The sequence below is a fragment of the Enterococcus wangshanyuanii genome, from assembly GCF_002197645.1.
Lineage (GTDB): Bacteria > Bacillota > Bacilli > Lactobacillales > Enterococcaceae > Enterococcus_L > Enterococcus_L wangshanyuanii.
In genome coordinates this window covers 1,844,704-2,767,449 of the sequence record NZ_CP021874.1, presented here as the reverse complement: position 1 = coordinate 2,767,449, position 922,746 = coordinate 1,844,704, and the positions used below count along the sequence as shown (strand labels likewise).

940 protein-coding genes, 35 tRNA genes, 6 rRNA genes, 2 pseudogenes, 2 riboswitches and 7 other annotated features (2 of these 992 cut by a window edge) are annotated in these 922,746 nt (G+C 37.4%); of the genes and pseudogenes, 614 read left to right on the top strand and 369 right to left on the bottom strand.

What is annotated here, in order from left to right:
• The 8 genes from CC204_RS13830 to CC204_RS21205 form a co-directional block, all read left to right on the top strand.
• A protein-coding gene (locus CC204_RS13830) for a recombinase family protein (RefSeq protein WP_088270697.1) crosses the window boundary here: on the top strand, positions 1 to 242 show its final stretch. Its footprint begins 400 nt before the window's first position; only the last 242 of its 642 coding nucleotides appear in the window; its start codon lies off the left edge, out of view; its stop codon occupies positions 240 to 242.
• A 225-nt stretch (positions 243 to 467) separates the two neighbouring features.
• Positions 468 to 836: a hypothetical protein gene (locus tag CC204_RS13825; RefSeq protein WP_088270696.1), complete on the top strand. Its 369-nt coding sequence runs from the start codon at positions 468 to 470 to the stop codon at positions 834 to 836.
• A 38-nt stretch (positions 837 to 874) separates the two neighbouring features.
• The gene (locus CC204_RS13820) at positions 875 to 1,306 is read left to right on the top strand and encodes a hypothetical protein (RefSeq protein ID WP_088270695.1); all 432 of its coding nucleotides are present in this window, start codon (positions 875 to 877) and stop codon (positions 1,304 to 1,306) included.
• Positions 1,307 to 1,437: 131 nt separating this feature from the next.
• Positions 1,438 to 2,016, top strand: coding sequence for a hypothetical protein (locus tag CC204_RS13815; protein ID WP_088270694.1), 579 nt, complete (start codon positions 1,438 to 1,440; stop codon positions 2,014 to 2,016).
• 18 nt (positions 2,017 to 2,034) lie between these two features.
• Complete coding sequence (locus tag CC204_RS13810) at positions 2,035 to 2,472, top strand: hypothetical protein (RefSeq protein WP_088270693.1); 438 nt, start codon at positions 2,035 to 2,037, stop codon at positions 2,470 to 2,472.
• Between the two features lie 30 nt (positions 2,473 to 2,502).
• Positions 2,503 to 2,712 (top strand): hypothetical protein, encoded by a 210-nt coding sequence (locus tag CC204_RS13805; RefSeq protein WP_088270692.1) that lies wholly within the window; start codon positions 2,503 to 2,505, stop codon positions 2,710 to 2,712.
• 64 nt (positions 2,713 to 2,776) lie between these two features.
• Complete coding sequence (locus CC204_RS13800; RefSeq protein ID WP_088270691.1) at positions 2,777 to 3,238, top strand: hypothetical protein; 462 nt, start codon at positions 2,777 to 2,779, stop codon at positions 3,236 to 3,238.
• 22 nt (positions 3,239 to 3,260) lie between these two features.
• The gene (locus CC204_RS21205; protein WP_157894293.1) at positions 3,261 to 3,425 is read left to right on the top strand and encodes a hypothetical protein; all 165 of its coding nucleotides are present in this window, start codon (positions 3,261 to 3,263) and stop codon (positions 3,423 to 3,425) included.
• 535 nt (positions 3,426 to 3,960) lie between these two features.
• Here the strand turns inward: CC204_RS21205 and CC204_RS13795 are convergent.
• Positions 3,961 to 4,203 carry a hypothetical protein gene (locus CC204_RS13795; protein WP_088270690.1) on the bottom strand — a complete coding sequence of 81 codons (243 nt, stop codon included), beginning with the start codon at positions 4,201 to 4,203 and terminating at the stop codon, positions 3,961 to 3,963.
• A gap of 237 nt (positions 4,204 to 4,440) precedes the next feature.
• Here CC204_RS13795 and CC204_RS13790 point away from each other — a divergent pair, with 237 nt between their 5' ends.
• The gene (locus CC204_RS13790; protein ID WP_088270689.1) at positions 4,441 to 5,490 is read left to right on the top strand and encodes a hypothetical protein; all 1,050 of its coding nucleotides are present in this window, start codon (positions 4,441 to 4,443) and stop codon (positions 5,488 to 5,490) included.
• Positions 5,483 to 7,021, top strand: coding sequence for an HD domain-containing protein (locus tag CC204_RS13785; protein ID WP_088270688.1), 1,539 nt, complete (start codon positions 5,483 to 5,485; stop codon positions 7,019 to 7,021). The genes CC204_RS13790 and CC204_RS13785 overlap by 8 nt, the downstream gene beginning before the upstream one ends.
• A gap of 72 nt (positions 7,022 to 7,093) precedes the next feature.
• On the opposite strand, the gene CC204_RS13780 is transcribed toward CC204_RS13785, so the two are convergent.
• Positions 7,094 to 7,570 carry a hypothetical protein gene (locus tag CC204_RS13780; RefSeq protein ID WP_088270687.1) on the bottom strand — a complete coding sequence of 159 codons (477 nt, stop codon included), beginning with the start codon at positions 7,568 to 7,570 and terminating at the stop codon, positions 7,094 to 7,096.
• Positions 7,571 to 7,708: 138 nt separating this feature from the next.
• Here CC204_RS13780 and CC204_RS13775 point away from each other — a divergent pair, with 138 nt between their 5' ends.
• From CC204_RS13775 to CC204_RS13745, 6 genes are all read left to right on the top strand, one after another.
• Positions 7,709 to 8,017: a hypothetical protein gene (locus CC204_RS13775; protein ID WP_088270686.1), complete on the top strand. Its 309-nt coding sequence runs from the start codon at positions 7,709 to 7,711 to the stop codon at positions 8,015 to 8,017.
• Between the two features lies 1 nt (position 8,018).
• On the top strand, positions 8,019 to 8,264 hold the full coding sequence (locus tag CC204_RS13770; RefSeq protein WP_088270685.1) for a hypothetical protein: 246 nt from the start codon (positions 8,019 to 8,021) through the stop codon (positions 8,262 to 8,264).
• Positions 8,265 to 8,692: 428 nt separating this feature from the next.
• A complete protein-coding gene (locus CC204_RS13760; protein WP_088270683.1) occupies positions 8,693 to 10,921 on the top strand; it encodes a type IV secretory system conjugative DNA transfer family protein in 2,229 nt (742 codons plus the stop codon).
• Positions 10,922 to 11,091: 170 nt separating this feature from the next.
• Positions 11,092 to 11,940 carry a replication-relaxation family protein gene (locus tag CC204_RS13755; RefSeq protein ID WP_088270682.1) on the top strand — a complete coding sequence of 283 codons (849 nt, stop codon included), beginning with the start codon at positions 11,092 to 11,094 and terminating at the stop codon, positions 11,938 to 11,940.
• 1 nt (position 11,941) lies between these two features.
• Complete coding sequence (locus CC204_RS13750; protein ID WP_088270681.1) at positions 11,942 to 12,892, top strand: DNA-methyltransferase; 951 nt, start codon at positions 11,942 to 11,944, stop codon at positions 12,890 to 12,892.
• Positions 12,893 to 13,154: 262 nt separating this feature from the next.
• A complete protein-coding gene (locus CC204_RS13745) occupies positions 13,155 to 14,795 on the top strand; it encodes a recombinase family protein (RefSeq protein WP_088270680.1) in 1,641 nt (546 codons plus the stop codon).
• 1 nt (position 14,796) lies between these two features.
• Here the strand turns inward: CC204_RS13745 and CC204_RS13740 are convergent, their stop codons facing one another.
• The 66 genes from CC204_RS13740 to CC204_RS13425 form a co-directional block, all read right to left on the bottom strand.
• A complete protein-coding gene (locus CC204_RS13740; protein ID WP_227011157.1) occupies positions 14,797 to 15,804 on the bottom strand; it encodes an Abi family protein in 1,008 nt (335 codons plus the stop codon).
• A 298-nt stretch (positions 15,805 to 16,102) separates the two neighbouring features.
• On the bottom strand, positions 16,103 to 17,239 hold the full coding sequence (locus CC204_RS13735) for an SH3 domain-containing protein (protein ID WP_088270678.1): 1,137 nt from the start codon (positions 17,237 to 17,239) through the stop codon (positions 16,103 to 16,105).
• Between the two features lie 61 nt (positions 17,240 to 17,300).
• On the bottom strand, positions 17,301 to 17,498 hold the full coding sequence (locus CC204_RS13730; protein WP_088270677.1) for a hypothetical protein: 198 nt from the start codon (positions 17,496 to 17,498) through the stop codon (positions 17,301 to 17,303).
• Positions 17,495 to 17,716, bottom strand: a complete 222-nt coding sequence (locus CC204_RS13725; protein ID WP_088270676.1) for a hypothetical protein — start codon at positions 17,714 to 17,716, stop codon at positions 17,495 to 17,497. Before CC204_RS13725 ends, CC204_RS13730 begins: the two co-directional genes overlap by 4 nt.
• A 20-nt stretch (positions 17,717 to 17,736) precedes the next feature.
• Complete coding sequence (locus tag CC204_RS21040) at positions 17,737 to 19,458, bottom strand: pyocin knob domain-containing protein (protein WP_227011156.1); 1,722 nt, start codon at positions 19,456 to 19,458, stop codon at positions 17,737 to 17,739.
• 23 nt (positions 19,459 to 19,481) lie between these two features.
• Positions 19,482 to 20,117 (bottom strand): hypothetical protein, encoded by a 636-nt coding sequence (locus tag CC204_RS13715; RefSeq protein ID WP_088270675.1) that lies wholly within the window; start codon positions 20,115 to 20,117, stop codon positions 19,482 to 19,484.
• Positions 20,107 to 21,258 carry a baseplate J/gp47 family protein gene (locus CC204_RS13710; RefSeq protein WP_088270674.1) on the bottom strand — a complete coding sequence of 384 codons (1,152 nt, stop codon included), beginning with the start codon at positions 21,256 to 21,258 and terminating at the stop codon, positions 20,107 to 20,109. Before CC204_RS13710 ends, CC204_RS13715 begins: the two co-directional genes overlap by 11 nt.
• Entirely contained in the window at positions 21,251 to 21,598 is a 348-nt protein-coding gene (locus CC204_RS13705) for a contractile injection system sheath initiator (RefSeq protein WP_088270673.1), read from the bottom strand. Before CC204_RS13705 ends, CC204_RS13710 begins: the two co-directional genes overlap by 8 nt.
• The gene (locus tag CC204_RS13700) at positions 21,595 to 21,927 is read right to left on the bottom strand and encodes a hypothetical protein (protein ID WP_088270672.1); all 333 of its coding nucleotides are present in this window, start codon (positions 21,925 to 21,927) and stop codon (positions 21,595 to 21,597) included. Before CC204_RS13700 ends, CC204_RS13705 begins: the two co-directional genes overlap by 4 nt.
• A complete protein-coding gene (locus CC204_RS13695) occupies positions 21,924 to 22,754 on the bottom strand; it encodes a phage protein (protein WP_088270671.1) in 831 nt (276 codons plus the stop codon). Before CC204_RS13695 ends, CC204_RS13700 begins: the two co-directional genes overlap by 4 nt.
• Positions 22,754 to 23,113 carry a phage baseplate plug family protein gene (locus CC204_RS13690; RefSeq protein WP_088270670.1) on the bottom strand — a complete coding sequence of 120 codons (360 nt, stop codon included), beginning with the start codon at positions 23,111 to 23,113 and terminating at the stop codon, positions 22,754 to 22,756. The genes CC204_RS13695 and CC204_RS13690 overlap by 1 nt, the downstream gene beginning before the upstream one ends.
• Before the next feature lie 12 nt (positions 23,114 to 23,125).
• Positions 23,126 to 23,683: a LysM peptidoglycan-binding domain-containing protein gene (locus CC204_RS13685; RefSeq protein WP_088270669.1), complete on the bottom strand. Its 558-nt coding sequence runs from the start codon at positions 23,681 to 23,683 to the stop codon at positions 23,126 to 23,128.
• A complete protein-coding gene (locus CC204_RS13680) occupies positions 23,683 to 28,911 on the bottom strand; it encodes a peptidoglycan DD-metalloendopeptidase family protein (RefSeq protein ID WP_088270668.1) in 5,229 nt (1,742 codons plus the stop codon). Before CC204_RS13680 ends, CC204_RS13685 begins: the two co-directional genes overlap by 1 nt.
• On the bottom strand, positions 28,911 to 29,057 hold the full coding sequence (locus CC204_RS21200) for a hypothetical protein (RefSeq protein ID WP_157894292.1): 147 nt from the start codon (positions 29,055 to 29,057) through the stop codon (positions 28,911 to 28,913). The genes CC204_RS13680 and CC204_RS21200 overlap by 1 nt, the downstream gene beginning before the upstream one ends.
• A 28-nt stretch (positions 29,058 to 29,085) precedes the next feature.
• The gene (locus tag CC204_RS13675; protein ID WP_088270667.1) at positions 29,086 to 29,418 is read right to left on the bottom strand and encodes a hypothetical protein; all 333 of its coding nucleotides are present in this window, start codon (positions 29,416 to 29,418) and stop codon (positions 29,086 to 29,088) included.
• Between the two features lie 61 nt (positions 29,419 to 29,479).
• Positions 29,480 to 29,878, bottom strand: coding sequence for a phage structural protein (locus CC204_RS13670; RefSeq protein WP_088270666.1), 399 nt, complete (start codon positions 29,876 to 29,878; stop codon positions 29,480 to 29,482).
• Between the two features lie 18 nt (positions 29,879 to 29,896).
• Positions 29,897 to 30,889 (bottom strand): DUF3383 family protein, encoded by a 993-nt coding sequence (locus CC204_RS13665; RefSeq protein WP_088270665.1) that lies wholly within the window; start codon positions 30,887 to 30,889, stop codon positions 29,897 to 29,899.
• A gap of 13 nt (positions 30,890 to 30,902) precedes the next feature.
• Positions 30,903 to 31,355, bottom strand: coding sequence for a phage neck terminator protein (locus CC204_RS13660; protein ID WP_088270664.1), 453 nt, complete (start codon positions 31,353 to 31,355; stop codon positions 30,903 to 30,905).
• A complete protein-coding gene (locus tag CC204_RS13655) occupies positions 31,348 to 31,698 on the bottom strand; it encodes a hypothetical protein (RefSeq protein ID WP_088270663.1) in 351 nt (116 codons plus the stop codon). Before CC204_RS13655 ends, CC204_RS13660 begins: the two co-directional genes overlap by 8 nt.
• Positions 31,698 to 32,300: a hypothetical protein gene (locus tag CC204_RS13650; protein ID WP_088270662.1), complete on the bottom strand. Its 603-nt coding sequence runs from the start codon at positions 32,298 to 32,300 to the stop codon at positions 31,698 to 31,700. Before CC204_RS13650 ends, CC204_RS13655 begins: the two co-directional genes overlap by 1 nt.
• A complete protein-coding gene (locus CC204_RS13645; RefSeq protein ID WP_088270661.1) occupies positions 32,300 to 32,641 on the bottom strand; it encodes a DUF4054 domain-containing protein in 342 nt (113 codons plus the stop codon). Before CC204_RS13645 ends, CC204_RS13650 begins: the two co-directional genes overlap by 1 nt.
• Positions 32,642 to 32,653: 12 nt before the next feature.
• Positions 32,654 to 33,043, bottom strand: coding sequence for a hypothetical protein (locus CC204_RS13640; RefSeq protein WP_157894291.1), 390 nt, complete (start codon positions 33,041 to 33,043; stop codon positions 32,654 to 32,656).
• A gap of 8 nt (positions 33,044 to 33,051) precedes the next feature.
• On the bottom strand, positions 33,052 to 33,930 hold the full coding sequence (locus CC204_RS13635) for a DUF2184 domain-containing protein (RefSeq protein ID WP_088270659.1): 879 nt from the start codon (positions 33,928 to 33,930) through the stop codon (positions 33,052 to 33,054).
• A gap of 22 nt (positions 33,931 to 33,952) precedes the next feature.
• Entirely contained in the window at positions 33,953 to 34,393 is a 441-nt protein-coding gene (locus CC204_RS13630; protein WP_088270658.1) for a structural cement protein Gp24, read from the bottom strand.
• The gene (locus CC204_RS13625) at positions 34,394 to 35,497 is read right to left on the bottom strand and encodes a DUF2213 domain-containing protein (protein WP_088270657.1); all 1,104 of its coding nucleotides are present in this window, start codon (positions 35,495 to 35,497) and stop codon (positions 34,394 to 34,396) included.
• Positions 35,498 to 35,513: 16 nt separating this feature from the next.
• Positions 35,514 to 35,744 carry a LysM peptidoglycan-binding domain-containing protein gene (locus CC204_RS13620; protein WP_227011155.1) on the bottom strand — a complete coding sequence of 77 codons (231 nt, stop codon included), beginning with the start codon at positions 35,742 to 35,744 and terminating at the stop codon, positions 35,514 to 35,516.
• A gap of 1 nt (position 35,745) precedes the next feature.
• On the bottom strand, positions 35,746 to 36,540 hold the full coding sequence (locus CC204_RS13615; protein ID WP_088270656.1) for a minor capsid protein: 795 nt from the start codon (positions 36,538 to 36,540) through the stop codon (positions 35,746 to 35,748).
• Positions 36,530 to 37,921 carry an anti-CBASS protein Acb1 family protein gene (locus tag CC204_RS13610; RefSeq protein ID WP_088270655.1) on the bottom strand — a complete coding sequence of 464 codons (1,392 nt, stop codon included), beginning with the start codon at positions 37,919 to 37,921 and terminating at the stop codon, positions 36,530 to 36,532. Before CC204_RS13610 ends, CC204_RS13615 begins: the two co-directional genes overlap by 11 nt.
• A 37-nt stretch (positions 37,922 to 37,958) precedes the next feature.
• A complete protein-coding gene (locus CC204_RS13605) occupies positions 37,959 to 38,588 on the bottom strand; it encodes a hypothetical protein (RefSeq protein ID WP_088270654.1) in 630 nt (209 codons plus the stop codon).
• A gap of 61 nt (positions 38,589 to 38,649) precedes the next feature.
• A complete protein-coding gene (terL, locus tag CC204_RS13600) occupies positions 38,650 to 40,080 on the bottom strand; it encodes a phage terminase large subunit (RefSeq protein ID WP_088270653.1) in 1,431 nt (476 codons plus the stop codon).
• On the bottom strand, positions 40,070 to 40,789 hold the full coding sequence (locus tag CC204_RS13595; RefSeq protein WP_088270652.1) for a terminase small subunit: 720 nt from the start codon (positions 40,787 to 40,789) through the stop codon (positions 40,070 to 40,072). The genes terL and CC204_RS13595 overlap by 11 nt, the downstream gene beginning before the upstream one ends.
• A gap of 18 nt (positions 40,790 to 40,807) precedes the next feature.
• Positions 40,808 to 41,467, bottom strand: a complete 660-nt coding sequence (locus CC204_RS13590) for a hypothetical protein (RefSeq protein WP_088270651.1) — start codon at positions 41,465 to 41,467, stop codon at positions 40,808 to 40,810.
• 204 nt (positions 41,468 to 41,671) lie between these two features.
• The gene (locus CC204_RS13585) at positions 41,672 to 41,905 is read right to left on the bottom strand and encodes a hypothetical protein (RefSeq protein WP_188634513.1); all 234 of its coding nucleotides are present in this window, start codon (positions 41,903 to 41,905) and stop codon (positions 41,672 to 41,674) included.
• A 267-nt stretch (positions 41,906 to 42,172) separates the two neighbouring features.
• Positions 42,173 to 42,724 carry a sigma factor-like helix-turn-helix DNA-binding protein gene (locus tag CC204_RS13580; RefSeq protein ID WP_088270650.1) on the bottom strand — a complete coding sequence of 184 codons (552 nt, stop codon included), beginning with the start codon at positions 42,722 to 42,724 and terminating at the stop codon, positions 42,173 to 42,175.
• 101 nt (positions 42,725 to 42,825) lie between these two features.
• Positions 42,826 to 43,005: an XtrA/YqaO family protein gene (locus CC204_RS13575; RefSeq protein WP_088270649.1), complete on the bottom strand. Its 180-nt coding sequence runs from the start codon at positions 43,003 to 43,005 to the stop codon at positions 42,826 to 42,828.
• Between the two features lie 84 nt (positions 43,006 to 43,089).
• Positions 43,090 to 43,335 carry a hypothetical protein gene (locus tag CC204_RS13570; protein WP_088270648.1) on the bottom strand — a complete coding sequence of 82 codons (246 nt, stop codon included), beginning with the start codon at positions 43,333 to 43,335 and terminating at the stop codon, positions 43,090 to 43,092.
• The gene (locus CC204_RS13565; RefSeq protein ID WP_088270647.1) at positions 43,332 to 43,514 is read right to left on the bottom strand and encodes a hypothetical protein; all 183 of its coding nucleotides are present in this window, start codon (positions 43,512 to 43,514) and stop codon (positions 43,332 to 43,334) included. Before CC204_RS13565 ends, CC204_RS13570 begins: the two co-directional genes overlap by 4 nt.
• 2 nt (positions 43,515 to 43,516) lie before the next feature.
• On the bottom strand, positions 43,517 to 43,840 hold the full coding sequence (locus tag CC204_RS13560; RefSeq protein ID WP_088270646.1) for a hypothetical protein: 324 nt from the start codon (positions 43,838 to 43,840) through the stop codon (positions 43,517 to 43,519).
• A gap of 32 nt (positions 43,841 to 43,872) precedes the next feature.
• Positions 43,873 to 44,301 (bottom strand): class I SAM-dependent methyltransferase, encoded by a 429-nt coding sequence (locus tag CC204_RS13555; protein WP_227011260.1) that lies wholly within the window; start codon positions 44,299 to 44,301, stop codon positions 43,873 to 43,875.
• A 31-nt stretch (positions 44,302 to 44,332) separates the two neighbouring features.
• The gene (locus CC204_RS13550) at positions 44,333 to 44,512 is read right to left on the bottom strand and encodes a hypothetical protein (RefSeq protein ID WP_088271677.1); all 180 of its coding nucleotides are present in this window, start codon (positions 44,510 to 44,512) and stop codon (positions 44,333 to 44,335) included.
• Between the two features lie 65 nt (positions 44,513 to 44,577).
• Positions 44,578 to 44,811, bottom strand: a complete 234-nt coding sequence (locus tag CC204_RS13545; RefSeq protein ID WP_088270645.1) for a hypothetical protein — start codon at positions 44,809 to 44,811, stop codon at positions 44,578 to 44,580.
• A gap of 6 nt (positions 44,812 to 44,817) precedes the next feature.
• Positions 44,818 to 45,084: a hypothetical protein gene (locus CC204_RS13540; RefSeq protein WP_088270644.1), complete on the bottom strand. Its 267-nt coding sequence runs from the start codon at positions 45,082 to 45,084 to the stop codon at positions 44,818 to 44,820.
• Positions 45,077 to 45,532, bottom strand: coding sequence for an XF1762 family protein (locus tag CC204_RS13535; RefSeq protein WP_088270643.1), 456 nt, complete (start codon positions 45,530 to 45,532; stop codon positions 45,077 to 45,079). The genes CC204_RS13540 and CC204_RS13535 overlap by 8 nt, the downstream gene beginning before the upstream one ends.
• Entirely contained in the window at positions 45,522 to 46,127 is a 606-nt protein-coding gene (locus tag CC204_RS13530) for a hypothetical protein (protein WP_088270642.1), read from the bottom strand. The genes CC204_RS13535 and CC204_RS13530 overlap by 11 nt, the downstream gene beginning before the upstream one ends.
• Positions 46,124 to 46,384 carry a hypothetical protein gene (locus CC204_RS13525; RefSeq protein WP_088270641.1) on the bottom strand — a complete coding sequence of 87 codons (261 nt, stop codon included), beginning with the start codon at positions 46,382 to 46,384 and terminating at the stop codon, positions 46,124 to 46,126. The genes CC204_RS13530 and CC204_RS13525 overlap by 4 nt, the downstream gene beginning before the upstream one ends.
• Complete coding sequence (locus tag CC204_RS13520) at positions 46,365 to 46,574, bottom strand: hypothetical protein (protein ID WP_088270640.1); 210 nt, start codon at positions 46,572 to 46,574, stop codon at positions 46,365 to 46,367. The genes CC204_RS13525 and CC204_RS13520 overlap by 20 nt, the downstream gene beginning before the upstream one ends.
• The gene (locus CC204_RS13515) at positions 46,571 to 47,095 is read right to left on the bottom strand and encodes a DUF1642 domain-containing protein (protein ID WP_088269562.1); all 525 of its coding nucleotides are present in this window, start codon (positions 47,093 to 47,095) and stop codon (positions 46,571 to 46,573) included. The genes CC204_RS13520 and CC204_RS13515 overlap by 4 nt, the downstream gene beginning before the upstream one ends.
• Complete coding sequence (locus CC204_RS13510) at positions 47,082 to 47,279, bottom strand: hypothetical protein (protein WP_088270639.1); 198 nt, start codon at positions 47,277 to 47,279, stop codon at positions 47,082 to 47,084. The genes CC204_RS13515 and CC204_RS13510 overlap by 14 nt, the downstream gene beginning before the upstream one ends.
• Before the next feature lie 139 nt (positions 47,280 to 47,418).
• Complete coding sequence (locus CC204_RS13505; protein ID WP_088270638.1) at positions 47,419 to 47,727, bottom strand: hypothetical protein; 309 nt, start codon at positions 47,725 to 47,727, stop codon at positions 47,419 to 47,421.
• Positions 47,728 to 47,745: 18 nt separating this feature from the next.
• Positions 47,746 to 47,925: a hypothetical protein gene (locus CC204_RS13500; protein ID WP_088270637.1), complete on the bottom strand. Its 180-nt coding sequence runs from the start codon at positions 47,923 to 47,925 to the stop codon at positions 47,746 to 47,748.
• Positions 47,926 to 48,351: a YopX family protein gene (locus CC204_RS13495; protein ID WP_088270636.1), complete on the bottom strand. Its 426-nt coding sequence runs from the start codon at positions 48,349 to 48,351 to the stop codon at positions 47,926 to 47,928.
• Positions 48,344 to 48,877 (bottom strand): hypothetical protein, encoded by a 534-nt coding sequence (locus tag CC204_RS13490; protein ID WP_088270635.1) that lies wholly within the window; start codon positions 48,875 to 48,877, stop codon positions 48,344 to 48,346. The genes CC204_RS13495 and CC204_RS13490 overlap by 8 nt, the downstream gene beginning before the upstream one ends.
• Positions 48,874 to 49,098: a hypothetical protein gene (locus CC204_RS13485; protein WP_227011154.1), complete on the bottom strand. Its 225-nt coding sequence runs from the start codon at positions 49,096 to 49,098 to the stop codon at positions 48,874 to 48,876. Before CC204_RS13485 ends, CC204_RS13490 begins: the two co-directional genes overlap by 4 nt.
• A complete protein-coding gene (locus CC204_RS13480) occupies positions 49,076 to 49,327 on the bottom strand; it encodes a hypothetical protein (protein ID WP_088270633.1) in 252 nt (83 codons plus the stop codon). The genes CC204_RS13485 and CC204_RS13480 overlap by 23 nt, the downstream gene beginning before the upstream one ends.
• An 11-nt stretch (positions 49,328 to 49,338) precedes the next feature.
• The gene (locus tag CC204_RS13475; protein WP_088270632.1) at positions 49,339 to 49,812 is read right to left on the bottom strand and encodes a single-stranded DNA-binding protein; all 474 of its coding nucleotides are present in this window, start codon (positions 49,810 to 49,812) and stop codon (positions 49,339 to 49,341) included.
• Positions 49,813 to 49,824: 12 nt separating this feature from the next.
• Complete coding sequence (locus tag CC204_RS13470; RefSeq protein WP_373285350.1) at positions 49,825 to 50,232, bottom strand: DUF1064 domain-containing protein; 408 nt, start codon at positions 50,230 to 50,232, stop codon at positions 49,825 to 49,827.
• Positions 50,232 to 51,188, bottom strand: coding sequence for a Lin1244/Lin1753 domain-containing protein (locus CC204_RS13465; protein ID WP_188634528.1), 957 nt, complete (start codon positions 51,186 to 51,188; stop codon positions 50,232 to 50,234). The genes CC204_RS13470 and CC204_RS13465 overlap by 1 nt, the downstream gene beginning before the upstream one ends.
• 31 nt (positions 51,189 to 51,219) lie before the next feature.
• Positions 51,220 to 52,083, bottom strand: a complete 864-nt coding sequence (locus CC204_RS13460; RefSeq protein WP_088270631.1) for a recombinase RecT — start codon at positions 52,081 to 52,083, stop codon at positions 51,220 to 51,222.
• Positions 52,084 to 52,086: 3 nt separating this feature from the next.
• On the bottom strand, positions 52,087 to 53,025 hold the full coding sequence (locus CC204_RS13455) for a YqaJ viral recombinase family nuclease (RefSeq protein ID WP_088270630.1): 939 nt from the start codon (positions 53,023 to 53,025) through the stop codon (positions 52,087 to 52,089).
• Positions 53,022 to 53,261 carry a hypothetical protein gene (locus CC204_RS13450; protein WP_088270629.1) on the bottom strand — a complete coding sequence of 80 codons (240 nt, stop codon included), beginning with the start codon at positions 53,259 to 53,261 and terminating at the stop codon, positions 53,022 to 53,024. Before CC204_RS13450 ends, CC204_RS13455 begins: the two co-directional genes overlap by 4 nt.
• A 2-nt stretch (positions 53,262 to 53,263) precedes the next feature.
• Positions 53,264 to 53,581, bottom strand: coding sequence for a helix-turn-helix transcriptional regulator (locus CC204_RS13445; RefSeq protein WP_088270628.1), 318 nt, complete (start codon positions 53,579 to 53,581; stop codon positions 53,264 to 53,266).
• Between the two features lie 4 nt (positions 53,582 to 53,585).
• Positions 53,586 to 53,765, bottom strand: coding sequence for a hypothetical protein (locus tag CC204_RS13440; RefSeq protein WP_088270627.1), 180 nt, complete (start codon positions 53,763 to 53,765; stop codon positions 53,586 to 53,588).
• Between the two features lie 11 nt (positions 53,766 to 53,776).
• Positions 53,777 to 54,070 carry a helix-turn-helix domain-containing protein gene (locus CC204_RS13435; RefSeq protein ID WP_088270626.1) on the bottom strand — a complete coding sequence of 98 codons (294 nt, stop codon included), beginning with the start codon at positions 54,068 to 54,070 and terminating at the stop codon, positions 53,777 to 53,779.
• A 12-nt stretch (positions 54,071 to 54,082) separates the two neighbouring features.
• Positions 54,083 to 54,607, bottom strand: a complete 525-nt coding sequence (locus CC204_RS13430; protein ID WP_088270625.1) for a hypothetical protein — start codon at positions 54,605 to 54,607, stop codon at positions 54,083 to 54,085.
• A gap of 68 nt (positions 54,608 to 54,675) precedes the next feature.
• Complete coding sequence (locus CC204_RS21195) at positions 54,676 to 54,846, bottom strand: hypothetical protein (protein ID WP_157894290.1); 171 nt, start codon at positions 54,844 to 54,846, stop codon at positions 54,676 to 54,678.
• A gap of 132 nt (positions 54,847 to 54,978) precedes the next feature.
• Complete coding sequence (locus CC204_RS13425) at positions 54,979 to 55,218, bottom strand: helix-turn-helix transcriptional regulator (RefSeq protein ID WP_088270624.1); 240 nt, start codon at positions 55,216 to 55,218, stop codon at positions 54,979 to 54,981.
• A 160-nt stretch (positions 55,219 to 55,378) separates the two neighbouring features.
• Here CC204_RS13425 and CC204_RS13420 point away from each other — a divergent pair, with 160 nt between their 5' ends.
• From CC204_RS13420 to CC204_RS13375, 10 genes are all read left to right on the top strand, one after another.
• The gene (locus CC204_RS13420) at positions 55,379 to 55,822 is read left to right on the top strand and encodes a helix-turn-helix domain-containing protein (protein ID WP_088270623.1); all 444 of its coding nucleotides are present in this window, start codon (positions 55,379 to 55,381) and stop codon (positions 55,820 to 55,822) included.
• A 10-nt stretch (positions 55,823 to 55,832) separates the two neighbouring features.
• On the top strand, positions 55,833 to 56,279 hold the full coding sequence (locus CC204_RS13415) for an ImmA/IrrE family metallo-endopeptidase (RefSeq protein WP_157894289.1): 447 nt from the start codon (positions 55,833 to 55,835) through the stop codon (positions 56,277 to 56,279).
• Complete coding sequence (locus CC204_RS13410; RefSeq protein ID WP_088270621.1) at positions 56,276 to 56,716, top strand: minor capsid protein; 441 nt, start codon at positions 56,276 to 56,278, stop codon at positions 56,714 to 56,716. The genes CC204_RS13415 and CC204_RS13410 overlap by 4 nt, the downstream gene beginning before the upstream one ends.
• Before the next feature lie 22 nt (positions 56,717 to 56,738).
• Positions 56,739 to 57,428, top strand: coding sequence for a hypothetical protein (locus CC204_RS13405; RefSeq protein WP_088270620.1), 690 nt, complete (start codon positions 56,739 to 56,741; stop codon positions 57,426 to 57,428).
• 28 nt (positions 57,429 to 57,456) lie between these two features.
• Positions 57,457 to 57,747, top strand: coding sequence for a hypothetical protein (locus CC204_RS13400; RefSeq protein WP_088270619.1), 291 nt, complete (start codon positions 57,457 to 57,459; stop codon positions 57,745 to 57,747).
• A gap of 79 nt (positions 57,748 to 57,826) precedes the next feature.
• Entirely contained in the window at positions 57,827 to 58,276 is a 450-nt protein-coding gene (locus CC204_RS13395; RefSeq protein WP_088270618.1) for a hypothetical protein, read from the top strand.
• 105 nt (positions 58,277 to 58,381) lie between these two features.
• Complete coding sequence (locus CC204_RS13390; protein WP_157894288.1) at positions 58,382 to 59,350, top strand: Abi family protein; 969 nt, start codon at positions 58,382 to 58,384, stop codon at positions 59,348 to 59,350.
• Positions 59,351 to 59,590: 240 nt separating this feature from the next.
• Complete coding sequence (locus tag CC204_RS13385; RefSeq protein ID WP_088270616.1) at positions 59,591 to 60,766, top strand: tyrosine-type recombinase/integrase; 1,176 nt, start codon at positions 59,591 to 59,593, stop codon at positions 60,764 to 60,766.
• Between the two features lie 171 nt (positions 60,767 to 60,937).
• On the top strand, positions 60,938 to 61,498 hold the full coding sequence (locus tag CC204_RS13380) for an ImmA/IrrE family metallo-endopeptidase (RefSeq protein WP_088270615.1): 561 nt from the start codon (positions 60,938 to 60,940) through the stop codon (positions 61,496 to 61,498).
• A gap of 3 nt (positions 61,499 to 61,501) precedes the next feature.
• Positions 61,502 to 62,011, top strand: a complete 510-nt coding sequence (locus CC204_RS13375; RefSeq protein ID WP_088270614.1) for a hypothetical protein — start codon at positions 61,502 to 61,504, stop codon at positions 62,009 to 62,011.
• 142 nt (positions 62,012 to 62,153) lie between these two features.
• On the opposite strand, the gene rpsI is transcribed toward CC204_RS13375, so the two are convergent.
• Together rpsI and rplM are read right to left on the bottom strand one after the other, a co-directional pair.
• Positions 62,154 to 62,546, bottom strand: coding sequence for a 30S ribosomal protein S9 (gene rpsI, locus CC204_RS13370; RefSeq protein WP_069662643.1), 393 nt, complete (start codon positions 62,544 to 62,546; stop codon positions 62,154 to 62,156).
• A 13-nt stretch (positions 62,547 to 62,559) separates the two neighbouring features.
• Positions 62,560 to 62,988 carry a 50S ribosomal protein L13 gene (gene rplM, locus CC204_RS13365; RefSeq protein ID WP_303393937.1) on the bottom strand — a complete coding sequence of 143 codons (429 nt, stop codon included), beginning with the start codon at positions 62,986 to 62,988 and terminating at the stop codon, positions 62,560 to 62,562.
• 383 nt (positions 62,989 to 63,371) lie between these two features.
• On the opposite strand from rplM, the gene CC204_RS13360 reads away from it, so the two are divergent.
• Together CC204_RS13360 and argH are read left to right on the top strand one after the other, a co-directional pair.
• A complete protein-coding gene (locus CC204_RS13360; RefSeq protein WP_088270613.1) occupies positions 63,372 to 64,580 on the top strand; it encodes an argininosuccinate synthase in 1,209 nt (402 codons plus the stop codon).
• A 220-nt stretch (positions 64,581 to 64,800) separates the two neighbouring features.
• Positions 64,801 to 66,201 carry an argininosuccinate lyase gene (gene argH, locus CC204_RS13355; RefSeq protein ID WP_088270612.1) on the top strand — a complete coding sequence of 467 codons (1,401 nt, stop codon included), beginning with the start codon at positions 64,801 to 64,803 and terminating at the stop codon, positions 66,199 to 66,201.
• A gap of 33 nt (positions 66,202 to 66,234) precedes the next feature.
• Here the strand turns inward: argH and CC204_RS13350 are convergent, their stop codons facing one another.
• The 3 genes from CC204_RS13350 to CC204_RS13340 form a co-directional block, all read right to left on the bottom strand.
• Positions 66,235 to 66,723, bottom strand: a complete 489-nt coding sequence (locus CC204_RS13350; protein ID WP_087640474.1) for a Dps family protein — start codon at positions 66,721 to 66,723, stop codon at positions 66,235 to 66,237.
• A gap of 123 nt (positions 66,724 to 66,846) precedes the next feature.
• The gene (locus tag CC204_RS13345; RefSeq protein WP_088270611.1) at positions 66,847 to 67,584 is read right to left on the bottom strand and encodes a DUF5105 domain-containing protein; all 738 of its coding nucleotides are present in this window, start codon (positions 67,582 to 67,584) and stop codon (positions 66,847 to 66,849) included.
• 45 nt (positions 67,585 to 67,629) lie between these two features.
• Positions 67,630 to 69,174 carry a gluconokinase gene (locus CC204_RS13340; RefSeq protein ID WP_088270610.1) on the bottom strand — a complete coding sequence of 515 codons (1,545 nt, stop codon included), beginning with the start codon at positions 69,172 to 69,174 and terminating at the stop codon, positions 67,630 to 67,632.
• Positions 69,175 to 69,276: 102 nt separating this feature from the next.
• Here CC204_RS13340 and CC204_RS13335 point away from each other — a divergent pair, with 102 nt between their 5' ends.
• Entirely contained in the window at positions 69,277 to 69,966 is a 690-nt protein-coding gene (locus CC204_RS13335) for a prepilin peptidase (protein WP_088270609.1), read from the top strand.
• Between the two features lie 42 nt (positions 69,967 to 70,008).
• On the opposite strand, the gene msrA is transcribed toward CC204_RS13335, so the two are convergent.
• Entirely contained in the window at positions 70,009 to 70,539 is a 531-nt protein-coding gene (msrA, locus tag CC204_RS13330) for a peptide-methionine (S)-S-oxide reductase MsrA (protein WP_087640470.1), read from the bottom strand.
• Between the two features lie 127 nt (positions 70,540 to 70,666).
• Between msrA and CC204_RS13325 the strand changes: the two genes are divergently transcribed.
• A complete protein-coding gene (locus CC204_RS13325; protein ID WP_088270608.1) occupies positions 70,667 to 71,386 on the top strand; it encodes a glucosamine-6-phosphate deaminase in 720 nt (239 codons plus the stop codon).
• A 43-nt stretch (positions 71,387 to 71,429) separates the two neighbouring features.
• On the opposite strand, the gene rpoC is transcribed toward CC204_RS13325, so the two are convergent.
• From rpoC to CC204_RS13305, 3 genes are all read right to left on the bottom strand, one after another.
• Complete coding sequence (rpoC, locus tag CC204_RS13320; protein ID WP_088270607.1) at positions 71,430 to 75,083, bottom strand: DNA-directed RNA polymerase subunit beta'; 3,654 nt, start codon at positions 75,081 to 75,083, stop codon at positions 71,430 to 71,432.
• 159 nt (positions 75,084 to 75,242) lie between these two features.
• Positions 75,243 to 78,860 (bottom strand): DNA-directed RNA polymerase subunit beta, encoded by a 3,618-nt coding sequence (gene rpoB, locus CC204_RS13315; RefSeq protein ID WP_162288355.1) that lies wholly within the window; start codon positions 78,858 to 78,860, stop codon positions 75,243 to 75,245.
• Between the two features lie 352 nt (positions 78,861 to 79,212).
• Positions 79,213 to 79,788, bottom strand: a complete 576-nt coding sequence (locus tag CC204_RS13305) for a bactofilin family protein (protein ID WP_088270605.1) — start codon at positions 79,786 to 79,788, stop codon at positions 79,213 to 79,215.
• 447 nt (positions 79,789 to 80,235) lie between these two features.
• Here CC204_RS13305 and CC204_RS13300 point away from each other — a divergent pair, with 447 nt between their 5' ends.
• From CC204_RS13300 to CC204_RS13290, 3 genes are all read left to right on the top strand, one after another.
• The gene (locus CC204_RS13300; protein WP_088270604.1) at positions 80,236 to 81,213 is read left to right on the top strand and encodes an ABC transporter substrate-binding protein; all 978 of its coding nucleotides are present in this window, start codon (positions 80,236 to 80,238) and stop codon (positions 81,211 to 81,213) included.
• Between the two features lie 95 nt (positions 81,214 to 81,308).
• On the top strand, positions 81,309 to 82,259 hold the full coding sequence (locus CC204_RS13295) for an ABC transporter permease (RefSeq protein WP_088271724.1): 951 nt from the start codon (positions 81,309 to 81,311) through the stop codon (positions 82,257 to 82,259).
• Positions 82,259 to 83,062 (top strand): ABC transporter ATP-binding protein, encoded by an 804-nt coding sequence (locus CC204_RS13290; RefSeq protein ID WP_088270603.1) that lies wholly within the window; start codon positions 82,259 to 82,261, stop codon positions 83,060 to 83,062. Before CC204_RS13295 ends, CC204_RS13290 begins: the two co-directional genes overlap by 1 nt.
• A gap of 88 nt (positions 83,063 to 83,150) precedes the next feature.
• Here CC204_RS13290 and CC204_RS13285 read toward each other — a convergent pair whose 3' ends face one another.
• Complete coding sequence (locus CC204_RS13285; protein ID WP_088270602.1) at positions 83,151 to 83,363, bottom strand: zinc ribbon domain-containing protein; 213 nt, start codon at positions 83,361 to 83,363, stop codon at positions 83,151 to 83,153.
• A gap of 203 nt (positions 83,364 to 83,566) precedes the next feature.
• On the opposite strand from CC204_RS13285, the gene CC204_RS13280 reads away from it, so the two are divergent.
• Both CC204_RS13280 and CC204_RS13275 read left to right on the top strand, forming a co-directional pair.
• Positions 83,567 to 84,544 carry a biotin--[acetyl-CoA-carboxylase] ligase gene (locus CC204_RS13280; protein WP_088270601.1) on the top strand — a complete coding sequence of 326 codons (978 nt, stop codon included), beginning with the start codon at positions 83,567 to 83,569 and terminating at the stop codon, positions 84,542 to 84,544.
• A gap of 133 nt (positions 84,545 to 84,677) precedes the next feature.
• Positions 84,678 to 85,658: an LPXTG cell wall anchor domain-containing protein gene (locus tag CC204_RS13275; protein WP_157894287.1), complete on the top strand. Its 981-nt coding sequence runs from the start codon at positions 84,678 to 84,680 to the stop codon at positions 85,656 to 85,658.
• 113 nt (positions 85,659 to 85,771) lie between these two features.
• Here the strand turns inward: CC204_RS13275 and menA are convergent, their stop codons facing one another.
• The 3 genes from menA to pplA all read right to left on the bottom strand — a co-directional run bounded on the left by menA (position 85,772) and on the right by pplA (position 89,535).
• Positions 85,772 to 86,725 carry a 1,4-dihydroxy-2-naphthoate polyprenyltransferase gene (menA, locus tag CC204_RS13270; RefSeq protein ID WP_088270599.1) on the bottom strand — a complete coding sequence of 318 codons (954 nt, stop codon included), beginning with the start codon at positions 86,723 to 86,725 and terminating at the stop codon, positions 85,772 to 85,774.
• A gap of 11 nt (positions 86,726 to 86,736) precedes the next feature.
• Positions 86,737 to 87,810 (bottom strand): FAD:protein FMN transferase, encoded by a 1,074-nt coding sequence (locus CC204_RS13265; RefSeq protein WP_088270598.1) that lies wholly within the window; start codon positions 87,808 to 87,810, stop codon positions 86,737 to 86,739.
• Between the two features lie 795 nt (positions 87,811 to 88,605).
• Positions 88,606 to 89,535 (bottom strand): extracellular electron transfer flavoprotein PplA, encoded by a 930-nt coding sequence (pplA, locus tag CC204_RS13260; RefSeq protein WP_088270597.1) that lies wholly within the window; start codon positions 89,533 to 89,535, stop codon positions 88,606 to 88,608.
• Between the two features lie 266 nt (positions 89,536 to 89,801).
• On the opposite strand from pplA, the gene CC204_RS13255 reads away from it, so the two are divergent.
• From CC204_RS13255 to CC204_RS13240, 4 genes are all read left to right on the top strand, one after another.
• A complete protein-coding gene (locus tag CC204_RS13255) occupies positions 89,802 to 91,736 on the top strand; it encodes an NAD(P)/FAD-dependent oxidoreductase (RefSeq protein ID WP_088270596.1) in 1,935 nt (644 codons plus the stop codon).
• A 114-nt stretch (positions 91,737 to 91,850) separates the two neighbouring features.
• Positions 91,851 to 92,273 (top strand): NusG domain II-containing protein, encoded by a 423-nt coding sequence (locus CC204_RS13250; protein WP_088270595.1) that lies wholly within the window; start codon positions 91,851 to 91,853, stop codon positions 92,271 to 92,273.
• 15 nt (positions 92,274 to 92,288) lie between these two features.
• The gene (locus tag CC204_RS13245; protein ID WP_087640455.1) at positions 92,289 to 92,849 is read left to right on the top strand and encodes a Gx transporter family protein; all 561 of its coding nucleotides are present in this window, start codon (positions 92,289 to 92,291) and stop codon (positions 92,847 to 92,849) included.
• A 39-nt stretch (positions 92,850 to 92,888) separates the two neighbouring features.
• Complete coding sequence (locus CC204_RS13240; RefSeq protein WP_088270594.1) at positions 92,889 to 93,875, top strand: polyprenyl synthetase family protein; 987 nt, start codon at positions 92,889 to 92,891, stop codon at positions 93,873 to 93,875.
• A gap of 35 nt (positions 93,876 to 93,910) precedes the next feature.
• On the opposite strand, the gene CC204_RS13235 is transcribed toward CC204_RS13240, so the two are convergent.
• From CC204_RS13235 to CC204_RS13220, 4 genes are all read right to left on the bottom strand, one after another.
• Positions 93,911 to 94,459, bottom strand: coding sequence for a hypothetical protein (locus tag CC204_RS13235; protein WP_088270593.1), 549 nt, complete (start codon positions 94,457 to 94,459; stop codon positions 93,911 to 93,913).
• Positions 94,460 to 94,517: 58 nt separating this feature from the next.
• Complete coding sequence (gor, locus tag CC204_RS13230; RefSeq protein WP_088270592.1) at positions 94,518 to 95,870, bottom strand: glutathione-disulfide reductase; 1,353 nt, start codon at positions 95,868 to 95,870, stop codon at positions 94,518 to 94,520.
• 92 nt (positions 95,871 to 95,962) lie between these two features.
• The gene (locus CC204_RS13225; protein WP_088270591.1) at positions 95,963 to 97,204 is read right to left on the bottom strand and encodes a peptidase U32 family protein; all 1,242 of its coding nucleotides are present in this window, start codon (positions 97,202 to 97,204) and stop codon (positions 95,963 to 95,965) included.
• Positions 97,205 to 97,217: 13 nt separating this feature from the next.
• Positions 97,218 to 98,138: a peptidase U32 family protein gene (locus CC204_RS13220; protein ID WP_088270590.1), complete on the bottom strand. Its 921-nt coding sequence runs from the start codon at positions 98,136 to 98,138 to the stop codon at positions 97,218 to 97,220.
• A gap of 120 nt (positions 98,139 to 98,258) precedes the next feature.
• On the opposite strand from CC204_RS13220, the gene CC204_RS21710 reads away from it, so the two are divergent.
• On the top strand, positions 98,259 to 98,381 hold the full coding sequence (locus tag CC204_RS21710; RefSeq protein WP_257790117.1) for a hypothetical protein: 123 nt from the start codon (positions 98,259 to 98,261) through the stop codon (positions 98,379 to 98,381).
• A gap of 264 nt (positions 98,382 to 98,645) precedes the next feature.
• On the opposite strand, the gene CC204_RS13215 is transcribed toward CC204_RS21710, so the two are convergent.
• The 13 genes from CC204_RS13215 to CC204_RS13155 form a co-directional block, all read right to left on the bottom strand.
• The gene (locus tag CC204_RS13215; protein WP_088270589.1) at positions 98,646 to 101,135 is read right to left on the bottom strand and encodes an ATP-dependent Clp protease ATP-binding subunit; all 2,490 of its coding nucleotides are present in this window, start codon (positions 101,133 to 101,135) and stop codon (positions 98,646 to 98,648) included.
• A gap of 4 nt (positions 101,136 to 101,139) precedes the next feature.
• On the bottom strand, positions 101,140 to 101,607 hold the full coding sequence (locus CC204_RS13210; protein ID WP_088270588.1) for a CtsR family transcriptional regulator: 468 nt from the start codon (positions 101,605 to 101,607) through the stop codon (positions 101,140 to 101,142).
• 164 nt (positions 101,608 to 101,771) lie between these two features.
• Positions 101,772 to 101,845, bottom strand: a tRNA-Pro gene (locus CC204_RS13205).
• Between the two features lie 82 nt (positions 101,846 to 101,927).
• Positions 101,928 to 102,001 (bottom strand) — tRNA-Arg (locus CC204_RS13200).
• A gap of 31 nt (positions 102,002 to 102,032) precedes the next feature.
• Positions 102,033 to 102,118: transfer RNA gene (locus tag CC204_RS13195), tRNA-Leu, on the bottom strand.
• A 14-nt stretch (positions 102,119 to 102,132) separates the two neighbouring features.
• A tRNA-Gly gene (locus CC204_RS13190) sits at positions 102,133 to 102,204 on the bottom strand.
• A 7-nt stretch (positions 102,205 to 102,211) separates the two neighbouring features.
• Positions 102,212 to 102,284, bottom strand: a tRNA-Thr gene (locus CC204_RS13185).
• A 35-nt stretch (positions 102,285 to 102,319) separates the two neighbouring features.
• Positions 102,320 to 102,401 (bottom strand) — tRNA-Leu (locus CC204_RS13180).
• 12 nt (positions 102,402 to 102,413) lie between these two features.
• Positions 102,414 to 102,486: transfer RNA gene (locus CC204_RS13175), tRNA-Lys, on the bottom strand.
• Between the two features lie 6 nt (positions 102,487 to 102,492).
• A tRNA-Val gene (locus CC204_RS13170) sits at positions 102,493 to 102,565 on the bottom strand.
• 15 nt (positions 102,566 to 102,580) lie between these two features.
• Positions 102,581 to 102,696, bottom strand: a 5S ribosomal RNA gene (gene rrf, locus CC204_RS13165).
• Between the two features lie 95 nt (positions 102,697 to 102,791).
• Positions 102,792 to 105,703, bottom strand: a 23S ribosomal RNA gene (locus tag CC204_RS13160).
• 230 nt (positions 105,704 to 105,933) lie between these two features.
• Positions 105,934 to 107,493: ribosomal RNA gene (locus CC204_RS13155) — 16S ribosomal RNA — on the bottom strand.
• Positions 107,494 to 108,147: 654 nt separating this feature from the next.
• Between CC204_RS13155 and croR the strand changes: the two genes are divergently transcribed.
• From croR to CC204_RS13125, 4 genes are all read left to right on the top strand, one after another.
• Complete coding sequence (gene croR / locus CC204_RS13145) at positions 108,148 to 108,837, top strand: response regulator transcription factor CroR (protein WP_088270586.1); 690 nt, start codon at positions 108,148 to 108,150, stop codon at positions 108,835 to 108,837.
• Positions 108,827 to 109,978: a sensor histidine kinase CroS gene (gene croS, locus CC204_RS13140; RefSeq protein WP_088270585.1), complete on the top strand. Its 1,152-nt coding sequence runs from the start codon at positions 108,827 to 108,829 to the stop codon at positions 109,976 to 109,978. Before croR ends, croS begins: the two co-directional genes overlap by 11 nt.
• Before the next feature lie 44 nt (positions 109,979 to 110,022).
• Positions 110,023 to 110,235, top strand: a binding site (T-box leader).
• A 165-nt stretch (positions 110,236 to 110,400) separates the two neighbouring features.
• On the top strand, positions 110,401 to 111,672 hold the full coding sequence (serS, locus tag CC204_RS13130; protein ID WP_088270583.1) for a serine--tRNA ligase: 1,272 nt from the start codon (positions 110,401 to 110,403) through the stop codon (positions 111,670 to 111,672).
• A gap of 113 nt (positions 111,673 to 111,785) precedes the next feature.
• Entirely contained in the window at positions 111,786 to 113,282 is a 1,497-nt protein-coding gene (locus tag CC204_RS13125; RefSeq protein ID WP_088270582.1) for a polysaccharide deacetylase family protein, read from the top strand.
• Positions 113,283 to 113,322: 40 nt separating this feature from the next.
• Here the strand turns inward: CC204_RS13125 and guaB are convergent, their stop codons facing one another.
• The 40 genes from guaB to CC204_RS12925 all read right to left on the bottom strand — a co-directional run bounded on the left by guaB (position 113,323) and on the right by CC204_RS12925 (position 145,471).
• Positions 113,323 to 114,807, bottom strand: a complete 1,485-nt coding sequence (gene guaB / locus CC204_RS13120) for an IMP dehydrogenase (RefSeq protein ID WP_088270581.1) — start codon at positions 114,805 to 114,807, stop codon at positions 113,323 to 113,325.
• A gap of 166 nt (positions 114,808 to 114,973) precedes the next feature.
• Positions 114,974 to 116,638, bottom strand: a complete 1,665-nt coding sequence (locus tag CC204_RS13115) for a glycosyltransferase family protein (RefSeq protein ID WP_088270580.1) — start codon at positions 116,636 to 116,638, stop codon at positions 114,974 to 114,976.
• Between the two features lie 165 nt (positions 116,639 to 116,803).
• The gene (locus CC204_RS13110) at positions 116,804 to 117,487 is read right to left on the bottom strand and encodes a DUF1129 domain-containing protein (RefSeq protein ID WP_088270579.1); all 684 of its coding nucleotides are present in this window, start codon (positions 117,485 to 117,487) and stop codon (positions 116,804 to 116,806) included.
• A 99-nt stretch (positions 117,488 to 117,586) separates the two neighbouring features.
• Complete coding sequence (ychF, locus tag CC204_RS13105; RefSeq protein ID WP_088270578.1) at positions 117,587 to 118,687, bottom strand: redox-regulated ATPase YchF; 1,101 nt, start codon at positions 118,685 to 118,687, stop codon at positions 117,587 to 117,589.
• A 10-nt stretch (positions 118,688 to 118,697) separates the two neighbouring features.
• Positions 118,698 to 118,886 carry a DUF951 domain-containing protein gene (locus CC204_RS13100; RefSeq protein WP_087641580.1) on the bottom strand — a complete coding sequence of 63 codons (189 nt, stop codon included), beginning with the start codon at positions 118,884 to 118,886 and terminating at the stop codon, positions 118,698 to 118,700.
• Positions 118,887 to 119,003: 117 nt separating this feature from the next.
• On the bottom strand, positions 119,004 to 120,122 hold the full coding sequence (locus tag CC204_RS13095; protein ID WP_088270577.1) for a site-specific integrase: 1,119 nt from the start codon (positions 120,120 to 120,122) through the stop codon (positions 119,004 to 119,006).
• The gene (locus tag CC204_RS13090; protein WP_188634508.1) at positions 120,115 to 120,318 is read right to left on the bottom strand and encodes a DUF3173 family protein; all 204 of its coding nucleotides are present in this window, start codon (positions 120,316 to 120,318) and stop codon (positions 120,115 to 120,117) included. The genes CC204_RS13095 and CC204_RS13090 overlap by 8 nt, the downstream gene beginning before the upstream one ends.
• Positions 120,319 to 120,378: 60 nt before the next feature.
• The gene (locus CC204_RS13085) at positions 120,379 to 120,909 is read right to left on the bottom strand and encodes an EF0163 family protein (protein WP_088270575.1); all 531 of its coding nucleotides are present in this window, start codon (positions 120,907 to 120,909) and stop codon (positions 120,379 to 120,381) included.
• Positions 120,910 to 120,920: 11 nt separating this feature from the next.
• Entirely contained in the window at positions 120,921 to 121,130 is a 210-nt protein-coding gene (locus CC204_RS13080) for a hypothetical protein (protein WP_088270574.1), read from the bottom strand.
• A gap of 9 nt (positions 121,131 to 121,139) precedes the next feature.
• Positions 121,140 to 122,195: a phage tail tip lysozyme gene (locus tag CC204_RS13075; protein WP_373285338.1), complete on the bottom strand. Its 1,056-nt coding sequence runs from the start codon at positions 122,193 to 122,195 to the stop codon at positions 121,140 to 121,142.
• Positions 122,196 to 122,228: 33 nt separating this feature from the next.
• Positions 122,229 to 124,049, bottom strand: a complete 1,821-nt coding sequence (locus CC204_RS13070; protein ID WP_088270573.1) for a TrbL/VirB6 family protein — start codon at positions 124,047 to 124,049, stop codon at positions 122,229 to 122,231.
• 11 nt (positions 124,050 to 124,060) lie between these two features.
• Complete coding sequence (locus tag CC204_RS13065) at positions 124,061 to 126,565, bottom strand: ATP-binding protein (RefSeq protein WP_088270572.1); 2,505 nt, start codon at positions 126,563 to 126,565, stop codon at positions 124,061 to 124,063.
• A gap of 10 nt (positions 126,566 to 126,575) precedes the next feature.
• Positions 126,576 to 126,965 carry a conjugal transfer protein gene (locus tag CC204_RS13060; protein ID WP_088270571.1) on the bottom strand — a complete coding sequence of 130 codons (390 nt, stop codon included), beginning with the start codon at positions 126,963 to 126,965 and terminating at the stop codon, positions 126,576 to 126,578.
• A gap of 10 nt (positions 126,966 to 126,975) precedes the next feature.
• Entirely contained in the window at positions 126,976 to 127,203 is a 228-nt protein-coding gene (locus tag CC204_RS13055; protein WP_088270570.1) for a hypothetical protein, read from the bottom strand.
• Positions 127,204 to 127,205: 2 nt separating this feature from the next.
• Positions 127,206 to 128,168, bottom strand: a complete 963-nt coding sequence (locus CC204_RS13050) for a conjugal transfer protein (protein ID WP_088270569.1) — start codon at positions 128,166 to 128,168, stop codon at positions 127,206 to 127,208.
• A 33-nt stretch (positions 128,169 to 128,201) separates the two neighbouring features.
• Positions 128,202 to 128,732, bottom strand: a complete 531-nt coding sequence (locus CC204_RS13045; RefSeq protein ID WP_088270568.1) for a hypothetical protein — start codon at positions 128,730 to 128,732, stop codon at positions 128,202 to 128,204.
• A 58-nt stretch (positions 128,733 to 128,790) separates the two neighbouring features.
• The gene (locus CC204_RS13040; RefSeq protein WP_088270567.1) at positions 128,791 to 129,282 is read right to left on the bottom strand and encodes a hypothetical protein; all 492 of its coding nucleotides are present in this window, start codon (positions 129,280 to 129,282) and stop codon (positions 128,791 to 128,793) included.
• Between the two features lie 18 nt (positions 129,283 to 129,300).
• Positions 129,301 to 130,413 carry a hypothetical protein gene (locus CC204_RS13035; protein ID WP_088270566.1) on the bottom strand — a complete coding sequence of 371 codons (1,113 nt, stop codon included), beginning with the start codon at positions 130,411 to 130,413 and terminating at the stop codon, positions 129,301 to 129,303.
• A gap of 4 nt (positions 130,414 to 130,417) precedes the next feature.
• Positions 130,418 to 130,924: a hypothetical protein gene (locus tag CC204_RS13030; protein WP_088270565.1), complete on the bottom strand. Its 507-nt coding sequence runs from the start codon at positions 130,922 to 130,924 to the stop codon at positions 130,418 to 130,420.
• Positions 130,925 to 132,145, bottom strand: a complete 1,221-nt coding sequence (locus tag CC204_RS13025; RefSeq protein ID WP_162288354.1) for a replication initiation factor domain-containing protein — start codon at positions 132,143 to 132,145, stop codon at positions 130,925 to 130,927. It lies immediately after the preceding gene.
• Positions 132,146 to 132,448: 303 nt separating this feature from the next.
• The gene (locus CC204_RS21190) at positions 132,449 to 132,625 is read right to left on the bottom strand and encodes a hypothetical protein (protein ID WP_157894286.1); all 177 of its coding nucleotides are present in this window, start codon (positions 132,623 to 132,625) and stop codon (positions 132,449 to 132,451) included.
• 18 nt (positions 132,626 to 132,643) lie between these two features.
• Positions 132,644 to 132,952, bottom strand: a complete 309-nt coding sequence (locus CC204_RS13020) for a MerR family transcriptional regulator (RefSeq protein ID WP_088270563.1) — start codon at positions 132,950 to 132,952, stop codon at positions 132,644 to 132,646.
• Positions 132,953 to 134,530 (bottom strand): cell division protein FtsK, encoded by a 1,578-nt coding sequence (locus tag CC204_RS13015; protein ID WP_227011153.1) that lies wholly within the window; start codon positions 134,528 to 134,530, stop codon positions 132,953 to 132,955. It lies immediately after the preceding gene.
• A gap of 6 nt (positions 134,531 to 134,536) precedes the next feature.
• A complete protein-coding gene (locus CC204_RS13010) occupies positions 134,537 to 135,220 on the bottom strand; it encodes a DUF3850 domain-containing protein (RefSeq protein WP_088270562.1) in 684 nt (227 codons plus the stop codon).
• A complete protein-coding gene (locus CC204_RS13005) occupies positions 135,214 to 135,834 on the bottom strand; it encodes a hypothetical protein (RefSeq protein ID WP_088270561.1) in 621 nt (206 codons plus the stop codon). Before CC204_RS13005 ends, CC204_RS13010 begins: the two co-directional genes overlap by 7 nt.
• A gap of 9 nt (positions 135,835 to 135,843) precedes the next feature.
• The gene (locus CC204_RS13000) at positions 135,844 to 136,335 is read right to left on the bottom strand and encodes a SemiSWEET family sugar transporter (protein WP_088270560.1); all 492 of its coding nucleotides are present in this window, start codon (positions 136,333 to 136,335) and stop codon (positions 135,844 to 135,846) included.
• Complete coding sequence (locus tag CC204_RS12995) at positions 136,332 to 136,745, bottom strand: hypothetical protein (RefSeq protein ID WP_088270559.1); 414 nt, start codon at positions 136,743 to 136,745, stop codon at positions 136,332 to 136,334. The genes CC204_RS13000 and CC204_RS12995 overlap by 4 nt, the downstream gene beginning before the upstream one ends.
• Before the next feature lie 12 nt (positions 136,746 to 136,757).
• A complete protein-coding gene (locus CC204_RS12990) occupies positions 136,758 to 136,973 on the bottom strand; it encodes a hypothetical protein (protein WP_088270558.1) in 216 nt (71 codons plus the stop codon).
• Between the two features lie 56 nt (positions 136,974 to 137,029).
• The gene (locus CC204_RS12985) at positions 137,030 to 137,377 is read right to left on the bottom strand and encodes a hypothetical protein (protein ID WP_088270557.1); all 348 of its coding nucleotides are present in this window, start codon (positions 137,375 to 137,377) and stop codon (positions 137,030 to 137,032) included.
• Between the two features lie 61 nt (positions 137,378 to 137,438).
• On the bottom strand, positions 137,439 to 137,837 hold the full coding sequence (locus CC204_RS12980; protein ID WP_088270556.1) for a DUF961 family protein: 399 nt from the start codon (positions 137,835 to 137,837) through the stop codon (positions 137,439 to 137,441).
• 1 nt (position 137,838) lies between these two features.
• Complete coding sequence (locus CC204_RS12975) at positions 137,839 to 138,189, bottom strand: hypothetical protein (RefSeq protein WP_088270555.1); 351 nt, start codon at positions 138,187 to 138,189, stop codon at positions 137,839 to 137,841.
• Between the two features lie 59 nt (positions 138,190 to 138,248).
• On the bottom strand, positions 138,249 to 138,743 hold the full coding sequence (locus CC204_RS12970; protein WP_088270554.1) for an antirestriction protein ArdA: 495 nt from the start codon (positions 138,741 to 138,743) through the stop codon (positions 138,249 to 138,251).
• Positions 138,744 to 139,073 (bottom strand): hypothetical protein, encoded by a 330-nt coding sequence (locus tag CC204_RS12965; protein WP_088270553.1) that lies wholly within the window; start codon positions 139,071 to 139,073, stop codon positions 138,744 to 138,746.
• Positions 139,070 to 139,372 (bottom strand): hypothetical protein, encoded by a 303-nt coding sequence (locus tag CC204_RS12960; RefSeq protein ID WP_088270552.1) that lies wholly within the window; start codon positions 139,370 to 139,372, stop codon positions 139,070 to 139,072. The genes CC204_RS12965 and CC204_RS12960 overlap by 4 nt, the downstream gene beginning before the upstream one ends.
• A 94-nt stretch (positions 139,373 to 139,466) precedes the next feature.
• Positions 139,467 to 141,908, bottom strand: a complete 2,442-nt coding sequence (locus tag CC204_RS12955) for an MSCRAMM family protein (protein ID WP_088270551.1) — start codon at positions 141,906 to 141,908, stop codon at positions 139,467 to 139,469.
• Positions 141,909 to 142,047: 139 nt separating this feature from the next.
• Entirely contained in the window at positions 142,048 to 143,055 is a 1,008-nt protein-coding gene (locus CC204_RS12950; RefSeq protein ID WP_088270550.1) for a hypothetical protein, read from the bottom strand.
• Positions 143,056 to 143,244: 189 nt separating this feature from the next.
• Positions 143,245 to 143,514: a hypothetical protein gene (locus CC204_RS12945; protein ID WP_088270549.1), complete on the bottom strand. Its 270-nt coding sequence runs from the start codon at positions 143,512 to 143,514 to the stop codon at positions 143,245 to 143,247.
• A 20-nt stretch (positions 143,515 to 143,534) separates the two neighbouring features.
• The gene (locus CC204_RS12940; RefSeq protein WP_088270548.1) at positions 143,535 to 143,795 is read right to left on the bottom strand and encodes a hypothetical protein; all 261 of its coding nucleotides are present in this window, start codon (positions 143,793 to 143,795) and stop codon (positions 143,535 to 143,537) included.
• Between the two features lie 10 nt (positions 143,796 to 143,805).
• A complete protein-coding gene (locus tag CC204_RS21400) occupies positions 143,806 to 143,982 on the bottom strand; it encodes a DUF6906 family protein (protein ID WP_088270547.1) in 177 nt (58 codons plus the stop codon).
• Positions 143,983 to 145,258: 1,276 nt separating this feature from the next.
• Positions 145,259 to 145,471 (bottom strand): helix-turn-helix transcriptional regulator, encoded by a 213-nt coding sequence (locus CC204_RS12925; RefSeq protein ID WP_088270545.1) that lies wholly within the window; start codon positions 145,469 to 145,471, stop codon positions 145,259 to 145,261.
• A 179-nt stretch (positions 145,472 to 145,650) separates the two neighbouring features.
• Here CC204_RS12925 and CC204_RS12920 point away from each other — a divergent pair, with 179 nt between their 5' ends.
• On the top strand, positions 145,651 to 145,956 hold the full coding sequence (locus tag CC204_RS12920; protein ID WP_088270544.1) for a helix-turn-helix domain-containing protein: 306 nt from the start codon (positions 145,651 to 145,653) through the stop codon (positions 145,954 to 145,956).
• A 33-nt stretch (positions 145,957 to 145,989) separates the two neighbouring features.
• On the opposite strand, the gene CC204_RS12915 is transcribed toward CC204_RS12920, so the two are convergent.
• Positions 145,990 to 146,175 (bottom strand): hypothetical protein, encoded by a 186-nt coding sequence (locus CC204_RS12915; RefSeq protein ID WP_088270543.1) that lies wholly within the window; start codon positions 146,173 to 146,175, stop codon positions 145,990 to 145,992.
• Between the two features lie 596 nt (positions 146,176 to 146,771).
• On the opposite strand from CC204_RS12915, the gene CC204_RS12910 reads away from it, so the two are divergent.
• Complete coding sequence (locus CC204_RS12910) at positions 146,772 to 147,683, top strand: helix-turn-helix domain-containing protein (RefSeq protein WP_088270542.1); 912 nt, start codon at positions 146,772 to 146,774, stop codon at positions 147,681 to 147,683.
• Positions 147,684 to 147,752: 69 nt separating this feature from the next.
• Here the strand turns inward: CC204_RS12910 and CC204_RS12905 are convergent, their stop codons facing one another.
• From CC204_RS12905 to CC204_RS12895, 3 genes are all read right to left on the bottom strand, one after another.
• Entirely contained in the window at positions 147,753 to 148,817 is a 1,065-nt protein-coding gene (locus CC204_RS12905; protein ID WP_088271721.1) for a hypothetical protein, read from the bottom strand.
• A gap of 307 nt (positions 148,818 to 149,124) precedes the next feature.
• On the bottom strand, positions 149,125 to 149,805 hold the full coding sequence (locus CC204_RS12900; protein ID WP_088270541.1) for a metal ABC transporter ATP-binding protein: 681 nt from the start codon (positions 149,803 to 149,805) through the stop codon (positions 149,125 to 149,127).
• 112 nt (positions 149,806 to 149,917) lie between these two features.
• Positions 149,918 to 150,880 carry a metal ABC transporter substrate-binding protein gene (locus CC204_RS12895; protein ID WP_088270540.1) on the bottom strand — a complete coding sequence of 321 codons (963 nt, stop codon included), beginning with the start codon at positions 150,878 to 150,880 and terminating at the stop codon, positions 149,918 to 149,920.
• Positions 150,881 to 151,079: 199 nt separating this feature from the next.
• Between CC204_RS12895 and CC204_RS12890 the strand changes: the two genes are divergently transcribed.
• Both CC204_RS12890 and CC204_RS12885 read left to right on the top strand, forming a co-directional pair.
• Positions 151,080 to 151,865 carry a ChbG/HpnK family deacetylase gene (locus tag CC204_RS12890; protein ID WP_162288353.1) on the top strand — a complete coding sequence of 262 codons (786 nt, stop codon included), beginning with the start codon at positions 151,080 to 151,082 and terminating at the stop codon, positions 151,863 to 151,865.
• A gap of 23 nt (positions 151,866 to 151,888) precedes the next feature.
• Complete coding sequence (locus CC204_RS12885) at positions 151,889 to 152,434, top strand: DUF1697 domain-containing protein (RefSeq protein ID WP_088270538.1); 546 nt, start codon at positions 151,889 to 151,891, stop codon at positions 152,432 to 152,434.
• A gap of 120 nt (positions 152,435 to 152,554) precedes the next feature.
• Here the strand turns inward: CC204_RS12885 and ispE are convergent, their stop codons facing one another.
• The 16 genes from ispE to CC204_RS12805 form a co-directional block, all read right to left on the bottom strand.
• Positions 152,555 to 153,406, bottom strand: a complete 852-nt coding sequence (gene ispE / locus CC204_RS12880) for a 4-(cytidine 5'-diphospho)-2-C-methyl-D-erythritol kinase (RefSeq protein ID WP_088270537.1) — start codon at positions 153,404 to 153,406, stop codon at positions 152,555 to 152,557.
• Between the two features lie 224 nt (positions 153,407 to 153,630).
• Positions 153,631 to 153,921, bottom strand: coding sequence for a ClpP family protease (locus CC204_RS12875; RefSeq protein WP_088270536.1), 291 nt, complete (start codon positions 153,919 to 153,921; stop codon positions 153,631 to 153,633).
• A gap of 158 nt (positions 153,922 to 154,079) precedes the next feature.
• The gene (locus CC204_RS12870; protein ID WP_069663217.1) at positions 154,080 to 154,325 is read right to left on the bottom strand and encodes a Veg family protein; all 246 of its coding nucleotides are present in this window, start codon (positions 154,323 to 154,325) and stop codon (positions 154,080 to 154,082) included.
• A gap of 134 nt (positions 154,326 to 154,459) precedes the next feature.
• Complete coding sequence (locus CC204_RS12865) at positions 154,460 to 155,020, bottom strand: sigma-70 family RNA polymerase sigma factor (RefSeq protein WP_088270535.1); 561 nt, start codon at positions 155,018 to 155,020, stop codon at positions 154,460 to 154,462.
• 91 nt (positions 155,021 to 155,111) lie between these two features.
• Entirely contained in the window at positions 155,112 to 155,642 is a 531-nt protein-coding gene (locus tag CC204_RS12860; protein ID WP_088270534.1) for an NYN domain-containing protein, read from the bottom strand.
• Between the two features lie 67 nt (positions 155,643 to 155,709).
• A complete protein-coding gene (gene rlmB, locus CC204_RS12855) occupies positions 155,710 to 156,558 on the bottom strand; it encodes a 23S rRNA (guanosine(2251)-2'-O)-methyltransferase RlmB (protein WP_373285339.1) in 849 nt (282 codons plus the stop codon).
• A complete protein-coding gene (locus CC204_RS12850; RefSeq protein ID WP_088270532.1) occupies positions 156,542 to 156,937 on the bottom strand; it encodes a Mini-ribonuclease 3 in 396 nt (131 codons plus the stop codon). Before CC204_RS12850 ends, rlmB begins: the two co-directional genes overlap by 17 nt.
• Positions 156,934 to 158,346, bottom strand: a complete 1,413-nt coding sequence (gene cysS, locus CC204_RS12845) for a cysteine--tRNA ligase (RefSeq protein ID WP_088270531.1) — start codon at positions 158,344 to 158,346, stop codon at positions 156,934 to 156,936. The genes CC204_RS12850 and cysS overlap by 4 nt, the downstream gene beginning before the upstream one ends.
• On the bottom strand, positions 158,330 to 158,878 hold the full coding sequence (epsC, locus tag CC204_RS12840; protein ID WP_088270530.1) for a serine O-acetyltransferase EpsC: 549 nt from the start codon (positions 158,876 to 158,878) through the stop codon (positions 158,330 to 158,332). Before epsC ends, cysS begins: the two co-directional genes overlap by 17 nt.
• Before the next feature lie 59 nt (positions 158,879 to 158,937).
• Positions 158,938 to 159,138 (bottom strand) — a binding site (T-box leader).
• A 1-nt stretch (position 159,139) separates the two neighbouring features.
• A complete protein-coding gene (gene gltX, locus CC204_RS12835; protein ID WP_088270529.1) occupies positions 159,140 to 160,597 on the bottom strand; it encodes a glutamate--tRNA ligase in 1,458 nt (485 codons plus the stop codon).
• Between the two features lie 15 nt (positions 160,598 to 160,612).
• A complete protein-coding gene (ispF, locus tag CC204_RS12830) occupies positions 160,613 to 161,086 on the bottom strand; it encodes a 2-C-methyl-D-erythritol 2,4-cyclodiphosphate synthase (protein WP_088270528.1) in 474 nt (157 codons plus the stop codon).
• A gap of 9 nt (positions 161,087 to 161,095) precedes the next feature.
• A complete protein-coding gene (gene ispD / locus CC204_RS12825) occupies positions 161,096 to 161,821 on the bottom strand; it encodes a 2-C-methyl-D-erythritol 4-phosphate cytidylyltransferase (RefSeq protein WP_088270527.1) in 726 nt (241 codons plus the stop codon).
• Entirely contained in the window at positions 161,808 to 162,950 is a 1,143-nt protein-coding gene (locus CC204_RS12820) for a PIN/TRAM domain-containing protein (protein WP_088270526.1), read from the bottom strand. Before CC204_RS12820 ends, ispD begins: the two co-directional genes overlap by 14 nt.
• Positions 162,951 to 163,032: 82 nt before the next feature.
• On the bottom strand, positions 163,033 to 164,403 hold the full coding sequence (radA, locus tag CC204_RS12815; protein ID WP_088270525.1) for a DNA repair protein RadA: 1,371 nt from the start codon (positions 164,401 to 164,403) through the stop codon (positions 163,033 to 163,035).
• 122 nt (positions 164,404 to 164,525) lie between these two features.
• Positions 164,526 to 165,005 (bottom strand): dCTP deaminase/dUTPase family protein, encoded by a 480-nt coding sequence (locus CC204_RS12810; protein WP_088270524.1) that lies wholly within the window; start codon positions 165,003 to 165,005, stop codon positions 164,526 to 164,528.
• 120 nt (positions 165,006 to 165,125) lie between these two features.
• Entirely contained in the window at positions 165,126 to 166,502 is a 1,377-nt protein-coding gene (locus CC204_RS12805) for a hypothetical protein (RefSeq protein WP_088270523.1), read from the bottom strand.
• Between the two features lie 297 nt (positions 166,503 to 166,799).
• On the opposite strand from CC204_RS12805, the gene serC reads away from it, so the two are divergent.
• From serC to hisJ, 6 genes are all read left to right on the top strand, one after another.
• The gene (gene serC, locus CC204_RS12800; RefSeq protein WP_088270522.1) at positions 166,800 to 167,891 is read left to right on the top strand and encodes a 3-phosphoserine/phosphohydroxythreonine transaminase; all 1,092 of its coding nucleotides are present in this window, start codon (positions 166,800 to 166,802) and stop codon (positions 167,889 to 167,891) included.
• Positions 167,892 to 169,079, top strand: a complete 1,188-nt coding sequence (locus tag CC204_RS12795) for a 3-phosphoglycerate dehydrogenase family protein (protein ID WP_088270521.1) — start codon at positions 167,892 to 167,894, stop codon at positions 169,077 to 169,079.
• The gene (locus CC204_RS12790) at positions 169,079 to 170,317 is read left to right on the top strand and encodes a DUF1015 domain-containing protein (RefSeq protein ID WP_088270520.1); all 1,239 of its coding nucleotides are present in this window, start codon (positions 169,079 to 169,081) and stop codon (positions 170,315 to 170,317) included. The genes CC204_RS12795 and CC204_RS12790 overlap by 1 nt, the downstream gene beginning before the upstream one ends.
• An 87-nt stretch (positions 170,318 to 170,404) precedes the next feature.
• The gene (gene proB / locus CC204_RS12785; RefSeq protein ID WP_088270519.1) at positions 170,405 to 171,199 is read left to right on the top strand and encodes a glutamate 5-kinase; all 795 of its coding nucleotides are present in this window, start codon (positions 170,405 to 170,407) and stop codon (positions 171,197 to 171,199) included.
• A gap of 19 nt (positions 171,200 to 171,218) precedes the next feature.
• Positions 171,219 to 172,466: a glutamate-5-semialdehyde dehydrogenase gene (locus CC204_RS12780; RefSeq protein WP_088270518.1), complete on the top strand. Its 1,248-nt coding sequence runs from the start codon at positions 171,219 to 171,221 to the stop codon at positions 172,464 to 172,466.
• Positions 172,467 to 172,642: 176 nt separating this feature from the next.
• Complete coding sequence (hisJ, locus tag CC204_RS12775; RefSeq protein ID WP_088270517.1) at positions 172,643 to 173,470, top strand: histidinol-phosphatase HisJ; 828 nt, start codon at positions 172,643 to 172,645, stop codon at positions 173,468 to 173,470.
• Positions 173,471 to 173,523: 53 nt separating this feature from the next.
• Here the strand turns inward: hisJ and CC204_RS12770 are convergent, their stop codons facing one another.
• Positions 173,524 to 173,964 carry a MerR family transcriptional regulator gene (locus tag CC204_RS12770; protein WP_088270516.1) on the bottom strand — a complete coding sequence of 147 codons (441 nt, stop codon included), beginning with the start codon at positions 173,962 to 173,964 and terminating at the stop codon, positions 173,524 to 173,526.
• A 113-nt stretch (positions 173,965 to 174,077) separates the two neighbouring features.
• Here CC204_RS12770 and CC204_RS12765 point away from each other — a divergent pair, with 113 nt between their 5' ends.
• Entirely contained in the window at positions 174,078 to 175,046 is a 969-nt protein-coding gene (locus tag CC204_RS12765) for an alpha/beta hydrolase (protein WP_088270515.1), read from the top strand.
• A 110-nt stretch (positions 175,047 to 175,156) separates the two neighbouring features.
• Here the strand turns inward: CC204_RS12765 and CC204_RS12760 are convergent, their stop codons facing one another.
• On the bottom strand, positions 175,157 to 175,633 hold the full coding sequence (locus CC204_RS12760; protein ID WP_088271720.1) for a hypothetical protein: 477 nt from the start codon (positions 175,631 to 175,633) through the stop codon (positions 175,157 to 175,159).
• A gap of 294 nt (positions 175,634 to 175,927) precedes the next feature.
• Here CC204_RS12760 and CC204_RS12755 point away from each other — a divergent pair, with 294 nt between their 5' ends.
• A complete protein-coding gene (locus CC204_RS12755; RefSeq protein WP_088270514.1) occupies positions 175,928 to 178,558 on the top strand; it encodes a YfhO family protein in 2,631 nt (876 codons plus the stop codon).
• A gap of 514 nt (positions 178,559 to 179,072) precedes the next feature.
• Here CC204_RS12755 and CC204_RS12750 read toward each other — a convergent pair.
• The 7 genes from CC204_RS12750 to CC204_RS12720 form a co-directional block, all read right to left on the bottom strand.
• On the bottom strand, positions 179,073 to 179,393 hold the full coding sequence (locus CC204_RS12750) for a DUF4176 domain-containing protein (RefSeq protein WP_088270513.1): 321 nt from the start codon (positions 179,391 to 179,393) through the stop codon (positions 179,073 to 179,075).
• Between the two features lies 1 nt (position 179,394).
• Positions 179,395 to 180,117, bottom strand: a complete 723-nt coding sequence (locus CC204_RS12745) for a hypothetical protein (protein ID WP_088270512.1) — start codon at positions 180,115 to 180,117, stop codon at positions 179,395 to 179,397.
• Complete coding sequence (locus tag CC204_RS12740; protein WP_088270511.1) at positions 180,111 to 181,394, bottom strand: T7SS effector LXG polymorphic toxin; 1,284 nt, start codon at positions 181,392 to 181,394, stop codon at positions 180,111 to 180,113. Before CC204_RS12740 ends, CC204_RS12745 begins: the two co-directional genes overlap by 7 nt.
• Positions 181,385 to 181,702 carry a hypothetical protein gene (locus tag CC204_RS12735; protein ID WP_157894285.1) on the bottom strand — a complete coding sequence of 106 codons (318 nt, stop codon included), beginning with the start codon at positions 181,700 to 181,702 and terminating at the stop codon, positions 181,385 to 181,387. Before CC204_RS12735 ends, CC204_RS12740 begins: the two co-directional genes overlap by 10 nt.
• A gap of 55 nt (positions 181,703 to 181,757) precedes the next feature.
• Positions 181,758 to 182,009, bottom strand: coding sequence for a hypothetical protein (locus CC204_RS12730; RefSeq protein WP_088270509.1), 252 nt, complete (start codon positions 182,007 to 182,009; stop codon positions 181,758 to 181,760).
• A gap of 72 nt (positions 182,010 to 182,081) precedes the next feature.
• Complete coding sequence (locus CC204_RS12725) at positions 182,082 to 182,384, bottom strand: WXG100 family type VII secretion target (protein WP_088270508.1); 303 nt, start codon at positions 182,382 to 182,384, stop codon at positions 182,082 to 182,084.
• A gap of 251 nt (positions 182,385 to 182,635) precedes the next feature.
• Complete coding sequence (locus tag CC204_RS12720) at positions 182,636 to 184,144, bottom strand: flavocytochrome c (RefSeq protein WP_088271719.1); 1,509 nt, start codon at positions 184,142 to 184,144, stop codon at positions 182,636 to 182,638.
• A 475-nt stretch (positions 184,145 to 184,619) separates the two neighbouring features.
• Between CC204_RS12720 and CC204_RS12715 the strand changes: the two genes are divergently transcribed.
• Positions 184,620 to 185,027: a MerR family transcriptional regulator gene (locus CC204_RS12715; RefSeq protein WP_157894284.1), complete on the top strand. Its 408-nt coding sequence runs from the start codon at positions 184,620 to 184,622 to the stop codon at positions 185,025 to 185,027.
• Positions 185,028 to 185,369, top strand: coding sequence for a DUF4260 domain-containing protein (locus CC204_RS12710; RefSeq protein WP_088270506.1), 342 nt, complete (start codon positions 185,028 to 185,030; stop codon positions 185,367 to 185,369). It abuts the gene before it with no gap.
• A gap of 95 nt (positions 185,370 to 185,464) precedes the next feature.
• On the opposite strand, the gene rihC is transcribed toward CC204_RS12710, so the two are convergent.
• The 10 genes from rihC to CC204_RS12660 form a co-directional block, all read right to left on the bottom strand.
• Positions 185,465 to 186,388, bottom strand: coding sequence for a ribonucleoside hydrolase RihC (rihC, locus tag CC204_RS12705; protein WP_088270505.1), 924 nt, complete (start codon positions 186,386 to 186,388; stop codon positions 185,465 to 185,467).
• Positions 186,389 to 186,521: 133 nt separating this feature from the next.
• A complete protein-coding gene (locus CC204_RS12700; RefSeq protein WP_088270504.1) occupies positions 186,522 to 186,854 on the bottom strand; it encodes a hypothetical protein in 333 nt (110 codons plus the stop codon).
• 159 nt (positions 186,855 to 187,013) lie between these two features.
• A complete protein-coding gene (mprF, locus tag CC204_RS12695; RefSeq protein WP_373285340.1) occupies positions 187,014 to 189,572 on the bottom strand; it encodes a bifunctional lysylphosphatidylglycerol flippase/synthetase MprF in 2,559 nt (852 codons plus the stop codon).
• Positions 189,573 to 189,823: 251 nt separating this feature from the next.
• Positions 189,824 to 190,480, bottom strand: coding sequence for a winged helix-turn-helix domain-containing protein (locus tag CC204_RS12690; protein ID WP_088270502.1), 657 nt, complete (start codon positions 190,478 to 190,480; stop codon positions 189,824 to 189,826).
• Positions 190,481 to 190,543: 63 nt separating this feature from the next.
• Positions 190,544 to 193,330 (bottom strand): leucine-rich repeat protein, encoded by a 2,787-nt coding sequence (locus tag CC204_RS12685; protein WP_162288352.1) that lies wholly within the window; start codon positions 193,328 to 193,330, stop codon positions 190,544 to 190,546.
• A 26-nt stretch (positions 193,331 to 193,356) separates the two neighbouring features.
• On the bottom strand, positions 193,357 to 193,560 hold the full coding sequence (locus CC204_RS12680; protein ID WP_088270500.1) for a hypothetical protein: 204 nt from the start codon (positions 193,558 to 193,560) through the stop codon (positions 193,357 to 193,359).
• Between the two features lie 25 nt (positions 193,561 to 193,585).
• Positions 193,586 to 193,894 (bottom strand): LPXTG cell wall anchor domain-containing protein, encoded by a 309-nt coding sequence (locus CC204_RS12675; protein WP_088270499.1) that lies wholly within the window; start codon positions 193,892 to 193,894, stop codon positions 193,586 to 193,588.
• The gene (locus CC204_RS12670) at positions 193,884 to 194,981 is read right to left on the bottom strand and encodes a WxLIP family cell surface protein (protein WP_088270498.1); all 1,098 of its coding nucleotides are present in this window, start codon (positions 194,979 to 194,981) and stop codon (positions 193,884 to 193,886) included. The genes CC204_RS12675 and CC204_RS12670 overlap by 11 nt, the downstream gene beginning before the upstream one ends.
• Positions 194,982 to 195,052: 71 nt before the next feature.
• Positions 195,053 to 195,721 carry a WxL domain-containing protein gene (locus tag CC204_RS12665; RefSeq protein WP_087641675.1) on the bottom strand — a complete coding sequence of 223 codons (669 nt, stop codon included), beginning with the start codon at positions 195,719 to 195,721 and terminating at the stop codon, positions 195,053 to 195,055.
• 106 nt (positions 195,722 to 195,827) lie between these two features.
• Positions 195,828 to 196,550 (bottom strand): LytTR family DNA-binding domain-containing protein, encoded by a 723-nt coding sequence (locus CC204_RS12660; protein WP_157894283.1) that lies wholly within the window; start codon positions 196,548 to 196,550, stop codon positions 195,828 to 195,830.
• A 296-nt stretch (positions 196,551 to 196,846) separates the two neighbouring features.
• On the opposite strand from CC204_RS12660, the gene CC204_RS12655 reads away from it, so the two are divergent.
• Positions 196,847 to 197,476, top strand: a complete 630-nt coding sequence (locus CC204_RS12655) for a helix-turn-helix domain-containing protein (RefSeq protein ID WP_088270496.1) — start codon at positions 196,847 to 196,849, stop codon at positions 197,474 to 197,476.
• A 53-nt stretch (positions 197,477 to 197,529) separates the two neighbouring features.
• Positions 197,530 to 199,050: a MucBP domain-containing protein gene (locus CC204_RS12650; protein ID WP_088270495.1), complete on the top strand. Its 1,521-nt coding sequence runs from the start codon at positions 197,530 to 197,532 to the stop codon at positions 199,048 to 199,050.
• Positions 199,051 to 199,150: 100 nt separating this feature from the next.
• Here CC204_RS12650 and CC204_RS12645 read toward each other — a convergent pair whose 3' ends face one another.
• Genes CC204_RS12645 through dhaK form a run of 4 tightly spaced genes read right to left on the bottom strand, consistent with a single transcriptional unit; the run spans position 199,151 to position 202,297 of the window.
• Entirely contained in the window at positions 199,151 to 200,284 is a 1,134-nt protein-coding gene (locus CC204_RS12645; RefSeq protein ID WP_088270494.1) for a glycerol dehydrogenase, read from the bottom strand.
• A gap of 24 nt (positions 200,285 to 200,308) precedes the next feature.
• On the bottom strand, positions 200,309 to 200,677 hold the full coding sequence (gene dhaM, locus CC204_RS12640; protein ID WP_088270493.1) for a dihydroxyacetone kinase phosphoryl donor subunit DhaM: 369 nt from the start codon (positions 200,675 to 200,677) through the stop codon (positions 200,309 to 200,311).
• Entirely contained in the window at positions 200,670 to 201,257 is a 588-nt protein-coding gene (dhaL, locus tag CC204_RS12635; protein ID WP_088270492.1) for a dihydroxyacetone kinase subunit DhaL, read from the bottom strand. The genes dhaM and dhaL overlap by 8 nt, the downstream gene beginning before the upstream one ends.
• A 56-nt stretch (positions 201,258 to 201,313) precedes the next feature.
• A complete protein-coding gene (gene dhaK / locus CC204_RS12630; protein ID WP_088270491.1) occupies positions 201,314 to 202,297 on the bottom strand; it encodes a dihydroxyacetone kinase subunit DhaK in 984 nt (327 codons plus the stop codon).
• Positions 202,298 to 202,507: 210 nt separating this feature from the next.
• Here dhaK and CC204_RS12625 point away from each other — a divergent pair, with 210 nt between their 5' ends.
• On the top strand, positions 202,508 to 203,500 hold the full coding sequence (locus tag CC204_RS12625; RefSeq protein ID WP_088270490.1) for a dihydroxyacetone kinase subunit DhaK: 993 nt from the start codon (positions 202,508 to 202,510) through the stop codon (positions 203,498 to 203,500).
• Positions 203,501 to 203,539: 39 nt separating this feature from the next.
• Here CC204_RS12625 and dhaS read toward each other — a convergent pair whose 3' ends face one another.
• The 5 genes from dhaS to CC204_RS12600 all read right to left on the bottom strand — a co-directional run bounded on the left by dhaS (position 203,540) and on the right by CC204_RS12600 (position 209,108).
• Positions 203,540 to 204,088 (bottom strand): dihydroxyacetone kinase transcriptional activator DhaS, encoded by a 549-nt coding sequence (dhaS, locus tag CC204_RS12620; RefSeq protein WP_088270489.1) that lies wholly within the window; start codon positions 204,086 to 204,088, stop codon positions 203,540 to 203,542.
• 106 nt (positions 204,089 to 204,194) lie between these two features.
• Entirely contained in the window at positions 204,195 to 204,956 is a 762-nt protein-coding gene (locus tag CC204_RS12615; protein ID WP_088270488.1) for a hypothetical protein, read from the bottom strand.
• A gap of 11 nt (positions 204,957 to 204,967) precedes the next feature.
• Positions 204,968 to 205,834 carry an ABC transporter ATP-binding protein gene (locus CC204_RS12610; RefSeq protein ID WP_088270487.1) on the bottom strand — a complete coding sequence of 289 codons (867 nt, stop codon included), beginning with the start codon at positions 205,832 to 205,834 and terminating at the stop codon, positions 204,968 to 204,970.
• A gap of 192 nt (positions 205,835 to 206,026) precedes the next feature.
• Complete coding sequence (locus tag CC204_RS12605) at positions 206,027 to 208,138, bottom strand: coiled-coil domain-containing protein (protein WP_088270486.1); 2,112 nt, start codon at positions 208,136 to 208,138, stop codon at positions 206,027 to 206,029.
• Positions 208,139 to 208,529: 391 nt separating this feature from the next.
• Positions 208,530 to 209,108, bottom strand: a complete 579-nt coding sequence (locus CC204_RS12600; protein WP_088270485.1) for a TMEM175 family protein — start codon at positions 209,106 to 209,108, stop codon at positions 208,530 to 208,532.
• Between the two features lie 164 nt (positions 209,109 to 209,272).
• Between CC204_RS12600 and CC204_RS12595 the strand changes: the two genes are divergently transcribed.
• Positions 209,273 to 209,473 (top strand): hypothetical protein, encoded by a 201-nt coding sequence (locus CC204_RS12595; RefSeq protein ID WP_088270484.1) that lies wholly within the window; start codon positions 209,273 to 209,275, stop codon positions 209,471 to 209,473.
• Positions 209,474 to 209,584: 111 nt separating this feature from the next.
• Here CC204_RS12595 and CC204_RS12590 read toward each other — a convergent pair whose 3' ends face one another.
• Positions 209,585 to 210,361, bottom strand: a complete 777-nt coding sequence (locus tag CC204_RS12590; RefSeq protein WP_227011152.1) for an HNH endonuclease — start codon at positions 210,359 to 210,361, stop codon at positions 209,585 to 209,587.
• A 188-nt stretch (positions 210,362 to 210,549) separates the two neighbouring features.
• The gene (locus CC204_RS12585) at positions 210,550 to 211,077 is read right to left on the bottom strand and encodes an HdeD family acid-resistance protein (protein WP_088270482.1); all 528 of its coding nucleotides are present in this window, start codon (positions 211,075 to 211,077) and stop codon (positions 210,550 to 210,552) included.
• A gap of 300 nt (positions 211,078 to 211,377) precedes the next feature.
• Here CC204_RS12585 and CC204_RS12580 point away from each other — a divergent pair, with 300 nt between their 5' ends.
• Both CC204_RS12580 and CC204_RS12575 read left to right on the top strand, forming a co-directional pair.
• Entirely contained in the window at positions 211,378 to 211,707 is a 330-nt protein-coding gene (locus CC204_RS12580; protein WP_088270481.1) for a PadR family transcriptional regulator, read from the top strand.
• Between the two features lie 3 nt (positions 211,708 to 211,710).
• A complete protein-coding gene (locus CC204_RS12575) occupies positions 211,711 to 212,508 on the top strand; it encodes a hypothetical protein (RefSeq protein ID WP_088270480.1) in 798 nt (265 codons plus the stop codon).
• Between the two features lie 56 nt (positions 212,509 to 212,564).
• Here CC204_RS12575 and CC204_RS12570 read toward each other — a convergent pair whose 3' ends face one another.
• The 6 genes from CC204_RS12570 to CC204_RS12545 form a co-directional block, all read right to left on the bottom strand.
• Positions 212,565 to 212,948, bottom strand: coding sequence for a DUF956 family protein (locus CC204_RS12570; RefSeq protein ID WP_088270479.1), 384 nt, complete (start codon positions 212,946 to 212,948; stop codon positions 212,565 to 212,567).
• Between the two features lie 138 nt (positions 212,949 to 213,086).
• Positions 213,087 to 213,998, bottom strand: a complete 912-nt coding sequence (locus CC204_RS12565) for a PTS system mannose/fructose/sorbose family transporter subunit IID (RefSeq protein WP_088270478.1) — start codon at positions 213,996 to 213,998, stop codon at positions 213,087 to 213,089.
• 99 nt (positions 213,999 to 214,097) lie between these two features.
• A complete protein-coding gene (locus CC204_RS12560; RefSeq protein ID WP_088270477.1) occupies positions 214,098 to 214,916 on the bottom strand; it encodes a PTS mannose/fructose/sorbose transporter subunit IIC in 819 nt (272 codons plus the stop codon).
• A gap of 34 nt (positions 214,917 to 214,950) precedes the next feature.
• Positions 214,951 to 215,949, bottom strand: a complete 999-nt coding sequence (locus tag CC204_RS12555; protein ID WP_088270476.1) for a mannose/fructose/sorbose PTS transporter subunit IIA — start codon at positions 215,947 to 215,949, stop codon at positions 214,951 to 214,953.
• Between the two features lie 262 nt (positions 215,950 to 216,211).
• Complete coding sequence (locus tag CC204_RS12550) at positions 216,212 to 216,706, bottom strand: mannose/fructose/sorbose PTS transporter subunit IIB (RefSeq protein WP_088270475.1); 495 nt, start codon at positions 216,704 to 216,706, stop codon at positions 216,212 to 216,214.
• 286 nt (positions 216,707 to 216,992) lie between these two features.
• Positions 216,993 to 219,863: a sigma-54-dependent transcriptional regulator gene (locus CC204_RS12545; protein WP_088270474.1), complete on the bottom strand. Its 2,871-nt coding sequence runs from the start codon at positions 219,861 to 219,863 to the stop codon at positions 216,993 to 216,995.
• 262 nt (positions 219,864 to 220,125) lie between these two features.
• Here CC204_RS12545 and CC204_RS12540 point away from each other — a divergent pair, with 262 nt between their 5' ends.
• Positions 220,126 to 221,757, top strand: a complete 1,632-nt coding sequence (locus tag CC204_RS12540; RefSeq protein ID WP_088270473.1) for an ABC-F family ATP-binding cassette domain-containing protein — start codon at positions 220,126 to 220,128, stop codon at positions 221,755 to 221,757.
• Positions 221,758 to 221,799: 42 nt separating this feature from the next.
• Here CC204_RS12540 and CC204_RS12535 read toward each other — a convergent pair whose 3' ends face one another.
• From CC204_RS12535 to rpsF, 9 genes are all read right to left on the bottom strand, one after another.
• Positions 221,800 to 222,642 carry a TPM domain-containing protein gene (locus CC204_RS12535; protein WP_088270472.1) on the bottom strand — a complete coding sequence of 281 codons (843 nt, stop codon included), beginning with the start codon at positions 222,640 to 222,642 and terminating at the stop codon, positions 221,800 to 221,802.
• Between the two features lie 214 nt (positions 222,643 to 222,856).
• Positions 222,857 to 223,726, bottom strand: a complete 870-nt coding sequence (locus tag CC204_RS12530; RefSeq protein WP_088270471.1) for a DegV family protein — start codon at positions 223,724 to 223,726, stop codon at positions 222,857 to 222,859.
• Between the two features lie 137 nt (positions 223,727 to 223,863).
• Positions 223,864 to 225,156, bottom strand: a complete 1,293-nt coding sequence (locus CC204_RS12525) for an adenylosuccinate synthase (RefSeq protein WP_088270470.1) — start codon at positions 225,154 to 225,156, stop codon at positions 223,864 to 223,866.
• A 237-nt stretch (positions 225,157 to 225,393) separates the two neighbouring features.
• Positions 225,394 to 226,764, bottom strand: coding sequence for a replicative DNA helicase (gene dnaB, locus CC204_RS12520; RefSeq protein WP_088270469.1), 1,371 nt, complete (start codon positions 226,762 to 226,764; stop codon positions 225,394 to 225,396).
• A 277-nt stretch (positions 226,765 to 227,041) separates the two neighbouring features.
• Complete coding sequence (gene rplI, locus CC204_RS12515; protein WP_088270468.1) at positions 227,042 to 227,494, bottom strand: 50S ribosomal protein L9; 453 nt, start codon at positions 227,492 to 227,494, stop codon at positions 227,042 to 227,044.
• 37 nt (positions 227,495 to 227,531) lie between these two features.
• A complete protein-coding gene (locus CC204_RS12510) occupies positions 227,532 to 229,508 on the bottom strand; it encodes a DHH family phosphoesterase (RefSeq protein ID WP_088270467.1) in 1,977 nt (658 codons plus the stop codon).
• 239 nt (positions 229,509 to 229,747) lie between these two features.
• A complete protein-coding gene (rpsR, locus tag CC204_RS12505; RefSeq protein WP_087641644.1) occupies positions 229,748 to 229,987 on the bottom strand; it encodes a 30S ribosomal protein S18 in 240 nt (79 codons plus the stop codon).
• Positions 229,988 to 230,012: 25 nt separating this feature from the next.
• Complete coding sequence (gene ssb, locus CC204_RS12500) at positions 230,013 to 230,558, bottom strand: single-stranded DNA-binding protein (RefSeq protein ID WP_088270466.1); 546 nt, start codon at positions 230,556 to 230,558, stop codon at positions 230,013 to 230,015.
• Positions 230,559 to 230,606: 48 nt separating this feature from the next.
• Positions 230,607 to 230,909, bottom strand: a complete 303-nt coding sequence (gene rpsF / locus CC204_RS12495) for a 30S ribosomal protein S6 (RefSeq protein ID WP_069663270.1) — start codon at positions 230,907 to 230,909, stop codon at positions 230,607 to 230,609.
• Between the two features lie 307 nt (positions 230,910 to 231,216).
• Here rpsF and CC204_RS12490 point away from each other — a divergent pair, with 307 nt between their 5' ends.
• Positions 231,217 to 232,743, top strand: coding sequence for an AMP-binding protein (locus CC204_RS12490; protein WP_088270465.1), 1,527 nt, complete (start codon positions 231,217 to 231,219; stop codon positions 232,741 to 232,743).
• 49 nt (positions 232,744 to 232,792) lie between these two features.
• Here CC204_RS12490 and menC read toward each other — a convergent pair whose 3' ends face one another.
• The 7 genes from menC to CC204_RS12455 all read right to left on the bottom strand — a co-directional run bounded on the left by menC (position 232,793) and on the right by CC204_RS12455 (position 241,197).
• Positions 232,793 to 233,902, bottom strand: coding sequence for an o-succinylbenzoate synthase (gene menC, locus CC204_RS12485; RefSeq protein WP_088270464.1), 1,110 nt, complete (start codon positions 233,900 to 233,902; stop codon positions 232,793 to 232,795).
• Complete coding sequence (gene menH, locus CC204_RS12480; RefSeq protein ID WP_088270463.1) at positions 233,892 to 234,722, bottom strand: 2-succinyl-6-hydroxy-2,4-cyclohexadiene-1-carboxylate synthase; 831 nt, start codon at positions 234,720 to 234,722, stop codon at positions 233,892 to 233,894. The genes menC and menH overlap by 11 nt, the downstream gene beginning before the upstream one ends.
• Positions 234,719 to 236,446, bottom strand: a complete 1,728-nt coding sequence (menD, locus tag CC204_RS12475) for a 2-succinyl-5-enolpyruvyl-6-hydroxy-3-cyclohexene-1-carboxylic-acid synthase (RefSeq protein ID WP_088270462.1) — start codon at positions 236,444 to 236,446, stop codon at positions 234,719 to 234,721. Before menD ends, menH begins: the two co-directional genes overlap by 4 nt.
• Positions 236,430 to 237,812: an isochorismate synthase gene (locus CC204_RS12470; RefSeq protein ID WP_088270461.1), complete on the bottom strand. Its 1,383-nt coding sequence runs from the start codon at positions 237,810 to 237,812 to the stop codon at positions 236,430 to 236,432. Before CC204_RS12470 ends, menD begins: the two co-directional genes overlap by 17 nt.
• The gene (locus tag CC204_RS12465) at positions 237,809 to 239,278 is read right to left on the bottom strand and encodes an o-succinylbenzoate--CoA ligase (RefSeq protein ID WP_088270460.1); all 1,470 of its coding nucleotides are present in this window, start codon (positions 239,276 to 239,278) and stop codon (positions 237,809 to 237,811) included. Before CC204_RS12465 ends, CC204_RS12470 begins: the two co-directional genes overlap by 4 nt.
• 12 nt (positions 239,279 to 239,290) lie before the next feature.
• A complete protein-coding gene (gene menB / locus CC204_RS12460) occupies positions 239,291 to 240,106 on the bottom strand; it encodes a 1,4-dihydroxy-2-naphthoyl-CoA synthase (protein ID WP_087641636.1) in 816 nt (271 codons plus the stop codon).
• Between the two features lie 722 nt (positions 240,107 to 240,828).
• Positions 240,829 to 241,197, bottom strand: coding sequence for a YccF domain-containing protein (locus CC204_RS12455; protein ID WP_088270459.1), 369 nt, complete (start codon positions 241,195 to 241,197; stop codon positions 240,829 to 240,831).
• Between the two features lie 198 nt (positions 241,198 to 241,395).
• Between CC204_RS12455 and CC204_RS12450 the strand changes: the two genes are divergently transcribed.
• Both CC204_RS12450 and CC204_RS12445 read left to right on the top strand, forming a co-directional pair.
• Positions 241,396 to 241,629 carry a hypothetical protein gene (locus CC204_RS12450; RefSeq protein ID WP_227011151.1) on the top strand — a complete coding sequence of 78 codons (234 nt, stop codon included), beginning with the start codon at positions 241,396 to 241,398 and terminating at the stop codon, positions 241,627 to 241,629.
• Between the two features lie 145 nt (positions 241,630 to 241,774).
• The gene (locus CC204_RS12445) at positions 241,775 to 242,146 is read left to right on the top strand and encodes a PaaI family thioesterase (RefSeq protein ID WP_088270458.1); all 372 of its coding nucleotides are present in this window, start codon (positions 241,775 to 241,777) and stop codon (positions 242,144 to 242,146) included.
• A 28-nt stretch (positions 242,147 to 242,174) separates the two neighbouring features.
• Here CC204_RS12445 and CC204_RS12440 read toward each other — a convergent pair whose 3' ends face one another.
• The 7 genes from CC204_RS12440 to CC204_RS12410 form a co-directional block, all read right to left on the bottom strand.
• On the bottom strand, positions 242,175 to 242,606 hold the full coding sequence (locus CC204_RS12440) for a hypothetical protein (protein ID WP_088270457.1): 432 nt from the start codon (positions 242,604 to 242,606) through the stop codon (positions 242,175 to 242,177).
• Positions 242,607 to 242,775: 169 nt separating this feature from the next.
• Positions 242,776 to 245,295: a DNA gyrase subunit A gene (gyrA, locus tag CC204_RS12435; RefSeq protein WP_088270456.1), complete on the bottom strand. Its 2,520-nt coding sequence runs from the start codon at positions 245,293 to 245,295 to the stop codon at positions 242,776 to 242,778.
• A gap of 21 nt (positions 245,296 to 245,316) precedes the next feature.
• Positions 245,317 to 247,266 (bottom strand): DNA topoisomerase (ATP-hydrolyzing) subunit B, encoded by a 1,950-nt coding sequence (gene gyrB / locus CC204_RS12430; protein ID WP_088270455.1) that lies wholly within the window; start codon positions 247,264 to 247,266, stop codon positions 245,317 to 245,319.
• A complete protein-coding gene (recF, locus tag CC204_RS12425; RefSeq protein ID WP_088270454.1) occupies positions 247,263 to 248,390 on the bottom strand; it encodes a DNA replication/repair protein RecF in 1,128 nt (375 codons plus the stop codon). The genes gyrB and recF overlap by 4 nt, the downstream gene beginning before the upstream one ends.
• The gene (gene yaaA, locus CC204_RS12420) at positions 248,377 to 248,619 is read right to left on the bottom strand and encodes a S4 domain-containing protein YaaA (protein WP_087642050.1); all 243 of its coding nucleotides are present in this window, start codon (positions 248,617 to 248,619) and stop codon (positions 248,377 to 248,379) included. The genes recF and yaaA overlap by 14 nt, the downstream gene beginning before the upstream one ends.
• 308 nt (positions 248,620 to 248,927) lie before the next feature.
• Positions 248,928 to 249,329 carry a hypothetical protein gene (locus CC204_RS12415; protein ID WP_088270453.1) on the bottom strand — a complete coding sequence of 134 codons (402 nt, stop codon included), beginning with the start codon at positions 249,327 to 249,329 and terminating at the stop codon, positions 248,928 to 248,930.
• A 10-nt stretch (positions 249,330 to 249,339) separates the two neighbouring features.
• Entirely contained in the window at positions 249,340 to 250,458 is a 1,119-nt protein-coding gene (locus CC204_RS12410; RefSeq protein WP_088270452.1) for a Tle-like phospholipase domain-containing protein, read from the bottom strand.
• A 117-nt stretch (positions 250,459 to 250,575) separates the two neighbouring features.
• Here CC204_RS12410 and CC204_RS12405 point away from each other — a divergent pair, with 117 nt between their 5' ends.
• The gene (locus tag CC204_RS12405) at positions 250,576 to 250,872 is read left to right on the top strand and encodes a DUF1433 domain-containing protein (protein WP_157894282.1); all 297 of its coding nucleotides are present in this window, start codon (positions 250,576 to 250,578) and stop codon (positions 250,870 to 250,872) included.
• A gap of 80 nt (positions 250,873 to 250,952) precedes the next feature.
• The gene (locus CC204_RS12400; protein WP_088270450.1) at positions 250,953 to 251,327 is read left to right on the top strand and encodes a DUF1433 domain-containing protein; all 375 of its coding nucleotides are present in this window, start codon (positions 250,953 to 250,955) and stop codon (positions 251,325 to 251,327) included.
• A 67-nt stretch (positions 251,328 to 251,394) separates the two neighbouring features.
• On the opposite strand, the gene dnaN is transcribed toward CC204_RS12400, so the two are convergent.
• Complete coding sequence (gene dnaN / locus CC204_RS12395) at positions 251,395 to 252,525, bottom strand: DNA polymerase III subunit beta (protein WP_088270449.1); 1,131 nt, start codon at positions 252,523 to 252,525, stop codon at positions 251,395 to 251,397.
• A gap of 200 nt (positions 252,526 to 252,725) precedes the next feature.
• Complete coding sequence (gene dnaA / locus CC204_RS12390) at positions 252,726 to 254,069, bottom strand: chromosomal replication initiator protein DnaA (protein WP_088270448.1); 1,344 nt, start codon at positions 254,067 to 254,069, stop codon at positions 252,726 to 252,728.
• Positions 254,070 to 254,691: 622 nt separating this feature from the next.
• On the opposite strand from dnaA, the gene rpmH reads away from it, so the two are divergent.
• The 4 genes from rpmH (at position 254,692) to jag (ending at position 257,630) form a co-directional block, all read left to right on the top strand.
• Positions 254,692 to 254,826 (top strand): 50S ribosomal protein L34, encoded by a 135-nt coding sequence (gene rpmH, locus CC204_RS12385; protein WP_010762140.1) that lies wholly within the window; start codon positions 254,692 to 254,694, stop codon positions 254,824 to 254,826.
• 833 nt (positions 254,827 to 255,659) lie between these two features.
• On the top strand, positions 255,660 to 255,998 hold the full coding sequence (gene rnpA, locus CC204_RS12380) for a ribonuclease P protein component (protein ID WP_088271718.1): 339 nt from the start codon (positions 255,660 to 255,662) through the stop codon (positions 255,996 to 255,998).
• Between the two features lie 15 nt (positions 255,999 to 256,013).
• Positions 256,014 to 256,841 (top strand): YidC/Oxa1 family membrane protein insertase, encoded by an 828-nt coding sequence (locus CC204_RS12375; RefSeq protein ID WP_088270447.1) that lies wholly within the window; start codon positions 256,014 to 256,016, stop codon positions 256,839 to 256,841.
• A 15-nt stretch (positions 256,842 to 256,856) separates the two neighbouring features.
• On the top strand, positions 256,857 to 257,630 hold the full coding sequence (gene jag, locus CC204_RS12370; RefSeq protein WP_088270446.1) for an RNA-binding cell elongation regulator Jag/EloR: 774 nt from the start codon (positions 256,857 to 256,859) through the stop codon (positions 257,628 to 257,630).
• Positions 257,631 to 257,855: 225 nt separating this feature from the next.
• Here jag and CC204_RS12365 read toward each other — a convergent pair whose 3' ends face one another.
• Positions 257,856 to 258,197 (bottom strand): hypothetical protein, encoded by a 342-nt coding sequence (locus tag CC204_RS12365; RefSeq protein ID WP_087641624.1) that lies wholly within the window; start codon positions 258,195 to 258,197, stop codon positions 257,856 to 257,858.
• A 261-nt stretch (positions 258,198 to 258,458) separates the two neighbouring features.
• Between CC204_RS12365 and mnmE the strand changes: the two genes are divergently transcribed.
• Positions 258,459 to 259,856, top strand: a complete 1,398-nt coding sequence (gene mnmE / locus CC204_RS12360) for a tRNA uridine-5-carboxymethylaminomethyl(34) synthesis GTPase MnmE (protein ID WP_088270445.1) — start codon at positions 258,459 to 258,461, stop codon at positions 259,854 to 259,856.
• 13 nt (positions 259,857 to 259,869) lie between these two features.
• Positions 259,870 to 261,768: a tRNA uridine-5-carboxymethylaminomethyl(34) synthesis enzyme MnmG gene (mnmG, locus tag CC204_RS12355; RefSeq protein ID WP_088270444.1), complete on the top strand. Its 1,899-nt coding sequence runs from the start codon at positions 259,870 to 259,872 to the stop codon at positions 261,766 to 261,768.
• 113 nt (positions 261,769 to 261,881) lie between these two features.
• Here mnmG and CC204_RS12350 read toward each other — a convergent pair whose 3' ends face one another.
• The gene (locus CC204_RS12350; protein ID WP_088270443.1) at positions 261,882 to 266,192 is read right to left on the bottom strand and encodes an LPXTG cell wall anchor domain-containing protein; all 4,311 of its coding nucleotides are present in this window, start codon (positions 266,190 to 266,192) and stop codon (positions 261,882 to 261,884) included.
• A gap of 709 nt (positions 266,193 to 266,901) precedes the next feature.
• Here CC204_RS12350 and CC204_RS12345 point away from each other — a divergent pair.
• From CC204_RS12345 to CC204_RS12330, 4 genes are all read left to right on the top strand, one after another.
• Positions 266,902 to 267,663: a peptidoglycan amidohydrolase family protein gene (locus tag CC204_RS12345; RefSeq protein ID WP_088270442.1), complete on the top strand. Its 762-nt coding sequence runs from the start codon at positions 266,902 to 266,904 to the stop codon at positions 267,661 to 267,663.
• A gap of 81 nt (positions 267,664 to 267,744) precedes the next feature.
• Positions 267,745 to 268,719, top strand: a complete 975-nt coding sequence (locus CC204_RS12340) for a dimethylarginine dimethylaminohydrolase family protein (RefSeq protein ID WP_088270441.1) — start codon at positions 267,745 to 267,747, stop codon at positions 268,717 to 268,719.
• Between the two features lie 348 nt (positions 268,720 to 269,067).
• Complete coding sequence (locus CC204_RS12335) at positions 269,068 to 269,892, top strand: isocitrate lyase/PEP mutase family protein (RefSeq protein ID WP_088270440.1); 825 nt, start codon at positions 269,068 to 269,070, stop codon at positions 269,890 to 269,892.
• Positions 269,893 to 269,907: 15 nt separating this feature from the next.
• A complete protein-coding gene (locus CC204_RS12330; RefSeq protein ID WP_088270439.1) occupies positions 269,908 to 270,957 on the top strand; it encodes a bifunctional transcriptional activator/DNA repair enzyme AdaA in 1,050 nt (349 codons plus the stop codon).
• 49 nt (positions 270,958 to 271,006) lie between these two features.
• Here CC204_RS12330 and CC204_RS12325 read toward each other — a convergent pair whose 3' ends face one another.
• Positions 271,007 to 272,626, bottom strand: coding sequence for a TPM domain-containing protein (locus tag CC204_RS12325; protein ID WP_088270438.1), 1,620 nt, complete (start codon positions 272,624 to 272,626; stop codon positions 271,007 to 271,009).
• A gap of 268 nt (positions 272,627 to 272,894) precedes the next feature.
• On the opposite strand from CC204_RS12325, the gene CC204_RS12320 reads away from it, so the two are divergent.
• A complete protein-coding gene (locus tag CC204_RS12320; RefSeq protein ID WP_157894281.1) occupies positions 272,895 to 273,479 on the top strand; it encodes a Crp/Fnr family transcriptional regulator in 585 nt (194 codons plus the stop codon).
• A gap of 60 nt (positions 273,480 to 273,539) precedes the next feature.
• Positions 273,540 to 275,069, top strand: a complete 1,530-nt coding sequence (hcp, locus tag CC204_RS12315; RefSeq protein ID WP_088270436.1) for a hydroxylamine reductase — start codon at positions 273,540 to 273,542, stop codon at positions 275,067 to 275,069.
• 300 nt (positions 275,070 to 275,369) lie between these two features.
• Here hcp and CC204_RS12310 read toward each other — a convergent pair whose 3' ends face one another.
• The 7 genes from CC204_RS12310 to CC204_RS12280 all read right to left on the bottom strand — a co-directional run bounded on the left by CC204_RS12310 (position 275,370) and on the right by CC204_RS12280 (position 280,247).
• Positions 275,370 to 275,681: a hypothetical protein gene (locus tag CC204_RS12310; protein WP_088270435.1), complete on the bottom strand. Its 312-nt coding sequence runs from the start codon at positions 275,679 to 275,681 to the stop codon at positions 275,370 to 275,372.
• A 93-nt stretch (positions 275,682 to 275,774) separates the two neighbouring features.
• On the bottom strand, positions 275,775 to 276,230 hold the full coding sequence (locus CC204_RS12305) for an SUKH-3 domain-containing protein (protein ID WP_088270434.1): 456 nt from the start codon (positions 276,228 to 276,230) through the stop codon (positions 275,775 to 275,777).
• Between the two features lie 201 nt (positions 276,231 to 276,431).
• The gene (locus CC204_RS12300; protein ID WP_088270433.1) at positions 276,432 to 277,316 is read right to left on the bottom strand and encodes a DUF7919 family protein; all 885 of its coding nucleotides are present in this window, start codon (positions 277,314 to 277,316) and stop codon (positions 276,432 to 276,434) included.
• A 23-nt stretch (positions 277,317 to 277,339) separates the two neighbouring features.
• Positions 277,340 to 278,017, bottom strand: a complete 678-nt coding sequence (locus tag CC204_RS12295) for an endonuclease V (protein WP_227011150.1) — start codon at positions 278,015 to 278,017, stop codon at positions 277,340 to 277,342.
• A 12-nt stretch (positions 278,018 to 278,029) separates the two neighbouring features.
• Positions 278,030 to 278,482 carry a toxin-antitoxin system YwqK family antitoxin gene (locus tag CC204_RS12290; protein ID WP_227011149.1) on the bottom strand — a complete coding sequence of 151 codons (453 nt, stop codon included), beginning with the start codon at positions 278,480 to 278,482 and terminating at the stop codon, positions 278,030 to 278,032.
• Positions 278,472 to 279,659, bottom strand: coding sequence for a YwqJ-related putative deaminase (locus tag CC204_RS12285; protein WP_157894280.1), 1,188 nt, complete (start codon positions 279,657 to 279,659; stop codon positions 278,472 to 278,474). Before CC204_RS12285 ends, CC204_RS12290 begins: the two co-directional genes overlap by 11 nt.
• 288 nt (positions 279,660 to 279,947) lie before the next feature.
• Complete coding sequence (locus CC204_RS12280; RefSeq protein ID WP_088270430.1) at positions 279,948 to 280,247, bottom strand: hypothetical protein; 300 nt, start codon at positions 280,245 to 280,247, stop codon at positions 279,948 to 279,950.
• Between the two features lie 321 nt (positions 280,248 to 280,568).
• Between CC204_RS12280 and CC204_RS12275 the strand changes: the two genes are divergently transcribed.
• Positions 280,569 to 280,778, top strand: a complete 210-nt coding sequence (locus CC204_RS12275; RefSeq protein ID WP_088270429.1) for a helix-turn-helix domain-containing protein — start codon at positions 280,569 to 280,571, stop codon at positions 280,776 to 280,778.
• Between the two features lie 108 nt (positions 280,779 to 280,886).
• Here CC204_RS12275 and CC204_RS12270 read toward each other — a convergent pair whose 3' ends face one another.
• The 15 genes from CC204_RS12270 to CC204_RS12210 form a co-directional block, all read right to left on the bottom strand.
• Positions 280,887 to 281,351, bottom strand: coding sequence for a hypothetical protein (locus CC204_RS12270; protein ID WP_088270428.1), 465 nt, complete (start codon positions 281,349 to 281,351; stop codon positions 280,887 to 280,889).
• A gap of 20 nt (positions 281,352 to 281,371) precedes the next feature.
• Positions 281,372 to 281,545: a hypothetical protein gene (locus CC204_RS21185; RefSeq protein WP_157894279.1), complete on the bottom strand. Its 174-nt coding sequence runs from the start codon at positions 281,543 to 281,545 to the stop codon at positions 281,372 to 281,374.
• 117 nt (positions 281,546 to 281,662) lie between these two features.
• Positions 281,663 to 282,247 carry a hypothetical protein gene (locus tag CC204_RS12265; RefSeq protein WP_157894278.1) on the bottom strand — a complete coding sequence of 195 codons (585 nt, stop codon included), beginning with the start codon at positions 282,245 to 282,247 and terminating at the stop codon, positions 281,663 to 281,665.
• 228 nt (positions 282,248 to 282,475) lie between these two features.
• Positions 282,476 to 286,738 (bottom strand): RHS repeat-associated core domain-containing protein, encoded by a 4,263-nt coding sequence (locus tag CC204_RS12260; RefSeq protein ID WP_227011148.1) that lies wholly within the window; start codon positions 286,736 to 286,738, stop codon positions 282,476 to 282,478.
• Positions 286,707 to 287,450 carry a DUF6531 domain-containing protein gene (locus CC204_RS21520; protein ID WP_227011147.1) on the bottom strand — a complete coding sequence of 248 codons (744 nt, stop codon included), beginning with the start codon at positions 287,448 to 287,450 and terminating at the stop codon, positions 286,707 to 286,709. Before CC204_RS21520 ends, CC204_RS12260 begins: the two co-directional genes overlap by 32 nt.
• 24 nt (positions 287,451 to 287,474) lie before the next feature.
• On the bottom strand, positions 287,475 to 287,774 hold the full coding sequence (locus CC204_RS12255) for a DUF5344 family protein (RefSeq protein WP_088270426.1): 300 nt from the start codon (positions 287,772 to 287,774) through the stop codon (positions 287,475 to 287,477).
• 20 nt (positions 287,775 to 287,794) lie between these two features.
• Positions 287,795 to 288,079 carry a hypothetical protein gene (locus tag CC204_RS12250; RefSeq protein ID WP_088270425.1) on the bottom strand — a complete coding sequence of 95 codons (285 nt, stop codon included), beginning with the start codon at positions 288,077 to 288,079 and terminating at the stop codon, positions 287,795 to 287,797.
• 15 nt (positions 288,080 to 288,094) lie between these two features.
• Positions 288,095 to 288,535 carry a hypothetical protein gene (locus CC204_RS12245; protein WP_088270424.1) on the bottom strand — a complete coding sequence of 147 codons (441 nt, stop codon included), beginning with the start codon at positions 288,533 to 288,535 and terminating at the stop codon, positions 288,095 to 288,097.
• 16 nt (positions 288,536 to 288,551) lie between these two features.
• A complete protein-coding gene (gene essC, locus CC204_RS12240; RefSeq protein WP_088270423.1) occupies positions 288,552 to 293,072 on the bottom strand; it encodes a type VII secretion protein EssC in 4,521 nt (1,506 codons plus the stop codon).
• Positions 293,073 to 294,296: a type VII secretion protein EssB gene (gene essB / locus CC204_RS12235; protein ID WP_157894277.1), complete on the bottom strand. Its 1,224-nt coding sequence runs from the start codon at positions 294,294 to 294,296 to the stop codon at positions 293,073 to 293,075.
• 3 nt (positions 294,297 to 294,299) lie between these two features.
• The gene (locus CC204_RS12230) at positions 294,300 to 294,557 is read right to left on the bottom strand and encodes an EsaB/YukD family protein (protein ID WP_088270421.1); all 258 of its coding nucleotides are present in this window, start codon (positions 294,555 to 294,557) and stop codon (positions 294,300 to 294,302) included.
• The gene (gene essA, locus CC204_RS12225; protein ID WP_088270420.1) at positions 294,547 to 295,017 is read right to left on the bottom strand and encodes a type VII secretion protein EssA; all 471 of its coding nucleotides are present in this window, start codon (positions 295,015 to 295,017) and stop codon (positions 294,547 to 294,549) included. The genes CC204_RS12230 and essA overlap by 11 nt, the downstream gene beginning before the upstream one ends.
• Positions 295,014 to 298,349: a type VII secretion protein EsaA gene (gene esaA, locus CC204_RS12220; RefSeq protein ID WP_088270419.1), complete on the bottom strand. Its 3,336-nt coding sequence runs from the start codon at positions 298,347 to 298,349 to the stop codon at positions 295,014 to 295,016. The genes essA and esaA overlap by 4 nt, the downstream gene beginning before the upstream one ends.
• 70 nt (positions 298,350 to 298,419) lie before the next feature.
• Positions 298,420 to 298,722, bottom strand: coding sequence for a WXG100 family type VII secretion target (locus CC204_RS12215; protein ID WP_088270418.1), 303 nt, complete (start codon positions 298,720 to 298,722; stop codon positions 298,420 to 298,422).
• A gap of 221 nt (positions 298,723 to 298,943) precedes the next feature.
• The gene (locus CC204_RS12210; protein WP_088270417.1) at positions 298,944 to 299,672 is read right to left on the bottom strand and encodes a LytR/AlgR family response regulator transcription factor; all 729 of its coding nucleotides are present in this window, start codon (positions 299,670 to 299,672) and stop codon (positions 298,944 to 298,946) included.
• Between the two features lie 258 nt (positions 299,673 to 299,930).
• Here CC204_RS12210 and CC204_RS12205 point away from each other — a divergent pair, with 258 nt between their 5' ends.
• Positions 299,931 to 300,623, top strand: coding sequence for a GNAT family N-acetyltransferase (locus CC204_RS12205; RefSeq protein ID WP_088270416.1), 693 nt, complete (start codon positions 299,931 to 299,933; stop codon positions 300,621 to 300,623).
• An 86-nt stretch (positions 300,624 to 300,709) separates the two neighbouring features.
• Here CC204_RS12205 and CC204_RS12200 read toward each other — a convergent pair whose 3' ends face one another.
• Together CC204_RS12200 and CC204_RS12195 are read right to left on the bottom strand one after the other, a co-directional pair.
• Entirely contained in the window at positions 300,710 to 301,657 is a 948-nt protein-coding gene (locus CC204_RS12200; protein ID WP_088270415.1) for a 1-phosphofructokinase family hexose kinase, read from the bottom strand.
• Positions 301,658 to 301,716: 59 nt separating this feature from the next.
• Positions 301,717 to 302,475: a DeoR/GlpR family DNA-binding transcription regulator gene (locus CC204_RS12195; protein ID WP_088270414.1), complete on the bottom strand. Its 759-nt coding sequence runs from the start codon at positions 302,473 to 302,475 to the stop codon at positions 301,717 to 301,719.
• 209 nt (positions 302,476 to 302,684) lie between these two features.
• Between CC204_RS12195 and CC204_RS12190 the strand changes: the two genes are divergently transcribed.
• The 14 genes from CC204_RS12190 to CC204_RS12125 all read left to right on the top strand — a co-directional run bounded on the left by CC204_RS12190 (position 302,685) and on the right by CC204_RS12125 (position 316,360).
• On the top strand, positions 302,685 to 303,161 hold the full coding sequence (locus tag CC204_RS12190) for a PTS sugar transporter subunit IIA (protein WP_088270413.1): 477 nt from the start codon (positions 302,685 to 302,687) through the stop codon (positions 303,159 to 303,161).
• Positions 303,154 to 303,456 carry a PTS sugar transporter subunit IIB gene (locus tag CC204_RS12185; protein ID WP_088270412.1) on the top strand — a complete coding sequence of 101 codons (303 nt, stop codon included), beginning with the start codon at positions 303,154 to 303,156 and terminating at the stop codon, positions 303,454 to 303,456. The genes CC204_RS12190 and CC204_RS12185 overlap by 8 nt, the downstream gene beginning before the upstream one ends.
• 134 nt (positions 303,457 to 303,590) lie before the next feature.
• A complete protein-coding gene (locus tag CC204_RS12180) occupies positions 303,591 to 304,943 on the top strand; it encodes a PTS galactitol transporter subunit IIC (RefSeq protein ID WP_088270411.1) in 1,353 nt (450 codons plus the stop codon).
• A 21-nt stretch (positions 304,944 to 304,964) separates the two neighbouring features.
• Positions 304,965 to 305,228, top strand: a complete 264-nt coding sequence (locus tag CC204_RS12175) for a hypothetical protein (RefSeq protein ID WP_227011146.1) — start codon at positions 304,965 to 304,967, stop codon at positions 305,226 to 305,228.
• A 6-nt stretch (positions 305,229 to 305,234) separates the two neighbouring features.
• Positions 305,235 to 305,993: a class II aldolase/adducin family protein gene (locus tag CC204_RS12170; protein ID WP_088270410.1), complete on the top strand. Its 759-nt coding sequence runs from the start codon at positions 305,235 to 305,237 to the stop codon at positions 305,991 to 305,993.
• A 241-nt stretch (positions 305,994 to 306,234) separates the two neighbouring features.
• Positions 306,235 to 306,951: a 16S rRNA (guanine(527)-N(7))-methyltransferase RsmG gene (gene rsmG / locus CC204_RS12165; RefSeq protein WP_088270409.1), complete on the top strand. Its 717-nt coding sequence runs from the start codon at positions 306,235 to 306,237 to the stop codon at positions 306,949 to 306,951.
• A 15-nt stretch (positions 306,952 to 306,966) separates the two neighbouring features.
• A complete protein-coding gene (locus tag CC204_RS12160; RefSeq protein WP_088270408.1) occupies positions 306,967 to 307,728 on the top strand; it encodes a ParA family protein in 762 nt (253 codons plus the stop codon).
• On the top strand, positions 307,721 to 308,614 hold the full coding sequence (locus CC204_RS12155; protein ID WP_088270407.1) for a ParB/RepB/Spo0J family partition protein: 894 nt from the start codon (positions 307,721 to 307,723) through the stop codon (positions 308,612 to 308,614). Before CC204_RS12160 ends, CC204_RS12155 begins: the two co-directional genes overlap by 8 nt.
• A gap of 855 nt (positions 308,615 to 309,469) precedes the next feature.
• Entirely contained in the window at positions 309,470 to 310,288 is an 819-nt protein-coding gene (locus CC204_RS12150; RefSeq protein ID WP_088270406.1) for a helix-turn-helix domain-containing protein, read from the top strand.
• A gap of 36 nt (positions 310,289 to 310,324) precedes the next feature.
• Positions 310,325 to 311,098: a coiled-coil domain-containing protein gene (locus tag CC204_RS12145; protein WP_227011265.1), complete on the top strand. Its 774-nt coding sequence runs from the start codon at positions 310,325 to 310,327 to the stop codon at positions 311,096 to 311,098.
• 17 nt (positions 311,099 to 311,115) lie between these two features.
• Positions 311,116 to 312,273 carry a hypothetical protein gene (locus tag CC204_RS12140; protein ID WP_088270404.1) on the top strand — a complete coding sequence of 386 codons (1,158 nt, stop codon included), beginning with the start codon at positions 311,116 to 311,118 and terminating at the stop codon, positions 312,271 to 312,273.
• 190 nt (positions 312,274 to 312,463) lie between these two features.
• Positions 312,464 to 313,600, top strand: a complete 1,137-nt coding sequence (locus CC204_RS12135) for a WxLIP family cell surface protein (RefSeq protein ID WP_088270403.1) — start codon at positions 312,464 to 312,466, stop codon at positions 313,598 to 313,600.
• 272 nt (positions 313,601 to 313,872) lie between these two features.
• Complete coding sequence (locus tag CC204_RS12130) at positions 313,873 to 314,943, top strand: hypothetical protein (RefSeq protein WP_227011145.1); 1,071 nt, start codon at positions 313,873 to 313,875, stop codon at positions 314,941 to 314,943.
• Positions 314,944 to 315,253: 310 nt separating this feature from the next.
• Complete coding sequence (locus tag CC204_RS12125) at positions 315,254 to 316,360, top strand: tyrosine-type recombinase/integrase (protein WP_088270401.1); 1,107 nt, start codon at positions 315,254 to 315,256, stop codon at positions 316,358 to 316,360.
• Between the two features lie 420 nt (positions 316,361 to 316,780).
• On the opposite strand, the gene CC204_RS12120 is transcribed toward CC204_RS12125, so the two are convergent.
• Positions 316,781 to 318,292: a helix-turn-helix domain-containing protein gene (locus CC204_RS12120; RefSeq protein ID WP_088270400.1), complete on the bottom strand. Its 1,512-nt coding sequence runs from the start codon at positions 318,290 to 318,292 to the stop codon at positions 316,781 to 316,783.
• Positions 318,293 to 319,011: 719 nt separating this feature from the next.
• Here CC204_RS12120 and CC204_RS12115 point away from each other — a divergent pair.
• From CC204_RS12115 to CC204_RS12070, 10 genes are all read left to right on the top strand, one after another.
• Positions 319,012 to 319,950: a DNA-methyltransferase gene (locus CC204_RS12115; protein WP_227011144.1), complete on the top strand. Its 939-nt coding sequence runs from the start codon at positions 319,012 to 319,014 to the stop codon at positions 319,948 to 319,950.
• Positions 319,940 to 320,617, top strand: coding sequence for a BglII/BstYI family type II restriction endonuclease (locus tag CC204_RS12110; protein ID WP_088270399.1), 678 nt, complete (start codon positions 319,940 to 319,942; stop codon positions 320,615 to 320,617). Before CC204_RS12115 ends, CC204_RS12110 begins: the two co-directional genes overlap by 11 nt.
• Before the next feature lie 226 nt (positions 320,618 to 320,843).
• A complete protein-coding gene (locus tag CC204_RS12105) occupies positions 320,844 to 322,007 on the top strand; it encodes a recombinase family protein (protein ID WP_227011143.1) in 1,164 nt (387 codons plus the stop codon).
• Position 322,008: 1 nt separating this feature from the next.
• Positions 322,009 to 322,434, top strand: a complete 426-nt coding sequence (locus CC204_RS12100) for a hypothetical protein (protein WP_088270398.1) — start codon at positions 322,009 to 322,011, stop codon at positions 322,432 to 322,434.
• 253 nt (positions 322,435 to 322,687) lie between these two features.
• On the top strand, positions 322,688 to 322,990 hold the full coding sequence (locus CC204_RS12095) for a WXG100 family type VII secretion target (protein ID WP_088270133.1): 303 nt from the start codon (positions 322,688 to 322,690) through the stop codon (positions 322,988 to 322,990).
• A gap of 77 nt (positions 322,991 to 323,067) precedes the next feature.
• Positions 323,068 to 323,352 carry a TIGR04197 family type VII secretion effector gene (locus CC204_RS12090; RefSeq protein ID WP_088270397.1) on the top strand — a complete coding sequence of 95 codons (285 nt, stop codon included), beginning with the start codon at positions 323,068 to 323,070 and terminating at the stop codon, positions 323,350 to 323,352.
• Between the two features lie 9 nt (positions 323,353 to 323,361).
• Positions 323,362 to 323,706, top strand: a complete 345-nt coding sequence (locus CC204_RS12085; protein ID WP_088270396.1) for a DUF3958 family protein — start codon at positions 323,362 to 323,364, stop codon at positions 323,704 to 323,706.
• Positions 323,706 to 325,106 carry a T7SS effector LXG polymorphic toxin gene (locus tag CC204_RS12080; protein ID WP_088270395.1) on the top strand — a complete coding sequence of 467 codons (1,401 nt, stop codon included), beginning with the start codon at positions 323,706 to 323,708 and terminating at the stop codon, positions 325,104 to 325,106. The genes CC204_RS12085 and CC204_RS12080 overlap by 1 nt, the downstream gene beginning before the upstream one ends.
• 6 nt (positions 325,107 to 325,112) lie before the next feature.
• A complete protein-coding gene (locus tag CC204_RS21815) occupies positions 325,113 to 325,769 on the top strand; it encodes a DUF443 family protein (RefSeq protein ID WP_157894276.1) in 657 nt (218 codons plus the stop codon).
• Positions 325,769 to 326,065, top strand: a complete 297-nt coding sequence (locus CC204_RS12070; protein ID WP_154776777.1) for a DUF4176 domain-containing protein — start codon at positions 325,769 to 325,771, stop codon at positions 326,063 to 326,065. Before CC204_RS21815 ends, CC204_RS12070 begins: the two co-directional genes overlap by 1 nt.
• A gap of 383 nt (positions 326,066 to 326,448) precedes the next feature.
• On the opposite strand, the gene CC204_RS12065 is transcribed toward CC204_RS12070, so the two are convergent.
• The 3 genes from CC204_RS12065 to CC204_RS12055 all read right to left on the bottom strand — a co-directional run bounded on the left by CC204_RS12065 (position 326,449) and on the right by CC204_RS12055 (position 329,265).
• Complete coding sequence (locus CC204_RS12065) at positions 326,449 to 328,098, bottom strand: vWA domain-containing protein (RefSeq protein ID WP_088270392.1); 1,650 nt, start codon at positions 328,096 to 328,098, stop codon at positions 326,449 to 326,451.
• 135 nt (positions 328,099 to 328,233) lie between these two features.
• A complete protein-coding gene (locus CC204_RS12060; RefSeq protein WP_088270391.1) occupies positions 328,234 to 328,884 on the bottom strand; it encodes an ImmA/IrrE family metallo-endopeptidase in 651 nt (216 codons plus the stop codon).
• 12 nt (positions 328,885 to 328,896) lie between these two features.
• Positions 328,897 to 329,265, bottom strand: coding sequence for a helix-turn-helix domain-containing protein (locus CC204_RS12055; RefSeq protein WP_088270390.1), 369 nt, complete (start codon positions 329,263 to 329,265; stop codon positions 328,897 to 328,899).
• Positions 329,266 to 330,586: 1,321 nt separating this feature from the next.
• Here CC204_RS12055 and CC204_RS21395 point away from each other — a divergent pair.
• From CC204_RS21395 to CC204_RS11880, 34 genes are all read left to right on the top strand, one after another.
• Positions 330,587 to 330,754 (top strand): DUF6906 family protein, encoded by a 168-nt coding sequence (locus CC204_RS21395; protein WP_188634510.1) that lies wholly within the window; start codon positions 330,587 to 330,589, stop codon positions 330,752 to 330,754.
• Positions 330,755 to 330,815: 61 nt separating this feature from the next.
• Positions 330,816 to 331,814, top strand: coding sequence for a hypothetical protein (locus CC204_RS12045; protein ID WP_088270388.1), 999 nt, complete (start codon positions 330,816 to 330,818; stop codon positions 331,812 to 331,814).
• A gap of 146 nt (positions 331,815 to 331,960) precedes the next feature.
• Complete coding sequence (locus CC204_RS12040; protein WP_088270387.1) at positions 331,961 to 334,399, top strand: MSCRAMM family protein; 2,439 nt, start codon at positions 331,961 to 331,963, stop codon at positions 334,397 to 334,399.
• A 101-nt stretch (positions 334,400 to 334,500) separates the two neighbouring features.
• Complete coding sequence (locus tag CC204_RS12035) at positions 334,501 to 334,833, top strand: hypothetical protein (protein ID WP_088270102.1); 333 nt, start codon at positions 334,501 to 334,503, stop codon at positions 334,831 to 334,833.
• A gap of 6 nt (positions 334,834 to 334,839) precedes the next feature.
• A complete protein-coding gene (locus tag CC204_RS12030) occupies positions 334,840 to 335,274 on the top strand; it encodes a hypothetical protein (protein WP_088270386.1) in 435 nt (144 codons plus the stop codon).
• 168 nt (positions 335,275 to 335,442) lie between these two features.
• On the top strand, positions 335,443 to 335,730 hold the full coding sequence (locus CC204_RS12025) for a hypothetical protein (RefSeq protein WP_088270385.1): 288 nt from the start codon (positions 335,443 to 335,445) through the stop codon (positions 335,728 to 335,730).
• A complete protein-coding gene (locus CC204_RS12020) occupies positions 335,731 to 336,039 on the top strand; it encodes a hypothetical protein (protein ID WP_088270384.1) in 309 nt (102 codons plus the stop codon).
• A 13-nt stretch (positions 336,040 to 336,052) separates the two neighbouring features.
• On the top strand, positions 336,053 to 337,552 hold the full coding sequence (locus tag CC204_RS12015) for a cell division protein FtsK (RefSeq protein ID WP_088270383.1): 1,500 nt from the start codon (positions 336,053 to 336,055) through the stop codon (positions 337,550 to 337,552).
• Positions 337,553 to 337,803: 251 nt separating this feature from the next.
• Entirely contained in the window at positions 337,804 to 338,433 is a 630-nt protein-coding gene (locus CC204_RS12010; RefSeq protein WP_088270382.1) for a hypothetical protein, read from the top strand.
• 3 nt (positions 338,434 to 338,436) lie between these two features.
• Positions 338,437 to 338,727 carry a hypothetical protein gene (locus CC204_RS12005; protein WP_088270381.1) on the top strand — a complete coding sequence of 97 codons (291 nt, stop codon included), beginning with the start codon at positions 338,437 to 338,439 and terminating at the stop codon, positions 338,725 to 338,727.
• Positions 338,728 to 338,742: 15 nt separating this feature from the next.
• A complete protein-coding gene (locus CC204_RS12000; RefSeq protein WP_088270380.1) occupies positions 338,743 to 339,237 on the top strand; it encodes a hypothetical protein in 495 nt (164 codons plus the stop codon).
• A 397-nt stretch (positions 339,238 to 339,634) separates the two neighbouring features.
• The gene (locus CC204_RS11990) at positions 339,635 to 340,066 is read left to right on the top strand and encodes a hypothetical protein (protein ID WP_088270378.1); all 432 of its coding nucleotides are present in this window, start codon (positions 339,635 to 339,637) and stop codon (positions 340,064 to 340,066) included.
• Positions 340,067 to 340,364: 298 nt separating this feature from the next.
• Complete coding sequence (locus CC204_RS11985) at positions 340,365 to 341,648, top strand: replication initiation factor domain-containing protein (RefSeq protein ID WP_088271713.1); 1,284 nt, start codon at positions 340,365 to 340,367, stop codon at positions 341,646 to 341,648.
• An 18-nt stretch (positions 341,649 to 341,666) separates the two neighbouring features.
• Positions 341,667 to 342,281 (top strand): Phi-29-like late activator, encoded by a 615-nt coding sequence (locus CC204_RS11980; protein ID WP_088270377.1) that lies wholly within the window; start codon positions 341,667 to 341,669, stop codon positions 342,279 to 342,281.
• Positions 342,282 to 342,348: 67 nt separating this feature from the next.
• A complete protein-coding gene (locus CC204_RS11975; RefSeq protein ID WP_088270376.1) occupies positions 342,349 to 342,915 on the top strand; it encodes a hypothetical protein in 567 nt (188 codons plus the stop codon).
• The gene (locus CC204_RS11970) at positions 342,905 to 343,357 is read left to right on the top strand and encodes a hypothetical protein (RefSeq protein WP_088270375.1); all 453 of its coding nucleotides are present in this window, start codon (positions 342,905 to 342,907) and stop codon (positions 343,355 to 343,357) included. The genes CC204_RS11975 and CC204_RS11970 overlap by 11 nt, the downstream gene beginning before the upstream one ends.
• 69 nt (positions 343,358 to 343,426) lie before the next feature.
• Positions 343,427 to 343,624 (top strand): hypothetical protein, encoded by a 198-nt coding sequence (locus tag CC204_RS11965; RefSeq protein ID WP_088270086.1) that lies wholly within the window; start codon positions 343,427 to 343,429, stop codon positions 343,622 to 343,624.
• Entirely contained in the window at positions 343,621 to 344,628 is a 1,008-nt protein-coding gene (locus CC204_RS11960) for a conjugal transfer protein (RefSeq protein WP_088270085.1), read from the top strand. Before CC204_RS11965 ends, CC204_RS11960 begins: the two co-directional genes overlap by 4 nt.
• The gene (locus tag CC204_RS11955) at positions 344,621 to 344,962 is read left to right on the top strand and encodes a TcpD family membrane protein (RefSeq protein ID WP_088270084.1); all 342 of its coding nucleotides are present in this window, start codon (positions 344,621 to 344,623) and stop codon (positions 344,960 to 344,962) included. Before CC204_RS11960 ends, CC204_RS11955 begins: the two co-directional genes overlap by 8 nt.
• 77 nt (positions 344,963 to 345,039) lie before the next feature.
• A complete protein-coding gene (locus tag CC204_RS11950; RefSeq protein ID WP_088270083.1) occupies positions 345,040 to 345,636 on the top strand; it encodes a TcpE family conjugal transfer membrane protein in 597 nt (198 codons plus the stop codon).
• Positions 345,637 to 345,684: 48 nt separating this feature from the next.
• The gene (locus CC204_RS11945) at positions 345,685 to 348,192 is read left to right on the top strand and encodes an ATP-binding protein (protein ID WP_227011128.1); all 2,508 of its coding nucleotides are present in this window, start codon (positions 345,685 to 345,687) and stop codon (positions 348,190 to 348,192) included.
• A gap of 20 nt (positions 348,193 to 348,212) precedes the next feature.
• Positions 348,213 to 350,102, top strand: a complete 1,890-nt coding sequence (locus CC204_RS11940; protein WP_088270082.1) for a CD3337/EF1877 family mobilome membrane protein — start codon at positions 348,213 to 348,215, stop codon at positions 350,100 to 350,102.
• Positions 350,095 to 351,189: a lysozyme family protein gene (locus CC204_RS11935; protein WP_088270374.1), complete on the top strand. Its 1,095-nt coding sequence runs from the start codon at positions 350,095 to 350,097 to the stop codon at positions 351,187 to 351,189. The genes CC204_RS11940 and CC204_RS11935 overlap by 8 nt, the downstream gene beginning before the upstream one ends.
• 11 nt (positions 351,190 to 351,200) lie before the next feature.
• Entirely contained in the window at positions 351,201 to 351,749 is a 549-nt protein-coding gene (locus CC204_RS11930; protein ID WP_088270373.1) for a hypothetical protein, read from the top strand.
• Positions 351,750 to 351,896: 147 nt separating this feature from the next.
• The gene (locus tag CC204_RS11925; RefSeq protein ID WP_088270372.1) at positions 351,897 to 352,187 is read left to right on the top strand and encodes a TIGR04197 family type VII secretion effector; all 291 of its coding nucleotides are present in this window, start codon (positions 351,897 to 351,899) and stop codon (positions 352,185 to 352,187) included.
• On the top strand, positions 352,184 to 352,537 hold the full coding sequence (locus tag CC204_RS11920; RefSeq protein ID WP_088270371.1) for a DUF3958 family protein: 354 nt from the start codon (positions 352,184 to 352,186) through the stop codon (positions 352,535 to 352,537). The genes CC204_RS11925 and CC204_RS11920 overlap by 4 nt, the downstream gene beginning before the upstream one ends.
• Complete coding sequence (locus CC204_RS11915) at positions 352,527 to 353,960, top strand: T7SS effector LXG polymorphic toxin (RefSeq protein ID WP_088270370.1); 1,434 nt, start codon at positions 352,527 to 352,529, stop codon at positions 353,958 to 353,960. Before CC204_RS11920 ends, CC204_RS11915 begins: the two co-directional genes overlap by 11 nt.
• Positions 353,954 to 354,295 carry a DUF3969 family protein gene (locus tag CC204_RS11910; RefSeq protein ID WP_088270369.1) on the top strand — a complete coding sequence of 114 codons (342 nt, stop codon included), beginning with the start codon at positions 353,954 to 353,956 and terminating at the stop codon, positions 354,293 to 354,295. Before CC204_RS11915 ends, CC204_RS11910 begins: the two co-directional genes overlap by 7 nt.
• Positions 354,296 to 354,479: 184 nt before the next feature.
• The gene (locus tag CC204_RS11905) at positions 354,480 to 354,680 is read left to right on the top strand and encodes a DUF3173 family protein (RefSeq protein WP_088270368.1); all 201 of its coding nucleotides are present in this window, start codon (positions 354,480 to 354,482) and stop codon (positions 354,678 to 354,680) included.
• A 4-nt stretch (positions 354,681 to 354,684) separates the two neighbouring features.
• A complete protein-coding gene (locus CC204_RS11900; protein WP_088270367.1) occupies positions 354,685 to 355,854 on the top strand; it encodes a site-specific integrase in 1,170 nt (389 codons plus the stop codon).
• Between the two features lie 189 nt (positions 355,855 to 356,043).
• Entirely contained in the window at positions 356,044 to 356,874 is an 831-nt protein-coding gene (locus CC204_RS11895) for a metal ABC transporter permease (RefSeq protein ID WP_088271712.1), read from the top strand.
• A 237-nt stretch (positions 356,875 to 357,111) separates the two neighbouring features.
• On the top strand, positions 357,112 to 357,936 hold the full coding sequence (gene purR, locus CC204_RS11890) for a pur operon repressor (protein ID WP_088270366.1): 825 nt from the start codon (positions 357,112 to 357,114) through the stop codon (positions 357,934 to 357,936).
• Positions 357,937 to 358,103: 167 nt separating this feature from the next.
• The gene (locus tag CC204_RS11885) at positions 358,104 to 359,252 is read left to right on the top strand and encodes an ArgE/DapE family deacylase (protein ID WP_088270365.1); all 1,149 of its coding nucleotides are present in this window, start codon (positions 358,104 to 358,106) and stop codon (positions 359,250 to 359,252) included.
• A 121-nt stretch (positions 359,253 to 359,373) separates the two neighbouring features.
• Entirely contained in the window at positions 359,374 to 360,324 is a 951-nt protein-coding gene (locus CC204_RS11880; protein ID WP_088270364.1) for an alpha/beta hydrolase, read from the top strand.
• A gap of 140 nt (positions 360,325 to 360,464) precedes the next feature.
• On the opposite strand, the gene CC204_RS11875 is transcribed toward CC204_RS11880, so the two are convergent.
• Positions 360,465 to 360,884: a DUF2000 domain-containing protein gene (locus tag CC204_RS11875; RefSeq protein ID WP_088270363.1), complete on the bottom strand. Its 420-nt coding sequence runs from the start codon at positions 360,882 to 360,884 to the stop codon at positions 360,465 to 360,467.
• Between the two features lie 16 nt (positions 360,885 to 360,900).
• Complete coding sequence (locus tag CC204_RS11870) at positions 360,901 to 361,716, bottom strand: AraC family transcriptional regulator (RefSeq protein ID WP_088270362.1); 816 nt, start codon at positions 361,714 to 361,716, stop codon at positions 360,901 to 360,903.
• Positions 361,717 to 361,912: 196 nt separating this feature from the next.
• On the opposite strand from CC204_RS11870, the gene CC204_RS11865 reads away from it, so the two are divergent.
• The 4 genes from CC204_RS11865 to CC204_RS11850 all read left to right on the top strand — a co-directional run bounded on the left by CC204_RS11865 (position 361,913) and on the right by CC204_RS11850 (position 363,905).
• Complete coding sequence (locus CC204_RS11865) at positions 361,913 to 362,140, top strand: hypothetical protein (protein WP_088270361.1); 228 nt, start codon at positions 361,913 to 361,915, stop codon at positions 362,138 to 362,140.
• Between the two features lie 25 nt (positions 362,141 to 362,165).
• Positions 362,166 to 362,618: a nucleoside deaminase gene (locus tag CC204_RS11860; RefSeq protein ID WP_227011142.1), complete on the top strand. Its 453-nt coding sequence runs from the start codon at positions 362,166 to 362,168 to the stop codon at positions 362,616 to 362,618.
• 159 nt (positions 362,619 to 362,777) lie between these two features.
• Entirely contained in the window at positions 362,778 to 363,149 is a 372-nt protein-coding gene (locus CC204_RS11855; protein WP_088270360.1) for a pyridoxamine 5'-phosphate oxidase family protein, read from the top strand.
• A 126-nt stretch (positions 363,150 to 363,275) separates the two neighbouring features.
• On the top strand, positions 363,276 to 363,905 hold the full coding sequence (locus CC204_RS11850; RefSeq protein ID WP_088270359.1) for a sugar O-acetyltransferase: 630 nt from the start codon (positions 363,276 to 363,278) through the stop codon (positions 363,903 to 363,905).
• Between the two features lie 206 nt (positions 363,906 to 364,111).
• On the opposite strand, the gene CC204_RS11845 is transcribed toward CC204_RS11850, so the two are convergent.
• Complete coding sequence (locus CC204_RS11845) at positions 364,112 to 365,539, bottom strand: helix-turn-helix domain-containing protein (protein WP_162288350.1); 1,428 nt, start codon at positions 365,537 to 365,539, stop codon at positions 364,112 to 364,114.
• A gap of 287 nt (positions 365,540 to 365,826) precedes the next feature.
• Between CC204_RS11845 and CC204_RS11840 the strand changes: the two genes are divergently transcribed.
• From CC204_RS11840 to CC204_RS11785, 12 genes are all read left to right on the top strand, one after another.
• Positions 365,827 to 366,549 carry a DNA-binding response regulator gene (locus CC204_RS11840; RefSeq protein ID WP_088270357.1) on the top strand — a complete coding sequence of 241 codons (723 nt, stop codon included), beginning with the start codon at positions 365,827 to 365,829 and terminating at the stop codon, positions 366,547 to 366,549.
• Between the two features lie 24 nt (positions 366,550 to 366,573).
• Entirely contained in the window at positions 366,574 to 370,236 is a 3,663-nt protein-coding gene (locus CC204_RS11835) for a pectate lyase-like adhesive domain-containing protein (RefSeq protein WP_088270356.1), read from the top strand.
• Between the two features lie 17 nt (positions 370,237 to 370,253).
• On the top strand, positions 370,254 to 370,583 hold the full coding sequence (locus CC204_RS11830) for an LPXTG cell wall anchor domain-containing protein (RefSeq protein ID WP_227011141.1): 330 nt from the start codon (positions 370,254 to 370,256) through the stop codon (positions 370,581 to 370,583).
• The gene (locus CC204_RS11825) at positions 370,584 to 371,390 is read left to right on the top strand and encodes a WxL domain-containing protein (protein WP_227011140.1); all 807 of its coding nucleotides are present in this window, start codon (positions 370,584 to 370,586) and stop codon (positions 371,388 to 371,390) included.
• A gap of 70 nt (positions 371,391 to 371,460) precedes the next feature.
• Positions 371,461 to 372,231, top strand: coding sequence for a WxL domain-containing protein (locus tag CC204_RS11820; protein WP_088270354.1), 771 nt, complete (start codon positions 371,461 to 371,463; stop codon positions 372,229 to 372,231).
• 108 nt (positions 372,232 to 372,339) lie between these two features.
• Entirely contained in the window at positions 372,340 to 373,485 is a 1,146-nt protein-coding gene (locus tag CC204_RS11815) for a WxLIP family cell surface protein (RefSeq protein ID WP_088270353.1), read from the top strand.
• A gap of 12 nt (positions 373,486 to 373,497) precedes the next feature.
• Entirely contained in the window at positions 373,498 to 374,166 is a 669-nt protein-coding gene (locus tag CC204_RS11810) for a hypothetical protein (RefSeq protein ID WP_088270352.1), read from the top strand.
• Between the two features lie 15 nt (positions 374,167 to 374,181).
• The gene (lepB, locus tag CC204_RS11805) at positions 374,182 to 374,853 is read left to right on the top strand and encodes a signal peptidase I (protein WP_088270351.1); all 672 of its coding nucleotides are present in this window, start codon (positions 374,182 to 374,184) and stop codon (positions 374,851 to 374,853) included.
• Positions 374,854 to 375,057: 204 nt separating this feature from the next.
• Positions 375,058 to 376,428 carry a nucleotide sugar dehydrogenase gene (locus CC204_RS11800; RefSeq protein ID WP_227011139.1) on the top strand — a complete coding sequence of 457 codons (1,371 nt, stop codon included), beginning with the start codon at positions 375,058 to 375,060 and terminating at the stop codon, positions 376,426 to 376,428.
• Positions 376,418 to 377,713 carry a glycosyltransferase family 2 protein gene (locus CC204_RS11795; RefSeq protein WP_088270350.1) on the top strand — a complete coding sequence of 432 codons (1,296 nt, stop codon included), beginning with the start codon at positions 376,418 to 376,420 and terminating at the stop codon, positions 377,711 to 377,713. Before CC204_RS11800 ends, CC204_RS11795 begins: the two co-directional genes overlap by 11 nt.
• A gap of 110 nt (positions 377,714 to 377,823) precedes the next feature.
• Positions 377,824 to 378,918, top strand: coding sequence for an AI-2E family transporter (locus CC204_RS11790; RefSeq protein ID WP_088270349.1), 1,095 nt, complete (start codon positions 377,824 to 377,826; stop codon positions 378,916 to 378,918).
• A gap of 91 nt (positions 378,919 to 379,009) precedes the next feature.
• Positions 379,010 to 379,585 (top strand): PepSY domain-containing protein, encoded by a 576-nt coding sequence (locus CC204_RS11785; protein ID WP_162288349.1) that lies wholly within the window; start codon positions 379,010 to 379,012, stop codon positions 379,583 to 379,585.
• Between the two features lie 123 nt (positions 379,586 to 379,708).
• Here the strand turns inward: CC204_RS11785 and CC204_RS11780 are convergent, their stop codons facing one another.
• Together CC204_RS11780 and CC204_RS11775 are read right to left on the bottom strand one after the other, a co-directional pair.
• Entirely contained in the window at positions 379,709 to 381,184 is a 1,476-nt protein-coding gene (locus CC204_RS11780; RefSeq protein WP_088270347.1) for a glucosyltransferase domain-containing protein, read from the bottom strand.
• A 152-nt stretch (positions 381,185 to 381,336) separates the two neighbouring features.
• Positions 381,337 to 381,984 (bottom strand): FusB/FusC family EF-G-binding protein, encoded by a 648-nt coding sequence (locus CC204_RS11775; RefSeq protein ID WP_088270346.1) that lies wholly within the window; start codon positions 381,982 to 381,984, stop codon positions 381,337 to 381,339.
• Between the two features lie 726 nt (positions 381,985 to 382,710).
• Between CC204_RS11775 and glmU the strand changes: the two genes are divergently transcribed.
• Positions 382,711 to 384,087 (top strand): bifunctional UDP-N-acetylglucosamine diphosphorylase/glucosamine-1-phosphate N-acetyltransferase GlmU, encoded by a 1,377-nt coding sequence (gene glmU, locus CC204_RS11770; RefSeq protein ID WP_088270345.1) that lies wholly within the window; start codon positions 382,711 to 382,713, stop codon positions 384,085 to 384,087.
• Positions 384,088 to 384,231: 144 nt separating this feature from the next.
• On the opposite strand, the gene CC204_RS11765 is transcribed toward glmU, so the two are convergent.
• Both CC204_RS11765 and CC204_RS11760 read right to left on the bottom strand, forming a co-directional pair.
• Positions 384,232 to 384,630: a hypothetical protein gene (locus CC204_RS11765; protein ID WP_088270344.1), complete on the bottom strand. Its 399-nt coding sequence runs from the start codon at positions 384,628 to 384,630 to the stop codon at positions 384,232 to 384,234.
• A gap of 19 nt (positions 384,631 to 384,649) precedes the next feature.
• Positions 384,650 to 385,786, bottom strand: a complete 1,137-nt coding sequence (locus CC204_RS11760) for a Tle-like phospholipase domain-containing protein (protein WP_088270343.1) — start codon at positions 385,784 to 385,786, stop codon at positions 384,650 to 384,652.
• Positions 385,787 to 385,905: 119 nt separating this feature from the next.
• Between CC204_RS11760 and CC204_RS11755 the strand changes: the two genes are divergently transcribed.
• Together CC204_RS11755 and CC204_RS11750 are read left to right on the top strand one after the other, a co-directional pair.
• Positions 385,906 to 386,283, top strand: coding sequence for a DUF1433 domain-containing protein (locus CC204_RS11755; protein WP_157894275.1), 378 nt, complete (start codon positions 385,906 to 385,908; stop codon positions 386,281 to 386,283).
• A 245-nt stretch (positions 386,284 to 386,528) separates the two neighbouring features.
• Complete coding sequence (locus CC204_RS11750; protein WP_088270341.1) at positions 386,529 to 386,960, top strand: DUF1433 domain-containing protein; 432 nt, start codon at positions 386,529 to 386,531, stop codon at positions 386,958 to 386,960.
• Positions 386,961 to 387,137: 177 nt separating this feature from the next.
• Here CC204_RS11750 and CC204_RS11745 read toward each other — a convergent pair whose 3' ends face one another.
• Positions 387,138 to 390,971, bottom strand: a complete 3,834-nt coding sequence (locus CC204_RS11745; protein WP_088270340.1) for a 5'-nucleotidase C-terminal domain-containing protein — start codon at positions 390,969 to 390,971, stop codon at positions 387,138 to 387,140.
• 510 nt (positions 390,972 to 391,481) lie between these two features.
• On the opposite strand from CC204_RS11745, the gene CC204_RS11740 reads away from it, so the two are divergent.
• Complete coding sequence (locus tag CC204_RS11740) at positions 391,482 to 392,453, top strand: ribose-phosphate diphosphokinase (RefSeq protein ID WP_087641755.1); 972 nt, start codon at positions 391,482 to 391,484, stop codon at positions 392,451 to 392,453.
• A gap of 244 nt (positions 392,454 to 392,697) precedes the next feature.
• Here CC204_RS11740 and CC204_RS21025 read toward each other — a convergent pair whose 3' ends face one another.
• From CC204_RS21025 to CC204_RS11725, 4 genes are all read right to left on the bottom strand, one after another.
• Positions 392,698 to 392,781: a type I toxin-antitoxin system Fst family toxin gene (locus tag CC204_RS21025; RefSeq protein WP_120308908.1), complete on the bottom strand. Its 84-nt coding sequence runs from the start codon at positions 392,779 to 392,781 to the stop codon at positions 392,698 to 392,700.
• A gap of 243 nt (positions 392,782 to 393,024) precedes the next feature.
• Positions 393,025 to 394,371, bottom strand: coding sequence for a PTS cellobiose transporter subunit IIC (gene celB, locus CC204_RS11735; RefSeq protein WP_088270339.1), 1,347 nt, complete (start codon positions 394,369 to 394,371; stop codon positions 393,025 to 393,027).
• 15 nt (positions 394,372 to 394,386) lie between these two features.
• Positions 394,387 to 395,775, bottom strand: a complete 1,389-nt coding sequence (locus tag CC204_RS11730; protein ID WP_088270338.1) for a glycoside hydrolase family 1 protein — start codon at positions 395,773 to 395,775, stop codon at positions 394,387 to 394,389.
• A 178-nt stretch (positions 395,776 to 395,953) separates the two neighbouring features.
• Complete coding sequence (locus CC204_RS11725) at positions 395,954 to 396,727, bottom strand: DeoR family transcriptional regulator (RefSeq protein WP_088270337.1); 774 nt, start codon at positions 396,725 to 396,727, stop codon at positions 395,954 to 395,956.
• A 139-nt stretch (positions 396,728 to 396,866) separates the two neighbouring features.
• Between CC204_RS11725 and CC204_RS11720 the strand changes: the two genes are divergently transcribed.
• From CC204_RS11720 to CC204_RS11700, 5 genes are all read left to right on the top strand, one after another.
• Complete coding sequence (locus tag CC204_RS11720) at positions 396,867 to 399,215, top strand: helix-turn-helix domain-containing protein (protein WP_088270335.1); 2,349 nt, start codon at positions 396,867 to 396,869, stop codon at positions 399,213 to 399,215.
• Positions 399,216 to 399,392: 177 nt separating this feature from the next.
• Positions 399,393 to 400,592, top strand: a complete 1,200-nt coding sequence (locus tag CC204_RS11715) for an MFS transporter (RefSeq protein ID WP_088270333.1) — start codon at positions 399,393 to 399,395, stop codon at positions 400,590 to 400,592.
• On the top strand, positions 400,592 to 401,254 hold the full coding sequence (gene sdaAB, locus CC204_RS11710) for an L-serine ammonia-lyase, iron-sulfur-dependent subunit beta (RefSeq protein WP_088270331.1): 663 nt from the start codon (positions 400,592 to 400,594) through the stop codon (positions 401,252 to 401,254). Before CC204_RS11715 ends, sdaAB begins: the two co-directional genes overlap by 1 nt.
• 19 nt (positions 401,255 to 401,273) lie before the next feature.
• Complete coding sequence (gene sdaAA, locus CC204_RS11705) at positions 401,274 to 402,149, top strand: L-serine ammonia-lyase, iron-sulfur-dependent, subunit alpha (protein ID WP_088270330.1); 876 nt, start codon at positions 401,274 to 401,276, stop codon at positions 402,147 to 402,149.
• A gap of 55 nt (positions 402,150 to 402,204) precedes the next feature.
• Positions 402,205 to 403,635 carry an amidohydrolase gene (locus tag CC204_RS11700; protein ID WP_088270328.1) on the top strand — a complete coding sequence of 477 codons (1,431 nt, stop codon included), beginning with the start codon at positions 402,205 to 402,207 and terminating at the stop codon, positions 403,633 to 403,635.
• 148 nt (positions 403,636 to 403,783) lie between these two features.
• Here the strand turns inward: CC204_RS11700 and CC204_RS11695 are convergent, their stop codons facing one another.
• The 6 genes from CC204_RS11695 to CC204_RS11670 all read right to left on the bottom strand — a co-directional run bounded on the left by CC204_RS11695 (position 403,784) and on the right by CC204_RS11670 (position 407,496).
• Positions 403,784 to 405,310, bottom strand: coding sequence for an Mbeg1-like protein (locus tag CC204_RS11695; RefSeq protein WP_088270326.1), 1,527 nt, complete (start codon positions 405,308 to 405,310; stop codon positions 403,784 to 403,786).
• Positions 405,311 to 405,997 (bottom strand): hypothetical protein, encoded by a 687-nt coding sequence (locus CC204_RS11690; RefSeq protein ID WP_088270324.1) that lies wholly within the window; start codon positions 405,995 to 405,997, stop codon positions 405,311 to 405,313.
• 180 nt (positions 405,998 to 406,177) lie between these two features.
• The gene (locus CC204_RS11685; protein WP_088270322.1) at positions 406,178 to 406,477 is read right to left on the bottom strand and encodes a hypothetical protein; all 300 of its coding nucleotides are present in this window, start codon (positions 406,475 to 406,477) and stop codon (positions 406,178 to 406,180) included.
• Between the two features lie 11 nt (positions 406,478 to 406,488).
• The gene (locus CC204_RS11680; RefSeq protein WP_088270320.1) at positions 406,489 to 406,776 is read right to left on the bottom strand and encodes a hypothetical protein; all 288 of its coding nucleotides are present in this window, start codon (positions 406,774 to 406,776) and stop codon (positions 406,489 to 406,491) included.
• Positions 406,766 to 407,194 (bottom strand): hypothetical protein, encoded by a 429-nt coding sequence (locus CC204_RS11675; RefSeq protein ID WP_088270319.1) that lies wholly within the window; start codon positions 407,192 to 407,194, stop codon positions 406,766 to 406,768. Before CC204_RS11675 ends, CC204_RS11680 begins: the two co-directional genes overlap by 11 nt.
• Before the next feature lie 14 nt (positions 407,195 to 407,208).
• The gene (locus CC204_RS11670; protein WP_088270317.1) at positions 407,209 to 407,496 is read right to left on the bottom strand and encodes a WXG100 family type VII secretion target; all 288 of its coding nucleotides are present in this window, start codon (positions 407,494 to 407,496) and stop codon (positions 407,209 to 407,211) included.
• Positions 407,497 to 407,725: 229 nt separating this feature from the next.
• On the opposite strand from CC204_RS11670, the gene CC204_RS11665 reads away from it, so the two are divergent.
• Positions 407,726 to 408,298 carry a hypothetical protein gene (locus CC204_RS11665; protein WP_088270315.1) on the top strand — a complete coding sequence of 191 codons (573 nt, stop codon included), beginning with the start codon at positions 407,726 to 407,728 and terminating at the stop codon, positions 408,296 to 408,298.
• Positions 408,299 to 408,307: 9 nt separating this feature from the next.
• Here CC204_RS11665 and CC204_RS11660 read toward each other — a convergent pair whose 3' ends face one another.
• Positions 408,308 to 409,120, bottom strand: coding sequence for a MerR family transcriptional regulator (locus CC204_RS11660; RefSeq protein ID WP_088270314.1), 813 nt, complete (start codon positions 409,118 to 409,120; stop codon positions 408,308 to 408,310).
• A 156-nt stretch (positions 409,121 to 409,276) separates the two neighbouring features.
• Between CC204_RS11660 and CC204_RS11655 the strand changes: the two genes are divergently transcribed.
• The gene (locus CC204_RS11655; RefSeq protein WP_088270312.1) at positions 409,277 to 410,158 is read left to right on the top strand and encodes an SPL family radical SAM protein; all 882 of its coding nucleotides are present in this window, start codon (positions 409,277 to 409,279) and stop codon (positions 410,156 to 410,158) included.
• Between the two features lie 18 nt (positions 410,159 to 410,176).
• The gene (locus CC204_RS11650; RefSeq protein WP_088270311.1) at positions 410,177 to 410,692 is read left to right on the top strand and encodes a ClbS/DfsB family four-helix bundle protein; all 516 of its coding nucleotides are present in this window, start codon (positions 410,177 to 410,179) and stop codon (positions 410,690 to 410,692) included.
• A gap of 420 nt (positions 410,693 to 411,112) precedes the next feature.
• Here CC204_RS11650 and CC204_RS11645 read toward each other — a convergent pair whose 3' ends face one another.
• Positions 411,113 to 412,645: a helix-turn-helix domain-containing protein gene (locus tag CC204_RS11645; RefSeq protein ID WP_157894274.1), complete on the bottom strand. Its 1,533-nt coding sequence runs from the start codon at positions 412,643 to 412,645 to the stop codon at positions 411,113 to 411,115.
• A 584-nt stretch (positions 412,646 to 413,229) separates the two neighbouring features.
• Here CC204_RS11645 and CC204_RS11640 point away from each other — a divergent pair.
• The 10 genes from CC204_RS11640 (at position 413,230) to CC204_RS11595 (ending at position 423,276) form a co-directional block, all read left to right on the top strand.
• The gene (locus CC204_RS11640; protein WP_227011138.1) at positions 413,230 to 414,363 is read left to right on the top strand and encodes a tyrosine-type recombinase/integrase; all 1,134 of its coding nucleotides are present in this window, start codon (positions 413,230 to 413,232) and stop codon (positions 414,361 to 414,363) included.
• A 392-nt stretch (positions 414,364 to 414,755) separates the two neighbouring features.
• The gene (locus tag CC204_RS11635) at positions 414,756 to 415,466 is read left to right on the top strand and encodes a winged helix-turn-helix domain-containing protein (RefSeq protein ID WP_088270308.1); all 711 of its coding nucleotides are present in this window, start codon (positions 414,756 to 414,758) and stop codon (positions 415,464 to 415,466) included.
• 54 nt (positions 415,467 to 415,520) lie between these two features.
• Positions 415,521 to 417,923, top strand: coding sequence for a hypothetical protein (locus tag CC204_RS11630; RefSeq protein WP_088270307.1), 2,403 nt, complete (start codon positions 415,521 to 415,523; stop codon positions 417,921 to 417,923).
• 24 nt (positions 417,924 to 417,947) lie between these two features.
• A complete protein-coding gene (locus CC204_RS11625) occupies positions 417,948 to 418,286 on the top strand; it encodes an LPXTG cell wall anchor domain-containing protein (protein WP_088270306.1) in 339 nt (112 codons plus the stop codon).
• On the top strand, positions 418,286 to 419,089 hold the full coding sequence (locus CC204_RS11620) for a WxL domain-containing protein (RefSeq protein ID WP_088270304.1): 804 nt from the start codon (positions 418,286 to 418,288) through the stop codon (positions 419,087 to 419,089). The genes CC204_RS11625 and CC204_RS11620 overlap by 1 nt, the downstream gene beginning before the upstream one ends.
• A gap of 38 nt (positions 419,090 to 419,127) precedes the next feature.
• Positions 419,128 to 419,991, top strand: a complete 864-nt coding sequence (locus tag CC204_RS11615) for a WxL domain-containing protein (RefSeq protein WP_088270302.1) — start codon at positions 419,128 to 419,130, stop codon at positions 419,989 to 419,991.
• Positions 419,992 to 420,135: 144 nt separating this feature from the next.
• A complete protein-coding gene (locus tag CC204_RS11610) occupies positions 420,136 to 421,212 on the top strand; it encodes a WxLIP family cell surface protein (protein WP_088270300.1) in 1,077 nt (358 codons plus the stop codon).
• A gap of 38 nt (positions 421,213 to 421,250) precedes the next feature.
• Positions 421,251 to 421,922 carry a hypothetical protein gene (locus CC204_RS11605; RefSeq protein ID WP_088270299.1) on the top strand — a complete coding sequence of 224 codons (672 nt, stop codon included), beginning with the start codon at positions 421,251 to 421,253 and terminating at the stop codon, positions 421,920 to 421,922.
• 14 nt (positions 421,923 to 421,936) lie between these two features.
• Positions 421,937 to 422,653, top strand: a complete 717-nt coding sequence (gene lepB / locus CC204_RS11600) for a signal peptidase I (RefSeq protein WP_088271707.1) — start codon at positions 421,937 to 421,939, stop codon at positions 422,651 to 422,653.
• 110 nt (positions 422,654 to 422,763) lie between these two features.
• Positions 422,764 to 423,276, top strand: a complete 513-nt coding sequence (locus CC204_RS11595; protein ID WP_088270297.1) for a GNAT family N-acetyltransferase — start codon at positions 422,764 to 422,766, stop codon at positions 423,274 to 423,276.
• A 108-nt stretch (positions 423,277 to 423,384) separates the two neighbouring features.
• Here the strand turns inward: CC204_RS11595 and pgmB are convergent, their stop codons facing one another.
• Together pgmB and CC204_RS11585 are read right to left on the bottom strand one after the other, a co-directional pair.
• Complete coding sequence (gene pgmB, locus CC204_RS11590) at positions 423,385 to 424,035, bottom strand: beta-phosphoglucomutase (RefSeq protein ID WP_088270295.1); 651 nt, start codon at positions 424,033 to 424,035, stop codon at positions 423,385 to 423,387.
• A 22-nt stretch (positions 424,036 to 424,057) separates the two neighbouring features.
• Positions 424,058 to 426,766, bottom strand: coding sequence for a glycoside hydrolase family 65 protein (locus tag CC204_RS11585; protein WP_088270293.1), 2,709 nt, complete (start codon positions 426,764 to 426,766; stop codon positions 424,058 to 424,060).
• 201 nt (positions 426,767 to 426,967) lie between these two features.
• Between CC204_RS11585 and treR the strand changes: the two genes are divergently transcribed.
• The 4 genes from treR to CC204_RS11565 all read left to right on the top strand — a co-directional run bounded on the left by treR (position 426,968) and on the right by CC204_RS11565 (position 429,473).
• On the top strand, positions 426,968 to 427,681 hold the full coding sequence (gene treR, locus CC204_RS11580; protein ID WP_088270292.1) for a trehalose operon repressor: 714 nt from the start codon (positions 426,968 to 426,970) through the stop codon (positions 427,679 to 427,681).
• A 31-nt stretch (positions 427,682 to 427,712) separates the two neighbouring features.
• Complete coding sequence (locus tag CC204_RS11575) at positions 427,713 to 428,498, top strand: sulfite exporter TauE/SafE family protein (protein ID WP_088270291.1); 786 nt, start codon at positions 427,713 to 427,715, stop codon at positions 428,496 to 428,498.
• A 92-nt stretch (positions 428,499 to 428,590) separates the two neighbouring features.
• Entirely contained in the window at positions 428,591 to 429,028 is a 438-nt protein-coding gene (locus CC204_RS11570) for a putative periplasmic lipoprotein (protein WP_088270289.1), read from the top strand.
• A 16-nt stretch (positions 429,029 to 429,044) separates the two neighbouring features.
• Positions 429,045 to 429,473 (top strand): GNAT family N-acetyltransferase, encoded by a 429-nt coding sequence (locus CC204_RS11565; protein ID WP_088270287.1) that lies wholly within the window; start codon positions 429,045 to 429,047, stop codon positions 429,471 to 429,473.
• Positions 429,474 to 429,520: 47 nt separating this feature from the next.
• Here the strand turns inward: CC204_RS11565 and mscL are convergent, their stop codons facing one another.
• Positions 429,521 to 429,976 carry a large conductance mechanosensitive channel protein MscL gene (gene mscL / locus CC204_RS11560; protein WP_088270286.1) on the bottom strand — a complete coding sequence of 152 codons (456 nt, stop codon included), beginning with the start codon at positions 429,974 to 429,976 and terminating at the stop codon, positions 429,521 to 429,523.
• A gap of 205 nt (positions 429,977 to 430,181) precedes the next feature.
• On the opposite strand from mscL, the gene yfmF reads away from it, so the two are divergent.
• From yfmF to CC204_RS11525, 8 genes are all read left to right on the top strand, one after another.
• Positions 430,182 to 431,450, top strand: a complete 1,269-nt coding sequence (gene yfmF / locus CC204_RS11555; RefSeq protein ID WP_088270284.1) for an EF-P 5-aminopentanol modification-associated protein YfmF — start codon at positions 430,182 to 430,184, stop codon at positions 431,448 to 431,450.
• Positions 431,443 to 432,735: an EF-P 5-aminopentanol modification-associated protein YfmH gene (gene yfmH / locus CC204_RS11550; protein WP_088270283.1), complete on the top strand. Its 1,293-nt coding sequence runs from the start codon at positions 431,443 to 431,445 to the stop codon at positions 432,733 to 432,735. Before yfmF ends, yfmH begins: the two co-directional genes overlap by 8 nt.
• A gap of 309 nt (positions 432,736 to 433,044) precedes the next feature.
• A complete protein-coding gene (locus tag CC204_RS11545; RefSeq protein ID WP_088270281.1) occupies positions 433,045 to 434,004 on the top strand; it encodes a helix-turn-helix domain-containing protein in 960 nt (319 codons plus the stop codon).
• Positions 434,005 to 434,199: 195 nt separating this feature from the next.
• On the top strand, positions 434,200 to 434,778 hold the full coding sequence (gene pgsA, locus CC204_RS11540) for a CDP-diacylglycerol--glycerol-3-phosphate 3-phosphatidyltransferase (RefSeq protein ID WP_088270279.1): 579 nt from the start codon (positions 434,200 to 434,202) through the stop codon (positions 434,776 to 434,778).
• A gap of 268 nt (positions 434,779 to 435,046) precedes the next feature.
• Positions 435,047 to 435,712: a hypothetical protein gene (locus tag CC204_RS11535; RefSeq protein WP_088270278.1), complete on the top strand. Its 666-nt coding sequence runs from the start codon at positions 435,047 to 435,049 to the stop codon at positions 435,710 to 435,712.
• Positions 435,713 to 435,878: 166 nt separating this feature from the next.
• A complete protein-coding gene (locus CC204_RS21180) occupies positions 435,879 to 436,046 on the top strand; it encodes a hypothetical protein (protein ID WP_157894273.1) in 168 nt (55 codons plus the stop codon).
• Positions 436,043 to 436,276, top strand: coding sequence for a hypothetical protein (locus CC204_RS11530; protein WP_088270276.1), 234 nt, complete (start codon positions 436,043 to 436,045; stop codon positions 436,274 to 436,276). The genes CC204_RS21180 and CC204_RS11530 overlap by 4 nt, the downstream gene beginning before the upstream one ends.
• Before the next feature lie 132 nt (positions 436,277 to 436,408).
• The gene (locus tag CC204_RS11525; protein ID WP_088270275.1) at positions 436,409 to 437,551 is read left to right on the top strand and encodes a C47 family peptidase; all 1,143 of its coding nucleotides are present in this window, start codon (positions 436,409 to 436,411) and stop codon (positions 437,549 to 437,551) included.
• A gap of 25 nt (positions 437,552 to 437,576) precedes the next feature.
• Here the strand turns inward: CC204_RS11525 and CC204_RS11520 are convergent, their stop codons facing one another.
• Entirely contained in the window at positions 437,577 to 437,957 is a 381-nt protein-coding gene (locus tag CC204_RS11520) for a hypothetical protein (RefSeq protein WP_088270274.1), read from the bottom strand.
• A gap of 485 nt (positions 437,958 to 438,442) precedes the next feature.
• On the opposite strand from CC204_RS11520, the gene CC204_RS21515 reads away from it, so the two are divergent.
• From CC204_RS21515 to CC204_RS11500, 5 genes are all read left to right on the top strand, one after another.
• Positions 438,443 to 439,069 carry a hypothetical protein gene (locus tag CC204_RS21515; RefSeq protein WP_227011137.1) on the top strand — a complete coding sequence of 209 codons (627 nt, stop codon included), beginning with the start codon at positions 438,443 to 438,445 and terminating at the stop codon, positions 439,067 to 439,069.
• 149 nt (positions 439,070 to 439,218) lie between these two features.
• Positions 439,219 to 439,425 (top strand): hypothetical protein, encoded by a 207-nt coding sequence (locus tag CC204_RS11510; protein ID WP_087641066.1) that lies wholly within the window; start codon positions 439,219 to 439,221, stop codon positions 439,423 to 439,425.
• 21 nt (positions 439,426 to 439,446) lie between these two features.
• Positions 439,447 to 440,133, top strand: coding sequence for a lysozyme (locus tag CC204_RS11505; protein ID WP_088270272.1), 687 nt, complete (start codon positions 439,447 to 439,449; stop codon positions 440,131 to 440,133).
• A 314-nt stretch (positions 440,134 to 440,447) separates the two neighbouring features.
• Complete coding sequence (locus CC204_RS21705) at positions 440,448 to 440,576, top strand: hypothetical protein (protein WP_257790116.1); 129 nt, start codon at positions 440,448 to 440,450, stop codon at positions 440,574 to 440,576.
• A 10-nt stretch (positions 440,577 to 440,586) separates the two neighbouring features.
• Entirely contained in the window at positions 440,587 to 440,775 is a 189-nt protein-coding gene (locus CC204_RS11500) for a hypothetical protein (RefSeq protein WP_088270270.1), read from the top strand.
• A 205-nt stretch (positions 440,776 to 440,980) separates the two neighbouring features.
• Here CC204_RS11500 and CC204_RS11495 read toward each other — a convergent pair whose 3' ends face one another.
• Positions 440,981 to 442,411: a DUF1958 domain-containing protein gene (locus tag CC204_RS11495; RefSeq protein WP_088270268.1), complete on the bottom strand. Its 1,431-nt coding sequence runs from the start codon at positions 442,409 to 442,411 to the stop codon at positions 440,981 to 440,983.
• A gap of 502 nt (positions 442,412 to 442,913) precedes the next feature.
• Here CC204_RS11495 and CC204_RS11490 point away from each other — a divergent pair.
• Genes CC204_RS11490 through CC204_RS11475 form a run of 4 tightly spaced genes read left to right on the top strand, consistent with a single transcriptional unit; the run spans position 442,914 to position 446,075 of the window.
• Entirely contained in the window at positions 442,914 to 444,638 is a 1,725-nt protein-coding gene (locus tag CC204_RS11490) for a patatin-like phospholipase family protein (RefSeq protein ID WP_088270267.1), read from the top strand.
• Complete coding sequence (locus tag CC204_RS11485; protein ID WP_088270266.1) at positions 444,608 to 444,826, top strand: YdbC family protein; 219 nt, start codon at positions 444,608 to 444,610, stop codon at positions 444,824 to 444,826. Before CC204_RS11490 ends, CC204_RS11485 begins: the two co-directional genes overlap by 31 nt.
• A 16-nt stretch (positions 444,827 to 444,842) precedes the next feature.
• On the top strand, positions 444,843 to 445,727 hold the full coding sequence (locus tag CC204_RS11480) for a YicC/YloC family endoribonuclease (protein WP_088270264.1): 885 nt from the start codon (positions 444,843 to 444,845) through the stop codon (positions 445,725 to 445,727).
• Positions 445,728 to 445,787: 60 nt separating this feature from the next.
• Positions 445,788 to 446,075 carry a hypothetical protein gene (locus tag CC204_RS11475; RefSeq protein WP_088270262.1) on the top strand — a complete coding sequence of 96 codons (288 nt, stop codon included), beginning with the start codon at positions 445,788 to 445,790 and terminating at the stop codon, positions 446,073 to 446,075.
• A 139-nt stretch (positions 446,076 to 446,214) separates the two neighbouring features.
• Here CC204_RS11475 and CC204_RS11470 read toward each other — a convergent pair whose 3' ends face one another.
• A complete protein-coding gene (locus CC204_RS11470; RefSeq protein ID WP_088270260.1) occupies positions 446,215 to 447,660 on the bottom strand; it encodes a DUF1958 domain-containing protein in 1,446 nt (481 codons plus the stop codon).
• A 359-nt stretch (positions 447,661 to 448,019) separates the two neighbouring features.
• Between CC204_RS11470 and gmk the strand changes: the two genes are divergently transcribed.
• The 19 genes from gmk to pknB all read left to right on the top strand — a co-directional run bounded on the left by gmk (position 448,020) and on the right by pknB (position 468,859).
• Positions 448,020 to 448,634 (top strand): guanylate kinase, encoded by a 615-nt coding sequence (gmk, locus tag CC204_RS11465; RefSeq protein ID WP_088270258.1) that lies wholly within the window; start codon positions 448,020 to 448,022, stop codon positions 448,632 to 448,634.
• A 4-nt stretch (positions 448,635 to 448,638) separates the two neighbouring features.
• Positions 448,639 to 448,944 carry a DNA-directed RNA polymerase subunit omega gene (gene rpoZ, locus CC204_RS11460; RefSeq protein WP_162288347.1) on the top strand — a complete coding sequence of 102 codons (306 nt, stop codon included), beginning with the start codon at positions 448,639 to 448,641 and terminating at the stop codon, positions 448,942 to 448,944.
• A gap of 518 nt (positions 448,945 to 449,462) precedes the next feature.
• Complete coding sequence (locus CC204_RS11455; protein ID WP_088270256.1) at positions 449,463 to 450,563, top strand: tyrosine-type recombinase/integrase; 1,101 nt, start codon at positions 449,463 to 449,465, stop codon at positions 450,561 to 450,563.
• Positions 450,564 to 450,879: 316 nt separating this feature from the next.
• On the top strand, positions 450,880 to 453,333 hold the full coding sequence (locus CC204_RS11450; RefSeq protein ID WP_088270254.1) for a lectin-like domain-containing protein: 2,454 nt from the start codon (positions 450,880 to 450,882) through the stop codon (positions 453,331 to 453,333).
• A gap of 16 nt (positions 453,334 to 453,349) precedes the next feature.
• A complete protein-coding gene (locus CC204_RS11445; protein ID WP_088270252.1) occupies positions 453,350 to 453,679 on the top strand; it encodes an LPXTG cell wall anchor domain-containing protein in 330 nt (109 codons plus the stop codon).
• Between the two features lies 1 nt (position 453,680).
• Positions 453,681 to 454,472 carry a WxL domain-containing protein gene (locus tag CC204_RS11440; RefSeq protein WP_088270251.1) on the top strand — a complete coding sequence of 264 codons (792 nt, stop codon included), beginning with the start codon at positions 453,681 to 453,683 and terminating at the stop codon, positions 454,470 to 454,472.
• Between the two features lie 27 nt (positions 454,473 to 454,499).
• Positions 454,500 to 455,273: a WxL domain-containing protein gene (locus tag CC204_RS11435; protein ID WP_088270250.1), complete on the top strand. Its 774-nt coding sequence runs from the start codon at positions 454,500 to 454,502 to the stop codon at positions 455,271 to 455,273.
• A 97-nt stretch (positions 455,274 to 455,370) separates the two neighbouring features.
• Positions 455,371 to 456,447 (top strand): WxLIP family cell surface protein, encoded by a 1,077-nt coding sequence (locus CC204_RS11430; protein WP_088270249.1) that lies wholly within the window; start codon positions 455,371 to 455,373, stop codon positions 456,445 to 456,447.
• Positions 456,448 to 456,491: 44 nt separating this feature from the next.
• Positions 456,492 to 457,157 carry a hypothetical protein gene (locus CC204_RS11425; protein ID WP_088270248.1) on the top strand — a complete coding sequence of 222 codons (666 nt, stop codon included), beginning with the start codon at positions 456,492 to 456,494 and terminating at the stop codon, positions 457,155 to 457,157.
• A gap of 26 nt (positions 457,158 to 457,183) precedes the next feature.
• Entirely contained in the window at positions 457,184 to 457,777 is a 594-nt protein-coding gene (gene lepB / locus CC204_RS11420; protein ID WP_088271705.1) for a signal peptidase I, read from the top strand.
• A gap of 43 nt (positions 457,778 to 457,820) precedes the next feature.
• Positions 457,821 to 458,513: a winged helix-turn-helix domain-containing protein gene (locus tag CC204_RS11415; protein WP_088270247.1), complete on the top strand. Its 693-nt coding sequence runs from the start codon at positions 457,821 to 457,823 to the stop codon at positions 458,511 to 458,513.
• Between the two features lie 192 nt (positions 458,514 to 458,705).
• A complete protein-coding gene (locus tag CC204_RS11410) occupies positions 458,706 to 459,224 on the top strand; it encodes an RNA polymerase sigma factor (RefSeq protein ID WP_088270246.1) in 519 nt (172 codons plus the stop codon).
• The gene (locus tag CC204_RS11405) at positions 459,217 to 460,335 is read left to right on the top strand and encodes a hypothetical protein (protein WP_088270245.1); all 1,119 of its coding nucleotides are present in this window, start codon (positions 459,217 to 459,219) and stop codon (positions 460,333 to 460,335) included. Before CC204_RS11410 ends, CC204_RS11405 begins: the two co-directional genes overlap by 8 nt.
• Before the next feature lie 258 nt (positions 460,336 to 460,593).
• On the top strand, positions 460,594 to 463,026 hold the full coding sequence (priA, locus tag CC204_RS11400) for a primosomal protein N' (RefSeq protein WP_088270244.1): 2,433 nt from the start codon (positions 460,594 to 460,596) through the stop codon (positions 463,024 to 463,026).
• Positions 463,027 to 463,115: 89 nt separating this feature from the next.
• On the top strand, positions 463,116 to 463,610 hold the full coding sequence (def, locus tag CC204_RS11395; RefSeq protein WP_088270243.1) for a peptide deformylase: 495 nt from the start codon (positions 463,116 to 463,118) through the stop codon (positions 463,608 to 463,610).
• Positions 463,603 to 464,544, top strand: coding sequence for a methionyl-tRNA formyltransferase (fmt, locus tag CC204_RS11390; RefSeq protein ID WP_088270242.1), 942 nt, complete (start codon positions 463,603 to 463,605; stop codon positions 464,542 to 464,544). Before def (CC204_RS11395) ends, fmt begins: the two co-directional genes overlap by 8 nt.
• Before the next feature lie 5 nt (positions 464,545 to 464,549).
• Positions 464,550 to 465,914, top strand: a complete 1,365-nt coding sequence (gene rsmB / locus CC204_RS11385; RefSeq protein ID WP_088270241.1) for a 16S rRNA (cytosine(967)-C(5))-methyltransferase RsmB — start codon at positions 464,550 to 464,552, stop codon at positions 465,912 to 465,914.
• A gap of 15 nt (positions 465,915 to 465,929) precedes the next feature.
• Entirely contained in the window at positions 465,930 to 466,679 is a 750-nt protein-coding gene (locus CC204_RS11380; RefSeq protein WP_088270240.1) for a Stp1/IreP family PP2C-type Ser/Thr phosphatase, read from the top strand.
• The gene (pknB, locus tag CC204_RS11375) at positions 466,676 to 468,859 is read left to right on the top strand and encodes a Stk1 family PASTA domain-containing Ser/Thr kinase (RefSeq protein WP_088270239.1); all 2,184 of its coding nucleotides are present in this window, start codon (positions 466,676 to 466,678) and stop codon (positions 468,857 to 468,859) included. The genes CC204_RS11380 and pknB overlap by 4 nt, the downstream gene beginning before the upstream one ends.
• Positions 468,860 to 468,903: 44 nt before the next feature.
• Here pknB and CC204_RS11370 read toward each other — a convergent pair whose 3' ends face one another.
• Entirely contained in the window at positions 468,904 to 469,887 is a 984-nt protein-coding gene (locus CC204_RS11370) for a choloylglycine hydrolase family protein (RefSeq protein WP_088270238.1), read from the bottom strand.
• 194 nt (positions 469,888 to 470,081) lie between these two features.
• Here CC204_RS11370 and rsgA point away from each other — a divergent pair, with 194 nt between their 5' ends.
• From rsgA to CC204_RS11355, 3 genes are read left to right on the top strand one after another with little or no spacing between them, the layout of a single operon-like run.
• Complete coding sequence (rsgA, locus tag CC204_RS11365; RefSeq protein WP_088270237.1) at positions 470,082 to 470,978, top strand: ribosome small subunit-dependent GTPase A; 897 nt, start codon at positions 470,082 to 470,084, stop codon at positions 470,976 to 470,978.
• 39 nt (positions 470,979 to 471,017) lie between these two features.
• Complete coding sequence (rpe, locus tag CC204_RS11360; protein WP_088270236.1) at positions 471,018 to 471,668, top strand: ribulose-phosphate 3-epimerase; 651 nt, start codon at positions 471,018 to 471,020, stop codon at positions 471,666 to 471,668.
• The gene (locus tag CC204_RS11355; protein ID WP_088270235.1) at positions 471,668 to 472,321 is read left to right on the top strand and encodes a thiamine diphosphokinase; all 654 of its coding nucleotides are present in this window, start codon (positions 471,668 to 471,670) and stop codon (positions 472,319 to 472,321) included. The genes rpe and CC204_RS11355 overlap by 1 nt, the downstream gene beginning before the upstream one ends.
• A 33-nt stretch (positions 472,322 to 472,354) precedes the next feature.
• Here CC204_RS11355 and rpmB read toward each other — a convergent pair whose 3' ends face one another.
• Positions 472,355 to 472,543 (bottom strand): 50S ribosomal protein L28, encoded by a 189-nt coding sequence (gene rpmB / locus CC204_RS11350; protein WP_010761898.1) that lies wholly within the window; start codon positions 472,541 to 472,543, stop codon positions 472,355 to 472,357.
• Positions 472,544 to 472,768: 225 nt separating this feature from the next.
• Between rpmB and CC204_RS11345 the strand changes: the two genes are divergently transcribed.
• From CC204_RS11345 to ftsY, 16 genes are all read left to right on the top strand, one after another.
• The gene (locus tag CC204_RS11345) at positions 472,769 to 473,302 is read left to right on the top strand and encodes a hypothetical protein (RefSeq protein ID WP_088270234.1); all 534 of its coding nucleotides are present in this window, start codon (positions 472,769 to 472,771) and stop codon (positions 473,300 to 473,302) included.
• A gap of 282 nt (positions 473,303 to 473,584) precedes the next feature.
• Positions 473,585 to 473,947: an Asp23/Gls24 family envelope stress response protein gene (locus CC204_RS11340; RefSeq protein WP_087641830.1), complete on the top strand. Its 363-nt coding sequence runs from the start codon at positions 473,585 to 473,587 to the stop codon at positions 473,945 to 473,947.
• A gap of 67 nt (positions 473,948 to 474,014) precedes the next feature.
• Positions 474,015 to 475,688: a DAK2 domain-containing protein gene (locus tag CC204_RS11335; RefSeq protein ID WP_088270233.1), complete on the top strand. Its 1,674-nt coding sequence runs from the start codon at positions 474,015 to 474,017 to the stop codon at positions 475,686 to 475,688.
• Positions 475,689 to 475,804: 116 nt separating this feature from the next.
• Positions 475,805 to 477,841, top strand: coding sequence for an ATP-dependent DNA helicase RecG (gene recG, locus CC204_RS11330; protein ID WP_088270232.1), 2,037 nt, complete (start codon positions 475,805 to 475,807; stop codon positions 477,839 to 477,841).
• A gap of 397 nt (positions 477,842 to 478,238) precedes the next feature.
• Positions 478,239 to 479,237, top strand: coding sequence for a phosphate acyltransferase PlsX (gene plsX, locus CC204_RS11325; protein WP_088270231.1), 999 nt, complete (start codon positions 478,239 to 478,241; stop codon positions 479,235 to 479,237).
• 144 nt (positions 479,238 to 479,381) lie between these two features.
• Positions 479,382 to 479,621 carry an acyl carrier protein gene (gene acpP, locus CC204_RS11320; RefSeq protein ID WP_087641834.1) on the top strand — a complete coding sequence of 80 codons (240 nt, stop codon included), beginning with the start codon at positions 479,382 to 479,384 and terminating at the stop codon, positions 479,619 to 479,621.
• Positions 479,622 to 479,824: 203 nt separating this feature from the next.
• Complete coding sequence (locus tag CC204_RS11315) at positions 479,825 to 480,832, top strand: ABC transporter ATP-binding protein (RefSeq protein ID WP_088270230.1); 1,008 nt, start codon at positions 479,825 to 479,827, stop codon at positions 480,830 to 480,832.
• Complete coding sequence (locus tag CC204_RS11310; protein WP_088270229.1) at positions 480,832 to 481,776, top strand: ATP-binding cassette domain-containing protein; 945 nt, start codon at positions 480,832 to 480,834, stop codon at positions 481,774 to 481,776. Before CC204_RS11315 ends, CC204_RS11310 begins: the two co-directional genes overlap by 1 nt.
• Entirely contained in the window at positions 481,776 to 482,738 is a 963-nt protein-coding gene (gene opp4B / locus CC204_RS11305; RefSeq protein ID WP_088270228.1) for an oligopeptide ABC transporter permease, read from the top strand. The genes CC204_RS11310 and opp4B overlap by 1 nt, the downstream gene beginning before the upstream one ends.
• Positions 482,739 to 482,769: 31 nt before the next feature.
• Positions 482,770 to 483,669, top strand: coding sequence for an ABC transporter permease (locus CC204_RS11300; protein WP_088270227.1), 900 nt, complete (start codon positions 482,770 to 482,772; stop codon positions 483,667 to 483,669).
• Positions 483,670 to 483,687: 18 nt separating this feature from the next.
• Positions 483,688 to 485,466 (top strand): oligopeptide ABC transporter substrate-binding protein, encoded by a 1,779-nt coding sequence (locus tag CC204_RS11295; protein ID WP_088270226.1) that lies wholly within the window; start codon positions 483,688 to 483,690, stop codon positions 485,464 to 485,466.
• Between the two features lie 212 nt (positions 485,467 to 485,678).
• Positions 485,679 to 486,080 carry a nucleoside-diphosphate kinase gene (gene ndk, locus CC204_RS11290; protein ID WP_088270225.1) on the top strand — a complete coding sequence of 134 codons (402 nt, stop codon included), beginning with the start codon at positions 485,679 to 485,681 and terminating at the stop codon, positions 486,078 to 486,080.
• 246 nt (positions 486,081 to 486,326) lie between these two features.
• Positions 486,327 to 487,019, top strand: a complete 693-nt coding sequence (rnc, locus tag CC204_RS11285) for a ribonuclease III (protein ID WP_088270224.1) — start codon at positions 486,327 to 486,329, stop codon at positions 487,017 to 487,019.
• 23 nt (positions 487,020 to 487,042) lie between these two features.
• The gene (gene smc, locus CC204_RS11280) at positions 487,043 to 490,621 is read left to right on the top strand and encodes a chromosome segregation protein SMC (RefSeq protein WP_088270223.1); all 3,579 of its coding nucleotides are present in this window, start codon (positions 487,043 to 487,045) and stop codon (positions 490,619 to 490,621) included.
• Positions 490,622 to 491,163: 542 nt separating this feature from the next.
• Positions 491,164 to 491,991, top strand: coding sequence for a Cof-type HAD-IIB family hydrolase (locus CC204_RS11275; protein ID WP_088270222.1), 828 nt, complete (start codon positions 491,164 to 491,166; stop codon positions 491,989 to 491,991).
• A complete protein-coding gene (gene ftsY, locus CC204_RS11270; RefSeq protein ID WP_088270221.1) occupies positions 491,992 to 493,230 on the top strand; it encodes a signal recognition particle-docking protein FtsY in 1,239 nt (412 codons plus the stop codon).
• A gap of 55 nt (positions 493,231 to 493,285) precedes the next feature.
• On the opposite strand, the gene CC204_RS11265 is transcribed toward ftsY, so the two are convergent.
• Both CC204_RS11265 and CC204_RS11260 read right to left on the bottom strand, forming a co-directional pair.
• Positions 493,286 to 494,080: an SDR family NAD(P)-dependent oxidoreductase gene (locus tag CC204_RS11265; RefSeq protein ID WP_088270220.1), complete on the bottom strand. Its 795-nt coding sequence runs from the start codon at positions 494,078 to 494,080 to the stop codon at positions 493,286 to 493,288.
• A 29-nt stretch (positions 494,081 to 494,109) separates the two neighbouring features.
• A complete protein-coding gene (locus tag CC204_RS11260; protein ID WP_088270219.1) occupies positions 494,110 to 494,952 on the bottom strand; it encodes an aldo/keto reductase in 843 nt (280 codons plus the stop codon).
• A 155-nt stretch (positions 494,953 to 495,107) separates the two neighbouring features.
• Here CC204_RS11260 and CC204_RS11255 point away from each other — a divergent pair, with 155 nt between their 5' ends.
• Positions 495,108 to 495,488: a winged helix-turn-helix transcriptional regulator gene (locus tag CC204_RS11255; protein WP_188634493.1), complete on the top strand. Its 381-nt coding sequence runs from the start codon at positions 495,108 to 495,110 to the stop codon at positions 495,486 to 495,488.
• A 62-nt stretch (positions 495,489 to 495,550) separates the two neighbouring features.
• Here the strand turns inward: CC204_RS11255 and CC204_RS11250 are convergent, their stop codons facing one another.
• Together CC204_RS11250 and CC204_RS11245 are read right to left on the bottom strand one after the other, a co-directional pair.
• Positions 495,551 to 496,429, bottom strand: coding sequence for a YitT family protein (locus tag CC204_RS11250; RefSeq protein ID WP_088270218.1), 879 nt, complete (start codon positions 496,427 to 496,429; stop codon positions 495,551 to 495,553).
• A gap of 187 nt (positions 496,430 to 496,616) precedes the next feature.
• Positions 496,617 to 497,111 (bottom strand): cysteine hydrolase family protein, encoded by a 495-nt coding sequence (locus CC204_RS11245; protein WP_088270217.1) that lies wholly within the window; start codon positions 497,109 to 497,111, stop codon positions 496,617 to 496,619.
• A gap of 190 nt (positions 497,112 to 497,301) precedes the next feature.
• Between CC204_RS11245 and gshAB the strand changes: the two genes are divergently transcribed.
• Entirely contained in the window at positions 497,302 to 499,569 is a 2,268-nt protein-coding gene (gene gshAB / locus CC204_RS11240) for a bifunctional glutamate--cysteine ligase GshA/glutathione synthetase GshB (RefSeq protein WP_088270216.1), read from the top strand.
• A 608-nt stretch (positions 499,570 to 500,177) separates the two neighbouring features.
• Positions 500,178 to 504,287 carry a MucBP domain-containing protein gene (locus CC204_RS11235; RefSeq protein WP_088270215.1) on the top strand — a complete coding sequence of 1,370 codons (4,110 nt, stop codon included), beginning with the start codon at positions 500,178 to 500,180 and terminating at the stop codon, positions 504,285 to 504,287.
• A gap of 267 nt (positions 504,288 to 504,554) precedes the next feature.
• Here CC204_RS11235 and CC204_RS11230 read toward each other — a convergent pair whose 3' ends face one another.
• The gene (locus CC204_RS11230; RefSeq protein ID WP_088270214.1) at positions 504,555 to 504,962 is read right to left on the bottom strand and encodes a hypothetical protein; all 408 of its coding nucleotides are present in this window, start codon (positions 504,960 to 504,962) and stop codon (positions 504,555 to 504,557) included.
• 18 nt (positions 504,963 to 504,980) lie between these two features.
• Positions 504,981 to 505,427 (bottom strand): YueI family protein, encoded by a 447-nt coding sequence (locus CC204_RS11225; RefSeq protein ID WP_088270213.1) that lies wholly within the window; start codon positions 505,425 to 505,427, stop codon positions 504,981 to 504,983.
• Positions 505,428 to 505,824: 397 nt separating this feature from the next.
• Between CC204_RS11225 and CC204_RS11220 the strand changes: the two genes are divergently transcribed.
• The 4 genes from CC204_RS11220 to CC204_RS11205 all read left to right on the top strand — a co-directional run bounded on the left by CC204_RS11220 (position 505,825) and on the right by CC204_RS11205 (position 509,936).
• Entirely contained in the window at positions 505,825 to 506,772 is a 948-nt protein-coding gene (locus tag CC204_RS11220; protein ID WP_088270212.1) for an ABC transporter permease, read from the top strand.
• The gene (locus CC204_RS11215; RefSeq protein WP_088270211.1) at positions 506,769 to 507,737 is read left to right on the top strand and encodes an iron chelate uptake ABC transporter family permease subunit; all 969 of its coding nucleotides are present in this window, start codon (positions 506,769 to 506,771) and stop codon (positions 507,735 to 507,737) included. The genes CC204_RS11220 and CC204_RS11215 overlap by 4 nt, the downstream gene beginning before the upstream one ends.
• Entirely contained in the window at positions 507,734 to 508,492 is a 759-nt protein-coding gene (locus tag CC204_RS11210; RefSeq protein ID WP_088270210.1) for an iron ABC transporter ATP-binding protein, read from the top strand. The genes CC204_RS11215 and CC204_RS11210 overlap by 4 nt, the downstream gene beginning before the upstream one ends.
• 481 nt (positions 508,493 to 508,973) lie before the next feature.
• A complete protein-coding gene (locus CC204_RS11205) occupies positions 508,974 to 509,936 on the top strand; it encodes a siderophore ABC transporter substrate-binding protein (protein ID WP_088270209.1) in 963 nt (320 codons plus the stop codon).
• An 83-nt stretch (positions 509,937 to 510,019) separates the two neighbouring features.
• Here CC204_RS11205 and CC204_RS11200 read toward each other — a convergent pair whose 3' ends face one another.
• Positions 510,020 to 510,457, bottom strand: a complete 438-nt coding sequence (locus CC204_RS11200) for an Lrp/AsnC family transcriptional regulator (RefSeq protein ID WP_088270208.1) — start codon at positions 510,455 to 510,457, stop codon at positions 510,020 to 510,022.
• A gap of 120 nt (positions 510,458 to 510,577) precedes the next feature.
• Between CC204_RS11200 and CC204_RS11195 the strand changes: the two genes are divergently transcribed.
• Positions 510,578 to 511,123, top strand: coding sequence for a cysteine hydrolase family protein (locus CC204_RS11195; RefSeq protein WP_088270207.1), 546 nt, complete (start codon positions 510,578 to 510,580; stop codon positions 511,121 to 511,123).
• Between the two features lie 105 nt (positions 511,124 to 511,228).
• Here CC204_RS11195 and CC204_RS11190 read toward each other — a convergent pair whose 3' ends face one another.
• Positions 511,229 to 512,536, bottom strand: coding sequence for a MucBP domain-containing protein (locus CC204_RS11190; RefSeq protein ID WP_088270206.1), 1,308 nt, complete (start codon positions 512,534 to 512,536; stop codon positions 511,229 to 511,231).
• A 245-nt stretch (positions 512,537 to 512,781) separates the two neighbouring features.
• Positions 512,782 to 513,017, top strand: a binding site (T-box leader).
• A gap of 522 nt (positions 513,018 to 513,539) precedes the next feature.
• Here CC204_RS11190 and CC204_RS11185 point away from each other — a divergent pair.
• From CC204_RS11185 to CC204_RS11125, 12 genes are all read left to right on the top strand, one after another.
• The gene (locus CC204_RS11185; RefSeq protein ID WP_162288346.1) at positions 513,540 to 515,186 is read left to right on the top strand and encodes a peptide ABC transporter substrate-binding protein; all 1,647 of its coding nucleotides are present in this window, start codon (positions 513,540 to 513,542) and stop codon (positions 515,184 to 515,186) included.
• Between the two features lie 11 nt (positions 515,187 to 515,197).
• Complete coding sequence (pepT, locus tag CC204_RS11180) at positions 515,198 to 516,439, top strand: peptidase T (RefSeq protein WP_088270204.1); 1,242 nt, start codon at positions 515,198 to 515,200, stop codon at positions 516,437 to 516,439.
• Positions 516,440 to 516,490: 51 nt separating this feature from the next.
• Positions 516,491 to 516,718: a binding site (T-box leader), on the top strand.
• 586 nt (positions 516,719 to 517,304) lie between these two features.
• Positions 517,305 to 518,669 carry an anthranilate synthase component I gene (gene trpE / locus CC204_RS11170; RefSeq protein ID WP_088270202.1) on the top strand — a complete coding sequence of 455 codons (1,365 nt, stop codon included), beginning with the start codon at positions 517,305 to 517,307 and terminating at the stop codon, positions 518,667 to 518,669.
• Positions 518,666 to 519,259: an anthranilate synthase component II gene (locus tag CC204_RS11165; RefSeq protein WP_088270201.1), complete on the top strand. Its 594-nt coding sequence runs from the start codon at positions 518,666 to 518,668 to the stop codon at positions 519,257 to 519,259. Before trpE ends, CC204_RS11165 begins: the two co-directional genes overlap by 4 nt.
• Positions 519,243 to 520,256: an anthranilate phosphoribosyltransferase gene (gene trpD, locus CC204_RS11160; protein WP_088270200.1), complete on the top strand. Its 1,014-nt coding sequence runs from the start codon at positions 519,243 to 519,245 to the stop codon at positions 520,254 to 520,256. The genes CC204_RS11165 and trpD overlap by 17 nt, the downstream gene beginning before the upstream one ends.
• Positions 520,257 to 521,015 (top strand): indole-3-glycerol phosphate synthase TrpC, encoded by a 759-nt coding sequence (trpC, locus tag CC204_RS11155; RefSeq protein WP_088270199.1) that lies wholly within the window; start codon positions 520,257 to 520,259, stop codon positions 521,013 to 521,015.
• Positions 521,012 to 521,617 carry a phosphoribosylanthranilate isomerase gene (locus CC204_RS11150; protein WP_088270198.1) on the top strand — a complete coding sequence of 202 codons (606 nt, stop codon included), beginning with the start codon at positions 521,012 to 521,014 and terminating at the stop codon, positions 521,615 to 521,617. Before trpC ends, CC204_RS11150 begins: the two co-directional genes overlap by 4 nt.
• Entirely contained in the window at positions 521,610 to 522,803 is a 1,194-nt protein-coding gene (trpB, locus tag CC204_RS11145) for a tryptophan synthase subunit beta (RefSeq protein ID WP_088270197.1), read from the top strand. The genes CC204_RS11150 and trpB overlap by 8 nt, the downstream gene beginning before the upstream one ends.
• Entirely contained in the window at positions 522,800 to 523,561 is a 762-nt protein-coding gene (gene trpA, locus CC204_RS11140) for a tryptophan synthase subunit alpha (protein ID WP_088270196.1), read from the top strand. Before trpB ends, trpA begins: the two co-directional genes overlap by 4 nt.
• A 91-nt stretch (positions 523,562 to 523,652) precedes the next feature.
• Positions 523,653 to 524,165: an isoprenylcysteine carboxylmethyltransferase family protein gene (locus tag CC204_RS11135; RefSeq protein WP_088270195.1), complete on the top strand. Its 513-nt coding sequence runs from the start codon at positions 523,653 to 523,655 to the stop codon at positions 524,163 to 524,165.
• Between the two features lie 91 nt (positions 524,166 to 524,256).
• Entirely contained in the window at positions 524,257 to 524,826 is a 570-nt protein-coding gene (locus CC204_RS11130; protein WP_088270194.1) for a GNAT family N-acetyltransferase, read from the top strand.
• A gap of 33 nt (positions 524,827 to 524,859) precedes the next feature.
• Positions 524,860 to 525,474 carry a DUF1054 domain-containing protein gene (locus CC204_RS11125; RefSeq protein ID WP_088270193.1) on the top strand — a complete coding sequence of 205 codons (615 nt, stop codon included), beginning with the start codon at positions 524,860 to 524,862 and terminating at the stop codon, positions 525,472 to 525,474.
• A gap of 62 nt (positions 525,475 to 525,536) precedes the next feature.
• Here the strand turns inward: CC204_RS11125 and lepB (CC204_RS11120) are convergent, their stop codons facing one another.
• Positions 525,537 to 526,082: a signal peptidase I gene (gene lepB / locus CC204_RS11120; RefSeq protein WP_088270192.1), complete on the bottom strand. Its 546-nt coding sequence runs from the start codon at positions 526,080 to 526,082 to the stop codon at positions 525,537 to 525,539.
• Between the two features lie 172 nt (positions 526,083 to 526,254).
• On the opposite strand from lepB (CC204_RS11120), the gene CC204_RS11115 reads away from it, so the two are divergent.
• Together CC204_RS11115 and CC204_RS11110 are read left to right on the top strand one after the other, a co-directional pair.
• A complete protein-coding gene (locus tag CC204_RS11115; RefSeq protein ID WP_088270191.1) occupies positions 526,255 to 527,340 on the top strand; it encodes an ABC transporter permease in 1,086 nt (361 codons plus the stop codon).
• Positions 527,341 to 527,366: 26 nt separating this feature from the next.
• Entirely contained in the window at positions 527,367 to 528,035 is a 669-nt protein-coding gene (locus CC204_RS11110) for an ABC transporter ATP-binding protein (RefSeq protein WP_088270190.1), read from the top strand.
• Between the two features lie 420 nt (positions 528,036 to 528,455).
• On the opposite strand, the gene CC204_RS11105 is transcribed toward CC204_RS11110, so the two are convergent.
• The 8 genes from CC204_RS11105 to CC204_RS11080 all read right to left on the bottom strand — a co-directional run bounded on the left by CC204_RS11105 (position 528,456) and on the right by CC204_RS11080 (position 534,307).
• The gene (locus tag CC204_RS11105) at positions 528,456 to 528,692 is read right to left on the bottom strand and encodes a hypothetical protein (RefSeq protein WP_088270189.1); all 237 of its coding nucleotides are present in this window, start codon (positions 528,690 to 528,692) and stop codon (positions 528,456 to 528,458) included.
• An 86-nt stretch (positions 528,693 to 528,778) separates the two neighbouring features.
• Positions 528,779 to 529,264, bottom strand: coding sequence for a DUF2247 family protein (locus CC204_RS11100; RefSeq protein WP_088270188.1), 486 nt, complete (start codon positions 529,262 to 529,264; stop codon positions 528,779 to 528,781).
• Between the two features lie 11 nt (positions 529,265 to 529,275).
• Positions 529,276 to 530,760, bottom strand: coding sequence for an LXG domain-containing protein (locus CC204_RS11095; protein WP_088270187.1), 1,485 nt, complete (start codon positions 530,758 to 530,760; stop codon positions 529,276 to 529,278).
• Positions 530,738 to 530,866 (bottom strand): hypothetical protein, encoded by a 129-nt coding sequence (locus tag CC204_RS21700; RefSeq protein ID WP_257790115.1) that lies wholly within the window; start codon positions 530,864 to 530,866, stop codon positions 530,738 to 530,740. The genes CC204_RS11095 and CC204_RS21700 overlap by 23 nt, the downstream gene beginning before the upstream one ends.
• Positions 530,867 to 530,892: 26 nt before the next feature.
• A complete protein-coding gene (locus tag CC204_RS11090) occupies positions 530,893 to 531,102 on the bottom strand; it encodes a hypothetical protein (RefSeq protein WP_088270186.1) in 210 nt (69 codons plus the stop codon).
• Between the two features lie 15 nt (positions 531,103 to 531,117).
• Positions 531,118 to 531,288: a hypothetical protein gene (locus CC204_RS21175; RefSeq protein ID WP_157894272.1), complete on the bottom strand. Its 171-nt coding sequence runs from the start codon at positions 531,286 to 531,288 to the stop codon at positions 531,118 to 531,120.
• An 834-nt stretch (positions 531,289 to 532,122) separates the two neighbouring features.
• Positions 532,123 to 532,734 carry a 30S ribosomal protein S4 gene (gene rpsD, locus CC204_RS11085; protein WP_088270185.1) on the bottom strand — a complete coding sequence of 204 codons (612 nt, stop codon included), beginning with the start codon at positions 532,732 to 532,734 and terminating at the stop codon, positions 532,123 to 532,125.
• Between the two features lie 247 nt (positions 532,735 to 532,981).
• Positions 532,982 to 534,307, bottom strand: coding sequence for a TPM domain-containing protein (locus CC204_RS11080; RefSeq protein ID WP_088270184.1), 1,326 nt, complete (start codon positions 534,305 to 534,307; stop codon positions 532,982 to 532,984).
• 363 nt (positions 534,308 to 534,670) lie between these two features.
• On the opposite strand from CC204_RS11080, the gene CC204_RS11075 reads away from it, so the two are divergent.
• The 4 genes and pseudogenes from CC204_RS11075 to CC204_RS11060 all read left to right on the top strand — a co-directional run bounded on the left by CC204_RS11075 (position 534,671) and on the right by CC204_RS11060 (position 537,718).
• Positions 534,671 to 535,468 carry a formate/nitrite transporter family protein gene (locus CC204_RS11075; protein WP_088270183.1) on the top strand — a complete coding sequence of 266 codons (798 nt, stop codon included), beginning with the start codon at positions 534,671 to 534,673 and terminating at the stop codon, positions 535,466 to 535,468.
• A 73-nt stretch (positions 535,469 to 535,541) separates the two neighbouring features.
• Positions 535,542 to 536,189, top strand: a pseudogene (locus CC204_RS11070) (DNA alkylation repair protein).
• Between the two features lie 23 nt (positions 536,190 to 536,212).
• Positions 536,213 to 536,989 carry a Cof-type HAD-IIB family hydrolase gene (locus CC204_RS11065; RefSeq protein ID WP_088270182.1) on the top strand — a complete coding sequence of 259 codons (777 nt, stop codon included), beginning with the start codon at positions 536,213 to 536,215 and terminating at the stop codon, positions 536,987 to 536,989.
• A gap of 261 nt (positions 536,990 to 537,250) precedes the next feature.
• Positions 537,251 to 537,718, top strand: a complete 468-nt coding sequence (locus CC204_RS11060) for a DUF5626 family protein (protein ID WP_088270181.1) — start codon at positions 537,251 to 537,253, stop codon at positions 537,716 to 537,718.
• Here the strand turns inward: CC204_RS11060 and CC204_RS11055 are convergent.
• The gene (locus tag CC204_RS11055; protein WP_088270180.1) at positions 537,715 to 538,242 is read right to left on the bottom strand and encodes a helix-turn-helix domain-containing protein; all 528 of its coding nucleotides are present in this window, start codon (positions 538,240 to 538,242) and stop codon (positions 537,715 to 537,717) included. The two genes, CC204_RS11060 and CC204_RS11055, sit on opposite strands and share 4 nt — an antisense overlap.
• A gap of 206 nt (positions 538,243 to 538,448) precedes the next feature.
• Between CC204_RS11055 and CC204_RS11050 the strand changes: the two genes are divergently transcribed.
• Positions 538,449 to 538,877: an LMxysn_1693 family intestinal colonization protein gene (locus CC204_RS11050; protein ID WP_088270179.1), complete on the top strand. Its 429-nt coding sequence runs from the start codon at positions 538,449 to 538,451 to the stop codon at positions 538,875 to 538,877.
• A 29-nt stretch (positions 538,878 to 538,906) separates the two neighbouring features.
• The gene (locus CC204_RS11045; RefSeq protein ID WP_088270178.1) at positions 538,907 to 539,503 is read left to right on the top strand and encodes a CPBP family intramembrane glutamic endopeptidase; all 597 of its coding nucleotides are present in this window, start codon (positions 538,907 to 538,909) and stop codon (positions 539,501 to 539,503) included.
• A 477-nt stretch (positions 539,504 to 539,980) separates the two neighbouring features.
• Here CC204_RS11045 and def (CC204_RS11035) read toward each other — a convergent pair whose 3' ends face one another.
• On the bottom strand, positions 539,981 to 540,544 hold the full coding sequence (def, locus tag CC204_RS11035; protein ID WP_088270176.1) for a peptide deformylase: 564 nt from the start codon (positions 540,542 to 540,544) through the stop codon (positions 539,981 to 539,983).
• Between the two features lie 298 nt (positions 540,545 to 540,842).
• Between def (CC204_RS11035) and rpsO the strand changes: the two genes are divergently transcribed.
• The 6 genes from rpsO to CC204_RS11005 all read left to right on the top strand — a co-directional run bounded on the left by rpsO (position 540,843) and on the right by CC204_RS11005 (position 548,322).
• Positions 540,843 to 541,112, top strand: a complete 270-nt coding sequence (rpsO, locus tag CC204_RS11030) for a 30S ribosomal protein S15 (RefSeq protein ID WP_088270175.1) — start codon at positions 540,843 to 540,845, stop codon at positions 541,110 to 541,112.
• Between the two features lie 297 nt (positions 541,113 to 541,409).
• Complete coding sequence (gene pnp / locus CC204_RS11025; RefSeq protein ID WP_088270174.1) at positions 541,410 to 543,524, top strand: polyribonucleotide nucleotidyltransferase; 2,115 nt, start codon at positions 541,410 to 541,412, stop codon at positions 543,522 to 543,524.
• 186 nt (positions 543,525 to 543,710) lie between these two features.
• On the top strand, positions 543,711 to 544,571 hold the full coding sequence (gene mreC / locus CC204_RS11020) for a rod shape-determining protein MreC (protein ID WP_162288345.1): 861 nt from the start codon (positions 543,711 to 543,713) through the stop codon (positions 544,569 to 544,571).
• Positions 544,572 to 544,578: 7 nt separating this feature from the next.
• On the top strand, positions 544,579 to 545,088 hold the full coding sequence (gene mreD / locus CC204_RS11015) for a rod shape-determining protein MreD (protein ID WP_088271702.1): 510 nt from the start codon (positions 544,579 to 544,581) through the stop codon (positions 545,086 to 545,088).
• A 179-nt stretch (positions 545,089 to 545,267) separates the two neighbouring features.
• Positions 545,268 to 546,581: a coiled-coil domain-containing protein gene (locus CC204_RS11010; protein WP_088270173.1), complete on the top strand. Its 1,314-nt coding sequence runs from the start codon at positions 545,268 to 545,270 to the stop codon at positions 546,579 to 546,581.
• 439 nt (positions 546,582 to 547,020) lie between these two features.
• Positions 547,021 to 548,322, top strand: a complete 1,302-nt coding sequence (locus CC204_RS11005; RefSeq protein WP_088270172.1) for a coiled-coil domain-containing protein — start codon at positions 547,021 to 547,023, stop codon at positions 548,320 to 548,322.
• Between the two features lie 126 nt (positions 548,323 to 548,448).
• Here CC204_RS11005 and CC204_RS11000 read toward each other — a convergent pair whose 3' ends face one another.
• Positions 548,449 to 550,245 carry a M3 family oligoendopeptidase gene (locus CC204_RS11000; RefSeq protein WP_088270171.1) on the bottom strand — a complete coding sequence of 599 codons (1,797 nt, stop codon included), beginning with the start codon at positions 550,243 to 550,245 and terminating at the stop codon, positions 548,449 to 548,451.
• 114 nt (positions 550,246 to 550,359) lie between these two features.
• On the opposite strand from CC204_RS11000, the gene CC204_RS10995 reads away from it, so the two are divergent.
• The 5 genes from CC204_RS10995 (at position 550,360) to CC204_RS10975 (ending at position 559,689) form a co-directional block, all read left to right on the top strand.
• On the top strand, positions 550,360 to 550,866 hold the full coding sequence (locus CC204_RS10995; protein ID WP_088270170.1) for a VanZ family protein: 507 nt from the start codon (positions 550,360 to 550,362) through the stop codon (positions 550,864 to 550,866).
• 159 nt (positions 550,867 to 551,025) lie between these two features.
• Positions 551,026 to 552,528: a helix-turn-helix domain-containing protein gene (locus CC204_RS10990; protein WP_088270169.1), complete on the top strand. Its 1,503-nt coding sequence runs from the start codon at positions 551,026 to 551,028 to the stop codon at positions 552,526 to 552,528.
• 180 nt (positions 552,529 to 552,708) lie between these two features.
• Complete coding sequence (locus tag CC204_RS10985; protein WP_088270168.1) at positions 552,709 to 558,846, top strand: SpaA isopeptide-forming pilin-related protein; 6,138 nt, start codon at positions 552,709 to 552,711, stop codon at positions 558,844 to 558,846.
• Positions 558,847 to 559,048: 202 nt separating this feature from the next.
• On the top strand, positions 559,049 to 559,450 hold the full coding sequence (locus CC204_RS10980; protein ID WP_157894271.1) for a YxeA family protein: 402 nt from the start codon (positions 559,049 to 559,051) through the stop codon (positions 559,448 to 559,450).
• Between the two features lie 32 nt (positions 559,451 to 559,482).
• Complete coding sequence (locus CC204_RS10975) at positions 559,483 to 559,689, top strand: hypothetical protein (RefSeq protein WP_088270166.1); 207 nt, start codon at positions 559,483 to 559,485, stop codon at positions 559,687 to 559,689.
• A gap of 52 nt (positions 559,690 to 559,741) precedes the next feature.
• On the opposite strand, the gene CC204_RS10970 is transcribed toward CC204_RS10975, so the two are convergent.
• From CC204_RS10970 to CC204_RS10960, 3 genes are all read right to left on the bottom strand, one after another.
• Positions 559,742 to 560,932, bottom strand: a complete 1,191-nt coding sequence (locus CC204_RS10970) for a MalY/PatB family protein (protein ID WP_088270165.1) — start codon at positions 560,930 to 560,932, stop codon at positions 559,742 to 559,744.
• A gap of 11 nt (positions 560,933 to 560,943) precedes the next feature.
• Entirely contained in the window at positions 560,944 to 562,497 is a 1,554-nt protein-coding gene (gene malX / locus CC204_RS10965) for a maltose/glucose-specific PTS transporter subunit IIBC (protein WP_088270164.1), read from the bottom strand.
• Between the two features lie 129 nt (positions 562,498 to 562,626).
• Positions 562,627 to 563,397 carry a MurR/RpiR family transcriptional regulator gene (locus CC204_RS10960; protein ID WP_088270163.1) on the bottom strand — a complete coding sequence of 257 codons (771 nt, stop codon included), beginning with the start codon at positions 563,395 to 563,397 and terminating at the stop codon, positions 562,627 to 562,629.
• Positions 563,398 to 563,549: 152 nt separating this feature from the next.
• Between CC204_RS10960 and CC204_RS10955 the strand changes: the two genes are divergently transcribed.
• On the top strand, positions 563,550 to 564,275 hold the full coding sequence (locus CC204_RS10955; RefSeq protein ID WP_088270162.1) for a YebC/PmpR family DNA-binding transcriptional regulator: 726 nt from the start codon (positions 563,550 to 563,552) through the stop codon (positions 564,273 to 564,275).
• 73 nt (positions 564,276 to 564,348) lie between these two features.
• Here the strand turns inward: CC204_RS10955 and CC204_RS10950 are convergent, their stop codons facing one another.
• On the bottom strand, positions 564,349 to 565,275 hold the full coding sequence (locus CC204_RS10950; protein ID WP_088270161.1) for a LacI family DNA-binding transcriptional regulator: 927 nt from the start codon (positions 565,273 to 565,275) through the stop codon (positions 564,349 to 564,351).
• A gap of 12 nt (positions 565,276 to 565,287) precedes the next feature.
• The gene (locus CC204_RS10945; RefSeq protein ID WP_088270160.1) at positions 565,288 to 565,584 is read right to left on the bottom strand and encodes a hypothetical protein; all 297 of its coding nucleotides are present in this window, start codon (positions 565,582 to 565,584) and stop codon (positions 565,288 to 565,290) included.
• A gap of 189 nt (positions 565,585 to 565,773) precedes the next feature.
• On the opposite strand from CC204_RS10945, the gene lacD reads away from it, so the two are divergent.
• The 6 genes from lacD (at position 565,774) to CC204_RS10915 (ending at position 572,335) form a co-directional block, all read left to right on the top strand.
• Complete coding sequence (gene lacD / locus CC204_RS10940) at positions 565,774 to 566,763, top strand: tagatose-bisphosphate aldolase (RefSeq protein ID WP_088270159.1); 990 nt, start codon at positions 565,774 to 565,776, stop codon at positions 566,761 to 566,763.
• Positions 566,764 to 566,947: 184 nt separating this feature from the next.
• Positions 566,948 to 568,060, top strand: coding sequence for an alanine dehydrogenase (ald, locus tag CC204_RS10935; protein WP_088270158.1), 1,113 nt, complete (start codon positions 566,948 to 566,950; stop codon positions 568,058 to 568,060).
• Positions 568,061 to 568,092: 32 nt separating this feature from the next.
• The gene (locus CC204_RS10930; protein WP_088270157.1) at positions 568,093 to 569,169 is read left to right on the top strand and encodes a M42 family metallopeptidase; all 1,077 of its coding nucleotides are present in this window, start codon (positions 568,093 to 568,095) and stop codon (positions 569,167 to 569,169) included.
• A gap of 31 nt (positions 569,170 to 569,200) precedes the next feature.
• A complete protein-coding gene (locus tag CC204_RS10925; RefSeq protein WP_088270156.1) occupies positions 569,201 to 570,832 on the top strand; it encodes a peptide ABC transporter substrate-binding protein in 1,632 nt (543 codons plus the stop codon).
• Positions 570,833 to 570,927: 95 nt separating this feature from the next.
• Positions 570,928 to 571,386, top strand: a complete 459-nt coding sequence (locus tag CC204_RS10920) for a GNAT family N-acetyltransferase (protein WP_088270155.1) — start codon at positions 570,928 to 570,930, stop codon at positions 571,384 to 571,386.
• Positions 571,387 to 571,675: 289 nt separating this feature from the next.
• Positions 571,676 to 572,335: a CPBP family intramembrane glutamic endopeptidase gene (locus CC204_RS10915; RefSeq protein WP_157894270.1), complete on the top strand. Its 660-nt coding sequence runs from the start codon at positions 571,676 to 571,678 to the stop codon at positions 572,333 to 572,335.
• A 58-nt stretch (positions 572,336 to 572,393) separates the two neighbouring features.
• Here the strand turns inward: CC204_RS10915 and CC204_RS10910 are convergent, their stop codons facing one another.
• Positions 572,394 to 573,392, bottom strand: a complete 999-nt coding sequence (locus CC204_RS10910) for an IS30 family transposase (RefSeq protein ID WP_088270153.1) — start codon at positions 573,390 to 573,392, stop codon at positions 572,394 to 572,396.
• Between the two features lie 162 nt (positions 573,393 to 573,554).
• Here CC204_RS10910 and CC204_RS10905 point away from each other — a divergent pair, with 162 nt between their 5' ends.
• From CC204_RS10905 to CC204_RS10885, 5 genes are all read left to right on the top strand, one after another.
• On the top strand, positions 573,555 to 573,926 hold the full coding sequence (locus tag CC204_RS10905) for a VOC family protein (RefSeq protein ID WP_088270152.1): 372 nt from the start codon (positions 573,555 to 573,557) through the stop codon (positions 573,924 to 573,926).
• A 117-nt stretch (positions 573,927 to 574,043) separates the two neighbouring features.
• Complete coding sequence (locus CC204_RS10900; RefSeq protein ID WP_088270151.1) at positions 574,044 to 574,541, top strand: YehS family protein; 498 nt, start codon at positions 574,044 to 574,046, stop codon at positions 574,539 to 574,541.
• 83 nt (positions 574,542 to 574,624) lie between these two features.
• Positions 574,625 to 575,581, top strand: a complete 957-nt coding sequence (locus tag CC204_RS10895) for a helix-turn-helix transcriptional regulator (protein ID WP_088270150.1) — start codon at positions 574,625 to 574,627, stop codon at positions 575,579 to 575,581.
• Positions 575,568 to 576,137: a YdeI/OmpD-associated family protein gene (locus CC204_RS10890; RefSeq protein ID WP_088270149.1), complete on the top strand. Its 570-nt coding sequence runs from the start codon at positions 575,568 to 575,570 to the stop codon at positions 576,135 to 576,137. Before CC204_RS10895 ends, CC204_RS10890 begins: the two co-directional genes overlap by 14 nt.
• A 79-nt stretch (positions 576,138 to 576,216) precedes the next feature.
• Entirely contained in the window at positions 576,217 to 576,795 is a 579-nt protein-coding gene (locus CC204_RS10885; RefSeq protein WP_227011136.1) for a histidine phosphatase family protein, read from the top strand.
• Between the two features lie 90 nt (positions 576,796 to 576,885).
• Here the strand turns inward: CC204_RS10885 and CC204_RS10880 are convergent, their stop codons facing one another.
• Complete coding sequence (locus tag CC204_RS10880) at positions 576,886 to 577,401, bottom strand: DUF4865 family protein (protein ID WP_088270148.1); 516 nt, start codon at positions 577,399 to 577,401, stop codon at positions 576,886 to 576,888.
• Between the two features lie 115 nt (positions 577,402 to 577,516).
• Here CC204_RS10880 and CC204_RS10875 point away from each other — a divergent pair, with 115 nt between their 5' ends.
• Positions 577,517 to 578,305 (top strand): LysR family transcriptional regulator, encoded by a 789-nt coding sequence (locus CC204_RS10875; RefSeq protein ID WP_088270147.1) that lies wholly within the window; start codon positions 577,517 to 577,519, stop codon positions 578,303 to 578,305.
• A gap of 79 nt (positions 578,306 to 578,384) precedes the next feature.
• Here the strand turns inward: CC204_RS10875 and CC204_RS10870 are convergent, their stop codons facing one another.
• The 4 genes from CC204_RS10870 to licT (CC204_RS10855) all read right to left on the bottom strand — a co-directional run bounded on the left by CC204_RS10870 (position 578,385) and on the right by licT (CC204_RS10855) (position 583,961).
• The gene (locus tag CC204_RS10870; RefSeq protein ID WP_088270146.1) at positions 578,385 to 579,377 is read right to left on the bottom strand and encodes a linear amide C-N hydrolase; all 993 of its coding nucleotides are present in this window, start codon (positions 579,375 to 579,377) and stop codon (positions 578,385 to 578,387) included.
• A gap of 170 nt (positions 579,378 to 579,547) precedes the next feature.
• Complete coding sequence (locus tag CC204_RS10865) at positions 579,548 to 580,975, bottom strand: glycoside hydrolase family 1 protein (protein WP_088270145.1); 1,428 nt, start codon at positions 580,973 to 580,975, stop codon at positions 579,548 to 579,550.
• A gap of 101 nt (positions 580,976 to 581,076) precedes the next feature.
• Complete coding sequence (locus CC204_RS10860; RefSeq protein WP_088270144.1) at positions 581,077 to 582,975, bottom strand: beta-glucoside-specific PTS transporter subunit IIABC; 1,899 nt, start codon at positions 582,973 to 582,975, stop codon at positions 581,077 to 581,079.
• Between the two features lie 134 nt (positions 582,976 to 583,109).
• A complete protein-coding gene (gene licT / locus CC204_RS10855; RefSeq protein WP_088270143.1) occupies positions 583,110 to 583,961 on the bottom strand; it encodes a BglG family transcription antiterminator LicT in 852 nt (283 codons plus the stop codon).
• Between the two features lie 350 nt (positions 583,962 to 584,311).
• On the opposite strand from licT (CC204_RS10855), the gene CC204_RS10850 reads away from it, so the two are divergent.
• The 6 genes from CC204_RS10850 to nfsA all read left to right on the top strand — a co-directional run bounded on the left by CC204_RS10850 (position 584,312) and on the right by nfsA (position 590,261).
• Positions 584,312 to 584,857, top strand: coding sequence for a helix-turn-helix domain-containing protein (locus CC204_RS10850; RefSeq protein ID WP_088270142.1), 546 nt, complete (start codon positions 584,312 to 584,314; stop codon positions 584,855 to 584,857).
• Positions 584,858 to 585,239: 382 nt separating this feature from the next.
• Positions 585,240 to 586,508, top strand: a complete 1,269-nt coding sequence (locus CC204_RS10845; protein WP_088270141.1) for a RidA family protein — start codon at positions 585,240 to 585,242, stop codon at positions 586,506 to 586,508.
• A gap of 231 nt (positions 586,509 to 586,739) precedes the next feature.
• The gene (locus CC204_RS10840; RefSeq protein WP_088270140.1) at positions 586,740 to 587,249 is read left to right on the top strand and encodes a YbhB/YbcL family Raf kinase inhibitor-like protein; all 510 of its coding nucleotides are present in this window, start codon (positions 586,740 to 586,742) and stop codon (positions 587,247 to 587,249) included.
• Positions 587,250 to 587,278: 29 nt separating this feature from the next.
• Positions 587,279 to 587,614, top strand: a complete 336-nt coding sequence (locus CC204_RS10835) for a winged helix-turn-helix transcriptional regulator (protein ID WP_088270139.1) — start codon at positions 587,279 to 587,281, stop codon at positions 587,612 to 587,614.
• A gap of 217 nt (positions 587,615 to 587,831) precedes the next feature.
• Complete coding sequence (locus CC204_RS10830) at positions 587,832 to 589,340, top strand: DUF1846 domain-containing protein (protein WP_088270138.1); 1,509 nt, start codon at positions 587,832 to 587,834, stop codon at positions 589,338 to 589,340.
• 183 nt (positions 589,341 to 589,523) lie between these two features.
• Positions 589,524 to 590,261 carry an oxygen-insensitive NADPH nitroreductase gene (gene nfsA / locus CC204_RS10825; RefSeq protein ID WP_088270137.1) on the top strand — a complete coding sequence of 246 codons (738 nt, stop codon included), beginning with the start codon at positions 589,524 to 589,526 and terminating at the stop codon, positions 590,259 to 590,261.
• A 249-nt stretch (positions 590,262 to 590,510) separates the two neighbouring features.
• Here nfsA and CC204_RS10820 read toward each other — a convergent pair whose 3' ends face one another.
• The 6 genes from CC204_RS10820 to CC204_RS10795 form a co-directional block, all read right to left on the bottom strand.
• Positions 590,511 to 590,771: a hypothetical protein gene (locus tag CC204_RS10820; protein ID WP_088270136.1), complete on the bottom strand. Its 261-nt coding sequence runs from the start codon at positions 590,769 to 590,771 to the stop codon at positions 590,511 to 590,513.
• Complete coding sequence (locus CC204_RS10815) at positions 590,771 to 591,109, bottom strand: hypothetical protein (protein WP_087641953.1); 339 nt, start codon at positions 591,107 to 591,109, stop codon at positions 590,771 to 590,773. The genes CC204_RS10820 and CC204_RS10815 overlap by 1 nt, the downstream gene beginning before the upstream one ends.
• Positions 591,110 to 591,123: 14 nt before the next feature.
• Entirely contained in the window at positions 591,124 to 592,431 is a 1,308-nt protein-coding gene (locus tag CC204_RS10810; protein ID WP_227011135.1) for a hypothetical protein, read from the bottom strand.
• 16 nt (positions 592,432 to 592,447) lie between these two features.
• Positions 592,448 to 592,993, bottom strand: coding sequence for a hypothetical protein (locus tag CC204_RS10805; RefSeq protein WP_088270135.1), 546 nt, complete (start codon positions 592,991 to 592,993; stop codon positions 592,448 to 592,450).
• A 337-nt stretch (positions 592,994 to 593,330) separates the two neighbouring features.
• Complete coding sequence (locus CC204_RS10800; protein WP_088270134.1) at positions 593,331 to 593,861, bottom strand: hypothetical protein; 531 nt, start codon at positions 593,859 to 593,861, stop codon at positions 593,331 to 593,333.
• Between the two features lie 117 nt (positions 593,862 to 593,978).
• Positions 593,979 to 594,281 (bottom strand): WXG100 family type VII secretion target, encoded by a 303-nt coding sequence (locus CC204_RS10795; protein WP_088270133.1) that lies wholly within the window; start codon positions 594,279 to 594,281, stop codon positions 593,979 to 593,981.
• 317 nt (positions 594,282 to 594,598) lie between these two features.
• On the opposite strand from CC204_RS10795, the gene CC204_RS10790 reads away from it, so the two are divergent.
• The 9 genes from CC204_RS10790 to CC204_RS10750 all read left to right on the top strand — a co-directional run bounded on the left by CC204_RS10790 (position 594,599) and on the right by CC204_RS10750 (position 599,917).
• Positions 594,599 to 594,997: a hypothetical protein gene (locus tag CC204_RS10790; RefSeq protein WP_088270132.1), complete on the top strand. Its 399-nt coding sequence runs from the start codon at positions 594,599 to 594,601 to the stop codon at positions 594,995 to 594,997.
• A 37-nt stretch (positions 594,998 to 595,034) separates the two neighbouring features.
• The gene (locus CC204_RS10785; protein WP_088270131.1) at positions 595,035 to 595,343 is read left to right on the top strand and encodes a hypothetical protein; all 309 of its coding nucleotides are present in this window, start codon (positions 595,035 to 595,037) and stop codon (positions 595,341 to 595,343) included.
• 486 nt (positions 595,344 to 595,829) lie between these two features.
• Positions 595,830 to 596,096: a DUF3130 family protein gene (locus CC204_RS10780; RefSeq protein WP_088270130.1), complete on the top strand. Its 267-nt coding sequence runs from the start codon at positions 595,830 to 595,832 to the stop codon at positions 596,094 to 596,096.
• Between the two features lie 7 nt (positions 596,097 to 596,103).
• Entirely contained in the window at positions 596,104 to 596,463 is a 360-nt protein-coding gene (locus CC204_RS10775) for a hypothetical protein (RefSeq protein ID WP_088270129.1), read from the top strand.
• Positions 596,456 to 597,991, top strand: a complete 1,536-nt coding sequence (locus tag CC204_RS10770; protein WP_088270128.1) for an EndoU domain-containing protein — start codon at positions 596,456 to 596,458, stop codon at positions 597,989 to 597,991. The genes CC204_RS10775 and CC204_RS10770 overlap by 8 nt, the downstream gene beginning before the upstream one ends.
• A gap of 11 nt (positions 597,992 to 598,002) precedes the next feature.
• The gene (locus CC204_RS10765) at positions 598,003 to 598,389 is read left to right on the top strand and encodes a hypothetical protein (protein WP_088270127.1); all 387 of its coding nucleotides are present in this window, start codon (positions 598,003 to 598,005) and stop codon (positions 598,387 to 598,389) included.
• A 60-nt stretch (positions 598,390 to 598,449) separates the two neighbouring features.
• Positions 598,450 to 598,746: a DUF1871 family protein gene (locus CC204_RS10760; RefSeq protein WP_227011134.1), complete on the top strand. Its 297-nt coding sequence runs from the start codon at positions 598,450 to 598,452 to the stop codon at positions 598,744 to 598,746.
• 88 nt (positions 598,747 to 598,834) lie between these two features.
• Positions 598,835 to 599,248 carry a hypothetical protein gene (locus CC204_RS10755; protein ID WP_227011133.1) on the top strand — a complete coding sequence of 138 codons (414 nt, stop codon included), beginning with the start codon at positions 598,835 to 598,837 and terminating at the stop codon, positions 599,246 to 599,248.
• 387 nt (positions 599,249 to 599,635) lie between these two features.
• The gene (locus tag CC204_RS10750) at positions 599,636 to 599,917 is read left to right on the top strand and encodes a hypothetical protein (protein ID WP_025869938.1); all 282 of its coding nucleotides are present in this window, start codon (positions 599,636 to 599,638) and stop codon (positions 599,915 to 599,917) included.
• Positions 599,918 to 600,099: 182 nt separating this feature from the next.
• Here CC204_RS10750 and CC204_RS10745 read toward each other — a convergent pair whose 3' ends face one another.
• The gene (locus tag CC204_RS10745; protein ID WP_088270125.1) at positions 600,100 to 600,327 is read right to left on the bottom strand and encodes a hypothetical protein; all 228 of its coding nucleotides are present in this window, start codon (positions 600,325 to 600,327) and stop codon (positions 600,100 to 600,102) included.
• 140 nt (positions 600,328 to 600,467) lie between these two features.
• Here CC204_RS10745 and CC204_RS10740 point away from each other — a divergent pair, with 140 nt between their 5' ends.
• Positions 600,468 to 600,710: a helix-turn-helix domain-containing protein gene (locus tag CC204_RS10740; protein WP_088270124.1), complete on the top strand. Its 243-nt coding sequence runs from the start codon at positions 600,468 to 600,470 to the stop codon at positions 600,708 to 600,710.
• 86 nt (positions 600,711 to 600,796) lie between these two features.
• Positions 600,797 to 601,039 (top strand): helix-turn-helix domain-containing protein, encoded by a 243-nt coding sequence (locus CC204_RS10735; protein ID WP_088270123.1) that lies wholly within the window; start codon positions 600,797 to 600,799, stop codon positions 601,037 to 601,039.
• Positions 601,040 to 601,300: 261 nt separating this feature from the next.
• Here the strand turns inward: CC204_RS10735 and CC204_RS10730 are convergent, their stop codons facing one another.
• The 4 genes from CC204_RS10730 to CC204_RS10715 all read right to left on the bottom strand — a co-directional run bounded on the left by CC204_RS10730 (position 601,301) and on the right by CC204_RS10715 (position 604,850).
• Positions 601,301 to 602,260, bottom strand: coding sequence for a hypothetical protein (locus CC204_RS10730; protein ID WP_088270122.1), 960 nt, complete (start codon positions 602,258 to 602,260; stop codon positions 601,301 to 601,303).
• 12 nt (positions 602,261 to 602,272) lie between these two features.
• Positions 602,273 to 603,001: a hypothetical protein gene (locus tag CC204_RS10725; RefSeq protein ID WP_088270121.1), complete on the bottom strand. Its 729-nt coding sequence runs from the start codon at positions 602,999 to 603,001 to the stop codon at positions 602,273 to 602,275.
• 440 nt (positions 603,002 to 603,441) lie between these two features.
• Positions 603,442 to 604,647 carry a tyrosine-type recombinase/integrase gene (locus tag CC204_RS10720; protein WP_088270120.1) on the bottom strand — a complete coding sequence of 402 codons (1,206 nt, stop codon included), beginning with the start codon at positions 604,645 to 604,647 and terminating at the stop codon, positions 603,442 to 603,444.
• A gap of 2 nt (positions 604,648 to 604,649) precedes the next feature.
• Entirely contained in the window at positions 604,650 to 604,850 is a 201-nt protein-coding gene (locus CC204_RS10715; RefSeq protein WP_080280324.1) for a DUF3173 domain-containing protein, read from the bottom strand.
• Positions 604,851 to 605,045: 195 nt separating this feature from the next.
• Between CC204_RS10715 and CC204_RS21510 the strand changes: the two genes are divergently transcribed.
• Together CC204_RS21510 and CC204_RS10705 are read left to right on the top strand one after the other, a co-directional pair.
• Entirely contained in the window at positions 605,046 to 605,747 is a 702-nt protein-coding gene (locus CC204_RS21510; RefSeq protein WP_227011132.1) for a hypothetical protein, read from the top strand.
• A gap of 84 nt (positions 605,748 to 605,831) precedes the next feature.
• A complete protein-coding gene (locus CC204_RS10705; protein ID WP_088270119.1) occupies positions 605,832 to 607,388 on the top strand; it encodes a hypothetical protein in 1,557 nt (518 codons plus the stop codon).
• Between the two features lie 56 nt (positions 607,389 to 607,444).
• Here CC204_RS10705 and CC204_RS10700 read toward each other — a convergent pair whose 3' ends face one another.
• Both CC204_RS10700 and CC204_RS10695 read right to left on the bottom strand, forming a co-directional pair.
• Entirely contained in the window at positions 607,445 to 608,317 is an 873-nt protein-coding gene (locus CC204_RS10700) for a DNA adenine methylase (RefSeq protein ID WP_088270118.1), read from the bottom strand.
• Positions 608,318 to 608,329: 12 nt separating this feature from the next.
• Positions 608,330 to 610,018, bottom strand: coding sequence for an AAA family ATPase (locus CC204_RS10695; RefSeq protein WP_227011131.1), 1,689 nt, complete (start codon positions 610,016 to 610,018; stop codon positions 608,330 to 608,332).
• 179 nt (positions 610,019 to 610,197) lie between these two features.
• Between CC204_RS10695 and radC the strand changes: the two genes are divergently transcribed.
• The gene (gene radC, locus CC204_RS10690; protein ID WP_088270117.1) at positions 610,198 to 610,842 is read left to right on the top strand and encodes a RadC family protein; all 645 of its coding nucleotides are present in this window, start codon (positions 610,198 to 610,200) and stop codon (positions 610,840 to 610,842) included.
• Positions 610,843 to 611,105: 263 nt separating this feature from the next.
• Here the strand turns inward: radC and CC204_RS10685 are convergent, their stop codons facing one another.
• Positions 611,106 to 611,423 (bottom strand): helix-turn-helix domain-containing protein, encoded by a 318-nt coding sequence (locus CC204_RS10685; RefSeq protein ID WP_088270116.1) that lies wholly within the window; start codon positions 611,421 to 611,423, stop codon positions 611,106 to 611,108.
• 179 nt (positions 611,424 to 611,602) lie between these two features.
• On the opposite strand from CC204_RS10685, the gene CC204_RS10680 reads away from it, so the two are divergent.
• From CC204_RS10680 to CC204_RS10635, 10 genes are all read left to right on the top strand, one after another.
• Positions 611,603 to 612,424, top strand: a complete 822-nt coding sequence (locus tag CC204_RS10680) for a hypothetical protein (RefSeq protein WP_088270115.1) — start codon at positions 611,603 to 611,605, stop codon at positions 612,422 to 612,424.
• A 72-nt stretch (positions 612,425 to 612,496) separates the two neighbouring features.
• Entirely contained in the window at positions 612,497 to 612,730 is a 234-nt protein-coding gene (locus tag CC204_RS10675; protein WP_088270114.1) for a hypothetical protein, read from the top strand.
• Between the two features lie 73 nt (positions 612,731 to 612,803).
• Positions 612,804 to 614,111, top strand: coding sequence for a CAP domain-containing protein (locus CC204_RS10670; protein ID WP_088270113.1), 1,308 nt, complete (start codon positions 612,804 to 612,806; stop codon positions 614,109 to 614,111).
• A 2,370-nt stretch (positions 614,112 to 616,481) separates the two neighbouring features.
• On the top strand, positions 616,482 to 616,814 hold the full coding sequence (locus CC204_RS10665; RefSeq protein WP_088270112.1) for a hypothetical protein: 333 nt from the start codon (positions 616,482 to 616,484) through the stop codon (positions 616,812 to 616,814).
• Entirely contained in the window at positions 616,811 to 617,047 is a 237-nt protein-coding gene (locus CC204_RS10660; RefSeq protein WP_088270111.1) for a hypothetical protein, read from the top strand. The genes CC204_RS10665 and CC204_RS10660 overlap by 4 nt, the downstream gene beginning before the upstream one ends.
• A gap of 37 nt (positions 617,048 to 617,084) precedes the next feature.
• Positions 617,085 to 617,648 (top strand): antirestriction protein ArdA, encoded by a 564-nt coding sequence (locus CC204_RS10655; protein WP_088270110.1) that lies wholly within the window; start codon positions 617,085 to 617,087, stop codon positions 617,646 to 617,648.
• Positions 617,649 to 617,765: 117 nt separating this feature from the next.
• Entirely contained in the window at positions 617,766 to 618,155 is a 390-nt protein-coding gene (locus tag CC204_RS21505) for a hypothetical protein (protein WP_227011130.1), read from the top strand.
• A gap of 83 nt (positions 618,156 to 618,238) precedes the next feature.
• Positions 618,239 to 619,459: a hypothetical protein gene (locus tag CC204_RS10645; RefSeq protein ID WP_088270109.1), complete on the top strand. Its 1,221-nt coding sequence runs from the start codon at positions 618,239 to 618,241 to the stop codon at positions 619,457 to 619,459.
• A gap of 58 nt (positions 619,460 to 619,517) precedes the next feature.
• Positions 619,518 to 620,732 carry an ATP-binding protein gene (locus tag CC204_RS10640; protein ID WP_088270108.1) on the top strand — a complete coding sequence of 405 codons (1,215 nt, stop codon included), beginning with the start codon at positions 619,518 to 619,520 and terminating at the stop codon, positions 620,730 to 620,732.
• 520 nt (positions 620,733 to 621,252) lie between these two features.
• Positions 621,253 to 622,326, top strand: coding sequence for a hypothetical protein (locus tag CC204_RS10635; protein ID WP_088270107.1), 1,074 nt, complete (start codon positions 621,253 to 621,255; stop codon positions 622,324 to 622,326).
• A gap of 54 nt (positions 622,327 to 622,380) precedes the next feature.
• On the opposite strand, the gene CC204_RS10630 is transcribed toward CC204_RS10635, so the two are convergent.
• Positions 622,381 to 623,037 carry an ImmA/IrrE family metallo-endopeptidase gene (locus CC204_RS10630; RefSeq protein WP_088270106.1) on the bottom strand — a complete coding sequence of 219 codons (657 nt, stop codon included), beginning with the start codon at positions 623,035 to 623,037 and terminating at the stop codon, positions 622,381 to 622,383.
• A 12-nt stretch (positions 623,038 to 623,049) separates the two neighbouring features.
• On the bottom strand, positions 623,050 to 623,430 hold the full coding sequence (locus CC204_RS10625; RefSeq protein WP_227011129.1) for a helix-turn-helix domain-containing protein: 381 nt from the start codon (positions 623,428 to 623,430) through the stop codon (positions 623,050 to 623,052).
• 950 nt (positions 623,431 to 624,380) lie between these two features.
• Here CC204_RS10625 and CC204_RS21390 point away from each other — a divergent pair.
• The 30 genes from CC204_RS21390 (at position 624,381) to CC204_RS10480 (ending at position 648,975) form a co-directional block, all read left to right on the top strand.
• A complete protein-coding gene (locus CC204_RS21390; RefSeq protein WP_188634494.1) occupies positions 624,381 to 624,548 on the top strand; it encodes a DUF6906 family protein in 168 nt (55 codons plus the stop codon).
• A gap of 61 nt (positions 624,549 to 624,609) precedes the next feature.
• Complete coding sequence (locus CC204_RS10620; protein WP_088270104.1) at positions 624,610 to 625,638, top strand: hypothetical protein; 1,029 nt, start codon at positions 624,610 to 624,612, stop codon at positions 625,636 to 625,638.
• A 146-nt stretch (positions 625,639 to 625,784) separates the two neighbouring features.
• Positions 625,785 to 628,223, top strand: a complete 2,439-nt coding sequence (locus CC204_RS10615) for an MSCRAMM family protein (RefSeq protein WP_088270103.1) — start codon at positions 625,785 to 625,787, stop codon at positions 628,221 to 628,223.
• 101 nt (positions 628,224 to 628,324) lie between these two features.
• Entirely contained in the window at positions 628,325 to 628,657 is a 333-nt protein-coding gene (locus tag CC204_RS10610) for a hypothetical protein (RefSeq protein WP_088270102.1), read from the top strand.
• Between the two features lie 6 nt (positions 628,658 to 628,663).
• Complete coding sequence (locus CC204_RS10605) at positions 628,664 to 629,098, top strand: hypothetical protein (protein ID WP_088270101.1); 435 nt, start codon at positions 628,664 to 628,666, stop codon at positions 629,096 to 629,098.
• Positions 629,099 to 629,267: 169 nt separating this feature from the next.
• A complete protein-coding gene (locus CC204_RS10600) occupies positions 629,268 to 629,555 on the top strand; it encodes a hypothetical protein (RefSeq protein WP_088270100.1) in 288 nt (95 codons plus the stop codon).
• Positions 629,556 to 629,864, top strand: coding sequence for a hypothetical protein (locus CC204_RS10595; protein WP_088270099.1), 309 nt, complete (start codon positions 629,556 to 629,558; stop codon positions 629,862 to 629,864). It begins immediately after the preceding gene.
• Between the two features lie 13 nt (positions 629,865 to 629,877).
• A complete protein-coding gene (locus tag CC204_RS10590) occupies positions 629,878 to 631,377 on the top strand; it encodes a cell division protein FtsK (protein WP_088270098.1) in 1,500 nt (499 codons plus the stop codon).
• A 72-nt stretch (positions 631,378 to 631,449) separates the two neighbouring features.
• A complete protein-coding gene (locus CC204_RS10585; RefSeq protein ID WP_088270097.1) occupies positions 631,450 to 632,079 on the top strand; it encodes a hypothetical protein in 630 nt (209 codons plus the stop codon).
• Between the two features lie 3 nt (positions 632,080 to 632,082).
• A complete protein-coding gene (locus tag CC204_RS10580) occupies positions 632,083 to 632,373 on the top strand; it encodes a hypothetical protein (protein ID WP_088270096.1) in 291 nt (96 codons plus the stop codon).
• A gap of 15 nt (positions 632,374 to 632,388) precedes the next feature.
• Positions 632,389 to 632,880, top strand: a complete 492-nt coding sequence (locus CC204_RS10575; RefSeq protein ID WP_088270095.1) for a hypothetical protein — start codon at positions 632,389 to 632,391, stop codon at positions 632,878 to 632,880.
• A 197-nt stretch (positions 632,881 to 633,077) separates the two neighbouring features.
• Positions 633,078 to 634,136 carry a hypothetical protein gene (locus CC204_RS10570; RefSeq protein WP_088270094.1) on the top strand — a complete coding sequence of 353 codons (1,059 nt, stop codon included), beginning with the start codon at positions 633,078 to 633,080 and terminating at the stop codon, positions 634,134 to 634,136.
• Complete coding sequence (locus CC204_RS10565; protein ID WP_088270093.1) at positions 634,114 to 634,491, top strand: ASCH domain-containing protein; 378 nt, start codon at positions 634,114 to 634,116, stop codon at positions 634,489 to 634,491. The genes CC204_RS10570 and CC204_RS10565 overlap by 23 nt, the downstream gene beginning before the upstream one ends.
• Positions 634,492 to 634,496: 5 nt before the next feature.
• Positions 634,497 to 635,012, top strand: coding sequence for an ATP-binding protein (locus CC204_RS10560; protein WP_088270092.1), 516 nt, complete (start codon positions 634,497 to 634,499; stop codon positions 635,010 to 635,012).
• A gap of 56 nt (positions 635,013 to 635,068) precedes the next feature.
• Positions 635,069 to 635,269: a DUF3850 domain-containing protein gene (locus CC204_RS10555; protein WP_335673680.1), complete on the top strand. Its 201-nt coding sequence runs from the start codon at positions 635,069 to 635,071 to the stop codon at positions 635,267 to 635,269.
• A 91-nt stretch (positions 635,270 to 635,360) separates the two neighbouring features.
• The gene (locus tag CC204_RS10550) at positions 635,361 to 635,792 is read left to right on the top strand and encodes a hypothetical protein (protein WP_088270090.1); all 432 of its coding nucleotides are present in this window, start codon (positions 635,361 to 635,363) and stop codon (positions 635,790 to 635,792) included.
• A gap of 297 nt (positions 635,793 to 636,089) precedes the next feature.
• Positions 636,090 to 637,373, top strand: coding sequence for an XRE family transcriptional regulator (locus tag CC204_RS10545; protein ID WP_088270089.1), 1,284 nt, complete (start codon positions 636,090 to 636,092; stop codon positions 637,371 to 637,373).
• Positions 637,374 to 637,393: 20 nt separating this feature from the next.
• Positions 637,394 to 638,008 carry a Phi-29-like late activator gene (locus tag CC204_RS10540; RefSeq protein WP_088270088.1) on the top strand — a complete coding sequence of 205 codons (615 nt, stop codon included), beginning with the start codon at positions 637,394 to 637,396 and terminating at the stop codon, positions 638,006 to 638,008.
• 67 nt (positions 638,009 to 638,075) lie between these two features.
• Entirely contained in the window at positions 638,076 to 638,642 is a 567-nt protein-coding gene (locus CC204_RS10535; RefSeq protein WP_088271695.1) for a hypothetical protein, read from the top strand.
• Entirely contained in the window at positions 638,632 to 639,081 is a 450-nt protein-coding gene (locus tag CC204_RS10530; RefSeq protein WP_088270087.1) for a hypothetical protein, read from the top strand. The genes CC204_RS10535 and CC204_RS10530 overlap by 11 nt, the downstream gene beginning before the upstream one ends.
• 70 nt (positions 639,082 to 639,151) lie before the next feature.
• Entirely contained in the window at positions 639,152 to 639,349 is a 198-nt protein-coding gene (locus CC204_RS10525) for a hypothetical protein (RefSeq protein ID WP_088270086.1), read from the top strand.
• Positions 639,346 to 640,353: a conjugal transfer protein gene (locus CC204_RS10520; RefSeq protein ID WP_088270085.1), complete on the top strand. Its 1,008-nt coding sequence runs from the start codon at positions 639,346 to 639,348 to the stop codon at positions 640,351 to 640,353. Before CC204_RS10525 ends, CC204_RS10520 begins: the two co-directional genes overlap by 4 nt.
• Positions 640,346 to 640,687: a TcpD family membrane protein gene (locus CC204_RS10515; protein WP_088270084.1), complete on the top strand. Its 342-nt coding sequence runs from the start codon at positions 640,346 to 640,348 to the stop codon at positions 640,685 to 640,687. The genes CC204_RS10520 and CC204_RS10515 overlap by 8 nt, the downstream gene beginning before the upstream one ends.
• A gap of 77 nt (positions 640,688 to 640,764) precedes the next feature.
• Positions 640,765 to 641,361, top strand: a complete 597-nt coding sequence (locus CC204_RS10510; protein WP_088270083.1) for a TcpE family conjugal transfer membrane protein — start codon at positions 640,765 to 640,767, stop codon at positions 641,359 to 641,361.
• Positions 641,362 to 641,409: 48 nt separating this feature from the next.
• On the top strand, positions 641,410 to 643,917 hold the full coding sequence (locus CC204_RS10505; protein ID WP_227011128.1) for an ATP-binding protein: 2,508 nt from the start codon (positions 641,410 to 641,412) through the stop codon (positions 643,915 to 643,917).
• A gap of 20 nt (positions 643,918 to 643,937) precedes the next feature.
• The gene (locus CC204_RS10500; RefSeq protein ID WP_088270082.1) at positions 643,938 to 645,827 is read left to right on the top strand and encodes a CD3337/EF1877 family mobilome membrane protein; all 1,890 of its coding nucleotides are present in this window, start codon (positions 643,938 to 643,940) and stop codon (positions 645,825 to 645,827) included.
• A complete protein-coding gene (locus tag CC204_RS10495; RefSeq protein WP_088270081.1) occupies positions 645,820 to 646,914 on the top strand; it encodes a lysozyme family protein in 1,095 nt (364 codons plus the stop codon). The genes CC204_RS10500 and CC204_RS10495 overlap by 8 nt, the downstream gene beginning before the upstream one ends.
• Before the next feature lie 11 nt (positions 646,915 to 646,925).
• Positions 646,926 to 647,474, top strand: a complete 549-nt coding sequence (locus CC204_RS10490; protein ID WP_088270080.1) for a hypothetical protein — start codon at positions 646,926 to 646,928, stop codon at positions 647,472 to 647,474.
• Between the two features lie 123 nt (positions 647,475 to 647,597).
• Positions 647,598 to 647,810 carry a DUF3173 domain-containing protein gene (locus tag CC204_RS10485; protein WP_088270079.1) on the top strand — a complete coding sequence of 71 codons (213 nt, stop codon included), beginning with the start codon at positions 647,598 to 647,600 and terminating at the stop codon, positions 647,808 to 647,810.
• Positions 647,803 to 648,975: a site-specific integrase gene (locus CC204_RS10480; RefSeq protein WP_088270078.1), complete on the top strand. Its 1,173-nt coding sequence runs from the start codon at positions 647,803 to 647,805 to the stop codon at positions 648,973 to 648,975. The genes CC204_RS10485 and CC204_RS10480 overlap by 8 nt, the downstream gene beginning before the upstream one ends.
• 71 nt (positions 648,976 to 649,046) lie before the next feature.
• Here the strand turns inward: CC204_RS10480 and guaA are convergent, their stop codons facing one another.
• Together guaA and coaA are read right to left on the bottom strand one after the other, a co-directional pair.
• Positions 649,047 to 650,603, bottom strand: coding sequence for a glutamine-hydrolyzing GMP synthase (gene guaA, locus CC204_RS10475; RefSeq protein ID WP_088270077.1), 1,557 nt, complete (start codon positions 650,601 to 650,603; stop codon positions 649,047 to 649,049).
• A gap of 236 nt (positions 650,604 to 650,839) precedes the next feature.
• Entirely contained in the window at positions 650,840 to 651,763 is a 924-nt protein-coding gene (coaA, locus tag CC204_RS10470) for a type I pantothenate kinase (protein WP_088270076.1), read from the bottom strand.
• A gap of 198 nt (positions 651,764 to 651,961) precedes the next feature.
• On the opposite strand from coaA, the gene CC204_RS10465 reads away from it, so the two are divergent.
• From CC204_RS10465 to CC204_RS10430, 8 genes are all read left to right on the top strand, one after another.
• Positions 651,962 to 652,552 (top strand): SGNH/GDSL hydrolase family protein, encoded by a 591-nt coding sequence (locus tag CC204_RS10465; RefSeq protein ID WP_088270075.1) that lies wholly within the window; start codon positions 651,962 to 651,964, stop codon positions 652,550 to 652,552.
• Between the two features lie 10 nt (positions 652,553 to 652,562).
• Positions 652,563 to 653,165: a class I SAM-dependent methyltransferase gene (locus CC204_RS10460; protein WP_088270074.1), complete on the top strand. Its 603-nt coding sequence runs from the start codon at positions 652,563 to 652,565 to the stop codon at positions 653,163 to 653,165.
• Positions 653,166 to 653,303: 138 nt separating this feature from the next.
• Entirely contained in the window at positions 653,304 to 654,263 is a 960-nt protein-coding gene (locus CC204_RS10455) for a LacI family DNA-binding transcriptional regulator (RefSeq protein WP_088270073.1), read from the top strand.
• A gap of 79 nt (positions 654,264 to 654,342) precedes the next feature.
• Positions 654,343 to 655,224 carry a ribokinase gene (rbsK, locus tag CC204_RS10450; RefSeq protein WP_227011127.1) on the top strand — a complete coding sequence of 294 codons (882 nt, stop codon included), beginning with the start codon at positions 654,343 to 654,345 and terminating at the stop codon, positions 655,222 to 655,224.
• Positions 655,221 to 655,610 carry a D-ribose pyranase gene (gene rbsD / locus CC204_RS10445; protein ID WP_088270071.1) on the top strand — a complete coding sequence of 130 codons (390 nt, stop codon included), beginning with the start codon at positions 655,221 to 655,223 and terminating at the stop codon, positions 655,608 to 655,610. The genes rbsK and rbsD overlap by 4 nt, the downstream gene beginning before the upstream one ends.
• 20 nt (positions 655,611 to 655,630) lie before the next feature.
• Entirely contained in the window at positions 655,631 to 657,112 is a 1,482-nt protein-coding gene (locus CC204_RS10440) for a sugar ABC transporter ATP-binding protein (RefSeq protein WP_088270070.1), read from the top strand.
• A gap of 2 nt (positions 657,113 to 657,114) precedes the next feature.
• On the top strand, positions 657,115 to 658,059 hold the full coding sequence (locus tag CC204_RS10435; protein ID WP_087641970.1) for an ABC transporter permease: 945 nt from the start codon (positions 657,115 to 657,117) through the stop codon (positions 658,057 to 658,059).
• 22 nt (positions 658,060 to 658,081) lie between these two features.
• The gene (locus tag CC204_RS10430) at positions 658,082 to 659,014 is read left to right on the top strand and encodes a D-ribose ABC transporter substrate-binding protein (RefSeq protein ID WP_088270069.1); all 933 of its coding nucleotides are present in this window, start codon (positions 658,082 to 658,084) and stop codon (positions 659,012 to 659,014) included.
• 186 nt (positions 659,015 to 659,200) lie between these two features.
• Here the strand turns inward: CC204_RS10430 and CC204_RS10425 are convergent, their stop codons facing one another.
• Entirely contained in the window at positions 659,201 to 659,536 is a 336-nt protein-coding gene (locus CC204_RS10425) for a RidA family protein (RefSeq protein ID WP_088270068.1), read from the bottom strand.
• Positions 659,537 to 659,707: 171 nt separating this feature from the next.
• Here CC204_RS10425 and CC204_RS10420 point away from each other — a divergent pair, with 171 nt between their 5' ends.
• The 6 genes from CC204_RS10420 to CC204_RS10395 all read left to right on the top strand — a co-directional run bounded on the left by CC204_RS10420 (position 659,708) and on the right by CC204_RS10395 (position 667,218).
• Complete coding sequence (locus tag CC204_RS10420; protein ID WP_088270067.1) at positions 659,708 to 660,655, top strand: ABC transporter permease; 948 nt, start codon at positions 659,708 to 659,710, stop codon at positions 660,653 to 660,655.
• A gap of 15 nt (positions 660,656 to 660,670) precedes the next feature.
• On the top strand, positions 660,671 to 661,591 hold the full coding sequence (locus CC204_RS10415) for a carbohydrate ABC transporter permease (protein ID WP_087641974.1): 921 nt from the start codon (positions 660,671 to 660,673) through the stop codon (positions 661,589 to 661,591).
• 166 nt (positions 661,592 to 661,757) lie between these two features.
• The gene (locus CC204_RS10410; RefSeq protein WP_088270066.1) at positions 661,758 to 663,224 is read left to right on the top strand and encodes an ABC transporter substrate-binding protein; all 1,467 of its coding nucleotides are present in this window, start codon (positions 661,758 to 661,760) and stop codon (positions 663,222 to 663,224) included.
• A 167-nt stretch (positions 663,225 to 663,391) separates the two neighbouring features.
• Positions 663,392 to 664,006: a YesL family protein gene (locus CC204_RS10405; RefSeq protein ID WP_088270065.1), complete on the top strand. Its 615-nt coding sequence runs from the start codon at positions 663,392 to 663,394 to the stop codon at positions 664,004 to 664,006.
• Positions 663,999 to 665,732 carry a sensor histidine kinase gene (locus tag CC204_RS10400; RefSeq protein ID WP_088270064.1) on the top strand — a complete coding sequence of 578 codons (1,734 nt, stop codon included), beginning with the start codon at positions 663,999 to 664,001 and terminating at the stop codon, positions 665,730 to 665,732. The genes CC204_RS10405 and CC204_RS10400 overlap by 8 nt, the downstream gene beginning before the upstream one ends.
• Positions 665,722 to 667,218, top strand: coding sequence for a response regulator transcription factor (locus CC204_RS10395; RefSeq protein ID WP_088270063.1), 1,497 nt, complete (start codon positions 665,722 to 665,724; stop codon positions 667,216 to 667,218). Before CC204_RS10400 ends, CC204_RS10395 begins: the two co-directional genes overlap by 11 nt.
• Before the next feature lie 49 nt (positions 667,219 to 667,267).
• On the opposite strand, the gene CC204_RS10390 is transcribed toward CC204_RS10395, so the two are convergent.
• Entirely contained in the window at positions 667,268 to 669,409 is a 2,142-nt protein-coding gene (locus CC204_RS10390) for a GH92 family glycosyl hydrolase (RefSeq protein ID WP_088270062.1), read from the bottom strand.
• A 3-nt stretch (positions 669,410 to 669,412) separates the two neighbouring features.
• Positions 669,413 to 670,447 (bottom strand): GntR family transcriptional regulator, encoded by a 1,035-nt coding sequence (locus CC204_RS10385; RefSeq protein ID WP_088270061.1) that lies wholly within the window; start codon positions 670,445 to 670,447, stop codon positions 669,413 to 669,415.
• 159 nt (positions 670,448 to 670,606) lie between these two features.
• Here CC204_RS10385 and CC204_RS10380 point away from each other — a divergent pair, with 159 nt between their 5' ends.
• The 5 genes from CC204_RS10380 to CC204_RS10360 all read left to right on the top strand — a co-directional run bounded on the left by CC204_RS10380 (position 670,607) and on the right by CC204_RS10360 (position 679,762).
• Positions 670,607 to 671,896, top strand: coding sequence for a glycoside hydrolase family 125 protein (locus CC204_RS10380; protein WP_088271693.1), 1,290 nt, complete (start codon positions 670,607 to 670,609; stop codon positions 671,894 to 671,896).
• 28 nt (positions 671,897 to 671,924) lie between these two features.
• Positions 671,925 to 674,615, top strand: coding sequence for an alpha-mannosidase (locus CC204_RS10375; RefSeq protein ID WP_088270060.1), 2,691 nt, complete (start codon positions 671,925 to 671,927; stop codon positions 674,613 to 674,615).
• A gap of 17 nt (positions 674,616 to 674,632) precedes the next feature.
• Positions 674,633 to 675,487: an ROK family protein gene (locus CC204_RS10370; protein WP_088270059.1), complete on the top strand. Its 855-nt coding sequence runs from the start codon at positions 674,633 to 674,635 to the stop codon at positions 675,485 to 675,487.
• A 2-nt stretch (positions 675,488 to 675,489) separates the two neighbouring features.
• Positions 675,490 to 676,749 (top strand): family 20 glycosylhydrolase, encoded by a 1,260-nt coding sequence (locus CC204_RS10365; protein ID WP_088270058.1) that lies wholly within the window; start codon positions 675,490 to 675,492, stop codon positions 676,747 to 676,749.
• Positions 676,750 to 677,026: 277 nt separating this feature from the next.
• Positions 677,027 to 679,762 (top strand): endo-beta-N-acetylglucosaminidase, encoded by a 2,736-nt coding sequence (locus CC204_RS10360; RefSeq protein ID WP_227011126.1) that lies wholly within the window; start codon positions 677,027 to 677,029, stop codon positions 679,760 to 679,762.
• Between the two features lie 44 nt (positions 679,763 to 679,806).
• Here the strand turns inward: CC204_RS10360 and add are convergent, their stop codons facing one another.
• Positions 679,807 to 680,829: an adenosine deaminase gene (add, locus tag CC204_RS10355; RefSeq protein WP_088270056.1), complete on the bottom strand. Its 1,023-nt coding sequence runs from the start codon at positions 680,827 to 680,829 to the stop codon at positions 679,807 to 679,809.
• Positions 680,830 to 681,158: 329 nt separating this feature from the next.
• On the opposite strand from add, the gene CC204_RS10350 reads away from it, so the two are divergent.
• The 13 genes from CC204_RS10350 (at position 681,159) to CC204_RS10290 (ending at position 694,552) form a co-directional block, all read left to right on the top strand.
• The gene (locus CC204_RS10350; protein WP_088270055.1) at positions 681,159 to 682,187 is read left to right on the top strand and encodes a LacI family DNA-binding transcriptional regulator; all 1,029 of its coding nucleotides are present in this window, start codon (positions 681,159 to 681,161) and stop codon (positions 682,185 to 682,187) included.
• A 123-nt stretch (positions 682,188 to 682,310) separates the two neighbouring features.
• Positions 682,311 to 683,612, top strand: coding sequence for a pyrimidine-nucleoside phosphorylase (locus CC204_RS10345; RefSeq protein ID WP_088270054.1), 1,302 nt, complete (start codon positions 682,311 to 682,313; stop codon positions 683,610 to 683,612).
• Positions 683,613 to 683,630: 18 nt separating this feature from the next.
• Positions 683,631 to 684,293 carry a deoxyribose-phosphate aldolase gene (gene deoC, locus CC204_RS10340; RefSeq protein WP_088270053.1) on the top strand — a complete coding sequence of 221 codons (663 nt, stop codon included), beginning with the start codon at positions 683,631 to 683,633 and terminating at the stop codon, positions 684,291 to 684,293.
• 24 nt (positions 684,294 to 684,317) lie between these two features.
• On the top strand, positions 684,318 to 684,713 hold the full coding sequence (locus CC204_RS10335; RefSeq protein ID WP_088270052.1) for a cytidine deaminase: 396 nt from the start codon (positions 684,318 to 684,320) through the stop codon (positions 684,711 to 684,713).
• Between the two features lie 298 nt (positions 684,714 to 685,011).
• Complete coding sequence (locus tag CC204_RS10330) at positions 685,012 to 686,118, top strand: BMP family lipoprotein (RefSeq protein ID WP_087642076.1); 1,107 nt, start codon at positions 685,012 to 685,014, stop codon at positions 686,116 to 686,118.
• Between the two features lie 184 nt (positions 686,119 to 686,302).
• The gene (locus CC204_RS10325) at positions 686,303 to 687,868 is read left to right on the top strand and encodes an ABC transporter ATP-binding protein (protein ID WP_087641990.1); all 1,566 of its coding nucleotides are present in this window, start codon (positions 686,303 to 686,305) and stop codon (positions 687,866 to 687,868) included.
• Positions 687,861 to 688,994 (top strand): ABC transporter permease, encoded by a 1,134-nt coding sequence (locus CC204_RS10320; protein WP_162288344.1) that lies wholly within the window; start codon positions 687,861 to 687,863, stop codon positions 688,992 to 688,994. Before CC204_RS10325 ends, CC204_RS10320 begins: the two co-directional genes overlap by 8 nt.
• On the top strand, positions 688,994 to 689,956 hold the full coding sequence (locus CC204_RS10315; RefSeq protein WP_088270050.1) for an ABC transporter permease: 963 nt from the start codon (positions 688,994 to 688,996) through the stop codon (positions 689,954 to 689,956). Before CC204_RS10320 ends, CC204_RS10315 begins: the two co-directional genes overlap by 1 nt.
• A 234-nt stretch (positions 689,957 to 690,190) precedes the next feature.
• On the top strand, positions 690,191 to 691,357 hold the full coding sequence (gene deoB, locus CC204_RS10310) for a phosphopentomutase (protein ID WP_088270049.1): 1,167 nt from the start codon (positions 690,191 to 690,193) through the stop codon (positions 691,355 to 691,357).
• A gap of 10 nt (positions 691,358 to 691,367) precedes the next feature.
• On the top strand, positions 691,368 to 692,186 hold the full coding sequence (locus CC204_RS10305; protein ID WP_088270048.1) for a purine-nucleoside phosphorylase: 819 nt from the start codon (positions 691,368 to 691,370) through the stop codon (positions 692,184 to 692,186).
• Between the two features lie 21 nt (positions 692,187 to 692,207).
• Positions 692,208 to 692,915 (top strand): purine-nucleoside phosphorylase, encoded by a 708-nt coding sequence (gene deoD / locus CC204_RS10300; protein ID WP_087641995.1) that lies wholly within the window; start codon positions 692,208 to 692,210, stop codon positions 692,913 to 692,915.
• A gap of 86 nt (positions 692,916 to 693,001) precedes the next feature.
• On the top strand, positions 693,002 to 694,192 hold the full coding sequence (locus CC204_RS10295; protein WP_088270047.1) for an iron-containing alcohol dehydrogenase: 1,191 nt from the start codon (positions 693,002 to 693,004) through the stop codon (positions 694,190 to 694,192).
• A 27-nt stretch (positions 694,193 to 694,219) separates the two neighbouring features.
• Positions 694,220 to 694,552, top strand: a complete 333-nt coding sequence (locus tag CC204_RS10290) for a hypothetical protein (RefSeq protein ID WP_088270046.1) — start codon at positions 694,220 to 694,222, stop codon at positions 694,550 to 694,552.
• 140 nt (positions 694,553 to 694,692) lie between these two features.
• Here the strand turns inward: CC204_RS10290 and CC204_RS10285 are convergent, their stop codons facing one another.
• The 3 genes from CC204_RS10285 to rpiA all read right to left on the bottom strand — a co-directional run bounded on the left by CC204_RS10285 (position 694,693) and on the right by rpiA (position 697,029).
• Positions 694,693 to 695,379: a 2,3-diphosphoglycerate-dependent phosphoglycerate mutase gene (locus CC204_RS10285; protein WP_088270045.1), complete on the bottom strand. Its 687-nt coding sequence runs from the start codon at positions 695,377 to 695,379 to the stop codon at positions 694,693 to 694,695.
• Between the two features lie 255 nt (positions 695,380 to 695,634).
• The gene (locus CC204_RS10280) at positions 695,635 to 696,219 is read right to left on the bottom strand and encodes a recombinase family protein (protein WP_088270044.1); all 585 of its coding nucleotides are present in this window, start codon (positions 696,217 to 696,219) and stop codon (positions 695,635 to 695,637) included.
• 132 nt (positions 696,220 to 696,351) lie between these two features.
• Entirely contained in the window at positions 696,352 to 697,029 is a 678-nt protein-coding gene (gene rpiA / locus CC204_RS10275; RefSeq protein WP_088270043.1) for a ribose-5-phosphate isomerase RpiA, read from the bottom strand.
• A 343-nt stretch (positions 697,030 to 697,372) separates the two neighbouring features.
• Here rpiA and rpsL point away from each other — a divergent pair, with 343 nt between their 5' ends.
• The 41 genes from rpsL (at position 697,373) to truA (ending at position 723,647) form a co-directional block, all read left to right on the top strand.
• Positions 697,373 to 697,792, top strand: a complete 420-nt coding sequence (gene rpsL, locus CC204_RS10265; RefSeq protein ID WP_010761696.1) for a 30S ribosomal protein S12 — start codon at positions 697,373 to 697,375, stop codon at positions 697,790 to 697,792.
• Between the two features lie 60 nt (positions 697,793 to 697,852).
• The gene (gene rpsG, locus CC204_RS10260; RefSeq protein ID WP_010761695.1) at positions 697,853 to 698,323 is read left to right on the top strand and encodes a 30S ribosomal protein S7; all 471 of its coding nucleotides are present in this window, start codon (positions 697,853 to 697,855) and stop codon (positions 698,321 to 698,323) included.
• A gap of 81 nt (positions 698,324 to 698,404) precedes the next feature.
• Complete coding sequence (fusA, locus tag CC204_RS10255) at positions 698,405 to 700,489, top strand: elongation factor G (RefSeq protein ID WP_088270042.1); 2,085 nt, start codon at positions 698,405 to 698,407, stop codon at positions 700,487 to 700,489.
• A gap of 137 nt (positions 700,490 to 700,626) precedes the next feature.
• Complete coding sequence (gene tuf / locus CC204_RS10250) at positions 700,627 to 701,814, top strand: elongation factor Tu (RefSeq protein WP_087642001.1); 1,188 nt, start codon at positions 700,627 to 700,629, stop codon at positions 701,812 to 701,814.
• Positions 701,815 to 702,022: 208 nt separating this feature from the next.
• Positions 702,023 to 702,337: a PadR family transcriptional regulator gene (locus CC204_RS10245; RefSeq protein WP_188634522.1), complete on the top strand. Its 315-nt coding sequence runs from the start codon at positions 702,023 to 702,025 to the stop codon at positions 702,335 to 702,337.
• The gene (locus tag CC204_RS10240; protein WP_088270040.1) at positions 702,306 to 702,860 is read left to right on the top strand and encodes a DUF2812 domain-containing protein; all 555 of its coding nucleotides are present in this window, start codon (positions 702,306 to 702,308) and stop codon (positions 702,858 to 702,860) included. Before CC204_RS10245 ends, CC204_RS10240 begins: the two co-directional genes overlap by 32 nt.
• Positions 702,861 to 703,188: 328 nt before the next feature.
• A complete protein-coding gene (rpsJ, locus tag CC204_RS10235; RefSeq protein ID WP_002389727.1) occupies positions 703,189 to 703,497 on the top strand; it encodes a 30S ribosomal protein S10 in 309 nt (102 codons plus the stop codon).
• A gap of 24 nt (positions 703,498 to 703,521) precedes the next feature.
• A complete protein-coding gene (gene rplC / locus CC204_RS10230; protein WP_069662420.1) occupies positions 703,522 to 704,151 on the top strand; it encodes a 50S ribosomal protein L3 in 630 nt (209 codons plus the stop codon).
• 25 nt (positions 704,152 to 704,176) lie between these two features.
• Positions 704,177 to 704,800, top strand: coding sequence for a 50S ribosomal protein L4 (rplD, locus tag CC204_RS10225; RefSeq protein WP_088270039.1), 624 nt, complete (start codon positions 704,177 to 704,179; stop codon positions 704,798 to 704,800).
• A complete protein-coding gene (locus CC204_RS10220; RefSeq protein ID WP_069662422.1) occupies positions 704,800 to 705,093 on the top strand; it encodes a 50S ribosomal protein L23 in 294 nt (97 codons plus the stop codon). The genes rplD and CC204_RS10220 overlap by 1 nt, the downstream gene beginning before the upstream one ends.
• 39 nt (positions 705,094 to 705,132) lie before the next feature.
• Positions 705,133 to 705,963 carry a 50S ribosomal protein L2 gene (gene rplB, locus CC204_RS10215; RefSeq protein ID WP_088270038.1) on the top strand — a complete coding sequence of 277 codons (831 nt, stop codon included), beginning with the start codon at positions 705,133 to 705,135 and terminating at the stop codon, positions 705,961 to 705,963.
• Positions 705,964 to 706,005: 42 nt separating this feature from the next.
• Positions 706,006 to 706,284, top strand: coding sequence for a 30S ribosomal protein S19 (rpsS, locus tag CC204_RS10210; RefSeq protein ID WP_087642006.1), 279 nt, complete (start codon positions 706,006 to 706,008; stop codon positions 706,282 to 706,284).
• A 20-nt stretch (positions 706,285 to 706,304) separates the two neighbouring features.
• Entirely contained in the window at positions 706,305 to 706,652 is a 348-nt protein-coding gene (gene rplV / locus CC204_RS10205; protein WP_088270037.1) for a 50S ribosomal protein L22, read from the top strand.
• Positions 706,653 to 706,828: 176 nt separating this feature from the next.
• A complete protein-coding gene (gene rpsC, locus CC204_RS10200; protein WP_088270036.1) occupies positions 706,829 to 707,485 on the top strand; it encodes a 30S ribosomal protein S3 in 657 nt (218 codons plus the stop codon).
• 2 nt (positions 707,486 to 707,487) lie between these two features.
• Positions 707,488 to 707,922 (top strand): 50S ribosomal protein L16, encoded by a 435-nt coding sequence (gene rplP / locus CC204_RS10195; RefSeq protein ID WP_002356208.1) that lies wholly within the window; start codon positions 707,488 to 707,490, stop codon positions 707,920 to 707,922.
• Positions 707,912 to 708,100 (top strand): 50S ribosomal protein L29, encoded by a 189-nt coding sequence (gene rpmC, locus CC204_RS10190; protein WP_010766220.1) that lies wholly within the window; start codon positions 707,912 to 707,914, stop codon positions 708,098 to 708,100. The genes rplP and rpmC overlap by 11 nt, the downstream gene beginning before the upstream one ends.
• Positions 708,101 to 708,123: 23 nt before the next feature.
• Complete coding sequence (gene rpsQ / locus CC204_RS10185) at positions 708,124 to 708,390, top strand: 30S ribosomal protein S17 (RefSeq protein WP_010761681.1); 267 nt, start codon at positions 708,124 to 708,126, stop codon at positions 708,388 to 708,390.
• Between the two features lie 58 nt (positions 708,391 to 708,448).
• Positions 708,449 to 708,817, top strand: coding sequence for a 50S ribosomal protein L14 (gene rplN / locus CC204_RS10180; RefSeq protein WP_010766218.1), 369 nt, complete (start codon positions 708,449 to 708,451; stop codon positions 708,815 to 708,817).
• Positions 708,818 to 708,851: 34 nt separating this feature from the next.
• Complete coding sequence (rplX, locus tag CC204_RS10175) at positions 708,852 to 709,160, top strand: 50S ribosomal protein L24 (RefSeq protein WP_088270035.1); 309 nt, start codon at positions 708,852 to 708,854, stop codon at positions 709,158 to 709,160.
• Positions 709,161 to 709,186: 26 nt separating this feature from the next.
• Complete coding sequence (rplE, locus tag CC204_RS10170) at positions 709,187 to 709,726, top strand: 50S ribosomal protein L5 (RefSeq protein ID WP_069635456.1); 540 nt, start codon at positions 709,187 to 709,189, stop codon at positions 709,724 to 709,726.
• An 18-nt stretch (positions 709,727 to 709,744) separates the two neighbouring features.
• On the top strand, positions 709,745 to 709,930 hold the full coding sequence (locus tag CC204_RS10165; protein WP_002356214.1) for a type Z 30S ribosomal protein S14: 186 nt from the start codon (positions 709,745 to 709,747) through the stop codon (positions 709,928 to 709,930).
• 35 nt (positions 709,931 to 709,965) lie between these two features.
• Positions 709,966 to 710,364 (top strand): 30S ribosomal protein S8, encoded by a 399-nt coding sequence (rpsH, locus tag CC204_RS10160; protein ID WP_010770626.1) that lies wholly within the window; start codon positions 709,966 to 709,968, stop codon positions 710,362 to 710,364.
• Positions 710,365 to 710,395: 31 nt separating this feature from the next.
• Positions 710,396 to 710,932, top strand: coding sequence for a 50S ribosomal protein L6 (rplF, locus tag CC204_RS10155; protein ID WP_088270034.1), 537 nt, complete (start codon positions 710,396 to 710,398; stop codon positions 710,930 to 710,932).
• A 96-nt stretch (positions 710,933 to 711,028) separates the two neighbouring features.
• A complete protein-coding gene (rplR, locus tag CC204_RS10150) occupies positions 711,029 to 711,385 on the top strand; it encodes a 50S ribosomal protein L18 (RefSeq protein ID WP_088270033.1) in 357 nt (118 codons plus the stop codon).
• A 20-nt stretch (positions 711,386 to 711,405) separates the two neighbouring features.
• Positions 711,406 to 711,906, top strand: a complete 501-nt coding sequence (gene rpsE, locus CC204_RS10145) for a 30S ribosomal protein S5 (RefSeq protein WP_069635454.1) — start codon at positions 711,406 to 711,408, stop codon at positions 711,904 to 711,906.
• Between the two features lie 13 nt (positions 711,907 to 711,919).
• Positions 711,920 to 712,099, top strand: coding sequence for a 50S ribosomal protein L30 (gene rpmD / locus CC204_RS10140; RefSeq protein WP_088270032.1), 180 nt, complete (start codon positions 711,920 to 711,922; stop codon positions 712,097 to 712,099).
• 37 nt (positions 712,100 to 712,136) lie between these two features.
• Positions 712,137 to 712,577 (top strand): 50S ribosomal protein L15, encoded by a 441-nt coding sequence (gene rplO, locus CC204_RS10135; protein ID WP_069662429.1) that lies wholly within the window; start codon positions 712,137 to 712,139, stop codon positions 712,575 to 712,577.
• On the top strand, positions 712,577 to 713,875 hold the full coding sequence (gene secY, locus CC204_RS10130) for a preprotein translocase subunit SecY (protein ID WP_088270031.1): 1,299 nt from the start codon (positions 712,577 to 712,579) through the stop codon (positions 713,873 to 713,875). The genes rplO and secY overlap by 1 nt, the downstream gene beginning before the upstream one ends.
• 172 nt (positions 713,876 to 714,047) lie before the next feature.
• Positions 714,048 to 714,698 (top strand): adenylate kinase, encoded by a 651-nt coding sequence (locus CC204_RS10125; RefSeq protein WP_087642011.1) that lies wholly within the window; start codon positions 714,048 to 714,050, stop codon positions 714,696 to 714,698.
• Between the two features lie 193 nt (positions 714,699 to 714,891).
• Positions 714,892 to 715,110, top strand: coding sequence for a translation initiation factor IF-1 (gene infA, locus CC204_RS10120; protein ID WP_002356224.1), 219 nt, complete (start codon positions 714,892 to 714,894; stop codon positions 715,108 to 715,110).
• Between the two features lie 32 nt (positions 715,111 to 715,142).
• Complete coding sequence (rpmJ, locus tag CC204_RS10115; RefSeq protein ID WP_002288710.1) at positions 715,143 to 715,259, top strand: 50S ribosomal protein L36; 117 nt, start codon at positions 715,143 to 715,145, stop codon at positions 715,257 to 715,259.
• 18 nt (positions 715,260 to 715,277) lie between these two features.
• Complete coding sequence (gene rpsM / locus CC204_RS10110; protein ID WP_069662432.1) at positions 715,278 to 715,643, top strand: 30S ribosomal protein S13; 366 nt, start codon at positions 715,278 to 715,280, stop codon at positions 715,641 to 715,643.
• A gap of 27 nt (positions 715,644 to 715,670) precedes the next feature.
• A complete protein-coding gene (gene rpsK, locus CC204_RS10105) occupies positions 715,671 to 716,060 on the top strand; it encodes a 30S ribosomal protein S11 (protein ID WP_087642012.1) in 390 nt (129 codons plus the stop codon).
• An 80-nt stretch (positions 716,061 to 716,140) separates the two neighbouring features.
• Positions 716,141 to 717,079, top strand: a complete 939-nt coding sequence (locus tag CC204_RS10100) for a DNA-directed RNA polymerase subunit alpha (RefSeq protein ID WP_069662434.1) — start codon at positions 716,141 to 716,143, stop codon at positions 717,077 to 717,079.
• Between the two features lie 27 nt (positions 717,080 to 717,106).
• Positions 717,107 to 717,490, top strand: coding sequence for a 50S ribosomal protein L17 (gene rplQ / locus CC204_RS10095; RefSeq protein ID WP_069662435.1), 384 nt, complete (start codon positions 717,107 to 717,109; stop codon positions 717,488 to 717,490).
• A 283-nt stretch (positions 717,491 to 717,773) separates the two neighbouring features.
• Positions 717,774 to 718,988, top strand: a complete 1,215-nt coding sequence (locus CC204_RS10090) for a hypothetical protein (protein ID WP_088270030.1) — start codon at positions 717,774 to 717,776, stop codon at positions 718,986 to 718,988.
• Positions 718,989 to 719,002: 14 nt separating this feature from the next.
• On the top strand, positions 719,003 to 720,178 hold the full coding sequence (locus CC204_RS10085) for a M20 family metallopeptidase (RefSeq protein ID WP_162288343.1): 1,176 nt from the start codon (positions 719,003 to 719,005) through the stop codon (positions 720,176 to 720,178).
• 227 nt (positions 720,179 to 720,405) lie between these two features.
• Complete coding sequence (locus CC204_RS10080) at positions 720,406 to 721,245, top strand: energy-coupling factor ABC transporter ATP-binding protein (RefSeq protein ID WP_088270029.1); 840 nt, start codon at positions 720,406 to 720,408, stop codon at positions 721,243 to 721,245.
• On the top strand, positions 721,221 to 722,087 hold the full coding sequence (locus CC204_RS10075) for an energy-coupling factor ABC transporter ATP-binding protein (RefSeq protein ID WP_162288342.1): 867 nt from the start codon (positions 721,221 to 721,223) through the stop codon (positions 722,085 to 722,087). The genes CC204_RS10080 and CC204_RS10075 overlap by 25 nt, the downstream gene beginning before the upstream one ends.
• Positions 722,084 to 722,881, top strand: a complete 798-nt coding sequence (locus CC204_RS10070; RefSeq protein ID WP_088270027.1) for an energy-coupling factor transporter transmembrane component T family protein — start codon at positions 722,084 to 722,086, stop codon at positions 722,879 to 722,881. The genes CC204_RS10075 and CC204_RS10070 overlap by 4 nt, the downstream gene beginning before the upstream one ends.
• Positions 722,882 to 722,900: 19 nt before the next feature.
• Positions 722,901 to 723,647 (top strand): tRNA pseudouridine(38-40) synthase TruA, encoded by a 747-nt coding sequence (gene truA, locus CC204_RS10065; RefSeq protein ID WP_088270026.1) that lies wholly within the window; start codon positions 722,901 to 722,903, stop codon positions 723,645 to 723,647.
• Between the two features lie 63 nt (positions 723,648 to 723,710).
• Here the strand turns inward: truA and CC204_RS10060 are convergent, their stop codons facing one another.
• The 5 genes from CC204_RS10060 to CC204_RS10040 all read right to left on the bottom strand — a co-directional run bounded on the left by CC204_RS10060 (position 723,711) and on the right by CC204_RS10040 (position 730,719).
• Positions 723,711 to 725,219 carry a helix-turn-helix domain-containing protein gene (locus tag CC204_RS10060; RefSeq protein ID WP_088270025.1) on the bottom strand — a complete coding sequence of 503 codons (1,509 nt, stop codon included), beginning with the start codon at positions 725,217 to 725,219 and terminating at the stop codon, positions 723,711 to 723,713.
• Positions 725,220 to 725,878: 659 nt separating this feature from the next.
• Positions 725,879 to 727,231, bottom strand: a complete 1,353-nt coding sequence (gene brnQ, locus CC204_RS10055) for a branched-chain amino acid transport system II carrier protein (protein WP_088270024.1) — start codon at positions 727,229 to 727,231, stop codon at positions 725,879 to 725,881.
• 116 nt (positions 727,232 to 727,347) lie between these two features.
• Complete coding sequence (locus CC204_RS10050) at positions 727,348 to 727,836, bottom strand: GNAT family N-acetyltransferase (protein ID WP_088270023.1); 489 nt, start codon at positions 727,834 to 727,836, stop codon at positions 727,348 to 727,350.
• Positions 727,837 to 727,849: 13 nt separating this feature from the next.
• Positions 727,850 to 728,176 carry a MazG nucleotide pyrophosphohydrolase domain-containing protein gene (locus CC204_RS10045; protein WP_088270022.1) on the bottom strand — a complete coding sequence of 109 codons (327 nt, stop codon included), beginning with the start codon at positions 728,174 to 728,176 and terminating at the stop codon, positions 727,850 to 727,852.
• A gap of 179 nt (positions 728,177 to 728,355) precedes the next feature.
• Complete coding sequence (locus CC204_RS10040; protein ID WP_088270021.1) at positions 728,356 to 730,719, bottom strand: ABC transporter ATP-binding protein/permease; 2,364 nt, start codon at positions 730,717 to 730,719, stop codon at positions 728,356 to 728,358.
• A 133-nt stretch (positions 730,720 to 730,852) separates the two neighbouring features.
• On the opposite strand from CC204_RS10040, the gene CC204_RS10035 reads away from it, so the two are divergent.
• The 4 genes from CC204_RS10035 (at position 730,853) to CC204_RS10020 (ending at position 733,899) form a co-directional block, all read left to right on the top strand.
• The gene (locus CC204_RS10035) at positions 730,853 to 731,533 is read left to right on the top strand and encodes a response regulator transcription factor (RefSeq protein WP_088270020.1); all 681 of its coding nucleotides are present in this window, start codon (positions 730,853 to 730,855) and stop codon (positions 731,531 to 731,533) included.
• Positions 731,520 to 732,554, top strand: a complete 1,035-nt coding sequence (locus CC204_RS10030) for a sensor histidine kinase (RefSeq protein WP_088270019.1) — start codon at positions 731,520 to 731,522, stop codon at positions 732,552 to 732,554. The genes CC204_RS10035 and CC204_RS10030 overlap by 14 nt, the downstream gene beginning before the upstream one ends.
• Positions 732,555 to 732,636: 82 nt before the next feature.
• Positions 732,637 to 733,266: a histidine phosphatase family protein gene (locus CC204_RS10025; protein WP_088270018.1), complete on the top strand. Its 630-nt coding sequence runs from the start codon at positions 732,637 to 732,639 to the stop codon at positions 733,264 to 733,266.
• Positions 733,267 to 733,332: 66 nt separating this feature from the next.
• Entirely contained in the window at positions 733,333 to 733,899 is a 567-nt protein-coding gene (locus tag CC204_RS10020; protein WP_088270017.1) for an LOG family protein, read from the top strand.
• Between the two features lie 54 nt (positions 733,900 to 733,953).
• Here the strand turns inward: CC204_RS10020 and CC204_RS10015 are convergent, their stop codons facing one another.
• From CC204_RS10015 to CC204_RS10005, 3 genes are all read right to left on the bottom strand, one after another.
• Positions 733,954 to 736,056, bottom strand: a complete 2,103-nt coding sequence (locus CC204_RS10015) for a 5'-nucleotidase C-terminal domain-containing protein (protein WP_088270016.1) — start codon at positions 736,054 to 736,056, stop codon at positions 733,954 to 733,956.
• Between the two features lie 349 nt (positions 736,057 to 736,405).
• Positions 736,406 to 737,149 (bottom strand): amino acid ABC transporter ATP-binding protein, encoded by a 744-nt coding sequence (locus CC204_RS10010; RefSeq protein ID WP_088270015.1) that lies wholly within the window; start codon positions 737,147 to 737,149, stop codon positions 736,406 to 736,408.
• A 235-nt stretch (positions 737,150 to 737,384) separates the two neighbouring features.
• Positions 737,385 to 738,974, bottom strand: a complete 1,590-nt coding sequence (locus CC204_RS10005) for an ABC transporter permease subunit (protein ID WP_088270014.1) — start codon at positions 738,972 to 738,974, stop codon at positions 737,385 to 737,387.
• A gap of 169 nt (positions 738,975 to 739,143) precedes the next feature.
• Positions 739,144 to 739,315: riboswitch (Lysine riboswitch) on the bottom strand.
• 303 nt (positions 739,316 to 739,618) lie between these two features.
• Here CC204_RS10005 and CC204_RS10000 point away from each other — a divergent pair.
• Positions 739,619 to 740,941, top strand: a complete 1,323-nt coding sequence (locus CC204_RS10000) for an MFS transporter (RefSeq protein WP_088270013.1) — start codon at positions 739,619 to 739,621, stop codon at positions 740,939 to 740,941.
• Between the two features lie 73 nt (positions 740,942 to 741,014).
• Here CC204_RS10000 and CC204_RS09995 read toward each other — a convergent pair whose 3' ends face one another.
• Complete coding sequence (locus CC204_RS09995) at positions 741,015 to 741,314, bottom strand: hypothetical protein (protein WP_087642030.1); 300 nt, start codon at positions 741,312 to 741,314, stop codon at positions 741,015 to 741,017.
• A gap of 206 nt (positions 741,315 to 741,520) precedes the next feature.
• On the opposite strand from CC204_RS09995, the gene CC204_RS09990 reads away from it, so the two are divergent.
• From CC204_RS09990 to CC204_RS09975, 4 genes are all read left to right on the top strand, one after another.
• The gene (locus CC204_RS09990) at positions 741,521 to 742,222 is read left to right on the top strand and encodes an NAD-dependent protein deacylase (RefSeq protein ID WP_088270012.1); all 702 of its coding nucleotides are present in this window, start codon (positions 741,521 to 741,523) and stop codon (positions 742,220 to 742,222) included.
• A gap of 17 nt (positions 742,223 to 742,239) precedes the next feature.
• On the top strand, positions 742,240 to 743,079 hold the full coding sequence (locus CC204_RS09985; RefSeq protein ID WP_088270011.1) for a chorismate mutase: 840 nt from the start codon (positions 742,240 to 742,242) through the stop codon (positions 743,077 to 743,079).
• A gap of 19 nt (positions 743,080 to 743,098) precedes the next feature.
• Entirely contained in the window at positions 743,099 to 743,617 is a 519-nt protein-coding gene (locus tag CC204_RS09980) for a transcription repressor NadR (protein WP_088270010.1), read from the top strand.
• A gap of 161 nt (positions 743,618 to 743,778) precedes the next feature.
• Positions 743,779 to 745,275, top strand: a complete 1,497-nt coding sequence (locus CC204_RS09975) for an aldehyde dehydrogenase family protein (protein ID WP_162288341.1) — start codon at positions 743,779 to 743,781, stop codon at positions 745,273 to 745,275.
• 42 nt (positions 745,276 to 745,317) lie between these two features.
• Here CC204_RS09975 and CC204_RS09970 read toward each other — a convergent pair whose 3' ends face one another.
• A complete protein-coding gene (locus CC204_RS09970) occupies positions 745,318 to 746,298 on the bottom strand; it encodes an L-lactate dehydrogenase (protein WP_088270009.1) in 981 nt (326 codons plus the stop codon).
• Between the two features lie 373 nt (positions 746,299 to 746,671).
• On the opposite strand from CC204_RS09970, the gene pth reads away from it, so the two are divergent.
• The 51 genes from pth (at position 746,672) to CC204_RS09715 (ending at position 780,832) form a co-directional block, all read left to right on the top strand.
• Positions 746,672 to 747,238, top strand: coding sequence for an aminoacyl-tRNA hydrolase (gene pth / locus CC204_RS09965; RefSeq protein WP_088270008.1), 567 nt, complete (start codon positions 746,672 to 746,674; stop codon positions 747,236 to 747,238).
• 26 nt (positions 747,239 to 747,264) lie between these two features.
• On the top strand, positions 747,265 to 750,798 hold the full coding sequence (gene mfd / locus CC204_RS09960) for a transcription-repair coupling factor (RefSeq protein WP_162288340.1): 3,534 nt from the start codon (positions 747,265 to 747,267) through the stop codon (positions 750,796 to 750,798).
• A gap of 296 nt (positions 750,799 to 751,094) precedes the next feature.
• Complete coding sequence (locus CC204_RS09955) at positions 751,095 to 752,678, top strand: putative polysaccharide biosynthesis protein (RefSeq protein ID WP_088270006.1); 1,584 nt, start codon at positions 751,095 to 751,097, stop codon at positions 752,676 to 752,678.
• A 5-nt stretch (positions 752,679 to 752,683) separates the two neighbouring features.
• Complete coding sequence (locus CC204_RS09950; protein WP_088270005.1) at positions 752,684 to 752,959, top strand: RNA-binding S4 domain-containing protein; 276 nt, start codon at positions 752,684 to 752,686, stop codon at positions 752,957 to 752,959.
• Positions 752,960 to 753,022: 63 nt separating this feature from the next.
• Entirely contained in the window at positions 753,023 to 753,490 is a 468-nt protein-coding gene (locus CC204_RS09945) for an FtsB family cell division protein (protein WP_088270004.1), read from the top strand.
• A 43-nt stretch (positions 753,491 to 753,533) separates the two neighbouring features.
• Entirely contained in the window at positions 753,534 to 754,007 is a 474-nt protein-coding gene (locus tag CC204_RS09940) for a S1 domain-containing RNA-binding protein (protein WP_088270003.1), read from the top strand.
• Between the two features lie 75 nt (positions 754,008 to 754,082).
• Positions 754,083 to 755,465 carry a tRNA lysidine(34) synthetase TilS gene (gene tilS / locus CC204_RS09935; protein ID WP_088270002.1) on the top strand — a complete coding sequence of 461 codons (1,383 nt, stop codon included), beginning with the start codon at positions 754,083 to 754,085 and terminating at the stop codon, positions 755,463 to 755,465.
• Positions 755,466 to 755,526: 61 nt separating this feature from the next.
• Entirely contained in the window at positions 755,527 to 756,072 is a 546-nt protein-coding gene (gene hpt, locus CC204_RS09930; protein ID WP_088270001.1) for a hypoxanthine phosphoribosyltransferase, read from the top strand.
• Between the two features lie 103 nt (positions 756,073 to 756,175).
• Positions 756,176 to 758,335, top strand: coding sequence for an ATP-dependent zinc metalloprotease FtsH (ftsH, locus tag CC204_RS09925; RefSeq protein WP_088270000.1), 2,160 nt, complete (start codon positions 756,176 to 756,178; stop codon positions 758,333 to 758,335).
• A gap of 334 nt (positions 758,336 to 758,669) precedes the next feature.
• Positions 758,670 to 759,566: an Hsp33 family molecular chaperone HslO gene (gene hslO / locus CC204_RS09920; RefSeq protein ID WP_088269999.1), complete on the top strand. Its 897-nt coding sequence runs from the start codon at positions 758,670 to 758,672 to the stop codon at positions 759,564 to 759,566.
• A gap of 12 nt (positions 759,567 to 759,578) precedes the next feature.
• Complete coding sequence (gene dusB / locus CC204_RS09915; protein WP_088269998.1) at positions 759,579 to 760,583, top strand: tRNA dihydrouridine synthase DusB; 1,005 nt, start codon at positions 759,579 to 759,581, stop codon at positions 760,581 to 760,583.
• 94 nt (positions 760,584 to 760,677) lie between these two features.
• A complete protein-coding gene (lysS, locus tag CC204_RS09910) occupies positions 760,678 to 762,174 on the top strand; it encodes a lysine--tRNA ligase (RefSeq protein ID WP_088269997.1) in 1,497 nt (498 codons plus the stop codon).
• Positions 762,175 to 762,770: 596 nt separating this feature from the next.
• Positions 762,771 to 764,330: ribosomal RNA gene (locus CC204_RS09905) — 16S ribosomal RNA — on the top strand.
• A gap of 82 nt (positions 764,331 to 764,412) precedes the next feature.
• A tRNA-Ala gene (locus tag CC204_RS09900) sits at positions 764,413 to 764,485 on the top strand.
• Between the two features lie 181 nt (positions 764,486 to 764,666).
• Positions 764,667 to 767,578, top strand: a 23S ribosomal RNA gene (locus CC204_RS09895).
• Positions 767,579 to 767,672: 94 nt separating this feature from the next.
• Positions 767,673 to 767,788: ribosomal RNA gene (gene rrf, locus CC204_RS09890) — 5S ribosomal RNA — on the top strand.
• 15 nt (positions 767,789 to 767,803) lie between these two features.
• A tRNA-Val gene (locus tag CC204_RS09885) sits at positions 767,804 to 767,876 on the top strand.
• A gap of 6 nt (positions 767,877 to 767,882) precedes the next feature.
• Positions 767,883 to 767,955, top strand: a tRNA-Lys gene (locus CC204_RS09880).
• A 12-nt stretch (positions 767,956 to 767,967) separates the two neighbouring features.
• Positions 767,968 to 768,049, top strand: a tRNA-Leu gene (locus CC204_RS09875).
• A 35-nt stretch (positions 768,050 to 768,084) separates the two neighbouring features.
• A tRNA-Thr gene (locus CC204_RS09870) sits at positions 768,085 to 768,157 on the top strand.
• Positions 768,158 to 768,164: 7 nt separating this feature from the next.
• Positions 768,165 to 768,236, top strand: a tRNA-Gly gene (locus tag CC204_RS09865).
• Between the two features lie 14 nt (positions 768,237 to 768,250).
• A tRNA-Leu gene (locus CC204_RS09860) sits at positions 768,251 to 768,336 on the top strand.
• Positions 768,337 to 768,367: 31 nt separating this feature from the next.
• Positions 768,368 to 768,441: transfer RNA gene (locus CC204_RS09855), tRNA-Arg, on the top strand.
• A 9-nt stretch (positions 768,442 to 768,450) separates the two neighbouring features.
• Positions 768,451 to 768,524 (top strand) — tRNA-Pro (locus CC204_RS09850).
• A gap of 11 nt (positions 768,525 to 768,535) precedes the next feature.
• A tRNA-Ala gene (locus CC204_RS09845) sits at positions 768,536 to 768,608 on the top strand.
• A 20-nt stretch (positions 768,609 to 768,628) separates the two neighbouring features.
• Positions 768,629 to 768,702 (top strand) — tRNA-Met (locus tag CC204_RS09840).
• A gap of 17 nt (positions 768,703 to 768,719) precedes the next feature.
• Positions 768,720 to 768,793 (top strand) — tRNA-Ile (locus CC204_RS09835).
• A 24-nt stretch (positions 768,794 to 768,817) separates the two neighbouring features.
• A tRNA-Ser gene (locus CC204_RS09830) sits at positions 768,818 to 768,907 on the top strand.
• 87 nt (positions 768,908 to 768,994) lie between these two features.
• A tRNA-Met gene (locus tag CC204_RS09825) sits at positions 768,995 to 769,068 on the top strand.
• A gap of 48 nt (positions 769,069 to 769,116) precedes the next feature.
• Positions 769,117 to 769,190: transfer RNA gene (locus CC204_RS09820), tRNA-Asp, on the top strand.
• Positions 769,191 to 769,202: 12 nt separating this feature from the next.
• Positions 769,203 to 769,273, top strand: a tRNA-Gly gene (locus CC204_RS09815).
• 4 nt (positions 769,274 to 769,277) lie between these two features.
• Positions 769,278 to 769,351: transfer RNA gene (locus CC204_RS09810), tRNA-Ile, on the top strand.
• Between the two features lie 18 nt (positions 769,352 to 769,369).
• Positions 769,370 to 769,457 (top strand) — tRNA-Ser (locus CC204_RS09805).
• 9 nt (positions 769,458 to 769,466) lie between these two features.
• Positions 769,467 to 769,538: transfer RNA gene (locus CC204_RS09800), tRNA-Glu, on the top strand.
• Between the two features lie 21 nt (positions 769,539 to 769,559).
• A tRNA-Ser gene (locus CC204_RS09795) sits at positions 769,560 to 769,649 on the top strand.
• 87 nt (positions 769,650 to 769,736) lie between these two features.
• Positions 769,737 to 769,810: transfer RNA gene (locus CC204_RS09790), tRNA-Met, on the top strand.
• A gap of 48 nt (positions 769,811 to 769,858) precedes the next feature.
• A tRNA-Asp gene (locus CC204_RS09785) sits at positions 769,859 to 769,932 on the top strand.
• Positions 769,933 to 769,946: 14 nt separating this feature from the next.
• A tRNA-Phe gene (locus CC204_RS09780) sits at positions 769,947 to 770,019 on the top strand.
• A 17-nt stretch (positions 770,020 to 770,036) separates the two neighbouring features.
• Positions 770,037 to 770,107: transfer RNA gene (locus CC204_RS09775), tRNA-Gly, on the top strand.
• Between the two features lie 12 nt (positions 770,108 to 770,119).
• Positions 770,120 to 770,193: transfer RNA gene (locus CC204_RS09770), tRNA-Ile, on the top strand.
• A 13-nt stretch (positions 770,194 to 770,206) separates the two neighbouring features.
• Positions 770,207 to 770,278 (top strand) — tRNA-Glu (locus CC204_RS09765).
• A gap of 259 nt (positions 770,279 to 770,537) precedes the next feature.
• Positions 770,538 to 771,380 carry a BglG family transcription antiterminator LicT gene (gene licT, locus CC204_RS09760; protein ID WP_088269996.1) on the top strand — a complete coding sequence of 281 codons (843 nt, stop codon included), beginning with the start codon at positions 770,538 to 770,540 and terminating at the stop codon, positions 771,378 to 771,380.
• A 132-nt stretch (positions 771,381 to 771,512) separates the two neighbouring features.
• On the top strand, positions 771,513 to 773,414 hold the full coding sequence (locus CC204_RS09755) for a beta-glucoside-specific PTS transporter subunit IIABC (RefSeq protein ID WP_088269995.1): 1,902 nt from the start codon (positions 771,513 to 771,515) through the stop codon (positions 773,412 to 773,414).
• 79 nt (positions 773,415 to 773,493) lie between these two features.
• The gene (locus tag CC204_RS09750) at positions 773,494 to 774,927 is read left to right on the top strand and encodes a 6-phospho-beta-glucosidase (protein ID WP_088269994.1); all 1,434 of its coding nucleotides are present in this window, start codon (positions 773,494 to 773,496) and stop codon (positions 774,925 to 774,927) included.
• 16 nt (positions 774,928 to 774,943) lie between these two features.
• Positions 774,944 to 775,762: a histidine phosphatase family protein gene (locus CC204_RS09745; protein WP_088269993.1), complete on the top strand. Its 819-nt coding sequence runs from the start codon at positions 774,944 to 774,946 to the stop codon at positions 775,760 to 775,762.
• Positions 775,763 to 775,894: 132 nt separating this feature from the next.
• Complete coding sequence (locus CC204_RS09740; protein ID WP_088269992.1) at positions 775,895 to 776,656, top strand: tyrosine-protein phosphatase; 762 nt, start codon at positions 775,895 to 775,897, stop codon at positions 776,654 to 776,656.
• A 24-nt stretch (positions 776,657 to 776,680) separates the two neighbouring features.
• Positions 776,681 to 777,163 carry a nucleoside deaminase gene (locus CC204_RS09735; RefSeq protein WP_088269991.1) on the top strand — a complete coding sequence of 161 codons (483 nt, stop codon included), beginning with the start codon at positions 776,681 to 776,683 and terminating at the stop codon, positions 777,161 to 777,163.
• Between the two features lie 155 nt (positions 777,164 to 777,318).
• On the top strand, positions 777,319 to 777,636 hold the full coding sequence (locus CC204_RS09730) for a cupin domain-containing protein (protein ID WP_162288339.1): 318 nt from the start codon (positions 777,319 to 777,321) through the stop codon (positions 777,634 to 777,636).
• 22 nt (positions 777,637 to 777,658) lie between these two features.
• Positions 777,659 to 779,293: a peptide ABC transporter substrate-binding protein gene (locus tag CC204_RS09725; protein WP_088269990.1), complete on the top strand. Its 1,635-nt coding sequence runs from the start codon at positions 777,659 to 777,661 to the stop codon at positions 779,291 to 779,293.
• 125 nt (positions 779,294 to 779,418) lie between these two features.
• The gene (locus CC204_RS09720) at positions 779,419 to 780,120 is read left to right on the top strand and encodes a DUF1003 domain-containing protein (RefSeq protein ID WP_088269989.1); all 702 of its coding nucleotides are present in this window, start codon (positions 779,419 to 779,421) and stop codon (positions 780,118 to 780,120) included.
• 280 nt (positions 780,121 to 780,400) lie between these two features.
• Positions 780,401 to 780,832, top strand: coding sequence for a hypothetical protein (locus CC204_RS09715; protein WP_087642088.1), 432 nt, complete (start codon positions 780,401 to 780,403; stop codon positions 780,830 to 780,832).
• 136 nt (positions 780,833 to 780,968) lie between these two features.
• Here the strand turns inward: CC204_RS09715 and CC204_RS09710 are convergent, their stop codons facing one another.
• The gene (locus CC204_RS09710) at positions 780,969 to 781,307 is read right to left on the bottom strand and encodes a hypothetical protein (RefSeq protein ID WP_088269988.1); all 339 of its coding nucleotides are present in this window, start codon (positions 781,305 to 781,307) and stop codon (positions 780,969 to 780,971) included.
• 351 nt (positions 781,308 to 781,658) lie between these two features.
• Between CC204_RS09710 and CC204_RS09705 the strand changes: the two genes are divergently transcribed.
• The 13 genes from CC204_RS09705 (at position 781,659) to CC204_RS09645 (ending at position 795,814) form a co-directional block, all read left to right on the top strand.
• Entirely contained in the window at positions 781,659 to 782,357 is a 699-nt protein-coding gene (locus CC204_RS09705; protein ID WP_088269987.1) for a winged helix family transcriptional regulator, read from the top strand.
• 328 nt (positions 782,358 to 782,685) lie between these two features.
• Complete coding sequence (locus CC204_RS09700; RefSeq protein ID WP_088269986.1) at positions 782,686 to 786,108, top strand: pectate lyase-like adhesive domain-containing protein; 3,423 nt, start codon at positions 782,686 to 782,688, stop codon at positions 786,106 to 786,108.
• A gap of 22 nt (positions 786,109 to 786,130) precedes the next feature.
• A complete protein-coding gene (locus CC204_RS09695; RefSeq protein WP_088269985.1) occupies positions 786,131 to 786,505 on the top strand; it encodes an LPXTG cell wall anchor domain-containing protein in 375 nt (124 codons plus the stop codon).
• On the top strand, positions 786,502 to 787,311 hold the full coding sequence (locus CC204_RS09690; RefSeq protein WP_088269984.1) for a WxL domain-containing protein: 810 nt from the start codon (positions 786,502 to 786,504) through the stop codon (positions 787,309 to 787,311). Before CC204_RS09695 ends, CC204_RS09690 begins: the two co-directional genes overlap by 4 nt.
• Before the next feature lie 44 nt (positions 787,312 to 787,355).
• The gene (locus tag CC204_RS09685) at positions 787,356 to 788,129 is read left to right on the top strand and encodes a WxL domain-containing protein (RefSeq protein WP_088269983.1); all 774 of its coding nucleotides are present in this window, start codon (positions 787,356 to 787,358) and stop codon (positions 788,127 to 788,129) included.
• A 116-nt stretch (positions 788,130 to 788,245) separates the two neighbouring features.
• Positions 788,246 to 789,316, top strand: a complete 1,071-nt coding sequence (locus CC204_RS09680) for a WxLIP family cell surface protein (protein ID WP_088269982.1) — start codon at positions 788,246 to 788,248, stop codon at positions 789,314 to 789,316.
• A 31-nt stretch (positions 789,317 to 789,347) separates the two neighbouring features.
• Positions 789,348 to 790,010 carry a hypothetical protein gene (locus tag CC204_RS09675; RefSeq protein ID WP_088269981.1) on the top strand — a complete coding sequence of 221 codons (663 nt, stop codon included), beginning with the start codon at positions 789,348 to 789,350 and terminating at the stop codon, positions 790,008 to 790,010.
• 12 nt (positions 790,011 to 790,022) lie between these two features.
• Positions 790,023 to 790,742: a signal peptidase I gene (lepB, locus tag CC204_RS09670; RefSeq protein WP_227011125.1), complete on the top strand. Its 720-nt coding sequence runs from the start codon at positions 790,023 to 790,025 to the stop codon at positions 790,740 to 790,742.
• A gap of 105 nt (positions 790,743 to 790,847) precedes the next feature.
• A riboswitch (SMK box riboswitch) is annotated at positions 790,848 to 790,964 on the top strand.
• On the top strand, positions 790,962 to 792,149 hold the full coding sequence (gene metK / locus CC204_RS09665) for a methionine adenosyltransferase (RefSeq protein WP_088269980.1): 1,188 nt from the start codon (positions 790,962 to 790,964) through the stop codon (positions 792,147 to 792,149). Its footprint overlaps the riboswitch before it by 3 nt.
• A 17-nt stretch (positions 792,150 to 792,166) precedes the next feature.
• Positions 792,167 to 792,352 carry a hypothetical protein gene (locus CC204_RS09660; RefSeq protein WP_088269979.1) on the top strand — a complete coding sequence of 62 codons (186 nt, stop codon included), beginning with the start codon at positions 792,167 to 792,169 and terminating at the stop codon, positions 792,350 to 792,352.
• A 143-nt stretch (positions 792,353 to 792,495) separates the two neighbouring features.
• A complete protein-coding gene (locus tag CC204_RS09655; RefSeq protein WP_088269978.1) occupies positions 792,496 to 793,950 on the top strand; it encodes an MDR family MFS transporter in 1,455 nt (484 codons plus the stop codon).
• Positions 793,951 to 794,145: 195 nt separating this feature from the next.
• The gene (locus CC204_RS09650; RefSeq protein ID WP_088269977.1) at positions 794,146 to 794,778 is read left to right on the top strand and encodes a LysE family translocator; all 633 of its coding nucleotides are present in this window, start codon (positions 794,146 to 794,148) and stop codon (positions 794,776 to 794,778) included.
• Between the two features lie 235 nt (positions 794,779 to 795,013).
• On the top strand, positions 795,014 to 795,814 hold the full coding sequence (locus tag CC204_RS09645) for an alpha/beta hydrolase (RefSeq protein ID WP_088269976.1): 801 nt from the start codon (positions 795,014 to 795,016) through the stop codon (positions 795,812 to 795,814).
• Positions 795,815 to 795,835: 21 nt separating this feature from the next.
• Here the strand turns inward: CC204_RS09645 and CC204_RS09640 are convergent, their stop codons facing one another.
• Positions 795,836 to 796,483 (bottom strand): TetR family transcriptional regulator, encoded by a 648-nt coding sequence (locus tag CC204_RS09640; RefSeq protein ID WP_088269975.1) that lies wholly within the window; start codon positions 796,481 to 796,483, stop codon positions 795,836 to 795,838.
• A 236-nt stretch (positions 796,484 to 796,719) separates the two neighbouring features.
• Here CC204_RS09640 and CC204_RS09635 point away from each other — a divergent pair, with 236 nt between their 5' ends.
• Entirely contained in the window at positions 796,720 to 798,420 is a 1,701-nt protein-coding gene (locus tag CC204_RS09635) for an ABC transporter ATP-binding protein (protein WP_373285357.1), read from the top strand.
• A gap of 2 nt (positions 798,421 to 798,422) precedes the next feature.
• The gene (locus tag CC204_RS09630; protein WP_088269973.1) at positions 798,423 to 800,192 is read left to right on the top strand and encodes an ABC transporter ATP-binding protein; all 1,770 of its coding nucleotides are present in this window, start codon (positions 798,423 to 798,425) and stop codon (positions 800,190 to 800,192) included.
• Positions 800,193 to 800,275: 83 nt separating this feature from the next.
• Here the strand turns inward: CC204_RS09630 and CC204_RS09625 are convergent, their stop codons facing one another.
• From CC204_RS09625 to CC204_RS09605, 5 genes are all read right to left on the bottom strand, one after another.
• Positions 800,276 to 801,406 (bottom strand): tyrosine-type recombinase/integrase, encoded by a 1,131-nt coding sequence (locus CC204_RS09625; protein ID WP_088269972.1) that lies wholly within the window; start codon positions 801,404 to 801,406, stop codon positions 800,276 to 800,278.
• Positions 801,407 to 801,510: 104 nt separating this feature from the next.
• Positions 801,511 to 801,945: a LysM peptidoglycan-binding domain-containing protein gene (locus CC204_RS09620; RefSeq protein WP_227011124.1), complete on the bottom strand. Its 435-nt coding sequence runs from the start codon at positions 801,943 to 801,945 to the stop codon at positions 801,511 to 801,513.
• 57 nt (positions 801,946 to 802,002) lie between these two features.
• Positions 802,003 to 802,332 (bottom strand): hypothetical protein, encoded by a 330-nt coding sequence (locus CC204_RS09615; RefSeq protein WP_088269970.1) that lies wholly within the window; start codon positions 802,330 to 802,332, stop codon positions 802,003 to 802,005.
• Between the two features lie 103 nt (positions 802,333 to 802,435).
• A complete protein-coding gene (locus tag CC204_RS09610) occupies positions 802,436 to 803,107 on the bottom strand; it encodes an ImmA/IrrE family metallo-endopeptidase (protein WP_088269969.1) in 672 nt (223 codons plus the stop codon).
• Positions 803,108 to 803,125: 18 nt separating this feature from the next.
• Entirely contained in the window at positions 803,126 to 803,485 is a 360-nt protein-coding gene (locus CC204_RS09605; RefSeq protein ID WP_088269968.1) for a helix-turn-helix domain-containing protein, read from the bottom strand.
• A gap of 278 nt (positions 803,486 to 803,763) precedes the next feature.
• Between CC204_RS09605 and CC204_RS09600 the strand changes: the two genes are divergently transcribed.
• From CC204_RS09600 to CC204_RS21385, 3 genes are all read left to right on the top strand, one after another.
• Complete coding sequence (locus tag CC204_RS09600; RefSeq protein WP_088269967.1) at positions 803,764 to 803,955, top strand: hypothetical protein; 192 nt, start codon at positions 803,764 to 803,766, stop codon at positions 803,953 to 803,955.
• 12 nt (positions 803,956 to 803,967) lie between these two features.
• On the top strand, positions 803,968 to 804,183 hold the full coding sequence (locus CC204_RS09595) for a hypothetical protein (RefSeq protein WP_088269966.1): 216 nt from the start codon (positions 803,968 to 803,970) through the stop codon (positions 804,181 to 804,183).
• Between the two features lie 136 nt (positions 804,184 to 804,319).
• A complete protein-coding gene (locus CC204_RS21385) occupies positions 804,320 to 804,472 on the top strand; it encodes a hypothetical protein (protein ID WP_188634562.1) in 153 nt (50 codons plus the stop codon).
• Here the strand turns inward: CC204_RS21385 and CC204_RS09590 are convergent.
• Both CC204_RS09590 and CC204_RS09585 read right to left on the bottom strand, forming a co-directional pair.
• Positions 804,459 to 805,112 carry a hypothetical protein gene (locus tag CC204_RS09590; protein ID WP_088269577.1) on the bottom strand — a complete coding sequence of 218 codons (654 nt, stop codon included), beginning with the start codon at positions 805,110 to 805,112 and terminating at the stop codon, positions 804,459 to 804,461. The two genes, CC204_RS21385 and CC204_RS09590, sit on opposite strands and share 14 nt — an antisense overlap.
• Positions 805,113 to 805,210: 98 nt before the next feature.
• On the bottom strand, positions 805,211 to 805,426 hold the full coding sequence (locus tag CC204_RS09585; protein WP_088269576.1) for a hypothetical protein: 216 nt from the start codon (positions 805,424 to 805,426) through the stop codon (positions 805,211 to 805,213).
• Between the two features lie 73 nt (positions 805,427 to 805,499).
• Between CC204_RS09585 and CC204_RS21695 the strand changes: the two genes are divergently transcribed.
• Positions 805,500 to 805,634 (top strand): hypothetical protein, encoded by a 135-nt coding sequence (locus CC204_RS21695; RefSeq protein ID WP_257790114.1) that lies wholly within the window; start codon positions 805,500 to 805,502, stop codon positions 805,632 to 805,634.
• On the opposite strand, the gene CC204_RS09580 is transcribed toward CC204_RS21695, so the two are convergent.
• Complete coding sequence (locus tag CC204_RS09580) at positions 805,631 to 805,840, bottom strand: hypothetical protein (protein WP_088269575.1); 210 nt, start codon at positions 805,838 to 805,840, stop codon at positions 805,631 to 805,633. The genes CC204_RS21695 and CC204_RS09580 overlap by 4 nt on opposite strands.
• A 93-nt stretch (positions 805,841 to 805,933) precedes the next feature.
• Between CC204_RS09580 and CC204_RS21170 the strand changes: the two genes are divergently transcribed.
• From CC204_RS21170 to CC204_RS09345, 49 genes and pseudogenes are all read left to right on the top strand, one after another.
• A complete protein-coding gene (locus tag CC204_RS21170; protein ID WP_157894254.1) occupies positions 805,934 to 806,104 on the top strand; it encodes a hypothetical protein in 171 nt (56 codons plus the stop codon).
• Between the two features lie 13 nt (positions 806,105 to 806,117).
• Positions 806,118 to 806,396: a hypothetical protein gene (locus CC204_RS09575; protein ID WP_088269574.1), complete on the top strand. Its 279-nt coding sequence runs from the start codon at positions 806,118 to 806,120 to the stop codon at positions 806,394 to 806,396.
• A gap of 214 nt (positions 806,397 to 806,610) precedes the next feature.
• Positions 806,611 to 806,901 (top strand): hypothetical protein, encoded by a 291-nt coding sequence (locus tag CC204_RS09570; protein WP_088269573.1) that lies wholly within the window; start codon positions 806,611 to 806,613, stop codon positions 806,899 to 806,901.
• Entirely contained in the window at positions 806,858 to 807,214 is a 357-nt protein-coding gene (locus CC204_RS09565) for a winged helix-turn-helix transcriptional regulator (protein ID WP_088269572.1), read from the top strand. The genes CC204_RS09570 and CC204_RS09565 overlap by 44 nt, the downstream gene beginning before the upstream one ends.
• 14 nt (positions 807,215 to 807,228) lie before the next feature.
• On the top strand, positions 807,229 to 808,014 hold the full coding sequence (locus tag CC204_RS09560) for a PD-(D/E)XK nuclease-like domain-containing protein (protein WP_088269571.1): 786 nt from the start codon (positions 807,229 to 807,231) through the stop codon (positions 808,012 to 808,014).
• Between the two features lie 11 nt (positions 808,015 to 808,025).
• Positions 808,026 to 808,730, top strand: a complete 705-nt coding sequence (locus CC204_RS09555; RefSeq protein WP_088269570.1) for an AAA family ATPase — start codon at positions 808,026 to 808,028, stop codon at positions 808,728 to 808,730.
• Between the two features lie 2 nt (positions 808,731 to 808,732).
• Entirely contained in the window at positions 808,733 to 809,254 is a 522-nt protein-coding gene (locus CC204_RS09550) for a hypothetical protein (protein WP_088269569.1), read from the top strand.
• Between the two features lie 502 nt (positions 809,255 to 809,756).
• Positions 809,757 to 811,469: a hypothetical protein gene (locus CC204_RS09545; protein WP_157894269.1), complete on the top strand. Its 1,713-nt coding sequence runs from the start codon at positions 809,757 to 809,759 to the stop codon at positions 811,467 to 811,469.
• Positions 811,466 to 812,926, top strand: a complete 1,461-nt coding sequence (locus CC204_RS09540; RefSeq protein ID WP_088269567.1) for an ATP-dependent DNA helicase — start codon at positions 811,466 to 811,468, stop codon at positions 812,924 to 812,926. Before CC204_RS09545 ends, CC204_RS09540 begins: the two co-directional genes overlap by 4 nt.
• Positions 812,923 to 813,393 carry a crossover junction endodeoxyribonuclease RuvC gene (locus tag CC204_RS09535; RefSeq protein WP_088269566.1) on the top strand — a complete coding sequence of 157 codons (471 nt, stop codon included), beginning with the start codon at positions 812,923 to 812,925 and terminating at the stop codon, positions 813,391 to 813,393. Before CC204_RS09540 ends, CC204_RS09535 begins: the two co-directional genes overlap by 4 nt.
• A gap of 3 nt (positions 813,394 to 813,396) precedes the next feature.
• The gene (locus CC204_RS09530) at positions 813,397 to 813,789 is read left to right on the top strand and encodes a YopX family protein (RefSeq protein WP_088269565.1); all 393 of its coding nucleotides are present in this window, start codon (positions 813,397 to 813,399) and stop codon (positions 813,787 to 813,789) included.
• Positions 813,790 to 813,990, top strand: a complete 201-nt coding sequence (locus CC204_RS09525; RefSeq protein WP_088269564.1) for a hypothetical protein — start codon at positions 813,790 to 813,792, stop codon at positions 813,988 to 813,990.
• Positions 813,991 to 814,105: 115 nt separating this feature from the next.
• Complete coding sequence (locus CC204_RS09520) at positions 814,106 to 814,303, top strand: hypothetical protein (RefSeq protein WP_088270639.1); 198 nt, start codon at positions 814,106 to 814,108, stop codon at positions 814,301 to 814,303.
• Complete coding sequence (locus CC204_RS09515; protein ID WP_088269562.1) at positions 814,290 to 814,814, top strand: DUF1642 domain-containing protein; 525 nt, start codon at positions 814,290 to 814,292, stop codon at positions 814,812 to 814,814. The genes CC204_RS09520 and CC204_RS09515 overlap by 14 nt, the downstream gene beginning before the upstream one ends.
• Complete coding sequence (locus tag CC204_RS09510) at positions 814,811 to 815,005, top strand: hypothetical protein (protein ID WP_088269561.1); 195 nt, start codon at positions 814,811 to 814,813, stop codon at positions 815,003 to 815,005. The genes CC204_RS09515 and CC204_RS09510 overlap by 4 nt, the downstream gene beginning before the upstream one ends.
• Positions 815,002 to 815,463 (top strand): hypothetical protein, encoded by a 462-nt coding sequence (locus CC204_RS09505; RefSeq protein ID WP_088269560.1) that lies wholly within the window; start codon positions 815,002 to 815,004, stop codon positions 815,461 to 815,463. The genes CC204_RS09510 and CC204_RS09505 overlap by 4 nt, the downstream gene beginning before the upstream one ends.
• Before the next feature lie 496 nt (positions 815,464 to 815,959).
• The gene (locus CC204_RS09495; RefSeq protein WP_088271677.1) at positions 815,960 to 816,139 is read left to right on the top strand and encodes a hypothetical protein; all 180 of its coding nucleotides are present in this window, start codon (positions 815,960 to 815,962) and stop codon (positions 816,137 to 816,139) included.
• 31 nt (positions 816,140 to 816,170) lie between these two features.
• Complete coding sequence (locus tag CC204_RS09490; protein WP_227011260.1) at positions 816,171 to 816,599, top strand: class I SAM-dependent methyltransferase; 429 nt, start codon at positions 816,171 to 816,173, stop codon at positions 816,597 to 816,599.
• Positions 816,600 to 816,632: 33 nt separating this feature from the next.
• The gene (locus CC204_RS09485; protein WP_088269557.1) at positions 816,633 to 816,839 is read left to right on the top strand and encodes a hypothetical protein; all 207 of its coding nucleotides are present in this window, start codon (positions 816,633 to 816,635) and stop codon (positions 816,837 to 816,839) included.
• The gene (locus CC204_RS09480) at positions 816,836 to 817,054 is read left to right on the top strand and encodes a hypothetical protein (protein WP_088269556.1); all 219 of its coding nucleotides are present in this window, start codon (positions 816,836 to 816,838) and stop codon (positions 817,052 to 817,054) included. Before CC204_RS09485 ends, CC204_RS09480 begins: the two co-directional genes overlap by 4 nt.
• Positions 817,055 to 817,058: 4 nt before the next feature.
• Complete coding sequence (locus tag CC204_RS09475) at positions 817,059 to 817,502, top strand: sigma factor-like helix-turn-helix DNA-binding protein (RefSeq protein WP_088269555.1); 444 nt, start codon at positions 817,059 to 817,061, stop codon at positions 817,500 to 817,502.
• Between the two features lie 822 nt (positions 817,503 to 818,324).
• Positions 818,325 to 818,393: transfer RNA gene (locus tag CC204_RS09470), tRNA-Ile, on the top strand.
• A gap of 126 nt (positions 818,394 to 818,519) precedes the next feature.
• Positions 818,520 to 818,810, top strand: coding sequence for a hypothetical protein (locus tag CC204_RS09465; protein ID WP_088269964.1), 291 nt, complete (start codon positions 818,520 to 818,522; stop codon positions 818,808 to 818,810).
• Between the two features lie 61 nt (positions 818,811 to 818,871).
• Entirely contained in the window at positions 818,872 to 819,291 is a 420-nt protein-coding gene (locus CC204_RS09460) for a helix-turn-helix domain-containing protein (RefSeq protein WP_088269963.1), read from the top strand.
• Positions 819,291 to 820,604: a PBSX family phage terminase large subunit gene (locus CC204_RS09455; RefSeq protein ID WP_088269962.1), complete on the top strand. Its 1,314-nt coding sequence runs from the start codon at positions 819,291 to 819,293 to the stop codon at positions 820,602 to 820,604. The genes CC204_RS09460 and CC204_RS09455 overlap by 1 nt, the downstream gene beginning before the upstream one ends.
• A gap of 11 nt (positions 820,605 to 820,615) precedes the next feature.
• Positions 820,616 to 822,091, top strand: a complete 1,476-nt coding sequence (locus CC204_RS09450; protein ID WP_088269961.1) for a phage portal protein — start codon at positions 820,616 to 820,618, stop codon at positions 822,089 to 822,091.
• Positions 822,066 to 823,217: a minor capsid protein gene (locus tag CC204_RS09445; RefSeq protein WP_120308905.1), complete on the top strand. Its 1,152-nt coding sequence runs from the start codon at positions 822,066 to 822,068 to the stop codon at positions 823,215 to 823,217. Before CC204_RS09450 ends, CC204_RS09445 begins: the two co-directional genes overlap by 26 nt.
• Complete coding sequence (locus tag CC204_RS09440) at positions 823,162 to 823,836, top strand: hypothetical protein (RefSeq protein ID WP_088269960.1); 675 nt, start codon at positions 823,162 to 823,164, stop codon at positions 823,834 to 823,836. Before CC204_RS09445 ends, CC204_RS09440 begins: the two co-directional genes overlap by 56 nt.
• Positions 823,820 to 823,987, top strand: coding sequence for a hypothetical protein (locus CC204_RS21165; protein ID WP_157894268.1), 168 nt, complete (start codon positions 823,820 to 823,822; stop codon positions 823,985 to 823,987). The genes CC204_RS09440 and CC204_RS21165 overlap by 17 nt, the downstream gene beginning before the upstream one ends.
• A gap of 169 nt (positions 823,988 to 824,156) precedes the next feature.
• The gene (locus CC204_RS09435; RefSeq protein WP_088269959.1) at positions 824,157 to 824,771 is read left to right on the top strand and encodes a capsid assembly scaffolding protein Gp46 family protein; all 615 of its coding nucleotides are present in this window, start codon (positions 824,157 to 824,159) and stop codon (positions 824,769 to 824,771) included.
• A gap of 15 nt (positions 824,772 to 824,786) precedes the next feature.
• Positions 824,787 to 825,686 carry an SU10 major capsid protein gene (locus tag CC204_RS09430; RefSeq protein ID WP_088269958.1) on the top strand — a complete coding sequence of 300 codons (900 nt, stop codon included), beginning with the start codon at positions 824,787 to 824,789 and terminating at the stop codon, positions 825,684 to 825,686.
• Between the two features lie 42 nt (positions 825,687 to 825,728).
• Positions 825,729 to 825,968: a hypothetical protein gene (locus CC204_RS09425; RefSeq protein ID WP_088269957.1), complete on the top strand. Its 240-nt coding sequence runs from the start codon at positions 825,729 to 825,731 to the stop codon at positions 825,966 to 825,968.
• Positions 825,969 to 825,979: 11 nt separating this feature from the next.
• Entirely contained in the window at positions 825,980 to 826,324 is a 345-nt protein-coding gene (locus CC204_RS09420) for a hypothetical protein (RefSeq protein WP_088269956.1), read from the top strand.
• Positions 826,321 to 826,695 carry a hypothetical protein gene (locus CC204_RS09415; protein WP_088269955.1) on the top strand — a complete coding sequence of 125 codons (375 nt, stop codon included), beginning with the start codon at positions 826,321 to 826,323 and terminating at the stop codon, positions 826,693 to 826,695. The genes CC204_RS09420 and CC204_RS09415 overlap by 4 nt, the downstream gene beginning before the upstream one ends.
• The gene (locus CC204_RS09410; RefSeq protein WP_088269954.1) at positions 826,688 to 827,086 is read left to right on the top strand and encodes an HK97 gp10 family phage protein; all 399 of its coding nucleotides are present in this window, start codon (positions 826,688 to 826,690) and stop codon (positions 827,084 to 827,086) included. The genes CC204_RS09415 and CC204_RS09410 overlap by 8 nt, the downstream gene beginning before the upstream one ends.
• Before the next feature lie 6 nt (positions 827,087 to 827,092).
• Positions 827,093 to 827,470 carry a hypothetical protein gene (locus CC204_RS09405; RefSeq protein WP_088269953.1) on the top strand — a complete coding sequence of 126 codons (378 nt, stop codon included), beginning with the start codon at positions 827,093 to 827,095 and terminating at the stop codon, positions 827,468 to 827,470.
• Positions 827,471 to 828,037: pseudogene (locus tag CC204_RS09400) on the top strand (major tail protein); the annotation flags it as partial. It abuts the gene before it with no gap.
• Between the two features lie 26 nt (positions 828,038 to 828,063).
• The gene (gpG, locus tag CC204_RS09395; RefSeq protein WP_088269951.1) at positions 828,064 to 828,417 is read left to right on the top strand and encodes a phage tail assembly chaperone G; all 354 of its coding nucleotides are present in this window, start codon (positions 828,064 to 828,066) and stop codon (positions 828,415 to 828,417) included.
• Positions 828,418 to 828,443: 26 nt separating this feature from the next.
• Positions 828,444 to 828,620 (top strand): hypothetical protein, encoded by a 177-nt coding sequence (locus CC204_RS21160; RefSeq protein ID WP_157894267.1) that lies wholly within the window; start codon positions 828,444 to 828,446, stop codon positions 828,618 to 828,620.
• 41 nt (positions 828,621 to 828,661) lie between these two features.
• On the top strand, positions 828,662 to 831,451 hold the full coding sequence (locus tag CC204_RS09390) for a tape measure protein (RefSeq protein WP_088271689.1): 2,790 nt from the start codon (positions 828,662 to 828,664) through the stop codon (positions 831,449 to 831,451).
• Positions 831,441 to 832,175, top strand: a complete 735-nt coding sequence (locus CC204_RS09385) for a phage tail protein (RefSeq protein ID WP_088269950.1) — start codon at positions 831,441 to 831,443, stop codon at positions 832,173 to 832,175. Before CC204_RS09390 ends, CC204_RS09385 begins: the two co-directional genes overlap by 11 nt.
• Positions 832,172 to 834,988 carry a phage tail spike protein gene (locus CC204_RS09380; protein ID WP_088269949.1) on the top strand — a complete coding sequence of 939 codons (2,817 nt, stop codon included), beginning with the start codon at positions 832,172 to 832,174 and terminating at the stop codon, positions 834,986 to 834,988. The genes CC204_RS09385 and CC204_RS09380 overlap by 4 nt, the downstream gene beginning before the upstream one ends.
• Positions 834,989 to 834,999: 11 nt before the next feature.
• Positions 835,000 to 836,682 (top strand): BppU family phage baseplate upper protein, encoded by a 1,683-nt coding sequence (locus CC204_RS09375; protein WP_088269948.1) that lies wholly within the window; start codon positions 835,000 to 835,002, stop codon positions 836,680 to 836,682.
• A gap of 14 nt (positions 836,683 to 836,696) precedes the next feature.
• Positions 836,697 to 837,449: a hypothetical protein gene (locus CC204_RS09370; RefSeq protein ID WP_088269947.1), complete on the top strand. Its 753-nt coding sequence runs from the start codon at positions 836,697 to 836,699 to the stop codon at positions 837,447 to 837,449.
• Entirely contained in the window at positions 837,450 to 838,796 is a 1,347-nt protein-coding gene (locus tag CC204_RS09365; RefSeq protein WP_088269946.1) for a BppU family phage baseplate upper protein, read from the top strand.
• A 73-nt stretch (positions 838,797 to 838,869) separates the two neighbouring features.
• Positions 838,870 to 839,289, top strand: a complete 420-nt coding sequence (locus CC204_RS09360; RefSeq protein ID WP_157894266.1) for a hypothetical protein — start codon at positions 838,870 to 838,872, stop codon at positions 839,287 to 839,289.
• A gap of 144 nt (positions 839,290 to 839,433) precedes the next feature.
• Entirely contained in the window at positions 839,434 to 839,700 is a 267-nt protein-coding gene (locus CC204_RS09355; protein ID WP_088269944.1) for a phage holin family protein, read from the top strand.
• Positions 839,697 to 840,488, top strand: a complete 792-nt coding sequence (locus CC204_RS21760) for a peptidoglycan recognition protein family protein (protein ID WP_088269943.1) — start codon at positions 839,697 to 839,699, stop codon at positions 840,486 to 840,488. Before CC204_RS09355 ends, CC204_RS21760 begins: the two co-directional genes overlap by 4 nt.
• A gap of 305 nt (positions 840,489 to 840,793) precedes the next feature.
• The gene (locus CC204_RS09345; protein WP_088269942.1) at positions 840,794 to 841,624 is read left to right on the top strand and encodes a DUF3825 domain-containing protein; all 831 of its coding nucleotides are present in this window, start codon (positions 840,794 to 840,796) and stop codon (positions 841,622 to 841,624) included.
• Between the two features lie 340 nt (positions 841,625 to 841,964).
• On the opposite strand, the gene CC204_RS09340 is transcribed toward CC204_RS09345, so the two are convergent.
• The 6 genes from CC204_RS09340 to CC204_RS09315 form a co-directional block, all read right to left on the bottom strand.
• On the bottom strand, positions 841,965 to 842,222 hold the full coding sequence (locus tag CC204_RS09340) for a YiaA/YiaB family inner membrane protein (RefSeq protein ID WP_088271688.1): 258 nt from the start codon (positions 842,220 to 842,222) through the stop codon (positions 841,965 to 841,967).
• A gap of 211 nt (positions 842,223 to 842,433) precedes the next feature.
• Entirely contained in the window at positions 842,434 to 842,997 is a 564-nt protein-coding gene (mnmM, locus tag CC204_RS09335; RefSeq protein ID WP_088269941.1) for a tRNA 5-(aminomethyl)-2-thiouridylate-methyltransferase MnmM, read from the bottom strand.
• Positions 842,997 to 843,965: a tRNA modification radical SAM protein MnmL/YtqA gene (gene mnmL / locus CC204_RS09330; protein WP_088269940.1), complete on the bottom strand. Its 969-nt coding sequence runs from the start codon at positions 843,963 to 843,965 to the stop codon at positions 842,997 to 842,999. The genes mnmM and mnmL overlap by 1 nt, the downstream gene beginning before the upstream one ends.
• Before the next feature lie 14 nt (positions 843,966 to 843,979).
• Positions 843,980 to 844,630: a phosphatase PAP2 family protein gene (locus CC204_RS09325; protein WP_088269939.1), complete on the bottom strand. Its 651-nt coding sequence runs from the start codon at positions 844,628 to 844,630 to the stop codon at positions 843,980 to 843,982.
• 131 nt (positions 844,631 to 844,761) lie between these two features.
• Positions 844,762 to 845,793 (bottom strand): DUF4097 family beta strand repeat-containing protein, encoded by a 1,032-nt coding sequence (locus CC204_RS09320; RefSeq protein WP_088269938.1) that lies wholly within the window; start codon positions 845,791 to 845,793, stop codon positions 844,762 to 844,764.
• A 1-nt stretch (position 845,794) separates the two neighbouring features.
• Positions 845,795 to 846,448, bottom strand: a complete 654-nt coding sequence (locus CC204_RS09315) for a DUF1700 domain-containing protein (protein ID WP_088269937.1) — start codon at positions 846,446 to 846,448, stop codon at positions 845,795 to 845,797.
• A 312-nt stretch (positions 846,449 to 846,760) separates the two neighbouring features.
• Between CC204_RS09315 and CC204_RS09310 the strand changes: the two genes are divergently transcribed.
• From CC204_RS09310 to CC204_RS09255, 12 genes are all read left to right on the top strand, one after another.
• Positions 846,761 to 848,812, top strand: coding sequence for a muramidase family protein (locus CC204_RS09310; RefSeq protein WP_088269936.1), 2,052 nt, complete (start codon positions 846,761 to 846,763; stop codon positions 848,810 to 848,812).
• 51 nt (positions 848,813 to 848,863) lie between these two features.
• Positions 848,864 to 849,111: a binding site (T-box leader), on the top strand.
• A gap of 350 nt (positions 849,112 to 849,461) precedes the next feature.
• Positions 849,462 to 851,975: a leucine--tRNA ligase gene (gene leuS, locus CC204_RS09305; RefSeq protein WP_088269935.1), complete on the top strand. Its 2,514-nt coding sequence runs from the start codon at positions 849,462 to 849,464 to the stop codon at positions 851,973 to 851,975.
• Between the two features lie 236 nt (positions 851,976 to 852,211).
• A complete protein-coding gene (locus CC204_RS09300; protein WP_088269934.1) occupies positions 852,212 to 852,658 on the top strand; it encodes a hypothetical protein in 447 nt (148 codons plus the stop codon).
• A gap of 72 nt (positions 852,659 to 852,730) precedes the next feature.
• Positions 852,731 to 853,147, top strand: coding sequence for a FosX/FosE/FosI family fosfomycin resistance hydrolase (gene fosX, locus CC204_RS09295; protein WP_088269933.1), 417 nt, complete (start codon positions 852,731 to 852,733; stop codon positions 853,145 to 853,147).
• Between the two features lie 459 nt (positions 853,148 to 853,606).
• A complete protein-coding gene (abc-f, locus tag CC204_RS09290) occupies positions 853,607 to 855,202 on the top strand; it encodes a ribosomal protection-like ABC-F family protein (protein WP_088269932.1) in 1,596 nt (531 codons plus the stop codon).
• Positions 855,203 to 855,496: 294 nt separating this feature from the next.
• Positions 855,497 to 858,151 (top strand): hypothetical protein, encoded by a 2,655-nt coding sequence (locus CC204_RS09285; protein WP_088269931.1) that lies wholly within the window; start codon positions 855,497 to 855,499, stop codon positions 858,149 to 858,151.
• A 10-nt stretch (positions 858,152 to 858,161) separates the two neighbouring features.
• Positions 858,162 to 858,698, top strand: coding sequence for a hypothetical protein (locus tag CC204_RS09280; RefSeq protein WP_088269930.1), 537 nt, complete (start codon positions 858,162 to 858,164; stop codon positions 858,696 to 858,698).
• Positions 858,699 to 858,762: 64 nt separating this feature from the next.
• Positions 858,763 to 859,419, top strand: coding sequence for a hypothetical protein (locus CC204_RS09275; protein WP_088269929.1), 657 nt, complete (start codon positions 858,763 to 858,765; stop codon positions 859,417 to 859,419).
• Positions 859,420 to 859,439: 20 nt separating this feature from the next.
• Complete coding sequence (locus tag CC204_RS09270; protein WP_227011248.1) at positions 859,440 to 859,763, top strand: LPXTG cell wall anchor domain-containing protein; 324 nt, start codon at positions 859,440 to 859,442, stop codon at positions 859,761 to 859,763.
• A gap of 298 nt (positions 859,764 to 860,061) precedes the next feature.
• Complete coding sequence (locus CC204_RS09265) at positions 860,062 to 861,525, top strand: glycoside hydrolase family 1 protein (RefSeq protein ID WP_088269928.1); 1,464 nt, start codon at positions 860,062 to 860,064, stop codon at positions 861,523 to 861,525.
• Positions 861,526 to 861,760: 235 nt separating this feature from the next.
• Positions 861,761 to 862,261 (top strand): GNAT family N-acetyltransferase, encoded by a 501-nt coding sequence (locus CC204_RS09260; RefSeq protein WP_088269927.1) that lies wholly within the window; start codon positions 861,761 to 861,763, stop codon positions 862,259 to 862,261.
• Positions 862,245 to 862,550, top strand: a complete 306-nt coding sequence (locus CC204_RS09255; protein ID WP_088269926.1) for a rhodanese-like domain-containing protein — start codon at positions 862,245 to 862,247, stop codon at positions 862,548 to 862,550. Before CC204_RS09260 ends, CC204_RS09255 begins: the two co-directional genes overlap by 17 nt.
• Before the next feature lie 101 nt (positions 862,551 to 862,651).
• Here the strand turns inward: CC204_RS09255 and CC204_RS09250 are convergent, their stop codons facing one another.
• The 3 genes from CC204_RS09250 to CC204_RS09240 form a co-directional block, all read right to left on the bottom strand.
• Positions 862,652 to 863,470, bottom strand: coding sequence for an amino acid ABC transporter substrate-binding protein (locus CC204_RS09250; RefSeq protein WP_088269925.1), 819 nt, complete (start codon positions 863,468 to 863,470; stop codon positions 862,652 to 862,654).
• Positions 863,471 to 863,484: 14 nt separating this feature from the next.
• Positions 863,485 to 864,120, bottom strand: coding sequence for an amino acid ABC transporter ATP-binding protein (locus CC204_RS09245; protein ID WP_088269924.1), 636 nt, complete (start codon positions 864,118 to 864,120; stop codon positions 863,485 to 863,487).
• A 264-nt stretch (positions 864,121 to 864,384) separates the two neighbouring features.
• Positions 864,385 to 865,026 carry an amino acid ABC transporter permease gene (locus CC204_RS09240; RefSeq protein ID WP_088269923.1) on the bottom strand — a complete coding sequence of 214 codons (642 nt, stop codon included), beginning with the start codon at positions 865,024 to 865,026 and terminating at the stop codon, positions 864,385 to 864,387.
• Between the two features lie 61 nt (positions 865,027 to 865,087).
• Positions 865,088 to 865,331: a binding site (T-box leader), on the bottom strand.
• 69 nt (positions 865,332 to 865,400) lie between these two features.
• Positions 865,401 to 865,628: a binding site (T-box leader), on the bottom strand.
• 253 nt (positions 865,629 to 865,881) lie between these two features.
• Here CC204_RS09240 and CC204_RS09235 point away from each other — a divergent pair.
• The 6 genes from CC204_RS09235 to CC204_RS09210 all read left to right on the top strand — a co-directional run bounded on the left by CC204_RS09235 (position 865,882) and on the right by CC204_RS09210 (position 870,014).
• Positions 865,882 to 866,604, top strand: coding sequence for a gamma-glutamyl-gamma-aminobutyrate hydrolase family protein (locus CC204_RS09235; RefSeq protein ID WP_088269922.1), 723 nt, complete (start codon positions 865,882 to 865,884; stop codon positions 866,602 to 866,604).
• A 20-nt stretch (positions 866,605 to 866,624) separates the two neighbouring features.
• Positions 866,625 to 868,265 (top strand): peptide ABC transporter substrate-binding protein, encoded by a 1,641-nt coding sequence (locus tag CC204_RS09230; protein ID WP_088269921.1) that lies wholly within the window; start codon positions 866,625 to 866,627, stop codon positions 868,263 to 868,265.
• A gap of 184 nt (positions 868,266 to 868,449) precedes the next feature.
• A complete protein-coding gene (gene amaP / locus CC204_RS09225; RefSeq protein WP_088269920.1) occupies positions 868,450 to 869,010 on the top strand; it encodes an alkaline shock response membrane anchor protein AmaP in 561 nt (186 codons plus the stop codon).
• 13 nt (positions 869,011 to 869,023) lie between these two features.
• A complete protein-coding gene (locus CC204_RS09220; RefSeq protein WP_088269919.1) occupies positions 869,024 to 869,239 on the top strand; it encodes a DUF2273 domain-containing protein in 216 nt (71 codons plus the stop codon).
• Between the two features lie 31 nt (positions 869,240 to 869,270).
• Entirely contained in the window at positions 869,271 to 869,741 is a 471-nt protein-coding gene (locus CC204_RS09215; protein WP_088269918.1) for an Asp23/Gls24 family envelope stress response protein, read from the top strand.
• 24 nt (positions 869,742 to 869,765) lie between these two features.
• Complete coding sequence (locus CC204_RS09210; protein ID WP_087640833.1) at positions 869,766 to 870,014, top strand: GlsB/YeaQ/YmgE family stress response membrane protein; 249 nt, start codon at positions 869,766 to 869,768, stop codon at positions 870,012 to 870,014.
• Between the two features lie 64 nt (positions 870,015 to 870,078).
• Here CC204_RS09210 and CC204_RS09205 read toward each other — a convergent pair whose 3' ends face one another.
• Complete coding sequence (locus CC204_RS09205; RefSeq protein ID WP_088269917.1) at positions 870,079 to 870,399, bottom strand: DUF960 domain-containing protein; 321 nt, start codon at positions 870,397 to 870,399, stop codon at positions 870,079 to 870,081.
• A 223-nt stretch (positions 870,400 to 870,622) separates the two neighbouring features.
• Positions 870,623 to 871,234, bottom strand: a complete 612-nt coding sequence (locus tag CC204_RS09200) for a 50S ribosomal protein L25/general stress protein Ctc (RefSeq protein ID WP_088269916.1) — start codon at positions 871,232 to 871,234, stop codon at positions 870,623 to 870,625.
• Between the two features lie 427 nt (positions 871,235 to 871,661).
• Here CC204_RS09200 and CC204_RS09195 point away from each other — a divergent pair, with 427 nt between their 5' ends.
• Both CC204_RS09195 and CC204_RS09190 read left to right on the top strand, forming a co-directional pair.
• Positions 871,662 to 872,417 carry a 16S rRNA pseudouridine(516) synthase gene (locus CC204_RS09195; protein ID WP_088269915.1) on the top strand — a complete coding sequence of 252 codons (756 nt, stop codon included), beginning with the start codon at positions 871,662 to 871,664 and terminating at the stop codon, positions 872,415 to 872,417.
• Entirely contained in the window at positions 872,407 to 873,093 is a 687-nt protein-coding gene (locus CC204_RS09190) for a YjjG family noncanonical pyrimidine nucleotidase (RefSeq protein ID WP_088269914.1), read from the top strand. Before CC204_RS09195 ends, CC204_RS09190 begins: the two co-directional genes overlap by 11 nt.
• Before the next feature lie 118 nt (positions 873,094 to 873,211).
• Here the strand turns inward: CC204_RS09190 and CC204_RS09185 are convergent, their stop codons facing one another.
• Positions 873,212 to 873,664 (bottom strand): GNAT family N-acetyltransferase, encoded by a 453-nt coding sequence (locus tag CC204_RS09185; RefSeq protein ID WP_088269913.1) that lies wholly within the window; start codon positions 873,662 to 873,664, stop codon positions 873,212 to 873,214.
• Between the two features lie 146 nt (positions 873,665 to 873,810).
• On the opposite strand from CC204_RS09185, the gene udk reads away from it, so the two are divergent.
• From udk to lepB (CC204_RS09010), 35 genes are all read left to right on the top strand, one after another.
• Entirely contained in the window at positions 873,811 to 874,440 is a 630-nt protein-coding gene (gene udk / locus CC204_RS09180; protein WP_088269912.1) for a uridine kinase, read from the top strand.
• Positions 874,441 to 874,615: 175 nt separating this feature from the next.
• Positions 874,616 to 875,284: a response regulator transcription factor gene (locus CC204_RS09175; RefSeq protein WP_088269911.1), complete on the top strand. Its 669-nt coding sequence runs from the start codon at positions 874,616 to 874,618 to the stop codon at positions 875,282 to 875,284.
• On the top strand, positions 875,275 to 876,366 hold the full coding sequence (locus CC204_RS09170; protein ID WP_088269910.1) for a sensor histidine kinase: 1,092 nt from the start codon (positions 875,275 to 875,277) through the stop codon (positions 876,364 to 876,366). The genes CC204_RS09175 and CC204_RS09170 overlap by 10 nt, the downstream gene beginning before the upstream one ends.
• 57 nt (positions 876,367 to 876,423) lie before the next feature.
• The gene (locus CC204_RS09165) at positions 876,424 to 877,764 is read left to right on the top strand and encodes an ABC transporter permease (protein WP_088269909.1); all 1,341 of its coding nucleotides are present in this window, start codon (positions 876,424 to 876,426) and stop codon (positions 877,762 to 877,764) included.
• A gap of 53 nt (positions 877,765 to 877,817) precedes the next feature.
• Positions 877,818 to 878,438 (top strand): ATP-binding cassette domain-containing protein, encoded by a 621-nt coding sequence (locus CC204_RS09160; protein WP_088271686.1) that lies wholly within the window; start codon positions 877,818 to 877,820, stop codon positions 878,436 to 878,438.
• A gap of 57 nt (positions 878,439 to 878,495) precedes the next feature.
• Complete coding sequence (locus tag CC204_RS09155; protein WP_088269908.1) at positions 878,496 to 879,974, top strand: ABC transporter permease; 1,479 nt, start codon at positions 878,496 to 878,498, stop codon at positions 879,972 to 879,974.
• Between the two features lie 12 nt (positions 879,975 to 879,986).
• Positions 879,987 to 880,661, top strand: a complete 675-nt coding sequence (locus tag CC204_RS09150) for an ABC transporter ATP-binding protein (protein WP_088269907.1) — start codon at positions 879,987 to 879,989, stop codon at positions 880,659 to 880,661.
• Complete coding sequence (locus CC204_RS09145; protein WP_088269906.1) at positions 880,654 to 882,108, top strand: PASTA domain-containing protein; 1,455 nt, start codon at positions 880,654 to 880,656, stop codon at positions 882,106 to 882,108. Before CC204_RS09150 ends, CC204_RS09145 begins: the two co-directional genes overlap by 8 nt.
• A 620-nt stretch (positions 882,109 to 882,728) precedes the next feature.
• Complete coding sequence (locus tag CC204_RS09140; RefSeq protein ID WP_088269905.1) at positions 882,729 to 883,070, top strand: type II toxin-antitoxin system PemK/MazF family toxin; 342 nt, start codon at positions 882,729 to 882,731, stop codon at positions 883,068 to 883,070.
• A 234-nt stretch (positions 883,071 to 883,304) separates the two neighbouring features.
• Complete coding sequence (locus CC204_RS09135) at positions 883,305 to 884,279, top strand: Gfo/Idh/MocA family protein (protein WP_088269904.1); 975 nt, start codon at positions 883,305 to 883,307, stop codon at positions 884,277 to 884,279.
• Positions 884,280 to 884,846: 567 nt separating this feature from the next.
• Entirely contained in the window at positions 884,847 to 886,673 is a 1,827-nt protein-coding gene (locus CC204_RS09130; RefSeq protein ID WP_229677505.1) for a BglG family transcription antiterminator, read from the top strand.
• Between the two features lie 5 nt (positions 886,674 to 886,678).
• A complete protein-coding gene (locus CC204_RS09125) occupies positions 886,679 to 887,017 on the top strand; it encodes a PRD domain-containing protein (protein ID WP_088269903.1) in 339 nt (112 codons plus the stop codon).
• A gap of 90 nt (positions 887,018 to 887,107) precedes the next feature.
• A complete protein-coding gene (locus tag CC204_RS09120; RefSeq protein WP_088269902.1) occupies positions 887,108 to 887,461 on the top strand; it encodes a glycine-rich SFCGS family protein in 354 nt (117 codons plus the stop codon).
• A gap of 44 nt (positions 887,462 to 887,505) precedes the next feature.
• A complete protein-coding gene (locus tag CC204_RS09115; protein WP_088269901.1) occupies positions 887,506 to 887,880 on the top strand; it encodes a DUF4312 family protein in 375 nt (124 codons plus the stop codon).
• The gene (locus tag CC204_RS09110; RefSeq protein ID WP_088269900.1) at positions 887,881 to 888,663 is read left to right on the top strand and encodes a DUF4311 domain-containing protein; all 783 of its coding nucleotides are present in this window, start codon (positions 887,881 to 887,883) and stop codon (positions 888,661 to 888,663) included. It begins immediately after the preceding gene.
• Positions 888,664 to 888,690: 27 nt separating this feature from the next.
• Positions 888,691 to 889,362, top strand: a complete 672-nt coding sequence (locus CC204_RS09105; RefSeq protein WP_088269899.1) for a DUF4310 family protein — start codon at positions 888,691 to 888,693, stop codon at positions 889,360 to 889,362.
• A gap of 122 nt (positions 889,363 to 889,484) precedes the next feature.
• Positions 889,485 to 890,804: a PTS sugar transporter subunit IIC gene (locus tag CC204_RS09100; RefSeq protein WP_088269898.1), complete on the top strand. Its 1,320-nt coding sequence runs from the start codon at positions 889,485 to 889,487 to the stop codon at positions 890,802 to 890,804.
• 51 nt (positions 890,805 to 890,855) lie between these two features.
• Positions 890,856 to 891,110 carry a hypothetical protein gene (locus CC204_RS09095; protein WP_088269897.1) on the top strand — a complete coding sequence of 85 codons (255 nt, stop codon included), beginning with the start codon at positions 890,856 to 890,858 and terminating at the stop codon, positions 891,108 to 891,110.
• Between the two features lie 56 nt (positions 891,111 to 891,166).
• Entirely contained in the window at positions 891,167 to 892,255 is a 1,089-nt protein-coding gene (locus tag CC204_RS09090; RefSeq protein WP_088269896.1) for a DUF871 domain-containing protein, read from the top strand.
• A gap of 8 nt (positions 892,256 to 892,263) precedes the next feature.
• On the top strand, positions 892,264 to 893,373 hold the full coding sequence (locus CC204_RS09085) for an amidohydrolase/deacetylase family metallohydrolase (RefSeq protein ID WP_088269895.1): 1,110 nt from the start codon (positions 892,264 to 892,266) through the stop codon (positions 893,371 to 893,373).
• On the top strand, positions 893,363 to 894,457 hold the full coding sequence (locus CC204_RS09080) for a DgaE family pyridoxal phosphate-dependent ammonia lyase (protein ID WP_088269894.1): 1,095 nt from the start codon (positions 893,363 to 893,365) through the stop codon (positions 894,455 to 894,457). The genes CC204_RS09085 and CC204_RS09080 overlap by 11 nt, the downstream gene beginning before the upstream one ends.
• 28 nt (positions 894,458 to 894,485) lie before the next feature.
• Positions 894,486 to 895,229, top strand: coding sequence for a 2-dehydro-3-deoxy-phosphogluconate aldolase (dagF, locus tag CC204_RS09075; protein WP_088269893.1), 744 nt, complete (start codon positions 894,486 to 894,488; stop codon positions 895,227 to 895,229).
• A 177-nt stretch (positions 895,230 to 895,406) separates the two neighbouring features.
• Entirely contained in the window at positions 895,407 to 896,417 is a 1,011-nt protein-coding gene (locus CC204_RS09070; RefSeq protein WP_088269892.1) for a sugar kinase, read from the top strand.
• Between the two features lie 277 nt (positions 896,418 to 896,694).
• Positions 896,695 to 897,705 (top strand): hypothetical protein, encoded by a 1,011-nt coding sequence (locus CC204_RS09065; RefSeq protein WP_088269891.1) that lies wholly within the window; start codon positions 896,695 to 896,697, stop codon positions 897,703 to 897,705.
• A gap of 19 nt (positions 897,706 to 897,724) precedes the next feature.
• Positions 897,725 to 898,171 (top strand): YaiI/YqxD family protein, encoded by a 447-nt coding sequence (locus CC204_RS09060; RefSeq protein ID WP_088269890.1) that lies wholly within the window; start codon positions 897,725 to 897,727, stop codon positions 898,169 to 898,171.
• A 156-nt stretch (positions 898,172 to 898,327) separates the two neighbouring features.
• Positions 898,328 to 899,404 (top strand): D-alanine--D-alanine ligase, encoded by a 1,077-nt coding sequence (locus CC204_RS09055; protein WP_088269889.1) that lies wholly within the window; start codon positions 898,328 to 898,330, stop codon positions 899,402 to 899,404.
• Positions 899,405 to 899,492: 88 nt separating this feature from the next.
• Entirely contained in the window at positions 899,493 to 900,860 is a 1,368-nt protein-coding gene (locus CC204_RS09050; RefSeq protein WP_088269888.1) for a UDP-N-acetylmuramoyl-tripeptide--D-alanyl-D-alanine ligase, read from the top strand.
• Positions 900,861 to 901,190: 330 nt separating this feature from the next.
• Positions 901,191 to 902,714 carry a degradosome RNA helicase CshA gene (cshA, locus tag CC204_RS09045; protein ID WP_088269887.1) on the top strand — a complete coding sequence of 508 codons (1,524 nt, stop codon included), beginning with the start codon at positions 901,191 to 901,193 and terminating at the stop codon, positions 902,712 to 902,714.
• A gap of 192 nt (positions 902,715 to 902,906) precedes the next feature.
• Positions 902,907 to 903,263: a holo-ACP synthase gene (gene acpS, locus CC204_RS09040; protein ID WP_088269886.1), complete on the top strand. Its 357-nt coding sequence runs from the start codon at positions 902,907 to 902,909 to the stop codon at positions 903,261 to 903,263.
• A 77-nt stretch (positions 903,264 to 903,340) separates the two neighbouring features.
• Positions 903,341 to 904,459 (top strand): alanine racemase, encoded by a 1,119-nt coding sequence (gene alr / locus CC204_RS09035; protein ID WP_088269885.1) that lies wholly within the window; start codon positions 903,341 to 903,343, stop codon positions 904,457 to 904,459.
• Positions 904,460 to 904,474: 15 nt separating this feature from the next.
• On the top strand, positions 904,475 to 904,852 hold the full coding sequence (locus CC204_RS09030) for a type II toxin-antitoxin system PemK/MazF family toxin (protein WP_088269884.1): 378 nt from the start codon (positions 904,475 to 904,477) through the stop codon (positions 904,850 to 904,852).
• A 404-nt stretch (positions 904,853 to 905,256) separates the two neighbouring features.
• Complete coding sequence (locus CC204_RS09025) at positions 905,257 to 905,958, top strand: hypothetical protein (protein ID WP_087640867.1); 702 nt, start codon at positions 905,257 to 905,259, stop codon at positions 905,956 to 905,958.
• Positions 905,959 to 905,991: 33 nt separating this feature from the next.
• The gene (locus CC204_RS09020; protein ID WP_088269883.1) at positions 905,992 to 907,347 is read left to right on the top strand and encodes a coiled-coil domain-containing protein; all 1,356 of its coding nucleotides are present in this window, start codon (positions 905,992 to 905,994) and stop codon (positions 907,345 to 907,347) included.
• 31 nt (positions 907,348 to 907,378) lie between these two features.
• Positions 907,379 to 907,789, top strand: a complete 411-nt coding sequence (locus CC204_RS09015; RefSeq protein WP_087640869.1) for a LysM peptidoglycan-binding domain-containing protein — start codon at positions 907,379 to 907,381, stop codon at positions 907,787 to 907,789.
• A gap of 168 nt (positions 907,790 to 907,957) precedes the next feature.
• Complete coding sequence (gene lepB, locus CC204_RS09010) at positions 907,958 to 908,806, top strand: signal peptidase I (protein ID WP_088269882.1); 849 nt, start codon at positions 907,958 to 907,960, stop codon at positions 908,804 to 908,806.
• Between the two features lie 223 nt (positions 908,807 to 909,029).
• Here the strand turns inward: lepB (CC204_RS09010) and CC204_RS09005 are convergent, their stop codons facing one another.
• Positions 909,030 to 910,511: a helix-turn-helix domain-containing protein gene (locus CC204_RS09005; RefSeq protein WP_087641537.1), complete on the bottom strand. Its 1,482-nt coding sequence runs from the start codon at positions 910,509 to 910,511 to the stop codon at positions 909,030 to 909,032.
• A 191-nt stretch (positions 910,512 to 910,702) separates the two neighbouring features.
• Between CC204_RS09005 and CC204_RS09000 the strand changes: the two genes are divergently transcribed.
• From CC204_RS09000 to CC204_RS08970, 7 genes are all read left to right on the top strand, one after another.
• Positions 910,703 to 912,046, top strand: a complete 1,344-nt coding sequence (locus CC204_RS09000) for an FAD-dependent oxidoreductase (RefSeq protein WP_088269881.1) — start codon at positions 910,703 to 910,705, stop codon at positions 912,044 to 912,046.
• Positions 912,047 to 912,173: 127 nt separating this feature from the next.
• Positions 912,174 to 912,401 carry a hypothetical protein gene (locus CC204_RS08995; RefSeq protein ID WP_087640872.1) on the top strand — a complete coding sequence of 76 codons (228 nt, stop codon included), beginning with the start codon at positions 912,174 to 912,176 and terminating at the stop codon, positions 912,399 to 912,401.
• A gap of 217 nt (positions 912,402 to 912,618) precedes the next feature.
• Positions 912,619 to 915,318, top strand: a complete 2,700-nt coding sequence (locus CC204_RS08990) for a YhgE/Pip domain-containing protein (RefSeq protein ID WP_088269880.1) — start codon at positions 912,619 to 912,621, stop codon at positions 915,316 to 915,318.
• A 232-nt stretch (positions 915,319 to 915,550) separates the two neighbouring features.
• Positions 915,551 to 916,714 (top strand): cation diffusion facilitator family transporter, encoded by a 1,164-nt coding sequence (locus tag CC204_RS08985; protein ID WP_188634502.1) that lies wholly within the window; start codon positions 915,551 to 915,553, stop codon positions 916,712 to 916,714.
• 143 nt (positions 916,715 to 916,857) lie between these two features.
• Positions 916,858 to 917,196: a hypothetical protein gene (locus tag CC204_RS08980; protein ID WP_088269878.1), complete on the top strand. Its 339-nt coding sequence runs from the start codon at positions 916,858 to 916,860 to the stop codon at positions 917,194 to 917,196.
• Positions 917,197 to 917,323: 127 nt separating this feature from the next.
• A complete protein-coding gene (locus tag CC204_RS08975) occupies positions 917,324 to 918,988 on the top strand; it encodes a MutS-related protein (RefSeq protein ID WP_088269877.1) in 1,665 nt (554 codons plus the stop codon).
• 369 nt (positions 918,989 to 919,357) lie between these two features.
• Positions 919,358 to 921,181, top strand: coding sequence for an APC family permease (locus CC204_RS08970; protein WP_088269876.1), 1,824 nt, complete (start codon positions 919,358 to 919,360; stop codon positions 921,179 to 921,181).
• 236 nt (positions 921,182 to 921,417) lie between these two features.
• On the opposite strand, the gene CC204_RS08965 is transcribed toward CC204_RS08970, so the two are convergent.
• Positions 921,418 to 922,086: an ABC transporter permease gene (locus tag CC204_RS08965; protein WP_088269875.1), complete on the bottom strand. Its 669-nt coding sequence runs from the start codon at positions 922,084 to 922,086 to the stop codon at positions 921,418 to 921,420.
• A protein-coding gene (locus CC204_RS08960; RefSeq protein WP_088269874.1) for an osmoprotectant ABC transporter substrate-binding protein crosses the window boundary here: on the bottom strand, positions 922,086 to 922,746 show its 3' portion. Its footprint extends 272 nt past the window's final position; only the last 661 of its 933 coding nucleotides appear in the window; its start codon lies beyond the right edge, outside the window; it ends in the stop codon at positions 922,086 to 922,088. The genes CC204_RS08965 and CC204_RS08960 overlap by 1 nt, the downstream gene beginning before the upstream one ends.

Sequence of the window (922,746 nt, the reverse complement as noted above, 5' to 3'; positions counted from 1 at the left end):
GTTTCGTGGCTGAAATGGAGTTAGACAATATTAGGTCAAGAACAAGAGATGGATTGCAACGAGCCAAACTAGAAGGAAAAAAATTAGGAAATAAGGGGTTACCTAAAAAAACAGAGGAAAAAATCATTGATCTATACACCCTCAACTCTATACCAATTAGGGATATTGCGAAAAGATGTAACGTGGCAGAATCAACGATATACAACGTAGCCCGTCGCAATAACCTTTCAAGAAGAAAATAGACAAAAATACCTTTAAATGTCTAACAAAATGTGTTAAGCTTTACTCAACCAACTCTCTACCAAACCAACGTTTCGTAGAGGTCTAAAAATACATATTTCATTAAATTTCAAACGCTGATTCTAGAAGGTTACTGCCTTTTAGGATTGGCGTTTTTGCGCTTTCTTTTAGATATCTATTTAACCTTGGTTCGGTGGAGTTATTGGACAGATGAGGAGGAGATATTTTTGAAGAAAATGCAAAAAAGGCTGTTCGTAACAGTCTTGTTATTAGTTGGTGTTGTTTTAACTGTAGGGTGTACAAAATCATTTAGTATTGATGGTATGTGGAAAAGTTCAAACGGCACAGTGGTTTCATTCGATGATGGTTCAGTCAGTGCTTCGCTATTCGGTTTCAATGGTGGTCCAGATGGTAGTTATTCGCTTTCAGAAAAAGCGGATAGTGATGGGAAATATACTTTGCATGGTTCACATATTACAGGTGGCGAAGTTAACTATCTGGTTGAAGTGAAAAGTAATAATGAAATTCTATTAACCTCAACCTCAGATTCAAGTGCTACTTTTGCACCGAAATTATTGTCATTAAAAAGACAATAATGCAAAGTATCCATCAATCAAAAGGAGGTACTCTTTATATGATCTTTAACAGCAATGATATGAAGAAACATAAAAAGAAATCGATCATAATATTTATCACTTTAATAGTTATACTCATTGGATCTTTTGGAGTATATAAATATAAACAGGCCTATGATTCTCAACATATGTACGACGGGAAGATAGTTGTTTACATGAGATTGGGGTCATCTGAACAGGAAACAATTTCAATGTTTAATGAGCTATTCGAAACAGATACTTTGGATGAAATCACTTATTCTAGTGCGGATGCCCTATTTGAAAAGTATTACAAGACTACCCCAGAGCCAGGAACTAATTCGTTTTACAGCATCTTTATATGTCTTCCAAAATCTAGTTTGAACTATGACAAGGTATATGCAAAACTAAAAAAATTAGAGATTTCCACGAACTTTTGCGATAGGGTTTCAAAAGGCGGAAAATCTCGTTAATATTCTAATATTTTTGAAGAAGTAAAAAGTGTAGAGTAACAATCGTTTTAATTTGTTCTATCAGTGCCAATTTAGGAGCAAGTTTATTAATTAAAAACATCAAGAAGATAATAATTTGGAGGTAAAGCCTGATGGAGACTATAAAATTCATAAAAAATACGTTTCTTGTATTAGTAAGTGCTTATATTTTTCTAACTATCTTTGTGCTAATTTTTGACAACCCGTACACAATGACATTATCGATTATTCTTTCAATTGTTGGTATAGGATATAAAGTCAAACAGACGCTTCAACTAGAAATTGAAAACTTTAAGGAATGGAGACAGTCAATGGAAAAAACAACAAAATTTAGCAGACTAAAAACTAAGACCAAAATATATGTGCTTATTGCTGTAACTTCTTGCCTGATTACTTTATTTTCAGGTTTTAAGAATGCAGGAAGTATAAATTATCGAGGACATACCTACGATGCTGGTAGTGTGTTTAGTCATGAAGAATATTCAATTTCAGGATTTGGTTCTGGGTTTGATAATAGGAATTATGGCGAAGTTGGAAAAGCTGTTTGGGGTGATCCTGAAGCTCTGAATAAACAATTAAAAGACTTACGCCAACCTAACTTTATGCTCGTTATTGTTTTTGGAGTAAGCACGGTACTGTTTATGTATCTACTATGGAAAGATGAAGAAGTTTTTGATATTTTCATAAAATAATTTAAGGGGGGATTTTTAATGACAGGAGAAACTTTAGGGGGAGCTCTATTTATAGCCGTGCTAATTTTCGCAGGATATGCAAGTAATCGAAACAAAGATTTACGGTCACAACGAAGAATAGCTAGGATTCGAGAGCTTCTTAATAGCTCAAAAACCAGTATTTCAGATAATGTGCTACTGACTAAAAGCAGTCGCTATATGTATTTTAAAGAAAGAGATATTTATGCTTTCTTTATTGTAGATGTATGGAACCAAAGCTTTTTTGCAGATAGAGAAGATAATATCTATACCTCTGATGTTTCATACAAGAAAGGATTTACTCTAAAGCAAGATTTTGACAATATGATCTTGCAGAAAGTGAGTCCAGACAGTTTAACGGAGATTAAGTTTAATAACTCAAATAGTATCGATACTATTCAAAAAGCATTAAAGGATATTGAAAAGTCAGTTCAATAAAATATACGATTTATGAAAGGAATGAACAGAATGGAATTTTTTGGTAATTTAGCGGGCTTTTTTACAAGACTTATTGGTGCAGCATTTGCGTTACTCATGGCATTAATTGTTTATAATGCCATGAAGGACGGCGCCTATGTACCATTTTATATGAAGTTATTTGGTCTATTTTGCTTCATCTTGTCAATATGTGGTGGCATTTCTGCTATTCGTATTTTATTTGGCAAAGAAGAGGTTTAAATTTACAAAACAATGATAATAACAATAGATTACTTTTGTTAATAAATAAAGGAGGAACTTTATAATGATTAAAATTTTGATAATCTGTGTTATTGGGATAATTGCGATAACTATAAACAACGTAAAGAAGAAAAAACTTACTGATTCAGGGGAAATAAAACAACGCTCAAATCATTTTATGCGTCAGGAACATGTTTTTAATACTAATATTAAATCGTTTAAAGAACTTTATGACGCTTTAGACTTAACCCCTATCCATTCTAGAAATATACAAATGGCTCATCTAGAAAATGATAACGGCATTCAATTCTATTGCAAAAAAATGAAAACGGAATTTACTGCTTACTTAATTTATGCAGATAATGGCGAAGTTACGTTCTTTATCAATGAAACAAGGAATGAAATCAATCCACTTGACCCTAATGTCATACTAACCGCCATAGAAAAAGCTGTTTTTGAATTAGATGAAAATGCGACTATCAAACGTGAGCTGATTGATTATGATCATAAAACTGGTCTTTTTTAATTAAATACTGGAGGATAATATTATGAAAGAAGTTTTACTAATAGCATCAATACTACTAATGGCACTTCTTCCGAAGATATTCGGTGTAATATCTAGCAAGGGCTACAATGCAGTCCAGAAGAAAATGGACATGCAGACACAGAAAAAGGAAAATGAAGAGCATATGAATAATAATGAGGATAATTGAGTTGGGTATTATAATAATCGTATTAATTTTAGGTAGCGGACTGTATCTTCGGAAAAAAATAAAGCGATCATTATGAACATAGTTCAGGCACTTATTGTGGATTGCTGCTAATTAGGTTTGACCAATCAAATAACAGTATTAGGTATGATACGGATAAAATATTAAATAGAGGACAAGCTTTTAATGCCTCATTAGGATATTAGAGAGAAAATGTCACAGGAGAAATAGAGTTTTCTAAAGATAAAGGCTGGACTAAAGTTTACGAAGAACGGAGTATTGATGGCGAGATTCTTGCTACTTGTAAGAATTTTGTTAGTCATGAAAGAAAATCATGTTTACTTACGTAAAGCATGATTACTTGACGTTCGTAGTTAAAACAGCTAAAATAGAAACTGTATAGATTTTGCTCTTGCATCTTTTACTTAAATGTTATACTATGTAAGAGTCCTTACGTCGAACGAACGTTCGGTTAGGAGGAAGTACCAAAAAAATAGACCATCTAAAAGATGATCTATCTATCACCGCTTAAGAAAAATCATTTTCGACGATTCTTTTTCTTAACGGTTCTGTTTCGGCGTCTCTGTAAATTGAGACGTCTTTTTTCTCGTTCTTTTCTTTTGATAATATTCAGTGCAGTAAACGCTATTATTGCTACTATTGTGATAGCAACTACAGGATATTCAGTTATCAAATGTGCACCCCATCCAAAAATCGTTCCACCAACAGTTTGTAGGAACCCCTCTAAGATATTTTCCAACCACTCAAGTATTTTCTTCATTATGAATATCTCCTTTCGCAAGATGCTTAAGTAGTACAATCTGAAGACACAATTTACACCCCCCCTTCTTTGATTATAAGTATATATTTCGACATTGAATAAGTCAATGGGAACCAGAGGAATTATCGATATATATGTAAAATAAAGTATTTTTTTGCTCCTTAGAGCATATTCATCCTTTAAAACATATTTTTTATATTGTATAATAAGCATGTTAAAAGAAAGTGGGTGGAAAGTATGGGTGAAAATATAAACTCTATCTTAAGTAAAAATCTACAACAAATCAAACTGGTAGGACGTTTTACTAACTTGCAAATCTGTGAAGGTAATGGAACTAAGCAAGCACTTGCTGAAAGTGCTTTCTCTAAATTACTAAACAATAAGCAAGGATCAAATCCTAGTTTAGATACACTAGAGAGAATTTGCGAAAACATAAGTTTTCTATTTCAAAACTCAAATAGGAAAAAGCTTATCAATATTAAAGTAACTGTTTCTGATCTTTTAAATCCTTTCTACTTTATAGAAGAAAATTATGATGAAATTGATTGTTCAAAGCTTAGATTTAAACAATTTTATGTACTCTATTATATTATACAAGTAGAAAACAGACCCGTGAAATTAAAAAAGGCATTATTAAAAGTAGAAAAGAACTCAGAAATAAAGGCTATCTTCAATTTAAGGAATGACGAAATTAACGTAAAGGATATCTCGTCAATGTTCGATAATGTTTTTGAAAATAACATGAAAAAATATGACAAATACATAGGCGAAATTTTAAGATATGAACGAAATTTCTCTATTCATCTAAGTAATGTTGAAAAAGAAATGAGCTTACTCTTTGAAATTCCAAAAGGAATACGAAATAAATATATTGGTGGTGCAGGTTTACAGTCTTCTTTGCCCTTACAAGGAACAGGTTGCTCTCCTTATACTTCTTTTGTTGCTTTATCAAATAAATTATTATCAGCTGAGTCAGAAGAAGAATTGGTGGATATTTTATCCCTAACTCAAAATACGACTTTCACTTCGGTTAACAAAGAAGACGAAATTGAGGAGGACTATATCAAAATATTAGTCGAAACAAGTCAAAACTATTCCTATCTCGATTCTGATAAATTACGAAATCAAGCAATTGAATCGCTAGTCAATAGTTTTGCAGATTTTCAAACAAATAAAAAAGTATATAATATTTCTCTTGGTGGTGGCACAGTTGATAAAAAAATGTTCAGTATAATTGACAGTGATAAGGCCTTAGACATAAATGAAGGTGATGTAGCGAATGGCTGAAAATAATTTACACGAGACACTCTTTTTAGATTTTTCAAAAGAATGTCTTGCTCAAGGGAGAAATTTAGAGCTTTTTTCAATTGTATATAATATTGCTTATGAAGCTCATGAAGGAGATTATAGGGAGACAGGAGAAAAATTCATTTGTCATCCTCTTAGATCAGCAAGATTTCTATTGAACTTGCATTTTGATGATGTTGTTATTCTTGCTACACTTTTGCATGATGTTCTTGAAAAAACTGAGATGTATCCAGAAAAATTAGAACGAATTTTATATACCAAAGTTAAAGGTCATGTATACAGTGAGAGAATTGAAAAATCAATTGTTTCTAAAGTTATGGAACTTGTAAATGATATTACTTTTAATTTTAAAAGAGATAAGAAAGAAACTATTTATATACAATTGGCTACCTCACTTGATAATTTAAATAATCCCAAAAAAGACCCCTATTATTTAGAAGATAAGTGGTCTGCATTTGAAAAAGAAGTCTTTTATCCTCATTTGAATGAAATAAGAGAACATGCTAATTTCTTTTATAAAAAACTTAAAAATATCGAAATGTCAATAAAAGAGAAAAAAAACTATAAAACTCTTACAAGAGCAATTGAGGAAAGTCGGCACAAAAATCAAAAAACTCCATTAGCAATAAATAGTTTTAAACAAGCTATTTTGCAAAGTATTGAGAAACGTTTTACGTTTAAGAATTTACAAAAGATAATTGTAAAGTTCTATAATCTTTCACCACTTGAGCTAGAAGAATTTAGCAATTTAGTAGCAAAACGAGGAGATACTCCACCAACACCACTGTTGAACGTCCGAGTTATTTTTAATAGACGTCTTAATTCAGAAGATCTTTTTCAGGATTTTTCTCAGTTCATAAGAAGTATTGGTGATGGTTTCTATATCAAACGTTTGTTTCATTCACATATAGAAAGCGATTCTATATGTGCGATTATATCAAATTTTGACAAAGACTACGCAGATTTTTCATACAGAATAGTACTAGATACAGAAGAAAGTTTTTACACCAAAGAACGAGGATATTTTAACACTCAAAAGAATAGCATTAGAAAAGAAAAAGATCTAATTAATGTTGCAGAACAAGAATTTCCAATATCGAATAAGAATATGACTTTTCATGATCTAGTCTTTAGCATTGATGTCAAGTCAGCACTGTCCTTAGAAATAGTTTATGCAATAGAAAAGGAAACTCTTGGAATAAGAGAAATTGATAAGAGAGTAAAACTTGGCGACTTAAACTATCAAAAAGAACGCTTCGAAATCAAAACCTCCGAGAGAGTCAAGCCAAAGTTTAATTGGTTTAAATATTTAGAAACAGACACAGCAATAAATAGTCTTGTTTCATATTTTTCAATCACTTATGGCGACGGTACTATACAAGGATTTAAAGAAAAAATTAGAGAAACTGCTTCTAATTCTGAATGGATAGAAATACGTCAGCAAATTGCTATTGAGTTTTTCAATGAAATCTCAACTATGTATGTATCAAAGTATAAAAATAATGAATAGGTAAAACATACTAAGATTAAAGGGTAAACTCGTTGACAAATGAGTCTACCCTTTAATCTTAGTATGTTTTTATTAAAAATGATAAGTACTTGATTTCCTTAGCCAAAGAAAGTTTTCCTCATTCTCTTTTATATCGAAAATATATTTGGCCAACTCCTGTATCGATATCCATTCAATTTCTTCCAGAGTATCATAACTTATAGATAGCGTTCTCATTAATTTTAAGCGTCTTTCCTTTAGTGTTTTTTTCTCTTTATACTCCATCAATAGACCATATCCAGCTAATAAAGAAACTTGCGCCACACCATCTGGTAATAGTTTTATCAACTGAACAAATCGTATTTTCGTCTTTCTAAATTCCTCATCTTCACAATTCATAACTTTCCTAAAAGTCGGTACTTTATTTAAGCGTAAAAAAGTAAACCCCTCTCCTTTTTTCAATAACACTAAATCAGCAACCAAGTCATTAAACAGCTCTTTATTAAGTCCTTTTAATTTTCCTTTCTTGCTCCACGAATAGAAGGTAGCATGTCTAACATAATTATTCATCAGACTTAATACTGATTTTTGAAATATTACAAATCTTCCTTTTTACCTCCTGTTTTACATAGGAGCTTTTTTCTGTTTTATGATGATCTCAAGCAATTCGCGAATGCTTAAAATAAAAATTGAAATGAGGCTATAAAAATGAACAACCAAGAGCAAAATGATTTATCAACTGCATTGTCACCAAGTAATTTTTCAACTGACCATATGCCAACCGCTGCGAAACGTCAAATTCACAAAGATTCATGTGAGGTGGTACGTGCCGTTGTCAGAAAGAATATGATTGAGAATGGCATGTCGCTTATCACAAATACAGCAATGAACAATATCGCTAATTTATCCATGTTAGAGCAACAACTGTCTGATATGGCGCCAACTGCCGAACCACGTCTCAAGATGATCGTAGATGAATACACTATTCGAGCAAACAACAGACTAGGAGGAAATTAATATGCACTTTGATATCGTAAATGCCTTAATGTTCTTCTTTTTAACAGCTGGTGTTATTAGTACTGGACTAATCGCTTATTTGTTTATTTCTGACTTGTTCAAGAAAAACAAACCAGTAGATAATGAACCAGAATATACCGAAGAAGAACAATTCTATGCCTCTTTACTCCAACAAAAATCTGACTTAGATGCAGATGCTTTTGCCACCCGAAGAGCTATGATGGATGAATTTTTACGTCATAAATAAAAAATGAAATATAGGCGCAACGCTCAAAGTTGCGCCTATATCCTTAAAAGATAATTTCTACAACATGGTGTGTTAGCTACCCTTAAATGGATTTTTCTCTTTAGTAGCCCTTGTCTAACCGCTACAAAAGTAGCCAAATTTTACCATTTTCAATTTTGCTTTTGTGTGTTGAAATGGAAAAGTTATTCACTAAAAGAAAGGACTGATATGAATAATGACAAAACAAAATCAAGGCAAAGAAAAGGGCGTGAACCCAATGAAAAAACTATTTTCATACACCATCATGTTCGCCGTTGGTTGTGCTTTAATCAATTACGGTATACGGCTATTGTCTGCCGTTTGGCTACCACTATTATTTTTAGGCGTTTTCGTAATTCTGCTAATAGTTGGCTTGAGAATCAGGAAAGCTCAGAAATGGAGAGAATAAGATGAAGTATAAAATTGATACGCTCGTTTGGCATGAGCTATTCTGGCGTCGTCCTTTTGAATTTGACGATGTTTTAGGTCTAGTCAATCATCTAGTGACAACTGAAAATCGCAAGCCACTTATTTTTGAAGTTCGTGCTACTAGCAGAAAAATAAGCTTTCTATTAGGAGCAGAACAAACAGAATTCTCCCAAATTGCCAAGCTATTTCAAACACATGGAAAAATTGATTTTGGACAAGAATTAAAAGCAGATACAAATAAGAGAAAGCCTATTACTGTCGCTAAGCGTCTTACTATGACTCGCCCGATACTTTCTCTTAAAACAGATAATGCCGAAGCTCTAGCGCGCACCACGCTTGCTACAATGGCACAAGTAGCTAGTGGAGATGAGATTGTTTTGCAGATTGTACTTGCTTCAAGTATTGTACCAGAAAATCTACCGAAAAATCTGCCTGACCCTTCTGCTTCTTGGTGGCAAATCGTAGCTGGAAATGTACCGACTGCTACCAGTGAGATAAGAAGCTCCGTTAAAAATAAAGTTGGAAGTCATCGGATTAAAACAGTTATTCGACTAGGTGCATATTCTAAGGATACTACCAAAGCCCGAAGTTATATTTTGAGCTTGTTGTCTGCCCTTAAAATGCTGGAATCTAGCGGGATAAATATGAGCATTCAACCAGAAGAACTACAAGCCATTAACCAAGCAAAAACACTTTGGCGTTACCCATTAAAGCTATCTGTTGCCGAACTTGCCAACCTCATATTACTACCAACTGGTGAAAGTGATTTTGTTGGTGTGGAGGCACTCCACCCAAAAATCCTATTACCACCAAAAAACTACCAAAATCCTACAAGAAATATCCGAGCATTTGGTGAAACTTTAAACGAGAATCCAGACGACAAACGACTTCTCAATTTATCAGTAGATAAAAGCTTACGTAATCTGCATACACTCATTACGGGACCTAGTGGCTCAGGTAAATCCGTTGTTTTAGAAAATTTGATTTTACAGGATTGCTCTTTGGGTGGGAGTAACGAAAAAAGTAAAAAAGACAAACGTAGCGTAATCGTGATTGATCCAAAATTTAGCCTGATTGAATCAATCGTGCAGAGAATACCAGAAGACCGACTTAAAGATGTAGTTATTTGGGATATTAGTTCTAATCAACCACTAGGAATTAACGTTCTATCTTATATTGACGGAAAAAGTCCTGAACTAGTAGCGGAAACAGTATTGAGTAGCTTACGAGGAATTTTCCCTGACTTTGGCATCTTTACGGAAGAACTACTTACTTGTGGCTTGCTCACACTAGCCCGAAATAAGAATATGACATTGCTTCATTTGCCACTGATTTTTACAAATTCCGATTTTCGCCACAAATTAACTGCAAAATTAGATGATATATATTTAAAAAGCTTTTGGGCGAACTTTGAAGCACAATCCGAAAAAGACCGCAACCAACAGCTTGCCCCACTTTTAAGACGTTTAAACGTACTATTAATGCGTTCCGCGTTTCGTGGTGCTTTAGGGCAAGCACAGCCAAAATTTAATTTAGAAGATGTATTCAAGGGGAAAATCTTACTCGTTCCGCTCAACTCAGGAATGGTCGGAGATACAGTTGCGAAGCTTTGTGCTAGTTTGCTAATAAATTCAATTTGGAATATTGCTTTGCGTCGTGCTGAACTTCCAGAGGACAAGCGAGCCACTTCTCAAGTAATGCTCTATATTGACGAATTTCAACAATACATTGCGAAAAGTGGTTCAGATTTTGAAAATATGCTGGAAATGGCGAGGTCTTTAGGCTTAAACTTCATTTTCGCCCATCAGCACCTCGGACAATTAAACAAAGAATTAAGAGAATCTGTATTAAGTAATACGAAATCAAAGATAATCTTCTCACCAAGCAAAACGGACGCGAAAGTTTTTGCCGACCTCGCGCCCGAATTAACTGAGATAGATTTTATGAGCCTACCTCAATATCAAGTGTATACCACTTTAAATGAAAAGAAAATTGCTAATGTTTGGTTGAGTGGAAAAACTTTTCCACCAAAGCCAAGCATACGACTACCAGCCGAAGTTTTTGCCAGAAGTGCGGAAACTTATGGGCGAGATATTGATGAAATTGAAAAAGAATATGTGGACTTAATGAATTCAACAGAGCCACAAACTAATGAATTAAATAACGAAGAAATAGAGATGAATTTAGGTAAGAAAAAACGAAAAACTTAAGAATTACTAAGCTTTTTCGCTGACGATTCGCCCGACGACTCCCGTTAAGGAACGAGGGCTTATTAAAAGCGGAAAAACAACCAAAATACTAATTTAAGGGAGATGCCTCTATTATCTTGAATTTTCTTTAAAAATGTCAAAATAATATCTCTCCCGAGGGGGAAACAATTATGAATGAGGAAAATAAAAAAAGACGTTCTAAAAATGAACTGAAACTTATTGCAAAAAAACTGGACGAACGAGAAATGGAAATCTTAGAACATTTGCACAAAGTAAAATTTGCCACCAGTGACCAACTGCGCCGAGTGTTCTTTACTGAAAACAAAAACGAAACAGCTAGTTTACGAGCGTGTAACCGAACAACTAAACGAATGAAAGAGCTAGGAATCATCGACCACCTAGACCAACAAATCGGCGGAAAACGTGGTGGGTCATCCGGAAAAATTTGGACATTCTCAGCGAGTGGGTATAATCTGCTGAAATTAGGAAACACAAAACTAAAAGCCGGTCGCAAAAGACTGTATGAGCCTACCAGTATTTTATTTTTGGAACATATGTTGGCAATCAATGAAATTTATACAAAATTACTGGAACTTGACCAACAAAAGAAAATCGAATTGCTAGAAACTCAACATGAGCCAAGATGTTGGCGGACGTTTTCAGAAAGAGGTATTTCTTTTTACCTCAAACCTGATTTATTTGCATCTCTAGTACCAGCTCATGAACGAGAATTTGAGACTGTCTATTTTCTAGAAATTGACCGAGCTACCGAAGCACCGATCAAAGTAATAAAGAAATGCAAACAATATATAAATTACTTCAATTCTGGAATTGAGCAACGACAAAATGGTGTCTTTCCGTTTGTAGTATGGATAACGCCAAACGAGAAACGATGTGAACAATTAACTCGCTATATCCATGAAAACTTACCAAAAGCAGAAATGCTATTTCGTGTGATAACAATAAAAGAATTTGACACGCTTATTCGCGGTATGAAAAAACAACAGGAGGACAAATAAAATGACCTATAAAATCATTCACAAAAATTGCTTGGATGCAATGAAAGACATGGAAAGTAAAAGCATTGATCTAATGGTAACTTCACCACCGTATTATAACGCTAGAGAATATAGCCAATGGGAAAATTTAGAGGCGTATTTATTCGATATGAAGCAAATTTTCTCAGAAGTGTTCCGAGTAATAAAAACAGATAAAAACATTATAGTAAACATCGGAGATATTTTGGGAAGAACCAATAAAACTCCTGCTAGTCGGCGTCGAATCCCTCTTGGGGCATATTTTATTACTATGTTAGAACAAATCGGCTTCACGCTTCAGGAAGATTTCATTTGGTATAAGGGCGAAGTTCATTCTAAACGACATTTAGCGGGCAAACCTTACCCATACCAAAAACACCCAATTAATTGCTATGAACATATTTTAGTATTTTCTAAACAACCGACAGAAGAAAAACAACGATTAGAATGTCCAAAATGCAAGAATCCCAAATCCTATCGAAAAGGTAAATCAAGTGGCGTTCAACTATATGAATGTCGCAATAAATCTTGTAAAAAGCCTAGTAATAAAGGGTACTATACATTTTCAAGAAAAAGCCAACTAAGAGAACGATACGAAAAACCAGAAAACAAAATTGATAAAGATACCTTAGCTCTATGGCGTAAAGATGTTGCACGTTTTCCAGCGACCATGGATTATCGTAAATGCAAACACAATCAAAATGGACATACTGCTCCTTTTCCTGAAAAAATTCCAGAAATGGCGATTAAATTTTACTCTGGTGTTGGCGATATAGTTTTAGATATCTTTTCAGGTTCGGCAACAACAGGCGTTGTCGCTTTGAAGCTGGACCGAAAGTATATTGGCATGGAAATTCATAAAGAGTATGTGGAGCTATCCGAGGAGCGGTTAGAAGCAACTAAAAAGCAATTAATAGAAAGTGAAGGTGTTTAAAAACGAAAACCAAGAAAAGCAATATGCGCCAGAAAGAACCTTAAAAATCGGAAACACTGTTTTCATCTTAACTACCAACTTCACACCGACTGAAAAGAATAAACAGAATCTATTAAAAGCCATAAAACGCCTAATAGAAAACTATGAAATAAGTCAGTAAAACCTTGAAATAATGGGCTTTTCTCCTCTGTTATCTCCCTAACTTATGGTATAATTGAAGATGTAAAAGCTCGTCTTTTCACTGGAGTTAGGAGTGAGAAAGATGAAAACAGCAAATAGACCTTTGACATCAATAAATAGTTCTGAACTTTCAAATAATTTAACGGATATAACGGTGCTTTATGCGAGGCTTTCGGCAGACGATGGCAGTTTAGGTGATTCTAACAGTATTATCAATCAGAAAAACATGTTAGAAACATTCGCACAAGATAATGGCATGAAAAACCTTGTTTTCTTCGTAGATGATGGTATTTCTGGAACGACTTTCAAACGTCCAGCGTTTGAACAAGCGATTGAGCTAGTCAATAAAGGACGAGTTAAAAACTTTATCGTGAAAGACTTATCCCGTTTTGGGCGTGATTATCTAAAAGTTGGTATGTTTACGGAAATGATGTTTCCTGAAAAAGACATCCGTTTTATCGCCATTAATGACAATGTAGACAGTAATAACGAGGACGATAACACACTCGCCCCGTTTCGCAATATGTTCAATGAGTGGTATGCTCGTGACTGTAGCAAGAAGATAAAAGCCGTCAAACATGCCAAAGGCAATGCAGGCGAAAAGATGTGCGCCAATCCTCCGTATGGATACTTCAAAGACCCAGAAAATAAGAAAAAATGGATTGTAGATGACATGGCTGCTAAAATTGTTAAGCGAATTTTTAGTGACTACAAAAAAGGTTTTAGTCTAACGCAAATAGCTAAACAATTGAAACAAGAGCAAATTTTAACACCGAGTTGCTACAAGAACAGCCTAGGGATCAAAGCTAGAAAAATTAGGCATGCTGACCCTTGTTTTTGGAATGTAGACATAGTAGGAAAAATCTTAGCACGACAAGAATATTGCGGACATACAGTTAACTTCAAGACGTACAAGAAATCGTATAAAACCAAGAAACTGTTATTCAATCCAGAAGAAAAACGGAAAGTTTTTTATGATACTCATGAGGCAATTATTGACCAAGAAACATTTGATCTTGTGCAAACAATGCGTAAAGCTGGACGAAGACGGCGAACAAAACATAATAAAGTCGGTTTGTTTTCTGGGATAGCTCATTGTGTAGATTGTGGCTCCCGTCATCTATTTAGCGCTGGTCAAGGTTATTATGCTTGTGCAGGTTCAAAGTCTCGGCTCATCGATTGTAATAATGCTCATGGAATTAGTGAAAAAACGTTATCTAAAGTGGTTTTAGATGATTTTAACCACATTTCACAATTTGTGGCGAATCATGAAAAAAAGTTTGTGGAAAATATGCAAAAGCAATTTGAACTGAGTAATGCTAAAGCTATGAGGCAAGACAAACAAGTGTTAGAAAAAGCTAAAGTCCGTTTTTCTGAATTGGACAACATTATCCAGAAGCTTTACGAGGATAATTTAAACGGGAAAATTTCAGACGACCGCTTTATGAAGTTAAGTGACAATTATGAGAAAGAACAAACAGAACTAAAATTGTTTATCGAAAAAGCTAACCAACGACTCGATGAACAAACAAAACAGAGTAAAGACATTTCACAGTTTGTGGGTATCGTCAAGAAATATTTTGAACCAAAAGAACTCACACCAGAGATGATGCGAGAGCTGATTGGAAAAATCGAACTTGGACAACCTGAAAAGATTGACGGCGTGCGCCACCAAACTGTGAAAATTCGTTACAGATTTGTGGATGAACTAACAATAAACTAAATTAAGGACATGACAAAACCCTTATATGTAGCGGTTTACATACTTTAAAGGGTTTTGTTGTTTTACGGAAGATGCTATAATGTGCATTATCTTTATAGTAGGTTGCATTTTTCCTACATCTTTTGCTAAAATCTTCTAATTCATTAATTAAATGATTCTTAACACCCACACTACAATACATATCATGCAAAAAGAACAGGCACAAAATATCATTTACTCTTCTATTCCTATATATTTCTGGAGAAATTCCCGCTTTATTTCCTACTTGTTTGATTTTAGAATCTGGTGAAATTTTATTACCTCTCATATTGATTAAAACTGGATTATTATGAGCCGCAGCATTCCTAACATTTTTTGCGTACTTTATTAATCTAGCTGGATATTTAAACCTCATTTTGAATATAGTTGTTCTTTCGAAAAAAAATTCAAGGAACTTCGACATATCTCCAAATGTCATCAGTTCAAATAAAACCCAAATCGAAGTGCATTCACTATGTTTATCATTTATTGGCTTTAAATAATGCAATTTATTCTTAGACGCTCCATATATTTGTGATAAGTCCATTTTGAATCTATCAGCAAAATCTTGTACTATTGTATATCCATCTTCACTCTTGTCTTCTACAATCACTGAGTTCAATAACGTTTTTAATGAATGCTCTAAATCTAATGACATATTCAATAGTATCCTTCTAAACCTCATATCAATAATTGCTAAATCATCTAAGTAAGCAAAATCTAAATTTTTATATTTACCATTTTGGTCTTTATCAAAGTTATATCTATACACACCTACTTTAAAATAATATGTATTTTCTTTTATACGCTTTTCTGCTTCATCTTTGCTCATTATATCAAATTTTATACCCTTTTTTTCCATCTTTTGTATAAGTTGCTTAGGAGTCATTTTAGGGTGAGCATTTTTAAAATCCTTTTGTTTTTTTGTTTCAACAGATGTTCTCAACAAGTCTTTTGATGTTGTATCTAAATTATCACTAATAGATGCCATTATGACTTACCTTTCCTGAACCTTATTAATTAAAATTATACATTATGAACCGTTTTTCTTAAAGCTGTATTTTGTTTTTGTTTCCAAAATAGTGTTTCTAGGTATCAAATTACAAAAAAAGCCCTAATCTCATGACAAGAGATTAGGGCTTTTTATTTTTTACAACTATTCTACACTTTTCTTCATGTTTAACAACTGTATCATGTCACTGCAACCAAATTACAAGAATTGAATGATTTTCGCAACCAATCATATGCAATGTTAAAACTTTGCCTTTAAAAAAAATGTCAACTGCTAATTAGTTAAAGAAACCTCTACCCCATGTTGTATCAATACGTCCATCATCTGGACCCACTGCAACATAACGTCGAGTTCCACCATAATCAATATAACTGATCCATACATAACCAGCTGATTGTGTATATCCATCATAAACAATAGCTTCGTAAGGATCATACCAAGCTAACGCTGGGCTTGCTACCGTAGTATCTCCAGAAACAGGCAAACTTTGGTTAGTAGTAAAGGTACCATGCATCTTAATAAGGTTAGACTGCTCTGGTTTAGATGGTGTAGCAGGTTGATTAGGTGTCCAAACTTCTGCAATATCGCCATCATTTACATAACCTAATAACTTCCCAGTATTTTTAACCTCATATAAATTTTTACGACCATCAAGCTTACGAGTGATTGTGCCAACTTGTGTCCATTTTTGATTTGCATTGATGTGTTTCTCATTTGGATCATCGGGACCATTATAAATAGTAGTAAAACGGATGTTTTGACCTACTTTATATTTCGGCGTGTTGGGCTTATTCGGTTTGACGATCGTTTCGCTTCCGTCTTCTGGAAGACCGTTCATTAGGTCTTGAGCTAAACGAGATTTACTAATGCCCCATTGAGCTAAATAACCGTATGGATCAGTATGATCACCCCACCAGTTATTGGTGATCCATTCGTGAGTTTTAATGCCGTATGGTGTAGCATCGTCTAAATCATAGCTAAATCCAGCTTGCTTAGCTAGATCACGTGTCAAATTTACATATGCTGCATAATCTTTCCTAAAGATATCAGCATTATTTGTTCGAGATAACTCGATTTGTGCAAAAGCCTTACTGTTCCCAATTGCCCCAGCTCCATATTGATAATAACCGTTAGGTGCTAGTTGCTTAACACGTCCACCACTACCTACAAAATATGATACATAGGCATTTTGCCAATTACGCTTCATATAGGCTGTTTCATTATCCAGTGAGTTTAGCCCAACATTATTTGGATTTCCAGCTTCGTGTAATACAATAATTTCATTACTTGCATAACCTGGATGATAGCTAAACTGAATAGGATCTTGTTCAACTGTATAAGCAGCTGCCGGTAACGGCAATAGCAACCCTGTAACAACAATCAATGATAATAAAAACTTACTAAATTTTTTCATCTTAAAACCTCTTTCCCAAATTTTTTATATAAAAAATAGCCCTCGTAATGAGGGCTATTAGTTATTTATCTCTATTTGCATCAACATAACCTTCTCCAACAATATAGGCTGCCAGCAACCCGATAGCCGATACTAACGCTGTCACTTTTTCTGTTGTAAGATCATCAACATTAAAAATTGCTAGGACTGAAATAGTGACCCCTACAACAGCAGAAATAAATTTTCTGCTAGTTAATTTAGATTTCCAATCGATTTTCATTTTTTCACCCCCTTTAAATCAACAATATCATGTTGAACTTCTGTCATCTTACCTTCTAAAATGAAAGTTCTTTCTATTACATTATTATGCTTTTCAACTTTTTCCTCTAACTTTTCTAAACGATAAGTAGTAAGCTTAGAAGTAGTCAGTATACCTGCAAAAGTTCCCAAAGCAGAACCTCCCAAACCAATTATTGCAATCAAGACTTCATTTGCCATACCTTTCCCCGCTCTCAATATTATTGACCACTAAATGCCTTTGGACCTTTCTTCTTACCAATGATTTGCGTAATCATTAGATTATCTGTACCATTAACAATCTCGCCTAAATAACTAACCATTTTTGCTCTGTCAAATTTAACTGTATTTTTAGAAAATGTAACGGATCCTTCATACAAATCATATCCTTTTGAGTTGGGATCATTATTTACATTAACCATACTAAACTCTACTTTTAATGTTTCTGCATTATTGTGGATTTTCAATTGTGTTGATCCATTGCCGGCCACATAACTTTCTATTGCAAGCGCCTCATAATTCTCTATGCTATCAAGAAGAGTAACAGTTCCTGAAGACATAGAAATAGAGGAGCTATTCAAAATCACCTCATTAGTTTCAGGCAATGCACCTACATTAGCAGCACTTATTTTTATATCTTTGGTGCCATCAAAAGTTACACCTGCAATTTCCCTTGCTGTTTGTAATTTAGTAGCTGTAGGCGCATTATCTGTAGTGACTGACAAAGTTTGCCATTCAAACCATTTACCATTTACTTTGCTTCTTATTTTAGGTCTAAAATCAGTGGAGTTATTTAATCGATAGGCAACTTGAGTACAATAACCACTATTGTGCACCATATTATCTATATACCACCAACCAGAATCAGGTGCCCCAACCATTTTGTAGCCCATAAATGTTCCAGTTTCATTTAGCGTATTAATATCAGTCTCTTCACCTAAGCTAGTCACTGTACTATTGGAATAGCCTCTTGAATTAGTTTTACTATTTAGTGATGAGGTCAGCCCATCTACCTGTGACATGGTATGTGTATGTGAACCATTAGCTTTAGAATTCCAGTCTGTTCTTTCGTTGGCAGTGATATGCTTATCACTATCACTTGCATGACTATCAAACTCAGTTTTTGAAGCCTGTTTCACATTATCAACATTCCCTAACCCGACATCGCTTTTTCCTAAAATTACTATTCCGGTTTTGCCATTAACAGATTTAATTGCTTGTAATGCTTTGATCGCTTCACTGACAGTAAAAGGAGTTACATATTTACTATTGCTTGTACCCGCCACTGCTTCTTCTGTTGTAGCGATATCATAATTTGCAACTTTACCTAAACCAACTTGACTCGCTGTGACCGCATGGGGATTGTTTTTATTTTGTCCATGGGCATCAAGGTTTTTTTGAACTTCTGCTGCATCGGCAATTCCTTGAGTTCCACGATCATATGCATCTTTAACTGAATTTGGCGTTGCTGCTTTCGTTCTATCTGTGCTAGCGACAGAATCTACTAGTCTTATAACACCTAATTGGGTTAACGAGCCAATGGGAACGTTTTGAATATCTCCCCATGTATGATTGTGAACTCCAGCTGCTTTGGAATTCCAACTAGTTCTTTCTGATTCTGTTATGTGCCTAATTTGATCAGTATCATGCGAATCGAATTCAACTTTTGTTGCCTGCTTTTGATTCATAACATTACTCAAGCCAACTTGTGCTGCAGTAACCTTATGCGGATTATCTGTTCTTGTTTTGTGTAAATCTAAATTTTCTTCGGTAGCTGATTTTTCTTGTAATTCTTTAAGTGCAAAATATGTTCGACTAAAAAACCAGTTAAAATAATCAGCTGGTGGTTTCTGTGATGCCTTCCAGCCTTCGGTCACCATACTATCAGGCGGACGAACACCTTCAGCTTGCCAAATAGGTAACTCACTCATAAAATTAACCATATGCTACTCCTTTCAAGTACTATTTATAGTGGTAACTTGTAATCATCATCCGGCATAAATACACCACCTAAAGTTCCACCAGCTGTTTCATCAATGTCAGCAAATCCTTCATCGCTTTCTTCAATTGTTTTTCCTGATGCAAAAGAAAAAGTACCCTCCAGATTCACATACGCCATCCGTACGCCACCTGAACTGATACTCTCTGCGATTTGTAAAAATTGTGATACTGATAGACCTGACTTATTCAAGTAAGTTAGTGGAGCCTTTTTGATGATGATTGCAGCAGCTTCTTTTTCATCTTCTGTTTCATTTGCTGCAACAATTTGAATTTCGCTTGGCGGACAATTTAGAGACGTTGCTAATGCATGAAGCATTTTATCAATTGTTCCATCACTGCAATTTCTGGCTACTTTCCCCCTGATCAATACTCGATATACTTCATCAGGTGATTTCCCTCGAAACTGACCGACGTTTGCCCCTAGTTCATCTAAAGTAGAACCTTTTGCATTCTCTATATCTCTCCAAGTTGCTGTCTTTTCTAGCAAAGCTCTAACATGATCTATTTGATCTTCAAATATTAATAGTAATTTTCCGATATTAGATGCTTCATCTTTTTTGAACACATCTGGTAATAGTTTTGCCAGTTTGTTAAGTGACATCATCTATCACCGTCACATTTTCCAATTGAGCTTGTGCTGATTCATTTGGATCTAGCAAGATATCTTTGGCCAAAACATTATCAGCACTCAAACCTATTTTAATATCAGCAACAATAATACCAGGTATTTGATAAATCAAAGGGTAGATGTAGCTGAAACGCACTTCTTCACCCATCGTTAAATTGTTGATGTAGTTTATTACAGCTAACTTAACTTTTTCAGATCCTTCTTGTTCAAATTTTGGATCAGTTTTAAGTTCTACTCGAGTATAAATATTAACTGCCTTAGCATAGTCGAATTTAACTTCATGCTTAAAGCCCCCTAAATCCTCAACCTCTACTATTTGACCACCTACTGTATCAATACCAGCTGCTACACTTTCAAAGAGTGCTTTTCCTACATCTTCTTTTACACCGCCAAGAACATAGGCATGAATGGATTTAGGAGGATTGCCATATTTATCGATTTCCATTGATTTATTTTCTACAACACTAGCTGTTCTTATTCCATTAACGCTTAGTAATGCTGTCAAAATACCATTGATTGGCGGACCAGGATTCCCTCTCAAAGATAGACGGATTCTTTCACGATAAGCTTTGTCCGTTTCTCTCTCAGTTCCCCCTTCTGCTTTTTCAGGATTCGTTACTGATGTTAGTTCTTCTGTAGGTTCGACCTGTTTTGTAATCATATTCGCACCAACATTGTTTGCTGGCCCAAATTCTAATGAGATTGCTTTTCCTTTTCCATTACCGGCAGAATCAATTTTGACAACATCGATCATTTGAAACTGGATTTTATCTTCTGTGGAAAACCTTACTCCTTCAGTAATTACGTAATTAGGTTTTCCGGTGAATGACAACTCGACAATAGCAACAGCTGCTGGATTTCTAAGTATGCCATTGTTTGCTCCTAAGCGATCCAAAGAAACTCCAGTTGCTTGGCTGATAAAACCGCTGTGATAGATTCTCTCTGCTAATTCATAAATAAGAGAAAGGAACCAAGCAACGATTCTAAAAAGTATGCCTAAAACCGAATTGCTAGAAACATTCACATCTTCGCCGTACAGTTCTTTTGCTTTTTCTGACATGTCATAGATCAGCTCATTATAGCTTTTCCTTTTAAAACCATTTTCATCAAGCATTAGCCATCACCTCGATTTCGCGACCATCTGCTGCTATCATTCTCACACGCACAGATAAATCTCTATTGTTTTTTATGATTTCAACTTCATTAACACTGGCAACTCTTGGTTCTTGATCTGTTATTGCCCAAACTATGTCTTGTGAAAGATATTCTTCATTAAAGTTTTTAGCTAACATATTTTCATGACTCAATCCTAGTTCATCTTCTAAAAAAAATTCACCTAGTCTGATCGATAGAATCAGAAGAACGCTTTGAGCTAACTCATCTTCGCCATCAACCAGCTGCAAATCACTTTCAAATAGTACATCACCTGAACTAGACAAAACTAGATCCTTCATCCTATCACCCCCAAAATAACTGCATCGTTTTGACTATGCATTCTTTCGGAGGATAGAGAATAGTCGGCTGAACCACGAAAGTTATCTATATCACGATCACAAAATCCGACTAAGACAACTTTTCCATTTCCGATGTCTTCCTTGCAATGATTTAAAACTAATGCATTCAAAATCATGGCTCTTTTTCCTCCGTCAGATTTTAAAGCAATAGGTTGCACATTTGCTTTCTGTCCATCAATCTCAACGACGCGACATAGTTGCATCACGTTCAAATTTTTATTGATCCGCTTTTCAAAGTCCTTAAAAAAACGAGAATCAAAATCTTTCATGATACCACCTCACATGTAGTAGTGAAATTTGATCCATCATAGGAGTGCTGGCCATTTTTTACATAAAAGTTTCCTTTTACATTTTTTGAATCGATATGGACTGCTGTGCCTGTACTAATTTTATGTTGTAGCAAGCATTCTATCGACCATCCAGAATAATCACCGTTTTCTATTCGAGTAGGCTGACTGATCAATCCTGTTGCTGCGCTCAATTTCAAACGTTCCTTGTTACCTTCCTTGAAATTCTTGATTACAAGCTGTCCTCTCCGAAAATAAATTGATGTATCACATGCTTTGGCTACTTCTTCTAGTACACTCATTGCCTGACCGTCTGCAGTATATCCGGATCCATAAACTTTATTGTTTTTAAGTTTGATTTCTGAAATAGGAATTCCTGATTCATTTGCTACACGTCTAATTATCGTGTTAGCATCTGACCCTTTAGCAAAAGTGATATTCACTTCTTTATGATCGGAATAATCTTTTCCTTCCAAGAATGTAAATGTCGTAATACGATCAACACCACTAAGAACAGTCGGCTGCAGAGTAGCGATAGTACCCTGTGTAATAACACCATGACTAGTACCTGCATAACCAGCATGTATATAAACAGGATTTCCTTTTTTAATAAAATCAATGCTTTTTTTACTAAGGTTATACATAGTAACAGACACTTCCGAAGGTGTAGGCTCATCCGAAAATGGAGCAGTCATATGTATCTCGAAGCGATCTAGTCGCCCCGAATCTGCTCGAAATAATACGCGATTCTTTCCACTTTTATCATGCATTTCTATTTGTAACAATCGCATCCATTGTTGATCTGCCATTATTCTGAACCCTCCAAACTTGGCTCACTATAGTTAGGTGGTAAATCATCCATATAAAGAAAGATATCTACACCAAAATTCTGAAACGTTATTTCACTAGATTTCCCCGATTCATCCATTGGTACTAAATCAATAGAAGGAATCCGATCATCTACAATATCCCTCCAAAGTCGTTCATCTAATACTAATGCTTCACCGATAACAATAGGATCATTATCATAGCTAAAGAGATCAACTGTAAAAATATTTTCTGTCTTATTATAGTCAATACCTAAAATGTAATTGACATTGCCCAAAGGTATTTCAAACTTTTCAGGCAAACTATCTTTTTCGATTGGGATATACCCTCTTATAGACATCTACTCACCTCGCTATTTCACTCTGGCTCTTGCTCCAATTGGTATAAAACGATCTGGCCATTTATTCCAATCTCTTAATTGTTGGATGGATGTTCCGTATTGCTGCCACCATCCCCAATAAGTATTACCTGGTTGCACCGTCACATAGACAGCATTTGACGGCTTCACTGGTTGCTTAGCCACTGGTGGTTGAGGAATCTTTTCCCATATCGATTTAGCTATCCTGATTGGCTGCAGCGTTATAGTTACACCAAATCCATTTTTATATCGATCATACGATCTACTAACGTCTTGTATAACTGCATTTTTAAAATACATTCTCCCTCGATACGTAATCCATTTAACATTTTTTTGCCAATCAACTAATGTCGAATATGCTTTTTCAGCTGTAGAACCTTTTTCATCAAGAAGGAAGCCACTAACAGTGACTTGCCCTCCCATATACATCATGTTGTCTGTTATTGGTGCTCCAGATTCGACTGGATACTGAGAAACATTTGCCGAACTAGCATCGCCTTCAGAAGTATTCACCACGTATATTTTAGTATTACCAACCTGTATGAGCGCCATTAGACAACACCTCCTGTGCCGAAAATATTCAATAATTTAGAGTATTCCTCATCTAATACTTGTCTTACAGCGTCCTTGATACTACCAGCAACAGATGGTTCCGCATTACCTTTAATTTCCACATTGACCGTAGGACTAAAATTGATTTGTGGTGCTCCTTGTGCAAAAAGACTTTTCGTTTTTTCATGAGGATGTACTGTTCCTGCTGTGTCAGTTTCAAATAATTCAGGACCATTCTCACCAACTAACACTGTTTCCCCTTTTGTTGGACGACCACCTTTGGCATAGGCTTTAATCCTGTGACCTGATGGACCCCAACCGCTTCTACCGTATGGCAAATCAATTCTCCAATTGGAGTTGTTAAAGAATGCCAAAAGCTGATGGAATCCATTCATGATATTTTCATAGCCTCTTAGCTTGTAAGCATCGAATGTTTGAGGAATATATTGCAATAATCCTCGTGCTGGATTCCCGGATGCTGTGTTGACATCCCACACTGCACTACTTTGCACGATGCTTTGGTTACCGCTAGATTCACGTTGGATTTGTGCAAGAATACCATTAACCTCAGCATCACTAGCAGTTTGCCCCATTTGTTTAGCTGCTTTTCTAACTTGCGGTTCCCATCCACCAGAACCAACACTAGCTCCAGTTTGTCCATAAGTATCAGGGTTAACGTGTTTTCCATTAGCTTGTAACTCGTAATGGACATGCGGCCCAGTAGACCAGCCCTCACTTCCAACAGCACCAATAATTTCTCCGCTTTTTACAGTATCACCTGTTTTAGTGCTAACTGATTTCATGTGACCGTATAATGTTTCAATGCCTTTTGCTACTTGGATTTTAATTAAATTACCATATCCAGTTGCTCCGCCAGAATATGTTACCGTACCAGGAAATTGAGCTGGTAAAGGCGTTCCAGTAGGTGCAGCATAATCAATACCTGTGTGGAAATCACCAAAGAGTCCAGGTCTCGGACCATAAGGAGAAGTTCTTTGGAACGGCGCACCAAAATGTGGCGCATAAGCCCCAGCACCAAAAGAAGCTCCTTCTTCAGATGCAAAAAAGTCTTTGAATTCGGATAGTTTATTTTTGACCCAATCGGCACCACTAGTTTTGATTTTATTCATTGTGCCAAAACCAATGTCAGTAATTGTGTTGTTCTGTTTTTTGAATGGGTTATGTTTATCTACTAAAGCCTTGACTTGACCAATAGGATCACCTAACCACGCCTTAGCAGTTTCAACACCAGCTTTTACACCACTGACTACTTTACCACCTACATCTTTCGCTTTATCCCATGCTTTAGCCCCAAAATCTTTGGCTCCGTCTACAAGATCAGTTAGTCCATTCCCTTTGCCTTCTGCGAATCCCGGCAAGACAGAACCTGCACCCATACCACCATTTAAGACGGCCATTGTATCTTTATGATTTAAGATTCTCTCGCTAGATCGAACATGTGTCATTTCTGGACCATTAGAACCTAATATTCTAGTCTCTGAACGTGATTTATCATATGCAAGTTCGATACCTTCTTCACCAACAAATGCAGGACCTTGATATGATGTCATATCCCCTTTATACTTATTAGGAATTTTATTTGATCCTGATTTTGCAGAAGAATTAGATGATCCTTTAGGTTCCCATTTGGGTATTCTTGGAAGTCCAAAAAACTCTAAAACTGAACTTATCCCACCTGTAACAAGATTTACTGCCTTTGACAATCCAACCTTGAAGTTATCCCACTTGCTAAGCGTTTGTCCAGTTTCCCAGTCTACTGAATCTAAATGTCCTTCTGCTTGTTTTTGGGCTTGTTCAACAACACCGTTATGTGTTTCTTCTGCTGTTGCAATTGATTCATCTCGTGTTTGCTTTGCATTCTTTACAGCTTCTTCGTACTCAGCTTTACTGATTGATCCAGTGACATAGTATTCTTCATCAAGAATTTTTTTCGTTTCGTCATATTTTTCCCTTGCAGCATTAATCGAACCTTCTTTTGCTTTATATGATTGAGAAACTATATTAGCTGCTTGCTTAGCTGAAATTTCCCCAGTTGCATCTTTTAGATTCCCTAAAATAATTTTCTGTTCTTTAGCAGATTCTGATAAAGCTCCAACAGCATTTTTAGTTTGCTCTGAATTTAATTCTTTTTGTTCTTTTCCATATCGTTCTCTAATACCGCGCAATTCACTTTCGTTTAACCATTCATTTCTCTTGATTTCATCTAATTCTTTTTTGTTTAACTCTCTTCGCTCTTTACTAGCCCTTTCTCTAATATCTGAATTTCTTTTCTCGTATTTTTGAGTTACTTCAACTTCTTCTTGCCTTTGCTTTTCTAAAAGACTTTTTAAATCCTGATTTCCTTTTTTATATTTCTCAACTCTAATTTTAGCTAATTCTTCCTGTGACCTTTTCGCACTATCGACGGTCGATTGATCCAATGCACCTAAGCTTAAAAGTTTATCCATATTTTTTGATGACTTATCTTTTTTAGCATTTAGAGATTTAGTAACTTGAGATTCCATTGCATCATAAGTCTTCATTACATCTTGGAATTCGGCATCTGTCATTGGTTTACCAGTGATTTTAAGTTTCACTTGAGATTCTATAACTTTCTCTTGGTTAGCCATGTAAGAGTTAACTTTTTTAGCTGAATCTTTTGAAACATCCTTACTAGACTTTACTTTTGTATCAAACGGCTTTGCGAAAAAGTCCTGTGTTGCTTTGACAGATTTTTTTCCAATAGATATTGCTTGCTTAGCAGCTGAGTCTATACCAGAAACTAATGGTCCGATGAAAATATTATTCTTTGCACCTTCCCACATTTTACCCATAGTCTTAGAGATAGCTGGCCAATTCTTTTGAATAGATTTCCCCATTGCTTGCCCAAATTTCGAGCCTGCAAGTGTTCCTGCGATTCCTCCGACTGCTCCACCTATTGCAGTGCCAATACCAGGAGCAATTGCTGTTCCGATTAATCCACCTAGTTTGGCTCCAACTGCTCCGCCAGCTAGCATTCCACCAGAACCACCTAGTTTATCGCCAACGTTATTTTTATTCGTACCAATCAAATTGGTAGCTGCTGCGACATAAGCAATACCAGGTATAGACTTGCCTACTCCTTTTACAGCTCCGCCAACTTTGCTAACCGCTCCTACAGCTTTTGCTCCCATAGTTGCTTTACCAGCATGTTTAGCTACAGGTACAAACGCTTTTTCTGCCCCGACATTACCGCTAGTAAACCACTTTAAACCACCAGCTAATTTAGATGGAGTTTTTACTTTGCTTCTTTGAGCGATAAGATTTCCTGCATCATCTACTAAACTTCCAGCATTAACGGATTGAGTAGCTGATTGTGCAGAATTTCCAATCGTTTGAAATGCAAGCTTACTTTTAGTTGCTTCGGCAATCGATGTAGATCCAATTTTCTTAATAGCACCTATCAAACCAAAAACTTTTCCAGTAGCACCCATGATCGGCTTGCCAACTTTATTGAAAAGAAGTAGTCCACCTACACCAATACCAGCAAACTTAGCCATTTTTTGCATACGTTCTGGATGTTCTTCTGAATATTCTTTCAGCCATTTAAGAGGTGGCTTAACAACATTATCAACAGCCCACCCAAAAGATTTTAGAGCAGATATTCCTCCATCAATAAAACTAGGACCCATCGTCTTACCTAGTTCAGCGACTGTTGGAATAAAATCTTTCACAATGAAATCTTTTGCTCCAACAAGAACTGGTTTTGCATAGGTCGTGATAGTATCGCTAAAGAAATTGATACTTGCTACCCCAGCCTTTAAGAAGTGCGGTCCTAATTCTCTACCAACTTCTTTGACTGACGGAACAAAAGTATTAGAAAAGAAATTTTGCATATTAGAAAAAGCCTTCTTGGTAGGTGCCCAAGCCGGCTCTAAAAATTTACCTGTAGAATTTACAATATCAGGAAGCTTCTTAAATTGAGTAGCAAACCAAGCCATACCTGCTTGTATATGAGGTTTCGCTGGTGTCATTAACGTGGCCATAGTTCCGGTAACAGCAGATTTCATTGAATCTAATGAACCTTTCCATGTGCCTTTTAATTTTTCCATTACGCCACCAAGTGCTTGTGTTTCTCCAGCAATACCAGCAGAACCTTCTTGAATTCCTTTTACTATTGTAGCAATAGCCTTTCCTGACTCAATAGATCCGCTACTGATCTGCTTCTGCATTTCTTCAACTGTCGTACCTGCTTCATTTGCTAGAATTTTAAGTGCTGGTACACCCGCTTCGGTGATTGTATTCAATTGTTCGGTCGATACTTTCCCCATAACTTGCATTTTACCAAAGGCATTGGATAAGGTATCGATCGCTCCTGCACCTTTACCTGATGCAGCTGCTAAATCCCCGATAGCTTTCAACGTCGGAACAATATTCTGTTGCTCCATTCCATATGCAAATAGATTTTTAGCACTGGATGATAATTGAGTAAACGCATAAGGTGTTGTCTTTGCAAAGTCCAATATTTGATCCATGAAAGCTTGTGCTTTTCCTGAATCACCCATCATAACGTCTAAAGATAACTTCGCATCTTCGATTGCACTTAAACGATCAATACCGGCATTGAATAATGATCCTGCACCTGCAACACCTGCTGTAGCTAACAAACCACCTAATAAACCTTTCGCAACATTCAATGGTTTGTTTACACTAGTTTCTATAGATTGAGCAATTTTGCCCGTTGCTCCAGTAACTGAATTTGATAAACCACCAAATTTGCTAGAAAGATCAATGACATTATTTTTAGCAGATGTAATTGAAGACTTCATCTTTGTGCCAAGTGATCCAGCTGTATTGCTTGCAGTATTTAATGCAGATGTCATGCTGACGACATTTGATTTAGCTGACGTAGCAGAGGAACCAACACTGCTGAAAGCACTAGTCCCTCTCGATCCAAACTGCACAACATTGTTTGTACTAGCCTGCACAGCACTATTGGTTCCTCTAAAAGCTGATTGAGTTTTTGCGCCCATTTGAACAACATTATTCGTTCCTTGTTGAGCGGTGTTGCCGTATTTACTAATAGAATTAGTGGTGCTATTAATTGCAGAAGCCCCTTGATTAAATGCTTGTTGCATCTGACCAGACTTTGCAATTAATCTATCAGTTTCTTCATTTGCCTTTTGTAAGGATGAACCATTTATTTTCCAATCTAGTTCAATGACCGATTTTCTTAATGCATCCGCCACTAAATAGCACCACCTTTCATTAAACTAATTTTCTGATAAGCTACTTCATTCCAAATTGCTAATTGTTCTGCTGTAGCATGTTCTATTTCTTCCCTTGTTGCTATACCTGCGATAACAGGGAGCCAAAAGTGCATTTCTTTCTGCACCTTTCGCTCCGTTACACGTGAATTAGGACTAGTTAAGCAATCGACCAAGAAAGTTATCGGCTAAGCCCATTACCTCCCGATATCCTTCATGTTCATCCCAATAGTCCCAATCCGTTTTAGGTTCTACAATAACCGTATCCATTAATTGTTTGTTGTAAGCTTCATCTACAAAGATCCCAGCTGGTCCTTTTGAATTATCTAAAATTTGTTGTGCAGCTCTTACTCCTGGAAACTGGAACTTATATTCGATGCCATTTACTTCGTGGGTTTCTTGTTTCCCGAATTTATTGAATGGTCGTTTTTCCGCATCTGGAATATTGTTTTTTGCTTCCAATTCTTTTACTTCATCTTTTTTAGTCATGATATAATTCCTCCAAATTTTTGTTTTTTCATAATAAAAAGCACTTAGTAAAAACTAAGTGCTAGTTGTATTCGTGTTTGTAGTCTAATGCCTTGATTGTATATGATCGTGTTGGAACACCTTTACCGAAAGAACCGTCTGGTGTTTTCTCGATATAGGCTTTAGATGCCCATGCTTTTTCTGATGAATGAGTAACCGAGATAGGAAACTCTTTTCGACCATTAGCCAAAGCCATTAATTGCTTATTACAAGGTGAGTTTTGAGAAAGGTTGATCGTGAATGTTCCCAAGTTGTCGTTATTCTTCGCTGCACTAGATTGACCCTGTGCATCCGTTTGAACTTCAATATATGAGTTGTCTTTCGAGAAAGAAACCATATCCCCATCTTGGAACCCAAACATTACCACGTTGTCAATAATCGTTGATACTTCCTTAGCATCATAGGTTGTCATGCTTTCCATTATCTATATTCCTCCTTCTTAGACCTCAATTGTGCCGTAGACATCCACACTGTGGATAGCTCCAGATCGTTTGTAAGTAAATGATAAACCTTTGTAATTTCGTGCTGCAATATCTTCTGGATCAAGATCATCACGACTTAAAGCCGTTACGCTGTAATTACCGGCACCTGTTTCATCTACAATATCGATGATTCCATTATTAAATGCTGTTTCTAAAACATTAGCGACAGAACTTTCTAATAGTGCGATACCATTAGAGTCAAAAGTTAATTTATCTGTTGTTGATAACAAACGCTGCACATTCGTTTCTACATTCGATTTCACCCAATGATCACCATGTAAAGCATCGATGTATTCGCCACCAATAGTTTTTCCTTCTGACGTTTGAGGAATTCCACCTTTAGTAACATAAGCAATGCCATTGGCTTTTTCGATTGCATTCAAATCAGCGATTGTTACAGCATTTGCTTTAATTCCTACTAAACCATTGCGGAATTTCCAAGTCACAGAACCAACAGGTAAACTTCCTGTGTTACCGATCAAAGCAGCGTCTAAAGCTTCTTCTAATGGATGCACTAAGCCAATTGTTAAAGTATTGCCTTCGAAAACAGTCAATTCAGCTACTGTAGCAACTTGAACCACCAAGAACTTGAATTTATTTTCTTCAATCAAATTGGAAAGGGCCAATGCATTAGTTTCAGAGTATTCATCTAACAATGCAAAATGCCAATCATTGTAAAAGTAATTAGTTGCAGCTTCAGTGATCTTATCTTCCACATAAGAAACAATCGCGATCGTCTTTGGTTTGTTTTCTTGATCCCAAATCGCTTTGGCTTTCTTATATGCTGCTGTAGTATCAGCAAAATCTTTCTTCAATACTTCTAGGCTAGTATATTCTTTGTAGCCGGCTAAAGTCCCTTTGACAAAAATTGCTGGATTGCCTAAACCGACAATTGGTTGAGGATGTTGGATATCAATCTTGACATTAACATCTGAGATTTTTTCAATCATTTATTAATTCCTCCTAAATATCTATATTTTCAATTTCTTGTACTTTATCCACGTATGCATCACGCACTCGGAAGCGGACATCAAAGCCTGTTAAACGTTCATATTCTATACTGATAAAATTGTCTCTTTTACCGACCTTTGTTATCGATACAAGGATCATATCCTTCTCTTTTAACAATAGTTTCCCTTCAAAGCTAGTAAGATACTTTCGCAATCTAGTTGCTAAATTCAAGCCTTGAATGGTCGAATCTGTGTGACATTTTAAGGAGACAACCAACTCAAATTGCTCATTATCCACAATATCCACAGTTATTGGAAGATACGGTGACGGAATAGAATAAGAAAAGAATGGTCTTTTTGGTTGCGGTCCTGTTGTCGCATCCTCGATCAGTTCTTTTTCTGTTGCTACTTCAACAAGATTAATTAAGTTTTCAGCAAGCAAACCATAATCATAGGTATTATCCATTTTTACTCACCGCTTTCAGTCGATAGAGGTTTGTATCAGCATAGTGTTCACGAAATGGTTCTTCACTTTCGACTTTATATTCCTTACCCGCATCAATAATATGGGAGCCTAACGGGATGTCACCGACATAAGCCAGCTGTCGATCACTAGTCGTGAGTGTACCTCCACTCTGATAAATAGTACGATCATCATATGGGATAATCGCTCCTTTTGTTGCAACAGGTTCTTGATTATCTGGTACCCATTCACCCTTGATATATTTGCCCTTATTGCCAGTAGGAAGAATCAAAGTAAAATCAACTGCAAAAGCAGCAACTAGTGAAGCGAACATCATTTTTTCCATTATTGGCTCACCACCTTATATGTTACGGATTGTCTCAAACGCCCTGTATCAATCAGAGGATTACTTGAACCTTTGTTTTGTGTGGTTATTGGAGAGTTAGGCGGATCAGAAAGTTCTCTCATCGTTTTTTGAATGTCTCTTTGGATCCTTATACCTAACTTTTCAAAAAGTTCTATGGCAGTTATTTTGCCATTGATCAATTGCCCCAATAATCTGACCACAAAGTCTGACCAGCTCTTTTCCTGCTGATCAAACGTCGATCGAATGAAGGAACGCTCAGGAATGACCACTTGCTCTGCTAGCATATATGCAAATTCAAGTTGCTCTTTCCCTTTATTGCGTACTAAAAAAGCATGACCTTCTTTTGTCTTCATAAAAAACAAGTCAAAGTCACGCGGATTTTTATCTCTGTATTTTTTCCCTAAAGGAATGACTAGATATCTTCCTTTCGGTCTTATCGTGCATCCAAATTCATGAACATTTGCCAACATGGCCATAAATGAATCATCTTCACCGAATACACCAATTTCTAAAGAGTAACGGCTGAGATCATTCAATTGCTCTAATAGCTTAGGAATACTATTTTCATCCTTGATAATCATTAGACCACCACCAAAGTAATTCCATTGCTTGTGACATATTCATCAAGCATTCGGCGGTACTCTTGACCGTATACCGTACGTTTTAAGTCCGTAAAGGTGGAATGAAAGCCTGAATACTCTTTTTTCAGAGAACCGATTTGTTCCGACTTCGTGTTCTGGTTGTTTAGCACAGCCAAATGACAAGCCAAGAAACGACACGCTTTTTCCTGCATATTCTCTGGAAATTTCTTTGTAGAGACTTCTGTCCAAGCATCATCGATGAACAATTTAATCGCATCATCGCTTACACCTGTCAATTCAGCAGCTGTTAATCTCACATTTTGAACAGTACTTTTAGACAAATTAAAAACCCCCTAATTTTCTGGATCAACAATATCATCAGCTGGAGGGTTCTTAATTTCTTCAATTCGATTTTCTAGTTGATTAATGATACTAGTTCGTGGTTTTTTACTATTATTTTCATCTTGAATCCATTGTTCTAAAAGCTCCAGACTAAATGTATCTTGGATTAGTTCTGACGCTTCAGGAACTTTCATATCTGTAATAGAGTCTACAGATTTTCCACTTCCGCTGCTAGTAAATTCAATTTCTTTTGAATCAACTAGCTTCTTATTCAAAGCAAGACTCATATCTTCTTCAAATCGCTTAGAATCACTTTCATCTAGATTATTTACTCCCGGAATCAGCATAACTCCGCCGATATGACGGATGTAGTTACCATTATTTTTAACAATCATTATCATTTCACCCCCTAAATTCCATCTACTCTAATAATTGCATACGGTGTACGGATCAAAGCACCGCCGCAACGTTCTTCAAAAGGAACTTTCCACTTCATTGATGCATATTCTTCTTGATGACGTGTGATATCCATAGGAATCAAAATTTCACATGTTAAAGGTGTTACATCCATAATTAGTAAGCAGTCTGATTTTGCTGTTCCTTGGTTCTCTAAATCAGCAACAGGATCAATCGAACTGAACCATTTATGACCTTCAATCACTTGTAAAATAGTTCTAGGATCAAATTCACTGTAACGACGATTCAGCAATTCATATTGCTGTGGCGAAACCATTAATTTCAATTTTGCAGTACGATAACCAGGTATCGTCGTAATTTTGGCTCTAGCTTCACGAATCATTTCGACAATTTCTTCGGAAGTTGCATCCTTGAACTTCTTACTAGCATTCATAACTTGAATTCCATCGGCATTCACAACGCCTTTCAGCTTAACTGATTCATCGCCGACGAAGATCATGTTATTTTCCTTTTCTGAAATAGCACGTCTTGCAACATCGACTTTCGTTGTATCAACTGAGTTACCTGTCATTTGTGCTTGTCTAATTTCAGAAACAGTATAGCTAACTGCATCCGCAATTGAGTAAATTGGTTGATGATGACGAGTTAAGTCTGTGTCAACTAACGGAATATCATCAGAACCATTAGCAATAATTTTAGCAACTCCAGATCGAGTCATTACATAATATCCATAGGTTTCAGCACCTGGATGAACATCTGACTTAATATTGAAAATTGAACGTGCTACTAATTCTTCTTGTGGAGCCTGATAAATCGTCTTATCAATATGCTCCAAATCTCGTGCTTCTAAAGTTGTTGTTACGTTTGACATGTTATTTCCTCCCTGTTATCTGTTATGGTAAGTTAATTTTAATCACTACTAATCCACCAGCTTGTGCCGTCGATTCAAAGACACCTACAATAGGATCACTTGCAGTTGCAACTTTAAATCCCGTAGCTGTAGCTGCAGCTGGTTCAGATTCTTTAACATCTTCGCTAGCTTTAACCCAAATAGCACCTTTTCGCAAAATCGGCACTGGTTTATCGACTGTGTATTGTCCAACTTTTTCACCATTATCATAAGGAATTTCGTCAGAATAATTATCTGCCATAGCTACACCATAAAATCTGCCGTCTGCCAATACTTTCACTTTGTCTTCTTCTGCTTCAACTGGCGAACCAAATGGAATTTTTTCACTTGAAAATTTGGTGTTGACTTCTACATCTTGATAATTGGCACGTTTACCGATACCAAGTTCTTTTTTCATATATTTTTCAGGATATGGAATGGTCATTTACTTTTCCTCCTTTGAATTCATGTTCATTCTTTTATTTTTGAGTTTTTCTAGTTCTGCCTCTTTTTCCTTTTCTTTGTCCTTTGCATCTGTAAATACTGCTCCAGTGGTAAACCCTTTGTCTTTTGCAAGAGCAGACATAGAATCAAAATAGGCATTGATGTAATCATCAGATTTTCCATCACCTTTAAAGTCTTTATTTGCTTTGGTGATAACAGCCTCTTTTACCTCACGATCACTTTTACCGCTGAAATCAAAAGAATCCCCTAAAAATGATGTTGCTTTGGCCACTAAATCCACACGACCTTGAATCATTTTGTCTAAAGCATCACCTGTGATCTCTTTTTCCTTTGCTGCAGTTAATTCTGTTGTTAAGTTATCAACCTGTGCTTGTAATGCATCACGTTGCCCTTCAATGGCTTCCACATTACTTGCTTTTTGCTCTGCTGCATCCAGTTTCGCTTCCATCGCATCATAATTAGCTTTAATCACTGGATCAACTTCGTAATCCTTATTGTCAATTCTTAATACTGGCATGTTCGTTCCTCCTGATTGTTTATTGTCTTTACTATCTATCATGAAAGCCACAGAGTCACCACGAATAGCAACTTCTGGACCAGCACGACCTTCATCGACTAGTGCAATATGATTGATACGCATATTTCGCTGTACAGAATCATAATGCATTCCGTCATAAATGCCTTGTTCCTGTTTTACATCTGCTTGAAAACCAATACTAAGCTCCCTTTTCCCGTCACGAATTTTCTTAATGGTGTCTGAATCAGTAATAGTAAATGAGATAGCTAGTTTGTTATCCTTGATCGTTGCATCATTATGAGTCATACCCTTAGCATATTTACTGTAATTATCTATGGTTACAGGCTCATTAGGATGGTCATCGGTCATTGGCTTTGCGTTAGCAGAGACAACAGTAGCAGATGAAAACAGTTCTTCTGGAAGTTTAGCTTCCATCGATACTCCACCGTCAGACCTACGATAAGGAAAAACCCCTGGTCTAGTAATTGGACAAGCAGAGATCGTCAAATAGCCCCCATCCGTCTCTTTAAAGTCTTGGATGAGAGCTTTGTCATATCGAATGACCATATTTACACCTCAATTCTTACTCAACTACTAATTGCGTACCTACTGCAACATCTGGACTTGATAATTCGTTCAGTTTTAACAGTCGGTTTAAAGATAATCGATACTTAGTAGCAATTTCTGATAATGTTTCATTTTCTGATACAGTGTGAGTTGTTTTGCTAGGTTTTTCTTCCGTAATCAATGCAGCTTCAACGGTTTCTGTAACTTCTTTTTTCTTTGTCTCACTCTTAGTTGCTGACTTAGCCAATTTACATCCCTCCTTTCAAGTATTCCTCTATTTCTTTTTCATCTAGCGGTTCTGCAACACAACGGCATCCGTAATCAGTACCGGGCAATAATGGATCATCGGCATAATAATAGATTTTTCCATTCCGTTCGTGGTGTGATTGTCTTACACGTTCATCTCCACTATCTGACCAGATAAATGCAATAAGCCCTGCTCGTTGATGTCTTTGGGCGTTCATCTGACCCAAAATAGTGCCTGTTTGATCACGAGCGATAAATTGAGCTCGACTTTCTGTGATTCCAACTAAATTGACTAGTTCATCTCTCATGTCTTTTGATGATTGACCGCTAGTAACACCTCGATAGATGATTTGTTCAAACTTAGTTGTATATTCATCGCGAATGTTAGTAATGTAGCTGACGTTTTCAGCTATTTTACTTTTCATGTATTCCTTTAGCCATGACTCTTTTTCCAACGGATTAATACCTTTTGCAGATAGCTGAGAATTGACATTCGATTTACTGAAAGTATTAACGCCGTTCAAATATTTTGTGGCTATCTTATTGGCATCCGTATTGCCCAAAGCGCCTAAAGATAATACTTTAACTTTCTTTATGAGCTTATTAGCAACGTCCAGCAGTCCATCTTGTATAAAACGATCGTCTTTTTTCAGACGTTCCTTATCAATATCTGCTGATAAGGTCTGATCAAACTCATTTAAAGTAATTTTCCCAATCTCATTAATAAGATTTGAAATATTTCTTCCGTAACTTTGTTCGATTCTTAATGGATAGCGTGTTTTTACTCTATTTGCCATTGTTCCTGTCCTTTTGGTACTTCTCATAGACTATTTTAGCCATTGCTTCTAATTCATCCTCAGACAAGCTATCAGCGTTGAATTTTGATGTCTCCGTTACTCCAAAACGACCAAAACGGGCTTCACGTACCTCATCTGGATCATTGACACCTGTTTCGATGTAAATTTTATCCGTTTCGGCTGTTAATTTACGGATATCTGCATCCGTTTTGCTATCCACATTCCACAACGGATTGAATTCAATAGACCATTCGATAGAATCAGGATCAATAGGACCACCGCATTCATCTTCTGCCCACATTAATAACCTCATTAGATATTCTAAATGAGGTCTTAGTTGATTTTCCTGCATTGCTGCAATACGTGAATAATAGTTCATCACATCGTATTGGGCACCTGTTACTGTTCCACCTTCTTGCCCTTTTAATACAGTCTTAGGCATTCGTGCAGCTCCTGCTAAATAATCCCAGACAAAATCTAATAGATCACCGATGCCAGATACCTGAGAACTTTCTTTTCCTAAACTTTCTTCTGCATCTATAATTGCCAAAGCTTCAGTACGGAACTTGTAGTCCATTACCATTGCTAGCTCTACTTTTTCCTCTTTACTAAGTCCTGTAACATCTTTGGATTTAAAAACTTTGAAGATATAATCATAAAGAATTTGTCCCACTGACCAGATCGATGTATCAACAACCGTTAAGATGTCATAGAGATTTTCTAACAAAGAAGTACCCTCTAGTTCATCCTCAAATCGCATGTCTTGTTGATGTAAGACCCTAGAATGATGGACTTCGATTGATTGCTGTACTTTATAGGAATGTAGTAGCTCTACCTTTGTACTCTGCCTATTATTAATCTGAAATGACTCAATTTGCCCATAATTCGGACTAAATACATCTTCGTTTACAATCCTATTACTAATCTTTTTACCAGAGAAAGCACTTAGATATGGAATACTTTTTATAGATTTCGTATCTACTGGTTCACTCATTTCAAATTTATTGCTGGATATGATCCCAATACTGACAAATCCATCACCATATAATCGTTCATACATAAATAGTTTTTGCAATCTGTCTTTAGTTTTGAGTTGCCTTAGCTTAGATTCATACAAAGCCTTCAGCTTTTCATCTTCCATCTTGATTGTCCATCCGCTACGTGTTAGATCCTCAGCTGGAATATCAACAATATTTTTGGCCATTGAGTTTGATTTATAGAGATTTTCTAAGTCAGCAATAGAAAGCATCTTTGCTGCTCCTGGTCTTTGACGAGTAAGAGAATCTTTCCCATAGCCTTTACCATTTCCCACCATAAAATCATTGCGGAATTCTTTTCCGTCTAGCTTTAGTAACTTTGCTTGTTGTTTTACACTTCCCAAGTTCTCACCGCCTTAAATCAAAAATAAAGAAGCTTGACTAACGTCTAGCTTCCAGTTTATCAGCATATATTTTTTCAATAGAATTAATGTAACCTTCTATTTTTGGACCATTTGAACGATTTTCCATTTTGTGTAATTCATTTATATATTCTCTAAATCCGAACGTATCTTCCTGCATCTCCAAACCTCTTACTATTTGGTCTCTATTTGCAGCCTCAACAAATGCAACTATGTCAAACTCATCTTTAGACACATAAATCGAATGAGTAGCTAGAAGCATAAGCAGCTCATAAGTACAATTTTCTGTCTTTGGAATTTCACGTAGATCATTATAAAATTGTAGCTCTTCTGATCTTCTCTTCTCAAAATCAAGCATTTCTAAAGAGTTACTAATTTTAGTAATTTTTTCTTCAAACTCTTTAGATTTAGATAATAAAGTATTAATACTTTTGATTCCGTAGTTTTTTGTTAGTTCTTCCATGATCTCTTTCCTAGCTTCTTCTTTAGCATCAGTTGTAATCTTTTTAATTTGGTTACTTGATAGCCTCCACTGTAGAATTCCTACAAATACTAATACCACGCCTAATATACCTAAAAACCACATAAAATACCTATCTTGATTATCCATCATCACTCTAACGGACTCTACATATTGATCTCTTGTCAAATATATCACTCCTTTAGAATGATGATACCAAAATTTCAAGTGAAGTGGAAGCTGATACTTTTCATTCTAGATACCTCTCTCTCAAACTGGTTTTACCTGCCATCTTATTGAGCGCTTGTGTCATGCTATCAACATCATCGTCATTCTCTGCGTTAGGGAACGCTACTAGTTCTTCAACGTAATCATTAACCCATGGAGCAATCAAAGGATGTGGTAGATAAACGTTTCCTGCTTCCCAATAAGGAGCAACTGCATTAGCTCTGACTTCCTTACCTCCTTCTGGATTGATTGGAACAATACCAGAAATCTTTGTTTTTAGCATTTCAATTACTGCAGTACCATTAGCTTTATCCTCAATGTAAATTCCACGAGCTTTTGGCCATTTTGATGTCATGTGCTTAATAGCCTTCATAGTTTCGACAATTCCCATTCTTTCATGGTAACGATCAAGCAAATAGAAATCTGCTCGCTTCTTCCCCCATACTTGGCCAGAAACAAAGTCAGATGAATCGGTATCTTTAAATGTGCAATCCCATGATTGTGCTTGACGATCAAAAAGGCGTGGCAATATGATTACATCATCGCCAAGCCCTAGCTCTGTTTTCTTTTCTAAAGAAGGAACATAGAATTTAATCCATGAACGTTTGAACACATTACCACCAGCTGGTGTTGGTCGCTGCTGATAAAGTGCAGCCCAACCTCTTGATCCAGTGACTGCTTTCGTTTTGTTCGCCCATTCAACATCTTTACCTATTTCTGGAGCTAATGCTTCACCTGGTTCTCTGCCTAAGAGATCATTGTCCTCTGCGATCGCCGGTATCTTAATTTCTTCCCAAGGCAAAGTCATTTCTTTTAGCAGCCTGCCTGCTAGATCATCTTCATGCCAACGAGTCATGATAACAATAACGCTAGCATCAGCTGTAAGACGTGAGTAAAAAGTATCTTGCCACTCATTGTAGATTTTATCCCTAATAGTCTTACTCTCTGCTTCCGCTCTATTTTTGATCGGGTCATCGATGATTAGGAGTCTAGCCCCACGACCTGTGGCACCACCTAAGATAGACGTACTATAAAGCGATCCTAAATGACCTTCAACTCCCCACTCACTAACGGATGATGTCTCAGAACTTATATTCAAACCAAATAACGAATCAGAATACAGACGAAACTTTTCACGATTCTTTCGACCAAACTTTTTATACAGTTCTTCCGAATACGAAACAACCATCGCTAGACTATCAGGATTTCGCATCAAATAATAAGCTGGGAATGTTTCAGTGATCACTGTTGATTTTCCATGCTGTGGTGGAATCTCAATAATATAATATTTTTGTTCGCCATCTATAATTTTCTGCAATCGATCAGTGATGTATCTTTGATGCCGTAGCAGCTGCCATTGCTTCCCATGAGACAGAAAAAAGAAGTCAGCATAATATCGTCTAGCTAACTCCTTCAAGGCTTCATCTGCTATTGCTTCTAAGTCATGGACCATTAGCCAATCTCCTTAGTTCTTCTTCTGTTAATCCATCTAACGGATTGCCTACATTAACGGCACCACTATGTTTGATTTCATCGATTGCTTTAAACCCACCACGATCAAGGATATCTTGGAAGATAGATTTTTTTAGACTCTGCAGCTTTTCCCAATCCCTGACTTGTAAATAATACAACTCATGCTTAGACCGTTCATTGAATAGCTTTCTGCGTTCCTTTTCCAATTCGAAGGACTCCGCATCTAAATTTTCCACATGAGCTAACAATCCTCTTTTGCGTTCTTTTAAATCTGCCTTCCTTCCGTCTATTGCATCTGCAGCTCTTTGAACTCCAGCACGTTGATGTCCCAACTCTGAAAGCTCAAGAGAAATTTCATCAATAAGCGCATTTATCCGGATGATTTCGACTTCTGCTTCGTTATGCTTTTGAATTTTTTCTTCAGTATCTATCGCAATACCTATAAGCATAGCAAAACTACGCAAGCCCTCGTCTTTCATGCGCTCGCGTAGTCTTTTCATCTCTATTTTGATTTTTTCTTTAATGTAAACATTTGTCAGCAGCCTATGTCCTTGTTGCCTAGCCGTTTTTTTAGAATATCCAGCTGCTATTGCAGATTGAGTAGCATTAAAAGATTGTAAGTAAGAGTCAATGAACAGATCATATTGCTCTTTAGTTTTCTTTGATGGTTCTTTTATGTTACCCGCCATTGACTCCACCTCTTTTCTTTAGTCATTTTTCTTTATGAACTCATCACATTTCTTTAAATATTTTTGTGTCATTCCAGACATCTTCTCAAGTTGTTTATTATATTCTGGAGTTGGTTGTACTAAATTTGAATAATATACTTGGTTAATCAAATATGATATTTCTCTACAATATTTTTCGTTTTCAATAGTAAATTCATTACTTTTTATTGCAAATTTCATCGCCAAAATGTTCATTGTAATACTAGAGGTTACTAAACGACTAAGATTCTGTTTATATTCTAAAATTAATTTTTCGTCTTTTCCAATAAGTTCTATCATTTCATTCAACTTTTTCAAATAAGCTTTAGACGAACTACAAAGAGCAGAGTATTTAACTCTAGATGTTGTTTCACTCTCTTGAATAACTAATAAGGTCCTATAGTAATTGAACGAACTTATTATAGCAGCGTATTTCATTTTCATCTCAAAACGTTCAGTTAATTCTTGTTCAATTGAAATTACCTTAATCTCCATTTCTTTTTTTAAAATCTCTTTTTCTTTTCGACTGATTTTCCATTGAAAAAATGTTATGAATCCAATGAATGTCAATATTACTGTAACAAAAATACCTATTGACCATTGATAAAAGCTATACATTTGATCTAGATGATCCAATACTAATTTAGTTTCATTCGACATTTATTTCACTCCTTTAAGTCATTATACCTAATGAATCGGAGGAAATATACATTTATTCATTCTCTAAGTATTTTATCTGCTTCAATTAGCGTTTTTAAATCACTGACAGAAGTTAGCTTTATTTCACCGGCTTTTAAGCGCTGTAACCATTGAGCCATTGTTGTTCTGATAATCTTACGATATTGTTCATAGTCCTCAGCATTTTCAAATTCTTTTACTACTTACATGTTCTATTCTCCTTCTATGCTTATCATAATTTTGCTGTATATGATCACAACTAAAAAAGCCAAATCCTAAGTAAATCAACTTCATACCGTCAATTTCTTTGGGTTCCGCTTCATTGAAACATTCTATTAAAGTAAATTCTTTTTTTAATTGAGCTTGTCTTGTCTTTCCTCTCGGATAAGATTTACTTAAACTCAAATACCAGTAATTCATACACTCCCTTCCTTTCATTTTTATGTAGAAGTTATTTTTCTATGGACCTAAAAATAAAAAAATTCTGGATAACGCAATTATGTATGCGCACTCTCCTAGCTGAATGCGCATCTATTTAACGATGCTAGGTCGCTTGTCACTTTATCCTATTTCCGTAGGCTGACATGATTTCAAGAGAAGCATTCATTGACGATTATTTTTTGTGAGTAATCTATCGTTTTAGCCCTCTCATATATAGGTGGGAATGGTTTACAAGATTTTGGATTTTTAGAAAAGTGAAATTTGATGCCCGTATTCAAAGTAACGATCAATTTTGTTTTTTATCCGTTGAGACATGGATTTTACTGTTCCAACTTCTATTTTCATTTCTTTAGCTGCTTCTCCGTATGTCATGCCAACTGTATGAATATAATAAAACAGGTCAGCTTCTCTATCGCTAAACTTTGATAGAATTTCTCTTACCCGAATTAATTGTTCTTTTTTCTTCTCGCTGTATACCTCTTGGACTGGCGCCTCATATTGATTGAGATAAACATCATAAGATACCTTATCCATATTAGTAATATGTTTAGCTCTGCGGTGTTTTGGTATCTTTTTAGCTGCTTCTTCGTCTAAAGGGCGTTCTATCCCATGTTCAAGCCAATACAAAGCATATTGCGTCGATGAAATGATTTCAGCATAAATCGCTTGTTCTTTAATATCATCTGCAGTTTTTTCCCATTTCTCTTTTTTTACTATTTTTCGATGTTCTCTACTCGCTTCTTTTAGATCCTCTTTGTATTCTCTGATCAATATTTCTCTATTCTCCCAATCTAGCATCTTGCTTCCCCCTTATGTATTAGAAATAAAAAAGAGGACACCCTAACAAACGCATTTCTACGTTTGCTAAAGTGTCCTCCAGTATGTCTGGTGGGACTTATTTAAAATTTCTCTTTTACTTTATTTTCAACAAAAGTTACTTTATTAGCATGTGTTGTGATCTCTACAATCCCATGCTCTGGAAGTTCAGTACTTTTTATCTGTCCATTGCTAATAATAACAATAGCATTTTTCCCTGATAACTTTTTGATATCCTCAAAATCCGTTGCTTTTAGCTTCACAACCTAGCCACTCCCTTTGTTTTATAGTATAATTAACGTGCGAGATTAATTACTGAGCGGCAGGTTGATTCCTGTTGCTTTTTTTTATTTGTAAATTTTTGTTACTAAATCATTTATCGCTTTAGCCGAATCCTTAGCACCTTTCATATACCAATATCGAGCGGTTCCTTCTTCTTGTATTTCAAAAAAATTGGAATATTCTTCTTCGACACTTTCAAGTGTATCTTTTACGCTACTTGCTACCATATCCGTTGTTTTATCAACTAACCTTCTAGACAATAAAATATTTATTCCTATGCTGCAGATTACAGAGACTAAAATTACAATCATTCATTTCCCTCGATTTCTAACTTTCTGCCGCACATCGGGCAATAATTAATCTCTACAGATGACGTTACAAAATCATCATCGATCACTAATACATTTGACTCATCCTCGATAAACGCCTTGATATAATCTGTATCGTATATTGGTCTATTAAAATATTCTCCTTGGCAATATTGACACATCCTCACCCCTCCAATAACTTCTGATCTACTTCTCTAATTTCATCAAGGCATAAGTCTTTTCGGTAATATCGCTCATTTCTACCTTGTCTAAATCCGAGTTCTTTAAGTTTTTTATCATATTTATCTAACTCAGATTTATCCCAAGTATTGACTAGTATCCAATAAGCAACACTTGTAGGCATTTCTTTTTCCCATGACTTGCACAAGGTCAAACCGTGTTTTAGATGACCGCCTAATATCGGTCTTAAATCACGCATACTATAATCTTCAATATCTGATACATAGTCTTTCGGTTTTTCTTGTTTTCGTTTAAATAGATTAAACATCTTATTCCTCCAATCCTCCGCCAACTGTGCTGTTAGTTGGTGGGTTTCATAAATACAATCCAATGAGTTTTAGCTCTTTTGTTACCGTATAAGGGTTCGCAGTCAATCACTTTTAGAATTTCTGATAGTTTAATTTGATCTTCATTCCACTTGAAGACTAGCGTTCCGTTAGGCTTAAGAACTCTCATACATTCATCAAATCCCTGTTTGATATCGCTTGGCCAAGTTGATTCATCAAGCTTTCCGTATTTCTTGGCCAACCAACTATTTTCGCCTGCTTTTACTAAATGCGGTGGATCAAATACCACATGATAAAATCTATTATCCTCAAATGGCATCTGTCTAAAGTCTGCTATCACATCAGGTTCAACCTTTAACGCTCGACCATCACAGAGAGTGTCATCAAGTTGTCGGTTATCCATGTACAGGACATCTTTATTCTGTTTGTCGTACCAAAACATTCGGCTGCCACAACAGGCATCTAGTATTTTCTTAGTCACAGATATCACCATCCATCCTCACTGCAACCGTCCTCTTGCCTTTATCACGTTTCAAATTACTAGGTGTTGCCCAAAACTCAATCGTTGATTGCTTAACGTTTAGTTGATTTGCACATTCCTGTTTAGTGCCTACAGCGACAAGGTCATCGCCTTTATAAACTGCGTATTCCATAATAATCACAAAGGAGTAAAAAGCTTTTTGCGTCCGGACAAATCTCCTACTCCTTTCGTTTATTTTTACAGCTGTTCTACTTCTGAATCTTTAAACACTCGTTTATAACAATCTCCACATTGCCAGTATTTATTTTGTGTGAGATTCAATCCGTCATACATTGAATCATTTTCCGATTCTGTCCCATCTGAGTTAACAAAGAAAGAAGTAGTACCACTTGCTTTGCTACTAATATAAAATGATTTTCCGCCACAATAAGGGCATCTATCAATTGGGAAATTATATCTTTTTCTTGTCATCCCTACTCATTCCTTTCGTTTAATAGAAATTACTTTTATTGATCTGTAACCTATATGATGCTTATACATCGCTTCACTTATTGCAAGTCGTTCTGCATCGATTTTACCCCTAGCCTTTACCTCAAAAGTCACAGTATAATCATACGGCTGCCAAAAACTTAAGGTTACAAGATACTTCTTTTTTCTTGATCTGAATAAATCTATTACTCCCATTGTGAACATCCACAACAAAAATATCATGAAGCAAATGAGAAAGAATTGATCTTCATTCATCCCCTACCTCCTGCAGTTGTTTGATCCATCTTTGTTTATCGCAAGTTGGCGCCTTATCTACTCTACGTCTAGTCGGTGTATCCCAACTGCGACCCTTGACATGCCCATCTAGCTGCCAACCACTGGCTTTTAGACTGCTACCTGTCTCACTGTCTAAAATATACGTAATGATGCGATCATATCCCATTTGTTTTGCTATCCGAGCAATCCTGCTATATAAAAAACTACAAGCATTGTATGTGCCATCGGTACAGCAGCGGACAACCTCAATCGTTTTCCCGTCATCCAGCCCCCTTGATACAGGTCTAGCAGCTTGGATGACACCGACAATCTTGTTGTCATCAATTGCAGCTAATCTAAACTTATCTCTATAAACTGGAGGATGATGCCTATGTAATTTTGCTACATAGGCATTTGCCTCTTTAAGTTCTATAGGTCTAGCTTTCACTATTTTCTACCTCCTGAAGTTCTTCGGCTGTTTGGATGAGTTCTAGCTGATCATAGACTCCCTTACCGTAACGGTACTCTTTTGTGCCAATAGAATAGGTGTATCTGACAGTTACCTCTCCAGCGGTATCAGTAGCGATCACTTTGCCAACACCGTGTAATTCATCGTAAACTTCGTCGTAAATTTCAAATTCATCCAACTTACGCCCTTTCTTAGCAAACTGCTCGGCACGCTTAAACGTTGCTATCTGTTCGGCGGTGGCTTGTATCCATTTATCGAAATAATCTGCTAGATTATAGAGTACGCTGTTCTGTAATTTTCCATCAGACAAATATTTTATTTCTGTATAACTAGTTTCGTGATGTTCTATTTTCACGATTCTATTAACGTCTTTATCAAAGTAATACTCCCCGACCGCAAAGGGTGGGGTGTTTTCACAAGCCAATTCTAAGCGTCCGATAACTTTGTTTAAATTATTGAGAGCAACAAAAGCATCCATCTTGACTTTGTTATCATTAGTGCCAATACCATTTTTGATATTTTGCAGTTGTTCTGCAGTCTCTTTTAATTTCGCAATGTTTATTTTCTCTGTCATTGCGCTTCCTCCTTTTCCATCCGCCAAGAAGTCTCTGACAGCGGATCATAGAAATTTACCTCTTTACCACAGTATGGACATTTAACGCCTAATAACGTGCCACATTCATGAGGTTGTAATGTCGATTGATAAAACGCCCACCATTTATTGTCTCTAGTTAACTTAAATGTTTGGCTGCAATCTGTTGTAATAGTCCATTTATCCGTTACGCCTTCGTCAAGATACTCCATTTCGTAGTTACAGTAGACTTTTGCCATTTTCAGCCTCCTCGATAGTGATGGTCCCGCATAAACTCGGATTGATGAACGTAAATACTTGTTTGATTTGATCATGGAAAGTAAAGGGCTTATTGTAACAAAGACAATCAATGATATCGTCATAAGTTATTGATTCTGTATCCGGCTGATATTCCGTTACGCCATTTTGATTAGTCACAATTAGTTTCATTCCGCATCCTCCTCCACTGGTACAGCAAGTTTCTTGATATCCGGAAAATATTTATCTAATTCACTTCCCATAAATTTATCTCCTATACCATAAGCGACATCCATGCCACTCTCATTAATCACATAATACGTCTCATCAAGACACGGCACTGGCATATAATACAACGGCTCTTTTTTCACTTTGTAGCCGTCTTTCATGCGGATCAGTGTTTCGATTGGGTTGTTCTCGGTAAAAGAAGCCCATTTTTCAAACTCTGTACGATCGCCAAGATTTTTTTGATACAAATCTACATGTAAGTCAAAAATCTCCTGCTCTAAATCTCGTTTATGGAGTTCATACCATTTCACCACAAACTCCGGCACCTCAACTGGTTTGGGTAGTGATGATTTGAGCTGTTCCATATCCGATAAAGCAGCTCTGATTAATACATCCGAATTCTGTATCTCACCAGCATAATGACGGTTTAAGCAATCATCCCAATCATTGATCTTTTCATCTATCAATTTCTCAATCTTTTCCATGTGCTGTGTCCTCCACTGTATAACTAACTAAAACATAAGTTACTTTTTTATTTATCTGTTCGTTCCATACCACTTGATAACCTATTACTTCTAGATTGTTGTAACGCTCCGCAAAGTCATTCAGTTTTGTTATAGCTGATACTTCCATTTCATGATTATCATAAAATTGCAGATATCGTTTCATTGTCATTTCTCCACCTCATCTAAAATCTATTTGAAATCACGCTATATCTTTGATACACTATTTACGAGCGATCACCGCTCGGACCTAGAGTTCTTAAGCGTGGTGCCTAGAGTTGTGGCTCTAGGCTTTTTTGTTGTCCTCATAACTTTGTACCTACTTCAATATCATCAGAAACAGGGTACCAATCCTTTACAAAATCTATTCCATTTTCGCTGACTCTGTATAAATCGCCATCACAGTCAGTGATTTGATAATGACAATGCTTATATTTGGGATATGGGTATGGTAAACCGCTCCTACCCGAATATCTTGCTTTAGCCTCGATCACAGTGCCATAATAAAACCCACCATATCTAAGACCTAGATAAACAACTTTGATGCTGCTTGGGTTGGCGTAACCACCTCTAACTTTATCCATCATTCTTTTTTGATTAGATTTTTCGCTCATGCTTCCACTCCCTAAAATCTATTTAAACCACTCTGGATGCTGTTCTTCGCACCATTTCACATACGCTTCATTTTCTCTTTCCTGATGTTCATCTAGTTCTTTTCCCGTCCATGTTTTACTACAATCTTCGCAGTAGTTGTTTTCGTCTAGTTCCTCATCACAATCAGGACACATCGGGCAGTCGTAATCCTCTCTCATCTACTCCACCCCACTTAGTAGTTCAGGGTTTTCGTGGATGTTTCCGATGACTAAATAGCCATCGCGATACAAAATATTAGATTGGCAAAATATAAGATCTAAAAATTTCCAGAAAAACCGCCCATCTGCATAAGCAATTTCGTGCATACTTCTTCGGTGGGCATATTTTTTCGGTGCATCATAAACTAAAACATCCCCCTCATAAATATCAACACCGTTCTTGTCTTTTAGTCCAGTGTATTGACCTATCGTTTCCGGAATAACTTCAACGCAAAAATCATGTAGCTGTTCTAATGGATACGCTATTTCCACATCTAAGGTTAAACAGATCATAAAAACTCGCTTGCTTAGTCCGTTAGGTATTGGCACACCATATACCCATTCATTACTTTTTTTATTTAATGCCCGAAACTTCGGTTTATTCATTCGGCTCACCTGCTTCTTTTATTTGTATTACTCTGACTTTTCTAGCCATTTTTCTATTTAAACAAATAATTTCTGCTTCTTCTCGTCTTAAAAACAGCGCTAAACAATCATGTCTCTTTATCTTGTACTCCACAATTTCTTCTACCTCTTTTCTTGTAGCAAATTCTCTTGCTGTATCTAAATCCAGTGTGTAACTGATCCAGTCTGTTTCATCTTTAGAATGCGCCCGATATACTGTCAGCTTGTTCGGCAATCTGTTAAACATTGCCAATTCATCAGGTTTCATAAGACTTAATTTTCGATTAGCTCTTTTAACTGAAAATAAATTTATCCATGTCGAAACTGAAGCTATAGCAGAATCATCTACCCACATAGTGGCTAACAAAAACCAATATGTATAATCACTAAGATATATTTCGTTTTCCTGAAAAAATACTAGACTTTTCGGTGAATCAACTGTCATTAACTGTGATATCAGTTTTGCATCTGTTTCGTTATACTTAAAACAGGTAGACACATTATTCATTCGTCGGTCTCCTTTACTATTTCCTCAAATAAAATCGCATAATCTTCAATGCCTAGAATTTCTGCTATTTCTTGGATTTTTTCGAGAGTCACATTTCTTGTTTTGTTTCTCGCTGCTGGAACATTACCGCCTACTACCTGCATCCAAGTTAGCCCCTTATTTTGACGATGCCAGTCAACATTTGTCCAAAACACCTGCTTAATATCTGCTATATTTTGCAATATTTTTACCTCGCAATCTGTTGCTTTCGGATTGACTACTTGCTAGGTCAAAGCCACCTGAAATTCCTAGTCTGTTCTTTCCGCGTTTGGCTTTACAATTTTTGTCTAAGCTATCTTTATGGATCATATGATGACCACCTTTAGCTGTTCTAACTATTGCTGTATTCTCATAGATCGATACTATTTCACCTGTCACCATATCGCCGTATATCGTTATATAGTTTTGCATTCTTATCCCTCCTAAAACGGCAGGTCGTCATCTGCAATGTCGATCGATTGGCTACTAGAAAATGGATCACTGACTTGTGGCGGTCGTTTATCATCAAACAACTTTTCTTGGCTATTATCCTGCGATTTAAACGTGTTGCTTTGGTTTGATGGATAATTACCCTCGTTGCCTGTTTGCGCTTGCCCAGCGTTGCTTGTGGGCTTGATAACTGCATCAATTTCTAGAACTATTAGTACTTTCTTCTTTTGCCCGTTGTATTCATCTTCATCAATTTCGCCAGTCAGTTTAACTGTTGTTCCGGCTTTTAAACCTGAAACTTTATTAACTAACTTTTGATTGATGACCTTGCATTCCCACCAAATCGTTTTATACTCGTTTTCTTTGATCCATTTACTAGTTGCCACTGAAAAATAAGCAGCTTTTCCGCTTGCAGCAACTTGAACATCTTTCCCTAAATTCCCTCTAATTGGCAATTGATTTAGCATTCATTTCCCCCCCTACGCTGTTTTCTCAATAAACAGCTTATTTCTATAGTCATACACAGCAAGCGTGATCGCTATGCCGTATCTACTGGCAAACATTTTGGCTTTGATATTAAAATCCGCTGTCCGCTTGCCCTTAACATCTACGACCTTTACTAGTTGGTCACCATCATAAAATATGAAATCCGGTTTGTACTTGATGGCTTGATATCTCTTACCGTTTAAGCTAAAAGCATCATGGATCACGAAGGATTCTTGCATCTTAAAGTTTGTAATGCCTTGCTGCTTTAGCTGATAGTAATAAGCAGCTTCCGCTTTGGAATCAAACATGATCCCGTCAGTGATCGTCTTTTGATTCTTGTACTTGTTTTGTTTAGTCTTAGATGATTTGATCGGTCGCCTTACTCCTGTTGGATATCGCATCATGCTTCACCTAGTTCCTCTAACTGACGTTTCAACTCTGCTTGTCTTTCAGCAGATAACTTCTGCTCTGGAATAGGATTTGCTATATTCTTCGGAATAGTTTCTTGTCTGACTGGCTGGCGATAGGAAGGTTTCGGCATCGCTTGCTTTTCTTCTTGCCATTTACGTTCCGAATCAACATAATCATCATGAGTTTTTACTCCAGTAGCCCTCCAGCGTTTTAAGATGCCAGAAAAATAGTTATACGTTCGCTTGTTTTCCCTAGCGCATATATTGACAGCATCTTTCATCAGTTCTAAATCCCCGTTAAAGTCATTCAAATCATATTCAAGGTCGGTGATATTTACGGGTGTTGCTCTACTAACATTTTTTGAGTAATAAGAAATCAGCTCGCCTAACTTGTCACTACCGAAAGGTTGTTGCAAAAATTGCTGATTATCTGACGACTGACTGACAACAGAATCATTGTCTTTTTTGTTTTCGTTTACTTTACTTTTATTTACTTTACTTTCTTTTACTTTACTTTGTGTATTAATGTTTGCATTAACTATAGTTTTTGAACCCTTTAAGGTGTCATTAACTCGGTAAATGTCTTCAATAACTACTTCTTTCCTTTTTTTCGTTGCTTCTATATAACGCTCTTGTATTCCCTTTGATGTTAAAATTTGATGATTTTCAAATTTATCATGATTAAAAAAATTAACTTGAACTGCTTTCTTTACAATTTCTTCTACTAGCCCCTCTTTCGCCCCAACTTCGTCAGCAACTAAGAACGACGTATCTTCGTCCCACCCGATGTAATAACCGTTTTCACGATAAATATTACCCAGCAGGCAAATTAGTACCTCAACTGTAAAAGGTCCACAAGCTCGCTTTATCTTTCGAACTTTGATATCTTTTAAAAAATCAACATCTAAGGGAAAATAATCAATGCCCTTTTTTGTAGGACGTGCCACTTTTACACCTCCCTATGTCTCTAGGAGAAGCCTAAGCTTCTCCTTGTTCAGATTGTTCTTCCGTTTCTTCAATGATCTCCGCATCTTTGATCGATTCATCATTAATAGAAAGTTCTTCAATTACTGAACCATCTTCTGCCTGCTTAAAGACTCTCTCGTCTGATGTGATTGCAGTTTGCATTTCTACTGACAAAATACCCCATTTACTCAAAAGACTTCTTAAAACCGTTTTGATTGCCATTGCATTATAGTTATCTCTCCAAGCCCCTGAAAGACTAGTTTTATCTTTTGCTTTGTTGTTCTTAATCCTATGTGCTTCAATTTCATTCTTAGTCCAATACACAGTCTTTTTAAACCCGTTTAATAATTCGAAGTACCCGACATACCCGATAACTTCGTCCGATGTTTTATTTTCATAACTAAAAATGAATTCTTCTGTGAGTGGATTCCAACTTGTAAGCTGCCCTTCGTAAATTTCTAAAGCATTAAGTGATTTGTATTGCCCTGATCTCTGGGCAAGTTGAATATATCCTTTGTATCCAAGAATAAATTGTGCTTCGTTGTGCTTAATCCATCGATCGCCAACCTTTTCAGAACGGTTGAAAGGGACAATGTAGGCGTACCCTAAATTTTTATCAATTGGTAAATCCATTGTTGCTGCTTTCATCGCTCCTGCAATGATAGTCATTGGTTCAGCTTTACTTAAATAATCGTCACCGCTAACCAAAGTCATCAACGAACCCATGAACGAGTCTGACTTTTCATGCAAAATATCCTCAAACTTCTTTTTCATAGTAGGGGTGTTCATAAGGGCTTTAAAGCCAAGAGAAGAAGCACTCACCTGTTGCGGTTGCTGATTCTGCAATTGGTTTTTCAAATCATCATTCGTAGCCATACTTTAAATCTCCTTTTCTTTTAATGTTCGATAGGTTGAAACTTTATATATACTTTCATCTGCTAAAATGTCAGGGTACTTTTCTTTTAAAACATTTTTATCAATTGATTTTCTTTGTTGTTGCTTCCAATCGATAACAAAATTTGGAGTGATGCCGATTGAAGCGTTATTTTTTCCTAATTCTTGAATAATCTCGTTCTCAACTCGTTTTATCTCTGTCTTTATTTCCTTTTCAGATCGTTTCAAGTCAATTCTAGAGTGAACTAAATCATCGAACTTGACGCCTAAAGAAACCTCTTTCGTATCAATATCCTTGTATCGATCCTTTAAAAAAACAGTTGCTGCAGCACTTCCATCAATAGGCGGTTCAATATTACCTAGTACGTTAATCTCCCAAAAGTTGACAAGTCTTTCGGTGATTAAATCAATAAGCTCTTGATCTCTTTCAATTTTCTTCCATACGAAGCGTTGACCACCGATTAAAACTGCAATATAGACATACTGTCTATTAAGTACATTCATATAATGTTGAACTTGACAAAGATATGCTTGAGGTATTTCGTCACCATCCCATTCATTAGCTAAATAAGCATTAGCAGTTTTGCATTCAAGTATGGCGTTTTCTCCGACAACATCTCGGTCAATGTTCGCTCTTAAAAACGGGTGTAACGGATGTTCAAATACTTGATTTCGTTTGCGAACTTTCTTTCCTGTTCGCTCAGTAAATTCTTTCGCAACTACTTCCTCCAAAACATTGCCCCAGTATGCAGGTTCGTTTTGTTCTTCGTTGTTTATTAACTGACCTGTTTTGTCGAGCCATAATTGATAAGGTGATTTCCATTTGTTTAATCCTAATATTGTTGCTACATCGCTTCCGCCTATACCATTTCTTCGATCTTTTAACCATTCTTCATGAGTCATAGATAAAGTTGAATTTTTCATGATTTCACCTCTATATTTTTTCCGCCCATGAACTCAATAAGTTCGCTATCTGGTAAATTATTGACATAATCTCTGAAATCTCCAATTTGAATAATATCTCCATTGTCAAATTGGATGATGTTATCTCCTGAGTAAATGGGTTGATTATAAATGTCGTAATCACATACTGTTCTTCTTATGTCTTTAGGCAACTGTTGCGCGCCTTTGCTATCAAAAATCGATACTGGATAGTGCATTGTCAACACTCACCTTTCTGTGTTACAATGTTTATAGATTTTTGGTCTTTTTTATGGCTGGCAGGATTGGCGTCCTGTTGGTCTTTTTTTGTTTTAAAATTGAAAATTTGTTCGATCGGCACTTCAAAAACATCTGCTATGTCGTGAGCCAACAATAGTGATGGATTGTATTTGTTTCGTTCTAAATGAATGATCGTTTGTCTTGATACTCCTACTTTGTCAGCAAGTTCTTGCTGTGTCATTCGCTGCATTGCTCTATAGACATGTATTTGACTATCGAACATTGAACCTTTCTTTGATACCGTTTCTTCTTTTGTCATTTTGCTATCTTCCTTCCTTAATTTTTATATCCAACCAACCTTTTCTCGCTAACAAGAAAAACACTGTGAATCCTACAAACATTCCTAAAAGCACTAATAAAGTATTAGATAAATTTTGGCTGCCTATATAAGCCATCAAAGCAAGTAACGCAAAAAACATTAATAATTTGATGTAGTCTTTCATAAAAATCTCTCCTATTCTGCTGGTAGTGTAGCTATAAACTCAAGAATTTCTTCTCTCAAGTAATAGACCTTCTGACCATCTTTGTGTTTCTTTAAACCCATTCCCACATATTTTGCTAAAGTACCCTCAGAACATCCTTTCAAAAACGCACAGGCTTCTTCAATGTTCATAAGTTCCTCTGAACCATGTGGATCAATCATGCCAAAAACTTTCGTAAACACTGCTTCTAAACGTTCTGTGATGTAAGCATCTACTTGTCTATCAGTATCTTCATTCGGTCTAATTTGAATTATTGATGCTGACATAAGTTACCTCCTTTACTCAATCCAATGCTGTTCCTTCCAATAGGGTATTTTTTGTTTCATTAAATCCATGTAGCTCATTCCAATCATTTCAAGCTGTCTGCACAGTTGCGAAACCTCAAATAGTATTTCGTCAGCAAGCTCTATCGAATGACAAAGTAGATCATTTTTTTGTTTCTCAGTTAGCTCATTGATCTCAGTGCCTAAAATGCACGCGATTTCTCGCTCAGCTTCAACCTCTTTACGTTCCCTAGCTTCTCTTCTTTGGAAAGCATTTAAAGCTAAAGCATCTTTTTTCACCTGACAGCCATTGACTAAACCCATCAAACCAAGCATTTCTTGACTTATTGCAAAAGTCAGTTCGCTATTGTTAAAAGCATTGCTATAAAGAACTGCATTATCCGCTGTCACTGGATAGCCATTAAAATGGCCATTTGTTGTTGTGTAAGCTAGGTATGCTTTTTGTGCAATTTCTTTTTGTGTAAACCCACTATCTAATGCTGCTTGTTTTAGTGGCTTACTTAGAATCATTGATTTCATTTACATCTCCTATTTAATTTTCGTATTTCTTCATATTTTTATCCGATGAGTTTTCAGATAAAATACATTTAAGCAATATCAATCATGGCATTTTCAAGTTGACGATCTACTGACCACACTTCTATCTGATACCACCGCTCAAGTGACTCATCATTCATCCCCTTGGCTAGCGCCTGTACTTCTTGTTCACTATGCGGAGAGGAATTAATAATAAAAGCTATTTTTTCTTCTCTTGTCATTCTCCTACCCTCCTTTCTAATTAGTGTGGTAAACTACCAAGATCAAAATTAATATGACTTCAATAAACCAAAGTCCAATTTCAAAATAATCTAGTTTCACTTGATACCTCCTTTTAAGAATTTTATGTTCTTTCATTTATCCCACTCCACTTTTTTACTCTCTGATGAACTCGTTTCGCGTACCCTGTTTTCAAAAAAAATAGTCCATGAGAATCCTAATATTTTTGCTAGAATTTTTGCATTTTCAATCGAAGGATTTCTTTGTCCCTGTTCATAGGAAGCATATGTTGTTTTGGCAATTCCTGCCTTATTTGCCAAAGTTTCTTGAGTAAATCCTTTTGATAATCTAGCTTGTTTTAGCCAATCACCCATGATCTCCCCTCCTTTTAAAGTGATACGTATTGCGTACTTTTATATTAGTACACATTTTGTCTTATGTCAACAAGAAAATACTCTTTTTGTACTACTTTTTATTTGAAAGCTGAAAGTACGCATATTGTGTAGTAGAATAACAATAATTGGAGGTGTACATATGTTCGCAAAAATATTAACTGATTTAAGAAAATCTCAGACATCACTTACACAAAATGATATGGCAAAAATATTAGGTGTAGCTAAAACTACATACTCTTCATATGAACAAGGCAAACGAATGCCTGACATGGAAATTCAAAAGAAAATTGCTGATTACTATGGAGTATCTTTGGATTATCTTCATGGAATTAAAGATCAAGAAGAAAGAAAATATTATTCTCTAAATGAAAAAGATGAAAAAGACATACAAAAAGAACTCGAAGAAATGATGAATGGGCTCACAAACGATACTTCTTTGGCTTATATGAAAAATGGTGAATCTGAATTATCAGAAGAAGATGCAGCCCTATTACGTGCATCTATGGAACAAACTTTAAGGCTGTCTAAAGAATTGGCTAAGAAGAAGTTTACACCTAAAAAATATAGAAATACTAAAGAATAGGGTGATTCATTTGAATTGGATTGAAGAAGAGGTTGAAAAAGTGATTAAGAAATGCGGTACAGCAAATCCTTATGAAATTGCTAAAGCATTTGATATCACAATCTCTTATCACCCTCTACCTAAAGGTCATAAAGGTTACAGTGCTTTACATAAAAGAATTAGGCATATCGTCCTTGCGGATAATATGACACAAAATGAAACGTTGGCCGTTTTATGTCACGAGCTCGGACACTCATTCCTGCATCCAGGAATAAATACTACATTTTTCAAAGATATAGCTAGTTCGAGCTTTGAATCAGGAGTTGAGTACGAAGCCAATTCTTTCATGTTCTATTTAATCAGCAAAAATATTGACATAAATCAATTTCCTTCTGTTTATAGCTTTCTCAATTACATAAATATGCCATATTCTATGGAACCATATTTAGAAAATCTAATTGAAGGAGAGTTACAATGAATACTAAGACTCAACAAGCAATTTTGAATTATATCAACTCAAAAAAGGAATTATCTTTTGAAGGAATTGATCGTTCTAAAGTTTATAATTCAGTTATAGCTTTTATTGAAGAAGGTGGAAACCCTCGCACATATACAGAAGAAATTATGCAATTTACTGGTTATGAATATGATTTATGTAATGATATCCTTCTAAATTCATTGAAAAAGTATCAAGCTATCACAGCAAAAGAAAAAATGATCGCTGCAGGTATTTTGGCCTTTGAATGGTCCGATAGTGGGGATAAACGCGTATGTTCGGATTGTTCACAACGAAATGGGAAAGTTTACTTTTTTTCTGACAATCCCGTTTTCCCTGGGGAACAAGAAGGCTGTAGGTGTGTTGCATATGCACTAGATGAATTTGAGTTAGCAGACTATTTAAATAAGAGTATTTAATCTAAGGAGAATTTGAATCAGGATGAAAAAATGGTTTAGTATTGTTATAATTTTGTTTACTTTAATTTTCATAGTAAGTTGTTCTAGTTCTAAAGCAACTGTTGAGAACTTTGAAAAGGTCAAAGCTGGAATGTCTGAGGATGATGTTTTAGATTTAGTGGGTTCCCCAGATGATGAAAAGGAAGATATTGTAAAAGATTGGATTTACAATACTGAGAGGAAAGATCAAAATATTACTATCAGTTTTTATGATGGGAAAGTAGATAATATTGATATTCCTTATTTCTTAAACAAAAAAAAAGAATCACAAAGTGAAGATAAAACAACACCTATTGATAAAACAACTTCGTCTACGACCAATAGTACAAAGAATAAAGAAACATCTGATTCAACAAAACCGACAATTAATGAGACTGAATTAGAAAACAGTCTTGATCAATTGATCAATGAAAATATCGAATCCATTAGAGAAATTAGCAAATTTGATGACTCTTGGGATCATGTAAAAGTCTCTGTTACCGATTCAGTAAAAAACATGTCAAAATTGGAAAAACAGGATTTAGTTGATAACATTTCTTCTGATATACGTAGTCGCTTGATGGGATTTGGAAGTGGCGATGCTTCAGATACTTTCTTTACTTTTTCATATTCAGATAATAGTACAATGGCTGAATCAACAATTTTTGATGTTTATAAGATTAAAGTAAAATAAACTGAATATTGTAAAAGGAGGAATTGGTTTGCAAGAATCAACCAAAAATGAAGTATTTAAGATAGTTGATCTAGTCAGGAAAAATGGTATTGTAACCAGAGATGAGGTTCAATCTGTTGATCACAGGGGATTTATAAGAGCATTTCCACAATATGTTGAAGAATTAGGGTTTGATAAAGATGAATTTGAAACTGTTGAACCTTCCTTACCTAATTTTGTTGATTACACCGGAGTTGTCTTTGATCCAAATGAATATACGTCTCAAGAAGCCATTAACTATACTATTAAAAATGTTTTATCGAATGATGTTGATATATAAGTTTACCCGATTAACTTTGGGTTTTATTGAACCAGAAATCTTCTGCTAATTTTAATAAAAATAGAACGGAGTGTTATATATGGAAGAAACTAAAACAAGAGAGTTCAAACTCCATGTGGTTAGAATTATTGATAAGTCAACAATAATTATTAACATAGGAGATGAAGAAAATGAAGAATTATATCGGCAAAATCTGGATGAATTTGCCACTAGAATAGGAGATAAAATAAAAGTAGTTATGCCTGGGCCTATGATAATAGATCCTATTTCAAAAGAAGAACTTGGCTATTTAGACAGCACTAAAGAAGTCCTTGAGATTATTGAACTTTATCCAAAGATGGCACTCTGCCAAAAAGTAAAAAGAGAAACTCAAACTTCTCCTTCTGCATTAGATATGTTGGGGTCTCTTCGAGGTGAAAAAATAGAAACTACACAAATTATACCTTTGAATGTAGATGAGTTCAACATTGAACCTGTTGAACTTGATAAAACACCAATTCAAGTAGGAGATCCCGTTATTTTTATATAATTGACAAAAAATTTAATTTACGGTAATATGGGTTAAATCGAGATGGTCACTTCAATGGGACTGCAAACCTCTTATTCCGTAAAACGAATAGGAGGTTTTTTGCTTTTGCTAGATAAACCATTTAAAACAATTGAAGAACAAATAGAGCTGATTAAGTCAAGAGGATTAATGATTTTTGATGAGGAACGAGCTAAACAAATTCTAATGGATATCCCTTACTATTCATTATTAAACGGTTATAAAGATCTATTCAAGCATCCAATTAAAAAAGACCTATATAACCCTTCTGCCTCTTTCGAATTATTCTATTATGTTTACTTGATCGACTTACAATTCAATAGTATTGTTTTAAAATATATATTAATGATTGAAAAATCATTAAAAGCAAAGGTTTCTTATGTAGTTGCCAAAAATATTGGAGCATCTCAGATAGATTATATGGATTCTCGAAACTACTCTAATCGAAATAATAAATTGAGGTCTACACTTTCACAATTACAAGAAGTTATAAATGATTGCCGTTCGGGGACTCCCACTAAATACTATAAAGATAATAAGAACCATATTCCACCATGGATTTTAACTAATGATATAATGTTTGGACTCGTACAACAATGGTACTCTATACTTCCTGCAGATTCTAAAATAGAAGTATGTAACAAGTTTTTCAGTTCAAAATATGAATCATTTGATTTACAAGAAAAACAGCAACTTTTATCCAATGGTCTTGATTTATTGAGAGCATTTAGAAATAAGGCTGCTCATGGCGGGCGGACATTCAACTTCAAACAGAGTCATAAAACCATTAACAATACTATCTATTCATTCACTTCTGAAAAAACCATTAAACTCAGTGAATACAGAAGTACGGAAATAGGAAAAAATGATTTTTTTTCAATTTTAATTATAATTACCTTGTTTTTAAATGAACCTATATCTTTACAACAATGGTTTGACGAGCTGAACTCGATTGAACATACAATTAATTCTCAAAAAATTATAGATAGGCAAGGATATCAAGTGTTTAATTTACCAAGTAATTTTATTGAACGATTAGAAAATTTAGTAGTTTAAGATTTCATAGTGCTGCTAACACTTATCCAAAACATAGGCATTAAAAGTTAGGCACACGATGTGGATAACAATTCCAAACCCGTCGAATTCGACGGGTTTAAAAAAAAGATAAAAAAGAACGTACATTCGTATTCACATTTGTTAAATCCTAATTTATTAACTTGTTAAGCAATATTTTGTGAATACATTGTTCTACTTCGTACTATTACAATACAAATACAATATATATGAGGTGACATCATGCCTAAAATTAAAGAAGTAAAAAAGAAAGATGGCACTACAGTTTACAAAGCCCAGGTCTATTTAGGTATGAATCCAGCAACAGGCAAACCAAAGTACACAACGATTACTGGCAATGCATATAAACTAGTCGAAGATGAAGTCAATAAGACCATAGCTGACAGGATCGATAAAAAGACTGTTAAGAATAATAATATTACATTTAAGCAAGCTTATGAAGAGTGGTTCGAGCTGCATAAGAAAAACGTTAAACCATCGACTGTTGAAACTGTTGAAAGTAAAATGAATGCTATTTTACCATACTTAGCTCATTATAAAGTCCGAAAGATAACACCTGCCATTTGTCAGAGAATGCTAAATGACATGGTCGAATCCAAACGATACAAACGATCATCTGCTGCAAACTATAGGATGTATTGCAACATGATTTTTAGTTACTGCATAAAAAATGATTATTTAGCTAAAAATCCGATGGAGTATATCACAGTACCAAAGATAGCCGATGATTTTATTTATAGTGATGAAGATAGTCAAGAAACTAGAAAGTACTGGCTCAAATCGGAAGTTGTTGAATTTCTAAAAATTGCAGAAAAAGAACTAAAGTTTTTTGACTATGTCATGTTTCGTATGTTGCTTTTCACTGGTATAAGAAAAGGTGAATTGCACGCTCTGCATTGGAACGATGTAAACTTCGCTACTGGTGAACTAAGAATTGCCAAAACCCTTGTGAATATCAATAAACAAGATATCCTGCAGAAGCCAAAATCTAAAGCATCCAATCGAACTATTATATTAGATGAAAACACAATGGATCTATTAAAACGATGGAAACAAATTATTCGCGAAGAATATATAGTTTTTGGCAATAGAAAGCTTTGGGATAATAATCCTCCAATTTTTAGCGAGCCTAGCGGAAAATATTTCACCTTATCACATCTAAATAATGTGATGAACTACAATTTCTATGTACATCATCCAGATTTTTATAAAATCACTATACATCAGATGAGACACACTCATGCATCTTTACTGTTTGAAAGCGGGGCAAGTCTAAAAGATGTTCAAGCAAAATTGGGCCATGAAGAAATGCAAACGACAATGAATATCTATACTCATGTTACTGAGACAAAATCAAAGAAAACTGTTGATAATTTCGCTAGTTTTATGGAAATTTGAAAGACTTTTGAGCGTTCATTTATAAGAATTTGTTATAAACTAGCTATACTACACTAATTTAAGGAAAACAATAAGAAAATGATTGCTTAGTTTGAAAAAACAAGATAAACTAATAGTATACAAGGATATACGTGTATTTAAATATACGCTAAAAGATAAGGAGGAAGGATCATGACTATGCGTATTGATTACAAGATAATAGAAGAAATTGCTGAGACGGCTCATGATTTATTATTTGGTGAAAATACAGACTACTGCAATCTTCCAAATTATTTGAAGGCATTTGGTGTAAATATCGGTTATGCTGAACTAGAAAATGATATGTCAGGATATTTACGAGCTGATGGAGAAAACCCTCCTCAAATAGTCGTAAATGTTAATGACTCAAAAAGCAGACAGTTATTTACAATGGCTCATGAACTAGGCCACTTATTATTACATTATAAATGGTCTCCAGGAAAAGATGTGGGTATTAATGATATTGTTGAGGTAACCATGTACCGAAACGGAACATATCAAACGAAGGAACAAACACAAAAAGAAGTCGAAGCAAATCAATTTGCTGCTGCATTTTTGATGCCAAAAAGTAAAGTAGCCAAATTAATCATTGATGAATCACATCGATTAGAAAGAAAATTAGAACAAAGTGAAGCTATAGTGCTTATTTCTTCTACTTTTGGTGTTTCTCAACAAGCTGCTAGTATTAGATTAAAGAATATATTAAAAGGATAAAAAATGGTTGAAAAAAAGGAAACAGAAGATAAACTAGATGATTATTTAAGTTTCAATAAACCTTTAGATTTGGAAGACTTAAAAAATCTACAAAAATCAATACCTGATTATGATATTCAAATTGATAAAACATCTTCTGAAAAAGTGAAAATAGCAAAAAAGGCAAAGGTATACAATAACGAATCTGATATAAAAAAAGGCTTTCTAGAGAAACTCTTGGATATAATGCAAAATGAAGAAGAAGATAAACGAAAAAACAGAACGCTAATAACTCATTGCCTGTTAGGTTATTTTGGGTTTATTTCTTTATTTGTTTGTTTAGTAATATCTCAATCTAACACAATGGATACTGCAGTGGTACTAGCAGTAGTAGGAGGTTTTTTTGCTAACGTTATTTCGTTACTAATCCTACTTCTAAAATACATCTACAGCCCTTCAAAAGAACTACATGATTTCATTATCCAATTGTTTAAAGATAGACATGATGACAAGCAAGATGATGATTGCGATTAACACTACTAGCTCTATAGTAGTGTTTTTTTATACTCAGTTTCCAATCATACATTTTTTATACATTTAATTTGAATCGATGAAACAAAAAAAGGCACTTTCTCGAAATGAGAGAGTGCCTTTAAAGTCAATAATATCAACGTTATTAACGTTTTGAGAATTGGCTTGCTTTTCTGGCTTTTTTCAAACCTGGTTTTTTACGTTCTACCATACGGGCATCACGAGTAAGAAGTCCAGCGCGTTTTAAAGCTCCGCGGAAGTCAGGATCTACTTCTAACAATGCACGAGCGATACCGTGACGGATCGCACCTGATTGACCAGAGTAGCCTCCACCGTTTACGTTTACGATAACATCATAAGCGCCTTTAGTTTCAGTTACGCCAAATGGTTGGTTGATAACTTCACGCAAGTCAGCGTGTGGAATATATTCTTCAACGTCTTTTTTGTTTACAGTAATTTTACCAGTACCTGGTACTAAACGTACGCGGGCAACAGATTTTTTACGACGGCCAGTGCCGCTATATTGTACTTGTGCCAATGAATTTCCCTCCTTAAATTAGGTTAGTGATATCTAATACTTCTGGTTGTTGTGCAGCATGTGGATGCTCAGCGCCACCGTACACGTTCAATTTAGTCAATTGTTTGCGGCCTAAAGTGTTTTTAGGTAGCATGCCTTTGATTGAGTTTTCGATCAAACGACGAGAATTTTTATCACGCAATTCACCAGCAGTAACAGATTTCAATCCACCTGGGTATTGGCTATGACGGTAGTAAATTTTGTCAGTTGCTTTGTTTCCAGTTAATTTCACTTGATCCGCATTGATTACAATTACGAAATCTCCAGTATCCACATGAGGTGTGAATGTTGGTTTATTTTTTCCACGTAGGATAGAAGCAACCACAGCTGAAAGGCGTCCCAAAGGAACATCAGTTGCGTCTACTACGTACCATTTACGTTCTACTTCGCCAGTTTTGGCCATATATGTTGTACGCACGTTTTTTTCCTCCAATTTTCTATTCGATGTTTGACATACACTTGAGTTTCCGGGGCTCATTGTGGGGCAAACAATACCATTTAACATAATACCCTCTATCACCAGTAAAGTCAATGGATTTCTGCGGTTTCTCGCTATTTTTCTTCTATTTTTTTCCGTCTAAAAATAATTATTTCCTGATTTGAAATAGAATACCCAAAAATAAGCGTATTATCTATTACGCACTTCTTTAGCTATTTTATGCATATTTTTCCTTTTTAAAACAAATTTATGTATATTTATTTATAAAAAGTATTGATTTTTGTATTTTTGGGTGCTATGATGAGAACAATCAAACAAAGATAACAAAAATGAAGGAGTGTTCCAGGATGAAAGAAAAAGTTGTTTTAGCTTATTCCGGAGGTTTAGATACCTCTGTTGCTGTTAAATGGTTGGTCGATGAAGGCTATGATGTGATCGCTTATTGTTTAGATGTTGGCGAGAAGAAAGATTTAGACTTCATCAAGAAAAAAGCATTGGAAGTTGGTGCTTCTGCTTCTTATACAATCGATGCTAAAGAAGAATTCGCGCAAGATTTTGCGTTGATCGCATTGCAAGGACATACCTTTTATGAACAATCTTATCCATTGGTTTCTGCTCTTTCACGTCCTTTGATCGCTAAAAAATTAGTCGAACTTGCTCATGAGACTGGTGCGACAACGATCGCTCACGGCTGTACAGGAAAAGGGAATGATCAGGTCCGTTTTGAAGTGGCGATCAATGCTCTTGCACCTGAGCTGAAAGTTATTGCACCTGTTCGTGAATGGAAGTGGTCACGGGAAGAAGAGATCAACTATGCTAAAGAAAAAGGTGTACCGGTTCCTGCTGATTTAGACAATCCTTACTCTGTCGATCAGAACTTATGGGGACGTGCCAATGAATGCGGTATCCTAGAAGATCCTTGGGCAACTCCACCAGAAGGTGCTTACGAACTGACGGTCAGCTTGGAAGATGCACCAGATACACCAGATATTATCGAGCTGACATTTGTTGAAGGCGTACCGACAGCGATCAATGGTAAGGAAATGTTATTATCTGATTTGATTTTAGAGTTGAATGAACTAGCAGGAAAACACGGTATCGGTCGGATCGATCATGTTGAAAACCGTTTGGTTGGGATCAAATCCCGTGAGGTTTATGAATGTCCTGCTGCGATCACATTGATGGCTGCTCATAAAGAGCTGGAAGATTTAACGTTTGTCCGTGAAGTCGCTCATTTTAAACCGATCATTGAAAATCAGCTATCTCAAATCATTTACAATGGTTTGTGGTTCAACCCGCTGACAGACGCTTTGATCGCTTTCTTGAAGTCTACACAAAAATACGTCAACGGCGTAGTTCGTGTGAAGCTTTTCAAAGGTCACGCAATCGTTGAAGGACGTAAATCAGCGAACAGCTTATACAACGAAAACTTGGCAACCTATACTTCTGCTGACACCTTCGACCAAGATGCAGCTGTTGGTTTCATCAAGCTTTGGGGACTTCCAACCAAAGTTAACGCTGAAGTCCAAGCATCTTTGCATAAAAACAACGATTAGCATTTTTGCTTTTCATATGTTAGATCAAATAGTGAGATACCATTTGCGGGCAACGCAAATAAATGTGTCCTGATCTATCCAGACTAAAGACATATCTCAAGAGAATTTCCTTTTGATCTGCGGATCAAAATAAGGAAATCGATACGTCTACAGTCATTTCTTTAAACTATTTTATAAACGTTTTAATAATGCATATTCATACATAAATGAGGTGAGTACGATGAAGAAATTATGGGGCGGTCGTTTTGAAGGTAAAAGTGAGGCCTGGATCGATGCATTTGGTGCTTCGATCCCTTTCGATCAACAATTAGCGCAACAAGATATTACTGGCAGTTTGGCCCATGTCAAAATGTTGGCGAAAACGGGGATTTTAACCCAAGATGAAGCAGGACAAATCACGAATGGTTTAAAGACTCTTCAAGTTAAATTAGCTGCAGGCGAGCTGGAATTCAGCATAGAAAATGAAGATATCCATCTTAATATCGAAACGCATTTACATGATGAAATCGGTCCTGTAGCCGGAAAACTCCACACTGGACGTAGCCGAAATGATCAAGTAGCAACAGATATGCACCTATATTTGAAAGAAACAGTTCAAGAGGTTATTGAAAAAATTCAGCTTTTCCGCCAAGTATTAGTGCAAAAAGCTGAGGAAAACATCGAGACGATCATGCCTGGATATACCCATTTGCAGCATGCTCAGCCTATTTCATTCGGGCATCATATGATGGCTTATTACGGCATGCTGACACGCGATCAGGAGCGTTTTTCTGAAAGTCTAAAACGAATCGATATTTCACCTTTAGGCTGTGCTGCTTTAGCAGGCACGACTTTTCCGATCGACCGAGCGTATTCGGCTGAGTTATTAGGGTTCTCTTCTATTTACGATAATAGTCTGGATGGTGTTAGTGATCGAGATTTTATCTTAGAATTTCTGAGTAACAGTTCGATCATGATGATGCATCTTTCTCGTTTTTGCGAGGAAATCATTTTGTGGTGCAGTCATGAATTTCAGTTCATTGAACTGACAGATACCTTCTCTACAGGAAGTTCGATCATGCCGCAGAAAAAGAATCCGGACATGGCGGAATTGATACGCGGAAAGTCAGGCCGCGTATATGGCAATTTATTCAGCCTTTTAACGGTTTTAAAAGGGTTGCCTTTAGCTTATAACAAGGATCTTCAAGAAGACAAAGAAGGCATGTTTGACACAGCACAGACGATTCTAACTAGCTTAGAGATCATAGCTGGCATGGTCGAAACAATGTCCTTAAATAAAGAAACCATGGAAAAATCGACTGAAAAAGATTTTTCGAACGCCACTGAACTTGCTGATTATCTTGCTAATAAAGGCTTACCTTTCCGCCAAGCGCACGAAATCGTTGGGAAATTAGTACTTGATTGTACGAAAAAAGGGATATACTTGCAGGATATTCCTTTAGAGGAATATCAAGCAGTAACACCACTTATTGAAGCGGATATCTATCAAACGTTAGCTTCAAAAACAGCCATTGAGCGCCGTCATTCCTATGGTGGTACTGGCTTCGACCAAGTAAGAGCGGCTGTCGAACGCGGAAAAGAAGCATTAAAAAAAGAAGACAAAAAAAACACTACAAAATAAAATTTTATTTTGTAGTGTTTTTTGATTATCTAATTAACGAGTTTTCGTACGTGAATCTGCATCGATACCAGGCGCTTTGCCTAATTTTGCTTGCAACATCCAAATATTTTTTTCGATATCTGTTTTATTTGCAATAAAGATATCTTGTGTAGAATCGTCGCCTTCATCGCCAGACACGTCAATTCCTTTTTGATATAGATCAGCTAAGTAACGGTAGCCTTCTACTAATTTTTCCATACGTTCAGGAATCGTACGTTCATACGTACCAATTTCATCTTCAATTCCAGTATGGTCAGCAAATTCTTGTAATGTTGAATATGGAGCGCCGTCTAATGTGATCAAACGTTCAGAAATAACATCTAACTGGTCATTGATTTCGTCCATAAGCTCATCCATTTTTGGGTGTAGCGTCAAGAATTCTGGTCCACGCATATACCAATGTGTTTGGTGGATCACTACTGAAAACTGGCTTAAATCTGCAACTAGTTGGTTCAAGACTTCTTTTGTTTGTTCAAATTTCATTATACATCATCCTCCTAAATATTTTATCTACATATATCATTGTAGTACGAAACGGAAAAAAAGTACACTAAAATCTTTCATTTTTATATTATTTATCATTTGATAATAATTATAATCTAACACTTAATCATTATTTACGATCGGTTGGGAGTCCAACGAATCAATAATTTCTTTAGCGACCTCATTCATCGCCACTTCCAACTCTTCATTCATCGCATCTTCACTTTCAGTACCAGCAATGAATGCTAGAAAAAGGTTGAAGACTGCATCTTTTTGATCTTTCGGGACAAACCATTTCCCTTTTTCTTTTTCTAGCCGAATCTTAAGTTCCACCGGATCTGTTTTGATCTTGATCGTTTGAACACGTTCTTCTAAAATTGAAAAGGTGGCATCTAGCGTTTTTTGATCATTATTGGCAAGGTCAGAGCTCTCCATTGTTTTCTTAACTAATTCTCTTGTCATTTCCTGCATCGCACTGACTAAATCTAAACCTGTAACGTAATATGAAATTGTCGCACCTTTTTTATTCTCATCGATTTGGACAACTTTATATGACGTTTTCTCTCTCGCTTGCTGCAAAAGTTCTTTCGTTAACTGGCTCGATTGTTCTTCTTTCACTGTTGCACCAGCAGAAGACAAGCCACTAGCAAAATTTTCTTCAAATTTTTTACTATTTTCATCCAATTCTTTACTGGCCTGTTCACCATCTCGAAATTCTTTTTTGAATTTATTGCCTTCTTTTTGATAAATAAGCTGATCGATCAATAGCTCGCCGGCTTCTTCTGCTGAAATTCCCTTTGCCCCGCAACTTGTCAGAAGAAATCCAACAACTATCAACGGGACAAACCATAATTTCTTCATCCTCTTTCCTCCATTCTCTCATGTATTAGTAAAATAAGTCTATTGTTATCGATCAAAAAGTCCGTCTAAATCAGCTCTCAATTTTGCCAACTGATGATAACTTGCCGACAATTGCTGCTGCGTAGCCAAGTATATCGGATATAGTTGCTGATAGATCTGATTCCTAGACGGTGTTGGGATCACAGTTTCATAAATCTGCACATTTTTACAAGCCTGTTCTAAATCATTGATTTTTCCTACGCTCTGCCAACCAAGCAAAACAGCACCTAAAGCTGATGCTTCAATACTTTCCGTCAATGATAATTCATAGCCTAAAACATCTGCCATGATTTCTTTAAACACCTCAGAATCTGCAAATCCGCCAGTTGCTCGTATTTCCTGTACAGGACCGCCCAATTCTTCCAACTCAGTCAGTATCCTTTTAAAGTTCAAGCAGATTCCTTCTATCACTGCCCGCATCATCACTTTATCATCATGATTTCGTTTTAAGCCGACAAAACTACCGGCAGCTTCGGCATCCCATAATGGTGCCCGCTCCCCAAGTAAATAAGGATGAAATAATAATCCCTTAGCACCCACTGGTACTTCCTTCACCTGTTCCATCACAGCATCATAGGAATTTTTCCCGGCAATTCGTGCATCCAACTGTACTTCCTTAAGTAAATTTTCACAGGCCCAATCAAAAATGCCTGCGCCATTACTTGTTGCACCACCAATGACCCAATGTTTTTCGTCCAGCAAACAACAGAAGGTTTCCGCCTGCGGATGTGTATACGGTTGATCAACGATATAACGTAAAGCGCCGCTAGTGCCTACGGTTAACGTTGCTGTACCTTTTGCTATCGCCCCAAGGCCTAAATTAGATAAGGGACCATCGGCTCCTCCCAAAACAAAAATCGTTTGCTCTGTTACCCCTATTTGTTCAGCTAACTCTTTATTTAGTCCTGTCATTTGATATGTAGGTGAAGCTAACAACGGTAACTGTTCTTGTGTAATCTGCATTTCGTCTAGCGCCTGGCGATCCCAGTCAAGAGTATGAATATTAAAAAAACCAGTTCCTGAAGCTGTGCTAAAATCAGTGATATATCGATTGAAAAAGCGATAAAAAACATACTCTTTCATGCCAATAAATTTTTCTGCTCGGGCAAAAATTTCTGCATGCTGCTCCTTCAGCCAACGAATTTTGTGAAATGGCGTCATCGGGTGCATCGGCATCCCTGTATTCTGATAAACCGTTTGTCCCAGCAACGTATTTTTGAATGCTTCTGCATATTTTTCTGCTCGATTATCCGCCCAAGTAATCACTCGTGTCAATGGCTGGCCTTTCTTATCTACGGCAATCAACCCATGCATCGCCGTTGAAAATGAAATCACAGAAATCTCTAAGGGCTGAACGGCTGATACTACTTGGCTAATACAGGAGACAACCGCTTGAAAAATTTGCTCTACATCCTGCTCTGCCATTCCCTCTGCTTCTTGGATCAACGGATAGCGAATATACGCTGATGTCCGAACAGTTCCATCTTCGTTAAAGCCAACTGCTTTTGTTTGTGTCGTTCCGATATCTACACCGATCGCTATTTCTTTCATTTTCTCGCTCCTTTTCTCTTACTTCAATTATTCCTAATAAAAAAATATTTGTCTAGTTAAAAAAGGAATTATTTGCGTATTTTTATTTAGAGGAGGGATTTCATGTGGTTGTTTCGGTTTATTATTGGCAGTGTGGTCGGTTCTTTTCTTTGCTTAGTTGCTGAAAGAGTGCCGATCGGGAAGTCTATTGTTGTTCCTGCATCACAGTGTTCAGAGTGTCATACCAAATTAGGATTTTTCGAGTTGATTCCAATTATCTCCATTATTTTATTAAGATTTCGCTGCCGTTACTGTTATCATAGATTGCCAGTCAGTTATTTGTTTAGTGAGTTTATTGTTGGTTTTCTATTTCTATTGACAGATTTTGGTAACAGTTATTCCATGTACATTTTCTTCTTTTCGCTTGTCGCTTTTACTTTGACCTTGACTGATATCTTTTATTTGATTGTGGAGCCTAAGCTATTTTTCCCTTTCATATTGTTGCTATTTAGCTTTCACTATTCTCTAAAATTGCCATTTCATATAATTACCGGCGTCTTCCTATTTATCATTCTGACTAGCTTAAATCACCTATTCACGGAAGCTATCGGAGGTGGGGATATTCTTTTAATTACCTCTTGGGGAGTGCTGCTTGGCAATAAATCATTGATTTTGCTATTATTTATTGCCAGTGGTTGTGCATTATTTGTTTCATTATTGTTTCGTCTCATTTTAAAACAAAAAATAAAACAGCTTCCGTTTGTTCCATTTTTAGCATTCGCCTTATTTCTGATACTTTATCTAGATAAATAAAGAGATAAGAGCAATAATGCCCTTATCTCCCTTTCTCTCGTTTTAGTTCTTCCAATTTTTCCGAATAAATCCTGCACGCCCAGATCCCTCACGATACAGATTATAATGAACACTGTGTTTCTTATAATAATCTTGGTGGTAGTCCTCTGCTGGATAAAATGGTTGAGCAGATTCTATCTTAGTGACGATCGGTTGTGTAAAACGACCACTTGCTTGCAATGCTGCTTTTGATTTCTCGGCAATTTCTTTTTGTGCTTCACTTGAGTAAAAAATCACTGGACGATAGGAATCGCCTCGATCGGCAAATTGTCCTAGGGCATCTGTCGGATCTGTCTGCTGCCAATAAATTTCTACCAGTTCTTCGTACGATATAATTTCTGGGTCATATGTGATTTCTACTGCTTCTGTATGACCGGTAGTACCTGTTGTGACCTGTGCATAGGTGGGATTTTCTATGTGTCCGCCAGTATATCCTGACACGACAGAAATAATCCCTGGCTGACTATCAAATGGCTTCACCATACACCAGAAGCAACCACCAGCAAAAATAGCTTTTTCATATGTTTTTTCCATTTTGCATCACCTCTTTTTCTATCATAAGCTGATTATTCGAATAATCCTATTCTTTTGCTTAAAGTCCATTGACATGGGATGGTTCCCACATGATACATTAAACAAAAAGCAAAGGATGTGTGTGTATATGAAAATCATCATAGAAGAAAACTATGAAAAAATGAGCCGTGTAGCCGCAAATGTTTTATTAGGTAAAATGTATCAAAACAAACGAGTAAACTTAGCGATCACAGCAGGATCGACGCCAGTTAAAATGTACGAGTATCTTGTAGAGGATGTCAAAAACAAAGCGTATTTTGATAATGTTCACTACTATAATTTCGATGAAATTCCTTTCAAGAAAAAAACAGGCTATGGTGTCACTATGTCAAATTTAAACAAACTATTTTTTGAACCAGCAGAAATCGATTCCGATCATATTCACCCGCTTGACGAAAAAAATTACAAAACCCAAGATGCAAGAATTGCCCAAGATGGCGGTTTAGATTTGATTTTACTTGGGATTGGCGCTGACGGTCATTACTGTGGAAATCTGCCAGGAACAACAACCTTTGAAAACTTAACTTCTGTGGTAGATGAAAATGCCACTGAAAATATGAAAGATATTCTGCTTAGCGAAGTTGGCGGAGACGAAAGCGAGCGTCCTGATTTTTATGTAACAATGGGACCGAAAAGCGTCATGCAAGCAAAAGAAATCGTGCTATTTGCTACAGGAGCGAAAAAAGCGAAGATCATTAAACAAGCTTTCTTTGGTCCTGTAACGAATGATGTTCCGGCATCTCTACTTCAAGTTCATCCGAACTTAACCATCATTTTAGATAAGGAAGCCGCTGCAGAACTTGATTAAAACAAAAAAGCTAGAATCGATTACGATTCTAGCTTTTTTTTGTTTATTTATTTAACTCGTTCAACGCATCTTCAGCAGCCATTTGTGCTTCAATATCAGAGATACTGTAGACATTTTCGCTAGCTACGCCGACTTCTTTTGGTTCCATGTTACGGTAACGAGCCATACCAGTACCAGCTGGGATGATCTTACCAATGATAACATTTTCTTTCAATCCAAGTAATGGATCTTTCTTACCGCGAATCGCAGCATCTGTCAACACACGTGTTGTTTCTTGGAATGACGCAGCAGATAAGAAACTGTTTGTTTCCAATGATGCTTTTGTGATTCCTAGTAACACTGGACGGCTTGTTGCAGGAACTCCGCCAGCTACTAATGTATCGTAGTTACGATCTTTAAATTCTGCGATATCAAGTAATGTACCTGGTAAGATTTCAGTATCACCTGGATCCATGACACGAACTTTACGCAGCATTTGACGAACCATTACCTCGATATGTTTATCGCCGATTTCTACCCCTTGCATACGGTACACACGTTGTACTTCACGCAATAAGTAGTTTTCAACAGATAATACATCGCGGACTTGCAGCAATTGTTTCGGATCGATCGAACCTTCTGTCAACGGCTCACCACGATGGATCGTATCGCCTTCAGCAACTTTCATACGAGCAGTATAAGGAACAGTATACGTACGTGTATCTGTTTTCCCTTTGATCGTTACTTCTTTTTGACGTGTTGCAGGATCTTCAGAGATATCGATGACTTCACCGGTAACTTCTGTGATGACTGCTTGCCCTTTCGGATTACGCGCTTCAAAGATTTCTTGGACACGGGGAAGACCTTGAGTGATATCATCACCGGCAACCCCGCCGGTATGGAACGTACGCATTGTCAATTGTGTACCAGGTTCTCCGATTGATTGAGCTGCGATCGTACCAACAGCTTCACCAACTTCAACACCTGAACCAGTTGCTAAGTTACGGCCATAACAGTGTTTACATACACCGTGTTTTGTATTACATGTAAATACGGAACGAATCGTTACTGTTTCGATACCTGCATCTACGATTTCTTTTGCAAGATCTTCTGAGATCAATTGGTCTTCACCAATGATGACTTTACCTGTTTCAGGATGGATCACTGATTTACGAGTGTAACGTCCAAGCAGACGTTCTTCAAGTGTTTCAATGATTTCATTTCCTTCACGGATCGCTTGGATCACTAAGCCACGGTCTGTTCCACAATCGTCTTCACGAATGATCACATCTTGTGCTACGTCAACTAGACGACGAGTCAAGTAACCTGAATCGGCTGTCTTCAAGGCTGTATCGGTCATCCCTTTACGAGCTCCGTGAGTAGAGATAAACATTTCCAAGACAGAAAGTCCTTCACGGAAGTTAGAGATGATCGGCAATTCCATGATACGTCCGTTCGGAGCAGCCATCAATCCACGCATACCAGCAAGCTGAGTAAAGTTGGAGATGTTACCACGGGCTCCAGAATCTGACATCATGAAGATTGGATTTTTCGCATCCATACTTTCGATCAGTTTTTGTTGGATCTCATCTTTCGCAGCATTCCACACGCCGATAACACGTTCATAACGTTCGTCATCTGTGATCAGACCACGACGGAATTGTTTCGTGATATTTTCGACTTGTTTATGTGCATTTTCAATGATTTCTTGTTTCTCATGTAAGACCATGATATCTGCGATACCAACCGTCATCCCCGCATGAGTTGAGTGTTTGTATCCTAAGTCTTTCATTCTATCAAGCATCTTAGAAGTTTCAGTGATATGGAATCTCTTGAAGACTTCTGCAATGATATTTCCTAGATTTTTCTTCTTGAAAGGCAAGACTAATTCTTGTGCTTTAATGTGGGCAGGAATATCTGTTCCAGCTTCTACAAAGTAGTTGTCCGGCGTTTGGACCGTTAAGTTGTAGTCAGTTGGTTCATTCAAGTAAGGGAATTCTACTGGCATGATTTCATTAAAGATAATCTTACCGACAGTTGTGATCAAAATACGTTCTTTTTGCCAATCCGTAAATGGTTTGTCGCCAAGTAAAGTTGTTTGAACACCGATACGTGAGTGTAAATGGACATAACCATTACGCCATGCTAACACAGCTTCATTCATGTCACGGAAGATCATACCTTCCCCTTCACGTTCGTCTTCTTCCATTGTTAGGTAGTAGTTACCTAAGACCATATCTTGAGATGGAGTAACAACTGGTTTACCATCTTTCGGGTTCAAGATGTTTTGTGCTGCTAACATCAACATACGCGCTTCAGCTTGTGCTTCTTCATTCAGCGGTACGTGAACGGCCATTTGGTCTCCATCGAAATCGGCATTGTAGGCTTCACATACTAATGGGTGAAGACGAATCGCACGACCTTCAACTAAGACAGGTTCAAAGGCTTGGATACCAAGTCTGTGTAACGTAGGTGCCCGGTTAAGTAAAACTGGATGTTCTTGGATAACTTCTTCTAGAATATCCCAAACTTCATCTTCACCGCGTTCGATTTTACGTTTTGCATTCTTGATGTTTGTTGCGATTTCACGTTGAACCAATTCGCGCATTACGAATGGTTTGAACAATTCGATCGCCATTTCTTTTGGTAGACCACATTGGTACATTTTCAGGTTAGGTCCTACGACGATAACTGAACGACCAGAGTAATCCACACGTTTACCCAGTAAGTTTTGACGGAAACGACCTTGTTTCCCTTTCAACATATGAGAAAGTGATTTCAATGGACGGTTACCAGGTCCTGTAACAGGACGGCCGCGACGACCATTATCGATCAATGCGTCAACTGCTTCTTGCAGCATACGTTTTTCATTTTGCACGATGATACTTGGTGCATTCAAGTCTAATAGACGTTTCAAACGGTTATTACGGTTGATTACACGACGGTACAAGTCATTCAAGTCAGAAGTCGCAAAACGACCACCTTCTAATTGAACCATCGGACGTAAATCAGGCGGGATAACAGGGATAACATCCATAACCATCCAGCTTGGCAAGTTTCCAGAAGCACGGAAGGCTTCTAAAATATCCAAACGACGGATCGCACGTGTTCTTTTTTGACCTTGAGCAGATTTCAACTCTTCTTTTAATTGAGTTACTTCACCATCTAAGTCAACATTATCCAATAATTGTTTGACAGCTTCTGCACCCATTGCTGCAGTAAAGCCTTGACCATATTGGTCACGTTTGTCGCGGTATTCGCGCTCTGTCAATAATTGTTTTTTCTCTAAAGAAGTATCTCCAGCATCAATTACTACGTAAGAAGCAAAGTAGATGATTTCTTCTAATGCACGCGGGCTCATGTCTAACACAAGACCCATACGAGATGGAATACCTTTGAAATACCAGATATGTGAAACAGGTGCTGCTAACTCGATATGTCCCATACGTTCACGACGAACTTTAGAACGAGTCACTTCTACACCACAACGATCACAAACGATACCTTTATAACGAATACGTTTATATTTTCCGCAAGCACATTCCCAGTCTTTGGTTGGACCGAAAATACGTTCACAGAATAACCCTTCACGTTCAGGTTTTAGCGTACGGTAGTTAATCGTTTCAGGTTTCTTTACTTCACCGTAAGACCAGCTTCTGATCTTTTCTGGAGAAGCCAAACCTATTTGCATACTTTCGAATTTATTTACATCGATCAAAAGGAATTCCCTCCATTTCTTGATAGGAAAAGTTAGGGCGAGAAGAAAATAGAGTACTTTTTCAACTTCGTATTTTCTTCCGCCAATTGAATCAGCTTTCTTTATACTAAGAAAACTGAAACAAATCTAACTTGACAATTTTACTATGACTTCGAACAATTAGTTTTTAGTATCTTCAGCTGTTTCAATTTCTTGTTCAAGAACTGCATCGGCAGCTTCTTTTGCTTCAGCTGCTTCTTTTTCTAATTGTTTCGCTGATTGTTGTTCGGCAAATTTTGTTAGGGCATCAACTGTGATCAAGTCATCATCATCGTCATCCATATCACGCAATTCGATTTCTTGTTCTTCAATGTCCAATACGCGCATATCTAATCCAAGTGATTGTAACTCTTTCACCAATACACGGAATGATTCCGGTACACCTGGTTTTGGAATTGGTTCACCTTTGACGATCGCTTCGTATGTTTTCACACGACCAACCACGTCATCAGATTTGTACGTTAAGATTTCTTGTAATGTATAAGCTGCACCATATGCTTCCAGTGCCCATACTTCCATTTCCCCAAAACGTTGTCCACCAAATTGAGCTTTACCTCCAAGTGGTTGTTGAGTAACAAGTGAGTATGGTCCAATAGAACGAGCATGCAATTTATCATCGACCATGTGGGCCAATTTGATCATGTACATTACACCAACAGAGATACGGTTATCGAATGGTTCACCAGTACGTCCATCGTAAAGTACTGTTTTCGCATCACTAGCCATACCAGCTTCACGAACAGTGTCCCAAACGTCATCATCATTAGCCCCATCAAATACTGGCGTTGCAATGTGGATACCTAATTGACGGGCAGCCATTCCTAAGTGCAACTCTAGTACTTGTCCGATATTCATACGTGATGGTACCCCTAATGGGTTCAACATGATATCGATCGGTGTGCCATCTGGTAAGAACGGCATGTCTTCTTCCGGCATAATACGGGATACGACCCCTTTATTTCCGTGACGACCGGCCATTTTATCCCCTTCGTTGATCTTACGTTTTTGAACGATATACACACGAACGAGCATATTCACACCTGGTGACAATTCGTCGCCAGCTTCGCGAGTAAAGATTTTCACATCGTGAACGATCCCGCCGCCGCCATGAGGCACACGTAGAGAGGTATCACGAACTTCACGGGCTTTTTCACCAAAGATTGCATGTAGTAAACGCTCTTCAGCAGATAACTCAGTTACCCCTTTAGGCGTTACTTTACCTACTAATAGATCGCCATCTTTAACCTCAGCACCGATACGAATGATTCCCATTTCGTCAAGATCTTTCAACGCATCTTCACCAACGTTTGGAATTTCGCGAGTGATTTCTTCAGGTCCTAATTTTGTATCACGAGCTTCTGATTCATATTCTTCAATATGAATAGATGTATACACATCATCTTTCACCAAACGACGGCTCATGATGATCGCATCCTCGTAGTTGTACCCTTCCCACGTCATGAATCCAACAAGTACGTTTTGTCCTAAAGCCATTTCTCCTTCTTCCATAGAAGGTCCATCTGCTAATGTATCGCCTTTTTCAACTTTTTCGCCTAAAAGAACGATTGGACGTTGGTTGTAGCTTGTACCTGAATTTGAACGACGGAATTTTGTGACCATGTATTTATCTAATGCGCCATTGTCACGGCGAACGCGTACTTCTGATGCATCCACATATTCAACGACACCATCATGTTTACATAAAAGAGCGGCACCTGAGTCATGTGCAGATTTGTATTCCATACCAGTTCCCACAAGTGGTGAACGAGGTTGGATCAAAGGCACTGCTTGACGTTGCATGTTGGCACCCATCAAGGCACGGTTGGAGTCATCGTTTTCCAAGAAAGGAATACATGCAGTCGCCACGGCAACTACTTGTTTCGGTGAAACGTCCATGTAATCGACTTTATCGATCGTTACTTCAAGGTTTTCACTTTGTAGACGAGCCATTACTAATTCTTCAGCAAAGGTTCCATCTTCGTTTAAACGTGAGTTTGCTTGCGCTACGATATAGTGGTCTTCCGTGTCAGCAGTTAGGTAATCCACTTGGTCTGTTACTTTTCCAGTTGCACGGTCCACACGACGATACGGAGTTTCAATAAAGCCAAATTTATTGACTTTGGCATAACTTGATAAGCTATTGATCAAACCGATATTCGGGCCCTCAGGCGTTTCGATCGGACACATACGGCCATAGTGAGAATAGTGAACGTCTCGTACTTCATAGCCGGCACGGTCACGAGTCAAACCACCAGGTCCTAAGGCAGATAGACGACGTTTGTGTGTCAACTCACCTAGAGGATTTGTTTGGTCCATGAACTGTGATAGCTGAGAAGAACCAAAGAATTCTTTGATACTTGCTACAACTGGACGAATATTGATCAATTGTTGTGGTGTCAATGTTTCAGTGTCTTGAATAGACATTCTTTCACGAACCACACGTTCCATACGCGCTAAACCGATACGGAATTGATTTTGTAATAATTCACCGACTGAACGGATACGACGGTTTCCTAAGTGATCGATGTCATCCACATTACCGATATCTTCTTGTAAATTGAAGAAGTAGCTCATTGAAGCAACGATATCTGCTGGACGAACTGTTTTCACACTTGTATCAGGATACCCATTACCGATCACATTAACGATACGCTCAGGATCTTTTGGAGAAAGAACTTTGATGACTTGAACTGTCATTGGTTCAGTTACCACACCGTCTTCGCTAGGGTAATAAGTCACGCTGTTTAGTCCGTTATCGATATGCTCACCTAATGTTTCCATTACTTGGTGCGTCAACACTGTTCCTTTTTCAACAAGGATTTCTCCTGTTTCAGGATCGATCAGTGTTTCTCCTAAAGTTAGGTTCAATAGACGTGTTTTTAAATCTAATTTTTTGTTGACTTTATAACGACCAACATTTGCTAAGTCGTAACGTTTTGGATCAAAGAAACGAGCATTCAGTAAGTTACGAGAACTATCTGCTGTTTTAGGTTCGCCTGGGCGAAGACGCTCATAAATATCTTTTAGCCCTTCTTCTGTACGAGAATCGCTAGCATTTTTGTGTAAATCTTTTTCGATCGTATTACGTAAACTTAATGACTCACCGAAAATTTCAAAAATCGTATCATCAGAACCGAAACCTAAAGCACGGACTAAGACAGTTAAAGGAATTTTACGAGTACGGTCAATACGCACATAAGAAATATCCTTGGCATCTGTTTCCATTTCCAACCATGCGCCACGGTTAGGGATCACAGTTGAGCCAAAGCCTTCTTTCCCATTTTTATCTACTTTGCCATGGAAATATACACCTGGTGAACGTACTAATTGAGAAACGATAACACGTTCTGCTCCATTGATGATAAATGTTCCCATTTCAGTCATTAGAGGGAAATCACCGAAGAAAACTTCTTGTGATTTGATTTCTCCAGATTCACGGTTTGTTAATCTTAGAGTGACATGTAAAGGTGCAGAATAGTTTGCGTCATGTGAACGCGCTTCTTCTACAGTGTACTTAGGTTCTTTTAATTCATAATCCACGAATTCCAACGATAGATTTCCTTGGAAATCATCAATTGGTAAAATGTCTTCAAACATTTCTCTTAAGCCTTCATCTAAAAACCATTGGTAAGAGTCTGTTTGAATCTCAATCAAGTTGGGTAATTCCAACACTTCACTGATCCGGGCGAAACTTCTACGTTCGCGGTGTTTTCCGTATTTTACTACGTGTCCAGCCAAGCTCTTCACTCCTCTAATTAAAAGTCTATCAAAACACTAACCGAAAACATTTCATTAATATTACAAATATTAAATATTCGTAATATTGAGCATTTTTTGCAGTTTTTAGGCAAAAAAAAACCAAAAATAGAATGTGCTCTTGAAAATTTCTCGTGCGTTTCTACTTTTGTTTCCCTATTAAAAACCGGAACGGACAATATTTCGCTCCTGCTTCGTCACTTTTCAGATAGTTTTTGCATCTATACACTATACTTCCTTCTATAGTAAAAGTCAAGTTGTTTCGCAACCTTTTATCATAATAAAAAAGGCACTCGATTATCTGATCGAGTACCTCTATAATATGGGACTATTTTTATTGAACGGTTACGTCACCAGTTACTTCTGCGCCTTCTTCATCAAGTTTAGCAGATGTTTTGTATTCTTCTTTTTCAAAAGTCACGTTTCCGTCAACTTTTGCGCCATTCAAAACAAAACCATTTGCTTTTACTAAGATGTTTCCTTTAACTGTTCCGTTAACGATATTGAAGTTTTCAGATTCAACCACTAATTCAGGAACAGTGATTGTGTATTCAGCAGTCACTTTACGATCTGCGTCTTGTGAATATAACGCTAATTTTCTATAAATATCCGCTGAAGAATCTCCCTTATCATGGAATTCACCTGCAACAGTTACATCTTTATCGAAAGTAACGTCTGCAGTTGCTGCAATGATCCAGTTTCCGTCTTCGCCTAATGCTGTTTCAAGCACTTCTGGTTTGTCACTCACTGAAGCTGAACTTACAGCATCCATGCTTGAGCTTGTTGAAGTTGCTTCTGTTTTACTGTCAGATGAGCTTGCTTTTGTGTCTTTACTGTCGCTGTTACATGCGCCTAATACCAATACTGTTGCTGCTAATGTACCTAAGGTAACTAATTTTTTTGAAATCATAATTATTCTCCTAGTCTTTTTTAATTTTATCTCCAATTTAAATTCTAGCACGTAAGGAAGAAAATTTAAAATATTAGACTTTTTTAAATAAAAAAATAAATTGTCTGAAAATTTTAAATAATCTGTTGACATTCTTCCCATGTTTCCTTTATACTAAACACAATTCAATTTGCGGAGGAGATTACTATGACTTACTTAATCAACCCACAACTGAATAAAGCTTACTTTAGCTATTTTAGATAGGTTTGTATTCATGAAATCATGGGTGCAAACAGCAAAAACTGTTTTTGTATCTATGATGGCTAGAGCACTTTGCACTGAACAAACAGCCACGTAGACAATCCTAAGTGGCAAACGAAAGTATTGAACTGACGACTTTTATCAATCCATTTAGGCATATTGTCTGAATGGATTTTTTGTTTTAACAAACATACTGGAGGAATTGAGATGAAAAAGAAATTACTAGGATTGAGTATTTTATCAGCAGTCGCTTTACTTACACTTGGCGCTTGTGGAAACGACAAAAAAGCAGATTCAGGATCAGACAGTGACATGAAAAAAATCGGTGTGTTACAACCTGTCGAACATGGTTCATTGGATGCTGCTTTTGAAGGATTCAAAGAAGGCTTAGCTGAAAATGGCTTTAAAGAAGGCGAAAACCTAACGATCGAATACACCAATGCACAAAATGATCAGGCCCAATTAAAAAGCATGAGCGAAAAGTTGGTCAAAGAAAAGCCCGATTTATTGCTAGGGATCGCAACACCTGCTGCACAATCATTATTAAACGAAACCACAGATATCCCCATTGTAGTAACTGCCGTTACTGATTTAGTTGGAGCCAAATTAGTGAAATCAGACGAAAAGCCAGGCGGAAATGTAACAGGAACAACCGATATCGTACCGATCGACAAGCAAATTGCTTTATTGCTAAACATCGTTCCTGATGCGAAAACCGTTGGAATCATGTACAACGCTGGAGAAGCCAACTCCAAGATCCAAGCTGACATGGCTGAAAAAGCCCTAAAAGCTGAAGGCATCCAGACAAAAATTTTAACAGCAAACTCAACAAATGATGTTCAACAAGTAACAACTAGCTTAGCAAAAGATGTTGATGCTATCTATATTCCTACAGATAATACCTTCGCTTCCGCCGCTGCAGTCATCGGAGAAGTAGCTAAAGAACATAAAATCCCTGTGATTGCTGGTTCGATCGAGCAAGTAGAACAAGGTGGGCTAGCAACTGTTGGGATCGACTACAAAGCGTTAGGGAAACAAACAGGTGTCATGGCAGCTAAAATCCTTAAAGGAGAAGCACAGCCTGCAGATATGCCTGTTGAAAAAGCCAAAGACTTAGAACTGTTTGTAAATGAAGACATGGCAAAAGCGCTAGATATCGATCCAGACACGATCAAAGCGCCTTGATTTGACTACTGCTAAATAGAACATCAGTGGTGCAAAAACGATACGTTCTTTTGCATCACTCTGCTACATAAAATTACTGAAAGAAGCTGATTTTGTTGATAGACATATTACTTTCCTCCACCTCGCAAGGCCTTTTATGGTCATTATTGGCGATTGGGGTATTCCTGACTTACCGTATTTTAGATATTGCTGATTTAACTACCGAAGGGAGTTTTCCTTTAGGCGGTGCTGTAGCAGCAGTGATCTTAGCAAAAGATCCCGCTTCCTGGCCTGCTCCTTTTCAATCATTGTTCAGTCTCCATTCCATGGTAGCGCCGATTACAGCATTAATTATTGCTTTTATTGCAGGGATGCTGGCTGGACTTGTTTCTGGTTTACTGCATACAAAACTAAAAATCCCTGCTCTATTAGCAGGCATCATTACCATGACTGGCTTGTACAGTATCAACTCCCGTATTATGGGCGCGCCGAATATTTCTTTGATTGGGACAGATTCGATTTTCTCACATGCTCAATCCTTAGGCCTTTCAAAGGTAAACAGCACGATTTTTGTCGGTGCATTGATTGTGATCATCGTTATTATTTTACTTGTTTTATTCTTTAGAACAGAAATCGGATTGGCTACTCGCGCCACTGGAGATAATCTTGATATGAGTGAAGCAAACGGGATCAATACAGATAACATGAAAATCATCGGCTATATGCTGTCAAATGGCTGTATTGCTCTAGCTGGTGCTTTGTTAGTTCAAAACAATAACTTTGCCGATCTGAATTCTGGAATAGGGACAATTGTTATTGGATTGGCTTCGATTATTATTGCCGAAGTCTTATTCAAAAATAAATCATTAGGTCTACGCTTGATTACAATCGTGATCGGCGCCATTCTTTACCGTTTTATTCTTGCCTGCGTATTAGAGTTACGTGTCGATCCAGCAGACTTAAAACTATTCTCAGCAATTATTTTAGTGATCTGCTTATCATCACCATTGATCCAAAAAAAATTAGGGTTCTCTAAAATAGGTAAACGCAAAGGAGGCGCTAATTAATGCAGCCAGTATTAACGATCAACAATTTACATCAATACTTTGAACGCGGAACAGTCAATGAAAATCACGTGTTAAAAGGAATCGATTTGACGATCAATCAAGGTGAATTCATCACGATCATCGGTGGAAACGGTGCGGGTAAATCAACACTTTTAAACAGCATCGCAGGAACTTTACCCATCGAAGAAGGACAATTGACCTTACAAGGAAAAGACATTACGAAACAACGTGTCGTTGCTCGATCAAAACAAATCAGTCGCGTATTCCAAGACCCTAAAATGGGGACGGCAGTTCGTTTGACAGTAGAAGAAAATATGGCCCTTGCTATGAAACGAGGAAAAAAACGCGGACTTGGCAATGGTGTTCGTAAAAACGATCGTGATTTCTTTAAAGAGCAATTAGCTAGTCTAAATTTAGGACTGGAAAATCGTTTAACTGCAGAAATCGGCTTATTATCTGGTGGTCAACGTCAGGCAATCACTCTTTTGATGGCCACTCTGATTCGACCAGAACTGATTTTATTAGATGAACATACTGCCGCATTAGATCCAAAAACATCGATCACCGTTATGGAATTGACTGAAAAATTGATTCAAGAACACCAATTGACTGCCTTTATGGTTACTCATGATATGGAAGATGCTATTCGTTATGGGAACCGATTGATCATGCTGCATCAAGGGCAAGTGGTGGTTGATGTTCCCGCTGAACAGAAAAAAGATTTGACTGTGAATGAATTGATGGACATGTTCCACAAAAACAGTGGACAAGAGTTAAAAGACGATCAGTTACTTCTCGTTTAAAAAAGATAGCTCAAAATACTATTCATCAAATTAAAAGTCACTGAGTCATAGCTTGTATGCTATAGCTCAGTGACTTTTTAGGTATTAATTATCCACCTATCAAGAAATCAAGGACATTCCATCCATCAGATGTTTGACCGCGATACAATTCAGTGAATCCGCATTTTGTACAGCTGATCGTAATAAATTTCTTGTTTTGGACATCGAATATTTTCGCAAAGTTTCCTCCAGTTGCCTGAAATTGATCTGAAACATAATGCATATTTCCACACTTATCACAAACGTATTGTTGCTTTTCCATTTTTCCCCACTCCATTTCTATGATTTCCAGTATCTCTCAGCAGAAACAATCAGGTGTTCTGCTCTACTTCTTAAGTATAGCAAGCTTTCGACAAGAAATCATACATCCTAAGAAGGATATTTCTCTCGTCTTGCAGGCGGATTGTGGTTGACCCGCTTCTTCTACATCAGCTACAATAAAATCATCATAAAGGAGCGAAAAACATGTCAACTAAAAGTCAGGTACTAACCCTATTAATGAAACAAGCGCCAGATTTCATTTCGGGAGAAGAAATGGCTCAACAGCTGTCTTTATCTCGAACCGCTATTTGGAAAGCCATCAACGAACTAAAAAAAGAGGGACATATGATTTCAAGCAGCCGGAATAAAGGTTACAGTTACGACACGACGGATATATTATCCGCAGAAGGCATTAAACTAGCCTTAAGTCCCACAACGCCAACGCTTTCGATCACAATTCTTGATTCTTCTGAATCGACAATGAAAGATGCCAAATTAGCAGCAATCAACGGAGAGCCAAATAATACGTTGATCGTCGCAGATATTCAGGAAGCGCCTAAAGGACGTTTTGGACGCCCGTTCTTTTCAAAAGCAGGCAGTGGTATTTATATGAGCATGCTTTTAAGACCTAATCAACGATTTGAAGAAATGGCTCAGTATACAGTCATCATGGCTGTCGCTGCCGCCCGCGCAATGGACGAATTAGCAAACGTAACAACGGAAATCAAGTGGGTCAATGATATTTACCTGAATGGTAAAAAAATCGGTGGTATTTTATCTGAAGCAATGAGTGATGTAGAATCTGGCCAGATTTCAAATGTCATTATTGGGATGGGCATCAATTTTTCGCTCAAACAAGAAGAATTTCCAGAAGAGCTACAAGAAAAAGCCACTTCACTATTTTCCAGCAAGACTCCTACTGTCACACGCAATGAGCTGATTGCAGCCATTTGGAATCAGTTTTATCGAATTCTGGAACAATTACCAGCAGAAGACTTTTTAGAAGAGTATCGACAAAAATCCTTTGTTTTAGGCAAGACAGTTTCTTTTTCTCAAGCTGGAACAGAATATATTGGAACAGCGACTGGAATCAACGAACGTGGCGAGTTGATCGTTAAACTGTCAGATGACACTGAGAAAATTATTTCTTCTGGTGAAATCAGCTTGAGCACAATCAAATAAAGGCAGATCTCCTTTTAAAAATTAAGAATTCCTTAAGAAGACTGTTTTTTTCTTACAGAAGTTTGTTAAACATTTCATTTATGTTACATTTGTATTGCGGAATAATACGTATATTACAAAAAGGGGAATGTTTATGAAAAAAGTAATTTTTTGTTTTGCAGCTTTATTAGCACTGTTACCAATTACCAGTTTTGCCGAAGATCCACTAAGCTCTTCGGATGTCGGTGCCGTTGAAAATTCATCGATCGCGAAGGAGACGCAAAGCTCTGATAATGAATTAACACAAACACTCGAAAGTAGCCTATCACAAACTGAGGATTCCAGTACTGTCGAAACATCAAACTCTGCAGAAAATGCTTATGGCGATCACATGGACTCAACTTTAGTTGTTTTTCAGGGCGATACTGTAAGTGCTGAGATGCTCGAAGCAGATGGTTCTACTCATGGCGCTGCGCTTAGAGATTTAAAGCTCTTAGAAGAACCTTCAACAAAGACACTTGGTCGCAATGTCGTGAAAGTTAGCTTCATGCTTTATCTTTTAGATAGCGATGAAAAACAAACGGTCACTCTAGACATGAGTTATACCGTAGTGCCAGCATCACCAACCTTTGATGTCCAATTTGTCTCTTATGATTCAGCAAAAAAAGAAGTCAAAGGGAAAGTTACAGCTATCAATGGAGGAACCAACGCAGGCGTTTCTATTTATGGCTATAGCGTTCCAAGTCGTTTAGGGCTTACTGTTACAACGATCAAAGAGTTATATCCATTAATAAATCCTGGTAATACAGTCGTCACTGATACTGATGGATATTTTACTCTTCCTTATGAAGATGGGTTTAGCTTTGCTGCGTTTTCTCCACAATCTGGTGACTATTCACCAGTCTATACTTTAGATGAACAAGCCTTTGCAGGAGTACCAGTTACTGAATCATCAACCTCGGATAGCAGCAGTACCGTTCAATCTTCTTCGGCAACAAAAGAAGAAAAGAAAAAAGGCTTATTTCCAAGTACTGGTGAAAAGAAAACCGTCTATTATTCCATCGCAGGAATCGCTATCCTATTATTGATCGTACTATTTTTATTTATTAGAAGTAAAAAAGGCAAAAATAATTAAGTTCTTGCTCTTATAAAAAAATAAACGGCGAGAAAAAAAGCAATTTCTTTGGAAATAAGCTTTTTTCTCGCCGTTTATTCGTTTTTTGTTTCAGGAGCTTCTTAATTCTTACTCTACAATTTTTCTATTATGATCGTCAACAACAGCCCTAATAAATAGCAGCCATTAAATGCGATCAAGTTTTTTATCGAATAGCCAAAGCTTTTAGGATGTGGCAGCTCTTCTTTAAATAGCTTAAGGTTCTTCCAAATTTTCGGTAATGAAATAAATACCAATAAAATTGGCCATTGATAAACACCAAAAATCAGACCTATCAAAATCACTGCATAACAAGCCAGCATCAACCCTTGAAAAAGAATCACACCATGTTCACGCCCAATATAATAAACCAGCGTATAACGATGATTTTCAATATCTGTATCTAAATCTCTCAAATTGTTTGCCAACATGATATTCGCAATCGTAAATACCATCGGTAACGATGCCAAAACAATTGCCAAAACCGACCAAAGACTCCCCATCAAAGAAAATGTTCCCTGCACCCAATCTAACTGTAGATAAAATGGCGGATCATTCAAAACATTCAAATAGATCGTCATTGCGAAAATTCCAAGTCCCATCGTAAAACCACTAAATACTTCACCTAAAGGCATTCGTGATAAAGGAATTGGACCAAAAGTATAAAAAATACCGATGAAACAACAAATTCCACCCATTACTAAAAACAGCCAACCAGTTTGAACGGTCAAAAAAATCCCAACTGCTGCAGCAAAAGTAATCATAGCAAAAATCATGTTTCTCACTAAGTCAGGATCGATGCCTGCACTACCAATAATATTTTCTTCATACTTATACCTTTGAGACTTGGCTTTTTTAAAATCCATAAAATTATTGATCGCAGTTGTTGCCATGTCAAACACCACCATGCCTACAAAAAACAATAACGTATAACCTAACTGAAACTCATGAAAATAAGCGATAGAAAATAATACCCCAACTGCAAAGGGAAACAGACTGGCTAACTTTGTCTGGATTTCCACCACTTGCAAAAATACTTTCAACGACATATCTGTTCTCCTTATCTCAGGTCCTTACGATCTCCCATCGTATAGCCTGAATCTTTTCCTAATTCAAAAACTTTTTCAATATCTTTACTTACGTAAACCTTGTCTTCTTTAGTGACGAAAATCACATCGACATCTTTCAGCCCTTCCGCATACTCCAAGCCTTTTTTCACCCCCATTGAAAAGACTGCTGTCGATAGTCCATCTCCATCGATCGATTTCTTCGTGATCACGGTTACACCTGCAATATCATTATCAAAAGGATAGCCTGTTTTTGGATCGAACAAATGATGGTAGGTTTCGCCATCTACTTTTAAATAACGTTCATAGATCCCAGACGTGACAAGGGTTTTGTTGCTTTCTTGAACAGTTCCGACCACTGTGTTCCGTGCTTTATTCGGATCTTGAATCCCAACATTCCAGTCCATATCTTTCCCGCGAGGACTATGCCCCAGCACAAATACATTACCGCCCAAATCGACGATCGCAGTTGTGACGCCGTTGTCTTTCAACACCTTAACTACTTCATCCGTGATATAGCCTTTTGCAATAGCTCCTAGATCCAGCTGCATGCCCTTTTCTTCAAGATAAACCGTTTGATCCTCATCGTTTAGTTTTACTTTGTGATAATCCACTAATTTCAACGCCTGATCGATTTCTTCTTGAGAGGGTTTGCGCGCATCGTCAAAGCCGATATGCCATAATTGGGTGATTGGTCCAATCGCCATATCAAAGCCGCCAGAAGAGTCCTCACTGTACTCATACGCACGTTTGATCAAAGGGTAGACATCATCGGATACTTTTACTGGTTTTACCCCTGCTTGTTCATTGATTGCATCGATTTCTGAACCTTTTTCATTAACTGTGATTTTATCTCCCAATTCTTTCACACGAGCAAACGCTTTGTCTAAAACATCTTTTTTACCATCATCATAGATACGAACCTGTACATACGTACCAAGTAGCGATTGCTGATCTGAGTATGGCTCTTTATTTATTTTAGCGGTCTCTTCTTTTGCCCCACAGCCAGCTAAAAGAATTAGAAATAGTCCACTTAATATAGTCATTAGTACTTTTTTATTTTTCATCATATCCCTCTTTCTAAATAGAAAAATTTTCTCATCTATAGTAGCGCTTTTTCTGAGTAATGGAAAGGATTTTCTTTTGATTTATGTATTTTGATGAAATGAAATTGTTACTTGTGATTATTGAAACTTGTATGTTGGTATCTTTACTTGTGTCAGTGTTTGGTTCTTCGCCTTCTTTACTCTGGTGAGTATTATTGGGATATCTTGTGTTTTTTGCTTGTTGCTAGTCTATTCTTGTCTTTGACGTGATTTACTAGTATGGCTACTTCGCCTTGTCTGTTTGCCAAGTAATGCTCATCATCTACTCTGATGATTTTTTTTGAGTTATCTTGCTTTGTTCACTTATTGTTGCTTTATCCTTTTCTTGCCTTGGCGTGATTCACTAGTAGGGTTACTTCGCTCTCTTCACTCGCCAAGTACTGCTCATCATCTATCCTGATGAGTTTTTTTGGGTTATCTCGCGTTGTTCACTTGTTGCTAGTTTACCCTTCTCTTGCCTTGGCGTGATTCACTAGTAGGGTTACTTCGCTCTCTTCGCTCGCCAAGTACTGCTCATCATCTACTCTGATGATTTTTTTGAGTTATCTTGCTTTGTTCACTTGTTGCTGGTTTATCCTTCTTTTGCCTTGGCGTGATTCACTAGTAGGGTTACTTCGCTCTCTTCGCTCGCCAAGTACTGCTCATCATCTACTCTGGCAGAGCCAATCGTAGTGATTCGCAGCAAAAATGCAGAATTCAGATGATGATCTGAATTCTGCACATGTTTAGTTCGTCAATTGTAATTCTGTGAAAGAATTATTTTTTCATTACGATGTTGTCTACAACGATTTCGTCAGTGTTGCCTTTTTCAGCAGCATTGATTAATTGTTGAGCGTACATTACGAATGAGTGTGTGCTGTGAGTTGCACCTGTTACTACTTCTACATCAGCAGCTGATCCGCCATCTTCGCCCATTGCTTTAACGAATTCTTCGTTCAATGCAGGGATGTAAGTTTCTGGATCTGTACCTGATTTTTCTTTCATGCTCTTGTTGTAATCAGCATCATCTTTTTTAGATTTGCCTTCATCGTTTACGTTATCGTAGTTAGATTCAGTCACTTTGCCATCTTTAACAACGATTGAGAATGTTGTGTGGTAGCCGTTTGAATTATTTTTTTCGCTCAATGAATACGTACCATCTTTAAGATCCGCACCATTGTCGATTTCGATTGTTTCAGTGTTACCTGCTTGTGCAGCTTGGATCAATTGTTGTGCATAGTTTTGGAATGATTCACTAGAGTGAGTCGCACCAGTTACTACTTCTACGCCGCTTGCGCTTTGTGATTTAACAAGTGATTCGTTTAATTCTGGAATAAATTCAGCAGGGCCAACGCCTGTTTTGTCTTTCATGTTTGTTTCATAATCTTTATCTTCTGTTTTTGATTTGCCGTCAGCGTTGATGTTGTCGTATTTAGACTCTGTGATTTTGCCGTCTTTGACAGTCATTTCAAATGTTGCGCGGTAACCATTTTTTTCATTCTTTTCTTCTAATTTGTATGTGCCGTCTTGTAAATCAGCACCTGCTTCTTTTTCTGCTACTGTTGAAGAGTCTGCAGTTTTTGATGTTGCAGTACTTGAGTCAGATGATTTTGCTGTGTCTTTCTTATCATCAGATCCGCATGCTGCTAATAAAAGAGATGAAAGTGCAATAGCTGTGAATCCCTTAACAATTTTGCTCATTTTCATTTTAGTTCACCTTTTCCTTTTCTTTAACATTCCACAAACTTAGTTTGTGATATAATTTACATTCTATATAAAATTACGATTATGTCAATTAAAGTTATAAAAGAAAGAAAATTTTTTACTCTTTTTTCACGGCATTTTAATAAAGAAAAATTTATTTCCTATATTTATGAATTGTTATTAGACAAATCCACAAACACGCTATATAATGAAATCGATTGTGTAATTATTATCATTTTCATTTCATTTATTTAAGGAGCGGATTATCAATGACAAAGCAAAAAATTGTCGTTGTGGGAGCTGGGTATGCTGGCGTTTCAGCAACTAAATTTTTAGCAAAAAAATTAAAAAAAGACTCTGACGTTGAGATTACTCTAATTGATCGTCATTCTTACCACACCATGATGACTGAGTTGCACGAAGTAGCAGGCGGACGTGTTGAACCAGAAGCGATTCAATACGATTTGCAACGTTTATTCTCACGTAAAAAGAATGTCAAACTTGTCACAGACACTGTAACTGGTATCGATAAAGACAAAAAAATCGTTCAAACAAAATTAGGTTCTTATGAATTTGACCAATTGATCATTGGTATGGGCGGCGAACCGAACGATTTTGGTACACCAGGAGTTAAAGAACATGGCTTTACTTTATGGTCTTTTGAAAACTCTCTGAAAATTCGCGAACATATTTTGGAAACTGTTGAAAAAGCAGCAATTGAACCAGATCCAGAAATTCGTAAAGCGATGCTGACATTTGTTGTTTGCGGATCAGGCTTTACTGGGATTGAAATGATCGGTGAACTGATCGACTGGAAAGATCGTCTGGCAAAAGAATTCAAATTAGATCCTAGCGAGTTTACGCTAATGGTCGTTGAAGCAATGCCGACAATCTTAAACATGTTATCTCGTAATGACGCTGCTAAAGCGGAACGTTATTTAGAAAAGAAAAATGTAAAACTTCTTCTTAATGCACCAATCGTTGAAGTAGCAGCTGACCACATCAAATTAAAAGATGGTTCTACTGTTCCGACTCACACATTGATTTGGACTGCTGGTGTTAAAGCAACTTCTGATGCAGCTGACTTTGGTTTAGAAGCAGCACGTGGAAACCGTTTAGTTGCGAATGAATTTATGCAAGCCAAAGGCTATGAAGACAAAAATATTTATATCATTGGTGACTTGGTTTATTACGAAGAAACACCAAATACACCAACACCTCAAATTGTTCAAGCAGCTGAACAAACAGGTCATACTGCGGCTGCAAACATCGTTGCAGATATTAAAGGTGGCGAAAAACACGCATTTAAAGGAAACTATCAAGGATTCATGGTTTCTGTCGGCTCTAAATGGGGCGTTGCTAATTTATTTGATAAGATTCACCTTAGCGGTTTCTTAGCGATCATCATGAAACACATCGTTAACTTGAAATATTTCTTTGATATTCGTTCTGGTTACTACATGTTCCAATATATCATGCATGAGTTCTTCCACATCAAAGATGACCGTAATGTAACTCGCGGACATTCTTCTCGTTATGGCAACGTGTTGTGGAGCGTACCGTTGCGTGTATTCTACGGTATGGTTTGGTTAGTGGAATCAATGAAGAAAATTGTCGGAACTGGCGATTACTTGAAACCAAGTACATGGTTTGGTGATGGTTCTTGGTTCACAGATAAAGTTGTCTTCCCATTCCCATGGTTACAGGAACAAGTAACGACAGGTGCTTCTGCCGCAGCTGAAACAACGACTGCAGCAAGTGGTGCTGGTGCCGATGCTGCAGCTGATACAGCGACTCAAGCAGCACACTTTGGTTTAAGTTATGCTTACGGCGAACAGCCAATGCAAGTCTTCGATCATATGCCAAAATGGTTTGAAAGCGTAATGAAATTCATGATGCCTAACCAAGAGGTCGCATTGTTCATGCAAAAATTCATGACGATCGTTGAAGTATTGATTGCTTTAGCATTGATTGCAGGTCTATTTACTTGGTTAAGCAGTGCAGCAACAATTGGTTTAACTATTGCATTCTGTTTATCAGGTATGTTCTACTGGGTAAATGTTTGGTTTATCTTTGTGGCATTCGCTTTGATGAATGGTTCAGGTCGTGCACTTGGTTTAGACCGCTGGGTAATCCCTTGGTTACAGCGTACACTTGGTAAATGGTGGTACGGTACACCTAAATCCAGATACGGTAGTAAATAAATAGTTATCTATTTTATAGCAAATACTAAGAGAGTTCTAGGGTTACTCCTAGAACTTTCTTTTATCCTTATGATAGAATAAAGACAACTAAAAACTATGAAGGAGAGGAAAGAGTTGAACGTAAAAGAATTTATTCAAAAAAGTTATATACGTCCTTGGGATATTGCCATTATTATACTTCTAACGCTTGGTTCTTTCTTGCCCCTTGTTGTTTTTGGTTTTCAAAATACTGCGCAAGAAGATGCTACAAAACAAGCTATTCTAAAAGTAGACGGTGAAGTAATCAAAGTGTTTGATTTAAAAGAAGACGGCCCTACTTATACATATAAATATGAAGCAGCTGATGGTGATTATAATTTGATCGAAGTCAGCGGAGACAGAATTCGGATGGTAGAAACAAATTGCGGCGATCAAATTTGTGTCCAACGCGGCTGGATATCCAAAGCAGGTGAAACACCGATCGCTTGTTTGCCGCATAATTTATTTATCACCGTTGAAGCTTCTGATGGGAGTGAGGATGGCAGCTTGATTTATTAAGCACTGCCGCTAATTATGAACAAATTACAAAAAAACATATACATTTCCATGCTAGTCGCTCAAGGAGTCATCATCGGACTGATTGAAAATATGATTCCTTATCCTTTTGCTTTTGCACCTGGAGCGAAACTTGGCTTAGCTAACTTGATTACGATCATTGCCATTTTTACCATGAGAAAAAGAGACAGTTTCTTTTTAGTCTGTATGCGATTGATTTTGACCACACTACTAGGCGGGACGATATCTACATTCTTCTATAGTGCTAGTGGAGCCTTACTTAGTTATTTAGGCATGCTTCTTATCATGCAGCTGGGTCCAAAACGTGTGAGTATCATTGGCATCAGTGCTGCAGGCGGTTTTTTGCATAATGTTGGGCAGCTATTGACCACTTGTTTTTTCGCCCAATCATGGGCACCAATGCTTTATCTGCCATTTCTTTCATTTATCGGTCTATTATCCGGTATTGCTATCGGAATTGCAGCCAATTATTTACTACGCCACGTTCAAACATTGCGGCAGTTTCAATTAAATTATGAATCAACAACAAAACATAAATGGAGTCAATACTTCCAGTAACTATTTGATCTGAGTGAGTATAACCAAAGGAGTCATCTTATGAATATTCATCCAATGTGGAAAACCTACCCTGAACTAGCAAAAGAATTAAATAGCACACTCAAACTAATGGACAGCAATGTCAATTTAAAAAATAAGGAAGTCGAACAAGCAGTCATGTCAATGATCCACTCTGGCGGAAAGCTGTTGCGTCCTGCTTATCAATTACTTTTTTCACAGTTTGGTGAACAAAGAGACGCAAAAAAAGCTGTGGCTTTAGCAGCAGCCATTGAACTACTGCATACTGCGACATTGATCCATGATGACATTGTAGATGAAGCAGATATTAGACGAAGCTTACCAACGATTCGCTCTCAATTTGGCAACAGTACGGCTGTGTATGCAGGCGATTATTTATTCGTTAGTTGTTTTAAACTTCTGGCTGACTACTCCTCTTCTTTAAAGAGTATCCAGCTTAATTCTAGAAGTATGGAAAAAATTTTGAGTGGTGAACTGGGCCAAATGGATAATCGCTACAATGTCGATATGACCATTGATCAGTACTTAGACAATATTTCTGGAAAGACAGCTGAACTTTTTTCACTAAGCTGTTTTGTCGGTGCGTATGAAAGCGGCAGCTCTGAACGCTTTGCAAAAAATTGTGGAAAAATCGGTGAAAATATCGGCCTTGCTTTTCAAATTATCGACGATGTGCTGGATTATACACAAAGTCCTGAACAAATCGGAAAACCCGTTCTTGAGGATGTTCGTCAGGGTGTCTACTCCTTACCGCTTTTATACGCATTAGAAGAAGGTCGAGAAACACTGCTACCCTATCTCGAAAAAGGAGAACACCTTACAGATAGTGAAACAGATAAAATTTATGAACTTGTCCATTCCTTCGGTGGTGTCTCAAAAGCTCAAAAACTTGCCGAAAAATATACACAGCAAGCCCTAAAAGGAATTACTAAATTACCAGAAACTTCTACCGATGCCAAAAATCAGTTACTAACGATTACACAGGCTATTCTTGCGAGACAAAATTAAAAAAACAGATCAGTCAAAATAGGCTGGTCTGTTTTTTAGCTTTTCCACCATCGCATGATAGTATCTACACCTGTTGCTGTTGGGCAATCGATTACTTTCTTTCGACCATTTTTCAAAATAACTGTGACTCGATAGTACTTCCCATATCGCCTATAACTCTTTATACCATTGCGATTACAAGTTAAAATATCTGTCCTGTCGATAACAACATCCGGTAACAGGATCATAAAATACTCTCCATAACGTCCTTGCAAATGCCATCTAATTTCTTTCTCCGAAGCTTCTCTTTTCAAAAGTGTTTGTAGATCCTGTTGTTTTTCCTGTGAAGAGTCTTGAAGATACTTTTGAATTTGTCTCCATGTTTTGAAGAATGGTCCAATAAGAAAAATACTCCAAATAGCAGCAGGTAAAAGGATAGCTAACAGACAACTGATAAGCAGATCGATTACAGATATATTCGATAAGCTGATCTTTCCAAAAATAAACAGCACAAATATTCCAAGAACTAACGCTCCCAACAAAAACAGTCCTAGAGCAATCATTTTTTGACCCATTTTCTTAATGTAACTAGTTAAAAATATCATATTACTCCTCTTTAAAATAAAACGAGGCAAAACTAAAAATCAATTTTGCCTCATCAACTTATCTCATTGTCACAAATTCTTCTGAACCTGTCGGATGGATCGCTACTGTATTATCAAAATCTTTCTTCGTAGCACCCATTTTGATTGCAACAGCAAAACCTTGAAGCATTTCATCGACACCTAAGCCAATGCCATGCAGTCCAACGATTTTTTCTTCTTCGCCAGCACAAACTAATTTCATATCGCATTTTTGGCGATATTCATCCAGCGCAAAGTACATTGGGGTAAACGTTGATTTGTAAATCTTGATCTTTTCTTTGCCATATTTCTCAACAGCTTCCGTTTCAGTCAATCCAATTGTTGCAATTGGCGGATGTGTGAAAACAACGGTCGGAATCGTTTCATAGTCTAAATACTCATTCTCTTTTCCGTTAAATAGGCGCTCTGACAAACGACGGCCGGCAGCAATCGCAACTGGTGTTAAATCAATCTTGCCGATGACATCACCAACTGCATAGATACCTGTCTGTGTCGTATTTTGGAATTTATCAACTTTTACATAGCCTTTTTCTGTTAGTTCAACTTGTGTGTTCTCAAGACCTAGTTTATCTGTATTTGGCTGACGACCCGTACCAAAAACGATACTATCTGCAGTGATTTTTGTGCCATTTTCAAAGGTGATCACTAACTCACCTGTAGCTAATTTTTCAATCGACTGCGGAGTTGAGTTAGGATAAATATGCATACCATCTTGTTGATAATGTTCAACTACTTTTTCAGAAAGCATCTCATCAAAACTACGCAAAGGACGTTCTTTTCTAAAAGCCCAATGTGTTTCAGCCCCTAATCCGTGAATCGTACCTGCAAGTTCCGCAGCGATATAACCTGCTCCGACAAAGACCACTCGTTTTGGTAATTTCTCTAAAGCAAAGAACCCATTTGAATCGATCGCATACTCTTCTCCAGGGATCCCTAGTTTTTTCGGACGTCCTCCTGTAGCAATCAAAATATGTGGTGCTGTATAGGTTTCATCTCCGGCTTGAATAGTTTGTTCATCCACAAATGTCGCATACTCAGCTAAAACTTCAACTTTATTACTGTTCAGTCCGCGATAGTAAGCTCCATGTAAAAAATCAATGTAAGACTCACGGTTTTGAACTAATCTTTTAAAATCCAACGCTTTAACATCGACATCAAAGCCGTAACCTGCAGCATCCCGTTTCATCATTTCCATCATTGAGCTTGCTTGCCACATGACTTTTTTGGGCACACAGCCAACATTCACACAGGTCCCGCCGATCTCTCCTGCTTCGATCAATAGAACTTTCGCACCATGCATTCCGGCACGATTCGCAGAAGCGATACCGCCACTGCCGCCGCCGATCACGATGTAATCATATTGTTTTACCATTCTTTCAAAATCCTCCTTCATCAGACACTTTAACGAAAGAGTGTGGGACAAAACGAAAAACAGTTTTGCTTCACACTCTTAATGGTTGATATTTATTTTTTCTTACGGATCATATCCCCAACTGCTACAGGTTGTTCAACCGGCATCGTTAAAATCATCATTGGGTTTGGTGCGCGATCAATCGACTCACCATCTTCATTATACATAACTTCTACTGTTTGATGGAAGTGATTGAACCCAGGTCCATAAAATTCAATTTCATCGCCAACACTAAAATGATTTCTTTGACGGATCGTCGCTACTTTTGTTGCTTCATCATACGCCATAACTTCCCCAATAAACTTATATTGCGGTATTTTACGGCGTTCACCAAATAATTGTTCCTCATCTGTCGGTACATGGTAATAAAAACCAGTAGAAAGCTCTCGCTGTGCAACTTTCCATAATTCATCGATCCACTCTTGTTTACATTCATAATTTTCAGGATCTTCCATATACGTATCCACAGCTTTTTTATACACATTCGCTACAGTCGAAACATAATGGATCGATTTCATTCTTCCTTCGATCTTAAAGCTATCGACACCATTTTGAATCAATTCGGGAATGTGTTGAATCATTGCCATGTCGACCGCACTCATTGAAAATTCTTCTTCCACTTCACCTTTATCTGTCAAGCTCGTACGTGCTCCGCCAAAAGGCATATCATACAATTCGTATTTCCAGCGGCATGATTGAGAACAGCCGCCACGGTTCGCGTCACGCATCGACATATGGTTGGATAATGTACATCTGCCGGAATAAGAAATACACATGGCTCCATGGATAAATGCTTCGATTTCAACGTCTGTATTTTTACGGATCTCCGCAACTTCCTCCATTGACACTTCACGGGCTAAAACGACACGCTCAAGTCCTTCATTTTTCCAGAACTCTAATGTCTCATAGTTCGTTGCTGAAGCTTGTGTCGATAAATGGATCGGTAATCCAGGCGCTTCTGTTGCACAAATTTCAATCAAAGCTGGATCTGAAACGATTACCGCTGAAATACCGACATCGCGGATCTCACGGAAAAAGTCCCCAGCACCTTCTTGATTGCCTTCATGTGTCACCATATTTGCTGCGACATACACTTTCGCATTATGTTCTTTGGCAAAAGCTACGCCCTCGATCATATCTTCTTTTGTAAAATTACCGGCACGGCTACGTAACCCGTAGGCATTTCCGCCGATATACACGGCATCTGCCCCATAATGAATAGCTGTTTTTAGTTTTTCTAGCGTCCCGGCAGGTGCTAATACCTCGGGACGCTTCAATGTTCGTTCGTTTGTCATTTCTCTTTTCTCCTTATTTTATCTCATCTGGATCTAAATCAAAGAATCCGATATCTAAACCACGGTTTTCAGGATGCAATGCTTCGATTTGTTCGACCGCTTTTTGTGCATCTATGCTGGACCAGCTACCTTGTTCGATTTTTTCTTTTGCATCTGCAAAAATCTTAGCTGTTTTTACAAAATTTTCGCCTGGGGCATAAATACCATCCAGTTTCCATTTCGTATAATCGTTCTCATATAACTTATCTAATTCTCCCGCTAAATTAACATCATTATCAGCGAAGATATGTGTACCATGGCTATCCTCATAAATAGAATAGTGTGTCTCTTCCTTTTTAGGCTCAGATATAAAAAGACCCCGATCCTTACTCACAGATTCATCATTCTTGGTGAAATTGTAGTAGTTTTGCAGTAATGGACGTTTCGATTGATGGATACATGTTGCACCGTACACAAGCACCTCAGCCGGTACCATCAAATTATCCTTCATGGCTTTCATCTCTTCAAACGGAACCTCTCTAGCCAATACCGCACCGATCGATCCACGCTTTGCCCAAAAGTTGATTTGACGTGAGCTTGTAACCAATGTTTCGCCATCATAAATATAGGGAATGTTCACTTCATCACGCTGAATAACAAAAACAACTCCTGGATCACCGACTGTTAATTGATCCACTTGAATTTCTTTCAAAAACGCTAAATACTCCGGCACTTTTTTCATCTTTTCCGGATGCATGATCCCATTAAGAGCAACCGTTACCTTTTTCCCCATACGATGAGCCATTTCAGTGATCGATCGCTGCTCATCCCGAGAAAACGAAGTTGGCAAACGTAACCCGAATGTCTCTTCTCCTATATATAACGTATCCACGCCTACTGCCAATAACGCCTCCGCCTGTTCAACAGACTCAGCTGTTGCAATAAGTTCAATCATTTTGAATCCTCCTTATAAAAGCTGAATGAGTTCGTTCAGCCCTGATTGAAAAATAGGAAAAATTGAAGGCGGTGCTCTTCGCCGCAATCCATTTTTATCTTTTTTCTGAAGGGCTAGCTCATGAAGCTAGATAATGTAAAGCTGAATGAACCTGATCAGTATCGACTGAAAAATAGAAACATTTTTTACGATGCTCTTCATCGTGGACAAATATTTTCTTTTTTCCGAGATGCTGGTTCATGAAATTAAACAAGTTAAAAGTCGAACGAACTTCTCTCTATCTCTACCTAGACAAACTACACTCCAGCTTCAAGCTCTCTTTATCTATTGTTCTATAATCTTCTAACAACTGTTTCATAGTAGCACAGGTTCACAAACTTTCCAATAGTCTCTCTTCATTTTAACGATGATTTTTCACAAAATAATTTCTTATCATCCTTTATGACTTAAAAAGAAAAAATACCGAGACGTGTCATGAACAACGTCCCGATATCTTACTAGTTATTTTTAAACTTCCTGTAAAACCTGCTCTATTTTAGGCGTTTTTACATTCAACGTTATTTTTCCTTTGCTTGCGCCAATCGTTACTTTGTCACCTAAATGGATCTGACCTGAAAGTAATGCTTCACTCAAACGATCTTCTACTTCTTTTTGTAATGCTCTGCGAATTGGACGTGCACCATATTCTGGGTCAAAACCAACCTTACCGATCACTTCGATTGCAGCAGGAGTAATTTTCACATTCACATCTTGCTCTTTCAAGCGCTGAATAATCGATTTACTCATGATCTTCACAATCTCATGAATTTCTTCCTGATCTAATGAACGGAAAACAACTGTTTCATCCACACGGTTTAAAAATTCTGGACGGAATGCTTTTTTCAATTCTTCCATGATTCGTTTTTGCATAGCATCGTAATCTTTCGATAAATCTTTCACATTGAACCCAACATTTTTTTCTTCACGGATAGCCGTTGCGCCAATATTTGAAGTCATAATTAAAATAGTATTTCTAAAGTCGACTTTTCGACCTTTAGAATCAGTTAAGTGCCCATCATCTAATACCTGTAACAAGATATTGAATACATCTGGGTGAGCTTTCTCTACTTCATCAAGTAAAATCACTGAATAAGGTTTTTGACGAATTTTTTCAGTCAATTGTCCGCCCTCTTCATAGCCAACATAGCCTGGAGGGGAGCCAATCAAACGACTTGTACTATATTTTTCCATAAATTCGGACATATCTACACGCACAAGTGCATCCTCACTGCCAAACATTGTTTCAGCCAAAGCTTTTGCTAATTCGGTTTTACCAACTCCTGTAGGTCCTAAGAACATAAATGAACCAATTGGACGATTCGGATCTTTTAGGCCACTGCGGGCTCTACGAATTGCCCGTGATACAGCTTGAACAGCTTCATCCTGACCGACAACTCTGTGATGTAAGATACTTTCTAATTCAAGCAAACGTTCGCTTTCTTTTTTCTCTAGTTGTTGTAATGGTACACCAGTCCATTGTGACACAACATTCGCCACGTCTTGTTCAGTCACTTGATTGGCATAACCAGAAGCTTCTTTTTGTTTTAATAATAAAATATTTTCAAGCTTTCTAGCCATTTTTTTCTCTTTTTGGCGTAGTCTTGCCGCACTTTCAAATGATTGCGATTGAATAGCTTCTTCTTTTTCCTTGATTAAATTCGCTAAATCCAAACGCAACTCATTAATTTCAGAAGGCTCATCTGCCAAATCTAAACGAACCTTAGCAGCTGACTCATCCATCAAATCAATTGCTTTGTCTGGTAATTGACGAGAATTGATATAACGGACAGATAATTGGACAGCAGCATGTAAAGCGTCGTCTGTAATCTCAACACCATGATGTTCTTCATAGCGCGAACGCAGTCCTTTTAGAATCTCTTCTGCTTCTTCTGATGTGGGTTCATCCACTTGAACTCTAGCAAAACGACGTTCCAAGGCAGAATCTTTTTCAATATATTTTTGATACTCATCTAATGTAGTCGCACCAATTGTTTGTAGTTCTCCACGAGCAAGCGCTGGTTTTAAGATATTTGAAGCATCAATTGCACCCTCTGCGCCACCTGCACCAATCAATGTATGCAGCTCATCGATGAAGAGGATCACTTCACCGTCTTGATAAATCTCATCAATCACTTTTTTCAAGCGATCTTCAAATTCACCACGATACTTTGTGCCGGCAACTAACGCTCCCATATCAAGCATCATCAAACGTTTTTCCTGCATATCTTCTGGTACTTCACCATTAACGATTTTTTGTGCTAAACCTTCAGCAATTGCCGTTTTACCTACACCAGGTTCACCCACTAAAACGGGATTATTTTTAGTACGGCGGCTTAATATCTGAATTAATCGTCTAACCTCTTGAGAGCGACCGACAACTGGATCCAAATCATTCTCACGTGCTAGTTTGGTCAGGTCACGTGCTAATGAATCCAATGTTGGGGTTCCTTTAGGTGCTGCCTTTTGTGCTTGATTATTACGTCTGCGGCCAACATTTCCACTCATTTGAGGATCTGTAATACCAATTTTTTTCATTAGCAGCTGACGCATTTTTGATAAACTTAGTCCTAAATTCAATAAAATACGTGAAGCAAGGATATCCTCATCGCGTAATAAGCCTAACAAAATATGTTCAGTCCCTATATTAGGTGCTCCTAAACGTTTTGCTTCATCTCCAGCATAAGCAAAAACCTGTTTTGCACGAGGAGAATAAGGTAAGTAAGTTCCTTTAGGATAAGCTTTAACTGTACCATATCCAGTTAATTGTTCAATCTCTTCACGAATATCTGTCTTATTTGCATTTAGCTGACGCAGCGATTTTCCTGCGATTCCATTTGGTTCCAATACTAATGCTAAAAGCAAATGCTCAGAGCCTACGGATTGGTGTCTAAAATATTTTGCTTCTTCCTGTGCGATGGCTAAAACCGCCTTGGCACTTTCTGTAAATAATTCGTCCATACTATCATTCCTCCTCGTAACTCAAACGTTCTAAAAATGAATGCATCAATTGAGCACGTAAATAATCTTCATCTGGTCCTGCTTTACATAAAACTTGTTTACCTAGCACAGACAACATTAAATTGCCTTCTCTTTTCGTGATGACTTTTTCCTCGTATAACTTTTGTATAAAAATCAGCGCATCTTTATCTGAGAGTTCGTTCCCTGTAAATTGAGCAATTTGTTTTAGCAACTGATCATCATCAGATATTTGTACTTTAGCTATTCTGATATAACCGCCGCCTCCACGCTTACTTTCAACAGAATAACCACGTTGAATCGTAAAGCGAGTATTGATCACATAATTAATCTGGGAAGGAACACAATTGAATAAATGAGCCATTTCTGCTCTGCGGATTTCAATTTTACTGCTTTCTTCAAGAATTTTCTTTAAATATGCTTCAATTAAATCTGAAGTATTTTGATTACTCATAGTCCTCATCCTTTTCCCTTGACTAATACTGACCTTAATTATACCTAAGTTCAGCTGTTTAATAAAGAAGAATGCCTAATTTACTAAGAAAAGATAAATAATCTAGCCGTTGAAAATAAAATTGGCAACAAAAAAAGAACAGAGCCGTTCTCTGTTCTTTTTTATCGGGAAGACAGGATTCGAACCTGCGACCCCTTGGTCCCAAACCAAGTGCTCTACCAAGCTGAGCTACTTCCCGCAATTATAATAATAAAAAAAGACTAAACGATTAAAAGGAACTGTGTTACTTACCTTCTAACTCGCAGTCAAACCTTTAACTATGCACCCAAAGGGAGTCGAACCCCTAACCTTTTGATTCGTAGTCAAACACTCTATCCAGTTGAGCTATGGGTGCTAAAAATCATCTCAACACAGGTTGTGATGAATGCCGAGGACCGGAATCGAACCGGTACGGTGATCACTCACCGCAGGATTTTAAGTCCTGTGCGTCTGCCAGTTCCGCCACCCCGGCGAATGAACAAGCTAAGCGGAAAACGGGGTTCGAACCCGCGACCCCCACCTTGGCAAGGTGGTGCTCTACCACTGAGCTATTTCCGCAGTTTGATGCCGGCTAAAGGACTTGAACCCTCGACCCTCTGATTACAAATCAGATGCTCTACCAACTGAGCTAAGCCGGCGTATTTCGCCAAGTTTATCAACAAGACTTAAAAGATGCGGGTGAAGGGACTTGAACCCCCACGCCGTAAGGCGCTAGATCCTAAATCTAGTGCGTCTGCCAATTCCGCCACACCCGCAAAATATTTCTATGAGCCGTGCAGGGCTCGAACCTGCGACCCTCTGATTAAAAGTCAGATGCTCTACCAACTGAGCTAACGGCTCAAAAAATGGAGGTTGACGGGATCGAACCGCCGACCCCCTGCTTGTAAGGCAGGTGCTCTCCCAGCTGAGCTAAACCTCCGATACAACACGTTTAGCGCGGCGACGTCCTACTCTCACAAAGGGAAACCCTTCACTACAATCGGCGCTAAGAAGCTTAACTTCTGTGTTCGGCATGGGAACAGGTGTATCCTTCTCGCTATCGCCACCACACTGGGTGTTGTTGTATTTAATTGAGTGATGATTCACTCAAAACTGGATTGAAGCTTGTAATCAATGCTTACCAAGATCTTTTATTTTATTTCTTTTTGGTTAAGTCCTCGACCGATTAGTATTGGTCCGCTCCGTACATCACTGCACTTCCACTTCCAACCTATCTACCTCATCATCTCTGAGGGGTCTTACTTTCTTAAAGAAATGGGAAATCTCATCTTGAGGTGGGCTTCACACTTAGATGCTTTCAGCGTTTATCCCTTCCCTACATAGCTACCCAGCAATGCCCTTGGCAGAACAACTGGTACACCAGCGGTAAGTCCATCCCGGTCCTCTCGTACTAAGGACAGCTCCTCTCAAATTTCCAACGCCCGCGACGGATAGGGACCGAACTGTCTCACGACGTTCTGAACCCAGCTCGCGTGCCGCTTTAATGGGCGAACAGCCCAACCCTTGGGACCGACTACAGCCCCAGGATGCGACGAGCCGACATCGAGGTGCCAAACCTCCCCGTCGATGTGGACTCTTGGGGGAGATAAGCCTGTTATCCCCAGGGTAGCTTTTATCCGTTGAGCGATGGCCCTTCCATGCGGAACCACCGGATCACTAAGCCCGACTTTCGTCCCTGCTCGACTTGTAAGTCTCGCAGTCAAGCTCCCTTCTGCCTTTACACTCTGCGAATGATTTCCAACCATTCTGAGGGAACCTTTGGGCGCCTCCGTTACCTTTTAGGAGGCGACCGCCCCAGTCAAACTGCCCACCTGACACTGTCTCCCAGCCCGATTAGGGCTGCGGGTTAGAGGGTTCATAACACAAGGGTAGTATCCCACCAGCGCCTCCACCGAAACTAGCGTTCCGGGTTCATCGGCTCCTACCTATCCTGTACATGTGGTACAAACACTCAATATCAAGCTACAGTAAAGCTCCATGGGGTCTTTCCGTCCTGTCGCGGGTAACCTGCATCTTCACAGGTACTAAAATTTCACCGAGTCTCTCGTTGAGACAGTGCCCAAATCGTTACGCCTTTCGTGCGGGTCGGAACTTACCCGACAAGGAATTTCGCTACCTTAGGACCGTTATAGTTACGGCCGCCGTTTACTGGGGCTTCAATTCTGAGCTTCGCCGAAGCTAACCCATCCTCTTAACCTTCCAGCACCGGGCAGGCGTCAGCCCCTATACTTCATCTTTCGATTTTGCAGAGACCTGTGTTTTTGATAAACAGTCGCTTGGGCCTATTCACTGCGGCTGACCGAAGTCAGCACCCCTTCTCCCGAAGTTACGGGGTCATTTTGCCGAGTTCCTTAACGAGAGTTCGCTCGCTCACCTTAGGATACTCTCCTCGACTACCTGTGTCGGTTTACGGTACGGGCAGTTGTTTTCTCACTAGAAGCTTTTCTTGACAGTGTGACATCAGGAACTTCGGTACTATTATTTCCCTCCCCATCACAGCTTGTCCGTACAGAGTAAAGCATTTGACTCTACTCAAGACTTACTGCTTGGACATGCACTTCCAGTCGCATGCATTCCTTAGCCTCCTGCGTCCCTCCATTGCTCAAACAAAAACAACTGGTACAGGAATATCAACCTGTTGTCCATCGCCTACGCCTATCGGCCTCGGCTTAGGTCCCGACTAACCCTGGGCGGACGAGCCTTCCCCAGGAAACCTTAGTCATACGGTGGACGGGATTCTCACCCGTCTTTCGCTACTCATACCGGCATTCTCACTTCTAAGCGCTCCAGCCGTCCTCACGATCGACCTTCAACGCCCTTAGAACGCTCTCCTACCATCACACCAGAGGTGTGATCCACAGCTTCGGTAAACTATTTAGCCCCGGTACATTTTCGGCGCAGGGTCACTCGACTAGTGAGCTATTACGCACTCTTTAAATGGTGGCTGCTTCTGAGCCAACATCCTAGTTGTCTGTGCAACCCCACATCCTTTTCCACTTAATAGTTATTTTGGGACCTTAGCTGGTGGTCTGGGCTGTTTCCCTTTCGACTACGGATCTTATCACTCGCAGTCTGACTGCCGAATATGAATGAATGGCATTCGGAGTTTATCTGAATTCGGTAACCCGAGATGGGCCCCTAGTCCAAACAGTGCTCTACCTCCATCATTCTCAACTTCGACGCTAGCCCTAAAGCTATTTCGGAGAGAACCAGCTATCTCCAAGTTCGTTTGGAATTTCTCCGCTACCCACAGCTCATCCCCGCACTTTTCAACGTACGTGGGTTCGGTCCTCCAGTGCGTTTTACCACACCTTCAACCTGGCCATGGGTAGATCACATGGTTTCGGGTCTACGACTACATACTCATTCGCCCTATTCAGACTCGCTTTCGCTGCGGCTCCGGCTCTTCACCTTAACCTCGCATGCAATCGTAACTCGCCGGTTCATTCTACAAAAGGCACGCTCTCACCCATTAACGGGCTCGAACTTGTTGTAGGCACACGGTTTCAGGATCTATTTCACTCCCCTTCCGGGGTGCTTTTCACCTTTCCCTCACGGTACTGGTTCACTATCGGTCATTAGGGAGTATTTAGCCTTGCGGGATGGTCCCCGCGGATTCCGACGGAATTTCTCGTGTTCCGCCGTACTCAGGATCCTCCTAGGTGCTGTCACAATTTCGTCTACGGGGCTATTACCCACTTTGGCGGACCTTTCCAAGTCCTTCGACTATCCTGACAGACTACCATATCGGAGTCCTACAACCCCAACAAGCAAGCTTGTTGGTTTGGGCTCTTCCCGTTTCGCTCGCCGCTACTCAGGGAATCGAATTTTCTTTCTCTTCCTGCAGGTACTTAGATGTTTCAGTTCTCTGCGTCTACCTCTAACCAGCTATGTATTCACTGGAAAGTAACATCCTATAAAAGATGTTGGGTTCCCCCATTCGGAAATCTCTGGATCATAGCTCACTTACAGCTCCCCAAAGCATATCGGTGTTAGTCCCGTCCTTCATCGGCTCCTAATGCCAAGGCATCCACCGTGCGCCCTTATTCACTTAACCTTATCAACCTTGCGGTTGGGTCTTGACTACTTCTTCTAGCGATAGAAGGTTGGTCAATAAAATAAGCTTCGAACAATTAATTAATTAACTCTTCAACGCGGTGTTCTCGGTTTGTTTTGATTACTTTTTTTACTTCAATATCCAGTTTTCAATGAACAATCGTTTGAGAGTAGACCTCTCAAAACTGAACAAAGTGTTGACGAACCGTGTAGTTCCGTACTATTCCTTAGAAAGGAGGTGATCCAGCCGCACCTTCCGATACGGCTACCTTGTTACGACTTCACCCCAATCATCTATCCCACCTTAGGCGGCTGGCTCCAAAAGGTTACCTCACCGACTTCGGGTGTTACAAACTTTCGTGGTGTGACGGGCGGTGTGTACAAGGCCCGGGAACGTATTCACCGCGGCGTGCTGATCCGCGATTACTAGCGATTCCGGCTTCATGTAGGCGAGTTGCAGCCTACAATCCGAACTGAGAGAAGCTTTAAGAGATTTGCATGACCTCGCGGCCTAGCGACTCGTTGTACTTCCCATTGTAGCACGTGTGTAGCCCAGGTCATAAGGGGCATGATGATTTGACGTCATCCCCACCTTCCTCCGGTTTGTCACCGGCAGTCTCGCTAGAGTGCCCAACTAAATGATGGCAACTAACAATAAGGGTTGCGCTCGTTGCGGGACTTAACCCAACATCTCACGACACGAGCTGACGACAACCATGCACCACCTGTCACTTTGTCCCCGAAGGGAAAGCTCTATCTCTAGAGTGGTCAAAGGATGTCAAGACCTGGTAAGGTTCTTCGCGTTGCTTCGAATTAAACCACATGCTCCACCGCTTGTGCGGGCCCCCGTCAATTCCTTTGAGTTTCAACCTTGCGGTCGTACTCCCCAGGCGGAGTGCTTAATGCGTTTGCTGCAGCACTGAAGGGCGGAAACCCTCCAACACTTAGCACTCATCGTTTACGGCGTGGACTACCAGGGTATCTAATCCTGTTTGCTCCCCACGCTTTCGAGCCTCAGCGTCAGTTACAGACCAGAGAGTCGCCTTCGCCACTGGTGTTCCTCCATATATCTACGCATTTCACCGCTACACATGGAATTCCACTCTCCTCTTCTGCACTCAAGTCTCCCAGTTTCCAATGACCCTCCCCGGTTGAGCCGGGGGCTTTCACATCAGACTTAAGAAACCGCCTGCGCTCGCTTTACGCCCAATAAATCCGGACAACGCTTGCCACCTACGTATTACCGCGGCTGCTGGCACGTAGTTAGCCGTGGCTTTCTGGTTAGATACCGTCAAGGTAAGAGCAGTTACTCTCCTACTTGTTCTTCTCTAACAACAGAGTTTTACGATCCGAAAACCTTCTTCACTCACGCGGCGTTGCTCGGTCAGACTTTCGTCCATTGCCGAAGATTCCCTACTGCTGCCTCCCGTAGGAGTCTGGGCCGTGTCTCAGTCCCAGTGTGGCCGATCACCCTCTCAGGTCGGCTATGCATCATCGCCTTGGTGAGCCGTTACCTCACCAACTAGCTAATGCACCGCGGGTCCATCCATCAGTGACACCCGAAAGCGTCTTTCAAATCAACACCATGCGGTGTCGACTGTTATACGGTATTAGCACCTGTTTCCAAGTGTTATCCCCTTCTGATGGGCAGGTTACCCACGTGTTACTCACCCGTCCGCCACTCCTCTTTTCAAATGAGTGCAAGCACTCGGTAGAAAAGAAGCGTTCGACTTGCATGTATTAGGCACGCCGCCAGCGTTCGTCCTGAGCCAGGATCAAACTCTCATAATAAAAGTTGAACACGATCTTGCGATCGTTAAGCTCATTTGTTTGCTAGCATATTGCTTCGCTTGTTAAAAATTGTTGTTTGTTTTCACCATTGTGAAAACAACCTACACATTTGGTTTGTCTTACTTTGTTCAGTTTTCAAAGGTCTACGTTGTTACCTCGCAGCAACTTTTATATCATATCAAATCTTCGATTTGATGTCAACACTTTTTTAAAAAAGTTTCAAAGTTTTTTCTGCTCGGCGTTGTCGTTTGTTTCAGCGACAACTTCATTAGTTTATCAGGTTGTTTGTTATTTGTCAACAACTTTCTTCCTGATTTTTCAAGTTTTTTTAAAACTTGAATTGTTATTCTATTTTGGTCGTTTCGGCGTTTTTGTTGCTCGCCTTGCGACATGTAATAATATACCAAGTTTCGGCGCGTAGGTCAATCAAAAATTGCATTTTTTTTGAAGTTTTTTTCGTTGCCGATTGTTTTATTACTTTTGTTCTTTATCGTTCGTTTTTAAGGTGAAATTGTTTCTTTTTTTAGCTATTTCTTAAGTTTTAGTAATGGATTCTAAATTTCCTGTAACTTCTCCTTGTTTTTGTCAATTTCTTCTTTTTTTTGTTAGAATGTAAGAGAAGAATTCTACTATATATATGGAGGAAACAATAATATGAAAATTTTGGTTGCTGATGATGATAAAGAGATCGTAGAACTATTGAGCATTTATATTCACAACGAAGGCTATGAAGTAGTCAAAGCTTGTGATGGAAAAGAAGCTTTATCGAAGATTAGAACAATATCCGATATCGATTTACTGATTTTAGATATCATGATGCCGATCATGGATGGTATGCAAGTCGTGAAAGAGCTGAGAAAGGAATCTCAAATCCCGATCATTATGCTGACAGCAAAAACAACAGACATGGATAAGATCAAAGGCTTAGTTGCTGGCGCGGATGATTATGTTACAAAACCTTTCAACCCGTTAGAAGTAATGGCTCGTGTCAAATCGATTTTGCGTCGCAGTCAGATGCAGCAAAAAGCAGATGAGCCGGATATTCTGGAAGTCGGTTCATTGATCATTAACAGGGACTCTCATGAAGTCAAAACAGTCGATGGTAAAGAAATCCAACTGACTGCATTAGAATTTGGTATTCTTTATTTACTAGCTAGTCACCCTAACCGAGTATTTAGCGCAGATGAAATTTTTGAACGGGTTTGGCAGCAGGAAAGTATCGTTTCGGCAAAAACAGTAATGGTGCACGTCAGTCATTTGAGAGATAAGATCGAAGAGGCTACTGGTGGAGAAAAAGTCATTCAAACAGTTTGGGGAGTTGGATATAAGATCGATGCTCGTTAGACAAAAGAAAATCGAAAAGCAAAAACGTATCACTTTAACATCAAAGGAAATCAGCGAACTATTAGCTGAAGGAATCGTCACGATTATCCTGTTGCTTCTATTAAATGTTTCAATTACCGTTCTTTTGAGTGGAAGTCAATCTTTACAAGGAATCATATGGACAACAAAAGGTGCTTTCGCTAAAGAACTGAATACAGATCTATTTTGGAGTTTAAGTAAATTTGTCATCCCGCTTTTCTTTATAGTAGATGTTGCTGTTTTATATTGGCGCTTGATTCGTAGATACCGTCAGATGCAGCTTCGTCATATCATTAGTGAGCTGCACTACATTGCAGATGGCAATTATGATCATCGGATCCCGTTTGAGCTGAGCGGTGATTTATCGAAAGTGGTAAGTAGTATCAATGGTTTAGTGGATAGTACTGTCGCAGCAATTGAAGATGAACGTAAAATAGAAAAGTCAAAAGATGAACTGATCACAAACGTCAGTCATGATATTCGAACACCTCTTACTTCTATTATAGGTTATTTAGGTTTGATCGAAGACCGACAATTTCATAATGAAGAGGATCTACTAAAATACACACATACCGCATACGTAAAAGCCAAACAAATGAAGTTACTAGTTGATGATCTTTTTGAATATACAAAAGTTCGCCAACCATCTGTTCCAATCAATACAATCAATTTTGATATGGCTCAGTTGATCGAACAGCTTGCTGCTGATTTTGAACTTGAAGCGGATAAAAATAATATGACGATTCAGGTCAATGCTGATCCTGCCTCTATCAAAATGGATGGAGATACTGAAAAACTTGTTCGTGTCTTTAATAACCTATTATCGAATGCATTGAAATATGGTAAAGGCGGCAAAAACATCGTCATTGATGTTGAGAAGGTTGGTACTGAAGCTGTTATTGCTGTTAGAAATGATGGTCCTCCTATTCCTAAAAAGTCACTGGATCAATTATTCGATCGTTTCTATCGTGTAGAGGAATCTCGTTCACAAGAAACTGGCGGCACTGGTTTGGGGTTAGCCATCGCGCAAAGCATCATTGCACTACATGGCGGCTACATTTATGCAACGTCCGATAGCAAATGGACTTCCTTTATCATTCATTTACCATTAAAGAGAAACTGATAGCTCCTTAATGAGGTTGACATTCAAATGAAAATTTTGTATCCTAATGACAAGCAAAGAGAAAAAGTATTTATAGTCTAGAATTTAAGAGAGTTTGCGGTGGTGAGAGCAAATATTCTACTATAGAGAAGTCCGTCTCTAATGATTGCATTTGGCGAAATAAGTCAAATCGGCGGCAGCCGTTATCTGCTTTACAAGGGCAGCTTTATAGCTGAACTTGGGTGGTACCGCGAAATTCAAGTCATTTCGTCCCAAGAATTTTTTTCTAGGGATGAAGTGGCTTTTTATTTTACCACTGAGTTACCTAGTTTCATGAGCTAACCTTTCGGAGAAAAAGATAATATAAGGTTAAAACACCTTGATCTATTTTTCTGTCGAGACTGGACGAGCCCGCTACGCTTTTATATTAAGGAGGAATAATTATGTTAGATGTAAAAATGATTCGTCAAAACTTTGATGATGTTCAGGCAAAATTGAAAACCCGTGGAGTAAAAGAAGAAGTACTTGTGGAATTTTTACGCTTAGATGAAAGCCGTAGAAATTTATTAGTAAAAGCAGAAGAATTAAAAAAATATCGGAATGATGTTTCAGCTGAAATCGCACAATTAAAACGCAACAAAGAAGATGCTGCAGCAAAAATTGCAGAAATGAAAGAGGTTGGCGGTAATATCAAAGCATTAGATACTGAAATCGAAGAAATCGATGCTAAATTACAAGAAATTTCTACTACTTTACCAAACCTGCCTCATAGTAGTGTTCCTGTAGGCGCAGACGAAGAAGATAATGTGGAGGTTCGTCGCTGGAGTGAGCCAAGAAACTTTTCTTTTGAGCCAAAACCACATTGGGATGTTGCTGAAAACTTAGATATTCTTGATTCTGAGCGTGGAGCAAAAGTTGCCGGCAGCCGTTTTGTTTACTATAAAGGTTTAGGTGCTCGTTTAGAACGTGCATTATATAATTTCATGCTGGATATGCATGTGTATGATCATGGTTATACCGAAATGATGACACCTTATATCGTTAACAGCAACTCAATGTTTGGAACAGGACAATTTCCTAAGTTTAAAGAAGATGTTTTCCAATTGGAAGACACAGATTTGACTTTGATTCCAACAGCCGAAGTTCCTTTAACAAACTATTATAATAATGAAATTTTAGACGGTAAAGATTTGCCTATCTACTTTACAGCACTAAGTCCTTCTTTCCGTTCTGAAGCAGGAAGCGCCGGCCGCGATACCCGTGGACTAATTCGTTTACACCAGTTTAATAAAGTAGAAATGGTAAAATTCAGTGATGCAGAACATTCTTATGAAGAATTAGAAAAAATGACAGCAAATGCAGAAGATATTTTACAAAAATTAAACTTACCTTATCGTGTAATGGCTCTTGCTACTGGAGATATGGGCTTTTCAGCTGCTAAGACCTATGATTTAGAAGTTTGGATCCCAGCTCAAAATGCTTATCGCGAAATCAGCTCTTGCTCAAACTGCGAAGATTTCCAAGCACGCCGTGCCATGATTCGTTATCGGGATGAAAATGATAAAGTTCAGTATGCTCATACATTAAACGGATCAGGATTAGCTGTCGGCCGTACAGTTGCCGCTATATTAGAGAACTATCAAAATGAAGATGGTTCAGTAACAATACCTGAAGTTTTAGTTCCATATATGGGAAATTTAAAATTGATCAAATAAAAGAACAAAAAAATTCTTAAGTTGAGCAGCAGCCTGTTGAAAGTAGAAATCCTGCGTGTTACATTTGATTTATTGCAAGTAAATAAATCTATCACATAGGGGAAGCACTACACATGAACAAAAACAGCTACTCACATAGTACCCGTAATGGTCGACGTGCACGACGAAAGCAACATATTCCTAAAAAACTAGCACTTCTTTCTCTATTTGCCAGTACGCTTCTTCTAGTTGGAGGCGGTGTTTATATCGCTCATGCTCTTCAGTCTCGTTCGACAGCCAAAGAAACCGTCGACGACCAAGATAATGACTATAACAAAAAAGAAGCCCTACTCTTAGAAAAAATTCGGCAAGATCAAAAAGAAGCTGCGCTAGCAAGTACTGAACAAACAGAAGTAACTGATAAGGTTCAGACGTTGCTTTACGATCCTGTTCAAAAAGGAGCTATTCCTCGCTTTTCAGCCTTGAAAAACGAACTAGCAACAATGATCGATACGGTAAAAAGAAAACATTCTAATCAACAGCCTATTAAAATTGTCGGACAAGTGAAGATGTCCAACGTAACCGATCAATTAAAAAATTACCAACCTCTGTTGACCATTTACAGTTGGGATGAGAAAAACAGAAGCTGGTCTGAAAAAACAGAGCCTGGTGCGACCTCAGATTTTGTGAATCAGAAAAATAATCAGGAATTAACACTTACTGATCTTTTTACAAGTGAAGCAAATTTATTGGCTGTCCAGCAAGTCATCAAACAAAAATTACTGGATGATAGTCCTGATGGCAATACGGTCATCGATAGTATTTTATCTATGCCGAATATGTCTCTCAAAAACACATCTTTCACTTACCATCCGGATAAAATTAGTTTTAATTTACCGGAAAATGCAACCGGATCAAAAGAAGTCTCGTTGGCGTACAGAGAAATTGCTGAATATGTTAACCCGGAGTTTGTCGATCAGGCTTCTATCAAAGATGCTCTAGTTATGCCTTTAGATCCAAATAAAAAATACATTTCACTCACATTTGACGATGGACCAAATCCAAAAACAACACCGAAACTTTTAGATATCTTAAAAGAAAAGGGTGTGAAAGCAACCTTCTTCATGTTAGGACAAAATGTCGTAAAAAACGAAGCGATCGTCAAACGAGCAGATGAGGAAGGTCATGAAGTGGCCAGTCATTCATATTCGCATCCTCAACTAACAGCTGTCGATGCGGAGCGAATAAAAACAGAAGTCCAAAATACGGATAAAGTCATTTACCACGCTATCGGTAAACTTCCTACTGATTTCAGACCGCCATATGGCGCCGTAGATCCTGATGCAGCAGCAATCATCAGTAAACCGATCATCCAATGGTCCGTTGATTCACAGGATTGGCAAAGTCACAGTATTGACAAAATCATTCAACGAATACATGATACAGAATACAATGATGCCATCATTTTGATGCACGATATTTATCCAGAAACCGTGGATGCCGTACCAATCGTGATTGACCGTTTGCGTGCAGAAGGGTATGAAATTATCCCAACTAAACAATTGTTAGGAAATAAAGCCAAACCAATGCATATGTATTATGGTTCTACCGATGAACGACCTATACAATAAGAAAACACCGTCCGATTGGACGGTGTTTTCTTATTTATACTTATTGTTCCACAGAGTAGTTCGGTGCTTCTTTTGTGATTTGTACATCATGAGGGTGAGATTCTTTTAGTCCATTTCCACTCATTTGGATGAACTGTGCTTCTTCCCGTAATTGTTTCAAATCAGCGGCTCCAACATAACCCATACCTGATTTCAGCCCACCGATCAACTGGAAGACAATATCAGATACGCTGCCTTTGTAAGCTACACGGCCTTCAATACCTTCAGGTACTAATTTATTTGCTTCATTAACACCGCCCTGGAAGTAACGATCGCTTGATCCTTTTTCCATTGCGCCTAATGACCCCATACCGCGGTATGTTTTAAAACGACGACCTTGGTAAATTTCAAATTCACCAGGCGATTCATCTGTTCCAGCTAACATACTTCCTAACATCACCGCATGTCCACCTGCTGCTAAAGCTTTAACGATATCACCAGAGTATTTGATTCCACCATCTGCGATGATTGCTTTTCCGTATTTACGAGCTACAGAAGCTGCATCGTAAATAGCAGTTAATTGAGGTACACCCACACCCGCTACAACACGCGTTGTACAAATCGAGCCCGGTCCGATCCCAACTTTGACAACGTCAACGCCTACATCATACAGAGCTTTAGCTCCTTCTGCTGTGGCAATATTTCCAGCGATCAATGTCGCTTCTGGGAAAGTTTCACGAATTTCTTTGATTTTACGAATGACTCCAGCACTGTGTCCATGTGCCGTGTCAATGATGATCGCATCTGCACCAGCTTCCAATAAAGCTTCTGCACGCTCGAATGTATCACTCGTTACGCCTACAGCAGCTGCAACTAAAAGACGACCATGTTCATCTTTGGCTGCATTCGGAAACTCAATTACTTTTTCAATATCTTTGATCGTGATCAAACCACTTAAACGATTATTTTCATCAACGATCGGTAATTTTTCGATCTTATGTTTTTGAAGAATTTTTTCAGCATCTTTTAGAGAAGTACCAACTGGGGCTGTCACTAAATTGTCTTTCGTCATAACTTCTTCAATCTTCATTTGATAATCTGTCACAAAGCGCATATCGCGGTTAGTGATGATTCCAACTAGTTTACGATTTTCCATTGTTTCAACGATTGGCACACCGCTAATACGATATTTACTCATCAAATTTTCAGCATCTGCCACTAAATTCGTTGGTGTTAAGAAAAATGGATCAATGATTACTCCGCTTTCAGAGCGTTTTACTTTACGCACTTCATCCGCTTGTTGTGCAATACTCATATTTTTATGAATGACACCTAGTCCACCTTGGCGCGCCATTGAAATCGCCATTTTACTATCTGTGACTGTATCCATACTTGCACTGATTAGAGGAATATTCAATTTAATATTTTTCGCTAGCTGCACACTCATATCTACTTCGTTCGGTAATACGTGACTTTCTGCCGGAATCAATAATACATCATCAAATGTAAGACCTTTTTTCGCGAATTTTGTTTCCCAGTTAGACATTTTTCAGACCACTCCTCTATTTAATTTTATATAAGAAAATAACAGATAATAATGGTGAAGTCAACCGCATTTCTTTGTTTACAGAAATTTTCTTTTGCTTTTGCAAAACATGAGATTTAACTCACTATTTTATCATCTTAAACAAATCATAACTACAGTTATTTCTTTAGATTTTTTTTGAAATATATGGTACCACTTTCGCCGAGAAAAATAGTACAAGTGTTATCAGTGAAATACCTAATGAACTCTTTTGCGCCCAAGTTGTTTTATAAGAAACAGTCACTTTACCCTTTCCTGATAATGAAAGAGCAACATAGCCATTTTGCTTATTTAACATGGCCGGTGTTTCTTTAACCTTTCCATTTTCGATTACTTTCGCCTGATACCCATAATAATAGATGAAAGGAAGCGTCACGATTGCCGAGTCTGAGTGTTTAACTTGATAATCAAAGCTTGCTGAGCCAAAAGATAACTCACTTTTTTTTATGGTTATAACTTTCGGATCATAGCTAACTTTTCTCTTCTTATTTTTTAATAGTCTCTGATAATCTACTTCTTTTGGCAAATATTCGTGCCCAGCACCGATATAGTAACTATTGGTTTGGTCATAGCTTTGATGTGAGACGATTCGCTTCCCTTCAGTATCGATACTCTCCCACTCATAGATCACAACGCCTAACAATATGAATAGAATCAAAAGAACTTGCCCGTACGGAATCTTTTTCAAGAGATTATTACAGTCATCGGCAATCAAATAAGCCGACAGCAACGTTACTATGGATAAAAAACGCCACGGAAATTGAATAGTATTCAATGGGGTTTGGTCAAACAACTGCCAAGGAAATAAGTTCGTCGTCATAACCATAAATAAGAGAGAAAGGACGATCAGATCACGATCCACTGTTTTTCGCTTTGCCAGCATTACACCATTTACCAATAGCCCTATCAAAAGAATGAGTCCAATATTCGCTGATGAGGCATGAAATACCCGATTTTCAAAGCTATTTGTCAAAAGTTCTCCCAACGCATAGCTCCTTTCTGAAATAAAAGTGAGTGGGTTTGCTGTTACTTGAAAGGTGATTCGACTCATTTGTTCAAAAACAGGGACTAAGTAAAAGGCTAACAATAAAACCGTTACAACTGTTGCTTTTAAAAGTGCTGTGATCACTTGCTTTTTAAAAAATCGACGTGCATTTAAAAGAATATACAGACCAATAAAAATACTAATGATCTCCAATGATATAAAATGAGCTAACCCAATTCCCGTCATTGCGATCGTCAATAGCCACCAAGTTTGCACCTTGCCAGCTTTTAACAAGCTTAAGCTAGCTAACACTAAAGGAAAAAATCCCATTGCTAATAACTCGCCGATCGCCTGACGATTAAAAAAGTCCTGTAGTCGATAGATCGATAAAGTATACAATAATGAAAACAGATAACTGCTCAACTTAGGTAATCCCATGATTCGCCCCGACAGATATGTGACCCCAAACGTTCCTAAATTGATCATTGTCGCAAAGAACAAAAAGCTTGTTGCCAAAGAAAAACCCGCTACTCTTATAAGAGCAGGTATATATAAGTAAAAATCTGGATAAAACAAACTTGAAGCATATCCATAACCACCAATAAAAAAATAACTAATTTTTGGAAGCCAAATACCATGCGCTAAAGACTGCGCCAGACCTTCGATCCTGTTTTGATGGAAATGGTAGTCGTCTCCAATCAAAATATGCCCATTTTGGAAATAAACAATATATAAGGATAGAAAACTCAAAGCAAGAAAGCTTAAAAAAATAAGGCCACGACTTCTTTTACTGATCCATTCTTTCATTGATTCACTCCTTTCATAAACGATCTTCCTACTTTATAAGATACTTCGGAAGGCTTTTTCTTTCAAATGTTACTCCTTTTCTAGATAAAAAAGGACCAAAAACAAAGCTAAACCTAGCTTCATTTTTGGTCCTTTCATTTGCAAAAAATTGATTATTCTACTAAATCAACGCGCCAAACTACTGCGCATGTTGTATTTTTTCTTTAAGAAGTGACGCACGATCAATGCCAACCCACCAATAACGATCACGATTACCGGATCTAAAATAGGGTTGATCACGGCTGGCAACATTGCAGAACCTGCAAATACCACTATCCACAGAAGCATTGAACCCACTAAAATCAAACCAGTCTTAAACCAGCCTGGACGTTTTGATTTATCTACTCCCGGGCGGTCGTACTGATAAATGTATTTGTATGTAAGATAAAATACATACCCGCCTGCCATTGAGGCTAAAACAAGTGTCAACAATCCTAAAGGTTGTGTTTTACCTTTAGACCACATCATCATAATTGAAAACATCAAAGTCATCACACCAAATAGCAATAGCGTATTATCCAGCCACATCAATGCAGGTGTGGATTCAGGCAATTCTTCTGGTTTATTTAAAATAGCCTCCGTACGTTCAGATACAGTACCGAACAGTTGACGTGCAGTATTACCGCTCTTTTGACCTTCTACCAAATGTGGTAAAATCTCATGTAAAGCTAGAGTTTGTGCTTCTTCAGAAAGGTTGGCAGCCACTAATGACTTCTTTAAATCAAAAATGTACTGTTCATTTCTTTTGGTCAATTTTTGTTCAAGCTCACGATTTTCTGAAACAATCTCTCGAAGTGCTTCTGATTCCATTTTTTGCGTCCTCCTCGCCCATGAAAAAAGGGGCAGTCTTTACCTAAAAAGTATTCTAACATATTTTTTAGGGAGAAAAACAGTTTTTAACAAATTTTTCTATACATTGAAACGGAAAAGCATAACATCGCCATCTTGCACAATATATTCTTTTCCTTCTAAGCGAACTTTCCCCGCTTCTTTTGCAGCCTGCATATTACCATATGTGTTTAGATCATCAAATGAAACGGTTTCGGCACGAATAAATCCGCGCTCGAAATCTGTATGGATGATTCCAGCAGCTTGAGGCGCTTTGATTCCTTTGCGGAATGTCCAGGCACGAACTTCTTGTTCACCCGCTGTAAAGTAGGTTGCCAAGCCTAATAAATCATAGGCCGCACGAATCAATTGATCCAAACCTGACTCTTCAATGCCTAAAGCTTCTAAAAATTCTGCTTTATCTTCATCATCTAATTCAGCGATTTCTTCTTCTGCTCTTGCACAAACCACGATCACTTCTGCATTTTCGTTGGCTGCAAAAGTCCGAACTTGTTGAACATACGGATTATTATCTGAATCTGAAACTTCATCTTCTGATACATTCGCCACATATAGAATTGGTTTTGCTGTTAATAAAAATAAACTTTTAACGATTTTTTGTTCATCTTCAGTAAATTCGATCGTCCGAGCTGATAACCCTTCTTCTAAAACAGGTTTAAGCTTATCTAATACAGCTAGTTCTGCGACTGCATCTTTATCCTTCGTCTTCGCTATTTTAGCTACACGTGTGTAACGTTTATTGATAGAATCCAAATCCGCTAAAACTAATTCTAGATTGATTGTATCGATATCTGCCAACGGATCGACACGTCCTTCAACGTGAGTGATATTATCATCATCAAAACAACGAACAACGTGACAAATCGCATCTACTTGACGAATATGACTTAAAAATTGATTGCCCAATCCTTCGCCTTTACTTGCACCTTTTACGATACCAGCGATATCAGTAAACTCAAAAGTGGTTGGTACAGTTTTTTTAGGCTTTACTAATTCTGTTAAACGCAACAGACGATCATCTGGTACTTCCACCATACCAACATTCGGGTCGATCGTTGCAAACGGGTAATTTGCCGCTTCCGCCCCTGCTTTTGTGATTGCGTTAAAAAGAGTTGATTTCCCTACATTAGGCAAACCCACGATTCCAGCTGTTAATGCCATTGATCATTCACTATCCTTTATCATTTTTTTCCAAAATTTTCTTCATTTTCTTTTCAAAATCCCGACGTGTCATCATAACGATATGACCGCAGTTCGTACATTTTATTTTAATATCAGCGCCCATTCGGATGATTTCCCAACGATTCGCCTGACAAGCGTGTGGCTTTTTCATTTCAACGATATCCCCAAGATCATACATGTTCTTAAAATACCTCCTGCAATACTTGTTAAATCAACATTACCGATTAACTTTAAAAAGTCGCGCTAACCCATACGCTAACAATAACATTTTTTTGAATCACTAGCAAAAAGTATTTTATCTTAACTTCTCTATTCTTTCTACTACATCATTTTCAGAATCAGGATATAAGTGTCCATAATAATCTAATGTCATCGATATTTTGGAATGCCCTAGTAATTTTTTTATTATCAAAGGCTCAACCCCTAATGATATAAGCATTGAAGCGTATGAATGTCTTAATCCATGTATTTTTATCTGATGAATATTAGCCTTCTTAGCATACCCATCTAACCAGTATCCCATAACATTTGTTCCAACGGGTTCTCCATCATAAGAAAAAACAAAGTCTGTAAGTCCACTTTTCTTTTGCAACTCTTTCCAGTCTTTCAATTGGTTAAGGGTTTTCTTATCGAAAGAAACTTTTCTAATACTTGATCTACTCTTTGGAGTAGTGATTTTATAATTTCTTTTATTCTTATACACAAGAGTTTTATTAACAGTAACTGTTGAATTATCAAAATCAATGTCATCCCACGATAATGCACTCATTTCTCCAATACGTAATCCAGTCATAAATAGAAAATTATACGCCGTTTTCTTAAAAACTCCCATAAAGTCATTTTCCACTTGATTCATTACTAACTTAAATTCTTCATATGTCCAAAAGCGAACTTCAATTTTCTCTTCCCTTACTTTCCCTACTTTCTTAACTAGATTTTCTTTAATTACATTTAAAACTACCGCACGCTCAAATAGCGACGATAGATTCATAAATAAACTGTTAACAGTTTGTTTTGATAAAGATTTTCCATCTTTTTTTACATAATCTTCTACCAAATAATTTTGAAATTCTTGAATATCTAAAACAGAAATTTCAGACAAATACTTCCCATAAAAATACTTAAAATGCTTTTTTGTAACAACAGCTACTCTTTCATACGTATTTTCTTTCACATGATTTTTATACCATTTTAAAAAAATATTTTCATAAAAATCTTCAAACAAAACTTTCTTCCTAGATTCTTCATCATAATCTTTCATAAAATCATGATATGCTTTTTTTGCTATGGACGCACTTTTAAACCCACGTTTAAAAATTTGAATTCTTTTGCCATTTCTATCCACACCTAAATTAGCAACGAAATAGAATTTCCCACTCTTTTTATCCTTGTAAACATTAGATGTTTTAGCCAAGATTCACCACTTCTTTCTCAAATTTCAAATCTAGCATTTTCTCAACAGTGTGCTTAGGAACACGAGAAACTTTCTTTCCTGCATAAAATAAACAGCCCTGCTGAACTAACAATGCTTTTGCTTCCTTCATGATTCTTTGAGATTGAGTAAGTGTAAAACCAAGCTTCATAATATCGTATTTTGTTACAGTATTCATTATTATACTCTATACCTCCCTCAAAAATCAAAAAAGCTAGTGAAATAAATACTCACTAGCTTAGTACTCTTGCCTTACTGTGTTATAGGTCATTTCAGAAACCTTATCTCCAGTTATTTTCACTAGCAATAACACTCTTACTTCTGACCCGTTTTGTTTACATACTAAATAGATTGCATATTGATCTTTTTCACCTTCGATCGGTTGGTAAATACTTTTAACTTCTCCTTCTGAAATCATCATAACCGCAGAATCAAAATTGATTCCATTTGCTTCAATGCATTTTTTTGTCATAAGTCTTTTTAATTTTTCATTACGATCACTGATGCCTTCATAATTCGCATAAGCATCTCCAAAATCCTCTAATAAAGCTTTAACATTAACCTTCTTTTTCTTTTCTTCTGTTTTTTCAATGGAACTGGACATCTCAATTGAATCATCTGTTTTTTCGTTATATTTTACTTGATCTTCTACTTGCTTCATTGAAACAGAAGAACTTTCAATCGTTTTTGGTTGTTTAGCTTCCTTTTTACAGCCAGATATGCCTACCAATAATAGAGTAGACAAAAATAAAAATACAAGTTTCTTCATTTGAACACCTCTCACTTTTTAGCTACTCTTTGAACTTCTTTTGCATAAACAATTTTCGGACTGAATCCTTCTGAAAATTTTACTCGATATTCTTTACTTCTTACTGATACCAAATATCCATCTTCAAATTTCCGAGCCACAAACTCATTTTTTTGACATTTAAATATGCTACAAATTTCTTTCACTTGCTTTCTCGATAAAACTTTTGCTTTTCCAAACATAATTTCCTCCTATTTTTTCCGTACAATACTAGTTACATTAGGAAAGCTGACTCCCCATGTAAGCTCATACTTTGCACATATCCGTCCTTGACTAGAATTTTGTTCATACGTAGTAAATTTATTATCCCCCGAAACACTAGTGATCACTCCTGTATGACCATATATACTCGGCGCACCACCACCTTGACCCCAATTAATAATATCTCCTGCTTTAATATCGGAATAACTAGGATTTTGAATAACCGTCCAACCATTACTCTCCCACGCATAAGCAGAACCAATATTTGAAGCACCAACCGTATCACCTATATTTCCCGCAACACCATGAGGACTCCATGCTCCTAAATGTATTGGTGTATCAAAGCTATCAACATAAAAACTTGTCAGACCATAGCACTCACCGTTGTATATTTGTTGTCCAAGTCTACTTTCTAAAATATCAATTTTATCACCGCCAACATTAGCCGAGCCACCACCCGAACTACCAGTAGACAAACGTTTATACCAATTATTTGCACTTGTCTTTCGTTGGGCTTGTTGCATTGGATCGTCTTTGGTTCCTGCACGTTCCCAATATTTCAAAATATCAATGGTTATCTGGTTAACATCTGTACCTTTTGAATATTTTTTTAGTAGGTTGCTATCTGATCCGTCATGGTCCCACGCATAATCAAGCTGTAGATTAGCATCCTTCCAATCTTTTTTCTGTTCTTTTGCATAGTTGAGTAAATTGACACGCCTTCCACTATCCCATTGAGCCAATCCCATTGCATAGCCACCAAGACTAGGATTCATCGCTGTGGCTTCCATATACGGCAAATCACTTTGAATCCTGCTAGGAATTAAACCACTCTCATGTTCCATATTTCCTATCCAAGCACTAGCAAATTCTTTCGTTCCACCTTTTGAAAGTACAAATTGAAACACTTGATAAGCGACTTTTTCTTGATCTGTTTTAGGTGTAAAATCTGTTGTCGTTCCTTCCTCTGGAGCTCCAGCCACCATAACGACTAGAAGAATAATTGGAAAAAAAAGAATAAATAATGCACCAGCGACTTTTTTCACATATCCACCTCCTACAAATAAAAAGAAGACTGATTAAGACCAGTCTTCTTCATTTATTTCTTTTAATACTTCTTTTCCAAAAAATAAATCTTCTGGATATTCCTTATCTAGTTCATACTCATCCCGTTCTACAACTAATTCTTGTTCTGCTTGCTCTAATGCTATACGATCCATTTCTTCACCGTTCATTTCTAATTCAATTTCACTTAAATTATCAACAGATACAGTATCACCATCTTCTAAAAGACCATCTGATAGTTCATCAAACATTACAGCCATTTTATCAGTATCTAAACTATGATCTATTTCTTCCATTTCAGGAAATTCTTCTTGTTTTTCAACAGATTCATTATCCGTCTCCACAAATTCTACATGTTCTAATTCTTTTTCTTCACCTTTTGGAACATCTTCATTTTGATTGTCAACCCATTCATCCAAACCATTTTGGCGATTTCTGTTATCATCATAATCTCGATAACGATACTGCCCCAAATTCATAGCCCTATCTGTTTTAGGCATTGCTCTACTCAATCCATCCTGCATTAACATAGGATTTCCTGTATAAACACCAGCAGCTACTTCCAATCCTCCAACGGTTACATCTTTTGCTCGATCTTTAACCGCATCTGTTTTCTCATTTACTTTTTCAATTATTTCAGGTTCTTTCACTTTACCATCTGTAAAGTAACCTAATAAACGATATTTATTTTTCCAAATAAATTTGTAAAGAAAATATTTTATAATAATCAGCACAATATTACTTGTCAAAATAAAAATACCACCCGACATAATAATTAGTAATGCTGGAGCAACGCCTTTCATTGCACTCAAATAAACAGCATCTATTACTTTATTAGCCCAAAAGAAAACAGCTAAAAACACACCCAGTATTACAGGTACAAACAACGCACCAATTAGCAATTTAAAAAATTTGAATAGCATTGATTGACATGCTGGGAAAAAGGACATAACAAAAAATATTGGAGCCACTATAATCAACATTATTATTACTAATTGAATCACGCTTAACATCGCATTTACTGCTAAAGCCGGATATGAAGTAACAACCGAATTCACTCCGCCAGTCATGATCGCCATTAATTTTTCTGGCGTTTTTGTTAAATTCTGCTGAACATAAGGATTGTCTTTTTCAATTTTCCCCAGATATTTTTCTCTTTCTTTTTCAAACTTTGTTTTTTCATCCTTTGATAAACCATTAGGCATCAGGAGCTTTTTCTCATCAATTTTTTCTCCATTTTCCATCGTTCCATCAAGAGAACCTGTATTAACATAATAGAATGTTTGTTTAATCGTAGCATTAAATAGCGGTGTATCATCTAAAGCTTGTTCACTACTGATTTTTGAAAAATCACTTGAAGAGCTTGTAAAGCCATTCTTTATGCCTGTAAAAACATTTGAAGTAGTTTCCACTAAGAACATACCACCCGATTGAGGTCCACTAGGTGTAGCTATAGAACCGAACCAAAATACAAATAACAGAAAAACAGCAATGTAATGTAATAAAACTTTACTGAAATTCTTTTTACTTAAAAAGAAATTGTAGAGCAAGTAATAGGCACTTATCAAAATAAGCAAAGCAATAATACTTCCTCTTACCATTGATTTTCCACCTAAATTATTTAGGATACTTAGCGACAATTCATACGCACTTTCTTGCTTTCCTCTAAAAAGTTCTGTTTGATCCAGCATCTCCTGTATCAATAAAATTCCTATCGAGAAAATTCTTAGAATAAAGAACGGCAAATCAACAAACACCCAATTTACGACTTCTGCAACTTTTCCAAGTAAACTACCAGCATAATAAGGAGCATAACTATCAATTAAATAATTCAATTTTCTCCCTCCTATGCCACAAACTGATTTTCCATGATAGAAGCATCTGTATCATCTACTGTCTTAAATAGCTCAAGCCATTCTTCAAATAAGACATGGACGACTACACGATTAATTTGACCAAACATATCCTTAAACAAGCATTGTCCTTGAACCATGTTTGATACCCACTTCAAATTATCCTCATTTACAGCCAGATTCAAGGATTTTAAAATGCCTTCTCGATTATTTACTTCATCAAAACAGATCACCATACCAAATCCTGTTCCATCCTCATTATCATCTAAATCATTTACTGATTGTGTAATCAAGACCATAAAATTATTTTGTGATCGTCCCACACGTTTCATTGATTTTAAGATACCTTTACCTTCCGAAGAAGATTGGAAAATCCAACTTTCATCAAAAAATACAACAGTTTCTTCTTTAGGATCACGAGATCCAAACTTGCTACAGAACATACCGAGAGCAAACATCAAAGTTACAGATAGGCGTTTGTTATCGTCTAACACTTCCCCTTTTTCTTTCGGTAAGTCTAAGTCTTGAATTTCTAAAATAGTTACTTTTTTATCAAAAGACAAGCCTTCTACTTCCCCACGAGAAAATGACAACTCTAAAATTGATCCTTTAATAGTAGAAGCTAAAAAACGCCCCATGTCTTTAACATCTTCATTTTTACTCTTCATAAATTCATCAATGATATGCCAAAAACCAACCTTACTTCCTCTTGTTCTCTGATCAACTATTTTTGTAATAGCTTCATTGATTGCGGTTTTTTGTTTCAAGTTCCATGTACCCTCATAGACATTCGTCAGCATCGCTTTAGCTGTACTGATAGCTTCTGTAGGATCGAACAACACAATCGGATCAAGCACTCCAAGATTATCTTTATTTCGTACGTCTAACGTAACAAAGTTAAACGACTCAATAAATTCGACATCCAAAGGATATTTTTTTCTGTACTCTGGATCATTAATAGTGCGCATAAATTGTCGGCGCATTTCCTTTTTCGGGTCTATATATAACACTTTATCCTTCATCATCGCTGATTCCATGAACAACTTTTTAGCCGTTACGGATTTTCCATTTCCTGTATCTCCAGTTAATGCTATATGAGGATTGTTTGTTTTCTTCCCTTTAATATTTTGTTTGTTAGATAAAAGAATATTTAAGTAGATTAGATTTTTTGAACTAGAAATAATTGAATCTCTATCCTCTTTTTCTTCTAACGTAGTATCTACACGACCGAAATAAAAACCTGTACTTGTTCCAGATCGCAGGGAAGTAAAGAAATTTAATTCAGCAAAACTGTTAACTGTACTCGTATGTTGCCACTTCATTGAACTATTCCGGATAAAATTACCAAAAAGTGTTGATTGAAATATATAAGGCGTATCAAATGTTGCCTTAAAAAGCGGAATTCCAAAACTATCAAAGCGATTCAACAAATACTTCTTCCGAGCTTTCATCTGCTTTTTAGTTGCTCCCGAAACAATTAGATACGCACTCCAATCTAAAATATCTTCCCCATCATCGATTTTCTGGTCTAGATCATCCAAAGACAACTGACCTTCTAAAATTTTTCGTTTTTGTTTTGAACCTGCTATTTGTGCTTCTTGCATAATATTTTTAGTTCTTGTTTTTGCACGAGAACTGCGACCAGTAAGTCCTAGTTGCCCCGAAGACTCCCCAAATAGACCAGGAATTTTTACTTCTACGGGAAAAGGCATTTTTTGGACGATTTCTAACAAATGATTTCCATCCAAAAATACACCCATATCACCTACAGGCAAAGCATCTATATAGCTTTCTCCATAGGAAGAAGACAACTTCAACCCACCACCAAATAACGGCTTGATTTTTGTATCAAGTAAATTATCCATTGATTGAGCGTTCAAAACATCTTTTCTCTCATGTGGGATATTTTTCAAAAATTGGTACGCTTGATAATAATACAATTCGTCTTCTGTTAAACGTTCTGCTAACAATTCGGATAAGTTTTGATATACTTCATTTTCCTGTTCTTTATATTTTTTCCCCCATTCTTTATCCAGTTCAACATCCAACCCAATCCCATTTACAACTTTTTCAGCAAACGAATCCATTCTTTGACGTATACCTTCTTTAAAATCCACTGCAATTTCAGCTTTCTTTAAAGGAACTCCAACGATCCAGCAATATTCATAGACCATGCCCATTTCCTTCTCAAGCGCAACTACAGTTTTCTTTAATTTATCAACTCCTACCTTATAATTTTGTTCATCAATAATAGAACGTAAAGCCCCCATTTTCCCTCGAATATCAGTATTTACAGGCGACAAAGTAATTTCTATACCACCATTACCAGATAAACGTTTTAATGAGCGAGCCACTTTTCTTTTTGTTTTTTCTTTCTTTTCTCGATCTGTTAACATAACTGTTTCACTTTTGATTCGATAATAAGCGATTGCATCTTTTTCTTTTGTTAACACAAGATTCTTATAGGTTTCTTCCCTTAACGGGTATTCTAATAGCATTTCTTCCCTCCTATCTCTTAAATTGAAATTCTTCTATTTCATTTACTCTTTCAAATCGATAAATGGATCGCTTATCAATGACAAATTCTCGAACATAAGAGAACGCATCCTTTAAATACACAATCCCTTTTTTGCCATCTATTTCCGTTTCTACGTACCAGCGAGCAATTTTATGTGGCACGAAAAATAAAATAATCAAATTCACATTAATTTGAAAGAAGATAGGAAAAGTGAATACTTGTCCTACCGATAAAAACAATATGAAGAATAAAATAAAGACAACAAAATAGGAAAGACTGACAGGCTGTGAAAATGCCCATACTAGCTTTCCTTTTGGCGATCGTATCACTTGTAATTGATAAGGGGCTTTCAAGCCCCTACTATAATCATAATATTTCATATCCTTCTCCTTATTTAAAGTTAATACCAAATAATCCAGCAAACCATTTTACTGCTCCAAAAACAGCAGCTCCTTGATTATTAACAAGGTCATTAAGAATTAAAGCAATAAAAATTGTTGATCCAATTTTCAGCCATTCTGCGCCTTTCCAATGTTTCAAAATCATAAAACATGCTCCAAAAGTAACAATTGTTAGAAAACCACCTTTTAAAAATGTATCTAAATTAGTTGTATTCAAATTTACTCCCTACTTTCTGTAAAATAATGTTTAAATGTATAAATAAATTGAGAATTTTCCGTCTCACCAATCCATAGTGTGAAATTCTCTGTATGCGTTACTTTAGTTTCTTTGTTTTCAAAAATTGCTGAAACCTGAACCCCTTGAACTTTTTTATCCTTTGTATCAAAAAAGTTTAAAGAGCCTTTTTCTATCTCTTTAAACTTAGCTTTACCATCCGTTAAAACTGGTTCTTTCATCAACAATGCCAGTTCCGTTTTCTTTGCTTCTGCATATTTCCCAAAGAAAAGAGTTAAAAATGTTTCCATTTTTTTCCGTTCTTTTGCATCAACATCCAACGGCTTCTGTACCTCTTTTAAAGGTGTTGTTTTGCCTTTAGGCACCTCCAGAGCTAAAAAATAAGGACGTGATACAACTGCATACAATCCATCCTTTTCAATTACTGGTACAACCATTACAGTAGTAGTTTGAACTTTTTTCTTCTCCAATTGTTCCTCGTAGCTAACAGTCATATGAGCCAACAAACTATCAGAAGATTCTTCCACTTTTGTTAGTTCTATACTTTTTACTGTTCGTTTGTACTTCCCTTTGATCCCTTCATCTAATTGTCCTGAATCAAAAGAAACATAGGTGGACAATCGATCAAAACGTTTATTTGTATCCTTTTCTTCTGAATCATAAGTAATATACTCTTTAGCAAAGCTAGATACATAATGATAAAGACTAACTACATCTAACTCTTTTGTTTCTTTAGGCTTCCCTTGCTCCTCCAACTTTGCGACTTTATTGATAGTCTCTGACATACTAGAAGCCATCACATTGGAACGAATAACCGCTACTCCTGAAAAAATAAGTAATGCAATAAAACCAACCGAAACAAATGTGGTTGATTTTTTTCTCGATATCTTTTTTACTTTGGGAGTTTTTTCAGCTTTTTCTTTCTTCTTAATCTTTTTCCAATTCATACTATTTTTACACCTCCTTCATTTTGAGTATCACTAGCTAAAAGACCCTTCAATATAAACATCACAATCATCTGGGCTATTGTATGGACGGGCTACCAAGTATGTTTTTATATTCTTCCGTTTCTCTCTCAACTCTCTTGTAAAATATGGATTGTCTTCAACCACAGCAGTCACTCCATAAGCATCAATAAAATGCAACTTATCATATTCATTTGTACATACTAATCGATCATATTTAACGTTATGCTTATTTAGCCATTCTTCCGTTTGAATCGAACCCCAGCTATACCGTTTAGTCAAAATAATTACATGATCAAAACAACTAACTAGCTTCATTATTTTATTTACAGCAACTTCATCAACTTCCACATCACGATAAAACTTTGCGGCATTTTCTAACCATTTCAATTTTTCTAACTCTTTGTTTATTCCTAAAACTTTGGTAACATCATAATCAGTCAATTCTTTTGAGCTAACCTCTCTGCCTAGCCACTCACTATAAATTTCACATTCAAGTTCATTTCCTGTTAAAGTTCCATCAACATCTATTGCTAAAATTTTCATTTACACTCTCCTTTCTAGAACAAAAAGAAGATAGTATATTACTATCTCCTTTCATAAATTAGATAATATCTTGAACGATACCTTCACAAGCTCCAGCAATCAATGTTTCAAAAATATCACTTCTAATGACTCCATCATCATCCGCCCATTTTTTAGCAGAAGCAACTGTTGAAGCATAATTTTCAGAATCATAATAAAGCTTTTCTACTTGATCTGATTTCAATTCCGTCTTTCCTAGCACATACTCAAAAACTTCTTTTTTGACTTGATCCAAATATTCTGTAACAGTCATAGTTGGAATATTATTCAATCGTTTCAAAATTTCATCTGAAATGTATTCTCCAAAGGTATCTTCAAATTCATATAGTTGTTCCATATCGCATGTTTCCGCATCACCTGCATTTAGCCTAGCTCTTAAAGTTTGAAGAGATTCACTCATTAGAAACAGATTTTTAAACCTTTCTTCCAAGTCTTTCCCTTTGTATTTTGAAGAAACTTCTTTAAACACGTATCGTTCGATTTGTACTAAAACCTCTTCTTTTGCATACATTTCATCACTCCCATTTCTTTATTCTTCTAATTTAAAAATAATATTGGTATAAACATACCCTCTATCATGATCTGATTCTAATTTTCGATCATGATAATTTTTGATCCAATAAAGAGATTTTACAGCCGTAAAATTCGGCGCTTTGACTATTAATTGCCCTTCATTCGGAACTTCAACTACTACATTTTTAAGTCCTTCTGCGCCTTCTCTTGCCTTATTAACTACTGATAACCACTCTTCTTTCAAAAACATCTCACCATTGCTATATAAAGGTTCAACAATTAGTTTCAATGTTTCAATTTTGCCATCTACTTCTACATACTTATACCAGTAGTCAGAAAATATTTTCCTATACGTATCAGCAATTTTTTCATTCTTAGCATAAGCAATGATAGTGAATGGATTCTTCATTTCGATAAATCCATTACCATACTTCTTAAACTTATTAGCTAAATCTTTAATAATCTCTCTTTTTTCTGATCCAGTCATAGGTATTTTTGTATACTTCTCTGTTTTAAAAACAAGATTCAACAAAGAATATTTTCCTAACTGACGTTGAATATTTTGTTTTTCTTGATAACTAGTAGGAAATATTTCAACTGTTTCTAAATCTGAAAGCTGATATTCAATCCCCCAACTAGCTAACTTTTTACATACCTCTTCTTTTTGACGTAATCTTTCCCCACGTTCTGAATGATCTTCTAACTCTCCTTGTTCATCCATCGCTTGAATTGCGCCACTTTCAAAAATAAACTCAACTTTATCAACTTTTTCTGCATCTTTTCGTAACATCATTTCCATATCTTTGGACGTTGGAAAAATCACGAGCCGATATTTCAGAACTTTTTTGTTGATCCCAATAACGTCATGGGAAACCTCAGCTAAATTTAAAATAGAACAAAACTCATCTAAAGCTTTCTTGCTGTCTTCCAGCTCCTGTAAATAAATATCATTTACCAAAATCTCTACATTTTGCTGTTTTCCTAAAATCCTTAACATATCAACATCATATTCACAACGTGGCATAACTTCTAATTTATCTTCTTCTAAAATTTTAGGATTCGCTTCTAGCTCAATAGCTTTTTCCAAAACTATATGAAGGCGATCTGTAAGTTCATTTATTTTTTCCATAACTTCACCCCATTTTTATATTTAATTTTTTCATGAATTGATAAGGAATTCTTTTTTCTGGATCACGACCACTGGATAAAAATATACCCTCATTCAGAATCTTACTTTCGAATTGAGCCGACATATTCCAACCTTGCTTACGTAATGTATTATAAAAATATCGGAATTGACCTTTCCTTTCTTGTATTTTTGGAATCAGAATATCCAGCGTTGCACAATATACATATCTGTAATACCAACCGTCAATTTCTTCCCTAGTAAATAAAAAATAGCTTCCATCTTGACCACATAATTGAATATTCCCTAAGACTTTTTCGCTATTTTTTTCTAACCATGATTCAATAAGTATCGTTCGAATTCCTATTTTATCGGCTTCTATACAGATTGTACTATCTCGGATACGGTTGGTATATTCAGCATGTAATGCATACCACAAAGTATCTACTTCTGAACCAGATACAGTAGTAGTATCACCTAAAAATAATTTGCCAACCGCCAATACATTACTCATTTAATTCAATCCTTTCTTCTCAATGAATTTTTCAAACTCAATTTGACGAATATCTTTATCCGTCAGTTCTGCTCGATCCATAAGTTCCCTCAACCAAAGAGCAAATCCTTGTTTACCTAAAGAAAGTTCAATAATCTTCAAACGTTTCGCCCATTGCAATTCAATGCAGCGCATTGATCTTTCCAAACTAGGTTCTTCTCTTTTTTTATTCAACTTCACCTTTTTCCATGAGCCGAATACTTCGTAAAATTCCTTATAAAAAACTAGTTCTATATTGCCTTGTTCGTCCACCTGTTCGTCATAAACCTCGAATTTTGATAGCAATAAATTGATTGCTATATCATCCAAAGGAACACCATTTATATAATCTGAAAAAACTTGCTCATTATAATCTTTTCCAAGTTCTAACTCGTAGCGATTCCAAATACCATATTCTTCTATCACTTCACCTACATTCATTCGCATTTTACTAGCTAGTTCATACCGCTTTTCATAAAAACGAACAAACATACCTTCACCACCACGAGCGCCATAATAAAGTGTTAATCCCCCATGATCCTCTCTAAATTTCTTTTCCTGCTCTCTATACACTTGAAAATCGGTATTAATCAATTCTTTATCCCTACGCTTTTTCAACTCATATAAATCAAAATTTCCATTGATTGGATCATACATTTCATCAATCGCTATATCTAAACGAGTTGAATGTAAACGAGAATAATATCCTCTAGAAGAATACCAAGAAGGATCTAAAACTCTTGCTAACCATTCACGAAAACTCAAACCAACACTTTCTAAGTATTGTTCTAGCTCGTAAACACCCATACCTGTTAAATCCATCAAAATACCTTGACGAGAATCAGACGTTCGATCAAATACAACGATATTTCCACAACTATATTTAGCTTCATAATTATGCTTACTTGATTCTTCCATCACAAAATACTTCATCGGAATACCAATAACTTTTTCTAAAATCGTTCGTATCGTACTATCAAAAAAAGTGAATTTTAAGTAGTCAAAATGAACATGTAATTCGTAAGAACTTTCTGAAACCAAACCCAAATTTTCTTTTATCTGTTTCACCTTATCTTCTGGTATCGGATATTTTTCTCTTTCGTAGTCCGACAGCATCGCTCTAGATATGCCGACCTTTGGAGAAAATGTTCTCAACGTATACCCTAATCTTTTTCGTATTTTTTTTAGCTCTTCACCAGTCAAACGCATGTCTCCTTAACAATCGGACAAGAAATCAATTTTTGTCCGACAAATTTTTATCAATGAAATCCTTTCATATCATAGCTTCAAAGGTTCCAGTATTTATTTATTCGTTTTTTCTGCACCCCGTATTACCAATCGGGGTGCTGGGAAATTAGAGGGCTACGCCCTCTAATTCACTTCGCGCATCTTGCAAGCAACATGCACGTGCATTTTTCCGTGGTGATTGCTTACGCAACCACAAAATGCACGCACATGTCACTTGCAGACACACTGGTGTTATTCCCCTACTACTAAGCCTTAAAACTACAATTCTTCTACCTCGATTATTTCAATATCTTCCTCAATTATTCTTACTCTACGGATTGCATCCTTTTTATTCACTGCTGGAACTTTCATCCCATAGCGTTCTCCACTTTTTAAATACTTAACTAAATATGGTCGTACTTCATATACTTCACCAACCACTCGATGCAAAGGCATGAATTATTTCCTCCTTTCTTACCCTCTTTTATCCACTGGATAACGTTGGTTGTAGTCTTCGGGCAATAAAAAAAGACGGTCAATCATTTCTGATAAATTCGCCCCCTGCCTTCTATTGTCAGCCAGTTTCTCCAGTAATTTCACCTCGTCTTCATCCAGCATTAGTTGCGGAACTGGATTTCCATATAAATATCGAGGATTCGACATATTAATTTTCCTTGTAAATCTAAATTCTGTTCTTTCTTCAATTTTATTAATCCAACTTCTAATAGTTCTTTCTTTTACTGATAATTGTTCACAAACTTCTGGAATAGTGAAATAATCCATCTAGTCCACTTCCTTTTGTTGCTGTTTTACTAAGTCCGAATAAGAAACACCTTCCATGAGTGCTTCTGCTTTTTCATTTTTCTCTCTTATCATCTGCGCTCTATGCTCACTTCTAGTCAATTCAATTTGCTCTTTTTCTTCATTTTCAAACTGATCACTATAGATATCTTCGAGCATTTCTTTGTCTTCCTCGGTGACTTCTACTGCATCAACATCTGTAAAAGGCATTGCAGGAAAATTTTTAAAAAACTCGACAAAATCAAAGGTCTTGTCTACTAGTGGTGAATACAGCTCTTGTGGAACGCCTGCACCAACATCAATATAACCACGTCCAACAACTCCATACTTATTAATGAACGCTTTATTTTTATTATCATCACCAAAGGTCATAATATACCCCTGTTCTGATAGACGACCTAATGATACTTTACACATTAAATTGTCTCGAATAGCCGAACGGATAACATCTGTACCAGCTTTTTGAGTAGCCAAAATGAAGAACACCCCAGCTTGTCTAGCTTTCAATACTAAAGGCGAGATACTTTCATAAAGTTTCTCTTCTGTAAGAGCATCATCTCTACCATATTTATCAAGTACAGAAACAAATGCTGCCCATTCATCTACAATAAAGAATTCTGGTTTCATCCCATAATAACGATAATTTTTACCGATTGTATAATTGGGTTGCTTCTTCATGTGTAAGAATCGTTTATCCATCAATTCCACTGCTTCTTGCATTTGTTTAAAGATATCTTTTTTATCGGAAGCAACCAATCCTTTAAACGCATCAAAGTTTCCTAAATCGGCTAAATCAGCATTTTTAGGATCGGCAATATGCACCCGTCCTTCTTTACCTAAAGCAGAGATCAAAGAATAGATAAAGTACGTTTTTCCTCCACCAGTACCACCAGTGATTAACATATGTGGCAGAGCATCATATTCCCAAACAACACCTTTCATCAATTCTACTTTTCCATCTTTAGCACTCAAATCTTCAAATTTGATTCGTTTACTTTGAACATCGATCAAGTAGCAAAAAGTAACAAAGCCTTGTTCTCTTTTTACTGCTGTCAAGTCTGCTAAATACATATCTTCTAACGGTCGCCCAATTTGAAGAAATTTATCTTGAAATTTGTTTCCAATTTTAAATGTAAATTCATCTGTATCACCATTTGCTCGATAATAAACTTTTGGAAACTTCCTAGTTTCTTTTTGTCCTTTTTCTGTTTTTTTAGTCTTCTTTATCACATATTCATTTTCGTCTAGATATTCTGCTAACAACTGTTTTTTGTATTGTTTTGAAAAAAATCCCCCTCGTAATTGTGATGATCGAATAATAAAAAATGAAAAAGACATACTAAACATAATCCCTATAATTGTAATAATTACTGGCACAATAAACGGTTGTATTGTATATTCTCCATTCATTTTTTCTACCATCGGGTAAGTGATAAAGAAATGATAGACACCTAAGAGTACAAAAAAAGGACTACAAATCCCAAGTCCATACTTAAATAATAAATTTCTATGAAACATACGAATGCGTTTACCACGATAAACAACTAGTTTATTTATCAATTACCATCACCTCTTTCTTTTATAACTGAAAACAACATGATTATCTATCTGACCATATGGTGTTACATAAATAATTTCACCTAAAACTTGTCTTCCCGTATAATTTTCTCCATCAAATTCCTTCAAAATAACTAAGTCCCCTTTTTGGAATCCCCTATCATTTTTTCTTATTTCAAATGGTTTTTCCCCTGCTAAAGTCGCTTCAAAAAATTCAGGTAAAGTTTTCAACTTGTGTATTGTTTTATTTCTTTCTATAATTTCATTAACCTCACCCAACATTTTTACTAGCTCATTCTTAAAGTGTAGTATAGGAAGGTTCAACTCATTTATTTCAAAACTAATTTCATCTAATTTACTTAGACCATCCACTAAAACACACTGGATATCTATCATATCTAACTCATCATCTTGCATCATATTCGGGAAATTATGAAACAAATCACACAGATTCAACATTTTCAAAAATATTTTTCTTACAACTTTATCTTCTAATCTAAACGAAGAATACGATCTAAACGTTACAAAATAATTATACATAACATTCGAAACAATCTTCCTTAACTCAACATTATCCATGTCTTTCTCCTTATGCCTTTTTCTAGTTCGATTTAACACATTTTTCCAAAATTCTGGTATTCCTGAATTTTCAAAAATACCCCCTTCATCAAAAAGAACTTTCTCTTTTACCATTGAACAAACCTCGATCGAATAATTGTTCTTTCATTATCAATTGGCTCTCCATAAAATCCAGCCATAGACTGAAATCGTTCATCTTCAAAACAGAATTTTTCTTTAATCAAATATGAATTGCCAGTATATTCTTTATCAAAAATGACTGAATTTACGGGTAGCGACTGCCTTACACCTCTATTTTCACTTATATAAACATAAAAATAAACGTAATTTCCATCTACCAACACATCACGTCTAAACATATCCGTATTTAAATATAAATATCCTTTTGGATCAGCAACAACAGCTTCTGGATAATTAACGACTGGAAAAAGTAGTCTCCTATCTACTTCACGCCATTCTTTCTTTGCTTGATAAACATATTCTCTGGTTAATCGATTAATCCCCCCGTAAATATTAAAATAAGTTCCTACAATCGACAACACACCACCAAATAAAACAACTTCATAAAATATATTTAGAATTGTTAACGAAAGCAAACATGCACCAGCATAAACCATAACGTTTTCTAACACTTCCCTAAAAATGACTACTCCTCTATTTTTTTCATATTCCTCAAACGTATACTCTTTTTTAACGAATTTTAACTTTGATCGAAATTTCTTAAACACTAGATCACCTCACACACAATATTTTTCAATCCACAGTTCTTTATTCCAGAACATCTGATCCAATTCATTCATTTCCTCATATGATTCCCAATTCAACATACCTGCCGAAACTTGTTGCCCAAAATCAGTTGTATAAATTGCTTTCAAACAAAGCTCTTTATTTTCTGGATCAAGCCTTCTAAAATCTGCAAATGTAAACCATGTCTCTTTTTCTACATCTACAGTAATTTTTTTATTCTTACCTGATTTCTTCTTTAAAAAAATACTTAAACTTGCTAAAGGTAATATAATAATCGTTCCAAGTGGTAACCACACATTTTTTATCATCACACCATATATGCACCACAATATAGTATTAATTGCTACTAGTATTTGAGTACCAATACTTACGCCTTCTAATGCCTGCGGATCATTTCTATTCTTCCACGTTGTCTTTGCTTGTGGAATCCATAGTATAAGACTGGTCAAATTTGCTAGCGCTCCTATAATATCTGTTATCATATTTTTCCTTCCTTCTCAAATTCTTTTATTTTTGTTTCTAGATATTCCAGTTCATCTTTGTAATTCCTTATCATCCATTCCAAACTTTCAATTCTTCTCAACAAACTAGTTGAACTTCTTTCACTAGCATATACAACAAACGTTATATAAAAATAGATTATCATCATCATTATTCCAAAAAATATTATCCCCTCACTAGACGGAAAAACTAAAAGGAACACCCCTCCACCCAATAACGGAAGAAAAAAAATAGGATATCTACATATCCAAATAATTAGCCCTTTAAAAAAATTTGCATCTGAAAGTTTTTCATAAAATGATAATTCCTTTTTTAAATTCTTCAACTGACTTTCACGCCTACCTAACTCCCCCTCCAAAATATCCAACTTTAAACGCTCTTTTACTTTCACATTAATTTCCTCCTAACGTTCAATTTCTTTTTCTGCTTTGTCCAAACAATCAACAAACCTAACATTTTTAGGTAAGTAGTCCTTAATAGAATCAAACTCTCCTTTCGAGTCAACGATGATCATTTCAATCCCTTTCAATCGCTCTCTTATTACATGCTCTTTTGCTTTACAAGATAGTTCGTCTCTCAACTGCAACGGCGGTATACCTACAAATATTTCTTGTTCCACATCCTACTCTCCCTTCCTACCGTATTTATGAACAACCACAAATAAAATATCCCTCCTTATACAAAAATCTTCCGCTTACTAATCTCTCTAGCAAACGGAAGAATCTGTTTATTATTTGTTTTTAAATACCCTCGTTCTAGCACAAACGCCATGTAAGAACCTACTTTCTTTACCATAGCATTTTCATTAAAACCTTCAAAATAGCACTTAATTATCCTTGTCTCTCCTTTACTTTTATTGTAGGTATATTTGATAAAATCATACGTGGTTCGATTATTTCTTATCGTAGGCTCAATAACCAAATAATAATAACGTGTCTCCAGCATGTAGATTTCTACTCCATCATTTTCTAAAGCTAAGAAGCCCATTTTCACCATTATTTGCGATAATTCCTGTTCATTCATAGCAATTCACCTACTTAATAAGCGACTAGCCTTTGACAACTAATCGCCTGATTTTTAATAATTATTTTTTAGTTTCTGTACCGCCTGTTTGTTGCGTTGGTTTAGTAACACCTTTCTTTTTAACATCGATTGCTTCAATAGTTACAACCATATTCGGCATTGAGCCATTATTCATGTTTCGTTCAAACACTTTAGGTTCAACTAATTCAATTTCATCGTCCATTTCAAATTTTGACAAATCAATCAATGGATTTTCTTCTAAGTCAATTTTTACCCGAAACTCTGCTCCTTGATTTTCTGAAAGCACCTCAAAACGTACTGCTTTTACTTCTCCACGTTCACCGTCTTCTCCGCGACTTTCTTGATCTGCAATTTGTTCTAAAAACGTTAATTTACCGAACGTTTTTTCAAAATCGATTAATGGTGTAATATCATTTCCTTCTACTTTAATTGATGACATATTATTTTTCCCCCTTGATTTTCAGTCCATCGCCAACGACACTTCGTTCAACGAATCCTACATAATTTGTTTCTTGTCTACCACTTGCATTGGTTGATTGTGACGAGTTTACACGCCCAACAGAATGAAGACGTGGATTTTCTAACACTACCTCCTGATTAGGCTTTACAGCCACACCAGCACGAGCAGGCACGATATATTCAAACGCCCCGAATTCTTTATTTCGTAGCGAATAGATTTTTACTGCCATTGATTTTCCATCAATCATCATTGATCTTTGTTCTACCCGTCCATTTGTTTTCGTACCAACAAGCTTTTCAGCTTTCATAATAATTTTCTTTAATGTTGCCATTCTTACACTCTCCTATTTAATTTATTTACTTTTTACTATTTTCAAAAAAATTTCACATACTACCCAACATATTCAATAATTTCTCCGCCAACTCCTTCAAAATAGCTCCCTTCGATCTCCATATCTCTACCTAATTTGTGGTAATCAATGTAGAAATCTACCCTATCACCCAAAGCTGATTCAACACCACCACAGCTCTCAACATACTCTATTGCAACTTCTTCCATTTCAGTTTCCCCAGTAAATACAAAATTATCACCTTCACTATCAAGTATTTCCTCAATATCTTCATACTCAGTCAAACGAATTAGATTTTCACGAACGATCTTTGGTAAATCCCCTATTCTTTCAGCTAAATCATTTAAAGAATCCAAATCTGTATCAAAGAGTTTAAAAGGCGCTTCATAATCAACTACCACAAACTCTTCAATAGTTTCATCACCCACAATTTTACGAACAGTTGCTTCAATACCACTTACAGAAGTTGGTAAAGTAAACCAAGAACCTACATTAGGTTTCGAATAAGGTGCTACAAATACTTTTATTTCATCCATTTATATTTCCTCCTTCATATCAATCATTGCATGAATTCTTCCATCCGCCACATACTCAAACTCTTCATAAATCTTTATAAATTCTGATTTTATTATTTTTACAGGCATTCCTTCTTTTGAATAATCAGATACAAACATCACATGAACTCGATTATATCCTGCTGATAACTCGTCTCCAATTTCAGTTTTCAAGTCATGAATATCAGATTCAAATTCAGTTTCACTAATCCCCTTCCTTTTTAATTTATGATCAAGTTCCTCAAAAAGAACTCTTTCTAATTCACACCACCATCGTTCTACCTCATATTCAGTTTTACAAATCCCACTCATGAAGCTTCACTCCTTCTTTTAATATCAGTGATAAAATAATGTATTTCCTCTTCACAATGATTGAACGCTCGATCAAACCATTTCCTTAAATCTGTTTTACAAAAATTTTCAGTTGAATTTGCCAAATATTCTTTCAATCCATTACTTAAAAAGACATTGCAAGTATTTTTTAGGTCAATATATTCACCTTCCGTAAATCGAGATTCATATTGCTTTGTCTTAGAAAGAGCGACCTCTAATTCTTCATTTCTCCATAGCGCCCAATAATAAGTAATGGTACGACATGTTCGAACCATCATAATAACACCCCGTTTACACTAAATTTTGTTGTTAATAAAAGTCTGTCCCCTACTAAATTCATACAAAAAAAGAAGAAGCTGCATTCACTTCTTCTTAATTATTTTCTTTTGTTTGGTCTTCTGATAAATCAGTTTTCTTTTTACGTTTTAGGTACATAGCACCGCCTACACCTAAAAGTAATAGCAAGCCCAACACAGAAGCCCCACGCATCATTTCTTCACCAGTATACGGTAATGATCCTTTTGGCGTTTCTTTCGGAGTTTCTTGTTTTGGTGTTTCTTTTTTAGGTTCTGCTACTGGTGTAATATCTTGTGTTTTCTCCTTTCCGTCAAAATTGTGTTCAGCGATTTTTTCAAACTCATTATCGCCTTTCTTGATATAAACTACTTCTTTGAAATAGTAGCGAGTGCCTTTCGGGTCTTTTTGATAATCATATTCTGACATTACACGTTCAGTGATTTCTTTATCTGACATGTTCACATCTAATTTTCCTGATGACCAAACGTCTTTTTCAGTTTCTTTTTGTTCTTTATCAGTATAGATAGCAACTTGAATTGTTTCATAAACTAATTGTGTTCCTTCTGGAAAATTCTTTTGTGTAATCGTCACATCATCATAGAACTTAACATCTTCACCCCACGTAAATGTTTGAGTTTTACCGTCTCCAGTATGCGCTTGTGTTGAAATACCAACACTAGGTTCCTCATTTACAGTCGCTTTGTCTTTAAGTGTATAAGTGCCTAGATCAACGTTTTCACCTTTTGAAAGCTCTTCTTGTGTAAATGTTTCTTCATTTAGAAGATTACCGCTTTTTTGATCGGTAACTGTAAAAGTAAATGATTTAGTATCTTTATCATAAACATGTTTAATCTCAATCGGATCAACTGGATCATATCCTTCAACACCTTTTGTTTCTGTAATAACATAATCATCTAACGGTAAATCTGAAAATTTCAAGTAACCTTTTTTGCCATCAACGGTTGCTGTAGTTTGAACAATTTCTTCACCTGTACGTTGATTTTTTGCAGTAAATTCTACGCCATTCTTAAATATTTCATTCGTCGCATTTTGGATCAATTTTTGCCAATCAATATTCATACGAATAACATCGTCATTACTTTTACTGTCTTTTACAACTACTGGTGTATCTTGATCTTTATACGTTAATTCAACAACATGTTTTTCTGGATCAAGAGTATAACCGACTGGAGCAACTGTCTCTTTCCAGTAGTAATTTCCTAACGGTTGTCCTTCAACTGTAGCCGTTTGGTTTTTGTCTAGGGTAGATTCTTTCAGCAACGTGCCATCCTCTTTAAACCAGCCATATTTTGCCCCAGTCATAGGATAGTTAGGATTTAACGGTTTATCAGTTTCAGTCGTTTTATCAACTTTTGTTAGTGTTGATTTACCTGTTGCACGTTCATTTCTAAACTCAACTGGTGTTACTTGACCAGCTTTAACCGTTACTTTCTTAGTATTGTTTTTCGCTTTTACATATGGAGCAGGCACGAATGTTTCTGTAATTTCAACTTCTGTTCCATCATAAACATCTTTTAAAAGTCCTTCTCCTTTAGCATCGGTTTTCACTTTTTGAGTTTTACCGTCTGAAAGATTTTTCAGGTCAAATTCTGTATTCGGTACTGGTTCTCCTGTTCCTTCATCAAGTTTCGTTACTTTGATATCTCCTGTTTTGATCACTTGTAAGTTAACTGAAAAAACGTTAGGGTCATCAATAGCGCCAGCCATAACTTGTTGTGATCCTGCTAAAGAATAAGCAACTGGAGTCCCAACATCAAGAGATTTCCCAATTACTAAAGTTCCATTTTCATTAGAATTTTTATTGGGTGTGATAGTCAATTTATTCCCTTTAATAGACCAATCAACATTAGCTGGATTACTATTCTTCATTAGTGTGTCAAATCGTTCCAAACCAACATTATCAATATCTGTCAACGTAATTGATTCTCCTTCTTTAACAGTCACTTTTTGACCATCAAAACTAGGTTTTTTCTCGTAATCTGCGATAATTTGATTGATTTTTGCCTTTACTGGAGCAATATCCATTACAACTCCATCTGGTCGGCGTAAATAATTGATAGTCATTCCACGCTGATGCTCCCAAAGCATAAGTTGAGCTACTTGTTGTGTGTCTTCATCATTTCCAGCATATTTCCATAATACCGTTAAAAATTTTGATCGCTGATCGTTAGCAAACGCAGGCAATGGATTTGACGTATATCCAGGTGTTACATTATTGACGATTGGCACTGCTGGTTCAATACAGAAAATTGGTTGTCGTTTCCCCTCATATACTGCATACAATGGTGGAATACGTTCATCAAATGCACTGCCATCTGCATGAGTTCCTTTCGCAACATACATTTTATTATTGTCATACTCTACTGTTACTTCCTTTGGGAAAATAACTCCAACATTTGCGACTACTGGTAAAACAGATGATGATACCACCTGCCCCAGCACAACTAAACTAGCAAATAAATATTTTGCTTTCTTCTTAAAATTGATTTTCTTCATAATTTCCTCCTATTTTTTTGTTTGAAATTGTTCCTCATTACTGGTGGTTCTCTACTCCTACTATCTATAAATCTCACCCCCTAAAAATTTGCATAAAAAAAGACAACCTCTGATTTAGAAGTTGTCTCAAAATATTATATTAATACGGACGAATATATCCATCTGAACTATCATAACCGCTAAAACCATTATCAAAAATCCAGCCACCTAATTCTGCACTTCCAATTGGAAATGGTGGAGTTATCCAGCCTGCTGGTGGTCCTACTGGTTGCGTTGGTTCTGGTGTTGGCTCTGGAGCTGGAGGAGCAGGTGTTTGTGTTCCTCCTGTATTTCCGTTATTCGCTGGTGCTGTTGGCGCTACGTTTTGATTTGTTCCAGCACCGTTATCTGTTGCTGGAGTTTGCGGTTCGTAGTAGCCTGTTTCTTGCCCTGCTTGTGGCGTTTGCTGTTGCGCTTGATCTATTTGTTGTCCTGTTGCATCTACTACTTGTTGTTCTGTTACATCATTCGTTTTTACTACCGTTTCAGAAACTTCTTTTACTTCTGCTTCTTTTGAAGCTTTTTCAGTTTCTTTCTTCTTGTCTTCTTTTTCTTTATTTTTCTTGTCAATGTCAGATTTCACTTTTGCTAATTTATCTGATAACTCTTTTTTAGCTTTAGCATTTTTAATCTTGTCTACTTCTTTTTTTGCTGTATCATATTTTTTCTGATCTGTATTCAAGACTTTTTCTTTGTAAACCTGTTCCACCGCTTTTTCGGCTGTATCAATTTGTTTCAACTGATTTTCAGCATTTTCAATCATATTATTTATATTGATTTGCCACGCATCTTTAGATTTTACAACGAAATATTTTTCTTTTACTTTCTCTACAGAATCACTCTTTAAATCATTTTTGATTGCAATTTTTTCATCATCTTCATTATCAATAATTGCTTTTTCAAACAAATCATTTACTGCCTTTTCAGCATCATTTTTTAATTGATCTCTTTTGGCTAACTGCTCTTTCTTAATCTTTGCAATCCGCTCTTGTTCTTGTGCCTTTTGATTATCAGCGTATACTTTACCACCAGCTACAGAAGCTACTAAGACTACTGCAATAACCCCACTTAAAACTTTTTTATTTTTAAACAAATCTTTTACATTCATTTCTTATTCCTCCTTACACATAGTTTAACAAATGTTTGTTCTTGTTTCCATTTTATTAGAAACTTATTAACTGATCAGATATATCTTCTTGATATTCTTGTAATTCAATCCAACCAAAAGTACAGAGTAGATCATCTATATAATTATCCCAATCACTTAAACAATCATGATCTTCTAATTCGCACACACTCAAAACCTCTTCTCTGTCAAAATCTTCTTTGTATCAGTTATCAATTGAACCTCTTCCTCAGCTAATTCCTTCACCTCAAACTTATCTTTATAAACATTTTCATAGCTTCTGATACCATTCTCAGCTCTCTTTCTAGACTTGTATAATTTAATCCTTCCCACTGTCTCATCGTCTAACTTAGCTGTTGATACAAAAACATTACCTTGATAAACATATTGACCTGTTACAAAACCTCTTAAATTATCATCATTACAATAAATTGCAAACATCATTTTAGCCTCCATTCTACCTATCTAACTTCTTTTTTACCCCATTCTACACACGCATCAACTAACCAGCCATGAGCCGTATGATTTATAGTTTCATTCACGACTTTTCCATGTTCTTTTTCGTCTGCAATAACTTCCAGTCTATTTCGCCCATCTATCGTACCTTTTTTTAGTTCATCGATTTCTTCACTAAATTTTTCATACGCTTTTAATTTTGAAGAAAATAACTGGTACTCACCTACACTATCGTGTTCAACGCAAACAAACCAAACATACTTCATATTCGACCTCCTAATTATTAATCAATTCAAGTTTTCTGGTTTTACCAGATACTCTATGAATAAGAAGAACATCATTTCCTGACAATTGTCTTACTAACCATTTTTCTGGATTGAGAAATTGATTCCCAATTTTCTGTTGCCCAATTAATTCTTTCTGTTTTCTTGTTGGTCTTTTCCCTTGTTTCATTAATATCTTCCTTTCAATACAAATTTATATTTTTACTTTTATCGATCTATTAAGCTTGTCTTTATGTTAAAATAAGAAGACAAACAAAGAGAGGAGACGATACCATGAGAAAATTTAAATACATAAATGAGATTTTCTTTATTACATTATTTGTAATCTTAGCGAACATCATTTATGGATCAACTATTAATGTTCTTTTCTTAATGTTTGCTGGTTGTATACTTTTCCTAGTCGCAATCAACAAACTGGTTGAGAAAATTTTCAATATTAAGATTGAACGTTTTTGATTAAAGCACCTAGTCGTTAGGTGTTTTTTGTCTCCCCTCTTTGTTTATCTTCTTTGAACATAAAAAAGGACACCCCTAAAAGAATGTCCTTCAAAATATGTTCATATATCAAAATCTTTTAGTCTTTTGAAAAAATAATTTTTCTTCCTTTTTTTGACTAATGATTTTGTTTTTATTAATTTAAGATTCTTTTTTTTCGTGGCAGTTGAATATAGGTCAAGCAGTTTTCAGCCAATTTTTAGGTGTTTATTAAAGCCTTACCCTTTCAAATACCCTTATTTAAAACTTAAAAAGAAATTGGCTAGGATATTTTATATTCGTTTCAAGAATCATTTTCAACGGCTACTGTTACGAATTGGGAAATTGTTACAATAATTAGAAGCCCAACTCCAGATCACGGCACATTAGATAGACCTGCCACTACAGTGTACAACTCTCCTCCTCTGACTTTACGTAGAACTACTTCTTTTATAGAAGCACAACTACCTTTGCAATCAGCAATATCATCACGACATAGCTATTGATCCAAAGTGATTTTATTCAACCAAACACTGATCTACCCTAAGCGAATCTTATTCGGTGTTTCCATTGTTCTACTCTTTACTAGCAGTCAAACCAGAAACCTAGTCCTTAGCAATAGACAAGAAATTTTGATCTCTAAAAATCAATAAAGTTCTCGGCTGCATTTACGCATACTTGTTGCCACTTTGCAGAAAATTCATAGGCTTTCCTGCATCACCTCAAAAAGACTAACAACCTTGAATAAAAATTTCATCCTTGTATTATTTCGTTGTATCACTTAAAATAAATGTGTCTAGTACTTATTTAAAGTGTTTGCGAAACAGAAATTCATTTTCTTCTCGTGAACGCTTTTTTGTTTGTTCAATTTTATTAAGGTAATTTACCTTATGAGAATACCCATTTACTTATACCGTAGCGGATCAAAGCCTCAACACTATCAAAATAAACAGATACTCTAATAAAAAAAATTACAATTCTTCTTGTTCATCATCTTTAAATAAATATTCGATTTTATACTCAGGAAAGTACGTTTTACTAATTAACAACACCTCATCTAATTTGAATGATGATTTACCATTTATTTTTTCAGATACAGTTTGATATTTCACTCCAATTAATTCTGCAATATCCACAAGACGAATCCTCTTAGATTTTCTAGCTTTTTCAAAGTTATTTAACATACCAACCTCCACAGTTACGGTTTTCCGTATTTTTGTGATAAAAAAAATCAATCAACTAACTTATAAGTCCATTATATACGGACTTCCGTATTTTGTCAATACGGATTTACGTATTTTTTTAACTTTTATTTACTTACGGATTTCCGCATGATATACTTCAACTACAGGAGGCTTAATCTATGAACAGAGAAGATTTTTTAAAACTTTTAATTGAAAGTAAATATGGGAATGTTAAGGTTTTTTCAGAAGCAATTAAAATCCCTTATACCACTGTTAGAACTATTTTAGAAAAAGGAGTTGGGAATGCAAGAATCGATAATGTTCTAAAAATTTGTAAAGGGTTAGATATATCTCCAGAACAACTTAGTGTTGACTTTGATTTTGATACCACCTTTTCCGAAATAATCAAGAAGACATCATCTTTAAGCAAAGAGGATCAAACAAAACTATTACAGTATATTAATAATAATTTTTATATAGAGTAACTGATATAATTAGTATCAGTTACTCTATTCATTTTACTCAAACAAATACTCTATGGTATATTCTGGGAAGAAAAAATTTCTAATTTTAATTACTTCATCAAATGTAAAACATCTTTTGATAGCTTCATTGGAACACTCACTTTTATATCCGAGAAATGCAAATATCTCATCTTCTTTAATGCCTTTCTTTTCCATCATCTTCTCAAGATTTACATACATAATATTCCCTCATTTTTTACCCTAAAAATTCAATGATACTCTTATGTACACAAAGGGATATTGAAAAATCCTTTTTTGACTAGCAAAACACCACAACAATTTGTTAAATAATGATGAAACATTTACATTTCAATGATATACTTAAAGTGTTGTAGCGTTCGCTACATTATAAGAGTAACACACTAAAGGGCTAGACTTTAGTGTCTGTCTTTAACGTTTGACATAGGCTACCAACCTATGAAAGTTAGAGACAGCTCTTTTTTTTGCACGCTTTTTACTGATGACATTTTATTCTAAAGATTTGAATCTTGTTATTAAGGTCCTACCGTTATTACATAAACAGATATCATACTTGAAACTGCAATAAACAAGCCGATCATTTTACTACCTCCTTAAAATATTATATAGATAATATTCGTTTGCAAACTTATATTTATCTGTAAGAAAAGATTACCAAACATTATAGCATTTTTGAACCTTTTTCATTAAAATTTGATTATATGACATAAAGTAATTACTTATTTGCAGAATTACAAAATAAAATAAGATTACATGTGTTTTATTTGTTATAATGACAAATGAAAGGAGTTGAGACCATGAACATAGGCGATTCGTTACGTTTTATCCGTACTAAGAAAAATATAAAGCAAAAAGAAATGATTCCTGATCACCACGATTCTTCTACTTACTCCAGAATCGAAAACAATCAACGCATAATCAAAATAGATGATTTAGAAGCCATACTACTTAAACTCAATATACAAGCAGACGAATTCTTCACTTACACCAGTTTAGATAGAGAATACGAAAAATTTGCCTCTCTTTATTTTTATTGTGCTAATCATCCTAATAATCAATCTACAAAAAAACAGCTTTTAGATATTTATTTCAAACTCAAAAAAAAATCACACAAAAACATTAAAGAAATGTCAAACTACTATTCAATCAAAACCTTTTTTCATAGAGTATGGAAAGAAGTAGACGGTATCTCAAAAGAAGATATTGAAATTATTTACAATGAGTTATCTAATGTAAAATATTTTTTTGGATTTGAATATAAACTATTATCAAACACTATAACTTTTTTCTCTACGGATCAAGCGAAACACTTAATTCAAAAAGCATACCCTATAGAAAACGAAAGACAAAGAGACTACACTACTAAAAAATTTGCGTATAACACTTTAATAAATCTTATCTCCATCACTCTACATCGTAAAGAATACAACTTAACCAGAAAATACATAAACATTGCTAAAGATTTAGATAAAACAAACTCAAACTACAGTTTCAGAATGAATTTAAAATATCTTGAAAACTTAACAAATTGGATAGAAACAGGTGAACCAAAATACATGCAACAAATCACCAATTTCATTACTATTTTAGAAGATATTGGCGATCTCGAACACGCTAAAAATGTTAAAGATGAGGTAAAAAATTTAACTCATCACAAGGACATCGATTCCAAAGCACCTTATTCCGTTGGACTACTCAAAGAAAGTTAAATTAATATTTCAAAGACAATAAAAATACCTACTGAGAACACTCGTGAAAACAGTAGGTATTTTTTTTAGTTATTTCACTTCACTATAACCATATCCTTCGTATAGTTTTAACACTGATTCAAGAGAATAGGTATCATCTTTAGTTGTTGAGATTTCTTTTATCTCAGCTACATTAGCTTGCTTATTCTCATCTAAAACTATATCAGAATAACCAATAATTGCCGTAAACTGTCTTAGCAACTTACTTTCCGTTCCAGCAGAAAATTCTTTAATTGTATATACCCCAATCAGATTACCATTATCCGAAGAACTACTACTAAACCAACCTGAATCTTCATTGGTATTATCTTTTGCAAATTGTCTGTAAAACAATTTATTTAATGTAATTTCGTATTTACTACCAAAGCTATATTCAGAATCCTTATATGATCTTTTTACTTCTTCATCAATCATTCGTTTAATATCTTCAAGATTTGAAATATCCGTTGCTTTTTCTGCTACATTTTTTAAACCTTTTACTTCAAATTCAGGCTTAAAATCATCACTTAAAATATACCCTTGATCACTCAAATTTGATTCCAAATCTTTTGTTTTCTCTATTTGAGCCATGTCGCCGTTCTTCAAATTACCATCATCTTTAATAGTAAACTCAACAAAATTTAATGGTTCTTCAAAAGTATTATCTATCGTAGCTTTTCCCTTGCCACTAGCTCCATTAAAGTTCACTACTAAATGCTTTTCAACCTCTTCAGTCGTTAATTTTTTAGGCTTTTCTAAACTATTGACTGTAAACTCTTTTTCTCCTCCCTTAATTTTCTTAGTTTTGTTCTCATCCACAGAAACAATAACTTTGATCTTATCATCATTAGAAAGATTATTTTCTTTACTCATTTTCACTTTATAAGAATCAGCAATTGCCATCATTTCTTTTTGTGTATCTTCATCTGGAAACCCTGATTCCTCATCATAATTCAACACATCTTTATATAACTTATTCATATCTACATTATATGAAGCCGTTCCTTTCGTATCCATACCTGAAAAGTCTACTGTTACATAATCACTTAAATCTTTTGCTGGGCTACAACCACTTAACACAAAAATTAACAAAATACTCATTAATAACTTTTTCATTTTACTATCCCCATTCATTTATTTATTCCTATGCCTATTTTCTCAAACTTATTGGTATAAATCAATATATTTTATCCTCATAGAACATTAATACAAACTCAAAGGTTATCAAAAAAATCTTTAAAATACAAATACCTTCAAATAGGTTTAAATTAATATTATTTGTAATTTACTTCTCTAAAATGAACTAAAAAAAGACCTACTGGGAACATTCGTGAGAACAGTAAGTCTTTTTTTAATTCATTTGTACAAAACAAGATTGATAGAAACGCTTATATTACAGTGTTTTTGCTTTAACTATTACTAATTATGAACTCATATGAAAGCATCTCCACTGTGAATCCTCCTTCCGAACTAAACGAATTTGTCGATCCGCATATGATTTTATATCCTCGTGATCATGAGTGATCATCAAAATCGCTTTGCCGTGATCGTGAGCGTTATGCCTTAACAAGCGATAAAACTCATTTCTAGACGTTTCATCCATTCCTGTTGTTGGTTCGTCTAAAATAAATAAATCCGGATCTGTCGCAAAAATACGGGCCAAACTGATTCGTTGTTTTTGTCCGCCGGAAAGTTCCCCGATCCGTTTATGACGCATCTCCCACATACCAACAGCTTTTAAGGCTTTTTCCACATGCTGATGATCACGTTTAGTCAATGGTTTGAACCAGCGATTGCGCGGAAAACGGCCTGAGCGGACCAGCTCGATCACCGTACTTGGAAAACCGGCGTTAAATGACGCGACTTGCTGTGGAATATAGCCAATACTCAGCTTTTCCCCTTGACTATTTTCTTTAGAAATCGTGATCGTCCCCCTCGTTGGTTTCAATAGTCCTAAACTACTCTTGATCAAGGTTGATTTCGCTGCACCATTTTCTCCAGTCAAAATCACAAATTCCCCTGGATCGACATGGTAAGATACACCTTCCAGCACTGGCTCATCATCATAATAAAATGTGAGATCTTTTACTTCTAGATAATGCATGATCTTGCTCCTTCTTTGAGGTTGGAGCAGAAGGATTTATCTCCTAATATAAGGAGAAACTGCTTCTGCTTCCACCGTTCGATTGTACTCAATAGACTAGATTGTGTCCTATCTATTTAATGCTCTTTTTCAAGGCTTCCAGATTAGCTTTCATAACAGAAATATAATCTTCCCCTTGTTCCTGTTCTTTTTTCGTGACACTTTCCAGCGGATTCAACACAGATAATTCTACACCTGTTTCTCTTGATAATGTTTCCGCTACTTTTGATGAAGCTGAGGATTCAAAATAGATGACAGCAACATCATGTTCTTCAATGTATTTTTTCAATTCAGCTAAACGACTTGGTGAAGGCTCTTGGTCTGGCGAAATTCCCGCAATCGACTCTTGGGTTAACCCATATTGTTTTGCCAAGTAACCAAATGCGGCATGTTGCGTTACAAAGGTTTTGTTTTTCGCATCAGCAAAAGCTGCCTGGTATTCTTTATCCAAATCCGTTAATTTTTCGATGTAAGCTGCAGCATTTTGTTCAAAGGTTGTTTTTTGCTCTGGGTATTTTTTGATCAACGCATCGCGAATCGCTTCAACTTGTTTTTGCGCCAATACAGGATCTAGCCATACGTGAGGATCTAATTCGTGGTCATGATCGTGTCCTTCATGATCTGATTCTTCTTCCTCATGCTCATGAGCCGCACCTTCCATTAAATCAATAGAGCCTGCTGCTTCAACAACAGCAACTTTTTTCTGGTCGACATTTTCCAAGACAGCTTCGACCCATGTTTCTAGTTCATGACTATTATAAATAAACGCATCTGCATCTGTTATTTTAGCAATATCCTTAGCACTTGGTTCATAATCATGCGGTTCTGTTCCTGCTGGGATCAATAATTGAACATCACCAGCATCTCCCACAACATTTTTCGCAAAATCATACATCGGATAAAAAGTGGTCACAACTTTTATTTTACCATCTTTTGCTGCTTTGTCTGTTTCTTTTGTTTGCCCGCAAGCCGTTAGTGTTGTTAATGCTGCGATTAAAAGAATTCCCGCCATATATAACCATCTATTTTTTCTCATTTCGTATCCCCATTTCGATTTATCTCGTTCAAATCGTAACATTTACGATTTGGTAGCAAGAACTAATTTAACAGAATGAAAGTGGTACGTCAAGAGAAAAAGTGAAAAAGATACTAACAAAAATAACTATCGATGTGTTTACTGGTATAATCAATGTATAAAGATGCCAATCATTGATCTTGGAAAGAAGGAAACTTATTTGGTAAAAGTTATTATCGATGCAGATGATTTTGGACTGTCTGAAGCAATCAATCACGGGATCATCAAGAGTTTTGTAGACGGAATCACAACATCGACTTTATTGATGCCTAATTTACCTACCGCAAAACACGCAGTAACACTTGCAAAAGAGCATCCTGGATTATTTGTCGGTCAGCATACCAACTTTCTTTTAGGTGAACCTTGTGCTGATCCAAAAGACATTCCTTCTTTAGTAGATGAACAGGGCTTTTTTCACCGTTCTTCCTATTATCGTCAACAACCATCCGTTCGATTTGTTTATGATGAGGTTCGAATCGAAACTATTGCACAATTAGAGCGTTTCAAAGAATTAACCGGGCATTATCCAAAACATTTTGATTGTCATTCGATCGGAGATGAAGCTGTCGATCAGGTTTTCTTTGATTTAGCTCGTGAATATCACATTCACACTACATTAAAGTACAGCGGAAAGAAAAAATGGCCCACCCAATCTGGTTACTTGAGCATCACAAAATTATTGGAATCCGGTGCACTTTCTTACATCAAAAATGGCGTAAGCGTGGAAAATTTTTTGAATGATGACTTTGGATTGCTTTCTTTAGCTGATGATGCGGTCGCCGAAATGCACTTTGATGTTGGCTACTTAGATCAGTTTGTTTTGGAGCATTCTTCCTACACTTTGATGAGATGTAAGGAGCTGGCGACGCTTTGTGACCCTCGTGTAAGGAGCTGGTTTGAAGAGCATGACATTAAGCGGATCCGTTTTGATGAACTAAAAATTTGAAATGAAAGGAGTGGCTATTTTATATGAAAAAATATATCGCATTGTTGAGAGGTATAAATGTCAGCGGAAAAAATAAGATCGCAATGTCCAAACTAAAAACAGCATGTGAAACACTTGGTTTTACTAATGTCACTACCTATATCAATAGCGGGAACATTTTATTTAACAGTACTATTTCAGTTAGAGAGGAATTAGTAGACTTGATACAGCGATCCATAAAGGAAAACTTTGGTTTAGAAGTACCCGTAATGGTCCTCACAGCGGAGGAACTTTCAACTGTTTTTGCTAATGCACCTGAATGGTGGGGGACAGCGGATAAAGAAGTGTACCATAATACCATTTTTATGATCGCTCCAACCACCGTAGAAGAAGTTGTAGAAGTGATCGGTGAAGCAAAATCTGAGATCGAGCAGATCCATTTATATGAAAATGTCATTTTTTGGACGGCAAACTTAAAAAGCTTCTCCAAAACAAGATGGTCAAAAATTGCAAGCTCCACGGTAAATAGTAAAGTGACTATTCGAAATGCCAATACAGTTAAAAAATTACTTGAACTAGCTAAAACTTGATCCTATCTACTTTAAATAAAAACAAAAGAAGTGACTGAGACATAACTCGTAAAGTTATGTCACAGCCACCTCAAGTTCGAATAAGAGGCAGAAGCAACCACTTCTGCCTAGCCTCTTCTCTTATTTCAATGTCCTCACCAGATAAACCTCATCACAAAAGCCTTTTAAGCCATTGTAAATCCGCTGAGCCCGCGTCTTCTTCTCGCACAGAGCAAAAACCGTCGGTCCACTGCCGCTCATCAAGGCGGCATCTGCACCATAATTGATCATTCGATCTTTGATTTGCTGAATGACTGGATGACGTTTGATCGTCACGCCTTCTAGAGCATTGCCGATTTTTTCTGTCATCAATTGATAGTCATCTGTTTCCACTGCCTGTCTGATTCCAGCAATATCAGGATGCTGAATACTGTTAAAAGACAAGCTGCCAAAAATCGAACTTGTCGAAACACTCATCCTTGGTTTAACTAAAACAACCCAGCATTGAGGCATCGAAGGTAAAAACTCGATTTTTTCTCCTCGTCCTGTAACAAAGGCCGTCCCGCCGTGAATACAATAAGGAACATCTGAACCGATCTGACTACCTAATTCAGCTAAATCCTCCAATGACAAATCAAGTCCCCATAAGCGATTTAAACCACGCAGTGCCGCAGCACAGTCACTACTACCGCCAGCTAAACCTGCAGCGACCGGGATTCTTTTTTCTATTGTGATTTTGACTCCTTGTGTGAGATTAAACGTCCGCTTCAATAGCTCTGCTGCTTGATAGACATGATTTCTTCGATCTACAGGTAAAAAAGAACTGTCTGTTTCGATCACAATCTCATTTTCTGGCAGTTCTTCAAATAGCAGCCGATCTGCCAAGTCCACACTAGCCATGATCATCTCTAATTCGTGATAACCATCTTTTCTTTTATAGAGAGCATCCAACCCCAAATTGATTTTTGCGGGTGCCTTTTCTATGATTTCCATTATTTTCACCTATCTAACTCTGTTCCTTCAACCAACTTCACAATCTTTTAAATTCTAACATATGTTGTTTGAGATGTATAGATTTGTAGAAAAGTATTCAGGTTTCATTAGAAAACAACTACTTTTCGAGTTTTTTATACAAAAAAACCTGAAGATAAAACCAACGATCCGCTTTATCTTCAGGTTATTTTGTAGATACCTATGGGAACACTATATTTCTATACTTACTTCATTTCACTTCTATTTTTATTTGCGGACCCATACTCTAGAGCCGCTTCAGCACTCAACCAATAATCTCTAGCGGTATCGTTTCTCACGTGTTCGATATCTTTACCTGATTCTCTTGAAATCAGCTGATTGATTTTTTCTCGTGTACGAATAATTTCTTTCGCAGTAATTTCCAGATCCCTAGACTGTCCTTGCGCGCCGCCGGGAGGTTCGTGGATCATAAGCCGAGTATTGGGAAGGCAATAGCGTCGTTCTTTTTCACTGGATAAATAAGCGCTCCAGCACAAACATACTTCTCTTCACTCAATAAAAAGAGGATGAAAAAATAGAGGAGATGTTACTCATCGAGTGACATCTCCTCTCATTAAATTCCAGATAAACAATGGTAAAAAAGTAATGATTGCTTGAAGTTAAGCACTTCTGTCTATCTTCTTTAGACTATTTTTTAGACAGCTTCACTAACAAACTCAATCTCCACTGTGCGAGTCAGCACATCTGAGTAACTATAAGAAACTCGTTCAAATGAGTTTTCATCTGGATCTAAATCTACAACGAAGACAGATGGATACGTTTCTGTCAAAATACCTTTACGTTCAGTTTGACGCTTTCTGCCGGTCTGAGCAACTAATGTGATTTTGCTGCCGATACGACATTCTAAATCTTTTTTGATTGACGCTAAAGTTGTTGGCATTGCATTCACCTCAAACTCCATTATAACACATAGAGATAAAAATTTCAAGTTTACCATAGCAGAAAATGAAATGCAACTAATTCTATCTCATTTAAGATAATTATTTCATGTGAATTTCCTCTAAGATTCTCATTTTAATCATAAATAATCGATTTCAATTTCTTTTTTGCTCGATCATAGGCACTTCTGACTGTGACTTCGCGGCTTGCAGTTGCCTTTGCGATTTCTCCAATCTCTTTACCATTCATAAATTCCTGAAATGTCGTTCGTTCAAACGGTGATAGCACTTGAGGTAATTCTTCCAGCTTTTCTCTAATGATCATCTGTTCCAATGCGTCTGAAGCTTCAGCACTCACATAATCAAAAAATGACTCTCCTTGACTTTCCATTTTTTGATCTAACGAAACAGATTGCACATCTACAGTCCGTTTGACTGCACACTGCTTTCGTACCAGGCTGCGAATATGATTTTCAAAGTTTGACTTGAAAAATTTCCCAATCGAAACACTATAGGTTTCTTCATATTTTTCGAGAGAACGATAAAAAATAATTCGTCCTTCCTGGAGCCAGTCTTCTCTGTCGAAGTCCTTCAAATAGTATTTTTTTCTAAAATTGTACACAAGTGGATGATATTTTCGATATAATCGATCAAACGCCATCCCATCTCCTTTTAAAATGTCTTCATACTTGCCCATACCCTTTTCTCCTTTCAAACATTTTCTTCCATGGAAAATGTTTGGAGAAAGCGTACCATTAACCTCAAAAAAGAGAGAAGCGAACAAACGTTTAATCTTTCTTTTTAGATAATTCGTCCATTTTATCAGACAATTTTGACAATTGTTCTAAATTCCAAGGAGAATTTCTACGAAAATCTTGAAAGTGGATGTCTGTTGCATGAATCGCTATCGTACGCTCAGACTTTTTAACACTTTTATACAGCTCATTTGCAGAGGTTCGTAAAGCCCCTTTAGAGAAAACTAACCATTGCTCTGCCAAATCACTTGTTGCAACAGTCACTTGGGTCAATCGATCATTTTTTTCTCCTGCGATTCGTTCAATGTAGCTATCGGCCGTTTCATCTTCTTTAGTGAAAATAACTGTTAATTGATACTTTTTATAGGTTTGCTGGATTCCTGGAACCAGTTGCGCATCGAAGACAACGATCACTTCTAGATCCTCATATTTTGCATAGTTAGAGAGACGATTCAATAAAACTTCTCTAGCATCTTCTAGTTTGTTTTGATTCTTCAATTTCACCAGCTCAGGCCAAGCACCGATCATATTATAGCCATCAACGATGAGTAATTGCTTTTTCATCTTTTATTTTCACCTTCTTTATTATTAGAATAAACGACCAAAATATTTTTTCAGCTCTTGATATAATCTATAACGGATTACGACCTCGATAAACTTCATACATCAGCAATCCAGCAGCAACACCCGCATTTAAACTTTGGACATGTCCTGTCATCGGAATCGTCAATAACTCATCTACTTCTTTATGCAACCCCTGACTCATCCCACGACCTTCATTACCAATGATCAATGCGATCGCTCCTTGGGTATTCCACTGGCGATAGTCCGTGCCTTTCATATCTGTGCCAAAGATCCAAAAATCATGCTCTTTTAAGGTTGCAATACTTTGCGCTAAATTCGTCACACGAGCAACTGGAATATATTCTACAGCACCTGTTGATGCTTTGGTCACGACCGGCGTGATACCGACTGCTCGATGTTTCGGGATGATGATCCCATCCACTCCTGTTGCATCTGCGGTTCTTAAAATAGAGCCAAAATTATGCGGATCTTCCAAACTATCCAAAATCAAGAAAAATGGCGTCTCAGTCTTTTCTTTCGTCTTTGTTATCAAATCATCCAGCGTCAAATATTCATAGGCTGTGCTCGCCAATACGATCCCCTGATGCACCCCATGATCTGTCAGTGTGTCTAATTTTTGTTTGGGTACCCATTTTACTGGTACTGCATGTTCTTTTGCCAGAATTTTAAGCTGTTCGACTTTTTCGCCTTTACTGTCTTCTTGAAGGAACAATTTGTTGCCACGCCCTTGCTGGATCGCTTCGATCGTCGCATGGTTTCCGAAAACAAAATTATCTTCAACAGCTTCTTCAGTTGGCTTGCGGTCTTTTTTGACAGCTTCTTTTTTAAATCCCGGCTTCCTTTTTTGTTTGCTATCTTTGAATGCACGTTTTTTATCATTACGCATCTTTTTCACCTACTTTTTTGATACACCAGTCGATCAATTCTTCCAGGCGTTCGGTTTGTTTTGTTAAATGAAGATACCCCATCAAAGACTCAAACCCTGTAGCTATGCGATATGTCGTGATATCCGCATTTTTTGCTGAGGTGTGGCTTTTGGCATTACGTCCTCGTTTATACATTGTTTCTTCTGTTTCATTCAAAAGCTTTTCTTCCAACATTCCTTGAATCAAAAAAGCTTGTGCTTTAGCCGATACATAATGTGTCGCCATCCGGTGCAGCGTATTGGGTTTTGTTTGGCCTTGCTCTACTAAATAATCACGAATGTAGATTTCATAGATTGCATCCCCTACATAAGCCAGCGCTAAACCATTCAATTGCGTATAGTCTCTCATTCACTTCTTCTCCATCTAGTTCCCTGGGCAGTATCTTCCAAGGTTATTCCTTTATCTTTCAGTAAATCACGAATCTCATCACTGCGGGCAAAATCACGGTTCTTGCGTGCCTGATTCCGTTCTTCTATCAATTGATCGATATCATCATCCAACAGTTCATCTGAGAGGAAATAAATCCCAAAAATACTCAGCCATTGTGTAAACTGATCTAGTGCCTTATCTGTAACGATTGCTGACACAGTTTCTTGTTCGCTATATTGGTTCAGCCATTTTGAGAGTTCATAGACTACTGTGATCCCGTTTGCTGCATTGAAATCGTCATCCATTTCTGTTTTAAAACGTGTTTCTAACTCAGCTAACTCTTGTATTCGCAGCTCATCTTCAGGCAAACTTGCCAAGGCATTTTCTTTCCTAAATGATAAATTCTCAAATGCATTTTTTAATTTCTGAAGATTGACTCCAGCTTCTTTGATTGTTGTTTCACTGTAACGAATTGGTCGGCGGTATTGTGTCGTCGCCATAAAGAAACGCAGAATTTGCGGATCGATCTTTTTTGCCAACTCATGAACTGTCACAAAATTTCCCAGTGACTTACTCATTTTTTCATCGTCTTCACCAATTGTCACATAGCCATTATGCATCCAGTAATTAGCGAATGTTTTTCCTGTTTTTGCTTCACTTTGGGCGATTTCATTTTCATGATGAGGAAACTCTAAATCCTGACCGCCTCCATGAATATCAATTGTATCACCTAAATGCTTCGTTGCCATTACAGAACACTCGATATGCCAACCGGGACGTCCAGCTCCCCAAGGTGAATCCCAAGAAATCTCGCCTTCTTTAGCACCTTTCCATAAAGCAAAATCCAATGGGTCTTCTTTTAATTCTTGTTCTACTCCTGTACGCTGACTGGCTCCGACTTCAAGTTCATCGATCGATTGATGGCTAAGTTTTCCATAACCATCAAATTTACGTGTTCGATAATAAACATCGCCCTTTGATTCATACGCATATCCTTTTTCGATCAACGCTTGAATAAACGTCAGAATGTCCGGCATATGATCCATTACCCGTGGATGACTGGTTGCAGGCTGCACATTCAACGCATGGGTATCCTCTTCAAATGCCTGAATAAAGCGATCAGCCACTTCTGGTGCTGTGATCCCTAATTCATTCGCGGCACGAATGATCTTGTCATCAACATCGGTAAAATTGGACACATAATTCACATCATATCCGCGGTATTCTAAATAACGTCTAATGGTATCAAAAGCGATCGTGCTGCGGGCGTTTCCAATATGAATGTAATTATAAACCGTTGGTCCGCAGACATACATCCGAACTTTACCCTCTTCTATTGATTGAAAGGTTTCTTTTTCTCTTGTTAGTGTATTATAAATTTGAATCATCTTTCTCCTCCATTCTTTTTCCTTTGATTCTAACAACTTTTGCCGGCACCCCTACCGCAGTTGCATCATCAGGAATGTCAGTCAGCACAACAGCTGCCGCACCGATTTTCGCCCGTGCACCGATTGTGACTGGTCCAAGAATCTGTGCATGTGCGTGGATCATTGCTCCTTTTTTGACTGTTGGGTGACGTTTCCCTGTGTCTTTTCCTGTACCACCTAAGGTAACCCCGTGAAACAATACAACATCTTCTTCAATTTCCGCTGTTTGGCCGATCACAATACCCATGCCATGATCAATAAAAACCCCTGACGCAATCCTTGCTCCCGGATGAATCTCTATCCCCGTTAAAAAACGCCAAAACTGAGCGTGGATTTTTGCCAACAAATACAATCGATGCCGATAAAGAAAGTGAGAAAAACGATGCCAGAACAATGCATGCAACCCTGGATAGGTAAGCAATGCCTCCAAAGTCGAGCGCGCTGCCGGATCATTTTTTTTAATAGCTTCAACGGCTTTTTTTAACCAACCCATAACTTTTACTCCTTTCTTTTTGATATCAAAAAAACGTCTTTTAAACGAAAATCATTCGTTTAAAAGACGCTTTTGCGTGGTTCCACTTTTTTTCACAGGTTTCCCTGCCTCAAAACAGATAACGGTTGTTGGCCGTTTTCAGCTACTTGTCGCTGAAACTATTCAAAGATGCATTTCAAAAAGAGCTGACAACTGTTTTCACCATCCACAGTCTCTCTAAAGACACTCGCTTTTTTACTTCTTCTTCTCGATATATTTTTATTATAAAACTTTGTTTAAATGATCTAACGCTTTTTCTTTTCCTAAAAGCTCAATTGTATCTCCTAGTTCAGGACCGTGCATTTGGCCTGAAACAGCTACACGGATTGGCATGAACAAGTTCTTGCCTTTGATGCCTGTTTCTTTTTGAACAGCTTTGATCCCAGCTTTGATATGCTCAACATCCACAACATCCATTGCTTCCAGTTGTGCTTTGAACGCTGCTAATACTGTCGGTACTGTTTCTCCTGCCAAGACTTCTTTAGCCGCTTCATCTAAAACTGGATGTTCATTGAAGAATAAGCTTGATACTTCAACGATTTCAGCAGCGTAACTCATTTGTGGTTGATATAGGCTAACAACTTTTTTCAACCATTCAATTTTTTCTGCACTTGGGTTTGCTTCGATACGTCCATCCACTACTAAATACGGAATACACATATCTGTCAGCGTGTCCAGGTCTAATTGTTTCATATATTGATTATTGACCCATTCAAGTTTCTTACCATCAAACGCAGCTGGTGATTTGCTTAAACGTTCTGGATCGAAGATTTTGATCAATTCTTCTTGCGAGAAGATTTCGTCTTCGCCAACAGGTGACCAGCCTAGTAATGCAGTAAAGTTGAACATCGCTTCTGGTAAGTAGCCAAGCTCACGATATTGTTCGATAAATTGTAAAATCGATTCATCACGTTTGCTTAATTTTTTCCCTGTTTCAGAATTGATGATCAATGTCATGTGTCCAAATTCAGGGGCTGTCCAGCCGAACGCTTCATAAACCATTAACTGTTTTGGAGTATTCGCAATATGGTCATCCCCACGTAAAACATGTGTGATCTTCATCATATGGTCATCTACAGCTACAGCAAAATTATACGTCGGCATACCATCGCGTTTTTGAATAACGAAATCACCGCCGATATTATCTGATTCAAACACAATTTCACCTTTGACCATATCATTAAATGTATAAGAAGTATTTCTTGGTACACGGAAACGAATCACTGGCTTAAGGCCTTGTGCTTCTTTTTCAGCTTGCTCAGAAGGTGTTAAGTCTGCACATTTACCAGAGTAATGAGGCATTTCCCCGCGAGCACGTTGTGCTTCTCTTTCCGCTTCTAATTCTTCTTCCGTACAGTAGCACTTATATGCACGATTGCTGACTAATAGTTGATCGATCAATGGTTGGTAAATTTCGCCACGTTCTGATTGACGGTAAGGTCCATACTCACCAGGTTTTTCAGGAGACTCATCCCAATCCATTCCTAGCCACGCTAAGTTTTCTAGTTGGCTTTTTTCGCCGTCTTCAATATTTCTTTTTTGATCCGTATCTTCAATACGGATGATAAAATCGCCATCATTGTGACGAGCAAATAAATAATTAAATAGTGCTGTTCTTGCATTTCCGATGTGTAAATGTCCAGTTGGACTTGGTGCGTAGCGTACACGTACTTTTGACATTGTGCATTCCTCTTTCTATTTTTCAAGTAAAGCGACCGCGATCGCTCCCATACCTTCTTCATGACCAATAAAACCCATTTTTTCCATTGTTGTTGCTTTCAAATTGATTTGATTTGTTTCAATTTGACAAGCTGCAGCGATGTTTTTTTTCATTTGCTCCAAATGCGGCTTCATTTTTGGTTGCTCAGCTAAAATTGTACAATCAATATTGCCAATAGTAAAGCCAGTAGCTAAAACTTTTTGATTTGCCTCTTTCAGCAGCTTGATCGAATCCGCATCTTTAAACTCTGGATCTGTATCTGGAAATAAATGACCAATATCTCCTAAGCCAGCAGCACCTAAGATCGCATCCGTTATAGCATGCAATAGAATATCCGCATCAGAATGTCCTAATAAGCCTTTTTCAAATGGCAACTCTACGCCACCAATGATCAATTTACGTCCTTCGACTAGCTGATGGACATCAAATCCTTGCCCAATTCGTATCATTTTTTTCACCTAACTTCTTTTTCTTTTCACGATTGCTTCACCGATCAACATGTCTTCAGGCGTTGTGAGCTTGATGTTTTCATAGCTTCCCAATACCATAGATACTGGCAAGTTACTATATTTTTCGATCAACGAAGCATCATCCGTTCCTAAATATTGCTCTTTTTCCGCTTGTTCATGCACGGCTATTAAGTCAGTGCCATAAAAAGCTTGTGGTGTTTGGATTTGCCATAATGTTTCACGTGGAACCGTTTCTTGAACGAAACCGTCAACAACACGCTTGATCGTATCTTTAACTGGAACACCTAAAATTGCAGCTCTAGTTTCAACAACCTTGCGATGGAGTGATTTTAACTGTGCTAAAGTAACAAAAGGTCTAGCACCATCATGGACCATGACGATATTTTCTGGATTGAGCAGCATCTTCAATCCATTGTGAACACTATATTGACGCTCACAACCACCAGATACGATCGTTACGGGACAATGTTTTTTCTTGGTTTCTTTTTTTGCCATAGCTGCTAATAGATCCTGCTCATCTTCTTGCGTTACCAAAATGATGTGTTTACAAGCAGGATCATTCAAAAATGTCTGCAGTGAATATGAAATAACCGGCTTGCCGATCAAATGTAACAAAATCTTATTACGACTGGCACCCATTCGTTTTCCTTGCCCTGCTGCTAACAAAATAACTTCATAATCCAGAGTTTTGTCTCTCGTTTTAGCTCTTTTCATGGGCTTTTTTTTCTTCTTTACTATCATCGATCCCTCTGCCGGAATGCGCTGGTTTTGCGAAAATCATCCGACCGGCAGCAGTTTGTAGCGCGCTTGTCACAACTACTTGGATATGTTCATTCATATAATGCTGTCCATCTTCCACAACTACCATTGTGCCGTCATCTAAATACGCAACGCCTTGTTGACGCTCTGTACCGGCTTTTACGACCATGACATTCATCGTCTCTCCTGGAATCACTACTGGTTTGACTGCATTAGCTAGGGCATTGATATTCAAAACAGGGACATTTTGAAATTCAGAGACTTTATTCAAGTTATAATCATTGGTTACAACAACACCATCTAATAGTTTTGCCAATTTGATCAGCTTACTATCGACCTCAGAAATATCTTCAAAATCACCATCGTACATTTCGACAGAAATGCCATCTTCTTTTTGTAAAGCATTTAAAATATCCAGTCCACGACGTCCGCGCACGCGTTTCAAGCTATCACCAGAATCGGCAATATACTGCAATTCATATAAAACAAAGTTAGGAATCAAAATAACCCCTTCTAAAAAGCCTGTTTTAGCAATATCGTAAATTCTACCGTCAATGATGACACTTGTATCCAAAATCTTATACTTATGGAAACGATCTTCCACTTTGCGCTCTAAAACTTCCCCGTCATTTTCATTCTGTAGTTTCTTTTGTTTCGGAGTAAAAATCTTGCGCCACTCATCGATTCGTGTGGTTCCCATTCGAAAACCAAGATAGCCAAAAATGATCATAACTAAGATCGGCAATACACTATTCACAAAAGGAATATTCAAATTGTACATCGGAATCGAGATGATCGCTCCAATGATCAGTCCGATGATCACACCGACACTTCCAAATAAAAGATAAGTCAAACTCAACTCATTTAATGCCGCTTCTATTTTTTTAACGCCTGATACAATATACTTCGCTAACCCTAACGATAAAATAAAGAAAATAAGTGCACCAATCAAACTGTTAGTAAAGTTATTGTTCAGCCATGTATTATCCGCTTGCTGCGCCATTTCCCAAGCCATTGGTAATAATGAAATACCCAGACTTGCGCCAACGACGATCATCAGCAACGTGACGACACGTTTTTGCATAGATCCATCCTCCAATATAGTCTTATTTAAAGAATACAGGCAGACCCCGTCTAACTGCTTAGACCGAGTGCTACCTTGTACTCTATTGAAATACTTTTCTTAATGTTTCACCGATCGTAGCCACACCGACGATTTCGATGCCTTCAGGCGGTGTCCATCCGCCTAAATTGTTCTTTGGTAAATAAATTTTAGTAAAGCCCAGCTTTTGCGCCTCACGCACACGCTGTTCAATACTATTCACACGACGAATTTCGCCTGTCAAACCAATTTCACCAATAAAACACTCTGTCGGTTTTGTGCCGTTTTCTTTATAACTCGATGCAATACTGACTGCAACAGCTAAATCGATCGCTGGTTCATTGATTTTTACACCGCCAGCAGCTTTCAAATAGGCATCTTGGTTTTGTAACAATAGACCTGCACGTTTTTCCAAAACAGCCATGATCAAGGACACTCGATTGAAATCTAACCCTGTCGTTGTTCGTTTTGCATTCCCAAACATCGTTGGAGTGACTAGCGCTTGAACTTCAACTAAGATCGGTCGTGTTCCTTCCATTGCTACGACGATCGCCGATCCTGTTGCATCAGCTAAACGCTCCTCCAAGAAAACCTGAGAAGGGTTGGCTACCTCTTCCAAGCCGTGTTCTCTCATCTCAAAAATTCCGATTTCGTTTGTAGAGCCGAAACGATTTTTAACGGCTCTTAAAATTCTAAATGTATGATGCTTATCTCCTTCAAAATATAACACCGTATCAACCATATGCTCCAGCATTCTAGGACCGGCGATCGAACCTTCTTTTGTAACATGACCAACGATAAAAATAGCGATTCCGTTGGTCTTAGCCAGCTTTAAAAGCTCTGCTGTCGTTTCTCTCACTTGACTGACACTACCGGCAACACTTGTCACATCCGGCTGCGTCATCGTCTGAATAGAATCGATAATTACATAGTCTGGTTCCAATTTTTCAATCGCTCTTGAAATCTCTTTCATATCGGTTTCAGCATACAAGTAAAATTCCGTATCGATCGCACTTAGTCGCTCAGCGCGCATTTTGATTTGCTCTGCACTTTCTTCTCCAGAAACATAAAGAACTTTCCCACCGCTTTCTGCAAGTTGTTGAGAAACTTGTAAAAGTAACGTTGATTTACCGATTCCTGGATCTCCACCGATCAAAACTAATGATCCTGGAACGACTCCACCGCCTAACACACGATTCAGCTCCATCAATTTCGTTTTGACTCTTGGTTCTTTTTTTGGCACCACTTCCGCTAAACGCTGCGGCTGTGTCTTTTTCCCTGTCAAACTTACCCGAGCTCTGCGGTCTGTTGTATCTTGGATCACTTCTTCTGTCATCGTGTTCCATTGCCCGCAGTTAGGACAGCGGCCTAAATATTTTGGGGAGATATATCCGCAGGTCTGACATTCAAATTGAACTTTTGCTTTTTTTGCCATCTGTCTATCTCCTCGTTTATTCTATTCCTTCATTTTATCATACAATAGGTACCTTATACTAAGACTAGCCATCAAAAATATGGTAGAAAAGCAGTCACTTATGATCGTTATAGATCCCTGCTTTAATTTTTACCGGACGAGCCAAATCCGCCAGTTCTTTCTTTTTCTACGGTATCGACATCAGCTAATAGAAATGGTTTAAATATTCCTTGTCCAATTCGTTCACCTTTTTTGATCACCATGTCTTCATAGCCAAAGTTAATGAACTGGAACATGATGTGCCCTTCGTTTCCCTCATTATTGTAATAATCACGATCGATCACGCCGACACCATTGGCCAACATCAAAAAACGTTTCAATGGATTTGATGAACGGCTGACTAATTCTAAATATTCATCTTCAGCCATGTAAGCTTTAATTCCAGTCTTGACGAGAACTGGTTTTGGAGCAGCTCCCTGTTCTTGCAATTTCCAGATACTTGGTACAATTACCTGTTCTGCTGCTTCAAAGTCATAACCCGCAGCACCTTTTGTCGCGCGTTGCGGAAGTGAGACCTCTTGATCTTTATAGCTAGAAATAATTTCAAATCCTCGTTGTTTCATTAAAAAGCTCCTCTACTTGTAAACTATTTTTATTTTACCATATTCCCAAGGTTCCTAGCTTAGTTTTATAGTATCTTTAATATTCTCTTGTGCTTTTTTACTGTTTTCACATCAATTAAACTAATTTTTGCTCTTTTTAGCACTTGAATCGTCTTTGAACACGATAAACCCAATTAATACAAAGAATAAAATAAGGCCTATCAAACTGATGACATGAACTATTTCAACAAGATGAACGGCTACAGAACTTGCTGTTCGGTGTCCAGTGATCTGCAGGACTGTTTTTACTGGTAGATTTTCTTGTTTAGCCAGTACCCACATTAAACTCATCATCAACAGCTGATGCGTTATACTGCCTTTGGTTTGCGTACTATACTTTGTAATGATCCGCTGATCTTGAGGTAAAATCTCCTCCTGATAATAATTTCGATTCAAAAACGCACCTGTTGCATTGATCGTACAGCTTAACAGAAAGATCCCAACTGGAAATAATGTAGATGAAAAAAGAAACGATAGTGACAGAATATAACTGCCTAAATGAACGATTTTCGGATCGACCGCAGAAAACAGACGGTACAAAAGTTTGATAAAAGCAGCTGCACCAATGATACCCAAAACATAGGGCAAATATAAATTTACTAATAAACCGTTCGCTCCTAAGCGTAAAGCTACGTAAAGCGTACCAAACAGCATCAAGAAATTCATACACATTCCATTAGCAAATGTCAACAGATTCAGCCATAACGGTAGTTTCCAAGCTTTTCTTTGACGATTCAAATACCATGAGGCAATCACAAACAACACTGAAAAACCAATGATCCCAATATCTAAAAGCTGAGAATCGAACAGTAAACGTGCTGAACGAATAAATAGCAACAACACAAAAAAGCTTAAGAATAAAAAGAACTCTTTTACCGAAATAACCTGCTGATCCACTTCATTAAAATCAATTTCGTAATCAGGATAATGTCTCACAGCATAATATGCAGCTGCATAAAGAATAACGTATTCACTCAAAACCAGGGAAGTTCGCCATTCCTTAGCCAATGTTAGTGAAGCAACCAGAACGCCCAAAATCAATAAAATGAAAACATATTTCCTCGCAATCGCCGTCGAATGCCCCTGATTTTTCTCATGATAGTTGACCGTCGTATTCGCTGCTGGAAACCAAGAGGCGCTAAGACCGATCAATACAGCGGAAAATAAATACGCTGGAAAATAAAACTGACCCAAAACACCAATAAAACAACCGACACCTCCAATTAAAGTGGAAATAATCAAAACATTAAAGTTCGTCAGTGCTAGCTTGAAACTCTTCAACAAGAAAATTCCCGTCATCCGAAATGTATAAAATAAGACAAAGGGCAGTGCCTTCTCCCAGGTCAGCCCATCATTCAAATTCAAAAATAGAAAATAAGGGATAATAATAAGTGTATTCGCTAAAATAAACGGCGCCACTTGTACAGCACTAAGCGCGATTTCTTTTAATTTCGTCATGTTGTGTTCTCCTTTGAAACTGTTTGTATGTAGGTAGTCTACCACGTTCATCAGAAAAGTAAAATCAACCACGAAGCAAAATGGCTCAGTTATTGATAGATACGCAAAAACAGCAGATTTTCATTCTATTTTGATAGAAATTTTAGTTACTTTTACTCCTTTTGAAAATATTTGTGAAAAAAATATCGAAACTTACTTTTTAATCTTTTTTTAATCTAAGCTTTCTGTTATAATGGTTTTCACATTTACTATACAATAATAGTGAATGAAAGAGCATATCAAAGGAGAGATAGATGTATGAAAACTGTTTATAATTTTTCAGCTGGTCCCGCCGTGTTACCAAAAAGTGTTTTGGAAAAAGCCCAATCCGAATTGGTGAACTATGAAAACAGCGGCATGTCCGTAATGGAGTTGAGTCATCGTTCCTCCCTTTTTGAAGCTATTATTGAAGATGCTGAAACGTTACTCAGAGAATTGATGAATATTCCTGATAATTATAAAGTACTGTTCTTACAAGGCGGTGCTAGTACACAATTTACGATGATCCCTTTAAACCTTGCGCAAAACAAGAAAGCCTTATACGTCAATACAGGATCTTGGGCGAAAAAAGCAATCAGCGAGGCTAAGAAGATCGACAATGTAGCCGTTGAAGTGATCGCTTCTAGTGAAGACCAAAATTTCACCTATATCCCTGAAATCCGTAGAGAAGATATCCCGCAAGATGCTGCTTACGTGCACATCACAACGAATAATACGATTGAAGGGACAACCATTTATGATTTACCAGATACTGGCGATGTTCCTATTGTTGCCGACATGTCATCAAACATTTTATCTATCGATTACAATGTAGCTGATTTTGGCTTGATTTACGCTGGCGCACAAAAAAATATTGGTCCAGCAGGTTTGACGGTCGTGATCGTTCGTGAAGATCTGATCGGTCAGGCAGATGTCTTAAGCGCTATGTTAGATTACGATATTCATGCGAAAAATGGTTCTATGTACAATACACCGCCAACCTATAGTATTTATATGGCAAAACTTGTCTTTGAATGGATCAAAGCACAAGGCGGAGTTAGCCAAATGGAGAAACAAAATAAGGAAAAAGCCGCACTTTTATATGACGAGATCGAGGCATCTAACCTATTTTCTTCACCAGTTGCTAAAAAAGACCGCTCGATCAATAATATTCCATTTGTGACTGGAAGCGAAACTCTTGATAAACAATTCAATCAAGAAGCATTGGCCGCTGGCTTTGAAAACCTCAAAGGTCATCGTTCTGTCGGCGGTATGCGCGCTAGTCTCTACAACGCATTTCCTAAAGCTGGAGTTGAAGCCTTGGTCACATTCATGAAAAAATTTGAAGCAGAAAATGGAGGAACAAAATAAATGTATGATATTAAAACATTCAATGCTATTGCTCCAGTTGGGCTAGCCCGTTTTGATGAGCAAAACTTTACGATAAATCAAACTGAAACCCCTGCTGGTATCATCCTGCGCAGTCAAAAACTTCATGATTATGACTTTCCTGATTCTGTGCTAGCAGTTGCTCGAGCAGGTGCAGGCACCAACAATGTCCCCGTTAAACAATGTACAGAAGACGGCATCGTTGTCTTTAATACGCCTGGCGCGAATGCCAATGCGGTAAAAGAATTGGTCATCGCCTGCTTATTATTATCTGTCCGCCCAATTTTAAAAGGAGCAAACTGGGTTCAAACACTAACTGGTTCAGATGCTGAAGAGCAAGCAGAGGCACAGAAAAAGCAATTTGCTGGCACCGAGCTTGAAGGAAAAAAATTAGGCGTGATCGGTTTAGGTGCCATTGGCGCGATGGTCGCGAATGACGCTTATCGCTTAGGAATGGAAGTAACCGGCTTTGATCCTTTCGTTTCTGTTGATACCGCGTGGAGTATTTCTCGACGGGTCAAACGGGCGCAAAGTATGGAAGAAGTATTAAAAACCTGTGATTTTATTACTATTCATGTTCCGTTATCAGAAAATACACATCATTTGATCGGCAAAGAACAATTGAAGCAAATGAAAAAGACAGCAGTTCTTTTAAACTTTGCCCGTGGTGAATTAGTGGAAACAACTGCTGTCCTTGATGCAATCGAACAAGGAGAAATCGGCAATTTTGTCACTGATTTTGCAGACGAACGTTTATTGAACAACGAAAACATTTTAGTTTTACCTCACTTAGGTGCTTCAACAGAAGAAGCAGAGGTCAATTGTGCGAAAATGGCGGCGCGAACATTGAAGAAGTTTTTGGAAACAGGCAACATTAAACGCTCTGTTAATTTTCCAACGGTAGAAATGAGCTTCAACTCACCTTATCGTTTAACGATCATTCATAGAAATGTGCCAAATATGCTTGGTCAAATCTCAACCAGCATCGCTACATTAGATATCAATATCGATAATATGATCAATCGCAGCCGTGATGATTATGCATATACTATTCTTGATATTGCTGAAACAGATGAAGACAAGATTGCTGCTGCCGCCGCAAAAATTCAAGCATCAGAAAACATCATTCGTGTCAGAACTATCAAAAATACTGAGGCGGTGAGTTATTAATGGTTATGATCCATCCATTCAAAGGAATTCGTCCTTCCGAAAAATTTAGCGTACAAATCGCAACGCTGCCTTATGATGTTCTAAGCTCTCAAGAGGCAAGAGAACTGGGAAAAAACAATCCCTATTCTTATCTACACATTGATAAAGCTGAAATCGATTTGCCTGAAAGTTTGTCTCCTTATGATGATCAAGTCTATGCAAAAGCTGCCGACAACTTACAAGCTTTTTTACAAAAACAATGGCTGATACAAGATGACCAGCCACTCTTCTACCTTTATGAATTGACCATGAATGGTCGAGCACAAACAGGGCTTGTCGCTTGTACAGCAATCACTGATTACACTGATGGAAAAATCAAAAAACATGAATTTACACGACCAGAAAAAGAAATCGATCGCATCCGTCATATCGAAGCTTGTGATGCAAATACCAGCCCGATTTTTCTGACCTATCGCCGCAATCAAACGATTCAAGAAATGATGGACTTCTGGAAAGAAACACAAGCACCAGTCTATGATTTTACTGGTTTCCACGATGTTATTCATCGAGTATGGCTGATCGATGATGCCCATGTGATCGAGCAATTAGAAACAGCATTTGCTCAAGAAGTTCCTGCATTATACATTGCTGACGGACACCATCGGACAGAGTCCGCAGTCAAAGTCGGACAAAAGAAAAAAGAAACGCAACCTAACGCACCTGAAACAGCAGAGTTCAACTATTTTTTATCAGTGATTTTTCCAAAAGAAGAACTCGAGATTCTAGATTACAATCGAATTTTGAACGTTCCGATCGAAGCTGATTTCTTTACGCGCTTAGAAAAGATATTCACTGTAGAAAAAGTTGAAACAGGTAAACCTGATCAACCAAAAACATTTGGCATGTATATAGCTGGACAATGGTATCAACTAATAGCCAAAAATAGCATCTTGTCAGACGATCCAGTAGATGGGTTAGATGTTTCTCTGCTTCAAAATCACGTATTCGCCGATATTTTTGGGATTCAGGATGTCCGAACAGATAAAAGAATTGATTTTGTTGGAGGCATTCGCGGAATGAAGGAACTGGAACAAGCCGTAGATAGCGGTGAATGGACAGTCGCTTTTTCAGTTTATCCAACAACGATGGATGACTTGCTGAATGTGGCAGATGCTGGAAAAATCATGCCGCCAAAATCAACGTGGTTTGAACCAAAATTATTAAGCGGATTATTTGTTCATGATTTAGAGACAAAATGAGCAGAAAGCTGTAAAATAGAATTAATTTAGATGTTGAGACAAGACGAACCGTTTTGTCTCTTCATTAGTATCTATGTGAGGTCAATCATGCGAAAACAATTAAAAGAATCAAAACGAATCGTGATCAAAGTCGGAACAAGTACCTTGATCTATCCGAATGGAAATATCAATTTAAGTGCCATCGACCAACTGGCGTTTACCTTGACTGATTTACAGAATCAAGGGAAAGAAATTATTTTAGTTTCCTCTGGAGCAATCGGTGTTGGCTTGAATAAACTAAATATGGACAAGCGCCCCCCGACCATTCCTGAACAGCAAGCAGTCGCTGCAGTCGGTCAAGCAGAACTGATGAACATTTATAATCAACGCTTTTTAACGTACAGCCAGCAAATCGCTCAATTATTATTGACACGAGATGTCATTGAATTTCCAGAAAGCCGCCTGAATGTGATCAATACGATGGAACAATTGCTTAAAATGAATATCATTCCGGTCATCAACGAAAATGACACGGTGGCCATCGATGAATTAGATCATTTGACTAAATTTGGCGATAATGATCAGCTTTCAGCAATCGTCGCACAACTCATTCAAGCAGATGCCCTGATCATGTTATCAGATATCGACGGTTTCTTTTCTGACAACCCGAATACAAACAAAGAGGCCACCCTTTTTTCTGAAATCAACGAAATCAATGAAGAGTTGTTACAATTAGCAGGCGGTAAAGGCAGTCGTTTTGGTACTGGAGGCATGTACAGTAAATTAAAAGCAGCTGAACGTGTCCTTGAATATAACGGCGCGATGATTTTAGCCAATGGCAAACAACCCAAAATAATTTTTGATATCTTAGACGGTAAAATGATCGGTACATTATTTATTTAGTTTGAAAGGAGATTGCTTTATGACTGATTTAAATATATTAGGAAAACAAGCAAAAGAAACTGCTTATCAGCTCGGCTTAATGGACACAAAAGTAAAAAATGACTTATTACTGCATATGGCAGATGAACTAGAAAAAAATACTGACCTCATTTTGACAGAAAATCTAAAGGATCTGGCACAAGCCAAAGATAACGGCATAACAGACGCAATGTTGGACCGTTTGCGTTTGACTGATGGGCGAATCAAAGAAATGGCGGACGGTATGCGCCAAGTGGCAACCTTACCTGATCCGATCGGAGAAGTCGAGAAAATGTGGAAAAATGAAGATGGCCTGATGATCGGTAAACAACGTGTTCCTTTAGGCGTTATTGGCATCATCTATGAATCCCGTCCGAACGTTACAACCGATGCCGCCAGTCTATGCTTTAAAACAGGAAATGCCGTTATTTTACGTGGAGGAAAGGAAGCCTTCCACTCAAATAAAATTTTGGTCGAAGTATTACAAAATGCGCTAAAACAACAAAATGCTTCTCCTTTTGCGATTCAATTTGTTGATGATACTTCCCGAGAAACGGCGCAAAAGTTAATGAAACTAAATGACTATCTTGATGTGTTGATTCCTCGTGGCGGAGCCAATCTGATCAAAACAGTCTTAACGACAGCCACTGTTCCCGTGATCGAAACCGGTACAGGGAACTGCCATGTTTATATCGATAAAGATGCGCAACTAAAAATGGCGACAGATATCATCGTCAATGCAAAATGCCAGCGCCCTTCCGTCTGTAATGCCGCAGAAACCTTGTTGATCCACCAAGATGTCGCTGCTGAATTTTTACCAGTGATTGAAAAAGCATTGGCTGAATATGAGGTGGAATTACGTGCGGATGAGCGAGCAGGAGCAATTTTTTCTCATTCTATCCCTGCAACTGAAGTTGATTGGGAAACAGAGTTCAATGACTACATCTTAGCTGTCAAAGTCGTTGATTCTTTGGAAGAAGCCATCCAGCATATCAATCATTACAATACAAAACACTCGGAAAGTATTGTTAGTGATAATTATTTTGCGACACAACAATTCTTGAAGCAAGTGGATGCTGCAGCTGTCTATGCAAATGCCTCTACTCGTTTTACCGATGGCTTCGTTTTCGGATTTGGTGCAGAAATCGGGATCAGCACTCAAAAACTGCATGCTAGAGGACCAATGGGCTTAGCAGAGCTGACCTCTACGAAATATATCGTTTATGGCGATGGCCAATACCGCAAGTAAGGATTTACACAGATCTGAGTAAGAAAAGAGTGCGTGATAAAATTAAACATCCGTTTTGTCATGCACTTTAATTCTAAACAAACGCTTTTGTGTTAGTCTCTTTATCCCAATTGCTCGACCCTAAGTGACTTTTCTCTCACCCTCTTATTTAACAAATGGTCAAGGAGGATTTTTTCATGAAACGAGATGGACATACGCATACTGAATTTTGCCCACATGGCAATGTTGAAGATACAGAACTGTTGATTCGCAGAGCCATTCAACTAGGATTCAAAGAATATAGCATCACTGAACATGCACCTTTACCTCCAATCATCCAAGAAAGAGCAGCTGGAGATCCTTTAGTGTGGACAACTGCTTCAATGGCTCTGAACGATGTGGATAACTATTTTAAAAAGATGAATTTATTGAAGAAAAAATATGCTTCTGATATTCTTATCCACATTGGTTTTGAGCTAGATTATTTTTCTGATTATCAGAGCTGGACAAAAGATTTCTTAACAGAATATGGTCCTCAAACAGATGATGGTGTTTTATCTGTTCACTTTCTTGAAGGAAAGGATGGTCTGCGCGGAATCGACTATTCTTTTGATGAATATAAAGACGGTATTGTCGACTACTTAGGCAGTTTCGAAAAAGCCCAAACTCTTTATTATCAAAAGGTTTTAGACTCCTTGGAAGCAGATTTAGGACAATGGAAACCGACACGTCTAGGACATATTTCTCTGTGTCAAAAGTTCCAAAACTTCTTTGATGAATCAACGGAGTATTCTTTAGAAAACCAAGAACTTGTCCACACCCTTTTGACCCGCGTGAAGCAAGAAAATTACAGTCTTGATTTAAATACTGCTGGATTTTATAAACAAGGTTATCAACAGAGTTATCCACAGGTGTGGATAATTAAACAAGCCCTTGAATTAGGTATTCCTTTTGTTTACGGATCCGATTCTCATGATTTAAATGATATCGGCCGCAGTTACTCAGATGTGGAAAATTTTCTATAATAAAATAAAACAGCAGCTTCTGTAGCGAAACAGAAGCTGCTGTTTTATTTTGATTAGATAGCATGTGCACGATCATAATGTTCTTGAATTTCTTCAGGTAGTTGATCCGGCAGCATTGTTGCTATACGCATTTCATCGCCATCCTCAATCGCTCTATCATAGTACCAGCATTTATATTTGAGCATGTCCAATACTTTTTCTAATTTTTCTATTTCATTTTCAACCACTACACGCTGCTTCTCAAACAGTTCTTTACGTTGTGCATAAGTTTGGCCGCCTTGGGTGCTCCACTCCATGAATTTTTTGATGTCTTTTATTTCCAGTCCTGATTTTTTTAAACATTCGATCACTCTCAACGCTTCTATCTCATTTTCTGAAAATCGTCTTGCACCAGAAACTCTTTGCATAGTAGGGAATAGACCTTCTTTATCATAGTATCGTAACGTCGATATTGGTAAATGAAACATTTCAGACACCTGTCCGATCGTAAACATATTTTTCCCTCCATTTTTTCATTTTCTCCCTTGACCTAAAGTCAGGTTTAGGTTTTATCATTCTAATACACAGAAAAATCACTGTCAAATACATTCAAAGGAGAAATGATAGAATGAAACAATTAACAATGACACAGAGCTGGGACAAAGTTTTTCCGAAAAGCGATACGATCAATCATCGAAAAGTAACTTTCCACACACGATATGGTCTAACCTTGGCAGCCGATCTTTACGAACCTAAAAGTTCTACTGCCAAACTAGCTGCGATTGCTGTTGCTGGACCGTTTGGAGCAGTGAAAGAGCAATCATCAGGATTATACGCACAAACATTGGCTGAAAAAGGCTTTTTGACCCTTGCGTTTGATCCATCTTTTACAGGTGAAAGTAGCGGTCAGCCACGCTTTGTAGCTTCTCCTGATATCAACATAGAGGACTTTCAAGCAGCAGTCGATTTTCTTTCTACACTTGATAATGTCGATCAAGAAAAAATCGGCATCATCGGAATCTGCGGCTGGGGCGGTATGGCGTTGAATGCAGCCGCCATCGATACACGAATCAAGGCGACTGTTACCGCGACAATGTACGATATGTCCCGTGTAACTACCAATGGCTATTTTGATACGATGGATGAAGACGCCCGATATGATCTGCGTAAACATTTAAATGCACAACGAATAGAGGATTATAAAAATGGAGCGTACGCAAGAGCTGGCGGCGTGATCGATCCAATCCCTGAAGATACACCACAGTTTGTCAAAGACTATCATGACTATTATAAAACTGCTCGTGGCTATCACGAACGCTCACTGAATTCAACAGACGGATGGAATATCACTTCATCACTCTCTTTTATGAACATGTCTATTCTGCAATACAGCAATGAAATTCGCAATGCTGTTTTAATGATCCACGGTGAAAAAGCTCATTCTCTTTATTTCAGCCAAGATGCATTTAAACAACTAACTGGTGAAAACAAAGAATTGCTGATTCTACCAAATGCATCACACACAGATTTATACGATCAATTAGAGATCATTCCATTTGAGAAGATTTCAGTATTTTTTGAGAAGTACTTTGACTAGACATTTATAAAAAATGGGAAAAGAGGAAGATATTACTCTGCAAGTTTTATCTCCCTCTCTTTTTTCTATTTAGGTATTCTTTTACAACAACTAGCTCCTAAAGACGATCTTTAGTTGCCTTTCTTTATAGCCAAATACGTTTCACGTGCCTCTTTTGATTCTTGCTTCATCGCTGGATACGCTTTTTTTATATCATTTGCAGTAATGAAAAAGAAAATAATAGCTATAACTTCAATCGGAAAGACTGTTAATCCGATTAATATAAGAGATGTATCACCCGTTCCACCCATTGCAATTTCTGAAATCATTACGATTCCCATGATAAGACCAACTATTTCTGCAACATACATCAATATCGGTGCGATATACTTTTTTTTGGATACCAAATTTAATTTACTTACACCAACATGAGCCAAAATAGTAAATGCAAGTATGATCGTACCTACCGATTTTATATTTATTCCTAAAAAAGATAACACGAATACTACTATGATAATTAGAGGGATCGAAATATAATAACCGTATATTTGATATGGTCTCATTTTCTCTTTCATTTCTTGTTTTGCATTCCTCAACTCTTCCTTCAATGTTCCTAGCTCCTTTGATTTTATTAGGATCAATCATTTAATCCTTCCTTTTAGTATAGAATTCATTAAGTTATCATTTTATCATACAAAAAACAGTTATTCTTATCTATTTATTAGAGAAAATCCTAATTTTTTGACGCTAATTATTTTCAATAGTTAGAACTTTTTCAGCTACCGTTAGATCAAGCACTAATAAACGTTTAAATTTTTTTAGATTTTCTACCTCAAGCAATCAATTTTTCTAGGGATATGCTACACTATAGTTAGTTTATTTATTACATTGTGAGGTCGATTATGAAGAAAAAAATTCGTGCATTTACCAAAGAAAACTGGCCTTATATGACCGCCAGCTTTTTCATTCCTTTTTTTGTAATGGTCATTGTTTATTTAAGTCTTGGTATCTATCCAGGGAGCAGCCGTAGTGTGATGGCGAGTGACTCCTTTTCACAATTTTCCAATTTCCATGCAAGTTTCAATAATGTTCTTCATGGAAAACAAAGTATTTTTTATACATGGAATGCTTCTCTAGGTCTAAATTATCTTTCTTTGATTTCTTACTATCTTGGCGGGCTCTTTACACCGCTTGTACTATTTTTTAAAAATCAAAATATCCCTGATGCACTCTATCTGATTACCTTATTAAAAATTGGATCAGCGGGTCTGTCTTTTTGGGTTTTTGCGAGAAATACCTATAAGATGCCAAAATGGGGCCACGTTATGCTTAGTGTACCTTATGCACTAATGTCATTTGCCACTGCTCATTCTGAAATCATCATGTGGCTGGATGCCTTTACGTATTTGCCGTTAGTCATATTGGGGATTCATCGCTTGATGGATAAACAAAAGCCTACATTGCTATTCGTCAGCTATTTGCTATTGTTCATCTCTAATTTTTACATGGGCTTTATGATCGGTGTTTTTTCATTCCTTTACTTCATTGCCCGGACATTGACCAATTGGACGCTATACAAAAAAAGAATCGTTTCTTATGGACTGACCTCTTTACTAGCAGGCGGCGCGTCGATGATTCTAGTCTTACCAGCTGTCCTTGATTTAAGAGCAAATGGAGAGACCTTGTCTCAAGTGACTCAATTCAAAACAGAAGCAACGGCTTTTTGGGATGTTGTCATGAAAAATATGATCGGTGTCTACGACACGACTAAATATGGCTCGATCCCTTTCATTTATATCGGTTTGCTTCCGTTGATTTTCTGTGTCTTTTATTTTGTCACAAAAGAAATTCCTTGGAAAAATAAAGTGCTGTTTGGTAGTTTATTCGTTATTTTGATTGCCAGTTTTTACATTACGCCATTGAATCTATTTTGGCATGGGATGCATGCGCCGAATATGTTTTTATTCCGCTACAGCTTCTTATTCTCTTTTCTAGTGGTGCTTCTAGCTGGATATGGCTTTGAGAAATTCAAACAAGATGATTTAGGTTTGCTGGCAGGAACGACGATTATTCTGATCGCTATCTTTGCTTTAGCAGAAGGCACAAAAAGTGCGACAAGCTATGACTATATTCCAATCACCACGTTTATCTTGACGGTCGTATTTTTACTTTTATATTTAGCTGGAATCGTTTTTTACCAATTGAAAAAAATTCCGATGAACTATCTGATCATCTTATTACTATTATTGGTCTCAACCGAAGCCTTTCTCAATACAAACGCCATGTTAAATGGTATTTTAGACGATTGGAACTATGCTTCCCGCAGCTTGTATAGTGAGCCGTATCCGTCACTTAAGCAGCTCGTCGATAAAACAAAAAAAGACAACGATTCCTTTTATCGTTTGGAGAACCTGAACCCTGTTTCATCAAATGATAGTATCAATTACGGCTATAGTGGGGTCAGCCTGTTTTCTTCAATAAGAAACCGTCATTCTTCTTCTTATCTGAATGATTTAGGTTTTAGAGCAAGAGGAACTGCGCTGAATATCCGTTATCCAAACAACACACTATTAATGGATTCATTGGTCGGGATCAAATACAATATTTCTGAAAGTGATCCTTTGAAATTCGGTTTTTCCCCAACGGATAAAGCAGGGAAATTCTCGTTATATGAAAATAGCAATGCGCTGCCGTTAGGCTTTTTAGCAGACAAAGACATTTATTCTGTAAAACAGCCGACCAATGACAATTTAAGCAGTCAAACAAATTTATTCAACGCGTTAGCTGATCAAAAACAAAACTATTTTACATTTTATCAACCAACGATCCTCAATAAAAACAATGTGAAGATTGAACAAAATGGGACATCTGTGACTTATCGAGAAGTTCAAAATAACGTTGCTAAAGATATTACATGGACGGTTGATGTACCAGCAAACACACAAGCATATCTTAGCTTGTTCCCGACGGACTTCGCGCAGCTGGAAAGCTCAACGGCAACGATGTCGGTAAATGGTACCAGTCAAAAATCACAAATCAACATCACTGGACAATACTACAATCTAGGTTATTATGATACGCCTACAACGGTCACATTCACGGTCAGCTTCTACGGCACAACAGCCGTGAGCTTTATGGAACCAAAAGTTGTTGGAATGGATACTAAGGCCTTTGAACAATCTGTTCAGGCGATCCAGGATAAGGGTGCTGAGCTATCTGCTAAAGGCCGTAAAGCAACTGGAACGGTCACTGCAGATAAAGACCAAGTGCTTTTAACAACGATCCCATATGATAAAGGCTGGAAGGCTTATGTCGATGGCAAAAAAGTCCCTGTAAAAGCCTTTAAAAACGCATTCGTAAGTATTCCTGTAACAAAAGGTGAACACACGATCAAATTCGTTTATTTGCCGGAAGGCTTTATCCTTGGAACAGTTTTATTCGTTACTTGTATTGGTGGTTTTGTATTTTATGTACGAGTGATCAATAAGCCTAAGCTGGATTTGGTCAAACCTCGGAAACGTAAGAGAAAATAAAAAAATGAAAATAATCAACTAACAGCTCCTTCCTGTCATATTTAGAGATGACAGGAAGGAGCTGTTAGTTGATTACTTATTGAGCTTCTTCTCCAAGTAACATTGAGCTAACTTAGTTTGTTCTACTTATTTGCGCCGATCATTAAGCCATATAACCGTTCACAAAGTGCTCAATTACTTATACTCAGATGTAGTTTTATTTATCACTATTTTTATTCTCATCCTAAATGATATTTCTCTCGTAAATTACTCTTTCTCTTTTCCATGTCTCATAACAATCTGTTAACCGCTTTATATACGTTGGAATGCGTTCAGGTGAAGCCTCTGAAAAAGTCAGAGTATCATCTTCCGCTGCAACTGCCTCTAGATCATTTAAAAATTGTTCTTCCAGTTCTTTTTCACATCTTTACGTACATGAGGATAATATAGTACAGGATTCATTTTTACTTTTATTCTTGGTTGTTTATTTTCCATAAGTGCTCTCCTTAGGCTGATCTAAATCAAGAACATAATTCTATTTATCAATAATTTCCGAAACTCGCCCTTTGGAGATATGTGTATTTTTTTCTCTCCATTCTTTTAACGCAGAAAGAACTCTCTCTTCATTTTCTCCTACGAATCCCTCATACAAAACATCGCTTATGTCTTCTTGATTGAAGTATGCAAATTCTTCCATGCTTACTAATCCTGTTAATTGATTAATAGCCGCATAGTCCATGTAACATTTTTCTTCATTAATATTTACTATTGGTTGTCTAGCTATTATCATTAGAGGAATAATCCCTTCATTTAAATAAACTACACTACCTATCGGTAATAAATTTTGATCTTTCATATTATTTCTCCATTCTCGTTATTAAGTATTCAACCTTTTTTTTGTTTAAAATAGTGTTCCCGTTGAAAAAAAGTAAAAGCGCAATTACTGTTATCAATATAGCAAATAATCTTTCTTGAACCAAAAATGGAAGTATTATCGTTACAAATACTATTATCCCTATTAGAAATATTAGTGGCAAAATATTTTTAATGGGAACTTCTTTTTCTAGAGAAACATTTATTTCATATCCTTTCCCAACTAGATCTAAATCTCCATTACAAAATTTCTCTACGTTGGACAAGAATCGTTGTTTTCTATACTTTGATATCAGATAAAAAATTAGACTAAAAATTGTCCAAAAAATCATAAGATTAAAGATACCAGTTAATATGTTTGGAGGAAAATTAGTTTCTCCAAATATCCAAGATTTCTCGATACTATGCCTCAGAATTGCACTTAATACTATCCCTATAGAAATACCGATAAAATTTCGTTCGGATTTTTTTTTCATTACATTCTTCATTTCGTCTTTAGAAATAATTTTATCTCTAAGATCTACATTTGACTTATAAATTTCACGTTTAATTTTATGCTTACCAAAACCAATTAAACCTGAATTTTGTCTTATCAAATATTCCTCATTATCTTGAGTTAGTAGTAACACCCACCCTAACACTACTTTTTTGTCATCAAAAGAGAGATTAAACAGTTCCCCTTTTTCAATTTTTGAATTATCTACCATGAAAAAATTCCTCCAATAAAGTCGCCAACTCCATCAGAGAGTTTATTCCATCCTGAGACTACAGCATTACCCACACTATCTTCAAAATCTTTTACCCCTTTGAAATTATCACGCAACCAATCATTCGCTAGCCCTACACCTATACCTATACCAATTGCTCCAACTATACCCACGCCTATTGGATTAGCTAACACTCCAGCACTTACTAAAGCTGCAGATCCTAATTCAATCGCACCTGTAACACCTACTGCAGCAATGCCCGTTGTAATTTCTTTTCCCCAAGCTTCTTCTGCCGAATCACCTTGCCATAAGTCGATTCCCACACCAATAAAAGTACCGCCAACTTCAGTTAGTGCTTTTCCAAAATATTTGCTAACACCTTTGGCAGTATTTTCAATAGATTCTCTTGCAGCTGCAGTGGCTCCTGGAACTTGTCCTAAAATTCGTCCATCAGGCATAGTTATTGAATATCTATTCGACCAAATAGAACTAGATAGTTTTTCTCCGTATTTTGCACCAGCCTTACCTAGATTTTTTTCAATTTGATCTCCTGCAAATTCAGTTGCTGTTCCTTGAAGAACCGCGATAATATTCCCATAATCGGCCTGTTTATTTTGTAATGAGGTAAACCAACTTTTATCTGTTCCTTCTGGAAGCTTATATGACCCATCACTATTAATCGTAGTATTACTTAATACCAAACAACCTTGCATAGCAATATTCATATTGTTCAAGCTATTACTAAATAAACCACTTGTCTCAGAAGAAAATTGCCGTAGTTTTTCTAACTTTTCTTGTAACTCTTGAATATCCTGTTCATATTCAGTTGCCATACGATTTAACGATGCTTCAACGTTTAGTAGCGCATCTAATATTTTTGCGACAGGATTATTTCTAGAAAGACTTCTAGCCACAGATGCAGATGCTTCTACAGAAGCCTTCATCGCTTTCTTTGTAGCAATCTGTCGTGTCAATTTGTCTTCATCTAAATTTCCTTCACTAGCTACTTTTCCATCAGCATTTGTATATGTTTGTAGCTCTTGTTCAACTTCGTCAAGTGCTGAAGTAACTTTACTGATCGTTGGCAAAATTAGATCACTAAATAATCCCTTACCGGCGGTATAAGCGGCTCCAGAGAGGGTTTTCCCATCCACAGCTGCTATCACTTTCTGACTGCCAGATTTTAACTGTTCAGATGCTTCTTTTCCACTCTGTAAGTTCTTTTTTAAGGCAGCTATTAACTGCGCTGACTCTGAGCTAGAATAAATTAATCCCAAGGAATTTCACTCCTTTTTTTGTAAAGTTGTTCTGTCTCTTTCTCAATTTTTTTCCGCTGATCGTGATACCCTTCAAGCAATTGATTTTCTATTTCTTGTAATTGTCGTTTAAAAAAATGTTCTTGATCTTCGTTTTTTTGTATCATGCGATACCTTTCTGAAGAACCATCCTGATGGTCTTTTTCTAAGATCATTGCTAATGATCGATACCCTCTGTGTAACTCCTCATTTAAATTATGTAAACTATCTTCTATTTTGCGTTGGTCATGACTAAGATCATCAACACTATTTTCTTTTTCAAGAATCAAACGATTATAAGTTGCCCTCTCTTGTTCATTTCTATTTTTTCCATGATAGAACTCCTCAAAATTTAATCTTACTATCTTCAATTGCGATGATCTCAGCTATTTTGGGAAACGTTTGACTTTGTTCCTTCACGCATTCAATGAGCTGTGATAAATTAGAAATTAACTGGTTACTGATTTCAGCGCCTTGTGTCATGCTGTTAATATTACTTGTACTTAATGTTACTTGTTGTCCGCCGGAAATCGAAACTGCACTGACACCCGCTACTGCTCCTGCAGCAGCTCCTATATCTGAAGCTATATTTGCCATATGAAAGCCACCTTTATCTATATTATAATTGATTGAAAAGACCTAGAAACAAACCCTCCAATTCCTCTCATTTTATAGTCCACGACCAATCGCAGAAGAAATATTTTGATCTGTTTCTTCCATGATTTGAGCAACTTCGTTTAATTGTTTATTGATTTGTTCTAAAAGCTCTGCAAACTCGCCTACTTTTGGTTTTAATGCAGCAAATTGATCATTGAAACTATCAAAACCTGAACCCTCCCAGTTTCCTTGAATCGTATCTTGTTCTGATTGTAATTTTTGTAAAATGTCATTTACTTGGTTAGAACCATCTGTATATTTTGTTGCAGAAGTTCTCAGTTCTTGTGGGGATAATTTAATTCTATCACCTGCCATTTTGTTCATCTCTCCTTTTGAATTTTATTGAATACGTTTTTTTATTATTTTAACACAAAAAGACGATTATTTTTCTCAAATTATTTCTCCAAGTATGGTTATTTATGAGAGAAACTTACCCTTTTAGCTATTCTCCCATGTAAACATATATGAAAAAACACCAGGATTTCTTTCGTCTAACCGCAAACAAAAAAGAGCTGGTTTGATTACCAGCTCTTCTCATTACAACAATTATTTTGTTTAATCTAGTTCTATTTAGTCTCTTCAGCAAATTTCGCTGATTGTGTACCTGCTTGACGTCCAAACACTATAATATCTGCAACAGCGTTCCCGCCAATTCTATTTTGCCCATGAATTCCGCCAGTAACTTCACCAGCAGCATATAATCCTTTGATCACAGAGCCATCTTCTTTTTCTACTTGCGCATCTGTATTGATTTTCACGCCACCCATCGTATGATGGATTCCTGGTGCAATTTTAATTGCATAAAATGGCCCTTTTGTTAAATCATAATCCATTGCTGTTTTACGTTCAAATGCAGTATCTGATTGACTTTCTACTGATTTGTTCCATGTATCTACTGTATTTTCCAATGTCTTAGCATCTACATCGATTTTTCCAGCTAATTCCTCAATTGTTTTTCCTTCAATGACTACGTCTTGCTCTTTATAGAAATCAACTTGTTTAGCACGTTTTGCCAATTCTGAATCAAATATCAAATAAGCATAGTGCTCTGGAAGTCCAGTGATCGCCGCAGAAACATTATCACGTGTCTCAAGTTCATTGTAGAAACGCTCACCTTGTTGATTTACAAGAATGGCACCTTCACCACGTACTGTTTCGCTAATAAGCATACCTGTTTTTTGAACAACTGTTGGATGCACTTGAATTTGCTCCATATCAACAACTGCGCCTCCAAGTGACTCGATCATTTTGATACCGTCTCCTGTACTTCCTTCTGAATTCGTGCTGACATAACCTTTTAGATCTGGACGATATTTTTCGATCATTTCTTCATTAGCGCCAAAACCACCAGTTGTCACAACGACTGCTTTTCCTGAAATGACTTTCTCTTCCCCATTCACTTTAGCAGTTACGCCTGTAACTTGACCATTCTTTTCATTTATTTTTACCACATCAGTGTTTACAAATAATGGGATTTCATTCTCGTGAATATTTTTAATCAAACCGTCTACTAAATAAGTGCCGACTGCGCCTCCATCATGTGGTCTGTGAATACGCTTCTGACTGGCACCGCCACTATAACTAATGTTGTCTAGAGTAATTCCCATAGAATCCAGCCAATCAATAGCCGAAGCAGAATGATCTACTAAATAATGTAGTAACTCTTGATCATTAGTACCTTTTCCACCTTTTAACGTATCATCAAAAAATGATTGATTACTATCTTCGATTTTTTGTTCTTTTTGAAATTTTGTCTCTGAAGCATTCATTCCACCTGAAGATTTCAAAGTATTGCCGCCTGCAACTGGTAATTTTTCAAGAATGACTGGATTCATACCAGCATCTTTTGCAGACAACGCTGCTGCCATACCCGCGCCACCAGCACCGACAATAACAACATCATATTCATCTTTTAGTTTTGATGGATCTGTGTATTCTTGTGCAGAAGCACCAGAATTCGCTTCAATCGAACTTCCTGTGCTTTTTTCTGTGCTAGATTTACTTGTTGAAGAGCTACCTCCTCCACATGCACTCAATGCTAGAACCATTGTTAACCCCACAAAAACAGATTTCATTTTGTTTTTTTTCATGATTATCCTCCTAAATCAAATACAGCTATTCGCTTGAAAAATAGTGAACAAGTACTTTTAAAATAAAGTACTACTTTTTTACTCAATACTGTTTATTAAATAAAAGTATTTGTTCATCATTTCACTATTTATATTAAGTCATTTAATAACATAAATCAATGCTTTTAGCTTAAAAATAAGATCATTCTAACCGATTAAAAATCTCTTAGCGAGTTAAACCTAATTAAAAGAAAACTATTTCAATCTACTTTGTGAATAATTTGAAATGAATACTAAAAATGTGTATAAAATATGAAATTGCATTCTCGTGTTTTTTATCTTCTTAATGAGAATTAGTGAATCAATGAGCTAGATCCGTCAAATGCTTAACTACTCATAAACCTTTAGATACTATTTCCCCTTGACTCTATAGTTCACTTCAATGTTATCCTTTTTGTATAGGAAAACAGGAGGTCTTCATATGAAAATAAATGAACTATCCAAACTTACAGGGGTCAAGAAAGAAACAATAAGATATTATGAAACGATGGGCTTACTGACACCTGACAGAAATACGAACGGCTATAGGCATTATACAGAACAAGAATTAAAAGATCTTAGATTCATTTTGAAGCTCAAACTTTTAGCCATTCCATTGAATGAAATAAAAATGTTGATGGATATAAAACGGCAAGATACTAGTCTTGCATGTAAGGAAGAAACCCTGTACTTTTTAGAGCGATACATCCAAATAAGCCAGGATAAATTAGCATTTTTAACAAAAGCTGTCGATATTTTAGTTGATATCAAAAGTATTGTTGGTAAAAATAACCCGAATGAAGAAAATGAAATCATTCAACGCTTAGCATTATTTGAGGAGGAATTCTAAATGAAGCTTATTCTGAAACTTGAATCTATCAGTCTCTTTTTAATTGCTTTATTCTTCTACTTTTCTATCTTTAAATTTAGCTGGATATCTCTTTTAATTTTTCTATTTGTACCTGATCTATCGATGATTGGCTATCTTTTTGGTAATCAATTGGGTGCTTATGTCTACAACCTTGTTCACCATTTACTATTACCAACGATACTGCTTGCATTAGGTCTTTCTTTCGATTCTTCATTCTTGCTGATGTCATCGTTGATCCTTTTTATTCATATTTTTATGGATCGTTCCCTAGGCTACGGATTGAAGTATCTAGATAGCTTTCACCATACTCATTTGCAATGAATGCATTAAAAAGTCCGAGAAAAACTAGAACACAGTTTTTTCTCGGACTATAATTCTTAAAAAACCAGAACCTAAAATCAGGTGCTTCTCTTTCTTTAAATACATTTCCCTATCGTATCAAAAAACCATTGTTTAAACTGACCACTATCTAAGTCCACACAAACACGGCAGTTCGCAGTTTTTCCTAAATAGCCATTCAAATCAACCAATGTCGCACCAGCAGTCAGTGCACCTTGTGTTTCCACTGCCACATAGGTTTCTCGCACATCAAACATTTCTGGTGCCAGTAAGTAAGCAATCGCACAGCCATCATACATATGCAGCCCTACATCCAAATTGCCGCTACGGTAGCTTTGAAACAGCTGATCGATCATCTCTCCTGTCTTATTCATCTTTTTAAGCTTCTTGCAGTCTGCAGCTGAGATCAACGCTTTTTCACCAACATCCAAACCAACCATCGTCAAGGGTAATCCACTCTCAAAAACAATCTTAGCAGCTTCCGGATCTGCTGCAATATTGAACTCTGAAAGGACACCGGTATTTCCTCTTGCCAAAGATCCACCCATCAAGACAAGTTCTCCGATTCTTTCAGTACATTCTGGATACATTCTTAGCAGCAACGCGACGTTCGTCAATGGTCCAATCGCAACGATCGTTGTCTTTTCCTTTGTTTCCATCAAAGCCTTATACATATCGATCACTGCATGATTTTTCGTCAGCAATTCATATTTGGACTCTGTAAATTCATAACCATCCATTCCTGTGCTCCCGTGAATTTCACTCGCGTCGATCGCTTCACGAAGCAAAGGACGGTTTGAACCGATCGCAACAGGAACCTCTTTATCCCAAAATGCCAACAACTTAAGCAAATTTTTGGTCACCTTATCTACACTGACATTTCCAGAAACAGTCGTAAATAATTTTACATCCAACCTTTCATCAAACAGCGCAGCTGCAATCGCTACTGCATCGTCGATCCCTGGATCCGTATCGATAATGATTTTTCTTTTTTTATTCACTCTACCTTGTCCTTCCTTTAGCCTTTGGCTTCATCAAGACCTTCTCCCAAATATCCTTAACTTGACCAAAGTACTCCTTTTTGTATAAAAAACAGGAAACAAAAACGTATCTGCCTCCCATCTCTTTCTATTCTTAATAATCCAATTGCTTTAAACGTAATAAAAATGCATCCGGCTTAAGATATTTGATCGTATATAAACGTTCAATTTGCCGGCGGAGTTTTTTATCTTCTTTTGAAGCCAAATCAAACACTTCCATCAGCTTACTAATGCCATACTCAAATAACACACCACTGCCTCCGCTACCGATAGCAAATCCAATTGATTCCGTATCATTTAGCTGTCCTTTTTTTATTTCTGCAACAATTTGGGTAAAATCACCCTCAACGATTATTTCATCGATTTTCTTATCCAATGCGGTAATTAGTTCCGCCTTTGTGCGTACTTTTACTTGCTCTATGACCATCTTAAAAAACCTCCTTTTTTAATTATTATACGCTATTCTATCATTTTTACTAGTCGTACTTAAGACTGAAAATGGAAAAGGATTATTTTGACCTCTGTCTTTTATGAGATAAAAAAAAGCCAAAGACATCACCTATAAAAGTCGTCTTCGGCTTTCCTATTACGAAATAATCATTGCTTCTTCGACAAGGGAAACTTTCTCTCCTTTCCCTCGCTCAACCAATAATGCTAACTGGACACATGCAAAGAGCACATTGCTTTGTTTCGAGTACGCATAATATCGTGCTTCCCAATGACTAACGTAAGGTTCTTTTTCAGTTCTTGTATTCTTGAAACCATAGACCTGATCGCCATACTTATAAAAAATATTGACCAAACGCTCTTCTAAAAATGAATATTTCGTTTCTCCCACATTTGAAAGCGGCGCTGTACCTAAATCGATCAGTTGATAACCCTGTTTTCGATATTCTGAAATAAAATGAGTCAGGATAAAATCAGTCAAATGCTCTGGCGCCTCGTTAGAATAACGTAAAAGATCATAAGAAATCTTATGCATCGGCTGAATTGGTTTTGCTGTAATAAAACCAACGACTTCATGATGAGCATTTCTTACGATGCCCACATCACTCAATGACAAATACTCTCGATCAAAGCTGCCTCCGACAAAATTTCGTTCTCCTTGACTGCCTAACCATTCTTCAGAAACGTTGGCCAATGCTTGAAATAGTTCCTCAGATATCGGCTCATGGTACATTGTAAATGTATAACCCAAATTAGATAAATGCTGCAGTTCCATGCTGTTCGTTGCTAAGGACATCGGAGTCAAATCAGAAGAAGACAAATCAACCAGCCCTTCTTCTCCTACTTTCATGAAGTTGAAGCCTAAGTCATGTAGAATCATCGTATATTTCTCACTGGTTCGATAAAAGGCTGCCTGATAACCAAGTAGATCCGCCGCATCCATAAATGCCAGCGTTGCTTGCGCCCACTTTTGCTCATTACCGATTGGATCGCCTAAAATAAAACATTTATTCGCTTTAATCTGATAGGCAAATAATACTTCGTCTTGATTATCTTCCTGATAGTAAAAGTACTCATAATTTTTTAAATAAAGGAGATGACTGCCTTCTGTACCGCCATATTTATGGATCAGTTGAGTCAATCGCTCTTCTTCAAAAGGTTCTCCCAAACGCATAGAAGTGTCCGCTAAATATTGATACAGTGTAATCAAACCAATCATTGAGATCCCTAACCCGATCAGTCCTGAAAACCAAACATCGTCTGATGGAAACAATAAAAACATATGCGGCAAAGGGCCCGTCTTATCCGGATGTGAGCTATAGTATCCGGCCACTGCATAAATAATAAAGAGAAAACTAAACAATACCCCATCTAAAGCTAGTGCACCCCAAGAATAAACAAATTTTTCCCGATAAAATTCTTTTCTTGCCAAAAATACAGCAGACAGAATCACAAGATAAACCAAAATCAACTGCCACGAAGCTGTTCTAGAAATCGTATTGATAATTCCGAAAATCAACAAACCAATCGTCGGCCAGTATGCTTTTTTCACCTTCATAGAAATTCCTCGAGCCAATCCCAGCAATAAAAAGCCAATCAGCATATTAAACGTTTGATCTAAAAAATCAAAAGAAAACGGCAATAAAAACTTAAATAACCGACTGACATTCGACAGATTCGTGATCGTAGATAGTAAAACCATCATGATCCCTGCAAAATAAAGGGCAATCACCAGAATAAAATGCGCCACTTTTTGTGAAAAGACCTGCGGCAGATTATCAAGGAAACGATTGATTTTCACACCTGTTTGATGGACAAATAAAAGAATTCCCGTGATAAATGGCAATACATAATAAAATAAACGATAAAAAATCAGCCACACAACCGCTGTCGATTGACTTACACCAAGTTGAGACAGACCTAAGATCATCAATACATCAAAAGTTCCCATACCACCTGGCACCATCGTCAGCATCCCTATCAATGTCGCAATCACAAACATCGGATACACAGAAACCAATGAAACCTTGACCTGCATCAATGCGCCAACACTCAAAAAGACAAACATCGCACCTAGCCATTGTCCTAATGAAGCACCAAATAAAAGAAAAATACCCTTCGGGAAAAAATCCTTAAACAATGTATATTTTTTTAATTGAGTAAAGAAAAATAATGCTGGTGCAATCAAGCTTCCGGCAAGCAGCCACACCCAATATTCTCGAAACAAGCTATCCGGTCGAATAAAAAAAACATCAATAAATGCAATAAACGATAAAATGGATAAACCAGAAATCATGAACAATGCCACTTTAGAAACCGTAGCAACGACTTTTTTTCGAGAAGCATCCTTGCCGTAAAAATTAGCCCGCAGCGTCGCGCCAACAACCCCGCCGAAACCAGCAAGATTATTGATCGTATTTGTGACCCAAGCAGAAACAAACCATTCCCAGCGATTCATCTTTGGCTTCCCCTGATCTTCAAGCACATTGACAACGACTAGATCATAGAGCAGCATCGGCAATACCCCGATCATCCCTGCTAAGATCATCCCTAACAGACGGAACCGATTTTGCTGTCCCATCGTGTGAAACACATCTTGCCACGTCATTCCTTGTACGATATGTGTCACTTGGTTCGCAACAAAAATCAACACCGAACCAAGAAAAATCAATTTCAATAATAGACTATGCTCTTTCATCCAGTGAAGCAGCTGATTTAATTTGCTTTTCAATGATTCACCGCCTTTCTAACAAATGTCCACCTCTCTATTCAGCTTAACAGCCTAAAGAGATGGGCTAAATACTCATTTTTGAGTTTTCTTTTATATGTTAGCGTAAAACCGCTTATTTTTCCACTATTGCTTAAAATGCAAAAAATATGATAGAAAAAGCAGCCGCACTCCTCCATCATATTTTTATGCTATTCAGTTACTCGTGATCTTCTTAGTTGTTATAGTTTTAGTATATAGCCCTTGGATCTGATCGTTTGGATCATATATTTTTTATTCTCAGGCAACTTGTTTCGGATATGAAAAATGATATTCGCTACCCGATAAATCTTCTTATCCTTCGAGCCATCCCATAAGTAGTGGAATAACTCCTCATAAGTGACTGTATCATTTTTATTTTTATAGAGTATTTCAAACGCACAAAACTCTTTTCTCGTAAATGAGATCTCCTGCTCCTTATCAACAATAATACACTGCTTATTATGATCTAAAACAAGTGAATCCAAAGCATCTTCTGTCAAACTAGCCTGCGAAATGCATCCAGTACACAGATAGTTTTGTATCGTTAATAACAACTCTTTCATTTCTGCTGTTTTAGATATGACCCCGTTAGCGCCTAATTGTAGATAGATCAGTTTCTCATCTGCGGCATAGTCTTTAGCAACCACCCAAATAGGCAGTCGTTGTCCCTTAAGATTAAGTAGATATTCTATCGTTTTAGAAACTTCATTTTCTTTATTTTTATCGATCAATATGATGTCGATTCCCTCTACGTGATCACTGCATTGAACCTTTGTAGCTTCATAGTCATTTTGAATCAACAATGTCCGTAGATCTGTATCATAGCTAGATGTTGAAAGCATGCCAATACGTGTCATTTTTTTCTCCTTTGCAAAAGATGTCCGTCTTCGTCAAAATATCTCTTCACTTGTTCTAAAAATTTATAGCGTATCCTCCAATGTCCAAGTCAATGTCCCATTATAAGCACTTCCATTGATCTTTGTCAGCTCTTGGATCTTTAGTTGAATATCATTGATTTCAAGTGCATAGTAGCCAGAAATACCTCCAGTTTTTGCAGACAATATTCCTGTATCTGTTTCAGCACTAGTAAAGTTAGACGATACGAGTGAGTTTTCCTTTAGTCTATCTGACGGTTCAATGATCGTTGTTTGATTCGGAGGAAGCGAGACATCGTCAGTATGATATTCTTTTAACTTATTGCCTGTAAAAAGATATTCCACATTCTCTATCCTGTCACCTGATTTATTTTCCGTTAAATGCGAAGCCGTTAATTGTACTTTCCAGCCATTTGTCTCTTCAGTCCCTCTCATATCACTTACAACTAAATACGCCGGCAACTCGGTCGTTGTCTGAAATGTCTCCTCTTTTAACTCAGCTAAACGATGCGAACCAAAATCGAAAATATCAGGAACCCACAGCAAACTCAATCCAGCTTTTTCTTCCTTGATTATTTCCACGGTGAATTTATCTGTGTCGTACAAGCTAGCAGAAAGAATCGATCCTTCAAATGATTCACTTTCCATTGCTTGTTCAGCCTTACTATTTTTAAAATGGATTTTGACTGGAAAATTTTTGATATCTTGAGCGTTGATTCCAGTAACGAGAACTGTTCCGCTTGTGCTCAGCTCCACTCGGGCATTTCCAGTAATATCCTGACCGTTCTGCTCGATCCATAAATCCCCCAGCGTCAATTTATCAGAAGGATAAGCGATCGTAAGCTGTGCATCTTCCAAGTTGATCTGCTCTTCACTCGCAGCAATATCCGTCACAAAATCAACTGCTGTATCTCCTTGTTTCGCATAAATATCATGAATATCCAGCATCACTTGATTCACAGGCTTTTCTTCTCCTGTAAATAAAACCATGTTAAAGGCAACAATATCTGTCGTACCTGAAACAGAAGCACTTGAAGGGATCGTCCAATTCAAATCGGCAACACCTTGATAAAAACCTGGCATCAAAATAGTAGATGGTGCCGATGGATCACCGATCGTAATAGAAACCTTTTTCTTCATAAACGTTTCAGGCTGAGAAAAAATATTCCATTGCAACCCCCAACTCGGTGTATAGGTTTTGTGCATTTGATAATACGCAGAATTAGTTGTTGGCTGTTTCAATACAATATATTTGTATAACGTTTTTGTATCTTCACTCGCCATATCCTCATCCCGATAGAATTGATAGTCATACGTTTCACCTACATTCAAAAATCGATCACTATACTTTTCATAATCAGGAAAAGCATACAGCAACATCTCTCTAGGTAAATTATCTCTAACAGCATCTGTATCTGAGCTGTATAAATTACGCAAGGAAGTTAAAATACCTTTAAACGCACTATTGCCAGAAAAACTATCTGTTTCAATCTTTTTTATTACTGGAAGCGCAATACTGGTCAATGCACTTCCAGCACTAGTCCCGGATTTCATTGATAAAATAGAATGACCGATCACTTCCACTTTCTTCACGAGTAAGCGTCCTAAAGAAGAACAATTGTAAAAAGCTTCGTCACCGATCGATTTTGCTTCCGATGCACTTATCTGCATAAGCTTTGTGCAATTATAAAAGGCTCTGGCTGGAATGGCCTTTAATTTAGGTAAAAGAAGAGGATCGCCGCTCGAATTAAGACTAAACCCGTAGGCATTTCCTCCTGTTAAATCTGCGCATTCCTCAAAAGCGCCTTCTCCCATTTCAACTAAATTATCAAGAGCAAGATATTTTAAAACTTTAGCATTTCTAAATGCTTGCTTTCCAATTTTCGTTACCTTTGGAAATGATAGTAGCGTTGTTGAAGTCGTGCCGCTTGCATCCGGACTAGTCAATGTACCTCGTAATAACGATTGACCATGAAAAGCATAATCACCGATTTCCTCGACTTCTGGTGCATAAATGCCAATCAACTTCGCATTGACATTGGCCAATGGCGGTGTGATCTCACCTGCAACAACAGCAAAAGAATCACCGATTCTTTTTATTTTAGGCAATATTAGGTTAGCGATAGGTACACTCGCAGTAAGACTCTTTAAGACACCATCTCCCGCTACCATATCTGGAAAAGTCAGACGAGCCATATTTCTAAAATAAGCTGATTTATTTGCTAGTGTCGTTACGATCGGGCTTCTATCATAAGCAGAAAAATCTGCAACCGCAATATTAGATACTTTGATCGATTGGACTTGTGCCAAATCAAATTGACCACCAGCCTGACGAGTAGCCTCAACCAACGCCGTAAAAGCATCTTCTAAATATGTATTTGCTTGCGCCTTTTTATCCGGATCCTTTAAGTCTAGGTCGATCAAAGTTTTGGCTTTTTCAGGAGCGATCACTTCTGCAGAATAAATTAAACTATTCGTTGTTACAGGAGTCATATTCACACGATACGTCTCCTCATGTACGACAATAGTATAGCTTAGTGTATTAGCCGCGGCAGCTCTGACAGTAGCCTGTTTTGAATCCTCGATATTTGTAGTACTTGTTTGAGTTTGTTGCTCACTCTTAGTCACTGATTCAATAGAGTCACCAAAATGCAGCACGTTTTTGATCGACCCACTCGTCGTTGTTGCTGCTGTAGTCTGTTGATCTTGGCTGCTCGTTGTTTCTTCTTGTCTATCGAAAGTATCAGTTGATACGGCCAAATAACTTTTTTGACTGGAAAATGCCAGCACAACGAATGCCGTTCCTAATAAAACGTATAATCCTCTTTTCATACTCACACCTCCTCTTATCACAATCATTAGCTCATCAATTGACTTCTTATTACAATGAAGGTATACACACCCAAGGCAATCCAGCCGACAGATAGAACCGTTAAAAATAAACTAACCAGAAGTTCTTTGGAGAGCCCTTTTCGTCTGGACGCTATTCTAATAACCAAAATAAGCGAAGCAATAAATAGCAATACGCCAAGTATCACCGGTAAATAAATCCATATATTCAATGTATTTTTCCTCCTACTAAAACTCTCAACTTTTCCGTCTTACCCTTTTGAATAAAAACAATCCTAGAAAAATGAACAGTACACCAAGTAAACGAAAAAGTTGGCCTCTCTTCTCTCCAGTATTAGGAAAATTCTTTTTTTCGCTTCCAGAAACAGTTGCTGGCACTTTACTTTCAGAAGTATCAATAGTAGCCGAACTTTGTTGTGTATCCGTGAATGTGATTCCTACGTCAGTAGGCTCGTTTTGAGAAGCTGCTGAGGCGAAAAGAGGGATTGGTTGAAAAATAATGCTGATAATTCCTACAATCAATAGGTACAAAAGTTTACGTCTCATGCATTTTCCTCTTCTCTCTTTTTCCTTTACGTTTATTTATTTTCTTTTTTTGTTTCTTTTTATTTTGGGTCGAGAAAAACTGTAGCAAAGCAATTGCTATAATAGTTAGGCCAGTTAATAAAGCAAACAAATACTTATACAGTTTAGGTAAAGTCAATTTATACACTGATTTTTTATTCACTTCAGATGCTTGTTTTGGACTGACTGTAAATTCTTCATCCCAATTCCAAGAATCTTGATCATTTTGAGCAGTGATTTTCACTCTATAAGAACCTGCTTCAAGATTTCCTAAGCCTAATTGAATAGGAAAATCAAAAGATGTGTTAGGCGCAATAGACATGTTCTCTAAACTCTTTTCTCCGATCACTGCACTATTGCCTTTTTTATACAGCTTTGCAGACATCTCCAAGTTTTGAATCACATATGGATTAGGATTTTGAAAATTGATTGCTGCTGTTTTATAGCCGTTAATAATTTTTGCTGCTGCCGTTTTATAAACCAAATCACCACCGACATTATATGGCTTTTTATCTTCTGTTAGCAAAATCCCTATAGTATAGCCATAATTTGTCGCAACACCCTTTGCTTTTTTCTCTTCATCTAGGTGTTTCAATACTCTGATTGCACCGAGCTTAACACCAGAGAACGCTTCTGATGAAGAGCTGATTTTAACTTCAACGACTTTCGTTTCATCCTTTTTTAAGGTCAGTGATGGATCAGTGATCGATACCAGTTCAGTCAGCGGTGTTTTTAAACTCTCATCTAGTTGGGCGTTTACCTGGCTATAATCGATATTCCCGTTGATGCTGGTTGAAGCATTCACTATATTAAGATCTAAAGTAAGCTTTTCACCGCTAGTATTTACTATTTTTAGTTGTAGGGTTTGTTTTTCACCAGGAACGACTGCCGGATAAAAAAAGCTTAAGCTTGGATCTACTTGTGTTTCAGGACGAATCGCTTGAACTGAAAAACCTACATTTTTTTCTACAACTGTATCTTTTTCGGCAAAAGTAACAAGCGGAAACCCGCCGCCTAAGATAAAGACTATTGTTCCTATAAAAAGCGTTCTTTTTATTTTTAAATTCATAACACTTACTCCTAAGTAAAAGCTAAGTGAGCTATCAAGACAGCTCACTTAGCTCTAAGATATAATCAAAATTACAGTGTATCTTCTAGCGTCCAAGTGACCGTACCAGTATAATTTCCTTCTTTTGCCTGACTTTGAGGAACTTGTAGCGTAACGTTTCCAAACTCAGCTGCATATTTTCCGTTTTCAACAGCAGAACCAGTTGCTGTCATTACTTCTTGTGCAGCACCACCAGCGGCTAACTGGATGTTTGATGAAACAGTCACATTCGACCATGAACCCGGTGCGTCAACGATTGCGCCAGTTGACTCTGGGACAACCGTATTATCTGTTGGTGTATATTGTTTGACTGCCGTATTTGTGATGTTGATTTGTGCTCCAGCTAACGAATTGGAACCAGATTTCAATTCACTTGAAGCAGCTTTCACAGTCCATTGACCATGAGCATCTGTTCTTTTATCTTCAACAACTGTATATTTTGGTAGTGGATTTTGCATTTCATACGATGTACTTGCAGTCGCATTATCTGCCACATCATGATTACCAAATTCAAACGTTGTTGGAACCCAAATCAAATTCAAGTCGCCCTCTGGATTAGGATTTGGTGTGTGTCCAGAAAATTCGATGTGTGTGTCTGTACTCATTTCACCTTGAGGTGCTGCTAAAGCCTTAGTTCCTCCAACACTAGCTAAAATCACTGTTGATAAAAGTAGCGAAGAATAAATTGCTGTTTTTTTCATGAAAACTCTCTCCCTATTTGTGTTTTTTTTGTAATTTATATTACAATTTAATTATACAAAAGTTATTTCATTATAAAACGCCGTTTCACGCAGTAAAAAAGGCATTTTATGCATTTGCTCGGTACAAATCCTTTAATTCTCTTTTAAGTTTCAACATCACTTTTGTGCTAAAATATATTTTTTGTTGATCTAAAAATTCAATATAATTATCATCTAAATTTACTTTTTTCACTTTATTCAGATTAATAATATATGATTTTAAATCTTTATAAATTTGTTTAGATGATATACTTTCTTTTAACTTCCCCAAAGTGCCTTTCGCTATGTGTTTACCATGTTCTGTGTAAACCATCATATAATTTCGTTCCTCTTTGATCGTCTCTATAAACGTGATCTCATCCCACGGAATAATAATATCTTCCTGTTTATAGCTAATCAGCAAATTGTTACTACTGATGATGCGTTCAACCAGATTCTGCTCTATTTTTTGTAATATCTTTTGAAATTGACGGCCGATATCCTGTGTATTTTCAAAGATGATAAATGATTCCTCACTGTACCCTTCATTCACCATTTTGACTAGGTCAAACCCTTCCTTACATATGTAAATGAATTGGGTGTAACGCTGCATTTTTTTAATTTTACTAGTCAGTTTTTCCCATCCTTTTTCAGTTCTCATCAAAACGATGGTGTTTCCTTGCGCAACAGTCACTCTTTTAAAAAACTTTTCTTCAGAGTCATCAAAATACACCTTGATTTTTAACCGGCCATTATAGTTAGCCAAATGCTTTGTCAATTTTTCCTGAGCAGCTTCATTTTCTTCAAACATATACAAATTACACTTCACCTGCTCTAGCATCTTCTCAACTCACCTCATATTTTTTTATTTATCTCATTTTCTTAGATACAACATGAAAACATGTTTATAGTAAATTCCAAAAAAATAAAAGTAAATATTTTTCAAGAATTTACTATGACAAGTTTCTTTGCACCGCGTTAATATAAGGTTTTTTAGAAAAAATGAATAGTTTAAAATAATAGAAATATTATAACTTCACATTGACAAGTTCATTTCTATTTGATAAATTATTAAAATATTCTAAATAAAAATAAAGGATATTTTTCATGAAATTAGGAAATTATTTGAAAGAAGAACGGAATAAAAAAAATTTGACACAACAGCAAGTTGCTGAAAAGATCCATGTCTCCAGGCAGACGATCTCAAATTGGGAGAATGAACATAGTTATCCTGATTTAGAAAGTCTGGTTTCTTTAAGTGATCTATATGGTGTTTCATTAGATCAATTACTAAAAGGAGACCAACAAATCGTGACCTTTTACAGTGATTTAGCAAAAGTAAGTAGAAAGACGACAATTACTTTTTATTTCTTTTACTTTCTTAATATACTTCTCGCACCAACGACTATTTTTTTTGACTTTTTTTACGATAATACTGGAGTAACACCCTTTTCAGTATTGTTGCATGGGGCCTTAACAATCAACCTCTTTTTTCTAATTATGTTTAAATTTCTACTAACTTCAGATACTTTTTCTAAAAAAAATATTCGTAATAGTTTATCCTCTATAGGAATATTTATTGTTATCCTGATTTTATTTACCTATTTCTCTAATTTAGAAAATAGTATAGATGACTATATTAGCCTCGGCTTTTCTTTGGGTGAATATATGTTTATGTCTGTCAAATCTTTAAGTGTCCTAATGATCTTTCTTTATCCTCGCAGTATCAAAAAATAACACATTCATTTTAAAAGTGTTTGTTATATTATTCTACATAAGGAGTTTATAAAATGGTAAAAAATAAATTAGCTATTCTTTTCTTTACACTAGTATCTGTTTATTTCTTGATCTTAGATGCTAAACCAACTTTCGCTGCCGCAGAGGGAACTCTGAACATTCATGTACAAAGCTCTGATGCTGCTCATCCGATCGAGGGATCTTATTTCACAATCACTGGGATCACTGACCCTTCTTATTTCCAATTAGTGCAAACAGACTCCCAAGGCAGATTGTCGCTTCCACTTCCTGTTGGTGATTACACTATCCGTCAAATTGCAACGACTTCTGCCAGAGAAAATGTAGGCATTTCTTCTATCGGCTACAGTAGAACCATTTTAGCTGGTCAAACGGCTACCGCAGAAGGAAGCGCACTTTATATCGGCGGAGATTATGCTTTTGTTGATAGTCCAGATATTGTCTATTTAAATAAAGGTGATTCTTTTGACCCAAGCATTGCTGCTCAAGGAATCAGAGCCTTCAATCTCAATTTTGGCCCCGTTTTAGGTACAGAAAAAAAGCCAGGTGGAACGTTCTTTGAGTACTACAACAATGTGAATACGGCTGTTCCTGGTGAGTATATTTCTGTTTATCTTGCATTACAAAATTCATTCAGTACAAGAACCACACATGTCTTAAAAGTGATCGTTTTAGATACTCCTGTAGCAGCTGGGGACATTACAGTCCAGTATCTCGATCAAGATGGCGTCGCAATCGCTTCTGAGCAATCCATTAGCGGTAACGTTGGGGACTCCTTTGATGCTTCTACTGAGCAATATCAGTTAGCTATCGATGGATATTCTTTAGATACTTCGAAACTGCCTTTCAATATAACTGGCACTTTCACTGATACTCCTCAAACTGTTTCTTACGTGTATACTAAAAATCCTGTTCCTGCTGGTGATATTACCATTCAATACCTTGATCAAAATGGTATCGACATTTTTCCTGCTCAAACAATCAGCGGCAATATAGGTGAGACTTTTGATGCTTCCACAGATCAGTACCAGTTGGCTATCGACGGATATTCTTTAGATACTTCGAAACTGCCTTTCAATATAACTGGCACTTTCACTGATACTCCTCAAACTGTCTCTTACGTGTATACTAAAAATCCTGTTCCTGCTGGTGATATTACCATTCAATACCTTGATCAAAATGGAAAACAGATTCACCCATCTCAAATTATCAGCGGAATGATTGGAGATACTTTAAATACACTGGAAGATGCCTACCAATTAACAATCGAAGGCTATTCCTTAGATCTTTCTCAACGACCTAAAAGCATTACTTTCAATGAATATTCTCAAACGATTACTTATGTTTATACAAAAAACAAGACACCACTGCTAACTGAGACTAAAACAAATTCAAATACAGCTCTTGGTCACACGACAGTACCTAAAAAATCATCAAAAGTATTGTTACCTGAGACTGGTGAGTACGAATCCTTTATGGGGAAAATCATTGGAATGCTCTTTCTTTTATGTGTTGGTTTATTCACACTAATCAGATCAAAGAGAACTTCAAACTAAACATAAAAAAGCTCTATACTGGTCCAGTGATAAACTGGACCAGTATAGAGCTTTTAGCTATCTATTGATCAACTTCATAAAATCAACACTGTTTAATTTCCTAGATACCCTTTTTCTTATAAGAACTACCGATCTTATCGGCTACAATGATCGCTGCCTTTACTTGTTCCACAGTAATTGGAAATGGCATTGAATGGATTGATTCTTCCGGAATGCATGATTTTTCTGCCACTTCTGTCAGTTCTGCATCTGTAATTTCTTTGACACCTAAATCTGCTAAACAGACTGGCAAGCCAATCGACAAAGCAAAATCCAGTACTTCATATAGCTCTGCTTTTGGGGCATTTTCCAACACTAGCTGACAAATCGTACTAAATGCAACTTTTTCTCCATGCGTTGCCCCGTGAGCATCATGCAAAATCGTCAAACCATCATGGATCGCATGAATCGCTGCCAACCCGGCACTTTCAAAACCTAAACCTGAAAGTAAGATATTCGCTTCAATAATATTTTCCAATGCTGGGGTCACGACATTATTGTCTGACGCCTCTTTAGCTTTCACCCCATCTTCTAAAATCGTTTCATAGCATAATTTTGCTAAAGCCAACGCAGTATTTGTTCCTTTAGCAGGTGGACAAACCCCTTCACGAGCGCCGCACGGCAAGCCGGCATTGACATTAGAATAAGAGTTATGCGTTGCTCTCGCTTCAAAATAGGTAGATAACGCATCACCCATTCCGGAAACCAAGAACCGCGTTGGTGCATTCGCGATAACGACTGTATCGATCAAGACCACACTTGGACTTTGAACAAAATAAGCGTAATCATCAAATTGTCCGTCTTCTGTATAAAGAACAGCAGAGTGACTTGTTGGTGCATCTGTTGCAACGATTGTCGGAACAATGATCAAATTGTGCCCTTCAGCCACACATTTCGCTGTATCGATTGCTTTACCACCGCCTAAACCGATGACACAGTCACATTCATTTTCAGCTGCTACTTTTTGTAAACGAGCAACCTCTATTCGTGAAGCTTCTCCATGGAAATTACTTTCTATAAAGGAAACATCAAAGGTTTCTGTTGTTTTATCCAGCTTGTCTTTGACCCGTTTCACATCTTCTGGATGAGCGATCAATAGCGCTTTTTTACCAAACGTTGTAACAAAGTACCCTAAATTCAACAACTCATCTTCACCTTGAACATACTTCGTGGGACTAATAAATGCTTTTCTCATGATTCTAAAACTCCTATCCTCAACTTATTTTATTTTTAAAGGGGCTAACTGCTCCTTAATAGCCTCTAATGGTGTATCCACCTGTAATAAGGCGGCGGCCGTATACGCGCTTTCTACTAAAGCTGTATCAAACAGCAGGACTTCTTTCTCCGTCATATCAATAGCCATTTCTAAATTCATTTTGGCACTGCCCAAATCGTAAAAAGCTAAAAGCTGCTGAGCTGGATTTTCTTCAAACGCCGCCATGATCCTTTCAAAGGATGTCCCGACTTCTCCCTGATCTAAACCAGCTGCAATTGTGATTGGAACATCTTTAGCGACTTCTTTGATCAAACGATCCACACCTTCACCGATTTCCTTTACATGTGAAACGATCACGATTCCACTAGCCATTAAAAACACCTGCTTCCATTAATGATTCAAAGAAATAAAGACTCGACATCGCCCCTGGATCAATATGACCGACCGAGCGTTCTCCTACATAAGAAGCGCGCCCCTTTGTTGCTACGATATCTTTTGTTTTATCTACGGCTGACTGCAAATCTTCCAGCGTTACATTGCCTGATCGTACAGCTTCGATCGCAGGCGCCCATAAATCAAGCATTGTTTTTTCACCCGGCTGACTATTGCCGCGTTTTTCGATTCCTGCTAAGCCAGCTTCTAAAACAGGTAGTGCTTCAGAAGTTGCTGCAGAAGCTTTTGCCATTTCCATCATAGCTGTTCCATAAAGCGGACCAGATGCTCCGCCAACTTTACTGATCAATGCCATCGCAGTCAATTTGAAGACATCTTGTACGGTTTCAGGAGACTTGGTCTGCAAGCTTTCACTCACTGCATCCATCCCCCGCGACATATTATTCCCGTGATCACCATCACCGATCGGCGTATCAAGCTCACTTAAATAGTCTTTATTTTTATCGATTTTTTCTTTGAATAGTTGCAATGATTTCTTTAAATTATCTACCGTAAACATTTAAATTCCTCCATTTTCCAAAGTATACTTATCAACGTTAAATCTTAAGTTTGCTTTTACCAAGCGACCGTATCGACTTCTTCATTCAAAGCTTTGACCCACTCATCTTCGACTTTCAACAACGTGACAGACAGCCCAGCCATTTCTAAAGAAGTCATGTAGTTTCCAACTTTTGAGAAGACAACTTCCACGCCATCTGCCTCTAACAAATTCATTGCATCCTCATAAAAAATATATTGCTCCATCAAAGGCGTACTACCTAAACCATTGACTAAAATCGCAAAACGGTCGCCCGCTTTCCAGCCAAAAACTGCTTTCAGTTTAGAAATCAATTCTTGGGCCATTTCTTTCGATGGCTTGATTTTTTCACGTTTATACCCCGGCTCACCATGGATACCTACACCAAATTCGATCTCATCATCGGCTAAAACAAATCCTGGTTTTCCTACTTCTGGTACAGTAGCACCTGTTAATGCCACACCGATCGTTTTTAAACTTTCGACAACTTTTTCACCAAGTGTCACTAATTCTTCTACAGAAGCGCCGTTACGGGCTGCCGCACCCAATATTTTATGCACCAAAATCGTTCCGGCTACCCCGCGTTTTCCTTGTGTATACGTACTATCTTCTACTGCAATATCATCATCTACAACGACTGTACCGACCTTGATCCCTTCCATTTCTGCCAGGTCTTTTGCCATATCGAAATTCATGATGTCGCCAGAATAATTTTTTACGACCATCACCACACCTTGCCCCTGATCGATTGCCTTGATTCCTTCAAAAATTTGATCCGGTGTTGGTGAAGTAAATACTTGTCCGCAGACTGCTGCCTGCAACATTCCAGAGCCAACAAATCCAGCATGTGCTGGTTCGTGGCCGCTACCGCCGCCGCTGATCAATACGACTTGTTTTTGAATTCCTTTTTGCTTCAAAACAAATGTTTCAGGTACTTGCTGGATTTTTTCTTGATGCGCACGCACAAAGCCCTGCACCATCTCCGGAACGACATTTTGTGCTTGATTGATGATTTTCTTCATAATTTGTTCCTCCTATTTTGTTGATTTAACTGAACTAGTAACTGACATCCGCTCTTTGTATACGTTTACAATACTCGCATATCAAAAAACTTGCAACGGACAATACACAAAATGTGTCCGCTTTCATTTTGTTCTTTATTAATTTGATAGTTTTCAACACAGACTCAGCGTATAATAGAAATAGAATCTACTAAAAAGGAGCGACTGCTCATGAAACAACTGATCAATACTGGCGGGCAAATACGACAGCAATTACTCGCAGGACTAACATATACATATAACGACACACTAAATTGGCAACCTGAAACTGGGATCGTCACCAAGAAACTCATCAATGAACAAAAGGTTGTATTGATCAGCGGCGGTGGCTGCGGGCATGAGCCTGCTCATGTCGGCTATATCGGTGAGAACATGCTGGATTGTGCCGTTATGGGACCGATTTTTGAGCCGCCAAGCAGTTCAGAAATTCTCCAAGCAATTGAACAAACTTATAACGGATATGGAACTTTGTTGATCATCAAGAATTTTGAAAAAGATGTAAAATGCTTCCTTGAAGCGGAACGGCTGGCAAAAGAAAAAGGATTGCACATTTCTCATGTCATTGTAGATGACGATTGTTCCATCGAAAGCGGTACGTTTGAAAAAAGACGACGGGGGGTTGCTGGAACTGTTTTTGTTCATAAAATCCTTGGCGCAGCTGCGGCAGAAGGAAAAACACTCGATGAGCTTCGGTTGCTGGGGGAAACAGTCATTCCTTTGATCAAAACACTTGGTGTGGCTTTCTCACCTGCTTCGCCGATCGGACTCATCCCGCAGCAATACGAGTTGGCTGAAGACGAAATGTACTTCGGTATCGGCATCCACGGAGAACCTGGGTATCGTATTGAAAAAATGCAGTCTTCTGAACGGATAGCCATAGAGCTAGTCAACAAATTGAAGCAGCAATATGCAAAAGATGAATTAAAACAGGCTGCGGTTTTAGTCAATGGGTTAGGCGGAACACCCTCACTTGAACTTGCTGTTTTTATGAACGATGTCCAGCAGTTACTAGATATTGAGGATATCACCGTAGCCTATAAAAAAATGGGCAACTTTCTAACAGCCTATAACACGCACGGTCTTTCGCTTACACTGCTGAATATGAAAGATCAACGATGGCTAAACTATTTGAAAACTCCGACTGATGCCTTTGGCTGGAACTAAAAATAAGCAACGATCTGGCAATCACATCCAAATCGTTGCTTATTTTTTTTCATCAAAGCTCATCAAAAATGCTAGTCTCATTTGCTTCGCAAACTGCTCTGAACTGACCGAACAGCCTTCGATGATCCATTTTGTCGTCATCGAAACAAAAGCGGTCGCATAAAAATCTTCCAAAAACAGCAAATCACAGGAATCTATTGTTTTTTCGGACCTGGATTTGACAACAAGAACCTGCTTGATCAGCGATTTCAAATGCTGCGTATAGTATTCCTGAAACGAATTTTGTCCATCAAACTGCAAAATTTTTCGGTAAAACAGCTGGTTTTCCTCAAAATAGACAAATAAATTCTCCACGATCGTCTGCCAATCTTCATAAGCCAAATTATCTTCGATTTTTTCAATTGCTTCTTGTTGAAAAATCCAGTCTGCCAGTTCATATTTATCTTGAAAATGATCATAAAATGTTTGCCGTCTCATCTTGCTTTCCTGCATGATTTTCGCAATCGTGACTTTCTCAAAGCCGATTTCTCCGACCAGCTTTTTAAAGACCTTAGCAATTTTCTTCTTTGTAATCAATGATCCTGTCATCTATCTGCACCTTTTATCACTTTAGTGTTTTCATTGTACCAGTAATTTGCGATTTATAACATCTATGTACTAAAAAAGCTGAGGATCACTCCCCAGCTCAAGGTTCTTATAAATTTTGTTTTTCCAATGTTCTTAAAGAAATATAGCCAAAAACAATGATCGAAATGACCATTAAGAGTAATTGAAGGATATAGCTTCCAGTCGCACTGAAATTAAAAGCAAAACCAATTGAGCTTAATAGCCCTGTCACAAATGTATTCAGGATATTGAAGCCAATAAATAATAGAAACGATAGGTTCTTCCCTTTCATGATGATACAAGCAGTCGCAATAATCATCAACATATTTAAATAGCTGATCAAACCTGAAAAAATTACTTTGCCTAAGTTTAGATCGGTATAATAAAACATTGAATTTATGCCTTCAACAAAGCTGTTCCAACCATCCAGCTGAACGATTTTTATTAAAAATAAAATCAGCGGAATCAATGCGATCAACAACATCAACGCGATCGTACAAATAAAAATCGCACCTATTTTAGCAAAAAATAATTTCCTTCTATTCACCCCAGAAGCAACCATCATGGCCATGACGTTATTTTTATAATCCATTGAAATCATATGGAATGGATAAACATAAGCAAAAATAATGTTCCCCACAATAACGATAAAGCCGACAAAACCCATTGTCGCTAGCAAAGTTGCAGCAGCTCCGGATTCATAATAATAATCTGTAAAAATTGATGTAGCACTTAATGCAAACAGGGTCAAAATAATATTCAGTACACCAATCACTCCTGCAGTGATTAAAAAGCTTTTATCTCGTAAAAATTTAAATAACTCCATTTTAAAAATTAGTTTTCCAGTCATGTTCGCCCCTCCTAATTCAATTTCTCATCTAAAATTTTCACTTTAGATAACTCAGAAATTTCAATTGATTCTTCCGCTAAACGCTGTTTGATCTCGCTCCAACGCTCATCAGAAATATCCAGTTTCACGCCGCCTTCTTCATCCACTTGATGATAATAATTCGCTTCATCCAATAACTCTTTCAAGCGATCATTATTCGTCGTATCGACACGGCGGATTTGTTTTTCTTTTTCAGCATTGATATCGATCGTTTCAGCAATACGCCCACGGTCGATCACATAAACGATATCACACAATGCTTCCAGGTCATTCTGAACGTGACTGGAAATAACTAGGGTCAAACCTTGCTCTGTCAGCTGTTTCAAATATTTTTTAAACCATTTCACTGTATCGATGTCTAAACCACGGAAAGGCTCATCTAAAATCAAGACCTCCGGCGTATGCATCAATGCAATCAATAAAATCAGTTTTTTCTGCATGCCATACGAATAACTTTTTACCTTTTGATCTAATACAGCAAATAAATCCAGCTCTCTCGCTAAATCCTTCGCTTTTTCTTGATCAAAACTTCCGCGCAAGCCTGAAAAATACTCAATATTGAACCAGCCTGTGCGATTTGTATAAACAGACATTCCATCTAAAACGATCCCAACATTCAATAATACCTCATTATGCTGCTTAACAGACGTTTCATCGATCAAAATATCGCCCTGATAATTTGAAATGATATTTGTCATACATTTGAATAATGTAGTTTTACCAGCACCATTATGACCAACTAATCCATAAGAAGTCCCCTTTTCAAAGTCCAATGAAGGGATATTCAACACTTCTACACGACCATAGCGCATAACTAGATCTCTTACTTTAATTTCCATAATATACTCCTTTTATTTTTTGTCTTCTCTTTTTTCAATTCCAATACCATAAATGATAGGAAAAAGATGAACAATACTAGTTTATCACGTTTCATATTCTAGATGGAGATTATTTCCACACAACTACTCGAAACCAAGACAAAAAGAACCAAAATCAACATGATACATCAATATTGGTTCAAATTTTTTATTTTACATACTATCTTGTCTTGCGATGTAGGTTTCTAAATACTCATTTAAAAGCTTGTAGCCTTCCATTTTTTGTTCAACTTCTTTTGGACAATAGATCCATTTGCCCATGACTTTCCGTTTTCTAGATAGAACTTCGATCTCTTCTAAAAAATCAGCGAGGTCATCGACCAGTTGTTGGCAACTTAATTCATTGCCGAGTAAAATATCCTTCTTCTCTTTCTCATATACTGTTCCCCATAAGTAAGGAAGCACTTCGATTTGACGAATATTTGCGTAAAAATCATCCTTTGACATCATCCCTTTGTGTCCTACACTCCGGCCTTTTTGAAAGTAGGTATGAATATCCCATTCTAGCTTTTTCAAACGACGTAGAGAAGGTCCTTGTTGATCCTGATAGTTCTCTTTATTTTGCTCGTAGCCGTCTGTTGCTGCCCATGATCTGCTAGATTCAGAAATAGGATGCTTCTCAGACACACGATCCAGCATTTCCTCGATTGCCAGTGTGACTGTTGGACGTTCTTCGATCATATCAGTTGTCGGCCTTGGTCTACTTGCTTGTAAGAAAGACTCTTTTGTTGGAAAGCCTCTATTAGCAGTTGAATTATTTGACGTTTTCGGTGGAGCTGGTGGGCCAACGAACGTATTATTGGTGCTTGTGTCGATTGCCTTTGACGGTACTTCTACTTTTACTGGCGCCTTTTCAATCATAGGTGGAGCTTGGCGGATCTTTTGCTCTAATTCTGCGATTTTCTGATGCGCCTTGATCAATTGAACATCCACTTTTCCAACTGTTTGAGTCAATCGTTTGATTTCAGTTGCATTTGATTTTAGTTGTTCCTGATCCTTTTGATGCTGTTCTGTCATTTTTTTAGCATATTCACTTTTTGTCAGTTTGGCACGAGGTGCTTTTCTTTTCTCTTTACTCACATTGACTAACTCAGATTCGACCTCTTGAAGTTTTGCCGTTAGCTTCTCGATCACTTGATTCAATTTGATTGTTTCAGAGGCCGTTTCTTGTATCTGTCCATGATCTTTTTCTATCCTCGCCAAGGCTTCAGAATCCGGCTTAGCACTCAAGACATTTGACTCCATCGTACTTAATTTATCATCTATTTGTTGGAGCTGACGAGCAATAGCTGTCACTTCGTTGCTAGTTGATGCGACTTTTTCTGCCAGTTGATTTCGTTCATGATCCACCTTTTTTGCTGTAGAAAAACTTAATTTTGGTTGTTTTTTTTGTTTTTCCAATGACTGATCGATTTTCGTGACTTTTTTATCGGAGTCATTCAGCCGTTGTCCTAATAAATCAATTCGTTTAAGGGCTTCCTCTAAACGTTCTTCGACCGTTGGACCAGACTCACCTTCTGACGAGCCCAACATGATTTTAAATTTTGGAGGTGTTTTAGGTTTAGGTAAATTCTCTAGCTTTTGATTGACCTCCGTTTTAAATAGTGAAAATTCATCGGCTAATTTAGTCAATACCTGATCCAAGCTTTTTAATTGCTGCGCATTGATTGCTTCATGTGCTTCTTTGGCAGCTACTTCACTTTGAATAACCTTAACTACTGGAGGTGTTTTTTTATTTTTGACTTCCTGAACTTCTTTGTACATATCATTTAGATTCTCGCTAAACTGGTTCATCATCTCTGTTAAAAGCAATACTTCACTATTGGTTTCCTGCAGCCCTTTGACCATTTCTAACGGTACCGCTTCAGAAAATGCAGTCGTATGTTCTAAGCTTAGTTCAGGTACCTCTAAGTTGCTGATCCATGTTCGCAGATCGCTTATCTGTAATTTACTCAGTGGATGTGCTAAAGCTAAAAACAGAGTAATATATACAGCTTTTTGCGTTACTCGAACATATAGATTTTTCACTACACTATCTTCAAATTCATGATTGAATTGTTCCGGTAGATCGGCTAATAGCTCTTCAAATTGCTCTGGCTGATCATAGTCTTCTGATAATTCAAATTTTCTTAACAAATAGACTGAATACTGGCTTAAAACCTCATCTGAATAAAGCTCTTCCCCAAGTCTGCTTGCTTCTATTTCTTTTCGGAAAAAAACCTTTTTGTTTCCCGTTGTATTTTTTGTAAGACTTCCTTTTTCCATATGTACTAACGGCTCCTTTTTTTAACTATTTCCTTACTTCAAAATGAACGTTCCCTTGGTTGCTCACTGAAGATTCGGAACAGAGTTCTGAATTTACAACAATCGATCGGCTATTCGTTTCCCTTTAATCGCTCAACTAAAACACTGATAATTGCTGACCACTGTTACAGTCGTGATTGTTGTTTCCGTTTTACTCTTACCCTTTTTCTAATCCTATGTTTAATACGTCCTTTTTTATACAATCATTTCTAATTTTACCTTAAAATAAACCACTTTTGTTTTCATAAAATGTTTAATATTCTTAAAAAAATGAGAATATATTATTTTTGCGAATAAAAAAAACAATAAAACTAAATAAATAGCTTTATTGTTTTTAAATTTTAGAAAGTAGTCATTCTTTATATTTATTTTCAATGCGGCGGTCAGGAATGATCCACATGATCAAGCTGCCGATATTTAAAATCAAAACAAAATACGGATGGATCAACCAGCCTAATCCTAACCCTAAAATATTTAAAAAAATCGTGATATATGCTTTGTTATAGCGTTGAAATAATTTACCTAAAGCAGATTCCTTACCATTTGCTCGGATCAATTCCTTCGTTAGTATCAAATAAGCACAATTAGCAATCAGTGTCATAATTCCATACGTCAGCTGTGGTACCAAACTGTCAATAAAATCACCGACCCAGGCTGTTGCAAATGGGACAAGAGTTAACGTAAAAATAAAAAAATTGTTTGCCCAAAGCACTCTCCCATTGATTTTATGGACTAATTGAAACATATGGTGATGATTATTCCAATAAATCGCCAGCATCACAAAACTGACAATATAGATAAACAATTTTTTCTCGATACCAGCTAATCCTGCTAGAGTATCTGTAGTGGGTTGATGCAATTCCAATACTAAGATCGTCATAACAATAGCGATCACTGCATCTGTAAATGCTTCAAGCCTTGATTTTGACATAGATTTCAGCTCCTCATATTTATTTTACGTTCTTTTTAAACAAATGCAATGATTTCGCCCGCCTTGCGCCTGAGAGAAAATCAGCCTCAAGATGGATTCCTTCTTTTACGTTTCTTGCTATACTTTATTCATAGAGAACGAGAGAAAAAATGGAGGTTTTACTAATGAGACAACAATCAATGATAATGAAGATTTTGATGGTCATCGGATTATTTTTCGTAGGGAGTTTTATTTTAAGTATCGTAATGGGAATTGTCGGTAGCTTATTATGGTTTGCAATCAAAATCATGATTCCTGTAGCAATCGCCGTCTGGTTAGTTCGAGTAATTTCAGGTCCTTCAAACAACCGTCGCAGATACTATTGATCAACAAGATTTTAAAACTCACAAAGTCGTGATTCAATCGACTCTGTTTTCCCCATAAACAGGCAGGAACAAAAGCCCCTCCTTAGGAGATCATGCTTTTGTTCCTGCTTTTTATTTTGTGTACATTTTTTCCCGGTGCAGAGCTAACTGCTGATCTTTGATATTGTCTATGATCTGAACAGCATAAGCGACACCGCTATGATAATCTTTGTGGACTTGTCTTGAAACAGTTAATAAATTAGCTTCATGGTCACTTCCACCTTCTGCTACAAAGACTAAATGATGGATCTCCATCTGATGATTACTGGCAGGAATCCTCACACCGAAACGGTTTGTTATAGCTAAATCTTCTCCTGTGACTCTGCAATAAAATTGGTCACGACTGGCAATTCGGTAAGGTAATGTTGAGATCCCCCGCTTGAAAAATGTCGCCTTCCCATAATTTCGACTACAACGATCTGAACAAAAAGAGGTACGTCGTCCTTCTAGTTCTTGGCTACACCACTTACATCGTGTTTTATCTTCTCTAAAATCGATCGTTTCAAACCCTAGCTCTTCGCCAAACGCTTTTTCATATTCATAAAGGCTTAACCAACGTCTTGTATAGGTATTGCTTTTTTCCTCCAAGCGCAGCTGACTACCTTTTGCCTTATAAATGTACTTGTCCGGAATCTCCTCTACCAGCAGCTTGATTTCTTCTTTTCTTTTCATGGAAAATCCAGCAAAATCGTTCTTCGGTATTTCTCCCACACCGAATTGTCCGATCGTCTGACATTTAAAGCAAATATAGAATTGAGCCGCCTCATCTTTTTCTTCTGAAAAAAGTAATTCTACTTTTCTGGAACATTTGGGACAATATGCCTGAGGAAGTTTAAATCGATGGTACATCATGCTGCTCTCAATTCCTTCTCGTTTTTCCTTATTATAACCTATTTACTATAAAAAAAGCGTCCAGAACAAAATGAAAAATCAGTTTTGTTCTGAACGCTAAAATGTAATAAACAGTTGCCAAAAATCAGATTTTTAGGAAGTTGCTCGAACTTAATCGACTTTTGTCTCATCTTCTACTTTCTAAACTATCTAAATGCATAGACGATATGAGTGATTCCGTAAAGCATAAAATAAAAACCTACTAAAAAGCTCAATGTAAGCGCAGAGCTCAACGGATCCATCAAAAGCATAAATCCTAAAATGATCCCCAATACATTAATGATCAGCGTAAACCAGAAATAACCGGTACTCACAGATTTTGCTAAATCTAATGCAAACAAACCAAAGATTGAATCGACAATAAACCAAATCGCAAACACAAATGGTAATACTGCTATACCAATGTTTAGATTGAAGAACAAGTAAATACCGATTATAATATCGATCACACCTAAAACAATTGGTCCGTAAGCCTTATATCCAGTCAATTCTTTTAGTCTATTGCGGACAAAAATCTCGAAAATCCCTTTGATAATGGCAAAAAAAGCAAAGACCATTACGATCGCAATCAAGTTCCCTGCTGGATCTTGAAAAGATAATAATGCTGTCAAAACAAAGAGGATACCCAAAACCAATGAGCCCCAATCAATGCCATTTCTTCTTGTTTCATTCATTACGTTCCACTTCCTCTTTTGTTATTTTATTTTACAATTTTATGGTACTCCTAAGAAATATATTCGTCAAAAGATAACCCTCGTAATATTTTTCAAAAAAAATACATAAAGCAGATTTTTTTGAAAAATGCTATTAGGTATGATTATTACTACAAAAGTATGTCTATAGCTAAATAGGATCGTTCATTTTCTTTGTTTCAATCAATAATTAAAAAATAAACACCCACTATATTGCTTTACAACATAGTGGAACTTTTGGTATATTGTATTACAAGATACCTGTAAAAAGGAGGAAGTCAATTGGACACTAGTCAGATGCTCAAGGGATTACTAGAAGGCTGTATATTGAAAATCATCCAAAAGAAAGCTGTTTATGGTTATGAAATGCTTACTTTATTGTCCGATTATGGCTTAACGATGGTCAGCGAAGGCAGCATTTATCCTATTTTACTCAAGCTTCAAAAACAGCAGCTTATCGACGGCGAAATGCGCCCATCGTCAGAGGGACCCAAAAGAAAATACTATTTCTTAACACAAGCCGGTGAAGACTATTTACTAGAATTTGAAGATCGGTGGAAACAATTATCTTCAGCCGTAAATAACATTATAGAACAAGAAAAAGAGGGATAAATAATGGAAACCAAAGAATTGATCAAGGAAAATAATCGATTAAGAAAACAACTGACAGACGAAAATAGAAAATACTATGAAAATTTACTTGTTTATATCCGTATCAACGGAAATAAACAAGAACAGGCAACCGAAGAAACCTTACTAGAAATTTTAAAAGATATTCTTGATGCGCAAAAAAATGGTCGTTCCGCTCAAGCATTCTTCGGGAAAAATCCTAAAGAAATCAGCGATGAGATCCTTGCAGCTTTGCCGAATGAAACAAAAATCAGTACTGTTAAATCCATCAGTTTCGTGTTGATTTTACTACTACAATACAACTTATTTTCAATCTTATTAGAACCTGTCGTCACATTGAGCTTCTTTAAAACAGCATTGCCGCTCTTATTGATTGTTTGTGTGATCATATTATTATTGGTATCACTCAAGCGCGGTAGATTTTCTAAAAAATCCGGCTGGATGTTTGCTTTATTTGCTTTCATCTGCTGGCTAGGGACTTTGTTGATTCCTATTGTTGATACCGCTATGGGCGGTATTGGCAAAACATTGATTCTTTCACATCAAATGTTTGCTTTGATTTTGCTGATCTTTTCAGGCATCATTCTTTTGAGCACTTATTTGAAAAAAGAGAATTGGATAGATGCGTTGCCTACACTGATCCTAGCCGTTTTAGAAGGGATGGTTTTAGTTGGATTAGTCAACCCAGCTTCCTTATCCGATGGCAGCAGACTGCTTTTTTCTACGATGATTTTACTGATCGTTGTTGGTCTTCCAACCCTTCAGCTTTATAAAAATGATTAAAAAAAGCGAACTCATGAGAAAAACCTGTTCATGAGTTCGCTTCTTGATAAAATGCTTCAGCTATTATTTTTCTTTTTTCCAATTGATTTAAAGGCACGCTTCATAACATCGAAAAAGCCTAAGGATTGTACCATATGATCTGGTGAGACATACACTTGCATTTCACGTAAGGCTTTTTTCGGTTGTTTTGATGAGAAGGTGAATGTCCCATTTTGCTTTGTCTGGATAGCATATCGTGGAATCCATTTTCCTTTGAACATCACCGAAGCAATCACATAGTCGACTTCTTCCCAAGGAATTTGAATGTATTTACGCGTATCACGGGCATTATAAAATTCAAACCCTTTGTCCCCGATCATAATTTTGCCATAATCGGTCAGACCAGTAAAAGCAGTGGCATCTGTTATAAAATCTACTTTTGTATTTAGTGATTGAACCATCTTACCTACCTCATTTCCTCTGTATCTTTTCTTACTCCATTATATGTTTTTTTGATTGATTACGCTATGTAAATGGTGCTTAGGATAAAAACCAATTCATCGCTTTATCCTAAGCACCAATGAAACTCTTCTTTTAGATTATAATAGTCCGATATAGTGTCCAGCTACACCGACTACAAACAAGCCAAGAATGATGACGATTGGAGAAACTTTTTTCTTCAATAACCACATACATAAGAATGTAAGTAACAATGCCGCCAAACCAGGAATCAATTGATCCAAGTTATCTTGAAGTGTCGTAACCTTATCAGCTGAAAGCGCCATACCGCTATTGACTTGTTCAAACGCACTCTTGATTCCTTCACCACCTGCTGGAAGTTTATCCCACTCGATGTAAGCACCTTTGTCCAACTTAACTGTAGAAACGATCGGCAGGAATTTGATCGATACCCACCGCTGTACTAAAGCGGCCAGAACGAACATCCCTAGGATCGAAGCACCTTTTGTCACATCTTGCAATAAACCACCTGAAAGGTCTTCTGTGATTTTTGAACCCGCTTTGTAGCCGAATTCTTGTGTATACCACATGAATGCCCAACGAATCAAGTTCCATGCAACGAAGAAAATGATCGGACCTAAGATACTACCACCCATTGCAAGTGATGCACCTAGAGCACCTAACATCGGACGAACAGTAAACCAAAAGACTGGATCACCAACACCGGCCAATGGTCCCATCATCCCAACTTTAACCCCTTGGATCGCTACATCATCAACTGGTGCGCCATTGGCACGTTCTTCTTCCAGTGCTAATGTTACCCCAAGAATTGGTGAAGCAATATATGGGTGTGTGTTGAAGAATTCCAAGTGACGTTTTAACGCCGCTGAACGATCTTCTTTTGTTTTATATAATTTCTTGATCGCTGGGATCATTGAGAATGCCCATCCACCATTTTGCATACGCTCATAGTTCCAAGAACCCTGAATGAATGTAGAGCGCCATGCAACGGCTAAACGATCTTTTTTAGTTAATTCAATTTTTTCTGCCATTTCTCTTCTCCTCCTTTATCATAGCTCTTAAATTTTAATTCCTAGAGATATGATACAAATCGAACTCTGTGAGACTTTGCTACTTTATACTCTTACAGATTAATAATCGTTTAGAATATCGCCAAGCGGGTCACCAGTATTGCTTCCGCCGCCGCCATTTGAAGAACCGCCCATTTTAGAAAGGTTCAAGTAGATCAAGGCTAAAGCGACACCTAAAGCTCCTAATGCGATCAATGTTAATTGAGAAATCGCAGCTACGACAAAACCGATAACGAAGAATGGCCAAACTTCTTTTGTTGCCATCATGTTGATTACCAATGCATAACCTACAGCAACGACCATTCCACCACCGATAGCCATACCATCAGTCAACCAAGCTGGCATTGATTCCAATGCACCTTGTACAGATTCTGCTGGAATGAATAAAAGTGCGCCTGCTGGAATCGCAATACGAATCCCTTGCATACATACTGCTAAAATATGCAATGCTTCAATTTGTCTGATATTGCCTTTTTCTGCTGCTGAATCCATCATGTGAACGATCGGTACAGCTAATGTACGAACGATCATTGTTAAGAAAAGTCCTGCTACTGCAAGTGGTACAGCGATAGCGATTGATGAAGATACCGCATCTTTGACAGAAATACTTTGTGCACCTAGTGCTTTAACTAAAATAATTGCTGATGCTACCGATGCCAATGCTGCATCCGGCGCTACGGCTGCTCCAATATTTGCCCATCCAAGCGCGATCATTTGCAATGTTCCACCTAAGATGATCCCTGCTTCCAAATGACCAGTAACTAAACCGATCAACGTACATGCCACTAACGGTTGATGGAATTGAAATTCATCTAGAATCCCTTCCATACCAGCTAGAAAGGCAACAAAAATTACTAAAATAATTGATATAATAGACATGATAAGCCTCCTATTTTTCATTTAAGATTTTGTGTTATTTTGCGTGTGCCTCAGCTAATTCGTGTTTTGCTTTTTTAAGGATTTCATCCATGTTTGCTTGAGAATCATTTGGCACTTTACGAACATCAAATTTGATGCCTTTCGCTTCTAATTTTTCAAACGCTTCGACATCTTCTTGTCCCATTGACAATACTTTGCTTACTACGACTTTCCCAACTGAGTGAGCCATTGAGCCAACGTTGACTTCTTTGATATCTACGCCGCCGTCTACGACTTTGACCACATCTTCTGGATTTTCAAATAGTAATAATGCTTTTGTATTGCCAAAACGTGGATCTTTTGAAATCTCGATCATTTTACTGATTGGGATAACGTTTGCTTTAACCCCTGGAGGAGCTGCTTGTTCGATCAATTTTTTACGAAGATCGTCTTTTGATACTGCATCTGAAACGACGATGATTCGATTTGGCAACACTGATTTCGTCCAAGCAGTCGCAACCTGTCCATGTAACAAACGAGAATCGACACGTGCTAGAACAAATTTGATTTTGCCATCGCCGACTACTGTTCCTTCAGGCAATGCACCTTTAGGTTGTGCATCTTCAACAGCAGCTTTAGGTGCTTCAGCTGGCTCTAATTCTTCTGGTTTGATTCTCACGCCTTCTTTAGCTGTTTCAAGAATGTGTGCTGCAATTTCATGTGCAGAGTTCATTGAGAAACGAGAAGCATATGCTTCGATCAACATTGGCAAGTTCAATCCGCTAACGATCGCCCATTTATCTTTATGCTCTTCAAAAAGACTATTTGCTTGGTTAAACGGTGTACCTCCCCATAGATCGACTAAAAATAATACTTCGTCTTCCTCATCAAACGTAGCAATTGCTTGATTTAACTTTGCTTTTAAATCATCTGGGCCTTCGCTAGGCATCAACACAACTGCTTGTACTTTTTCCTGTTCGCCAAAAATCATGGAACCGGATTGTAAAATGCCTTGAGCAAATTCGCCATGGCTAGCAAGAATAATTCCTACCATAATTTGATACCTCCTGTATTTTTTTCAATGACATAGTCACTAACGTTTCGTTATCATAAACGACCATTAGAAAAGATATAAACTAAAAAAATGCGTTATGCGGCGTGTTTATCTACCGTTTCATTAGTGACAATGTTGCATATCCTTTAGTGATAAAAATCTACACTTTATTTCTCTATATGACCACCTCTTTCAATCGTTTCTGGACTGGTTTCCACAATTGGCTTCTAGTCTGCTTCTATTATTTATAGAATCTGAAAAATCAAACAAGTTGTTCTTTTTTCAGTAATTCCATCAAATCCACTTGGCTGTCTGCAACTACTTTACGAATCTCTAATTTGATTCCCTGATCATTCAGATATTTGAATGCTGCGATATCCTGTTCGTTGACTGCCACAGCATTTGAGATCATTCGTTTCCCACTAGTGAAGCTCATCCCGCCAATATTGACTGAATGAAAAACGACATTGCCTTTTACGACTCGTTGTACATCTTCTGGATTAGTAAACAGCAACATAACTTTCACACCTGCGAAACGTTCATCTGAAAAAATCTCGATCATTTTTTCAACCGTAATAACATTGACCTTCACACCGGGCGGAGCAGCTTGTACAAGTAATGCTTTTCTCAGTGTATCGTGTGCTACTGCATCACTAATTACTAAGATTCGCTCAACATTGGTACTTTTTGTCCAAACTGTAGCTACTTGTCCGTGTATCAGACGGTCATCGATGCGCACTAAGCGAATATCCATCATCCATTGTTCTCCTTCTTGCATTTGCGATTCTTTTCACGAAATGTTTTTTTAAACATTCTTTAGTAATAAAATACTATGCTCTTTCATTTATTACCAAAATAACGATCATTAAACATCGATTATTTCAATAAAATGTTTATTTAACAGCCGTGTTTCCTCGCTCATCTTATTTAAAGCAAGTTTCGTGCCAACTTTAGTGTATTGCTTGAAAAAACCAAAAACTATGGATTTATTTAAGGAAATACACAAAAAAGATACACTATGTCAGTGTATCTTTTTTGTGTATTCAATCTAGTGTATTTTTTTCATCTTGTAGTTGATTCAGTTGCGTATTCTTGATCAGCTGAATAATATAATAGATTTCTTCCAATGGTAATTCCAGTTGAAACGTCTGTTTCAAATAAAGGGTTGCTTTTGCTACAACCTCATAACTAGGTTCGGACATGATATGAGCCAATTCTTCTTCCGATAATGAGAGAGTTTCATGCTGCAGTACGCGCTCTAACATTCCTGCCAAGTGCATAATAAGATTTACGTAAAAAGTATAATCCAGTTTCAGAGACAGCTTTGTTCGAATGATATCAGCAAACTCCCACAATGGATCGATGACCTTTTTCGGATTAATGAACGTAAAACTTTCTTCCATATAAGCGATACATGCTTGTTTCGCCGTTTGTTCAGTCATTTCTTGCTGTTCTACAGAAATTTCGCTCTCAAGCAATAAGCGTTCGATGATCGTTTCTGCATCTCCAGAGAAAAAGTTTTCCATTGAAATAAATGGCGCGGCAATCTTAGGATCTGTGATCCCTGTCGCAGCGATGACCTGATACTCTTCTTGAATGGCGACCAATTTTTCTTTCATGTCAACGATCGATAAAGGCAGTACCTCTAATTCCAGTCCCAATTGAAGCGGAACAGCCGATTCGATCATTTCTTTCATCCGTTTAGCCGTTCCTTCACCTGAAGCACATATGGCAACGATCACTCGCTTTTTCCATGGTGCAGCAGCTTCATTTTTTCTCTCTTGCTGCATTCCTGCATAGCCCTGGAAATTCTTCAAGGATTCATAGAGTGTATCTAATTGTGTATCGATCAATGATGTTTTTCTAGCCGTTTCTAAAACGATCGGTGTAGTCACCATATCGACTGTCCGGACATCGATCCCTGTTTGACGTGTTATTTCGTCTGAAAAGGTTGCCAAAGAGCCCATATCTACTAAAAGAATCACACCACTATCTTCATTTACTTCTTTTACTACATTGACAATCTGACGCAGTGCGTCTTTAGGCTGCATTTCCAACGGCATATCTACTGCTCTCAAATTATCGACATTCAATAATTGAGATACGACCTGTACCATACTCGTCGCTGTACTTTTCCCATGAGCTGCTACGACGATACCGATTCGCCCAGCATCTTTATTTTCTCTTAGTGAAATCAACAAGACAGCTAAATAGTAGGTTTCAAAATCTGGAATCTTCATCTGATAGCTGGTCGCAATGATCTGCTTGATCTCTTGAGCAGTTTCGAATTCCAGCGGATAGTCTAATACCATATTTCGAATGTTTTCATTCAGCTGCTGCTGTCTTTCTTCACCATTTTGGATTCGTTTCAAAAAAGAACTGATATGCAAACTCATCGCATAGATAAAGTTCGATTGAAAATTATAATTCAATTTCTGTTTCGCAAAAATATAAATCTCTTTCGTTACATCAATGATCCGTTGATCTACAATTTCTGCTAACTTATTTTCCGTGTCAAACGTAAATCCATGATCTTTGTAGAATGATTTTAAGTGAACATTGATATCTGTTGTAATAAAGTTATTGATGACTTCCTGCTCTAAACCATCTGCCTTCAGTAAAGCAGCCTTATCTCCAATGATTTCATAAAGGTTGTATGGCAGCTCATAGGAATCCGACTGGATCGTCACTAATGGTTCATTAGGTGTAACGACCATTTGCGGCTCTAAATATTTTGACAGCTCTGCCAGCAAATCACGATTGCTTGCCAGCTGCATCATCCCTTCTTTGATGCTATCCGTTAACTCATCGATCGTGATCACCAACTCATCTTGATCGATATGATTTAAAAAGCCGCGCGCTGTCACTAACTGAACATTTGATTTTAATTGTCCGACATTTCCATAAGAAACACTGCCTATCAAGGCTTTTACGACATCTTCTGACAAAGAGATCGTTCGATGGATTCGAGAAGCTTCCATTGAAATCATTACTCTAAGCAGATCGATCTTTTCCTTCGCTGGCCGATCAACAAAATTAGGTAGTTGAATAATGATCGGAATTCTGCGGACAAAGGTATTCAATAAAGAGGAGGTTGGATTTTCTGTTGTTGCACAAATGATCCTGACATCTGCATGACGATTTTTGACCGTTTCACCTAGACGGGAGTAGGTTCCATGATCCATAAAATAAAAGACCATCTCCTGTCCTTCCGGCGGCAAGCGATGTACCTCATCAAGAAATAAGATACCGCCATCTGCTTCATGGATGATTCCTTCTTTCGCCTTGTTCGCTCCTGTAAATGCTCCTTCTGCATAACCAAATAAGTGTGACATCAATAATTCTGGATTATGCGCATAGTCCGCACAGTTAAAAACAACTAATTTTTTAGATGAGTCAATGACTTGATTCAGTAAGGCAAATTGAAACATCGCATGAGCAAAATAGGTTTTGCCAGATCCTGTTGGACCAGTAATCAAACAATTCAAGCCCTTAGGCGGATATAAAATAGCTGCTTTTGCCTGTTCAACAGGCGTTCTCATACTTCCAGTGGACCCAATCATCGCTTTGAAAATATCTTCACCAGCAAACTTTTTAGCAGATTGCTGAGATGGCAATATTTCCGCTTCTTGTTCATTCACCAAACTATTTTCACGATAACTTTTCACTGGTTTAGATAGCGGATGATATTTAAATACAGCTTTATCTACATACTTAACAGGACGTCCATCTGTTTTTTCCAACAGTCCTTCTCTTACTAGTTGGTTCAAATCTTTACTGGCATTGGTTCGTTGAATGCCCAAAGCTTTTGAAACGTCACCTGTCGTCACACCGCTCCCTAAAGAAACATCCCTCGGTTGAAAATTTTCGGTCTGCTCTTTTACATAAAGATAGATCCGTTCAATTCGTTTCATCCCACACTCTCCTTTTTTACACCCAAAACTCTAAAACGATACACTAATTTTATGTGTATCATACAGTGTATCGCAAAAAAAGTACACTAATAACCTTTTTATCAGAATGTTCCACATGAAACACACAATTATTGTGAAAATTCCTGATTTGTATAAAAAGCACAAGGGATTTCTGAAAAAGTCTGAAATTCCTTGAAAAATCTAGGTTTCCTCGCTATAATGCAGAGAGGTTTAACTATTATATATGAAGTGAGGAAATCAATTGATTACTGTAAATGATGTAAGTTTGCTATTTTCAGACCGCAAACTTTTTGATGATGTAAATATTAAATTCACACCTGGTAACTGTTATGGCTTGATCGGTGCAAATGGTGCCGGTAAATCAACTTTTTTAAAAATTTTATCTGGTGAAATCCAGCCTACGACAGGTTCTGTGACATTGGGGCCTGATGAGCGGATGGCCACACTAAAACAAAATCACTTTGACTACGAAGATAATACTGTTCTAGAAACAGTTATTATGGGACATAAACGTCTCTATGAAGTGATGAAAGAAAAAGATGCGATCTACATGAAAGAAGATTTTTCTGATGAAGATGGTATCAAAGCGGCTGAGCTCGAAGGAGAATTTGCTGAGCTTGACGGTTGGGAAGCTGAACCTGAAGCTGCTGTTTTACTACAAGGATTGAACATTCCTGAAAGTTTGCATGACCAAAAAATGAGTGAATTAACAGCTGGTCAAAAAGTGAAAGTATTGCTTGCTCAATCTCTATTTGGTAAACCTGATGTTTTACTATTAGATGAGCCGACCAATGGTTTAGACACTCGTTCAATCAATTGGTTAGAAGAATTCTTGATCAACTTTGAAAATACCGTTATCGTTGTTTCCCATGACCGTCACTTCTTGAATAAAGTGTGTACGCACATGGCTGACCTTGATTTCGGCAAAATCAAATTATATGTTGGGAACTATGATTTCTGGTTAGAATCAAGCCAACTAGCTGCAAAATTACAATCCAACGCTAACGCGAAAAAAGAAGAACAAATCAAAGAATTACAAGACTTTATTGCACGTTTCAGTGCGAATGCATCAAAATCAAAACAAGCGACCTCACGTAAAAAAATGTTGGACAAAATCACACTTGATGATATCCAGCCTTCTTCACGTCGTTATCCATTCGTTGGGTTTACACCTGAAAGAGAAATCGGTAATGATTTACTTCACGTGGAGAATGTTTCGGTCACAATTGATGGTAAGAAAATTTTAGACAATATCTCATTTTCTCTAAGTAATGTCGATAAAGTAGCGTTTATTGCGGATAATGATATTGTTACAACTACACTTTTCAAAGTGATCATGGGTGAAATCACACCTGATACTGGTACTGTTCGGTGGGGCGTTACAACTTCTCAAGCCTATTTACCAAAAGACAACAGCAAAGATTTTGATACTGATCTGACGATCTTAGATTGGTTACGTCAATTTGCCAGCAAAGAAGAAGATGACAATACTTTCTTGCGCGGCTTCTTAGGTAGAATGCTCTTTTCTGGTGAAGATGTGTTGAAATCAGTCAATGTTCTTTCCGGTGGTGAAAAAGTTCGTGTAATGCTATCTAAACTGATGTTGTCTAAATCTAATGTTCTTGTATTAGATGATCCAACAAATCACTTGGATCTAGAATCGATCACAGCTTTGAATGATGGCTTGATGGCCTTCACTGGTGCTATTTTATTCGCTTCACATGACCATCAATTCATTCAAACATTAGCAAACCGCATCATTGCTGTTTCTGATAAAGGGGTTGTCGATCGTGCAGATACAACCTATGATGAGTTCTTAGAAAATAAAGATGTCCAAAAACAATTGGATGAACTTTTCTCAGGTGAATATTAAAAAAAAAGATCAAACGCTGAAAAATAGCGTTTGATCTTTTTTTTAAATACTGGCACCGCCTCCGCCGGAGCTTCCTCCGCCGCCAGAAAAACCACCACCTGAGCTAGAGCCGCCTCCGCTGCCTCCTCCCCAGGAACCACCAGAAGAAGAACCACTGCTGCTACTACCACCACCTGAACCTGTACCAAAAATAGTCGACAAAATGGCAATAATAAAAAATAACAAGAAACTTAAGATAGACTCTCCATCCACAGAATCCCAAAAACTATACGATGTATAAATTACATTATCATCTTCATCCTCATAAAACCCATCTAACTCTGATTGACTCAATGCATGTTCATCTGCAGGATAATCATATTCTTGATCGATCAACGTTACTACTGCATTAAATACATACTGTAAACCTTCATTGATCAATTCAGGATCTGAAGACTTGAGTTTATCTTTTTGACTGACTAAAATATTCATAGCCGTGCTATCTGTAATCACATCTTCTAAACCATAACCGACTTCGATCCTTACATTGCGATCACCATCATTTAAAGCATATAAAATCAAAATGCCATTGTCATGCTCCTGATTCCCAATTCCCCACTTATCAAAAAGCTCTGGCGCATAACTATCTATACTGTCACCATCCGTTGATTCAATCGTTGCAAGAACCACTTGAGGATTTTCTGTTTGCTCTTTATAATAGTCCCCTTTAGTATTGATCAACTGTTGTGTTTCTTCGGTCAAAATAGTCAACTGGTCTAAGTAAAAATCAGTTGGCGCTTCCGGTAAATTTTCTCCTTGTCCAAAAGCTTTCATTGGTAGAGCAATACTCCAAAATAAGAGTAAAAAAAATAATCCTCTATTCGTTATTTTTTTGAACTTTTTCATTGTAATTAACCCCTTTTTTGATTTAGCTCCTTACTTCCCTTCAACGCAACAACCCTTTTAGTAAGGAGCTAAATATAATGTGTAACGTAACATTATTGTAATATCAATGAAACCTTTCTGTAATCAGACTTTAGTCCTATTTTTAACTCTAATAAAAAAAGTGAAGCAAATCGAGCGATTCTCTTTGCTTCACATCTTCTAGTTAAATAACAAGTTATACTCTTTCCTTGCCTCTGGAAAATACAGCTATACAGCCATTTCCTGTATGACTTGTAATCGTTGGTCCTAGTGGATGCAGGCGAATTTCTTTCACTTGAACCTGTTCTTCGATCAATGCTTTGACCTTTTCCGCGCTTTCCAAATCACCTGCATAAGCGATAAATAGCGTTTGGTTAGTCGGATCGATCATTCCTCGAACCGTTTCATCTGCTAATTTTTTCAAGGCTTTGATGCGACCGCGGACTTTACCGATATTTTGCAGCTTTCCTTGTGGATCTACTACAATAATTGGTTTTACATTCATCAATCCACCAATTGCTGCAGCTGCTTTTGATATTCGGCCGCCACGCTCCAGATGTTTCAGATCATCTACAGTCACCCAAGAGTGAACTGTCATTTTATTTTCTGACAACCATAATAAAATTTCTTCTAAGGAATGCCCAGCCTGTTTCAAACCGATTACTTCACTCACTAACAGCCCTTCACCCAAACTAGCTGCTTTCGTATCGATCACATAAACTTCTGCTTCTGCAAACTCTTCTTTCAATATATCAACAGCTTGCATCGCACTTTGATACGAACCGCTTAACCCAGATGAAAAAGCTAAATATAAAACAGGCATTTGTTTTTCTACGAACGGCTTAAAAAATTCAATATAACGGCCAACATTCACCTGAGAGGTCGTTGGCATACCTCCTGTTTTTATTTCTTGTAAAAACCAATCATAGTCGAATGTTTTCCCCAAATCATCCACTAATTCTTTCCCATTTAACTGGATCGTCATGCTGATAAAATCAACATCATTTGTTTCTAAATATGTATATGGTAAATCACAACATGAATCTGTCACTATCTTAAAAGTCATTTTTATATCCCCCTAGCTGTTTTTCTATTTTAACATATATTCAAAAGATACTCATGCCTTATTCAGGGAAGTCTCTTACTAAAAATGAATAAAAAAATGAGAAACGATTTATTTCACCGTTTCTCATTTTTATCTAGTTAAATTTGAGCCCAAACACTTTCTAAAACATTGGTTTGGTTGCGATCTGGTCCGACAGAAAACGTTGAAATACGAACACCGACTAATTCAGAGATACGGTGGACATAGTTACGTGCATTCGCTGGTAGATCAGCTAATGTTTTACAGCCAGTGATATCTTCTGACCAGCCAGGTAATTCTTCATAGACTGGTTTACAGCGGCTTAATTCTTTCAAGCTGGCAGGATAGTGATAAATCAATTCACCATCCAGCTCATAAGCTGTACAAATTTTTACGGTATCTAAACCACTTAATACATCGATTGAGTTTAATGATAAATTGGTGATACCTGAAACACGTTTAGAGTGACGCATCACGACTGTATCAAACCAACCGACACGACGCGGACGTCCAGTAGTTGTTCCATATTCTTTTCCGACTTTACGAATCGTTTCTCCTGTCTCATCAAACAGTTCTGTTGGGAATGGTCCATCGCCTACACGTGACGTATACGCTTTACAGACCCCAACTACTTTATTGATTTTTGAAGGACCAACGCCGCTACCAATTGTCACGCCTCCGGCAACTGGGTTTGATGATGTTACAAAAGGATACGTTCCTTGATCGATATCAAGCATCACACCTTGTGCCCCTTCAAATAAAACACGTTTACCTGCATCTAACGCATCATTTAAAATAACAGACGTATCCGTCACGTACTGCTTGATTTGTTGACCATATTCATAATACTCTTCGAAGATTTCTTCAAATGAAATCGGTTCGCTATCAAACATTTTTACAAACTGACGGTTCTTTTCTTCTAAATTGATTTTCAAACGTTCTTCAAAAATTTCTTTATCTAATAGGTCTGCCACACGAATCCCAACGCGTGCTGCTTTATCCATGTAAGCTGGGCCGATCCCTTTAATAGTTGTCCCGATCTTGTTCTCACCTTTAGCATCTTCTTGTAATTGATCTAGCTTGATGTGGTAAGGTAAAATAACATGCGCACGGTCAGAAATACGTAAATTATCTGTTGTTACATTGTTTTCTTTTAAATAAGCAAGCTCTTTTACTAGTGATTTTGGATTAACGACTACGCCGTTTCCGATCACACTGATTTTTTCTTTGTAAAAGATACCTGAAGGAATCAAGTGTAGTTTATAAGTAACACCATCAAATTTAATGGTATGACCTGCATTATCTCCGCCTTGATAACGTGCAATGACTTCAGCATTCTCACTTAAAAAATCCGTGATCTTCCCTTTTCCTTCATCGCCCCACTGCGTTCCGACTACTACAACTGATGACATTCGAACACCTCGTTCTAAATTATTTTGTCCTGATTCATTGTACCAGTAAAACACAACGCTTTCAATAAAAAATCGAATATTATTATTTTAAAAAAACAAAAAAAAGGTAAAACACGAACATTATTTTTTATACAAAAAAACATTCTTTAAAAAAGCGAAAATTCAATAATTCATCGTTCACTAATAACTAAAAAAAGTTGACCATCACGAGTATGATCAACTTCTTTTAATTATTAGTTAGAATTCTTCTCTCGGCGATAATGAAGAGAACTTATTGTATTCTTTGATAAACAGAAGCTCAACTGTTCCACGAGCCCCACTCCGGTTTTTCTCGATAATAACTTCGATCACGTTATCGATTTCAGGCTCTTCACGAGTCCCATCTTCTCCCTCTTCACCACGATCATAATAGTCATCACGATAAAGGAAAGCAACGATATCGGCATCCTGCTCAATCGAACCAGATTCACGAATGTCACTCAGCACAGGACGTTTGTCTTGCCGCTGTTCCACACCACGAGATAGCTGTGACAGTGCAATAACAGGAACTTTTAGCTCTTTCGCTAATTTCTTCAGCTGACGAGAAATTTCAGAGACCTCTTGTTGTCGGCTTTCACGCCCCGTTCCTTCAATCAGTTGCAAATAGTCGATCAGGATCAGACCTAAATTCCCTCTTTCCTGCGCTAGTTTCCGGCATTTTGCACGAATCTCTGTAATTTTGATCCCTGGTGTATCATCGATAAAAATTTGGGCTCTGGACAAGCTGCCCATTGCTATGATCAAGTTTTGCCATTCTTCCTCAGATAATTGACCCGTACGCAAATGCCCCGCTTCGATCGAACCTTCTGCACAAAGCATCCGGTTAACTAAAGATTCCGCCCCCATTTCCAAACTGAAAATAGCGACTGAGCGATCCGTTTTAGTCCCGATATTTTGAGCAATATTCAAAGCAAACGCTGTTTTCCCCACGGCTGGACGAGCGGCTAAAATAATCAGTTCTTCTGCTTGAAGTCCTGCAGTCATTTTATCCAAAGCCGGATAACCAGTCGGTAATCCGGTAATTTCTTCATCGTTTTGATATAGCTGATCGATATTGGCAATCGATGTATTTAGTACATCTGCGATCGATAAGAAGCCACTTCTGTTTCGTTTTTCCGATACTTCTAGGATACTACGTTCAGCATCATCTAAGATCGTCTCGACATCTTCACCTTGTTCGAATCCTTTTGTTACGATCTCAGTAGCGGTCGAAATCAAATTGCGTAGTAATGATTTTTGTTCGACGATCTTAGCATAGTAAACGATATTTGCTGCAGTCGGTACGGCTAGTGCTAAATCTGATAGATAGCTTAAACCGCCAACATCTTCCAACAAATTCTCTTGTTCCAGACGATCCTTGATGGTAATGACATCAATTGCTTCATTCCGATCATTTAACGTGAGCATAGTTTGAAAAATCAATTGATGATTACGGCGATAAAAATCTTTTGGTTCTATGTATTCTAATGCATCGATGATAACCTCAGCATCTAAAAAAACCGACCCTAAAACAGCCTGCTCTGCTTCCATGCTATGTGGCGGTACTCTATCTTGCCATACTTCACTCATTTTTTTCTCTCCTATTTTTCTTTCACTAGAAACGATCGATCTTTACAGATACGATTTGTTTTATTCTCTCACTTATACATTCATTCTGTCCAGTCTTTCTATTTTAACAATAATTGACTTAAATGTACACTGAGAATCACAGGTGCAGGCTTTTCATAAAAAGAAAAATAAGTGTTGCTCAAAAGTAAAATCACTTATGAACAACACTATAAATGCATAGTGAAATAAAATCAATTTTTAGAGAAACTATACTGCCTTTTTGCCTTCTTTTTTAAAACTATTCTTCTACTACATGCACTTTGATTTTTGCTGTTACTTCATGATGAAGTTTTACTGGCACTTTCGTATAGCCTAGCGTACGAATCGGTTGAGACAATTCAATCTTACGTTTATCTAATTTCATCTTATACTGTTTGTTTAAGGCCTCTGCAATTTGTTTTGATGGAATTGATCCAAAAAGACGTCCGTCTTCGCCAGCCTTTGCTTTAAGCTCTACAACAGTCTCTTCTTTTTCTAGAAACTCCTGCATTTTTTTCGCTTCGGCTAGAACCTCTGCATCATGTTTATCCTGTGCTTTTTTTTGTCCTGCTAGAGCACTGATACTCCCTTTATTCGCTTCTTGAGCGTAGCCGTTTTTAATCAGGAAATTTTGGGCGTAACCCGTTGGAACTTCTTTTACGTCTCCCTTTTTTCCCTTGCCTTTAACGTCTTGCAAAAAAATAACTTTCATACTATTTCTTCCTCCTCATTTTAAAAGTATGACTAGCTTATGGCGCTGAATCATACATTATCTCAATATTTTGGTGTATCACTCTTAGAAGTTGTTCTTTGACTTCGGAAACTGTTACATTAGATAATTGTACCGCAGCATTAGTGAAATGACCACCTCCGCCAAGATTTTCCATAATCAGTTGGACATTTATCGACCCATTGCTTCTGGCACTAATGCCTATCTGCTTATCTGTACGTTTTGTGATCACAAAAGCGGCATTGATACCTACCATCGATAATAAGGTATCTGCTGTTTTAGCAGCTGTCACACTATCGTATTCCTTTTCTTCACTACCAGTAACAATTACAGTATCTGGTGTCACATACTCACTCTGGGCGATCAAGCTATTCATTTCTAGATAACTAGTCAAGTCTGAGCTTAATAAATATTGTACTAAAGATGAATCTGCGCCACAAGCTCTTAAATAACTTGCTACATCGAAAGTTCGAGAGGTTGTCCGCACACTAAAACTTTTCGTATCGACAACGATTCCTGCAAGTAGCAATGTTGCTTCAAATTTATCTAGTCGTCTATTTGAATTGCTTTGATATTCGATCAATTCTGTTACCAACTCTGACGCAGAAGAAGCAGAAGATTCAATATAAGAAAGTAGCGGTTTCACGGGGAATTCATCTCCGCGACGATGATGATCGATAATAACGACTTTTTCAAATTGCTCATACAATTCTTGTGAAATGGATAATGAAGGCTTATGATAATCCACCATGATCAATAAACTACTGTCTGTTTTCTTTTTCATCGCTTCTTTCGGTGTAATAATTTGTTCTGCCAAATCTGGATGCTCTTGCAACTTGCTCATTACTCGTTCTACATCAGGAATACTTTCGTTTTTATCTAAAACGATCCAGGCGTGTCTCTCATGGAATTTTGCTAAACGGGCCATACCAAATGCTGATCCTATAGCGTCCATGTCTGGATACTTATGACCCATGATATAAACATCTGAGGATTCTGATAAAATTCCCTGTATAGCTGTACTCATTGCTCTAGAGCGAACACGCGTTCTTTTCGCAACAGAAGCAGTTCTCCCACCATAGAAAACCGGTTTGGCATCATCTTTGGCTTCTTTTACTACTACTTGATCGCCACCTCTAACTAAAGCGGTATCTAAATTCGTTTGTGCTGTATTTCCAGTTTGGTTCAAGGTTTCTCCACCATAAGAAATCCCCATACTTAATGTAACAGCAATTTCTCGAGTACTTGATTCTTTTCTAATTTTATCTAGTATTTGAAACTTTCCATCCATCATTTTTTTCACATCTTCAAGTTGAGCTATAAAAAAGTAACGCTCTGCATTTAGCCTTTTATAAAAGACTTGGTACTGATCCATCCAATCAGAAATCATTGTTGTAATAAAACTATTGAGATATGATATCTCCTTATCATCCAGATTATCGGTTATATCATCATAATTATCGACAGAAACAATTCCTATAGCCGTTTGCATGCCCAACTTCTCTTGATACAAGTTGCTTTCTTTTGTGATGTCTTCAAATGTTATTGTATTTTGGCTAGTATCTATGTTAAAACGATAGACATGCTCTCCTACCTTAAAAATATCCTTATCCTTCTCATAAAGTGATAGATAATTTTGAATCAGTTCTGGGCTAATTAATGACTGACCATCCTTTTTAAAGATATCTTCTGCGAACGGATTTAGCCACTTAGCTTCCTTTGTATCCGGATCGTAATTGATAATTCCCACTGATACTTCATTAAAGGCATAGTCTAAGGACTTTTCGGCTATTCTGCTAGCAGCTCTTATCTTTTCTGCATTTGATATTTCTATTTTTCTAATCAGATAAATAATTCTATTTATCAAAAAAAGATTAAGCACTAGTAACGCCAAAATAGAGACATATTTATTAGGTATAAAAAAGAGAATTAGTACTTCTAACAAAAAAAGAACGAATGCAAAACCTAACAGTTGTTTCATTCCAATTTTTCTCATTTAAGGACTCCTCCATCCTTTAAGCATATCGTTATTTTAGCATAAAAAAGGGATTTCTGCGAACTCCATAATGTTTCACGTGAAACATTCCAACAGATATTATCGCTATACTATTTGTTTCTGTAACCAAGTGTATGATTTAGAATAGTATCAAACTCTCAACTTTGTTTGTATATAAATTATTACAAAAATTAAAAAAGGATCAAAGAAAATTAATTCTTTGATCCTGTATTTCTATATTATTGCTCTTCACCAACGAATGGTAATAAGCCCATGATACGTGCACGTTTAATCGCAATTGTTAATTTACGTTGATTTTTAGCACCAGTACCTGTTACACGACGTGGCAAAATTTTCCCACGCTCAGAAATGAATTTTTTTAGTAATTCAACATCTTTGTAATCGATATATTCAATATGGTTTGCTGCAATATAGTCAACTTTACGACGTTTACGTCCGCCTCTTCTTTGTTGTGCCATTCTTATTCCCTCCTATCAAATTCGTTTAGAATGGTAAATCATCATCTGAAATGTCAATAGTCGATCCTGTTCCACCGAATGGATCAGCATCTCTATCAAAATCAGGCATACCGTTATTGCTAGACTGAGAGGATGATTGATTAAAATTGTTTTGTCCTGAAAAATTATTATTCTGTGATGATTGGAAACTTCCGCCGCCGGAATTGTATGACGGTGCTGATCCTTCTTGTGTTTGTCTTTGCTCTGATGCAGAACGAGACTCTAACAACTGGAAATTTTCACAAACAACTTCAGTCACGTAGACACGTTGACCTTGCTGATTTTCATAATTTCTAGTTTGAATACGACCTGTTACACCTAACAATGTACCTTTACGCGCATAGTTTGCCATTGTTTCAGCAGGTTTACGCCAAATCACACAGTTAATAAAATCTGCTTCACGATTCCCACTTTGATTCGTAAAGTTACGATTTACTGCTAAAGTAAATGTCGCAACAGCTGAACCGCTAGAAGTGTATCGTAAATCTGGATCTTTTGTTAGTCTTCCAACTAATACAACGTTGTTAATCATTTAAACATCTCCTTTCGTCAAATGAATGTTTCACGTGAAACATTCTTATTATGCTTCTTCCTTAATAATCATATGACGGATAATATCGTCATTGATTTTAGCAAGACGATCAAATTCATTGATTGCTCCTGCAGTTGATGGAGAAGATACTTTAACGATATGATAGATGCCTTCACGGAATCCGTTCATTTCATATGCTAAGCGGCGTTTTTCCCAATCTTTTGATTCGATAACTTCTGCTCCGTTATCTTTTAAGATTGTGTCGAAACGTTCTACTAAAGCAGTTTTTGCTTCTTCATCAATGTTCGGACGAATGATGTACATAATTTCATAATTCGTAGCTTGACTCATTGATTTTCACCTCCCTATGGACTTCAAGGCTCTTAGTTTGCTAAGAGCAAGGAGAGCGATCTAAAAAAATAGACTACTCACAATATTTTATTATACACCTAAAATCCAATCAAATCAAGTGTTCTTCATAATTTTTGACTGTTTTTATTAAGCTATTTCTCTATAGCCTTCATTATCAATATACGTTAAATTAGTGTGTTTTTGTTTTTTCTTATTTATTTAGGTTATTTATTTTTCATGGTATACTGTCCTTGTTCGTTATTACACAAGCGAAAAAAATTTATGTAGTTTGAAAGGATGCTGTAAATTGGACCAACTGTTAGAGTACCAACCGCTTAACTTGTATACAAATTATCGTGATGCTTCACGTAAAACTCCCTCTACTGCAATTATTCATGATGAGCCCCTACCTGCTTTTCCGGAGTTAGGCACTAGCTATACGTATGAGCAAAGTCATGATGCTATTTTAAATCGTGCCTATCAATTAGCAAGCCTAGGTGTTAAAGCTGAGGATAAAATCATTATCTTTAAAAGTTCCAAATTCGATACGTATTTACTAGCAGTCGCTGCTTCTTATTTAGGCGCTGTTCCAGCAATGATCTCTTATCATTTTCCAGTAGAAACAATCGAAGTGTTTGTTGATCGTTTAGATGACCCTTTTATTTTATTTGATGATGAAACAGCTGAAAAAGTGAAAAACGTGAAAAACAGTTCTTCTAACAAACAAATCTCTATTGAGAGACTTTTACAAGCATCAACTGAAGAAGTTCCTCAAGTCGAGCTTCCTAAAGACATGATCGCTTATATGACACATACGTCTGGAACAACAGGAATTCCAAAATTAATTTGTCATTCAGCAAATTCTATGGGGTGGCGTACAAAATGGCAAAAAACAATTTTTACTAAAATCGCAGAGAAAAAACTGGTTGGATTCCATATTTCACCTGTACACTCACGTTTTAATATCGGCGTCTCTTCATTAATGGCAATGGGTTTTCCAATGATGCCCTTGTCCATATCCAACAGTGATTCTGTTGCTGCAATGCTCTTAAAACATCAACCTATTGCTCTTGAAACTCATCCAAATAACTTCGTTCAGTGGACTTCATTAGCGAAAAGAGCACCTGAGGTTTTTAGCAGTGTGCGCTACTATCACTCTACATTTGATGCAATCAATAATGCGACTATGGCCAGCTTCTTAAAAGCATCAGAGAAAAACGATCCAATTTTCTTACAAGTCTATGGACAAAGCGAATGTGGTCCAATGATTTTAAAAGCTCATACTCTAGAATCACTAAAAACATCTGATGCTCGTGACATGGGTGTTGGTCTAGAAGGCTTAACTGAAGCTAGAATCGCAGATAAAGACGGCAATGTTCTGCCTAAAATGACAGATGGACATATTCAGTTTCTATCTAAGGGACGTGCGCTTACTTATTACAAAGAAGATGAGCGATTCCAGGCAACGGTTTTTGGTCCTTGGTGGGATAGTGGCGATTATGGCTTTATGGATGAACAAGGTCATCTGCATCTGAAAGATCGTCAGGTTGATTTGATTGAAAAAATCGATAGTAATCTAGCGATCGAAGATCATTTACTAGATGCACTCGATTTCCTTCAAGAAGTGATCATTGTTCGTGCAAAAGATAATTCTCCTCAACCGATTTTAGCTGTTGATCCAAAGCAAGAAATGAACTGGGATGCTTGGTGGGAACAAGTCAATGACTTGCCACGCTTAAACGAACCGATCATTATGGCTTGGGACGAAATTCCCCGCACAGCAACGATGAAAGTTCAACGATTACAGATTGAAAAAGCGTTGAAAGAACAATAAATAAAAAAAGAGAATCACAGACATTTTATTTTTCTTGTCTGTGATTCTTTTATTCTAAATAGATAGTTTCATATTTCCCAAACTTTGAAAGATGCTCAGGTGATAACGATACGCCAATTCCCAATCCTGTTGGCACTGAAATCTTACCATTATTGAGAACAAAAGGCTTTGATATAATATCTTCATAATAGTACCGATCAGAAGCTGAAATATCTCCTGGGAAAGTAAATATGCTTTGTGAAGCAAATTGCAGATTCAATGCTCTACCTACACCCGATTCAAACATACCGCCTAACCACACAAGCAAGTCATGCTTTTCACAAAAATCTACGATTTTCAATGCTTCAGTGATTCCACCTACTCTAGGGATTTTCAGGTTGATACTTCGACAACTACCTAGAGCAAAGGCTAATTCACAATCTTTGATCGATCGAATATTTTCATCTAAACAGATTTTTGTCTTCATTATTTTTTGTAATTGTGCATGATCTAAAAAATCATCAGCAGCAAAAGGTTGCTCCAGCATCACCAAATTATAGGCGTCCAGCCTTTTCAAATGAGAAAGATCATCGATAGTATACGCAGAATTAGCATCAACCATTAGTGGTAAATCAGGAAACTTTTCTCGAATCGAAGCAATTGGTTTCAAGTCATAGCCAGGACGTATTTTCAACTTAACTCTTTGATATCCTTGATCCACATAAGCTGTAATTTGCTTTAATAATTCAGATATATCAGGTTGAATGCCTACACTAACGCCGACAGGAATTTGTGTTCTTGTTGCAGAAAAATACGTTTGGAGACTTTTTTTATTCCGTTTGGCATATAAATCCCAAACAGCAGTTTCTATACTGGATTTTGCCATTTGATTGCCTTTTACTTCTTGAAATAGCAAAGAAATCTCTCTTGGATCCTTGATTTCTTGATCAATCAACAAAGGAATCAAGTGCTTTTCTATAATGATACGTGCTGTTGCAATCGTTTCTTCAATATAATCTGGTTGTTCAAATGGCACGAGCTCCCCGATTCCCTGATTACCTAATTCATCAGTGATCTGTATAATATCAAAAGCTTTTTCTGTTAGTCGGCCATAACTTGTTTCAAAAGGAATACGTAACGGGAGACGAATGCGATAACGATCGATACGTTTAATCTTCATCTGCAGCTCCTCCTTTTAAAAATCCATAAACGATTTCTTCAAATTGACGCGGTTTTTCTAAGTGAACACAATGTCCCGCGTGTTCGACCGTTTCAATGATGAACATTGGCTGTATATGTTTCATTTCCTCAGCAATCCGCCGAAATTTATGATCTAATTCTCCGACAATCAATAGCACAGGAATGTTTATATCGACTAATTCTGCCCAATAGCTTTTTTGTATGCCTGTTCCCATAAACCACAAACTACACGCTAAACCAAATGGTTGTTGTGCTAATCGTTCCTCACGAACTGCAACCTGTAACCGATTAGGTAAACGTCTTTGTGTGTCAAAAAGAGGCAGTGCTTCCCACTTCATCACAAAATCTTTGATTGGAGAAACTAATGTCCATGAAGCTAAATGCTCATCCGATAATTGACGTCTTGTTCGTTTTGATCGACTTTTTAAGCCCGGAGAACCACTCTCTAAGATCAGTTGCTGAACTTTATGAGGAAATAGATGATAGAACCCTAAAGCTGCTCTAGCCCCCATAGAATAGCCTAATAATGAAAACACTGAAATACCCAGCTTTTCAGTTAGTAAAGCTAAATCCTGACACAACGAGTCTAACTGATAACGGTAAGGATGCACATGACTAGAGGATCGACCATGTCCGATTAAATCGATCACTAAAATATTAAGATTAGATTTTCCCTGAAAGACTGGTGCAAAGGTTTGCCCACTACCTGTAAAGCCATGCAGACAGACTAAAGTGGGACACCCTTTTTTATAAGATAACCATTCATAATAGTAATCTACACCATTAATTTCTATATTCATCTGTCTTGCTCCAATTTTTCCTTTAACTCGTTCATTACTTGTTCCTGTAAACGAACATTCTCTTCACGATCCCCAATGATTTCGATTAGTTGAAATTTCGGCTCTGTTTTTGTCTGCTCTAATAATAAATCCAGCTGTTCTAAAGTTTCAGCTTTTGTATATTCAGCACCATATAACTTTGCAACAAGGGAAAAATCTAAATCAATTGGTGTGCCAAAAATCGGTTCAAAATCCTCTTTCTCCAGTTCTCTTTGAGAAAGGAAAGAAAAAATACCGCCACCGTTATTATTCAACAATATGATCGTTAAAGGTAACTGATATCTTTGGGCTAATAATAATCCATTCATATCATGGTACAGGGCCAGATCACCTATCAGCAAAATATTTTGGCGATCTGGATTCGTCGCGCACATGCCTAAAGCTGTCGAAACGATTCCATCGATTCCATTGATTCCGCGATTCCCAAATAAATGATAGCTAGTATTTTCTACAGTAGCAAATCGATCGATAAAACGAATAGCATTACTGTTTGAAACGAATAATTGACCGTCAGCCATCATTTGTTTATGAACTAAAAGGCTCGCAGAAGTTTCGTTGAGTTGGTTCATTTCAGCTAATTCTTCTAATACCTGTTCAGTTATTTTTTGCCATTGAATCCATTGAGCAGTCCATGATCCTGATGCTTTTACTGTGATATTTTCTTTAACTGCTTGAAGAAATGGCTGTTCTTGAACTTGAATCGCAACTTGTGTTTGCTTTAATTGATCCTGCCATTCACCAGTCTCATCTACAAAATAGATGATCGTCTCTGTTTTCTCAAGTGATCGAAGCCAAAACATCGTATTTTTTGAAATCGGCAGCATGCCAAAACGAACAACGACTTCTGGTCGATAAATCATAGTTACTTCTTGAATAAATAAATCCGCATAACTCATGATCAGTGAGCTGTCAAGACCACAAGAGGTAATATTCGTCAGCGGATCACTAATGATAGGCCAGTTTAATACCTCTGCTAATTCGACAAATAGACGTGCTTCTTTAGGTGTATGGCTTCCCCCAACAACTAGAACACCTTTTTTACCTTGCCAAGCATTGACGCACTGAATCAATTGTTCTTCTGTCAGCTGCGGCTTTCCTGCAATGATTTCTGTTTGCCGTTTCGTTTTTAATGAGTATGACAAATCAGGGAGTAAAGGCTCTCTTAAAGGAAAGTTTAAATGTACGGGACCTTTAGGCGTTTGGGAAGCTGTATCTGTCGAGCGCATTCCTTGCCAATAAGCGTAGTCCAGCATTTCTTTTGTTCCTTCCGGAATCGCCATTTCTACAAATGATTTCACATGATTTTGGAATAATTGAAGCTGATCCATAGATTGCGGTGCACCTACTTGTCGTAATTCATGTGGGCGATCCGTCGTTAAAATGATCAATGGAACGTGACTCGCTTTCGCTTCACAGATTGCTGGATAATAATTTGCAGCTGCTGTTCCTGAAGTACATAACAAGGCAACTGGTTTATTACTTGCTTTACTTAATCCAAGTGCAAAAAAAGCTGCAGAACGCTCATCGACTTCAACAAACGTCTCTATCTTTTCTTGTCGATGCAGCAATAAAGCTAGAGGAGTGGATCTAGATCCGGGACTAATCACTGCCTGACTGACGCCACTACTAATCATTCCTTCGACAAAGGAGTGTAAATATCTTGTCATATCAATTTGATTTGTCATTGATCTTCCCTCCTATTCCTCTTAACATTGGTTGAAATTTGATTTTGGTTTCTTCTCTTTCCTGCTCTGCTTGTGAATCCTTTACGATCCCACAGCCAGCATATAAATAGCCGGTATCCCCCGAAAAAACTGCCGAACGTATACCAACGGCAAATTCACCAATATCTTCCTTGATCGCAACCCAGCCGATCGGTGCACCATATAGACCTCTATCCAACTTTTCATGCTGCCTTAACCATTCTAAAGCCAATTCTTTTGGTTCCCCACCTAATGCTGGTGTTGGATGAAGTTGTTTTACTCCTTTTAAAAAACGATACTGTTTTTGTCGTTTTCCCTCAATTGGTAGATGTAGATGCTGAATGTCTCGATTTTTTAATAGCTTAGGCGCCTGAGGTAAAATCGAAACACCTGTCATCTGCTCTACTTCTCTAGTAATTCGATCAACAACAATTTTATGTTCTTGTCGATTTTTCATATCGTTCAGTAAATAATTGCCTAATTCTTCATCTTCAGCGGCCGTTGTTCCACGTGAAACAGAACCAGCGATGCTTGCTGTCGAAAAAGTTGTGTCAGTTGCCTTCAGCAATCGTTCCGGAGTAGCACCAATAAAGAGTTGATCAGCTGATTCCAGCACAAAGAAATAAGTATTCGTCTGCTGTTCTTGCAGATTTCTCAAAATATATTCTGCTTGAAAAGAGTCATTGGTTTTTACTTTCATTCGTCTAGCTAAAACAACCTTTTCTAAAGGTCCAGATTGTTTTAATTGTTCCACTGTTTGGTCGACTAATTGCATCCATTCAGAAACAGCTACTTCTTCGGCAATAATTTCCTGAAAAGTTGTGTTTGTTTTCACTTGTTCCTGCATTATCTCTTCTATCTGCTCATTTAGAGCATGCCATTTATACTCTAATTCTGCTAGACTTTCAGCACTAAAATTAATCGTCAAATATCTTTGTTCATTTTTTTGAGAAAACAGGAATGTTGGTAAATAAAACAATCCCCGATCCATCTCACCCCACTCATTTTGTTCTATCGAGTGATGGTCAAATGCAAAGCCGCCAACTAACATTGCACCTGTCCCGCTAATCGTTTCATTTTGATAAACCAAGTCATGTTCTTTTAATAGAAAAGCATCGACATTATTAAAAGAAGCCTGATCCTCTACTAATACTTGCTCTTTCCCAAATCCTACAAGTATCAGTTCTTGTTCGGGCGTTTGCCAATAGAATCTAGTACCTTTGAAATATTTTTGTCCCTTCTCAAAATAAGTACGCAAAGATTCTGTATGTTCATTTATTTTTTTGATCCAGCTAAATTGACGATAGCCGTTCATATATGCTTCTTTTAATTCATTAGGAATGCTCATTTGCTTAAAAAAGCCTCCCTTTCTTCTGTTGTTAAACGATGTTTCGCAAGTTTTCCACTCGCAGTTCTAGGCAAACAATTACATAGATAGAGTCGTTTTGGACATTTATATTTCGCTAAGTGCTGCTTCGCAAATTCATTGATTTTTTCAATCGTAATCGTTGGATCACCAACGATATAAGCAACTGGAACAGCGCCCCATTTTTGATCTGACTCACCGATCACAGCAACTTCTTTCACGCCTGGAAATTCTTGCAGGACATGTTCAATTTCTGTAGGATAAATATTCTCTCCGCCAGAAATGATCAGTTCACTTAAACGACTCACTAAATAAAGGTACCCTTCATTATCCAAATACCCCATATCTCCTGTTTTAAACCAACCGTCTGCCGTCCATTTTTCTGTTTGCCACTGCTCGCCGTTCAAATAATTTTGAATCACATTTTTTCCTTTTAAAAGGATTTCACCAACGTTATTCGCTGGTGCTTTTTTTCCATTTTCAACTATAATTTTGATTTGCATACCTTTTAAAGGCTTTCCTGCCGAACCGATCTTTTTAGAGGCATCCTCGAAGCTTAATGCAACTACTTGAGAACATGTTTCAGTCATCCCATAAGATTGGATCACAGGAATTTTGTTTCGTTCGCATTGCTCTAATGCAGCTGGAGCAATAGGTCCGCCACCCAAAAGCATTGCTTTAAATTCTTTACTGTATCCCGCTTTAGGGTAATACTCCAGTAGCTCTCTCAGCATGACAGCCACAACGGAAATCACTGTTCCTCGACCTTCAGTTAAATCTTTGGTTATACTTTTAGCATCAAATTTACTATATAAGCGAAAGCTGCAACCCAGAACCAATTGACGAATCACGATCGATAGTCCGCTAATATGAAATAGTGGTACTGGACAAAGCCAACAATCAGCTGCGGTAATCCCCATATTTTCTTGTGTGCCTAAAGCACTGGCAAGATGGTTGCTAAAACGCTGAACAACCCCTTTAGGTTTCCCTGTTGTACCAGATGTATACATGATCGAAGCTGGCATTTCGAGCTGATAATTTAGTTCCATTTGTTTTTGATTAAGAACCGAAACTTTCCCGCGTTTCATTTCAAGGATGTTCACTTGGTTCAAGTCTGCAACTACCGATAAGTATTCAGTTGCTGTAACCACTATTTTTACTTTAGCATCTGTCAATTGATATTGAAGTTCTTGAAGGCTTAAATGCGTATTCAAAAAAACGATCTCTTTACCTAATTCCCATAATGCTAGGATCGAAAAATACATCTCTTTTGAATTTCGGCTAAAAAGTGCAATACGTTTCTCTGATTGCTGAATACTTGCAGAGTATTCAGCTACCCATTTTTGAACTTCTTCTGCTACTTCAAAAAATGACCATACTTCATCCTGCCAGTAAAAAGCAGGATGATCCGGTCGTTCATTTACTTGTTTTTGAAGCCAACTACTCATTTTTCTCACCCTTTATGGAAACTTAGGAAATTGATCGAAATCAGGATCACGTTTTTCTTTGAAGGAATCACGTCCTTCTTTTGCTTCGTCCATTGTATAGTAAAGTAATGTCGCATCACCAGCTAATTGCTGGATACCCGCAAGACCATCTGTGTCTGCATTCAAAGAGGCTTTGATCATGCGCAGTGCCAATGGACTTTTCTTCAACATTTCATGCGCCCAATCCATCGTAACATCTTCTACTTGGTCCAATGGAGCAATTGTATTGATCCAGCCCATATCTAACGCTTCTTCAGCAGAATATTGTTTACATAAGAACCAAACTTCTTTCGCCTTTTTATGACCGATCACACGTGCTAAATAACCAGAACCATAACCGCCGTCAAAACTGCCGACATTCGGACCTGTTTGACCAAATTTTGCATTATCTGCAGCAATCGTCAAATCACAAACCAACTGTAGGACATTACCTCCACCGATAGAATATCCTTTGACCATTGCAATAACGGGTTTAGGGATCACACGAATCAAACGCTGTAAATCTAACACATTCAAACGCGGCACACTGTCTTCACCGACATAACCGCCATGTCCACGAACTTTTTGGTCTCCGCCAGAGCAAAAAGCTTTATCTCCAGCTCCTGTCAAAATAATCACACCAATATCTTGTCTATCTCGACTGATATTGAATGCATCGATCATTTCCATCACTGTTTTTGGAGTAAATGCATTGTGTACATGAGGACGATTGATCGTGATCTTCGCCACTTTACCTTCTTGTTCAAATAAAATTTCATCGTATTCCTTGATTGGTGTCCAGTTTCTCATGAGGAAACCTCCTTATAATTTTAAAAGCGGAACAGGCTCTTTCAGCTCTGACTGAAAAATAGAAAAACATGACTGAGACGATTTTTGTCTCATTCAGGTTTTATCTTTTTTCCGAAGAGCTAGCCTGTGCAGCTAGATAACAATAAAAGCGGAACAAACCGGTTAGCCTTGACAAGGAAATAGGAAAAATAAAATATGGTATTTTTTACCATGATTTATTTTTATCTTTTCCTCGAAAGGCTGGCTTGTGCAGCTAGATATACAAATGATCAACACTTTCTTGTAAAAGTCTTGTACTGTTCAACATCAACTTTCGTTGTGTTTCTCAGCAAAAGCGGAACAGGCTCTTCCAGCTCTGACTGAAAAATAGGAAAACATGACTGAGACGATTTTTGTCTCATTCAGGTTTTATCTTTTTTCCGAAGAGCTAGCCTGTGCAGCTAGATAACAATAAAAGCGGAACAAGCCGGTTAGCCTTGACAAGGAAATAGGAAAAATAAAATATGGTATTTTTACCATGATTTATTTTTATCTTTTCCTCGAAAGGCTAGCTTGTGCAGCTAGATAAGTTTTCAATGCTTCTATTATACACAAATATATAGATTTTAGAATGCTAGACGGTTCAACATAAGATAAATCAGCTCTATGTAAATGTACTAGAAAAGAATGAAAACCTTTTATTGGTTTCCATTCTTTTTTGAATTCTGATTCTTATTTATGATTTATCTTATTGCAACTACCTGAGCACCAAACGGCATCAATGCTAGCTTCGCTAACTTGAATGACTGCATCCCAAATGGAATTCCAATAATCGTCACACATAAAATGATCCCACTAATACAATGTCCGACAGCTAGCCAAAAACCACTGAAAATCAACCACAAGATATTTACTAAAAACGATACACTACTTGTGCTGTAGACAACGTCTTTCCCAAATGGCCAAAAGCTTAAGCCTGCTAATTTGAAGCATTGTAAGCCTATCGGTATCCCCACGATCGTGATACACCAAAGAATTCCAGCTAAAAGCCACGTCACTCCACCAATGAATCCACCAAAAATAAACCAGATAATATTTCCTAAACATCCCATATCCTATTCCTCTTCTCTTATTATTCGCTATAAACTACACAATCAGATTATACTAAAAAATACACATAATTTCTTAACTTTATTTAGTCAATCTTGCATACAACAATTCATATGAACCTCCTTGTTCTTGTCGTTCATCCAAAACTCCGTTATCATTGATAGAAATAGCTTCAAGAAAATAGAAATAGGAGTGATTATTTGTACAAAGCAGTTGTTGTTTATCAAAGTACGCCTATGTTTGGGAGAAATAAACTTCCTAATGGAAATATTTTAGGAATGTTTAAGCAGAATAAATTGGTCAAAGAATTAAATAAGGAGTTACAAAAAAGAGCTGCTCCATGGACAGTCGTTCTTGACGAAACCATCGCAGATATCACACAAATTTCTCAGAATGCAGAGGCTATTCTTTGTGTCCCAGGCTTACAAAAATAATTTGATAGTGGTGAGTATCCTAAAGAACGGATCTTTTATTTTGATTCTCTAGACTATCACAACGTAATAGTAACGTCAGCAATTGCTTTTCTCGAAACGATCCATTCGTAATTGATCACTAGTTTTTTAGAAAGGACGGAAATACATGAATTTATTAGAGCATCTGCAAATACAGACGAAAGAGCTGACGAAAAAAAGAGTAATCTTAACAATGAACGTAGCCTCTTTTCATAAACAACCCTACGGCATTGTTCACGGCGGAATCAATGCTGTATTGATCGAAACAGCTTGTAGTATGGGGGCAAATGAACAATTCTCTACTGAAAATGCCTATGCAGTCGGTGTCGACCTCCAAGTCAATCATCTGAAAAGTGTGACAGAAGGAATATTGACTGTTATCGCTCAACCTAATCATATTGGTGGCTCTTTGCAAGTTTGGGAAGGAAAAGTTTTTAATGAATCGGAAGAGCTGGTTAGTGTAGGACGCTGTACGTTAATGAAACGGATATCTAAATAGTAAAAAGACGCTTATTTCAGCGTCTTTTTTATATGATTTCTCCAGTAATGATCTTCAATTTCATAAACAAGGAAGAAAGAACCGCTAATTCGCCTTGGTCTACGTCAGAATATTTTTGCTCTATAATTTGTTCTCTTTCTTTTTTTACCAAAGAACGCATCATGCTGAGCTCTTCTATCGTTAAATTGGATAAGTAGGCATGATTCGGTTCAGAATAAGCTTTCGCTTCGATCTCAAAGGATGTCGGATTTCTTTTTAAACTTGTTCTTACTTGAAATCCATTGGTAAAAGTGATCAACTCTACATAAAAATATTCAGAAAAGGTAATTGGTCTGCGTTCAAGTACAGCTGTTTTACCGCCAAATATTTCAAGTATATTTTCGATGAAGTTTGACAAGGCAGTGCCTATATTTAATTGCTTTGAAAAAGTTTTAGTTAATAGTAATTTTTCTTGAATCATCTCTTCACCTCACACTTATTCTTCTTTTTTATTATAAACACACTTTTAACTAAAACAAAAGAAATATAATTTAGTTTTTTTAGAAATAATAACTAATAATAAAAAAACACAACGACCTTCTCTTTTAGAGAAAATAGTTGTGTTTTTTTATTTAATTTATTCAGTTTTTTTATTCTTCTGTAGGTGTATCAGCTTCAGTTGTTTCAGTCTCAGCTGCTGTTGTTTCAGTATTTTCAACTTCTTCCACAATTTCATCCGGCTCAGGTTCAACCACTGCCATTGTGACAACTTTCGCATCTTCTTCCATTCTCATCAAGCGAACACCAAGAGTTGCTCTACCAGTTTGTGAGACGGAGTCGACATTGAATCGAATGATGACACCTTTATTAGTGATCACTAGAATATCTTCATCTCCGCGAACAGTTGTAAGTCCAGCTAATGGTCCATTTTTGGCTGTGATATTAGCTGTCTTGATCCCTTTACCGCCACGGCCTTTTACAGGGTACTCAGAGGCTTTTGTCCGCTTACCGTAACCATTTTCCGTCAACACAAGAACTTCCGTGTCAGCGTCCAATAAAGAGGCTCCTACAACGTAATCATCTTCTCTCAGACGAATACCGCGAACACCTGATGCTGTACGTCCCATATCTCGGACGGCAGTTTCAGCAAAAGTAACAGAATAACCATTATGCGTACCGATGATCATGTTTTGTTCTCCGTTAGTTAAAACAACATTGACTAACTCATCATCTTCTTTCAAACCGATCGCAATCAGACCATTACTTCTGATATTCGAAAAGGCTGTTACAGCTGTACGCTTAACTGTTCCTTTACGTGTAGTAAAGAACAGATAATGTCCGTCTTCCGCTTTGCCTTCGACTGCGATGATCGCTTGGATCTTCTCACTAGAGTCAATGCCTAGCATATTGATCACAGGGATCCCTTTGGCTGTTCTACCGTATTCAGGAATTTCATAGCCTTTCGCACGGTAAACTTTCCCATTATTCGTGAAGAATAATAACGTATCGTGTGTTGAACATGACACTAGATTTTTCACAAAATCATCATCATGGACACCCATTCCCTGAACACCACGACCTCCTCGGCGTTGTGCTCTGAATTCACTGTTTGCTACACGCTTGATATAGCCGTTATTGGTTAATGTGATCACGACCTCTTCTTCTTCGATCAAGTCTTCATCTTCTAAACTCAAGACTTCACCAACTAAAAGTTCAGTACGACGAGCATCCCCATATTTATCACGGATATCGCCTAATTCAGTTTTGATGATTTCGATAACACGTTCTGGACGAGCTAAAATATCATTCATATCAGCGATAAATTTCAGTAACTCTTGATATTCATTTTCAACTTTATCACGCTGCAAGCCAGTTAAACTACGTAAACGCATGTCTAAAATTGCTTGAGCCTGACGATCAGAAAATTCAAAACGCTCGATCAATGATGCTTTTGCTTCATCATCTGCTCTAGAATTTCGGATGATCGAAATGATTTCATCGATATGATCTAAGGCAATACGTAAACCTTCTAAGATATGTGCACGTGCTTCTGCTTTTTTCTTATCAAATTCAGTACGGCGAGTAATTACTTCTTTTTGATGCTCTACATAATTCTCAAGAATTTGTTTTAAGCTGAGGATTTTTGGCACACCTTTTTCAATCGCCAACATATTAAAACCAAATGATGTTTGTAATGACGTCATCTTGTAAAGGTTGTTTAAAATAACAGAGGCACTGACGTCACGACGGACATCGATCACGATCCGCATCCCTTCACGAGAAGATTCATCACGTAAGTCTGTGATTCCTTCGATTCTCTTTTCACGGTGCAGCTCTGAAATTCGTTCGATCAATTTGGCTTTATTGACCATATAAGGCAATTCTGATACCAAAATACGTTCTTTTCCATTAGGCATCTCTGTAATATCCACTTTTGCCCGCACAGTGATCGATCCACGACCTGTTTCATAGGCTCGGCGAATACCGGATTTACCCATAACTAAACCACCAGTTGGAAAATCAGGTCCAGGCAACACTTCCATCAATTCATTGGTCGTAACATCTGGATTATCCATCAATAGACTAGTTGCTTCAATGACTTCTGCCAAATTATGCGGTGGAATATTTGTCGCCATCCCAACAGCGATCCCAGTCGTTCCGTTGACCAAAAGGTTAGGGAAACGCGCTGGCAATACATCCGGCTCTTGTTCAGAATCATCATAGTTTCCGTGGAAATCAACGGTATCTTTATTGATATCACGCAGCATTTCCAACGCGATTTTACTCATTCTAGCTTCGGTATAACGCATCGCAGCGGCACCATCACCATCGACAGAACCAAAGTTTCCGTGTCCATCGACTAGCATACTGCGGTAACTAAACGGCTGAGCCATACGAACCATCGCTTCATAAATCGATGAGTCACCATGCGGGTGATACTTACCCATTACATCCCCAACAACACGGGCAGATTTTTTATGTGGTTTATCAGGTGTGACCCCTAACTCATTCATCCCATATAAAATACGGCGGTGAACAGGTTTCAACCCGTCACGTACATCCGGCAATGCCCGAGCGACGATAACACTCATCGCATAATCAATGAAGGATTCTTTCATTTCACTGGTCAGATTGACGTCTTGAATGTTTTCTTTCACTTCTTCACTCATGAACTTATCTCCTTCTTATCACTAAATATCTAAGTTTTTCACGTAATGGGCGTTTTCTTCGATAAACGCACGGCGTGGCTCTACTCGGTCTCCCATCAGCATTTCAAAAATTTGATCGGCTTCGATCGCATCATCAACACTGACACGTGACATTAAACGTCTTTCAGGATCCATCGTTGTTTCCCATAACTGGTGATCATCCATTTCTCCAAGACCTTTGTAACGCTGAACACTTGGTTTTGGACTCGCTGGTAATGATTCTAAAACTCTTGCAAGCTCTTCTTCTGCATGTTTACCAGGTTGAACGTAGGTAATATTTTTCCCTTGTTTTACCCCATATAATGGCGGTTGCGCAATATACACATAGCCTGCTTCCACGACAGGACGCATGAAGCGGTAGAATAAGGTCAACAGCAACGTACGAATATGAGCGCCATCGACATCGGCATCGGTCATGATGACTAATTTATGGTAACGAGCTTTTGATACATCAAAGTCAGCACCAAATCCTGTCCCCATCGCTGTAAATAATGAACGAATTTCTTCATTGGCTAAAATTTTATCCATGCTGGCTTTTTCAACATTCAGGATTTTCCCACGAATCGGTAAGATCGCTTGGAATTCACGGCTACGTCCTTGTTTAGCAGAACCGCCGGCTGAATCTCCTTCGACGATGAAAATTTCGCATTTTTCAGGATCTTTACTTGAACAATCTGCTAATTTACCAGGCAGATTGCTGATTTCAAGCGCTCCCTTACGACGAGTGACTTCACGAGCTCTTTTAGCTGCCAAACGTGCTTTTGATGCTAATAGGCCTTTTTCAACGATTTGTTTACCGACTGTAGGGTTTTCCATCAAGAACTTTGTGAAATACTCAGAGAACAAACGATCAGTAACTGTACGTACTTCAGAATTTCCCAGTTTTGTTTTTGTTTGCCCTTCAAACTGAGGTTCCGGATGTTTGATCGAAATAACGGCAGTCAAGCCTTCACGAACATCTTCCCCTGTTAGGTTTTCATCGTTTTCTTTCATGATTTTCTGTTTGCGGGCGTAATCATTGATCACACGGGTCAAGGACGTTTTAAAACCAGACTCATGCGTTCCGCCTTCATACGTATGGATATTGTTCGCAAAGCTCAAGATATTTGAATGATAACCATCTGTATACTGCATAGAAACTTCTACAGTAATATCCTGTTGCTCGCCTTCAATAAAAATCGGTTCAGGAAATAGAACATCCTTGTTGGCATTCAAATGCTCAACGTAGCTCTTGATCCCGCCTTCATAATGATACTCTTTCAAAACAGGTGTTTCTTCTCGTTTATCTTCGATCGAGATTTTTAAACCGCGATTCAAGAAAGCCAATTCTCTGACACGTGTCGCTAATTTATCAAAATTAAATGTTGTTGTTTCTGTAAAAATTTCAGGATCTGGTACAAAATGGACAGTTGTACCGTGGCGATCTGTTTCTTCGATCACTTTCAAGTCATCGACAACTGCTCCGCGATGAAACTCTTGATAATGAACTTTTCCATCTTTATAGACTTTTACATCCAGAGTTGTCGAAAGTGCATTAACAACGGAGGAACCAACCCCATGCAGTCCGCCGGATACTTTATATCCGCCGCCGCCGAATTTACCTCCGGCATGAAGCACAGTAAAGACCGTCTCAACTGCTGGACGTCCTGTTTTTGCTTGGATATCAACTGGGATTCCCCGACCATCATCAACGACTGTGATACTGTCATCTTGTTCAATGATCACTTGAATACTTGTCGCAAATCCGGCTAGTGCCTCATCGATCGAATTATCCACGATCTCCCAAACTAAGTGGTGTAATCCTTCTGAACTTGTCGATCCAATATACATACCTGGACGCTTACGAACCGCTTCAAGACCTTCTAATACCTGAATCTGACTGGCATCATATTCCTGGGCGCGTTCTTTCATATTTTTTTCTTCTTCTGTCATATAGATGCTTCCCTCTCTATCTCTCCCTGATGAACATAAAATATATCCGGCTCAACAGTTAATTTATTGTTTAAATGATCCAAACTTGTAGTGGTTAAAAATGTCTGGACCTTTCCTTCAATCGTTTCTAGTAGGTGTAATTGCCGTTCATTGTCCAATTCACTCATGACGTCATCCAATAACAGAACAGGATATTCTCCTGTTTCTGAATACATTAAATCAATTTCTGCAAGCTTCACGCTTAACGCAGTCGTTCTTTGTTGTCCTTGTGATCCGTAAGTCTGGACGTTTTGACCGTTGACATTAAAAATCAGATCATCACGATGAGGACCTAAAAACGTATTAGCTTTGAACAATTCTCGTTTACGGCTTTCATTTACGCTTTGCAGTAATTGTTTTTGCAGTTCTTCTAGTGAAAAATTTTCTTTATCTAATGGAATACTTGAAAAATACTCGATCGACAGATTTTCTTTTTCATGGCTGATTTTCTTATGCAGTAAATTCGCCCAGTGTTCTAACTTCTTGATGAACTCTAAACGAGCAAACAAGACTTTTCCGCCAAATTCTGCCAGCTGTTCAGTTAAGATATCTAAATAAACCAGATCTGACTGTTTTTTCTCAGCTAATTGTTTTAAATACTGATTCCGTTGCTTTAAAACAGATTGGTACTGGACAAGATCATATAAATAAATCGGATTGACCTGCCCTAATTCCATATCGATGAATTTACGGCGCAGTTGCGGTGAGCCTTTGACCAGAGATAAATCTTCCGGCGCAAATAAGATCACATTCAGCTGACCTATGTAAGAGCTCAACCGCTTTTGTTCAATATGATTGACCTTGGTTTTGCGCCCTTTGGTCGAAATAATGATCTCCAATGGAACTGTGCCGGTCTTTTTTTCGATAACACCGCTGATTTTTGCGGAATCTGAATCCCAGTGAATCAACTCTTTTTCATTGCTGGTTCGGTGGCTGCGGGTCATCGCCAGTACATAGATACTTTCTAGGAGATTGGTTTTTCCTTGTGCGTTCTCTCCTAAAAAAATATTCAATGTTTTCGGGAAATCCAATGTCAGCCCATCATAATTGCGATAATGCTGCACTGTGATTTCATTCAGTCTCATCCGCTGCCTCGCCTTTTTTCACCATAAAAAAAGTACCTTCTTCAGGTATCTCGATCATCATACCGGCATATAGCTTTCTACCGCGGCGATTCTCTAATTCCCCATCAACGAACACACTGTTCTCAGCTAGGTACCATTTTGCTTGACCGCCGCTGCTTATCACATCGACTTCTTTTAAGACCTGCCCCAGTGTCATGTAATCAGTTTCTAAAACGAGTGTCTTTTTCAACATGCATCCCTCTTTTTTATTTTCACTTTCACTCTAATATTATACTCTTTTTTCAACGATAAAACAAATTTATCCGTCTAATTTTCATTCTAAGCAATTTTGAATATAATCGACAAAAAATATTCCTCGGATTGAAAAACTCTTAAAATGCATTTTATGAAGATATTTAAAGTTGAAAGGGATGAAAGTTTTACAAATGATGTTACATTTTTATGAAAAGAATGAGCGAAAATCAATCGAATCAAAAACCTGCACATTGAATTGAGAGTACTTTCATTGTGCAGGTTTGAGGATATTTATTATGTAAACTATAAACTGTCGATCGTTGGCTGCAAAGGTAACGTATTTTGTCTGATCTGATTCATTTCAGCTGCATAAACTTTTCCGCCATTGCCTTCAATCATTTTACCTGCACTTCCCGTTATCTTTTCAAGATGGGATGAGCCAGCAACTATTTTTTCACTTGTTTGTTGTTTCGTCCTGTCCAAATCAGGCTGTAATTCATTTTTTTTAGCCACACACTTTGCTTGTAAAGCAATTAACTGTAGCCTTTTTTTCTCTTTTTTCTGATAGTCAGCTAATTGTATTTTGTATAAAGAAATCACAGCATGATTTGGTTCTTTCATACTAGCTTCAAAAGTAATTTTTTGTTGTAAATTTGTGATCGTCGTGCGAAAAGATTCACTGCCTAAATGTAATAAGTTGTCCATATAATCTCCCTTATGTAAATACTTTGTCAAACATTCCTTTAGTATAAGCATCTGCTTTTTCTGCTATATTTGCGGAAGCCATCAATTGATTAGCTTTTTCTTCTATTTGATTCGAAAGAGTATCGATCAGATGACAAATTTCTTCAACTGTTCCGTCGTCCACCAAAGAAACATTCATTCCACTGCCATGAGGAAAAATTTCCTGTATAACATCTTCTATTTCATGTGTTTCTAGTTCAGAAAATTCTTCATTTCCGATAATTTCACTTTTTAAACGTTCCATTTCATCATTTTCATAATCCAAATAAGCAAGTAATGCTCGTTTGGCATCGCGATATTCTTCACTGATCAAACCATGAATTCCTGCAGTATCTCTCATGAAATCAGGAGACAACATAATATTGATTGCTCCATTTTTACGAAAAATATTCTTGAATGTATTCGGCATATGACTGCCTATCAGCATATCCAAATACTCACTATCTACTAAAAAGCATTTCCCGATTCGTTTTCCTTTTGGTATATACCCAACCGGGTCCCATGAATGACGATAATCAATGATTTGATTATCATATTCTCCCGCATCAACCTTTACTTGATAATCTTTAGGTAAAATACGATATGCTCTCGCTGCAGCATAAGTCACAGCATTTTTATTTTTTAAAACAGCCATATATTGAGCTAAGGCACCACCTAAACTATGTCCTGTAAAATCATAATTTTTAGGTTTAAATTGACTTAGCGTCTCGTTGACAAAATCTTCGTAGCCTAAAAATTGATTGCTCACTCGATTAGCTAAAGAATTATTACTAGCTTCTCTAATTTCAGAAGGTTTAAACCCCACACCTAAAGTAGATAAATTTTGTTCCCAATCTTTTAAAGAGCTAGTTCCTCTTGAGACAAAAGTAACATTGGGATAATTAGAAATTTTTCCAGCTTGCATTTTATCATACTCAGATTTTGGAACGACTGCGACTCCTTGTAGATCACTTTCAGATTGATTTACGGAGTTGATTACAACCCACCATACTCCATCACTACTTTTTATTGCTTTTCCAGGTGACAACATATCATTGTCATATATAGACTCTGATAAAGAAAAATATTGTTCGTCTGTTAGTTGTGTCATTTACAAACCTCCTGTATAGTTATTGTAAAAATATAATAACACGAGGTTAGCATGAAAAAGAAGAAAATAATTATTTTGATTATAATAATTGCGATTATATTAACAGGAGGTTTATTCATGGAAAAGAAAAAAAATAACGACATGAAAATGGATGTGCAAAAAAAGCGGATTGAAAAATACATAAAATATAATTATGAAGATATCAACATTATAACATTCACTGATTCAAAAAGAGTTCCTACGGGAGGAACTTACATACACGGTTATGTAAACAATGACAAGAAATTAAGTTTTACCGCATGGTTAACACCAGAAGTGTTTCAAGGGCAATTTTCATATGATTTAGACGGTCTAGGCAAAAAAATTAAATTTGATAAAGAAAAAAGTATAGAAAATATAGAGAGAGAAGAATAGTGAGCCTTTTTTATTCCTCATATCTTTAAGTAATTTTATATTACAAGTATTGTAAATAAATATTCTAACACGAGGTCAGCATGAAAAATAATAAGGTTTTTATTTCCGTTGTACTAGTTATGCTCCTATTAACTGGTGGACTATTCATAGAAAAGAAGAAAAATGATGACATGAAATTGGATGTGCAAAAAAAGCGGATTGAAGAATACATAAAGTATAATTATGAAGCTATCAACTCAATAACATTTACAGACTCAAAAAGAGTTCCCACAGGAGGAACTTACATAAATGGATATATAAATAATGACACATCTATGGATTTTTCTGGATGGCTTACACCTGATACATTTGAAGGAAATTTCGATTCAAGTTTACAATTCGAAAATTTAAGTAAATTTGAAAAGAATGTGACACCTAAAGAAATAGAAACCTCAAAAGAATCAATAACTAATTAAACAAATACAAAAAACTGCTACATGCATTGAACGCATGTAGCAGTTTTTTTATATTTCCATCTAGTTCTTAATTCGTACGAACAGGTGTAATCAGCTGAATGAAATCTAAATCAGTTTCTGTTGGTTCCAATGTAAATGGACGAATCGCCGAAATAAATTTCACGGTAATGCTCATATCTCCAAATGCACGTAGAGCATCCTTCATGTAATCCGGATTGAATGAAATTTCTAAAGGATCTCCTGAAACTTTTTCATAATTCAATGGCTCTTCCACTTTACCGATTTCTGGTGAATTTCCGTAAAGAACAACGGAATCCGATGCAATCGCTAAACGAACGATATTGTTACGGCCTTCATGTGACAATAAAGAGGCACGATCGATCGCAGACAATAATTCTGGTACATAAAAATCGATTTCTGTATTGAAGCTTGTTGGGATCAGACGATTGGTATCAGGATAATTCCCTTCCAACAAACGAGAATAGAAGTACATATTTTGTGTTTTGAACAGCACTTGGTTTTCCATGATGCTGATTTCAACCATCTCTTCTTCATTTGTGAATGAACGAGAAAGCTCTGTTAAGCTTTTTCCTGGGATAACGATATTAAAATCTTCTGCAGCTTGTTCGATCGGAATCACACGTTGACTTAAACGATGGGAATCTGTCGCAACAGCTAATAATTTTTGATTTTCTAAAATAAAATGTACCCCAGTTAAGATCGGACGGCTTTCATGTAGTGATACCGCAAAACCTGTTTCATTGATTATTTTTGTCAATAGGTGAACAGGTAATTGAATTTGATTTTTTGCGTCGATAACTGGAAGATGTGGATAATTTTCAGCATCTAAACCATTGACCGTGAAATCAGCTTTTCCGGAAGTGATCGCAACTTGATTATTTTCTAATACTTCAAGTGTAAACATATCCTCAGGTAATTTACGAATGATTTCACCAAAGAAACGAGCTTGTAAAACGATGCTGCCTGTAGACTCTATCGTCATTTGAGCTTTTTCATCCTCTTGGCTTAGAAAACTTTCAATTGAAATGTCTGCATTACTACCAGTTAAAGAAAGACCTTCATCGGTTAAAACGATTTTTACCCCTGTTAAAATAGGTATCGTTGTTTTAGAAGAAATGGCTCTTTGAACGGTTTGCAGTTCTTGTAAAAATGTATTTCTCTTTACAGTTACTTTCATAATGATTAAACTCCTTTTTCTTTGATTTTAAAATAGATAAACTCTACTGAGGAATCTTTGTATTTATATATAAATAAATAATAAAAGTAGTAGGTCTTGTTAATTCTGTGGAAAACTAAGAAAACAGAATAGAATTAGAGTTTTCCACCTGTGTATAACCTGTGGAAAACTTTTTCTGTTTTCTCTTATTTATCCACAATCTATGAATTGAGCAGATTTTTGATTTCAGCGACTTCTTTTTGAATTGCGGGATCTTTTTCCAATAATTGCTGAATTTTTTCATGAGCATGAATGACAGTCGTATGATCTTTTCCGCCGAACTCAGCACCGATTTTAGGTAAAGAGTTATCTGTCATTTCTCTAGAAAGATACATGGAGATTTGTCTAGGAACAACGATCGATTTGACCCGTTTCTTGCCTTTTAAATCCTTTAACTGAATATGATAATATTTTGCGACCTCTTCTTGGATCTGAAGAATCGATAAATGATTTTGGCTGCCGACCGATTTTAATGATTTCAAGGCATCAGCGGCTAAACTTGTAGAAATATCTTCTCCATTGATCGTAGCATAGGCCTGCACGCGTACTAAAGCCCCTTCGAGTTCACGGATATTAGAGTCGATTTGACCAGCAATGTAACTCAAGGTGTCATCAGGAATCTCTAATCGTTCTGCATCTGCTTTTTTACGAAGGATCGCAATTCGGGTTTCCAAATCAGGTGGAGTGATATCAACGGATAAGCCCCAGGCAAATCGAGAAACTAAACGTTCAGGCAGTTTTGGAATATCATTTGGTGGTCGATCACTTGTTAGGACGATTTGTTTATTCTCATTATAGAGATCATTGAAGGTATGGAAAAATTCTTCCAAGGTTGCTTCTTTTTCTGCTAAAAATTGAATATCATCTACAAGCAATAAATCAACATTCCGATATTCTTTTCTAAATTGCTCAGAATTTTTCGTTTGGATCGAATTGATAAACTCATTCGTAAACGTTTCACTGCTGACGTATTTTACTTTGGCATCTGGTCGGTTTTGCAGCATTTGATGACCGATCGCATGCATCAAGTGAGTTTTCCCTAAACCAACACCGCCGTAAAAAAACAGTGGATTGTAAATGGAACCAGGATCTTCTGCAACAACTAAAGCTGCTGCATGAGCCATTTGATTTCCTTTACCGATAACAAAGGTATCGAAGGAATATTTAGGGTTTAGCAACGCCTTTTTACTGTGCTCAGAGATTTTTTCGGGAGTTGGACTGTCTTTTTTCTCCTCTTGAATCATCATGGCTTCTTTTTCGTCTGTCACAACAAAATGAGGCATCACTTCAGCACCAGTCAATTTAAAACCAGTTTCAACGATTTTTGCAGCTAAGTTTTTTTCCCAATAGTCTCTATGAACGGCAGAAGGAACTTCCAACCATAGTTGATTATTTTCCAACTTTAGCGGTTGGGCTGTTTTGATCCAAGCATCAAAACTTGGTGCAGATAAAACAGATTGGTAAGTATTCTCAAGATCTTTCCAGAAACTTTCCATATCGGGCATATAGCGACCTCCTTAATTTAAAAGTGTTCAGCCGTGACTGAAAATAGACTGGGCCAGTATTGATTTCAGTCTACTCTATCTTTTCTCAAAGATGAGCTGATCAAATGAAATAAGTGGATATCTTATTTTCTATATAAAAGAGCAGCACAAATACAAATAGATAAGCAAATAGAATTTTATCATTTTTTCCGAACTTTTTCCACAGGCAAAGTGTGAATTGTGGAAAAAAAATCAACAGATGTCTAAAAGTTTATCCACAGATATAGAATAGAGAGTGGATTTCTAGCTGTTATTTTATTTATCCACAAGATTTTCTGTAAAAATAAAGCAGTAACATCAACGTTTTATCAAAGTTATACACAAGCGTAAATAAAAATGTGCATAACTTTTAAACACCCTGTTTTTTTGTGTAAAAGTGGTGTAGAAACAAAAAATAAATCAAGCAACAGAAAAAAACTATCCACAGTCTATCCAGACAAAATAACTTTTTGTGGATAACTTATTAATACAAAGGAGAAAATTATTCCTGAAAATTTATTGACAAAACGACCTAATACTAGGTATACTATCAAAGTATGTCTATGTATTGATGGATAGTTACAATTTCAGGAGGTGGAACAAGATGAAAAGAACATATCAACCAAACAAACGTAAACGTCAAAAAGTTCACGGTTTCCGTAAACGTATGAGCACAAAAAATGGTCGCAATGTATTAGCGAGCAGACGTCGTAAAGGTAGAAAAGTTATTTCAGCATAATATATGTTGATTTTGAATAACGAACCAACGAACTTTAAGAACCCTTTATTATCTTCACAATGTCTATGTGAAAATAATAAAGGGTTCTTTTGTTGTGAATCACTGCGATTGGCTTTGCCAGAGCAGATGATGAACAATACTTGGCGACCAAAGGGAGCGAAGTGTCCTTACTAGTGAATCACCAAACGCTTAACACTAAAACAAGCAATACACGCTATAAACTAAACAAAAAAGTATCACGATCAAACCCACGCCACGTAGTTTCGATCGCATCAATTTCTAAGAGCTAAAGCTCTAAGAATTGAAGGACTGCGATTGGCTTTGCCAGAGCAGATGATGAACAATACTTGGCGACCAAAGGGAGCGAAGTGTCCTTACTAGAGAATCACCAAACACTTAACACTAAAACAAGCAATAAACGATAGCAGCTAAATAAAAAAATATCACGATCAAACATACTCCAAACTGCTCTAGGTCATTCCGATCTTCTCAAATAGTACTTTTTATAAGTGAGAACTAAAATGAAAAACAAAAGAAATGCTTAAAACGCTGTTAGCGATGTTAATCACCAAATAGTTAGCAGCTACACGATAAAAATGAATCAAAATATGTGAACATCAAAAAGTAATACAGGTACAAATCAATAAAACCCCACTCATTTTTCCCAATAGTTATCAGAAATAAAGTGAAAAAAAAGCGAATAAATGATAATATATTGAATTAGAGTCATGACATTCAAAATCTCTGGATATTTTCCTTGAAATTTGAAAAAAAATGACGGAACTATGCTATTATTGTATGTGAGTAAAAAAGAAAGAAACAAAGGGATGCAGATGAAAAAATCCTATAGAGTAAAAAAAGAAAAAGAATTTCAAACCGTCTTTCAGCATAAGCAATCTTGTGCGAACAGAAGATTTGTCGTTTATGTTTTGGAGAAGCCGGAACAGAAGCATTTTCGCGTAGGAATTTCTGTCGGAAAAAAAATCGGCAACGCGGTTGTTCGAAATGCGGTCAAGCGTAAAATCCGCACGTCGATCTACCAATTGAAAGAGTCGATCGAGCCAACATGTGATTTTATCATCATTGCCCGCCCAGGAGTGGATGCATTGACTTCTGAAGAAATCCATCGCAACATCACGCATGTATTAAAACTTGCAAAAATTTTGAAATAAGAGAGGAACAGTTTTGTGAAGAAGTATAAACGTTTATTATTGATGGCAGGTCTAATTTCCCTGATTTTTGTTTTATCTGCCTGTGGCACAGCGCCAATTAATGCAGATAGTACCGGGATTTGGGACCGCTATATTGTTTACTATTTTGCTGAAGCAATCAAATTTTTATCCATTTCAGCAAATACAGGTATCGGGATCATCTTGTTTACTTTAGTGATTCGAATCATCTTACTACCATTGATGCATTTCCAAACAAAAAGCATGCGTAAGACACAAGAATTACAACCAAAATTAAAAGCATTGCAAAAACAGTATTCTTCAAAAGATCCGGAAACACAACGTTTATTCCGCGAAGAACAACAAAAATTATATGCAGAAAATAATGTCAATCCATATGCTGGCTGTTTACCTCTATTGATTCAAATGCCGATCATGATGGCGCTGTATCAATCGATTTCTCGAGTACCGGAGTTGAGGCAAGGAAGCTTCATGTGGTTGAATTTGGGTAAACCGGATCCGTATTTGATTTTACCGATCCTTGCGGCAGTCTTTACATTTGCCAGCACGTATTTAACAAGTATGAGCCAAATTGAATCAAATGCGTCATTGAAAATCATGAATTTTGCAATGCCTGTGATGATCTTCGTTATGGGGATGAACTTAGCGAGTGGACTGTCATTATACTGGGTAGTATCTAATGCTTTCCAAGTAGGACAAACGTTATTGATCAATAACCCATTTAAGATCCGTAAAGAACGTGCAGAGGCTGAACGACAAGTCAAAGAACGTGAAAAAGCACTGAAAAAAGCAATGAATCCTAAGAAAAAAAATAAGAAGAAATAAAAGGAGGGTTTCCAGGTGCCGGTTTATGAGGGAAACACAATTGAAGAAGCAACAACTAAGGGCTTACACGCACTGAATTTGACAAAAGAAGAAGTAGAGATCAATGTGATCTCTGATGCCAAAAAAGGGTTTTTAGGCTTTGGTAAAAAGCTTGCCCAAGTTTCGATCGAACCTACTGTCAGTGAACAAATCGCAGAAGCAGTAGAAGAAGTTGTCGAAGAAATCATTGTGACAGATGAAGAAGTAAAAGTAGAAGAAGCCGCTGAAGAGTTGCTTGCTACTAAAGCTTCAGATTCTTCTGAACCGAAACTTTTGGAAAACCTTGAAGACGAGGAAGCGATCACCGAATTAGCTTTATACTTAACTGATATTTCAAAAGAACTGAACGCACCTGCGATGGTTCGTTTAGAACGGAATGAGAGTCTGTTGATTTTCCATTTAGATACAGAGAAACAAGGTATTTTGATTGGCAAACACGGTCGTGTCCTTAATGCATTACAGTATTTAGCTCAAGTATTTGTTCATCGTGTCGCTGCAAATAAATTATCTGTTGTTGTGAATGTTGGTGATTATCGTGAGAAACGTCAGGCAATTTTACAACGACTAGCAGAAAGAACTGCTGAAAAAGTCAAACAAACAGGTCGGCCTGTCTTTTTAGAGCCAATGCCGGCATTTGAACGAAAACAAATTCATTTCACATTGAGCAAAGACGATCAGATTCAAACCCACTCAGAAGGTGATGAACCTTATCGTTATTTAGTAGTAGAGCCTGCGAAGAAACATTTTTAAAAATAGTAAATGCCCCTTTAAAAATAATTTTTTTAAAGGGGCATTTATTGTTTTATGAACTATTTTTATCAAAAAAATACATTGACAAATACTATCAAACAAAGTATATTTTAAACGAAATCATTCTTATCAACGTACAAAATACGATGATAAAGTAGTTGAAGCATTCGTGCTTCTTCCAGCCTGATTCTTTTGGATCAGGTTTTTTTTATTTGCTTAAAAGAATTAACCGATCGTTGTTTGTGTAAATTGAATCACAGTTCCATAGGCAAAAATTTCTACGACCCATTTGCCTTGATATTCAACATATTTTTCTTCAAAATGACAATTGATGACGGCATCTGCCTGATACTCAAATGCAATTTCTTTTAACTGGCGGTAGACGCCACTGAATACTTCATTGGCATTTACTTCGGATGAAAATAAATCGGTTTCGATCCGATCAGTTGCAAAAACGATATCACGAACAATATATTTCTTATTGACGTTTCCAGTAGATAATGTAATACTGCTTAAACGGTTCTCTAACTCTTCTACGGTAAACTCATCTTTTCTTCCTTTTCTCATGATTGGAACCTCCATTCTTCTATACATTTATTTTAATAATAAAGAAGCAGAAATGCAAAATTAAAAGCAGCTTTTCATAAAGAAATAATCTTGCGAAAAAAATAAAATTATGCTATTCTAATTCAAGAATTAAATAGGAATTGACGCAGTGAAAGTGCTAGATCCAACCTGAAAAAATAAGGGTGGAGTGGGCGCTTTTTTTGTAGTCTAAATATAGAAATGTACATAAATTGACCTATTTTTATAGAAAGGAAGACAAGCATGCAACAAATTACATTAGAATTCGACACGATCGCTGCGATTTCAACGCCGCCAGGTGAAGGGGCGATCAGCATTGTCCGTTTAAGTGGAGAAGATGCGATAGCGATAGCAGATAAAGTATACCGATCAGGATCGAAGCAGTTGTTGGAAGTACCAACACACACGATTCATTACGGGCATATCGTGGACCCTAAGGATGAACATTTGCTGGATGAAGTAATGGTTTCCGTGATGCGGGCGCCAAAAACCTTCACACGGGAAGATGTTGTTGAAATCAACTGTCATGGTGGAATCGTCGTCGTGAATCAGCTTCTTCAACTCATGTTACGAGAAGGCGCACGTTTAGCTGAGCCCGGAGAATTTACTAAGCGAGCATTTTTAAATGGCCGGATGGACTTATCACAGGCAGAAGCTGTTATGGATCTGATTCGGGCGAAAACAGATAGAGCAATGCATGTCGCTTTAGATCAGCTGGATGGCAATTTATCATCGTTGATTCGCTCATTACGTCAGGAAATTTTAGAAACATTAGCTCAAGTGGAAGTGAATATCGACTATCCGGAATATGATGATGTGGAAGAATTGACCACAAAATTATTATTAGAAAAAGCTGGTTTTGTCAAAGGTCAGATCGAAGCGTTACTAACGACAGCCAAGCAGGGGAAAATTTTACGTGAAGGCTTAAGTACAGCTATTATTGGTCGGCCGAATGTTGGCAAGTCCAGCTTACTGAATCATTTATTACAAGAAGAAAAAGCGATCGTAACAGATATAGCAGGAACGACGCGTGATGTGATCGAGGAGTATGTCAATGTTCGTGGTGTTCCATTGAAATTGATCGATACAGCTGGTATTCGTGAAACAGAAGATATTGTCGAGCGAATCGGAGTCGAACGCAGCCGAAAAGCATTGGCTGAATCTGATTTGATTTTACTCGTTTTAAACCAAAGTGAAGCGTTGACTGAAGAAGATAAACAATTACTTGAAGCAACAGATGGCTTAAAGCGGATCATCTTATTAAATAAAATGGATCTACCAGCTGTGCTGGATAAGGAAGAATTAAAGCAGTTAGTGAAGGATGAAGAAATCTTACCAGTATCTGTGTTATCAAATACAGGAATGGACGCTTTAGAGCTGAAAATCGCAGATTTATTCTTTGGCGGACAAACAGCAGAAAAGGACGCTACGTACGTTTCCAATACGCGTCATATCGCGTTACTGGATCAAGCAGCAATCGCTCTAGATGAAGTGATCCGCGGGATTGAAGCAGGTATGCCAGTCGATTTAGTTCAAATGGATATGACCCGTTGCTGGGACTTTTTAGGTGAAATCGTGGGTGACAGTGTTCAAGATGAATTGATCACTCAATTATTTAGTCAATTTTGTTTAGGAAAATAGAGAGGAAGAGTCGATGAATCAATTTAAAGCAGAATCTTATGATGTAATCGTCGTTGGGGCAGGACATGCCGGTTCAGAAGCCGCTTTAGCATCTGCACGGATGGGCAGCAAAACCTTACTTCTAACGATCAATTTAGATATGGTCGCATTTATGCCGTGTAACCCTTCTGTCGGCGGACCTGCCAAAGGAGTCGTAGTCAGAGAAATCGATGCCCTAGGCGGTGAAATGGGCCGTAATATAGACAAAACATACATCCAAATGCGGATGCTGAACACAGGAAAAGGACCAGCCGTTCGCGCTTTGCGCGCCCAAGCGGACAAACATGCTTACGCAACAGAAATGAAGCATACGATCGAAAAAACAGAGAACCTTTCCTTACGTCAAGGAATCGTGGAAAAACTGATCGTAGAAGATGGCATCTGCCAAGGCGTTGTGACAACAACGGGTGCAGAGTATCATAGTAAAGCCGTGATTATTACCGCCGGCACTGCATTACGCGGTGAAATCATTATCGGCGAACTGAAATATTCTTCTGGACCAAATAACTCACTGCCATCAATTGGTTTAGCTGATCATTTGAAGGAATTAGGCTTAGAAATGGATCGTTTCAAAACAGGGACCCCACCACGTGTTAAAGCAAGTACGATCGATTATTCTGTGACAGAAGAACAGCCTGGCGATGAAAGGCCGAATCATTTTAGCTTTAGTACTCCTGACAGTGCTTATAACTTAGAGCAACGTTCATGTTGGTTGACGTATACAAATGAAGGAACCCATGAAATCATTCAGGCGAATTTGCATCGGGCACCGATGTTTACAGGGATCGTAGAAGGAGTGGGAGCTCGTTATTGTCCGTCGATCGAAGATAAAATCGTTCGTTTTGCTGATAAATCTCGTCACCAACTATTCTTGGAGCCAGAGGGCTTGAATACAGAAGAAGTTTACGTTCAAGGTCTATCGACTTCTTTACCGGAAGATGTTCAAACAGAAATGCTGCATTCGGTTGCTGGTTTAGAAAAAGCAGAGATGATGCGAACGGGTTATGCGATCGAATATGATGTCGTCGTACCTCATCAATTACGCCCAACGTTAGAAACAAAAATCATCGAAAATCTCTTTACAGCAGGACAAACCAATGGTACTAGCGGCTATGAAGAAGCAGCAGGACAAGGTTTGATCGCCGGCATCAATGCCGCTTTAAAAGTGCAGGAGAAAGAACCGTTTGTCATGAAGCGCAGCGATGGCTATATCGGTGTAATGATCGATGATTTGGTAACAAAAGGAACCAACGAACCTTATCGTTTACTCACATCGAGAGCGGAATACCGTTTGATTTTGCGTCATGATAATGCTGATTTACGTTTAACAGAACAAGGCCATGCAATCGGCTTAGTGAAAGAAGAGCAGTATACAGCTTATTTAGAAAAGAAAAAAGCAGTGGAAGCAGAAATTGCTCGTCTAAGTTCTGTCAGAGTGAAGCCTACAGCCGACGTACAAGCGTTTTTAGAAGCGAAAGGCTCTGTCCCACTGAAAGATGGCGTTCTAGCGAGCGACTTCTTAAAACGCCCGGAAATGAGCTATTATGAAGTGACGCAATTTATCCCGGCAACTGAAGAAAAACTAGACGAAAAAGTGATTGAACAAGTTGAGATCCAACTAAAATACGAAGGCTATATCAAAAAAGCATTAGAAAAAGTCGATAAACTAAAACGAATGGAAGCCAAACGTATCCCAGAAAATATCGACTACGAAGCAATCAACGGCTTAGCGACAGAAGCTAAACAAAAACTGCAAAAAATCCAACCAGAAACGATAGCTCAAGCGAGCCGAATCAGCGGGGTAAACCCAGCTGATATTTCGATATTGATGGTGTATATCGAGCAAGGAAAGATAGCAAAAATAAAAGCTTAAATTAATTGATTTAATGAGCATAATATTTAAAATAGAAGCTATTATTGGCTGAAAAAAATAACCCCAGTGAGGAGTTCCTCACTGGGGTTGTTTTTTTATGAATTACATAAGATCTATTTCTGGTGCTTGCCTTTTCTTCTCTTCCAGAATAAAAGTGATCCGGCAGCTCCTGCCATGAACGCGCCCATACTTTGAGCAGAAGTAGATACTTCTGTTCCTGTATTTGGTAATTTTCTTTGAGAACGAGTATTTGGTAAAGTAGTGGCTCCTGTACGAGCAACAGCTCTTGTTGTTGTCACAGTACTAGTCACTGGATCTTTTGGTTTTTCTGTAGGTTTTACCAAAGATAATGGTGCTGTTGGCACAGCACTTGCGATAGGTGCTTCTGCCATTTTTGGATCAGTTGGATCAGTTAAATCAATAACCTTTTCAACTGGTTTCGTCGCTTCTTCAACAGTCTCTGGGGCTGTTAAATTTGGTGTAGATGGAGCAGTTACTTCAGGAGCTTCTTCCATTTCCTTAGGTTTTTCCAAAGGATCGACCTCTGTAACATCCTCTAGATCATCTAATTCAATTGGAGCTTCTGGAGCGATACTTTCCTCCGCTTCTTCCGTTTCTTTTTCCACGTCAGTGACCGTTTCAACGCCATCGATATCTTCAACAGATTGGGTTGGTGTTGAAGGTAACTCTGTTGTTAGTACAGGAAGGTCAATTCCTGTGACACCGATCGGATCCTTTGTAGAAACTGATGTCGGTGCAATTGAAAGATTTTCTGGTTTAGCTGTTGGTGTAACTTGTTGTGGTATGGCTAAATCAGCTTCTGGTTCAACAGGTTTTTCAGGCATATCAGGTACTGGCGGAATATCTGGTGCTGTGATTTCGTAGACAACCATTTCTTCCATAGTAGGTTTTTCTACACTAAATTTTGGTAAAGCTGTTACAGTGTTAATAAGTTGTTGACCATTGATAATACCTGTGTAACCTTGGAAGTTTCCAAAATAATAAGTAATCCATTCATAAATAGAAACACCTTCATCTTCTGAAAATGGTAGTTCTTCAAATTTTTGTAGGTTGTAGTCAAGTGCTTTTTGGAATCCATCGACCATACCTTTCGCTTGAGTTGGAATAGGATCAACTCTGTTTCCAAGAGTTATCGTATTTCCTGTAGCTTGATTAAAGGCATCGATTTCAGCTTTAAATTTTTCTTTAGCAGCTGTCCAAGTATCTGCTACATTTTGTAAATAAGAAGAGTACTTCGTAGCTTCAATGATTGCTTTTTCAACAGCAGATTTATAAGTTGACGTAAACGCTATCCAAACAGCTTCAGTATTCATCGCATATAAATCATCAATACTATATCCTATTGGTACAAAGGCATTTGCAGCTTCTTGTTTTTCTAGATTAATCATTAAAGAATTTAATATTGGTTGCCATGTATTGATATAGTCGTTGCTTGGATCCCCTACGTTTCCGGAGCTCCATCCAGCCTTGTAATCCAGAAAAGCTTTCTGAAATACATTGTCAGCTAAATAATATTGCTGATAAGCCTCAGCATTTTTTATATTGTCTTTCATTATTTCATCTGCAGTTTTTAGGTATTGGTCTAAATCTTCTTTAAAAGTAGATGGTCCATAGACATTTGTTATATTTCCTGCTGAGGCGATAGATGAAAGATTGTATGCATCATTTTTTGATTGATATTCTTCAATGATTGGCCAAGAATTCATTAATTCATCTGTAAGTGTTTTTTTAGCAGCATCATATTTAGACTGCCATGCCGTTAATATAGCTGGGATATCATCTACATTATCTTGAGTAATTTTGTCTTCTGGAAATTCTGCAAGCACATTATTCATTTCATTAATCGCATCATTGATCGTTGCTTGAGCAGTGACTGCATTTTTATAAGCTTCTAGCGCATCTTCATACGGTTTAGCAGCTGTTGCGAAGTCTTCTTTGGCAAGCTCATATTTGTCTTTTAGTTCATTGTAAGTAGTCAGAGTTGTTGCATATTGTCCCTTAAGCGAATCTAATTTACCAGCTGCATCTTTATAGGTTGTATCAGCATCTTCCCACGCTGTATATGCTTCTGTATATTTCGCATTTACGATATCATATTCTGTTTCTAATGTTTTTAAAGTAGCAGCTACAGCATCGAATTCGTCTACGATCGCTTGATGTTCTGTTTCGTGTGCTGCTTGTTTTTGTTTCAATGTTTCAAATGATGCTGATGTTGTAGTAAAGTTTGCTAAAGTACTTTCGTATTTTTCTTTAACGCCAACGTAATACGCCGCTAAAGCATCATATTCATCTTTGCGGTCTTGATAAATTTCAGCCGCTTTATCGATCGCCGCTTGTGTAATACTATAAGCTTCTTTAGCTGCAATATATTTTATATTTGCTACGTCAAACTGTCCTTTTACAGTCTGATAAACCGCTGTTGTCTCAGTAAATTGAGTTTCTAAAGCAGTGAATTTGTTTTGAGTAGCTGTTAATGTTTCCCCTAGACTAGCAAAAGAAGTTTCGGCTTGTGATAAATCATTTTTTAACTGAGTCAATTCAGCTTTCAGCTTTTGTTGTTCTAATAATAACCGATCATATTCAGCACGAGCGTTTTCAAATTTTTGATTAGCATTGTCATAAGAAGCTAGCGCTGTGTTGTATTCTGTTTCGATTTCGGTATAAGCATCCAGACCACTTGTAAAGTCAGCTAAAACAGCATCATAAGAAGCCTTGGCTTTCGTATATAAGTCACTGACCTCTTGTGCCTCATTAAGTGCATTTTGATAGTCTGTTTTCGTTTCAGTATAAACGTTCATGACTTGTGTGTAGCTAGCGCTGATTGCGTTATAGTCTGATTCCAGCTTTTGGTAATCTGTTTTTGCTTGATCACGCTGTACAACAAGCGCATCATATTGTTTTTTGATTGTGTCATAAGAAGTAGCAATGGTCTGATAATCGGTAGCTACTTTGTCATATGCTGTTTGTGTTTTAGTAAATTGAGTAGTCAATTGATCTGACTGCGCTTTGACTGCTTGATACTTTGTACTTACATCATTGTAAAGTGTATTATTTTCATTGAATGTTGAAAGAGCAGTAGCGTATTCAACTGAACCTTCTTCATATTGTGCCATGATGGCTTCGGCAGCTGTCCGTTTTTCTTCATATGAAATTAGACTAGTCGTGTAATCTGCGAGTTGTTGATCGTAAGCTGATTTTTGTTGATCATAGGTCGTTTTTTCCACTTCATAACTAGCTGTTTTTTGGTCGTAGATCAATTTCTCTGCTTCATAAGCGTTTCTTTGAGATTCATATTGAGTTGCTAGAGTAGCTAATTGATCAGACAAGGTATTATAATTTGTCAAAGCCGTTTCATATGCTTGTTTTGTCGTATTATAGTTCTCTTTGATCGCATCATAAGAAGCTAGCTTACTTTCATAATTAGCGATGGTTGTATTTAGTTCAGCTGAGCGAGTCTCATAAGTCGTTTTTTCGGCTAGATAGCTGTCTTTGGTTGCATTATAATCATTTAATAAGATATTGTAGTCACCAAGCGCTTGATCGTAAGCTGTTTTTACGCCGGCATAGGCTGTTTTAGCTGCCTCAAGCTCTACCTTTAATGTGTCATAAGTTGTAGCTGCATTATTAAAAGCAGTAGCATTCACATTATAGGCATCTTTTGTGGTCGTGTATATTTCTAGTTGCTTTTCGTATGCGCCTTTTTGTGTATTGTAGCTTGCTAGCTGTGACGTATACGCTTTTTTTGCCTCATTATAAGCGGACTGGATATCTTCATAAGCGAGTGCAGCTTTTTCATACTCTACTCGTTTTGTTTCATAGTCTTCACGAACTAGTTCATAAGCCGCTCTTTTATCCTCAGCGTCAGTGTTTAATTCCTCATAGCTCGCCAAAGCAGCTAAATAGGCATTCTGATTATCAATAAAGGTTGCTTTTGTCGATTCATACTCCGCTTTTTCGTTTTCGTAAGCAAGTCTGATACTTTCATATTCGTCGGCTTGCTTTTCAAATTCAGTTTTATTTGCTTCATAAATGGCTCTATTTTCTTCATACGTCTTTTTTGTTTCTTCAAATACCAACAACTTAGCTTCATATGGCTCTTTCAGATTGTCCAGATCTGTTTTTAGCTGTGTCGCTTCAGTATAGGCATCATCTGCTGCGGTTTTTGCATTATTATACTCATTGAGAGCATCGTCATAACTATCCTTTACTGTTTGATACGCTGTTTTTGCTGCTTCATATTCTTGCAAAGTAGTTATATAATCTCTTTGCAATGTTGATTGTGCTGATTGGTTAACCTGATCAATGGTTGTAGCCAATGTTTGCACAGGTGCTGATGTACCAATAAGTAATGTACTTGAGTACAATAAAAACTTAAAGGTTCCCTTTCTCCATGAATAATTCATTAAATCGTACCTTCCTTTTACTATTTTTCATTTTTCACCGCATGATTATGCAGTAAAGCAATACCCTCGTTAAGCCATTTATATTTGCATAAATGTAATTATACAATATTGATAAGTAAGTTATTTATCATGTTTTTCTTTGAATTTATAATTTTTTGAGAGGTAACAGTAATATTGATTTTATTAATAACAGTTAGTTTCGTTAATTGGAATTCAAATAGAATGTATAGGTGTTTTTTTCTAAAAATAAAGTCATTATACTAATAGGCTTTTTTTATTTTACGCACGTCTCGATACTTATTTAAAACGAATCAAAATATAACGTTTGAATAAAAACGTTATTTATAAATAATATTTGTTTTCATTTAAATACATAGGATAATTCAGTGGCTTTATAATATATTGGTTAAATAATTCTTCAATAAATGACAAGATTCTAAGCAGAAAATTGAAGACTACAAACTTAATCATTGATGGAAATAATCTAAGTATAATCAGTAAAATCGTTTGAATAATGCAGTTTTTCGTGTAAGTATTTTGTTTCATGTGAAACATTTTAGTCATTAAAGATAGGATTATACTGATAGGCAACAAAGATGGGAGAAAACTAACAGGAAATCAACAGTCAAGGGTGTGATAAATCGAGTAAACTAAGTAGGAAATCAACAATGATGAAGATAACGATAGAAAAAAGGAGTTGAAGCTAATAATGACTAATCTTGAAAAAATGATTCAATGGATGTCAGCACGTCAAGGAAAAGTTTCATATTCAATGACAGTAAGGTTGGGACCGAATAGTTATGATTGCTCTAGTGCAGTCTATTTTTCTTTAATAGCTGGGGGATTTTTATCTAGTGGAGTAATGGGGAATACAGATACACTTTTTTCTCATTTAGAAAAAGCAGGTTGGACAAATGTACAGGTGGATAGTACAGGCAATTATCCTGCAAAGCGAGGAGATATATTCATCTGGGGAAGTCGAGGAGCTTCTGGCGGTGCTGCCGGGCATACAGGAATATTCATTGATGATCAGGATTCGATCATTCATTGTAACTATGGATACAATGGTATCACAGTGAATAATCATGATAAGATCTGGTATTTAAATGGCTGTCCGGAAATTACTATTTATCGGTACAGTCAAGGAGGTAGTTCTCAGCCCATTCCTGCTGTACCAGCAGCACCAAAGCCAACACCTCAGCAAGGTGTGGGAAAGTTACTTGCAAAGTCTGGTACCTTTTATCCAGACCGACGTTTAGCAGTGAGTAAAGACACCGATCCTGATGATGTAACTAGCCCAGCACTTGCTTATTATTTACCCGGATCGGCAATTCACTATGATCAATATACACATAGTAATGGCTATGTATGGATCAGTTATTTAGATCGTGGAGGAAATCGACGTTATGTTGCTGTCGGTCCAGATGATGGACAAATCGATACAACTTGGGGGAAAGGCTTTTTCAACTAATGCAGAAAAGGCTCGTTCTATAAATTTCAATAGTCTCTTGCTATAATGAAGAAAATAGAGCAGGAGATGGAGTGACGAGACATGAGAATAAATTTTGTAGAAAGTGAATTTGCACCTTTAAAGAGGGTTGTTTTAGCACAATCTCAATTTTATATTCCGGAAGAGGAAGGCGCATTAGAGACAAATTTTTTATCTGAAAGTAACCACAACTTGTTTGAGAATAAGTTTGGTGATGTTGCTGACCTTTACCCAGAAATGCAGAATAAATGGGATAAAGAGAAGGAAAATATGGAACAATTATTAACGGCCTATGGCGTTGAAGTGCTTCGTCCGAGAAAGTTGACGGATTACGAAAAGGCGCTGGGAAAAGAAACGGGACAAGGATATGCTAATTTCTTTTCTCGAGATCCATTTTTCACAGTAGGCCCATTGCTTATTGAAGGAAATTTACGATTTCCTCATCGTCGTTTAGAGATTTTACCCATGCGCAATATTTTGTTGGCGGAATCTAACCATGTAGAAGCGCTTTATTTAGCTGCGCCGCAACCAGATACTTCGCAAGGTGCACATAGCGAGACAGGGCCTTTTTTAGAAGGTGGAGATGTATTGGTTTACGGAAAGACGATTTTTGTAGGCTACTCTGGGTTAGCAAGTAATCTAAACGGGATCCTTTGGCTTAAAGCATTGTTGGCGCATTGGGATTATGAGGTCGTTCCTGTTCGGCTACATCCAGATATTTTACATTTAGACTGTGCCTTAAGTCTAGTCCGAGAAGGGTTGATGATTTATTGTGAGGAAGCCTTTTTAGATGGAATCCCAGAAGTACTGACAAGCTGGGATAAAATCACTATTTCACTAAAAGAAGCGTCTTTATTGATGGCGAACGGGTTACCGATCAATGAGTCTGTCTATGTCACGGATCAATCATTTACTACTTTGATCGAGTCTCTAGAAAGCTATGGAATGAAAGTGGAAACGCTAGATTATGAGATTTCTCGAATTTTTGGCGGTTCATTTCGTTGTACCACACAAGCGTTATTGAGAGTAAATCGTTAGGTGGAAACATGAAAATTTGTATAATTTAAAGGAATTTCAGACTTTATCCTCATAATCGTAAAAAATAAACCATTTTTTGAACACAAAATCGTCACAATTTGGCGTTATTATATATTCATACCAAACAAACAACCCTAACAAAACACTTTTTCATTTTTTAACTCCTTTTGCCCGCTCTCCCCCAAAGAGCGGGTTTCTTTTTGTTGTTAGCAGACAACACTGGTAAACTCCTCAATAAAGCTAACTTAAAAATATTCCAAAGAAAAAAATTGATGTTCATTTTTCGAAAGAACGTTTCATAAACTAGCAGTAAACTATTCCTATAAGATGAAGGGGGTATTTACTCATATGAAAACAAAGGTTGAACAATTTCGAGAGGCACATAAGAAAAACAAGCCACTGATTTTGCTAAATATTTGGAATGTAGAAAGTGCAAAGGCATTAAGCGAAGTAGGAATCAAGTTGCTTCCGACGGGCAGCTACGCAATATCAGATTTTTATGGGTATCAAGATGGTGAAAATATTTCATTAACTGAGCTTTTAAACTATGTGAGCGAAATGGGTACACAAGATAGTTTTGTTACAGTAGATATTGAATCTGGATATGGGACTAGTGTAACTGATTTGAATGCTACGGTTGAGCAAGTTGTGGCAAGTGGAGCAATCGGCATCAATATTGAAGATAAAATACCAAATACAACTATGCTCTATTCTATAGAAGCACAGCAAGAACGTTTGTTGTCGATCAAGAGCAAACTTATTGAGATGAATAGGGATCTATTCATCAATGTTCGAACAGATATGTATTTTGTAGGTGATATCTCTCAAAATAATCAAGATGAAAAGCTATTGAAACAAACGATCGAACGGATCAACAGCTATGAAAAAACTGGAATTGATGGTATTTTTATACCAGGTTTAAAAAATAAAGAACATATCAAAAGAATCGTACAAGAAACAAAGCTACCGATCAATTTGATGCTGGATATTCAAGCGGATAGGTTAGAAGACTATCTTGATTTAGGTATTTCAAGAATCAGTTATGGTCCATCACTTTATTTTCTTTATAATGAACAATCAAAAAATAGTTTAGTTGATTTTTATAGATCACTGTTAAAAGAATTTATTCCTTATCAAGAACAAGAAAAAATCGAGTTGTTTAGACAAGGATAGAAAGGAGACGCCAAAATGATCAGCGAAAAAGAACAAAAACGCTACTATAAAGCCTTATTAGCAAAGGACTCTACATATGATGGGATTTTCTTTGTCGGGATCAAAACGACGGGTATTTTTTGCCATGCGACCTGTCCAGCCAGAAAACCGAAATATGAAAACTGTACCTTCTATGAAACGGCAGAAGAAGCTTTGCTTTCGGGATTTCGTCCGTGCAAACGTTGTAAACCACTGTCCTTTCCAAGAGAGATCCCGCCGTTAGTGCAGAAAATGATCGAGCTGGTCGAGGAAAATCCAGAAAAACGCTGGAAAGATCAAGACTTTGCTGATTTGGGGATTCACTCAATGACGGCTAGAAGGCAATTTAAAAAGGTTTACGGTATGACGTTTGTTCAATATGCACGTTCAAGAAGGATGGGGATCGCATTGAAATCGATCAAAGAAGGGGAAAAAACAATCGATACACAACTAGATATGGGGTATGATTCGCCGAGTGGCTTTTATGATGCATTTTCAAAAATCATGGGCAGCAATCCCAAAAAATCAAAAGAAATCAAAAGCTTATCTGCAGATTGGATCGATACGATTTTAGGACCAATGATGAGCATAGCAGATGATGACTATTTATATTTATTGGAATTTGTTGACCGTCGCGGTTTAGAAAGAGAAATCGAGCGGCTACGGAATCGAATGAATGCATCGATCGTTCCTGGAAAAACGAGAATCAATGAGCAGATCAAAGAAGAATTAGCGCTCTATTTCGATAAGCAGCTGGATGAATTTAAGACGCCGTATTTATGCATAGGTTCTGATTTTCAAAAGAGTGTTTGGCAAGCTTTGACCGCAATAGAGCGTGGTAAAACGTCATCGTATAAAGAGCTGGCTAACGCCATCGGCAATCCAAACGGTATGCGTGCGGTAGGAAATGCGAATGGTGCGAATCAACTGGCGATCATCATTCCTTGCCATCGAGTGATCCAGACAGATGGCAGCTTAGGCGGCTATGGCGGCGGGATCGAACGAAAAAAATGGCTGTTGAAGCATGAAAAAGAATATAGTGACTAAAAAAAGAGTATTGCTCACTGAAAAAAAGTGAAGCAGTACTCTTTTTTTATTACCAACCGCCGGAAAATCCTCCTCCACCTGATGAACCACCGCCACCAGAAGAGCCTGAACCGCCACTGCTACTGCCGGATGAGCCTCCAGAACTGCTGCTTTGATAGCTGGAAATAGTAAAGCCTTGTAGTGCACGATAATTTGAAAAGCCTAGTCCTGGTGTTTTACCTAAGAATAAACAAGCATCTAAATCCTTTATGGCTTTAGGGTAGTAGCTCGATTCGATTTTTTTGAAATCACGCGCACCTTTTTTAAAAGCTGAAGGCAATTCCTTCTCAAATCCATCCACATTTTTCATGAAATTCTCTGCGCTAGTATCTTGATCCTTCAATAAGTGATAAGAAATCAATAAAATCAGTAACCGTTCTTTTTGCTTCGTATAGCCGTTCTTTGATATATGCTGTTGTACATACGTTTGAACGATCGCTTTTGTTTCCTTAAAAGCAATGCGTGCTTGAACGATTTTGTGTAACGTAGTCAAGTAGTCTTCATTTGATTGTTTTAATTGCTCAAGTAATGCTGTCTGAGCTTGCGGCAGCTTTTGAGGATCGGTAAGAAAATCACCTAAATTTTGATAAAACGCATCATAATAAGGCTCACTGATCGTTAAACAGCACTCATAATAGGTCAGCTGATTCGCTGTCGTTAAGTGATGCGTTTTATAGTTGCCGATTTCTATTGCATAGTCGATAACGGTACTTTTAAAATAGATTCGTGCTAAATAACGCAGCAGTGGTTTATATTTTCCGAAATAGGCAAATAACAGAGCGTTAAAAGAAGCTTCGTCTTTCATTAAAGCCAGCACTGATTTTTCAAGTAATGATGCTTTGCCGATATGGTGCACTTTTGTATGACGGATCGGATCAAACAGCCTTTTTTTGATTAGGCGCGTATATAAAGCACTTCGTAAAAAAGCAAAGCCAATGATGCTTCCAATGGCGAGCACCACTAAAAAGACGAAATGATCCATAATAAAACCGAGAACGATCTCGAAATAATAAACAAAATTCTTTTTCGGCGCTGTAGCTTGATAGGTATAAGAATCATCATTTTCAGTCTGACCAAGTTCTGCAACTTCCTTTTTAGATGCATCATAATTGCCATAGCGACTATTGATCGTACCGATGATGTTCGTGCTGATAACACTTAGCCCTTGATTATAGTCTTCCTCGCGAAATAATTGCTCCACACTGGCAGGGACGATCGCACGCTTCATACTATCCGTAATGACATCTTCTACGCCATAACCGACCTCCAAGCGGTATTTCCGATCCTGTACAGCGATCACAAATAAAAAGCCATTATCCAGCTCCTTATCACCGATACCTAATTTTTGAAACGTTTTATTCGCATAAGATTCGATCGTTTCATTTCGCGGCAGCTTTTGAATCGTTTGTAAAACGAATTGCGGACTGCCAGGCAGCTGTTTAAATGTTTCCTCATTCGCTCGGATGATCTGTTCTTTGGTTTGCTGACTCAATAGGTTTGCCTGATCATCCACAAAAAAGCTTTCGGCAGAAGAAACAGCTGGCTGCCAAAAGAAGAAAAGAGCAAGACCTGTGAAAATCAGGAGCCTTTTTAAGGCAACGTTTGATCTGATTATGTGTGTGTTGTTCATAGGATTTCCTCGTGTGTTTGTTTGATTTGTTTTTCTTTCTTAATACATATATTACCATACCATTTTTTTGATTGAGTACAAATCCAAAAAAATTCAGGAAATATGGCGTGTTTATGCCTCTTTATTCATACACTCTATTGATTATTTTCGTTTAATATCAATGTGACTATTTTGACATAAAATTATTTCATATCATAACTATTAACAGACAATTTTAATCATTTTTCATAAAAATTTGTGCTACTATTATGGAAAAGGAAGTGATTATTTGATCTGTGCATTAGATAATTTAAGCCCAAAAGAATTAAAACTGATAAAAGAGCATGCAGTAGAACGTATTTTTAGTGAAAATGAAACAATTTTTGACATTGGTGACAAACCAGAATGTTTGTATCTTTTATTAAAAGGGGAGGTGTATATCTGCGATACTTCGGTAGAAGGCCACCGTACAATTGTCACGATCATTTCAGAAATCAATGATTGTTTTGGAGAAGTCTATTTATATAATGAGATGCCATATACATATTACGCAGTCGCTGCGAAAGAAGCAAAAATCATGTGTATCTCCAAACAATATCTGATACAGTTTCCACAATTTTCATATAACATGAATAAAATATTAGCGAGCAAAGCATTTAAACTTTCACAAAAGCTACAACTATTGTTGAAAGATAACTTACAGGATAAAATTTTAGAATATCTGGAGAAGCATCAAAGTGTCGAATTAAAACGTTATGAGTTAGCTGACTATTTAGGTGTCAGTCGACCTGCATTGTCAAAGGCAATCTATCAAATGGTAGACAAAGAGCTGATTGAAATTGGGGAACACGGAAAATTAATCTTAAAACGGTAATCTAGATTACCGTTTTTTGTTGTTTTAAAGCCTATTATAAATCTAAAAAGGAGTGTGCATATGGAGAACATGTTCTGTTTTCAATGTCAGGAAACGTTCAATAACACAGGATGCATCAAACAAGGAGTATGTGGAAAGAGCCCAGAAGTGTCCAATTTACAAGACGGGCTGGTAAGAGCAAGCCAATACGCATCTGACGACCCAACGCATGCAATGCAAATACAAGTGACGGAAAATTTATTTATGACCATCACGAATGCTAACTTTTCAAAACAAGATATCGAAAAAGCTATTTCAAAAACCTATACTGGAAAACCAGTCGCTACCTTAGTGCAAGAAGGAAGTTTTCAATATTCAGAAAATGAAGATCTACGTTCGTTAAGAGCTCTTGTCCTATTTGGACTGAAGGGAATGAGTGCTTACTTGCATCATGCATACGTATTAGGCTTTGAAGATCAGGCGATTTTTGATTTTCTAACGAATACGTTATATGAAATACTAGAACAAAAAACGATGGAAGAATATTTAGCACTCATCGATCAAGTAGGCGAATTTGGTGTCAAAGCGATGGCGCTATTAGATCATGCTAATACAAAAACATATGGTCACCCTCACGTAACAGAAGTAGAGCTGGGCGTAGGCGATCGTCCTGGTATTTTAGTCTCTGGTCATGATCTACATGATTTAGAAGAACTGCTGGATCAAAGTGAAGGGAAAGGCATCGATATCTATACACATAGTGAGATGCTGCCTGCTCATTATTACCCTAAATTTCAAGCATACGAGCATTTTAAAGGAAACTATGGAGGTGCTTGGTGGAAGCAAAGAGAAGAATTTGACAGCTTCAATGGTCCGATTTTAATGACGACAAATTGCATTGTACCTGTTAAAGCTGCGTATAAAAATCGTATTTATACAACCGGAGTCGTTGGCTATGATGGTGTACAGCACATTGATTCTGTAGAAGGAAAAAAGGATTTTTCGGCTATGATCGACCAAGCATTGACCTGTGCAAAGCCTGTTGAAATTGAAACAGGAAGTATTATAGGCGGCTTTGCCCATAACCAAGTATTTGCGTTGAAAGATCAAATTGTTGCTGCTGTAAGAGCAGGTAAAATTAAAAAATTTGTTGTCATGGCAGGGTGTGATGGCCGTCAAAAGACGCGTTCATACTACACAGAATTTGCAGAAGAGTTACCAAAAGATACGGTCATTTTGACAGCTGGTTGTGCAAAATATCGCTACATCAAATTAGGATTAGGAGATATCGATGGTATCCCTAGGGTATTAGATGCAGGACAATGTAATGATGCCTATTCTTTAGCACTGATTGCATTAAAATTACAGGAAGTGTTTGAATTAGCAAATATCAACGATTTGCCTATTGTATATAATATTGCTTGGTATGAACAAAAAGCGGTGATTGTTCTGCTAGCTCTTCTACATCTGGGGATTAAAAATATCCACTTAGGTCCTACCTTGCCAGGATATATGACAGAAACAGTTATTGATTACTTAGTGGAGACTTTTGATCTGGCGCCTATGACGAATGTGAGTGATGATTTAGAAATATTTGGTTTAGAAGCTTGATACAGGATAGAAAAATTTAAAAAGAAAAAAAGAAGAGAAAATTTCTTTGATAGAAAGAGCGGTTTGTTGAAATTAAAAGTGGTGTACGAATCAGATTTTACTGCGATTCGTGCACCATTTAGTTGCTTGAATTGATTTATTGGACAACGTTCTATTGATAATAATTGACCTGCCTCTCTTGGTAATAGAGTTTTAGTTGTTTTTATATTTTTTGGACTCTTTAAAAAGATACTTAATTTTTAGAGTAGGTTGTTTTGATTATATTTAAGTAGTTCAATATGTGATTCTTTATTATCGCTATCAAAGTTGAAGCTGGTGTTCTATTAATTTGCTGTACATATCATTAAAGTTTAATAATCGTATCCCTAGCTCGTCAGAATAATCCCATGACTCTACAATAAGATGAGGATAAGAAATGATAATTCTTTTTTGCGGTTGATTTTTGATATTACTAAGTATCAAAAAAATTTCTGAATGGAGTGTTTCTAGTAGCTTTTTTTGGATATTATCAGAATTACTAATCCTTAGTTCTAACTCTCTTATTAATTCTTCACCTTCTTTTTTTACGATCATTTGATCCTGCTTAAATTTTTCAGATTTGGTATTTTTCATTGTTTTAATCTCCTACTTTATCATTGTACTAATTTGTAAGGATTACAGGGGAGTTCTGTTGGCTAAAAATTGATTGACTTTCAATAAAGTTACCTATTTCATTTTTTCTAACGTCATTTGAATCCCGTTCATTACATTAAATAGAAATTCTTCCAATGAATTTCCAAAGTTGATCAAGTATTCCTCATTACATCCATAAATTACATCATGATCATTAAGAAATACAACCATTTCTTCTTCAGGAATTTCCCCAAGAGTTAAAAATTTACTGTTGGTATAGTTTTCATATTCGTCTACCATATCTTTATCTATGTTTATTGCTGTTTGTACTGGATCAACAGTAAAAGTTTCGGTATATCCTTTTGCTCTTGGCGAATCAAAAGTGATGGTGAATCCTAAATATTTATTCAGAAAATTTTTTTGTTCAAGGTTATAATCATATCCTTTTTCTGATAATATACTAAGTACATTTTCAACGTCGGAAGTATTGATAACCTTTTTTCCTTGTGTAATTAGTTCTGTAATTCTTTTCCTACTGTAAGTTTCCATAAAAAAGGCTCCTTTTATCTTGGTTTAGGAATGTAACATTTTCATCTTATGTTTTCTACTAGCGATTCTTTTATGGATGCCCTAAATAGATACAGATACTCATATTAAAACCGTTACTTATTTTATTTCAAAGATAAGTAACGGTTTTAAAAACAATTAAATTAATTATGTTTATATTAATTAATAAACCTTATTAGAATACTACAGTAATGCTAATAGCTCTGGAGGGTATTCTTTTGCATAATCATAAATTGTAAAATTTGATACAAATTCATTGTTATAGATTACATCTTTTTGAATATCAGAGTTAAGTAATAATTTGACAAGTTCGACATCTTTGGTATCCATGGCCTTTATAAGAGGGTTTTTCTTGAGTTCTCTATAGTTGATGTATATCCCTTTATCTAATAATTTTTTAACAGTATCAATTTGTCTATAATTAATGGCCGTAATTAATTCTGCACCACTAAATTTGTCTAAATATTTAGTTGATGACTCCAATAAGTAATTGATAACTTCAACATTTTTTGCCTTAATAGAGGTATTTAATAGAGATCCATCAGCCGTTATTATTCCTTTTAGTCGTTGTTTCTTTTCTAAAATACTGACGGTATCCCTGCTGTTTCCATAAATTTTTTCTTTAATATACTTGGAGTTTTCAATATATTCATCATCTTGTCCCCAAAGGTTTGATTCATTGTATCTTTTTAAATAGTCTTGATATATCTCTGTAGTTGGCTTAGGACCATTTAAAACTGCTTCTACGAAATCTAAAGGAGGTTGATAACCATTCTCCTTAATATAGTGAATTATTAGGTCTGGTGCAGCATACTTTTTCCCATCGTCACCTAGGACTCTGATTTCAGAGAAACCTAATTTATAAGAAGTATTTTTAATTGCTAAATCAACAATCATATTTGATCTTATCATATTAAAAGGGTACTTTACATATTCTAATAAATTGTTGATGAGTTGATCATTATATTCTTTTTTTTCTATTTCAAATTTACTATCTAACCAGCCTATATTTTGAGCATTTTCAAAATGCTGTTCAGAGTAGTACGATTTATCTTCATAATAAGTCAATTAGTAGTCTCCTTAAAAAGAACTTATTGATTGCTAGTCAGCTTTTCTCTTATTGCATGGGTTTCTAAATCTGCAAATCTAGTTGTTATGGGTAGCCGACTGTTTTTATTCACGAAATGAAGTGTAATATCCTTAGCTGTTTCTAAATCAATCCAATTACCACAAGAAACAAAGATAGGTTTTACATCTTTTCTTGTTCTAAGAACAAGGCCGTATATCTCATCTTCAGTCTGTATAAATTCAAAGGCTCCAAATTCATTTTTGGGTTCTTTTAATTCAACATTATCAATTTTTAAATATGATTTTGCAACACCAATTGTTGGTTTATCCAAATAAAATGATGCATGAGTGGCAATTCCCATATGTCTAGCATGTAAATAGCCGTTTCCATCAAACATGTACAAATCTGGTTCAATTGATAATTTTTCTGCTGCTTTTAGGATTAGTGGTAGTTCACGAAAAGCTAAAAAACCAGAAATGTAAGGAACTGTAATTTCTCCATAATAGTTTACTTTCTCAACTATGGCATGAGTGATATAATCAATGATCACAATGCAGCACACACCGTATTCTTTTCCATCTTTACTCCAGTAAGCTAAATCTACACCAGCCACAAGCTTAAGGTCATTAGGCTGAAAATGATTATTTAAATCAATTTGCGATAGCCATTTTTCTTGCTCTTTTTTAAATTGTTTTTGCATGTCTATCATCTTCTAACCAAATTTTTTAGCCATCATTTTATCAAAGTCAGTAGGTTCTTTCTTTTCTTCTATAATATTTCCATTCTCGTCATATGTGACAAAAGTCATAAGAAAACCGCCTATTCTCTCTTCAATTGTTTTAATTGCACCACTCTCGTAATATTCAATTCTTTTTCCTTCAGGAACATTGTCGACCATATTGCTAACAGATTCAACATTTCCATTAGGATAAAATCTGACTATTGTTCCTTGCTTAATTCCATCTTTAACAAACATATACATTTCGACATTACCGTTATCAAACAATGCATAAGCTAATCCAGTAAAAACTATTTCATTGTTATTTTTATCAAATTCAACAATCTCCAAACCGTATTTTCCACCATCAGCTAAGTACTCAAAATCAGTTCCGTGTTCTAAGAGGTACTCTTTTGATAAAATTTTATTTATTTGTTCATCTTCCAACTTTTGACACCTCCGATATTATATCAAACCCATCTAGCATGTAAGCGCAATGAGGGCATCTAGAAAACATCATTCCAGCTGGCTTTGCTTTATTTTGACCAGTTCTAACTACATTAATTACGATATCTTTAATATTGGCATTGGGGTTTGCTAATAAAGCTTCGTTAGCAGCATATATTTCTGCATGAGAGCCAAACCCCTTTGTGAACTCATAAGAATCTTTTATATGGTCTGGAGCTTCTGCAAAAAGTTTTTCTAGTTGTGGAGCCCATTTATTAGGGGGAAGACCATCATAATTATTTGTCGCAAAGTTATATTTTCCAGTACTTTTGTCAAATGCGCCAGCAAAAGCAGGTCCTAATTTGTTTTTACTAGTAGTTTTTCTGACGTTTTCTAATTCTTTCATCGTTTCGCCACGTAAATTCATTCTTTGGTTTAACTCTGTTTTGGACATTTTACCATATTTTCCATGTAAATAATCTAGTCTATCTGCATATTTCCCTCTATCAGCAACTTGTGCAGCTTGAAGAGCTTTAGCTTGGCTAGTGATACTCTTATAATTACTTCTACCACTATTCTGGATCATCTTCACGACATGCTCCATCTTCGTGGATGAAGCACCTTTGACCATGTTAATGTTTTTACTGAAAGAGGTTAATCCTTTCACACCGCCAAATACTCCTAAAGCGCCTGTCCCAAATCTGAACCAACGTTCACCAGTACCTAATTCGCGTCCACTTAACAAATCTTTTCCAACTGCGGCATTAAGCATCTCATAGCCACCTAAGGCAACGCCAAGAGCCATACCAGCAGGCGGACAAAAAATTCCAACCACAACGGTCGTTGCCAAAGCGGCCATATTGAACCAAAATTCTTTTTTCTTCTGTCCATCGGATATTGATTCATACTCAAATGCCCCAGAGTAAAGAGCAGCTTTTTGGTAGTCCGCGTAAGATAGGTCTTTTGCACCCGGATTGTTTTTTAAATAGTTTTCCCACTCATCAACCATTGCTTTACCAACGGGATTATCGCCATTTAAAATGTCTTCAAGGTTTATTTTATCCTTTTTGACTTCGTACGTCATGTTAGTGCCCATTGCGTAGGCAGTTCTGGTTTCTTTGATTCCTAATGTATTAGAGACAGAGTACTTTGTGATGTCTAAATCTCTTACAGCCACCACATAGGCATCCATTTTTTCATAAAAGGGATCATCGATTTCACTCGCTAAGATGTTATTTACTTTGCCTGTGAAGTCTTTTAAGACTTTTAGTTTTTCACCAATTTCCTGATATTGACTGCTACGATCAGTGTGACTAAAACTGATAATACCATCTTTATCATAAGTTGAGATTCTTTTGTCTTGCAGTCTAAGTATAATATAAAAAGTGAATAATTTTTTAGAATTAAGGGAATAAGTAAAAAAGTACTATTTAATAGTACTTTTTTACTCTGTAAATCGTTACGTTTAAATTTTTTCTTTCTGCCTTAATTCATTAATTTGTTTCTGTATCTTTGGTAGTGTTTGTGAGAAGTCGTTATGAAACGAAGAGAAGATTTGTGAACAAGCATAATAATCACTTGCGATCTTTTTCTTATTGACTGGTCGTTGTTTGTCGCTAAAAAAGTCATTTAGTAGATTGAGTGCATTTTGCCAAGAGGTGAGTTGATCTAAAAGATCGTGTAGTGAGTAAATATCTTGATGGCTGATACTCTTGATTGGTTGGTTTCTTTCATTTTTAAGATTTAATGATTGTGTTTTATTCATGGTAATTCTCCTTCAAATTTTTTTGGAGAATTTCTTAAATGTATGATATACTCAACTTGTCTGGGGTAGAGTTTTTATTTAAGAAATTCATTTCTTATTGATTAAAGCTCTGCTTCTTTTGGTTTGATTTCAGACCTCCTTTTATTCGTGAAAAAGAATTTAATATTCGCTTTAATGAATATATAGTATCGTAAATAGAATGTTTAGTCAATGGTTTTATTCTGATTTAGGAATTATTTGTTCATATAAATGAATATTTTATATTGACTGTAGAATATCAACAATCTATACTAAAATCATAATTAATAGGAGGTTAGGCCAATGCCAATTATATATAATCGTTTATGGAAATTATTGATCGATAAGGGAATGACTAAGACACAATTAAGAAAAGAGATAGGAATAGGGACAGCGACTTTGGCAAAACTTTCAGCAAATGAAAAAGTGTCGATGGATGTTATTGAGAGGATTTGTGTGGCTCTTGATTGTCAGCCAGGGGATATTATGGAGTTTGTTTCGGGAGAAAAATAGTTTACTCACAATAAAAATAGTAAGAACCCAAAAGCTACGAATACAGCTTTTGGGTTCTTACTATTTCTAATTCTTAGTGTTTTACAAAAGGGCTTCATTTTTTAATCATTAGCTGTGCTCCAATAAGGTGCCTCTTTTCAAATGTGGTAAATATATTATTTTTAACTTATCTCCTTTTTCTATAGAGTATTTAGAGTAGAATCTTAATCTTATTTCTTGTCCTGATTTAGATTGTACAGTCACAATTTTAGGAAATGCTCTATTACTTTGTGCAGCAGAATTTGTTGCTATACCATCAATTACTTGATAGTTATTGTTGATGACATTAGGGAGATCCATTACTCCAGGAAATACATACCCTATAAACATTGTTAACATAACAATTATAAATAAACCTTTAAAAACAATGTCAAATTTCTTTTCATTTTTTTTCATGAATTCTTGTTTAGAAGGAGCAGCATTTTCAGATTTTATAAAATTTTCATTTCTTATAATTTTCATACCACCAAAGATACTAACTCCTATGCTTAGTAAAACCAGAACATAAATTATTGTAAGATATGATTTATTCATAACAATTCTCCTTAGTTAATTTAAACAACACAATCTATTTCATCAATATTTATATCATTGTCTTCTGGATTGTCCAAAAACATCTCTTTGAATTTATCATAGCCCATATTTGCTAATTCGGAAAGTAAAAATGCTAATCCGAATTCTTCAATAAGTGATACAGATAGACCTTTAGCTATAACTTTGGTACTCATCTTGCCTGCTGTTCCATTTGCCAGTTTAGTCAGAAAAGTAATCGGAGCTTAGGATGTATGTCCCAAACTCTGATATAGTTTATAGAGTCAATTTTATTTTGACACCAAAATTTTTTGTTATTCACTTATTTTACTTTTAGCATCCTTTACATAGAAAATATCGTTTTGTGCATTGATGATTTTGGTAAAATAGTTATCGGCAATCTCAAAGTGTTTTTGATTCCATTCATTAACACCTAACAGATAGCTTTTTTCTAGCAAAGCAAGCTCATTAGTAGCAGTTAAATTTTCAACAGCTTCCTGTTTATCCTGTTTGTCTAAAATAATGTCATTGAACAAAGATAGTTTATTTACTAAAAATTGCCCGTCTAGTTGCTCACTTTTTTTTAACTTTCCAGATTGTAAAATGTTTTCCATTTCACCCAAACAATATTTAAATGATTCTCTTTCTTGAGTAAAAATGTAGCAAAGACTTTGCCAATAATACGCGAATAGTTTTTGTTTATCTGTTTTATATTTAGGTAGTATAAATTTAAACATTTTTATTGACTGGCTAAATTCACCTAAATAGTAACAAGCAACTGCTTCCTCTTGCACATAGAGAATGTTGTTTTTCTTTTTACCACTTAATAAGTGTTGGAATTCTTTATATGATTTTGGATCGCATTGTACTAATAAGATGTCATAAACTTTTTTGTCCATTCTATTTTTTAAAAAATAGAGAATTAGGACAATTATAAATAGACTGAAAAAAATCAAATTATAGGAGTTTCCTGTTTCATTATACTTATATAATAATACTGGTATAGGTAATAAAGCACAAATAAAAAATATTTGTATTAACTTTAAAAATAGGCTATATTTATCAACTAATTTTTTTATAAGTATTCCCACTTTCTATTAAAATAAAATTTATTTGTATATTTTTTTCTAACTTATACAATCACTCGCGTCTGCAGAATTAGCATTACCAAAAATTAGAAATAATAGTGCTGCTGTACCTAAGGCTCCGGCAGTTCCAGCACCAGCAGCACCTATAGCAGCTAATATGGCTGGTGAAAATACGAAACCTGCAGCTATTAGAGCAACGGCCCAAGTAGGTAATTTAGCACCAATTTTTGTAGTAGTTGTAACACCGTTTTCGTCAGTGTTTGAACCGAAACCAAATACTTTCGTGTCTCCAAACAATCCAATGTCAGCTCCTACTCCGAGTTTACTATTTTCATTGTGAACACCAACATTAGCATTAACACCAACAATATCTTTATTCCCTAAAGTGATACTTGCATCAGCATTAATACCATGAGAAAATGCTTCAATTGAAGCAGAAGCATCTACAGATAAACCATCTCCCCAGCTAAGACCTAAACTAGTTCCATCAAAACCAAATTTTCCCCAAGGGGTTTCGATAGAAGGTAAATTGATTGATATTCCATCAAATTTACCATTGGTACTGTTAGCAACAAATATTTCTCCCCCAGTTTTTTCACTTTTAGAACTAGATGTTTCAGAATAAACAATACCACCATCAATCTTTGGTGCTGAAATCTCAATAGTATTATTTGTACCAAATACATTGTCTCCTAGCCAATCAACCGTGTTATCAAGCCATTTTGGCCATCTACCATCTTTATCAGTAAAAGAAATAGGGTTTGCTAAACAATAAGAATAAGGATTCATTGATTTTGGCACAGTAGTTAATCCTTTTACTGGATCTTCACTCAAAAATCTCCCTTGATTCTGGTCGTAGTATCTCGCTTGAGCATAATTCAAACCACTGACATCATCATACTGATACCCAGTAAAACCAAAAGGTTGCTGAGTTGGTACATTGAACAACGATTGTCCAAATTCATCATAGCCATACTCATCGATTGTTTGTCCTGTGCTCGTCAATTGACGCAAGGGACTGCCTAGATCATCCAATAAGAAATATTCTTCATTATCTTTTGCCAACAATTCATTATCCCATAAATAATGCTCGATGTCTTCATTCACTTTACGTTCTAATAAGTTATTGTAAGGTTTTGTTAAATCTAAGACGTACTGAATCTGTTTTAGTGGTTCATTGGTTTTTTCAATGGTTTGACCTACGCGATTTCTCAATCCGTTGTATTGATAGGTCGCTTTCTCTCCTGAAGCGGTCATGACTTGGGTCATCATGTTTGTCGCATCAAACGTAAAGGATTTCGCTACTTGATTATTGACAAGCTCTTCGATTAGGTTACCCCGCTGGTCATAGTTGAACTGTTTGGTTTCTTGCGATGTTGCTTGTTTGACCAGTTGATTTAAGGCGTTGTACTGATAGCTTGTTGAACCGGTGAGGTCTTGTTTGCTGGTTCGGTTACCGAATGCATCATAGGTGTATTGACGTAAAAGCTCTTGGTCTTTTGTGACCTGTGTCAACCGCTGCAACGCATCGTATTGGTATTCGTAACGACCACTATCATCAGAGATTCCTTGGCGCTGTTTTTCGATGACTTGTTTATTGCCTGCTTGATCGTATTGGTACTGATACTGTTCAAGAATGTCTTGGTCTTTTTGATGGATCAAGGCACGTAATTGATGGGCAGGTGTATAGTCATAATGAGTGGTCACTTGATTTGGTAACGTTTTTTCGATCAATCGACCTTGGTTATCATAATGGTAACGATAAACTTGATCGCCTGTGTGTAATTCAGTTAATTTGTTGGATGGATCATAGACATACTGGACTTCTTTTCCATCTGGATAGACCAATTGTGTCCGGTTGTTTTGTCCATCCCAACCATAGATTGTCCGTTGATGATCTGGTGTTTGGACTTCTGTGACACGTCCTAAGGCATCTAGTTTCATCTGTGTGGTGCCTAACCAGTCTTTAACAGCTTCTAATTTACGTAACGCATTATACTGCATGGTCACTTCTTTTCCATCGGAATAGTGTAATTTTTGAACTTGTCCAACGGTGTTGTAGTCGAAGATTGTTTGGTAGCCGTCTTTGTCTGTCTTTTTGATGAGCTGATTATTTTCATCATAGGCATAGGTTTCTTGATTTCCTAGTGCATCGGTGACGGTTGTCACATTGCCGAGAATATCGTATTGATACTGTGTTGATCGATTGTGCTCGGAGACTTTTTCTAGTTCGGGATCGATCAGTCCATATTGTTCGATGGTTGTTAGATTTCCTACACGATCATAATCATAGCGAGTTTCATTGCCTAAGGCATCTTTGACAAGAGTTAGATTGCCTGTCGGTGAGTACTCATACTCAGTGATCACTCCTGTTTCATCTTGGTAAAGAACGATCCGATCCGCGGCATCGTAAGCAAATTTTCGTGTATGACCTAAAGGATTTGTAATAGCTGCGACACGATCTAATGCATCATAGGTGTAGGTGATCTTACTTTCTTCCCCCGTCCATTTCTCGCTAACATTATCATTGAGGTCATAGACATAACGCTCTGTTTCCCCAGCGGGGTAAGTGACTTGCTTCAAGTTTCCACCTGGATAATAGTCATAAACAGTCACACCGCCATTGGCATCTGTCACAGTTTCGACTTGTCCAAGTGCTGTGTAAGAAAATGTGATCTCATGATCTAATGCATCAGTTTGACGCACGAGTTGTCCGGCTAAATCATACTCAAAGGTGGTCGTGTGGTTTAAGGCGTCGGTAATCGTTGCGATTTTGCCTAATTTATTATAGGTGTAACGAGTTGTTGCCCCGTCTGCTTCGACCATTTTGATTCGCCGATTCAAGGCATCATAGGTAAATTTGGTTTCTTCTCCTTTAGGAGAACGAATACTTGTCACATTTTGATTTTCATCATAGTCGTAGTGAACGGCGTGTCCTTTGGCATTTGTGACTTGACTGAGCTGATTGTACTGGTTATACAGATAAGCTGTTTCAGCGCCATTTGGTTCTGTCACTTTAGAGATATTCCACATCAAGTCATATTCGAGCATTGTGATATGTCCCGCTTGGTTTGTGATAGAAGCAACTTTGCCCAGCTGGTTGTATTCTTGTGTGACGATGGTGCCGTCAAAATCTTTTACAGCGGTCACTTTATTGATTTCGTTGTACGTATATTCCCGCGTATGCCCTTCGGCATTTGTGACTTTCGTTAAATTTCCTTCTGAATCATAGTCAAAGGTTGTGACTGCTCCGGCAGGATTCGTAGTTTTAATCACTTGGTTTTGAGCATCATAGACATAGTGTGCAATTCCTTGATTTGGGTATTGAATCGTTGTGAGATTGCCTCGTTCATCATAACCAAAAATCATTTGACTGCCGTCAGGTTGAGTTACACTGACTGGACGGTTTTGATCATCATACTTCATTTCAGTTGAATTATTTAATGGCGTTTCGACTTTGATTAAGTTGCCGTTTTCATAGGAAAACTTGTATTCTCCGCCATTTGGCTGTTTCATGTAAATCGGATGATTCTGTGCATCGTATTTCATCGTGGTGACTTCTCCTAACGGGTTGGTCACATTGATGAGATTGCCGCATTCGTCATAGTTATATTGTGTTTTATTCCCTTTTCTATCAGTGACAGAAGTGGGTTTATTTTGTTCATTGTAGGTGGTGATTTCTTCTCCATTTGGATAAACCACTTTGGTATTGCGATAGTGTTTGTCCCGATAATAAGTGACTTGAAGCCCATTTTGCTCTGTGACATCGATGGTTTTCGCATCATCGTCATACTCATATGTCATTACACCGCCATCAGGGAAGGTTTGTTTCGTGATTCTTGAGAGATAATCGTATTCATTTTTAACCAAATCGATCTTTCTTGGATTTGTTGTGGTTGTTAGTTTGCCATTTTCATAGCTGTAACGAACAATGGCTTTATTTGGCAATGTTACTTCAGTCAAACATTCTTCCTTATAGGAGAACGTCACTTTACGTTTGGCGTGATCTTTGATACTTGTTAAAAGACCCATGTCATCATAACGAAAACGAATCGATCCGCTGGGACTTTCGGCTTTCTTTAAACGCTGATCTGAGTTATAGGAAAGCTGAATGGTTTGTCCATTTTCTGATCGTTTAGTTAGTAATTGTCCATGAATATTGAAATGATATTGAGTTTGATTTTCTGTCGTTAACTGATAACCAGTGTCGTCTTTCAGCACACGATGCCCAGGAAAAAGGGAAGAGCGGTAGTGATTGTCTTCTAATGGTTCATAAAAAACAACATGTCCATCTTCCATCATGATTTTTTAGTTCTTCTTCCTCTTCAGTTACACGAACTTCGAAAGGATGAACCCAGTTTTTCCCTAAGGCTCCTTGATACTCATCCATCGCATTATAGGTACGAGTGAAGCTTAGAGGAACTTCTCCGTGAATCATGAGGTCTTCTTTATCAGCACTAAAGTTTCCAGTTGTTAAGTTAACAGGATCTTTACTGTAACGGGCACTAGCAACAGCTAGGCCTTTAGACATTTCAGAAACCTTTTTCAAGGTTTTGTCTACAGCAGACATACGCATGCCATTTTTTAAGCGCATTTTAGACAAGGATTTTTTAAAAGCATCCACACTTTGGCTAGTGAATCCACCTTGTATAAAGGACTGGTATTCTTTAAATAAACTGGCTAACTCGTTGGCAGCTGTTGTTAAGTCAGAAGCATTGCTTGCGGCAGCTTTGTCCAGAGCAGGCAAATCATTTTGAAGTTTGTCTATATCACGTGTTAATTTTTGAAGCAATTCTTGGAACTTATCTTTTTCAAGTTTAAATCCGCTAGTAGCACCAGATAATCGTCCGCTCTTAGCTTCAGAAGGGACTTGAGCTTCCAGTGAACGCACACTAGAGACCTTAGATTCCATTTCTTGGCTGAACTGTTCAGCCGCTTTAAAGAGGTTTTCATATTGTGTTTTCAATTCGACAAGTGCCGATAAGAGAAAGACACGATCTTTTCCTACACCCATTTTTTTCCTCCTAGTATCTATTTATTAAGAAATAGCTTTATCCATACTATTCGCAATGTTGCGGTCTTGTTCTTCATAAGTATCTACAGCACTTAGTAACGCTTGACACATTTCTCTAAAAAAACCTTCAGAAGCTGTGATAATTTGTTCTTCTGCTTTAAATTGTTGTCTGATCTCTGTGACAAATGCCCCTTCTGACTCATTAAGTAATGAAGATAACTGAGACATTTGACTTTTAGCAGAGTTTAGACAAGAATGAATCTGATTTTCAATATTACTAATTTCACTGCGGGCTTGCCCGTAATTAACATTTATTTTTCCCATTGTTTAAACTACCTCCTTCATTAACAACTAGTATCTACATTTACAATGACTGTTTCAAAATCTTTGATAACATTCTCTGTTTGATTGAATAATTCTGTTAATCTAGAAATGACATCAGAATTGACTCCATCCATTAAACCTTGGATTTTGGGTGTCAACTTTTCAGTATTCAGTGAATCTGATCCTAGCTGATTAGTTAATTCAATTATTTTTTTGTAAGCATTAATGATTTCTTGATGGCTTTGTTTTAGTTGCGAGGTTGTTTGTTCGAATTCATGGTTAATTACAGCTATTTTTCCACTCATGCTATCACTCCTTTATTAAATACTTGCTATTTGTGCCATGATATTAGATAAAATATCTTGTTGTGTATCTTGATAAGTCGTTAGCTCTCTGATTTGATCATCGATACCTTCAGCAACTTTTTGAGTTTTTTTAATATTTTTATCCAATGCTTTAATTCCTTTTGGTAACTGTGAAGCTTGTTTCTCAGCGATTACGCCTTCAAAGACTTTAGAAACTCTTACTTGAGAAACGATTTGGCTAGACAGAGCAGAATTTTTCTTCTGCTCCATCTGAGAAATAGCTTGGTCGAACTCACTTTGTTTAGATCGGAAACTGGATATAAGAGTATTCGCTTTAGAAATTTTTCCTCTAACTTTGTCTGCTTTTATTTGAAGTTCTTGTCGTCTTCTATTCTTTTCTGCTTGTTCAGCTGCTTTTCGCGCTTGTTCACGTGCTTTTTCTTTACTATCGTCCATGCTTTATCCTCCTTTTTTATAATGACAAGGATACTTTGATTTTTTCAGCATAATCATTTTCAATAAAGTAACCCTCTGTATCATCTGGTGTTGGATCTCTGTAACCGATGTTCGATGCTTTCAATTGTCCTTGGTCTCCAACTTTTCCGAGAACAAGACCTTTGTCCACTTTCTTAAGTAACTTACTTACTTCATCGTAGCCGCTCACAGCATTGAATAATGAACCATAAAGTAGATATATTCCCATTTGAGCGCCTGTTTGTAATATTTTAGCGAATAATTTTTCTACCTCAGGATTCATATCTGTTAGGAAGTAAGAGATATTCGGAATCACGATGACCAATGGTTTAATAGTAGCTAAATATTCTTTGATATTTCTTACTTCACCATCTTCTTTCATATCATCAAAATCATCTTCTCTATCTTCAATCAACTCGATGATTTCTTGACAGATAGGTAAGAAATCATCTTTGTTAGAACTATAACGTTTAGCGCTAGTTCCATGATCTAAGAAGTTTTCCTCTTGGTCATCTAAAATGACGTATTCATATTTTCCAGTCATTGTTAAGAATTGTTGAATGCTACTCAAACTACCTATAATGCGTTCGTATTTAGGAGCAAAGACTGCTAATTGTGGATAGGCATCTAATGATTTTGCTACTGGATCAACTGTTTCATAATTTAATCCCATAGGTAGTAAGCCCTCTTGTACTAGCTGTTGAGCTTGTTTCATTTGTCTAAACTCTTCAAAATACAAGACTTCCGGTACCATCGGAATCGGTTCTGGTCTTGCCCCAGTCCAATGTTGATCCATCTGCGCCACTTCTTCTTGGATCGCTTCAATTATTTGAAGTGTATCTTCTCCTTCAGCTGGAAGGGCAGTTTGGAACAATTCCGGTTCTTCCAACTTGATCAACCCACGTCCAGGCAAGTCATCGATCGTTAACGTCGTCCGTCCAACGATGGCTCTAGGCTCTGAATCATCGATCATCTTCAACACGATTTGTGTCTTGATATTACTTGATAGAGTCATCCGCATTGAGTTTTGGCGACCTGCAGATAATAGCAGGTGAATCCCAATTCCAGCACCCTCACGAGCAACCTGAGTAATGACTTTTTCAAGAATTTCTTCAAACTTCGCACCTTTCATGCCTTCAAATCCATCTAGAAGAATCAAAATGATCGGTTCTTCCTTGCCACTTGCACGTTCATACATTTCCAAACTAGCGACGGAATATTCACTTAACAATTTCTTCCGACGTTTCAATTCATCATTGATCCGACGAGCAAATTTCTCGATTTTCTCTTCTTCATCAATACTCATCGTATCGGCTACATGTGGCAGTTTCTTCAATGGAAGTAATCCGTTTGTTCCGAAATCAAGCAAGTAAACATTCAATCTTTCCGGACTATGCACACGCGCCAAGTCCATGACCACCGTCTGCATAAACGTACTTTTTCCATACCCAGGACTACTAAACACTGTCATATGACCTTCTTGGGTCATATTCAAGCGTAAGGTTTCCTGCGCCTGCATACTCGGTACATCGACAACGCCTAAAACTGGTTCAAGCGGCTGTTTCTCTGTCTGCCATTCTTCTTTAAAGTCCACAGGGTGAAGGGCAGTCGCAATGATCCGCTCTTCCAACGGCGGTAACCAAGGACGAGGAAGAGGGGTGATATTTTCACGTTCCGCTACTTCATGGATTCCGTCGATGATCGCATCTAATTCGGTCGGGATCTGTTTCACATCATCCGCATTTTCTAAACCACTTAAATCTTCACTTAAAATTTCATACTGACCGAGATCGTTCACAAGGTAAATCGTATGATCTTCGATCTGTTGTTCATCTTTGTCTGGTTGATAATCCGCCCCACTCCATGCACTTTGGAACAATTCATAAATTTCATTGTTTCCGACTTGTAGATACGCACGACCGGCTTGTGTGATCTCTGCGGCATCTGGAGTTTTCAACATTTCCATCGAATCGGCACGATCGGCCACTTTCAAGGCAAGCTTGAATTTCGAGTTACTCCAGATTTGGTCATTGACGACACCACTTGGTTTTTGTGTTGCTAGGATCAAGTGAATCCCTAGAGAACGCCCGATACGAGCAGTGGAGACAAGCTCTTTCATAAACTCTGGCTGTTCTGCTTTTAACTCGGCAAACTCATCCGAAATCAGGAAGAGGTGAGGCATTGGTTCGTCTACATCGCCGTTTTTGTATAATTTTTGGTACTGATTGATATGGTTGACGTTATTTTCAGAGAAAAGGCGCTGGCGGCGTTTTAGCTCGGCATTGATGGAAATCAAGGCACGCATACTTTGAGCGCCGTCCAAGTTGGTGATACTGCCCAGTAAGTGCGGCAGATTCCGGAATAGGTTCGCCATTCCTCCACCTTTGTAGTCGATCAGTAGGAACGCGACGTCATACGGGTGGAAGTTCACCGCTAAACTCAAGATATAACTTTGTACGATCTCTGATTTACCAGAACCAGTGGTACCAGCGACAAGACCATGGGGACCGTGAGCTTTTTCATGTAAGTTCAAATAAACGATATCGTCTTTTCCACGTAAACCAAGTGGCACTGCCAAGGTTTTATGCGGAGAATGTTCTGCCCAACGTTGAGTCACGTTAAATTCATCAAAGGTTTCGATGCCGTACATTTCTAGGAATGTCACAGCTTCTGGGATACTTGATTTTAGATTTTGTAAGTGATTCAACGGCGCTAATAATCTAGGCAATTGTTCCTTATCAAAATCAGTAGGGAAGTGATCTAGCTGGAAGTGTGTATTTTTCAATTGACCTTCTTCCAGTAACAGGACTCCGGTATTACGGTCACGGATATCGATGACCGTTTTGATATTATCGGATAAGCTGCTCATCACATCTTCTACAAAAATCACACTACAGCCGAGTTCGCTTGGATCTTCATTGAAGAATTCCATGATGACATGATCTAAAATCAATTTTTCATCGGTGATCATGACCACATAGTGAGGGGAGAAGATGGTACTGTCCCGGCTATTGCGGTTTTCTTCCATTGAGTTTTTACGGTTTTTCAAGATCTGATTTAAACTGTTCAACACTTGATCCCGACTACGTTGGTTATACACAAATCCGCGGACATTTACGTCCTGCATTTTAGCATGAGGCATCCAACGCATCCATTCCCATTGCGCTTTTTCTGCTTCGGGGAAGATCGAGATAAACTGTAAATCATGATAGCTATGGAACACAGATAATTGGTTGACTAGTAAATGTAATTGCTCTAACACTAAGCTTCTAGGTCCAATATAGCCGACAGGACCATGCGTTAGGTTGGCTAAAACGGGCATATCGGTTAGCTCTAAGCTCTTCGTATATAATTCGTAACCGCTTTTTTCTAGATCATCGGTTTCTTTTCCGCGTTCTTTGTTTGAATACGAAATTTCGCTGGATGATTGAACATTTCCTAAGCCTAAACGGTAGAAAAGAAAATCAAAGTGCAGCGGTGTTTTTTCATAGATTCGTGGGCTGTAGGTTTTTGTCATATCCAATAGTTCAGAAACACTTGGATAATGGTACAGTTGCCCTTGTTTTTGCTCTTGGTTGATCTGGTGCAGCTCAACAGACTTGTCGATCAAATATTTTTTATAGCTGATTTCACGATCGATCAGGCTTTGTTTGTGCTCTTTGCGACTCTTAAAATAGTTGGTGATCGAAAAGATGATCGTAATCAAGGTCGTTGCCGCACTGGCTAAGACGAATAATCCGTTGGGACGGAAGAAAGCCATTGCCACTGTTACGATCAGCATCACAACTGGTGGTAAAATCGTTTTGATCAGTTGATCCTTTGGTGCATCTTTGGGATCACTTGGTGCATTGATCATGATTTTTTCTTCCGGCTCACGATAAATGATCCGCGGAGAACGGTGGAAATCAGGATAGTCCTCGTAAACATCGTAACGTGATGTGTAGATTTCGCATAGATCAGATTTGATGATCGTGCCTTCTGTGGCATGGATCTCATGCGTAAAGAATTTCAGCGTATGATGAAGGAAAGAAATTTCGTCTCCTTTGCTTAGTAAATACTCTGTGCCGATAAATAATCGATTGTTGATCATTAATTCGCCAGATAAAACAGTCAAGAGCCACTGATCCTCTTGCTTTTTCAAGATAGCAGATAAAGGATGCGTCAGATGATCATTCGCTAATTCTAACGTTGCACCTTTATCTGTGCTTAGGATCAGTTCTTTTTTATCCAGTAAGTCAAAAATGTGTAATTTAGTCACTGGTGTCAAAATCACAGTGACTGGCTGTTCATCTGATAACGAGAAGGTCACAGGTGTATTCAACGGCAAAACGTGTTCCTGATCTTGAGTCGTCAACATCCAATTGTCCTGCTTCTCAATCGTTAATGTGTCAGATTCTGCTAGTACGGGTACATGTAAAGCTGCTTGGTTATCCGGACCGATCGTTTGGGCTTTTTCTTCGTCCAAGATCAATTGGTAACGATAGCCGTGAAGGTAGAGGATGGCTTGTATCTTTTGCATCTAGTTGCCCTCCTGCGCCGTTGATCCTTGTGTTTGTTCAGCTTCTGCAGCGTTCACACTTTCATCACGTTTTTCTTTGTATTTTTTGTAATCATCTTCTAGTTTACTTATAGTTTCTTCTTTTTCTGTTCCGGACATTTTCGTGTCTTTTCTCACTTGCTCGATTTTTTGCGTGATACCGTAAAGGATCAAATCAGAATCTTCCAAGTTTTTTGCAACATCTAAGGCTTCGTCAAGGTTTCCGCGGCCGTTTTCGATCCAGTAATCTAAATAGGTTTCATCTGAACGCAAGGTTACATTGTTCAAAATTACTTTTTTCTGTTGTTCTTGTAAAGCTTCTCCTTGTACGAAGCTATAGGCTAATTCATATTTTTGCGTAAAAGGGATGCTGGCTGTTTTCACAGGATCTAATGTTGTGATCACTGCTTCATAGTCATTTTTCAAGAAAGCTGTATCTGTGTTTTGCATCCGATCTAAGAAAGGGAGACGGAAAAACAGCAGATATGCCAAAGGAACTACTAAAACAACAGCTAAAACGGTCATCCAGATCGATAATTGTTTCATGACTTGGAATTTCGCTTTGCTGACTTTTTTAGTTGTTTTCTTGGTACGCTCTACGGTGTGATCGTAGTTCTCCACTAAGTATTGTCTGATTTCTTCGAAGCTTTCTTTTTTGATGATCGTTTGGATAAATTCAGAACCTTTTTTGATTTCTAATTGTCCTTCATAGAGTTTTGAGAAATCCTGATTTTTTTCAAACAGGGCGATGATCAAGCTTTTGTATTGTCTCAATAGTAGAGCATGATCAGTAACTTTCGGCGGCATTTTACCAGCTAAGCCACGGTAAGCGACCTTAGGTAATAAGTTGTAATCAAATAAAATATTCTCTGGGTGGATAAAGAACGTCAGAGGTAAATCTAATAATTGCTCGATCGCTGCCATGTTCGCCATTGCACGCAGTTTTTCTTCTTTGGTTGCGGCTTTTAGCTCAGCGAAGGTCAAATGTTCTTTTGGCAGCTCATAAGTAAAGGTAACAGCATCTTCTTCCCAGTGGATTGCAGTATCCATCAATAAAGGATGTGCGACTTTCAGCAAGGCTAAGTCTTTTTCTTCATTAACTTGGACTTCTGATTTTCTTAAGGTAAGTGTCCAGTTTTCTGCCGTTTTTTTGAATGTGTATGTTTGTTTTTCGATAATTAGTTCTAAGTCTTTCATTGTCTCCATCATTTACTCTCCCAACACTTCAATTATGTCTCCGTTTGTAATCGGATAATCTTTTAACTTTTTCTCTTCATCTAGTAAAAGTCCTTTATTCAAGACTTTGATCTGGTATTTTTTTATGTCTTTTTCTTTGTTGAATATTTGGTTCAATTCACGGATAAAACGATAGACCGTGATATTGTTCGGAATACGTAGATCTACTGTTTTGTCTTTTTCTTGTTGGTATAAAAGGGTGATATTGATATGTTCTTGATTATCTGCCATTTTGCTGACCTCTTTTTCTACTGTGATACAACACTAATGTCACGACAGTGACCAATAATAAGCCTAAAACCAAAGGAAGCAGCTTAGCGCCGGAAGAAACTGCCTCAACAGTTTCTTCTTTTTTCGCCGCTGCATATTCAACATCATTACCCGCAAATAGCTGGGTGTGATCGTATTCTTTGGTTTTCGGTACTTTGGTCAAAAAGAATTGTGCTTCATCTTCCTGTCGTTGTTTTTCCTCGACTTTTTTTGCATTTGCTACTTTGTCGATCATCTCGCTGTCAAAAAGCCGATCTTCGGCGATAAAGCTTTGGGCTTTTCCGTTGTCGACCTGATTTTGATTCAAGCGATCGGTTTTTAAATCTAAGTTATTGTCTAGTAAAGTTTCTTTTGCATAAGAGGTGCTAGTAAATGAAAAGAGGCCGATTACAAGTAAAAGTAAGATCGTCAATTTCTTCATTTTTTCGCCACTTCCTTTAGTTTCCTTCTTGGTTTCCAAATAAAAATATTGAATGCCGCAAGGGCTGCAATTGCTAATAGATATAAAATAATTTGTACGATGTTCAGTGCATTATTCGCTAAGATATCTGCTAAGTTGTTTTCTCCGATCGATAATGGATTGATGGAACGGATCATATCGACCATTGGATTATTGCCTTTGGTTTTTCCGATGGCATTTGTCACGAATACGTAACTAATGAATAAGAATAAGCTGAAGGCAAAACCGGCGATATGGAATTGTTTTAGTGCATAATGGTTGAGCAGTGAGAAGATCAGCATGAATAAGACGACCATCATGACCCAAACGATTTGGGATTCTTTCACGATGCCTAATTCACTGACACTTAAGATTCCTAACACAACGCCAATACCAACTGCACTTGCACTAAGAACAATGGTTTCCATAATGTTATCTTTGAACCATAGCTGTTCCCGTTTGAATTTGTCTTTGACCTTTCTGATCACCGGCTGTGTCGCAAAGAGATAAGCAATGAATAAACTCAAGGTATACATGATCAAGATCCAAGTGAATGGTTCGTTGACTTCAGTGGTTTTGATCGTTGCTTCGGCTTTTCCGTTGACTGGGTTTGCGATAAATTGCAGCAACGTATTGTTTGGGACACCATCTTTTTGCGCATTGCTCAATACCTTGATAAAGGCAGAAACAAAATCATTGTTGTTTGCCAATTCATCATTTAAGTTTGCCATGATCACATCAGCATTTGAGGAAAGTTCCTCCCCGTTTTTCTGAGCAGTGTTGACTTCTTGGTCGAACGATGTGAAGACAGATTTTACGCCTTCGGCTTCTTTGACATTCATTTCAGAAGCTTCTTTGATCGCTTTTGATTGCTCATAAAGTGTTTGTAAGGTTGAGTGCGCAGATTCGATGCTGGAGTCGGTTAGACTGTTGAATGAATCAACGGTACTCTTATTACCAACAGCTTCTGCTAAAGTTTGTTGGGCTTCCGAGATACGATCTGCTTGATGTGAAATCTGACTGTTTAAGTCTTGTGTGTTACCAAGAACGCCAATTATTTTTGCTTCGATGACGTCAGATTGTGTCTCAAGGGTTTCTGCTTGAAGCTTAAGGGCTGCTAAATGATTTGTTTGTTCTTTGTAATCTCCGCCAAGGAAGGTTTCATTTAGAATTTGTTCAAAGGCTTCGGTTAAGTCTAGTTTTAAGAAAGCACCGTATTGTTCAAATTGATATTTTTCATAAAAATCAAGTTCAGCGCTGATTGCATCATATAGTTCTAAAGCTTTTCCGACTGCTTCTGAGTATGCTCTTTTCGCTTTTTGATAATCTTCGGAAAGGAAAGCAGATGTGTCGATGCTTTGATCCCACTCGATTGAAAAGCCTGATTGTGTCAGAACAGCTGCATATGGTGTGACTGTTGCAGCTGGTGCCACAGGTTCTTCTGCTTGTGATTGCTCTGTTGTTTCTTCTTCAGAAGAAGAAGAGACGGTACCATCTTCCGGACTGGTTGCTACCTCGGGTTCTGGTGTGATTACATCAACAGTGAATGGTACAACAGAGCCGTCATCACTAGTTTTGCTTTGAGCGATTTTGATTTTCATCTTTGGACTTTGAGTTGTTTCATTATATTCATCTGTAAATTTATAGTTGAAGGTCAGAGTTCGACTTCCGTTGATTTTATATTGAGTGTCTAAAGTAATTTGACCTCCAAGTTCACTGCAATTAATGTCTGTAATACCTGCTGGTATATCTGTTATTTGAAGATACGCATCAGAACCAAGACTTTGAGTATTTATAGTAAAGTTCCCGTGATACACGTCTAAAATTCCTGTACTTTGAGTATTATGCAACTTAGAATTCAAAGTGTTATATGCGTTTGCTATCTCTTCATAATAAGGACTTTCCGCTGCTTTCACTGGATCCATATCAAATATCAGGTGAGGCTCATTTTTGTTATTTTCTGCATTATAGGTATCTGTGTTTTTGTTCAATACAGCAACTTTATCTGCCAAGGTATTAAATTTCTCTTGTAACGAAACGAAAGGCTGACCGTCACCATAAGGAATCTTTGCATACCTGAAAATATCATCCTGCGGATTCAAATTAAACGTCGTTGTCCTAAATGGTAGTAAAGCTAAACGTTCATTGATTCTATCTATATAAGCAACACTGAAACCAGATTCATTTGTCGGCGGGTATTGCTTTCCAGCTTTATTTAAAACATCTTCAAGTGTAACTTTTCTTTCTCCCTCTTTAACACCTAAAGATTCAAAGAAAGGCTCTTTATATTGATTGAAGTAATTATCACTGATCGAATCTAATTTTGCTTGTTGCTCATCAACTGCAGCTTTTGCTTTTTCCAATTGCTGATTCAATTGATGGATCTGTCCAGAAGTCGTGTCAGCTACTCCGCCAGAAGAAAACTCTGATTCGATACTTTGACCAGATTGTTGCAGTTGTCTGAACATTTCTGAAATGTCTTCTCCAGAGACGTTTTCCTCCGCTTGTGTTAATTGCTGCATGAATTCTTCGTACGAGATCATACCTTCAGCACGATCCTTCAAGAGCTTCTCTAGTAATGAAGAATAGTCCTGATGACTGCTCACTAATGAATCTGTTCCTTGGATATGGCTGCCTAAAGTTTCTGCTAGGAAGTCATTTGCCTGCAAAGCACTTTTTGATTGCGAAGTGATCGCAGGTAAGTAATCTTTAAAATTCAATGTTGGTTGATATAAAATATTTTGAAAATCATTGACAGAATCTGTTTGATTTTTATATACTTTTTCGATATTTTGCTGTGCGGTAAATAAGTTATCTAAAATACTGACTACGTAAAGATCCACTAGCTGCTGATTCAAATCGCTCACGATTTTTCTCCCAACGCTTCTTGACTCATTTTCTAGTGTGGCATTCCCATTTGCGTTGATCTTATAGTTGACTTGTACTTTTTCTGGTGACGGACTGTCTAGTTCCAATAATTTACTTGAAAAATTGCTTGGAATCGTTACGAGAAGATTATAAGTGCCGTTTTTTAGACCATTTTCTGCGATTCCCCGACTGACAGTAAACCAGTTATAAGTAACATCCTTTTCGATTTTCTTAACATAATCTGCGCCCAGATTGTAGTCTATGTTGTTTCGATTGACACCAGCATCTTCATTCACTAGGGCAATGTTTAACCGCATATCTTCTTCGTCCTGCTCTTTTTTTGCAGAAATATCGGTAAAATCGCGATTCATAAAAATCAGCATAATCAGCAGTATGACAACCATCCAAACAGATTTTAAAATGTAATAAAGTTTTTTACTGTTCATCTCTCATTCTCCTAAATAAAAGAGGAACAGCGAGGAGCAAGTGCCCTCCCTATTCCTCAGTATGTGTTTCTTATAAACCTCTTCCGATAGCTGAAGAGATATTTTGGTCTGTTTCTTCCATGATTTGTGCAACTTCGTTCAATTGCTTGTTGATTTGTTCTAGTAATTCAGCAAATTCACTTACTTTTGGTTTAAGTGCAGTAAATTGATCGTTAAAGCTATCAAAACCTGAACCTTCCCAGTTTCCTTGAATTGTATCTTGCTCTGCTTGTAATTTTTGTAAAATGTCATTTACTTGGTTAGAACCGTCTGTATATTTTGTTGCAGAAGTTCTTAGTTCTTGTGGGGATAATTTAATTCTATCGCCTGCCATTTTTCATTCCTCCAATTTTTTTACTTGTAAGTATCTGTTTTATGGACACCTATCTTCAACAATTTTATCATAAAAAAAATTGGAAAAACTCTAAATGTAATAAAAGGTAATTTTGATGTAATAAATAGCTCTGATAAAGTTTTTTTATCAGAGCTTAAGGATTTTTATATCTATATAATTGGATTTTAGTCGTAACTGAATGTAACAATTAAGGAAATGAACTATAGCATCTTTGAAAAATTTGAATACTTTATTTTTAGATCATCTTTAAATTTTCTGCTGATTGGCACAGATAGTTTTGTTTCTTGTTGAATGCCGTCTTTAAAATGTTTGACAAAGGCTTCATTTTTAACAATTTCGACGATATAGTTCAAATTGATGACATAACTCCCATGAGTACGGACAAATGTGTTGCTCGTTAGCTTTTCTAAAATTTCCGACATAGTTAAATACGTCTTATAGACTGTATCCGTTGTGTGGATGTAGGCAACTCGCCCACTTTTTGAAATATATACGATGTCATTCAATAGGAGAAAAATCGTTTTTCGGCCGAATGAAAAATCAAAATAAGTATTTTGTTCATTTAAATAAATCTTTGCTCGATCCATTGTTAGCATCAATTGCTCTTTGGAAATCGGCTTAAGTAGGTAATCAAAGGTTTGGACTTGGAAAACTTCCGGCATATGTGTGGTATCATTTGAAATAAAAATAATCAGTGCCTGTAAATCAAGTGCACGTATTTGTTGCGCAAGATCTATCCCCTTATGGCCTGCCATCTCGATTGTAATAAAATAAATACTGTATTTCACATCCATATCGCTGATATGCTTCAACAGTTTTTTTCCATTGCTAAAAAAATCAAAGTCATAATTTAAGAGTCGATTTTGATTTAAAATGGTTTCTATTTGACCGATTTCGATTGGATTGTCATCACACAATGCTATTTTCAAGAGTTCTCACCTCTTTAGTTTATAATTTTTTTAAACTGTATTTGTTTTATTTACGAATTATTTATCTTTTGTGACATTTGAAAATAAGTTTCAAGCCAATGGTCTCACTTATATTTATCATATCATAAATCTTTAAACATAATAATCTTGTTTTGTAAGATTATAGGTAGTTTTTGAAAAAAACGTGAGAATTTGGAGTGTACCAGAAACTATTAATTGCTATTTTTTTCTGATAATCTGATAGAGGGAGGAATTTGAATGAAAAATCAATATAATCAACCAATTGGTGAACCAATATGTGATTGGACGACTAGAAAAAAGCCAACAAAGAGAAAAATGGAGGGAAGATATTGCTATTTGGAGTGTCTCACCCCAGAAAAACATGTCGAAGATCTATATGCAGTATATGGACCTGAAAGTGCCGTTGAAAATTGGACCTATTTACCGTTAGAAAAATTTGAAGATCAAGCTACTTTTGCTGCTTATTTAGAGTCTGCCAGTCAGTCTAAAGATCCGCTGCATTACGCAATCATTGATAAAACAACTGAGAAGGCCCTTGGGACTTTGGCTTTGATGCGAATAAATCAAGAACAGGGCACAATGGAGGTCGGTTTTGTCATTTATTCAGATCAGTTAAAAAAGACACGTATTGCGACAGAAGCACAATATCTTGCCGCAAGTTATGCGATGGATGAATTAGGCTATCGCCGTTACGAGTGGAAATGTGATGCGCTAAATGAACCTTCTAAAAAAGCTGCGTTACGGTTGGGTTTTGTGTTTGAAGGGGTGTTTCGTCAAGCGTTGGTCTATAAAGGACGAAATCGAGATACCGCTTGGTTTTCTATTATTGATAGTGAATGGCCTGAAGTTAAAAGAAAATTAGAATCTTGGCTTGATCCGGAGAATTTTACAGAAGATGGGAAACAGAAAAAGAGTTTGAGGATGTTTTGAAATAACCATGAAGATCGGATAGAAATATTTGATCTCAAAAATAAGCTGACATTCACAATTTCGTGAATGTCAGCTTATTTCTGATTTTAATCATGTTGGATTTCCTGTAAGATGATCTCGTTTTTAAGTCGTGCTACATTTTCTTTCGTAACATAGCCTACAGCTTGCTCCAACGCATTGCTCATACCGCAAGCCATGCCATATTTTAACGTCTCTTCAATAGAGAAACCTTGATCTAAAGCAAATGCAATCCCCCCAACTGTGGCATCCCCAGAGCCTGTGGGATTGATAGTCTCGATTTTTGGTATGCAAAGATCAAAAAAACGCTCATGGTATTTCGCTACAGCTCCGTCACTTCCACAGGAAACAAGGACAAATGGAATGCCCTTTACTAAAGGATGATTCATGTGCGTAAGGACTTCTTGTTTATTTTTTACGGTGGTGTTTAATAAGTCAGCGAATTCGTGAATGTTAGGCTTGATAAAGTAAGGTTTAGTTGAACTCTTAAGAACGTTTTGTAATTGTTTACCGGAAATATCTGTCAAAATTTTTGTAGTCGAGCCGAATTGCTGCAAATAATTCTCATAAAGATGTTCATTTTCAGTATTGGCTGATCCGCATAGAGCAATGATCGGTTCTTTTTTTTGTTTTTTTGCAAGAGTCATTACCAGATCTAAAACCTGTTGGCTTGTATTCTTAGTAATTTCCGGCCCTAATTCGACGATTTCTGTTTGATTATTCTCTCGATCCATTACAGTCACCGCGTTTCGTGATTCGCCTGCAATTGGTAGGAAATGTGTCGCAAAAAACGGTTCTTTTTTAAGAGCTTTACGAATGAAATCGCCATTGATTCCTGCTAAAACGCCGATCGCAGTTACGTCAGCGCCTAAAATAGCGGCTGTTCTACCGGCGTTGATACCTTTTCCCCCAACTGCTTTGACTGGATTGCCGCAACGGTTCATCTCTCCCAAAATAAAAGTATCTGTGAAATAAATTGAATCAAGAGATGGATTAAGTGTCACTGTTAAAATCATTATTGTTCTCCCTTCAAATTCCAGGCTAACTGGATTTTTGAAAGAAGAGCCCAACCCAGCTACCTTTTTTTGTTCAACAATTTGCCATAAGACTGATAAAAATTGAATGTTTGTTCATCGATTTTGTCGTCAGTGATCACATAGTCTAGATCAGAAAGCTTATAAAACGTGTAAACATCACTGACATTGAACTTCGTGCTGTCGGCAACGACGATTTTTTTCTTCGCATTTTTAAATGCTGCCCGCTGGACGCCGCCTTCTAAATAGTTTGAGGTGGTTACATTATTGTTGTAGATTCCATTGGTTGCAGCAAAGGCGATGTCGATATTGATCGTATCAAATGTTTGTTCCGCATGCTCTCCGATAAATTCCTCTGTGATCGGTGTAAAATCTCCCCCTGTTAAAAGAACGCGATAATCTGTATGCTCGATCACATAATTGAATGCGATCAGACTATTCGTTACAATCATTAAATTTTGTTTCTTGATGAATGGCAACGCATATAAGATAGTTGTTCCGGCACCTAGAAAAACAACCTGATGATCTTGAATCAAAGAGTTCATGATTTTACCGATATACTCTTTTTGTTCGATATGTAGATTGATCTTCTCATGAGTTGCTAGTTCTTTATCCTTGCGGTCGATTTTTTGTGCACCACCGTATAAACGAACGAGCTGATTAGAGTCGCTCAACTCATTGATATCTCTACGTATCGTCATTTCTGACACATCAAGTTTTTCGGCAATATCAGACACAGTCATAAAAGTGTTTTCTTCCAGTAATTCTAAAATATGCGCATGACGCTCTCTTTTTAACATAAAATATGCTCCTTTTTGTTCGGAAATGTTTATCTATTACATTTTAAACGTAAAACGAACAAAAAACAATCAAAAGAAAGCGTTGACAAACCATTGTACAAGTTGTATTCTTTTTGTATAAACAAAGTTTAACATATATTTACAAAGTTGAACATAAAAAGTTCAACGAAGTAAGAAAATTTGTGTTGATCATGATAAGGAGGAAAGTGATGGAAACGAAAATGATGTTTCAACCAGAATTGATCGATTTACAATTGACGGTAGAAAATGAAGAGGAATTATTTGAAATAATTGCGGCGCGTTTATTAGAAGAAGGCTATGTAAATGAAGGATATTTAGCAGGCATCAGAGCCCGAGAAAAAGATTTTCCAACAGGGCTGATCACAGAATATCTCAACATCGCCTTGCCGCACTCAGACACAGAATATATTGAAAGGCCTTTCATATATATTGTTAGAACAACAAAGCCGATCAAGGTCAAACAAATGGGGGATAACCAAGAGATGGAGGTGTGCGATTTATTTTTCCTAGGGATCAAAGAACCCACGAAACAGGTTGGTTTATTGCAGGAACTGATGCTCTTATTTCAAAATCATGGATTTGTCTCTGAATTAAAACAAACAACTGAGAAAGCAGATGTGTTCAATTTATTTATGAAACAATGGGAGGAAGCAAAAAATGGCTAGAAAATTGATTGTAGCATGCGGTAGCGGTGTCGCGACAAGTACAACAGTAGCGGAGAAAATCAAAAGTAAACTGGAAGCAGATAATATCGATTATCCTGTGGAAGCAGTGGATTACAAATCGATCTTACAGGAATTACCAAGCGCGAGTATTTATGTCTACATTGCAAAACCTGATGATGAAGTACTTGAAGCGGCGGAAAAGCTTGGGATTTCGGTGTATGCAGGTGTCCCATTTTTGACAGGGATGGGTGTAGAGGAAATCTATGAAGGGATCGTAAACGATACGAAGAAATAAAAAAGACGTTCAGGTTGTGACGAACCTGAACGTTATTAGACAGAGGGGCGAAGCTTACGCCGGATCTCTCCATCTAAAAGAAAAACTATATAGTAATCATACCAAAAAAATAAAAAGATAGGTAGGTAGAGGAGATGGAAATTTTTCAATCTGTGATTGATTATATATTGAATCTTGGATCAGCAATTTTTGTTCCATTGATTATTTTGATCATTGGACTGATTGCCCGGATGCCATTGAAAAAAGCGTTTATGTCAGCCATTACACTGGGCGTTGCGTTTACAGGAATGAGTATGGTCATTGGATTTATGTCTGATGCAGTTAGCCCGGCATCAGAAGCGATGGCGAAAAATACGGGCATCAACTTGCCGGCGCTTGATTTGGGTTGGACAGGAGCAGCGAGTATCACATGGTCCTGGTCGTATGCATTTGTTTTTTTCGCGGTAGTTTTAGGAGTCAATTTTGTGATGCTATTGTTGAATTTAACCAAAACATTGAATGTTGATATGTGGAATGTTTGGGGAAAAGCGTTGACAGCGTATTTGGTTTATTTTATCAGCGGGTCTTTGATCGCAGGGTTTGCAGCAGCAATTATTCAAGTTGTTTTGGAGTTGAAAATGGGTGATATGTTCCAACGTCATATTCAAGATCTAACGGGGATTCCATTAGTTACGGTAACTCATTTAATGAATATTTCTGCTGTATTGATGCTGCCGGTGAATATTGTGATGGATAAAATTCCCTTCTTTAATAAAAAAGCAGATACGACAGCACTAAAAGCAAAGATCGGTATTTTTTCTGAAAATAGTGTGATGGGTTTTATTATCGGTATTTTACTTGGATTTGGCGCAGCATACGGGTTATCAGGTTCACTGAATTTAGGTATTCAGATTGCTACTGCAATGGCTCTTTTCCCGATGATCAGTAAGATGTTTATGCAGTCGTTGTCACCCTTAGCGGATGCGATGTCTGAGATGATGAAAAAACGCTTTAAAGATCGTGAAGTCTACATTGGTTTAGATTGGCCTGTCTTAGCAGGACGTTCAGAAATTTGGGTGACAGCCATCATTTTAGTTCCTGTGTTTATCGGATATGCCATGATTTTACCAGGGAATCAAGTTTTGCCTTTAGCAGGAATCATCAACTATTCGATTGCTGTCGGCGGATTACTCTTAACTGGTGGTAATTTGTATCGTATGATCACACTTGGCTTGATTTATACACCACTTTATTTATATGGCGCAACATATCTAGCACCTGTGTTGACAGGCTTAGCGAAAAAAACAGGCGCAGTGGATTTAAAGGGCGGCAGTATCACGTGGTCATCGATTGAAGGCCCGGAGTTTCGAATTTTATTCGCAGAAGCAGCGAATTTGAATATTTTAGCGATCGTTGGGTTTATCATTTTTATTGCGATGTTTGTCTGGCTGTATAAATATATGTCGAAAGAACCCGTGCCGAGTGCACGCTACGAAGAGGCAAAATAGCCAGTCTAGAAAGGAACGATGATGATGAATGAAAAAGGGAAATGGCTCATTTTACTGTTTGCGGATGTATTGCTTTTTATCGTCGCGATGGCTACTAATGTCACCCCCATCTATTTTTTGGTCATCCTGCTTTCATTTTTTATCTATAAAGATGGTAATGCAGTTCTTTTTAAAGAATATGATGAACGGAAAAAGCAAAAATATGAAGAATATAGACTCGTACAAGATGCAGCAAAAGAAACACTTCGTACAGGGAAACTATTAAAAAAGAAAAGGGAGCTGTAATCGATTATGGCAGATGGAAGAATTTTATTTGAACGTGAAAGAGAAGATATGGCAAAAATCGTTCAGTTGATTTTTGAACGTAAAAATACGAATGTTGCTGGAGGAAATTTTTCTTTTAAGACAACGGATAAAACTGGAAAAGAATACATCATCATGACGCCAACTATGATGTCGCAAGCTTATTTAGGACATCTTTCGGCTTCGCAAATTTTAGTTGTCGAGCCGCATACAAGAAAAGTCATCGCTGGTGAAGGCGGATTGACCAGGGAAATCAACATGCATGAAGCTGTCTATGATGCAAATCCCGAAATCAAAGCTGTCCTTCATGCGCATGCACCTAGCAGTATGTTTTGGGCGACAAGCGGCCTAGATATGCCGAATCTAACCGAAGCAACTCAAAAGGTCGAATATATCGAAGTCCTAGAGTTTGAACCAAACTGCTCAGAGGAGCTGGCAGAAATCGTCAGCAATCATATTAAGACGATGCCTAGAAAACAATTACCACATGAATTTTTATTAGATAGTCATGGTGTATTGATCACCACAGGTGGTGAAACTGGGCTTGAAGCTATTCATTCAGCACTAGCCGTTTTGGATACGGTCGAATGGAACGCGGAAATTGCTTACAAGCAAACGATTTTCCAAAAGTTGGGTATTTTAGACGGCTACTATTCTAAAGGGGTCAAAATCGGTACGGTCGAGGATCTAATCAATCGTGAACCGATTTATAACACGATTATCAAAGCAACGGCAGGTGGAGATTGATAAAGCAGACAGATGTGTGCTTGAATCTAGAATGCAAAACAAAAGGGTGTTTGCCTTTTGTTTTGCATTCTTTATTTGTCTTTTAAAAATAGTTGAAAAATACATCTATACAATAGAAAGAACTATTTTATTAGAACTCTTATAAAACTTGCTAAAAACATTGCAAGAAATTGCTATTTGCGTTAAAGTAAGAAAAGACAATTGTGAAACATTTTTCTGTTTCACGCAAGGAAGGAATCTTATGACACCTGAAGAGTTTAAACAATTATTGAGTAAAAAAGACATCCAGCTGTCAGAGCATCAAATGGCGCAGTTTGCCCGTTATTTTGAGTTGCTTGTTGAGTGGAATGAGAAGATGAATCTGACTGCGATCACTGATGAACAAGATGTGTATTTGAAGCATTTCTATGATTCTATTTCGTTAGCATTTTTTGAAGATTTTTCAACAAACAAGGCAATCTGTGATGTTGGTGCTGGTGCAGGTTTTCCAAGTATTCCGCTGAAAATCGTTTTTCCTTCATTGGAGGTAACGATCGTGGATTCATTGAATAAACGAATCACTTTTTTAACAGAATTAGCCAACGAACTTGGCTTAGAAAAAGTTTCGTTGTATCATGACCGTGCGGAAACCTTTGGACAAAAAGAAGAATTTCGCGGCGCATTTGACTATGTAACTGCTCGGGCAGTGGCGCGTTTGAATGTTTTAAGTGAACTTTGTTTACCATTAGTGAAAAAGGAAGGCTTTTTCTTAGCGCTAAAAGCAGCAAAAAGTGAAGAAGAAATTATTGAAGCGAAACCTGCGATCGCAATTTTAGGCGGTAAATTTCAAGAAGAAGTATCATTTGAATTACCAGTCACAAATGGTGAGCGTCATATTGTTGTGATTCAAAAGAAAAAAGAGACACCTAAAAAATACCCAAGAAAACCAGGATTACCAAATAAACAACCGATCAAATAAGATGGAGGGACACAAATGGCACGAATAATTTCTGTAGCGAATCAAAAAGGCGGAGTTGGTAAGACAACGACCACAGTGAATCTAGGTGCTAGTTTGGCCTATCATGGGAAAAAAGTCTTACTGATCGATATTGATGCTCAGGGAAATGCAACAAGCGGTATTGGCGTACGGAAACCGGATGTTGCCACAGATGTTTATGATGTATTAGTAAATGAAGAACCAATCAAAGAAGTAATTCAACAAACATCCAGAGAAAATTTGGATATCGTTCCAGCGACGATCCAGCTTGCAGGTGCAGAAATCGAGTTGACTTCTATGATGGCGCGTGAGACCAGACTAAAAGCGGCAATCGCTGAAGTTAGTGATTATTACGATTTTATCTTGATCGATTGTCCGCCGTCGTTAGGTCATTTAACGATCAATGCCTTTACAGCGAGTGATTCCATTTTGATTCCTGTACAGTGTGAGTACTATGCTTTAGAAGGATTGAGCCAGCTGTTAAATACGATTCGTTTGGTTCAAAAGCACTTTAATCCTGACTTGCGTATCGAAGGCGTATTATTGACGATGTATGATGCTAGAACGAATCTGGGTGCAGAAGTTGTTGAAGAAGTCCGTAAATATTTCCGTGAAAAAGTCTATGATACGATCATTCCTCGAAATGTCCGTTTATCAGAAGCACCAAGTCACGGCTTATCGATTATTGATTATGACCCTCGTTCACGTGGTGCCGAAGTGTACCAAGCACTAGCAAAGGAAGTGTTGGATAATGAGTAAAGGAAAAGGTTTAGGAAGAGGTATTGATGCACTGTTTCAGGATTTCGCCAGCTTAGAAGATGTCGATGTGCAAAAAGAAGAAGTCATCGAGATTCCGCTAAATGAATTACGGCCAAATCCATACCAGCCAAGAAAAACATTCGATGAAGCTTCATTGCAGGAATTAGCCAATTCTATTCAACAATCAGGTGTTTTTCAACCGATCATCGTCAGAAAGTCAGCAGTCAAAGGGTACGAAATCATTGCAGGAGAAAGACGTTTTCGCGCATCTAAGTTAGCAGAAAAAGAAACGATTCCTGCAATTGTCCGCGAGTTTGATGAAGAAGCAATGATGCAAGTGGCTGTTTTAGAGAACTTACAGCGTGAAGATCTAAACCCATTAGAAGAAGCAGAAGCGTATGATATGTTGATGAAGAATTTAAAATTGACGCAGGTCGAAGTAGCAGAGCGCTTAGGTAAAAGCCGACCTTACATTGCAAACTATCTACGTTTATTGACACTTCCTGCACCAGTCAAAGAATTAGTTCAAAGTGAAACTCTTTCTATGGGGCAAGCGAGAACATTGTTAGGGTTGAAAGATAAAGACCAGATATTGACATTAGCTAAAAGAGTGGTTGAAGAAAATTTAACAGTGCGCCAATTAGAACAAATCGTCAATGATCTAAATGAAAACCAAGGCAAGAAACTGGCTAAAAAAGACAAAAAGACCTTAAAAGAAAAGCCATACTATATTCGCGAAAGTGAAGATCGCTTGATGGATAAATTCGGTACGACCGTTGCCATTCAAGAAAAAGAAGGCAAAGGGAAAATCGAAATCGAGTATCTTTCACAATCAGATTTGGCAAGGATTTTAGATATCTTAGAAATCCATTTTGATGAAGAATAGAGTACCAATAAAAAGAGAGTAGCGTAAAACTATCTAGTTTTACGCTACTCCCTTTTTTATATGTATTTCATGAAAAAACGTGATATATCTCAATTTTTCAATAATTTGTATAAAATCAAGTTTATTTATAAATAACAAATTTTTTCTTGTTCTTATATAAAATAAGAAAAATTTATAATTGTTTAAATTAAACTATATTGTAGTTCTTACAAACAGATGCTGTATTAATTGCTTACGTTTCAAGTATACAATAACTAATTTAGGCGTGTCAATGAGGAATAAAAAAATAACAATATATTTAATTAAATGATATTCATCGATAGATTATATGTTTTAATCATAATGACGGTACTATTTAAGCAATAACTAGTAATACTAAAACAGTATAAGACCAGATAGTTTATAGATAAGAGATTATTATTTCCACATAATCAAGAATTAATGTTAAAATCCCTTGTTTTTATTCGCCGTCAAATAAACCGTCAAAAAAATGACTCTAACTTAATTTAAATTAAGAACTATTAAGAAATTGTATAAGGCTTTTTTCTTTTCTACAGTAAATATTGATTCATTTATTTTATTAAAATGCTCTTTTTTTTAATATTAAACTTATTACCATATTTAAATTGACCGTCATCTAGCCGTCACCAATTATTTTAAATGTTGTATTTAAAGTAACCGTAATATTTTTTTCTTATTTTATATAAGAATAGGAAATTCCTATTATTCAATTTTTGCAGTTTATAGTGGTGTATAAACGATTAGCAAGGTTGGTTCAATTTTCTCTAAGGAATTTTTTTAACATGAATGGTTGGTATTTTACTATATACAAAAATATGAGGGGGACTTTCTACTATGAGGAAAAAAATTATTATATTGACTGACACACTTAGCGCTAACGGATTATTACAAAATAGTTTGTTAAATATGGATTATGAAATCATGGTTTCAAAAGATATATTGACTCGGCCAAAAGATAAAGAGTTTTATTTTTTACAAAATTTCGATTTAATCATCTATCAACAATCTATGTATAGCGGATTAAAAGAATCGTTTTTAGACAACTTGGTACTGCTTAATAAACCGATTGTCGTCTTAACTTTTGAATCAGAACAGGCAAATGAATCTAAATACGCTGATAATACTGAGGTGACATTTGTTCGTTATCCGATATCGGTTACTGATTTAGCCAGTAAGTTGGCAGAAATTTTTGAAGAAACAGCAGTACGAGCAGGGCAAACCAATCAAGAAAGAACGATAGATGTTTTTTCAGGTAATGAGAGTATGTCTCAACATTCATCATTTTCAGTTAAAAACAAAAAGACACATACCTTCCAGCTTAAAGACCGAACGTTGATCATCGACAACTGGTTGATTCCATTAACTAAAAAAGAGCACCAAGTTTTAGAGCACTTCATTAAGTCGGAGCAGAGGGTCTTTTCAAGTCAGGCATTATGTGAAGCGATTTGGATAAATGCCAAGCAAAAAAATAAACAGGCTTTATTAAGTAATTTGATCAACCGTATCAAACAAAAAATAATGGAAAAAACGTCGATTTTTGAACCATTCATTTTAAATAAAAAAGGAATTGGCTATTACTTAAATCAAGATTTTGTACTTTTAAATGACCATCATGATGAAAAAATAAAAGAATTATTAACAGGTGCACTGTAAGAGATAGAGATAAGAAGGGAAGCGGTATAGTTGGCTATGTTTAAGAAGAAAAAGCAAAAATATGATGATGATTATGAAGAATATTACGATGATTACGAAGAGTATGATGACTATGACGAATATGATGATGACGATTTCGAAGAGGAAGAATATGAGCCTCCTAAGAAGAGTCGGCCAGAAGCATCAAGTAAAAGAGATCGTTTAGAAAGTACGATGAGAAAGCAGGAGCAAGAACTAAAAGAAGAGCAAGCTGCCATAGTTGAACATCTAACGAATGAGAATCAGCAATTTCAAAAAGAAGTTCAGCGTCAAAAGACAATGGCGGAACGGCTAAAAGCGGAAGTAGAAAATAAACAGCAGGAGATCGACCAGCTGACCTTACGATTGACCAGCTCGTCTCAATCCAAAGAAAAAGTGCACGCGCTTGAAGATCAACTAAGGCAGGCGGAAGATGCAAGAACACAAGTAGAAGAGCAATTGTTAGAAGAACGTGCAAATAATAACGAGCTTGAACGGCAATTACGTCAGCAGGATTCAATGAAGACACAGATTGCTGAAGTTTTGATGGAAGCGAAAGAAAAAGCACAGCAAATCATCGAACGAGCAACAATTGAAGCAGACAGAACAGTGGAAGCGGCAAGACATGAAACTAAAAAAGCTGTTTCAGAAGCCTCGATCGAGCTGAAAAAGATAAATCAAGAGGCAGCAAACTACCATACTCGTATCCTTCGTCTTCAAAGTGAAACAAGTGTGCTGATGGAAGATCTATTGAATAAAACAGAACGCTTAGCTGATCAGTCGATAGAGTAAGGGAAGGAGAAAAAGAAGTGGTTTATCAAAATATTATAGTTGATATTTATCAAGCTGCTTCTCCGGCAGTAGGTGAGCGTCTTTTTGACGATGACATGTTGCGAGATATTTATTATATCTGTGAAGAAATCTTTCAAAAAAGAAATCTAGGAATTCCCTATCCTAAAGAAGAAGTAGAAGAATATTTTGAAGAATTCCATACAATTATTTCTTTTTTCAAACATGTTGAAATCACGTTGGATTTTGTGGATCTTGATTGGTCGGCATTGTTGGACGAGCTTATTCATACTTTCCCTCAGATTGCCTGGATAGGGGGATCAAAAGAGAAAGAAGACAATCGGGTCATTTATTACATTGATTTTGTTCCTATTGCCTATCGTGAAGTTGACTTTCCTTTCATGGTCAATTTGCTTCAATCCTTGGAACAGCAGCTATTAGTTGAAAGTGAGGATGTATTAGAGCTATTTGTCGAGGAGATCGAACGATTAGTCTCTAAATTTGTCAAACCGCTTCAAACTGTTGAAATGAATTCTAAACCGAAACCAAAGTCTAAACCTAAGCCCAAAGTAGAAGTTGTAGAAAACAATATAAAAGAGGCAAATATAAATTATGTCTTAAAAATGGAAGAAGCGGTAAGCAGAGAACGTTATGCGAAAGAGCGAATGCGTTTGGCAAATCAAAAGTTGGAAGTCGTTATTGATCAGATGGAGAGACAAAATTTATCCAGAGCAATCAAAGAACTAAGTAAGCCTAACAATAATGAAAACGAAGACTGGGATAAAATCCTGAAGATCGATTTAAGAGAATATTCGAAGTTGATGCAAAAAGCCAAATTTTTAGAACAGTCATGGATGATGAATAAAGAACTAGTCACAAAATCAGAAAAGATGACAATCTCCGATAATCGATTGACCTATGAAAGGGAACAAGTTCGCAGTTTTAAAGATTCCGTTTCAGCGAATGAAATCTATTTGATTCTAGATGAATGCAAAATGATTGAGTCACGTGTGAAAATCAAGAAAAAATCATGGTTTAGCCAACCGCATGTCCGAATCATGAGAATGGATTACGACAGTATTTTAAATAAAGCAGCTTATTTTGACCTTATTCAAGGAGAAAATTTTCTACTAGAGCAAATCATCCTGAACGAGGATCCGGTTACGGATATAGAATAAAAATGGAATGGGGATAGTCGGCTTTTCCCATCCGTATTACATAGTTTATTAAAGAGTTGTTGGATATATAAGGCCGTATATCCAGCGGATTATAGCAATCAAACAGATTTTATCATTGAAGAAATAAGGAACCTTTGCGCATCAGTTCTTCATTACTGTAGGGAATCCACTGTATGAGGAGTTTAAATAAATGACAATTAAACAAAAGAATATTCGTTTGCTTATCATGAAAATCAGCTTTTTCGTTGGTCTTTGTCTTACCATAATAACGACTGAGACCAGCTTTGCCGTTTCTATCAAACCGATTTTACCGAACAATCAATCTGATTCTGGAGCGACCTACTATGATCTGAGAATGAAACCTGGACAGGAGCAAGAGCTAAAGTTAGAAGTGTCCAATCCCTCCGATATAGAACAGGAATTAGCAATAGAACTCAATGATGCAACAACGAATTTATCAGGGGATATCGACTATTCTGATCGTTCCAAGCAAGTAACAAGAGATAAAAGTCTAACTGTGTCCTTCAAAGATATTGCCCAAGCGGAATCTAAGACGGTCGTTCCGGCTCATGAAAAAAGAATAATAACAGTTCAGTTGAAAATGCCTCCAGAGCAGTTTGACGGTATGGTTTTAGGTGGTATTAAGATTAGCTCGATTGAATCAAGACAGTCCCAATCAAACGATCAAGGTAGAAAAAAAATCTATATTGTTGCTGTAAAGCTAACTGAAACAGATACGCCTGTTATGGCGAACTTAAATTTACTGCAGGTGCTTCCCAAAAAAGCAGACGGGAAGCAAACGCTACAGGTAACCGTCCAAAACGATCAAGCAGTAAATATAGAAGAGCTTGAATACACGGCAACGATCACGGAACAAGACTCAGATACTGTCTTGTATCAGACCAAGCAATCCAATTATCGAATGGCACCTAATTCAAGTACAACTTTTATCATAGCGGATGAAGTCAATGCCTTGAAGCCTACAGGAAGATACTCGCTTCAATTGACAGTTAAATCCAAAGATACAGATCAAGAATGGAAATGGGATAAGGGTTTCGAAATAGCTAAAGAAGCCGAAACCCATCAGAAAAATTCTAATCATCTGATGATTTATATAGTGATTTGTTCTATCACGCTGGTCTTTTTATTTATCTTTTTAATAACGCTATTGCTTCTAAGGAGAAGAAGACAGAGACAATATGAAGCAGCGCTGTATCAGAAAAAAAGAAAACGAAAGCGTCGGAAAAAAAGTCAACCGAATAAGAAAAAAAGTCCTGAAAGTAAACAAAAAAGAATTAAAAAAATAAAGAAAGATAAGCACCGATAGATCTGTAAAGATATCAGGCTGGAGCGTCATATAGGATTTCTATAATGGTGCGAAATTAGATTGGTGGACAACAATTTGAGGAGTTTGAGGACATGAACGAGACCGGACAAAATCTCCAAAGACATGGGAAGAAAATCATTAAAAAGTACATTCTTCATCAAAAAGTAAATCCAAGACTTTTAGGAGTAGAAATATACAATAAAAAGCTAAAAACACCACATGAAGCGTATCTTTCTTGTAAGTTGGTTTATAAGAAAGATGTTGATTCATTGATGGAGCTGGAACAAATAGCAATGAAAGTCCAAAAAGCCTGGATGGAAGAAACCAATGAGCTGATAATTAAAAGAATCAATATCTTTACATCGCCAGCTTACATTGTTTTGACCTTTACAATCGGTTTTTTTGAATCTGAGTATGTGAGGCAGCTTCCATTATTTAGAAGTTGTGTGCAAGAGCTAATCGAATCATATAAAGCAGTACTCGAACAAGAGCAACAGACTGAATATAAGAGAAAAGAAGAAGAATTATATAACGTATTAGAAAAGTTTAATCAACTAACCGAGAAAATAGAAGGTATAGAACATAGACTCAAAAAAAATGAAGAAGTTGTGCTAGATTCTGGCGAATTACTAAAAAATGAACTAACTAAAGTAAGTCAAACATTGAAAGAACAAATAAAATCTGATAACTATGCTGTGGAAGCTGCGACTCAAGAGTTGGAGAAATCAGTATTTAAAAGTACAGAGTCCCAATCTGAACTTAGGGAGAAGACGCCGCTAAAAAAAACAGAAAAAGATGAGAATGAACCTCAAAACAGTCGCCGTAGCTACACTTTAATCCGCTCAAGTCAGCTTTCAAAAAAAAGAGTAGTAAAAAATCAAACAGATGTTCAAGTAACATCAGAAGACAAGGAAGATCAACCACTACCGTTTGAACAACATGTTCGCCCAAAATATATATCTAAAAATGAACAGGAAGTTATAGAATATTTTTCAAGCAGTATACCTTCTAACAAAAGAAAAATGGTATCCAAAAAACAGTTTTTAGAATTAAAGATGAAAGTAGAATTTATAGATTATTTGTGGATGTTGCTTGAGTTAGAGGGCCAAGATGAGATCGTGATCGCTAATGAAATAAGTTGTAGAAAGCTGATAGAAGAATTAGGTCCATTCATGGAGAGAGTCGATAAAATTGCAGTGGGCCTCTCAATTTTTAATTATTGGGTATATTGTCCACAAGAAGTACTGATCAAGTTAGAAGGATACGCGGCACTGAAAGATTTACTGAGTAACTCATTGAAACGGATCAATGATACGGCTTTAGTGAATAATATAAAAAAATAAATTCTTGATGTGAATAAAAATAGAATATGTATTGAGAATAGAATAGTTTCTATAGCAAAAAATTCTTGAATAATACTTCCAAAAATTCTTATTTCTACCAAAAAAATTGAAACTCAAAAAAGTTAAATTAATGCATAATTTAGTTAATAAAAACAAACGTATTGTAAGTGTTTGAGGTTGGGGAAATAAGAAATGGACAACGGAGATCGTCAAATAACGTTTTTGATAACAAAATAACATATTTTTTCGCGATTTGTAGTGATTTCATTTTCTTGAATGAACAAAATTGATTTTAGAAAGGGTCTTGGTTATGGCAAGAAGAGGAGAGAATATCTATAAGAGAAAAGATGGCCGTTGGGAAGGCCGATACATAAAAGGTAGACGAGAGAATGGGAAAATTTATTATGGGTATATTTATGGCTATAAATATGCTGAGGTTAAACAGCAATTGATATTGATGAAATATGAGAAGCAGACAACTAATCATAAGAGTTTGCGTCAGTATGATGGTCAATTACTTGATTGGACAAATTATTGGTTGGAAACATTTGTCCAACCGAAGGTCAAAGGAAGCACATACGCTAGCTATAAAAATAAAATGGACGTTCATGTCCTATCAAAAATAGGTAGCATTAAATTACAAAAAATGACACAATCGGATATTGAAAAATTACTTAATGACATGAGAAAAACGCTGAAAGCGAGCTCTATCAGGTCTATTTTTTCTGTTTTTAAAACGTGCATCAGCAAGGCAGTTTCATTAAATTTGCTTACGGAAAATCCATGTAGAGGTATCGAATTACCGAAATCTGAAAGAAAAACAGTTCAGGCACTATCGATTAAAGATCAGAATAGACTAATTAAAGAAGTCGATACAAACCAAAAGTTCTTCTCTATCATTCTAGCATTACAGACAGGTCTGAGGATTGGAGAAATTTGTGGTTTGAAGTGGGAAGATATTGATTTTGAGGATAATACCTTGGGAGTGAACCGGACAATATTAAGGATCCCAACAACTGATACAGGAGTTAGAAAGACTGAGATTGTAGAAATAACACCTAAAAGTCAAAATTCTTCTCGACGAATTCCTATCTCCGATTCATTGCGAGCAAAACTATTGGAGCTTCATGAAATATCTACAAGTGATTACGTTATCTCCAATAAACATAAGGCACTGGAACCACGTACAGTCGCCTATCGTTTTCAAGTTGTGCGTAAAAAAATTGGACTTGAGAAATTTTCCTTCCATTCTCTAAGGCACACGTTTGCGACCCGCTGTTTAGAAGCTGGGGGAAATATTGCTACAATCAGTTCATTACTAGGACACTCGTCAACGAAAATGACACTAGATTGCTATACAAATTCGTTTTTATCAGAAGAACGTCAGTTGGTGGAAAAACTTAAATTTGTCAGCTAATAAGATTAACAGGATCTTAGCGGAGGTAGAATATCATACGACAAGGGGCAGCTCAGCCGTTGAAATCATAGAAGCTCACTCGTTTATAAATAGGCTAGATGAGGCCAATAGCTGCCCTACTACGCTGTTTTGCTCTCTAAATCCGAATAAACGGCGAAAAAAGAGCAGCTACTGCGTTACGCTTCGATCACATCAGCTAACGCATACAGTTTCACTATTGTTCAAAGAACAAAGTGAAGCTAGCAAAATTCCAAGTGCTAAAGCACTAAGAGTTGAAGGTTTCGAAATAAGCTGAAATTGCTGTAAAACACAACGAAGAACGAGTTGATACTTTCTCGTCAAAGACTCGTCGCAGATAAACAGTGTTGCACAGTACCTACTCGGTTCTCGGATCTAAACACTTTTGTCTCAGCCTCTTTATTAGCAGTGGGAGGAATAGATTTTATAGAGTAATTCATTGAGATCCATCTTATCCATTTGTTCATTATAGTTGGTGATAAAGAAAAAGTGACGTCCTTGTTTTTTGAGAGAAGGCCAGTCAATATTACTTATTACTAGATCGTAGGGCTTGTCAGTTACAAGTGGCTCGGCCTGTGCAAATGTAGTTAATTCAGCGTAATTGATCCACCACTTAGTAAATTGTTTTCTAAACAAAAGATTGCCTTCAATAAATACACCGACCGTCACTTTAGCTTTGATCCATTCCTCATAAAGATTCAAAGTATAGGCATACTTTGGAGTTAAAAAATGAGTCTGAGAGTCATCATTAAAAAGTGTGGGGTATTTTTTTTTCATATAATCAATAAATGCATAAATAATGGTAAATCGATGGCTCTCTTCATGACTAGGAAGATGTGCATCCCAGTAGTAATTGATATGACCTTTGAAGATCAAATGACGATAGCCAATCGAACTGAGATGATAATCCAGCATAGAGCGGTGTTGCTTAGTTAACTGAGTATCAGGGTAAACAAACTCCATAAAATCTAAAAATTCATTATTCAAGGTCAGGATGAAAAGATTACTTTTTTTTTCAATGACATCTAATTCTTTTAAACAATAGGAATGACTTGGAATGATCTCTTCACCTAGTAGAAAGAGGATCAGTAGGATGGTTTCGTTAGGGGTCATCTTAAAAGAGTAATAAACCAAAAAAGATGTCAGAACTTTGTCGATTTTTCTGAAAAGAGTGGAGGTTTTTAGTAGACGGATAAAGCGTTTTTGATTGTGAAGCCCAGTTTTATTGCTAAAAAATGGGAATTGATCGTTATAGTCTGAGATTCCTTTTTGAGCATTCCTTCTTTTTAACAGACTTAGATAAATAATTAATTTTCTTTTGGAAAGAAAGGACAAAGGAGAACCTAGGATCGTTTGGATCTTATTTACTGTATCATGGATTCTAGGATCAATATCATTGATTTTTAATGGCTGTTTTGAATCCGTGATAAAAAGTAGAGAAACATAAAAAAAGCGAATTTGTAATTCTGATCCTAAAAGATAGCCATTTTGGATGGATAAGTCAAATTCTTTTAGTAGATTGTTTAATTCATTTATTTTTCGAAAATAAGTAGAGTGACTAATGCCGATTTTTTCGCATAAAGGGATAGGATCAATCGTTCCGCAAAGCAACAGTTTTTTTAAAATTTGATATTTTGGTGCGTGTGTGATCAGCTTATTAAATAAAGTATGTATCGAATATTCTGGTTTTGTTTGAAATCGAACCGTATGTTTTATAACATCGATTGAAAAACCGTTATTGGAATTTTTTGCATGAGTCATTAAGTTTTCAAGTAATTTTGATAAAAGATAGTCCCCGATTCTTAGATGTGTCAATAGCTCCTTTTTTGTTGCAGTTCCTCCACTATTGATTATGTATATGAGTAAATCAATTTGATAGGCCTCCATTTTTTCTAATAAATCAAATTTATCCACAATAAAACTCCTTTTTATACCAACTAACAAAAAAAATTAAAAAACTATAAAAAATATTATAATTTGATTATTTTTTTATCATTATCCAATATAAATAGATAAAATTCAATCCTGTTTTATCTAATATTTTCACTCATTTTGAATTTGATTGGCGGATCAATCCGCCCGTAAGTAAAGTTTAATATCTAAGAGTTAGATTTTTAGATGAGTCCTTTAGAAATTTTATTCATAAAAAGGAAAAGCTTGAATCATATAAGAACTAAAAACTTGTTTTATCTACTAGATTTTTTTGATTTATATAGCAGGGATAGAGTATAATGAAGGATGTTGTGCAAAAAGAGACTGTTGAGAAAAAACATTTTGCTAGTGATTAAAAAAAATGTTATTGTTAGCATAGGAAATCGTGTCTTTTTGACTATCAAGCGTTCAATATAGGAGGTATTTTAAGAACATGTATGATCTTGGGGATATTTTACTAAATGATTGTATATAGATTGATAGCGTGTCAAATCAGGATTTATAAGCGTATTTTATTACATAAATTAAGTAGAAAAAGCAATGATTGTTAGCTTTATTGTTAGCACTTATTGCTTTTTTTGTTTCTAAGTGAAAGATACTATGCGCACATTACTTGAAGAAATATTATTTATTTGCATGATAAAGCTATTTAAACTAATATCTGATATAATAGAAAAAAATAGTAGAGGAAGAATTATCAAATGGATTTGGAAACAGTTAACCTATATGCAAAAGCAAGTATAATAGTGAATGAAGAAAGTTTAGAATATTTGAAGTCTATGCCTGACGAATCTGTTGATTTAGTGGTATCATCACCACCATACAATGTAGGAAAGGAATATGAAGATAAAGCAACTATTGAAGAATATTTATCTTTCCAAAAACAGATTATTTTTGAAATTTATAGAATTTTAAAGCCTGCTGGTAATGTAGCTTGGGAGGTTGGAAACTATATAGATAAAAAAGAAGTATTTCCACTAGATATATTGTTCTATCCAATTTTCAAAGATATCGGGTTTAAGCTCAGAAATAGGATAATATGGAGATTTGGTCATGGATTACATGCCAAATTAAGATTCAGCGGACGTTATGAAACTATATTATGGTTTTCTAAGTCTGATGAGTATACTTTTAATTTAGATCCGGTGAGAATTCCTTCAAAATACCCAGGAAAACGCCACTATAAAGGAAATAAAAAGGGCGAACTGTCAGGTAATCCTAGCGGGAAAAACCCTGAAGATGTTTGGGATATCATATTAAAAGATTGGGAGGAAGAAGTTTGGAATATTGTGAATGTTAAATCCAATCATGTAGAAAAGACTGACCACCCAGCACAATTTCCTATAGAATTGGTAGACCGTTTGGTTATGGCTTTGAGCAATCCAGGTGATACAATACTTGATCCTTTCGGCGGAAGTGGTTCTACACTAATTAGCGCAGTAAAAAATGGTAGGAGAGGAATAAGTATTGACCTTTCTGAAAAATACACATTAATAGCGCAAGATAGATTGAGCCGTCTTTGTGAGGGTACTTTAGAAATGAGACCAATTACTAAACCAGTTTATAAACCGCGTAAGGATAGTGTTGCAAAAATTCCAGAAGAATGGAAAGGAAAAGGAGTTTATAGAAATGAAAATTAGATATCTATACTCTCATTTAAATGGTTTAGAATTTTTGCTAATCCATAAACCTGAGCTATGGAACGAAATAGTTGATGCTATTACAAGTATTGAAGCGGATAGGTTCAAGAAATTGTCAAAAGCAAAAGGGAGAACTGGAATAGAAATATATGATCAAAAACAGATTAATAAAGCTTTTCAAAATTTTTTAATTCCAAAAGGCTGGAAGGATCATAGACAGGATTATTTTTTTACCCCTGATGAAGAGTTGGCTCGAGAAACAATGACAATGACTATAGATGAACAAAAGAATATGATAGAAAAGAATGGTAGGAATGCATTTAAAGGATTTAACCAAACTGATTTTTTGAAAGATGGAGTTGCTATAGAGGTTCAATTTGGAAAATACGCATTTGTAGCTTATGATCTGTTTGTTAAACATATGGCTTTTTATATAGCAAATGATATCAATGTAGGTATAGAAATTTTACCTACAAAAGCGATGCAGCTTAAAATGGATTCTGGGGTTTCTGCTTATGAAAAAGAAGTTTACAATGTATATCGATCGGGTAGAAATACTCCAGCAGTACCATTAATTGTTGTTGGAGTAGAGCCAGATACAAAAGAATTTAATTATAAAAGTGAAGATGATAATAGTTTTTGGGAGAAGAATAATACCAATTTATAGTACGATACTCTATAATATTTATGAAAAATGAAGTAAGAATGTTCAGAATCAAGTAGTAGATAGATAAAGTAGACACTATATCAATTTTTATTAATCAATAAAATAGCAGAAGGGGACTTTTTGTGACTAATAGTCCTTTTTTTGTTGTGAAAAAATATTGTTGACGTTTAATTATTTTAATTAGATAATTAGTTTGAATTATATTTTTAAAGAAGGAGGTGTAAAGATGACAGAGCTTGAAAAAATGGAGAGTAAGGAGTGGTTAAAAAAGGAAAAGTTAAGTTTGATAAGAAATCGTGAAGTATCTCAGTTGATGTATGATGAGAAAAGGCAGGTAGAAATAGTACCATCGATTTATGAGAAAAAAAATAAAGAATTCTTGAAGAAAAGAGTTGCAGCCTATTGTAGAGTTAGTACGTATGAAGAGTCTCAGGAGGGGAGCTTAGAGCTACAAATAAAAGTTTATACAGACAAGATCATGAACAATCCTGATTGGGAATTTGCAGGAGTATACGCTGATCGAGGGGCTTCTGGAACTACAATGAAAAGTCGATATAATTTCCAAAGATTATTGGAAGAATGTAGGAATGGGAATATTGATTTGGTTTTAGTAAAAAGTATCAGTAGATTTACTCGTAACACCCTTCATTTTATTTCAATAAACAGAGAATTTAAAGCGCTTTCGAATCCGGTGGGTATCTATATTGAAGATATGGGGATTAATACACTAAGTGGTATGTCTGAATATATACTTAATATGATGAGCGTTATTGCACAAGGTGAAAGTGAGCAGAAAAGTAATGCGATTAAATGGGCATATAAAAAAAGATGGGAAATGGGTATACCCTTCATTCTAACTAATAATTTGTTAGGGTACACTAAGGATGATTTTGGGAAAGTGATTATTGATGAAGAGGAAGCTGAGGTTGTTAGATTTATATATAGGACATTTATAGATGGAGCCAGTTTTTCTTTGATTGCAAGATTATTAACACAATCAAAAGTTCCTACTCCGACAGGACGAAATATTTGGAGTCCAACAACGGTAGGGAATATTTTAAAGAACGAAAAGTATTGTGGTGATGTGATCATGCAAAAATCTTATACGATAGATTGTTTTTCTCATAGAAGGCGGAAAAATAATGGTGAAAAAAGGAAATATATTCTAAGGGATGCTATTCCGCCAATAGTATCAAAATTAGAATGGAATGAAGTTCAAAGAATTTTGAGTTCTCCATATAGAAATAGAGCGATGAAAAATACATTAAATGTAAGTGGTTGCCAGCAGATTGTTCAAAAGTGGAAAACGGGAGTTTTGAAAGGTTTTTTAGTATTTGATCCAAGTTGGAGTGAAAGCGATATTGAATATGTATTAGAAAGGAAAGAATGATATGTTGAATTTTGATGAATACAATTTTGAAGTTATTGATATTGGAAGTATTGGGAAACCAACATTAACCATAAATAATAAGTCTTTGAGTTTTTCAAATCAAGTAGCTGATTTGTTAAGTTTTCCTAGGTACGTGATTGTTTTATTTGATAAAGAGAAACGGGCTTTAGCAATAAAGAAAAGCACCTCGAATGCAAGTAAAGCAATTGAATTTTCTAAAAATAAAATTGAGAGAGACAAACCAATAGTGATTAAATCAAGTAAATTAGCTCAAACGATTAGAGAATTGATGAAGGAATTATGGGCTGAAAATTACAGATATGAAATAGATGGGGTATATACCGATGATGGAAAAGTAATGATTTTTGATCTTAAAGAATTTAGACAACATAAATTCGCTAGGATGAAGGCTCTTGAAAGTGAATAAATATTAAACTTTTAAATAGAAAGGGTGTACTCCATTTCTAGCTTTAATGTCATAATACATCACCTCTTAAATAGTTCTTGTAGGGAAATAAAATTCTTATTGAAAACTATTTTTAAATAAGGCTTTAAGGTGGTTCTGTTTTATAAATGATATCAAAAAAAGTGCTAATGGATAAAAATATTGATAAAAATGTCAACTGTTTTATGTTAGAATAACTTTGTAAGCAATTTAATTCATAAAGGAGAGAAAAGAGATGGCAGGAGATCGCATCAAATTATCACCACAGGAGTTACGTACTTCAGCAACAAAATACACAGACGGTTCCAATCAAGTGAACGACATTTTACAAAAATTGCAAACAGAGCAAGATACGATTCAAGGAAATTGGGAAGGTTCAGGGTTTGATAGCTTTAATGATCAATTTACTGCGCTAAAACCAAAAGTAAGTGAATTTGCTGAGTTATTGGAACAAATCAACAAACAATTGAATGAAGTTGCACAAATCATGGAAGAAACAGATCAAAATATTTCTTCTGCAATCGGTCGTGGACTTTAAAAATTAAAAAAATAGAGAAGGCTTATTGCTTTTTCTATTTTTGTACATATAATTTGATAGTTGAAGGAGTGAGAATTATGCCAGAAACAATTAGTAGCAATAGTGCTGTAGCACAGCAACTTGCTACAGGAATTAGTCAATCAATACAGCAAATAAACCAACATACAATAACGACTGCTAACCAAACGACAGTTCAAGGTAATAGTTTAGCTAAGTCTAGTGCAGAATCTGGAAATGAGTCGATAACTGCATTTAGAGATGCATTACTAAAGGATTTGGGGAATTTGAAAAGTGTTGCTTCTGAGTTTGAAGCGTTAAATCAGGAATTGTCAAATATAGTTTATCCCGAATTTAACAAATAGGAGCGAATTATGAGCGAGAAAATAGATCACGTTATAAGAGAAAGACAAAAAATTTCTGATCAATTGTTTGAAAGAGAAAATGATAGGCGAGAGTTAGAAAAATTTGACGAACGTATGAATATTCTTTATAGAAAAAACCAACAATTTTTTTTTGAAGTGGAAAGTATGTATTCTACTGGAGAACTTAACTATCTGAGCATGGATTTGACACAAGAATTGAATCGTAGTCGGCAACAAGTGTTTAGTGCAATTGAAGATCAAAAGGAACAAATTGATAAAGAAAGACGAAATTTGGAAGACAAAGAATCTGACCTTTATTATAAACAACTTAAACTAAGTGAGGAGGAAATGTGATGGGTGTTGACTTTTTTGTTCCAGAAGTACAAAGCCAAACAACAAGTGTTGCAAGCATGTGCACGGATTATATTAGCAATATGGAGTCAATAAAGGCTGCATTAGGAACTTTTGTTTCTGACACAGAGCTAAAAGGCGCTGCGTATTCTTCTGCTAAAAATTATTTTTCGCAAGTATACACACCGTTAGCAAATGGTATCATTTTAGTTTGTGAATCAATTAAATCGGCACATGAAAAATTTATTAATCAGTATTTATCTGACGTTGATGGAAACAGCTTACAATCTGAGATATTAGAGCAACAAATTAGAACAGCGCAGTCAACGATTGATACTATGACAACTGAGCTTTTAAATATCTCAAAAAATCCAGAAAGTTATCGACCAGGATTGTCTCATAGTATAGATATAAATCAAAGGATGCAGAAGTCTTTACAAGAAAAATTAAATAAATTGCTTGCGTTTGATGGTAGTTCTACGACTATTTTTTCTGAGGTTAATAGTGCGTTATCTAATGTTCAACAAGGCTTAGCGCAAGCTAGTAGTGGAAATGGTTGGGATGCTACAACTGGAACTTTTACAACAGCAAAATTGAATATGGATTGGGCAAACTCTATAACAATTGCCTATGCTGATAGAGTTGAAAGGCAATTAACAGAATTACTTGCTGATTATCCGAATTTATCTCAAGATGCAATTGAAAAAATTATGCAAATAATGAATCAAAATCAAGGAATGAATGTGCCAGAATCAGTTTCAGACAAAATAGTATCGTTTTTCTCAAATATTGGAGACGGTATCGGTCAAGCATATACGTATATCACTAAAGAGATCAAGTTTTCTGATATTTTGTTATCTGCTGCTGAAAGCTTTGGTGGTGCTGTATTTAATTATTATTTAGGGCAAGGTATTGCTGGTCCAGCGGGAGCAAATAGTTTTATAATGTTATCTGAGGCAGCCGCTAACGGAAGTAGATGGGGCGCTAATTTTGCTAAAAATGCAAGCAGAGCGAGTTTGGTTCTTGCTGGATTAGCGACTGTATATGGCATTTATGATGATGTGAAAAATAATGGTAAGACCGTAGGGCAAGGTATTAGTCATAATGTAACGGGTACAGTCTTGACTGTAGGCGGATCAATGCTTGTTGGTGCATTAGTTAGCTCAAATCCAATTGGTTGGGGATTCGCTGCTGGTGTTGCTATCGGAGCTGGCTTCAATTGGGCATATGATAACAATTTCTTAGGACTACAGGATGGACTTGATTGGGTTGGAAATAAGATCGATGCTGGTTTAAACTGGGCAGGAGATAAGATTAGTGATGGCTTAGATTGGGCAGGAGATAAGTTAAATGATTTTGGTGATAGTGTTTCTGGAGCATTAGATTGGATAAATCCATTTTAGATAGAGGTGGTAGTCATTAACAAAGTTGATACAAAATACTTACGCTATAAATTGATTGAAAGGAATAATAGATGGTATGTAGTGGACGTGTTCAGTAATTTTCTAATATATGTTTTGCCAGCCTTTCGTTGGGTGATTCCTTTTAAAGCATATAGGATAAACCTTGAACAATTGAGTATGATGAAAAGTAGTTCAAAAAAGAAAGTTACCAATTTTTGGTTAGTACCAATGTTCGCTACAACTATCATTGTATCAAGAGTATTGAGTAATTTGATGCAGGATTTTGTTATTAATAGCATTTCTAAGTTAGAGTCAATACTATTTTTAGTTATTATCACATTTGGGATAATAATGTTTAAATTGTTTAAAGGTAGTAAAGAAAAGAATGAACTCAATTCAATTTTCAAGAGTGAGAAGCAATCAATAGAAGTTTTTGAGTTTAAAGTCAGATTTAATACTGTTAAAAAATCATACTTGATACTAATGATTTCAGTTCAATTAATATTCTACATGTTGATGTTATTGTTTGGCTATATTTCACTAACATATCCGAGCGTTTTTTCTTATGGATTGTATGCTCTTAGTTTAATTTTAGATTTATTTATTTCAACAAACACCAAATTACCAAACACAATTAGTTATGATTTAAAGGAGGTCAAATAATGTTACCAATAGGATCAATTGTTTATTTAAAAGAGGGTAGAGTAAAAATTATGATAGAAAATAGATATCCTCTAGTAAACATCAAAGACGAGCAAGTATACTTTGACTACACAGGCTCTAAATACCCAGAGGGTCTAGACCCTAAGCAAGTGGTATATTTCAATAGAGAGAACATAGATACGGTAGTATTTGAAGGATATCGTGATGAAGATGATGCAAGGTATCTATCAGTTGTTGAACAAAAAGTAAGTGAAGGAAGCTTTAAAAAGGCAGAAGTAACTAGCCCAGCGAGTTAAATGACAACTTTGTTGAAAACATGAATTTCATATGAGTTCATAATTAGTAATAGTTAAAGCAAAAACACTGTAATATAAGTGTTTCTATCAATCTTGTTTTGTACAAATGAATTAAAAAAAGACTTACTGTTCTCACGAATGTTCCCAGTAGGTCTTTTTTTAGTTCGTTTAAATAATTTAAAATCTATTAATTATTAGCCATCCTCACTCAATAATTGAAAAGAAAGTTTGAGTTGTTTATATTGGTGTAATAAGGTTTATATCTGTTTACGTTCAGATATAATGATTAGGTTTGATTTAAACTGTGATAAAATTGTGATAATTTAATTTATTGAAATCATTTTAAGAAAAGGAGTAATCGCTAAGAAAAATTCTTAACTTATTTAGTTTTTTTCGCTAACAAAATTTATTGTATCCGTTATTAATTCAGAGATCGTTAACGCTTGTTTTTCATATTCAGTAAGACTGTTAGATACAATTTTTTCGTTGTTATAGAAATAGTTACATTTTCCAATATACTCTAATATGTGAATGGGTATGTTTATTGCTTTGTCAGGCTTATCCCGATAAAAAAGATGCATATTACTTAAATGTTGAGTTACTTTTTTTGCCAATTTATTTATATCTGTACTATTATCTTTTTTTCGTTGCAATGTCAATATTTTCCATTTGTCTTGGCTCAATTTTTTTGGAGCGAAGGTTTGCATTAGTTTTTTTTGCTCGTTATAGTACAGTCTCTCTGAACTAATTTTTAATATTTCAGATGCGGTACGCCGAATTACAAGGTGTTCATCATTTGCAAAAAGATATCCTTCATTGACGAGTTTAGAAACTGTGTGTTTAATATTTTTTTCTGATAATTTAAACTCTAATTTTTTATGTTCAGCGATAATTGGGAGTATCTCTTTTTGTTTAGGTTGATACTTAATGTAATTAAACTGTTTTTTGAGAATATTTTCTGCAATACGAAGGAGCATCAGCATTGTGTTCTCGTTGTATGGCGAGATCATTTTTGTGTTCTTTGTGAAGAACATATTAAAATCAACAGAAGAATTTTTAGAATAAACAATATCTGAAATACAAATACTGGATTCTATTGAAAATTCAGCTTTATTATTATTTTTCTGAACTGAAAAAATAAATTTTCCTGTTTCAGTAGCAATAGCTTTGATATCGAAAGGTAATTTTTCATTAATAGCTTCTATAAATTGCTCTAAGAAAATTTTATTTTGAATTTCCGATGCAATCCGTTTTGAAACTATTCCGTTATTTTTTTCTATAGCCGATATTAATTCTTTACCATTACTTTGATTATTTTCTATCATGACAGCAGTATCTCTAAGTAGATAGATATTATTAGAATGAGTGTTATTTCCAAAGTTTATTAATTTAGATTTTTGTCTAAAAAATAGAGAAAGTAACTTTTGTAAAGAAATGCCCTTAAGGGATTTCCTAGCTTCTTTTTTTCCTTTTTTTACAGCTTTTTTGATATATAGTTTTAGTCGACGTTCGGTATCTTTGTATCCATCTTGTAGGGAAGAAGGAGTAATATATTTAGTGTGATTAATGAATTCGCCTTCATAATATATTTCCTTCAATTCGGGAACCCTTTCGAGAAGCCTAGTATATCTTTCAAGTTCCATTTTGTTGTTGACAAGTCCTTTAGCTTTTTTCAAATTACTGAACTTGTTGATGCAACTACCACCTATAGTAATTATTTGTCCAGTAAATTTATTTTTGATATCAAACAATTCTACTAAATCGGGTCGCCCACATAGATCACAATTTACATTTTTTGCTCCAAACCGTGGAGCTAAGTTAACAGGTTCCCATTCGTTTGTACACACTTTTAATAATTGATCTTTTTGGCTCGTTAATAAATTTATCTGAGACAATGTTAGTTTTTTTTCGTTAGGCATGATTCTTTTTTGAGCTTTTAGAAATGGGAGTAGGAAATTAAAATCATTATTATCTTTAACGGAAATACTATAGTTTATTAATCTGCATTCTGATTGCTTTAAAACTGCTTGCATTTATTTCCTCCTTGTAATATAAAATGTTATTACATAAAAGATTACTTTGCGTACTATATTTAAAGTGATATCTATTTTGATTATATTCAATAGTTTGTATCTATTATAAAACTAGTTATTAATTTAAGTGTGCAGTTAACTTTGATAATTTACTTGTGAATATACTATGCTAAAAAGTTCTTTACCATTTCCAATACGGTAATTATAGACTAAGTGAAAGGCATATTTAGGTGTACAATTACAAACAAATACTAGATGTTCTTTTAGTCTGTTCTGAAGTGCTGACATACTCATGAAAAAGAAGTCTGCAACTTGCTGAAAGGTGTTGAATTGCTTCAAAGCAAATAATAAAGCGCGATCATTTGCTAGAAGGATGCTTGCACCTACATTAGCTCGATATTCTCTAGGTATATCTTCTGGAAAATAACCATTTTTAATTATCATGTCAGAAAATGTGTGTGATTCACTAACATAAGGTATATCTCTGTAGAAATGAACTATTTCGTGCATTTTCGTGAAATTTTTTCTTTCAATCATTAAATTCTTATTAGTTGTAATAATGATTTCTCCATAAACTTTAGAAGTGGAGCCTAGCATTTTATTTTTTAATTGTTTTTGAAAAGGGTAATCAATAAATTCAACGTCTTCTAGTTCTTTTACATACTTTTCAATGTCAAAACATTTTACTTCTTCAATCTTTTTTGAACAATAATAAGCGACTTCTTTTGTTAATTCGTTGGCAAGATTGAAGGCTTCAAAATATAGTTCCTCGTTAATGAAATCCAACAATGCGACCGCCTAACTATTATTTTCTCTTTTTGCTTTCTTTTCTTTTGCTTTCTTTATTAAAAATTCCATGTAATCAGTTAATTCTTCTTCGAGTTCCTCGATATCATCAATATCCATGTTTGCAGTGTTTAATCTAAAGTGAGAAGTAATACTATCTCCTATTTTACTATCGGTAATTGGGGAGGTTCTTCCAAGAAGAAAATCAGTTGTCACATTGAAAAAATCAGCAATGTTAGATAATTCAGTTTCTCTTATAGGACGAGAGCCGAGTTCAATCTTTTTGTAAACACTCAAATTGAGTTTAAGAGCATTAGCAACTTCTTGTTGGGTTAACTCTTTTTCTTCTCTTAACTGCCTGATTAATTTGTATGTTTCCATTTTAGAACCTCACTTATCCCTTGTATTAAAGCAATTTTACCATAAAAAAGCAGTTGAAATAAAAAAAGTTCTATTTTGGTATTGACGAAAAAGAACTGCCATGATATATTTATACCAGAAGTTCTGAAACGGAACTTTAAAATAAGAAAACTTAATAAACAAAAAAGCATTCACGAGAAGAAAATGAATTTCTATTTCGCAAACGCTCTTACATAAAGCTTAGACACTTTTATTGTAAGGGATGTTACGAAATAATGCAAGAGTGACATTTTCCTTTAAGGTTATAAGTCTTTTTGAGGTGTTGCAGTAAAGCCTATGAATTTGCTGTAAAGTGACAATAGTATGCATAAATGCAGCCGAGTATTTTATTGATTTTTTGAGATCAAAATTTCTTGTCTATCCCTAAGGGCTAGGTTTCCCGTTTTGACTGCTAATAAAGAGTAGGGCATTGGAAATAGTGAATAAGATTCGCTTAGGGTGGAACGGTGTTTGATTGAACAAAATCACTTTGGATCAATAGCCATGTCGTGATGATATTGCTGATTGCAAAGGTAGTTGTGCTTCTATAAAAGAAGTGTTTCTGCGTAAAGTCAGAGGAGGAGAGTTGTACACTGTAGTGGTAGGTCTATCTAATGTGCCGTGATCTGTGGTTGGGCTTCTAAATCGTTCTGCAACAAATTCCCAATCGGTAACAGTAGCCGTTGAAAATGATTCTTGAAACGAATATAAAATATCCTAGCCGATTTCTTTTTAAGTTTTAAATAAGGGTATTTGAAAGGGTAAGGCTTTAATAAACACCTAAAAATTGGCTGAAAACTGCTTGACCTATATTCAACTGCCACGAAAAAAAAGAATCTTAAATTAGTTAAAACAAAATCATTAGTCAAAAAAGGAAGAAAAATTATTTTTTCAAAAAACTAAAAGATTTTGATATATGAGCATATTTTAAAGGACATTCTTTTAAGGGTGTCCTTTTTTATGTTCAAAGAAGATAAACAAAGAGAGGAGACAAAAAAGCACCTAACGACTAGGTGCTTTAATCAAAAACGTTCAATCTTAATATTGAAAATTTTCTCAACCAGTTTGTTGATCGCGACTAGGGAAAGTACACAACCAGCAAACATTAAGAAAAGAACATTAATAGTTGATCCATAAATGATGTTCACTAAGATTACAAATAATGTAATAAAGAAAATCTCATTTATGTATTTAAATTGTCTCATGTTATCGTCTCCTCTCTTTGTTTGTCTTCTTATTTTAACATAAAGACAATGCTAAGTAGATAGATAAATAAAAAAATCACAATGGAAGGATGTTTTTAATGAAACAGGGAAAAAGACCAACAAGAAAGCAAAAAGAGCTGATTGGGAAAGAAAAAATTGGAAATCAATTTCTCAACCCAAATAAATGGCTGGTTAGACAATTCTCTGCAAGTAAGATGTTGCTTATTCACAAAGAAACGGGAAAAACTAGAGACTTAGTGCTGTGATTGTAGCTAATTTTTAAAGAAGTATGATATTATTAACTTATTATTAATGGGGGAAGATAAAATGAAATTGAATGAACAGTTGAAAAAAATGTCAAAGAAACAAAAAATGGGTGTATTGACTATCGGAATAGCAGTTTTGTTAGTAGGTTCTTTTGGGTATAAAACGTATGCTGATAAGCAAAAGGCATTAGAGCAAGAACGAATTGCAAAGATTGAAAAAGAACAACAAGCAGAAGAAAGACAGTTGAAAATTGATACGGAAACAGCAGTAAATGATTTATTTGAAAAAGCAATTATTGATAATAAAGATGCTGAAAAAATTGCAATCAAAAATGATTTAAAGAGTGATACTGTTAAGAAAGTTAAGGAACAGTATTTTGTTGAAAAAACAGATGATGCATGGCAAAAGATTATTAATGAATCCATTGTTAATGCTGAAAACCAATTAAAACAAATTGATACAGCAAAAAAAGCAGTAGAAAAAGTATTCAAAGATAATAAAGTAGTGAATACAGATCAAAAAAACGTTGATTCTGCAAAAAAAGAAGTCGACAAAATCAAAAATGCCAAAGCTAAAAAAGAGCTATCAGATAAATTAGCAAAAGTAAAATCTGAACTGGAAAAGAAAAATAAAGAGAAGGACGATAAGAAAAAAGAAGCTGAAAAAGATTCGCAACAATCACCAGAAGCTAAAACGACTACAAATGATGTAGCTCAAACAACAAATGGTGCAGAACAACAGGTAGCTAATGTAACAGGGCAACAAACACATCAAGCGCAACAGCAAACGCCACAAGCAGGCGCTGGGCAAGAAACAGGGTACTATGAACCTCAAGCTCCAGCAACTAATAACGATGCTGGATCAAATCAAAATGTAGCACCAACAACACCTACGCCTCCAGCACCAGAGCCAACACCAGAACCAACACAACCAGCAGGGCCACCAGCAGGTTGGATCACACCGCCTTTTCCTATTGGAAGTGCAGAATTAGGTGGGTGGATTTTTGATAATGGCTATAGTGGATATGATAGTTCGGATGGATATATTCGTCCTTATTAATAAATAGATATGAAAGGCAACTTCTTAACTAGAGGTTGCTTTTTTTGTGCCTAAAAATAATAGAAAGAGGTGAGCTTTATAAGTATTCGGAGTAGAGAACCGCCAATAAACATGAACTATTTCAAACAAAAAAATAGGAGGACATTATGAAGAAAATTAATTTTAAGAAAAAAGCAAAATATTTATTTGCTAGTTTAGTTGTTTTAGGACAAGTGGTCTCATCATCTATTTTACCAGTGGTCGCAAATGCAGGAGTTATTTTTCCAAAAGAAGTAACTGTGGAATATGACAATAACCGAATGTATGTAGCGAAAGGGACAAATTCGGATGGTAGTGCATTTGATGAACGTATTCCGCCGTTATATGCAGTATATGAAGGGAAACGACAACCGATTTTCTGTATTGAACCAGCAGTGCCAATTGTTAATTCAGTAACTCCCGGCTATACGTCAAATCCGTTACCTGCATTTGCGAATGACCAACGATCAAAATTTTTAACAGTTTTGTGGAAGTATGCAGGAAATGATGAAGATACTCAACAAGTAGCACAAATTATGTTATGGGAACATCAACAAGGCAAAACAATTGATTATTTGCGCCGACCAGATGGAAGTTTAATTGATGTGGATTCTGTAAAAGCAAAAATTAATCAAATCATTACTGATTATGAGAAAAAACCGAGTTTTGATGGTCAAAAAGTGACTGTTACGGTTGGTGAATCAATTACTTTAACTGATACAGACAATGTTGGCTTGGAAAGATTTGACACATTAATGAAGAATAGTAATCCAGCTAATGTTGATTGGTCTATTAAGGGAAATAAATTGACTATTACGCCAAACAAAAATTCTAATGAAAATGGAACTTTAGTAATTGGAAAATCTCTTGATGTAGGAACTCCAGTAGCTTATTCATTAGTTGGATCGCAACAAGTGATGGCTGGAGCTATTGACGATCCTAACGTTTTTTCAGTTAATTTGCAAGTAATCAAAACAGGAGATATCAAAGTAACAAAGCTTGACGAGGGAACAGGAGAACCAGTACCGAATACTGAATTTGACTTGAAAAATCTTTCAGACGGTAAAACGCAAAAAGTGAAAACAGATGCTAAAGGAGAAGGACTTTTAAAAGATGTTTATGATGGAACAGAAGTTGAAATCACTGAAACCTTTGTGCCTGCTCCATATGTAAAAGCGAAAAACAACACTAAGAAAGTAACGGTTAAAGCTGGTCAAGTAACACCAGTTGAGTTTAGAAATGAACGTGCAACAGGCAAATCAACACTAACAAAAGTTGATAAAACGACTGAAACTGATAAACCGTTAAATCCTAATTATCCTATGACTGGCGCAAAATACGGCTGGTTTAAAGAAGATGGTACGTTGATTAAAGAATTTGCTTTAGACAAAAACCAAACTGCAACAGTCGAAGGTCAACCGCTAGCAACTTATTATTGGCAGGAAACCGTAGCTCCAGTCGGCTATGCTCTTGATCCAGAAAAACACGTTGTAGAATTGACGTATAAAGACCAAGACACACCAGTTGTTGTCAAGGACAGTAAAAGTAATGACGATGTGATTCGTATGAACTTAGACGGTCAAAAACTGATTCAAAATGACACCAATGAAATGTTCAAAAATGATGTTGAGTTTACGCTAACAAACAAGCGTACAGGAGAAACTCACGTTGTTAAAACGGCTACTGTAGACGGTAAAAAAGGATACTTTAGGTTTGCTGACATTGCACTTGATGATTATATCTTGACGGAAACAAAAGGCGTTGAAGGCTATAAAAATGTTGATCCTATTGAGATTACACATTCTTATGACAAGGAAACGAAATCATTTACCTTCGTTATCAAAGACCAAAAGAGCGGTAATGTGTTAAATGAAGAAACGTTTACTCAACTAGAATTATCTAAAGGTGAAAATGTAGATTTAGGCACATATACACTGAAAGATAAGGCAGAAGTTGTTGAAAAACCAGAAGTGGGTATCTCAACGCAAGCACATACTGGAGACGGTAAAACCCAAACGTTTGAATGGGGCGAAGATGTGAAGTTTTATGATGATGTAACGATTAAAATTAAAAATATCCCTTTAGGAACAGTCCTTGTTTATGAAACAATTCAAGTTGCTGTTTACCCTGATGGAACAGTAAAAGATGTTTGGTCTTCTGGGAAAGTCGATTTGAAAATGACTGATGAGAAAATGACTGAACGTGTGTTGTCAGAATATGACTATAAAAAAGACCCGAAAGGCACACGTTATTACTTCAAGGAATTAGTTCATAAACCAGTTGAAGAAAAACATAACTTTGACGGTAAAGAAAAAACACAAGATATTACACCAGTTGTCAAAGAAACACCTAAAACGCCTGATACACCGAAAGAAACGCCAAAAGGATCATTACCATATACAGGTGAAGAAATGATGCGTGGGGCTACTGTAGTAGGCTTACTACTATTATTAGGTGTTGCTGGTGGAATGTACTTGAAACGTAAAAAAGAATCAGAAAGTTTAGATCATGCTGACTATGGTACAGAAGATTTCAACGGAAACAAAGAATCAGCTAAGAAGAAGTGATAAAAAGCTTCTTCTATTTTTATGAAAAATGAATTGAGTATTTCTAACTTATATTAACAACAAAAAAATAAATTTGAAAATAAATGAAAAGAGGAAAAGAAATGGCAGATAAACAAAATAGATGTTTTATTGATCCAGATATTATTTTAGGGAAAGAAATTGAGGTTGCACCAAAATTTGTTGATAGACCAGTTACGGTTGATGGAGTAAGATATCCAGCTCGTAGATTTTCAGCAAGTAGTGAGCTACAAGCAGATTTTGAAATTGTAGTGTTGAATCCGTCTAAAAATTCGGATGTTATTACTGAATTATCAGAAGTTGTACTAAAAGGCGTAGAAATCGTTAATACATTCAAAAGTTCAGTATTTGGCGATAAACAGGAACGCAGACAAGCATTTGAAGTGTACGCAAAAGAATTAAGAGTGAAGGGGTAGAAAAATATGTCAGTAAAATTTGAAAATAGAACAATTCCAAAGATTGATGAAGTCGCAACATTTGGAGAATTAACATTCCGATCGTTTACACTAGGTTATGAAAATGGTATGAATAATGAGGTTGGAACAGATGTAAAATCCGTGAAGGTCTTATTCTATTCAACTGCGAAAAAGGATTTCGTGGAAATTGATTTTCCTAGCGAATTGCAAGAAAAAATTGAGGGATTGAAACGTAAACAAGTTGTTGTACTAAAAGGGGACGTTAGCGCATTAGGGTGGTACGCTTCTTTAGAACAACAAAACGGCTTTGTTAGTGCCGAAAGTGGTTTGAAGTTTATGGCGACTGATTTTACAATTGGTTCAAGCGCCAAAGCTTCTAATTCGGCTAGTCAGCCAACAAATCAAGCAACACAAGGAAAAGAAGACAAAAAAAATAATTGATCGATTTAGTAGTGAAAGAGACATTCATTGAGTGTCTCTTTTTTTATATAGATTAATCTGTAGCTATGAAAATCATAGCTAGATATTAGTTTATATAAAAAAAAGAGGTGGTATGCATATAGAAAAGTATCAAAATGTGTTTGAAAAATTAGCGGAAAGGAGAATAATTTGAATACATTGGAGAAGCAACCGTACGAAACTGTTTATATGCATTTTAAGAAACAGTTACAACAAGTTTTTGATACAAAATTTGAATCAGATCGGAAAAGACAATATTTTGATGCTTTTTTCAATCTCTCAAATGCTTGTCAGGAATTTAGGAAGGAATTATTTTTACTGGATGATCCAATCCCGCAAGATCAAGTGGAACAGTTGATATCTAGTAAATTTGATACGGCAAAACATGAAATTTGGAAACAAGCAACACAATTTTTTAAAGAGAAAGGGGTTCAGTAAATGAGTGCAATTACAAAAGCTTTTGATTTAGAGATGATTTGGCTACCACTAGAGAGAGATTATTTTGATATTCTTGATTTAAATTTAAAACAGTCAGGAATTGATTTGACAGTGAATGAGGCAAAGATTCAAACTTTAAAACAACAGCATAAAAAGGCAATGTTTCAAACATTAGATGGATTATACGATCAATTGAAAACAGGAGAATTGACGTTCGACCGAGTTAGAAGAAAATTTGATATTTTGCAGTTTGATTTAAAGGATGAAGTTGTTACTTTTATTAATGAGATAAAGAAGGTCAATTCCTGATAAGGAGGAATAAATGTTAAAAAAAATATTTAAATATCGTGGGACACGTATTCGTTATTCCAGTAGAAAGTTATTTTTGTATTATCAACTTGCGTTATTCACTCCTATATTAGCATTATTAGGGTATTTTATTGGCTATAAACAAATTTATCCTTTAGTTGATGCTGGAACGAAAGAGTGGCAAGTTTATGTACTGCCAGTTGCAATCATTTTTATTGTAACGGTTGTATCAAATATTCTCATTTTGTTAGTAAAACGAATTTCAATTGTTCGTGATGGCTATTTTGCAAGAGTAGAACAACGTCAAATCTTAGCCAAAATGGTGATTGATAACACGTATTACAACAAAGTACAGAAAAAAACGAGTGAGGGAAAAACGAAAGAAAAAATTATTTTTCCGAAAATCTATTACCGAAAACGTAAAGAAACATTTGAAGTTGCGTTTGAAACAAAAGGCAATAAATTTCAAGACAAATTTTTAACGATTGGAGGATTTTTGGAAACGGCGTTGACAGCCGATATGATAAAAAAAGTCGATGAAAAGGGATTTATTGTCTATGAATTAAGAGCGAATGTGTATAATAAACGAATTTCCATTCGGGAAATGGTTGCTGACAAAGGAAAAGTTCAGTTGATGAAGGGGCTATATTGGTATTTTGATAAAGACCCACATTTATTATTAGGTGGTGGTACTGGTGGAGGAAAGACGTTCACGTTGCTATCGCTTATTTATGCATTAGTTCGAGTGGCAGATATTGAGATTTGTGATCCAAAACGTTCTGACTTAATGGCGTTAGGGAAATTACCTTTGTTTGAAGGGAAAGTGCATAGTGGCAAAGACATGGTTACTTGTTTAAAAAATGCTGTTTCAGAAATGAATGAACGTTTTGAAGAAATGAATACCTCATCTAAGTACAAAATGGGCAAAAATTATGCTTACTATGGATTGAAGCCTAAATTTATAGTCATTGATGAGTTCGCCGCTTGGATGGCTGAACTTTCCAATGATTTTAAAACAGCAGGAGAAGTAGAAGAATACTTGACGCAAATTGTTTTGAAGGCTCGTCAATGTGGTATTTTCCTTATTGTTGCAATGCAACGTCCAGATGGTGAATTTATCAAAACAGCGTTACGAGATAACTTTATGTTCCGTATGTCTGTAGGACGTTTAAGTGAAACTGGGAACTGGATGATTTTTGGTGATGAAAACAAAAACAAGAATTTCAAATTTGTTGAAAAAGTTGACGGCGAGGTTGTTTATGGTCGTGGTTATGTTGCCAAAGGTGGAGATGTAGCTAGTGAACTTTATAGTCCATTTGTACCTGATGATTTTGATTTTGTCGAAGAATTTTTGAAAATTAGTGATGAACTAGGGTATGAACGAATGGCAGAAGCAGAAGTTCAAAAACTGTCTGAAACAATTGAAAAAACCTTTGATCGGGAAGCTTTATCTGTAGAATCTAATGGAAGCGAGGAAAAAGCTTTTCTGGATGAATTAAGTCAAAAATATTAATGAGAGATTTTAGGAGGGCAATGTGCAACAAAAATCTATAGAACTAAGTAAGTTTTTAGAATTATGTAAAGAGGTTAAGCAAGAATTAGCAAGTCTTGAACCTGATAAACAATATCATAATAATAGGACTTCTGATGAACTATATTATAAATTTAGAATAACATGTATGTTCTATTTTTAAGTGGAATGTAAAAAAAATGTGTAATGGCTGTTGTTTTTACATGAAATATAAAAGAATGGAGGATTAAATGATGATGCAAAAAGTTCGATCAAAAATGAAAATAGTTGTAGAAAACTATTCTTATGAGGAATACGAACGCAATATGGGCATTTATTCAATTTACCTATATTTTAGTAGTGTGTTTATTGCGCTCTTTGTCGTGTGCTTTATTTTGCTAAGTTTGTTATTCCATGAGTTTCAGTTTATCTATTTAATTTATTCACTGATTGTTCTTGGCGTAATAGCGGGTGTTTTGGATGAACGAAAAAGACTTGAAATTGAGTATTTGAGGTATGCCAAAAAAGAATGGCGTGAAATTGGAAGAACTGAACTGTATCCACGTGAAATGTATCTGTTAGAAGATTCAAATTTTAGAAGTCTACTCTCGTATGCACGGTCAGTTCGTGTACGTTCTGATGTTGTTATTAAAAATGATACTGTAGAATATTATGTTCCGACTAAAGAATACAAAGCGAAAAGGAAAACAGTACCACTACATTCAGTGATTTGTAAAACGGCTATGAATGATCGTTCTTTTCTAATCGTAGAAACTCGTTGTTTTGAAGATGAACGATTCGAATTTTTAGCGCAACAAGTAGGCGTTCCTTTCAAGCGTTTACGAATGATTATTGAATCAGATTACATTGAATGGAAAGGGTAGTGTATGAAAAATAAACTAGAATCACTAATAAACAGAATAAACCGTTTTTCTGAACGACATAAAAAAGCAATTAAGGGCGTAAAAATCTTTTTGCTTCTTTTTTTTATTGTCGTTATGGGTTATGTCGTTTACCTTAGTCATGGGCTTTTAGCAGTGATGGCAATTTATAATGGCATAGCGGATAAAGAATCACTGGTAAGTTTAGTAAGGCTTATTACTTTCTGGTCATTTATGTTGGTTGGTGTTATGTGGTGTTTGATTTTTAAATTGTATTTTTTATTGGTAAAAAAATAGTATTGGAGGTCAATGATGTATAGTCAAAATGAATTATTAAAAAAATTGAAGCAAGATAGTTTTAAAATTGTTCAAGAAAAATACACTGCGAAAGATGTAAATGAAAGATTTGGTTCTCTGTATTGTCAAACAAGTGCTTTTTCAAATTTGATGGCAAGAGTGAAAATAGACGGATTGACAGATTATCATTTTGAAGATTATTCAGAATATGAGGATATTTTTGTTGAACAGATCGCAAATGAGGTACTTGATCTATTGAAAAAAATTCCGTCAAAAACAGTTGAAGAATACCTTGCAGAAGTTAAGAAAGAAGTATTTAAAGGTGTACGTGGAAAAACAGATATTGAAGATTCTGATTTTGACAATTGGTATTATGGTTGTGAAAATTACAAATTGATGGAAAAGTCAGTAAAACAAAGAGCGGATGTAGAAGGTATTATCCGTAGTGATGATTTTGAAATTGTACTTACTGTAGATGTTACAGCTTTGATTGATGAGCTATGTTCATGAGTGAATCAGCAACATTTGAGTATCTAATTAACCTTAGAGGATCGTTAGAAGCTTGGGTTTGTAGAGGGTGCCGAAAAAAGTTAAGTGACCAAAAACAAATGGTTATGGAGTGCGTGTTATATAATCGACAGTTTCCAGTAATTGTTCAATTAATGAACGAATCTCTTTCTCCAGCCTTTCTTTGTAAGGATTGTTGGTCACATGCTGGCTATGAAGTACGCGATTTTTCAAATTGTATGAGTAAGAATCTAAAAAGGAAGATGGCAATTGAAAAGAAAAGTTGAGGTTGATTTTGAAAAAAGTCTATTTTTCCCTCATTTTGGACAAGTTCGAATAAAAAATTTATCAAAAGATATTAGATAGAACAAATTGAAATAGAAAGAAAAGGTTAGGAAAGATGTATTCATTTGATGAAGTGATTCAAGAGCTTAATGGTGCTATCAGTTTAAAAACATTAAAAAATTGGGCAAATAAAATTGAAAAAGTAACAGATATTCGTTTTGTAAGGAAATATGCGAAAAATACGACTGGTCGTTCCTATGGGTACAAAGTATTTAGTTTCGATCAAATTGAACAATTTAAAAAAGTAGTTTCCATGAGAGAACAAAATATTCCGCTAGATAAAGCAATTCTAAACGCTTTTCTTTCTGACGAAGAAAAAGAACAAATGGAAACAATCGAAGTGAGAAAGAAAGAGTACGAGGAGTTCAGAAATGATACAAAGCAACTGATTAAGCTGGCAAAAAAGGTACTAGAAGAAAATGAACAGCTTAAAAGTAAGATTTTATCGATAGAAGAAATGGGGGAAAATAAGGAAGTTGCCACCTAGTATTCGCTAGGGATTGGTACGTACTTCATAAGTAATAGAGAGGGCGGTGCCGTTAGGCACATGCCCTCTCTATTACTTTGAATGTAAGTCGTACCGTATATCCCAAGTAAGACTAGGTGCAGGTGGGCTTTGCCCACCTTTTGATTTCTACCCCCGTTTTATAACATGGGGGTAGAAATTAAACTATCGCATTAAAATAACGCTGTAACTTCTTGTGTGGCAAGGGATTGAGCGATTTAAATTTTGTCATATTTTTTAGAGTAATTTGTCATATTTTGTAAGAGAGGGTTTGGAACAAGTGAGAGGTGTTGATTTAAAGCGTTTCAGGAAAGAACTTGGATTAAAACAAGCTGAATTAGCCGAAAGGCTAGAAATAGATCAAGGTTTAATTTCAAAATTAGAACGTGGAAAACGTTCAATAACAATGGAAATGGAAAAAAAGATTATTAGTGTTTTGCATATAGAAGTTGCAAAAGCAAAAGTTGAAGCAAAGATCGATTTTTTGCGTGTCCGTTTTAAAACGTTGGATGTTCAAACAGTCATTGAAAAAATTCTTCACATGGATATGAATTGGTTTACTCATGAAAATAGAGGGTTTTATCATTATACCGAAACCTTTTATTATGGATCGATTCGGATATTTAGAAATCCAGAAGATAGCAACATGGGTATCATGTTAGATTTGTCAGGCGAAGGTTGCCGACAATTGGAACAAATTTTTGAAGAAGATAATGACCGATCATGGACAGAATTTTTTTGGTCGTTGTATGAAGATGATTTGTTCGGTCAAGGAATTGTTGTGGATACTAAAATAACACGAGTTGATATTGCCTTAGACGAATTGATCGTAGAAGGTGAAGAAAACTTTGATTTATACAGCCTTAAAGAAAAAATGGAACAAGGGCTAGTTGATACAACGTTTAAAAACTTTGATTTTAACGGTGGTTGTTCGTATGAAGGTGGAAAAATGGTGAATAAAGGCTTGTCTCTTTATTTCGGTAGTCGACAATCACCATTGTATTTTAACTTTTATCAAAAAGACTATGAACTAGCTCGAAAAGAAAAAATGTCAGTTGAAGATGCTCGATTAAAACATGAAATTAAAAATCGGTATGAAATTCGATTAGCGGATGAAAAAGCGTTTCTATTTGTTGAATATTTTTTATCAAGTGGTGAAAGTTTAGACTGGCTAGTGAAGGAAATTATCAATGCCTCACTAAATGTTTATGAAATTGAAAATGACATGAAAGTTTTCTGTCAGTCGTGGTATAACGTCATTGATAAATTGGAAGGGTTAAAACTTTCTGTAAAAGGTGAAAAGCCGAGTATTGAAAAAACACTTCGTTGGTTAACCAATTATCTAGCACCTTCCCTAAAAATGATAAAACTGATTGATAATTATATGGGAACAAACGAATTGATGGAACGCATTGATTTGGCAGAACTAAAAGAAAAACATGAAGAAATGATTGAAATGGTCTGCGTGGATGCAAAAGATTTACTTTTAGGTAATGGAAATAATAGTGATTTAAGAGAGTACATGAGCCAAGAGTTCGATTTAGAAGAAGAATATGCTTTTTAAATGATAGGAGGTAAGATTTTGAGCAAGGAATCGGCTTTAAGATTTACTAAAGAGGTTCGTAAGAGTACGGAAATACTGAGAGAATCTACTGATTTGTTGGTGAAAACAACTGAGGAAATTAAGCGTTTAGATGAAAATGATACATTAACAATTCCTATGCTGAAAAAATACTTCAAGGAGTGTTTTACGAATATAGAACAGCGGGATAAAGAGAGAAGAAATTTTAATGTTTTATTTTCTGTTTATGAAAAATTTATTCAACAAAAAGATAAAGGTATTTGGGAAGAATATTTTACCAATGAAATCATATTTTCAAAAAGGGTTTCTGATTTTCATAGTTTATTTGAAGAGTATAAATATTATTCACCTAAAAATAAAAAAGAACTGGAAGCAAAAGCAAGAAAATTATTATTAGCAAAAGATTTTGTACCTGATAGTTATTTTGAAGGTGATTATGCAACGTGGATTGGCGTATACGCTCGTCCAAAGGATAAGCCAACTTATTTAGATGCCAATGACCATGAAGAATATTTACTACAAGAAAAATATAGCCAAAATGGATTTAAACAAGATTTTTCTGAATGGTTTGAATGGGAAATTGTCAATAATGAATTGGTTGAAACAAAAGATTAAAAAATACAGAAGGAAGTGGTCATGATCGAATGGCTGCTTTTTTCTTTTAGAAAGAGAGGTTATTTTGATGGTTCGTTTTTTAACAGAAGAATTAGACAGAGATTATTTTGTGAAACAATACATCCAATCGTTTAAGCGAATTTTATTAGTAGGTGATGCCAATAAGCTATCTGCTCGTGAAGAATCGTTGTTGGAACTAGAAAAGAAATCTAGTGAGTTATTCTTTGACACCTTTGTAAAACAACATGGGCGTGCGCCAGATGAAGATAGTTTGTTGGAACAAGTAAAAGTAAACTTTTTGAAACGATCACATTTATTCAAACGTTCGGCGCAAGTCATTGATGAGGAACATTTTATTCTGTCTCATGTGGATCAAGTAAAAAGAATGAAAGAAATGAAACGGGAAGTTTTTGTAGAAGGCGGTTATACCTATATTTTAGATCGAGAAAAAAAGCTTGCTAGAGATTATTTCAGGAAACATGATGATTACCCAGAAGGCTATGAAGAACTAATCATTAGTCGATCCATAACAGCGGTCAATCGAGGATTGGAGAAATTAGCAACTGATTTTATGGACAGCTTCTCTTATTACTATAAAGACTATGTGAAAGGGAAAAATAAGTATGAACGGTAACAGAATAATGCCAATTCTAAAGCCAAAAAGTGAATTTTATAAAAAATATCATCATAAACCTGTCGTTGAAATGTTAGAAGATTATCGTTTTACAGTCATTGAAACACCGATTGATGATGAAGATATTGTTCATTTTGAAGAACATAAGAAGTTCATTTTGGAAAACGTTGGACTAAGTGATATTCCTTTCAATGTGAAAAAAGAATTTAGTGCGGAATACGCATTATCTGCAATAACGAGTGTGTTCGTGGAAGGACGATATACACGAACACCAACAGGCGAAAAGATGTATAGTAGCTATTTCTATTATTTTTACAAAGAAGGTTTTTCACCATCAGGTTATAAAGTGAATAGACGGACATACGCTGACAGAGTAACGAAGTTAACTTTTTTGAAAACTTTTGAGAAACAATCAATTATGTTCAAAAAAGAAGTTGAGTAGAAAGAAGGTGATGAATCATGAAAGTAATGAAATAAATCCATGTCAACATTGAAAAAAGGAGGTTTTTATATGACAAAGTTATTCCGTAAAATCGTTGTGATTGCGACAAGCTTATTTATTGTATTGTTCGTTGTTTCGTTTAAGTATTCAGCCGTGTTGTTATTGCTGGGTTCTTTTTTTTATGGGGTGTACCGAGTGTATTTGTTTAGTTATCAGAAATTGTGTCAATTATTGTCGGTAGAAACAGGAAAGGGAGTGACTAAGTGACATTTTTTAAGCGAATAAAATTAGAAAAACATAAACCAATGCAAACAAAAAAAGAAATGAAACCTCGCACTGCACGAGTGTTGGTATGGTCAGTATTATTCTTTTTAGTGTTATTAGTACCATTTAGCTATCTAAAGTCGCAACAAGCTCTTAATAAAGCAAAGGTAATCAGAAAAGAGACGGTTGCTATGATTGATAAAGCAAAAGGACAACTAGAAGGGCAGAGCGTGTCTGGTTCTCCGTTATATCAGCGTTGGCTTGATCCTTTTGTTAATGAGTATTTAACAGTACCAAAAGAAGAAAAAGCCTTTAAGGAACGACAAAAAACATTATCAAGCATGATGTCAGTTGATTTGAGCGATACGGTACGAACCAATACTACGCAAAAGCTAGTGAAAAAAGAATTGTATGATTTGAAAAAAGAACAAGATTTCTTAGTAGCGGTCTATCGTACAACCGTTGAAGTGACGAATCCAGTTGAAAAAGAGCGTGAAGTTACTAAAGACAAAAAGAAAGTGAAAGAAAAATATTTAGAAAATGTGACCACTGAAAAATCAATGTTGGTGAATATTCCATTTAAAGAATATGAGGGGCGATTTAAAGTAGTTGGTTTCCCTTACTATACGGATGAAATCGAACTAACAAAGGGTAAAGTTGATCCATTGGAACAAGAAAAAAATCTTGATACCGTAAAATTAGCTGATAGTGAAAAAGTAGAAAAATTTGTTGGTGAATTTTTAGATAAGTATTGTGAAGGCAACATAAAAGATATGAGATATCTTATGGCAAAGCCAGAAGCATTGAAAGGATATGAAGTATCAGACTTTAAAACGGATGTTAAAGCGAAAGATAAAAATTATGTTGTGTATGTGACCGTTTATTTAAGAGATCAAGAATCAAAAGAAGTACACAAAGAACAAATGAGCTTATTAATCAGTAAAAAAGAAAAGACATTTTTTGTTGAGAAAATGACACATTATATTGGAGGGATTGTGAATGACTGATTTATCAGTAAAGAAACAGATGAAAAAAAGAGTATGGCAACAACGAATTATTGTAGGATCATATGTGATGTTGTTATTTTTATTTAGCTATAATCCTGTATTTGCAGAGGGAGCGATTAATCTATCTTCATTTACAAATCAGGTGCTAAGTTGGGTAGGTAGTATTATTGGTGTATTGGCAGTTGTTCAAGCGGTTAAAGAATGGCAACAAGGATCACCAGCAAAAATGGTGATTACAGTTGTGGTTGCAATGTTCCTATTTTGGTTTGCTAGTTCTCCAGAAACTGTATTGAACAAAGGGAATGACCTGTTTAGTTCTATTTTTGGTGGGTAGCATGAATACGTCTGGAGAGATACGGAAATATATATCGGTCGCTCCAGCGTACGCAATCATTTGTAAAGGAGAATAGGATGAAAGGAAAACAAGAGAAATATATATTTGATTATCGTGAACCTTTTAATGCACCAACGATGGTACGAGAATTAACAAAAAAGTTTAAATTAAGTCGTGCGTATGCTTCACAAGATATTGTCGTTGTGATCGCTTCTTGTGCAGTATTGGGGTTGTTTTTTTGGAAAGTAGCGTTTGGATTGAACCGTTTTACGATTCTTTTTACAGGTGTTTGTAGTTATGGGCTAATGACGATTCTTAATCGATATGAACCAGAAGGAAAGACACCGTTTAAATTTGTTTATGATTATGCGGTGTATTTGTGGGAATGGCAGTTGCCGAAGTGGTCATTCTATCAGGATGAAAAAGTAAAAATCAATCATGAAAAATGTGTGTACGAACAAGAAAAAGTGAGTGATTTTATGATTGAAGAAGAATTGCCACCTATGCAGTATTTTCCAATGATTCGTATTCATGATGAATTACAAAAAGTAGATCGTTTTAGAAAAGTAGCTGATAAATTAGATTTTACTGATCGTTATTATCAGCGAATAAAAGAAACGCAAAGTGAATCGAGTGTTTGGATCAATTTAACACGAATGAATCAGAAAAAGTAACTCAAGTAATTATTGAGCTACTTTTTTATTTTTTAAGGGAGGGATATTTTGAAATTACAAAGTTCATTAGGTAAAATTTATAAAAATTTGCTGATAACAAAAACAAATGATGTGTGGGCGTATTATAAAGTACCATTAACGGATATGAGTTCAAGAAATGTCAATAAGCAAGAGGACTACAAACGAAAGCAAGAACAATTTTTTGCTGGTCTATCAAAGTATAAAGACATTGATATTCAAATTAATCCATTTTCTATGAATATAGAGAAGCGGTTTGAAGAATTTTCAAGAGAATATGATCCACAATTCTTTGATTTAGCAAAAAACATGGAAGAACGCTCCATTGCGATGATCGAAAAAGAACTGAAGCAATTAACAACCGAAAATTATTATATTGGTGTGCGAATTAATGGTGTGGGTTCAGCTCGTACATTAAAAGGCAAGGTACAAGAAGTCTGTGAAGGGGCAATCGCTAAAGTTTTGTCTAGCAGTGGCTATCAACTAGCGATTGATAAAGAGTTTTTAGAGCGGTATGCAGTAACCGAGGAAGTCTTATTTCAACATATGGGTATGGTCAATGCTTCTCGTGTGTCAGGTGATGAAATGGCTCATTTTTACAATTACCATTACATACGAGGGACGAAAGAATCTATGAGTGTAACGAGTGAACTATCAAGTAACTATAGCATTACTGATACTGTCCTTGATCCAAATGAACACGCTGGAATTATTGAAATGCGTTCAAAAGCAGGCTTAAAGTATGTTTCGTTCTTACCTATCGCAAAATTCAAACCAAATTTAAGAAAAAATCATGTGGTTCAGTTATCACAAGAATTACCATTTCCAGTTGAATTTCATTTAAAGGGGCATTTTGAACCGTTAAAAGGCGGTGGCGGTATTGAAAATAAGAAAGAACGTTCCAATCGAAAATTAAAAAATGTGGCTCGTGAATCTTATGAGGGGGGCGATCAGGAAAGTAAAAAAGGCAAGTTAAATCGCTTTATGTTGCGTGATTTAGAAGAAAAAATAGACAATAAAACACCTATTTTAAAATGGATTGCCTGTTTTGCGGTTTTTGGTGACACACCTAGTGAATGTCAAAAGCGATCGTCAGCCGTTATTAATTTAATTGATTCTGCCAAAGTGGAAGTCGTCAATGGAACAGCCGATCAAATGAAGCTATTTCATAAATATTTACCAGCCGAACCGTTGTTTAATACGAAAGATTGGCTACACTATACAACCGTTGAAGGGTTGTCAGAAATGATGATCGGCTTAGATAATCGAGTAGGGGATAATATCGGTTTTCCAATTGGGTGTGTAAGCAATCTGTCAAACGTGAATGGCAAACGAGTAGAGGAAATAGCGAAGGCATGCCGAAAACGTGTGTTGTACAATCCGTTTTTAGCTAGTGAACAAGTATTAGGGAAAGTGTCTGATAGTCCGCATATTGCGATTACTGGACCGACAGGGGGCGGTAAATCATTTCTTGCGAAATTCTTATTTGTATTGAGTAGTTACATGAAAGGTCGGGGATTATATGTTGATCCTAAGTCCGAGTACAAAAAATGGATCATGCGAGTGATAAATAATAAAAAGTATCAGAAAAAATATCCATTGTTTATTTCCTATTTGAAAGAGTACCACTTTGTCACGCTTGATCCAGATAAAAAAGAAAATTGGGGCGTACTTGATCCTATTTGTTTCTTAACTGGTGCAGATGCAAAAGATACAGCAGAATCTATTTTTGAACAAATCTATGACTTTTCAGATAAAGAGGATGCACGTGTGGAAATGTTGCGGAATGTGAAAAAAGTGATTGCAGAGCGTGAAGCGGGTGAAAAAGTAGGTCTAATGCATGTCATTACACGAATGAAGCAATCGAATAATGAAGAAGTGAAGAAAAGTGGTAATGCTTTATTTGAAATTGTAGAAGGCAGTACATTACAGTTAGCATTTTCTTATGGTGATACAGAAGGGTTGAATTTAACAAATAAGGTAACGATTTTAGAAATTGCTGGATTAAAATTGCCGAAAGCAACGGATGATCCCAGAAGTTATTCAGCAGTACAAAAGAAAAATATTGCATTGATGTTGCCTTTAGGGAAGTTCTGTGAACAATTCGGAAAGCGTGACTATGCGGAACACACGTATGTTGCCTTTGATGAAGCGTGGATATTCACGGTTGCTCGCGGGGGATCAGATGTTGTAGCCGATATGCGAAAAGTCGGTCGATCACAAAATAATCAATTAATTTTAATTACACAATCGATTCGTGATGTCAATACGGATGATGAGAGCGGAAACTTCGGTCGTATTTTTGCGTTTGATAAAACAGATGAACGAGAGCTGATTTTAGAACATATGGGCTTAGAAGTGAATGAGGATAACTTAGACTGGTTAGCCACTATGCCAGCAAGACATTGTCTGTATAAAGATTTGTACGGTCGTGTGAATCGTATTCTAGTGTATTGTCCGTTTGAAGAATTAATTGAAATGTTCAAAACAGTTGAAGAAACAACAACAGGTCGATCAGAAGAAATGTTCGCTGCTTAAAAAAGAAAGGAGGATATTTGTTGATATTACGTGAATTTTTTGATGATAAATCCATACAAAGTCTATTTTCTTTTGAAGGCTCGTTTTGGGGGTTTGGCTTAGATGAAAAAGGAATGGGCATGTTACATTCTGTGTTAACTATTCCTTTTTCTTTAGCAAAAATGCTCGCAAACATGGTCGATACAGCGATTGAAAAATTATATACGCTCAATCTACTAAGTGAAAGTGTGGATAGTATTTTAACAACAGCGCAAAGCATTTGGAATCAATTTTTCAATATGTTTGGGCTGTTTTTCTTTGCAATGGTCATTATGTATGTGGTGAAAGATTACTACTTTAAAAGTGGCGGACGTGCGTTTGTCCGTCTATTTATCTTTTTTGTTATCTTAGGGTTTGGGAACGGCTTTTTCTCTAATGGTGGTCAAACGATTAAAGATTTTAACGCTATTAGTGGTCAACTACAAGCCGATTTAACAGCAGTGGTTTCACCTGATATTTCAGAATTGAACAATTCGTTGTATAAGGAGCTTGGCGGTGAAGGCAAACAAACAAGTACAGATTCGATACGAAATAGTTTTTATACAATGACCGTGTTAAAACCGTGGGCGTTGATTAATTTTGGTAAAACAGATATTAAAGCTGATAAGTATAAAGAGTTTTTAGTTGTCAAAGGAGAAGATAAGAAAGCTAAAAATGAAAAAATAGAGAAAGCGATCAAAGAATCGAGCGAAAATAATTATTATATGAGTTCAGATAGCTTTCATGAAAAATTCTTTATTGGCTTAACAACCCTTGTGAATGTCATTGTCTTAGGTGCGGTGGTCTTAGTGATTTCCATTTTGAATCCGTTATTGCAGTTGCTGGCATTGTTATTGATCTTAGTGTTTCCAATTCTGTTGGGTATTTCCTTATTTCCAGACAAAGAAGATGTCGCAAAAAATGGCGGTGCCTTGTTAGTTGGGATTTTCTTTTTCAAAGGATTGTTAGGCTTAGGCTTTGGTTTAGTCTTTCTATTGTTTGATTTAGTGGATCGTTTCTTTGGTGGCGCAAATTTAGATTCGTTTTTACTCAGTTTTGTACTAAAAGCTGGGGCATTACTTATTATTTGGCGAAAACGGAATACCATTATGAATTTAGCGAAAGGAAATAAGGTTAGTGTTAGTGAGCTAGGTTCTACGAAAGACTTTTCTAATGAAGCGGATTTCTTTAAAAATGGACGAAAAAGCAAGCGGACTCAACGAACTGGTATTGATGAAATACCGGATGAATTGGAACCATCAGGAACTATTCCGAGAAATTATAGTGATTATGAGCATGTTGGGGCAAGAGATGATGCGATTTTAAATAGTACAGTAGATAATTTGTCAACAGATCGTATTTATCATGAACAATCACCGAATGAATTATCAGGAATGAACCACATGTCTCAATCGGAAACGTCAACTTGGGATAGTATCTCAATGGATGGATCAGATCAAGCAACAACGAACCTATCGGAACTTTCTAATGATATGGATAGTGTTGTGATTCCTCAAAGTGGAACGCCTTATTCGTCTATACCGTCACATTTAATGCCCGAAGATGATGAGGATGTAAGAAGCCGTCTTAGAGCAAATCAACATAATCCTTACGCAAGTATTGTACTAGATAATGAAGATGAAGAAGAACTTCAAAAACGAATGGCGCAATCTGGCGTGTATTCTTATGAACAAGAAAATGAATCGTTTGATCCAATTTCTTCTTATCAAGAAGAACCACCAGCAATGAATGAGTATAAAGATCATGTGTCTTACAATCAATCAATACCAGATTTACGGATTGTAGACGAAGCATATTTTGAAAGCTTAGATCGTGAATTGTCTGGTTTACGTGGGGATTCGATAGATGAGGGTGAACAACTGTATGCGTAAAACGATAAAAAGAAAAGTGATTGGCTTGTTTGTAGTGGTAAGTTTTTTTAGCTTACCTCTACTTTCATTGTTGGGTGGTGGGAGTGAAAAAGAATATCAGGCTAGTGATGAATCGACAGGCTCTATTAATTTGTCACCAGAGGTGTTGCTTCACCGTCCAATGGTTGAAAAGTATGCAAAACTAGAAGGGATTCCGAATGAAGTAGATACATTACTTGCGATTATGATGGTTGAAACTGGTGGTCGTGGGCGTGATGTGATGCAAAGTAGTGAAAGTATGGGGCTACCAGTCAATACATTAGATGTAGAACCTAGTATTGCACAAGGTGTGAAGCATTATAAAGGCTGTATTGAAGATGCTAAAACATTAGGCAATGATAAGTGGACGGCGGTTGCTTCTTATAACTTTGGGCGCAATTACAATAATTATGTTTCTAATAATGGACATAAGCATAGTACAGAATTAGCGGATAAATACAGTTTGACCGTTGTTGCGCCTTCGTTGGGAAATTCAACAGGTACGAGGTATTCGTACCCTAACCCTGTGGCAATCCCTTATAATGGAGGCTATTTGTATTTAAATGGTGGAAATTTCTTTTATGTGTTATTGGTTCAACAATATTTAACGTTAAATAGTAACGGCAGTGGTAGTGGAACAAATAGTGCGACTGGCTGGAAGAAAAAAGCGGTTGAATTAGCCTTAAAAGATGTCGGACAGTCATTTCCTACTGGCTGGGGTGGACGTGGTGAATGTATTGTAGCTGTTCAAGGATGGATCAATGGTGCAAAGGCTGGAACGTTTATTCCGGGAGGTGTTAGAACTGGTTATCTTCAATCGGGCGCAAAAGAAGTGGCTTGGAATCAAGCAAAATCTGGAGATGTCATTCAATATGAAAATTTAGGAAATCCAGATTTATTTGATACAGGCGTTCATACTATGTTGGTTGAATCGGTCAATAAAGACGGCACTATTAATATAGTAGAAAGTAATAATCCCGGTGGCTCTGGTTTAGTCGGACAACGAAAGGGAATCACGAATAGTGCGCCTAGTGGTTGGCGTGCAGTTGTATGGCGCTTTGCAGATTAGGAGGAAAAAAGGTGAATGTAAAAAATATGATTATCGGTATGGGGCTAGTGCTTGTTTGTGGTGTTTTGTTTTATCAACGATCAACAGCGCAAGACTTAAAAAAGCAAGTGGTAAAACAGGAGCAAACAATCAGTCAGTTAGAAAAGAAAGTGAAGGAAAAAGAATCGATTATTGAAGAACTACCAGAAGTTCAGGAAGAAAAGCAAAAAAATGATGGTCAAGTATTCAATGAACAGTTTTTAGAAGCCTACTTCACGTATAAAGATTTAGAAACTCGTGAAGCATTTAGTGTGCCAATGTTAACAAAAGCTTGTAGTGAAGAGTTAAAGCTAGGTGTCTATGATAAAGATTTTCCAGCAAAATCTTATCTTGTAAGTCATGAATCGTATTATGCCAATGAAAAAGAAAATGAACTGGTATCTCTAAATAGTGTGGAAGTCACAACTATTATGAATCAAGTTCAAACAACGACAACCTCAACCTATCGAATTAATTTAAAAAAAATTAGTGGAAATTGGTTGATCGATCATGTGGAATTTTTAGGAAGCCAAATGAAGTAAAAAAGTAATATTAACAGAATAGCCTTTCTTTGTTAAAGGAAGGTTATTTTATACATAATTAGTACGTCAAGTAAATAGTATCTATCCAAAAAAATGTCGTCATGATATTATTGTTGTATGAAATATCTATAAGAGGGTGAATAATTCATGACAATACAAAGTGATTTGGCTGGGGCTAGTCAAAAAGCTACTGCATTAAAGGGTGCAACAGATAAATTGATTCAATCAGCTTCGATTACTAAAGATACTCAAACGACCGTGGCAGGTAATACAAATGCACAAGAAGCAATCACAACAGCTCAAGAAACAGCTACAAAAATTGCACAAGCAGTTTTTCAAGCTTCCAGTAATCTTCAAAGCGTAGCAAAAGAGTTTGAGGCACTGGATCAAAAAGTAGCGCATACAATGGAGCAGTCTTTCGGGGGTCTGGGTAAATGAAGCAATTAGAAGTACTTCAAAAAGAAGAAAAAGAACTGTATGTAATAGAAGAAACAATTGAGAAAGAAGAAAAACAAGTAAAGCGGATAAAAGAAAGCTATGAACAACATTTTCATGAAGCACGTTATTTTTTAGATAATTTATGCTATCTATTCCATAAAAACGAGCAAAGTACATTTTATCAATCTTTGATGGATGAATATTCTCAAGAATCAAGGAGAATATTAGAACATTTAGAAATAGATGAAACAGAACTCCATGATCAAAAGAAGAGAATAGTAGACCTACTAGAGGATATCAATTATGAAAAAAGAAAATTATTAGTAGAGGAGGATACGAATGAGTATTGATATGTATGTTTCATCGTCTCAAAGTCAAGCTTCTAGCGTGTCTTCAATGTGTAAGGCGCAAACAGAAGGGTATCAAGCATTACAAAAAGCAATCACTGATTTTGTGGTCGCAAGTCCTTTCTTGACGGGGAAAGCTTATGATTCGGCTAAAGCTTATTTTAATACGGTGTTATATCCTTTGGCACAAGGGGGTATATTATTATCGGAAGCTGTTGAACAAGCCGTTAAGAAATTTCCAGAAGAATATATTTCTCAAGTGGATAGTGGCGATCTGAAACAATCAGAATTGGAAGAAAATATTCGTAAAGCAGATCAATTATTGAGTCAGGCGGAAAATATTCGTAGAGAATTACATTCGTCCAAAACACCAGATGCAACCAAAGCATTTCAGTTATTAGGAAATGCAGCGTTGATCGGCATGTATAGTGCGACAAAACAAAAACTAGAAGAACAGCTACAAAAATTGTTGGCATTTAATGGAAGTTCTCCTTCTATCTTTTCTGAAATCGCTAGTTTACAGCAAGCGGTCAATCAAGGATTGGCGCAAGCTAATACCGCTTGGAATGGGGCAACAGGAACGTTTATAGTGCCGAAAAATCTTTCGTGGAAAAATACGATCTCTGCGAAATGGGCAGAGTATGAAGAACGACATGCAGATAATTTAGAAGTGAAAAAAGTAACGCTTCAAAATGGCGAAACATTTTATGAAGTCTATAGAAACGGTAAACTAGATAAAGATGCAACGAATGAATTAGCAGTTGAAATCGCAAAAGATGATTTAAAATCATTAAAATCTTTTCTAGCTGGAGCAAGTTATCAGGTATTAGAAAACAATGGTGTAAAAGCGTTGTTGGATGGTCTTTTTGGAGAAAGAGATGTAAAAGACTCCCTGCAACAGCATAAAGGATATAATGAAGGTGTGTTTGTAGGAAACTTATTAGGTGTATTTCAGGCTGGAGCGGAATACGTCGGTGGTGCTATGTGGTTATTTGGTGGTACGGCTGGTAGTCTTGTAACCGCACCTGCAACTGGTGGGGCTAGTCTAGGTGCAATTCCAGCAGTGGGAGCAAATACATTAGGTGTTTGGGCGCATGCAACGGCTGTCGGTGGTATGAGTATCCAAAATATTATGAGTGGTGATAACTATAGTAATTTTGAAGTCAAAAATACGTATAATGGAATAAAAGATGCGCCACAATATCCAGAAGGGTTTACTGGAGTAAAAAATGGTACAAAAAAAGTTAAAGTAAATAATGGGTCAATCTTAGATGGATTAAGGCGAGTTGAAGCTGGAGAATGGAAAAAGGTATATAAAAATGGTTACGATAAATCAGGAAAGAGAATATCCATTCATTATTTTGAAAGTAAATCTGGTAGAGTGTTTAACGTAAAAGTGAAAGGAAAGTGGAGTACAGGATGGTAATTAATTTAGAAGATCAAAATACAACTGAAATATATTTGTCTATTGTCTCTTTAGGACTATTGAAATGCATTCAGGAAGGAATATTAAACTATGATGATGCGATGGCATTGTTGTATCAGCCTTTTAATATAGAAAAATTAGAAGCTAAGTTTCCTGAATTAGGTTCAGCGATTCACTTAGGCAGTGAATTAGAAGATGTTGCAAGCTTAATTCCTGAAAAATTAGAAACATCAATTAGAGAAATTGAAAAAATGAACAAGGAATTGATAATAAGTAATATAAATAAATTTAGGGAAGATGATGGACTAAACTCACCTATTTATGATATTAATTGATTAGGTATACGGAAATCTTTAGCAAAAAATAGCTAAAAATTTTCGTATACCTTTACTATTAGTAAAAAACCTAAAATAGATGAATTTTGTGAGGATTATTTCAACGATGGAAATTTTATAGAATAAGGAAAGAAAGGTATTGCTTAATTGCGATACCTTTTTTGTTTTATATGGAGGGAGTATAATGGTAGAAACATGTACAAAACAAGATTTGATGGCTAAAGGATACTGTGAATATCAGGCTCGATCAATCATAAAATCAGCAAAACAAGAAATGGCTAAAAGAGGATGCTCTTTTTATCTAGGTTCCAGAGTAGGACGTGTACCACGTTGGATTGTTGAGGAAATGCTTGGTTTTGAGTTTGAAACAGGAAAAGAGGTTTGATTCTATGGCTAGAAAATCAAATGTTTATAAAGATAATAATGGTTGGTATTTTAAAGCAAGTTTAGGTACTGATCCTATTACTGGAAAAAGAAGAACAAAAACTAAGAGGGGGTTTAAGACGGAACGAGAAGCAAAGAAAGCATATATGGAGTTTATGCTTTTGTGGGAATTTCAGCAAGAAGATGTAGAAGCACAAATGAGTGAGAATATGACTTTTAAGGAATTTACCGATACTGTATTTTTGCCGTGGTATCAATCACAAGTTAAACCGAACACTTACAACAGAAGGGTACTATATTTAAAAGAACGTTTTTCTATATTTAATGATAAAAACCTTAGAGAAGTTACTAAGTTGGAAGTACAGTTGTTTCAAAGTCAGCTAGTATCTGAAAATTTGAGTGGCAGCTATATAAATTTGCTGTTTTCATTAGGCGGTATGATCTGGGATAGAGCGAAAGTTTTTGATTTAGTGCAAGAGAATCCATTTCGTGAAGTCGGAAGAGTTAGAAACAATCCAAAAAAAATTAAGTTCTGGACGGTTAGTGATTTTCAAGATTTTGAAAGAAAAATATTTACACCAGAACTTGAAAGTAAAGTTATGGGAAAAAAGAATTTGGCTTATGCTGAATACTATGATTTTTTTCACTACTTATATTTTAGATTTCTATTTTTTACAGGTTTAAGGTTTGGAGAAAGTGCTACACTGCTTTGGGAAAATATGGACTTAGAGAATGGAAAACTAAAAGTTGAATACACTTTGGGGAATGTAGCTAAACATAAAAATGAACAATACATGTCGTCACCTAAAACAAAAAGTAGTGAGAGAGAATTGTATGTAGATAGTAAAACGTTAAAGTTACTTGGAATATGGAAAGATTATCAATCAAAAGTTGGAGGTATTGAGTTGGTATTTAGTCATGATGGTACATTTTTGGATCAAGGCTGGATATGGAAAAAGTTTAGAACTCTACAAGAAAAATTGGAATTACCCTATATTAGCGTGCATGACCTTAGACATTCTCATGCAAGTTTGTTGGTTTATCTAGGTGAGAATCCTAAGATGATACAGGAAAGATTAGGACATGCTAACATAGAAATGACTTTGGGAACATACTCTCATTTATATCCGAATCAGGATATAGAACTTGTGAAAAAACTAGATCAAGTAAATTAAAATTAATTTATCCTTGACTAGTATTTTTTATTCTGCTAAAGTATATCTTGCGTCATAAGTGTAACGATTACGATTTGTAAAGTTTAATCGTAAAGAAATAAACTGTGAGTTATTGTTCTCACGAATGTTCTCACGCAAAATAAAAGGCTTAGAAAGCCTTGTACAATAAGGAGTTGAACAAATTTGGAGATGCTTTCATATGAGTTCATGAGAAAAGCCTTTTTAGCGGCAACCTTTATTTCAGTGATTGCCCCAATGCTAGGTGTTTTTCTAGTCATCAGAAGACAATCTTTGATGGCAGATACACTATCTCATGTATCATTAGCGGGTGTTGCTTTAGGGTTCTTTCTAAATTGGAATCCGGATATCATGACGCTGGTGGTCGTGATCATTGCAGCAGTGATTTTGGAATATCTACGGATGATCTATAGCACATATTCTGAAATTTCGATTGCTATTTTGATGTCAGGCGGTCTAGCATTAGCGTTAGTACTGATGAATTTAAGTGGAGGGAATTCTGCGGCAAGTATCCAGTCCTATTTATTTGGTTCGATCGTAACGATCACTTGGCAGCAGGTCGTGATTTTAGCCGTTTTATTTGTTGTTTTAGTGGTCTTATTTTGTTTATTCAAACGACCAATGTATGTACTGACATTTGATGAAGACACGGCACATGTAGATGGTTTGCCGATCCATTGGATGTCTATGTTGTTCAACGTGATCACAGGAATTGCGATTGCGGTGATGATTCCAATTGCTGGAGCATTATTGATTTCGGCGATCATGGTTTTGCCGGCTGCGATCGGTATGCGGATCGGTAAAGGGTTTAATACAGTGATCATTATTAGTGTGATCATGGGATTGATTGGCATGCTAACAGGATTGACGGGCTCTTATTATTTAGAGACACCGCCAAGTGCCAGCATCACATTGATTTTTATCGGATTGTTTATTCTGGTCAGTGTATTTAAAAAAGTCATCGTTACGATGCAGCGAAATAAGAAAATGAGTCGAGGTTAATTACTGATTATTTTAGTGAGCATAGGAGGAAAAACGAAAGTTTTTTCTCCTATCTTCTTTTTTGTTTTCTAAATTGCGAACTATTTTTCATTTTTTTCAAAAAATGCTCGAATTTTTTCATCAAACACCTTATAATAGGGAACGATAGATTGAAAGGACGTACCATTAAATTTTAAGCAGGTATACTCATAAAGAGCATGACGAATAGATCTATAAAAAGAAAAAGGAGTGACGGATTTGAAAATTCGGAGAAGTGAGCGTTTGATCGATATGACGCAGTATTTGTTAGAGCATCCCCACACATTGGTTTCGTTGACTTATTTTGCGCAGCGCTATAAATCAGCAAAATCATCGATCAGTGAAGATTTGGCAATTATCAAAAAAACATTTAAAGAGCGTGGAACAGGGATTCTTGAAACGATTCCAGGAGCTGCTGGAGGCGTTCAGTTTATTCCTGAAATCCCATTTGAAGAGTCTAAGGAATTGGTTTTATCTTTGTGTGACCGCCTATCAGAACAAGATCGTTTGCTGCCAGGAGGCTACGTGTATCTTTCTGATTTATTGGGGCAGCCGGAATTGTTGCGTCAAGTTGGACGAATCATTGCTTCTAAGTATTTAGATGAGCAGGTGGATGCAGTAATGACTGTAGCGACTAAAGGTGTACCGATCGCTCAAGCAGTTTCTTACTATTTAAATGTGCCTTTTGTGATCGTGCGTCGTGATTCAAAGATCACTGAAGGATCAACAGTTAGTGTGAATTATGTTTCTGGTTCATCTGAACGGATCGAAAAAATGGAACTATCAAAACGCAGTTTGAAACGCGGTTCTAGAGTCTTAGTCGTAGATGATTTCATGAAAGGCGGCGGAACGGTCAACGGAATGAAGAGCTTGATCGAAGAGTTTGAAGCAGAGCTTGTAGGAATCACTGTTTTTGCAGAATCGAAATTTAACGGTCAGCGTGCGATCGAAGATTACACTTCATTGTTGTATGTGAAAGATGTCGATACTCAAACGAAAACGATCAATGTTGTTCCAGGAAATTATTTTAACGAAGAAAAATAGGCTGAAACTTGGTTTTACTTAAGTACAAAGGGTACTTAGTAAAGCCTTTTTTTGATTTAACAAAACCTTCAAATAGGTGTATAGTTGAGATGTAAATCGGAATATCCAACCTTTTTCCACACACAACGAAGAATCTTGGATGTATCTAACGAAAGAGGGCATACACAATGGAAAAACAAGAAAAAATTCAAATTTTGGAAGACCTTGTTGCAATCAAATCAGTCAATGGTAATGAAAAGGAAGTCGCAGAGTATTTAAGCAAGCTATTTAAAAAGCATGGGATCGATTCTTCCTTTTTAGAATATGCTAAGGATCGCGATAATTTGATTGTTGAAATCGGCAATCAAAAAAGTGAGAAGGTCTTGGCTTTTTCCGGACATATGGACGTTGTTTCAGCTGGAAATGCTGCAGATTGGACGTCAGATCCGTTTAAACCAGAGATTCGTGAAGGGAAAATGTTTGGCCGCGGCACTTGTGATATGAAGAGCGGTTTGGCAGCTATGGCAATTGCTATGATCGAGTTGAAAGAAGAAGAAGCTGATTTTGATGGGCGTTTACGGTTATTGGCCACAGTTGGGGAAGAAGTTGGTGAACTGGGAGCTGAACAGCTGACAAAAGAGGGCTATGTGGATGATGTAACATCAATGGTCATCGGCGAACCATCAGGATATGAAGGGATTGTTTATGCACATAAAGGATCGATCAACTTTAAGGTTTCTTCTCTAGGGAAAAATGCGCACAGCTCTATGCCGCAATTAGGTGTGAATGCGATCGATCATTTGAATGATTTCTACACAAGAGCCAATAAATTATTCCGTAGTGAAGTCCATACGGATGAAGTCTTAGGTGAGTTTATTTACAATGTGACGATGATTTCCGGTGGAGAACAAATCAATAGTATTCCAAGTGAAGCAAGTTTAGAAGGAAATATCAGAACGATTCCAGGGTACGATAATGATTTAGTTATCCAAAAAATGAATGAGTTGATCGATGAGTTGAATCAAAAAGAAAATTATCAGTTAACGCTAACGATTGAAGCAAATAAAATTTCGGTGAAAAGTGAAAAAAATTCTGATATCGCTAAAATTGCTCAACAAGTAGCTAAGAAACAAGTAAATGTAGATATTCCGATGGTCGGTGTATCTGGAACGACAGATGCGGCAGAATTTACCAAGGGCAAACAAGATTTTCCTGTGATTATTTTTGGTCCGGGCAATGAAACGCCTCATCAAGTCGATGAATATGTGGATGTCGATAATTATTTGGAAATGATCGATATATACAAGGAAATGGCTATGGTTTATTTAGCGAAATAGTTTAAAAAATGCAGACAGAATTCTATTTAGTTCTGTCTGCATTTTTTATAAAGCGTACTATTTGAACTAGTTATGATATGGGCTTAAGATGAAGGTATAACAGTGGAAAGAAGGTAGCCATATGGTAAACAGAATTTCTTTAGAACAATCAGCACTTGAATTTAGTGAAGCGAATGCAAAAGAACCATTTATCTATCAGCTCCCAGTTAATGACGCACGTGATTTACTTGAAGAGGTCCAAAGCTCGCCGGTGGAAAAACTTGAAGCTGACATCGATGATCAGCAATGGAATCTAGGCGATCATGGGACGATCAATGTACGTACTGTAAAACCAAAAGAGGCAAAAGAAAAACTTCCAGTGATTCTTTATGTCCATGGTGCGGGTTGGGTATTAGGCAGCGCTCATACACATGATAAATTAGTTCGGGAATTAGCTGTTCGGACGAATTCTATTGTGTTCGTTCCAGAATATGATCGTTCTCCAGAAGCAAAATATCCAGTAGCGATCGAGCAATGTTATGCAACATTATTGAAACTAGTAGACGACGCTAAAGATGAATATGATACGAGTCGATTGACGATTGCAGGCGATAGTGTCGGCGGTAATATGGCGACAGTTTTGACTATGCTGGCAAAAGACCGGAAAGGTCCTAAAATCAGCCAACAATTATTGTATTATCCAGTGACAAATCATTCGTTTGATTCAGGCTCATACAATCAATTTGCTGAAAATTATTTCTTGGCAAAAGATGGAATGAAATGGTTCTGGGACAATTATCTTCCAGAAGGACAAGATGCTACGATCAAAACGATTTCTCCATTACAAGCAACGAAAGAAGACCTTGAAGGACTACCTGCTGCAATGATTTTAAATGGTGAGGCAGATGTATTGAGAGATGAAGGAGAAGAATACGCCCGTCACTTACGTGATGCAGGTGTTGATGTCACACAAATTAGATTCCAAGGAATGATTCATGACTTTGTCATGGTCAATTCAATGGATCAAAGCAATGCGACTCGAGCTGCGATGGATGTATCGACAGACTGGATCAATAAACGGAATGCAAAATAATAGTTTCTTAAAATAATAAGGAAGGCTAGCTCCCTAAATCACTAAGATCGGGAGCTAGCCTTCTTTTTGTTTTTAGCAGTAAAAAATGTAACAGTAGAACTAAATCAATTAGCTTGTAGTCAAAAACCATTGGGTGATTCTTAACGTAATAAAGGCAAACTGCCTGTCAGTTTATTGATTAATTTTTTGCTCCCTCGAAGGCATAAGCCGTAATAATGTATCTGCTCAGGAATCGTTTTCCTCATATTCTCAGTATAAATTTCATAAGAGCCGCAGGTTTGAGCAACATCAGAAAATCCGATCACGGTCAAACTTGAGTAGCGTTCATCGTTTAAGATAGCTCTAAGATCGCTCAATGCCTCTTTAGAGGATTTTAAAATAGGAATCGGATAATTCACGATCCCCAGATGTTTTTGCTCATTGTTATCATAAATATCCGCGCCGATCCCATCGGGAAACTCTTTTCCTAAAGTAGCTCCTAATATAGCAGTCGTATTAGCAATCAAGCCTAGCGGCAATGCTTCATCGATCAGCATCACACACTTTTGTTCTTGTGTCATAGCGTACATCCTCTCTTTAAGCATTAAAAATATTTTGATACATTTTTGGCGTAATACCGATTTGAGCTTTGAATACTCGGGTAAAATGACTTTGATCACTAAAACCAGTTTCTATAGCGATTTCAGTGATAGAAATGTCATCTTTTAGACATTCTTTTGCTTGATTGATCCGTGTGGTGATCAAATATTGGAAAGGTGTTAAACCAAAATATTTAGTAAATAGCCGAATAAATGTATATTGATTCGTTTCTGCTAATACACTCAATTCAGCAAGCGAAAGCTTTTGTGCGTAGTTTTGTTCAATGAATTCTTTTGTTTCATTGAGTTTGTGTGGAATAGTCTGATGTTTCGATTCTTCAAGGCTTGAATAACTTGATAGTAAATCATTCAACAGCAAGGTAAATAATTCTTCGATTTCAAAAGCATCATTTGACCGTTCATTCATCAGCCGTTCGTGTAATTGTAAAAACAGTTGATTTTCTTGCGTTGTTTCAGGAACAGTTACGGTGAAGAGCGGATTTTTAGTTAATGATAGTCGTGCGTGCACATGTTTTTCCATGATCTCAGGACGGATATGTAGGTTTCGATAGATCAGCGGCTTACCATCTATGGATTCACATTCATGGTTATCATATGGATTAAAGAAAATAAAGTCTCCTTCTTTAAGAATATACTCTTTATTTTTACAAGATAATTTTCTGCTGCCTTTTTCGATATAACCAATCACATAGTAATCATGGAAATGATTGGGAAATTTTTGCTGGATACCGTCAAAGACTAGCGCTTCGATTTCAAGTTGTGAGTTATAAACGATTTGTCTGTTTTCTAGCATAGCATTCTCCTTTGTAGATCAAGAATAGCATAAGTCAAAGCTAAAATTATAGAATAATATTGATGAAATAAGTGAATTTTTCCGTATCTGTTTTATAGTATTCCAAAAAATTTATGAAGAGGGTCAGTATCCTTTTATAATGTAAACAGGTACACTACTATATGAAGAGATGAGCGCATAGAAAAGAGGGAAAGATATGGACGAAAGAATCCGAGAGCTGGAAATGGAGCTTCTTAGTGTTAAATTTTTAAATGAGTTATTATTAGCTAAATTAGAGGTTAGTACCGAAGACATTCAGAACTATGCTAAATATTGCTTAGAGGAGATGCCGCAGTCTGAAAAGAATACGGATATGTATTATTATTTGATGGGAACGGCATACCATGAGAACGCTGCAGAAGAAATTCGTAAAGATAAGCAGTAAATAAGTATAGGAGTGTGATGAAAACGTGTCTGAACATCCCAATGAAAAAATAATGTCACAGTTGATCCACAATCAATGGACAAATCATTCGATTACCGCAGCAATTATCGATGAAAAAATGAATATCATAGCACAGGGCGAGACAACCGTAACTGTAACCCTTGATCCGACTGCACATGCCGAGATCAATGCGATTCGATCTGCTTGTGCTAAGTTAAACGTAGATAAACTCCCTCAAGGTTACTGGCTGTATTCTACTTTTGAGCCTTGTCCGCTTTGTAGCTCAGCAATTATATGGTCAGGGATCACAGGAGTTGTCTATGCAAATAATCCTAAATATCGTGGCAATGAAGAAAACTGGTCATTTATTTCTTGTGAAGAGGTTTTGCAAAAAGGCGCTCGAATACAGGAAGTTACCTTAATTAAGGATTTTATGCTGGAAGATATTAAAGGCTATTTTTTGCGTCATACTAATTAGCGGTTGTTTTGCTTAAAGAAAAGATCATTCATTATATATTTGTTAAAATAGCTATTCATTATTTTACCTTTTGTTCGTCTTTTAAATTAAAAATTTTGTGCTATTCTTAAAGAAACACGTCTTTTTTAGTAATCGATACTATCAATAGGAGGAAAAGGTATGTTCAATGAAAAATTTAAAGAAGTTTTGGCACATGAAGGACCCGTTTCTTTGACGACATGGGCGAATAATGATGCGCATGTGACGAATACGTGGAATAGTTATTTGAAATTGACGGAAGATGATCGAATCTTACTGCCAATGGCAGGCATGCATTCAACACAAGCAGATTTAGCGATAAATAATCAAATCAAAATAACATTAGCTTCTAGAGAAGTTCAAGGAACGATCGGTGCTGGTGCGGGGTTTTATATCGAAGGTACAACTGAGTTTCTTGATTCAGGAGATGAGTTTGATCAAATGGTCAGCGAGTTCCCATTTTTAAGACAGGTGATGGTCGTTTATCCGTCATTGGTCAAGCAGACGATCTAATTGAAAATAATAGTGAAAGTGGAGCAGAAGGTTTCTTTTGCTTCCTTTCTTTTAGTAGAGGAACACGTATTTAATGAAAATGATAGCGCATACTAAAGAATAGGCACATAAGGAAGGACGTTTTTTATGAGGATGAGAGAAAGAATTCTTGCTGGAAAATTATTTTTAGATAACTGTGAAAACCTGCCGGAGGAACGGATGCAGGCCAAAAAGAAGATGAGGCAGTTTAACCAGCTGTCACCTGAAAAATTAGAAGAACGTTTTCAACTTTTGGATGACATTTTTGGAACAAAAGTCAATGCGTGGATCGAGGCCCCATTTTATTTTTGTTACGGCCGTAATATTCAGTTAGGTGAAGAGTGCTATTTGAATATGGGGTGTACATTTATTGATGATGGGAAAATTACTATTGGAAATAAAGTAGCGTTTGGACCAGGAGTAACGATTGCTACGGTCGGACATCCGATTCATCCGGATCGTCGAAGATTGATGTATGCAGATCCGGTTACTATTGAAGATAATTGTTGGATCGGAGCGAATACAACCATTTGTCCTGGCGTGACGATCGGTGAAAATAGTGTGATCGGTGCAGGTAGTATTGTAACAAAAGATATCCCCGCTAATTCAGTTGCTGTTGGAAATCCGTGTAAAGTGTTGCGGGAAATCAATAGTAGAGATCGTGCCTTTTATTATAAAGATCGACCATTTGGTGAGGAGGATCTGGCAGAGATCCATCGTTTGAATGATAGCAATTAATAGATAAAATCAGAAAGAGGATGGGACAGAAGTGTTCAACTCCGAGAAATAAGAGGGAATTCACGAAAATTGTTCTTCAAATTTTTGTGAATTTCAGCTTATTTCCGAAGGAGTTACTTCTGCTTCCACCGTTTATTCGTTTTAAAAGGGACTGAGGCGTAACTCGTAGAGTTATGTCCCAGTCCCTTTTAGCTGTATAAAATAACTTAGATAGTGGTCAGCTTTTTAGCCAAAATTTCCCATTCCCTATCTAAAGGTACACTGGAAAATTTAAAGAAGGTGCAGCCAATATCCGATGAAGGTAAAGGAAAATTACAAATACAGACATCGATATCCAGCCGTTCGATCAAATTATTGTCGATCGGCTGGTTGAATACGAAAGCCAATTCCGCTGTTTTCGGTACATATTTATGCGCCAAATATTTATAATAAGCCGTTTCAGCAGAAGTTCCACTTAAAGCAAAAAGGATTTTACTACTGCGGTTGACTTTCGCTTCAGTTAAGGAAGCTAAGCTGATCGCTAAATCTTCTTTATATAAGAAATCATGATTATCTTTAAGAATGGTCGTCCAAGTTTCGATTGTTTTTGGGTATTTTTTTTCCATTAAGGCTTTGAATTTGGAATCATTTTTTTGAAATAAAGGAGAAAGTTCCTGTAATGCTTTTTCATTTACCAGAAAGGCCTTGATGATTGCTTTTAGTTCAACGTTTAAGGGATAACTTAAACCGGAATGTTGGAAAAATTTAGTGACTAAGTGCTCGAAATCTTCTGTTGCTTGTAAAAAGCTAGTTGGTAAAAAATGACTTTTTTCATCATAAACGATCGTATCCAGTGAAATCAAAAAAGCAAAAGCAATCTCTGAATCAGTGATCAAATTAAAAGAATCCGGAAGTAAGGCTTTTTTTGCGGCTGTTTTTAGCATTAAAAAAGTCTCACTATAACGATATTTATCTAAAAGTGTTGCGTCGAGATAGACTAATTTTTGCTGTCGAATTCTTTGTTCACTAACAGTCATCCAGCGAACAAAACGATGATAATCGACATTTAGAATAAACCCGTAATTGTGCAGCAGGTTTCTTAAGATCGCATACAAGTCCATGTGTTTACTTTTTAGATAAGAGCGTTGATTATACTCAGCCACTTGCTCAAAGAAATGAAAATAGAAATATCTGATATTGACTTCATTGCCAAGTATTTCGATTGGTGAAAGGTTCAGTGTTAAATCAAAATCCTCTAGAACATCCTTTAAAACAGATAAGTATTTGCGAAGAGTGGATTCTGCAATGAAAAATTTTTCGGATAAATAATCGATCGTCTCGCTACGGCCATAGAAGGTATCTTCCACAATAGAAAACAAAATATTGTTCTTCACTTCGTCTTCGATATAACTCAAGATCGGATTCATATCAGTTGAGATATTTAGAATCAATGAAGAGTTTTCTTGAATCAATGAGTCTGGAAACAGCTCGTTCAAGTTTTGAATATCTCTTCTTAACGTTTTTTGAGAGACTTCACATATTTCTGCCAACTCTGAAATCAGAATCGGCACATCTGACTCCAATAATAAATTTAGAATGGTGATCTTTCGTTTTGTAGATGTATCCAATACTAATTTATAACCTATTTCATTCATATTAAATCCTCCAAAATCATAATATTCTAGAATCATAACAAAAAAAATAAGGCGAATTTTATCCAAAACTTCTCCTCTTATAGAAAAAACATAAAAATAATTCTCATAATTATATTAAAAAAATGAATTTAAATTAAATAATAATTAAAAAATGACGAGTTTTTGGTGCGGGCGGGCTATTTTATGTCATTTAGATTTGTCCTTGAAGTAGACAAACCTAGTTTGTGTAAAAAAGAGGAATATAATATATTTTTTGTGCACAAACAAAAGAAAGGAGAAATCAAATTATGTATAATTTGGCAATTTTTAATACTAAAGACTATTTCATACCAACTTCTATTAAAATATGTGACTTTCACTTTTCTGATGAACAACAATTATTGGCGCAATTAGATACGATGCACGGCGTATTGATTTACAGCTCAGAGGAAAATCAAAATCAAGTCCTTGAATTGATTTTATCGATCAAAAGACAATCACTTTTACCAATATGGGTAAAGTCCAAGACTGACAATGAAATCAGTAAGAAAATCAACCTTGAATTAGGTGTGTTAGGTAATCTTGGCAGAAATATATCGGATGATGAAATGTTTGTCATCATTGAGAACACATTAAAATTGATTCACAGAACAGACGAAAAAAACATAGGTGAATCAAAGGCCAGCAATGAGCTCGAATTGAACTCCTTAAATTGTAGCATGAAATTACCGAATAAGTCAGAGGTGAGCCTTACACGTTTGGAGTATCGAATGGTGTCTTTGTTAGCCAGCAGAGTCAATCAGGCATTTACATATGAAGAAATTTCAGATTATGTTTGGGGAGGGAAAGAAGAATTGGATAATTCTATAAAAACCTATCGTATAGCAAATGTTGCTTTCCATATAAGAAATAAGCTAAAGCAAGGCGGTGTTGATCCAAAGATTTTACGCACAGTTCGTTCGGTTGGATATCTACTTGATTCAAATAAAGATACGAATCTTTTAAAGGAGGTGGTCGCGTATAATAGCTAAAAATTTAAGATACAAGGAGGGAAAATGAATGAAATGAGTAAAACAAGAAAAAAACGATTAATGTATATCAACATCTTTACAGTTTCAATTCTTTGTTTGGCTGTATTTGGACAAGTTTATTTTTCAGCGACTAAGCTATTTGCTAAAGAGCCTCTTTCTCTTACGTTGGTAGAAGAAAAGGTTAGTGAAAATCAAGCTTTCCATTTAGATATTTCTGACTCACGTGGCGTAGAAGAGCTTAATAGGCAAGTGGAATTAGAAGTAGCTCAACCAACGATTGGTGAAGAAACTGATTCAGTAGAAAATGAATCAATAGAAATCAAAAGAGAACTAAAATTACTAATTCCTGAAGGGATAACATTTGATGCAGAAGCTGAAAAAGCAATGCTTCAAGAAGATGATATATCAGAAGAAATACCAAATTTTAACTGGAATGAATCTGAACGATCATTAACGATCTCGATGGATGCTTCACGTATGGATGTACGAATCTTATTGACTGCTAGCGTCGGTGGCGAGTATACATTTGAATTAAGTGATGTAGCTGATCAAATTTCACCTCAGCAATTAAAAGTAACAGTTGAAGGTGAACAAAAAAAGGCAAATATTTCGCCCGCTGCACAAAGTCTCACAATGGATAATACACGTGCTGGCGGAGAGGACCTTTCAACTTATGATCCTAACGCAGTTGCAGATGTATCAGACTGGCCGTCATTTATTCGAGCATTGGGAAATGTAAATATTTCTGGAATAAACATTACTTCCAGCTTTGCTGTTCCCGCAAATCCGAGACTTGACTTAACAAGTATATTAACTGGCGGTGCAACTTCGAATACAAGTGGATCAGCTCAGTATGTTTATATGGGCGTTCCAAATATAGGAAGAAAAGTAGTTATTGAAGGAAACAATCACTTACTTGATTTTGGAGCAATCGCTTTGTGTTTTTACAATACGACGGGCTCTTGGGACTTAACTTGGCAAAATATGGAAGTTTATCATGGAAATTACTATGGTTTTACCACCTTTAATGATTTAAGTACTGCCAATCAGCAAGCTTCGGCAATGCGGTATCACAATATCACTAATTATGGTAACCAACTGATGCACTCTCCATCTACAGATGTTTTTGTATCAGGTAAAACCTCGACAAATCAAGTTGCTACCTATACGACAGAGTTTCGTACAAACTGGGCGATCAACGCGACAAACCAAATTAATTTGTATATTACAAATTTAACCGTATTAGAAGATGCAGAATTTCAAATGAGTACTCTTCAAGGTGGAAATATTCACTTGATTGGTTCGGGTTCACTAACTATAGGAAAAAACGCCAAAGTAATCGTTGATGGCGCACAAAATAATCTGACAGGTGAAAGTGATGCTCAGCAAACAAACCTCTGGATTCCTGGAGGCGGGAGTGTGACATTGCAGGAAGGTGCTCTTTTACAACTGACGCCTAAGCCGCAATATGCTGCGTTAGGTATGAATGGCTCAGGCAGTCGAGTATCTATTGGAAAAGGTGCTCAACTGAATATTTCATCTACGGGCCATACCAATACAGCCAATGACACGAATCGAAATATCGTTCGTTTAGGAGCCGGAGCAACATTAGAAGTTGCAGAAGAAGGAATATTGGATGTACGCGCAACCGGCATGGGTACTTCTCCCTCTAATTTGATTCATGTTCAAGGAAATGCAACTTTTAGAGTAGCAAAAAAAGGAATTTTTAATGCCATGAGTGACAGTACTGCTACAGGGCATAATCTTATTTACTTCTCTTCTTCAGGTTCTACTTTCCAATTTGCGGATGCACAACGAGTAAATTTAGAGCGCACAACGCCTATTTCTGGAGCAACTGCGACGAATAATGGTCTGATCAATATTGCTGGAAGCGGTGGAACGTTGAATGTGGATATTCAAAAAGTCAGCATGTGGGAAGCAGGTAACTTTGATACTGAACCTACTATGAGTTGGACGCCAATGTATGGAATGCTTTTAACATACAGCGGTGTTACGCCAACTATCACATCTGCTTCTTCATTGGATCAGGCAAACATCGATCATTTTAAAAACAATTTTACAACTCGTAATGTCCAAAGAGTGTTATATGAATATATTCCAGATGTAAATGTTGCATTTACTAGTACAGCAACGGATGAAGTTGATTCGCCTAATTCAACGACAATTACAGGTGTGACAAACCCTGGGGCGTATGTTCGACTTTCAGATGTACCAATAAATGATACCGTCACTAAAGCGATGGATCCATCAGACGACAAGGTTTTGAGTCCGGTCACATCAACAAGCTCTAATACACCGGAATTTACAAATAATTTTACGATCCAGGCAGATAGCTCAGGTAACTTTAGCTATACTGTTCCAGCAGGAAATCATTTTGCTGCGGATTCCACGATTTATGCGTATTCATTTTTAAATGGAAAATATGATGAAGCAACTCAAATCGTGTTGGATAAAACACCGCCATCAGGTGAGCCGAAAGACTTCTATGCAGGAATGGGGGCAGCTGTTCCTGATCCAAGCGTCTTCGTGCAAAATCCAACAGATACCAATCCAACGCCTCAAACATTTACGTATGAGTATTCAGACAAAAATGATACAGCTGAATTAGAAGCATTGATGGAGCAAATTGGAACGCATACTGTTTACGTGAATCTTTTAGATGAAGCGGGCAATAAAACAGAAATTGCCTCTAATTTAATTATTTTAGAAACATCACAAGCAATTACTGGAGCAAGCTTCGATGCACCTTATCTTGATATCCGTGATTTATCTGATACTGAATTGATACAGTATATTTTAGATAAGAGTAAGCCTGAAGCCTACAGCATTGTAGATGGAGTCAAAACAGATATTAGCTCACTAGTCACAGTCACTGATTTTGGCGGGTTAAATGACATCGCCAATATCCAGCCTAAAGAATATATAGTCACATTAACAGTCAAAGCTGCAGATTCTGGGTTAGCACAAGATATTACTGGCACGATCAAAGTGACAGTAGTCGATGTAGATGCTGTATTGACAGTCGAATTTATCAATGAACTCGGTCAAGTACTTCCTGGCTATACGATCACGATCGACAGTCAGGTCGGAGATAAAATCGATTTGACTAAAGAAGAGCGTGTGACAAAACAATTAACTGATTTAGAAAGTGCAGGATATGAAATCGCCGAACGCCCTGACAATGAGACGGAGGTAGTGATCAATAATACAGAAGTAACGGTCAGATATAAACTGCAAGGTATCTTGAGTTTAGCGTCAGCCCCGAATGCTTTAGATTTTGGTTCACTTACCTATAACGCAACAACAAAACGTGTGGATGATCCATCGATCGACCAGCCGTTGATCGTTACTGATACAAGAGCAGATACAGCAAATGGCTGGACACTGACAGCGTCACTATCGACCCCAATGAGAAATACAGAAGGACAAGAGTTGGTTAATGCTTTGCGTTACGTGTATCGAGGAAAAGAAACGATTTTAGATACGAATGCACAAACAGTCTTTCTAAATGCTGACGGCTCTGCTGGAAGCATTGATATCAGTAATAGCTGGGGATCACAAACCGGCACAGACGGGGTAAAACTGCAAATTGAATCATCAGATATTGTCCACACAGGAAACTATGTTGGTGTGATCACTTGGAAAGTAATGGCTGGACAGCCGTAAGAGGAGAGAAAATGAGAATGAACAAATTGATTATTTTACTCAGCTCTTTGATTTTGCTGATCAGCCTAGCCATAGTACCTTCGACTGTTTATGGAACAGAAGGAGTTGGCGGACAAGTAACTACAGGTGGAAAGATCTCGTTTTATGAAGATTCTCTTGAACCGAGTGAAAATTTACCAGAAGTAGGGTCATCCACTGAACAAGAGTCTGAGGTCGTCGTAAAACCAGTCGGCAAGCTTCCAAGTACAGGGGAACTTATCCGTAACTTTAGTTTTGTCGGAATAGGTCTGCTCGTGCTCTTCCTTCTTTTACTCTTAGTACGTAAACGAGTAAAGGAGGAGAAGTAGATGAAGAAACAGAAATTTAAAATCATTACCAGCATGATCATTGTGTTGACAAGTTTAACGTTTTTTAGTTCATCTGCTCAAGCGACAAATAGTTCTATCACACAACCAGGGACAGTAACTGTTGAAGGCAGTGCAATATCAAATCCGATAGACCCGGAAAATCCTGAAGAAGTTGTTGATCCTGGTGAAGGTCCGTCCACAGAAGGGCCTCTACGTATTGATTATGTGTCGTCGCTTGATTTTGGCAAAGCTAAAATTTCAGGTACAAGCCGCACCTATCATGCATTAGCACAACAATTTCGAAGTGAGACTGGTCCGAGAGGCAGCTATATCCAAATCACTGATCAGCGTGCCAACTCAACTGGCTGGACCTTACAAGTCAAACAGAATCATCAATTTAGAAATGCCGTGATTCAAAATGCCAATGAGCAAGAGTTGAACGGTGCAGTTTTATCTCTAGATAAAGGCTGGGCAAATAGTAGTGGAACTAGTGAATCGCCTACTGTGACAAGAGAAACGATTGCTTTGAACTCAATCGGTACAGCCTATGACTTAGCAACAGCTTCACCAGGCAGTGGCCGTGGTGTCTGGACGATTGCGTTTGGCGCTTCTGAAACAAATAGCAACAATATGGAGACAACATTACTTCCAGTGGTAGATTCATCGGGCAATGCGCTGATCGATGATTTTTCTGGAAAGCCATCTTATAGCAACTCTGCTGTTCGATTGGCTATTCCGAATGCAACAAAAATCTACCCAGTACAATATGCAACAGAATTGACTTGGATTTTGGCCGAGTTACCTTAATCATGTGATACTTCTGGATTCGTCCAGGTTATCAAATAAATTATATAGAAATATGCAGGAGGAAATACAAATGAAATTAACAACACTATCATCAGCAGCGATCGTAGCTGCACTAACACTAGGTGCTTTAGCGCCGACAGCAGCAATGGCAGCTCCAACAGAATTAGAATCAACTGGAACTGTAACTGTACAGGAGGGTGGAGATGAGCCTATTGGTCCAGTAGTTCCACCAGAACAACCAGCACCAGAAATCATTAAACCAGGACCAGAAACAACTAATCCAAATTTGGGACCATTAATGATTGAAAGAACCTCTAATTTGAATTTCGGCACAATCAAAACATCAGCAAATGAAGTAACAGCATATGCTGCAGCAGTAAGTACTGATATGGACAATCCAAATGCTCCAACTATTGGTAATTACGTACAATGGCGTGATATCCGTGCTGGTGGAACGTATGGATATACTGTAACTGCTGAAATGACACAACAATTTACAGGTGCGGGTTCTACTGTATTAAGTGGTTCTACAATTGATTTTAGCAACGGCTTGTTATCAACAACAGCTGAGAATACAAACGCAATTCCTTCAAACGTAGCAACTGCGTTCCAATTAACTGAAGCTAGTGGTGCACAAACAGTTGTTACCGCAAACCAAGCAAATCGAGAAGGTAAAGGAACATATATTCTTGGCTTTGGTCAAAGCTCAACTGCAACAAATGGGACTGCAGGAACTGATGGAAACTCTGTTAAATTAACTGTTCCAGCAGCAACAGCATCAAACATGGCTGTTGACACATATACAGCTAAAGTGACTTGGAAAGTCGTAGCTGCTCAATAATATCAGCTTTTCCTGAAATAAGCTGACGAGATCTCTCGCCAGCTTATTTTTTAAATAGAATCAATAGTAATATACATAGAAAAAATAAAAAGACATGAGGTTATAGAGATGAAAAAAAGAGTAAGAGTAATAGGAATTGTTTTATTGATCATGTTGACGTTTTTGCCGAGTGTTCTTTTTAGTCGTTCGGTTTATGCAGATGACAGTAGTGAAGCGGCAGACGATGTTGCCGGTGCTACAGGTTTTACCTATAGCCTTAACTTTCCAGAAAATCAAATGGAAGACAATATTGGTTATTACAAATTAAAGATGAATAAAGGACAGGAACAAACGATTACGCTCACCTTATCGAATCCTAGTGCTGAAAAAATTACGGTCAACATTGGCTTGAATGGCGCTGTTACTAATCAAAATGGTGTGATCGAATATGGTGATTCGGAAATAGAAAATGATGCTTCTTTACAGTTTGATTTTGAAGATATTGTTTCAGGTCCAGAAACAGTTGATTTAGCAGCTGGTGAAACAAAAACAGTTGAAATCAAGATCAAGATGCCTGAAACAGGAACAAAAGGAGTGATTGCTGGAGGAATCCAGCTGATGAAAGCTGATCAGGATGGAAATGTGTCTAATGAAGGCGGCTCTCGAATTATTAATCAATACGCCTATATCATTGGTCTTTTACTTCAAGAATCGGATCAGGACCTGACGCCAGACTTGAAGCTGAATAAAGTATTTGCCGGGCAAAATAATTACCGAAATGCGATTTTCGTGGATTTTTCAAATGTGATCCCAGCATTCTTAAATGATATGACAGTAGAGACGCAAATCAATGCAAAGGGGAATGAAGCTGTTTTATATGAACGGAAACAAACAGCAATGCGCATGGCGCCAAATTCCTTTATCCAATTTCCGATCAGTATGAATGGGGAAAGTATGGTTTCAGGTACTTATATAGCCAATATTTTAGTGACCTCCGGTGATCAAAAGTGGGCCTGGAAAGAAGAATTTGAGATCACACAGGAAGACGCAGATAAATTTAATGAACGGGATGTCGGTTTAGTACAGGAAAAAGGCTTTAACTGGCAGTTGATCGTAATGATCGTTGGCGCTGTTTTAGCACTAGGTGGAGTAGTTTACGGATTGATCGTATTTCTACGTAAAAAGCAGCAAAAGAAAGAACAAGCAGAAAAACTAGCACGAAAAAAGAAAAAAGCGAACGGAACCAAGAGTAAAAAGCGACCGCTAGATGAATAGGGGCTGAGGCAAATGTCTATTTTGGAAACTATATTTATAGGAGGAGTTGCAGCAGCAATCTTGGCACTTATCGGCAGCATCCTCTCCTTGCTTCAGTACTTTACACAGAAGAAAAAAATTGCCAAACTACCAAAGAAAAAATTTAAGAGCAAAAAGAAAAATAAAAAAATTGCGGGACAAAGAAAACTCCTTCAAAAAAAGAAAAAACGCAGCTTGAAACTAATGATTTTTTTAATGATCGTAAGTGTGGCGTTTGCGGGTGCTTCGGGCTATCTTTCTTACTATCAATCGATGAATCTAACCGCAGATGACTCTGATTCTGTTGTCAAAGGCTATTATTTGCTTCGAGACTTTGAAGAGCAGCTGATTTTAGCAAGGGATCAAGGCGATGAAGAAGAAAAACTGCAGCAAAATATCCGTTACCTTGCTACAGCCATGGCTAGTTATGGAACGAAAAAAGCTAGTACGGTCAATTCTCAAGAAGGTCAGCTTGTGTTGAATCGTTATTACAATGCAACAAAACAATTAGGGATGAATGCAAGTACACAGACGAAGAATTTTTATAACAATCCTACTTTAGTCGAAGAATTTTTGAAGGATATTGCCAAAGCACAAGAATATGAGCAGGCTGCATTTGCCTATTACAAGGTCAACGAAGACGCATTTTCAGAAGAAAAATGATTTGAGTTGTTTGCGATGAAAAAAAGAATGAATCAAGAAAAGAAACAAAGAAAAACGTCTGATACACATCAGTATAACAAGAAAAAGCAAGTCTCTAAGTCCTTAAATCAACGAAAAAGGAAGACGAAAGGATCCATTCGAAGGAAGAACGGAAAGAAAAAGAAGATGGTACTTCGGGACATTATTCTCACTACCTTTTTTACGATCTTTTTATCGCTGGCGATCGGTTCTATTTTCTTTAAAGTGACGACTGTTCAGGGACATAGTATGATTCCAAATTTAAGAGATGGAGATATCTTGCTTATCAAAAAAAGAACGGACTTGAGGCGTTTCGATCTAGTTACTTTTATGAATGAAAAAAATAATGTTCAGGCCCGGCGACTTATCGGACTACCAGGTGAAAAAATTGTTTATAAAGAGGACACGTTATATGTTGATGATCAGCCTGTTGACGAAAAATTCATAGTAGATGAAGTCAATGAAAGTCAACGCAATGGTAAAAATTTCACTGAAGATTTTACGAGTGAGGATCTAACTTCGACAAAAACAATTCCAGAAGGTTACTACTTAGTACTCGGAGACAATCGACCGTATGCTGCGGATAGTCGAGTATACGGATTGATCTCTGCTGAAAATATGATTGGAAAAGTATATTTTCATTGGAGCTTGAGTAATATCAAGAGGTAAGAAATCGAAAATGAAAAACAGATACAAGAGAATACATACGGAAAGTTAAGATGAAGTTTTTAGGTTTAGTCTTAAATGAAATAAACATAATTGAATAACAAGGAAAGTCACTTGAAAAAAAGAGCGGGCAACTATTCTATTATTTTTTATTACCTACAATATTTCTTTTATTTCCTAAATTAAAATGAATAGGAGCTCGATCCATTGAATGAAAAATTAGTAAAGAAAATCAACAATAGAGAAGCTAAAATTGGTGTAATTGGGTTAGGCTATGTCGGATTGCCGTTAGCAATGGCGTTCGTCTCCGCAGGTTTTGAGGTCATCGGAATCGACACCAATGAAAAGATAGTCAAAAGCTTGAATGCTGGAGACTCTCACATTCTAGATGTAGATAAAGAGGTAGTGGCATCTGCAGTTCAACAAGGGAAATTTGTTGCGACAACAGATTTTGCATATATTTGTAAGTTGGATGCACTGAGTGTTTGTGTACCGACTCCTTTGAATCAAAATCAAGAACCAGATATTAGTTTTTTAGAATTTACAGCGAACAAAGTTGAAAAATATATGAAGTCGGGGTTGTTGATTTCTGTTGAAAGTACCACATATCCAGGTTCTACAAGAGAATTGTTCTATGAGAAATTTGAGCAAGGGGATAAGGAAATTGGGAAAGACTATTACTTATGTTTTTCACCAGAGAGAGTCGATCCAGGGAATACTAAATTTCAAACGAAGAACATCCCTAAAGTTTTAGGCGGGATAACTGCTGAAAGCTCAGAACTTGGAAAAATTCTTTATGGCTCAATCATAGAAGAAGTCATCATAGTTAGCTCCCCAGAAACAGCTGAGATGAGCAAGCTGCTTGAAAATACCTTTAGAAGTATCAATATTGCCTTCATTAATGAAATGGCTATGATGTGTGAGCGGATGGGCATCGATATTTGGGAATCCATCGATGCAGCAGCGACTAAGCCGTTTGGATTTATGCCCTTTTATCCAGGTGCTGGCGTTGGCGGGCACTGTATTCCGTTAGACCCCATGTATCTTTATTGGAAAGGCAAACAAAATAAATTTTTCAATAAATTTATTGAACTTTCTCAGGATATTAATATGAACATGCCTTTTAATGTACTAACTAAAATCCAAGAGAGCTTAAACGGACAAGGCAAATCGATCAAAAATGCTCGGATATTGATAGTAGGTCTATCTTACAAGCCAAATGTTGGTGATATTCGAGAATCTCCATCACTAGACATCTATGAAAAACTGAAGCAAAAACATGCGAAAATAGATATTCTTGATCCATTTGTTCCTTCATTTAGAGATTCACAAGGAGAACTAATTTCGGTGATGCAAGAAAATAACTGTGTGTATTCGATCTATGATTGTGTCGTTATTTTGACAAAACACGATTCAATTGACTACCAATTATTATTGAGTGAAAGTAAAGCGATCGTCGATATGAGTCGAACCTATACGATGAATGAAGAAAAAGTTTTTAGAATAGGTGGCGGGTCATCTAACCATCATCTATGTAGAAAACTTAGGATCAAGGAGAGCAAAATTAGTGGAAATTAAGAAGAAACGTAGAGAGCATATCATCCTGTCGTGTATTACTTTCCTGTTTTGTGCCTTATTGATAGGATTGATTGGTTTTTGGAGAACGGGTCATATTTCGAGTGCATTTAGTATCTATGGTTGGTTTATGATCACATATTTAGTTATCAAGACAGGCTTATCGATGTTTTATCGGGTAGATACCAGCACACCACCGGACTTAGAAGTGACTGTAGTCATTCCAGTCTATAATGAATCAAAATCAGCACTTCTAAAGTTATTAGAGGGTCTATCGAAACAAACCTATCCGATCAAAGAAGTATTTATTGTTGATGATGGTAGTCAACGATATATATTGGATACTGTTTTAGAAGAAATTCACCATTTACTGCCTCTAGACTTTGTTCAAAAGGTTTCGGTTGGACAACTGCCTCATAACCAAGGGAAGAGATTTGCGCAAGCATATGCGTTTGAACGTAGCACTGGAGATATTTTTTTCACGATGGATTCTGATGGAGAAATTTTTCCTTCTACGTTATATGAATTGATGCGTCCGTTTAAGGATAAAAACGTTCAAGCTGTGACAGGACATATCAACGCTAGAAATCGAAAGAATTCATTATTATCGTATCTATTGGATATGAGGTATGATAATGCCTTTCGTGTCGAACGAGCGTCACAATCTGTTACAGGAAATATTTTAGTTTGTTCTGGTCCGATCAGTTGTTACCGACGCAGTGTTGTGATGGATAATTTGGATCGGTATTTGAATCAAACGGTATTTGGATCACTTGCTCATGTAGGAGACGATCGGTGTCTCACAAATTACGCGAATGAACGTGGAAAAACGGTTTATCAGGAGTCAGCAAAATGTATCACTGACGTTCCAGAAAAAATTAGTGTGTTTTTGAAACAACAAACAAGATGGAGTAAATCATTCTTTAGAGAAAGCTTTCTGTCTATGAAATTGTTTAGAAGACGTCCGATGGTTTTTGTTTGGTCAATAACCGAAATTTTACTCTGGATCGTATTTTTAGGCGCTATTTCATATAATATCATTTGGCATTTCGGTAATTTAACATTGAAAGATTGGCTGTTCTTCTTACTGTTGGCTTGTCTTTCTGCGTATGCGCGGAATGTTCACTATATGTTCAAACACCCATTCTGCTATTTGTTAGCACCGTTATATGGTATTTTTCATTTTTTTACTATTCATTTAGTTCGGTTTTATGCGTTATTGACTTTAAAAGATAATAAATGGGGCACTAGGGCGAATCAGTCTGATGCAGATACGAATCATTCATGATGTGATTAGCGAACATGATTTTGCAAGTATTTTTAGAAAGAGCATTGCTGAATAGTAACAAAAATAAATGCTAAAAATTTTTGTAGAGATGATAGCGAAAGGATGTATCAATGGAATTTTTAAAGACATCTAAAATCGTGGCAGTACTGACTATCTTAAGCTTGGTAGGGATAACGATTCTTATATTTTCTAAAATAGCGTTTATTTTTAGACCATTAGAAGCGGTTTTATCGAGTATTTTACTGCCTATTTTGATTTCAGTGTTCATCTTTTATATATTCTTACCAGCGTTTAAACAACTCGAACGCATGACGAAACGAAGGAATCTATCTGTTTTTCTGATTTTGGCCCTGATTCTATCAGTGATTTTTATTGTGATCCAAGTTGTTTTACCAATGATCATTGTAGAAATAGGTAAGTTTGTCGGCCAAATTCCTGCAGTTGTTTATTCGATCAGCGAATTGGTTGAAAGCTCGGTCTTAGAAGATAAACTGGCTCCTATGCTGGAATCTTTGGATTTAAATCAATTAGGAAGAGTTATTATTCAAGTGATTTCTGGTGCGAGATCGAGTTTGAGCGGTATTGTAGAAGTTATTTCTCATTCAGCGATCATTATTTTTACGATTCCGTTATTACTCGTTTATATGTTTAAAGATGGGGAAAAAATCCCAAGTGCCTTAGAACGATTTTCACCAGCTCCGTATCGGCAGTTGGTCAAGGATTGGTGTGGGGATTTTCATAATGCAGCATCGACATATATAAGTGGGAAAATGCTGGTTTGTACCTATGTAGCGATCAGTAGCTCGTTGATTTTTACGATTTTGGGCTTACCAAATGCCCTTTTATTGGGATTGATCTGCGGATTGATGGATATTATTCCTTATTTTGGTCCGTTTATCGGCGTAATTCCGGCACTGCTTTACGCGTTGAGTCAGGATTTGAAAACGGCTCTGTTATTGGTTCTGTTGATAACAGCTGTTCAATTTGGTGAATCTTACTTGGTTTCTCCAATTGTAATGAATAAAGTAAGTAAGATACATCCGATCATTGCTGTATTTTTATTGTTGATAGTAGGAAATCTCCTCGGATTATTAGGTATGATCGTCGCTCTGCCTGTGTATACGATTATTCGCGGGATGCTGCAAACCTTTCTCCGCTTTCGAAGCAACCAAAAAAAACAGCCCTCCAATCTGAGCAGTAAATAAATTTTTTAAGGAGGTGTTTGAAAAAAATTTAAGCTTTCTGCTAAATCAATACTGACAAAAATGAATGTGTAACTATGAGAGGATGAAAATAATGAATAAAAAACTAGTCATTTCTATGACCTTGATGTTGCTGACGTTAGGTGCTTGTGCGAATAACAGTGGAACAACTACAGGAACCAACAACACGGAAACGAAGAATGAAACAAGGTCTGATGCAGAGACTCGATTGGAAACGATCAAAATCAGTTTACCGGATGCGATCGCAGCATTTGAAGAAATTTATCCCAATGCAGCCATCACTTCAATTGATTTAGAAGATTCTCTTGAATCATATTCTTATAAAATACAAGGGATTGAAGGAACAAAAGAGTTTGATATTCGAGTGGATGCAGATTCAGGCGAAGTAACAAAAGAACGTGAAGAAACAGTCGATCGTGACGATCAAGGAGAAGATAAGGCGTTAGATTTGAAAGATCTCATTTCACTGGAAGAAGCGACTGAAATAGCTGAAGGAACAGTGAAAGATGGGGAAGCAATCGAGTGGTCATTGGAGAACGAATTAGCAACGACTTACTGGGAGATCACGATCAAAACAGGTCTATTGTCAGAAAATACGGTGAAGATCAATGCGCAAACTGGTGATGTTTTAGAACAAGAGCAAGATTGAGATAACTGTCGATCAGGTTCGTTTTTTGGGGAAGTTATTGAAGAACCTGCCTGTTGTCTATCGTTTATTACGTTAAAGAGTGCGAAACAAAACTGATTGTTCGTTTTGTTTCGCACTCTTTAACTATTTTACTAAAACATAAAGTTGGTTATCTTTTTCGTAAATATCATAATAGTAGTCAGATGATTTCAATTCACTATTTTTTTTATCAAACGTAGCAAAATCAAACGATTCGATCATTATATCCATACCAGTATAGGTTTTGAAGACTACCTGATTAGGAAAGAAAATCGCTGAATTAGGTGGAACCATTTCCTGTAAAATTGGGTAATTCTGCTTCGTGTTGTTAAAGACAGGTGAGTCTTTAAACAGCATAGTGGCATACACTTGTTTGGTATCTGCTGTGACTAGATTTTTTAAAGAGGTCGCCAACATCATACTTTGACGTTCAAAGGCGTCTTTTTGATAGTGTAATGCCGAAGCATAAATAAATGGAAAGGATAATAAATAATAGCAAAACAAGCTGATCGTTCCTTTTATTGCTATATTTTTCCATTGTGGAGACAGTTTATACTCCAAAAGTAAGATCAAAGTAATCGCTGTAAAAACACTAAAGCCGTAAGCATATCGCGGAGCAGCAAGTGCTAATTTTTCCGGGAATATCAAAAATACGCCGTAACTTAAAATGGCGCCTAAAATAAGATACAGACCGATAAACACAAGACTTAACAGCTGATTCTTAGCACTAGTAAAGCTGACTATAATAAATAGAACAATCAAAAGAATAAATAAAATCATCCAGACTTTTGTACTTTGATCGATGATGCTGTGTAGATACATGGATGTGTTGGCAACCAAAGTCTTAGGGATATCTTTGAAAGCCGCAATCGCAACGTTTCCTCCACGGTTTGCCAAATCAGGGTTAAATTTTGTTTCGATCAAATAAGCGATCATAGCAACGATGTATGCTCCTGCTGATAAGAGGCTCTTTTTTAGCGCTAGACTCATTTTTCCGCCAGCCAATAATGTTTTGAAAGAGAGAGCTAATACCATAATAATATAGATGCCGGAAGAAGCCTGATATGTGTTGCACATCATGAAAATACTGAATGCGGATAGAATGAAAAAGGTTCGATCTTTATTTTCCCACCAAAGGAATGGCAAGACAGAAAATAAAATACTCAACGCCATATAAGGACTGTCGAATCTAAAACTGATACTTTGTAAAAACCAAGGATTCAATCCAATCAATGTAGAAACGATCAAAGAGAGGGCACTCAATTTTTTATTATTCAAGATGTAAACGACGATAACACTGGCGACTGTCAATATGAATCCAGTCAAAATATGCGTGAAAAGGCCCATATCTGTTAAATGACGACTTCCTTGCACGAACCACGAAGCTAGTTCACTGCCCCATCTGGAATAAGTGCTTGCGAAATCTGTGTTACCAACGCGTTGACGAACGGTGTCATCCATATATGGAAAATTGACGATTCCAATTGCCAAGATCGCTGCTTGGTAGATAATCACTGTCATAAGCAGAAGTGCTTTATTTTTCTTGCACCAGTCAGTTAGTGCAGAGAATGATTCTGACATACCTAAAAAACCCTCTTTCATTCCTATTGCTATACTCATTAGAATTAAGTATAACTGAACAAAAGAGGATTTAAAATAGGTTTGAATGGTTAAGGTATAAATAAAGATCGATACCATCAGTTAAACAGTATCGATCTTTATAAATATCATGCTTATTTTGTAAACAGCACATTTTGAACAAATGCTTCTAATTCTTCTCTTCGTTCAATATTGTGGTTACATTTGTCACTGTCATAGCAGATATAGTTTCCGCGCTTTGTGTACATACCATCGCCAGATTCTTTGACCTTAGACATAAACAGTGAAACCTCAGATGTTTCGTGACAAATTGGACAGATCCCTTTTTGAATAGCTGGGGAAATACTCCCTTGTACGCCTACGAATTTTCCGTCGATCGAAGCAACAATGAATTTTTGCTGTTTGCCACTGTCATTCCAGCTATAAAAAGTATAGTCTCTAAGATCTAATTCATCCCAGTCAGGGATTTTTAATTTCTTCGTCTTTTTGAATAGCTTTGTCAATTGCTGTTTTGATGGCGGTGAAAAAGGCAGAACGGCCTCTTTAAGACCTTCCAAAAATTGATCAAGTCTTGGCTTTGAAGTCGCAGCTTCTAAAAATCCGTCTAATAGTGGTTGAAACTCTTTTTGATCTTCACCAAATTGTTCATTGATTTTTTCAAGAACGATGGCTTGGAGTGTTTTTACTGTATTTTTATCATTCACAGATAAATGAGCCTGCAGTAAAATATTCGCTTGTTTTCTTATAAAATTAAATTGATATGGTTGTATTTTTTTAGTCATAATGGATTTCCTCTCTATCAGTCAAGTGATAAAGTACTTCGTGTCAAAGGAGATCCTTAAACCAACCAAAGTACTTTATATGCAGCAACAAGACTGGGCTTTTGATTGAGATACGCGTGTTTGAATTAGTATCATATTATCACCCCCTTAAAATAAAAGCGGAACAAATCGCTTAATCCTGTAGAAAATTAGGAAATTGGCATTGAGACGTTTTCTGTCTCACTGACAATTTATCTATTTTCCTAAGGATTGATTTGAGTAGCTGGATAGTGCAGAAGATCAACACTTTCTTCGAAAGTCTTGTACTGTTCATCATCAGCTCAGTTCTTCGCTGTGATTCTCAGCAAAAGCGGAACAAATCGCTTAATCCTGTAGAAAATTAGGAAATTGCCATAGAGACGTTTTTTGTCTCACTGACAATTTATCTATTTTCCTAAGGATTGATTTGAGTAGCTGGATAATGCAGTTGCTCAACACTTTCTTCGAAAGTCTTGTACTGTTCATCATCAGCTCATTTCTTCGCTGTGATTCTCAGCAAAAGCAGAACAAGCTATTCGGCAGTTTTCCAAATTTTAACCTATTATAACGCACTTCAACCCAATTGGTATAGCAAAAAACAAATTGGTTCAGTTGAAAAAGTGAGAGGAGTAAGCTAAACTAAAACATGATTCGAATGAAGATTAAAGTAATGAACTGAACATAAAACAACTTTTAGGAGTGAAGCAATTGGAAAACAGATATGTCATCATCCTCGCTGCCGGTAAAGGAACGCGTATGAAATCAAAGCTATACAAAGTATTACATCCTGTCGCAGGTAAGCCAATGGTAGAACACATCATCGATCAAGTAGAAAAAACCAATCCAAGTGAAGTCGTAACGATCGTAGGACACGGGGCGGAAGCAATCAAAAGCCATTTAGGCGAGCGCAGCCAATATGCTTTACAAGAAGAACAATTAGGAACGGGCCATGCTGTATTACAAGCTGAGTCACTTTTAGCAGGAAAAAAAGGGACAACGTTAGTCATTACAGGGGATACACCACTCTTGACCGCTGAAACATTGACCAATCTTTTTGACTATCACCAAGGGAAAAATGCCAGTGCTACGATTTTAACGGCACATGCAGAAGATCCGACAGGTTATGGACGCATTATCCGTGATCATGTGGGGATCGTCGAAAAAATTGTCGAGCAAAAAGATGCTACAGAACAAGAAGCACGCGTTCAGGAAATCAATACAGGAACGTTCTGTTTTGACAATGAAGCATTGTTTAACGCTCTATCAAAAATCAACACAAATAATGCCCAAGGGGAGTATTATTTAACAGATATTATTGAAATTCTAAAAAAAGAAGGCAAAGCAATCGCGGCTTATCAAATGTCTGACTTTGAAGAAGCGATGGGAATCAATGATCGTGTGGCTTTAGCTTTAGCAAATAAAATCATGTATCAACGCTTGAATAAGATGCATATGATGAACGGCGTTACTTTTGTCGATCCTGACACGACGTATATCGACGAAGGAGCTGTGATCGGTTCTGATACGGTGATCGAAGCTGGCGTTCATGTCAAAGGGAAAACGGTGATCGGTGAGGACTGCTTTATCGGTGCTCATTCCCAGATCGTTGATAGTATCATCGAAGATAATGTTAGAATCACACAATCTGTAGTGGAAGAAAGTATTGTACGTAAAAATGCAGATGTCGGTCCATTTGCTCATCTTCGTCCGAAAGCTGAGATCGGTGAACATGTTCATGTCGGTAATTTTGTAGAAGTAAAAAATGCAACGATTGCTGAACATACAAAAGTTGGACATCTGACCTATGTTGGAGATGCGGATTTAGGCAAAGATATCAATGTTGGCTGTGGCGTTGTTTTTGTAAACTACGACGGGAAAAATAAACATCGTACGACCGTTGGCGATCATGCGTTTATCGGGTCAGGTTCAAACTTGATCGCACCTGTTCAAATTGAGGCAAATACAGTGATCGCAGCTGGTTCGACAATTACAGAAGATATAAAGGAATACGATTTAGCCATTGCTAGAGCGAGACAAGAAAATAAAGCAGGATATGCAAAAAAATTACCTTATATGAATGACTAAAAAAGATAAGACAATAAAAGCGTTTAGCTCCGAGAAATAATAAGGAGCTAAACGCTTTTATCAAGTGAGTATTTGGTTTTAAAGAATGTGATTCATAGACTTATGTCTCAAAATCTATTGATCATCCCGCACTTTCAAAAATAATTAGGTAACAGCTTCACACATCCCGCTTGCTTCAAGTACGCTATTTCTCATTGCGGATACTTCATGAGAAAAGGAAGTGCCTGCTTGGCCTTTGACCATATCGGGCGCATTTTGAACGAAGGTTTCAACGCTGCTTCCTAAATCAAATTGTTCCTTTTTTATTTTGTTTTGCATTTGGGCCGCGTCTTCTTTTAAAGGATTGAATACGCTAGCGCATTTTGCCTGTAAGGCGATTTTTTGGAGTCTTTTTTTCTCTAATTTTTGGTATTGTTCTAGCTGGATCTTATAAAGTGTAATAGTTGCAGTGTTCGGTTCTTTTAAACTCGCTTCAAATGTAATTTTTTGCTGCAAACTTGAAATAACATCACTATATGATTCTCCACCAATGTTTAAGTTCATCCCTGATTTTCTCCCTTGATTAAAATGAGGTTGCTATTTGTTCATCTGACGCTTCCGCTTTAACAGCAGCCATACGTAAGCTCTGAGCGAATTCCCCTAGATTATCTCCGATCGACACCATCTTAGCCTTTAATTCTTTGACAACGTCCGGATTATGAGCATAATAGTGATCTCCTTTAGAGTAAGGAGCGACCGCTTTTAAAATATCTTGAATTTCGTGATCCTCTAATTCAGAATAAGCACCACCACTGGCCTCACTGCGGATATGCTTTTGTAAAGCCATGATCTCTTCGCCTTCATCCCATTCATACTGCTCGATTGCTTTTTTGATCCCTAGCGCTGTACTTTTCATGTCGTCATACTGAACAGCGGTCGCCCGGAGTAGCGTAGGGGCAAACAAGAGCATAATACTCCCATCGCCATTAAACATCTCTAAAAACGTGTCTGTAGGATGCCCACCTAGCGTTAATAAACGCATAATAAACGTTTCTAATTCTTTATTGCTTTTTGTTAGTACACGTTTTCCAACTAAAGGCATCCCAAATTGATCAAAGTTTCCAACGCTATCGTTCATGTGCGTATAGTTGGTTATTTTATCCGTCGCATGTCCAGCATCGACCCATTTTTTTGCTTTTTCACTCAATAATCGATAAATATTAGGCGCAGAAAAGACTGTCGCATACTCTCCAAACTCTGCAGCAACATAAGAAGCTAAGCCAGCACCCAAACTGTGGCCAGTATAATCAAAGGTCGCATTTTTAAACCGTGGATCTTTTTTTAATTGTTCGGCAAAAGCTAATGCCGTATCGAATTGACTGTTGACTTGAACGGGAACGCGCGCCGTTGTTCCTGGAATATGTACATTTTGATATTTATCTTTTTGCCCCATGGTGACCTGTTGGACATCAGCGCTTAGGTCGCCATCCATATCAGCAAGATTGGTTCCTTTATAAGAAATCGTGATCTTGGACATATCAGGAGTCCCATTAACGATAGGTGCGACAGCTATCCCTTCAGCGCCATTTTTATCTGGGTTGTTTAAAATCTCCACCACTTCATACATAATACTATCGAAACCTTCAATTTGTTGTCCAATTTGTAACCCTTGGTACGTACCAGTAGTTATATCAAAAAAATCTTTATCTAACTTACTCATTATTATTCTCCTTATGGTATACTTATGTATAATTATGACATAAAAAGGACACAAAGACTATGAAAACTAGGTATAAATTTTTAATTGGGATAGGAATAATCATAATAGGGGTGATAGGATTGAATTATTATAGTTATAACGATTTTATAAACAAACAACAAGAGCGAATCGAACTATTTTTTAAATACAATTATAATAATATTGATTCTCTTACTTTTACAGAAACGAAAAAGAATCCTATGGGCTCACTTGATTTCTATGGCTATTTTAACGCTGACGAATCAAATCGGTTTATCGGAAGTGTAATGCCTTATCAAAAAGAATTTGAAAGAAACAATGTCATGGATGGTGAATTTTCAAGAAAAAATGATAAATTTAAGGATAGAAAAACCTATACTGTTTCTGAAATCGAGAAGATCCAACGAAAAGAACGTCGAGAAAAAAGAGCAGAGAGCTCTGAATCTTGGTTCTCGGATTCATCCAAAGTATCTGATTAAATGATTAACTAAACAAATTTTGGAGAGCTAAGCGCTCTTTTTTTATTATTTCTATCCAATAGCCTCAGTCATTCGTATAAATTATTGATTGGACATATCAGGAGTTCCATTAATGATAGAGGTAACAGTTTCCGTTTCATGAGACTATTTAGTGCAGAGATGATTTTATATGATTTTCACCTAACTTGTTAAATTTATTATCTTTATGTTATATTTAATTATGACATTAAAAGGATACAAAGACTATGAAAACTAGGTATAAATTTTTAATTGGAATCGGAATAATAATAATTGCGGTGGCAGGATTAAATTACTACAGCTATAAGAACTATACGGTTAAACAGAAAGAGCGTATCGAGTTATTTTTTAAATTTAATTATAACAATATTGATTCACTTACATTTACAGAAACGAAAAAGAATTCTATGGGCTCACTTGATTTCTATGGCTATTTTAATTCTGATAAATCCAATCGATTTATTGGAAGCGTAATGCCGTATCAGAAAGAATTTGAAGGTGATATTGTAATTAACGGTACATTTGATACAGAGAATGCTAAATTTGAGAACGGAGAAATGTATGATGTTTCTGAAATCGAAAAGATCCAACGAAAGGAACGTCGAGAAAAAAGAGCAGAGAGCTCTGATTCTCCCGAAGCATCAGGGGTAAATGATTGATCAAATAAGTTTTGGGAACGTAGGCTATTCTTTCAAGAATCATCTCTCACAGGATGCTAACTCACAATTTTCCTAGCTGAAAATGAAAATCTATAGAAAAAAAATCCAGATGCCAATCAAGTTGATCGGTATCTGGATTTTTCGTCAGAACTTATATCAAGCGCTCAGTTTTTACTATTAACTTGCTTTGCGTTTTCGGTTATAGACATAAATACCATATCCAGAAAGTCCAATGAGAATCACACCTAAACTTCCATAGGTCGCCACTTTTTCACCCATTTTTGGGTAGTCGGCAGTTTTCTTGTCAGGTGTTTTTTCTTTATCCGGAGTTTTTTCTTTCTCTGGATCTTTTGGATCAGGTTTAGGAAGCGGTGTTGGTTTTGGATCAGGTTCTGGATCTGGTTCAGGCTCCGGCTCGGGTGTTGGTTCTGGTTTGAACTTTTCGTTGAAATCAGCCTCTGAAATCGAAACGATCCGTTCGCCAGGGAATGCTTCTTTATACTGAGCAAGATCGATATTCGTTGCTGCATCATATAGACGTAAATTAGACGCTTGTTTTAAATAATCGATCAAAACGGTATCTAAAGAAGGGCCTTCTTCACGTTCGCCGCCTAGCATGTCGTAGCCGTCACCACCGGCTGCTAAAAAGTCATTTGTCGCCATGTAATAACTTTCATTTTCGTCTATAGGAGCAAATTCACCAGTTGTGCGGTCTTGTATTTCTACGCGAAGGACACGTTCTCCCACAATTGTTTTATCTGTCCCGTTTCCTTCATCAGCTGGTAAAAGAGAGCCTTTTTTCGCTGAATCATAATATACGCGGATCGTACTTGAAACATGTAAGAAACCGCCATTTGCTCCTAGCTTAGGCTGGTTATATTCATCAAGAATAATGTTTCCATTCTCATCTTTTTGCGCCATAGAACGAAGAGATAATTCAAACATATCTTTCACTTGTGCACCAGTGACTTTTATTTGAGAAATACTATTTCCAAATGGCAGTACAGCAATTACATCACCCAGCGTTACTTGTCCAGGCTCGATATTTGCACGAATACCGCCGCCGTTAGTCACTGCAAAATCAGTTTGATGCTTAAAGCCTTCTTGCCCATAATGCAACATCGCATCACCGATTAGATTTCCTAAGTTGGTTTCTCGAGTCCGAACATTGTCACGTTCGCCATTAAATTGATAAGGATTATTTTCAATAACAACTTCAGCACCCCAAGCTTCAAAGTTTGCTTTTGCCTCATCAACCAAAGCTTTGACTGCTGGATTTTCAGCTATCCCAGCCAAATCTTCTGCTGGAGTCAGCGAAGCTGTTTTCTTGCTGTGATCGACTAAATCGACATCGACGAGTCCAACATTATTCAAGTAGTTGCCAGTTTGAGTGTAAATCACATTACCGAAACGTTTACCGCCATCAACTGCTGTATGAGAGTGCCCATCTAAAACAGTGATATTCAAATCGGCGAATTCTGTACTTAAGCTTTCAGCTAGCGTATCGCCACGCCATTCATGCGGAGTTGTTTCATCAATACCTAAATGGCCGATCACGACGTAGGCATCAATCGTTTTTTCAGATGCGCTGATTTCTTTGATCGCTTTTTTCGTTTCTACGATCGGATCAGCAAATGTCACACCGACTACATTATTCGGATGTGTTTTTGTCGCTGTTTCCGGAGTCGTTACACCAATGACTGCGTAGTTTTTACCATTCTTTTCGATAATTGTGTATGGATCAAAAGCTAATTTTCCATCTTTGAAGGTATTATTTGAAAGGATTGGGAAATCCAGCGCGTCTTTGTATGCCATTGCTGTATCAAAACCAAAGTCAAATTCATGATTTCCGACGGCCATTGCATCATAGCCAACTTCATTCATGACTTTAGCCATATCCATTCCTTTTGAAAAATTAGAGATCGGCAATCCTTGGAATACATCACCAACATCGAGTAATAGATTCGGCTGAATCGTTTCTTTATAGGTTTTCAAACGCGCCATACCTAAAACATCTTTACCGTTACCTTCTAGGCGGCCGTGAACATCATTCGTGTGCATGATTGTAATACCTGTTGGTTCATAGCCTGCATCCATTACTTCTTGTTTGGTAATTGGTTTGACATTTGGTGTGCGTCCGTCTGCTGCGGGTTGCGTGTGTAAAATTCCGTCATTGACGAGTTGAACGGCAAGGTCACGCCATTTTTTGTCAAAGTTGTATCCGATGATTTCCCAGTTTTCTTCGATTTCTTCTGCAGGATCAAGGGTTTGCTTTTCTCGAATATAATCAGCGATCAATCCTCGTAATGTTTCAGGGTCTGTCGATACGAGAGGCTCTTCTGTTATCAAGCCTTGTGCCAGCAGTCCTTCATAGCGGTAATTATTCATTGCCATTGTGTACTTTGTTTCTGGATCGATCGGCTGACCATCGATGGTTGGATCAATGATTCGTTCGCCGCTTGGTTTTGAAATATCGATTTTATACGAAACACCAGAGATGATGTCATAATTGTAGACGCGAATATTTGAGTTGAAGCTGATTGTTAGATCATCTGGACTAGGAGTATTGTAGTAATCTGCTTGTTTCTCCATGAATGTTAGCAGATTTTCTCCAGTGATATTAGCGCTGACTAGTGTATTTGGATATTTATAAATATCAAAAATATTTGAATAAGAAATGTCGCCAGCGTTCAATTTACTATCTGCTTTAAATAGTGCAGAAGCAGCTAATTGTGCACCTGTCGCTTTTCGTTGAACGTTGTTGATCAACGAAATCATTGCCGTTGGGCGTAATTGTGCTTCTGGAATTCCTTTGACTTCTTCCGGCGGTAAAAAGTCAGCTGTAGCTGTTCCGATTTTTTCGGAAATGAACGCTCTTGTGGTGTCGTGATATTCTTTTGTTTGTTCTTTGAGCGTTTCATCTGCTGCGACCGTTTTTGTATCAACAATTGCAGCAGCACTATTGGCAACATGCCATTTGTCTTCTGTTTTTGTAAGATCAAGATCGATTCGAACAAGTTCAGTCCCTGTATCTTTAGGGCCACCGACAGGCACTAAGCCAGTTGGGCTTTGGATTTTTTCGGCGAACGAGCGATGATCATGTCCTAAAATATACGCATCGATACCAGCCACATTGTTGATTACTTGGTCAGCGGCTGCTGACGGATCAGAATTTTCACGCCCTGCATGAATAGATGCAACAATGATATCTGTATCGTTCTGCAATTCTGAGACAGCTTTTTCGGCTTCTTCTTTTAGTGGATTGAAGTATAAGCTATCTACTTTTGCCCCGTCCCACAAAGGAATTTGCGGGGTGGTTAGACCGATGATACCAACTGTTAGATCTTTTGTTCCGTCGCCATCTAAATCGATGTCTTTTTTCATCGTTCCGCCAACAAACCGATTATTCGTGTCTTTTACATATGTGTTAGCAGATAAAATCGGAAAATTCGCTTCATCATTCAGTTTTTTGATCAAATCTAAGCCAAAATTAAACTCATGGTTCCCCAAAACCATTGCGTCATAATTCATATAGTTCATCGCTTTGATCATTGGATTTGGCTGATCGATCAGGGGCGCTTTATTGTACAAATCATCTGTTAAAATCGTTCCCTGATTCATATCTCCATTATCGATCAGAATCGTCCCGTTTGGATTTTCCGAGCGAACATTTGCTACTACTGAACTGACTTGTGAAAGACCGACTGGCGTTTGCTTGTCATCTTCGTATGACCAGTTCCATAATTGACCATGCACATCTGAAGTCCCCAAAATCGTCAATCGTTGTGCTGTTTCGGCAATGTCGCTTGCTTGTTGCTCTGTCTGTAGTTCATTTGGTGTAGTGCTTGAAATCGTAGAACTTTTAGTCGCTGTTGTTTCTGCTGTTTCAGTGTCGCTCACTAAAGTATTTTCGATCGCTAGCACCGTTTGTGCGCTTGTGCTTGCCAACAATGTGGAGATCATCAAAACCTGTAACCCAAGATGTACTTTTTTCAAAACAGACTTCTTCACAAAATTCCTCCTTAAATTTAGAGCGGAACAAATCGTTGATCCTGTAGAAAATTAGGAAATGGGAATTGAGATACTTTCAGTCTCACTGATCATTTGTCTATTTTTATAAGGATTGATTTGTACAGCTAGATAATGATAAATGGTCGATACTTTGAAATGAAGATCTTGTGCTGTTCAGCAGCAGTTCAATTCCTTTCACTGTGATTCTCAGCAAAAATAAAGATATTAAAAACGCCCCATAAATATAATGCGCTTACATTTTTGGAACTCATTTAAATACTAATATATATTTGCATCCTTGTCATTAGAAAATCCTATAAAAATTTAAAAGAAAATGGCAAAGTTGACATATTTTCATCTCTTCTATTTTTTTCCAGTAGTGAGGGGTCCATTTTTATGAGAATTTCTTATTAATTTTTAGGAATACCCTAAAATCACTTGATTTATTTCAGAAAAGTGACTACTATTTATAAGGAAACTATTGTTCAGTAAAAGAAAGCGGAGGTCCCCATGTCAAAACATTATTTTGATCCAAGATTGAAAATCTTCTCTCTTAACTCGAATCGTCCTTTAGCAGAAAAAATCGCAGAAGCTGTTGGTGTCGAATTAGGAAAATGTTCTGTAAATCAATTCAGTGATGGTGAAATTCAAGTAAACATCGAAGAGAGTATTCGTGGTTCACATGTCTATATCATCCAATCAACAAGCAGTCCTGTCAATGATAACCTAATGGAATTATTGATCATGATCGATGCATTGAAACGCGCAAGTGCAAAAACAATCAACGTGGTTATGCCGTATTATGGCTACGCACGTCAAGACCGTAAAGCTCGTGCTCGTGAACCGATCACAGCTAAACTTGTTGCAAACATGCTTGAAAAAGCAGGAGCAACAAGAATGTTGACACTAGATTTACATGCAGTTCAAATCCAAGGATTTTTCGATATCCCAGTGGATCATTTAATGGGTGCTCCATTAATTGCAGATTATTTCTTAGAACGTGACATCAAAGGCGATGATGTGGTTGTCGTTTCACCTGACCATGGTGGTGTGACTCGTGCTCGTAAATTAGCTGAGTACTTGAAATCACCGATCGCGATCATTGATAAACGTCGTCCGAAAGCCAATGTCGCTGAGGTAATGAATATTATTGGACACGTGGAAGGGAAAACATGTGTCTTGATCGATGACATGATCGATACAGCTGGTACGATCTCATTAGCGGCGAATGCCTTGAAAGAAGCAGGTGCGAAGGAAGTCTATGCGTCATGTACACATCCAGTGTTATCTGGTCCTGCCTTACAGCGTATCGAAGATTCTGCTATTGAACGTTTAGTGGTAACAGATTCGATTTACTTATCAGATGACCGTAAAATCGAGAAAATCGATGAAGTCAGTGTTGGTGAATTGATTGGGGATGCAATCAAACGTATCCATGAAAATAAACCAGTAAGTCCATTGTTTGAGACGAAACATCGTTAGACTCAATAAATAATTAGACATAGCCATTATTTTCCGTCGATGACCTGACGGAAAATGATGGTTTTTTGATACATTGTTAGTTTAGATAAGATTCACTTGATTTTTTACATTATGTTTGGTATTATAAAAGTGTAAAACGACATCAATTTACCAGGTGAATCACAAAAACCACTCTACTGTGAATAGAGTGGTTTTCTTTACATTTGTTATAGAATTAAATGTGTGGGTCAGAAGGCAACTTGCATTAGTCATCATTCTTCTCGTCTAACCAGCGAGAAACTAGTTGTATAACTAGGCCTACAAGAATAGGTGCGACGACTAGCGACATCAATTCTTCCAGTTCAATCACCGCCCTTTGGGGCAAGTTGCCAGAAAAAGTGTAGCATGTGCTACTATAATCTGTGAATGTGATTTCCTATCAAAAACATCTATTTGTCAAAACTTTCTTTAAAGATGGACTTAAATGAACATTTCAGAAGGTTATCTTTAATGAGTAAAAGCATACTATGTTTAATCTTCACTAGGGCAGTTGCCAAAGTGAAGATTTAAACATAGTATGCTTTTTTACAATTTAGTCTTTTTCACCGATAGCAGTCTGTTCTGCATACAATTTTCCATCATACATCTTAAAGAACGGATAATAACAAATGACTGAAACTGCTAAATTGATAAACCCAATTAGCACCGCACGAAAATCGCCGCCAGTTCCCAAGAATGCCCCGATACCTACAGGAGAGATCCAAGGGATTCCTGTAATGACTTTATTTACTAATCCCCAAGAAGTAGCAAAATAAGCAATTGTAACGTTGATCAGAGGCGTCACGATAAACGGAATGATCAAGTACGGATTATAAACGATCGGCGCCCCAAAAATCACCGGTTCATTGATATTGAACAGGCCGGGTAAAACAGCCGCTTTTCCTAAAACTTTCAATTGGTCTGATTTTGCCGCAAAAATCATCAATAAAACTAACCCTAAGGTACTACCGGCACCACCAATGAAGATATACATATTTACGAAATCACCAGCAAAAATATTAGATCCACCATCGATATTTTCAGTTAAAGCAACAAGTAAAATCGGATTGATGAAGCTGTTTTTAATGACTGCTGTTCCATGAACCCCGACTGCCCATAATAAATGGATCAGCAACATGATCACGATGATCCCCAGCCAAGAACCAGTTAAATCCTTTACGAATTCAAAAGGTTTTGAAAGTAATCCATGCAAATCTGTATGGAAGATAGCTAAAATCGTATTGATAAACAACATGACAAAAGCAATGAAAATTGCAGGGATCAATGAAGCGAAGGCTTTACTGACACCATCTGGCACTCCTTCAGGCATCCGAATAGTGATATTTTTTTTCACACATAGACGATAGATCTGTGTAGCAATCACAGCAGTGATGATCCCGATAAAAATACCAACACCACCAAAACGAGTGACCCAGCCGCCTAGAGCTACCCCATTGTACGTAATGGCTGTTTCACTTTGGTTTTGGACTAGCTGCGCACCGCCATCTACGATATCCGTTTGAACGATCGTCATCAAGAAAGCAAATAACCCTAATATCGCACCGACAAAGCTGCTCAAGCCAGCGTTTTCTTCCTTACGGTAAATATCGGTTAAATAGTAAGCCGTAGCTAAACAATAAAAAATAGCGATCGAACCAATCGACATGGTTGTTGCTACGCTGTAAATTGGTGCAAATTTCAAAATCGTGTTCTCAAAAAATGGTGCCAGCGGTGGAATGATCTGCGGCAGATTGTTGATGATCAAGAAAATCGATCCGACGATTGTAAATGGCACGGTAATGATCCCAGCTTGCATGATTGCTCGAATAAAGCGCAGGTTTGCGACTTTATTCAACGGCGGCATTAGTTTAGTCTCCAAGAAGGTAAATACTTTATTCATTTTTTTCTCCTTTCCTTATGAGGGCAGTTGGTTTGTCTCGATCAACGTTTGATACCAGTAGAAACTGTCTTTTTTGTAGCGAGTCATTTCTTTTGCATCATGTTCTGTACGATCGACATAAATAAAGCCGTATCGTTTGCTGATTCCTTCATGCACACTGACCAAATCGATTGCTGACCAAGGGCTATAGCCAATCAGTTCTACACCAGCTTCGATCGCTGAGCCGCATTGTTCGATATGTTGCTGTAAGTAGTTGATTCGGTAGGCATCGTGGATTTTACCATCTTCTGTCAGTTCATCTTTGGCACCTAAGCCGTTTTCAGTAATGATGATGGGTAAATGATAGCGGTCATACAAGGTTTGTAAAGTCGTTTTCAACCCGTCTGGATCGATCGTCCAGTTAAACTCATTTTTCTTCAAATAAGGATTAGTAAAGCCTTTATAAAACCCCCACTCCATGATATCTTCACTTTGTTGGTCGCTGATGCCGTTAGCCATGCCATCTCTTTCAGTTGGTTTTTCTACGGTAACCGTCGTGTAGAAGTTCATTGCCACAAAATCTGGGAAATGATTTTCCATCAATTCTTGATCCTCAGGAGCAAAAGAAATCGATACGTCATTACGGTTCAGATAATCTTTAAAGACGGCATTGTAGCGGCCGAAGCAAGAAAAATCGAGATACGCCCAATTTCTGACGCTGTTGAAGTAAAGAGCTGCTTGATTGTCCATCGGCTTACTAGTTGCCGGATAAACAAGTGAGATGTTCGGCACCGGTCCGATTTTACCGTCTTCGATCAACTCGTGGCACCGTTTGAATGCATATTTTTCAGCGATCATTAAATGGTGAAACTGTTGATATTTTTCTTGTAAGGGGATATCTTTGCCTAAGATTTTTTTATCAACTAAAAGCATGATGTTCGGCTCATTGATCGTCAGCCAATGTTTCGCCCGGTCACCATAAGCTTCAAAAACGGTTTCAGCGTAGTGGACGAACGCATCGACGGTGCTTCTATTACTCCAGCCGCCTTCATCCTCTAAAGCTTGGGGCAAATCAAAATGGTTCAAGGTAATGTAAGGCTGGATCCCGTATTTTAGTAATTCATCGATCACATCGCTATAATGCTGCAGTCCTAAATCATTGATCTCGCCTCGACCTTCGGGAAAAATCCGTGTCCAAGCAATTGAAAAACGAAAAACTTTGATGCCCATTTCAGCTAATAAACGAATATCCTCTTTAAAATGATGGTAATGGTCAACTGCGACCGTAAAGTCAGCGATATCATGATTATCTCTTTGGCGTGTATCTTGCACGCTTAGACCTTTGCCGTCGCTTTTATAGGCACCTTCTGTTTGATGGGCGGAAATCGATGCGCCCCATAGGAAATTTTTAGGAAATGTAGTCATAAGTGTCTCCAATCTTTTATTTTTGTAAAGCGTTTTCTTTGAACTTAGAATAAGCGATTGATCCAGGGAATTCAATGCAATCAAAAGAACTGTTCATGAAAGTATTTTTATGAACAGTTCGAGAGCTTCAAAAGGAATACAATGTTATAAGAAAACAAGCTTCTTTAGTATACCTTTTTTATTCAGTTAAGACGTCAACGGTGATCGAGTGTGTCATGTAGCTGTTTAATATGGCCTCTGGAATCGATGCGTCCGTGTAGAGGTGACTAAATAGAAAGGTTCGATCGATCATAAACGAGCTAACCGTTTCAAGATTGCCAGCAGGAGTATACACGATTTTAGGACCATCTGTATGTTGGAGCATTGTGCGATAAACAAACGATTCATTCAATGTATTTGTTGTGACCTCATGAGTATTGAAACCGGCCGCTTCGATGATACAAAGATCTGCTTCAACTTTCGTGAATGAGTAGGTAGCAAAATCACCTACAAGTGCATTGGTATTTTTTTCTAATTCACCGCCGCAAATGGAAATCAGCGCTCTTTTATTGGGATGATCGATAGAAATTGCCGATGCATCGTTTGTTAGAATAAGGATGTCGAAAAAAGATAGAGCATGGATGAGTTCAGTGGAAAACAGTCCAGCACCAACAAAAAGCTGCAGTCGATCATCTAAAAAAGGGGATAATTTATCGACAAACGCAGTGACTGGAAAATGACTTTTTTCAAATGTAGTGTCAAATTTTTGTTGTGACATAGGAATCAATTTCACCCCGCCGTAAAATCGTTCGATCATTTTTTTCTTTTCTAAAAAGAGCAAGTCTCTTCTGATCGTAACCGCTGAAACGTTAAAGTATTCAGCTAATTCAACGACCAAAGCATGTTCCTTTTGCTGTAAATACTCGATCAATTGTTCCCGCCTTCTGAAAATATCCCCTTGACTGATTTTCATGATTTCCTCCTTATACGTACGATTATTTTTAAGTACTCCTAGTATAGACAATATAGTAAAAAAAGGACAACTTGTTTCCCTTTCCGTTTGATGATATATTTTGTTCAATAAACTAGAGCGAATAAGGAAGGTCAAGTTCATGGGAGAAGACAATCAACGTCCATTTCATCTATCACTAATGAAAGTAAGTGATGTACCGGCTCGAATGAGTGAAGATTTAACGCTGTTTCTTATGCTGAGCGGAAGTATGACAGTAACCACTGGAGAAAAGGAATATAGATTAGAATCAGATGATCTATTAGTGATCAATCCGCTGCATCAGTATCAGGTGAAGAGCTCTGACAAAAATCTGCTGCTGTATTTGCGTATCTCCAGAAAACCACTGACTGCTAATTTTAAAGAAAACTGGCTGCCATATATCGATTGTTCAAGCTTGGAAGACAGAAGTAAGGAAGAATTTAAGAAACTACGGGCCTTGTTGGCGCATTTGATGGCTGCTTACTTTAAGAAAAGCGGCGAAAATGAACTTGAAGTGTATCAGCATCTATTCAGTGTACTAAATTATTTGGTGAAAAAATTTAAAAAAGATCAAAATCTACTTCCTCAGCTTAAACAAGAGACGACCGATGATCGAATAAATAATGTACTTGAACAAATTCAAAAAGAATATGATCAACCGATCTCTTTAGAATCACTTGCTGAAAACAGTGGGATGTCTTATTATCACTTGTCTCGTTTGTTCAAAAAGCAGGTAGGAATGACCTTTACAGCCTATTTAAATCAGATTCGCTTGATGCATGCGACGGAGGCCTTAGTATCAACAACCAACTCGGTGATCAAAATTGCGCTGGATAGCGGCTTTTCAAACCCTAAGCACTTTCATCAAGTGTTTAAAAAACAACATGGAGTAACGCCAGCTAGTTACCGAAAAAAATATTCTTTAACAAAAACTCAGGAAAATAAAACCGTTGAACCCGAAGATTACCAAGAGATCACTGGCGCTGCGGCATTACAGGAGTTGGCAAAATACCTAGTCGAAAAAGATATCGAAGATGAAAATGCGACAATCGAACAAAAAATAGAATTGTCTGTGACTGATAGGTCAAAATCTGCCTATCAAACCAGTAAAAAAATCATCAAGATCGGTCCAGCCGGTGAGGGGCTAGCCAGAGGTGTTCAAAGAGAACTGTGTATCTTAAGAGAAGAGCTCGCCTTTGATTTCGTTCAATTTGAAGGCTTTTGCGAAGAAACCAATTTTGAAAATGACGTCTTGTTAGTATCTGAGTATATTTTAAATAATCAGTGGTTTGATTTTTTGATCAAAATTCAGTTAAAGCCAATGATCCAATTATTTTTACCAGAGGATTATACGGATAAAAAAGAGGTTCAACTTTGGTGTGATAAACAAATCAAAATTATTCGGCATTTTTTGAATCGTTATGGGCGTGAAGAAGTGGAACAATGGTATGTTCAATGGTCGCTGCCAAAAGGGAGTGGTCAGTGGAGTGAGGAGAATCGGTGGGGGTATCATTATTTTTATCGCAAGTTGAAGCAGCTGATACCCTCAGTCAAGATTGGTTTGATGTCCTTGCGTTCACTAGCAGAAAAAGAATATCAACAATATCAAGCATTTGTTGAGGAGCAGAGTAAGCAGCGTTGTTTACCTGATTTCATTAGTTTTCATGCGGATCCTTATGCGACAGAGGCAATCAAAGATGAGCACGCATTACATTTTAAAGACTATCAGCAGGAACTGCTGGCACGCGTGAAGTCAGTTGTGTCGACCTATGCAGATGTGAAAAAACAGCAGGCATCTAGTTGGGAGCCGGAACTATTCTTAACGGATTGGAATACGTTGGTTGGTGAAGGCAATACCTTTTCAGGAACCTTTTTCCGCTCGGCTCTGATTTTGGAATCGATCCTTGAATTGTCTAAAAAAGTAACGGGGATTGCTTTTTGGCTGAATATTAAAGTCAAGGAGCGGCAGACGTATGTACGGGAAGATAGTAGCTTATCTGTCTTTTTGTATGAAGGACTACGTCGCCCGCTTTTCTTTTCACTTCGATTCTTAAATCATTTGAAAGGTGAGGTAGTAGCGAGTGGTTCAGGGTATATGCTGACTCAAAATCAAGGGCAGTATCAATTGTTGCTCTACAATTCTAGCAATTTAGATCCTCTTTATTCGGTCGATACTTTCCAAGTGAGATACCAAACGAAAAAGCTGTTGATTCAGTTGAACGGATTGCCGCAGGGGGATTATTTGATCAGAGAATATGTGTTAGATAAAGATCATGGCGGGATTTATAATGATTGGATCAGAATTGGTGGTCAGGCTGAATTAGACAGGGAGCTGCAAAGCTATTTAGAGCAAAAAATTGCGCCAAAATTTGAACTGAAGAAAGAATCGATTACCAACACTGGCTATGAGTTGGAGGCAACGCTGACCTTGAATGCTTGTCAACTGTATTTATTGCAGCCATTGTACTGAGAATAAAAGCAAAGAGCAAAAATAGTCACACTATTTTTGCTCTTTTTTTATTATTTATCAAAAAATCAATAATATCGACCTTGTATCGAGCAATTAAAGTAATTTCTATATGCCGAAGTTTTTATATAATGAATGAACAGAAAACGTTTTCTTATATTTTAGTAATGGAGGAAAAAAATGGAAACACAAGTTGAAAAAACAACAAGTAAAAGTGGTGTTGGACTGATTTTCGCTTTAATGGCGGGTTATTCGATGATTTATATGGATAAGAGTATGATTTCTACCGCTGTTTTACCGATAACAAAGCAGTTTAATTTAGACGCAGGGCAAACGGGGATGATCATGTCATTCTTCTTCCTTGGTTATTCGTTGATGCAAATTCCAGGTGGTTGGTTAGCAGATAAAATCGGGGCAAAAAAAGTATTGATGCTGTCACTAGCAATTATTTCAATTTTTTCATTCGCATTCGGTGCAGTCAGTAGTTTGATGTTGTTTATGGTTATTCGCTTTTTTGCAGGGATCGGTCATGGCGGTTATCCACCAAGTTGTTCAAAATCAATTGCTGATAATTTTCCACAAGAGCGTAGAACCTTTGTCCAATCTTTGATTCTTTCTACCTCTGGAATTGGCGGGATTTTAGCCTTTACGTTAGGAACGAATTTGATCAATGCGAATTGGCGTTATGGTTATCTGGCGCTAGGTATATTATTTGCTGTAGCTTTGGTTTTAGTGGGACTTTTTGTACCGAATCAAGTAGCCAGCGCAAAAACTGGGGCAAAAGATAAACCGGCAATTACATTCAGTCAGGTGATCACTAATAGAAATGTTCTTGTATTGTTTGTGGCTATGCTTTTACTAAATTTCCTACTTTATGGAAATATGTCTTGGCTGCCAAGCTATTTAGCACAGAAATTTGCGATCGATATTAAAACGATCGGTTATTTACTAGCGGTGAATGCCGTATTCCAAACCGCTGCAACGATGTTTGCGGGAGCTCTTTTATCCAAACTTTTCTTAGGGAAAGAACGGATCTTCATTATTAGTGCTACGGTTTTAGCTGCGATTTTAGTTGCTGCTTTTGTTGCTTCAAATAATCTTGTGTTATCAATGATTTGTTTGATCGCAGTCAGCATGGTTTCAGTTAGCGCTTTCACAGCGATCTTTACTTGGCCGCACAAAATCATGGATCAATCGATCATTGGCTCTTCTATCGGGATCATCAATACTGGGGGAACCTTAGGCGGCTTCTTGGCACCAATGATCTTGGGTCAATTGATCAAAGCTGCAGGTGGTTCATTTACATTAGCTTTCGGATTTATGGCAGCGGCTAGCTTACTTTGCGGACTTTGTGTACTAGGAGTGAAAAAAGAAGCGTAATGTCAGAGAGAAAGTTTAAATATAAAAGCGCCTTTGATATCATAGGTCCGATCATGGTCGGACCTTCCAGCTCACATACAGCAGGGGCAGTCAGAATCGGTAATATGGCAAGAGAATTGTATAAGCATACACCTGAAAAGTTGGTTGTAACGTTTTTTGGATCTTTTGCGGAAACCTATAAAGGACATGGGACAGCGGTTGCGATCGTTGCGGGAGTTCTTGGGTTTGAAACACATGATGAACGGATTCCAAATGCAATTGAAATTGCAGAAGAACAAGGAGTAAAAATTGAATTCCTTGTTAGTACGAAAGAAACTGAACATGCGAATACTGTCAATTTGGAATTGATCGATGAGCAGGAGAAACTGAATTTAACAGCAATCTCTATCGGCGGCGGCAGTATTCAATTAACAGAAATCAATCACCATTCAACCATTTTGAATCAAGAACAAGGGAACGGGTTGGTCCTTACTGCGAATCAGCCAAAAACGGCAATTCCTTGTGTTGAAAATGCCTTAGAAAGTCCTGAATTTGTAAAAGTTCAGCAGTTGAATCAAGAGACTGTCTTTTTTGTAGAAACCGTCAGCGACATTAGTCAAAAATTAGTAGCAAAAATCAAAGAAATACCGGGCATCACAGCAGTAATGCCGACGACCGGCTAAATTAGAGGACGTGAATCTTTTGTTTGGATCAATTGAAGAATTAGTACAACTAGCACAAAAAAAACAGTGTAAAATCGCAGAAATCATGATTGCACAGGAAATCAGAACCTCTGGACGCAGCCGAATAGAAATCATGAATCAGATGACTTTGAATTTGGAAACGATGGAAGCCGCTGCGGCGAAAGGAATTCAAGGGGTACGCTCTCATTCAGGTTTAACTGGTTATGATGCCAAAAGACTACAAGCCTATTTAGATAGCAAAACAGTATTAACAGATACTACGTTTGTTAAAGCGTTGTGCTATGCAGTAGCGACGAATGAAGTCAATGCAGCAATGGGAATGATCTGTGCAACGCCGACAGCTGGTTCTGCTGGGGTCGTTCCTGGTGTGCTGTTAGCTTTTAGAGAAAAACTGCAGGCGAGTCAAGAAACTCAACTAGAATTTTTATTCACTGCAGCAGCGTTTGGTTTCGTTACAGCTAATAACGCCATGATTTCAGGAGCTGAAGGCGGCTGTCAGGCAGAAATCGGTTCGGCTTCAGGAATGGCCGCGGCAGCCTTAGTTGAAATGGCGGGAGGTACGCCGGAACAAGCAAGCCATGCCTTTGCAATTGCCTTGAATAATCTGATCGGTTTAGCCTGTGATCCTGTTGCAGGACTGGTGGAAATTCCTTGTATCAAGCGAAATGCAGGGGGTACATCGAATGCCATCAGTGCGGCTGAGATGGCGTTGGCAGGCGTTGAAAGCGAGATTCCAGCAGATGAAGTGGTAGAAACAATGTATCGTGTAGGCCGCAGTATGCCGGCAGATATTCGGGAAACTGGGATCGGCGGATTAGCTGGGACCAAAACAGGTAAACGTATTGCAAAAGAGTTATTTGGGATCGAACGTTAAAGGCGTTTTTGTTAGGGAAAAGAAACGTTGATTTAAAAGAGAAAGGAAGAATATGATGGATGCAAAACAAAAAATCACAGAACTGATCGATGCAAAAAAAGAACAATTTATCGCTGCCGCGGATCGAATTTGGGGAACACCGGAAACAAGATTTGCGACGACTGAATCAGTGAAGCCATTTTTAGAAATTTTAGAAAAAGAAGGATTTACAGTTGAAACAGGTCTTGCAAATATGGAGCATTCATTTGTTGCGACTTATGGTAGCGGCAATCCAGTGATCGGAATTTTAGCGGAATATGATGCTTTAGGAAATTTGAGTCAGGTTGCAGATCTTGGCGAGCAAAAAGCAGAACATGAGGGCGGCAATGGTCATGGCTGTGGACATAATTTATTAGGAACTGGCGCTTTGGCAGGAGCGGTCGGTATCAAAGATTTGATGGAGCAAGAAGAATTAACTGGAACGATCAAATTATTTGGTTGTCCAGCAGAAGAAAGCGGCTATGGAAAAGCATTCATGGCTAGAGATGGTGTGTTTGATTGTTTAGATGTGGCCTTAGCTTGGCATCCGATGGATACAAGTATGGCTTGGGGGTTAAGCAGCTTAGCAGTCTATCAAATTTATTATAATTTTAAAGGAAGATCAGCACATGCCGCTGCAGCACCGGAACAAGGGCGCAGTGCATTAGATGCTGCAGAATTGATGAACATCGGCGTCCAATTTTTACGTGAGCATATCATTGATGAAGGTCGTGTCCATTATGCATTCATGGATGCTGGCGGTGAATCAGCAAATGTAGTTCAACCAACAGCAAGCCTTTATTATTTTATCCGCGCACCAAAATTAGATCAGGCTGAAGCGATTTATAAACGTGTCAATAAAATCGCAGAAGGTGCAGCATTGATGACAGAAACAGAATTAGAAATCGTTTTTGATTCTGCCTGTGCCAATTACTTGCCAAACCAAGCAATGACAACGGCAATGTATGAAAATCTAAAAGAATTTGGTGATCTGAATTTAACGAAAGAAGATCAAGAATATAGCCAAAGATATTATGATAGCCTAGATGATGCTACTAAAGCTGGGTTGATCACACGAGCTCGTCAAATGAATCCAACAGCAAGTGAAGAAGAAATCCAACGCTTAGGAACATTACCGGTCTTAGACCAAATTGGCCCATTGGCCTTCTCGAACGCAACATCAGGCTCGACAGATGTCGGGGATGTCAGCTGGGTTTGTCCAACAGCGCAAGTCTTGATCGGCTGTGAGCCGCAAGGAACACCGCCTCATTCATGGCAATGGGTCGCAAATGGTAAATCCTCTGTAGCCCATAAAGGATTATTAGCCGCTGGTAAAACGATTGCTACAACAGCATACGATTTATTGACGAATCCTGAATTAGTTGAAAAAGCAAAAGCAGAACATCAAGTAACGGTTGGTGGTCAAAAATATCAATCCGCTATACCGGCAGATGTAATGCCAAAATAGAAAGGAAAATAATTACGGAATAGAAGTATTTAACCTCAAAAAATAAGAGAGACCTGCTTCTATTTCCGCCGTTTACTAAATTTTAGAGTGCAAAACAAAACGTATTTTTAGTTTTGTTTTGCACTCTATTTTTTTGTTATGAACCGTATCATGTTATATTTCCATGAATCTCAGTTAAAGCATTCATGATATCGTCCAATTCATTTTTACGTTGCTCCATTTTTGTATTAAACGAGGACTCACAATTATAAACATCGGAAAAAATCCGCTCAATTTCCTCAGCACTAACGTCTTGCATATCGATAATTTTTCGATAGTAAGTGTTCAACTCTTCGCCATTTGCCGGAAAATCAACGCCTCCTAATAGATACTTATCGACACGATAAAAAACATCCCATTTGGTGACATCCCACCATGGTTCGTCTTCAACTTCTTGAACAGTCGCTAATAATTGATCTTTTGTTGCTGTGGTGAAGTCACGAACTCTATCCGTATAACCATCTGCAGAAACTTGAGAGAAGGCTACCGCAGCTCCAATTGCTGTAATCCATCCCGCTGGTGAATCGTAGCCAAAGAGACCAGAGATGAACCAGAAAATTTCTTGTTCATTGATCCCTTTATTTTTTTGAAGATAGCCTTTTGTCAATGCTAATAGACGTTCTTCAAAACCTACGGGCATTTCAGAGTAATCATCACCATATGGAATATCTCCACTTTGCATCATAGACATGATCGAATAGCATAGGTAACGCCAGTCCTCTTCTCTCATATATTTTGCATAATGTGCGAATAGCCCATGCACTTGATTCATTAAATCACTTTGATCTACCTCGTGATTTAATTGAAGGTTACCATTATTGTCTTGGGTAAACATTGAATAGGGAGAATGCCATGCACCAAATTTATGAAGAAACATTGCTCCGATTCCAGAGGAACTGCCATCCATGATGCCCCAGTTAGTAGAAGATTGTATGTAGCGCCGATCGCCCGCAATCGGAAAAAGAAGAATATTGACAAAATCATATTCATTACTGATATTTGTGATTTTTCCATTATTTTGTCGGATTTGTTCTCGATACTTATTTAAAAATGCCTGCCCAAATCCCTGACCATCAAATGCGTAGACTTGTTCCAACATATCTCCACGTAGTACACCGATATATTGTGCTTTATTACCACCTTTAGAGTGTCCCGTTACGTAGATATTATGGTTGCCGTTTGCATTGAATTTTGCCATCATTTCGTCAAAATAAGTCAGCGCCATTTGTTGTTGTTTTGTATCAGCAACATTTGAATAGCCACCTTCTCCATTGTCACGCCATTCCATATCTCCAGCAGTTCCTTTATAGACAACAATCAAATCATCGCCATAAGAGATAGCAGCATTCGTTACACGCTGTGAGCCGCTTTCATTTGCATACTGAGAATTATCAATATCTTTGATAATCATATTTTGGTAGACATCTGGGTTATTCTGAATCGTGTTAATGATTGTTTGAAATTCGCTTTGAGAAATCTCACCAGGTTTATTGTCATTATCGATACTGTTGAGATCAAACTGATTAGCCCAATCAAAAACACTTCTCTTTCGGTCTTGAACATTTAGATTAGCAAAATCATCTGTGTAAATAATTGAATTGAGTATAAGGAGTTCTTCTTCTGTAGGATGAGCCATCTAATCTCCCTCCTTATACGAGTAGTCAAAATCAATTTTCCCCCAGCTTTGAGTAATAGAAAAGGTTTCCCCAGTATTAGAGAAAGAAGTGTTTTTCTCAATAGAATCAAAAGGGTCGTTCAAAATATATTGTTGGAACTCTTTTTCTGAATAGCCTGTTATAGAATAACCACCAATTGCATAAATTTCTTTCAATTCTTTTTCGAGAGAGTTCAATAGTTCCTGAGAAATTTCTGATTCGTTTTTAGCTGCAAGGAAAATCCCTGTACCCATTGAATTTTTTTTGTTTTTATAGCGATCAAAAGTAGTAAAATCCATATCTGGCTTAAAACTTTCCGGATAAATATAGCGAGAATCAAAACCGGAGCGAACAACTGCATGAGGGAAATAGCTCAACACACATTGCTCTATTTTTTTCTGGTAGACAGGTTCCATGATAAAGCCTACATATCCATCTTCATACTTTTTTCCGTTATCATAACGATAGACGACAAAATTTTTATTGGGATTTTCTCCTTCAGGATAAGCATACATAGATTCATGTCCTTTTTGTGCCCAAGACTTGTATTGGAGTGATTGACTTTCAAATGAACGGTTATACTTTGTTTTTAAATGAGTTAGTATTTCGAGTTTTACCTCTTCTCTGGTAAGTTGATTTTGAATGTCCTGTTTTGTTTTATTTTCCATTTTTTGGCATCCTCCTGCTAGTAATAATACTAGAAATCCTAGTAAAATATGTCTTTTTTTCAAATACTCACCTCGTTTATCTGATATCATTATTGCCAGTTGTTAAATCAAGCAAGTCTATCTAGATTCGTATGATTTTTAATGAAAGGAACAGGCAGATAGTTTTATATATGCCATAAGTTATCCACCGCTATTTTGATTAATTTTAGCAGCGTTTTCGATATCTGTCATGGTGAATCCTTCGATAATATCACCAAAAAAAACTGCGGTGGCTGTGGTGATCTGTTCCATTGTGGCTGCGCTTTCCACAAGAGTTTTCAAACATTGATTTAATGTATTTGCAGCATCGCCTTGGCTCTCTACGAATAAATCTTCTGTGATATAACCGCCGGATGATACCTCACGGATTTTAGTTGCAACTTCCAACATGCTGGATCGTAAATTGCTAAGTTCTTCAGGGTCTAATGCTAGTTTTGTCATAGCTATTCTCCTTAATAAACAAATTGATCTTTTTCGTCGATTTCTGAAATAAATGTTTGGCTTTCTCCAGACAAAGCTTCGGATACCAGTGAAATTTTTTCTACTACTTCATTCATTTTATCCGATAATCCTTGAAGCTGGGGCGATATTGCAGGATCTTGTAATGCGTTTGCTAAGACACTGTCAATAATTTGGTTAAACTGTGTTCCAGCTTCTAACATTGTGTGAAGATAAGCGATGAGTGCTTTTTCTGCAAAAATAAATTCTGCATCTGAAACAATTAAATTATTACTTGTCATTAACTTTCATCCTTTCTAAGCGCAGTCGGTAATATAAATCCGATAGTTGATCTTCATATGAAAATCTCTGTCTTCTTAATTCTTCAAGTTCATTTAAAAGTCGGTCTATTCCACGAGAAATCTCTGATTGCTCATCATTTTTTTTCTGTAGATATTGTTGTTTTTGCTGTAATAAATCTGTCATAGATTTGCTGTAAGATTGAAAAATTTTGACTTTTGTTGCGTTGATAGATGTCCGATTTAACCGATCGGAGCGCTGCTGGAAGTTTTGTTCAATAGAACGGATGCTTTTCTGGTGTTCTTCTTTGAACTGATAAAGGTAGTCTAAATCTTTCTCTTTTTCCCGAATAGCATCTTCAATGCCATAGATTTGTTGCTGTACTTGATTGATCCTTGTTTGATAATAAGCTTCATTCATCTAGTACGCCCCCGTTAAAAATTCAATTTACCAGCAAGAGTGTCGTCCTGATCTTTCATAATAGCCATTGTTTCTTTTATTTGGCCTTGCAAGAGTTCAATAATTTGTCTTGTCTGGTGGAAACTAGGCTGCAATTCATTAAATTGAGCAATATACACATCTGCGGATTTCCCCTCCCATGAGTCTGGGGCAGAATAAATCAACCGCTTTAGCTCTGCTATACATTGGGTAAACACTTCTTCTTGGGAATGAAGTTGACTTGATAATCGTTCTAGTTCTGGATATTCTAAGCGTATTTTCATTTGATAAACCTCTCCTTTAGTTTTTAAAGCGCTTTATTTTCTTATTTATAATGTACCATATGTTATTTTTTTTTAGTATCATTATTTTCTTAATTGTCTAAAAGAAATGAAAAAATGACTTATACTTTTATGGGAAGTTCCTTTATGACTTGTACAAAGTTTACTAAGTTGCGTTCTCCTTTTGTTTAGTATATCGTAGCTATATCAAGTCAACTCAAGGAGTGAGTTTATGGAACCGATGGAGCGACCTGACGAGCGTAAAGCGTTAGATATTCTTCAAAAAGCAGAGCCAGAAAAATATCAAGCTGCTTATTTGTTGGATAAGCCTGATATTCAAAATCCAACAAATAATATCGGTATAGAAGTAACACAATCACTGAAAGAAAGCGTGTTAAACGTATTGGGGTTAGATGACATCAGTGTTCACGATGATCGGCAAATTTTGGAAATGATCAAGAAAAAATACGGAACAGGCATTTTACATGTGGAACTGCCCTTGCCGGAAAATGATCAGAAAAAAGTCGGCATTTCGATTGCAAACTGGCATTCGTTGTTTAATTTGATTGAAGCCTATGATAATAAAGTGAAGAAGCTCCAAAATGGTAATTACACGGTGTATAAAGAGAATAATCTGTTTATTTTTGTTTTTGGCAATGATGAGCAAAGTATTGAACAGTTGGCTACACATATCTATCGGAAGCGAAATAAAAGACAATATGATTACGTGTATGTCTATAGTCAGCCGATGTTATACATGATCGATTGCCGAAAAAAAGTGATCCAAAAACAGCGAATCGTCTGAAGCACAGACTTATTTACTGTAATGGATCACTTTTTTGATTGGATAACAGACTTCTGTAATAAAAAGCTCTTCTCGTTCTTCTGTTGCAGGACTGGAATGGTAGATATTGAAGATGGGATCTGCTAGTACATACTCATTTAATGTCAGCCAAGTAGCCATATCGTCGTGAATCGTTGGCATTGTTGAATAGGCGCCGTTTGTCACAATAGAAGCAACTAGATTAGGTTCAAAAGAAGTGACGTTTGGATAACGGGCAGCGGCTTTTTCTGAAAGACCGATCATGACTTCAATATCGATGGGCTCATTTTCTTTATTATGAAAAACAGCGATAGATGGACCTAATTCAGCAAAATCTTCTTTTGGGATCGCTGAAAATAATTTTTCCCAGAGCTCATTTTCTTGATAATAGGAAGTAACAGTTTGACGATAAGAGAGTACAGGCTTTTTGTGCATAAATTTGGTTTCGATCGGTAAGTTGACCGCATCATTAGCACTAGCTGCTCTTTTTTCTGTTAATAAATCCAAGTAAGCTAATTGTAATCTTTTTTCAGCTAGTTCTGTCTCTAAAATCGTTCGCTGCTTTGATAAATAACTGTTTTGAGCGACTTCATTTTCCAGTAAAAAGGGGATTTTTTTTAGCGGAATACCGATGTTTTTTAGAGATAGAATGCGGTTGGCTAAATTGATTTGATCAGCAGTGTAATAGCGGTAGCCATTTTCCTCATCAATAATTGAAGGTTTTAATAAGTCTAATTTATCGTAATGTCGCAGCATTCGTGGGCTGATGTTCGTTAACTCGGAGAATTTACTGATTTTGAACATAAGGGCTCCTTTATTGATTGATTGTATTTGTCATAAAGTATAGTGCTATTTTACTATATTCCGATTGACTTTGACATGATGTTAAGGTTTAAAATAAAGTAAAGATAGTCAAAGGAGGTGAATCGCTGTGGGAAATGCTTCAACAGCATTGCAAAAATGAAAATGATCACCGCAAAAACGATTTTAATGAAAAGCCGAACGGATGAATGGTTTGGGACAGATTATACAATGAACCTTTATAAAGGCTGTCATCATGGCTGTGTCTATTGCGACTCAAGGAGCGACTGTTATCAAATCGAGTCATTTGATGAGGTTCGCGGGAAGGAATACGGCATTGAAACGTTAAGTCGAGAGCTAACTCAAAAAAGACTTAAAGGAGTCGTTGGGACAGGCTCGATGTCAGATCCATATAATTTTTTTGAAAGAAAAGAGCGATTGACGTTACAGGCTTTAGAATTATTTGATCATTTCGGGTATGGGGTATCTGTTGCGACAAAAAGTGATTTGGTTACGAGAGATAGCCAGCTTTTAGCCCGAATAGCTACTCATTCTCCTGTGAATGTCAGCTTATCTATGAGCACAGCGGATGATGGGCTTGCAAGAAAAATCGAGCGAAGCGTCAGTACACCATCACAACGTTTTGAAGCGATTCGCCAGTTAGCTGCTGATGGAATTTATACGGGCATATTACTTATGCCGGTTTTACCTTATCTAACAGATGATTGGGCAACGATCGAAACGATCATAATGATGGCAGCAGATGCAGGTGCTAAATATATCTATCCTCTTTGGGGCATGACATTGAGGGATCGACAAAAAGAACACTATTTTCTTTTTTTAAAACGTTATTTCCCTGAACTCGTATCTCTTTACAAGCAAACGTATGGGCATCGTTATTTTTGTGAAATTCAAAATCAGACTGAAATAAAAATGAAATTTCAGAAGCTTTGCAGAGAAATTGGGATAGAATATCGGATGGATAAAATCATTGAGAATTACCAGATGCCTTATCAAGCAATACAAGGTACTTTATTTTGAATACTGGGAGGAACAGAAATGCGTACATACGAAACAAAAGAAGAGCTGATTGGCGAGATCAGAAAAAGATATGAAAAATTTGACGAGGAATTTTCGGAGATTCCTGAAGCACGTAAAGACGAGCGAATGGATGAAGTGGATAAGACCCCATCAGAAAATTTATCCTATCAGCTAGGGTGGGTGAATTTAGTCTTACATTGGGAAAAAGAAGAGCAGGCTGGGAAACATGTTGAGACACCTGCACCTGGTTATAAGTGGAATAACTTAGGGGGTCTATATCAATCATTTTATGAAACCTATGGGAGCTATACATTGGTTGAACAAAGACAATTACTAAAAAAAAGTGTAGATGAACTGTGCGCTTGGTTAGAAACACTCTCGAACGAAGAATTATTTGAACCGGGGCAGAGAAGTTGGGCAACAACAAAAGCGATGTGGCCGATCTATAAATGGGTACATATCAATACCGTAGCTCCATTTACTAACTTTCGAACCAAAATCAGAAAATGGAAAAAAGTAGCAGTACTTAAATAACGAACCAAAGAAAAAGAGCGGAAGCCATTTTAGGCATCTGCTCTTTTTAGAGTTGTACTACACTTTCTTCAATTATTTTCTATTATATATAGTCAAATCGGATGTGTCGTACATCACACGAGCATGATTAATCTTAAACAGCCTTTTTTCAAGACATTTCCAGTTCGTTTGTCGATGCATTTTCTGAAAATCTGCCCATTTGGTCTGATTAAAAGGTTAGATACCTTATGTGCTGCGATACGAAGATTGGTTGCTTTATTCTCCTGTAAGGTCAGGTCTGCCCAAGTTTTCTACGGATGAGAGATGTATGCTTGTGAACGGATACAGGCAAGAGTGCAGTTTTTTAGTTTAGGAGTTATCGATCAAGAGAAGAGCTTAAGAGGAATCGTTTTATACTCGCTTAAGCTCTTAGTGGATTGTTTAGGATGACTGTTTGGCGTGTTGTTCTTGTTCTATTTTTAATGTATTGATCAAATTGACTTTATCTACGATCGTTTTAATGTCCTTTGTACCGAAAGAAGGATTGATATAGCTAACAAAAATATCTGATTTTTCGATACCGTGAATTTTTGTCGAAGCGATGATAAGATCAGGTGTGACTTTTTCGGTTGGTGCTATCGAGGATAAAAATGAAATCCTGAAAAAAGGCGACAAGGTAGAATATAATTGATTTGAAAGTATTTTTTCCATAACAATAGGAAGATCTGTTTCCATTTTGATCCTTATTTCTGGATTAAAATCAGTAGGATGCCCAATCAAACAATACAATTCACAGAGTCTGGGAATCAATAAAGATTGGTTAGTAAGGAACGGTAAATGAACAGATTCACTGATTTTACGTAATTTTTTTTCCATTTCTTCCTTCAAAAAAGGATAGGTTTGATATAAGTAATTGTCATAATTGTAACTAGTGATCGTGGTATCAAAATTAGGAAAAAGAATGACCGCTAAACAGGTTGAGAGAATCAGGCTAGTGATAATATCGAAGGTTTCTTTATCCGTTACATTTGCTGCTATTGAAAATTCCTCATGGATCAAATTATAGATTTCAAATGTTAACGTCTGATTTTTTTTATGAAAAGCAAGTGCGTTACTAAGGAAATCGTTAAATAGATACATTTGGACACGTGTTTGAGCTAATAGTAGGAAGTAATCGACTTCAGCTTCAGGCATTGCAAAAAGAGTATTGAATTTGTAGTGGGACGTGGTGAATTCCTCTTGATCATTTGCAGAAAAAAAGACGGACTGATTCAATTCTTTTGTAAAAGGTGGTAATTGTTCATAAGATAAAGCATGTCCATTTTTAATGCGAGCAATGTTGATGGCAAGCATGAAAGCAAATTGGGCACGTGAAATTTTTTTGGTTTGTCTCCAGTCTGGAAATTGCTCTTTTAGGAAATGGAACACCTTTTTTTCAGAAATAAATGAGTCAAATGGCCAGGTGATTCCTTTGAATAACCCCCAAAAAAAGATATACCCAAAATAGCGAATAGGAATTTCCTCCCCTTCAATTGTAACGATATTTTTTATAGTCAATAAATGAATATGATAAGGTGAAAAAAATGAGTTTATATCATTGATTACTTTTTTGATCACTGTCTCACTGACAAAGTGCTTTTCACAAAATTCAGTGACATCAACACCTTCTAAAAAATACAAGTCAGAAATAAAGGAAAATGGGACAGAGGAAGTAATCAGCTGTAAGGTTAGTATTTGATAGTCCACCTTTGTTCCAACAAATCTATGTCCAGCTCCTTTTTTTGATTCAAGCAATGTTTTATGATTATTTTCTTGAGCCTTTTCTTGTAGCATTTTTAAATATTTCAAGATGGTTCTTCGATCTAACTCTGTCCAATCCATCAGATTTTCCGTGGAACACCAATGTTCGTTGATGTATAAAGTGCGCAGTATAGACAGTTTGGTTCTAGTTTCTCGATCAAAAAATGTATACATGGTTGCTTTCCTCCTTTGTAATAATGCCATTCCTTTGTATTATAGGAGAAGGGGAATCAGGAATCTATAAATATGTTTTTTTTAGAAGAATGAAGAAAAAGTGGGATTGTATTGAAGTGTGGCATTTTTTTTGTCACATCACAAAAAAAACTTGAAAGATAGCTCTTAAAGCTAGGTTTCAAGTTTTTTATTTATAAGGAAAAGCAGTATTTTTTAAATTCAAATTAAAATAAATATCATAAACCATGTTTTAAAATTATGTTTTCCATAAAAGAATCAAATTATTTTTGTAATTTTATATTGCAAAAATAAACTAGCGAAGAATATATATAAATGATAAATTATGAGAAACAGTTTCAGTTAAAATAATTGCGCTCTTCTTATTACTATTACTAATAAGAATTAGCCTATTTTTTTTGATAAATGTTAGTTCGTATTTATATTATATAAAAAAAATGTGGATGTCAACGAATTTTTTTATTTAATATTAATTTTTGTCTCATAACAAGAAAATTATTTAATTTTTTCGGCAATTTTATGCTATTTAACGGACGATTTTATTAGCCGTCAAAAAAACCGTCAAAATGAAAGGACTGATTATTATCGTAAAAAAAGGAGAAAATATTTATAAGCGTAAAGATGGTCGCTGGGAAGGTCGTTATGTCAAACAACGGACACCTGAGAAAAAGATCGTATATGGGTATGTATACGGGAAAAAATATGCAGATGTTAAAGATAAATTGACCGTGCTAAAAGCGAAACGTTTGAAAACAGTTTATGATTTTAGCTACTATGAAGGCACGTATGAAGCTTGGCTGGGTAATTGGCTGTCACTGAAGGTCAAACGTAAAGTCAAGCCCACGACGTATACAAACTATTTTCGCTTAACCAAGCGCTATATCATTCCTCATTTAGGAGAAAAGTACATACAACATATCACAGAAGAAAATGTTCAGTACTTCGTGGATCTCTTGCTTTTACAAGGATTATCTTCCGGAACGATTCGGCTCGTCATGAATCTGGTCAAGCAGTCCCTTGATGAAGCAGTCAGACAAAAGTATCTTAGTCAAAATCCCTGCAACTTTGTCCAATTACCTAAACAAAATCGTCCTGAAGTTCATGCATTAAGCCTAAAAGAGCAACAAGAGCTTGAAGCTTTGGCTTTCCAAGATCCAGAATGTTCACCCGTTATTTTGGCGCTATACGCTGGCTTAAGGATTGGAGAAATCAGCGGTCTTCAGTGGCAGGATATTGATTTTGACCAAAATTTACTTCGAGTCAATCGAACGATTACCCGAGTGATCGATGAAAATAGTACAAAGGCCAAAACGGAATTGATCGCAGGAACCCCTAAAACAGCACAATCGAAAAGAATCATTCCTCTTGCCAAAAACTTGAAAAACTATTTACTCGCAAAAAGAGAGCATGCAACCAGTCCCTATATCATTAGAAGTAAAAATAGCTTCGCAGAGCCTAGAGTAATCAATTATCGTTTCAAAAAGATGATTGAAGCGACTAGTTTCTCAGAGATTCATTTTCATGTTCTCCGCCATACTTTTGCTACACGGTGCTTAGAACAAGGAATGGATATTGCTAGCTTGAGCAGAATTTTAGGTCATCAATCGATCAAGTTGACATTAGATACTTATGCAGATTCATTATTTGAGCAGCGAGAAAAAGAAATGCAGAAAGTAGATAATTTATTATCTCAAAAATAATTTATGTAGATTTAATTGAATGATACTAGAGACAAAAAAAGAAAATCTATCTGGATTTTCTTTTTTTTATTTCTTTTTAGCCGTCAGCGGTGTAGTCAAAAATAAATGTAAATAAAGCTATATCAACACTTTAGACTGTTTCTTCTTATTAGTAATAGTAATAAGAATTAAAAAGTTGAAATTTCATATTTATATCTATTTTTTAAAAAGAATAACGCTATTTATTCTTTTTATCCCAATTTTAAGTAAATGTTACTTTTTGTTGTTTTTACTAAAAGTCTCAAAATAAGTATAAAGGAATCAAATTAAAGAAACAAATAATTCGACTAGTTTAACACTGAGATGAACAAGTTAGTTCGACATAGTCATGGATAGATAGAGGAGGAGGAAGAATGCATCAAATCGGTGTAATAAATCAAACATATTCGGAAGATGATCTAGAGCAACTCTACTCAAAATTCCTTAGCGATCTTGATTGCAATATTGTGAGACTAGATATAAGAAATCTCACACAGGAGCTTTCAGAGGTAGAGGTTGTTTTTATCCTTAGTGATTCTTCGACATTTTCAATGAGTAATACGTGCTCAACTATCATTAAGATTCGTGAGATAACGAATGCATACATAGTGGTTTATCAAAAAGAAACAGACACGGTCAATCGGTTAGTTTACCTACAGTTAGGAGCCAATCTGAATATTGGGGAAGAAACACAGGCAAAAGAAGTACAATTAACGATTCAAAACGAGTTGAAATATCGTTCCGATAAATCCTCTAGCCTGATGGGGATTGATGGAAGAAAAGTTTCCTTATATGAGGGAACCATAACGAAAAATAAGTTAGAACCGATTTCTGAGCTTGAACGAAAGGTGAATCTTACTCGAATCGAGTATAAGCTCCTATCTTTGCTGCAAAGCGATATAGGCAAACCATTCACTCATCAGGAAATTTACCAATGTATTTGGAAAAAAGCCTACAACGACCAAAAACCGAGAGTTGCTAATGTCGTCTTCCGCTTGAGAGAAAAATTGGATCGGAACGGCTATCCAGCAGATAAATACATTCAGACCGCACACGGTATCGGCTACAAAATGCATCTAGATTGAGTATCTACTTATAGAACTTGCATTTAACTGAGTCAATCGAAAGGAGGTGAGACAATGAAAAAAAGAAAAATAATGCTGTTAATCCTTTCAAGTCTGACGTTACTAGCTGTTTTAGTGGGGATTCGTCCTGAAAAAGGGTATGCAGCAGATTTAACATCAGAGTATATGACAAACTATGGCTATACTTCATTACTTGATACACCAGGAGTGACGATAATCGATCCTCTTAATCCAATGGAATTCAGTTACGAGGATTCTTTGCAACTAAGGCTCAATCCAGAGACAAGTTATGAAGCTAGTTCGACATTTACTAGTTCCAACATTGCTACTTCTGGTACAGAGAAACTGAAGGGATATACGGCTTCGGGATTTGGGAGTACGTCGAATATAGGTAAAGAATATTGGGTAAAGGTGAAAAATGCAGGTACTTATAAGGGAAAAAGTATAGATGTAAAATTTATATTTATTGGTCAGCCAGCTGTGTACGCTACAACTTCTTTAAATTTTTATGCGCCGACCTATAGTCAGTACGATACGGATTTTTCTACTATAACCTCATTTCCAACAACAAAAGGGCGTTCCTTTTTCCTAGGATTTGTGATGTCTACTCTAGTGACAAATAGTACTTATGATTACGACTATTCTTGGGAGTTCACCTATTCAGATACGGAAGAACCTGCGCCGGTTTCGGGACTGTGGATGTATAATCGGATCAATGCAGCCAAAATAGTGACCCCGTTTGATACAACGATGAATGATTTGTACGTAAGGAATGACTCTACACTATGGGGACGCTCTGATGCTAATGGTAATCTTCAAATTTCTGGGACAAGAGACGCTTATGCAGCAGTTGCTGAACCAATCACCTCTTTAGGCAGATTTATCAATAATAGTAGTACAATGACTCAAAGTTTCAACACATCTGAATGGCGACGTTCAACAGCTGTAGCCTTAGTTGACTTTGTTTGGCCACTAGGAGAAAACGACTTAGTACGTTATAGAGCTGGGATCCCATTAGTCAATGGTGAACGAAATGATGCGACCCATACGGAAGCTGACTACACGAAACTGAAATTCAGTGTGGATTCATTAAATGCGTTCAATCCAAAAGAATACCGATCAGATTCCTATGCAATGGAAATAAATGTACCAAAAGGCTATGATATTGAATCGGTGAAACCTGTTTTATATGAAGATGAAACAGTCGACTTATCTGATTTATTTGAATCTCCAGTAAAAGTTTCAGATCAAAAATGGCAAATCAAAGCAAAAGACTCAACAAGCGATGATTTTGATGGGAAAAACATTCGCTATCAAGTCGTTGCGAAACCAAACGCTGATTTTGTATTCAGCGATTACGGTTATGATCCAGAAGATGGGTATCTCCATCTTGAAATGGGAGAGAACAGCTTTTTATCAGACCATTTAGGAACATCTACACCAACAGTAACATTAACAACGACTTTCAATGGTGAAACAACAACTGCTAAATCAGCAATCACCGAAGAGAGTATGTCACTGATCAAATACGAAGGGATTCCGGATGCCGATCCTGTACCAGATTTGACTGTCGACCCAAACATCGACATCAAAACAGTTTATCCTGATCCTGCCGATCTAATCAAGAATTTACGCGTAGATACGGATTCACCGTTAGACGAAATCACGTCTATCAAATATAAGGAAACAGGAGCAATCACTTCCGGCTCTAAAACAGGAGATGTCACTGAAGTCATTGTAGTGATCACGACCGCTCAAGGGGTATCAAAAGAAATCAAAGTACCGATCACTGTAGGCGAAACGAATTCAATCCTCACAGTAGAATTTGTCAATGAAGATGGCATCGTCGATGAAAGTAAAACGATCACTATCGACACATTGACAGGAAGTGTCCTTGATCTAACGAAGAATGAAGAGATCACTGCTGTTTTAACTGCCTTAGAAAATGATGGCTATAAAATCACCCAACGTCCAACAGACGAAGGAAAATTGACCGTTACTTCTAATATGACCGTTCAGTATCATTATAGTGGGATCGTCTATCTTGCCTCCGCACCAGATATGATCGATTTCGGAACGATTCAATTTACAGCATTAGATGTTCATGTAAAAAATCCAACACTTACAGGGAAAGATTTGACTGTTCGTGATACACGTAGTTCAACGAAACAATCCTCTTGGGATGTTAAAGCCCGAGTGACTAAACCAATGACGCGTGTAGGGGATACGAACATTTTAAAAAATGCGATCCATTATCAATATGGCGACAATGATATTGAGTTAAGCGAAACAAGTGCCGAAACAGTCTTCAAAAAGGACAAAGGCGGAGACTACAACATCAGTCAAGAATGGAATACAGATGGTGATGGGATCAAGCTTCAAGTAGCAGGCATGGACGCACAAAAAACAGGAGAGTATCAAGGAGAAATTACTTGGTCTCTTGAAGCAGGCCCATAACGAAAGGATGGAGTAACTTTGAAAATGAGAAAAAATGTTTTATTCGCACTCTTCTCCGTTCTTTTTGTCGGGGTACTGTTTAGCACTGTTCCGGTACTTGCTGAAACAGGTGTCGGCGGACAAGTCAACACAGAAGGCAAAATCACCTTTTATGAAACAGAAACTAGTTCGTCAGAGTCGCAACCTCCGCAGCAAAGCTCTTCTGAAACAGCTGCTTCTGAGCAAGCTGTTGCTAAGCCAGTCGGGAAACTGCCCAGCACAGGTGAACTCGTTAAAAACTACGGGTTGATCGGCGGCGGACTGCTGTTGTTGATTCTTCTTGTCTTTCTTTATAAGAAACGGCAAAAGAAGGAGGCGCAGTAATGAATAAAAAGAATAGTCTAAGTTTGATTCTTCTCATGGCGCTAAGCAGTTTTGCGGTGTCTGAAAACGGGTTTGCTTCCGAAGCAGATACGTTAGATCAATCAGGCAGAGTGACCGTGGAAGGCAGAGGTACGACGAATCCCGTTGATCCGGAAGAGCCGGGAACAGATGTTGATCCAGGAGAAGGACCTTCCACAGAAGGAACACTGCGGATCGATTATGCTTCATCGCTAGACTTCGGACGTGCCAAAATTACGGAGAAAAACCGAACGTATAACGCAATGGCTCAACTATTTAAGGATGATACGCCAGCACGAGGCAGTTATATCCAAATTACGGATGAACGAGATGATGCTTACGGCTGGACCTTACAAGTAAAACAAACCACTCAATTTACGAATTCAGTGATTCAAGATAAAGGGAACCAAGAACTTACAGGAGCAGTCCTCTCTTTGGATAAAGGTTGGGCCAATTCATTTGGCGCAAGTATTGCACCGACCGTGACAAGAGATACGATTGCAATTAATGAAATCGGACAAGCCTATCAAGTCGCTCGAGCAGATACAGGCGGCGGAACAGGCACCTGGACGATAGAATTCGGCTCATCAGGAACTGAAAAAGCGCAAGCAAACACACTCACGCCAGAAACCGATGCAGCCGGAAAAGCGCTGATTGATGAAACTTATCAAAAGCAAGCTTACCGAAACTCAGCAATCAGTCTGAGCATACCGGATTCGACGAAAATCTATCCGGTCCAATACCAAACGGAGTTAACTTGGATTTTATCCGAGATACCTCAATAGATGAAAAAAACACAAAAAGAAACTAGGAGGAACAAGAAATGAAATTTACAAGATTATGTGCTGCTTCATTAGTAGCAGTTATCGGCTTATCAACACTAGGAGGAGCGCAAGCTTTTGCGGCAGAAGATGATGCAGCAAAACTGACTTCTTACGGTAAAGTAGAAGTAACAGAAGGGGAAGTCGGCGGCGGAACAGATACAAAAGACCCGGAAAAACCAACAGAACCAATCACTGACGGAAGCGGCGGAGAAGAAGATAAAGATAAAGAAATCACAACTCAGCCAAACATTGGTACTTACGGAATCCAAGCCGTATCTAACTTGAACTTTGGGACTTTCTCAAGACAATCAGCGACAGTTGAAAAATTTGCTCGTCCAGTAACGATCTACGGTGCTGAAAAAGACGCTTTAGGTAATGCAGTAGTTACAGATGGCAAACTTACGCCAGATATGAACGATGCACGTCTTCGTGGACAATATGTGCAATGGGCTGACTTACGTGATGGCGGAAACGGCTACCAAATCCAAGCAAAAATGAGCGAACAATTTACAAACGGCTCAAATAAATTAGTTGGTGCAACGATCGATTACTCAAACGGTGTGTTAAACTACAACACTGCACAATTAGGTGCTGTACCGAAAATGGGCGCGACAGTTTTCCAATTAACTGAAGATCCTCAAGCTGAAGCAGTAGTTGTTGCTACGGCAGACGCAGGAGCTGGTAAAGGTGAATACTTCGCAGAATATGGACAAAGTAAAGACTTTGTTGATGTTAACGGCGTTCAAAATACATTAGATACAACAGCTTCATCTGTTAAATTAACTGTTCCAGCAGCGGTAGCAGCTTCTGCACCAACTGGAGAATATGTTGCTACAGTTACATGGACAATGGTTGCTCAATAATCATTACTCTTAAAACAATGCAACTTTAGGTTGTCTTTTAGGCAGACCGGATCACTTGCGCCGGTTTGCCTATTTTACATAGGGAGTGGGTACATTTATCCATGACCACTTTTTTAAATATTATGGAAAGCCAGAGGTATTCTGATGAAACAATTAGCCAAATATGTAACGGGAATAATTTTAGGTCTGCTATTTATAGTCAATTTTTCTACAGCAGAAGTCTTTGCAGCGGAAGAAGCAAACGGCGCAGGCTTCTCTTATTCGATCAATTATCCGGAAAATCAGATTGAAGAAACAGGTTATTATAAGTTAAAAATGACTCCAGGACAAGAGCAGACAGTGTCGATGACATTGACTAACCCGAGCAGTGAAGATATCAAAATCGATGTTGCGTTGACAGGTGCTAAAACCAATCGCAATGGTGTTATCGAATACAGCCCTGTCGAAATCAAGAACGACCCGTCTTTGAAATTTCCATTTGAAGATCTCGTGACGGGAGAAAAAACAGTTGAAGTGCCGGCAGGAAAAACGGTCGATTATGAAATGAAGATCAAAATGCCTGAAACAAGTTTCGACGGTGTTATCTTAGGTGGTATTTATATGATCAAGCAAGATACAGAAAAAGAGAAAAAAACCAATGGTTCAATCGTTCTCAATAAATATGCCTATGCAATCGCGATGGTCCTTACAGAAACAGATACAAAATTAGACAAAGAATTGAAGCTGAACAGCGTAAGTGCGGGACAATCCAATTATCGGAATACCATTTTTGTTAATGTGTCCAATGTGGTGGCTGATTATGTCGACGATTTGATGATGGAAGTACAAATCACTAAGCAAGGCAGTGAAACAGTTCTATATGAGACCAAAAAAGAAGAAATGCGTATGGCGCCAAACACTTACCTAGAGTTTCCAGTAAGTATGAATGGGGAAGAGATGGTGGCCGGCAAGTATACGGCGAAAATTTTGGCCAGCTCTGAAGGCTACAAAAAGGAATGGACAAAAGACTTCGAGATCACAAAAGACGAAGCTGGAAAATACAATGAACGAGATGTTGGTTTAGTTCAGGAAAAAGGAATCGACTGGAAGATAATCGCTGCCATCGTAGGTGGTGTCTTAGCGGTGATCATCATTCTATTCGTATTGATTTACAGCTTACGTAAAAAGAAAAAAGAGACCGCAAAAAAAGCGAAAAAGGCAAAGAAAAAAAGTAAAAACTAATCACTACACTCATAAACAGATAGAATAGAGGGGATCATGTGACAATCCTAGAATGGATATTTATAGGCGGGATAGCCGCTACGATTTTGCTTGTTATTTTTGCTATCTATTCTCTTTTTCGAGTGGTTGTCCATTCACGAAACTTAAATAAGCTGCCCAAAAAAAGAATCAAAAATCCCAAAAAACGTAAAAAAATCGCAATAAGAAAACGAAAGCTGATAAAAGCCAGAAAAAGTGCTCTGATTCGTTTTATTTTACTGCTGATCATGGGCGGGATGACCGCGGGTGGATCTTTTTATGTGAAATACTATCAATCGATGAATTTGACTGGAACAGATTCTGATTCGATTGCTAAAGCATATTATCTTTTACGGGATTTTAATGACCAAGTGGAACTAGCGAAAGTTCAAGGAGACGATCAAGAGAAAATCAACCAGAATATCCAATACTTATCCAGATCTATGGCAAGCTACGGGACTAAAAAAGCGAGTGAAGTCAATACGAAAGAAGGTCAGCTTGCTCTAAACCGTTACTATAAAGCAATCATGGAGCTGGGGAAAAATGCGAACATGAAATACAAAAATTTCTTTGAGGATCCAGCATTATCGGAAGAGTATATAACGAGCATCAAGAAAATTGAAGAAAATTATGAACAACCAGTATTTAAGTATTATAAAGTCGATGAAGCCGCTTTGAAAGAAGAAAAATAATGGACTGAATGAAGATGAAAAAAAAGAGAAAGCAACGCAAAAAGGCATCTACAGCTACGATTCTAGGATTTTCATTTCCATTGAAAAAGCCGAAGAAAAATCAGTCGAACTCAAGAAAAAGAAAAAAGAAACATCCTTCTAAACAGTCGAAAAAACGTTTGCTGGAAGAAAAGAAGAAAAAGAGACAACGCAAAAAAAGACTACAGCTGCTCAAAGATCTTTTACTGGCAATTGCTGGCGCAAGTCTGCTGATTCCTCTATGCGCCTCTTTTTTTATCCACTTTTCAACGATCACAGGTTACGGAATGTCGCCCAATTTGCGTAATGATGATGTTGTGATTGTAAAAAAAACAAAGCAGCTCAAGCGGTTTGATTTGGTTCTTTTTAAAAAAGGAAATACGACACAAGTTCGGCGGGTGATTGGCCTTCCAGGAGAAACTATAGAGTATAAAGAAGATCATTTATATGTCGATGGCCTAAAAGTCGATGAAAAGTTTATTGTTGACGAGATCAACGAAAGCCAGCAAAACGGAATGAATTTCACTGAAAGTTTTTCGATCGTAGATATGATCTCCCAGCAGATGATCCCAAAAGATAAGTACTTATTATTGGGAGATAATCGTTCATACGCGACTGATAGCCGGCATTATGGCCTAGTGGATATCCAGATGATCGTAGGGGTAGTAAAAATGAAGATACTGCCCTTAGAAGAAATGCAGGTCTACGGATGATGTAGTGTACTGCCCCATTTCAGCTAAAAGCGCAGCTAGAGATTGATAAAATAAGAGGTTGTTGTTAGACTAAAGGAATACACTGCACTATTCTGAAAGGGGCATACAACATGATAGAGATCAAAAAAATCGGGGCAGATGACGTAGAACAGCTAAAGCAAATAAGCATCAAAACATTTTCAGATACGTTTGCTAAAGACAATGATCCAAGCGACTTAAATGAGTATTTGACAACTGCTTACTCTGAAGATAAATTATCAAAAGAGCTTACAACGGCAGAATCAGAGTTTTATTTTATATACACGGATGATCACTTGGCGGGGTACTTAAAACTGAATGTAGGCGAGGCACAAACAGAGTCGATCGCTAATAATAGCATGGAAATCGAACGTATCTATGTGGATACTCAGTTTAAGCGTCTTGGGTTAGGGAAAAAGCTATACGAAAAAGCTGTTTCTAGAGCGAATGAATTGAAGAAAGAAGTTCTTTGGCTGGGCGTTTGGGAGAAAAATACGCCAGCACTTGCCTTCTATGAAAAAATGGGCTTTGTACAAGCAGGACAGCATTCTTTCTTTATGGGCACAGATGAACAGATCGATTTGATCATGAAAAAGACACTCTAAGTCGTTTTGTAGAGAAAACAGAATGAATCAGAGTTGAGAGATGGATAAAAGAAAAAACCAGTTGACGCGTGTGGCATCGACTGGTTTTATTTTGACTTTAATGAATGTTTAACGCTCGATAAGTTGTTCAACACTTAATTCAGTCATCGAAGCAACTTGTAAATCTGCACCGGCTAGCGTTTCAGTTGCTGAAATTCCTACAGCATACATGCCAGCAGCTTTGATTCCTTCGATTCCTGCTTGTGCATCTTCAAAACCAATTGCATCTTCTGGTGCAACAGCGATACTTTGTGCGGCTTTTACGAATATCTCCGGATCTGGTTTTCCTTTTTTTAACGATTCAGGATCAACGATATGGCCAAAAAAGTCAAGAACACCCAGCTTTTCTAAGATCATCGGCGCGTTTTTTGAAGCAGAAGCAATCGCACAAGGGATATGATGAGCTTTGGCATCCATCAGAAAATCATGGACGCCGGGCAAAAGATCAGCAGCAGACAGATCAGCTAATAATTTTACATACTCATCGTTTTTTTGTTTAGCTAAAGCTTCTTTTTCTGCTGGAGAATAGTCATTTTCTTTCTGACCATAAGCCAAGATCTTATCTAAAGAATCCATTCGGCTGATGCCTTTCAAAGATTCATTGAATACTTCATCGATCGTTATGCCTAAGCTTCCAGCTAACTCTTTCCAGGCGATATAATGGAATTTGGCAGTATCGGTGATTACACCGTCTAAATCAAATACAAATCCTTTTTTCATGAGGGGTCTCCAGTCTGATTAATTAGTAGTTTATCACTTGGGTTACTTGTTCGTTTAATTGATAAGGTTCGTCATTTATTGTCACTACAGTATCTTTAGACGCAGTGATTTGAACGGCTGCTGTGTTTACTGTGAGTTGATGATCGATTCCTTTATGAGACAGATTAAAGGTCATCTCTGTCCAATGCTCAGGCAGATTTGGTCTGATTGAAAGCTGTTCTTTTTTGATATCGATTCCAGCGTACGTAGTCAATGTGACATAAATCGTGGCAGCCATCACACCAGTATGGATACCTTCAGCAGTTGTTCCGCCTTGAATATCTTGATAATCGGAGTACAGGGCTTCTTGATATAATTTCCAAGATAAATCATGGAATTTGACCTCTTCTGCAAGCTGAGCATGAACGATTCTGGAAAGAGTGGAACCATGAGATGTTCTGTTTAAATAGTATAAAAGATTTTTCTCTAAATAGTCAGCAGGCAGATCATAGCCTAAATCATCTAAGATTTCATCGATTTTTTCCTTATTAAGATTGTAAAACAGCATCAACGTATCCGCTTGTTTCGCGACTTTATAATCATCTGGTGATTGTCCTTCTGCTTTTAGAATACGATCCATTCGGTAAATATTGCCGTAAGTTGCTTTTGCTTGTTCCCAATCGATTTCTTTTAAATCGAAATAGCCTTCGTATTGGGCGATAATACCTTCTTTATTTATTTCGATTCCTAAGTGTTTACGGATGTCTTTCATTTTTTCTATATTTTCTTGTGTGATTCCTGTTTTATTAAATAATTCTGCCTGTTCTTGCGTATTTAATAATGAAAGAATCGTTTCGACTTCTTCAAATAACCAGACAACCATCAAGTTGGTATAAGCATTGTTTTTTAGGCCGCTTTCAGTACTGTCAGGATAGGCTTCGTGGAACTCATCGGGTCCCATGACTTTATCGATGAAATAACGTCCTGTTTCTTTATCGAATGTCGCTGCACTGCGCCAGAAATTTGCAATTTCCAGTAACATTTCAGCACCATATTCCTTGATAAATCGATCATCACCTGTATTATTCCAATACATCCAAACGTTATAAGCGATCGCTAGTGACACATGCCGTTGTAAAATACTATGATCTTCGCCCCATTCGCCATTTAAAGGATTCAAATGAAGTTTTTGTGTATCCTCACTGCCGTCAAGTCCAGACTGCCAAGGGAACATTGCTCCTTCATAATTACTTTCGATTGCATTCTCTTTTGCTTTCCCTAAGCGATTATACCGATACATCAACAACTGTTTCGCTGTTTGCGGGAAATGAAGAATATAAAACGGCAAAATAAAAATTTCATCCCAGAAAATATGACCACGGTAAGCTTCACCATGCAAGCCGCGGGCAGTCACAGAGACATCTAGCTCATTGTTACTGAAAGGAGAAGCAGAAACGAGAAGATGATACGTATGGATCCTTAGTAATTTTTGCGACATTAAATCACCAGACACTTGAATGTCCGATTTTTTCCATAGTGATTCCCAGGCTTTTGTACTTTCAGCCAGCTCAATATCGAAAGAAGTTGCCGATGTACTAGGCTGTTTAAAGCTCTGTTGTGCAATCGCTGCTGTGACTTGAACGTGCTTTTCAAGGGTATATTGCACATCTTGTTCAGCGTAAAAAGTCATTGTTTGTTCGATGGTTTCTTCATTTACTGTATTTATTACTTCTTTATCGGTAAAGAAATCACCAATGATGGCTGATGTTTGACGAACATCGATTTTAGATTGATTCGTTTGGACTGTGATACTTGTTTTGTTCTGATCAGCAACTAGTTCAGTGATGTGAAAATGTTTCGCTGTTAAATTACGATAGCGCTCAACGTTAAAGTTATAGACAGAACCATCGGTCATTGTTTTAACAGAGATATTTTTAGAAAAATTGACAGGCTTGATCATGTACTTGATACTGTAATTGTTCATTTTTGCCATATTGACGATCTTTAGAGCCGTAATTTCCAGTTGATGCTGCTGTGAATCTTCAATAAGCATATGAGCGGTGAATAACCCATTTTTCAAGTTTAAGTTTCTATGCAAAGCTTTTAGTGTTGACTGTTCTAAAGTTAACCACTCGTTTGTACCTTCAACCTGAACACTGATATACTGGTTATTTGGTGTGTTGACAAAATCTTCATTTTCTACGATTTGCCCTGCAATTTCAGATTTTTCTTCATTATAAAGTCCAGCGATATAGGTTGCAGGGTAGTGGTCTTTTGACAAGCTCATCTCTGCGGTTGTACCACGTAAGCCCATAAAGCCATTCCCGATCGTCAATAAGGACTCCACAGAATACTCTTCTTTACCTGGAGTATAGCCAAAATAATCCAGATTCCAGCATAGTTGCTCTTGTTTTTCTTTGAATGCGTGTTCCAAATCATTCGTAGCAGCTGCTTCTGCAGGAGTCAACACAGGAATATTCAAGGTTTCAGATAAGATTTTAATGATAGCTTCGGCTCCAGCGTTTAAAGGAGAAAGCTGAGGGTGTTCAGCATAAAATTCTGCAGACAACCCATCGCAAACAGCGCCAATGATACTAGGATATTTTTCTTTGAGCTGCAGTGCTAAAGAGTCGAATGATTGAGGAAAGGTCATTGATGTAAGCGGCAGTACATGTTCTGATAGAAGCTGATCCATTTGTTTTTCCTGAACGGTCAAGCTGCTTTTAGTGAAGTTGAGAAGTAGAAAGTTCATAGTTGTCGCTCCTTAAAGAGTTTTTTAACTTGTATAGACATGTTGGTGTTGTGTTCATTATAGTATGAAACGCTTGTAAATACAAGTGTGATAACAGAAAAGAATTGCCTGAATTAAAAGGGTTAGTTACGGCAGATGCTATTTTTTTAAGGTGGAATATGCTATCATTTTGTTTGAGTATCCTAGGTTGGAGGGCTGAAAGTGAACAAATTTCATGATATATTTTTAGAATTGGAAAAAGGAATTTTAGAGGGTGATTATCCGCCGGGAACATTATTACCGAGTGAAAATCAGCTGGTTGAACGCTATTCTGTTTCGAGAGAGACGATTCGTAAAGCGTTGAATCTCTTGATCAATGCGGGATACATCCAAAAGAAACAGGGCAAAGGCTCTATCGTATTGAATGTAAGAAAGTTTGATTTTCCGATTTCTGGGGTAATCAGCTATAAAGAGCTGCAAAAAGCTCAACAAATACATAGTGTGACAAAAGTAGTCGAATTGAAAGAAGAAAAAGTGGACGATTCTTTAGCACGCTTAACGGGCTGGAAAAAAGATGCAGCTGTCTGGCGCTTGGTACGGCAGCGGGAAATCGACGGAGAAGTTGTGATCATTGATATTGATTACCTTTTAAAAGAAATCATTGCAGAGCTTCCGGAAGAACGAGCGGCAGATTCGATTTATGATTATTTTGAAAATGATTTAGGCTTAGAGATTAGTTATGCTCAAAAAGAAATCACAGTTGAAGCCGTGACAGAAAATGATCAGCGTTTGATGGACTTAAATGAGGATACTTACATTGTTGTCGTCCGCAGTGTGGTCAGTTTAGAGGATACTCGTTGTTTTGAGTACACTGAATCTAGACACAGATTAGATAAGTTTAAGTTTGTTGATTTTGCTAGACGAAGAAAAGCTTAAAAAGGTCTAAATAGCTAGGAGATGACACGATTTGCTTGTAGGGATAATTTATTTCCTTGTGATTATATTCGCGAATACAGTTGGAGCTATTTCTGGCATGGGTGGCGGTGTGATCATCAAGCCGGTGTTAGATGCCCTTCATTTTCACCCGTTAGCGGCGATCTCATTTTATTCTAGTGTAGCAGTCTTCACCATGTCGATCGTTTCGACATTAAGGCAGCTAAAAAATGGATTGACGTTACGCGTTCAGATCGCGTTACTTGTTTCTTTGGGATCAGTTATTGGCGGTATTGCTGGAAATAGCAGCTTCGAATTTTTGCTTAAGTGGTTCTCGGATGAGAAATATGTACAGCTGATCCAGATTGTTTTAACGATCATGACATTGATGTTTGCCTTTACTTACACCAAATTTGGTAAAGAACGGACGCTACATTTAACTGCCCCTTTTTGGTATGTGACAGTTGGAGTATTTTTAGGATTTATTTCTACTTTACTAGGTATTGGCGGTGGACCAATCAATGTTGCTCTGTTGATGCTATGCTTTGGTATTGCAATTAAGGAAGCGACTGTTTATTCGATCATCACGATTTTCTTTTCACAAGCAGCGAAGCTAATGACGATCGCGCAAGGAAATGGTTTCGGACGTTTTGATTTGAGTTTGTTGCTTTATGTGGTTCCAGCAGCGATCATTGGCGGGTTTGTAGGAGCCTTGATCAGTGGAAAAGTATCCTCTGAACGAGTCACACAGATTTATCAAGTAGTGATTCTACTTGTGTTGCTGCTAAATATATGGAATGGGATTCGTTTATTTTTTTAATGAAGAAAAACAGTTAAAGCTTGTCAGCCGCAGGTTTTAGCTGCTTTTCTATTTATGCTATAATTAATCAAGATTAAAAAAGGGGAATTGAGATGAAAAAAATTGTTAAAGTGATGCTATTTGCTGGTTTGATGTTTTTACTTGTTGGGTGTGCGTCTAATACAGCTGAAAATATCGAAGTGAATGATGATAAGGTTCCATCTGTTTACTCAGTGATCGGGGAGAAAAAAATCGTTGGTACAAATAGCGAAGTAAAAAATAAAGTTCGAATGACAACACTGACATATAAAGCAGGCAGTATCAGTGAAAAAGAATTACAAAAGTATATCGAGTACTTAAGAGAAAAAGAAGGTTATGTATATACATTAGATTCTAAGCAATCAGAAGAAGGAACGTTGATTCAATTAGGCAAAGAGTCTAAAACAAAAGGAAATATCGTTTTGGTAGACTTTTTATATCCTTCAATGGACAGTGAAAGCATGAAGGTCATGTATCGCTCAGGGCCAGGATCGCTAAAAATGAATGAGTAAAGCAAGGAGCTAAAAGATGGACTATCATGTAAAAGAATTTTCGAATCTAACCACAAAGGAGTTTTTTGATATTGCTAAGTTGCGGACAGCCGTTTTTGTAGTCGAACAGAATTGTCCATATCAAGAGATCGATGATGTTGATGAGTATGCGATACATACGTGGTTGCAGGAAGAGCAGGCTATTGTAGGCTATATCCGAATCATCGATAATGGTGAAACAGTGTCTTTTGGCAGAGTGCTGATCAATCCTAATTATCGAAAGCAAGGGTTAGGGAATCTTCTTTTAGAAAAAACGCTGAATGTGATTTCAGAAAAATATCCGGATAGGCCAATCATTATTGGGGCTCAGGCGCATCTGACCGATTTTTACGGTAGGTTTGGCTTTAAAGAAATTTCAGAGGTTTATTTGGAAGATGATATTCCTCATGTGAAGATGAGGAAATAAAAAAAGTTGGTGAAGTGATTTCACCAACTTTTTTATCGATCATTCACTTAATTCTTATTATCTGTAGCTGATTCTTTAGTAACGGCAACTGTTTTTTCAGCATTTTGTGCAGCCAGTAAATCACGGATCTGCTCAAGATAATCTTCACTCGTAAGCAGGATTTCTTCTGTTTTATCTGCTTCGGCTTCTGGTTTTTTCTTCATTCGATTTGCAGCTTTCACGATTAGGAATAATACAAACGCAGTAATTAAAAAGGTAATAATAGCACTGATCACATCACCGATTTTAAACGGTACACCTTTCACTGAAAATACAAGAGCTCCCAATGCATCATCCGCACTTTGTTTGCCTGTAGTCATGACAAAAACCAGACTAACTAACGGTGTGATCAACCCATCCACGACTTTTGTGACGATGGCAGTAAACGCAGAACCGATCACGACCCCAACAGCTAAATCAAGGACACTGCCGCGCATAATAAATTCTTTAAATTCTTTGATCATAAAATTATCCTCCCTTTCTCAAATCCAGTATACAGAAAAACTGAAAAATTTTGAAATGAAAGACTCTTACATCAAGGAAACGCTGCAGAGCTGTGCTATAATTGAATAGATGCGGAAAATCTTAAAAAAAGATTTAAAAACAGCCAGATGATTGTATTTCATGCTGGGTTTTATTATGATGAAAAAATAAAGAGGAGCTGACAAGATGCCGATTGCATTAGCACAAGGAGTCAACTTACACGTTGTCCCAACAGAAAAATATAAAACGGTTCGTATTTTGGTTCGATTCAATACGCGTTTAAATAAAGAAATAATCACTAAACGAACACTTTTATCTAGTTTATTAGAAACAAATAGCCTGAACTATCCTGATCAGGTCAAATTAAGCGGCAAGCTAGCAGAATTATACGGTGCCAGCTTTGGAATCAACGTCAACAAAAAAGGCAACCTGCACTGGCTGAATGTTTCAATGAATTTTGTGAATGATCGCTATTTAGAAAATACCCATGTGTTAGAGGATGCAGTTGATTTTATCAAAGAAATCATTTTCTACCCAAATATCATTGAGGGCAAATTTGAAGCCGAAACATTTCAGCGGGAAAAGGAAAATTTGCTTGCCTATTATGAAAGTGTTTCAGAAGACAAACAAGTCTATTCTTCTTTAGCGTTGCAAAACCTTTATTTCAGCCAATCAGCAGATCAAAGAATTCCAAGTTTTGGCACTCGTTCTGATTTAGAAAACGAAACTGCTGAAAGCCTTGCAGCGTATCACGAACAGATGCTCAAGGAAGATCAAGTCGATATTTTTGTTTTGGGAGATGTGGATGAAACGACGGTTGCCACTCTTTTCAAAGCGTTACCTTTTGAAGATCGCAGTGCTGGTAAAGCGGATGTTTTCTATACGCAGCCTTCTAGAAATGTGATCGAAGAACGCTCAGAGCAAGAAAAACTGGCGCAGTCTAAACTTAATTTAGGCTATCACACGGATATTTTTTATGGAGATGAAAATTACTTTGCTTTACAGATTTTTAATGGTGTTTTCGGAGGTTTTCCACATTCTAAGTTATTTATGAATGTACGCGAAAAAGAGAATCTTGCCTATTATGCCTCAAGCAGTATCGATACATTCCGTGGATTTTTAAGCGTCCAAACAGGGATCGATGGTAAAAATCGGAACCAAGTATTGCACTTGATCGCACAAGAATTAGAAAATATTCGTCAAGGAAACGTAACTGAGCTTGAAATCAAACAAACCAAAGCGATGCTGAAAAACCAATATTTACTTTCTTTAGACAACGCTGGAGCTGTCTTGGAAACGGAGTATCTGGATGATTTGATCCCTCATTTACGTTTAGAAGATGATGAATGGATCCGTCGCATGGAAGCCGTCACGTTAGCAGATGTACAACGAGTGGCTAAGCGAATCCAGCTGCAAGCTATTTTCTTTTTGGAAGGAGAAAAAACGGATGCATAAAAAAGAATACCCTCAAATCAACGAAGTTCTCTATACAGAAGTATTAGAAAATGGGCTAACAGTCTATCTGCTTCCGAAACAAGACTATAACAAGACCTATGGCTTGTTTACGACAAATTATGGCTCGATCGACAATGAATTTGTACCGCTTGGGCAAGAAGAATTTGTCAAAGTACCTGATGGGATCGCGCATTTTCTGGAACATAAAATGTTTGAAAAAGAAGATGGCGACGTGTTTCAACAATTTGGCCGTCAAGGTGCATCTGCCAATGCCTTTACGAGCTTTACGAAAACCAGCTATCTTTTTTCAACGACAGATCAAGTGGAACTGAACTTGAAGACATTGCTTGATTTTGTCCAAGAGCCTTATTTTACAGAAGAAACAGTCGAAAAAGAAAAAGGCATCATCGGTCAGGAAATCCAAATGTATTTGGATGACTCAAATTGGCGCTTATTTTTCGGTATATTAGGTAACTTATACCCTAAACACCCGCTGCATATCGATATTGCAGGGACTGTTGAAAGCATCGATGAGATTACGGCAGAAGATCTATATACATGCTACAACACATTTTATCATCCAAGTAACATGTCGTTATTTGTTGTTGGTAAAATGGAGCCAGAACAAATGATGGCCTTCATTCGTAAGAATCAAGCAGAAAAAACATTTGCTAAAGCGGCACCGATCAGACGCCATTTTCCTCAAGAAACAGCAGAAGATATCCTAAAGGAAAGTTCGATCGAAATGCCGATCAGTCGTTCAAAAGTGATTGTTGGGCTAAAAGGGCTGGATGAAGTACCTGTGGAGGGCAAAGCGTTACTGAAATACAAACTAACAGCGAATTTATTGCTACAGTTATTATTCGGAAATACGTCTCAAAACTATTTGACTTTGTATAACGAAGGTCTTTTGGATGACAGCTTTGGTTACGAATTTAGCTTAGATCGAAGCTTCCATTTTGCTGATTTTGGCGGCGATAGTGATTATCCTGAGCAATTGGCAGAACGCATTGAAGAAATTCTGTTGACGGTTGCTCAAAGTACGGAATTGACAGAAGAAAATCTTTCTTTATTGAAGAAAAAAATGATCGGTAAATATTTCCAATCACTAAATTCATTAGAATACATTGCCAATCAATTTTCACAATCACTTTATGGAGAAACAACATTGTTTGATACACCTGAAGTTATCGAAAGTATTCAATTATCTGATATCACAGAGCTCGCTGAAAAATTCATCGATCAAAAAGGGTTGAGCCGTTTTTATATGCACCCAAAAAAATAATGAAAGAACAAATAGGAGTGATTTCCTAGTACTTGAAATTTGGAGCCGAAATCTCTCTATCTTAAATAAATAAAAGTCCGATATTTCTTTAAAAACTTTCAAAAATGTTATCCTCATCAGTATTTTTTTGTGGTATTCTTAAAAGAGTTGAATAATCAAAAAATGTGACTATTTCACTAAGTGATTTACTACTAGAAGTCAATAAAACAAACTGAAACGATATAAAAAGAGTGAATGTGGACAAAGCAACCCCTTCACTAATACCAAAAAAGCGATCGATAAATTAGAGAGACTGGAGAAGATGGACGAGTGGCCAGCGTAAATATAGGAAAAAAATTAAGAGATGCAAGGCTTCAGCGCAATATGTCCTTAGACGAGCTGCAGCAAATTACTAAAACACAAAAACGCTATTTGATAGCAATCGAAGAAAACGACTTTGATTCAATGCCGGGTACCTTTTATGTGCGTGCCTTCATTCGCCAGTATGCAAGTGCTGTTGGTTTGGATGGAAATGAATTAGTTGAAGTTTACGATGGGAAAACGGAAGAAGAGGCAGCTGAATCATCGATTCATTATGAGACGCTTGATGAGTCACGTACACAGATGTACGATGAAGAAAGCTCTTTTAAACGCTTTACACGCAGTTTACCAGCAATTATTTTTTCTTTGATCGGTCTAGCAATTGCTGTCGTTGTTTTTTATATTACTTGGCAAGACCGTCAGGCAAATCCGATCATTCAAAAACCGGATACTGCAATAATCAGAGAATCTTCGTCTGATTTTAGCTCAGAATCAAGTCAGGAGCCAGTCTCAAGTACGACAGAATCCTCATCTACGACTAGTTCAAGTTCCTCAGAACCTAAAGAACCGACTGTGGTCAGCTTCTTAGGTGAATCTGGTACAACTGTAAATATGAGTGCGACAAATGCTGCAACGCCGACTAAACTTGATTTTTCTGCAGTTACAGCTCCTTGTTGGGTTGGTGTATATATCCCAACAGCTGAGAATAATGACAATGGCTATTTCTTCCAACAAACAGTTCAGCCCGGTCAAACACAATCTGTAGAGATTCCAGAGGGAACCACTCAGTTTACGATCAGTTTGGGTGCTTCTGAGTACATGGAATTTAAAGTTGATGGGCAAGCCGCTGTATTTAATCCGAATAATACAGGCATTGGACCTAGAAATATCAATATGAATCTTGAGTATGCACAAACACAACCATCGTCACAGTCATCAGAACAAGTGCAACAAACACCGCCAGCATAATAAAAAGCAGGTTGGTTTAATAGAATGAGCGGGAAGAATTTACAGAAGAGCCAAGGCTCATCGTAGATATTTTCTCGCTCATTTATTGAAATCGATGATCGAAAGGATAGATGAGTTATTCATGATATGACTTTTTTCGTGACAGTCGTCATCAGATACCGTAAAATGAGTAGGAAAAGAGAGGGGCAATAAGCGTTGAATTTACCAAATAAATTAACTGTTCTTAGAATTTTTATGATTCCGATTTTTATTATTGTTGTTAGTGTTCCGATGGATTGGGGCACGATCACATTTGGAGGAGCGTCGTTAGCGATCACTCAGCTAGTTGGTGCTGTAATTTTTGCAGTTGCCAGTATCACAGATTGGCTAGATGGGAAAATTGCTCGTTCTCGCGGGCTAGTGACAAACTTTGGTAAGTTTGCAGATCCATTGGCTGATAAGATGTTGGTAATGACAGCTTTTATCGTGCTTGTTGCACAGCAAAAAGCACCAGCATGGGTCGTTGCGATCATTGTTTGTAGAGAGTTAGCAGTTACTGGCTTGCGTCTATTATTGGTTGAAGGCGGCGAGGTAATGGCAGCAGCCTGGCCTGGAAAAATCAAAACAGCGACGCAAATGGTGGCGATCATTCTATTATTGATCAATAATATTCCATTTACAGCTATTGGCTTGCCAGTTGATTTAATCATGCTATACATTTGTTTGATCTTTACGATTTATTCAGGTGTCGATTATTTTGTAAAAAATGCAGATGTTTTTAAGGGATCGATGTAACAAAGAATAAAGAAAAACCAGAATGAAAAACCAGACTTTTTGCTCTTTTTAGAGTGAAAAGTCTGGTTTTTTCTTTTTTACAAAAAAATATTCACAGTGCTAAAATACTTATATATCAGTGGTTAGAGCGTTTTTTGAAAAATTTTTGACTATTGTTTATAAAATAATAGTTTACTTTTCTAAAAAGAGTGGTTATAATCTGTGTATCGGAACTATTATTTTATGAACAGTAGTATTCGAACAAAAAAATAAATTGGAGGAATCAATAATGAACAAATTTGTAAAAGGTTTACTAGTTGCTGGGGTAGCTTTATCGATTGGAGGAGCAGGTTTAACAGCTGTAACAACTCAAGCACACGCGACTTCAGTACAATCTGCGGATACAACTGCAAAAATCAATGCATTGATCCAAGAAAAACAAGAAGTGATCAACAAGAAAAAAGTTAGCAGAAATGGTTTGGAGCAAAAAGCGTTAGGCATCCGTCTAGGCGAAATCGAACGTGAAATTCAAGCATTGAAAAACGGTACGTCAACAGGTGGCTCAACTGGAAGCACAACAACACCATCTACACCTGCTAATGATACAGCAGCAAAAATCAACGCATTGATCCAAGAAAAACAAGAACTGATCAACAAGAAAAAAGTCAGCACAAACTGGCAAGAACAACAAGCGTTAGGAATTCGTATCGGCGAAATCGAACGTGAAATCCAAGCATTGAAAAATGGCAGCTCAACAGGTAGTTCAACTGGAAGTTCAACAACACCATCTACACCTGTAGAAGATAATGCAGCAAAAATCGCAGCATTGATCCAAGAAAAACAAGAATTAGTAAACAAGAAAAAAGTTTCTCGTGACAAAAACGAGCAAAAAGCATTAGGCAAACAAATCGATGCAATCGAAAAAGAAATCAAACAATTAAAGAAAAACAAATAATATCTTTTAGACAGACTTACTAAATTTCAACTTTCTTACCCGAATTTGTGTGAATATAATAAAAAGTAACTGCGTCAGACTGTAGACAAAGTCCCGAAAAAGGGATGATGTCTACAGTTTTTTATATTCAACATATTGATAGCGTTTTAAAAAAGGCGAGAAAGAAATGATGTCAAAACTCCCAATAAATGTAAGGAATCAATACATAATGATTTCTTTGGAAGAACTTGTTCCGGAAGATTACTTGATTCGAAAAGTAGATAAAGTAAACGTTTATTCTTGTATGCACCATTATCCAGTAAAGCGTACGGTTCAGCAAAGAGCTATTTTATGATTGCATACACGCCTTTGTGCCGATCTGCCCTAATGACAGGAGAAGCGCTAGAAAGTGCACATAAGAAGTTTATTAGCGATTATCAAGACTCAGTCAGTGGAGTCGATACAGATTATGATTTTAATTACAAGTATTCTAACTTTTTTAGTCTATTAGTTGTTTGGAACATTTATGATGTTGCAAAAGGATATGGTCGACTATCACAAACAATAGTGATCAATAAGGTATAGACAAAAAAATATTTTTAGTAAGTGTAACGTGATTATTTTCTTTGAGTAAAAAATAAATAATAAAATGTATTGCTTGGATGTGTTTTATAATATATTATTAGTAATATATTGTTTAACAAAAGGAGAGATTATATGAGAAAAATTTTATTAGGGTTACTTTTTAGTGGAATGTTATTTGTTGGTGGAAATGTTTACGCTAATGAAGAAAGTATGTTAACTGTAAAAACAGAAACTGTGGATCAAGCTCTTGTTAATTATGCTACAGATAATCTGTCATTCTATCTAAAAGGAATGATAAAGGCTGAGGAAGGGGAAGGAAGTTTATTAGATTACAAGCTCTCGTCACCATTTTCATTACTTGAAAAAAGGAATGAAAATAATCTAACGCTTTTTCCAATAACAAAAGACGGAAAAATTGAGTATATTTTTTATATAAAGAAAGAAAATGAAGGTTATTCTTCTAAACTTTCAAGAATGATGGTCGATGAATTGAATAGCTTAATTAGTCAGGGAAAAGGTAATTCAGTAGTGCTAGTAGCTTCTGAAGATGGAAGTATTTACTATGAAGGTGATACTGGTTTATCGTTACTATGGCAGAATCCTGACCCAGAAATCCAAGGTTCTAAAGAAAATTCTGCTGGAGAAGTACTAGATGAGTATGAATCAAAGGATTTAGATATGATTTCCTTAAACGATACAATAGACTACGTTATTACGGGAAGCTCGGAAGTGGTGAAAGATTCTAATTCTAAACTAGCTCCAAGATCAACGACAGTAAATAAGTTTGGGACGTCAATAAATTGGAAAATTTCAGAAAATCAACAAGGAAATAACTGGTGTATGGCATACGCCACGACAATGATTTTGATTAATAAAAATGATGCACGGGCGACTAAGGTTTCGGATGTTGTAAAATGGGGAAAAAAAGGTAAGAATGATGGATTTACTCCGGAAGAAATAATCAAATATGCAAATACTCGAGGAGTCTACCCTAAACTTCTTGAAAGACCAACCACATGGACAGAAAGTTTAAAAGAATTCAGAAAGAGTAATGGATTGCTCGGGTTATGGAAGTCACAAGTTAATACATTTCATGCTATTGACTTGTTAGGAACATACTCAGAAAATTATATGGGGAAACAGATGAATGGGTATGTTATTTGGAATCCGTGGAATAAATATACAGAAATAGTTGATGCTTCTCCTAAACAAATAAAATATATAGCGAATTCAACTCGAACATATACTTGGATAGGCACAATAACTAATTGGTAATTAAAAAGAGTTAAGTAGAAAATTTCTACTTAACTCTTTTTAAAATTATTGGAGGGGATTCACCAACTAAATTTTCATCTGGGTTCGCAGAAAAATAAAATTCTAGTTGATTATTATTAATCATATGAAATGAGTAAATTGAACCTGTATCATGAGATTTTAAAATAAGATCTTCCTTGGTATCTTCAACAGTAACCAAATTATTATTTTCAGAGAAATCAAAATTATCTAGCGCCAACTTAAACAAATGGTCATCATTTTTTTTTATAGTAACTTCTTTCTCAGTATCACTTACAGTTTGCCAAGTTCCAACAAATGCTGAATGTACTTTATCTTTGGTTCCATTGCACCCCACTAAAATAGAAAATAAAGCAATGGTTATAAGAAAATATGATAAAGATTTCAAATTAATTCTCCATTCCTGATTATTAAGACATTTAGATAAATAATGTATACATTAATCATACCATAGAATAGTATAACTTCAACAACTTTTAATAAATCGAAATTGTACAATAGAGTATATTCTATTGTACAAATAAGAAATACCAGAAGATTAAGTTTTCCACCTGTTCAAAGAAGTTTCTCAAAATAAAAGTTTAGGATAGAGAAATTATCTATCCTATTTTGTTCATAAAAGTATCCATGCCAAAAACATTGGTTTTTGACATGGAATAAGAGTTGTCTAAAAGTTACTTCTTTTTCATTTAGTCCATGTGTAATGATTTCATACTTTTTCTTCATATAAGACGTGTACTTTTTTCCTTTACAAAAATTTTATAGCACAACTTGGGAGAGTATTAACAGAGAATGGATAGTCTTAACATAAAAAAATTTACTATACTAACGTTGTAAGATCTTATAAAAACAAATGTTAGGAGGTAGTAAAATATGGCAAAAACACTTGGAGAGGTACGAAGTTTTCTCGATAGTCTTATTGGGAAAGTAACTGTTGATAAGTCCAATTCTGCATTAAATGGTCAATGTGTGAGTTTGATTAAAAACGTACTTGAATTTGTTGGAGCACCGAATCCCTATGCGGCGCGAGGTAATGCTAAAGACATTCCTAGCACGTATACTACTCAAGGAATTGCAAAAGTGGGTTCTGGTACGCTAAACATAGCAGTCAATAGAAATGGTGGCGGAGGCTATGGACATGTTTGGGTAAAAATCGGTTCTGATAGTTGGCAAGCGAACTGGGCAGGTTTTCCTGTTAAAAAAAATGTGGGGGAAGATCCTATCACAGACATTTTGAATTTAGACCAATGGATTTCAAATGGCAATATTTCAACATCAGGAGAACTTTTCGATACGCCATGCTTTTTTGAAGTAGAAGGAGATCCAACTCTTTATTATTTTGATGGCAAAGGAATTACAGGAATTGCTCACCCAGATGAAAAAGGAATTCTCAATACAATTTATAAAGCAAATTACGGGAAAGATATGCCTACAGTGCGAAGAACTGTAGGTTGGTTCTCAAGATTGCGTAGCGTTTCTACACGTCCAATTGTAAAATGAGAGGTTAGTTTGGTTGAGTAATTAAATAGAAGAAATGTGGGAGTTTTTCGAAAGGTTTTGACAGTAATTTACAAGTAGAATAGGTTTATAGAAATGACAGCGCTGATATTTCTATTATAGAATTGATTAAAAATAGGAGGAAAATGATTATGAAATGTTTTTTTGAAGTAGAAGGAGATCCAACTCTTTATTATTTTGACGGTAAAGGAATTACAGGAATTGCTCATCCAGATGAAAAAGGAATTTTGAATACAATCTATAAGGCGAATTATGGAAAAGATATGCCAACAGTACGTCGAGCTGTCGGTTGGTTCTCAAGATTGCGCAGTGTGTCAACGCGCCCTCTTGTAAAATAATCGTATTCAGGAGGCAAAATGATGGCAAATGAGAATATGAAGATTTCTCAAGATGGTAGAAATTTAATCAAGAAATGGGAAGGTCTCCGGTTAACTGCTTATCAAGATTCCGTAGGAGTCTGGACTATTGGATATGGTCATACTAAAGGGGTTTATGCCGGAATGACGATTACTGAAAATCAGGCGAATGCTTTCTTGGATGAGGATATCAAGTCACATGCGGCTGGAATCTTTAACTATGTGACAGTACAATTAACCCAAGGACAATTTGATGCGCTAGTAAGTTTTCACTTTAATCTGGGACCTGCGATTCTTGCGGGGTCACAATTGCTAGTTTATCTGAACAGTAGACAATGGCAAGCGGCAGCAAATGAAATGAAAAAATATGTTTATGCAGGCGGCCAAATTTTACAAGGTTTGGTCAATCGTAGAAATGATGAAGTTGCTTTATTTTTGAAAGAGGGCGGAGTTATTGAACCAAGCAAAGATATGCTTGGTGATACACCATGCTTTTTTGAAGTAGAAGGGGATCCAACTCTTTATTATTTTGACGGTAAAGGAATTACAGGAATTGCTCATCCAGATGAAAAAGGAATTTTGAATACAATCTATAAAGCAAATTATGGGAAAGATATGCCTACAGTACGTAGAGCTGTCGGTTGGTTCTCAAGATTGCGCAGTGTATCGACTAGACCTTTAGTAAAATAAGTAATTAATCAATAAAATAAGATCTTACCATTTATAAATATGGTAAGGTCTTATTTTATTGTCCTATTTTTGCTATCAAAACTTAAAAAGTATCGATCAAAGAAAATTGGATACCACCAATCAGATTACTAGGCTATCAAAAGTTACGTTCATAATTTGAAAAGTATTAGAGCTGACACAAAAAGTGTGTCAGCTTTTCTTAAATAAGCGATTTCCAAAAACGTTCGTTTTTGGTAGTTAAATAATATTCACTATACTTTAATTATGGTGTGATTTTTTAATACTATAATTAAAGTATGAGAAGGAAGAAATTTATGAATTTAGATGAGTTAGGGCAGATGACTTTTCCTAGAGTAAGTGAACGTTGGAACAAAGAATGCTCATATGCTTATCAGCAATACAAAAAACATCCTAAAAAAATTTTATCTGAGAAGAATAGATGAAGTAGAGATTATGAGCGGTGGTCAATTGGTTTATTATGGTCAAGATAGTTTATTAGAATCGTATTCTGAAGATGACAAATTCGTAAAATGTGTGATTGACTTGTCAATTATGACAATAGAAATAGTTTGCAAAAATATTACAGTAAAAAAGATTGACATGAAAGATGTATCATTTTTCTGGAATGATAAGAATAAATAGATTTTGTAAATAAAATTTCTAGATAGAGCAAATTGAGAGCAAAACAAGGTCTCTTTAATAATAATAATTCAATTACAGTGAGGATAACTAAGAGTTGAAATCAATAACTTTTAGTGATAGTGACTTTAGGAATATTGTCTGATTTTAAAACTAAAAAAACGCAGTTGCCATACAAAGCAACTGCGTTTTTTGTATTTTCTATGATTTAAAGCCAAGGTCCAACGACCAATGTATAAATACTTAAACCCACTCCGGCAAGAGCTAAAAGAACGCCTATGATCAATAAAGGATTGAACTTCTTAGAGCTTCCTGCAGCAGGCTCTTTTCTAAATAATTTTGCCAAAGCCATGAATAGTAAACCTAAAATAATCAGCAATCCATTTACAAAGAAAGTCGACAGTCCATTCTTCTGGTTTGCATTTTTTAAGAAGGCAGAATTTTGTATGGCCTTTAATTTTTTAGCATACTGAAATTCAACGCTTGGTGCAGCAATTGTAGAAGATACTTGGCTAAGCCCATTATCAAAAGTTACTTGATTGGCAGACAGGGTGAAATTCGGCTGTGCCTCTTTTTGAATCACACCATAGAGGTCTTGCGTCAAGATAACTTCTTCTTGATTGATGGTTTGGTCTCCTTTAGCTAACAGCTGCTTATACTCATAAGTCGAAAACGCACGATCAAAAAGAGCATTACCAAAGGCGTGACGTTGTAATTCACCAGTTTGATCTTCCCAATCACCGACACCAAGGATCACTTCGATCAGACGTGTTTCCCCGCGGACAGCCGTTGCTGCATAGTTGAAGCCGCCGGTTGGACTAGAGCCGGTTTTTAAGCCATCTGTACCTTCGTAACCATAAGCAAGTCCTGGTAGAGAGTAATTATGATTCTCTAAAACTTCAGCGTAAGGTGTATTTTCCATGATCGTGATTTGGGTTGGGCTTGTATACGTCACTGTTTCCGGATATTCCTTCAACAAGTGATAGCTTAAAATCGCCAAATCACGGGCGGTTGAAACATTGTCTGCATTTTGATCGATGCCAGCGGGATTGTAATAGCCATTGAATGAAGCTGTGTCGGCACCGCTGCAGTTATAGAACGTCGATTTAGTCATACCTAGCTCTTTTGCCTTATCGTTCATCATATGAATGAACTTTACTTCATCGTTTGCTGTGACCAGATTGGCGAGCATCACCGTTGCAACATTTGAGGATTGAACCATTACAGCATAGAGTAAATCGCGAACAGGATAATCAACGCCAGAGACGATGTTATTATTGCTCAATTCATAGATTTGTGAAATCGCCTGATCACTGTCTGTTGCTTTCACAGTCGTGTCTAAAGTGAACTTCCCTTGTGCGATTGCTTCAAAAACAAGATAAGCAGACATCAGTTTAGCGATACTAGCAGGATTCCAAGCAAGATCAGGATTATCTTCCCATAAAACCTGTCCTGTATGAGCTTCAATCACAATGGAAGCTTTAGGTCTGTAATAGTCACTTGTTTCGTAACCAGCGTTTTGGGTAATGGTCAATAAATCTTCTTCCGCATAAGCATCTACAGCAGCAAAAATACTTGCAGCATAACCAAAGACTAGAAGCAGAGTGCTTATCCTTAATAAAATTGTTTTTTTCTTCATAATAAATATAAACATCCTTTGTTATTCATCCGGTTCAGCTAAAAGTGACCGAATATTTTAAAATGTCATTCTAATTAGAACCTGAATTCTCTTTTTTCTAAATTATGTGTGTTCAAAAATGTATTGTAACAGATTTTACTTCTTGTTGTCCGAAAATAAAATTTTTTTTAGAAAAAGGACAACTTAACCGTGCAGACAATCGGTTCTATTTTTTTCAATATAAAACATCACTAATTTAATGTGCGAAATCACTCTTTATTATGCTCACAAACTTCTCCTTCTTACCAACAATATGTAAAATATTATAAAAGTAACTAGTTTCATTTTACGTGAAAATGAATGAAAGAGATACGGTTTTAGGCGATTTTTAATAAAAAGTAATGATTACAGGAAAATAAGCTCATCCTCTCTTTTTTACTATAGTTACTTTAACGAACGATTCCTCGAAAAAAGTAATTTCCAGTTAAGTTTGGTATACTTTAAAGAGATGGAGGTGCTGTTGATGAGAATTGAAACACCGGTTGCATCTGAATGGCGTAACTTTGCAGCTCAGGTTGCTGAAAGTCGGCAGCTGCTGCCTTTATTTGAGACGCATTCTTCAGCAAGAGAAGTATTTAGTAGAAGTGCGCGCAAGAATACGGGGAATGCTTACGTTGCTTATGCGGGGAAAATTCCTTATTTGTTTATAATGACTGAATCAGGGAGAGTAACAAATTTACTGTTGTCTCAGGAAACGCTCAAAATAGGCTGGTCGTCTATTTTCACAGTGATCGAGCACTTATTCAAACAGACATTTCAGCAATCGATCAGCTTTCATTTTCCACATCATCTGACACTTCATTTAAAAGAACTCTTTTTAGCGCATGGGTATAAAGAGATAGAGGAGAATCGTTTTAGTAAAGTGCTGGACTATCATACAAGTTTAGTTCTCGGTGGCGGCGGTGCCAGAGGGGCATACCAGATCGGTGTTTGGCAAGCATTGAAAGAGTTAGAGATACCGATCAAACTTATTACAGGAACCTCTGTCGGAGCGTTGAATGGTGCGTTGATCCTGCAAGGTGATTTTGAAGCGGCAAAAGCGATGTGGGAAGAAATTGACACTAAAAAGATTTTGGCTTTTCCCATCAATAAGACCACTAATGATACGTTTGGCGGTGTGCTTAGCCAAGTAGGGGCATTCACTATAAATGCGATTCAAACAAAAGGAGTTTCTACAAAGCCGCTGCAAGAATTGATTCAGGATACTTTTTCGACGGAAAAGATGCAGCAGGTGCGTACTGATTTTTATTTAGTGACCACAGAGCTGCCAAATTTTCAGGAGAGAGTGATTCATTTTAATGGAGATCAACAGTCCAAATGGCAAAGCTGGCTCTTAGCGTCAGCCTCCTTTTTCCCTGCTATGGCCGCGGCCAAAATAGCGGATAAATATTATGTTGACGGTGGTTATCGCAACAATATTCCTGTAGATGTCGCTATCGAACATGGAGCAACAGAATGCATCATTGTTGATGTCAAAGGACCGGGCATCACAAAGCCTATAAAAGTTTCAGATAAAATCACCTGCCTGACCCTGCAAACACCTTGGTCAATGGGTGCAGTTCTTTTATTTGATGGTGCACGCTCTGTTCAAAATATTAAGCTGGGCTATTTGGAAACAATGAAAATGATCGGCAAAAAGTACAAAGGTTACTGGTATACATTTGATGAGACGCTGGAAAGTCTTGTGCAGTTTCAACAGCATTTTTTCACATATATCAAAGAAACCTATCAGTTGAAATTATGGCTATCAGCCGAACAAAAAAATAAGATCTGTAAAAAAATGCGTAAAGTTTATAAAGACAGGGTGTTCACTGAAAATATTGGTTTAGTCTTAGTAGAGCTATTAGCAAAAAATCAAGATATCTCTGCAGCTAAGCTTTATACGTTGGAAGAAATGATTGAGCTCTTACAACATAAAGAGATGAAGCTGGATTTAGCTGAGACGATCGGTATGATTTCAGTACAGGAATGGCTGAAAAAGTATTATGATGATTATTTCTTATTATCTGAGAAGCAGCAATTGACCGCGCTAACCAGCCTGCTTGCTTCAAATGAACAGGAAAAAGCACAATGGTTGGCAATTTTAGTGGATAAGCTGCCAGTCCAAGTATTACAATTATTAATGATCGAATTTATTCAAACAAGGAGTGATAAAGAATGGCACAAGAATTTTCGTATGAAATCGTAGAAGAAATTGCTGTACTATCTGAAAATCAAAAAGGTTGGCGTAAAGAGTTAAATTTGGTCAGCTGGAACGGACGTCCGCCAAAATTTGATTTACGAGACTGGTCTGCGGGTCATGAAAAAATGGGCAAAGGAATCACCCTGACCAACGAGGAATTTGAAACACTGTCTAATGCGATAAAATCTATGTAGGAAGGACACCCTGTCAATGAAAAGTATGACCGGATTTGGAAAAGAAACATTTTTAAATGATCGTTATCAAATCGATGTGGAAATCAAGAGCGTCAACCAACGCTTTTTGGACATCCAGTTAAGGATGCCTAAAGAACTCAATCCCCATGAAATGGCAATTCGCCAATTAATGAAGCAAACACTACAGCGTGGAAGAATAGAAGCGTATATCAACATCAAGCAAACCGGCAGCAGTAATCAAGAGGTACATGTTCATTGGCAGCTGATCCATCAGCTGTTAGGTGAAATTGAGCAGGAGCTGTCTGCCGCGTATCCCAATGCAACATTTGAACCTGGTAGAAGTATCGAGCAGCTGCTAAACAATCCTGATTATGTTGAAGTGTCAGAAAAACAAAAAGCTGATGAAGGATTCGGCGCACTTGTTTTAGAAATCGTGAAGCAGGCAGTAGAGAAGATAGATGCTAGTCGATTACAGGAAGGACAACAAATTCAGCAAGTGCTAACTGGGTATGGACAGGAATTTATCAAGTTAGTCAAAGAACTGACTGGATTTGTCGATGTCTACGAAAAAGACTATCGAGAAAAATTTGAAGCTAGATTGAATGAATGGTTAGGCACTCAAGTCGAAGAGAGCCGTCTGTTGACCGAAATGGCGATCCTTCTTGAAAAAGGAGATATCCATGAGGAACTGGACCGCTTAGTGATTCATATTGATAAATTGCAGGCGTTGCTATTACAAACAGAGCCTGTTGGCCGAGAACTGGATTTTCTGATTCAGGAAATGAATCGCGAAGTCAATACGATCGGTTCGAAATCAAGTCCAATCGAGATCAAGAATATCGTGGTTCAGATGAAGACGATTTTAGAAAAAATTCGCGAACAGATTCAAAATGTCGAATAAAATAAATTTTTGGTGATTGAATCAGTTAGCGGTATAATGAAGAGGAAGAGGTGAAAGCATATGTCAAACTACTATGATGTTACTTTCCATGAATTAAGCGGGAAGTCTGTTGTAAAAAGAGAAGTTATATCAGAAAAAGACGCGTTTGACGTCTGGCAGGACGCATGTGAGTCATTTACGGAAGAAATCCTGAATATTCGGATCAATGAAGATACTTTCGTATCGCTGAATCGTCGTTTTGTTGTTCGAATCGATGTAGAGGAAGTTGACGGACCTGTGGATAAACAAATCAAACGCCATGATGAGATCATGGGAGTTGTGAACACGCTGTCCAATATGGGCTTTTAAGGAACGATGAACAAAGCTTACAATAAAAAAGCACTTCAAATTTAGTAAAATAAATTTGAAGTGCTTTTTTAATAATTCTCTACTGGGGAATGCGGAGTCGTCTAAGAGCTCAATTCACTTTTTTTCTGGCTTTTTCAGACTATAAAAAGAACCAAACGCTGACAGCCCCGAGTATAAAGATAAAGCCGAAAACAACGAATGAACGAGTCATAAACGTACCTACTGTCCGACTACTTCGGCGTGTCCCTGAAATACGTTTTCTAAATAAGCGGGAAAACACAAAGAATAGAATACCTAAAAAGGTCAGAATCCCGCTGATCCAATAGTTGAGTGTGTCTTTTTCAAACGGGAAGAAGGAAGTCTTCTTTTGTTCCTGTTTCTTCTTGGTCGTTTCTTGGGCAGTTGTTTGTTTTTCTTGATAGTGGACAGTTTGAACGGGTAGTTTTGGAGAAACTTGGCCCAATTCGCTAGCAAGACTCAAGCTACCATTTTCTGTGATGAAATGAGGCTCCGTACCTTTTTTCACGAAGCCGTAAAAATCCTGTTCCAAGGTAAGTTCTTTTTGATTGACCGTGTTAGCACCTTTATTCAGTAATTTTTTATACTCATAGGCTGAGAAGGCATTATCTAAAATTGCATTTCCGGCAATATGACGTTCATACTCTCCTTCTTGGTCCGACCAGTCACCGACGCCTAAAATAACTTCAATGAGACGAACCTCTCCTTTTTTTGCTGTGGCAATATAGTTGAATCCGCCAGTTGGACTTGATCCAGTTTTTAGTCCGTCAACTCCTTCATAGCCATATCGAGCTCCTGGTAAAGAGTAATTATAGGTCTCAAAGGTTTCCTCATAAGGTGTATTTTCCATCGTTGTGACTACAGGCTTACTTGTGAACTGTAGTGCATCGGGATAGTTTTTGATTAGATGGTAAGCTAAAACTGCTAAATCGCGTGCAGTTGATTTGTTGTCTCCGTCAGGATCGATTCCGTCTGCTTGATAATACCCGTCAAAAGCACTGATCTGTGCACCGCTGCAGTTGAAGTACGTCGTATTTTCCATACCTAGCTCAGCTGCCTTCTCATTCATCCGATGAATGAAGCTGGTTTCATCACCATCTGTTACTAGATTTGCCAGCATCAATGTTGCGACATTTGAAGAAGGAACTGCAATCATGGTGAGCAAATCTCGAACGGGATAGTCAACACCTAAAGAGATTTTATTGTTGCTCAAAGCGTATAGCTGAGAAATATTTACATATTTTTCTGTAGCTGTGACCGTAGTATCTAATGAAAATTTGCCATGCTCCATTGCTTCAAATGCTAAGTACATTGTCATGACTTTTGCGATACTTGCAGGGCTCCAAGACAAATCAGGCTGATCTTCCCATAAGATTTGACCAGAGCCAGCGTCGATGACGATCGAGGCTTTTGGTCGATAGCCGTCTTTGATAGGATATTTAGGATTTTCTGTAAAATCTGTTTCGTTGGTGACAGCTTCTGCTACTTGTTGTTGATTCCCAATCAAAAAGCACAGAAGTAATGAGAAAAAAATGATTAGAGGTAATTGTTTTTTGAACGTAGGCATGTGAGTCGTTCCTTTCGTGTTTTGTTATATAATAAAGGTAGGTTATTTTTCGTTTTCAATGCGTATTATACTCATAATACTAAAAAAGTAGGGTTCATGTATACTTTTTTTTAGAATTTATCATGTGATTTAAGGAACTTTAATCGATCTATGTTTTTTTATATAATGAAAAAGGGCTATTCATATGAGCACAAAAAACTTTTTCTTAGCAAACCTTAATGATAAAGTCTTGAAAATTATGGGAAAAAAGTGCATTATAGAACTAATACATTATTAATTGCTGGCGTTTGCTGGTATAATGCTAAATTGTCTGGCTATATAAACAGAATTTGTATAGTTTTTAATGAAAGGAAGTCATCATGTCAGAGCGTGGATTATTAATTGTACTATCAGGACCTTCTGGAGTGGGGAAGGGCACCGTACGTAAAGCAATTTTTGATAGTGAAGAGAATGATTTTCAGTATTCAATTTCTATGACGACCCGTCAAATGCGGGAAGGAGAAGTAGAAGGTGTCGACTACTATTTCCGAACGAAAGAGGAATTCGAAACGATGATCGAGGCAGGCGAGATGCTGGAGTACGCCCAATATGTGGGTAATTACTACGGGACACCGCTATCTTACGTCAATCAAACGCTGGATGAGGGAAAAGATGTCTTCTTAGAAATCGAAGTTCAAGGGGCTGAACAGGTCAAAGAAAAAGTGCCGGATGGTGTCTTCATTTTTCTAACGCCGCCGGATCTAGCAGAACTAAAATCACGAATCGTTGGACGAGGGACCGATGCCCATGATGTGATCGAAGAGCGGATGCGTGTTGCTCGTGAAGAGATCGAAATGATGGCATTATACGATTACGCAGTTGTAAACGACGAAGTACCTAAAGCAGTAAAACGAATCAAGGAAATTATTGCGAGTGAACATTTTCGTGTTGATCGAGTAATTGGCAAATATATTAAAATGTTGAAGGAGATGTAGCCTTATGATGTTGAAACCATCTATTGACTCATTATTAAAAGAAGTACCATCAAAATACTCACTTGTGATCTTAGCGAGTAAACGTGCACATGAATTAGATGAAGGAGCACAGCCAACACTGGAAAGCTTTGAATCAGTTAAAAGCGTTGGACAAGCGCTTGAAGAAATCGATGCTGCAACAGTGATCAATGATCCTAGACCAGAAGAGAAACGTGAAAGAATGCGTTTAGCAAAAGAAGAACAAAAAATGAGACGTGAACAAGAACAAAAGGAACTTGAAAACCGCATTCGCGAAGAGAAGAGTCTTTAATATACCTAAACTTAACAATAAGTTTCAAGATTAAAAAACGAAGAGTGAAAATCTTTTTATGATTTTCATTCTTCGTTTTTTTATTTTTAAGCGTATTTACTTCTATCATTTTTGTAAGTTGACATGAAACGATAGAAAACGATATTTTATTTATTATTTTTTGTTATATAATCATTGTTATGGGTTGCTTATAGATTTAAAAAAGAGAATTCATGACATATTTGTTAGATAAGAATAATGAGTTAAATTTTTTTTGTAAAAAAATAAAATATTTCTTGTTTTTAAATCAAACGAGAAATATTTTTATTTGAGAATAAATAATCAAAAGCTAAGTACATTGTATGGCTTTGTTAAAAATAAATCAATAGTTTAAAGAGAGAAAGTAATCAATTCTTTTATCATTTTTTTACGATTTTTATTAAAAAAATGATAAAACGGGCGGTTTTTCAGTTTTAAAGCGAGTATTTTTTCCCGCCGTCAAATCCGCCGTCACTATTTTATGAAAGGGCATGATCATTATGGCTAAAGGTGAGAATATTTATAAAAGGAAAGATGGACGTTGGGAAGGTCGCTATCCTAAAGGGCGTAAAAAAGACGGCTCGATTCACTATGGCTATATTTACGCACGTTCCTATCGCTTAGTTAAAGAACAATTGATTGAGAAAAAAGCGCAGACAACTGTGTTTTATTTAGGTTCTTCTAAAAAATTTCGCGGAACCCTTGGTGATTGGGCGAATATTTGGCTCAATGACATCATGACGCCTAGATTAAAAGAGAGCACATATGCTAGCTATAGCAATAACCTTCAAATACATATTTTCCCCATGTTAGGACATCGTCCACTGGAAAAAGTGACACCATTCGATATGGATAAATTAGTAAATCAGCTCTCTCGGTCACTGTCTGCGAGTTCCGTTCAGATTGTTTTTCGAATTTTAAAAAGTTGCTTAGAAGCTGCCAAAGAGCGCGGCTATATCTACTTAAACCCTTGTGAACGGACGATACTGCCTAAAAGCCAAAAGAAAACGATTCATGCTTTGACACGTAAACAGCAAAAAGCGGTAGAGGCTGAAAGTATGAAGTCAGAAAAGGGATTACCAGTTTTATTGGCATTAGAAACAGGGATGAGAATTGGTGAAATCTGTGCATTAAAGTGGTCAGATATTGATTTTGAAGAGTCAGTGATCCATGTTCAACGAACGAAACAGCGGATTGCTATGCCAAAATCATCAGAAGTGCGCACAAAAATCATCGAGACAGCACCAAAAACGATAAATGCGAATCGGTTGATCCCGCTGTCTGTAAAAATCAAAGAAGCTTTATTGAGTGCTAAGACACAATCTACTTCAGAGTTTGTTGTAACAAGCGGTCAAGGTTCTGTTGAACCTAGAACCGTTAGTTACAGATTTGAACAAATCAAAAAAAGAGTAGGTTTATTAAACGTGCCCTTCCATGCATTGCGCCATACCTTTGCGACTCGTTGTGTTGAATTGGGGGTAAATATTGCAGCAATCAGTTCTTTATTAGGCCATTCCTCAATAAAACTAACTTTGGATACATATACTAATTCTTTTTTTGAAGAACAACGAGCGGCAATTGATAAATTAGCAGTGCTTTAGATTGAGTTTTTTTCAAAGTAGATCTATTCAGGCCTTTAAATAACGAATGTTATTTAAAGGCCTGAATGTAATGGAGCAACTCACATAGTATCTAGGAGTATATTTTTCTGCGCCGTCAAAATCGTCGTCAAATTGACCAATGAATACCTGCAAATCAGTAATTATTCACTACATTTCTCGTTTGATTTAAAAATAAGAATCTTTTATTTATTTAATCAAAGACACTTATTGAAGTCAATTATTCTGATTAAAGGAGGCTTATTTGTTATGTACAAAATCGGGACCACCTTTTATAGAAAGGAGGTGAAAATGAAAAGTGCTAGAGAAAATCAAAAAATCTTTCTTTTTAGCTATCGTTGTAGGAGTTTTATGTGTGCCATTAAAAGCAGAAGCTTTAGGCTATGTTGATGCGCCTCAAAGTATACCTCTAGATCAGATTTTTGTCACACCAAAAGGCGCGAATAGCTATGTTGAAGGAAATAATGTAGTGATCACTGATAAAAAGCCTAGCCAAATCGGAAGTATCTTTTCAACTGAGCAGAATAAAATCGATTTGACTAAAGACTTTTATTCAGAAATGTACGTCTATCTTGACGGAGACGCAGATGGTGTCGCGTTTGTGATGCATAATGATCCTGAAAAACTGATTAATTTTTCGGGCTTAGTTGGGAATGGTTTGTCGATTTATGGCGATAGAGTTGTTTATAGTGCACCCAATAAAATCGGTGGCCAACAATTGAAAAATAGTTTTGCGATTGAATTTGACACGTACTATAACGGCGATAGCTATGATTCTGGTCTTAGCAAAAATATGGATAAAGGACATATTGCCTATTCTTTTCCAGACAAGATTTCTTCCTATAAATATACAAGTCCTTATACAACGATCACAGGAATTAACCATTCTGGTCTGCAGTATCCAACCTTTAAGCTTGGAGATGGGCAGTGGCGTTTACTAAAGTTGCAATGGAAAGCATGGAACACGAGTAATATTGGGGAGCTTACGTATATATTTGGGGATCTAGATCCTGTCACAGTATCGATAACCAAAGATACTTTTGGTACGGATAATGTGTATTGGGGATTTACAGGATATACCGGTGCTCTTTCGGAAAAAGCGATCGTTGCATTCAAATCAGTTCCAGGTTTGGTCAATTATACTGAAACGGTGGATTTCATGGATAATAATGGCCAAAAAATTCAAAGTATCACACAAGATTCTGAAGTGACTGTTCATTACACTGGTCAATACAATGGTGGTAAACAAAACATGATAAAACCTGTATTCTCATTTGAATTAGATAAAAATCAGGTCTATCAGCAAGGAACATTTCGTTTAAATGGGGCAGCCGTTACGCCTACGTATATTAATAATACATTGGAGCTTTCGTTAGGAAAAGATCTATCAAGTACTGACAGTAAAATCGATATTCAGTTTAAAGTAAAAGATACTGAATTGACGACCAATGCAAAATTAGAACTTACTGCAAAAGCAACGGCTAAAAATGTGATCTCAGAGAAAAAGGTATTCTACGATATCAACTACGACTTGGACCCGCCGGTTGGTCTAGGGAAGCTAACGTTTATTGAACGTGGAGACACACAAGCAATCACTGAAGTGGAAGAGTATGATCCGTTCTTTTGGGATTATCAGGATGATTATAGCTCTAAGGAAAATATCGACATTCGTTTAAAAAACGGACAGGACATTGAAAAGATAGTTAGCGCTGTTGGCCCTAGCAGTTTTATCCTGACGCTTACAGATGAAAAGGGAAACGCCCGTGATATAACGATCCCACTCTTTATAGAAGATCAAACAACGGTCAAAAGCAATAAGTATATTATTCAAGGAAAAGATCTCAGTGTAACGGCGAAAGAGTATCCGAAAACACAACAAGATCTAGAGACGCTTATTCATCAAAGAGGAGCACTTAGGCTTTGGCAATACAATGTTGTAGAAGCAAATGAATTAGACAGCACTCAATTGACGTTTTCACTAGGCACGTTGCCTAAACCGCCTGCATTAGCAGGTCCAGGAGTCTATCCGATCACCGCATTTTTCGGCACTGGTGCGGAGAAAGTAGAAAAGCCGTTGAATGTTACAGTGATACAAAGCTTTGCCACAGTTAAAATCAGCTTTGTTGATGAAAATAACCAACCGATCATTGAAGATTTTTCATTTGCAGCAAATGTATCCGAACAAATCGATTTAACAAAAAATCAGGAACTTTTGGAAAAACTGAATGCTGTAGAAGCGTTAAATTATGTCAAAGATACAACGCCATCTGATGAGAAGAATCTATTGATTTTACCAGAAGGAGTTTCACGTAAATATACGTTCAAAGGGACGTTGTTTATCGAGTCAGCACCGAATACGATCGATTTTGGCGATCAAAAAGTGAGCGGTCAAAATAAAAAATTTACTGATCCAATCTACGACCAACACTTAGTGATCTGGGACAACCGCTCAACGTTAGGTACATGGAAAATCACCTTAAAACAATCGCAAGAGTTTAGCATTCCAGGAAATGAGCAACAACGACTCCCGAATGCGTTGAGTTATCAAACGGCGGATACGGAAAAAGTGATTTCTACGGAAGCGCAGGAAGTTTTTCGTTCTAAGCATCAAGCTTCTGGAAAATATGATATCAGCGAAGAAACCTGGGGACCGAACAAACAAGGTTTACGTTTTAATGCGCCGGTAGGCTCTATCAAACAAACTGGTAACTATGAAACGACTCTTACTTGGCAAATAGAAGAAGCATATTGATGGAGGAAAGACTACGATGAAGCAAATAAATAAGATTCAGTTCGTCCTACTCCCCATCATTTTTCTTGCCCTGTCTTTTGGAACGATCAATGAAGCTTGGGCTGTTGAGGAGGGTGGACAAGTACAAACGAATGCCGGTGTTGTTCTGCGTAAAGCGAAAACAACACCAAACCAAACGAGTGATTCATCAAAAAAATCGCTCCTACCGAAAGAAAAACCAGTAGGTCGCCTGCCGCAAACGGGAGAATTGGTGAAAATTAGTTTACTAGTTAGTGGAGGAATAGTATTGATCGTCACACTGTCGTTGCTTTTATTAAAAGGAAATGCCGGAAGGAAAGGGGACTAAAATGAAAAAAGCAGGTTTATTGTTGACTTTATTTATAGTCGTTCTGTTGGCGAATCCGGTACATGCGGCGGCAACAACTACTTCCTATTCTGGTGATGCGACAGTCGGATTCACTGGGAAACATCCTAAACAAGTGATGGATCCAGAAAATCCCGGAAATCCAGCTGATCCTGGTGACAGTCCAAGTACTGACCGCCAGCTGCGTTTTGATTTTGTTCCGCAAATAGATTTTGGCGAAGCCGAGATTGCTGATACCGATCAAACGTATTATGGTCATGCACAACTTTTTAAAGATGATACAGGCGCACGCGGAAATTTCATTCAAGTCTCTGATTTTAGAGACAAGAGTACAGGTTGGCTGCTTCAGGTTAAACAAGAAACACAGTTTCAGGATCAATCGGCGAAAAATCAAAAGCTGAAAGGTGCAGTCTTATCGTTTGACCAATCTTGGTCGAACTCACTGAATGATCTAGCAACAGCACCAACAGTCTCCAAAGAAGTTATTCGGTTATTGAATATCGGAGAAACGTATAACTTGGCTGAAGCAAAACCGCAAATGGGCGAAGGTACGTGGTCGATCATTTTCGGCGTATCTGTATCGAATGATAAAAATCGAGCAGATACACTGAGACCTAAACTGGATGAAAAAAATAATCCCATACTGGATCCAGCCTTTAATAATCAACCAATTTATGAGAATCAAGCCGTCTCTTTATTCATTCCTGCAAAAGGATCAAAAGAGCCTGGCAACTATCAAACGGTGTTAACTTGGATTTTATCCGAGCTACCATAAATCAAACAATTCTAGGAGGAAACACACATGAAATTCACACACAAATTATGCGCTGCAGCTTTAGTTGCAGCATTCGGAGCAGTTGCAGCATTCCCGAGCGGAGTGTCTGCTGCTGAGAATCCATTGGAGTGGAGCGGCAAAGGAACGATCAACTTCAGCGAAGATGATGGTGAGGACAAACCAGTTGATCCAACAGATCCAACGAAACCAGTCGATCCTGAAAATCCAATCGTTAACCCACCAGTAAATCCTGCTAAAGGACCGTTAAAAGTGATCGCAGTGACTGATTTAAACTTCGGAAATAATAAAGTAACACCAGCGACAGGAAATGGTTGGGAGTATACAGCCGCTGCTGCTGAAGTAGAATACAAAGACGGCGTGAAAGTAGCTAGTCCTAACTTTGTTCAGTTTAAAGATACACGTGCAGATAACTTAGCAAACAAACACACATTGACCGCTAAAGCGACGACTTTTACGAATACTGATAAAAACGAATTGAAATCTGCTCAATTAAAATTCAATAATATCAAATTGGTCAATGGAGCAGATCAAAATCAAGTAAATACTGCAGGAGTTCCAGCAGCTCAAACGGTTGAAACAGATGGTACAACACCTACAACATTTGTTACTCAAGATGCCGCTGACAAAGGGTTTGGTCAGTTCATTTTACAATTTGGTGACATGGTAGATGACACTGCGAAAGACTCTGTAAAATTATGGGTTCCTTCAGCTGGGAACAAGCTATCAACAAACAGTGGCTATTCTTCAACAATCACTTGGACGATTGCAGACGCAAGATAATTTAGAGAACACATAAATTAGATGAATTAAGAGCAAGAACAAGCTCGTCATAAACTGGCGGCTTGTTCCTCTTTTTCAAGAAAGGGCTATAAATGGAATGAGAAAAAGTGTATTAACATGGTTAACAGTTATCCTATACATAAGTATCAGTAGTAGTGTCTTTTCACTAACGGGTATTGCGGCTGAAAAAGAAGAGGGTGGATTTACTTATAAAGTGATCGTGCCTGAAAATCAACATAACAAAGATGTAGGCTACTTTGATTTACGTGTAGCACCAGGCCAAGAACAAACCGTATCGATCAAAATGAACAATAGCTCTGACAAAGAAATAACAGTCGATGTAGCATTGAACAGCGCTAAAACGAATACAAATGGGGTCATCGAATACGGGCCGTCAAAGCTTGAAAAAGATAAATCGTTAAAGTATGATTTTGCAGATCTAGTCACAGGCGAAAAAACGGTAAAAATACCAGCAAAGCAAAGTATCGAGTACAAGTTGAACATAAAAATGCCGGACTCTCAAATCGATGGAGTAATTAGTGGTGGGATCTACATGATCGAAAAAGGACAAACGGACGATCAAAAAGCAATGATCAAGAATGAGTATGGCTATTTAGTCGGGATGATTCTTTCAGAAAATGATACGCAAGTCACACCTGAGTTACAATTGAACAAAGTATTTGCAGAGCAGCAAAACTACCGCAATGCCGTCTTCATCAATTTCTCTAATACTCAGCCAGCTTATATTGATAACATGACGGTTGATGTTCAAATTATGGCAAAAGGTTCAGATGAAGTCTTGTATGACACCAAACAAAATAAAATGCGGATGGCTCCGAATTCCCAAATCAATTTCCCAGTTTTGATGAATGGGGAAAAAATGGTCGCAGGAGAGTATCGAGCAAAAATCCTAGTTACGACGGAAAATGATGGGAAATGGGAATGGGAACAAGAATTCACGATCACAGATGAAGAAGCGGATAAGTTTAACCAAGAAGATGTGAGTTTACTACAGGAAAGTCGCGTGAATTGGTCGTTGATCCTACTATTGGTAGCTGGTGCGTTAAGTATGATTTTGGGCATTTTCTTTGTGGTTCATTTCTTAAATCAGAAGAAAAAAAGAGCGAAGAAAAAACGCAAAGGAACGAAAAAAAGAAAAAAAAGAGCAGAATAACCCAAAAAGTTCTTTGATTCTGTTAAATATTGGAGGATAGAAACATGACGATACTGGATGGGCTATTTATTGGGATACTTTCGACAGCTATCCTCTGTATGATTTTCGCTAGTGCCTTTTTTGTCTCTAGTTTCTTTATACGGAAAAAAATCAAGCAGTTAGAACAACGTAGACCTAAACGTAAGAAAAAAAGGTTGTTTCTTAAAAAAAAGATCTTTAAATTACACAAAAAGCGGAAAAAACAATTTCGATCAGGTGTGATTCTTTTCATGTTAGGAGGGATTTTAGCAGGAGGAACTGTATTTTCCCGTTATCATCAAGCAACAAACCTAAGTGATCGAGATTCTGATGGAATCGTAGAAGGGTATTTCTTACTGAATAAAACAGAGCAGCAATTAGCGGCAGTAAAAGAAACGACGAATAAAGAAAAGACAAAGAAAAATTTGCGGGAACTAGCCGCTAAACTTTCTGGCTTTGGTGTTCGTTATGCGGATCCACGACTTACGTTAGAAGGGCAAAAACTATTAAATCGCTATTATTCTCAAATGAAAGAGTTGGGATTGAATTTGAATAATCAATCTGCTGAAAGTCTACAGGAAAAAACAATTTATGATGACTATTTAGCAGATATCCACAAAGTCCAAGCAACTCAAAAAAAGATTTTTGTCTATTTTAATGTCAACGAATCGGCACTTGAACAAAAGAAATAGTGTTTTAGGAAATGGCTGTGGCTGAAATGAATAGAAAAAAAATAATTCATAAGAAAAAACGTAAGCGTCAGAAGTACAAAGAGCTTAGGCGAGAAGTAGGGATGACTTTTTTGATCATCTTTTTGATCGGACTAGTACTGTCACGTCTTGTTTTTTCTTTGCCTGAAAATGATGGGTATGGAATGATCGGCAGTCTAAGTGATGGAGATCGTGTTTATGTCAATCGTTTAGGGGAAATGCGGCGTTTTTCATTGATCTATTTTAAGCAGCCGGATGGAAATGGAATGTCCATTCGGCGAATCATTGGCTTGCCGGGAGAACAGGTGCGCTACACCAATGATGATCTGTATATAGATGGTCGGTTGGTAGTGGAGCGCTTCTTACAAAAAACATTAGGTCAAGCTAAATTGGCTGATGAAGTGATCACAAAAGACTTTGATTCGACCGATATTCTCAAAACGGATGACGGAATCATTCCGGATGATCACTATCTTGTGCTTGGTGATAATCGTGGGTACGCAACAGATAGTCGTTATTATGGAGTTGTTGATAAAAAGAAGATCATAGGAACAGTTGAACTACGCTGGTGGCCGTTTTATCAAATTAGGAGCTATCGATAAATGTATCAAATTAATGTAAATTTTTTCTAAGGGAGGAGAAAGTATGTACCGTATTGGTGTGGTAAACTTTGAAGGCGATGCGTCAGAATGGGCGCAGCTACAAGCGCAACTGCCAAGTGACTGGGAACTGCATCAAGCAGTTTTGGATAAAGAGCTTATTTTTGATCTGCTTATTTTGTTAGAAAATAGACTAGAACAAGTTGGAGAAACTTGCTCTCGATTATTACAGTTAAACAAAGAATCGGGCTCGCTGATCTGGATTTGGTCAAAAACGCAAAATGAAATGAATCGAATGGTGTATTTAAGACTTGGAGCAGACGGTGTGATGACAGAAAATATAAGCTTGGAAGAATGGTCGTTGATCTTATCTAATGCTTTACAGCGTAAAAAAAATTATCCGCAAAAAATAAGAGAAAAAGAATCAGCTGAAATGAGTAATGGTGGGCTGGTCTTAAATATCAAAAATAGAAGCGTGATCATCAATGACAACGACGAGGTTCAACTAACGAACCTTGAATATAAAGCCATGGATCTTTTAGTACAGAATATGGGTGAAACAGTTACTTATGAAGAAATTTATAATGCGATCTGGGGAGATCCGGAAAGTGAACATCGGAAGCTATATCGCATCAGCAATTTGATTTTTCATATACGAAAGAAATTTGAAGCGGAGACAGGAACATCCAAGCCGATCCGAACAGTCCGTTCGAAAGGCTATATTTTGACGTTTGATTAAATAAAAAAGTTTGAACACGCCGAAAGGAATGTGCTCAAACTTTTTTATTTTCCACAAAGGATGAAAATGTTTCTATTCTATTGTAAAGTTTAGAAGCTGAGATAGATCAATCAAAAATAATTGAAGGAAAATAAACTATTTTGAAACCTTTAGGACAAAATGGCTGTCTAATAGGCGTAAGGGAGGAGAAAAATGGAAAAAGATTTGCAAATCAAGCTAGTCAAAAAAGCAAAGAAAGGCGATGCGCACGCCTTTGTACAGCTTTGTGAGATGTACCAAGTTGTTTTATACAATGCAGCCTATAAGCTATTGTTAAATGATGCAGATGTTGCTGACTGCTTACAGGAAACCGAGATTCGAGCCTGGCAGAAGATCACGAACTTGAAAAATGAAGCGGCATTCAATACGTGGATATTCAGAATCATGGTCAATCATGCGAAAGACATTCTGAAAAAGCGGGTCGCAGTCATTGAATTTGAAGAAAGACATGCAAAAAGCGAAGTTGCTGACTATGGAGCACCAGATTTAAACCAAGAACTAAGTGCTTTATCAGAGATTTACAGGATCCCGCTCGTTTTATATTACTACGCAGGCTTTAGCATCAAAGAAATTTCTGAACAATTAAAAATGTCAACCAATACAGTGAAAACAAGGCTGATGCGTGGCAGAGTGAAGTTGAAAAATCTATTGGAGGAGGAAAACAATGGATAAAAAACTAATCGACAAACTTAAAAACGAAAAAGAAATTCCAAAAGAAGTTATGGAAAAACTGACACAGAGTCGAACAGCTATTTTAAATAATAAAATAAAGCAAGATAAAAAAATCAAAATAAGTTATACCTATAAAATCATCATTTCAATTGCCCTTGCGGCTCTTGCCTTAGTATTTATTATAACCAAAACACCTGTTGGAGCCGCCATCGAGCAGGCTTTTGGTATCAGCAAAGATTCTGGAGTTGAAATAGTAGAAAGTAATCAGATTCCTACACAACTGGATATAACCAGCATTTCTAATGGCAGAGAAATCAAGCTGACAAAATTTGTCTCAACAAAGAAGAAATTTGCTTTTGATTATCAATTTAATTTGGATGATGAAAAATTAAAAGAGCTGTTACAAAAACAAAGTTCTCCTGATCGAAAATTCAAAAAAATGTCTGTAAATGCCCAAGATATCGATATCGGTCTTTTTACTGAAGGGGATACAGAAGACGTACGTGGTGGTGGAATGTATAGTTCTACTTTTCGTGTGGAAGGGGATACTTTTTACGGTTCGGTCGTTGTAACACTTAATAGAGAGGATATCCCAAATGATGCTAAATTATCTCTTCATATTTATAAATTATGGTGGACGGATGCAGAGGAGTTAGACCAAGCATTTCTGGAAGCTACTGCTGACCCTGAAAATATGCAGCCATTTGGGGTAGACCCTGCTTTAGTGTATGAAGGGGATTGGGTGTTCACTATTGACTATAAACCGTTGACACAAACAGCTAAAACCAACATTACAAATGTTGATAATATCACGGATATAAGAGTGAAAAACGATGCGCTGCAGACATCTGTGAAATTTGTTGCTCCAATGAGTGAAGGGAGCTTTCCTGGTGTTACGTTGTACAAGGATGGCATTGAAAGTGAGAACCAATCACTTGGAACAGTAGTAGATTTTGAAAAAGGTGAGATAAGTATTTCATTTGACTTTAGTGCACTAGATACAACATCAGTCTACACAATTCAGTTAAATAAAGTAGATGATTTTACCGGCGAAGCACTAGAAGAAATTGGTCATTTTGATCTTCAAAATGAAGCAGGACCGCCTAAATAGAGCAATAAAAAGTTCTGAACCATTGTGATTCAGAACTTTTTTGATTTAAATGTATGAATCGACTAGTTGTAGCGATCATGCCTAATCAGATAACCTCTTCATGTGATCATGTATACACATATTCCATTATTATCTGTTAATTTTTTGCAATAGCAATCAGAGGAGCAAGACAAATCAAGGATTCTTTAGTACAATAAGCAAAGAAAAGCGAAAGCGTAGATAAAGAATCAACTAACAAGAATAAAAGGAGGAATGTACATGAGAAAAGCGGCGCAAGTCATTGTTGATGTTCCAACGATGCAGACAGACCAACCGTTTACTTATTTGATTCCTTTGAACTTAGAAGAACAACTTTCGGTAGGGATGCGGGTAGAAGTGCCCTTTGGTAATGGAAATCGCCACTTGCAGGGATTTGTTTTGGAAATCAGAATGGTTTCTGATGACGAAATAGCAGAGCAAACTTTTCAATGGAAAGAGATTCTCTCTGTTTTAGATTTGAAACCAGTCCTGAATACGGAGTTATTAGCTTTAGCCGATTATATGAAGGAAAAAACCTTTGCTTTTAAAATCACTTGTCTGCAAACGATGCTTCCTAGTGTGATGAGAGCAGATTACCGAAAATACATATATTTGACTGACGAATTAGAAGAAACGCTGCGGGACGAATTGTTTTATGGCCTAGATGAAATTGCTTGGGAAGATGCACAAGCTCGTAATATTTTGCCTCAGCTGATGCAGCTTAGAAAACAGCAGAAAGTCGATATTCGTTATGAAGTCAATACACGAAATAGAGTGAAAACGATCCGTCATATACGGGCAGCCAAAGAATTTGAGCAATTAGAAGAAGAACGAATGGCGCTTAGAAAAGGTTCACAGAAAAAAGAACAGCTGATCAATTATTTGCAGCAGTTAGGACTAGAACAGTCAACAACGGTCAAAGAAATGAAAGAATTAGGTTTTAGTACTGCTGTTTTGAATGATGGTGCCAAACGAGGCTGGTTGACTTTTGTTGAAACAGAAGCATATCGTGATCCTTTTGCCGACCATACCTTTGAACAAACAACAGCACTATCCCTGAATGAAGAGCAACAAACAGCCGTTGATCGAGTATTAGGCTCAATGAATCAAGGAACGAGCAAGACATACTTATTAGAAGGAATTACTGGCAGTGGTAAAACGGAAGTGTACCTGCAAATCATTGCGGAAGCTTTGCATCAAGGGAAAACCGCGATGATGCTGGTTCCGGAAATTTCGTTGACACCGCAGATGGTTCAGCGCTTCAAGAGTCGCTTTGGTGATCAAGTGGCAGTGATGCATAGTGCCTTGTCCCAAGGTGAAAAATACGATGAATGGCGTAAGATCGAGCGTGGAGAAGCGCAAGTAGTCGTTGGTGTTCGTTCCGCGATTTTCTCACCGTTAGAAAATGTCGGGGTCATTATTATCGATGAAGAGCATGAAGCTAGCTATAAACAAGAAGAAACACCGCGCTATCATGCCCGTGATTTAGCGATCTGGCGTGGTGCGTACCATAATTGTCCTATCGTACTGGGGAGTGCGACACCGTCCTTAGAATCACGTGCTCGCGCGCAAAAGAATGTCTATGAACGCTTAGTTCTAACCAAGCGGGCAAATCAAACGGCTACGCTGCCAACGATCGACATCATAGATATGAGAGAAGAAGTTCAGCGGAAAAACACGTCCTCCTTTTCGCTAGCACTGCAAGAAAAATTGAAAGACCGTATGGCTAAAAAAGAACAAAGCGTACTATTATTGAATCGTCGAGGCTATTCATCGTTTGTAATGTGCCGTGACTGTGGATATGTTTTACCTTGTCCAAACTGTGATATTTCATTGACACTGCACATGGATACAAAAACAATGAAATGCCATTATTGCGGTCATGAAGAACGGATTCCACACCGCTGCCCAAATTGTGATGGAGATAAGATTCGTTACTATGGAACAGGGACACAGAAGGTAGAAGAAGAATTAAAACTACTATTTCCAGAAAGTCGAATTTTACGAATGGATGTCGATACAACTCGACGAAAAGGCGCCCATGAGAAAATTTTGACCGCGTTTGGCAATCATGAAGCAGATATTTTGTTAGGGACTCAAATGATCGCTAAAGGACTGGATTTTCCCAATGTTACGTTGGTCGGTGTATTGAATGCTGATACCGCATTGAATCTTCCCGACTTTCGTTCCAGTGAACGGACTTTTCAGCTGTTGACTCAGGTCAGCGGTCGGGCTGGACGTGCAGAGAAACCGGGAGAGGTCATCATACAATCATTCAATCCCGAGCATTATTCGATTCAACTGGCGAAAGCGCAAGATTATGAAGACTTCTATCAAAAAGAGATGCAGGTGCGTCACCGTGGCGACTATCCACCCTTTTATTTTACCGTCCAAATCACAGCTAGTCACCCAGAAGAAAACCAAGCAGCGAAACAAATGTTTGAAATCGTTAAGGAGTTAAAGACTGGTCTATCTGATCAGAGTATTTTGCTGGGACCAACGCCAAATGCGATCATGCGTGTCAATAATCGTTACTTCTATCAAGTGATTATCAAATATAAGCATGAACCTAACTTACAGAATATATTAAAGAAAATACTGACAGATACCCAAAAAGCTACAGCACATGGACTGAAACTATCGATCGATGCAGAACCGATGAATTTTATCTGATGTTGCCTATGTCTTCAAGAGCTAACTGTTAATCAAAAGAGAAGGACTGAGTCCGAAAAATAGAGTCAGTCAAATAGAAAGGAATTTTTATGCGCTATCCTATCGTGATACATCCCAATGAACGTTTGATGCAAAAAGCAATACCGGTCACTATGATCACGGATGAAACCATCACTATCTTAGAAAATATGTACGAAACAATGATCGCTCATGATGGAATTGGTCTAGCAGCGCCTCAGATCGGTAAAAATATCCAGCTTGCAGTGATCGAAGTCGATGAGGAAACGGGTTTGTTTGAATTGATCAATCCTGAAATCATTGAAAGTAAAGGAACGGATGTCGATGTTGAAGGCTGCTTAAGTATTCCGGGCACCTATGGAACGGTTGAGCGGGCGGAAGAAGTTACGGTTCGTTATTTTGATCGTGAAGGGGATGAGATCGAAGTTACTGCGTATGGTTATTTGGCTAGAGCCTTTCAACATGAAATCGATCATTTAAACGGAGAGTTATTTATCGATAAAATCATTGAACCGATCAAACCAGAAGATTTAGATGCATATATGGAGGAACATTTAGATGACTAAACTTATATTTATGGGAACACCAGCGTTTTCAGTCCCTATTTTAGAAGGGCTGATTGAAAATGGCTACGAGATACTGGCCGTTGTAACGCAGCCTGATCGCCCGGTAGGACGGAAAAAAATAATTACCCCAACACCAGTCAAAGAAGCAGCTGTAAAACATGGATTGCTTGTCTTACAGCCGGAAAAAATCTCAGGATCAGCCGAGATGGATAAAATCATTGAACTGGCACCAGATTTAATTGTCACGGCTGCCTTTGGACAGTTTTTACCAGAAAAGATTTTACAAGCACCTAAATTTGGTGCAATCAATGTTCATGCATCTTTATTGCCTAAATATCGTGGCGGAGCACCTGTTCATTATTCGATCATAGAAGGAGAAAAAGAAACGGGTGTGACGATCATGGAAATGGTCAAAAAAATGGATGCTGGAGATATTCTTTCCCAAAAAGCCATTCCGATCGCTAAAGAAGATGATGTTGGTACCATGTTTGAGCGTCTAAGTGTTGTAGGCAAAGAATTATTGCTGGACACGTTGCCAAAACTCTTGAACAACCAAATCACACCGATCCCTCAGGCGGAAGATCAAGTTACTTTTTCACCAAATATTACGAGAGAGCAAGAACGGATCGACTGGAATAAAACAGCTGAACAAGTCGATAATCAAGTGCGGGGAATGCGTCCATGGCCAACTGCCTTCACCACATATAAAGAAATCAACTGGAAAATATGGGATGTTACACCGTTGGCTGAAACAACAGATGCGGAGTCTGGAACGATCATTAAACGCAGTAAAAAAGAACTGTGGATCGCTTGTGGCAAAGGGACAGTCCTTTCTGTAAATACCCTTCAGCCTTCCGGCAAGGGGAAACTATCGGTTCAAGATTTCTTGAACGGTGTGGGTAAAACAGTTGCAGAATCAGATAAGGTGGGCTAAGTAAAATGGGTAAAAAAATACCAGCACGAGTGAAGAACTCCGTACGTTACGTGGCATTGAGAACCATCGAACGTGTAGATAACGGAGGAGCGTACTCCAATTTATTATTAAATGAAATGATCAATAGCTCTGCTTTAGGAGAAAAAGACAGCCGTTTATTTACGGAGCTAGTCTATGGCACGATCAGCCGCAAGTTATTGTTAGAATACTATTTGACACCCTTTATTCAAAATCCAAAAAAAGTCGACAGCTGGGTCAAAAATTTACTTAGCCTGTCCGTGTATCAACTCGTTTTTCTAGATAAAATTCCAGATCATGCGATCATCAATGAAGCGGTCGAAATCGGAAAACATCGCGGCAATAGCGGTATTGGTAAATTTGTCAATGGCGTACTGCGGGCGTTTCAGCGTGAAGGTGCGCCAAGCTTAGAAAAAATCCAAGATCCCGTAAAACGTTTATCAATTGAAATCAGTATGCCGCAATGGATGACAGAGAAACTGATCAAACAGCTAGGAGTAGAAGAAACAAGAACATTAGGCTTGTCTCTTTTTGAAAAAAGTCATGTTAGTGGCCGCGTTGATACGAATGAAATTAGTATTGAAGCAGCGTTGGATGAATTACAACGTGATCATATTGAAGCTTCTGCAAGTCGTGTTTCACCTTATGGGATTGTTGCGGACAAAGGCTTTTTAGCCGGCAGCTATTTGTTTGGGGCAGGAAAACTGACCATTCAGGATGAAAGCTCGATGCTGGTTGCGCCTGCGATGCAGATCGAACAAAATCACGTCGTGCTGGATGCGTGTGCAGCACCAGGCGGGAAAACCACACATATTGCTACATACTTGGATTCTAGTCAAGGTGGTCGTGTCAAATCATTAGATATCCATGATCATAAAATAAAATTGATCAAACAAAATGCAGAACGCCTGCATGTCAAAGAGGTCGTAGATACTGAAAAGCTCGATGCACGTAAGGTTGGCGAAGAGTTTCCTGCTGAGTATTTTGATCGGATTTTAGTCGATGCTCCTTGTTCTGGATTAGGTTTGATGCGTAGGAAGCCAGATATTAAATACCATAAATCAGCACAAGATTTTGAACAACTACCAAAAATCCAGTTAGAAATTCTGGAAAGTGTTGCCCCAACATTGAAACAATGGGGTATAATGGTCTATAGCACTTGTACGATTGCCGAAGAAGAAAATCAAGAAGTTGTCGCAGCATTTTTAGAGAAGCACCCTGAATTTAAAAAAATCGATGTGAAAGCTAATGACCTTGTACAGACTGCTGTCAAAGATCAAATGCTGACATTATACCCGCATCAATTAGGCACGGATGGCTTTTTTATTTGTTGTATGCAGAAAGTTTGTTAAACGAGGTGAAGCAGAGTGGAAATCAATTTTCAAACAGATGTCGGACGGAGACGGAATACGAACCAGGATTATGCTGGTCTATTTGAGAATCAGACGGGTCTAGCTTTAGCAATTTTGGCTGATGGAATGGGCGGTCATCAGGCTGGCGATGTCGCTAGTCAAATGGCGGTAAATAATTTAGGGGCACGCTGGCAGGAAAGTCAAATTGAAACGTCAGAAAAAGCCGCACAATGGTTGATCAAAGAAATTCAAGACGAAAACGAACTGATCTATCAAAAGGGGCAGTCTCAACCAGAATATTTAGGGATGGGAACAACGATTGTCAGCGCAGTATTATTGGATCAATCCTTTGTATTGGCGAACATCGGAGACAGCCGGGCCTATTTAGTACGGAATGATCAATTGGTTCAGCTGACAGAAGATCATTCATTAGTAAACGAATTGGTAAAATCAGGTGAAATTACTCGTGAAATGGCAGCGAATCACCCACGTAAAAATGTTTTAACTCGTTCACTAGGAATGCCTGGGACAGTTGAAGTGGATGTAACGAATCATATTTGGGTACCGGACGATTATATTTTATTGTGTTCAGATGGATTGACGAATATGGTTTCTGAAGAGGATATATTGGCAATTATACTTTCCGATCAGCCATTAAAAGAAAAGGTGTCAACGTTGATCACTCGAGCTAACGAAGCAGGCGGTGCGGATAACATTACCGTCTTGGTCATCCATTTTGACGAACAGAAGGAGGCAAACCAATGATCGAAATCGGCAGAAAATTAAATGGTCGATATCATATTATTGGCAATATCGGTAGTGGCGGAATGGCCAATGTTTTTTTAGCCCATGATTTGATCTTGGATCGTGATGTCGCAATCAAAGTATTGCGTTTTGACTTCCAAAACGATCAGGCAGCGATTCGCCGTTTCCAACGAGAGGCGTTAGCCGCTACCGAATTGGTTCATCCGAATATCGTCAGTGTGTATGATGTCGGTGAAGAGGATGGACTCCAATACTTAGTGATGGAATATGTTAAAGGGATGGATCTAAAGCGATATATCCAGACGCAATACCCAATTCCATATGCAAAAATCGTAGATATCATGGAACAAATCTTATCAGCTGTTTCTTTAGCCCATGAACATCGAATCATTCATAGAGATTTGAAACCGCAAAATATTTTGATGGACGAAAGCGGCGTGGTGAAAATCACCGATTTTGGGATCGCCATTGCCCTGACTGAAACATCGATCACACAAACCAATACGATGTTAGGCTCCGTTCATTACTTATCGCCAGAACAAGCCCGCGGCAGTATGGCGACCAATCAATCAGATGTCTATGCTGTTGGGATCATTTTATATGAAATGCTGACTGGGAATGTACCGTTTGACGGGGAGTCAGCAGTAACCATTGCGTTAAAGCATTTTCAAGAAGAAATCCCTTCTGTTAAAATGGTCGATCCGAACATTCCGCAATCACTAGAGAATGTAGTGTTGCATGCCACGGCCAAAGATCCGGCAGATCGCTATAAAACTGCAGAAGAAATGTCCCGGGATTTATATACGGTACTTGCGGCAAACCGCCTGAACGAGCCAAAGTGGGAACCTACGGGATTGATTGGTGAAACAAAAATTTTAACGCCGATCACTGATGAGATGGCGATGCCTTCAGCTTTTGCTGCGATGGAGACACCTCCAGAAGAACGAAATGAGCATGAAGAAATCGAACAACAAGAAGCAGAAGCACAAGTGAAAAAGAAGAAAAGAAGACGTAACCGTAATATCGTACTATCCATCTTGCTGTTAATCCTATTGATAGGAGGAGGCTTGTATCTTCTCAGTATGATGGGAAGCAGTAGTGAAGTCAAAATCCCAGATGTATCAGGTAAAACAGAAGCGCAAGCTAGAACGATTTTAGAAGATGCTGGTTTGAAAGTCAAAGCAGAATCGAAGCAAGTACAAAGTGATGACATCGAAGAAGGAAAAGTAGTCAAAACAAATCCTGAGATGGACTCTACAGTCAAGAAAAATCGAGAAGTCGAGCTCTACATCAGCTCTGGAAATAAGAAAATCAAGCTAGTTGACGTGACAGGCGAAAGTTACAAAGATGCCATCGAAAAGCTAGGTGAACAAGGGTTTAAAGAAAATCAAATCAAGATCACTAGAGAGACAGATACTGACGTAGATGAGGACGAAGTTATCAGTCAGTCGCCGGAAGCTGGTGAAGAAGTCGATCCGAAAACAGATGAAGTGACATTAGTCGTTAGTGAAGGGCCGGAAGATGTTTATCTGGCAGATTATGCAAGTCTAGGCTACAGCTATGATAGTGCTGTTGCAGAATTGTTGAGTTACGGCATCAAATCAAATCAGATCACGCGTGTGGATAAGGCCAGTGATACAGTAGAAAAAGGTTTTGTTATGGAACAAAATCCAGCAGCTGGTAATCCATTTAATCCGAAAAAAGGCAAAATCACCTTAGTGGTCAGCTCTGGACCGGATAAAACGACACAAACAAGCTCATCTGAATCAAGTAAAATTTCTTTAGGTAATTACGAAGGTCGTTCTTACAACAATGTAGTGGCTGACTTAGTCGCACTTGGAATCAAGTATGAGCAAGTTGACGAAGCAAGCGATACAGTAGAAGAAGGCGTCGTTATTTCGCAAGAACCTAAGTCAGGAGCTTCGTTTGATACTAAAAGCGATAAAGTTATTTTACGTGTAAGTTCAGGTCGTGGAAACGGGACGGTGCCAGATGTCAGTGGTTTGACTGCTGCTGAGGCTAAAGCAAAGATCGAAAGCAGCGGGTTTGTTTACGTAACCGGCTCTGGAGATGAAGCAAAAGGAAAAGCGATCAGCACGTCGCCAGGTTCAGGTGGTACACTGAAAAAAGGCGATTCAGTTACTGTGAATTATGAAGCGGCAAGTGACGAAAATAGCTAAAATAAAAATGAAGCAACCTCTTTTTAGAGAATTGCTTCATTTTTTTAGTTTAAAGAAGTGGCTTTAAATGTCGCTTCAATACCAAATTCCGTCGGTTCGTTTGCTGTCAAAAGTTCCTCATTCAACGTAACTGAAAATACGTCTTGGGTATTGTAAGGATTTAAATAGTAGATCAGATCATCAACATCCATCACAGCTCTATATTGAGTATAGTCAACAGCTCCGTCATTTTTAATATTGACTCCTTTTGGAATCGTCACATTATCTAAAATATGGAAAACAGCGTTAACAGCATCTCCTGTCGTTTGGCCTTTTTCAGTCAAGTGGCGCGTATAGACTGTTCGAGCAAAGCGTTCAGGTGAAGTGTAACCACCAGGCAACCCAAAAGTCCCTGAACCTTGTCCAAAAGGTTTAAGCTCATAACCATCGATAGAAATCGTTGAATTATTTGTTGGTTTGATAAAAATATAATTGTTTAGATTTTTCAAATGCCATTCAAATTCAGGGCTGTTGGTCATTACGCCGATTGGGTTATCTTTGATTTCGATCGCTCCGCTATTTGTTTCCACGACCACTGATTTTCCTGTTCGATCGGTAATAATAAAATGTAACGGAACGGTGATTCCTAAAAGTGAGACAGGTGCATTCACAAGGACGATTTCATCTATACGTTGCTCTAACTCATCGATAGTTGCGATTTCGCCAAGAACCCAAAGGATAAATTCGTGTGGAGCAAGATTTAATTTTCCTTCAACAGGTTCAGGTAGGTATTTTGCTTCGTCCAAAAAATAAAGCTCAGCAATTGAAAGTCCTTTTTCATTTACACCATCTGCAAAAAAATATTCTTCTAGCTTACGACCAGTGCCTACAAACCCGTAAGTTGAATGTTGTATTTGTCCAAAGTGTGTTGTCCATGTGTGCTCTCTAGGCATGACGATCGGTCTTCCATCAAGCTCAAAGCCAAAATCCATCGTTCTAGCTAAGAAATGATTTTTTTGAGTTGATTCAAAAGTTAAACTTGTGCACATATTTTTCCCCTCCAGCATAATTATTAACAAGTCGATTATACAATGAATCTAGGATATTGTATGTCTGTAAACACTTTGGAAGTAAAAAGAAACCATTCTTAAGTAATGGATGATCCTATTCAGCTGTTTGAATAGGAGAAGAAGTTCAATAACTTTTGGGAATGTGGTAAAATGAAACCAACAAAAACAAGGAGGTGGCATTTCTGAAAGGTCAAATCAGAAAAGCGTTAAGCGGCTTTTATTACATTTATGCTGACGGTCAAACATTCCAAACAAGAGCACGAGGCAACTTTCGGAATCGCAAAATCACACCATTAGTCGGTGATGAGGTCATGTTTGAAAGTGATAACCTGATCGACGGCTATCTGCTGGAAGTTTACCCAAGACACAATGAGCTAGTGCGTCCTCCCATTGCAAACGTGGATTTAGGAGTGATCGTCATGAGTATGGTGGAACCGAACTTCTCTTATAATTTACTCGATCGTTTTCTGGTAACGCTGGAAGAAAAAGAAATCACGCCAATCATCTATTTGACGAAAATCGATTTATTGACTGGAGAAGAAGCAGTCAATGTTGCCGATGTTCAGCGAGTATACGGTGCACTCTATTCAGTGATCGCCGCCACCAGTGTAGGAGATGAGGAAGCCGTTCGCGAGTTGGAGCAGTATTTTCCAGAACGTCTGACTGTGTTTATGGGACAATCGGGTGCAGGGAAATCAACGTTGCTGAATAAGATTTCTCCAGACTTACAGTTAGCAACAAATGAAATTTCTGAAGCATTGGGACGAGGAAAGCATACGACGCGCCACGTAGAACTTTTACCATTATTTGATGGATTAGTTGCTGATACTCCAGGTTTTAGTTCAATTGACTTTTTAGAAATGGAAACAACCGAGCTGCCAAAACAATTTCCTGAATTTGTCGAAGTAGCACATCTATGTAAGTTTCGTGAATGCATGCATCGAAAAGAACCTGGCTGTGAGGTAAAGGCACTTGTGGAAACGGGTGAGATCGCGCAGACGCGTTATGACAATTATCTCCAGTTTTTATCAGAGATCGAGAATCGCAAACCAATCTATAAAAAGAAATAACCATATCACTTAGTTAGAAAATGAGGGAGGACTTTTTTTATGAAATTAGCACCATCGATTTTAAGCGCAGATTTTGCAAATTTGGAAAGAGATATTCAATTGGTTGAGAAATTAGGTGCAGACTATATCCATGTGGATGTGATGGATGGGCAATTTGTTCCTAATATCACTTTAGGCCCAAATGTAGTTTCTGCGATCCGTCCAACTACGAAATTGCCGTTGGATGTTCATTTAATGATCGTTCAACCAGAAAATTACATTGAAGAATTTGCTAAAGCTGGTGCAGACATTATCACGGTTCATCAAGAATCGACACCTCATATTCATCGTGCTGTCCAAATGATCAAAGCATCAGGTGTAAAAGCTGGAGTCGTGATTAATCCTGGAACGCCATTATCAGCAATTGAATATGTGTTGGATTTAGTAGATCAAGTCTTGATCATGACGGTAAATCCGGGATTTGGCGGTCAAAGCTTTATTGAAAGTTCATTAGATAAAATTGCCCAACTGAAAGAATGGAAAGATACTAAAGGTTATGCGTATGATATTGAGGTCGATGGCGGAATCGAGCCGGAAACAGCAAAACGCTGTAAAGAAGCAGGTGCTAATGTTTTTGTTGCGGGATCATATATTTATAATTCTGAGAGTCCAAAAGATAGAATTGCTGCGTTGAGAGCTGTGCTGGATTAATGGAAATACTACTTGTGGCTGGCGGCTCGCCGGAAGAATGGCCGCAGTTTTCGATCGATCAGTTTGATTTTATCATAGGCATCGATCGTGGTAGTTTGTATAGCTTGGAGCGTGGTTGGAAACTAGATTTAGCTGTGGGCGATTTCGATTCGTTAAGGCTGGAAGAATTTGAACGTGTAAAAAAAGAAGTGAAAGAAATTGAACAGGCACAAGCTGAAAAGGATTTTACAGATACTCAGCTAGCGTTGATGAAGGCGTTTGAAAAATTTCCTGAGGCGGAAATAACGATCATTGGGGCTACAGGAGGTAGAGCAGATCATTTTCTTTCAAATCTTTGGTTGCCGTTAGAACCGCAATTTCAAGCGTTTGCTTCGCAAATTCAGTTGAAGGATCGGCAAAATAGCATTACGTATTACGGTCCTGGAAGCTATTCGATTACAAAAGAAGTTGGAATGACGTACCTCGCTTATTGTTGTTTGACGCCAGTCAATAACTTAACATTGACAGAAAGCAAATATACTTTGGATCATGTAGATGTCCCGATACCGACGTCTTACGCCAGCAATGAATTTGTTAGCAACAGCGCATCGTTTTCATTTGATTCAGGGATGATCGCTGTGATTCAAAGCCGTGATCTAAATAAAAAAAGCTGAACGGAAACGTTCAGCTTTTTGCATTATTTTTTATTAAACACGCTCGATTTTACCAGATTTCAAAGCACGAGTTGACACCCAAACTTTTTTAGGTTTACCGTCTATTAATACACGAACTTTTTGCAAGTTAGGTTTAACAGTACGTTTAGTAGCGTTCATTGCATGTGAGCGGTTATTGCCGCTGCTTGTCTTACGACCAGTAAAGTAACATACTTTTGCCATTTTTAGTTTCCTCCTTTGCTTTGATCTCGGAGCGATAGTTTTCAGCTCATACTAACTTAATTTATCATAGAAAGCAGTTTTTTGCAAGTAGATTTTTAGATAGGGTGAAAAAATTAAGCTTACAAAAAACTAGTGATTTTTGTAAACTAAAATGTTCTATTTGTTTTGAATTTATATTGACTTATGATTTTGTGTTTTGTATTATAGCTTTTAGGAGGTGTTAAGATGTCTAAAAGTAGTAAAAAAATAGCTATATCCATATTGGTGATCGTGTTGACCGCATTGTTCACTTTTGAATTCAAGACAGAAGTACAAGCAAGCTCTGTTACTGAAGGAAAGTATGAGTTACTGGATGCAGATGCTTATTCTGAAATTATTTATTCTGATATATCAGGTAAGAAGACGTATGCTGGGAATATTACTGATTTTAATCTGGCGCTTGGTCAGGCTCAAAACAGTGTAACTTTGGCGTATTCGATCGGCGAAGATTCGTTTGTATTTGAAGGTACGCTGTATTCAGCATTAGCAAACGGCAATAGCCGTTGGTATGTACTGGATACAATGAATGGCAAGAAGTCAGCGATCACAATGACGTTACTTATAGCTAAAGAAACTAAGAATCCATATATTCCTTCTTTAGTAAATGAGCAAGAGACTTACAAGCTTATTCTATCTTCAGGCGCTGCAGATATCAGTAATTTCTTTGAAGCAGGAATTCGTCCGAAACTACAAACAAGAATTGCTTACAAAGAAAATTAGTTCAATCAATAATAGGAATTAGAAAATAAAATCAATGATTCGTTCACTGGACGAGTCGTTGATTTTATTTTTTTTACGATAAACAACTGTTTGTTTGGCTAGCGAGATTGAAGAAATGTGTTTGACATTTCTTGACAAACAATGTAAATTGTACAATTATTGGTAAATTTGATGAGACACTCTATAATATTCTAATTAACTTCCTTTTCATTAAGGGGTTGCTATGTTAAAATATTATAGAAGAAAATAGGGCAATTATGCTCTCTAAGGAGGCTTTCATCAATGGCTGTAAAAATAAAAACACCAGCAGGCACCATTGAGATTACCAATGAGGTTATCGCTACTGTAGTTGGCGGAGCTGCGACAGATATCTACGGAATCGTCGGGATGGCTAGTAAAAACCAAATCAAAGATAATTTAAATGGCATTTTGCGCAAAGAGAATTTCTCTAAAGGTGTAGTCGTACGTCAAGAAGAAAATGGCGTTGCGGTCGACGTATATACAATCGTAAGTTATGGAACAAAGATTTCAGAAGTTTCTCGAAATGTACAAGAAAAAGTCAAATACAACCTTGAGACATTACTTGGTGTCACTGCTAATTCTGTCAACGTTTTTGTACAAGGTGTTCGTGTGTTGCCTGACTAGGCAGCCGACTGTTAAATAGAAGAAATACTTTTCGTCTATTAGCAGCAATCTAAAGGAGGATTTTTAGGTGAATGTAACAGAAATCAGTGCAAGTCAGTTCCAAGAAATGGTTCAGGCTGGTGCGAGTCGTCTGCATGTCAATGCAGAGTATGTCAACTCATTGAATGTTTTCCCTGTGCCGGATGGTGATACAGGAACAAATATGAATTTATCCATGACAAGTGGAGCAAAAGCTGTAGCAGATTCTCGTTCTGAAAAAGTTGGAGAACTAACAACAGTCCTTTCAAAAGGATTATTGATGGGCGCTAGAGGAAACTCTGGGGTTATTTTATCGCAATTATTCCGTGGTTTTTCTAAACAAATTCCAGACGTTGTTACGCTGAATGCACAAGACTTAGCCGCAGCGTTTACTCATGGGGTAGAAACAGCTTATAAAGCTGTAATGAAACCTGTAGAAGGAACAATTTTGACTGTTTCTCGTGAAGCGGCTCGTTCAGGTGAACGTAAAGCAAAAGAAACAGATGATTGTATTGAAGTGATGGAAGCTGTCGTTAAAGGTGCTAAACGCGCTTTAGCTAAAACACCAGATCTTTTACCAGTGTTAAAAGAAGTCGGCGTTGTAGACAGCGGAGGTCAAGGATTACTATTTATCTATGAAGGATTCTTAGAAGCTTTATCCGGCAATTTCTTAGCAACAGAAGTCTATGAACCATCACCAGGCGAAATGGACGAAATGGTCAATGCGGAGCATCACCGCGGTGTTAGCGGACATGTTGCCACAGAAGATATCAAATTCGGTTATTGTACAGAAATCATGGTACAAATCGGTGAAGGACCAACTGTAGATAGTGACTTCGACTATGACACATTCAGAAATTACCTGAACGAACTAGGCGACTCTTTACTGGTTGTCAATGACGATGAAATCATCAAAGTGCACGTGCATACCGAACACCCTGGTGAAGTAATGAACTACGGACAAAAATTCGGTTCACTTGTTAAAATCAAAGTCGACAACATGCGCTTACAGCATGAAACGTTGGTTGAGCATGATGCACAAGCAGCAGTTGCACCCAAAGCGCGTGTTCCTTACGCAGTGATTGCGATCGCAGCTGGAGAAGGCGTTCAGGAATTATTCCGCAGCTTAGGAGCAAGCTATATCATCAGCGGCGGCCAAACAATGAACCCAAGTACAGAAGACATCTTGAAAGCAGTGAAAGAAGTCAATGCGGATCAAGTGATCATTTTACCAAATAATAAAAATATCTTCATGGCAGCTGATCAAGCAGCAGAAGTAGCAGATATTCCTGTAGCCGTTGTCCCTACAAAGACAATTTCTCAAGGAATGACAGCGATGCTTGCTTTCAATGATCAACAATCACTAGAAGAAAATAAAGCAACGATGACAGAAATGATCGAAAGTGTTGTTAGCGGTCAGGTTACGACAGCTGTACGTGATACAACGATCGATAACGTTGAAATCAAAAAAGATGACTATCTAGGAATGATCGACGGAAAAATCGTCGTTTCTGAACCAGACATGGCTAAAGCATCATTGGATACATTAAAACGCATGATCGACGAAGAGACTGAAATCGTGACGATCATTGTTGGTGAAGGTGGTACAATGAAAGAAGCAGAGCAATTTGCAGAAGCATTGACTACTGAATTTGAAGATCTGGAAACAGAGCTTCATGAAGGCGGCCAACCGGTTTATCCATACTTGTTTTCAGCTGAATAATTAAGCAATCTAAAAGCCAAACACTTGCTGTTTGGCTTTTTTTATAGGGGTAAAAATGCTATATTAATAACAATGAAGAAAAAATTCGTATTTTAAAGCTGAGAGGAGGAACGTAAGTGGATTTATCAGATGATATCAGTGTTTTATCGGGCGTAGGACCAAAACGTGCGGAAAATTTAAAAGAGCTGGGTATCCAAACGATCGAAGATCTGCTGACCTACTATCCTTTTCGTTATGAAGACATTCAGGAAAAAGAGTTAAATGAGATTCAAGACCAAGAAAAAGTCACACTTAAAGGTCTCGTTGTTTCTGAGCCGGTCGTTAGCCGATACGGCTATAAAAAAAGTCGACTGATGTTTCGGATGATGCAGGACCATGCGGTGATCAACGTTTCCTTTTTTAATCAACCTTACTTAAAAGACAAAATCGTGATGTCAGAAGAAATTGCCGTGTATGGAAAATGGGATGCAAAAAGAAAATCGTTGAATGGTATGAAAATCTTAGCTGCCAAAAATGATGGGGAAGATTTTGCACCGATTTACCATGTAAATAAAAAGGTACGTCAAAGCAGTTTGATCCAGCTTATTCGTGCTGGCTTTGATAGCTATGGAGACCTGATTCAAGAAATTTTGCCGGAAGAGCTATTAGAGAAATATCGCTTGATTTCAAGAAAAGAAGCGATATTTGCAATGCATTTTCCGAGTGACCCACAAGAAAGTCATCAAGCAAAACGACGAGTTGTTTTCGAAGAATTCTTTTTCTTCCAGCTAAAAATGCAAGGCTTGAAACGGCAGGAAAAGGCTGAGAAAAACGGTATGAGTATTCAGTATGATGTCGAGCGCTTGAAAGAATTCACTAAGAAGCTTCCATTTGAATTGACAGCTGCACAAAAAAAAGTGACGAATGAAATTTGTCGGGATCTGATGAGTTCCAATCACATGCAGCGTTTACTACAAGGGGACGTTGGAAGCGGAAAAACAGTCGTTGCAGCAATCGCTCTGTACGCAACGATGACGGCTGGTTTTCAAGGTGCATTGATGGTACCGACTGAAATTTTAGCGCAACAGCATATGGAAAGTCTCCAACAACTATACGATCCGTTAGAAGTACGCACGGCATTACTGACAGGTTCGACAAAGACAAAAGAGCGACGTGAAATTTTGGCACAATTAGCAACAGGAGAAATCGATATAATCATAGGAACACATGCCTTGATCCAAGAAGATGTTGTTTTTCATCGTTTGGGCTTGGTTATTACCGATGAGCAGCATCGTTTTGGTGTGAATCAGCGGCGGATACTTAGAGAGAAAGGGTTGAAGCCTGATGTCTTGTTTATGACAGCAACGCCAATTCCAAGAACCTTGGCGATCACCGCTTTTGGTGAAATGGATGTGTCGATCATTGATGAAATGCCAGCAGGTAGAATCCCGATCGAAACACGCTGGATTCGTCCCCCACAATTGGATACTGTGCTTGAATGGATGCAAAAAGAATTAGCGCGCGGGCATCAAGCGTATGTGATTTGTCCGCTGATCGAAGAGTCAGAGGCGTTAGATGTTAAAAATGCAACGGAAATTTTTGAGCATATGTCTGCCTTTTTCAATCCAGATTATCAGGTAGGCTTGCTTCATGGGAAAATGAAAAATCAGGAAAAAGATGAGATCATGCAAGAATTTAAAGAAAATAGTCTGCAGTTACTTGTTTCGACAACTGTGATCGAGGTCGGAGTCAATGTTCCAAATGCTACAGTCATGCTGATCATGGATGCGGACCGTTTTGGTTTAGCACAATTACATCAACTGCGTGGTCGAGTGGGCCGTGGCTCAGATGCCTCGTATTGTATTTTAGTGGCGAATCCCAAGAATGAGATGGGCGTTGAGCGAATGAAAATCATGACAGAAACAGATAATGGTTTCGTATTGAGTGAAAAGGATTTAGAATTACGTGGCCCGGGAGAAGTTTTTGGTGCAAGACAATCTGGGATTCCGCAGTTTGCGGTTGGGGATATCGTGACGGATTTCAACATTTTGGAAGTTGCGCGGCAGGAAGCCAGTGAGATTTGGAAGAAAGAGCAGTGGTGGCTTTTGCCGGAATATAGTGGAGCAGCAGAAAAGATCAAGCCTCATGAAGCGGAACACCAGTTTTTTGATTAGAATTGTTTAGATAGATGAGCTGAATTGAACTTCAATAAATAGAAAAAGATAAAGAGCATCTTTCCATCATTTTCCTAATTTGTTTGAGGTTTAAGCGGTTTGCTCCGCTTTTCTTGATCTAGCTGTACGAACCAGTCCCTCGGAAAAAAGATAAATAATGAGTGAGACAAAGAGAGTCTCACTCCTCATTTCCTATTTTTCAGTCGAGACTAAACGGGCTCGCTCCGCTTTTCTTGATCCAGCTGCACAAAGCAACTCTCAAGGAAAATAGACAATCTGTCAATGAAACAAAGAGCGTTTCAGTGTCAGATTCCTAATTTTCATGAGAGTTAGACGCTTTGTTCCGCTTTTCTATATGTTATACTACTTATTGTACTTATCTAGGAGGGACTATTTTATGAAGATTGCTGTTGATGCAATGGGAGGCGATCATGCACCTCAGGCTATTGTTGAGGGTGTTATGCTGGCTAAACAGGATTTTCCTGATATTGAGTTTTTACTTTATGGGAAAGAAACTGAAATTAAAAAATATGTGACAGATGAAACGAATATTACGATCATTCATACGGATGAAAAAATCAGTAGTGATGATGAACCGGTCAAGGCAATTCGTCGTAAGAAAACAGCATCGATGGTTTTAGCTGCGCAGGCAGTGAAAAATGGAGAAGCAGATGCGATTTTTTCAGCTGGGAATACTGGAGCGTTGTTAGCTGCAGGATTATTCATTGTTGGACGAATCAAAAATGTTGAGCGACCTGGTTTGATGTCGACCCTACCTGTTATGGGTCAGGCAGATGGCGGATTTGATATGCTAGACTTAGGCGCAAATGCTGATAATAAACCAGAACATTTAGTTCAATATGCCGTGCTAGGCTCGTTCTATGCAGAAAAAGTAAGAAACGTGAAAAATCCTCGCGTTGCTCTTTTAAACAATGGCACAGAAGAGACAAAAGGTAGTGAATTAACGAAGAAAGCCTATGAGTTGCTTTCAGAAGAATCAGGAATCAATTTCATCGGTAATGTCGAAGCACGCGATTTATTGAGTGGAGCGGCAGATGTCGTCGTTACAGATGGATTTACAGGAAATGCTGTCCTGAAATCTATTGAAGGAACTGCTCTAAACATGATGAATCTGTTGAAAACCTCTATTTTAGCAGAAGGTGTCAAAGGAAAAATGGGTGCTTTGCTTCTAAAAAATGCCTTACGTGGAATGAAAAATGAAATGGATTACTCTAAACATGGCGGAGCAGTACTTTTTGGCCTAAAAGCACCTGTGATCAAAACACATGGCTCAACAGGACCAGAAGCCGTTCGTTACACGATCCGTCAAATTCATACAATGCTGAAAACAGAGGTTGTGCCGCAGCTTGTCAGCTACTATGAAACTAAGGAATAAGGGTTTCCGCAACCAGATTGCAACCGTTTTGTAATGAAATTGCAAAAAAAAGATGGACAAATCGATCATTTGTGAGTACAATGTATCATAGCGTTTAACGCTAAAAGCAAAACGTTGTTCAGAACCAGTGGAGGTGAATACAAGTTGACTCGTGAAGAAGTATTGGAAAAAGTAGCGAAGATTATCTCAAACCACTTTGATATTGAAGCTGAAAAAGTGACAGATCAATTAAACATTAAAGATGACTTGAATGCAGATTCTATTAGTGTAATGGAATTTGTTTTAGAGCTTGAAGATGAGTTTGGTACAGAAATTTCGGATGAAGATGCAGAGCAAATTGAAACAGTTGGTGCCGCTGTAGATTATATTATGAATCACTTATAAGAACTAGAAAATGAAAGAGAAGCAAGACGATCAATCGTTTTGCTTCTCTTTTTTGTCGTGTAACTACTTATTTTAATCAAAATGTTGCATTTCTACTAATAGTTATATACAATTGGTTAAAAAGATTACAGGAAGATTAAAAAAATCTTTCATATGTAATTGATGGGGATTTTAAAGTATGAAATATAGAGGAGTGTACACATGTGAGTAAGGAAAATCAACTATTAGACGTTCAGCATCTGCATACTGGTTTTCGTTTAAAGGACGAATATTATGATGCAGTGGATGATGTGTCATTTGAGTTAGGGACAAATGAAATCTTAGCGATCGTTGGCGAATCAGGTTGCGGAAAAAGTACCTTAGCTACAACGATCATGGGGCTGCATGATGCGAATAATACTCGTGTCAGTGGAGAGATTCTATATAAAGATTTGAATTTGACGACCTTTAATGAGCAGCTATACAACAAAATTCGTGGAAATGACATTGGTATGATTTTCCAAGACCCATTATCGGCACTTAATCCTTTGATGCGGATCGAAGACCAAATCAAGGAGAGTCTGACATATCACACGGATATGACTGCAGAGCAAAAGCAAGCGCGGGTGCTTGAATTGCTTGTGCAGGTTGGAATACCTAATCCTGAGCGAGTAGGAAAGCAATATCCCCATGAGCTTTCTGGCGGCATGCGTCAACGTGTGATCATTGCAATCGCGATTGCATGTAAACCTGCGATCATTATTGCAGATGAGCCGACAACTGCATTAGATGTGACGATTCAGGCTCAAATTTTAGATCTTTTGAAAGATTTACAAGAAGAAACAGGTTCTGGCATTATTTTGATTACACATGACTTAGGTGTCGTAGCTGAGATGGCAGATAAAGTTGCGGTGATGTATGCGGGACAATTTGTGGAAGTGGCTTCTGCAAAAGAGCTGTTTGATAACCCGAAGCATCCATATACTCGTTCATTGCTGCAGTCGATTCCTCAAGAGGACTCAAAAAATAGCCAATTACATGTGATTGAAGGGGTTGTTCCTTCATTGAGCAAATTACCGAGGACAGGATGCCGTTTTGCACCTAGAATCCCGTGGATACCGGAAGCGGCACATGAAGAAACACCTGTTTTACATGAGGTGGCAGAGAATCATTTCGTTCGTTGTACCTGTTATCAGCATTTTCAATTTAGAGATGAACAGGAGGAAATGTAATGGCAGAAATTATTCAAATCAAAGACCTGAAAGTTCATTATCCCATTCGCAGCGGCTTCTTTAATCGAGTGACAGATCATGTCTTAGCAGTTGACGGGGTTGATTTTATTATTGAAAAAGGCAAAACATATGGTCTGGTAGGTGAATCAGGTTCTGGAAAATCGACGACAGGCAAAGCGATCATCGGTTTGGAAAAAATCACCAGTGGCAGCATCCTTTATCAAAATCAAGAAGTAACACAGGCAAGAACACGAAAAGCAATGAAATACAACAAAGATGTCCAGATGATTTTTCAAGACTCTATGTCCAGTTTAAATCCTAAGAAGCGAGTCTTGGATATTATTGCGGAACCGATTCGTAATTTTGAACGGTTAAGTGATCAAGAAGAGAAAAAGAAAGTCAAAGGATTACTGGATATCGTTGGAATGCCTGAAGATGCATTGTACAAATACCCACATGAATTTTCAGGAGGTCAACGGCAACGTTTAGGTGTAGCTCGGGCAGTTGCTACGAATCCTAAGTTGATCATTGCAGATGAGCCTGTCTCGGCACTGGATTTGTCTGTTCAAGCACAAGTTCTGAATTTTATGAAAAATATTCAAGAAGAATATGGATTGAGTTATTTGTTTATTTCTCACGACCTAGGTGTTGTAAAGCATATGTGCGACAATATTGCGATCATGTATAAAGGACGGTTTGTAGAAATCGGGACTCGTGAAGATATCTATAATGATCCAAAGCATATTTACACCAAACGATTACTGTCTGCAATTCCTAAAATCGATGTTGCACATCGAGAAGCGCACAAGGCGGAGCGTCGCAAAGTAGAACAGGAATATATCGCTCGTCAAAGTGAATATTATGATGAAAACGGTCGTGTTTATGATTTACGTAAAATCAGTCCAACACATCAAGTGGCGTTAAAAGATGGAGGTGCAGAGTAATGTGGAAAACAATTTTACGACGAGTACTTTTCATGATTCCTCAAATCCTGATTTTGAGTGTGCTGATTTTTATCCTTGCTAAAATGATGCCGGGCGATCCGTTTACTGGACTAATCAATCCAAACACAGATCCAGCTGTCATTGAAAAAATGAGGGAAGCCGCTGGATTGAATGATCCATGGACTACGCAGTATGTTCGTTGGATCGGGAATGTTTTCCATGGTGATTTTGGAGAGAGTTTCATTTTTAAATTACCAGTAGCAACTTTGATCGGTAATCGTGCAGTCAATACGATTCTTTTGTCATTATTGACCGTTGTGATCATGTACGCGATCGCTTTACCCCTAGGTGTTCTGTCTGGTCGCTATCAAAATTCGATTTTAGATAAATTTGTTGTTATCTATAATTTTATTAGCTTTGCTGTACCTCCGTTTATTTTTGCACTTGTGATGTTGTTTATTTTTGGGTATCGTCTGGATTGGTTTCCGACAACAGGTTCTGTTTCAAGTGGTGTTGATTCAGGGACAGTAGGCTATGTCTGGGATCGCTTCTATCATTTGATATTACCGGCGCTCTCTCAGGCTTTATTAGGGACAGCGATCACGATTCAATATTTACGTAATGAAGTGATCGATTCGCAATCATTGGACTATGTACGGACAGCTCGTTCCAAAGGTGTACCTACCAATAAAGTCTATACTCGACATATTTTTAGAAATGCTTCTTTGCCTATTGTTTCTCAATTAAGTTATGAAATTACAGCCTTGATCAGCGGATCAGTTGTTATTGAGCGGATTTTCGGGTATCCGGGTATAGGTAAGTTGTTTATTGATTCGATCGGTCAACGGGACTATGCAGTAATTACCTCCTTAGTATTGATTTTAGGTGTTGCGACGCTTATCGGGAATCTGGTTTCAGATATCGTGATGAGTATTGTAGATCCGCGAATTCGGGTGCAGTAAAAATCAATTTTAAGGAAAGGATGAAAATAAAATGGAAAAAGATGAACAAGTAACAGTAATTACTGAACAAATTCCTCCGATGGGCTTTCGCATGATCGCAAGAGAATTTAAAAAAGATAAATTGGCTATATTTTCACTGACATTATTGATCATTATTTTAATGGTTGTTTTTATCGGTGCACTCATGACTGATCAAGATAAAGTAATGACCGTTAGTATTTTAGATAAATATGCTGAACCAGGCGGAAAATTTTTATTAGGAGCAGACGAAGGTGGTCGTGATGTATTCGGACAGCTGATCATCGGCGCTCGCAACTCGGTTGTGATCGGATTTGCAATCACGATCATCACGTCGATCATTGGAGTCGGAATCGGGATTGTTTCTGGTTATTATGGTGGTTTCTTTGATAACGCTGTGATGAGGATCGTAGATTTTATTATGATTTTACCGATCATGATGATCATCATTGTATTTGTTACGATAATCCCTAAATATAATGTGTGGTCGTTTATTTGGATTATGAGTGCTTTTTATTGGGTTGCAAAAGCTAGGTTATTTAGAAGTAAAACATTATCAGAAGTTCGCAGAGACTACGTTAGTGCCTCTAAAACGTTAGGCACAAGCGACTTCAAAATTATGTTTCGTGAGATCATGCCGAATCTAAGCTCATTGATCATTACGAATTTGACGATCAACTTTGCAGCGAATATCGGTATTGAAACGACATTGACTTTCTTAGGTTTTGGTTTGCCAACCAATGTTCCTAGTTTAGGGACTTTGATCGGCTATGCTAGTAATGGAGATGTTTTGGCTAACAAAACATGGATTTGGGTACCTGCATCAGTGCTGATTTTAGTAATGATGTTATGTATAAATTATATTGGTCAAGCGTTTAAGCGTTCAGCGGATGCCAGACAACGTTTGGGCTAAAAATGAGGAGGAAAAAGTGTGAGAAACAAGAAATTAGTGGGATTACTTACAGTAACGGCAGCTTTAACAATGACATTAACTGCGTGTGATGGTAGTAAAAAATCTGATTCAGGGAATAAGAACGTTGAAACAGAAGATATCAGTAAATTTACAATGGCAGTTAAAAACGATCAGGATCCAATCAAAGGCGGAACATTGGATGTTGCAGTTGCGTCAGATACGCAGTTTAAGGGACTATTTTCAGAAGTCTATTATCAAGATGCTTACGATAATTATTACATGAGACCATCTCATGAAGGACTATTCTCCTATGATAAAGACTTTGTTATTACTGAAGATGGGGCAGCGACGTTAGATTTGGATGTTGATGATAAAAAAGCGACAATTACATTGAAGGATGACATTAAGTGGTCAGATGGTGAACCCGTAACAGCGGATGATCTGATCTATCCTTATGAAGTGATTGGGAACAAAGAATATACTGGTATTCGCTATGATGACAATTTTACCAATATAGTCGGAATGGATGAGTATCATGATGGTAAAGTAGATGCGATTTCTGGAATCAAGAAAATCGATGATCAAACAGTTGAAGTGACTTATAAAGAAATGAATCCGGGGATGTTGCAATTAGACGGTGGTGTTTATACAAGTGCGATGCCAAAACATATCTTTAAAGATATACCGATCAAAGACCAAGAAAAAAGTGATGCGGTCCGTAAAAATCCTGTAACATTCGGTCCATACTATATGAGTAAAATTGTAACGGGTGAATCTGTAGAGTATTTACCAAATGAACATTATTATAAAGGAAAACCTAAATTAGAGAAAATCGTGTTCACAAATGTGCCGACAGCTTCGATCGTTGAAGCACTGAAAGCGAAAAAATATGACATGGTTTACTCAATGCCGACAGATAACTTCCCGACATATAAAGATACGGAAGATTATCAAATGCTGGGTCGTGAAGAGTTAGCGTATACCTATATTGGGTTCAAATTAGGAACATACGATAAAGATAAAGGTGAATCCGTTTTAAACCCTGATGCAAAAATGGCTGATGTGAATTTACGCCAAGCAATGGGCTATGCGGTAGATAATGATGCGATCGGACAAAAATTCTATAACGGCTTGCGTTCAGGAGCAACAACGCTGATTCCACCAATTTTTAAAACATTGCACAATTCTGATATCAAAGGGTACCAATACGATTTAGAAAAAGCTAAAAAACTTTTGGATGATGCAGGTTACAAGGATACAGATGATGATGGACTGAGAGAAGATCCTGATGGGGAAAAATTAACAATCAACTTTGCTTCAATGGCAGGTGGGGAAACGGCTCAACCATTAGCTGATTACTATCTACAACAATGGAAAGAAATTGGTTTAGATGTGAAGCTGGCAACGGGTCGTTTGATCGATTTCCAAGCATTCTATGATAAGGTCAAAAATGATGATCCGGAGATCGATGTATTCCAAGCCGCTTGGAGTGTAAGCAGTGCGCCTTCACCAGCTGGCTTATACAGTAGAAGTGCTGCTTTTAACTATTCACGTTTTGTTTCAGAAGAAAATGATAAGCTGTTGAGTGCAATTGATTCAAAGGAATCATTTGATGATGAAAAACGTAAAGAAGCGTATGATGCGTGGCAAGAGTATATGTTTGAACAAGCACCAGTTATTCCGACATTATATAGAAACGAAATCATGCCAGTAAATAATCGCGTAAAATCCTTTACTTGGAATTATGAAGATACAAGAGATTATTATAACATCGAGCTCACAGCTGAAAAGCGCTAAAGAGTAACTAGTAGGGATGAACAGAGTTGGTTTATGGCTTTGTTTGTCCTATTAGTCTTTAGTTACACAGATAAATGGTCCACAGTGTAGTCATTCCAAACAAACCACTACTCTTTTTTGTCACTTATATACTAGACAGATTCCAAGAGTGGTGGTAATCTTCAAGTTAAGCGTTTTCATTATTGGCGCTGCAACTATTGGAGGGAAGCTGTATGGAGCAGACATTGATTATTATTAAACCGGATGGTGTGAAGCGTAAGCTAGTGGGAGAAATCCTTCAACGTTTTGAAAGAAAGCAACTAACGATCCGTCAACTAAAGGTGGCAATGATGACTCGGGAATTAGCAGAGGAACATTATGCCCATGTGAAAAAATTTGATTTCTTTGAAGATATGATGGACTACATGACTTCTTCTGAGGTGATTTATCTTGTTTTAGAGGGAGAAGCAGTCATAAAAACGGTCAGAACGATGATCGGAGCAACCAATTGTCTGGAGGCTGCACCTGGAACGATTCGTGGAGATTACGGGAATAATAGTTATCACAATATTATCCATGCCTCCGATTCACCAGAAGCAGCACAAACAGAAATCCAACGATTTTTTGGTGAGTAATCTATAAAAGCGTATCAGGATCGGAGGATCTTGACACGCTTTTTTCTTTTGGAATGAAGAAATAGTCCGTATTTTTTGTGTGAAATAGCAGAAAATCTGATAGAAATCGAAAAAATGATGAGGAAACCCTTCAAATCTGATGAATCCTTACGTGAATTTACGGCAAATCTCCCCTAACCATTTAAAAATACTGGAAAAAAAAGTATAATAGAGAAGGTTGTAAATAAATTTAAAGGAATGTAGCAAATGGACAATCAGTTAACTACCGAACTAAAAGAACGTTACGGCATTGTTTTCCATGATGTCAACCTATTAGAACAAGCTTTTACGCATTCATCCTATGTGAATGAGCATCGCTATTTAAAACTGTCTGATAATGAACGATTAGAATTTCTAGGAGATGCAGTATTGGAGTTATTGGTTTCTCAATATTTATACCAACAATTCCCGGAAATGCCGGAAGGCAAACTGACAAAAATGCGTGCGGCGATCGTTCGCGAAGATAGTTTATCAAAATTTGCAAAAGAATGTCATTTCGACCAATATATTCTTCTAGGAAAAGGAGAAGAAAATTCTGGCGGCCGTCAACGCCCTGCCTTGTTATGTGATCTATTTGAAGCATTTTTGGGTGCATTATACTTAGATCAAAAAGTTGGCGCAGCGAAGAAATTTATTGCAGAAGTGGTTTTTCCAAAAATCGATGCTGGTGCTTTTTCACATGAGATGGATCACAAAACACATTTACAAGAAGTATTGCAACGTCAAGGGGACGTAACGATCGACTATCGTTTAGTCAACGAAGAAGGGCCTGCACATGATCGGATTTTTTCGATCGAAGTGTATGTCGATGGAAAATTGATTGGAACGGGACAAGGAAAGTCGAAGAAATTAGCAGAACAGGATGCCGCTGAACGAGCGCTGAAAAAACATCCTGAGTAAGCTTGGAAGGAGCCGTATTATTCGTGTATTTAAAACGAATTGAGATCGCAGGATTTAAATCCTTTGCGGATCGAACCGTTATAGAATTTGAAAATGGAGTGACTGCTGTCGTAGGTCCAAACGGCAGTGGAAAAAGCAACATCACCGAAGCGATCCGCTGGGTTTTAGGCGAACAATCGGCAAAAAGTCTTCGCGGCGGAAAGATGCCGGACATTATTTTTGCCGGATCGGAAGGTCGTAAAGCATTGAATATAGCCGAAGTAACGGTTGTATTAGATAATAGTGATCATTTTTTACCTTTGGATTTTACTGAAATCAGTGTAACACGTCGGTTTCGTCGAACAGGCGAAAGTGATTTTTTCATCAACAAACAAGCCTGCCGCTTAAAAGATATTCATGATTTATTTATGGATTCGGGGTTAGGGAAAGAGTCATTTTCGATCATCTCCCAAGGGAAAGTCGAAGCGATTTTTAACAGTAAGCCAGAAGACCGCCGCGGTATTTTTGAAGAAGCAGCAGGAGTGTTGAAATACAAGCAGCGTAAGAAAAAAGCCGAGCAGAAATTATTTGAAACAGAAGATAATTTAAGCCGTGTTCAAGATATCATTTATGAATTAGAAGACCAACTGACTCCTCTAGCTGCCCAAAGCGAAGCGGCGAAGGAGTTTTTAAAGCTGAAAGAGACGTTGACCGAAATAGATGTAAGCTTGACCGTCACAGAAATCGAGTCGGCCAAGGCTGTTTGGGAAGTCAAAACAGCAGAACTGACGGAAATCGAAAGTAAGTTAAATGTAGCAAGTAAAAAAATCCGTGATTCTGAAGACGAATTGTTCCAACTTAGAGGAAAACGCAACAAGTTGGATGAACAAATCGAGCAAGAGCAGCAGCAATTGCTGCAAATCACAGAAGCATTGAAGCAAACAGAAGGCCAAAAAGATGTTTTAGTTGAACGCTCAAAACACACGATGCAGACAACAAGTGAGTATCAGCAATCTTTAGAAGAAAACGCTGAAAAAATCACACGCTACCGTGAAGAGGTACAAGAGCTACAAACCAAAGTAACAGAGAAAAAAGCTCAACGTGAAGCATTCGTTGAAGCGATCAAAGCGTCTGAGCTGGAAGTTGAAAAATACAGTAAATCATCAAAAGAATTGCTGGAAGAACTGCGTAGCCAATATGTTGAAGTAATGCAGGAGCAAGCCAATACAACGAATGATTTGAAGTATCTGGAACGCCAGTATCAGCAGGAAACGGCTAAAAATCAGCAATCGATCCAAAAACACGAAGCGCTGGAAAAACAAATGGCGGAAGCCTTGGCTGACAAAGAACAAGTGACCGCTGATTTAACGGCTTCAGAACAGTCATTAACAAACCAAAGAGAGCAATATACTCAGCTGAAACATCAGCTGGATCAAAAGCAAGGTCAGTTGGCAGCTAAACAAAAACAAATGTATCAAGCAATGAATCAAGTCCAACAAGCCAAAGCACGCCAAAAAAGCCTGCAGGAAATCCAAGAAAATTACTCTGGTTTTTATCAAGGGGTTCGTGCAGTTTTAAAACATAAAGACCAATTGACAGGAATCGTTGGCGCTGTAGCGGAATTGATCGATGTTCCAAAAGAATATACAGTTGCGATCGAGACGGCTTTAGGCGGCGCGGCACAGCATGTTGTCGTTGAATCTGAAAAAGACGGTCGTGCAGGTATTACATTTTTAAAACAACAGCATAGCGGTCGGGCAACTTTTTTACCATTAACGACGATCAAGCCTAGAAGTGTTTCCAGTGCTATCCGGGATCGTGTTGGCAACGTGTCAGGGTTTTTAGGGATCGCAAGTGAAGTGGTTCGTTTTTCTGATGAAGTCAGTAACGTTATCCAAAATCTTTTGGGTGTAACTTTATTAGCAGAAAATCTCGAAAGTGCCAACCAGCTAGCAAAAGCGGTCAATTATCAATATCGCGTGGTTTCTTTAGAAGGAGACGTTATGAACTCCGGTGGTTCAATGACCGGTGGTGCAAATAAACGCGGTAATCAAGGTAGCCTGTTTTCACAAACACAAGAGCTGCAAACATTGACTGAACAAATGGAACGTGTGGAAAAACAGCTGGCAGCGACTGAAAAAGAAGTCCAACAGCTGACAGATGAAGTCAAGCAGTTGAATGAGGAGCTTGAGCAACTACGTTCAACGGGCGAAATCAGCCGTTTGAAACAGCAGGAACTTCAAAATAAATTGGCCAATCAGGAAGAGACGATCACTCGTTTAACAAAAGAACAACGTCTTTTTGAATTTGAAGCACGTGAGCTGCACCAGTTTTTAACTGAATATCAAGCAAGAAAAGAAGAGCTGACGGAACAACAGCAAACACTTGATCAACAGAGAAACAGCTTAGATCAGGAAATGAAGCAGGTCGATCAAGAAGCAAGCCAGATGGAAACTTTACGGGCAGAGGCGTTTGAACGATACAATCAGATTCAGGCAGATCAGGCAGTAGCGGCAGAACAGCTTGCTCATTTGACTGAACAATTATCTGAAAAACAAACTCAGCTAGATGAATTTTTAGCACGAGAAACAGCTTTACATCAACAATTGCAACAGCTAAATGACAATTCAACGGATCATCAGGTCACTGAAGAAAGTTTAGCCGTTCAAATGAAGCAATTGGCTGAAAAAAGAGAACAATTACAAAACAGCATCCAAGAAGCTAAAACGAATCGTCAACAGTTGCAAGAGCAGGTCGATCAAATCGATACTGGGTTAGCGGAAGAAAATAAACAGCAGCAGCATTTATTGACGGAGCAAACCAAGATCGAGGTCGAGAAGAACCGTTCTGAAATCAAATTGGATAATTCCTTGCAATATTTGCAAGAGGAGTATAGTTTGACCTTTGAACGTGCCAATGAAGATTATGAGCTGACGATCGATCAAGAACAGGCGAAGATCGAGGTGAAACGGTTGAAACGTGACATCGAACGTTTAGGTCCAGTCAATCTGAATGCGATCGAACAATATGAGCAGGTCAATGAACGGCATGAATTTTTAGTATCACAGCGCGATGATTTGCTGGATGCTAAAGATCAATTATTTGAAACGATGAGTGAGATGGACGAAGAAGTTAAAACACGCTTTAGTGAAGTGTTTGAAGCGATTCGCGCCCAATTCAAAGTTGTCTTTCCAAACATGTTCGGCGGTGGTCGGGCAGAATTGATCTTGACTGATCCAAACGACTTATTGAATACAGGGGTAGAAATCGAAGCACAGCCGCCAGGTAAAAAACTGCAAAATTTAAGTCTGCTTTCAGGTGGAGAACGGGCTTTAACGGCAATCGCTTTGTTGTTCTCGATCATTCGTGTACGCCCGGTACCGTTTTGTGTGCTTGATGAGGTGGAAGCAGCGTTGGATGATGCCAACGTTTCACGATTTGGTCATTACTTGAGCGAGTTTGAAGATGATACTCAGTTCATCGTGGTCACCCACCGTAAAGGAACGATGGAGGCTGCTGATGTACTGTACGGTGTGACAATGCAGGAATCAGGCGTGTCTAAGATCGTTTCGGTTCGATTGGAAGAAGTCAAAGAAGGCGGAGCGATCGTTGCGGAAAGCTGATGATGGCGATAGTACAACACTTTTGCAAGAAAGTGTTGGTCATTTGTCTTATCCAGCTACACAAATCAATCCTTAGGAAAATAGATAAATTGCCATTGAGACAAAGATCGTCTCAAAGTCAATTTCCTAATTTTCTACAGGATTAAGCGATTTGTTCCGCTTTTAAATTGTCCAGCTACACAGGCTAACTCTTCGGAAAAAAGATAAAATATAAATGAGACAAAAAGCACCTCAGTTATATTTTTCTATTTTTCAGTCGAGACAGAACAGCTCATTCCACTATTATCGTTATCCAGCTACACAAATCAATCCTTAGGAAAATAGATAAATTGCCAGTGAGACAAAAAGCGTCTCAAAGTCAATTTCCTAATTTTTTACAGGATTAAGCGATTTGTTCCGCTTTTAAATTGTCCAACTACACAAATCAATTCTTAGGAAAATAGATAAATTACCAGTGAGACAAAGAGCGTCTCAAAATCAATTTCCTAATTTTCTACAGGATTAGACGATTTGTTCCACTTTTAAATTAAGGAGGTTTTTATTTGATTAAATTGGTTGCCATTGATTTGGATGGGACGTTATTAGATAGTAAGAAGGAAATTTCAGCTAGGAATAAAGCTGTTTTAGCACAAGCAAAGGCAGCGGGGGTTAAGGTTGTTCTTTGTACAGGGCGTCCTTTAGCTGCGATAGAAGGGTATCTTGAAACGTTGGATTTGCGTGATAATGGTGATTATAGTATTACCTTCAATGGTGGATTGGTTCAAAAAAATGATACGGGTGAAATCATTGAAAAAAATCCAATGCCGCTTGAAGATATCCATATCCTGCATGGATTAGCTAAAACCTTGAATGTACCTTTGGATATTCTATCTGATGGGATAGTTCTTCAATTACCAGTTTCTAAAGAGTACACTTCTTTATACAGTCAGCTGAATAATCTATTGACCTTTGAGCCGGTAGAATTGGTGCAATTGACGACAGAGCGAATTTATAACAAAGCTGTTGTAGCAATCGATGAAGATTATCTGGATGAACAAATCAAAAAAATTCCTAGTGAATTCTATGAAAAATACGAAGTCATCAAGACGAGAAGTAATTTATTAGAATTCATGCCGAAAGGAATCACTAAAGCATACGGTATTTCTTTATTAGCAAAAGACTTGAACATCAAGCAAGAGGAAATCATGACGATCGGTGATGAGGAAAATGATTTGCCGATGATCGAATACGCTGGTCTAGGTGTGGCTATGGAAAATGCGGTGCCTCGTGTGAAAGAATTAGCGGATGTGATCACTGATACAAATGATAATGATGGTGTAGCTAAAGCAGTGGAGAAATTTGTTTTAGAACCGTTGAAAGGAGGAAACTAAGTGGGATTTTTTGATAAGATAAAAAAGGCTTTTATGAATGAAAAGGAAACGAAGCCAGCTGAAATCGAAACAGATGAGACATTAGAAGAAACAGCAGCCGATTCAGAAGTTTCTGCCCCAGAAGAAACTGAAATCGATTCTTTGCAAGAACAAGTAGAAGCAGAATCAGAAATAGAGGTCGATTCAGTCATAGAACCAGAACTTGAGGTCGAATTAGAGCCAGAGCCTGCGGCAAATGACGTGCTGCCGGAAGAGGTCCCTGAACCGGAAGTAGCTGAAGAAATTCAAGAAGAAATCATCGTACAAGAAAAGTATGAAAAAGGCTTGGAAAAAACTCGGAAAACCTTTGGTGAACGTCTAAATGAATTATTTGCTAATTTCCGTTCCGTCGATGAAGACTTTTTTGAAGAACTGGAAGAAACCTTGATCGGTGCCGATGTTGGTTTCGATACAGCAATCAAAATCACAGAGCAACTGCGTCAGGAAGTAAAATTGCGCAATGCCAAAAAAACTGCTGTGATCCAAAATATAATCATTGAAAAAATGGTGGATTTATATGAAGCAGAAGGTGTCGAAGAAAACAATGCATTGAATATCCAAACCGATGGATTGACTGTCATGCTTTTTGTGGGTGTAAATGGTGTTGGGAAAACAACCAGCATTGGTAAATTGGCTCATGAATTCAAGCAAGACGGTAAGAAAGTGTTGATGGCAGCAGCAGATACCTTTAGAGCAGGTGCGATCGATCAATTAGTTGTTTGGGGCGAACGTGCTGGCGTAGAAGTTGTTCGTGGCAATGCCGGTGGAGATCCAGCAGCGGTCGTCTTTGACGCAGTAGAGCGAGCGAAAGCGGAGAATGCGGATATCCTTTTGGTTGATACGGCTGGTCGTCTACAAAATAAAGTCAATTTAATGAAGGAATTAGAAAAAATCAAGCGCGTGATCCAACGTGAACTGCCTGATGCACCACATGAGGTATTACTTGTTGTCGATGCGACAACGGGACAAAATGCCATGTCTCAAGCAAAACAATTTAAAGAAACGACTGATGTGACTGGTTTGGTTCTTACTAAGTTAGATGGAACAGCCAAAGGCGGGATCGTTTTAGCAATCAGAAATGAACTGCATTTGCCAGTTAAATTAGTTGGTTTAGGTGAAGGAATCAATGACTTAGAACCGTTTGATGCGAATGACTTCGCGGTAGGGCTATTTAAAGGTTTATTAAAAGAAGAAGACTAATCATAAAAATAACCATTACATCGACTTCATTTCAGCCGATGTAACGGTTATTTTTTTAAAAGATCGTCGGTACCATACCGCCATCCATTCGAATCGCCACTCCGCTAAAAGCAGAAGCATACGGACTACTAACAAAAGCCACCAAACGACCAATCTCAGTTGGATCGATCAAGCGTTGGATTTGCGACAATGGTCGGTTGTTGATCATAAATAATCGTTCTTTTTCTTCTAAAGGTAATTCAGGATCAGGATACATTTCCTCGATCATGTCACGAACGCCTTCGGTCATTGTAGAGCCAGGCATGATCGTGTTAACAGTGACCAAAGTGCCCTTTGTAAGCTTGGACAAACTTTTAGCTAAAGAAAGCTGCATTGTTTTAGTCATACTGTATTGCGGCATTTCTCCAGAAGGCATGATGGCTTCTTCGCTGGCAATAAAGATGACTCTGCCGAAATTTTCTTCTAGCATAGTTGGCAAGTAAAATTTAACTAAATCATTTGCGGCTAAAACGTTAGTCCGAAAGAAACGTTCCCACGTTGCATCGTCGATGTCTTCATAAGCCATTGGCTGGAAAATCCCCATATTATTGATAAGAATATCGACTTTAGGGAATTGCGCAAATAATTTTTCACGCTGTTCTGGATCGACGATATCTCCAGTTGCTGCCTGGGGTGACGTTGCAGGATAAGCTTCTTTGATTTCTTTGACTAGCTGCTGTACTTCTTGATCCTTGCGACCGTTGATCAGCACGTCAGCGCCTTCTTTTGCCAGTTCTAAAGCAATCGCTTTACCGATTCCTTTCGTTGATCCAGTGACCAACGCCTTTTTACCTTTGATGCCCATTTCCATACTGTTTCCTCCTTTGTCGTTGTTACATGCTATTCAAAAAAGAAAGTATCTGGATGCGGTCCCACTCTGGTGCCATTATCCAGCTGATCGATCAACGCTAAGTCCTCTGTCGATAATTCAAAATCAAACAGATCTGCATTACTGGCGATACGCTCTTCTTTGATCGATTTAGGAATGACGATAATTTCATTTTGAACGTGCCATCTTAAAATGATTTGAGCGGCTGATTTATGATATTTTTCGGCAAGAGCCAAAATCGTTGGATCTTGTAGTAGTTGTCCCTGCATCAATGGAGACCACGCTTCAATAGCAATGCCTTTTTCTTTTAAAAAGCTGCGCATTTCTTTTTGAGCCATTCTTGGATGAAGCTCAACTTGGTTCAATACAGGAATGACTTTTGCTGCTTCAAGTAAGGTTTCCAAATGATGGATCTCAAAGTTACTCACACCGATTGCTTTGATTTTTCCAGCGGCATATAGATCCTCCATTGCTTTCCAAGGAGTCAAGAACTCATTGTTTCCAGGCCAATGGATCAAATATAAGTCTACATAATCTAATCCCAATTTTAACAGGCTTTCGTTAAATGCGGTAATCGTTTGATCGTAGTCTAATTGGTGATTCCAAATTTTAGTCGTAATGAATAAGTCTTCGCGTTTTTTTCCAGTAGCTGCTAAGCCGCGGCGAATCCCTTCCCCAACACCTTCTTCGTTGCCGTAGATTTGTGCAGTATCGATGCTGATGTAACCTGCTTCAATGGCTTTTTGAACAGAAAAAATCGTATCTTCGTTGCTTACTTGAAATACACCTAAGCCAAAACCAGGCATTTTTACGCCATTATTTAGTAAAACTGTATCTGTTAATGAATGAATCATTTGAATCTTCCTCTCGCTTTTAGAATAAAACTATCGTATCAGCAATCGTTCAGTTTGACTAGTACATACTTTAAAGTTTTATACACACCTAAAAGTAACTAATTGATTTATCAGTACTTTTCTGTTTTAATAGAGAACGAAAGGAAGCGTTGCTGATGGAAAACGTACAAACTATCGTTGAAAAAGAATACAACATTGGCGTAGAAGTTACTGTAGATGTGATTGGAGGAAAATGGAAACCGATCATTCTATGCAACTTAAGACATCAGGTGATGAGGACGAGCGAATTGCTTCGGGCGATTCCTAAAATCTCGCAGAAAATGTTGACCCAACAATTACGTGAATTAGAACAGGACAATATCATCGATCGTAAGGTATACAATCAAATTCCGCCTAAAGTTGAATACAGCTTAAGTGAATATGGAGAATCCTTAGGAGAAATCCTTGATCTGCTTTGTTCCTGGGGCGAAAAACATGCGGAAGTTTTGATCGATAATGGTGAAGCGATCCGCCTTAATTGCGACAATTTTAAATAAAGGGACATTTATATTCAAAAAAACAGATCCGCGATTTCCTATCACGAATCTGTTTTTTATTTTTATAGATTGTTCGCTTCGATTCCATAATCTTCAGCAATTTTTTTCAAACTAAACCCACGCCCGAATACCTCACTGGCGTTCATTGACACGATGAACGCTTCTTCATCAATTTCAAGAACCCCTTCTTTGATCCGGCTGAAATCTTTTTCACTGATCACGGTCATCATCAGCATACTTTTATTTTGTTGATAGCCGCCTTCGATTGGAATAAGTGTCATCCCTTTGTCCATACCGATCAGGATTTTTTCTTTGATCTCTGCATATTTTGGTGAGATGATCAGTACGTTTTTCGAACGAACAAATCCAACTTGGACCATATCAACAACACGCCCAATGATGTAAAGACAGATCAATGAGAATAAAACAGTATCTGTACTAAAAACATATAAAGCAGATAGAATCACCAGACCATCGACAAATAAAATCGATACGCCCAAAGAAATTTTAAAATATTTATTCACGATTTGAGAAATAATTGCAGTTCCGCCAGTTGACGCATTTCCTCTAAATTCTAAGCCTAAACCAACACCAGTTAAAATCCCACCAAATAACGTCGCCAAAAAGATATTATGCGTTAACACAGGAAAATTAGCAGTGATCCCAACGAAAAATGGATAAATCAAGCTGCCATAAATGGTTTTGATCCCTACATCTTTACCTAGTAATAAAAAACAAAGCACTAACAGCGGCAGATTGATCGCATATAAAACCAGAGCTGGGCTGATACCAAAAAGGTGATTGATCACAACACTGATCCCATTTGCTCCACCCGCAACGATTTTATTAGGCAGCAGTACTGAATTGATCGAAACAGCCAAAATAAAAGAACCGATCGTCACATAAAGCGCGTCTTGAATCTGTCTTTTCGTAAATTTCATTTTATACATTCCTCCATAGTTAAAAGTCTTGAAATTGAGAGAGTGAAAGGATGGAGCCGTTCAAACGCTCAATAAATATCCCTTAGCTATACTATCATGAATGACTAAGAGATATCATGAGATAATTTTAATTTTTCAGCCCATACTTATGGTAAAATAAAATCAAGTAGAAAATGAACGAAATGCATTAAATAAAAGTCAAAAAGCGTTTGTCCCATAATTGCTCATGGTGCTGGATGATCGTTTTGGCTCCAAGTAACTCATTGTTTAATGTAGTGCTAAGTCCTTTTTTCATGAAATTAGTGTAGCCCAACCCATGAGCCATTCGAATCGTCGTATCTACACAATACTCTGTCTGAGCACCGCAAAACTCAAGCTCAGTCACAGCAAGCGCATCAAGCTGTTGTTTAAGAACGGTTTTAAAAAAGGAATTAGCATGTGTTTTTCCAACATAATAATCTTCTGAACGAGCGTCTAACTGTTCAAATAATTGCCAATTGTGGCTTTGTGGAATCAGTTCTTCATCCTCGTGTTGAATAAAGATGATCGGCTGCTGCTGTTTGCGGTATGCACATATCCGTTGATTAACACCAGTCAATACATCATTTAACTGAAATAAACCATTACCAGTTTGTTCAAGACCATTTTGCAAGTCAATTACGATCAAGGCTCGATTAGTCATTGATAGTTCCTCATTTCAATTTATTTTTTCTAGTATACAATGATTTTTTTGATGGTGAAAGTAGGAAATTTCGCCGATAGATACGGCAATCGTGTTCTTTTTGACAAAATTAAGCGTAAATATTCTTTTTACCGCTCTTTTTTTATATAATGAGTAGTGATGAATAATAACGGGGAAGAAAGGCGACAAAATGAAATTTAAAGAGTTATTACAACAAAAAAGTGTCCGTCCATATATGACAGAGGCACGCTTTGGTTTAGAAAAAGAAAGTCAGCGCACAACTTTTGATGGTGCGTTAGCAAAGACTGACCATCCAGAAATTTTAGGAAATCGTTCCTATCATCCATATATTCAGACAGATTTTAGTGAGACACAGGTGGAGTTGATCACGCCAGTAGCAAATTCGATCAATGAAATGCTGCGCTATTTGGCGGCGATCCATGATGTTGCGCTACGTTCCATGAATAAATCAGAAATGCTATGGCCGTTAAGTATGCCGCCAAAATTACCTGAAAAAGATGAAGAGATCAAAATTGCCAAACTAGAACAATTTGAAGGAATCCTTTATCGTCGCTACTTGGCACGAGAATACGGCAAGCGGAAACAAATGGTCAGCGGGATCCATTTTAATTTTGAATATGCGATCGAATTAGTTCAAGCGTTGTATTCAGTGCAAACAGAATATGCGACGATCGAAGAGTTCAAAAATATTTTATATATGAAAGTTTCGCGTAACTATTTACGTTACCGTTGGTTGATCACTTATTTATTTGGTGCGTCGCCAGTTAGTGAAGAGGGCTATTTTACAGAGAAGGAAGATCGTCCAAAAGAGCCAGTCAGAAGTATCCGCAATAGTGCGTTTGGCTATAAAAATAAAGAGAATGTCAAAGTCTCGTATGAATCTTTGCAAAGCTATATCGACGACATTCATCGAATGGTGGAAAATGGCGTTTTATCAGAGGAAAAAGAATTTTATTCGGCGGTTCGACTACGTGGCGGTAAGCAAATGTCTGATTTACCTAAAACCGGTATTCGTTATATCGAATTAAGAAATTTAGACTTGAACCCGTTTGCTCCTTTAGGGATAGAAGAAGAATCTTTGGAGTTCATTCATTTGTTTATGCTGTATCTGCTTTGGACGGATGAAAAAGAGACCCCAAATGATTGGGTAGCAACAGGTGATTTGTTGAATGAACAGGTTGCTTTAGGTCATCCTTTTGCCCAAGTAAACTTGCTAGCAGAAGGTGATCGGATCTTTGCAGAGATGGATGAAATGATTGAATCTCTAGGATTATTTAAATTCAAGAAAGTCCTTGAGATCCACAGAGGACAGTTGAGAACACCTGATTTGACGATCGCAGGAAAAATGTGGACGATCATCGAAAGTAATTCAAATCATGAATTAGGGATCGTTTTTGGGAAAGAGTATCAGGGAATGGCCTATGAAAGACCATATCAATTAGCAGGTTTTAGGAATATGGAATTATCTACGCAACTCTTTTTATTTGATGTCATTCAAAAAGGGGTAGAGGTTCAGATTTTAGATGAACAGGAACAATTTTTGAAGTTGACCCATAAAGGACATATAGAATATGTCAAAAATGCGAATATGACTAGCAAAGACAGCTACATCGTACCGCTGATCATGGAGAATAAGACGGTAACGAAGAAAGTCTTAGCAGAAGCTGGCTTCAATGTTCCTGCTGGTGATGAATTTGATGCGCTAGAGCAAGCAGAGCAGGCGTATATGAAGTATTCTGAAAAAGCGTTTGTGATTAAGCCAAAAACAACGAATTACGGTTTGGGTATCACGATTTTTAAAGAAGGAGCTTCTCTGGCGGACTACAGCGAGGCGTTGAAATTAGCTTTCAAAGAGGACTCTGCTGTGTTGATCGAAGAATTTCTACCAGGAACAGAATACCGTTTCTTTGTGATCGATGATCAGGTGCGGGCGATCTTATTACGTGTGCCAGCTAATGTGGTCGGTGATGGTGTTCGTTCGGTTGAAGCATTGGTGGCTGAGAAAAATCTGAACCCGCTAAGAGGGACGCATCACCGTTCGCCTTTAGAGCTGATTCAGCTTGGGGATGTTGAACGATTGATGCTGAAGGAACAGAACTTGTTAGTGACATCGGTTCCTGAAAAAGATCAGGTCGTCTATTTACGCGAGAATTCAAATATCAGCACAGGCGGTGATTCGATCGACGTCACGGACGATTTTGATGAGAGCTATAAACAAATTGCAATCGAAGCTGTAAAAGCTTTAGGAGCAAAAATCTGCGGGATCGATTTGATCATTCCAGACAAAACGATCAAGGGCAGTAAAGATAGCCAGACATACGGAATTATTGAAGCCAATTTTAATCCAGCGATGCATATGCATACCTATCCTCATGCAGGGCAAGGACGTCATTTGACGATGGACGTGCTGAGATTATTATATCCAGAAGTATTTTAGAAATAGAAAAGATAGGCAATGAGACTGAGACAAAAGGGTTTAGCTCCGATAGAAACTGTGTAGTACTGTTTATCTGCAACGTCTTTGACGAGAAAGCATCAACTCGTTCCTCATTGTGTTTTACAGTAATTTCGGCTTATTTCCGAAGGGATAGTTTTTTTCTCATCGTTTATCCGAGTATAGAGAGCGAAACAAAACTGATTTTTAGTTTTGTTTCGCTTTTTTTTTCACGAAAAAAAAGAAACGCGACTCTATTTCCAAATAAACAGCGAAAAAAACAGTTCCTTCTTATTCCTTGGAGCCAAATATATTTTCTTATCCTCTTTTTTTATTTTATGAATAATATTTAAAATTTAAATGACATTTTTTCTTTTATTTTAAAAAAAGATGTCGTTTTAGCTGTGGAGAAACAGTGTAAAATATGTGATGTAGTAGTGAGAAATATGTTTTTCGCTGCTAGATGGTGAAAAATAAAAAATATCACTTTTAAATAAGATTAATATCTGCTGTTTTATCAAGATGTTTTATGGAAAATATCTAAAAATCGATTCTTTTTTACCAGTCTTGATTCAATAGCAAAAATAGATAAGAAAGAAGAGGGAGAGAGAATGAAAAACGGATGGCAACTATTAGCAGGATCGTTGATGGGGATCTTCGTATTAGGCGGCTGGCAGGAAACGGTATTAGCGGATGATGTCTCTGTAAATACAGTATCTGAGTTACAGGAAGCTGTAAAAACAGCTCCCGGAAATCGTACGATCAGACTAGGTGAAAATTTCCCGTCTGATTTAGATACGACCATTAGTTTAACAGAATCAGCTTATGATATTACGATCGACGGTAACGGCAATACGCTACAGTCGAGTAGTAAAAAGCAGCTGTTTTCATATGGCAGTGGTACGGGTAATCCTGATGCCAGTTTGACATTGACAAATATGGATTTAGAAGGATTAGGAAATAATGTTCGGGCGATCTCAGTGGGTGGTTACCAAGGAAAGTTTATATTAGATAACGTCAAAGTGAATAATTTTCAAAGTTATGATGATGGAGGTGCACTGTACACTTCGGGAAATACTGTTTTGAAAAATAGCACCTTTTCTAATAATAAAAATACTGGATCAGGTTATTCTGGCGGAGCAATTGCAAGCAAAGGCTTTTCGGCTACGTTAGAAGTCACCAATTCAAGATTCGTAGGAAATGAGACCATGTATGCCGGTACAGGAAATGTTGGTGGAGAAGGTGGCGCATTTTACTTTTTCCAACCGAGTGCTTCAGCTAACTTTATTTTCAAAAATAATTATTTTGAAGCAAACAAAGCGGTTGAAACAATTAATGGAGGAAGTGCCAAGTTAGCTGATGGCGGCGCAATTGCCTTCTTCAATATTGTTGAGGGAACCAATATTTTATTTGACGGAAACACGTTTAGAAAAAACATCGCTGGTGATGACGGCGGCGCTGTTTTGATTCAAACGAATAGTAATTTTAGCAGTGGGGTGATGTTTAGCAACAACACCTTTTATGAGAATCAAGCATTAGGGCAAGACCTTTCAGCCAATAACGGAGGAGCGATTCAAATCTATGCCAATGGCGGAATTATTGAAGGTCGAAAGGCAGTCATTGATTATGTGAACAATACCTTTGTCAATAATCAGGCTGTATATGATGGTGGTGCTATTGGCAGCTCAGGATATGTGACCAACACTTCTGCGGGTCGTTATGCAAATAATTTATTTGTAGGAAATAAAGCTCGGACTGCAACAAAAAATAATATTGCAGATGCCACGATTGCTGGAGCGGGTAATTTAGAAACGAATATTGGATACGATAACGGTACGTTAAGTAATGTGAGTGTGGAGGATGTGTTTGGATCGATGACGGTTCACTTGGTGGATAATTACAATCAAATCACAGCAGGCACGTCAAAAGATCGAATAATCATTCCAACGATTCCGATCGTACCTGAAAAAGCAGCTGATAATCAGGTAGAAAATCTCCGAAATGTTTCGATCGACCAACGAACTTTTACGAGGGAAGCTAAAGCAGATATTGGTTCAGTAGAAATGGACTGGATCAAATACGACAGCAATGGCGGAACGTTTACGTTTGATGAAGCGATCACTGATTATCAAGGAAAAGAATATTACGAAATGGATGATCAAACAGCCTATTACCAAGTCGGATATGGAGGTTTAGAAAGAACGATTCCTGCTCAGACAGATTTAAAAGCAGCTAGAGACGGCTATCGATTTATGGGGTGGTCGACGGATAAGACAGCAAGTAAGCCAGATGAAGTATACGCGCCAGGTAAGGCGATCATCACGCAAAAACCAGAGACAACATTATATGCGATTTGGAAAAAAGCAGAAGCCGTTACGGTTCATTATATGACTTATGATGAGAACCAGCAGCTCGTTAAAATAAGTCCTGATGAGACTTTGACTGGTAATTTAGACGAAGCGTACCATGCACATATCAAACAAGTCGACGGTTATGCTTTTGCAGGCGTGAAAGATGGCGACTCTATTTCAGGCGTTTTCAGTGATGAAGCAAAAGAAATCACTCTTATTTATGTAAAAGAGACCAAAGAAAAAGGCGCAGTGCTTTCACAATATCAGGATGAAAATGGAACTCCTTTAGCTGGCGATGAGGTTAGTTTAGGCGAGATCGGCAGCGACTACAGCACTCAGCCCAAAACGATCGCTGGTTATACGCTAAAAGAAGTGCAAGGCCAAGAAACAGGTAAATATGAAACAGGCATTAAAAAGGTTATCTATATTTACAAAAAAGACCCATTGCCGCAAGGTCAAGTGACTGTTCATTATCAATTAGAAGATCAAACACCGCTAACAGCAGATGTTGTTTTAACTGGGGCTGTTGATGATTATTACTCTGTTGAATTTAAAACCTTTGATGGATACACCTTAAAAGCAGTACAAGGAACTACTGGCGGCAAATTTACCAGTGCGGCTCAAGAGGTCACATTGATCTACACACCAGAGGTCAAAAGAAATGGCACTCTTTTAGTACAATATCAAGATGAAAACGGGATGCCGTTAGCGCTGGATGAGGTTACGATGCAAGAAGTGGGAACGACCTATACAACAATCGGTAAAACAATTCCCGGCTACACGTTAAAAGAGGTCATAGGAGCAGAAACAGGAACATACACAGAAGGGATTACTAACGTTATTTATGTGTACCAAAAAGATCCATTACCACAAGGAAAAGTCACTATTCACTATCAGCTTGGGGATCAAACAGCGCTAGCACCGGACAGTGAAATTACTGGTACAGTAGGAGAGGTTTACTTTGTAGATATACCAAGCTTTGATGGCTATACGCTGAAAGAAATTAGCGGGAAAATAGGCGGGCAGTTTGAAGCAGCTGATCAGGAAGTTACGCTTGTCTATACTAAAAACACACAAGAAATCGTTGTTGGATTTTTACTTGTTGATTATCAGGATGAAGAAGGCAATACGATCGCACCTAGTGAATTGACTAGTAATAATGTCTCTACTCCATATGATACGGACGTCAAAGAAATTCCCGGCTATACCTTCAAGACAGTGATCGGAAATCCGGATGGCGTTTATGGTATCGGAATGACTCATATCGTCTATATTTACAGCAAGAATCCAGTGAAGCAAGGTCAAGTCACTGTTCATTATCAAACAGACCAAGGAGAGCAGTTGGCTGAGGATATGATTTTGACGGGAGCTGTTGATGATGTTTATTATGCTGACATCAAAATTTTTGAAACGTATACACTAAAATCGATCGTTGGGAAAAACTATGGACAATATACAGAAACGGCTCAGGAAGTGACTTTCGTTTATACTAAAGAGCAAACAGGAACCGGCCTTTTGGTCGTAGATTATTTAGATGAACAAGGACATCCTTTGATCAGCAGTGATTTCTTTACAGGAGATATCGCGACGGATTATCAGACAAGTCCTAAAGACATTCCGGGTTACCGTTTGAAAGAGACAGTCGGAGCTGAGCAAGGTCAGTACGCTGATGACGTGTCAAGAGTCACATATGTTTACACGAAAGAAGCGCAATCAGGAAAAATCATTTTCCATTACCAAGATGAAACAGGGAAGAAGCTGCAAGAAGATATAATGGACGAACAGCCAGTCAATACGCCGATTAGTTTAGCTGACTTTATCAAGGAAATTGATAACTATACTTTCAAGGAAATAAAAGGGACCAACCAGGGGATTTACACTGAAGAAACGCAAGAAATCACATTTATCTATAGTCAAAAAATCGGGAAAATCACTATCAAATACCTTGATACAAATGGAAAAGAAATAGCAAATGCTGAAAATCTAACTGGCCTAGTAGGTACAGACTATCAATTAGAAGCGAAAGCGATTGATGGCTATATCTTCAAGGAAGTTCAAGGTGCAGATGCTGGGAAATACGGAGTTGATCCAATAGTCGTCACGTACATTTACGAGAAGAAAGTACAGCCGAATACGAATAACAAGAATGAAGAAAAAGGTCAAAATCAAGTGGCTGCTAATGGCGTTGTTCCTTCTTCAGCTGGTTATGCGTATGGCATCAGTGGTTTAGCAAATAATAACAAAGGCACGTTAAAATCAGTCTTTCCAAAAACAGGAGAAACGCAAACAAGAGGACTAACGATTATCGGGTTAGTATTACTGGCGAGTATGCTTTCTGTTCGATTTTTCCTTAAAAAGAAGACTGATTAAAAGAAATCGTTTTAGCGCAACAATTAAAAAAGCTTGAAATTTAAGCTTTAAGAGAAATAGTAAAAGGACTGGGAGATAACTCTATGAGTTATGACCTAGTCCTTTTTAAAACGAATAAACGACGTACGCTATACTTCGATCACGTCAGCTGATGCATACAGTTGCACTATTGTTCAAAGAACAAAGTGAATCTAATAAAATTCTAATTGCTAAAGAACTAAAAGTTGAACACTTCTGTCCAGCCTTATTTTGATTCAGCTACTATTTTTAATATTCTAGTTCTTTGATCGCGATGGTCTGTTTCGTTTCTTCAACTGCCAATCCAGTCTTATTTTCCCACCATTGCTTCATTTCACGTTCATAAGTTGTCGGGAAAGCGGCAAGGGTATCAATTAAATTTTTTCCTAACAGTCGGGCATAAGGATAGTTCAGAATCAGATTATACTTAAGTTCAGTTAACAAACTGTAATATTGAAACATCATATAATGCAGCTCCTCATTATCATCTTCAAGCATGACTTTAGGTGCGTGATCCAGCATAAAACCAAAGCTTCTCATCATAAAAGTAAAAGCATCCATATGCTCTTCTTCGATCTGCTCCACTTCTCTAAGTAGGGTAATGTGAGCGGTCAGAGCATTTGCTAAATCCTGTTTCAGTAACCGTTGTTCGATCATTTCAAAGAACCCCTTTCGTTAATTGAATAAATTATGCCAAAACCCTTTTTTTACTGGTGATTTTTCATCGGAAGTATTTTCTTTAGGGTATTTTTGTGCGATATCGATCGTTTCTACATTGACTGCTTCTTTTGCGGCTAAAATCAATCCCAGTGAATCAGGTGTATTCGTGACGGAATCGTTGACCACCGTGAAGGGAATGTTTCTTTCATTGATCGATTTGATGTAACTTGATTGTAAGGCAATATCCATTGCGCCATTTAGAAGGACAAAAGCTTCTGGATGGTGCTGTGCTTCATTTAAGAAATGTTCTTTATTTATTGAATCTTTCATTTGGGCAATGGTCATTGTCAGGTAACAGCGTTCTCGGAAAGTACCCATGTACTTTCGCTGTTCCTCTGGTTTTAGCTGCGGGGTGCCATACATTGCATTATCTAAATGTTTCTGTAAGTCATCTTGCGCCATAAAATATCGAACCTGCTTTCATTCAGTAGTCTTAAACAAATTATAGCATAGAACACTTGAAAGAACTGACTTTATCCGTTATTTAAGTAAGCTGAAATAGCAAAAAGGTATTGCTTTTCTTATGAATTTCGCATAGACTAATAAATAAGAATGAAAATCATTCTCAATTAGAAAGGCTGAACATACTCGTTCAACTTCGAAAGGAAAATAGGGAATCATGAATGTGCCGAACTATGGCACAGACAGGAGTCATCTTTTTACCGAGAAGTTAGTATGTAAAGCTGGATCAATAGAAAAGCTGAACATATTCGTTCAACTTAGTCAAAAATTTATAAAACACCACCTTAGCTTTAATCGATACTTGTGGTTTTATATTTAGAAAAAATGGAGAGAGTTTATGAAAAAATTGGGTCTATTTGTTCTCCTACTTCTTTTGATCGTGTCGTCCATTTTCGTTGGCGTCAAGGATATTTCTTTGACTCAACTCTTTCAATGGGATGCACAACAACAGTTGGTATTGTTGACGACAAGGGTACCGCGAACAATCAGTTTGGTGATCGCTGGTAGTACGATCAGTATTTCTGGTTTGATCATGCAGCATTTAACACAAAATAAATTTGTTTCTCCAAGCACAGCAGGAACGATGGATAGCGCGCGTTTAGGGATTTTGGTCGTCATGATATTTTTTCCAAGTGCACCGTTATTATTTCGCTCGTTTGTCGCATTTCTATTTGCATTTGGCGGGACGCTGGCATTTATTTATTTAACACGTTTTTTGCCGGCAAAAAATCAAGTCATGATTCCTTTGATCGGTGTGATGTTCGGGAATATCATTGGTTCGATCGCGACCTTTTTTGCTTATCAGTTTCAATTGGTTCAAAATATGTCTTCTTGGCTGCAGGGAAATTTTTCTACAGTGATGAAGGGAAATTATGAGCTATTGTATCTGACGATACCTTTATTGGTCGTCACATATTTGTTTGCCTATCGATTTACAGTAGTTGGGATGGGCGAGGATATGGCAACAAATTTAGGTATAAATTATCAGCGTGTTCAGCTGTTTGGCTTAGGCATCGTCGCTTTATCCAGTGCAGTGGTACTGATCATGGTTGGGAATATTCCCTTTTTAGGTGTCATCGTGCCGAACCTTGTTTCGCTAAGATATGGAGATCACATGAAAAATACATTGGCGATCACAGCCGTTGGCGGAAGTATTTTCTTGTTGGCTTGTGATGTGTTGGCTCGTGTCGTGATTGCGCCTTACGAAATACCTGTTAGCGTGGTTGTGGGTGTATTAGGCAGCTTCATTTTTATTGCTTTATTGATGAGGAGGAAAACAGCATGAAAAAATTCTTCCAGTCATCAACCATAAAAATTATGGTACTGCTTTTGGCGGTTCTAGCAGTCTGTGCGCTTTACTTATCCTATAAAACTTATGGGAACTGGGCCTTTGCTTTAGAGCTGAGAGGGAAAAAGCTATTGGCTTTTGTTTTTGTCGGTGTTGCAGCCACTTTTTCAACGATCAGCTTTCAGACTATGACGCAAAACCATTTTCTAACACCGAATATTTTGGGTTTAGATTCATTATATGTGTTTATTCAAACGTTATTATTTTTCGTATTAGGCGGGCAGCAGCTTTTAGGCAATGAAACGGTGGGGACTTTTTTGATCAATGTCTTGTTGATGGTCGCAGCTAGTATCGTATTATCCCGTTTTTTATTGCGTAAAGGCAGCAATGATTTATTTTTACTATTGATGATCGGAATCATTTTAGGCACGTTTTTCAATAGTATCAGTACTTTTTTACAAGTAGTGATGGATCCAAATGAGTATGATCTGCTTCAAGGAAAGCTGTTTGCAAGCTTTGGTAATGTGAATAGCCAGCATTTGCTGATAGCCGGAATTTTAATCACCTTGCTGGTTGGATTTCTTTGGATGAAGAGTTCTACTCTAGATGTTTTACATTTGGGAAATGATCAAGCAACCAGTTTAGGCGTGGATGTACCAAGGTTTCAATTTATCTTACTGACCGTCATTAGTGGATTGATCGGCTTGTCAACGGCATTGGTTGGTCCTGTGACATTTTTAGGTTTTATTGTAGCAAATATGAGTTATCAATTGATGGGTACCTATCGCCATCGTGATTTATTTATAGGCGGCAGCTTATTGTCGATTTTATTGCTTGTTTTTGGTCAATTTTTAGTTGAACAGGTTTTTCAGCTGAACACGACGTTAAGTATTGTGATCGAGTTTGGCGGCGGATTGTATTTTGTCGGGAAAATTATTAGTGAAAGGAAGCAGCGTGGATGATCGAAATTAAAAATGTATCAAAACGATATGGTGAAAAAATTGTTGTCTCAGAAGTTCAATTGCCGATTACAGAACAAAAACTGACCGCTTTTATTGGGCCAAATGGAGCAGGAAAAAGTACCTTACTTTCGATGATGAGCCGTTTGATTCCTAAAGATACAGGAGAAATTTATTTAGATCACAATGAAGTCAAAACTTGGAAGCAAAGTGAATTATCCAAGAAATTATCGATTTTGAAACAAGCGAATGGTATTAATTTAAAAATCACTGTTAGAGAACTCGTTAACTTTGGTCGGTTTCCATACAGTAAAGGTCGCTTAAAAAAAGAAGACCATGAAAAAGTTGAAGAAGCGATGAAAAATCTTGGCTTGCTGGATTTAGCAGATGAGCTGATCGATACATTATCCGGCGGTCAATTACAGCGTGTCTATATTGCTATGGTTTTAGCACAGGATACAGATTACATTTTGCTGGACGAACCATTGAATAATTTAGACATGAATTTTGCAGTTCAAATGATGCAGACCTTACGTCGCTTAGTCGATGAATTTGGTAAAACGGTGGTCATCGTACTCCATGATATCAATTTTGCCGCCAGCTATGCAGATGAAATCGTAGCAATGAAGGACGGTCGCCTATTCACTCACGGCACGACGGATGAAGTGATCCAATCAGAAACATTGAATAAATTATACGATATGAATATCCGAATCTGTGAAATCGAAGGCAAACGCTTTTGCATGTATTTTAGCTAGAAAAGCTGAGGGCGTTGCCCAGCTCTCGAGCAAATAAGGAAAAGCGTTCAAAGGGGCTCTAAGCCTTTGAAAAGATTTTATCTATTTGTCGAAAGAGCTAACGCCAGAAACTGGATCAAAGAAAAGCTGAGGGCGTTGCCCAGCTCTCGAGCAAATAAGGAAAAGCGTTCAAAGGGGCTCTAAGCCTTTGAAAAGATTTTATCTATTTGTCGAAAGAGCTAACGCCAGAAGCTAGATCAAAGAAAAGCTGAGGGCGTTGCCCAGCTCTCGAGCAAATAAGGAAAAGCGTTCAAAGGGGCTCTAAGCCTTTGAAAAGATTTTATCTATTTGTCGAAAGAGCTAACGCCAGAAGCTGAATCAAAGAAAAGCTGAGGACGTTGCTCAACTCTCGAGCAAATAAGTAAAAAAATCCATCTATTCATGGTGGACTCAAAATGTTAGCAAGAAATTTAAACAAATAAATATAATTGGGGGAAATAGAATGAAGAAGAAATTTTTAGCAGTCGCAGCAGTATCAATGATCGCCTTATTAACTTTAGGTGCTTGTGGAAATGGCGGTAACAATGCAACAGACGGTTCATCTGCAAAAGAATCAAGTGCAGAGGAAACAACGATCACAGTAGAAGATTCAAACGGTTCTGTTGAAGTGCCAAAGAATCCTAAGAAGGTTGTTGTTTTCGATAATGGGTCATTAGATACGCTGGATGCTCTAGGTGTGGGTGATACAGTTGTTGGAGCACCAACAAAAAACTTGCCGGAATATTTAGCTGATTATAAAAAAGTTGAGTCTGCAGGTGGAATCAAAGAACCGGATTTAGAAAAAATCAATCAAATCAAACCTGATTTGATCATCATTTCTGGTCGTCAACAAGATTTCCAAGACAAGCTTGAAAAGATTGCGCCAACGATTTATTTATCAGTAGATGCGAAAGATACATGGAATTCTACAAAGAAAAATATCGAAACGCTTGCTAAAATCTTTGACAAAGAAGACGAAGCAAAAACGAAAATCGCTGATTTAGAAAAAGAAATCGCTGATGTGAAAGAAAAAGCAGAAGCAAGTGATGAGAAGGCTTTAGTTGTTTTAGTAAATGAAGGTCAATTGTCGGCTTATGGTACAGGCTCTCGTTTTGGGATCGTTCATGATACATTTGGTTTCAAACAAGCAGATGATACGATCGAAGCATCCACTCATGGCCAAAGTGTTTCGTTTGAATATGTCTTAGAAAAAAATCCTGATATTTTATTCGTAGTTGACCGCACGAAAGCAATTGGCGGAGATGATACAAATGATAATATAGTAGATAATGAACTAGTAAAACAAACAAACGCGGGAAAAAATGGCAAAGTAATTTCACTACAACCTGATGTTTGGTATCTAAGTGGCGGCGGACTAGAATCTACTCATCTGATGATTGAAGACGTTGCAAAAGCTTTAAAATAAGGATGACTATTTAGTGTAGAGAACTATCGTGATGGCTTTAAAAGTAAAGAAAAAAACCAGTGGGTGCTTCAACTCACTGGTTTTTATTCGTTGTTTGAATAGCCGTTGATCGAAATATCAAGTGTATCTGTTGTTCGATCGGAGATGACCGTTTCTACACTATACCGCGCCCACTTTGATACCTTTTCAATAAATGGTGCTAAGTTTGATTCTTCAAAATGACCAATGATCATATAGCAGGCTTGGCCGGAGACCTTATAAATCGACGAGACTTCCTCATAAGTATTTACAAACTGCTCAAAGGCATCAAAATTATTAGAGTCCATGAAAACTCGAATGAATTGCGTGTGACTATGATTGATCTCAATGCTATATTTTTTTATAAGGCCATTTTTTTGTAAATTCAATATTCTGGCACTGACTGCTTGTCCAGTCATATGAATCATCTCACCAATTTCTTTGTTTGTTAGTTTGCTGTTTTGGGTGAGAATAGTCAAAATTTGCTTATCAATTATATCCATGAGTTATCTCCTTTTTCAGTTTGAAAGCATTCGTGCTATTTCTTTTTCACCAGGTTATTTATCGAGAAAAAACTTTCTTCTATACTAATAATAACAAATAATAGTAGAAAAGGTGATTTTATGAAACAAGCATTATTAGTGATAGATGTTCAAAACGATTATTTTGAACACGGAAAAATGGCGTTGGTTGAACCATTAAAGGCTTTGCATCAGGTAAATAGATTAGAGGAGCATTTCATAAACAAAAAGCTCCCAATCATCTACATCCAACATATAAAAGAAGATCCAAACGCCGATTTCTTTGGTCGCGGAACAGAAGGCTCATTGTTGCATTCGGATTTAAGAGTAGAGGATAGAGCTATTATCGTTGAGAAACAAACACCTAATTCTTTTTTTAAAACGAATTTATTAAAGATATTAGAATCTCTACAAATCGAACAGGTCGTTATTACTGGAATGATGACTCACATGTGCGTTGATTCAACAACTCGCGCAAGTAAAGAGCTAGGCTATGATCCTATTGTGATTTCAGATGCAACAGCGACGAAAGATCTTCGTTACGGAGGGAAAGAAGTATCCGCAGAAAATGTGCAGTACGCCTTTTTAGCAGCTTTACAAAATTTTTCTCAAGTGATTTCTACAAGTGACTATTTAAGTCACCTGTAGCTAACGAAAATACCCCATTTAGTTTTGAAGAGCGGATAAATCATTTTGTTTTATCCCAATGATTTATCCGCTAGGCATTGGGATCACCTGTTGTTTATTTAAAAATCAAATGTGCTCTCTCTTTTTCTTAGCAAAGTAAACAACACTAAGTAAGCTGAATCCTATTACAGTCAATGAGTTTGCAATCACTTTCTCGCCCGTTTTAGGCAACTGTGTATGTGCCTGTGAGTAACTTTTTTTCTGAGTTGGAGGAGATAGGATAGTATTTATTTGGTTATTTATTGTTACTTGGGTAGCAATTGGTGATGAGATGTTTTCCTTTTTCTGACTACTTGCTTGAGTAGTTTTCGATACGGGAATATTGTCAGGTAAGGTAGTGCTTACACCTTCTGAAGAATCAATAGCGCTGGCTAGCCTTCTATAAGTTGCTTTGAAATATTGATCTTCTAAATCATAGATCCCTTCGATAGAAGTTGTATCTGCCCTTTTAGTAGGTAAAGAGAATCCTAGAAATTCATAGCCGGCAATTACTGGTGCATCAATAGTAAAAGAATCATTAAATTTACCAGCTTGTGAAATTGGTGTTCCTAAGACCGTACCGTTTTCATCTACACAAACGACGTTTACAGTCGTCTGAACACGATCATATTGATAGATAACAGTTTGTGGAGCCGCCGTGATCATACCTGTTGCATTTTTGGGTATAGCTGTCAAAAAATAACCTGGAATCGTAAGCGGCATCGTATTGTAGCTGTCACCGACAAATCCAGCAACGAAGAGATCGAATTGAGTGAGCTGATTGCCAAAATCATCAAGATGTTTGATATTGACACTCCCGAAAGCTGTCGCGACAGGTTTGCTGATCACGATGGACAATGAATGGATTCCTGTCGCAGAGGCAGGAAATGTCACTTGAACGCTGAGCTGACCAGAAGCATCGATGCTAGGAACTGCTATTTCAGATGAGCTAGTCACAACATCATCCTCTGCCGCAGTCACAGGCAATGAGAAAACCTGAGTAGTATTAACTAGGCCGCTGAAAGAAACGGTTTGTGTAGTGTCAGATCGTTGATCTTCTAAAGAAATAGTTACAGTCACTTCAGCACTCGTTTCATCTACAGTCGAATTTTCTGTAAAAGTATTTTCTAAATCTGAAAGGACAGCCTCCGGTTCGATCGATTGTTCAGTCGATCCGCTTAGCGTTGTCTCTAGATTGCTTTTTTCAGTAGTATCCAAAGGTTTTTCTGATATTTTTTCTTCATCAGCCATAAGATTTTCGTCAATGGCTGTTTGCTTTTGCTGTGTAATGACGGTGTCTGTTGCTTCTTCAGCAAAAACGGAATACGTATCCAGCAAGGCAGGAACTAGCAGGACAGTTAAAACTAACTTAGTGATCCTTATCTTCTTTTTCAACTTTTTTTCTCCTTTTAATCCAACAAAAAATTAACAACTCTTTAACTTATAGTGTACCAGTTCCTTTAGCACCTGTCTTCATAAATTAAGAGAATAAAACCAATTCAAATAGCTTGAAACAGTACCTTTCTCATGTTTTAAATACATTATTTTAGAACGTGGACATAAAAAAAATGAATCGAAATGACTATTGACTCGCTCTGTTTTTTTATGCTACAATCCTTGTAATACATTATCTATTAAAATTAAATGTGAAGATGAGGAAAGTATTTTCTAGATAACTTATAGAGAGTCTCGGCTGGTGGAAAGAGACAGTGATGCTGGAGAAGAAAATGGCCTTTGAGCAAATTGATTGAACACGTTAAAATCAATTCAGGTGCGCCTGTTATAGCGCCTCAGTATGATTGTACTGAATGAGTGGGTTTTTTAGTTAAACCAATTGAAGGTGGTACCGCGAAAGTTTATAGCTCTCGTCCTTTTTTAGAGGACGAGGGCTTTTTGCTGTGAATCACTGCGACTGGCTACGCCAGAGCAGATGATGAACAGTACTTGGCGAGCGCAATCGAGCGAAGTAACCATACTAGTGAATCACAATCCTACGTTTCGATCTATCAATTTCTAAGAGCTAAAGCTTTAAGAATTGAAGGACTGCCATTGGCTACGCCAGAGCAGATGATGAACAGTACTTGGCGAGCGCAGTCGAGCGAAGTAATCATACTAGTGAATCACGACCCTGCGTTTCGATCTATCAATTTCTGAGAGCTAAAGCTCTAAGAATTGAAGGACTGCCATTGGCTACGCCAGAGCAGATGATGAACAGTACTAGTGAATCACCCACAAAATAGAATCGGCATTCACTAGACGAAAACCAAAGCTCTAAAAATTGAAGGATTATCTTTGTCTCCACAAGTTCACTCAGCAATCAATTTTTAAAACACTCAACATTCACAAACAACTATGGTAGGAGTAGCTAATGTATGAAATTATTGGAGGGGGAACAAAAATGAAGAAAAAATTATTTGTCGTAACGACAGTACTAACAGGTTTGTTACTAGCTGCCTGTGGAGGAAATGATAAAAAAGAAACAACTAAAACTGAAACTGAGGGCATAGCAACAAGCCAAAAAATCGAAATCAGTTCGCCAGCTCCATTATCTACATTAGATACCACACAGACAATGGACAAAAACACCTTTACGATCGTTCAGCACTTATTTGAAGGTCTGTATCGCTTCGAAGATGATAGTACACCGATTCCAGGCCTAGCTGAAAAAGTCGATATCAGTGAAGATGGTTTGACGTATAAATTTACACTTAAAGACAATATCAAATGGAGCAATGGTGAACCGATCACTGCACAAGATTTTCTTTACTCATGGAAAAAGCTAGTCACACCTGAAACGATTGGACCAAATGCCTATTTGTTGGATAACGTAAAAAATAGTAAAGCCATACGCAATGGTGAAAAATCAGTCGATGAGATGGGGATTTCTGCACCAAGTGAGAAAGAATTTACTGTTGAGTTAGAGCAGGCACAGCCTTCATTTCTAACGGTTGTTTCAATCGGTTGGTTAGCGCCTCAAAATAAAGAGTATGTGGAGAAACAAGGGAAAGAATACGCCCAAGACAGCGATCATTTGATCTATAGTGGTCCATTTATCTTAACAGATTGGGATGCGTCATCTGATACTTGGGTCTTGAAGAAAAATCCGGAATACTATGATGCAGAAAAAGTAAATCTGGAAGAAATCAAAGTCAATACGATCAAAGAAGAAAATACGGGCATCAATTTATATCAATCAGGTGAGTTGGATTTAACACGTATCAGCGGACAATATGTTGCTCAATATCAAGATGATGCAGGGTATGTGACTCATTCTGATGTAGCAAATTATTTCTTAGACTTCAACAAACAAGAAGGGACAGCGCCGGCCAATGTTCATTTACGTAAAGCTATCGCTCAGGCGATCGACAAAGATGCTTTAGCTAAAAGTGTGTTAAATGATGGCTCAAAACCGCTAAATGGCCTGATTCCAAGAAACTTATACAAGAATCCGGATACCTCAGAAGATTTCCGGGAATTTAGTGGAGACCATTTAGTGTATGATATCGAAAAAGCTCAAGAAGAATGGAAAAAAGCCCAAGCTGATCTAGGAGATAAGGTGAAATTATCTGTCTTAGTATCAGATGATGATAATGGGAAAAAACTCTCTGAATATGTTCAAAGCCAGTTACAAGAAAACTTAAAAGGCTTAGAAATCACGATCAACGCTCAGCCGAAAAATAATGTCCTTGAATCAAGAAAAAATAAAAAATATGAACTATCATTATCAGGCTGGATCGCTGGTAGTAGCGATTTAGACTCATACTTCAATCTGTATGACGGGACATCTGCTTACAATTACGGCGGCTACGAAAACAAAGAGTATGACAAGCTAGTAACGGAAGCAAAAACGATTCATGCTAATGATCCAGAGAAACAATTTGAAGATTATAAAAATGCCGAAGATGTCTTATTAAATCAAGATGCAGCACAAGTACCACTATATCAAAGTGCATCTAACTATTTGATCAATCCAAAAATCAAAGGCATCAGTTATCATTTATACGGCGACTATTTCAATCTTAGAACGGCCTTTTTAGAAGAGTAGGAGTGAAACAGATGGAAAATTTATTCGATCGCTTTATCCGCTATGTGAAAGTCAATACACGCTCCGATGCAGCTAGCCAAACAGTACCGACGACTCATGGGCAAGTTGAACTAGCTCGGATAATTGAAAAAGAGTTAGCTGAGATCGGTCTTTCTGATATCAACTACAATGAAAAAAACGGTTTTTTAACAGCAATGTTACCGGCTACAACAACAGAAAAAATTCCTACGATTGGTTTTATCGCTCATCTTGATACTGCAGATTATAATGCAGAACAGATTCAGCCAAAGGTTTTTAAAGATTATGATGGTACATCAGTTCTGTTGAATGAGCAGCAGCAGATCGTTATGGACGTAGAAGAATTTCCGAATTTAAAAGACTATGTCGGTCAGACCTTGATTACAACTGATGGAACAACGTTATTAGGAGCAGATGATAAGGCGGGAATCGTGGAAATTTTAGATGCTGTCGAGTATTTATTGGCTCATCCGGAAATTCCTCATGGTAAAGTGCTACTTGCTTTTGGACCGGATGAAGAAATCGGCCGCGGTGCTGACCGTTTTGATGCAGCAAATTTTCCGGCAGCTTTTGCTTATACGGTGGATAGTGGTCGAGTAGGCTGTTTTGAATATGAAACCTTCAACGCTGCACAAGCAGTTATCACGATCGAAGGGACAAGCGTTCATCCAGGAACAGCCTATGGCACGATGGTCAATGCAATCAAAATAGGGGAACAACTGGATTCCTTATTACCTAGAGACGAAGTTCCAGAAAAAACACGCGGATATGAAGGCTTTTATTTATTGACGAAATTTAATGGCACCTTAGATTATGCTGAATTGACTTATATCATTCGCGATCATGACAAAAACGTATTCAATCAACGCAAGCATGTCTTACAGGAGTATGTGAATGAGCTAAACGATTCGTTTGATAAAAAAAGACTGACCATTGAGTTCGTCGATCAATATTACAACATGAAAGAAATTATCGAAAAAGACCTGACGCCAGTAGAGCTAGCTGTGACCGCAATGAAAAATTTAGGGATCGAACCAGAAATTCAGCCGTTTCGCGGGGGAACAGACGGATCGAAAATCTCATTTATGGGTATTCCGACACCTAATTTATTCACAGGTGGAGAAAATTTCCATGGACAATATGAATTTATCACCTTAGAAGCCATGGAAAAAGCAGCGAAAACGATCGTCGAGATCATCAAAGAGAATACGATTCGCGGACAAAACGAAAAATAATATAAAAAATAGTTGACAATATTAGAGTTTTCTAATATGATTATTCTCAATAACAAAGCTTTGAGAAAGAGGAGTAACAACACAGAAACTTTTCAGAGAGCTGATGGTGGTGAGAATCAGCAGGGGATGGGTTGTGAATGGACTTTCGAGCAAAATGTTGAAAAAGTAGTAGGCATTTTCGGGAACTCCCGTTATAGAGTAAGGTCGTTGATAGACGACTGATAAGAGGAAAGAATTTCTTTCAAACTTGAGGTGGCACCGTGATCATTCGCCCTCAAACCACAGATACCTTGTGGTTTGAGGGCTTTTTGTTGTGAATCACTACGATTGGCTCTGCCAGAGTAGATGATGAACAATACTTGGCGAACGAAGTGAGCGAAGTAACCAAAGTATGAATCACCAAACGCAAGAGGCTTAGAAAAACAGTCAACGAAAAACTAAAAAGAACGTTGGACCTAAGCCAGAGTAGATGATGAACAATACTTGGCGAACGAAGTGAGCGAAGTAACCAAAGTATGAATCACCAAACGCAAGAGGCTTAGAAAAACAACTAACGTAAAACTAAAAAGAACGTTGGACCTAAGCCAGAGTAGATGATGAACAATACTTGGCGAACGAAGTAACCAAAGTATGGGTCACTAACTGCAAGAGGCTTAGAAAAAACAACTAACGTAAAACTAAAAAGAACGTTGGCTCTAAGCCGGAGCAGATGATGAACCTTAGATTATTGATCACTCAAGTAAAAAAGAAAAGTCATTTCCATTGAGGTGGTACCGTGGATACTATTATTCGCCCTCACAAAACAGACATCGTTCTGTTTTGTGAGGGCTTTTTGTTTTACTAAATATAGAAAAGAGGGAAATAGATGCAGTTGATCAAAGAAATTCAAGCCGATTATTTAACGGCTATCTCCGCATTTTTACGGATCAAAGGAAAAAACAAATGTCTCTTAGAGAGTATCCCCAGAGACAAAAGCAAAGGTCGATATTCGATTATTGCTTGGGATGCAGCAGCTGAAATTACGTATGCAGGAAGCCAATTGACTATTGGTGGTAAAGTGTTCAAAACACGTGACCCATTAAAAGAAATCGAGAGGTTTGTTTTAAAAAAGGAAGAAGCTGACATAGTGCTTCCCTTTCAAGGCGGAGCAATTGGATATGTAGGCTACGATGTGATCACCTGTTATGAAGAGCTGGGAGAAATTCCTTTTGATGAGCTAAATATTCCAGACATTCATTTTTACCTATTTGACTCTTATTTGATTTTCGATCATGTGGGGGAAAAAATTTCGCTTGTCGAAGCGGATACCTACTCGAATCGGACTATAGAAGAGTTAGAAAAAGCGCTCAATCAAAGAAGTAATGAGCTTCAAATACCAAATGAAGCAGAACGAAAAGACATTCAATTAGCACCGCTGAACTATGAAAGTAATTTTACAAAAGAAGACTTTGAGCAAGTAGTCAGTAAGATAAAAGAGTACATTCGACAAGGCGATTTATTCCAAATGGTACCATCACAGCGCTTAAAAGCAGTGTTCAGTGGAGATCCATTCGACTATTATCGTCGTCTGCGTGTCACTAACCCATCCACCTATCTGTATTTCTTAGATTTTGGGGAAACCTATGTCGTCGGTTCATCACCAGAGAGCTTGGTCAGCGTCAAGGCTGGAATCGTTACGACGAATCCAATTGCCGGAACACGAAAACGTGGGGGAACCGTTGAACAGGACACACTATTAGAAAATGAACTGCTCAATGATGAAAAAGAACGGGCGGAACATTTGATGTTGATTGATTTGGGGAGAAATGATATTGGCAGAGTCAGCGAAACTGGTTCGGTAGAAGTACCAATTTATATGACAGTCGAAAAATATCGATTTGTGATGCATTTGGTTTCTGTCGTTACAGGGAAATTAAAATCAGGTTTTTCCTCGATGGATGCGTTAAAAGCAACTTTGCCGGCTGGCACAGTCAGCGGAGCACCGAAGATCAGAGCGATGCAGCGCATTTATGAATTAGAACCGGTCAAAAGAAATATCTATGCCGGCGCAGTTGGTTATTTATCTAAAGATGATCAAGCGGATTTTGCTATTGCGATCCGTACGATGATCATTCATAAAGGAACTGCTTATGTCCAAGCAGGAGCAGGAATCGTCCATGATTCTGACCCCACAAAAGAATACGAAGAGACGCTGCAAAAAGCGAAAGCATTATTGGAGGTGAGCCAATGATTCTATTGATCGATAATTATGATTCATTTACTTATAATTTAGCCCATTTATTAGGTAGTTCAAGAAAGGTCGTAGTTGCTAGAAACGATGATGATCAGCTCCTTGAATTAGCAAGGCAGGCGAAAGCTATCGTGATTTCGCCAGGACCAGGGACACCAGCAGAAACAGGGGACGTGAAAAAAGTGATTCATGCATTTTATCAGCAAAAACCTATTTTGGGTATTTGTTTAGGGCATCAGACGATTGGCGAGGTATTTGGCGCTCAAGTTGTTTTAGCTGAAGAAATTCGTCACGGTAAGCAATCGATGATCACTACAGAATCAGAAAGCCATCTCTTTAAAGATGTTGCATCTGAGGTACCAGTGATGCGTTATCATTCGTTAGTGATCGATCCAAGTACACTTTCAAAGGAATTTATCATTTCTGCAACAGCTAAAGATGATCAAGAAATCATGGCGATCGAGCATCAAAAATATCCCCTTTTTGGACTACAGTTTCATCCTGAATCGATCGGTACACCTATAGGAGAGAAAATCATTCAAAATTTTATTCAATCAATGGAGGACTATGACTATGAAACGACTACTTGAGAAAGTTTTTGCACGTGAACATTTGACACGTCAAGAGGCTCAGCAAATGGCAGAAAAAATGTTTGAAGGAGAAATGACAGACAGTCAAATCGCTGCTTTTTTAACGGCGTTGAAATGCAAAGGGGAGACTGCAGAAGAGATGGCGGGAATTGCTGAAACCATTCAAGGAAAAGCTGTTAAGATCACGTGTGACGCTCACAATGTGATGGATAACTGTGGTACAGGCGGCGATCAGTCTGGGAGTTTCAATATTAGTACGACAGCTGCTTTTGTTCTAGCAGCAGGAGGAGTAACCGTTGCAAAGCATGGCAATCGAAGTATTTCCAGTAAATCAGGAAGCGCGGATATTTTTGAGTGCTTGGGACTTGATTTGTCCTTGCTTCCAGCCAAGTTAAGCACATTACTCAACGAGGTAGGATTAGCTTTTCTATTTGCCCCTCATATGCATCCCAAAATGAACTATGTGATGAAGGTTCGTAAAGAGCTAGGGACACCCACTATTCTAAATTTGATCGGGCCCTTGACGAATCCGGTTACTTTAGAGTCACAATTGATGGGAACTTATCGGCGAGACTTGCTGGAAGAGACAGCTAAAACACTTGGAGGCTTAGGACGGAAACGGGCAATCGTCGTTAATGGATCTGGCGGCATGGATGAAGCGTCTTTAGCAGGAACGACCCATTTCGCGTTATTGGAAAATAGTACGATTTCTATGCATGAGATCAGACCTGAAGAATTTGGTTTTACTCGTTTGCCGTTATCAGCTATTCGTGGTGGAACTGCCGAACAAAATACAGAAATTCTGCTGTCTATTTTGAAAAATCAGGTTAGTCCTTATTTAGATACGGTTCTATTGAATGCTGGATTAGGATTTTTTAGTAATGGAAAAGTGAGTACGGTCAAAGAAGGAATTTCTTTAGCAAAAGAGTGTGTTTCCAGTGGCGCAGCATTTGATAAATTACAGCAATTGATTCGTATGCAAAAGGAGGTAGCATAGATGGATTTTTTAGATCAGATTCTTAGTGAAAAAAGACAAGAAACGGCACAAATGACCAAAGAAAAACTGCAGCCACTTCGTCAAACTATCTCTTTCTATGAGCGAGTAAATGCACAGCCTGAACGAATGCATATCATTGGAGAAGTCAAACGTGCTTCGCCATCCAAAGGTGCAATCAATTTAGGAGTCGATATTCTTGAACAGGCGAAAGCTTATGAGCAGGCCGGTGTCACGGCTATTTCAGTCCTTACCGATGAAAGCTTCTTTAAAGGTTCGATCGAAGATTTACGGCAAATAGCCGCTCAGGTGAATATACCAGTTTTATGTAAAGACTTTATTATTGATGAAAAACAATTGATTCGTGCACGGAATGCAGGAGCAACCATCGTTTTATTGATCGTTGCTGCACTATCATATGCTGAACTCGAACAGCTTTACACACAAGCGCTGGCATTAGATCTAGAAGTGCTGGTCGAGGTTCATGATGAGCAGGAACTGATCATTGCTGAAAAGCTAGGTGCAGTACTGATAGGGGTCAACAATCGCAACTTGAAAACATTTGAGGTTTCTCTTGAAGTCAGTCAAACACTAGGAGAAAAACAAACAACACAAGCAGTTTACATTAGCGAATCCGGTTTCTCTAATCAGGAACAGGCAGAACGAGTGAAAGAAAGATACCAGGCAATTTTAGTGGGTGAAGGATTGATGCGCCAAAATGATCCTAAGTCAAAAGTTAAGGAATTGCAGGTGAAACGATGAAAGTCAAAATATGCGGCTTAAAAACAAAGAAGCAGGTGGATACAGCAGTCAAAAATGGCGCAGACTATCTTGGATTTGTTTTTGCCGAAAGTAAACGAAAGATCAGTCCAGATGAAGTCAGAGAAATCACGAAAGATGTGCCGGAAACAGTCAAAAAAGTCGGCGTCATGGTTGCACCGAAATACGAAGAAGCTGAACGAATTATTCAACAAGCAAAATTAGATATGCTCCAGATCCATGGGATGGTAGCGACGGATCAGTACTCTGTTCCAATCATTCAGGCGATCTCTGTCGATGGCGATGAGCAAATCAAGAGGATCCAAGCTGCGACGACCGACTATTTACTTTTCGATGCGCCGCCACAAGAGTTTGTTGGTGGAAATGGACAAGTATTCGATTGGGAAAAACTAGCTCTGGATCAGTTAACAGACAAAAAAATAGTTATTGCTGGCGGATTGACGATCGAAAATGTTCAAGAAGCGAAACGAATGTTTTCACCATATGCGGTAGATGTTTCCAGCGGAGTTGAAACGGATGGAATAAAGGATTTAAAAAAAATCAGCGCCTTTTTAAAGAAGGCGAAGGAGGAAAACAATGTATAAACAACCAATTGAAGGATTTTATGGTGAATTTGGCGGACAGTTTGTCCCAGAAACATTGATGTATGCAGTAAAAGAGTTAGAAGAAGTCTATGAAGCATCAAAAAAAGACGAAGAATTTCAAGAGGAATTAAATTATTATCTAAAACAATATGTTGGAAGAGAAAATCCTCTGTATTTTGCTGAGCGATTAACAGACAAAATTGGCGGAGCGAAGATCTATTTAAAACGAGAAGATTTAAACCATACAGGTGCACATAAGATCAATAATACGATCGGACAAATTTTATTAGCTAAAAAAATGGGCAAAAACAAAGTCGTTGCTGAAACTGGTGCTGGTCAGCATGGAGTAGCAACGGCAACTGTAGCCGCTCTGTTTGGAATGGAATGTACTGTTTTTATGGGTTCAGTGGATGTGGCTCGTCAATCATTGAATGTTTTTCGTATGGAATTATTAGGTGCTAAAGTGGTAAGTGTGACGTCTGGAAGTGAGACATTAAAAGATGCCGTGAATGAAGCTTTACGGTTTTGGGTTGCTAATGTCGAGGATACCCATTATGTGATGGGTTCAGTTTTAGGGCCGCATCCATTTCCTGAAATTGTTCGTGATTACCAAAGTATCATTGGCATCGAGGCACGACGTCAGATTTTAGAAGCAGAACAAAAATTGCCAGATGCAGTTGTCGCTTGTGTGGGTGGCGGCAGCAATGCGATGGGGATTTTTTATCCTTTTATCAATGATCAGGTGGCGTTGATCGGAGTAGAAGCAGCAGGTTTAGGTTTAGAGACAGAGTCACATGCAGCAACGATCAATAAAGGAAAAACAGGTGTACTGCACGGAGCGATGATGAAGCTGCTTCAAGATGAGAACGGCCAAATCTTAGAAGCCTTTTCGATTTCAGCCGGCTTGGATTATCCTGGATTAGGTCCAGAGCACTGCCATTTAAATGATATCGATCGTGCCACGTATGCTTCTGTCACAGATCAAGAAGCACTGGACGCTTTTGAATTACTATGTCAAACGGAAGGGATCATTCCCGCGTTAGAAAGTGCTCATGCCATTAGTCATGCGGTGAAAGTGGCGAAGGAACTTGGAAAAGAGAAACAAATCATCGTATGTCTTTCAGGGCGTGGGGATAAAGATGTACAGCAGATCAAAGCATTGTTCGAACAGGGGGATAACAAATGAAAACATTGACCAAGCATTTAAAAACAAAACAACAGAATGATGAAACGATTTTTGTCCCGTATATCATGGCGGGGGCACAAGGTTTGGATCAGTTGGAGAGTGAAATTTCTCTACTTTCTGAGGCGGGTGCTAGTGCGATTGAATTGGGGATTCCATTTTCAGATCCAGTGGCAGATGGACCTGTTATTCAAGCCGCGGGGCTGCGTGCACTGCAAAAAGAAGTATCTCTGACAAAGATCATCGCTAAATTAAAAAAAATCCAAACCCAGACGCCATTAGTTTTAATGACATATTTCAACCCAATTTTTTATTTTGGATTAGAAACATTCATCCAAGAATTACAGGAAACCAATGTCAAAGGCCTGATCATTCCGGATTTGCCGTTTGAACATCAAGAATTAATAAAACCTCTTTTGAAAGAAAGTGATATTGCTTTGATTCCACTAATTGCATTAACGACACCAAAAAAACGGATCGTTGAGTTGGTGGAAGCTGGCGAAGGGTTTATTTACGCAGTGGCGGTCAATGGTGTGACTGGTGTCGGTAGGGAGTACCAAGCTTCTCTGGATCAACATTTAGCTTACATCCAAAGTATCAGTGATAAACCTGTTCTTGCTGGATTCGGCGTTTCTACCAAGGAGCATGTTGAACGGTTTAGACGAAATTGCGCCGGAGTGATCGTGGGGAGTAAAATTGTTCAATTGTTGAGTGAAGGAAAAACGATCGAAGTTGAAAAGTTTGTTAAATCTGTCTTTTAGAATGTTTTTAAAAATAAAAAGTATTGTTAATTGTTTTTGTTTAAACTAAAATAGGGAGGTCAGAGATTTAAACATAAAGGAGCGGTATACAATGATTTATTTGTCATTTTTATTATTTGCAAGCATTAGGTTGCTATTTTTGAGGTATTCAATCAAACAAGAAAAAGCACTTATAGCTGCTGGTGGCGTTGAATATGGGGAAAAAGTTTCTTTTCTACTAGCAATTATCCACACAATTATTTATTTTTCTGCCTTTTTTGAAGGGATCATAAGAAAGATACGTTTAGATTCGATTAGTGTAATAGGGCTGTTATTGATTGGGCTTTCGTATGCTGTTTTAGTTTACATTATTCATTTACTTGGGAAATTTTGGACGGTCAAACTGATGATTGCGAGTGACCATGTCTACATTGATCATTGGCTATTTAGGAAGGTCAAGCATCCAAATTATTTTTTTAATCTTATTCCTGAATTAATAGGAATAATCCTATTCTTCCATGCTTGGTTGACAGGGATTATCGGCTTACCTATTTATATGATTATTCTTATGTTGAGAATCAAAGAAGAAAATGAAGTGAATAAGCAATTTAAAAGGAATATATGAATAACATCAACGACTATTTTTTATTTTGTTTAAATTTAACTTGCATGGCGTTTAGTCTTTCTGTAAAGTAGTATAAAAAGCAGGTGACCCTATGGAATTAGTAATCAACCGAAACTTGATTTTTGCTCAGAACCAACGTCTGGAAACTGAGCGTTTGATTTTACGACCGGTGACACTGGAGGATGCGAAAGAGATGCATGAGTATGCATCGGATGAGGAAACAGTCACCTATGTTTTCCCGCTGCATCAAACACTCAAAGACACCAAAGAAAGTATTGCAAATTATTTTGTCAGTGCTCCTTTAGGAAAGTATGGTATAGAATTGAAAGAAACTGGGCAGTTTATCGGGACGATCGATCTACGGGTTGAAGAGCAGCATCATAATGGTGAAATTGGGTATACGCTGAATAAAAAATTCTGGGGCAAAGGTTATGTACCGGAAGCTGCAAATGAACTACTTCGTCTCGGTTTTGGAGACCTCAAGCTGATTCGGATTTGCGCGGTTCATGATATCGACAATCCAAAATCCGGACGGGTAATGGAGAAAATCGGGATGAAAGTTGAAGGCACCATTCCTAATGCTCGGCTGTGGAAAGGCAAAGTTGTCACTGATGTTCTAAGAGGAATCACGGTTGAAGAATGGCAACAGCTGCATGGATAAAATAACGAACAAGCAAGAGGAGAAATGACTGTAATGTTGATGTTTACTGAAAAAGATTTTGACGTATTTACAATAGAAGGCTTAGATCAAAGAATGGAAGGCATTCGGGCAGTGATCCAGCCGAAGTTTCAAGAACTGGATGACTATTTTGCAGAACAATTAGGAGAACAGTTGGAAACAGAATTTTTTGTGCATATCGCGCAACATCGCCGTAGAACTGTCTATCCGCCTGAAAATACATGGTCTGCTTTGAGTCAGAAAAAGCGCGGCTATAAAATGGACGCTCATTTCCAATTGGGTATTTGGCCGGATTACTTATTTATGTGGCTGTCGTTGATCGATAACCCCAAAAATGAAAAAGAAATCGCTCAGGCCTTTTTAGACAATCAAAAATTATTTAAACAATTGCCGGATGATTTCTATGTATCGATCGATCATACTCAGCCTCAAATTGAACGCTTGAATGAAGCTGATTTAGAAAAAATCCTTGTTCGTTTTAGAGATGTGAAAAAGGGTGAGTTTCAAATTGGCCGAATCATTGAAAAAACAGATCCCTTACTGAATGATCCAAACAAGGCACGTGAATATATGCTACAAACCTATGAAGCATTGCTACCGTTATATCAATTAGCTAAAAAACATCAGTAAAAAAATTAAAAAACATTGAAATGAGAGAAATCATGCCTCTCGCTTCAATGTTTTTTTGTCATTTATTGTAAACCAATTTTATTCAGCGGATAATAGCGGAAATAAACGACCCCATAAATATCCTTTTGATCGACAAAACCAAAGTAACGACTATCATCGGCACGTCTTCGGTTATCCCCTAGAACAAAAAAATGGCCATCAGGAACGACTGTATCAGCACCAACTTCTATTGTATTTAGAGAAAAGTCTTTTGTTAAGGGTTTTCCATCTGTTAATTTTGCTTTTGCCTCATCTAAATAAGGTTCATCATAGGGCTTATCATCAATATAGAGCTGATCATTTTCGATGCGGACTGTTTCACCCGGAAGTCCGATGATCCGTTTGACGATTCGTTTGCCATTGCGGGGACTAGGGAATGTCGCCGTGTCAAAACGCTGGGGCTTGATCAACGACGATTGCCATAAACGATCCGATTCATGATATGTTGGCTCCATAGAAATACCGATAACTTCTACAGGAGTCAAGACAACTTTTCTAAGAAATACAACAAATGCAACGGCAACAGCTAGCTGGATCACGGTGTATAAATAGGGATGCTTATTCTTCATTAAAAAGCCTCACTTTGCGTATAGTTATGTATTTAGTATATCAAAGAAAAGGTAGGAAGAAAACAAGGCTAGAGGATGACAATTCATCAGCTAAGCAAATTTTTTGTTGTGTGATCGAAAGTTTGCTATACTTTTTTACAGAAACTTATCGATCGATAAGGAGGAGGATATAATGTTTTTAGCATGGAATGAAATCACCCGTTCAAAATTACGATATGCACTGATCATCAGTGTGATGTTTTTAATCTCGTACTTAGTTTTTTTCTTAACAGGTTTAGCCTACGGTTTGGCGCAAGACAATCGGACAGCTGTGGATAAATGGCAGGCGGATGGAATCGTCTTATCAGATGAATCCAATACGAATATCAATATGTCGATGATTCCGTTAAAATCTCTTGACGATGTGAACGCCAAAGAAAAGGCGGCATTAGGGCAAACGGCAGCTGTGATTCAGCTGGATAAAAAAGGTGCTGAGAAAGTCAATGCCAGCTTCTTTGGCATCAATAAAGATGAATTTTTGATGCCGAATATCATTGAAGGAAGAGCATTCAATAATGACGATGAAACAGTTGTAAATAATAGTCTGAAAGAAGAAAACAACTTTAAACTAGGGGATACGATCAAGCTTGCCGGCAATGACAAGAAACTTAAAATCGTCGGTTTTACAGAGAATGCCAAGTTTAATGTTGCACCAGTTTTGTATGTCTCGATTAATGCTTTTCAGGAAATTCGTTTTGAAAAAGCCGATACTTCTGAAAATGCTCGAATCAATGCAATCGTCGTTCGTGCAAAAGAGGGTGCAATGAAGAATGTCGAGTTAACTGGGAATGATTTAAAAAGTTATGGAATTCAAACATTTATCAATAAGCTTCCAGGCTATAATGCTCAGGTTTTGACTTTTGGGTTCATGATCGGCTTTTTGATCGTGATTGCGGCGATCGTCATAGGAATCTTTATTTATGTACTGACGATGCAAAAAGCAACGATTTTCGGCATCATGAAAGCACAAGGGATCTCTGGAAAATACATTTCAATTTCGGTCATCGTTCAAACCTTTGTACTAGCAGTGCTAGGAATCGCAATTGGATTATTGGGAACAGTGGGTACATCACTTGTCTTACCAACGGCCGTTCCATTTCAAAGTAACTGGGTATTTTTCTTAGTCATTGGCGGAGCAATGCTGGTGATTGCCGTTTTAGGTGCACTGTTTTCTGTGCGGACGATCGTGAAGATCGATCCATTAAAAGCAATTGGTTGATAATAAAAAAGAAGTAGGTGACGAAGATGAACGCAATTGAGTTTTCAGCTGTGGATAAAAAATTTCTTGATGGAGATACAATGATCGAAGCATTAAAAGAAACCAACTTTTCTGTTGAAAAAGGGAAATTTGTAGCAGTGATCGGTCCGAGTGGCTCCGGAAAAAGTACATTTTTGACCCTTGCAGGTGGGCTTCAAACCCCAACGAGTGGAGAAGTTAAAATCAATAATGCTCCTTTTAGTCAGGAAAATGAAAAGAAGAGAGCTAAGATTCGTTTTGACGAAATCGGTTTTATTCTACAGGCATCAAATTTAGTGCCGTTTCTAACTGTGGAAAAACAGCTTCGTTTAGTGGATAAAGTAAAAAAGGTAAAAACTGATACCGCTAAAGTGAATGAGTTATTAACACAGCTGGGGATAGAGAAATTAAAACGCAAGTACCCTGATGAAATTTCTGGAGGAGAACGTCAGCGTGTAGCAATTGCTAGAGCTTTGTACAATGATCCTTCGATCATTTTAGCAGATGAACCAACAGCTAGTTTAGACTCCGAGCGGGCGTTTGAAGTAGTCAAGATCTTGGCTAGAGAAACCAAAGAAAAAAACAAAGCCACGATCATGGTAACTCATGACCAGCGGTTGATCGAATATTGTGACGACGTCTTCGTGATGAAAGATGGCGTGCTTACGAAGCAATAGATGGATAGATAGAAAAGAGGATGGGACAGAAGTGTTCAACTCCAAGAACCAAGTAGGTACTGTGCGACACTGTTTATCTGCGACGAGTCTTTGACGAGAAGGCATCAACTCATTCTTCGTTGTGTTCTACAGCAATGTCAGCTTATTTCCGAAGCCTTCAATTCTTAGTGCTTTAGCACTTAGGATTTTGCTAGCTTCACTTTGTTCTTTGAACAATGGTGAAACTGTATGCGTTAGCTCATGTGATCGAAGCGAAGTGCAGTGTAGTAGTTACTTCTGCTTCCACTGTTTATTCGTTTTAAAAAGGACTGGGGCGTAACTCATAGAGTTATGTCCCAGTCCCTTTTAGAAAATAGTTATGTTAGTGAGTAGAGAATTGCTAGTCTGGCTTCAGACAGAACGTGGATTCACTTTTTAGCACTAGCTCTTTTTTTGTTCTTCTTGTTTTTTATGCTCTAAATATCCTGATCGAATCAAATAGATGGTCCATGCAGAAAGTGGGATACCGACGATTAAAGTAAAAATAAATGACTCGTAGTCTTTTTCAAAGATACTTGTGATTGCCATATTTAAGAAAATTAGTGACAATCCTATGTTAAAAATATAACCAAAGAGTATTCCTAGATGTTGTAGTAGAAATTTTGGGAAAATAAACATGTTGTGTCTCCTTTCAAGGGACTGACCATTTGATTGATGAGTTATAGCTTGCTAGCCAAGTTGCAAATCATATGGTAAAGTGATTTTCATTTTTGTTTTATTTTATTTTTTTCCAAACTTAAAAATTGGTGAAATCTATTGACTAAATCTTCTTTTGAAGTAGGTTTTTCTTGAGGCATATAATTTATAAATTCAGCCATATCTTCTGGGTAGCCATTATTTCCATAAAATTCTGCTATTTTTTTTAATAAATCATCAGTATCATTAACTGCTTCGTTTAGTTTAGAAAGATAAACGAATCTAAGTTTTCGTTCTTCTATTTTATATTTCTCACTGCCTTCTTCTAAATCAGGAAAGTATCGATTTTTTAATTCAAATAATACTTGTTGTAAATTATTAGAATCAATACCCCAAGCTAGCTCGATAGTAAAGTCATCTTCATCACCATTTTCCAGCAATTCTATTGCATAATCGGAAATTATTTTTGATTCAAAGAACTTTTGATTAACTCCGATATAGATTGTTTCCCAAGTATAACTTACTTGATTGTTTTTTAAATCTATTAGTTCCATTTTTTCTCCTTTTATTTTTTAGGTATTTGATTTGGTTTTCCTGTTAAAACACCACCATCAATAAATCTTCTGTGGCTTATGTCTCCATTGGGCTCAACAATCCATTCGAAAACACCACTTTTACCATTGTTACGACCTTCAAGTTGAAAGAATTTTCTATCAATACCATCTCCTCCAACTAAAGGGTATTCATTTGTAGCCGTTGGATAATTATCAATGATATCAGGAAATCCATGTTCTTTAGCAACTTGTGGAAATTCTTTTTCTATAACAGGTTTTCCTTTTGGATCTTTCCCCCACACAGCTTTTATGTCATCAACTTTTGCACCACTTTCAACTCGCCGTCCATTTAAAACAGGACTTTCAAGGTCAGAAATAACTTTCTGATTAGTCCCACCAGACTTTTTACCAGCTGTCTGCGCATTCCTCACCGCAGCCACTGTCAGACCAACACCCCACGCCGCATCCCAAAATCCAGATTCTTTCAGATCATTCACAACACCTTGGGCATGGTTCAAACCTTGAAAGTCAGGCATATTGACTGTCGCGCCACTGAAATAATCTTTTCCGCTCTTTTGAAATTCTATTACTCGGCGGTCCATTTCTGTCGGACTTAATTCTACCACATCTAAGTTGTATTTTTTGATGAGCTTTCTTAGGTTATCGGACAAATCCTGCTCACTTATTGGATATCGTCGGCCGTTTTTTCCAAACATGTACATGTCTACACCACGGTCGGTATCGATGATGTGGATGATTGTGCAGCCATCAAGTATTTTTCTATCTTTGACTTCGATCGCTTTTTCGCGCTCCGTCCAATTTTTGTTCACCTCATTGATCCAAGTTCGATCAGTTAAGGAGAAACCTTTTCCATTCCAAGCACCTGGACCAACATGTCCTTTTCCACTGACACCCAACGCCTGCATGCCTTTAGCCACTAGCGATCCGGTATCCTTTATCCCAGTAAAATAACTAGTGGACTGTCCGCAAAAATCAAGGAACTTCTCTAATTTTTCTTGTATCTTTGCTTTTTTCGCTTGATTTCGTGTAATTCCCGCATCCATACTGGCGATTGCCGCTTCAAAGCCTGCACCTAGCAGTTGCTCTTTTTCGTCTGATAGGCTTCTTTTCTGTTGGGCGTAGTTTTCTTTCGAACGCTGGAAATCTTGAATCAGCGCGTTGGCTTCATCGATTTGCGCTTGTAATTCTTCGGAATCTAAATCTTCACTACCGCATGTTGAAAGATAGCCTTGCACATACCGTTCATTCGCCTGCACAACTGCTTCACCGTGCATGATCGCCGCTTTGCAAAGTGCTGGATAAACAGTTGAAAGATACGCTTTGATCGACTCCATGCCTGCGCCGCTCAGTCCGACTGCTAATTGTATGCCTTGCGTAGCGATTGAAACGGCATCGAGTGCTTGACTGTAGGATTTTCCGAAGGCTTGGATCTCTTCGGTCTGGGTTTGGACTTCACCAATGATCATTTTGACCATCAACCTCATCCTCCTTTCTCAGCTGTTGCAGCTCTGCTTCGTAAAGAAGGTCACTTTCATCTTCTAGGCGACGGTTTTCTTTGTGTAATGTTTCTTGTCCGTCCATCAGCTCATCAAAGAAATGGCGTTCGGCTAAACGTGATTCTTCTGTGACTTCTTCAAAAAGGGTCCTTCTTCCTGCCGATGAAAGTAGGTGAGAACTTGGTCGTTATGGTGACGTTCTCTGGCAAATAAATGTTCTGTCTCGCTCATGCTTCGTTCCAACAACGTGTTGAGCGTACGATTTTCCTCTTGTTTTTCTTCATTTTCTCTGCGTTTTTCTTGTAACTCCTTTTGGGTCATTCCTTCTCTCCTTTGTTACGGTCGTCGTGTAAATAGTTGTTTCGCTTGTTGATCCGCTCGTTTAAATGCGGCGACAGCAGTTTGACCAGAAGAAAAGGTCACTGTTTTGGAAAGTGACAAACGATCATTCGCCAGCCCGATTTGAGTAGCTTGTTTCTGGGCTTCTGCTTCATTCAATTCGATCATTTTGATCCCTCTTTTCGTTATTTAATTCAGAATAGCATACTTCGTATTTTAAAATCTACAAAATGTTAATTTATTTTATACAAAAACAAGTATTAGCAATCTTGAAATATGTTTAAAAATAGTTTATGTTAAACTTGTATTTGATCGAAAATCAAGCAAGGGAACAGTCGATTTAGGAAAAATTGGGTAATGAATAATTTTTTTATTTGTACGCATCGACTAGGGCAACTTGTCGTTGTCAGAACAGCTTTCACTGCCTTTAATAAAAGGTGAGAAGGACGTGTCTCTTTCGGGAATGAAACTTGACACTTTTTTCTAGACCTCTTTACACCAAAAAAGTTATTTGCTGTTCACTCTTTCGGCGAGACTGTTTCCTTGCTTGACCGATAGAACGAAAAAACACGGTATCAGCCACCTGCTGATACCGTGCAAAAGTTCAATAAATAAGCATCGAACTGTTATTTAAAAACGCAATTGAGGTGCAAAAAAAGCTAGTAATTCACACAAAAATTGAGTAAAATAAATACAGTCAATGAAAATTGACTAGGGCAACTTGTACGATCAGGTCCGTCTGATTGTATAAGGCTCTGTAGGTCGACGCCAATCTTCCTGCAGAGTGCCTTTTTATTTTGTCTAGCAATGCTAGATTTTATTCGTTCTATCTGCCTCAATTCTACCCTTAATGACAAACCAAAGTCAATGCTTTTTAAACATAATTATCACTTAAAGTAGGTTTTATATTTTTATTATACAAAGAAAAAACGACTGAAAATCGTAAAAGATTTTCGGTCGTTTCTTTTTGACTTGCGTCCAAAGATTCCCAAGAAGTGAATCTTAAAGTTTTTGGTTGTAGTATTCAACGACAAGCGCTTCGTCGATATCAAGGTATAATTCATCACGTTCTGGTAAACGAGTGAAGCTACCTTCTAATTTTTCAGCGTCAAAGCTTACAAATGCTGGACGTCCAACAGTTGATTCAACAGCGTCTTTGATTGTTACAACGTTTTGAGATTTTTCACGAACAGAGATCACTTGACCAACTTCAACGTGGTATGAAGGGATATCTACACGTTTGCCATCTACAGTGATGTGGCCGTGGTTTACTAATTGACGAGCTTGACGACGAGTAGTCGCAAGACCTAAACGGTAAACGACGTTATCTAAACGTTGTTCTAGTAAGATCATGAAGTTAACCCCGTGTTTACCTTCTTTGATCTTGCTTGCTTTGATAAACAAGTTAACGAATTGACGTTCGTTCATACCGTACATATGACGTAATTTTTGTTTTTCAGTTAATTGCATACCGTATTCAGAAACTTTACCACGGCTGTTTGGTCCGTGTTGTCCTGGTTTGTATGGGCGACGTGCTAGTTCTTTACCAGTTCCTGATAGAGAGATACCTAGACGACGAGAGATTTTCCATGATGGTCCTGTATAACGTGACATTCAAAATTCCTCCAATAAAATAAGTTTTTTGGAGTAAAATAATCTTCTGAAAAATTCATAATCGTGCAGTTCATTCTTCAACTTTCACCTTTGCAGCCGTGGTTACGCAGTTGAACCTGAGAAGCTTAGACATCAAGGCAATGAACTGTTGACGAGTCTATTATTTTTCTGCTGCTTATTTTACACGATGATTAGTATACCTCAAAATAGTGGATAACTCAAGCTTTTTCTTGAGTTATCCATTGAATTACCAACCACCGGATGCGCCTCCTCCGCCAGATGACCCGCCGCCGAATGAGCCCCAAGACGAACCGCCACCGTCTGAACCATTACTGCTGTCAGACCAGTTGGCAGAATTATAGTTAGAAGTAAGGTAAGTTGTGGTTAATACATACCCATCTCCTGAATAAAGGGTATCGCCGATCAAGACCCGTCCAAACGCTTTTCTTTGTGCTGAAGGATGCTTCAATAAGCGACCTTGAGCGATCGAACGGCGTAATTTTCTTTTTGAAGCGATCAACGAACTGCCGCTTAACATCAGGTGGTAGAAGTTTGTTTGTTTCATTTCAGCGAGTTGTGTTGCTGCATCTTCATTTGTGAAGCCTGAAATTCGGTTTTGATAGTCGCCGTAAGTTTGTTTTAAAGCTTTTCCTGCAGAAAGACTCCGGATCACTATGATCAAATTCGTCAATAAAGCAAAAAATAGAAAGAACCCTAATCCCCAACGGCCCCATATAACAGCACTTTTTTGACTCTCGACTTGATTGATTTTAGAATCGACTAAAGCAGTTTTGGTATTCATTAGAGGAAATACTTGATCGAGCACTTGGTTGACTGCTTGGTCATATTTTTCATCTTTAAATGCATCAACGACATCGTCATCATTGATGATCGAATCAGCGGTTCCATCAGGAATCAATCCTTCTAATCCATAACCAACTTCTAAACGAAATTCGCGGTCATCCAAGGCAATCAGATATAAAATACCGTTATTTTCATTTTTATCGCCGATCCCCAGTTGATTGAATAATTTATTGGCGTAAGATTCGATATCTTCCCCGCGTGGTAATTCAGGGATAGTGATGACTTCTAATTGTGCTCCGTTGGTACTGGCAGCTAATTGTTTGTTTAGCTCATAGATCTTCTGTTTCGTTTCTTTATTTAGCATATTTGCATTGTCTGAAACAAAAATATTGTTTTTGTTGAGTGTGATTTGGCTATTTGTTCCTTCGATAGAAATCGTATAATTATTTTCTGATTGAGGATACTCTTTTAAGTTCGCCAAATTTTCTTGTAAAATCGTGTCAAAGGATTTCTCAGCTGTGACGATTTTTCCAGATTCGATCGCAGCTTTTTCTTCTTGAAGAGTATTGAGCTCTTGGTCAAAAGCAGTCATTTTTTCGTTATAGCTAGCGCTCGCTGAGAAAAATAGACTGAAAAGACCTACAAAAATCATTAAGACAACCAAGAAGATGACCGAGAATACGTTGTTTGTTGCCCGCATCGATTTATACTGATTTTCAATTCGTTGATTTAATTTGTTTACGTTAGTGTCCTGTCCTTGTTTTATCATTTCGTTCACCTTACTTTCCCCATAGTTTGGCAAAATCTTTCTTCAAAGGTTATCTATTTTTTATAAAACAACCCAATGTCTCTTGTTCAATAGATAACTTAGTTCCATTTTACCAGTAAAATGCAAATTCTCATCGGTCTTCGGAACGATTTTCTCATTGTTTTTTCATAAAAAAGAGGAAACTGGCAAGAAAGAATGAAAATGAGTAGAGGAATGAGGAACTTTACCACTTGTTTTGCTTATAATAGAAAAAAGTGTTACTTTGTATGAAAAAGCACTAGACAAAACGAGTAGAGGTCTTTAAAATAGTAAAAGATGTTTTTGAAAATATAAGATGAAAACAAATTGAAAAGGAGAAACAACATGAAACCTGTATCGCCGTTATTTGAGCAGATCGATAAATCAATCAATAAAAAAATGAACTTATTCCAAAGTAGTTTTCTACGTTATGCTTTTCGTGCTATGCTTGCCTGTATGTTCTTGACATTAGGAACAGCTGTGGCCTTCGCTATTGCTATGAAGGGTGAGGATATCGTACACGGACTAGGCAAAATGCTTTATGCCTTTATGTTCAGTTGGTCACTTGTCATGATTCTTTATATGAATGCTGAATTAGGTACATCAAACATGCTGTATATGACTGTTGGTGTTTACCGTAAAAAAATCAATTTCTCTTTTGCTGCAAAAATTTTATTTGCCTGTATCTTCTTTAACTTAGTTGGCGGTGTTCTTTTCGGTTACTTGATTTCGCTGACGGTTCCATTTCAGGATCTAGCGCCAGATAGTTTCTTCTTTACATCGATCGCTGGTAAGTTGAATAAGACAACTACACAGATTTTGGTTGAGGCGATTTTTGCCAATATCGTTGTAAATACAGCGGTTCTAGTAAGTATGCGTATGAAGGATGACGCGGGGAAAGTCGCTGCGATCATTTTCATCATCTTCATTTTCGCTTTCTTAGGCTACGAACACGTTATCGCAAACTTCCCGGCATTTAGCTTAGCTTACTTCGCTTCTCACGGAACGTTAGCAGCAATGACTGTGGGCAGTGTTGCGCACAATCTCTTCTTTGCCTTGATCGGTAACTTTATCGGGGGCGGTTTAGTGATGGGATTAGGCTATGCATGGCTGAACAATGCAGATACAACTTATTTAGATTAAAAAGCAGAGTGCGGGATTTTTCCCCACTCTTTTTTGCTGTTATGCGTGAATGGACGAAAGAGGGAGTAGAAAGATGAATGAAGTTGTCTTTATTAAAAATGAAGAGAAGTCGCAGCAAATGGCTGCTTACATGAAAAACTTATTTGCCTTTGCTGGTGTCCCTGCACCAACACGCTTGGCAATGGAAAAAGAACTTTTAAAAGCGAGTAAAAAGCTGTCATTCGTAGAACTATTTGAGCTAGTACATTTTTATTATGCAAAATCAGAACGAGAATATCAGTATGTTGCGATCGATCTAGCAACGGTAAATGTGAAGCGAATGTCCCTTGAAGAAGTATTACAGTTCAAACCACTAGTCATTGAAAAAGCCTGGTGGGATAGTGGGGATGCTTGGCGAAAATTTTTTGCGTTGTGGGGAGCTAGCCACTTCGAGGAAATGCCGCGATTATTTGCTGCTTTTTATGGTGAAGAAAGCTTTTGACATCGGCGTGTAGCAATCAATTTACAACTATTATACAAAGAGCAAACAGACACTGAGCTGTTGAAAAAAGCCATTATTTATGATAAAACTACAGATGAGTTCTTTATTCAAAAAGCGATCGGCTGGTCGTTACGCCAGCATAGTAAAATAGACCCTCAATGGGTCCAAGAACTGATTGCAACGATGGAACTAAGTCCATTAGCAGTCAGAGAAGGCAGCAAGTATTTGCCAAAATCATAGAAAGCGAGCGGAATTAATACGCCATGAAAAGAAAACTTTTTGCATTTGATATTGATGGAACATTACTAGGAAGCGACAAGCAACCACTGGAGAGTACAAGAGAAGCATTAGCACTACTTAGACAGCAAGGTCATCTGGTGACTGTTGCTACAGGCCGCAGCCGTTTTATGGCGCAGGATATTATTTTAGACTTAGATTTTTCAAACTATGTTCTTTGTAATGGTGCTGCCGCATTTTTAGATCATGAGCAGTATTATCAAAATTTATTGGATGAAAAAGAGTTGCAGCGCTTTTCATCTGAACTGGAAAAAAGAGAGATCGGTTTGGCGTATGTCGGCTTAGACGACGTGAAAAAAAACAATCACCACCGCCAGTTACAAATGGCGGAAGCAATGGGCTCGATTGATTTTGCAGCTCCAGAATATGATGGGGATTTTCATAAGGAAAATGATGTCTATCAAGGCTTAGCATTTTATGATGAATCATATAATGGTGTGTTTGATAGTGAGTTTTCTAAATTCCGCTTTGTTCGCTGGCATCCTCAAAGTGTAGATATCGTGCCAAAAAGTGGATCAAAAGCTGCTACTTTATTGAACTTAGCAGATCGTGTCGGAATCGAGCGGGAAAATATCATTACGTTTGGTGATGGCGAAAACGACCGAGAAATGCTAAGAGAAGCAGGAATCGGTGTAGCGATGGGCAATGCACTGCCGCATATCCAAAAAGAAGCGAAGTTTGTGACAGATACCAACGATAATGATGGGATTTGGAAAGCGTTGAAAGAGTTAAAGGCGATTTAGGGAAAAGTTATTTATATAGCAGGTAGATGAAACTGTAAATGATGTTCTTAAAAGGACTTTGTTTACAGTTTTTTTATGTGCTAATCCGAATGAATTGGTATTATAAGTCTCCTGTTACTTGGTCCTAAATTAAGCAAGGATCGCCTTGATATCTTTGTCATTATTGATGCGCAACTATAAGTTGACACGCTGCAAACCGAACGGTGCTTTCTTTCCAATTTCCTTTTTTGTACGGTTAATTATAAAAAAGGAGTGATCGTTATGAAAAAGATATTTATTTTTGGGACTGTAGTATTTTTAAGTCTGGTTAGTAAGGGAGCTGTTAGTTACGCAGAAGAAACTCCAACATCTGTTACTTATCCATTACGTACTACAGAAAAACAAATTTCGAGCATTATTACAGAAGAAGGAGAAGAATTGATTATCACAATAGAAAAAGAACCAGCTCTTTCTAGGGCATTAGGAAACGGTACGTACACTGTTTCTACTGAAAGAAAAGGTTCTTGGAGAGCTAGTTATCAGATAACTATAAAAAACAATTCAATTACTACTGCAAAAAATGCAAAAGCGGTTGCTATATCCGGTTCATTTACTGGTAAATCCTTGCGAATCGACAATTCAAAGCAAGCAACGTACTATTTAAAGCGAAAAGTGGGTACCTCTACAGTAACAATCAATCTTCGAGCAAAAATAAATGGTTCTAGATTAAATGTTTCAGTTTTAACTTAAGGATCAGGTGTATAGTTTACTTCAATTTTTTGATCCCATAAAAGATAGTCGCCAACCATAATGAACATAAAATACAAATTAATTAGAATGCAGCACACGCTTACAATGTTAATTAACATGTAAAATGTGTTGCTTTTTTTATTCCGTTTCATAATGATTGGGGCAATAAATAAACCTAATGGGGCAGCTATGGACAAACCAATGACGACAATCAGTAGTAGCAACCCTTCATCCTTTTCCTCAAGCCCTGGGTGATGAATCCAGTCTAACTTTTTTCGATGCTCGTCTATCGTTTGGTTATTCTCTTCAATTTTTTTCTTCAATACTTTATTTTCTTGGACGAGTTCGTCAATTGAAACTTCATAAATTTTGCTAAGTAACACTAGATTATCAATGTCCGGATAACCTTTTCCAGTCTCCCATTTGGAAACTGATTGACGAGAAATATTCAATTTAGTTGCCACAGCCGCTTGTGAAAGCCCTTTATTTTCTCTATGTGCACGTAATCGATCAGCTAAAACCAATAGACTTCCCCCTTTAAATTTTCATACTTAATCATACGACATTTTGAATGAAAAAGATACCGATTGTTGGATTATATTATGACAACGATTGGTTGCAACTGATAAAGCAACTGAGTGTTGTCATGCTGTAAACTAATAGGTGCTTACTAAAAATAGCTTTCTCGTGCAATGATAATGCCATATCAAAAAGAAAGAAGGTTTTATTTATGAAAAAAATTTTGGTAAGTGTCTTGTTTAGTGGTTTATTATTTGGTAGCGTAACATTAGGAGTAACTTCTGAAGCAAGTGAAGTAATCAATGATAATGACGAATATTATTATATAATTGAGGATACTTCTCAGATTCAATCGCGTACATGGGCAAAAACGCAAAGTTATACTATAAAAAAAGGCAAAAGAACGTTCTTGGGGAACTATACTACATCTAGAAAGTCGACTATTGAGGTAACTACTCAAGCGGGACCAGTAAAAATAAAATTGGGTCATACTTATTCTGAGAGTGGTAAATTCAAAAAGTACAGACAAGAAGCGAAAATCACAGTTACTTATAAACGTTATAGAAAAGTAGATAATAAATATGTTGATACCAAAACGGTAACTTCCAATACATCATACACAGATTATGTGCCAGCATAACTTAATCAATGAAAAGAGTGAACTGATTAATGCTTAAAATTATATATCTTTCCATTTATTTTTTAGTAACACAAATAATTCCAGCTATAGGAACTAGCTGGAATTATTTTGATCCAACTTATCTATTCATTCAAAAAATAATTCTTATTTTGCTAGCGATTTTATTCTTTAAAAAAGAGTTGATTGGAAGTTTAAAAATAGTAAAGTTGAGAAGAGCTGTTTACACTGTAATAATTACGTTTGTGGTAATGCTGTTTACGTACATAATAATAGCTACTATGTTAAATACAAAAGTCGTTTTTGCTAGGTATGATTGGAAAATATTATTTTTTGTTGAAAGTATTTTTTTAGGACCGTTCATAGAAGAAATTGCTTATCGATATTGTTTTATTAATTCTGATCATAGCTATTTAAAAATAGTTATGGCTTCAATATCTAGTGTACTATTTGCATTCAATCATGCAGCAGCTGCAAATTATAATCTTATATTTTTAATTCCATTTTTAGTATTGGGAATCATTTTAAGTATATTTTATATAGTTGGAAAAAATATTTGGTACAGCATTTTAGCTCATTCTTTTTTCAATTTTATGATCTTTATTACTCCATTACTCATGAGTAGCTAACCATTGAGTCTAGAAATTTTTAGATTCGTTGTATCATTTTGAGAAGAAGAACATGCAAAAACGTATTCTGATTGCAAGTCAGCAACTATGATTCAGTTCATAAATTCAGAAAAAAATAGTTTTTTCAAGAGGAGGGAATAATTTAGATGCATAAACAAGATAGAAAAAACTATTTGGTTGTTATAACAGTCTACATTTTGGTTAGGCTAATTGTTTTAATAAGAGATAACAACCTTTCATTATCTTATTTTCTAAACTACGAACTATCAGGTGTAATAGGATTTGTAATTGGGTATACTTTACTTTACTATATAGTATTAAAGAAAGATAAATAACGAAAAGTCTTATAAGGTAATTTAGTAAGATGGATAAAATAGAAAAAAATTTATACAAAAAAACCAACGATCAATCAATTTAACTGATCGTTGGTTTTTTCGTTAAGGAATTATTCTCTAAAGTTGTATATTTGTCAAGCACTTACTCAATCACCAGCACGCCATCTTTCAAAGCAAATGGGTTTTGCTGGTTGATATGATCATAAAACATCACACCATTTAAATGATCGATCTCATGCTGAACGACGATCGCTTCGTAATTTTTCAAGCGGATTTTTTGCTTTTCACCTGTAATGTCAGTATAAGAAAGGGTGATCTTGTTATGACGTACCACATAGCCTGGGACTTCGCGGTCTACCGATAAGCAGCCTTCACCTTCGCCTAAGCAAGCGTCTTGAACAGAATGGCTCAAAATTTTAGGATTATACATTACGGCACTCAATGTTGGTTCAGGATTTTCTAAATCGTTACTTGGTACATGGACTGCGATGATACGTTTTGAAATATCTAGCTGAGGTGCAGCTAGACCAACGCCACCGCGTAAAGCTAGTTCCTCTGCTTTGACTGGGTCTTGGCTGTTTTTCAGAAATTCTATCATTTCTTCGCCTAGCTTGATATCTTCATCAGATAGCGGCACGGCTACTTCTTTTGCCACTTCTCTAAGCGTGGGGTTTCCTTCACGGATAATATCCTCCATGGTGATCATGGGATAATTCCTCCTTCGATTATTTAAAAGTCTAAAAGCGAAGACACACGATTTCGGTTTTGTCTTGCTGTTTGATTAGCTTCATCTATTTTATTTGCTCATCTAGTTTATCATAAAACGTTGAAAAATGGGATAAATTGCTGAAAAAAACACGATTGATCTCAAGCTTAGTCTTGCATTTTTACCTTATTTCCTGTAAAGTATCACTGTATGAAAACATACCGTCTTTTACTTGGTTGTGCGAATCACCAACGCATTACTCAGTAGGGAGATGACTATTAAAGAAGAGGTGAAAAACATGGCAATGTCAAAAGAAAAGAAAAACGAAATCATCAAAGAGTATGCTCGTCATGAAGGAGATACTGGTTCACCAGAAGTACAGATTGCTGTATTGACTGCTGATATCAATCACTTGAATGAACACGCTCGCGTTCACAAAAAAGATCACCATTCTTACCGTGGACTAATGAAAAAAATTGGTCACCGTCGTAACTTATTAGCTTATCTACGTAAGACTGATATCCAACGTTACCGCGTATTGATCGAACGCTTAGGATTACGTCGTTAATCATTGAGAGGCTGAGCCAGAAGCGCTTTGCTCTGATGAAATAAAGAAGGAATTCACGAAAATTTTATAAATTTTTGTGAATTTCCGTTTATTTCCGTCGGAGCTGCTTCTGACTCGCCATTTTTGGCTTTTTAGTCTATTTAATAAAGGTTCAGTATCCTTGAAAATACTAAAATAATCGAATCTTTGGAAAGGTTACATAAATCTACTAACCAAATAAAAGGACTCAATTTTTTGAATCTTTTCATTTGTTTAGTAGCTGTCTGACTTTTCCAAAGGGCAAAGGAGAATCGATACATGTCAGAAAAACAAGTATTCAAAACAACATGGGGCGGACGACCACTACAAGTTGAAATCGGTCAATTAGCTAAACAGGCAAACGGAGCTGTTTTAGTTCGTTATGGTGAGACAGTTGTTTTAACTGCCGCAGTTGCCTCAAAAGATGCAAGAGATTTTGACTTTTTCCCACTAACAGTCAACTACGAAGAAAAAATGTACGCAGTAGGTAAAATCCCAGGAGGATTTATCAAACGTGAAGGACGTCCAAGTGAACGTGCAACGTTAACTGCTCGTTTGATCGACCGTCCGATTCGTCCAATGTTTGCGGAAGGTTTCCGTAATGAAGTACAGATCACAAATACTGTCATGAGTGTAGAACAAGATTGTACACCTGAAATGGCAGCGATGTTTGGCTCATCATTAGCCTTGGCGATTTCAGATATTCCATTTGACGGACCGATCGCAGGTGTTGATGTTGGTCGTGTGGACGGCGAATATGTGTTAAATCCAACTGTTGAACAGGCTGAAAAAACAGATATCGAATTAACAGTAGCAGGTACGAAAAAAGCAATCAACATGGTTGAGAGCGGCGCAAAAGAAGTATCAGAAGAAGATATGCTAGGAGCCTTACTGTTTGGTTTTGAAGCAATCAAAGAATTAGTGGCTTTCCAAGAAGAAATCGTTGCTGCTGTCGGCAAAGAAAAAATGGAAATCAAACTTTTGCAAGTAGATCCTGACCTGAAAAAAGAAATCTTCGATGCGTATTATGGTGCAATGAAAGAAGCCGTAATGACAGAAGAAAAACTTGCTCGTGAAGTCAATATCGATGCGATCAAAGATCAATTAAAAGAAGCCTATGCTGAAAAATTTGCTGGTCATGAAGAAGAAGCGCAAGTAGCTAAAGAAGTGAAGCAAATTGCAGAAGATCTAGAAAAAGATGTTGTACGTGAATTGATCACGATCGATAAAATCCGTCCTGACGGCCGTAAATTAGACGAAATTCGTCCACTGGCTTCAGAAGTCGGTATTTTACCACGTGTTCATGGTTCAGGCTTATTCACTCGTGGACAAACGCAAGCCTTGTCCGTTGTGACATTGGCACCACTTGGCGAACATCAAATCATTGATGGATTAGGTGTAGAAGACAGCAAACGTTTCATTCATCATTATAATTTCCCGCAATTCTCTGTTGGTTCAACAGGGCGCGCAGGATCACCTGGCCGTCGTGAAATCGGTCATGGTGCTCTAGGCGAACGTGCGATGGCGCAAGTTATTCCTGATGAAGCGGATTTCCCATACATGATCCGTGTCGTTTCAGAAGTGTTAGAATCAAATGGTTCCTCTTCTCAAGCAAGTATCTGTGCTGGGATCTTAGCATTGATGGATGCAGGTGTGCCGATCAAAGCCCCTGTTGCCGGTATTGCGATGGGACTTGTCAGTGATGGCGAAAACTATACGATTTTAACAGATATCCAAGGGTTGGAAGATCACCTAGGCGATATGGACTTTAAAGTTGCTGGTACTGAAAAAGGGATCACAGCACTACAAATGGATATCAAAATCCAAGGAATCACAGAACAAATCTTGACAGAAGCATTGACGCAAGCGAAAAAAGCCCGCATGGAAATTTTAGCGGAATTAACTTCTACTTTGGCTGCACCGCGTCCAGAGTTAAGTAAATACGCACCTAAGATCGAAATGATTCAAATCGCTCCAGCTAAAATCAAAGATGTTATTGGTAAAGGCGGAGAAACGATCAATGGTATCATCGATGAAACCGGCGTTAAAATCGATATCGATCAAGAAGGTAATGTAAGTATTGCCTCTGCTGATGCAGATATGATCAAAAAAGCAATCAAGATCATCGAAGAATTAACGAAAGAAGTTGAAGTTGGACAAGTTTACTTAGGTAAAGTCGTTCGTGTTGAAAAATTCGGCGCTTTTGTTAACCTGATCAAAGGAAAAGATGGCTTGATCCATATTTCTCAATTAGCGAATGAACGTGTGAACAATGTCGAAGACGTGGTTAAACTTGGCGATGAAGTACTTGTTAAAGTAACTGAAATCGACAAACAAGGCCGTGTGAACGTGTCACGTAAAGCATTATTAAACGAAGAGAAAAAAGAAAAATAGAAAAAATGGCAACAAAACAATAAAATTTGATGTAAAAGCAGAGTAGGGCTTATGCCTGCTCTGTTTTTTGTTATAAGTAGAATATATTTAGTAAAAAAGTGTAAAGTCGTACCACAGCTCTTTTGTTTGTCCGAAATTAGTGGTAAAATTATTGCTATCAGTCTAAAGATTATTCGAGGTGTCGATGTGAAAAAGTTTAATCCAAATAAAAATATAATCATTACGTTGATTGTCGTGATCATCGTAGTAACGATCATCAGTTTGACCGCTGCCAATCGAGCGAATAAAGGGAAAACAAATTTAGGTCAATCTGCTGTGAATGATAGCGTAGGATTTATTGACAAAATAGTCTCTTTCCCAGCTAAAGCAATCGGTGGCGGTATTTCATCAATCAGTACTCTTTTCAATACATATGATGAGAACGAACGCTTGAAAGAAAGAATCGATAGCTATGGTGAATTGTCGATTCAAAATGATAATTTGAAAAAAGAAAATGAAGCGTTGAAAAAAGAACTTGCGCTAAACGAAACATTAGGGAACTATGAAAGAGTAACTGCTACAGTTGTCACACGGACCCCTGATATGTGGCAGGATATTTTGATCGTTGATCGAGGGTCAAAAGACGGAATCGAACCAAATATGGCTGTATTATCTCAAAAAGGATTGATCGGCCGTGTCATCGAAGTTAGTGCTTCTACTTCAAAAATAGAGTTATTGACGTCCAAAAATCAGAACTCAAATCATTTTCCTGTTCAGATCAATTCAGCAAACGGCGACTCATATGGTCTTTTGAAAACGTACGATGATAAAGAAAACACCTTGATCGTGAGTCAGATTGTAGGAGACTTGGATATCAAAGAAGGAGATGTTGTCCAAACATCAGGGTTAGGTCAAAATTCTCCAGCTAATCTACCAGTCGGTGTCGTCGAAAAAGTGAAGCCGGATAGTTATGGCTTAGATCGAGAAGTTTATGTAAAACCTTATGCTGAAATGTATAATATGCCTGTGGTTACGATCATTAAGAGATTAGCAGGAGCGGGGGAGTAACATGCAGATGATCAAAAAAGAAAATGTGAAATACTACGCGCCTGTAGTTTTCTTTTTACTGATGCTGATCGATGGACAGTTGACGCATGGCGTTGAAAATTTGATGGATAACATTTATTTTCCTAGTGCTCATATTTTATTATTGGCTTTTCTAATGGCCGTACCGAATTTGTCTAAACGTTATTTATTGATCACTTCGTTGGTTTTGGGCTTGGTTTGTGATAGCTATTACTTGGGTATCATCGGAATTTATACAGTGGCCTTAGCTGCGACAGTCATGATGATGTTCCGTTTTCAACGTGTGGTACATACAAATTTATTGACTGCATTTTTTGGGATGATCATTTTTGTGACAGCGTATGAATTAATAGCAGTTGGTCTGCAGGTTATTTTTTCAATATCAAAAGTAGCACCGATTTTATTTGTCACAAAAGTCTTAGGGCCAACATTGATTTTTAACATGCTGCTATTTGTTTTACTTTCATATCCATTAAAACGACTATTTGCTAATGAATAGTCGCTTTTTATTGGCACTGTTAGATAATAAAGCAAGATGGTCTTACGGTCATGAAACAATTTTGTAATATCTCTTTTATCTGCATGTCATACAGCTATGATACAATAATGCCATTGACTAAATAAAAAATAATTTTGATTTATATAAACGAGTTCAGCACATACCGGAGGAATTAAAACGTGAAAAAAAGTCTATTATCAGCATTGATGGTTTGTTCAGTCACTCTTACAACAGTTGCTTTACCACTTGCAGCAGTTGCCGACGATTATGATACAAAGATCGAACAACAAGATAACATCATCAATGACCTAAAAACAAAAGAATCACAAGCAGCAGCTAAGCTAGCAGAGATCGAGTCAGATATGCTAGAAACAGCGACAAAGATCGATGAGCTGACAGCTAAGAAAAAAACATTAAAAGATGAAATCACAAAATTATACAACGAAATCTCTGATTTAAATGTACGTATCCAAAAAAGAGAAGTTCAAATGCGTAACCAAGCGCGTGACGTTCAGGTTAGTGGATCGAGCAATAGCTATTTTGATGTGATCCTTAACTCAGAATCCATCGCAGATGCAATCAGCCGCGTTCAAGGGATTACGACATTAGTCAATGCGAATAATGATTTATTAGAACAACAAACAAATGATAAAGAAGATGTGGAGAAGAAATCTAAAAAGGTTGAAACTCAAATTTCTGTTTTAGAAACATCGACTAAAGAGTTGAATACAAAGCAGGCATCTTTAGATACGCTAAAATTAGAACAAGAAATTGCTAAAAATGAGTTGGAAGCACAACGTACAACTGAAGAAAATAAAAAATCAGAATACGTTGAACAAAAAGCAGCAGCTCAGAAAAAATTAGAACAAGAACAAGCAAGAATAGCAAAAGAACAAGAAGCACAAAGAAAAGCAGAGGCAGAAGCAGCTGTTAAGTTAGCGGAAGCACAAGCTGCTAACCCAGGTCTTGTTAAAACAAACGTTGTAGAGAGCAATGGTACAACAACCGAAGCACCATCTACACCAGTTTCTGAAACGCCGACTGGAAATACAAATAGTATCGGTAGCGGTAAAGTATCAGAAGCGAAGAAAAAAGCAGCACAAATTGCCTTGAGTTCAGTTGGTCAAACAAATCCGACGGGTTGGGGACAAAGCGGTGAATGTATCGTTGCTGTTCAAAACTGGCTGAATGCTGCTGGAATCAGATTTACACCAGGAGGACCTCATAGCGGATATACTCAATCTGGTGCGGTTCAAGTATCTTGGTCTGATGTTCAAGTAGGTGACGTTGTCCAATATGAAAATGCCCTTAGTCCTGATTCATGGCTAGACGGTGTTCATACAGTTCTAGTTGTAGGGGTCAAAGGAGACCAAGTTCAAATCGTTGAGTCAAATAATCCGGCAGGCTCTGGATATGTTTCAACAACGACTGGCTGGACACCTAGCCCGTATGCAGCAAACTTTAGAGCTGTCGTATGGCGTTTTCCAGGCTAAATAAGTAAATGCTGAATCCCAGAGAAAACCTTCTCTGGGATTTTTTGTTTTGCTAAAGAAAAGACGTTGTAAAGGAGTAGAAAAGAATAGAGAAATCAAAAATGACTTTTAGCAGAAACTATATGCTCTAACTCTTTATAATTGTATTCTTTGCATTGATAGAGTACCCTGAAATAGTTGCTGATACTTTCAATCATTCTCTAAATAAAAAGATACGATTAGGAAATAATCGAAAATGTTATTATATAGGCGTTTGAGGTGTTAAAATAGTGTATTTTTAATTGTTCTATGTGCCTTTCAAAAATGAAATACTCCTGTAACATTCTTATTATATGTATGACATGTGACTATGATACAATGACTTCGTTGTTAATAAAAGAATGTAAAATACTCATACGATGAAGATTATATTATAAGTAAAATTTCGGAGGAATGAATAGTGAAGAAAAGCTTATTACCATTACTAATGATTTGCTCATTAACCCTTTCAGCTGTAGCATTACCAGCAATTTCTAATGCAGATGAAGTGGATTCAAAGATTCAACAAAAAGATCAAACAATTAGCGGATTAAAATCTCAAGAAGCTGACGCTCAAAATCAATTAGCATCTGTACAAAACGAAGTGGCTTCTATTAATGAAAAAGCACAAACTTTAATTGCTGAACAAGGCAAATTAAGAAGCACATCTACAAAATTAGAAAAAGAAATCACGCAATTAACAAAGCGTATCGACAAACGTGAAAAAGCGATCCAAAACCAAGCTCGTGACGTGCAAGTCAACGGAAACAGCACTAGCTACATGGATGCGATCTTAAATGCAAAATCAGTTTCAGATGCGATCACTCGTGTAACAGCGATGTCTACGATCGTTAATGCAAACAACGACTTAGTGAAACAACAACAAGAAGATAAAAAAGCCGTTGAAACAAAGAAAACTGAAAACGAACAAAAATTACAAGATTTACAAGATAACCAAGTAGCTCTTGAAGCTCAAAAAGGTGATTTAGTAAAAGCTGAAGCTGAGTTGAACGTATTACAAACAACTTTAGCTGCAGAAAGAGCAACAGCTGAAGACCAAAAAGCTGGCTTAGAAAAAGAAAAAGCAGATGCGATCGCAGAACGTGCACGTATTGCTGAACAAGAAAAAGTAGTTGCAGCGAATGCGAAGAAAGCAGCTGAAGAAGCGGCCGTAGCAAAAGAAACAACGCCAAGCACTACTACAGCATCATCAACTGAACAATCTACAACAGGTTCAACAGAAAATCAAACAACACCAAGTACAGATAATGGTAACAGTGGGAATGTAACACCAACACCAGATCCAACTCCTACACCGGATCCAGTGCCTACACCTACTCCAGCAGATCCAGATCCTGTATTGCCTCCATCAACTGGCGGTTCTGCAATCTCAGTCGCAGCTGCACAAGTAGGTAAACCATATGTATGGGGTGCTAAAGGACCAAACAGCTTTGACTGTTCAGGACTTGTCTACTATGCATTTATGCAATCAACTGGCCGTAATGTTGGTGGATATACTGTAGCACAAGAAAGTGCTGGTACACGCATTTCTGTAGGTGAAGCTCAAGCAGGAGATTTATACTTCTGGGGTAGCCCAGGTGCTTCTTACCACGTAGCGATTGCTACAGGTGGCGGCGGTTATATCCATGCTGGTAACGAAAGTACAGGCGTTGAATACAGCAACGTTGGTTCATTCACACCAAGCTTTGCAGTACGTATGTAATCAAATAAACTTAATTATCTAAGAATCAGACAATCGTCTGATTCTTTTTTTTACAAAAAAGTTGGAGTGAAAACAGATTTCCAGTTTCACTCCAACTCTCTAATAATCAATTAAATAGGACTATTCCTATTTATTGACGTAGGGTTCAGTTAATGCCATAAACTCATTTACATCCTTGATGACTTGATCGATTCCTGCTTGCCAGAAATCAGGCTTAGTTAAATCAACCCCAAGATGTTTCTTAGCTAAGTCTTCTGATGTCATCGATGCAGTATCACGCAGTAATGCAATGTATTGATCTTCAAAGTCACTGCCTTGTTGATTCGCATAAGCATAAATACCCATACTGAATAAGTAACCAAAAGTATATGGGAAATTATAAAAAGGGACATCATCGATAAAGAAGTGCAATTTACTTGCCCAAAAATGTGGATGGTAAGTACCAAGACTATTTTGATAGCTTTGTTTTTGTGCTTCAAGCATTAGTTCTGTGATTTCATCTTCACTTAGCAATCCTTCTTTTCGTGCTGCGTAGAAGTTCGTTTCAAAGATAAAACGAGCATGGATGTTCATGAACATTGCAATGGCATTTTGCATTTTTGTATCTAGTAAATTAATTTTTTCTTCTGTTGTTTCCGCTTCTTTTAGTGTCGCATCTGCTACGATCAATTCAGCAAAGGTACTTGCAGTTTCAGCTACATTCATTGCGTATTCTCGATCAAGTGTAGGAAGATCCCACATGACACTACTATGAAAAGCATGACCTAATTCATGAGCTAAGGTAGCAACTTCGTTGATCGAATTACCGAAAGTCATAAAAATTCTGGATTCTTCCGTTTCGGGTAGCTCAGTACAATAACCACCAGGGCGTTTACCAGGACGGTCTTCTGCTTCGATCCAGCTTTTCTCAAATGCAGTTTTAGAAAATTGAGCCATTTTCGGGCTGAATTTTTCAAAGTTTTCTAAAATAAATTCAGCAGCTTCGTCAAAACTGAATGATTTTTCTTTAGAGTCGCCTAAAATAATCGGTGCATCTTGATCTTGCCAATCCATTTTTTCTTTGCCGAATAGTTGAGCTTTACGTGTTAAATAGTCAATGAACGGTTGTTTATTTTTCTGGATCGTTGCCCACATAACGTCCAATGTTTCTTTTTGCATTCGATTGTAATTTAGCGGTTCTTCAAGAAAATCAGTTACATTGTGTAACTTGTATTGATTCAAACGAAAACCGTCCAAATGATTCAAGGTATCGGCTAGTAAAGGGGCTTTTTCTTTCCAAGCTTTTTCCCATGCAGTGAATAGTTCTTCTCGAACTGCTTTGTCAGGATCACTCATCATTCGATTAAACGCTTGTCCAGCTGAAAGAACTGTGTCTTTAAATGGGATAGCAATACTTGCAACGATCGTATCATAATGGCTGCTCCAAGCGTTAAGTCCATCGAGTGACAAAGTATTGATGATGTGTTCTTCTTGTTCAGAAAGTAGTTTTTTTCCATCTCGACGAATTTCATTTAAGCGAAAGGCAATTGCTTCAAATTCAGAAGAAGTAAGAAGTGTAGTCCAAACATCATCTGAAATTTCTGTTAATTTTTTCGTGAAGATCGTTTCAGCTAATTGGATTGCTGGCAATAAGGCATAAAGATCACCTGAAAGTGTTTTTGCTTTTTTATCTGAAGTATCGGCTGATAGTAATGCATTGATAAAACTATTGCATTGTCCAAAGCCATTTGAGATAATGCCTTGTAATGATAAAATTTGCTCCATTTCTTGATAGTTTGTATCCTTATCTGGTTCCCAACGGTTGATTAATTGATGGTAATCATTGCTTTGTTTCTTCAAGTCAAGCATCCGTTGTTCTAATTGAGCCGATTGGCTGCCGCCTGGAAAAATACTATCTAAATCCCAAATCATTGAATATGTCATAAAGGTTCCCTTCTTTCTTTAAATTACTTTTATAGTATAGCATAAGAAAAAGAGTTGAGGATTCATTATGTTAACGGGAATGGACTTATGTAATAGAAGAAAAGAGGAAATATTTTGAAAAAACAACTAAAAAATAGCAATCTGTACATAGCTTTAGCATTTTTGATTATGGCCATCTTGTTTTTTAGCTCGTCACAGACTTATGAACAGCAATCTCAAGTGGGGCTATTGGATAATGTATTGAGCAGTAAGCCGTTCGCAACACAATTAAAAGGAATTTCATTTAGCTATGCAGGCAGTGAAGTTAGTATTAAAGCGATGGGCTATGCTAAATTTATTGAATTTTTTATTCGTAAAGGCGCACATTTTGGGACGTACTTTCTATTAGGTGGAAGCTGGTTTATTGGTTTGAATATGAAGCTAAAACAGCCAATTCTAGTTGGTATTGTTTCTTGGTTGGCTGCAACAGGCTATGCTGGATTGGATGAATACCACCAAATGCTGACAGGTGGACGTAGTCCCCTGTTTCAAGATGTCATGCTGGATTCTTTTGGTGCCTTGAGTGCGGTGTGCTTGTGTTTGCTTGTTTTGGGCATTAAGCGTTTATCGAAAAAAAGATAGTAATTATTGAGTTGGATGATTCAAAATTAAAATTATATATATTTTATTAAAGAAAAAGTTTACTTATTTTATAAGAATGCTTTTTCTTTTTTTTGGTACATATTATTATTATCTTATTTTTTTTTCCTGTATGATAGAGGCAATAAGAAGGTGAAAAGAATGATTAAAAATAATTTAGGACTGATGCTTTTTGATAAAGAAGCCAGAACCAAAATCCAATTGATCAGTCAATTTGATCGAACGAAGCAATGGTGGACGATGGAAGAACTTATAGAAGAAACTGGAATGACCAAACGTACGATTGAAAAATATCTGCTCCTGATTCAAGAGGAATTGACCAAGTTTGATCCAACAGGTCAATCACAATTGGTTTACGATAAACGATTAGGTTGTTCTCTTCATTTTAAGGATTCCGGCGAGATTGAATCTTTTTTGTTATATATTATGCAAAACACATTAAGCTATCGGTTGACCTATGAGATATTTTTCGAAAATATTGATTCAGCTGTTCAGTTTGCACAGGAAAATTATACAAGTGAATCAACGATTTGGCGGATAATCAGAGATTTTAGAGAAATTCTTCAACACTATGATTTGGATATTCAAAAGGGCAGCTTCCAGTTGACTGGTAATGAATATCAAATCAGGAAGTTTGCCCACTCAACGATTTGGAATTTATTTAAAGGGAAGCAATGGCCATTTTCCCAAGTATCCGTCCATCGTGTAGATGAGATTATCAATCATGTAGAAGCTTTTTTTAAAGTTGAATTATCCGCCCTAAAGCGTCAGAGTATGGCTTATTTTGTTGCAATCTGTCTAACAAGAAATCAAAATGGGCATTCTGTGTCGCTTTCAAGAGAGGTAAGGGAAAACACAGAGAATAATGAATTTTTTCAAGAATTTTTTGAGTATCTTCAAGAACCCTTTGAAGGAAGTGGTTGGACAAAGGAAGAAGCGGCGTATATGTTTTCAGCAGCTTTGACAGTAGATGATTACTATTCCAATCTAGAAATCGAGCGAAGGATTTATCAATTCCATGAAACAAATAATACTGCGCTATATCAATCTATCGTCAGTTTGAGAAAAGCGGCGAAAGAGCATCTAGATAATATAGAACTTTCAGAAGGAGAAGTGAAGTATTTGACTGCTTATGCTTTTAGTTCCCATATGTTTTGTCAGATGTTTAGAGGATTTGAGTTCAGTAATACCAGATATAACTATTGGAATCGTATACAGCTTAAGTATCCTGTTTTGATCAATGAGCTGACCCGTTTAATTGATTCACTGGCTGAGCAAACGAAAGATGATATATTTTTACAAAAAAATTTCTTGATTCCGCGTTATATTTTAATGTATGCATTCATTGGACGATTACCGCAACTCGAAAAAAAGATCACGATCGTACTGATTACAAATTTACCCATTTTAGAAGAAGAGCGTGTGATAATTCGTTTAGGAGAAGCATATAAAAATGATTATAATTTAGAGATTAAAAGAGAGTCAGAGATACAAGGATCAGAATATCAGCTAGTCGTATCAACGAGCAAAGTTCCGCAGGAAAAAATTGGAAAGGTTCCTAATCTGATTTTTAATACGGAGCTGACGAAAGTTGACTATGCAGAACTTGATAAAGTACTATGGAAAATTGTTCAGGAACGCTAACCCTTTTAAGGAAAAAGAAATGAAAAAAATATAAAACTTCAAAAATCAACAAAAAAATGTGCAAAAGATGACGGATGTTAAACGCTTTCTACTGCTACTATAAGAAAGCAAATTAGAAGTCGAATTGAATAAAAGAAGAAGGTTTCTAGTAATTGACTATGTATTAGGAGAGGATAGAAAATGAAAAAATTTGTTCATGTTTTATTAACTATTGTACTATTATTGCAATTCGTTATCCCACAAATAGCGATTGCTGAAACGTTGATCAGTGGGGAAGAGGGAGTAAGCCTTAAAAGTGTTTCTTTAGATCCTACCAGCAAAAAAGAAAGAGCGATTATTTCTTTAACGCTCGATGCAAAAACAGCAGAAGAGCAAAAAGCAGTCATACAATCCTCCTCAGGGTTGACACTAATGCCTTCTTCTTCAAATGAATTAAAGGATGCAAGCGGGCGTGTTAAGGGAACCTATCAGATCGTTGATAATGCAGTTCAATTATCGGTCGCTGGTGAAGTAGATGAAGAACTTTCATTAACAATTGAAGGACAAGTAGCTGAAGCTAGCAGTGAAAAACAAGTGCAGTTTACTTTAGGAAATAGCAGCAAGGTATTGAATTTGCCAGAGGGCTGGTTTTTGACCGAGAGTACGACGACCGATTCAACAATAAATAACTCAAGTGCATCAACAGAAACGGTGTCTTCAACTACAACGGAAACAAGTTCTTCCTCAGAAACGGGTGGAATAAAAGAGTCAAAAGCAGCGCAAGAAAAAAATTCAACTCTGAGAAGAGACCCTGTAAACATTCAGAATATTTATGATGATCTAGGTATTGCCGATGATTTTTTGACTAATATGGATTTAAGCTATACAGATAAAGACGGCAATCCAGTAGAAAATCCGACAATCGATGATACTATTCACTTCAATTTTAATTTTACATTAGATGAGACCGTACGTGAGAATATGCAGGCTGGAGATTATTATGAATTCAATTTGCCGGACTCAGTAAAAGTAACACAAAATCAAACTTATCCGCTGAATGATGCTGACGGTAATCATTATGCAGATGTCACAATAGGCACGGATGGAAAAATCACGATTGTTTTCACGGATGAAATTGAACATGCTTCTGATATTGAAGGGGATTTTCATTTTACTGGTGAATTTGATAAAGACAATATCGACGGCCCCGGCGAAATCGTGATTGTGCCGCCTGGTCACGAGGATATTGGTGAAACAGTGACGATCAAGCCAAATTATTCTGGTGACAATATTGATAAAAAAGGACATTTTGATAAAGAACAAAACCCGGATAAAATTATTTGGAATGTCGATATCAATAAAGCCTTAGATACGTTAGAAAATGCTGTAGTTACTGAAAATTTTCCGGCAGGCACAGTATATGAAAGTGTCGTCGTTTATCAGGTAGACGTTGATTTTGACGGGAATGTCATTGAAGGCTCTGAAAAAGTAGCTGATCCAAGTACGTATACGGTGGATGCTGATGGGACTGTTCATTTTACGAACAAAATCGATGGAGCGTATCGTTTAGAGTATACAACGAGAATCGATGAAGATGCCAAACCGGATGAAGGCGGGCTTACATCGTTTCAAAATCAGGCAGTGTTGTCTTCAAAAGGAATCGAAGATGCAACAGCAGAAGCAACTGTTTCAACGAGTTATGGGAAAAAAATCGATAAAGCTAGAGGAGATTATGATTCAGATAATCAAACCATCAATTGGAAAATTCACTATAATTATGGCGAAAAAGATATCAACAATGGTTCTATAATAGATACGTTTCAAGATGAACACATGTTTTTAGTAGATGGGACGATCAAGCTGTACGAAGTTAGTTTCGATCAAAATGGGCGTCCAGTGCGCGGCAGACAACTAGTCGAAGGGCAGGATTATACCTTAGACACTTCTTCAGGCCATGGATTTGAAATTCATTTTATCGGCACAGTAGATACAGCGGTCGATGTATTGTATCAAACAGGATATGACGGTATTGTTGATGAAAATACAACCATCACAAACGCAGTTAAAACAGAGACGGGTGAAGACGATACCAGCTCAGGTATTTTGAATCCACAAAACGTGATCAAAAAACTGGGCCAAGTGGACTACACAAATCATACAGTCGGCTGGAATTTGGATGTCAATTTGAATCATTACAGTATGAACAACTGGAAGATGACCGATACGTTGAGTAAAGGGCTGACATTATTAGAAGACACACTAGTGATCTATGATAAGGATGCAAAGAAGGACTTGATTCTTGGAACCGATTATACGTTAGATTACGATCAAACGACAAATCAGTTTGAAATCGTCTTTATCGGCAATTATGTAAAAACAGATCATGCCTTTAAAATCAGCTATACAACTGCGTATGATCCGGAGGCAGTGCCGGAGAATGATCCGGATAAAAAATTTACAAACACAGCTAAAGTTACTTGGACCACTGATGATGGAGAGACGATCACCAACGAAGATGTTGCTACGTTTAAACCGAACGAACCAACAAAGTATAATGGGGCAAAATCTGGTTCTTATAATGCACAAGAAAAAGCAATCACCTGGACGGTAACAGTAAACTACGGTGATAAAGACTTAGTGAACGCACAATTAACTGACCCGATTCCAGCTAATCAAAAATATATCTTAAATTCATTGACTATCTACCACTATACGGTTACAAGTGACGGTAATGTGATCAAAGGAAATGAATTGACGCAGGAAGAATACCGTGAGTTAGGAATCGAACAACCGTCTGCTGCAAACAATCAAACGTTGATCGTGGAATTCCCAGATAATGAGGCAGGACAATATCTGATTGAATTTAAGACGGATGTAACCAACGAACAGATCCATGCTGAGTACACAAATGATGCAGTCTTCAGTAATGATAAATATGAAGATCATACCTTACATGGAAAAGTCACTGTCAATCACGGGGATGAATTTGGTTTTAAAAGCGGAAAACAAGACGAAGATGGTTTTGTAAACTGGTCAGTCACGTTAAATGGCAGTCAGTCAAAACTATACGATGTCACGGTAGAAGATATGCCATCAGACAATCAATCTATCGATCTTGACAGTCTGCATATCTTTGGCACGACTGTGGCCGTAGATGGAACGATCACGATCGACCGAACGAAAGAACTAGTCAAAGACCAGGATTATACTGTTGGTCTAACCACAGATAATCAAACTGGACAACAAAAAATGACGATTCACTTCGTCAATAACTATCAAGAATTTGATACACCTTTGATCATGGAATACAAGAGCATGGTCTTTCTTGAAGGAAACAAAGGAACTGTTTCTAATCAAGTTCATATTACCAGTGAAGGAAAAACCGAAGTAGATGATACGTCTGACGGTAAAACAGATGTTACGGTAAGTGAAGGCGGCGGCTCCAGTTCAGGAATCCGCGGACAGTTGATTCTGAAAAAAGAAGACAACAACGGCAATGTTCTTCCAGAAGGAGCAACATTTGAATTATGGGATAAAAACCAAACACAAATTTTACGTTCTGGAACCGTAGGCAGTAATGGGTTGATCACATTTGGTAATCTGCCTTTTGGCACATATATTTTAAAAGAAACAGGAACATTAACAGAACAAGGCTATACGATCGACCAAAGCTTAGTGGATGGTAAAAAAGTAACGATCAATCAACAGACAACAGATGGTGTGCCTGTGGTAATCAAAAATCAGCTTGGAACCGTTCAGTTAGTGAAAAAGGACGAGCAAGGAGAATTGCTTTCTGGTGCTGAGTTTAGACTTGAAGTCTACGACGAAGTAACAGGAACTTGGCTGCCTAAATCTGTGAATCAGGCATTGACTACTGACAAAAAAGGTGTTTTGACAATTCACGGATTAACACCGGGTAAATATCGATTGATCGAAACCAAAGCACCGGCAGGTTATATTCTCAACACAAATCCGGTACCTTTTGAAGTGGCTGAAAATAGTGATCACCAATTGATCCAAATTGGAATGAAAGAAGCCTTTATCAACTATAAAGCAACAATTCAATTTATGAAACAGGATGAAGCAGGCAATCCGCTAGCAGGTGCAGTCTTCGGTTTATATAAAAAAGGAAGTACAACACCTGTCGCTACTACAGCCTCCAAACCTGATGGACGTGTTGTCTTCGCAAATGTCGGACCAGGCACATATGAGATCAAAGAAATCAGCAATCCAAATGATTATGTCTTAAATACGCAGGTTCTTGACAATATCGTAGTTCCGGAAAGCTCCAACAAGCCGTTAGATCCAATTATTTTGGCGGATGACTTCATCAACTACAAAGGTAGTGCGGAAATCACCAAATATGGAGAAACTTCAACAGAAACAAAGGCGTTAGCTGGTGTTGAATTTGTCTTGGAAGATGGAAATGGTAAGACAGTTGCCCAAGGAACAACCGATCAAAATGGCCGCTATTTTGTTGATGGCTTAGCACCAGGGACATATTACTTTAGAGAAACAAGCACGGGACCTAATCACGAGTTTTTAGTGAATACAGAAAAAGTCAAAGTAGTCGTTGAGCCAAATACGTTAGGAAAACCCGAAACTGTAGAGGCAACGTTAACTGATTATCAAGGGTCGTTTAAAATCAAAAAAGTTGATAGTAAAGGCAACCCGTTAGAAGGCGCAGAGTTCAGCTTATTCTCGATCAATAGAGAGTTGATTGCCAGTGGTTTGACTTCTGCTGAAAACGGAATTGTCAGCTATGAAGGCTTAGCTCCTGGACGTTACTATCTATCTGAAACCAAGGCGCCATTAGACGAAAACGGACAGGAATACGTCAAAGATGAATACCCGATCTGGCTGAATGTTGTGGGTGAAGCGCAAGGAAAACCTGAAACGATCAATCTTGGCGAATTCCAAAACTTCAAAGGCAAAATCGGATTAACTAAAACCGGCGCAGGACACTTATCGATCGCTGGAGCCAAGTTTGCTTTGTATAAAGCAAGTGGTCAAAATAACTCAGAAGAAAAACTGGTTAAAATCGATGGGAAGGATTTCATTGAAGTCGGGGCAGATGGGCATATCAATATTGACAGCTTAGGCCCAGGCTATTATAAGCTGATCGAAATCGAAGCACCAGCAGGCTATGTAATCAATACACAACCAATCTACTTCACTGTTCGTGAAGGGGAAGAAACTGATCCGCCAGTAGAGGAAGTATCGATCGTCAACTACGAAGCATCGATCACAGCCCGTAAAGTTTCTGATGATGAATCACTGGAAACGCCGCCTCTTTTAAGAAATGGTTTGAGTGGTGCGGAATTCCAAATTCTTGATGACAAAGGCAATGTCGTGAAAGTTTTCGATACTAAAGGAGACGAAACAACGACCTTGATCGCAAATCAAGATGGTGTCATTTCTGCCAGTGGTCTTCACGCAGGGAAATATACTTTAGTTGAAACCAAATCACCTGATGGGTATATTCTTGAAAAAGAGGGGATACCATTTACTGTCACTGACCAGTCAGGAGAAACGACGCCGATCAACTTGGGAACTATTGAAAACCATCGTGGTAGTATCGAAGTTGAAAAGAAAAATGAACACGGCGAGCTTCTAAACGGCGGAAGTTTTGAGATTAGAGATGCCAAAGGACAAGTTGTCACAGTCACGAATGCATTAGGGTTCGAAACAAAAACGTTGACTGCGCTTGATGGTAAAATCGAAGCAACAGGCTTGGTTCCTGGTAAATATTCTGTTGTTGAAACCAAAGCACCTGATGGCTATATTTTAGAAACGAATCAAAAGGTTATGCCGTTTGAGATTGCAGCATCTGAAAATGAGCATCACGAGATCACGTTCCAAGATACCTTTACAAACTATCAAGGATCGGTTGAGCTAAATAAAGTCGATACGGACAGTAAAAAGGCATTGACAGGTGCCGAGTTTAACTTATATACAAGTGAAGGAACGCTTGTCAAAAAACAACTGATCACAGATCAAAACGGTCGATTGATAGTTAACGATCTGGTGCCAGGAGATTACTATTTTGTTGAACAAAAAGCACCAACAGGCTATCAATTAACCAATGATAAACAGCCATTCACGATTGTAGAAAACGCGAACGGCAAGCCAAAACAAATCAATTTGACTGTGACAAATTCAAAACAACCGGAAAAAGAGCCAAGTAAAAAAACACCAACACCGCCAGTACAAAAACATCTAGGCGGAAATCTTGCAAACCTCGGTGAGCAATCAGGAACAAGCCTGATCGTTCTAGGTACTCTTGTAATTATAGGTTTAGGCGGCTATGTTGTTTACCGCAGAAAGAAAAATAAATAATTAAATTGAGACTGAGACAAAAGTGTTTATTTCCGAAGGGACTGCTTTTTTCTCACCATTTATCAGATTTAGAGAGCGAAACAAAACTGATTTTTAGTTTTTGTCTCGCTCTCTATTTTGCATATCAGTCTTAAGTTCGATGGAAAATTAGGCAAAAGAGAGTATGATAAAGTAGAAAAAAATGAAAACAAGAAGGATTTTTATGATTATGGCAAAAAAGTTTATCAAGAAAACGGTGAGTATTGCTGCATTGCTGCTGGTCAGTGCATTTTGTTTTCGTCTATATACGCACAATAATACATCAGATGCAGCAGCGTTTATTGATCGGCTCAATCCCTTAGTTCAGACTGAAACCTTGTATGTAAGAACAACAGATCGGTACGCGTATAAATTCCCTGATTCCGTGAGCAAAATAGATAATTATACGTATATCCAGACCTGTTTTGATAAAAATGGACAGACACGAAAGTTAGCCTATACTTCGTTTGGCAGACCGCTTACGCCGAAGAGATTTCTAAAAGTGACGACAAAAGGGCAGAGTATCCAACATTGGGAAGAGATCGACGAGCAAGAAATCCCTCGAAAAATCATTTCACTGTTATAATGTTTAGTAGCAGATACAAGGAGTGATGAATGATGGGAGAACTGGTCATCAAAAAAGGTAAGACCAGAGATACTGCTACGATTGCAGGGCTCGGAATGTTGGCGTACCGCATTTTTCCGGAGACTGGACGTATCAATGTTCAACTGTTGTCAGGTGAACAGGAAGAATGTACAATTGTTTGCGAAGATGGAGTAGCATTTTCTCTGCGGGGAGAAGTTATTCGTTTAGTAGTTAAATAAAATGAGCTGTTGGAAGCAAGAAAGTAATTTCTTGCTTCCAACAGCTTTTTCTTTATTTTTTTAAATATAAAATACTCTTTTTCAGCCGCATCAGACCATCGAGCAGTTTTTCTTTTGAACAACCAATATTCAAACGCAAGAAGTCTTTTCCAGATTCTCCGTAGGTTGTACCATCCATGATCGCTACTTTCCCTTCATGGATCAGTGCGGACTGCAGTTGCGCCATTGTAAAGGGAAGGTTGGAACAATCGATCCAAAGTAAATAAGTTGCCTGAGCTTCTATTACAATTAATTCTGGTAATTCTTCTCGAATAAACTGTGTAGTCAGTTGAACATTTTTATCAAGGTAATGATTTAGCTGATCAAGCCAATCGTGACAGTGATTGTAGGCCGTGATAGTACTATCCAATCCTAAAATACTTGTGGAAGAAAGTCCATCTCGATTCTTTAGAATGTACATAAACTGTTCGCGAAGCTCAGCGTCTGGAACCATCAGATACGAAGCAATCAACCCTGGTGTATTGAACGTTTTGCTGGCTGATGTACATAAAGCGATCTGTTGTGTGTCAACTGCCCACTGGAAAATTGGGGTATGATGCTCTCCTTTACGTAAAATATCCATATGGATTTCATCTGAAATCAAGAAGACATCATGCGTTTGGCACAATTGAATGATTGTAGTCAGCTCTTCTTTTGTCCAGACTCGTCCAGTCGGATTATGCGGGCTGCATAAAAGAAAGATTTTACAGTTAGCTTGGCTTAATTTATTTTCTAGATCAACAAAATCAATCGTGTATTGGTGATTTTGATAATGCAGCTTCGTTTCTAGAACCGTTCGATTTTGAGCGTGGATCATTTTGAAAAATGCATCGTAAGCAGGCGTTTGAATCAGAATCTGATCACCATCCTCCGATTTTAATTCGATCAGCTTGGAGATCGAGTAGATGACCGACGGACTATACACGATCCATTCACTGTTGAGCTTATAATCAAAACGGGTCTGATACCAATGCTGTATACTCTCTTTGAATGCGGTATGATTCCAGCGTGTGTAGCCAAATACTGGATGGTTGATACGCTTTTGCAGGGAAGCAATGATCTCTTTTGGCACTGCAAAATCAGTATCTGATACAGTAAAGGGCAATAAATCAGCTTCACCGAAACGGTCAGCAACATAATCCCATTGTGTGCAAAATGTTCCTTTTCTATCGATAATCGTATCGAAATCAATTGTATCTATCATATGTGACCTTCCTACTCCATTAAGTTTTCCAATTCATTTTTGACGGTGGCGACCTGCGTACCAATGATGACTTGAAGATTGTTGCTATCCAATTTGATCACACCTAAGGCTCCTTGATTTTTCAATTCCTGTTCATCAATGGCAGCCATATCTTCAATAACGAGACGCAAACGAGTGATGCAATTATCCAAAGAAATGATATTGGTGCTTCCGCCAAGTGCATCAAGAATCAACGATCCATCATATTTTCCACTTTTTGTATAATTACGTTCTTTATCTGTCACATCTTCGGCTGCTAATTCACGTCCAGGCGTTTTCAAATTGAATCTTTGAATCGCAAACTTGAAAACGAAGTAATAAACCGCAAACCATAAGGCACCAACGAGTAGAACCAAGTACCATTTTGTATACATTCCTTGTAACACACCAAAGATCAGAAAATCCAGCACGCCGCCGTCTGTATTGCCGATCACGACTTGAAGTAACGCCATGACCATAAAGCCTAGACCAGTCATGATGACGTGGAAACCATATAAGACAGGTGCGATAAACAAGAAAAGAAATTCGATTGGTTCAGTGATTCCGGTAACAAAAGTTGCAATCACACCAGAAATCAGTAATCCTTTGATTTTGTGACGATTTTCAGGTAAGGCGGTTCGATACATTGCTAAAGCCGCTGCCGGCAACCCAAACATAAAGGTCGGCATTTTTCCTTGAGATAAGAAGGCTGTAGCCGCTGGACTGATCGGTGAACCACTTTGCAGCTGAGCATAGAAAATATTCAATGCCCCAGAAACACTTTGTCCATCGACGATTTGAGTTCCGCCAGCTTCGGTAAAACGAATCATTGAAACTAAGATATGGTGTAAACCAAACGGCAACAGCAAGCGTTCCCCTGCACCGAATAAAAAAGGACCAAAAATACCTGCTTTTTGAATTACAAGCCCCACACTGTTGATACTAAGAGCAAAAATCGGCCAGATAATTGGGATCAGTAGCCCGACGATAGACATCACAAGTGAAGTGATGATCGGAATAAAACGGGCACCTCCAAAAAAGGCAAAAGCATCCGGTAATTGAATCGTATAAAACTTATTATGAAGTAAATAAACGATGATCCCAACAATAATTCCGCCTAATACTCCCATTTCGACGGACTGCATCCCTAAAACCATTCCCTGTCCTGCTTCACGTAAATGGTCTGGATCAGCTAATTTCCCAGTCTCAGTCAAATAAAAATTGATCGATAAGTTCATAACCACATAACCAACTAGACCAGAAAAAGCAGCGACTCCTTTTTCACTGCGGGCTAAACCTAAAGGAATGGCCATCGCAAATAATAAGGGCAAATACGTAAAAGCAAAACCACCGACTGTTGACATAAAACGGAAGGCGACCTGCAGCCAAGGCTGATCTAAAAATGGCAGCAATTCAAGGGTTGAAGGACTGGAAAAAGAACTGCCGATCCCTAAGATCAATCCCATAAACGCTAATAATGCAACGGGCAGCATAAATGTTTTACCGATCCCTTGGAAGAATTCCCAAAAACTAAATTTCTTTTTCATTCTGTTTCTCCTTTCGTAGTAAAAAGATGGATAAAATTTGTTTTTCTTGCATTCAGTTTACGTGGAAGGAGGTAAGGAAACAAGCGCTTACACGGATGTTGTAAGAGCTTACATAAAAAGTAAGAGGGTTCATTTTTCAACATAGGCTTCTATATAATGAAGAATCAGCAGCTCAAGGATTAAATGCATAGGAATGCGGGAGCTCATATCGATTTCGCCGTAATAGCCATTGGTTACTTCAACATGAAAAACGATGGTAGCGAGTTGTTCTAAGGGACTGTTTTTCGCTCCGATGATGGCAATGATCGGGACATTTCTTTCTTTAAGGATCGTTGCATATTCAAGAGACAGCATGGTTTCCCCGCTGTAGCTGACAAGAATGGCGGTATCTTGTTTGGTTAGGTGATTTGCAACGATCCTTAGCTCATCCCAGTCTTCGCGCGCATCAGCGATTCTACCAGAAAAAGTCAGTTTTCTTGCCGCCTCAAAACAACAGGAAAAAGAACTGCCCACACCAAAAAACTCCACTCGCTGTCCTTCTGCTAATAGCTTAGCTCCGGCTTCTAGCGAAGGCTGCTCAATAGCTTGTAAGGTTTGCGTTAGTTCAAATTGTACGCGGGTTGCTAATTGGGACAGATCTTTTGATGGACGATAAATTGGACGTTGACCGTCCTCCATATGGCGGATCAAAGCATACTTCATTTCCTGAAAACCGGAATAGCCCAACGCTTGACTAGTACGGCTGATCGTAGCAGTTGATACGTAGATTTTTTCTGCAATATCATTGACTCGACTTTGGGCGACTTCCTCTGGATGCTCAAGAATATACTCCAGAACTTGCTGTTCTAAAGGACTTAGCTGGTCTTGTTTCTTTTGGAGCTTTTTTAAGAAGATGTTCATCCGCTTTCCTCATTTCATTAAAAGGTAGTTTAGTTGTTTTTAGTATAACAAAGGAATCACCTAGCTGCTATAGTGAGTAAAATGCTGGAAAGGTTGCAACTATTAAGAACAATAGTACAATAGGAGAAAAGAGTGACAAAGGAGGAATTTACATGGCAGGTCATAGTAAGTGGAAAAATATTCAAGGACGAAAGAATGCACAAGATGCAAAGAGGGGAAAGATTTTTCAGAAGCTTTCAAGAGAAATTTATGTAGCCGCTAAAGCAGGTGGAACCGATCCGACGACAAATGCGGCGTTACGACTGGTTATGGATAAGGCTAAGTCGGCGAATATGCCGAATGATAATATTGATCGTGCTTTAAAGAAAGCCAGTAGTACAGGAGATAATGAACATTACGACGAGATTACCTATGAAGGCTATGGTCCAGGAGGTACTGCAATTTTAGTGTATGCTTTGACCGATAACCGGAATCGGACAGCGACCAATGTTCGTGTGGCATTTACAAGAAATGGCGGTTCTTTAGGCGAAACAGGCTCTGTCAGCTATATGTTTGATCGTAAAGGATATCTTGCTGTTGAACGTGAAGGACTATCGATAGATGAGGACACGATGTTTGAACAGGTACTTGAAGCAGGAGCGGAAGATTTGGAAACCTCTGAGGAGGTCTATGAAATCTATACAGCACCGGAAGATTTTACTTCTGTTCGTGATGTACTGGAAGCAAACGGATTCACATTAGCACAAGCAGAGTTGACAATGATTCCGCAAACGGAGACTAGTTTAACCAAAGAACAGCTGGAACAACTGCAAGTGCTTGTTGATAAGCTAGAAGAAGATGATGATGTTTCAGAAGTGTTTACTTCTGCTGATTTATAATAGGAGAAATCTTTTTAGCATGTAAAACAGAAACAGGTGGTCCGCTCAACTTACGTTGAGCATGACCACCTGTTTATTTTCTTTCGATATAAGTGTGCAGAACTAAGATGGTTTCTGGTTCATTTTTGAATAATAAATGAAAGGAAGCTTCACCGCATTGATCTAAGTGATGGTCTACGGTAGGAAATTTTAACAACTGACTAGACAGCAGATTCTCTTCGCCGATTACGGTGATGTCTTTCAACGAAAAGGTCTGTAGGATCCCAGCAGCAACATCATCGCCATTTGTAACGATCGCTTCAAGATCTTCGAACTGCGAAAAATATTTTCCAGCAATGATCCCATCCTCATATGTCCGACAATCTCTAAAAATCAATGAAGAATCTGTTGATCCAATTATTTTTCGATAGGCTTCCAATACGATAGCTGTACTAGCGCTATCTTTTTCAGGACGGCCAACAGTTAATCCGATTTTTTTGTACCCTTGTTTTATCAACAGCGTAAACAAATCATGGTAAGATTTTCCCCGATCGATCGAGACACAAGAAATCGGATAGTCTCCTGTATCCTCACAACAAACGATCGGCGCATATTTTAAATACTTAGAAATGATGTCAAATGAACTTTTTTTTGAAGTAATGATCATCCCATCCCAGGCTTTTGCAGCCAACTCATCTAAATAACGCTTTTCAATCGCTAAATCATAATTTGTCGGCAGCAATGTGACCTTATAGCCAGATTTGAAGGCCGCTTTTAAAATACCGCTAACGATTTTATCTGTATAAGGATGATCAGAAAAAGGAATCATTACGGCAATATGTTTTGAACGTCCACTGCTTAAATTTCTGGCCTTTATATTCGGAATATAGTCTAGCTCTTCCATGATGTTTAAAATTTTCTTGCGCTTTTCTTCTGTCACATAAGGATGGTTATTCAGTACCCGGGAAACAGTAGAAACAGAATAGCCGGATAATTTAGCGATATCACGAATAGTCGTCATGAGCGGCTCCTTTCAAGGCTGCAGATGAAGTGAAGTAGAGAACAAAAGGGTTTTAAAGAAGGCTAGTACCCGATTCCCGTAGTCGACAAAATGGTAATGCTCATCATCAAAATCAAAGCAAATGTAACCCAGTCCATCTGATTCTTCTATAGATAGTCCTTCTATTTCCGTTAATTCTACTGTTTTACTGATCGGTTTGCAATAATTATTCAAACTGTTAACGAAAAGACTCCCTTCTTTGAATTCAAGGGAAACGAAGTAATAATCCATCCCTAACTGATCCGTTAATTCAAGCATTGCATTGATCATAAATAAACGCCTCCTGTCTTTTTTTCAACTATAAAGTATGAAACGCGTATCAGGTCAAGACGAATCGTTGAAAAAATAAATGAATAGCATTTTCATAGGGAAAGTGTTTCTTTTTGTCTTAATAATTAAGGGATAGTATACTCAAAGTAAGAGAGGAATTTCCTCAAAATACTTAAAGGAGCTGCTACTATGATCAAAATCAGTCAAGCAAAAATGGATGCTATGAACCGTTTGTCAAATGAAAAAGGTTTGATAGAAGCGCTGGCGATCGATCAGCGTGGGTCATTGAAAAAGATGATTGCAGATGCTGCTACTACTGCAACCGGTGAAGAAATCATTGATTTTAAAAAAGTTGCTGCGAAAGAATTGACCTCATATACTTCAGCGATTTTACTAGATCCGGAGTATGGCTTACCAGCAGCAAAAGTTCGCGACAACTCATGTGGGTTACTTTTAGCCTATGAAAAAACCGGCTATGATGCTTCAACTCCAGGAAGAATGCCGGATTTACTAGAAGATTGGTCTGTTTCACGCTTGAAAGAGGCTGGCGCAGATGCCATCAAGTTTCTACTGTATTATGATCCAGATGAGCCTAAGTCGATCAATCATTTAAAACATGTTTTCGTGGAACGTCTCGGCAGTGAATGCTTAGGTGAAGATATTCCATTTTTTGTGGAGATCGTAACCTACGATACAGAAATCTTAGATGCCGGTTCAGCAGCATTTGCTCGAGTAAAACCTCATAAAGTTTTGGAATCAATGATCGAATTTTCAAAACCACAATACCATATTGATGTACTAAAAATGGAAGTGCCTGTAAACATGAAGTATGTTGAAGGATTTACTGAAGACGAGGCCGTTTACAGTCGCAAAGAAGCATTAGAATACTTTAAGAAGCAAAGTGAGTTAACTGAATTACCTTTTATCTTTTTAAGTGCAGGCGTTTCGACAGAGTTATTCCAAGAAACATTAAAATTTGCAAAAGAAGCTGGATCAACATTCAGTGGTGTTTTATGTGGCAGAGCTACTTGGCGTGAAGGGGTCAAACCATTTGCCGCAAAAGGAGAAGATGCCGGCAGAGACTGGTTTGCGACACAGGGAAAAGCGAATGTTGAGACCTTGAATCAAATCGTAGATGATTGTGGAACCTCTTGGCGTACGAAAGTGGAAGTCGGATAATAATAAGCAATACTATGACAGAGAGCGTCGTTGCTCTTTGTCATTTTTTTATTACTTATACATAAATGGAAATTTAAAGAGAAAATAAATCTTTTTTTCTACGTATTGCAGATAAACTTTCATTAAATTATAATCATTAAGTAGACTAAAAAGTATCAAGAAGTAAATGAGAGGAGCTTGAGCGATGAACATTGGTATACCGAAAGAAATAAAAAATGGTGAAAATCGGGTAGCATTACCGGCGGCAGGTGTTTTAGATTTAGTGAAACAGGGTCATAATGTCTTTGTTGAAACGAATGCTGGGCTAGGTGCATCGATCCATGATGAAGAATATGAAGCTGTAGGTGCGACGATCGTTAAGACCGCAGAAGAAGCTTGGGCTCAGGAATTAGTGTTAAAAGTAAAAGAACCATTAAAAGAAGAGTATCCTTATTTAAGAGAAGACCTAACGTTATTTACTTATCTTCATTTAGCAGCGAATAAACCATTGACCGAGGAATTAATGAAACGTAAAGTGAAAACGATTGCCTATGAAAGTGTTCAGTTGGCGAACGGAGAATTACCGCTATTAGCACCAATGAGCGAAATTGCTGGGCGGTTAGCGGCACAAATCGGTGCTCAATTTTTAGAAAAAGTGCCGGAAGGAAAAGGTATTTTACTTGGCGGCGTACCAGGTGTTAAAAAAGGGAAGGTAACGATCATCGGTGGTGGGATTTCTGGCTGTAATGCGGCGAAAATCGCATTAGGCTTAGGTGCAGATGTTACGATTCTAGATGTGAATATCAAGAGACTGCAGGAAATAGACAATCAATTCTCTGGTTCTGTGAAGACTCTTGTTTCAAATCATTTTAATATTCAAGAAGCAGTGAAAGAAGCGGATCTTGTGATCGGTGCAGTATTGCTTCCAGGACACAAAGCTCCTGTTTTAGTAACAGAAGAAATGGTCAAATCTATGCCGGAACATTCCGTGATCATCGATATTGCGATCGATCAAGGCGGAATTTTTGAAACGATCGATGAAGTAACAACGCACGAGCATCCAACCTATACCAAACATGGTGTGATCCACTATGCTGTCGCAAACATGCCGGGAGCTGTTCCGCAAACAGCAACATTTGCTTTAGCAAATGCAACTCTGCAGTATGTTTTAGAACTAGCCAATAAAGGCTTTGCACAAGCAGTTGAGCAAAATCCTGCTCTTTTAGCGGGGGTCAACACATTAAATGGTGCTTTGACAAATCCAGCAGTTGCTGCAGATTTAGATTTAACTTACACTTCGGTGGAATCTGTTTTATAATAAATCAAAAAGTCGAGAGGAGAGTTGTGGACGTGACGAAACAAGAATCTTTACATTTAATTGAGAAATTATCCAATGCGTCCGGTGTATCAGGTTTTGAAGATGATGTTGTAGCGATTGCAAAAGAATTTTCAGCACCTTTTGCGCAGGTGGAAGAAGATCATATCCGTAATGTGTACATGAAGGTCGGGGAACATAAAGCGGATAGACCAACAATCTTATTTGATGCACATAGTGATGAGGTCGGCTTTATCGTTCAAGCTATCAAACCCAATGGCACATTACGTTTTCTACCACTAGGTGGCTGGGTACCAAATACGATCCCTGCTCACCGCGTGCGTATTAAAACAGCGGATGGTAAGGAAATCCCTGGAATCATCGCTAGTAAACCACCGCATTTTATGACGGATGCAGAACGCAAAGAGACACAAACCATTGATGATATGGTTATTGATGTCGGCTGTATCAGTGCGGAAGAAGTCACAGAAAAGCTAAATATTGCGATCGGCGATCCAGTGATTCCTGATGTTGCATTTGAGTATTTGGAAGAGACAGATGTGATGATCGGAAAAGCATTTGATTGCCGCATCGGCTGTGCTTGTTTGTTGGAGACACTACAAGAGCTTTCTAAAAAAGAGACTCCCTTTAATTTGATTGGAACGATGACTGCCCAAGAAGAGGTCGGTGAACGCGGAGCAACGGTTGCTATGAATAATGTCAAACCAGATTTGGCGATCGTTTTTGAAGGCTGTCCAGCAGACGACACATTTTCAGAAGAGTATATGATTCAATCAGGACTAAAACGGGGACCAATGCTTAGAAACTTTGATGTCTCTATGATAACGAATCCGCGTTTCCAACGCTTTGCCAAAGAAACGGCTGAAAAGTATGGATTACCTATGCAGAGTTCTGTCCGAAAAGGTGGCGGAACGAATGGTGCGATCATCAATTTAACGAATAAAGGAGTGCCGGCAATCGTGATCGGTGTACCTGTCCGTTATGCACATACGCACTATGGCTATGTTGCCTATCAGGATTATCAAGCAGCGTATCAGTTGGCAGTTGCAATCGTCAATGACTTAGACCAAGCAATGATCGACAGCTTTTGATCACAAAATCAAAATTAGGAGGAAAAGAATTATGAACATGAAAAAGTGGGCACTGACAACAGTAGCAGCCAGTGCATTAGTTTTGGCATTAGCAGCTTGTGGTTCAGGAAATAAAAAAGATGACGCGGCAGATGACAAAAAACAAGTCTTGAAAGTGTTGGAAAGCGCTGAATTACCAACAATGGATATTTCGCAAGCGACAGATGTTGTAAGTTTTTCTGCAATCAGTCAAGTAATGGAAGGGTTATACGAATTTGCGGATGATAGTACATCAGCACCAGCAATCGCTAAAGAAGTCGTAGAACCAACAAATGACGGAAAAACGTATACCATCAAGTTACGTGAAGATGCAAAATGGAGTAACGGTGATCCTGTCACAGCAAATGACTTCGTTTATTCATGGAAACGTACAGTAGAACCAAAAACAGGTTCAGAATATGCGTATTTATTCGATGGATTTGAAAACTATACAGCTATTTCTAAAGGAGAAAAACCTGCGTCAGAACTAGGCGTCAAAGCATTAGATGATTACACTTTAGAAATCAATCTAGAGTATCCAATTCCGTTTTTATCTTCTCTTTTAGCTAAACCAACTTTTTATCCATTAAATGAAAAATTTGTGGAAGAAAAAGGAAAAGACTATGGAACAAACAGCGACAATATGATCTATAACGGACCATTCACATTAGCAGATTGGGACGGCACAAGCATCACATGGAACTACATCAAAAACGATAAATACCGTGAAGCAGACAAAGTCAAATTAGATGAAGTCAACGTTCAAGTAAGTAAAGAAATCGGTACAAACGTGAACTTATTCAAAGCGGGCGAAACAGATATCGCACCAATCAAAGGCGAATACGTAGATCAAGAAAAAGACAATCCAGAATTAGTGACACGTATTTATCCATCGACTTCATATTTACAATACAATACTGAAAATGAGATCTTTGCGAATAAAAACGCTAGAAATGCCATCACAAACTTGATCAATTCCGATCAAATCGCGAAAAACATCTTAAAAGATGGTTCAATGGCAATCGAAGCATTTGTTCCTAAGGGGATCGCAAACCAAGAAACAGGCAAAGATTTTGCTGAAGAAGCAGGCGCGTTGATGAAGACAGATATCGAAGGCGGCAAGAAGCTTTGGGAAGATGCTAAGAAAGAGTTGGGCATTGACTCAGCATCGATCACATTATTGACGTCAGATACAGATTCAGCGAAAAAATTATCTGAATATGTTCAAGGTCTATTGACTGAAAACTTAAGCGGTTTGAAAGTAACGATCTCAAGTGTACCGTTTAAAAACCGTTTAGACCAAATGAGCAAGGGCGATTTTGATGTTGTACTAGCAGGTTGGGCAGCAACATATGCTGATCCGTATGACTTTTTACAATTATTCAGAACCGGCGGCGAACAAAACTACGGCAAATTCAGCAACGAAGAATTTGACAAATTATTACAAGAATCAGCGACAACTTACGCAACAGAGAACGAAAAACGCTGGGATACATTATTAGATGCGCAAAAAGTATTGATGGAAAATTCACCAGTAACACCATTATATCAAGCATCAGAGGCTTTCTTAGTCAATGAACGAGTAGAAGGATTAGTGTACCGTGCAATTGGTGCTCCTTACTATAAAAATGTGTCATTGAAATAAGCTCACAATAAAGAAACTGACCGAGGAATATGACAAATGTCTTTTTTCGGTCTGTTTTTATTAGGAAAATGATCTCAATCAAAAAGGAGCAAATCATGAAATTAGAAAAAATGCGTCAAGAGACGTTTAAGGACTATGTAGCCTTAGCCATTTCCGAATATGCAAAAGACAAAATCAAAGCGGGTACTTGGTCCGAATCAGAAGCTTTAGGTTTAGCTGAAAAAAGTTTTACGGACTTGTTGCCCGACGGCCCAGAGACAAAAGACAATTATCTCTTCTCTCTATTCATTTCTGAATCAACAGAAGAGATCGGGATCATCTGGATAAAGGTCACTGATCAAAAAGGATTTATTTATGATTTTATGATCGACGAGAAGTATCGTGGCCAAGGTTATGGTAAGCGAGCTTTGAGCACGATTGATGAATGGGCGCGTGAACATGGACTTCAAGAGATTGGCTTACACGTCTTTGCACATAACGAATCTGCCTACCACTTATATAAAAAGATGGGGTATTTGGAAACAGACATTACGATGGTTAGAAAGATAAAGTAACAATAGTAACTAACAAAAAGTACTGTGAGACGACACTAAAATAATCATGTATTGAAAGAAAATAAAACAGATCGAGTCCTGACAACGGACATTATTCGAGCTGTTTTTTTTTGATTTCAGCAAGAATATTCAGAAAAAACGGTTCTCAGATTGTCAAATTAAGTGCAACATTTTTTATGCGTTAGTATTTCGCCTAGTTATTAATTTTAAGAATTTTGTCTTTTGAGTCAAATACTCTGATAAAATAGACGTATTAGAAATAATAGAAATGAAGAAACGAGGAAGAAAAATGTCAATTAAATTAAGAAATATTAGCGTGCCTATCTTGTTTACACTAATCAATCTATATTTTTCATCTCTTCTGTATAAATATATGTTCCACCATAATTTGCTAATAAATAATAAGGATATATTAGAAAACAATATAGTTTTCCGATTTTTGATAGATTTTATGGGAAACTTCTTCTTTGTTTTTCTCTTGATGGTACCTATATTTTTTAAAAAGTGGCCACTAAAAAAATTTGGAATAACTAATAAAAAAACGGCTATTATTATTATTTTGAGTGCTGTTTATTTAACGTTGTTTATATATAATCAAGATTTTACAATGTCAGGTTGGTATACTTCTTTTTATTATCTAATATTCGTAGCTTTTTCAGAAGAGTTTATCTTTAGAGGATACTTATTTAATAAAATTGATCACGAGTATAGTTTTTGGGTAAGCGTGTTTATTAGTGGCGCAATTTTTGGAATAGGCCATGCAATTTTACCTACAATTATGCACGCTGAAAGTATATCTTATTTCATTAATCAAGCATTGAGTAACGTTTTTGGACAAGGGATACTCGCTTCCGCATTTTTTTCAATAGTTTTCAAAAAGAGTGGTAATCTCATGGTCCCTGTTTTAATCCATGCAATCTTAGACTACCTCGGTATAGTATTTAGCTAGCTATTCATAAAAGGTATATCTTAGACATCGACCTTAAATATGTTTTACTGAGCTAGCATTATGGAATTAAAGTTATTGACTTATTATAAAAAATCTCAAAAGGCGTTTTCCAATCCAAACATTTTCTAGGTCGATTATTTAATTTATAAATGACAGATTCAATATATTCTTCTGTAATAGGTGTCATATCTGTACGTTTTGGTAAATATTCTCGTATTAATCCATTTGTATTTTCATTTGTACCACGCTGCCATGGAGACCAAGGATCTGCAAAATAACAATCAATGCCACATACTCTACTGAAGTACTTGTATTTTGCAAATTCTGGTCCCCTGTCTGGTGTAATAGTTCTACGTTGCTTTTTCTCTAGAGGAGACATTAATTTTACAATCATATCCCTTACACAGATTGAATCATTTTTAGGAATTCTGCCAGCTAGTAAAAATCGAGATTTCCGATCAACGAGTGTGACAAGACATGATTTTCCTCGGTGTCCTAATACAGTATCAGCTTCCCAGTGCCCAAGTTCTTCTCTAGCCTCAGCTTTTGTTGGGCGCTCATGAATCGTTTTCACATCCGTAAATCTTCCACGGCGATCACCAATTCTTTTATTCACTGATTTTCTTCCTTTTCGTCTTAACATTTTGCGTGCACCAGGACTACCTACAGGAAATCCTTCATCAAATAGACCCTCATAAATAGAGCGATAAATAGTAGGGTAACTGACAATCGATTCATTGCTCTCTAAGTTAATTCTATTCGCTATCTGTTCTGGAGACCATTGGTCTTCAAAAAGTAGTTTGCAAATGGTTTCTTTATAAGGTGATTGATTTAAGATTCTCTTTCTCCCGCATTTCTGTTTGTTCTTATGATACGATTTTTGGGCTAGAGAAGGTGAGTATGTTCTAAACTTTGTAGTGTTCCTTTTAAGCTCCCTCATAACAGTTGACGGACTTCTTTTGATTAAGCGTCCAATTCTACGAATAGTGAATCCAAAACCATGATAGAGAAAGATCATTTCTCGTTCACGTATAGTAAGGTGTGTGTATGAAGTCATAGCTGAATACCTCCTAGTTGATAGAATTCGTCAACACTATTATAACAGGCTTTTTCGCCCTCAATTTTCAGTGTTACACTTAAATTATACATTCTAGTTGACAAAAAGAACGTATGTTTTTATATTGGTTATAAGAAATAGAAAGAAAAGGAAGTGGAAAAAATGATCGATCATATTGCATTAAATGTAAGCGATATCGAAAAGAGTAAACAATTTTACAAAGAAGTATTAGCCACTTTAGGCAACGAAATAAAATTGGATTTTGGTAAGTCAGTAAGCTTTGGTGAAAAGGACATTACTAATGGAGATCCAGGGGGAAGTTTTTGGCTGTCAGAAGGAGAACCGCGCTTTTTTCATATTGCTTTTAGCGCTGCTTCGAAGGAAGAAGTTAATAAATTTTATGAGGTCGCTTTAGAAGCGGGAGGAACAGATAATGGTAAACCAGGGGACAGACCGGACTACGGAGCTGGTTATTATGCAGCCTTTATTATTGACCCAGACGGGTACAATATCGAAGCTGTTTATCATGGATAACGCTAGCAAATTATCAAGTAGTAAGAGAATCCCGTTAAAACCTAAAACAAATTAATGCATTCTCCAAAAGAAACCTTTATACTAAAGAGACGAAGAAACAGTTTCTGGAGGGGAAAAATGAATAATAACGACATACTGATTCGTTTACGCTATGCACTGGATATCAAAGACACCGACATGATCAAAATTTTTAAATTAGGTGAGCTGGATGTGACAAGAGATGAGTTACGAGTATTACTAACGAAGCAAAAAGAAGAAGACGAGCTACCACGAGATGCTGTTTGTGATGATCGAACACTGGAAGCGTTCTTGAATGGATTGATCACGTTCAAACGAGGCAACCCGCCAGTTAAAAACGGGGCTGCACCTAAGCCGACCTTTTTGATCACGAGTCAGCGTAATGTGAATAATGTGATGTTGAAAAAAGTCAAAATCGCTTTGGCACTGACCAGTGATGATATGCTGGATGTTTTGCGATTGGCAGGAGTTTACGCTTCAGATAGTGAATTAAGCGCGATTCTTAGAAAAGAAGGTCATAGAAACTACAAAGAATGTAAAGACCGTTATGCGCGAAACTTCTTAAAAGGATTAGCCATCAAGTATCGTGATCTATAATAAACTACGAAGGATAGAACTAGTAAGCAACAACTGGTTTTATCCTTTTTTCTACAAGTACTGAATGCAGGACGGAGGACACAATGAAAAAGATCGAGCGAATTTTAGCGACCATTGTATTACTGTTGGAAAATGACCGCATTTCAACTGCCCAATTAGTGGAACGATTTGCGGTAACCAAACGGACGATTTTCAGAGATATTGAAACAATTGAGCTAGCTGGTTTTCCTATTGTTTCTCATTCAGGACGCAATGGCGGCTTTTCACTGATGGAGTCCTTTAAGCTGCGCACCTATACCTATAGTGGGGAAGAAAAACAAACGATTCTCGAAGCACTGGATGTCAAAGAAGGTTTGTTTGGCATTTCCGATCAGCGAAATACGATCAAAGAAAAAATCGAACTGCTTCAAAAATCGACAAACATTGGGGAGCCAGTCAATCAACATTTTTCTTTTGAATCACCAACGATGCATCGACCGGAAATTGAATTAGAAACAATGTACAAAATCAATCAAATCAATCTTGCCTTAAAGAAGCATCAAAAGTTATTGATCGATTATATCGACAATCAAGGGGAGCATACTGAACGAGTGATTCATCCTTACGAAGTGATACTCAATAATGGCAGTTGGTATGTGTATTCTCACTGTGAAAAACGAGAAGCATTCAGGTATTTTAAAATCACCCGAATTCGTCAATTAGATGTTCAAACAAGGACATTCACCCCTGTCGATTCTTCAAGGAAGAAGCAAATCGAACACCCTGGCAGTGCTATTCGATTACAGTTTCCCAAAAAAGATTTAGGGAAATTATATGATTATTACACAGAAGCTGAAATTCAAGTATTGGAGACACACATCGAAGTCAATCTATACGCGAATCAACAAAAAACGATTTTACCATTTTTGTTGATGTTTGGTCATGGCGTGAAGGTCATTGCACCAGTAGAATTACGTACGTTGCACCAACAAGAAATTGCTAAACTAGCACAGACATACAGCGATCAAAGTATGGAGGAAATAATAGATGGAGATCGATAATCTACTACCAGTAACGACCAGACAAGAGTTGAGAGACTGGCTACAAGAAAATAGTAACACTCAAAAATATTGTTGGGTGATCGTCAGTGTTAAACCTGAACCAGGTAAAATCCAATATCTGGATGCAGTTGAAGAAGCACTATGTTTTGGCTGGATCGATGGAATCAAAAAGAAAGCATCAGAGACTCAAACAGCTCAACGATTATCGCCAAGAGGGTCTAAAAGCTCATGGACAGAGTTAAATAAAGAGCGGGTTCGCCGATTAGAACGCTTGGGAAAGATGACCGAACACGGTAGAAAAATTTTACCAGATATGCGGACAGCTTCTTTCAAGATAGATGAAGAAATTGAAAGACGTTTAAAGGAAGAAGCGATCGGCTATCAAAATTTTCTGGCATTTCCAGAATTGTATCGTCGGATTCGAATCGATACGATTCAAGGCTACAAAGAAGTACAGCCGGAAATCTTTGAGAAGCGATTAGCAAAATTGATTGAACATACGAGAGAGAATAAAATGTATGGTGCTTGGCATGACGATGGCCGTTTATTAGAATGATTTTTTGAATTGATACTTGACTTAGAGTTCACTCCAGCGTTTATGATAAAAGAAACTGAAACGTGAAGGAGCAAAGAAGATGACAACACAAACGCTATATCTAATGAGACATGGAGAGACTCTCTTTAATCAAAAGAAAAAAATTCAGGGTTGGTGTGATTCACCTTTAACAGAAAAAGGTATTCGTCAAGCTCAAATTGCTGGTGAATACTTTCGTCAGCAGGGAATTGTGTTCGATAATGCTTATGCATCAACCTCGGAACGAGCGAGTGACACATTAGAACAAGTCACCAGTATGGCTTATCAGCGAATCAAGGGTTTGAAAGAATGGAACTTTGGCGCGTTTGAATCTGAGAGTGAAAGCTTAAATCCATCCTTACCATATGGGGATTTTTTTGCAGCATATGGTGGAGAAAAAGAAGCGGAGTTTAGAGACCGTATTGCTGAGACCGTGTTTTCTCTAATGAAAAATTCTGGAGAAATCGTTTTAGCTGTGTCCCATGGTGCTGCCTGCCGACAATTTATGCGTGCGTGGGCTCATACTAGCAGTATTGATCAAAAGGAGCGGTTAAGTAATTGCTGTATTTTGAAATTTGAATTTGAAGATGATGCGTTTCGTTTACTTGAAATCATCAATCATGATTTTTCAAATTTATAATTATTTTGGGCTTTATGCGTTTGGCGAAAGAAGGGTTGCTTCTGCTTGGCATTTAGCTAAATGACTAGGCTGTAACGCCTGTCAGTATATTTATTGAGATAAGTGAAGTAGCTCATAAACCGTACCGGTCTCTACAAGTTCTTTTGGTATTTGCTCAAAGAAATAAAATTCTGCATATGCCCATTTATCAGGATTATAAATAAGAGCTTTACCTAAAGAGAGTTCAGGTTGTAGAGAAAATACTGGAGCGGTCATCTGTTCAGTTGCCTGAATACAGTGCTCAATTTCGAGAACATAGCTTGCTTGAGTGAAATTTTCTGATAGCTCCAAATGAAGTGGAACGCCAATAGCGATTTGCTGCCAGCCAAATGAAGCTAGAATATTATCGTAAAAGCCCTCAAAAATAAACTGATTCATGCCGGCATGCTCCTTCCAAAAATACAAAGGAGCATATTCTTTTTTCAAAGGAGTATCGATGATTAAATAGGCCTTTAGGAATAAGTCCGGGAAATGATCAGTTTTACTTCCATTTTTACTGACTCTTTGTCTAATGATAGCCATATCATAATCATTTGGTAAGGTAATTTTATACTGCATTGCATGCATAAATTTGCACGTCCTTTCTTCTTTGAACTTATTATACAAACAAGTGGCTAATGTGTATAATGGAAAAATAGCATCATGATTATTCCTAATTGGAATAGAAGGAAGTAGGAATAAAATGGAAACCAATGATCTCAAAATTTTTTACGAAGTTGCTCAGCTACGATCAACAATCAAAGCAGCAGAAAAATTGAATTATGTTCAATCAACAGTTAGTAAAAAAATAGCTCGTTTGGAAAATCAGCTTGGAAAAAAATTGTTTCATAGAACAAATAGAGGAATGACTTTGACAAAAGAAGGAGAGCAGTTTTTAACGTATGCAGCACAAATTTTAGCAACTGTTTCGGAGTTGGAGGAAGCATTTCAGATAGAGGAAACACAAATACGTATTGGCAGTACGCAATCAATCACTAAAAATCATCTGCAACGCTACATTTTTGATGAAACAGTCGAGATCTGTATCAAATCAATTACTGAGTTGATACAAGGAATAAAAGCGGGGACGATTGATTTTATGATCGTAAATAAAAAGATCAAGGATCAACAGCTAAAGGAAACTCAGAGGATAGAAGAAAAAATCGTTTGGACTCAGGCAAAAGGAAATAACACAGAGCTTTTCAAAAATAAAATTCTTATTAGTAGAGATAAGGATTGTCCATACAGGAAAGCGACTCTGGATATTTTGAATGAAGAAAAGCAACTGGAAATCTCTATTATCGAGTTAGATACATTGGATATTATGTTAACTATGCTTGAAACAAATAAAGCAGCAGCAATTTTACCGAAACAGTTAGTAACTGCAAATGAAAAGTTACAAGAATTGCCGAATCAAGTGCCGAATCAAGGGACGATTTATGTCTATGCTGGAAAAAAAAATCCAATAAATAAAAAATTTAAACTCTTATAGCAGATAAAAAGAGAGGGAGTCGAAACTAGTTTTAGTTTCGGCTGCCTCTCTAAGCTAAATAAGTGATTATTCTTTAGATTTATTTCTTGTTGCGATACAAAATATCTTCCGTATCTGAACTTGACCAGATTTTTCCGTTTGGCGCATCGAAGTCTTCAGCGGTTAAATCAATACAGCGGATACGTTGGTTATTGTACGTTTTATAGTAATATTTCAACGAGCTATTCATCATGATCGATGTATACTGGGTGTAATCGTAAGAATCTGTTGTTTGTACGAGTCCTTTTGGAACACTCACGTTGGAAAGAACATGGAATGCAGCGGTTACTGCGTCTACTTCTGATTCGACCTCTTGTAAACAAGATTTCAGAAAGGCCGCCCGAATAAAACGTGAGGGTGATGTAAAATCACCTGGAAGGCCGAAAGAACCAGCGCCTTCGCCGAAAGGTCTCATGATGATGTTTTGCAATTGAAATTCTGTTTTTTGAGTCGTTGAAAGACCGATATAGTTTCTAAGGTTTGTCACATGCCATAGATAGTCTGGGCTGTTAGTCATCACGCCGACTGTATTATCATGGATTTGCAGGATTTCATCAATATATTCGATCACGATGCTTTGACCTGAGGCATCAGTAACGACCCAATGAAGAGGTAAAACAGTCTCAAGAAAGTCTAATGAAATGTTTTCTATTTGGGCATTTTCCATCACTTCAGCGGCTTCACGAACCGTTGCGCAAGAAGAAAGTAAAAATGGAACAACATCATGTGGGGCTAAGGGATATGTTTTATCATGTGCTTGATCATTGTAGTCGGCATAACCTGAAAAATAAAGAGTTGCACAAGACAAGCCTTTTTCATTTAAACCATCGGCGAAAATGAAAGCATCATTTTCTTGTCGTGCCATCCCTACGAAGGCATAGTCATTTTTATGATTGTCACTGTCATCATTATTAAAAACAAACTTTTTTCTAGGAATAAAGGTTGGCTCTGCTTCTAAAACTACACCAAAATCCATTGTTCGAGCCAATAAAACATCTTGCTCATCAGTCGTCATCGTGATACTTGTACACATGGAAATCTCTCCCTCTTTTATAAATGTTCTCTTTTTAAAATTTTAACGTACTTTTATGACAGAGACAAACAAAAGACTATAGTATTAAGCATTTATTAAACTAAAAACTGTAAAATCTATTAGAAAGGCTAAATGATTTTACAGTTTTTTTTAGTTATTCAATTTTTTCGTTAATTAGAAAGGTTTTCGCCGTTCGATTCAATGACTTGTTTGTACCAATAGAAGGACTTTTTACGGCTTCTTGCCAAAGTGCCATTTCCTTCGTCATCACGGTCAACGTAAATAAATCCATAACGCTTGCTCATTTCTCCAGTCCCCGCACTGATCAAATCGATACAGCCCCATGGCGTATAGCCGATCAAGTCTACGCCATCTTCGATCGCTTTATCCATCTCAATGATGTGTTGTTTGAAGTAATCGATTCGATAGTCATCACTGATCGAACCATCTGCTGCCACTTCATCAAAAGCACCAAGACCATTTTCTACGACCATCAAAGGCACTTCATAACGAGAATAAATCTGATTCAATGTATAACGCAGACCGATTGGATCGATTTGCCAGCCCCAGTCGCTGCTTGGCAGATATTCATTTGAGACACCGCCAAATAAATTACCACCAGATTTATCATCTCGTTGGTCTAAGTCATCAGCGATACAAGTTGTCATGTAATAACTAAACGTATAGTAATCGACCGTTCCAGCCTGAAGGATCTGCTGATCTTCTTCAGTGATTTCCACATTAATGTTATTTTTTTCAAAATAACGCTTCATGAAATAAGGATATTTTCCTTTGACTTGAACATCACCACAGAAATAGTTGAATTTATCGTTGATTTGTTGTGTTTTCAGTACATCTTCAGGGCGGCAGGTTTTTGGATACATCGTGATATAAGCCAACATACAGCCAATTTGAAAATCTGGATTGATTTTATGTCCTGCACTTACTGCTTTCGCAGAAGCAAGAAAGACATTATGCAGTGCTTGATATTGTTCCGTTTCCGTATATTCACGATTGAATAGACCGCTGATCCGTAACCCATGTTCCATTGTACCAAAATTAATTTCGTTGAAGGTCAGCCAGTATTTTACCTTGTTTTTGTAGCGCTCAAATAAAGTCGTGGCATAGCGTTCATAAAAACCGATCGTGCGTTTATCTAAAAAGCCATCATATTTTTTACCCAAATGAAACGGCAGCTCAAAATGAGAAATCGTTACAAGCGGCTCAATGCCATATTTTGCAAGTTCATCGAAAACATCATCATAAAATTGTAGTCCAGCTTCATTAGGTGTTTCCTCATCTCCATTTGGAAAAATTCGTGTCCAAGCAATCGATAAGCGGTAAACCTTAAAGCCCATCTCCGCGAATAAGGCGATATCTTCTTTATAATGATGGTAAAAATCGATCCCTGTATGGCTTGGATAATAATAGTTCTCTGTATCGATCGTCAGATCAAAGGTTCTGCGGGTTCCTGCGGTCCTGCTCCCTGCTCGATTGTGATCGTTGATGGAATCACCTTTGCCATCTACATCCCAGGCTCCTTCACATTGATTAGCAGCAGTAGCGCCGCCCCATAAAAAATTCTTTGGAAAAGTCATGAATTTCTACTCCTTCATTAGTCAAATTTATTTTAGTTGAAAATGGAAAACTTGCGGGAGGATGAGTTCATTCATTTCCCGCAAGTTTATTTAAATCTCCATTAGTTTGAAATGACTGCTGTAATGAGAATATCTCCTTGTTTAACAGCCGTTTCAGAAGTCGGGATCACATCTGCATAATCAGGTGTGTTGGTAATGATGATCGGAACTTGAGTGCTGTAACCAGCTGCCTCGATAGCTTCAATATCAAATGTAACCAATTTATCCCCTTTTTTAACAGTAGCATTTTGTTCCACAAACGATTCAAAACCTTCGCCTTCAAGCTGAACAGTATCGATACCAATGTGGATCAAGACTTCTGTTCCATTGTCTGAAATCAAACCAATCGCATGTTTTGTTGGGAACAGAGTCATGATGGTTCCGTCAAATGGTGCAACGATTTCACCACGGGTAGGTTCGATCACAACGCCTTTACCCATGATTCCTTCTGAAAAGGCAGCATCTCTTGCTTCACTCAATGGTAATACGTTTCCTTCTAATGGAGAAAAAACTTCATCTTTACCTAACTTCTTTTTGTGACCAGTTGCGGCTAATTTTGCTTCTTCTTTTGATAATTGAACAGTTGGCTCATCATCTTTGAATCCTAAGATCCAAGCTAAACCAAAACCAGCGGCTAAAGCAATGGCATCTAAGATCATGCTGTAAATCGCGTATTTCATATTTCCATCAGGTGCGATCGTTCCAGTATATCTAAAGATACCAAGTCCGCCCATTTGATAGGCTTCAATACCTAAGCCCATAGCTGTTGCACCGATCACACCACCGACGATACAAGAAGCCCAAAAAGGTTTCTTTTTCGGTAAGGTGATCCCGTAAATCGCAGGTTCAGTTACACCAAAGATCCCTGAGATAAAGGCTGGAATAGCTAATTCTTTCAAGCGTAAGTTTTTCGTTTTCAGCATAACAGCAAGCACTGCCCCAGTTTGAGCAAACGATACACTGCCTGAACCAGTCAATAGCGAGGTTGGTGTTCCTTGAGATAAAGAAATGATCACAAACGGAATCAACGCCCAGTGCATTCCAAACATTACAAGAATCTGCCAAGTAAACCCGACGATCGCACCGAAAATGATCGGATTGAACGCTTGAACAGCTAATAAGCCATTTCCTAAACCATCAGCGACGACATTCATGATCGGACCAATTACTAAAAAGGTCAACGGAATCGCAATCAGTGCCGTGAAAAATGGAACCAAGAATAATTTAACAACATCCGGAATGATTTTCCGTAATTGCTTTTCAAGAAAAGCACTAAAGGCTGTAGCAGCAATGATCGGCATTACCGTTGAACCATATCCGGCAGCTGGGATCGAAAAAGGAATCCCGAAGAAATTCAGCCCGCCGGCTTCTGCAAACGTTGCAGTGGCAGAACCGTCAATAAATCCTGTATAAACTAAACTGGATGCGATCATCATTCCTAAGAACGGTGAACCGCCAAATTTTTTCATTGCTGTATAACCAATAAAAATCGGTAAGAACAGGAATAAGCCATCACCCATTGCATTAAATACTGCATAGGTTGAACTTCCTGAAAAACTAGAGCCTAAAGCAAAGGCAAGGATCGCATTGACCCCTTTTAGCATACCAGCTGCAGATAAAGGCGCAAGAATAGGTTGAAAAATACCAGAAATCATATCGACGAATCGATCAAATAAATTGCCTTTAGGTCCTTCATCAGCTACAGGTTCTAAAATACCTAAGACTGCATCAACATCTTTCCGTACATCAGGCACATGGTTTCCAATAACAACTTGATATTGACCACCTGCCTGCATGACAGTAACGACACCATCCATGTTTTTCAACACTTCGGTGTTTGCTTTGCTTTCATCTTTTAACTTGAAACGCAAACGAGTGATACAGTTTGTTAGTGAATTGACGTTTTCTTTTCCGCCAACTTCTTTTACGATGTTTTTTGCTAATTCTTCATATTTGCCCATTTTCTTTCCTCCAAATGTTTTTTTGTTTAATTTAGAGGTCTCGCCAACTGAATGTCACGATCCATGTCCTTTCCACGGACGGAGATTTCCGATGCTCCTTTTCGTTAAAGTATTTATCTTAAGAGAAGTATCTCTTAATCCTTGGTCTTTTCAATGATTCGTGCAAGGTGAATCGTAATATAGACTTGTTCATCTTTAGAAATGGTATAATTGCGTCTTGTTTTAAGAAGGTCTGCGACTTTCTTTGTTACTTCAAAAGCTTCAGGATATTGCTTAGTCACTAATAAAAATAATTCGTTTTCGACCTGATTTTCTTCCTTTTCCAGTGGACTATTCTTCAAGACCCGCTCAGAGAAAAATTTCAAATGTGTGATAAATCGTTGGAAGTAAATGTCGTTTTCGACAAAATTGATTTTTAGTGTGTATTTAATGACAGTTAAAATTTCTTCGATCAATTGTGTCAGACTGACAGCATCTTCGTGACTATTATCGATTCCCGCATTTGTAATATGTAATGCAAGAAAGCCGGCTTCATCGTCTGGCAAATGTACCGATAACTTCTGATTGACGATCTGGATCGCTTTTCGGGCAATTTTTAGCTCATTAGGGAAAAAGCGTTTAATGTCCCACAACAAGAAATTTTTTACCTGAATATTATTTTTTTCACGTTGGATCGCTGAATGTAGATGATCAGCAATAGCGATAAAAGCAATTTCGTTTAGTTGCTTATCTAAGGTCCGAGTCGCGTAGGAGACAATTTCGTAAGAGATACTGATGATTTCTTCTGGAATCTCTGAAAATATTTTTTCGATCTGCTCTGGTTCAACTTGATTTTCTAATTTAAACACTTTTTCAACTTTTGCGTCATCCACTTGTGCGCCAGCTTTCATCTGAAAGCCTAGTCCATTGCCCATTAAAATAACTTCTTCTTTTTCTTCATTCGTGACAATGACAACATTGTTATTTAAAATTTTTAAAATCTCCAAAGCAGTATCCCCCTTACTCCCATGAAATAGAAAAAACCTAAACAAGCCTGATACGGGCATTGTTTAGGTTTAGCTTAACTTAATAATCACTATCCTACTTTACAATGCAAATATACAACAACGAGAAAGCGCTGTCAATGGTTTGTTTGAGGAATAGCTCAAAGAAAATACGTTTCGTACATTGTGCATTTAAGTAAACTTATTTTGTAGGAAAAGCTTATTTTAAAAGGATGCAACGAATCATTGCTTTTCGAAATCAAAACGTGCAACGAAAAAGTGACACAAAAAAATAGATTTACCTTTTCTAAACGATAAAAAAACGCTATGGTTAGTGAGAGAGGAGAAATAGCATGATGAACATTGGTGCAAACATTCAAGCTTACCGCAAAATGAAACACATGACGCAAACTGATTTAGCAAAAAGATTACATGTATCAAGGCAAACTATTTCTAAATGGGAACTGGATAAAAGTACGCCAAGTATTGAATACCTCGTTCAACTTAGCCAAGAACTCAAAGTTACATTGGATCAATTGATTTTAAATCATACGACAATCAAAAATGAAGTGGAGGAAGCAAAGATGAAAAAAGCATTATTATTGGTTCAAAACTACAAACCATCTGGAGATAATACGTGGGGAAATGAAGCCAAGGATTACGGAACAAGAGATTTTCTTGCAAATTTAGCTGAGAAATACGCTCAATATGAGTGGCGTGCAAGTACATTTAAGGAACTAGAAGCAATTCTTTCAACCGTTCAAATCGACTTTATCATTGTAACGCCCGCAGCAGAAAGATTTTTAGATCGTTTAAGAGAAACCTATCATGGGGAAAGCCGCGTCCTCAAGTCAAGCGAGTATGCGCAAATTACACTGAATCATCTTTTGAAAAAGTAGCTTTTGAGACGCTTTGCTGGATATAAATAGAAAGTGAACCAACAGAGCGGATGAAACGATTGTTATACTGTTCATTTTTTTGAAATGCCGCAGACTTGTTTCTTTTTTTCATCGAACTCTACTTTTAGAAAGAAGTCCTCTTCGATAATATAGCTGGTAAAGAACAATAAATTTAGGAATACCTTATTGAAATGTTAGCGCTATTATTGTAGACTGGAATAAGTGATATAATTTTTATCAAATTGTCATGATTTTCATAAAAGCGGAATAGCCGAATAAGATGTTGGTAAGAAAGCTTCCTAATGCATCGTTATGGAAGCGTTAACATTTTTGAGGTGAGTTGTTTTTTTGAATACATCTAAAAGAAAAGAGGAATGGAACTATGAGTAATGAAAACACAGTACTAGCAAGAAATACGGAGAATGCTCCGCAAAATCCACTCGCAGCACAAACGGTCGCTTTTTCACATTACAACAATCTATCTGGGCAATTACCGATCGAGCCAAAATCAGGCAAGTTAGTTGCGGGCGGTATCCGTGCGCAAGCGGAGCAATGTTTTAAAAATATCCAGTCGATTGTTGAGAGTATCGATCACGTGATGAATGATATTGTTAAACTCACTATCTTTGTTAAACATATTCGAGATGTTGATGCCGTAGACGAAGTGTACACATCATTTTTCAAGAGTTACCATCCTTCTAGAACGATAGTTGCAGTAGACGATTTGCCGCTAGGTGCGTTGGTACAAATCGAAGCGCTCGTATCAAACGGTGAAGGGACGATCCCAAATGCTCCGCAAGCGGGTGATCTAATTAAGCTCACAAATGAGACGACCAATGCACCGATTGATCCGTTAGCAAGTCAAACAGTTTCCTTTTCTCATTATAATAATCTATCCGCTCAACTGCCGATCGATCCAACAACTGGAAGAGTCGTTGCTGGCTGTGTGAAAAAACAGACGGGTCAATGCCTGAAAAATATCAAAGCTATTTTAGAAAGTATCGATGTTCCATTTGATGATATTGTGAAAATCAACATCTATTTAAAAGATTTATCGAAGATCGAGGCAGTCAATAAAGTTTATACAACCTTTTTCCCAGATTCAGCAATTGCACGGGCAGTTGCCTACGTTCCAGCACGAACAGTGATTGCTGTGAAGGACTTACCGATGGGCGCTGAGGTTCAAATCGAAGCCGTCGTTTCACATGGCGATGGCACTCCACCACAAGCAATTGAGGACCGACATGGACTGATCGTAGAAGCGAATAATACTGACCAAGCACCAAAATGTCCATTTTCAACACAAACGGTCGCCTTTTCACATTACAATCATTTATCCGCACAATTACCGATCGATCCACAAACCAACGCTCTCGTTGCAGGTGGAATCAAAGAACAAACGAAACAATGCTTAGAAAATATCAAAGCGATCATCGAAAGTGTGGATCATACATTGGAGGACATGGTCAAAGTGAATATTTTTGTTAAAGATTTAGAAGATATGAATGCCGTAAATGAAGTGTATAAAACTTTCTTCCCAAAAGGTACTCCAGCAAGAAAAGTGATCGGTGTAACTGAGTTGCCAACAGGTGCGTTGATTCAGATCGATGCTATTGCTGGAAATGCGGAAGGAACACCACCGATCGTTTGAACCTTAGAGTAAGATGATCACTATAGTGACAATAATTTATATAGACAAACCCGTGAAGACTTTTATACAGTAAGCTCACGGGTTTATACTATTATAAGGAATAAATCTTATGTTGAGTCAGAGGATCATTAAAGGAGAAATATAAGATACTTACTAAAAAGTAAGTAATATACAAAGTACTGATTATCCTCTACAATGAAAAAGTAGTAAATCAAAAGGAGTTGTGTGAATATGAAGATCAGTAGTACAGGACTTAAAGATGGTTACTTTTTAGATATTTTTGGAGGAAATAGTCCAAGTGTGGAGCAGGGGGATATGCCAACTTACTCGATTCCCTTTAAAATTGAAGATGCACCGGAAGATACAGTTTCTTTTGCGGCGATTTTATACGATGTAGATGCTTTTGCTGTGACAAATGGTTTTCCTTGGATTCACTGGACGATCGCAAATCTGACAAAAAAGGAAGTCAAAGAAAACGAGAGTATTGACGCAGTAGATTTTGTCCAAGGCGTCAATAGTTGGCATAGTCAATTTATAGGTGGAAAAGAGAAAAAGCTGACATCAATGTATGGCGGAATGACTCCACCTGATCAAGATCATGTCTATACCTTGACTGTCTTTGCATTAGATGCTCTTTTAGATATCGAAAATGGCTTTATGCTGAATGAATGGCATCACAAAATCAAAGAGCATATTTTAGCAAGTGCCACACTTGAAGGAAAATATAGAAAACTTGACTAGCTCTGTTTTAGTGGAAGGAGCAGATAAAGATGAAAATACGTGAAGACTATATTTGTCCGATCGAAGTCGTTACAGATATGCTGCGAGGAAAATGGAAAACGATCATTCTCTGGCGTTTACGTTTAGGGCCGACAAGTTTGTCACAGCTGCATAGAGACATTGAAAATGTCAGTGAAAAAATGTTGCTGCAGCAATTAGCTGAATTGATTGAATGCGGCTTTGTTGCTAAAACTGAATTTCAAGGTTATCCGCTAAAAGTGACGTATAGCTTAAGTGATGAACTCGGTATGGAACTGTTGAAAGCTTTGACGATATTGCAGGAAATCGGATCAACGCTTACAGGAAATAAAGGCTGTGAAAGGTAAATAAAAGGGGCTGACGATGGGCTGGCTCCTTTTTTGTTGTATCTATTCCTTCTATTTCAAGTACTGACGGAGATAGTGGCACTATTTCAGAACTTGGACAAAGTAAGCAGAGTCAATACGAAATATCATCAATCTAAAAAAATAATGTTTTATATCGTAATCATCCGAAAATAAGTTTATAATAGATGGCAGTATATAAATATCGGAGGGTTCTCACGTGAAAAAATTGGGGTTTGATCCACAAAAGTACATTGAAGAGCAATCAAAATATATCCTTGAAAGAGTCGATCATTATGACAAGCTTTACTTGGAATTTGGCGGTAAGCTGATTGGCGATATGCATGCCAAACGTGTATTACCAGGATTTGATGCAGATGCTAAAATCAAGCTGCTGCAAAAATTAAGAGAACAGGCGGAAATTTTGATTTGTGTTTATGCAGGTGATATCGAGCGAAATAAGATTCGTGGGGATTATGGGATCACATACGATATGGATATTTTACGCCAAATCGATGAGTTGAAAGAATATGGCTTAGCTGTCAATAGTGTTGTGATCACACGCTACAGTGGACAACCTTCCACAAAAATGTTTATCAACAAGCTGGAAAGAAGAGATATCAAGGTTTATAAACATTCAGCAATTGAAGATTATCCATCAAACCTTGAAAAAATCGTCAGTGAAGAAGGTTTCGGGAAAAATGAATACATTCCGACAACGAAACCAATCGTGGTCGTCACAGCCCCTGGACCAGGTAGTGGGAAATTGGCGACGTGTCTCAACCAACTGTATCACGAAAGCCGTAATGGCAAGACAGCTGGTTACTCAAAATTTGAAACCTTCCCAGTTTGGAATGTCCCTTTGAAACATCCGCTTAACATTGCTTATGAAGCAGCAACGGTCGATTTAAAAGATGTGAATATGATCGATTCCTTCCACTTTGATAAATACCAGCAAGTGGCAGTCAATTACAATCGTGATATCGAAACCTTCCCTGTGATCAAACGGATCATTGAAAAGATTACCGGTGAAGAGTCGATCTACCAATCACCAACAGATATGGGAGTCAACCGCGTCGGCTTTGGTATCATTGATGATGAGGTCGTGAAAGAAGCCTCGAAACAAGAAATCATTCGCCGCTGCTTTGCGACAGAATGTGATTTTAAAAAAGGCTTGATCGATGAAGAAACCGTCAATCGCATCAAATTGATCATGGAAGAAGTCGAGCTGAAAAAAGAAGACCGCAAGGCGGTACTTCCTGCTCGAGAGTACTCAGAACAATTAAGAGAACAAACCCAAAGCAACGATACACCAGCAGTCATTGCCTTCGAGTTGGCAGATGGCCGTATCGTCACCGGAAGAACAAGTAATCTAATGGATTCATGTTCCTCTGCTATTTTAAATTCCATTAAGATGTTAGCGAATATTTCAGATGAAATTTTACTATTATCTCCAGTTATTCTGGAAACGATCCAAACAATGAAACGCAAAGACCTACACAGCAAGATTACTGCTTTAAAAGCGAATGAAATCTTGATTGCGCTAGCAATCAGTGCAGTGACTAACCCAACAGCACAATTAGCTTATGATAAATTATCAGAGTTGAACGGCGTACAGGCTCATTCGACAGTAATGTTGAGTAAAACAGATGAGCAAACTCTGCGAGAGTTAGGTTTGGATATCACGAGTGATGCAGTGTATCCATCTGAGAATTTGTATTACATTTAGGGGAAACAATTTAAAGAAGACAACTTTCTAAAGGAATACAATAATTGGTTATAACTATAAAAAATGAGCTAATCATCTTTTGTTACAGGTGATTAGCTCGTTTTCTATTGATCCATTTTAGACAGTATTGTGCTACGTATAAATGAGTTGTATACTGAGGTAAATATCAAGGAGGCAAGATCAATGAATGACTACATAAAAAAAATGACGACACATGTTTCTGTCAGAGATTTCAAAGATATTCCATTGTCACCAGAAACAAGAAAAGCTTTATTAACTGCGGCGCGCAGTGCCTCTTCCTCTCATTTTGTCCAAGCATTTTCAATTATAGAAATTACCGATAAAACGCTAAGGGAAGAACTAGCTGACATTACTGGAAGTGCTCCGTATGTAAAAAATACAGGAACTTTTTATGTATTTGTCGCTGATTTATATAGACAATCAAGACTACTTATTGAAAATAATAAAAAATTAGACGGATTGACCAATATGGAGTCTTTGATTGTAAGCATTGTCGATACATCGATTGCAGCACAAAATATGGCTTTGGCTGCGGAGTCGATGGATTTAGGTATTTGTTACATCGGAGGAATTCGTAATGATGTACGAAAAGTATCCGAATTGTTGAAGTTGCCTAAGTATACTTTTCCATTGTTTGGACTAACAGTCGGCGTTCCTGCTAGTAAAAATAAAGTTAAACCAAGATTATTAGAAAAAAATCAAATTAGCGAAAATTACTATCCTCACGAACAATTCGCTGATTTAAAAGAATATGAAAAAGTATCGAAGGAATATTATAGTTCTAGAGAAAGTAATAAAAAACAAACCTCTTGGTCAGAAAGCAATGCTGCCTTTTTTGAAGAAATTAGACGACCAGAAATTGCGGCCTTTTTGAAAGAACAAGGTTTTCAACTAAACTGATTATAAGAAAAAAGCCAAAATCAATTATTCAGCTTATAAACTAAAAGAGGTTGGGACAGAAGTGTTCAACTCCGAGAAATAAGAAGGAATTCACGAAAATTGATCTTCAAATTTTTGTTAATTTCAGCTTATTTCCGAAGGGGTTACTTCTGCTCTCGCCGTTTATTCGTTTTTTAAAGGGACTGGGTTGTAACTCGTAGAGTTATGTCCCAGTCCCTTTATCATTTTTTTGTTCATATCTAAAGATTGCTATGAAAACCTATCTAAATTTTCACTTTGTTTTTTGAAGGTCTCTTTTACTTTTTTACCGAATTGTCCTTTGACAGAATTTCCCATACTTTCAGAAACACTTGCCATATTTGTTTTCAGCGAAGCTAGCTTGGTTTCTCCATCTTGTTTTGCTTTTTGTTGGTTCGTTTGTTTTTTCTGGGTCATGGATTGACCAACTGCTGAAGCGATCGCGGCTTTCTGTGCCTTCTTTTTAAGATCTTTTTTTACATCATCTAACATCAAGAATCACTCTCTTTCTTTGCTAATTCCTGATCAGATAATATACGAATCTCACGATAATAGGTCTCATCTAAGTCTTCTATCTCTCGTTCGATTTGTTTTCGGTCATATTGTGCGGCTTCATAAACTTCATCTTTTAGCCTATCTAACTTATGTACAGCTTGTATAATAAATGCTTGATCTGGAACGTAGTCTTTTAAATAATAGTGTGTCATGTCTGCAACTTCTTCTAAATCACGTATTCCCTGGTCTCTTTGAAAAAGAATATCATCTTCTTTTTCTTCAAATTGACGTTTTTTCTTTAGATACTCTATTTTTAATCGCTCTTGCTGATCCAACTGAATACTCCTTTCTAGAAAAGTTGACTAGATAACTCTTTGTCACTTTGAACAAGTTTATCGATCCCCGCCTTGATTTCAGAAACAAGGCTATCAAAGCTTTCACCTAACTGTTTAGCTTTCGCTATCTGTTCTTTATAGAAAGTCGTAGGCTCAGTTACGATACTGGATTCAGTTGCTCCAACCGAAGCCAGTGCTTCTGTGATTTCTGATTCATTCAATTCTGTTCCGATCGAACGTGCATGTTGAAGTCCTTCAGACCAAACCTGCATAGCCTCGATCATAGCTTCTTGATAGATCGTTATGACTTCAGACAAGCCATCCTTCATGGTTTGAGAAGCAGTTGTTACAGCGAATAAAGCTTCACTGTTATCTAAATAAATTTCTTCATTTTTCGATAAACCGCCGCCGCTTTTCTTTAGTTTTTTTCTTAGGTTTTTCAATTCCTCAAGATCAGCGATCCGATAAGTACCATATAACTTTAAGTACTCTTTTACACGGGCTTTCGCTTCGGCATCATCACCTGTCCAAAATTTTCCATCACCATTTTTCTTTGCCCAGTTTTTAGCGGCTAGTTCTACTTGTGCTTTGGTCATGCCAGGTGCAAAAATACCATCTTTCGCTAAACGATCTAGATTCAATGTATCTCCATCAAAGTATTTAGCTAGGGTGTTATGTTCACCGAATCCTATCCCTTCAATGCGTGAAACGGACCCATACGTATGGTCACGACCTGAGAGATTTGCCCAGGAATCGTTTTGATATCGTCGCAACATTTCAGGATTATTTTTCAGCCATTTCAGTTGATCATCTGTGAGCGTTCCGAACTGATCTCGTCCCCAATCATCAAAACTTGTTGTCTGAAAGCCCATTTCTTTCCCATACTCGCCAGCCATTTTCATCATGTAGCCACCAGATTGGCTAAAACCTGCAACATCGGTAATCGTTCCGTTGTGTTTGGCTACTTTGTCGTAGGTTTCTTTTAAGAACGCTTGTGCGTCGTTGTATTCTCCAGAAAGCCCGCCTGTAAATGCACCTCCTGCCGTACCAAAGCCATTTGCTCCTGTTTCATTATGCATATTGGTACCAGCATAAACAACGGCTACATTATTATAATCAGGTTGCCCATTGACGATAGGAGCGATAGCCATTGCATTTAGTTGGTTGTCTTTGTCGCTGGCGGCTTTGTTTAGGATTTGGTAGTCTTGTTTTCCGTTTTGTAAGTCTAACGAAACTGTACCACCAACATCAAAATTCTGAACAGTTTTTTTTGTTTTATCTATCGCTTTAGCTAAAACCTCTGTTGTAATTTCATTGCTCATAAACTTATCTCCTCATTTAGTAATTCAATTCATGAATGTCTAAGTTATAAATAACTTGGGCATTTGGACTACCTTTACTACCTTTTTTCATTTTTTCAGAGTCTGCTTTATCAAGTTGATCTCCTATTTTAAATTTTCCAACAGCATTTTCTAGACCTGTTTTGATAGTAGAATCTATATTAGCAGGATTCATGGAGTCTTCTAAAACGTACTTCTTCAACTCATTATTATATTCAGCTTTCTCAGCTAGAGTAAAATCTACAGTAAAAAATTTATCTGCTGAAACAAATACTTTAACATCGCTATCCACGTAGTTTCCAAGCATAGACGATCCAAAAACATCTGAACTACGCCATTCAACACCAACGCCTTGCCACTCGATTTTTTCAATACCTTCATAATTTTTGACTAAATAATCCGTTACATAATTTTGTATCAGTTCGATACCGTCCTGATAGCTTTTCTCTACCGCTTTCTTATCCATATATTTTTTTCCTCCGATACATAAAATAATGAGTACGATCATTCCTAATATTGTTGCTAAAATCCATTTCTTTTTCACTACTTCACCACCTAAATTAATGATCTATTCTTATGTAAGAATAACAATATGAACAACATATAGCAATTTTTTTCGTACGTTTTCTTTTTCACTGCCTATGTAACTTATTTTCTTCTGTCCTAATTATGTACGCTGGTTTCAACATAAACGACTGCATTTAGTTGAGTGCTTTTGTCGCCGGCAGCTTTGTTTAGGATTTGGTAGTCTTGTTTACCCTATTCAATCTTTAATCTAAGTGTGTCTCCAATTTTTTTATCTTGGACAGTCTTTTTATTTTATCTATCGCTTTAGCCAAAACTTTTATTGTAATATCACTACTCATAGCCTATCCCCCTTCTTAATAAGTCAATTCATGAATATCTAAATTTAAAATAATTTGAGCATTGGGGCTACCTTTGTCAGATTTTTTTACCTTTTTAAATCTAAGTTTATTTTTTTCGCTCAATTCTCTAGTGGCATTTCCTATCTCCATTTCAACGGTTGACTCCAAATTACTAGGATTCATGTAATCTGTTAAAACGTACTTTTTTAAATTCTGATCATACTCCAGCTTCTCAGTTAGAGTAAAATCCATAGTGAAAAATTTATCACTAGAAACAAAAACTTTGACATCACTAACCACATAATTTCCCAAAATAGAACCACCAAAAACAGGAGAACTACGCCATTCAACGCCAACGCCTTGCCACTCAATTTTTTCAATACCTTCATAATTTTTGACTAAATAATCCGTTACATAATTTTGTATCAGTTCGATACCGTCTTGATAGCTTTTCTCTATCGCTTTCTTATCCATATATTTTTTTCCTGCTACAAAAAAAGCGACAAGTAAAATGATTACCAAAATAAATCCCAGTTTCTTTTTCAATTCTTCACCACCGAACTTAAAGATAGTTTGCCATATTTATCCACTACTATACAGGCACTGACAACGGTTTATTAGAAAAAGACCAGAAGACAAACGCTCCTGATCTCTCAAAATTGTTTATAGTCCACGACCGATCGCAGAAGAAATGTTTTGATCTGTTTCTTCCATGATTTGGGCTACTTCATTTAATTGCTTGTTGATCTGTTCTAACAGTTCCGCAAACTCACTCACTTTTGGTTTTAAGGCTGTGAATTGATCATTAAAGCTATCAAATCCTGACCCTTCCCAGTTTCCTTGAATCGTGTCTTGCTCCGTTTGTAATTTTTGTAAAATGTCATTTACTTGGTTAGAACCGTCTGTATATTTTGTAGCAGATGTACGTAGTTCTTGTGGTGATAATTTAATACGATCTCCCGCCATGTGTGTTCTCTCCTTTACTTTTTGTTTATGGTTATTTCTCTATTAGTTTATCACAATAAGTAAATTGTTTTTATCAAAAAATTAGGTGGATAATGATATTTATGATAAAACAAGTCTTTTTGTTCGTTTTGCTTATCATTATATGACAAGGAATATTTCTACACGTTGTTAATTAGTATTCATTACAACTACTATCGGTCAGCTTTCTGAGATGTTGTTATACTGAATTTTTTCGTCTTAAAGTTATAAATATTTTTTAAGTGGTGTATAAAATATTTTTATTGTGATATAATTTTTATTAAAAGAAAGGAATACCGATGAAAAAATTTTGTTTGATAGGGGTACTATTGATATCGATGGTCGGTTGTTCAAAAGCTAGCAGTACAGATAAGGACATCAGAAATGAAAAGGCATTCATTACGTTAAGATTCAAAGGAATGAAACTAGTGATCAACAATAATACGGAAGATCGTATCACGGTTTTTGACTCAGAAACTGAATTTTCAATAAAGAAAAACAAAAAATGGGTATTAGCTGATGAGACTCATGGTCTTACGGCCTTTACAACAAATATTTTGAGTGGTGAAGAGAATGAATTGGACTTAACGAATCGACTCTCACAGATTAAGGAAAAAGAAATAAAGGTAACGATTCATTATGAATATAAAAATAAGAAATATGAGACAAGTACAATATACTCAAGGATGAAGGAATAGTGACCTAGATAATTATATAAAAGAAAGGAAGAAAAGTATGATTTACGAAGAAATGTTTAGAAATAATATTATTGAAAAAAGTAGTGTACCGTTTGTTGCTGCAGAGGATGGTTTTTGGATCAACTCTGAGGGGAAAAATATTTCTATTAGTGACATGCCAACAAGATATCTAAAAAATTGTTTAAGAACATTGAATAATTCTAATTCATGGAATGAAGTGACGAGTCTAAAAAACTTTATGGATGGAAAGATTACTGCTGATAATAAGTCGGTTTTTGTTGAATATCTAGGTGCGCTTATAGAAAGTAAAACGAAAGAGGTTGAAATTGAATTAGAACGTAGATAGCCTCTATTTTGATAGGATCGTTTATTGATCAGTATTGAATAGAAGTGTAAATCTGATCGAGTAATTGTTCACTATGGATTACCTTTAATTTTTAAAACAGACCCTAATAACTAAAGGGATCTGTTTTTTTATTTTTAGTGGATATATTTCCGATCATGTGGAGGAAGAACTATTGAACTTCGGCTTCAATGATCGTTATATTCCCTTCAAAATCTACTTTGTCGATGCCTTTACTTAGATTATCTTCATTGACCCAATTCACAATGTAATAATCTTCCAAGACTTCAGTCTAATTTATCAAAAAATGATGCTCAGATGAAATAAATTGAAAAGATACCTGTCTTTCATTGTGTTATTCTTAAGTTACATTATGTTTTTAATGGTTGGTTATTTAACTGAAAAATAAGTGTCTATCCATGGCGTTTAATGGAAGTAAAACAATGGAATTGGACTAGTATCATCAAATTTAGTAAAGGAGATGTTCATATGTCAGATAAAATCAGTACAGATGCTGCTACGGTAAATACTCTAAAAAGTACATTTACAAGCAGTCTCTCATCCTTGTCATTCAAACCAAAACAAGCAAGTAGCATGAGCTTTTCTGAAAGTAGTGCCGCTAGCGGAATGAAAAGTAGTGTTTCTTCTCTAAGTTCTATCGTATCAACATTCAAAAGCAACGCGTCTAAAGACATTGGAAACTTAGAAAAAATCCATCAAGCCATCAAACAGGCTGAAAAAAATGCAGTAAAGTAGGTGCTTTATGGAAGAAAACCAACTACAAGTGAAAATCGAAGACTATGAAGAACGAAAAATAGAGTTAAAGAAAAAAGATGCCGAAAGTGATTTTCTACTCAATGATCTACAACGTGTTTACCAACAACAAGCAGAGATATTAGAAGAATTTCTCTATTACAGTAAAGGAACAGAAGCAGAACGTTCAGCTAGGATAGATTTAGAAATGCTGGAAGATGAACGAACAGAAGCATTCCGAGCCTTTGATGCGGGCAAAGGAGAGTTAACTGAATTAGTCAGTGAAACAGAACGTAAAAAAATCCAAGCAGAAGACGACCTCCTATGGCTACAAAAAAAACAAGCACAAAAGGAGGAGGAAGATGCCTAAATTTAGATATACGGAATGGCAAAATGTTGCCAGTGAAGTCCAAACGCTACGTTTAACAGTATTAGATCAACTAAATTCCTTTAAAGAGGCGCAACAAGCGTTTCAACGTGCAGGAAAATTATCTGGGACAGGATGGGATTCGACCAAACGTTATTTTGATGCCTACTCAGAAGTATCAACGACAGTGGGCAATGCCTTAAATACCCTTGACGATGCGATCACCTCTTATTTGAGCGCCTTTACCTCAGAAGTTGGACCAGCAGAAAATGATTTAGATACTGCAAAAATGGAAGGTCTAAAAGCTGAGTTACGTCGTTTACAAGCAGAAAATGATGTGATCATGGAAGCTTTGGCAAAAGCCTTTGAAGATGTACCATTTGTGAATCAATTTTTTAATAAACAAAGTATGCTAGGAACCGCAAAGAAAATTGAAATCCTCGAAAAATATAGCGCCTTTGAAGCAGCACATGGCAGTGATTTCTCAGACGCGCAAACAGTTATTGCCTCGATTGCCGAAGGATTAGCCTTCCTAGGCAGTGCCGGGAATTTTTCAGGTGGGAAAGATGGCTATAAAACCATTGATTTTAAAAATCAAAAATGGTATAAAGCACTAAAGGACTTTAACAAAGCCCAACCCAAAGACCGAATTGATGTGGTCATCAAAGAATTATCGAATGGCGTCGAATACCAGATTTATCGTAATGGTAAATTGGATGTTCAAAGAACAAAAGAGTTACATGAACTGTTTCGTGTGCATAATGTTGAATTGTTTAAAGAGTATGGACCAGAGATTTTTAAAATCCTTACCAATATTGATGATATTGAGATCCTGCTTGCGAAAGATTCAACGACGATGCAACGCTCATCTTCTGGTGTTTTCTTGTTGCTTGCAGTATTGCCGATCGATCGTGTGAAGGATATTTTGAAGTCAGCTAAGTTGCTTAGAAATGGTGATTATACGCTGGATGCGATCAAGTTGACTGCTAAAGAGTGGGAAACGTTGAAGGAGTTTGAGAAGTCGGCAGATGTTGTTAAGACTGTTGATAGAGGGAAAGATGTTGGGAAAGTTAGTGGAGTGAATGATTTTAAATTTGGTAAAAATGTAAAGAATCATTTAAAAAATGTGGGAAATATCAACACTAAAAAAGGTATTGTTGGTGGACATAATTTAGATGAGTTTAATAGTGCTTTAAGAAGTCAAGGGGTATCTTTAGACGATTTGACTATATCTAAAAAATCACATCCATCCATTGCGGGCATCTACGAAATTGAATATCGGATACCAAAAAAGGATATAACAGGCGGAATTGCAAAACCAATTTCTTACAAGAATATTGACACACCAAAAACAGTTTATGACCCATCTGTTTTTTCAGAAACAGAAATCTATAACTTGGGTGTAGAAGCGATGCAAAACGGAAAAATTATAGGTGGAAGAGTTGAAGGTACTGCTTCTAACGGACTGGGTTTCATTGGTTATTTAGATGAAGCAGGAAATGTAAAAAACTTTTTCCCAATTTTAGACTAAGGAGACGGAAAATGAACTATGTGATTTTAGAAGACCAAGCTGATAAAAAAATGATTTTAGATGATATATTTTTTGAAATAGCTCACAGAAAGTTAGGAATTGAAAAAGCTCTTAAAAATTTCTCTCAGCAGGAAGGGTATATTGTCGAAGGTAAGGCAATTTGCTTTAGAGGAGACTTAGATGAGTACGAGTTATCACAATTAAAAATACCTTTAGATGATAAACATATTTTGATTGATGTAGAGGCTGACTATTCAAGAGTAACTCAAAATAGCCAAGCTTATGTTACGTTTAAAGAATTTTACAGCTACTTAGAAACATACCTAAAAAACTATGTACCTTTAGATGATAGAATATATAATTTGCTTTTAGATGTAAAAAAAGGGTTGGAAATCTAAAAAAATCCCTTGTAGCAGTTCAAAACAATATTTATATATTGGGATAATGAAAAAATAAACATGAAGGTAAGTAAATCTATAAAGGAAATTGTTTGGAAAATACGTAAAATTATGTATGATAAAGTTGAAAAAATAATTAATGAATGGGATCCGATTGATTTATTTCCAATGGCTCCCAAGGATGAGTATAGCCAAGAAATAAAACAAGTTGTGAATGTTTTAAAGAAAAAGGAACGATTATCAGCAGAAAACTTAGCTAATACATTAAAGCTAATTTTTGTAGAATCGTTTGGTGATGACATGTTTTTCAGAGACAATGAACTTGACATCGCTAATAAGTTATTAAACTTAGAATAAATAAAAAAATTACTTTATAGAAGGAGAAAAAAATAAAACAATACAGGCATACTATATCAGGTGAATATAAATTATAAAGATAAAAAAAGTGATGCAACAAGATTTAAAAAGCGAAGTTACTTATATTGATGAAGTAAAGAATTTCGATATTGTTACCGAAAAAATGAATGATGATTTTTACACGTATCCACTAGGAACGAATATGATGATGTGGTTAGATGATGATGGCTTGATTGGGGAAATTGAATGTATTTTCCCTGAGCAATTAGACAGAGAAGTTTTCTTAATAAAGAAGCAAGAAATATTGATGCAGAATGGTTTTCCATTAATTAATACAGAAGTTCCTGTAGAAGTTTCAATAGCAAAAGTTTTCAAAAGAAAAGATTACTTTACCTTGTATTTTTCTAAATTAGAAACATATAATAAAGAAATTGTTGCTACAATCCTAACTTTTTATGTAAATGATAACGAGTTGGTAGCTGTAAAAGCTGAACTTTCATAGTAGTAAAAAAGGAGCTTTATCGCAAGGTTGGTAATCGAGTTGTCAATAGTCAGTGACAACTAAGTGAAAAGCATTAATGCTGTATAAAGGTGACTAGCTAAAGTACTGTTTTCATTTTTCTAAAGCATTATTTAGAACAAAAAGTCTAGCGGAAATTCTTCTAGGCTTTTTTGAATTAGAAATGGGTGCTACTAAACACAAAGACATTACTAAAGAGAATTAGAGGACTTTAACAAAGCACAACCGAAAGACCGGATCGATGTGGTCATCAAAGAATTATCGAATGGGTAGGAAAAGATAAACTTGGTAAGGCTTAGATATGAGTTTCTAAAGACGAAAAGAATTGGTACCTTTTCCTCATATTAATAAAAAAGGGGAGAATTAATAATGAGTATAATAGAAAAATTTTTGCAAGCCGAAATAAACGAGCAAGAGCTATACGAAGCAATAATTGAATTTATTAGTTCTTATGAAATTAGAAGTGGTGAATTTGAAGGAAACGAGTATATTATAAAGAAACTGGATCGATTGAATTTCTTGGTTTTTCCAGAATATGAAATCAATAATCAGTGTGAAATTCCATTTGTAGAATGCTTATACAAAGATGAACTAATTACAAAAATAAATGAATATGCACGAGAAAAAAATTTGAATGTAGTGGATGTTTAATACATGACTAAAATAATGAGGTCTAGAGGAAATTTCTCTAGGCTTCTTTTGTTGAAAATGAGTTGTGCCGAAACACAACAAACAAGTAGTTAGATAGCAAACTACTTGTTTAAATTTATCGTTCATCAATATTAGTTCGGCAAATACTGATGAACTTTAAAATCCTATTTGCTGCTAGGAGTTTAAAGCAAAATGTTTTTCAGTTTTTCTTTAGTTTTAAGTTTGTGTGTTTCTTGAGTTAATGTTTTTAGTATTCTCTCATGTTTATAGAAGATGTTATCGGGAATAGAATGATTTTGGGTGTTGTTTTTTAGTGAATTGAATGTTTGGTGCCAGTTCTTTAATTGTTGGATTGAATGGTTTAGTTTATGTAAATCTTGGTAGGTGATCATTTTTACTGGATGAGCCATGTTGAACCTCCTAATGAATTTTTTAACCTTATAAGGTTAATTTATCACAAGGATTATTCATTGTCAACCTTGTACGGTTAATTTGTTATATGGAAATATTATATAATTCAGTTAACTGTACAAGGTTAATGGAGGAGAATATGACATATTCAGAAATTATTGTTTTTAGACTTAAAAAATTATGTGAACAAAAAGGAATTTCAATAAACAAGCTTGCAACGTTATCAGGGATGACTCAATCTACTCTAGATAACATTATGAAGGGGAATACTAAAAATCCCAAACTAAAAACGTTGCATAAATTAGCAATGGGATTAGATATGACGGTTTCTGAACTATTAGATTTTCCAGAGATGAATGAAATGCTTTTTGATGATGAGTGATACTGGATGTAACCTTATAAGGTTAATGTAGTGTACTCTTATTCATTATACTTAAGCTAACTATACAAGGTTAATGGAGGATAATTATGACTTACTCTGATGTAATTAGATTACGGCTTAACAATTTATGTACTGAAAGAAATATATCCATCAATAAACTTGCAACGTTATCCGGTATAACGCAGTCTACTGTGGATAATATTATGAAAGGGAAGACTAAAAACCCTAAGTTAAAAACTTTACATAAGTTAGCAACAGGACTTGATATGACAGTTTCTGAATTGTTGGATTTTCCAGAGATGAATAATACTATATTTGAGGATGAATAATTGTTTTGGGTGAAACTAAGATTTTTTATAGTTTATTTTTTTAAAGCTACAAATTTGCATAGGTAGAGGTGAAGGACTTAAGTTTCTACATTGGATAAATTGTTTCCTGAAAGAAAAGAAGAGTTGCTGATTCAAACTATAAGAAAAAGCCGTATACTCAATAAAGAGTAAATGGCTTTTTTTATATTTAATTAATTTTATCGGATATAAAACTAATTTAGGGTTAAGTTAGAACTTTCGGCTTTTCAAAAAATTAAGAAATTAGTTTTCTTTTTTTGCAGAAGCCATTATAGACTGGGTATAAGATTTAGCTGCTTGTAAAAGCTTTTTTCTATTTTTTCCATCTATTTTTTCGGTGTGAAACCACGTTTTATTCCTATCGAAGACATTATTGATATTACCGTTGTTAGCTGAAATACCTAAAATATTAATCATGATATACTTTACATCGTCAGTTGAAAAATATTCACCTTTTTCTTCTGATGTTACGATATAGAGTGCTAACATCATTTTTTCTTTGAAAGTTGTAAAAACGTCAAAACTAGGATAGTTACTTAGATTAAGATCATCAGCATTGATGGTTGAATAGCTAGACGTTAATACTTTGCTTTTTCTTTTTCCATTATTCTTTTTTGTTTTAGTTGGTAGGTCTTTTTTTTCATAGTTTTCAACATATTTAATTCCTAAGCTGGATATTGTATAACTTTTTTGTTTTTTTTGACCCTCAGAAGTATTTTCAATTATTAAAGATTTTTTTGCAAGAGAATTTAATAGGACGCTATTATTAGAGTATTTTGGTCTTCTGGCTTCTTCGTAATATTTTTTAACACTTTCACTAGAAAATGAATTTATCTTGTTTCTTTTTTCATCATAATAAGCCGATATTAAAACAAAATCTATATCAGTTAGATCACCGAATTCAACTATAAAGGTTGCTAGATTTGTTCTTTCTAAGTCCTCTTCGATAGAGGAAATAGCGATTTTAGGCACATCTTCAATTAACTGTATATTAGTTTCTTTTTCTATAGTAGATGTGCTATTAGTTTCAGAAATATCCGTATAAACAGGTATAGCATTGGCTTGTTTGGTAATTTTTATAGCATCAATAGCTACAGGCAAGAGATTATCTAAAAAGAAATTCCGCTCTCTTTCGATAATATCAGCGGATCCAGCTGCTTCGAATTCAATTTCCCCAATTTTAAATTTTACTTGGTGTTCCATGTAATTCCTCCTTTATATTAAATTTGATTTGGTAAATAGTTCTTCCAACATTACACGATAGTCGATTTTTATATCGTCTATATCTTTTTTTCCTGCAGTATATGTAATGTTATGAGCTGAAAAATTTCCTACTTTACGAAAAGTATCAAATTCATTTTTGATTCTAGAAAGTTTTAAAATTGTATTACTTTTAGCATTTTTTACTATACCATCAAGCATAATATATCCAGAATCATTTTGATTTTTAATATCTTCATCAATTCCTAAAGCTTGATAAGAAAGTATAAGCAAAACTTCAAACAATCTTCTCATTAATACAGCACAAGCATCGTAGCAGTTATTAGAATATGAACAATTAATTTGTTTTATTAATTTATCTATATATTGTCTTTTATTACAGAATTTAATTTCATCAATTAGTTCACTTGAGGATTCGATTGTTTCTGTATTTTCCCAAAACTTTGTATATTCTTTGTCTAAAATTTGCAAATTCATAGGTATAAATACAAAATTTCCATTTTTTTCTTGATGAAAAAATTTTGAGGTGCCAGTAATCATTTTAGACTTAAGACGAGACATATTAGGGGTATACCCACATTTTTTTAAAATATCACGAATTGAAGCCATTGTAAACGATAATTCAGAGGTTTCTTTATAATGATAAAAACACAAAAGTTTTACTCGTTCAATCTCGCTTTTCTTTTCTAAGTTAGTGAGAGAAATAAAATCCAATAATTGCATAGAGTAGCTTATCTCCTATAATTTTATGTAAAAATGATATAACAATAATAAGTATATCATTGAAATCAATTTCATTCAAATTAGCTGATAATTTTTTATAGTAACATAAGCCACCAGTTTTACATAATGGTTTTCTTTTAGAATATTTGCAACCCTTATAAACCAATGCACTTTGAGTAAATCGTTTGTACATTACTCCAACTCTGTAAATATAGAGATTGATTTAGTGGATAACAATTGATATGAAAGGATTTTATGTATTTTCCATTTTTTGAATTTTTTGGGTTGGTTGCAATCGTAAAAAAACCGTGAAACCCTCTGATATCAAAGGTTTCACGGTTTTCTTATTTATTCCCACTCCACGTAAATCACGTTGCATAAACGCTGCTATAGCAACATTTTGCCTTATGATTTTCCGTTTTAGTAGGGAAATGGTAGGGTTATATTTTTACTGCCTGATTTCCACTAAAATTAGGTATTTTGGATTCCTTCGCAAAAGTAAATTGGATGTTTCCCGTCATTTGTTTAGCAATTCCCTCATCATTACGACTCCAAAGATGCGCATAGTGTTTCAATGTAATTTCTGGTGACGAGTGTCCTAAACGTTGTGATACAACTAGGATATCCGCATTAAATTCATTGATTAGGTAGCTGACATGTGAATGCCGTAATCCTTTTCCTTGGATAGGATGAACTTTTGCAAGTCTAGCATAGCGTTCAATGATGCGTTGGACTGTTGAACGATACAATGGTAAGTCTGTATAACTCAAAATAAATTGTTCGACACCATGATTTTTCTGGACTCTTTTCCACTCTGTCAGCATTGAAACAGTATCATCATCTAATGAAATGATCCGCATACCGCTCTCCGTTTTAGTGTACGGTTTACGAATAAAATCGCTTTGGTTCTTCATGTCCAAAGTATGGTGAACTCGTAACTTCTTTCGCTTCAAGTCAACATCATTCCAGTTTAAAGCCAGACCTTCACTGACACGAACACCCGTCATATAGTACAGCCAAATCATTACAAAACACATATGCTCATAAAAATCATTCTTATAGACAACAGATAGAACTTGTTCAAATTCTTCCTTTGTCCAATAAGCAACAACTGACTTTCCCTTTGGAATCGCCTTAGTTCTCATAGAAATATTTTCATTCAAGAATTGCAAGGTAACAGCATAATTTAGTGATTTACGAAACATCCCATACATAAGGGAACTATATGCCTGAGAATATCCACTTTGACTTAACAGCCAGATACGATAGTTTTCGCAGTCTAGTACAGTGATTTCTCGCAATTTCTTATCAGCAAAATGACTAGTGATTTGTTTTAAACCACATTCTCGTGAAGACCAAGTGCTTCGCTGCACAGATGATTGATAATGAGGAATGTAAGATTGTTCCATAAATTCTTCATAGGTTAAATCATAGTTGGCAAAACCATTACTTTTTAGATATTCACTTTTAATACGCATAACTTCTTGGTGCGCTGCTTTTGCTGAGGTAAACCGTTTTCCTAACTGGTCTTTTGTTCCTTTTTTCTGAATTCGTTTGCCAGTGACTTTGTCTAAACCAAGTTCAATTAGATACGAAAAACGCCCTTTAGCATCTTGATACACGCAAGGATATTTTGTTTTCGCCATGGTTATTCCTCCAATTCAAGAGGAATACCGATAATTTCTTCAACTATATGCCGAGGTACAACCCCGACCCTTTTATTATTATAGTATGGATAACCTGCGTTTACCATCTTAATTTTTGCTTGCCGAATAATAGTCACGGATTGATTTGTTTTAAAGCCTAATTTTTCAAGGTCTGTTTTTGAAACCATATTTTTCTTATACATAGAATTCCTTTTAGGTTAAAAATCGCTAGCTGATTTTTAACGCTGCTTTTTTGTAGCCAGCAGTTGCTATCATAGAAATAGGTGCGCATTTACTTCCTAACTTAATTATCTATGATGTATTTTTTCTTATCAGACCTGAAAAAATGATACAATGACTGATATAGCAAGCTTATTTAATTTCGGAGGTGAAGTTTAATGGATGAACAACAAAGAAACATAATTGAAGAGCTAAAACAAACGTGGTATACGACAAATGAAGCAATAGAAGAATTGGCTGAAAATGGCAAAAAGATATCAAAAGCTTCTTTTTTACGTGCTATTTCAGAAGTTGATTTTGATAAGGATATTGGATTAGTAGGCAAACCGCTAACTAAAAAAGAAAAGTCAGGTGGTAAAGGCCGACCGTCAACTTTATATAATCATGCAGCAGTTGAAGCAGTACGTACTTTTGCACTGTCTGATACGTATAAAAAGATTCAAGACGAGCCAATCGATCTTTTTGTGAATGATGAATGGAAGAAAGAAATAACGGTGGACTTAAAAGGATATTTAACAAGTAATTATAAAGATGAAAAAATTAATGGTGCGGGGATCGCTGATATTACTGAATATGTAAATGAGCTTGTAGATAAAGCTGTGATAAAAAACTACTATAGTTTAATAGGTCAAAATAAATTCTTGATTCATAGAAACAAGGAGTTAGAGCGGACTAAAGAAAGACTTATTGCGGAATCAAGTGCGATAGAAGCGAGAGCAGGCGAGCTACAACAGATTGCAAACTTTATAAAGCAGCATAGTACAAGTACTGATAATTTGATGATTAATCGGACAGATGCTTATTTTGAGCAGTTAGTTGGGTTGAATAAGAGGTTGGATGAGATAGCTAGTAATTTGTAAGGAAATAGATAAACAGGATACCAACAAAATTAGTATCAAATAATTTGTGATATAATTATGATAATTAGTTTTATGGAGGAGACGATGATTATAGTGGGGAAATATAATAAGGCAGCTAACAGTTCTATGCTCTACGAAAAGCGCCAGGCTATGGAAAAAGAACTTTATGATCATAAACTATTTAAATTATCCAATGAGCAAGCGGCTGAAATCATCTTTAAAAAAATTGGTTCGGTACACAGATTAATTATGCTGGACGAGAATATATTTAAGAAAATTCTAGGTTTAGATTTCCCTTCATTTGAGCTTATTGATTTTTTTCAGTGTGCTCTTTTTGAAATATTTAAAGGTATAAATTTGATTAATAATGGAATAATAGATGAAAACGTATCAATTACAGTAGATGAATTTCTTCCTTTAATGGCATCTGCATACAAGCTATCCTTGTATAAAAAATATGAATCTTTTCATGCTAAAGATATTGTTAAACTGTCTATCAAAAAAAACGGTGATTTAAATTTTAATTATGTTAATGGAGATAGTGTAAAATACAATATTACATACGATGTTTTCTTTAAGAACCTTGAAACAAAAAGTATTATAGCTGACGTCAATAGAAATGAATTGATAGATTATCATGAAGCAATGGATATTACACATGAGAAAATGTTTCAAACTAATGCAGATATTCAATTTGATGGTTTTAATTTAGAAGATTATAAAGTATTTACAACGTTTTTAAATAGAATTGCGGTTGATGAACTAATGAATAATGTGATTATAGTTAACCAATCAGGATTTATAAATAAAAGTTTAGTAGAGTGGACAAACTTAATAAGTGAAAATACTATTCTTGAGAAGCAAGTAGTTTCAAGTATACTAGAATTTTTAACTTTTGACTTTTCAAATAATCGCTCTGATATTTCACTTTCGTATTTTGTGCCAATCAATAATCAGTTATTTTTCCTGCCTAGTTTTTTTATGTTACAAAGATTAGACTCAAATATATTTAGACTCTTAAATGTAAAAAATAGTAAAAAATTTTCGAGTGAACAAAAGAAATTTGAAAAGCAGCAAATTGAGTATCTGAAAAATAATTTACCAAAAAACGTTCTTATTGCGGAAGGAAAAAAAGCTCTTCCAGGAGTAGATTTGTTAGTTTATAATCCGTTTCAAGAGGATTTACAAGTGATTGAACTAAAGTTTAAAATCCCGATTGATAGCCCGCAAGAAATTATAAAATTAGATAAAAGCAATATAAGTAAAGCATTGGAACAAAATATTAAAGCCAGGGAATTTATTTCAGATAGTATTCTTGAAGAATATTTTGGTGAAAGATTTTCTTGCAAAAAACCGAAAAAGATCAACTACTTCACTTTAACTAATTATTCAATAGGATTGGGTACAACAGTTAAATTGCCCTCTCCAATTTTATTAGTAGATCATTATCTAAAATGTATGAATACTGTAATGGGTAACAGTATGGTGAACTACGCTTTAGAAAATATTGATAAAGGACTTCCTAGGAAGATAAAAAATAAATACTCTAAAATATCTTTATTTGAAGAAACATTTATTTTTCCTATTTTTTTTGCTGAATTCATTAATATTAACGAGTTTATTAGTGATTTTCTGATATGAAACAGAAGTGATATAGTCCTATCCTTGATAGTGATTATACCACCTCTGTTTTTAGTTTATATGGGAGATAATTTGACTTTATCAGCAGATATCAAATTTGTTTTTTCGCTTGCAAAAAGAAATTCTGTAGCTTTTCGCTTATTTTGTGCAGAATATAATAATTCGTATGTGCAAGCTTTGTTATCAAATTGATTATAAATATCTTGTATTTGAGGAGTGTAGTCATAAGTTGTAATCCAATAGTACTGTTCTAGATTTGAAATTTTAAGAGCTAATTTTTCATGATCTTTATGAGTGTAAAAATTTGTATATAAATTTTTACCTTGTATATAGTATGGTGGATCAAAGAAAATGAAGCTAGTCTCACAATCATATCTTTCTGGAATCCGGTCAATTAGCCGGACTGCATCTAATTGAAATAAATCTATTCTATCTTTTTTATCAGCAATCATACGTATCTTTTTTATTAATCCAGCCTTATTAAATCTACAATCTAATTTGTAATTACTGTTCTGTTGATAGCCACCAATTGGACCAGCATTTATAATTCCACTTCGATTTGTTCGATTTAAAAATAATGTAGAAAAACCATTTTCTAAGCTATTTCTGTAATTTTTATAATTACTATTTATATCTTTTTGTTTACGCCACTCTTCTATGGTAATTGGAGTTTCTTCAATTAAAGAGATAAGAGCATCTGTATGATGTAAAATTGAATACCATACTGAGTAAATTGACTTATCATAATCATTTATCACAACTTGTTCAACATCATTGTTTAAGAGAAGTTCAATACCTATCCCAAAACCGCCCGAGTATGCTTCAATATATGTTCCATTAATATTATTTAAATCCATAATAGATTTAACAAATCTATATAACTGAGTTTTTCCACCAGGATACCTAAGTGGAGACTTTGTGTGTGGCATATATAATCACCTCTAATCTTCTATTTTTGTAAATCCATTTTTTGTCCTTATATCATTGACATGTTGCAAAAGATGTTTCAAAAAATCATTAAATAATTCTCTATTGTCATTCACGTAATAGGTAAGATACTTTTTAGCATCATTTTTATTAGAATCATACCAATTTTTAAAAGGTTTGACATCTTCATCTTTATAATTTTCTACATTCAGTGGTACTTTATATCGAGTAAAAGATTGTTTAAACATTTCTTTTTGCTTCTTGAATTTTTTGAAAAAAGCATTACTACCATCTAAAGTCAGTATATATTTTATGAGCTCTTTTTCAAAGGGTAAACCATCAAAAAGAGAAGGGAAATTGAGAACGTGTGGAAATTTCCCAACTTTAACTGCTCGGCAGTCAATATCTGCATCAAGTACTACCATAGACATCGTTTCATTGAGAATATTGGGAAAGCTTTTACATAAATTTGTCAATAATGTGTAGCTAGTTCCAGGATTGTCATCGTTAACTACATGAGAAAAATTTATTTGTGAGAGAATCTTCTGTGTTTTTATAACTCTCTTCAATAATAACTCAGCAACTTCATCTTCACAGAGTATTTTGACTTTAGCTAAATTGCTGTTTTCGGTGTAATCAGATAGTGTCAATTCGCTATAGGCTAAATTATAAGGAGGGTTCTCATAAATGCTTAAAATGTTATCTTCTTCAAACTGAGAAGCGATAAAATTTATGATTATCCTTTTATGTTCCAAACGTTCTTTTTGGGATAGATATATATTTTGAATCAAAAAAAGTGAATGAGTATTTAAAATTATTTTAACTTTATATTTTCTTGACCAATCGAACAAAAAATTAAATAGATTCATTTGTGCAATTGGATGGAGACTAGCTTCAAATTCATCAATAGCTAATATTCCAGTTAGACCATTGTATTTATTCTTTTTATTAGCGCTGAAAATTCTCATAAATGATACTAAAACATCAGCAAATGTACTTAAGTTATCTTCACCAGACGAAATTGAATTAACATCATAGTAAGAGTTTTCTGGACCATAAGGATTTTTGCTTATTCTACTGATATTAGTTGAGTATTTTTCAAAATTATCAAAATCCTCTCTTAATAGAACCTGTTGATAAAGGCTACTAATGAATTTTTTTTCAGCCATGTCATATTCTATCGAAACAGACTTTATTTCCCCAGAATCTATTAAAGGGTAGAGTCTTTTCAAATTTATATAAACTGATGGAAGAGTAAAATATCCGTCACCTTGCTGTCTTCCACTTGGAACTAATCGGTGTCTGTCTTTTTTACTAGTTTTGGAATTTGGATTTCCAGGCTGGAAATATAAAGGAATAGGTTCCTTCAGTTTCAAATCTCCGTCTACATTTAATCGAATATGGTATATGTAGTCATCTTTATCTTTTTCTGAAGACAGTTTGAAAACATCACTAAATTTTGTTTGCATCCGATTTCCATACAAGTCTTTGTGTTCAGTTCTGTATGGTTGAGCCAGCAATCCAAGGAGAGTGGATTTCATAGTACCATTTCTACCAGAAACAACAGTCATTTCCTGACCCAGATTGAGTTTTTGATTTTTAAAAAGACGAAAATTTTCTATGTCGATTCCATAAATATCATTGATTGCCATATGTTTATTATCTATCAATCCATAATGCTTTTTATCAAAAAAATCTGTCATTGTAATTTCACTCTCCTGCACCTAGTTAATAAAATTTTAATCTATTTGTTGTGATTTAACTACCATAATTTGATTATATCATCTAACATAAGTTTCTGCGATGGTCATTTTCTAATTTGGATAGGCAAGCGTGGCTTGCCAAAATGATTCATGAATAAATAGAAAAGGAATGATGAATAATGGCAGTAACAACAGAAAAAACTCTAAAAAAGCAAGTAATAACTTCTAATATGTTAAACGATCGAATAAGAACAACAAACTTTAATGAATTAAGTACCCAAGAGCTAGTTGAGCTTTCATTCAATTTAAAACCTTCACAAGCAGTTGAACTATTAGAAAGTATAGATACTTTAACAGATTTAAGAAATGGATTTTCTGAATTTCCAACGAATAAAGAATTCCAATTCAAAGCAAGCTTTGAATTATCAAAACGTATTTTACAATTTGATACGAAAAAAGAGAAAATAACTAGTTCGTATGGGCTTGCTCAACACTTAATTCAAGAAACACGTGATTTAGAACAAGAGCATTTCATTCTCCTAACGTTGAATACTAAGAATCAAATTATCAGAAAGCGGACATTATTTGTCGGAACTTTAAATCAAAGTATCGCTCATCCCAGAGATATTTTTAGGGAAGCGATAAGAGATAATGCTGCTCAAATTATTGTTGCACATAATCATCCATCTGGTGATCCAACACCTAGTGAAGCTGACACCATATTCACATCGCGATTAACAAAAGTTTGTGAACTGGTTGGAATACAAATGTTGGATCATCTTATTCTGGGAGAATCGACTTATTACTCCTACGCTGAAAATTGATCTTTAATTTTAGTTAATTTGACAGAGCTTGACACGTATATTAAAATTAATTTTATCCAAAAATATTTATTTAATTAACGAAATTAATTCATGAGCTTTCGAGCTATTCACAAATCAAAAATAATGTTGTATTCTAGCCTTAGCTGTTTTAGCCAAGGCTTTTTTCGACGTCAAAAATCTTCTAATTCAGCACCTATGAAAGTGATGATTGCTTAGATTTAAATAAAAATTAAAAAGACTACGAATTGTAATCTTTTTATTTTCTATTCAGATAAATCAACGATATTTTCAAGTAGCTTAGTCATTTTTTCTCTCTTAGGAGAATTTTTGACTTCTCGCATTAGGTGGGCTAATGCGGGATCATCACTTTCTAAATCTAAGAAACTGAAAAATTCAGATGGGGTCATCTTCAAACCAACAATAATTTTATCTAGTGTATTTAACGTAATGTTAATTTCATTTCGCTCTACCCTACCTAAATATGTGTCATCAATTCCAGAAGACTGAGCCAATTCTGCCAAAGTCATTTTTTTGTTCGTACGATAGGCTCGTATTTGAGCGGATATCTGTTCATTTAGCACACCATCACCTTCTTTCTATTTAATGATATATCCTCACAGACAAAAAAATAAGATGACAAATGTATTCTTGCAACTTATAATATGATATATATGTATATATCATTGGATTTTAAATACATATTGGTAATGTTAACTGAGTTATTTCTAGACTGTATAAACAAAAATAAGGAGTGAAGGAATTGAAAAAAGTCGTAATAGTAGCAGCAATTTTATGTGGGGTCGTCCTGATAGGGTGCAGCAATGGGAACATTGATAAAGTTCTTCCTGAAACGGGTGACGGCAACAGGAACGAGATCCAAAAAGAAACACCGATTAGCGAAGCATTAAATAAGAAGGGGCGCCAGATATGGTATTTAGTATCAGCCAATACCCCTGGAAAAGATTCTGAGGGTACAGTTTTTGTAGTAGAAAATGGTAAAGTGTCAAAATATGGTGAATTACCATTGAGCGAAGTTATTGAAATGTCAGACAAAGAAATTATCAAAGAAGCAATACAAGTTAGAGATGAATATCTATACTCTCGTAATGTTACGCTGATAATTGATACTGCTCAAAAAAATATAGATCATTATACTGAAACTCTTGCGATGAAGGGATTTTCTGATGAAGATATTGCAATGATGAATGAGCGAATAATAGAAGAAAAAGCACGACAAGAATCTGCTAAGAGCGTAGATTTTGATAAGATGTTATCTCAAATTAAACCACAAAAGTATAAGTTGAATTTGGTCACTGATTCAACTGGAAATACTACTGAAGAACAACAGTTTATTTATCAAGTATCTAATATTGAAGAGGACTATTCTATTTCTATTGATAAAAGTAAACTTAAATTTGAACCAGGTGGTATCTATGCTAAATTCCAAATTTATGATGAATGGTTTTGTGGTCTAAAAACAACTGATGGAGATTATTTTGTCACACGTGATCCAGAAAAAGCTGAAGAACTTTCTTTAATTTTAGATCAACCAGGAGCGAAAGGGGTAACCGTTGATGAGTAAAATTATATATCGTACTCATAGTAATTTATTATCCATCAGGTATTCTAGATGACTAAATCTGAGGAATTTATGATGGAATTACATGATTTTAAAAAAATTTGTGATTACGAACGCCAATCTGCTGACTACGAAAAGAAATGTCTGGAAATTGAGAAGCAAATCGAAGCTCTTTCGCTAGAGATACATGAAAAAGAAGTACAACGTCGTTTTTTAAAAGAATATAGTGACCATATTCAATCTCTTGAAATAACTTCTAGTGCATATGCTCAAGCAATTCGTGATAAATCATTGGGAGAAAAATCATGAGTTGGTTATATTCATTTACCTGTTTATATCTTCAAAACTTTTAGCATTACCATCATAAAAGGAGATTATTATCATGAAACAAAAATTTAAAACATTAATCATAATAACAGTATCTATCTTAGCACTAAATATTTTAATTCCCATAGCAACTTTCGCTGCGACATGGAACGGCGTAGCTGGCGTATCAGATGCGGTTGTAAATTCAATTACACAATATGAAAACGAAGCAGCAAGTTACAATTCACAAATTAGCGCATTAACAACGAGTATCAACCAAAACCAAGCAACCATTGATTATTGGACAGCAAATTTACAAAAAGCTCAAGCTGCAACTGCATCAGGCAATAAACAAGACGTATGGTACGGTCGTGAAGCCGAATGTCAAGAAACAATCAACAATAATCGTAATCCAATGCATCAACGTATTGCGGAACGTAATCAATTATACGCTTTACAAAATCAAGCATTAGCTAACGCTGCAAATGCACGCGCACAAGCAGACACTGAAGCGGTAGCCATTACAGCACAACAAAATGCAAATAACAATGCAGGGGACACTGACAATGGCAATAATAGCTCAACAGGTGGCGGAACAAGCAATACTGGAACAGTTCCGAGCGAAACGACTCCAAGTGAAACAACACCTTCAGAATCTACAAAACCATCTGAATCAACAGGGGAATCAAAAACACCCGAAAAAGATAAAAACAAAGATAAAGACAAAACAGAAGAATCAAAACCTAAACCAGACAAGCCAAAAGATGAATCTGAAGCAGGTGAAATTGTCATTGACAATAAAGACGAAATCAAAAATGAATTAAACGATTTCGATCACAGTAAATCTGTCGAAGAATTAGTCAAAGAAAATAAAAACGGGACATATACCGTAACAGAAGAAGCAATGCGAAAAGCCATTCTAGATAAAATCAATATGTATCGCATCGCAAACGGACTAAGAGAAGTTGCTGTATCTGACTCATTAGTTGATTATGCAGCATCAAAAGCAGAAGACCATAAAAATGGCTTAGGTCACTGGGACACAGAAAAATCAAAACAAGAAGAAGCAAACATTTTTGAATTATTTCCAAATATCCTATATGTCACAAATGACTTAGCAACATTCCAGAGCGACTTTAATACACGAGAAGTCAAATCAATGGAAGCTGCTTTAAAACTAGCTGATAAGCTTGCGGAAGGGATTGTAGGCGAATACGGAGGCTTCCTATCAGATGGGCACAAGTTCGATATTCTCGACCCTAATGCGTGGTTAGCGAACTTGATTTTAACATCAAAACAAGAAGCATATACTGATGTATGGACAGGTCAAACAAAATACACAACAGTTTGGTATCTAGCGTATGTATATGCAGCAACAGAATAACAATACAAGCATTCTTAACGAATTTTCGTTAGGAATGTTTTTTTTTTACTAAAAAAGTTAGTTTCACTTCATTTCCCACAACACCTGATTTTCAAAATTGTTGAAATGAATCCACCTCTCGTTAAAATAACGAAAAATTATAAAAAACAGAAAATGAACGAAAAATACGGTTCCTAAAAAAAAGGAACCAATAAATGTTAATATACCAAGGGTTGCAGCTCGGGGAAAATACTAATTCCTAAAAATAGGAACCAAAAAAATGTGAAATTACGCAAAAGTTAAGAGATAATATGTTGCGTAAATACTGAAATAACAACATTCTCGCTCCGAATATCGTGTTATGTTATTATATTTCCTTTCTGAATATAAAGGTTCCTATTTTTTTCAAACTCCATTTAAATAAATTTGCTCTCTTATCCACAGGTTATGAATAACTAATAACATAACATTAACGAAAAGAGCATGTTATTTTTTAGTATTTAATGGGTTAAATAAAGGAACTAAGGGAACGAGTGTCTACTAAGCTTGATATAAAAGGATTTAGTGGTTCCTATTTTTACAAAAAAGTTCCCTAATTACATGTGAAAGTTCCCTAGTTACAAATTTAACAGGACAAACTAGGGAACCTTTATCACTAAATTAGGCGTAAGAGTAAAACGTAATAACGAAAAAGGGAACATCAAAGATTAAATAGTTAATAAGTTATCCACAGATCGAAAACTTAAAATACTAAAAAATGACAAAAAACTAGGGAACTTTTAGCCAAAGTAGGGAACCAAAAGGAACCATCTTATTAAAAGTTCTTACAACAAATTTTTTTAAAACAACTAGACAAAGGAAACCTATTTAAAGAACACAGACTTCAAAATTGATGCGGAAGAAAATGAAATGGCTTAGAAACAAAAAATATATCGCAAATGTAGCATGTGTTGACTGAAAATAATATCCAAAATAATTACACGAGATTTCTTATCTAAATTTAGTGAAAAAACTACACGAAAACCAATTTTTTGATTGGTTCTTTTTTTAATACCAGACTAACCCATTCCCTCGTGAATCAGAGTACGATCATTAAAGAAGCTACTATATTTTCTTTTTTATTAGACCCTTGTCATAAGACATGTTCATCTCCTGATTCTTACCGTCATTCCTTCATTGGGTCCCCTTCCTTTCGGCTATTCCCTTGATATCACTACGTTTTCCGGCTCAAGTCAGCCCAATAAAGCAATAATATACTAGGCTTCAAAATGAGCAGGGAACCCCTTCGCCTCGGCTACTTGTTTAGTAACCTATCCAGTGACCGACTCGGCTCAGCCCTTTCCCATTTTGTACACCCACTACACAATTTAATAGGCTTGCAGCCAGCTTTTTCATAACAGGTTTCGGGACGAAACCTCTACCACCTTCAGGACGTATTTTGAGATGCTTCACTGCGTTCCGCTACCACCTTGTGCACGATCTGGGCATCACTGCGTTCCGCCCTAAAATTCATTCCCCTGATTTTGTGTATCAATATTGCAACAACTGCACACCAATTTTTTAGGCACACCTCGACAATCGTTGCGCTATTTTGTTGGAAAATCGTCGAGGTTCAGTGTACAGCAGAGGTTCCCTGATTTTAGCAAGATTAGGTACAGCGATTTAACGTAGCCATGCGGCTTACAGCCTGGCTACTGTACCTGCTGAACCTACTGTACCTAAAAATCACCGCAGCGATACTCGCTGTGAATGGCGCTATATCAATGGTTTTTAAATGCAGGTACCTCATGTTGAAAAATCGAGGTGCACAAGGAAAGAGCATAAGGGGGATGTATGTACAATCGAAACTTCGTTCCAATTGTCCAGTCAGCATAGCTGACCATCCCCCTTACTGCGACACTACAAAAACCTCTGCGAGCTTTTCTTCGGTCTTGCCCTTCACTACGTTTCGGGTGCTCTTTTGTTGCATTTCATTGTCTATTGACAAGTGAAATACTAACAAAAAGCGGAACAACATGTATGTTGTTCTATAGTATCTTTACTTCAAACAAAATTGCTTATTAATACAAAAACATTAACTCATTACATCTTCGCAACAACAAATACAACGTACATACACAACGCAATCACACAAAAAATAATGGACTGAAATTGATCGTAAAACCCATTGCTTAATTTGCAGCGAGTGATAAAACATCATAATAAGAAACAATGTGAAACATAAGCCGATTAGCAACGAATCATAATAGACCATCTGAAAATCATTGCCTGAGTCTTGTTATTTTGATAACAAAACAAATTATTGGAAGCAACGGTGCACCGTTGCTAATGCTGTGATAAATCACAGCCAAAAATACGAATACACGAATAAAAAAGAAAGTAGTGATAGAAATGAAACGACTTATTTCTTTATTAAATTCCCCTTATGATGGACGTAAATCTCAAAGAAAATTTTTACTAGTACTTAATTCTTATCTGGCTATCAAGCTAATCCAATTAATTAATTTTCTACTCTACTCAACTCAAATTCAGCCAGCACCTTCAAACGCTATTCAAGCTATTCATTTTGGACTGCTTCTTTTCATTCTTATTTGGTTCCTTGCTATTAGACCTTTACGAAGTGTAAAAAGAATGCAGTGGAATTTTTTTACAATCACATTATGTTGGAAATTAGCACTACTTACACTTAAAGTAGAACAAAAATTTAAGGAGGTGATTCAATGATTCTAGATACGAACAAACCCCAAGTTAATGACATTTTTTGGATTAATAATGGTGATAATACTGTTCATGTGATTGAAAAAGATAATGACTTATTTGCAGCAATACACTTTGGTGATAGTCGTTCACCAATCACAGAACGTCTTTTTCTGAGTGCTGAAAAAAGCTATGCTGAACAAGGATTCAAAATTTGGATACCAGATACGATTTTTACAGAGGATGAGTTATTACCATAAAAAATTTACCTAGTCTAATAATATTGGGGGAAGATGTATGGAAAAATTAGTCACTTACAACATGATGATAGAAGCAAACGGTCATCGATTTGGTGGAGATAGTGAACATTGGATTTATCTAACTAATTTAAAAGCTTATAATGAAGGTGTCTTATTAGGTGTATATCTACACTTCCCCTTTGATAGCGATGACTTAGATGCAGCCTATAAAGCAATCTATATAGGTAATGAATTTGTAGACGAGTATGGCTATCTTTACGAAGAATATTTCATCACTGACTATGACGCCCCATTTTCTATAGAAGAATATGACTCTCCAAGATTGTTAGCAGAAAAATATGATAGTTTGGAAGAGTACATAACTCTACCCGATTCAGTTGTTCAGATAATTTCAAATCATGAAGGCGAAAATCCCATTATTTATGAACTTTATGAAGGTTCGACAGACGAGGAAAAGCTAGGGTATGTGTTAGTTGACGAAGGATTGATAATAGTTCCTGAGCACTTGCGGAATTATATTGACTATGAAGCTATTGGTCGAGATCATGTACTTAATACGAATGGTGATTTTGCTGAAGAATATTTTATTGAATTTTTATAAGAGGTATAGGGCTGACTTAAGAGTCGGCTCTTTTTTTATGTATTTCCCTGCTATTTTGTTCTCACTAAATGTTTTATAATATGATTAAGAGTATTAAAGAGTAAAGGTGGTGACATAATGCTTGATTACAATGTTTATTTGAAAAAAAGCGATTCTATGGCTTTTGAAGAAGCAGTCAATATTTACAATTCGATTTTTAACATGTTGGAATGCAAGGATGAGTATCTACATGAGTTATGGAAAGAGGTCATAGATTCTGCTTTAGTTTATGCGAATATGAGAATTAACTGGAATTATTTTTCACGTGAAGAGAAACATGAGAAAGATGATTTAAGGACTATCTATCATAATACATTTATGATTAATTTAAAGGCATTTCATAAGTTAGGTGAACAACTAGAATTAGATACTAGTTGGAAAGAAAAACTAGGTTCATCAGAAGATAGAAAACGCTGGGGAGATTTTGCTGGATATCTCTTGTGTCTTGAAAATATTAGAGCGAGATAAAAAATAAATAATTCCCGACGCTAAGTTTATATACTTAAGTAGTAAATTCTTATTAAATGAAACGAAAGGAAGACTGATTCTTCATGAACAATATAAAATTAATTTCATCAAACCCATTTTCAGCAACCTCAAAAGTATTGAAGGAAAAACTAGAAGAAAAGATAAAGATACACAAAACACCTACTACGTATGATAATACAGAAGCCTCATTATTATGGATTATACGTGGTGGGATTGACTATTTTGATGGTTTAAATGATAAGTTCTTAGGAGATGGAAATGCATCAGGTATTCCAAGTATAGAAGCAGATCACTTTGCAAATAATATTTATCGATTAATCAATGCATTAGATTATTTAGGAAGACTTTGGAAAGTAAAAGTTGAAAAAAATGATGAGTTAAAATTGTTATTAGATATTCGTACATTAATTGTTCATTCAGGTGAGCAATTAACTAAGTTGGAATCATTAGAGTTAAAAGGCTATAAAGATAGCCAATTAGGGCGAATATTTAGTCGTAGAGATCGTAATCCGTTTCATTTTTTTAATGAGTTTTCTAATATGGATTATTGTATTCAAATATGGAATGATAAGCACGATAAAACAAAAAAATATAACTTATCAAAAGTTGACCATCATATAGATAATGAAAGTTACTATGATGTAGACATTTATTTGAAGATGACAGATGTGAGAGATATTATCCTGTGTCATGTTGAAAAGTTTCTTGATTGTGATAGTGAATCAAGAGTAAAAGAGAAATCAAAAGCGCTGCCTAATATAAAAAGTAAAGTCATTAATGAAGAAGTAGGTAGTATTGATTTTGATAAAATTGCTGATTTAGTTTCAAAAGATTTAAGAGGTGGCTATTTTAAAGAAAACGGTATGGATCATTGGAATGGATTCGGGTTAAAAAGACTTTATGATTATTCTCAAAGGCGTTTGGGTATTTCAGATGAAGTTAAAAATATTATTAAAGAAAGAATAAATGCAAGAATATCGAAATATTGGGATGACTATCAAAATGAGAACCTAACAGATGATGAGTTGCCTGATTTAGATGTTAGAACGTTGTTTTCAGAGTTTACCCCAAAAATTGAAATGGATGGGGGGAAATTATTCAACCATGTTGCTCCATTTTTTAATACAAAAAACCAACATGATGCAACTGATATAGATTATTTAGCTCAATTTATTAATGAGGTAGAGAAGGCTTTAGGAAAGAATTTACTTCTAGAGCAGTCGGTTGATAGCTTAGTATGCGAATATTTTGTTCAATCAATTCAAGTGAAAATTGATAGTTAGAAATTCTGTAGGAAAAGCATGCTCTTTTGATGGGATTTGGTAATGGAGGGATAAGCTTATGGGGAGAAATGAAGAATTAGAAGAGATCATTCGCGAATTGTTCTATCAAAACACAGAAGGCGAATATTGGGACTTCAAGGAGTTTCCTTATTTTTATGAAGGTCAAGACAAGGCAGAGATAAATAAAAAGAAAAATGATTTATTACATGACATAATTTGCATGGCAAACAATCTGAGTAATCATGAAGCCTATTTAATAATGGGAATATCCGATAATCCTGTTGAAATTATAGGAGTTGAAAAATATTTAGGTAGGTGGACTCAGGAAAATTATCTTGATTTTATTCATAGTAAGAAATGGGCAGGAGACTATATTCCAGCGTTGGAGTTAAGAACAATAACCAATGGAGTTGGTGCAGAATTAGATATTTTAGTAGTTCATAAATCTCAAAGGGTTCCTTTTTATCTTAAAGAAAAATATCAAAGTGTACAACCTAATCAAATTTATGTTCGAAAAGGTGCGAAAAATACTTCGATAAATAAACAAGCTGAAATTCAGGATATTGAAAAATTATGGGAATTTAGATTTGGCTTAATCCCTTATCCAAAGGAAAGAGTATTTAATTATATCAAGGATACTGACTCTTGGATAAAAATGAAAAGTAGTTATGAAGGAATGTCATGGTACTATGAAAAATTTCCTGAATATACAATTGAGTTTTATGATGACCCTGAAAATGAAGATTTGAGGACACCTCCCTTCGCATTGATGCATACTAATGCGAGAAGTTCATGGCATATTTTGAGGGTAAAGTATCATCAAACGATACTTTTAGAATTTTCGGCACATTATATTGATGAAACTCGAGGTATAGCAGTACATCCCAAAAGCTCATCTCTTAAGTTGTTTGACAGTTACCCAAAAAGTGAGTATGTAAATTCATACTATTATTATTTTGAAGATTCACCAGAGATAGGATTAATGTGGTTATTAAAATCATTAGTTAATCATGATAATGGTGCTTGGTCTAAGCATTTAAGTATGATTCCTATTTTTGAAAATTTACAACAGAAAGAATCCATTGAAAAATTAATCAATAGTGATGCCGAAAAGCATCAAGAATTAGTCTTTGAAAGTAAAGAAAAATGCTATGTTGGTTATAATAACAATCTTTCTGATGCAGACCAAGAATATGCTCGAATCGATATGGCAACAACCTTGATGGTAAAAGCAGTCTTAAATGAATATAAAATTGAACAATTCTACCAATAAATGAAAACCATGTGTTTATGAAGCATGTTATCTATAATGTTCCTTATTTTAAAAAATAGAATCACACAAAAATCCCCTGCCAAGTATTATCTTAGCAGGGTTTTATTTTGGTAGGGAAAATGGTAGGGAACCATATCATTTTTAATGAAAATCAAGCATTTCATAAGTTGAAAAACGTTGATTTATCGGCATTCCCCATCCATATTATGTTGGCTCTTTATTCCCACTCAATAATTGAAAAGAAAATTTGGGTTGTTTTTATTGTTGTAATAAGGTTCATATCTGTTTAAGTTCGGTTGAAATGATTAGGTTTGATTTAAACTGTGATAAAAGTGTGATAAGAAGCTAGTTTATAACCGATGCATAAAAGGATTGTTTTTATCAAATATTAGAATAAGTTTACTTGTAGTTTGCAATAGTATATAATTCATACTAGGAGCTAAATTAAATGATTTCTCATACATTTTTTGCTGAATTGGGGAAATTGAAAAATTTAAATATATGATTGGAGAATGATGAAATGAAAAAGTTATTTTGGCTTGTGCCTATCATTTTTGTGCTGGGAGGGTGCAATTCAGCGAAACAAATGACAGATTATATAGAGGTTGATTTTTCAGGGATGGACACTAAAGGAACTGCATCATACAATATTGATACTAAAAAGATGTATAAAGATGTGTTTGACTATGATGTAGAGACAGGTTTTCCAGATGAAAAGACGCAAAAGGAATTAATATCCTTTGACAGCTCTTACAAAGTGAAATTGAATAAAGACCAAAAATTATCAAATGGAGATAAGGTAAAAGTAACTGTATCAGTTGATGAAAATAAAACGAAGCGAATAAAAGGTGGAGAAAAAGAGTTTACTGTCAGTGGTTTGGAAGAACCTAAGAAATTAACAAATGAAGAAGTTATGAAACATTTAGTTGTTAATTTTAATGGCGTTAGTGGGCGAGGGGAAGCCACTATAGATAATACCTTTGATGATCCATTGAATTATATAGAATTTACTATTGAAGATGATGGAAAGCTAAAGAATGGCGATAAAGCAAAAGTTCAAAAATCAAAAGAATTTGAACAATCTTTGAATGATCAAGGATACGTTTTAACTGATGATTTTAACCCAGAATTTGAAGTAAAAGGGTTAAAAAATGTTGCTGAAAAGGCTACTGATATTGCTAACTTAGAAGATATTAAACGTATGATCGACGAGGAAGTGAAAAGGTCGTATAAAGATTCTTATGCAGAAGAAAGTTATGGAAGAAGATATGAAATAGCTCTTAATAAGTTGTTTTATAGGCAATTTGCAAAAGATAATACGAATGAAGAGACAGGTAATTGGTTTGGAAATAGCTCAACTAATAATGGTAACTTAATCGGAATTTATACAATTAAACAATACTCTGGTGGAACAGAGAGCAAGCTACAAAGTGAATTTACAGCAATAATTGGTTATTCGGATATAATTTTAGATGAAAATAAGCAAGCAAATGTTGCAGATATTAAAGAAATTTCAACAACTAAAGATGATTCATACTCCCTTGAGTCAGTTTTGAAATTGTATGAGGGATATGGTTATAGCGAAGTAAAATAGTTAATTTATAGAAGAAGACCTACAGAGATATGTATTCTCAATAGGTCTTTTTTACTAATTCAAACTGTAATAATTTTTTGATGAATACATCACTTGGAAAAGTTCTTTACCATTTCCGATACGGTAATTATAGACCAATTGAAAAGCATATTGAGGCGTACAATTACAAATAAATATAAGATATTCTTTTAATCTATTTTGTAGTGCTGATTTACTCATGAAAAAGAAATCTGCAACTTGTTGAAATGTATTGAATTGTCTTAATGCAGATAGTAATGCATGATTATTTGCTAGAAGAATACTTGCACCTACATTTGCTCGATATTCTCTAGGTATATCCTCTGGGAAATAGCCATTTTCAATTACCATGTCAGAAAATGTGTGTGATTCACTAACACAAGGTATATCTTTGTAGAAATGAACTATTTCGTGCATTTTGGTGAAATTTTTTCTTTCAATCATTAAATTCCTATTAGTTGTAATAATGACTTCTCCATAAACTTTAGAAGTGGAGCCTAGCATTTTATTTTTTAATTGTTTTTGAAAAGGGTAATCAATAAATTCAACGTCTTCTAGTTCTTTTACATATTTTTCAATGTCAAAGCATTTGACTTCTTCAATCTTTTTTGAACAATAATAAGCGACATCTTTTGTTAACTCGTTAGCAAGATTGAAGGCTTCAAAATATAGTTCCTCGTTAATGAAATCCAATAATGCGACCGCCTAACTATTCTTTTCTCTTTTTGCTTTCTTTTCTTTTGCTTTCTTTATTAAAAATTCCATGTAATCAGTTAATTCTTCTTCTAATTCTTCTATATCATCAATGTTCATATCGGATGTGTTAAGTCTAAAATGTGAAGTAATATTATTGCCGATATTAGTTGAATCAATATTATTCTGGATAGGTTGGTTAGTTCTTCCTAGTAAGTAATCAGTAGTAGTGTTTAATACGTTTGCTAATTCGGTTATGGTTTCTATTGATGGCTCTGTTCTACCACGTTCCCAACTACCGACACTTTGTTTAGAAACATTTATTTTTTTTGCTAGTTCTTCTTGTGTTAATTCAGCATTTTTTCGCATTTTTAATAGTCTTTCACTAAACATAATCATATCCCTCTTTAATGTGATAAATAATTATAACAAAAAAAACTACAAAACGGTTGACAACTTTCAAAATGTAGTTTAATATAAGTACATAAGGTTACAAAACGTAGTTTTTAGCCAATAATAAACAAAAAAGCATTCACGAGAAGAAAATGAATTTCTGTTTCGCAAATACCTTTCTTAAAATCTAGACACTTTTATTGTAAGGCATATAACGAAATAATACAAGGATGAAGTTTTCGTTTAAGGTTATAAGTCTTTTTGAGGTGTTGCAGTAAAGCCTATGAATTTGCTGTAAAGTGACAAAAGTATGCGTAAATGCAGCCGAGTATTTTATTGATTTTTCGAGATTAGACTTTCTTGTTTACTCCTAAGGGCTAGGTTTTCAGTTTTGACTGCTATTATAGAGTAGGGCATCGAAAATGTTGAATAAGATTCGCTTAGGATGAATCGGTATCTAATTGAATAAAATCACTTTGAATCAATAGCTATGTCGTGATGATATTGCTGATTACAAAGATAACTACGATTCCATGAAAGAACGTAAGTATGTAAAATCAGAGGAGGAGAAAGGTCACTGTATGTGGTAGGTCTAACTAACGAGCCGTGATATGGAGTATGTCCATTAGCCGTTGAACGATGATTCTATGAAATGAATGATAGACGACCTGATTTCATAGCTTTAGGGCGAACTTGCAGGGTATCTATGGCAATATATGATATTGCACATTCTACTACCATGAAAAAAAGAATCTTAAACTGATTAATTCAAAATCATTAGTCAAAGCAGGAAGAAAAAGTATTTTTTCAGCGACTAAGAGATTTTGATATAAGAATATATTTTGAAGGACATTCTTTTAAAGGGTGTCCTTTTTCTATATTCTACTAAAGGAAAGTAAAATTAGCTTTCTTTTCGTAGGATTTAGACAATTAAATTTAGGAGGAAAAAAATGAAACGAGGAAAAAAACCTACAAGAAGACAGAAACAACTGATTGAACAACAAAAGATTGGAAATCAATTTCTCAACCCAAATAAATGGCTGGTGAGACAATTCTCTGCAAGTAAGATGTTGCTTATTCACAAAGAAACGGGAAAAACTAGAGAATTAGTGCTGTGATTGTAGCTAATTTTTAAAGAAGTATGATATTATTAACTTATTATTAATGGAGGAAGATAAAATGAAAATGAATGAACAGTTGAAAAAAATGACAAAGAAACAAAAAATGGGTGTATTGACTGTTGGAATTGTAGTTTTGTTAGTAGGTTCTTTTGGATATAAAGCCTATGCTGATAATCAAAAGGCATTAGAGCAAGAACGAATTGCAAAGGTTGAAAAAGAACAACAAGCAGAAGAAAGACAGTTGAAAATTGATACGGAAACAGCAGTAAATGATTTATTTGAAAAAGCAATTATTGATAATAAAGATGCTGAAAAAATTGCAATCAAAAATGATTTAAAGAGTGATACTGTTAAGAAAGTTAAGGAACAGTATTTTGTTGAAAAAACAGATGATGCATGGCAAAAGATTATTAATGAATCCATTGTTAATGCTGAAAACCAATTAAAACAAATTGATACAGCAAAAAAAGCAGTAGAAAAAGTATTCAAAGATAATAAAGTAGTGAATACAGATCAAAAAAACGTTGATTCTGCAAAAAAAGAAGTCGACAAAATCAAAAATGCCAAAGCTAAAAAAGAGCTATCAGATAAATTAGCAAAAGTAAAATCTGAAATTGAAAAGAAAAATAAAGAGAATGAAGAAAAGAAAAAAGAAGCTGAAAAAGCTTCGCAACAATCACCAGAAGCTAAAACGACTACAGATAATGTAGCTCAAACAACAAATGGTGCAGAACAGCAGGTAGCAGATGTAACAGTGCAACAAACAGATCAAGCGCAACAGCAAACGCCACAAGCAGGCGCAGGGCAAGAAACAGGCTACTACGAACCACAAGCTCCAGAAACTAATAATGATACTGGATCGAATCAAAATGTAGCGCCAACAGCACCAGCGGATAATGGAAATACAGGAGGAACACCTACACCTCCAGCTCCAGAGCCAACACCAGAACCAACACAACCAGTAGGCCCACCAGCAGGTTGGATAACTCCACCATTCCCAGTTGGAAGTAATGAATTATGGAATTGGTTATTTGATAATGGCTATAGTGGTTTTGATCATTCGGACGGATATATTCGTCCTTATTAATAAATAGATATGAAAAGCAACTTCTTAACTCGAGGTTGCTTTTTTTGTACCCAAAAATAATAGAAAGAGGTGAATTTCATAAGTATTCGGAGTAGAGAACCGCCAATAAACATGAACTATTTCAAACAAAAAAATAGGAGGACATTATGAAGAAAATTAATTTTAAGAGAAAAGCAAAATATTTATTTGCTAGTTTAATTGTTTTAGGACAAGTGGTCTCATCATCAATTTTACCAGTAGTCGCAAATGCTGGAGTTATTTTCCCAAAGGAAGTAACAGTTGAATATGACAATAACCGAATGTATGTAGCGAAAGGGACAAATTCGGATGGTAGTGCATTTGATGAACGTATTCCGCCGTTATATGCAGTATATGAAGGGAAACGACAACCGATTTTCTGTATTGAACCAGCAGTGCCAATTGTTAATTCAGTAACTCCCGGCTATACGTCAAATCCGTTACCTGCATTTGCGAATGACCAACGATCAAAATTTTTAACAGTTTTGTGGAAGTATGCAGGAAATGATGAAGATACTCAACAAGTAGCACAAATTATGTTATGGGAACATCAACAAGGCAAAACAATTGATTATTTGCGCCGACCAGATGGAAGTTTAATTGATGTGGATTCTGTAAAAGCAAAAATTAATCAAATCATTACTGATTATGAGAAAAAACCGAGTTTTGATGGTCAAAAAGTGACTGTTACGGTTGGTGAATCAATTACTTTAACTGATACAGACAATGTTGGCTTGGAAAGATTTGACACATTAATGAAGAATAGTAATCCAGCTAATGTTGATTGGTCTATTAAGGGAAATAAATTGACTATTACGCCAAACAAAAATTCTAATGAAAATGGAACTTTAGTAATTGGAAAATCTCTTGATGTAGGAACTCCAGTAGCTTATTCATTAGTTGGATCGCAACAAGTGATGGCTGGAGCTATTGACGATCCTAACGTTTTTTCAGTTAATTTGCAAGTAATCAAAACAGGAGATATCAAAGTAACAAAGCTTGACGAGGGAACAGGAGAACCAGTACCGAATACTGAATTTGACTTGAAAAATCTTTCAGACGGTAAAACGCAAAAAGTGAAAACAGATGCAAAAGGTGAAGGGCTTTTAAAAGATGTTTATGATGGAACGGAAGTTGAAATCACTGAAACGTTCGTGCCTGCTCCATATGTAAAAGCGAAAAACAACACTAAAAAAGTAATGGTGAAAGCTGGTCAAGTAACACCAGTTGAGTTTAGAAATGAACGTGCAACAGGCAAATCAACACTAACAAAGGTTGATAAAACGACTGAAACTGATAAACCGTTAAATCCTAATTATCCTATGACTGGCGCAAAATACGGCTGGTTTAAAGAAGATGGTACGTTGATTAAAGAATTTGCTTTAGACAAAAACCAAACTGCAACAGTCGAAGGTCAACCGCTAGCAACTTATTATTGGCAGGAAACCGTAGCTCCAGTCGGCTATGCCCTTGATCCAGAAAAACACGTTGTAGAATTGACGTATAAAGACCAAGACACACCAGTTGTTGTCAAAGACAGTAAAAGTAATGACGATGTGATTCGTATGAACTTAGACGGTCAAAAACTGATTCAAAATGACACCAATGAAATGTTCAAAAATGATGTTGAGTTTACGCTAACAAACAAGCGAACAGGAGAAACTCACGTTGTTAAAACGGCTACTGTAGACGGTAAAAAAGGCTACTTTAGGTTTGCTGACATTGCACTTGATGATTATATCTTGACGGAAACAAAAGGCGTTGAAGGCTATAAGAATGTTGATCCTATTGAGATTACACATTTTTATGACAAGGAAACGAAATCATTTACCTTCGTTATCAAAGACCAAAAGAGCGGGAATGTATTGAGTGAAGAAACATTCACTCAACTAGAATTATCTAAAGGTGAAAATGTAGATTTAGGCACATATACACTGAAAGATAAAGCAGAAGTTGTTGAAAAACCAGAAGTGGGTATCTCAACGCAAGCCCATACTGGAGACGGTAAAACCCAAACGTTTGAATGGGGCGAAGATGTGAAGTTTTATGATGATGTAACGATTACAACTAAAAATATCCCGTTAGGAACAGTCCTTGTTTATGAAACAATTCAAGTTGCTATTTATCCTGATGGAAAAGAAAAAGATGTTTGGTCTTCTGGGAAAGTCGATTTGAAGATGACTGATGAGAAAATGACTGAACGTGTGTTGTCAGAATATGACTACAAAAAAGACCCGAAAGGCACACGTTATTACTTTAAGGAATTAGTTCATAAACCAGTTGAAGAAAAACATAACTTTGACGGCAAAGAAAAAACGCAAGATATTACACCAGTTGTCAAAGAAACACCTAAAACGCCAGAAACATCAAAAGAAACGCCAAAAGGATCATTACCCTATACAGGTGAAGAAATGATGCGTGGGGCTACTGTGGTAGGCTTACTACTATTATTAGGTGTTGCTGGCGGAATGTACTTGAAACGTAAAAAAGAATCAGAAAGTTTAGATCATGCTGACTATGGTACAGAAGATTTCAACGGAAACAAAGAATCAGCTAAGAAGAAGTGATAAAAAGCTTCTTCTTTTTTTATGAAAAATGAATTGAGTATTTCTAACTTATATTAACAACAAAAAAATAAATTTGAAAATAAATGAAAAGAGGAAAAGAAATGGCAGATAAACAAAATAGATGTTTTATTGATCCAGATATTATTTTAGGGAAAGAAATTGAGGTTGCACCAAAATTTGTTGATCGACCAGTTACGGTTGATGGGGTAAGATATCCAGCTCGTAGATTTTCAGCAAGTAGTGAGCTACAAGCAGATTTTGAAATTGTAGTGTTGAATCCGTCTAAAAATTCGGATGTTATTACTGAATTATCAGAAGTTGTACTAAAAGGTGTAGAAATCGTTAATACATTCAAAAGTTCAGTATTTGGCGATAAACAGGAACGTAGACAAGCATTTGAAGTGTACGCAAAAGAATTAAGAGTGAAGGGGTAGAAAAATATGTCAGTAAAATTTGAAAATAGAACAATTCCGAAGATTGATGAAGTCGCAACATTTGGAGAATTAACATTCCGATCATTTACATTAGGTTATGAGAATGGTATGAATAATGAGGTTGGAACAGATGTAAAATCCGTGAAGGTCTTATTCTATTCAACTGCGAAAAAGGATTTCGTGGAAATTGATTTTCCTAGCGAATTGCAAGAAAAAATTGAGGGATTGAAACGTAAACAAGTTGTTGTACTAAAAGGAGACGTAAGTGCATTAGGTTGGTACGCTTCTTTAGAACAACAAAACGGTTTTGTTAGTGCCGAAAGTGGTTTGAAGTTTATGGCGACTGATTTTACACTTGGTTCAAGTGCTAAATCTTCTAATTCGGGTAGTCAGCCAACAAATCAAGCATCACAAGGCAAAGAAGAAAAGAAAAATAATTGATCGATTTAGTAGTGAAAGAGACATTCATTGAGTGTCTCTTTTTTATATAGATTAATCTGTAGCTATGTAAATCATAGCTAGATATTAGTTTATATAAAATTTAGAGAGGTGGGGTGCGTATAGAAAAGTATCAAAATGTGCATGAAAAATCAGGGGAAAGGAGAATAATTTGAATACATTGGAGAAGCAACCGTACGAAACTGTTTATATGCATTTTAAGAAAAAGTTGCAACAAGTTTTTGATACAAAATTTGAATCAGATCGGAAAAGACAATATTTTGATGCCTTTTTTAATCTCTCAAATGCTTGTCAGGAATTTAGGAAGGAATTATTTTTACTGGATGATCCAATCCCACAAGATCAAGTGGAACAGTTGATATCTAGTAAATTTGATACGGCAAAACATGAAATTTTGAAGCAAGCAACACAATTTTTTAAAGAGAAGGGAGTTCAGTAAATGAGTGTAATTACAAAAGCTTTTGATTTAGAGATGATTTGGCTACCACTAGAGAGAGATTATTTTGATATTCTTGATTTAAATTTAAAACAGTCAGGAATTGATTTGACAGTGAATGAGGCAAAGATTCAAACTTTAAAACAACAGCATAAAAAGGCAATGTTTCAAACATTAGATGGATTATACGATCAATTGAAAACAGGAGAATTGACGTTCGACCGAGTTAGAAGAAAATTTGATATTTTGCAGTTTGATTTAAAGGATGAAGTTGTTACTTTTATTAATGAGATAAAGAAGGTCAATTCCTGATAAGGAGGAATAAATGTTAAAAAAAATATTTAAATATCGTGGGACACGTATTCGTTATTCCAGTAGAAAGTTACTTTTGTATTATCAACTTGCGTTATTCACTCCTATATTAGCATTATTAGGGTATTTTGTTGGCTATAAACAAATTTATCCTTTAGTTGATGCTGGAACGAAAGAGTGGCAAGTATATGTACTGCCAGTTGCAATCATTTTTATTGTAACGGTTGTATCGAATATTCTCATTTTGTTAGTAAAACGAATTTCAATTGTACGTGATGGCTATTTTGCAAGAGTAGAACAACGTCAAATCTTAGCCAAAATGGTGATTGATAACACGTATTACAACAAAGTACAGAAAAAAACGAGTGAGGGAAAAACGAAAGAAAAAATTATTTTCCCGAAAATCTATTACCGAAAACGAAAAGAAACATTTGAGGTTGCGTTTGAAACAAAAGGCAATAAATTTCAAGACAAATTTTTAACGATTGGAGGATTTTTGGAAACGGCGTTGACAGCCGATATGATAAAAAAAGTCGATGAAAAGGGATTTATTGTCTATGAATTAAGAGCAAATGTGTATAATAAACGAATTTCTATTCGAGAAATGGTTGCTGACGAAGGAAAAGTTCAGTTGATGAAGGGGCTGTATTGGTTTTTTGATAAAGACCCACATTTATTAGTAGGTGGTGGTACAGGTGGCGGAAAGACGTTCACGTTGCTATCGCTTATTTATGCATTAGTTCGAGTGGCAGATATTGAGATTTGTGATCCAAAACGTTCTGATTTGATGGCATTAGGGAAATTACCTTTATTTGAAGGAAAAGTTCATAGTGGCAAAGATATGGTTACTTGCTTAAAAACTGCCGTATCAGAAATGAATGATCGTTTTGAAGAAATGAATACTTCGTCAAAATATAAAATGGGCAAAAATTATGCTTATTATGGATTGAAACCTAAATTTATAGTTATTGATGAGTTCGCCGCTTGGATGGCTGAACTTTCCAATGATTTTAAAACAGCAGGAGAAGTAGAAGAATACTTGACGCAAATTGTTTTGAAGGCTCGTCAATGTGGTATTTTCCTTATTGTTGCAATGCAACGTCCAGATGGTGAATTTATCAAAACAGCGTTACGAGATAACTTTATGTTCCGTATGTCTGTAGGACGTTTAAGTGAAACTGGGAACTGGATGATTTTTGGTGATGAAAACAAAAACAAGAATTTCAAATTTGTTGAAAAAGTTGACGGCGAGGTTGTTTATGGTCGTGGTTATGTTGCCAAAGGTGGAGATGTAGCTAGTGAACTTTATAGTCCATTTGTACCTGATGATTTTGATTTTGTCGAAGAATTTTTGAAAATTAGTGATGAACTAGGGTATGAACGAATGGCAGAAGCAGAAGTTCAAAAACTGTCTGAAACAATTGAAAAAACCTTTGATCGAGAAGCTTTATCTGTAGAATCCAATGGAAACGAAGAAAAAGCCTTTCTGGATGAGTTAAGTCAAAAATATTAATCGATATTGTAAGGCAAAAATATGTAATGGCTGTTGTTTTTACATGAAATATAAAGGAAGGGAGTGTTAAAGATGATGCAAAAAGTTCGATCCAAAATGAAAATAGTTGTAGAAAATTATTCTTATGATGAATACGAACGGAATATGGGCATTTATTCACTTTACCTGTGTTTTAGTAGTGTGTTTATTGCGCTATTTATCGGGTGCTTTATTTTGCTAAGTTTGTTATTCCATGAGTTTCAGTTTATCTATTTAATTTATTCACTGATTGTTCTTGGCGTAATAGCGGGTGTTTTGGATGAACGAAAAAGACTTGAAATTGAGTATTTGAGGTATGCCAAAAAAGAATGGCGTGAAACTGGAAGAACTGAACTGTATCCACGTGAAATGTATCTGTTAGAAGATTCAAATTTTAGAAGTCTACTCTCGTATGCACGGTCAGTTCGTGTACGTTCTGATGTTGTTATTAAAAACGATACTGTAGAATATTATGTTCCAATGAGAGATTACACAGCAAAAAGAAATACATTACCACTTCATTCAGTGATTTGTAAAACGGCTGTAAACGATTGTTCTTTTCTAATCGTGGAAACTCGTTGTTTTGAAGATGAACGATTCGAATTTTTAGCGCAACAAGTAGGCGTTCCTTTCAAGCGCTCACGAATGATTATTGAATCAGATTACATTGAATGGAGAGGGTAGTATATGAAAAATAAACTAGAATCACTAATAAACAGAATAAACCGTTTTTCTGAACGACATAAAAAAGCAATTAAGGGCGTAAAAATCTTTTTGCTTCTTTTTTTTATTGCCGTTATGGGGTATGTCGTTTACCTTAGTCATGGGCTTTTAGCAGTGATGGCAATTTATAATGGCATAGCGGATAAAGAATCATTGGCAAGTCTAGTAAAGCTTATTACTTTCTGGTCATTTATGTTGGTTGGTGTTATGTGGTGTTTGATTTTCAAATTGTATTCTTTATTGGTAAAAAAATAGTAATGGAGGTCAATGATGTATAGTCAAAATGAATTATTAAAGAAATTGAAACAAGATAGTTTTAAAATTGTTCAAGAAAAATACACTGCGAAAGATGTAAATGAAAGATTTGGTTCTCTGTATTGTCAAACAAGTGGTTTTTCAAATTTGATGGCAAGAGTGAAAATGGACGGATTGACAGATTATCATTTTGAAGATTATTCAGAATATGAGGATATTTTTGTTGAACAGATCGCAAATGAAGTACTTGCTCTATTGAAAAAAGTTCCGTCTAAAACCGTTGAAGAATACCTTACAGAAGTTAAGAAAGAAGTATTTAAAGGCGTGCGTGGAAAAACAGATATTGAAGATTCTGATTTTGACAATTGGTATTATGGTTGTGAAAATTACAAATTGATGGAAAAGTCTGTAAAACAACGAGCAGATGCAGAAGGTGTTATCCGTAGTGATGATTTTGAGATTGTACTTGCTGGAGATGTTACAGCGATCATTGAAGAATTGGTATAGAAGAAAAATTTATAGTTATAAACATTTAAAGGCTGAAAAAATTTAAGGGGTAAATATAAAGAGAGAAATAAATTTCCATATGCTTTTTTCTGTTTAACATATGAAAGTTATACTGTATAATCAGTTGTGAGAGTTTGCATTACATCAAAAAATTTGTAATAATAAGAACGTTCGTTCTTTTTGAGGAGGAATTTAAGATGAAAAATGATTACATTCAGAAAAGAAAATTTGGAGAATTAGACTTGTCTGATCCATTTTTTTCTAGTTTGATTGCTGATTATCCAGGGTTTGAAGGATGGTTTTTATCAAAAAAAAATCAAGAAGCTTATGTAATGTACAATGAGAAAGGTCTACTGCAGGGGTTTCTCAGTTTAAAGGATGAAACAGAAGACGATCCAACCATTGTTCCACGATTTGGTCTTAAGCGAAGATTAAAGGTAAGCACATTCAAAATAGATGCTCATGGTACGGTATTAGGTCATCGTTTCTTGGGGATTTTGCTGAAAAAAATGATAGAAGAAAATTTTGAAGAAGCATATGTTACAGTTTTTCCTAAACAAGGAAAACTAATTGAACTCTTTGAAAAATTTGGATTTCGTTTGTGGGGGAAAAAATCTGATGATGAACTAGTTTATATTCGTAAAAATGAAAGTCCTATACATGAGGAAGATATATATAAGTATTATCCTAAATTCGATGTAGTGAATAGTAAAAAGTATCTGTTATCAATCTGGCCAAGTTTTCATACTAAGCTATTCCCAGATTCTAAACTAGTTACAGAAAAAGATCATATTGTAGAAGATTTGTCTTTTACGAATACAGTTGAAAAAATTTATCTCACCGGAATAACTGATGTGACTAAGTTGGAGCCCAACGACTTATTGGTGATATATAGAACTGCTGAAAGAGGAAAAGTCGCAGAGTGGAATGCTTGTGCGACCACTATTTGTACTGTAGTTGAACAAATAAACATTAACACGTTTGAGAATGAAGATAAGTTTTTGAAATATTGTGGAAAGGGATCAATTTTCACTGAATCTGAATTGAGATCATTCTGGAGAACAAAAAAATACCCATTTATTATCAAAATGTTGTATAATGTTTCATTAAGTAAAAGAATAGTTAGGCATGATCTTTTTGAGAAAGTTGGACTAAGTAGAGAAATTCCTTATTTTGGGTTTTTTGAAATGAATAATGATTATTTTGAAAAAATAATAGAAATAGGTGGAGTTAATGAAAGTTTTATTATCAATTAAACCAGAATTTGTAAAGGAAATAGTCGAAGGTAGGAAGAAATTTGAGTATAGAAAAAATATCTTCAAAAGAGATGATGTTTCATCTATTGTAGTATACGCTACTAAGCCATATGGAAAAGTAGTTGGTGAATTTGAAATTGATAGTATAATTCAAAATAAGCCTTCTGAGCTATGGAAAGAAACAAAAGCATATTCGGGTATAACAAGAACTTTTTTTAATGAATATTTTAAAGGTAGAGATACAGCTTTTGCTATTCAAATTAAAGAATTTATTGCATACGATGAACCACTCGAACTACAAGAGTTTGATGAAAAAATAAAAGTTGCGCCTCAATCTTTTTGTTATGTGAGGTAATTTTAATGGTATATACATTTTTTTCAGGAGTTCATGGTGTTGGGAAAACTACCTTAATGAGTAGATTGAAAAAGAATAAAGAAATAAAGTGTTTCTCAGCTAGTGATTTAATTAGAAATTCAGGGAAAAGTATTATTAAGAATCAAAAATTTACTAGTGATATTGATGAAAATCAATTATTATTAAAACAAGAATTGCTAAAAATAGCTGATAAAGACCAAAAAATCTTTCTAGATGGTCACTTTTGCTTGCTCAATAAAGAGGGAATTATTGAAAATGTCTCTTTTTTGACTTTTGAAGGAACTCAACTTGAAAAAATAGTTTTTTTGGAAGAAAATCCAGTTGTCATTTGCCAGAGATTGTTTGATAGAGATGGAAAAAAATATGATTTTGAAGTGATAAGAGAATTTCAGAAAGCTGAAAAATTACAAGCTTTTAAATTTTCTAAAGAAAATGGTATTCCTATCTTTGTTTATAACAATGAATCAAATTTAGAGGAATTGATGCGTTTTGTGTTTTAAGTAATATAGAGGTGACTATAATGGTTCACGAATTGAAGATTGACAGAGAATACTTCATGGCTGTACTTGAGGACTTGAAAAAATTTGAAATAAGATATAACGATAGGGATTTTAAAGTTGGCGACATTGTAATTTTGAAAGAGATTGATAGCGTTAATAGAAAGCTTACTGGGAGACAAATAAAAACGGAAATTACTTACATTACTAATTATGAACAAAAAAATAATTATGTAGTGTTTGGAATAGAAAAAGTTTAATTTTAAATAATGAAGACTACTGATAGATATTTTAATTCAGTAGTCTTTTTTGTATTAAGTCTTGTAAAACTACTTAAGGGAGAGTCCGATTATGTATACATTTGATGATGTAATTCAAGAGCTCGATTTTGCTATCAGTTTAAAAACATTAAAAAATTGGGCAAATAAAATTGAAAAAGTAACAGATATCCGTTTTGTAAGGAAATATGCGAAAAATACGACTGGTCGTTCCTATGGGTACAAAGTATTTAGTTTCGATCAAATTGAACAGTTTAAAAAAGTAGTTTCCATGAGAGAACAAAATATTCCTCTAGATAAAGCAATTCTAAACGCTTTTCTTTCTGACAAAGAAAAAGAACAAATGGAAACAATCGAAGTTAGAAAGAAAGAGTACGAGGAGTTCAGAAACGATACAAAGCAACTGATTAAGCTGGCAAAAAAGGTACTAGAAGAAAATGAACAGCTTAAAAGTAAGATTTTATCGATAGAAGAAATGGTGGAAAATAAGGAAGTTGCCACCTAGTATTCGCTAGGGATTGGTACGTACTTCATAAGTAATAGAGAGGGCGGTGCCGTTAGGCACATGCCCTCTCTATTACTTTGAATGTAAGTCGTACCGTATATCCCAAGTAAGGCTAGGTGCAGGTGGGCTTTGCCCACCTTTTGATTTCTACCCCCGTTTTATAACATGGGGGTAGAAATTAAACTATCGAATAAAAATAACGCTGTAACTTCTTGTGTGACAAGAGATTGAGCGATTTTTGATTTGTTATATTTTTTAGGTAGTTTGTTATATTTTGTAAGGAAGGGTTTGAAATAAGTGAGAGGTGCTGATTTAAAGCGTTATAGAAAAGAACTTGGCTTAAAACAAGTCGAATTAGCCGAAAGGCTAGAGTTGGGGCAGGGTTTTATTTCAATGTTTGAATCTGGAAAACGTGTGATTCCAAAAGAAATTGAATTGAAAATTAAAGAAGTATTGCATTTGAATGGTGGTGTAAATTCTGTAGAAGCAAAGATCGATTTTTTACGTGTCCGTTTTAAAACGTTGGATGTTCAGACAGTCATTGAAAAAATTCTTCATATGGATATGAACTGGTTTACTCATGAAAATAGAGGGTTTTATCATTATACCGAAACCTTTTATTATGGATCGATTCGGATATTTAGAAATCCAGAGGATAGCAACATGGGTATCATGTTAGATTTGTCAGGCGAAGGTTGCCGACAATTGGAACAAATTTTTGAAGAAGACAATGACCGATCATGGACAGAATTTTTTTGGTCGTTATATGAAGATGATTTATTCGGTCAAGGAGTTGTTGTTGATACTAAAATAACACGTATTGATATTGCCTTAGACGAATTGATCGTAGAAGGTGAAGAAAACTTTGATTTATACAGCCTGAAAGAAAAAATGGAACAAGGACTCGTTGATACAACGTTTAAAAACTTTGATTTTAACGGTGGTTGTTCGTATGAAGGTGGAAAAATGGTGAATAAAGGGTTGTCTCTTTATTTCGGTAGTCGACAATCACCATTGTATTTTAACTTTTATCAAAAAGACTATGAATTGGCACGAAAAGAAAAAATGTCAGTCGAAGATGCTCGATTAAAACATGAAATTAAAAATCGGTATGAAATTCGATTAGCGGATGAAAAAGCGTTTCTATTTGTTGAATATTTTCTATCCAGTGGTGAAAGCTTAGACTGGCTAGTGAAGGAAATTATCAATGCCTCATTAAATGTTTATGAAATTGAAAATGGAATGAAAGTTTTCTGTCAATCGTGGTATAACGTCATTGATAAATTGGAAGGGTTAAAACTTTCTGTAAAAGGTGAAAAGCCTAGTATTGAAAAAACACTTCGTTGGTTAACCAATTATCTAGCACCTTCCCTAAAAATGATAAAACTGATTGATAATTACATGGGAACGAACGAATTGATGGAACGTATCGATCTAGCAGAACTAAAAGAAAAACATGAAGAAATGATTGAAATGGTCTGCGTGGATGCAAAAGATTTACTTTTAGGCAATGGAAATAATAGTGATTTAAGAGAGTACATGAGCCAAGAGTTCGATTTAGAAGAAGAATATGCTTTCTAAAAATGAAAGGAGTTGCGTTTATGAGTGAAGAACTGGCTACAAAATTTACAAGAGAAGTCCGTCAACAAACAGAAGTTGTCAAAGAAACAACGAATATACTGAAAAAAACAAGCCAAAAGATAGAGGAGCTTGATAAAACTGGAGAATTAAACATTCCGTTTTTGAAAAAAGCATTTGAAAATAATTTTTCTGAAATTGAAGAACGTGAAAAAGAAAGCAAACGATTTCGTCATTTATTCTCTATTTACGAACAAGATATTCAACCTGTAAATAGAGGTGTTTGGGATGATTATTTTTATGCAGTAAAACTTTTTACTATTTCAGTTTCAGATTTTCGGGCTGTTTACAAAGAATATAAACATTATCAGCCGAAAAATAAAGGGGAACTGGAAGCAAAAGCAAGAAAATTATTATTAGCGAAAGATTTTGTACCTGATAGTTATTTTGAAGGTGATTATGCAACGTGGATCGGTGTATATGCTCGTCCAAAGGATAAGCCAACTTATTTGGATGCAAATAATGAAGAAGAATACTTGTTACAAGAGAAGTATAGTCAAAACGGATTTAAACGAGACTTTTCTGAATGGTTTGAATGGGAAATTGTCAATAATGAATTAGTTGAAACAAAAGATTAAAAAATACAGAAGGAAGTAGTCATGATTGAATGGCTGCTTTTTTCTTTTAGAAAGAGAGGTTATTTTGATGGTTCGTTTTTTAACAGAAGAATTAGACAGAGATACTTTTGTGAAACAATATATCCAATCGTTTAAGCGAATTTTATTAGTAGGTGATGCCAATAAGCTATCTGCTCGTGAAGAATCGTTGTTGGAACTAGAAAAGAAATCTAGTGAGCTGTTCTTTGATACTTTTGTAAAACAACATGGGCGTGCGCCAGATGAAGATACTTTGTTGGAACAAGTAAAAGTAAATTTTTTGAAACGATCACATTTATTCAAACGTTCGGCGCAAGTCATTGATGAGGAACATTTTATTTTGTCTCATGTGGATCAAGTAAAAAGAATGAAAGAAATGAAACGGGAAGTTTTTGTAGAAGGGGGATACTCTTTCATTTTGGAAAGAGAGAAAAGGCTTGCTAGAGATTATTTCAGGAAACATGATGATTATCCAGAAGGCTATGAAGAACTAATTATTAGTCGATCAATAACAGCGGTCAATCGAGGATTAGAAAAACTAGCGACTGATTTTATGGACAGCTTCTCTTATTACTATAAAGACTATGTGAAAGGGAAAAATAAGTATGAACGGTAACAGAATAACACCAATTCTAAAACCGAAAAGTGAATTTTATAAAAAATATCATCATAAACCTGTCGTTGAAATGTTAGAAGATTACCGTTTTACGGTCATTGAAACACCGATTGATGATGAAGATATTGTTCATTTTGAAGAACATAAGAAGTTCATTTTAGAAAATGTTGGATTAAGTGATATTCCCTTTAATGTGAAAAAGGAATTTAGTGCGGAATATGCACTATCTGCAATAACGAGTGTGTTTGTGGAAGGACGATATACACGAACACCAACTGGCGAAAAGATGTATGGAAGCTATTTCTATTATTTTTACAAAGAAGGTTTTTCGCCTTCTGGCTATAAAGTCAATAGGCGAACATACGCTGACAGAGTAACAAAGTTAACTTTTTTGAAAACTTTTGAGAAACAATCAATTATGTTCAAAAAAATTGAGTAGAAAGAAGGTGATGAATCATGAAAAGTAATGAAATAAATCCATGTCAACATTGAAAAAAGGAGGTTTTTATATGACAAAGTTATTCCGTAAAATCGTTGTGATTGCGACAAGCTTATTTATTGTATTGTTCGTTGTTTCGTTTAAGTATTCAGCCGTGTTGTTATTGCTGGGTTCTTTTTTTTATGGGGTGTACCGAGTGTATTTGTTTAGTTATCAGAAATTGTGTCAATTATTGTCGGTAGAAACAGGAAAGGGAGTGACTAAGTGACATTTTTTAAGCGAATAAAATTAGAAAAACATAAACCAATGCAAACAAAAAAAGAAATGAAACCTCGCACTGCACGAGTGTTGGTATGGTCAGTATTATTCTTTTTAGTGTTATTAGTACCATTTAGCTATCTAAAGTCGCAACAAGCTCTTAATAAAGCAAAGGTAATCAGAAAAGAGACGGTTGCTATGATTGATAAAGCAAAAGGACAACTAGAAGGGCAGAGCGTGTCTGGTTCTCCGTTATATCAGCGTTGGCTTGATCCTTTTGTTAATGAGTATTTAACAGTACCAAAAGAAGAAAAAGCCTTTAAGGAACGACAAAAAACATTATCAAGCATGATGTCAGTTGATTTGAGCGATACGGTACGAACCAATACTACGCAAAAGCTAGTGAAAAAAGAATTGTATGATTTGAAAAAAGAACAAGATTTCTTAGTAGCGGTCTATCGTACAACCGTTGAAGTGACGAATCCAGTTGAAAAAGAGCGTGAAGTTACTAAAGACAAAAAGAAAGTGAAAGAAAAATATTTAGAAAATGTGACCACTGAAAAATCAATGTTGGTGAATATTCCATTTAAAGAATATGAGGGGCGATTTAAAGTAGTTGGTTTCCCTTACTATACGGATGAAATCGAACTAACAAAGGGTAAAGTTGATCCATTGGAACAAGAAAAAAATCTTGATACCGTAAAATTAGCTGATAGTGAAAAAGTAGAAAAATTTGTTGGTGAATTTTTAGATAAGTATTGTGAAGGCAACATAAAAGATATGAGATATCTTATGGCAAAGCCAGAAGCATTGAAAGGATATGAAGTATCAGACTTTAAAACGGATGTTAAAGCGAAAGATAAAAATTATGTTGTGTATGTGACCGTTTATTTAAGAGATCAAGAATCAAAAGAAGTACACAAAGAACAAATGAGCTTATTAATCAGTAAAAAAGAAAAGACATTTTTTGTTGAGAAAATGACACATTATATTGGAGGGATTGTGAATGACTGATTTATCAGTAAAGAAACAGATGAAAAAAAGAGTATGGCAACAACGAATTATTGTAGGATCATATGTGATGTTGTTATTTTTATTTAGCTATAATCCTGTATTTGCAGAGGGAGCGATTAATCTATCTTCATTTACAAATCAGGTGCTAAGTTGGGTAGGTAGTATTATTGGTGTATTGGCAGTTGTTCAAGCGGTTAAAGAATGGCAACAAGGATCACCAGCAAAAATGGTGATTACAGTTGTGGTTGCAATGTTCCTATTTTGGTTTGCTAGTTCTCCAGAAACTGTATTGAACAAAGGGAATGACCTGTTTAGTTCTATTTTTGGTGGGTAGCATGAATACGTCTGGAGAGATACGGAAATATATATCGGTCGCTCCAGCGTACGCAATCATTTGTAAAGGAGAATAGGATGAAAGGAAAACAAGAGAAATATATATTTGATTATCGTGAACCTTTTAATGCACCAACGATGGTACGAGAATTAACAAAAAAGTTTAAATTAAGTCGTGCGTATGCTTCACAAGATATTGTCGTTGTGATCGCTTCTTGTGCAGTATTGGGGTTGTTTTTTTGGAAAGTAGCGTTTGGATTGAACCGTTTTACGATTCTTTTTACAGGTGTTTGTAGTTATGGGCTAATGACGATTCTTAATCGATATGAACCAGAAGGAAAGACACCGTTTAAATTTGTTTATGATTATGCGGTGTATTTGTGGGAATGGCAGTTGCCGAAGTGGTCATTCTATCAGGATGAAAAAGTAAAAATCAATCATGAAAAATGTGTGTACGAACAAGAAAAAGTGAGTGATTTTATGATTGAAGAAGAATTGCCACCTATGCAGTATTTTCCAATGATTCGTATTCATGATGAATTACAAAAAGTAGATCGTTTTAGAAAAGTAGCTGATAAATTAGATTTTACTGATCGTTATTATCAGCGAATAAAAGAAACGCAAAGTGAATCGAGTGTTTGGATCAATTTAACACGAATGAATCAGAAAAAGTAACTCAAGTAATTATTGAGCTACTTTTTTATTTTTTAAGGGAGGGATATTTTGAAATTACAAAGTTCATTAGGTAAAATTTATAAAAATTTGCTGATAACAAAAACAAATGATGTGTGGGCGTATTATAAAGTACCATTAACGGATATGAGTTCAAGAAATGTCAATAAGCAAGAGGACTACAAACGAAAGCAAGAACAATTTTTTGCTGGTCTATCAAAGTATAAAGACATTGATATTCAAATTAATCCATTTTCTATGAATATAGAGAAGCGGTTTGAAGAATTTTCAAGAGAATATGATCCACAATTCTTTGATTTAGCAAAAAACATGGAAGAACGCTCCATTGCGATGATCGAAAAAGAACTGAAGCAATTAACAACCGAAAATTATTATATTGGTGTGCGAATTAATGGTGTGGGTTCAGCTCGTACATTAAAAGGCAAGGTACAAGAAGTCTGTGAAGGGGCAATCGCTAAAGTTTTGTCTAGCAGTGGCTATCAACTAGCGATTGATAAAGAGTTTTTAGAGCGGTATGCAGTAACCGAGGAAGTCTTATTTCAACATATGGGTATGGTCAATGCTTCTCGTGTGTCAGGTGATGAAATGGCTCATTTTTACAATTACCATTACATACGAGGGACGAAAGAATCTATGAGTGTAACGAGTGAACTATCAAGTAACTATAGCATTACTGATACTGTCCTTGATCCAAATGAACACGCTGGAATTATTGAAATGCGTTCAAAAGCAGGCTTAAAGTATGTTTCGTTCTTACCTATCGCAAAATTCAAACCAAATTTAAGAAAAAATCATGTGGTTCAGTTATCACAAGAATTACCATTTCCAGTTGAATTTCATTTAAAGGGGCATTTTGAACCGTTAAAAGGCGGTGGCGGTATTGAAAATAAGAAAGAACGTTCCAATCGAAAATTAAAAAATGTGGCTCGTGAATCTTATGAGGGGGGCGATCAGGAAAGTAAAAAAGGCAAGTTAAATCGCTTTATGTTGCGTGATTTAGAAGAAAAAATAGACAATAAAACACCTATTTTAAAATGGATTGCCTGTTTTGCGGTTTTTGGTGACACACCTAGTGAATGTCAAAAGCGATCGTCAGCCGTTATTAATTTAATTGATTCTGCCAAAGTGGAAGTCGTCAATGGAACAGCCGATCAAATGAAGCTATTTCATAAATATTTACCAGCCGAACCGTTGTTTAATACGAAAGATTGGCTACACTATACAACCGTTGAAGGGTTGTCAGAAATGATGATCGGCTTAGATAATCGAGTAGGGGATAATATCGGTTTTCCAATTGGGTGTGTAAGCAATCTGTCAAACGTGAATGGCAAACGAGTAGAGGAAATAGCGAAGGCATGCCGAAAACGTGTGTTGTACAATCCGTTTTTAGCTAGTGAACAAGTATTAGGGAAAGTGTCTGATAGTCCGCATATTGCGATTACTGGACCGACAGGGGGCGGTAAATCATTTCTTGCGAAATTCTTATTTGTATTGAGTAGTTACATGAAAGGTCGGGGATTATATGTTGATCCTAAGTCCGAGTACAAAAAATGGATCATGCGAGTGATAAATAATAAAAAGTATCAGAAAAAATATCCATTGTTTATTTCCTATTTGAAAGAGTACCACTTTGTCACGCTTGATCCAGATAAAAAAGAAAATTGGGGCGTACTTGATCCTATTTGTTTCTTAACTGGTGCAGATGCAAAAGATACAGCAGAATCTATTTTTGAACAAATCTATGACTTTTCAGATAAAGAGGATGCACGTGTGGAAATGTTGCGGAATGTGAAAAAAGTGATTGCAGAGCGTGAAGCGGGTGAAAAAGTAGGTCTAATGCATGTCATTACACGAATGAAGCAATCGAATAATGAAGAAGTGAAGAAAAGTGGTAATGCTTTATTTGAAATTGTAGAAGGCAGTACATTACAGTTAGCATTTTCTTATGGTGATACAGAAGGGTTGAATTTAACAAATAAGGTAACGATTTTAGAAATTGCTGGATTAAAATTGCCGAAAGCAACGGATGATCCCAGAAGTTATTCAGCAGTACAAAAGAAAAATATTGCATTGATGTTGCCTTTAGGGAAGTTCTGTGAACAATTCGGAAAGCGTGACTATGCGGAACACACGTATGTTGCCTTTGATGAAGCGTGGATATTCACGGTTGCTCGCGGGGGATCAGATGTTGTAGCCGATATGCGAAAAGTCGGTCGATCACAAAATAATCAATTAATTTTAATTACACAATCGATTCGTGATGTCAATACGGATGATGAGAGCGGAAACTTCGGTCGTATTTTTGCGTTTGATAAAACAGATGAACGAGAGCTGATTTTAGAACATATGGGCTTAGAAGTGAATGAGGATAACTTAGACTGGTTAGCCACTATGCCAGCAAGACATTGTCTGTATAAAGATTTGTACGGTCGTGTGAATCGTATTCTAGTGTATTGTCCGTTTGAAGAATTAATTGAAATGTTCAAAACAGTTGAAGAAACAACAACAGGTCGATCAGAAGAAATGTTCGCTGCTTAAAAAAGAAAGGAGGATATTTGTTGATATTACGTGAATTTTTTGATGATAAATCCATACAAAGTCTATTTTCTTTTGAAGGCTCGTTTTGGGGGTTTGGCTTAGATGAAAAAGGAATGGGCATGTTACATTCTGTGTTAACTATTCCTTTTTCTTTAGCAAAAATGCTCGCAAACATGGTCGATACAGCGATTGAAAAATTATATACGCTCAATCTACTAAGTGAAAGTGTGGATAGTATTTTAACAACAGCGCAAAGCATTTGGAATCAATTTTTCAATATGTTTGGGCTGTTTTTCTTTGCAATGGTCATTATGTATGTGGTGAAAGATTACTACTTTAAAAGTGGCGGACGTGCGTTTGTCCGTCTATTTATCTTTTTTGTTATCTTAGGGTTTGGGAACGGCTTTTTCTCTAATGGTGGTCAAACGATTAAAGATTTTAACGCTATTAGTGGTCAACTACAAGCCGATTTAACAGCAGTGGTTTCACCTGATATTTCAGAATTGAACAATTCGTTGTATAAGGAGCTTGGCGGTGAAGGCAAACAAACAAGTACAGATTCGATACGAAATAGTTTTTATACAATGACCGTGTTAAAACCGTGGGCGTTGATTAATTTTGGTAAAACAGATATTAAAGCTGATAAGTATAAAGAGTTTTTAGTTGTCAAAGGAGAAGATAAGAAAGCTAAAAATGAAAAAATAGAGAAAGCGATCAAAGAATCGAGCGAAAATAATTATTATATGAGTTCAGATAGCTTTCATGAAAAATTCTTTATTGGCTTAACAACCCTTGTGAATGTCATTGTCTTAGGTGCGGTGGTCTTAGTGATTTCCATTTTGAATCCGTTATTGCAGTTGCTGGCATTGTTATTGATCTTAGTGTTTCCAATTCTGTTGGGTATTTCCTTATTTCCAGACAAAGAAGATGTCGCAAAAAATGGCGGTGCCTTGTTAGTTGGGATTTTCTTTTTCAAAGGATTGTTAGGCTTAGGCTTTGGTTTAGTCTTTCTATTGTTTGATTTAGTGGATCGTTTCTTTGGTGGCGCAAATTTAGATTCGTTTTTACTCAGTTTTGTACTAAAAGCTGGGGCATTACTTATTATTTGGCGAAAACGGAATACCATTATGAATTTAGCGAAAGGAAATAAGGTTAGTGTTAGTGAGCTAGGTTCTACGAAAGACTTTTCTAATGAAGCGGATTTCTTTAAAAATGGACGAAAAAGCAAGCGGACTCAACGAACTGGTATTGATGAAATACCGGATGAATTGGAACCATCAGGAACTATTCCGAGAAATTATAGTGATTATGAGCATGTTGGGGCAAGAGATGATGCGATTTTAAATAGTACAGTAGATAATTTGTCAACAGATCGTATTTATCATGAACAATCACCGAATGAATTATCAGGAATGAACCACATGTCTCAATCGGAAACGTCAACTTGGGATAGTATCTCAATGGATGGATCAGATCAAGCAACAACGAACCTATCGGAACTTTCTAATGATATGGATAGTGTTGTGATTCCTCAAAGTGGAACGCCTTATTCGTCTATACCGTCACATTTAATGCCCGAAGATGATGAGGATGTAAGAAGCCGTCTTAGAGCAAATCAACATAATCCTTACGCAAGTATTGTACTAGATAATGAAGATGAAGAAGAACTTCAAAAACGAATGGCGCAATCTGGCGTGTATTCTTATGAACAAGAAAATGAATCGTTTGATCCAATTTCTTCTTATCAAGAAGAACCACCAGCAATGAATGAGTATAAGGATCATGTGTCTTACAATCAATCAATACCAGATTTACGGATTGTAGACGAAGCATATTTTGAAAGCTTAGATCGTGAATTGTCTGGTTTACGTGGGGATTCGATAGATGAGGGTGAACAACTGTATGCGTAACAAGATAAAAAGAAAAGTGATTGGCTTGTTTGTAGTGGTAAGTTTTTTTAGCTTACCGCAACTTTCATTGTTGGGTGGTGGGAGTGAAAAAGAATATCAGGCTAGTGATGAATCGACAGGCTCTATTAATTTGTCACCAGAGGTGTTACTTCACCGTCCAATGGTTGAAAAGTATGCAAAACTAGAAGGGATTCCAAATGAAGTGGATGTATTACTCGCAATTATGATGGTTGAAACTGGCGGTCGTGGGCGTGATGTGATGCAAAGTAGCGAAAGTATGGGGTTACCAGTCAATACATTAGATGTAGAACCTAGCATTGCACAAGGAGTGAAGCATTATAAAGGGTGTATTGAGGATGCCAAAGCATTAGGCAATGATAAGTGGACGGCGGTTGCTTCTTATAACTTTGGGCGCAATTACAATAATTATGTTTCTAATAATGGACATAAGCATAGTACAGAATTAGCGGATAAATATAGTTTGACCATTGTTGCGCCTTCGTTGGGAAATTCAACAGGCACGAGGTATTCGTACCCTAACCCTGTGGCAATCCCTTATAATGGAGGTTATTTGTATTTAAATGGTGGAAATTTCTTTTATGTTTTATTGGTTCAACAATATTTAACGTTAAATAGTAACGGCAGTGGTAGTGGAACAAATAGTGCGACTGGCTGGAAGAAAAAAGCGGTTGAATTAGCTTTAAAAGATGTTGGACAGTCATTTCCTACTGGCTGGGGTGGACGTGGTGAATGTATTGTAGCTGTTCAAGGATGGATCAATGGTGCAAAGGCTGGAACGTTTATTCCGGGCGGTGTCAGAACTGGTTATCTTCAATCGGGGGCAAAAGAAGTGGCTTGGAATCAAGCAAAATCAGGTGATGTTATCCAATATGAAAATTTAGGGAATCCAGATTTATTTGATACAGGTGTTCATACTATGTTGGTTGAATCAGTCAATAAAGACGGCACTATTAATATAATAGAAAGTAATAATCCCGGTGGCTCTGGTTTAGTCGGACAACGAAAGGGAATCACGAATAGTGCGCCTAGTGGTTGGCGTGCAGTTGTATGGCGCTTTGCAGATTAGGAGGAAAAAAGGTGAATGTAAAAAATATGATTATCGGTATGGGGCTAGTGCTTGTTTGTGGTGTTTTGTTTTATCAACGATCAACAGCGCAAGACTTAAAAAAGCAAGTGGTAAAACAGGAGCAAACAATCAGTCAATTAGAAAAGAAAGTGAAGGAAAAAGAAACGATTATTGAAGAACTACCAGAAGTTCAGGAAGAAAAACAAAAACATGATGGTCAAGTATTCAATGAACAGTTTTTAGAAGCTTACTTCACGTATAAGGATTTAGAAACTCGTGAAGCATTTAGTGTGCCAATGTTAACAAAGGCTTGTAGTGAAGAATTAAAGTTGGGTGTCTATGATAAAGATTTTCCAGCAAAATCTTACTTAGTAAGTCATGAATCCTATTATGCCAATGGACAAGAAAATGAACTGGTCTCTTTAAATAGTGTAGAAGTTACAACTATTATGAATCAAATTCAAACAACGACAACCTCAACTTATCGAATTAATTTAAAAAAAATTAGTGGAAATTGGTTGATCGACCATGTGGAATTTTTAGGAAGTCAAATGAAATGAAAAACAGTTGATATTAAAGTAGCTAAAGATAAAATATTAAACAATACACTGAAACAGGAATAGTAACAGGATAGCCTTTCTCTGTAGGGAAAGGCTATTTTTAGATGTTAGGAGAGGAAAAATATGAAATTAGTAGTTGAAAAAAATGTGTTGATCGAATTAGGTTATGGAAAATATCAAGCTGAGGACATTATTCGTCAAGCTAAAGCAGTGATGGTTTCAAAAGGCTATGTATATTATCTAAATAAACGTTTAGGATTAGTACCAGTTGAAGCGGTAGAAGAAATATTAGGTTACAATTTAAAGTCTATTGCAAAGGAAGTGCCACATGGTTAATTTTAAGAAGGATAAGAGAGGAAAATATTATTTTACTGCTAGTTTAGGTTTTGATTCTGTAACAGGTAAAAGGATTCAAAAAATGAGGTCAGGTTTTAATACTGTGAAAGAAGCAAGAGAAGCGTATGCAGAAATAATAAGTAATTTTGGTAAAAGTGCATATTCTCAAAATAGTACAATGCTATTTGAAGAATTTTTGAATACAATATTTTTACCTTATTATAAAGGACGAGTAAAAGAAAGAACATATACTAATCGTCTTAATGCAATAAAAATGCACTTCAGTTTTTTCTTTAAAATGAAATTGACAGGAATTAAACCAATACATATTCAAAAATGGCAAAATGAACTTTCTGAAAACTATGAGAACTCTTATATACGTAATATATTTGGTTTATTTCAAATGTCTTTAGATCGTGCAGTTGTATTAGGAATGATCCCCTCGAATCCTGCTAAAGTGGTAGGGAATGTTAAAAAAAGTAAAAAAGAAATTGATTTTTGGACAAAAGAAGAGTTTGAGAAAGTAGTAAAAACATTCTATATTGAAGATTATTATCAGCATTTTTCATTTATTTGTATATGGTTATTGTTTATGACAGGAATGAGAATTGGAGAAGCTACTGCTTTAACTTGGGATAATGTGAATTTAGATGAAAAATTTTTGCAAGTAAAAAAATCTTTATACTATAAAAATGCTGATACATATGAGTTTGTAGAGCCTAAGACACGTGCAAGTATACGCACAATTTATTTAGATGACGATACTGTTCATTTCTTAAGAGATTGGAAAAATAGGCAAGATGAAATGGGAGGGATAAAGTTTGTTTTGTCTTATAATTCTGTTCCAACACAAAAGCATACAGTTCGATATATTATAAAGAGACATGCAAAATTAGCAGAAGTACATGATGTGAGAATACATGCTCTTAGACATTCACATGCTTCACTTTTAATTAGTATGGGAAAGAACGCTTTATTGATAAAAGAACGTTTAGGACATGAAGATGTTCAAACTACTTTAGGAACTTACGGACATTTATACCCGAATAGTTCTAATGAAATTGCTGATGATTTGAAAGGAATGGTTAATGTAGAATTTACAAATCAGAATATAGCTCCAGAAGTGACAAACCAGTTTACTAAAGAAGTAAAAAAGAAAGTGTGATAAAACTGTGATAATGAAAAAGGAAAACCTCTAAAAACGTCATTATATCAACGCTTTTGAGGTTTTCTCTGTCATTCCCACTCAACAGTAGCAGGTGGCTTACTCGTAATATCATAAACAATCCGATTCACATGATCCACTTCATTCACGATCCGCACAGAAATCTTCTGCAACACATCCCAAGGAATTCTAGCAAAATCAGCTGTCATCCCATCGATCGAAGTCACTGCACGAATACCCACAGTATAATCATACGTACGACCATCACCCATCACACCCACACTACGGATGCCAGGTAATACAGTAAAGTACTGCCAAATATCACGATCTAAACCAGCATTGGCGATCTCTTCGCGTAAAATCGCATCAGAATCACGCACGATTTCTAATTTTTCTTCCGTAATTTCACCAAGTACACGAATCCCTAAACCAGGACCAGGGAATGGTTGGCGCCAAACTAGCGCTTCAGGCATGCCTAATTCGATTCCTAAGGCACGAACTTCATCTTTAAATAACGTATTCAACGGTTCGATCAATTCAAATTGCATATCTTCTGGCAATCCGCCCACGTTATGGTGAGATTTGATCGTTTGTGCTGTTTCAGTTCCGCTTTCTACGATATCAGTATAAAGGGTACCTTGGGCTAGGAAGTCGATACCGTCAAGTTTTGTTGCTTCATCATCGAAAACATATACAAATTCATTCCCAATGATTTTGCGTTTTTCTTCTGGGTCAGAAACGCCAGTTAATTTATCTAAGAAACGTTTTTTCGCATCTACTTTAATGATGTTCAAGCCGAATTTTCCAGCTAAACTATCCATCACTTGTTCTGCTTCGCCTTTGCGCAATAAACCATGATCTACAAAGATACAAGTCAATTGATCGCCAATAGCTTTTTGTAAAAGTACACCAACAACGCTTGAATCCACGCCGCCTGAAAGGCCAAGAAGGACTTTTTTATCGCCAACTTGTTCGCGGATTTTGTTGATTTCCATTTCTATAAAGTTGCCCATTGTCCAGTCGCCTTCGCAATGACAAATATCAAAAGTAAAATGACGTAATAAGTCATTCCCATATTCAGAGTGACGAACTTCTGGATGGAATTGCACACCGTAAAGGTTGCGGTCTGTATTTTGAACTGCTGCAAACGGACAATCTGAACTAGTTGCAACTGTTTCGAAGCTATCAGGAATAGCGGCAACTAAGTCGCCATGACTCATCCAAGCGATTTGTTTTTCAGGCGTTCCTTTGAAGATCGGTGAATCAGGAATTAAAAGAGATAGCTCTGATTTACCATATTCACGGTTGCCAGCAGGTTCAACTTTTCCGCCTAGGTTATGCATCATCAGCTGCATACCGTAGCAAATCCCCAAAATTGGAATTCCTAGCTCATAAATTTCAGGATCGATCTGGAAGGCATTTTCGTCATACACACTATTGGGTCCACCAGAGAAAATAATCCCTTTAGGAGCTATTTCGCGAATTTCATCCGCTGTGATTCGGTGGCTCAAAAGTTCTGAGAACACGCCAAACTCACGAATACGTCGAGTAATCAATTGGTTATACTGACTACCAAAGTCTAAAACAATAATTTTTTCGACAGTTGTCAAATCGGCAACATTGGTCACATTTATTACCCCTATCCATTTAGATTTATCTAAAAAGAGGTTGTAAAAAAAGCGTTTAGGTTCGATCCAAGAAGGAACAACACGCGAATGCTGCGTCTTGTACTTTTCAACATCAAATCGCTAGGCTCTTTGTGTTTCAAAGCAAGAAACCTGCTCTTTTTACACCGTTTATGGAGAATTTTCCGTTAAGAAAATTCTGACCCCTTTAGAATCAAATTAAGTAGTACATATTTCTTTTAGTACTTCCGCATAAAGATCTTATCAATGATATGATTTTCAGTCTTATGAAGTATAATATCCGCTCTGCCTCGTGTTGGCAAGATATATTCCTCCAAGTTTTTCAAATTGACATTTTTCCAAACTTCCTTCGCCATCGCAAAGGCTTCATCACGGTCGCCGATCGCATATTGATAATAGTAATTATCCGGTTCAAGAAAGGCTGTATCCAGCAAAGCGCCGAAACGTTCTAAGTACCACTTTTCGATCAGCTTAGGCTCGGCATCGATAAAGACTGAAAAGTCGAAGAAGTCGCTGACATAGATTTGTTGATTGGCTGGCAGTTGAAGCGTATTGATTCCTTCAACGATCAAAATATCCGGCTGCTGAATCACTTCATACTCGTCTTCGATAATATCATAGACACTATGAGAATAAAGCGGTGCTTTGATTTCGTCCTGACCGTTTTTGACTTGGTTCAAAAAATCGATCAGCTTTTCCATGTCGTAGCTTTCAGGAAACCCTTTGCGATCCATGATGCCTTTTTCCTCAAGGACTTTATTCGGATACAAAAAGCCGTCCGTTGTGATCAGCTGGACATTGCGGCGTTTGAAGGTTCTAGCTAAAATCGTCTGCAAGAGACGTGCCGTGGTACTTTTCCCAACAGCTACGCTTCCTGCAATGCCGATAATAAATGGCGGAACAGGGACATACTCATGCAAAAACAACCCTTTGCTGACAGTCAAAGACTCGAATTCCTTCATATATAAATGAATCAAATGCGTCAATGGGACATAAATATCCTGCACGTCCTGCAGTGAGATTTGGTCATTGAAGCCTTTGATGTTTTCTAGTTCTTCTTCTGTCAACGGTGCTTTACCATTATGATAGAAGCCTTGCCATTCCTCTCTGGAAATGGGGTAGTAATTCATTTTATCGTCCATAATTCCTCCACCAAAGCCAACATTTTAACGCAAGAACCGATTTATTCGCTTTTTTAGCTAAAAAGGGCTCTTTCCGTCTTATTTTAACACAATTTAACTAGACCTAACACCATTAATGAGAGAAATCTTTGCTTCGCCAAAAGTAATCATTCAGTGGTATGATAAATAGAGAAAAAAGTCTTGGAAGGAGACTGAGAAATGAAAAAATTAGTTCTATTTGGTGATAGCATCACAGCAGGCTACGGAGAAGAGGCGATCACGCCGATTTTACAAAATCTGATCACGGAGGATCTAGCCGCGCAACAGTTAGAGGATATTCAGATCGTCAATGCAGGATTTCCAGGAAATACAACAGAAGATGCGATGAAACGTTTAGAAAAAGGCGTACTGGCTGAGCAGCCAGATATAGTGACTATTTTCTTTGGTGCTAATGATACGAATAGTGATAATTTGGTACCGTTAGAAAAGTATGCGGAAAATATTGAAAGGATGGTCCAAAAAATCGGTGCAGAAAAAGTAATTTTATTAACGCCGCCTTATGTCGATTGCGGCCGAAAACCAACAAGAGATGATGACCGGATTCGGACATATGTGGAACGAGTAAAAGTCATTGGAGAAAAATATCAGCTTCCTGTGATCGACATGTATCAAGCAATGGTCGTTTATCCTGGCACAGACGAGTTTTTACAAGCAGATGGGCTGCATTTTTCTAGAACAGGCTACGACTTTTTAGCTGCCTTGATTGTTCGGGAAATAAAAGGTAGACTGATGACAAAAGAAAATAGTTAGGAAGAAGAAAATGGCGAATCATTATTATACAGAAAAACCGGATCTTGCTCACGATCTAGAGCAGTGGTCTTTTGAATTAAGAGGAAAGAAATTTCAATTTTTGACAGACAGTGGCGTTTTTTCCCGCAATACCGTTGACTTTGGTTCTCGGGTATTGATCGATGCGTTTGATTGGGAAGAATTGCCAGAAGGTCGTTTGCTGGATGTTGGCTGCGGTTATGGTCCGATAGGGCTGACCCTTGCTTCGTTGAGCGGAAGAATGGTCGAAATGATCGATGTCAATCAACGAGCCGTTGCATTGGCACAAGAGAATGCTAAGAAAAATCAGGTGGAAAATGTAGATATTCACCCATCGAACATTTATGCGGATCTGCACGAAAAACAGTACGCTGCGATCATCAGCAATCCACCGATCCGAGCAGGAAAAAAAGTCGTTCATGAGATTTTGAGCGAAGCGCATCCGCTCCTTGTCACAGGTGGTACGCTGACTGTCGTGATCCAGAAAAAACAAGGCGCACCTAGTGCTGAGAAGAAAATGCTGGATGTATTCGGGAACGTAGAAATCGTGACAAAGGATAAAGGGTATTATATTTTGAAAAGTGTCAAAGAATAATCTAATCGACATGTAAAGGCAGGCGATCAATGGTCTGTCTTTTTTTTGCAAGCAAAAAAGCCATCAGCTGCGACTATCTTTTTATGCCCCATTCCTCTAAAATGAACCTATAAGATCAAAAGACAGGAGTGCGTTTCAATGGTGACGATCAAAGATGTAGCAAAAAGAGCTGGCGTATCTGTCGCGAGCGTTTCCAGATATATCAATAAAAATGGTTATGTAAGAAGCGAAACAGGAGAAAAAATCGCTGAAGCGATCGAAGAATTGAATTATGTTCCAAATGAAGTAGCCCGCTCCTTATTTCAGAAAAAATCAAAAATCATCGGCGTACTTTTACCGGATATTGCCAATCCTTATTTTCCGCTTTTAGCTAAAGGAATAGAAGAAACTTTGATCAAAAATGGCTATATGATGCTCTTGGCAAATACCTCAGATTCAGAAGAACAGCTGCAGCAGTATATTACGACCTTCATTCAAAATAATGTGAGTGGAATCATTACCGCATTGCCGATCGATCCGATCGAAGGGATCTCTGTAGTTGGGATCGACCGTGTTTATGAAGGGAATTTTACAAAAGTGCTGCCGGATGATTACTTGGGCGGACAAATTATTGGGACAGAGATTTTGAAGACAGCATTCAACAAGCTATTGATCATTACTGGTAGTTTATCTTTTGAAAGTGCTAGAAAACGATTAAAGGGCTTGACGGATACCTTGGAAGCAGAAAAGCTTGCGTATGAAGTGTTTGAAACGAGTTCGTTCAATGTGGATGAGGTCGATAAAATTTCAGAGACGTTTTTTGAAAAGTATCAAGGTGTTGATACAGTAATCGCTTCAAATGATTATCTTGCACTGAAGATCATGCAAAAGGCACAGCAAAGAGGCTTGAACATCCCAGAAGATTTACAAATCATGGGGTATGACGGGATTCCTTTTGCTGATATGACCTACCCAAAATTAACCACGATCAAGCAGCCGGTTTATGATATTGGGGAGACGGCAGCGATGTTGATGGTCGATCTTTTAACGGGTGAAGAGCAGCAAAAGAGTGAAACAATTTTACCAGTCTCACTACAAAAAGGAGAAAGTTTGCGCTGAAAGGGTTTACATTTCCATCGAAAGATGTTAATGTATGGTCATAGGTAACCGGTTACACATTCTGGATGGAGATGAGAAAATGAAGAAAGTAGCAGTAATAGGTAGTATATCAATGGATTTTGTCGTAACAACCAATATAATCCCGAACCAAGGCGAAACAGTTGTTGGTGAGGCATTTCAGACATTTTTTGGCGGTAAAGGGGCGAATCAAGCGATCGCATTAAGTCGATCAGAACTAGATGTATTTATGCTAGGAGCTGTTGGCAACGATTCTTTTGGACGGTCGCTGATCGATAATTTGAAAAACAATGGTATCAACACAGCGATGATCCAAACCCATGATAATGTTGAGAGCGGCTCAGCGCATATTCAAATCAAGGATGGTGATAATCGAATAATTATCGTACCAGGTGCAAATGACTTGATTTCAGTCGAGGTCGTTCAATCTTACCGTGAAAAACTAGAGCAAATGGATATGATCGTTTTGCAAAATGAAATGCCGATGGAAACGATCGAATATTTGATCGAGTTTTGTTCTGAGCGTCAGATCGCTGTGTTATACAATCCAGCACCGGCAAAAGAAATTTCTGAAAGATACTTGAATAAAGTCACATATTTAACTCCGAATGAACATGAGGCACTGTTATTATTTCCAAACCAAAGTCAAGAAGAAATGCTGCGCAATTATCCGAACAAACTGGTCATCACCCTTGGGGATCAAGGTGCTGTTTTCTTTGATGGAGAAAAACAAATCACTGTTCCAGCTAAAAAGGTAGATACTGTTGTGGACACGACGGGAGCTGGAGATACATTTAATGGTTATTTCGTTAAAGGAATTTTAGAAGGCTTATCGATCGAAAAAAGTTTAGCACTTGGAAATGCCGCATCAGCAATCGCGATTCAAACAAAAGGCGCGCAAAGTGGGATTCCAGCATATGAGAAGGTGGCGGCAACTGTATGAAAAAACGTGGGATTTTAAATTCAGAGATCGCAAAAGTAGTTGACGATCTAAGACATACAGACCGAATCATCATTGGTGATTGTGGCTTGCCTGTACCGGAACATATCAAAGAAATCGATATTTCCTTGAAACAAGGCACCCCCTCTTTTTACTCCGTTTTAGAGCTGATTCTAGCAGAAGTTGCGGTAGAAAAGGCAATAGTAGCGAGTGAAATCAAGGAAAATAATACGGAACTTCATGAAAAAATAAAAGGCGTTCTTCCTTCTATTGCGTATGTTTCTCATGAAGAGTTTAAACAATTGAGCAATGATGTGAAGGTGATCATCCGTACAGGAGAAGATACACCATATGCAAATGTGATTTTACAGTCCGCTGTAATCTTTTAGAAAGTGAGAGGAGCAGTCTCATGGAAGTGAAAATGGTAGCGATCAGCAAAAGTTTTGGAACAAATAAGGTGCTGGAAGGGGTGGATTTTGAACTGAAATCAGGTGAAATCCATGCCTTGATGGGCGAAAATGGTGCAGGAAAATCAACATTAATGAATATTCTGACGGGATTGCATAAGCGTGATGCGGGGAAAATTTATATCGATGGTACGGAACGATACTTTAAAAACGCAAAAGAAGCAGAGGAATTTGGGCTCACATTTATTCACCAAGAAATGAATACGTTTTCTAATATGACGGTCTTAGAAAATATGTACCTAAATAGAGAGTTAAAGACGAAGTTTGGTTTGTTAGATACGAAAAGGATGGCGGCAGAAGCGCTGAAAATATTTGACGAACTGCATATTTCTTTAGCACTGGATGCTCAGGTCGATACGCTGTCTGTTGGTCAGCAGCAGATGCTGGAAATCGCCAAATCATTGATGACAAATGGAAAAGTTCTGATCATGGATGAACCGACCGCGGCACTTTCAGAAACGGAGATCGATAACTTATTCAAGATTATTCGCGGGTTGAAAGACAAAGGTGTTGCAATTGTTTACATTTCACATCGAATGGAAGAAATTTTTGCTTTGTGCGATCGGATCACTGTGATGCGTGATGGAATATCTGTCAGCTTATATCAAATTTCAGAAGTCGACGTGAATCAAATCGTCCATGATATGGTTGGTCGTGATATCGGTGATTTTTATCCCGAAAAAAATAATCCGATCGGCGAAGTCAAATTTGAAGTTAGAAATTTAAGCTCAAAAGGAGGGTTTCAAGATATATCTTTTTCTGTGAAAGAAGGAGAGATTCTTGGCTTTTCAGGGCTGATGGGTTCCGGCAGAACAGAGATCATGCGGGGGATTTTCGGGATCGATACGTATGACTCAGGAGACATTCTGCTGAATGGAGAGAAAATCGCTATCCATAAGCCTTCAGAGGCGATAAAAAAGGGAATTGGGTTCCTCACTGAAAACCGAAAAGATGAAGGGCTGATCCTTGATTTTAGTTTAGAGGACAATATTTTATTGCCTTCGGTGGATGAATTTAGTAAACGCGGGTTACTGGAGCAAAAAACGATCGACGATTTTGTAGAGTTATTATTGAAACGTTTAACAGTCAAAGCTGAAAATAAGGAGGTTCCAGCCAGCAGTTTATCTGGTGGGAATCAGCAGAAAGTCGTTCTAGCGAAGTGGATCGGTATTGGTCCGCAAGTTTTGATTTTGGATGAACCAACAAGAGGTGTCGATGTAGGTGCCAAAAGGGAAATTTATCTTTTGATGAATGAGCTGGCAGAGCGCGGTGTTGCGATCATCATGATCTCAAGTGATTTACCGGAAGTGATGAGTGTAAGTGATCGAATCGTTGTAGTCAGAGAAGGACAGATTGCAGGCGAAGTAGTGAAAGCTGATGCCTCACAAGAAAAAATTATGAACTTAGCTACAGGAGGAAACTGATCATGGAAAATACTAAAAAGAAAAAATTTGCTCTCGGTTCTTTAGGTCCATTGTTAGCTTTGATTGCTTTAGTGATCGTTGTGACCGTATTGAATCCAAGCTTTATTACACCGAATAATCTGCTGAATCTACTGCGTCAGGTGTCCATCAATGCGTTGATTGCCTTTGGGATGAGCTTTGTTATTTTGACTGGCGGGATTGATCTGTCTGTTGGCTCAACGCTTGCTTTATCTGGGGCACTGACAGCCGGGCTGATCGCAAATGGCATTTCTCCTATATTGGCGATGCTGGTAGGAATGGTTTTAGGCGCATTTTTGGGACTGATCAATGGTCTTTTGATCACAAAGGGAAAAATGGCACCTTTTATTGCAACCTTGGCAACGATGACGATTTATCGTGGGGCAACCCTTGTTTATACAGATGGTAACCCAATTACAGGAATCGGCGACAGCTTCATTTTTCAGTTTATGGGAAAAGGCTATCTATTTGGCGTTCCATTTCCAATTTTCGTTATGCTGATTTTCTTTCTATTATTATATGTTCTTCTGCACAAAACCGCCTTTGGTAAAAAGACATATGCTGTCGGAGGGAATTTGAAAGCGGCAGAAATTGCAGGAGTCAAAACGGATCGAGTTCAAATGATCATCTATACGATCTCCGGTTTGATGGCCTCTATTTCAGGGATCATTTTAACGTCCCGCTTAAATTCAGCTCAGCCAACAGCAGGACAGGCGTATGAGATGGATGCAATTGCAGCAGTTGTGTTGGGCGGAACGAGTTTGTCTGGCGGGAAGGGTCGTTTGTTTGGCACGCTGATTGGGGCGCTGATCATCGGAACGATCAATAATGGATTGAATTTATTAGGTGTTTCTAGTTTTTATCAACAAATCGTCAAAGGATTAGTCATTATTATTGCAGTGTTACTGGATAGAAAACAAAATAAATAATCAAATAAGGGAGAGAAACAACATGAAAAAACTGTTTATTTCGATGATGGCCGCGGGGTTACTTTTATCAGGGTGTGGAGCAGCAACTTTAGGAGACAATGAGTCAAAAGGAGATACGAAAACAGAGGAGAAAAAAGCAGCAGATCTAAAAGTCGGTGTAAGTATTTCCACATTGAATAATCCGTTTTTTGTTTCAGTCAAAGATGGAATCACCACATTGGCAGATGAAAACAAAACGAAAACGATCATCTCAGATGCACAAAATGATGCCTCCAAACAAAGTAATGATATCGATGATCTGATCCAGCAAAAGGTAGATGTAATTTTAGTCAATCCAGTAGATTCTTCTGCGATTCAGCCAGCTGTTGAAGCAGCAAATGAGGCGAATATTCCAGTGATCGCATTAGACAGAAGTTCTGATGGCGGAGAAATTTTGACATTAGTCGCTTCTGATAATGTGAAAGGTGGGGAAATGGCCGCTGATTTCATCATCGAAAAAGTGGGTAAAGGCGCGAAAGTAGTTCAACTTGAAGGAACTCCCGGTGCTTCTGCAACACGTGAGCGTGGAAAAGGATTTGAGAATATTGCAAAGAATGATCTGGATGTCGTACAAAGCCAGTCAGCGGATTTTGACCGTGCGAAAGGCTTGAGTGTGATGGAGAACATTCTACAATCCAATTCGGATATCAAAGCTGTTTTTGCACAAAATGATGAAATGGCTCTTGGGGCAGTCGAAGCGCTCAAGGCAGCAGGGAAAAAAGATGTCTTAGTTGTAGGATTTGATGGAAATGAGGATGGAATCAAAGCAGTCGAAGCTGGAACGATGGGGGCAACGGTTGCACAACAACCAGTCGAAATGGGTAAATTGGCCTTACAGGCAGCGTATGATCACTTTGAAGGGAAAGAAGTTGAAAGTAAAATCGACTCACCATTAGAATTAATGGAAGCAAAATAAGCAAAGCAAAAACAAAGGTTGAAATGAAGTGTTCAACTTTGGAAACTAAGTGCATCGATTTTTAGCATCTTTGATACTAAAAATGGATGTGATTTAGTAGTAGTTTTCATTTCCACCGTCTATTCATTTTTAAAGGGATTGGGGCGTAACTCGTAGAGTTACGCCCCAATCTTTTTTGTGAAATGATCAAAAGGCTGCAATACCATCGATTTCGATTTTAAAAGCTGGATCGATCAGGCCGGCAACAATGACGAGCGTCGCTGTTGGTTTTGAACTGCCGACAAAAGCAGCAAGCTTTTCTCTAGCTCCTGATAGATAATCAACATGAGTAAGGTAAATCGTGATTTTTACTAACTCTTCTACAGTCAATCCATTTTCCTCCAATGCAGCTTGGATTTTTTCTAGAACTATGTCCATTTGTTCTGAGATCGTTTCAGGAGTGAAGCCGTCTTTACTTGGCGTTTGACCAGAAATATACAAGCTTTTGCTTCCTGCAATTTTTGTGCTTTGATAGATAGCCATCAGTGAATCCCTCTTTTCAAGTTTTTTTGAGTATAACACAATTGAAAAGGATTTTTGCGGAAAAGAGGTATCTATATTTTTTATAGGAATAACTATATTTTGTTTATTCTTATTTTTGGTTGAAAGCGCTATAATTTCGTTGTGAATAAGTTGAAGAAAGGAGTTGAGCAGATGAAAAGAAAGTCAAAGCGTGCGCTTTTCTTTTCAAATATTTGGCGGTATAAGGCATTGATCCTAATGGCTGTTCCGGCGATGGTCTGGATGATCTTCTTTTTTTATATTCCAGTTTTGACCAATGTCGTAGCGTTTAAGGATTTTCATATTTCCCCAGATGGTTTTATTGCAAGTTTGAAAGAAAGTCCATGGGTTGGCTGGGAGAACTTCAAGTTTTTATTTTCTTCCAATGATGCCTTTTTGATTACGAAAAATACAGTGTTGTACAACGTGACCTTTATTACTTTGAACCTTGTCATTTCTGTATTTTTTGCAATCGTGATGAGCGAGCTTCGGAATAAACGCTTGGTGAAAGTGTATCAAACGATGTCACTGTTGCCGTATTTCTTATCGTGGGTCATTATCGGGTATTTTGTTTATGCCTTTTTAAGTCCAGATAAGGGGATTTTCAATCAGTGGATTTCAAGCCAGGGAGGAACACCGATCAACTGGTATAGCGAAGCAAAATACTGGCCGTTTATTTTAGTCTTTATTGGTACCTGGAAAGGAATCGGCTATAACAGTATTATTTATTTTGCTTCTGTTATGGGCATCGATCCAACCTATTATGAAGCTGCGATGGTCGATGGAGCCAGCAAATGGCAGCAGATCAAAAATGTGACGATTCCCCAATTATTACCGCTGATGACGATCATGACGATTTTAGCTGTAGGGAATATTTTTAGAGCCGATTTTGGGTTGTTCTATAATGTTCCTCGAAATTCAGGTGCTTTATATGAAGTAACTTCTGTTTTAGATACGTATATCTTCAATGGATTGACTGCCACGGGTGATATCGGGATGACAGCAGCAGCTGGTTTATATCAATCCACAGTTGGATTTGCTTTATTGATGATCACCAACGGAATCGTTCGTCGTTTTGACAGTGAATCGGCATTATTCTAAGAAGGAGTGAAAACATTGAAGAAAAAGCCCGTGTCAAAAGTAGAAATTCGTTCATTTAATAAACCGGTCAATCTATTCTTTAATCTATTGATCGCTGTTTTTGCTCTCTCGTGTATCTTGCCGTTTTTGTTTGTTGTGGCAATCTCGTTCAGTAGTGAAACAGCCTTGGCAGCCAATGGTTATAGTTTTTGGCCGCAAGATTTCAGCGTATTTGGTTATACGTATTTATTTGGTCAAATGAATGATAAAATTATTCAAGCGTTGATGGTGACCTTGTTAGTCACGGTTTTAGGAACATTGATCAATAGTACAGCAACGTCATTATATGCCTATGTGATCTCTAGATCGAACTTTCCCTTCCGTCGTTTTTTTACCGTATTTTGTTTGATTACGATGCTGTTTTCCCCAGGGATGGTAGCCAATTATTTGGTTATGACGAATTTACTGCAGTTGAAAGATACGATTTGGGCATTGATTTTGCCAATGGCCGTTAGTCCGTTTAATATTATCGTGATGCGGACATTTTTCAAACGGTCTGTGTCAGATTCGATCATTGAATCAGCGCGGATCGATGGCGCATCTGAGTTGCGGATTTTTGTACAGATCGTTTTACCATTAGCCGTTCCCGGAATTGCGACAATTAGTTTGTTTGCAGCTTTAGGGTATTGGAATGATTGGTTCAACGCACTATTGTATATTCAAAAAGATAGTTTAGTTCCACTACAGTATTTATTGATGAAGATTCAAAATAACATTCAGTATCTGACTCAAAATGCTGGAGCCAGCAGCCAATTATCTGGTGGGATGGCGGCGATTCCAGGTGAATCTGCTCGAATGGCGATCGTCGTGATTTCTACACTGCCGATCGCGATAAGCTATCCATTTTTCCAAAAGTATTTTGTAAAAGGTTTGACGATCGGTGGAGTGAAAGAGTGATCCAATAAGTCTACTGAAGGGAAAAAGAGATTCAGTAGACTTATAAATGGTATAAATATAGACTGTTTTTGAGTTGAATCAGTAGAGAGAGAAAAAGCGCTTCACGCAGATAGTGAAACGTCTCTGTTCTTAACAAGTGTCGATCATAAATTTAGGAGGAATAGAAATGAAAAACTGGAAAAAAGTCGTAAGTGCAGGAATAGCAGTGGTTCTTTTAGGTGCTTTGACAGCCTGTAGTGGCGGAAGTAAAGAAAAGACAGCTGGCAGCAGTAATAAGTCAGATGAGAATACGCTTTTGATGTATCAGATCGGTGATAAGCCTGATAATTACGATGCACTGATGGAAGTGGCGAATAAGCGCTTAGAAGAAAAGACAGGCGTGAAGCTAAATATTCAGTATATCGGCTGGGGTGATTACAAGAAGAAGATGAGCGTAATTGTATCATCAGGTGAAAATTACGATATTGCTTTTGCGGATAACTATGTGCCGAATGCACAAAAAGGAGCATTTGCAGATTTAACTGAACTTGCCCCTAAATTTGCGAAAGATGCGTATGATCAACTGGATGAAGCCTATATCCAAGGAAATTTAGTTGATGGTAAATTGTATGCGTTTCCGGTAAATGGAAATGTCTATTCTCAGCAAGTATTGACGTTCAATAAGCAGTATTTAGATAAATACGATCTGTCGATCGACGATATCAAAACCTATCAGGATACGGAGGATGTCTTGAAAGCTTTCCATGAAAAAGAGCCAAATGTGGCAGCTTTTGCGATCGGTCAAGGATTTAAAGTACAAGGTGATTTCGACTTTCCGATCGGAAACGAATATCCATTTGCTGTAGACCTAAACGGCGATGGTAATAAAATCATCAATCAATATGACAACAAAGAGTTTGTAGAATCATTGAAAACAATGCATAAATGGTACCAAGCTGGCTACATTCCGTCAGATGCAGCTACAAGTAACACGGAATTTCCGTTAGAAGGTAATACATGGTTTGTTCGTCAAGAAACACAAGGCCCTTACGATTATGGCGATACGATTTTAACGAATGCTGCAGGTCAAGAATTAGTTTCTAAAGCTTTCACGACACCACTGAAATCTACTGCTCAAGCACAAATGGCTAATTTTGTTGTTTCAAATACTTCTAAAAATAAAGAAAAAGCAGTTGAAGTCTTGGGACAACTGAATAGCGATCCGGAATTATTAAATGGATTGGTCTGGGGGATCGAAGGCGAAGCTTGGGAGAAAATCTCTGGAAAAGAAGATAAAATCAAATTGTTGGACGGCTACAAACCAAATACGCATCTAGCCGCTTGGAATACAGGAAATAATAAGATCCTTTATACACAAGATACGATCACAGATGACATGATCAAAGAACGTGATGAATCGATTGCAAAAGCAGAAACTTCCCCAATTTTAGGCTTTAATTTTGTAACATCAAGTGTGAAAACAGAATTAAGTAATATCGCTAATGTCATGAGTCAATATCTGGATGGCTTAAATACAGGGACTGTCGATCCGGAAGTAACGATTCCTAAAATGAAAGAAGCTTTAGATAATGCCGGATATGAGAAAGTACAAACAGAAATGCAAAAACAATATGACGCGTTCTTGAAAAAATAGAGCGAGCTGAAGAGCCAGGTGATTTCGATGATGTATCGTTTTTACTTGGTTCTTTTAAAAATGAATAGGATAAATAATGCGTATCTTATTTATGAAGTAGTATTTTAGTTGGCATATCTGTATGAGTTATTTATTATAAGAGAAGAGAACTAGAAAGGACGGAGGAAATGGTCGGTAAAGCATTAGAAACGTTATTCATCAAAATATGGGTGATTGTGAAATTGAATCTGTTTTTTTGGTTATTCAGCTGCTGCGGATTACTGATTGCAGGAGTTGGCCCAGCACTTAAGACAGTGAATGAACTATTCATCCGTCATGAATTTAATTATAAAGACATTACGTTGAAAGAAGGCTGGCACTGCTTCAAAGAAAATATGATTAGAGGAAATCTACTTTTTTACGGAGTAGGCATACTCTTGCTTATTTTGGGATACAATCTATTTTTATCTGTACAAATTCAAGGCATCCTTTTTTTGGTGATCGATTTTATTTTGGTTTTCGGAATGATCTATAGCCTGGTTGCTTTTCAATATGCGTTATTATTAGATAGCTATTACGAAATCGATTTGATCAATTTGATAAAGCTAGCTGTTATCTCAACACTCTCTAGCTTTATGAATCTTTTAAAGATAGCTATTGGCGTCGGCTTGATTTTCTTGATCACATGGAAATATAAAGGCTTATTTCTCTTTGCTACGTTTTCCATGATTCAAATCTGGAGTTTTACAGCGACTAGATCATGGCGTCAAACGATCGACCAGCGTTTAGAGGGGTATGCGTAAAAAATTTCCTCTGTCCATCTATAAAAAAACGTTATTGAACAGACTGCTAAAAAACTATGCTTTGATTCTTGCTTCTTTGATTTTAGTCGGTATGGTCAGCATCGGGATGAACACATACTGGCAGGCGATGGGGAGAGGAAAAGCAACGACACAAGAAGCAGTCGATATGCTCAGTCGGTCGATCAATGATAAAAATTTACAAGGGAAGACTATGCTGAATGGATTGACAGATAATCAAGACAAGATCAATAGTTTAAACCGTTATATGGGCTCTGATATTTCTGAGTATTTAAATTATACTTACGATGAACAGCTAAAAACAGGGAACTATTTATTTTTGCCTAGTCAGGTCAAAAATTTTTATACGACGTATGAAAATATTGAATCGATCATCATGGTTTTGAATAACTATGAAGGGTACTACTTATCTACTAATGAAAACAAAGGAGGGATGAAGGCGAAAGGGACACCTGATCTTGAAGACAAATTCTACTTGTCGTATCCAATGATCCATCCTGTGACATTAGAGGTATTTGGTAGTTTTTATGTTGAATTTTCTAAACAGGAAATGTTAAGTAGTTTGATGCACCTAACAACCTTTGATGGACTATCGGCTTATGTTTTTTCAGAGACAGGGTATCAATTGTTGGCATATACTGAAGTGACTAAACAAATGGACCAGCAACTGATTCAAAAGCGCATGAAAGAAACCTCAGAGCTGCCGATTCAATCATTAATGAAAAAAAATCTATTAGAACATTTAGAAACGGTTGGAGGATTTAATATCTTAGTGACTATATCCAAGGAGAAAATCGTGAAAGCTGTGCTGGGCGATTTGCGTATTTTAATCGTTGGCGGTGGCGTCCTGATTCTGATTTTATTATATTTACTTTATCGAACCTTTACGAAGTATTCTCACCAAGTAGATATAATCATGGATTCGATGGCACTAGTCACACAAGGGGACTTAAATACACGGATAGATGAGAAAATGACGCAGTTTGAATTGAAAGAACTTTCTACTGGAATCAATACGATGCTGGATAATATCGAGCAATATATTGCCGATATATATAAATTAGAGATCAAACAGCAAGATGCTCATATGAGAGCATTACAATCTCAAATTAGTCCTCATTTTTTATACAACACATTGGAATATATTCGAATGTACGCGTTAAGTGAAGGTAGTGAAGAGTTAGCAGATGTTGTTTACGCGTTTTCAACATTATTAAGAAATAATACAGACCAAGCCAAAACAACGACATTAGAAAAAGAGCTAAGCTTTTGCGAAAAATATGTTTATCTTTATCAAATGAGATATCCTGATCGTATTGCCTATCACTTTGAAATCGATGATGCCCTTAGAGGGTTAGTGTTACCTAAGTTTTCAATTCAGCCTCTGATCGAGAATTATTTTGTCCACGGCATTGATTTTTCCCGCAATGATAATGCAATTAGTGTGAAAGCAAAGGTAGTCGGAAAACGGGTAGAAATCATGATTCGTGATAATGGCAAGGGAATTTCAGGTCAGAAGCTGTCTCTTATCCAAGAAAAACTAAAACAACAAACGATTGAGCTGCACGATTCGATCGGTCTGCAAAATGTCAATGAGCGGCTTCGTGCCTATTTTAGTCCGACATTCCTAATGCAAGTGGTATCAAATGAACCCAGCGGACTGACTATTATATTATCGTTCGAAAAGGAGCAAAAAGATGAGCTATAATGTTTTATTGGTCGATGATGAATATATGATCGTCAATGGCTTAAAAAAGATCATCTCTTGGGAAGAAGAAGGATTCGCGATCAGAGCGACCGCAAGAAATGCAAAAGAAGCGTTGACTTTGATGGAATCTGAGGAGATCGATCTAGTGATCACGGACATCACTATGCCGGAGATGACTGGGTTAGAGTTCATTGATGCGGCCCAAAAAGAAGCGCGACAATTTGAATTCATGATTTTGTCTGGTTATCAGAAGTTTGACTTTCTAAAAGGCGGGTTACAGTTGGGGGCTATCAATTATCTGATGAAACCTGTAGATAAATCTGAATTGTTAAAAAGTGTTAGAAAGGCGAAAGATCGCTTAGATACCCGCAATAGACAAGAAACAAGAGAAGGAATGTACAGTGAAGTTTTGTTGTCTCAGTGGGTCAATGATGAATTAGAAACAGGAAATTATGAGGCATTTAGCCAGCTCGTTGATATAACAGATAAATCAGACTGGACTGTTCTGATTTTTGAAGTTTCTAGAGAAAAAAAGAGCGTACTAAGTGAATGGTTGAAACAACAACAGCAAATGCTGTTTTTCTCACGGAACTTGGGCGATAAAAGCTTAGTGATACATATTTTCAAAGGAAATAAATACCTGTTGAATCAACTCCTTTTAACAAACCCATTGCAAGAACAAGATGAGAAGGATTGGGTATTAAGTGTGGGTGAGACGGTTTCTGATTGGGAAGATGTTCCAGATAGTTTTGAAAAGGCAAACCAAACCTTGCGGCGTTATAAGTTCTATGAAAGAAGTGGGAGCAATATTTTATATGCTGTGTTCTCAGACGATTTTGATTTGTCGGCAGATATTATCAATTTTAACAAAACATTGATGGTTGGAGACTTTCCGACGATCGAAGAGACGATCACAGATATTTTTGCAAAAACACAAAAGATAGGTGCTCGGCCTGAAGATGTTAGACATATTACCTTTATGCTGTTTATGGATATCTATCGGCGGTTCAATCACCTAGATGAAGAAGAATACCGACAAATACTAGATGACATCAACCGATCCTCGAATGTAGATAAACTATGTGGCATTTTGACATCTACGATCAAGGAAATAACAAAAGAAAAGACTGCTTATGATTATTCTGAAAATGTCCAAAACGTGATCGATAAAATTCGTATGGATTACGCCAGTGATTTGAGCTTGAAGTCAGTTGCTCAATCTCTTCATCTGAATGTTATGTATCTAGGGCAATTGTTCAAAAAAGAAACGAAAAAAAGTTTCTCCCAATATTTGAACCAATATCGGATGAAAAAAGCTCAAAATCTATTATTATATACAGATGATAATGTCAATGAAATCGCAGATCAAATCGGTTTTAATAATAGTACGTATTTCTCTCAAATGTTTAAAAAGATGAACGATTTGACACCTAAAGAATTTAGAGAAAAATACAAGCACCATTATCATTCTGTCGGTGATGAATAAGAACAGGAACAACCTTATCGTACATCGACAGGTTGTTCCTGTTTTTATTCTATACGCTAAATGGCAGTTGTTCAGCCGTATAAGATTTAGGTCTAGGAACAGTTCCAAGTGAAAAATCGATCTTTGCTCCGTTCAATAGATCTTCGTGTTTGAAGAATAGAGCATCATATGGTGTGTCGTTGAAATGGATATGATCGACAAATTGATGCTGCTCTTGATTTGGGCCTGCAGTGATCGTGACGGATTTACCATTAGATAAATGAAGCGTCGCTTGATCAAATAGAGGCATACCGATCACATATTCACCAGAGCCGGGGCATACGGGATACATCCCTAAAGAACTGAAAATGTACCAGCTAGCCATACTTCCGTTATCTTCGTCACCTGGATATCCTGTAAAACTGTCGTTAAAAGTTTGGGTCATCAGTTGTTTTATCAGTGGTTGAGCAAATTCAGGTTTACCTAGGTAATTGAATAAATAAGGAAAATGGAAACTTGGCTGATTTGAGATAGCCAGCTGACCAAAATCGATGGCAGCCATTTCGCTCATTTCATGGATCTCAAAACCGTAACCAGAGACATCAAAAGCAGGCGTTTGATTGCAAAGATCGATCAGCCTTTGTTGGAACTTTTCTGGCCCGCCGAAAGCCTCGATCAGTCCTTTGAAGTCATGATAAACAGCGAAGCTGCTTTGCCAAGCACTACCTTCAGCATAATCTTCCCCCCAGCTATAACAATTAAACGGTTCTTTAAACTGTCCATCTGTTTGCTTGGCTCTCATGAATCCTGTTTTTGGATCGAAGATAGTCAAGAAATTCTTTGCTTGCTTTTTATAATGTTTAGCAGTAGCCGTGTCGTTCAGCTGTTTCGCTACTTGAGAAATACAGAAGTCGCTGTAACAGTAATCAAGCGTATGATTGACTGATTCATGATAAGTTGCCGGTACATAACCATACCTTAAATAATCATCGGTTCCTTGTCGACCGTAGTTCGACTGTTTACTTTGAGTGGTTGCTCCTTTGAGCATAGCTTCTAAAAATTCGGGCATTAAATCAGGGCGAATATTTTTTACAGCTGCATCAGCAATCACTGCATCGATCAATGTACCAGGCATCAATCCTCTTTCGTCTGGTGACAACCATTTAGGCAAATAGCCACTCTCACGATAGCTTGTTAAAAATCCTTCCAGCATGTCTTCATATTTGTCCTGTGCAATCAGTGAGTACAGTGGATAAACAGTTTTATACGTATCCCAAAAACCATTGTTGGTATAGAGAACACCTGGTTTCGTTTGTTTTGCTAACGTATCGTAGTGAATAGCTTGATCATTTTCATCTTTTTCATAGAAGGTTTGGGGAAATAGAAATGCTCGATATAAGTTATGATAAAACGTTGAATACCGTTCGGCATTTCGATCTTGAATCTCGATTCTACTAAGGTAATCTTTCCATTGTGCGTTAGAATGAGCGAGATAATCTTCAGGCTGCCAATGTGCTTCTCTAGATAAATTCAGTTTCGCTTGTGTACCGCTGATAAAAGAGGTTCCGAATTGTACGATCTGTTCCTCAATATCACCAAAAGAAAAGGAAACGACATTGTTGTCACCTGCCTTTTCCAACCAAGTTTCCTTTAACAAGGGTTCTTTAAAGTGTAGCGTAAAGTAAAAGGTAAAATCAGCATCTTCACAATCAGCATAATTGATGATCGAGCCTGAAACAGTGTGAGCGTCTTCGATTCGAAGGTGGTACTTACCAGGTAACGAGAGAAGTAAGTTTGCTTCTGGTTGCGTGTAGCGGGCAGTTAAAACACCACCGTACATGCTAGGGATCAAGCGTGTCGTCAACTGGTAGCGCTGTTCAGTGATTTCTAGATAACTAGGGTTAAAAACGCTTTCATCTGGTCGGTAAGAAGACTGCGCATGAAAAAGCGATTCTTCCTTCAACGAACCGTTATATGGTAAAAGAACAAAGTAGCTAAAATCGCCCATCCAAGGGCTTGGCTGGTGCGTTAGGCGAAAGCCTTGAAAGACGTGGTCTCGCGGATTAAACCACCAACTACCGTTGTCGCCGTTGGTTTGAGGAGCAAAATAATTCATCCCAAAAGGAACGCCTGTATAAGGCAGACAGTTGCCGTTTGAAAATGAATGTTGATTATCGGTACCATGTCTTGTATCGATCGAGTGTGGGTTCATGCATTAAATCTCCTTTGTCGAATGTCTGATGATTTGTTTTACAGGAATCTGTTGGTCTGTCGGTATTACTTGTTGCTCGATCCATTCTATCAACATCGTTCCCGCCAATTGTCCCATGCCTTTGAAGTTTTGAGCGATCGTCGTCAGTGAAGGATCGACCAAAGCGGCTGCTTGGATATTATCGAAGCCAACGACAGAAAGTTGGGCTGGGATGCTGATATTTGCTCGTTTCGCCTGATTCATCAATGAAATCGCGACTAAATCATTTTCGCACACAACACCAGTGATCCCGTTTTCTATTAAATACGCTAAAGTTTTTTCACTTGAAATCGCTGCTTTATCCGATAGTGCTGTATGAAATGATAAATGATGTTCTTTTGTTGCATGGATATAACCTAAATACCGCTGGCGCACAGATTGAGGTAATGTTGATTCACCGAAAATATACGCAATTCGCTGGTGGCCATGTGTTGCTAAATAATTGGTTGCCATTTCTCCTCCAGAAAAGTTGTCTGACTGGATCGTTGGATAAGGCAAATCATGGATTTTTTTGTCTAAAATAATGACAGGGAACTGCTGGATCGATAACTCAAATAGGGTATCTAAGAAATCTTCTGTATTATGGGCATAATAAATCATCCCGTCAAAATCAGCCATAATATCTTCCGCTTGTTTGTTGATCAAAAATTCTGCGGATGACATGATCACTTCGTATCGATGCTCACCCGTAACTGGTGCGAGACCTTCATTGAAATTTCCTAAAGATAAGTCATTTAAGAAAGGAATCAAAAATAAAATACGCGCGGCCTTCTTTTTTTTGGGTCGTTGTGTTTGAACATAGCTGCCTTTTCCTTGAATACGGTATATCAACCCCTGGTTTTCTAATTCAGTCAATGCCCGCTTGGATGTGATCCGGCTAACTTGGTACGTTTGAGAAAGCTCTTTTTCTGTCGGAAGCTGTGCATGTTCGGGCAATTCTCCAGAAGCAATTGCCTGTAACAGATCATCGATGATTTTTTTATATAAAGGTTTAGTCATAATAGGTCTCCTAATGTGAAATGATATATCATTAAGGGTAGTTTATCATAGTGGGGAAAGAACGTCAATTCAAAGAAAAATAAAAAAAGAGTAGACAAAAGACTAGCGATGTCATATACTTTCGTTGTGAAATGATATATCAAATATTGGAGGTTATTGATAGTGGATAAAAAAATTCCCAAGTCCGTACGGACATTTATGGAAACGATTACTAAGCTATGCGGTGAGGAGCATGCCGGTTGGGCGGAGAATTTTAATGCTGCATTTGCGAATACGTTGACGACAACTGTCAAAAGGCAAGAGGACGGAACGACTTTTCTATTGACTGGTGATATTCCAGCAATGTGGTTGCGTGACTCAACGGCGCAAGTTCGTCCGTATTTAGTGATCGCGAAAGAAGATCCAGAGCTTGCCGACATGATTTGTGGACTTGTTCAGCGACAATTTAGATATATCAATATCGATCCATATGCAAATGCTTTTAACGAAACGGCAAATAACGCAGGACATCAAACGGACAAAACAACGATGAACCCTTGGATTTGGGAGCGTAAATATGAAATCGATTCTCTGTGTTATCCTGTTCAGCTGGCCTATTTATTATATAAAAATACAGGTTACACAAAGCAGTTTGATCGATCATTTATCGACGGCGTGAAAAAGATTTTGACTGTGTTTAAAACAGAACAAAATCATCAAGATTCATCCTATACCTTTGAAAGAGACACGACACGATCGGAAGATACATTGCCGAACGCTGGTCGTGGATCAGATGTTGGTCCAACTGGGATGACGTGGTCTGGGTTTCGACCAAGTGATGATGCTTGCCGTTACGGTTATTTAGTACCATCGAATATGTTTGCAGTTGTGATTTTAGGCTATATAGAAGAGATTTTTTCTACGGTGTTATCGGATCAGGAAATAGTTGATCAAGCGGCAAAATTAAAAAAAGAAATCGATACAGGGATCAAAGCCTACGGGCTAACCAAGAATCAGCAAGGAAAGCAAGTTTTTGCCTATGAGGTTGACGGTTTGGGCAATAGTACGATCATGGATGATAGTAATATTCCTAACTTATTGGCGGCACCATATTTAGGGTATGTAGATGAAACAGATTTGATATATCAAGAGACAAGAGCTACTCTTTTAAGCCAAGAGAATCCTTATTTTTATGAAGGCAAATACGCGAAAGGAATCGGCAGCTCTCATACACCGGAAAATTATGTGTGGCCGATTGCTTTAGCGATGGAAGGAATGACAACAAGCGATAAAGCTGAGAAAAAACGAATTCTTGATTCGCTGGTTGCAAATGATGCAGGAACTCATTTGATGCATGAAGGCTTTGATGTAGACAATCCCGAAAACTATACGCGGGAATGGTTCTCCTGGGCGAACATGATGTTCTGTGAATTAGTGATGGATTATTTTGAGATTCGTGTGGCACGTTAAAAAAATGGACGAGAGAAGGAGCAATAACATGAAGAAAAAAGTTTACATCGTTTCCCATTCCCACTGGGATCGTGAATGGTACATGCCGTATGAGCAGCATCATATGCGCTTAGTCGAATTGATGGATGATGTCTTAGAGCTAATTGAAACAGATCCAGCATTCAATAGTTTTCATCTTGATGGACAGACCATTATATTGGATGATTATTTACAAGTTCGTCCAGAACGTAAAGAGGATGTTCAACGAGCGATTACTGCTGGAAAACTAAAAATAGGACCATTTTACATTTTACAAGATGATTTCTTGATCAGTTCTGAATCAAATGTCCGGAATATGCTGATCGGTAAAAAGGAAAGTGAAAAATGGGGTGCTCCAGTGAATTTAGGCTATTTCCCTGACACATTCGGTAATATGGGACAGACCCCGCAAATGATGAAACAGGCTGGGTTAGAAACAGCCGCTTTTGGTCGAGGTGTCAAACCGGTGGGCTTCAATAATGAGGTGCTGGATGATGAAAATTACACCTCTCAGTATTCTGAAATGTGGTGGCAAGGACCAGACGGAACGAATATTTTAGGACTCCTGTTTGCAAACTGGTACAGCAACGGCAATGAAATTCCAGCAACTAAAGAAGCAGCAGTAACTTTTTGGACACAAAAATTAGCGGAAGCTGAAAAATTTGCTTCAACAAACCATTTATTGATGATGAATGGTGTGGATCATCAACCTGTTCAAAAAGATGTGACTAAAGCGATTGCGTTGGCGAATGAATTATTCCCAGAATATGAATTTGTGCATTCGAATTTTGATGAATATCTACAAGCTGTTCGTCAGGATCTGCCGGAGCATGTTGGAACCGTTCATGGGGAATTGACAAGTCAAGAAACTGACGGCTGGTTTACCTTAGCCAACACTGCGTCCGCCAGAGTTTATTTGAAACAGTGGAATACGAAAGTTGAGCGACAGTTAGAAAATATTACTGAACCATTGGCAGCTATGGCTTATGATCTAGTGGGCAGCTATCCACATGACCAGCTGGATTATGCTTGGAAATTATTATTGCAAAATCATCCTCATGATAGTATTTGCGGATGTTCAGCAGATGAGGTTCACCGAGAAATGATCACAAGATTTGAAAAAGCAGATGAAGTCGGTAAGTATTTGGCAGAAGAAGCATTAGAGCAGCTTGCAAGTGAAGTACAGACAGACGGATTCCCAGAAAACAGTTATCCATTTGTTGTATTTAATACCTCTGGTTATGTAAAATCAGATCGCGTCAATGTAAAACTCGAGCTTGAAAGAAAGCCATTTAAAGAAGGTATTCCCCATGAATTATGGCAGAAATTAAATGAAAGTGAAACACCGACTTTTGAGGTGATCGACAGACAAGGTGAAAGAATTCCAGCAATCATTTCTGCGCCAGAAGTATGTTTTGGGTATGATTTACCGAAAGACCGTTTTAGAATCCCGTACATGGCAAAATATGTTGAAGTAGAGATGCTGCTCTCTGATTTGCCAGCATTTTCTTGGAAGACATTCGCCTTACGTGAAATACAAGAGCAATCTCAACTAGTTGCTGGTTCGATGGTCAAAAGTGTAGAGCCTGTGGTTTTAGAAAATGAGCTTTTAGAAGTGACGTTCAATGAGAATGGGACGATAAACGTTCAGGATCGAGCGACTGGAAAAAACTATCAGGAGTTGCTTACTTTTGAAGATACTGGCGATATCGGTAATGAGTATATCTTTAAACAGCCGGAAGGAACAACGCCGATTCTATCGAATGAGCTCTCAGCAGAAATTGCAGTTGTCAAAGACGAGTCATTTATCGCACAAGTGAAAATCGTTCAGCAGATGATGATTCCAGAAGCGGCAGAAGAGTTGCTTCTACAAGAGCAAAAAGCAGTAGTCGATTTCCGTTATCGAAAAGCGAAGCGCTCAACGAAGCTGAAATCACTTACGATCACAACCCTTGTAACGATGACGAAAGATTCTTCTCGTTTAGCCTTTGAAACAACGATCGATAATCAAATGGATGATCATCGTTTACGTGTGCTATTTCCAACAGAGATCGAAGCTGAGACGCATGAAGCCGATAGTATTTATGAGGTGGTTACAAGACCGAACCAAGTAAGTAAGAGCTGGGAAAATCCAACAAATCCGCAGCATCAGCATGCCTTTGTCAATATTCACGATGAAGCGCGGGGAATGACTGTTTCAAATTATGGATTAAATGAATATGAAGTCTTGCCGGAAAAAAATACGATTGCGTTGACATTACTAAGAGCTGTCGGTGAAATGGGCGATTGGGGCTATTTCCCGACACCAGAGGCGCAATGTCATGGAGAGTTTGCATTCCAATATGGAGTTGATTTTCATGGTGCAGCTTCTGAGCGCTACGAAACCTATCAGCGGGCGTATAGTGCACAAATTCCGTTTAGTTTGAAGCCGACGACTCGTCATTCAGGCAAATTGAAGGCTGAAGATCAGTATGTAACGGTAGAAGGCTCGACATTTGCTGTTACGGCAGTCAAAAATAGTGAAGAAGATCAGTATTTAGTGGTTCGCGGCTTCAATATGGGTGATCAAGCGGCAGCGGTACAAGTAGAAAAACAGGCGAATACAGCAGAGAAACTGAATTTACTTGAAGAAAAGCAATCAGAATCGTTAGGTAAAGAGTTAAGTCCATATGAAATTCGAACGATCGGGTTTCGTAGATGAGAAAAGGAGAGGAAAACATGAGCTATTATGGATCGATCGAAGCAGGTGGAACAAAATTTGTTTGCGCTGTAGCGGATGAGGAGTTATCGATTATTGAACGGATCAGTATACCAACAACGTTACCGGAAGAAACGTTGGCTCAAGTCTTTGAATTTTTTGATCGATATGAACTTAAGGGATTAGGGGTTGGCTCATTCGGTCCGATCGATGTCAATGAACAATCTGAAACCTATGGGTATATCACGTCAACGCCTAAAAATGGCTGGAGAAATACCGATCTTTTAGGCTTATTGAAGGAGCGTTATGCTTTGCCGATTGCTTGGACGACAGATGTCAATGCCGCGGCTTATGGAGAAATGCATTTAGGGGCTGGACGAAATACTCAAAACTGTCTTTATTTGACTGTAGGAACTGGTGTTGGCGGCGGTGCCGTAGTTCAAGGATCTATTTTACATGGGTTTAGTCATCCTGAGATGGGACATATCTCAGTAACACGGCATCCAGAGGATTCTTTTGAAAGTACTTGCCCTTATCATGACCATTGCCTTGAAGGATTGGCGGCAGGTCCAGCTTTAGAGAAAAGAACGGGTGTCAAAGGTCAGTTGTTAGAAGCGGATCATATTGTTTGGGACGTCGAAGCTTTCTATCTAGCTCAGGCGTTGATGAATTATACGTTGATCTTATCACCGGAAAAAATCATTTTAGGTGGAGGGGTCATGAAGCAAACCCATCTTTTAGAAAAAATCCGTCAATCATTGGAAGAACAGCTAGGTGGTTATGTCACATTGCCTGATGATTATATTGTCGGCTGCGGATTAGGAGATAATAGCGGAACGATCGGTTGCCTGCTTTTAGCTAAAGAAGGGGCGTAAAGATGGCCTCAGAGTTGTCTATTTTTCTGGATGCAGCATTTTGCCTATCGGGAAAACAAATAAGTGAGCTGTATGAGCGGTTGTTGGGGAAAAAGGTTCGGTTTGTTTCTGATGGTGAAGAGGCAGAGGTTGTAATGAAACGTTCTCTTGAATCGTCAGCGGTGTTTTCAGTTGAGTCGATTGAGCCGCTAGTGCTTAGTGCTGATGACGAGAACGGAGCATTTCAGGGACTGATGTATGCAGTAAGATCGCTTAGATTGGGAAAAAAATGTGAACGCGGGTCAAAAATACCAAAGATATCAGAGCGAATCATTATGCTGGATATCGGCAGGAAGTATTTTACCCCGAACTTTTTAAGGCGGCTGTTGGAAGAAATGGCATTGTTTGGCTGTAATTATCTGCAGCTGCATTTTTCTGAGGATACAGGTTTGGGAATCGAATCAAAAAAATATCCTGAACTCAATTCCAAAAAGACTTTGTCGCAAAAAGAAGTGCGCAAGTTGATCGAGTATGCCGCTGCATTATCGATTGAAATTATTCCAGACTTAGATACACCGGGACATATGACACACATACTCAAAGAGCATCCAGAATGGCGGTTGAAAGAGCTGACGTCACAAGGAGAAACTTCTGTTTCGTCAGCGCTGGATGTGACGAATGAGGAAGCCGTAGCTTTTATCTTTTCGCTCTATCAGGAATATATGGCACTTTTTGCTGGCTGTCGCTACTTTCATATTGGGGCAGATGAATTTGCTGATTTTGATCACTTCCAGCGTTATCCAGCTTTGGCTGATCAGGGACAAGAGAAATTCGAAGAGTATGTCAATTCGGTTGCAGCGCTCGTCAGACAAGCTGGTTTTATTCCGAGAGTTTGGAATGATGCTTTCTTTAGAAAAAATAGGACAAGTACATTAAGCAAAGAGCTGGAAATTACGTACTGGACAAGATGGCAAAAGGAAATGGCTCCAGTTCAGACGTTTCTAAATGAAGGCTACTCCGTCATCAATTTTAATGACAATTATCTCTATTATGTACTAGGAGAAAATGCTGGTTATTCTTATCCGACAGCACAAAAAATCAAAGAAGAATGGCAGCCGGATCTATTTGCATCTGAACAACGAGTCCAAACGGATCATCAAGGACAAATCAAAGGAGCTGCATTAGCGATCTGGTGTGATAAACCGAAAGCGAAAGAAGAAGAAATGATTTTTTTAGAGATAGTCAAATTGATGGCTGCATTTTCAGAACATTTTTATCAATAAAAGAAGTATGAAAGGAGAGCGGGACAAAACTGAAACCAGTTTTGTTTCGCTCTCTAAATGCGAATAAACGATGAAGGGAAAGTAGATTCTGCTTCTCTCGGGTCAGAATACTTTTGTCTAGGCATCCTTTAAGAACAAACGGTAACAAGAGTACAACCTATAGTTTTTAAACGAAAACCTATAATTTTTCTATTTATAAACCAATTAGAAAGCGCTAACATTTTATAGGAGGATGAATGATGCTGTATTTAGGCGAATAATGAAGGAGGTTCATTCAGTGAAAAGAAAAAAATGGAAACAGTTGTTTTATTGTTCGATACTTACGTTGGGGGCAGCAGTCGGGTCTATCGGATTCAATTTGTCGGCTTATGCAGAGTCAGTTGGAAATAGTGGGATACCGATCAACGAGCAATCTCCTCAAGCGACAGCCCTATTTCCAGAAACCTTACTAAATTGGAGTCCTAAAACAGATCCTGATGCACCTTTCAATGTATCGAAAGTCCCTTTAGCACCTCGCGTAAAAGGAAAGAAAATGAATGAGGATCAAAGTACAGACGCGAAAGTTTTATCGATTGCGATCGTCAATCGACACACGAAAGGAACACCGTCCCAAGGGGATACAGATAAAGCAGTTTACAACTTTACGAACTGGCAATATGTAGATACTTTAGTTGCCTGGGCTGGTTCTTCTGGTGAAGGAATCATTGTGCCGCCGAGTGGTGATGTGACGGATTCAGCTCATCGAAATGGTGTGCCGGTGATCGGGACAGTCTTTTTCCCGCCGGAAGCTTACGGTGGAAAAAGTGAATGGGTAGAGCAATTCGTGCAAAAAGATTCGAAAGGCCGCTTTCCAATGGCAGATAAGCTTCTAGAAATGTCAGCAGCGTACGGCTTTGATGGTTGGTTTATCAATCAGGAAACAAATGTCGATGCACAAACGGCTAGTCAGATGAAAGAATGTTTAAGCTATTTACAGGCTAAAAAACCTAAAAACCAACAGATCATCTGGTATGATTCGATGATTCCAAGCGGCAATGTCGCGTGGCAAGGTGCGTTGAATGAAACGAATCAAGGCTATTTCCAAGAAGGGAAAAAACGTGTTTCTGATAATATGTTTATTGATTTTCGCTGGCATGAGCTAACTTCTTCTAAGGAAAAAGCACTTCAGCTGAAACGTGATCCCTACGATTTGTTTGCTGGAATCGATGTGCAGGCAAATGGCGTAAACACAGGCAGAAAACCAAGCAGTATTTTAGATGCCGATGGAAAACCAATTGTTTCTTTAGGACTTTACTGTCCTGACTGGACACTGAGAGATGGTGGTCAATATGATATCGAACGTTACTGGAAAAACGAACAACTGCTTTGGATCAATCCCCAAGGCGATCCTAGAGCCGTTACTAGTGGTAAAAATGAATGGCAAGGAGTTTCCCGGTATTATGTCGAAAAATCGCCAGTTACACAATTTCCATTCTTGACGAATTTTAATGTAGGAAATGGGGATGCATTTTATTTAAACGGTACAAATGTCAAAGAAGGAACTTTTAATAACCGCAGTATTCAAGATGTCATGCCGACGTACCGCTGGGTCATCGATAATGAAGCAGGTAATCAATTGAGTGCGGATGTTAGTTATGAAGATGCCTATAATGGCGGTTCTTCGATCAAATTATCCGGTCAAATGACTGGGAATCAAGCAACTCGCATCAATTTATACGCAGCACAAGTCAAACCTTCAGCTTCTGAAACAGTTAGTGTTGTGACGAAAGGTGCAGACGAAACAGGACTCGTATTGGAAATGAAAGGAAAAGCAACTCCAACTGTACTGAATGGTAAGCAGGAAAGTCTAGAAAATGGCTGGGTCAAAACGACCTATTCGCTAAAATCAATAGCAGGTAAGACGATCACATCGATCGGTTTGGACTTGAAAAATACCAATACGGCATCAGCAGAAATTTATTTAGGTCAACTCAGATTAGGAAAAGAAAAAACAACACCTGTCAGCAAAATAGACAAGGTAGTTTTTCCAGGAAAAAGTATCGTTGATGACCTAACTGAAAACGTCAATATCAGCTGGCAAACGAAAGGAAAGAATACTGCGTCTTACCGAATATATCGTGAAGTCGAAGGTCAATTACAATTTGAAGGAGAGACAGCGAATACTTCTTATACTTTGTTAAATCAGGAACGTATATCAGATACTTCTGTTTATCAGGTCGTTCCAATTGATTTTTATGGTCGGGAAGATCGTAAGAAATCCGCTTCAGCGGTCTACACGTTTGAAGCGCTGAAAAAACCTGAAATCACGATCAATGCAAGTAAAACGTTAGTAGCTGTCGGTGAACCAGTGACATTATCTGCTGCAGTCTCTAAATCAACAGAAACAGTAAAGTGGGAACTATCTGGCAGTGATCCTGAGATGATCTCTGGGCAAGAAGCAACGGTAACATTTGCGAAAGCAGGAAGCTATACAGTCAAAGCGACAGCATTCAATTCAGCAGGTGAGACGGAAGTCGTTATTGAAAATTATATTTATGTCTATGACCAAGAAAGCGACATCACCAGTGAAAATCTGTCGACCTTGCCGACGACAAGCGCAACAGAAGGCTCTGGTTACACCAACGAGCGTGAAAGTTACCGCTATGCTTTAGATGGTGATCTAAGCACGAAATGGTGTGATAATAGCAGTGACAAACCATGGATGATCGCTGATTTAGGTGCAGTCAAAACAATTGCCGGATTTGAATTGTCTCATGCGGGAGCTGGTGGAGAAAGTTCGGAATGGAATACAAAAGACTATGATATCCTGATCAGCAATGATAAACAAACATGGACACCAGTTGTTCAAATGCGTGGAAACCGAGCTGACGTAAGTAAAGATGCGGTTCGTCTAGTCGAGGCCCGTTATGTCAAATTAAGTCTTGAAAAAGCTGAACAAAATGGTAAAACTGCCAGAATTTATGATTGGCAAATTATCGGAGTGAACCAAACAGGGATCGTAAAAACTAATTAAATCAACAAAAAAACACGGCGGAATCATTGACTCCACCGTGTTTTTTAGTTGATCAGTTCAAAGTAATCAGTTGATAATCGTTCATGAAGCACTTGCTTTTCTTCTTCTGGAAGAAAGGCACCAGTGACAGCATTATGGTTCAGCTGTTCCATATCATTGTAAGTAATACCGTACCATTCATGCAGTTTCATAAATTCGTCAGTTAATGTGGTAGCAGAAACGGTGCGATTATCGGTATTGATGCAAACATTGATACCAGCATCTAAAAACTGCTGAAATGGATAATCGTCTAAAGAAGTCACTGTTTTCGTTTGGAAATTACTAGTTGGGCACATTTCGATCAATGTTCCTTGTTCTTGAAGCAATGCAAAGTATTCGGGTGTATCTTTTACTGCGATGCCATGACCAATTCGTTTGGCACCCAGATAGACGGCATCTGCGACATTTTTCCCACATCCGCATTCACCTGCGTGGAGAGTCAAAGGAATGTTTGATCGTTCAACAAGTCTTAGCGTTTCTTCAAAAACATAGGGTGGAAAATCGATTTCATTGCCGGCAAGGTCGAAACCTGCAACGCCAGAACGTTTATACTCTTCTGCTAGAAGAACGATCTGTTCGATTTCGTCCAGCTCTTCATGCCGCATGCCGCACAACAACGCATTGCTTTTCACGCCGAATTGTTCTTGTGCTTGATTCAAGCCTGCTAACACAGCAGTTACGATTTGGGCTAAAGAAAGGCCTTTTTCTGTATGCAAAGAGGGGGCAAAACGCACTTCGATATACTGAATATTCTCTTCAGACGCTTGACTGATTAAATCAAAAGCTGCTTGTTGTAAGGCTTCTTCTGTCTGAAGACAACTTAATACCAGGTCAAAACGTTGCAAATACTCATTCAAATCTTGGCAATCTTCTGGTGCAACTAGAAGTTCTTTGAGCTCATTTTCAGATGTAGGTAATGAGATTCCTTGCTGTGCTGCGATTTTTTGTAATGTAGCTGGTCTGATCGAACCATCTAAATGGCAATGCAATTCTATTTTAGGTAAATTTTTGACAAGTGCGCGCTTCACAGGATCATCCTTTCTTAATTGTAAATCCGATAAGTATTTTGAAGACTTTAACACGCTCGATGAGCTGTGTCAAGATAAGAAAAAAAGATTTTTGCTAAGAAATAAAAGAGAACTTATATCTAAGAGAAAATAAAAGAAATCCGCACATACAGCCGTTTGAAATACCATGATTTGAATAAAAGAAAAGAAGAGGAGCGATGAGCTCAAGAGTTAATTTTATTGTTTAAACTATTCTATTGCCGAAATTTCTGATACACTGAATTCATTCAGTAAGTATTTTGAAAACGTTGACATGGTTGGTAGGCATGTGACTAAAGGGAGAATGAATAATGAAGTTGACCATTAAAGAAATTGCGGATATGGCAGGCGTTTCAGTAACCACTGTTTCTCAGATCATCAATAATAAAGGCAGCCGATTCAGTGAACAAACGAGAAAGAAAGTATTAGAAGTTGTAGAAGAGTATGATTATAAGCCAGATTATTTTGCTTCGAATATCATTACCCGCCATTCAAAAACGATTGGTATGGTAGTGCCGGATGTCACTGATTTTTTCTTTGCAAAAGTGATCGAAGGTGTGGAGACCTATCTTAATTCTCTGGGATACATGATTTTATTATGCAATTCCAAACATGATGAAGATAAGGCAACGCAATACGTGACAGAACTTGTCCACCGTTCTGTTGATGGCATCATTTTTGCAACACCTAATTTACTGCCGGCAAACCATATTTTACGAAACAAAAGCAAACGCAAGGTTCCCGTAATATTAGTCGATCGCGGAATCAACCCTAGAGAAAGCGGGCGTTTGATCGTAAAAGAATATGAGGGCGCTTACCAAGCAGTTTCCTCTTTGATCAAACAAGGTCATAGACACATCGGGATGTTGAAGGAAAACGATGGGTATTATCAGTTGACGGAGAGAATCACAGCTTATCAGCATGCGTTAAAAGACCACGGGATTCCGTTGAGAGAAGAATACATGGCAAGTGGAGACCTGAATTTAGGCGGCGGCTATGAAGCGGCAAAAAAAGTGTTGAAAAATGAAAAAATCACAGCGATTTTTTGCGGGAATGACGAGATGGCGATGGGTGCATATCAAGCGATTGAAGAATGCGGGAAAAAAATCCCGGAAGATATCTCGGTAATTGGTTTTGATGGCTTGGAAATTTCTGAATATCTAGTTCCTGGATTAACAACGGTTTATCAACCAAGCTTTGATATTGGTTTTTATGCCGCTCAGTTTCTGGTAGAATCGATCGACCACCCAGAGAAAAAAATTCCAAACAAAACTTTTGAAACAACATTTATTTTGAGAAATAGTACGAAATCGATTGACAAGTCGATCGATTTGATTTAATGTTCGTGTTATAAGCGTTTTCAAAAAATGGAAGCGTTAGTAAACTGTTTTACTAAAAGGTTTTAACCTGAATAATTTTAGTGTATAATACATCCTTGGGGATTAGTTCGGAGGAAAAAAAGCATGAGAATGGTCGATTTGATCGAGAAAAAACGTGACGGACAGGCTTTAACAGACGAAGAGATTCAATTTATTGTTTCTGGATACACCAGTGGGGATATTCCAGATTATCAAATGAGTTCACTTTTGATGGCTATTTTTTACAAAGATATGACAGATGAAGAGATCACAACCTTGACACTTGCGATGGCAAATTCAGGTGAAATGATCGATTTATCTTCTATCCAAGGAATCAAAGTAGATAAGCACTCTACTGGCGGCGTAGGCGATACGACAACGTTGATCTTAGCACCTTTGGTAGCCAGTGTAGGTGTCAGTGTAGCAAAAATGTCTGGACGAGGACTTGGCTATACTGGGGGAACGATCGATAAATTAGAAGCAATTCCAGGGTTTCATGTGGAGTTACCCGATGAAGATTTTATTCGTTTAGTCAATGAAAGTCATGTAGCGGTAATCGGGCAATCAGGAGATCTGGCGCCTGCCGATAAAAAATTATATGCGTTGCGTGATGTGACGGCGACTGTTGATTCGATCCCGTTGATCGCAAGTTCGATCATGAGTAAAAAAATCGCAGCCGGAGCAGATGCGATCGTTCTAGATGTAACTACTGGTGAAGGTGCTTTTATGAAAAATATCGATCAAGCCCGTCGCTTAGCTGAAACGATGGTTCGGATCGGACATTTAGCAAATCGTCAAACAATGGCGGTCATCTCGGATATGTCTCAACCTTTAGGTGAAGCAATCGGAAATAGCCTTGAAGTAGTCGAAGCAATCGAAACACTGCAAGGAAATGGCCCAGAAGACTTGCTGGAAATGTGCTACATCCTAGGAAGCCAAATGGTTGTCTTGGCGAAAAAAGCAGAAACCTTAGATGAAGCACGAGCAATGCTGAAAGAAGCATTGGAATCAGGTAAGGCACTGGCTAAATTCCGCGAAATGATCAAAAATCAAGGTGGCGATGACCGTGTGATCGATGATCCGGAAAGTCTTCTGACTGCTAAGTATGAAATCGAACTGCCGGCAAAAGCAAGCGGAACAGTTCAAAAAATCGTCGCTAATGAAATTGGAATTGCAGCAATGCTCTTAGGTGCAGGTCGGGCAACAAAAGAAGATTCGATCGATCATGCAGTAGGAATCAAACTCCATAAAAAAGTCGGGATGCCTGTTGCAGAGGGCGAAGCACTGCTTACGATTTATGCCAACTCTGAATCAATCGAGAATGTGAAAGAACTTTTATATAAAAATATCGAAATTGGCAGTTCTGGTACTGAACCTGAGCTGATCCATGATATAATAACAGCATAAAGGATGTGTATAAAAATAATGGAATTAAATCAAATGATCGACCACACTATTTTAAAAGCGGATGCAACAGAAGAGGCAGTTCTGAACATTATTGAAGAAGCGAAAAAGTATGAATTTTACTCTGTTTGTATCAACCCAAGCTGGGTCGCTTTCGCTAAGGAACGTTTAGCTGGAAGCTCAGTAGATGTTTGTACAGTGATCGGCTTTCCTTTAGGGGCAAACACTTCAGAAGTAAAAGCGTATGAAGCGACAGATGCCATCAATAATGGCGCAACAGAAGTCGACATGGTGATCAATATCGGTGCCTTGAAATCAAAACAATACAAAAAAGTATTGAAAGATATTCAAGCAGTTGTAGATGCGGCCAAAGATAAGGCTTTAGTGAAAGTAATCATTGAGACGGCATTACTAACAGATGAAGAAAAGGTCAAAGCATGTGAATTAGCAAAAGAAGCGGGTGCTGATTTCGTCAAAACATCGACAGGCTTTTCAACAGGTGGAGCGACTGTAGCGGATATTAAATTGATGCGTGAAACAGTTGGTCCAGAGATGGGTGTCAAAGCTTCCGGCGGTATCCATAATGAAGCAGAAGCAGTTGCTATGATCGAAGCTGGTGCAACACGTATCGGAACAAGTGCTGGTGTAGCGATCATGGAAGGTGCAACTGGGGCAGGCTATTAATCTAAAGAAGAAAGTGGCGGACAAATGACAGTAAAACAAGAATGGTTGGCGATCGCTGATGAGGCGCTGACAAAAGCATATGTACCCTATTCACACTTTCCGGTAGGTGCGTGCTTAGTAACTAAAGCAGGCCAAACTTATCAAGGCGTTAACATCGAAAATGCGTCGTATGGCTTAACTAACTGTGCAGAACGAACAGCAATATTTAAAGCCGTTTCAGAAGGCGAGCGTGATTTCCAACATTTAGTGATTGCTGGAAATACTCCGGAACCAATTTCTCCATGTGGAGCATGCCGTCAGGTCATGGCTGAATTTTGTGCGCCTGATATGCCGGTGACGCTAGTTGGTGAACACGGGGTGACAAAAGAAACAACAGTTTCTGAGTTGCTGCCGTATGCATTTACTGAAAAAGATCTATAAGATCTAGCTACATGAACCAAACCTCTCAACAAATAGACAAAATGCTAGTAAGATAAAAAACATCTTTCTGTCATTTTTCTAATTGCTTTGATACACGACGAATGAAAAAAAGTCGATGTAAAAAGGTACCTACTTTGGTTGTTCGAGGTCTAAGCAGTTCATTCAACACAAAGAACGTAGCGATTCGAAGTTGAGAAGTACAAGACATACAAAGAGAAAGTTGTTTCATTATTATCTTGTTTCATTCAGTCATTCGGCTGTTGAAAATATAAAACTATTATTAGGGGGCTTTACAGAAATGAAAAAAGCGAAATTATTTGGTTTTGGCTTGACTGCACTAGCATTAACAGTGGCATTAGCAGCTTGTGGCGGCGGTAAAAAAGATGGGACAGATTCAACAGGCGGAAACTCAGCAGGCGGCGACGCAGATCACAGCGTAGTGATAGTAACAGATATCGGTGGTGTAGATGACCGTTCATTTAACCAATCAGCTTGGGAAGGGTTACAAGCTTGGGGGAAAGAGCATGATCTTAAAAAAGGAGCAGACGGTTTTGATTATATCCAATCAAACGACGCTTCTGAATACGTAACAAACATCGATACAGCAGTTTCTAACGGATTTAAAACAGTCTTTGGGATCGGTTACCTATTAGCTGATTCTATCAGTACAGCAGCAGATGCAAATCCAGATACACAATTCGGTATCATTGATAGTGTCATTGAAGGCAAAGACAATGTCGTTTCTGCAACATTTAAAGACCAAGAAGCTTCTTATTTAGCGGGTGTAGCAGCCGCTCATACAACAAAAACAAACACTGTAGGTTTCATTGGTGGTGAAGAAGGCGCGGTTATCGACCGTTTTGAAGCTGGTTTCCATCAAGGTGTTATCGATACAGCGAAAGAATTAAACAAAGATATCAAAGTTGAGATCGAATATGCCGCTTCATTTGGTGATCCTGCTAAAGGAAAAGCATTAGCAGCTTCTATGTACCAAAAAGGCGCTGACATCATCTTCCATGCTTCAGGCGGTACAGGCCAAGGGGTCTTCCAAGAAGCAAAAGATTTAAATGAAACTGGTTCAAAAGATAAAGTTTGGGTTATCGGTGTAGATAGTGACCAAGACAAAGAAGGTAAATACAAAACAAAAGACGGTAAAGAAGATAACTTCACTTTGACATCAACACTTAAAGGTGTAGGTGCTGCGGTTCAAGATATTTCTAACCGTGCGTTAGAAGATAAATTCCCTGGCGGCGAACACTTAGTTTACGGTTTGAAAGACGGCGGTGTTGATTTGACAAAAGGTTACTTATCAGATGAAGCACAAAAAGCGGTCGATAAAGCAAAAGAAGAAATCATCGATGAAAAAATCACTGTTCCAGAAGTACCAAAAGATGTAAAAGAATAGAATTTTTGCTTAGCGCTGCGTTCGTAGCAGCGCTAAGGTTTTATTAAGCCTTTAAAGAAAGAAAACGAATGATCAGACAACTCATTTTCTTTCTTTAAGAGCCTAAAAGCTACTTTAATTTTGGAAGTACCGTATCAATAGATGATGTAAGTGTAAGTGATTAAATCGTTAGGAAGTGAAAAATGTGGCTCAGGAAAACTATGTAATTGAGATGCGCAATATCACTAAGCAATTTGGAACGTTTAAGGCCAATGATAATATCAACTTAACTGTTCGGCCAGGAGAAATTCACGCATTGCTTGGAGAAAATGGTGCAGGTAAATCGACCTTGATGAATATTTTATCAGGTTTGTTGGAACCAACCTCAGGTGAAATATTTATGAATGGTTCAAAAGTAACGATCAATGGACCGACGGCAGCAAATCGCTTGGGAATCGGAATGGTTCATCAACACTTTATGTTGGTAGATGCTTTTACAGTAACTGAAAATATTGTGCTCGGAAGTGAGCCGACAAATGCGGGGATATTAGACCGTAAAAAAGCAACAGCAGAAATCAAACGTGTTTCTGAACAATATGGTTTGTCCGTAGATCCAGGAGCATATATTCGAGACATCTCTGTTGGTGCGCAGCAGCGTGTAGAAATTTTGAAAACGTTGTATCGTGGAGCAGATGTATTGATTTTTGATGAACCGACTGCTGTTTTGACACCTCAAGAAATCGACGAACTGATCGAGATCATGCAGGGATTAGTTCAAGAAGGTAAATCAATTATCTTGATCACACATAAGTTAGATGAAATCAAAAAAGTAGCAGATCGTTGTACGGTTATTCGCCGTGGACAAAGTATCGATACAGTCAATGTGAAGGATGTTTCTTCCCAACAGCTGGCAGATATGATGGTGGGACGTTCTGTTTCGTTTAAAACAGAAAAGAAACCGGCAGAACCAAAAGAAGTCGTTCTTTCGATCAAAGATTTGGTAGTAAAAGAAAGTCGCGGATTGGATGCTGTTAAAGGTCTTAGCTTAGATGTACGTGCTGGCGAAGTCGTTGGGATTGCGGGGATCGATGGTAATGGTCAAACGGAATTGATCCAAGCGCTGACTGGCTTACGCAAGGCAGAAAGTGGTTCAGTCGAACTTAAAGGTGAAACGATCACGAATAAAAATCCTCGTACGATCACCGAAGCAGGAGTGGGCCATGTGCCGGAAGACCGCCATAAATATGGCTTGATTTTAGATATGACACTGGCTGAAAATATCGCATTGCAAACCTACTATAAAAAACCATTAAGCAACAATGGCGTTTTGAATTATAATCAAATCAATTCCTATGCACGTCGCCTGATAGAAGAATATGATGTACGGACTGTAAATGAATTGGTACCGGCTAAAGCATTATCAGGTGGGAATCAGCAAAAAGCGATCATTGCTCGTGAGATCGATCGTGATCCAGATTTACTGATTGTTTCACAGCCAACTCGTGGTTTGGATGTGGGCGCTATCGAATACATCCATAAACGTTTGATCGAACAACGGGATAAAGATAAAGCAGTATTAGTTGTGAGTTTTGAGCTGGATGAAATTTTAAATGTTTCTGATCGGATCGCTGTTATTCATTCAGGGAAGATCGTTGGGATCGTCGATCCAAAAGAAACAAGTGAAAATGAATTAGGGCTCTTGATGGCAGGTTATTCATTAGAAGAAGCTAGAGCCGAATTGAATCAAAAGGCAGGTGAGGCAGTTGAATAATCGATCAGAAAAAATACGGAATATTTTAGTGCCTATATTATCGGTACTGATGGGCTTTATACTTGGCGCAATTATTATGCTTATTTCTGGTCAAGATCCAATTGCTGGATATCAAGCGATGCTTAAAACTGCTTTCCAAAGTCCGAAAAGTATCGGTGAAATTTTTGTGACAGCAGCACCATTGATTTTTACAGCTTTAGGATTCGCGGTGGCGAATTCTGCTGGCTTCTTTAATATCGGTCTTTCAGGGCAAGCGCTGTGCGGCTGGGTAACAAGTATCTGGGTAGCATTGGCGATGCCGGATGCACCACGTTTTCTGGTATTGCCTGTTGCTGTATTAGCAGGTGCCTTAGCGGGTGCTTTAGCAGCAGCGATTCCTGGTTTATTACGAGCTTTCTTCGGTACAAGTGAAGTAATCGTTACGATCATGTTAAACTATGTTTTCCTTTATACAAGTACACATATCGTGAATAACGTGATGTCAAAAGATTACATGAGCAACAAAGGTGTAACGAAAGTAATTGGAGAAAATGCAAGCTTACGTACAGAGTTTTTGAAAGAGATAAGTAGTGGTTCACGTTTGAATATCGGGATTTTTATGGCACTTATTTTCTTAGTCTTGATTTGGTTTTTAATGAAGAAAACGACTTTGGGCTATGAGATCCGTTCGGTGGGGTTGAATCCTTTTGCTTCAGAGTATGCAGGGATGAGCAGCAAACGAACGATCGTGATGTCGATGGTGATCTCAGGGACATTAGCCGGTCTTGGCGGTGTGGTTCTTGGATTAGGAACATTTGGCAACTTCTTTGTTCAAGGGTCTTCATTGAGTATTGGTTTTGACGGAATGGCGATCTCTCTATTAGGAGCAGGTAGCTCTGTCGGAATATTCCTGTCCGCGCTCCTTTTCAGTGTACTGAAGCTTGGCGGTCAAGGTATGCCGTTACGTGCCGGTGTTCCGATCGAATTAGTCGATGTAGTGATCGCAGCGATCATCTTCTTTGTCGCAATCAGCTACCTTATCCGTTTTGTCTTAGCGAAAGCTTCAGGTAGTAAAAAAGAAGTAGCGATCGTTGAAGAATTAGACGGAAAATCAGACCAAACAAGTCAAGAAGGAGGAAAAATCTAATGAATATTGCATTAATCGCTGTACTAGCGCCGATTATTACACAAACGTTGGTTTATTCCACTCCTCTGGTCTTTACGGCTTTGGGCGGAACGTTCTCTGAGCGTAGTGGTATTGTAAACGTAGGTCTTGAAGGGATCATGGTCATGGGAGCCTTCAGTTCAGTCGTCTTCAACTTAACGTTCGCTGAGACCTTTGGTGCGGCAACGCCTTGGCTAGCTTGTTTAGTCGGTGGAGTAGTTGGGATGTTGTTCTCGTTGCTTCATGCAGTTGCGACGATCAATTTAAGAGCAGATCATATCATCAGCGGAACAGTAGTCAATTTAATGGCGCCTGCTTTAGGGATTTTCTTGATCAAAGTGATTTACGGAAAAGGTCAAACAGATACGATTACAGAGTCATTTGGTTATTTTTCGTTTCCGATTTTGAAAGATATTCCGATTCTAGGTGATTTATTCTTTAAACAAACTACGTTGCCTGCATTTGTAGCCATTTTAGTGGCGATCTTATCTTGGTTCGTGCTGTTCAAAACGCATTTTGGGTTACGTCTGCGTGCAGTAGGTGAAAATCCTCAAGCGGCAGATACACTTGGGATCAATGTTTACTTGATGCGTTATTCAGGTGTACTGATTTCTGGGTTTTTAGGTGGTATCGGCGGAGCAGTTTTTGCTCAAACGATCGCTGGACGTTTTGCAGTCACAACGATTGCTGGACAAGGATTTATTTCAATGGCAGCGATGATTTTTGGTAAATGGAATCCGTTAGGTGCGATGGGGGCAGCCTTATTCTTCGGTTTTGCGCAAAACATCAGTATTGCCGGTTCAAACTTACCAGTGATTTCTTCGATCCCGGCGGTTTATTTACAAGCTGCGCCGTATGTATTGACGATCATCGTACTAGTTGTTTTCTTAGGAAAAGCATCTGGACCAAAAGCAATTGGGAAAAACTACATCAAATCAAAATAAATTAAGTATAAAAGGGCGGGGTTGCGGAGGTTGTAAAAAAGCGTTTAGCTCCGAGAAATAAGAAGAAAATCACGGAAATTGCTTGTTAAATTTTTGTGAGGCTCAGCTTATTTCCGAAGGAGCTGCTTTTTTCACAACGCTTTTTCCCAGCCCTTTTTATAAATAATTATTATGCTCATTTTACAAAATAAGTAGGTAAAGTTTTCAAACCAAATAAAAGAAAGAAGGATGGTTATGTTTAAACGTGTACATTTAATCGTAATGGATTCAGTAGGAATCGGAGAAGCGCCGGATGCTGAGAAATTTGGAGATGTCGGCAGTGATACGTTAGGGCATATTGCAAAAGAAGCAGGCTTGACGATTCCTAATTTAGAAAATCTAGGGTTAGGAACGATTGCCCCTCTTCATAATGTAGAAGCAGTCGCTGATCATAAAGGATACGCAACAAAATTAGAAGAAGTTTCTGTCGGTAAAGATACAATGACAGGACATTGGGAAATCATGGGGTTGAACATTCAAAAGCCTTTCCGCGTTTTCCCGGACGGATTTCCAGAGGAACTGTTAAAACAAATTGAAGAATTTTCAGGACGCAAAATCGTCTGTAACAAACCTTATAGTGGTACAGCTGTTATCGATGATTATGGTAAACACCAAATGGAAACCGGTGATCTGATCGTCTACACTTCAGCGGATCCAGTATTGCAAATTGCTGCACACGAAGAAATCATCCCATTGGAAGAATTGTATCGTATTTGCGAATATGTCCGTGAAATCACCAAGGACGAACCGTATATGATCGGTCGGATCATCGCTCGTCCATATATTGGCGAGCCTGGCAACTTTACAAGAACAAGCAATCGTCATGATTATGCTCTAGATCCATTTGGTCATACAGTGTTAGACTCATTGAAAGACAACGGTAAAGATGTGATTGCAGTAGGGAAAATCAATGATATCTTCAATGGGCAAGGAATCACTGATTCTGTTCGTACGAAAAGCAATATGGACGGTGTGGATCAATTATTGAATGTAATGAAAAGAGATTTTGATGGTCTGAGCTTTACAAATTTAGTTGACTTTGATGCGTTGTATGGTCATCGTCGTGATGTTGTAGGGTACGCTCATGCAATCGAAGCATTTGATTTACGTTTGCCTGAAATCATTGATGCGATGACAGATGATGACTTATTGATGATCACCGCTGACCACGGCAATGATCCGACTTTCCCAGGAACGGATCATACAAGAGAATACGTTCCGCTATTGGTTTACAGCAAAAAAATGAACGGTCAAGGCAGTCTAACGCAAGGACATTATGCCGATATCTCAGCGACGATCGCTGAAAACTTTGGTGTTCCGAAAACTGAAAACGGCGCAAGCTTCTTAGATAAATTAGTATAGGAGAGAGACGATGACGAAACTAAGTGAAATGTTGACAGAAACAACTGGTTTTTTAAAAGAAAAAGGGATCGGTCAAGTAGACTTTGGCTTGATTCTTGGTTCTGGATTAGGTGAGTTAGCAGATGAAATCGAAAACGCAATTGCAATTCCATTTTCAGAAGTTCCTCACTTTGCTGTATCTGCAGTTGTAGGACATGCTGGGAAGCTAGTTTATGGGACTCTTTCTGGTAAAAAGGTTTTGGCATTACAAGGTCGTTTTCATTATTATGAAGGGCATTCGATGCAGACGGTTACTTATCCTGTAAGAATGATGGCGGCAATCGGTGCGCATTCAATAATCGTGACAAACGCTGCTGGCGGTGTAAATGAAAGCTTCACACCTGGTAATTTGATGTTGATCACAGACCACATCAATTTTACTGGTGATAATCCATTGATCGGTGAAAATGATGATGACATGGGACCGCGTTTCCCAGACATGAGTCATGCTTATACGCCGAGCTACGCTGAAGCAGTAAGGAAAGTAGCAAAAGAACAAAATGTTCCGCTGCAAGAAGGTGTTTATATGGGCTTTTCTGGTCCAACTTATGAAACGCCTGCTGAAATTCGGATGGCTCGTACAATGGGAGCAGACGCAGTTGGGATGTCTACAGTATCAGAGGTTATCGTAGCAGCTCATAGCGGATTGAACGTGTTAGGAATTTCTTGTATTACAAACTTAGCGGCTGGGATGCAAAGCACATTGAACCATGCAGAGGTTGTAGAGACGACAGAACGTGTTAAAGGGCAGTTCAAAGAGTTGGTCAAAGCGAGCTTAGCAGCTCTATAAAAAAATAAGAGGAGTGAAAAAATGAGTGTTCATATCGAGGCAAAAACAGGTGAGATCGCAGATAAAATTTTATTACCAGGAGATCCGTTGCGTGCAAAATACATTGCGGAAACCTTTTTAGAAAATCCAGTTTGTTATAACCAAGTAAGAGGAATGCTGGGCTATACAGGAACTTACAAAGGTGAACGCGTTTCTGTTCAGGGAACGGGAATGGGGATGCCTTCTGCTACGATTTACGCCCATGAATTGATCAATTCTTACGGTGTGAAAAAATTGATTCGTGTAGGAACATGCGGTTCGATTTCTGAGAAAGTCAAAATTAGAGATTTAGTGATTGCTCAAGCAGCGGCAACACCCTCATCAATGATCCGCAATGATTTTCCTAAATATGATTTTCCGCAAATCGCAAGTTTTGATATGCTGTTAAAATCATATACAGTGGCAAAAGACAAAGGCTTTACAACTCATGTGGGTAATGTATTGTCTGATGACGTATTTTACAAAGAAAGTATGGATGAAGTCTTTAAACTGGGTAAATTAGGTGTTCTTGCTATTGAAATGGAAGCGGCGGCGTTGTATTATTTAGCAGCTAAATTTGATGTGCAGGCTTTAGCGATCATGACGGTTAGTGATAGCTTAGTAACTGGTGAAGAGACAACTGCTGAAGAACGCCAAACGACATTCAATGATATGATCGAAGTTGGTTTAGAAACAGCACTTTATAGTTAAAACAGATAAGAGGTTGAAATGAGTTACTTTCAATCTCTTTTTTGCTATTCTATTATAGAGATAGAGAAATGAATGGAGGAAGAAGAATGGATAATTTTCGTTTTTATGTACCGACAGATATTCGTTTTGGAAAAGACCGTCTAGCGACTGAGCTAACTGAGGTTTTAGACACTTACGGGAAAAATGTTCTACTAGTATATGGTGGAGGCAGTATTAAGAAAAATGGGTTATATGATCAAGTCGTGAGCCTATTGGAAGAAAGTGGACATCAGATCGTTGAGTTGAGCGGAGTAGAGCCGAATCCTCGGATCGAGACAGTTCGTAAAGGTGTTGAATTATGTCGTGAACATCACGTAGATGTGATTTTAGCCGTAGGCGGTGGTTCAACGATCGATTGTTCTAAAGTAATTGCTGCTGGCGTATTCAGTGAAGAAGATCCTTGGGAAATCGTTTTAGGCAGAAGAGGCTACCAAGGTGAGGCATTACCGATCGTGACGATTTTAACACTTGCGGCTACAGGAAGTGAAATGAATGCCGGTGCGGTGATCTCAAACATGTCGACAAATCAAAAGTTGGGTGTTGGTGGACCTGCGATGATGCCGAAAGTCTCATTTCTTGATCCATCAAATACCTTTACCGTACCAGCTTATCAAACAGCAGCAGGTTCTGCAGATATTTTGAGTCATTTGTTTGAAAGTTATTTCAATGTGACGGAAGGGACGGATGTCCAAGATTTTGTTTCGGAAGGCTTGATGCGTTCAGTGATCAAACATTGTCCGATCGCTTTAAAGGAACCGAATAATTATGATTCCCGTGCCAATTTAATGTGGGCGAGCAGCTTAGCGTTGAACGGATTGACACGAGGCGGAAAACACGGCGTTTGGTCTTGCCATGCAATGGAACATGAGTTAAGTGCTTTTTACGATATCACACATGGCATCGGGTTAGCTATTTTGACACCTCGCTGGATGGCTTATGTATTGTCGGAACAAACGGTAGGTAAATTTGCTCAGTTTGCTAAAAACGTTTGGGATATCACGGAAGTAGATAAAATGAAAGCGGCTAAGCAAGGGATTCAAGCGACTTATGACTACTTCAAAGCTTGTGGAATTCCGATGACGTTGCCGGAAGTTGGGATTGAATCTGAGAAGTTTGCAGAAATGGCTAAACAAGCAGTCGCGCATAGTACGATCAAAACAGATGCGTTTGTGCCTTTGGATAAAAAGGATGTTGAAGCGATTTACCAAGAATGCTTAACGGAGTCTGCTTTTGTCTAATCTTCACAACGTAGGAGGGAATAGAACGTGAAACAATTATTTGATGAAACCTATTCGGAAAATCGCACGCTATGGTATGGTTACTTTTCAACGCTGGAGCAAGCAGATTTGATCGATGAGCTTAAGCAAATTATTCAAACAGATTTGGAGTCATCTCAAGAAGTTCAGGCGACCAACTGGATATTTTATAGTGAAGTGAAGCAAACCGATGCGTTAGAAGAGGATGTTAGATCATCTATTATGGTACGTTATGTTAGTGGGCAATATTATGTACACTACAACATGTCCGACTTTGAATTTGTTACCCAGAGGGAACAAATTGAAGCGTGGCTGACAAAGTTGAAGAGTCAATTGAACTGAATGAGATAATAAAAAAAGAGAGCGGGACAAAACTAAAAATCAGTTTTGTTTCGCTCTCTAAACGTGAATAAACGGCGAAAAAAAAGCAGCTCCTTCGGAAATAAGAAGGAGCTAAACACTTTTGTCTCAGCCTCTATTTTTTATAAGTAGTATTTTTTAGCTACTGTTAGGTCATCGTTTAATTCATAAACAAGTGGTTGACCTGTTGGGATTTCAAGATCCATGATATCTTCATCTGAAATACCTTCGATATGTTTAGCTAAGGCACGTAGTGAGTTACCGTGTGCTGCAACTAAAACAGTTTTATTATCTAGTAAGGCAGGAGCGATCTCATCTTGCCAGAAAGGTAAAGCGCGTTCTAGCGTTACTTTTAAGTTTTCTCCGCCTGGTACATCGCGTTTGTCTAACATAGCATAACGACGATCGTTTGCTGCAGAAGTAGGATCTGTTACTTCCAATAGTGGAGGAAGAGTGTCGTAAGAACGACGCCAGATGTGTACTTGGTCATCTCCATATTTTTCAGCAGTTTCTTTTTTATTCAAACCTTGTAATTTACCATAGTGACGTTCGTTTAAGCGCCAAGATTTTACTTGTGGTACCCACAATTGATCTGAGTTTTCCAAGATTAAGTTACATGTTTTGATTGCGCGTGTTAAAACTGAAGTGAAAGCAATATCGAATTCGATTCCAGCTTCTTTGATTTTACGTCCGCCTTCTTTGGCTTCTTCGATTCCTTCAGGTGCTAAATCTACATCGACCCAACCTGTAAATTGGTTCAATGCATTCCATTCACTAAGTCCATGACGAGAAAAAACTAATTTTGGCATGTATAGCTCTCCTTTGAGTTGTAGTTTCTGAAACTTTCATTTCCTTTTCTATTGTACACCGTTTTAAAATAGATTTCCATTGTAAATTGGCAAAAGTGAATGGAAATGACAAGGACAGGCGATCTATCAGTTGGAGATAGATCGAAAATGGACTAGCTGTCACTCTAAGAGTGACACCCAGTCCATTTAAAAACGAATAAACAGTGGAAGCAGAAATGAGCGTCAAAGATAAGCGTCGGCCACTACCTTTGTTCATTATTGAGAAAATTTTGCTGCTTCAGTTTCTGTCAAATTGATATACTTATAGCAAGTGCCGATTGAAACATTGCATTTTGAAGCAATGAATTGGATGGTTTCGCGTTTTTCATGATATAAATGGCGAATTCGTTTGACTGTTCGACCATCGATTTTTGGGCGTCCGCCAATTTTTCCTTTTCTGCGTGCGTTGTTCAACCCGACGAGTGTGCGTTCTTTGATCAAGTTACACTCCATCGTCGCTAAACTGTTCATCGTCTTAAAGTAGATTTCGCCCATTGGCTCACGTGTGTCGATTTCATCATCCAAGCTAACTAGGTGAATACCGGAACCTTTAAATTCTTGAATCAGTTCAGTCAGTTGACGAGTAGATCGTCCCAAACGATTCAAACGGCATATCACAAGCGTATCATCTGCCTGAAGTTTGCTTAAAACGGATTCCAATTCAGAGGTCAATTGCTTGTCATCAGTGACGTCGAAAGATTCATGATGTATCTCGTCACAGCCGAAGGTGCTCAGTCTGCTGATCTGAGCATCTAGATCGTTATCAATAATCGTTGTTCGTGCATAACCAATTAATTTCATCGTTCGTCCTTTCTAGTTTTAAATAGTAAAAATCAGTTACTAAAAATGTAGCATATCTATGGACGAAATGATAGTTGTTTTTTATCTTTTTTTAATCTTTTTGCTTGTTTTCAAATCGTATTCAAAGAAAAATCAACGTGATACTTTAATGGTTTTAGGACCTTCTGGACCACCGACAATGACTGTCGTTACGATGTTCAGAAATAATCCGTGTTCAACTACTCCGACAAGTTGATCCAGATATGTACCCAGCTCTATAGGATCTTCGATTGTTTGTAGGTGAAGATCAATGATATAATGCCCGCCATCGGTAACAATCGTACGACCGTCAGAATCGCTACGTAACACTGGTGCATATCCTTTTTTTTCAAACAAACGTAGTAACTGTTGGCTGCCGTAAGGGACAACTTCAACTGGTAATGGGAATTTACCTAACTTATTCACCATTTTTGAATCATCGACGATCCAAATACATTTTTTTGAATAGGTGGCCACGATTTTTTCAAATAAAAGTGCAGCTCCTCCGCCTTTAATGCCTTGGTAATCTGCGCTGATTTCATCTGCCCCATCGATGGTCAAATCGACATAAGGAACATCATCGATACTTTTTAAAGGGATTCCTAAACTTTGTGCCTGACGCTCTGTTTCTTTAGAAGTTGTTACTCCCGTGATCGACAATCCTTCTTCTTTGATTCGACGACCGATTTCATCGACCATAAATTTTGCAGTAGATCCTGTACCTAACCCTACGATCATACCGTCTTCTACATATTTTGCTGCTTCGATTCCTGCCATTTGCTTAAGATTCATCAGCTTTTTCGCCCCTTTCGGATAATCAAAAACATTGTACCGTTAAACCCCGAAAAAAGATAGAAAGATTAGTAAAAATCTTTCTTTTCTTCTATTATAAATGTGAAGAAAAGAAAACGTGATTACTTTAATGAAAAAAGTGCTGTAAAAGGTTGACAGAGCAAGTATATCGTGATATCCTAGCAAAGGTGCTTTATCTACAGGTCTCTCAACAGAGACGTGCTGACTGTCTATCAAAGCATATTTGATAAAGAGTGCATAGATTGCATTATTTTTTATCGCTAAAAAAGAACCACCTGGATGTGTGGAACTAGATGCGAAATGAGGGAGGAGGAAACAAGGAATGCCTACAATTAATCAATTAGTACGTAAACCTCGTAAATCAAAGGTGGAAAAATCTAATTCACCAGCGTTGAACAAAGGATATAATAGCTTCAAGAAATCTCAAACGAACGTAAACTCACCACAAAAGCGTGGGGTTTGTACTCGTGTGGGAACAATGACACCTAAAAAACCTAACTCGGCTTTACGTAAATATGCCCGTGTTCGTTTGTCTAACTTAATCGAAGTAACAGCTTATATCCCAGGTATCGGTCACAACTTACAAGAACATAGCGTGGTTTTACTACGTGGTGGACGTGTAAAAGATTTACCGGGAGTACGTTATCATATCGTACGTGGTGCGCTTGATACAGCCGGCGTTACTGATCGTAAACAAAGCCGCTCTAAATATGGTACTAAAATGCCTAAAGCAGCTAAATAATTCGACAATCACTAAAGGTATTATATAAAATGAAAGAATTTTCGGAAGGAGGAGTTACGGATGCCACGTAAAGGTCCTGTTACAAAACGCGATGTTTTACCAGATCCAATTTATAACTCAAAATTAGTAACTCGCTTGATCAACCGTGTAATGGTTGATGGAAAACGCGGGATTGCTGCTAATATTATCTATAATTCATTTGATATCATCAAAGAATCTACAGGTAACGATCCATTGGAAGTTTTCGAACAAGCAATGAAAAACGTTATGCCTGTCTTGGAAGTAAAAGCTCGCCGTGTTGGGGGTTCTAACTACCAAGTACCAGTTGAAGTTCGTCCAGAACGTCGTACAACTTTAGGTTTACGTTGGGTTGTTAACTATGCTCGCCTACGCGGTGAACATACAATGGAACAACGTCTAGCGAAAGAAATCATGGATGCTGCCAATAACACTGGTGCTTCTGTTAAAAAACGTGAAGACACACATAAAATGGCTGATGCTAACCGTGCGTTTGCACATTATCGTTGGTAAGATCCTCTGTGCCTGCGGCTTAGGACCGCGGCATGAAGTTATGTATAGTTGATTTAAATAAAGAGAGGAGAACACCCTAGAATGGCAAGAGAATTTTCGTTAGAAAAAACTCGTAATATCGGAATCATGGCCCACGTTGATGCTGGTAAAACAACAACAACTGAGCGTATCCTTTATTACACTGGTAAAATCCATAAAATCGGTGAAACACACGAAGGCGCTTCACAGATGGACTGGATGGAACAAGAACAAGAACGTGGTATCACGATCACATCTGCTGCAACAACTGCACAATGGAAAGGATACCGAGTAAACATCATCGACACACCAGGACACGTGGATTTCACAATTGAAGTTCAACGTTCACTACGTGTATTAGATGGTGCGGTAACCGTTCTTGACTCACAATCAGGTGTGGAACCTCAAACTGAAACAGTTTGGCGTCAAGCAACTGAATATAGAGTTCCACGTGTTGTTTTCTGTAACAAAATGGATAAAATCGGTGCGGATTTCTTATACTCTGTAAACTCATTACATGATCGTTTACAAGCAAATGCACATCCGATCCAATTACCAATCGGTGCAGAAGACAGTTTCACCGGGATCATTGACTTGATCACAATGAAAGCTGAAATTTACACAAATGACTTAGGTACTGACATCCAAGAAACTGAAATTCCAGAAGAATATATGGATCAAGCGGTTGAATGGCGTGAAAAATTAGTTGAAGCTGTAGCTGAAACTGATGAAGACCTAATGATGAAATATCTTGAAGGTGAAGAAATCACAATCGACGAACTTAAAGCGGGTATCCGTAAAGCAACGATCAACGTTGAATTTTTCCCAGTTATGGCTGGTTCTGCCTTTAAAAATAAAGGTGTTCAATTAATGCTTGATGCAGTTCTTGACTACTTACCTTCACCACTTGATATCGAAGCAATCAAAGGTATCGATGTGAAAACAGACGAAGAAACAACTCGTCCTGCTGATGATGAAGCACCATTTGCATCATTAGCATTTAAAGTTATGACTGACCCATTCGTAGGTCGTCTAACATTCTTCCGTGTCTATTCTGGTGTCCTTGAAAGTGGTTCATATGTATTGAACGCTTCTAAAGACAAAAAAGAACGTATCGGACGTATTTTACAAATGCACGCGAATACACGTAAAGAAATCGATACAGTGTATTCAGGAGATATCGCTGCTGCTGTTGGATTGAAAGATACAACAACTGGTGATACTTTATGTGCGGTAGATTCACCAGTTATTCTTGAATCAATTGAGTTCCCAGAACCAGTTATCCAAGTGGCTGTTGAACCTAAATCAAAAGCCGACCAAGATAAAATGGGTGTTGCTTTGCAAAAACTTGCAGAAGAAGATCCGTCATTCCGCGTTGAAACAAACGTTGAAACTGGTGAAACAGTTATCTCTGGTATGGGTGAGTTGCACTTAGACGTATTAGTAGACCGTATGAGACGTGAGTTCAAGGTTGAAGCAAACGTTGGTGCACCGCAAGTATCTTATCGTGAAACTTTCCGTGCTCCATTAACTCAAGCAGAAGGTAAGTTTGTACGTCAGTCTGGTGGTAAAGGACAATACGGTCACGTATGGGTCGAATTTACTCCAAACGAAGAAGGTAAAGGCTTTGAATTTGAAAACGCGATTGTCGGTGGTGTGGTTCCTCGTGAATACATCCCAGCAGTTGAAAAAGGTTTATCAGAAGCGATGAACAACGGGGTTCTTGCTGGTTACCCATTAGTGGATATCAAAGCGAAACTTTATGATGGTTCTTACCATGATGTCGATTCGAATGAAACTGCCTTCCGTGTAGCAGCATCTATGGCTCTACGTGCGGCAGCTAAAAAAGCGAACCCAGTTATTTTAGAACCGATGATGAAAGTAACGATCACTGTACCGGAAGATTACTTAGGTGATATCATGGGACACGTTACAAGCCGTCGCGGACGTGTTGAAGGAATGGAAGCACACGGTAACTCACAAATCGTTAACGCGATGGTACCGTTGGCTGAAATGTTTGGTTATGCCACAACATTACGTTCAGCAACACAAGGTCGCGGAACATTCATGATGGTCTTTGACCACTATGAAGATGTACCAAAATCTGTACAAGAAGAAATCATCAAGAAAAATGGCGGCAACGCTTAATAGTTAAGAAATAAGTATAGATTTATTTATGACTAGGATTTTTTGAAGATTTCGGGTAAAATAATTAAAGATGATCAGGTAGTTGAACTATCTATCAAATAAAATAAAATTCATATATTTTAGGAGGAACATTTAAAATGGCTAAAGAAAAATTTGACCGTTCTAAACCCCATGTAAACATTGGTACTATTGGACACGTTGACCATGGTAAAACTACATTAACTGCTGCAATTGCAACTGTGTTAGCTAAACACGGTGGCGGTGAAGCTCAAAACTATGCTGATATCGATAACGCTCCTGAAGAAAAAGAACGTGGTATCACAATCAACACTTCTCACATCGAGTATGAAACTGATGCTCGTCACTACGCTCACGTGGACTGCCCAGGACACGCGGACTACGTTAAAAACATGATCACTGGTGCTGCACAAATGGATGGAGCGATCTTAGTAGTATCTGCTGCTGATGGTCCTATGCCTCAAACTCGTGAGCACATCTTGTTATCACGTAACGTTGGTGTACCATACATCGTTGTTTTCTTAAACAAAATGGATATGGTCGATGACGAAGAATTATTAGAATTAGTAGAAATGGAAGTTCGTGATCTATTATCTGAATACGACTTCCCAGGTGATGACACTCCAGTTATCGCAGGTTCTGCTTTGAAAGCTTTAGAAGGCGACGCTTCATACGAAGAAAAAATCATGGAATTAATGGCTGCAGTTGATGAGTATATCCCAACTCCAACTCGTGATACTGACAAACCATTCATGATGCCAGTTGAGGATGTATTCTCAATCACTGGTCGTGGTACTGTTGCAACTGGTCGTGTTGAACGTGGAGAAGTTCGCGTTGGTGACGAAGTTGAAATCGTAGGTATCAAAGAAGAAACATCTAAAACAACTGTTACAGGTGTTGAAATGTTCCGTAAATTATTAGACTACGCTGAAGCTGGCGATAACATCGGTGCTTTATTACGTGGTGTTGCACGTGAAGATATCGAACGTGGACAAGTATTGGCAAAACCTGCTTCAATCACTCCACACACAAAATTTAAAGCTGAAGTTTATGTTTTATCAAAAGAAGAAGGCGGACGTCACACTCCATTCTTCACAAACTACCGTCCTCAGTTCTACTTCCGTACAACTGACGTAACTGGTGTAGTTGAATTACCAGAAGGTACTGAAATGGTAATGCCTGGTGATAACGTTGCAATGGACGTTGAATTAATCCACCCAATCGCTATCGAAGACGGAACTCGTTTCTCTATTCGTGAAGGCGGACGTACTGTTGGTTCAGGCGTTGTTTCTGAAATCGTTAAATAATTAAGACTTAAATATAGCAATAACCAGTGTGAAAAGCTGGGGTACTCGGACGTAAGTCGAAGGGATTTCCCTTCGGCTTTTTTGTTGTCTAAAAAAGTGCTTGACTTATATCGGACTTCGATATAAGATTGGAATACGATATAACGAGATTCGATATAACGAGGAGGGATATAGTGTGGAAGAAAAGTTGAAGAGAATCTATATACCGATGACTGAAACAGGTTTTTATATCTTGTTTTCACTTAGAGAAGAAAGACATGGCTATAGTATCATCCAACATGTAAAAAAACTGACAGCGCAAGAAATTAGTATTAGTGCAGGTACGATGTATGGCAGCTTGAGCAAAATGGAAAAAGATGGGCTGATTGAAGTGACGAAAGAAGAAGAACGTCGGAAAAGTTATTTGATCACACCACTTGGGGAAGAAATTCTGCAGCATGAAATCAAACGAATTAAGCGATTATACAAAAATAGTATTGGAGAGAATCTAGATGGAAACGAAAAAAATCAGAAAACGATTTGAGCTGGCGGATTATTTGGAAGAAGAGCGCTTCTTAGAAAGACAGCATAGAGACGGCTGGAAAATGGTGGAACTCAAATTGCCATTGTCTACCTATATATTTGAACGATGTGAACCAGAAGACTATGTTTATCAGTTGGATTTTAATTCAGAGAAAAAAGGTACAGACTCGTATATCCAGTTGTTTGAAGATTGTGGCTGGGAACATTTTTATAAATTTGGGAATTGGTATTATTTTAGAAAATTGAGATCCAAGAAGGAAAGTGAAAATGTCATCTTTAATGATGGACCTTCACGTGCGGAAATGGCAAAGAAAGTCGTCAAATTTCAAGCTGGACTATCTGTGTTTTTGATATTCCCCTTGATCTATCTTTTAACGATGGTTTCGAATAGAATGACTGACAATTCTCTTGTGTTAACGACCATGTTCGTTTTAGCGGCTGTCGTCATGGTAATAAACGTGGGAATTCAATTAAGAAACGTATGGAAACTTAATAAAATAATTGAAAAAGAAGAAGCGCTGTAAAAAAATCTATAAGGTTTTTAGTAAAAGTGAACAATTGTCAAAAAAAGGTTGTCGCTTACTAAAAGCCTATAGATTTTTTTTGACTTGAAAATCAATAAAATAAAATGAAAATAATGAAAAAAAGCCTTGCTATTGCTGTGTTTCTGTAATATAATTACAAAGGTGCTGTTTACAGAAGTGTGAAAAGCATTGGTAAATCAAGGTTTTGATCTACCGGCTAAGAAACGAGAGGTTGCGACACGCCCGGACGCTTTGCCACGAACGAGCGTGACGGAAAAATTTTCGTGGAGCTATGTCTACTTTCAAAATAGGCGAAGGAGGGAACAAGATGGCAAAACAAAAGATTCGTATCCGTTTAAAAGCGTATGAACACCGTATTTTAGATCAATCAGCGGATAAAATTGTGGAAACAGCAAAAAGAACTGGAGCTGACGTATCAGGTCCGATTCCATTGCCAACAGAACGCTCGCTTTACACAGTTATTCGTGCGACTCATAAATACAAAGATTCTCGCGAACAATTCGAAATGCGTACTCACAAACGTCTAATCGACATTGTGAACCCAACACCAAAGACAGTTGATGCTTTAATGAAGCTTGACTTACCATCTGGTGTAAATATTGAAATCAAACTATAAAATTAAGATGATGGAGGTGTACTCATGACCAAAGGAATCTTAGGGAAAAAAGTGGGAATGACACAAATCTTTACTGAGTCTGGTGAATTAATTCCAGTAACAGTAGTAGAAGCTACGCCAAACGTAGTTTTACAAGTAAAAACTGTTGAGACTGACGGATACGAAGCTATCCAAGTTGGTTACCAAGACAAACGTGAAGTTTTATCAAACAAACCTGCGAAAGGTCATGTTGCAAAAGCAAACACGGCTCCTAAGCGCTTCATTAAGGAATTCAAAAATGTTGAGCTGGGAGAATACGAAGTAGGAACAGAAATTAAGGTAGATGTTTTCCAAGCAGGAGACATTATTGATGTTACAGGAACAACAAAAGGTAAAGGATTCCAAGGCGTTATCAAACGTCACGGACAAAGCCGTGGACCTATGAGTCACGGATCTCGTTACCACCGTCGTCCTGGGTCAATGGGTCCAGTAGCACCTAACCGTGTATTTAAAAATAAAAAACTTGCCGGCCGTATGGGTGGTAACCGCGTAACAATTCAAAATCTTGAAATTGTTAAAGTGGACGCTGAAAGAAATGTAATCTTGATCAAAGGGAACATTCCTGGAGCGAAAAAATCATTAATCACAATCAAATCAGCTGTGAAAGCTAAATAAGCGTAGGGAAAGGAGGAACTAAGGAATGCCGAATGTAGCATTATTCAAACAAGATGGAACTCAAAATGGTGAAATCACTTTAAACGAAGAAATTTTCGGAATCGAACCTAATGAATCAGTTGTCTACGATGCAATCATCATGCAACGCGCTTCATTAAGACAAGGAACACACTCAGTTAAACACCGCGGAGAAGTTCGTGGCGGCGGCCGTAAACCATGGCGTCAAAAAGGAACTGGTCGTGCTCGTCAAGGTTCAATCCGTTCACCACAATGGCGTGGAGGTGGCGTAGTTTTCGGACCAACACCACGTTCTTACAGCTACAAACTTCCTAAAAAAGTTCGTCGTTTAGCAATGAAATCTGTATTATCAGATAAAGTTGCTGAAAACAACTTGGTTGCTGTTGATGCATTAAGCTTTGACGCACCAAAAACAAAAGAATTCAAACAAGTTCTTACAAACTTATCTATTGATGCGAAAGTATTAGTTGTTCTAGAAGCAGGAAACGATTTTGCAGCATTATCTGCTCGTAATCTTCCAAATGTTTCTGTAGTAACTTCTGATAACGTGAGTGTTTTAGATCTCGTTTCTAATACTAAAGTATTGGCAACACAAACTGCTCTTACTCAAATTGAGGAGGTGCTTGCATAATGAACTTACTAGACGTAATCAAACGCCCGGTGATCACTGAAAAATCCATGCTTGCTATGGACGAAAAGAAATACACTTTCGAAGTGGACACTCGCGCAAACAAAACATTAGTAAAACAAGCTGTAGAAGCAGCTTTTGACGGTGTTAAAGTGAAAAACGTAAACATCATCAACGTGCGTCCTAAATTCAAACGCATGGGTAAATATGCAGGATATACGAAAAAACGTCGCAAAGCAGTTGTGACATTAACAAACGATTCAAAAGAAATTCAAATTTTCGATGCTGCTGAATAAGCAGTCCATGTTTAATTATTAAATGGGAGGGAAAAAGACGTGGCGATTAAAAAGTACAAACCTACCACAAATGGCCGTCGTAATATGACAACGTCTGATTTCGCTGAAATCACGACATCAACACCAGAAAAAACGTTATTGGCGCCATTAAAAAACCATGCCGGTCGTAACAACAACGGTCGTATCACGGTTCGTCACCAAGGTGGCGGTCACAAACGTCAATACCGTTTGATCGATTTCAAACGTAATAAAGACAACGTCGTAGCGGTTGTTAAAACAATCGAGTATGATCCAAACCGTTCTGCTAACATCGCGTTAGTACATTACGAAGATGGAGTTAAAGCATACATCTTAGCACCAAAAGGATTAGAAGTAGGTATGCGCCTAGTTTCAGGTCCAGAATCAGATATTAAAATTGGGAACGCATTACCATTGGAAAATATTCCAGTTGGTACTGTAGTCCACAACATTGAAATGAAACCTGGTAAAGGCGGTCAATTGATCCGTTCTGCTGGAACAAGTGCTCAAGTACTTGGTAAAGAAGGCAAATACGTATTGATCCGTTTGAACTCTGGCGAAGTTCGTATGATCTTAGCTACATGCCGTGCAACTGTCGGTTCTGTAGGTAACGAACAACACGAATTGATCAACATCGGTAAAGCTGGCCGTTCTCGTTGGATGCGTAAACGCCCAACAGTTCGTGGTAGCGTAATGAACCCGAACGATCACCCACACGGTGGTGGTGAAGGTAAACAACCGATCGGACGTAAAGCTCCAGTATCACCTTGGGGTCAACCAGCTATCGGCTTGAAAACTCGTAATAAAAAAGCTAAATCAGACAAACTTATCGTTCGTCGTCGTACTAAATAATTTTTTTGACCATGTGTCGTACATTTTGAGAGGAGGTTCACCATGGGTCGTAGTTTGAAAAAAGGGCCTTTCGCTGATGATCATCTAATGAAGAAAGTCGAAGCTCAACAAGGCGCCGAAAAGAAAAAAGTAATTAAAACTTGGTCTCGCCGCTCTACAATTTTTCCACAATTTGTTGGATTTACAATTGCTGTATATGATGGACGTAAACACGTTCCAGTATACATCCAAGAAGATATGGTAGGACATAAATTAGGTGAATTTGCACCGACTAGAACTTATCGTGGCCACGGAGCCGACGATAAAAAAACAAGACGCTAATTTGAGGGGAGGATATCCAAATGGCAGAACAAATCACATCAGCTAAAGCGACTACTAAAACAGTTCGCGTTTCTCCTCGTAAATCACGTTTAGTAATTGATCTTGTTAGAGGGAAAAGCGTTGCAGACGCAATTTCAATTTTGAAGTTCACACCGAACAAAGCGGCTGGAGTTATTGAAAAAGTTTTAATGTCAGCAATTGCTAACGCTGAAAACAACTTTGACTTAGATGTTGAGAACTTAGTAGTATCTGAAGCTTTCGTTAACGAAGGACCAACAATGAAACGTTTCCGTCCACGTGCTAAAGGTTCAGCATCACCAATCAACAAACGTACAAGTCATATCACTGTAGTTGTATCAGAAAAATAATCTGTTTCTTTAAACAGATATCACTAGATAAGAGGAGGAGCTAGGATAAGGAGCGTACAAAGGAACATGGTTCCTTTAAGCCACCTTGTACTGTGTCACAACAGTTCTGCAAAAGCAGTTACTATGTGCTGCAGCAATAGCTACCAAACCTCTAAGATTAAGAGGAGGGACAATCAGTGGGTCAAAAAGTACATCCAATTGGAATGCGTGTAGGCATCATCCGCGACTGGGATGCAAAATGGTATGCTGAAAAAGAGTATGCTGAATTCTTACACGAAGATTTAAGAATCCGTAAATTTATCGCATCAAAACTTGCTGATGCTGCTGTGTCTACAATTGAGATCGAGCGTGCTGCAAATCGCGTAAACATTTCAATCCACACAGCTAAACCAGGTATGGTTATCGGTAAAGGCGGATCTGAAGTCGAAAACCTAAGAAAAGAATTAAACAAACTAACTGGCAAACGAGTTCACATCAACATCGTTGAAATCAAAAAACCAGATTTAGATGCAAAATTAGTCGGCGAAGGAATTGCACGTCAATTAGAAAACCGTGTAGCGTTCCGTCGTGCGCAAAAACAAGCGATCCAACGTACAATGCGTTCAGGCGCTCAAGGGATCAAGACACAAGTATCAGGTCGTTTAAACGGTGCTGATATTGCTCGTTCAGAAGGTTACTCTGAAGGTACAGTTCCACTTCATACTTTGCGTGCTGATATTGATTACGCATGGGAAGAAGCAGACACAACTTACGGAAAATTAGGAGTTAAAGTGTGGATTTACCGTGGAGAAATTCTTCCAACGAAAAAAAACGCTGAGAAAGGAGGGAAATAATCATGTTAGTACCTAAACGTGTAAAACACCGTCGTGAATTTAGAGGTAAAATGCGCGGTGAAGCCAAAGGCGGAAAAGAAGTAGCATTTGGAGAATGGGGTTTACAAGCAACTGAATCTCACTGGATTACTAACCGTCAAATCGAAGCTGCCCGTATCGCTATGACTCGTTATATGAAACGTGGCGGGAAAGTATGGATTAAAATTTTCCCTCATAAATCATACACAAGTAAAGCTATCGGTGTTCGTATGGGTAAAGGTAAAGGGGCTCCTGAAGGCTGGGTTTCTCCAGTAAAACGTGGCAAGATCATGTTTGAAATCGCAGGCGTACCTGAAGAAGTAGCTCGTGAAGCTCTTCGTCTTGCATCCCACAAATTACCGGTCAAAACTAAGATTGTAAAACGTGAGGAAATGGGTGGTGAATCGAATGAAGGTTAAAGAAATCAGAGAATTAACCACTGCCGAAATGCTTGAAAAAGAAAAGCAATTCAAAGAAGAATTGTTTAATCTTAGATTCCAACTAGCAACAGGTCAATTAGAAAACACTGCACGTATTAAAGAAGTACGTCAATCGATTGCACGCATCAAAACAGTATTGCGTGAACAAGCTAACTAATAGTGGAAGGAGGCCAAACGCGTATGACTGAAGAAAGAAATCAACGCAAAGTTTACCAAGGTCGTGTTGTTTCAGACAAAATGGATAAAACAATCACTGTTGTCGTAGAAACGAAGAAAAACCACCCTATTTACGGTAAACGCATGAAATATTCTAAAAAGTACAAAGCTCATGATGAAAACAACACTGCAAAAGTTGGTGACATCGTAAGAATCATGGAAACTCGTCCATTATCAGCTACAAAACGTTTCCGTTTACTAGAGGTAGTCGAAGAAGCAGTTATTATCTAATAAAACGAGATTTTCCTATATAGATTGAAACATAAAATCTGAAAGGGGGATACACATCGTGATCCAACAAGAAAGCCGATTAAAAGTTGCAGACAACTCAGGTGCTCGTGAAATCTTAACGATTAAAGTACTAGGTGGTTCTGGACGTAAAACTGCTAATATTGGTGACGTGATTGTTGCTACGGTCAAACAAGCAACGCCAGGTGGAGTTGTTAAAAAAGGTGAAGTAGTAAAAGCCGTTATCGTTCGTACAAAATCAGGAGCTCGTCGTACAGACGGTTCTTACATTAAATTTGATGAAAATGCTGCGGTGATTATCCGTGATGATAAGAGCCCGCGTGGAACTCGTATCTTCGGTCCTGTTGCACGTGAATTACGTGAAAACAACTTCATGAAGATCGTTTCTCTAGCACCAGAAGTATTATAATCAGGACGCGTATCAAAGGAGGTGCGAAACTATAATGTTTGTTAAAAAAGGCGATAAAGTAAAAGTTATCACTGGTAAAGACAAAAATAAAGAAGGCGTTGTATTAGCAGCGTTTCCTAAAAAAGACAAAGTCATCGTTGAAGGTGTCAACATCATGAAAAAACACCAAAAACCTAGCCAAGCAGCACCGCAAGGCGGCATCTTGGAAGTCGAAGCGCCGATTCATGTTTCTAACGTGATGGTGGTTGACGGTACAGGAGTAGCTGGTCGTGTAGGTTATAAAGAAGTCGATGGTAAAAAAGTCCGTGTTTCTAAAAAAACCGGTGAAGTCTTAGATAAATAGATTAAAAGGAAGGAGGGGCTTACTAAATGAACCGCCTGAAAGAAAAATATATTAAAGAAATTACTCCAGCATTAGTGGAAAAATTTAATTATAGTTCAGTTATGCAAACACCAAAAGTTGATAAAATCGTTATCAACATGGGTGTGGGCGATGCTGTATCAAACGCAAAAAACTTAGACAAAGCAGTTGAAGAATTAGCCTTGATCACAGGTCAAAAACCATTGATCACTAAAGCTAAGAAATCAATCGCTGGTTTCCGTCTTCGTGAAGGTATGCCGATCGGTGCGAAAGTTACTTTACGTGGTGAAAGAATGTACGAATTTTTAGATAAATTAGTATCTGTTTCTCTACCTCGTGTACGTGACTTCCATGGTGTTAGCAAAAAAGCCTTTGATGGACGTGGTAACTACACTTTAGGTATTAAAGAACAATTGATCTTCCCAGAAGTTGATTACGATTTAGTAGATAAAGTACGCGGCATGGACATCGTTATTGTAACAACAGCGAACACAGATGAAGAATCTCGTGAGTTGTTGGCACAATTAGGTATGCCATTCCAAAAATAAAATAAGGAGGCGAACTACGTGGCTAAAAAATCAATGATTGCTAAAAACAAACGCCCTGCTAAACATTCAACACAAGCTTACACTCGTTGTGAACGTTGCGGACGTCCACATTCAGTTTATCGTAAATTTCATCTTTGCCGTATTTGCTTCCGCGAACTTGCCTATAAAGGTCAAATTCCCGGCGTGAAGAAAGCTAGCTGGTAAACAAGTAAACTCGCATAAAGGAGGTAAATAGTTCAATGGTCATGACAGATCCAATTGCAGATTTTCTAACTCGCATTCGTAACGCTAACATGGTTAAACATGAAAGCTTAGAAGTGCCTGCATCAAAAATCAAACGTGATATCGCTGAAATCTTGAAACGTGAAGGTTTCGTACGCGATGTAGAATATATCGAAGATGACAAACAAGGCGTGATCCGTGTTTTCCTTAAATACGGTAAAAACGAAGAGCGTGTTATCACTAACTTAAAACGTATCTCTAAACCAGGTTTACGTGCTTATGTCAAATCTGACGAAGTACCTAAAGTATTAAACGGTCTAGGAATCGCGATCATCTCAACTTCTGAAGGTGTTATCACTGATAAAGAAGCGAGAGCTAAAAACATCGGCGGCGAAGTAATCGCCTACGTATGGTAATTTAAAAAAACACACAAGGAGGTGTCTCTAAGTGAGCCGTATTGGTAATAAAATCGTTGAACTTCCTGCTGGCGTTGAAGTTAAGCAAGAAGGAAACAACATTACTGTAAAAGGACCTAAAGGTGAATTGACTCGTGAATTTTCTGCTGATATCACAATGAATATCGAAGGAAATCTCGTAACGTTTACTCGTCCAAACGATAGCAAAGAAATGAAAACAATCCACGGAACAACTCGTGCCAACTTCAATAACATGGTCGTTGGTGTAAGCACAGGTTTTGAAAAAGGACTTGAACTTATCGGGGTTGGGTACCGTGCTCAAATGCAAGGGACTAAATTAGTTCTTAACGTTGGGTACTCTCATCCAGTAGAAATCACACCACCAGCTGGTGTAACTGTAGAAGTACCTTCGAACACACAAGTAGTTGTTAAAGGCGCTAACAAAGAACACGTTGGTGAATTAGCAGCAAACATCCGTGGCGTTCGCCCACCAGAACCTTATAAAGGCAAAGGAATCCGCTATGTTGGTGAATTCGTACGTCGTAAAGAAGGTAAAACTGGTAAATAATAGTCGTTTGAACGTTATTTTTCAACATCGTTTGAAGGATAACCTTCAAGTAACTATCGCAGCTTAAATGCTAGCATAATTAAAGAGGTGACAATTGTGATTACAAAACCAGACAAAAATAAAACACGTCAGAAGAGACATCGTCGTGTACGTAACAAAATCTCTGGTACTGCTGAGTGCCCACGCTTGAATGTATTCCGTTCTAACAAAAACATCTACGCGCAAATCATTGATGACGTAGCGGGTGTAACGCTAGCAAGTGCCTCTGCCTTAGATAAAGAAATTTCAGGTGGAAACAAAACAGAAACAGCTGCAGCTGTTGGTAAATTAATTGCTGAACGTGCCGCTGCAAAAGACATCAAAGTAGTAGTCTTTGACCGTGGTGGATACCTTTACCATGGCCGCGTAGCCGCTTTAGCTGAAGCTGCACGTGAAAATGGACTAGAATTTTAGGAGAAGGAGGAACACCATTCATGGTTTATATTGATCCAAAACACTTGGAATTAGAAGACCGCGTAGTTGCGATCAACCGTGTAACAAAAGTTGTTAAAGGTGGACGTCGTCTACGTTTTGCTGCTTTAGTTGTTGTGGGAGATAAAAACGGACACGTTGGTTTTGGTACTGGTAAAGCACAAGAAGTACCAGAAGCGATCCGTAAAGCAATTGAAGACGCGAAGAAAAACTTAGTTGAAGTGCCTATGGTTGGTTCGACTATCCCTCACGAAGTAATCGGGGTATTTGGTGGTGGCCGTATCCTTATGAAACCTGCAGTAGAAGGTTCTGGGGTAGCCGCTGGTGGACCAGTTCGTGCCGTATTGGAATTAGCTGGTGTAGCAGATATTACATCAAAATCATTAGGATCAAACACACCAATCAACGTTGTTCGCGCAACAGTTGAAGGGTTAAAACAATTAAAACGCGCCGAAGAAGTGGCAGCACTTCGCGGTAAATCTGTAGAAGAAATTTTAGGATAAGGAGGACATAAGAATGGCTGAATTAAAAGTTACATTAACACGCAGCGTGATCGGACGTCCTCAAAACCAAAAAGATACAGTTAAAGCATTAGGTTTAGGGAAAGTAAACAGCTCTGTTGTGAAACCTGCGAATGAAGCAATCAAAGGTATGATCAATACTGTTTCCCACTTAGTGGACGTTGAAGAAGTTTAATTTGCAATAGTACATTGTTTAAGGAGGTGCCAAACCAATGAAACTTCATGAATTGAAACCTGCTGAAGGTTCACGCCAAGTACGTAACCGTGTTGGACGTGGTACTTCATCTGGTAATGGTAAAACAGCCGGTCGCGGACAAAAAGGGCAAAAAGCTCGTTCAGGCGGCGGTGTACGTTTAGGATTTGAAGGGGGTCAAACTCCATTATTCCGTCGTTTACCAAAACGTGGCTTCACGAACATCAACCGTAAAGATTATGCAGTCATCAACTTAGATGTCTTAAATCGTTTCGAAGATGGAACTGAAGTTACACCTGCAGGACTAATCGAAGCTGGAATCGTGAAAAACGAAAAAGCTGGGATCAAAGTTCTTGCTAACGGTGAATTAACTAAAAAATTAACTGTGAAAGCAGCTAAATTCTCTAAAGCAGCAGAGGAAGCAATTGTTGCAGCTGGTGGATCAATCGAGGTGATCTAATGTTTAAACTGTTAAAAGATGCTTTTAAAGTCAAAGACATTAGATCAAAAATTTTGTTTACTGTATTCATTCTTTTTGTATTTCGTTTAGGTGCTCATATTACAGTGCCTGGCGTAAATGCAAAAGGATTGCAAGACTTAAGCAATTTACCATTTTTAAACATGCTGAATATGGTCAGCGGTAGTGCGATGCAAAACTTCTCGATCTTTTCAATGGGGGTTTCACCGTACATTACAGCATCAATCATTATTCAACTCTTACAAATGGATATCATACCGAAGTTCGTAGAATGGTCAAAACAAGGTGAAGTTGGACGTAAGAAGTTGAATCAGGCAACAAGATATCTAACGATTGTCTTGGGGATCGCCCAGTCAATGGGGATCACTGCCGGTTTCAACCAATTAAGTGCAGTTGGGATCGTAAAAAATCCTAGTCTCGGAACCTTTGTGACGATCGCTGTGATTTTAACTGGCGGTACGATGTTTGTTACTTGGTTAGGAGAGCAGATCACTGAAAAAGGAATCGGCAATGGCGTTTCGATGATCATCTTTGCAGGGATCATTTCAAGAGTCCCAGCAGGGATCAAAGAAATCGTTGAAGATTACTTTATCAATATCGAGTCTTCTAGAATTTGGCAGTCTGTGATTTTTATTGTGATTTTAATTATTGCAATTTTAATTGTCGTTACATTAGTGACATTTTTCCAACAAGCAGAACGTAAAATTCCGATCCAATATACAAAACGTGTCTCTGGTGCACCAACAAGTAGTTATTTACCGTTAAAAGTAAATGCTGCCGGTGTTATCCCAGTTATCTTTGCAAGTTCATTGATTGCGACACCAAATGCTGTTTTACAGGCGTTTTCTAAAAATTATTCCGGCGAAGGCTGGTATGATATTATGACACAAATTTTTAGTTACAATACCGTTCCAGGTGCGATTATTTATACTGTACTGATCGTTGCTTTCACTTTCTTCTATGCCTTTGTTCAAGTAAACCCTGAGAAATTAGCGGAGAACTTACAAAAGCAGGGAAGTTATATTCCGAGCGTACGACCAGGTAAAGGGACAGAAGAATATATCTCTGGAATGTTAATGAGACTAAGTGTTGTCGGTTCTATTTTCCTAGGATTAGTTGCACTATTACCGATCATTGCACAAATGATCTGGCAATTACCGCAATCTATCGGTCTTGGGGGAACTAGCTTACTGATTGTGATAGGTGTTGCATTAGAGACAGCGAAACAATTAGAAGGTTTAATGTTGAAACGTCAATATGTTGGCTTTATCAATAAGTAAGAATCATGTACTGAGACAAGACGTAAGTTTTTCTCTCTACCTTAAGTGGCGTGACAGAAGTCGCTTTCTTGGAAGTAACATTGTTTCTTGAAATGAAGCACTTCCGTCTCGACCTTGATTCTCACAATAGGCTAGCTTCATAAGCCAGCCTTTAAAATTAGGAGGAAAAGAAATGAACCTCATTTTAATGGGATTGCCTGGAGCAGGTAAAGGAACGCAAGCAGAAAAAATCGTTGATACTTATGGTATCCCGCATATTTCTACAGGCGATATGTTCCGTGCCGCAATGAAAAATGAAACAGCTCTTGGCTTAGAAGCGAAATCTTATATCGATAAAGGTGCTTTGGTTCCAGACGATGTTACAAACGGTATCGTCAAAGAACGTTTGGCTGAACCAGATACTGATAAAGGCTTTTTATTAGATGGTTTTCCACGGACGCTGGATCAGGCAGAAGCATTAGATAAAATGTTACAAGAATTAAATAAAAAAATCGATGCAGTCATCGACATCCATGTTGAAGAAGATGTGTTAGTGGATCGTTTGGCCGGCCGTTTTATCTGCCGTACATGCGGAGCAACTTATCATAAAATTTTCAATCCTCCAGCAGTGGAAGGAACATGTGATCGTTGCGGCGGACATGATTTTTATCAAAGAGAAGATGATAAGCCTGAAACGGTCAAAAACCGTCTGGCTGTCAACATCAAAAGCAGTGCACCGATTTTAGATTTTTATAAAGCTAAAAACGTGCTGCATACAATAGATGGGAATCGCGAGATCGATACTGTTTTTTCTGAAGTGAAAGAAATCATTGAAAAAAGATAGTACTTGAATTGCCACAAGCTTACCATTTGTGTATGATTCAGATTCTCTTGCCAAATAGAATAAATTATGATAGAATGTATCAGTCCGACTTCTACCTTTTTGTGGAAGTTTAATTGAAAATTCTAGGTGGGAGCTGAAGTTTCCGCCATTTTATCGTGTGAAAATGCGAAACAAGTACAAGGAGGTACTGTGCGTGGCTAAAGAAGATATGATTGAAGTCGAAGGTACAGTCGTCGAAACTTTGCCGAATGCAATGTTTAAAGTTGAACTAGAAAATGGACACCAAGTTCTTGCTACTGTTTCCGGTAAAATCCGTATGCACTATATTCGAATTTTGCCTGGAGATAAAGTGACTGTAGAGTTATCTCCTTATGATTTAACTCGTGGTCGAATCACTTATCGCTTTAAATAATTGTACTCCGTAAAATTCAGGGAGGTATTATCATGAAAGTAAGACCATCAGTAAAACCAATGTGTGAACATTGTAAAGTAATTCGCCGTAAAGGACGTGTTATGGTCATTTGCCCAGCAAATCCAAAACATAAACAACGTCAAGGATAATAGGAGGTGTAACGTAGAATGGCTCGTATTGCAGGAGTAGACATCCCTCGTGATAAACGTGTAGTAATTTCTCTTACTTATATTTATGGTATTGGAAACACTACAGCTAAACAAGTATTAGCAAACGTTGGCGTATCTGAAGATATTCGCGTTCGTGACTTAACAAACGAACAAACAGATGCGATCCGTGCGGAAATTGATAAGTTAAAAGTTGAAGGGGATCTTCGTCGTGAAGTGAACTTGAACATCAAACGTTTGATGGAAATCGGTTCTTACCGTGGAATTCGTCATCGTCGTGGATTACCAACTCGTGGACAAAACACGAAAAATAATGCACGTACTCGTAAAGGCCCAGCTCGTACTGTAGCAGGCAAGAAAAAATAATTCCTAAGTGAAGGAGGTTAGATCTTCATGGCAGCAAAAAAAGTTAGTCGTAAACGCCGTGTGAAAAAGAATATAGAATCTGGGATTGCACATATCCACTCTACATTCAATAATACAATTGTAATGATTACTGATACTCATGGAAATGCGTTAGCATGGTCATCAGCAGGATCATTAGGTTTTAAAGGAAGCAAAAAATCAACACCGTTTGCAGCTCAAATGGCCGCAGAAGCTGCAACTAAAGCAGCACAAGAACATGGACTTAAAACTGTTGATGTAACAGTTAAAGGACCTGGTTCTGGACGTGAAGCAGCGATTCGTTCATTGCAAGCAACAGGTTTAGAAGTGACTGCAATTCGTGACGTGACTCCAGTTCCTCATAATGGATGCCGCCCTCCAAAACGCCGTCGTGTTTAATGAGTGCCACTCATTCTGAGTTTGAATCAAGAACGTCATTGAACAAGACACTTTTCGTTTTGAAAGGGGTATAGATAAGAATGATTGAATTTGAAAAACCAAGAATCGAAAAAATTGATGAAAATAGAGATTATGGCAAGTTCGTCGTTGAACCGCTGGAAAGAGGTTACGGGACTACTTTAGGTAATTCTCTACGTCGTATTTTATTATCTTCTTTACCAGGAGCTGCTATTACCAATATTCAAATCGATGGTGTGCTGCATGAATTCTCAACCATTAAAGGTGTTAGAGAAGACGTAACGCAAATCATTTTGAATATCAAAGGCTTAGCATTAAAGCTTTATGCAGAAGAAGAAAAAACCCTTGAGATCGATATTACAGGACCTGCTACAGTAACTGCTGGCGATATTATCGTTGACAGCGATGTTGAGATCTTGAATAAAGATTTAGTTATCTGTAGTGTCTCTGAAGGAGCTACTTTCCATGCTCGCTTAACAGTGAAACCTGGTCGTGGCTATGTTCAAGCAGACGAAAATAAAAAGGAAGATATGCCGATCGGTGTTCTCCCTGTTGATTCCATCTATACGCCAGTTCGCCGTGTGAACTACCAAGTAGAAAACACTCGTGTTGGTCGTCGTGATGACTTCGACAAATTAACAATGGAAATATGGACAGATGGTTCAATCATTCCTCAAGAAGCTCTTAGCTTAGCTGCTAAGATCATGACTGAGCATTTAGACATCTTTGTAAACCTTACTGATGAAGCGAAAAACGCTGAAATCATGGTTGAAAAAGAAGAAACACAAAAAGAAAAAATGTTAGAAATGACCATCGAAGAATTAGACTTGTCTGTTCGTTCATACAACTGTCTAAAACGTGCAGGTATCAACACTGTACAAGAACTTACAAATAAATCTGAACCAGAAATGATCAAAGTACGTAATTTAGGTCGTAAATCTCTTGAAGAGGTTAAACTGAAATTGCATGATTTAGGTTTAGGCTTACGTAAAGACGATTAATACTTTTTACGAAGGAGGAAAACCAACGTGGGTTATCGTAAATTAGGACGCACATCAAGCCAACGTAAGGCAATGTTGCGTGACTTAACTACTGATTTAATTATCAACGAACGTATCGTTACAACTGAAGCTCGTGCGAAAGAAATTCGTTCAACTACAGAAAAAATGATTACATTAGGCAAACGTGGAGATCTTCATGCTCGTCGTCAAGCAGCGACATTTGTACGCAATGAAGTTGCCAGCGTACGTGAAGAAAACGAAGCTATTGTTGTTGAATCAGCTTTACAAAAACTATTCAATGATCTAGCACCTCGTTATGCTGAACGTCAAGGTGGTTACACTCGTATCTTGAAGACAGAACCAAGACGCGGAGATGCAGCGCCGATGGTAATTATTGAATTTGTTAAATAATCAAACTATACCGTCACTTTATAGATGATTCTTTTAGAGTGTTATGATGTTGGAGGCGACTCCTAGTCTAGCTCAACGCTTTCTCTGCTGAATATATGTTCAGCAGAGAAGCACTCATCATAGTATAAGGTGTATTTTTTTGCCCTAGGAACTTTCTTGGGGTTTTTTTGTGTTTCTAAAACTAAATAGTATTTTTTGTTAGGTTATTGCGTATAAGTGTTGTTTTTAGTATACTTTAATTAGTTGGAATTTTCTGACAAATATAGATGAAAGGGGGAATAGTATGGCTCAAATGACTGCTTTTACATTATTAATGGGTATTTTATATATTGGGGATATTATTTCAAGTAAAACAAAAGCATGGGTCTCATCAGTTTTTGTATGCGCAGTGTTATTTGTTGTAGGGTATTGGACTTTTTTTCCAGAGAATATTGTCGAAATTGCAGGGATCCCATCAGTAGTGGCAACATTGTTAATGTATTTATTGATTACGAATATGGGCACACTATTATCGATCAAGGAACTGGGCAATCAGTGGAAAACGATTGTGATTACCTTATCAGGAATCGTAGGGATCGTCGTCTTGTTATTGACTGTCGGTTCGTTTATATTTGATTTAAAGACAGTATTAGTAGCAGTCCCACCATTAGTAGGAGGGGTCGTTTCCTCTTTGATCATGTCAGAAGCAGCGCAGGCTGCTGGATTGACCTCATTATCGGTATTAGCCATTTTAATTTATGTGATGCAGGGCTTTGCTGGATATCCTTTGACATCGATCATGTTGAAAAAGGAAGGCCAGCGGATGCTTGAAAAATATCGCAGTGGCCAGTGGCAGCCAGTCCATGAACAAGAAAGTACTGCTTCAAAACAGAGTGAAATCTTAGAAGATGAGACTATTCCTAAATTGTTCAGGGCTGTTCCTAAAAGATATCATACCGATTTTTCTCGTATTTTTCGTTTAGCACTGGTTGCATTACTTGCGTATTATGTATCTGTTTGGTGTAGCTCTTTTGTTTCGATCAGTCCGTTTGTTTTGTGTCTCTTTTTTGGCGTTATTGCCTCTACTTTAGGTTTTTTAGAAAAGCAGCCTTTGAAGGAGGCAAACAGTTTTGGTTTTGCTATTTTAGGATTGATGCTTTTTATTTTTGACGGATTAAAGAAGGCGACACCTGAGATGTTAGAGGAATTGCTTTTGCCGATGGTCGGAATCATTGTCATCGGAGTCGTTGGTATGTATCTTTTTTCAGCGATTGTAGGCAGATTATTAGGTGTTAGCAAAGAAATGGCTTTTGCAGTATCCTTGACAGCACTTTATGGATTTCCGGCAGACTACATCATTACGAATGAGGTCATCCAGTCTCTGACAGAGGATGAAAAAGAAATAGAAGCACTGACGAGTCACATGATGCCGCCGATGCTGGTTGCTGGTTTCATTACAGTGACGATCGTTTCTGTCATTTTAGCGGGCATTTTTTCAAGTATTTTATTAAGTTTATAGGAGTGAATGATCATATGGAACAACTAAAAGTATTGATTCAAAAATATACACCTGAAATGATTGATTTTAGAAGAGATCTACATCAGCATCCAGAACTACAATTTGAAGAATTTAGAACGACGGATAAAGTTGCTGAGGTACTTAGTCAACTGGGTATTCCTTATCGTAAAACCGAACCAACAGGGATCATTGCAGAGCTTGTTGGTGGTAAAGCTGGCAAAACGGTTGCCCTAAGAGCTGATATGGATGCACTGCCTGTTCAGGAATTGAATGATGAATTGCCATATAAATCATTGGAAGATGGGAAAATGCATGCTTGTGGACATGATGCACATACAGCGATGCTCTTAACTGCCACCAAAGCGCTAAAAGAAGTTCAGTCAGAGATCAGAGGGTCCGTTCGTTTCATTTTTCAACCATCGGAAGAAAATGCCCAAGGCGCCAAAGCAATGGTTAAACAAGGTGCAATGACTGGTGTTGACGATGTATTCGGAATCCACATCTGGTCACAGATGCTTTCGGGTACAGCTTCTTGTGTAGCTGGTTCCTCTTTTGCTTCGGCAGATATTTTCTCGATTGATTTTAAAGGCCGGGGTGGTCATGGGGCTATGCCGGACGCTTGTGTCGATGCAGCGCTGATTGCCTCTTCCTTTGTGATGAATGTGCAGTCGATCGTTTCAAGAGAAACAAATCCACTCGATCCTGTTGTTGTGACTGTGGGGAAAATGGATGTGGGTACTCGGTTTAATGTGATTGCTGAAAATGCTCGTTTAGAAGGGACTGTACGCTGTTTCAGTCTTGAGACTCGTGATCGTGTAGAGAAAGCATTGAAACGCTTTGCAGAGCAAACTGCGGCGATGTATGGTGGGACAGCTGAGCTTGTTTATGATTATGGTACACTACCGGTAATCAATGATGAAAAAGATGCTCTCTTTGCTCAATCCGTGATCAAAGAAAACTTTGGTGAGCAAGCATTGATTCAAGAGCCGCCAACTACTGGAGGTGAAGATTTTAGTTATTTCACTGAGAATACTTCTGGTTGTTTTGCACTGGTAGGCTGTGGAAACCCAGAAAAAGATACACAGTGGGCCCATCATCATGGTCGTTTCAATGTAGATGAGGATGCGATGGCGATCGGTGCCGAGCTTTATGCACAATATGCATTTGAATACTTGCAGCAGAATTCTTGAAAATATAACGAATCAGAAAGATTGAAACCATTTTGCTGTGTGTTTCAATCTTTTTTGCTTACGAGACATAAAGAATACATAAATATTACTGTCATGACAGATTAGAATTCCCATATTACTGCTTCTTTTGTTATAATAGAAAATAGCGTAAATAAAAGAAGATATGATTGAAAAAGCACTGATTTTTTGTTAGTGTTAGTAAGACTAAATAATTGAGGGAGTACGCGATGCAACCGATAATTGAATTAAAAAATATTGAATTTAGCTATCAACCAGAAGAGGCTTCTCCCGCTTTGAACGATGTATCTTTTTCCATCCAACAAGGTGAGTGGATAGCAATTATTGGGCATAATGGTTCAGGAAAATCTACGTTGGCCAAAACGATCAATGGACTGTTATTGCCGGAAGCAGGCAGTATTTCAGTTGGTGGCAAAGAATTGAACGAAGACAATGTGTGGGAGATCAGACGAATGGTTGGGATGGTTTTCCAAAATCCTGACAATCAGTTTGTAGGCTCAACAGTAGAAGATGATGTAGCCTTTGGTTTGGAAAATCAAGGGATTCCTCGTGATGAAATGCTGATTAGAGTGAAGGATGCTCTTGAGAAGGTGCGGATGGATTCTTTTGCCACTCGTGAGCCAGCTCGTTTATCTGGTGGTCAAAAACAACGTGTAGCAATTGCGGGCGTTGTTGCTTTGCGTCCAGATATTATTATTTTGGATGAGGCAACCAGTATGCTTGATCCCGAAGGTCGGGAAGAAGTGATCTCGACGATCAAAAAAATCAAAGAAGCAAGTAATCTAACGGTAATTTCGATCACTCATGATATCGATGAAGCAGCGAATGCGAATAGAATCTTGGTCATGAAGCAAGGCAAGTTGGTCAAAGAAGGAACACCCGCTGAGATTTTTTCAGCAGGAACAGAACTGGTTCAAGTGGGGTTGGATTTACCATTTCCAGAAAAATTGAAGATTGCCTTAAAAGAACGAGGAGTCGTTGTGCCGGATGACTACTTGACCGAAGAAAGGATGGTGGACTGGCTATGGACATCCGTTTTGAACAAGTAGATTTTACGTATCAGCCAAATACACCATTTGAACAACGCGCTTTATTTGACTTGAATCTTATGATAAAGGAAGGTTCATACACAGCGATCGTTGGACATACGGGCAGTGGTAAATCGACATTGCTGCAACATTTAAATGCACTGGTTAAGCCGACAAAAGGCAAAGTGATGATTGGTGATCGGACGATATTACCTGAAACAAATAATAAAAATTTAAAACCCATCCGGAAAAAAGTCGGCATTGTTTTTCAATTCCCAGAAGCTCAGCTGTTTGAAGAAACGGTTGAAAGAGATATCGCTTTTGGTCCGAAAAATTTTGGTGTGAGCGATGAAGAAGGGAAACGACTAGCAAAAGAAATGCTGACACTTGTTGGACTAGATGAAAGTTACTTGGCGCGTTCACCATTTGAACTTTCCGGCGGTCAAATGCGCCGTGTAGCAATTGCTGGGGTTTTAGCGATGGAGCCTGAAGTGTTGGTTCTAGATGAACCCACAGCTGGTTTAGATCCTCAAGGACGCAAAGAAATGATGGGGATGTTCCAAAAGCTGCATGATGAACGCGGAATGACGATCGTTTTAGTCACTCATTTAATGGACGATGTAGCTAATTATGCAGATCATGTGATCGTCCTTGAAAAGGGGAAAATCGTTAAAGATGGAACTCCGCAAAGTGTATTTGAAGATATCGACTGGCTGAAGGAAAAACAATTAGGGGTACCTACAGCAGCTAATTTCGCAGAAAAGCTGATAGCGAAAGGAATGTCATTTGACACGTTACCTTTAACAGCAGAGGCTTTAGCGGATGATTTATTAAAAGAGTTGAAGGCAGGTGTTGACCTGTGATGAATAAATTGATTTTTGGACGCTACATTCCTGGAGATTCATTTATACATACAATGGACCCAAGGGCGAAACTGATTGCCAGCTTTTATTTTATTGGCATTATTTTCTTGGCGAATAATTGGCAGACGTATGCAGTATTAGCTGTATTTACATTGTTCGCGATCTTTTTATCGAAAGTCAATATTCGATTCTTTATTCGTGGAATTAAGCCGCTGATTTGGCTGATTCTTTTTACGGTGGCATTGCAGATGTTATTCACGCAGGGTGGAGAAGTCTACTTTAAATGGGGAATTTTCACTGTCACTGAATTTGGTGTGATCAATGGCTTATTTATTTTTTGCCGTTTTGTTCTGATCATTTTCATGTCGACCTTATTGACATTGACGACACCACCGCTTGATTTATCAGATGCGATCGAGTATCTGTTGCGCCCGCTAAAAGTCGTTCGGTTTCCTGTTCATGAAGTATCACTGATGTTGTCGATCGCTTTGCGATTTGTACCGACATTGATGGATGAAACAGAAAAAATCATGAACGCCCAACGTGCCAGAGGGGTCGATTTCGGTGAAGGAAGCTTGATTCAAAAGATGAAGGCGATCGTACCTTTATTGATTCCATTATTTGTCAGCAGCTTTAATCGAGCTGAGGATCTTGCAACAGCAATGGAAGCAAGAGGCTATCAAGGAGGAGAAGGGCGGACGAAATACCGGGTTTTACATTGGCATTTAAAAGATACCGTTGTGATGCTGGCGTTTGTCGCTCTGACTGCTATTTTGATTTTTATAAGAAGTTAGAAGTAAAGGTGGAAAAGAAATGCCGCGTTATAAAGCAGTGATTGCTTATGATGGAACGAATTTTAATGGGTTTCAGATTCAGCCGGATAAACGAACAGTCCAGGGAGAATTTGAAAGCACATTGCGAAGAATAAATAATGGCAAAACGATCACGATCTTTGGTTCAGGTCGGACAGATGCTGGAGTCCATGCTGAAGGTCAAGTCATTCATTTTGATTATGACCAAACACGTGATTTAGAAAAAATGCGTTACGCGTTGGATACACAAACACCGAAAGATATTGCGGTAAAAAGCGTAGAAATCGTACCGGAAGATTTTCACGCACGTTATCATGTCGTAGAAAAGACCTATTGCTTCCGTGTCGATATTGGCAAACCGAGAAGTCCGTTTAAGCGATTTTATGCAACTCATTTTATGTATCCCGTCGATGTAAATAAAATACGTCGAGCGTTACCTGATTTATTAGGGACGCATGATTTTACTTCATTTTGTGCCTCAGGTACGGAAATCGAAGATAAAGTTCGAACGATTTATGAGGCGAAGCTTGAAGTAAATGAAACAGAAAATGAATTGATTTTTACATTTCGCGGAGATGGTTTCTTATATAAAATGATCCGTATTTTAGTTGGTACATTGCTTAAGATGGGGTCAGGACGAATGGATGAAACGACGATTCCACAAATCTTGGCTGCAAAGGATCGAAATTTTGCTGGACCAACAGCGAATCCGGAAGGCTTATATTTGATGGAAGTAAAATATGAATAGTAAAAAAGTTCTCAGCTTTTTAATTGGCTGAGAACTTTTTTACTATTCAAAACAAAAGACAGCTTAATCTTCTACAAGATTTTTTTTCTCAAATAGTTGCTGTAAAACACGATATAAATCTGCTAATTCTTCTTCTTTATAAGAAAGATCCCAAAAATAAAGAGGTAAATCAGGTGTCTTTTTTCTAGGTAACAAAGAAGAGCTGATTACTAGATCGTATTCATCATTTAGTTCCTCTTTATAAGGAGCAGCATCAACAAAACCTAGATCATTCAGGAACTGATAGATTCTGCTGACTAACAAAAAATTATGCTCAAATGCTACACCAATCTTTAAATGTTCCGCATGCTTTGGCTTATCATAAATTGGCAATAAAATGGATTTAAAGGCGTTAACAAGTGGTTTTTTGATCGTGTAAATAAACTTGCTATCTGTTTCCTGAGATTTTTCATCAAAGAAGAGTTGAATGTTTGTTTCAAGAAATTGATCCGCTTTGCTTCGTGTTTTAGGCGCTTCAACAAGTCTTTCCAGATTTGGGAAGGGCTGTCTCAAGGCATAAAAGGCAAACATAACATTTAATAAATTGCCAATGATGATTGAATTATCAAGTGCTTCAGGCTCGCTTTTAAAGATATTGGTTTTCGCGTAATCTAAAAACTCATGGACGATGTCATACACAAGATTTGGCCGAGATGAAAAATCATGGAGCGTTTGGAATAAAGATGGGTCGTCATCCAGCGTATAAAAAGGAGCATAGTGAGCAAGAAAGAAAATAAAACTGCTCTCCCCTTTACTTTGTTCAGGGGAAAGTGTTTGTTCTGCACCAAGTTCTTTATTTAAACGCTCAAAATCATAGTACGGATTATCCATCATCAAAAAGTCATAACGGGTATCATAAGGAACAAAGAACTCTTTCCGTGTACGACACAGAAAAATCGCTGCGAAATAGGTCAACTCTTTGGCACCAAGGTATGTTCTAGACAATGGAAAGTATTCAGAAAAGGCAAGGGCCAAACGCTCAGCGTCGTCAAAGGCAACACTTTCAAAAGGCCAAGCAGTACCTCTCGTCCCCAACCAAAGAGCATTAAAAAGAGCGACTCGAGCAGCTCGTTCATCTCCAATCAAATTGGCCTCTGTATAGCCGAAACGTAAGTTAAATTGTTTTACATGCTTCTTCAAAGGCAGCATTTTTCTGGAGACAGTAGAACGGCTGACGAAGTAACGTTGACAAAAATCATCTATACTAGGTTTTTCATGATTTAAAAGATACAGGATAAATTGAAAAGGGACTGATTTTTTTAATAAAAAGTAGCGATATTCGTCAATCGTAACGAGTAATTTTGTACTGTCGATTTTACCTGCCTTTTTCAAAATAGCAGGATGTGTTTTCATTATTTTCATTAGATCATTATTGATTTCATTTAAGATGATAAAAGTTTGTTGGTAATTCAATGATTTCTCTTCCGATAATTGAGTAATTGAAATATCAGGCTGATTGATTTGCGTGATTCGTTTGAAAAGATCAAATTTTGTCAATACACCTGAATCCATCATCAATTCTTCATAAAGCATGTTTATCACTTCCTTGCCCTTATTCTACTGTATTTAGGGTGGGATTGTCAGCTAAGACGATGGAGGATAAACACTTAGTGAGGGAACCTTAACAAAAAGCAGAGCTTTAGGCGAGATATGAACAAAAGATAAAGTTAGATGAACGATATTTCTTGATATTACTGGAAAAGTAATCGGTTTAAAAGATAAAGAAAAATGTAAAAGATAGCTAAGATTGAGGAACTGAACGCTAAGAACTGGACTATTCACTAGCATCGTGTTTGCTCGCTTCACTAAATATAGAGATAACCTCCTTTCCGTGACATCAATAATTTGTCGGATTCTTTATTTAAGAAATCAAACAGATTTTTTCTATCTAAAGATTATTACAAATGATCTTGAAAAAGAGGATATAAAACAATTGTTCATGAAACTTGTCTTTTTTTTAGAGTATCCTCACGTAACATTTTACACAACAAATCAAACGGATAATTTATTGCATTATCAACTTATTTCTTATACAAAAAAGAATTTTGGTTTTGTCCTTGATGTAGAATTCTTTTAGTAAATCAATTTTTAGAAAAGATGTTCTTATTTTTATATAAAAAATGATCCAGATACCAATCGATTTGACTGATATCTGGATTTTTTGTTAGGCTTTATGTCTCATGCTCGTTTTTTTATTCAGCTGACGGTGTTTTCTTGATCATCGTCCAGAAAATACCAATAATAAATCCAAGGATCGCAGGAACTACCCAGCCCATACCAATTGTAAATAAAGGAAGGTACACATTCGCTGCATCTAAAATCGCAGTCACAAAACCAAGGCTTTTAAAGGAATCAGGAGCGCTGTTTAAAGCATCTAGTAAAGCAGCTAGCAAAGTAACATAAGTTGTCATCTGATAGACCTCTTGCCGATGTTGAAATAAGGGACTGATAATAACCAAAAGCATCAAAGTCATAGCCAAAGGATAGATAAACATCAAAACAGGAATTGAAAACTGAATGATATTTGTTAAACCGACATTTGCAAATAAGCAAGGTAAAATACTAGCAGCTGCAATATAGAATGCATAGGATTTTTTTGGAAAAAGCTCAGCAAACGTTTCAGAGAAGGCAGTGATCAGACCGATCGCTGTCTTTAAGCAAGCTAATATAACGATAAAGGCAAGTAGAATACTCCCTAAATTCCCCAAATAGTGGTTGGCGATTTGAGCCAATGCGATCCCGCCATTTTCACTTAATGGAAATCCACCCAAACTCATCGTCCCCATATAAGACAATAATGTATAAATGATCCCCATTAAAATAATACTGACCGCACCAGATTTAATCGTATCCTTTGCTATGTCATTCGGTTTTTCAACACCCATTCCTTTGATCGTTGAAACAATAATGATCCCAAAGGCTAAAGAGGCAAGTGCATCCAGTGTATTATAGCCTTCAGTGAATCCTTTAAAGAAAGGATTTTCTGTATAGGCATTGCCGACCTCAGCAGTTGAAATGCTTCCCAGTGGATTTAAAAAGGCAAACAAAAGTAAGATGGCTAATAAAAATAAAAATAATGGATTTAAAAATTTGCCTACATAATCTAATAATTTTGATGGCTTACGTGATAAAGCCCAAGCAACCAAAAAGAAGCCAGCTGAAAAAATAGCTAAAAATATTTTTTGTTGACCAGTAGAAATAAAAGGAGCAAGTCCAATCTCAAAAGAAGTTGTTGCCAAACGAGGTAGAGCAAAAAAAGGTCCGATCGTTAGATAAAGCAGTACAGTAAATCCAACGGCATAGCGTCTATTCACTCGAGTGGCTAAATCAAAAACACCATTGCTTTTAGAAATCCCGATTGCAATAACGCCTAGAAAAGGCAGACCAATACCTGTGATCAAAAAGCCAAGATTGGCAAGAAAAATATTGGCCCCTGCTTCTTGTCCCATATGAACAGGGAAAATCAAATTTCCTGCTCCGAAAAATAAACCAAATAGCATAGACCCTACATAAAGGTATTCACGCCACGATAATTTCTTTGTCACACTTTCACGCTCCTAATATTTTATCCTTAATAAAAATAACAGAATACATGAAGCACAGCAAGCAAATATAAAGAAAACCGCTAAGATAGCGGTTTTAAAATTAGGAAATAATGAGATTAATCGATAAAAAAGGCAAATTGATAGTCATCGCAAAATCGACCATCAATGAAAAATTCATCCTTGAATAGACCTTCCTGAATAAACCCATTTTTTCGATAAAATTGGATCGCTCTAGAATTGGCACCCATGACACGGAGCGAAAGTTTATGGATGTACTCTTTTTTTCCAGCTTCTTTTACATGATCTAATAATTTTTTGCCGATGCCTAAAGATTGACTTTGAGGATGGACACCAATTCCCAGCATCCATTGTTTTTTATGTGCAAGTAATGGTGTAGGATAGTGAACATCGATGAAGCCATGAACTTTCTGAGCATCAGCTGCAACAAAAATCCTACGGTCTGAAACTTTTTCTTTATATTCATCTACAGACGCATAATAATGAAGTACGGGTGAATTTTCATTCGTCCAAATACTGTTTTCTATTTCAAGCAGCATAGGAAAGTCAGCTTCCTCAACTGGGCGAACAATGATTTCTTCTGACATAAGTGACCTTCTTTCATTGATTGATGTTAGTGAAACGGGCTTCTAATTTTTTCTTGTGTGACGTTAAGATATTTTCTAGGCGAATATCATATTTATCCGCCAAAATAAAAATGTTATCAAGCACATCACCTAATTCTTCTGTCAATTCTTGAATACATTCTTCTGTTGCCTTATCTGGTTCGTCAGGTCGATCTCGACCAATTTCCAATGCCCGTACAGCACGAGCAACTTCCCCAGTTTCCTCAGCTAAAAAGCCGACACGAATGAATGGCTCAAGATCGTACCAGCCGCGTTGTTTATAAAAATCACTGATCCAATGTTGATACTCTTTAAGCTCCATTTTCAACCTCCATTCTTTTTTACAATAGTAGCATATCATACATTAAAAACAAAAAAGAGAAAATATATGTGAAATAATACCATTCATTCGTTTGGCATCGCACTTTAGCTTCGGATAGTGGGCAAAAAATAGCTCCTTCGGCTTATTTCCGAAGGAGCTGAAAGTTTTTATTTTCTTAGTTATTCTGATCGTAATGCTTCTACAGGATCTTTCTTCGCAGCCATTCTAGCCGGAATCGATCCGCCGATCAAAGTCAAAATAATACTGATTGCGACCAATAATAAAGCGTGGATCGGATTTAATTGTGCCACGTTGGTTAGGCTAGTCATATTTTCAATGACTTGATTGACAGGGAACGTCAATGCATAAGCAATGATGATGCCTAACAAACCAGAGCATGCACCGATGATCAGTGTTTCAGCATTGAAGACACGTGTGATGTCTTTCTTTCTTGCTCCTAAAGCTCTTAACACACCGATTTCCTTCGTGCGTTCTAGAACAGAAATGTAAGTGATGATCCCAACCATGATCAATGAAACGATTAATGAAATAGAAGCAAAGGCGACTAATACAAGTGTGATTCCGTTCATGATCCCGCCAGTCATTTCAGTCACTGTGCTGGCTAAGTCAGTATAAACTACTTTATCTTTATTTTCTTTACCATCATTATAGTCATCTAGATAATCAACGATTTGATCTTTTGTATCAAAGTCTTTTGGATAAATATAAACCATCATTGGTGAAGCATCTCCGCCAAGATAAGCAAGCAAGCTTTGTTTAGCATCAGCATCTAATTGTTCCATCGTCATAACGTTCACATCTGAATCTTTTTGCGCTTTGACGATGTCCGAGTCTTTTTCCCGATCGATGATCTCTTCAACAAGTGTGTCACTGTAGGCGATTCCTTGACCTAACATTGCAACTTGCACATCTTCTTTTTGACGGACGACTGCTGAGATTTTCAGTGTCATTCCAGCGTTATCATACATTTCTGCATAATTATTTTTAGGGACGAAATTCCCTAAGTTGGTTTTTTCATAGTATTGATCATTATCGATCAGTTTTAGTTCAGTTCCTACGATATCATCGAATTTGATCGAGTCGATATTTTCTATATCAAAGCCAAGATTTTTCATTGAGTTTTCATCGATTCGATTTTTATTGTCGACAACAAGAACCATTTCAGTATCCGATTTAGGATAAGCTCCTGCTAAGACATCATAATTTTTTTCAAGATAGGATTCTTCTCCTTTTTTGAATGGTGCTGGATAAGAAGAAAGACCAACGCCATTCATACTGGTCATACCAGAACTGGCGCTGCTTGAACCTTGACCTCCGCCATTTCCGGCCGTACTAGAGGAAACAGAGACAGGGGAAACTGTTTCATCGACTTTACGAAGCAGATTCATTCCAACGACCCGAGTGTAGCCAATACTGCGGACGGAATCAGCATCGATTTTATTTAAGTAATCCAAGTATTCTTGATTGATATTGTTTTTGTGTGTCACACTATTTTCTTCTGGATTATATAAATAAACTTCATCAGATTTGACGAAATCTTTTTTAGTCAGAGGACCTTCTGCCCGCATTTCACTTAAGGATTCTTCATCCATATTGACCGCCTGTTGAGAAACGATGATCGGAAATTCAGCTAAAGCATCACTTTGAAAAGCATCGATTTGTTTTTGAAAGCCGTTAGACAAGCTTAAAATCAAGGCAATACCTATAATGCCGATGCTTGCCGCAAAAGCAGTCAGGCCTGTTCGCCATTTTTTAGTAGCGATATTTTTTCCTGAAAGCTTTAAGGCGGTCCAGAAGCTCATACTCGTTTTTTTCAATTCATAGTGACTGCTGTCTTCTGCTTCTAAATAAGGATTTGAGTCATGAAGTACATGTCCATCTCTGAAATTGACGATTCTATCAGCATATTGTTCAGCTAACTCAGGATTATGGGTAACCATGATCACTAATTTATCGTCCGCGATTTCTTTGATCAGATCCATGATCTGTTCGCTGGTCGTTGTATCTAAGGCTCCTGTAGGTTCGTCTGCTAAGATGATATCCGGATCATTAGCTAACGCACGAGCGATTGCCACACGCTGCATTTGACCGCCGGATAATTGATTGGGTCTTTTGTGCAGGTGGTCTTTCAATCCAACACGTTCTAATACTTCTACAGCACGTTTCTTTTTCTCATCTGAAGATACACCACTTAGTGTCATCCCCATCTCTACATTATCTAAAATGCTTAAATGAGTGATCAGATTGTAGCTTTGAAAGACAAAACCAACACTGTTATTACGGTAGGCATCCCAATCCCCGTCTTTAAAATTTTTAGTAGACTTGCCATTGATGATCAAATCCCCGCTGTCGTATTGATCTAGACCGCCTATAATATTTAATAAGGTCGTTTTACCAGAACCGCTTTGTCCAAGGATCGCGACAAATTCGTTTTCTCTAAAATTAATGTCGACACCATCTAAAGCGACTTGGGTAAATTCACCGGTCGTGTAACTCTTTTTTACATTTTTTACTTGTAACATTATGCATACTCCTTTCCATTCTTAGTCAGTTTAACAAAGAATTATGTACTCAGTATGAACAAATGAAAAAGTTCCAATATCTTTTCAATCTATGCTATAGTTAGTGACAAAAAGAGATGAAGGAAGCTATGGCATGATTACGATTTTAGTTGTAGAAGATGACAAGAATATTCGCAAACTACTGGTGACGCTCTTGAAACAAAGCGGTTATCAAACTCTTCAGGCTCAAAATGGGTTTGAAGCGCTAGAGCTTTTAAGGGAACAACCAATTGATTTATTAGTTTTAGATGTAATGATGCCTCAGCTCGATGGATATCAAACGGTGGAAAAAATTAGAACAATAGATACGCAATTGCCGATCATGATGGTCACTGCTAAAGGGCTGCCGATCGATCGTCGTCAAGGGTTTATTTCTGGCACAGATGATTATTTGGTAAAGCCGATCGATGAAGAGGAATTTTTGCTGCGGATCAAAGCTTTGTTGAGAAGGAGTAATGGCGAAGTAGAAGCAAAAATTCATTTAGGTAATACGACGATCGATAAAAATAGCTTATCGATCCGATCAGGTCAGCACTATCAAGAATTACCGAAAAAAGAATTTCAGTTGCTATATAAGTTATTGTCTTATCCAAACAAAATTTTTACACGACAACAATTATTAGACGATATTTGGGGAATCGATAGCATGGCTGATGAGAGAACGATCGATGTTCATATCAAGCGGTTACGGGAAAAAACAGCCGATAATCCTGATTTTACTCTTGTGACTATTCGAGGATTAGGCTATAAGGCGGTGAAACATGAGGAGACGTAAATCGCTAAATATTCAGTTTGTTTGGACGATCTTTCTGATTTTGGTTTCGACAAGCTTGATCTCTGGGTTGATTTTTTTACTATTCATGAAAATCGGCATAATCAAGTCATTTTCGGGCTATCCGATGCTACGTTTAGGGATCACTTTGTTTTCCTGTGTCATTATCGGGACGATTATTTCGATGATCGTTAGTAAACGCATTTTAAAGCCGATCAATGATTTAGTAAAAGGAACAGAGGAAATTGCTAAGGGAAACTTTGATATCTATGTGGAAAATACAACGGTAAATAATGAGTTGAGTGCTTTGATCGATAGTTTTAATTCGATGGCTTCAGAATTGAAAAATGTTGATACGGTTCATAATGATTTCATCACTAATTTTTCTCATGAGTTCAAGACGCCAATGGTTTCGATCCGCGGATTTGCTAAACAGCTGAATAATCCTGAATTATCAGAAATAGAGAGACAAGAAAGTGTAGCGATCATTTTAGAAGAAACGGAACGTTTGACTAATCTATCGATGAATATTTTACTACTATCAAAAATAGAGAATCAGCAACAGTTGACACTGAAAAAAAATGCTTTTTACCTAGATGAGCAGCTGCGCATGTGTATATTGGTTTTGCAAGGACTTTGGGAGGAAAAAAATATTGACTGGTCTTTAGAGTTGACCCATATGTCTATCGTTGCCGATGAAGAATTACTAACTCAACTTTGGCTGAACTTGATCAAAAATGCAATCAAATACTCTCACCCGAATGGAACGATCTCCATTAGTTGCTATGCTTTTGGCAGTGATATCAAAGTAATTGTAAAGGATAGTGGAGTAGGGATGAGCGATTATGAACGCAGACATGTATTTGATAAGTTTTATCAAGGCGATGCTTCGCATCATACGATGGGAAATGGACTAGGCTTAACCATCGCGGCTCGAGTCGTTCAATTGCATAGTGGGAAAATCAATGTGAAATCTAAAGAACATGAAGGTGCTACATTTATAACGATTTTACCAACTAAGTAGAATAAATGTTTAAACATAAGCGCATCAGCTGTTATTTGTAGTATGATAAATGAGCAGTGAAAAATAACTGGAGGGAAGAAGAATGACAACCTTTTATTTTGTCAGACATGGGAAAACGGAACTTAATTTAAGTTTACGATTTCAAGGTGGAGAGATCGATTCACCATTATTACCGATAGGTATTGAACAGGCAATTCAAGCAGGACGCTATTTAAGTGATGTTTCTTTTGATCTGGCAGCAGTCAGCACACAAAAACGAGCGATGGATACAGCCAATTATATTTTAAAGGAAAATAAGTATTTGGATGGCTTGACCTTACGCTATCAAGATAAATTGCGAGAAATCAAATTTGGTAAACGTGAAGGAGCAGAGATCGATCATACAGATGAGCAGACTTCATATTTACGTCAACGTCCTGATCTATATGATCCGTCAAACTTTGGCGGTGAAACGATCGACTCATTAGTGTCACGATCGACTGAGACGATTGAAAAATTAAGTGAAGAATTTCCAGATGGAACGATTTTGATCGTGGCTCATGGCGTTTTACTGATTACATTGATCAATTCATTGATTGGCAAGCCAAAAGCTAATTGGCGTGAAGGCGGTCCATTAGCGAACACAAGCATAACAATTGTTGAAAAAACAGATCAGTACCGTTTAAAGACATTCAATGATATTTCCTATCAAACAAAAACAGAAGAAGCATAGATAGAGATTGCGTATAACAACAAAAAAATATGAAATAAAAAGTCAATTGAAGCAGGTGGAGATGTTATGAAAAAGATGGCCGTGTATTGTGGGGCTAGTGTAGGGAATAAATCGATTTATGAAGAACGAACAAAAGAATTGGGTCAATGGATGGGCCAGCAAGGGTATGGTCTTGTATATGGCGGCGGAAATGTTGGTTTGATGGGAATATTGGCAGATGAGGTACTTTCTGCTGGCGGAGAAGCCGTGGGTGTGATGCCGACATTTTTATTGGATCGTGAGTTGGCGCATCAAAAGCTTAGCGAAATGCATATTGTGCAAGACATGCATGAGAGAAAACGACAGATGATCGATTTAGCTGATTGCTATCTAGCATTGCCAGGAGGACCAGGGACATTAGAAGAAATATCTGAAGTTGTTTCATGGGGGAGAGTTGGGGAACATCAGAATCCCTGTATTTTTTTCAATGTAAATGGATACTATGATTTACTGGCGGCTTTCTTTGATAAAATGGTTGATGAAGATTTTTTAACAAAAGCAGATCGAGAAAAAATCTTCTTTTCAGATGATTTAGCAGAGATTGGACAGTTTATTGAGAACTACACACCGCCCGTTGTTCGCTCGTACAAGTAACTAAAAAACTTCTCATTCCAACTACTGTCAGTATTGGAATGAGAAGCCTTTTAGTTATTTTTTTATGAATGGGGCACGGTTATTTACAGGAAGAGCAGTGTTTTTTTTGACGATCTTGATTTGGATAGCTTCTAGACGCTTAGAAAACCCTTGAGTTCCAGAAGATTGTCCATTTTTTGCCCAGCCTAACCAGCCGTAATCCTGACTGTGGACACGATAATGGATATCATAATAACTGGAAAGAGCGCCGTTTAAACGAATTTGAATGGCTTCCAGTCGTTTTGACTTACCCGTTGTTCCGCTCAGTGCGTTTTTTTCTCTCCATCCTTGCCAGCCATAGTCCTGAATATGTGTTTTATATTGAATCGTACCATCTATCGAGGCGTTCAATTTGATTTGAATCGCTTCTAAACGTTTGTATTTACCAGTCGTTCCACTTGTTTGAGCATTTGTGACATACGGTTGCCAGCCATAATCTTGAACATGAGTATGGTAACTAAAATCGTTTTCCGGATGAAAGGGTGTATAGGACTTTCTATTTTCAATTTTAGGACTGAGCGACTGTCCGTGTTCCTTTTGCTCTTTTAAATAGTGGATAAAAGCGTCTGTATCATTATTTTCTAAAACACCTAGCAGTTTTCCTTTAGTAAGTATCGGGTTGAAAACGGTACTTGTGTAAATATATTCATTAACAACGACTGTGACTAAGTGGTCAGGGGCAATCACTGTTTTATTTTTTTTCATGAGTTTTGTTAGAATATAAGGTTGTTTTGGGTCATAATAATTTGTGTATTGATACGAAATCCCAGCAATTTGAAGAGAGTTTTTCTGGTTGTTTTGATATTGTTGATTCAACAATTCTGTCAGTTGTTTTCCAGAAAGCTGAACGACATATAAAGGATTTCCAAATGGTTGAACACGATGAGCAGCACCATAGCGAATCGATCGATCTGATTCAACTGTAAGATCAGCCCGTAAACTACCCGTGTTGACCAGAGCCCCCTCTACCGGAAAACCTTCTTTCACGGCAATTGCGGTTTGTGCATCCGCAACTAAATTCCCCAAAGCAGATTCTTTCCATTGATTTTCCTTTTTTAAAATAGTGGTATCAGCATAACTAATGATCTGGTTTGCCAAGCCTTCGATTTGTTGGTCGGCATCTGTAGTAATTGTTTCAACAGCAGGATCTTTTTGTATAGATCGATCAACTCTTTTTAGTTGTGCTTGAGGCGTTTCTATGAAATCTTTTGTGTTAGCATCGAGATATCCAGTTACGTTACTAAAAAAATTTCCATTAGCGCCGCTTTGAACGATTCGAGTTTTTCCTGTAACGGTATTTATTTCTTTATGGCTATGTCCATCAAACAAAATATCTACACTATGTTCAGGGGCAATTTGGTTTAACTTATGAATGATTGTTTCCCCTTGACCTGAATGGGCCAGAACAATAATGGCTTGAACGCCTTGATTTCTTAATTCCTGACTATATGCCGCGATCGTTTCTGCTTCATCTAAGAAAGAATATTCTTCATAGTATTTTTTTGAAACGAGATCAGGAATGTTTTTTGTTACGATGCCGATGAATCCAATCGATAGTTTTTGTTGATCGATCGTCAGTTCTTTGATTGCATAAGGCTGCCAACTGTAAGGGATTGACTGATCACTTTTTCTGCGGACATTGGCGATCAGCATTTGTTGTGTGCTAGCTTCTCTAGGGTAGTTTTCAGTCTCTAAGTTAAAGACTCCCTTTGATGGAGCAGTACCTGTAAGAATCCGATTAAATTCAGCTAATCCTTCATCAAATTCATGATTGCCCAAAGTACCATAATCAAAAGACATTCTATTCATTGCTTTGATTGTTGGTTCGTCTTGAAGTAAGCTCGAATTGACTGGGCTGCTGCCAACCATATCACCAGCTTGAACTCTAAATGAGAAGCCATTCTGATTTTTAGTTTTAAACGCATTGGTTTCCGCTGCTAAATTACTAGAAAGAAAAGCTGCATCGGATAATGCGCCGTGAAAGTCATTGATCCCCAACACCTGCACAGGCAATACATCAGGTGTTTGATGCTGTTCCTCGGCTAAAGTAACAGCAGGAAAAGCGAAACAAAAAAACAACCAGATTGATAAAGCCAACCAATTTTTCATGTACTTCATTTATAACATCTCCTTTATGGAAATATAACATAGGTTCTTTAATTGTGCGAACGTGTAAAAAACTGAGGCAAAACATTTATTTGTTTTACCTCAGTTTTTTTATGGTTGGCTATGTTGATTTTATAATATAAGATAGCCATGAAGTTAATAAGAATAACAACGATAATCAACAACCAAGACTAGGTGCGTTCATCTGGTCCGATCGTTGTTGGTTTATTTTCAATTGAACTTATCGTATCAGTTGTATAGAGAATGACAAAAGTACATGAGTATCTAAAAAATAAAAAAACATGGAGTCAGCTGGGGATAGATAGCTGATTCCATGTCTTAAGCATTCAAAAATAGTAAATCATTGATTTTGAGATAAAATACGGTGTAAAAATTCTTTTGTTCGTTCTTCTTTTGGATGAACAAAAATATCTTCAGCAGTTCCTTCTTCTGCGATGACCCCTTTATCCATAAAAATCACACGATCAGAAACTTCTTTGGCAAAGGCCATTTCGTGCGTCACGATGATCATCGTCAAACCAGTATGAGCAAGATCTTTCATGGTTTTTAAAACTTCCCCGACCATTTCAGGATCCAACGCAGAGGTTGGCTCATCGAATAGCATCACATCAGGATTCATCGATAAGGCACGAGCAATTGCTACACGCTGTTTTTGCCCACCGGAAAGCTGTGATGGTTTGGCATCGATAAAACGGCCCATACCAACTTTTTCAAGGTTTTCCATCGCAATTTTACGTGCTTCTTCTTTCTCGCGTTTTAAGACAGTGATCTGCCCAGATGTACAGTTTTCTAATACATTCATGTTGTTGAATAAATTGAATGATTGAAAAACCATGCCTAAATGTGTTCGGTATTTTGGTAAATTGTAACCACGTTCGAGTACATTTTCATCATTATAAATGATTTTTCCGCCAGTAGGCTTTTCTAGTAAGTTGATACAACGCAATAATGTTGATTTTCCTGAACCAGAAGACCCGATGATCGTTACAACTTCACCTTTATTGACTGTTACATTGATATCTTTTAATACTTCATTTTCACCGAAGCTTTTTCGTAAATGTTCAACTTCAATAATTGCACTCATGATATTCCTCCTTAAAATAAAAGCGGAACAAGCCGTTTAGCCTTGACAGAAAAATAGGAAAAAGAAAATGTGGTGCTTTTTACCTCAATTTCTTTTTATCTTTTTTCCGAAAGGTTGGCTTGTATAGCTGGATAATACGAATGTTCAACACTTTCTTACGAAAGTCTCGTACTGTTCATCATCAACTCAAATCTATTCGTTGTGATTCTCAGTAAAAGCTGGCTTGAGCAGCTATCTAGCTTTCTTTTACATTTTCTACATCTTCAAGTTTGACATAAGCAGATGGGCCATCCATTTTCTTTTCAACAAAGCGTAATACACGTGTGATCGCATAAGTCATAATCAAATACATGATCCCGACGATTGTAAAGGTTTGGAAAAATTGGAAGTTTGCACCTGAAGCCGAATTTCCTTGGAAGAATAAGTCAGCTACTCCGATAACACTTAACACTGCGGTATCTTTGATGTTGATCACAAATTCATTCCCTGTAGCAGGCAAGATATTTCGCAATACCTGAGGAATAACGACTTTACGCATCGTTTGCCCATGTGTCATACCGATGGCTTGAGCAGCTTCGAACTGTCCTTGATCGACCGCAAAAATACCACCACGAACGATTTCTGACATATAAGCACCTGTGTTGACCGAAACGATGAATAATGCTGCGATTGTCCGATCCAAAGAAATACCAAAGGCCAATGCTAAACCATAAAAAATAACCATTGCTTGTACCATCATAGGCGTTCCACGGAATACTTCGATATAGATCGAAAGTAGCGCGTTACCGATCTTTTGGAAAAGGCGGACAACTTTATTTTCTGACTCTGGAATCGTCCGCACAACACCGATCAATAAACCTAAAGCTGTTCCGACAACTGTACCGATCAAAGCGATAAATAAGGTTAAACCGGCCCCGCGTAAAAACATCCCGCCATATTGGCTCCAAATTGTTTTGAAATCTGTTAAAACGCCTGCTTTTTCATTATCACTTGTTGCAGCAGCAGGTTGATCTTTAACGGCTTGATCCATGATTTTTGTTCGTTCTTCTGATGAAATACCAGATAAAATTTGATTGACTTGTGTGATTTCAGGATCTTGTTTACGCATCCCAACAGCGATTTGAACATCCTCAGGGTTTGTTTGGAAGCCGTTCTCTTTTGAGAATTCCAGCATTTTCAAGTCTTTGTTGACACTTGTAGCAGTCACACCTTCAGGTCGCTCGCTGACATAACCGTCGATCATGCCAGAAGCTAATGCTGTTCTCATAGCTGAGAAGTTATCCATCGCTTGCTGTTTATTTACACCAGGAATTTGATCGATGACGCTATAGTGGAAGGTATTTAATTGAGCAGTGATTTTAGCACCCGTCAAATCCTTTAAGTTTTTAGCATCAGCGTAATTGCCTTTTTTCTGAACAACGACAACCAATTGAGATTCATAATAAGGATCTGTAAAGTCGATTTCCTTGCGGCGTTCAGCCGTCGGACTCATGCCGGCAACGATCGCATCGATTTTTCCAGATTGCAGAGCAGGAGCTAAACCGTCCCATTTTGTTTGAACGATGACTAATTTTTTGCCAAGTCCATCAGCGATTTTTTTAGCGATCTGGACATCATAGCCGCCAGCGTAAGAAGAATTTCCTTGAATAGGAACGGCACCATTTGCATCTGTTTTTTGTGACCAGTTAAAAGGGGCATAGCCCGCTTCCATCCCAACACGAAAGTCGCCATTGGCTTCTCCTTGTGCGTGAGTAAGTACTGGTGCAAAGAAAAAACTTAAGATAAGTGCGAATAGTAGCCCCAGTGAAAATGATTTTTTGTTCATGTGTGTCTTCCTTTCTTGTCTCTCGTTGTATTTCTTGTCTCTTCATTTTAAGTTGAAAAGTCATGGAAGAACAGTGATTCCACTTTCGTTAAGAAAAAATGTTCTCGCTCAAAACAAAAAAGACACCCGCACAAATGCACGGCTGCCTACTATCGTCAGGTACTCTCAACAAAAACATAGCGCAACTTAGCATCACTACTAAGACAGTCCGCAAGTTATTGACTTACGTCCCAACATATAACAGGGAGGCTGTTATACATTTCGGCGATTTTTCCTAGACTCCCTTCAACGTGTCCTCTCACTCAGAAAGCTTAATAAAAACCGCAACCTCTACCTCAAACTGAGGTACTATTTAATTATTAGATTCGAGTATATAGTGTATGTTATTTACTCAAAAAAGTCAATGTTTAGTTCCGTAAAAACCATGAGGTAATCAGAGTTTCTTACTATAAACGGAAGGACGATAACTTAGAAGGAGAAAACAATCGATTTTCAGTGACGTTACGCACATTTTTTTTTCGTATGGTAAACTAAAGAATGAAACAATACTTTAAAGGAGTTATTGAAAAAAGGGAGGAATTGGTATCATAAAATTTAAAAAAATAACGAAGACAGCTGTAATACTGCCTTTATTTATTTTTATTGTGACGTTTATTTATGGCGCACTGAAAGTTGATTTTTCCGGTAATACACCGAATGAATCATATGGTTTGCTGTATTCATTTTTTGTATTACCAGCTATTTTTGTCGTCTATCTAGTAGCGTTTCTTGTAAATATTTTTGTAGCTGGAAAATTTCTAAAAGACTTTAAAAGAAAGTCACGGCTATTGCAGTTGTTGATCAGTATCTATGGAACAACGTTACTTATAGGAGGAATCATTTTCTTACGCATGGGTTATTTAGCGCTGTTTCCTTATGTAGCATTTTTTGCACCAGGAACGATCGGCATCTGTTTGACCACGATTTGTCTTGCTGTGACAGGCTGGTTGATTGTTGATAAGTCAGCAGATGAGATAAAGGATCATCCGGAAAAGCTTGAAGTAAAGACTATTATTATCGGACTGTTCCTTCCGATTTGTGTACTAGGGATCACGGTTGGTGCTCGGATTGGAATGCTGACAATGGCTCAGGGGAATAGGGATGAGGAATATAGGAAAACGATTGAGCAAAAACTTCAGGGTCACGGAATGATAGGGGATGTAAAAATCATCAAAGCCTATGATTCTTCTGGAAAATCAGATCGAGTTCAATTGGATTACACGATGACTCAAGATGGTATTACTGTTTATAGCAAAGGTGTTTTATATCGTTCGGATCAAAAAAGTGGGTGGATACTAGAGGATAGTAGTTTAACAACGTATAATAAATCGATTGAAACGATCTTACAAGTACCTGCGCATTCTAAAGAAGCAAAAGAATTTCTTGATACCTTCAAACAAGAAGTAGAGAAAAGTATCAAAAAAAGCAAACTAACCGATAAGATCGGACTAGATACGCCTCTTGAGAAAAATGAAATTCGAACAGCTTATGACTTACCTTATTTAGCATTTAATTATGAGCAGGATTTAAAAGAGATCCGACAACTGGCTGAAAAAAATGCACGCTCGTCAGATAAAAAGAAGGCAGCTTTTGGCGGTTTTGCTGCGCTGTCTATCGAACAATTGATGAATACTCATACAATCATCGCCAACATGCCGATCCAATATCCTTATGTCGAAGGCAGTGATTTTGATGAACGAGAGGCTAACGCTGTATTGTATCAAGCCTTGGTCATAAAAAATTTAGATTATTCGAAGCTGATGGATGGTTATTATGAAATTTCGGTAGATGAGCAAAGGACTAGATCGATCATTAGCATAAAGGATCAGCATTTGGATGGAATGCTCGATATTATGAGTATGTCGATGCTGGAAAACCCAACAGATGATTTAGGGAGTTTTAGTTCTTCTGACTATATGGAATGGTAAAGAAAAATGTAACTAAAAAAAGCTGCTGGGATCGAAAAGACCCCAGCAGCTTTTACTATTCAACGTAATTAAATTAAGCTTTTACAGCTTCTTTCGGTTCGCGGCCTAAAATAGCTTGTAGGACTGTTAAGACACCATATGAAGCTAAAATTGTGTAAATCAAGCTTGAATAAGTTGTAATATCGAAATCCCACGTTTTGTAAATGACTAAAACAATAGCTAAAACAATACCAGCAAGAACATTAAAGAATGCGAAAGCCCATAGGTTTCCATTTTCTTTGCGAGAAAGATAGAAGATAGAGAACCACAAACTTAAAACGCCCCAGGCGATGCAAACTAAAATAGCTGCCCAATAAATAATAAATGCTACCACGAAGTTTCACCTCACTTTTATACATAGAGTATTCTATCACGTTCTGCTTTGTTTGTCATGAAAAGACGGTGAAAAACCAAACATTTTCATTGCTTATTTTCAAGGAGAGAAAGAAGTTTTAAAAGAAAATGAGAGCAATTGTTTTTTTGATTATTTTCTATTTTCCGTTCGTTTACGTTATAATAAACTCATTAGGAGATGAGGGAATGGAAACGATCGACCAAAAGCAAGCATTGCATTTGATCAAAGAAGGGAAAAAGATTACTTTTTTGACGGGTGCAGGCATTTCTACACCATCAGGGATACCGGATTATCGTTCTTTATCAGGTGTTTATCAAGGGATTGAGCAGCCTGAATATTTATTGAGTGCGACTTGCTTAATAGAGGAACCACAAAAATTTTATGATTTTATCCAGACCTTGTATCATCCAAATGCGCGACCAAACATGATCCATTCAAAAATCGCAACTTTAGAAAAAACAAAAGAAACTTGGGTCATTTCTCAAAATATTGATGGTTTGCACAAAACAGCTGGCAGCCATAATCTGGTTGACTTTCATGGCAGCTTATACGACTGCTATTGTCGAAACTGTGGACAAAAAGTTTCGGTAGAAGAATATTTAACCTCTGATCGGCATCTGGTGTGTGGCGGGCAGCTTCGTCCGGGAATCGTTTTATATGAAGAAGGTTTGGATCAACAAGCAATTGTAACAGCTATTGAAGCTGTTGAACAGTCAGATCTAATCGTGATCGTCGGAACAAGTTTTCAAGTGCATCCCTTTTGCGATTTGATTCATTATACATCAGAAGAAGCAGTTGTTTTAGTTATTAATCAAACAACGATTCAGCTAAATAGACATGCTTATTTTTTAAATGAAGAAGCAGAAAGTATTTTTGAAAATATATAAAATAAAGGAGTTTTACAATGGAAGAAATCAAAACAGAACGTCAAAAAATGATCGATGGTGAGCTTTATTTTTCTGCCGATCCAGAATTGATCACGGCTAGAAAATTTGCTAGAGAACAAATGAAACTGATCAATAATGAAGAAGATCGTTTGATTCGTCGTCAGTTAGTGGAGGAAACATTTGGTTCTACGGGTACAGGTAGTTATATTGAACCTACGATCAATTTTGATTATGGTTTCAATATTCACGTAGGGAAAAATTTTTATGCCAATTTCAATAGCATTTTCTTAGATGTTTGCCCGATCACGATTGGAGATAACTGCATGTTTGGACCGAACGCTCAATTATACACTGCGACTCATCCGCTGCATCCTGTAAAGAGAAATAGCGGATTAGAGTTTGGCAAACCGATCACTTTAGGTAATAATGTCTGGTTGGGCGGAGGTGTTGTGATTACACCGGGAGTAACTTTAGGGGATAATGTGGTTGTTGCCGCAGGTTCGGTCGTGACCAAATCATTCCCAGCAAATTGCGTGATTGGCGGCAATCCGGCAAAAGTCATCAAAGAAATCGATGTAGAAGAAAAGAACACATCATTAGCCGATCAACGAAATAAAATCGATGCACTTGATAAGAAGATCGTTGCGCTGTTAGAAGAGCGGATGGATGCAGTGACATCGATTGCCGAAATCAAAAAGACTGCGGGCAAAGAAATTCTTGATCCTTCTAGAGAAAAAGAAGTACTAGAAAAAATTGCTGGTTACGTAACAAACGACATCTATAAAGAAGTAATGACAGAAACCTATCAAGGAATCATGGATGCGTCGAAGCATTTTCAGCAACAACAGTTGGACTAAGGTAGCAGGAGGGAAATAAATGGACGGAATCAAAAGGCGGGAACTGATTTTACAGACCTTAACGACAGCAGAAAAACCAGTGAGCGCCAGCCGTTTTGCAAAAGATTTAAATGTCAGTCGCCAAATCATTGTTGGCGATGTCGCCCTCTTAAGAGCGGCAGGGCAAGAAATCATCGCGACTGCGCGTGGGTATTTGCTGGAAACAACCCAAGATAAAAAAGGAATCTGGCGTAAAATCGCTTGCCAGCATGCTCCAGAAAAAACGGCAGAGGAGTTATCGATCATTGTCGCATGTGGTGGAGAGATTATTGATGTCGTCGTAGAGCATCCTATTTATGGTGAGCTGACAGGCGGTTTGCATATTCGTACAGAAAAAGAAGTTCAATCATTCATAAAAATGTATGAGAAAAGTAATGCGTCATTGTTATCAGAGCTGACGGAAGGTGTTCATTTGCACACGATTCATTGTGCGGACGAAGAAATGCTGGTGCGAATCAAAGAAGCATTGTCCGAAAAAGGAATTTTATATGAAAATTAGCGAGTACTAAAAAAGACAGTCTAAGTCGAGGCTGTCTTTTTTTTAGGTAGGCCGATTATTTTTTAGATAAAATCAAAAAAATTTGGAAATACTATTTACTTTTAAAATTTTAGATATATAATGTTTTGTAAGCGCTATCTAAAATAAGGAGTGATTTTAAATTGAGTAGACCAATTGATGTTCGTAACACAGTGGATGACGCGTATCAGCTGTATATTGACGGTAAATGGACGAAAGGCTCAGGTAGTCAGACAATCTCTAGTTATAATCCAAGTAATGGTGAAAAGCTAGCTGATTTTGTTGACGCCACTCATGCAGATGTTGATCAGGCAGTCGCAGCGGCGCAAGAAGCATTCAAAACATGGAAAGATGTCGATGTCGCGACTCGCAGTCACTTGTTGTTGGAAATTGCTGATTTAATCGATGAAAATAAAGAGCATTTGGCATTAGTTGAAACGTTGGACAATGGGAAACCCCTTCGCGAAACAATGACGATCGATGTTCCGGCGACAGCAGATCATTTCCGCTATTTTGCTGGAGTGATTCGTGGTGAAGAAGGAACTGTGAAGGATTTTGACACGGATACATTATCGCTGGTCATTAAAGAACCGATCGGTGTAGTAGGACAAATCATTCCTTGGAATTTCCCGTTGTTGATGGGCGCTTGGAAGCTGGCACCGGCACTTGCAGCAGGAAATACAGTGGTTATTCATCCTTCTTCCACAACATCCTTAAGTCTGTTGGAATTATTTAAATTACTCGATAAAGTATTGCCAAAAGGAGTAGCAAATTTAATTACAGGTCGTGGATCAGATTCAGGAAACTATATGCTTGAGCATGATGGCTTTGACAAGCTGGCGTTCACAGGATCAACAGAGGTTGGTTATACTGTAGCAAAAGCAGCAGCCGAAAAATTGATTCCGGCAACGCTTGAGCTGGGTGGTAAATCAGCCAATATCATCTTTGATGATGCGAATTGGGAGCGGGCCTTAGAAGGCGTTCAATTAGGGATTTTATTCAATCAGGGGCAGGTATGCTGCGCTGGTTCTCGTGTCTTTGTCCAAGAAGGAATTTACGATCGATTTGTAGCTGCGCTAAAAGAAAAATTTGAAACGATCAAAGTCGGTTTGCCATGGGAAGAAGGCGTTCAAATGGGTGCCCAAATCAATGAAAAACAATTAAAAGGGATTTTAGAGTATGTAGAAATCGGGACTAAAGAAGGCGCGAAGTTGATTACAGGCGGCTATAAGATTACTGAGAATGGATTAGATAAAGGGGCATTTTTAGCGCCAACGTTATTAGCAGATGCGAACAATGCCATGTGTATTGCACAAGAAGAAATTTTTGGTCCTGTTGCGACAGTGATGAAATTCAAAACAGAGGAAGAAGTCATTGCATTAGCCAATCAATCAGATTATGGGCTCGGTGGAGCAGTCTTCTCACAAAATATCAATACAGCGATTCGTGTTGCCCGCAAAGTGAGAACAGGTCGGATGTGGGTCAATACGTATAATCAATTGCCAGCAGGTGCACCATTTGGCGGTTATAAGAAATCTGGGATCGGCCGTGAAACACACAAATCGATGCTGGATGCATATACGCAAATGAAAAATATTTACATTGTGACAAAAGAAGAGCCGGATGGGTTATATAATTAAATAAAAAACATCGCAGTGGGTAAAACTGCGATGTTTTTTTTATTAATTATTTTCAGCTTCGAATTTTTCAAATGCAGATTTGATCACGTCTTTTAACGCATTTGCAGAAGCGTTCATCCGGTCCATTTCAGAATCTGTCAATGGGATTTCAATGACTTGTTTGATTCCTTGGCGGTTGATGACTGCTGGTGCGCCGATATAAATATCATTTTGTCCATATTCACCATCTAAGTAAACAGAAAGTGGGAAAACAGAATCTTCATCATCTAAGATCGCTTTTGTGATACGGGCTAAAGCTGCAGCGATCCCGTAGAATGTTGCGCCTTTTTTCTCGATGATCGAATAAGCAGCATCCCGTACATTGAAGAATAAGTTGACCATAGCTTCTTCATCCGTGTCAGGATTATTTTTGACCCATTCATAAATTTGGAGACCAGCGACATTTGCATGAGACCAAACTGGAAATTCAGTATCTCCGTGTTCTCCTAAAATGTAAGCATGGACGTTACGGGCATCAACATCGACTAATTCTGCGATTGCTTGACGGAAACGTGCAGAGTCTAAAGAAGTTCCTGAGCCAATAACGCGTTCTTTTGGAAATCCTGAGAATTTCCATGTAGAATAAGTTAAAATGTCAACTGGATTTGCTGCAACCAAGAAAATGCCATTAAAACCAGAATCAACGATCGCTGTTACGATTTGTTTATTGATTTTTAAATTTTTGTGAACGAGATCGATTCTTGTTTCACCAGGTTTTTGAGCAGCTCCTGCAGTTAATACGACAAGGTCAGCATCGTGACAATCGTCATAAGTAGCAGCATAAATTTTCTTAGGAGAAGTAAATGCTAGTGCGTGAGATAAGTCAGCAGCATCCCCTTCAGTTTTCTTTGTATCTATATCTATAATTCCAACTTCTTGTGCAATGTTTTGTGTGACTAAGGCAAATGCGTAACTAGATCCGACAGCGCCATCTCCAACCAAAATTACTTTTTGATGATCTTTATTTCCTGCTGCTGCAGTCATGTGTACCATTCCTTTCTGTTAATTGTTTTAACACGTTGATAATACCACCGTTTGTGATGTTTGTCACGTTTTTTGTTTGCATTTATTAATACAGTTTTTGAAGGTGTTTCATAAGAAAACTCTTTCATGTGCGGTATTTCACTATTTATGTTTTTAAAAGTTTTTTTCATGTACAAAGAAAGAGTATTCTCTTACGAATTTTTTAAACATTTAAAAAGGTAGGCTGTAGGCTGTTTTATGGTATAATTGTAAAAAACTGGGCAGAAGATTTTCCTGCCCGGGTATTTTGTGTTGAACAATATAAAAATAAGGAAAGAGAAATTTGTGAAGAATATTCTCTTTTAGTCCTTTTAAAATGAAGGAGAAATAGATAATGAAAATGATCGTTGGATTAGGTAATCCTGGAAGTAAGTATCAAGAAACGAAACATAATATTGGTTTTATAACAATTGATGAAATTGCACATCGTTACAATGCAACCTTTAATAAAAGCCAGTTTGAAGCAGATATTGCGCAATTTTTTATCGGTACGGAGAAAATCATGCTAGTTAAGCCTTTGACCTTCATGAACGAATCAGGCCGTTCAGTAGGTCCATTGATGACTTATTATGGAGTGGCTGATGAAGAGCTGATCGTCATTTATGACGATTTGGATTTAGCGGTTGGCAAGATTCGTCTGCGGGAAAAAGGCGGTGCCGGTGGACACAATGGAATAAAAAGTTTGATTGCTCATCTTGGGACAAATGTGTTTCCAAGAATTAAAGTAGGCATCGGCCGTCCACTTGGCAATACGCCAGTTGTCCATCATGTATTGAGTGGATTTCCTAAAGAGCAGCACGAAGAGATTTTACTAGCTGTGAAAAGTGCAGCAGATGCAGCGATCTATGCTAGCGAAGGGCACACCTTTATTGATACAATGAATCATTTTAACGGTAAATAAACGATAGAAGAAGGAGGACGCCTGACGTGAATATCATCGAACGAATCGGTTCAAGTCAGCTGGTTCAAGAATGGCAGCAACAGTTAGCAGGAAGCAACCGCCAACTAATCACAGGGTTAGCGGGTTCTGCTAAAACACTGATCATGACGAGCGCATTTAAGCAAAAAAAGAAAAAAATCGTCGTTGCGGTCCCTAATCTATATTACGGCAACCAGTTAGTTGAAGATTTTCGTAATGTATTATCTGATGACGAAGTCTATTTGTTTCCAGTGGATGAAGTATTATCCGCTGAAATGGCTTTTTCATCACCAGAAGCGAGAGCAGAACGAGTGGCAGCTCTTAATTTTTTATTGACAGAAAAAGCAGGAATCATTGTGGTTCCGGTGGCAGGGCTAAGAAAATATTTACCCAGCAAACAAACATGGGAACAGGGGCAGCTACATTGGGAAATCGGCAGTGAGCTCGAGCTAGATACATTAGCCCAGCAGTTAGTCTTGATGGGGTATGAGCGGCAGTCTTTAGTTGGAAAACCAGGAGATTTTAGTATCCGCGGCAGTATCGTAGATGTCTATCCATTGAATTCAGAATATCCTGTTCGTGCGGAATTATTTGATATTGAAATTGATTCGCTTCGTCAGTTTGAAGCGGACACTCAGCGCTCAGTTGGTGCGATCGAATCCGTTACGTTATCGCCAATGACAGATATGATTTTCTCTCAAGAAGATTTAGCTTATGGAGAGAAGCAGTTAAGTAAGGCGTTAGAAAAAAGAATTGCGATTGCTAAAGAAGCAACAGAAAGAAGTTTTTTAACCGATTATTTTGGTCAGTTGGCAACTTCTTGGAGTCAAGGAATCCCTACAGAGACTGCTCATTATTATACGGATTTCTTATATGAAGAAAAAACCACATTATTAGATTATTTGTCTGAAGACAGTTTGATTTTTGTTGATGATTATGCACGTATTTTAGAAGCAGAACGTGAAATCATTCGAGAAGAAAATGAATGGCACGTTCTTAAATTAGAAGAAATGCGCGTTTTTCCAGAACAAACTTTTGGTGTAGATTTCCACGAACAAATTCGCAAAATGCCCTTTTCAGCAACTTTCTTTTCGCTGTTTCAAAAAGGAATGGGGAATCTTCGCTTTCAAGCGATTCATAACTTTCAGTATCGTTCGATGCAGCAATTTTTCGGACAAATGCCTTTATTGAAAACTGAAATGGATCGTTGGCAAAAACAAGATCAGACAGTCATTGTTTTTGTGCCTACGAAAGAACGTAGTCAAAAAGTGGAAGAGCTGTTTCGGGATTTTGATATCTCCAGTGTTACAGCTTCGCCGAATAAATTGCTTGAAGGGAAAATTCAAATCGTTGAAGGCGCATTGCAAACCGGTTTTGAACTACCTGTTGAAAAAATCGTTGCAATCACAGAAAAAGAAATCTTCCATACAACTACGAAAAAAAGAGCGCGCCGCCGAACGGTTTCTAATGCGGAACGCTTAAAAAGCTATAGTGACTTAAAAAACGGTGACTATGTCGTTCATGCGAATCATGGGATCGGTAAGTACATCGGTATGCAGACGTTAGAAGTCGATGGTGTCCATCAAGACTACATTACGATTCTCTACCAAAATGATGACAAGCTTTTTATACCAGTCACGCAACTGAATTTGATTCAAAAATTCGTTGCTTCAGAAGCAAAGTCACCTAAAGTAAATAAACTAGGCGGCAGCGAATGGAGTAAAACCAAGCGCAAGGTTTCTTCAAAAATCGAAGATATCGCGGATGATCTGATTCAGCTTTATGCATCCAGAGAATCTGAAAAAGGCTATGCTTTTCCACCAGATGATGCCTACCAGAAAGAATTTGAAGATGCTTTTCCATACAGCGAAACAGATGATCAGCTTCGTAGTACAGCAGAAATCAAACATGATATGGAAAAAACTCGTCCGATGGATCGTTTATTAGTGGGAGATGTTGGCTACGGAAAAACAGAAGTGGCTTTAAGAGCGGCATTCAAAGCAATCAATAATAATAAACAAGTCGCCTTTTTGGTGCCGACGACCATTTTAGCACAACAGCATTATGAAACAATGTTGGATCGTTTTGAAGGATTCCCAGTTGAAGTTGGGTTGCTCAGCCGCTTCAGGACGAAGAAGCAGCAAAGTGAAACCATTGAAAAAATCAAGCATGGACAAGTGGATATCGTGGTTGGAACGCATCGTCTGCTTTCACAAGATGTGAATTTTAGTGATCTGGGATTATTAGTGATCGATGAAGAGCAACGTTTTGGGGTTAAGCATAAGGAACGCTTGAAACAATTACGGGCACAAGTCGATGTATTGACTCTGACAGCTACTCCGATCCCTCGTACTTTGCATATGTCTATGTTGGGCGTTCGGGACCTTTCTGTCATCGAAACCCCACCTGAAAACCGCTATCCGATCCAGACCTATGTGATGGAAAGTAATCCAGGTGCGATCAGAGAAGCCATTGAACGGGAAATGGCAAGAGATGGGCAAGTATTTTATCTGTATAATCGTGTAGATACGATCGAACAAAAAGTTGAGGAAATCCAAGCGCTGGTTCCAGAAGCAAGAATTGCTTATGCCCATGGTCAGATGACCGAAGTTCAGCTGGAGAATACGTTATTCGATTTTATCGAGCGGCAATATGATGTTCTGGTCACAACAACGATTATTGAAACGGGGGTAGATATCCCTAATGCCAATACATTATTTGTTGAAAATGCAGACTATATGGGCTTATCGACATTGTATCAATTACGTGGCCGAGTTGGCCGTAGTAATCGTGTGGCATATGCCTATTTTATGTATGAACAGCAAAAAATCCTAAATGAAGTAAGTGAAAAGCGCTTAGAAGCAATCAAAGACTTTACGGAGTTAGGTTCAGGATTTAAAATCGCAATGCGCGATTTATCGATTCGAGGGGCTGGAAATTTACTTGGCGCACAGCAACATGGATTTATCGACTCGGTCGGGTTTGACATGTACTCACAAATGCTGTCAGAAGCTGTTGCCCGTAAGCAAGGGAAAAATATTCAGGATCAAAAGACAACGGTGGAAATCGATCTTGGGATCGATGCCTATTTACCGACATCCTATATCTCAGACGAACGTCAAAAAATCGAAATTTACAAACGGATCCGCCAGTTGGAAAATATGGATATGTACGACGAACTGGAAGCAGATCTGCTTGACCGTTTCGGTGAATACCCTGATGAGGTGGCGCATCTATTGACCACTGGACAAATCAAAATGGATGGCGATCGTGCATTGCTTGAAACGATTCGCAAACGTAAACAAGAGATTGTATTTACTTTGAGTAAAGTCGGAACAAAAACTTATAGCGTAGAACAGATTTTTGAAGCGTTGTCTGAAACGCAGCTAAAAGCAGATTTAGCTGTGGACAATGAAAAAATGACGATCCGGTTGAAAGTGCCGAAAGATATGAAAGAAGCAGCATGGCTGCAAGAAGTAGCTTCATTTACCACTGCTTTAAGACAAGAGAAATACAAAACAAGTGCAGTGGAGGCTGAGTGAGAATAGTCGAGAACGATGGAGCGGGTTCGGCTATTAGACTTATCCAGCTTTACGAGCTGATCTCTCGGAAAAAAGATAAACATTCATGGCGATAGAAAGCATCGCCAAATCATTTTTCCTATTTTTCAGTCGAGATCAATCGAGCTCGTTCAGCTTTTAGACGTATCCAGCTTCTCAGACCAGCTCTAGAAACAAATAGATAAATTTTGTCAAAGATAAAGAACATCTTCGTCAAAATTTCCTAATTTGTTCGAGAGCTAATCGGTCTGTTCAGCTTTTAGATTGGAGGTTAAGTAATGGCACATAAGGAGATGCGGTCGATGATGCAGGGGGCCGTTGTTTTGACAGCGGCATCGTTTGTTGCTAAGGTACTGAGCGCCGTTTATCGTGTGCCTTTTCAAAATTTAGTTGGTGATGAAGGGTTTTATGTTTACCAGCAAGTTTATCCGATTTATGGGATCGCGATGACGTTAGCGTTGTCTGGTTTGCCGCAGTTTATTTCAAAAGTAGTAGCAGAGCAGCCAGAGGTCAGTGGTCAAAAAAAGGTTTTACAACAGCTGTTTCCCTTTGTTTTTGTGATTGCGGTGCTGTGCTGGAGCTTTTTCTTTTTAGGCAGTGATGAAATTGCCTATATGATGGGAGATCCTAAGTTGGCCTCCTTGATTCGGGTCGTTTCTTTTACTTTTTTACTGGTACCGATCCTATCCTTTTACCGTGGAAACTTTCAAGGACATCTATTAATGATTCCAAGTGCTGTTTCTCAAGTGGTGGAGCAAATTGTTCGAGTAGGCGTGATTTTGGTCGCTGCCTATTCATTTAGCAGTTTCGGTTGGTCGATTTATCAAACTGGAACGATCGCAATGGCTGGTGCGCTTTTTGGCGGGATCGTTGCCGCCGTGATTCTTTGGTATTATGATCAGAAAATACGGGTAGGCAGTTCGGCTTATCTGACCCAGTGGTCTTTTTCGAAAGGCTCAAGAAAATTATTTGGCCGATTGTTGTTAGAAGGCGGCATCGTGTCATTATACAGCGCTTTTTTGATTCTATTTCAACTGATTGATTCATTTGTTGTAAAAAATGCATTGGTTGTCTCAGGAGTGAGTGATTCAGCTGCAAAAATCGATAAAGGTGTTTATGACCGAGGACAACCTTTAGTACAACTAGGTTTAGTTGTTGCTTTAGCATTGAGTTCTAGTTTCTTACCTGCACTGACGAAGTACTTTATCAATCAAGAACAGGGGCGCTTTTTACAGGCTGCCAAGATTTTTTTACGATTGACTACGGCGATTGCAGCGGCAGCTTCGGTTGGTTTGGCGTTATTGCTTCCTTATATGAATTATGCATTATTTAAAGACTATCAGGGAAATGGTGTTTTGGGCATCTATGTTTGTTCCATTGCATTTATGGCAGTAATTCAAGCCTACCAAAGTATCTTTCAAAGCCAAAATCAATTCAGGACGGCGCTGCTAGCCGCTTTTGCAGGTCTTTTAGTAAAGGCGTTTTCTTCACACCCTTTGATTTATTTGTGGGGAACCGCTGGTGCGAGCCTATCGACAATTGTGGGTTTGATAGCAACCTTAGTATTACTGGTTCTTTTTTCAAAAAAGGAAATTAATCAATTTGCTGGTGAAGGACGTTTTCTTAAAAAATTATTGATTAGTTTAGGTGGAATGAGTATCGTATTGTTATGCTATCAAGCAGTAGTTGCCATACTTTTAGGAACGATCGTCCATCGAGGGCAAGCGTTAGTTGTCACAATTTTAGGTGTTCTGATTGGCGGAGGCTCATTTATTTTTATTATCATCAAAATAAATTTATTCACGATCCGTGAATGGCTGACACTGCCGTTTGGAGCGAAAATATTAAGAATGAAGAGGTAATAGTTATGCGTTTAGATAAATTTTTAAAAGTTTCACGTATCATCAAAAGAAGGCCTGTGGCAAAAGAAGTTGCAGACAAAGGTCGAATTCAAATCAATGGTATTCTTGCAAAATCGTCCAGTAATGTAAAAATTGGTGATCAAATCAAGATTCAATTTGGAAATAAAATACTGGAAATTGAAGTTCTTGAGCTCCGTGATTCAACGAAAAAAGAAGATGCTGAGAAAATGTATCAGATTATTTCCGAAAAAAGAGTAGAAAATAGTGATAATTTAGATTAGACAAGCATCTTAGATGTTGGTATAATATAGCAGACAAACCAAAAAACGAGTGGAGCGGAAAACATGGGAAAAAAGAAAAAAGACACGGAGAAAGTTGCTGCATTAGATAATGAGTATACAAAAGAACAGTATGCCGAGTTTCAAAAACAGCATAAACAGTTGATTTTCAGACGTCGGCGTTTAGCGGTTGTTTTTCTCGTAGCGTTTGTAATTTTTCTCGTTTCAGGTTTTCAGCTGATGAAAGATTACCAACAGCTTAATACCTTCAAGAAACAGCATGTTGAAGCTGTAGCTGAATCGAAAGAAGCAGATAAAAAGCTTAAGCGTTTAGAACAAGATGTTGCACTCTTGAGAGATGAAGATTACGTTGCTAAGTTGGCACGCAGTCGTTTTTATGTTTCAAAAGAAGGCGAACAAATCTACAATATCCCAGAGTTAGGCGGAACAACTAGCTCGAATGCAGAACAAAAATCATCAGCAGAAGAAAGTCAATCACAGTCTCATTCCTCTGAGAAACAATCAGGCGAATAACTGCAGATATAATAGGGTAAATAATAGGAGGAACATTTTTTTTATGTCAATTGAAGTAGGAGCTAAGTTGCCAGGGAAAGTGTCAGGTATCACAAATTTTGGTGCCTTCATTGATTTAGGTGAAGGAAAAACAGGGTTGGTTCACATTAGTGAAGTATCAAATGGGTTCGTTAAAGACATTCATGATGTCTTAACTGTAGGAGATGAAGTGACAGTCAAAGTGACTTCGGTTGGTGATGACGGTAAAGTCGGCTTGTCTATTCGTAAAGCACAAGAACAACCAGTAGAACAAAAGCGTGAATTTCAACGTCGTGATAACCATGAACAGCAAGGAAATCGTGACCGTGGACAACGTCCAGCGCCTAAAAAACAATTTACAAGAGCACAGCCAACGAATTCAAAACAAGATTTTGATTCATTGATGAGTTCATTTTTAAAAGATAGTGATGACCGTTTGTCTTCACTAAAACGCAATACAGAAGGTAAACGTGGTGGACGAGGCGGTCGCCGTAACTAATAAACAATCGAAGCTGAGCGAGAGCTCGGCTTTTCTGTTTTAGCTAACTTTATGAGAGGAACTGGGAGTGAGTGAATGTTTCAGGAATTTTACCGCTATTGTAAAAAGAATCATTATTGGCAAGCGGATGAGCGGATTCTTCTGGCTGTTTCTGGAGGAGTTGATTCTATGGTCTTAATGCATTTAATGCAACGCTCGGCCAAAAAAGATGGCTTCCATCTGGCGATAGCGCATGTGAATCATCAGTTACGATCTGAATCAGCGGAAGAAGAAGCCTATCTAAGACAGTATTGTCAAAAGCAAGGACTTCCTTATTATAGTAAAGAGTGGAAAGCAGCTGACAAATCCCGGAATACGGAAGCGCGAGCTCGACATTTCCGTTATGCTTTTTTTACGGAACTTATGGAAAAAAACGCGTATTCCAAACTATTCACAGCACATCACAGTGACGATCAAGCTGAAACGATCGTGATGAAACTAACTCGAGGCAGTACATTGACAAATTTAGTAGGCATTCGTTCTGAGCAAAGTTTTGGAGAAGGGCAATTGATACGTCCATTGCTACTATTTTCTAAAGAACAGTTAGAGCGGTTTGCTGAACAGGAAAAAATTAGCTATTTTGAAGATAGTACCAATCTAAGTGATGAGTATGTACGTAATCGGATGAGACACAATGTTATCCCGATGTTAAAAAAAGAAAACCAACAGTTTTTACAACATATGAGTGATTTTAGTACGCAAATCAACTATGCTGACGAATTGATTCAATTGGTGATTTTGCCTAAGTATCAAAGGTGGGTTTCGGAAACACAAGAAGGTTGGCGCATTCAATTGCAAGAGCTAAAGCGGGAAGAAAAAAGCATTCAATTTTTTTTCATTCAGCAATTACTTCAGCAAACATTAGTCCCTCAAAACATCAATGTCAGCCAAAAGCAAGTTCAACAACTTTTGACACTAATAAACGATTCAAAACCACAAATGATGATTGATTTGGAGCAGGACTGGCAAATGATCAAGGAATATGACAGTGCCTATTTGAGAAAAAGAACGATGATTTCAGAAAACGAATTATTTTCTCTAAACGTAGGCGAGCAATTGTTTCTTTCAGAAAACGAATGGCTATGTTTAGAAAAAAGTGGAGATATTGTTGAACAACCTGAAAGAATCAGAAACTGGCAGGAACGTTCCCTAACGATAAGTAGTGAGATCCCTTTGCCGCTAACTGTTCGGCATAGGAAAGAAGGTGATCGAATCGCGTTGACACCCCAATTAACGAAACGAGTCAAACGTATATTTATCGATCAAAAGATCCCTAATTCTGTCCGAGAAAAAAACTGGCTGATTCTCTCAAGTGCAGAAGAGATCATCTGGATGCCTAAATTTGCAAATTCATATTTGAGTATTCCTAAAGAAACTGATAAAATACTCTACAGACTCCTTTATAAAACAAAGGAGTAACATTCAATGAATATGAACGATGAAATATGGGAGAATAACCTACAAGGAAAAGGAGAGCACTATGCTAGAGAAAGATATTGAGCGAGTTTTGATTTCACAAGAACAAATCCTTGAAAAATCAGCTGAACTTGGAAAACAGTTGACAGAAGATTACAAAGGCAAGAATCCTTTAGTGATCGGTATTTTAAAAGGTGCCATTCCTTTTATGGCTGATATTACACGCTGCATCGATACACATTTGGAAATGGATTTTATGGATGTATCAAGCTACGGCAATGCAACGGTATCATCCGGTGAAGTAAAAATCGTTAAAGATTTAGACACAAATGTTGAGGGTCGGGATATCCTGATCGTTGAAGATATCATCGACAGTGGGCGAACATTAGCTTATTTAGTAGATTTATTTAAATATAGAAAAGCAGCTTCTGTAAAAATCGTGACATTATTAGATAAACCAGAAGGCCGTGTTGTAGATATCGTCGCAGATTACGTTGGCTTTGATGTGCCGAATGAATTCGTTGTCGGTTATGGTTTAGACTATGCAGAAGCTTATCGGAACCTGCCTTACGTAGGGGTCTTGAAACCAGAAATCTACGAATCAAATTAATATCTCTCTTGGAAATAGTTATGTTACAATGTAATGGTCAGAATTGATAAAAAATAAACCGTAAACACAAGAATTACGAGTAGTTGTTCAAAGGAGGACAGGCATGAATAAAAAAAATAGCGGCATGAAAAATGGCCTATACTATGTATTGCTTATTTTAGCGATGGTCATGGTTGTATATTTCATCTTTGGAAATAGCAATCAACAGTCGCCGGATATTGAATACTCAACATTTAATACCCAATTAGAAAAAGGGAAAATCAAGGAAATGACGATCCAGCCAACAAATGGCGTGTACAAGATCGTTGGTCAGTATAAAGACAAACAAGAAATCAAAAACACTGGAGGTCTTTCGTTATGGGGATCGACAGAAGTATCAACAAAATCATTTACAACGATTGTCCTGCCAAGTGACATCACCTTATCAGGGATTCAGGAAATGGCGAAAGACAATAATGTAAAATTAACAGTAAAAGAGCAGTCAACAAGTGGTGCTTGGTTGTCGATTCTATTTAGCTTCTTACCGATCGTGTTATTCATCTTCTTATTCTATATGATGATGGGTCAACAAGGCGGCGGTGGCGGTGGCGGCGGCCGTGTCATGAACTTTGGTAAATCAAAAGCCAAAGAAGCAGACAAAAAAGCCAATCGCGTACGCTTCTCTGATGTAGCAGGAGCCGAAGAAGAAAAGCAAGAATTAGTTGAAGTAGTCGAGTTCTTAAAAGATCCACGACGTTTCGTTGAATTAGGTGCACGTATTCCAGCAGGTGTTCTTTTAGAGGGCCCTCCAGGAACAGGTAAAACATTACTTGCTAAAGCCGTAGCCGGTGAAGCAGGCGTACCGTTTTACTCTATCTCAGGTTCAGACTTCGTTGAAATGTTTGTCGGTGTCGGTGCCAGCCGTGTCCGTGATTTATTTGAAACGGCGAAGAAAAATGCACCAGCGATCATTTTCATCGATGAAATCGATGCTGTCGGTCGTCAACGTGGTGCCGGTATGGGTGGCGGACACGATGAACGTGAACAAACCTTAAACCAATTACTCGTTGAAATGGATGGTTTTGATGGCAATGAAGGAGTTATCGTTGTTGCTGCAACGAACCGTTCAGACGTTTTAGACCCAGCATTATTACGTCCAGGTCGTTTTGACCGTCAAATTTTAGTTGGTCGTCCAGATGTGAAAGGCCGTGAAGCGATTCTTAAAGTTCACGCTCGTAACAAACCGTTGGCTGATGATGTTGACTTAAAAGTTGTTGCACAACAAACACCAGGTTTTGCTGGTGCTGATCTAGAAAACGTCTTAAACGAAGCGGCGTTAGTTGCTGCTCGTCGTAATAAAAAGAAAATCGACGCGTCAGATGTGGATGAAGCAGAAGACCGCGTGATTGCCGGACCAGCTAAGAAGGATCGCGTAATCAACAAGAAAGAACGCGAAATGGTTGCATACCACGAAGCGGGACATACGATCGTTGGGTTAGTTCTAAGCCGTGCTCGCATCGTCCACAAAGTAACGATCATTCCTCGCGGACGTGCTGGTGGATACATGATCGCTTTACCAAAAGAAGATCAATTCTTGATGACTAGAGAAGATATGTTTGAACAAATCGTTGGCTTACTTGGCGGACGTACAGCAGAAGAAATCATCTTCGGTGTTCAATCAACTGGTGCATCAAATGACTTTGAACAAGCAACAGGAATTGCACGCAGCATGGTCACTGAATATGGAATGAGCGATAAATTAGGTCCTGTTCAATATGAAGGAAACCACCAAGTCTTTGTTGGCCGTGATTATGGTCAAACTAAAGCTTACTCTGAACAAGTAGCATTTGAAATCGATCAAGAAGTACGTCGTATCTTGATGGAAGCTCATGATAAAGCGCATGAAATCATTGAAGCACATCGCGCTCAACACAAATTGATCGCAGAAAAACTACTTGAATTTGAAACATTAGATGCGCGCAGCATCAAGTCATTGTTTGAAGAAGGTGTTATGCCTCAAGATGTTATCGATAGCCAGTTCCCAAGTGAAAAGGCTCAAACATTTGAAGAAGCCAAACGTGCATTAGAAGAAAAAGACGCACAAAAACAAGCTGAAGAAAAACAAGACTTTGAAGAGGCGAAAAAAGAATTGCACGACGAAGCAGAAGAAGTAAAAGCGAACAGTGAAAAAGCAGAAGAAACTGTCCAATCTGAAACAAAAGATGAAGACAAAAAAGATGACTCTGAATATGATCGCAACAACTTTGAAGATCGTTACAAATAATCATTCTTAGAAATAATAAAAAGCGGTGTAGCATGAAAAACTACACTGCTTTTTTTCATCTAACCATAGACCTCATTTTTGTTGATGATTTGAAGCATTATTCTTTCTAAAAAGCCTTTTAATAGTTCGCTCCACTTATCCATGGAATCATTCCATTCCCAATATTCTTTCTAGTACCAAGTGGTGCTAAGTCCAGAGATGGAATAACCCAAGGTGCTGATTGCTATCGATTGTTAAGTGGCTTATTAAAATTCTTTAGTTGAAAAAATAGTAAAATGCTAGTATTATCTGATAATGAGTCAGAAAAAGTCCCAAGTGAGAAGAGGAAAATAAAATGGAAGATTACTTAGTAAAAGCATTATGTTATGAAGGATCGATTCGCGCTTACGCTGTTTGCGCAACAAATACAATTTCAGAAGCACAAGAACGTCATGATACATGGAGCTCGTCGACAGCTGCATTAGGCAGAACGATGGTCGGTGCGCTATTGTTAGGTGCAACGTTAAAAGGTGAAGATAAATTAACGGTCAAAGTTCAAGGGAATGGTCCGGCAGGAAGTATTGTTGTCGATAGTGACGGCAGTGGAAATACAAAAGGCTATATCAAAAATCCTCATGTTAGCCTAACCCTTAATGAGAGTGGAAAAATCGATGTTCGCGGAGCAGTTGGGACAGAAGGCGTCTTTACTGTGATCAAAGACCTTGGCTTGAAAGAAACTTTCTCAGGTCAAACACCGATCGTTTCTGGTGAAATCGGCGAAGATTTTACTTATTTTATGGCTGTTTCAGAACAAATTCCTTCAGCCATCGGTCTAAGTGTTTTAGTTGATACGGATGAACATGTTAGAGCTGCTGGTGGATTTATGATCCAGGTGATGCCGGGAGCAGATGAAAAAACAATCGATTTTATTGAACAACGATTGCAGGAAGTGCCGATGATTTCTCGTTTGATCGATGAAGGTGAATCTCCAGAAGGGATTTTGGAACGTTTATTAGGCAAAGATGAAATCGAAATTTTAGAAAAAATGCCAGTACAGTTTAAATGTAACTGTTCAAAAGAAAAATTTGGCACAGCAATAATCGCTGTAGGCCTTGATGAAATCAATGCGATGATCGAAGAAGATCATGGGGCAGAAGCCGTTTGCCAATTTTGCGGGAATAAATACCATTATAGCGAAGAAGATTTAATCGAATTGAGAGACGAAGCCATCAAAAATACACGAAATAAATAGGAGGAAAGCCTGATGTGGAAAATAGGTAATATTGAGATTCCTAATCGAGTGGTCGTTGCACCAATGGCAGGTATTAGTAATGCGGCTTTCCGAGTAACAGTCAAAGAATTTGGTGCAGGTCTAGTTGTTTGCGAGATGATCAGTGATAAAGGGATCCAGACTAGGAATAAAAAAACGTTGGATATGCTTTATATTGATGATCGAGAATACCCATTAAGCGTTCAGATTTTTGGTGGAAATAAAGAGAATCTTGTTGAAGCTGCGAAGTTTGTCGAAGAAAATACCCAAGCAGCGATCATCGATATCAACATGGGCTGTCCTGTCAATAAGATTATCAAAGCTGAAGCGGGGGCGAAATGGCTATTAGACCCGAATAAAGTCTATGAAATGGTTGAAGCAGTCTCTTCAGCGGTTTCTTTGCCAGTAACGGTAAAAATGCGGACTGGCTGGGATGATGAACACTTATTTGCCGTAGAGAACGCACTAGCTGCTGAAAAAGCAGGTGCTTCTGCCATTGCAATGCACGGCAGAACTCGAGTGCAAATGTATGAAGGAAAAGCGAATTGGGAAGTATTGAAAGAAGTAAAACGTCATTTAACGATTCCTTTTATGGGAAATGGTGATGTGAAAACCCCGGAAGATGCTAAACGGATGATCGAATACGTGGGTGCTGATGGTGTAATGATCGGTAGAGCAGCTTTAGGAAATCCCTGGATGATCCAACGAACAAAGGAATATCTTGAAACAGGTGTATTGATACCGGAGCCAAGTCCATTTGAAAAAATCGAAACCGCGAAACTTCATCTAACGCGTTTGATAGACTTAAAAGGGGAACGCATTGCAACAAGAGAATTTCGTCAGCATGCTGCCTACTATCTAAAAGGAATCCCTCGTGCAGCGAAAGTAAAAGCTGCAATCAACCAAGCGGAGACACAGCAGGAAATGGTCGATCTGTTAGATGCGTTTGTAGAAAAAGCAGAAAAATATGCAGAAAAAGAGACAATAGAAATAATCTAATAAAAAAAGCAGGCAGAATCCAAAGTTCAGCTTGCTTTTTTTCGTTTTAGTGTGGCATTATAATGGTATGTGATTTCAGAATGGAGGAAATAAAGTGGCAGATGAACAACAAGCGCACTTAGACGATCTAAATGATCAAATGCTTGTGCGTCGTGAAAAAATGGAAAACTTACGTGAAGAAGGGATTGATCCCTTTGGTAAACGTTTTGACCGTACACATAATTCAAGTGAGTTACATGAACAATATGACAAAAACTCAAAAGAAGAACTAAATGAACTAGACTTGTCAGCAAGTGTTGCTGGACGTATGATGACAAAGCGTGGAAAAGGTAAGGCTGGATTTGCTCACTTACAAGACCGTGAAGGTCAAATTCAAATCTATGTGCGTAAAGACCAAGTAGGAGATGAAGCGTATGAACTATTCAAGCACGCTGACCTCGGGGATTTCTTTGGCGTCACTGGACAAATTATGAAGACTGATACAGGAGAAGTAACTGTTAAGGCGAAAACCATCGTCCTATTAACTAAAGCGTTACGCCCGTTACCAGATAAATATCATGGCTTGACGAATATCGAACAACGTTACCGTCAACGTTACCTTGATTTAATCAGTAACAAAGATAGCTTTGATCGTTTCATGAAGCGTAGTCAAATTATTAGTGAAATCCGTCGTTACTTAGATAGTAATGGCTATGTAGAAGTGGAAACACCTGTTTTACACAATGATGCTGGTGGTGCAACTGCGAGACCGTTCATCACACATCATAATGCGTTGGATATGGATCTATATCTACGAATCGCTCTAGAATTACATTTGAAACGTCTGATCGTAGGCGGTATGGAAAAAGTCTATGAAATCGGCCGTGTTTTCCGTAATGAAGGAATCGATACAACGCATAATCCTGAGTTTACAATGTTAGAGGCTTATACAGCTTATACAGATTATAAAGATGTGATGGATCTAACTGAGGGGATCATTCGTAATGCCGCTGAAAAAGTATTAGGCACATCGACTATTACTTATGATGGAAAACAGGTGGATTTAGGTTCTGAATTCAAACGTGTTCATATGGTTGATGCGATCAAAGAGCAAACAGGTGTCGACTTCTGGCAAGAAATGACGGTTGAACAAGCACGTGATTTGGCTGAGAAGCACAATGTAGAAATCAATGATAACATGGCTGTAGGGCATATTTTAAATGAATTCTTCGAAACCTTTGTAGAAGAAACCTTGCAACAGCCAACGTTTGTTTATGGACATCCAGTTGAAGTTTCTCCGTTAGCGAAGAAAAATCCAGAAGACGGACGTTTCACTGACCGTTTTGAATTATTTATAGTAGGAAAAGAATTTGCAAATGCGTTCACTGAACTAAATGATCCGATTGATCAACGTGAACGTTTCGAGGGACAAGAAAAAGAACGTGAGCAAGGAAATGATGAAGCTCATGGCGTTGATGAAGACTTTATCGAGGCTTTAGAATATGGATTGCCGCCAACCGGTGGTTTAGGTATTGGTATTGATCGTCTAGTAATGCTTTTAACAGATGCACAATCGATTCGGGACGTACTATTATTCCCAACAATGAGATAAGTACAAAAAAACTGTCTGTCGACTATGATAGACAGTTTTTTTATTTCTAGAAAAACAAATGAAAAAGCAAATAAAATCTATCATTAGATGGGGAGAAAACGAACGATAAAGAACAAAAGTAATAAAACAATCGGCAACGAAAAAAACTTCAAAAAAAATGCAATTTTTGATTGACCTACGCGCCGAAACTTGGTATATTATTACATGTCGCAAGGCGAGCAACAAAAACGCCGAAACGACCAAAATAGAATAACAATTCAAGTTTTAAAAAAACTTGAAAAATCAGGAAGAAAGTTGTTGACAAATAACAAACAATCTGATAAACTAATGAAGTTGTCGCTGAAACAAACGACAACACCAAGCAGAAAAAACTTTGAAACTTTTTAAAAAAAGTGTTGACATCAAATCGAAGATTTGATATGATATAAAAGTTGCTGCGAGGTAACAACGTAGACCTTTGAAAACTGAACAAAGTAAGACAAACCAAATGTGTAGGTTGTTTTCACAACGGTGAAAACAAACAACAATTTTTAACAAGCGAAGCAATATGCTAGCAAACAAATGAGCTTAACGATCGCAAGATCGTGTTCAACTTTTATTATGAGAGTTTGATCCTGGCTCAGGACGAACGCTGGCGGCGTGCCTAATACATGCAAGTCGAACGCTTCTTTTCTACCGAGTGCTTGCACTCATTTGAAAAGAGGAGTGGCGGACGGGTGAGTAACACGTGGGTAACCTGCCCATCAGAAGGGGATAACACTTGGAAACAGGTGCTAATACCGTATAACAGTCGACACCGCATGGTGTTGATTTGAAAGACGCTTTCGGGTGTCACTGATGGATGGACCCGCGGTGCATTAGCTAGTTGGTGAGGTAACGGCTCACCAAGGCGATGATGCATAGCCGACCTGAGAGGGTGATCGGCCACACTGGGACTGAGACACGGCCCAGACTCCTACGGGAGGCAGCAGTAGGGAATCTTCGGCAATGGACGAAAGTCTGACCGAGCAACGCCGCGTGAGTGAAGAAGGTTTTCGGATCGTAAAACTCTGTTGTTAGAGAAGAACAAGTAGGAGAGTAACTGCTCTTACCTTGACGGTATCTAACCAGAAAGCCACGGCTAACTACGTGCCAGCAGCCGCGGTAATACGTAGGTGGCAAGCGTTGTCCGGATTTATTGGGCGTAAAGCGAGCGCAGGCGGTTTCTTAAGTCTGATGTGAAAGCCCCCGGCTCAACCGGGGAGGGTCATTGGAAACTGGGAGACTTGAGTGCAGAAGAGGAGAGTGGAATTCCATGTGTAGCGGTGAAATGCGTAGATATATGGAGGAACACCAGTGGCGAAGGCGACTCTCTGGTCTGTAACTGACGCTGAGGCTCGAAAGCGTGGGGAGCAAACAGGATTAGATACCCTGGTAGTCCACGCCGTAAACGATGAGTGCTAAGTGTTGGAGGGTTTCCGCCCTTCAGTGCTGCAGCAAACGCATTAAGCACTCCGCCTGGGGAGTACGACCGCAAGGTTGAAACTCAAAGGAATTGACGGGGGCCCGCACAAGCGGTGGAGCATGTGGTTTAATTCGAAGCAACGCGAAGAACCTTACCAGGTCTTGACATCCTTTGACCACTCTAGAGATAGAGCTTTCCCTTCGGGGACAAAGTGACAGGTGGTGCATGGTTGTCGTCAGCTCGTGTCGTGAGATGTTGGGTTAAGTCCCGCAACGAGCGCAACCCTTATTGTTAGTTGCCATCATTCAGTTGGGCACTCTAGCGAGACTGCCGGTGACAAACCGGAGGAAGGTGGGGATGACGTCAAATCATCATGCCCCTTATGACCTGGGCTACACACGTGCTACAATGGGAAGTACAACGAGTCGCTAGGCCGCGAGGTCATGCAAATCTCTTAAAGCTTCTCTCAGTTCGGATTGTAGGCTGCAACTCGCCTACATGAAGCCGGAATCGCTAGTAATCGCGGATCAGCACGCCGCGGTGAATACGTTCCCGGGCCTTGTACACACCGCCCGTCACACCACGAAAGTTTGTAACACCCGAAGTCGGTGAGGTAACCTTTTGGAGCCAGCCGCCTAAGGTGGGATAGATGATTGGGGTGAAGTCGTAACAAGGTAGCCGTATCGGAAGGTGCGGCTGGATCACCTCCTTTCTAAGGAATAGTACGGAACTACACGGTTCGTCAACACTTTGTTCAGTTTTGAGAGGTCTACTCTCAATTGTATAGCTTTACTGGGGCCTTAGCTCAGCTGGGAGAGCGCCTGCTTTGCACGCAGGAGGTCAGCGGTTCGATCCCGCTAGGCTCCATTAGTAACCATTGGTTACTAGATTGTTCATTGAAAACTGGATATTGAAGTAAAAAAAGTAATCAAAACAAACCGAGAACACCGCGTTGAAGAGTTAATTAATTAATTGTTCGAAGCTTATTTTATTGACCAACCTTCTATCGCTAGAAGAAGTAGTCAAGACCCAACCGCAAGGTTGATAAGGTTAAGTGAATAAGGGCGCACGGTGGATGCCTTGGCATTAGGAGCCGATGAAGGACGGGACTAACACCGATATGCTTTGGGGAGCTGTAAGTGAGCTATGATCCAGAGATTTCCGAATGGGGGAACCCAGCATCTTTTATAGGATGTTACTTTCCAGTGAATACATAGCTGGTTAGAGGTAGACGCAGAGAACTGAAACATCTAAGTACCTGCAGGAAGAGAAAGAAAATTCGATTCCCTGAGTAGCGGCGAGCGAAACGGGAAAAGCCCAAACCAACAAGCTTGCTTGTTGGGGTTGTAGGACTCCGATATGGTAGTCTGTCAGGATAGTCGAAGGACTTGGAAAGGTCCGCCAAAGTGGGTAATAGCCCCGTAGACGAAATTGTGACAGCACCTAGGAGGATCCTGAGTACGGCGGAACACGAGAAATTCCGTCGGAATCCGCGGGGACCATCCCGTAAGGCTAAATACTCCCTAATGACCGATAGTGAACCAGTACCGTGAGGGAAAGGTGAAAAGCACCCCGGAAGGGGAGTGAAATAGATCCTGAAACCGTGTGCCTACAACAAGTTCGAGCCCGTTAATGGGTGAGAGCGTGCCTTTTGTAGAATGAACCGGCGAGTTACGATTGCATGCGAGGTTAAGGTGAAGAGCCGGAGCCGCAGCGAAAGCGAGTCTGAATAGGGCGAATGAGTATGTAGTCGTAGACCCGAAACCATGTGATCTACCCATGGCCAGGTTGAAGGTGTGGTAAAACGCACTGGAGGACCGAACCCACGTACGTTGAAAAGTGCGGGGATGAGCTGTGGGTAGCGGAGAAATTCCAAACGAACTTGGAGATAGCTGGTTCTCTCCGAAATAGCTTTAGGGCTAGCGTCGAAGTTGAGAATGATGGAGGTAGAGCACTGTTTGGACTAGGGGCCCATCTCGGGTTACCGAATTCAGATAAACTCCGAATGCCATTCATTCATATTCGGCAGTCAGACTGCGAGTGATAAGATCCGTAGTCGAAAGGGAAACAGCCCAGACCACCAGCTAAGGTCCCAAAATAACTATTAAGTGGAAAAGGATGTGGGGTTGCACAGACAACTAGGATGTTGGCTCAGAAGCAGCCACCATTTAAAGAGTGCGTAATAGCTCACTAGTCGAGTGACCCTGCGCCGAAAATGTACCGGGGCTAAATAGTTTACCGAAGCTGTGGATCACACCTCTGGTGTGATGGTAGGAGAGCGTTCTAAGGGCGTTGAAGGTCGATCGTGAGGACGGCTGGAGCGCTTAGAAGTGAGAATGCCGGTATGAGTAGCGAAAGACGGGTGAGAATCCCGTCCACCGTATGACTAAGGTTTCCTGGGGAAGGCTCGTCCGCCCAGGGTTAGTCGGGACCTAAGCCGAGGCCGATAGGCGTAGGCGATGGACAACAGGTTGATATTCCTGTACCAGTTGTTTTTGTTTGAACAATGGAGGGACGCAGGAGGCTAAGGAATGCATGCGACTGGAAGTGCATGTCCAAGCAGTAAGTCTTGAGTAGAGTCAAATGCTTTACTCTGTACGGACAAGCTGTGATGGGGAGGGAAATAATAGTACCGAAGTTCCTGATGTCACACTGTCAAGAAAAGCTTCTAGTGAGAAAACAACTGCCCGTACCGTAAACCGACACAGGTAGTCGAGGAGAGTATCCTAAGGTGAGCGAGCGAACTCTCGTTAAGGAACTCGGCAAAATGACCCCGTAACTTCGGGAGAAGGGGTGCTGACTTCGGTCAGCCGCAGTGAATAGGCCCAAGCGACTGTTTATCAAAAACACAGGTCTCTGCAAAATCGAAAGATGAAGTATAGGGGCTGACGCCTGCCCGGTGCTGGAAGGTTAAGAGGATGGGTTAGCTTCGGCGAAGCTCAGAATTGAAGCCCCAGTAAACGGCGGCCGTAACTATAACGGTCCTAAGGTAGCGAAATTCCTTGTCGGGTAAGTTCCGACCCGCACGAAAGGCGTAACGATTTGGGCACTGTCTCAACGAGAGACTCGGTGAAATTTTAGTACCTGTGAAGATGCAGGTTACCCGCGACAGGACGGAAAGACCCCATGGAGCTTTACTGTAGCTTGATATTGAGTGTTTGTACCACATGTACAGGATAGGTAGGAGCCGATGAACCCGGAACGCTAGTTTCGGTGGAGGCGCTGGTGGGATACTACCCTTGTGTTATGAACCCTCTAACCCGCAGCCCTAATCGGGCTGGGAGACAGTGTCAGGTGGGCAGTTTGACTGGGGCGGTCGCCTCCTAAAAGGTAACGGAGGCGCCCAAAGGTTCCCTCAGAATGGTTGGAAATCATTCGCAGAGTGTAAAGGCAGAAGGGAGCTTGACTGCGAGACTTACAAGTCGAGCAGGGACGAAAGTCGGGCTTAGTGATCCGGTGGTTCCGCATGGAAGGGCCATCGCTCAACGGATAAAAGCTACCCTGGGGATAACAGGCTTATCTCCCCCAAGAGTCCACATCGACGGGGAGGTTTGGCACCTCGATGTCGGCTCGTCGCATCCTGGGGCTGTAGTCGGTCCCAAGGGTTGGGCTGTTCGCCCATTAAAGCGGCACGCGAGCTGGGTTCAGAACGTCGTGAGACAGTTCGGTCCCTATCCGTCGCGGGCGTTGGAAATTTGAGAGGAGCTGTCCTTAGTACGAGAGGACCGGGATGGACTTACCGCTGGTGTACCAGTTGTTCTGCCAAGGGCATTGCTGGGTAGCTATGTAGGGAAGGGATAAACGCTGAAAGCATCTAAGTGTGAAGCCCACCTCAAGATGAGATTTCCCATTTCTTTAAGAAAGTAAGACCCCTCAGAGATGATGAGGTAGATAGGTTGGAAGTGGAAGTGCAGTGATGTACGGAGCGGACCAATACTAATCGGTCGAGGACTTAACCAAAAGAAATAAAATAAAAGATCTTGGTAAGCATTGATTACAAGCTTCAATCCAGTTTTGAGTGAATCATCACTCAATTAAATACAACAACACCCAGTGTGGTGGCGATAGCGAGAAGGATACACCTGTTCCCATGCCGAACACAGAAGTTAAGCTTCTTAGCGCCGATTGTAGTGAAGGGTTTCCCTTTGTGAGAGTAGGACGTCGCCGCGCTAAACGTGTTGTATCGGAGGTTTAGCTCAGCTGGGAGAGCACCTGCCTTACAAGCAGGGGGTCGGCGGTTCGATCCCGTCAACCTCCATTTTTTGAGCCGTTAGCTCAGTTGGTAGAGCATCTGACTTTTAATCAGAGGGTCGCAGGTTCGAGCCCTGCACGGCTCATAGAAATATTTTGCGGGTGTGGCGGAATTGGCAGACGCACTAGATTTAGGATCTAGCGCCTTACGGCGTGGGGGTTCAAGTCCCTTCACCCGCATCTTTTAAGTCTCGTTGATAAACTTGGCGAAATACGCCGGCTTAGCTCAGTTGGTAGAGCATCTGATTTGTAATCAGAGGGTCGAGGGTTCAAGTCCTTTAGCCGGCATCAAACTGCGGAAATAGCTCAGTGGTAGAGCACCACCTTGCCAAGGTGGGGGTCGCGGGTTCGAACCCCGTTTTCCGCTTAGCTTGTTCATTCGCCGGGGTGGCGGAACTGGCAGACGCACAGGACTTAAAATCCTGCGGTGAGTGATCACCGTACCGGTTCGATTCCGGTCCTCGGCATTCATCACAACCTGTGTTGAGATGATTTTTAGCACCCATAGCTCAACTGGATAGAGTGTTTGACTACGAATCAAAAGGTTAGGGGTTCGACTCCCTTTGGGTGCATTTGAAATACGGGAAGTAGCTCAGCTTGGTAGAGCACTTGGTTTGGGACCAAGGGGTCGCAGGTTCGAATCCTGTCTTCCCGATTTTATTTTGTGGGGCCTTAGCTCAGCTGGGAGAGCGCCTGCTTTGCACGCAGGAGGTCAGCGGTTCGATCCCGCTAGGCTCCATTGTACCATTTTATTATCATCGCGGTGTAGCTCAGCTGGCTAGAGCGTCCGGTTCATACCCGGGAGGTCGGGGGTTCGATCCCCTCCGCCGCGATACCTTATTAGAGCCAAGGACCTTTAGCTCAGTTGGTTAGAGCAGACGGCTCATAACCGTCCGGTCGTAGGTTCGAGTCCTACAAGGTCCATTGTAGTGACTTAATTAATATTTCGGAGGATTACCCAAGTCCGGCTGAAGGGAACGGTCTTGAAAACCGTCAGGCGGGTAAAACCGTGCAAGGGTTCGAATCCCTTATCCTCCTTTATTGATGACCACAGTGAGTGTGAAGTATCACTTACTAGTGATCACCAAGAGAAACAACTTTCTAATAGTCTTTGACTATAATTATCGCGGGGTGGAGCAGTCAGGTAGCTCGTCGGGCTCATAACCCGAAGGTCGTAGGTTCAAATCCTGCCCCCGCAATTGCTTGAAAAAGCAAAAAGTTATTCGTGACGCAACACAATAACGGATGGTTTGGTAGTTCAGCTGGTTAGAATGCCTGCCTGTCACGCAGGAGGTCGCGGGTTCGAGTCCCGTCCAGACCGTTATCTTTTTTTGCGGGTGTAGTTTAGTGGTAAAACCACAGCCTTCCAAGCTGTTGTCGCGAGTTCGATTCTCGTCACCCGCTTTATGGGCCTATAGCTCAGCTGGTTAGAGCGCACGCCTGATAAGCGTGAGGTCGATGGTTCGAGTCCATTTAGGCCCATTAATAAATATTTTACTTGGGGAAGTACTCAAGTGGCTGAAGAGGCGCCCCTGCTAAGGGTGTAGGTCGGGAAACTGGCGCGAGGGTTCAAATCCCTCCTTCTCCGTTCCAAGTAGGCCCGTTGGTCAAGCGGTTAAGACACCGCCCTTTCACGGCGGTATCACGGGTTCGATTCCCGTACGGGTCATTGTTTATATATTAATATTTCGGAGGATTACCCAAGTCCGGCTGAAGGGAACGGTCTTGAAAACCGTCAGGCGGGTAAAACCGTGCAAGGGTTCGAATCCCTTATCCTCCTTTATTGTTGACCATAGTGAGTGTGAAGTATCACTTACTAGTGATCACCAAGAGAAACACCTTTCTAATAGTCTTTGACTATAATTATCGCGGGGTGGAGCAGTCAGGTAGCTCGTCGGGCTCATAACCCGAAGGTCGTAGGTTCAAATCCTGCCCCCGCAATTGCTTGAAAAAGCAAAAAGTTATTCGTGACGCAACACAATAACGGATGGTTTGGTAGTTCAGCTGGTTAGAATGCCTGCCTGTCACGCAGGAGGTCGCGGGTTCGAGTCCCGTCCAGACCGTTTTATAAGTTTTTGGCGCAGTAGCTCAGTTGGTAGAGCAACGGATTGAAGCTCCGTGTGTCGGCAGTTCGATTCTGTCTTGCGCCATTTGAAAGAAGAAACATGCGGGTGTAGTTTAGTGGTAAAACCACAGCCTTCCAAGCTGTTGTCGCGAGTTCGATTCTCGTCACCCGCTTTTTTTCTTTAAGGGCCTATAGCTCAGCTGGTTAGAGCGCACGCCTGATAAGCGTGAGGTCGATGGTTCGAGTCCATTTAGGCCCATAAATTTTTATTTGGCCCGTTGGTCAAGCGGTTAAGACACCGCCCTTTCACGGCGGTATCACGGGTTCGATTCCCGTACGGGTCATGTTGAAGGCATTTAGTATTTTTACTAAGTGTTTTTTTATTTTATCTTTTAAATCTTTCTATGAAAACGTTGACATTCATGTCTATATAAGGTATCCTTGGTTTGTACTAAAAAGCTAAATAAATGGATAGTGATTGTTTAAATACAAGCTAAACCTAATTTTTCCAAAGTGGAAGTGTATCTTCTTTTTTGGAAAGGTTGGGTTTTTCTTTTTTACAATTAAAGGAGTGGGGTACTGTGTGAAGAAGGGAGCGAAAAAATGATTATTCAAAAAATTTTGAATAATAATGTTGTAATCACGTTGGATGCAAATGATCAGGAACAAATAGTTATGGGGCGAGGTATAGCTTTTAAAAGAAAAATCGGAGACTATGTACCAGAAGAACAAGTAGACCAAGTTTTTCGATTAGCGAATCAAGATACCTCATTGAAATTTCAAGAATTATTAGGTGAGTTACCACTAGAAGTCATGCAAGTGTCGGATGAAGTCATCAAGTATGCAAAGACTAAGCTTGGTCGAAAATTAAACGATACAATCTTTATTTCTTTGACGGATCATCTTCATACGGCATTAGAACGCATGAAACAAGGAATTGAAGTTAGAAACTTCTTGCTGTGGGATATCAAGCGCTTTTTCCCAGATGAATTTTTTATTGGAAACAAGGCGTTAGAGATGGTAAAAGAAAAATTCGGTGTACAATTACCAGAGGACGAGGCTGGATTTATCGCCTTACACCTTGTTAATGCTGGGATGGATGAAGAAGTCGGAAACGTATATGAATTGACCAAAATCATGCAAGAAATCACAAACATTGTTAAGTATCATTTTAAAGTTACTTTTAACGAAGATTCAGTTTATTTTTATCGTTTTAGCACTCATTTAAAGTTTTTTTCATATCGATTATTGAACCATAAAGAGTTTCATGATGAAGAAGATGATGAACTATATGAAGTAATTAAAAAGAAATACCGAAATGCATACAATTGTGTTAATAAAATTGCTGATTTTTTAAAAGCTAATTACAATTATACAATTTCAAAAGAAGAAAAAATGTATTTGATTATTCATATCGCACGAGTCGTACAAACAAATAGTGATTAAGATTATCTAATCTTTTAATAAAATTAAATCGAAAGGTGGATAGGAAAGTGCAACACCCCCTTGGATAGTGACATTAAGTTGGCTAAACCTTCAAAAGTATTGAATACAAACTAAACTTTGGAGGAACAAAAAATGGGAAAATATTATGATTTAGCACAGAAAATTGTAGACAATGTAGGTGGAAAAGAAAATATCAATAGCTTGACGCACTGTATCACTCGTTTACGCTTTAAATTGAAAGACGAAGGAAAAGCAAATGATGACATTTTGAAAAACATGGATGGTGTCGTAACAGTCATGAAAAGCGGCGGACAGTATCAGGTAGTTATTGGGAACCACGTGCCGGCAGTTTATGAAGATGTTTTGACTATTGCTGGTATTTCTTCAGATTCAGAGCAAGAATCTTCAGGAGGAAATATTTTCAATCGTTTGATCGATATTTTAAGCGGCTGTTTCCAACCTTTCCTTGGCGCATTGGCTGCTGCTGGGATGGTTAAAGGATTAAACGCTTTACTTGTTTTCTTGAAATTATACTCAAATACATCTGGTACTTATACAATGTTAAATGGAATTGGCGATGCAATCTTCTTCTTCATGCCAGTGATTCTTGGATATACTGCAGCAAGAAAGTTCAACTTGAATCCAATGGTCGGAATCGTGATCGGTGCAGCGCTTTGTTATCCATCGGTACAAGGTAGTGCACTACAAACAGCATTTGAAACAACAGCTGGTGCGGGTGCTGCAGCCCCATACAGTCTTTTAGGATTACCAGCTTACACAACCTTTTTAGGTATTCCTTGGGTGGGTGCTGGTTACACAAGTAGTGTTGTACCAATCATATTTATTGTTGCTTTTGCTGCTCAAATTCAAAAACTATTTAAGAAAATTATTCCTGAAGTTGTTCAGACATTCTTAGTGCCATTTTTTGTACTATTGATTGCACTACCAATCGGCTTTTTAGTGATTGGTCCAATCATCAGCATGTTGACAGATCTATTAAGTGCTGGATTCAGCTCATTGATGGAATTCTCACCAGCTTTATACGGATTGATTTTAGGCTTCTTCTGGCAAGTATTAGTAATCTTTGGTTTACACTGGAGTGTTGTGCCGCTTGCAATCATGCAAATTACGCAAGAAGGATTTAGCCAAGTATTAGTTAGATCATTTGCGGCAAGTTTTGCACAAACCGCAGTTGTAATGGCAATGTTCTTCAAATTGAATGATAAAAAAATCAAAGCATTATGTCCTCCAGCAATCATTTCAGGAATTTTTGGTGTAACTGAGCCAGCGATTTATGGGATCACATTACCTAAAAAGACCCCATTCATTTTTTCAATGATCGGTGCTGCTGCTGGTGGTCTTTACTTGATGATCAACGGGGTAACCTCTTATACAATGGGCGGTTTAGGAATCTTTGGTGTTTTAAACTTTATTAACGGCGACGATGCTAGTGGCGTGCTTCATTCATTCATCGCAATCGGTATCGCGGTTGCAATTGGTTTCTTGCTAACATTCTTCTTCTGGAAAGATGAAGTGGTTACGGAAGAAGCGAAAGAAAATACAGCTACTCAAAAAGCGATGAAAGAAGCAGTATTAAGTCCAGTTAAAGGACGCGTTTTACCATTGAGCAAAGCAAGTGATCAAGCATTTGCGCAAGGAGCATTAGGAAAAGGCGTATTGATTGAGCCAACTGAAGGAATTGTCCGTGCACCATTTGATGGAACAGTCATGACATTATTCCCAACAAAACACGCGATTGGTTTGATTTCAGATCAAGGAATGGAACTATTGATCCACATTGGTATGGATACTGTTCAATTAGAAGGACAAGGCTTTGAAGCGAAAGTTGCTCAGGGAGATAAAGTTAAAAAAGGACAAGTGTTAGTAACGTTTGATATGGATGCGATTAAAGCAGCTGGTTATAGTGTAGAAACGCCTATAATTGTGACGAATACGGGTGATTATTTGGATATCGTAGAAACACAAGATCAAGAAGTAACGTCAAATGATACTTTGATCACAGGTTTAGCATAAAGAATAAAGATGGAATAAAACTTGCGGCAAGATAGCAATTATCTTGTCGTGAGCTTTAAAGGAAGAAAGGAATTTTGACATGTCATTTAGAAAAGATTTTTTATGGGGCGGCGCAACAGCGGCCAATCAATGTGAAGGTGGCTATAACGAAGGGGGACGTGGCTTAGCCAATGTAGATCTAGCCCCTGTCGGACCGGATCGTTTTCCAGTGATCACTGGTGAAAAGAAAATGTTTGAGTTTGATGACGAGCATTTTTACCCTGCACAAAACGCGATCGATATGTACCACCGCTACAAAGAAGATATCGCTTTGTTTGCAGAAATGGGCTTTAAGACGTATCGTTTATCGATTGCCTGGAGCCGGATTTTCCCATTAGGGGATGAAACGGAACCAAATGAAGAAGGCTTGAAATATTATGAAGATCTCTTCAAAGAATGCCGTAAATACAATATCGAACCGCTTGTAACCATCACACATTTTGACTGTCCAATGCATTTAGTGGAAAAATACGGGGCGTGGCGTAGCCGTGAAATGGTTGGTTTTTACGAAAACTTATGCCGTGTGATCTTCAATCGCTACAAAGGCTTAGTGAAATACTGGTTGACCTTCAATGAGATCAACATGATCCTTCACGCACCATTTATGGGCGCAGGCTTGTATTTTGAAGAAGGCGAAAATAAAGAACAAGTCAAATATCAAGCGGCGCACCATGAGTTAGTAGCCAGCGCAGTAGCGACAAAAATCGCCCATGAAGTCGATCCGGAAAACCAAGTCGGCTGTATGTTAGCGGCAGGAACCAACTATGCGTATACATGTAAACCAGAAGACGTTTGGGCAGCACGTAAAGCAGACCGGGAAAACTTTTTCTTCATCGATGTCCAATCTCGTGGCGAATACCCAGCATATGCGCTGAAGGAATTAGAACGTGAAGGCATCGAATTACCGATCGAAGACGGAGATCTGGAGTTATTGAAAGAGCATACAGTTGATTTCATTTCCTTCTCTTATTATTCTTCACGTGTTCAATCAACAGATCCAGCGGTCAATGAACAAACAGCTGGCAATATCTTTGCCTCAGTAAAAAATCCTTACTTGGAAGCAAGTGAATGGGGCTGGCAGATCGATCCGCTTGGCTTGCGTGTAACAATGAATGACTTGTATGACCGCTATCAAAAACCATTGTTCATCGTGGAAAACGGCTTAGGTGCCGTAGATACGCCCGATGAAAACGGCTATGTGGCTGACGATTACCGCATCGAATATTTAGCGGCACATATTCAAGCAATGAAAGATGCCGTGGAGTTAGACGGTGTCGATCTACTAGGTTATACAACGTGGGGCTGTATCGACCTTGTGTCAGCTGGAACAGGGGAAATGAAAAAACGTTACGGATTCATCTATGTCGATCGTGACAATGAAGGAAACGGCACGTTAAAACGTTCGAAGAAAAAATCATTCGACTGGTATAAAAAAGTTATTTCAACAAATGGGGAAGATTTAACGAACGCATAAAAAAGGAGGAGCTAAAATGAAAAAATTTACAAAGCTATTAGGTGTATTAATGTTGGGGATGTTGGTTGTTGCAGGTTGTGGGAATAACGGGGGCGCAAAAGAGGATACTTCAGCAGCAAAAGAAACACCAGAAGAATTGACGCTGTATATCGTGCGTCATGGGAAAACAATGCTGAATACAACGGATCGTGTTCAAGGTTGGTCAGATGCAGTATTGACAAAAGCTGGAGAAGAAGTTGTAACAGCAGCAGGTGTTGGCTTAAAAGATATTGAATTCCAAAATGCTTATAGTAGCGATAGTGGTCGTGCCATTCAAACCGCTAATCTAATCATTAAGGAAAATGAAAAATCATCCGATCTGAAAGTGATTACAGATGAGCGTTTAAGAGAGTTTAACTTTGGGACGTATGAAGGCGATCTAAACCATACAATGTGGCAAGATATCGCTGATGACCAAGGTGTAACATTAGAAGAATTCATGAAAAACATGACACCAGAATCATTTGCAAACAGTGTCGCAAAACTTGACGCTAAAAATGTAGAAGAAGCAAAAATCAACTGGCCGGCTGAAGATTATGAAACGATTACGACAAGACTTAAAGCAGGCGTTGAAGATATCGTAGCAAAAGAAATGAAAAACTCAGGTAGTGGGAATGTTTTGATTACCTCTCACGGCTTAAGTATCTCCGCATTATTAGACACATTGTTTGATGATTTTAAAATCCCAGAAGGCGGATTGAAAAACGCCAGTGTGTGTACAGTGAAATACAAAGACGGGAAATATACATTAGATAAAGTCAATGATTTAAGCTACGTTGAAGCTGGAGAAAAATAATTTAGATAAGGTTGAAACAATTTATTTCGATTGTTTCAACCTTATTTTCTATAAAATGCTGATAAAAAGGCAATCTAGATAAATTTTTGTGTATAATGAAAGTAAGAAAAATAAGGAAAAAGGGGAGTAATCATGGTAACTATTACAAATTTTAGAGATATTGGCGGTATTCAAAATAAAGCAGGAAAAAAGCTTAGAACAAACGTATTTCTAAGATCGGGTGAATTATCTAGTCTGACGAAAGAAGACGAAAAGCGTTTAGAAAACAATTATCATTTAGGTAAAATCATCGATTTAAGAAGCAATTTGGAAGTAGAGGAACGACCAGATATGTCCGTTCCTAAATCTGAGTACATCCATATCGATATTTTAGAAGATATTCAAGATGAGGGCGCATCAATAGGAGACTTTGTTAAAATCGGTTCTCCAGAGAAATCTGCTTCTTATATGGAAAAACTTTATGCAGACATTGCTTTGAATACGACTTCTCAAAAAGGCTATAATAAATTTTTCGAAGAAATCTTAGCATTACAAGATCAAGAAAGTATTTTATTCCATTGTTTTGCAGGAAAGGACCGTACAGGAATTGCTGCAGCACTTATTCTAGAAACATTAAATGTTTCTAGAAAAGACATTTACACTGATTATTTAAAGACAAATGAATTAAGAAAAAAAGAAAATGCAATGATTTTAGAACAAGCAAGAAAAACAAATTTGGAAGAAGCTAATTTAGAAGCACTGCATGTGGCTTTGAATGTAGATAGTAGTTATTTAGATAACTTCTATCAAACTGTAGAAGCTCAATATGGCGACATCGCTACCTATTTAAAACAAGCGATCGGTTTAGATAAAGGTTCAATAGAAATCTTGAATCACCGCTTTCTTTTAGCATAAAAAAATTGAATAGGGAGAGTATCTATGACAAAAAAACAACATATTGAGCTGCTAACTCGCTGTATTGAAATTTCACAAGCAGCTAGAGAGCATGGAAATACGCCGTTTGGTGCGTTGTTGGCAGATAAAGAAGGAAACATTCTTTTAGAGCAAGAAAATATTGAAATTACAGAAAAGATTTGTACTGGACATGCTGAAACAACCTTAGCAGCGAAGGCATCTCAACGCTACAGTAAAGAGTTTTTGTGGGAATGCACACTGTATACGACTGCAGAGCCTTGTGCTATGTGTACGGGAGCAATTTATTGGGGAAATATCGGTACGATCGTCTATGCTATGACAGAAAAACGCTTGTTAGAACTAACGGGGGATAACGAGCAAAATCCAACATTTGATTTACCATCAGAAGAAATCATCAAGCATGGACAAAAAAATATTCAAATCATTGGCCCATTTCCGGAAGTTGAGACAGCTGCGGCTGCTGTTCATAAAGGTTATTGGGAGTAAGAACCAAACTGGAAGTTATTTCCTAAGAGGAGGTACTTCCAGTTTTTTTATAAACTATTATTATCTAAAAAATCAGAATTTTCTAAAATATCATTGACTTATCCAAACGTAAAGGTAATAATAAAAAAATAACTAAAAAAGGAGTTGGGAAAGAAATGATCATTAAACCGACATTACCTCAAGAAATGACGATTTTTTTTGATACAGAAAATCAACCAAATGACAAAGTCCAAATGGGCTTGATTGTTTTACAACCAGGAGAAAAACGACCTCTAGAAGGATTTGCTAGACATGAGCAGGATGAATACTCTTATGTAGTATCAGGAAAAGCACATACGATCTTAGAAGATGGTCAAGATCTTGTAGGAAAACCAGGGGATGCACAATTGATCGAAGCAGGAGAGGGACATATTAATTATAATGACGGAGATGAGCCCGCTGTCGTTGTTTGGATGTTAGTTGAACGCACATAAAAAAGTAATAAGGGAGAAAAGTATGAAAAAATTAATTCAATCAATTATTGGAATGACTGTAATGGTGACGATCATTTCGGGATGTTCCGGAACAAAACAAGAAGAGGCGGCAAAAACAACACCGCTTCGTTTGATGTCGGCTTCTGAATTGACAACCTTAGATACTTCTGTAATGCTGGACTTTCCTGATGCCATTGTACAAACAGCGGCATTTGAAGGATTGTACGCTTTGGATGATAAAGATCAATTGATTCCCGCAGCTGCTAAGGAGATGCCGGAAATATCAGAAGATGGTAAAACTTATACGATCAAATTAAGAGAAGATGCAAAATGGAGCAATGATGATCCCGTAACAGCGAAAGATTTCGAATATGCCTGGAAAAAAATGATCGATCCAGAGAATGGCTATGTTTATAGTTTTTTAGTTAAGGACACGATTTTAAATGCAGAAGCTATTTCTGATGGAGAAAAGCCAGTTGATGAACTAGGCGTTAAAGCAATCGATGATCAGACATTAGAGGTGAAACTAAAAGAAGCAAAACCATACTTTACCTCAGTTTTAGCCTTTCCCACTTTTTTCCCGCAAAATCAGAAAGTTGTCGAAGAATTAGGAACAGATTATGGTACGACTAGTGAAAACGTTGTGTACAATGGTCCGTTCATTGTTGAAAACTGGAAACAGACCGATTTAAGCTGGGATCTAAAGAAAAATGAAAGCTACTGGGATCATGAAAATGTAAAATCGGATAGTATTCATTATGAAGTGATCAAGGAAGCGTCGACTGCTTTAAATTTATTTGAGGATGGTCAGTTGGATGTTGCAACGATCACAGGAGAACTAGCTAAACAAAACCAAAGTAATCCAGATTATCATTCCTATCCAACAGCAACAATGAACTATATTCGTTTAAATCAAAAACGAAAAGGGAAAGACACCCCATTAAAAAATGAAAATCTAAGAAAAGCTCTGGCACTTGGCATCGATAAAGAAAATCTAGTCAATAATATTATTGCGGATGGATCAAAACCTTTGTATGGCGCAGTAACAGAAGGTTTTGTCAGTAATCCTGAAACAGGCGTCGATTTTAGAGAAGAAGCTGGAGATTTGATGACCTATGACGAAAAAGCAGCGCTTAGTTATTGGGAACAAGCAAAAAAAGAACTAGGGGATAGCATCACGATCGACTTGATGGTAACCGACGATGGCTCGTATAAAAAAATGGGAGAAAGCTTACAGGGAAGCTTAGAAAAACTATTTTCTGGATTAACGATCAATGTTACTGCTTTACCAACAGAAACAGCTTTAAATTTGAGTAGAGAAAGTGATTACGATATGTTTCTGATTTATTGGACACCCGACTACCAAGATCCAATTTCCACATTAAATATGCTGCGAAGCGGAAATGACCGTAACTACTCAAATCCAACATATGATGGATTGTTGGATGACGCTTCACAAAAATATGCAACAGAGTTACAAAAACGCTGGGAAACATTGATTGCCGCCGAAAAGGAAGCAATCGAAGAAACTGCTGGGATGATCATAATCAGTCAAAACCAGCAATCTGTTTTACAAAATCCGCAGGTCAAGGGTCTGAGCTATCATACCTTTGCTGCACCGTTGACATTAAAAAATGTCTATAAAGAAACAAAATAAACATCGAATGATAAGTGCTGGATAGATCTTACCGATATTATTCCAGCACTTTTTAGTGCAGAATAATATCTGAATCTGGATTCTCGTTGTATGATAGAGTTATAGAATATCAGGAGTGTGAGGATATGACGAGACATACCCATGAAAAGCAAACAGAAGTGAATGAGATGCAGCTAAAAAATGTTGAAGAAGAAATTCGGCAATTCATTTTGAAACAGCGTCCAGATTTAACAGAAGATGCCAATATCCCTTTTCCGGAATTATTGAATTATCGATTGGATTATATGAAAATAATGATAAAAAGTGATTCTATGGTAATGGAAAAGCTAAATGAAACGATCGTTCAAAATATTAAAAATAATGAAACGATATCCAATAATTTGAATACGACTCTTGAAAAAAATCTAACTATTGGACAGAAGACAGCAGATGCTATCGCCAAATTTGGCGGCAGTTGGCCATTTATTTTTATCTTTATTATCGTTTTAGTTGTTTGGATCATCCTCAATTCAACGCAACTATTGGGGAAACCTTTTGATAGATATCCGTTTATTCTATTGAATCTTGCCTTGTCATGTTTAGCTGCGATTCAAGCGCCAGTTATTATGATGAGCCAAAATCGTCAAGAAGCAAGAGACCGTGAACAGGCAAACAATGACTATAAAGTAAATCTAAAAGCTGAAATCGAAGTCAATCTGCTACACGAAAAAATGGATTACTTGATCAATAGCCAATGGCAGCACTTAGTTGAGATGCAACATATTCAAATCGAATTACTAAGTGAACTGCAAGAGCAAGTAAGTGAAATGAATAAAAAAAGGGAATGAACTAACACAAGTCGAACGAATAAATCCATATCTTTTGAAAAATAATATAAATAACTTTGTTAAATGTTTGAAAATATGAAAAAAAGCTCAAAAACCGCTGTATATGTGGCTAAATGGGCTTTTTTTAATGCTATAGTTTAAAAAAAATAAGTGTAAGAATGAAAAAAATGACAAAAAAATTCATTTTAATAGCATATTACTTGATATAAAAGATTAAGGGAGACTATAATAAATACAAGTCAGTGTTTTTTACTGCTTAGTAATGGGAGGAGAGAGCATTATGTTTAGTTATACAGATATGATTTTGTCAGTAATGCAAAGAGTTGAAGTCTACAATGAGATTTTTAATGCCATCGCTAAGGAAGTTCAAGAGAACAGCTGCAGTCAAGCGATCAACAGGAAAGGGAAAGATACTTATTTATTTTGCCGCAACAATGTGAATCGTTTCTTTATAGAAGAAGGAAGCTTTAGAAAAAATTTAGTCTTCTATGGAGAAAAAGAAGCGACAAAAATCTTGTTGGAAGGCTTAGATATTTATAAAGAAGGGATTTACTTTTGGTTGGAAGCATTGAATGACAAGTGTGAAGTGATCGATGAAGTCAAATACAAACGTGGCTTGCATCGTGCTAAAAGTGCATTTATGTTGATCAATCAAGCCTGCAAGGAAGCTTGTGGAGGAATTGAAAGTGCGCATAGCGTACATAAGATGTAATCACTTAATGTCTTAGCACTGTATTTTATTATTAAATTTATTGATTTGAAGTAACTTTATGAATTTTATAACCATTTTGTTTGGAATTGATTCCATTTAGTATTTATATTAGATTATTAAAAAATACCAAGATTAATTAGAAAATCTTGGTATTTTTATTTTTTATATTAAGAAATTTTTCTATTAATTTGTCAAGTTCTTGATCGATTTTTTGTTTATTGGATTCCTCGCGATCCAAAAATAATGGTGGAGTAGCATACATATCTATCATTTTGATAGCTATAGCGCTTGATTCCGTCAATGACACTGTGATTTGAGGGTGCACAAGACTGTCTCCGCAAGGCCCTGCAACTAAAAAGGCTAATTCAATTGTCTCTTTATCAAAGACTCTAATACGGTAATAGCCGTCATGAATAAACTTTTTATCCTCGCTGAAATAGCTTACTAACTCTTGTAGATCATGGATTCTTTTCATTTTGTTCACCTCTTTTTAATGATTATACCACAGTCATTCATGTCCGATTTTCTCTATGTCTTCTTTGTTATATATGAGATTTTTCTTTTATAAGACACTCAAATTCCTCTTTATTTATCAGGGGTTACGATGATTTCCGTTCACATAATTCTCAATTTTTTGTGTTTTTAATTAAAAAAATGATAAAAAAATACGGAAAAAACATAGACTTAACAAATGAAATAGATTAAACTGATTTTAGTTTGAGAAACATATCGATATTATATTTAAATTATCACATTTTTTTAATTGGAAATATATAAAATTGTAAAAAATGGTGTGCGTCACAATACTTTAAAGGAGAGCAGTATTATGTATGACATAGGATTTGTTTCATTTAATGAGCTCGATAAAGAGAACTACATAGAATCATTAAGAAATACTCAATTATATGTAAGCTTGATTTCAAAAGATGAAGCAGCTGAGAATGCGAATAAGTATGACGGCATTATCATTGAAGAAAACCATTCGCAAAATATTGGTATGATTTGCGAATTGATCATCTTAATAAAAAAGGAAAGTAATCCATTTATTTGGATCGTTTCTAATAGAAAGAACAATATGAATCATATCGTATATCTTCAGCTTGGAGCAGACGGAATACTGGATGAAGAGCTTGATTTTGAAGTTAGCAAGCTTTTCTTGACGAATACATTGAATCGTTCCAAGAACAAAGATGGAGCGAACATAGGTAGGAAAGAACAGGCAGCAAAATCAGCAAACGGTTTTGATTTTCAGTTACGACCATGTAACTATAGTGTTGTATTGAATGGAATAGAAATCAATCTGACAAAGCTGGAGTTTAAGGCAATTGAATTTTTACAAACACAGCAGGGAATTGCTGTATCTTATGAAGAAATTTATAAAAATGTTTGGGAAAATGAAGGGAACGATAAACAATATCGTGTGTCGAATCTGATTTTTCATTTAAGGCAGAAAATCGAAACAGATGCTGCTCGCCCTGTGTATATTAAGACAGTTCGCTCAAAAGGCTACAAATTAGCCCTATAACATTGCTTCAAAACACAAGGACACAATAATGTCATGGCGGTTGTTCTAAAAAGAATGATGACGGTGACAAAAAAGCGAATTTAATTGGTTTCTTTTTTTCTAGCCAGATGTAAACACATAAACAAAGAGAGAAAATCAGTGCTTCTTTGATGACATCCGAATTGAGAACAGCCATTCTCAACCGGAAACAAGTCATAAATTCAGCGCTAATTTCCCCTGCACTGTGAATGTATCAAAAAATGAAACACTTGGCAAGAAAAATCGAAATAGATTGTGTGTTCAATTAAGACAAACACACAAAAAAATGTTTTGGGGAGGAGTTGAAAATATGAAAATCGGAAAAAAGTCTTACTTTATCTTAGCGTTTGTATTATTGGTGGGTATTTTATCCTCGTTTATGCTGAATAACATTTCACCAATGAAAGCATCTGAGGAAAAATATTCTATTGTGACTGGTATTGCAGATAAGGATGGGAAAATTCCTGTAACAATAAAAATAGCTGAGCCGTTGGATGAAACACTAACTCTTTCTTATGAAGGAGTGACTGGATTTTCGGCAGCTGACATGTTAGAGGGAACTTCTTCAACTTCAGTAGATGCAATAAAAATCGTAGACACTGAAGATTCCTCAGAAAAAGTAATTACAACTCAGAAAGATAGTAATTCTATAGAAATCAATTTTTCTGTAGAAAAATCATCGCCTGATGTAGAGCCAAAAATGACTTTGTTAGATAATAAAAAAGCAGTATTGGCTTCTGTTAAAATTGATTTTCCTGAAACTGCTTCAACACCAACAATGAGAAGTGCTTTGGCAGAACCGGCACAATATCTAACGGGAAACTATCCTGGAGATAATGGCGAAGCTGGACCAACAACTCAAGAGATGGAAGCGGCGAATCAAGCAGCAAATACAGCAATAGGATTTAATCCGGAAGTAAATGTAGCAAATGTTAGTACATGGGAGCAGCTACGAACAGCTTATAATGATGGAACAGTAACTAAAATTGTTTTAACAGCAGATATTTCTAATACTGCAAACCAAGCAATGAATAACAGACGAACATCAATTGAAATCGATGGTCAAGGTCATACCTTGCACCTCAATGCTCGTAGTTTTGAAATCAATAGTCCAACCGATGGTATTGGATTCTTCCATATTCATGATATGCTAGCACAACAAAATTTGAACAATGGATTGTCATCTGCTGGAAGATATGCTTTTGTTAATGGGAGTAGTGGAACAGCGAGTGTTGCTGGCTGGACATTCAGAACTGGAAATATCACGACAGAACCAGTTAACGGAAATCGTGTCGGACGTTTCATTCGTGCTTATCAGTCAATGGTACAAACCTATGGCTATATGAACTTAACAACGACGGAAGAAAATTATTATGCTGGTGGTATGATCATTGAAGATAAAACACAGTGGCGTGGTACCGTAACTTATGCGAACTACTCTGCAGTTTGGTTTGTAGAGAACTCAACAAATAGTGCTTCTACAAGTAAAAGTATGGAATTTACCGTAGGGAAAGATGCATTAGTTTCATTGAAGAATGAAACAACTGGTACTAGTTATCCAGCAGTCTTTTCTCACTATCGTGCGATGACTATTGGAGAAGGATCAATTTATAACTCGAATATGGCAGGAAACTCGGTAAGATTTGATGATGCAGGTTCTTCGTTAACGGTGAAAAAAGATGCAACGATCAATCTTTTGAGTCGGGGAACAGGATCAGTTATGCAGTTTTCTGCAGATAATACAGCATTTAATTTAGAACCTGGTGGAAGTGTTTATATTGTTGGTTCAACAACAAGTCCAATTGTTGATATAACAGGCGGATCAAATAGAACCTTTACAATGAACTCACCTAAAGGATTCGATATTCGGAATAAAAATACTGGAACTACAAGTAACAGTCCAGCGGTTTCGACGACTAATGTCGCTACGAATGTTTTAACGATCAATGATTCTGATATTGATTTGTGGACGTTAAGGTCTGAGTTGATGGGACCATCACAGCAAACCTATGCAAAAGTTGAAAAATTCTCAGCTAAAGCAAATGGGGGAGCGGCTAATGTCACAACAACAGAACCTGGCTTAGCAACATTTGTTGCAACACAGTATCGACGAATCGCCGGTATGAATACCAACCCAGAAATTGAGTGGGTACCTGTAACGGATGCTGATAAAACGTACAAAGCTAGAGTGAAAATCGGGATGACACCGACAGATAATTTCGATGAAGATGGAAATGTTATCTTACAGCCTGTCTATGCTGGTGCTGGCCAAGCTCAAGTCACATATACAGATACGTTTGGTGACACCCATGTTGTTCCAACTGATGCAAATGGTTATGCGTCATTCACAGATACTAAGTTTAATATTACTGGTAAAGATATCAAAGCTCATGCTGTTAGAGGTCCTTGGATTTCTGATACAGATCCAGTAACAACAGTATTAGATGTTACGCCTCCAGAACCAGCAGTTGTAACTGGTGATAAAGTTACAAACGGAATGAAACAATTGATTGGTAAAGATGCGGAACCAAAAGCAAAAATTTATCTTGATATCAATGGTGTCCGTCAATCAACAGTGGGTCTTGTAAATGATGATGGTACCTGGACGTACAATCTCCCCCATTATTTAGAAAAAGGCGATGTAATCCAAATTTTCTTAGAAGACAATGCAGCTAAGATCACTGAAACACTTGATCCAGCAGCACCTTCTACGAATACTGATACAGGTAATATCAATCCGGCAGCGGATATGACTTACCGTGATGCAACGTTTAAAGCGGCAACCAAGTATACAGTAGAAGATGTTCTTCCTGACAAGCCAACCATGGAAAAAACAGTTGTTTCTTCCGGTGGAGCAACGACGCAAGTTGGCGATACACTGACTTATACATTGACGGCTAAAAACAATAAAGAAGCATCGTACACGACACTTTGGAAAAATATACTTGTAACAGACGCATTACCTGCTGGGTTAGATTTTGATCCGGCAACAGCTGAAATCAAGATTGATGGAGTAGCTGCTGAAACACCGAATGATTACTCTTATGATCCAGATTCAAGAGAGTTGAAAGTCAAATTAGGTGATTTAGCTACTGGAGATTCTTCAGTTATCACATTTAAAGCAACTGTTGCTTCATCAGCAGTTGGAACAGTGATCAGCAATACTGCAACGGTAGTCGGTGACTCACCAAGAGAAACGCCATTTGTTGAAGGTCCAAATGATCCGGATGCTACACATGAAACCTATACAGCTACTTCTCAAAAAGCGGATAGCCCTGGTGGGACAGTCTTTGGTGTTCTTGAATTGGCTTCTGCACCAACAGAAATCGATTTTGGAAGTGCGAAGTATCAAGGGAAAACAACGAGAATCAATTCAGCTCAGCATCATGGAGCAGATTTAGTTGTTAAGGATAGCCGGGCAAACAAAAAAGGCTGGACATTGACAGCTAAATTAACAACACCGATGACAAGTACAAATCCAGACGTTCCAGCTTACACATTGGATGGCGCTTTGAAGTATGTCTATAACAATAATGAAATCACATTGAACGGTGGCGCTCAGGATATTATGATTCAAGACGCCAATGCTTCTACCGCTGAAACGACCTATAATATTAGTGATACGTGGTCTGCTTCTGGTGATGGCTTCAAGTTTGAAACTGCAGCTCAAGATGTGAAAGCACTTGGTACGTATCAAGGCGAGATCCTTTGGGAACTTGGAGATACTCCATAAGAGTAAAGGAGATTTTTAATCAATGAAAAAAAGAATCAAGTATATGATCCTCTCCTTTGCTTTTGTATTGACGTTAGCAGTCGCTTATCCATTGAATGCTGCGGCCAATACCAATGGAGGAGAATTGAAAACAGACGGTGTGATCAGCTTTTATGAAGATAGTTCTTCAACAGAACCAACAAGCACTACGCCGCCTTCATCAACGACAGAACCATCATCTGTACCAGAACCTTCAACAAGCGAACCTAAGGTGGTAAAACCTGTTGGACGTTATCCAAGTACAGGTGAGATGGTAAAAACTAGTCTTGTTTTTACCGGAGCGGCTTTAATAGTCATTGGATTACTTCTATTCTTATGGAAACGTAAGAAAGAAAATGAAGGGCGGGATAAACGATGAGAAAAAGCCGATTACTGATCCAAGCTCTCATTGTACCGCTTACTGTAGTTGCTTCATTAGCAGGTGCATCCAGTCATGCTTATGCAGAAACAGAATCAATCAGTGGACCTGGAACAATCAAATTCGAAGGAGAATATCCTCAGAATATTGTGGATCCTGAAAAACCAGGTGAAATCGTTGATCCGGGTGAAACTCCTCAACTTTCAGGAGATTTACGGATTGATTTTGTACCAAAAATAGATTTCTATCAGAATAAAATTTCTGATAAAGATGAGGTCTATTATGCAAATGCACAAAATTTCTTTGGTGCAACTAAGGCTAGAGGTAATTTTGTTCAAGTCACAGACTTGAGACAAAAACCGACTGGCTGGACACTGCAGCTTCGTCAAGAAATGCAATTTACAAATAACGATGCAAAAAACAAAGAAATCAAAGGGGCAATGCTTTCTTTGGATAAATCTTGGGTAAGTTCAACCAAGGACCTTAGTGAAGCGCCTCAACTATCAAAAGAAATCATCAACATAGACAATGTTGGCGCTTCGTATAACTTAGCGCAAGCGAATACGGGACAAGGCAGCGGAACTTGGACGATTTCCTTCGGAGCCTCTGAAGAAAATAATGCGAATCAAAAAAATACGCTAGAGCCAAGACTAGACAAAGACGGACAAGCAGTATTAGACTCTGTTTTTGATCAAAAGCCTGTGTACCAAAACAAAGCAGTTTCATTGTCGATACCGGGAACAACAATGGTTGATCCGGTACCTTATACTACGGTGTTAACTTGGATATTAGCCGAGTTGCCATAAATAAAAAAACACACGCAAACATACAATACTAGGAGGAAACACACATGAAAACAAAAACATTATGTTCAGTAGCATTATTAGCAGTAGTAGCAGCAGGCTTAGCTTTACCAGCAGGAGCAAATGCTGAAGCAAAATCTCAAGCAGCAAAAGGAACAATGACATTTACAGAAGACAACGATCCTAAAGACGTAGTTGACCCAGAAGATCCTGATAAACCAATCGTAGATCCTAAAGAACCAATCATCGTTAACCCAGATCGTGGTTCATTCAGTATTGATGCAGTAACTGAATTAAATTTTGGTACTGATAAAGTAAAAGCTTTCGCATCTAACCCTGAGTACTTCGCAGCAGCTATTCCAACAAAAAATGCTGATGGCGATATCACTCGTGGTAACTTCGTACAATTTACAGACGTACGTGGTACTGCAAACCATAAATATACTGTAAGTGCACAATTGACTAAACAATTTGAAGCGAACGGAACTGCTGATACTTTCTTGAAAGGTGCTACAATTGATTACTCAAATGCAGCAATCACTTCTGCAGACCCAGCAGCACAATGGCCAGCAACTACTGTTGCAGGATTCCAATTAGCAGCTGATGCAGCTGGAACAGGCGCTGGAGCTTCAGTACCAGTATTAACAAATTCAGATGCTTCTAAAGGTATCGGAACTTACACAATCGAATTTGGTCAATACGGCGACGGAACTGCTGATACAACAGCTGACTCTGTTAAATTAACTGTACCAAACACAAACATTTTACTAGCTGATACTTACACAGCTGAAATCACTTGGTCAATCGCTGAAGTATTATAATTCAAACGAATTAAACTGGATTATAACATGGATGTTTAGCTAGTCATGTTTCAAAAGAATGGCGAGACAGAAGCAATAATACTTCTGTCTCTGCCTTTTTAAAGAGAGGGATATCGATGAAGAAAAATAAGCTATTATTTTTACTAGTAACAATTATCATAGCAACACTTCTGCCGATCAACGCTTATGCAGAAGATAGCAGTAGCGGTAACGCAACTGGATTTACATATGAAGCAATCAAACCTGATAACCAAAGAGATACTGGTGCAGGATATTTTGACTTAAGAATGACTCCGGGACAAAAACAAACGGTCAAAATCAAAATCAAAAATTTAGCTGCCGAAGAAATCGAAGTCTCTGTAAAACTCAATGGAACAAAAACAAACGCTAATGGTGTAGTTGAATACGGACCAACGACGATCAAAAAAGATAAATCGTTGAAGTATGATTTTGAAAAAATTGTTTCAGCACCGGAAACAGTGAAAGTACCTGCAAAAAGTGAACAAGATATCGACATAGAAATCAATATGCCAGAAGCGTCTTATGATGGGATGATCGCTGGTGGTATTCAGCTTCAAAAAGTTGAAAAAGAAAATAAAAGTGAACCAAAAAAAACTGGAGTTATCAACAAATATGCATATGTAATTGGGATGATTCTAACGGAAACAGATAAAGAAGTACAACCAAATTTAGAATTAAATAAAGTCTATGCAGACTTAAACAATTTTAGAAATACTTTCTTTGTTAATTTTTCTAATGTGGAGCCAGCGTACTTAGAAAATATGACGACACAAGTTCAAATCATGAAAGATGATAGCGATGAAGTATTATATGAAACAAAACGTTCAGGTATGAGAATGGCGCCTAATTCATTGATCAATTTTCCAGTAAGTATGGAAGGCGATCGGATGATGCCTGGGAATTATCGTGCTAAAATCCTTGTAACAGCTGGAGACAGAAAATGGAACTGGGATGAAAAGTTTAAAATTACAGATGAAGAAGCAGACAAATTCAATAATCAGGATGCTGGACTAGAAGATGTCCAAACATTCAACTGGCAATTGATAGCAGGAATTGTTGGTGGTATCGTTGCGCTGGCAGTGATCATTTTTATCGTTATCAGAACGATCAGTAAAAAGAAACAAGCGAAGAAAAAACAGGCAAGAAAAAAGAAATCTAGAAAATAACTAAAGATGGAGAAAGTGAGGAGGTAAAGAAATGACGATATTAGATTGGTTTTTTATTATTTCTTTGTCTCTAGCCAGTATCGGACTAGTATTTTCAGGTATTTCATTTTATCTGATGGCTCAAACGAAGAAGGCTTTAAAGAAAGTAAAGAAAAGAAAAGTTAGTAAGAAAAAGCAAAAACAAAAAAAGCGTAAAGTCAGAGAACTTATTAAGACAAGTAAAAAACAGCGCAACTGGGGAATTTCTTTAAGTATCGTCTTTTTAGCTTTCGGTTTAGCTGCTGGTTATTCTTTGTATTATCAGGCTATGCATTTAAGTCAGAAAGATTCTAAAGCTGTCGTCCAAGGTTATTATTTGATGGATAATCTAGAGAATGAAATGAAAACAGCGAAGACAACAGAAGAAGAAGTAAAATCTGGGAAAAATATTAAATTATTGGCAGGTCAATTTTCTAGTTATGGTATTTATAAAGCTACAGTCAGAAATAGTGAAGCTGGGCAAAAGAAATTAAACAAATACTATAAATCAATGAAAGAATTGGGAATCAATTTATCTTCTCAACCAAATGATTTCTTCAAAAATGAAACGTTATTAAATGAGTTTGAAACGGACTTGGCTGCAGTTAAGAAAAATCACGAGGAAGTTGTCAGCTACTTTAATATTAATGAAAATGCGTTGGTAAATAAAAAATAGTTTGGTGATTTCATGAAAAAGACCACTCATAAACAAAAGAATCGAGCAGTCAAAAGGAAGTCAGAACAAAGAAAACCAGCCGCTGGCAGGAAACCGCAAAACGTTAAAAAGGTGAAGTCACAAAAAAAGAATGTCCGACCTGCTAAACGGAAAAATAAGAAAGTAAATAAACGAAAAAAAAGACTTAGAAAAATGAAAATTCTTTTTTTTGAAATCGCATTGACTCTTGTGGTAACGATAGGAATCTTATATGTACTTTCTCTGTTTACCTTTTCGTTTGCTAAAGTAGAGGGATATTCTATGAGTGATACGCTGGAAGATGGGGAAGTTGTTGTTGTAAACAAATTATCTAAAATTAAGCGTTTTGATCTTGTCTATCTTAAAGTACCAAAGTCGAAAGATAAATCAATACGTAGAATTATCGGCCAACCTGGTGAAAGCTTATATTATAAGAACGGCCAATTATTTATTAACGAGCAAGAAAAAGATGAAGCCTTTATCGGTGATTACAAAAATCAGTTTGAACAAGATGGAATGCTCTATACGGAAGATTTTACGCTAAAATCACTGACGGGAAACCCAACGATCCCTAAAGGCAAGTATCTTGTTTTAGGAGATAATCGTCCTTATGCGACAGATAGTCGGTACTATCAGTTAGTGGATGAAAAAGAAATCATCGGAAAAGTTGAAATGAGAGTACTGCCGCTTCATAAATTACAGCGAGTGAAATGATGATAGGAAAAGCATCTGATGTTCTAGTGAATGTTGGATGTTTTTTTGTTACAAAATAAAGTCAGTTAAAAAGCAAGTTTTTTCCTTTGATATCTGTTATACTGGGAATGTTACAAGTTCCCGAAAGGATTTGTTTAGCTTCATTTGAGAGCATATGTGATGTTTCGATAAGTTAAATAAAGATGCCTTGTAACCGAATATAACTAGGGGGAATACATTATGACAGAGAGACATTTATTTACATCAGAGTCTGTTTCAGAAGGGCATCCGGATAAAGTAGCCGATCAAGTAAGTGACGCCATTTTAGATGCCATTTTAGAGCAAGACCCGCAGGCACGTGTAGCATGTGAAACAAGTGTAACAACAGGGTTAGTTTTAGTTTTTGGAGAAATATCGACAACTGCTTATGTGGATATCCAAAAAATCGTTCGCCAAACATTAAAAGATATTGGTTATACTCGAGCAAAATATGGCTTTGATGGAGATACAGTAGCCGTTCTTGTTGCTATTGATGAACAATCACCAGATATTGCTCAAGGTGTGGACGATGCTCTTGAAACACGCGGAGACAAGGATGCCAAAGATGATATTGGAGCTGGAGATCAAGGCTTGATGTTTGGTTTTGCAGTCGATGAAACGCCAGAGTTGATGCCTTTACCTATTTCATTGAGTCATCAGTTGGTTCGCCGATTATCAGAGTTACGCAAAGAAGAAACGCTACCTTACTTGCGACCTGATGCGAAATCACAAGTGACAGTGGAATATGATGAACAAGGGAAACCGAAGCGTGTGGATACTGTAGTAATCAGTACACAACATGATGAAGAAACGACGCTGGAGCAAATTCAAAAAGATGTGAAATCGCTTGTGATCGAACACGTGATTCCAGCTGATTTATTAGATGAAGAAACAAAATATTTTATTAATCCGACAGGCCGTTTCGTTATCGGCGGACCACAAGGAGATGCCGGTTTGACTGGACGTAAGATCATCGTAGATACCTATGGTGGTTACGCTCGTCATGGTGGCGGAGCTTTTTCTGGAAAAGATGCAACGAAAGTTGACCGATCAGCAAGTTACGCCGCTCGCTACATTGCTAAAAACATTGTAGCTGCTGGACTAGCAGAAAAAGCTGAAGTTCAATTAGCTTACGCAATCGGCGTAGCACAACCCGTATCGATTTCAATCAATACCTTTGGTACCAGCAGTGTACCAGAAAGTAAATTGATCAAAGCAGTAAGAGAAAACTTTGATCTACGTCCGGCAGGAATCATCGAAATGCTTGATTTACGCCGTCCAATCTACAAACAAACAGCAGCATATGGTCATTTTGGTCGTACAGATATCGAACTACCTTGGGAGCAGACAGACAAAGTCGAAGCAATCAAAGCAAGTTTAGGTGAGTAACAGAGGCGGCGCTACTAATGAAAATTAGTGGCGCTGTTTTGCTGCGAACCACCGCGACTGGCTTTGCCAGAGCGGATGATGAGCAGTACTTGGCGAGCAAAGGGAGCGAAGTCACCATACTAGAGAATCACGTCAAGGCTGGTAAGGATAAAAAAAGCTCAAAGCAGACTCAGCTTGCCAAAAGAAGCCGCCAAAACGGATGATGAGTAGTACTTAGGAAGTAACCACAGCAAATACATTCAGCGAAAAAAGCACTATTTTACAAAACTACATAAGCAGTAGAGTAGTAAAAAATAACTGTCACATAATAAGCGAAGCATTATTTTTAATTAAAGGATGGAGATATATGGAAAGAAAAACAAATGTCAAACTTGTAACGATCAGCGTGTTCGTTGCAACATTTATGACCGCAATCGAAGGAACGATCGTTTCAACAGCGATGCCAACGATCGTTGGATCGTTACATGGTATGGAAATCATGAATTGGGTTTTTTCAATTTATTTATTAACAAATGCGATGTTAACACCGATTTATGGAAAATTAGCCGATAAAATCGGTCGGAAACCGATTTTTATGATAGGTATTATTATTTTTATTATTGGTTCGTCTCTTTGTGGATTGGCTCAAAATATGATCACTTTGATCATTGCTAGAGCGATTCAGGGAATTGGAGCTGGAGCGATCATGCCAGTTGCATTGACGATTCTTGCAGATATTTATTCAATTGATAAGAGAGCGAAAATGCTCGGATTAAATAGTGCGGCTTGGGGGATTGCCAGTATTTTTGGACCTCTTGCAGGTGGTTTCATCGTTGATACTGTTGGTTGGCATTGGATATTCTTTATTAATGTTCCGATCGGTCTAGTTTTATTAGGATTGATTGCGTACTTTTTAGTAGAACCAAAAAGGGAACAAAATAAAGTACCAATGGACTTATTAGGCAGCGTAATGTTGATGCTGGTCTTATTGACTTTATTACTAGGATTTCAATTGATAGGTGATGACGGATTTGGTATCAAGGTATTTCTTTGTTTAGGAGCGTCTATTCTATTCTTTATCAGTTTCATTTTTGTTGAAAAAAGAGCAAAGGATCCTGTGATCGATCTAAAATTATTTAAAAATTCTACATTTGTGATCGTGAATATCGTAGCTGCTCTGATCAGCGGTTTTTTGATGGGTGTGGAAGTTTATATCCCGATGTGGATGCAAGGTGTTTTAGGTAAAAGCGCGGGCCTTGGTGGTCTTGTTTTAGCTCCAATGTCGATTTTATGGATGGTCGGTTCTTTTATTGCTAGCTCATTGATGGAGAAGCATACGACTAAAAAAGTGTTAACGATCGGTTTGACAATTACTCTGATAGGTGGGATTTTCTTAGTGCTGGTGCCTGTATCGATTTCATTTATCTGGTTCTTTGCTATTTCTTCGGTACTAGGAATTGGTTTTGGGATTACGATCACTACGACAACGGTCAATGCTCAAAGTAGTGTAGATCCTTCTGAAATGGGTGTAGCAACTTCTTTCAATACACTGGTTAGAACAATTGGTCAAACGCTTATGGTATCTATTTTTGGTGTGATCATCAATGCAGTGACAACGGCAGAGCTTGCGAAAAGTTCTTTAAATGTTGATCCTGATGTGATGAACAAGTTAGTGAACCCGCATACCGCAAATACGATCTCAGCGGAGTTATTGGAACCATTACGAGGGATGTTATATGCTGGACTTCATAATGTTTATATTGTAGGGATCGGTTTGATTATAGCTGCAATGGTTTTAAATGCACTTGTGAAGAAAAAATAGTTGAGTAGGAGACTGAGACAAAAGTCGATCAGGTTCGACCAATTGGAATAAAAAACGAAGAACTTGATGTTTGATCACCCTTTACCATGTTTAGAGTGCGAAATAAAACTGATTTTTAGTTTGATCCCGCACTCTATTTTTTACTTTTTAAAGGAGTAATTTATTGTTATACTGTCCAAAAGGAGTGATACATTTATGGGAATTATTAACTTCGGTACGTTCATTGTTTCAGCTATTTTATTAAACTTGATTCCAGGCTCTGATACGATTTATATTTTGAGTAAATCGGCACTTGGTAGTAAACGCCAAGGAATCATCTCTGTTTTTGGTATTTCATCGGGGATTTTAGTCCATACTATTTTGGCAGCTGTAGGATTGTCTGCTGTTTTGATGACTTCAGCGATGGCTTTTAATACTATGAAATGGCTCGGTGCTGGCTATTTGATCTATTTAGGCATTTCCTCGATCTTAAAAAAAGAACCTTTGATGGACGTAAAAGAAGGACAAACGACAACAGATTGGCAAGTGTACAAACAAGGATTGATGACAAATGTATTGAATCCTAAAGTAGCATTATTTTTCCTCTCTTTACTGCCTCAGTATGTGGATGCAAATGCTCAGTCAGGTTCACTCCCATTTTTGGTTTTAGGGATCACTTTCGTGTGTACAAGTACAATTTGGAGTTTAGCGATCGCTTATGGTGCTTCTTTTTTTGTAGGTCTGTTCAATAAAAATGATTACATGAAAAAGGCGACAAATAAAATTGCCGGATGTATTTATATTTGCTTAGGATTGAACCTATTAAGAGCTACAGCGAATACTAATTGATTCTTTATAAAAAACTCTTGAAGAAAGCAAAAATTGAACAAAGAAAAGTCATAATTGATTTGTATGATAGATACATACCAACACAAAACAACTTATAACAAACATTTTTTCATTGTTAACTCCTCCCCTGGGACCTAGTCAAAGAGATTTGGCTAGGTCCCTATTTTTTGTTGTAGATTCTCATTTAATCAAAAATAGTGCTACAATAGAAGAAAAGAAAAATGGGGGATGCTGGATGGCTTTTTTGCAAGCAAATGTTTATTCCAATATATTGGAAATGGAAGTGTCACTGAATGTCGTTTTACCACAAAAGACAGAGAAAAAAATAGGGACAGCAACACAAGGCAACTTTTCTGATGTTCCTGTTTTGTATTTACTGCATGGAATGGGCGGAAATCATAGTGTTTGGGAGCGGCGTACATCGATCGAGCGTTATGTTGCTGATTTGGGCTTGGCGGTAATTATGCCGTCTACAGATTTAGGTTGGTATACAGATACCACCTACGATATGAAGTATTGGACATTTATTGCAGATGAATTACCAGAAATTTGTCATGAGTTATTTCCACAGCTAACGAGAAAAAGAGCCAAGACATTTGCTGCAGGATTATCGATGGGCGGCTATGGTGCGTTGAAATTAGGCTTAGCAAGACCGGAAAATTTTGCAGCAGTAGCATCTTTATCAGGTGCAGTGAATCTTGCTGATCGACCAGAAGATTTATTAGGACTTAAGGGAAAAAGTTACTGGGAGGGAATTTTTGGACCATTGGAGCAAATGAAAGGCTCGGTAAATGACCCAATGTTTTTATTGGAGCAGTTAGTAGAAAATAAAAAAGAAGTGCCAGAAATTTTTCTTTGCTGTGGGGAAGAAGATCCGCTTTTATATGGAAATAAAGCGATGGCTCAGGCATTAAGTGAGCATACTATTGCTTATACATTTGAAACGGGACCGGGAAATCATGATTGGATTTTCTGGGATCAATGGATTCAACGTGTGTTGGCATGGCTGCCAATCGAATCTGAAAAAGAAGCTTAGACTTTTGTCTAAGCTTCTTTTTCAGATTAGCGGATCAAGTCCGTTTAAAAAAACACGCAATGTTTTCATAAAGAAGTCTTTTTGCTTTTCAGTTCGTCGATAATCAATGCTTTCACGGATATTGTCCAGTTCTTGTTCTTGGACATACTGCTTCATTAAGATGATCTGACGTTTTAAGTAATCATCACCAGCGATGACTTTATTATATAATTTTTGTTCTTCAGTTGAATCTAGTAACATACCAAACAATAGGTGCTGCATGGAAGTCACTGTCATATAACTTAGCTCGATAGAAAAGCCAGCTTCTTTGAGAATCCCTAACATCGCATCTAAATTTTTTAACCGACTGGGATAAGAAGGGATAGTCAAGATTTCTATTTCTAAAGCGCACGGGTATTGTTGATAAAGTTCATAATAATTTTCCATATAAGCATAAATTGTTTCTTTCCAACCCTGTTGAGGTTTTGGAGGAATAAAATGGTTTTCGATCTCTTCGGCCATACTTTGCAGCAAGGCTTGTTTATTTTCTACATGCCAGTAGATCGCTGGGGCTTGAACACCCAGTTTTTTGGCTACTTTCCTCATTGAGAGTTTGTCTATTTCAGGCGTTTCTTTCAATAATTGAAAGGCGGCTTGAATGATTTTATCTTTTGATAATTTTGACTCCATTTTTCTCATCCTTCTACTAAAAAAATCTAAGCGAACTCCTTGAATTCCACTGCTAAAAATGGTACATTGGTATGCAACCTAATTTTACAGTGTTAAATTAGAGGAATACAGTGATGTGTTCGTGTCTCGCTCATTTACTTATTTCATATCATAACACTAAATGCACACTTAAAGGTAGACTATGTATTGATTAGGTTAGTTTTATAAAGGAAGTTGGGGATTACGTGAGTATTATTATGGAACACGTCAAAAAGTACAAGTTGGAAGTTTCCATAGCTTTGATTACAGTTATTATCATGGTTATGTCGGCGTTGTGGCAGCCCAAACTATTACAGCAAGTGTTAGAAGCAATTATAAAAGATGATAAAGGACAAATTAAGGAACTAGGATTATATCTGATCGGTATTGCAGGGTTAGGGTTGATCGCAGGTGTCTTCAACACGATCTTTTCAGCAAAAGTTGCTCAAGGGGTGAGTGCAGATATTCGTGAAGCGACCTTTCGTAAAATCCAAACCTTTTCATTTGGAAATATCGAAGAATTTTCAGCAGGTAATTTAGTTGTTCGTTTAACGAATGATGTGACCCAAATTCAAAATGTGATCATGATCGCTTTACAATCTTTGTTTAGAATCCCGATTTTATTCATCGGTAGTTTTATTTTAGCGATGATGACGCTGCCGCAGTTATGGTGGGTCATTATTTTATTGGTGGTTGCAGTTTTTATCATTACACTCTTGTCGTTCTCTCAAATGGGCAAACACTTTATGATCATCCAAACCTTGATCGACAAAGTGAATGGCTTAGCAAAAGAAAACCTTTTAGGTATTCGTGTCGTTAAATCCTTTGTTCAGGAAAAAAATGAATTAGACCGTTTTAGTAAAGTCAGTGATGATTTGACGAAGCACAATTTAATCGTTGGAACATTGTTTTCTGTGATGATTCCATCCTTTATGCTAGCAGCGAATTTAGCAGTCGCTGGATCGATCTTTTTAGTGAGTGATCTTGTGAAAGATGATCCGACCGTTATTGGCGGGATTGCTTCATTCATGAGTTATTTGATGCAGATCATGATGGCGATCATTATTGGCGGCATGATGATGATGATGACATCACGTGCGGCTGTTTCGATCAAACGAATCAAAGAAGTCATGGATACTGTTCCGGCACTCACCTATAAAGACGTACCAGAGCAAAATCTAGATGGCAGCGTTGTATTTGACCATGTTAGCTTTCGTTATCCTGGAGATGAATCCGATACGTTGAAAGATGTTTCTTTCTCGATCAAGCCAGGTGAAATGATTGGGATCGTTGGGGCAACAGGTGCTGGTAAATCGACATTAGCGCAATTGATTCCACGTCTATTCGATCCTTCAGAAGGAACCGTTGAAGTTGGCGGTGTCGATCTAAAAGAGGTCAATGAAGGAAGCTTGCGGAAAACCGTTTCCTTCGTGCTACAAAAAGCGATTTTATTTTCTGGAACGATTTCACAAAATTTACGCCAAGGGAAAAAAGATGCTGATGAGGCAGACATGACTCGTGCAGCTGAAATTGCTCAGGCAAAAGAATTTATTGAAAAGCTAGCATTACAGTACGAAGCGCCTGTTGCGGAACGAAGCAATAATTTTTCCGGCGGGCAAAAGCAGCGCTTGTCGATTTCACGTGGTGTGATCGGCGATCCAAAAATTTTGATCTTGGATGATAGTACCAGTGCATTGGATGCTCGTTCTGAGCGTCTTGTTAGAGAAGCGTTGGATAATGACTTAAAAGATACGACAACAATTGTAATTGCGCAAAAGATTTCTTCTGTCGTTCATGCTGACCGTATTTTAGTATTAGACAAAGGACAGTTAGTCGGTGAAGGAACGCATGAAGAATTAGCTAAGACAAATGCGATTTATCAAGAAATCTATGAAACACAAAAAGGGGAGGAGGATTAAGAATGACTGATTTAGTAAGAGCAAGTAAATTCTTTTTTCATTATTTAAAACGTTATAAGATTTCCTTCTTCTTTATTTTTGTGACGATCATCATAGCTACTTACTTGCAAGTTAAAGCTCCGCAGTTTGTCGGTGAAGCGATTCAAGAGCTGGCAAATTATGTAGGCGCCTTGATGCAGGGAACAGATGATAAAAGCAAGTTTATCGATATTATTTGGAAGCTACTGATTTTCTATGTATTGACTAGTGCTGCGAATTTTATTTACAGTATTCTGTTTACACAGGTCGTTGGAAAGTCAACGAACCGCATGAGAATTGGTTTATTCAATAAATTGGAAAAATTGACGATCCGCTTTTTTGATTCTCATCAGGATGGCGAAATCTTAAGTCGTTTTACCAGCGATTTAGATAATATTCAAAATAGCTTGAATCAAGCGTTATTGCAGGTTTTGACGAATGCGGCATTATTTGTCGGGATTTTGATCATGATGTTCCGTCAAAACGTTCAACTTGCTTGGGCGACGATCGCTTCTACACCTGTTGCGATTTTGATTGCTGTAATTGTTATCAGCAAAGCGCGTAAATACGTCGATATCCAGCAAGATGAAGTTGGTAAACTAAATGGGTATATGGATGAAAAAATCAGCGGTCAACGTGTGATCATCACTAACGGCTTACAAGAAGAAACCATCGATGGTTTTCTTGAGCACAATGAGACAGTTCGTAAAGCAACCTTTAAAGGGCAAGTCTACTCAGGATTATTATTTCCGATGATGCAGGGAATGTCTCTTGTTAACACGGCCATCGTGATTTTCTTTGGTGGCTGGTTAGCATTGAATGGAGATTTGGAGAAGACAGTTGCTTTAGGTTTAGTAGTTACTTTTGTTCAATACTCTCAGCAATATTATCAACCATTGATGCAAATATCTTCAGGATATAGCATGATCCAGTTAGCGATCACTGGTGCAAGACGCTTAAATGAAATGTTTGATGAGCCGGATGAAATCAATCCTAAAGACGGCAAGGAAATTTCAGGCGTTAGTGATTCTGTTGCTTTGAATCAGGTTGATTTCGGGTATGATCCTGAAATTCCTATTTTGAAAAATGTTTCGATCAATGTAAGCAAAGGTGAAATGGTTGCTTTAGTAGGTCCGACAGGTTCAGGAAAGACAACGATCATGAACTTGTTGAATCGTTTTTATGATGTCGATAGTGGTTCGGTTACCTTTGACGGTACAGATATTCGCGAAATCGATCTAGATAGTTTACGTTCACATGTTGGGATCGTTCTACAAGATTCAGTGTTATTCTCTGGTACGATCCGAGCAAATATCGCTTTCGGAAAACCGGATGCAACGGACGAAGAGATCGTTGCTGCAGCGAAACAAGCCAATATCCATGAGTTCATCATGGCTTTGGAAAAAGGCTATGATACTGAAATAACAGAAGAAAATAATGTCTTTAGTACCGGTCAAAAACAATTGATCAGTATCGCTCGTACGATCATCACGGATCCGGCATTATTGATCCTGGATGAAGCAACGAGTAATGTAGATACTGTGACAGAAGCGAAAATCCAAAAAGCAATGGATGAAGCAATCAAAGGTAGAACCAGCTTTGTTATTGCTCACCGCTTGAAAACGATCTTAAATGCAGATCGCATCGTTGTCTTGAAGAACGGTGAGGTCATTGAAGAAGGAAATCATCGTGAACTATTAGAGCAAGATGGTTTTTATGCAGAGCTTTACCATAATCAATTTGTTTTTGAATAATAAAAGACCTAACTCTTTATTTAATAAGGGTTAGGTCTTTGTTTTTTTATTTTACGATGCGTAAAGGGGCAAGAAAGGGGCAACTATATTTCAATCTCACTTAACTTCTCTATCAAATGGCTCTGCATGTTCTTTGTTGTATGGGTATAGATTTTTAATGTTGTTTTAGAATCTTCATGACCTACTCTATCCATAATCGCTTTTAGTGGTATCCCCAATTCGGTTAATAGAGAGATATGAGAGTGTCTAAGCATATGCGAAGATACTTTCTTATCAATCCCAATAGATTTTGCACAAGTCCTTAAAGTTAGGTTATAGGCCTGTATAGAAAGCGGGTTGCCATTCTTACTAATGAAAATATATTTGTATGGGTTGACAATATCAGAATTAATTGAGCTATTTTCGTTTATTAAGAAATCCAAAATATCTATGGCATTTGCTGGTAAGTCAATCGTTCTGTATGATCCTGTGTTTTTTGTGGTCGTTTTAGTTCCAGTGTCATAATCATATGTCCCTGAAACTGTAATTCTATCTCCAATGTAGTCTGATTCCGTTAGAGCTGCAAGTTCACCATATCTTAGTCCAGTCAGGAATAAAAACTTGGTTATCAAAGAATATCTATTTTGTTGATAGTTTTTTTCTTGTTCTTCAGATAAAAGAAGGATGTCTTCTTTTGTTAAATATCCCTCTTTCTCTTTTTGTATATCTTCTTTCGTCTTTGGCTTCTTTGACAGTGAAACTCCATTAATTGGATTATATTCAAGACCGTAACGTCTATTAGCGAATTTGAAAATCATGCCCACAAATGTTTTTAAATGGTTCACATAATTATACGACAAGTTTTTTTCAAAGTAATAGTGATCTAGCATATCTTGAATCATGTTGCTTGTAATGTTTTTTACCAGAACATCATCCGCTATGTAATCGGAAATTTTCGTAATAAAAACCGAAGTTGTTTTATAGGAACTTGCTTTGACAGTAGGTTTGTATTTTTCGTCCCACTTTGTTTTTAGTTCACCGAAGGTTACAGGTAATGCTTCAGTTACTTCTAACTTGTCTTGTATCTTCTTGCTAAGAATAAGGTTCGCTTGGTTCCATGCTTGTCTTGATCCACTAGTAAGTGTAACGGAAACCTTTTTCTTTTTTTCTGTTAGCGGGTCAATATAACGCTCAACATATTTGAATTTCTTTTCATCAATTTGTTCAACCCACATGTTGTATCACTCCTTGTATTTTGATACAATAGACACAACTAAATAAGCCTATTGTGGTTTTATTTTTAACGTACTTGCTTCTTGGTCGGAGAGGGTACGTTTTTTTATTTTACTCTTAATTCTTGCCCTGGCTGTAACATTTCTTCACCAGTCATACCATTCAATTCCATCAATTCTTCTAATGTTATTCCGTTTCTAGCAGCAACTTGATTAGGACCTTCATCTGGTTGAGCTGCATCATATATGGCTTGTTGAGGTTCAGAGGTTTGTACAGGTTGTTCTTCACTACTAGGGACAGCTTCCTCAGCAACTACTTCACTTTCTGGCTGTTGTGTTTCTTGCAACACTGCAGCACTTTGATTTGTTTCAGAACTAATTGTAGTAGAAGAGCTACTAATTGATGTAAATGATTCTTTCGTGCTTGAGCTAGTTGACTGTTCTGTTTTTGAAGAACTGCTGGAATCTTCTGTTTTACCAGTATTACTTCCACAACCAGCTAATGCGATTAAAACAATACTTACCATAAATACTTTTTTCATTTCTAAATCCCTCCATAATCCGAGCATTCTTTATGGTTTAAAAGTAAAACCTGAATATTAAACTTTTTCATAAGTGATAATAAAAGATCCCATTGTACTAGTTACTTTAGTGATTTTGACAATCAGCTCTTCGCCTTCTTTAACTTTTGGATTTTCTGGTGAAACAAAGTTTAAATGTTCTCCAGTTTGAATATTATATCCAAATGCACTATCTGGAACTAGTGCAGTAACTTTAATCTTTACTGTTTTTCCTTCCAAGTCATCCCCTTTATTTAGAGCTGTTTCAGCATCTGTTTCAGTGTAATCAGCCTTTGTTACTTTAGAGCCACAGCCAACAACTAATAACACCATAACAATAAACGCCAAAAAAATTTTAATTTTTTTCATGATTCAATTCCCCATTTCATGATATAATATTTTTGCCAAGAAATATTATTTAAAAGACACCTTGTTATGTTACCGCATAATAGGGTGTTATTTCGTTTTAGATTTATATGATTGCTTCATAAAAAGGATTGCTATAAATAATTTTCTGTTCAAGATTGTTTCCGAGATCAATGGCTAATCTTTTAGAGTTGCCATTCATAATTTTACTTGCTGTATGCGATGCCGCCTGATAAGAAGCTTCAAAGCTAGCTTGCATTTGTTGTAATAAACGCATGTATATGGCTTGCTCTGATATTCCGTATGTTTCGGAAATAAAATATGGGGAAGTCCCTTTTTTAAGTTCGTTTATTAAAACTGGCTCAGGTAGTAAGATAGACGATGCTCCTATATTTGCTTGGAATTCTGGCAAAATATCAGCTAAGGAATAGGATAAAGTTTCTTTTGTATCTGTAAACATATTGTTCTCGTCATTTAAATGATAGAGAAAATGAGTGAATTCATGTGATATAGTAAAGTTTTTTCTCTTGGTACTCATGTTTGAATTGTAAGCTAGGGTTGTTTCGTATGAGTCTTTCACAATCATCCCCGAAATGGATCTTCTAGCTGATTTTTCGAAAGGGAAAGAGCGTATATTGATTCCTTTTGCAGCAACTTCTTCCCAAAGATAATTGTATTTATAACTATTAACATTTAAATTCATGCCAAGCATATTGGCAGAGATAAACTCATTTATTTTATTTGAAAAAGCTAAATACTCATCTGATTCAATCGACATACATATTGGCCACCCTACTTAATTATTATTTTCTCGTTCTTTCTTAATTTCATCAAGCCTCCACGCAAAAAAACGTTCCATCTCGCTTTCTATTTCATCAATTTCTGTTTTGGATAATCCATCTGTATCCATTCTCATCATAACTTGTTTAGCCATAGACGAATCATTAGTAGTTACATTTGGATTATCAGTTCTGCCTAATAAGTAGTCAGTGGAAACTTCAAAGTATTCTGCTACTTTTTGTAAAGTCTCAGCTTTTGGTGAACTGGTTTTCCATGAATAAAATGCGTGTCTACTTAAATCTAACTTTTCTGCTAATTCAACAAGACTCAATCCTTGTTTTTTTGAAAGTTGAGAAACCCTATCAAATAAGTTCATAATACCACCTTAAGTAAATACAGACCGTTATATTATAAAACTTTCTACATTTATACTTTACATGTTAAAAGTTTTGTAATACAATGAGCGTGTAAGTTAATTTGATAGATAAAAAGCTACTAAAACAAACCTACTACGTTGTCCGACGAAAAAAGGCTTATATGTTTAGGCTTATTAACTATGTTTACATTTTATAAAACTTTCTACATCAAGTCAATGTTTTTATAAAGTTTTCTATTAAATTAACTTACACAATTAGTAAAAGGAGGTTGAGAAGAATGCCAGATACAACTATAGGCAGAAACAAGATTAGAAAATATTTTGATACTCACAAAATTACTCTTGTTAGTGTTGCGACTTATTTCGGAATTCCGAAGCAAGATTTGAATGATTATCTGTCTGGAAAAAATCAAAGTAAAAAGGCTCATGATACTTTAACGGCAATTATCGAATATTACAAAATTAGATAGGAGGAAAAGAACATGGCAAATGATCTGACTAAAGCAGAGTTTAAAGAAAAGTTCCACATGTCCGAATCTACCTATCATAGACGTATGAAACTTTTTAAAGAATCGCCATTCAGTTCTGGCTATAAGGCAGTTACCTCTAAAGATGTTTGGATTGACGTGGATTTGTATCATCAATTCAAAGATTGGTTAGCAGCTAACAGCATGAGAGTTAGAAAGGAAACAGCATGAAACTACCAGCAATACTAATCCTGCTATGCATATCCATCTTCTGCTTTTCAGTAGGTGAGAAGATACAAGGCAGCATATTTCTAGCTGTGGTGTGGGTAGTAGTCAATCTATCTCTTATATGGAAGGAGGAAAAGGAATGAATGAATCAGTAAATATTGAAGTAGAAGTAAGTGGAATTGATGAAGCGACTAAAAAAGCTGAACGATATGTTGAATTGTTAAAAGAAGCCAAAACGTTGGCGGACGAATCGGCTTCGATAAAATTTGAAATAGGAACTAATCTTTCTTAGGAATCAGAATTCTTAGTAATGTAACAACTGAAATAGCTAAAATCAGTGGATCTAATTTACCGACAGAAGCTAACAGGACCCAATTATAAACAGACTGATGAATGAAGCTAATTGCTTCTTCTTGGAAAGTCTCTTTAGAAAATAATTTTTCCACAAAGGAGGGGTTACTATTTGGAAATTTGTCTACAACCTGTTTTTCATTTTCGGGGTTACCCGTTTCATTAAGTTCGTTACACCCATTATCTGCGTCTGCATCCTTGATTTCTGCGTTTGGATCGGCTGTAGCGATAGAGTTATCTCTAAGCTCTGTAGAGTTTTCCGAAGACTGGTTGCTAATGAATACAAGAGCCTTTTCGAGTAATTTTTGATCATGATCAGATAATTCTTGTTCCTTAGCAAGATCATGCAAACGATCCTCTAGAGAGATAATATTAGATTTTACTTGTTCAGTGTCATACTCTTCCGTATCTTCAGAAATAAAATTGGGTAATACAGGAGGAGAAATGTTGATTAGTCTTGTTATTGAGTTTAAGTGTTCAATGTAAGGTCGGAGGTTTTCTGATACAGCTTCAATAATTTGTCTATTTGGTTCTAATGCTGCATTAAGTAGCTCGTAACGTTCTTTTATTGGCGCGAACATTTCTTGTTGCTTCTTCATATACTCGAGAAACTGTTCGTCGAAGGGACTAATATAATCAACTATAATATTTCACCTACTCTAAATTATTTAAATTGAATTTAGTATGAGAATGGCTCTTCATCAAGTTGCTTGAGAGAGTCATCGAGTTTTACAGATTCTCTTTTGTTGTGCTTTAAAGCTGCTGAATAAGCATTTTGGTAATGCGAAAGTTTATCATCAATAACATCTCCACTTGTGAAAGAAGAATTATCATTTTGAAAACTTGCGACACATGCTAAAGCAAATTTTTCAGGATTAATTTTAATTTTAAACACCTCGCTTATTTTATTTCAGCGGACCACTTGCTGATAGATAAAGTATACCCAAAATTAGAAAGGAGTGACCGATATGAAAATCAATGATAAAGACATAAAAGAGATCATCGTAACTGACAGAGAAGGCAACTTATTAGCTAGTCTTAATGATGACAATCTAATAACTCATGATTCTATAAATGTTGAACTGGTCGAGTTTAAGAACTAATCTAAGTTGTTGTTTCTTGCTTTATCTGGGTTTGATACGGGGGTATCAATTCCATTAATGTTTCTAACGTGATAATTCTCGTAATTACCGTTTTTAATCTCTTTAACGAATTGGTTTCTAGTCATATTTGTACCTTTAAAATTGTCATGAAAATTTTGATTTCTTCCATTGCTGTCTTCTGAAGTAACTGAAATTCTTTTTGGCATAGAAGGACTCCTCTCTATACAACCAGTTCAACGTATTAAGTATACCAAGGTGAAACATTTACAACAATATGAATTTAAGAAAGGAGCACCAAAATGAAATCAAAACTAATTAACGCACTACTAGACGTTCCACTAGCATTGCTATTGGTTACAGTGCCTAAATGGGCAGGCTTACTCATGATCGCTGTATACGTGGTCAACAAGACGTTTGAACTGCCTAAGATGATCAATGTTAATGGCAGAAAACGAAAAATAATTAATTAAGGGAGGAAATCAAATGTCAGCACCAGAAAGAAAGCTACACAGATCAGCAAGTAGTATCTATTCAATCGGCTTTGTAAATAATACAAGGAAAGCACGTAAGAAAATACCTAATGATTTGGAGATTGGTGATCAAGCATTAATCGATTGTGATGTGGTAGTAAAAATTATCAATAAAGGTAATTGTGCAGCAACTGTGGAATTTAGCAATGGAGATCGTACGGTGATTAGTTATGATCGACTTTCTAAACTACAAAAAGAGCCAACTTCGTTTGCAGACGAAGAAGGCCAATAATATAAATCAATTTTATTAATTATACCATGAAAGGACGTGATCTGAAATAGAGACTACTATTGAACATTTAGACTGGATAATTTCGGAACTAGAGGAGCGAGGAACTGATGTAGTTTATGTAGATCACGAATTTTTTGATGATGTAATTGTATTCAGCCTAGAAAAGGCGAAACAGATGAGAAATAATTTAATCTCGAAAGGACGTGAGAGGTAAATGGCACAACTTTACTGGCATGATACGATACCTAATCGTTTGATTATGCATGAAAACAATGGACGTCCAGGTTCTTCACTAATTATGGATCTATTTTCAGGAAACGTCATTTCTGTTTATCAGGATTCGGATGTCCCAGTAGTGAGAGACAAATTCGAAGCAATGGATGAAAGTGTGAATTTCGAGTTAGATGATTACATTTTCTTATTACAAAGCCAAATAAACCTATTGGAGGGATGGAAGAAAAATGAATACAAGAAAGAAACGGGTAGCGAAATTCATTCAAGCTAATCCGACTGCGACCAATCAAGAAATTGCACAAGAATTGGACATTAATGAAAATTCTGTAAAAGCGTACATCAGCCAGTTGAAGCGAGATAACTTTATCAAGGTAAAACAAGATACAGATGGTCGTAAAATCGAAACGCTCGACGAATATGAGGCGGAAAATATAAATTCTGCTACCGCGCAGAAGATTGAGATCAAAAAAGAGGCATATACAAAATTATTAAATCGTTACATGGATGACTTTGATTTAACAGATGATATCGACATCCATTTAAAACTAGGTAATTCTATTTTGCGAATTTTAGATAATTTATAAGAGGATGTGGAAATATGACAACTTTGAATGATGAAAATTATTATGAGAAACAATGGGAGTTCATGTCCGCATCACAGTATAAAAGCTTCACAGTGTGCGAAGCAAAAGCGTTAGCAGAATTGACTGGTGAAATACCTAAAGAGAACACAGAAGCCTTTTTAGTCGGTAACTATGTCCACTCAGCATTTGAAGGTGATGAAGCACACGAGCAATTTAAAAAAGATCACGAACCCGAAATGTTAACGAAGCAAGGGAAGTTAAGAGCAGCTTTTATTGTAGCAGAAGAGATGGTGCAACGACTGAAAAAAGATACTTTTTTTAACAATCTATATCAAGGTGAGAAAGAAGTTATCATCACTGGAAAATTGCACGGAGAACATTGGAAAGGGAAAATCGACTGCTTAAATATTGAACAAGGGTATTTTGTAGATATAAAAACTACTGCAGATATTCATAAGAAAATTTGGTCTGAAAATCGTAGAGTTTGGATACCTTTTGTTGAAGCCTATGGCTACTACGAACAAATGGCCATTTATAAGAATCTTTTGGAGCAGAAATACAAAAAAGAATTCACACCATATATTATCGCGGTCAGCAAACAATCCCCTTGTGATTTAGAAGCAATCGAAATTAGGGAAGAGTTACTTGTTGTATCGTTGAATAACATCAAAGGGAATTTAGAACGAGTTTCAGGTGTAAAGAATGGTGAAATAAAACCTAGAATGTGCGGAAAATGTGATTATTGCAGGGGGCATAAAGAATTATCTGGGTTTGTATCTTCAGAAGAATTAATTAGTTAGGAGGGGATTTAATGGCTAAAATACTCAAATCAGAGAACATCAATCGGTTTGATCATTGGACTACCTTAGTTTACTCAGAACCTGGTAAAGGCAAAACGAGCATGGTTAAATCATTAACTGGTCGAACGATTCTGTTTTCAGTCGATGGAATGTATCACGTTTTAGCAAAATTAAAAGATATTGAAATCCATGTAATGGACAATAAGAAGCCATTTGATGAGTTAGGCGATTTTTATCGTTACTTATTAAAGCACAGTTCTGAGTTCGATAATGTAGTAATTGACAATTTATCAACTTTCCAAAAGTTTTGGTTGAATGAGAAATCAACTGAATCAAAAAGCGGAATGCCCGAAATTAAAGACTACGGTGTAATTGATCGTGTATTGCTTGATTTTATCGCGAGTTTAAAATCATTAGGTAAAAATATATTGATTTTCGCTCACGAAAAGAAAGTAGAAGTGACGATGGAATCAGGCAGAGTCTACACGCAGTTTCAACCAGACGTCAGGAACCTTGACGCTATTATGGGGATCGTCCCTTTGGTAGGTCGTTTAGTTATTATCAACAATCAAGAAACCCAAAAAGAAGAGCGAGTAATCGTTCTGCAGCCAACACAAACAACCCGAGCAAAAGATCAACTAATCGGTAATTTGCAAACCATTAATCAAATGGATTTGCTTCCAATATTACAAAATACAAATGAGAAGGAGAAATAAACATGGGACTATTAGACACTTTAAGCAACATCAAAAAAGAAGGATTTGATCCAAAGAAAGATAAGGTAGCAACAAACTCTAAGCTAGACTCAGGAACATACCCTGTTCGATTGAAATCAGCACAAGCGGACGTAAATAAACATGAACAAACGCAACTTGCGATTACTTTGGAGGTTGTTTCAGGGAAAGACAAGAATCGCTTAGAAGTGATTTATATTTCATTTGATGATGGACTTCCAGTTTTTGTATTAGAAAAAAATGGACGTACATTGCTCAAATTAGCAGCAATGGCAGGAATTGAATTTACAAAGAAAGATTTGGAAGATGAGTATACGGCGGCAATGGCATTGGAAAAAGTACTTGGTAGTCAATTCTTGATGAATTTATCAATCACCGAAAACAAAAAGAATCCCAATTATCCTTATCGAAATTACGATTTTGGACCAATGGAAGATGAAATCAATGATCCATTCGGTGGAACAGGATCGACTATTGACATTTCAGATGATGATTTACCGTTCTAAAAAGTGGTTACAAACATGGTTACAAACGTATTTTTCACAAAGTGCCAAAAACCTATTTGAGCTTTAGAGCCACATGAGATTGAGCGAGGTTACAAAAAAAGTTACAAAGTGGTTACACAGAGCAATAAATAACCTCGGATTTCAAAAAATACTAAAAACTTTTGTAACTGTAACCATGTTTGTAACTTTTCTGTAACCACTCTAAGTCTTACTCTCCCAAAGGATGTAGCGATTTGGTTACAAAGTTACACCTAGTATATTTAAATACTAATAATATAGATAAATAGAAAGATATACCCTTTTTTGTAACTTTTCACAAAGTTTTAAGGGTATATCTGATAAATTGCTATTCGAATGTTTAACTAAGTTTACCATGAAAGGAGTGATAAAACAAGTGGGAGAAATAATTTTCGACAAATCGAAAAAGAACCTAAAAAAGATATATAACAGAATTAATTCTACTAGTTTGACAAAACATACGAGAATGGACGAGGTTTTATTTGTGGCCATTGGAGGATACAGCAGAACGTTTGAATTGCTCCTTAAAATGGGCTTAGACAAAGAGGACATTGCAACATTTTCCAGTTTGAACTTATCGCAAAACTTTATTACTGAGACGCACAGAAAAAAAGTTGTTTATGTAAAAAAAATAAATTATGTGACTAGTGTTATCAAGGGAAGCACATTTTCAAGTAAAAATCTTGATTTGAATATTGCCGATGCTTTTGAAGAAAGCATGATGATCTATAAAAATGCTGAACGCACCCTTGTTATCGATAAACGAAGAGTGGTATGGAATAAACCATCTATAGTGGTCTTGGATGATCAATCACTCAATCTACAATATGATGGACATCGCTTTCTTTATCAAAGTGAAATTGGTTTCGTTCAAATCAGAAACAGAAATGCTGATCCAACAATCATTGTTAACGAGTTAGGTGACGTGGAAGAGGCAGATAGAATGATGTTTGCACTTTACCAAAAAGGACTTGTGGCAGAAGAAGAGATATTGAACGCTCTTACTAAATTACAAGCAACAGTTTTTCGCCAAGTCGATCAAGAATGGTTCATGAAGCCTACAGAATATAAAAGTATTGTAGGTTCTCATGATTTAGCGAATGCAATGAAAGATATCAAAGAATTAGGGATTTATCAACTAACTTCTAATAAAAAAATTGGGCGTGAAAATGCTCGCTGGATCGTTATCCCGAATGTTGCATTTGAATTTACTGGTTTTGAATATAAAGATGAGACAGATATATTCGAAGAGGAATTGCGAACAGAAGAACAACAAGAAGAGGCTTTGGCCTCTCAACAAGAACAATTATTGCAAAGTATTTTGTCAATAGAAATCCCTTTGAACATAAAAAAAGGATTTGTTGGAAGCGATATGCAACATAGTCCTTCGGAAACCTTACAATCATTCCTGGATGACGTCGACAATATAGAGGCTGAAAAAGTTGGTGGCATTGAATTACTATCAGGCGCTACCACCGAACAAGAATATAAACATATCAAGAAGTATCAGCTCGCGTATTTTATTGATGGAACTTTTAAAAACAACGAACGATCAGATAACAATTACATGGGAGGCCGTCGCTTAATTTCAATAGATATCGACAATGTTGAGTATACACGAGAAGAATTAGAAGAGAAATTAGAAGGTCAAGGATTATTCGGTTTAATTTACCCAACAGCAAAATACTACTTTGATCGATCTAACCGTTGGAGAATCATCTTGATGGCAGATTGTGAAATGAACAAAGAAGAATATAAAAATGTTGTTACTGGTGTAGCGAAAATGTTGGAACTAGAAATAGATGAGGTAAGTAAAAAAGTAGCTCAACTTATGGGCTATCCACTGGCAGTTTCAGACGTTTCGACAATTATTGGCACAATGGTCAACGTGGAACAGTTTAGACCTGCTAAACGAAAAACAATGAGTAATGTGGTCGATTTTTCTAATAGTTCTAAGTCATTGTTAACGTTTAATCACGCACAAGCTAGATTGTTAGCAGAGGTATTGGATCACGGTGTCCCAGAAGGTAGCCGAAATGAAACATACAGACAAGTATATATGTATTTAAAGGACACCTTAGACAACCCTGAAATGGAAAAATGGCATGACGAAGCGACTGAATTAATAGAGAAAACAAAAGCTCAAGCAATCTTAGACGGATTGCCTGAAAAAGAAGTGGAAGTGATATATCGATGAAGAACTATTCAAAAGCATTACAAGAAAATATTAAAAGTACGTATACTTATGCCTTTGTCAAGAACACAAAAAATTATAATGGACGAGCCGATCGATACAACCCGGTTGATTTCTTTGATCAGCTCTTGGAAGTAGAAAATCCGTTCATGGTTTTTATGGAACTTGACAGGTACGCGTTCAAAAATGCTAAAAATGCAATCGTGCGATATGGAATTAATTATACTGAAGAACAAGAAAGAGCAGCTAAAGTTTTCGTTGATGTTACTACAAAGATGCAACAAACAAGGAGTGATATCGTAGCCCTTCACATCGATGATTTGAAAGGAACTGGTGTTGTCTTATATGAAGAACCATATTATCTAACGACAAAAGACACACTTTATGTTGCAAAATCGATCCGGAGTCTTCCTCGAAACAAATTAACATTTAATCAGGTATATGACCAACACTTGAATATAAGTAAAGAACAACGAGAAGCTTTGGAAACTTGTGTAAAACATCAATTTTCATGTTTGGTTGGTGGAGCCGGAACTGGAAAGAGCTTTGTGACTGCAGAAATAATCAAGCAGTTGGAATTGAATGGAAAGCATGTGGCTGTGCTGGCGCCTACTCATAAAGCAAGAGAGGCATTACAGTCAAAAATAAAGGGGAGTAAAGTAAAAGTTCAGACAATCCACAGTTTTGTTTATAATCCCGCAAATTGTGATGCAATCGTAATCGATGAAAGCGGCATGTTATCAACCCCATTATTTGCTAAATTAATGCGAATCTATGATCAGCAGCAGCTAATTTTTGTTGGGGATAAAAACCAACTTGAACCAATTGAGTACGGTCGTCCTTTTGAACGTCTGCAAGAAATTTTCAAAACGGCTGAGTTAAAAGAAAACTGGCGGTCTGAATCTGCAGACATCATCGCATTGGGAAGAGAAATATTAGGTATTCCACAAAATTCCAATATGCCAATGCCAAATATAGAGGTCGTAAGTGATTCAGATGAAGCATTCAAAAGAGGGGCAGAAGTAGCATTATCCTTTACGAATCATAATGTCAAAGTGATCAATGAACAGCAACGAGTCAAACATGGTTCGGTCACTGTATCACCTAATTTTAGTATCAATGACATGATTGTTGCGAAAACAAACGAAAAAGACCGATTTTACAATGGCCAAATTTTCCAAATCATTTCTGCATATAGTGCCAAAAAGAAAGATAGTGAAGAAATTATCACTTTTAAGAATCAAAAAGATTTAGAAAATAATTTTGATTTAGCTTACGGCTTGACCATTCACAAATCCCAGGGGAGCGAATGGGATGTGGTTGCCTATCAACCAAGTGAAAATGACTATCAAAACTTGGCGTATGTTGCTGTCACTCGGGCTAGAAAAAAACTGATTATCATCGGTGATGCAATAAAAACAAATTATAAGCCTAATCGGGAATGGAGGCATATTGAATGAATCTTATTGCATTTGATCAATCAACAACAGCAACTGGTTGGTGCGTAATGGAAATGGATAGCTCTAAAATTGTAGCTTATGGAGTTATCCGTCCTTTGGGACCGACAAATGAGCGGATACGAGAAATTATAAAAAAGTGCATGACTTTGTGTAAAAAGTTTGAAGTAACGTTTGTTTACATCGAAGGTATTCAAGTACAACGGAATCCAGTAGTCTATGAAGTTTTAGCCAAGTTAAAAGGTACCCTAGAAATATGCTTAGAGGAAAAAGGCTATTTTGTAAATGTGGTCAAAGCAACAGAATGGAGAAAACGTGTTGGCATTAAAAATAAAAAAAGAGACCTTGTGAAACAAGAGGCCCTAGATATGGTAAAAGACATATACAAAATTGAGCCATCAGAAGACGAATGTGAAGCAATCCTTTTTGCCAAAGCATTTTCAGCATTAGATATTAGTAAAGGAGACTGAAGAATGAATAAACCGAAGTTTCGGGCGTGGGATAAGGAACGAGGAATGATGAAATGTCACGGATTGTTTCAAGGGTGTACTATAGCCCAATTATACAATGATGATTATCAAAATTACATGAGGTTTTTGGATGAGATCATCCTCATGCAATACACCGGACTAAAAGACAAGAACGGTGTTGAGATTTATGAGGGGGATGTGGTTAGGCAAGTGGCTGGCGAATATAGTTATATCGGTGCTGTAGAAAAAGACTGTTATCAATTTTATATTGATGGTATTGATCCACTTGATGCTTACAGTTTTGATGATGTAGCAGATACCAGTAATTGTACTGCGGATTTGGAAGTCATCGGAAACATCCACGAAAACCCAGAACTACTAAGTGGGGTGGAGTAAATGGAAAAAGCACATTACGTCATAGAATCAAAGCCAGTTAGAATAAGTGTTGTCTGCCCAAGTTGTGATGAAACTCAGTCATATGATTATGATTCGGTTTATAACAAATTTGGTGCCGATGCATATTACGGAAATTGTGGCAGCGTTGAATGCAAAAATTGCCAAAAAGATATTGAGCTAGGAAGCTGCGAATACGATTAAACAACAAAAAAGCCTAGAGCCACAACTCTAGGTCCGAGCGGTGATCGCTCGTAAATAGTGTATCAAAGATATAGCGTGATTTCAAATAGATTTTAGATGAGGTGGAGAAATGACAATGAAACGATATCTGCAATTTTATGATAATCATGAAATGGAAGTATCAGCTATAACAAAACTGAATGACTTTGCGGAGCGTTACAACAATCTAGAAGTAATAGGTTATCAAGTGGTATGGAACGAACAGATAAATAAAAAAGTAACTTATGTTTTAGTTAGTTATACAGTGGAGGACACAGCACATGGAAAAGATTGAGAAATTGATAGATGAAAAGATCAATGATTGGGATGATTGCTTAAACCGTCATTATGCTGGTGAGATACAGAATTCGGATGTATTAATCAGAGCTGCTTTATCGGATATGGAACAGCTCAAATCATCACTACCCAAACCAGTTGAGGTGCCGGAGTTTGTGGTGAAATGGTATGAACTCCATAAACGAGATTTAGAGCAGGAGATTTTTGACTTACATGTAGATTTGTATCAAAAAAATCTTGGCGATCGTACAGAGTTTGAAAAATGGGCTTCTTTTACCGAGAACAACCCAATCGAAACACTGATCCGCATGAAAGACGGCTACAAAGTGAAAAAAGAGCCGTTGTATTATATGCCAGTGCCGTGTCTTGATGAGACGTATTATGTGATTAATGAGAGTGGCATGGATGTCGCTTATGGTATAGGAGATAAATTTATGGGAAGTGAATTAGATAAATATTTTCCGGATATCAAGAAACTTGCTGTACCAGTGGAGGAGGATGCGGAATGAAACTAATTGTGACTAATCAAAATGGCGTAACGGAATATCAGCCGGATACAGAATCAATAACTTATGCCGATATCATTGATTGTCTTTGTTACAATAAACCTTTTGCTTTCCATGATAATAAGGAACAAGTATTTACGTTTATCAATCCGAATTTGTGTGGTGTTATCACCATTGAGGAGGAAACGCTATGACAGAGAAAACAAACATCGCAAAATTAAAAGAGACTGCAGAACAACTGCAAAATATCAAAAATGGTATTGGCACTAATGATAACAAAGTCAAGATGGATGCTTTTGTTGCTCTCAATAAGTTAAATAAAGTCATCGGACGATTAGAATCGGCTTGTGAAACAACTCCACCCTTTGCGGTCGGGGAGTATTACAGTTCTGATGGTGGCGAAAAAATAGTCAAAATATTAGGTAACGTAGCCAATCAAATTGAATATTGTGTATATGATGCTCAGTATGGCACTTTTAAAAAGTGGTACATTCCTGAAAAAGACATGACAGCTGTTTTTCCTAATTTAACACCAGCCACCGCCGAACAGATAGAAACGTTTAAGCGTGCCGAACAGTTTGCTGCTAAAGGACGTAAGTTGGATGAGTTTCGAGTGGGGATAGAATTGTCTTCGATGGAAAAGATGAAATAGTTGAAATCGATTCTTTAAGAGGAGATTGCGGTTTCAGCGGAACGTCTGATTTAGGAAATTATTACATCATATCAACACCGTCACATTTTGGAATAACCCTCATCCAAACAGCCGAAGAACTGCAGGAGGTAAATGATGAATCTATTTGATTTTATAGAAAAACATCCAGCTCTGACAATATTTATCGTATTAATGATTTATTACACAGTGGTTGATGGAATAAAAGCTCTTTATGGAAAGGGATGAGTAGGGATGACCGACAAATGCAAAAAATGCGGAACGGAAATACTGGAGTGCGATTGCCACCAGTGTCACGAATGTCATCCAGAAGAAATATGTGAAACGTGTGGTGGTTGCCACATAGACCACTGGGAAGCAGTAGATTGTTGGGCATCAGTAAATGATCCCGACTATGATCCGTGGGATATATAAACTAAAAGGGAGGAGTAGGAGATTTGTCCGGACGCAAAAAGCTTTTTACTCCTTTGTGATTATTATGGAATACGCAGTTTATAAAGGCGATGACCTTGTCGCTGTAGGCACTAAACAGGAATGTGCAAATCAACTAAACGTTAAGCAATCAACGATTGAGTTTTGGGCAACACCTAGTAATTTGAAACGTGATAAAGGCAAGAGGACGGTTGCAGTGAGGATGGATGGTGATATCTGTGACTAAGAAAATACTAGATGCCTGTTGTGGCAGCCGAATGTTTTGGTACGACAAACAGAATAAAGATGTCCTGTACATGGATAACCGACAACTTGATGACACTCTCTGTGATGGTCGAGCGTTAAAGGTTGAACCTGATGTGATAGCAGACTTTAGACAGATGCCATTTGAGGATAATAGATTTTATCATGTGGTATTTGATCCACCGCATTTAGTAAAAGCAGGCGAAAATAGTTGGTTGGCCAAGAAATACGGAAAGCTTGATGAATCAACTTGGCCAAGCGATATCAAACAGGGATTTGATGAATGTATGAGAGTTCTTAAGCCTAACGGAACGCTAGTCTTCAAGTGGAATGAAGATCAAATTAAACTATCAGAAATTCTAAAAGTGATTGACTGCGAACCCTTATACGGTAACAAAAGAGCTAAAACTCATTGGATTGTATTTATGAAACCCACCAACTAACAGCACAGTTGGCGGAGGATTGGAGGGGTGAGGATGTGTCAGTATTGCCAAGGTACAAGTTTTATCGATAATGATTTATTGATTGAGTTCGATGATAGCGAGGAACTCGTGGACACAGTAAAGGTTTATGTTACATCAGAAGCTAAACTATTTCTGCATAATGACTATGGAGCAGTAGCGGTACCAATTAATTATTGCCCGATGTGTGGCAGGAAGTTAGAAAGAGAGGGAAATGAATGATCAGAAAAATATATAAGCATTGGGAAGCAATTTTAATGGTTCTACTGTTTATCTCAGCAATAGTCCACATGTCATTTGGCTATGAGCTTAGAGCCTTGATATATGTAATCTTATTATTGGGTATAGGTCTGCAAACAAATTTAGAAGAACTGGTCAAATGGGTAAAGACTTTATGCAGTTTGCTTTACTGGAAAGAAAAAGGAAGAGAGGAGTAATGATTTGTACGAATGGTTGAGTAAATACCAGGAATGGGAACAGAAAATAGCTGTGCTCGATTGGGAGCTAGGTACCTATAAAAATGAGCTTAAACGTTGGAAAGATTCTAATGATCTTGGTAAATACTCTCTTGTTAAAGAGTCAAAAGCCAGTAAATTAGAAGATATCATCGAATCTCTTGAATATGATTTAGCTTTGAACATGAATAATCTATATGATTTGAAGAAAGTTATTCATTCGTTCAGAGGTATTGAACAGCACATCATTAGAATGAAATATGTAGAAGGATTGACTCTAAAAGAAATCGCCAGTGAATTAGGGTATACCTATGATCATATAAGAAGAAAACACAGTAAAATACTAGGGAAAGTGGAATTTAAAGAAAAATATGTGATTTTAAGGTCAAAAAGCCACAAAGAAGCCACAGACCCTATTGAAAAAACGTAATATAATAGTATTATCAAAAGTTTGCAAAATTTACCTACAGCAAACAATTACACAGCTATCTTCCCTATTTTAAAAGACGGTGATTATTGCTGTAGGTAGTTTTATAAGCACTCACAGGCTAACAACAAAAAAATTATAAAAGGATGGTGTAACATCTCCTCAAAAGGTTTACGCATTCTTGCCTGTGGGTGTATTACATAAAAGCTATGTAAAAGGAGGTAATAAAATGAATTGGTTTTGGTATTGGCATTATATCAATAAAAACGGTAAACACGGCATCATGTGTTAGTTGATTGAAACGAACAAAGCTTGCCTGTGGGTGTTTTACACAGGACCAATGCTCTGCAACTTTGAGTTGTAGGCAGCATCCGGCATCTACTGGATGTTAAGAAAAACTAGGGAGACGTTCCAGATACAGGCAGTTTGGTTAGTCCTGTATTGTCACTGTGGCGAAATGAGAAACGCTAAGGGCATTATCTCGGATAGTGAAACTTATAGTGCAAGGTTTGATTCCTTGTCAGTGGCAAATGCTAAGTGACGGAATAGGTAGACGTATTGCGGGAAAGATCAGATAAGGAACTAGAACGTAGGCTAATTCCTGAAGAATCCCTGATAAAAAATTAATCTGATCATGTGTGGTGCAAATCCACACCTTAGCAATTGGGAGGACTAAATTGCCCTTGGCTTTTAGTATCTGACCCATTAAACAGCGGGACGTATGCCCCCACAAATAGCAACCGAGGATGTGGTAGGGTTAGAGCCTGACGAGGTGGAAGCGGTGATACTGACGGAGTATCGTGTAGGTTGTTAAAAAATAGGTGAGGCGCTAGCACAATGGTAGTGCGCCAGATTGATAATCTGGAGATGTTGTTCGAATCGACGGCTGAGCCTTAAAATTGTGAAAAGGGCGGTTTAGCCTAGATATACAGCATCATTTCAAGTGGTGCTGTTTTCTTACATAAGTACAAGATCAGTCATTGACTGTAGCATATTTCATAAAAGTTAGGAGTGAAAGAAATGTTTATCCCAAAAGAAGTAGAAAGATTAATGACAATATACAAAAGTGTGTCGGAAAAAGAATTTGCTAAGATTATCAAAGATGATGCACAAGCAAAAGCGGATATGGAATTTACAGCAAAATGGTTAGAATCAGAATTGCAGCCATTTATAGACACGATAAAAGGAATTTTTAGACAAGTCATGGAGTCACTAGAACCATTAGTAGCTCAAATTTCAGAAAATCCCGGAGTGTTAAATTCATTAAACAAAAGCTTGACCAAAGAAAATGGTTTTAGTCTAGGTGCTTAATATTATTTAAAGGTCATCGCATTGCGGTGGCTTTTTATATTGTTTAGAAAGGGGTGAGGTCATGGCGAAATTTACGGAATGGCTAACTAAAGAGGGACTATTAAAAATCGAAGGTTGGGCACGTGATGGCCTTACCGATGAACAGATAGCAGAAAAAATAGGTATTAGCAGATCAACGTTAAGCAAATGGAAAAATGATCATTCGGACATTTCGGACACCTTAAAAAGAGGAAAAGAGGTAATTGATCGTCAAGTTGAAAATGCATTGCTCAAAAGAGCATTAGGATATGAGTATACTGAGGTAACAAAAGAACTGACTGATGCTGGTATGCAGACAACAAAGAAGGTCACTAAACAAGTGGCACCAGACACCACAGCTCAGATATTTTGGCTTAAAAATCGCAAGCCTAATGAATGGCGTGATAAGCAAGATATCAACCATTCTGGAGATATTGGCGTTACGATTGTGGATGATGTCTGATGGCAGCGAATCAAGTCAAAATTTCAGATATCATTACAGAACCGTTCAAAGAATTTTGGATCGTGTCGAGATGTAAAGAACATCTGCGGCATGTGCTAAAAGGTGGACGTGGTTCTGGTAAATCGTTTCATATTCCGCTAAGAATTCTAGTGGATATTATGGAGTACCCCGTTTCTGCAGTTGGAATTCGTAAGGTTCAAAATACATTATTAAAATCAGTATATGCAAACTTCAAAGGTGCTGCTAACGTTTTAGGCGTTCGGCATCTTTTTCGTTTTGTTGATTCAAGGTTAGAAATCACCTATCGCCCAAGAGGTAATAAGATCTACTGCATGGGTGCTGATGATCCAGACAAAATAAAGTCTATAAAAGATGCAGATTTCCCGTTGGCAATCGCTTGGTTCGAAGAACTGGCAGAGTTTAAAAGCGAAGATGAAGTCACTTCGATTGAGAATTCTATTCTACGTGAAGAGCTAGAAGGAAAAATCACTAGTGAGGCTGACAGGAAGAAAGCCTATCCTTTCGATTATAGCTTTTATTACTCATACAATCCGCCTAAACGTCGTCAATCATGGGTAAATAAGAAGTACGAAAGTAGTTTCATTGATAAGAATACTTATGTACATCATTCAACTTATCTGACAAATCCTCATCTATCTAAGAAATTCATTGAAGAGGCTGAAAATGTCAAAGAGAGAAAGCCTTTAAAATATCGTTGGGAATACTTGGGCGAAGCAATCGGCTCTGGTGTAGTACCGTTTGACAATTTACAAGTAGAAGCAGGTTCTATCACAGATGAGATGGTTGCTAACTTTGATAATATTCGTAATGCTGTCGATTTTGGGTATGCAACTGATCCATTGGCTTTTGTTCGTTGGCATTACGATAAAAAGAAAAACGGCATCTATGCGATTGATGAGATATACGGCGTTAAGATCAGTAACCGAGAATTAGCCAAAGAGTTACATGCTAGAGGTTATCAATCTGATGAGATATTTGCTGATTCTGCTGAGCCTAAATCGATAGCGGAGTTATCCGATGAACATAATATCAAAAGGATTGAGGGCGTTAAAAAGGGTCCAGATTCTGTGGAATATGGTGAGGAATGGCTGGATGACTTAGATTTCATTTGCATTGACCCATTAAGAACACCAAACCTCGCTAGAGAATTTGAGAATATTGATTATCAAACAGATAAAGATGGTAATCCTAAGCCAAGGCTTGAGGATAAGGACAATCACACAATTGATGCTACACGTTATGCGTTTAGTGAGGACATGACAACTAATGAATTTGAATTCTTTGAATATTAGGGGGTGGAACAGTGCTTTACAATAAATTATCATTAAAAAACTATAAAAGAATACGAACGAAATATGCAACGCAATTGGCAGAAGGTCTTTTCGATCCTAACGGATTCATGGAAGATATGCAGCCATTCTTTAATGATCGAGAACGGAAGTATTTAGCTTATACAAGCGAGAAGAATGAAATCGATGACAGACAAAAGCCAAAAACAAACATTATCAAAGTGAATAACAAGCTTCATGCTGGTATGTACAACATCGTTGTAGATCAGGCAGTGAATCACTTCACTGGTATTCCAATTAAATGGGACTACGACGTATCAGAACAGAGAAGAACAATTATTCAACGCGCAAAAGATTTCTTTCTTGGAAATGATTTGAATCATTCAAAAACACCAGAGGAATTTGACATCCTCGCAGAAATGGTTGATAATCTTCGTTTTTCAATGCTTGATTCCGAATCTGCTACCTATCAAGGAGCAACTGGAGTGGCCTTTCGTCTGCTCGAACCTGTGAAAGTGGGTGAATCATGGGAACTGTGGGCATCTAACATTGAACCTTGGTTCGCTGAAAGATATCAGAATGGCGCTGTATTCATTCGTGAAAAATATGATACGATGCAGCGGAAATTCTACCAAGAAATGAAAGTAGTAACCGAAAATGAAATTGAAACGTATGATCGTTATATCGATAGCAGTCTTATTGGTATTACTAATAAGTTTAAGTTGACGGATAAGGTAAAAAATCCGCTTGAAAATATCTATCTGTCAGAATTCAAGAACAATACAAATCGGTACTGTGATTTCGAGGTTGCAGAGGAAATATCTGATGCAATTGATCGCAGTGTTTCAGATCAACAAAATGAAGTAGAGCAGTTCAAACTTGCTTATATGATGGTTACTGGAACGAAACTGGATGAAGAGTCGGCAAAGCGCATGATGGATCAGTTAGGTATCATCAACATGAAAGATCCTAATTCAAAAGTTGAGTATGTGACGAAAGATATCAATAAGGACTTTAATGAATATCACTTAGATTTGCTCAAACGTCAATTTTACACGATCACAAAGGCAATCGACTTCAATGATGAGGTATTCAAGTCTAACTCATCTGGTGAGGCACGAAAGTGGCAGATCATTGCTCTAGAGGCTAAAACTAACACGAAAGAACAGTTCTTCCGCGAAGGTTTAAAAGAGACTGCTGAAACTTTAGCAGCGTTCATCCAAGTAAAAGATAAAAAAGAAATCGATCCTAAAAAGATTATTTTCACCTTCTCACGTTCGTTACCAACAGATATCGGATATTTAGCTGAAGCTTTGCCAAAACTAGCACCATATGTTTCTAAGCGCACAATCATGACTCAGATTCCATTCGTTGATGATGTAGATTATGAACTGCAGATGATGGACATCGAACAAGGTCAAACCTATCCTGATGGCGAGTACAGCAATCTAGGCGGTGAGTCTAATGGCAAAGACACCCAAACTGAGTAAGTCAGCATTAAAATATTGGGAGAAGCGCCGTGATCTAGAAGATAAAGCTCGTCTCAAATTAGAGAACGAAACGCTAAAGATGATTACAGATATCTTTCCCGAAGCTTTAAAACGTATTCAAGAGAAATTACTGTCTCAATCTGATTTGCATAAGATTAACCAGCAAAAACTTCTTGAAGATGTGAAACGGCGTGATCAAGAGAAATACAGAAAGTACATTGAGGACAATTACAAGTCTTTGATGAATTCTGACGAGAAATATCAAGCGTTTATAGATGAGTTCTTCCCAGCTTATGATTACGCTAAGGTCAATCGTTTGCTACAGATTCGTTCTGACATCTTTTCCATTTTAGCAGAAGAAATGATCAAAAAAGAAGCCGATACAAAATTCAATGATCGGTTAGATGACTTTGTTAATCGTGTTTACAACACCAATTCTAATGCTTTAGGTCATATATTGGGGACTGGTGATTTTTCGCCGCTTCCAAAAAAAGAAATTGAGCGAATGTTAAACTACCCCTGGAGCGGAAAGACCTTTTCTTCTCGATTATGGGGGAATGTATCAAAATTAGAACAAAACCTCAGCCAAGCAATAGTTAATGCAGTTGCGAGTGGTGGCGGTGTTACAGATGCCTTGAAAACGATGCGGCAAGATCCGACAATTTCCGACATGTTCAAACTTGAGAAAGATAAATTTAATCGGGCCATTGAAAATCTCGTGAGAACGGAATATGCTCATTTTGCTGTAGAGGGTATCAATGCATCATTTGAAGAAGCTGGCGTTAAGAAATCAATAAGCTGGTCCGCAGAAGATGAGAGAGTTTGTTCAATTTGTGGTGGGTATCATGGCAAGGAAATAAAAAAAGGTGGTATTGATCCACCGTATCATACTCGTTGCCGTTGTACTAAGATACCAGATATTCCAGATTTAGGTGAAGACATCGACACTCTTTATGAGTCAATGTTTGGGGATTTACTAGATGAGTTCGCTAAAAATGAATGGGGAATTGCTCTAAATCGTCCAACAGAAGATAAAAAGAGGTATAATAAAAATAAAGGGTTCTTCAATTTTGACCCGAAAGATCACCAACTATCCAGAAATGATGCAATCAAAAAAATTGATTGACGAGTTCGGTATGGAAATCGTTGAAACGTCTAGAACTAAATTGAGTGAGATTGCTTTAAATCAGACTTATGGTGCGTTGGATGGATTTAGAGAGCTGTACAATGTTCTACCTGAAAAGATTCCTCAAGTTAGGGCGTTGACTAAATCACAAGCTGGTCAAGCGATTGCTTGGTATTCTAGAAATGGTTATTCTAATAGTCCGGTGGAATTCAGTATCAATACAGCTTATTTCAAATCTGACGAAATATTGAAAAACATGACTAAAAACAATGTAGAAAATGGCTGGTTTTCTAACAATACAGCACCTAACCACGTTATGATTCATGAATTTGCACATCATTTAGATTATCAACTTACTAAGCTAATGAGTAATTCTTTCTCTGAAACTGTATTTAATAGAATGATCAATAGCTCAGATAAATACAATATCAACACTATAGCTAAAGAAATTGGCGGATATGCTGGCTCTTACTATGGTAAAAACCGAAAACAAATAGAAAGCTTTGCAGAAATATTTGCAGAAGCATATGGGGCAACCCCTAGAGAAATAGCGGAAGATTTTAGAAAAGAATTTGAAAAATTAGCGGAGGAAGTGATAAAAAATGCTGGACTCGCCTAGAGGGTTTAAATATTGGGATGTAGATGAACACGGGAAATCGATAATTGCTTCTGATGCACCTGATTGGGCAAAAGAAGAATTTGATAAATATCAAGAGCAGTTAAAAGCTTCTGAAACGGCCGATGAAGACGGGACGATGAAATCAAGATAAGAATCAACAACTAAATAAACTTTAAAAGTCCTAGTAATAGGGCTTTTTGTTTTGTCCGAAATGACATAAAACTAACGAATGGCGGGCGGTTATCCGAATGCTGGGCGTAAAAATAATATCAATGCAATGCGGGGCGCAAGACGAATCGTGGGGCAGAGGAGGAAAAACAATGAAGAAATTATTACCAATGAATTTGCAGTACTTTGCTGAAGGTGAAGGAAATGAACCTGAGTTTTCTTTTGAGGACTTCAAAGCCTTTGCTGAGTCCAATGAAGATGCTCAGAAGTTTCTTAAATCTCAGAATCAGTCTGCTGCAGATAAACAGCTTGAATCATGGCAAAAGAATAACTTAGATAAAATCAAACAAGATGCAATCAAGGATTATGAAGAATCTAAGAAGAACAAAACGCCTGATCAAATCAAACTTGAAGAACTACAAGCTGAAATGGCAGCGGAAAAAGCTCTACGCATTACAAGTGAAAATAAGGCGTTTGTAGCTGAACAAATTTCAGGACTTGAACTTGATGGAGATTTAAAGGAATCAGTTTCTAAATTCATGTTGAACAATTTAGTCAGCGACAACTCAGAATTTACCAAGAGTGCAGTAGAAGCATTTACTGGCGTGTTAGGAACAATCAAGGAGCAACATGCTGCATCAATTAAAGAATTAGAAATGAAGTCAGCATTTGGTAATAAGCAACAGAACAACCCTGGATCACAAAATGAGCAATCTGCTGGTGATCCTATGGAGGCGTTAGGACAAGCGCTAGAACAATTCAAATAATAGGAGGCAATACACATGAAAAAAACATCAACAAATAATTTGGAGTATTTAGACATTTCTCCAATGATCAACATGCTACAAATTCCAAGTACACCATTCTTATCATGGTTATTAGGAGCTGGAAAAACAGAAGCAGCTAAATCAACAGAGATCAAATGGCGCGAATCAGAACTAAATGGAGACGATTCTTCCGGTCAATTGGAAGGTGGGGAATATCCTGATGCAGAATCAGGTCGTGTATGGTTTAACAACTTCACAGAAATTTTTCGAAAATCTACTTCAGTATCTGGCACATTAGATGCTATTAACGTGGATGGTGTAGGAAATGAATTGACTAATCAAGTATCACAACGAGCAATGGAAATGAAACTTGATTTAAACCGTCAATTATTAACAGGTGTTAAAGCAGACGAAAATGGTACAACTGGTCGTCGTACAAATGGTGTTATTAACCTGATTAATCCTGCAAATGTGATTGATACAGCATCTGCGACTGCTGTTACGCGTAAAGATGTAGATAAAATGTTTAAGGTTATGTATGACAAAGGGTATATGGGCGAGAAACTTTGTTTAGTCTCAACTGATATGATGGATCTAATGACTGATGAAGTTGACGGCAAATCAACTAAAGTTGCTCAATTTGGTGATACTGTGCAGTTTGGACTACGTTTAGGTAGTATTACATCAAACTACGGCTCAGGTATCGCATTATTAGAGCCAGCATTACCAAATGGCACAATGATTGCACTAGATACTAACTACGTAAAATTACGTCCATTGCGCGAATGGTCAGCAGAAGAGTTGGCAAAAACTACTGATTCAAAACGTATCGGTATCGTTGGTGAATATACAATTGAATACACTGCATCAAATTCAGGAGCAATCTTGAAACTTGCTACTGTTACAGAGGGATAGTCTAAAAGCTATCTCTTTTATTTTAATTTAGGAGGAATTTGAATGACTGCAAAAAAAGAAACTGAAAAAAATACTGAAGAAGTAAAAAAAGAACAGACAGAAACGAAACAGGAAAAAACAGTGACTTATAAAGTGTTGAAAAAGAAAAATTTTGTAGGTTTTGTTCATCCTGATTCTCGCCGATTAGTGACAGCAAATGACAAAGGCGAATTTGTTGTGAAGGCATCGGACGAAAAAGCAATTGCTATTTTAGAAAATGCTGCAGATGTACACGAAGTATAGGACGTGATCATATGTCTGATGAACAAAAGAAAAAAATCATCGATCAGATCAAAAAACAATTTCCAACAGTAGAAGAACAGCGAATTGAATCACTGTTAAATCTTATTTTGTTAGAAATCGATTCATACAACACCTGTGGGAAGGAAATCGACTGGGAGAAGCTCTCTGATCTCGTTTCTGAGGTTTTATATCAGGCGATGAAGAATGAATCAGAAAAAACGATTACTGCTGTAAAACGCGGTGATACGTCCATAAGTTATGCCAACACCTCGCAAGCTGTGCGGCAACTATTAGATGGTTATGCAGCCATGATCAATCGACTCATTGGTTGTAATAGCGGGGTGATGTTCTTTTGAACGAAGCTGAAATTTTAGCGATGACCTATACAGATAAATGTACAATCGAACGCTATGATGATCATGAAGATCCTGAAACAGGAGTGACAGAACAATCTTATCAAGCTGTTAGCGAGGATCTTCCTTGTGCATTATCTCAGAGTGGGCTTGGTAGTTCAGGGAATTTGGCTGTAGTAGAAAATACAGGAATGATTAATGTTACCTATGAGGAACAAAAGCTGTTTCTTATGCCTTCAGTAGATATCCGAAAAGGGGATCGTATTCAGATTACTCAATCAACTGGACAACAGCATACGTTATTTGCGAAGAAGCCTTTTTCATATCCTAGCCATTTAGAGGTTAATTTGTCAGGAAGTGAAATAGATGAGTAAGCCGGGTTACAGCACACACTCGAATGCTAAAAAAGTGATTGAAAACTTTAAGAAGATGACTCCTTTAGCTGAAGCTCAGGGGATTATGCTAGTAAATGATTCGTTGGCTAAGATTTATCAATTGATTGTGCCGATCACACCTATTAAAACAGGAGATTTGCGCCGCGGTTATCGTATTGTCAAAGCACGAAAATTATCAAGCGGTCGAATCGTAGGTGCTTTAGTAAACAACGAAAAATATTTTAAATATATCAATGATGGTCATCGTACGAAAAACGGCGGATATGTCAAAGGTCGATTCATGCTACAGAAGGCTCAAAACCTTGCAAATATGACTTACATTCCACGCCGCTTTAAACAGATGGCCATTGTTATTGCTAAGAAAGGATAGTTGCCAATGTACGATAAAATTTTGTCTACTGTAACAGGGATTCTAAAACAGATTAAACCTGATGGCACTATCTATTTAGATTCTGTCATGCAATCGAAGCAGCCTCTTTATTTTGTCCTCAGTATTGAGGAAGGTGGTACAGAAAACGTAGGTATCACGATTCAAAATGCTTCATTTTTAATCGACATTGCGATTGTAGACAACAAAGAGAACAAAAAACTGGTAAGGGACCTCACAGCTCAGTGTGGTTCTTTTTTTAATGTGTTAGAAATCGATGGAAATCAACTTTTTCCAGAGAATTATCTACCTTATAAATCTGACGGAGTGCAGCATGTTAGTTTTACCATTGCATTTCCACAACAAATTGAATGGAGTGAATCATAGATGAAAAAAAGTACAGTAGGAATCATTTCCGTTGAGAAACCTACATGGTTTCCATTGGAAGACGAAACAGCCGGATTTCCAACGTATAAAGCACCAGTGACGATCGGTACAGCCGTTAGTATCAACCCAACCCTAAATTATGAAACATCACCAGACTATGGGGATGGCGTTGTGCAGGATCAGTTTACTGCGTTTGGTGGTGCTGAAATTGCGCTAACAACAAACGGTTATCTAAATAAAGTATTAGCTGAATTGACTGGTGGAAGAATGGTTGGCGGTGGTGTATTGCGATCTGCAGATGATATCACACCAGATGGAGCCTTCGCCTATCGTCGTAAGAAATCAAATGGCGCATACCGTTACACGATTTTTTACAAAGGACAATTCTTGTTATCGTCTGACGAATCCACAACTTTAGAAGGCAGCACCGTTTCATATACACACCCTGAATGGACAGGAAACTTTGTAGATGTTCCAGGAGTAGGCTATATGTGGTCTGTAGATTCTGACGATGAGAATGTAGATCCAGAAGTAATCAAAAACTGGTTTACAAAAGTAACAGAACCAATTGACTTTAATGGAGGGACAGAATAATGGCGAGTAAATTACAAACAACAATCAAATTGAATTTTAAAAAAGCAAAAGGTGGGTATGAAAAGAAACAATTCAAATCTGCTGAAATTTTACCAGGGTCAGTTATGGAAGATGCGACTGCTTTACAGGTAGAACTTGAAGAATCAACTCAAACCAATGACATGGAAGAAATTCGCCCAGTCTTGAGAAAATGTTATGACTTTATCGCAGAAGTTATTTTTGAAGGACAATTCACAGGTCAAGAATATCTAGACGGTATGGATGCTAGGGAAATTTTAAAAATGACAGGGCAACTCTTAGCTTCTGTTACAACTGGCTATGATGCTGTTTATTCTGAAACGAAAAAAAAGTAACCGACCTTTTACAGCATCCTGACTTTATGTCTACACCGCAATATCGTGAAATGGCGCTAAAAGTTGAACTGTTTGAAATGGGATGGACTCTGAACGAAATAGAAAATACTGATTTATCTGAACTGATGAAGTTACTCGCGTTTCGTGATGGTGCCAAAGAATATCAAGATCTTAAATACCTTGATGAAAATACGATGTTCTAGGGGGTGACACTTTTTTGAACAATGAAGATTTAGTTTTAAAAATGATATTAGATGAATCTGGTTTTGCTTCTGGTTTGAATGCTGCTGTAAAAAAGCTAGGTGATTTTGACGGTAAAGTGGACAATACAAGTCAAAAAGGCGGTCGCTCTCTGGGCAGCATTTGGACATCGTTTGTCGGTAATTTCCTTGCCAGTGGAGCAAGTAAAATCATTTCAAAAGGTATCGGTTTGATTACTAGTAACTTAGATGGGGCTATTAATCGGGTCGATACCTTAAATAATGCAAACAGAGTCTTTGAAAATATGGGTTTTTCTGCGGGCGAAACATCAAAGACGATGGACAGTTTAAAGAAAAGTATTCAGGGACTACCCACGCCATTAGATGGTGCGATCAAAGGGGTTCAACTCATTGCCTCCTCTACCAATGACTTGGGGAAGTCCGAAAAGATATTTGCTGCATTAAATAATGGGATTCTTGGTTTCGGTGGATCTGCTGAAATGGTTGATAATGCCGTTGTTCAGCTATCACAATCATTTTCTAACGGCAAGGTTGATGCACAGACATGGAACAGTATGATCAATAGTGGTCTTGGTCCTGCGCTTAATGCTTTAGCTAAACAAATGGGGCTAACTGCAGGTGAAATGAAAGAAGGACTCTCAAATGGAACTATTTCAGTAGAAGAGTTTCAGGATTCCTTGATCAAACTTAATAAAGAAGGCGGCGGCGGTCTTAAATCACTAGAACAAATTGCAAAAGATTCAACTGCTGGTATCAAAACAGGTATTGCCAATATGAAAACTGCAATTGTTCGTGGTGTCGCTAATTTGATCACTAAGTTTGATGAAGCGTTACAAGATGCTGGTTTCGGTAGTATCAGTGAGATCATCGCTGAAAAAGGTGCTGCACTTGAAAAAATGCTAACCAATTTCGCCAACGCTTTACCAGGAATCATTAAAACTGCAAAGCAGTTGTATGACACTTTAAAACCATATGAACCTGTACTCGTCGCGTTGGCCGCTAGTATCGGAACATTGATGGTCATCAATAAAGTAAATAATGCTATGAAAGCTTGGAAAAAGGCTACTGAAGCGATGACGATTGTTCAAGCAATCTTAAATTCCACTATGCTAGCCAATCCAATTGTAGCGATTACGACATTAATTGTTGGATTGGTTGCAGGGATTGTTTATCTCTGGAAAACTAACGAAGGCTTTAGAAATGCAATCAAAGATATTTGGAAAGGCATAACTGATGCAATCAGCAGTGCAGCAGATGCAGTCGTAAAAGCTTGGGATGCCACTATTCAATGGTTTTCCGATATGTGGAAAGGTCTGCAAGATGCAGCGAAAAGTGCTGCTGATGGTATAAAAAACGCTTGGAGTACTATCACGGGTTGGTTTTCTAATCAATTTCAGGAGATTCAAGACGCCACTGTCGGGATCTGGAATGGTGCTGTAGATGGTGCAAAGTCTGGAGTCAACAGTATAAAAGAAGCTTGGTCTGGCGTGAAGCAATGGTTTGCGGATCTATGGAAAAGCATAACCTCAACAGCTAGTGGATTAGTTGATGGGATCATGCAGTATATTGGACCACTTGTCTATGGCGTAAGAAACGCATTCATGCATATGGGATTGTTCCTCAGTAATTTGTGGAAAAACCTCGTAAATATTGCGAAAAATATCTTTACTATTCTGAAAAATGTGATTATGGCTCCAATGTTATTTGTCACTTCTCTGATCTCAGATGGTTGGGATGAAGCGAAAAATAATATGATCGCAGTTTGGGAAAACATCGCAGAAGCAGCGGGGAATATATGGGGATCTATCACTGATATCATCTCGAATTTCTTGCTAAACATAAAAATGGCTGGGCTTAATATTTGGTACGGCATCAAGAATTCATTCCTTAATATTTGGAATGAGTTATCCAGTCGAGCTGTTGAAATATGGGACAATGTAAAAACGTATTTCAGCGATTTATGGACAGGGATGAAAGAGAATGCTGCTCAAAGTTGGACAGATTTGAAAGTAAGTGTGGCGACTACCTGGGAAAACCTCAAACAAGGTGCTGCCGATACTGCCAAATCAATTGGAACCTTTTTTGTCGAAGGTTGGGCTTCTTTAAAAGAAAACACTGCTCAAACTTGGGAAAATATCAAAAAAGGCACAGTTGATGGGTGGGAAGCAATTAAAAAATTCTTTTCAGATACTGTAAACAATATGGTTGAAGGTGCTAAAAATGCTTGGGAAAATCTGAAAAAAAGCGTCCGAGACACAGTAGAAAAAATAGCAAATATTTTCAGTGATCTGAAAAAAATTGATCTATATGAGATTGGGAAAAATATTGTTCAAGGATTGATCAATGGTGTGAATGAAATGATTGGTAAGGTTGGTAAAACAATCAAAGGTGTAGCAGGAACAATCAAGAACACAATCAAAAAGAATTTAGGAATAAACTCACCATCTCGTTGGATGCGGGACATGATCGGTAAAAACATCGTACTAGGTGTTGTAAGAGGTGTCGAACAAGAACAAAGTACATTAGACAATACAGTCAAAAAGATGACTGACTTTCCAGTGGAACTGCCATCAATTTCTGCTCAATCAAAAGTTCCTACTATTAATAGTACGGATAAAATTGATCAAAAGAACCGAAGCGACAGTAAAGCCGCCACTGATGTTGCAGGAGATACTTTCAACATTAATCTGCAAGCACTTGGTGAAATGTCAGAATCACAATTAATGGGAATGGCAAGGCAGCTAGTGAAATATATTGAAATGGTTAGAAATAATGACACCGCACCACAAGGAGGGGCATATAATGGAGCTTAAACGCGGACAATTTAAAATCAATCATCAACATAGTGAACAGTGTAATGTTTACATGCGAGAACGTCCGAAACGCCCCTCTGCTGCTCGTGTAATCGAAATGAGAGAACGACCGGGGAACGACTCTATAGTCATGGACTTCAAGTATTATAAGAATGCCGAGCAAACCATTTCTTGTTATGCTAAAGCTGTCAATCTGGAAGAGGTGTCCGTTTTAGAAGAGGAAATCTCTTACTGGCTTGATATGGGAAGCTATACAGATTATACAGTTTATTATGATCCTCATTACATTTATCAAGCGATTGTAACTTCTTCGCCGGAATTTACCGGACAGCGTAGAAATGGAAATTTGATTCCGTTCGATTTCTCAATCAGTCTTAGACCGTTTAAGATGTCGCGGGTCGGTCTTTCATGGAAAACGAACAAAAAAATATTGATCAATACAGAGAAATATCCTTCTAAACCTAAGATTCATATCTTTGGTTCGGGGGATATTTCTTTTTCCATTAATGATCAAGTTTTTGAGCTAAAAGGGGTAGATGAAGAAATCCTGATCGATTCTGCTATCGAAGAATCATATAAAAAGGTCAAAGGTGAAATAGTCCCACAGGATGAAAAGACACTGTTTAGAGATTATCCACTTTTAAATACAGGAAGAAACAAGATTTCATGGACCGGAGACGTCCAAAAAATACAAATTATGCCGAGGTGGTGGACAAAAATATGACACCAGTCATTTATAAACCAAGGGAAACCGATTTTACACATAATGGGCTAGGTCGCTTATCTGAGGCGACTCGATGCGATATTACAGAAGAAGCAAACGGGAAATTTGAACTTGAACTAGATTATCCAGCAAATAGTCGATTTTCTGATTACTTTGAAAATGGGTATCAAATCAAAGCGAAACCAAATGATTTGGAAGAGTATCACATTTTTGAAATCAAACAGACATTCAAAGATACCTTTTTAGGAATCGTAACTGTTTACGCTCAATGTAGAACCTACAAATTAGGCAACAGAGAGGTGCAATATGTAGATATAAAATCTGCAGACGGCGCAAAAGCAATGAAAGCTATTGAAGCTAATATGGACGAGCCTTGTGACGTGAAGTTGTTCTCTGATATTTCAGCAAATTCGAATACAATCTTTGAAGCCCGAAACGTGTTGAACTGTATAGCTGGTGAGCAAGGTTCCTTATTGCAGTTGTGGGGCGGAGAGATCAAGCGTGAACCATTTAAGCTGTCTCTATTAAAACGCCGTGGGCGCGATAATGTAGGCACTGTACGTTACGGGAAAGACTTGAATGGGTTGAAAATAAAATTTGATTGGTCCTCAATTGTTACAAAAGTTTTACCATTCGCTGATTTACAAGATGGCAATGATGGGAAAACAAAACGAATATACGGTGATCCAGTCAAAAGCCAGTACATGAATAATTATCCTGATATCTATGCTCGGCATATCCAATTCACAGAAGAGCAAGGCGTGACAGATAAAGCTAGCTTGAATCGTGTAGCGAAAAACTATTTCACTTCTATGAACCCGGGATCAGATAAGCCGAAAGTCAGTATGGAATTAGAAGTTGAAAAGTTGACTGACTCAGAGGAAGCGAAAGAATTTTCTAAGATCCGGAATTACGGTTTGTTTGATACATTCAAGATTTACCACAATCTTTATGATATCGACATCGATACAAAAGTGAACAGTATCATCTATGACAGTTTACTTGAAAAAAATAAGAAAGTAATTGCTGGAGATATTCAAGTCGCCTTTTACAAACAACAAAATTATGAGTTTCAAGAAGCAATGAAGACTCTGACAAAAAAAGGATACATGAGTGAGTTCGTTGATTATATCACTGATTTGATCAACGGTGTTCAAGGCGGATCAGTGTTGCAATATCCTAAAAATCATCCACATACTACCTATTATATGGACACTGATTCCACAGATACTGCTAAAAATGTCATCGCCATTAACAATGCCGGAATTGGTTTCTCAACTACTGGTTGGCGCGGTCCGTTTACAAATGCATGGACAATTGACGGCATATTAAATGCTGATTTCATTAGAGCGGGCAAAATCAGAGCTGACATTTTTGAGACATCATTTAATGCTTATGGTGATCAACTGAAATTAGTCGCTGGGGCATTACAAGCAGTTAATAATAAGAAGAAAATCATGGAATTGACCAAAAAAGGGTTAGAGTTTTGGGATAATACGCAATATATCGGATCAATTGGTACGAAAGGAAATCCTTTTCCGAATGCTACTGTAAACGGGGAACCGGTCATCACTGATGGGAAAGCGCTGCTTTTAGTAACCGAAGATTCGAAAAAAATAATAGCACTGTCTAATACAGAAGGTAAAGGTATTGTTCTTCAGGGTCCTAGTCAAACTTTTTTCGGTAATAGATTTCAATTCACCGCTGGTGAACAAGGAGTAACATCGAAAGCAGTTTTTCAAGACGTTGAAATCATTGGTAAATTAACAGTCAACGGCAAAGAAGTCGTCCCAGGTCAACAAGGTGGCGGAAATGGTGGCGGTACTGGTACGGGTGGTTATCCATCTGAAGTCACAAGTAAAGCGGATAAATTTGCTTGGGATTTATGGGCATATTTGATAGCTAACGGGTACAGTAAGGCAGCAGCAGCAGGGATTTTAGGGAATGTCCAACAAGAGACTGGCGGAACGATGGATCCTGATACATTACAGGGCGGTGTTGGTCCTGGCTATGGTTTAGTTCAATGGGATGGCTCACGATATCCATTAGTTCCTCCGGCGACTTCCGACGGTATTCAATACGTTAAAAATCTGATGAAAGCCGCTAACATCAAAGATGGTCATGCATCAATACTCGGACAGTCTAAGTTGCTTGACTGGTCAATGTATAACGGACAATGGTTGGGGATTGTAGAACCTACAAGCGTTGAAGGATTTAAGAAAATGAGCGATCCGAGAGCTGCCGCAAATACATTCGAACGAAACTTTGAACGTCCTGCAGTAGCCCATCCGGAGAGACAAGGATATGCACAAGAATGGTACAACAAATTTAAAGATTTGAAAGCATCGACAGAGACGGGAAAAGAAGGACTAAAGCATTTAGATACTTTAGTAGGGAAATGGCTTGGAAATGGTCAATGTTACGCTGTTCCGGCTGAATATTCAGGTTTTTTAGGCGGTTGTGGATTAGGAGCTGGCACAAAGTATGCACTCAGTCATGTGATTGGTGATACTTCCGCTGCTGCAGATATTGGAACTTCTTACGATTGGTCAGCAGTAGGATGGAAAGTTATTACGAATCCTTCTTTTAAGGATTTAGTTGTCGGAGCTATTGTGAACTGGAAGCGTGGAGGAAATATCGGGGGCTACACTGTCGACGGAACATACGGACATACAGAGGTGATTCGAGGATTAGGAGACAACAGTTTTCTAACTTATGGTCAAAATATAGGCAAAGGGCAAATCGTGGAACGATATGAACGCCCATGGGTTGGATCGGCTGAAATTAGTTCGATTGTTATTCCACCTAAATAAGGAGTGATATTTTGAAGATTAAACACGAAATGACCTTATCTACCACAGAGCCTAATAATAATGTAGGTGTGATTAAGGTAAGGCAAGAGGATATAAACAGCCAAATCTTTGATATTGAAGTAGAAGCGAACGGGGAGCCTGTAGATTTTACAGGTTTGACCCCTTTCTTTATCAATAAAACAAAGTTGGATGAAGGAAAACCAATTGAACAAGCTGACCGGATGACAGTATACCCAACAGAGGGGTGCTTGGAATATACACTTGATAAGCGTGATTGGCAGTGGATTGGTAAAAATACTGCGTATATTAGTTTTAGACGGTTAAATAATGATAAAAGCTGGAGTGAAATGTACAGTACCCGAGATTTTACTTATCAAGTAACTGAAGGGGTTACGGAAGGGACTGTTTTTGATTCTGGTTATGTCTGGACGTTCGAGGATTTATTACGCATGTTTCAAAAATTCATTAGCGATAGTGAAAATTCAATGCTCTCGTTTCAGGAACAGTGGCAGAAATTTGTTGAAGAAAATAAGGCTATACTTGAAAGTTTAGATCCGAGCGGAGAATTGCTGAACCAACTGCATGAAGTGAAGGAAAAACAAGCAGAACTAGATGGCACACTACAAACAAATGCAGCACTGCAAATTGGCGGCGAGACACCTCGTCCGGTGTTTACAGCACCATTAAACACCTTGCGTAATAAGCTTGATAAAACTAAGTTTAACGTGCTGCATATGACCGATATACACACAGATTACGGTTATGAACGAACATCATGGAAATATGCACAATATTTTTGGTCACACCTAACGAACATGCAGTCGTTACAGGATTTAGCGGATGTAGCAATTTACAACGGTGACAACGCTGATTGTTACATTAAAGATAAAGATATTTCAGAACAACAACAACGGAAATTCGGCATTAAAGCAATACGATCTGCCGCCATTCCAACGTTTGTAAATCTGGGCAACCACGACAACGGATCGCCACCGTTTAAACGTGATATCGGTAAAGTCATGCCAGGTGACATTATCACCAACGAAGAGTTCAAAGATTTCTACGAAACGAAAACAAAATTGTTTGACGAAGTAAGAAACGGCGATAGCTTGTATTTTTACAAAGACTTCGAAGACAAGAAAATCCGCGTGATTGGTTTAAATACAAATGACAACAACCAAAACGTATTTAATTCTGATGGTAGCTACAAATACGGATCGCACGATCATTTCGCTATGCAGCAGGAGCAACTTAAATGGCTGGCGAATGAAGCGCTAAAAGTACCTACCGATTATCATGTCATTGTATTTGGTCATTGCCCGTTACATGAAACGATTTTTGACAACAGAGAATGTGCTATAAAAATTCTTGAAGCCTTTAAGCTTGGAACTACTGTGCCAATCAAAAGCGTTTATCCTGATCATGAAGTTGATTTTACAGCAAGCTTCATTAACCAAGGACCGGGTAACTTAGTCGGTTATATTTGCGGACATTGGCATGATGAAGGATTTAATCAAATCGGCGAAAGTATCAAATTTACACAAATGCGCTGCTTAAATGGTGGCTTTAGTGATCCAGCATTAATTGACACACCTCAAGAAGATTGTTGGTCTGTCTTATCTGTAGATACTGCAGCTAAAAAAGTAGATGTATTTGGTTTCGGTCGGGCAACCAATCGATCATTTACGTATTAGGGAGGCGATGAAAAATGAAATTTGATATAAAAGAATTGAACCTGCTTCCTACAGTAAAAAAACTAATTCTATTGTTAGAGAATCACATCGGGTCGAATGAGCTGGAAGCTCACAAGCCGGCGAATGAACATACAAACGGCTTCGCTACGCCGGAAGTGTTCAAAGGGGCTAAAAATATTAGACTCCAAGGTGCATTAAGGCAATACAATTCTGTTTTTGATATTCCGCCTGGGCTGTATGAGACATACGCCGATTTCAGCGGATTGCCGGGAGGATTGAGCAATACGGGTGCTTTCATCCATTTAAGAATAGAAGTAGGTGGTGGAGCTAGAAAACAAATATGGTTAACCGAAGGATATGAAGGTCGATTATGGTATTACACGATGCACACAGACGGCTCTTCATACAATCCGGAAGGTTGGACATATCTTCCGCGGATTCAGGAAGTTTGGGCTGGCACAGCAAAAAATGCAGGGGATATTATTACACTAAATCAGCACATGACGCATTTTAAAACTATTAGAGTGTGGTATGAGCTTGACGATGGGATATCAAGAATTTGCCAAGAATTCGAATCAAATCAATCATTTAACTTGCGTGAGTTTGATGTGTTTAACGGATCAGCTGGAGCTATCCTATTTGAAATCCGCATTACTAGGAATTCGCATACTCAACTAACAGTCACACAAAACAAAGGTCTTGATCTTGGGACAATGAAAGATATAACTAGTAATTTGAGAATAAGAAAAATAGAAGGAGTGGCTTAAATGAGTACAAACTACTTTAAACAGGAAATAGTCACTCCGGATGCAGCAATCACCAACGGCGCTCACAAGAGACAAACTCTTGAGAGTGTCGTTTATTCATATGACAACAATGTATCTAAGCTGATCATTCCGGTTGCGACTCCTAAAATCTTTGAACTAGATTTTGAAGATATCGAAACAATCAAGGTACTTTTAACTGTTACGCAAGATGGGGTAGTCAAGAAAATTGAAGATACAGCTACCATCGAAGCTAGTCACCGTAGGCGAATATCTTATATCATTACCGATCGTTTAAAAGGTTATGCCGGAAAAGTGATCATGAATGTTTATCTCGATTTAAAGAATGGCCAACAAATTGATTTAGCCGAATATGGTTTTACAATGATACGTTCTGCGATTGATCAGGATATTCCGAAAATAGAGGAATTTTATTTTAAGTCGCTAGATGATGTGATTATATCTTTACAGGTAAAAATTGATCAAGAACTTGAAAACTTAACCAGCGGATTATCAGGCATCAATGAAGGATTGGTAACAGCTACAGACACGATGAATCAGTTGAAAGTAAAGGTAGATGATAATCAACAAAAAATCATTAATCAAGATATTGTGACCATTAGTGATCTATCGAGTATTTTTAGCGGTAAGGAAATTCTTATACAAACGGCTGCAAACTTTATCAATAAGGTATCAGCTAGTGTTGTCGAGAATCCTCACAGGATGTTTTCAAATATGGGGAAAGATACGTTAAATCCTAACCAATTTGATTACGAGATAGGTTCAACATCCTATTCTGATTCAGCAGAGTTAGATAATAGAATTTATACAACTCAAACGAAAGTTGCGGATCAAAAAAGGCAAGTTTGCAGCAGGTTCGATTTAATCGCAGATATTGAATATAAGAATCCTGGTCTATTTGATTCTTTAGGGGCAACAACACTGGCTCAAAAAGTCGTTACTGCGAGAAAGCTAGTTGATGGAACAATCAGACCTGTAGCTTATGTCAGCGGTAGCGGTGCAAGTTCTACCGCACCGGGGACGTCTCGCTACCAGGTTAATTTACAGATATACGGAACGACTTGGCACGGTGGAGCCACAAACACCACGAATAAGATCGCTATGTTAGAGTATAAAAACCAAACAGGGCAACGAATACAAGACGATGGGTGTGTGTATGTCGTTTTATATGCGCCACCGAGTGATGGAACTGCACCTAGTGTAGTTAACATTGACCAAGTTTATTTGGAATATCAAATCAAATTTAAGATGTCCGATTTGTATGCTAAAAAAAGTGAGTTTGATGCGTTGACCGCAAGAGTAACGGCGCTAGAAAGTAAGGTGAAGTAATGGAATTTAATAAAGGCTTTAGGAATGGCTGTTTAATGGTCATTCCTTTTTGGATTGTTGTAGGTTTTATAATATGGAAGATGGTGAGTGGATGAATAAACCTGTAGAAATATCGAATCAAGAGTGGTCTGATTTGACTAAAAAAGTTGATGCTGTGGAAACACAAGCAGAATATAATAAAAACCGATTGAATCGTCACAGTGATAGATTAGACAGCTTAGAAGATCAACAAATTGCTTTACCTCTCGCTATTCAGCAAGCTGTAGAAAATGGTATGGCACCAGTTTTAGAAAAATTGTTAATGCACGATGAAAAGTTCGTTTCTCTTGAGCTTTTAAAAGAAAGAGAACAAAAAGAGGCATTGCAACGAAAAATAGATGAAGATAAGGATCGTCGCAAATGGTTCATCCGAACAGTGATAGCATCGGTAATTGGTTCTATTGGTGGGGTAGCTGGAGTAATACGTTTTTTTATCATGATCAATAATAAATAGGAGGATGAAAGTATGAGTAAGGAAAAAGAAGTAAAAAAACAAACAAGAGGAACAGCTGGAGGATTACTCTGTAGTATGGGTATCCATAACTGGGTAAATGGTCGTTGTTCCCGTTGCGGGAAAAAGAAATAGGAGGAGATTATCATGGAATACATTAATGGAGCATTAGGAGCAACAATTTTAGGTTTGTATGTTTTGGGATTTGTCATTCGAGATACACCAAGAATCCCTTCATGGTTGATTCCATATATTTTGTTAGTAGTGAGTTGTGTAATTAGTCCACAAATTCTTGGTGGTTATACTGCAGAAAATATCGTCCAAGCAATCATTGCTGCTGGAATGGCTGTGTATGGCGATCAGCTAATTAAGCAGGCTAAGAATGCGTTTAAAGAAAAGGATGATGAAGAATGAATATCGAACGCCAAATGAGAGAAACACCACAAGTAGGCAATGCACCTTATAGACAAATCCACTCACACAGTACTGGAAATCCTAATTCAACTGCACAAAATGAAGCAGACTACATGAGCCGTAAAGATTTAAATAGTGGCTTTTATACTCACGTCGTTGGGAATGGTCAGGTGATTCAAACTGCGGACGTAGGGCGTGGCGCTTATGATGTTGGTGGCGCTTGGAATTATGAAACCTATGCTGCTGTGGAATTGATCCAAAGTCATGCAACGAGAGCAGAGTTTGAACGAGATTATCGATTGTATGTGGAGCTGCTTAGACAGTTAGCTAAAGAAGCAGGCATTCCGCTAACTTTAGACACTAAAGATCTAGCAGGAATCAAAACTCACATGTTTTGTACCTATAACCAACCAAACAACGGTAGTGATCATATTGATCCGTATCCATACTTAAATCATTGGGGAATTACAGTAGATCAATTTGAACGAGATTTAGTGACTGGGTTCGGAAATTCAAACAACACAACTGGCAATACAGAAACACCAAATAAACCAACAACAGAAAAGGATGAGGATATTATGTTTAAGTATATTAAAGTGCAAAAAAACGGATCGCAAGAAGTATGGCTAGTGTTTGGAAATAAGCGTATGCATTTAGGTCCAAAACAATTGGCAGATGCAAATTTATTATTGACTCGCACAGGTCATTCTACTAAAGAAGAGCAATATAGCCATGATAACTATGCGTTAAAAATGATTGAGAAATTTACGGACGTTGTAAAATTCTAAACAGTTGGTTTATGGGTAAGCCAAGCATTTAGAGTCAAAAGGACACGAAAAATGTGCATACTATTCAATTAATGAGTAGCATGCACATCCTCTTCTTAAATCAAGTTTAAACATAAATCTAAACAAATCATAACATCAAGGTTTTACTTTTTAAAGTTAAAAACTAGCTTCTTTTGGAAGAATACACTCCTCTTTACTTAACTTCTATAGCTAAATAATACCATCTTTTTCAAATTTGTCAATAAATGAATTTGAAAATGTGTTAGAATTATAATGATACTAATATAACTGCAGGAGGGACTCAGATGATTGGGAAAATTGAAGAAGATTTATTTCGTTTTGCGTATTGCAGAAGAAAGAACTTTGAGTTTAACGATTACATAAATGAATTAGCCGGAAAAGTAAGCGAGGAAGATTGGGGCACTAACAATCGAATATTAAAAAACTATATCAATTTTACATTTAGCAAATTAGCTTCAGATTATAATAAAGCAGAAGACTCAAAAAAGAATTTTTTCATAAGTTTTATTGAAGGTAAATGCTGCTTCAACACAGGATTATTCAATGATTTTTATGAACCAATTTATGCTTATTTCAAAGAGAATGAATATAAACAATCTGATGATGATCAATCTCCATGGTTTTTAGTAGGTTTTAAAACCCCAAGCGATTTTGAATTGAATTCATTTGACACACTACCTTTAAGAGCACAATTCTTCGAAGATGCAGCTGATTTAGTATACGACTATAGATTAGAGATAAGAGCTAATGTAAGGCATATCTTGGGCGATGCAGAAAATATAAATAGATTACCGGATGTATACAAAGGGATGGAAAGAACCACATTAGTTCAAATATTTGAAGGTGCTATAAAAACTGCAGAAAAAAGAGTTGCAGCAAACTATAAATTAGCTGTCCCGCAATTTTATAGAAACAGTCTTCAACTCTTAATACCTTTGACTTTAATGAAAGATAGTCAGGCTGATTTAGCATTAGTTTTAAAAAAAGAAGGTAATATCTATACTACAAGGACTTGTTTGACTTTAGATATGGCTTATAATAATGCACGATTAATTGTTAAACCTGAATCGGAATGGTTAAAAGCAGAAGAAAATGATCAAACCATCTTAAACTAAAACGCTAGTAGCCTATCTCTTAAGTGAGGTAGGTTTTTTTGGGGTTAACAAAGGGGCAAAAAAGGGGCAAGAAAAGAATAATGATAAAAAAACGATTGAATTATGTATGACATATAATATCGTTTTAAACGTTTATATATAAGCCTTTTGATAATCATTCATTATTCTTTTGTATGTCAAAAAGTACATGGTTTACAATCAATTTGTTTTTGAGTAAAATATAAATGGTGAAGTGAATAGATAAAAAGCCTATCTTATTTTAGTGTAATAACTAAAATAAGATAGGCTTTATTTTTGAATCATGTAAGGGTATCTAGTCAAAAGCTCTTAGTTGGCTAGATTATAAATCTTCAACATCATCTTGCACTCTAAACATTTTGTTGTAGCGCTCTTCATCTTCTTGATTGTCTCTGATTACTTTAGAAAGTGTGAAGGATGAAGAAATCAATCCAACTGAACCCATCAAGTAATACCCTTTGACCATCAACGGCTCTTTTAATGTATACAACCCAACAAGAATAAGGACCACAAAGAATAAAAATGACCCCCATGCCAACATAACGAAAGCCGGTGTATTACGGTAGGCTTTCTTTTTCATATTATTATTCAAATAATCACTCCATTTTTTTTAATAGACATTCATTGTACCAAAAAGTCAAATGGAAAGGAAGACAATCCAGACAAACTGCTTAAAATATGTAGATAATGGAAAAATTGATGATGAGCAACTCTCTAGTGAGTGTACTATTAAACAAAAAAACAAAGCAGATACGCAATCAGGTATTCGCTTCGTTTTTAATAGAATTTTTTTATTTTTTTTCAATACAAAATAGAATCGGAGGATTATTCCGTTGGTTGATAAATTGATAGGTTAGGACGCTATAGGATTCTTGAGGTAACGTTTGACAATAATCCTGAACGAGCGTTAACTCTGCTTCCCCACCAGCATGACCATAATAAACTACTAAGACAATTCGTCCTTTGGTTGTTAGTCTTGGAAGTAAGGCATCGAGCGCTTGCTTGGTTGTATTTGGCGTTGTAATAATCGTTTTATCGCTTTTGGGAAGGTAACCAAGATTAAAAATGGCGGCCTTTATCAAAATATCTTTATCAATGGCTGTGTCGATCGTCTCATGGCCTTGATGAAACAGTTGGACATGCTCTGATAGATTTACATCAGCTAACTTCTTAGCTGTGTTGATTACGGCTTGTTCCTGAACGTCAAACGCATAAACGTTTCCTGTTGAACCAACTAGCTGTGCTAAAAAAGCAGTATCATTGCCGTTGCCCATCGTAGCATCAACTACAGAATCGCCTTCTGCGATAACTTCTTTCAACAATGTATGGCTAAAATGTAAGGCTGTTTGCAACATTAACGAAGCACCTCTTTTTCCATCCGCACATTATGGCTTCCTTGATAAGTGCTGCGGCGTTTCATTTCAGCATCGATGGCATTTAATACTTCCCATTTTTTCAAACTCCACATTGGACCGACTAATGAATCGTAAGGAGCATCTCCAGTCAAGCGATGGATCACGATTTCAGGTGGAATCATTTCCAGCTGATCACAGATCACAGAAACATAGTCGTCTCTTGTCATCAATTGAAGTCTGCCTTCATGATAATCTCGTAACATCCGTGTATTCGTCATCAAATGAAGCAAATGGAGTTTGATTCCCTGAATATCAGAATCAAGAATCGTCCGTCGGACATTTTCCCGCATCATGTCCATTGTTTCTCCAGGTAAGCCGTTGATCAAGTGAGTACAAACGCGAATATTATGCTTGCGCAATTTTGCTACACCCTCAAGATAGGTTTGGTAATCATGGGCGCGGTTGATCGCATTACTTGTTGTTTCATAGGTTGTTTGCAGACCCAACTCTACCCAAATATAGTAGCGCTGATTCAATTCCGCTAAATAATCCACCACATCATCAGGAAGGCAATCTGGACGCGTACCGATCGAAATACCAACAACACCTTTTTCGTTAACGACTTGCTCAAAGCGATGACGGATCACTTCAACAGGAGCATGGGTATTCGTAAAATTTTGAAAATACACGATATATTGCGCCACTTGCGGCCATTTTTTATGCATCATATGAATCTCTTTTTGAAATTGGATCGGCAAAGGAGCTTGCGGGGCAACGATCATATCCCCAGAACCAGAAACACTGCAAAATGTACAGCCGCCTTTAGCGACCGTTCCATCGCGATTAGGACAATCAAAACCGCCATCTAAAGGAACCTTAAAAATCTTCCCGCCAAATTGTTGGCGCAAGGCATAATTCCAAGTATGGTAACGTTTATTAGGATCTTCCGTGTATATAAAATCAGACATAACTTTTCTTCTTTCTATTGCTGTTTATTTTTAAAACGCCAAACAAATCGCTTTTCGAGATAGATTGGATAAGTCATCAATAACCAGGCTAAACCGAAACAAAAGCCTCCCAATACATCACTTGGGAAATGTACACCGACATAAATCCGACTGATTCCAATCAATAAAATACCGATGCCTAACAGAATCTGTAAAGCTAGACAAAGTTTCTTTTCTTTAATAAATTGAGGAAGCAGAAAAATAATCGTCCCATAAAGAAGCATACTTCCAGTAGAATGACCGCTTGGGAAGCTATAACTATGCTCAGCAACTAAATGATCCAATGTTGGACGAGGCCGCATAAAGACAAGCTTGATCAATGGATTGAGAATTCCAGCGACGCCACCTGTGTTGATCAAAAGCCACAGCGCTTGTGCATAATATTTACCTTTGGCTAAAATAAATGCGATAGCCAACGCTAAAATACCAACGGTCAATGGATCAGCAAATCTTGTATACCAAACAAAAAATGGATTGAGCGAAGGATATGGCGCGCGGACAACTGACGTGATCGCTTGATCAAAGCCTCTCAGCCACTCGGGATAAAAACGGACAACATAACCTAAAAACATAAAGACAACTAGAAAACAGCTGCCGGCAAACTGATAGTATAATTTGTTTTTCATAAAAAATCCTTTCTCATTTACGTAATGCTCATTATAACATCAAATAATTAAGAACACAGCTTAGAACGGAAAAAATGAAGGCTGCTTTAGAACTTTTTAAGCTCTAAAGCAGCCTTCAAGCGATCAATAGTCTACTCTTCGTCTTCAGAATCGACAGGTCCTTCGATTGAAATATCACCAGAATTCGATTGAAGATCAAATACTCGTGAACCTTTTCCACGTTTAAATGATGTCCGTTCCTTACCGAAAATAGTGCTGTCACCTAATGTCGTTTTTGAATTGATCGCGATATCATATAAAATTTCATCAGTGTAAAGATTGATATCACCTTGCTGAGTCGTAACATTCAACAGTTTAGGAATTTCTGATCCATATAAATCAAAGCTTCCATTTGTACTCTTTATGGTAGCTTCACCTTTCAGATTACTGGCACTAATGTCGCCATTCATTGTTTCAATAGTCGAAATACCTTTAACCGATTCTAAAGAGATATCGCCAGAGGTAGTGATTGCAGACCAAGTCGATGCAACAAAATCATTGAGGTTGATATCTCCATTAGTTGTCTTAAACGAAGCTTTATCTGCATGAACATCTGTGTAGACGTTTAAGTAGCCATTCGTTGTCTCAAGAGCCAATTTTTCAGTATTTAGGCTGTTTGCATCAACATCAGCGTTCTCTGTTTTAACAGTGATGTTCTTTGCGTCTATTCCTGAAAGATTGATTCTTCCAGAGGATTGGCCATCGATGACGATTCGTTCTGCGTTGTCTGGAATCGTTAAGGAAACAGATGAGCCTCTGTCAAAATTAATAAAGTCAAATTTAAAGCTACCCAGTTTCTTTTCGTTTCTATTTCCATTTGCAGAAACAAGGAGCTGCCCATTTTTCTCGTCAACCTTTAGTGAACTTTTTATTGAAACAGGAGCAGAGCTTCGTGTATTCATCACAACTTTATTAGTACTTTCAGTATTAATATAATATTCTGCATTTCCTGTAAGCGTCAAATGGATCTCTTTTAGATTTTGATTGTTCTTAACTGTGTAACTTTCTTTTTTTGTATCTGTCATGGATTGTTCAGCGCGTCTAAAGTAAACGGCACTGCCGATCCCGCCAATGATCATCGATACTACACCGATCGTTAGAAAAAACGCAGTAGTCTTTTTCATATTATATATCTCCCCTTAAGACACGTATATTCCATAGCATATACCGTTTTAATGCTTTACCGAAAAATCTTGTTAATGGCGCTAAAATCAATAGACCAATGATACCTGCGCCGCAAAGAAAGACACTAACAAACATTTCGAACATTGATGCATCATTCAAACCGGTAACAATCGAAATACCGCCTAAAATTGGAGAAAACAAGAATAGAATAGCTGCAAACCAACCAGAAAAGAGAAGCATAGCAAAGCTAAATATAAACCAAAACATTAAAAGAAAATTTAATAAAATAACTCCAGCTATCTGACAAAAACGAACGAATCCATTATGTCTTGGACGCTCATAAGACTGATAGGTTTGATCATATGGATGCTCAGTGGCTTCCTCATAATACTCATAACTTGTTGCAGGTGGAATTTCTTGCCAGCCATCACGTTCCAATCGTTTTTCAGGAACAGTGATATCAAATTCCTCCAAAATCTCTTCAGCGATCGTTCTAGGCTTTCCTAGATCTTTGGCGATTTCTTCTTCCATTTCTCCGTTAGCGAGCCGCTCATCAAATAGTTTATCATATTTTTCTAAGATAAAGGCTTGCTGTTGTGCCGTCAATGGTTTCAAATAAATCTTTAGTTCAATTAAAAAATGCTCTTTATTCATCCTTCTTCCCCTCACTTCATTGACCAATCAGATTACTTCTTCTTCACTATAATTTCTTTTGCAGTTAATAACAAGACTTTACTAAAAAAATCAGCCTAAGGTAAAGAGGGGTATCAGACCTGAGACCTAGATTTTGCATGGAAAAAAATTAGGGTATAAAATGATTAAAAGAAGACAAAAAAAGAAAGCAAAAAAAGAACGTTTAAATGATAGGACGGAGAAATATATATTAAAAAAACATTCTATTTTTAGTGAAAAAAGGGTATACTATAATTCAAGGTACACTTTTTTAGAAAATTCGGAGGACTTACTATGGAGAAGTACAAACTATCGAGAAAAGAGCGGAGGAAAGCTGAACAAAACAAGCTCGCTGCTGACCAGTTGAAAAAAGGAACGACTGTTTTAAGCTCTGCAATCGTTGTTTCATCAATTGCAGCACCGATTGCAGCACCTAAAATTGCAGAAGCAACAGAAGAGCAAACACCAAATGCTCAGATTAGTTACTCAGAGACACCTACACATACAGAAGGCGTTCAAACAGAAACGACGACTGACTCTAACGATTCGATGACAGAAGACACTCAGGAAACATCTTCAAGTGAAGAAATAACTGAAACAACCGATTCATCAGAATTAAATACATCAGAAACAACTCCAGGTACTGAGGAAACAACTACAACAACAGAAGATCAGGCGGAAACAACTGATTCTTCTACCGATGAAACGGAGAAATTACCAGAAATTTCTTTACGTTCTTTTGCAGCGACAACAAGAAGCATTAGTCCAAGTACGTTTATTGCGGATATTTCAGGACATGCTCGTTCTGTAGCGGCAGCGAATGATCTATATGCGTCAGTAATGATGGCACAAGCGATCCTTGAAAGTGATTGGGGCAGAAGTACATTATCTGCTGCACCAAATCATAATCTGTTTGGTATCAAAGGTAGCTACCAAGGGCAGTCAGTTACGATGCAAACATGGGAAGTTTATAACGGACAATGGGTTCAAGTAAATGCTGCGTTTAGAAAGTATCCATCTTATTCAGAATCCTTTAGTGATAACGCATATGTTTTGAGAAATACGTCATTTCAATCTGGCGTTTATTATTATTCTGGTGCATGGAAAAGTAATACCAACTCATATAAAGATGCGACAGCATGGTTGACAGGTCGTTATGCAACAGATCCAAGCTATAATACAAAATTAAATAATATTATTACAACGTATAATCTAACTCAGTATGATACACCTTCGACTGGAGGAAATACTGGCGGCAATAGCGGTAGTGGAAATACGGGTGGAAACGCTGGGAACACAGGCGGAAATTCTGGCAATACCGGTGGTACAAGTAATCAAAATGTGACCCATACAGTCAAATCCGGTGATAGCCTATGGGCTTTAGCTGCTCAATATGGCACATCTGTCGCAAACATTAAAAGCTGGAACGGATTATCAAGCGATATGATTTATGTTGGACAAAAGCTGATCGTCAAAAAAGGTTCAGGCAGCACAGGTAGTGGAAGTACTGGTGGCAACAGTGGTTCAACAGGAAACACAGGGAATTCCGGCAATACAGGAACATCAAACACATACTATACAGTAAAATCCGGCGACTCATTGTGGGCCATCGCGAATGCGAATGGGACGAGTGTTGCAAATATCCGCCAATGGAATAATTTAAGTGGAGATATAATTTTCCCAGGCCAAAAATTAATTGTCAAAAAAGGTTCTGGAAGTACTAGTAGCGGAAATAGCGGTTCAACAGGAAATGCTGGAAGTTCAAATAATTCCGGTAGTACAGGAACCTCAAATGCCACTTATACAGTAAAATCCGGCGATTCACTATGGGCCATCGCAAATTCAAACGGGGTGAGCATCGCGAATCTACGCCAGTGGAATAATCTGAGCGGTGACATGATCTATCCAGGCCAAAAATTGATCGTGAAAAAAGGTTCTGGTTCTGCCAGCAGCAACAATAACTCATCAAGTAATACAGGCAGCTCAAACACGAACACGGGTTCAACAACTGGTTCTTATACAGTAAAATCTGGTGATTCATTATGGGCGATAGCGAGTGCAAACGGTACGAGTGTTGCCAATTTGCGCCAGTGGAATAATCTAAGTGGCGATATGATCTATCCAGGCCAAAAATTGATTGTCAAAAAAGGCGGCAGCTCAACAAGTACTTCTTCTTCATCCAATAATCAAAGCAGTACTCAAAATGCAAGCACGCACAAAGTGAAAAGCGGCGATACATTATGGGGACTTGCACAGACATATAGTACAAGTGTTCAGAAAATCAAACAGCTAAATGGTTTATCAAGTGATTTGATTTATATTGGTCAGCAATTGAAAGTGAAATAAAACAATTGAAATTCCACTAGAAGTTTGATAGTATGAGAACACAGAACTGATACACAAACAGTGAGAAGGAATAGTAGAAAGAACCATGTTTTAGAGAGCGTATGGCTGGTGAAAATACGTACAGAAGCTTTTGAACTCGCCTTTGAGTTATTTTACTGAACAAGTGAAAGTGATAGGAGCGATCCTTCATTCTTTTATTCTAAATTAAGTAAAGTCGGTGACGGCCGTTATAACGTTTGAGGCTTGTATTTTACAAGTGAATTTAGGTGGTACCACGTTGCATATCAAACGTCCTATAGGAAATATTTCCTATGGGACGTTTTTGTTGTGAATCACTACGACTGGCTTTGCCAGAGTAGATGATGAACAATACTTGGCGACCAAAGGGAGCGAAGTTACCGTACTAGTGAATCACGGACTCTAATCAGAAGGGAAACTCAAGAGCTGAATCCCAGAGGGCCAAAAAACAAAAATTTGATTTACCAAAGGGAGCGAAGTGCCAGAGCCAAGCCAAATAACAGAGACTGCTTGCAAAGCTGCTAATGTACAAAAGCCTAGTAAAATAAGCTGGCTCTTTCTCAGATTAAACGTACGACCACCAGTTAAAAAAGGATAAAAAAGTTATTTATAAATAGGAGGAGAATACATCGTGAGTTACGATCACAAGAAGATTGAAAAAAAATGGCAAAAATATTGGGCGAAAAACAATAGCTTTACCACCCATGATGATCCAAACAAAAAGAAATTTTATGCACTGGATATGTTCCCATACCCATCAGGTCAAGGTCTTCATGTAGGCCATCCGGAAGGGTATACAGCAACAGATATTTTATCACGAATGAAAAGAAGCCAAGGCTATAGTGTTTTACACCCAATGGGATGGGATGCATTTGGACTACCGGCAGAGCAATATGCGCTAGATACAGGTAACGATCCTGCTGAATTTACAAAGAAAAATATTGAAACCTTTAAACGTCAAATCAATTCTTTAGGCTTTAGCTACGATTGGAATCGTGAAATCAATACAACTGATCCGGAATACTATAAATGGACACAATGGATTTTTACTAAGCTGTATGAACATGGATTAGCTTACGAAGCAGAAGTTGCTGTGAACTGGGTTCCGGAACTTGGTACAGTTATCTCTAACGAAGAAGTAATCGATGGCAAAAGCGAACGTGGTGGCTATGATGTGATCAGAAAACCGATGCGTCAATGGATGCTTAAGATCACAGCTTACGCAGATCGTTTATTGGATGATCTAGAATTAGTAGATTGGCCAGAAAGTATCAAAGATATGCAACGTAACTGGATCGGTCGTTCAGAGGGAGCGAATGTTACCTTTAAAGTAGATGGAACGAATGAAGAATTCACTGTGTTTACAACAAGACCAGATACTCTATTTGGCGCAACCTATACCGTTTTGGCGCCAGAATTGGAATTGGTGAAACAGATTACGACGCCAGAGCAAAAAGAAGCAGTGGAAGCCTATATTGATGCTGCATCGAAAAAGTCGGATTTAAATCGGACTGATTTAGCAAAAGAAAAAACAGGTGTTTTTACTGGAGCTTATGCAGTAAATCCAGTTAATGGAGCTAAGATACCAATTTGGATCGCAGATTATGTGTTAGCTTCGTATGGAACAGGTGCAATCATGGCTGTTCCAGCGCACGACGAACGTGATTATGAATTTGCTAAAACATTTAGCATCGAGATCATTCCAGTATTAGCAGGTGGAGATATTGATAAGGCAGCTTACACAGGAGATGGCGTGCATATCAATTCTGGCTTTTTAGATGGATTGAATAAAGAAGAAGCGATCACTAAAATGAATGATTGGCTTGAAGAAAATCAAGTAGGGAAAAAAGAAATCAGCTATCGTCTGCGCGATTGGTTATTCTCTCGTCAACGTTACTGGGGTGAACCAATTCCTGTGATTCATTGGGAAGATGGCACCACAACAACTGTGCCGGAAGAAGAGTTGCCGCTAAGATTACCAAAAACAGACGATATCAAACCAAGCGGAACAGGTGAGTCTCCTTTAGCAAACATTACTGATTGGATCAATGTTGTTGATCCTGAAACAGGCAAAAAGGGAAAAAGAGAGACGAATACGATGCCGCAATGGGCTGGAAGTTCTTGGTATCATTTGCGTTATGTCGATCCGCACAACAAAACAGTGCTTGCTGATTATAAAAAATTAGAACGCTGGCTGCCAGTAGATATTTATATCGGTGGAGCAGAACATGCTGTATTGCATTTGTTATATGCTCGTTTCTGGCATAAATTCTTATATGATATCGGTGTAGTGCCTACTAAAGAGCCTTATCAAAAATTATACAACCAAGGAATGATTCTAGGTCAAAGCTTCCGCGATAGCCGTGGTGCCCTTGTTCCTACGAATATGGTAGAAAAACGGGATAATGTTTGGGTGAATGTCGAAACAGGAGAAGAGCTGGAAGAGGCACCTGCTAAAATGAGTAAGTCCTTGAAAAATGTAGTGAACCCTGATGACGTGATCGAAAAATATGGTGCAGACACTCTGAGAATGTATGAGATGTTCATGGGACCATTGGATGCATCGATTGCTTGGAGCGAAAATGGCTTAGAAGGTAGCCGCAAATTCTTGGATCGTGTGTGGCGTTTAATTGTTGATGAAGACAATAAAATGCGTGACCGCATTACAACGATCAATGACGGCCGTTTAACAAAAGTCTATCATCAAACAGTAAAAAAAGTAACGGAAGATATGGAAAATCTCCATTTCAACACAGCGATTTCTCAGTTGATGGTTTTTGTTAACGAAGCGAATAAAGCAGAAGTATTACCGTATGAATACATTGAAGGCTTCGTTCAATTATTAGCGCCAATTGCGCCTCATATCGGTGAAGAGCTGTGGGCAATCTTAGGCAACAAAGAAAGCTTAACGAATATGCCTTGGCCAACGTATGATGAAGCAGCATTAGTTGAAGACGAAGTTGAAGTCGTATTCCAAGTGAATGGAAAAGTTCGAGCGAAAGTAAACGTTTCACGAGGTCTTAGTAAAGAAGAACTTGAAGAAAAGGCGCTAGCTTCAGAAGAAATTCAGTCTTTTATTGAAGGAAAAACAGTTCGTAAAGTCATTGTTGTTCCTGAAAAATTGGTGAATATTGTAGCAAATTAATAATCTATAAAAAAATTATTGGCTAGAAGTCTTGTATGACAAGGCTTCTAGCCTTTTTATTTGGTTTGTTTTTGAGAAGTCTGTTTAGAAAATAGTAGCTGATAGATCGCCATAAGCACTCATAAGATAAAAGGTTTTTAAAAGTCGTTGATTCGTATATTTTTGTTTTGCTATGAATGTTAAAATGGATTTTATATTAGATCGTATTGAAGATTGGGGACTAGAGGAGTTTTGACATGCGAAAATTTTTATTAAATATGATTTTCTTCATTATGCTTTTTACCTTGTCGGCTTGTTCGCCAAACAACAAGAAAATGACCTTAAATAGTACACATATAACGACTATTGAGGAGAAAGAGAAACTATCTGAAAAAGAGTATGCATCTTTGATAGGTACGTGGGAATGTTTGGATGAAATGGAGAAAGGCGATAAAGTTGATATTTCAAAAAATGACAGGGGAGTTACTATTAAATACGAGGGTAGCGATGCTGATCCAACAGAATTTGTGTCAAAGGGGAAAAGTGAGCTAGGCGTATTTTATCATTTTGAAAATAAAGCTAATGAGCTTGGCTATAGTATTCAGTTATTACAAAATAAGAATATCATTCTGAATTTTGGTACGAGAAATCCAGAAATGACTGGCGAAACTAAGCCGATGGAATACCAAAGAATTGATAAATGACCTAGAAAATCAATAAAAGGCTTGTTCAACAAGACTTTTTTGTTTAGTACGATAGTGAATGGAGGAAACGGAATGCAAGCGATCAGTCACATGACTTTTATTGTCCAGGATCTAAAAAAAGCTACACAATTTTTTGAACAAATTTTTGATGCAAAAGAAGTCTATTCCAGCGGTGATGAAACATTTTCAATTGCTAGAGAGAAATTTTTTCTGATCGGTGATCTTTGGATCGCAATTATGGAAGGGGAGTCTCTACCGACAAGAACTTACGATCATATCGCCTTTAAGATCGAAGAAGGTGAATATGAGCTGTATTTAGAAAGAATCGAACGATTGGGATTGGACATAAGAAAAGGAAGAACGCGGGTAGAAGGAGAAGCTAACTCTATTTATTTTTATGATTTCGATAATCATCTGTTTGAGCTGCACACTGGAACATTAGAGGAGCGCTTAAAACAGTATCATAAAAAATCAGTGCGTATCGAATGACTTCATGATACAATGAATATATCGATTAAAAAGGTGGTGAATAAGTACGATGGTCAACATGTCAAAAATAACAGCAAGTAGTTCATTTATATTAATGTATCTGGCTTTTTGTCATGTCATTATTTCCGATTTTTTATTCCAAGGCACAAGTGTGTCCAATTTGGGATAATCAATTGAATAAAACAGACCATTCAGACTTATTTACTTAAAGAGTATTCATGATTAAATAACAAGTGAGTATTAGATAAATTAGTATTTGCTATAGTAGATGATAATGAAGGTTGAGCAATTTTTTTGTTCAGCTTTTTTTGTCTACCTTAAAGTAGCACTTAGATAAAAAGTAATATCTGGGAACGCTATTGATTCTTGAATACAGTTTATAAAAAATAGAGACTTCTAACCTCACAGCATAAGCAATTACTTTGTTGATCTGTCTGAATGGCAGAGAGAGGGAAAAATATGTTAGTACAATTACAAAATATAACTAAAAATTACGGTGGTGTTCCACTATTTGAAGCACTGAACCTGCAAATCGACAAGGGAGAGAAGATTGGGTTGATCGGCGGGAATGGTTCAGGTAAATCAACACTACTAAAAATAATCACAGGAATCGAGTCGAGTGATCAAGGAACTGTCAGTCGGCAAAAAAATAGTAAAATCGGTTATCTAAACCAAATTCCAGAAGCAAAAGAACAAGAGGTGAAACATTATCTATTAGAAACATTTACCACTTTACTTGAGATTCAGAAGCAATTGAGTTATTTAGAGCGGAAAATGACTGAACCAGAATGTCAGCTGGAACAAATTTTAGCTCGATACGGACAAAAGCAAGAAGAATTTACTCAAGCGGGCGGTTATGAAATGGAGAATCGCTTAATGATGATTGCAAATGGCTTAATGATCGATCATCTTTTAGAGAAGAAGCTTTCAGATTTGAGTGGTGGAGAAATAACGATCGTAGCATTAGCAAGAGTTCTATTGCAGGAAAACGAGCTTGTTTTATTAGATGAGCCGACCAATCATCTTGATGCACAAAGAATCACTTGGCTTGAAGGATATCTAGCCTACGAAAAAACGGCTTATCTGATCGTTTCACATGACCGGTTCTTTTTAGATAACGTGGTTCAAAGAGTGGTCGAGTTGGAAGATGGCCGAATTATTGAGTATAAAGGTAATTATTCAGCCTATAAAAAACAAAAAGAAGAACAGCTTGAGAAGCTGCGAAAAGACTTTAACGAGCAGGAAAAAGAAGTGAAAAAGTTAAAACAGTCGATTCGTCGTTTTCGACAATGGGGTCATGAAGGAGATAACGAGAAGTTCTTCAAAAAAGCAAAGCAGTTAGAAAAACGATTAGAAAAAATCCAAACAATCCCTAAACCAAAGGAAGAATCAGGCAAAATTGGTAAGAACTTCAAAGAAACAGGTCGTTCTGGAAAGGAAGTCCTTTTATTCAAAGGTGTCAGTAAAAGTTATGATGATCAGTCCTTATTTACTCAACTTGATTTCTCATTATTTTGGCAAGAACGCGCTGCGGTTATTGGGAAAAATGGTATTGGTAAAAGTACATTACTCAGGTTAGCCTTGGAAATGGAAGAGCCGGATCAAGGTGAAATAAGACAAGGAACAAATCTTAAAATTGGCTATCTATCTCAAGTTATTGATTACAAAAAGCCAAAACAGACCATCCTCCAATATTTTAGTGAAAGTTGTTCGCTATTGGAACAAGAAAGTCGCCAGATTTTGGCTAAATATTCATTTTATAAAGAGGATATGATGAAGCAGATTCGTTTTTTGAGTGGCGGCGAAAAAATTCGTTTAGAATTGGCCAAGCTTATGTATAAGGAGGTAAATTTCCTTATATTAGATGAACCCACTAATCACTTGGATATTGAAACTAGAGAAGAAATTGAAGAGATTTTACAACTATTTAAAGGAACGCTGCTTGTTGTTTCCCATGATCGTTTTTTTCTACAGAAAATGTTCAGTACTTTTTTTGTGATCGAGGAAAATAGAATCAGAAAGATAGAAGGAAATTATTTAGAAATACTGGATTAAAATGCCAAATAAATTAAAAAGAGAGGAAGCGATGGAAATACCGCTTCGTCTCTTCTTTTTAATTTTTTTTTTGAGTTTTTGATTTCGAAAAGGAATATAATTGGAAATAGGAAGAAAAATATAATAAAAAGTTTTTTTGATTAAACTTAAAGTTTTAAGAAAAACAAATGTAATTATTCAGAAAAAATAAAGAATAACAAAATTAAATTGATATTAATTAAAAATTACAATACAATGATAGCTATAATGGATTCGTTGCAGTTTTGTTTTTTTAAAAGAGTAAAGGAGGCAATCGTGAAAAAAAATGTATCGCATGTGTTGATTTATTTTTTGATTATGCTGATTTTCCCAAGCGATTGGTCCTATGCTTTAGAGGCAGAACCAATACAGGATAAGGAAGAAACAGTCACAGAAGAAACTTCTGGATCTTCGGAACAAACAGATCTATCTTCTGAATTAGCTGAAATTGATTTGGATGAGCACTCAGAAGAAAGTAGTGAAAATTCAAGTATCAATAAAGTAGAAAATAAAGAAATAAACGATAAAAATTTAGAAGAATTTTCATCAGAAGATGTTGAATTGGATCAACCAAAGATCTCTCGTGCTGTTACACAGGCAGATGATGATTTTTGGCTAGTCGATTCAGCAGCCACACTAACAGAGTATTTAAAGGATAGTCAAAAATTAAAATTTCGTCTAACGAATGATCTAAATCTAGGAACTGCAGCTTTTCAATTGAAATCAGGCATGATCATTGATGGAGATGGATACACGATTACATATGACAAAGGTGGGACTGCTGCCAGGGGATTTTACACGAGTCAAGCGGATGCTGTGATTGAGATTCGAAATACGCAGTTTGGTACTCCTGACGGTTCAGGAGCGATTGGTTATTATGGAATCGTTACTGGTTCTGCCACAAATGTCACACTTATCTATGATTCTATTTCTTATTATTCAAATAATGGACAGATGATCTACAACCCTAATGGTTCGGTCATCATGAGAGGGAATAATACGATCGATCAAAAAGGAACGAGTACATACTCTCAGGAATGGGCAGAGATCAACTATGTAGAAATCGAGAATGGGCAAACAACTATTGAACATTCATCGAATCAGACAAGTGCGTTTATTTGGTCGACAGGGACTGCTTCAGGAAATCCTCATGCGAATACCTCGCAAATTGTTGTAAGGGAGAATGCCAAATTAGATATCAAGACAAACAGTAATATGACCTACGGCACACTTGCTCCAAGTTATATTGTTGAGAAAAATGCTGTTTTCAACCTAGACAAAGTATCTTTAGCAACTGGTGGAACAAGAAATCAATTTTTTTATTCATCACAAACACAGCCGGTCAATTTTTCATTTCAGGAAAATGCCAAGGTCAATTTCACGTTACCGCTGCCGATCAACCTGAATACTTCAAAAGGAGGTATGGCAATCGGCAAGGATGCAGAAGTCTCGATCGATGTAGCCAGCGGAGCTATTTTTACAACAGGTTCATCTAGCTCATTCGCTGTGACGATGGATCACTCAAAGAAAGTTGCTTTTTCTAGCACTAGTGCAGGAACGCTTGGATTAAACGGAGCTAGTGGTGTAAAGAACTTAGGATTTACTAGTGACTATTTACAAAAGGTAGAGACTTTTGCAACAAACACAGCTGCTTCACCGACGCACGAGATATTGAAACAAGCTTCTGATTTGAGTGTGCAAGGAGCTAATTTTACGAATTTAGCTAGCTCGCCAGACCCTTTTGATACACAAGAAATTGCGGCTTTAAAAGGCGCACAAAAAATTGTTTTTAGCGCATTTGTCGACGTGGCTGACCAACTAAAGCTTACAACAGCGAATGAAACGGCTACATCAATTACGCTAAAAGGGACATCATTCAATAATGGCAGCCCAGCATCTAAGGTTAAATTTTATTTATTTACCTCTGCAGAAGATTTAAATCAACCAGATAAAGCGAAGCACATCTTATCATTAGACTCTTTTGATGATCAGCAAAATACGATGCTTGAGTCTGCTTACCAAGTGACAGCGACAATGTTAAATCCGAATACCAATTATTGGGCACAAATGGTTGTGGTCAATCAGGCAGGACAAAGTCAATTTTCAGAGTCAGTCTTAGCTACTACAAAGCCGCAATTAGAAAGTCTTGAAGCAAATGTTACAACGACATCAGCGGTTATAGAAGGGGTGCTGTCAAGTAATACAGGATACTGGACAGATTACTCTTCTGGAGAAGAATCAGGTGTTGGCGGGCAAGTGGCTTATTATGGCGGAAGCTACCAACAGGTACGTGTAGAATATAGCACGAATAAGGAATTTCCGACAGAGGATACAAGTTTCCAACTTGCTGATTTATCCGGAGACAAGAATCAGTTATTTAGAACTAAACTTAAAGGGTTGAAAGCAGAAGTAACGTATTATGTGCGAGTACGCGTTATTGGTCTTTCTGGAGAAGAAGTGGTTTTGGCTTTGGATCCATTGACCCAATTTACTACGATAGCAGAAATCATCAATGTGGAAGTGCCGATCGAGATGGATTTTCAAACGAGGAACAAAGATCTTGGAACAGCGCAAGAAGGACAGATCACTTCGCCGAAATATCAAGTTGTCAATAAAGGAAACACGCCAACAAAAATCACATTAACTGATTTAACAAAGGAAAATAGTGATGCTGATCAGCTTCAGCTTTTGAATAGCCTATCAGGAACTGCAGGAATGGAAGAACTGTCCTTGAAGCTTTTAGTTGAAGATAAACAGATTTCAACGCATTTTCTAACAAGTCAACTAGCAAGTCAGCCGCAAACGATTGGTGAACTAAATCCTAGTGAACAACAAAGCTTAAGTTTAGAAGGGAAATATTTTAATCCTACCAGTGCGGCATCATTTCCACAGTATAAATTGACCTTCAAAGTCGAAAAAAACGAAGAATAAGAGGATAGCTATGGAACAACAAAATCAGACGAATGAAAAGAAAAAGAACAAACGAATCCTGCTATTATTATTACTGCTGCTTTTAGCGGCAACAGCAGGTGGTCTCTATTACTATTTTTCAAATAAAACCGAACCTGTTCAGGTCGTTTCGGGAGACTATTTGCCTGATAGCAAAGGGGCAAAAAAAATGACGGATGCAGAACTCAAGGCAGCTGAACAAAAAGCTGTAGATGAAAGTAAATTCAACATGGTCATCAAATCAGTCGCAGTCTTTGAAACAGGGGAAAGTGAAGGCAGTCTTTACATTCAAAATCCAGTTGAAAATGGCTATCCGATCAATGTCGTCATCCGTTTAGATGAAACAGGTGAACAAGTTTACTCGTCTGGAGCCATTCAGCCTGGCTATGAAATAACAAGTGCAAAGCTTGATAAAGCATTAGCTAAAGGGGATCATCCAGCAACTGCGACGTTTGATATCTACGATGCAAAAACGAAGCAAAAGCGCGGACAAGTTCAAGCAGGAATCACACTCCAAATCAACAATTAATAACGAGTTTAACAGAGGATTCTGTTAAAAATAAATTATCACACACATAGAAGGAGAAACCAATATGAAGAAAACCAATTTATTAGTAACAGCAGCGATGCTGAGTTTAAGTGTAACTGGTCTGACACACACAGCATTAGCACAAACGATCGATGGAGAAAATTCAGCTGATGTGATCATCAACGGAACGATCGGTAAATTAGATAATACAGATCCGGATACAAATATTCCAGAAGGTTCCGATGAATGGATCAACGTCACTGTTGACACAGCAACTGCTTTCCACACAACAACAGCTAGCGCGCATAAAAACATCGAATCAGCGGATTACAGTATCGTAAATAATTCTGGGCGCGGCGTAGCTGTGACTCTGAATACAATTGCAGGAACACCAACATATGTAGACACATTGACGATTAATGCAAAGGGCACAGGATTAGTTAATGCACCTACAGCTACTAATTTAGTTGCAAGTAAAGCACTTGTTGATTTATCAAGTTCACCTGTTTGGATGACATTAGCAAACAAAGATGGTCGTCTAAATATTGATACGGATGCTGCTTCTGCATACGCAAATTCAGCAAAATTCTATTATACAGGTACAACAGTAGATAACTTACCAGCGGATGTGGATCAAACAGCTACAGCTGAAAATTACACATTGACATTGAAATTCACATCGATTCAAAAAGATGGGACAACACTTGGTGTGACACCATAAGGAGTTAAAGGTCGTGATGAATGATGAAACAATTTAGTCTTTCGATCGTCACATGTATTCTTTTGATAGGCTGTATCTTTAATTTTCCCTTGCCGACACAAGCATCTGAAGCGGATATCCAAATTCGCGGAACGGTTGGCAGTGAGAGGCAAATAGAGATAGAACAGTCATCAAAAGAACCAGAAGTGCAACAAGAGCTTGCGCAACCAAAACAAACACACATAGCGTTAAAAAAATTTCCCAACACAGGTAATAAGGCAAATAACTTAGCATCAGTAGGTTTTCTCCTATTAACGATTTACCTGTTGCTATTGGTAAGGGAAGCACATAGAAAACATGATTAACTAAATGCATAGAGAAAAACCAGAAGAGCCAACTGAAATGTTTCTTCTGGTTTTTCTATTTTTTTTAATGAAGATGGCAGAATGAAGCAAGGATTGACAGCGTTTTCCAGTAATGTTATGATTGAAGTAATCAATGGAATGTAACTGAATTTTTCGGGCATAACCACGATATAGCAAAGAAGACACTCACGTTGTCATTTTTTCTATGTTGTGGTTTTTATTTTTTGATGGATGAAAGAAACTGCAGCTAGGCTAAAGAGGGTAAGACAAGAAAAAACAAAGTAAGGAGAATTGACGAATGAGTAAATCAGGATTTCCAAAAAATTTTTTATGGGGCGGCGCAACAGCAGCAAATCAATATGAAGGTGGTTATTTATCCGGCGGCAAAGAGCTAAGTACATTGGATGCGATCACAGGAGGCAGTCATACAAAACCAAGAATGATCACTTATAAAACCAAAGAAGGAAAGGTCGAAACTTGTACGAGAGAGCAAGCCTTACCAGAAGGTGCGATCGGTTATGTAGATCCGGAGCAGTATTACCCAAGTCATGTGGCAACTGATTTTTATCATCATTATAAAGAAGATATCGCATTATTTGCTGAAATGGGCTTCAAGTGTTTCCGATTGTCGATCGCCTGGTCAAGAATTTGTCCAAAAGGGACGATGGAAGTTAATGAAGAAGGGCTTGCCTTTTATGACAAAGTATTTGATGAACTCTTAAAATATGGGATCGAACCAGTTGTAACGATCAATCATTTCGATATTCCGATGTATTTAGCTGATGAGCTGGATGGCTGGTCAAGTCGTAAAGTGATCGATTATTTCTTGTTTTTCTGCGAAACACTATTTAAACGCTATAAAAATAAAGTAAAATACTGGATGACCTTCAACGAGATCAACTTTTTACGTAGCTGGACGCAAATCGGTATCCATAAAAATGATAAACAAGCCAAGTATCAAGCGGCACATCATTTATTTGTGGCAAGTGCTAAAGCAGTGACATTAGGACATGAGATCAATCCAGATTTTCAAATTGGGATGATGGTTGCCTATATTCCGAGCTATCCAATGAGCTGTAATCCAGAAGATGTGATGGAAGCGATCCAATTTAATCGTGAGCAGGAATTTTATATCGATGTTCAAGTCAAAGGCTACTACCCTGCACACAAGCTAAAAGAATATGAGCGAGAAAATATTGTCATCAAAAAAGAAGCAGGTGACGATGAGATCATCCAAGCAGGAACGGTTGATTATATTGGATTTAGTTACTATATGTCGACTGTTTCAGCTTCTAATCCAGACGAAGTGAAATACGTAGGCGGCAACCAAATGCCGGCTGTTAAAAATCCTTATTTAGAGGAATCTGACTGGGGTTGGGCCGTTGATCCGTTAGGTTTACGCATTTCTTTATGTAAGCTGTATGATCGTTATAACGTACCTTTGTTTGTTGTTGAGAATGGCTTTGGTGCTGTTGATAAAATAGAAGCAGATGGCACCATTCAAGACGATTATCGTATTGATTACTTCAGTAAACATATTGCTGCAATGAAAGATGCGATTGAACTGGATGGTGTTGATTTGATCGGTTACACACCGTGGGGCTGCATTGATTTAGTGAGTGCTGGTACAGGTGAAATGAAAAAACGTTATGGCTTCATCTATGTAGACATGGACGATGAAGGAAGTGGTACGTTAGATCGTTCTAGAAAGCAGTCATTTTACTGGTACAAACAATTGATTGCTGCAAATGGTGAGCAATAAGAGTAAGTATCATTTTTTAAGAAGATGAGGCAAAAATCACTTAGGATCAAGCATGCGAATTTGTCGAAGAACTTGATTCTTGAATCCTGTTTATTAAGAGGGAATGTCCGAAACAAAACTGTTCTCTAGTTTTGTTTCGGACACTTTTTTTGCATTTCTAATCAAATTCATAGAAAAAATAGGAATAACTTGTTGTAGCTAAGAACAATGGTATACTGCTAATGAGGTGAAATTAATGATCATCAGAGAAATTCTGGCAAAAGACGACAAAGCAATCGAACAAATCATAAAAGAAACACTTGAATCTTTTGATCTAGCTATCGAGGGAACGGCATACTTTGATCGCGAACTAAAGCATTTAAGTCACTATTATGCGCGTCAGCCATATGCTGCTTATTGGGTAGCCGAAAAAGACGGTAGAATATTAGGCGGCTGTGGGATTGCTTCTTTTAATACTGATAAGAGGATTTGTGAGCTTCAAAAGCTTTATTTGATGCCGGAAGCTCAAGGACAGGGGATTGCGAAAGCACTGATGAACACTGCATTAAGTTATGCAAAAAAATATTATGATCACTGTTATCTAGAAACGATGCTAAAAATGGATAAGGCGAATGGGTTATATCGTTCATTTGGGTTCCAGAAACTAGACAAACCACTAGATGGATCTGTTCATAGTGTGATGGATGTTTGGTATGTGAAAAAGCTGCAGGAGGACTCTAATGAAGAGAATATCTAATAAAGAACTAAAGGAATTGATTCAACTTACAACAAATCAACCGATATCAATTATCGACGTCCGTGAGGAAGAAGAATTTACAGAAGGGCATATTACGATTGCCAAAAATTTTCCACTGTCGACATTACCGGAAACAATGGCTGAAATCGATCGTGAGCAGCCGCATTATGTTATTTGTCAGCATGGTGTCCGTTCAGAACATGCGTGCTCATTTCTTGAAAACTATGGGTATAATGTTGTTTCAGTTTCAGAAGGCATGTCTGTTTGGAATGGAGAAGCAAGCTTATAAAAAGCAATTAAGTGTGAAATAAGAGTTTGTATAGGCCGGCTTAATGATCTCTTTAAAATAAAATCAGCTTGGATCACGAGGCAGTGTGATCCAAGCTGATTTTATTTAGTAACGTCTTCTCCAAACCATTTAGTAGAAATTTTAGCAAGTTCGCCTGATTTTTTTAGCTCTTCAAAGGCAGTGTTGATTTTTTGTGCAAGTGTCTGATCCGATTTTCTTAAACCTACTGCAAAAGCTTCACTCTCAAAATCACCGCTAACAATTGAATAATCAGCTAAATTATCTTCATGAGAAAGATAATAGTTAGCATATACTCGGTCGATCAAAAGGCCATCGATTCGTCCAGATTTCAAGTCCATAAAGGCTTCATTAAAGCCGTCATATAAAATTGCCGTTTGATCTTTGACGTGATTTTTTAGGATTTCTGGCTGTTCTTCAAAGCTATGATAACCAGAAGAACCATTTTGGGCACCTAGAATTTTTCCTTTCATGTCAGCAAAGCGATTGATTTGATTCTTTTTCAATGAAACAACGACTTGTTCATTTTTCATATATTCATCACTGAATAGGACTTTTTCTTCTCGTTCTGCACTTTTAGAATAGCCATTCCAAATCAGATCGATCGTTTGATTCTGTAGTTCATTTTCTTTCATGGACCAGTCGATCGGTTGGAAATCGACTTCAATACCGTATTGATCAAACACAGCTCTAGCTAAATCAACATCAAAACCAATGATTTTTCCTGCTTTGTTTTGAAACCCCATTGGAACAAAAGAGTCATCCAACCCGACGATTACTCGTTTTTCATGATTGATGCGGGACCACTGATCAGTATCGGTCTTTTTTCTACCACAACCGGACATCATCAGAATAAAAAGCAGGGCAATGGTCATTAGAGCAAATAGTCTTTTTTTCTTCATAGTAGCTCTCCTTTTTACTGAACGGATGTGACCTTCAGTAGATTATCTGCAATATTTTCAGCAAAGGTCATATCATGGGTAACAACGATTTGTGTCATTCCTTGCTCTTTTAGTGTTAAGATGACCTCTTCTACTTGTTGTCGTAACTCAGGGTCAAGTGCACTTGTTGGTTCATCGTAGCCCAATATTTTTGGCTTCATTGCTAATGCACGGGCAAGTGCAACACGCTGTTTTTGACCGCCGGATAATTGATAAGGATACAAGTCCTCTTTGCCGCCTAAACCAAATTTCGTCAATAGCTCCATAGCTTCTGCACTACTTTCTTCTTTTGTTTGTTTTAAAGAAAGCATGGGCGCCAAAGTGATATTCTCTAAAACGGAAAGATGGGGAAATAATTGGAAATCCTGAAAAACGATCCCGACAACTTGATCTGCATTATCCATCGCAACAGGATCAAAAGCTGTACCATCTATGACCAATTCACCAGAATCAATTGATTCCAAACCAGCCAAACAACGTAACAACGTTGTTTTCCCACCGCCGGAAGGACCAACGATCGTTAAAATCTCACCATCTTTGATTTCTAAATTCAATTGATCGATGATCTTACGACCATCAAAACTTTTCGTTAAATTTTTAATAAGTAGCATAGAAATTCCTCCTTGATTTAAAAGCGGAATGAGTCCGTTTAGTCTCAACTAGAAAATAGGAAAACATGACTGAGGCGCTCTTTGCCTCATTCAGGTTTTATCTTTTTCTCGAGAGACTGACTCATGTAGCTGGATAATACAAATGATCGACACTTTCATACGAAAGTCTTGTACTGTTCAACATCAGTTCATTTTACTCACTGTGTTTCTCAGCAAAAGCGGAACAAGCCGCTAAGCCTTGATAAATAATAAGAACAGTCGATACTATTTATAATACTGATAATGTTTTTCCAATTTTTTTGAAGCTAATGTTAAAACTGCTGTTAATAAAAGGTAAATAATGCCAACCAGAACTAAAGGCAGCAAGCTGACATCCCGGCTCATCGCGATTTTTCCAGCGCGCAGTAGATCTCCTAATCCAAGAACATAAATCAACGAGGTATCCTTGACTAAATTGATGACTTCATTACCAATAGAAGGTAAGACGACTTTAACCACTTGCGGTAAAATGATTTTGGTAACAGTCTGCAGCTTCGTCAAACGCAGCACTTTTGCCGCTTCATATTGGCCTTCTGGAATCGATTGGATTCCTCCGCGAAATATTTCAGCAAAGTAAGCTGCATAATTCAAAATAAAAGCAAACAAGGCAGCATCATACCGTTCGAAAACAATTCCAATTAAAGGTAGGCCATAAAAAACGAAAATCAATTGCAATAGCAAAGGAGTTCCCCGCATCAACCAAATATAAATATTGATCAACCATTGCAGCGGCTTAAAGTTTGTCTGTAAAGCAAAGGCTACTAGAATTCCTAAAGGAATCGAACCCAGTAAGGTGAAGATAAAAACTTTCAATGTCATCAATGCACCATCTAATAAAGCTGGCATAATTTCTAAAACATACTCCATAATAATTCCTCCATTTTTTGACTATATAAAGTAAAACAAAAAAACCTCTTGGTAATTTTACCAAGAGGACGAAAATACGTGGTGCCACCTCAATTTATCAATATCTCACAATATTGACCTCATAGAGTTTTTATGATGCTCAAAAACTCTTTTCTGATAACGGAGAATCCCGCAGTCTCTTACTTGATTCAGAAACTGACAAATCAGATGTGTTCGTCAACGGTTTCCAGTTTCTTCTTTCAGCAAATGAAGAAATCTCTGTCAGGAAATGATCGAGGAGTACTTGTTCTGATCCTAAGTTTTAGTTTTATTCGTCGTGTTCTTGTGTATTGCGCATATACTTTAAAAAAATAAAAAGTCCCTTGGCATCAATGCCAAAGGACGTAAAATCGTGGTTCCACCTTTTTTTATTATCGTCTCACAACGATAACCTCAAGAAGTCAATGACTTCAATGCTATAACGGGCATACCCGAACTTTCCTACTCTTTGTTCAAAAAGTTAACTCCCAGATGTGGTTCGCTTTATCTTTCCGTCTTTTTCCACCAGCCAAAGACTCTCTTGGATGAAAGAATAAAGGTACTCTTCTGTTCTTTGTTTTTTATAACTTTACCACCAGCCAGCACGATTGTCAACAACTTATTGTTTAGAAAATTCTGAAAATAGATGAACTAGGCATAAAAATTAACGAAAAGTACAAAGTGAGGTAAACTATAATAGACGCTTTCTATCAAAAAGTAAGTGAATTGTGATAGTTAAAAACTATCGCCCGTGTTCAATTCCTACTATCCTTTCCTATGCGTATCTGATAAACTTATGTACAATTATTAGTGGGATTGATAGAGAGGTGAGGCGGGTTGAAACGAGCGATCATAGGAATTGCGGCAAATGAAATAACAGATGCGGGAGCGACATTGTATCACTTGCCGATCAGTTATACACCTCAGGGGTATGTGAAAGCGGTACAAAATGCGGGCGGCTTACCATTTTTATTACCTGTAGGCGCTCCAGATTTAGCGAAAGAGTATATTAGCCGAATAGATAAACTGATCCTAGCTGGTGGACAAAATGTGTCACCTAAGCTTTATGGAGAGAGTGTCCAGGTAAAAGAGGCAGGACTTTCTGATGAAAGAGATCAATTTGAACTAGCCTTGATCGAAGAAGCACTTAGACAAAAAAAGCCGATTTTCGCTGTTTGCCGTGGATTACAGCTGGTGAATGTCGCGTTAGGCGGAAGTTTGTATCAAGATATCAGTCACGTATCAGATAAAAAAATCGCTCACATGCAGGTGCCGGTGGCAAGGCAAATACCGACTCATCGCATCCAAACAAAAGAACGTAGTATTTTACGTAAAATCTATGGTGAAGAAACAACAGTCAATTCCTTTCATTTTCAAGCGGTAAAAAAGATAGCTGAGCCGTTAAAAGTTACAGCATTTAGTGAAGACGGTATTGTTGAAGGTGTTGAAAGTAAAGATCCAAGCTTTGCTTTTTTGGGTGTACAATGGCATCCAGATTTTGCTTATGATCATTTAGAACAAGAAATGGCTGTTTTTCGATATGTAGTAAAAAAATTATAAAACAGAGGAGGATTTGAACAATGAAAAAAAAGTTAGGCGTCGTTGTGTTGTTAGCGGCTTTGATGCTGACAGCCTGTGGTGGGAATAATGGGACAACAGATTCATCTGGAAAAAAAGAAGCTGGAAATACAGAACAAGTAATCCAAGTAGCATCTGGTGGAGAACTATCTACGTTGGATAGCGCGCATTATACAGATGTGTATAGTTCTGATATGATCGGTCAGGTAGTTGAAGGACTTTATCGAATGGATAAAAATGATGATCCAGAACTTGCTGTGGCTGCTAGTGAGCCTAAAGTCAGCGATGATGGATTGGTTTATACGTTTAAACTCAAAGAAACTAAATGGAGTAATGGAGATCCAGTCGTTGCAGGAGATTTTGTCTCTGCTTTCAAAAATGTTGTGGATCCAAGCTTTGGTTCAAGTAGCAGTAACCAGATGGATATCTTCAAAAATGGTCGGAAAATCCGTGAAGGTCAAGCTTCAGTCGATGAGCTTGGCGTAAAAGCAGTTGATGATCAGACCTTGGAAATGACATTAGAATACCCGATTCCTTATTTGTCTCAAGTATTAGTAGGAACCCCTTTTATGCCTAAAAATGAAAAATTTGTTAAGGAAAAAGGCGATGCTTATGGCACTTCAGCTGATAACTTTGTTGGAAACGGTCCCTTCGTGATTTCAGGTTGGGATGGCAATACAGAAACGTGGAAATTAACCAAAAACAAAGATTACTGGGATCAAGAAAATGTCAAACTTGATACGATCAATGTTCAAGTCGTCAAAGAAATCGGCACAGGGACCAATTTATTTGATGCAGGTGATTTAGATTATACTGTTTTAGCAGATACGTATGCTTTACAATATAAAGATTCACCGCAAGCAAACTTTGTACCAAAAGCAATGGTCGGCTATTTGAGTCCAAACCATAAGCGAGAAGTAACAGGTAATGTCAATGCTCGTAAAGCAATTTTGCAAGCAATCGATAAGGAAACATTTGCTAAGGATATTTTAGGTGACGGATCAACGGCGATCAATGGGTTTGTACCAAAAGATTTTGCGAAAGATCCTAAAACGGGAGAAGATTTCCGTAAAGAAAATGGGGACTTTTTAGCTTATGATGTCAAAGCTGCACAAAAAAGCTGGGAAGCAGCAAAAAAAGAACTAGGCAAAGATCAAATCGAGTTAGAATTGCTTTCTGCAGATTCAGCTCTTGCGAAGAAAACGATCGAATATGTTCAAGGGCAGCTGCAGCAAAATCTACCAGGGTTAAAAATCACATTGAAATCAGTTCCTTTGCAAAATCGTTTAGACTTACAAACGGCAAGTAATTTTGATTTGGTTTTCGGCACATGGACACCAGATTATGCAGATCCAATCAACTTTTTAGAGTTTTATGATTCTAAGAGCGGATTAAACACTGCGGGGTATAATAATCCTGAGTATGATAAAGGCTTAAATGATGCCAGAATCACTTTAGCAAATGAACCAGAAAAACGTTGGGACAAATTAAAAGAACTAGAAGAGACCTTGATCGAAAAAGATGCAGCCGTTTTACCACTGTATCAAGGAGCGATCGGTTATCTAAAAGCGGATAAATTGACGGACCTTCAAGTATTTCCTTTTGGGAGAACTGTTTCTTATCGCTTAGCATATGTAAAATAAATAAAAAGCTGGGATGTAGGACAAATTATCTTGCATTCCAGCTTTTTTTTATAGTAAAACAAGAAGAATTGAGAGAAGCTGTGTGCGTATCTTTTGTAATTGTTGAAAGATGCGTTTACCATAAAACATAAGGGATTAGGAAAAAACTTTTGCAAAAGTAAACACAACGACGGAGGGAAAAGCGATGCGGCTACTTAAAGGAATCATTTCACTATTATTGATAGCAGGTATTTTTGGAATCGTTGGTCTATATTCCCAGATCGTAGATCTAGGCGTTGTGAGCACCTTCTTCCAAAACTTATTGCTTCAATCTAATTGGCTTGTATATTTTTATCAAGGATTGTTGTTTGTTCTATTGGTTCTAACAGGGCTGATTTTTTTGCTGATCGTATTCAAACCAGTGACTAAAAAAGTCATACACATCCCTAAAACAATGGGACAAATCGATTTGCCGCTTCAAACCTTAGAAGCGATCGCTCGATCTTCTGTACAAAAGATCGTGAAAAGTGATGAGATTCAAGTCAAGGTCAAATTGACGAAAGCAGAGACAGCAAATGTTGATGTGATTTTGTCAGATCGTGAACAGGAAGCTTTTTTGAGTAAGAGTAGACAAATACGTGAACAACTGTCAGCAGCTTTTCAACAGATGGCAAAAATTGAAGTCAATCAAACAAAAATCATTTTCAAAAAACAAAAGAATGATCCTGCAGCAGTCGAGAATAAAAAAGGTTCACGCGTAATCTAAAGGAGAGAAAATCATGAAAAAATTACTTGCATTAGCCCCGTATCGTAATCAAGTGTTTTTCACGTGTTTATTCTTGGTGATCGCGATTTTATTCATGACGATCGGTTTTTGGAAAACGCTCGTACTGTTCTTTTTTACAGGAATCGGTTTATTGATTGGCACGATGCAGGATGAAAAACGCTCTGTCTCCTCAATTTTAGCGATTATCCAAGCTTTTTTTGAGAGATAAAAATAGATAATAAAGAAAGGTTGAGTAAAAAATGGATAACAAAGTAAACGAAAGCAACACAGAAGTAATCAATGAGAATGGCATCAAAACAAAGTTGACATTCGACGATCAGGTTGTGAAAAAAATCGCTGGTATTGCTGTATCAGAAATCCCTGGAATTTTAGGCTTGAGCGGAAATGCCATTTCGAACTTAACTGATAGATTTACAAACGGCAACAATCCGACAAAAGGAATCAGCGCTGAGGTGGGAACCAAGCAAGTAGCGATCGATTTGGATGTCATTGGTGAGTATGGTAAAAATATTGCTCAAGTCTTTGATACTGCAACTAAAAAAGTAGCGGATGAAGTTAAGAATATGACAGGTTTAGATGTGATCGAGTTCAATATGAATGTCGATGATGTTATGACTAAAGAGCAATACGATGAAAAATTCGAAGGCAAGAAAAAAGAACCAGCAGAAGAAAACAATCAAAGTGAAACGAATTCACGTACGTTAGCATAAGGAAGTCGAAGGAGGAGAAATTAAATGTTAAGTTTTATTTGGTCATTGATCGTCGGTGGTGTACTAGGTGCGATTGCCGGAGCGATTTTAGGTAGAGATGTCCCAGGCGGCGTCATTGGAAATATCATCGTCGGCTTTATCGGAAGCTGGGTAGGAACAAAACTTTTAGGTAGTTTCGGACCTGTTATTGGTGGATTCCCAATCATTTCAGCATTGATCGGTGCAGTTATCTGTATTGCGATCTATTCATTTATCGTAAAACGAATGGCTTAAAATATAAAAAGAAGCGATCAGATGAGCAATAGTTGCTTGTCTGATCGCTTCTTTTTATATGTGTCTATTCAAGCATTTCCGCCGGTAGCAGAATCGTCTCTTTATTCCCATCATCAAAAGCAAAGACTTGAGAAGGATACTTATCAGAATAAGGAAAAGGTAAGTCAACGGCCATTTGGACATCACTGATTTCCTGTGAAAAATGAACGGTCACTTTTCCGTCATTATCGATCAAATCGAAGTATAGCATGTTGGTTAGCGGCACAACACCTTTCAAATCGATATCAATGATCAACCAGATACTATCGATCAAAGCGCCAGGTAAACGCTCAACAACACCCAGAGAAGCATAACGTCTGCGTTGATTATCAAAAGTTTCAACCATTTATTTGACCTCCTTCGTCTATCTATTATCATTAGTATACCTTATTTCAGAAAAACAAGCTCTTTGAAAGTTTGGCAAAAAAAGCAACTCAGATGCTCGAAGTCAAACAAAAAAAGTGCAGAACAAAAGTAACTGTTACTTTTGTTCTGCACTGTAAATTTGAGTAAATAATCGCAAGAGAAGCGTCTCATTTGAATGAAACAAGGCTGTTCTACAGTCAAATTTATTCTTCTTTTTCACCGATCACAGTAGGTTCAGCAGCTTCTTCTGAAGTTTCTTCTTCAGCTGCTTGGGCTTCTACCACGGCTGCAATTTGTTCTTCTGCTTCTGTGATGATGTCGTAATCATTATTCTTAGGTAGATCAGCAACGGTAATTGCGTCACCGATCGCTAAGTCTGTGATGTCGACTTCAACACGTTCTGGTAATTTATCTGGAGTTGCTGAAACAAGTACGTTATACAAGTTTTGTGCTAAGACACCACCTGATTTAACACCGACAGCTTCGCCGACTAAAACAATTTCAGCTTCAACTTCTGTTGCTTCTTTCATATTTACAGCCAAAAATTCAACGTGTTTCATTTGGCCTGTAAAGGTATCTAATTGGGCTTTATACATCAATGTATTGATTTTTTTGCCCCCGACAGTCATTGTGATCACGGCATTGACACCATTATCACGCAAAATTTTGGTCAATTCTTTTTCTTCAACAGAGATAGGAGTACTTTCGATCTCATATCCATAAACGACGGCAGGAACTTGACCAGAGTGACGTAGTTGATTTCTTAGTGAACGTGGACGGACAGCTCTTTCTTTAACTTCTAATGATACTGACATAACCTAAATTCCTCCTTAAATTTAAACGCAGCACGAGTAAAACTCGCAAAGCTAGATAAATCAAGTGAATTCATAGTTGGTTATCTACAAAACGCAACATGATGGAAACGATTGTTTTGCAAGTGTAAACATGTAAAGCTTAAAACGTAGCTAAGGTTTTCTGTTCATCTATGAAACGAACAAGCAGCTTCTACAAAACGTACCGCAAAAACAAAAAATCCCGAATAATTGTGCACAATCATCCAGGGAAAACTCCATATGATACCTTATTCTCTCCCAGGTCATTACGCTGTTTTTGAGAAACCTTATTCACTTTCTATATCAACCATAACCCTAATTTAAAGTTAAGTCAAGGGAAGTGAAAAAACATTATCCTTTTCAAACAAGCTTGTGTATACTAAACTATTAAGGGAAATGAGGAAAATAAATGCGTTTAGATAAGCTATTAGAGCAGGAGAAAATAGGCTCCAAAAGAAAAGTCAAAGCCTTGATCAAAAGTAAGCAAGTTTGCGTAGATGGACGAACGATCTTAGATGAGAGTCTGAATGTAGATGCTTCCTTGCAGGAAGTCGTCGTGGGCGGTCGTAAGATAGAAAATCAGACCCACGTTTATTATATGCTGAATAAACCTCAGGGAATCGTCACAGCTGTAAAGGATGCTAAGCATCAAACCGTGATCGATTTGATCGAGCCAAATGATCAGAGAAGCGGCTTATATCCAGTAGGAAGATTGGATCGTGATACAGAAGGGCTGTTGCTTATTACAGATAATGGCCAATTAGGGTATCAATTGCTGCTCCCTCATAAAAAAGTGTTGAAACGCTATGAGGTCATCGTAAATGAACCATTGACGAAAGCTGATCAGATTGCTTTTGAAAAAGGAATCGTATTTTCTGACGGAGAAATATGTAAAGCGGCTGAACTAATAATACTGACTTCGTCAACAAATGAAAGTCGAGCCTATCTTGATATCACAGAGGGAAAATTTCATCAGGTCAAGAAGATGTTTTTATCTGTTGGAAAAAAAGTGACATATTTAAAACGTATTACAATGGGACCGTTAGTCCTTGATGACACATTAGCATTAGGACAATATCGTCCGTTAAATCAACAGGAGCTTACGAGTCTACTCCCTTATTTCACTATTCATAAAAAAGAAAAGAGTCTAGAAAATGAAATTTAAAACACTACTATTTGATGTTGATGATACGCTATTAGATTTTAAGTTAACAGAGAAAAAAGCACTGCATGCTCTGTTTCAAGAAGAAGAAATTCCTTTGACAAAAGAAATCGAAACCACCTATAAAAAAATCAATCATCGACTTTGGCGAGAATTTGAACAAGGTAAAACGGATAAAAAAACAGTGATAGATACTCGTTTCAGTTTGTTGTTTGAACAATTTGGGAAAAAAGTCGATGGCAAACAGATGGGTGAAAAATATCGCTATCATTTGAGTCAAGGACATGATTTATTAGGAAATAGTAAAGAAATCATTTCACGCTTAAGACCAGATTATGAATTATATATCGTAACAAATGGTGTTGCTAAAACCCAATATCAACGACTAAAAGATTCACAGATGACCCCTTTTTTCGATGATATTTTTGTGTCAGAAGAAGTAGGGTATCAAAAGCCGATGAAAGAATATTTTGATTATGTATTTGATCGAATTCCAAACTTTGATCGGGAAAAGACAATGATCATTGGCGACTCTCTAGCCTCTGATATTCAAGGAGGAAACAAAGCAGATATTCAAACGCTTTGGCTCAATCCGGAGAAACAGGTGACAGATGGCGTGATCCAGCCAACATATGAGATCAGTAAGCTGGACGATATCTTCACGATTTTAGCGGATTAAAATGAATGTAACAATAGCATATCAGTAAACAAAAGTGTAGAACAAGACCTAAATTTAGGTCTTGTTCTACACTTTTCTTATTGTTCCAATCTAAGCAACTGCTAGCGCATTTCTTTGTTTAAACATCGATGCTCAAACGTACCATATCTTTTAAAACTAGTTTATTTTCTAAAATTTCCTCATCATAATGCCGTATAAAAAAATCTCGGTCGATACCAGTCATGCGAAAGCCGCATTTTTGATACAGATACATTTGACCAAAACTTGTACTGCCAGTACCGATCTCAACTGTTTTATACGAATGTTCTTTTGCATGAGTAAGGGCAAAGAAAATCAATTGTTCACCGATCCCTTGTCCTTGAAATTGTTCTAAAACAGCAATGTTTACGATCTCCAATGTCTCTGGTCTTGTGGGAAGTAAAACGACAATGCCAGTGATGTGACCATCGTTTAATGATTCAAAACAAAAGCTGCGTTTGATGTATTTTTCGACTAATTCTTTATTCGGGTCAGCAGATAGAAGTAATTCAAAGTAAGTAGGGCTAAATGTTTCCACTTTTCTTATAAGCATGGTTTCCTCCTTTTTAGAAGCTGATTTGTTTTCAATTAAAATGATTTTATCAAAAAATGTACATAAAATTGTGGTAATCTCTCTTGTTTCTATTATAATAGATAAAGGTTATTATGACTATTACGTTAAAAGAGAGGTTTCGCTGAATGAAAAATAATCAACCAATCGTGATTGGTGTAACTGGTGGATCTGGTAGTGGAAAAACCAGCGTGAGCCGAGCAATTTTTAATCATTTCCCAAATCATTCGATTATGATGTTGGAGCAGGATTCTTATTATAAAGATCAGAGCCATTTAAGTTTTGAAGAAAGACTGACGACTAATTATGATCATCCTTTTGCGTTTGATACAGATTTACTGATTGAACATTTGAAACAATTGATCGCTTATCAAACCATTGAAAAACCTGTGTATGATTATGTTGCGCATACAAGAAGCTCGGATGTTTTGATTCAGGAACCAAAAGAAGTGATTATTTTAGAAGGGATTCTGATTTTAGAAGACCAACGTTTGAGAGACTTGATGGATATCAAATTGTACGTGGATACAGACGATGATATTCGAATCATTCGCAGGATCAAACGTGATATGGAAGAACGAGGCAGAACACTGGACTCCGTTATTGAACAATACTTGACCGTCGTCAAACCGATGTATCATCAATTTATTGAACCGACGAAACGCTATGCGGATGTCATTGTGCCAGAAGGCGGAGAAAATCATGTAGCGATCGATTTGATCACTACAAAAGTTGCAAGTATTTTAAACGAAATCTAGGATAGAGTTGATAAAAAACACAAGTAAAAACGCTTGAGAAAATCGAGTGCTTCTACTTGTGTTTTTGTTATTTTACAAAAACTTCAAAAAAGGAACATAGACAAAGCGTTCCGGCTTATAGTATCGTATGAGGTATCTATCAGCATGTAAAAGAAAAGTTGGAAAGGGTGATCGAATGCGTGTTTTGGTTATTGAGGATAATCGTGAGTTAGCTTTATCTGTGCAAAAAGGATTGGAACGAGAAAAATTTATAGTTGATTTAGCTTTTACTGGTCTGGAAGGAGAAGAAAAGGCCTACGTAAATATATACGATGCTATTTTATTAGATCTAAATTTACCAGATAAAGATGGATTGGCGATTTTACATTTTTTAAGAGAAAAAGCCGTCGATAGTCCAATTATTATTATTACCGCAAGGGATGAAATAGAGGAACGAGCGAAAGGTCTTGATTTTGGCGCGGATGACTATTTAGTAAAACCCTTTGAGTTACTTGAATTGACTGCGCGGATTCGGGCAGTTGTACGAAGATTCCATGGACGGGCAACACCGCAAATCAAGATCAATGAATTGGTGATCGATCCTGTTAAACGGTGTGCAAGCTATGGTGTATGTGAGATTACTTTAAAACCGAAAGAATTCGATATTCTTTTATGCATTGCACAAAAACATCCGGCTGTTGTTTCAACAGAGGAGATTGCTGAACACGTTTATGATGAAAATTTCAATCCCTTTTCTTCTGTCTTAAGAGTCCATATGGCCAGACTAAAAAAACAGCTTGCTCAAGCATCAGGAAAAGACTTGCTTAAAACAATTCGTGCGAAAGGATATCAATTATGCGAGTAACATTTAAAATCGGCTTAACGATCATTACCTTTGCTTTTTTTATTATTTTAATTATCAGCGGCGGCTTTTTTGCGCTTAAAACCAACTGGCAGTCACTTAACATTGGAGAGTCGATCGGTTCGGCAGTTTATGTTGTAAAAACAAATCAACTGACAGATTTTCAACCAGCTGAGAGTATCGAATTTGCAGCTGAAGAGATGGTGAGTACAGAAACGTTGGATGAAATTTATATGAATTCGTTTTTGAAGTATTTACCATTGATTATTTTACTCGTTTCATGTGCATTACTTCTTTTAACGATAACCTTATGGGTGGTTTTACGGCGGATCTATACAAAACAAATGGTTCGGATCATTCATGATCTACAGTTTTTAGAAAAATTTAATGAAAAAGATGTTGAAGATAAAGCTGTTGCTCATGCTTTTAAGCAATTGAAAGACAAACTTGATGGGAATTTGGATGATTACAAACGGCTAAGCAGCTATTTAACGCATGAACAAAAAAATGCGATCGCAATTTTAAGAGCGAATTTGGAGTTAGAGGCAAATGAATCTGGAAATCTGTATATTTTAGATCGCCTAACAGACAGTATCGACGATGTGTTGACCTTGTCCAACAATGTGGAAGAGCATTCTAGTGAACAGGTAGATGTATCGCTGATTTGTGCAGAGGTTTGTGATGCTTATCAAAAAAGTTATCCTGCACTATCATTTACGTTTGAAGAAACCGAATCAACATTTATCTTAGGAAAAAACCGTTGGATCTACAGAGCTGTTTCAAATTTAGTGGATAATGCTATCAAATATGGAGAAGGCAAACCAATCGATGTTGTCGTTAGTTGTAAAAAGGGCAGTGTCATAGTCAAAATCAAAGATCGCGGTAAAGGCATCGAACTTGAGCGACAACATACGATTTTTACTCATCGTTATCGAATCAATGCATTAAAACAGGATGGCTATGGGATCGGCTTATCCGTTGTTTCGCATGTTTGTAAGTTATGTCAGGGATTTGTTTATGTGGATAGTAAAAAAGATGAGGGATCCACTTTTTATCTGTCATTTCCGCAAATGTCTCAAAGTTAACATTCAGTTAACAATCGATTTGTTATAGTAGGTTCAAGAAAGGAGTGGAGCAGGAAGATGCTCGTCTTAAAACATGCGCTTTTAAATGTAAAAAGACATTGCTGGCAGCACATGTTGATTGGAAGTTTATTGCTGTTATTGACTTTTATCGCTTTATCAGCGGGTCTTATTTTTACTTCAACTAAGAAATTTGCAGAAGGATACGCACAGCATTTTACACCAATCGTAACGATTTTGCCGACAGATTTAAATGCAGCGCATGAAGAAAAACTAACAAAAGAGGAATATCTTAAATTGGGTCAGTCAGATTCTATCGATCAAACAAAGGTAGTTGGGAATATACAAGTCTCATTCGAACACTTAAAACCCCTTGATGAAAAAGGGCGATTCCAAATGGAAACTCTAGATAGCGCTACAAATCAAACGACGCAGGAAGTTTTAGGGATCATGCAGGGCGTAGATCAAGAAGGACTCATGCAGGAGCTTTCTCAGCGCAATCAGGAAGTCTTCACAGGAAAAGCGAATCTTGACTTGAATGAATGCTTGATCAGTCATGACTTGGCTGAATTAAATGATCTACAGGTTGGCGATACGATTCAGGTATCGACGACAGTTGATGGTCAGAAAGAAAATAAGCGATTGACTATCGCAGGAACCTATCGATCAAAAAAGGTAGCTGGGACAACAACGACTTCTGGATGGGGGATATTCCAAGAAAATGATATTTTTACCAACTGGGACACTGTTGAAGATATGAAAAACTTCCAACAATTAGGCTATATCACAGCCTCATATAAGTTTAAAGATGTAAAAAGTAGCCAAGCATTTTTGAAAAAAATGAAAAGTACGGATAGCCTGAAGAATTACTATGTCATGACCAACGATACAGATAAAAAGTTGTTGCTAAGTCCAGTAAACAGCATGAAGATATTATCAGGCAGTTTATTTTTAGGTAGTTTGATTTTTGGGGTAGTGGGACTTGCGTTATTTTCAGCTAGGCGATTCAAGCAGTCACAAACGGAAATCTATTTATTAAAACATGCAGGGATTGCATATAGAGAATTGATAGTGAGTAGGTTTATTGAGTTGCTTTTTGTGGCAGCAGTGAGTATTGCGGTAAGTTTTGGATCCGTTGTTTTTGCGGTCCAGATGATTGCAGATTGGCAGTTGAGTAGTCAAAAAAATATGATTGGAGATTTTGAACAGATTTCAAATGCGATGATCAATGAATCTTTGACATCCATTAACTCAGTTCCAATTGAGATCGATGGGAGCGCTCTCTTGCTGCTTTTAGTGATCACCAGTCTATTTATCACGAGTATTATTTTGATTGATAGCTATAAGATCATTAGATTTGACCCAATAGAGTTTTTGTTAGAAAGGAATTTAGACGAGTGACGATTCTCTCTCTTAAAAATATAGTTTATACACATAAAAAAAGTAAAGTGACCATGTTAAAAGGGATCACAGTTGATTTTTCAGCAGGAAAAGTTTATGGGATTTTAGGGGAAAATAATACTGAGAAGACAGCGCTACTTGCTCTTTTAGCAGGAATCAGCACAGTTTCTAACGGTGATATCCTATTTAAAAATCAGAATTTTCAAAAAATAGATCGAGATCGTTACCGTAGAAAAGAAATCGGCACAGTTTTTCAACAATATAATCTACTTTTTGATGCGAGTGCACTAACGATGTTTAAGCTGCTATCTTGGAAGCAAGGAAATGATGCAGAACAGTTTCTTAAACGGTTAAAAGAAGTGGGAATAAATGAAAAACAGGCAAATAAAAAGATCAAAAAATTATCGGCTGCCGAGCAACAAAGAATTTGTTTAGCTAAAGCTACGTTGAACGATCCTGAAATCATTTTATTAGATGCTCCGGAGAAGACATTAGGTGAGCTTTCTCTAGAGGCGATCATGGCTTATTTATGTGTATATGCAAAAAATGAAAATAAGTGCATCATCATTGGTTCGCAATCACAAAAAATTGCATCCTATGTAGATGAATTATGGGGGCTGAATGGTGGGAAACTATCATTTATCAAGGACAATACGGAAATTGACGGGATGTAAAAGGACCCCTTTCTTCCCTGGTCAATAGAGAGATTGTACGATGGGAAGGAAAAATGTATGAATTATTGGAATCGGGCATTATGTAGTGTGACAAGAAGAAAAGGAAAATCGATCATTTTATTTGCTGTTATTTTCATTTTAGGAAATGTCATTGCCGGATCTATTGCGATCCAGCAATCTTCAGCAAATGTAGAAAAGAAAATCAAAAATGATCTAGGTGCGATGGTCACAGTCGAATTGGATTTTGACAAAATGATGGAAGAAGGACAGTCGTTTTCTCCAGGTACATTAAAAGAAGAAACGATCAAACAATTGGGAAAATCAACATACGTCAAGGATTTTGACTACAATGTCAAAACGACGTTGTTCGTAAAAAAAATCAAAACCTATGAACAGGAAAATTCAGGTGTAGTCAGTAATATGTCAAATATGCTGAATCTCAAAGGAACAAATTTATTAGAGCCATTGGATTTTAAAGATAAGAATGTGAAATTGGTTGAAGGTCGAACCTTTAAGCAAGACGAAATCAACAATGGAAAAGATGTTGCAATTATTTCAAAGAAAGTGGCAGAAGAAAATGGGTTTAATGTCGGTGATAAAGTAGTCTTAGACAGCTCTATAATCGACTATAAAGCTGATGGATCAACAGAAGAACTTGGAAGTCAGGACCATCCAGTTGAGATCATTGGGATTTTTGAACCTGCCAGTGTAGAAAAGAAAAAGTCCGATGATAAAGAAAAACAAGGAATCAACGAACAGTTTTTAGAAACAGAGCAATTCAATACAGTGTATATGCCAAATGATGCAGTAAAAGCAATCAGTAAAGTTGAATTTGACAAAGGCAAAGAGTTGTTGCCGGATCGTTACAAAAACACAGATGGATCAGAGGCAACATTTGAAGATACTGTTCAAATTACGCCTACGTATAACTTAAAATCACCAGAAGATGTAGAAGCATTTAAAGAAGAAGCTAAGGCGAGTATTCCTGAGGGATACAAATTGAATGCCTCGACAGATCAATATGATCAAGTTGGCGGCACGGTTAAAAAGATGTCGCAAATCTCCGGCTATGTAGTTGTTTTAGCGATCGGTGCGACATTATTGATCATTTCTTTGGTGGTCATTCTATTTTTACGTGATCGTAAACATGAACTTGGGATTTATCTTTCTTTAGGAGAAAGCAGAATGAAGGTGATGCAGCAGATTTTGATCGAATTATTGTTGATCAGTTTAGTTGCAATGTGTTTGTCCTTAGTAACAGGGAATTTTCTTGGGAAAATGGTCTCGGAATCCTTAGTTGCCAGTGATGCTTTTTCACAAACTGAAAGCGCGAGTACGAACGGAATGATGATGATGGGCGGAACGAATAATCTGCCGAGTTTAACAAGTGAAGAGGTTACGGGCGCTTATGAAGTGAAATTTTCTTTTAGCTATATCATGACATTTTTGATTGCCGGATTAAGTACAGTGTTGTTCTCTGCGGTTTTACCTTTGACCTATGTTTTAAGGCTGAATCCAAAGAAAATCATGATGTAGGAGGAAATCAGAATGACTATTTTACAAGCAAAAAACGTGAGCTATTTTTATCAGGACGGGGACAAGCGCCGGATGATTTTACAGGATACATCGATCAATTTTGATCAGGGGCAATTTTATACTATTTTAGGGCAATCAGGGTCGGGGAAAACAACGTTTCTTTCTTTGATCAGTGCATTAGATGAACCTAAATCGGGTGAAGTGCTGTATAAAGGACAAAATATCAAGGAAATCGGTTTGGAAAAATACCGCAGAGATGACATCAGTATCATCTTTCAAAGTTACAATTTAGTGCCGTATCTGACTGCTTTAGAAAATGTCTTAGTTGCTATGTCGATCACAGATAATGATATGCCGAAGGATGATCGTGCAGTTGCGTATAATTTATTGGATTATATTGGTATCAATAAAAGTAAAGCGGATCGTTTAGTGGGACAGCTGTCAGGTGGAGAGCAACAACGTGTGGCGATTGCCAGAGCTTTAGCGACAAATGTCGATATTATTCTTGCAGATGAACCTACTGGAAATTTGGATGAGGGAATGGAGCAGGAAATTGTAGACATTTTCAAAGATTTGGCTGAAACGCATAATAAATGTGTGATCGTTGTCACTCACTCGAATGAAATTGCGAATCAATCAGATAAAACGTATTTTCTAAAGCAAGGTGAGTTGATGTTGAATGAGTGATTTTTTATCAAATTTCAATAAAGATAGCTACAAGGAAACCAAAGAGAAAAAACAGCAAACAAAACAAGAAGGCCGACCACAAAAACAAGAGCCGCTGCCGCGTAACGTGGGAGCTGAAACAGCGAAGACATTCGTTGAGCCGGTCGTCAAAGATGTTCAGTCGTCTGATGAAATCACCTCAACAATGAGTAGGAGCTCAGTAGATTCTGAAACGCAGATCGATCCAACGTATCATCAAAAGCGCAAAAGAAAATTTATATTGATTGGGATCGGTGCAATCATTTTGTTAGGCTTTGTCTATTTCACTTATTATCAAATGACGCATGTAAAAGTCCCAGATTTTTCTGGGAAAGATTTAGCCGAGGCGCGGACATGGGCAACTGAAAATAAAGTAAAAATCGATGTTGAGCAAAAGTACGATAAGAGTATTGAGACGAATAAAGTGATTTCACAAAAATCAAAAAAAGGGAGTAAAATCAAAAAAGGTTCTGAATTGAAAGTCACTTCTAGTTTAGGCGCAGATCCGGAAGAAAAATTATCATTACCTGATTTTATGAAGATGAAAAAATCAGAAGCGGAGCAATGGATCAAACAGAACCATGCAGATAATATTTCGTTGATCGATGAGTACAATGAAACGTTGGAAAAAGGGAAACCTATTCGCTTTGAAATCGTTAATAAAGAAGTCAAGCAGGAAAATTATAAACGTAAAGATAAAGCGAATATGTATTACTCAAAAGGCAAAGAAACGTTTGAAAAGAATATTTCTGTTCCTGATTTCTCCAAAAAGCCAAAAGCAGAAGTTGAAAGCTGGGCGAAGACCAATGAAATCAAAGTGACATACGAGGAAGCCAGTTCTGCAGAAATACCAGCGGAAAGTATTATCTCACAAAGTATTGCCAAAGATCAGAAGGTGGCTAAAAAAGACAGTATGACCGTGACAGTTTCTTTAGGTAAAGGATACGTGGTACCGAATTTTGCTGAATATACGCAAGAAGAAGCTAGCTCTGCTGTAGAAGGTTTAGCTGTCAAAGCGAAAACGATTTTTACTGCGAATGTTCCTTATGGTCAACTGATCTCACAGAGTGTTGAAGCCGGGACAACGTTGACTAGTAAAGATGATTTAAAAGTGGATGTATATTATTCGGCAGGGCAGCCTTACTTGAAAGATTTGAGAAACAATACCGTCGAAGGTGATTTACAAAAATATTTCTATGAAGAATTTCAATCTAAAGGAGCGAATATTCGCTATACTGTGAGATATGTAGATTCTGCTGAGCCTAAAGGAACAGTTGTCGGGATGAGCGTATATAATCAGTATGTTCCTTTGGACTATACTGTTGGACTGGATATTAGTTTAGGTAATTTGGCCGGAGCTGCTGCTCCAAAAACGAATAGTCCTTCTGGAGCAGCTTCTGAATCAGATGGAGAAAAGGAAGAAAACTGATCATACAATAAAAATGTGATTTGAAAAGATTTGGATGGATAGAAGGGCTTAGCCTATGCACTAATGGACTCAAGATTTTGGACAGTCATTTGTAAAGAGTTCGATATGAATGTATTTCTGTTCCACCGATTAAGTTTAGTTTCTATGTGACTGAGTTATTACTCAGTCACTTTTTTTATTAGAATTTAGTGAGATAAAAAGACCATCTTTTTTTATGATGAATAAAAATGAATTTATTTGTATTATTTACATATGAAAATCATTTATTTAAACTCAGGATGAAAATTAAGCGTTTTATATTTATAATATTTAAACGTTATTTTTTTGTTTATATAAATTCATGTATATAAAGAAAGATTATTTGTTTTTAGAGAAAGCTATTTTTTTATGAACGAAATGTCTTTTTTATATCCAATTTTATTTATAGTCGTTTAAGTATATTTGAATAAAATATCTTTTTGAAATAATAGCTACCTAAACGGTATCTCTCATCAAATTTTCCTTTTATAGAGATTATCAAAGTTTTTAGTAAATGGCATAAAATATTGAAAAATTCTAATGCAAAAGCATGATATAATTTACAAAAATAGTGTTTTGTGAATAAGGGGTGATAAACTACGATGATACGAAGAGGAGAAATATTTTATGCGAATCTCTCACCTGTGATTGGTTCAGAGCAAGGCGGGATCAGACCTGTATTGATTATCCAAAATAATAAGGGAAATCTATTTAGTCCAACATTGATTGTTGCTCCAATCACGAGGAATGTGAATAAAAAAATGCAGCCGACACAGGTAAAAGTAGATATTCCGCATGAAGATCGAATGACACCGTCCTTAGTATTGCTGGAGCAAATTAGAACGCTGGATAAAGAACGTATCCTGCATAAAATTTGTCAGTTACATGATGATGATATGTTAAAAGTCGATCAGGCGTTGAAAATCAGTATTGGTATTCGTTAAGTAAAGAGTGATACATAAGTAAATTGTACATAGGCATTTTATTGTTTACAGATAAACGACTTTGAGGAGTTCTTAAGAAAACCTGTAAAGATGCTTTAAATTGTTAAAAATCAATTGACTGGGAGACATTAACCATATGACTTCCAGTTTTTTTAGTGATAAAGGAGATCGAAGAGAGGTTTTTTTGAAATTATAGTGAATAATGGCTATAGTAGAGAAAAGGAGTTGAGATGAATGAGAGCGATTCGTTATGGGATTTTAAGTACAGCTCAAATTGTACCTCGTTTTGTGCAGGGAATCAGAATGAGTCATCAAGGTGAAGCTGCTGCGATCGCATCAAGATCTTTGGCAAAAGCAAAAAAAATGGCAAAGGAATTGGCGATTCCAAAAGCTTATGGAAGTTATGAAGAACTGTATCAGGATCAAGAAATCGATATTATTTATGTAGCAACCTACAATAAAGGTCATTATGAAAGTGCAAAACAAGCGTTGTTGCATGGCAAACATGTGTTGGTGGAAAAACCTTTTACGATTGATAGTGAGCAGGCAGCAGAACTTTTTGATTTGGCAAAAAGGAAAGGCTGTTTTTTGATGGAAGCACAAAAGGCTGTGTTTTTACCTATCACGCTGCAAGTTAAAGAAGCCATTCAACAACAGAAAATCGGACGTATCCATCTATTACAGTCTGTCACGACCTATCCGAGTGTCGAGCATATTTCATGGTTCCATTCTTTGACTGCAGGTGGAGGAGCATTACATGGCTCGGGGAGTTATCCGATCCAGTATATGCAGTTTTTATTAGGTCAAAGGATCACAGAATATTATGGGCAGGCAACTGCTGAAAAAGGCCAAACAGATGATCAAGTAAACTTGAGTTTGAACTTTCAAAACCAGGTCTTAGGAAATATTTTCATTTCAGTTAAAGTAGACATTCCCAGTAAGTTGACGATTTATGGTGAGGAAGGTCGGATCGAGGTTCCAGAATTTTGGAAAGCGCGTGAAGCAACGATCTATTATAAGGATGGCAGACAGGAAAAATTGATGGGTGATTTTGAAAGTGAGTTTGAATTTGAAGTCGACCATGTGAACGATTGCCTAGAGCAAAAGCTGTTGGAAAGTCCTGTGATGACGAGAAGAATGACCTTAGAGACTGTGACTTTGGTTGATCATTTATACAAGCAATGGTTGAAAGAAGGACATGTTGGGTGACAGAACTATATTGCGTTTAAGGGGTATTTATGTTACAGTGTCTTTATGCGACGAGTTGACTCAATCAGACAGCTTTGCTGTTCCGTTTTGACGGCTAGTGATTGACCAAACAACAGAGGCACATATGTTTAATCATACCTACCGGATGTAGGCGTGTCGGATAAATATTTTTGTGGAGAAGATTTTATCTATTTATATTTATAAATACTGTGTAAAGAGAAGACTTCGGTCTTCTTTTTTTAGTTATTTCATTCGTCAAAAAAAACAATTACACTTATTGGTGCAAAAAGGCTTTAATAAAGTGAATGGTCTTTTGCACTAAATGAAAAGGCTTGTAATGCTTGGATTTCAAGCTGGAATAGTTTTGATCATTAAGGTAAAATAACGAAGAGGCTAAGTTGATTTTTTTTAATAAATAAGGATATTAAGAAAGTTGCACTTGTGTAAGTGCAACTTTTTTGTGTTGTTTGACAATAAAAATCAAGCTATAGTTCAATTGTAAGGGAAAGAAAGTTGGTGAGCGGTGTGTCTCTGCACTTATCAAAACGTGAAATAAAAATTTTACTGATGCTTTTAGATTTAGAGGAAAGTGTGACGACTAAAGAATTAGCTGATACTTTTCAAGTTAGTGTGCGGTCGATCAAATATGATTTAGACAATGTTCGTGAATGGTTTAAAGAACAAAAGGTTGAACTGCATGCTCGTCGTAATAAAGGGATTTGGTTAGATATCCCAGACTCAGAACGATTAACGTTGAAAAACGAAATTATTGAGGTTGAACGTTTTGAGACTTATCCAGACCAAGAACTAAGAATCAATCAATTGATTTTTCGCTTATTACTAGCACCTGCATATCTGACGTCTCAACAGTTGTCAGAGGAGATTCAAGTGAGTCGAAATACGATCATTAGTGATTTAGACCGCGTAGAAGAGTTGGTCCTTTCATATGGGCTCGTACTAAATAGGCAAAGCCGTCAAGGGTTTTCGATTATGGGAGACGAAAGTAAGATCCGTCTGCTGATGGAATATATCACTCAAAAAGAAATAACAGAGTACGATATTTATCAAATCATGAGCTATTTTGTTCAATCCGGTCAGCAAAAAAAGATGCAGGAAGTTCATGTGGGTGTAAATACGATTTTTCAAAAAATCTACCAAGTGGCTTTGAAAGAAATGACGAATCTGATCGATCCTTCTTTATTCGATCAATTTAATTATGCTGAAATTCTTTCAATTACATTGCGAGTTGCAATTGCAGCGTCACGAATGCAGCTACATCATACAGTGGGCGGGTACAAGATGCTGACGAATCAAAAGATACTGCAGCAAAAACAAGAGTTGCCGTTTTTATTGATGAAAAAAGTATTTGACCACTATGAATTGCCTTTGTTGGCAGATGAATATTTTTATATTTACAGTGATGTTTTTGTGGCAAATAACCGTCAAGACATTGTTGGTTTGACCGAAGAATTGATCAAAGATGTGTCCGAAGAAATCAATTTTCCTTTTTATCGAGATCAGCAGTTGTTCACAAATCTTTTTGCTCATTTATCCTTACGTTTAACGAAAAAGCATCTCTACATCAATGAGTACAATCCTTTTGTTGATGATATCAAGGCCAAGTATCCACAGCTGTTTTCAGCGATCCAACTTGCAAGTCAAAGTGACATCGTTGGTTCAGCATTACTGATCAATGACTCTTTTATTGCTTATATTGCACTACACTTTTTAGTTGCATATGAAAAAAATCAACATGAAATCAATGTTGTCCGAATTGTGTATGTTTGTTCAACAGGTCTTGGTGTGACGAGCTTGATCGAACAAAAAATATTAGAAGAAGTGGCGAATGTCGAAATCGCTGGATTTGCTTCTGTTTTGAATGCGGTAGATGTGATCGAGGAAAAAAATCCTGATCTCGTTTTAAGTATTTTTCCAATTGAAAGTATGAATCGTCCTTTTATCAAAGTCAACCCATTACCAACGGAGGCAGACATTCATAGCATCCAAGAAGAAGTCAATAAAATATTGACGCAGACAAAATCAGGAAAGGTTCCACGTTTGATTCCGCGTCATCAAGTAAAAGAAAAACAGGGAATCGAAGCAGAGAGCAGAGATATTTTAGTGCGGATATATGTCATTTATGAAGAATTGCTCAAAGCCTTTGCTGAAAAGCTGACCTGTGAATATAGAGAAGCATTTTTACTCCATGTGATGTTGATGGTTCATCGGATCACCTTTGATAGTCAGTACGAAAATGAAGGGAATATAGTAAAAGAAACGCTGTTGGCACAGCAGGAATTGGTCGGGAAAATTGAACAAATTTTTGCTAAAAATGATCTAATGGTTAATCAAGCAGAAATCACTGCTTTATTGAATTATATACGAGAGGAGTAGCATGCATGAGGGAAACTGATGATGCAAAAAAAATAATCGAGGAGAGTCCATATAGGGTCGAGTTGGGTGCTTCACTTGAAAAAATTAGTGAGTTGTTGAAAGAACAAGCAATTGAACCAACTGATTTACAATGGACGATTTTGATCAATCATGTCAATGAAATGATCAAGCGTTCTAAAACAAATGAAAAAATGACGGGTGTCGATCCTGCGATGTTTGAAGAGGTATCAAACGAAGCCTTGGAAATTGCCGACCAAGTTGTTCAGCATATTGGTAACTTACCGCAGGATGAAATGTATGTATTATCCATCCATTTTGAAGCTGCCAGACAAAATGAAGGATAAAAAATCAGAGAAACAAGCAAGATAAAAACGTTCTTATTTTATAAGGATGAGGTTTATCTGTTATTAACATAAAAATTGGAGGAATCAATTATGGTAACAGTAGTAATCGCAGATCGTTTAGGAAAAGGTCAAAATGTAGCAAAAGGAGTGGAAGCAGCTGGAGGAAAAGCGGTTGTCGTTCCGGGAATGGGTGCTGACATGCGTTTAGGCGATGTGATGCAGCAGGAAAATGCGGATCTGGGCATTTCATTTTGTGGAAGTGGTGGTGCTGGAGCATTGACAGCAGCGACAAAATACGGCTACCCAGAACGCCATGGGATGCGTTCGATCGATGAAGGTGTCACAGCAATCAATGATGGGAAAACAGTCTTAGGCTTTGGTTTCATGGATCAAGAAGAATTGGGCAAACGGATCGTTGAAGCATATTTGAAGAAAAACGCTTAATAGAACCTGTTGTTTACAGCAAAAAGTTAGGGGAGGAAGCAACGATGGAACAAGTAACGGTCAAAAAGCAGCGGATTATTCAGGTTGAAGGAACAGGGAAAGAAAAGAATCTTGCTTTTGCAAATGCGCTCAATCAAATCCACAATCGAGTTTTAAAAGAAAAAAATGATGTGATCGTACGGATCGAGCCGCTGGATATCAACATCATAAAAGCAGAGCAGGAAACTTTTACAGAACGCTTTCTATTTTTCTTCCTGCCGAGAAGGCGTGCTGATTATCGTGTTTTGCTGGATGTAACAGTGGAGATCACGTTGATCGAAATGGATACCGTTCAATTTACAGAGAAAAAAGTTGCAGATCCAAACGGTCTTCCTCTTCCTTTTAGAAAAGGTAAAAGAATGCATAAGGAGGCAAATTAAATGGATGTAGTAGTTGTTTTACTCAAATCATTATTGATTGGAGGAGTTGTTGGCTTTGCTGCTGGTGCTGGAGCGGCAAGAATGTTTCATGCACCAAGTACACAAAGTTTAGGGGCGTTTAGAACCTTAGGTGAAATGAATGCCTGTGAAGGAGATGCGGCTAGTCATTTTTCTTTTGGATTAGGCTTCTTCTTCAATGCTTGGGCATCAACTGTAGGTGCAGGGGCATTCACACAAGATGTGGATCACCGGGTTATTCCCAACTGGGCAGCAGCAGCACTATTGGTCAAAAATAAAAATGTTGCTGAAACAATGCACAACCCTAAGAAAATGGGTATTTCAGGAGCGCTTGTCGGAATGGTGGTTGTTGCATTCTTAAACACAACAGCTTCGGCAATTCCTGAATCATTACAAGTAACGGCTGTAGCTGTTTTAGTTCCTGCCGCAAATCTCTTGATCAACACAGTGATGCCCGTGTTATTCTGGCTTGCTGCAATCGATGCTGGCAAACGTTCTGGTCTTTGGGCAACGATTTTTGGCGGTTTAGCAACAATGATCATGGGAAATGCCGTTCCTGGTGTTGTCTTGGGGATCTTGATCGGTAAAGGCGTTGATGAAATTGGCTGGAACAAAGTAACAAAAAGCATGATGGCAGCAGTCATTTTATTATTTGTCTTAAGTGGCTTTTTCCGCGGCTTTGACTTGCAGATGATTGAAAGTTTCCGTTTACAGATTCCAGGCTGGCTGCAAAATATGCATGATGTCTTTAGCATCGGCAATTAATAAAGTAAGAAGGAGAGGAGATATATAATGGAAGAAACAGTAGGCGTAGGATTAGAAGAGAAAAAGAGTTTTTGGTTTGCGGACTGGTCGTTCCCGATTTTAGTTGGTTTATTGTCCGCAGGTGTCTTTGCCGGAACGCATATGTATTTCGAACATGGCGTAGGAGCGTTTAATGAAGTGGCGATCGTTGCAATGTTAAAAGCTGGTATGGATGGTGGCTCTTACGGAGCGGCTGCAGCATTTGGTGCTAGTTTCTTATTTGCACGAATTTTAGAAGGTTCGTTAGTTGGGATCTTGGATATCGGCGGAGCAATTTTAACAGGAGTTGGGATCGGTGTTCCTGCGATTTTACTAAGTATGAATATTACCGCACCTGTTGAGAACTTTGCTTTGTCATTACTTACTGGGATGGTTCTTGGGTTGATCATTGGCGGTATCATCATCATGATTCGTAAGTTTACGATCAATCAGTCTAATTCAACCTTTGGTGCAGATGTTATGATGGGTGCTGGAAATGCTTCTGGCCGTTTCTTAGGACCATTGATCATCATCAGTGCGTGTGGTGCATCAGCACCAATCGGTATTGGTTCGATCATCGGAGCAGTGATTTTCTATGTTTGGAAAAAACCGATTGCCGGCGGCGCAATTTTAGGTGCGATGATCTTTGGTGCAATCTTCCCGGTGGATTTACCTAGTTAGTTAGAAAAATAGTTGCACTTTTCTTTTGAAAACCGTTTACATTATAATGTTACTATGTTAGTATGAATGTGAAATAATTTTGATTTATTTTATACTAATTTTTTGAACGGGGGACAAAAGGAATGAATGGTTTTGTATTATGGATGGAGCAGCATTTGATGCCTGTGGCCAATAAGTTTGGTTCACAGCGGCATATGGTGGCGATTAGAAAAGGATTGATCGCAACGATGCCGTTAACGATTGTGGGGTCTTTCTTTACTGTATTTCAAAATATTCCGATCGAGGCTTATACGAAGTTTATCACGCCTTATTTACCAGTATTGGATATTCCGTCAAGATATACGATGGGGATTTTAGCGTTGTATGCAACATTTGGGATCGCTTCGGCATTAGCGAAAAGCTATAAGCTGGATTCATTAAGCTGCGGGTTGCTTGCCTTGATGGCGTTTTTGGTCACTGCTGCACCGCCAACACGCGTGATGGAAGATGTGACAGATGTGATCAGTGCAGGGCGCTACATTAATTTAGCGAACTTAGGCTCCGCTTCATTGTTTGGAGCAATCGTCACAGCATTGATCTCTGTCGAAATTTATCGTTTCTTTATCGTAAAAAATATTACGATCAAAATGCCTGAAGGCGTTCCGCCGGAAGTATCAAATTCATTTATTGCATTGATTCCAGGTGCAGTGATTTTGATGTTATTCTGGGTGATTCGTCACATTCTAGGGTTTGATTTAAATGGATTCTTAAGTACGATTTTAATGCCGCTTAAAGGGATTCTAGCAGGTAATAGTTTATTCGGCGGACTTTTAACGGTCTTCTTAATTTGTTTCTTCTGGGTATTAGGGATTCACGGACCAGCAATTATGGGTCCAGTCATTCGTCCGTTTTGGGATATGTCGATCGCAGAAAACGTCGATGCCTTTACCAATGGTGTTAGCGCAAATAATTTACCAAATATTTTCACTGAGCAATTCTTACAATGGTTTATCTGGATCGGCGGCGCCGGAACTACGCTTGCATTAGTTGTTTTGATGATGTTTTCTAAATCAAAATATTTGAAGAGTTTAGGTCGATTATCTTTCCTTCCAGGGATTTTCAATATCAATGAACCGATCATTTTCGGAACACCGATCGTGATGAACCCGATTTTAGGGATTCCGTTTATTGTAGCACCATTAGTGACTACGACACTTTCTTATTTCTTAACGATCAGTAATGTAGTGCCGATGATGATGGCGCGTCTGGGATTTGCTTTTCCAGCCCCGATCGCGGCTTGGATGAGTACGAATTGGAGCATTACTGCAGCACTGCTTGTCTGTGTCAATTTCGTGATTACTTTGGCGATCTACTACCCGTTCTTCAAAGTATATGAAAAACAACAGCTAGATAAAGAAGCAGAAGAACTAGCAGCGGAGCAAAAAGCAAACGAAGCTGTTTAATCAAAAAGAGAGGGAGGGTAGTAAGGAAACTACCCTCTTCGGTGTTTAATTATGATGATTTGGTTTATTGCATTTTTCATTGTAAGTCAAATAATGATCGAAAAAAACTGGCTGCCTAAAAAGGTTCTGAAGCTGAGATTACTGCCTTTGTGTGCGGGATCGATCGGAATGATTTTACTAGCAGTCATAATTGGGATTATTAGTGGCTTTCCAATTTTTGTGGTAGGAACAGTGACGATCTTATGTGGCTCGCTTATTTCGTGGCGCTACAGAACTTTTGGCGCTGGGCTATTAGAGAAAAAGTGAAAAAACGGAAGTAAGAGACTAAATAGGAGCAAGTACTTAGAGCGGAGGAAACAGTAATGAAACGAGCGTTAGGTGTATCAGTTTATCCAGACCATAGCGATATAGAAAAGGACAAAGCTTATTTGAAGAAGGCAAGTGAATGCGGATTTTCTCGGATTTTTATGAGTATGCTGGAGGTAACAGAAGGTAAAGAAGTCGTGAAAGAAAAATTCAAATCATTGATTGGTTATGCAAAGGGATTGGGCTATGAAACGATTCTGGATGTTGCACCGAATATTTTTGATGAATTAGAGATTTCTTACGATGACCTGACTTTCTTTGCTGAAACAGGAGCAGATGGGATTCGTTTAGATGCTGGCTTTGATGGGAATAAAGAAGCAAAATTGACGTACAACCCTTTCGATTTGGCAATCGAATTGAATATGAGTAACGATGTCGCTTACTTAGATAATATTTTGACTTATGAAGCAAACGTGCCATTTTTATACGGCTGTCATAATTTTTATCCGCAGGAAGGAACCGCGTTGCCATATGATTTCTTTGAGCGTTGTAGTGTTCGTTTCAAAAAACAGGGAATTCGGACGGCTGCTTTCATCAATTCTCAAGCTGGTGTTATTGGTCCATGGGATGTAAATGATGGGTTACCAACGCTTGAAATGCACCGCCATTTACCTGTAGAAGTACAAGCAAAACACTTATTTGCTACTGGATTGATCGATGATGTGATCATCGGCAATGCGTATGCATCTGATGAAGAATTAGAAGCATTAGGTCAGTTGAATCGCTACCAGCTTGAATTGGCAATTGAATTTACCAAAGAAGCTAGTACGGTTGAAAAAGAGATTACATTGACTGAGCAGCACTTTAGACGTGGTGATATCACCGATCAAGTGGTCCGCTCAACTGAAGTGCGTAAAAAATATAAAAATGAAGCCAATCCAGCACATGATAATACACAAGCCTTTCAAATCGGTGATGTTGTCATCGGAAATGATGCGTTTGGGAAGTACAAAAATGAACTGCAGATCGTTTTACAGCCGCATACCGATGACCGTAAAAATAAAGTAGGGAAAATAACAGAAGATGAATTGTTGTTATTGGATTTTGTAAAACCCTGGACAAAATTTAGATTTATAGAAAAGTAGGGGATAAAATGAGTTACGACTTAATCATAAAAAACGGCTTGACGATCAATGGTGATCCGATAGAAATAGCTATCAGTAACGGGAAAATAGTAAAAGTGTCAGAAAAGATAGAAGCAGACAGTAAAGAACAGCTTGAACTGGACGGACAAACATATGTATCCGCAGGCTGGATCGATGATCATGTTCATTGCTTTGAAAAGATGACCTTATATTATGATTTTCCAGATGAAATCGGTGTGAAAAAAGGCGTAACGACAGTTATTGATGCCGGAACGACAGGTGCTGAAAATATTCATGAGTTTTATGATCTTGCCAAACAAGCGAAAACCAATGTCTATGCACTGGTCAACATCTCAAAATGGGGCATCGTTGAGCAGGATGAACTAGCTGATCTAAGCAAAGTGAAGGAAGAACTTGTTCATAAAGCACTGACCGAATTACCAGATTTTGTGGTGGGGATCAAAGCGAGAATGAGTAAAACTGTGATTGGTGAAAATGGCATCACACCTTTGGAGATGGCTAAAAAAATCCAAAAAGAAAATAATGGCCTGCCGCTGATGGTGCATATTGGCTCAGCTCCGCCTGAATTAGATGAAATTTTAGCTCATATGACTAAAGGCGACGTGTTGACTCACTGCTTTAATGGCAAGCCAAATGGTATTTTGGACAAAGAAAGTGATAAAATCAAAGATTTTGCCTGGGCCGCTTATGAGAAAGGGATTGTCTTTGATATCGGTCATGGAACAGATAGTTTCAATTTTCATGTAGCAGAAACAGCGTTAAAAGAAGGAATGAAGGCTGCTTCAATCAGTACGGATATTTATATTCGTAATCGTGAAAATGGTCCTGTTTATGATTTAGCTACGACGATGGAAAAATTACGTGTTGTGGGCTATGAGTGGTCGGAGATCATTGAAAAAGTCACAGCTGTACCGGCTGAAAATTTTCATTTTGATACAAAAGGTCAATTAAGAGAAGGCTATGATGGTGATATCACGATTTTCACGATTGAAGAGGGACAAAAAATATTGACTGATTCAAATGGTTTTACACGAGAAGCAAAAGAATTGATCACACCGGTAAAAACAATCATTGGAGGCACCGTTTATGACAATTAGTTATGAAAAATTCAATCTAAAAGAAGTCATCAATGCATCCGGAAAAATGACCATTCTGGGTGTGTCGAAAGTTTCCGAAAATGTCTTAGCTGCCCAACGTTTCGGCGGGGAACATTTCTTTGAGATGAGTGAGCTGAGTATTCAGACAGGTGCTTATCTGGCTAAGCTATTGAAGGTGGAAGATGCGCAGGTCGTCTCTTCTGCTTCAGCTGGCATCGCTCAAAGTGTGGCGGCGCTGATCGGTGAAGGATCTGTGTATCATGCGTATCATCCGTATACCGATAAAGTGACTAAACGGGAAATCATTTTACCCAAAGGGCATAATGTCGATTATGGTACGCCTGTTGAAGTAATGGTGGAACAAGGCGGCGGTCATGTGGTCGAAGCTGGCTATGCCAATATGTGTACACCAGAGCATATTGAAATGATGATCACGGAGCAGACAGCAGCGATTTTATACATTAAAAGTCATCACACTGTCCAAAAAAGTATGTTGAGCGTAAAAGAAGCGGCAACAGTCGCACAAAAACATAAACTGCCATTGATCGTTGATGCAGCGGCGGAGGAAGATTTGTTCAAGTATATCGAAGCTGGCGCTGACCTAGTGATCTACAGCGGCGCCAAAGCCATTGAAGGCCCAAGTGCTGGTCTAGTGATTGGTAAAAAAGACTATATCGACTGGCTGCGTCTGCAAGGCAAAGGCATTGGTCGTGCCATGAAGATCGGTAAGGACAATATCTTAGGTTTCACTCAAGCTGTAGAAGATTATGTGAGAAACGGCAGTGAATCCGGTGAGTCAATGCAAGCACGACTAACGCCGTTCATTGAAGCTTTGAACCAAATAGATCATATCGAGGCAAGTATCGTTCAAGATGGTGCAGGCAGGGACATTTACAGAGCAAGCATCAAAGTAACAGGTGACAAATCAGCAAAAGATGTCATCCAAGCGTTAAAAGCAGAAAGTCCCGCTATTTACACCCGTGAATATCAAGCCAACAATGGGATCATCGAATTCGATATTCGTTCGGTCAACGAAACAGAAATGAACAAAATCGTGACTCGTTTAACAGAGATCATGAACTAAATTATCCATATAGAGGAGAGAAATAACTATGTCATTAACCCCAAATTATTTAGAAGACCGCATTTGTTTAAATGTCTTAGCAAATTCAGTAGAAAACGCCAAAGCATGCTACGAAGCTGCAGACGGTCATGTGATCCTAGGTGTATTATCAAAAAACTATCCGACAGATGAAGCAGCGATCGAAGATATGAAAAAATATGCGGCTGAAACAAACAACGCTTTATCCGTTGGTCTAGGCGCAGGTGATCCAAATCAAAGTCAGATGGTCAGCAGAATCTCAGCAGAATTACAACCGCAGCACGTCAATCAAGTCTTTACAGGAGTGGGCACTTCTCGTGCGTTATTAGGTCAAAATGACACGATCGTCAATGGTTTAGTCTCTCCAACAGGGAAAGTTGGGATGGTGAATATCGCTACAGGTCCGCTAAGCTCACAAGCGCCAGCAGGAGAAGTACCGATTGAAACAGCGATCAAATTACTTCAAGATATGGGCGGCAGCTCGATCAAGTATTTCCCGATGAAAGGCTTAGCACACATTGAAGAATATAAAGCTGTAGCAGAAGCCTGTGCAAAATATGACTTTTATTTAGAGCCGACAGGCGGGATCGATTTAGAAAACTTTGAAGAAATCGTTCAAATCGCTGTTGATGCAGGCGTGAAAAAGATCATACCTCACGTATACAGCTCAATTATCGATCAAGAAACTGGTGACACTAAACCAGAAGATGTGAAGAACTTATTAGGCATGATGAAAAATACGTTGAAAAAATAAGAGCGAAATGAACTTGTTCGACACTAATTGAAAAATCGGAAAACTTGAATGAGGTATTTTTAGCTTCATTCAAGTTTTATCTTATCTTCACATTTTAAACGTTTAGTTGCAGATGTGATAGGGTTCAAACTGTGTGCTGTACTAGTTCGTGAAGCTGGAAAGTAGGCAAAAAACAGAATGAGAATAGCAGCTTTTGGTGAAGTGATGATGCGTTTAACGCCGCCTGAATATTTAATGTTGGAGCAAACAAAAGAGTTACGTTTGGATTTTACCGGTACAGGGGTCAATATTCTAAGTAATTTAGCTCATTTTGGCTGTCAAACAAGCTTGATCACAAATCTGCCGGATAATCGTTTAGGTGATGCGGCTAAAGCAAGTATTCGTCAATTAGGGATTCAAGATCACTGGATCGGAAGTTCTGGCGATCATATTGGCTCTTATTTTGCAGAGATGGGTTTTGGGATCCGGCCAACGCAAGTCACCTATCAGAATCGACGTAGTAGCTCATTCGGTACAAGTGATGCAGCTGCTTATGAGTTCACCTCTTTTATAGAAGAAATTGACTTAGTGCATATTTGCGGGATTGCCTTGAGTTTGACGGATGACACCCGAAATGCAGCTTTTGATTTAGCTAAAAAGGCACATGAAAAAGGAGTAAAAGTCTGTTTTGATTTTAACTTCCGTCCTAGTTTAAATGAAAAGCATGGCGTTTTATTCATGCGGGAACACTATGAGAAAATTTTACCCTATTGTGATCTAGTTTTTGGCAGTCAGCGTGATTTGACAGATTTGTTAGGAATGGAATTGACGGAGTCACTAGAACCTTCACAGCAGTTTGAAGCGATCGTTCATGAATTTATGGCTAAATATGGCATTGATCATTTTGCTGGAACGTTCCGTCAAAATGAAGGTGATAAGCATTATCTGTCAGGATTTTTAGCTGACTCTGAAAGAGTAGTTCGGGCACAACCAAGGGAAATCATCAATTTAGATCGAATTGGTGCGGGAGATGGCTATGCAGCTGGTATTTTGCTTGGTGTTGTTGAAAATTGGTCTCTAGAGGAAAGTGTGGCATTTGCAACTGCAAATGGTGTTTTAGCCCATACGATCCAAGGAGATGTACCATTGACTACACGAAGACAAGTAAAACATATCATGGAGCATCCAACGGTCGATCTGATCCGTTAGTGAAGTATTTGAGGATAAGAGGAAGGCTTTATTGTAAAGGACAGCATTTCTACTTATTAAATTTTAGAGCATCATTCAAAACGGATATTTCGTTCTGAACGGTGCTCTTTTAATCTAGTCTTTTTTTCATTATAATAAGATAGAAATGATAAGTCTCTAAAGTAATATAGCGAAACCATTTACGGATAACAGATAAATTGTTATGCTTAGGAGGCGAGTGCGGTTGAGACGTAACATGTTCGTATGAAAATAAAACTGGCTACAGGAGGAGATCGATATGACCGATGAAAATATTTGGAAAGCTCTGAACGATGATGTTTTAAAAGATAGTATTCGCAAACGACCAGGTATGTACATTGGCGGAATTGGTCCAACTGGTTTGGAAAGTATGGTACTGCAGGTTTTAGATCATCTATTGCAATTAGCCGTAGATATACAGCAGGCAGAACTATCCATTGAATTATCAGAAAAACAGTTTATCTTTTCTTTTTTCAGTAAAAAAGGCCTACTTTTAAATAAACAGCCGGAAGAACAATATACTCCGCCTTATCTATTTTTATCCGTAGTAAACGCCTTATCCGAGCAGTTGGGCTTTGGTGTGGAAAAATTAGGCAAGCGTACGATCCAAATCTATCAAAATGGTGAGCTGAGCAAAAAAGCGTTGATTCCTTCAGAGGACGAGGGGCAGCGGATCGAGCTGGCGTTTACCCCTGCGGAAACTTTTTTCGGTGATAAGCAATTATCTTATTTTATTTTATTTAATCGTTGTCAGGAGTTAGCGATGCTAAACAGTGGATTGACGATTTCTCTGACAGACGGGAAGAAACAGAAAAATTATTTTCACTATAAAAAAGGTCTGGAAGAATATATTTTTCAAAAGGATGATAGTATTACACGTGGCAGTACACCTCTTTCGATCAATACAGTCAGTGATGGTGTGACGATTCAGGCAGTCATTTCAAAAAATGGGTCAACAAGTATCAAAGATAGCTTTGTCAATGGCCATTTTCCTGCGGACGGCGGGACTCATTTAGATGGATTTATCGATGGAACAGTAGATGCAGTTAATCAGTTTTTGAAAGAAACAAATCGTCTGCAGTATTTGACCGCGGAAAATTTTCCTGAACGTTTCGATATAGTGCTATCGATTCGCTTGAAACGTCCAAGGTATACAGGGGCAGTCAAGAAAAAAATTAGAAATCCTGAACTATATAAAATCGTTAAAGAAGCTGTTTTTGCTGAAGTTGCTACTTTCTTAAAACGTCATCCAAGCTGGTATTTGAATTAATGAAAAAGAAGGAAAGTCCATGAAAATTTTTATTGATGGTGATGGCTCACCAGTGAAAGATATGGCAATATCGGTTGCGCAGATGTATGAGATCGAGGTTGTGATCGTGACAAGTATCGATCATTATTCATTAAAAGAATATCCCAAAAATGTTTCTTTTACATACGTTGATAAAGGAGCAGATGCAGCAGATTATAAAATCGTGCAATTGATCAAATCTGGAGATATATTAGTGACACAAGATTATGGTTTGGCTTCATTGGTTTTGCCTAAAGGTGTACGTGTGTTGCACCAAAGAGGCTCTGAATATACAGCAGAGACGATCGACGGACTGTTGGAGCAGCGTTACTTTAGTGCAAAGGTTCGTAAAAGCGGTGGGCGTACGAAAGGGCCAAAACCATTTACTCAAACAGATCGAGAGGCATTTAGACAAAAATTGATCACACTGCTTGAAGAAGTTACTTAAGGAATGAATAAGGCATTGGGAAAAAATGTCTTATTTTTATTTATTTCGTTATTTGTTTCTATTCGGGTTGAGGGTTTTATGCTAAAATATGAAAGAGCAGTTTTGCCTGTTTTTTTAAATCTATGAATATATGAAGAATTTTAGGAGGAAGAGCATTTGAAGATTACTTTGCTATACGGTGGGAGAAGTGAAGAGCACGATGTTTCAATATTATCTGCCTATTCTGTTTTAAATGCGATTTATTACAATTACTATCAAGTTCAACTGGTTTATATTAGTAAAGCGGGCGAGTGGGTCAAAGGACCATTACTTTCAGAAAAGCCAGAGAGTGAAGATGTCCTGAAATTAACTTGGTCAGACAGTGGTGAAGTAGATAAATGGGGAGAGTTCACAGGAAAAGTCATTTTACCTTGTGAAATCAAAGAAGAAGATACGATCGTTTTCCCGGTACTTCACGGACCAAATGGCGAAGACGGAACTATCCAAGGCTTTTTAGAGACGATAGGAATGCCATATGTCGGCGCGGGTGTCTTGGCTAGTGCCAATGCAATGGATAAGATCATGACTAAATATCTACTGCAAACAGCTGGAATTCCGCAAGTTCCTTTTGTACCAGTATTGAAGAGCAATTGGAAAGAAAATCCTAAAAAAGTTTTTGAGCAATGTGAAGGCTCATTGATCTATCCTGTTTTTGTGAAGCCGGCAAATATGGGTTCAAGTGTGGGAATCAGTAAAGCTGAAAACCGCGAAGAATTACAAAATGCTTTAGAAGAAGCATACCGCTATGACTCTAGAGCAATCGTCGAACAAGGGATCGAAGCACGTGAAATCGAAGTAGCGATTTTAGGCAATGAAGATGTGCGGACGACTTTGCCAGGAGAAATCGTGAAAGATGTTGATTTTTATGACTATAATTCAAAATATATCGACAATCAAATCACTATGCAGATTCCAGCAGAAGTTCCTGAAGAGGTCCACCAAAAAGCGCAGGAATTTGCTAAAAAGGCCTATACGATCTTAGATGGCAGCGGGTTAAGCCGATGTGATTTCTTTTTGACTAGTAAAAATGAACTCTTTTTGAATGAGTTGAATACAATGCCGGGATTCACAGAATTTAGCATGTACCCGCTATTGTGGGAGAATATGGGCTTGAAATATAATGACTTGATCGAAGAATTGATCCAGTTAGCTTTGAACCGCTTTAAGCAAAGACAAAGCTTTTACGAAAGATAATAACTTTAAAGGGAGGGGGTAAAACGTTGGACGTCTTATCTCAGCCCTTTTATAGTGAAGAAAGCAATTGCAGGAAGGAAAAAAATCAATGAAACTAACTTTTTGGGAGGCAGCAGAAGCTGTCAAGGCAGAAAATGATTGGAAGCAATGGGCAGATTTTGAATTGACAGGACTTGAATTTGATAGTCGTTTGATTACAGCGGGGAATTTATTTGTTCCTTTAAAAGGAGCGAATGATGGACACTCATTCATCTCAAGTGCCGTAGAAAAAGGAGCAGGGGCTGCTTTTTGGAGTAGAGCAGATGATGTACCTGTTGAATTACCTTTTCTTAAGGTTTCTGATACGCTAAAGGCAATGCAGAATCTGGCTGTTTACTACTTAAAGAAGATGACACCAACAGTAATTGCTGTGACTGGTAGTAATGGAAAGACAACGACAAAAGATATGACAGAAGCTGTTTTATCTCAGCAATTCAAGACGTATAAAACACAAGGGAATTACAATAATGACATCGGTTTGCCTTATACTATTTTACATATGCCCGATGAAACAGAAAAACTGATTTTAGAGATGGGTATGGATCATGCACATGAAATTGATTTTCTCTCAACATTAGCTCAGCCGGAAGTTGCTGCGATCACAATGATCGGTGAAGCGCATATCGAAAATCTAGGGTCAAGAGCTGGGATTGCCCAAGCAAAAATGGAAATCACTGCAGGCTTAGATAAATCAGGTTTGTTGCTGATACCAGCTGAAGAGCCGTTATTATTACCTTTGATCAATGGATTGCCTCAGACGATCAAGACCTTTGGTTGGCACGATGCAGACTGTCAAGCTGAAATCGTCACGGAACAAAAAGAACAAAGCACGTTTAAAATCAAAGGCTCCGATACATTGTTTACGATACCTGTTCCAGGTAAGTATAATATTGGGAATGCTCTGATCGCTATTAGTATTGGCCAATGGTTCGGTCTTGCAGAAGAAAAAATTCAAGCAGGTTTAGCAAACTTCAAGTTAACGAAAAATCGAACAGAATGGTTGAAAAATCAACGATCTGTTGAAATATTGAGTGACGTTTATAACGCGAATCCAACTGCGATGAAGCTAGTTTTAGATAGCTTCAGCCAAATGGCAACTTCTGGAAAACGTGTAGCCGTTTTGGGAGATATGCTGGAATTAGGTCCTGATTCTGCTGCGATGCATGCTTCTGTCAGTGAACATTTGAATCCACAGGAAATTGATGAAGTTTTACTTTATGGAACTGAAATGAAAGCATTATACAACGCATTGAAGAAAAACTATCCTGAAAATAAAATCCATTACTTTACTAAGGAGCAGAAAGACCGTTTGATCAACACGCTGCAATCGCTTCTAAAAGCCGAAGATATGGTCGTCCTAAAAGGAAGTAATGGTATGGGCTTAAATGAAGTTGTGGAACAATTGATGAAAAGTTAGCAAGCTTTCATAAAACTTGCTGAAAACGCAAAACTATGCTAAAATAACCTATTGCCGAAAGATCGAAGTAAAGTAATGGAATACGCTTCTATATATGAAGAAATTCTATTTATAATAAAGATTAAAAAAGCTGAACGACGTCGTTTGGCTTTTCTAGTGCCATTGGCTTCATAAGGTGGATTTTTCGGTAACACTGATCAGAAAATAAAATAGACCTATGTTGAAGGTCTACAAAGCGGAGGAACATTTTCCCGTCAGTGAAAGTCAAATCACCTGTAACAAAGGAAGAAATATTTCTTCTGAAACAAACATTTATTAGGAGGATATCATTTGAAATTTAGAGAACTAGGCTTAGCACCAGAATTATTGTCAGCAATCGAGCGTTCAGGATTTGAAGAAGCAACACCTATCCAGGAAGAAACGATCCCATTAGCAATCGAAGGAAAAGACGTTATTGGACAGGCACAAACAGGTACTGGTAAAACAGCTGCTTTCGGTTTGCCTATGCTGCAAAAGATCGATACATCAAACCGTGTCTTACAAGGAATCGTAATCGCTCCTACACGTGAACTAGCAATTCAAACACAAGAAGAGCTTTTCCGTTTAGGCCGCGATAAAAAAATTCGCGTTCAAGCAGTTTACGGTGGCGCAGATATCGGTCGTCAAATCCGTGGACTGAAAGATAATCCACATATCGTTGTCGGAACACCAGGACGTTTATTGGATCATATCAATCGCCGTACCTTAAAATTAGAAACAATTGAAACACTTGTTTTAGATGAAGCAGACGAAATGCTGAATATGGGCTTTTTAGAAGATATCGAAAAAATCATCTCTAAAATCCCGTCTGAGCGTCAAACGTTATTATTCTCAGCAACAATGCCGCCTGCAATCAAAAATATCGGCGTTAAATTCATGAAACAACCTGAGCACGTAAAAATCAAAGCAAAAGAAATGACTGCTGACTTGATCGATCAATATTACGTACGCTCAAAAGATTTTGAAAAATTTGATATCATGACTCGTTTATTAGATGTACAAACACCAGAATTGACAATTGTTTTTGGTCGTACAAAACGTCGTGTAGACGAATTGGCACGTGGGCTTGAGGCGCGTGGTTATAAAGCAGAAGGTATTCACGGTGATTTATCTCAACAAAAACGTATGAGTGTATTGCGTTCATTTAAAAATGGTAGTTTAGATATACTAGTTGCAACAGATGTGGCTGCACGTGGATTAGATATTTCCGGTGTAACCCACGTTTATAACTACGATATTCCGCAAGATCCTGAAAGCTATGTTCACCGTATCGGCCGTACAGGTCGTGCTGGTAAAGGTGGTATGTCTGTTACTTTCGTTACGCCAAACGAAATGGGCTACTTACATGTCATTGAGGATTTAACGAAAAAACGTATGACACCATTACGTCCACCAAGTGAAAAAGAAGCATTTAAAGGACAGCTAGGTGCTGCGATCGAGACTGTTGAAGAAAAGCTAGAAGAAAACGGTTTGGAAAATTACTTACCGTCAGCTGCCAATCTTTTAGAAAAATATTCTGCTGAGGACTTAGCAGCATTGTTACTAAAAACAATCTCTAAAGACCCGTCTGATGCTGTACCAGTAAAAATCACACCAGAACGCCCATTACCTTCAACTAAAAAAGGCTTCAACAAAAATAACCGTGGCGGCGGCAACAATCGCAACCGTAACAAAAATGGCGGTTACCGTGGCGGCAACAAAAGTGGTGGTGGAAACAGTAATCACGGAGGCTACAACAAAAATAAAGACAACCGTTCAGCGAAAAGACATAATGACAAAAAACGCAGCTTTGTTATTAGAGATAATGCAAAATAATAAAACTACGAATGCTGAAATATAGAAATAAACCATTTCTATTTGATCATTTAATAATTTTCGTTCTGATGCAGCAAGGCGTTTAAGCTTTGTTGCATCTTTTTATTAATTTTTGAATTATTGTGTGGAAAAATTGCTAAAATTTGATAGAATAAGAGTGATTTATAAATTATAAAAAGAGGGCTTGAAAGAATGATCAAAGGAATTGGTATAGATATGGTGGAACTTTCAAGAATCGAAAAAATTATTACACGCAAGTCTTCTTTTGTGAACCGGGTTCTAACTGAAAAAGAACAAGCTCTTTTTGAAGAACTGCCTCACAAGCGTCAAATTGAATTTCTAGCTGGCCGTTTTGCTTGTAAAGAAGCCTTTTCCAAAGCTTGGGGAACAGGAATTGGAGCAGTAGGCTTGCAGGATATTGAGATTTTGAAAGAAAAAAATGGCGCGCCTAAAGTGACGAAGTCGCCCCATGATGGTCAGGTATTTGTATCTATCTCACATACAGAAACTAGCGCAGTGGCTCAGATAATTTTAGCATCCACTGAATAAATAGCCACAACAAAAAAGTAAATAACAATGAACATTATTTCATTTTTTGTTCGACTATAAAAGAAAGAAGGATACATATGGTTGTAGGATGGCATCGTCCAACCAAGTTAGTGATCGATACACACGCAATAAAGCAAAATGTTCGAAATGAAATCAAGCGAGTCCCAGATGGTACAGAGCTATTCGCCGTTGTAAAAGCAAACGGCTATGGTCATGGTGCGATTCAGACCGCTAAAGCTGCTATTGAAGGTGGCGCGACCGGGTTTTGTGTAGCTGTTTTAGATGAAGCAATCGAATTACGTGAAGCTGGTATTACAGAACCGATCCTTATTTTAGGGGTTGTGGATACTTCTTACATAGACTTGCTGCTGAAGTATGATCTCTCGGTTACTGCGGCAACCCAAGAATGGTTAGAGCAGGCGAAAGAACAGTTGGTTCATTTGCAAACAGAATCACCATTGAAAATACATATAAAAGTAGATACGGGAATGGGACGTATAGGATTTACCTCACCAGAAGCGGTTAAAAAAGCAGTAACTGTGGTGAAGGCTGAAAATAGTATGATGTGGGAAGGAGTATTTACCCACTTCTCAACAGCTGATGAGAAAGAGATAGACTACTTTCAAAAACAGGAGCAGCGCTTTAAATCAGTTCTAGCTGTTTTAGATGAATTACCAAGATATGTTCATACCAGCAATAGTGCCACCGCGTTTTGGCATCCGGAACATACTGGGAACATGATTCGTTTTGGTATTGGATTATACGGATTAAATCCATCAGGTCATGAGTTGACAGAAGTTTACCCATTAAAGCCGGCATTGTCTTTAGTGTCAGAGTTGATCCAGGTCAAGGAGTTACCGGCAGGGGAAGGTATTGGATATGGTAATACATATACAACGAAAGACAATGAATGGATTGGAACGGTCCCTATCGGCTATGCAGATGGCTGGTTACGGCATCTAACAGGTTTTTCGGTACTAGTCGAAGGAGCAGAGTGTGAGATCGTTGGTAGAATTTGTATGGATCAATGTATGATCAGACTACCAAAACAGGTTGAAGTTGGAACAACAGTGACATTGATCGGACACGATCATGGTCAAGAAATTACCATGCAGATGGTGGCTGATAAGTTGGAGACGATCCATTATGAGGTAGCATGTACTTTTTCTGAGCGTTTGCCAAGGGAGTATAAATAGAATAGGAGGTTTCAAATGGTCAAAAGGGGTGACATATATTTTGCAGACTTATCCCCTGTCGTAGGATCAGAACAAGGGGGAGTACGTCCAGTACTAGTCATACAAAATAATTTAGGCAATCATTTTAGTCCGACCATCATAGTTGCGGCAATCACAGCAAAGATGGCGAAGCCAAAATTACCAACACATATAGGGATCAATTCAGAAGAAACTGGGATTGAAAGAGATTCTGTAATCTTATTAGAGCAAATACGAACAATCGATAAAATACGTTTAAAAGAAAAAGTTTGCCATTTAGGCATTGAGGTCATGAATTCTGTCGATCGCGCACTAGGAGTTAGTGTCGGAATTCATGAAGAGGAACTAGAGGAAAATCTTGGTACATATCACTGAGCATGTCAGACATTCTCATGGAAAACATAAAATAAGAGTCACATTTGTTGAACGTAGATACTTAGATGGGGCACCTGAATAAACGTAGGTCAAAATCATTGAAATAAATTGTTATTTTAAGCATGTAGGCAATAGTAAACGAAAATACAAATAAAATGAAAGAAGCAAAAGCATTTGAAGTCGATCAAGTGCTTTTCTTTTGTTAAATTAATAAAGAAATACTAAAATTTTCTAGATAGGTTCTTGTTTTATTGACAAATGTCAGAGTTTATAAAAAAAAGTTGGCAATAACGCGACGTAATGTTACAATAAACTATGTATAATTGGGTAGAAAGTGGGTAACTTTCAAAAAAATAGATAAATATAGTGTTTTTTTATTAAGGAATAGAAGGAGTTTATATTTGATGACGATTTTTATGTTTGTATTAACAGTACTATTGTTTCTTTTTTTCAGTTATCAGTTGTATGTTCGTTTCCAGTTGGAAAGCTTAGATTCTGATAGTCCAAAAATGAAACGCAAGATAAATTTTTATAAGCATCAGGAAAATAATCGTTCACTATTATTTTTAATGATCGCAGCAATTATTTTTTGTTTAATCTTGTTAGGTATCTTGTATAATCAAAATACTTTGAGAAAAGATAATAAGGACTTAGAATTTAAGATAGAAGAAATTTCAGATGCCAGAGGTGTAACTTCTGGCACTGGGATCGAAAACTATAAAGAAAATACGCTGAAATTAGGTGAGTTTTCTTGGAAAAAAGTTATAGAAAGTCGTGATGCAAAAACATTAGACAACTATGAACTTCAATTTATGAGAGAATGGCAACCCTTTTTCGGAGAATCAAATGTAGCGATCATGATCAGTCAAAAAACAGAAACAATGACTATTGCAGTTTTTTCAACAGTACTAACTTATAGTGATTTCCAAACGGCAGAGAAAAATGTTGAAACCTTTATCAAAGAATTACAGCCGGTAAAAGAAATCACAATGATTGATTTCACCTTTACATATCGAGATAAATCAAGCAAGCTATCCAAACAATCTATTGTTTATTCAAGAAATACGAAAGAAGACAATTTAGAAAAAGTTGCATTAGACAAGTAAGAGTAAGAGAAATAAAAGACGGGGTGTACACGCATGGCAAAAAGACGTTTAATAAAAAAAATCAATGAGGTTTCTGAAGAAGAATTATCGCAGGATGTAGACTTCAATTCAGAACCAGAGCAACAACCAACAACCGTTAGAACGACAGCAAACAGCAGTCTGATAACAGAGCAGGAACAAGAGATCACACGCTTGAGAGAGCTGATCGAAGAATACAGAATGCAGGAAGAAGAATTTGAACAAAGTAAAGAAGAAAACTTCCGCTTGTCTCAACAAAACAAACAATTAGCCCATAAAGTTGAAACCAATCAAAGTGAGCTGGATGCTTTAAAAGAGCAAAATGATGAGTTGGCAACACAGCTGAATCAAAAAGAAACAGAACTGTTGGAATTAGAAGATGTGAATGAAGCATCTGACGGAGCAGAAGAAATCGCTCGTTTAAATGCACAAATCAGTGAACTGAAAGATGAGAATGCTAAAGGTCAGGAACGTATCGTTCAACTAGAATCAGCATTACTTGAAAAAGAAACAGAATTAGAAACACAAATCACTAAAAAAGAACAAGAAATCAACCAATTACAAACAGAATTAGCTGCCCGAGGAACAATCGGAGAAAAACAAGAAGCATTGGAGACGGTGAAGATGGAATTAGAATCATTGAATGAAAAACTTCAAACTACTGATAAAGAAAATCAAGAATTGACACAAAAACTTGCTGATCTTCAAGAAGAAATGCGTCGTTTACAACAAGAAAATCAAGAATTGAAAGACAAAGAAATTTCTTTAGCAGTAACGAATGATTCTTCTGTTGATAACAGCCGCGTTGAAGAACTGAAAAAAGAATTAGAAGCAGTCTTAAAAGACAAAAGTGAATTAGAAACTAATCTAGGTCAAATTCAAGGATTGAATGATAAATATTCTATCCAGAAGAATGTGTTTGAATCTGAATTAGCTGTTTTAAGAAGCAACTACAAAGAAAAAGAAGAAGAGCTTGAAACCTTAAATGCAGAATTAGAAGCAATGCGCAGCATGTCAGCAACTGGCGAAGTAAAAGGTGACCAGCTTGCAGAACTGCTACAAGCGAAACAGCAAATCAACGATCTACTATTGAAAAACCAATCTCTTCAAGAAGAAGCTTTGAAATCACAACAAGAAATCGGTGAAGTAATGGTTTCTGCGAAGAAAGAAGCAAATAGAATCATCAATGAAGCGCAAGTTGAAGCAAAACACATGATCAACTCTGCTGAATTAGAAATGCTGAACATCGGTAACCGCGCGAAGAATATTTCAAATGAAGTTGAAGAGTCTAAGAACGAAGTGATGACGATTTATCGTGAATTAGAAGAACGTCTAAGTAAGTTATCACGTTTAGATAAAGCGAATAACTAATCTATATAGATGAAGTGAGAGGAGGAACAATATGAAAAAACATAGCACTAAAAATTATCGTTTGTTATTGGTTTTTTCAGCATTATTGTTTAGTACAGCAATTTACTTCTTATCTAGTTCATTGATTTTAGGCGCCTCACCAGGAGGAAGTACGCCAGTTACTGCGGATAGTCAGCCTGTAGCGCCTGCTTCTGTTCCAGAAACAGCTTCATCAGAAACAAAAGTAGAAGCGCCGACGCCTACTGCCGTATCGACGGAACCTCCAGCAGAATCTACTGCTGAAAGTAACGTGCAGGATTCGGAAGTATATGTCGTCAAAAGTGGACAGACACTGTGGGAAATTGCTCAGGATTCAGGTTTATCAATCCAAACATTAATGAATGAAAATCAACTTAGCAGCAGCGTCCTGATTGAAGGACAGGAATTAGTATTCGGTAGATAATATGTTATGGATGGGGCAAAGCTTTTTAGCATTTTGTTCCATCCATTTTTTTACCACTTTTGATCATCGAAAATGAATGAAAGAATGTTAGTTGGGTTTATATGGAAAAATAGACAACAGTCTGTTATTCTTAATAAAGAGTATAATCGGTATCGATTGAGGTGAACCATGAATAAATTAAAAAGACGCATTCGTCGACTGAAAAAACAATTAAAACAAAGAATGAATCAAGAGAAAAAAACAGCGAATAATCGCCGTAAGCACAATGACAATAAATTAAGAGAACAATCTAAACCAAGAAAGAAGCGTCCACAGCCAAAGTCAAGAATGGAACCAAAAAAAGAAGCTGTAGACCCTAAAATAAGACAAAGTGATTCCGCTGAAAGAGTCACACCGCCGAAAAAAAGAAAAAAACGTAAATTAACAAAAGAAGAAATTGAAAAAAGAAGAAAGAAAAAAAGAAAAGAGAATATAATTGAAATCATTAAATTTATGCTGCCTGTCGTACTTGTGGCAGTACTTGTATTCTTTTTTATATTGAATACATCCCCGCATATGGTGGATGGTGATTCAATGAAACCAACCTTGATGGATAAAGATCGAGTGATCGTTCGTCGGACCAAAATCCCAGAAAGATATGAGATCATTACCTTCAAACCACCTGTAAAAAGTGAATTTCAATATGTCAAACGAGTAATTGGAATGCCAGGAGATTTAGTTTGGACAGAAGGCAATGACTTATTTATCAATCATCAGGCAGAGACCTTACCAAAAGAATCTGAAATGTCTGCTGCCAGCGAATTGCCAGATGGAACGATCAAAGTCAATATTTCAGATGAAAGTTTGGAACAAATGTCTCAATTAAACAAAATTCCAACAGGTCACTATTTTGTTTTAGGAGATAATCGAAACAATTCTAGCGATAGTCGAGCTTTTGGTCTAGTTGACGGAAAAGCTATCGAAGGAGTCGTTTCTTTCAGATTTGCGCCATTTAGTACTATTGGCTGGATAAAATAAAAAAAGAACGATAGACTTGAGCATGCCTGCTCCTATCGTTCTTTTTTATTTTTTTACTTTTGTAAATTTGAAAAAATGTTATTTAAAATGAAAAGTAATTGGATTTTTTCTTTAAATGATATCAGATATTCTCATTTAATTTAGTACCCGACAAGAAAACAGAGAACATAAAGACTTCGTTCTCTGTTATAATCTCTATTGAGTAGCATATAAAAGTAATCGGTTAGCGTGTATCGATCAGTTGAAGAATTAAATGTTCAATTTCTGTCATATCATAACTATTGCCGATATCTGAAAAAATATAAACAAGTTCCTGTTTTTCAGCGATTACTTCGGTATATATATTAGAAAGCAGTATATCATAGTGACTTTCCTCTTTAAATGCCTCTGCTTTGATTGGATATTTGTGACCTAAGACGTTAGTCAGGTGCTGGATCACCAATTCGCCAATAGAAGGATTCAATGAGTGGTATACGCCAATTGCTATTTTTTCTTCATTCAATTCAGCGATATGATTCAAAATAATCGTGTAATGAATTTCAGTAAATTTATTTTTATAACTGCCTTTTTCACCATCTTGATCGAACTTCTTTGTAGCGATATCCATCAATTCAAAGACTTCATTGCCAGAAAATGGATGCCGATGAGCATTGACGATCGATTTGATCGTCCAACTGTCGAACGGTAAAATGAAACCATCAAAATAATAAAGTTGTGAGTGAAGTTGAAACAGCAAGTTTTCAATATATAACAAACGTGCAGATGACGCATAGCTGGATAGATACCCTTGTTGCTTTAAATATTTTAAAATCACCTTATTCATGTAATTCAAGTAAGAACTTTCTCTACGTTGTTTTTCTGCCAATCGAAAAGCAAAAGACGAGTTTGGAGAAAAGTTATTCATAGAACAAAAGAAGTCATAAAACATGTATGCTTCATAGATAGTATATGGACGATCGATTTTTTTCATATATGTATGTAAGGAAAGGTTGATTTCTTCAAATAGGGGTCGATCTGGATAATCATAGTTCGGACTAATCACCGGATTGTATTCTGTCGTTAATCTGCGGAAAGAAATTTTCATCCACAGCTTGATCTGCAGTACTTCAGTTGGATCAAACGTCAAATTAAGGGCTTCTTTTAAAATATCCACAAAGCCCAGATACTGATTTGCTGTTTCTTTTTCTAAACTGGATTTATCCTCGAAAAGGAACCAAAAGAAGTTGAAGAAGAAATAGCGAATTTGTTTTTCTTCCCCAATCAGTTTTCCCCGCTTGATCTGTAGTCGGAATTCTTTTAAAAGCTCATTGAGCTCAGTGATTTTCCGATAATACGTGGCGGAACTAATCGCATAATTCAGCTGAAAATAGTCACAAGTCAGCTCGCCTTTATTGAATAATCGATTGATCATTTGAAATTTAATAGATTTTTCTAAAAAAAGAACAACAACTTTCTTTAATGGAAAAGTAGCTTGTTTTTTTAAAGAAATATTTTCCCCTTGTAAGGTAATTTCCACTTGATCATCTATTTTATTCTCTTCGAGAAAACTTTGCAGGAAAGAAAGATATTCATTTAATGTTGGTAAGCTAATTTGAAATTCACTTACTAGCTCATTTTTTGTTGCAATACCTTGATTGTTATATAAAAATAATAATATATCATTCATATAATCAAAAGGCTTTTCTAAAAAATCTCGTTTTAGCATAATAGACACCTCACTTTAAGGATACTTGATTCACATGGAAATGGCAATACGCAACTTATAAAAAGAAATTTATCACTTATTATTATTTAAAAAAACTAAAATTTTGTATATAATGAAGCGTGATCTTCTTTTTTTTTTTGATATTTATGCAATTATTATAGTTACAAGTGGTTGGAAGGAGAAGAACTTTAGTGAAAGTAGTAATTATTGGAGCTTCCCATGGGGGACTTCAGGCAGCATTAACGTTAAAAAGACTAGATTCCAGTACTGAAGTTCTTTTAATAGAAAAAAGAACTGAGATTAGTTTTATTTCAAGTGGCATTATTTTAAAAATGAATGACATGGTCGATGAACTGGATCAAGTCAGATATCTTACTTTGGAAGAATTAGAAGAAAAAGGGATCGATGTTTTACTTAATACAGCTGTGACAGCGCTCGATCCTGAAAGAAAGGCAGTTATTTTCGAAAGTCAGGATGGACAAAAAAGTGAATTGGGCTACGATAAATTGATTCTAGCGACAGGCTCAAATCAGTTTTCGACAAACCTAACATTGCCTAGTGAGGATAAAGTCACTATGTATAAAAGTTATCCAAGTTCAGTGAATGCATTAGCAAACTTAGAAAAGGCACAATCTATCTCGATCGTAGGTGGAGGATACATTGGTGTAGAGCTATGTGATGCGTTAAAAGATCAAGGCAAAGAGATTCATTTAATCGAGAGTGCAGATTCTATCCTTTTTCGTTATCTTGGAAAAGAAATTGCCTCTATAATCGAAAAAAAGATCATCGATTCAGGTATAAATTTACATTTAAATGAAAGTGTTCTTGGTTTTTCTGATACAGATAAAGAGTTGTTCGTGACACATACAACAAATAAAGAAATTCGCAATAACTATGTGATCGTTGCAGTAAATGCCCGTCCAGATACAACGTTGGTCAAAGAATTTTTGGATTTAAATACAAACGGTACAGTACGAGTAAACGAGCAGATGCAGACCAGTGATCCGGATATTTATGCGATTGGGGATGTTACTTCTTATCCAGTTCGGAATAGTTACCGCAAATCATTTATTCCATTGGTGAATAATGTTGTGAGAAGTGCGATCGTCGCTGCAATGAATGTGTTAGGTCAAACGATCAACTTCAATATGACACAAAGAACAACTGCTACGAAAATCTTCGGGTGCTACATTGCTACTACTGGCTTGACAGCAGATGAAGCGATTTTTGAAGGGATCGAAGCGGAAAGCATTTTTGTGACATTGCCTTGTCAGATGCCTTATCTTAAAGTACAAGAAGAGGTTCACGTGAATTTAGTCATTGAGAAAAGTACGCATAAGTTGATTGGAGGGCAATTAATGTCTGAAAAAGACATTACACAGTCGATCAATACACTATCTTTAGCAATCGATAAAGAAACGACATTGGAAGAATTAGTCACTATGGATTTTTATTTCAATCCCGCGATCAATCAACCGCTAGGATTTATTAGTCAGGCGGCGTATGAATTTTTAATCAAAAAATATGGCGTTTAATCTTCATTTATCGTATAAAACAGCAGGAAATCTTTTTTTCCTGCTGTTTTTATTGTTTAAAGGCAAATTACTTCTACTTAAAGGGATTTAAGCTTATAATAGAATAAAAATCTAGGAGGCATCGCAGATGAAAGCAGAGGAACAGAAGTTTTATGACTTCATAATGGATCGTACCAAAGAGGATCACAAAGAAGACATGAAACATTTGCTAGCGGAATTGATGGAAAGAAGAGCGACAGATAAGCTTGATAAAATGTATCTGATGAGTGTGGTTCCTAGAGCATTGTCTTATTTAGATCCGGATTCAGTAAATGAAGTAAAAAAAGTAGTATCAGAATTTTCAGCAAAATTATAAGCTCGGCAAAAAGAGACAAGCTGATTCAACAGGATGAGTTTGTCTCTTTTTAGCTGTTAAGAGATAAATCATCGTTATTTAAAACCGAGAACTAAAAAATTCTACGACAGTTTTAATTACTTGTCGTAGAAATAGACAAAATCATCATTTTTCATTTGTTATGGATAAAAAAATTATGCTAAAGTATATCAGTCATTAAAAAGAGTGGGTGAGCAGGATGAAACATATAAAAAACACATTGAAGTTATTCAAATTAGATTGGCAGCGCATTTTTAAAAATCCGATCGCAACATTATTGATTATTGCACTGATGATTATTCCATCTCTTTATGCATGGTTTAATATTAAAGCTTTATGGGATCCATATGCAAATACTGGAGAATTACCGATTGCTGTCTACAGTGATGATCAAGCTGCATCATTCAAGGATAAAAAAGTTAATATTGGTGAGGAAGTTTTAAAAAATCTTCATGAAAATAAGCAGCTTGGTTGGAAATTCGTTGATTCAAAAAAGGAATTGGATAAAGGGGTAAAATCTGGGAAATACTACGCAGGTATTTATTTGCCTAAAGACTTCTCAAAAGATTTGCTGAGTTTTACCACGGGAGAAATCACAAAGCCGAAAATAGAATATTCCATCAATGAAAAGATCAATGCGATCGCGCCAAAGATTGCGGAAAAAGGAGCTACCTCGCTACAGGCACAAATCACAGATCAGTTCACTGAAACAGCCAGTAACACCTTGGTTCGTGTTTTTAACGAAATCGGCTATGACCTAGATTCAAATCTAGTGAGTATTACGAAAGTAAAGGATATGATCCTTTCAACAGATACGAATATCGCTGAAATCGATAAATATACACAAGAAGTCGTTGCTTTACATGGGAAGATGCCTGAATTGAAAACAAAATTGGCAAAAGCCAATGAATTTGTCGAGTATTTGCCTGAAGTGGATGCATTAGGCGCTAAATTAGTTGATTTAAATGCTAAGATGCCAGCGATCAAAGAGCAGGCAAAAGTGATTTTGACTTTACAAGAAAAAATCCCGGAAATCCAAAATGCAGGAAAACAATTGGCAATGATCGATGAAGATTTTGCTTCTGTAGAACAAACCATGAATGAAGGGATCGAAGAAGCCAAACAAGGATTGATCATCATTCAAGGTGTGCAACAAGCATTACCAGATATTCAAAAATTAGGAGATCAAGCAGATCAGCTGGCAAGTGCTACAAGTGACGGTGCTTCCAAATTGCAAGAAGCTTTGCCAAGCATTACCAGCAGTATCAAAGTAACGCTGGATTCTGTTCAAACGATCAGCTCAAATGTTTCAGCGATCGCTGGACAAATCGAACAATTGTTATCAGATAATGAATTGACGCCGGAAGAGCGTGCAGCCTTGAAACAGTTACTGGCTCAGTTTTCAGATAGTCTAGCGAAACAACAAGCAGCGATCGATCAATTGATCGTGATGTTGACGAATATTCAACAATCCGCTGGAAATCAAGATCTACAACCGATCATCGATAATTTGACAAGTGTAAGTACATTGATCGGAGGACTGAAAGCACGTGTCGATAGCATTGATGCAGATGCTATTTCTGCTGAGGAATTAGAAGCTGTTTTAAATGAAATTAGAGCAACAGCAGATAATATTAGTAGTCTTGCCGGCAGTATCGATGTTGATGGTGTGACTGCTAGCGTCAACGATATTTTAACGAAATTGATCGATACGATCCATACTGCCCAAGGACTTTTATCCCAAGCCAAACAAGTTGATTTTGCAGCATTGTTGCGTTCAACAGAAGCAACGGTTGCTAATGCTATAGGAATTTTAGAAAAATATCAGGCAGAATTACCAGCTATCAAGCAAGAAGTTCATGATGCGAATGTTCTATTGAATGGACACATGGATACGATCGTCAACGGAATCAATAAAGGTGCTGACCTTTATAATAATGAATTGCCGATCATTGAAGACAAGCTTGGGCTAGCAGCGGCGTTTATCCAAAATGATTATCCAGGAATCAGAGACAATATCACTGGAACACTGAAAACAGTGAACGATAAAATGCCTGATTTAGAAGCTGCTTTAAATAAAGCGAATGATCTAGTTAAAAATGACTGGCCGAATATCAAAAAAGGCCTGCATAAAGCTGCTGAAGCGATCAGAGAAGGGGAAAAGGATGTTGACCTTGGAGAAGTGATCAAGCTGCTTAAACTGGATGCCAATGCTGAAAGTGACTTTTTCGCAAAACCAGTGGAAATCTCTGAAAAACAAATTTATCCAATTGCCAATAATGGTTCTGCGAGTACCCCATTTTATACAGCGTTATGTCTATGGGTTGGAGCGGTACTATTTTCAAGTGTCGCAACAACTGATTTCTATTTAGAGGAAAAAGATCGCGGCAAGTATTCAAAACGTGAACAATTTTCTGCAAGAATGCTGACATTTATCGTGATGGGCTTAGCTCAAGCGTTGATCGTAACATTAGGAAATTACTTCTTATTGGGTGTAGATGTAAGACAGCCGTTTTATAGTGTGCTCTTTGCATTACTGATCGCGCTGGCATTTATGATGATGGTATACGTATTAGTTGCCTTATTTGGTAATGTAGGGAAAGGGATTGCGATCATCATTCTTGTTCTCTCTATATCCGGCGGCGGCGGGAACTATCCGATCCAAGTTTCCGGGAAGTTCTTCCAATTTATCAATCCGCTCCTACCATTTACGCATGCGGTCAACCTATTGAGAGAATCAGCAGGGGGAATCTATTGGCCGAATGCTTGGAAAGCGATCCTGATTTTGGTCGTTATCACGATCGTGTTCTGTTTGGCAGGGATACTTTTATATCCACATATAGAAGAAAAAACCAAGAAATTGGCTAGTGTTTCCCATGAAAGTCATATTTTCCATTAAAAAATCAGAAAAAAGATCAAGAAAACTATTTTTTAAGTTTTCTTGATCTTTTACTATTGAGTCGAGAATTGAATTTTCAAGGGTTGCCTAATAAAAAAGGCATGTTGCCCAAGCAATCAACTTGGGACATTCTAAACAATAAAAACTCACTAAAAAAAACCACATTTTACTATACAAATAGAAGAAATCATTTTATAGTGTCAAGATACGCTAAAAAAAGGTAGGAATCGTGATGATAAATTTTTTAATTGAGCGCTTTGAAAAGAAACAACAGAAAAAATCAGATATCAGAACTGCTTTTGGTATTTTTGCAGGTATCATGGGCTTACTATCAAACTTGCTGCTTTTTGTGAGTAAATTGTTGATTGGCTTGGTTTCAGGTAGTGTATCGATCATGGCAGATGCTATGAACAACTTATCCGATACAGTTTCTTCTGTGCTAACACTCGTTGGTTTTTATATTTCAGGAAAGCCCGCAGATAAGGAGCATCCTTATGGACATGAGCGTTTTGAGTATATCAGTGGTATGTTGGTTTCATTATTGATCACTTTCGTTGGGTTTCAATTTTTCATGACATCGATCGACCGAATCAGAGACCCACAGAGTATCAAAGTCACTCCAGTGATTTTAGTAGTTCTCTTGCTATCGATCCTTATTAAAGTTTGGCAGGGAATTTTTTATCAGAGAATCGCAAAAAAAATCGATTCGAATGCATTAGTTGCGACTGCAAAAGATAGTTTGAATGATGTCTTTACGACGATTGCGGTGTTAGTATCTGCGTCAGTTGAGGGAATCACAGGACTAAAAATCGATGGATTCGTAGGTCTGTTGATTGCTTGTTATATCATTTTCAGTGGCTTACAGTTGATTCGAGAGTTTGTTAATGAGTTGATGGGTTTAAGACCAGATCAAGAAGCGATCGACCAAATGAAAGAATACTTGTCTTCTGTGACCGACATCGTAGGCTATCATGATTTGTTGATCCATCAGTACGGGCCAAATAAAACATTTGCTTCTGTACATATTGAAATCGACGATCGCTGGGATTTGCCTCATGCTCACGAAAAAATCGATGAAATTGAACAAAAATTTAGAAATCAGCTGGGAGTTGATCTAGTTTGTCATATTGATCCTGTGAATTTACATGATCAAAGACAACAGTTTGTCCATCTGGAAATAAAAAAAATCATCAAGTCGATCAATAGTGACTTGAGGGCTCATGATATTCGTTTGATCGAGCATGGAGATAGACCGCGTATTTTATTTGATCTAGTTGTTCCCAGCCACTTTAAAGCAACTGACCAAGAATTGAAAATCAGGATTCAAGAGCAGGTGTATCGTAACATTGGAGAATATCCTGTAGAAGTGACTTTCGACCATATATATTTACTTTAAATATCATTTTTTGAATATAAATAAGAATAATATATCGTTTTCTCAAAAAAATATGTATAAATGCCTATTTTTACTAAAAAAATGAGAAAAATAAGCCTCCCTAACGTGTTACCATAAGAACGGATTGTTAGGAGGAATAAAAAATGGATATGAATTTGTTGATTGTCGTGTATTTTCTGATTGTTATGCTAACGGTTTTAGCATTAGTTATTGTGAAAGAAAAACAAGTACTGCAGAATCTATTTGAGAAGCAAGAGATACAGCAGGAAGAAATCACTGAGTTGAAATTGGAGAAGGTTCGCCTAAAGCATGTGATTCGCATGCAGGATGAAACGATCTCGCATATGCTGGCAGAAGACGCTGATACGCCTAAAAAAGTTGCTACTTTTCGATCAAAGGAAATACCAGTTGTTGAAACAGCTGATCAGGAATGGCATTTAGATGAATACGAAAGTATGAATCAGGAATATTACCAAATATAGATGCAAAAAATAATCTGTAATGAGTGCTTATAAAGGCTTATTGCAGTTTTTTTTATTCTGCGTGTTATCCATCTTGTTTATGAGAGGGGAACACTTTATACTATGAGTGAAAGTAGGGGGCGAGGTAATGGAAATGCAGTTGATAGTGGTAGGGTTTATCGTGCTGGTCATTTTATTGATTGGGTTGATCGAGCTGATCAATCGAATAAAACTAAAAAAATTGGTAAAAAATAAGTGGGGAACCTTTTTCACTAGTCGTTTTTTCGATAAGGAAGAAAGCTTAAAGAAAGCTTGGCAACAATCGAAGGAATATCGGACATTTGATAGCGAGATCGATGATATTACTTGGTATGATTTGGACGGTTATACTATTTTTGAACAAGTCAACGCAACATACTCTAGTATTGGTTCAGAAGCCTTGTATCAGCGTTTAAGAAATTTCGATTTTTCCAAAGATCGTCATGATCGTCTAGAAGTCTTGATTTCTTATTATAAAAAGAATTCTGAAATTAGAGAAAAAATACAGTATCTATTTGCTTGTCTTGGGAAAAAAGATAATAATCATGTTGAAAGTTATTTGAGTGAAACAAGAGAGCAAGAGTTACCTTATACTAAAATTTATCTATTTTTAGGATTATTACCACTGGTTGGATTGGCAATGCTCATCTTATTGCCGAGTACCTTGTCGATTGTCCTTCTTTTGGGTTCAGTTCTTTTCAATGTTATTTACTATCAAATAAAAAAGGAAACATTGGAGCGAGAATTAGCTTGTATGGGTTACTTAGTTCAAACGATTGCTTGTGCTAAGAAGATAGCTAAGATTGAAACCCCATTTCAAGAGGAAATAAAAAGAACGCTCACGCCATTAGCATCGATGACAAAGTTTGGAGTTGCTTTTCGAATGAAGTCAAATAGCGAAGCAGAGTTGCTATTTGACTATTTATCGATGATTTTTATGTTGCCGTTTATTTCTTATAACTTTGTTTTGGAGAAATTAGCGGATCATGAAGAACAGGCAAAAGAATTATGGCGTTTATTAGGAGAATTAGAAGTGGCAGCAGCTGTATTGAATTTTCGACTGCTTATGCCTGACACCAGTCAACCTGTTTTTAGTGAAGACATTTGTGTACGTGGAACAGAGGTCTATCATCCTTTGTTGCAAACGCCTGTACCAAATCAAGTTGAATGGGCTAAAAATACGCTTGTGACAGGCTCTAATGCCTCAGGTAAGTCAACATATGTCAAAAGCGTTGCAATCAGTTGTCTCCTATCTTTAACGATTCATACAGCACTAGCAAAGACCTTTCGCTTGCCCTTTGGCCATGTTTTAACCTCGATGGCGGTAGAAGATGATATTTTTGAAGGAGATAGTTACTTTGTAGCGGAGATCAAATCTGTCAAGCGTGTACTGGATCTGGTTGAAACAAATGTACCCTGTTTTTGTTTTATCGATGAAATACTAAAAGGAACGAATACCATTGAGCGTATCGCAGCTTCATCAAGTATGGTGCACTGGTTGAAAGATTATCCTTCTCTAGCATTCATTGCTACTCATGATATTGAGCTGACTGAAGTTTTGAGAGAGTCCTGTGCCAACGTTCATTTTGAAGAACAAGTAACTGGGAAAAATGGCGTAACGTTTGATTATCTATTGAAAGAGGGACCTGCGCGGACGAGGAATGCGATTCGATTATTAGAAGTACTGAATTACCCCGAAACTGTAATAGCTACTGCAAAAAAAGAAGCCAATTATTTTGACCAACATCACGCATGGAAAATACTTGAACGTTGAAGAAAACGGCACTCATTTTTTTATGCTTATTCGGGTTCAGAGAGCGGAACAAAACTGATTTTTAGTTTTGTTCCGCTTTCTTTTGATTCTTAATAGAAGGTGGCTAAAAATCAAATTGCTCGAACCTAATCAACTTTTGTATTAGTAGTGCATAAGCGGAATATTTTTTTGTTCAGTCAACTCTTGCTAAAATAGGAAAAAGAGAGAGAAATGAAAACTGGCTATTTCTATCATTAAATTTACTAACTTATAATTGACAATTACGATGTAAGAGCGTAGCATATGTGATTGTTTGTAGAAAAATATGTTTTTCTGAAAGATTTCAGAGAGACTGTTTAGCATTTTATTGAAAGTAAAGGAGGAAACAAAGTGGATTACTTGAAGCGATTATTTATCGGAAAACCACTAAAGTCTACTGAGAATGATGAACATAAACTAAGTCGATTTGCAGCTTTAGCTTTATTATCATCAGATGCATTATCTTCAATTGCTTATGGTACGGAACAAATCGTTGTCGTGCTGGTTACTTTATCGGCGGCCGCTATTTGGTACTCTTTGCCGATCGCTGCTTTTGTTATTATTTTACTTATTTCATTAACGTTATCTTATCGGCAAATCATTCATGCTTATCCTCATGGAGGCGGAGCCTATGTTGTCAGTAGTGAGAACTTAGGGAAAAATGCTGGTTTAATTGCTGGTGGTTCGTTATTAGTGGATTATATGCTGACAGTAGCAGTTTCAGTCTCAGCTGGTGCTGAAGCGATCATCTCAGCCGTGCCAGCACTATACGGGCATCAGGTGATCATTTCGATCGGAATTGTTTTGTTGATCATGCTGATGAATTTACGAGGATTGAGAGAATCGGCAGGATTTTTGATGTTTCCAGTCTATAGCTTTATTGCAGTCATCACTTTGCTGATCGTAACTGGATTGTTCAAAATCATGACTGGGGCAGTGCCGCTGCACGCAACAGCGATACCTGGGACAGTTGTACCAGGTATTACGATCGCGTTGATCTTACGTGCTTTTTCTTCTGGGTCATCTTCGTTGACAGGTGTGGAAGCAATTAGCAATGCGGTTCCTTTTTTTAAAAAGCCAAGAGCTAAAAATGCTGCTGGTACATTGGCTTTGATGGCGACGATTTTAGGATTTTTCTTTGTCGGTATCACATTTATCAACTACTGGTACGGAGTTGTTCCTAAAACGGAAATGACCGTACTGGCTCAAATCGGACAAGCTGTTTTTGGTCAAAATATTTTGTATTATATTTTACAGTTTGCAACGGCCTTGATTTTAGCGGTAGCTGCAAATACAGGATTTTCAGCCTTTCCAGTTTTAGCTTACAATTTAGCGAAAGATAAGTTTATGCCGCATATGTATATGGATCGAGGCGACCGTCTAGGCTATTCGAATGGGATTTTGACTTTGGCAGCGGGTTCTGTTGTACTCCTGCTGATTTTTCAAGGATCAACAGAGCGTTTGATTCCCTTGTATTCCATCGGTGTTTTCATTCCATTTGCTTTATCTCAAACAGGGATGGTCGTCAAATGGCGTAAGGAAACGAAGAAATGGTTGTCAAAATCAATTGCAAATATTGTAGGAGCGTTCATTTCTTATGCGATCATTGCCATTTTATTCGCTTATCGCCTAACGGATATCTGGCCGTTTTTCATTATTATGCCCGTGTTGCTCTTTGTTTTTTACAGTATCCATAAGCATTATAAAAATGTAGCAGAGCAGCTGCGTTTGGAAGAAACGGTGGATGAGCAGAAATTTTACGGTAACACTGTGATCGTACTGGTTGGAAATGCCACAAAAGCGAATGTTGGAGCCGTTAACTATGCCCGCTCGATTGGCGATTATGTTGTAGCGATGCATGTTTCTATTGATGAAGACCCAGCCAAGGAAAAGGAAATCGAAGCGGAATTTAAAAAGTCCTTTCCAGATATTCGTTTTTCGATCGTCCATTCTTCTTATCGCTCGATTACGAATCCTATTTTACGCTATGTTGATTTAGTTAGTAAGAATTCAGCCAAACGCAACTATACGACGACTGTCTTGATTCCGCAATTCGTTCCCAATAAGCGCTGGCAAAATATTCTTCATAACCAAACTAGCTTGCGTTTACGGCTTCGTCTGGCTTTGCGGGACAATCTGATCGTTTCAACGTACAGTTACCGATTAAAAAAATAAAACAAAAGAGAGCGGGACAAAACTAAAAATCAGTTTTGTTTCGCTCTCTAAACGTGAATAAACGGCGAGAAAAAAGTAGCTCCTTCGGAAATAAGCAGAAATTCACTAAAATTTGAAAAGCAATTTTCGTAAATTCCTTCTTATTGCTGTAAAACACAACGAAGAATGAGTTGATGCTGCACAGTACCTACTTGGTTCTCGGAGCTAAACACTTTTGTCTCAGCCTCTTTTATTGCTTATGAATGTTTACTTGCAGGATCAAGACGTCGCTCGATCATCCCTAGTACCCAGTCAGTAATGATCGCCATCAAAGCTGTTGGCAAGGCGCCGACAAGAATGATCGCTGTACCATCTGTTGCGTTGGTTCCGCGGATAATGATATCGCCTAGACCGCCTGCACCGACAAAGGCACCGATGGCAGTGATCCCGATCGCAACAACTAATGCATTACGGATTCCAGCCATGATCACAGAAACTGAAAGCGGCAATTCAACCATATAAAGCCGCTGCCATTTCGTCATGCCCATCCCTTTCCCAACATCTAAAATATTTCTGTCCACCTGGATCATACCAGTGTAGGTATTTTTGATGATCGGCAAAAGAGAATACAAGAATACGGTGACGATAACTGTGTTTACGCCCAACCCAAGTCCTAGCATCAAGATAGACAGCATCGCAAGGGAAGGAACCGTTTGGATCAAGTTAGCGATACTAACGACCCAGCCGGCCATTTTTTTTCTGCGGGCGATGAAGATACCGATGGGAATCCCCACGATTGCCGCAAATAAAACACCATAAATGGAAATCAGAAAATGTCTTACGAACTGGCTTAACACATAGCTGCCGTTTTGCTCAAAGTAATAGAGAAACTGCTGTAGTAAATTCATATCTTGTAAGTTTTGCATTAATTTCCACCTCCAACAGATTCAAAGAAGTGATGTTCTTTCAAGAAATTCTCAGCAACTGTTTCAGGTTCCATCAAATCATTGTCTGCTTGGAAATTCAGTTTTTGCATGGTTTCTGTCGAAATTTTTCCGGACAACTTCCCTAAAATATCATTTAATTCTGGATGTTTCTTTAAGACTTCATCTGTTGCTACTGCAGAGGCATCATAAGGTGGGAAGAAATGCAGATCATCTTCTAAAATAACTAGATCATAGCTGCCGATCCGTCCATCTGTAGAGTAGCCTAAAACAACATCCATTTTATTAGCGGCTACTGCATCGTAGACTAGACCGATCTGCATAGGAAAGACTCGTTTAAAGTCAAAGCCATATGTTTCTGTAAAGCCTTTATAGCCGTCACCTTTTCGGTCGATCCAAGAAGTATCTACACCAGCAGTCAATTGATCGCCGACTTTTTTGAGGTCACTGATTGTTTTCAAATTATATTTTTTAGCAGTTTCCTGTGTGACCATGAAAGCATAAGTGTTAGCGAAACCGTAGGATTTAAACCATTTTTGCTGGTATCTTTTCTCAAATTCTGCCTGTACTACATTGAAGGCTTTTTCTGGTTCTTTGATCGGTTCTAAATTTAACGTAGTCGTTAAATCGGTCCCAGTATAC

What these genes read in the sequence shown, in the direction of transcription:
- CC204_RS12045 (WP_088270388.1), top strand. Translation starts at nt 330,816, where the DNA reads ATGAAATTGAATGAACAGTTGAAAAAAATGTCAAAGAAACAAAAAATG.
- CC204_RS13090 (WP_188634508.1), bottom strand. Translation starts at nt 120,318, where the DNA reads ATGAATACTGTAACAAAATACGATATTATGAAGCTTGGTTTTACACTT.
- fusA (WP_088270042.1), top strand. Translation starts at nt 698,405, where the DNA reads ATGGCAAGAGAATTTTCGTTAGAAAAAACTCGTAATATCGGAATCATG.
- CC204_RS11230 (WP_088270214.1), bottom strand. Translation starts at nt 504,962, where the DNA reads ATGATCGAACAACGGTTACTGAAACAGGATTTAGCAAATGCTCTGACC.
- priA (WP_088270244.1), top strand. Translation starts at nt 460,594, where the DNA reads ATGAGAAAAGCGGCGCAAGTCATTGTTGATGTTCCAACGATGCAGACA.
- CC204_RS12710 (WP_088270506.1), top strand. Translation starts at nt 185,028, where the DNA reads ATGAAGCTTATTCTGAAACTTGAATCTATCAGTCTCTTTTTAATTGCT.
- CC204_RS09605 (WP_088269968.1), bottom strand. Translation starts at nt 803,485, where the DNA reads ATGAACTTATTTGATAGGGTTTCTCAACTTTCAAAAAAACAAGGATTG.
- CC204_RS21175 (WP_157894272.1), bottom strand. Translation starts at nt 531,288, where the DNA reads ATGATCGAATTGAATGAAGCAGAAGCCCAGAAACAAGCTACTCAAATC.
- CC204_RS13280 (WP_088270601.1), top strand. Translation starts at nt 83,567, where the DNA reads ATGTCAACTAAAAGTCAGGTACTAACCCTATTAATGAAACAAGCGCCA.
- gpG (WP_088269951.1), top strand. Translation starts at nt 828,064, where the DNA reads ATGGCGAGTAAATTACAAACAACAATCAAATTGAATTTTAAAAAAGCA.
- CC204_RS12415 (WP_088270453.1), bottom strand. Translation starts at nt 249,329, where the DNA reads ATGGACAACTTATTACATTTAGGCAGTGAATCTTTTCGCACGACGATC.
- CC204_RS10790 (WP_088270132.1), top strand. Translation starts at nt 594,599, where the DNA reads ATGAAAAAATTTTGTTTGATAGGGGTACTATTGATATCGATGGTCGGT.
- CC204_RS09070 (WP_088269892.1), top strand. Translation starts at nt 895,407, where the DNA reads ATGAGAATAGCAGCTTTTGGTGAAGTGATGATGCGTTTAACGCCGCCT.
- CC204_RS10820 (WP_088270136.1), bottom strand. Translation starts at nt 590,771, where the DNA reads ATGTTAGATGATGTAAAAAAAGATCTTAAAAAGAAGGCACAGAAAGCC.
- rpsR (WP_087641644.1), bottom strand. Translation starts at nt 229,987, where the DNA reads ATGGCACAACAAAGAAGAGGCGGACGTAAACGTCGTAAAGTTGACTAT.
- CC204_RS11340 (WP_087641830.1), top strand. Translation starts at nt 473,585, where the DNA reads ATGGCTGTAAAAATAAAAACACCAGCAGGCACCATTGAGATTACCAAT.
- CC204_RS09260 (WP_088269927.1), top strand. Translation starts at nt 861,761, where the DNA reads ATGATCATCAGAGAAATTCTGGCAAAAGACGACAAAGCAATCGAACAA.
- dhaM (WP_088270493.1), bottom strand. Translation starts at nt 200,677, where the DNA reads ATGGCTAGTGGAATCGTGATCGTTTCACATGTAAAGGAAATCGGTGAA.
- CC204_RS09690 (WP_088269984.1), top strand. Translation starts at nt 786,502, where the DNA reads ATGAGAAAAAGCCGATTACTGATCCAAGCTCTCATTGTACCGCTTACT.
- CC204_RS10085 (WP_162288343.1), top strand. Translation starts at nt 719,003, where the DNA reads ATGGAACAACTAAAAGTATTGATTCAAAAATATACACCTGAAATGATT.
- CC204_RS11470 (WP_088270260.1), bottom strand. Translation starts at nt 447,660, where the DNA reads ATGCCTACGTTCAAAAAACAATTACCTCTAATCATTTTTTTCTCATTA.
- rplE (WP_069635456.1), top strand. Translation starts at nt 709,187, where the DNA reads ATGAACCGCCTGAAAGAAAAATATATTAAAGAAATTACTCCAGCATTA.
- rplD (WP_088270039.1), top strand. Translation starts at nt 704,177, where the DNA reads ATGCCGAATGTAGCATTATTCAAACAAGATGGAACTCAAAATGGTGAA.
- CC204_RS09570 (WP_088269573.1), top strand. Translation starts at nt 806,611, where the DNA reads ATGGCACAACTTTACTGGCATGATACGATACCTAATCGTTTGATTATG.
- metK (WP_088269980.1), top strand. Translation starts at nt 790,962, where the DNA reads ATGACAGAGAGACATTTATTTACATCAGAGTCTGTTTCAGAAGGGCAT.
- CC204_RS09505 (WP_088269560.1), top strand. Translation starts at nt 815,002, where the DNA reads ATGACAGAGAAAACAAACATCGCAAAATTAAAAGAGACTGCAGAACAA.
- CC204_RS11585 (WP_088270293.1), bottom strand. Translation starts at nt 426,766, where the DNA reads ATGAACTTTCTACTTCTCAACTTCACTAAAAGCAGCTTGACCGTTCAG.
- CC204_RS10405 (WP_088270065.1), top strand. Translation starts at nt 663,392, where the DNA reads ATGGTCGGTAAAGCATTAGAAACGTTATTCATCAAAATATGGGTGATT.
- CC204_RS13420 (WP_088270623.1), top strand. Translation starts at nt 55,379, where the DNA reads ATGTTCGCAAAAATATTAACTGATTTAAGAAAATCTCAGACATCACTT.
- CC204_RS12645 (WP_088270494.1), bottom strand. Translation starts at nt 200,284, where the DNA reads ATGAGAAAAGCATTTATTAGTCCCACGAAGTATGTTCAAGGTGAAGAT.
- CC204_RS10220 (WP_069662422.1), top strand. Translation starts at nt 704,800, where the DNA reads ATGAACTTACTAGACGTAATCAAACGCCCGGTGATCACTGAAAAATCC.
- CC204_RS12900 (WP_088270541.1), bottom strand. Translation starts at nt 149,805, where the DNA reads ATGCATTATCTAGAAGTAAAAGATCTCACATTTTATTATGATGATGAG.
- rpiA (WP_088270043.1), bottom strand. Translation starts at nt 697,029, where the DNA reads ATGAATCTTAAGCAAATGGCAGGAATCGAAGCAGCAAAATATGTAGAA.
- CC204_RS11815 (WP_088270353.1), top strand. Translation starts at nt 372,340, where the DNA reads ATGAAAAAAAGAGTAAGAGTAATAGGAATTGTTTTATTGATCATGTTG.
- CC204_RS12145 (WP_227011265.1), top strand. Translation starts at nt 310,325, where the DNA reads ATGTTTAAGAAGAAAAAGCAAAAATATGATGATGATTATGAAGAATAT.
- serS (WP_088270583.1), top strand. Translation starts at nt 110,401, where the DNA reads ATGTTAGATGTAAAAATGATTCGTCAAAACTTTGATGATGTTCAGGCA.
- mprF (WP_373285340.1), bottom strand. Translation starts at nt 189,572, where the DNA reads ATGAAAGAGCATAGTCTATTATTGAAATTGATTTTTCTTGGTTCGGTG.
- CC204_RS11915 (WP_088270370.1), top strand. Translation starts at nt 352,527, where the DNA reads ATGAGTATTGATATGTATGTTTCATCGTCTCAAAGTCAAGCTTCTAGC.
- CC204_RS11835 (WP_088270356.1), top strand. Translation starts at nt 366,574, where the DNA reads ATGAATGAAATGAGTAAAACAAGAAAAAAACGATTAATGTATATCAAC.
- CC204_RS12440 (WP_088270457.1), bottom strand. Translation starts at nt 242,606, where the DNA reads ATGATTCAAGAAAAATTACTATTAACTAAAACTTTTTCAAAGCAATTA.
- CC204_RS09110 (WP_088269900.1), top strand. Translation starts at nt 887,881, where the DNA reads ATGGATGTAGTAGTTGTTTTACTCAAATCATTATTGATTGGAGGAGTT.
- CC204_RS13290 (WP_088270603.1), top strand. Translation starts at nt 82,259, where the DNA reads ATGCAGCCAGTATTAACGATCAACAATTTACATCAATACTTTGAACGC.
- CC204_RS09655 (WP_088269978.1), top strand. Translation starts at nt 792,496, where the DNA reads ATGGAAAGAAAAACAAATGTCAAACTTGTAACGATCAGCGTGTTCGTT.
- CC204_RS09140 (WP_088269905.1), top strand. Translation starts at nt 882,729, where the DNA reads ATGATACGAAGAGGAGAAATATTTTATGCGAATCTCTCACCTGTGATT.
- CC204_RS10880 (WP_088270148.1), bottom strand. Translation starts at nt 577,401, where the DNA reads ATGCATGCAATGCAGTATAAAATTACCTTACCAAATGATTATGATATG.
- rpsG (WP_010761695.1), top strand. Translation starts at nt 697,853, where the DNA reads ATGCCACGTAAAGGTCCTGTTACAAAACGCGATGTTTTACCAGATCCA.
- CC204_RS12980 (WP_088270556.1), bottom strand. Translation starts at nt 137,837, where the DNA reads ATGTCATCAATTAAAGTAGAAGGAAATGATATTACACCATTAATCGAT.
- CC204_RS13785 (WP_088270688.1), top strand. Translation starts at nt 5,483, where the DNA reads ATGGCTGAAAATAATTTACACGAGACACTCTTTTTAGATTTTTCAAAA.
- CC204_RS13615 (WP_088270656.1), bottom strand. Translation starts at nt 36,540, where the DNA reads ATGGCAAATAGAGTAAAAACACGCTATCCATTAAGAATCGAACAAAGT.
- CC204_RS09745 (WP_088269993.1), top strand. Translation starts at nt 774,944, where the DNA reads ATGAAAAAATTTACAAAGCTATTAGGTGTATTAATGTTGGGGATGTTG.
- CC204_RS10430 (WP_088270069.1), top strand. Translation starts at nt 658,082, where the DNA reads ATGAAAAAACTGTTTATTTCGATGATGGCCGCGGGGTTACTTTTATCA.
- fosX (WP_088269933.1), top strand. Translation starts at nt 852,731, where the DNA reads ATGCAAGCGATCAGTCACATGACTTTTATTGTCCAGGATCTAAAAAAA.
- CC204_RS12530 (WP_088270471.1), bottom strand. Translation starts at nt 223,726, where the DNA reads ATGACTTTTAAGATAGTGACAGATTCATGTTGTGATTTACCATATACA.
- CC204_RS09565 (WP_088269572.1), top strand. Translation starts at nt 806,858, where the DNA reads ATGAATACAAGAAAGAAACGGGTAGCGAAATTCATTCAAGCTAATCCG.
- CC204_RS12445 (WP_088270458.1), top strand. Translation starts at nt 241,775, where the DNA reads ATGAATTTATTAGAGCATCTGCAAATACAGACGAAAGAGCTGACGAAA.
- proB (WP_088270519.1), top strand. Translation starts at nt 170,405, where the DNA reads ATGCGAAAACAATTAAAAGAATCAAAACGAATCGTGATCAAAGTCGGA.
- CC204_RS13045 (WP_088270568.1), bottom strand. Translation starts at nt 128,732, where the DNA reads ATGAAAATTTTAGCAATAGATGTTGATGGAACTTTAACAGGAAATGAA.
- CC204_RS09485 (WP_088269557.1), top strand. Translation starts at nt 816,633, where the DNA reads ATGTGTCAGTATTGCCAAGGTACAAGTTTTATCGATAATGATTTATTG.
- CC204_RS09685 (WP_088269983.1), top strand. Translation starts at nt 787,356, where the DNA reads ATGAAAACAAAAACATTATGTTCAGTAGCATTATTAGCAGTAGTAGCA.
- CC204_RS09445 (WP_120308905.1), top strand. Translation starts at nt 822,066, where the DNA reads ATGGCAAAGACACCCAAACTGAGTAAGTCAGCATTAAAATATTGGGAG.
- CC204_RS09300 (WP_088269934.1), top strand. Translation starts at nt 852,212, where the DNA reads ATGCGAAAATTTTTATTAAATATGATTTTCTTCATTATGCTTTTTACC.
- CC204_RS13060 (WP_088270571.1), bottom strand. Translation starts at nt 126,965, where the DNA reads ATGAAATATTATGATTATAGTAGGGGCTTGAAAGCCCCTTATCAATTA.
- CC204_RS12465 (WP_088270460.1), bottom strand. Translation starts at nt 239,278, where the DNA reads ATGAGTAGTTGGCTTCAAAAACAAGTAAATGAACGACCGGATCATCCT.
- CC204_RS11255 (WP_188634493.1), top strand. Translation starts at nt 495,108, where the DNA reads ATGGAAAACGTACAAACTATCGTTGAAAAAGAATACAACATTGGCGTA.
- CC204_RS11935 (WP_088270374.1), top strand. Translation starts at nt 350,095, where the DNA reads ATGCGTAAAACGATAAAAAGAAAAGTGATTGGCTTGTTTGTAGTGGTA.
- CC204_RS10640 (WP_088270108.1), top strand. Translation starts at nt 619,518, where the DNA reads ATGGGGAGAAATGAAGAATTAGAAGAGATCATTCGCGAATTGTTCTAT.
- CC204_RS10895 (WP_088270150.1), top strand. Translation starts at nt 574,625, where the DNA reads ATGAAAAAGATCGAGCGAATTTTAGCGACCATTGTATTACTGTTGGAA.
- rpmJ (WP_002288710.1), top strand. Translation starts at nt 715,143, where the DNA reads ATGAAAGTAAGACCATCAGTAAAACCAATGTGTGAACATTGTAAAGTA.
- CC204_RS10075 (WP_162288342.1), top strand. Translation starts at nt 721,221, where the DNA reads ATGGACATCCGTTTTGAACAAGTAGATTTTACGTATCAGCCAAATACA.
- CC204_RS11250 (WP_088270218.1), bottom strand. Translation starts at nt 496,429, where the DNA reads ATGAAATTTACGAAAAGACAGATTCAAGACGCGCTTTATGTGACGATC.
- rnc (WP_088270224.1), top strand. Translation starts at nt 486,327, where the DNA reads ATGGACAATCAGTTAACTACCGAACTAAAAGAACGTTACGGCATTGTT.
- CC204_RS11565 (WP_088270287.1), top strand. Translation starts at nt 429,045, where the DNA reads ATGGACTATCATGTAAAAGAATTTTCGAATCTAACCACAAAGGAGTTT.
- CC204_RS11065 (WP_088270182.1), top strand. Translation starts at nt 536,213, where the DNA reads ATGAAAAGAAAACTTTTTGCATTTGATATTGATGGAACATTACTAGGA.
- CC204_RS10970 (WP_088270165.1), bottom strand. Translation starts at nt 560,932, where the DNA reads ATGATAGATACAATTGATTTCGATACGATTATCGATAGAAAAGGAACA.
- CC204_RS11595 (WP_088270297.1), top strand. Translation starts at nt 422,764, where the DNA reads ATGATAGAGATCAAAAAAATCGGGGCAGATGACGTAGAACAGCTAAAG.
- CC204_RS10975 (WP_088270166.1), top strand. Translation starts at nt 559,483, where the DNA reads ATGGGAGAACTGGTCATCAAAAAAGGTAAGACCAGAGATACTGCTACG.
- CC204_RS09190 (WP_088269914.1), top strand. Translation starts at nt 872,407, where the DNA reads ATGAAATTTAAAACACTACTATTTGATGTTGATGATACGCTATTAGAT.
- CC204_RS10035 (WP_088270020.1), top strand. Translation starts at nt 730,853, where the DNA reads ATGATTACGATTTTAGTTGTAGAAGATGACAAGAATATTCGCAAACTA.
- udk (WP_088269912.1), top strand. Translation starts at nt 873,811, where the DNA reads ATGAAAAATAATCAACCAATCGTGATTGGTGTAACTGGTGGATCTGGT.
- CC204_RS10390 (WP_088270062.1), bottom strand. Translation starts at nt 669,409, where the DNA reads ATGAACCCACACTCGATCGATACAAGACATGGTACCGATAATCAACAT.
- CC204_RS11530 (WP_088270276.1), top strand. Translation starts at nt 436,043, where the DNA reads ATGATTGCATACACGCCTTTGTGCCGATCTGCCCTAATGACAGGAGAA.
- CC204_RS11110 (WP_088270190.1), top strand. Translation starts at nt 527,367, where the DNA reads ATGAACGCAATTGAGTTTTCAGCTGTGGATAAAAAATTTCTTGATGGA.
- rsmB (WP_088270241.1), top strand. Translation starts at nt 464,550, where the DNA reads ATGGGTAAAAAAATACCAGCACGAGTGAAGAACTCCGTACGTTACGTG.
- CC204_RS10745 (WP_088270125.1), bottom strand. Translation starts at nt 600,327, where the DNA reads ATGGCTCATCCAGTAAAAATGATCACCTACCAAGATTTACATAAACTA.
- CC204_RS09130 (WP_229677505.1), top strand. Translation starts at nt 884,847, where the DNA reads ATGCTTTTAGATTTAGAGGAAAGTGTGACGACTAAAGAATTAGCTGAT.
- CC204_RS13670 (WP_088270666.1), bottom strand. Translation starts at nt 29,878, where the DNA reads ATGGAAAGCATGACAACCTATGATGCTAAGGAAGTATCAACGATTATT.
- trpC (WP_088270199.1), top strand. Translation starts at nt 520,257, where the DNA reads ATGGATTTTTTAGATCAGATTCTTAGTGAAAAAAGACAAGAAACGGCA.
- CC204_RS10010 (WP_088270015.1), bottom strand. Translation starts at nt 737,149, where the DNA reads ATGAGTGCAATTATTGAAGTTGAACATTTACGAAAAAGCTTCGGTGAA.
- CC204_RS10245 (WP_188634522.1), top strand. Translation starts at nt 702,023, where the DNA reads ATGACTGAAACAGGTTTTTATATCTTGTTTTCACTTAGAGAAGAAAGA.
- CC204_RS11425 (WP_088270248.1), top strand. Translation starts at nt 456,492, where the DNA reads ATGACGATACTGGATGGGCTATTTATTGGGATACTTTCGACAGCTATC.
- CC204_RS13660 (WP_088270664.1), bottom strand. Translation starts at nt 31,355, where the DNA reads ATGGATAATACCTATGATTATGGTTTGCTTGCTGAAAACTTAATTAAT.
- secY (WP_088270031.1), top strand. Translation starts at nt 712,577, where the DNA reads ATGTTTAAACTGTTAAAAGATGCTTTTAAAGTCAAAGACATTAGATCA.
- CC204_RS11610 (WP_088270300.1), top strand. Translation starts at nt 420,136, where the DNA reads ATGAAACAATTAGCCAAATATGTAACGGGAATAATTTTAGGTCTGCTA.
- CC204_RS09250 (WP_088269925.1), bottom strand. Translation starts at nt 863,470, where the DNA reads ATGAAGAAAAAAAGACTATTTGCTCTAATGACCATTGCCCTGCTTTTT.
- rpmB (WP_010761898.1), bottom strand. Translation starts at nt 472,543, where the DNA reads ATGGCAAAAGTATGTTACTTTACTGGTCGTAAGACAAGCAGCGGCAAT.
- CC204_RS11685 (WP_088270322.1), bottom strand. Translation starts at nt 406,477, where the DNA reads ATGACAAAACTAGCATTAGACCCTGAAGAACTTAGCAATTTACGATCC.
- CC204_RS13050 (WP_088270569.1), bottom strand. Translation starts at nt 128,168, where the DNA reads ATGAATTGGAAAAAGATTAAGAAGAAAGAAAAAGCTGAAAAAACTCCC.
- CC204_RS12870 (WP_069663217.1), bottom strand. Translation starts at nt 154,325, where the DNA reads ATGCCAACAACTTTAGCGTCAATCAAAAAAGATTTAGAATGTCGTATC.
- CC204_RS12205 (WP_088270416.1), top strand. Translation starts at nt 299,931, where the DNA reads ATGAAAAATCAATATAATCAACCAATTGGTGAACCAATATGTGATTGG.
- CC204_RS13110 (WP_088270579.1), bottom strand. Translation starts at nt 117,487, where the DNA reads ATGGAATCAGAAGCACTTCGAGAGATTGTTTCAGAAAATCGTGAGCTT.
- CC204_RS11475 (WP_088270262.1), top strand. Translation starts at nt 445,788, where the DNA reads ATGTCAAACTACTATGATGTTACTTTCCATGAATTAAGCGGGAAGTCT.
- nfsA (WP_088270137.1), top strand. Translation starts at nt 589,524, where the DNA reads ATGAATGACTACATAAAAAAAATGACGACACATGTTTCTGTCAGAGAT.
- mnmG (WP_088270444.1), top strand. Translation starts at nt 259,870, where the DNA reads ATGAATCAATTTAAAGCAGAATCTTATGATGTAATCGTCGTTGGGGCA.
- CC204_RS10515 (WP_088270084.1), top strand. Translation starts at nt 640,346, where the DNA reads ATGACTGATTTATCAGTAAAGAAACAGATGAAAAAAAGAGTATGGCAA.
- CC204_RS10375 (WP_088270060.1), top strand. Translation starts at nt 671,925, where the DNA reads ATGAAGAAAAAAGTTTACATCGTTTCCCATTCCCACTGGGATCGTGAA.
- CC204_RS10540 (WP_088270088.1), top strand. Translation starts at nt 637,394, where the DNA reads ATGAGTGAAGAACTGGCTACAAAATTTACAAGAGAAGTCCGTCAACAA.
- plsX (WP_088270231.1), top strand. Translation starts at nt 478,239, where the DNA reads ATGAAGATTGCTGTTGATGCAATGGGAGGCGATCATGCACCTCAGGCT.
- CC204_RS13245 (WP_087640455.1), top strand. Translation starts at nt 92,289, where the DNA reads ATGAACAAATTACAAAAAAACATATACATTTCCATGCTAGTCGCTCAA.
- CC204_RS13305 (WP_088270605.1), bottom strand. Translation starts at nt 79,788, where the DNA reads ATGATTTCAAAAAAATTAGTTACCTTAGGTACATTAGCAGCAACAGTA.
- CC204_RS11640 (WP_227011138.1), top strand. Translation starts at nt 413,230, where the DNA reads ATGAAAGGACTGATTATTATCGTAAAAAAAGGAGAAAATATTTATAAG.
- CC204_RS12010 (WP_088270382.1), top strand. Translation starts at nt 337,804, where the DNA reads ATGATGCAAAAAGTTCGATCAAAAATGAAAATAGTTGTAGAAAACTAT.
- CC204_RS12110 (WP_088270399.1), top strand. Translation starts at nt 319,940, where the DNA reads ATGAAAATTAGATATCTATACTCTCATTTAAATGGTTTAGAATTTTTG.
- CC204_RS13515 (WP_088269562.1), bottom strand. Translation starts at nt 47,095, where the DNA reads ATGGAAAAGATTGAGAAATTGATAGATGAAAAGATCAATGATTGGGAT.
- rpsK (WP_087642012.1), top strand. Translation starts at nt 715,671, where the DNA reads ATGGCAGCAAAAAAAGTTAGTCGTAAACGCCGTGTGAAAAAGAATATA.
- CC204_RS09360 (WP_157894266.1), top strand. Translation starts at nt 838,870, where the DNA reads ATGGAAGATGGTGAGTGGATGAATAAACCTGTAGAAATATCGAATCAA.
- CC204_RS11740 (WP_087641755.1), top strand. Translation starts at nt 391,482, where the DNA reads ATGTCAAAACATTATTTTGATCCAAGATTGAAAATCTTCTCTCTTAAC.
- CC204_RS11130 (WP_088270194.1), top strand. Translation starts at nt 524,257, where the DNA reads ATGGAATTAGTAATCAACCGAAACTTGATTTTTGCTCAGAACCAACGT.
- CC204_RS11840 (WP_088270357.1), top strand. Translation starts at nt 365,827, where the DNA reads ATGTATAATTTGGCAATTTTTAATACTAAAGACTATTTCATACCAACT.
- CC204_RS10605 (WP_088270101.1), top strand. Translation starts at nt 628,664, where the DNA reads ATGTCAGTAAAATTTGAAAATAGAACAATTCCGAAGATTGATGAAGTC.
- CC204_RS12615 (WP_088270488.1), bottom strand. Translation starts at nt 204,956, where the DNA reads ATGACTGGAAAACTAATTTTTAAAATGGAGTTATTTAAATTTTTACGA.
- CC204_RS13630 (WP_088270658.1), bottom strand. Translation starts at nt 34,393, where the DNA reads ATGACCATTCCATATCCTGAAAAATATATGAAAAAAGAACTTGGTATC.
- CC204_RS09420 (WP_088269956.1), top strand. Translation starts at nt 825,980, where the DNA reads ATGTCTGATGAACAAAAGAAAAAAATCATCGATCAGATCAAAAAACAA.
- CC204_RS12135 (WP_088270403.1), top strand. Translation starts at nt 312,464, where the DNA reads ATGACAATTAAACAAAAGAATATTCGTTTGCTTATCATGAAAATCAGC.
- CC204_RS11920 (WP_088270371.1), top strand. Translation starts at nt 352,184, where the DNA reads ATGAAGCAATTAGAAGTACTTCAAAAAGAAGAAAAAGAACTGTATGTA.
- CC204_RS09525 (WP_088269564.1), top strand. Translation starts at nt 813,790, where the DNA reads ATGGAAAAAGCACATTACGTCATAGAATCAAAGCCAGTTAGAATAAGT.
- CC204_RS13735 (WP_088270678.1), bottom strand. Translation starts at nt 17,239, where the DNA reads ATGAAAAAATTTAGTAAGTTTTTATTATCATTGATTGTTGTTACAGGG.
- rpsL (WP_010761696.1), top strand. Translation starts at nt 697,373, where the DNA reads ATGCCTACAATTAATCAATTAGTACGTAAACCTCGTAAATCAAAGGTG.
- CC204_RS11485 (WP_088270266.1), top strand. Translation starts at nt 444,608, where the DNA reads ATGGCACAAGAATTTTCGTATGAAATCGTAGAAGAAATTGCTGTACTA.
- CC204_RS11790 (WP_088270349.1), top strand. Translation starts at nt 377,824, where the DNA reads ATGGAATTTTTAAAGACATCTAAAATCGTGGCAGTACTGACTATCTTA.
- CC204_RS13235 (WP_088270593.1), bottom strand. Translation starts at nt 94,459, where the DNA reads ATGATATTTTTAACTAGTTACATTAAGAAAATGGGTCAAAAAATGATT.
- CC204_RS21185 (WP_157894279.1), bottom strand. Translation starts at nt 281,545, where the DNA reads ATGAGTACCAAAGTTATAGCTAAAGGTCTATCTGTATCACTTATTGAA.
- gshAB (WP_088270216.1), top strand. Translation starts at nt 497,302, where the DNA reads ATGAAATTTAAAGAGTTATTACAACAAAAAAGTGTCCGTCCATATATG.
- CC204_RS09005 (WP_087641537.1), bottom strand. Translation starts at nt 910,511, where the DNA reads ATGCTAAAACGAGATTTTTTAGAAAAGCCTTTTGATTATATGAATGAT.
- CC204_RS13595 (WP_088270652.1), bottom strand. Translation starts at nt 40,789, where the DNA reads ATGGCGGGTAACATAAAAGAACCATCAAAGAAAACTAAAGAGCAATAT.
- menA (WP_088270599.1), bottom strand. Translation starts at nt 86,725, where the DNA reads ATGTCGTTGAAAGTATTTTTGCAAGTGGTGGAAATCCAGACAAAGTTA.
- CC204_RS12400 (WP_088270450.1), top strand. Translation starts at nt 250,953, where the DNA reads ATGAAAAATAATAAGGTTTTTATTTCCGTTGTACTAGTTATGCTCCTA.
- CC204_RS10635 (WP_088270107.1), top strand. Translation starts at nt 621,253, where the DNA reads ATGAAAAAGTTATTTTGGCTTGTGCCTATCATTTTTGTGCTGGGAGGG.
- CC204_RS21390 (WP_188634494.1), top strand. Translation starts at nt 624,381, where the DNA reads ATGAAACGAGGAAAAAAACCTACAAGAAGACAGAAACAACTGATTGAA.
- CC204_RS10840 (WP_088270140.1), top strand. Translation starts at nt 586,740, where the DNA reads ATGAAGATCAGTAGTACAGGACTTAAAGATGGTTACTTTTTAGATATT.
- CC204_RS09680 (WP_088269982.1), top strand. Translation starts at nt 788,246, where the DNA reads ATGAAGAAAAATAAGCTATTATTTTTACTAGTAACAATTATCATAGCA.
- CC204_RS12745 (WP_088270512.1), bottom strand. Translation starts at nt 180,117, where the DNA reads ATGGTAGATAATTCAAAAATTGAAAAAGGGGAACTGTTTAATCTCTCT.
- CC204_RS11480 (WP_088270264.1), top strand. Translation starts at nt 444,843, where the DNA reads ATGAAAAGTATGACCGGATTTGGAAAAGAAACATTTTTAAATGATCGT.
- tilS (WP_088270002.1), top strand. Translation starts at nt 754,083, where the DNA reads ATGTTTCAGGAATTTTACCGCTATTGTAAAAAGAATCATTATTGGCAA.
- CC204_RS11650 (WP_088270311.1), top strand. Translation starts at nt 410,177, where the DNA reads ATGCGTACATACGAAACAAAAGAAGAGCTGATTGGCGAGATCAGAAAA.
- abc-f (WP_088269932.1), top strand. Translation starts at nt 853,607, where the DNA reads ATGTTAGTACAATTACAAAATATAACTAAAAATTACGGTGGTGTTCCA.
- CC204_RS12560 (WP_088270477.1), bottom strand. Translation starts at nt 214,916, where the DNA reads ATGTCTATTATATCAATTATTTTAGTAATTTTTGTTGCCTTTCTAGCT.
- CC204_RS13775 (WP_088270686.1), top strand. Translation starts at nt 7,709, where the DNA reads ATGAACAACCAAGAGCAAAATGATTTATCAACTGCATTGTCACCAAGT.
- CC204_RS09555 (WP_088269570.1), top strand. Translation starts at nt 808,026, where the DNA reads ATGGCTAAAATACTCAAATCAGAGAACATCAATCGGTTTGATCATTGG.
- CC204_RS11895 (WP_088271712.1), top strand. Translation starts at nt 356,044, where the DNA reads ATGCTTTCATATGAGTTCATGAGAAAAGCCTTTTTAGCGGCAACCTTT.
- CC204_RS12675 (WP_088270499.1), bottom strand. Translation starts at nt 193,894, where the DNA reads ATGAGACGTAAACTTTTGTACCTATTGATTGTAGGAATTATCAGCATT.
- CC204_RS12720 (WP_088271719.1), bottom strand. Translation starts at nt 184,144, where the DNA reads ATGAAATCTGTTTTTGTGGGGTTAACAATGGTTCTAGCATTGAGTGCA.
- sdaAB (WP_088270331.1), top strand. Translation starts at nt 400,592, where the DNA reads ATGTCAGAGAGAAAGTTTAAATATAAAAGCGCCTTTGATATCATAGGT.
- CC204_RS11430 (WP_088270249.1), top strand. Translation starts at nt 455,371, where the DNA reads ATGAGAAAAAGTGTATTAACATGGTTAACAGTTATCCTATACATAAGT.
- CC204_RS09700 (WP_088269986.1), top strand. Translation starts at nt 782,686, where the DNA reads ATGAAAATCGGAAAAAAGTCTTACTTTATCTTAGCGTTTGTATTATTG.
- CC204_RS13805 (WP_088270692.1), top strand. Translation starts at nt 2,503, where the DNA reads ATGGAATTTTTTGGTAATTTAGCGGGCTTTTTTACAAGACTTATTGGT.
- CC204_RS09165 (WP_088269909.1), top strand. Translation starts at nt 876,424, where the DNA reads ATGCTCGTCTTAAAACATGCGCTTTTAAATGTAAAAAGACATTGCTGG.
- CC204_RS09205 (WP_088269917.1), bottom strand. Translation starts at nt 870,399, where the DNA reads ATGGTTGAAACTTTTGATAATCAACGCAGACGTTATGCTTCTCTGGGT.
- CC204_RS12000 (WP_088270380.1), top strand. Translation starts at nt 338,743, where the DNA reads ATGTATAGTCAAAATGAATTATTAAAAAAATTGAAGCAAGATAGTTTT.
- CC204_RS10910 (WP_088270153.1), bottom strand. Translation starts at nt 573,392, where the DNA reads ATGACTTCATACACACACCTTACTATACGTGAACGAGAAATGATCTTT.
- CC204_RS10860 (WP_088270144.1), bottom strand. Translation starts at nt 582,975, where the DNA reads ATGGGCAAATATGAAGAATTAGCAAAAAACATCGTAAAAGAAGTTGGC.
- CC204_RS10715 (WP_080280324.1), bottom strand. Translation starts at nt 604,850, where the DNA reads ATGTATAAGAAAAATATGGTTTCAAAAACAGACCTTGAAAAATTAGGC.
- CC204_RS21515 (WP_227011137.1), top strand. Translation starts at nt 438,443, where the DNA reads ATGGCAAAAACACTTGGAGAGGTACGAAGTTTTCTCGATAGTCTTATT.
- CC204_RS11680 (WP_088270320.1), bottom strand. Translation starts at nt 406,776, where the DNA reads ATGACAAGTAATAATTTAATTGTTTCAGATGCAGAATTTATTTTTGCA.
- CC204_RS13350 (WP_087640474.1), bottom strand. Translation starts at nt 66,723, where the DNA reads ATGAAATTTGAACAAACAAAAGAAGTCTTGAACCAACTAGTTGCAGAT.
- cysS (WP_088270531.1), bottom strand. Translation starts at nt 158,346, where the DNA reads ATGATTCAAATTTATAATACACTAACAAGAGAAAAAGAAACCTTTCAA.
- menB (WP_087641636.1), bottom strand. Translation starts at nt 240,106, where the DNA reads ATGAGAAACTGGACACCAATCAAGGAATACGATGAAATTTTATTTGAA.
- CC204_RS10780 (WP_088270130.1), top strand. Translation starts at nt 595,830, where the DNA reads ATGTCAGATAAAATCAGTACAGATGCTGCTACGGTAAATACTCTAAAA.
- CC204_RS12610 (WP_088270487.1), bottom strand. Translation starts at nt 205,834, where the DNA reads ATGGAAATTAAAGTAAGAGATCTAGTTATGCGCTATGGTCGTGTAGAA.
- CC204_RS13430 (WP_088270625.1), bottom strand. Translation starts at nt 54,607, where the DNA reads ATGAAATCAATGATTCTAAGTAAGCCACTAAAACAAGCAGCATTAGAT.
- CC204_RS12685 (WP_162288352.1), bottom strand. Translation starts at nt 193,330, where the DNA reads ATGAAAAGAGGATTATACGTTTTATTAGGAACGGCATTCGTTGTGCTG.
- CC204_RS12970 (WP_088270554.1), bottom strand. Translation starts at nt 138,743, where the DNA reads ATGGATGAAATAAAAGTATTTGTAGCACCTTATTCGAAACCTAATGTA.
- CC204_RS21400 (WP_088270547.1), bottom strand. Translation starts at nt 143,982, where the DNA reads ATGAAACAAGGGAAAAGACCAACAAGAAAACAGAAAGAATTAATTGGG.
- CC204_RS12115 (WP_227011144.1), top strand. Translation starts at nt 319,012, where the DNA reads ATGGATTTGGAAACAGTTAACCTATATGCAAAAGCAAGTATAATAGTG.
- CC204_RS11925 (WP_088270372.1), top strand. Translation starts at nt 351,897, where the DNA reads ATGACAATACAAAGTGATTTGGCTGGGGCTAGTCAAAAAGCTACTGCA.
- CC204_RS09460 (WP_088269963.1), top strand. Translation starts at nt 818,872, where the DNA reads ATGGCGAAATTTACGGAATGGCTAACTAAAGAGGGACTATTAAAAATC.
- CC204_RS09480 (WP_088269556.1), top strand. Translation starts at nt 816,836, where the DNA reads ATGATCAGAAAAATATATAAGCATTGGGAAGCAATTTTAATGGTTCTA.
- CC204_RS12820 (WP_088270526.1), bottom strand. Translation starts at nt 162,950, where the DNA reads ATGCAAAAACGTGTCGTCACGTTGCTGATGATCGTCGTTGGCGCAAGT.
- CC204_RS10385 (WP_088270061.1), bottom strand. Translation starts at nt 670,447, where the DNA reads ATGACTAAACCTTTATATAAAAAAATCATCGATGATCTGTTACAGGCA.
- CC204_RS12770 (WP_088270516.1), bottom strand. Translation starts at nt 173,964, where the DNA reads ATGTTTACGATCGGACAGGTGTCTGAAATGTTTCATTTACCAATATCG.
- CC204_RS09580 (WP_088269575.1), bottom strand. Translation starts at nt 805,840, where the DNA reads ATGCCAAAAAGAATTTCAGTTACTTCAGAAGACAGCAATGGAAGAAAT.
- CC204_RS11630 (WP_088270307.1), top strand. Translation starts at nt 415,521, where the DNA reads ATGAAAAAAAGAAAAATAATGCTGTTAATCCTTTCAAGTCTGACGTTA.
- CC204_RS09990 (WP_088270012.1), top strand. Translation starts at nt 741,521, where the DNA reads ATGGAAACGATCGACCAAAAGCAAGCATTGCATTTGATCAAAGAAGGG.
- gyrB (WP_088270455.1), bottom strand. Translation starts at nt 247,266, where the DNA reads ATGACAGAAGAAGAAAAAAATATGAAAGAACGCGCCCAGGAATATGAT.
- croR (WP_088270586.1), top strand. Translation starts at nt 108,148, where the DNA reads ATGAAAATTTTGGTTGCTGATGATGATAAAGAGATCGTAGAACTATTG.
- CC204_RS11730 (WP_088270338.1), bottom strand. Translation starts at nt 395,775, where the DNA reads ATGACTACATTTCCTAAAAATTTCCTATGGGGCGCATCGATTTCCGCC.
- CC204_RS09030 (WP_088269884.1), top strand. Translation starts at nt 904,475, where the DNA reads ATGGTCAAAAGGGGTGACATATATTTTGCAGACTTATCCCCTGTCGTA.
- CC204_RS13225 (WP_088270591.1), bottom strand. Translation starts at nt 97,204, where the DNA reads ATGACAAACGAACGAACATTGAAGCGTCCCGAGGTATTAGCACCTGCC.
- CC204_RS13810 (WP_088270693.1), top strand. Translation starts at nt 2,035, where the DNA reads ATGACAGGAGAAACTTTAGGGGGAGCTCTATTTATAGCCGTGCTAATT.
- CC204_RS13580 (WP_088270650.1), bottom strand. Translation starts at nt 42,724, where the DNA reads ATGCTAGATTGGGAGAATAGAGAAATATTGATCAGAGAATACAAAGAG.
- CC204_RS12925 (WP_088270545.1), bottom strand. Translation starts at nt 145,471, where the DNA reads ATGTTAAATAACTTTGAAAAAGCTAGAAAATCTAAGAGGATTCGTCTT.
- CC204_RS13425 (WP_088270624.1), bottom strand. Translation starts at nt 55,218, where the DNA reads ATGGGTGATTGGCTAAAACAAGCTAGATTATCAAAAGGATTTACTCAA.
- CC204_RS11060 (WP_088270181.1), top strand. Translation starts at nt 537,251, where the DNA reads ATGAAAAAGATATTTATTTTTGGGACTGTAGTATTTTTAAGTCTGGTT.
- CC204_RS13540 (WP_088270644.1), bottom strand. Translation starts at nt 45,084, where the DNA reads ATGAATGAAGATCAATTCTTTCTCATTTGCTTCATGATATTTTTGTTG.
- CC204_RS10835 (WP_088270139.1), top strand. Translation starts at nt 587,279, where the DNA reads ATGAAAATACGTGAAGACTATATTTGTCCGATCGAAGTCGTTACAGAT.
- CC204_RS13495 (WP_088270636.1), bottom strand. Translation starts at nt 48,351, where the DNA reads ATGAATAAACCGAAGTTTCGGGCATTAAATAAAAAAAGTAATGAATGG.
- CC204_RS12245 (WP_088270424.1), bottom strand. Translation starts at nt 288,535, where the DNA reads ATGGACGATAGTAAAGAAAAAGCACGTGAACAAGCGCGAAAAGCAGCT.
- CC204_RS11405 (WP_088270245.1), top strand. Translation starts at nt 459,217, where the DNA reads ATGGATAAAAAACTAATCGACAAACTTAAAAACGAAAAAGAAATTCCA.
- CC204_RS12585 (WP_088270482.1), bottom strand. Translation starts at nt 211,077, where the DNA reads ATGAATGAAACAAGAAGAAATGGCATTGATTGGGGCTCATTGGTTTTG.
- CC204_RS13815 (WP_088270694.1), top strand. Translation starts at nt 1,438, where the DNA reads ATGGAGACTATAAAATTCATAAAAAATACGTTTCTTGTATTAGTAAGT.
- lepB (WP_227011125.1), top strand. Translation starts at nt 790,023, where the DNA reads ATGAAAAAGACCACTCATAAACAAAAGAATCGAGCAGTCAAAAGGAAG.
- CC204_RS12750 (WP_088270513.1), bottom strand. Translation starts at nt 179,393, where the DNA reads ATGAAAGATCAAAATTTATTACCGATAGGTAGTGTAGTTTATTTAAAT.
- trpD (WP_088270200.1), top strand. Translation starts at nt 519,243, where the DNA reads ATGAAACGACTACTTGAGAAAGTTTTTGCACGTGAACATTTGACACGT.
- CC204_RS09725 (WP_088269990.1), top strand. Translation starts at nt 777,659, where the DNA reads ATGAAAAAATTAATTCAATCAATTATTGGAATGACTGTAATGGTGACG.
- CC204_RS12150 (WP_088270406.1), top strand. Translation starts at nt 309,470, where the DNA reads ATGAGGAAAAAAATTATTATATTGACTGACACACTTAGCGCTAACGGA.
- CC204_RS21025 (WP_120308908.1), bottom strand. Translation starts at nt 392,781, where the DNA reads ATGTCGCTAGTCGTCGCACCTATTCTTGTAGGCCTAGTTATACAACTA.
- CC204_RS12790 (WP_088270520.1), top strand. Translation starts at nt 169,079, where the DNA reads ATGGTTATGATCCATCCATTCAAAGGAATTCGTCCTTCCGAAAAATTT.
- CC204_RS11200 (WP_088270208.1), bottom strand. Translation starts at nt 510,457, where the DNA reads ATGGATATAATTGATAAGCAAATTTTGACTATTCTCACCCAAAACAGC.
- CC204_RS10625 (WP_227011129.1), bottom strand. Translation starts at nt 623,430, where the DNA reads ATGTTTAGTGAAAGACTATTAAAAATGCGAAAAAATGCTGAATTAACA.
- CC204_RS12105 (WP_227011143.1), top strand. Translation starts at nt 320,844, where the DNA reads ATGACAGAGCTTGAAAAAATGGAGAGTAAGGAGTGGTTAAAAAAGGAA.
- CC204_RS10730 (WP_088270122.1), bottom strand. Translation starts at nt 602,260, where the DNA reads ATGGAACACCAAGTAAAATTTAAAATTGGGGAAATTGAATTCGAAGCA.
- fmt (WP_088270242.1), top strand. Translation starts at nt 463,603, where the DNA reads ATGACTAAACTTATATTTATGGGAACACCAGCGTTTTCAGTCCCTATT.
- CC204_RS12700 (WP_088270504.1), bottom strand. Translation starts at nt 186,854, where the DNA reads ATGGTCATAGAGCAAGTAAAAGTACGCACAAAGGCGGAACTAATTACC.
- CC204_RS21700 (WP_257790115.1), bottom strand. Translation starts at nt 530,866, where the DNA reads ATGGACGGACAAGAAACATTACACAAAGAAAACCGTCGCCTAGAAGAT.
- CC204_RS10875 (WP_088270147.1), top strand. Translation starts at nt 577,517, where the DNA reads ATGGAAACCAATGATCTCAAAATTTTTTACGAAGTTGCTCAGCTACGA.
- CC204_RS11955 (WP_088270084.1), top strand. Translation starts at nt 344,621, where the DNA reads ATGACTGATTTATCAGTAAAGAAACAGATGAAAAAAAGAGTATGGCAA.
- CC204_RS12755 (WP_088270514.1), top strand. Translation starts at nt 175,928, where the DNA reads ATGAAGAAAAAAATTCGTGCATTTACCAAAGAAAACTGGCCTTATATG.
- CC204_RS09020 (WP_088269883.1), top strand. Translation starts at nt 905,992, where the DNA reads ATGGCAAAAAGACGTTTAATAAAAAAAATCAATGAGGTTTCTGAAGAA.
- CC204_RS13255 (WP_088270596.1), top strand. Translation starts at nt 89,802, where the DNA reads ATGACAAAGCAAAAAATTGTCGTTGTGGGAGCTGGGTATGCTGGCGTT.
- CC204_RS13505 (WP_088270638.1), bottom strand. Translation starts at nt 47,727, where the DNA reads ATGAGCGAAAAATCTAATCAAAAAAGAATGATGGATAAAGTTAGAGGT.
- CC204_RS09720 (WP_088269989.1), top strand. Translation starts at nt 779,419, where the DNA reads ATGACGAGACATACCCATGAAAAGCAAACAGAAGTGAATGAGATGCAG.
- terL (WP_088270653.1), bottom strand. Translation starts at nt 40,080, where the DNA reads ATGGTCCATGACTTAGAAGCAATAGCAGATGAAGCCTTGAAGGAGTTA.
- CC204_RS09615 (WP_088269970.1), bottom strand. Translation starts at nt 802,332, where the DNA reads ATGAAAAAAATTAAAATTTTTTTGGCGTTTATTGTTATGGTGTTATTA.
- CC204_RS11720 (WP_088270335.1), top strand. Translation starts at nt 396,867, where the DNA reads ATGGGAGAAGACAATCAACGTCCATTTCATCTATCACTAATGAAAGTA.
- CC204_RS12325 (WP_088270438.1), bottom strand. Translation starts at nt 272,626, where the DNA reads ATGAACAACACACACATAATCAGATCAAACGTTGCCTTAAAAAGGCTC.
- CC204_RS11080 (WP_088270184.1), bottom strand. Translation starts at nt 534,307, where the DNA reads ATGATAAAACAAGGACAGGACACTAACGTAAACAAATTAAATCAACGA.
- CC204_RS11845 (WP_162288350.1), bottom strand. Translation starts at nt 365,539, where the DNA reads ATGAATGAAATAGGTTATAAATTAGTATTGGATACATCTACAAAACGA.
- CC204_RS11165 (WP_088270201.1), top strand. Translation starts at nt 518,666, where the DNA reads ATGATTCTATTGATCGATAATTATGATTCATTTACTTATAATTTAGCC.
- CC204_RS10890 (WP_088270149.1), top strand. Translation starts at nt 575,568, where the DNA reads ATGGAGATCGATAATCTACTACCAGTAACGACCAGACAAGAGTTGAGA.
- CC204_RS10125 (WP_087642011.1), top strand. Translation starts at nt 714,048, where the DNA reads ATGAACCTCATTTTAATGGGATTGCCTGGAGCAGGTAAAGGAACGCAA.
- CC204_RS10695 (WP_227011131.1), bottom strand. Translation starts at nt 610,018, where the DNA reads ATGACAGATTTTTTTGATAAAAAGCATTATGGATTGATAGATAATAAA.
- CC204_RS11445 (WP_088270252.1), top strand. Translation starts at nt 453,350, where the DNA reads ATGAAGCAAATAAATAAGATTCAGTTCGTCCTACTCCCCATCATTTTT.
- CC204_RS13625 (WP_088270657.1), bottom strand. Translation starts at nt 35,497, where the DNA reads ATGGTCATTCGATATGACAAAGCTCTCATCCAAGACTTTAAAGAGACG.
- tuf (WP_087642001.1), top strand. Translation starts at nt 700,627, where the DNA reads ATGGCTAAAGAAAAATTTGACCGTTCTAAACCCCATGTAAACATTGGT.
- CC204_RS12455 (WP_088270459.1), bottom strand. Translation starts at nt 241,197, where the DNA reads ATGGGATGTTTAGGAAATATTATCTGGTTTATTTTTGGTGGATTCATT.
- CC204_RS10810 (WP_227011135.1), bottom strand. Translation starts at nt 592,431, where the DNA reads ATGAGCAATGAAATTACAACAGAGGTTTTAGCTAAAGCGATAGATAAA.
- CC204_RS12605 (WP_088270486.1), bottom strand. Translation starts at nt 208,138, where the DNA reads ATGGAAAAAGGAAGTCTTACAAAAAATACAACGGGAAACAAAAAGGTT.
- CC204_RS12365 (WP_087641624.1), bottom strand. Translation starts at nt 258,197, where the DNA reads ATGAGAAAAGGAAGAAAAGATGAGTTTACCGTAGAAGAGTTAGAGAAC.
- CC204_RS09940 (WP_088270003.1), top strand. Translation starts at nt 753,534, where the DNA reads ATGTCAATTGAAGTAGGAGCTAAGTTGCCAGGGAAAGTGTCAGGTATC.
- CC204_RS10305 (WP_088270048.1), top strand. Translation starts at nt 691,368, where the DNA reads ATGACGAAACTAAGTGAAATGTTGACAGAAACAACTGGTTTTTTAAAA.
- CC204_RS09980 (WP_088270010.1), top strand. Translation starts at nt 743,099, where the DNA reads ATGGACGGAATCAAAAGGCGGGAACTGATTTTACAGACCTTAACGACA.
- CC204_RS09015 (WP_087640869.1), top strand. Translation starts at nt 907,379, where the DNA reads ATGAAAAAACATAGCACTAAAAATTATCGTTTGTTATTGGTTTTTTCA.
- CC204_RS12350 (WP_088270443.1), bottom strand. Translation starts at nt 266,192, where the DNA reads ATGAATTATTCATGGAGAAAGGGAACCTTTAAGTTTTTATTGTACTCA.
- CC204_RS12915 (WP_088270543.1), bottom strand. Translation starts at nt 146,175, where the DNA reads ATGTATGTAAATCTTGAGAAGATGATGGAAAAGAAAGGCATTAAAGAA.
- CC204_RS11455 (WP_088270256.1), top strand. Translation starts at nt 449,463, where the DNA reads ATGGCTAAAGGTGAGAATATTTATAAAAGGAAAGATGGACGTTGGGAA.
- CC204_RS09200 (WP_088269916.1), bottom strand. Translation starts at nt 871,234, where the DNA reads ATGTCAGTATCATTAGAAGTTAAAGAAAGAGCTGTCCGTCCACGTTCA.
- CC204_RS10770 (WP_088270128.1), top strand. Translation starts at nt 596,456, where the DNA reads ATGCCTAAATTTAGATATACGGAATGGCAAAATGTTGCCAGTGAAGTC.
- CC204_RS13360 (WP_088270613.1), top strand. Translation starts at nt 63,372, where the DNA reads ATGAAAGAAAAAGTTGTTTTAGCTTATTCCGGAGGTTTAGATACCTCT.
- coaA (WP_088270076.1), bottom strand. Translation starts at nt 651,763, where the DNA reads ATGGACGATAAAATGAATTACTACCCCATTTCCAGAGAGGAATGGCAA.
- CC204_RS11225 (WP_088270213.1), bottom strand. Translation starts at nt 505,427, where the DNA reads ATGGCGCAAGATGACTTACAGAAACATTTAGATAATGCAATGTATGGC.
- pepT (WP_088270204.1), top strand. Translation starts at nt 515,198, where the DNA reads ATGGAAAATTTATTCGATCGCTTTATCCGCTATGTGAAAGTCAATACA.
- CC204_RS09630 (WP_088269973.1), top strand. Translation starts at nt 798,423, where the DNA reads ATGACTGATTTAGTAAGAGCAAGTAAATTCTTTTTTCATTATTTAAAA.
- CC204_RS09080 (WP_088269894.1), top strand. Translation starts at nt 893,363, where the DNA reads ATGACAATTAGTTATGAAAAATTCAATCTAAAAGAAGTCATCAATGCA.
- CC204_RS09105 (WP_088269899.1), top strand. Translation starts at nt 888,691, where the DNA reads ATGGAAGAAACAGTAGGCGTAGGATTAGAAGAGAAAAAGAGTTTTTGG.
- CC204_RS09705 (WP_088269987.1), top strand. Translation starts at nt 781,659, where the DNA reads ATGTATGACATAGGATTTGTTTCATTTAATGAGCTCGATAAAGAGAAC.
- CC204_RS11095 (WP_088270187.1), bottom strand. Translation starts at nt 530,760, where the DNA reads ATGGTCAAAATGATCATTGGTGAAGTCCAAACCCAGACCGAAGAGATC.
- hpt (WP_088270001.1), top strand. Translation starts at nt 755,527, where the DNA reads ATGCTAGAGAAAGATATTGAGCGAGTTTTGATTTCACAAGAACAAATC.
- CC204_RS10280 (WP_088270044.1), bottom strand. Translation starts at nt 696,219, where the DNA reads ATGAAATTAATTGGTTATGCACGAACAACGATTATTGATAACGATCTA.
- CC204_RS10845 (WP_088270141.1), top strand. Translation starts at nt 585,240, where the DNA reads ATGAGTAATGAAAACACAGTACTAGCAAGAAATACGGAGAATGCTCCG.
- CC204_RS10705 (WP_088270119.1), top strand. Translation starts at nt 605,832, where the DNA reads ATGATTATAGTGGGGAAATATAATAAGGCAGCTAACAGTTCTATGCTC.
- rnpA (WP_088271718.1), top strand. Translation starts at nt 255,660, where the DNA reads ATGAAAAAATCCTATAGAGTAAAAAAAGAAAAAGAATTTCAAACCGTC.
- gor (WP_088270592.1), bottom strand. Translation starts at nt 95,870, where the DNA reads ATGGTAAAACAATATGATTACATCGTGATCGGCGGCGGCAGTGGCGGT.
- CC204_RS09410 (WP_088269954.1), top strand. Translation starts at nt 826,688, where the DNA reads ATGAGTAAGCCGGGTTACAGCACACACTCGAATGCTAAAAAAGTGATT.
- CC204_RS09590 (WP_088269577.1), bottom strand. Translation starts at nt 805,112, where the DNA reads ATGTTCGCGCCAATAAAAGAACGTTACGAGCTACTTAATGCAGCATTA.
- CC204_RS12170 (WP_088270410.1), top strand. Translation starts at nt 305,235, where the DNA reads ATGGCAGATGGAAGAATTTTATTTGAACGTGAAAGAGAAGATATGGCA.
- CC204_RS12730 (WP_088270509.1), bottom strand. Translation starts at nt 182,009, where the DNA reads ATGGCAAATATAGCTTCAGATATAGGAGCTGCTGCAGGAGCAGTAGCG.
- mreD (WP_088271702.1), top strand. Translation starts at nt 544,579, where the DNA reads ATGATCAAAAAAGAAAATGTGAAATACTACGCGCCTGTAGTTTTCTTT.
- esaA (WP_088270419.1), bottom strand. Translation starts at nt 298,349, where the DNA reads ATGAACAGTAAAAAACTTTATTACATTTTAAAATCTGTTTGGATGGTT.
- CC204_RS13080 (WP_088270574.1), bottom strand. Translation starts at nt 121,130, where the DNA reads ATGTTTGGAAAAGCAAAAGTTTTATCGAGAAAGCAAGTGAAAGAAATT.
- CC204_RS12690 (WP_088270502.1), bottom strand. Translation starts at nt 190,480, where the DNA reads ATGACACGTATTGGCATGCTTTCAACATCTAGCTATGATACAGATCTA.
- CC204_RS12765 (WP_088270515.1), top strand. Translation starts at nt 174,078, where the DNA reads ATGAAACAATTAACAATGACACAGAGCTGGGACAAAGTTTTTCCGAAA.
- CC204_RS12160 (WP_088270408.1), top strand. Translation starts at nt 306,967, where the DNA reads ATGGCACGAATAATTTCTGTAGCGAATCAAAAAGGCGGAGTTGGTAAG.
- CC204_RS10060 (WP_088270025.1), bottom strand. Translation starts at nt 725,219, where the DNA reads ATGCTTTATGAAGAATTGATGATGGATTCAGGTGTATTGACAAAATTT.
- CC204_RS09575 (WP_088269574.1), top strand. Translation starts at nt 806,118, where the DNA reads ATGTCAGCACCAGAAAGAAAGCTACACAGATCAGCAAGTAGTATCTAT.
- CC204_RS13675 (WP_088270667.1), bottom strand. Translation starts at nt 29,418, where the DNA reads ATGACTAAAAAAGATGAAGTAAAAGAATTGGAAGCAAAAAACAATATT.
- amaP (WP_088269920.1), top strand. Translation starts at nt 868,450, where the DNA reads ATGCGGCTACTTAAAGGAATCATTTCACTATTATTGATAGCAGGTATT.
- mnmL (WP_088269940.1), bottom strand. Translation starts at nt 843,965, where the DNA reads ATGTCTGATTTTATATACACGGAAGATCCTAATAAACGTTACCATACT.
- CC204_RS11500 (WP_088270270.1), top strand. Translation starts at nt 440,587, where the DNA reads ATGAGCGGTGGTCAATTGGTTTATTATGGTCAAGATAGTTTATTAGAA.
- rpsS (WP_087642006.1), top strand. Translation starts at nt 706,006, where the DNA reads ATGGGTCGTAGTTTGAAAAAAGGGCCTTTCGCTGATGATCATCTAATG.
- CC204_RS09645 (WP_088269976.1), top strand. Translation starts at nt 795,014, where the DNA reads ATGGCTTTTTTGCAAGCAAATGTTTATTCCAATATATTGGAAATGGAA.
- CC204_RS21385 (WP_188634562.1), top strand. Translation starts at nt 804,320, where the DNA reads ATGAATGAATCAGTAAATATTGAAGTAGAAGTAAGTGGAATTGATGAA.
- CC204_RS13510 (WP_088270639.1), bottom strand. Translation starts at nt 47,279, where the DNA reads ATGAAACGATATCTGCAATTTTATGATAATCATGAAATGGAAGTATCA.
- CC204_RS09520 (WP_088270639.1), top strand. Translation starts at nt 814,106, where the DNA reads ATGAAACGATATCTGCAATTTTATGATAATCATGAAATGGAAGTATCA.
- CC204_RS10955 (WP_088270162.1), top strand. Translation starts at nt 563,550, where the DNA reads ATGGCAGGTCATAGTAAGTGGAAAAATATTCAAGGACGAAAGAATGCA.
- CC204_RS13435 (WP_088270626.1), bottom strand. Translation starts at nt 54,070, where the DNA reads ATGTCAGCATCAATAATTCAAATTAGACCGAATGAAGATACTGATAGA.
- CC204_RS09430 (WP_088269958.1), top strand. Translation starts at nt 824,787, where the DNA reads ATGAAAAAAACATCAACAAATAATTTGGAGTATTTAGACATTTCTCCA.
- CC204_RS12295 (WP_227011150.1), bottom strand. Translation starts at nt 278,017, where the DNA reads ATGCAAAAACAATTTAAAAAAGAGCAAGAAAAATGGCTATCGCAAATT.
- CC204_RS11970 (WP_088270375.1), top strand. Translation starts at nt 342,905, where the DNA reads ATGAACGGTAACAGAATAATGCCAATTCTAAAGCCAAAAAGTGAATTT.
- CC204_RS09365 (WP_088269946.1), top strand. Translation starts at nt 837,450, where the DNA reads ATGAGTACAAACTACTTTAAACAGGAAATAGTCACTCCGGATGCAGCA.
- CC204_RS10295 (WP_088270047.1), top strand. Translation starts at nt 693,002, where the DNA reads ATGGATAATTTTCGTTTTTATGTACCGACAGATATTCGTTTTGGAAAA.
- CC204_RS11105 (WP_088270189.1), bottom strand. Translation starts at nt 528,692, where the DNA reads ATGTTTATTTTCCCAAAATTTCTACTACAACATCTAGGAATACTCTTT.
- CC204_RS10455 (WP_088270073.1), top strand. Translation starts at nt 653,304, where the DNA reads ATGGTGACGATCAAAGATGTAGCAAAAAGAGCTGGCGTATCTGTCGCG.
- CC204_RS13345 (WP_088270611.1), bottom strand. Translation starts at nt 67,584, where the DNA reads ATGAAGAAATTATGGTTTGTCCCGTTGATAGTTGTTGGATTTCTTCTG.
- argH (WP_088270612.1), top strand. Translation starts at nt 64,801, where the DNA reads ATGAAGAAATTATGGGGCGGTCGTTTTGAAGGTAAAAGTGAGGCCTGG.
- CC204_RS13500 (WP_088270637.1), bottom strand. Translation starts at nt 47,925, where the DNA reads ATGAGAGAGGATTACGACTGCCCGATGTGTCCTGATTGTGATGAGGAA.
- CC204_RS13710 (WP_088270674.1), bottom strand. Translation starts at nt 21,258, where the DNA reads ATGCTTGATGAAAATGGTTTTAAAAGGAAAAGCTATAATGAGCTGATC.
- CC204_RS11495 (WP_088270268.1), bottom strand. Translation starts at nt 442,411, where the DNA reads ATGAAGAAAAAAACAATTTTATTAAGGATAAGCACTCTGCTTCTAGTC.
- CC204_RS12975 (WP_088270555.1), bottom strand. Translation starts at nt 138,189, where the DNA reads ATGGCAACATTAAAGAAAATTATTATGAAAGCTGAAAAGCTTGTTGGT.
- CC204_RS12525 (WP_088270470.1), bottom strand. Translation starts at nt 225,156, where the DNA reads ATGTCATCAGTTGTAGTAGTCGGAACGCAGTGGGGCGATGAAGGAAAA.
- CC204_RS13520 (WP_088270640.1), bottom strand. Translation starts at nt 46,574, where the DNA reads ATGAAACTAATTGTGACTAATCAAAATGGCGTAACGGAATATCAGCCG.
- lepB (WP_088271705.1), top strand. Translation starts at nt 457,184, where the DNA reads ATGAATAGAAAAAAAATAATTCATAAGAAAAAACGTAAGCGTCAGAAG.
- truA (WP_088270026.1), top strand. Translation starts at nt 722,901, where the DNA reads ATGCCGCGTTATAAAGCAGTGATTGCTTATGATGGAACGAATTTTAAT.
- CC204_RS12190 (WP_088270413.1), top strand. Translation starts at nt 302,685, where the DNA reads ATGGAAACGAAAATGATGTTTCAACCAGAATTGATCGATTTACAATTG.
- CC204_RS10510 (WP_088270083.1), top strand. Translation starts at nt 640,765, where the DNA reads ATGAAAGGAAAACAAGAGAAATATATATTTGATTATCGTGAACCTTTT.
- CC204_RS12590 (WP_227011152.1), bottom strand. Translation starts at nt 210,361, where the DNA reads ATGTACCATCGATTTAAACTTCCTCAGGCATATTGTCCCAAATGTTCC.
- CC204_RS13445 (WP_088270628.1), bottom strand. Translation starts at nt 53,581, where the DNA reads ATGACAAAAGAAGAAACGGTATCAAAGAAAGGTTCAATGTTCGATAGT.
- CC204_RS12945 (WP_088270549.1), bottom strand. Translation starts at nt 143,514, where the DNA reads ATGTTTGCAATTTATTGTAATGATGATAATTTAAGAGGTTTTGTAACA.
- CC204_RS11235 (WP_088270215.1), top strand. Translation starts at nt 500,178, where the DNA reads ATGAAAAACGGATGGCAACTATTAGCAGGATCGTTGATGGGGATCTTC.
- CC204_RS11655 (WP_088270312.1), top strand. Translation starts at nt 409,277, where the DNA reads ATGAAAATGATCACCGCAAAAACGATTTTAATGAAAAGCCGAACGGAT.
- CC204_RS12725 (WP_088270508.1), bottom strand. Translation starts at nt 182,384, where the DNA reads ATGGCAGGTGATAGAATTAAATTATCCCCACAAGAACTGAGAACTTCT.
- CC204_RS21160 (WP_157894267.1), top strand. Translation starts at nt 828,444, where the DNA reads ATGTCTACACCGCAATATCGTGAAATGGCGCTAAAAGTTGAACTGTTT.
- CC204_RS09265 (WP_088269928.1), top strand. Translation starts at nt 860,062, where the DNA reads ATGAGTAAATCAGGATTTCCAAAAAATTTTTTATGGGGCGGCGCAACA.
- dusB (WP_088269998.1), top strand. Translation starts at nt 759,579, where the DNA reads ATGTGGAAAATAGGTAATATTGAGATTCCTAATCGAGTGGTCGTTGCA.
- CC204_RS11900 (WP_088270367.1), top strand. Translation starts at nt 354,685, where the DNA reads ATGGCTAGAAAATCAAATGTTTATAAAGATAATAATGGTTGGTATTTT.
- CC204_RS08990 (WP_088269880.1), top strand. Translation starts at nt 912,619, where the DNA reads ATGAAACATATAAAAAACACATTGAAGTTATTCAAATTAGATTGGCAG.
- CC204_RS13410 (WP_088270621.1), top strand. Translation starts at nt 56,276, where the DNA reads ATGAATACTAAGACTCAACAAGCAATTTTGAATTATATCAACTCAAAA.
- CC204_RS10905 (WP_088270152.1), top strand. Translation starts at nt 573,555, where the DNA reads ATGATCGATCATATTGCATTAAATGTAAGCGATATCGAAAAGAGTAAA.
- CC204_RS08965 (WP_088269875.1), bottom strand. Translation starts at nt 922,086, where the DNA reads ATGCAAAACTTACAAGATATGAATTTACTACAGCAGTTTCTCTATTAC.
- CC204_RS12265 (WP_157894278.1), bottom strand. Translation starts at nt 282,247, where the DNA reads ATGGACAAAAAAGTTTATGACATCTTATTAGTACAATGCGATCCAAAA.
- dnaB (WP_088270469.1), bottom strand. Translation starts at nt 226,764, where the DNA reads ATGAGTGAAGTATGGCAAGATAGAGTACCGCCACATAGCATGGAAGCA.
- CC204_RS12100 (WP_088270398.1), top strand. Translation starts at nt 322,009, where the DNA reads ATGTTGAATTTTGATGAATACAATTTTGAAGTTATTGATATTGGAAGT.
- CC204_RS12885 (WP_088270538.1), top strand. Translation starts at nt 151,889, where the DNA reads ATGAAAAAATATATCGCATTGTTGAGAGGTATAAATGTCAGCGGAAAA.
- ssb (WP_088270466.1), bottom strand. Translation starts at nt 230,558, where the DNA reads ATGATTAACAACGTTGTATTAGTTGGAAGACTAACAAAAGATCCAGAT.
- def (WP_088270243.1), top strand. Translation starts at nt 463,116, where the DNA reads ATGCGCTATCCTATCGTGATACATCCCAATGAACGTTTGATGCAAAAA.
- CC204_RS09560 (WP_088269571.1), top strand. Translation starts at nt 807,229, where the DNA reads ATGACAACTTTGAATGATGAAAATTATTATGAGAAACAATGGGAGTTC.
- CC204_RS10870 (WP_088270146.1), bottom strand. Translation starts at nt 579,377, where the DNA reads ATGTGTACAAGTATCACGATGACGACTGATGAGCAAGATGTTTTATTG.
- CC204_RS13800 (WP_088270691.1), top strand. Translation starts at nt 2,777, where the DNA reads ATGATTAAAATTTTGATAATCTGTGTTATTGGGATAATTGCGATAACT.
- menC (WP_088270464.1), bottom strand. Translation starts at nt 233,902, where the DNA reads ATGAAGATTAAACGTATCGATCGTTATCGCATTCGTCTCCCGTTACGT.
- CC204_RS13550 (WP_088271677.1), bottom strand. Translation starts at nt 44,512, where the DNA reads ATGGAATACGCAGTTTATAAAGGCGATGACCTTGTCGCTGTAGGCACT.
- rplC (WP_069662420.1), top strand. Translation starts at nt 703,522, where the DNA reads ATGACCAAAGGAATCTTAGGGAAAAAAGTGGGAATGACACAAATCTTT.
- CC204_RS11670 (WP_088270317.1), bottom strand. Translation starts at nt 407,496, where the DNA reads ATGAAAATACGCTTAGAATATCCAGAACTAGAACGATTATCAAGTCAA.
- yfmH (WP_088270283.1), top strand. Translation starts at nt 431,443, where the DNA reads ATGCATAAAAAAGAATACCCTCAAATCAACGAAGTTCTCTATACAGAA.
- CC204_RS11700 (WP_088270328.1), top strand. Translation starts at nt 402,205, where the DNA reads ATGGATGCAAAACAAAAAATCACAGAACTGATCGATGCAAAAAAAGAA.
- CC204_RS13115 (WP_088270580.1), bottom strand. Translation starts at nt 116,638, where the DNA reads ATGAAAGAATGGATCAGTAAAAGAAGTCGTGGCCTTATTTTTTTAAGC.
- rplO (WP_069662429.1), top strand. Translation starts at nt 712,137, where the DNA reads ATGAAACTTCATGAATTGAAACCTGCTGAAGGTTCACGCCAAGTACGT.
- CC204_RS09535 (WP_088269566.1), top strand. Translation starts at nt 812,923, where the DNA reads ATGAATCTTATTGCATTTGATCAATCAACAACAGCAACTGGTTGGTGC.
- CC204_RS11865 (WP_088270361.1), top strand. Translation starts at nt 361,913, where the DNA reads ATGGACGAAAGAATCCGAGAGCTGGAAATGGAGCTTCTTAGTGTTAAA.
- CC204_RS10945 (WP_088270160.1), bottom strand. Translation starts at nt 565,584, where the DNA reads ATGATCAATGCAATGCTTGAATTAACGGATCAGTTAGGGATGGATTAT.
- CC204_RS09050 (WP_088269888.1), top strand. Translation starts at nt 899,493, where the DNA reads ATGAAACTAACTTTTTGGGAGGCAGCAGAAGCTGTCAAGGCAGAAAAT.
- CC204_RS11620 (WP_088270304.1), top strand. Translation starts at nt 418,286, where the DNA reads ATGAATAAAAAGAATAGTCTAAGTTTGATTCTTCTCATGGCGCTAAGC.
- CC204_RS13760 (WP_088270683.1), top strand. Translation starts at nt 8,693, where the DNA reads ATGAAGTATAAAATTGATACGCTCGTTTGGCATGAGCTATTCTGGCGT.
- CC204_RS13690 (WP_088270670.1), bottom strand. Translation starts at nt 23,113, where the DNA reads ATGTCTATAAGAGGGTATATCCCAATCGAAAAAGATAGTTTGCCTGAA.
- guaB (WP_088270581.1), bottom strand. Translation starts at nt 114,807, where the DNA reads ATGTCTAACTGGGAAACAAAATTCGCGAAAAAAGGTCTTACATTTGAT.
- CC204_RS11195 (WP_088270207.1), top strand. Translation starts at nt 510,578, where the DNA reads ATGAAACAAGCATTATTAGTGATAGATGTTCAAAACGATTATTTTGAA.
- CC204_RS13820 (WP_088270695.1), top strand. Translation starts at nt 875, where the DNA reads ATGATCTTTAACAGCAATGATATGAAGAAACATAAAAAGAAATCGATC.
- CC204_RS10005 (WP_088270014.1), bottom strand. Translation starts at nt 738,974, where the DNA reads ATGAACAAAAAATCATTTTCACTGGGGCTACTATTCGCACTTATCTTA.
- CC204_RS10015 (WP_088270016.1), bottom strand. Translation starts at nt 736,056, where the DNA reads ATGAAGTACATGAAAAATTGGTTGGCTTTATCAATCTGGTTGTTTTTT.
- CC204_RS11415 (WP_088270247.1), top strand. Translation starts at nt 457,821, where the DNA reads ATGTACCGTATTGGTGTGGTAAACTTTGAAGGCGATGCGTCAGAATGG.
- serC (WP_088270522.1), top strand. Translation starts at nt 166,800, where the DNA reads ATGAAAACTGTTTATAATTTTTCAGCTGGTCCCGCCGTGTTACCAAAA.
- CC204_RS13000 (WP_088270560.1), bottom strand. Translation starts at nt 136,335, where the DNA reads ATGATAACAGATATTATAGGAGCGCTAGCAAATTTGACCAGTCTTATA.
- CC204_RS13470 (WP_373285350.1), bottom strand. Translation starts at nt 50,232, where the DNA reads ATGCGATATCCAACAGGAGTAAGGCGACCGATCAAATCATCTAAGACT.
- CC204_RS10460 (WP_088270074.1), top strand. Translation starts at nt 652,563, where the DNA reads ATGGCGAATCATTATTATACAGAAAAACCGGATCTTGCTCACGATCTA.
- CC204_RS12305 (WP_088270434.1), bottom strand. Translation starts at nt 276,230, where the DNA reads ATGGAAACTTACAGTAGGAAAAGAATTACAGAACTAATTACACAAGGA.
- CC204_RS13665 (WP_088270665.1), bottom strand. Translation starts at nt 30,889, where the DNA reads ATGATTGAAAAAATCTCAGATGTTAATGTCAAGATTGATATCCAACAT.
- menH (WP_088270463.1), bottom strand. Translation starts at nt 234,722, where the DNA reads ATGAATATAGAAATTAATGGTGTAGATTACTATTATGAATGGTTATCT.
- CC204_RS09220 (WP_088269919.1), top strand. Translation starts at nt 869,024, where the DNA reads ATGAAAAAATTACTTGCATTAGCCCCGTATCGTAATCAAGTGTTTTTC.
- CC204_RS10425 (WP_088270068.1), bottom strand. Translation starts at nt 659,536, where the DNA reads ATGGCTATCTATCAAAGCACAAAAATTGCAGGAAGCAAAAGCTTGTAT.
- CC204_RS11050 (WP_088270179.1), top strand. Translation starts at nt 538,449, where the DNA reads ATGAAAAAAATTTTGGTAAGTGTCTTGTTTAGTGGTTTATTATTTGGT.
- CC204_RS09315 (WP_088269937.1), bottom strand. Translation starts at nt 846,448, where the DNA reads ATGAATAAAGAGCATTTTTTAATTGAACTAAAGATTTATTTGAAACCA.
- CC204_RS09090 (WP_088269896.1), top strand. Translation starts at nt 891,167, where the DNA reads ATGAAACGAGCGTTAGGTGTATCAGTTTATCCAGACCATAGCGATATA.
- lepB (WP_088271707.1), top strand. Translation starts at nt 421,937, where the DNA reads ATGAAAAAAAAGAGAAAGCAACGCAAAAAGGCATCTACAGCTACGATT.
- CC204_RS09710 (WP_088269988.1), bottom strand. Translation starts at nt 781,307, where the DNA reads ATGAAAAGAATCCATGATCTACAAGAGTTAGTAAGCTATTTCAGCGAG.
- CC204_RS12270 (WP_088270428.1), bottom strand. Translation starts at nt 281,351, where the DNA reads ATGAATAAATCATATCTTACAATAATTTATGTTCTGGTTTTACTAAGC.
- CC204_RS10570 (WP_088270094.1), top strand. Translation starts at nt 633,078, where the DNA reads ATGAAAAATGATTACATTCAGAAAAGAAAATTTGGAGAATTAGACTTG.
- CC204_RS09230 (WP_088269921.1), top strand. Translation starts at nt 866,625, where the DNA reads ATGAAAAAAAAGTTAGGCGTCGTTGTGTTGTTAGCGGCTTTGATGCTG.
- CC204_RS12125 (WP_088270401.1), top strand. Translation starts at nt 315,254, where the DNA reads ATGGCAAGAAGAGGAGAGAATATCTATAAGAGAAAAGATGGCCGTTGG.
- CC204_RS11855 (WP_088270360.1), top strand. Translation starts at nt 362,778, where the DNA reads ATGTTCAATGAAAAATTTAAAGAAGTTTTGGCACATGAAGGACCCGTT.
- CC204_RS11525 (WP_088270275.1), top strand. Translation starts at nt 436,409, where the DNA reads ATGAGAAAAATTTTATTAGGGTTACTTTTTAGTGGAATGTTATTTGTT.
- CC204_RS10750 (WP_025869938.1), top strand. Translation starts at nt 599,636, where the DNA reads ATGAGTATAATAGAAAAATTTTTGCAAGCCGAAATAAACGAGCAAGAG.
- CC204_RS13725 (WP_088270676.1), bottom strand. Translation starts at nt 17,716, where the DNA reads ATGGCAAATGAAGTCTTGATTGCAATAATTGGTTTGGGAGGTTCTGCT.
- menD (WP_088270462.1), bottom strand. Translation starts at nt 236,446, where the DNA reads ATGACAAATCAAATTGATATGACAAGATATTTACACTCCTTTGTCGAA.
- CC204_RS13455 (WP_088270630.1), bottom strand. Translation starts at nt 53,025, where the DNA reads ATGAAAAATTCAACTTTATCTATGACTCATGAAGAATGGTTAAAAGAT.
- CC204_RS13565 (WP_088270647.1), bottom strand. Translation starts at nt 43,514, where the DNA reads ATGTGTCAATATTGCCAAGGAGAATATTTTAATAGACCAATATACGAT.
- CC204_RS13215 (WP_088270589.1), bottom strand. Translation starts at nt 101,135, where the DNA reads ATGGACGAATTATTTACAGAAAGTGCCAAGGCGGTTTTAGCCATCGCA.
- CC204_RS12510 (WP_088270467.1), bottom strand. Translation starts at nt 229,508, where the DNA reads ATGAGAAAAATTGGAATGAAACAACTGTTAGGTTTTGCATTCGTTCTT.
- CC204_RS10555 (WP_335673680.1), top strand. Translation starts at nt 635,069, where the DNA reads ATGGCTGTACTTGAGGACTTGAAAAAATTTGAAATAAGATATAACGAT.
- CC204_RS10785 (WP_088270131.1), top strand. Translation starts at nt 595,035, where the DNA reads ATGATTTACGAAGAAATGTTTAGAAATAATATTATTGAAAAAAGTAGT.
- CC204_RS13125 (WP_088270582.1), top strand. Translation starts at nt 111,786, where the DNA reads ATGAACAAAAACAGCTACTCACATAGTACCCGTAATGGTCGACGTGCA.
- CC204_RS10530 (WP_088270087.1), top strand. Translation starts at nt 638,632, where the DNA reads ATGAACGGTAACAGAATAACACCAATTCTAAAACCGAAAAGTGAATTT.
- CC204_RS12085 (WP_088270396.1), top strand. Translation starts at nt 323,362, where the DNA reads ATGAGCGAGAAAATAGATCACGTTATAAGAGAAAGACAAAAAATTTCT.
- CC204_RS21695 (WP_257790114.1), top strand. Translation starts at nt 805,500, where the DNA reads ATGAAAATCAATGATAAAGACATAAAAGAGATCATCGTAACTGACAGA.
- CC204_RS12470 (WP_088270461.1), bottom strand. Translation starts at nt 237,812, where the DNA reads ATGAGCATTCCTAATGAATTAAAAGAAGCATATATGAACGGCTATCGT.
- CC204_RS12200 (WP_088270415.1), bottom strand. Translation starts at nt 301,657, where the DNA reads ATGATTTTAACAGTGACACTTAATCCATCTCTTGATTCAATTTATTTC.
- CC204_RS12545 (WP_088270474.1), bottom strand. Translation starts at nt 219,863, where the DNA reads ATGAAACGAATTGAACGGATCTATCTTTATGTAAAAGAGCAGACCGAA.
- CC204_RS10920 (WP_088270155.1), top strand. Translation starts at nt 570,928, where the DNA reads ATGAAATTAGAAAAAATGCGTCAAGAGACGTTTAAGGACTATGTAGCC.
- CC204_RS10045 (WP_088270022.1), bottom strand. Translation starts at nt 728,176, where the DNA reads ATGGAGCTTAAAGAGTATCAACATTGGATCAGTGATTTTTATAAACAA.
- CC204_RS13285 (WP_088270602.1), bottom strand. Translation starts at nt 83,363, where the DNA reads ATGGAAAAGCAACAATACGTTTGTGATAAGTGTGGAAATATGCATTAT.
- CC204_RS09540 (WP_088269567.1), top strand. Translation starts at nt 811,466, where the DNA reads ATGAAGAACTATTCAAAAGCATTACAAGAAAATATTAAAAGTACGTAT.
- CC204_RS13020 (WP_088270563.1), bottom strand. Translation starts at nt 132,952, where the DNA reads ATGGATTATTTCACTATTCCAGAAGTTTGTGAACAATTATCAGTAAAA.
- lacD (WP_088270159.1), top strand. Translation starts at nt 565,774, where the DNA reads ATGATCAAAATCAGTCAAGCAAAAATGGATGCTATGAACCGTTTGTCA.
- CC204_RS10580 (WP_088270096.1), top strand. Translation starts at nt 632,083, where the DNA reads ATGAAAAATAAACTAGAATCACTAATAAACAGAATAAACCGTTTTTCT.
- CC204_RS09740 (WP_088269992.1), top strand. Translation starts at nt 775,895, where the DNA reads ATGGTAACTATTACAAATTTTAGAGATATTGGCGGTATTCAAAATAAA.
- CC204_RS10980 (WP_157894271.1), top strand. Translation starts at nt 559,049, where the DNA reads ATGATTATGGCAAAAAAGTTTATCAAGAAAACGGTGAGTATTGCTGCA.
- CC204_RS09255 (WP_088269926.1), top strand. Translation starts at nt 862,245, where the DNA reads ATGAAGAGAATATCTAATAAAGAACTAAAGGAATTGATTCAACTTACA.
- rpsO (WP_088270175.1), top strand. Translation starts at nt 540,843, where the DNA reads ATGGCAATGTCAAAAGAAAAGAAAAACGAAATCATCAAAGAGTATGCT.
- CC204_RS11490 (WP_088270267.1), top strand. Translation starts at nt 442,914, where the DNA reads ATGAGAATTGAAACACCGGTTGCATCTGAATGGCGTAACTTTGCAGCT.
- CC204_RS12960 (WP_088270552.1), bottom strand. Translation starts at nt 139,372, where the DNA reads ATGATGGTTCGAACATGTCGTACCATTACTTATTATTGGGCGCTATGG.
- rpmD (WP_088270032.1), top strand. Translation starts at nt 711,920, where the DNA reads ATGGCTGAATTAAAAGTTACATTAACACGCAGCGTGATCGGACGTCCT.
- CC204_RS09425 (WP_088269957.1), top strand. Translation starts at nt 825,729, where the DNA reads ATGACTGCAAAAAAAGAAACTGAAAAAAATACTGAAGAAGTAAAAAAA.
- CC204_RS11150 (WP_088270198.1), top strand. Translation starts at nt 521,012, where the DNA reads ATGAAAGTCAAAATATGCGGCTTAAAAACAAAGAAGCAGGTGGATACA.
- CC204_RS13450 (WP_088270629.1), bottom strand. Translation starts at nt 53,261, where the DNA reads ATGCACTATCCAGTATCGATTTTTGATAGCAAAGGCGCGCAACAGTTG.
- def (WP_088270176.1), bottom strand. Translation starts at nt 540,544, where the DNA reads ATGATCACCATGGAGGATATTATCCGTGAAGGAAACCCCACGCTTAGA.
- CC204_RS13265 (WP_088270598.1), bottom strand. Translation starts at nt 87,810, where the DNA reads ATGAAAAATAAAAAAGTACTAATGACTATATTAAGTGGACTATTTCTA.
- CC204_RS12175 (WP_227011146.1), top strand. Translation starts at nt 304,965, where the DNA reads ATGATGAATGAAAAAGGGAAATGGCTCATTTTACTGTTTGCGGATGTA.
- CC204_RS10440 (WP_088270070.1), top strand. Translation starts at nt 655,631, where the DNA reads ATGGAAGTGAAAATGGTAGCGATCAGCAAAAGTTTTGGAACAAATAAG.
- CC204_RS10735 (WP_088270123.1), top strand. Translation starts at nt 600,797, where the DNA reads ATGACTTACTCTGATGTAATTAGATTACGGCTTAACAATTTATGTACT.
- CC204_RS09215 (WP_088269918.1), top strand. Translation starts at nt 869,271, where the DNA reads ATGGATAACAAAGTAAACGAAAGCAACACAGAAGTAATCAATGAGAAT.
- CC204_RS10655 (WP_088270110.1), top strand. Translation starts at nt 617,085, where the DNA reads ATGGAAAAATTAGTCACTTACAACATGATGATAGAAGCAAACGGTCAT.
- CC204_RS09755 (WP_088269995.1), top strand. Translation starts at nt 771,513, where the DNA reads ATGGGAAAATATTATGATTTAGCACAGAAAATTGTAGACAATGTAGGT.
- CC204_RS12570 (WP_088270479.1), bottom strand. Translation starts at nt 212,948, where the DNA reads ATGGTTCAATCACTAAATACAAAAGTAGATTTTATAACAGATGCCACT.
- CC204_RS12330 (WP_088270439.1), top strand. Translation starts at nt 269,908, where the DNA reads ATGATCAGCGAAAAAGAACAAAAACGCTACTATAAAGCCTTATTAGCA.
- CC204_RS10595 (WP_088270099.1), top strand. Translation starts at nt 629,556, where the DNA reads ATGAGTGTAATTACAAAAGCTTTTGATTTAGAGATGATTTGGCTACCA.
- CC204_RS10485 (WP_088270079.1), top strand. Translation starts at nt 647,598, where the DNA reads ATGAAATTAGTAGTTGAAAAAAATGTGTTGATCGAATTAGGTTATGGA.
- CC204_RS11535 (WP_088270278.1), top strand. Translation starts at nt 435,047, where the DNA reads ATGAACAAATTTGTAAAAGGTTTACTAGTTGCTGGGGTAGCTTTATCG.
- opp4B (WP_088270228.1), top strand. Translation starts at nt 481,776, where the DNA reads ATGTGGAAAACAATTTTACGACGAGTACTTTTCATGATTCCTCAAATC.
- CC204_RS08975 (WP_088269877.1), top strand. Translation starts at nt 917,324, where the DNA reads ATGGAAATGCAGTTGATAGTGGTAGGGTTTATCGTGCTGGTCATTTTA.
- CC204_RS13695 (WP_088270671.1), bottom strand. Translation starts at nt 22,754, where the DNA reads ATGGCAGATCAACAATGGATGCGATTGTTACAAATAGAAATGCATGAT.
- CC204_RS09195 (WP_088269915.1), top strand. Translation starts at nt 871,662, where the DNA reads ATGCGTTTAGATAAGCTATTAGAGCAGGAGAAAATAGGCTCCAAAAGA.
- CC204_RS09240 (WP_088269923.1), bottom strand. Translation starts at nt 865,026, where the DNA reads ATGGAGTATGTTTTAGAAATTATGCCAGCTTTATTAGATGGTGCATTG.
- CC204_RS13705 (WP_088270673.1), bottom strand. Translation starts at nt 21,598, where the DNA reads ATGAAGGATCTAGTTTTGTCTAGTTCAGGTGATGTACTATTTGAAAGT.
- rplX (WP_088270035.1), top strand. Translation starts at nt 708,852, where the DNA reads ATGTTTGTTAAAAAAGGCGATAAAGTAAAAGTTATCACTGGTAAAGAC.
- CC204_RS11100 (WP_088270188.1), bottom strand. Translation starts at nt 529,264, where the DNA reads ATGGAACTAATAGATTTAAAAAACAATCAAGTAAGTTATACTTGGGAA.
- CC204_RS13300 (WP_088270604.1), top strand. Translation starts at nt 80,236, where the DNA reads ATGAAAAAGAAATTACTAGGATTGAGTATTTTATCAGCAGTCGCTTTA.
- CC204_RS12195 (WP_088270414.1), bottom strand. Translation starts at nt 302,475, where the DNA reads ATGTTAAAAAGAGAGCGTCATGCGCATATTTTAGAATTACTGGAAGAA.
- CC204_RS11645 (WP_157894274.1), bottom strand. Translation starts at nt 412,645, where the DNA reads ATGTATACATTTTTTGATCGAGAAACTAGAACCAAACTGTCTATACTG.
- CC204_RS12005 (WP_088270381.1), top strand. Translation starts at nt 338,437, where the DNA reads ATGAAAAATAAACTAGAATCACTAATAAACAGAATAAACCGTTTTTCT.
- radA (WP_088270525.1), bottom strand. Translation starts at nt 164,403, where the DNA reads ATGGCAAAAAAAGCAAAAGTTCAATTTGAATGTCAGACCTGCGGATAT.
- essC (WP_088270423.1), bottom strand. Translation starts at nt 293,072, where the DNA reads ATGCAAAAGATACAAGCCATCCTCTACCTTCACGGCTATCGTTACCAA.
- CC204_RS13040 (WP_088270567.1), bottom strand. Translation starts at nt 129,282, where the DNA reads ATGTATGCAAAAGAAGAGGTTTTAGTACAAATCGAACGATACGTGTTT.
- CC204_RS13530 (WP_088270642.1), bottom strand. Translation starts at nt 46,127, where the DNA reads ATGACAGAGAAAATAAACATTGCGAAATTAAAAGAGACTGCAGAACAA.
- CC204_RS10090 (WP_088270030.1), top strand. Translation starts at nt 717,774, where the DNA reads ATGGCTCAAATGACTGCTTTTACATTATTAATGGGTATTTTATATATT.
- CC204_RS13490 (WP_088270635.1), bottom strand. Translation starts at nt 48,877, where the DNA reads ATGAATAATGTGTCTACCTGTTTTAAGTATAACGAAACAGATGCAAAA.
- CC204_RS11760 (WP_088270343.1), bottom strand. Translation starts at nt 385,786, where the DNA reads ATGAGTAAGTTAGATAAAGATTTTTTTGATATAACTACTGGTACGTAC.
- dnaN (WP_088270449.1), bottom strand. Translation starts at nt 252,525, where the DNA reads ATGAAAGTAACTGTAAAGAGAAATACATTTTTACAAGAACTGCAAACC.
- CC204_RS12230 (WP_088270421.1), bottom strand. Translation starts at nt 294,557, where the DNA reads ATGGCAGATAATCAAGAACATATCAATATCACCCTTTTATACCAACAA.
- CC204_RS09490 (WP_227011260.1), top strand. Translation starts at nt 816,171, where the DNA reads ATGTTTTGGTACGACAAACAGAATAAAGATGTCCTGTACATGGATAAC.
- CC204_RS10285 (WP_088270045.1), bottom strand. Translation starts at nt 695,379, where the DNA reads ATGCCAAAATTAGTTTTTTCTCGTCATGGACTTAGTGAATGGAATGCA.
- CC204_RS11310 (WP_088270229.1), top strand. Translation starts at nt 480,832, where the DNA reads ATGGCAGAAATTATTCAAATCAAAGACCTGAAAGTTCATTATCCCATT.
- CC204_RS12055 (WP_088270390.1), bottom strand. Translation starts at nt 329,265, where the DNA reads ATGGAAACATACAAATTAATCAGGCAGTTAAGAGAAGAAAAAGAGTTA.
- CC204_RS09735 (WP_088269991.1), top strand. Translation starts at nt 776,681, where the DNA reads ATGACAAAAAAACAACATATTGAGCTGCTAACTCGCTGTATTGAAATT.
- CC204_RS11570 (WP_088270289.1), top strand. Translation starts at nt 428,591, where the DNA reads ATGAAAAAAATTGTTAAAGTGATGCTATTTGCTGGTTTGATGTTTTTA.
- CC204_RS10080 (WP_088270029.1), top strand. Translation starts at nt 720,406, where the DNA reads ATGCAACCGATAATTGAATTAAAAAATATTGAATTTAGCTATCAACCA.
- gltX (WP_088270529.1), bottom strand. Translation starts at nt 160,597, where the DNA reads ATGTCAAAAGTACGTGTACGCTACGCACCAAGTCCAACTGGACATTTA.
- CC204_RS10535 (WP_088271695.1), top strand. Translation starts at nt 638,076, where the DNA reads ATGGTTCGTTTTTTAACAGAAGAATTAGACAGAGATACTTTTGTGAAA.
- CC204_RS09210 (WP_087640833.1), top strand. Translation starts at nt 869,766, where the DNA reads ATGTTAAGTTTTATTTGGTCATTGATCGTCGGTGGTGTACTAGGTGCG.
- CC204_RS11435 (WP_088270250.1), top strand. Translation starts at nt 454,500, where the DNA reads ATGAAATTCACACACAAATTATGCGCTGCAGCTTTAGTTGCAGCATTC.
- CC204_RS11345 (WP_088270234.1), top strand. Translation starts at nt 472,769, where the DNA reads ATGTCTAAAAGTAGTAAAAAAATAGCTATATCCATATTGGTGATCGTG.
- hslO (WP_088269999.1), top strand. Translation starts at nt 758,670, where the DNA reads ATGGAAGATTACTTAGTAAAAGCATTATGTTATGAAGGATCGATTCGC.
- CC204_RS10465 (WP_088270075.1), top strand. Translation starts at nt 651,962, where the DNA reads ATGAAAAAATTAGTTCTATTTGGTGATAGCATCACAGCAGGCTACGGA.
- CC204_RS09950 (WP_088270005.1), top strand. Translation starts at nt 752,684, where the DNA reads ATGCGTTTAGATAAATTTTTAAAAGTTTCACGTATCATCAAAAGAAGG.
- CC204_RS11615 (WP_088270302.1), top strand. Translation starts at nt 419,128, where the DNA reads ATGAAATTTACAAGATTATGTGCTGCTTCATTAGTAGCAGTTATCGGC.
- CC204_RS12215 (WP_088270418.1), bottom strand. Translation starts at nt 298,722, where the DNA reads ATGGCAGGCGATAGAATTAAATTATCCCCACAAGAACTAAGAACTTCT.
- CC204_RS12130 (WP_227011145.1), top strand. Translation starts at nt 313,873, where the DNA reads ATGGAGCTGGAACAAATAGCAATGAAAGTCCAAAAAGCCTGGATGGAA.
- CC204_RS09435 (WP_088269959.1), top strand. Translation starts at nt 824,157, where the DNA reads ATGAAGAAATTATTACCAATGAATTTGCAGTACTTTGCTGAAGGTGAA.
- CC204_RS11765 (WP_088270344.1), bottom strand. Translation starts at nt 384,630, where the DNA reads ATGAACTTAAACATTGGTGGAGAATCATATAGTGATGTTATTTCAAGT.
- lepB (WP_088269882.1), top strand. Translation starts at nt 907,958, where the DNA reads ATGAATAAATTAAAAAGACGCATTCGTCGACTGAAAAAACAATTAAAA.
- CC204_RS09970 (WP_088270009.1), bottom strand. Translation starts at nt 746,298, where the DNA reads ATGACTGCAGCAGCAGGAAATAAAGATCATCAAAAAGTAATTTTGGTT.
- CC204_RS11780 (WP_088270347.1), bottom strand. Translation starts at nt 381,184, where the DNA reads ATGTCAGAATCATTCTCTGCACTAACTGACTGGTGCAAGAAAAATAAA.
- CC204_RS10030 (WP_088270019.1), top strand. Translation starts at nt 731,520, where the DNA reads ATGAGGAGACGTAAATCGCTAAATATTCAGTTTGTTTGGACGATCTTT.
- CC204_RS21180 (WP_157894273.1), top strand. Translation starts at nt 435,879, where the DNA reads ATGATGTCAAAACTCCCAATAAATGTAAGGAATCAATACATAATGATT.
- CC204_RS09025 (WP_087640867.1), top strand. Translation starts at nt 905,257, where the DNA reads ATGACGATTTTTATGTTTGTATTAACAGTACTATTGTTTCTTTTTTTC.
- CC204_RS10675 (WP_088270114.1), top strand. Translation starts at nt 612,497, where the DNA reads ATGGAATTACATGATTTTAAAAAAATTTGTGATTACGAACGCCAATCT.
- CC204_RS09510 (WP_088269561.1), top strand. Translation starts at nt 814,811, where the DNA reads ATGAAACTAATTGTGACTAATCAAAATGGCGTAACGGAATATCAGCCG.
- CC204_RS13715 (WP_088270675.1), bottom strand. Translation starts at nt 20,117, where the DNA reads ATGTCACTTAACAAACTGGCAAAACTATTACCAGATGTGTTCAAAAAA.
- CC204_RS11810 (WP_088270352.1), top strand. Translation starts at nt 373,498, where the DNA reads ATGTCTATTTTGGAAACTATATTTATAGGAGGAGTTGCAGCAGCAATC.
- epsC (WP_088270530.1), bottom strand. Translation starts at nt 158,878, where the DNA reads ATGGGTTGGTTAAAAAAAGCCGTTGAAGCTATTAAAAAAAATGATCCG.
- CC204_RS11830 (WP_227011141.1), top strand. Translation starts at nt 370,254, where the DNA reads ATGAACAAATTGATTATTTTACTCAGCTCTTTGATTTTGCTGATCAGC.
- CC204_RS09380 (WP_088269949.1), top strand. Translation starts at nt 832,172, where the DNA reads ATGACACCAGTCATTTATAAACCAAGGGAAACCGATTTTACACATAAT.
- rpe (WP_088270236.1), top strand. Translation starts at nt 471,018, where the DNA reads ATGAAATTAGCACCATCGATTTTAAGCGCAGATTTTGCAAATTTGGAA.
- CC204_RS09455 (WP_088269962.1), top strand. Translation starts at nt 819,291, where the DNA reads ATGGCAGCGAATCAAGTCAAAATTTCAGATATCATTACAGAACCGTTC.
- CC204_RS12950 (WP_088270550.1), bottom strand. Translation starts at nt 143,055, where the DNA reads ATGAATGTAAAAGATTTGTTTAAAAATAAAAAAGTTTTAAGTGGGGTT.
- CC204_RS09730 (WP_162288339.1), top strand. Translation starts at nt 777,319, where the DNA reads ATGATCATTAAACCGACATTACCTCAAGAAATGACGATTTTTTTTGAT.
- CC204_RS13640 (WP_157894291.1), bottom strand. Translation starts at nt 33,043, where the DNA reads ATGATAATGATTGTTAAAAATAATGGTAACTACATCCGTCATATCGGC.
- CC204_RS12595 (WP_088270484.1), top strand. Translation starts at nt 209,273, where the DNA reads ATGAGACAACAATCAATGATAATGAAGATTTTGATGGTCATCGGATTA.
- CC204_RS12535 (WP_088270472.1), bottom strand. Translation starts at nt 222,642, where the DNA reads ATGAAAAAGTTCAAAAAAATAACGAATAGAGGATTATTTTTTTTACTC.
- CC204_RS13795 (WP_088270690.1), bottom strand. Translation starts at nt 4,203, where the DNA reads ATGAAGAAAATACTTGAGTGGTTGGAAAATATCTTAGAGGGGTTCCTA.
- rplM (WP_303393937.1), bottom strand. Translation starts at nt 62,988, where the DNA reads ATGGCCAAAACTGGCGAAGTAGAACGTAAATGGTACGTAGTAGACGCA.
- CC204_RS10525 (WP_088270086.1), top strand. Translation starts at nt 639,152, where the DNA reads ATGACAAAGTTATTCCGTAAAATCGTTGTGATTGCGACAAGCTTATTT.
- CC204_RS21170 (WP_157894254.1), top strand. Translation starts at nt 805,934, where the DNA reads ATGAAATCAAAACTAATTAACGCACTACTAGACGTTCCACTAGCATTG.
- CC204_RS11075 (WP_088270183.1), top strand. Translation starts at nt 534,671, where the DNA reads ATGAAACCTGTATCGCCGTTATTTGAGCAGATCGATAAATCAATCAAT.
- CC204_RS09550 (WP_088269569.1), top strand. Translation starts at nt 808,733, where the DNA reads ATGGGACTATTAGACACTTTAAGCAACATCAAAAAAGAAGGATTTGAT.
- CC204_RS12625 (WP_088270490.1), top strand. Translation starts at nt 202,508, where the DNA reads ATGAAACAACTGATCAATACTGGCGGGCAAATACGACAGCAATTACTC.
- rpsH (WP_010770626.1), top strand. Translation starts at nt 709,966, where the DNA reads ATGGTCATGACAGATCCAATTGCAGATTTTCTAACTCGCATTCGTAAC.
- CC204_RS12250 (WP_088270425.1), bottom strand. Translation starts at nt 288,079, where the DNA reads ATGAGTGGAAAAATAGCTGTAATTAACCATGAATTCGAACAAACAACC.
- CC204_RS12715 (WP_157894284.1), top strand. Translation starts at nt 184,620, where the DNA reads ATGAAAATAAATGAACTATCCAAACTTACAGGGGTCAAGAAAGAAACA.
- CC204_RS12030 (WP_088270386.1), top strand. Translation starts at nt 334,840, where the DNA reads ATGTCAGTAAAATTTGAAAATAGAACAATTCCAAAGATTGATGAAGTC.
- CC204_RS12070 (WP_154776777.1), top strand. Translation starts at nt 325,769, where the DNA reads ATGTTACCAATAGGATCAATTGTTTATTTAAAAGAGGGTAGAGTAAAA.
- CC204_RS12310 (WP_088270435.1), bottom strand. Translation starts at nt 275,681, where the DNA reads ATGAAAAATACCAAATCTGAAAAATTTAAGCAGGATCAAATGATCGTA.
- CC204_RS12920 (WP_088270544.1), top strand. Translation starts at nt 145,651, where the DNA reads ATGAACAGAGAAGATTTTTTAAAACTTTTAATTGAAAGTAAATATGGG.
- pknB (WP_088270239.1), top strand. Translation starts at nt 466,676, where the DNA reads ATGATCGAAATCGGCAGAAAATTAAATGGTCGATATCATATTATTGGC.
- yfmF (WP_088270284.1), top strand. Translation starts at nt 430,182, where the DNA reads ATGCCGATTGCATTAGCACAAGGAGTCAACTTACACGTTGTCCCAACA.
- CC204_RS09085 (WP_088269895.1), top strand. Translation starts at nt 892,264, where the DNA reads ATGAGTTACGACTTAATCATAAAAAACGGCTTGACGATCAATGGTGAT.
- CC204_RS10925 (WP_088270156.1), top strand. Translation starts at nt 569,201, where the DNA reads ATGAACATGAAAAAGTGGGCACTGACAACAGTAGCAGCCAGTGCATTA.
- CC204_RS10480 (WP_088270078.1), top strand. Translation starts at nt 647,803, where the DNA reads ATGGTTAATTTTAAGAAGGATAAGAGAGGAAAATATTATTTTACTGCT.
- CC204_RS12795 (WP_088270521.1), top strand. Translation starts at nt 167,892, where the DNA reads ATGTATGATATTAAAACATTCAATGCTATTGCTCCAGTTGGGCTAGCC.
- CC204_RS11135 (WP_088270195.1), top strand. Translation starts at nt 523,653, where the DNA reads ATGATTTATTTGTCATTTTTATTATTTGCAAGCATTAGGTTGCTATTT.
- CC204_RS09640 (WP_088269975.1), bottom strand. Translation starts at nt 796,483, where the DNA reads ATGGAGTCAAAATTATCAAAAGATAAAATCATTCAAGCCGCCTTTCAA.
- CC204_RS13335 (WP_088270609.1), top strand. Translation starts at nt 69,277, where the DNA reads ATGTGGTTGTTTCGGTTTATTATTGGCAGTGTGGTCGGTTCTTTTCTT.
- croS (WP_088270585.1), top strand. Translation starts at nt 108,827, where the DNA reads ATGCTCGTTAGACAAAAGAAAATCGAAAAGCAAAAACGTATCACTTTA.
- rsmG (WP_088270409.1), top strand. Translation starts at nt 306,235, where the DNA reads ATGACACCTGAAGAGTTTAAACAATTATTGAGTAAAAAAGACATCCAG.
- CC204_RS10720 (WP_088270120.1), bottom strand. Translation starts at nt 604,647, where the DNA reads ATGGCGAAAACAAAATATCCTTGCGTGTATCAAGATGCTAAAGGGCGT.
- CC204_RS12335 (WP_088270440.1), top strand. Translation starts at nt 269,068, where the DNA reads ATGAAAACAAAGGTTGAACAATTTCGAGAGGCACATAAGAAAAACAAG.
- CC204_RS21760 (WP_088269943.1), top strand. Translation starts at nt 839,697, where the DNA reads ATGAATATCGAACGCCAAATGAGAGAAACACCACAAGTAGGCAATGCA.
- CC204_RS11875 (WP_088270363.1), bottom strand. Translation starts at nt 360,884, where the DNA reads ATGACACAAGAACAAAAGTGTGTGATGCTGATCGATGAAGCATTGCCG.
- essA (WP_088270420.1), bottom strand. Translation starts at nt 295,017, where the DNA reads ATGAAGAAATTGACGATCTTACTTTTACTTGTAATCGGCCTCTTTTCA.
- CC204_RS11660 (WP_088270314.1), bottom strand. Translation starts at nt 409,120, where the DNA reads ATGTTCAAAATCAGTAAATTCTCCGAGTTAACGAACATCAGCCCACGA.
- CC204_RS10885 (WP_227011136.1), top strand. Translation starts at nt 576,217, where the DNA reads ATGACAACACAAACGCTATATCTAATGAGACATGGAGAGACTCTCTTT.
- CC204_RS13405 (WP_088270620.1), top strand. Translation starts at nt 56,739, where the DNA reads ATGAAAAAATGGTTTAGTATTGTTATAATTTTGTTTACTTTAATTTTC.
- CC204_RS12810 (WP_088270524.1), bottom strand. Translation starts at nt 165,005, where the DNA reads ATGAAACAACGAGGATTTGAAATTATTTCTAGCTATAAAGATCAAGAG.
- CC204_RS09675 (WP_088269981.1), top strand. Translation starts at nt 789,348, where the DNA reads ATGACGATATTAGATTGGTTTTTTATTATTTCTTTGTCTCTAGCCAGT.
- malX (WP_088270164.1), bottom strand. Translation starts at nt 562,497, where the DNA reads ATGAAAAAGAAATTTAGTTTTTGGGAATTCTTCCAAGGGATCGGTAAA.
- CC204_RS13100 (WP_087641580.1), bottom strand. Translation starts at nt 118,886, where the DNA reads ATGTATGATCTTGGGGATATCGTTGAAATGAAAAAGCCACACGCTTGT.
- CC204_RS09405 (WP_088269953.1), top strand. Translation starts at nt 827,093, where the DNA reads ATGTACGATAAAATTTTGTCTACTGTAACAGGGATTCTAAAACAGATT.
- CC204_RS09355 (WP_088269944.1), top strand. Translation starts at nt 839,434, where the DNA reads ATGGAATACATTAATGGAGCATTAGGAGCAACAATTTTAGGTTTGTAT.
- CC204_RS11675 (WP_088270319.1), bottom strand. Translation starts at nt 407,194, where the DNA reads ATGAATGAAGCTTATTATCAAACAAGGATCAATCAAGTACAGCAACAA.
- CC204_RS13065 (WP_088270572.1), bottom strand. Translation starts at nt 126,565, where the DNA reads ATGCTATTAGAATACCCGTTAAGGGAAGAAACCTATAAGAATCTTGTG.
- CC204_RS12020 (WP_088270384.1), top strand. Translation starts at nt 335,731, where the DNA reads ATGAGTGCAATTACAAAAGCTTTTGATTTAGAGATGATTTGGCTACCA.
- CC204_RS12275 (WP_088270429.1), top strand. Translation starts at nt 280,569, where the DNA reads ATGCCAATTATATATAATCGTTTATGGAAATTATTGATCGATAAGGGA.
- CC204_RS11220 (WP_088270212.1), top strand. Translation starts at nt 505,825, where the DNA reads ATGAAAAAATTGGGTCTATTTGTTCTCCTACTTCTTTTGATCGTGTCG.
- hisJ (WP_088270517.1), top strand. Translation starts at nt 172,643, where the DNA reads ATGAAACGAGATGGACATACGCATACTGAATTTTGCCCACATGGCAAT.
- CC204_RS12600 (WP_088270485.1), bottom strand. Translation starts at nt 209,108, where the DNA reads ATGTCAAAATCAAGGCTTGAAGCATTTACAGATGCAGTGATCGCTATT.
- CC204_RS12650 (WP_088270495.1), top strand. Translation starts at nt 197,530, where the DNA reads ATGGTAAAAAATAAATTAGCTATTCTTTTCTTTACACTAGTATCTGTT.
- CC204_RS12410 (WP_088270452.1), bottom strand. Translation starts at nt 250,458, where the DNA reads ATGACACAACTAACAGACGAACAATATTTTTCTTTATCAGAGTCTATA.
- gyrA (WP_088270456.1), bottom strand. Translation starts at nt 245,295, where the DNA reads ATGAGTGAAGAAGTGAAAGAAAACATTCAAGACGTCAATCTGACCAGT.
- CC204_RS10420 (WP_088270067.1), top strand. Translation starts at nt 659,708, where the DNA reads ATGAAAAGAAAGTCAAAGCGTGCGCTTTTCTTTTCAAATATTTGGCGG.
- CC204_RS09160 (WP_088271686.1), top strand. Translation starts at nt 877,818, where the DNA reads ATGTTAAAAGGGATCACAGTTGATTTTTCAGCAGGAAAAGTTTATGGG.
- CC204_RS13210 (WP_088270588.1), bottom strand. Translation starts at nt 101,607, where the DNA reads ATGAGTAATCAAAATACTTCAGATTTAATTGAAGCATATTTAAAGAAA.
- CC204_RS11125 (WP_088270193.1), top strand. Translation starts at nt 524,860, where the DNA reads ATGTTGATGTTTACTGAAAAAGATTTTGACGTATTTACAATAGAAGGC.
- CC204_RS11965 (WP_088270086.1), top strand. Translation starts at nt 343,427, where the DNA reads ATGACAAAGTTATTCCGTAAAATCGTTGTGATTGCGACAAGCTTATTT.
- CC204_RS09100 (WP_088269898.1), top strand. Translation starts at nt 889,485, where the DNA reads ATGAATGGTTTTGTATTATGGATGGAGCAGCATTTGATGCCTGTGGCC.
- CC204_RS21195 (WP_157894290.1), bottom strand. Translation starts at nt 54,846, where the DNA reads ATGACAAGAGAAGAAAAAATAGCTTTTATTATTAATTCCTCTCCGCAT.
- CC204_RS12805 (WP_088270523.1), bottom strand. Translation starts at nt 166,502, where the DNA reads ATGACGAAATTAAAAGAAATCGCGCTTAGTGCTGTACAAGTGGCGCCG.
- CC204_RS10795 (WP_088270133.1), bottom strand. Translation starts at nt 594,281, where the DNA reads ATGGCGGGAGATCGTATTAAATTATCACCACAAGAACTACGTACATCT.
- CC204_RS12280 (WP_088270430.1), bottom strand. Translation starts at nt 280,247, where the DNA reads ATGAATAAAACACAATCATTAAATCTTAAAAATGAAAGAAACCAACCA.
- CC204_RS09945 (WP_088270004.1), top strand. Translation starts at nt 753,023, where the DNA reads ATGGGAAAAAAGAAAAAAGACACGGAGAAAGTTGCTGCATTAGATAAT.
- CC204_RS09320 (WP_088269938.1), bottom strand. Translation starts at nt 845,793, where the DNA reads ATGAAAAAGACTACTGCGTTTTTTCTAACGATCGGTGTAGTATCGATG.
- CC204_RS13560 (WP_088270646.1), bottom strand. Translation starts at nt 43,840, where the DNA reads ATGTTTAATCTATTTAAACGAAAACAAGAAAAACCGAAAGACTATGTA.
- CC204_RS12255 (WP_088270426.1), bottom strand. Translation starts at nt 287,774, where the DNA reads ATGGGAAAAATAAATGTTAATTACGGGCAAGCCCGCAGTGAAATTAGT.
- CC204_RS10560 (WP_088270092.1), top strand. Translation starts at nt 634,497, where the DNA reads ATGGTATATACATTTTTTTCAGGAGTTCATGGTGTTGGGAAAACTACC.
- CC204_RS12095 (WP_088270133.1), top strand. Translation starts at nt 322,688, where the DNA reads ATGGCAGGAGATCGCATCAAATTATCACCACAGGAGTTACGTACTTCA.
- rpoZ (WP_162288347.1), top strand. Translation starts at nt 448,639, where the DNA reads ATGATGTTGAAACCATCTATTGACTCATTATTAAAAGAAGTACCATCA.
- CC204_RS09385 (WP_088269950.1), top strand. Translation starts at nt 831,441, where the DNA reads ATGGAGCTTAAACGCGGACAATTTAAAATCAATCATCAACATAGTGAA.
- rplV (WP_088270037.1), top strand. Translation starts at nt 706,305, where the DNA reads ATGGCAGAACAAATCACATCAGCTAAAGCGACTACTAAAACAGTTCGC.
- CC204_RS13685 (WP_088270669.1), bottom strand. Translation starts at nt 23,683, where the DNA reads ATGGCGCTCATACAGGTTGGTAATACTAAAATATACGTGGTGAATACT.
- CC204_RS13385 (WP_088270616.1), top strand. Translation starts at nt 59,591, where the DNA reads ATGCCTAAAATTAAAGAAGTAAAAAAGAAAGATGGCACTACAGTTTAC.
- CC204_RS10865 (WP_088270145.1), bottom strand. Translation starts at nt 580,975, where the DNA reads ATGACTTTTCCAAAGAATTTTTTATGGGGCGGCGCTACTGCTGCTAAT.
- CC204_RS13375 (WP_088270614.1), top strand. Translation starts at nt 61,502, where the DNA reads ATGGTTGAAAAAAAGGAAACAGAAGATAAACTAGATGATTATTTAAGT.
- CC204_RS13790 (WP_088270689.1), top strand. Translation starts at nt 4,441, where the DNA reads ATGGGTGAAAATATAAACTCTATCTTAAGTAAAAATCTACAACAAATC.
- CC204_RS12865 (WP_088270535.1), bottom strand. Translation starts at nt 155,020, where the DNA reads ATGGGCAAGTATGAAGACATTTTAAAAGGAGATGGGATGGCGTTTGAT.
- CC204_RS10670 (WP_088270113.1), top strand. Translation starts at nt 612,804, where the DNA reads ATGAAACAAAAATTTAAAACATTAATCATAATAACAGTATCTATCTTA.
- CC204_RS12860 (WP_088270534.1), bottom strand. Translation starts at nt 155,642, where the DNA reads ATGAAAAAGCAATTACTCATCGTTGATGGCTATAATATGATCGGTGCT.
- CC204_RS11635 (WP_088270308.1), top strand. Translation starts at nt 414,756, where the DNA reads ATGCATCAAATCGGTGTAATAAATCAAACATATTCGGAAGATGATCTA.
- CC204_RS11975 (WP_088270376.1), top strand. Translation starts at nt 342,349, where the DNA reads ATGGTTCGTTTTTTAACAGAAGAATTAGACAGAGATTATTTTGTGAAA.
- CC204_RS10700 (WP_088270118.1), bottom strand. Translation starts at nt 608,317, where the DNA reads ATGCCACACACAAAGTCTCCACTTAGGTATCCTGGTGGAAAAACTCAG.
- CC204_RS09390 (WP_088271689.1), top strand. Translation starts at nt 828,662, where the DNA reads ATGATATTAGATGAATCTGGTTTTGCTTCTGGTTTGAATGCTGCTGTA.
- deoD (WP_087641995.1), top strand. Translation starts at nt 692,208, where the DNA reads ATGAGTGTTCATATCGAGGCAAAAACAGGTGAGATCGCAGATAAAATT.
- dhaK (WP_088270491.1), bottom strand. Translation starts at nt 202,297, where the DNA reads ATGAAGAAAATCATCAATCAAGCACAAAATGTCGTTCCGGAGATGGTG.
- CC204_RS10950 (WP_088270161.1), bottom strand. Translation starts at nt 565,275, where the DNA reads ATGACGACTATTCGTGATATCGCTAAATTATCCGGCTATTCTGTTTCT.
- CC204_RS13730 (WP_088270677.1), bottom strand. Translation starts at nt 17,498, where the DNA reads ATGAAAATCGATTGGAAATCTAAATTAACTAGCAGAAAATTTATTTCT.
- essB (WP_157894277.1), bottom strand. Translation starts at nt 294,296, where the DNA reads ATGGAGACAATGAAAGACTTAGAACTAATTATCGAAAAACAAACATAC.
- CC204_RS12780 (WP_088270518.1), top strand. Translation starts at nt 171,219, where the DNA reads ATGACTGATTTAAATATATTAGGAAAACAAGCAAAAGAAACTGCTTAT.
- CC204_RS13555 (WP_227011260.1), bottom strand. Translation starts at nt 44,301, where the DNA reads ATGTTTTGGTACGACAAACAGAATAAAGATGTCCTGTACATGGATAAC.
- CC204_RS12940 (WP_088270548.1), bottom strand. Translation starts at nt 143,795, where the DNA reads ATGAAGTATGTTTGGTTTGTTTGCGTTGAACACGATAGTGTAGGTGAG.
- CC204_RS11880 (WP_088270364.1), top strand. Translation starts at nt 359,374, where the DNA reads ATGGTAAACAGAATTTCTTTAGAACAATCAGCACTTGAATTTAGTGAA.
- CC204_RS09625 (WP_088269972.1), bottom strand. Translation starts at nt 801,406, where the DNA reads ATGTGGGTTGAACAAATTGATGAAAAGAAATTCAAATATGTTGAGCGT.
- pth (WP_088270008.1), top strand. Translation starts at nt 746,672, where the DNA reads ATGAAAATGATCGTTGGATTAGGTAATCCTGGAAGTAAGTATCAAGAA.
- CC204_RS11355 (WP_088270235.1), top strand. Translation starts at nt 471,668, where the DNA reads ATGGAAATACTACTTGTGGCTGGCGGCTCGCCGGAAGAATGGCCGCAG.
- CC204_RS13035 (WP_088270566.1), bottom strand. Translation starts at nt 130,413, where the DNA reads ATGGAAAAAATAAATGAACTTACAGATCGCCTTCATATAGTTTTGGAA.
- CC204_RS13325 (WP_088270608.1), top strand. Translation starts at nt 70,667, where the DNA reads ATGAAAATCATCATAGAAGAAAACTATGAAAAAATGAGCCGTGTAGCC.
- CC204_RS11440 (WP_088270251.1), top strand. Translation starts at nt 453,681, where the DNA reads ATGAAAAAAGCAGGTTTATTGTTGACTTTATTTATAGTCGTTCTGTTG.
- CC204_RS09120 (WP_088269902.1), top strand. Translation starts at nt 887,108, where the DNA reads ATGGTAACAGTAGTAATCGCAGATCGTTTAGGAAAAGGTCAAAATGTA.
- CC204_RS21510 (WP_227011132.1), top strand. Translation starts at nt 605,046, where the DNA reads ATGGATGAACAACAAAGAAACATAATTGAAGAGCTAAAACAAACGTGG.
- mnmE (WP_088270445.1), top strand. Translation starts at nt 258,459, where the DNA reads ATGCAACAAATTACATTAGAATTCGACACGATCGCTGCGATTTCAACG.
- CC204_RS10020 (WP_088270017.1), top strand. Translation starts at nt 733,333, where the DNA reads ATGAAAAAGATGGCCGTGTATTGTGGGGCTAGTGTAGGGAATAAATCG.
- CC204_RS12555 (WP_088270476.1), bottom strand. Translation starts at nt 215,949, where the DNA reads ATGGTAGGAATTATTCTTGCTAGCCATGGCGAATTTGCTCAAGGCATT.
- CC204_RS12670 (WP_088270498.1), bottom strand. Translation starts at nt 194,981, where the DNA reads ATGAATTTAAAAATAAAAAGAACGCTTTTTATAGGAACAATAGTCTTT.
- CC204_RS10915 (WP_157894270.1), top strand. Translation starts at nt 571,676, where the DNA reads ATGTCAATTAAATTAAGAAATATTAGCGTGCCTATCTTGTTTACACTA.
- CC204_RS11000 (WP_088270171.1), bottom strand. Translation starts at nt 550,245, where the DNA reads ATGACATATTCAATGATTTGGGATTTAGATAGTATTTTTCCAGGCGGC.
- CC204_RS10850 (WP_088270142.1), top strand. Translation starts at nt 584,312, where the DNA reads ATGATGAACATTGGTGCAAACATTCAAGCTTACCGCAAAATGAAACAC.
- dnaA (WP_088270448.1), bottom strand. Translation starts at nt 254,069, where the DNA reads ATGCCCGATATGGAAAGTTTCTGGAAAGATCTTGAGAATACTTACCAA.
- CC204_RS13460 (WP_088270631.1), bottom strand. Translation starts at nt 52,083, where the DNA reads ATGGCTACGAATGATGATTTGAAAAACCAATTGCAGAATCAGCAACCG.
- CC204_RS11510 (WP_087641066.1), top strand. Translation starts at nt 439,219, where the DNA reads ATGAAATGTTTTTTTGAAGTAGAAGGAGATCCAACTCTTTATTATTTT.
- CC204_RS09600 (WP_088269967.1), top strand. Translation starts at nt 803,764, where the DNA reads ATGCCAGATACAACTATAGGCAGAAACAAGATTAGAAAATATTTTGAT.
- CC204_RS12665 (WP_087641675.1), bottom strand. Translation starts at nt 195,721, where the DNA reads ATGAAAAAAACAGCAATTTATTCTTCGCTACTTTTATCAACAGTGATT.
- CC204_RS11715 (WP_088270333.1), top strand. Translation starts at nt 399,393, where the DNA reads ATGGAAACACAAGTTGAAAAAACAACAAGTAAAAGTGGTGTTGGACTG.
- CC204_RS11885 (WP_088270365.1), top strand. Translation starts at nt 358,104, where the DNA reads ATGGAAAAACAAGAAAAAATTCAAATTTTGGAAGACCTTGTTGCAATC.
- CC204_RS10050 (WP_088270023.1), bottom strand. Translation starts at nt 727,836, where the DNA reads ATGTCAGAAGAAATCATTGTTCGCCCAGTTGAGGAAGCTGACTTTCCT.
- CC204_RS09325 (WP_088269939.1), bottom strand. Translation starts at nt 844,630, where the DNA reads ATGAAAAACAAATTATACTATCAGTTTGCCGGCAGCTGTTTTCTAGTT.
- CC204_RS12550 (WP_088270475.1), bottom strand. Translation starts at nt 216,706, where the DNA reads ATGATGGATATTCGCTTAGTGCGCATCGATGACCGTCTGATACACGGA.
- CC204_RS10900 (WP_088270151.1), top strand. Translation starts at nt 574,044, where the DNA reads ATGAATAATAACGACATACTGATTCGTTTACGCTATGCACTGGATATC.
- CC204_RS11265 (WP_088270220.1), bottom strand. Translation starts at nt 494,080, where the DNA reads ATGGAAATGGGCATCAAAGGTAAAAAGGCGTTGGTCACTGGATCAACG.
- dhaS (WP_088270489.1), bottom strand. Translation starts at nt 204,088, where the DNA reads ATGACAGGATCATTGATTACAAAGAAGAAAATTGCTAAGGTCTTTAAA.
- CC204_RS13750 (WP_088270681.1), top strand. Translation starts at nt 11,942, where the DNA reads ATGACCTATAAAATCATTCACAAAAATTGCTTGGATGCAATGAAAGAC.
- CC204_RS11215 (WP_088270211.1), top strand. Translation starts at nt 506,769, where the DNA reads ATGAAAAAATTCTTCCAGTCATCAACCATAAAAATTATGGTACTGCTT.
- CC204_RS13085 (WP_088270575.1), bottom strand. Translation starts at nt 120,909, where the DNA reads ATGAAGAAACTTGTATTTTTATTTTTGTCTACTCTATTATTGGTAGGC.
- rpmH (WP_010762140.1), top strand. Translation starts at nt 254,692, where the DNA reads ATGAAAAGAACATATCAACCAAACAAACGTAAACGTCAAAAAGTTCAC.
- pplA (WP_088270597.1), bottom strand. Translation starts at nt 89,535, where the DNA reads ATGAAAATGAGCAAAATTGTTAAGGGATTCACAGCTATTGCACTTTCA.
- ispE (WP_088270537.1), bottom strand. Translation starts at nt 153,406, where the DNA reads ATGGAAATCATAGAAAAGGCACCCGCAAAAATCAATTTGGGGTTGGAT.
- CC204_RS10760 (WP_227011134.1), top strand. Translation starts at nt 598,450, where the DNA reads ATGAAGGTAAGTAAATCTATAAAGGAAATTGTTTGGAAAATACGTAAA.
- CC204_RS11205 (WP_088270209.1), top strand. Translation starts at nt 508,974, where the DNA reads ATGAAGAAGAAATTTTTAGCAGTCGCAGCAGTATCAATGATCGCCTTA.
- CC204_RS09750 (WP_088269994.1), top strand. Translation starts at nt 773,494, where the DNA reads ATGTCATTTAGAAAAGATTTTTTATGGGGCGGCGCAACAGCGGCCAAT.
- CC204_RS10435 (WP_087641970.1), top strand. Translation starts at nt 657,115, where the DNA reads ATGGAAAATACTAAAAAGAAAAAATTTGCTCTCGGTTCTTTAGGTCCA.
- CC204_RS12985 (WP_088270557.1), bottom strand. Translation starts at nt 137,377, where the DNA reads ATGAATGAACAGGAATTATCGCAAATAATGGTGAAAATGGGCTTCTTA.
- CC204_RS12340 (WP_088270441.1), top strand. Translation starts at nt 267,745, where the DNA reads ATGAGAATAAATTTTGTAGAAAGTGAATTTGCACCTTTAAAGAGGGTT.
- CC204_RS10960 (WP_088270163.1), bottom strand. Translation starts at nt 563,397, where the DNA reads ATGAACATCTTCTTAAAAAAGCTCCAAAAGAAACAAGACCAGCTAAGT.
- CC204_RS13340 (WP_088270610.1), bottom strand. Translation starts at nt 69,174, where the DNA reads ATGAAAGAAATAGCGATCGGTGTAGATATCGGAACGACACAAACAAAA.
- CC204_RS13755 (WP_088270682.1), top strand. Translation starts at nt 11,092, where the DNA reads ATGAATGAGGAAAATAAAAAAAGACGTTCTAAAAATGAACTGAAACTT.
- CC204_RS09155 (WP_088269908.1), top strand. Translation starts at nt 878,496, where the DNA reads ATGAATTATTGGAATCGGGCATTATGTAGTGTGACAAGAAGAAAAGGA.
- CC204_RS10645 (WP_088270109.1), top strand. Translation starts at nt 618,239, where the DNA reads ATGAACAATATAAAATTAATTTCATCAAACCCATTTTCAGCAACCTCA.
- CC204_RS09115 (WP_088269901.1), top strand. Translation starts at nt 887,506, where the DNA reads ATGGAACAAGTAACGGTCAAAAAGCAGCGGATTATTCAGGTTGAAGGA.
- CC204_RS10575 (WP_088270095.1), top strand. Translation starts at nt 632,389, where the DNA reads ATGTATAGTCAAAATGAATTATTAAAGAAATTGAAACAAGATAGTTTT.
- CC204_RS12660 (WP_157894283.1), bottom strand. Translation starts at nt 196,550, where the DNA reads ATGTTTGAAGAAAATGAAGCTGCTCAGGAAAAATTGACAAAGCATTTG.
- CC204_RS10400 (WP_088270064.1), top strand. Translation starts at nt 663,999, where the DNA reads ATGCGTAAAAAATTTCCTCTGTCCATCTATAAAAAAACGTTATTGAAC.
- CC204_RS10370 (WP_088270059.1), top strand. Translation starts at nt 674,633, where the DNA reads ATGAGCTATTATGGATCGATCGAAGCAGGTGGAACAAAATTTGTTTGC.
- CC204_RS13380 (WP_088270615.1), top strand. Translation starts at nt 60,938, where the DNA reads ATGACTATGCGTATTGATTACAAGATAATAGAAGAAATTGCTGAGACG.
- CC204_RS10725 (WP_088270121.1), bottom strand. Translation starts at nt 603,001, where the DNA reads ATGCAATTATTGGATTTTATTTCTCTCACTAACTTAGAAAAGAAAAGC.
- CC204_RS11950 (WP_088270083.1), top strand. Translation starts at nt 345,040, where the DNA reads ATGAAAGGAAAACAAGAGAAATATATATTTGATTATCGTGAACCTTTT.
- CC204_RS13780 (WP_088270687.1), bottom strand. Translation starts at nt 7,570, where the DNA reads ATGAATAATTATGTTAGACATGCTACCTTCTATTCGTGGAGCAAGAAA.
- CC204_RS09695 (WP_088269985.1), top strand. Translation starts at nt 786,131, where the DNA reads ATGAAAAAAAGAATCAAGTATATGATCCTCTCCTTTGCTTTTGTATTG.
- trpE (WP_088270202.1), top strand. Translation starts at nt 517,305, where the DNA reads ATGCAGTTGATCAAAGAAATTCAAGCCGATTATTTAACGGCTATCTCC.
- CC204_RS09270 (WP_227011248.1), top strand. Translation starts at nt 859,440, where the DNA reads ATGATGAAACAATTTAGTCTTTCGATCGTCACATGTATTCTTTTGATA.
- CC204_RS11410 (WP_088270246.1), top strand. Translation starts at nt 458,706, where the DNA reads ATGGAAAAAGATTTGCAAATCAAGCTAGTCAAAAAAGCAAAGAAAGGC.
- CC204_RS12185 (WP_088270412.1), top strand. Translation starts at nt 303,154, where the DNA reads ATGGCTAGAAAATTGATTGTAGCATGCGGTAGCGGTGTCGCGACAAGT.
- CC204_RS10775 (WP_088270129.1), top strand. Translation starts at nt 596,104, where the DNA reads ATGGAAGAAAACCAACTACAAGTGAAAATCGAAGACTATGAAGAACGA.
- CC204_RS11910 (WP_088270369.1), top strand. Translation starts at nt 353,954, where the DNA reads ATGGTAATTAATTTAGAAGATCAAAATACAACTGAAATATATTTGTCT.
- CC204_RS09495 (WP_088271677.1), top strand. Translation starts at nt 815,960, where the DNA reads ATGGAATACGCAGTTTATAAAGGCGATGACCTTGTCGCTGTAGGCACT.
- CC204_RS09125 (WP_088269903.1), top strand. Translation starts at nt 886,679, where the DNA reads ATGAGGGAAACTGATGATGCAAAAAAAATAATCGAGGAGAGTCCATAT.
- ftsH (WP_088270000.1), top strand. Translation starts at nt 756,176, where the DNA reads ATGAATAAAAAAAATAGCGGCATGAAAAATGGCCTATACTATGTATTG.
- CC204_RS13585 (WP_188634513.1), bottom strand. Translation starts at nt 41,905, where the DNA reads ATGAATTACTGGTATTTGAGTTTAAGTAAATCTTATCCGAGAGGAAAG.
- CC204_RS11785 (WP_162288349.1), top strand. Translation starts at nt 379,010, where the DNA reads ATGAATAAAAAACTAGTCATTTCTATGACCTTGATGTTGCTGACGTTA.
- CC204_RS11260 (WP_088270219.1), bottom strand. Translation starts at nt 494,952, where the DNA reads ATGATTCATTCATTAACAGATACAGTTTTACTAAATAATGGCGTAAAA.
- CC204_RS10350 (WP_088270055.1), top strand. Translation starts at nt 681,159, where the DNA reads ATGAAGTTGACCATTAAAGAAATTGCGGATATGGCAGGCGTTTCAGTA.
- CC204_RS21040 (WP_227011156.1), bottom strand. Translation starts at nt 19,458, where the DNA reads ATGGTTAATTTTATGAGTGAGTTACCTATTTGGCAAGCTGAAGGTGTT.
- alr (WP_088269885.1), top strand. Translation starts at nt 903,341, where the DNA reads ATGGTTGTAGGATGGCATCGTCCAACCAAGTTAGTGATCGATACACAC.
- dhaL (WP_088270492.1), bottom strand. Translation starts at nt 201,257, where the DNA reads ATGTTTACGGTAGATAATTTAAAGAAATCATTGCAACTATTCAAAGAA.
- rpsE (WP_069635454.1), top strand. Translation starts at nt 711,406, where the DNA reads ATGGTTTATATTGATCCAAAACACTTGGAATTAGAAGACCGCGTAGTT.
- CC204_RS10365 (WP_088270058.1), top strand. Translation starts at nt 675,490, where the DNA reads ATGGCCTCAGAGTTGTCTATTTTTCTGGATGCAGCATTTTGCCTATCG.
- CC204_RS21705 (WP_257790116.1), top strand. Translation starts at nt 440,448, where the DNA reads ATGAATTTAGATGAGTTAGGGCAGATGACTTTTCCTAGAGTAAGTGAA.
- ndk (WP_088270225.1), top strand. Translation starts at nt 485,679, where the DNA reads ATGGAGCAGACATTGATTATTATTAAACCGGATGGTGTGAAGCGTAAG.
- CC204_RS09715 (WP_087642088.1), top strand. Translation starts at nt 780,401, where the DNA reads ATGTTTAGTTATACAGATATGATTTTGTCAGTAATGCAAAGAGTTGAA.
- CC204_RS09245 (WP_088269924.1), bottom strand. Translation starts at nt 864,120, where the DNA reads ATGCTACTTATTAAAAATTTAACGAAAAGTTTTGATGGTCGTAAGATC.
- CC204_RS10985 (WP_088270168.1), top strand. Translation starts at nt 552,709, where the DNA reads ATGAAAAAATTTGTTCATGTTTTATTAACTATTGTACTATTATTGCAA.
- rpsQ (WP_010761681.1), top strand. Translation starts at nt 708,124, where the DNA reads ATGACTGAAGAAAGAAATCAACGCAAAGTTTACCAAGGTCGTGTTGTT.
- CC204_RS09465 (WP_088269964.1), top strand. Translation starts at nt 818,520, where the DNA reads ATGTTTATCCCAAAAGAAGTAGAAAGATTAATGACAATATACAAAAGT.
- CC204_RS21190 (WP_157894286.1), bottom strand. Translation starts at nt 132,625, where the DNA reads ATGCCTTTGCATCGAGTGGTTGGTGAAGTATATGAAGTACGACCATAT.
- CC204_RS10315 (WP_088270050.1), top strand. Translation starts at nt 688,994, where the DNA reads ATGAATATTGCATTAATCGCTGTACTAGCGCCGATTATTACACAAACG.
- CC204_RS10025 (WP_088270018.1), top strand. Translation starts at nt 732,637, where the DNA reads ATGACAACCTTTTATTTTGTCAGACATGGGAAAACGGAACTTAATTTA.
- CC204_RS13590 (WP_088270651.1), bottom strand. Translation starts at nt 41,467, where the DNA reads ATGTCGAATGAAACTAAATTAGTATTGGATCATCTAGATCAAATGTAT.
- deoB (WP_088270049.1), top strand. Translation starts at nt 690,191, where the DNA reads ATGTTTAAACGTGTACATTTAATCGTAATGGATTCAGTAGGAATCGGA.
- CC204_RS12965 (WP_088270553.1), bottom strand. Translation starts at nt 139,073, where the DNA reads ATGAGTGGGATTTGTAAAACTGAATATGAGGTAGAACGATGGTGGTGT.
- CC204_RS21505 (WP_227011130.1), top strand. Translation starts at nt 617,766, where the DNA reads ATGCTTGATTACAATGTTTATTTGAAAAAAAGCGATTCTATGGCTTTT.
- celB (WP_088270339.1), bottom strand. Translation starts at nt 394,371, where the DNA reads ATGAATAAAGTATTTACCTTCTTGGAGACTAAACTAATGCCGCCGTTG.
- CC204_RS11850 (WP_088270359.1), top strand. Translation starts at nt 363,276, where the DNA reads ATGAGGATGAGAGAAAGAATTCTTGCTGGAAAATTATTTTTAGATAAC.
- CC204_RS11825 (WP_227011140.1), top strand. Translation starts at nt 370,584, where the DNA reads ATGAAGAAACAGAAATTTAAAATCATTACCAGCATGATCATTGTGTTG.
- acpS (WP_088269886.1), top strand. Translation starts at nt 902,907, where the DNA reads ATGATCAAAGGAATTGGTATAGATATGGTGGAACTTTCAAGAATCGAA.
- CC204_RS10990 (WP_088270169.1), top strand. Translation starts at nt 551,026, where the DNA reads ATGATTAAAAATAATTTAGGACTGATGCTTTTTGATAAAGAAGCCAGA.
- CC204_RS11990 (WP_088270378.1), top strand. Translation starts at nt 339,635, where the DNA reads ATGTATTCATTTGATGAAGTGATTCAAGAGCTTAATGGTGCTATCAGT.
- dagF (WP_088269893.1), top strand. Translation starts at nt 894,486, where the DNA reads ATGTCATTAACCCCAAATTATTTAGAAGACCGCATTTGTTTAAATGTC.
- CC204_RS09060 (WP_088269890.1), top strand. Translation starts at nt 897,725, where the DNA reads ATGAAAATTTTTATTGATGGTGATGGCTCACCAGTGAAAGATATGGCA.
- CC204_RS09340 (WP_088271688.1), bottom strand. Translation starts at nt 842,222, where the DNA reads ATGAAAAAGAAAGCCTACCGTAATACACCGGCTTTCGTTATGTTGGCA.
- CC204_RS13480 (WP_088270633.1), bottom strand. Translation starts at nt 49,327, where the DNA reads ATGCAAAACTATATAACGATATACGGCGATATGGTGACAGGTGAAATA.
- CC204_RS09515 (WP_088269562.1), top strand. Translation starts at nt 814,290, where the DNA reads ATGGAAAAGATTGAGAAATTGATAGATGAAAAGATCAATGATTGGGAT.
- CC204_RS13525 (WP_088270641.1), bottom strand. Translation starts at nt 46,384, where the DNA reads ATGGCAAAAGTCTACTGTAACTACGAAATGGAGTATCTTGACGAAGGC.
- CC204_RS10550 (WP_088270090.1), top strand. Translation starts at nt 635,361, where the DNA reads ATGTATACATTTGATGATGTAATTCAAGAGCTCGATTTTGCTATCAGT.
- rpsD (WP_088270185.1), bottom strand. Translation starts at nt 532,734, where the DNA reads ATGTCACGTTATACAGGACCATCATGGAAAATCTCTCGTCGTCTAGGT.
- CC204_RS09635 (WP_373285357.1), top strand. Translation starts at nt 796,720, where the DNA reads ATGGAACACGTCAAAAAGTACAAGTTGGAAGTTTCCATAGCTTTGATT.
- CC204_RS11690 (WP_088270324.1), bottom strand. Translation starts at nt 405,997, where the DNA reads ATGGAAAATAAAACAAAACAGGACATTCAAAATCAACTTACCAGAGAA.
- CC204_RS11775 (WP_088270346.1), bottom strand. Translation starts at nt 381,984, where the DNA reads ATGACTAAAAAAATACAACCATATCAATTTAATTTTATAAGAAAACAA.
- CC204_RS12035 (WP_088270102.1), top strand. Translation starts at nt 334,501, where the DNA reads ATGGCAGATAAACAAAATAGATGTTTTATTGATCCAGATATTATTTTA.
- CC204_RS10395 (WP_088270063.1), top strand. Translation starts at nt 665,722, where the DNA reads ATGAGCTATAATGTTTTATTGGTCGATGATGAATATATGATCGTCAAT.
- CC204_RS10615 (WP_088270103.1), top strand. Translation starts at nt 625,785, where the DNA reads ATGAAGAAAATTAATTTTAAGAGAAAAGCAAAATATTTATTTGCTAGT.
- pnp (WP_088270174.1), top strand. Translation starts at nt 541,410, where the DNA reads ATGTCAGAAAAACAAGTATTCAAAACAACATGGGGCGGACGACCACTA.
- CC204_RS09650 (WP_088269977.1), top strand. Translation starts at nt 794,146, where the DNA reads ATGGGAATTATTAACTTCGGTACGTTCATTGTTTCAGCTATTTTATTA.
- trpB (WP_088270197.1), top strand. Translation starts at nt 521,610, where the DNA reads ATGTATAAACAACCAATTGAAGGATTTTATGGTGAATTTGGCGGACAG.
- CC204_RS09985 (WP_088270011.1), top strand. Translation starts at nt 742,240, where the DNA reads ATGGAAGAAATCAAAACAGAACGTCAAAAAATGATCGATGGTGAGCTT.
- CC204_RS13440 (WP_088270627.1), bottom strand. Translation starts at nt 53,765, where the DNA reads ATGAAAGACTACATCAAATTATTAATGTTTTTTGCGTTACTTGCTTTG.
- CC204_RS08980 (WP_088269878.1), top strand. Translation starts at nt 916,858, where the DNA reads ATGGATATGAATTTGTTGATTGTCGTGTATTTTCTGATTGTTATGCTA.
- recF (WP_088270454.1), bottom strand. Translation starts at nt 248,390, where the DNA reads ATGAGACTGAATGAAATCACAGTGCAGCATTATCGCAATTATGATGGG.
- CC204_RS13570 (WP_088270648.1), bottom strand. Translation starts at nt 43,335, where the DNA reads ATGATTGTAATTTTAGTCTCTGTAATCTGCAGCATAGGAATAAATATT.
- CC204_RS13395 (WP_088270618.1), top strand. Translation starts at nt 57,827, where the DNA reads ATGGAAGAAACTAAAACAAGAGAGTTCAAACTCCATGTGGTTAGAATT.
- CC204_RS13475 (WP_088270632.1), bottom strand. Translation starts at nt 49,812, where the DNA reads ATGCTAAATCAATTGCCAATTAGAGGGAATTTAGGGAAAGATGTTCAA.
- mnmM (WP_088269941.1), bottom strand. Translation starts at nt 842,997, where the DNA reads ATGTTGCAAACAGCCTTACATTTTAGCCATACATTGTTGAAAGAAGTT.
- CC204_RS11300 (WP_088270227.1), top strand. Translation starts at nt 482,770, where the DNA reads ATGGAAAAAGATGAACAAGTAACAGTAATTACTGAACAAATTCCTCCG.
- CC204_RS11045 (WP_088270178.1), top strand. Translation starts at nt 538,907, where the DNA reads ATGCTTAAAATTATATATCTTTCCATTTATTTTTTAGTAACACAAATA.
- CC204_RS09370 (WP_088269947.1), top strand. Translation starts at nt 836,697, where the DNA reads ATGAAATTTGATATAAAAGAATTGAACCTGCTTCCTACAGTAAAAAAA.
- rpsF (WP_069663270.1), bottom strand. Translation starts at nt 230,909, where the DNA reads ATGAGTCAAGCTACGAATTATGAAATTATGTACATCATTCGTCCGAAC.
- CC204_RS10495 (WP_088270081.1), top strand. Translation starts at nt 645,820, where the DNA reads ATGCGTAACAAGATAAAAAGAAAAGTGATTGGCTTGTTTGTAGTGGTA.
- CC204_RS10565 (WP_088270093.1), top strand. Translation starts at nt 634,114, where the DNA reads ATGAAAGTTTTATTATCAATTAAACCAGAATTTGTAAAGGAAATAGTC.
- CC204_RS11245 (WP_088270217.1), bottom strand. Translation starts at nt 497,111, where the DNA reads ATGACTAATCGAGCCTTGATCGTAATTGACTTGCAAAATGGTCTTGAA.
- CC204_RS09175 (WP_088269911.1), top strand. Translation starts at nt 874,616, where the DNA reads ATGCGTGTTTTGGTTATTGAGGATAATCGTGAGTTAGCTTTATCTGTG.
- radC (WP_088270117.1), top strand. Translation starts at nt 610,198, where the DNA reads ATGGCAGTAACAACAGAAAAAACTCTAAAAAAGCAAGTAATAACTTCT.
- CC204_RS09185 (WP_088269913.1), bottom strand. Translation starts at nt 873,664, where the DNA reads ATGCTTATAAGAAAAGTGGAAACATTTAGCCCTACTTACTTTGAATTA.
- CC204_RS09135 (WP_088269904.1), top strand. Translation starts at nt 883,305, where the DNA reads ATGAGAGCGATTCGTTATGGGATTTTAAGTACAGCTCAAATTGTACCT.
- CC204_RS11695 (WP_088270326.1), bottom strand. Translation starts at nt 405,310, where the DNA reads ATGGCTCATCCTACAGAAGAAGAACTCCTTATACTCAATTCAATTATT.
- CC204_RS12655 (WP_088270496.1), top strand. Translation starts at nt 196,847, where the DNA reads ATGAAATTAGGAAATTATTTGAAAGAAGAACGGAATAAAAAAAATTTG.
- gmk (WP_088270258.1), top strand. Translation starts at nt 448,020, where the DNA reads ATGTCAGAGCGTGGATTATTAATTGTACTATCAGGACCTTCTGGAGTG.
- lepB (WP_088270192.1), bottom strand. Translation starts at nt 526,082, where the DNA reads ATGAAGAATAAGCATCCCTATTTATACACCGTGATCCAGCTAGCTGTT.
- CC204_RS09660 (WP_088269979.1), top strand. Translation starts at nt 792,167, where the DNA reads ATGAAAATTAGTGGCGCTGTTTTGCTGCGAACCACCGCGACTGGCTTT.
- CC204_RS09310 (WP_088269936.1), top strand. Translation starts at nt 846,761, where the DNA reads ATGGAGAAGTACAAACTATCGAGAAAAGAGCGGAGGAAAGCTGAACAA.
- CC204_RS09275 (WP_088269929.1), top strand. Translation starts at nt 858,763, where the DNA reads ATGAAGAAAACCAATTTATTAGTAACAGCAGCGATGCTGAGTTTAAGT.
- CC204_RS12345 (WP_088270442.1), top strand. Translation starts at nt 266,902, where the DNA reads ATGACTAATCTTGAAAAAATGATTCAATGGATGTCAGCACGTCAAGGA.
- rpsJ (WP_002389727.1), top strand. Translation starts at nt 703,189, where the DNA reads ATGGCAAAACAAAAGATTCGTATCCGTTTAAAAGCGTATGAACACCGT.
- CC204_RS10590 (WP_088270098.1), top strand. Translation starts at nt 629,878, where the DNA reads ATGTTAAAAAAAATATTTAAATATCGTGGGACACGTATTCGTTATTCC.
- CC204_RS10610 (WP_088270102.1), top strand. Translation starts at nt 628,325, where the DNA reads ATGGCAGATAAACAAAATAGATGTTTTATTGATCCAGATATTATTTTA.
- CC204_RS11370 (WP_088270238.1), bottom strand. Translation starts at nt 469,887, where the DNA reads ATGTGCACAAGTTTAACTTTTGAATCAACTCAAAAAAATCATTTCTTA.
- CC204_RS10660 (WP_088270111.1), top strand. Translation starts at nt 616,811, where the DNA reads ATGATTCTAGATACGAACAAACCCCAAGTTAATGACATTTTTTGGATT.
- CC204_RS10410 (WP_088270066.1), top strand. Translation starts at nt 661,758, where the DNA reads ATGAAAAACTGGAAAAAAGTCGTAAGTGCAGGAATAGCAGTGGTTCTT.
- CC204_RS13220 (WP_088270590.1), bottom strand. Translation starts at nt 98,138, where the DNA reads ATGATTGAACTTATTGCAACAGCTGAGTCTGTTGAACAGGCGGAGGCG.
- CC204_RS12405 (WP_157894282.1), top strand. Translation starts at nt 250,576, where the DNA reads ATGGAAAAGAAAAAAAATAACGACATGAAAATGGATGTGCAAAAAAAG.
- CC204_RS13700 (WP_088270672.1), bottom strand. Translation starts at nt 21,927, where the DNA reads ATGAAAGATTTTGATTCTCGTTTTTTTAAGGACTTTGAAAAGCGGATC.
- CC204_RS09145 (WP_088269906.1), top strand. Translation starts at nt 880,654, where the DNA reads ATGAGTGATTTTTTATCAAATTTCAATAAAGATAGCTACAAGGAAACC.
- CC204_RS08985 (WP_188634502.1), top strand. Translation starts at nt 915,551, where the DNA reads ATGATAAATTTTTTAATTGAGCGCTTTGAAAAGAAACAACAGAAAAAA.
- CC204_RS11665 (WP_088270315.1), top strand. Translation starts at nt 407,726, where the DNA reads ATGGAACCGATGGAGCGACCTGACGAGCGTAAAGCGTTAGATATTCTT.
- CC204_RS12850 (WP_088270532.1), bottom strand. Translation starts at nt 156,937, where the DNA reads ATGAGAGACTATACGCAATTGAATGGTTTAGCGCTGGCTTATGTAGGG.
- CC204_RS11750 (WP_088270341.1), top strand. Translation starts at nt 386,529, where the DNA reads ATGAAAACTAGGTATAAATTTTTAATTGGAATCGGAATAATAATAATT.
- deoC (WP_088270053.1), top strand. Translation starts at nt 683,631, where the DNA reads ATGGAATTAAATCAAATGATCGACCACACTATTTTAAAAGCGGATGCA.
- CC204_RS13655 (WP_088270663.1), bottom strand. Translation starts at nt 31,698, where the DNA reads ATGGAAAAAATGATGTTCGCTTCACTAGTTGCTGCTTTTGCAGTTGAT.
- CC204_RS12565 (WP_088270478.1), bottom strand. Translation starts at nt 213,998, where the DNA reads ATGGCAGAAAAAATTGAATTAACTAAAAAAGATCGTTTAGCCGTTGCA.
- CC204_RS13650 (WP_088270662.1), bottom strand. Translation starts at nt 32,300, where the DNA reads ATGATTATCAAGGATGAAAATAGTATTCCTAAGCTATTAGAGCAATTG.
- CC204_RS09955 (WP_088270006.1), top strand. Translation starts at nt 751,095, where the DNA reads ATGGCACATAAGGAGATGCGGTCGATGATGCAGGGGGCCGTTGTTTTG.
- CC204_RS12180 (WP_088270411.1), top strand. Translation starts at nt 303,591, where the DNA reads ATGGAAATTTTTCAATCTGTGATTGATTATATATTGAATCTTGGATCA.
- CC204_RS11185 (WP_162288346.1), top strand. Translation starts at nt 513,540, where the DNA reads ATGAAGAAAAAATTATTTGTCGTAACGACAGTACTAACAGGTTTGTTA.
- CC204_RS21205 (WP_157894293.1), top strand. Translation starts at nt 3,261, where the DNA reads ATGAAAGAAGTTTTACTAATAGCATCAATACTACTAATGGCACTTCTT.
- CC204_RS09530 (WP_088269565.1), top strand. Translation starts at nt 813,397, where the DNA reads ATGAATAAACCGAAGTTTCGGGCGTGGGATAAGGAACGAGGAATGATG.
- CC204_RS12015 (WP_088270383.1), top strand. Translation starts at nt 336,053, where the DNA reads ATGTTAAAAAAAATATTTAAATATCGTGGGACACGTATTCGTTATTCC.
- rpsM (WP_069662432.1), top strand. Translation starts at nt 715,278, where the DNA reads ATGGCTCGTATTGCAGGAGTAGACATCCCTCGTGATAAACGTGTAGTA.
- CC204_RS12065 (WP_088270392.1), bottom strand. Translation starts at nt 328,098, where the DNA reads ATGCAAGCAGTTTTAAAGCAATCAGAATGCAGATTAATAAACTATAGT.
- CC204_RS09095 (WP_088269897.1), top strand. Translation starts at nt 890,856, where the DNA reads ATGATGATTTGGTTTATTGCATTTTTCATTGTAAGTCAAATAATGATC.
- CC204_RS09610 (WP_088269969.1), bottom strand. Translation starts at nt 803,107, where the DNA reads ATGTCGATTGAATCAGATGAGTATTTAGCTTTTTCAAATAAAATAAAT.
- CC204_RS11505 (WP_088270272.1), top strand. Translation starts at nt 439,447, where the DNA reads ATGGCAAATGAGAATATGAAGATTTCTCAAGATGGTAGAAATTTAATC.
- mscL (WP_088270286.1), bottom strand. Translation starts at nt 429,976, where the DNA reads ATGATCAAAGAATTTAAAGAATTTATTATGCGCGGCAGTGTCCTTGAT.
- CC204_RS11090 (WP_088270186.1), bottom strand. Translation starts at nt 531,102, where the DNA reads ATGACCCAAAAGGAGTTACAAGAAAAACGCAGAGAAAATGAAGAAAAA.
- CC204_RS09065 (WP_088269891.1), top strand. Translation starts at nt 896,695, where the DNA reads ATGACCGATGAAAATATTTGGAAAGCTCTGAACGATGATGTTTTAAAA.
- rpmC (WP_010766220.1), top strand. Translation starts at nt 707,912, where the DNA reads ATGAAGGTTAAAGAAATCAGAGAATTAACCACTGCCGAAATGCTTGAA.
- CC204_RS11625 (WP_088270306.1), top strand. Translation starts at nt 417,948, where the DNA reads ATGAGAAAAAATGTTTTATTCGCACTCTTCTCCGTTCTTTTTGTCGGG.
- ald (WP_088270158.1), top strand. Translation starts at nt 566,948, where the DNA reads ATGAACATTGGTATACCGAAAGAAATAAAAAATGGTGAAAATCGGGTA.
- licT (WP_088269996.1), top strand. Translation starts at nt 770,538, where the DNA reads ATGATTATTCAAAAAATTTTGAATAATAATGTTGTAATCACGTTGGAT.
- msrA (WP_087640470.1), bottom strand. Translation starts at nt 70,539, where the DNA reads ATGGAAAAAACATATGAAAAAGCTATTTTTGCTGGTGGTTGCTTCTGG.
- CC204_RS13740 (WP_227011157.1), bottom strand. Translation starts at nt 15,804, where the DNA reads ATGGCATCTATTAGTGATAATTTAGATACAACATCAAAAGACTTGTTG.
- CC204_RS13010 (WP_088270562.1), bottom strand. Translation starts at nt 135,220, where the DNA reads ATGGTAAAAGAGAAAGTTCTTTTTGATGAAGGGGGTATTTTTGAAAAT.
- CC204_RS21165 (WP_157894268.1), top strand. Translation starts at nt 823,820, where the DNA reads ATGCTGGACTCGCCTAGAGGGTTTAAATATTGGGATGTAGATGAACAC.
- CC204_RS12260 (WP_227011148.1), bottom strand. Translation starts at nt 286,738, where the DNA reads ATGATGGAAGATGGACATGTTGTTTTTTATGAACCATTAGAAGACAAT.
- CC204_RS10765 (WP_088270127.1), top strand. Translation starts at nt 598,003, where the DNA reads ATGAACTATGTGATTTTAGAAGACCAAGCTGATAAAAAAATGATTTTA.
- rbsK (WP_227011127.1), top strand. Translation starts at nt 654,343, where the DNA reads ATGAAGAAAGTAGCAGTAATAGGTAGTATATCAATGGATTTTGTCGTA.
- CC204_RS11905 (WP_088270368.1), top strand. Translation starts at nt 354,480, where the DNA reads ATGGTAGAAACATGTACAAAACAAGATTTGATGGCTAAAGGATACTGT.
- CC204_RS09345 (WP_088269942.1), top strand. Translation starts at nt 840,794, where the DNA reads ATGATTGGGAAAATTGAAGAAGATTTATTTCGTTTTGCGTATTGCAGA.
- CC204_RS11725 (WP_088270337.1), bottom strand. Translation starts at nt 396,727, where the DNA reads ATGAAAATCAGTCAAGGGGATATTTTCAGAAGGCGGGAACAATTGATC.
- ispF (WP_088270528.1), bottom strand. Translation starts at nt 161,086, where the DNA reads ATGATACGAATTGGGCAAGGATTTGATGTCCATCAGCTAGTCGAAGGA.
- CC204_RS12905 (WP_088271721.1), bottom strand. Translation starts at nt 148,817, where the DNA reads ATGAAAAAGTTATTAATGAGTATTTTGTTAATTTTTGTGTTAAGTGGT.
- CC204_RS12575 (WP_088270480.1), top strand. Translation starts at nt 211,711, where the DNA reads ATGGAAACCAAAGAATTGATCAAGGAAAATAATCGATTAAGAAAACAA.
- CC204_RS12080 (WP_088270395.1), top strand. Translation starts at nt 323,706, where the DNA reads ATGGGTGTTGACTTTTTTGTTCCAGAAGTACAAAGCCAAACAACAAGT.
- rplI (WP_088270468.1), bottom strand. Translation starts at nt 227,494, where the DNA reads ATGAAAGTTATTTTTTTGCAAGACGTTAAAGGCAAGGGAAAAAAGGGA.
- rplP (WP_002356208.1), top strand. Translation starts at nt 707,488, where the DNA reads ATGTTAGTACCTAAACGTGTAAAACACCGTCGTGAATTTAGAGGTAAA.
- CC204_RS12955 (WP_088270551.1), bottom strand. Translation starts at nt 141,908, where the DNA reads ATGAAGAAAATCAATTTTAAGAAGAAAGCAAAATATTTATTTGCTAGT.
- CC204_RS10740 (WP_088270124.1), top strand. Translation starts at nt 600,468, where the DNA reads ATGACATATTCAGAAATTATTGTTTTTAGACTTAAAAAATTATGTGAA.
- CC204_RS11870 (WP_088270362.1), bottom strand. Translation starts at nt 361,716, where the DNA reads ATGCTAGAAAACAGACAAATCGTTTATAACTCACAACTTGAAATCGAA.
- CC204_RS21395 (WP_188634510.1), top strand. Translation starts at nt 330,587, where the DNA reads ATGAAACAGGGAAAAAGACCAACAAGAAAGCAAAAAGAGCTGATTGGG.
- CC204_RS13240 (WP_088270594.1), top strand. Translation starts at nt 92,889, where the DNA reads ATGAATATTCATCCAATGTGGAAAACCTACCCTGAACTAGCAAAAGAA.
- CC204_RS10620 (WP_088270104.1), top strand. Translation starts at nt 624,610, where the DNA reads ATGAAAATGAATGAACAGTTGAAAAAAATGACAAAGAAACAAAAAATG.
- CC204_RS12910 (WP_088270542.1), top strand. Translation starts at nt 146,772, where the DNA reads ATGAACATAGGCGATTCGTTACGTTTTATCCGTACTAAGAAAAATATA.
- CC204_RS10040 (WP_088270021.1), bottom strand. Translation starts at nt 730,719, where the DNA reads ATGTTACAAGTAAAAAATGTAAAAAAGAGTTACACGACCGGTGAATTT.
- CC204_RS11115 (WP_088270191.1), top strand. Translation starts at nt 526,255, where the DNA reads ATGTTTTTAGCATGGAATGAAATCACCCGTTCAAAATTACGATATGCA.
- CC204_RS12090 (WP_088270397.1), top strand. Translation starts at nt 323,068, where the DNA reads ATGCCAGAAACAATTAGTAGCAATAGTGCTGTAGCACAGCAACTTGCT.
- CC204_RS08995 (WP_087640872.1), top strand. Translation starts at nt 912,174, where the DNA reads ATGAAAGCAGAGGAACAGAAGTTTTATGACTTCATAATGGATCGTACC.
- CC204_RS13545 (WP_088270645.1), bottom strand. Translation starts at nt 44,811, where the DNA reads ATGACAAGAAAAAGATATAATTTCCCAATTGATAGATGCCCTTATTGT.
- CC204_RS13770 (WP_088270685.1), top strand. Translation starts at nt 8,019, where the DNA reads ATGCACTTTGATATCGTAAATGCCTTAATGTTCTTCTTTTTAACAGCT.
- CC204_RS09595 (WP_088269966.1), top strand. Translation starts at nt 803,968, where the DNA reads ATGGCAAATGATCTGACTAAAGCAGAGTTTAAAGAAAAGTTCCACATG.
- lepB (WP_088270351.1), top strand. Translation starts at nt 374,182, where the DNA reads ATGAAAAAAAGAATGAATCAAGAAAAGAAACAAAGAAAAACGTCTGAT.
- rbsD (WP_088270071.1), top strand. Translation starts at nt 655,221, where the DNA reads ATGAAAAAACGTGGGATTTTAAATTCAGAGATCGCAAAAGTAGTTGAC.
- CC204_RS12040 (WP_088270387.1), top strand. Translation starts at nt 331,961, where the DNA reads ATGAAGAAAATTAATTTTAAGAAAAAAGCAAAATATTTATTTGCTAGT.
- CC204_RS09150 (WP_088269907.1), top strand. Translation starts at nt 879,987, where the DNA reads ATGACTATTTTACAAGCAAAAAACGTGAGCTATTTTTATCAGGACGGG.
- CC204_RS11210 (WP_088270210.1), top strand. Translation starts at nt 507,734, where the DNA reads ATGATCGAAATTAAAAATGTATCAAAACGATATGGTGAAAAAATTGTT.
- ychF (WP_088270578.1), bottom strand. Translation starts at nt 118,687, where the DNA reads ATGGCATTAACAGCTGGAATCGTGGGTTTGCCTAATGTAGGGAAATCA.
- pgmB (WP_088270295.1), bottom strand. Translation starts at nt 424,035, where the DNA reads ATGAAAAAAGGATTTGTATTTGATTTAGACGGTGTAATCACCGATACT.
- CC204_RS21520 (WP_227011147.1), bottom strand. Translation starts at nt 287,450, where the DNA reads ATGGGTGTAGGAAAAGATCGTGTCTTTCTCTTATCGGCACTTGTCGAA.
- CC204_RS10240 (WP_088270040.1), top strand. Translation starts at nt 702,306, where the DNA reads ATGGAAACGAAAAAAATCAGAAAACGATTTGAGCTGGCGGATTATTTG.
- CC204_RS09280 (WP_088269930.1), top strand. Translation starts at nt 858,162, where the DNA reads ATGGAACAACAAAATCAGACGAATGAAAAGAAAAAGAACAAACGAATC.
- CC204_RS09170 (WP_088269910.1), top strand. Translation starts at nt 875,275, where the DNA reads ATGCGAGTAACATTTAAAATCGGCTTAACGATCATTACCTTTGCTTTT.
- hcp (WP_088270436.1), top strand. Translation starts at nt 273,540, where the DNA reads ATGGAGAACATGTTCTGTTTTCAATGTCAGGAAACGTTCAATAACACA.
- CC204_RS10665 (WP_088270112.1), top strand. Translation starts at nt 616,482, where the DNA reads ATGAAACGACTTATTTCTTTATTAAATTCCCCTTATGATGGACGTAAA.
- CC204_RS09620 (WP_227011124.1), bottom strand. Translation starts at nt 801,945, where the DNA reads ATGAAAAAAGTATTTATGGTAAGTATTGTTTTAATCGCATTAGCTGGT.
- ispD (WP_088270527.1), bottom strand. Translation starts at nt 161,821, where the DNA reads ATGAAAAGAGCTAAAACGAGAGACAAAACTCTGGATTATGAAGTTATT.
- CC204_RS10330 (WP_087642076.1), top strand. Translation starts at nt 685,012, where the DNA reads ATGAAAAAAGCGAAATTATTTGGTTTTGGCTTGACTGCACTAGCATTA.
- CC204_RS13030 (WP_088270565.1), bottom strand. Translation starts at nt 130,924, where the DNA reads ATGAGTAATGTATTGGCGGTTGGCAAATTATTTTTAGGTGATACTACT.
- CC204_RS13745 (WP_088270680.1), top strand. Translation starts at nt 13,155, where the DNA reads ATGAAAACAGCAAATAGACCTTTGACATCAATAAATAGTTCTGAACTT.
- CC204_RS13635 (WP_088270659.1), bottom strand. Translation starts at nt 33,930, where the DNA reads ATGTCAAACGTAACAACAACTTTAGAAGCACGAGATTTGGAGCATATT.
- CC204_RS10585 (WP_088270097.1), top strand. Translation starts at nt 631,450, where the DNA reads ATGATGCAAAAAGTTCGATCCAAAATGAAAATAGTTGTAGAAAATTAT.
- CC204_RS13275 (WP_157894287.1), top strand. Translation starts at nt 84,678, where the DNA reads ATGAAAAAAGTAATTTTTTGTTTTGCAGCTTTATTAGCACTGTTACCA.
- CC204_RS10345 (WP_088270054.1), top strand. Translation starts at nt 682,311, where the DNA reads ATGAGAATGGTCGATTTGATCGAGAAAAAACGTGACGGACAGGCTTTA.
- CC204_RS10335 (WP_088270052.1), top strand. Translation starts at nt 684,318, where the DNA reads ATGACAGTAAAACAAGAATGGTTGGCGATCGCTGATGAGGCGCTGACA.
- CC204_RS21710 (WP_257790117.1), top strand. Translation starts at nt 98,259, where the DNA reads ATGAAGCTAGATAATGTAAAGCTGAATGAACCTGATCAGTATCGACTG.
- CC204_RS12895 (WP_088270540.1), bottom strand. Translation starts at nt 150,880, where the DNA reads ATGAGAAAAAATAGATGGTTATATATGGCGGGAATTCTTTTAATCGCA.
- CC204_RS11820 (WP_088270354.1), top strand. Translation starts at nt 371,461, where the DNA reads ATGAAATTAACAACACTATCATCAGCAGCGATCGTAGCTGCACTAACA.
- trpA (WP_088270196.1), top strand. Translation starts at nt 522,800, where the DNA reads ATGAAAACATTGACCAAGCATTTAAAAACAAAACAACAGAATGATGAA.
- CC204_RS12155 (WP_088270407.1), top strand. Translation starts at nt 307,721, where the DNA reads ATGAGTAAAGGAAAAGGTTTAGGAAGAGGTATTGATGCACTGTTTCAG.
- CC204_RS10100 (WP_069662434.1), top strand. Translation starts at nt 716,141, where the DNA reads ATGATTGAATTTGAAAAACCAAGAATCGAAAAAATTGATGAAAATAGA.